791 protein-coding genes, 1 tRNA gene and 10 pseudogenes (2 of these 802 running past the window's edge) are annotated in these 908,908 nt (G+C 67.5%); 362 read left to right on the top strand and 440 right to left on the bottom strand.

What is annotated here, in order from left to right; all coding sequences use genetic code 11:
- On the top strand, positions 1-626 hold the 3' portion of the coding sequence (locus ACWMMN_RS23370) for a tyrosine-type recombinase/integrase (RefSeq protein WP_059240981.1). Its footprint begins 568 nt before the window's first position; the window shows 626 of its 1,194 coding nt (coding positions 569-1,194); the start codon falls outside the window, past its left edge; the stop codon is at positions 624-626.
- Positions 627-660: 34 nt separating this feature from the next.
- Here the strand turns inward: ACWMMN_RS23370 and ACWMMN_RS23365 are convergent, their stop codons facing one another.
- From ACWMMN_RS23365 to ACWMMN_RS23335, 7 genes are all read right to left on the bottom strand, one after another.
- Positions 661-879 (bottom strand): YXWGXW repeat-containing protein, encoded by a 219-nt coding sequence (locus tag ACWMMN_RS23365; protein ID WP_059240407.1) that lies wholly within the window; start codon positions 877-879, stop codon positions 661-663.
- Between the two features lie 61 nt (positions 880-940).
- The gene (locus tag ACWMMN_RS23360) at positions 941-2,098 is read right to left on the bottom strand and encodes a DUF1501 domain-containing protein (RefSeq protein ID WP_486424013.1); all 1,158 of its coding nucleotides are present in this window, start codon (positions 2,096-2,098) and stop codon (positions 941-943) included.
- 2 nt (positions 2,099-2,100) lie between these two features.
- On the bottom strand, positions 2,101-3,495 hold the full coding sequence (locus ACWMMN_RS23355) for a DUF1800 domain-containing protein (protein ID WP_059240405.1): 1,395 nt from the start codon (positions 3,493-3,495) through the stop codon (positions 2,101-2,103).
- A gap of 224 nt (positions 3,496-3,719) precedes the next feature.
- On the bottom strand, positions 3,720-4,223 hold the full coding sequence (locus ACWMMN_RS23350) for a periplasmic heavy metal sensor (protein WP_059240404.1): 504 nt from the start codon (positions 4,221-4,223) through the stop codon (positions 3,720-3,722).
- Positions 4,220-4,639, bottom strand: coding sequence for a hypothetical protein (locus tag ACWMMN_RS23345; protein ID WP_059240403.1), 420 nt, complete (start codon positions 4,637-4,639; stop codon positions 4,220-4,222). The genes ACWMMN_RS23350 and ACWMMN_RS23345 overlap by 4 nt, the downstream gene beginning before the upstream one ends.
- Entirely contained in the window at positions 4,636-5,421 is a 786-nt protein-coding gene (locus ACWMMN_RS23340) for an RNA polymerase sigma factor (RefSeq protein WP_256086317.1), read from the bottom strand. Before ACWMMN_RS23340 ends, ACWMMN_RS23345 begins: the two co-directional genes overlap by 4 nt.
- A 226-nt stretch (positions 5,422-5,647) precedes the next feature.
- Complete coding sequence (locus ACWMMN_RS23335; protein WP_059240402.1) at positions 5,648-5,947, bottom strand: YXWGXW repeat-containing protein; 300 nt, start codon at positions 5,945-5,947, stop codon at positions 5,648-5,650.
- Positions 5,948-6,248: 301 nt separating this feature from the next.
- Here ACWMMN_RS23335 and ACWMMN_RS23330 point away from each other — a divergent pair, with 301 nt between their 5' ends.
- The 8 genes from ACWMMN_RS23330 (at position 6,249) to yddG (ending at position 15,734) form a co-directional block, all read left to right on the top strand.
- Entirely contained in the window at positions 6,249-7,934 is a 1,686-nt protein-coding gene (locus ACWMMN_RS23330; RefSeq protein WP_059240401.1) for a purple acid phosphatase family protein, read from the top strand.
- Between the two features lie 97 nt (positions 7,935-8,031).
- Positions 8,032-8,319 carry a hypothetical protein gene (locus ACWMMN_RS23325; protein ID WP_174991185.1) on the top strand — a complete coding sequence of 96 codons (288 nt, stop codon included), beginning with the start codon at positions 8,032-8,034 and terminating at the stop codon, positions 8,317-8,319.
- 234 nt (positions 8,320-8,553) lie between these two features.
- Entirely contained in the window at positions 8,554-9,285 is a 732-nt protein-coding gene (locus ACWMMN_RS23320; protein WP_059240399.1) for a GntR family transcriptional regulator, read from the top strand.
- Between the two features lie 85 nt (positions 9,286-9,370).
- Positions 9,371-10,690, top strand: coding sequence for an NAD(P)/FAD-dependent oxidoreductase (locus ACWMMN_RS23315; RefSeq protein ID WP_486424012.1), 1,320 nt, complete (start codon positions 9,371-9,373; stop codon positions 10,688-10,690).
- Positions 10,691-10,825: 135 nt separating this feature from the next.
- Positions 10,826-12,157 (top strand): MFS transporter, encoded by a 1,332-nt coding sequence (locus tag ACWMMN_RS23310; RefSeq protein WP_486424011.1) that lies wholly within the window; start codon positions 10,826-10,828, stop codon positions 12,155-12,157.
- 81 nt (positions 12,158-12,238) lie between these two features.
- Complete coding sequence (locus tag ACWMMN_RS23305; RefSeq protein ID WP_174991188.1) at positions 12,239-13,147, top strand: dihydrodipicolinate synthase family protein; 909 nt, start codon at positions 12,239-12,241, stop codon at positions 13,145-13,147.
- Complete coding sequence (locus tag ACWMMN_RS23300; RefSeq protein WP_486424010.1) at positions 13,147-14,649, top strand: aldehyde dehydrogenase; 1,503 nt, start codon at positions 13,147-13,149, stop codon at positions 14,647-14,649. Before ACWMMN_RS23305 ends, ACWMMN_RS23300 begins: the two co-directional genes overlap by 1 nt.
- Positions 14,650-14,789: 140 nt before the next feature.
- Positions 14,790-15,734, top strand: coding sequence for an aromatic amino acid DMT transporter YddG (gene yddG / locus ACWMMN_RS23295; protein ID WP_155627282.1), 945 nt, complete (start codon positions 14,790-14,792; stop codon positions 15,732-15,734).
- A 59-nt stretch (positions 15,735-15,793) separates the two neighbouring features.
- On the opposite strand, the gene ACWMMN_RS23290 is transcribed toward yddG, so the two are convergent.
- Positions 15,794-16,426: a LysE family translocator gene (locus tag ACWMMN_RS23290; protein WP_059240979.1), complete on the bottom strand. Its 633-nt coding sequence runs from the start codon at positions 16,424-16,426 to the stop codon at positions 15,794-15,796.
- Between the two features lie 118 nt (positions 16,427-16,544).
- On the bottom strand, positions 16,545-17,441 hold the full coding sequence (locus ACWMMN_RS23285) for a LysR family transcriptional regulator (protein WP_486424009.1): 897 nt from the start codon (positions 17,439-17,441) through the stop codon (positions 16,545-16,547).
- 312 nt (positions 17,442-17,753) lie between these two features.
- Between ACWMMN_RS23285 and ACWMMN_RS23280 the strand changes: the two genes are divergently transcribed.
- Complete coding sequence (locus tag ACWMMN_RS23280) at positions 17,754-18,602, top strand: sulfite exporter TauE/SafE family protein (protein WP_486424008.1); 849 nt, start codon at positions 17,754-17,756, stop codon at positions 18,600-18,602.
- Between the two features lie 369 nt (positions 18,603-18,971).
- Here ACWMMN_RS23280 and ACWMMN_RS23275 read toward each other — a convergent pair whose 3' ends face one another.
- Positions 18,972-19,922 carry a LysR substrate-binding domain-containing protein gene (locus tag ACWMMN_RS23275; protein ID WP_256086310.1) on the bottom strand — a complete coding sequence of 317 codons (951 nt, stop codon included), beginning with the start codon at positions 19,920-19,922 and terminating at the stop codon, positions 18,972-18,974.
- On the opposite strand from ACWMMN_RS23275, the gene dsdA reads away from it, so the two are divergent.
- The 3 genes from dsdA to ACWMMN_RS23260 all read left to right on the top strand — a co-directional run bounded on the left by dsdA (position 19,921) and on the right by ACWMMN_RS23260 (position 22,327).
- Positions 19,921-21,351 carry a D-serine ammonia-lyase gene (gene dsdA / locus ACWMMN_RS23270; protein WP_486424007.1) on the top strand — a complete coding sequence of 477 codons (1,431 nt, stop codon included), beginning with the start codon at positions 19,921-19,923 and terminating at the stop codon, positions 21,349-21,351. The two genes, ACWMMN_RS23275 and dsdA, sit on opposite strands and share 2 nt — an antisense overlap.
- A gap of 53 nt (positions 21,352-21,404) precedes the next feature.
- Positions 21,405-21,662, top strand: coding sequence for a hypothetical protein (locus ACWMMN_RS23265; protein WP_059240390.1), 258 nt, complete (start codon positions 21,405-21,407; stop codon positions 21,660-21,662).
- A 365-nt stretch (positions 21,663-22,027) separates the two neighbouring features.
- Positions 22,028-22,327 carry a DUF4148 domain-containing protein gene (locus ACWMMN_RS23260; protein WP_059240977.1) on the top strand — a complete coding sequence of 100 codons (300 nt, stop codon included), beginning with the start codon at positions 22,028-22,030 and terminating at the stop codon, positions 22,325-22,327.
- Positions 22,328-22,425: 98 nt separating this feature from the next.
- Here the strand turns inward: ACWMMN_RS23260 and ACWMMN_RS23255 are convergent, their stop codons facing one another.
- The 3 genes from ACWMMN_RS23255 to ACWMMN_RS23245 all read right to left on the bottom strand — a co-directional run bounded on the left by ACWMMN_RS23255 (position 22,426) and on the right by ACWMMN_RS23245 (position 26,220).
- The gene (locus ACWMMN_RS23255) at positions 22,426-24,201 is read right to left on the bottom strand and encodes a diguanylate cyclase domain-containing protein (RefSeq protein WP_486424006.1); all 1,776 of its coding nucleotides are present in this window, start codon (positions 24,199-24,201) and stop codon (positions 22,426-22,428) included.
- Positions 24,198-25,328 (bottom strand): extracellular solute-binding protein, encoded by a 1,131-nt coding sequence (locus ACWMMN_RS23250; RefSeq protein WP_486424005.1) that lies wholly within the window; start codon positions 25,326-25,328, stop codon positions 24,198-24,200. Before ACWMMN_RS23250 ends, ACWMMN_RS23255 begins: the two co-directional genes overlap by 4 nt.
- Before the next feature lie 169 nt (positions 25,329-25,497).
- On the bottom strand, positions 25,498-26,220 hold the full coding sequence (locus ACWMMN_RS23245) for a FadR/GntR family transcriptional regulator (protein WP_059240976.1): 723 nt from the start codon (positions 26,218-26,220) through the stop codon (positions 25,498-25,500).
- Between the two features lie 270 nt (positions 26,221-26,490).
- Between ACWMMN_RS23245 and uxuA the strand changes: the two genes are divergently transcribed.
- The 6 genes from uxuA to ACWMMN_RS23215 all read left to right on the top strand — a co-directional run bounded on the left by uxuA (position 26,491) and on the right by ACWMMN_RS23215 (position 33,419).
- Positions 26,491-27,552, top strand: coding sequence for a mannonate dehydratase (gene uxuA, locus ACWMMN_RS23240; protein WP_174991194.1), 1,062 nt, complete (start codon positions 26,491-26,493; stop codon positions 27,550-27,552).
- A gap of 71 nt (positions 27,553-27,623) precedes the next feature.
- Positions 27,624-28,934, top strand: coding sequence for an MFS transporter (locus ACWMMN_RS23235; RefSeq protein ID WP_059240386.1), 1,311 nt, complete (start codon positions 27,624-27,626; stop codon positions 28,932-28,934).
- Between the two features lie 130 nt (positions 28,935-29,064).
- Complete coding sequence (locus ACWMMN_RS23230) at positions 29,065-30,498, top strand: aminotransferase-like domain-containing protein (RefSeq protein WP_059240385.1); 1,434 nt, start codon at positions 29,065-29,067, stop codon at positions 30,496-30,498.
- A 101-nt stretch (positions 30,499-30,599) separates the two neighbouring features.
- Positions 30,600-30,995 (top strand): hypothetical protein, encoded by a 396-nt coding sequence (locus tag ACWMMN_RS23225; RefSeq protein WP_174991197.1) that lies wholly within the window; start codon positions 30,600-30,602, stop codon positions 30,993-30,995.
- Between the two features lie 205 nt (positions 30,996-31,200).
- Positions 31,201-32,985 (top strand): nitrite/sulfite reductase, encoded by a 1,785-nt coding sequence (locus tag ACWMMN_RS23220; RefSeq protein ID WP_059240383.1) that lies wholly within the window; start codon positions 31,201-31,203, stop codon positions 32,983-32,985.
- The gene (locus ACWMMN_RS23215) at positions 32,982-33,419 is read left to right on the top strand and encodes a DUF934 domain-containing protein (protein ID WP_059240382.1); all 438 of its coding nucleotides are present in this window, start codon (positions 32,982-32,984) and stop codon (positions 33,417-33,419) included. Before ACWMMN_RS23220 ends, ACWMMN_RS23215 begins: the two co-directional genes overlap by 4 nt.
- A gap of 82 nt (positions 33,420-33,501) precedes the next feature.
- Here the strand turns inward: ACWMMN_RS23215 and ACWMMN_RS23210 are convergent, their stop codons facing one another.
- The 4 genes and pseudogenes from ACWMMN_RS23210 to ACWMMN_RS23195 all read right to left on the bottom strand — a co-directional run bounded on the left by ACWMMN_RS23210 (position 33,502) and on the right by ACWMMN_RS23195 (position 38,945).
- The gene (locus ACWMMN_RS23210) at positions 33,502-34,782 is read right to left on the bottom strand and encodes a virulence factor family protein (protein ID WP_486424004.1); all 1,281 of its coding nucleotides are present in this window, start codon (positions 34,780-34,782) and stop codon (positions 33,502-33,504) included.
- Positions 34,779-37,373 carry a bifunctional lysylphosphatidylglycerol flippase/synthetase MprF gene (mprF, locus tag ACWMMN_RS23205; protein ID WP_174991200.1) on the bottom strand — a complete coding sequence of 865 codons (2,595 nt, stop codon included), beginning with the start codon at positions 37,371-37,373 and terminating at the stop codon, positions 34,779-34,781. The genes ACWMMN_RS23210 and mprF overlap by 4 nt, the downstream gene beginning before the upstream one ends.
- A 434-nt stretch (positions 37,374-37,807) precedes the next feature.
- Positions 37,808-38,002: pseudogene (locus tag ACWMMN_RS23200) on the bottom strand (hypothetical protein); the annotation flags it as partial.
- Positions 38,003-38,030: 28 nt separating this feature from the next.
- Positions 38,031-38,945, bottom strand: coding sequence for a LysR family transcriptional regulator (locus ACWMMN_RS23195; protein WP_081052071.1), 915 nt, complete (start codon positions 38,943-38,945; stop codon positions 38,031-38,033).
- A 95-nt stretch (positions 38,946-39,040) separates the two neighbouring features.
- Between ACWMMN_RS23195 and ACWMMN_RS23190 the strand changes: the two genes are divergently transcribed.
- Complete coding sequence (locus ACWMMN_RS23190; protein ID WP_059240378.1) at positions 39,041-39,484, top strand: GlcG/HbpS family heme-binding protein; 444 nt, start codon at positions 39,041-39,043, stop codon at positions 39,482-39,484.
- 4 nt (positions 39,485-39,488) lie between these two features.
- Positions 39,489-40,265: an SDR family oxidoreductase gene (locus tag ACWMMN_RS23185; protein ID WP_059240377.1), complete on the top strand. Its 777-nt coding sequence runs from the start codon at positions 39,489-39,491 to the stop codon at positions 40,263-40,265.
- A gap of 174 nt (positions 40,266-40,439) precedes the next feature.
- Here ACWMMN_RS23185 and ACWMMN_RS23180 read toward each other — a convergent pair whose 3' ends face one another.
- From ACWMMN_RS23180 to ACWMMN_RS23165, 4 genes and pseudogenes are all read right to left on the bottom strand, one after another.
- The gene (locus ACWMMN_RS23180) at positions 40,440-44,627 is read right to left on the bottom strand and encodes a bifunctional nitrate reductase/sulfite reductase flavoprotein subunit alpha (protein WP_486424003.1); all 4,188 of its coding nucleotides are present in this window, start codon (positions 44,625-44,627) and stop codon (positions 40,440-40,442) included.
- A 16-nt stretch (positions 44,628-44,643) separates the two neighbouring features.
- The gene (gene nirD / locus ACWMMN_RS23175) at positions 44,644-44,988 is read right to left on the bottom strand and encodes a nitrite reductase small subunit NirD (RefSeq protein ID WP_047903106.1); all 345 of its coding nucleotides are present in this window, start codon (positions 44,986-44,988) and stop codon (positions 44,644-44,646) included.
- A gap of 31 nt (positions 44,989-45,019) precedes the next feature.
- Entirely contained in the window at positions 45,020-47,617 is a 2,598-nt protein-coding gene (gene nirB, locus ACWMMN_RS23170) for a nitrite reductase large subunit NirB (protein WP_059240375.1), read from the bottom strand.
- Positions 47,618-47,638: 21 nt separating this feature from the next.
- Positions 47,639-48,960: pseudogene (locus ACWMMN_RS23165) on the bottom strand (MFS transporter).
- 658 nt (positions 48,961-49,618) lie between these two features.
- Between ACWMMN_RS23165 and cobA the strand changes: the two are divergent.
- The 6 genes from cobA (at position 49,619) to ACWMMN_RS23135 (ending at position 54,716) form a co-directional block, all read left to right on the top strand.
- Entirely contained in the window at positions 49,619-50,380 is a 762-nt protein-coding gene (cobA, locus tag ACWMMN_RS23160) for a uroporphyrinogen-III C-methyltransferase (protein WP_059240373.1), read from the top strand.
- 120 nt (positions 50,381-50,500) lie between these two features.
- On the top strand, positions 50,501-51,097 hold the full coding sequence (locus tag ACWMMN_RS23155; protein WP_059240372.1) for an ANTAR domain-containing response regulator: 597 nt from the start codon (positions 50,501-50,503) through the stop codon (positions 51,095-51,097).
- A gap of 5 nt (positions 51,098-51,102) precedes the next feature.
- Positions 51,103-52,155: a CmpA/NrtA family ABC transporter substrate-binding protein gene (locus tag ACWMMN_RS23150; protein ID WP_059240371.1), complete on the top strand. Its 1,053-nt coding sequence runs from the start codon at positions 51,103-51,105 to the stop codon at positions 52,153-52,155.
- 123 nt (positions 52,156-52,278) lie between these two features.
- Positions 52,279-52,878, top strand: coding sequence for a uracil-DNA glycosylase family protein (locus tag ACWMMN_RS23145; protein WP_486424002.1), 600 nt, complete (start codon positions 52,279-52,281; stop codon positions 52,876-52,878).
- An 82-nt stretch (positions 52,879-52,960) separates the two neighbouring features.
- Positions 52,961-53,902 (top strand): helix-turn-helix transcriptional regulator, encoded by a 942-nt coding sequence (locus ACWMMN_RS23140; RefSeq protein WP_059240369.1) that lies wholly within the window; start codon positions 52,961-52,963, stop codon positions 53,900-53,902.
- Between the two features lie 115 nt (positions 53,903-54,017).
- Positions 54,018-54,716 (top strand): fumarylacetoacetate hydrolase family protein, encoded by a 699-nt coding sequence (locus tag ACWMMN_RS23135; RefSeq protein WP_486424001.1) that lies wholly within the window; start codon positions 54,018-54,020, stop codon positions 54,714-54,716.
- Positions 54,717-54,772: 56 nt separating this feature from the next.
- On the opposite strand, the gene ACWMMN_RS23130 is transcribed toward ACWMMN_RS23135, so the two are convergent.
- The 5 genes from ACWMMN_RS23130 to pdxR form a co-directional block, all read right to left on the bottom strand.
- Positions 54,773-55,315, bottom strand: a complete 543-nt coding sequence (locus ACWMMN_RS23130) for a DUF4303 domain-containing protein (protein WP_486424000.1) — start codon at positions 55,313-55,315, stop codon at positions 54,773-54,775.
- A 126-nt stretch (positions 55,316-55,441) separates the two neighbouring features.
- On the bottom strand, positions 55,442-56,653 hold the full coding sequence (locus tag ACWMMN_RS23125) for an MFS transporter (protein ID WP_059240366.1): 1,212 nt from the start codon (positions 56,651-56,653) through the stop codon (positions 55,442-55,444).
- A gap of 228 nt (positions 56,654-56,881) precedes the next feature.
- Entirely contained in the window at positions 56,882-58,465 is a 1,584-nt protein-coding gene (locus tag ACWMMN_RS23120) for a trypsin-like peptidase domain-containing protein (RefSeq protein WP_486423999.1), read from the bottom strand.
- 311 nt (positions 58,466-58,776) lie between these two features.
- Positions 58,777-59,181, bottom strand: a complete 405-nt coding sequence (locus ACWMMN_RS23115) for a hypothetical protein (RefSeq protein WP_486423998.1) — start codon at positions 59,179-59,181, stop codon at positions 58,777-58,779.
- A 39-nt stretch (positions 59,182-59,220) separates the two neighbouring features.
- A complete protein-coding gene (gene pdxR / locus ACWMMN_RS23110) occupies positions 59,221-60,699 on the bottom strand; it encodes a MocR-like pyridoxine biosynthesis transcription factor PdxR (protein WP_486423997.1) in 1,479 nt (492 codons plus the stop codon).
- Positions 60,700-60,900: 201 nt separating this feature from the next.
- On the opposite strand from pdxR, the gene ACWMMN_RS23105 reads away from it, so the two are divergent.
- Positions 60,901-62,103 carry a GNAT family N-acetyltransferase gene (locus ACWMMN_RS23105; RefSeq protein WP_233464092.1) on the top strand — a complete coding sequence of 401 codons (1,203 nt, stop codon included), beginning with the start codon at positions 60,901-60,903 and terminating at the stop codon, positions 62,101-62,103.
- Positions 62,104-62,127: 24 nt separating this feature from the next.
- Here ACWMMN_RS23105 and ACWMMN_RS23100 read toward each other — a convergent pair whose 3' ends face one another.
- Both ACWMMN_RS23100 and ACWMMN_RS23095 read right to left on the bottom strand, forming a co-directional pair.
- Complete coding sequence (locus tag ACWMMN_RS23100; RefSeq protein WP_256086289.1) at positions 62,128-62,610, bottom strand: DUF3331 domain-containing protein; 483 nt, start codon at positions 62,608-62,610, stop codon at positions 62,128-62,130.
- A 44-nt stretch (positions 62,611-62,654) separates the two neighbouring features.
- The gene (locus tag ACWMMN_RS23095) at positions 62,655-63,866 is read right to left on the bottom strand and encodes an MFS transporter (protein WP_342704996.1); all 1,212 of its coding nucleotides are present in this window, start codon (positions 63,864-63,866) and stop codon (positions 62,655-62,657) included.
- A gap of 211 nt (positions 63,867-64,077) precedes the next feature.
- Here ACWMMN_RS23095 and ACWMMN_RS23090 point away from each other — a divergent pair, with 211 nt between their 5' ends.
- The 5 genes from ACWMMN_RS23090 to ACWMMN_RS23070 all read left to right on the top strand — a co-directional run bounded on the left by ACWMMN_RS23090 (position 64,078) and on the right by ACWMMN_RS23070 (position 70,365).
- On the top strand, positions 64,078-64,818 hold the full coding sequence (locus ACWMMN_RS23090) for a GNAT family N-acetyltransferase (protein WP_059240362.1): 741 nt from the start codon (positions 64,078-64,080) through the stop codon (positions 64,816-64,818).
- A gap of 347 nt (positions 64,819-65,165) precedes the next feature.
- Entirely contained in the window at positions 65,166-66,230 is a 1,065-nt protein-coding gene (locus tag ACWMMN_RS23085; RefSeq protein ID WP_174991388.1) for a 2,3-butanediol dehydrogenase, read from the top strand.
- 436 nt (positions 66,231-66,666) lie between these two features.
- Complete coding sequence (locus tag ACWMMN_RS23080; RefSeq protein ID WP_486423996.1) at positions 66,667-68,598, top strand: sensor histidine kinase; 1,932 nt, start codon at positions 66,667-66,669, stop codon at positions 68,596-68,598.
- A 142-nt stretch (positions 68,599-68,740) separates the two neighbouring features.
- Complete coding sequence (locus tag ACWMMN_RS23075) at positions 68,741-69,397, top strand: VC0807 family protein (protein ID WP_059240359.1); 657 nt, start codon at positions 68,741-68,743, stop codon at positions 69,395-69,397.
- A gap of 101 nt (positions 69,398-69,498) precedes the next feature.
- Positions 69,499-70,365, top strand: coding sequence for a CPBP family intramembrane glutamic endopeptidase (locus ACWMMN_RS23070; protein WP_486423995.1), 867 nt, complete (start codon positions 69,499-69,501; stop codon positions 70,363-70,365).
- Between the two features lie 30 nt (positions 70,366-70,395).
- Here the strand turns inward: ACWMMN_RS23070 and ACWMMN_RS23065 are convergent, their stop codons facing one another.
- From ACWMMN_RS23065 to ACWMMN_RS23045, 5 genes are all read right to left on the bottom strand, one after another.
- Positions 70,396-71,376, bottom strand: coding sequence for an aldo/keto reductase (locus tag ACWMMN_RS23065; protein WP_059240356.1), 981 nt, complete (start codon positions 71,374-71,376; stop codon positions 70,396-70,398).
- A gap of 144 nt (positions 71,377-71,520) precedes the next feature.
- Complete coding sequence (locus ACWMMN_RS23060) at positions 71,521-72,192, bottom strand: MarC family protein (protein ID WP_059240354.1); 672 nt, start codon at positions 72,190-72,192, stop codon at positions 71,521-71,523.
- A 127-nt stretch (positions 72,193-72,319) separates the two neighbouring features.
- Complete coding sequence (locus ACWMMN_RS23055; protein WP_059240352.1) at positions 72,320-73,120, bottom strand: enoyl-CoA hydratase-related protein; 801 nt, start codon at positions 73,118-73,120, stop codon at positions 72,320-72,322.
- A gap of 38 nt (positions 73,121-73,158) precedes the next feature.
- Complete coding sequence (gene paaK / locus ACWMMN_RS23050; RefSeq protein ID WP_174991213.1) at positions 73,159-74,481, bottom strand: phenylacetate--CoA ligase PaaK; 1,323 nt, start codon at positions 74,479-74,481, stop codon at positions 73,159-73,161.
- A gap of 103 nt (positions 74,482-74,584) precedes the next feature.
- Positions 74,585-76,141, bottom strand: a complete 1,557-nt coding sequence (locus ACWMMN_RS23045) for a 3-hydroxyacyl-CoA dehydrogenase (RefSeq protein WP_486423994.1) — start codon at positions 76,139-76,141, stop codon at positions 74,585-74,587.
- 550 nt (positions 76,142-76,691) lie between these two features.
- Here ACWMMN_RS23045 and ACWMMN_RS23040 point away from each other — a divergent pair.
- Entirely contained in the window at positions 76,692-77,780 is a 1,089-nt protein-coding gene (locus ACWMMN_RS23040; RefSeq protein ID WP_174991214.1) for a calcium:cation antiporter, read from the top strand.
- A gap of 89 nt (positions 77,781-77,869) precedes the next feature.
- Here the strand turns inward: ACWMMN_RS23040 and ACWMMN_RS23035 are convergent, their stop codons facing one another.
- From ACWMMN_RS23035 to ACWMMN_RS23025, 3 genes are all read right to left on the bottom strand, one after another.
- Positions 77,870-79,003: a transporter substrate-binding and LysM peptidoglycan-binding domain-containing protein gene (locus ACWMMN_RS23035; RefSeq protein WP_340624863.1), complete on the bottom strand. Its 1,134-nt coding sequence runs from the start codon at positions 79,001-79,003 to the stop codon at positions 77,870-77,872.
- A 20-nt stretch (positions 79,004-79,023) separates the two neighbouring features.
- The gene (locus ACWMMN_RS23030; protein WP_059240342.1) at positions 79,024-79,794 is read right to left on the bottom strand and encodes a hypothetical protein; all 771 of its coding nucleotides are present in this window, start codon (positions 79,792-79,794) and stop codon (positions 79,024-79,026) included.
- Between the two features lie 761 nt (positions 79,795-80,555).
- Positions 80,556-81,464: a LysR family transcriptional regulator gene (locus ACWMMN_RS23025; protein ID WP_059240340.1), complete on the bottom strand. Its 909-nt coding sequence runs from the start codon at positions 81,462-81,464 to the stop codon at positions 80,556-80,558.
- A 113-nt stretch (positions 81,465-81,577) separates the two neighbouring features.
- Here ACWMMN_RS23025 and ACWMMN_RS23020 point away from each other — a divergent pair, with 113 nt between their 5' ends.
- A complete protein-coding gene (locus tag ACWMMN_RS23020) occupies positions 81,578-82,516 on the top strand; it encodes a 2-hydroxyacid dehydrogenase (protein ID WP_486423993.1) in 939 nt (312 codons plus the stop codon).
- A 76-nt stretch (positions 82,517-82,592) separates the two neighbouring features.
- Complete coding sequence (locus tag ACWMMN_RS23015) at positions 82,593-83,957, top strand: MFS transporter (RefSeq protein WP_059240335.1); 1,365 nt, start codon at positions 82,593-82,595, stop codon at positions 83,955-83,957.
- Between the two features lie 27 nt (positions 83,958-83,984).
- Here ACWMMN_RS23015 and ACWMMN_RS23010 read toward each other — a convergent pair whose 3' ends face one another.
- Positions 83,985-84,953 (bottom strand): LysR family transcriptional regulator, encoded by a 969-nt coding sequence (locus tag ACWMMN_RS23010; RefSeq protein WP_059240333.1) that lies wholly within the window; start codon positions 84,951-84,953, stop codon positions 83,985-83,987.
- A 363-nt stretch (positions 84,954-85,316) separates the two neighbouring features.
- Here ACWMMN_RS23010 and ACWMMN_RS23005 point away from each other — a divergent pair, with 363 nt between their 5' ends.
- The 4 genes from ACWMMN_RS23005 to ACWMMN_RS22990 all read left to right on the top strand — a co-directional run bounded on the left by ACWMMN_RS23005 (position 85,317) and on the right by ACWMMN_RS22990 (position 89,660).
- A complete protein-coding gene (locus tag ACWMMN_RS23005; protein ID WP_059240331.1) occupies positions 85,317-86,492 on the top strand; it encodes an HPP family protein in 1,176 nt (391 codons plus the stop codon).
- 123 nt (positions 86,493-86,615) lie between these two features.
- Positions 86,616-87,029: a MarR family winged helix-turn-helix transcriptional regulator gene (locus tag ACWMMN_RS23000; RefSeq protein WP_059240329.1), complete on the top strand. Its 414-nt coding sequence runs from the start codon at positions 86,616-86,618 to the stop codon at positions 87,027-87,029.
- A gap of 20 nt (positions 87,030-87,049) precedes the next feature.
- Positions 87,050-88,837, top strand: coding sequence for a chloride channel protein (locus ACWMMN_RS22995; protein ID WP_059240327.1), 1,788 nt, complete (start codon positions 87,050-87,052; stop codon positions 88,835-88,837).
- A gap of 487 nt (positions 88,838-89,324) precedes the next feature.
- A complete protein-coding gene (locus ACWMMN_RS22990; protein ID WP_059240325.1) occupies positions 89,325-89,660 on the top strand; it encodes a hypothetical protein in 336 nt (111 codons plus the stop codon).
- An 87-nt stretch (positions 89,661-89,747) separates the two neighbouring features.
- On the opposite strand, the gene ppnP is transcribed toward ACWMMN_RS22990, so the two are convergent.
- Both ppnP and ACWMMN_RS22980 read right to left on the bottom strand, forming a co-directional pair.
- Positions 89,748-90,068, bottom strand: coding sequence for a pyrimidine/purine nucleoside phosphorylase (ppnP, locus tag ACWMMN_RS22985; RefSeq protein WP_006478890.1), 321 nt, complete (start codon positions 90,066-90,068; stop codon positions 89,748-89,750).
- A gap of 175 nt (positions 90,069-90,243) precedes the next feature.
- Positions 90,244-91,139 (bottom strand): annotated as a pseudogene (locus tag ACWMMN_RS22980) (LysR substrate-binding domain-containing protein).
- A 182-nt stretch (positions 91,140-91,321) separates the two neighbouring features.
- Here ACWMMN_RS22980 and ACWMMN_RS22975 point away from each other — a divergent pair.
- Entirely contained in the window at positions 91,322-92,506 is a 1,185-nt protein-coding gene (locus ACWMMN_RS22975) for a M20 aminoacylase family protein (protein ID WP_059240321.1), read from the top strand.
- A 42-nt stretch (positions 92,507-92,548) separates the two neighbouring features.
- A complete protein-coding gene (locus ACWMMN_RS22970) occupies positions 92,549-93,868 on the top strand; it encodes an MFS transporter (protein WP_059240319.1) in 1,320 nt (439 codons plus the stop codon).
- Between the two features lie 87 nt (positions 93,869-93,955).
- On the opposite strand, the gene ACWMMN_RS22965 is transcribed toward ACWMMN_RS22970, so the two are convergent.
- The 5 genes from ACWMMN_RS22965 to ACWMMN_RS22945 all read right to left on the bottom strand — a co-directional run bounded on the left by ACWMMN_RS22965 (position 93,956) and on the right by ACWMMN_RS22945 (position 99,030).
- Positions 93,956-95,059, bottom strand: coding sequence for a porin (locus tag ACWMMN_RS22965; protein ID WP_059240317.1), 1,104 nt, complete (start codon positions 95,057-95,059; stop codon positions 93,956-93,958).
- A 63-nt stretch (positions 95,060-95,122) separates the two neighbouring features.
- Positions 95,123-95,542 (bottom strand): DoxX family protein, encoded by a 420-nt coding sequence (locus ACWMMN_RS22960; protein ID WP_059240972.1) that lies wholly within the window; start codon positions 95,540-95,542, stop codon positions 95,123-95,125.
- A 169-nt stretch (positions 95,543-95,711) separates the two neighbouring features.
- A complete protein-coding gene (locus ACWMMN_RS22955; protein ID WP_059240315.1) occupies positions 95,712-96,989 on the bottom strand; it encodes a cytochrome c in 1,278 nt (425 codons plus the stop codon).
- Positions 96,990-96,991: 2 nt separating this feature from the next.
- The gene (locus tag ACWMMN_RS22950) at positions 96,992-98,611 is read right to left on the bottom strand and encodes a GMC family oxidoreductase (RefSeq protein ID WP_486423992.1); all 1,620 of its coding nucleotides are present in this window, start codon (positions 98,609-98,611) and stop codon (positions 96,992-96,994) included.
- On the bottom strand, positions 98,611-99,030 hold the full coding sequence (locus ACWMMN_RS22945; protein ID WP_486424092.1) for a sugar dehydrogenase complex small subunit: 420 nt from the start codon (positions 99,028-99,030) through the stop codon (positions 98,611-98,613). The genes ACWMMN_RS22950 and ACWMMN_RS22945 overlap by 1 nt, the downstream gene beginning before the upstream one ends.
- 391 nt (positions 99,031-99,421) lie before the next feature.
- Between ACWMMN_RS22945 and ACWMMN_RS22940 the strand changes: the two genes are divergently transcribed.
- The 5 genes from ACWMMN_RS22940 to ACWMMN_RS22920 all read left to right on the top strand — a co-directional run bounded on the left by ACWMMN_RS22940 (position 99,422) and on the right by ACWMMN_RS22920 (position 113,204).
- Positions 99,422-105,463 carry an alpha-2-macroglobulin family protein gene (locus ACWMMN_RS22940; protein ID WP_486423991.1) on the top strand — a complete coding sequence of 2,014 codons (6,042 nt, stop codon included), beginning with the start codon at positions 99,422-99,424 and terminating at the stop codon, positions 105,461-105,463.
- A 10-nt stretch (positions 105,464-105,473) separates the two neighbouring features.
- Positions 105,474-107,723 (top strand): penicillin-binding protein 1C, encoded by a 2,250-nt coding sequence (gene pbpC, locus ACWMMN_RS22935; protein WP_486423990.1) that lies wholly within the window; start codon positions 105,474-105,476, stop codon positions 107,721-107,723.
- A gap of 259 nt (positions 107,724-107,982) precedes the next feature.
- Entirely contained in the window at positions 107,983-108,672 is a 690-nt protein-coding gene (locus ACWMMN_RS22930) for a hypothetical protein (RefSeq protein WP_340624858.1), read from the top strand.
- Between the two features lie 380 nt (positions 108,673-109,052).
- Positions 109,053-112,256 carry a DEAD/DEAH box helicase gene (locus ACWMMN_RS22925; RefSeq protein WP_486423989.1) on the top strand — a complete coding sequence of 1,068 codons (3,204 nt, stop codon included), beginning with the start codon at positions 109,053-109,055 and terminating at the stop codon, positions 112,254-112,256.
- A 3-nt stretch (positions 112,257-112,259) separates the two neighbouring features.
- Positions 112,260-113,204 carry a hypothetical protein gene (locus ACWMMN_RS22920; RefSeq protein ID WP_342705022.1) on the top strand — a complete coding sequence of 315 codons (945 nt, stop codon included), beginning with the start codon at positions 112,260-112,262 and terminating at the stop codon, positions 113,202-113,204.
- A 104-nt stretch (positions 113,205-113,308) separates the two neighbouring features.
- Here the strand turns inward: ACWMMN_RS22920 and ACWMMN_RS22915 are convergent, their stop codons facing one another.
- Entirely contained in the window at positions 113,309-114,556 is a 1,248-nt protein-coding gene (locus ACWMMN_RS22915) for a multidrug effflux MFS transporter (RefSeq protein ID WP_059240303.1), read from the bottom strand.
- Between the two features lie 306 nt (positions 114,557-114,862).
- The gene (locus tag ACWMMN_RS22910; RefSeq protein WP_059240300.1) at positions 114,863-115,759 is read right to left on the bottom strand and encodes a glutamate/aspartate ABC transporter substrate-binding protein; all 897 of its coding nucleotides are present in this window, start codon (positions 115,757-115,759) and stop codon (positions 114,863-114,865) included.
- A 422-nt stretch (positions 115,760-116,181) separates the two neighbouring features.
- On the opposite strand from ACWMMN_RS22910, the gene ACWMMN_RS22905 reads away from it, so the two are divergent.
- The 3 genes from ACWMMN_RS22905 to ACWMMN_RS22895 all read left to right on the top strand — a co-directional run bounded on the left by ACWMMN_RS22905 (position 116,182) and on the right by ACWMMN_RS22895 (position 122,143).
- Entirely contained in the window at positions 116,182-117,816 is a 1,635-nt protein-coding gene (locus ACWMMN_RS22905) for a S8 family peptidase (RefSeq protein ID WP_059240298.1), read from the top strand.
- 719 nt (positions 117,817-118,535) lie between these two features.
- The gene (mgtA, locus tag ACWMMN_RS22900) at positions 118,536-121,301 is read left to right on the top strand and encodes a magnesium-translocating P-type ATPase (protein WP_059240297.1); all 2,766 of its coding nucleotides are present in this window, start codon (positions 118,536-118,538) and stop codon (positions 121,299-121,301) included.
- 98 nt (positions 121,302-121,399) lie between these two features.
- A complete protein-coding gene (locus ACWMMN_RS22895) occupies positions 121,400-122,143 on the top strand; it encodes a transporter (protein ID WP_486423988.1) in 744 nt (247 codons plus the stop codon).
- A 69-nt stretch (positions 122,144-122,212) separates the two neighbouring features.
- On the opposite strand, the gene ACWMMN_RS22890 is transcribed toward ACWMMN_RS22895, so the two are convergent.
- Together ACWMMN_RS22890 and ACWMMN_RS22885 are read right to left on the bottom strand one after the other, a co-directional pair.
- Positions 122,213-122,497 (bottom strand): transcriptional regulator, encoded by a 285-nt coding sequence (locus ACWMMN_RS22890; protein WP_174991231.1) that lies wholly within the window; start codon positions 122,495-122,497, stop codon positions 122,213-122,215.
- Positions 122,498-122,570: 73 nt separating this feature from the next.
- Positions 122,571-123,446 carry a LysR family transcriptional regulator gene (locus ACWMMN_RS22885; RefSeq protein ID WP_059240291.1) on the bottom strand — a complete coding sequence of 292 codons (876 nt, stop codon included), beginning with the start codon at positions 123,444-123,446 and terminating at the stop codon, positions 122,571-122,573.
- Between the two features lie 51 nt (positions 123,447-123,497).
- Here ACWMMN_RS22885 and ACWMMN_RS22880 point away from each other — a divergent pair, with 51 nt between their 5' ends.
- The 6 genes from ACWMMN_RS22880 to ACWMMN_RS22855 all read left to right on the top strand — a co-directional run bounded on the left by ACWMMN_RS22880 (position 123,498) and on the right by ACWMMN_RS22855 (position 127,945).
- Positions 123,498-123,776, top strand: a complete 279-nt coding sequence (locus ACWMMN_RS22880) for a hypothetical protein (protein WP_486423987.1) — start codon at positions 123,498-123,500, stop codon at positions 123,774-123,776.
- Between the two features lie 197 nt (positions 123,777-123,973).
- On the top strand, positions 123,974-125,056 hold the full coding sequence (locus ACWMMN_RS22875; protein WP_486423986.1) for a serine hydrolase: 1,083 nt from the start codon (positions 123,974-123,976) through the stop codon (positions 125,054-125,056).
- A gap of 44 nt (positions 125,057-125,100) precedes the next feature.
- Positions 125,101-125,334, top strand: coding sequence for a DUF7661 family protein (locus ACWMMN_RS22870; RefSeq protein ID WP_059240287.1), 234 nt, complete (start codon positions 125,101-125,103; stop codon positions 125,332-125,334).
- Positions 125,335-125,407: 73 nt separating this feature from the next.
- Positions 125,408-125,863: a MarR family winged helix-turn-helix transcriptional regulator gene (locus ACWMMN_RS22865; RefSeq protein WP_256086264.1), complete on the top strand. Its 456-nt coding sequence runs from the start codon at positions 125,408-125,410 to the stop codon at positions 125,861-125,863.
- 67 nt (positions 125,864-125,930) lie between these two features.
- Positions 125,931-126,494, top strand: coding sequence for an isochorismatase family protein (locus ACWMMN_RS22860; RefSeq protein WP_486423985.1), 564 nt, complete (start codon positions 125,931-125,933; stop codon positions 126,492-126,494).
- Positions 126,491-127,945, top strand: a complete 1,455-nt coding sequence (locus ACWMMN_RS22855) for a DHA2 family efflux MFS transporter permease subunit (protein ID WP_486423984.1) — start codon at positions 126,491-126,493, stop codon at positions 127,943-127,945. Before ACWMMN_RS22860 ends, ACWMMN_RS22855 begins: the two co-directional genes overlap by 4 nt.
- Positions 127,946-127,976: 31 nt before the next feature.
- Here ACWMMN_RS22855 and ACWMMN_RS22850 read toward each other — a convergent pair whose 3' ends face one another.
- The gene (locus tag ACWMMN_RS22850; RefSeq protein ID WP_081052022.1) at positions 127,977-128,576 is read right to left on the bottom strand and encodes a LysE family translocator; all 600 of its coding nucleotides are present in this window, start codon (positions 128,574-128,576) and stop codon (positions 127,977-127,979) included.
- A 94-nt stretch (positions 128,577-128,670) separates the two neighbouring features.
- On the opposite strand from ACWMMN_RS22850, the gene ACWMMN_RS22845 reads away from it, so the two are divergent.
- On the top strand, positions 128,671-129,546 hold the full coding sequence (locus ACWMMN_RS22845) for a LysR substrate-binding domain-containing protein (protein WP_486423983.1): 876 nt from the start codon (positions 128,671-128,673) through the stop codon (positions 129,544-129,546).
- Positions 129,547-129,558: 12 nt separating this feature from the next.
- Here the strand turns inward: ACWMMN_RS22845 and ACWMMN_RS22840 are convergent, their stop codons facing one another.
- Positions 129,559-131,277, bottom strand: coding sequence for a SulP family inorganic anion transporter (locus ACWMMN_RS22840; protein WP_059240277.1), 1,719 nt, complete (start codon positions 131,275-131,277; stop codon positions 129,559-129,561).
- A 493-nt stretch (positions 131,278-131,770) separates the two neighbouring features.
- Here ACWMMN_RS22840 and ACWMMN_RS22835 point away from each other — a divergent pair, with 493 nt between their 5' ends.
- The gene (locus tag ACWMMN_RS22835) at positions 131,771-133,012 is read left to right on the top strand and encodes a mechanosensitive ion channel family protein (protein ID WP_059240274.1); all 1,242 of its coding nucleotides are present in this window, start codon (positions 131,771-131,773) and stop codon (positions 133,010-133,012) included.
- Positions 133,013-133,060: 48 nt separating this feature from the next.
- On the opposite strand, the gene ACWMMN_RS22830 is transcribed toward ACWMMN_RS22835, so the two are convergent.
- Positions 133,061-134,482: an aminotransferase-like domain-containing protein gene (locus tag ACWMMN_RS22830; RefSeq protein WP_059240271.1), complete on the bottom strand. Its 1,422-nt coding sequence runs from the start codon at positions 134,480-134,482 to the stop codon at positions 133,061-133,063.
- Positions 134,483-134,634: 152 nt separating this feature from the next.
- On the opposite strand from ACWMMN_RS22830, the gene ACWMMN_RS22825 reads away from it, so the two are divergent.
- On the top strand, positions 134,635-136,959 hold the full coding sequence (locus tag ACWMMN_RS22825) for an FdhF/YdeP family oxidoreductase (RefSeq protein ID WP_256086262.1): 2,325 nt from the start codon (positions 134,635-134,637) through the stop codon (positions 136,957-136,959).
- A 12-nt stretch (positions 136,960-136,971) separates the two neighbouring features.
- Positions 136,972-137,892 (top strand): bestrophin family protein, encoded by a 921-nt coding sequence (locus ACWMMN_RS22820; protein ID WP_342705075.1) that lies wholly within the window; start codon positions 136,972-136,974, stop codon positions 137,890-137,892.
- 13 nt (positions 137,893-137,905) lie between these two features.
- Here the strand turns inward: ACWMMN_RS22820 and ACWMMN_RS22815 are convergent, their stop codons facing one another.
- Positions 137,906-139,936: an FUSC family protein gene (locus tag ACWMMN_RS22815; protein WP_174991241.1), complete on the bottom strand. Its 2,031-nt coding sequence runs from the start codon at positions 139,934-139,936 to the stop codon at positions 137,906-137,908.
- 146 nt (positions 139,937-140,082) lie between these two features.
- Here ACWMMN_RS22815 and ACWMMN_RS22810 point away from each other — a divergent pair, with 146 nt between their 5' ends.
- The 6 genes from ACWMMN_RS22810 to ACWMMN_RS22785 all read left to right on the top strand — a co-directional run bounded on the left by ACWMMN_RS22810 (position 140,083) and on the right by ACWMMN_RS22785 (position 147,158).
- Positions 140,083-140,985: a LysR family transcriptional regulator gene (locus ACWMMN_RS22810; RefSeq protein ID WP_059240266.1), complete on the top strand. Its 903-nt coding sequence runs from the start codon at positions 140,083-140,085 to the stop codon at positions 140,983-140,985.
- Positions 140,986-141,389: 404 nt separating this feature from the next.
- Positions 141,390-142,949, top strand: a complete 1,560-nt coding sequence (locus tag ACWMMN_RS22805; RefSeq protein WP_342705076.1) for a DHA2 family efflux MFS transporter permease subunit — start codon at positions 141,390-141,392, stop codon at positions 142,947-142,949.
- A gap of 176 nt (positions 142,950-143,125) precedes the next feature.
- Complete coding sequence (locus ACWMMN_RS22800) at positions 143,126-143,455, top strand: hypothetical protein (protein WP_059240262.1); 330 nt, start codon at positions 143,126-143,128, stop codon at positions 143,453-143,455.
- 264 nt (positions 143,456-143,719) lie between these two features.
- Positions 143,720-144,052 carry a hypothetical protein gene (locus ACWMMN_RS22795; RefSeq protein ID WP_059240260.1) on the top strand — a complete coding sequence of 111 codons (333 nt, stop codon included), beginning with the start codon at positions 143,720-143,722 and terminating at the stop codon, positions 144,050-144,052.
- 127 nt (positions 144,053-144,179) lie between these two features.
- A complete protein-coding gene (locus ACWMMN_RS22790; protein ID WP_486423982.1) occupies positions 144,180-145,769 on the top strand; it encodes an ABC transporter substrate-binding protein in 1,590 nt (529 codons plus the stop codon).
- Between the two features lie 135 nt (positions 145,770-145,904).
- Positions 145,905-147,158 (top strand): hypothetical protein, encoded by a 1,254-nt coding sequence (locus tag ACWMMN_RS22785; RefSeq protein ID WP_059240256.1) that lies wholly within the window; start codon positions 145,905-145,907, stop codon positions 147,156-147,158.
- Between the two features lie 18 nt (positions 147,159-147,176).
- Here ACWMMN_RS22785 and ACWMMN_RS22780 read toward each other — a convergent pair whose 3' ends face one another.
- Positions 147,177-148,484, bottom strand: coding sequence for an Nramp family divalent metal transporter (locus ACWMMN_RS22780; protein WP_059240254.1), 1,308 nt, complete (start codon positions 148,482-148,484; stop codon positions 147,177-147,179).
- A gap of 98 nt (positions 148,485-148,582) precedes the next feature.
- Positions 148,583-149,839, bottom strand: coding sequence for an oxalate decarboxylase family bicupin (locus tag ACWMMN_RS22775; protein WP_174991243.1), 1,257 nt, complete (start codon positions 149,837-149,839; stop codon positions 148,583-148,585).
- 436 nt (positions 149,840-150,275) lie between these two features.
- On the opposite strand from ACWMMN_RS22775, the gene sapR reads away from it, so the two are divergent.
- The 9 genes from sapR (at position 150,276) to ACWMMN_RS22730 (ending at position 158,217) form a co-directional block, all read left to right on the top strand.
- A complete protein-coding gene (gene sapR / locus ACWMMN_RS22770) occupies positions 150,276-151,163 on the top strand; it encodes a sap1 transcriptional regulator SapR (RefSeq protein ID WP_342705080.1) in 888 nt (295 codons plus the stop codon).
- A gap of 27 nt (positions 151,164-151,190) precedes the next feature.
- On the top strand, positions 151,191-151,754 hold the full coding sequence (ddpX, locus tag ACWMMN_RS22765) for a D-alanyl-D-alanine dipeptidase (protein WP_342705081.1): 564 nt from the start codon (positions 151,191-151,193) through the stop codon (positions 151,752-151,754).
- Positions 151,755-151,815: 61 nt separating this feature from the next.
- Positions 151,816-153,417 carry an ABC transporter substrate-binding protein gene (locus ACWMMN_RS22760; RefSeq protein ID WP_059240247.1) on the top strand — a complete coding sequence of 534 codons (1,602 nt, stop codon included), beginning with the start codon at positions 151,816-151,818 and terminating at the stop codon, positions 153,415-153,417.
- A gap of 10 nt (positions 153,418-153,427) precedes the next feature.
- A complete protein-coding gene (locus ACWMMN_RS22755; protein ID WP_486423981.1) occupies positions 153,428-154,498 on the top strand; it encodes an ABC transporter permease in 1,071 nt (356 codons plus the stop codon).
- A 66-nt stretch (positions 154,499-154,564) separates the two neighbouring features.
- Complete coding sequence (gene nikC / locus ACWMMN_RS22750; protein WP_059240243.1) at positions 154,565-155,479, top strand: nickel transporter permease; 915 nt, start codon at positions 154,565-154,567, stop codon at positions 155,477-155,479.
- A gap of 1 nt (position 155,480) precedes the next feature.
- On the top strand, positions 155,481-156,395 hold the full coding sequence (locus ACWMMN_RS22745) for an ABC transporter ATP-binding protein (protein WP_059240241.1): 915 nt from the start codon (positions 155,481-155,483) through the stop codon (positions 156,393-156,395).
- Entirely contained in the window at positions 156,392-157,168 is a 777-nt protein-coding gene (locus ACWMMN_RS22740; protein WP_486423980.1) for an ABC transporter ATP-binding protein, read from the top strand. The genes ACWMMN_RS22745 and ACWMMN_RS22740 overlap by 4 nt, the downstream gene beginning before the upstream one ends.
- A 126-nt stretch (positions 157,169-157,294) precedes the next feature.
- Entirely contained in the window at positions 157,295-157,549 is a 255-nt protein-coding gene (locus ACWMMN_RS22735; protein ID WP_059240237.1) for a GlsB/YeaQ/YmgE family stress response membrane protein, read from the top strand.
- Between the two features lie 332 nt (positions 157,550-157,881).
- Entirely contained in the window at positions 157,882-158,217 is a 336-nt protein-coding gene (locus ACWMMN_RS22730) for a type 1 fimbrial protein (RefSeq protein WP_059240235.1), read from the top strand.
- A gap of 36 nt (positions 158,218-158,253) precedes the next feature.
- Here ACWMMN_RS22730 and ACWMMN_RS22725 read toward each other — a convergent pair whose 3' ends face one another.
- The 3 genes from ACWMMN_RS22725 to ACWMMN_RS22715 form a co-directional block, all read right to left on the bottom strand.
- Positions 158,254-159,126, bottom strand: a complete 873-nt coding sequence (locus ACWMMN_RS22725) for a LysR substrate-binding domain-containing protein (RefSeq protein ID WP_059240232.1) — start codon at positions 159,124-159,126, stop codon at positions 158,254-158,256.
- A gap of 107 nt (positions 159,127-159,233) precedes the next feature.
- Positions 159,234-160,133, bottom strand: a complete 900-nt coding sequence (gene bla / locus ACWMMN_RS22720; protein WP_486423979.1) for a class A beta-lactamase — start codon at positions 160,131-160,133, stop codon at positions 159,234-159,236.
- A 212-nt stretch (positions 160,134-160,345) separates the two neighbouring features.
- A complete protein-coding gene (locus tag ACWMMN_RS22715; protein ID WP_256086251.1) occupies positions 160,346-161,191 on the bottom strand; it encodes a peptidoglycan DD-metalloendopeptidase family protein in 846 nt (281 codons plus the stop codon).
- A gap of 500 nt (positions 161,192-161,691) precedes the next feature.
- Here ACWMMN_RS22715 and ACWMMN_RS22710 point away from each other — a divergent pair, with 500 nt between their 5' ends.
- Together ACWMMN_RS22710 and ACWMMN_RS22705 are read left to right on the top strand one after the other, a co-directional pair.
- Positions 161,692-162,588 (top strand): LysR substrate-binding domain-containing protein, encoded by an 897-nt coding sequence (locus tag ACWMMN_RS22710; protein ID WP_059240225.1) that lies wholly within the window; start codon positions 161,692-161,694, stop codon positions 162,586-162,588.
- A 35-nt stretch (positions 162,589-162,623) separates the two neighbouring features.
- A complete protein-coding gene (locus ACWMMN_RS22705) occupies positions 162,624-163,010 on the top strand; it encodes an ester cyclase (RefSeq protein ID WP_486423978.1) in 387 nt (128 codons plus the stop codon).
- Positions 163,011-163,078: 68 nt separating this feature from the next.
- Here ACWMMN_RS22705 and ACWMMN_RS22700 read toward each other — a convergent pair whose 3' ends face one another.
- Complete coding sequence (locus ACWMMN_RS22700; RefSeq protein ID WP_174991252.1) at positions 163,079-163,291, bottom strand: hypothetical protein; 213 nt, start codon at positions 163,289-163,291, stop codon at positions 163,079-163,081.
- Between the two features lie 217 nt (positions 163,292-163,508).
- On the opposite strand from ACWMMN_RS22700, the gene ACWMMN_RS22695 reads away from it, so the two are divergent.
- Positions 163,509-165,680, top strand: a complete 2,172-nt coding sequence (locus ACWMMN_RS22695) for a hypothetical protein (RefSeq protein WP_486423977.1) — start codon at positions 163,509-163,511, stop codon at positions 165,678-165,680.
- Between the two features lie 103 nt (positions 165,681-165,783).
- Here the strand turns inward: ACWMMN_RS22695 and ACWMMN_RS22690 are convergent, their stop codons facing one another.
- Both ACWMMN_RS22690 and ACWMMN_RS22685 read right to left on the bottom strand, forming a co-directional pair.
- Positions 165,784-166,524 (bottom strand): sulfite exporter TauE/SafE family protein, encoded by a 741-nt coding sequence (locus ACWMMN_RS22690; RefSeq protein ID WP_174991254.1) that lies wholly within the window; start codon positions 166,522-166,524, stop codon positions 165,784-165,786.
- Between the two features lie 133 nt (positions 166,525-166,657).
- Positions 166,658-167,659 carry an aldo/keto reductase gene (locus tag ACWMMN_RS22685; protein ID WP_174991255.1) on the bottom strand — a complete coding sequence of 334 codons (1,002 nt, stop codon included), beginning with the start codon at positions 167,657-167,659 and terminating at the stop codon, positions 166,658-166,660.
- Between the two features lie 143 nt (positions 167,660-167,802).
- Here ACWMMN_RS22685 and ACWMMN_RS22680 point away from each other — a divergent pair, with 143 nt between their 5' ends.
- Complete coding sequence (locus ACWMMN_RS22680; RefSeq protein ID WP_059240213.1) at positions 167,803-168,714, top strand: LysR family transcriptional regulator; 912 nt, start codon at positions 167,803-167,805, stop codon at positions 168,712-168,714.
- 51 nt (positions 168,715-168,765) lie between these two features.
- Here ACWMMN_RS22680 and ACWMMN_RS22675 read toward each other — a convergent pair whose 3' ends face one another.
- A complete protein-coding gene (locus ACWMMN_RS22675) occupies positions 168,766-169,920 on the bottom strand; it encodes a porin (protein ID WP_059240211.1) in 1,155 nt (384 codons plus the stop codon).
- Between the two features lie 381 nt (positions 169,921-170,301).
- Here ACWMMN_RS22675 and ACWMMN_RS22670 point away from each other — a divergent pair, with 381 nt between their 5' ends.
- Complete coding sequence (locus ACWMMN_RS22670; RefSeq protein ID WP_059240968.1) at positions 170,302-171,399, top strand: OpgC domain-containing protein; 1,098 nt, start codon at positions 170,302-170,304, stop codon at positions 171,397-171,399.
- Positions 171,400-171,460: 61 nt separating this feature from the next.
- The gene (locus ACWMMN_RS22665; protein ID WP_174991256.1) at positions 171,461-172,393 is read left to right on the top strand and encodes an alpha/beta hydrolase; all 933 of its coding nucleotides are present in this window, start codon (positions 171,461-171,463) and stop codon (positions 172,391-172,393) included.
- Positions 172,394-172,510: 117 nt separating this feature from the next.
- Here ACWMMN_RS22665 and ACWMMN_RS22660 read toward each other — a convergent pair whose 3' ends face one another.
- A complete protein-coding gene (locus ACWMMN_RS22660) occupies positions 172,511-173,725 on the bottom strand; it encodes an FAD-dependent monooxygenase (RefSeq protein ID WP_340624840.1) in 1,215 nt (404 codons plus the stop codon).
- 166 nt (positions 173,726-173,891) lie between these two features.
- Here ACWMMN_RS22660 and ACWMMN_RS22655 point away from each other — a divergent pair, with 166 nt between their 5' ends.
- Together ACWMMN_RS22655 and ACWMMN_RS22650 are read left to right on the top strand one after the other, a co-directional pair.
- The gene (locus ACWMMN_RS22655) at positions 173,892-174,836 is read left to right on the top strand and encodes a LysR family transcriptional regulator (RefSeq protein ID WP_486423976.1); all 945 of its coding nucleotides are present in this window, start codon (positions 173,892-173,894) and stop codon (positions 174,834-174,836) included.
- Positions 174,837-174,975: 139 nt separating this feature from the next.
- Positions 174,976-175,734 carry an SDR family oxidoreductase gene (locus ACWMMN_RS22650; protein WP_486423975.1) on the top strand — a complete coding sequence of 253 codons (759 nt, stop codon included), beginning with the start codon at positions 174,976-174,978 and terminating at the stop codon, positions 175,732-175,734.
- Between the two features lie 79 nt (positions 175,735-175,813).
- On the opposite strand, the gene ACWMMN_RS22645 is transcribed toward ACWMMN_RS22650, so the two are convergent.
- Positions 175,814-177,025 (bottom strand): alpha/beta hydrolase family protein, encoded by a 1,212-nt coding sequence (locus tag ACWMMN_RS22645; RefSeq protein WP_486423974.1) that lies wholly within the window; start codon positions 177,023-177,025, stop codon positions 175,814-175,816.
- A 329-nt stretch (positions 177,026-177,354) separates the two neighbouring features.
- On the opposite strand from ACWMMN_RS22645, the gene ACWMMN_RS22640 reads away from it, so the two are divergent.
- Positions 177,355-178,017 carry a helix-turn-helix domain-containing protein gene (locus tag ACWMMN_RS22640; RefSeq protein ID WP_174991259.1) on the top strand — a complete coding sequence of 221 codons (663 nt, stop codon included), beginning with the start codon at positions 177,355-177,357 and terminating at the stop codon, positions 178,015-178,017.
- Positions 178,018-178,057: 40 nt separating this feature from the next.
- Here ACWMMN_RS22640 and ACWMMN_RS22635 read toward each other — a convergent pair whose 3' ends face one another.
- On the bottom strand, positions 178,058-178,393 hold the full coding sequence (locus ACWMMN_RS22635) for an H-NS histone family protein (RefSeq protein WP_226196366.1): 336 nt from the start codon (positions 178,391-178,393) through the stop codon (positions 178,058-178,060).
- 310 nt (positions 178,394-178,703) lie between these two features.
- On the opposite strand from ACWMMN_RS22635, the gene ACWMMN_RS22630 reads away from it, so the two are divergent.
- Both ACWMMN_RS22630 and ACWMMN_RS22625 read left to right on the top strand, forming a co-directional pair.
- Positions 178,704-179,360 (top strand): TetR/AcrR family transcriptional regulator, encoded by a 657-nt coding sequence (locus tag ACWMMN_RS22630; protein ID WP_486423973.1) that lies wholly within the window; start codon positions 178,704-178,706, stop codon positions 179,358-179,360.
- 141 nt (positions 179,361-179,501) lie between these two features.
- A complete protein-coding gene (locus ACWMMN_RS22625) occupies positions 179,502-180,119 on the top strand; it encodes a cysteine peptidase family C39 domain-containing protein (protein ID WP_059240192.1) in 618 nt (205 codons plus the stop codon).
- Between the two features lie 6 nt (positions 180,120-180,125).
- On the opposite strand, the gene ACWMMN_RS22620 is transcribed toward ACWMMN_RS22625, so the two are convergent.
- Positions 180,126-181,220 carry a potassium channel family protein gene (locus tag ACWMMN_RS22620; protein ID WP_059240190.1) on the bottom strand — a complete coding sequence of 365 codons (1,095 nt, stop codon included), beginning with the start codon at positions 181,218-181,220 and terminating at the stop codon, positions 180,126-180,128.
- Between the two features lie 60 nt (positions 181,221-181,280).
- Complete coding sequence (locus tag ACWMMN_RS22615) at positions 181,281-182,615, bottom strand: NAD(P)/FAD-dependent oxidoreductase (protein WP_486423972.1); 1,335 nt, start codon at positions 182,613-182,615, stop codon at positions 181,281-181,283.
- A 225-nt stretch (positions 182,616-182,840) separates the two neighbouring features.
- Between ACWMMN_RS22615 and ACWMMN_RS22610 the strand changes: the two genes are divergently transcribed.
- The 4 genes from ACWMMN_RS22610 to ACWMMN_RS22595 all read left to right on the top strand — a co-directional run bounded on the left by ACWMMN_RS22610 (position 182,841) and on the right by ACWMMN_RS22595 (position 186,903).
- Positions 182,841-183,695, top strand: coding sequence for a helix-turn-helix domain-containing protein (locus ACWMMN_RS22610; protein ID WP_059240186.1), 855 nt, complete (start codon positions 182,841-182,843; stop codon positions 183,693-183,695).
- Between the two features lie 123 nt (positions 183,696-183,818).
- Positions 183,819-185,486 (top strand): ATP-binding domain-containing protein, encoded by a 1,668-nt coding sequence (locus tag ACWMMN_RS22605; protein ID WP_342705091.1) that lies wholly within the window; start codon positions 183,819-183,821, stop codon positions 185,484-185,486.
- Positions 185,487-185,677: 191 nt separating this feature from the next.
- On the top strand, positions 185,678-186,436 hold the full coding sequence (locus tag ACWMMN_RS22600; protein ID WP_486423971.1) for a DUF6402 family protein: 759 nt from the start codon (positions 185,678-185,680) through the stop codon (positions 186,434-186,436).
- Positions 186,319-186,903 carry a DUF6402 family protein gene (locus tag ACWMMN_RS22595; protein WP_486424091.1) on the top strand — a complete coding sequence of 195 codons (585 nt, stop codon included), beginning with the start codon at positions 186,319-186,321 and terminating at the stop codon, positions 186,901-186,903. Before ACWMMN_RS22600 ends, ACWMMN_RS22595 begins: the two co-directional genes overlap by 118 nt.
- A 530-nt stretch (positions 186,904-187,433) precedes the next feature.
- Here the strand turns inward: ACWMMN_RS22595 and ACWMMN_RS22590 are convergent.
- Positions 187,434-188,993 carry a methyl-accepting chemotaxis protein gene (locus tag ACWMMN_RS22590; protein WP_059240183.1) on the bottom strand — a complete coding sequence of 520 codons (1,560 nt, stop codon included), beginning with the start codon at positions 188,991-188,993 and terminating at the stop codon, positions 187,434-187,436.
- 231 nt (positions 188,994-189,224) lie between these two features.
- On the opposite strand from ACWMMN_RS22590, the gene ACWMMN_RS22585 reads away from it, so the two are divergent.
- A complete protein-coding gene (locus tag ACWMMN_RS22585) occupies positions 189,225-190,739 on the top strand; it encodes an MDR family MFS transporter (RefSeq protein ID WP_486423970.1) in 1,515 nt (504 codons plus the stop codon).
- A 60-nt stretch (positions 190,740-190,799) separates the two neighbouring features.
- Here ACWMMN_RS22585 and ACWMMN_RS22580 read toward each other — a convergent pair whose 3' ends face one another.
- Entirely contained in the window at positions 190,800-191,798 is a 999-nt protein-coding gene (locus ACWMMN_RS22580) for a quinone oxidoreductase family protein (protein ID WP_486423969.1), read from the bottom strand.
- A 131-nt stretch (positions 191,799-191,929) separates the two neighbouring features.
- Here ACWMMN_RS22580 and ACWMMN_RS22575 point away from each other — a divergent pair, with 131 nt between their 5' ends.
- The 5 genes from ACWMMN_RS22575 (at position 191,930) to ACWMMN_RS22555 (ending at position 195,558) form a co-directional block, all read left to right on the top strand.
- Positions 191,930-192,802, top strand: coding sequence for a LysR family transcriptional regulator (locus ACWMMN_RS22575; protein ID WP_486423968.1), 873 nt, complete (start codon positions 191,930-191,932; stop codon positions 192,800-192,802).
- Between the two features lie 88 nt (positions 192,803-192,890).
- Complete coding sequence (locus ACWMMN_RS22570) at positions 192,891-193,451, top strand: GNAT family N-acetyltransferase (RefSeq protein WP_059240175.1); 561 nt, start codon at positions 192,891-192,893, stop codon at positions 193,449-193,451.
- A gap of 9 nt (positions 193,452-193,460) precedes the next feature.
- Entirely contained in the window at positions 193,461-194,318 is an 858-nt protein-coding gene (locus tag ACWMMN_RS22565; protein ID WP_059240172.1) for a MerR family transcriptional regulator, read from the top strand.
- Positions 194,319-194,850: 532 nt separating this feature from the next.
- Positions 194,851-195,054 (top strand): cold-shock protein, encoded by a 204-nt coding sequence (locus ACWMMN_RS22560; RefSeq protein ID WP_027790965.1) that lies wholly within the window; start codon positions 194,851-194,853, stop codon positions 195,052-195,054.
- A gap of 279 nt (positions 195,055-195,333) precedes the next feature.
- Entirely contained in the window at positions 195,334-195,558 is a 225-nt protein-coding gene (locus ACWMMN_RS22555) for a hypothetical protein (protein ID WP_059240171.1), read from the top strand.
- 268 nt (positions 195,559-195,826) lie between these two features.
- Here ACWMMN_RS22555 and speB read toward each other — a convergent pair whose 3' ends face one another.
- A complete protein-coding gene (gene speB, locus ACWMMN_RS22550) occupies positions 195,827-196,795 on the bottom strand; it encodes an agmatinase (RefSeq protein ID WP_059240170.1) in 969 nt (322 codons plus the stop codon).
- Between the two features lie 357 nt (positions 196,796-197,152).
- On the opposite strand from speB, the gene ACWMMN_RS22545 reads away from it, so the two are divergent.
- From ACWMMN_RS22545 to ACWMMN_RS22525, 5 genes are all read left to right on the top strand, one after another.
- Positions 197,153-197,824 carry a lysoplasmalogenase gene (locus ACWMMN_RS22545; protein ID WP_059240966.1) on the top strand — a complete coding sequence of 224 codons (672 nt, stop codon included), beginning with the start codon at positions 197,153-197,155 and terminating at the stop codon, positions 197,822-197,824.
- Positions 197,825-198,070: 246 nt separating this feature from the next.
- A complete protein-coding gene (locus ACWMMN_RS22540; RefSeq protein WP_256086202.1) occupies positions 198,071-199,654 on the top strand; it encodes a flavin-containing monooxygenase in 1,584 nt (527 codons plus the stop codon).
- 21 nt (positions 199,655-199,675) lie between these two features.
- The gene (locus ACWMMN_RS22535; RefSeq protein WP_059240167.1) at positions 199,676-200,611 is read left to right on the top strand and encodes an SDR family NAD(P)-dependent oxidoreductase; all 936 of its coding nucleotides are present in this window, start codon (positions 199,676-199,678) and stop codon (positions 200,609-200,611) included.
- The gene (locus ACWMMN_RS22530; RefSeq protein WP_059240165.1) at positions 200,608-201,513 is read left to right on the top strand and encodes a metal-dependent hydrolase; all 906 of its coding nucleotides are present in this window, start codon (positions 200,608-200,610) and stop codon (positions 201,511-201,513) included. Before ACWMMN_RS22535 ends, ACWMMN_RS22530 begins: the two co-directional genes overlap by 4 nt.
- Positions 201,514-201,517: 4 nt before the next feature.
- A complete protein-coding gene (locus tag ACWMMN_RS22525) occupies positions 201,518-202,429 on the top strand; it encodes an alpha/beta fold hydrolase (RefSeq protein WP_059240163.1) in 912 nt (303 codons plus the stop codon).
- On the opposite strand, the gene ACWMMN_RS22520 is transcribed toward ACWMMN_RS22525, so the two are convergent.
- Positions 202,384-202,944, bottom strand: a complete 561-nt coding sequence (locus ACWMMN_RS22520; RefSeq protein WP_059240162.1) for a putative glycolipid-binding domain-containing protein — start codon at positions 202,942-202,944, stop codon at positions 202,384-202,386. The two genes, ACWMMN_RS22525 and ACWMMN_RS22520, sit on opposite strands and share 46 nt — an antisense overlap.
- Positions 202,945-203,199: 255 nt before the next feature.
- On the opposite strand from ACWMMN_RS22520, the gene ACWMMN_RS22515 reads away from it, so the two are divergent.
- The 4 genes from ACWMMN_RS22515 (at position 203,200) to ACWMMN_RS22500 (ending at position 210,118) form a co-directional block, all read left to right on the top strand.
- A complete protein-coding gene (locus ACWMMN_RS22515; RefSeq protein WP_174991269.1) occupies positions 203,200-204,093 on the top strand; it encodes an urea transporter in 894 nt (297 codons plus the stop codon).
- On the top strand, positions 204,068-204,844 hold the full coding sequence (locus ACWMMN_RS22510) for a class II aldolase/adducin family protein (protein WP_059240158.1): 777 nt from the start codon (positions 204,068-204,070) through the stop codon (positions 204,842-204,844). The genes ACWMMN_RS22515 and ACWMMN_RS22510 overlap by 26 nt, the downstream gene beginning before the upstream one ends.
- A gap of 51 nt (positions 204,845-204,895) precedes the next feature.
- Positions 204,896-205,084: a 4-oxalocrotonate tautomerase gene (locus ACWMMN_RS22505; protein WP_011354745.1), complete on the top strand. Its 189-nt coding sequence runs from the start codon at positions 204,896-204,898 to the stop codon at positions 205,082-205,084.
- A gap of 192 nt (positions 205,085-205,276) precedes the next feature.
- Positions 205,277-210,118 carry an NAD-glutamate dehydrogenase gene (locus ACWMMN_RS22500; RefSeq protein ID WP_486423967.1) on the top strand — a complete coding sequence of 1,614 codons (4,842 nt, stop codon included), beginning with the start codon at positions 205,277-205,279 and terminating at the stop codon, positions 210,116-210,118.
- A gap of 22 nt (positions 210,119-210,140) precedes the next feature.
- Here ACWMMN_RS22500 and ACWMMN_RS22495 read toward each other — a convergent pair whose 3' ends face one another.
- From ACWMMN_RS22495 to ACWMMN_RS22470, 6 genes are all read right to left on the bottom strand, one after another.
- Entirely contained in the window at positions 210,141-211,001 is an 861-nt protein-coding gene (locus tag ACWMMN_RS22495) for a class I SAM-dependent methyltransferase (protein ID WP_174991271.1), read from the bottom strand.
- Between the two features lie 7 nt (positions 211,002-211,008).
- Positions 211,009-211,359, bottom strand: a complete 351-nt coding sequence (locus tag ACWMMN_RS22490; protein ID WP_059240152.1) for a VOC family protein — start codon at positions 211,357-211,359, stop codon at positions 211,009-211,011.
- Between the two features lies 1 nt (position 211,360).
- Positions 211,361-211,537, bottom strand: a complete 177-nt coding sequence (locus ACWMMN_RS22485; RefSeq protein WP_059240150.1) for a ribbon-helix-helix protein, CopG family — start codon at positions 211,535-211,537, stop codon at positions 211,361-211,363.
- A gap of 114 nt (positions 211,538-211,651) precedes the next feature.
- Positions 211,652-212,482 (bottom strand): arylamine N-acetyltransferase family protein, encoded by an 831-nt coding sequence (locus tag ACWMMN_RS22480; RefSeq protein WP_059240148.1) that lies wholly within the window; start codon positions 212,480-212,482, stop codon positions 211,652-211,654.
- 121 nt (positions 212,483-212,603) lie between these two features.
- A complete protein-coding gene (locus ACWMMN_RS22475; RefSeq protein WP_174991273.1) occupies positions 212,604-213,296 on the bottom strand; it encodes a hypothetical protein in 693 nt (230 codons plus the stop codon).
- Positions 213,297-213,612: 316 nt separating this feature from the next.
- Positions 213,613-215,097 (bottom strand): amidase, encoded by a 1,485-nt coding sequence (locus ACWMMN_RS22470; protein ID WP_059240144.1) that lies wholly within the window; start codon positions 215,095-215,097, stop codon positions 213,613-213,615.
- A gap of 370 nt (positions 215,098-215,467) precedes the next feature.
- On the opposite strand from ACWMMN_RS22470, the gene ACWMMN_RS22465 reads away from it, so the two are divergent.
- Positions 215,468-215,902 (top strand): universal stress protein, encoded by a 435-nt coding sequence (locus tag ACWMMN_RS22465; protein ID WP_059240142.1) that lies wholly within the window; start codon positions 215,468-215,470, stop codon positions 215,900-215,902.
- A 595-nt stretch (positions 215,903-216,497) separates the two neighbouring features.
- The gene (locus tag ACWMMN_RS22460; protein ID WP_059240140.1) at positions 216,498-216,746 is read left to right on the top strand and encodes a hypothetical protein; all 249 of its coding nucleotides are present in this window, start codon (positions 216,498-216,500) and stop codon (positions 216,744-216,746) included.
- Positions 216,747-216,814: 68 nt separating this feature from the next.
- Here ACWMMN_RS22460 and ACWMMN_RS22455 read toward each other — a convergent pair whose 3' ends face one another.
- Positions 216,815-218,197 (bottom strand): lysozyme inhibitor LprI family protein, encoded by a 1,383-nt coding sequence (locus ACWMMN_RS22455; protein WP_486423966.1) that lies wholly within the window; start codon positions 218,195-218,197, stop codon positions 216,815-216,817.
- Positions 218,198-218,421: 224 nt separating this feature from the next.
- Here ACWMMN_RS22455 and ACWMMN_RS22450 point away from each other — a divergent pair, with 224 nt between their 5' ends.
- Complete coding sequence (locus tag ACWMMN_RS22450; RefSeq protein ID WP_486424090.1) at positions 218,422-218,895, top strand: nuclear transport factor 2 family protein; 474 nt, start codon at positions 218,422-218,424, stop codon at positions 218,893-218,895.
- Between the two features lie 11 nt (positions 218,896-218,906).
- On the opposite strand, the gene ACWMMN_RS22445 is transcribed toward ACWMMN_RS22450, so the two are convergent.
- On the bottom strand, positions 218,907-219,644 hold the full coding sequence (locus ACWMMN_RS22445; protein ID WP_486423965.1) for a BPL-N domain-containing protein: 738 nt from the start codon (positions 219,642-219,644) through the stop codon (positions 218,907-218,909).
- Between the two features lie 435 nt (positions 219,645-220,079).
- Between ACWMMN_RS22445 and acnB the strand changes: the two genes are divergently transcribed.
- A complete protein-coding gene (gene acnB, locus ACWMMN_RS22440; protein WP_059240134.1) occupies positions 220,080-222,665 on the top strand; it encodes a bifunctional aconitate hydratase 2/2-methylisocitrate dehydratase in 2,586 nt (861 codons plus the stop codon).
- An 84-nt stretch (positions 222,666-222,749) separates the two neighbouring features.
- Here the strand turns inward: acnB and ACWMMN_RS22435 are convergent, their stop codons facing one another.
- The 4 genes from ACWMMN_RS22435 to ACWMMN_RS22420 all read right to left on the bottom strand — a co-directional run bounded on the left by ACWMMN_RS22435 (position 222,750) and on the right by ACWMMN_RS22420 (position 226,391).
- Positions 222,750-223,163 carry a PPC domain-containing DNA-binding protein gene (locus ACWMMN_RS22435; protein ID WP_486423964.1) on the bottom strand — a complete coding sequence of 138 codons (414 nt, stop codon included), beginning with the start codon at positions 223,161-223,163 and terminating at the stop codon, positions 222,750-222,752.
- Between the two features lie 97 nt (positions 223,164-223,260).
- Complete coding sequence (locus ACWMMN_RS22430; RefSeq protein WP_486423963.1) at positions 223,261-224,283, bottom strand: 2Fe-2S iron-sulfur cluster-binding protein; 1,023 nt, start codon at positions 224,281-224,283, stop codon at positions 223,261-223,263.
- Positions 224,284-224,296: 13 nt separating this feature from the next.
- Positions 224,297-225,964 carry a hydroxylamine reductase gene (gene hcp, locus ACWMMN_RS22425; RefSeq protein WP_486423962.1) on the bottom strand — a complete coding sequence of 556 codons (1,668 nt, stop codon included), beginning with the start codon at positions 225,962-225,964 and terminating at the stop codon, positions 224,297-224,299.
- Positions 225,965-226,157: 193 nt separating this feature from the next.
- Positions 226,158-226,391, bottom strand: a complete 234-nt coding sequence (locus ACWMMN_RS22420) for a DUF3079 domain-containing protein (RefSeq protein ID WP_059240126.1) — start codon at positions 226,389-226,391, stop codon at positions 226,158-226,160.
- A 178-nt stretch (positions 226,392-226,569) separates the two neighbouring features.
- Here ACWMMN_RS22420 and ACWMMN_RS22415 point away from each other — a divergent pair, with 178 nt between their 5' ends.
- Positions 226,570-227,496, top strand: a complete 927-nt coding sequence (locus tag ACWMMN_RS22415; RefSeq protein ID WP_059240124.1) for an ADP-ribosylglycohydrolase family protein — start codon at positions 226,570-226,572, stop codon at positions 227,494-227,496.
- 95 nt (positions 227,497-227,591) lie between these two features.
- Positions 227,592-227,999, top strand: a complete 408-nt coding sequence (locus ACWMMN_RS22410) for a RidA family protein (protein ID WP_059240123.1) — start codon at positions 227,592-227,594, stop codon at positions 227,997-227,999.
- 9 nt (positions 228,000-228,008) lie between these two features.
- Here ACWMMN_RS22410 and ACWMMN_RS22405 read toward each other — a convergent pair whose 3' ends face one another.
- The 15 genes from ACWMMN_RS22405 to ACWMMN_RS22335 all read right to left on the bottom strand — a co-directional run bounded on the left by ACWMMN_RS22405 (position 228,009) and on the right by ACWMMN_RS22335 (position 242,143).
- Positions 228,009-228,557, bottom strand: coding sequence for a GNAT family N-acetyltransferase (locus ACWMMN_RS22405; protein ID WP_059240121.1), 549 nt, complete (start codon positions 228,555-228,557; stop codon positions 228,009-228,011).
- 158 nt (positions 228,558-228,715) lie between these two features.
- Positions 228,716-230,116, bottom strand: a complete 1,401-nt coding sequence (locus ACWMMN_RS22400) for an MFS transporter (RefSeq protein ID WP_059240120.1) — start codon at positions 230,114-230,116, stop codon at positions 228,716-228,718.
- Positions 230,117-230,153: 37 nt separating this feature from the next.
- Positions 230,154-231,398, bottom strand: coding sequence for an NAD(P)/FAD-dependent oxidoreductase (locus ACWMMN_RS22395; RefSeq protein WP_059240118.1), 1,245 nt, complete (start codon positions 231,396-231,398; stop codon positions 230,154-230,156).
- The gene (locus ACWMMN_RS22390; RefSeq protein ID WP_059240116.1) at positions 231,395-232,357 is read right to left on the bottom strand and encodes a VOC family protein; all 963 of its coding nucleotides are present in this window, start codon (positions 232,355-232,357) and stop codon (positions 231,395-231,397) included. Before ACWMMN_RS22390 ends, ACWMMN_RS22395 begins: the two co-directional genes overlap by 4 nt.
- Before the next feature lie 18 nt (positions 232,358-232,375).
- Positions 232,376-233,866: an aldehyde dehydrogenase gene (locus tag ACWMMN_RS22385; RefSeq protein ID WP_059240114.1), complete on the bottom strand. Its 1,491-nt coding sequence runs from the start codon at positions 233,864-233,866 to the stop codon at positions 232,376-232,378.
- A 72-nt stretch (positions 233,867-233,938) separates the two neighbouring features.
- Complete coding sequence (locus ACWMMN_RS22380) at positions 233,939-234,754, bottom strand: aspartate dehydrogenase (RefSeq protein ID WP_059240112.1); 816 nt, start codon at positions 234,752-234,754, stop codon at positions 233,939-233,941.
- Positions 234,747-236,414, bottom strand: coding sequence for a thiamine pyrophosphate-binding protein (locus ACWMMN_RS22375; protein ID WP_059240111.1), 1,668 nt, complete (start codon positions 236,412-236,414; stop codon positions 234,747-234,749). Before ACWMMN_RS22375 ends, ACWMMN_RS22380 begins: the two co-directional genes overlap by 8 nt.
- Positions 236,407-237,204: an SDR family oxidoreductase gene (locus tag ACWMMN_RS22370; protein ID WP_059240109.1), complete on the bottom strand. Its 798-nt coding sequence runs from the start codon at positions 237,202-237,204 to the stop codon at positions 236,407-236,409. The genes ACWMMN_RS22375 and ACWMMN_RS22370 overlap by 8 nt, the downstream gene beginning before the upstream one ends.
- Positions 237,201-238,058: an IclR family transcriptional regulator gene (locus ACWMMN_RS22365; RefSeq protein WP_486423961.1), complete on the bottom strand. Its 858-nt coding sequence runs from the start codon at positions 238,056-238,058 to the stop codon at positions 237,201-237,203. Before ACWMMN_RS22365 ends, ACWMMN_RS22370 begins: the two co-directional genes overlap by 4 nt.
- A gap of 79 nt (positions 238,059-238,137) precedes the next feature.
- Positions 238,138-239,049, bottom strand: a complete 912-nt coding sequence (locus ACWMMN_RS22360; protein ID WP_059240104.1) for an alpha/beta fold hydrolase — start codon at positions 239,047-239,049, stop codon at positions 238,138-238,140.
- An 18-nt stretch (positions 239,050-239,067) separates the two neighbouring features.
- Entirely contained in the window at positions 239,068-239,595 is a 528-nt protein-coding gene (locus ACWMMN_RS22355) for a cupin domain-containing protein (protein ID WP_059240103.1), read from the bottom strand.
- 29 nt (positions 239,596-239,624) lie between these two features.
- Complete coding sequence (locus ACWMMN_RS22350; RefSeq protein WP_174991285.1) at positions 239,625-240,395, bottom strand: SDR family oxidoreductase; 771 nt, start codon at positions 240,393-240,395, stop codon at positions 239,625-239,627.
- Complete coding sequence (locus tag ACWMMN_RS22345) at positions 240,388-241,458, bottom strand: aromatic ring-hydroxylating dioxygenase subunit alpha (protein ID WP_059240099.1); 1,071 nt, start codon at positions 241,456-241,458, stop codon at positions 240,388-240,390. The genes ACWMMN_RS22350 and ACWMMN_RS22345 overlap by 8 nt, the downstream gene beginning before the upstream one ends.
- Before the next feature lie 54 nt (positions 241,459-241,512).
- Positions 241,513-241,824, bottom strand: coding sequence for a recombinase-like helix-turn-helix domain-containing protein (locus ACWMMN_RS22340; RefSeq protein WP_059240097.1), 312 nt, complete (start codon positions 241,822-241,824; stop codon positions 241,513-241,515).
- Between the two features lies 1 nt (position 241,825).
- A complete protein-coding gene (locus ACWMMN_RS22335; protein ID WP_006489883.1) occupies positions 241,826-242,143 on the bottom strand; it encodes a non-heme iron oxygenase ferredoxin subunit in 318 nt (105 codons plus the stop codon).
- 436 nt (positions 242,144-242,579) lie between these two features.
- Here ACWMMN_RS22335 and ACWMMN_RS22330 point away from each other — a divergent pair, with 436 nt between their 5' ends.
- On the top strand, positions 242,580-243,659 hold the full coding sequence (locus ACWMMN_RS22330; protein ID WP_059240094.1) for a porin: 1,080 nt from the start codon (positions 242,580-242,582) through the stop codon (positions 243,657-243,659).
- A 101-nt stretch (positions 243,660-243,760) separates the two neighbouring features.
- Here ACWMMN_RS22330 and ACWMMN_RS22325 read toward each other — a convergent pair whose 3' ends face one another.
- The 15 genes from ACWMMN_RS22325 to ACWMMN_RS22255 form a co-directional block, all read right to left on the bottom strand.
- Positions 243,761-244,654, bottom strand: coding sequence for an IclR family transcriptional regulator (locus ACWMMN_RS22325; RefSeq protein ID WP_059240092.1), 894 nt, complete (start codon positions 244,652-244,654; stop codon positions 243,761-243,763).
- A gap of 291 nt (positions 244,655-244,945) precedes the next feature.
- On the bottom strand, positions 244,946-245,425 hold the full coding sequence (gene tecA / locus ACWMMN_RS22320) for a type 6 secretion system effector deamidase TecA (protein ID WP_059240090.1): 480 nt from the start codon (positions 245,423-245,425) through the stop codon (positions 244,946-244,948).
- 91 nt (positions 245,426-245,516) lie between these two features.
- Positions 245,517-246,008: a YbaB/EbfC family DNA-binding protein gene (locus tag ACWMMN_RS22315; protein WP_486423960.1), complete on the bottom strand. Its 492-nt coding sequence runs from the start codon at positions 246,006-246,008 to the stop codon at positions 245,517-245,519.
- Positions 246,005-247,465, bottom strand: a complete 1,461-nt coding sequence (locus ACWMMN_RS22310) for a Do family serine endopeptidase (RefSeq protein WP_486423959.1) — start codon at positions 247,463-247,465, stop codon at positions 246,005-246,007. Before ACWMMN_RS22310 ends, ACWMMN_RS22315 begins: the two co-directional genes overlap by 4 nt.
- A 76-nt stretch (positions 247,466-247,541) precedes the next feature.
- Positions 247,542-247,919, bottom strand: coding sequence for a hypothetical protein (locus tag ACWMMN_RS22305; protein ID WP_059240086.1), 378 nt, complete (start codon positions 247,917-247,919; stop codon positions 247,542-247,544).
- A 40-nt stretch (positions 247,920-247,959) separates the two neighbouring features.
- Positions 247,960-248,820, bottom strand: a complete 861-nt coding sequence (locus ACWMMN_RS22300) for a hypothetical protein (protein WP_342705107.1) — start codon at positions 248,818-248,820, stop codon at positions 247,960-247,962.
- An 8-nt stretch (positions 248,821-248,828) separates the two neighbouring features.
- Positions 248,829-249,719 (bottom strand): peptidylprolyl isomerase, encoded by an 891-nt coding sequence (locus ACWMMN_RS22295; protein WP_059240082.1) that lies wholly within the window; start codon positions 249,717-249,719, stop codon positions 248,829-248,831.
- Between the two features lie 44 nt (positions 249,720-249,763).
- The gene (locus ACWMMN_RS22290; RefSeq protein ID WP_342705108.1) at positions 249,764-250,183 is read right to left on the bottom strand and encodes a hypothetical protein; all 420 of its coding nucleotides are present in this window, start codon (positions 250,181-250,183) and stop codon (positions 249,764-249,766) included.
- Positions 250,180-250,767, bottom strand: coding sequence for a YbjN domain-containing protein (locus tag ACWMMN_RS22285; protein ID WP_486423958.1), 588 nt, complete (start codon positions 250,765-250,767; stop codon positions 250,180-250,182). The genes ACWMMN_RS22290 and ACWMMN_RS22285 overlap by 4 nt, the downstream gene beginning before the upstream one ends.
- A gap of 59 nt (positions 250,768-250,826) precedes the next feature.
- Positions 250,827-251,501 carry a hypothetical protein gene (locus tag ACWMMN_RS22280; RefSeq protein WP_059240076.1) on the bottom strand — a complete coding sequence of 225 codons (675 nt, stop codon included), beginning with the start codon at positions 251,499-251,501 and terminating at the stop codon, positions 250,827-250,829.
- Between the two features lie 12 nt (positions 251,502-251,513).
- Entirely contained in the window at positions 251,514-253,271 is a 1,758-nt protein-coding gene (locus ACWMMN_RS22275) for a putative porin (protein WP_233464097.1), read from the bottom strand.
- Positions 253,272-253,408: 137 nt separating this feature from the next.
- Entirely contained in the window at positions 253,409-254,104 is a 696-nt protein-coding gene (locus ACWMMN_RS22270) for an energy transducer TonB family protein (protein ID WP_059240072.1), read from the bottom strand.
- 4 nt (positions 254,105-254,108) lie between these two features.
- Positions 254,109-254,519, bottom strand: coding sequence for an ExbD/TolR family protein (locus ACWMMN_RS22265; protein ID WP_027780971.1), 411 nt, complete (start codon positions 254,517-254,519; stop codon positions 254,109-254,111).
- A gap of 19 nt (positions 254,520-254,538) precedes the next feature.
- Positions 254,539-256,344: a DUF2341 domain-containing protein gene (locus tag ACWMMN_RS22260; RefSeq protein WP_256086185.1), complete on the bottom strand. Its 1,806-nt coding sequence runs from the start codon at positions 256,342-256,344 to the stop codon at positions 254,539-254,541.
- A 65-nt stretch (positions 256,345-256,409) separates the two neighbouring features.
- Positions 256,410-258,062 carry a ShlB/FhaC/HecB family hemolysin secretion/activation protein gene (locus ACWMMN_RS22255; protein WP_226196354.1) on the bottom strand — a complete coding sequence of 551 codons (1,653 nt, stop codon included), beginning with the start codon at positions 258,060-258,062 and terminating at the stop codon, positions 256,410-256,412.
- A gap of 797 nt (positions 258,063-258,859) precedes the next feature.
- Between ACWMMN_RS22255 and ACWMMN_RS22250 the strand changes: the two genes are divergently transcribed.
- Positions 258,860-259,423 (top strand): hypothetical protein, encoded by a 564-nt coding sequence (locus ACWMMN_RS22250; RefSeq protein WP_059240070.1) that lies wholly within the window; start codon positions 258,860-258,862, stop codon positions 259,421-259,423.
- Positions 259,424-259,456: 33 nt separating this feature from the next.
- A complete protein-coding gene (gene gspK, locus ACWMMN_RS22245) occupies positions 259,457-260,452 on the top strand; it encodes a type II secretion system minor pseudopilin GspK (protein ID WP_256086184.1) in 996 nt (331 codons plus the stop codon).
- Positions 260,453-260,480: 28 nt separating this feature from the next.
- Here gspK and ACWMMN_RS22240 read toward each other — a convergent pair whose 3' ends face one another.
- Complete coding sequence (locus tag ACWMMN_RS22240; protein WP_256086183.1) at positions 260,481-262,142, bottom strand: type II toxin-antitoxin system Phd/YefM family antitoxin; 1,662 nt, start codon at positions 262,140-262,142, stop codon at positions 260,481-260,483.
- Between the two features lie 164 nt (positions 262,143-262,306).
- Between ACWMMN_RS22240 and ACWMMN_RS22235 the strand changes: the two genes are divergently transcribed.
- A complete protein-coding gene (locus ACWMMN_RS22235) occupies positions 262,307-263,131 on the top strand; it encodes a hypothetical protein (RefSeq protein ID WP_059240960.1) in 825 nt (274 codons plus the stop codon).
- Between the two features lie 248 nt (positions 263,132-263,379).
- Here the strand turns inward: ACWMMN_RS22235 and ACWMMN_RS22230 are convergent, their stop codons facing one another.
- The 8 genes from ACWMMN_RS22230 to gspG all read right to left on the bottom strand — a co-directional run bounded on the left by ACWMMN_RS22230 (position 263,380) and on the right by gspG (position 269,312).
- Positions 263,380-263,640, bottom strand: a complete 261-nt coding sequence (locus ACWMMN_RS22230; RefSeq protein ID WP_174991293.1) for a FecR/PupR family sigma factor regulator — start codon at positions 263,638-263,640, stop codon at positions 263,380-263,382.
- Positions 263,641-263,915: 275 nt separating this feature from the next.
- Positions 263,916-264,911, bottom strand: a complete 996-nt coding sequence (locus ACWMMN_RS22225) for a FecR family protein (RefSeq protein WP_256086182.1) — start codon at positions 264,909-264,911, stop codon at positions 263,916-263,918.
- An 11-nt stretch (positions 264,912-264,922) separates the two neighbouring features.
- Complete coding sequence (locus ACWMMN_RS22220; RefSeq protein WP_059240062.1) at positions 264,923-265,471, bottom strand: RNA polymerase sigma factor; 549 nt, start codon at positions 265,469-265,471, stop codon at positions 264,923-264,925.
- Between the two features lie 6 nt (positions 265,472-265,477).
- Positions 265,478-266,224 (bottom strand): secretin and TonB N-terminal domain-containing protein, encoded by a 747-nt coding sequence (locus tag ACWMMN_RS22215; protein WP_486423957.1) that lies wholly within the window; start codon positions 266,222-266,224, stop codon positions 265,478-265,480.
- A 165-nt stretch (positions 266,225-266,389) separates the two neighbouring features.
- Entirely contained in the window at positions 266,390-266,902 is a 513-nt protein-coding gene (gspM, locus tag ACWMMN_RS22210; protein WP_486423956.1) for a type II secretion system protein GspM, read from the bottom strand.
- Positions 266,866-268,341 (bottom strand): type II secretion system protein GspL, encoded by a 1,476-nt coding sequence (gspL, locus tag ACWMMN_RS22205; RefSeq protein WP_486423955.1) that lies wholly within the window; start codon positions 268,339-268,341, stop codon positions 266,866-266,868. The genes gspM and gspL overlap by 37 nt, the downstream gene beginning before the upstream one ends.
- A 28-nt stretch (positions 268,342-268,369) precedes the next feature.
- Positions 268,370-268,873, bottom strand: a complete 504-nt coding sequence (locus tag ACWMMN_RS22200; protein WP_226196351.1) for a GspH/FimT family pseudopilin — start codon at positions 268,871-268,873, stop codon at positions 268,370-268,372.
- A 4-nt stretch (positions 268,874-268,877) separates the two neighbouring features.
- Positions 268,878-269,312 carry a type II secretion system major pseudopilin GspG gene (gspG, locus tag ACWMMN_RS22195; RefSeq protein WP_486424089.1) on the bottom strand — a complete coding sequence of 145 codons (435 nt, stop codon included), beginning with the start codon at positions 269,310-269,312 and terminating at the stop codon, positions 268,878-268,880.
- Positions 269,313-269,400: 88 nt separating this feature from the next.
- Here gspG and ACWMMN_RS22190 point away from each other — a divergent pair, with 88 nt between their 5' ends.
- Positions 269,401-269,847, top strand: coding sequence for a type II secretion system protein N (locus ACWMMN_RS22190; RefSeq protein WP_174991297.1), 447 nt, complete (start codon positions 269,401-269,403; stop codon positions 269,845-269,847).
- Between the two features lie 8 nt (positions 269,848-269,855).
- On the opposite strand, the gene gspF is transcribed toward ACWMMN_RS22190, so the two are convergent.
- Positions 269,856-271,073 carry a type II secretion system inner membrane protein GspF gene (gspF, locus tag ACWMMN_RS22185; protein WP_174991298.1) on the bottom strand — a complete coding sequence of 406 codons (1,218 nt, stop codon included), beginning with the start codon at positions 271,071-271,073 and terminating at the stop codon, positions 269,856-269,858.
- Positions 271,074-271,710: 637 nt separating this feature from the next.
- Here gspF and ACWMMN_RS22180 point away from each other — a divergent pair.
- Both ACWMMN_RS22180 and ACWMMN_RS22175 read left to right on the top strand, forming a co-directional pair.
- Positions 271,711-273,048: a substrate-binding domain-containing protein gene (locus ACWMMN_RS22180; RefSeq protein WP_059240046.1), complete on the top strand. Its 1,338-nt coding sequence runs from the start codon at positions 271,711-271,713 to the stop codon at positions 273,046-273,048.
- 164 nt (positions 273,049-273,212) lie between these two features.
- Positions 273,213-274,559, top strand: a complete 1,347-nt coding sequence (locus tag ACWMMN_RS22175; RefSeq protein WP_486423954.1) for a substrate-binding domain-containing protein — start codon at positions 273,213-273,215, stop codon at positions 274,557-274,559.
- 89 nt (positions 274,560-274,648) lie between these two features.
- On the opposite strand, the gene ACWMMN_RS22170 is transcribed toward ACWMMN_RS22175, so the two are convergent.
- The 8 genes from ACWMMN_RS22170 to ACWMMN_RS22135 all read right to left on the bottom strand — a co-directional run bounded on the left by ACWMMN_RS22170 (position 274,649) and on the right by ACWMMN_RS22135 (position 297,080).
- Positions 274,649-287,383: a filamentous haemagglutinin family protein gene (locus ACWMMN_RS22170; protein WP_486424088.1), complete on the bottom strand. Its 12,735-nt coding sequence runs from the start codon at positions 287,381-287,383 to the stop codon at positions 274,649-274,651.
- Between the two features lie 310 nt (positions 287,384-287,693).
- Complete coding sequence (locus ACWMMN_RS22165) at positions 287,694-289,934, bottom strand: tetratricopeptide repeat protein (protein WP_486423953.1); 2,241 nt, start codon at positions 289,932-289,934, stop codon at positions 287,694-287,696.
- Positions 289,931-292,174, bottom strand: a complete 2,244-nt coding sequence (locus tag ACWMMN_RS22160) for a tetratricopeptide repeat protein (protein ID WP_256086178.1) — start codon at positions 292,172-292,174, stop codon at positions 289,931-289,933. Before ACWMMN_RS22160 ends, ACWMMN_RS22165 begins: the two co-directional genes overlap by 4 nt.
- A gap of 42 nt (positions 292,175-292,216) precedes the next feature.
- A complete protein-coding gene (locus ACWMMN_RS22155; protein WP_486423952.1) occupies positions 292,217-294,439 on the bottom strand; it encodes a tetratricopeptide repeat protein in 2,223 nt (740 codons plus the stop codon).
- Between the two features lie 187 nt (positions 294,440-294,626).
- Positions 294,627-295,289, bottom strand: coding sequence for a PulJ/GspJ family protein (locus tag ACWMMN_RS22150; protein WP_059240035.1), 663 nt, complete (start codon positions 295,287-295,289; stop codon positions 294,627-294,629).
- The gene (gene gspI, locus ACWMMN_RS22145; protein WP_059240958.1) at positions 295,273-295,704 is read right to left on the bottom strand and encodes a type II secretion system minor pseudopilin GspI; all 432 of its coding nucleotides are present in this window, start codon (positions 295,702-295,704) and stop codon (positions 295,273-295,275) included. Before gspI ends, ACWMMN_RS22150 begins: the two co-directional genes overlap by 17 nt.
- Positions 295,705-295,969: 265 nt before the next feature.
- A complete protein-coding gene (locus ACWMMN_RS22140; protein ID WP_034180396.1) occupies positions 295,970-296,176 on the bottom strand; it encodes a hypothetical protein in 207 nt (68 codons plus the stop codon).
- A 304-nt stretch (positions 296,177-296,480) separates the two neighbouring features.
- Complete coding sequence (locus tag ACWMMN_RS22135; protein ID WP_174991306.1) at positions 296,481-297,080, bottom strand: alpha-ketoglutarate-dependent dioxygenase AlkB family protein; 600 nt, start codon at positions 297,078-297,080, stop codon at positions 296,481-296,483.
- Positions 297,081-297,317: 237 nt separating this feature from the next.
- Here ACWMMN_RS22135 and ACWMMN_RS22130 point away from each other — a divergent pair, with 237 nt between their 5' ends.
- Positions 297,318-297,905, top strand: a complete 588-nt coding sequence (locus ACWMMN_RS22130; RefSeq protein ID WP_059240957.1) for a malonic semialdehyde reductase — start codon at positions 297,318-297,320, stop codon at positions 297,903-297,905.
- A 21-nt stretch (positions 297,906-297,926) separates the two neighbouring features.
- Here ACWMMN_RS22130 and ACWMMN_RS22125 read toward each other — a convergent pair whose 3' ends face one another.
- Positions 297,927-299,072 carry a metallophosphoesterase gene (locus ACWMMN_RS22125; RefSeq protein ID WP_486423951.1) on the bottom strand — a complete coding sequence of 382 codons (1,146 nt, stop codon included), beginning with the start codon at positions 299,070-299,072 and terminating at the stop codon, positions 297,927-297,929.
- Between the two features lie 188 nt (positions 299,073-299,260).
- Between ACWMMN_RS22125 and ACWMMN_RS22120 the strand changes: the two genes are divergently transcribed.
- The 7 genes from ACWMMN_RS22120 (at position 299,261) to ACWMMN_RS22090 (ending at position 306,460) form a co-directional block, all read left to right on the top strand.
- The gene (locus tag ACWMMN_RS22120) at positions 299,261-300,163 is read left to right on the top strand and encodes a LysR substrate-binding domain-containing protein (protein ID WP_059240029.1); all 903 of its coding nucleotides are present in this window, start codon (positions 299,261-299,263) and stop codon (positions 300,161-300,163) included.
- 191 nt (positions 300,164-300,354) lie between these two features.
- Positions 300,355-300,534 carry a hypothetical protein gene (locus ACWMMN_RS22115; RefSeq protein WP_155627276.1) on the top strand — a complete coding sequence of 60 codons (180 nt, stop codon included), beginning with the start codon at positions 300,355-300,357 and terminating at the stop codon, positions 300,532-300,534.
- On the top strand, positions 300,531-300,824 hold the full coding sequence (locus ACWMMN_RS22110) for a hypothetical protein (RefSeq protein WP_059240026.1): 294 nt from the start codon (positions 300,531-300,533) through the stop codon (positions 300,822-300,824). The genes ACWMMN_RS22115 and ACWMMN_RS22110 overlap by 4 nt, the downstream gene beginning before the upstream one ends.
- The gene (mdtN, locus tag ACWMMN_RS22105) at positions 300,821-301,870 is read left to right on the top strand and encodes a multidrug transporter subunit MdtN (RefSeq protein WP_059240024.1); all 1,050 of its coding nucleotides are present in this window, start codon (positions 300,821-300,823) and stop codon (positions 301,868-301,870) included. Before ACWMMN_RS22110 ends, mdtN begins: the two co-directional genes overlap by 4 nt.
- Entirely contained in the window at positions 301,851-303,914 is a 2,064-nt protein-coding gene (locus ACWMMN_RS22100; RefSeq protein ID WP_486423950.1) for an FUSC family protein, read from the top strand. The genes mdtN and ACWMMN_RS22100 overlap by 20 nt, the downstream gene beginning before the upstream one ends.
- Positions 303,901-305,445 carry a TolC family protein gene (locus ACWMMN_RS22095; RefSeq protein ID WP_486423949.1) on the top strand — a complete coding sequence of 515 codons (1,545 nt, stop codon included), beginning with the start codon at positions 303,901-303,903 and terminating at the stop codon, positions 305,443-305,445. The genes ACWMMN_RS22100 and ACWMMN_RS22095 overlap by 14 nt, the downstream gene beginning before the upstream one ends.
- Before the next feature lie 307 nt (positions 305,446-305,752).
- Positions 305,753-306,460 carry an MgtC/SapB family protein gene (locus tag ACWMMN_RS22090; protein ID WP_059240019.1) on the top strand — a complete coding sequence of 236 codons (708 nt, stop codon included), beginning with the start codon at positions 305,753-305,755 and terminating at the stop codon, positions 306,458-306,460.
- Positions 306,461-306,503: 43 nt separating this feature from the next.
- On the opposite strand, the gene ACWMMN_RS22085 is transcribed toward ACWMMN_RS22090, so the two are convergent.
- The gene (locus ACWMMN_RS22085; protein ID WP_059240016.1) at positions 306,504-307,223 is read right to left on the bottom strand and encodes an autoinducer binding domain-containing protein; all 720 of its coding nucleotides are present in this window, start codon (positions 307,221-307,223) and stop codon (positions 306,504-306,506) included.
- A gap of 73 nt (positions 307,224-307,296) precedes the next feature.
- Here ACWMMN_RS22085 and ACWMMN_RS22080 point away from each other — a divergent pair, with 73 nt between their 5' ends.
- The 4 genes from ACWMMN_RS22080 to ACWMMN_RS22065 all read left to right on the top strand — a co-directional run bounded on the left by ACWMMN_RS22080 (position 307,297) and on the right by ACWMMN_RS22065 (position 310,020).
- Positions 307,297-307,740, top strand: a complete 444-nt coding sequence (locus tag ACWMMN_RS22080; RefSeq protein ID WP_059240014.1) for a DUF4902 domain-containing protein — start codon at positions 307,297-307,299, stop codon at positions 307,738-307,740.
- Between the two features lie 210 nt (positions 307,741-307,950).
- Positions 307,951-308,559: an acyl-homoserine-lactone synthase gene (locus ACWMMN_RS22075; RefSeq protein WP_059240012.1), complete on the top strand. Its 609-nt coding sequence runs from the start codon at positions 307,951-307,953 to the stop codon at positions 308,557-308,559.
- A gap of 51 nt (positions 308,560-308,610) precedes the next feature.
- Positions 308,611-309,372, top strand: a complete 762-nt coding sequence (locus ACWMMN_RS22070) for a hypothetical protein (protein ID WP_486423948.1) — start codon at positions 308,611-308,613, stop codon at positions 309,370-309,372.
- Between the two features lie 261 nt (positions 309,373-309,633).
- On the top strand, positions 309,634-310,020 hold the full coding sequence (locus tag ACWMMN_RS22065) for a VOC family protein (protein ID WP_059240007.1): 387 nt from the start codon (positions 309,634-309,636) through the stop codon (positions 310,018-310,020).
- Positions 310,021-310,041: 21 nt separating this feature from the next.
- Here ACWMMN_RS22065 and ACWMMN_RS22060 read toward each other — a convergent pair whose 3' ends face one another.
- Both ACWMMN_RS22060 and ribA read right to left on the bottom strand, forming a co-directional pair.
- On the bottom strand, positions 310,042-310,611 hold the full coding sequence (locus tag ACWMMN_RS22060; RefSeq protein WP_342705121.1) for a GNAT family N-acetyltransferase: 570 nt from the start codon (positions 310,609-310,611) through the stop codon (positions 310,042-310,044).
- Between the two features lie 153 nt (positions 310,612-310,764).
- Positions 310,765-311,415: a GTP cyclohydrolase II gene (ribA, locus tag ACWMMN_RS22055; protein WP_059240003.1), complete on the bottom strand. Its 651-nt coding sequence runs from the start codon at positions 311,413-311,415 to the stop codon at positions 310,765-310,767.
- A 175-nt stretch (positions 311,416-311,590) separates the two neighbouring features.
- On the opposite strand from ribA, the gene ACWMMN_RS22050 reads away from it, so the two are divergent.
- Complete coding sequence (locus ACWMMN_RS22050; RefSeq protein ID WP_021162297.1) at positions 311,591-312,052, top strand: CBS domain-containing protein; 462 nt, start codon at positions 311,591-311,593, stop codon at positions 312,050-312,052.
- Between the two features lie 158 nt (positions 312,053-312,210).
- On the opposite strand, the gene ACWMMN_RS22045 is transcribed toward ACWMMN_RS22050, so the two are convergent.
- Positions 312,211-312,540: a DUF4148 domain-containing protein gene (locus ACWMMN_RS22045; RefSeq protein ID WP_059240001.1), complete on the bottom strand. Its 330-nt coding sequence runs from the start codon at positions 312,538-312,540 to the stop codon at positions 312,211-312,213.
- A gap of 513 nt (positions 312,541-313,053) precedes the next feature.
- On the opposite strand from ACWMMN_RS22045, the gene ACWMMN_RS22040 reads away from it, so the two are divergent.
- Complete coding sequence (locus ACWMMN_RS22040; RefSeq protein ID WP_059239999.1) at positions 313,054-313,452, top strand: GreA/GreB family elongation factor; 399 nt, start codon at positions 313,054-313,056, stop codon at positions 313,450-313,452.
- A 179-nt stretch (positions 313,453-313,631) separates the two neighbouring features.
- On the opposite strand, the gene ACWMMN_RS22035 is transcribed toward ACWMMN_RS22040, so the two are convergent.
- Entirely contained in the window at positions 313,632-314,720 is a 1,089-nt protein-coding gene (locus tag ACWMMN_RS22035) for a porin (RefSeq protein ID WP_059239997.1), read from the bottom strand.
- 587 nt (positions 314,721-315,307) lie between these two features.
- Here ACWMMN_RS22035 and ACWMMN_RS22030 point away from each other — a divergent pair.
- Positions 315,308-315,679 carry a YXWGXW repeat-containing protein gene (locus ACWMMN_RS22030; protein WP_059239996.1) on the top strand — a complete coding sequence of 124 codons (372 nt, stop codon included), beginning with the start codon at positions 315,308-315,310 and terminating at the stop codon, positions 315,677-315,679.
- Positions 315,680-315,926: 247 nt separating this feature from the next.
- Here the strand turns inward: ACWMMN_RS22030 and ACWMMN_RS22025 are convergent, their stop codons facing one another.
- Entirely contained in the window at positions 315,927-316,313 is a 387-nt protein-coding gene (locus ACWMMN_RS22025; protein WP_059239994.1) for a winged helix-turn-helix transcriptional regulator, read from the bottom strand.
- A 313-nt stretch (positions 316,314-316,626) separates the two neighbouring features.
- Here ACWMMN_RS22025 and ACWMMN_RS22020 point away from each other — a divergent pair, with 313 nt between their 5' ends.
- The 3 genes from ACWMMN_RS22020 to ACWMMN_RS22010 all read left to right on the top strand — a co-directional run bounded on the left by ACWMMN_RS22020 (position 316,627) and on the right by ACWMMN_RS22010 (position 320,151).
- Complete coding sequence (locus tag ACWMMN_RS22020; RefSeq protein ID WP_174991315.1) at positions 316,627-317,103, top strand: nuclear transport factor 2 family protein; 477 nt, start codon at positions 316,627-316,629, stop codon at positions 317,101-317,103.
- 197 nt (positions 317,104-317,300) lie between these two features.
- Positions 317,301-318,116, top strand: coding sequence for a helix-turn-helix transcriptional regulator (locus tag ACWMMN_RS22015; RefSeq protein WP_226196344.1), 816 nt, complete (start codon positions 317,301-317,303; stop codon positions 318,114-318,116).
- Between the two features lie 409 nt (positions 318,117-318,525).
- Positions 318,526-320,151: an amidohydrolase gene (locus ACWMMN_RS22010; protein WP_059239986.1), complete on the top strand. Its 1,626-nt coding sequence runs from the start codon at positions 318,526-318,528 to the stop codon at positions 320,149-320,151.
- A 19-nt stretch (positions 320,152-320,170) separates the two neighbouring features.
- On the opposite strand, the gene ACWMMN_RS22005 is transcribed toward ACWMMN_RS22010, so the two are convergent.
- From ACWMMN_RS22005 to ACWMMN_RS21995, 3 genes are all read right to left on the bottom strand, one after another.
- The gene (locus ACWMMN_RS22005; RefSeq protein WP_486423947.1) at positions 320,171-320,782 is read right to left on the bottom strand and encodes a cysteine hydrolase family protein; all 612 of its coding nucleotides are present in this window, start codon (positions 320,780-320,782) and stop codon (positions 320,171-320,173) included.
- Positions 320,783-320,959: 177 nt separating this feature from the next.
- Entirely contained in the window at positions 320,960-322,210 is a 1,251-nt protein-coding gene (locus tag ACWMMN_RS22000) for an MFS transporter (protein WP_340624783.1), read from the bottom strand.
- Between the two features lie 151 nt (positions 322,211-322,361).
- Positions 322,362-323,678 (bottom strand): MFS transporter, encoded by a 1,317-nt coding sequence (locus ACWMMN_RS21995; protein WP_059240956.1) that lies wholly within the window; start codon positions 323,676-323,678, stop codon positions 322,362-322,364.
- Between the two features lie 317 nt (positions 323,679-323,995).
- On the opposite strand from ACWMMN_RS21995, the gene ACWMMN_RS21990 reads away from it, so the two are divergent.
- The 3 genes from ACWMMN_RS21990 (at position 323,996) to ACWMMN_RS21980 (ending at position 326,428) form a co-directional block, all read left to right on the top strand.
- Positions 323,996-324,913: a LysR family transcriptional regulator gene (locus ACWMMN_RS21990; protein ID WP_486423946.1), complete on the top strand. Its 918-nt coding sequence runs from the start codon at positions 323,996-323,998 to the stop codon at positions 324,911-324,913.
- Positions 324,914-325,094: 181 nt separating this feature from the next.
- Positions 325,095-325,631, top strand: a complete 537-nt coding sequence (locus tag ACWMMN_RS21985) for a VOC family protein (protein ID WP_059239977.1) — start codon at positions 325,095-325,097, stop codon at positions 325,629-325,631.
- 41 nt (positions 325,632-325,672) lie between these two features.
- Positions 325,673-326,428, top strand: coding sequence for a glucose 1-dehydrogenase (locus ACWMMN_RS21980; protein ID WP_059239975.1), 756 nt, complete (start codon positions 325,673-325,675; stop codon positions 326,426-326,428).
- Positions 326,429-326,537: 109 nt separating this feature from the next.
- Here the strand turns inward: ACWMMN_RS21980 and ACWMMN_RS21975 are convergent, their stop codons facing one another.
- Both ACWMMN_RS21975 and ACWMMN_RS21970 read right to left on the bottom strand, forming a co-directional pair.
- A complete protein-coding gene (locus tag ACWMMN_RS21975; protein WP_174991320.1) occupies positions 326,538-328,055 on the bottom strand; it encodes a purine-cytosine permease family protein in 1,518 nt (505 codons plus the stop codon).
- A gap of 202 nt (positions 328,056-328,257) precedes the next feature.
- The gene (locus tag ACWMMN_RS21970) at positions 328,258-328,905 is read right to left on the bottom strand and encodes a glutathione S-transferase family protein (RefSeq protein WP_059239972.1); all 648 of its coding nucleotides are present in this window, start codon (positions 328,903-328,905) and stop codon (positions 328,258-328,260) included.
- Positions 328,906-329,010: 105 nt separating this feature from the next.
- On the opposite strand from ACWMMN_RS21970, the gene ACWMMN_RS21965 reads away from it, so the two are divergent.
- Positions 329,011-330,123 (top strand): transketolase-like TK C-terminal-containing protein, encoded by a 1,113-nt coding sequence (locus ACWMMN_RS21965; RefSeq protein WP_174991321.1) that lies wholly within the window; start codon positions 329,011-329,013, stop codon positions 330,121-330,123.
- A 16-nt stretch (positions 330,124-330,139) separates the two neighbouring features.
- On the opposite strand, the gene ACWMMN_RS21960 is transcribed toward ACWMMN_RS21965, so the two are convergent.
- Positions 330,140-330,595 (bottom strand): MarR family winged helix-turn-helix transcriptional regulator, encoded by a 456-nt coding sequence (locus ACWMMN_RS21960; protein WP_486423945.1) that lies wholly within the window; start codon positions 330,593-330,595, stop codon positions 330,140-330,142.
- Between the two features lie 175 nt (positions 330,596-330,770).
- On the opposite strand from ACWMMN_RS21960, the gene aceE reads away from it, so the two are divergent.
- Positions 330,771-333,455: a pyruvate dehydrogenase (acetyl-transferring), homodimeric type gene (gene aceE, locus ACWMMN_RS21955; RefSeq protein ID WP_342705209.1), complete on the top strand. Its 2,685-nt coding sequence runs from the start codon at positions 330,771-330,773 to the stop codon at positions 333,453-333,455.
- Between the two features lie 56 nt (positions 333,456-333,511).
- On the opposite strand, the gene ACWMMN_RS21950 is transcribed toward aceE, so the two are convergent.
- The 3 genes from ACWMMN_RS21950 to ACWMMN_RS21940 are packed head-to-tail and all read right to left on the bottom strand — an operon-like array spanning position 333,512 to position 339,397.
- Positions 333,512-335,011 carry an efflux transporter outer membrane subunit gene (locus ACWMMN_RS21950; protein ID WP_486423944.1) on the bottom strand — a complete coding sequence of 500 codons (1,500 nt, stop codon included), beginning with the start codon at positions 335,009-335,011 and terminating at the stop codon, positions 333,512-333,514.
- Positions 335,008-338,181 (bottom strand): efflux RND transporter permease subunit, encoded by a 3,174-nt coding sequence (locus ACWMMN_RS21945; RefSeq protein WP_226196341.1) that lies wholly within the window; start codon positions 338,179-338,181, stop codon positions 335,008-335,010. The genes ACWMMN_RS21950 and ACWMMN_RS21945 overlap by 4 nt, the downstream gene beginning before the upstream one ends.
- A 13-nt stretch (positions 338,182-338,194) precedes the next feature.
- Complete coding sequence (locus ACWMMN_RS21940; protein ID WP_059239959.1) at positions 338,195-339,397, bottom strand: efflux RND transporter periplasmic adaptor subunit; 1,203 nt, start codon at positions 339,395-339,397, stop codon at positions 338,195-338,197.
- Between the two features lie 80 nt (positions 339,398-339,477).
- Here ACWMMN_RS21940 and soxR point away from each other — a divergent pair, with 80 nt between their 5' ends.
- On the top strand, positions 339,478-339,957 hold the full coding sequence (soxR, locus tag ACWMMN_RS21935; protein WP_059239957.1) for a redox-sensitive transcriptional activator SoxR: 480 nt from the start codon (positions 339,478-339,480) through the stop codon (positions 339,955-339,957).
- Between the two features lie 36 nt (positions 339,958-339,993).
- On the opposite strand, the gene ACWMMN_RS21930 is transcribed toward soxR, so the two are convergent.
- Positions 339,994-340,755 carry an SDR family NAD(P)-dependent oxidoreductase gene (locus ACWMMN_RS21930; RefSeq protein ID WP_256086161.1) on the bottom strand — a complete coding sequence of 254 codons (762 nt, stop codon included), beginning with the start codon at positions 340,753-340,755 and terminating at the stop codon, positions 339,994-339,996.
- A gap of 108 nt (positions 340,756-340,863) precedes the next feature.
- Here ACWMMN_RS21930 and ACWMMN_RS21925 point away from each other — a divergent pair, with 108 nt between their 5' ends.
- On the top strand, positions 340,864-341,775 hold the full coding sequence (locus tag ACWMMN_RS21925) for a LysR family transcriptional regulator (protein WP_174991326.1): 912 nt from the start codon (positions 340,864-340,866) through the stop codon (positions 341,773-341,775).
- Positions 341,776-341,799: 24 nt separating this feature from the next.
- On the opposite strand, the gene ACWMMN_RS21920 is transcribed toward ACWMMN_RS21925, so the two are convergent.
- Entirely contained in the window at positions 341,800-342,453 is a 654-nt protein-coding gene (locus ACWMMN_RS21920) for a TetR/AcrR family transcriptional regulator (RefSeq protein WP_486423943.1), read from the bottom strand.
- 148 nt (positions 342,454-342,601) lie between these two features.
- Between ACWMMN_RS21920 and ACWMMN_RS21915 the strand changes: the two genes are divergently transcribed.
- Together ACWMMN_RS21915 and ACWMMN_RS21910 are read left to right on the top strand one after the other, a co-directional pair.
- Positions 342,602-343,894: an NAD(P)/FAD-dependent oxidoreductase gene (locus ACWMMN_RS21915; protein WP_059239949.1), complete on the top strand. Its 1,293-nt coding sequence runs from the start codon at positions 342,602-342,604 to the stop codon at positions 343,892-343,894.
- Between the two features lie 44 nt (positions 343,895-343,938).
- A complete protein-coding gene (locus ACWMMN_RS21910) occupies positions 343,939-344,328 on the top strand; it encodes a DUF3331 domain-containing protein (RefSeq protein WP_059239947.1) in 390 nt (129 codons plus the stop codon).
- Positions 344,329-344,330: 2 nt separating this feature from the next.
- On the opposite strand, the gene ACWMMN_RS21905 is transcribed toward ACWMMN_RS21910, so the two are convergent.
- Together ACWMMN_RS21905 and ggt are read right to left on the bottom strand one after the other, a co-directional pair.
- Positions 344,331-345,659 carry a dicarboxylate/amino acid:cation symporter gene (locus tag ACWMMN_RS21905; RefSeq protein ID WP_059239945.1) on the bottom strand — a complete coding sequence of 443 codons (1,329 nt, stop codon included), beginning with the start codon at positions 345,657-345,659 and terminating at the stop codon, positions 344,331-344,333.
- 184 nt (positions 345,660-345,843) lie between these two features.
- Entirely contained in the window at positions 345,844-347,595 is a 1,752-nt protein-coding gene (gene ggt / locus ACWMMN_RS21900) for a gamma-glutamyltransferase (protein ID WP_059239943.1), read from the bottom strand.
- A gap of 363 nt (positions 347,596-347,958) precedes the next feature.
- Between ggt and ACWMMN_RS21895 the strand changes: the two genes are divergently transcribed.
- Positions 347,959-348,837: a MurR/RpiR family transcriptional regulator gene (locus tag ACWMMN_RS21895; protein ID WP_174991329.1), complete on the top strand. Its 879-nt coding sequence runs from the start codon at positions 347,959-347,961 to the stop codon at positions 348,835-348,837.
- A 27-nt stretch (positions 348,838-348,864) separates the two neighbouring features.
- Here the strand turns inward: ACWMMN_RS21895 and ACWMMN_RS21890 are convergent, their stop codons facing one another.
- From ACWMMN_RS21890 to ACWMMN_RS21880, 3 genes are all read right to left on the bottom strand, one after another.
- Positions 348,865-350,211: an ABC transporter ATP-binding protein gene (locus ACWMMN_RS21890; RefSeq protein ID WP_059239928.1), complete on the bottom strand. Its 1,347-nt coding sequence runs from the start codon at positions 350,209-350,211 to the stop codon at positions 348,865-348,867.
- Positions 350,212-350,222: 11 nt separating this feature from the next.
- Positions 350,223-351,974 (bottom strand): ABC transporter permease, encoded by a 1,752-nt coding sequence (locus ACWMMN_RS21885; protein WP_059239926.1) that lies wholly within the window; start codon positions 351,972-351,974, stop codon positions 350,223-350,225.
- A gap of 79 nt (positions 351,975-352,053) precedes the next feature.
- Complete coding sequence (locus ACWMMN_RS21880; protein ID WP_174991331.1) at positions 352,054-353,643, bottom strand: inorganic phosphate transporter; 1,590 nt, start codon at positions 353,641-353,643, stop codon at positions 352,054-352,056.
- 262 nt (positions 353,644-353,905) lie between these two features.
- On the opposite strand from ACWMMN_RS21880, the gene ACWMMN_RS21875 reads away from it, so the two are divergent.
- From ACWMMN_RS21875 to ACWMMN_RS21860, 4 genes are all read left to right on the top strand, one after another.
- A complete protein-coding gene (locus tag ACWMMN_RS21875) occupies positions 353,906-354,844 on the top strand; it encodes a metallophosphoesterase family protein (RefSeq protein WP_059239921.1) in 939 nt (312 codons plus the stop codon).
- Positions 354,845-354,863: 19 nt separating this feature from the next.
- Positions 354,864-355,205, top strand: a complete 342-nt coding sequence (locus ACWMMN_RS21870) for a cupredoxin domain-containing protein (protein ID WP_059239920.1) — start codon at positions 354,864-354,866, stop codon at positions 355,203-355,205.
- A gap of 94 nt (positions 355,206-355,299) precedes the next feature.
- A complete protein-coding gene (locus ACWMMN_RS21865) occupies positions 355,300-355,761 on the top strand; it encodes a cupin domain-containing protein (protein WP_059239918.1) in 462 nt (153 codons plus the stop codon).
- 144 nt (positions 355,762-355,905) lie between these two features.
- Entirely contained in the window at positions 355,906-357,045 is a 1,140-nt protein-coding gene (locus ACWMMN_RS21860; protein ID WP_059239916.1) for a patatin-like phospholipase family protein, read from the top strand.
- A gap of 274 nt (positions 357,046-357,319) precedes the next feature.
- Here the strand turns inward: ACWMMN_RS21860 and ACWMMN_RS21855 are convergent.
- The 5 genes and pseudogenes from ACWMMN_RS21855 to ACWMMN_RS21835 form a co-directional block, all read right to left on the bottom strand.
- Positions 357,320-358,288 (bottom strand): annotated as a pseudogene (locus ACWMMN_RS21855) (D-2-hydroxyacid dehydrogenase family protein); the annotation flags it as partial.
- Positions 358,289-358,415: 127 nt separating this feature from the next.
- Positions 358,416-359,585, bottom strand: coding sequence for an alpha/beta fold hydrolase (locus ACWMMN_RS21850; RefSeq protein ID WP_486423942.1), 1,170 nt, complete (start codon positions 359,583-359,585; stop codon positions 358,416-358,418).
- 85 nt (positions 359,586-359,670) lie between these two features.
- Positions 359,671-361,035: an MFS transporter gene (locus tag ACWMMN_RS21845; protein WP_486423941.1), complete on the bottom strand. Its 1,365-nt coding sequence runs from the start codon at positions 361,033-361,035 to the stop codon at positions 359,671-359,673.
- Between the two features lie 22 nt (positions 361,036-361,057).
- Positions 361,058-361,750, bottom strand: a complete 693-nt coding sequence (locus tag ACWMMN_RS21840) for an HAD family hydrolase (protein WP_059239909.1) — start codon at positions 361,748-361,750, stop codon at positions 361,058-361,060.
- A 91-nt stretch (positions 361,751-361,841) separates the two neighbouring features.
- Positions 361,842-362,153, bottom strand: a complete 312-nt coding sequence (locus ACWMMN_RS21835; protein ID WP_226196263.1) for a winged helix-turn-helix transcriptional regulator — start codon at positions 362,151-362,153, stop codon at positions 361,842-361,844.
- Positions 362,154-362,396: 243 nt separating this feature from the next.
- On the opposite strand from ACWMMN_RS21835, the gene ACWMMN_RS21830 reads away from it, so the two are divergent.
- On the top strand, positions 362,397-362,726 hold the full coding sequence (locus ACWMMN_RS21830; RefSeq protein WP_155627273.1) for a YdhR family protein: 330 nt from the start codon (positions 362,397-362,399) through the stop codon (positions 362,724-362,726).
- A gap of 62 nt (positions 362,727-362,788) precedes the next feature.
- Here the strand turns inward: ACWMMN_RS21830 and ACWMMN_RS21825 are convergent, their stop codons facing one another.
- From ACWMMN_RS21825 to ACWMMN_RS21815, 3 genes are all read right to left on the bottom strand, one after another.
- The gene (locus ACWMMN_RS21825) at positions 362,789-364,054 is read right to left on the bottom strand and encodes an agmatine deiminase family protein (protein ID WP_233464108.1); all 1,266 of its coding nucleotides are present in this window, start codon (positions 364,052-364,054) and stop codon (positions 362,789-362,791) included.
- Positions 364,055-364,381: 327 nt separating this feature from the next.
- The gene (locus ACWMMN_RS21820) at positions 364,382-365,920 is read right to left on the bottom strand and encodes a DUF3138 family protein (RefSeq protein ID WP_486424087.1); all 1,539 of its coding nucleotides are present in this window, start codon (positions 365,918-365,920) and stop codon (positions 364,382-364,384) included.
- A gap of 235 nt (positions 365,921-366,155) precedes the next feature.
- Complete coding sequence (locus tag ACWMMN_RS21815) at positions 366,156-367,277, bottom strand: polyamine ABC transporter substrate-binding protein (RefSeq protein ID WP_059239898.1); 1,122 nt, start codon at positions 367,275-367,277, stop codon at positions 366,156-366,158.
- Positions 367,278-368,071: 794 nt separating this feature from the next.
- Here ACWMMN_RS21815 and ACWMMN_RS21810 point away from each other — a divergent pair.
- Positions 368,072-368,380 (top strand): ArsR/SmtB family transcription factor, encoded by a 309-nt coding sequence (locus ACWMMN_RS21810; protein WP_006496873.1) that lies wholly within the window; start codon positions 368,072-368,074, stop codon positions 368,378-368,380.
- Between the two features lie 81 nt (positions 368,381-368,461).
- On the top strand, positions 368,462-369,523 hold the full coding sequence (locus ACWMMN_RS21805) for an alkene reductase (RefSeq protein WP_059239896.1): 1,062 nt from the start codon (positions 368,462-368,464) through the stop codon (positions 369,521-369,523).
- A gap of 18 nt (positions 369,524-369,541) precedes the next feature.
- On the opposite strand, the gene ACWMMN_RS21800 is transcribed toward ACWMMN_RS21805, so the two are convergent.
- Positions 369,542-370,069 (bottom strand): GNAT family N-acetyltransferase, encoded by a 528-nt coding sequence (locus ACWMMN_RS21800; protein WP_059239894.1) that lies wholly within the window; start codon positions 370,067-370,069, stop codon positions 369,542-369,544.
- 87 nt (positions 370,070-370,156) lie between these two features.
- Here ACWMMN_RS21800 and ACWMMN_RS21795 point away from each other — a divergent pair, with 87 nt between their 5' ends.
- A complete protein-coding gene (locus ACWMMN_RS21795) occupies positions 370,157-370,768 on the top strand; it encodes a LysE family translocator (RefSeq protein ID WP_486423940.1) in 612 nt (203 codons plus the stop codon).
- An 85-nt stretch (positions 370,769-370,853) separates the two neighbouring features.
- On the opposite strand, the gene ACWMMN_RS21790 is transcribed toward ACWMMN_RS21795, so the two are convergent.
- On the bottom strand, positions 370,854-371,381 hold the full coding sequence (locus tag ACWMMN_RS21790; RefSeq protein ID WP_486423939.1) for a hypothetical protein: 528 nt from the start codon (positions 371,379-371,381) through the stop codon (positions 370,854-370,856).
- A 386-nt stretch (positions 371,382-371,767) separates the two neighbouring features.
- On the opposite strand from ACWMMN_RS21790, the gene ACWMMN_RS21785 reads away from it, so the two are divergent.
- A complete protein-coding gene (locus ACWMMN_RS21785) occupies positions 371,768-372,724 on the top strand; it encodes an alpha/beta hydrolase family protein (protein WP_340625736.1) in 957 nt (318 codons plus the stop codon).
- On the opposite strand, the gene ACWMMN_RS21780 is transcribed toward ACWMMN_RS21785, so the two are convergent.
- Positions 372,725-373,645, bottom strand: a complete 921-nt coding sequence (locus ACWMMN_RS21780) for a phosphatidylinositol-specific phospholipase C (RefSeq protein WP_155627272.1) — start codon at positions 373,643-373,645, stop codon at positions 372,725-372,727. It lies immediately after the preceding gene.
- 6 nt (positions 373,646-373,651) lie between these two features.
- On the opposite strand from ACWMMN_RS21780, the gene ACWMMN_RS21775 reads away from it, so the two are divergent.
- The gene (locus ACWMMN_RS21775; RefSeq protein ID WP_486423938.1) at positions 373,652-374,674 is read left to right on the top strand and encodes a LacI family DNA-binding transcriptional regulator; all 1,023 of its coding nucleotides are present in this window, start codon (positions 373,652-373,654) and stop codon (positions 374,672-374,674) included.
- Between the two features lie 32 nt (positions 374,675-374,706).
- Here the strand turns inward: ACWMMN_RS21775 and ACWMMN_RS21770 are convergent, their stop codons facing one another.
- The 13 genes from ACWMMN_RS21770 to ypfJ all read right to left on the bottom strand — a co-directional run bounded on the left by ACWMMN_RS21770 (position 374,707) and on the right by ypfJ (position 387,991).
- On the bottom strand, positions 374,707-375,594 hold the full coding sequence (locus tag ACWMMN_RS21770; RefSeq protein ID WP_174991339.1) for a carbohydrate ABC transporter permease: 888 nt from the start codon (positions 375,592-375,594) through the stop codon (positions 374,707-374,709).
- The gene (locus tag ACWMMN_RS21765; protein ID WP_059239882.1) at positions 375,564-376,433 is read right to left on the bottom strand and encodes a carbohydrate ABC transporter permease; all 870 of its coding nucleotides are present in this window, start codon (positions 376,431-376,433) and stop codon (positions 375,564-375,566) included. The genes ACWMMN_RS21770 and ACWMMN_RS21765 overlap by 31 nt, the downstream gene beginning before the upstream one ends.
- 34 nt (positions 376,434-376,467) lie before the next feature.
- Positions 376,468-377,706 carry an ABC transporter substrate-binding protein gene (locus ACWMMN_RS21760; RefSeq protein ID WP_059239880.1) on the bottom strand — a complete coding sequence of 413 codons (1,239 nt, stop codon included), beginning with the start codon at positions 377,704-377,706 and terminating at the stop codon, positions 376,468-376,470.
- A gap of 195 nt (positions 377,707-377,901) precedes the next feature.
- Complete coding sequence (locus tag ACWMMN_RS21755) at positions 377,902-379,110, bottom strand: porin (protein WP_486423937.1); 1,209 nt, start codon at positions 379,108-379,110, stop codon at positions 377,902-377,904.
- A gap of 166 nt (positions 379,111-379,276) precedes the next feature.
- Complete coding sequence (locus tag ACWMMN_RS21750; protein ID WP_043181328.1) at positions 379,277-380,215, bottom strand: helix-turn-helix domain-containing protein; 939 nt, start codon at positions 380,213-380,215, stop codon at positions 379,277-379,279.
- Between the two features lie 69 nt (positions 380,216-380,284).
- Complete coding sequence (locus ACWMMN_RS21745; RefSeq protein WP_256086149.1) at positions 380,285-380,869, bottom strand: DUF3156 family protein; 585 nt, start codon at positions 380,867-380,869, stop codon at positions 380,285-380,287.
- Positions 380,866-382,368 carry an APC family permease gene (locus ACWMMN_RS21740; RefSeq protein ID WP_174991343.1) on the bottom strand — a complete coding sequence of 501 codons (1,503 nt, stop codon included), beginning with the start codon at positions 382,366-382,368 and terminating at the stop codon, positions 380,866-380,868. The genes ACWMMN_RS21745 and ACWMMN_RS21740 overlap by 4 nt, the downstream gene beginning before the upstream one ends.
- 248 nt (positions 382,369-382,616) lie before the next feature.
- A complete protein-coding gene (locus tag ACWMMN_RS21735) occupies positions 382,617-383,957 on the bottom strand; it encodes an aspartate aminotransferase family protein (RefSeq protein WP_059239872.1) in 1,341 nt (446 codons plus the stop codon).
- A gap of 73 nt (positions 383,958-384,030) precedes the next feature.
- Positions 384,031-385,533 (bottom strand): aldehyde dehydrogenase family protein, encoded by a 1,503-nt coding sequence (locus tag ACWMMN_RS21730; RefSeq protein WP_059239870.1) that lies wholly within the window; start codon positions 385,531-385,533, stop codon positions 384,031-384,033.
- 220 nt (positions 385,534-385,753) lie between these two features.
- The gene (locus tag ACWMMN_RS21725) at positions 385,754-385,951 is read right to left on the bottom strand and encodes a hypothetical protein (protein ID WP_256086147.1); all 198 of its coding nucleotides are present in this window, start codon (positions 385,949-385,951) and stop codon (positions 385,754-385,756) included.
- Between the two features lie 19 nt (positions 385,952-385,970).
- A complete protein-coding gene (locus ACWMMN_RS21720) occupies positions 385,971-386,156 on the bottom strand; it encodes a hypothetical protein (protein ID WP_486423936.1) in 186 nt (61 codons plus the stop codon).
- Positions 386,157-386,193: 37 nt separating this feature from the next.
- Positions 386,194-386,922, bottom strand: a complete 729-nt coding sequence (locus ACWMMN_RS21715; RefSeq protein ID WP_059239866.1) for a helix-turn-helix transcriptional regulator — start codon at positions 386,920-386,922, stop codon at positions 386,194-386,196.
- A 166-nt stretch (positions 386,923-387,088) separates the two neighbouring features.
- Positions 387,089-387,991 (bottom strand): KPN_02809 family neutral zinc metallopeptidase, encoded by a 903-nt coding sequence (gene ypfJ, locus ACWMMN_RS21710; RefSeq protein ID WP_059240954.1) that lies wholly within the window; start codon positions 387,989-387,991, stop codon positions 387,089-387,091.
- A gap of 393 nt (positions 387,992-388,384) precedes the next feature.
- On the opposite strand from ypfJ, the gene ACWMMN_RS21705 reads away from it, so the two are divergent.
- From ACWMMN_RS21705 to ACWMMN_RS21685, 5 genes are all read left to right on the top strand, one after another.
- Entirely contained in the window at positions 388,385-389,176 is a 792-nt protein-coding gene (locus tag ACWMMN_RS21705; protein ID WP_059239864.1) for an SDR family NAD(P)-dependent oxidoreductase, read from the top strand.
- A gap of 194 nt (positions 389,177-389,370) precedes the next feature.
- Positions 389,371-390,408 (top strand): LysR family transcriptional regulator, encoded by a 1,038-nt coding sequence (locus ACWMMN_RS21700; RefSeq protein WP_340624764.1) that lies wholly within the window; start codon positions 389,371-389,373, stop codon positions 390,406-390,408.
- A 99-nt stretch (positions 390,409-390,507) separates the two neighbouring features.
- Positions 390,508-391,197 (top strand): DUF4286 family protein, encoded by a 690-nt coding sequence (locus ACWMMN_RS21695; protein ID WP_256086145.1) that lies wholly within the window; start codon positions 390,508-390,510, stop codon positions 391,195-391,197.
- Between the two features lie 92 nt (positions 391,198-391,289).
- On the top strand, positions 391,290-392,609 hold the full coding sequence (locus tag ACWMMN_RS21690) for an MFS transporter (protein WP_256087294.1): 1,320 nt from the start codon (positions 391,290-391,292) through the stop codon (positions 392,607-392,609).
- 49 nt (positions 392,610-392,658) lie between these two features.
- Positions 392,659-393,360 (top strand): DUF2848 domain-containing protein, encoded by a 702-nt coding sequence (locus ACWMMN_RS21685; protein ID WP_059239858.1) that lies wholly within the window; start codon positions 392,659-392,661, stop codon positions 393,358-393,360.
- Positions 393,361-393,711: 351 nt separating this feature from the next.
- Here the strand turns inward: ACWMMN_RS21685 and ACWMMN_RS21680 are convergent, their stop codons facing one another.
- A complete protein-coding gene (locus ACWMMN_RS21680; protein WP_174991349.1) occupies positions 393,712-394,689 on the bottom strand; it encodes an NAD-dependent epimerase/dehydratase family protein in 978 nt (325 codons plus the stop codon).
- A 98-nt stretch (positions 394,690-394,787) separates the two neighbouring features.
- On the opposite strand from ACWMMN_RS21680, the gene ACWMMN_RS21675 reads away from it, so the two are divergent.
- On the top strand, positions 394,788-395,690 hold the full coding sequence (locus ACWMMN_RS21675; protein ID WP_342705228.1) for a LysR family transcriptional regulator: 903 nt from the start codon (positions 394,788-394,790) through the stop codon (positions 395,688-395,690).
- 15 nt (positions 395,691-395,705) lie between these two features.
- On the opposite strand, the gene ACWMMN_RS21670 is transcribed toward ACWMMN_RS21675, so the two are convergent.
- Positions 395,706-396,026 carry a DUF7660 family protein gene (locus tag ACWMMN_RS21670; protein WP_059239852.1) on the bottom strand — a complete coding sequence of 107 codons (321 nt, stop codon included), beginning with the start codon at positions 396,024-396,026 and terminating at the stop codon, positions 395,706-395,708.
- A 60-nt stretch (positions 396,027-396,086) separates the two neighbouring features.
- Positions 396,087-396,959 carry a LysR family transcriptional regulator gene (locus ACWMMN_RS21665; protein ID WP_340624762.1) on the bottom strand — a complete coding sequence of 291 codons (873 nt, stop codon included), beginning with the start codon at positions 396,957-396,959 and terminating at the stop codon, positions 396,087-396,089.
- A 144-nt stretch (positions 396,960-397,103) separates the two neighbouring features.
- On the opposite strand from ACWMMN_RS21665, the gene ACWMMN_RS21660 reads away from it, so the two are divergent.
- Positions 397,104-398,564 carry an MFS transporter gene (locus tag ACWMMN_RS21660; protein ID WP_342705229.1) on the top strand — a complete coding sequence of 487 codons (1,461 nt, stop codon included), beginning with the start codon at positions 397,104-397,106 and terminating at the stop codon, positions 398,562-398,564.
- 68 nt (positions 398,565-398,632) lie between these two features.
- Here the strand turns inward: ACWMMN_RS21660 and ACWMMN_RS21655 are convergent, their stop codons facing one another.
- Complete coding sequence (locus ACWMMN_RS21655; RefSeq protein WP_081052008.1) at positions 398,633-398,830, bottom strand: oxidoreductase-like domain-containing protein; 198 nt, start codon at positions 398,828-398,830, stop codon at positions 398,633-398,635.
- Positions 398,831-398,990: 160 nt separating this feature from the next.
- Here ACWMMN_RS21655 and ACWMMN_RS21650 point away from each other — a divergent pair, with 160 nt between their 5' ends.
- Complete coding sequence (locus ACWMMN_RS21650) at positions 398,991-399,413, top strand: RidA family protein (protein ID WP_486423935.1); 423 nt, start codon at positions 398,991-398,993, stop codon at positions 399,411-399,413.
- A gap of 76 nt (positions 399,414-399,489) precedes the next feature.
- Here ACWMMN_RS21650 and creD read toward each other — a convergent pair whose 3' ends face one another.
- The 5 genes from creD to ACWMMN_RS21625 form a co-directional block, all read right to left on the bottom strand.
- Positions 399,490-400,878, bottom strand: coding sequence for a cell envelope integrity protein CreD (gene creD / locus ACWMMN_RS21645; RefSeq protein WP_486423934.1), 1,389 nt, complete (start codon positions 400,876-400,878; stop codon positions 399,490-399,492).
- Between the two features lie 103 nt (positions 400,879-400,981).
- Positions 400,982-402,433 (bottom strand): two-component system sensor histidine kinase CreC, encoded by a 1,452-nt coding sequence (gene creC / locus ACWMMN_RS21640; RefSeq protein WP_059239842.1) that lies wholly within the window; start codon positions 402,431-402,433, stop codon positions 400,982-400,984.
- A 15-nt stretch (positions 402,434-402,448) separates the two neighbouring features.
- Positions 402,449-403,219: a two-component system response regulator CreB gene (locus tag ACWMMN_RS21635; protein WP_486423933.1), complete on the bottom strand. Its 771-nt coding sequence runs from the start codon at positions 403,217-403,219 to the stop codon at positions 402,449-402,451.
- Positions 403,220-403,294: 75 nt separating this feature from the next.
- Positions 403,295-404,008, bottom strand: coding sequence for an SDR family NAD(P)-dependent oxidoreductase (locus tag ACWMMN_RS21630; protein ID WP_342705231.1), 714 nt, complete (start codon positions 404,006-404,008; stop codon positions 403,295-403,297).
- Positions 404,009-404,065: 57 nt separating this feature from the next.
- Complete coding sequence (locus ACWMMN_RS21625; protein ID WP_059240951.1) at positions 404,066-404,974, bottom strand: sterol desaturase family protein; 909 nt, start codon at positions 404,972-404,974, stop codon at positions 404,066-404,068.
- A gap of 765 nt (positions 404,975-405,739) precedes the next feature.
- Between ACWMMN_RS21625 and ACWMMN_RS21620 the strand changes: the two genes are divergently transcribed.
- The 7 genes from ACWMMN_RS21620 to ACWMMN_RS21590 all read left to right on the top strand — a co-directional run bounded on the left by ACWMMN_RS21620 (position 405,740) and on the right by ACWMMN_RS21590 (position 412,002).
- Positions 405,740-406,834 (top strand): hypothetical protein, encoded by a 1,095-nt coding sequence (locus ACWMMN_RS21620; protein WP_256086136.1) that lies wholly within the window; start codon positions 405,740-405,742, stop codon positions 406,832-406,834.
- A 108-nt stretch (positions 406,835-406,942) separates the two neighbouring features.
- Positions 406,943-407,248, top strand: coding sequence for an EF-hand domain-containing protein (locus tag ACWMMN_RS21615; protein WP_174991357.1), 306 nt, complete (start codon positions 406,943-406,945; stop codon positions 407,246-407,248).
- 46 nt (positions 407,249-407,294) lie between these two features.
- Entirely contained in the window at positions 407,295-408,008 is a 714-nt protein-coding gene (locus tag ACWMMN_RS21610) for a response regulator (RefSeq protein ID WP_059239830.1), read from the top strand.
- The gene (locus ACWMMN_RS21605; protein WP_486424086.1) at positions 408,008-409,354 is read left to right on the top strand and encodes an ATP-binding protein; all 1,347 of its coding nucleotides are present in this window, start codon (positions 408,008-408,010) and stop codon (positions 409,352-409,354) included. Before ACWMMN_RS21610 ends, ACWMMN_RS21605 begins: the two co-directional genes overlap by 1 nt.
- Before the next feature lie 248 nt (positions 409,355-409,602).
- Positions 409,603-410,370: a DUF4410 domain-containing protein gene (locus ACWMMN_RS21600; protein WP_486423932.1), complete on the top strand. Its 768-nt coding sequence runs from the start codon at positions 409,603-409,605 to the stop codon at positions 410,368-410,370.
- A 159-nt stretch (positions 410,371-410,529) separates the two neighbouring features.
- A complete protein-coding gene (locus ACWMMN_RS21595) occupies positions 410,530-411,222 on the top strand; it encodes a dihydrodipicolinate reductase (RefSeq protein ID WP_486423931.1) in 693 nt (230 codons plus the stop codon).
- Between the two features lie 297 nt (positions 411,223-411,519).
- Entirely contained in the window at positions 411,520-412,002 is a 483-nt protein-coding gene (locus tag ACWMMN_RS21590) for a cupin domain-containing protein (protein ID WP_174991361.1), read from the top strand.
- A 102-nt stretch (positions 412,003-412,104) separates the two neighbouring features.
- Here ACWMMN_RS21590 and ACWMMN_RS21585 read toward each other — a convergent pair whose 3' ends face one another.
- Both ACWMMN_RS21585 and ACWMMN_RS21580 read right to left on the bottom strand, forming a co-directional pair.
- Entirely contained in the window at positions 412,105-412,914 is an 810-nt protein-coding gene (locus ACWMMN_RS21585; RefSeq protein ID WP_486423930.1) for an SDR family oxidoreductase, read from the bottom strand.
- Positions 412,911-413,744, bottom strand: coding sequence for a molybdenum cofactor biosynthesis F family protein (locus tag ACWMMN_RS21580; RefSeq protein ID WP_059240946.1), 834 nt, complete (start codon positions 413,742-413,744; stop codon positions 412,911-412,913). Before ACWMMN_RS21580 ends, ACWMMN_RS21585 begins: the two co-directional genes overlap by 4 nt.
- A gap of 170 nt (positions 413,745-413,914) precedes the next feature.
- Here ACWMMN_RS21580 and ACWMMN_RS21575 point away from each other — a divergent pair, with 170 nt between their 5' ends.
- From ACWMMN_RS21575 to ACWMMN_RS21565, 3 genes are all read left to right on the top strand, one after another.
- Positions 413,915-414,709 (top strand): AraC family transcriptional regulator, encoded by a 795-nt coding sequence (locus tag ACWMMN_RS21575; RefSeq protein ID WP_486423929.1) that lies wholly within the window; start codon positions 413,915-413,917, stop codon positions 414,707-414,709.
- A 166-nt stretch (positions 414,710-414,875) separates the two neighbouring features.
- Positions 414,876-415,844, top strand: coding sequence for a DMT family transporter (locus ACWMMN_RS21570; protein WP_059240947.1), 969 nt, complete (start codon positions 414,876-414,878; stop codon positions 415,842-415,844).
- A 198-nt stretch (positions 415,845-416,042) separates the two neighbouring features.
- Positions 416,043-416,591: a permease gene (locus ACWMMN_RS21565; protein WP_174991365.1), complete on the top strand. Its 549-nt coding sequence runs from the start codon at positions 416,043-416,045 to the stop codon at positions 416,589-416,591.
- 95 nt (positions 416,592-416,686) lie between these two features.
- Here the strand turns inward: ACWMMN_RS21565 and ACWMMN_RS21560 are convergent, their stop codons facing one another.
- A complete protein-coding gene (locus ACWMMN_RS21560) occupies positions 416,687-416,821 on the bottom strand; it encodes an entericidin A/B family lipoprotein (protein ID WP_021158165.1) in 135 nt (44 codons plus the stop codon).
- A 234-nt stretch (positions 416,822-417,055) separates the two neighbouring features.
- On the opposite strand from ACWMMN_RS21560, the gene ACWMMN_RS21555 reads away from it, so the two are divergent.
- Positions 417,056-418,351 (top strand): aspartate carbamoyltransferase, encoded by a 1,296-nt coding sequence (locus ACWMMN_RS21555; protein ID WP_059239813.1) that lies wholly within the window; start codon positions 417,056-417,058, stop codon positions 418,349-418,351.
- A 129-nt stretch (positions 418,352-418,480) separates the two neighbouring features.
- Here the strand turns inward: ACWMMN_RS21555 and ACWMMN_RS21550 are convergent, their stop codons facing one another.
- Positions 418,481-418,900 carry a type II toxin-antitoxin system VapC family toxin gene (locus ACWMMN_RS21550; RefSeq protein ID WP_059239811.1) on the bottom strand — a complete coding sequence of 140 codons (420 nt, stop codon included), beginning with the start codon at positions 418,898-418,900 and terminating at the stop codon, positions 418,481-418,483.
- On the bottom strand, positions 418,897-419,136 hold the full coding sequence (locus ACWMMN_RS21545) for a FitA-like ribbon-helix-helix domain-containing protein (protein WP_256087293.1): 240 nt from the start codon (positions 419,134-419,136) through the stop codon (positions 418,897-418,899). Before ACWMMN_RS21545 ends, ACWMMN_RS21550 begins: the two co-directional genes overlap by 4 nt.
- 323 nt (positions 419,137-419,459) lie before the next feature.
- On the opposite strand from ACWMMN_RS21545, the gene ACWMMN_RS21540 reads away from it, so the two are divergent.
- From ACWMMN_RS21540 to ACWMMN_RS21505, 8 genes are all read left to right on the top strand, one after another.
- The gene (locus ACWMMN_RS21540) at positions 419,460-421,703 is read left to right on the top strand and encodes a TonB-dependent receptor (RefSeq protein ID WP_486423928.1); all 2,244 of its coding nucleotides are present in this window, start codon (positions 419,460-419,462) and stop codon (positions 421,701-421,703) included.
- A gap of 3 nt (positions 421,704-421,706) precedes the next feature.
- The gene (locus ACWMMN_RS21535; protein ID WP_059239808.1) at positions 421,707-422,462 is read left to right on the top strand and encodes a tetratricopeptide repeat protein; all 756 of its coding nucleotides are present in this window, start codon (positions 421,707-421,709) and stop codon (positions 422,460-422,462) included.
- A complete protein-coding gene (locus ACWMMN_RS21530) occupies positions 422,459-423,142 on the top strand; it encodes a Fe2+-dependent dioxygenase (protein ID WP_256086128.1) in 684 nt (227 codons plus the stop codon). Before ACWMMN_RS21535 ends, ACWMMN_RS21530 begins: the two co-directional genes overlap by 4 nt.
- Before the next feature lie 91 nt (positions 423,143-423,233).
- Positions 423,234-423,473: a type II toxin-antitoxin system Phd/YefM family antitoxin gene (locus tag ACWMMN_RS21525; protein ID WP_059239804.1), complete on the top strand. Its 240-nt coding sequence runs from the start codon at positions 423,234-423,236 to the stop codon at positions 423,471-423,473.
- On the top strand, positions 423,470-423,865 hold the full coding sequence (locus tag ACWMMN_RS21520) for a type II toxin-antitoxin system VapC family toxin (RefSeq protein WP_342706004.1): 396 nt from the start codon (positions 423,470-423,472) through the stop codon (positions 423,863-423,865). Before ACWMMN_RS21525 ends, ACWMMN_RS21520 begins: the two co-directional genes overlap by 4 nt.
- A gap of 106 nt (positions 423,866-423,971) precedes the next feature.
- Positions 423,972-424,691, top strand: coding sequence for a M15 family metallopeptidase (locus ACWMMN_RS21515; protein WP_233464102.1), 720 nt, complete (start codon positions 423,972-423,974; stop codon positions 424,689-424,691).
- Positions 424,692-424,794: 103 nt separating this feature from the next.
- A complete protein-coding gene (locus ACWMMN_RS21510; RefSeq protein ID WP_059239802.1) occupies positions 424,795-425,379 on the top strand; it encodes a nucleotidyltransferase family protein in 585 nt (194 codons plus the stop codon).
- Positions 425,380-425,550: 171 nt separating this feature from the next.
- Positions 425,551-425,691: a hypothetical protein gene (locus ACWMMN_RS21505; protein WP_174991369.1), complete on the top strand. Its 141-nt coding sequence runs from the start codon at positions 425,551-425,553 to the stop codon at positions 425,689-425,691.
- A 66-nt stretch (positions 425,692-425,757) separates the two neighbouring features.
- Here ACWMMN_RS21505 and ACWMMN_RS21500 read toward each other — a convergent pair whose 3' ends face one another.
- From ACWMMN_RS21500 to panE, 8 genes are all read right to left on the bottom strand, one after another.
- Positions 425,758-426,516 (bottom strand): SDR family oxidoreductase, encoded by a 759-nt coding sequence (locus ACWMMN_RS21500; RefSeq protein ID WP_486423927.1) that lies wholly within the window; start codon positions 426,514-426,516, stop codon positions 425,758-425,760.
- Positions 426,513-428,060, bottom strand: a complete 1,548-nt coding sequence (locus ACWMMN_RS21495) for an FGGY-family carbohydrate kinase (protein ID WP_174991370.1) — start codon at positions 428,058-428,060, stop codon at positions 426,513-426,515. The genes ACWMMN_RS21500 and ACWMMN_RS21495 overlap by 4 nt, the downstream gene beginning before the upstream one ends.
- Positions 428,061-428,091: 31 nt before the next feature.
- Positions 428,092-429,180, bottom strand: a complete 1,089-nt coding sequence (locus tag ACWMMN_RS21490) for an alcohol dehydrogenase catalytic domain-containing protein (protein ID WP_486423926.1) — start codon at positions 429,178-429,180, stop codon at positions 428,092-428,094.
- A 46-nt stretch (positions 429,181-429,226) separates the two neighbouring features.
- Positions 429,227-430,234 carry an ABC transporter permease gene (locus tag ACWMMN_RS21485; RefSeq protein WP_486423925.1) on the bottom strand — a complete coding sequence of 336 codons (1,008 nt, stop codon included), beginning with the start codon at positions 430,232-430,234 and terminating at the stop codon, positions 429,227-429,229.
- On the bottom strand, positions 430,221-431,741 hold the full coding sequence (locus tag ACWMMN_RS21480; protein ID WP_486423924.1) for a sugar ABC transporter ATP-binding protein: 1,521 nt from the start codon (positions 431,739-431,741) through the stop codon (positions 430,221-430,223). The genes ACWMMN_RS21485 and ACWMMN_RS21480 overlap by 14 nt, the downstream gene beginning before the upstream one ends.
- Before the next feature lie 62 nt (positions 431,742-431,803).
- On the bottom strand, positions 431,804-432,748 hold the full coding sequence (locus ACWMMN_RS21475) for a substrate-binding domain-containing protein (protein WP_059239792.1): 945 nt from the start codon (positions 432,746-432,748) through the stop codon (positions 431,804-431,806).
- 118 nt (positions 432,749-432,866) lie between these two features.
- A complete protein-coding gene (locus tag ACWMMN_RS21470) occupies positions 432,867-433,826 on the bottom strand; it encodes an AraC family transcriptional regulator (RefSeq protein ID WP_486423923.1) in 960 nt (319 codons plus the stop codon).
- A 238-nt stretch (positions 433,827-434,064) separates the two neighbouring features.
- Complete coding sequence (gene panE, locus ACWMMN_RS21465; RefSeq protein ID WP_486423922.1) at positions 434,065-435,012, bottom strand: 2-dehydropantoate 2-reductase; 948 nt, start codon at positions 435,010-435,012, stop codon at positions 434,065-434,067.
- A 251-nt stretch (positions 435,013-435,263) separates the two neighbouring features.
- On the opposite strand from panE, the gene ACWMMN_RS21460 reads away from it, so the two are divergent.
- Complete coding sequence (locus ACWMMN_RS21460; RefSeq protein ID WP_059239786.1) at positions 435,264-436,817, top strand: methyl-accepting chemotaxis protein; 1,554 nt, start codon at positions 435,264-435,266, stop codon at positions 436,815-436,817.
- Between the two features lie 25 nt (positions 436,818-436,842).
- On the opposite strand, the gene ACWMMN_RS21455 is transcribed toward ACWMMN_RS21460, so the two are convergent.
- Positions 436,843-437,520: a LuxR C-terminal-related transcriptional regulator gene (locus tag ACWMMN_RS21455; protein ID WP_059239784.1), complete on the bottom strand. Its 678-nt coding sequence runs from the start codon at positions 437,518-437,520 to the stop codon at positions 436,843-436,845.
- Between the two features lie 377 nt (positions 437,521-437,897).
- Here ACWMMN_RS21455 and ACWMMN_RS21450 point away from each other — a divergent pair, with 377 nt between their 5' ends.
- Entirely contained in the window at positions 437,898-438,389 is a 492-nt protein-coding gene (locus tag ACWMMN_RS21450; RefSeq protein WP_059239782.1) for a hypothetical protein, read from the top strand.
- Positions 438,390-438,416: 27 nt separating this feature from the next.
- Here the strand turns inward: ACWMMN_RS21450 and ACWMMN_RS21445 are convergent, their stop codons facing one another.
- The 4 genes from ACWMMN_RS21445 to ACWMMN_RS21430 form a co-directional block, all read right to left on the bottom strand.
- Positions 438,417-438,923, bottom strand: coding sequence for a hypothetical protein (locus ACWMMN_RS21445; RefSeq protein WP_059239780.1), 507 nt, complete (start codon positions 438,921-438,923; stop codon positions 438,417-438,419).
- A 129-nt stretch (positions 438,924-439,052) separates the two neighbouring features.
- Positions 439,053-440,450 (bottom strand): sigma-54 dependent transcriptional regulator, encoded by a 1,398-nt coding sequence (locus ACWMMN_RS21440; RefSeq protein ID WP_059240941.1) that lies wholly within the window; start codon positions 440,448-440,450, stop codon positions 439,053-439,055.
- Positions 440,451-440,591: 141 nt separating this feature from the next.
- The gene (locus ACWMMN_RS21435; RefSeq protein ID WP_256086123.1) at positions 440,592-441,176 is read right to left on the bottom strand and encodes a hypothetical protein; all 585 of its coding nucleotides are present in this window, start codon (positions 441,174-441,176) and stop codon (positions 440,592-440,594) included.
- Positions 441,177-441,331: 155 nt separating this feature from the next.
- A complete protein-coding gene (locus ACWMMN_RS21430) occupies positions 441,332-442,885 on the bottom strand; it encodes a chemotaxis protein CheA (RefSeq protein ID WP_486423921.1) in 1,554 nt (517 codons plus the stop codon).
- Here ACWMMN_RS21430 and ACWMMN_RS21425 point away from each other — a divergent pair.
- A complete protein-coding gene (locus tag ACWMMN_RS21425) occupies positions 442,872-443,147 on the top strand; it encodes a hypothetical protein (protein ID WP_226196253.1) in 276 nt (91 codons plus the stop codon). The genes ACWMMN_RS21430 and ACWMMN_RS21425 overlap by 14 nt on opposite strands.
- A gap of 22 nt (positions 443,148-443,169) precedes the next feature.
- On the opposite strand, the gene ACWMMN_RS21420 is transcribed toward ACWMMN_RS21425, so the two are convergent.
- From ACWMMN_RS21420 to ACWMMN_RS21410, 3 genes are all read right to left on the bottom strand, one after another.
- Positions 443,170-443,451, bottom strand: a complete 282-nt coding sequence (locus tag ACWMMN_RS21420) for a hypothetical protein (protein WP_059239774.1) — start codon at positions 443,449-443,451, stop codon at positions 443,170-443,172.
- Positions 443,452-443,524: 73 nt separating this feature from the next.
- Positions 443,525-444,115: a hypothetical protein gene (locus ACWMMN_RS21415; RefSeq protein ID WP_059239771.1), complete on the bottom strand. Its 591-nt coding sequence runs from the start codon at positions 444,113-444,115 to the stop codon at positions 443,525-443,527.
- Positions 444,116-444,226: 111 nt separating this feature from the next.
- On the bottom strand, positions 444,227-444,550 hold the full coding sequence (locus ACWMMN_RS21410; RefSeq protein WP_059240940.1) for a hypothetical protein: 324 nt from the start codon (positions 444,548-444,550) through the stop codon (positions 444,227-444,229).
- Positions 444,551-446,408: 1,858 nt separating this feature from the next.
- On the opposite strand from ACWMMN_RS21410, the gene ACWMMN_RS21405 reads away from it, so the two are divergent.
- The 3 genes and pseudogenes from ACWMMN_RS21405 to ACWMMN_RS21395 all read left to right on the top strand — a co-directional run bounded on the left by ACWMMN_RS21405 (position 446,409) and on the right by ACWMMN_RS21395 (position 447,328).
- The gene (locus tag ACWMMN_RS21405) at positions 446,409-446,633 is read left to right on the top strand and encodes a hypothetical protein (RefSeq protein WP_226196252.1); all 225 of its coding nucleotides are present in this window, start codon (positions 446,409-446,411) and stop codon (positions 446,631-446,633) included.
- Positions 446,626-446,991 (top strand): annotated as a pseudogene (locus tag ACWMMN_RS21400) (NAD-dependent epimerase/dehydratase family protein); the annotation flags it as partial. The gene ACWMMN_RS21405 and the pseudogene ACWMMN_RS21400, both read left to right, overlap by 8 nt.
- A gap of 106 nt (positions 446,992-447,097) precedes the next feature.
- Positions 447,098-447,328, top strand: coding sequence for a hypothetical protein (locus ACWMMN_RS21395; protein WP_486423920.1), 231 nt, complete (start codon positions 447,098-447,100; stop codon positions 447,326-447,328).
- An 18-nt stretch (positions 447,329-447,346) separates the two neighbouring features.
- Here ACWMMN_RS21395 and ACWMMN_RS21390 read toward each other — a convergent pair whose 3' ends face one another.
- A complete protein-coding gene (locus ACWMMN_RS21390) occupies positions 447,347-448,270 on the bottom strand; it encodes an AraC family transcriptional regulator (protein WP_059239768.1) in 924 nt (307 codons plus the stop codon).
- 182 nt (positions 448,271-448,452) lie between these two features.
- On the opposite strand from ACWMMN_RS21390, the gene ACWMMN_RS21385 reads away from it, so the two are divergent.
- The 7 genes from ACWMMN_RS21385 (at position 448,453) to ACWMMN_RS21355 (ending at position 467,109) form a co-directional block, all read left to right on the top strand.
- Positions 448,453-448,914, top strand: coding sequence for a (2Fe-2S)-binding protein (locus tag ACWMMN_RS21385; RefSeq protein WP_011354470.1), 462 nt, complete (start codon positions 448,453-448,455; stop codon positions 448,912-448,914).
- Positions 448,915-448,916: 2 nt separating this feature from the next.
- Positions 448,917-451,127, top strand: coding sequence for a xanthine dehydrogenase family protein molybdopterin-binding subunit (locus ACWMMN_RS21380; protein WP_059239766.1), 2,211 nt, complete (start codon positions 448,917-448,919; stop codon positions 451,125-451,127).
- A 781-nt stretch (positions 451,128-451,908) separates the two neighbouring features.
- On the top strand, positions 451,909-452,307 hold the full coding sequence (locus tag ACWMMN_RS21375) for a winged helix-turn-helix domain-containing protein (RefSeq protein ID WP_059239764.1): 399 nt from the start codon (positions 451,909-451,911) through the stop codon (positions 452,305-452,307).
- Between the two features lie 380 nt (positions 452,308-452,687).
- A complete protein-coding gene (gene sctQ, locus ACWMMN_RS21370; RefSeq protein ID WP_256086117.1) occupies positions 452,688-453,842 on the top strand; it encodes a type III secretion system cytoplasmic ring protein SctQ in 1,155 nt (384 codons plus the stop codon).
- 3 nt (positions 453,843-453,845) lie between these two features.
- Positions 453,846-454,520, top strand: a complete 675-nt coding sequence (sctR, locus tag ACWMMN_RS21365) for a type III secretion system export apparatus subunit SctR (protein ID WP_039360892.1) — start codon at positions 453,846-453,848, stop codon at positions 454,518-454,520.
- On the top strand, positions 454,517-455,305 hold the full coding sequence (locus ACWMMN_RS21360; RefSeq protein WP_059239759.1) for a lytic transglycosylase domain-containing protein: 789 nt from the start codon (positions 454,517-454,519) through the stop codon (positions 455,303-455,305). The genes sctR and ACWMMN_RS21360 overlap by 4 nt, the downstream gene beginning before the upstream one ends.
- Positions 455,306-455,520: 215 nt before the next feature.
- The gene (locus tag ACWMMN_RS21355; protein WP_486423919.1) at positions 455,521-467,109 is read left to right on the top strand and encodes an LWXIA domain-containing protein; all 11,589 of its coding nucleotides are present in this window, start codon (positions 455,521-455,523) and stop codon (positions 467,107-467,109) included.
- Between the two features lie 45 nt (positions 467,110-467,154).
- On the opposite strand, the gene asnB is transcribed toward ACWMMN_RS21355, so the two are convergent.
- From asnB to ACWMMN_RS21280, 15 genes are all read right to left on the bottom strand, one after another.
- Positions 467,155-469,122, bottom strand: a complete 1,968-nt coding sequence (asnB, locus tag ACWMMN_RS21350; protein ID WP_059239755.1) for an asparagine synthase (glutamine-hydrolyzing) — start codon at positions 469,120-469,122, stop codon at positions 467,155-467,157.
- A 275-nt stretch (positions 469,123-469,397) separates the two neighbouring features.
- Positions 469,398-470,429, bottom strand: coding sequence for an EscU/YscU/HrcU family type III secretion system export apparatus switch protein (locus tag ACWMMN_RS21345; protein ID WP_486423918.1), 1,032 nt, complete (start codon positions 470,427-470,429; stop codon positions 469,398-469,400).
- Positions 470,430-470,445: 16 nt separating this feature from the next.
- Positions 470,446-471,255: a type III secretion system export apparatus subunit SctT gene (gene sctT, locus ACWMMN_RS21340; protein ID WP_059239750.1), complete on the bottom strand. Its 810-nt coding sequence runs from the start codon at positions 471,253-471,255 to the stop codon at positions 470,446-470,448.
- Positions 471,249-471,917 (bottom strand): hypothetical protein, encoded by a 669-nt coding sequence (locus tag ACWMMN_RS21335; RefSeq protein WP_059239749.1) that lies wholly within the window; start codon positions 471,915-471,917, stop codon positions 471,249-471,251. Before ACWMMN_RS21335 ends, sctT begins: the two co-directional genes overlap by 7 nt.
- Positions 471,910-473,286 (bottom strand): type III secretion system ATPase SctN, encoded by a 1,377-nt coding sequence (gene sctN / locus ACWMMN_RS21330; RefSeq protein WP_174991383.1) that lies wholly within the window; start codon positions 473,284-473,286, stop codon positions 471,910-471,912. Before sctN ends, ACWMMN_RS21335 begins: the two co-directional genes overlap by 8 nt.
- A complete protein-coding gene (gene sctL / locus ACWMMN_RS21325; RefSeq protein WP_027781117.1) occupies positions 473,283-473,912 on the bottom strand; it encodes a type III secretion system stator protein SctL in 630 nt (209 codons plus the stop codon). The genes sctN and sctL overlap by 4 nt, the downstream gene beginning before the upstream one ends.
- Positions 473,894-474,643 (bottom strand): SctK family type III secretion system sorting platform protein, encoded by a 750-nt coding sequence (locus ACWMMN_RS21320; protein ID WP_486423917.1) that lies wholly within the window; start codon positions 474,641-474,643, stop codon positions 473,894-473,896. Before ACWMMN_RS21320 ends, sctL begins: the two co-directional genes overlap by 19 nt.
- Positions 474,640-475,527 (bottom strand): type III secretion system inner membrane ring lipoprotein SctJ, encoded by an 888-nt coding sequence (sctJ, locus tag ACWMMN_RS21315; protein WP_174991384.1) that lies wholly within the window; start codon positions 475,525-475,527, stop codon positions 474,640-474,642. The genes ACWMMN_RS21320 and sctJ overlap by 4 nt, the downstream gene beginning before the upstream one ends.
- 50 nt (positions 475,528-475,577) lie before the next feature.
- The gene (locus tag ACWMMN_RS21310) at positions 475,578-476,054 is read right to left on the bottom strand and encodes a hypothetical protein (protein ID WP_059240939.1); all 477 of its coding nucleotides are present in this window, start codon (positions 476,052-476,054) and stop codon (positions 475,578-475,580) included.
- A gap of 148 nt (positions 476,055-476,202) precedes the next feature.
- Complete coding sequence (locus ACWMMN_RS21305) at positions 476,203-476,415, bottom strand: hypothetical protein (RefSeq protein ID WP_059239740.1); 213 nt, start codon at positions 476,413-476,415, stop codon at positions 476,203-476,205.
- Between the two features lie 141 nt (positions 476,416-476,556).
- Positions 476,557-477,894 carry a type III secretion system inner membrane ring subunit SctD gene (gene sctD / locus ACWMMN_RS21300; RefSeq protein ID WP_059239738.1) on the bottom strand — a complete coding sequence of 446 codons (1,338 nt, stop codon included), beginning with the start codon at positions 477,892-477,894 and terminating at the stop codon, positions 476,557-476,559.
- A complete protein-coding gene (gene sctC / locus ACWMMN_RS21295) occupies positions 477,875-479,917 on the bottom strand; it encodes a type III secretion system outer membrane ring subunit SctC (protein ID WP_256086113.1) in 2,043 nt (680 codons plus the stop codon). The genes sctD and sctC overlap by 20 nt, the downstream gene beginning before the upstream one ends.
- A complete protein-coding gene (sctS, locus tag ACWMMN_RS21290; RefSeq protein WP_006480854.1) occupies positions 479,917-480,195 on the bottom strand; it encodes a type III secretion system export apparatus subunit SctS in 279 nt (92 codons plus the stop codon). The genes sctC and sctS overlap by 1 nt, the downstream gene beginning before the upstream one ends.
- On the bottom strand, positions 480,192-482,393 hold the full coding sequence (gene sctV, locus ACWMMN_RS21285; protein WP_174994419.1) for a type III secretion system export apparatus subunit SctV: 2,202 nt from the start codon (positions 482,391-482,393) through the stop codon (positions 480,192-480,194). Before sctV ends, sctS begins: the two co-directional genes overlap by 4 nt.
- Positions 482,394-482,627: 234 nt before the next feature.
- Positions 482,628-483,476, bottom strand: a complete 849-nt coding sequence (locus ACWMMN_RS21280) for a helix-turn-helix transcriptional regulator (RefSeq protein ID WP_059239732.1) — start codon at positions 483,474-483,476, stop codon at positions 482,628-482,630.
- Positions 483,477-483,760: 284 nt separating this feature from the next.
- Between ACWMMN_RS21280 and ACWMMN_RS21275 the strand changes: the two genes are divergently transcribed.
- A complete protein-coding gene (locus ACWMMN_RS21275; RefSeq protein WP_059240938.1) occupies positions 483,761-484,669 on the top strand; it encodes a helix-turn-helix transcriptional regulator in 909 nt (302 codons plus the stop codon).
- A gap of 131 nt (positions 484,670-484,800) precedes the next feature.
- Here the strand turns inward: ACWMMN_RS21275 and ACWMMN_RS21270 are convergent, their stop codons facing one another.
- Together ACWMMN_RS21270 and ACWMMN_RS21265 are read right to left on the bottom strand one after the other, a co-directional pair.
- Entirely contained in the window at positions 484,801-486,447 is a 1,647-nt protein-coding gene (locus ACWMMN_RS21270) for an Nramp family divalent metal transporter (RefSeq protein WP_059239731.1), read from the bottom strand.
- A 122-nt stretch (positions 486,448-486,569) separates the two neighbouring features.
- Positions 486,570-486,707 carry a hypothetical protein gene (locus ACWMMN_RS21265; protein WP_486423916.1) on the bottom strand — a complete coding sequence of 46 codons (138 nt, stop codon included), beginning with the start codon at positions 486,705-486,707 and terminating at the stop codon, positions 486,570-486,572.
- Positions 486,708-487,787: 1,080 nt separating this feature from the next.
- Here ACWMMN_RS21265 and ACWMMN_RS21260 point away from each other — a divergent pair.
- Together ACWMMN_RS21260 and ACWMMN_RS21255 are read left to right on the top strand one after the other, a co-directional pair.
- On the top strand, positions 487,788-488,057 hold the full coding sequence (locus tag ACWMMN_RS21260; protein ID WP_059239728.1) for a hypothetical protein: 270 nt from the start codon (positions 487,788-487,790) through the stop codon (positions 488,055-488,057).
- Between the two features lie 119 nt (positions 488,058-488,176).
- The gene (locus ACWMMN_RS21255) at positions 488,177-489,664 is read left to right on the top strand and encodes a carbohydrate porin (protein WP_174994421.1); all 1,488 of its coding nucleotides are present in this window, start codon (positions 488,177-488,179) and stop codon (positions 489,662-489,664) included.
- 96 nt (positions 489,665-489,760) lie between these two features.
- On the opposite strand, the gene treA is transcribed toward ACWMMN_RS21255, so the two are convergent.
- Positions 489,761-491,479 (bottom strand): alpha,alpha-trehalase TreA, encoded by a 1,719-nt coding sequence (gene treA, locus ACWMMN_RS21250; protein ID WP_486423915.1) that lies wholly within the window; start codon positions 491,477-491,479, stop codon positions 489,761-489,763.
- Between the two features lie 136 nt (positions 491,480-491,615).
- Positions 491,616-492,236 (bottom strand): TetR/AcrR family transcriptional regulator, encoded by a 621-nt coding sequence (locus ACWMMN_RS21245; RefSeq protein ID WP_059239722.1) that lies wholly within the window; start codon positions 492,234-492,236, stop codon positions 491,616-491,618.
- 116 nt (positions 492,237-492,352) lie between these two features.
- On the opposite strand from ACWMMN_RS21245, the gene ACWMMN_RS21240 reads away from it, so the two are divergent.
- From ACWMMN_RS21240 to ACWMMN_RS21230, 3 genes are all read left to right on the top strand, one after another.
- Complete coding sequence (locus tag ACWMMN_RS21240) at positions 492,353-492,634, top strand: darcynin family protein (RefSeq protein ID WP_486423914.1); 282 nt, start codon at positions 492,353-492,355, stop codon at positions 492,632-492,634.
- 204 nt (positions 492,635-492,838) lie between these two features.
- A complete protein-coding gene (locus ACWMMN_RS21235; RefSeq protein WP_059239718.1) occupies positions 492,839-494,227 on the top strand; it encodes an MFS transporter in 1,389 nt (462 codons plus the stop codon).
- 377 nt (positions 494,228-494,604) lie between these two features.
- Positions 494,605-495,816, top strand: a complete 1,212-nt coding sequence (locus ACWMMN_RS21230) for a winged helix-turn-helix domain-containing protein (protein ID WP_174994424.1) — start codon at positions 494,605-494,607, stop codon at positions 495,814-495,816.
- A 55-nt stretch (positions 495,817-495,871) separates the two neighbouring features.
- Here the strand turns inward: ACWMMN_RS21230 and ACWMMN_RS21225 are convergent, their stop codons facing one another.
- The 3 genes from ACWMMN_RS21225 to ACWMMN_RS21215 form a co-directional block, all read right to left on the bottom strand.
- Positions 495,872-496,090 (bottom strand): DUF1653 domain-containing protein, encoded by a 219-nt coding sequence (locus ACWMMN_RS21225; protein WP_006480837.1) that lies wholly within the window; start codon positions 496,088-496,090, stop codon positions 495,872-495,874.
- Positions 496,091-496,147: 57 nt separating this feature from the next.
- Positions 496,148-496,591: a GNAT family N-acetyltransferase gene (locus ACWMMN_RS21220; RefSeq protein WP_256086109.1), complete on the bottom strand. Its 444-nt coding sequence runs from the start codon at positions 496,589-496,591 to the stop codon at positions 496,148-496,150.
- 194 nt (positions 496,592-496,785) lie between these two features.
- Positions 496,786-497,208, bottom strand: coding sequence for a DUF4087 domain-containing protein (locus ACWMMN_RS21215; protein WP_217468178.1), 423 nt, complete (start codon positions 497,206-497,208; stop codon positions 496,786-496,788).
- A gap of 166 nt (positions 497,209-497,374) precedes the next feature.
- On the opposite strand from ACWMMN_RS21215, the gene ACWMMN_RS21210 reads away from it, so the two are divergent.
- The 3 genes from ACWMMN_RS21210 (at position 497,375) to ACWMMN_RS21200 (ending at position 499,805) form a co-directional block, all read left to right on the top strand.
- Positions 497,375-498,205, top strand: coding sequence for a substrate-binding domain-containing protein (locus ACWMMN_RS21210; RefSeq protein WP_486423913.1), 831 nt, complete (start codon positions 497,375-497,377; stop codon positions 498,203-498,205).
- 17 nt (positions 498,206-498,222) lie between these two features.
- On the top strand, positions 498,223-498,846 hold the full coding sequence (locus tag ACWMMN_RS21205; RefSeq protein WP_340624727.1) for an HAD hydrolase-like protein: 624 nt from the start codon (positions 498,223-498,225) through the stop codon (positions 498,844-498,846).
- A gap of 380 nt (positions 498,847-499,226) precedes the next feature.
- Positions 499,227-499,805 (top strand): DUF4142 domain-containing protein, encoded by a 579-nt coding sequence (locus tag ACWMMN_RS21200; protein WP_059239707.1) that lies wholly within the window; start codon positions 499,227-499,229, stop codon positions 499,803-499,805.
- Positions 499,806-499,897: 92 nt separating this feature from the next.
- On the opposite strand, the gene ACWMMN_RS21195 is transcribed toward ACWMMN_RS21200, so the two are convergent.
- Entirely contained in the window at positions 499,898-500,497 is a 600-nt protein-coding gene (locus tag ACWMMN_RS21195; protein ID WP_256086107.1) for a GNAT family N-acetyltransferase, read from the bottom strand.
- 56 nt (positions 500,498-500,553) lie between these two features.
- The gene (locus ACWMMN_RS21190; protein WP_059239703.1) at positions 500,554-501,468 is read right to left on the bottom strand and encodes a LysR family transcriptional regulator; all 915 of its coding nucleotides are present in this window, start codon (positions 501,466-501,468) and stop codon (positions 500,554-500,556) included.
- Between the two features lie 109 nt (positions 501,469-501,577).
- On the opposite strand from ACWMMN_RS21190, the gene lysA reads away from it, so the two are divergent.
- The 6 genes from lysA to ACWMMN_RS21160 all read left to right on the top strand — a co-directional run bounded on the left by lysA (position 501,578) and on the right by ACWMMN_RS21160 (position 507,345).
- A complete protein-coding gene (gene lysA, locus ACWMMN_RS21185) occupies positions 501,578-502,816 on the top strand; it encodes a diaminopimelate decarboxylase (protein WP_174994428.1) in 1,239 nt (412 codons plus the stop codon).
- Between the two features lie 581 nt (positions 502,817-503,397).
- The gene (locus tag ACWMMN_RS21180) at positions 503,398-504,198 is read left to right on the top strand and encodes a transporter substrate-binding domain-containing protein (RefSeq protein WP_256086106.1); all 801 of its coding nucleotides are present in this window, start codon (positions 503,398-503,400) and stop codon (positions 504,196-504,198) included.
- Between the two features lie 67 nt (positions 504,199-504,265).
- Positions 504,266-504,925 (top strand): amino acid ABC transporter permease, encoded by a 660-nt coding sequence (locus ACWMMN_RS21175; RefSeq protein ID WP_059239696.1) that lies wholly within the window; start codon positions 504,266-504,268, stop codon positions 504,923-504,925.
- A gap of 43 nt (positions 504,926-504,968) precedes the next feature.
- On the top strand, positions 504,969-505,694 hold the full coding sequence (locus ACWMMN_RS21170) for an amino acid ABC transporter ATP-binding protein (RefSeq protein ID WP_342706005.1): 726 nt from the start codon (positions 504,969-504,971) through the stop codon (positions 505,692-505,694).
- 50 nt (positions 505,695-505,744) lie between these two features.
- The gene (gene metC / locus ACWMMN_RS21165; protein WP_486423912.1) at positions 505,745-506,926 is read left to right on the top strand and encodes a cystathionine beta-lyase; all 1,182 of its coding nucleotides are present in this window, start codon (positions 505,745-505,747) and stop codon (positions 506,924-506,926) included.
- A gap of 74 nt (positions 506,927-507,000) precedes the next feature.
- Positions 507,001-507,345 carry a DUF3088 domain-containing protein gene (locus ACWMMN_RS21160; protein WP_174994430.1) on the top strand — a complete coding sequence of 115 codons (345 nt, stop codon included), beginning with the start codon at positions 507,001-507,003 and terminating at the stop codon, positions 507,343-507,345.
- 85 nt (positions 507,346-507,430) lie between these two features.
- Here ACWMMN_RS21160 and ACWMMN_RS21155 read toward each other — a convergent pair whose 3' ends face one another.
- Positions 507,431-508,132 (bottom strand): helix-turn-helix transcriptional regulator, encoded by a 702-nt coding sequence (locus ACWMMN_RS21155; protein ID WP_256086105.1) that lies wholly within the window; start codon positions 508,130-508,132, stop codon positions 507,431-507,433.
- A 77-nt stretch (positions 508,133-508,209) separates the two neighbouring features.
- Here ACWMMN_RS21155 and ACWMMN_RS21150 point away from each other — a divergent pair, with 77 nt between their 5' ends.
- Positions 508,210-508,578: a VOC family protein gene (locus tag ACWMMN_RS21150; protein WP_059239687.1), complete on the top strand. Its 369-nt coding sequence runs from the start codon at positions 508,210-508,212 to the stop codon at positions 508,576-508,578.
- Between the two features lie 57 nt (positions 508,579-508,635).
- Here ACWMMN_RS21150 and ACWMMN_RS21145 read toward each other — a convergent pair whose 3' ends face one another.
- On the bottom strand, positions 508,636-509,523 hold the full coding sequence (locus tag ACWMMN_RS21145; RefSeq protein ID WP_059239686.1) for a DMT family transporter: 888 nt from the start codon (positions 509,521-509,523) through the stop codon (positions 508,636-508,638).
- Between the two features lie 126 nt (positions 509,524-509,649).
- Between ACWMMN_RS21145 and ACWMMN_RS21140 the strand changes: the two genes are divergently transcribed.
- Positions 509,650-511,110 (top strand): aminotransferase-like domain-containing protein, encoded by a 1,461-nt coding sequence (locus ACWMMN_RS21140; RefSeq protein WP_486423911.1) that lies wholly within the window; start codon positions 509,650-509,652, stop codon positions 511,108-511,110.
- Positions 511,111-511,158: 48 nt separating this feature from the next.
- Here ACWMMN_RS21140 and ACWMMN_RS21135 read toward each other — a convergent pair whose 3' ends face one another.
- Both ACWMMN_RS21135 and ACWMMN_RS21130 read right to left on the bottom strand, forming a co-directional pair.
- Positions 511,159-512,592: a nicotinate phosphoribosyltransferase gene (locus tag ACWMMN_RS21135; protein WP_486423910.1), complete on the bottom strand. Its 1,434-nt coding sequence runs from the start codon at positions 512,590-512,592 to the stop codon at positions 511,159-511,161.
- A 73-nt stretch (positions 512,593-512,665) separates the two neighbouring features.
- A complete protein-coding gene (locus ACWMMN_RS21130; RefSeq protein ID WP_486423909.1) occupies positions 512,666-513,706 on the bottom strand; it encodes a bifunctional nicotinamide-nucleotide adenylyltransferase/Nudix hydroxylase in 1,041 nt (346 codons plus the stop codon).
- 191 nt (positions 513,707-513,897) lie between these two features.
- Here ACWMMN_RS21130 and ACWMMN_RS21125 point away from each other — a divergent pair, with 191 nt between their 5' ends.
- The 3 genes from ACWMMN_RS21125 to ACWMMN_RS21115 all read left to right on the top strand — a co-directional run bounded on the left by ACWMMN_RS21125 (position 513,898) and on the right by ACWMMN_RS21115 (position 516,281).
- Positions 513,898-514,350, top strand: a complete 453-nt coding sequence (locus ACWMMN_RS21125) for a type II toxin-antitoxin system RatA family toxin (protein WP_059239678.1) — start codon at positions 513,898-513,900, stop codon at positions 514,348-514,350.
- A 148-nt stretch (positions 514,351-514,498) separates the two neighbouring features.
- Positions 514,499-515,386 carry a DUF4261 domain-containing protein gene (locus tag ACWMMN_RS21120; protein ID WP_059239676.1) on the top strand — a complete coding sequence of 296 codons (888 nt, stop codon included), beginning with the start codon at positions 514,499-514,501 and terminating at the stop codon, positions 515,384-515,386.
- A 106-nt stretch (positions 515,387-515,492) separates the two neighbouring features.
- Positions 515,493-516,281 (top strand): lysozyme inhibitor LprI family protein, encoded by a 789-nt coding sequence (locus ACWMMN_RS21115; RefSeq protein WP_196486617.1) that lies wholly within the window; start codon positions 515,493-515,495, stop codon positions 516,279-516,281.
- Positions 516,282-516,312: 31 nt separating this feature from the next.
- On the opposite strand, the gene ACWMMN_RS21110 is transcribed toward ACWMMN_RS21115, so the two are convergent.
- From ACWMMN_RS21110 to ACWMMN_RS21080, 7 genes are all read right to left on the bottom strand, one after another.
- A complete protein-coding gene (locus ACWMMN_RS21110) occupies positions 516,313-516,720 on the bottom strand; it encodes a RidA family protein (protein ID WP_059239672.1) in 408 nt (135 codons plus the stop codon).
- Between the two features lie 167 nt (positions 516,721-516,887).
- Positions 516,888-517,256, bottom strand: coding sequence for a hypothetical protein (locus tag ACWMMN_RS21105; protein ID WP_226196245.1), 369 nt, complete (start codon positions 517,254-517,256; stop codon positions 516,888-516,890).
- A gap of 44 nt (positions 517,257-517,300) precedes the next feature.
- Positions 517,301-517,684: an adenosylmethionine decarboxylase gene (gene speD, locus ACWMMN_RS21100; RefSeq protein WP_256086100.1), complete on the bottom strand. Its 384-nt coding sequence runs from the start codon at positions 517,682-517,684 to the stop codon at positions 517,301-517,303.
- On the bottom strand, positions 517,681-517,830 hold the full coding sequence (locus ACWMMN_RS21095) for a hypothetical protein (RefSeq protein WP_155291822.1): 150 nt from the start codon (positions 517,828-517,830) through the stop codon (positions 517,681-517,683). The genes speD and ACWMMN_RS21095 overlap by 4 nt, the downstream gene beginning before the upstream one ends.
- Positions 517,827-519,344 (bottom strand): DUF4178 domain-containing protein, encoded by a 1,518-nt coding sequence (locus ACWMMN_RS21090; RefSeq protein WP_256086099.1) that lies wholly within the window; start codon positions 519,342-519,344, stop codon positions 517,827-517,829. Before ACWMMN_RS21090 ends, ACWMMN_RS21095 begins: the two co-directional genes overlap by 4 nt.
- A gap of 9 nt (positions 519,345-519,353) precedes the next feature.
- Positions 519,354-520,394: an SPFH domain-containing protein gene (locus ACWMMN_RS21085; protein WP_059239665.1), complete on the bottom strand. Its 1,041-nt coding sequence runs from the start codon at positions 520,392-520,394 to the stop codon at positions 519,354-519,356.
- 27 nt (positions 520,395-520,421) lie between these two features.
- Entirely contained in the window at positions 520,422-520,808 is a 387-nt protein-coding gene (locus tag ACWMMN_RS21080) for a DUF350 domain-containing protein (protein ID WP_059239663.1), read from the bottom strand.
- Positions 520,809-520,944: 136 nt separating this feature from the next.
- Here ACWMMN_RS21080 and ACWMMN_RS21075 point away from each other — a divergent pair, with 136 nt between their 5' ends.
- The 6 genes from ACWMMN_RS21075 (at position 520,945) to ACWMMN_RS21050 (ending at position 526,656) form a co-directional block, all read left to right on the top strand.
- Positions 520,945-522,459, top strand: a complete 1,515-nt coding sequence (locus ACWMMN_RS21075) for a polyamine aminopropyltransferase (protein WP_059239661.1) — start codon at positions 520,945-520,947, stop codon at positions 522,457-522,459.
- Positions 522,459-524,078 (top strand): NAD(P)-binding protein, encoded by a 1,620-nt coding sequence (locus ACWMMN_RS21070; RefSeq protein ID WP_486423908.1) that lies wholly within the window; start codon positions 522,459-522,461, stop codon positions 524,076-524,078. Before ACWMMN_RS21075 ends, ACWMMN_RS21070 begins: the two co-directional genes overlap by 1 nt.
- Before the next feature lie 148 nt (positions 524,079-524,226).
- Complete coding sequence (locus ACWMMN_RS21065; protein WP_486423907.1) at positions 524,227-524,991, top strand: N-acetylmuramoyl-L-alanine amidase family protein; 765 nt, start codon at positions 524,227-524,229, stop codon at positions 524,989-524,991.
- 54 nt (positions 524,992-525,045) lie between these two features.
- Positions 525,046-525,435, top strand: coding sequence for a lysozyme inhibitor LprI family protein (locus tag ACWMMN_RS21060; protein ID WP_174994439.1), 390 nt, complete (start codon positions 525,046-525,048; stop codon positions 525,433-525,435).
- Positions 525,436-525,497: 62 nt separating this feature from the next.
- Positions 525,498-526,076 carry a hypothetical protein gene (locus tag ACWMMN_RS21055; RefSeq protein WP_486423906.1) on the top strand — a complete coding sequence of 193 codons (579 nt, stop codon included), beginning with the start codon at positions 525,498-525,500 and terminating at the stop codon, positions 526,074-526,076.
- A 49-nt stretch (positions 526,077-526,125) separates the two neighbouring features.
- Entirely contained in the window at positions 526,126-526,656 is a 531-nt protein-coding gene (locus tag ACWMMN_RS21050) for a GNAT family N-acetyltransferase (RefSeq protein WP_486423905.1), read from the top strand.
- Here ACWMMN_RS21050 and ACWMMN_RS21045 read toward each other — a convergent pair.
- Positions 526,645-527,580, bottom strand: a complete 936-nt coding sequence (locus tag ACWMMN_RS21045) for a LysR family transcriptional regulator (RefSeq protein WP_340625733.1) — start codon at positions 527,578-527,580, stop codon at positions 526,645-526,647. The genes ACWMMN_RS21050 and ACWMMN_RS21045 overlap by 12 nt on opposite strands.
- A gap of 139 nt (positions 527,581-527,719) precedes the next feature.
- Between ACWMMN_RS21045 and ACWMMN_RS21040 the strand changes: the two genes are divergently transcribed.
- Positions 527,720-528,898: an FAD-dependent monooxygenase gene (locus ACWMMN_RS21040; RefSeq protein WP_059239647.1), complete on the top strand. Its 1,179-nt coding sequence runs from the start codon at positions 527,720-527,722 to the stop codon at positions 528,896-528,898.
- A gap of 23 nt (positions 528,899-528,921) precedes the next feature.
- Here the strand turns inward: ACWMMN_RS21040 and ACWMMN_RS21035 are convergent, their stop codons facing one another.
- From ACWMMN_RS21035 to ACWMMN_RS21020, 4 genes are all read right to left on the bottom strand, one after another.
- Positions 528,922-530,268, bottom strand: a complete 1,347-nt coding sequence (locus ACWMMN_RS21035) for a glutamine synthetase family protein (protein ID WP_059239646.1) — start codon at positions 530,266-530,268, stop codon at positions 528,922-528,924.
- Positions 530,269-530,420: 152 nt separating this feature from the next.
- Entirely contained in the window at positions 530,421-530,978 is a 558-nt protein-coding gene (locus tag ACWMMN_RS21030; RefSeq protein WP_059239644.1) for a helix-turn-helix domain-containing protein, read from the bottom strand.
- 16 nt (positions 530,979-530,994) lie between these two features.
- Positions 530,995-532,284 (bottom strand): NAD(P)/FAD-dependent oxidoreductase, encoded by a 1,290-nt coding sequence (locus ACWMMN_RS21025; protein ID WP_486423904.1) that lies wholly within the window; start codon positions 532,282-532,284, stop codon positions 530,995-530,997.
- Between the two features lie 773 nt (positions 532,285-533,057).
- Positions 533,058-534,041 carry a GlxA family transcriptional regulator gene (locus ACWMMN_RS21020; RefSeq protein ID WP_282508829.1) on the bottom strand — a complete coding sequence of 328 codons (984 nt, stop codon included), beginning with the start codon at positions 534,039-534,041 and terminating at the stop codon, positions 533,058-533,060.
- A 123-nt stretch (positions 534,042-534,164) separates the two neighbouring features.
- Between ACWMMN_RS21020 and ACWMMN_RS21015 the strand changes: the two genes are divergently transcribed.
- From ACWMMN_RS21015 to ACWMMN_RS20995, 5 genes are all read left to right on the top strand, one after another.
- Positions 534,165-534,875 (top strand): NAD(P)H-dependent oxidoreductase, encoded by a 711-nt coding sequence (locus ACWMMN_RS21015; protein ID WP_486423903.1) that lies wholly within the window; start codon positions 534,165-534,167, stop codon positions 534,873-534,875.
- A 444-nt stretch (positions 534,876-535,319) separates the two neighbouring features.
- Positions 535,320-537,206, top strand: coding sequence for an FAD-dependent oxidoreductase (locus ACWMMN_RS21010; protein ID WP_486423902.1), 1,887 nt, complete (start codon positions 535,320-535,322; stop codon positions 537,204-537,206).
- Positions 537,207-537,480: 274 nt separating this feature from the next.
- A complete protein-coding gene (locus ACWMMN_RS21005) occupies positions 537,481-537,825 on the top strand; it encodes an acyl carrier protein (protein ID WP_486424085.1) in 345 nt (114 codons plus the stop codon).
- Positions 537,728-538,528, top strand: a complete 801-nt coding sequence (locus ACWMMN_RS21000) for a thioesterase family protein (RefSeq protein WP_486423901.1) — start codon at positions 537,728-537,730, stop codon at positions 538,526-538,528. Before ACWMMN_RS21005 ends, ACWMMN_RS21000 begins: the two co-directional genes overlap by 98 nt.
- A gap of 45 nt (positions 538,529-538,573) precedes the next feature.
- A complete protein-coding gene (locus ACWMMN_RS20995) occupies positions 538,574-538,729 on the top strand; it encodes a beta-ketoacyl synthase N-terminal-like domain-containing protein (RefSeq protein WP_486423900.1) in 156 nt (51 codons plus the stop codon).
- Positions 538,730-538,990: 261 nt separating this feature from the next.
- Here ACWMMN_RS20995 and pntB read toward each other — a convergent pair whose 3' ends face one another.
- The 3 genes and pseudogenes from pntB to ACWMMN_RS20980 all read right to left on the bottom strand — a co-directional run.
- Positions 538,991-540,403, bottom strand: coding sequence for a Re/Si-specific NAD(P)(+) transhydrogenase subunit beta (pntB, locus tag ACWMMN_RS20990; protein ID WP_486423899.1), 1,413 nt, complete (start codon positions 540,401-540,403; stop codon positions 538,991-538,993).
- A 13-nt stretch (positions 540,404-540,416) separates the two neighbouring features.
- The gene (locus tag ACWMMN_RS20985) at positions 540,417-542,015 is read right to left on the bottom strand and encodes a Re/Si-specific NAD(P)(+) transhydrogenase subunit alpha (protein WP_486423898.1); all 1,599 of its coding nucleotides are present in this window, start codon (positions 542,013-542,015) and stop codon (positions 540,417-540,419) included.
- A gap of 191 nt (positions 542,016-542,206) precedes the next feature.
- Positions 542,207-542,473 (bottom strand): annotated as a pseudogene (locus ACWMMN_RS20980) (hypothetical protein); the annotation flags it as partial.
- 351 nt (positions 542,474-542,824) lie between these two features.
- On the opposite strand from ACWMMN_RS20980, the gene ACWMMN_RS20975 reads away from it, so the two are divergent.
- Entirely contained in the window at positions 542,825-543,121 is a 297-nt protein-coding gene (locus ACWMMN_RS20975; RefSeq protein WP_486423897.1) for an EthD family reductase, read from the top strand.
- A gap of 758 nt (positions 543,122-543,879) precedes the next feature.
- On the opposite strand, the gene ACWMMN_RS20970 is transcribed toward ACWMMN_RS20975, so the two are convergent.
- From ACWMMN_RS20970 to ACWMMN_RS20880, 19 genes are all read right to left on the bottom strand, one after another.
- Positions 543,880-545,169 (bottom strand): acyl-CoA dehydrogenase family protein, encoded by a 1,290-nt coding sequence (locus ACWMMN_RS20970; RefSeq protein ID WP_486423896.1) that lies wholly within the window; start codon positions 545,167-545,169, stop codon positions 543,880-543,882.
- A 170-nt stretch (positions 545,170-545,339) separates the two neighbouring features.
- Positions 545,340-546,116 (bottom strand): TetR/AcrR family transcriptional regulator, encoded by a 777-nt coding sequence (locus ACWMMN_RS20965; RefSeq protein ID WP_486423895.1) that lies wholly within the window; start codon positions 546,114-546,116, stop codon positions 545,340-545,342.
- Between the two features lie 68 nt (positions 546,117-546,184).
- On the bottom strand, positions 546,185-547,660 hold the full coding sequence (locus ACWMMN_RS20960; protein WP_486423894.1) for an NAD(P)/FAD-dependent oxidoreductase: 1,476 nt from the start codon (positions 547,658-547,660) through the stop codon (positions 546,185-546,187).
- 11 nt (positions 547,661-547,671) lie between these two features.
- Positions 547,672-548,913 (bottom strand): thiolase family protein, encoded by a 1,242-nt coding sequence (locus ACWMMN_RS20955; protein ID WP_282508819.1) that lies wholly within the window; start codon positions 548,911-548,913, stop codon positions 547,672-547,674.
- Positions 548,914-548,938: 25 nt separating this feature from the next.
- Positions 548,939-550,492, bottom strand: coding sequence for a class I adenylate-forming enzyme family protein (locus ACWMMN_RS20950; protein ID WP_486423893.1), 1,554 nt, complete (start codon positions 550,490-550,492; stop codon positions 548,939-548,941).
- A gap of 42 nt (positions 550,493-550,534) precedes the next feature.
- The gene (locus ACWMMN_RS20945; RefSeq protein WP_282508817.1) at positions 550,535-551,665 is read right to left on the bottom strand and encodes a saccharopine dehydrogenase family protein; all 1,131 of its coding nucleotides are present in this window, start codon (positions 551,663-551,665) and stop codon (positions 550,535-550,537) included.
- 173 nt (positions 551,666-551,838) lie between these two features.
- On the bottom strand, positions 551,839-552,519 hold the full coding sequence (locus ACWMMN_RS20940; RefSeq protein WP_486423892.1) for a c-type cytochrome: 681 nt from the start codon (positions 552,517-552,519) through the stop codon (positions 551,839-551,841).
- Positions 552,520-553,998, bottom strand: coding sequence for a flavin monoamine oxidase family protein (locus tag ACWMMN_RS20935; protein WP_486423891.1), 1,479 nt, complete (start codon positions 553,996-553,998; stop codon positions 552,520-552,522).
- Positions 553,999-554,042: 44 nt separating this feature from the next.
- Entirely contained in the window at positions 554,043-555,011 is a 969-nt protein-coding gene (locus ACWMMN_RS20930; RefSeq protein ID WP_486423890.1) for a WD40/YVTN/BNR-like repeat-containing protein, read from the bottom strand.
- A 30-nt stretch (positions 555,012-555,041) separates the two neighbouring features.
- Positions 555,042-555,380 (bottom strand): hypothetical protein, encoded by a 339-nt coding sequence (locus tag ACWMMN_RS20925; protein WP_348995701.1) that lies wholly within the window; start codon positions 555,378-555,380, stop codon positions 555,042-555,044.
- A complete protein-coding gene (locus ACWMMN_RS20920; protein ID WP_486423889.1) occupies positions 555,355-557,715 on the bottom strand; it encodes an efflux RND transporter permease subunit in 2,361 nt (786 codons plus the stop codon). Before ACWMMN_RS20920 ends, ACWMMN_RS20925 begins: the two co-directional genes overlap by 26 nt.
- 62 nt (positions 557,716-557,777) lie before the next feature.
- Positions 557,778-559,625, bottom strand: coding sequence for a DUF1302 domain-containing protein (locus ACWMMN_RS20915; protein ID WP_282508812.1), 1,848 nt, complete (start codon positions 559,623-559,625; stop codon positions 557,778-557,780).
- Positions 559,626-559,696: 71 nt separating this feature from the next.
- Positions 559,697-561,061, bottom strand: coding sequence for a DUF1329 domain-containing protein (locus ACWMMN_RS20910; RefSeq protein ID WP_486423888.1), 1,365 nt, complete (start codon positions 561,059-561,061; stop codon positions 559,697-559,699).
- A gap of 227 nt (positions 561,062-561,288) precedes the next feature.
- A complete protein-coding gene (locus ACWMMN_RS20905) occupies positions 561,289-561,702 on the bottom strand; it encodes a RidA family protein (RefSeq protein WP_486423887.1) in 414 nt (137 codons plus the stop codon).
- A 17-nt stretch (positions 561,703-561,719) separates the two neighbouring features.
- Entirely contained in the window at positions 561,720-562,553 is an 834-nt protein-coding gene (locus ACWMMN_RS20900) for a phytanoyl-CoA dioxygenase family protein (RefSeq protein ID WP_282508809.1), read from the bottom strand.
- Between the two features lie 244 nt (positions 562,554-562,797).
- The gene (locus tag ACWMMN_RS20895; protein WP_486423886.1) at positions 562,798-563,418 is read right to left on the bottom strand and encodes a TetR/AcrR family transcriptional regulator; all 621 of its coding nucleotides are present in this window, start codon (positions 563,416-563,418) and stop codon (positions 562,798-562,800) included.
- A gap of 64 nt (positions 563,419-563,482) precedes the next feature.
- Positions 563,483-564,157 carry a hypothetical protein gene (locus ACWMMN_RS20890; RefSeq protein WP_486423885.1) on the bottom strand — a complete coding sequence of 225 codons (675 nt, stop codon included), beginning with the start codon at positions 564,155-564,157 and terminating at the stop codon, positions 563,483-563,485.
- Positions 564,158-564,192: 35 nt separating this feature from the next.
- A complete protein-coding gene (locus ACWMMN_RS20885) occupies positions 564,193-564,852 on the bottom strand; it encodes a c-type cytochrome (protein WP_486423884.1) in 660 nt (219 codons plus the stop codon).
- Between the two features lie 10 nt (positions 564,853-564,862).
- On the bottom strand, positions 564,863-566,347 hold the full coding sequence (locus tag ACWMMN_RS20880; protein ID WP_486423883.1) for a flavin monoamine oxidase family protein: 1,485 nt from the start codon (positions 566,345-566,347) through the stop codon (positions 564,863-564,865).
- A gap of 516 nt (positions 566,348-566,863) precedes the next feature.
- Between ACWMMN_RS20880 and ACWMMN_RS20875 the strand changes: the two genes are divergently transcribed.
- From ACWMMN_RS20875 to ACWMMN_RS20830, 10 genes are all read left to right on the top strand, one after another.
- Positions 566,864-567,445 (top strand): DUF488 domain-containing protein, encoded by a 582-nt coding sequence (locus tag ACWMMN_RS20875; protein ID WP_486423882.1) that lies wholly within the window; start codon positions 566,864-566,866, stop codon positions 567,443-567,445.
- A gap of 67 nt (positions 567,446-567,512) precedes the next feature.
- Entirely contained in the window at positions 567,513-568,661 is a 1,149-nt protein-coding gene (locus ACWMMN_RS20870) for an acyl-CoA dehydrogenase family protein (protein ID WP_340624718.1), read from the top strand.
- Between the two features lie 37 nt (positions 568,662-568,698).
- Complete coding sequence (locus ACWMMN_RS20865; protein WP_034180561.1) at positions 568,699-569,103, top strand: thioesterase family protein; 405 nt, start codon at positions 568,699-568,701, stop codon at positions 569,101-569,103.
- A 17-nt stretch (positions 569,104-569,120) separates the two neighbouring features.
- Positions 569,121-570,140 (top strand): NAD(P)H-dependent flavin oxidoreductase, encoded by a 1,020-nt coding sequence (locus ACWMMN_RS20860; RefSeq protein ID WP_256086093.1) that lies wholly within the window; start codon positions 569,121-569,123, stop codon positions 570,138-570,140.
- A complete protein-coding gene (gene pheA / locus ACWMMN_RS20855) occupies positions 570,137-571,276 on the top strand; it encodes a prephenate dehydratase (protein WP_059239630.1) in 1,140 nt (379 codons plus the stop codon). The genes ACWMMN_RS20860 and pheA overlap by 4 nt, the downstream gene beginning before the upstream one ends.
- Positions 571,276-571,947: a hypothetical protein gene (locus ACWMMN_RS20850; RefSeq protein WP_486423881.1), complete on the top strand. Its 672-nt coding sequence runs from the start codon at positions 571,276-571,278 to the stop codon at positions 571,945-571,947. The genes pheA and ACWMMN_RS20850 overlap by 1 nt, the downstream gene beginning before the upstream one ends.
- The gene (locus ACWMMN_RS20845) at positions 571,944-572,468 is read left to right on the top strand and encodes a shikimate kinase (RefSeq protein WP_174992424.1); all 525 of its coding nucleotides are present in this window, start codon (positions 571,944-571,946) and stop codon (positions 572,466-572,468) included. Before ACWMMN_RS20850 ends, ACWMMN_RS20845 begins: the two co-directional genes overlap by 4 nt.
- 154 nt (positions 572,469-572,622) lie before the next feature.
- Positions 572,623-574,068: an efflux transporter outer membrane subunit gene (locus ACWMMN_RS20840; RefSeq protein WP_486423880.1), complete on the top strand. Its 1,446-nt coding sequence runs from the start codon at positions 572,623-572,625 to the stop codon at positions 574,066-574,068.
- Positions 574,065-575,264, top strand: a complete 1,200-nt coding sequence (locus tag ACWMMN_RS20835) for an HlyD/EmrA/EmrK family protein (protein WP_174992426.1) — start codon at positions 574,065-574,067, stop codon at positions 575,262-575,264. The genes ACWMMN_RS20840 and ACWMMN_RS20835 overlap by 4 nt, the downstream gene beginning before the upstream one ends.
- Before the next feature lie 2 nt (positions 575,265-575,266).
- Positions 575,267-576,805: a DHA2 family efflux MFS transporter permease subunit gene (locus ACWMMN_RS20830; RefSeq protein WP_256086091.1), complete on the top strand. Its 1,539-nt coding sequence runs from the start codon at positions 575,267-575,269 to the stop codon at positions 576,803-576,805.
- A 413-nt stretch (positions 576,806-577,218) separates the two neighbouring features.
- Here ACWMMN_RS20830 and ACWMMN_RS20825 read toward each other — a convergent pair whose 3' ends face one another.
- Genes ACWMMN_RS20825 through ACWMMN_RS20805 form a run of 5 tightly spaced genes read right to left on the bottom strand, consistent with a single transcriptional unit; the run spans position 577,219 to position 580,788 of the window.
- Entirely contained in the window at positions 577,219-577,530 is a 312-nt protein-coding gene (locus tag ACWMMN_RS20825; protein WP_059239621.1) for a DUF1330 domain-containing protein, read from the bottom strand.
- Complete coding sequence (locus ACWMMN_RS20820; RefSeq protein ID WP_059239619.1) at positions 577,527-577,877, bottom strand: non-heme iron oxygenase ferredoxin subunit; 351 nt, start codon at positions 577,875-577,877, stop codon at positions 577,527-577,529. The genes ACWMMN_RS20825 and ACWMMN_RS20820 overlap by 4 nt, the downstream gene beginning before the upstream one ends.
- Before the next feature lie 14 nt (positions 577,878-577,891).
- Entirely contained in the window at positions 577,892-578,410 is a 519-nt protein-coding gene (locus ACWMMN_RS20815) for an aromatic-ring-hydroxylating dioxygenase subunit beta (RefSeq protein ID WP_059239617.1), read from the bottom strand.
- A complete protein-coding gene (locus tag ACWMMN_RS20810; RefSeq protein WP_059239615.1) occupies positions 578,411-579,670 on the bottom strand; it encodes an aromatic ring-hydroxylating oxygenase subunit alpha in 1,260 nt (419 codons plus the stop codon). It abuts the gene before it with no gap.
- A gap of 11 nt (positions 579,671-579,681) precedes the next feature.
- Positions 579,682-580,788, bottom strand: a complete 1,107-nt coding sequence (locus ACWMMN_RS20805; RefSeq protein ID WP_174992428.1) for a 3-deoxy-7-phosphoheptulonate synthase — start codon at positions 580,786-580,788, stop codon at positions 579,682-579,684.
- A 206-nt stretch (positions 580,789-580,994) separates the two neighbouring features.
- On the opposite strand from ACWMMN_RS20805, the gene ACWMMN_RS20800 reads away from it, so the two are divergent.
- Positions 580,995-581,435: an acyl-CoA thioesterase gene (locus ACWMMN_RS20800; RefSeq protein ID WP_059239613.1), complete on the top strand. Its 441-nt coding sequence runs from the start codon at positions 580,995-580,997 to the stop codon at positions 581,433-581,435.
- Positions 581,436-581,477: 42 nt separating this feature from the next.
- Here ACWMMN_RS20800 and ACWMMN_RS20795 read toward each other — a convergent pair.
- Together ACWMMN_RS20795 and ACWMMN_RS20790 are read right to left on the bottom strand one after the other, a co-directional pair.
- Positions 581,478-581,687: pseudogene (locus ACWMMN_RS20795) on the bottom strand (LuxR C-terminal-related transcriptional regulator); the annotation flags it as partial.
- Positions 581,688-582,005: 318 nt separating this feature from the next.
- Positions 582,006-582,920 (bottom strand): LysR family transcriptional regulator, encoded by a 915-nt coding sequence (locus ACWMMN_RS20790; RefSeq protein ID WP_059239610.1) that lies wholly within the window; start codon positions 582,918-582,920, stop codon positions 582,006-582,008.
- A gap of 847 nt (positions 582,921-583,767) precedes the next feature.
- Here ACWMMN_RS20790 and ACWMMN_RS20785 point away from each other — a divergent pair.
- Complete coding sequence (locus ACWMMN_RS20785) at positions 583,768-584,505, top strand: sulfite exporter TauE/SafE family protein (protein ID WP_059239608.1); 738 nt, start codon at positions 583,768-583,770, stop codon at positions 584,503-584,505.
- Positions 584,506-584,696: 191 nt separating this feature from the next.
- Complete coding sequence (locus ACWMMN_RS20780) at positions 584,697-585,638, top strand: LysR substrate-binding domain-containing protein (protein WP_059239606.1); 942 nt, start codon at positions 584,697-584,699, stop codon at positions 585,636-585,638.
- A gap of 159 nt (positions 585,639-585,797) precedes the next feature.
- Here the strand turns inward: ACWMMN_RS20780 and ACWMMN_RS20775 are convergent, their stop codons facing one another.
- The 3 genes from ACWMMN_RS20775 to ACWMMN_RS20765 are packed head-to-tail and all read right to left on the bottom strand — an operon-like array spanning position 585,798 to position 588,230.
- A complete protein-coding gene (locus ACWMMN_RS20775) occupies positions 585,798-586,988 on the bottom strand; it encodes an FAD-dependent oxidoreductase (RefSeq protein WP_486423879.1) in 1,191 nt (396 codons plus the stop codon).
- Positions 586,985-587,155: a rubredoxin gene (locus tag ACWMMN_RS20770; protein ID WP_059239601.1), complete on the bottom strand. Its 171-nt coding sequence runs from the start codon at positions 587,153-587,155 to the stop codon at positions 586,985-586,987. The genes ACWMMN_RS20775 and ACWMMN_RS20770 overlap by 4 nt, the downstream gene beginning before the upstream one ends.
- 19 nt (positions 587,156-587,174) lie before the next feature.
- A complete protein-coding gene (locus tag ACWMMN_RS20765) occupies positions 587,175-588,230 on the bottom strand; it encodes a Rieske 2Fe-2S domain-containing protein (RefSeq protein ID WP_486423878.1) in 1,056 nt (351 codons plus the stop codon).
- A 411-nt stretch (positions 588,231-588,641) separates the two neighbouring features.
- On the opposite strand from ACWMMN_RS20765, the gene ACWMMN_RS20760 reads away from it, so the two are divergent.
- Positions 588,642-590,021: an amino acid permease gene (locus ACWMMN_RS20760; RefSeq protein WP_340624714.1), complete on the top strand. Its 1,380-nt coding sequence runs from the start codon at positions 588,642-588,644 to the stop codon at positions 590,019-590,021.
- Between the two features lie 28 nt (positions 590,022-590,049).
- Here ACWMMN_RS20760 and ACWMMN_RS20755 read toward each other — a convergent pair whose 3' ends face one another.
- The 6 genes from ACWMMN_RS20755 to ftrA all read right to left on the bottom strand — a co-directional run bounded on the left by ACWMMN_RS20755 (position 590,050) and on the right by ftrA (position 596,443).
- A complete protein-coding gene (locus ACWMMN_RS20755) occupies positions 590,050-590,628 on the bottom strand; it encodes an NnrU family protein (protein ID WP_059239595.1) in 579 nt (192 codons plus the stop codon).
- Between the two features lie 300 nt (positions 590,629-590,928).
- Complete coding sequence (locus tag ACWMMN_RS20750) at positions 590,929-591,525, bottom strand: TfoX/Sxy family protein (RefSeq protein WP_486424084.1); 597 nt, start codon at positions 591,523-591,525, stop codon at positions 590,929-590,931.
- 95 nt (positions 591,526-591,620) lie between these two features.
- Positions 591,621-592,730 carry a malate/lactate/ureidoglycolate dehydrogenase gene (locus tag ACWMMN_RS20745; protein WP_174992432.1) on the bottom strand — a complete coding sequence of 370 codons (1,110 nt, stop codon included), beginning with the start codon at positions 592,728-592,730 and terminating at the stop codon, positions 591,621-591,623.
- A 60-nt stretch (positions 592,731-592,790) separates the two neighbouring features.
- Positions 592,791-594,245 (bottom strand): M20 family metallopeptidase, encoded by a 1,455-nt coding sequence (locus ACWMMN_RS20740; protein WP_059239592.1) that lies wholly within the window; start codon positions 594,243-594,245, stop codon positions 592,791-592,793.
- 79 nt (positions 594,246-594,324) lie between these two features.
- Positions 594,325-595,395, bottom strand: a complete 1,071-nt coding sequence (locus ACWMMN_RS20735; RefSeq protein ID WP_486423877.1) for an NAD(P)H-dependent flavin oxidoreductase — start codon at positions 595,393-595,395, stop codon at positions 594,325-594,327.
- Positions 595,396-595,480: 85 nt separating this feature from the next.
- Positions 595,481-596,443 (bottom strand): transcriptional regulator FtrA, encoded by a 963-nt coding sequence (ftrA, locus tag ACWMMN_RS20730; protein ID WP_059239588.1) that lies wholly within the window; start codon positions 596,441-596,443, stop codon positions 595,481-595,483.
- Between the two features lie 114 nt (positions 596,444-596,557).
- Between ftrA and ACWMMN_RS20725 the strand changes: the two genes are divergently transcribed.
- Both ACWMMN_RS20725 and ACWMMN_RS20720 read left to right on the top strand, forming a co-directional pair.
- Positions 596,558-596,977 carry a rhodanese-like domain-containing protein gene (locus tag ACWMMN_RS20725; RefSeq protein WP_059239586.1) on the top strand — a complete coding sequence of 140 codons (420 nt, stop codon included), beginning with the start codon at positions 596,558-596,560 and terminating at the stop codon, positions 596,975-596,977.
- Between the two features lie 90 nt (positions 596,978-597,067).
- Complete coding sequence (locus ACWMMN_RS20720; protein WP_059239584.1) at positions 597,068-597,394, top strand: superinfection immunity protein; 327 nt, start codon at positions 597,068-597,070, stop codon at positions 597,392-597,394.
- A gap of 15 nt (positions 597,395-597,409) precedes the next feature.
- Here the strand turns inward: ACWMMN_RS20720 and ACWMMN_RS20715 are convergent, their stop codons facing one another.
- The 7 genes from ACWMMN_RS20715 to ACWMMN_RS20685 form a co-directional block, all read right to left on the bottom strand.
- Positions 597,410-598,570, bottom strand: coding sequence for a cytochrome P450 (locus tag ACWMMN_RS20715; RefSeq protein ID WP_486423876.1), 1,161 nt, complete (start codon positions 598,568-598,570; stop codon positions 597,410-597,412).
- Between the two features lie 101 nt (positions 598,571-598,671).
- Positions 598,672-598,938, bottom strand: coding sequence for a YodC family protein (locus ACWMMN_RS20710; protein WP_174992436.1), 267 nt, complete (start codon positions 598,936-598,938; stop codon positions 598,672-598,674).
- 336 nt (positions 598,939-599,274) lie between these two features.
- The gene (locus ACWMMN_RS20705) at positions 599,275-600,135 is read right to left on the bottom strand and encodes an isocitrate lyase/PEP mutase family protein (protein ID WP_059239578.1); all 861 of its coding nucleotides are present in this window, start codon (positions 600,133-600,135) and stop codon (positions 599,275-599,277) included.
- A 156-nt stretch (positions 600,136-600,291) separates the two neighbouring features.
- On the bottom strand, positions 600,292-601,959 hold the full coding sequence (locus tag ACWMMN_RS20700; RefSeq protein ID WP_342705271.1) for an ankyrin repeat domain-containing protein: 1,668 nt from the start codon (positions 601,957-601,959) through the stop codon (positions 600,292-600,294).
- A gap of 185 nt (positions 601,960-602,144) precedes the next feature.
- Positions 602,145-602,570: a GNAT family N-acetyltransferase gene (locus ACWMMN_RS20695; RefSeq protein WP_486423875.1), complete on the bottom strand. Its 426-nt coding sequence runs from the start codon at positions 602,568-602,570 to the stop codon at positions 602,145-602,147.
- A gap of 47 nt (positions 602,571-602,617) precedes the next feature.
- A complete protein-coding gene (locus ACWMMN_RS20690; protein ID WP_059239572.1) occupies positions 602,618-603,478 on the bottom strand; it encodes a MurR/RpiR family transcriptional regulator in 861 nt (286 codons plus the stop codon).
- Between the two features lie 55 nt (positions 603,479-603,533).
- A complete protein-coding gene (locus ACWMMN_RS20685; protein WP_059239570.1) occupies positions 603,534-603,887 on the bottom strand; it encodes a YgiW/YdeI family stress tolerance OB fold protein in 354 nt (117 codons plus the stop codon).
- Positions 603,888-604,119: 232 nt separating this feature from the next.
- On the opposite strand from ACWMMN_RS20685, the gene ACWMMN_RS20680 reads away from it, so the two are divergent.
- Positions 604,120-604,782 carry a response regulator gene (locus tag ACWMMN_RS20680; protein WP_059239568.1) on the top strand — a complete coding sequence of 221 codons (663 nt, stop codon included), beginning with the start codon at positions 604,120-604,122 and terminating at the stop codon, positions 604,780-604,782.
- 5 nt (positions 604,783-604,787) lie between these two features.
- Positions 604,788-606,155, top strand: coding sequence for a sensor histidine kinase (locus ACWMMN_RS20675; protein WP_264168258.1), 1,368 nt, complete (start codon positions 604,788-604,790; stop codon positions 606,153-606,155).
- Between the two features lie 173 nt (positions 606,156-606,328).
- Here ACWMMN_RS20675 and ACWMMN_RS20670 read toward each other — a convergent pair whose 3' ends face one another.
- A complete protein-coding gene (locus ACWMMN_RS20670; protein WP_486423874.1) occupies positions 606,329-606,943 on the bottom strand; it encodes a hypothetical protein in 615 nt (204 codons plus the stop codon).
- Between the two features lie 65 nt (positions 606,944-607,008).
- Between ACWMMN_RS20670 and ACWMMN_RS20665 the strand changes: the two genes are divergently transcribed.
- The 3 genes from ACWMMN_RS20665 to ACWMMN_RS20655 all read left to right on the top strand — a co-directional run bounded on the left by ACWMMN_RS20665 (position 607,009) and on the right by ACWMMN_RS20655 (position 608,629).
- Positions 607,009-607,455, top strand: a complete 447-nt coding sequence (locus ACWMMN_RS20665; RefSeq protein ID WP_174992535.1) for a MarR family winged helix-turn-helix transcriptional regulator — start codon at positions 607,009-607,011, stop codon at positions 607,453-607,455.
- Between the two features lie 37 nt (positions 607,456-607,492).
- The gene (locus ACWMMN_RS20660) at positions 607,493-607,861 is read left to right on the top strand and encodes an antibiotic biosynthesis monooxygenase family protein (RefSeq protein ID WP_059239560.1); all 369 of its coding nucleotides are present in this window, start codon (positions 607,493-607,495) and stop codon (positions 607,859-607,861) included.
- 567 nt (positions 607,862-608,428) lie between these two features.
- Complete coding sequence (locus ACWMMN_RS20655; protein ID WP_059239558.1) at positions 608,429-608,629, top strand: DUF805 domain-containing protein; 201 nt, start codon at positions 608,429-608,431, stop codon at positions 608,627-608,629.
- Between the two features lie 473 nt (positions 608,630-609,102).
- On the opposite strand, the gene blaPEN-bcc is transcribed toward ACWMMN_RS20655, so the two are convergent.
- Positions 609,103-610,023 (bottom strand): PEN family class A beta-lactamase, Bcc-type, encoded by a 921-nt coding sequence (blaPEN-bcc, locus tag ACWMMN_RS20650; protein ID WP_340624706.1) that lies wholly within the window; start codon positions 610,021-610,023, stop codon positions 609,103-609,105.
- Between the two features lie 128 nt (positions 610,024-610,151).
- Here blaPEN-bcc and penR point away from each other — a divergent pair, with 128 nt between their 5' ends.
- Positions 610,152-611,042, top strand: a complete 891-nt coding sequence (gene penR, locus ACWMMN_RS20645; RefSeq protein ID WP_059239554.1) for a beta-lactamase transcriptional regulator PenR — start codon at positions 610,152-610,154, stop codon at positions 611,040-611,042.
- Positions 611,043-611,548: 506 nt separating this feature from the next.
- Here the strand turns inward: penR and ACWMMN_RS20640 are convergent.
- From ACWMMN_RS20640 to ACWMMN_RS20630, 3 genes are all read right to left on the bottom strand, one after another.
- Positions 611,549-611,800 carry a hypothetical protein gene (locus tag ACWMMN_RS20640; RefSeq protein ID WP_034180596.1) on the bottom strand — a complete coding sequence of 84 codons (252 nt, stop codon included), beginning with the start codon at positions 611,798-611,800 and terminating at the stop codon, positions 611,549-611,551.
- Positions 611,801-611,896: 96 nt separating this feature from the next.
- On the bottom strand, positions 611,897-614,125 hold the full coding sequence (locus tag ACWMMN_RS20635) for an amylo-alpha-1,6-glucosidase (protein WP_340624705.1): 2,229 nt from the start codon (positions 614,123-614,125) through the stop codon (positions 611,897-611,899).
- 156 nt (positions 614,126-614,281) lie between these two features.
- Positions 614,282-622,882: an autotransporter-associated beta strand repeat-containing protein gene (locus ACWMMN_RS20630; protein ID WP_486423873.1), complete on the bottom strand. Its 8,601-nt coding sequence runs from the start codon at positions 622,880-622,882 to the stop codon at positions 614,282-614,284.
- Here ACWMMN_RS20630 and ACWMMN_RS20625 point away from each other — a divergent pair.
- Complete coding sequence (locus tag ACWMMN_RS20625; RefSeq protein ID WP_081052065.1) at positions 622,824-623,009, top strand: hypothetical protein; 186 nt, start codon at positions 622,824-622,826, stop codon at positions 623,007-623,009. The two genes, ACWMMN_RS20630 and ACWMMN_RS20625, sit on opposite strands and share 59 nt — an antisense overlap.
- A gap of 588 nt (positions 623,010-623,597) precedes the next feature.
- Here ACWMMN_RS20625 and ACWMMN_RS20620 read toward each other — a convergent pair.
- Both ACWMMN_RS20620 and mreB read right to left on the bottom strand, forming a co-directional pair.
- Complete coding sequence (locus ACWMMN_RS20620; RefSeq protein ID WP_226196273.1) at positions 623,598-624,257, bottom strand: YdcF family protein; 660 nt, start codon at positions 624,255-624,257, stop codon at positions 623,598-623,600.
- Between the two features lie 241 nt (positions 624,258-624,498).
- A complete protein-coding gene (gene mreB / locus ACWMMN_RS20615) occupies positions 624,499-625,533 on the bottom strand; it encodes a rod shape-determining protein (RefSeq protein WP_059239547.1) in 1,035 nt (344 codons plus the stop codon).
- Between the two features lie 270 nt (positions 625,534-625,803).
- Between mreB and ACWMMN_RS20610 the strand changes: the two genes are divergently transcribed.
- A complete protein-coding gene (locus tag ACWMMN_RS20610) occupies positions 625,804-628,209 on the top strand; it encodes a patatin-like phospholipase family protein (protein ID WP_059239545.1) in 2,406 nt (801 codons plus the stop codon).
- 60 nt (positions 628,210-628,269) lie between these two features.
- Here ACWMMN_RS20610 and ACWMMN_RS20605 read toward each other — a convergent pair whose 3' ends face one another.
- The 3 genes from ACWMMN_RS20605 to ACWMMN_RS20595 form a co-directional block, all read right to left on the bottom strand.
- Positions 628,270-628,896: an FMN-dependent NADH-azoreductase gene (locus tag ACWMMN_RS20605; protein WP_486423872.1), complete on the bottom strand. Its 627-nt coding sequence runs from the start codon at positions 628,894-628,896 to the stop codon at positions 628,270-628,272.
- 286 nt (positions 628,897-629,182) lie between these two features.
- Positions 629,183-630,313 (bottom strand): ATP-binding protein, encoded by a 1,131-nt coding sequence (locus ACWMMN_RS20600; RefSeq protein WP_059239541.1) that lies wholly within the window; start codon positions 630,311-630,313, stop codon positions 629,183-629,185.
- Positions 630,314-630,377: 64 nt separating this feature from the next.
- Complete coding sequence (locus tag ACWMMN_RS20595) at positions 630,378-631,088, bottom strand: response regulator (protein WP_059239539.1); 711 nt, start codon at positions 631,086-631,088, stop codon at positions 630,378-630,380.
- A gap of 219 nt (positions 631,089-631,307) precedes the next feature.
- Here ACWMMN_RS20595 and ACWMMN_RS20590 point away from each other — a divergent pair, with 219 nt between their 5' ends.
- The 4 genes from ACWMMN_RS20590 to ACWMMN_RS20575 all read left to right on the top strand — a co-directional run bounded on the left by ACWMMN_RS20590 (position 631,308) and on the right by ACWMMN_RS20575 (position 634,043).
- Positions 631,308-632,222, top strand: coding sequence for a glutaminase (locus ACWMMN_RS20590; protein ID WP_174992536.1), 915 nt, complete (start codon positions 631,308-631,310; stop codon positions 632,220-632,222).
- Positions 632,223-632,356: 134 nt separating this feature from the next.
- Entirely contained in the window at positions 632,357-632,731 is a 375-nt protein-coding gene (locus ACWMMN_RS20585) for a c-type cytochrome (protein ID WP_486423871.1), read from the top strand.
- A gap of 41 nt (positions 632,732-632,772) precedes the next feature.
- Positions 632,773-633,288 (top strand): hypothetical protein, encoded by a 516-nt coding sequence (locus tag ACWMMN_RS20580; protein ID WP_256086075.1) that lies wholly within the window; start codon positions 632,773-632,775, stop codon positions 633,286-633,288.
- Positions 633,289-633,407: 119 nt separating this feature from the next.
- Positions 633,408-634,043, top strand: coding sequence for a cysteine hydrolase family protein (locus tag ACWMMN_RS20575; protein WP_342705276.1), 636 nt, complete (start codon positions 633,408-633,410; stop codon positions 634,041-634,043).
- Between the two features lie 24 nt (positions 634,044-634,067).
- On the opposite strand, the gene ACWMMN_RS20570 is transcribed toward ACWMMN_RS20575, so the two are convergent.
- Positions 634,068-634,805 (bottom strand): TetR/AcrR family transcriptional regulator, encoded by a 738-nt coding sequence (locus tag ACWMMN_RS20570; protein ID WP_486423870.1) that lies wholly within the window; start codon positions 634,803-634,805, stop codon positions 634,068-634,070.
- A gap of 86 nt (positions 634,806-634,891) precedes the next feature.
- Between ACWMMN_RS20570 and ACWMMN_RS20565 the strand changes: the two are divergent.
- Positions 634,892-636,414, top strand: a pseudogene (locus ACWMMN_RS20565) (FAD-dependent monooxygenase).
- 89 nt (positions 636,415-636,503) lie between these two features.
- Positions 636,504-637,448, top strand: a complete 945-nt coding sequence (locus tag ACWMMN_RS20560; protein WP_486423869.1) for a fatty acid desaturase family protein — start codon at positions 636,504-636,506, stop codon at positions 637,446-637,448.
- Between the two features lie 33 nt (positions 637,449-637,481).
- Here ACWMMN_RS20560 and ACWMMN_RS20555 read toward each other — a convergent pair whose 3' ends face one another.
- Genes ACWMMN_RS20555 through ACWMMN_RS20545 form a run of 3 tightly spaced genes read right to left on the bottom strand, consistent with a single transcriptional unit; the run spans position 637,482 to position 641,159 of the window.
- Entirely contained in the window at positions 637,482-638,618 is a 1,137-nt protein-coding gene (locus ACWMMN_RS20555) for a Rieske 2Fe-2S domain-containing protein (RefSeq protein WP_486423868.1), read from the bottom strand.
- Between the two features lie 4 nt (positions 638,619-638,622).
- Positions 638,623-640,221 carry a GH3 family acyl-acid amido synthetase gene (locus tag ACWMMN_RS20550; RefSeq protein WP_486423867.1) on the bottom strand — a complete coding sequence of 533 codons (1,599 nt, stop codon included), beginning with the start codon at positions 640,219-640,221 and terminating at the stop codon, positions 638,623-638,625.
- Positions 640,221-641,159 carry a fatty acid desaturase family protein gene (locus ACWMMN_RS20545; protein ID WP_340624696.1) on the bottom strand — a complete coding sequence of 313 codons (939 nt, stop codon included), beginning with the start codon at positions 641,157-641,159 and terminating at the stop codon, positions 640,221-640,223. Before ACWMMN_RS20545 ends, ACWMMN_RS20550 begins: the two co-directional genes overlap by 1 nt.
- Before the next feature lie 104 nt (positions 641,160-641,263).
- On the opposite strand from ACWMMN_RS20545, the gene ACWMMN_RS20540 reads away from it, so the two are divergent.
- Both ACWMMN_RS20540 and ACWMMN_RS20535 read left to right on the top strand, forming a co-directional pair.
- The gene (locus tag ACWMMN_RS20540; protein WP_059239525.1) at positions 641,264-642,151 is read left to right on the top strand and encodes a metal-dependent hydrolase; all 888 of its coding nucleotides are present in this window, start codon (positions 641,264-641,266) and stop codon (positions 642,149-642,151) included.
- Positions 642,148-643,047, top strand: coding sequence for a hypothetical protein (locus ACWMMN_RS20535; protein ID WP_486423866.1), 900 nt, complete (start codon positions 642,148-642,150; stop codon positions 643,045-643,047). The genes ACWMMN_RS20540 and ACWMMN_RS20535 overlap by 4 nt, the downstream gene beginning before the upstream one ends.
- On the opposite strand, the gene ACWMMN_RS20530 is transcribed toward ACWMMN_RS20535, so the two are convergent.
- Both ACWMMN_RS20530 and ACWMMN_RS20525 read right to left on the bottom strand, forming a co-directional pair.
- Positions 643,035-644,150, bottom strand: a complete 1,116-nt coding sequence (locus ACWMMN_RS20530; RefSeq protein WP_486423865.1) for a hypothetical protein — start codon at positions 644,148-644,150, stop codon at positions 643,035-643,037. The two genes, ACWMMN_RS20535 and ACWMMN_RS20530, sit on opposite strands and share 13 nt — an antisense overlap.
- A 9-nt stretch (positions 644,151-644,159) precedes the next feature.
- Positions 644,160-644,870: a hypothetical protein gene (locus ACWMMN_RS20525; RefSeq protein WP_059239519.1), complete on the bottom strand. Its 711-nt coding sequence runs from the start codon at positions 644,868-644,870 to the stop codon at positions 644,160-644,162.
- A gap of 61 nt (positions 644,871-644,931) precedes the next feature.
- On the opposite strand from ACWMMN_RS20525, the gene ACWMMN_RS20520 reads away from it, so the two are divergent.
- Positions 644,932-646,392 carry a fatty acid desaturase family protein gene (locus ACWMMN_RS20520; protein WP_486423864.1) on the top strand — a complete coding sequence of 487 codons (1,461 nt, stop codon included), beginning with the start codon at positions 644,932-644,934 and terminating at the stop codon, positions 646,390-646,392.
- A gap of 45 nt (positions 646,393-646,437) precedes the next feature.
- On the opposite strand, the gene ACWMMN_RS20515 is transcribed toward ACWMMN_RS20520, so the two are convergent.
- Positions 646,438-647,169, bottom strand: a complete 732-nt coding sequence (locus ACWMMN_RS20515; protein ID WP_340624691.1) for a ribonuclease T2 — start codon at positions 647,167-647,169, stop codon at positions 646,438-646,440.
- 229 nt (positions 647,170-647,398) lie between these two features.
- Between ACWMMN_RS20515 and ACWMMN_RS20510 the strand changes: the two genes are divergently transcribed.
- Entirely contained in the window at positions 647,399-647,788 is a 390-nt protein-coding gene (locus ACWMMN_RS20510) for an OsmC family protein (protein ID WP_486423863.1), read from the top strand.
- A 72-nt stretch (positions 647,789-647,860) separates the two neighbouring features.
- On the opposite strand, the gene ACWMMN_RS20505 is transcribed toward ACWMMN_RS20510, so the two are convergent.
- Both ACWMMN_RS20505 and ACWMMN_RS20500 read right to left on the bottom strand, forming a co-directional pair.
- Positions 647,861-648,439, bottom strand: coding sequence for a hypothetical protein (locus ACWMMN_RS20505; protein WP_342705284.1), 579 nt, complete (start codon positions 648,437-648,439; stop codon positions 647,861-647,863).
- A gap of 93 nt (positions 648,440-648,532) precedes the next feature.
- Complete coding sequence (locus ACWMMN_RS20500; protein WP_340624689.1) at positions 648,533-649,936, bottom strand: HdeD family acid-resistance protein; 1,404 nt, start codon at positions 649,934-649,936, stop codon at positions 648,533-648,535.
- Positions 649,937-650,282: 346 nt separating this feature from the next.
- Between ACWMMN_RS20500 and ACWMMN_RS20495 the strand changes: the two genes are divergently transcribed.
- From ACWMMN_RS20495 to ACWMMN_RS20460, 8 genes are all read left to right on the top strand, one after another.
- On the top strand, positions 650,283-650,924 hold the full coding sequence (locus ACWMMN_RS20495) for a hypothetical protein (RefSeq protein WP_059239508.1): 642 nt from the start codon (positions 650,283-650,285) through the stop codon (positions 650,922-650,924).
- 52 nt (positions 650,925-650,976) lie between these two features.
- A complete protein-coding gene (locus ACWMMN_RS20490) occupies positions 650,977-651,543 on the top strand; it encodes a helix-turn-helix domain-containing protein (RefSeq protein WP_174992457.1) in 567 nt (188 codons plus the stop codon).
- 94 nt (positions 651,544-651,637) lie between these two features.
- Positions 651,638-651,847, top strand: a complete 210-nt coding sequence (locus ACWMMN_RS20485) for a hypothetical protein (RefSeq protein WP_256086065.1) — start codon at positions 651,638-651,640, stop codon at positions 651,845-651,847.
- Between the two features lie 122 nt (positions 651,848-651,969).
- Positions 651,970-652,551 carry an HD domain-containing protein gene (locus ACWMMN_RS20480; protein WP_059239502.1) on the top strand — a complete coding sequence of 194 codons (582 nt, stop codon included), beginning with the start codon at positions 651,970-651,972 and terminating at the stop codon, positions 652,549-652,551.
- A 55-nt stretch (positions 652,552-652,606) separates the two neighbouring features.
- Complete coding sequence (locus ACWMMN_RS20475; RefSeq protein WP_059239500.1) at positions 652,607-653,335, top strand: class I SAM-dependent methyltransferase; 729 nt, start codon at positions 652,607-652,609, stop codon at positions 653,333-653,335.
- Between the two features lie 264 nt (positions 653,336-653,599).
- Positions 653,600-654,793, top strand: a complete 1,194-nt coding sequence (locus tag ACWMMN_RS20470) for an efflux RND transporter periplasmic adaptor subunit (RefSeq protein ID WP_342705288.1) — start codon at positions 653,600-653,602, stop codon at positions 654,791-654,793.
- Positions 654,794-654,795: 2 nt separating this feature from the next.
- Complete coding sequence (locus ACWMMN_RS20465; RefSeq protein WP_059239495.1) at positions 654,796-656,829, top strand: MacB family efflux pump subunit; 2,034 nt, start codon at positions 654,796-654,798, stop codon at positions 656,827-656,829.
- A gap of 13 nt (positions 656,830-656,842) precedes the next feature.
- Positions 656,843-658,216, top strand: a complete 1,374-nt coding sequence (locus ACWMMN_RS20460) for an efflux transporter outer membrane subunit (protein ID WP_059240930.1) — start codon at positions 656,843-656,845, stop codon at positions 658,214-658,216.
- A gap of 30 nt (positions 658,217-658,246) precedes the next feature.
- Here ACWMMN_RS20460 and ACWMMN_RS20455 read toward each other — a convergent pair whose 3' ends face one another.
- Positions 658,247-659,785, bottom strand: a complete 1,539-nt coding sequence (locus ACWMMN_RS20455) for an MFS transporter (protein WP_486423862.1) — start codon at positions 659,783-659,785, stop codon at positions 658,247-658,249.
- Between the two features lie 178 nt (positions 659,786-659,963).
- Between ACWMMN_RS20455 and ACWMMN_RS20450 the strand changes: the two genes are divergently transcribed.
- A complete protein-coding gene (locus tag ACWMMN_RS20450) occupies positions 659,964-660,884 on the top strand; it encodes a LysR family transcriptional regulator (protein ID WP_174992462.1) in 921 nt (306 codons plus the stop codon).
- Positions 660,885-660,927: 43 nt separating this feature from the next.
- On the opposite strand, the gene ACWMMN_RS20445 is transcribed toward ACWMMN_RS20450, so the two are convergent.
- From ACWMMN_RS20445 to ACWMMN_RS20420, 6 genes are all read right to left on the bottom strand, one after another.
- Entirely contained in the window at positions 660,928-662,067 is a 1,140-nt protein-coding gene (locus tag ACWMMN_RS20445) for an enoyl-CoA hydratase/isomerase family protein (protein ID WP_059239488.1), read from the bottom strand.
- Entirely contained in the window at positions 662,064-662,855 is a 792-nt protein-coding gene (locus tag ACWMMN_RS20440; RefSeq protein ID WP_256087290.1) for an enoyl-CoA hydratase, read from the bottom strand. The genes ACWMMN_RS20445 and ACWMMN_RS20440 overlap by 4 nt, the downstream gene beginning before the upstream one ends.
- Positions 662,855-663,754: a 3-hydroxyisobutyrate dehydrogenase gene (gene mmsB / locus ACWMMN_RS20435; RefSeq protein ID WP_069252269.1), complete on the bottom strand. Its 900-nt coding sequence runs from the start codon at positions 663,752-663,754 to the stop codon at positions 662,855-662,857. Before mmsB ends, ACWMMN_RS20440 begins: the two co-directional genes overlap by 1 nt.
- Positions 663,755-663,772: 18 nt before the next feature.
- Complete coding sequence (locus ACWMMN_RS20430) at positions 663,773-665,302, bottom strand: CoA-acylating methylmalonate-semialdehyde dehydrogenase (RefSeq protein ID WP_059239482.1); 1,530 nt, start codon at positions 665,300-665,302, stop codon at positions 663,773-663,775.
- Positions 665,303-665,411: 109 nt separating this feature from the next.
- The gene (locus tag ACWMMN_RS20425; RefSeq protein ID WP_059239480.1) at positions 665,412-667,118 is read right to left on the bottom strand and encodes an AMP-binding protein; all 1,707 of its coding nucleotides are present in this window, start codon (positions 667,116-667,118) and stop codon (positions 665,412-665,414) included.
- Positions 667,119-667,278: 160 nt separating this feature from the next.
- Positions 667,279-668,412, bottom strand: a complete 1,134-nt coding sequence (locus ACWMMN_RS20420) for an acyl-CoA dehydrogenase family protein (RefSeq protein ID WP_059240929.1) — start codon at positions 668,410-668,412, stop codon at positions 667,279-667,281.
- Positions 668,413-668,549: 137 nt separating this feature from the next.
- Between ACWMMN_RS20420 and ACWMMN_RS20415 the strand changes: the two genes are divergently transcribed.
- The 3 genes from ACWMMN_RS20415 to ACWMMN_RS20405 all read left to right on the top strand — a co-directional run bounded on the left by ACWMMN_RS20415 (position 668,550) and on the right by ACWMMN_RS20405 (position 672,035).
- Positions 668,550-669,584, top strand: coding sequence for an AraC family transcriptional regulator (locus ACWMMN_RS20415; protein WP_059239478.1), 1,035 nt, complete (start codon positions 668,550-668,552; stop codon positions 669,582-669,584).
- A 121-nt stretch (positions 669,585-669,705) separates the two neighbouring features.
- The gene (locus tag ACWMMN_RS20410) at positions 669,706-671,265 is read left to right on the top strand and encodes an NfeD family protein (RefSeq protein ID WP_486423861.1); all 1,560 of its coding nucleotides are present in this window, start codon (positions 669,706-669,708) and stop codon (positions 671,263-671,265) included.
- Positions 671,262-672,035, top strand: a complete 774-nt coding sequence (locus ACWMMN_RS20405) for a slipin family protein (protein ID WP_059239474.1) — start codon at positions 671,262-671,264, stop codon at positions 672,033-672,035. The genes ACWMMN_RS20410 and ACWMMN_RS20405 overlap by 4 nt, the downstream gene beginning before the upstream one ends.
- 141 nt (positions 672,036-672,176) lie before the next feature.
- Here the strand turns inward: ACWMMN_RS20405 and ACWMMN_RS20400 are convergent, their stop codons facing one another.
- The gene (locus ACWMMN_RS20400) at positions 672,177-674,621 is read right to left on the bottom strand and encodes a hypothetical protein (RefSeq protein WP_486423860.1); all 2,445 of its coding nucleotides are present in this window, start codon (positions 674,619-674,621) and stop codon (positions 672,177-672,179) included.
- 20 nt (positions 674,622-674,641) lie between these two features.
- Between ACWMMN_RS20400 and ACWMMN_RS20395 the strand changes: the two genes are divergently transcribed.
- Both ACWMMN_RS20395 and ACWMMN_RS20390 read left to right on the top strand, forming a co-directional pair.
- Positions 674,642-674,929 (top strand): hypothetical protein, encoded by a 288-nt coding sequence (locus ACWMMN_RS20395; RefSeq protein WP_256087267.1) that lies wholly within the window; start codon positions 674,642-674,644, stop codon positions 674,927-674,929.
- A gap of 389 nt (positions 674,930-675,318) precedes the next feature.
- Positions 675,319-675,550, top strand: a pseudogene (locus ACWMMN_RS20390) (slipin family protein); the annotation flags it as partial.
- Between the two features lie 81 nt (positions 675,551-675,631).
- On the opposite strand, the gene ACWMMN_RS20385 reads toward ACWMMN_RS20390, so the two are convergent.
- The gene (locus ACWMMN_RS20385; protein WP_059239463.1) at positions 675,632-676,909 is read right to left on the bottom strand and encodes an HAD family hydrolase; all 1,278 of its coding nucleotides are present in this window, start codon (positions 676,907-676,909) and stop codon (positions 675,632-675,634) included.
- Positions 676,910-677,339: 430 nt separating this feature from the next.
- On the opposite strand from ACWMMN_RS20385, the gene ACWMMN_RS20380 reads away from it, so the two are divergent.
- The 6 genes from ACWMMN_RS20380 to ACWMMN_RS20355 all read left to right on the top strand — a co-directional run bounded on the left by ACWMMN_RS20380 (position 677,340) and on the right by ACWMMN_RS20355 (position 682,707).
- Positions 677,340-678,239 carry a M24 family metallopeptidase gene (locus tag ACWMMN_RS20380; RefSeq protein WP_059239461.1) on the top strand — a complete coding sequence of 300 codons (900 nt, stop codon included), beginning with the start codon at positions 677,340-677,342 and terminating at the stop codon, positions 678,237-678,239.
- 43 nt (positions 678,240-678,282) lie between these two features.
- Entirely contained in the window at positions 678,283-680,070 is a 1,788-nt protein-coding gene (locus tag ACWMMN_RS20375; RefSeq protein ID WP_059239459.1) for an SDR family oxidoreductase, read from the top strand.
- 29 nt (positions 680,071-680,099) lie between these two features.
- Entirely contained in the window at positions 680,100-681,005 is a 906-nt protein-coding gene (locus ACWMMN_RS20370; protein ID WP_059239457.1) for a metal-dependent hydrolase, read from the top strand.
- Between the two features lie 79 nt (positions 681,006-681,084).
- The gene (locus ACWMMN_RS20365) at positions 681,085-681,372 is read left to right on the top strand and encodes a hypothetical protein (protein ID WP_059239455.1); all 288 of its coding nucleotides are present in this window, start codon (positions 681,085-681,087) and stop codon (positions 681,370-681,372) included.
- Positions 681,373-681,622: 250 nt separating this feature from the next.
- Positions 681,623-682,003: a DUF2917 domain-containing protein gene (locus tag ACWMMN_RS20360; RefSeq protein WP_059240928.1), complete on the top strand. Its 381-nt coding sequence runs from the start codon at positions 681,623-681,625 to the stop codon at positions 682,001-682,003.
- A 329-nt stretch (positions 682,004-682,332) separates the two neighbouring features.
- Positions 682,333-682,707: a DUF2917 domain-containing protein gene (locus tag ACWMMN_RS20355; RefSeq protein WP_486423859.1), complete on the top strand. Its 375-nt coding sequence runs from the start codon at positions 682,333-682,335 to the stop codon at positions 682,705-682,707.
- Positions 682,708-682,867: 160 nt separating this feature from the next.
- Here the strand turns inward: ACWMMN_RS20355 and ACWMMN_RS20350 are convergent, their stop codons facing one another.
- Positions 682,868-683,146 carry a hypothetical protein gene (locus tag ACWMMN_RS20350; RefSeq protein ID WP_011354312.1) on the bottom strand — a complete coding sequence of 93 codons (279 nt, stop codon included), beginning with the start codon at positions 683,144-683,146 and terminating at the stop codon, positions 682,868-682,870.
- Positions 683,147-683,459: 313 nt separating this feature from the next.
- Here ACWMMN_RS20350 and ACWMMN_RS20345 point away from each other — a divergent pair, with 313 nt between their 5' ends.
- Together ACWMMN_RS20345 and ACWMMN_RS20340 are read left to right on the top strand one after the other, a co-directional pair.
- A complete protein-coding gene (locus ACWMMN_RS20345; protein WP_486423858.1) occupies positions 683,460-683,828 on the top strand; it encodes a hypothetical protein in 369 nt (122 codons plus the stop codon).
- Positions 683,829-683,917: 89 nt separating this feature from the next.
- Complete coding sequence (locus tag ACWMMN_RS20340) at positions 683,918-685,219, top strand: NCS2 family permease (protein ID WP_486423857.1); 1,302 nt, start codon at positions 683,918-683,920, stop codon at positions 685,217-685,219.
- A 236-nt stretch (positions 685,220-685,455) separates the two neighbouring features.
- On the opposite strand, the gene ACWMMN_RS20335 is transcribed toward ACWMMN_RS20340, so the two are convergent.
- Together ACWMMN_RS20335 and ACWMMN_RS20330 are read right to left on the bottom strand one after the other, a co-directional pair.
- Entirely contained in the window at positions 685,456-685,743 is a 288-nt protein-coding gene (locus ACWMMN_RS20335; RefSeq protein WP_011354308.1) for a DUF1488 family protein, read from the bottom strand.
- A 242-nt stretch (positions 685,744-685,985) separates the two neighbouring features.
- Positions 685,986-686,261: a DUF2964 family protein gene (locus ACWMMN_RS20330; protein WP_319002356.1), complete on the bottom strand. Its 276-nt coding sequence runs from the start codon at positions 686,259-686,261 to the stop codon at positions 685,986-685,988.
- Between the two features lie 185 nt (positions 686,262-686,446).
- Between ACWMMN_RS20330 and ACWMMN_RS20325 the strand changes: the two genes are divergently transcribed.
- From ACWMMN_RS20325 to ACWMMN_RS20290, 8 genes are all read left to right on the top strand, one after another.
- On the top strand, positions 686,447-688,351 hold the full coding sequence (locus ACWMMN_RS20325; protein WP_486423856.1) for a sigma-54-dependent Fis family transcriptional regulator: 1,905 nt from the start codon (positions 686,447-686,449) through the stop codon (positions 688,349-688,351).
- Positions 688,352-688,433: 82 nt separating this feature from the next.
- The gene (locus ACWMMN_RS20320; protein ID WP_059239446.1) at positions 688,434-688,736 is read left to right on the top strand and encodes a 2Fe-2S iron-sulfur cluster-binding protein; all 303 of its coding nucleotides are present in this window, start codon (positions 688,434-688,436) and stop codon (positions 688,734-688,736) included.
- A gap of 56 nt (positions 688,737-688,792) precedes the next feature.
- Positions 688,793-689,287 carry an SRPBCC family protein gene (locus ACWMMN_RS20315; RefSeq protein WP_174992470.1) on the top strand — a complete coding sequence of 165 codons (495 nt, stop codon included), beginning with the start codon at positions 688,793-688,795 and terminating at the stop codon, positions 689,285-689,287.
- Positions 689,288-689,379: 92 nt separating this feature from the next.
- The gene (locus ACWMMN_RS20310; RefSeq protein WP_059239444.1) at positions 689,380-689,757 is read left to right on the top strand and encodes a DUF2946 domain-containing protein; all 378 of its coding nucleotides are present in this window, start codon (positions 689,380-689,382) and stop codon (positions 689,755-689,757) included.
- Positions 689,758-690,053: 296 nt separating this feature from the next.
- Positions 690,054-690,419: a copper homeostasis periplasmic binding protein CopC gene (gene copC, locus ACWMMN_RS20305; protein ID WP_059239442.1), complete on the top strand. Its 366-nt coding sequence runs from the start codon at positions 690,054-690,056 to the stop codon at positions 690,417-690,419.
- 43 nt (positions 690,420-690,462) lie between these two features.
- Entirely contained in the window at positions 690,463-690,909 is a 447-nt protein-coding gene (locus tag ACWMMN_RS20300) for a copper chaperone PCu(A)C (RefSeq protein WP_059239439.1), read from the top strand.
- Positions 690,910-690,941: 32 nt separating this feature from the next.
- A complete protein-coding gene (locus ACWMMN_RS20295; RefSeq protein ID WP_486423855.1) occupies positions 690,942-691,115 on the top strand; it encodes a hypothetical protein in 174 nt (57 codons plus the stop codon).
- Between the two features lie 93 nt (positions 691,116-691,208).
- On the top strand, positions 691,209-691,838 hold the full coding sequence (locus ACWMMN_RS20290; protein WP_486423854.1) for a LysE family translocator: 630 nt from the start codon (positions 691,209-691,211) through the stop codon (positions 691,836-691,838).
- Between the two features lie 15 nt (positions 691,839-691,853).
- Here ACWMMN_RS20290 and ACWMMN_RS20285 read toward each other — a convergent pair whose 3' ends face one another.
- Positions 691,854-693,167, bottom strand: a complete 1,314-nt coding sequence (locus tag ACWMMN_RS20285; RefSeq protein WP_486423853.1) for a leucine-rich repeat-containing protein kinase family protein — start codon at positions 693,165-693,167, stop codon at positions 691,854-691,856.
- A gap of 142 nt (positions 693,168-693,309) precedes the next feature.
- Between ACWMMN_RS20285 and ACWMMN_RS20280 the strand changes: the two genes are divergently transcribed.
- Positions 693,310-693,394: transfer RNA gene (locus tag ACWMMN_RS20280), tRNA-Leu, on the top strand.
- A gap of 238 nt (positions 693,395-693,632) precedes the next feature.
- Here ACWMMN_RS20280 and ACWMMN_RS20275 read toward each other — a convergent pair.
- From ACWMMN_RS20275 to ACWMMN_RS20240, 8 genes are all read right to left on the bottom strand, one after another.
- A complete protein-coding gene (locus tag ACWMMN_RS20275; protein ID WP_059239436.1) occupies positions 693,633-694,052 on the bottom strand; it encodes an ExbD/TolR family protein in 420 nt (139 codons plus the stop codon).
- Positions 694,053-694,061: 9 nt separating this feature from the next.
- Entirely contained in the window at positions 694,062-694,484 is a 423-nt protein-coding gene (locus ACWMMN_RS20270; protein WP_059239434.1) for an ExbD/TolR family protein, read from the bottom strand.
- Positions 694,485-694,496: 12 nt separating this feature from the next.
- Positions 694,497-695,396, bottom strand: coding sequence for a MotA/TolQ/ExbB proton channel family protein (locus tag ACWMMN_RS20265; RefSeq protein ID WP_059239432.1), 900 nt, complete (start codon positions 695,394-695,396; stop codon positions 694,497-694,499).
- 69 nt (positions 695,397-695,465) lie between these two features.
- Entirely contained in the window at positions 695,466-696,143 is a 678-nt protein-coding gene (locus ACWMMN_RS20260; RefSeq protein WP_059239428.1) for an energy transducer TonB, read from the bottom strand.
- Positions 696,144-696,168: 25 nt separating this feature from the next.
- Positions 696,169-698,487 carry a TonB-dependent receptor gene (locus ACWMMN_RS20255; protein ID WP_486423852.1) on the bottom strand — a complete coding sequence of 773 codons (2,319 nt, stop codon included), beginning with the start codon at positions 698,485-698,487 and terminating at the stop codon, positions 696,169-696,171.
- A 360-nt stretch (positions 698,488-698,847) separates the two neighbouring features.
- On the bottom strand, positions 698,848-700,164 hold the full coding sequence (locus ACWMMN_RS20250) for an MFS transporter (RefSeq protein WP_155627264.1): 1,317 nt from the start codon (positions 700,162-700,164) through the stop codon (positions 698,848-698,850).
- A 130-nt stretch (positions 700,165-700,294) separates the two neighbouring features.
- Positions 700,295-701,782 (bottom strand): M81 family metallopeptidase, encoded by a 1,488-nt coding sequence (locus ACWMMN_RS20245; RefSeq protein WP_256087258.1) that lies wholly within the window; start codon positions 701,780-701,782, stop codon positions 700,295-700,297.
- A gap of 188 nt (positions 701,783-701,970) precedes the next feature.
- Positions 701,971-703,416 (bottom strand): serine hydrolase domain-containing protein, encoded by a 1,446-nt coding sequence (locus ACWMMN_RS20240; protein ID WP_059239423.1) that lies wholly within the window; start codon positions 703,414-703,416, stop codon positions 701,971-701,973.
- 317 nt (positions 703,417-703,733) lie between these two features.
- On the opposite strand from ACWMMN_RS20240, the gene ACWMMN_RS20235 reads away from it, so the two are divergent.
- Positions 703,734-704,912, top strand: coding sequence for an alpha/beta fold hydrolase (locus ACWMMN_RS20235; protein ID WP_059239421.1), 1,179 nt, complete (start codon positions 703,734-703,736; stop codon positions 704,910-704,912).
- A gap of 17 nt (positions 704,913-704,929) precedes the next feature.
- Here ACWMMN_RS20235 and ACWMMN_RS20230 read toward each other — a convergent pair whose 3' ends face one another.
- The 11 genes from ACWMMN_RS20230 to ACWMMN_RS20180 all read right to left on the bottom strand — a co-directional run bounded on the left by ACWMMN_RS20230 (position 704,930) and on the right by ACWMMN_RS20180 (position 727,064).
- Entirely contained in the window at positions 704,930-706,003 is a 1,074-nt protein-coding gene (locus tag ACWMMN_RS20230) for a helix-turn-helix transcriptional regulator (protein WP_059239419.1), read from the bottom strand.
- Positions 706,004-706,236: 233 nt separating this feature from the next.
- Complete coding sequence (locus ACWMMN_RS20225; RefSeq protein WP_486423851.1) at positions 706,237-707,484, bottom strand: RhtX/FptX family siderophore transporter; 1,248 nt, start codon at positions 707,482-707,484, stop codon at positions 706,237-706,239.
- A gap of 22 nt (positions 707,485-707,506) precedes the next feature.
- On the bottom strand, positions 707,507-709,018 hold the full coding sequence (locus ACWMMN_RS20220) for a PepSY-associated TM helix domain-containing protein (RefSeq protein WP_486423850.1): 1,512 nt from the start codon (positions 709,016-709,018) through the stop codon (positions 707,507-707,509).
- A 1-nt stretch (position 709,019) separates the two neighbouring features.
- Positions 709,020-709,283: a hypothetical protein gene (locus tag ACWMMN_RS20215; RefSeq protein WP_059239414.1), complete on the bottom strand. Its 264-nt coding sequence runs from the start codon at positions 709,281-709,283 to the stop codon at positions 709,020-709,022.
- Positions 709,283-711,499, bottom strand: coding sequence for a TonB-dependent siderophore receptor (locus tag ACWMMN_RS20210; RefSeq protein WP_155627263.1), 2,217 nt, complete (start codon positions 711,497-711,499; stop codon positions 709,283-709,285). The genes ACWMMN_RS20215 and ACWMMN_RS20210 overlap by 1 nt, the downstream gene beginning before the upstream one ends.
- Before the next feature lie 113 nt (positions 711,500-711,612).
- A complete protein-coding gene (locus ACWMMN_RS20205) occupies positions 711,613-713,382 on the bottom strand; it encodes an ABC transporter ATP-binding protein (protein WP_486424083.1) in 1,770 nt (589 codons plus the stop codon).
- Complete coding sequence (locus tag ACWMMN_RS20200; RefSeq protein WP_486423849.1) at positions 713,382-715,109, bottom strand: ABC transporter ATP-binding protein; 1,728 nt, start codon at positions 715,107-715,109, stop codon at positions 713,382-713,384. The genes ACWMMN_RS20205 and ACWMMN_RS20200 overlap by 1 nt, the downstream gene beginning before the upstream one ends.
- Entirely contained in the window at positions 715,106-716,158 is a 1,053-nt protein-coding gene (locus ACWMMN_RS20195; RefSeq protein WP_486423848.1) for a Gfo/Idh/MocA family oxidoreductase, read from the bottom strand. Before ACWMMN_RS20195 ends, ACWMMN_RS20200 begins: the two co-directional genes overlap by 4 nt.
- Positions 716,155-721,632: a non-ribosomal peptide synthetase gene (locus ACWMMN_RS20190; protein WP_486423847.1), complete on the bottom strand. Its 5,478-nt coding sequence runs from the start codon at positions 721,630-721,632 to the stop codon at positions 716,155-716,157. The genes ACWMMN_RS20195 and ACWMMN_RS20190 overlap by 4 nt, the downstream gene beginning before the upstream one ends.
- Positions 721,629-725,999 carry an amino acid adenylation domain-containing protein gene (locus tag ACWMMN_RS20185; RefSeq protein ID WP_486423846.1) on the bottom strand — a complete coding sequence of 1,457 codons (4,371 nt, stop codon included), beginning with the start codon at positions 725,997-725,999 and terminating at the stop codon, positions 721,629-721,631. The genes ACWMMN_RS20190 and ACWMMN_RS20185 overlap by 4 nt, the downstream gene beginning before the upstream one ends.
- Positions 726,000-726,122: 123 nt before the next feature.
- Complete coding sequence (locus ACWMMN_RS20180) at positions 726,123-727,064, bottom strand: helix-turn-helix transcriptional regulator (RefSeq protein WP_059239402.1); 942 nt, start codon at positions 727,062-727,064, stop codon at positions 726,123-726,125.
- Positions 727,065-727,282: 218 nt separating this feature from the next.
- Here ACWMMN_RS20180 and ACWMMN_RS20175 point away from each other — a divergent pair, with 218 nt between their 5' ends.
- From ACWMMN_RS20175 to ACWMMN_RS20160, 4 genes are read left to right on the top strand one after another with little or no spacing between them, the layout of a single operon-like run.
- On the top strand, positions 727,283-728,935 hold the full coding sequence (locus tag ACWMMN_RS20175) for a (2,3-dihydroxybenzoyl)adenylate synthase (protein WP_340624667.1): 1,653 nt from the start codon (positions 727,283-727,285) through the stop codon (positions 728,933-728,935).
- A complete protein-coding gene (locus ACWMMN_RS20170) occupies positions 728,932-729,705 on the top strand; it encodes a thioesterase II family protein (protein WP_059239398.1) in 774 nt (257 codons plus the stop codon). The genes ACWMMN_RS20175 and ACWMMN_RS20170 overlap by 4 nt, the downstream gene beginning before the upstream one ends.
- Positions 729,702-730,007, top strand: a complete 306-nt coding sequence (locus ACWMMN_RS20165; protein ID WP_006484772.1) for an isochorismate lyase — start codon at positions 729,702-729,704, stop codon at positions 730,005-730,007. The genes ACWMMN_RS20170 and ACWMMN_RS20165 overlap by 4 nt, the downstream gene beginning before the upstream one ends.
- The gene (locus ACWMMN_RS20160) at positions 730,004-731,437 is read left to right on the top strand and encodes an isochorismate synthase (protein ID WP_174992486.1); all 1,434 of its coding nucleotides are present in this window, start codon (positions 730,004-730,006) and stop codon (positions 731,435-731,437) included. Before ACWMMN_RS20165 ends, ACWMMN_RS20160 begins: the two co-directional genes overlap by 4 nt.
- A 13-nt stretch (positions 731,438-731,450) precedes the next feature.
- Here the strand turns inward: ACWMMN_RS20160 and ACWMMN_RS20155 are convergent, their stop codons facing one another.
- Positions 731,451-732,335 (bottom strand): LysR family transcriptional regulator, encoded by an 885-nt coding sequence (locus ACWMMN_RS20155; protein ID WP_059239394.1) that lies wholly within the window; start codon positions 732,333-732,335, stop codon positions 731,451-731,453.
- A 78-nt stretch (positions 732,336-732,413) separates the two neighbouring features.
- On the opposite strand from ACWMMN_RS20155, the gene ACWMMN_RS20150 reads away from it, so the two are divergent.
- Positions 732,414-733,715 (top strand): aspartate aminotransferase family protein, encoded by a 1,302-nt coding sequence (locus ACWMMN_RS20150; protein WP_059239392.1) that lies wholly within the window; start codon positions 732,414-732,416, stop codon positions 733,713-733,715.
- Positions 733,716-733,784: 69 nt separating this feature from the next.
- On the opposite strand, the gene ACWMMN_RS20145 is transcribed toward ACWMMN_RS20150, so the two are convergent.
- Entirely contained in the window at positions 733,785-734,534 is a 750-nt protein-coding gene (locus ACWMMN_RS20145) for an SDR family oxidoreductase (RefSeq protein WP_342705305.1), read from the bottom strand.
- A gap of 40 nt (positions 734,535-734,574) precedes the next feature.
- On the opposite strand from ACWMMN_RS20145, the gene ACWMMN_RS20140 reads away from it, so the two are divergent.
- The 3 genes from ACWMMN_RS20140 (at position 734,575) to ACWMMN_RS20130 (ending at position 736,935) form a co-directional block, all read left to right on the top strand.
- The gene (locus tag ACWMMN_RS20140; protein ID WP_059239389.1) at positions 734,575-735,552 is read left to right on the top strand and encodes an AraC family transcriptional regulator; all 978 of its coding nucleotides are present in this window, start codon (positions 734,575-734,577) and stop codon (positions 735,550-735,552) included.
- A 73-nt stretch (positions 735,553-735,625) separates the two neighbouring features.
- The gene (locus tag ACWMMN_RS20135) at positions 735,626-736,483 is read left to right on the top strand and encodes an AraC family transcriptional regulator (protein ID WP_342705307.1); all 858 of its coding nucleotides are present in this window, start codon (positions 735,626-735,628) and stop codon (positions 736,481-736,483) included.
- Positions 736,484-736,527: 44 nt separating this feature from the next.
- Positions 736,528-736,935, top strand: a complete 408-nt coding sequence (locus tag ACWMMN_RS20130; RefSeq protein WP_174992488.1) for a DUF2000 domain-containing protein — start codon at positions 736,528-736,530, stop codon at positions 736,933-736,935.
- Between the two features lie 35 nt (positions 736,936-736,970).
- On the opposite strand, the gene ACWMMN_RS20125 is transcribed toward ACWMMN_RS20130, so the two are convergent.
- From ACWMMN_RS20125 to ACWMMN_RS20110, 4 genes are all read right to left on the bottom strand, one after another.
- The gene (locus tag ACWMMN_RS20125) at positions 736,971-737,321 is read right to left on the bottom strand and encodes a VOC family protein (protein WP_059239382.1); all 351 of its coding nucleotides are present in this window, start codon (positions 737,319-737,321) and stop codon (positions 736,971-736,973) included.
- A gap of 65 nt (positions 737,322-737,386) precedes the next feature.
- Positions 737,387-738,310: a DMT family transporter gene (locus ACWMMN_RS20120; protein ID WP_059239380.1), complete on the bottom strand. Its 924-nt coding sequence runs from the start codon at positions 738,308-738,310 to the stop codon at positions 737,387-737,389.
- Positions 738,311-738,323: 13 nt separating this feature from the next.
- Positions 738,324-739,313: a 2OG-Fe(II) oxygenase gene (locus ACWMMN_RS20115; protein WP_486423845.1), complete on the bottom strand. Its 990-nt coding sequence runs from the start codon at positions 739,311-739,313 to the stop codon at positions 738,324-738,326.
- Between the two features lie 29 nt (positions 739,314-739,342).
- Entirely contained in the window at positions 739,343-740,323 is a 981-nt protein-coding gene (locus ACWMMN_RS20110; protein ID WP_486423844.1) for a hypothetical protein, read from the bottom strand.
- A gap of 133 nt (positions 740,324-740,456) precedes the next feature.
- Here ACWMMN_RS20110 and ACWMMN_RS20105 point away from each other — a divergent pair, with 133 nt between their 5' ends.
- Positions 740,457-741,308 (top strand): LysR substrate-binding domain-containing protein, encoded by an 852-nt coding sequence (locus ACWMMN_RS20105; RefSeq protein ID WP_059239374.1) that lies wholly within the window; start codon positions 740,457-740,459, stop codon positions 741,306-741,308.
- An 87-nt stretch (positions 741,309-741,395) separates the two neighbouring features.
- Here ACWMMN_RS20105 and ACWMMN_RS20100 read toward each other — a convergent pair whose 3' ends face one another.
- From ACWMMN_RS20100 to ACWMMN_RS20080, 5 genes are all read right to left on the bottom strand, one after another.
- Entirely contained in the window at positions 741,396-742,097 is a 702-nt protein-coding gene (locus ACWMMN_RS20100; RefSeq protein WP_059239372.1) for an ABC transporter ATP-binding protein, read from the bottom strand.
- Positions 742,097-742,870, bottom strand: a complete 774-nt coding sequence (livG, locus tag ACWMMN_RS20095) for a high-affinity branched-chain amino acid ABC transporter ATP-binding protein LivG (protein ID WP_059239370.1) — start codon at positions 742,868-742,870, stop codon at positions 742,097-742,099. The genes ACWMMN_RS20100 and livG overlap by 1 nt, the downstream gene beginning before the upstream one ends.
- The gene (locus ACWMMN_RS20090; protein ID WP_486423843.1) at positions 742,867-744,138 is read right to left on the bottom strand and encodes a high-affinity branched-chain amino acid ABC transporter permease LivM; all 1,272 of its coding nucleotides are present in this window, start codon (positions 744,136-744,138) and stop codon (positions 742,867-742,869) included. The genes livG and ACWMMN_RS20090 overlap by 4 nt, the downstream gene beginning before the upstream one ends.
- 11 nt (positions 744,139-744,149) lie before the next feature.
- Positions 744,150-745,076 carry a high-affinity branched-chain amino acid ABC transporter permease LivH gene (gene livH, locus ACWMMN_RS20085; protein WP_041493199.1) on the bottom strand — a complete coding sequence of 309 codons (927 nt, stop codon included), beginning with the start codon at positions 745,074-745,076 and terminating at the stop codon, positions 744,150-744,152.
- A 183-nt stretch (positions 745,077-745,259) separates the two neighbouring features.
- Positions 745,260-746,378 carry a branched-chain amino acid ABC transporter substrate-binding protein gene (locus tag ACWMMN_RS20080; protein ID WP_059239366.1) on the bottom strand — a complete coding sequence of 373 codons (1,119 nt, stop codon included), beginning with the start codon at positions 746,376-746,378 and terminating at the stop codon, positions 745,260-745,262.
- An 811-nt stretch (positions 746,379-747,189) separates the two neighbouring features.
- On the opposite strand from ACWMMN_RS20080, the gene ACWMMN_RS20075 reads away from it, so the two are divergent.
- On the top strand, positions 747,190-747,813 hold the full coding sequence (locus ACWMMN_RS20075) for a hypothetical protein (protein ID WP_081051997.1): 624 nt from the start codon (positions 747,190-747,192) through the stop codon (positions 747,811-747,813).
- Positions 747,814-748,233: 420 nt separating this feature from the next.
- Here ACWMMN_RS20075 and yfiB read toward each other — a convergent pair whose 3' ends face one another.
- The 5 genes from yfiB to ACWMMN_RS20050 all read right to left on the bottom strand — a co-directional run bounded on the left by yfiB (position 748,234) and on the right by ACWMMN_RS20050 (position 753,820).
- Positions 748,234-748,746 carry an outer membrane lipoprotein YfiB gene (yfiB, locus tag ACWMMN_RS20070; protein WP_256087238.1) on the bottom strand — a complete coding sequence of 171 codons (513 nt, stop codon included), beginning with the start codon at positions 748,744-748,746 and terminating at the stop codon, positions 748,234-748,236.
- An 87-nt stretch (positions 748,747-748,833) separates the two neighbouring features.
- Positions 748,834-750,102 (bottom strand): diguanylate cyclase DgcN/YfiN, encoded by a 1,269-nt coding sequence (dgcN, locus tag ACWMMN_RS20065; RefSeq protein ID WP_059239360.1) that lies wholly within the window; start codon positions 750,100-750,102, stop codon positions 748,834-748,836.
- Positions 750,099-750,797 (bottom strand): regulatory sequestration protein YfiR, encoded by a 699-nt coding sequence (gene yfiR, locus ACWMMN_RS20060; RefSeq protein WP_059239358.1) that lies wholly within the window; start codon positions 750,795-750,797, stop codon positions 750,099-750,101. The genes dgcN and yfiR overlap by 4 nt, the downstream gene beginning before the upstream one ends.
- Before the next feature lie 280 nt (positions 750,798-751,077).
- Positions 751,078-753,324 carry a xanthine dehydrogenase family protein molybdopterin-binding subunit gene (locus ACWMMN_RS20055; protein WP_342705309.1) on the bottom strand — a complete coding sequence of 749 codons (2,247 nt, stop codon included), beginning with the start codon at positions 753,322-753,324 and terminating at the stop codon, positions 751,078-751,080.
- A 1-nt stretch (position 753,325) separates the two neighbouring features.
- Positions 753,326-753,820, bottom strand: coding sequence for a (2Fe-2S)-binding protein (locus ACWMMN_RS20050; protein WP_059239354.1), 495 nt, complete (start codon positions 753,818-753,820; stop codon positions 753,326-753,328).
- 129 nt (positions 753,821-753,949) lie between these two features.
- Here ACWMMN_RS20050 and ACWMMN_RS20045 point away from each other — a divergent pair, with 129 nt between their 5' ends.
- Positions 753,950-754,843 carry a LysR substrate-binding domain-containing protein gene (locus tag ACWMMN_RS20045; RefSeq protein WP_059239352.1) on the top strand — a complete coding sequence of 298 codons (894 nt, stop codon included), beginning with the start codon at positions 753,950-753,952 and terminating at the stop codon, positions 754,841-754,843.
- A gap of 9 nt (positions 754,844-754,852) precedes the next feature.
- Here ACWMMN_RS20045 and ACWMMN_RS20040 read toward each other — a convergent pair whose 3' ends face one another.
- Positions 754,853-755,743 (bottom strand): LysR substrate-binding domain-containing protein, encoded by an 891-nt coding sequence (locus ACWMMN_RS20040; protein WP_486423842.1) that lies wholly within the window; start codon positions 755,741-755,743, stop codon positions 754,853-754,855.
- Between the two features lie 242 nt (positions 755,744-755,985).
- Here ACWMMN_RS20040 and ACWMMN_RS20035 point away from each other — a divergent pair, with 242 nt between their 5' ends.
- The 9 genes from ACWMMN_RS20035 to ACWMMN_RS19995 all read left to right on the top strand — a co-directional run bounded on the left by ACWMMN_RS20035 (position 755,986) and on the right by ACWMMN_RS19995 (position 766,026).
- The gene (locus ACWMMN_RS20035; protein WP_011354246.1) at positions 755,986-756,888 is read left to right on the top strand and encodes an amidohydrolase family protein; all 903 of its coding nucleotides are present in this window, start codon (positions 755,986-755,988) and stop codon (positions 756,886-756,888) included.
- A 34-nt stretch (positions 756,889-756,922) separates the two neighbouring features.
- A complete protein-coding gene (locus tag ACWMMN_RS20030; protein WP_059239348.1) occupies positions 756,923-757,828 on the top strand; it encodes an amidohydrolase family protein in 906 nt (301 codons plus the stop codon).
- A gap of 81 nt (positions 757,829-757,909) precedes the next feature.
- Positions 757,910-759,304, top strand: a complete 1,395-nt coding sequence (locus tag ACWMMN_RS20025) for a UbiD family decarboxylase (RefSeq protein WP_486423841.1) — start codon at positions 757,910-757,912, stop codon at positions 759,302-759,304.
- Positions 759,301-759,915, top strand: a complete 615-nt coding sequence (locus tag ACWMMN_RS20020; RefSeq protein WP_486423840.1) for a UbiX family flavin prenyltransferase — start codon at positions 759,301-759,303, stop codon at positions 759,913-759,915. The genes ACWMMN_RS20025 and ACWMMN_RS20020 overlap by 4 nt, the downstream gene beginning before the upstream one ends.
- Positions 759,912-761,033 (top strand): CobW family GTP-binding protein, encoded by a 1,122-nt coding sequence (locus tag ACWMMN_RS20015; RefSeq protein ID WP_256087234.1) that lies wholly within the window; start codon positions 759,912-759,914, stop codon positions 761,031-761,033. The genes ACWMMN_RS20020 and ACWMMN_RS20015 overlap by 4 nt, the downstream gene beginning before the upstream one ends.
- A 61-nt stretch (positions 761,034-761,094) precedes the next feature.
- Positions 761,095-762,468 carry a nucleobase:cation symporter-2 family protein gene (locus ACWMMN_RS20010; protein ID WP_059239340.1) on the top strand — a complete coding sequence of 458 codons (1,374 nt, stop codon included), beginning with the start codon at positions 761,095-761,097 and terminating at the stop codon, positions 762,466-762,468.
- A gap of 87 nt (positions 762,469-762,555) precedes the next feature.
- Positions 762,556-763,938 (top strand): isoxanthopterin deaminase, encoded by a 1,383-nt coding sequence (locus tag ACWMMN_RS20005; protein WP_059239338.1) that lies wholly within the window; start codon positions 762,556-762,558, stop codon positions 763,936-763,938.
- A 14-nt stretch (positions 763,939-763,952) separates the two neighbouring features.
- Entirely contained in the window at positions 763,953-764,678 is a 726-nt protein-coding gene (locus ACWMMN_RS20000) for a maleate cis-trans isomerase family protein (protein ID WP_340624655.1), read from the top strand.
- Between the two features lie 106 nt (positions 764,679-764,784).
- Entirely contained in the window at positions 764,785-766,026 is a 1,242-nt protein-coding gene (locus tag ACWMMN_RS19995) for an NAD(P)/FAD-dependent oxidoreductase (protein ID WP_059239335.1), read from the top strand.
- Positions 766,027-766,075: 49 nt separating this feature from the next.
- Here ACWMMN_RS19995 and ACWMMN_RS19990 read toward each other — a convergent pair whose 3' ends face one another.
- From ACWMMN_RS19990 to ACWMMN_RS19945, 10 genes are all read right to left on the bottom strand, one after another.
- The gene (locus ACWMMN_RS19990) at positions 766,076-767,221 is read right to left on the bottom strand and encodes an alpha-hydroxy acid oxidase (protein WP_486423839.1); all 1,146 of its coding nucleotides are present in this window, start codon (positions 767,219-767,221) and stop codon (positions 766,076-766,078) included.
- A gap of 179 nt (positions 767,222-767,400) precedes the next feature.
- A complete protein-coding gene (locus ACWMMN_RS19985) occupies positions 767,401-768,168 on the bottom strand; it encodes a FadR/GntR family transcriptional regulator (RefSeq protein ID WP_486423838.1) in 768 nt (255 codons plus the stop codon).
- A gap of 68 nt (positions 768,169-768,236) precedes the next feature.
- Positions 768,237-769,127 (bottom strand): L-fucono-1,5-lactonase, encoded by an 891-nt coding sequence (locus ACWMMN_RS19980; RefSeq protein ID WP_059239328.1) that lies wholly within the window; start codon positions 769,125-769,127, stop codon positions 768,237-768,239.
- 67 nt (positions 769,128-769,194) lie between these two features.
- The gene (locus ACWMMN_RS19975; protein ID WP_059239325.1) at positions 769,195-770,136 is read right to left on the bottom strand and encodes an ABC transporter substrate-binding protein; all 942 of its coding nucleotides are present in this window, start codon (positions 770,134-770,136) and stop codon (positions 769,195-769,197) included.
- Positions 770,137-770,213: 77 nt separating this feature from the next.
- Positions 770,214-771,251, bottom strand: coding sequence for an ABC transporter permease (locus tag ACWMMN_RS19970; protein WP_486423837.1), 1,038 nt, complete (start codon positions 771,249-771,251; stop codon positions 770,214-770,216).
- A gap of 27 nt (positions 771,252-771,278) precedes the next feature.
- The gene (locus tag ACWMMN_RS19965) at positions 771,279-772,817 is read right to left on the bottom strand and encodes a sugar ABC transporter ATP-binding protein (protein ID WP_486423836.1); all 1,539 of its coding nucleotides are present in this window, start codon (positions 772,815-772,817) and stop codon (positions 771,279-771,281) included.
- Positions 772,818-772,829: 12 nt separating this feature from the next.
- Positions 772,830-773,606 carry an SDR family oxidoreductase gene (locus ACWMMN_RS19960; protein WP_174992502.1) on the bottom strand — a complete coding sequence of 259 codons (777 nt, stop codon included), beginning with the start codon at positions 773,604-773,606 and terminating at the stop codon, positions 772,830-772,832.
- A 43-nt stretch (positions 773,607-773,649) separates the two neighbouring features.
- A complete protein-coding gene (locus ACWMMN_RS19955; RefSeq protein ID WP_486423835.1) occupies positions 773,650-774,927 on the bottom strand; it encodes an L-fuconate dehydratase in 1,278 nt (425 codons plus the stop codon).
- Positions 774,928-774,950: 23 nt separating this feature from the next.
- Positions 774,951-775,793 carry an ureidoglycolate lyase gene (locus tag ACWMMN_RS19950; protein ID WP_174992503.1) on the bottom strand — a complete coding sequence of 281 codons (843 nt, stop codon included), beginning with the start codon at positions 775,791-775,793 and terminating at the stop codon, positions 774,951-774,953.
- A 43-nt stretch (positions 775,794-775,836) separates the two neighbouring features.
- Positions 775,837-776,601: an SDR family oxidoreductase gene (locus ACWMMN_RS19945; RefSeq protein WP_059239314.1), complete on the bottom strand. Its 765-nt coding sequence runs from the start codon at positions 776,599-776,601 to the stop codon at positions 775,837-775,839.
- Positions 776,602-777,266: 665 nt separating this feature from the next.
- Here ACWMMN_RS19945 and ACWMMN_RS19940 point away from each other — a divergent pair.
- The 3 genes from ACWMMN_RS19940 to ACWMMN_RS19930 all read left to right on the top strand — a co-directional run bounded on the left by ACWMMN_RS19940 (position 777,267) and on the right by ACWMMN_RS19930 (position 779,225).
- Complete coding sequence (locus ACWMMN_RS19940) at positions 777,267-777,557, top strand: DUF3331 domain-containing protein (protein WP_006484717.1); 291 nt, start codon at positions 777,267-777,269, stop codon at positions 777,555-777,557.
- A gap of 166 nt (positions 777,558-777,723) precedes the next feature.
- Positions 777,724-778,710, top strand: a complete 987-nt coding sequence (locus ACWMMN_RS19935) for an oxidoreductase (protein WP_486423834.1) — start codon at positions 777,724-777,726, stop codon at positions 778,708-778,710.
- A gap of 215 nt (positions 778,711-778,925) precedes the next feature.
- Positions 778,926-779,225 carry a DUF4148 domain-containing protein gene (locus ACWMMN_RS19930; protein WP_059239310.1) on the top strand — a complete coding sequence of 100 codons (300 nt, stop codon included), beginning with the start codon at positions 778,926-778,928 and terminating at the stop codon, positions 779,223-779,225.
- 192 nt (positions 779,226-779,417) lie between these two features.
- Here the strand turns inward: ACWMMN_RS19930 and ACWMMN_RS19925 are convergent, their stop codons facing one another.
- The 6 genes from ACWMMN_RS19925 to ACWMMN_RS19900 all read right to left on the bottom strand — a co-directional run bounded on the left by ACWMMN_RS19925 (position 779,418) and on the right by ACWMMN_RS19900 (position 785,129).
- Positions 779,418-780,617 (bottom strand): TauD/TfdA family dioxygenase, encoded by a 1,200-nt coding sequence (locus ACWMMN_RS19925; protein ID WP_059239308.1) that lies wholly within the window; start codon positions 780,615-780,617, stop codon positions 779,418-779,420.
- Between the two features lie 22 nt (positions 780,618-780,639).
- Positions 780,640-781,596 (bottom strand): alpha/beta hydrolase, encoded by a 957-nt coding sequence (locus tag ACWMMN_RS19920; RefSeq protein ID WP_340624647.1) that lies wholly within the window; start codon positions 781,594-781,596, stop codon positions 780,640-780,642.
- A gap of 50 nt (positions 781,597-781,646) precedes the next feature.
- Positions 781,647-782,135: a thioesterase family protein gene (locus ACWMMN_RS19915; protein WP_059239306.1), complete on the bottom strand. Its 489-nt coding sequence runs from the start codon at positions 782,133-782,135 to the stop codon at positions 781,647-781,649.
- Positions 782,136-782,138: 3 nt separating this feature from the next.
- Positions 782,139-783,104 carry an L-carnitine dehydrogenase gene (locus ACWMMN_RS19910; protein ID WP_174992507.1) on the bottom strand — a complete coding sequence of 322 codons (966 nt, stop codon included), beginning with the start codon at positions 783,102-783,104 and terminating at the stop codon, positions 782,139-782,141.
- Positions 783,105-783,190: 86 nt separating this feature from the next.
- A complete protein-coding gene (gene cdhC, locus ACWMMN_RS19905) occupies positions 783,191-784,120 on the bottom strand; it encodes a 3-dehydrocarnitine:acetyl-CoA trimethylamine transferase CdhC (protein ID WP_174992508.1) in 930 nt (309 codons plus the stop codon).
- 55 nt (positions 784,121-784,175) lie between these two features.
- Positions 784,176-785,129 (bottom strand): choline ABC transporter substrate-binding protein, encoded by a 954-nt coding sequence (locus ACWMMN_RS19900; protein ID WP_059239300.1) that lies wholly within the window; start codon positions 785,127-785,129, stop codon positions 784,176-784,178.
- Between the two features lie 439 nt (positions 785,130-785,568).
- Between ACWMMN_RS19900 and ACWMMN_RS19895 the strand changes: the two genes are divergently transcribed.
- Positions 785,569-785,736, top strand: a complete 168-nt coding sequence (locus tag ACWMMN_RS19895; protein ID WP_256087229.1) for a hypothetical protein — start codon at positions 785,569-785,571, stop codon at positions 785,734-785,736.
- Between the two features lie 36 nt (positions 785,737-785,772).
- Here ACWMMN_RS19895 and ACWMMN_RS19890 read toward each other — a convergent pair whose 3' ends face one another.
- The gene (locus tag ACWMMN_RS19890) at positions 785,773-786,675 is read right to left on the bottom strand and encodes a LysR family transcriptional regulator (RefSeq protein WP_486423833.1); all 903 of its coding nucleotides are present in this window, start codon (positions 786,673-786,675) and stop codon (positions 785,773-785,775) included.
- A 171-nt stretch (positions 786,676-786,846) separates the two neighbouring features.
- Between ACWMMN_RS19890 and alr the strand changes: the two genes are divergently transcribed.
- Positions 786,847-787,950: an alanine racemase gene (alr, locus tag ACWMMN_RS19885; RefSeq protein ID WP_486423832.1), complete on the top strand. Its 1,104-nt coding sequence runs from the start codon at positions 786,847-786,849 to the stop codon at positions 787,948-787,950.
- A 239-nt stretch (positions 787,951-788,189) separates the two neighbouring features.
- Here the strand turns inward: alr and ACWMMN_RS19880 are convergent, their stop codons facing one another.
- Positions 788,190-789,074: a LysR family transcriptional regulator gene (locus tag ACWMMN_RS19880; protein WP_486423831.1), complete on the bottom strand. Its 885-nt coding sequence runs from the start codon at positions 789,072-789,074 to the stop codon at positions 788,190-788,192.
- Positions 789,075-789,195: 121 nt separating this feature from the next.
- Between ACWMMN_RS19880 and ACWMMN_RS19875 the strand changes: the two genes are divergently transcribed.
- Positions 789,196-789,639, top strand: a complete 444-nt coding sequence (locus ACWMMN_RS19875; protein ID WP_059239294.1) for a DMT family transporter — start codon at positions 789,196-789,198, stop codon at positions 789,637-789,639.
- Positions 789,640-789,703: 64 nt separating this feature from the next.
- Here ACWMMN_RS19875 and ACWMMN_RS19870 read toward each other — a convergent pair whose 3' ends face one another.
- The 7 genes from ACWMMN_RS19870 to ACWMMN_RS19840 are packed head-to-tail and all read right to left on the bottom strand — an operon-like array spanning position 789,704 to position 795,194.
- Complete coding sequence (locus ACWMMN_RS19870; protein ID WP_486423830.1) at positions 789,704-791,209, bottom strand: aldehyde dehydrogenase family protein; 1,506 nt, start codon at positions 791,207-791,209, stop codon at positions 789,704-789,706.
- Positions 791,210-791,242: 33 nt separating this feature from the next.
- Positions 791,243-791,785, bottom strand: coding sequence for a c-type cytochrome (locus tag ACWMMN_RS19865; RefSeq protein WP_486423829.1), 543 nt, complete (start codon positions 791,783-791,785; stop codon positions 791,243-791,245).
- On the bottom strand, positions 791,782-792,282 hold the full coding sequence (locus tag ACWMMN_RS19860) for a c-type cytochrome (RefSeq protein ID WP_059239288.1): 501 nt from the start codon (positions 792,280-792,282) through the stop codon (positions 791,782-791,784). The genes ACWMMN_RS19865 and ACWMMN_RS19860 overlap by 4 nt, the downstream gene beginning before the upstream one ends.
- On the bottom strand, positions 792,279-792,812 hold the full coding sequence (locus ACWMMN_RS19855) for a methylamine dehydrogenase light chain (RefSeq protein WP_256087224.1): 534 nt from the start codon (positions 792,810-792,812) through the stop codon (positions 792,279-792,281). Before ACWMMN_RS19855 ends, ACWMMN_RS19860 begins: the two co-directional genes overlap by 4 nt.
- Before the next feature lie 39 nt (positions 792,813-792,851).
- Positions 792,852-793,478 carry a methylamine dehydrogenase accessory protein MauD gene (gene mauD / locus ACWMMN_RS19850; protein ID WP_059239284.1) on the bottom strand — a complete coding sequence of 209 codons (627 nt, stop codon included), beginning with the start codon at positions 793,476-793,478 and terminating at the stop codon, positions 792,852-792,854.
- The gene (locus tag ACWMMN_RS19845) at positions 793,475-794,029 is read right to left on the bottom strand and encodes a MauE/DoxX family redox-associated membrane protein (RefSeq protein WP_256087222.1); all 555 of its coding nucleotides are present in this window, start codon (positions 794,027-794,029) and stop codon (positions 793,475-793,477) included. The genes mauD and ACWMMN_RS19845 overlap by 4 nt, the downstream gene beginning before the upstream one ends.
- Before the next feature lie 7 nt (positions 794,030-794,036).
- Positions 794,037-795,194: an amine dehydrogenase large subunit gene (locus tag ACWMMN_RS19840; protein WP_340624642.1), complete on the bottom strand. Its 1,158-nt coding sequence runs from the start codon at positions 795,192-795,194 to the stop codon at positions 794,037-794,039.
- Positions 795,195-795,456: 262 nt separating this feature from the next.
- Between ACWMMN_RS19840 and ACWMMN_RS19835 the strand changes: the two genes are divergently transcribed.
- The 4 genes from ACWMMN_RS19835 to ACWMMN_RS19820 all read left to right on the top strand — a co-directional run bounded on the left by ACWMMN_RS19835 (position 795,457) and on the right by ACWMMN_RS19820 (position 800,994).
- Positions 795,457-796,401: a helix-turn-helix domain-containing protein gene (locus ACWMMN_RS19835; RefSeq protein WP_264168280.1), complete on the top strand. Its 945-nt coding sequence runs from the start codon at positions 795,457-795,459 to the stop codon at positions 796,399-796,401.
- A gap of 125 nt (positions 796,402-796,526) precedes the next feature.
- Positions 796,527-797,471: a GlxA family transcriptional regulator gene (locus ACWMMN_RS19830; protein WP_174992541.1), complete on the top strand. Its 945-nt coding sequence runs from the start codon at positions 796,527-796,529 to the stop codon at positions 797,469-797,471.
- Positions 797,472-797,946: 475 nt separating this feature from the next.
- Positions 797,947-799,659 (top strand): M36 family metallopeptidase, encoded by a 1,713-nt coding sequence (locus ACWMMN_RS19825; RefSeq protein WP_226196218.1) that lies wholly within the window; start codon positions 797,947-797,949, stop codon positions 799,657-799,659.
- A gap of 81 nt (positions 799,660-799,740) precedes the next feature.
- Positions 799,741-800,994 (top strand): M20/M25/M40 family metallo-hydrolase, encoded by a 1,254-nt coding sequence (locus ACWMMN_RS19820; RefSeq protein WP_059239272.1) that lies wholly within the window; start codon positions 799,741-799,743, stop codon positions 800,992-800,994.
- A 67-nt stretch (positions 800,995-801,061) separates the two neighbouring features.
- Here ACWMMN_RS19820 and ACWMMN_RS19815 read toward each other — a convergent pair whose 3' ends face one another.
- Positions 801,062-801,823 (bottom strand): GNAT family N-acetyltransferase, encoded by a 762-nt coding sequence (locus ACWMMN_RS19815; RefSeq protein ID WP_486423828.1) that lies wholly within the window; start codon positions 801,821-801,823, stop codon positions 801,062-801,064.
- A gap of 27 nt (positions 801,824-801,850) precedes the next feature.
- Here ACWMMN_RS19815 and ACWMMN_RS19810 point away from each other — a divergent pair, with 27 nt between their 5' ends.
- The 4 genes from ACWMMN_RS19810 to ACWMMN_RS19795 all read left to right on the top strand — a co-directional run bounded on the left by ACWMMN_RS19810 (position 801,851) and on the right by ACWMMN_RS19795 (position 805,568).
- Positions 801,851-802,210 (top strand): YbjQ family protein, encoded by a 360-nt coding sequence (locus tag ACWMMN_RS19810; RefSeq protein ID WP_059239270.1) that lies wholly within the window; start codon positions 801,851-801,853, stop codon positions 802,208-802,210.
- Positions 802,211-803,058: 848 nt separating this feature from the next.
- Positions 803,059-803,880: a 2OG-Fe(II) oxygenase family protein gene (locus ACWMMN_RS19805; protein WP_174992516.1), complete on the top strand. Its 822-nt coding sequence runs from the start codon at positions 803,059-803,061 to the stop codon at positions 803,878-803,880.
- A gap of 37 nt (positions 803,881-803,917) precedes the next feature.
- Positions 803,918-804,544, top strand: a complete 627-nt coding sequence (locus tag ACWMMN_RS19800) for a DUF47 domain-containing protein (RefSeq protein WP_059239268.1) — start codon at positions 803,918-803,920, stop codon at positions 804,542-804,544.
- Positions 804,545-804,557: 13 nt separating this feature from the next.
- Positions 804,558-805,568: an inorganic phosphate transporter gene (locus tag ACWMMN_RS19795; protein ID WP_222904489.1), complete on the top strand. Its 1,011-nt coding sequence runs from the start codon at positions 804,558-804,560 to the stop codon at positions 805,566-805,568.
- A 25-nt stretch (positions 805,569-805,593) separates the two neighbouring features.
- Here the strand turns inward: ACWMMN_RS19795 and ACWMMN_RS19790 are convergent, their stop codons facing one another.
- From ACWMMN_RS19790 to betC, 5 genes are all read right to left on the bottom strand, one after another.
- The gene (locus ACWMMN_RS19790) at positions 805,594-806,844 is read right to left on the bottom strand and encodes an MFS transporter (protein WP_174992518.1); all 1,251 of its coding nucleotides are present in this window, start codon (positions 806,842-806,844) and stop codon (positions 805,594-805,596) included.
- Positions 806,845-807,094: 250 nt separating this feature from the next.
- Entirely contained in the window at positions 807,095-808,507 is a 1,413-nt protein-coding gene (cysS, locus tag ACWMMN_RS19785) for a cysteine--tRNA ligase (protein WP_486423827.1), read from the bottom strand.
- Positions 808,508-808,895: 388 nt separating this feature from the next.
- Positions 808,896-810,035: a porin gene (locus ACWMMN_RS19780; protein ID WP_059239261.1), complete on the bottom strand. Its 1,140-nt coding sequence runs from the start codon at positions 810,033-810,035 to the stop codon at positions 808,896-808,898.
- A gap of 258 nt (positions 810,036-810,293) precedes the next feature.
- Positions 810,294-811,259, bottom strand: a complete 966-nt coding sequence (gene choX / locus ACWMMN_RS19775; RefSeq protein WP_256087215.1) for a choline ABC transporter substrate-binding protein — start codon at positions 811,257-811,259, stop codon at positions 810,294-810,296.
- A 45-nt stretch (positions 811,260-811,304) separates the two neighbouring features.
- Positions 811,305-812,840, bottom strand: coding sequence for a choline-sulfatase (gene betC / locus ACWMMN_RS19770; protein ID WP_059239259.1), 1,536 nt, complete (start codon positions 812,838-812,840; stop codon positions 811,305-811,307).
- 239 nt (positions 812,841-813,079) lie between these two features.
- On the opposite strand from betC, the gene ACWMMN_RS19765 reads away from it, so the two are divergent.
- Positions 813,080-813,985 carry a choline sulfate utilization transcriptional regulator gene (locus ACWMMN_RS19765; protein ID WP_174992521.1) on the top strand — a complete coding sequence of 302 codons (906 nt, stop codon included), beginning with the start codon at positions 813,080-813,082 and terminating at the stop codon, positions 813,983-813,985.
- 170 nt (positions 813,986-814,155) lie between these two features.
- Complete coding sequence (gene purU / locus ACWMMN_RS19760) at positions 814,156-815,040, top strand: formyltetrahydrofolate deformylase (RefSeq protein WP_059239255.1); 885 nt, start codon at positions 814,156-814,158, stop codon at positions 815,038-815,040.
- Between the two features lie 21 nt (positions 815,041-815,061).
- Here purU and ACWMMN_RS19755 read toward each other — a convergent pair whose 3' ends face one another.
- From ACWMMN_RS19755 to ACWMMN_RS19695, 13 genes are all read right to left on the bottom strand, one after another.
- Positions 815,062-816,054: a DMT family transporter gene (locus ACWMMN_RS19755; RefSeq protein ID WP_486423826.1), complete on the bottom strand. Its 993-nt coding sequence runs from the start codon at positions 816,052-816,054 to the stop codon at positions 815,062-815,064.
- Between the two features lie 166 nt (positions 816,055-816,220).
- Positions 816,221-816,832: a TetR/AcrR family transcriptional regulator gene (locus ACWMMN_RS19750; protein WP_059239251.1), complete on the bottom strand. Its 612-nt coding sequence runs from the start codon at positions 816,830-816,832 to the stop codon at positions 816,221-816,223.
- A gap of 206 nt (positions 816,833-817,038) precedes the next feature.
- A complete protein-coding gene (locus ACWMMN_RS19745; protein ID WP_059239249.1) occupies positions 817,039-818,694 on the bottom strand; it encodes a trimethylamine N-oxide permease in 1,656 nt (551 codons plus the stop codon).
- A 178-nt stretch (positions 818,695-818,872) separates the two neighbouring features.
- Positions 818,873-819,736, bottom strand: coding sequence for a glycine betaine ABC transporter substrate-binding protein (locus ACWMMN_RS19740; protein ID WP_486423825.1), 864 nt, complete (start codon positions 819,734-819,736; stop codon positions 818,873-818,875).
- A 134-nt stretch (positions 819,737-819,870) separates the two neighbouring features.
- Positions 819,871-821,019 carry an FAD-binding oxidoreductase gene (locus ACWMMN_RS19735; protein ID WP_059239245.1) on the bottom strand — a complete coding sequence of 383 codons (1,149 nt, stop codon included), beginning with the start codon at positions 821,017-821,019 and terminating at the stop codon, positions 819,871-819,873.
- Positions 821,020-821,048: 29 nt separating this feature from the next.
- Positions 821,049-822,290, bottom strand: a complete 1,242-nt coding sequence (locus ACWMMN_RS19730; protein WP_059239243.1) for an aromatic ring-hydroxylating oxygenase subunit alpha — start codon at positions 822,288-822,290, stop codon at positions 821,049-821,051.
- Between the two features lie 52 nt (positions 822,291-822,342).
- Complete coding sequence (locus tag ACWMMN_RS19725; RefSeq protein ID WP_059239241.1) at positions 822,343-823,128, bottom strand: electron transfer flavoprotein subunit beta/FixA family protein; 786 nt, start codon at positions 823,126-823,128, stop codon at positions 822,343-822,345.
- The gene (locus ACWMMN_RS19720; protein ID WP_486423824.1) at positions 823,125-824,294 is read right to left on the bottom strand and encodes an electron transfer flavoprotein subunit alpha/FixB family protein; all 1,170 of its coding nucleotides are present in this window, start codon (positions 824,292-824,294) and stop codon (positions 823,125-823,127) included. The genes ACWMMN_RS19725 and ACWMMN_RS19720 overlap by 4 nt, the downstream gene beginning before the upstream one ends.
- Positions 824,295-824,298: 4 nt before the next feature.
- Positions 824,299-826,224, bottom strand: a complete 1,926-nt coding sequence (locus tag ACWMMN_RS19715; protein ID WP_256087212.1) for a (Fe-S)-binding protein — start codon at positions 826,222-826,224, stop codon at positions 824,299-824,301.
- Between the two features lie 3 nt (positions 826,225-826,227).
- Positions 826,228-828,291 (bottom strand): NADH:flavin oxidoreductase, encoded by a 2,064-nt coding sequence (locus tag ACWMMN_RS19710; protein ID WP_174992526.1) that lies wholly within the window; start codon positions 828,289-828,291, stop codon positions 826,228-826,230.
- A 68-nt stretch (positions 828,292-828,359) separates the two neighbouring features.
- Positions 828,360-828,893: a DUF5943 domain-containing protein gene (locus tag ACWMMN_RS19705; protein ID WP_006488993.1), complete on the bottom strand. Its 534-nt coding sequence runs from the start codon at positions 828,891-828,893 to the stop codon at positions 828,360-828,362.
- Positions 828,894-829,033: 140 nt separating this feature from the next.
- Positions 829,034-830,005, bottom strand: a complete 972-nt coding sequence (locus tag ACWMMN_RS19700; protein WP_059239233.1) for a dipeptidase — start codon at positions 830,003-830,005, stop codon at positions 829,034-829,036.
- Between the two features lie 38 nt (positions 830,006-830,043).
- On the bottom strand, positions 830,044-831,318 hold the full coding sequence (locus tag ACWMMN_RS19695; RefSeq protein ID WP_174992527.1) for a serine hydroxymethyltransferase: 1,275 nt from the start codon (positions 831,316-831,318) through the stop codon (positions 830,044-830,046).
- A 448-nt stretch (positions 831,319-831,766) separates the two neighbouring features.
- On the opposite strand from ACWMMN_RS19695, the pseudogene ACWMMN_RS19690 reads away from it, so the two are divergent.
- Positions 831,767-832,784, top strand: a pseudogene (locus ACWMMN_RS19690) (GlxA family transcriptional regulator).
- 59 nt (positions 832,785-832,843) lie between these two features.
- Here ACWMMN_RS19690 and ACWMMN_RS19685 read toward each other — a convergent pair.
- Entirely contained in the window at positions 832,844-834,256 is a 1,413-nt protein-coding gene (locus tag ACWMMN_RS19685) for a discoidin domain-containing protein (RefSeq protein WP_174992529.1), read from the bottom strand.
- 271 nt (positions 834,257-834,527) lie between these two features.
- On the opposite strand from ACWMMN_RS19685, the gene ACWMMN_RS19680 reads away from it, so the two are divergent.
- Together ACWMMN_RS19680 and ACWMMN_RS19675 are read left to right on the top strand one after the other, a co-directional pair.
- Positions 834,528-835,949 (top strand): aminotransferase-like domain-containing protein, encoded by a 1,422-nt coding sequence (locus ACWMMN_RS19680; protein WP_486423823.1) that lies wholly within the window; start codon positions 834,528-834,530, stop codon positions 835,947-835,949.
- A gap of 189 nt (positions 835,950-836,138) precedes the next feature.
- Entirely contained in the window at positions 836,139-836,900 is a 762-nt protein-coding gene (locus ACWMMN_RS19675; protein ID WP_174992542.1) for a hypothetical protein, read from the top strand.
- A gap of 194 nt (positions 836,901-837,094) precedes the next feature.
- On the opposite strand, the gene fdhA is transcribed toward ACWMMN_RS19675, so the two are convergent.
- From fdhA to ACWMMN_RS19635, 8 genes are all read right to left on the bottom strand, one after another.
- A complete protein-coding gene (gene fdhA, locus ACWMMN_RS19670) occupies positions 837,095-838,291 on the bottom strand; it encodes a formaldehyde dehydrogenase, glutathione-independent (RefSeq protein ID WP_059239222.1) in 1,197 nt (398 codons plus the stop codon).
- Between the two features lie 257 nt (positions 838,292-838,548).
- Positions 838,549-839,739, bottom strand: coding sequence for a hemolysin secretion protein D (locus tag ACWMMN_RS19665; RefSeq protein WP_486423822.1), 1,191 nt, complete (start codon positions 839,737-839,739; stop codon positions 838,549-838,551).
- Complete coding sequence (locus ACWMMN_RS19660) at positions 839,739-841,577, bottom strand: efflux transporter outer membrane subunit (protein WP_486423821.1); 1,839 nt, start codon at positions 841,575-841,577, stop codon at positions 839,739-839,741. The genes ACWMMN_RS19665 and ACWMMN_RS19660 overlap by 1 nt, the downstream gene beginning before the upstream one ends.
- Before the next feature lie 2 nt (positions 841,578-841,579).
- Complete coding sequence (locus ACWMMN_RS19655) at positions 841,580-842,518, bottom strand: glycosyltransferase family 2 protein (protein WP_174992533.1); 939 nt, start codon at positions 842,516-842,518, stop codon at positions 841,580-841,582.
- Positions 842,519-842,528: 10 nt separating this feature from the next.
- Positions 842,529-844,124, bottom strand: a complete 1,596-nt coding sequence (locus ACWMMN_RS19650; protein WP_174992534.1) for a DHA2 family efflux MFS transporter permease subunit — start codon at positions 844,122-844,124, stop codon at positions 842,529-842,531.
- Positions 844,121-845,404 carry a glycosyltransferase gene (locus ACWMMN_RS19645; RefSeq protein ID WP_342705336.1) on the bottom strand — a complete coding sequence of 428 codons (1,284 nt, stop codon included), beginning with the start codon at positions 845,402-845,404 and terminating at the stop codon, positions 844,121-844,123. Before ACWMMN_RS19645 ends, ACWMMN_RS19650 begins: the two co-directional genes overlap by 4 nt.
- A gap of 17 nt (positions 845,405-845,421) precedes the next feature.
- The gene (locus ACWMMN_RS19640; protein ID WP_486423820.1) at positions 845,422-845,991 is read right to left on the bottom strand and encodes a methyltransferase family protein; all 570 of its coding nucleotides are present in this window, start codon (positions 845,989-845,991) and stop codon (positions 845,422-845,424) included.
- A 67-nt stretch (positions 845,992-846,058) separates the two neighbouring features.
- Positions 846,059-846,961, bottom strand: a complete 903-nt coding sequence (locus ACWMMN_RS19635) for an alpha/beta fold hydrolase (protein WP_059239211.1) — start codon at positions 846,959-846,961, stop codon at positions 846,059-846,061.
- A gap of 720 nt (positions 846,962-847,681) precedes the next feature.
- Between ACWMMN_RS19635 and betI the strand changes: the two genes are divergently transcribed.
- The 3 genes from betI to betA are packed head-to-tail and all read left to right on the top strand — an operon-like array spanning position 847,682 to position 851,494.
- A complete protein-coding gene (gene betI / locus ACWMMN_RS19630; RefSeq protein WP_059239210.1) occupies positions 847,682-848,266 on the top strand; it encodes a transcriptional regulator BetI in 585 nt (194 codons plus the stop codon).
- 32 nt (positions 848,267-848,298) lie between these two features.
- Positions 848,299-849,768, top strand: coding sequence for a betaine-aldehyde dehydrogenase (betB, locus tag ACWMMN_RS19625; protein ID WP_486423819.1), 1,470 nt, complete (start codon positions 848,299-848,301; stop codon positions 849,766-849,768).
- Between the two features lie 25 nt (positions 849,769-849,793).
- On the top strand, positions 849,794-851,494 hold the full coding sequence (gene betA, locus ACWMMN_RS19620) for a choline dehydrogenase (RefSeq protein ID WP_059239205.1): 1,701 nt from the start codon (positions 849,794-849,796) through the stop codon (positions 851,492-851,494).
- Between the two features lie 314 nt (positions 851,495-851,808).
- On the opposite strand, the gene ACWMMN_RS19615 is transcribed toward betA, so the two are convergent.
- The 13 genes from ACWMMN_RS19615 to ACWMMN_RS19555 form a co-directional block, all read right to left on the bottom strand.
- Positions 851,809-852,876 (bottom strand): hypothetical protein, encoded by a 1,068-nt coding sequence (locus tag ACWMMN_RS19615; protein WP_342705338.1) that lies wholly within the window; start codon positions 852,874-852,876, stop codon positions 851,809-851,811.
- Positions 852,873-855,602 carry a toxin VasX gene (locus ACWMMN_RS19610; RefSeq protein ID WP_486423818.1) on the bottom strand — a complete coding sequence of 910 codons (2,730 nt, stop codon included), beginning with the start codon at positions 855,600-855,602 and terminating at the stop codon, positions 852,873-852,875. Before ACWMMN_RS19610 ends, ACWMMN_RS19615 begins: the two co-directional genes overlap by 4 nt.
- A 10-nt stretch (positions 855,603-855,612) precedes the next feature.
- Positions 855,613-856,539 (bottom strand): hypothetical protein, encoded by a 927-nt coding sequence (locus ACWMMN_RS19605; protein ID WP_486423817.1) that lies wholly within the window; start codon positions 856,537-856,539, stop codon positions 855,613-855,615.
- Between the two features lie 421 nt (positions 856,540-856,960).
- Positions 856,961-857,545 (bottom strand): dual specificity protein phosphatase family protein, encoded by a 585-nt coding sequence (locus ACWMMN_RS19600; RefSeq protein WP_059239198.1) that lies wholly within the window; start codon positions 857,543-857,545, stop codon positions 856,961-856,963.
- A gap of 6 nt (positions 857,546-857,551) precedes the next feature.
- Positions 857,552-858,046 (bottom strand): hypothetical protein, encoded by a 495-nt coding sequence (locus ACWMMN_RS19595; protein WP_059239196.1) that lies wholly within the window; start codon positions 858,044-858,046, stop codon positions 857,552-857,554.
- Positions 858,043-859,185: an MGDG synthase family glycosyltransferase gene (locus tag ACWMMN_RS19590; RefSeq protein WP_486423816.1), complete on the bottom strand. Its 1,143-nt coding sequence runs from the start codon at positions 859,183-859,185 to the stop codon at positions 858,043-858,045. Before ACWMMN_RS19590 ends, ACWMMN_RS19595 begins: the two co-directional genes overlap by 4 nt.
- A gap of 360 nt (positions 859,186-859,545) precedes the next feature.
- A complete protein-coding gene (locus ACWMMN_RS19585; protein ID WP_486423815.1) occupies positions 859,546-860,667 on the bottom strand; it encodes a hypothetical protein in 1,122 nt (373 codons plus the stop codon).
- Between the two features lie 231 nt (positions 860,668-860,898).
- Entirely contained in the window at positions 860,899-861,402 is a 504-nt protein-coding gene (locus ACWMMN_RS19580) for an activator protein (protein ID WP_486423814.1), read from the bottom strand.
- A gap of 180 nt (positions 861,403-861,582) precedes the next feature.
- Positions 861,583-862,086: a hypothetical protein gene (locus ACWMMN_RS19575; protein ID WP_059239188.1), complete on the bottom strand. Its 504-nt coding sequence runs from the start codon at positions 862,084-862,086 to the stop codon at positions 861,583-861,585.
- A gap of 121 nt (positions 862,087-862,207) precedes the next feature.
- Positions 862,208-863,032 carry an OmpW/AlkL family protein gene (locus tag ACWMMN_RS19570; protein ID WP_059239186.1) on the bottom strand — a complete coding sequence of 275 codons (825 nt, stop codon included), beginning with the start codon at positions 863,030-863,032 and terminating at the stop codon, positions 862,208-862,210.
- A 73-nt stretch (positions 863,033-863,105) separates the two neighbouring features.
- Complete coding sequence (locus tag ACWMMN_RS19565; protein WP_486423813.1) at positions 863,106-864,359, bottom strand: DUF2957 domain-containing protein; 1,254 nt, start codon at positions 864,357-864,359, stop codon at positions 863,106-863,108.
- Between the two features lie 71 nt (positions 864,360-864,430).
- Positions 864,431-866,032 (bottom strand): DUF2957 domain-containing protein, encoded by a 1,602-nt coding sequence (locus ACWMMN_RS19560; RefSeq protein WP_059240913.1) that lies wholly within the window; start codon positions 866,030-866,032, stop codon positions 864,431-864,433.
- Between the two features lie 617 nt (positions 866,033-866,649).
- Positions 866,650-866,946: a cupin domain-containing protein gene (locus ACWMMN_RS19555; RefSeq protein WP_059239182.1), complete on the bottom strand. Its 297-nt coding sequence runs from the start codon at positions 866,944-866,946 to the stop codon at positions 866,650-866,652.
- Positions 866,947-867,369: 423 nt separating this feature from the next.
- On the opposite strand from ACWMMN_RS19555, the gene ACWMMN_RS19550 reads away from it, so the two are divergent.
- The 4 genes from ACWMMN_RS19550 to ACWMMN_RS19535 all read left to right on the top strand — a co-directional run bounded on the left by ACWMMN_RS19550 (position 867,370) and on the right by ACWMMN_RS19535 (position 871,554).
- Entirely contained in the window at positions 867,370-868,314 is a 945-nt protein-coding gene (locus ACWMMN_RS19550; protein WP_059239180.1) for an ABC transporter ATP-binding protein, read from the top strand.
- A 3-nt stretch (positions 868,315-868,317) separates the two neighbouring features.
- On the top strand, positions 868,318-869,079 hold the full coding sequence (locus tag ACWMMN_RS19545; protein ID WP_059239178.1) for an ABC transporter permease: 762 nt from the start codon (positions 868,318-868,320) through the stop codon (positions 869,077-869,079).
- A 151-nt stretch (positions 869,080-869,230) separates the two neighbouring features.
- A complete protein-coding gene (locus tag ACWMMN_RS19540) occupies positions 869,231-870,655 on the top strand; it encodes an MFS transporter (RefSeq protein WP_340625724.1) in 1,425 nt (474 codons plus the stop codon).
- 197 nt (positions 870,656-870,852) lie between these two features.
- The gene (locus ACWMMN_RS19535) at positions 870,853-871,554 is read left to right on the top strand and encodes an oxygen-binding di-iron domain-containing protein (RefSeq protein ID WP_342705341.1); all 702 of its coding nucleotides are present in this window, start codon (positions 870,853-870,855) and stop codon (positions 871,552-871,554) included.
- A gap of 42 nt (positions 871,555-871,596) precedes the next feature.
- Here ACWMMN_RS19535 and ACWMMN_RS19530 read toward each other — a convergent pair whose 3' ends face one another.
- Positions 871,597-871,827, bottom strand: coding sequence for a hypothetical protein (locus tag ACWMMN_RS19530; RefSeq protein ID WP_059239172.1), 231 nt, complete (start codon positions 871,825-871,827; stop codon positions 871,597-871,599).
- A gap of 208 nt (positions 871,828-872,035) precedes the next feature.
- Here ACWMMN_RS19530 and ACWMMN_RS19525 point away from each other — a divergent pair, with 208 nt between their 5' ends.
- Positions 872,036-872,467, top strand: coding sequence for a YciI family protein (locus ACWMMN_RS19525; protein WP_059239170.1), 432 nt, complete (start codon positions 872,036-872,038; stop codon positions 872,465-872,467).
- A 75-nt stretch (positions 872,468-872,542) separates the two neighbouring features.
- On the opposite strand, the gene ACWMMN_RS19520 is transcribed toward ACWMMN_RS19525, so the two are convergent.
- The 3 genes from ACWMMN_RS19520 to ACWMMN_RS19510 all read right to left on the bottom strand — a co-directional run bounded on the left by ACWMMN_RS19520 (position 872,543) and on the right by ACWMMN_RS19510 (position 876,003).
- Positions 872,543-873,934: an MFS transporter gene (locus tag ACWMMN_RS19520; protein WP_174993845.1), complete on the bottom strand. Its 1,392-nt coding sequence runs from the start codon at positions 873,932-873,934 to the stop codon at positions 872,543-872,545.
- Between the two features lie 4 nt (positions 873,935-873,938).
- Positions 873,939-874,691, bottom strand: a complete 753-nt coding sequence (locus ACWMMN_RS19515) for an alpha/beta hydrolase (protein WP_486424082.1) — start codon at positions 874,689-874,691, stop codon at positions 873,939-873,941.
- 172 nt (positions 874,692-874,863) lie between these two features.
- A complete protein-coding gene (locus ACWMMN_RS19510; RefSeq protein ID WP_059239164.1) occupies positions 874,864-876,003 on the bottom strand; it encodes a C45 family autoproteolytic acyltransferase/hydrolase in 1,140 nt (379 codons plus the stop codon).
- Positions 876,004-876,186: 183 nt separating this feature from the next.
- Between ACWMMN_RS19510 and ACWMMN_RS19505 the strand changes: the two genes are divergently transcribed.
- From ACWMMN_RS19505 to ACWMMN_RS19475, 7 genes are all read left to right on the top strand, one after another.
- The gene (locus ACWMMN_RS19505) at positions 876,187-877,065 is read left to right on the top strand and encodes a LysR substrate-binding domain-containing protein (protein WP_226196209.1); all 879 of its coding nucleotides are present in this window, start codon (positions 876,187-876,189) and stop codon (positions 877,063-877,065) included.
- Between the two features lie 72 nt (positions 877,066-877,137).
- Positions 877,138-877,944 (top strand): DinB family protein, encoded by an 807-nt coding sequence (locus ACWMMN_RS19500; protein WP_486423812.1) that lies wholly within the window; start codon positions 877,138-877,140, stop codon positions 877,942-877,944.
- On the top strand, positions 877,941-878,681 hold the full coding sequence (locus tag ACWMMN_RS19495) for an alpha/beta fold hydrolase (RefSeq protein ID WP_059239158.1): 741 nt from the start codon (positions 877,941-877,943) through the stop codon (positions 878,679-878,681). The genes ACWMMN_RS19500 and ACWMMN_RS19495 overlap by 4 nt, the downstream gene beginning before the upstream one ends.
- A gap of 110 nt (positions 878,682-878,791) precedes the next feature.
- The gene (locus ACWMMN_RS19490) at positions 878,792-879,670 is read left to right on the top strand and encodes an alpha/beta hydrolase (protein ID WP_196486614.1); all 879 of its coding nucleotides are present in this window, start codon (positions 878,792-878,794) and stop codon (positions 879,668-879,670) included.
- Between the two features lie 76 nt (positions 879,671-879,746).
- On the top strand, positions 879,747-880,640 hold the full coding sequence (locus ACWMMN_RS19485; RefSeq protein WP_059239153.1) for a LysR family transcriptional regulator: 894 nt from the start codon (positions 879,747-879,749) through the stop codon (positions 880,638-880,640).
- A gap of 157 nt (positions 880,641-880,797) precedes the next feature.
- The gene (locus ACWMMN_RS19480) at positions 880,798-881,124 is read left to right on the top strand and encodes a carboxymuconolactone decarboxylase family protein (RefSeq protein WP_059239151.1); all 327 of its coding nucleotides are present in this window, start codon (positions 880,798-880,800) and stop codon (positions 881,122-881,124) included.
- A gap of 49 nt (positions 881,125-881,173) precedes the next feature.
- Positions 881,174-882,181 carry an aldo/keto reductase gene (locus ACWMMN_RS19475; RefSeq protein WP_059239150.1) on the top strand — a complete coding sequence of 336 codons (1,008 nt, stop codon included), beginning with the start codon at positions 881,174-881,176 and terminating at the stop codon, positions 882,179-882,181.
- 100 nt (positions 882,182-882,281) lie between these two features.
- Here the strand turns inward: ACWMMN_RS19475 and ACWMMN_RS19470 are convergent, their stop codons facing one another.
- Both ACWMMN_RS19470 and ACWMMN_RS19465 read right to left on the bottom strand, forming a co-directional pair.
- Positions 882,282-882,512: a hypothetical protein gene (locus tag ACWMMN_RS19470; RefSeq protein ID WP_059240912.1), complete on the bottom strand. Its 231-nt coding sequence runs from the start codon at positions 882,510-882,512 to the stop codon at positions 882,282-882,284.
- Between the two features lie 207 nt (positions 882,513-882,719).
- Complete coding sequence (locus ACWMMN_RS19465) at positions 882,720-883,619, bottom strand: hypothetical protein (RefSeq protein ID WP_059239147.1); 900 nt, start codon at positions 883,617-883,619, stop codon at positions 882,720-882,722.
- Between the two features lie 78 nt (positions 883,620-883,697).
- Between ACWMMN_RS19465 and ACWMMN_RS19460 the strand changes: the two genes are divergently transcribed.
- Positions 883,698-884,036, top strand: a complete 339-nt coding sequence (locus tag ACWMMN_RS19460) for a helix-turn-helix domain-containing protein (protein WP_174993850.1) — start codon at positions 883,698-883,700, stop codon at positions 884,034-884,036.
- 136 nt (positions 884,037-884,172) lie between these two features.
- Positions 884,173-885,018 carry a GNAT family N-acetyltransferase gene (locus tag ACWMMN_RS19455; RefSeq protein WP_486424081.1) on the top strand — a complete coding sequence of 282 codons (846 nt, stop codon included), beginning with the start codon at positions 884,173-884,175 and terminating at the stop codon, positions 885,016-885,018.
- Between the two features lie 107 nt (positions 885,019-885,125).
- Here ACWMMN_RS19455 and ACWMMN_RS19450 read toward each other — a convergent pair whose 3' ends face one another.
- From ACWMMN_RS19450 to ACWMMN_RS19440, 3 genes are all read right to left on the bottom strand, one after another.
- On the bottom strand, positions 885,126-885,959 hold the full coding sequence (locus ACWMMN_RS19450; RefSeq protein ID WP_486423811.1) for a tetratricopeptide repeat protein: 834 nt from the start codon (positions 885,957-885,959) through the stop codon (positions 885,126-885,128).
- Positions 885,960-886,023: 64 nt separating this feature from the next.
- Positions 886,024-888,435, bottom strand: a complete 2,412-nt coding sequence (pbpC, locus tag ACWMMN_RS19445) for a penicillin-binding protein 1C (RefSeq protein ID WP_340625719.1) — start codon at positions 888,433-888,435, stop codon at positions 886,024-886,026.
- A gap of 54 nt (positions 888,436-888,489) precedes the next feature.
- The gene (locus ACWMMN_RS19440; RefSeq protein WP_486423810.1) at positions 888,490-894,489 is read right to left on the bottom strand and encodes an MG2 domain-containing protein; all 6,000 of its coding nucleotides are present in this window, start codon (positions 894,487-894,489) and stop codon (positions 888,490-888,492) included.
- 285 nt (positions 894,490-894,774) lie between these two features.
- On the opposite strand from ACWMMN_RS19440, the gene ACWMMN_RS19435 reads away from it, so the two are divergent.
- The gene (locus ACWMMN_RS19435; protein WP_081051989.1) at positions 894,775-896,043 is read left to right on the top strand and encodes a lipoprotein-releasing ABC transporter permease subunit; all 1,269 of its coding nucleotides are present in this window, start codon (positions 894,775-894,777) and stop codon (positions 896,041-896,043) included.
- Positions 896,044-896,069: 26 nt separating this feature from the next.
- Here ACWMMN_RS19435 and ACWMMN_RS19430 read toward each other — a convergent pair whose 3' ends face one another.
- Positions 896,070-896,882: a hypothetical protein gene (locus tag ACWMMN_RS19430; RefSeq protein ID WP_174993853.1), complete on the bottom strand. Its 813-nt coding sequence runs from the start codon at positions 896,880-896,882 to the stop codon at positions 896,070-896,072.
- A gap of 552 nt (positions 896,883-897,434) precedes the next feature.
- On the opposite strand from ACWMMN_RS19430, the gene ACWMMN_RS19425 reads away from it, so the two are divergent.
- Entirely contained in the window at positions 897,435-899,399 is a 1,965-nt protein-coding gene (locus ACWMMN_RS19425; protein WP_059239134.1) for a Xaa-Pro dipeptidyl-peptidase, read from the top strand.
- Between the two features lie 131 nt (positions 899,400-899,530).
- Entirely contained in the window at positions 899,531-899,899 is a 369-nt protein-coding gene (locus ACWMMN_RS19420; protein ID WP_059239132.1) for an NUDIX domain-containing protein, read from the top strand.
- A 25-nt stretch (positions 899,900-899,924) separates the two neighbouring features.
- Here the strand turns inward: ACWMMN_RS19420 and ACWMMN_RS19415 are convergent, their stop codons facing one another.
- Positions 899,925-900,854, bottom strand: coding sequence for a 2-hydroxyacid dehydrogenase (locus tag ACWMMN_RS19415; protein ID WP_256087190.1), 930 nt, complete (start codon positions 900,852-900,854; stop codon positions 899,925-899,927).
- Between the two features lie 166 nt (positions 900,855-901,020).
- On the opposite strand from ACWMMN_RS19415, the gene osmF reads away from it, so the two are divergent.
- From osmF to ACWMMN_RS19380, 7 genes are all read left to right on the top strand, one after another.
- The gene (osmF, locus tag ACWMMN_RS19410) at positions 901,021-901,944 is read left to right on the top strand and encodes a glycine betaine ABC transporter substrate-binding protein OsmF (protein ID WP_174993854.1); all 924 of its coding nucleotides are present in this window, start codon (positions 901,021-901,023) and stop codon (positions 901,942-901,944) included.
- A complete protein-coding gene (locus ACWMMN_RS19405; RefSeq protein ID WP_174993855.1) occupies positions 901,941-903,119 on the top strand; it encodes an ABC transporter permease in 1,179 nt (392 codons plus the stop codon). The genes osmF and ACWMMN_RS19405 overlap by 4 nt, the downstream gene beginning before the upstream one ends.
- Entirely contained in the window at positions 903,116-904,063 is a 948-nt protein-coding gene (locus ACWMMN_RS19400; protein WP_342705351.1) for an ABC transporter ATP-binding protein, read from the top strand. Before ACWMMN_RS19405 ends, ACWMMN_RS19400 begins: the two co-directional genes overlap by 4 nt.
- A complete protein-coding gene (locus ACWMMN_RS19395) occupies positions 904,060-904,827 on the top strand; it encodes an ABC transporter permease (RefSeq protein ID WP_256087189.1) in 768 nt (255 codons plus the stop codon). Before ACWMMN_RS19400 ends, ACWMMN_RS19395 begins: the two co-directional genes overlap by 4 nt.
- A gap of 32 nt (positions 904,828-904,859) precedes the next feature.
- Entirely contained in the window at positions 904,860-905,255 is a 396-nt protein-coding gene (gene arr / locus ACWMMN_RS19390) for an NAD(+)--rifampin ADP-ribosyltransferase (protein WP_059239122.1), read from the top strand.
- A 272-nt stretch (positions 905,256-905,527) separates the two neighbouring features.
- Positions 905,528-906,205, top strand: a complete 678-nt coding sequence (locus ACWMMN_RS19385; protein ID WP_059239120.1) for a lytic transglycosylase domain-containing protein — start codon at positions 905,528-905,530, stop codon at positions 906,203-906,205.
- 26 nt (positions 906,206-906,231) lie between these two features.
- Positions 906,232-906,636: a lysozyme inhibitor LprI family protein gene (locus ACWMMN_RS19380; RefSeq protein WP_059239118.1), complete on the top strand. Its 405-nt coding sequence runs from the start codon at positions 906,232-906,234 to the stop codon at positions 906,634-906,636.
- 29 nt (positions 906,637-906,665) lie between these two features.
- On the opposite strand, the gene ACWMMN_RS19375 is transcribed toward ACWMMN_RS19380, so the two are convergent.
- On the bottom strand, positions 906,666-907,541 hold the full coding sequence (locus tag ACWMMN_RS19375) for a LysR family transcriptional regulator (RefSeq protein ID WP_059239116.1): 876 nt from the start codon (positions 907,539-907,541) through the stop codon (positions 906,666-906,668).
- Positions 907,542-907,711: 170 nt separating this feature from the next.
- Between ACWMMN_RS19375 and ACWMMN_RS19370 the strand changes: the two genes are divergently transcribed.
- A complete protein-coding gene (locus tag ACWMMN_RS19370) occupies positions 907,712-908,824 on the top strand; it encodes an alkene reductase (protein ID WP_486423809.1) in 1,113 nt (370 codons plus the stop codon).
- A 30-nt stretch (positions 908,825-908,854) separates the two neighbouring features.
- Here the strand turns inward: ACWMMN_RS19370 and ACWMMN_RS19365 are convergent, their stop codons facing one another.
- Positions 908,855-908,908, bottom strand: partial view of a HipA domain-containing protein gene (locus ACWMMN_RS19365; protein WP_486423808.1) — the end only. Its footprint extends 1,299 nt past the window's final position; 54 of the gene's 1,353 nt are visible here — the last part of the coding sequence; its start codon lies beyond the right edge, outside the window; its stop codon occupies positions 908,855-908,857.

Raw genomic sequence — 908,908 nt, 5'->3', positions numbered from 1 at the left:
ACGCGATCGCCGCGATGCCGCGCGACGATGCGCGCGCGTGCTTCCATGCGGATCGCGCACGCTGGCTGTTCACGCTGCTGTATCTCGGCGGGCTGCGCATCACCGAAGCGGCCGATACGACGATGGGCCAGTTCTTCTGCCGGCGCGACGCGAACGGACACGACCGCTGGTGGCTCGACGTCACGGGCAAAGGCGGCCGGCAGCGGCTCGTGCCGGCCACCGGCGAGATGATGGCCGAACTGTCGCGCTACCGGCGCGCGCATGGCCTGCCCGCGCTGCCGTCGGACGGCGAGCCCACGCCGCTCGTGCTGCCGGTCGGCCAGGCGCGCAAGCCGCTCACGCGTGCGGCGCTGCACAGGATCGTGAAGCAGGTGTTCCGGCACGCGGCCGACCGGCTGCGTGCGAACGGCGAAGCCGGCGCACACGCGGCTCGGGTGCTCGAACAGGCGTCCGCGCACTGGCTGCGCCACAGCGCAGGCTCGCACATGGCCGACGGCCGCGTCGACCTCCGGCTCGTGCGCGACAACCTCGGCCACGTGTCGCTCACGACGACGAGCCAGTACCTGCACGCGGACGACGACTGGCGGCATCGCGAGACGGAAGAGAAACACCGGATCGGGTGGTAGCCGGCATCCGCACCACGCCGTACATCACGCCCGGTCAGTACACGCCCACCCAGTGCCCGGGCACCCACGCCCAGTGATTGCCGGCCCAGCGGTAATGGCCCTTCGCCCAGCGATAGCCAGGCGCGGGCGGCGGCGGCGCCACTTCGACGAGCGGCGCCGGCTGCGGCGGCCGCACGGGTTCGACCACGCAGGCGGACATCAGCACGGCACTCGCGCTCACCAGCACGGCAAGCGAAGCGGATCGGATCTTCATCGTCAATTCTCCCTGTTGTGTGTGTAATCGGTCGGCGGGCACGAACGCGGCATGCGCCGCGTCACGCAGTCCCGTGAATCAGGCCGCTCATCGGCCGCGTCGCGCCGCTTTCCGCGAACAACGCGGCTGCGGTGCGGCGTGGATCGAGACGCAGGCTTTCGGCAGCCGCGCCCGAGATCAGCGCGTCGAGCGACGCAGTCGGCTTCAGGTCGCGCCCTTCGTACAGGTCGCCCGGCCGCAGCCCCGGCCAGTCGGCGATCACGCGGCCGCCGGCGACCGCGCCGCCCGCGAGCATCGCAACCGATGCCTGCCCGTGATCGGTGCCGCCCGTGCCGTTCACCGCGGCCGTGCGGCCGAACTCGGTCGCGACCAGCACCGTGGTCTGCTGCCAGACGGGCCCGAGGCCGTCGCGCAGCGCGGCGAGCATCGTGTCGAGCGCCTTCAACTGATTCGCGAGCCGCGCGTTCTGCGCGCTGTGCGTGTCCCAGCCGCCCGTCTCGATCATCGCGATCCGCGGGCCGTCGTCGCGCGCGAGAAACGTCGCGGCGAGCTTGCCGACCCCGGCCGGGTCCTGGCGCGCATGCGCATCGCCGGCGAGACCGCGTGCCTCCATCGCCGACTGCCACAGCGGGCCGAGCTGCGCGTCGGCTTCGTAGAGCGCGGACACGCGCGCAAGCAGGTCGTCCGGCGCGGCCGGCAATCCGGACGGCGCATACGACGCGGCCTGCACGGTGCCGCGCAAGGCGAGCGGCACGGTCGGCGCAAATGCAATGGCGCTGTCGCGCGTCGCCGGCAGCAGCGCGGCGAGCCGGTTCAGCCAGCCGTCCCTCACCTGGTAGGGTGCACGGCCGCCGGTTTCAAGCACGTTCTGGCCGTCGAAATGCGAGCGGTCGCGATACGGCGACGCGATCGCGTGGACGAACAGCGCCTGCCCGTCGCGGTACAGCTGCGCGGTCTGCGCCAGCGACGGATGCAGCGCGAACGTGCCGTCGAGCCGCGTCGCGGCCGTCGTGTCGATCGCCAGCGGGCCGCGCAGCGACGCATACGCGGGCTCCGCATACGGGACGACGATGTTCAGGCCGTCGGCCGCCCCGCGCTGGATCACGAACACGAAACGCCGGTCGGTCGCGACGTTCGCGAACACGATTTGCGGTGCGACGAGGATCGCGCCCGCGCCGGCGGCGGCTACGCTCAGGAATTGTCGGCGGGACAGTGCCATGGTCATCTCCGTTGGAAATCGGGCGAAACGAGCAGCAACGCGAGCGACGTGGTCGCACTCTCCGCACGCGACAGCGCAGTCGCGGTCGGCGCGCTCATCGAACCGGCAAGCAGCGTGCCGCCGAGCGTGCGCGGGTCGAGCCGGTCGCCCGTGCGCGCGGCGAGGCGCTGGGCGATCTCGACGCGGCGCACGAGCGCGTCGGGCGCGGCCCAGCTCGCGGCGACGTCGTCGTAGCCGGCCGGCGAGCCCGGCCGCCATACCGGCTGGCCGAGCTGCGCGAGCAACGGCGCGGCCTTCAGGTCGCCCGTATCGCGCCAGCCGAGCCCGCGCAGCGACGACACGGCCCACTCCCACGGCGTCTTGAACTTGCGGTTGACCGGCGACCACGCTTCGGGCGCATCGACAAGCGCGCGATAGACGGTCGGCAGATCGCCGCCGCTCGCATCGAACGCGCGGGCCAGCCGGTCGGTCAGCGCGGGCGGCGGATTGTCGGCGACGAAATGACGGGCGAGCTGGAACGCGATGTGCCGGCCGGTTGCGTCCGAGCGTGCGAGGTCGTGCAGGATCGCGCGCGCCTGCGCTTCGCCCGGCTGATCGTAGGTGCGTCCCATCACCGTGCGCGAGCCCGGTTCGTGCAGCTTCGGGCGGAACACAAACGCGCCGGGCGCCGCATCGCCCGGCTGCGGCCCGCGCCCGCCGGCGATGCTCCAGCCGGTCAGCGCACGCGCGAATTCCGTCACGTCGGCTTGCGTGTAACCGGTGCGCACGCCGAGCGTATGCAGTTCCATGATTTCGCGCGCGAGGTTCTCGTTGAGCCCGCGCTTCGCCGACGGATTGCGCGCTTCGGCGCGCAGCGCAGCCGGGCTGTCGGGGCCGACCGAGCGCGCCTGGTCGAGAAACACCTGCATCGCGGGATGCTGCTCGACGGCGACGAGCATGTCCTCGAAGCGGCCGAGCACGTGCGGGCGGATCGCGTCGCGTTCGAACGCGCCCGCATACGCGGCCACCTGCCCCTTGTCGACCGATACCGCGAAATGGTTCGCCCAGAAATGCACGAGACGTTCGACGAACGGCGCGGGCGTGTTCAGCGCACTGTTCATGCGTGCGGCGACGGCGCTGCGATACGCGTCGTAGCCGTCGCGCCGGATCGATTGCGCGGTCGCGCGCTTCGCGGCTGCGTCGTCGCCCGTCATCGCGTTGCGCGCATTCGCGAAGCGCGTGGCGAGCGCGATCGCGTCGGGCTCGTCGGCCCACGCGGCAGGCCGTGCGTCGTAACGGTCGAATTGCGCGACGAGCGCCGCCTTCGGGTCGGCGGGCGGCGCTTCGTCGGCCCGCGCGCCGAGGCCGAAGCGGTTCAGCGCGATCGCGGCTGGCGTGGTGTCGTTCGGGTGGTCCATGACGGGCTCTCTTGCGGTGCGTACCCACGTTCAACGCGGGAACACCGGGAAATCCGTCGCGGAAACGAAAAATAATCTTGATCGGCGGAAGTCGCGCAGTGCGATCGCGTCGGTCATCGATGGACAACGACCGCACGATCGACCGGAACCGGCGCACGCATTGCGCGTGACCGACAGCACTCGACGGCGACACGCAGCTCGCGTGTCGCCCCCGGCGCGAGGATTTACTGGCTCGCCGGCGCGCCCTGCTTCTTCTGCAGCTTCGGCGGCAAACGCCAGTTGCCGCTGCGCTGCAACCCGTCGACGAACTTCGCGCGCTCGTCGGGCGCCAGCGTCGCCGCGAAATCGACGACGCTGCGCTCGACCTGGGTACGCATCGCCGTATCGGCCGCGCGTGTGCGGTCAAGCGCGGCGTCGATCGCCGCGCGATCGAGTTGCGGCGCGGCGAGCAGATCCAGCACGGTGATCCGGCCGTCGCGCCCTTCCCGCGCAAAATCGCGGCCGTCCTTGCGCGCCGCCTTCAGCGCGGCGGCGAACTCGCGCTGCCGCGCGTCGGGCAATTCGTCTGCCGCGAATCGCAACGCGGTGCGCGATGCCGGTGCGCCTGCCGCATGCAGGTCGCCATGCGTCGAGAACCACTGATAGGCGCCGCCGCCGATCGCGCCGAGCATGAACACGTTCAGCACGACCGAGCCGACGAGGATGAATTTCCAGCCGCGTTCAGTCATTCGTCACTCCAGTCCACGCTCGGACCGCCGAACGTCGTCGTCAGATAGCCCGGTTCGTGCTGCGACGTCGGTGCGCTGCCGAGCATCAGCATCGACACGGCCACCGCGCCCGCGAGCGCACCGGCCAGGCCGACACCGGCGAATGCCGCACCCGACCACCACACATTGCCACGCCGGCGCGCACGCTGCGGCGCGGGCGCCGTCGCGACGATACGCTCGACCAGCGACGGAGCGGGCGGTGCGACCGTGTCGTACGCGAGCCACGCATCGAGGTCGGCCGCGTCGTCCAGTGCGAGCAGCGCTTCACGCGGGTTCGCTTGCGCCCACGCCTCGGCGGCCGCGCGCTCGCCGGCCGGCCAGCGCCGCGCGTCCGAGCCGTACGCGGCGACGATGGTACGAAATCGTTCGGGTGTCATCGCTTGTCCTCGCTTGGTGGGTCGCCGGCCAGTTGCGCGCGCAGGTTGCGCCTCGCGCGGGCCAGCAGGCTTTCCAGCGCATCGACGGTGATGCCCATCAGGTTGGCCGCTTCCACATTCGACATTTCCTGATAGTACTGGAGCACGAGCGCCTCGCGCTGCCTCGGCGGCAACGCAGCCAGCGCCTGCCGCACGCGCGCGTCGCGCGAACGCAGTTCCGCATGCGCGGCCGGCTCCGGTTGCGTGTCGGGCACGTCGGGCAGCGTATCGACGGGCTCCTCGCGCCGGCCGCGCAACCGGTCGTAGCACAGGTTCAGCACGACGCGATGCAGCCACGTGTCGAAGCGCGCCTCGCCTTCGCGCCAGCGCGGCGCCTGGTTCCAGATTCGCAAGAACGTCTCCTGTGCGACGTCCTCGGCTTCGTTCCGGTCGCCGAGCATGCGCGTCGCCAATGCGAGCAGCCGCGGCAGCTTGCGCGCGACGAGCACGCGCACGGCCGACGAATCGCGCGCGCCGACGCGCGCGACGAGTTCCGCGTCCGGATCGCGGTCGCTACGGTCGTTCAACGCCGCCTGCTCCGTCGCGCGGCGCGCGGGCGCCGCACTGTCACGGCAGGTGTACCCGCCGCCCGGCTGAAGCTCATCGTCGTGCTCTCCTTGCATGCGTCGGGCCATCACCGGACGGCGCCACTCCGACTGTTCGCCAACGCCGTGCGCATCGCGCCCTGCGTCGCACACGGCGTCGGCCATGTCCGTGTCATCGACATCCGGTTCGCACGGCATATCGATCCTGTCTGCCGGCCGCGCGACCGTCGGCCGGCGCGCTCAATATACGACGACCGGCGCCGGCCGGTAATACACCGGACGGGCCGGCACCACGACGCAGCCGGCCAGCACGATGGCTGCAACCGCCAGTATCACGATGGTTCGGAAAGGCATGGCTTCGACTCATGAGGTGGCGTGAAGAATCCGCCGCGCCGGCAACACGTGCCGCGCGACGGCGTACGCATCAGGCCCAGTGACCCGGCACCCAGCGCCAGGCCGGGCCGCGTGCGGCCCAGTGCCCGGGCACCCAGTGGTAACCGACACGCACCATTTGCCAGTGGCCCGGAATCCAGACGTAACGGCCCTGCCGCCAGTGCCAGTGCCCCTGGTCCCATACGTAACCCGCGCGCGGCGCCGGCATCACCTCGACGCGCGGCGGCGGCGGTGCGTAAGGCGCGACGATGACGGCCTGCGCGAATGCGGCGGAGGCCGCGAGCGCGGCCACGCATCCGGCGGCGAATCGCAATGGCACAGAAAGTTTCATGAAAGACTCCGAAGTAACGGGCATCGACCAGAAGCGGCCGTTCATGCGTTAAACGGCGCGGGCGAAAAAATTCCGTCGCGGAATCTGCAAATAAATCTCGTGAGGATCGAACGGAGGTCGAAGCGGGCCGGCTGCCGCGATGCGCGACCCCGCGGTTGCCGTCCTGTCACACCGCGGCAAAACTGCCCTTCGACAATGCATGCGACCGGGATCCCGCTCGTTTCCGGCCCACGCCCCGGCCGTGCTCTCGCATGGCCGCGCGGTTCCGCATCTCGCGTCCCCATCAACGAAAACACCGACCATGTCGAACCAGGACACTCTCCCCGATCAGCCGAACGAGCCGGCCGCCTCCGTGTCGCGTCGCGGCTTCCTGAAACTCGCCGGCGTCTCCGGCCTCGCCACCGCTGCCGGCGGCCTCGCGGCCGCCCGCGCCGCCACGTCGACCCCGGACGGCACACCGGAACAGGTTCACCTGACGTGGGGCAACGACCCCACGTCCGACGTCGTGATCTCGTGGGCGTCGCTCGCATCGGCCGTCAATCCGCGCGCCCGCATCGTCGCCGACGGCGAGCCGGCGCGCACCGTGCACGGCGTCCAGCGCCTCTACACCGACGGCCTGAACGGCGAGACGGTGTTTGCGTACCACGCGCGCGTGCACGGGCTGAAGCCGAATACGCGCTACCGCTACGAGATCACGGCCGACAACGACAGCAATGCCGCGCAGCCGTTCTCCGCGAACTTCTCGACCGCGCCGCGCGGCCGTGCGCCGTTCCGCTTCACGAGCTACGGCGATCTCGCGACGCCCAACGGCGCGTGGGTGCTGTCGTCGCCGCAGAGCCGCTTCGCGGTGCAGGCCGTCGAGCAGTTCCAGCCGCTGTTCCACCTGCTGAACGGCGACCTCTGCTACGCGAACCTGAACCCCGGACACCAGCCCGAGGTGTGGCGCGATTTCGGCAACAACAACCAGACGTCGGCCGCGAACCGCCCGTGGATGCCGTGCCCCGGCAATCACGAAATCGAGTTCAACAACGGTCCGCAGGGGCTCGACTCGTATCTCGCGCGCTATACGCTGCCGGAGAACGGGACGCACTTCCCCGGCCGCTGGTACAGCTTCCGCGTGAGCTCCGTGCTGTTCGTGTCGCTCGACGCGGACGACGTCGTGTACCAGGACGCCGCCGCGTTCGTCGGCGGCCCGGCGCCGCTCGTACCGGCCGCGAGCACCGGCCGCCCGCCGATCGAGCCCGGCACGTCGTTCTACGTGCGCGGCTACAGCAACGGCGAGCAGACCCGCTGGCTCGAACGCACGCTCCGTCATGCCGCGCATGACGACGACATCGACTGGATCGTCGTGCAGATGCACCAGGACGCGCTCAGCTCGTCGAAGACGGGCAACGGTTCCGACAAGGGCATTCGCGAAGCCTGGCTGCCACTGTTCGACCGTTACGGCGTCGATCTCGTGCTGTGCGGCCACGATCACGACTACGAGCGCAGCTATCCGGTACGCGGCTGCAATCACCGCGCGGGCGTCGACGCGACGACCGGCGAAGTGGTCGAGACGCTGCAACCGCGCCCGGTCGGCTCGAACGATCCGGACCGCACGAAGTTCGACACGAGCCACGGCACGATCCATCTGATCCTCGGCGGCGGCGGCACCAGCGCACCGCTGGACGTGTACGGCGAAAACCCGTCGACCGGCTTTGCCCAGGCGAAGGTATTCACGAAGCCGAACCGGCCGGTGCCGGGCACCGCGCCGAACACGTTCGTGCGCCAGCCGGCCGACGCGCTCGAGGATGCGATCTGGTCCGCGCGCCGCGACACGGGCACCGGCTACGGGATTGCGGTGTTCGACCACGATCCGGGCAAACCGGGCGGCCATACGACGATCACGATGCGCTACTACCACGCGCCGGGTGCCGACCAGCACCCGACCGCGCAGTACGAGCTGTTCGAAACGATCGAGCTGAGCAAGAAGCGGCACGAGCGGTGATTGGGCCGGCGCCCGCTGCGGCGGGCGCCGGTTGCCTGGCCGTCGACGGACGGGATGCGGTGGCCCGGGTTAGACTGCCCGCCTCGCACACCGGCCCATGCAGATGAGCTTCGAATACCGCATCCACACGACTCCGTCGGCCGCCGCCTTCCATGCCATCGCGAATGCGCTGCGACAGGCGCATGGCGACATCGACATCGATCCCGCCCGACACCGGCTCGAGGTTCGGGCGGACACCGGCGGCTGGCCGCCGATCGGACTGTCTGCCGACGAAGACGGCTTCTTCCTGGTCACGACGCTCGGGCCAACGCGGAACGCCATGCTCGACTCGATCGGACATGCGCTGTCGGCGATCGGCGCAGTCTGGCGCATCGATGACGCATGACCCGCGGCCCCTTCCAGCGACTCGCCTGACCCGGCCGCACACGCCGCTTCGCTCCAGCGTCGACGCCCGCCGTTCGGCCCGCGCGGCTCCGCCCCTATAAGCTACGCATATCCGGACGCGACAGGTCGTGTCCGCACCTGCCTCGTCCGTGCGCCAAGATAACGCGTAAACCCTTATTTTTACTTAGTCTATTCTCAACCTAAACTGTGTCTATAGTTTGTAGACAATGAAATCATGTCGAGACAGAAGCTTCAGACTGCCGCGCCGGATGCCGAATCCGGCGGTTCGGCAGATCGCAAGAACATCATGGCGGAGACACTGCGGCGGCGCATCGTGAGCATGGAGCTCGCGCCCGGCGCCGTGGTAGACGAGCTCGCGCTCAGCGAGGAGTTCGGGCTCTCGCGCCCGCCGGTACGCGAGCTGATGCGCCAGATGGCGGCGGAAGGCTATCTCGAGCTCGAGCCGAACCGGCCGGCCCGCGTGTCGCCGATGGGTTATCAGTCGCTGCGCAGCTTCTTCCTGGCCGCGCCGCTGATCTACGTCGCGACCACGCAGCTGGCGGCAAGCCACGCGACGGCGGAAGAAGTGGAACGGCTGAAGGCGATCCAGGCGCAGTTTCGCGCGGCGATCGAGCAGAACGATCTTCAGGCGCGCGTGCTGCAGAACGACGCGTTCCACTTCGAGATCGGCCGGATCGCGCGGAACGCCTACTTGATGCCGAGCCTGCGCCGGGTGCTGATCGACCACGCGCGCCTCGGCAAGATTTTCTACCGCTCGCCGACGACGAGCGACATGCAGCAGGACCTGGAAAAAGCGGTGGAGCAGCATGACGAGATCATCGAAGCGATTGCGCAGCGCGACGCGCAGCGCGCCGGTGAACTGGTCCGCAGCCACATGGAGCTGTCGCGCCGCCGCATGGCCGAGTACGTGATTCCCGAAGGCCTCGACGTACCTATCCAGTTTTAATCACCGCGCAAGACGGTGCACGTTCGATCGTGCGCCGCTTCTTCATGGTTACGATTAGTACTCTTTACAGATATTGGATTCAGGAATGCAGAATGTTACATCGCTTCCCTCCGACGACAGGATGTGCGGCTGGTATCACACCAGCCGGCAGCGCCAGCCCAGGCCGTCGCACAGCGGGGAATCCGGCGCACGCTGGGCCGTCGTCGGCGCCGGTTTCACCGGCCTCGCAGCCGCCCGCCAACTGGCACTGAATTTCCCGGATGACGAGATCATCCTCGTCGATGCGCAGGAAGTCGGTTTCGGCACGTCGGGGCGCAATGCCGGTTTCGCGATCGACCTGCCGCACGACATCGGTGCCGACGACTACATCGGCGACATTCCGACTGCCCGTACGACGCTGAAACTGAACGTGCTCGGCCAGACGATCCTGCGCAGGCTCGTCGCCGAGCACGGCATTGACTGTGCGATGAGCGCGTCCGGCAAATACCAGGCGGCCGTCGAAGCACGCGGCATTGCCGTGCTCGACGCGTACCGCCGCGGCCTCGACAAGCTCGGGCAACCTTACGAGATGATCGAAGGCAAGCATTTGCCCGGCCATATCGGCACGTCGTTCTACCGGAAAGCACTGTTCACGCCCGGCACCGTGCTGATCCAGCCATCGGCGCTCGTGAAAGGACTGGCCGACTGCCTGCCGCCGAACGTGACGCTGTACGAGCACACCCCGATCACCGACGTCGAGTACGGCGAAAGGATCGTGCTCGCACATCGCAACGGCCGGATCACGGTCGACAAGCTGGTGCTCGCGAACAACGCGTTCGGCATGCATTTCGGCTTTCTGCAGCACACGATGCTGCCCGTGTTCCTGTATGCGAGCCTCACGCGGCCGCTGACCGGCGCCGAACAGGCGCAACTGGGCGGCAAGCCGTTCTGGGGCGTGATTCCGGCCGACCCGTACGGCAGCACGCTGCGCCGCACGCACGACAACCGCATCCTGGTGCGCAACAGCTTCAGCTTCAACCCCGACGGCCGCCCGCGGGAGAAATACCTGCCGCGTTTCGCCGACCGGCATCGGCTGTCGTTCGACCGCCGCTTCCCGATGCTGCCGGAAGTCGAGTTCGAATACACGTGGAGCGGCTCGCTCGCGCTGTCGCAAAACCACAAGGGCTTCTTCGGGCAACTTGCGCCAAACGTCTATGGCGCACTGTGTTGCAACGGGCTCGGCATCACGCGCGGTACCGTGACGGGCACCCTGCTCGCCGACTGGCTGGCCGGCAAGCGCAGCGACCTGATCGATTTCCTGCTGGAAACGTCGGGACCGAACCGCACCCCGCCGCAACCGTTCCTGTCGATCGGTGTCAACGCAACCCTCTGGTGGGGCCAACGCAAGGCGGGACTCGAAAGCTGAACCGGCTGAGACGAACGTAGCACCGGCAAGAAGCCCCTGGAAAATCGATACAGATTCACGCATTACGCTTAGTACACCACATCAATAAATCGCGCGATCGTATTCCGCGCTCAATTTCATGGAAGGAGACAGGCAATGTCAACGAATCGCAACTCCATCGAGGATGTCCCGCTCAATGGATTCCATCAGCTGCTCACGATCCGCTCGGGCGGCGGCTGGCTCATGGACGGCTATGTGCTGAGCATCATCGGCGTCGCGATGGTGCAGTTCTCGGCCGCACTCAGCCTGACCAACTTCTGGCAAGGCATGGTCGCCGCATCCGCACTGATCGGGATTTTCTTCGGTGGCTTCCTCGGCGGCTGGCTCAGCGATCGGCTCGGGCGGCAAAAGCCGTACTTCTTCGGCCCCGTCATATTCTTCGTCTGCTCGCTTGCGCAGCTCTGGGTCCAGTCGGGCGAAGCGCTGTTCGTGCTGCGCTTCCTGATCGGCATCGGCGTGGGCATCGAATACCCGGTGGCCGGCTCGCTGCTCGTCGAGTTCATGCCACGCAAGTATCGCGGGCCACGCCTCGCGATGCTGACGATCATCTGGTTCTTCGGCGCGGCGCTCGCCTATATCGTCGGCAACATCATCCTCGGCAGCGCCGGCCCCGACGCGTGGCGCTGGGTGCTGGCCAGCCCGGCCGTGATCGGCCTCGTCCTGTTCGTCGTGCGCATCGGCACCCCCGAATCGCCGCGCTGGCTGCTCAGCAAGGGCCGCATCGCCGAGGCCGACGATGTCATCCGGAAAGTCTACGGCCCGTCGTTCTCGGTGAAGAACCTGCCGGAAGAACAAGCCGGGAAGAAGATCTCGCTGTGGGCGCTGCTGCACTCGGGCTACGGCAAGCGGATGCTGTTCGTGTCGGTGTTCTGGAGCTGCTCCGTGATTCCCGTGTTCGCCGTCTATTCGTTCGCGCCGCGCGTACTCGAAGCGCTGCACCTGACCGGCAAGTGGGAATCGTTCGGCTCCGTCGCGATCACGCTGCTGTTCGTGGTCGGCTGCATCGTCGCAACGCGGATCATCAACGAACTGGGCCGCCGCGCGATGGTGATCCACAGCTTCCTGTGGTCCGGCCTCGCGCTGCTGGGCCTCGGTGCGTGCGCCGGTGGCTCGGCCGTACTGATCCTCGTGCTGTTCGGCGCGTATGCGGTGCTGATCGGCGGCGCGCAGGTGCTGCAGCTCGTGTACCCGAACGAAATCTTCCCGACCGACATCCGCGCGTTTGCGGTCGGTATGGGCGCGTCGCTGTCGCGCATCGGCGCGGCCATCGGCACCTGGCTCGTGCCGATCGCGCTGCAGACCGTCGGCATCGGCAACACCATGTACGCCGCTGCTGCCGTCTCGTTCGTCGGGTTGGCCGCCTCGCTCGCACTGGCGCCCGAGACGCGCTCGCTCAGCCTGCAGGAAGCCGCGTCGCTCAACCACTGACCCCGTCACCCGCGCGCTGCCGCGTTCGCGGCCGCGCGCCTTTCGTCAACCCGACTGTTTCCATTTCCGCGGAAGAACATCATGAATTTCGAAGGCATCTACACCCCGGCCATCACGCCCCTGAACGACGCCGGCCAGATCGACAAGACCGCATTCGCCGACGTGATCGAATCGCTGATCGCGGCCGGCGTGCACGGCATCATCATCGGCGGCTCGACCGGCGAGTACTACGCGCATACCGCACAGGAACGCTTCGACCTCGGTGCGTGGGCGCGTGAAGTGATCGGGTCGCGCGTGCCGCTCGTGATCGGCACCGGCGCGGTGCGCACCGAAGATTCCGTCGAGTACGCGAAGGCAGCGAAGGCCGTGCGCGCCGACGCGATCCTGGTCGGCTCTCCGCCCTATGCGCTGCCCACGCAGCAGGAGAACGCGGCACACGCACTGGAGATCGATCGCGCAGCCAACCTGCCGATCATGCTGTACAACTACCCGGGCCGGATGAGCGTGTCGATGGGCCGCGAGTTCTTCCGCACCGTCTGCGACGCATCGAAAAACATCGTCGCGATCAAGGAAAGCTCGGGCCAGCCGGGTCAATTGCACATGCTGGTACGCGAGTTCCCGAACATCAGCGTGTCTTGCGGCTGGGACGACCAGGCACTCGAATTCTTTGCATGGGGCGCACGCAGCTGGGTGTGCGCGGGCTCGAACTTCCTGCCGGCCGAGCACATCGCGCTCTACCGGGCGTGCGCGATCGAAAAGGATTTCGACAAGGGCCGCCGGATCATGTCCGCCATGATGCCGCTGATGGATTTCCTCGAAGGCGGCAAGTTCGTGCAATCGATCAAGTACGGCTGCGAACTCGCGGGGCTGCGTGCCGGCGGCGTACGCGCACCGCTGCGCGCGCTCGACGAGCAGGACAAGCAGGCGCTGGCCGCGATCGTTGCCGGCATCAAGCGTGAAGTCGCCGCCGTCACCGGAGGCAACGCCTGATGGCCGACCTGCTCAGTGCGTCCGAATACGCGGCGCTGGCCGCGGACCTGCGGTTCCCGACCGGGCCGTTCATCGATGGCGCATTCCGCGCGTCCAGCACCGGCGACGCGTTCCCGACCGTCAATCCGGCCACCGACGCCGTACTCGCCCACATTGGCGCGTGCAACGCCGCCGACGTCGACATCGCGGTCGCCAATGCGAAGCAGGCATTCGACGACGGCCGCTGGCGCAAGCTTGCGCCGTCACGCCGCAAGGCCGTCCTGCTGAAGTTCGCCGATCTGCTCGAGCAGCATGCGCACGAACTCGCGACGATGGAAAGCCTCGACAGCGGCAAGCCGATCCGCGAGTGCCAGAACACCGACGTGCCCGAGACGATTCATACGATCCGCTGGCACGCGGAGCTGATCGACAAGATCTACGACAACACGGCCCCTGTCGGCAGTCATGCGCTGGCGCTGGTCGTGCGCGAACCGATCGGCGTCGTCGGGCTCGTGCTGCCGTGGAACTTCCCGCTGCTGATGCTCGCGTGGAAGATCGGCCCGTCACTCGCGGCCGGCTGCTCGATCGTCGTGAAACCGGCAAAGGAAACCACGCTCACCGCGCTGCGTGTCGCGGAACTCGCGCACGAAGCCGGTGTGCCGGCCGGCATCTTCAACGTGCTGCCGGGCGGTGGCAAGGAAGTCGGCGAGCCGCTGGGCCGGCACGCGGACGTCGACATGGTGAGCTTCACCGGCTCGACCGACACCGGGCGGAAGTTCCTCAAGTACTCGGCCGAATCCAACCTGAAGCGCATCGTGCTAGAGTGCGGCGGCAAGAATCCGGCGGTCGTGCTGCCCGATGCGCCCGATCTCGACGCGGTCGCGCAGCACATCGTCAACGGTGCGTTCTGGAACATGGGTGAGAACTGCTCGGCGTCGTCGCGGCTGATCGTCCACGCCGACATCAAGGACGACCTGCTGCAGCGGATCGGCGTGCACATGCGCGAATGGACGATGGGCAACCCGCTCGACCCGGCGCACCGCATCGGTGCGATGGTCAGCAAAGCCCACTTCGAGAAAGTCCGTTCGTACCTCGTGCAAGCCGAAGCGGAGCGCCTGCGCGTCGCATTCGGCGGCCGGACCGGCGACGGTATTTTCGTCGAGCCGACGGTGGTGGACGGCGTGAGCCCGCATAGCCGGCTGTTCCGCGAGGAGATCTTCGGCCCCGTGCTGTCGGTGACGACGTTCACCGACATCGGCGAAGCGATCGCACTCGCGAACGACTCGGTCTACGGGCTCGCCGCATCGGTCTACACCGGCAACCTGAACCACGCGATCCGGCTGTCGCGCGACATCCGTGCGGGTGTCGTGACCGTCAACTGCTTCGGCGAAGGCGACGCGACGACGCCGTTCGGCGGCTACAAGGAATCCGGGTTCGGCGGCCGTGACAAGTCGGTCTGGGCGCACGACCAGTACACCGAGATCAAGACCATCTGGATCGACGTCCCCGCGGCCCCCGCGTAAACGCGCCGCGTTGCATGGCCGGTTGCGGCCGCCGCCTCGTGTGGCGAACGCAACCGGCTTGTTCCGTTTGCGATCGCAGCACGCGCGAACGGCCCCGTATCATCCGAAATCGAATTGGCATGTTGAAACAGGCAGGAAGCATGAAACGCAAGAACAAGGCAACGCTCGCCGGGCTCGGCGCGGTGCTGTTATGGGCCTCGGTGGTCGCGCTCGTCCGCGGCGTCAGTGAAAGCCTCGGCGCGACCGGCGGCGCCGCGATGATCTATACGGTGGCGTCCGTGCTTCTGCTGTTCACGGTCGGCTTCCCCGACCTGAGCAAGTTCCCGAAAAGCTATCTGCTCTGGGGTGGCCTGCTGTTCGTTTCGTACGAACTGTGCCTCGCGCTGTCGATCGGCTATGCGAGCAACGGGCAGCAGGCGATCGAAGTCGCGATGGTCAACTATCTGTGGCCGAGCCTCACGCTGGTCGCCGCCATCGTATTCAACAAGCAGCGCGCAAACCTGCTGGTCGTGCCGGGCGTCCTGCTGTCGATGCTCGGCATCTGCTGGGTGCTCGGCGGCGACCAGGGCCTCGATCCGGCCGGCATGCTGCGCAACGTCGCGGACAATCCGCTGAGCTATGGCCTCGCATTCATCGGCGCGCTGATCTGGGCCGGCTATTGCACGGTGACGGCCCGCCTCGCCGACGGCAAGAACGGCGTCACGCCGTTCTTCATGCTGGTCGCCGCCGTGCTCTGGATCAAGTTCGCGATCGAGGGCGGCGGCGGCATGACGTTCAGCGTTCACTCGGTCCTGTATCTCGTGCTGGCGGCGTCGGCGCTGGGGTTCGGCTATGCGGCCTGGAACACCGGCATCATGCACGGCAACGTGACGGTCATCGTCGGCGCGTCGTACTTCACGCCGGTGCTCGCCGCCGCGCTTGCCGCGACGCTGTTGCACGCGCCGCTGTCGGTCGAGTTCTGGCAAGGCGCATTGATGGTGTGCGGCGGGTCGATCCTGTGCTGGCTCGCGACGCGCGGCCGGCGCCGTGAAACGGTCGAACCCGTTCGGGTCGGCAAAGAAGCCGAGGGCAACTGTCACGGGTGACGATGCACGGCGCTTTCGGCAAGCGCGCCGGACGATTGCCGGCTGTCCGCCGCCGCGCGCTAGCGTTGCGACTCCAGCGCAATCCGCGCGGCCAGTCCGGCCAGCACGGTGCCCATCAACCAGCGCTGCGCCGACGCCCAGAACGGTCGTCCCGCGAGAAAACCCGCGATCGAACCGGCGGCACAGGCGATCAGCGCGTTGACGCTGACGCTCACCGCGATCTGCACGCAGCCGAGCATCAGCGATTGCGCGAGCATGCTGCCGTGTCCCGGCGAAATGAACTGCGGTAGCAGCGACAGATACATCACCGCGATCTTCGGGTTTGCGAGGTTCGTCACGAAGCCCATCGTGAACAGCCTGGCGCGGCTGTCGTGCGGCAGTTGCCGGACCTGGAACGCAGAGCGCCCGCCCGGCTTCAGCGCCTGCCACGCCAGGTACGCCAGATACAGCGCGCCGGCAAAGCGCAGCGCATCGTATGCATACGGCACGGTCATCACGAGCGCGGTGATGCCCAGCGCCGCGCACACCATGTAGAACACGAACCCCAGCGCGACACCGCCGAGCGACACCAACCCGGCGCGGCGACCCTGGCAGATCGAGCGCGAAACCAGGTAAATCATGTTCGGTCCGGGCGTCAGCACCATGCCGAGCGACACGAGTCCGAACGCAAACAGGGTGGGCAAGGCCGGCACGGCAATCTCCTTCGACACACGACGAACAAGGTGCGATCAATGTATTGCATCTTTGTCATCGCCGGCATGAATAAAATGCAAGTCGCGCATGAACGGCGTTCATCGTGCCAGCTGGTTGTCAGCTGCCCTTTTTCGCGCGCGTCCGGATTGCCCTTCCTGCGTTCGCACGTTGTGCGTCGACGAGCCTCACGAACGCGTCGGTGACCGCGTTGCCTGCGGTGTTCCACGACAGCCGCACGGAGCGATGCAGCCTCGGCGACAACTCCAGCACGCGGCCGCCGAACGGCGTGTACGTGAGCGTGATGCGCGGAACGATCGACACGCCCATGCCGGCCTCCGCCATCGACAGGATGGTGCGCATCTCGACCACGTTGAATGCGGCGCGAAGCGGTGCGCCGCCGCGCGCGAAATAATCCGCGATCACCGGCCCGCACCCGGCCTTCGAGAAAATGAACGGTGCCGTGGACAACTGCCTGGCCGACACGCGCTTGCGGTCGGCAAACATGCCGTCCGCGGCCACCGCGACGAAATCCTCGTCGAGCAGTGCCAGGTTGTGCGCGAACGTCTTCGTGCCGGCCACCACGCCGACGTCGGCCGTCCCGTCGTCGATCCACCCTTCGACTTCGCTGTCCGTGCCTTCGAGCAGCACCGCCGATACGCCCGGATGCATCTCCTTCAACGCCTCGAGCGCGGGCACCACGAATGCCAGCGAGACGCTCGGCAGCGACGCGACCACCAGCCGCCCTTCGAGCTTGCCGCGCGACAGGCTGAACTGCTGGCGCAGCATCTGCGCTTCCCGCACCACGCTCTGGACGTACGGCCACAGGCGTTCGCCCGCCGCCGTCAGGACGACCGGCTGCCGGTCGCGCCAGAGCAGCTTGACCTCCGTGAGGTCCTCCAGCTCGGTCAGCGCATGACTGATCGCGGACTGGCTGCGGCTGAGCCGGTCCGCCGCGGCCGTCAGCGAGCCGAGCTCGACTACGGCCGCCAGGGCCTGCAACTGGGCGAGCGTCATCGGGTTTCCTTGTTCCGGGACCATGTACACCGCGCATGACGCGGGCTTGCGACGTGAATTATATTGAACCGGTGCCTCGTTCACCCGGAGGCCACACGCACCGCGCAGCGCGCGCCGGATGCCCGGCGCAACGCTCAGGTAAGATGCGTCCTCGAACCGTCGCTTCGATTGACTGCGCATCAGGCTTGCACGACAGGCCGTGCCATGCGTTCGGATCACCGGTTCACGCCAATCCAGAACAACATGCGTGCAGGATCGCAACGGGCTGCGTCGACCGCGCTCGCTGCCGGATCTGCCGCGACATGCCATTCCATGATGCATTTCAATCTGACTGAAGGTGTGCTGGTCTCCAGCCTGCAGGGGCTCACCTCGCTCGAGCTGGCCGGCATCGCCGTCGCGCTGCTGCTGGGCGGGATGGCCAAGGGCATCACGGGCATCGGCGTGCCGTTGATCGCGATGCCGATCCTCAGCCAGTTCCTGCCGATCCGGCACGCTGTGCTGCTGCTGTCGATGCCGATCATCCTCGGCAACATTCCGCAGGCGCTGGAAGGCGGCCAGGTACTCGCCACGGCGCGGAAGATCGCCGCACCGATCGTCGGCACCGTGATCGGCAACGTCGTCGGGGTGGCGATCCTGCTGTCCCTCAATCCCGGTCACGCGCAGGCGGCATCCGGCGCATTGCTGATCGTGGCCGCGACGCTGATGCTCGCCGCGCCGAAACTCAACCTGCCGCCAGCGTGGCAGAGGCCCGTCGGTTTCGCACTCGGCTTCGGCGCGGCGCTGATGGAAAGCATCGCATCGGTTCCCGGCCCGCTGCTCGCCACCTACCTGATTTCATCGGGCGCGACCGGGCGTGTCTTCACGAAGCAGATTGCGATCATCCTCGTGGTGTCGATCGTCACGCTGATCACGACGTTCAGCGGCGCCGCGCACGCGAGCGGCGCCGACCTCGCGATCTCGGCGGCGGCCAGCCTGCCGGCGATTGCCGGCATGTGGCTCGTTCGCCCGCTGCGGGACAAGATGTCACCGAAGCTGTTCCGGATGGTCGTGCTGCTGTTCGTGCTCATCGCGGCATCGCAGATGATCTGGAAATCGGGCGTGTTCCGGCACGGCGGACCGTCTGCCGTCCAGACGGGCAGCGCGCACGCGATCAAGCAGTAGCCGCATGCCGCACGCGCGTCGATCGCGCATGCGTTCTGAAAGCTGCAACGCGTAGTATTCGCGGACCCGGCGTATCGCCCCGCCCCAAGGTGCGGACGATACGTGTCAGGCTTTACTACGCGCACGCTGATGCCGACATCGGCGCTGCCACGTTTTCAGAGGCAAGAAATGGAAACCTATGTGTTGCTGGGCTGTGGATTCGGCCTCGGCCTGTTGATCGCGATCTGGGGAATCTGGTCGCTCAGATAAGCCGCCAGGCCCCGTTCATGCGCAAGCCATCCGTAGGGCAACGGATGGGAAACTGTAGTTTGCAGCCATGGCTTCAATCTTGTTGCTTCGCACTCCGATCCAGTTGTCCCGCAGCGGCCGTTACACACGCCGCTCCGTGTTCGACAGCACGCGCGACCGGGTTTCGCCGAATCGCACGCATTCGGCCTTGAGCCAGTCCGAAAAGGCGGCGGTACGCGGATCGTCCGGGTTGCGCGACAGCAGCATGTAGCGTGCCGGCGCACGCACGTGCGCGCCGAACACATCGACCAGCCGTCCGCTCGCAATCTCGTCATGCACGAGCGCCGAGCGCCCCATCGCGACACCCTGATGGTTCAACGCGGCCGTGATCGCCAGGCTGGAAAAATTGAACTGCGGCCCGTCCAGATGCGCGATCCACGCCGGCCGGACGGCCTCCAGCCACGTGCGCCACTCGACGAACTCGGGCGCGCCGCCCCACGGAGCGGCATCGTGCAGCAACACGACGCCGTCCAGCGACGCCCCGCCGGCGAACGCCGGATGCTGCGCCAGATACGCCGGCGTGGCGACCGGAAACAGGATTTCGTCGAGCATCGCCTCCGCATGCAACCGGCCGTATTGCACCGGGTCGTAGCGCACGGCGACATCGATGTCGCCGGCCTCCATCGCCTGGCGGTCCAGCACCTGGAATTCGGCCTGTACGCGAACCGACACGTTCGGCTGCTGCCGGTGAAATCCGGTCAGGCGCGGCATCAGCCATTGCAACGCAAACGACGGCAGACAACTGACCTGCAGCGGTGCGTCCGACATGCCGAGCGCCTGCAGCGTGCGATGGATGTCGCCGAACGCGCCCGACATCGTCCCGAGCAGGATCGCGCCCTTCTCCGTCAGCCTCAACCCGCGCGCCTGGCGCACGAACAGCGGATAGCCCAGCCGGTCCTCCAGATTCCGGATCTGCTGGCTCACGGCGCTTTGCGTCAGGTTGAACGCGTGCGCCGTCTTCGTGAAGCTCAACAGCCGGCCTGCCGTTTCAAAGCAGAGCAGCGCACCGAGGATCGAACCGTCCAGTCGCATGAATATAAGTCAGGCTAATGTGTTGATTAGAAATCGGCGCTTTTGCGCCGTTGACCGGAATCGTAGCATTTCGGTCCTGTATCCCGATCAACGAACCCGAGGCCGATCCGTGACCGTTACGCTTCAACCTGCCGATCTATTAGCCAGACTGCAATCTCGCCACCCGCTGCTGTGGCTGAACCCCGTGACCGGCCGCCCGTTGCCGCCGGACGCGCCCTCGTTCGACGCCATCGCTGCGGCCGAAGCGAGGCTGGCGCGCTGCGAGCCACTGATGGCCGAGCTGTTTCCGGAGCTCGCGGCCACCGCGGGGAAAATCGAATCGCCGCTGATGCCGGCGGACGGCTTGCAGCGCGCGTTGTCGCACGCGGCCGACGCGCACGGCGCCTGGTTCATCAAGCGCGACGACGCGTTGCCGGTCGCCGGTTCGATCAAGGCGCGCGGGGGCTTTCATGAGGTGCTCGCGCTCGCGGAGTCGATCGCGATCGACCACGGGCTGCTCGCCCCCGCGGGCGACCGGCGGATCCTCGCATCGGCCGCTGCGCGCGCGTTGTTTGCCACGCATACCGTCATCGTGGGCAGCACCGGCAATCTCGGTCTGAGCATCGGCGTGATGGCCGCCGCGCTGGGGTTCGAGTCGGTCGTCCACATGTCGACCGATGCGAAGCCGTGGAAGAAGGCCCGCTTGCGAACACGCGGTGTCAGCGTGGTCGAGCACGACGGCGATTACGCGCAGGCCGTCGCAGCCGGCCGATCGCAGGCATGCCATCAACCGCGCAGCCATTTCGTCGACGACGAAGGCTCGCTGATGCTGTTCCTCGGTTACGCCGCGAGCGCCCGGCACCTTGCGGCACAGCTCGCCGAATCAGGCCGCCGCGTGGACGCCGCACATCCGCTCTTCGTCTATCTCCCGTGCGGTGTCGGCGGCGCGCCGGGCGGCATCACGTATGGCCTCAAGGCGCTGTTCGGCGAGCACGTGCATTGCTTTTTCGCCGAGCCCGTCGCGGCGCCATGCATGCTCGTCCAGCTGGCCGCGGACTCCGGCAAGCCCGCGTCCGTCTACGACGCGGGCCTCGACAACCGGACCGAGGCCGACGGGCTGGCGGTGGCGCAAGCGTCGCATCTGGTCAGCCCGCTGATGGCGTCGCAGTTGTCGGGCGTCTTCACGGTCAGTGACGACCAGCTCTACGCGCAGTTGCTCGCGGTTCAACGCGCCACGGGGGTGGAGCTGGAGCCGTCGGCCGCTGCCGCCGTCGGCGGGCCAGGCTGGCTGGCACGCTCGCCGGCCGGCCGGGACTACCTGCGCCGTCACGCGATCGACCTGCACGCGTCGACGCACATCATCTGGGCGACCGGCGGCTCGCTCGTTCCGCCGGAAGAACACCGCCGCTTCCAGTCTCATGCGAAGGCGCTCGCCGTGCCCGGCGCCTGAGGCGTTCCGCCCCGCGCTCTGCCCCGTTCCCGAAGACCGGTTAGACTGTCCGGATGGAACAATGCCGTTATTGCCAGAGAATCCGCGATGAATGGGATTGCCATGGAGACGAATGTCGCCAGGCAATCGCCAAGGCGCTGCGCCGGCAGCGTGCGGGCCTGCCGATGGTGCCCGACCGCATCCGCAACGAGCTGCCGTCCGGCGCCCCGACCCAGCAGGTGATCGCCGTCCTGTCGCGACAGCGCCTGCGCGCGCGCCGCGGCAACGAGGAACGCCGGGAACGCAAGGAAATCGACGACGACGGGGTCTGATCCGGCCGTCCCGCCGCCCGGCGCGCCCTCTTCGCCGACCCTTCGCCGACCCTTCACCGACTCTTCGCCGACCCTTCGCCGCCCCTTCGCAGACCCTTCGCAGACCCTTCGCCGACCCTTCGCCGACCCTTCGCCGCCGGGCGCTCGCCCGCGCGCCCCATCTGCGTTTCCCTTCCGCGCCCGCCCTTGCAATCCCCGCAACACGGATTAGGGACAGAAGACGTTTATCTCGAAATTATTACCTCGAGCGCAACGATCTTTCACCAAAACTCACGTTTACCCTAGGTCGCCCGACGCCTACGATGTAATCAACCGCTTACGACATGGTGTCGAACGCGGAAAGCCAACAAACATCGGAGGTCATCATGAAATCGCTCGTTTCCGCAGTCGTTGCCGCCGTCGCCCTGTCCGCCTCGTTCGGCGCATTCGCACAAAGCACCGTGACCCGCGCCCAGGTGCGCAACGAACTCGTCCAGCTCGAGAATGCCGGCTACAAGCCGAGCCAGTCGAGCCCGTACTACCCGGCCGACATCCAGGCCGCGCAAGCCCGCGTGCACGGTGTCGACAGCACCGGCTTCGGTTCGCAGCCGGCCGCGGCGGTCGAGGGCGGCGCACCGGTCGTCAAGGCGCAGACCCCGCGCGACTCGGTCTACTTCGGCCACTAAGCCTGCCGCTGCGCGCCCCGCGCGCAGCCCGCCCTTGCAACGAGCCCGTCCCGTGACGGGCTCGTTGCGTTTGCACGGCTCGCGTGGCCGGCCCGCCGTCACCGGCTGCCGCCCGATGCCACGCGGCCGGTTTCGCTCATTGCGTGGCCGCCGCGGACCAGATCCTGATAGCGCACGCACGCGCATTGCGCGGACGCCTTCGCCGCGTACATCGCCGCATCGGCCTTGACGAGCAACTCCTCGGCCGACGCACCGTCAGCCGGAAACTCGCTGACACCGATGCTCGCGCCGACGGCCAAGCGCCGTTCGTCGAATTCCAGTTCCTCGGCCATCACGATCTCGATGCGCGACGCGACATCGCCGATGACCGCCGGTGAACGCACGTCCGCAATCAGCACGATGAACTCGTCGCCGCCGAGCCGCGCGACCATGTCGCCGCTGCGCAGCACGTGGCTCAGCCGCTTCGCGACTGCCACGAGCGTGCGGTCGCCGGCCGAGTGACCGTGCTGGTCGTTGATCTGCTTGAAGCCGTCGAGATCGACGAACATCACGGCCAAGCCCTCGCGCACCGCGGCCGCATGCCGGATCGCGGCGTCGAGACGCTCCATGAACAGCAGGCGGTTCGGCAGCGCGGTCAGCGGATCGTGACCGGCGAGGTGCGTGAGCTCCTGCTGCTTCGCGCGCAGCATCGCGACCTGCGTGCGGATCTCGACGCGCATGCTGTCGAAGCAGCGCGCGAGCACGCCGATCTCGTCGGCACGCGCGACCGGCAATTGTTCGGCGGCCGGATCGTCGAACACGTGCGTCGCGGCGCGCGCGAGCGTCTGCAGCGGCCGCGTGATCGCTCGCGCGAACAGGATCGCGAGGATCACCGCCAGCAGGCTCGACACGAGCACCATCCTGACGATCCGTTCGCCGAGCACGCCGGCCGGCGAGAGCACGTCCGCGAGCGGACGCGCCATCCCGAGCACGACGAAGCGGTTGCCCTCGTCGTGCCCGAACGACGTGCGCGCGAACGCAAACATCTGGCCCGGCGCCTCGTCCGGCTGCGCAAGGCCGTTGAGCGTCACGTTCGCTCGCGCGTCGTCGAACAACGCGCGCGTGGCGGCGAAGCGATCCTGCATCAGCACGCGCCGGCCGCGATCGAAACCGAACGTCTGCGCCGGATCGGGATGCACGAGGAAGTCGCCCCACTCGTTCGCGAGATAGACCGCATAGTCTTCCGGCAGGTCGCGTTCGAGCCGGTCGAACACGCGCGACAGCTCGACGTCGACGACGAGCGCGCCGACCGTCCGGCCCGACGTGTCGACGACCGGCGTGCCCACACGCAGGATCGGCAACCCTTCGGCCGCGTGCGACCCCGTCTCGTGGTTGATCACGATCGGTGACAGGTAGATATGGCCGGGCGCCGTCGCAAGCGTGTCAAATACGTAGGAGAACTGGCCTTTCTCCTGGAACACGCTTTCGGGCAGCACGACGATGCCGCTCGCATCGCGATCGACACGAATGCGCTCGATCCCGAAATGCCCGCTCGCGATCAGGCGGATCTGCAGGTATTCCGGGTGATTTCTCATGAAGCTGTAATACACCTGCTCGAGCCGCGTGCGGGGCGCACGGTCCGGGTTGTCGCTCCCCGCGACGAGCGCGGACGACGGCAACTGCGCAAGCACGAGCGCATCGTCGGCAACGTCCGACAGCGCGGTCGTGAAGCGCTGACCGAGCAGCTGCGTCGACATCAGCAGACTGTGCTGCGCTTCCTGCACGAGCATCGCACGGTTGGCGCGATACGCGTAGTAGCCGGTCGTGCCGGACGCGATCACGCCGATGCAGGCGAACAGCACCGACAGTTTCGACGTGAGCCCGAGCCGGATCATTTTCCGAACCGCTCCGGCCGGTCGCCCGACACGATGCGGCTCCACAACGATTCGCGGCGCGCGATGTTTTCGACCGGCTGGAGCCACACGAGGTGCTGGTGCCCGGTGTCGAGGCCTGGCGGCGGCTCGAGCGTATTCGCGAGCCCCTGGCGCTCGGTCAGCAACGCGCCGATCGCCGGTTCGAGCATGTAGTTGATCCACGCGAATGCAAGCTCGGGCCGTTGCGCGCCGCGCGTGACGGCCCAGCAGTCGAGCCACGCGAGCGCGCCTTCCTCGGGGATCACGTAACCGACGTCCGCGCCCGCGCGCCGCAGCAGCTCGACCTGCTGCGTGCCGTAGTTGCCGAACATCAGCGCCGCGCGATGCTGGACGAACAGCGCGGTCGCCTCTTCGGGAAGCGTGTAATACGTCAGCAGGTTGCGGCGCAGGTCGATCAGCTTGCGCGCGACCTCGAGCGTCTGCGCGGACGACAACCGAAACGGATCGGGATAGCCGAGCGCGAGCGCGGTGAACGAGAAATTGTGCTGTGCACTGTTGAAGTCGAGCACCTTGCCACGGTAGCGCGGATTCCACAGCTCGCGCATCGAGCGCGGCGCGGCCGGCACCTGCTTGCGGTCGTAGATCAGCCCCATCGACGAATACGTGAACGGGATCGCGTAGGTCGCGCCGTCCTGCACGAGCCCGCCGATCGTCGCGAGTTGCTGGAAGTTCGGCAATTGCCGTCGCCGGTTCGGGATGCGCGACAAGTCGATCGGCGCGAGCAGGTGTTCGTGTGCATAGCGCTGGATCTCGGCCGTATTGGCAGCCAGCACGTCGTACGGCGGAGGCGCGGCGCTGTGCATCCGTGTCCACAGCGCTTCGTCGGAATCGACGAACGTCACTTCGACACGCACGTGAAACTGCGCCTCGAATGCGCCGACGATGTCGCTGTCCGCATAACCGGGCCACGCGAGCACGCGCAGCACGGTGTCGTTGACGGTTTCGGGAGAGGCCGCGAAGGCCGGGAGAACGGGCGCCAGTAAGCCCAGCGTCAATATGATGAGCAGCCTGCGCACGGCGCCGCGTGCATGCGCGCGCGCACCGATTCCCCTGACCAATCGGACCCCGTGTGAATCGCCCGGCTGCATTCGACTGTCCCTTTTCGAGTCGATGCGATATCCCGCAACAAGACCATAAAACATACGGTCGCGCAATCGGAACAAGCCGCACACGGTGCGTGCGTTCACCTGCGCCGGTGGCTGAATGCGACGCAGTTACACGCGCCCGTCTCTCCGTCTCCGGCCGCGCAAACGAACGTCAGCGCCAGGCCTGCGTGAACTCCGCGATCACGCGCGACAGGTGCGCGCGCATCGCTTCGCGTGCACCGCCTGCGTCGCGCGCCATGATCGCCGCGAAGATCCGCTGGTGATCTTCCTGCGATGCCTCGCGCAGCGCAGTCGAGTGAAAATGCTCCTCGATCTTGTCCCACAGCGGGTCGCTGCGCGCGCAGTCCCACATCGCCGTGACCATGTGCAGCAGCACCGTGTTGCCGGTCGATTCCGCGATCCGCAGGTGAAACTGGCGATCGGCCGCGTCGTACGCGGCCTTGTCGTCCATCCGCTCGCGCATCGTCGTCAGCGAGAAAAACAGCCGGTCGAGATCGGCGTCCTTGCGTTCGGTCGCCGCCAGCGCCGCGACTTCCGCCTCGATCAGCCCGCGCGCGCGCAGCGTCTCGATCGGCCCCGGGCCGCGCGGCACCTCGAACGTGACCGGTCGCGCGGCATCGGCCGCCGACACATAGATGCCGGAGCCGATCCGCACCTCGACGATTCCCTGCACCTCGAGCGCGATGATCGCCTCGCGCACCTGCGTGCGGCTCACGCCGAACTGGTCGGCCAGGCTGCGCTCCGACGGCAACCGCCCGCCGGCTTCGAACGCCCCGGCGGCCACCATCGCGTGAATCTGTCGCGCAAGACCGATGTAGGAGCGGTCCGCGGCATCGGTGTCGCGGCTGGCAGGCAGGCTGGAAAGATCGGTCATCGAAAGACTCGCAACGGGCTGGCTGGCGCCGTCGCGGCGCCGGATCGACAAAATGGTACACCAATTCCGGCCCGCATCCGGATTGGCCCTTCGGCCGGTGTTGCAGGCTCGACCCGGAAGCGTCGCGCCGGCCCTTACCGGTCCGGACAACTGGTAAACCACTATCCAACATAACTGGCATACCAATCATAATCCGCACACACCGACGACGGGCCGGCACGCTGCCGCCCGGTCGTCCGTGCATGAACCGCCCAGCCAGGAGCCGCTCCAGTGAAGATGTCTTTCCGTTGGTACGGCGAGTCCGATCCGGTCTCGCTGCAATACATCCGCCAGATCCCGGGCGTCACGCATATCGTGTCCGCGATCTACGACGAACCGGTGGGCGAAGTCTGGCCCGCGCACAAGATCGATGCGCTGAAGGCGACGATCGAACGCGCCGGCCTGCAGTTCGAAGTCGTCGAATCGGTGCCCGTGCACGAGGACATCAAGCTCGGCAAGCCGGGCCGCGACCGCCTGATCGACCACTACCGGCAGACGATCCGCCATCTCGGCGCGGCCGGCATCCGCGTCATCTGCTACAACTTCATGCCCGTGTTCGACTGGACGCGTACCGAGTTGTCGAAGACGCTCGGCGACGGCTCGACCTGCCTCGCGTTCAGCACCGACGCCGTCGACCGGATCGACCCGAACGACGGCATCGCGCTGCCCGGCTGGGATTCGAGCTACCGGCCGGAACAGCTGCAGGCGCTGCTCGCCGACTATCGCGACGTCGACGAAGCCGCGCTGTGGGCCAACCTCGAATACTTCCTGAAGGCGATCATCCCCGTCGCCGAGGAAGCCGGCGTGAAGATGGCGATCCACCCCGACGATCCGCCGCGCCCGATCTTCGGGCTGCCGCGCATCGTGAAGAACCGCGACGATCTCGCGCGGATCGTGCGCATCGTCGATTCGCCCGCGAACGGGCTGACGCTGTGCTCAGGCTCGCTCGGCGCGGGCCCGCAGAACGACGTCGAAGCGCTGGTGCGCGAGTTCGGCGCGATGGGCCGCATCCATTTCGCACACATCCGCAACGTGAAGGTCGACGCGAACGGCGATTTCGAGGAAACCGCGCACCTGTCGAGTTGCGGCTCGCTCGACATCGCCGCGATCGTGAAGGCGTACCACGACACCGGCTTCACCGGCTACGTGCGCCCCGACCACGGCCGCATGATCTGGGGCGAAACCGGCAAGCCCGGCTATGGCCTCTACGATCGCGCGCTTGGCGCGGTCTACCTGAACGGCCTGTGGGAAGCGCTCGCGAAGTTCGACCGCACGCCGCAAGCAACGCCGTAATTCGCCCTTCGAGGCGGCCGGCGCTGCGGATCGCCGGTCGCCCGTCACGACATTCCGCGCGGAGACACCGCATGCCACGCATCCGATGGGCCATGATCCTGATGTGCTTCCTGGCCAACGTCATCAACTTCATCGACCGCGCGAACCTCGCGATCGCGGCGCCCAGCATCCGCGCCGACCTCGGCCTCGACGCGGTCGGCATGGGCCTCGTGCTAAGCGCGTTCTTCTGGACCTACGCGTTCCTGCAACTGCCGGCCGGCTGGTTCATCGACAAGGTCGGCGTGCGCGTGAGCCTCGCGCTGGCGGTCGGCTGGTGGTCGGTGTTCACCGTCGCGACGGGCGCCGCGCGCGGCCTCGCGCAACTGGTCGGCGTGCGGCTGATGCTCGGCGTCGGCGAAGCGGCCGCGATCCCGTCGTTCGCGAAAGTCGCGTTCAACTGGTTCCCGCGCAGCGAGCGCGGCCTGGCAAGCAGCATCTTCGACAGCGGCTCGCGCGTCGGCTCCGCACTGTCGCTGCCGCTCGTCGCGTGGCTGATCTCGATCGTCGGCTGGCGCGGGTCGTTCGTGATCACGGGCGGCATCGGCATCGTGTGGGCGCTGGCGTGGTGGTTCGTCTATCGCGACCCGGAACGCTACCGTGCGATCGCGCCGGATGCCGTCGATGCGCTGCTCGCGCAACGCAGCACACCGGTCGTTGCGGCCGCAACCGACGGCCCCAGGGTGTCGTGGCTCGACCTGTTCCGCTACCGCACGGTGTGGGGGATGATGATCGGCCTGTTCTGCCTGAACTTCGCGATCTACTTCTTCATCACGTGGTTCCCGAGCTACCTGCTGCAGTCGCGCGGCTTCTCGCTCGCGTCGCTCGGCACATGGGGCATGCTGCCCGCACTGCTCGCGATTCCCGGCGGCTGGCTCGGCGGCTACGTGTCGGACAGCCTGTTCCGGCGCGGCTGGAGCGCGACGGCCGCGCGCAAGACCTGCCTCGTGCTCGGGATGCTGATGTCGTCGTCGATCGCACTGTCGGCATTCGTCGAAAACGTGTGGGCGTGCCTCGGGCTGTTCGCGCTCGCGTATGCAAGCCTGTCGTTCGCGGGCGCCAACGTGTGGACGCTCGTCGGCGAAATCGCGCCGACGCCCGCGCACGTCGCGTCGATCGGCGGCATCCAGAACTTCGCGGGCAATCTCGCGGGGATCTTCATCACGACGTTCACCGGCGTGATGCTGTCGATCACGAAGGGTTCGTTCGTCGTGCCGCTCGCGGTGGCCGGCGTGCTGTGCGTGGTCGGCGCGCTGTCGTACCTGTTCATCGTCGGCAAGGTCGAGCCGCTGCCGCCGCTGCGCGGCCGCGAGAACGGGCGGAATGCGGAGCCGAACGCGGCGTGACGCAACAGGACAGCGCGGCTGACGCGCGCCGCGCTTTCCTTTTCGAAGCGCGCATCGGACAATGACCCGCGCCCGCCGGCGCGGCGCCACTCCGGCCCGCGCGCGGCGGCGACGCCCTCCGTCCACGCCGATGAAACGCTACGAAACCCTCGCCCACACGATCGCCGACGAGATCCGCAACGGCAACCTTGCCGTCGGCACGCGCCTGCCGTCGCTGCGGCAGATCATCGCGCAGCACGGCGTGAGCCAGTCGACGGTGTTCCGCGCGTATTACCAGCTCGAACAGTGGGGATTGATCCGCGCACGCGAACGCTCGGGCTACTACGTCGCGCCGGGCGCAAAGCCGGCGGCGAGCCCGGCGACGAAACGACGCGCGAGCCGCGCCGGCGCCACGCGCAAGGTCGACATCAGCAACCTCGTGTTCTCGGTGCTCGACGCGGCCACACAACCCGGCATCGTGCCGCTCGGTTCCGCATTCCCGGCGCCGCAACTGTTTCCGCTGCCGCGCCTGGCGAAATCGCTCGCACAGGCCACGCGGCTCGTGAGCCCGTGGAGCACGGTCGTCGACCTGCCGCCCGGCAACGAGGCGCTGCGCCAGCAGATCGCCCGGCGCTATCTCGCCACCGGCATCTCGCAGCCGATCGACGAGATCGTCGTCACGAACGGCGCGCTCGAAGCGCTGAACCTGTGCCTGATGGCGGTCACGCGGCCCGGCGACGTCGTCGCGGTCGAAGCGCCCGGCTTCTATGCGGCGCTGCAGGCGATCGAACGGCTCGACCTGCGCGCGGTCGAGATTCCCGTCGATCCGCGCACCGGCCTCGATCTCGATGCGCTGGCGAACGCGCTCGACCGGCACGACATCCGCGCGTGCTGGTTCATGACCAATTTCCAGAATCCGACCGGCGTCACGCTGTCCGCCGACAAGAAACGCGCACTCGTCGACATGCTCGCGGCGCGCGAGGTGCCGTTGATCGAGGACGACGTGTACGGCGAGCTGCATTTCGGCCCCGACTATCCGCTGCCCGCGCGCGCGTTCGACCGTCACGGCCTCGTGATGCACTGCAGTTCGTTCTCGAAGACGCTTGCGCCCGGCTACCGGATCGGCTGGGCCGCCGCCGGCCGCTTCGCCGAGCGGGTGCAGCGGCTCAAGCTGATGACGACGCTGTCGGCCAGCATTCCCGCACAGGCCGGCATCGCGAACTATCTCGAACACGGCGGCTACGACCGGCACTTGCGCAAACTGCGCGGCGCGCTGCACGCACAGCTCGACCGGATGGACGACGCGCTGCGGCGCTGGCTGCCGCCCGGCGTCGAGTGGGTGCGGCCCGACGGCGGGTACTTCCTGTGGCTCGCGTTTCCCGATCCGATCGACGCGATGGAACTGCATCGCCAGGCGATCGCACGCGGCATCAGCTTCGCACCGGGGCCGCTGTTTTCGGCCGCGCATGGCTTCGAGCGCTGCGTGCGCGTGAACTTCGGCCACCCGTGGAGCCGCGACATCGAGCGCGCGATCCGCGTGCTCGGCGAACTGGTCGCGCAGCCGTCGGTCCGCAAGGCAGGCTGACCGCCCACGGTACGTGAGGTGCGCGCCGCCTGCGGCGCGGCCATGCAGGCAATCCGCGGGCGGGTTACATTGCTGATCCCGCCGCTCCTTCACGATTTTCCATGAGCCAACTGCCTTACCTCGATCACGATGCACTGTTGAAACTGACGGCCGACGCGGCACACGTCACGCAGTCGTGCACGTGCACGAAGACCTCGCTCGCCGGCTGGACGACCCTGCCGCTGTCGCTGCAGGATGCGCAACTGACCGAGGTCGCCACGCTCGTGCCGCCCGGCGATGCCGAACCGACCTATGCGGAATATCATCCGGCCGGCACGCGCTATGCATCGGACGACGCGCCGATCGCGCTGCGCCATTTCCCGTACAACCGCTGCAGCGTCAGCCGCTGCCGCTCGTGCAGCCGTTTGTTCCTGCGTTACCAGGAGGGCGGCGGTTACTTCATCGACCAGCGCATTCGCGCGCTCGATCCGGCGCTCGTCGTCGACGCCAGCGTTTAACCGCGCCACGGGCAGGGTCGCATGCCCGCCCCTCCGCGCCGGCGCCTGCGTGTCGCCGGCCATCTGCTGCGCCTTTTTCGTTCCGATCTGCTGCTTGTCCCGCCGCACCGCGTTCCCTACGCTGTCTTCCGTTGCCTGACACCCGTCGCAACGTCTCTTTGCGCCGCGCGCAATCCACGCCGCGGCGCCTCTCGCGTATCACGTCATGTATCGATATACCGATTTCGACCGGGCGCTCGTGCACAGCCGCGCTGCCCAGTTCCGCGACCAGCTCGAGCGCTGGCAGCACGGCACGCTGAGTGAAGACGCGTTCCGGCCGCTGCGGCTGCAGAACGGCTGGTATGTGCAACGCCATGCGCCGATGCTGCGCGTCGCCGTGCCGTACGGCGAGCTGTCGAGCGCGCAGCTTCGCGTGCTGGCGCGGATCGCGCGCGACTACGACGTGCCCGACGATGCAACCTACCGCACCGCATGCGACGCACAGGCAGTGCTCGGCACGTTGCGCCTGCCGACCCGCAGCGCGCACTTCACGACACGCACCAACGTGCAGTTCAACTGGATTCCGCTTGCGAAGGCGGCCGACGTGATGGACCTGCTTGCGACCGTCGACATGCACGGCATCCAGACGAGCGGCAACTGCATCCGCAATATCTCGTGCGACGAACGCGCGGGTGTCGCGCCGGACGAGATCGCCGACCCGCGCCCGTTCGCCGAAGTGATGCGCCAGTGGACGACGCTCCACCCCGAGTTCGCATTCCTGCCGCGCAAGTTCAAGATCGCGATCACCGGTGCCACCGAAGACCGCGCGGCGACCGACTGGCACGACGTCGGGCTGAAGCTCGTGCGCGACGACACGGGCGCGCTCGGTTTTCGCGTGAGCGTCGGCGGCGGCATGGGCCGCACGCCGATGATCGCGACGCTACTGCGCGCGTTCCTGCCGTGGCAGCACGTGATGAACTACATCGAGGCGATCGTCCGCGTGTACAACCGCTACGGGCGCCGCGACAACAAGTACAAGGCACGCATCAAGATCCTCGTGAAGACCGAGGGGCAGCGCTACATCGACGACGTCGAGGAGGAGTTCCGCCAGATCGTCGTCCTCGACGGCGGCCCGCACACGATCCCGCAGGCCGAGTTCGATCGCGTCGCCGCGTCGTTCGTCCCGCCGCGGCTCAAGGCGCGCACGCTGGACCTGTCCGATGCGAACGCACGCGTCTTCGCGCAGGCGGCCCGACATCCGGCGTTCGCACGCTGGCTCGCCCGCAACGTCGCCGCGCATCGCGACCCGGCGCTGCGCATCGTCACGCTGTCGTTCAAGCGCCGCCTGCAGGCGCCAGGCGATGCATCGCCCGATCAGCTCGACGCGCTCGCCGAGCTTGCCGACCGCTTCTCGGCCGGGGAAGCGCGCGTCACGCACACGCAGAACGTCGTGCTGCCGTGGGTGCACGTCGACGACCTGTTCCTGCTGTGGGAGAACGCACGGGCGATCGGGCTGGCCAGCGCGAACGTCGGTCTGCTGACCGACATGATCGCGTGCCCGGGCGGCGATTTCTGCGCGCTCGCGAACGCGCGCTCGATCCCGGTCGCCGATGCGATCACCGAGCGCTTCCAGGATCTCGACCTGCTGCACGACATCGGCGACATCGACCTGCACATCAGCGGCTGCATCAACTCGTGCGGCCATCATCACAGCGGCCACCTCGGCATCCTCGGCGTCGACAAGGACGGCGCGGAGTGGTACCAGGTCACGCTCGGCGGATCGGACGGCTCGACCGCGAGCGGCCCCGCGCAGCCGGGCAAGGTGATCGGCCCGTCGTTCTCGGCGGACGAGATCGTCGATGTCGTCGATGCGCTCGTCAACGCGTACCTCGACGCGCGGATCGACGCGAACGGCCGCAGCGAACGATTCATCGACACGGTGCGCCGCATCGGCGCGGAACCCTTCAAGGCTGCCGCGAACCACGCGCGTCATCCGGTGGAGCACGCATGAATCAAGCGACTTCGAACACGCACGCGCGCCTCCGCCTGCTGACACCGGCCGAACACGCGGGCGACACGCCGCCGCCCGACGATGCGACGCTGACGATCGGCAACGACGAGGAACTGCCGCCGCTCGCCGCGCGGATCGCGCAAGTCACGCGGATCGACCTGCAGTTTCCGTCGTTCACCGACGGCCGCGCGTACAGCCAGGCGTACCTGCTGCGCAAGCGCTACGGCTTCGCCGGCGACCTGCGCGCGACCGGCGAAGTACTGGTCGACCAGTTGCTGCTGATGGAACGCACGGGGTTCTCGAGCGCGGTGCTCGGCGACGACACCGATATCGCGGCCGCCCGGCGGCAGCTCGACCGGTTTCCGGGCTTCTACCAGCGCGATGCGAGAACGGCGATGCCGCCGCAGGACGCGGCGGCGCAGGCAGGAAAATGAAACGGGCGGCTCGCTGGCCGCCCGTACGATGAACCGGAAGCTAACCGGCCCGCGCCCGCCGTCACGCGGGCGCCGCCAGCGGTCAGCGCGCCGCTGCCGGCTTGCCGAACGCGCCGAGGATCTTCTTCTCGAGCGCGATGTAGTCGCGGCCGAAGTGGTGATCGCCCTGCGTCTTGATCACGTCGGCGCCCGTATTCGTGAGCGCCGGGCACATCGTGTCCTTCTCTTCGGCCCCGTAGAAGCACTGCACCAGCTGCGGCGGCACCTGCGCGATTTCCGGCGCGACCTTCAGCGCCTTGTCGCTCGCGGGCATGCCGAGCCAGCCCGTCACGCGGATCTGGAAATCGGCGGACGGCGCGAAGCCGAGCAACGACATCACCGCAACCTTGTCGCGCAGGTCGGCCGGCAGCCGGTTGTACGCGAACGGCATCACGTCGGCACCGAACGAGTAGCCGACCAGCGCCACGCGGCCCGCATGCCAGCGCGCCATGTAGGTGCGCATCACGCGCGCCAGATCGCGGCTCACTTGCGCGGGCGGCTTCTCGCTCCAGAAGTAGCGCAGGCTGTCGATGCCGACCACCGACACGCCGTCGCGCTGCAGCGCCTCGGCGATCGTCTTGTCGAGATCGCGCCAGCCGCCGTCGCCGGAGATCACGATCGCGAGCCGGTCGCTGCCGCCCCTGGCGGGCAGCTCGACGAGCGGCAGATCCGACACGTCGAGTTCGTCGCCGCTGCTGGTGTCGCGCAGGTGCGACGTAACGAGCGACACGAGCTTCGCGGTGTCGCCCGCGGCGGCCGTTTCGACGAAGCCCGGCATCGCGCGGCGCACGATCGTCGGATCGGGCGGGCACGGCTTGAAGCGCGGATCGAGCTTCACGCCCGGACCGACCGAAACGACACCGGCGATCGTGTTCTCCGGCGCCATCGACAGGATCTGCTTCGCGATCGCGCCGCCCTGGCCCACGCCCGCGACGATCGGCGTGAAATAACGCGACGACTGTGCCAGACGCTCGAGCTGGTGGCTGACCGCCTCGGCGTCGCCGTCGAGGTGGTGGCAGGTCTCCTGCTTCGCAGCGAGATTTGCCGCGTAACGTTCGGAATCGACGCCGACCGTCATCGCCCCGGCTTTCGCGAGCGCATCGGCTGCCTGCTGATCGGCGGCATTCCAGCCGGCCTCACGCGAGAACAGCACGACGAAACCGCGCAGCGGCCCGCTCGGCTTGGTCACGGTAACGGGGCCGTAGCGGCCGCCCGACACGGTTTCGGCTTTCCCTGCGGCCGGCTGCGCGGCGCACGCGGCGCCGGCCAGCATCATTCCCGCGCAGGCGGCTGCCGCCCGCGCGATTCCCTTCGTCAACATCATGAACGCCGACCTCCAGCCAGCAATGACAGATCCGCCAGCGTGACAAACACGCCGACCGAGCCCGAGGCCGCGAGGTAACGCGGCTCCCAGTGCGGTTCGAACTTGCTCTTGAAAGCGCGCAAGCCGCGGAAGTTGTAGAAGCGGCCGCCGAAGCGCCAGACCATCAGGCCGAGCCGGTGCCACGGCGACGGCATCTTCGCCGCCCCCATCCCCGAGAACGGCGCGATGCCCAGGCTCAGCTTGCGGTAACCCGCTTCCTTCAGATGCAGCGCGAGCTGCGTGAACAGATACTCCATCGCGTACGGCGACGCGTCCGGCAGATGGCGCATCACGCCGACCGTCGCCTCGGTGTTGAGGTCGGTCGTCATGAACGTGACGAACGCGATCGGCTTGTCGGCCTGCCGCACGAGCATCACCGACTGCGTCGCGAGATAGCCGTCGTGGAACGCGGCCACCGAGAAACTCTTCTCGCGCGCATCGCGGCTGTCGAGCCAGCCGTCGGAAATGCCGCGCAGCGCCGGCAGCGCGGCCGGCACGTCGCCCGGCGCGATCACCTCGATCGCCAGCGCGTCCTTGTCGCCGCGGCGCAGCGCGTAACGCAGGTGCGAACGGTTCGAACCCTTCAGGTCGAACTGGTCGAGCGCGATATGTGCTTCCTCGCCGAGCTTCATCAGCGTGAGGCCCGCATCGAGATACAGCGGCAGCGCGTTCGCGCGCACCTGGTAGAACGCCGCGCGACCGCTGTGCGCGTGAGCGAGCGCGATGAACTTGCTGATCAGCGCCGGCCATTCTTCCCGCGGCCCGACCGGATCGTGCAGCGCGGCCCACGTGCGGCCGTTCTTCGCGTACATCAGGAAGGCCTGGCGCGATTCCGAGAACAGGAACGACTTGTCGCCCATCAACGCGAGGCCCGCATCGCTGCACTCCTGCGCGCGGATGATCCGTTCGGCGTCGAACAGGTCCTGCGGCACCGGCTTCACGAAGCGGCCCGGCGCCGGACGCAGCAATTGCCACAGCGCGAACAGCGCAACGAACACGCCGGACGCGAGCGTGGCGCGCAGCGCACGCGGCGCGCGCGCATCGAACGAGAAATGCGACCACAGCTCGCGCGTGTACGGCACGTCGCGGAACGCGAAGAACAGCACCCACACGGCCAGCATCAGTACCATCGTCACCGACACGAACCAGCTCACCGTGAAGCGCTCGGCGAGCAGCGACGAATGGCGGTTGAAACGGCGCCGGCTGACGAGCAGCAGCACGAGCAGCGTCCCGAGCACGCCGGCCTCGACGAACGCGAGGCCCTTCGCGAGCGACAGCGCGAGGCTCGCGAGCGTCAACGCGAAGGTCATCCACCACGCGCCGTCGAGCCGCCGCAGCAGCCCGCGCGCGACGAACAGCAGCGCGACGCCGAGCACGCTGCAGATCACCTGCGAGCCTTCGAGCACCCACAGCGGCACGATGTGGCGCAGGATCGCGATCCGGTGCCAGAACGCGGGGGTCGCGCTCGAGATCACCAGCATCCCGCCCACTGCGAAGGTCACGAGGCTCAGGAACACCGGTGCGAGCTGCGACACGCGCACGGCCTGCCGCGTGACGAGCCGGCGCCGCAGCGCGCGGCCCTCGAAGCCGGCCAGCAGGCCGGCCGACAGCACAAGCGGCACGCCGAAGTAGATCGCGCGATAGGCGATCAGCGCGGCGACCATCGCGTGCGCGGGCACTTCGCGGCCCAGCGTGAACACCATCGCGGCTTCGAACACGCCGATCCCGCCCGGCGTATGACCGATCATCCCGAGCAGCAATGCGGCCGCGTAGACAGTAATGAAGGTCGGGAAGCCGACCGGCGCGGCCGGCAGCAGCACCCACAGCGTCAGGCCCGCGGCCACGACGTCGAGCACCGCGTAGACGACCTGCGCGACGAGATCGCGCCGCGCGGGCACGTCGAACGACAGCCACTTGAAGCGCGTGACGACCGGGCGCGCGGCGTTGCCGCACATCACGACCATCGCGGCCAGCACCACGAGCAGCGCGGCGCCGGTCCACGTGAGCACGCCGGGCGCGACGTGCAGCATCGCGGCGAGCGCCTCCGGCACGCAGACCATGCCGACCGCCGTCATCAACACCATCGCGAGCGCCAGCGTGCCGCTCGTGAATACCGTCATCCGGCCGATCTGGGCGGGCGTGACGCCCGACACGCCGTACACGCGGGCGCGGACCGCACCGCCCGTCAGCGCGCCGAAGCCGGTGGCGTTACCGAGCGCGGATCCGGCAATCGCGCCGATCCACAGCGCGACACGCGGCACCTTCGCGCCGACATAACGCAGGCCGACCGCATCGCGGGCGACGAGCGCGAGATAGCTGAGGGCCGTCGCGGCCAGCGACGCGCCCCACTCGCCGACGGACATGTGACGCAACTGGCGGATCACCGACCGGTAGTCGACGGATTCCGACAGATGCTGGAAAACCACGATCAGCAGCAGGCCGATGCCGAGCGCGAGCAGCGGCGACAGCACGCGCTCGTTGCGGATCAGCGCCCGGGCACGGGCGATCGCCGCCGCGGCACGGCCGGGCGAACCTGAGTGGCGGGAAGACATAAGTTGTTCAGTGGTGATGCATAGCGTGTCGCGGCGCAAGAGGGCCAGGCGGCGACGAATCTGGTTGTTCTGCGTGGGCGGTCGGCCGAAGACGGAGGCAGGCGGCGCCTGGATCAGAACTTACGAGTATACGGAATTTATATTACAGAATCTTTCAGGTTCGCATTGTGCGGTTTTGTGGCTCGCCGGGCGCGTCAACAACACATAAAAATCGTGCGGCCGACAAACGCAAGGTGCGCATCATACCGGGAACGCAGGCAGTTTTTTCATCGGACGAATGACTTGTGATGCATTTGGGAGAAATCTACCGGGCGCGGCCCGGCGGTCGAGGACGAAAACGTGATGCGGCGGGACTTCGCCGGAATCGGGACGGGTTGATTCGGGCCGCTCTCCGCGCCTTGCGTCGGCGCGACGACATGCCCCCATTTCGTCCCCCGCTCACGCTCCCCCAACGCAATCGCCTTGTAGTCGTCAGTCGGATAGCACTCCGTCCGGTAAGCGCCCCATGCCGGGTCCTCGAGCACGCGATTGACCTCGCGCAGCCGCGACGCCGGCAGCCGCAGCACGACGATCTGCTCGATCCCCATCGTCACGGTCCCGCTCGCCACTTCGACGCACGGCGGCGGATAAATTGCTACCGTCAACCGGCCGATGCGATTACGTCGCGTCCGCGCCTTCTCGCTCCCGCAGCACGTCGATGAACGCACGCAGCTTGGCCGGCACGTGCTTGCGGTTCACGTAATACAGCCACATCGGCGGCAGCGTGCGGCACACGCCCGGCAGCACCTCGACGAGCCTGCCGTCGCGCAAATCCTGCTCGATCCGCTCGCGCATGAACGCGAACGCAATGCCGACGCCCGCGCGTGCCGCATCGATCACTGCATCGGCATCGTTCGTCACGAACACGCCGTCCGGATCGAGATCGACGTCGCGCTGCCCGTCGTGCAGCAGCCACTTGTGCAGGCGCCCGCTTTCCGAGAACCGGAACCGGATGCACGCATGCCGTTCGAGCGCCGCAATCGACGCCGGCACGCCATGCCGCGCCAGATAACCGGGCGACGCAACCAGCGCACACGACAGCGCCGGCGCGATCCGCACGCCGATCATGCCCGGCTGCAACCGGTCGGCCAGCCGGATCCCCGCATCGAACCCGTCCTTCGCGATATCGACCAGTTCGTTCTCGTAGCGGATTTCGAGCCGGACTTTCGGATAGCGCTCGCGGAACGTGGCGAGTACCGGCGCGATCACGCGTGCGCGCGCCAGCGGCAACGCGGTCACGCGCAACACCCCGCTCGGCTCGCTGCGCGCGTCCTTCAGCTCGTCGCGCGCCTGCATCACCTGCCGGTACGCAGGCTCCGTCTGCCGCCAGTAGCGCTGCCCGGCTTCCGTCAGGCTCACGCCACGCGTGCTGCGGTTGAACAGCTTCACGTTCAGCTCGCCCTCGAGCTGCCCGATCGCGAGGCTGACGGCAGCCGGCGTCAGGCCAAGCGCGGCGGCGGCCCGCGTGAAGTTGCCGGCCGTCGCGACGGTCATGAACACGTGCAGCCCGGCCATCGGATCGCGTCTGCCCATCATTAAAAAAACTTGAAACTCCTTCGAGCGGAACACGGATTCTCCCATATACCGCAACTGCCTACACTGGCGCTGTCGTCCCACCGGAGCCCCGCATGAACCCGCTCGCCGCCGCGCTGCCGCTCGCAGCCGCCCGCCGCACGATCGATGCCGCCCTCGCGCATGCCGCGTCGCTGCAAGTCGCCGGCGTCGCCATTGCAATCGTCGATGCCGGTGCAAACCTGCTCGCATTCGTGCGCACCGACGATTGCTTCCTCGGTGCGATCGATCTCGCGCAGCGCAAGGCGCTGACGGCTGTCCGCTTCCGTGCATCGACCGGCGCACTCGGCGCGATGTCGGGCGACGGTCCGCTGCGCGGCATCGAGCACAGCCACGGCGGGCTCGTCACGTTCGGCGGCGGCGAGCCGCTCTTCGATGGCAACGGGCGCTGCGTGGGCGCGATCGGTGTCTCGGGCGGCAGCGTCGACGATGACACCGCGATCGCGCAACACGGCCGCGACCGCTTTCCGGCAACGCTCCACCTCCAAACCAAAGGGTAAGCACATGACACAGAAACGCATCCTCATCACCGGCGCAGGCACCGGCTTCGGCCGCGAAGTCGCGCTGCGCCTCGCCGAGCGCGGTCACGACGTGACGGCCGGCGTGCGCGTCACCGTCGAGATCGATGCACTGACGGACGCCGCCGCGCAACGCGGCACCGCACTGCGCGCGATCAAGCTCGACGTCACGTCGGCCCATGATCGTGCCCGCGCGGCCGAACTCGACATCGACGTGCTCGTGAACAACGCGGGCGTGGGCGAAGCCGGCGCGCTGGTGGACCTGCCGGTCGAGATCGTCCGCGAGCTGTTCGACGTCAACGTGTTCGGGCCGCTCGAACTCACGCAGCAGATCGCACGCGGCATGCTCGCGCGCCGGCACGGCAAGATCGTGTTCGTATCGTCGATCGCAGGCCTGATCACCGGCCCGTTCACGGGCGCCTATTGCGCGTCGAAGCACGCGGTCGAATCGGTGGCCGAGGCGATGCACGCGGAACTGGCGCAGCACGGCATCCGCATCGCGGTCGTGAACCCCGGCCCGTACAGCACCGGCTTCAACGACCGGATGATGGAAACGACGCGGCGCTGGCGCGATCCGGCCGTGCATACCGTGACGCCCGAGCGGCTGACGTTCCCGCTCGAACAGCACGACCCGGAAGAGATGATCGCGAAGATGATCGACGTGATCGAAAGCGACGGCGGCGCATTCCGCAACCTGCTGCCGCAGTCGTCGGAAGCGTTCGTCCGTGCCGAACAGGCGCGCGCGTGGGACCGTCAGCAGTGATGTAAACCGGCGGTGGCCGGCGGTTCACGCAGGAACGCGATGCCCGCCGCCCGGCGTGACGCGCGCCGCGTTCGCCGTCGCAGCCCTCCCGACGGCCTGGACCGCCGCACGCCAACCCGTCGCCGAAGCCGGGCCCGCATGCCGGCGGGCCGCGTCAAGCCGCGCCGCCCGCGCTCAGTACACGTCGCGCATGTAGCGCCGTGCCTTCGAAAGCCGCGCGACGTAGTCGTTCGCGGCCTCGTCCGACATGCCGCCGTGTTCGGCAACGACGGCCTTCAGCGCCGTATCGACGTCCTTGGCCATCCGGGCGGCGTCGCCGCACACGTAGAAGTGCGCCCCCTCCTCCAGCCACGCGAACAGTTCCGCACCCTGCTCGCGCATCCGGTCCTGCACGTAGATCTTGTCGGCCTGGTCGCGCGAGAACGCGAGATCGAGCCGCGTGAGGAAGCCGCTGTCGTGCATCGTGCCCAGTTCGTCGCCGTAGTAGAAGTCGGTCTGCGCATGCTGCTCGCCAAAGAACAGCCAGTTGCGCCCGCGCGCGCCGCGCGCCTGCCGCTCGTGCAGGAAGCCGCGGAACGGTGCGACGCCGGTGCCGGGGCCGACCATCACGATCGGCACGTCGCCGTTCACCGGCGGCCGGAAGTGCGCGGACTTCTGCACGAACACGGGCACGCGGCCGTCGTCCGCGCGATCGGCGAGGAACGTCGACGCAACGCCTTTGCGCGCACGCCGGCCGTTGTGATAGCGCACGGCCGACACGGTCAGGTGAATCTCGCCCTCGTGCGCGCTCGGGCTCGACGCGATCGAATAGAGGCGCGGCTGCATCCGCTTCAGCATCCCGACCAGCTCCGTGCCCGACAGCTCGACCGGGAATTCGTGCAGCACGTCCGCGAGCTGCTGCCCCCACAGCCATTGCTTCAGGTCGCCCTTGCGCTCGTCGCCGAGCAGCGATTTCAGCGCGCCGTTCGCACTGCGCGACGCAATGAACGCGAGCGTGTCCGGATGCGGACGCGTGATGTCGAAGTGACGCGCGAGCGCATCGCCGAGGCGCACGTCGCCGACGCCCGCGATCGACACCGGCGCATCGGCCTTCAGCGCGGTGACGGAAAGCAGCTCGTCGACCAGCTCCGGGCAGTTGGTCGGCCACACGCCGAGCGCGTCGCCGGTTTCGTATTCGAGGTTCGCGCCTTCGGTCGACAGCGACACGTAGCGCGTATCTTTCGCGGCGCCCGGACGGTTCAGCCGCAGGTTCGCAACGAGCTTCGACGGCGCCGGATGCGCCTTCGTCGGCAGCAGCCCCGACGGGCTCATCCCGCCGGACGGCACCGCGTGCAGCGCGGCATCGGCCTCCTTGATCCGCGCGACGACGCGCTCGAGCCACTGGTCGGCATCACGCTGGAATTCCACGTCGCAATCGACACGCGCGCACAGGCGGGCCGCGCCGAGCTCCGCGAGCCGCGCGTCGAGCCGGCGGCCGTGGCCGCAGAACTGGTCGTAGTTGCGATCGCCGAACGCGAGCACCGCGAAATGCACGCCGTCGAGGCGCGCGGCACTGCCGGCCTGCAGTGCATCCCAGAACTCGGTACCGTTGTCGGGTGCATCGCCGTCGCCGAACGTGCTCGTCATCAGCAGCACGTATTGCGCACCGGCGAGCGACGCAATCGGATAGTCGGACATGCACGCGGTGCGAATCTCGAAGCCCGCGTTCATCAGTTGCGTCGCGTAATCTTCGGTCAGCGATTCGATGTTGCCGGTCTGCGACGCCCACAGCAGCACGACCTTCGGGCGCGTGCGCACGATCCGCACGCCGCCGGACGCGGCCGCGTCGGCCGGCAGCGCGGCCGCCGCGGCCACCGGCGAATGCGCAGGCAGCGAACGGCTGAACAGGCCCGCGAGCATCCCGTCGAGCCAGAACCGCACCGGCGGCGTCAGCGGGGCGGCGGCCGGCAGCACGGGCACGCTGCCCTCGCGCCGGCCGGCGCTCGCCTTCAGCCCGCTGACGAGGCCCGCCACGTACAACCGTTCCGTGTCGGTCAACGGCGGCGGCGCGAGATCGGCGACGCCGAGCGCGGCCGCGAAAGTGTCGATGTCTGCCATGTCGGATTCCTGTGAAGCAGTGGCCTGCACCGTCGCCGGCGCGGGCCGCACGTCGTCGGCGCATGCATCGGGTTGCGCCGTTTCGTCGTCGGCGGATGCGAACGCGTCCGTGTCGACGCGCCGCAGCGCGACCGCGCAATATTTCAGTTCGGGTTGCTGCGATTCCGGGTCGATCGCGTCGTTCGTCACCGCGTTGATGCACAGGTCGTCGCCGTACACGTCGTTCCAGTGCATCGGGGCGAAGCAGTTGCCGCGCTGCACGCGTTCGGTCACGACGGCCGGCAATACCGCACGGCCGCGCGCCGAACGGATCTCGACGCTGTCCTTCGCGGCAATGCCGAGCGCGCTCGCATCGTCCGGGTGCAGCTCGACGAACGGGCGCGGGTTCAGCTTGTTCAGCATCGCGACCTTGCCCGTCTTCGTCATCGTGTGCCATTGATGCTGCAACCGCCCGGTGTTCAGCACGATCGGGAACGTGTCGTCGGGCAGCTCGGCCGGATCGACGTGCGGCCGCGCGAAGAAGCGCGCCTTGCCCGACGGCGTCGGGAACGCGATGCGCGGGGCATCGTTGCCGTCGGCGGCCGGGCGCCGTGTCTGGCTCACGCCGTCGTTCAGGTAGCGGACCGGGTGCCGCTCGCGCGCGGTGCCCGGCGCGACCGGCCATTGCACCGGGCCGTCGCGCAGCGCCGCGTGGCTCGCGCCGCGCAGGTCGTAGCCGGTCGCCGGATTCGAGAACCGCACGATCTCGTCGAACACGTCGGCCGCCGACGCATAGTCGAATGCCTCGCCGAAGCCCATCGCGCGCGCGACTTCCGCGACGATGCGCCAGTCGGGCAGCGCGTCGCCGGGCGGCGCGACCGCCGCACGCATCAGCGTCATGTTGCGCTCGGAGTTGATCATCACGCCGTCGCCTTCGGCCCACAGCGCGCCCGGCAGCAGGATGTCCGCGTAGCGGTTGGTCTCGGTGTCGAGGAACGCGTCCTGCGCGATCACGAGTTCCGCGGCCTGCAGCCCGGCGATCACGTTCTGCCGGTTCGGCACGGTCGCGACCGGGTTCGTGCAGACGATCCAGCACGCCTTGATGTCGCCGGCCGCCATGCGTTCGAACAGGTCGACCGTGCCCTTGCCGGTGTCCTTGCGCAGCGTGCCGGCCGGCACGCGCCACAGGTGCTCGACGAAGCGCCGGTCGTCGTCGGACAGCACCGAGCGCTGGCCTGGCAAGCCCGGACCCATGTAGCCCATCTCGCGGCCGCCCATCGCGTTCGGCTGGCCGGTCAGCGAGAACGGGCCGCTGCCCGGCCGGCAGAGCTTGCCCGTTGCAAGATGCAGGTTGCAGATCGCGTTGGTGTTCCACACGCCGTGCGTGCTCTGGTTGAGCCCCATCGTCCAGCAGCTCATCCACTCCTGCGCGTCGCCGATCCATTGCGCGGCCGTGCGCAGGTCGGCTTCCGCGAGCCCCGTGATCGCCGCGACGCGCTCGGGCGTGTAGTCGGCGAGAAACGCGGGCATCGCGTCCCAGCCTTCCGTGTACGCGTCGATGAACGCGGCATCGGTGCGGCCGTTCGCATGCAGCAGGTGCAGCAGCCCGTTGGTCAGCGCGAGATCGGTGCCCGGCCGGATCTGCAGGAACAGGTCGGCCTTGTCGGCGGTGCCGGTGCGGCGCGGATCGACGACGATCAGCTTGGCGCCGGCCTTCACGCGATCCATCATCCGCAGGAACAGGATCGGGTGACAGTCGGCCATGTTTGCGCCGATCACGAAGAACAGGTTCGCGCGATCGAAGTCCTGATACGACCCGGGCGGGCCGTCCGCGCCGAGCGACTGCTTGTAGCCGGTGCTCGCGCTCGCCATGCAGAGACGCGAGTTCGACTCGATGTTGTTGGTGCCGACGAAGCCCTTCGCGAGCTTGTTGACGAGGTATTGCGCCTCGATCGACATCTGCCCCGACACGTAGAACGACAGCGCGTCGGGCCCGTGCGTATCGAGCACCGCCCGCAGGCGGCGCGCGGTTTCGGCGATCGCGTCGCGCGCCGGCAGCGGCACGAGGTCGTCCTCGCGTGCGCGGCGCACGAACGCACGGTCGAGCCGCCCGGAGCGGCGCAGCGCGACGTGCGCCGACGAACCCTTCGTGCACAGCCGCCCGAAGTTGGTCGGATGGTCGGAGTCGCCGGATACCTTGACGACTTCGCCATCCTCGACGTGCAGCACCATGCCGCAGCCGACGCCGCAGTACGGGCACACGCTCTTGACGGGGGTGGCGGTCATGCGCGCTCCGGGACGGTCAGGCCGCGATCCACACGAAGCCGTCCTCGACCCGCGACGGATACGCGCTCACCGACTGCTCGGGCGCTTCCAGGCATTCGCCGGTGCGCAGGTCGAAATGCTGCTTGTACAGCGGCGACGCGACGACGACACGCTCGCCGAGGCTGCCGATCAGCCCGCGCGACATCACGGCCGCCTGCGATACCGGATCGACGTTGTCGATCGCGAACACGCCGCCGTCGGCATGCGCGACGTGAAATACCGCGACCTGCTCGCCGTTGACGAGCGCGCACACGCCGGTGTTCGGCACGATGTCGTCGAGCGGGCACACGCGGGTCCAGGACAGCGGAAGACGATCGTTCATGATGGGCTCCTTGAAGTGATGCGGGTATCGGTCAGGCGGTTGCGGGTTCGGTCACGGCTTGCGTCGCGCTTTCCGCGACGACGGGAATCGGTACGGGCTTGCCGCCCGCGCGCTCGCCGGGCGTCGCGGGCCGGATCTGGCCGCGCGTCTCGACGAATTCGATCGTCGTGTCCGGCGCGTCGCTGTTCACGAAGTGGCGGAAGCGCTTGCGCGTATCGGGATCGGTGACGGCCTTCTTCCATTCGCACTCGTAGGTGTCGACCACGTGCTGCATGTCGGCTTCGAGTTCGGCGCCGATCCCGAGCCGGTCGTGCACGACGACGTCGGTCAGGTAGTCGAGGCCGCCTTCGAGGTTGTCGCGCCACACGCTGGTGCGCTGCAACCGGTCGGCCGTGCGCACGTAGAACATCAGGAAACGGTCGATGTAGCGCAGCAGCGTCGCGCGGTCGAGATCGGACGCGAGCAGTTCCGCGTGGCGCGGCTTCATCCCGCCGTTGCCGCACACGTACAGGTTCCAGCCTTTTTCGGTCGCGATGATGCCGACGTCCTTGCCCTGCGCTTCAGCGCACTCGCGCGTGCAGCCCGATACGCCGAACTTGATCTTGTGCGGCGCGCGCAGCCCCTTGTAGCGATTCTCCAGGTCGATCGCGAGGCCGACCGAATCGTCGACGCCATAGCGACACCACGTCGACCCGACGCACGACTTCACGGTGCGCAGCGCCTTGCCGTACGCGTGCCCCGATTCGAAGCCGGCCTCGATCAGCTCCTCCCAGATCGACGGCAGTTGCTCGACGCGCGCGCCGAACAGGTCGACGCGCTGGCCGCCCGTGATCTTCGTGTACAGGCCGTACTTCTTCGCGACCTGGCCGACGGCGATCAGCCCTTCCGGCGTGACTTCGCCGCCCGGCATGCGCGGCACGACCGAGTACGTGCCGTCGCGCTGGATGTTCGCGAGGTAGTAGTCGTTCGAATCCTGCAGCCCCGCATGTTCCTTCTTCAGCACGAACTCGTTGAAGCACGACGCGAGGATGCCCGCGACGGCCGGCTTGCACACGTCGCAGCCGAGCCCGTGGCCGTGCTTCGCGAGCAGTTCGTCGAACGTCGTGATGCGCTCGACGCGGATCAGGTGGAACAGCTCCTGGCGCGAATGCGGGAAGTGCTCGCACAGATGGTTGTTGACCGCGAGGCCCTGCTTCTTCATCTCGGCCTTCATGATCTGCGTGACGAGCGGCACGCAGCCGCCGCACGACGTGCCGGCGCCCGTGCACGTCTTCAGCGCGCCGAGGCTCGTCGCGCCGTCCGCGACCGCCGTGCAGATCTGCGACTTCGACACGTTGTTGCACGAGCAGATCTGGGCACCGTCCGGCAGCGCGTCGACGCCGATCGCCGGCTTCGCGACGCCGTCCGACGACGGCAGGATCAGGAATTCGGGCGACTCGGGCAGCTCGATGCGGTTCAGCATCATCTGCAGCAGCGTGCCGTACTCGGCCGCGTCGCCGACCATCACCGCGCCGTGCAGGAACTTGCCGCAGTCGGACACCACGAGCTTCTTGTAGACCTGGCGGCGCTCGTCCGCGTACTGGTAGGTGCGGCTGCCGGCCGTCGTGCCGTGCGCGTCGCCGATGCTCGCGACGTCGACGCCCATCAGCTTCAGCTTCGTGCTCATGTCGGCGCCCGCAAACGCGGCGCCGGTTGCGTCGTTCGCGTCACCGGCGAGCTGCTTCGCGACCACACGCGCCATGTCGTAGCCGGGCGCGACGAGGCCATACACCATGCCGTTCCATGCCGCGCATTCGCCGATCGCATAGATGTCGGCATCGCTCGTGCGGCAGGCGTCGTCGATCGCGACGCCGCCGCGCGGGCCGGTGTCGAGCCCGCATGCGCGGGCCAGTTCGTCGCGGGCACGGATGCCGGCCGAGAACACGATCATGTCGGCGTCGAGGTGCGTGCCGTCGGCGAACGCCATCCGGTGCGTACCCTCCTCACCGTCGACGATTTCGAGCGTGTTCTTGCCCGTATGCACGGTCACGCCGAGCGCCTCGATCTTCGCGCGCAGCATCCGGCCGCCGCCGTCGTCGACCTGGACGGCCATCAGCCGCGGTGCGAATTCGACGACGTGCGTGTCGAGCCCCATGTCACGCAGCGCCTTCGCGCATTCGAGGCCGAGCAGCCCGCCGCCGATCACGACGCCGCGCTTCGCGTGCGTGCCGCACGCCTGCATCGCTTCGAGATCCTCGATCGTCCGGTACACGAAACAGCCTGCGCGATCGTGCCCCGGCATCGGCGGCACGAACGGGCGCGAGCCCGTCGCGAGCACCAGCTTGTCGTAGGCCAGCGTTTCGCCCGACGCGAGCGTGACCGTATGCGCGGCGCGGTCGATCGATGCGACCTGCGCGTTCAGGCGCAGGTCGAACTGCGGATGACGCTCGAAGAAGCCCGGTTCGACGAGCGACAGGTCGTCCGCCGACTTGCCCGAGAAAAATTCCGACAGGTGCACGCGATCGTAGGCCGGACGCGGCTCCTCGCCGAGCACGGTGACCTGCAGCGCGCCCGCCGCACCGGCTTCCGCCGCGACGCATTCGAGGAGCTTGTGGCCGACCATGCCGTGGCCGATGACGATGAGTTTCATGGTGACGATTCCTTCGGTCGATCAGTTCGCGGCGTTGGCGGCGGCCAGCGCGCGGTCGCGCAATTCGGCTTCGCGCGCCTTGTGTTCTTCGCTGAAGCGCACGGCCATCGCGCACAGCGCGGTGGCGGTGACGGCGAGGCCGAGCATGCTCAGCGTCTGCTGGACGTCGCCGACGCCCTTCAGCAGGAACGCCGCGGCCACCGCGCCGACGTTGCCGCCCGCACCGACGATCCCGGCGACGCCGCCGAGCGCCTTGCGGTCGATGAACGGCACCAGCGCGTAGGTCGCGCCGCACGCCATGTGCGTGAACAGGCCGAAGGTCACCATCGCGACGAGCGCGATGCCGACGCTCTGCGCATGCGAGAACCAGATCAGCCCGAGCCCTTCGCCGATGATCAGTGCGCACAGCAGCGTCGCGCGCACGTCGTGCGGCGCGCGGCGATCTTGTCGGACAGCCAGCCGCCGAGCGCGCGGGCGAACAGCGCGAGCAGCCCGAACAGGCCGACCGCGAAACCGGCGTCCTTCAACGACAGGCTGAAGTGATCGACGTAGTACAGCGCGGCGATGTTGTGGATGAACACTTCGACGCCGAAGCACGCGCCGTACGTGACGAACAGCATCCACACGCGATAGTTGCCGCACGCGGCGAAGAAGCTCGCCCAGCCCCCCTTCTTGCCACTGTCGACCGTCACGCCTTCCTTGCGCAGCGCAACGATGTCGCCTTGCGGGCAGTCCTGCGTGAAGCGCCAGTACGCCCACGCCATCACGAGCATCGCCACGCCCGGCACGACCAGCGCCATGCGCCACGACGAATCCTCGCCGAAGCCGAGCATCAGGCCGGCGGCGACGAGCAGCGGCATCAGCGCCTGCGTCGCGCCCGCCCCTGCGTTGCCCCAGCCGGCCGTCGTCGCGTTCGCGGTGCCGACCACGTTCGGCGCGAACATCACCGACGTGTGGTACTGCGTGATCACGAAGCCCGCGCCGATCGCGCCGATGCCGAGCCGGCAGATCAGGAACGACAGGTAGTCGTGCGTGAACGACACCGCGAACACCGGGATCGCACCGAGCAGCAGCAGACCGACATACACGCGGCGCGGGCCGAAGCGGTCGCACAGCGGGCCGACCAGCAGCCGCACGGCAATCGTCGCGGCCACCGCGGCGATGTTGATGTTGGCGACCTGAGCCGCGGTCAGGTGGAATTCGCGCGCGATGAGCGGCATCAGCGGCGCGCACGCGAACCATGCGAAGAAGCACACGAAGAACGCCATCCACGTCATGTGGAACGCGCGCATCGGCGCGGTGCGGAAGCTGAAGAGATCGATACGGGTAGCTTTGTCGGTCATGTCATCCGCCAAACGAAAAACGGCGTCCTGCGCACCCGGTCTCGTCGAGACCCGATGCGTAGGACGCCGTTGCCCATGAAGCCCGTTGCCGGGCGCGTCTGTAATCGGTACTGCGAGCGAATCGCCATTGATCCGCCCGGACCAGCTTACGCAAACGCCGTGCCATGTCATCGAAAATCCGGCTCACAGCCCCGCCGTACAAGGCTCGCGGCGAGTGTATGGCCCGCTGCGGCACACGACGCACGATGCGCCGAGATGCAGCGAGGCACAGATGTGGTGCGCTGCAGCACTGTCGCCGTGCGACATCGCGGTGCGCGCTGGCGGGGCACGATGCACACCGATGCGGCATTGCGGACGGCCGCACGCCGCGGCCGGCTGCATACGTGCGGCCGGCGCGCGGTGCGTCGCGCCACGCGGCCACCATGTGTTGCCCGGGTTGGCCCGGATATTGCTCAACCTCATCCATCACACCGGCAACGGCGCCGGTGGGCAGTCCCCGCAAACCCTGCCCGCCCTTCACGGCGGGCCCGTCAGGACAACGGTGTCCCCCCGTGCGCGGCACGGCCGGATGCCGGTGCGTTTCGACCGCCCGCCGCCGCCGCGCAGACAACGCGTTAGCAGACCGCCGCACGCTCGCGATGCGGCACAGGAACACGACATGACGACTGGCAAAGTCACGCTGCTGGGCGCCGGCCCCGGCGATCCCGATCTCCTCACGCTGAAGGCCGTGAAAGCGCTGGCCGCCGCCGACGTGCTGCTGCTCGACGATCTCGTCGCGCCCGGCATCGTCGAACTCGCCCCGCAGGCGCGCGTGATCCGCGTCGGCAAGCGCGGCGGCTGCCGCTCCACGCCGCAGGCCTTCATCGAGAAACTGATGCGCCGCTACGCGCTGCGCGGCGCACACGTGGTACGCGTGAAAGGCGGCGACGCGCTGCTGTTCGGGCGCGCCGGCGAAGAACTCGCGACGCTGCGCGCAGCCGCGATTCCGGTCGAGATCGTCAACGGCATCTCGTCGGGATTCGCGGCCGCCGCGAGCCTCGGCATCTCGCTCACGCACCGCGAGCACTGCCAGGGCGTCACGTTCGTCACCGCGCACCGCCAGGACCACGGCGAACCCGACTGGGCACGGCTCGCGGCCACCGGCACCACGCTGGCGATCTACATGGGGATGAGCCGCGTCGACAGCCTTGCGGCGGGCCTGCTCGCCGCGCTGCCCGCGTCGACCCCGGCGGCGGCCGTGCAATGGGCCGGCACGCCCGACGAACGCCGCTGGACCGGCACGCTCGGCACGCTCGCACACGGCATCGAGGCCGCGCGGCTCGGCAGCCCGGCCGTGATCCTCGTCGGCGGGGCGATCGGCGAAGCAGCCGTGCAAGGCACGGACGCCGCCACCGAAGCGGCGTTTTCGAGAGCCGCGTGACATGCCCGGCATCGTGCGGCTTCGGCCGCTTCCCGTTCCCGTCACCACCGGCCGCGCGTCCGGCCTGCATACGTCGTCAGCAACTTGCACCGAAGCCCCATTGCCCCTGTCGCCCGCCTCATGAGTTCGCCTGCCCTGTCCGCCCGCCTGCGCGTGCTGCTCGTCACCGACACCGACAAGCCGATCGGCGAGCTCGGCGACGCGCTCGCGCGCCTCGGCTACGAGATGCTGAACGACGTCGCGACGCCCGCGCGCCTGCCGGCGGCCGTCGAGGAACAACGCCCTGACGTCGTGATCATCGACACCGATTCGCCGTCGCGCGACACGCTCGAGCAGCTCGCGGTCATGCACGCGACCGCACCGCGCCCCGTGCTGATGTTCAGCCACGACGCCGACCAGGAACTGATCCGCGCGGCGGTCGGCGCGGGCGTCAGCGCGTATCTCGTCGAAGGCTTGTCGGCCGAGCGTCTCGCACCGATTCTCGAAGTCGCGCTCGCGCGCTTCTCGCACGACGATGCGCTGCGCCGCCGGCTGGCCGACGTCGAGCGCGAACTCGCGGAGCGCAAGCTGATCGACCGCGCGAAACGCGTGCTGATGGACCAGCGCAAGCTGTCCGAACACGACGCGTACGCGGCGCTGCGCAAGCGTGCGATGGATCAGGGCCTGCGCATCGTCGACGTCGCGCGACAACTGCTCGACGCTTCACCCCAGTCATGACTGCCATGGATACCTCACCTCCCGCCGCGCCGGAACGCGCGCATCTTCGCCTCGGGTTCGTCGCGCTGAGCGACGCGGCCCCGCTGATCGTCGCGCAGCGCCTGAACCTCGGCGCGCGTCACGGCCTCACGCTCGAACCGAGCCGCCAGCCGTCCTGGGCCGCCGTGCGCGACAAGCTGTTGAGCGGCGAACTCGACGCCGCGCATGCGCTGTACGGGCTCGTCTGCGGGTTGCAGCTCGGCATCGGCGGCCCGCAGGCCGACATGGCCGCGCTGATGGTACTGAACCGCAACGGCCAGGCGATCACGTTGTCGCGCGGGCTCGCCGACGCGTACCGTGAAACCGCGAGCGTGCGCGCCGCCTTCGCGACGCTCGGCCGCAAGCCGCTCCTGGCGCAGACGTTCCCGACCGGCACGCACGCGATGTGGCTGAACCACTGGCTCGCGTCGCATGACGTCGATCCGCTGCGCGACGTGCGCAGCGTCGTGATCCCGCCGCCGGAGATGGTCGCCGCGCTCGCCAGCGGCGAGCTCGACGGCTTCTGTTCCGGCGAGCCGTGGCACGCGGTGGCCGACGCATGCGGCGCAGGCCGGACCGTCGCCGTCACGAGCGAGATCTGGCCCGATCATCCGGAGAAGGTGCTCGCGACCCGGCGCGACTTCGTCGCGCTGTATCCGGCCACCGCGCGCGCGCTGATCCGCACGCTCGTCGATGCGTGCGCGTGGCTCGACAGCGCCGCGCACCGCCGCGAGGCGGCCGACTGGCTCGCGTCGCCCGATGCGCTCGGCGTGCCGGCCCGGCTGATCGCGCCGCGCCTGCTCGGCGATTACGGCGCGGGGCCGTTCGCCGCGCCGCCGCTGCCGATCCGCTTTCACGACGGCGGCACCGTGAACCGGCCCGATCCGCGCGAAGGCCAGTGGTTCCTGTCGCAATACCGGCGCTGGGGCATGCTCGACGGTTCGCACGACGACGCGGGAATCGCCGCGGCGATCGCGCAGACCGCGTTGTATGATGCAGCGGTCGCCGAAGGCAGCGCAGCGGGTCCGTCGCGGGCCTGATGCGTGCCGTGCGGTGCGGCAGGCGCGTGCTCCCGGGCCGCGCCATGCCGATCCGGGCCGCCCGGCGGCGGCCTGCGCCGCCCGTGCGACACCGCCTTGCCACTCCGCCCCCGCTCAGAACCGATGTCGAAACGAACGCGCGCGCCGCTCGACGTGCTGCTCACCGAAATCCGCGCGTGCCGTGCCTGCGAAGCCGACCTGCCGCTCGGCCCGCGCCCCGTCGTGCGCGCCCATCGCGACGCGCGCATCCTGATCGTCGGGCAGGCGCCGGGCGCGCGCGTCCATGCGAGCGGCATCCCGTGGGACGACGCGAGCGGCAAGCGGTTGCGCGGCTGGCTCGACGTCGACGCCGAGACCTTCTACGACGAGACGCGCTTTGCGATCGTGCCGATGGGTTTCTGCTACCCGGGCCGCGGCGCGAGCGGCGACAACCCGCCGCGCCCCAAATGCGCGCAACTGTGGATCGACCGGCTGGTGGCCGAACTGCCGTCGATCCGGCTGACGCTGCTGATCGGCCAGTACGCGCAGCGACATTTCCTGCGCGATGCGCGCAAGGCCACGCTGACCGACACCGTGCAGGCATGGCGCGACTACGGCCCCGATGTCCTGCCGCTGCCGCATCCGTCGCCGCGCAACCAGGCATGGTTCAAGCATCGCCCGTGGTTCGACGCCGAGGTCGTGCCCGAGCTGCGGCGCCGGGTCGCGCCGCTCGTGCAAGGCTGACCGCACGACCGCGGCCGTCCCCGTCGCGCCCGGTTCGCTGTACCATCGCGGCTCAACCGCGTCACGAACAGCAGAATCCTTCATGCCCTCCATCGCCCCGCCGCGCCTGTACGGGATGCCCGAACGCAGCGACCGGCTCGACTTCTACATCCGCGACCAGGCCTCGCGCCAGGCAATCACCGAGCCGCACCGGCACGCGTATTTCCAGATCCAGTTCAACCTCGGCGGCGACACCGAACAGCGGATCGGCGGCGTCACGCGGCCGTTTCCGCGCGGCGCGCTCGCGTTCGTGCTGCCGCACCGCGAGCACCTGATCCCGCATCCGGAAGGCGCGCATTTCATCGTGATCAACTTCAGCCAGGCGTTCCTGCGCGCCGATCTCGACGTCGATCCGCTCGATCTCGAGGACGTGCCCGCGCACCGCTTTCCCGAGTTGACGCCGTTTCGTTTCCAGGAGCATCTCGATTTCATCCTGACCGGCGACTCGTATGACGAAGCGCGCCGCCTCGCGCTGTGCATGCTCGACACCGATCGCGTGCGCACGTTCGGCTCGACCACGTTGCTGCGCGGCTACCTGCTGCAGCTGATCGGGCTCGTCTGCACGCAGTACGCGGGCGCGCTCGACAAGCTCGCGCAGCGCGGCGCCCAGCGTGCGGGCCGGCGCGATGCGCTCGCACGCGTGCTGCGCCACGTGCGAGCGAACCTGACCCGCGAGGACCTGACGCTCGCCGCGACCGCCGAGGCCGCGTTCCTGTCGCCGAACTACCTCGCGCACCTGGTCCGCAAGGAAACCGGCAGCACGTTCACCGATCTCGTGACCGAGCGCCGGATCGCGCTTGCGCAGTCGCTGCTGGCCCATACGAGCCGGCGCATCGCGGACATCGCGCGTTCGGTCGGCTTCCGCGACGAAGGCTATTTCGCGCGGCGCTTCCGCGCGCGGGTCGGCCTGTCGCCGAAGGCCTACCGCGACGCGAACGCCTCGCTGCCGGACAGCGACGACACGCCGCCGGCCGCGGACGCGTAGATTTGTCCCGGTAAAACGCAGTTGCGTCGCATCCGGGCGCACGTTCGTCGGGTATCGTTTCACGCATGCCGGCCCGTGCGCCGGCCTCCGTCTTCCTACCGAACGAGGCCATCCGATGTCCGCCTATGTCATCGACGCTGCCGAGCGTCCTTCCGTCGAAGTCGAACAGTCGTCCGCGCGCTTTCCGGTGCGCCGCGTATTTTGCGTCGGCCGCAACTACGCCGACCATGCCCGTGAAATGGGCGCCGATCCCGACCGCGAACCGCCGTTTTTCTTCACGAAACCGGCCGATGCGATCGTCCCGGCCAGCGGCACGGTCACCTATCCGCCGCTGACGAACGACCTCCATCATGAAATCGAGCTGGTCGTCGCGATCGGCAAGGACGGCCGGTCGATCGACCCGGCCGACGCGCTGTCGCACGTGTGGGGCTACGGCGTCGGCGTCGACCTCACGCGCCGCGACCTGCAGGCCGAAGCGAAGAAGCTGAGCCGTCCGTGGGACTGGGCGAAGGGTTTCGATGCGTCGGGCCCCGTGACCGCACTGCGCGCGGCATCGGCCACCGGCCACCCGGCGGCGGGCCGCATCTGGCTCGCGGTCAACGGCGACACGCGTCAGCAAGGTGACCTGGCCGACATGATCTGGGCGGTGCCCGATGTCATCGCGTACGTGTCGCGCTCGGTCGAGCTGAAGGCCGGCGACCTGATCTTCACCGGCACGCCGGCCGGTGTCGGTGCGCTGCAGCCGGGCGACCGCGTGACGGGCGGCGTCGACGGCGTCGCGACGTTCGAATTCGTGGTGGGCGCCAAGCCGTAATGACGCGTGCGCGGCGGCTGCCCGTCCGGGGCCGCCGTGCGATATCCCGATGCAGGTCAGCCGAAACGGCGCAGGAATGCGTCGGCGACGGCCGGCGGATTCAGCGCTTTCGCCGAGGCGTTTTCCAGCGCCCTGGCTGCGTCGTCGCTGATCGACACGAACAGCGTGATCGCCGCCCGCTCCTCGCCCGTGCCGAACAGGCCCTCGCGGTCGAGCAGCCGCAATCCTTCGATCATGTCGGCGTGCAGTTGCCGGGTGAACTCCGCGAATCGCGACTGCGCAAATTGCGGGCTCAGCACTTCGTCGGCCAGCCTGCCGCAGATCGCATTGAACGGCGACGCTTCTGCCGCCTCATAGGCCCATTCGGCAGAACCCCACCTATACCAGGGCGCCGGATCGTCGTCCGCGATCGCCCGTTGCGCGCGGATCCGGCGCAACCCTTCGATCGAATTGGCCGCCGGCACCACCGTCATCGCGCCACTGTCCGTATACAGCGCGAACACGTAGAAATGCTCGTCCGGGTGCAACGCCCGCAGTGCCTTGAAGGTCGCCCGCGCGGCATCGGCAATGTCCCGCTGGAAATCTGAAAAGTCGCTCATCGCATCCTCGTCCAGTCACCCTTCGCGCGCGTCGGGGAACATGGCTCGCGGAGGGTGCGTCGTCTCCCGGTATGCGACGGATTGTCCGTCATTCGGCCGCGACACGGTACCGGGCCGCACCCGCGGTCATCGCGCGGCGTCCCGTGCATCGAACGCCCGCACGCAAAAAGCGGCCGCCAGCGCAATCGCCGCCGACAGCAGCATCATCGCGAGCGGCACATAACCGGCGTTGCCGGCGGTCAGCACCGCGCCCGTCAGCGACGACAACGCGGCGCCGCCGGCGATCGTCATCGCGCCGGCCAGCCCCGAAGCGCTGCCCGCCAGCTCCGGGCGCACCGACAACGCCCCCGCGTGGGCGCCGGGATTGGTCAGCCCGTTGCCGATGCCGACCAGCACGCACGGCCCGAACCATGCAAGCGCATGCGTCGCGCCGCCGGACATCAGTGCAAGGCCGATCAGCGGGCCCGTACACGCGACGATCCGTCCGCACAGGATCGTCGTGGCCAGCGCGTAGCGGCGCGCGACGCGCGCGGCCAGAAAGCTGCCCCCGACGAACCCGGCCGTGATCGTCCCCATGTAGACGCCGATCTCCGCCGGCGCAATGCCGAACACCGTTTTCGCGGCGAGCGGCGCGCCGGCCAGGAACGCGTAGAACGCGCCCGTCGAAAACGCCATGCAAAGCGCATAGGCCCAGAAACGGCGCGCGCGGAGCAGCGCCGGATACGCACGAAGCTGCTGCCGGAAACTCGACGAGCGGTTCGCATGGGTTTCGACGAGATCGAATGCGCACCAGCCGAACAGCGCGATGCCGGCTGCGCCGAGCAACCCGAAACCCGCGCGCCATCCGGCCATCTGATCGAGTGCGCCGCCGAGCGTCGGGCCGAGCATCGGCGCGAACGCGGCGGCCATCGCCGCATAGCCGATCCGGCTCGCTGCGCGCGCGCCGCCGCCGGTATCGCGGATCGTCGCCATCGACACGGGATAGACCGACGTGATCGCCGCCTGCATCAGGCGGCATGCGAGAAACATGCGGATATCGGTCGTCAATGCGCAGCCGAGCGAGCCGAGCGCGAACACGCCAACGCTCGTCAGCACGATCGGCCGCCGCCCGAACCGGTCCGACAGCGGCCCCGTCACGAACTCGAGCGACGCGGCCACCGCCGCGTAACCGCCGAGCGACAGTGCGACGAGCGCATAGTCGGCGTGCAGGTCGCGCGCGATCGCCGGCAATGACGGCAGGAACAGGCTCAGCGGCAGTACCGAGAGCGCGCACAGCAGGATCAGCGTCGCATGTCGCGGCGACACCGGTTCGGACACGGGCGACAGGTTCGATTGCAAGCGGATGGCCCTCCGCGCACGCGCCGCATGGCCGTGCGCAACGCAAAAAAAAGCCCCCGAACGAGTCGGGGGCGCATGGGTGCCGGCGCGGTGCCGCTACCGGACCCTGCGCCTGTGGACTACTACGATGAAGCAAGCCGTTTTCATGCCGAATGACTCCTGAATGCGTGGCTGGCTGCCAGCGATACCGGACGATGTTAGGCGGAGGGCGCCGGCCGCGTCAACGCCCTAACGCGCGCGCACCGACACGAACTTCCGCGCGTTGTTGCGCTGGATCAGCACGGCGATCACGCTGCCGCCGCTCGCTTCGAGCGACTGCACGTCGTCCGGCGTCTCGAGCAGCGTGTCGTTGAGCTCCAGCACGACGTCGCCCGGCTGGATGCCCGCGCTCGCCGCCGGGCCGTGCACCGCGTCGACCATCATCCCGACCGCAAGCCCCGTCGAACGGCGCTCGTCGTCGCTCAGCGCGTGCATCGTCAGCCCGAGGCGATCGCCGCGGTCGCCGGCGGCCGGCCCCGGCCGCGCAGCAAGCGCCGGCGCGGCCATGCCCGCAGCCGCACCCGCGGTGCCGGCCGCCTCGTCGGCGCCCGTAATCGTCAGCATCACCGGCGCGCGGTTGCGGATCACCCGCAGCGGCGCCTTTTCGCCGGGCGGCAGCGCGGCGGCCAGGTCGTTCAGTTCGGCCGAGCGGCCGATCGCCTTGTCGCCCAGTTTCACGATCACGTCGCCGGGCTTCAGTCCGGCGGCCGCAGCCGGCGAGCCGGGCGCGACACCGTTGACGAGCGCACCGGCCGGACGCGGCAGCCCGAACGCCGCGGCCAGCCCGACGCCGACGTCCTGGACGTCGACGCCGAACGCATTGCCGGGCGACGCGCCCGGCGCCGGCGCCTGCTGCGCGTGCATCTGGGCCTGCTGTTGCGCCTGCAACTGCGCGCGCACCTTTGCCGCGAACGCGATCGGGATCGCGAACGTCGTGGTCGCGTAGCGGTCGGCGCCCGTATAGACCTGCACCGCGATGCCGATCACGTCGCCCGCGCGATTGAACACGGGGCCGCCCGAGTTGTCCGGGTTCGGCGCGATGTCGGTCTCGAAGAACGGAAACGCGCTGCCGTCCGGCAGCCGGTGCGACGTCGCGCTGACGATGCCGGCCGTGACCGTGTTGCCCGATCCGTCCGGCGCGCCGATCGTCATCACCGGTTCGCCCGCGCGGACCTTCGATGAATCACCGACGCGCACGAACGGCAGCTTCGTCGCGTTGACGCGCAGCACGGCGACATCGCTTTGCGGATCGACGGCCAGCACCGTCGCCTTGAATTCGCGGCGGTCGGTCAGCCGCACCGTCACGTCGGTTGCTTCGTCGACCACATGGGCCGACGTGAGGATCAGGCCGTCGGCACTGACGATGAAGCCCGAGCCGCTACCCGATACCGCGCGAGGCGCCGTGTCGGGCGCCGGCGCCTGCGGCGCCTGTTGCCCCGGTGCGGGCCCCTGCGCCGGCGGCGGCGCGTCGTGCCGGAAGAATGCGGCGAGCGGATCGTCGGGATCGAGGATCGCGAAGGACGGCCCGCCGGATTGCTGGTCGGGCGCGGTGGCCATGATGGTCACGACCGCCGGGCCGTAGCGCTCGACGATCGCCGGAAAATCGACCGGCATCGCATACGGCACGGCGGGCACCCTCTGCTTTATCGCGCGTGGCGCGGCAGGCGGCGCGACGGTGGCGGCAATGGCAGCCGGCGGCGGCAAGAATCCGGCAAACACGCCCCCGATCAACGCGGTGCGAAGCACGGCGCGAGCAAGCGTCTGGCAAACCACGGTGCACCTCCCCCGGCAGTCGCGGCGCCAACTTGCGCGAAACGCGCAGGCGCCCGACAAGCACCGGTACACGCATCCATTTATAGCCCACGCGCCGGTTGGAACATACGAATCGAAACCCGTATGCCGGCGGGAGGCGGCAGGTGCGAAGCCGCGATGGCGGTCGTTTCGAACAAAGTCGGCGATTCGTCAATCCGCACAAATCCGATCACGCGGCCTGCGCCGGCGTTGACCGGACACGAGAGACCGGCGCAGCCGGCATGCGCAGAATGCCTCGCCGCCCTTGGCGGAACAGCATCGCCACACGCGGGTTACTTGACGCACCAGTAGCGCGCCGCGAATTCCTTGTTGATCGTCACCGAGACCATCCCGTAAGCGCCGCGCGGCGGCTTGCCGTCCGTGCATGCGGCGCTGTCCGACACCCAGTACACGATATTGCCGCGCTTGAACGACCAGTCGGTGCTCACGCACGGATCCGTTCCGCCCGTTGCTTCCATGCCGCCGCGCACTTCGACGTCCGGCTTCTGGTCGACCGGACGCGGCGTGTTCCAGGCACGGTAGCGCAATGCGCCATCCGCAACGCGGTCGATCACGACGTGATGCTTGTCGGTATCGCAGATGAAGCCGTCGCTCGTGGGTTGCGCGTGTGCGACGGCCGCCGCCAGCGATGCGCAGGCAACGGCAACGAACAGGAATGATTGACGGAGCGTCGTCATGAGCGGTCAGCGGGAAGTTCGAATGGCGGAACCATACCGTCACGCGTCACCCGCGTCCACCCGCTCCGCAATCGCCGACAATATCCGCAACATCGGCTCGAACGCATCGGCCGACGTATTGCCGAAACCGAGCACGAGCCCGTTGCCCGCCCGCCCCGCATCGATCGAAAAGCCCGACAGCGGAAACGGCCCGATCCCGTGTGCGCGCGCCGCGTCGACGATCGCGCGGTCGCGATAGCGCGCCGGCAGCCGCAGCGCGAGATGCAGCCCGCACGGGCCGCCCTCGACCTGATGCGGCACGCTCAGGTTGCCGTCGAGCGCCGCAAGCAGCAATCGCCGCCGGTCGCGATACAGCCGGCGCATCCGCCCGAGATGCCGGCCGTATTCGCCCGTCTCGATGAAATCGGCGAGCGCAAGCTGCACGTGCCGCGTCCCGCCGCGCAGCATCTCCGGCAGCACCGGCCGCACGGCGGCCAGCAACGCCTCCGGCAGCACGAGAAAACCGATGCGTAGCGCCGGAAACATCGTCTTGCTGAACGAGCCGAGATAGACGACCGGCGAATCGGGCGCGAGCCCGTGCATCGCGCCGATCGGCTCGCCGGTGTGACGGAATTCGCTGTCGTAGTCGTCTTCGATGATCCATGCGCGATGGCGACGCGCCGCATCGATCAGCGCGAGCCGGCGCGAGATCGACAGCACGGCGCCGGTCGGGAACTGGTTCGACGGCGTCGTGTAGACGAGGCGCGGCGTCCGTTCGCGCCAGTCGTCCTCTTCCGCGCGCAACCCTTCCGCGTCGACCGGCATCGGCACGACGTCGAGGTCGGCCGCCTGCATCGCGGTACGCGCGCCGCGATAACCGGGCTCCTCGACCCACACCGTATCGCCGGGATTCGTCAGCAACTGCGCGCACAGCGCGATCGCGCCCTGCGCGCCTTCCGTGATCACGATCTGCTCGGGATCGCAACGCACGCCGCGCGTCACGGCCAGGTGGCGTGCGATCGATTCGCGCAGCGCGGGCTCGCCGAGCGGATCGCCGTACGCCAGCAGGTCGCGGCCGGCGCGGCGCAGCGCGCGGTCGATCGCGTGCCGCCACGCGTCCACCGGGAAATGCGTCAGCGCGGGCACGCCAGGCCGGAAACCTTCCGTTTCGCCGGTGCCGACAAGGCTCGGGCGAATCCGCGCGAGCCGCTGCGCGACGGCCGGCGGCGCGGCACGCCGGCGCGGCGGTGCGGGCCGCGACAGCCCGACCACGCGCGTGCCGCGCCGGTCCGACTGCAGGAAGCCCTCGGCGACGAGCTGTTCGTAGACGGCGGCCGTCGTGTTGCGCGACACGCCAAGCGTCTCGGCCAGCGCGCGCGTGCCGGGCAGCCGCGTGCCGGCCGGCATCGTGCCGCCGAGAATCGCGTCGCGCACGCGGCGCAACAGCTGGCGCTGCAGCGACGGTGCGCCCGGCGTGCGCGCCAGCGGCGCATCGAGCGGCAGCAACGGCGCGTCGCCGGGAGAAAAGGCAGTCGTCATCGGAACGTCGCAGCGTGAAAGTGTCGGAATCCGGCGCACGGCGCACGGCGGGCGGCGGGCGGCGGGCGGCGGGCGGCGGGCGGCCACATATCGTGGCACCATAAATTTACCGCTCTCTGGCGCTTCTCATGGTACCTCGCCGGGACTACGATCGTCTGCATGCCGGCATGTCGCCGGCCGCCAACCGAAGCGAGATCGACCTTGTCCACGCTCACCAACGCTTTCCAGCAATCCATCGGCCAACCCGTTCCCGACTGGTCCGCGCGCCCGCGCCCGGAGCGCATCGCGCTCGAAGGCCGCTACTGCCGGCTTGAAGCGCTCGACGCCGAGCGCCATGCGGCCGACCTGTATGCGGCCTACTCGCAAGCGCCCGACGGCAGCGACTGGACCTATCTCGCGCACGGCCCGTACGCCGACGAGGCGAGCTACCGTGACTACGCGCGAGGCGCGCAGGCGAGCCCCGATCCGCTGCACTACACGGTGATCGATCGCGCCACCGGCCGCGCGGTCGGCACGCTCGCGCTGATGCGCATCGATCCGGCCAACGGCGTGATCGAGGTCGGCTCCGTCACGTTCTCGCCGCTGCTCAAGCGCACGCCGGTCTCGACCGAAGCGCAGTTCCTGCTGATGAAGTATGCGTTCGACACGCTCGGCTACCGGCGCTACGAATGGAAGTGCGACGACCTCAACGAACCGTCGCGCAAGGCGGCCGCGCGGCTCGGCTTCCGTTACGAAGGCACGTTCCGGCAGGCGATCATCTATCGCGGCCGCAACCGCGACACCGCGTGGTTCTCGATCATCGACGGCGAATGGCCGGACGTCCGCGCCGCATTCGAAACGTGGCTTGCGCCCGGGAACTTCGACGCTGAAGGCAACCAGCGCCAGTCACTCGCCGCGATCCGCCACGCACAAGCCAGCGAACGCGATGCGGCCAGCCGCGCGAACGACGCCACGCGCGTCACGGTGCGCCCGCTCGTTGCGGCCGACGAAGCCGCGTGGCGCCCGCTGTGGCAGGGTTATCAGAAGTTCTACGACACGGCGCTGAGCGACGCGGTGTTCGCCACCACGTGGGCGCGCCTGATGGATCCCGCCGAACCGATGTTCGTGCTGGGCGCATTCGACGCATCGGGTGCACTGGTCGGGATCGTGCACTCGATCTACCACCGCTCGTGCTGGACGGAAGGGCCGTACTGCTACCTGCAGGACCTGTACACCGCCCCCGACGCACGCGGGCAAGGTGCGGGCGGCGCGCTGATCGAAGCCGTGTACGAACGGGCGCGCGAAGCCGGCGCGAGCCGCGTGTACTGGCTCACGCACGAGACCAACACGACCGCACGTGCGCTGTACGACAAGCTCGCGAACAATGGCGGTTTCATCCAGTACCGGCACGATCTGAAGAAGTAACGCCGTCCCGCTACCGGCCGGTGTTCAGCCGTGGACATCGGCCGGATCGCGTGCGTCGCCGTCCCCCGGCGCGCCGTCACGCGACGCGCCGGCCACGCCTGGCACCGAGGCCGGGCAGATCATCTCGTCGCCATTGGCCGGCACGGGCCGCCGCACCGGCCGGAACACCGGTTCGCCGGCCTCGATCGGTTGCCCCGAGATCGCGCAGCGACCGGGCTGTAACGCGACGCGCAAGCGCCAGCGTTGCTCGCCGTAGTGGCAACGGCCGCTCTCGACCCAACGAATCAGCAGGCCGTCGTCGCCCGCCTCCAGCACCGTGACGAACAGTTGCGGACGCAACGGCGAGACCGCCGCCTCGGCGTGCTCGGGAATCGGCGCACGGCCGATCGTCACGAGCGGATGCGCGACGCCGGCGCCGCGCGACGGCATCGCATCGTGATCGTCCAACGCCGGTGCGTCGCACGACAGGTCTTCTTCGCAGATCAGGCTTTCCATGATGTTGAACATGCTTGACGGATTTCCGTGCAGGTTGAACGGCGCCGGCGCCGCGCTCAGCGCCGGCCCATCGGCTCGCGCAGCAAGGACAGGCCGATCGCCGCGCCGGCGACGGCCGCCGCGAGCATCAGCCCGATGCCGCCGGACCAGCCGAATGCCCCGACGATCGCGCCAATCGTCAGCGGGCCGATCACCTGGCCGAGATAGTTGCCTTGCACGACCCAGCCGATGCTGAGCGGCGCCAGCGACGGCGACGGTGCGGAGCCCGGCGCGCAGGCCAGGATCGTCGCGGGCAGCATCCCGGCGATCGCCGAGAACGCGAAACCCAGCGCGACCGCGAGCGGCGCGGGGGTCGCCGCGCTGAACAGCCCTGCGCCGGCCGCGCCGATCGCGATCGACGTCGCGGCCATCACGATCCCCGGCCGCGCACCGCGCGACAACAGCCAGCCGGCGGTCAGGTTGCCGGTCACGCACGCGGCGACGATTGCCGCGCTGATCAGCCCCGCCGCGCCCACCGCAACGCCGAGGCGCTGCATCAGGAACACCGGCAGGAACGTCATCACCGCGAAGAACTGCACGTTGTAGGTCGCGAAGCCCAGTGCGAGGAGCGTGGTCGAGCGCGACGCGAGCACGTCGCGCAGCGCAGGCCCGATGCGCGTGGCGCTTGCCTGCCGCGACGGGACATCGGCCGAGGTGGTGACCGGCACCGCGGCCGCCGCGACGAGCGTGAGCGCCGCGGCCGCCAGCCAGCCGTTGCGCCAACCGCCGAGCAGCGGCCCGACCAGCATCGACAGTGCCATGCCGGCCGGCATGAACGTGCTCCACAGGCCGAACGCGAGATTGCGCCGCTCGGGCGGCGTCACGCGGTTCAGCACGGCCGGTGCGGCGACCACCACGATCACGAAGCCGAGCCCTTCCGCGAAGCGCGTGGCCAGCAGCAGCGCGAAACTGCCGGCCCACGCGCCCGCGATGCTCGACAGGCCGAGGATGACGAGGCCCGTCATCAGCAGCAGCCGGTCGCCCCAGCGCCGCACCAGCAGGCCGGCGGCGATCCCGCCGAACACGCCGACGAACGGAAACACCGACATGATCCCGCTCAGCGATGCGAGCGAGCCGCCGAACTCGTGCTGGAGCGACGGCAATGCGATCGTCGCCTTGCCGACATGCAACGCCGACACGATGCTGGCCAGCACGACGTTCGCGACGGCGGCCCGGTAGCTGCGCGACGGCCGCATGGCGGCATCGGCCGCGACAGGCGCTTCGGTCATCTTCACCTCCGTTGAAACGGCCGCGTGCAACGGGATGTCCACGCGTTCGCAATCGGACTGGCGCACATGATACAAATTGAAGTTAACTTCAAGTAAAGGGGTAATGTGCGCAACGCTCCATTTCAGCGATCGCAGCAATGGCCCGCGCGACACGCGGCGGCATCCTGATCTAAGCTGTCGGCCTTGTCCCGACAACGCTGCGCGCCCACCCATGCCGACCGCCTCCCCCGCCCCGGTCACGCTGTTCCCGCTCGACGAAGCCTGGTCGGCCTTTCCCCGCCGCAAGGCGGCCGTGCGCACCTTCATCGCCGGCTACTGCGCCGCGCGCGACCGGCGCGACGCACCGCTGCGCGACAGCCCGGACGGCCACGTCGTGCAGTTCGACGGCGGCATGGGCCGGCCTTTCGAGCACTTCGTGATCGAGGGTGCGCCCGTGTCCGGCGACGGCCCGTTCGCCGTCGGCGCGTGGATCACGCGCTACGGCGCCGCCCCGCTGCCGCCCGCGCTGCGCGGCAGGACACGCCGGCTGTCGGACGAGCATTTCATGGCCGCCGATATCGGCGTGCTGTCCGGCGACGACGCACTCGCACATGCGCTTGCCTGCGATACGCCGGGCGGCGTCGACGCGTTCAACGCCAGCGACGCATTCCCGCCGTTCCAGCCGAATCCGGCCGCGTTCCTGTTCGCGCACCGGCTCGACGGGCAGATCGCGGCCACCGCACGCTACGGCTTTGCGTCGCCGCGCGATATCGTGGTCGATCGCGTCGGAACCGCGGACGCATTCCGGCGTCGCGGCCTCGCAACGCAACTGCTCGCCGCGATCGTCGCGCACGCGCGGCAACGCGGCGCACAGCGCGTGTGGCTCATCTCGACCGAAGCCGGCCAGCCGCTGTACCGCGCCGCCGGCTTCACGCCGCTCGCACCGGTCTCGGTGGACGAAGTCTTGGCCTGAACGCGCATCGAATCGTGCCGCCGATCGTGATGCGTCTCGCGATTCGTCTCATTCGCTGAGACGAATGTCCCGGCGTCTCAGCCGATTCACCGTTTCGCAGTCGCAACAAACATGACGCGCGCAACCCGCCGGATTGCTTTACGTCAACGAAAGCCGGCGTGTTGCGCCGCACACTTCACACGCTGACCGAGCGCCGCATCCCGTCCCGATTCACGCTGGCCCCGTTCCTGCATACCGGTCGATCGCGCAATCGCGCGACGGGCGCACCGGCAGCCACGCCTCGCGCCCGACGACAACCCGACGGAGACAGCAACGTGAGTACACCGGCACCGAACACCGCCCCCCGCATGAAAGCCGCCGTCTGGCATGGCCGCCAGGACATCCGCGTCGAAGAGGTTCCCGTTCCGGAGCGCCCGCCCGCTGGCTGGGTCACGATTCGCGTGCACTGGTGCGGCATCTGCGGCTCCGATCTGCACGAATACGTCGCCGGGCCCGTATTCATCCCGGTCGACGCGCCGCACCCGCTGACGGGCCTGAAGGGCCAGTGCATCCTCGGTCACGAGTTCAGCGGCGAAATCGCCGAGCTGGGCGCGGGCGTCTCCGGCTTCGCGGTCGGCGATCGCGTGACGGCCGACGCGTGCCAGCATTGCGGCACCTGCTGGTATTGCCGGCACGGGCTGTACAACATCTGCGAGAACCTCGCTTTCACCGGGCTGATGAACAACGGCGCGTTCGCCGAATACGTGAACGTGCCGGCCGAGTTGCTGTACAAGCTGCCCGACCATTTCCCGACCGAAGCCGGTGCGTTGATCGAACCGCTCGCGGTCGGGCTGCATGCGGTGAAGAAGGCCGGCAACATCGTCGGGCAGACCGTCGTCGTGGTCGGCGCGGGCACGATCGGCCTGTGCACGATCATGTGCGCGAAAGCCGCGGGCGCCGGGCGCGTGATCGCGCTGGAAATGTCGGCCGCGCGCAAGCAGAAGGCGCTGGAGGTCGGCGCGAGCGTCGTCATCGATCCGAAGACGTCCGACGCGATCGCGGAAGTCAAGGCGCTGACGGGCGGCTACGGCGCCGACGTGTCGTTCGAGTGCATCGGGCACACGGCCACCGCGAAGCTCGCGATCGACGTGATCCGCAAGGCCGGCAAGTCGGTGATGGTCGGCATCTTCGAGGAACCGACGCCGTTCAACTTCTTCGACATCGTGTCGACCGAGAAGGAAGTGATCGGCTCGCTCGCGTACAACGGCGAATTCGCGGATGTCATCCGCTTCATCGCGGACGGCCGCATCGACGTGCAGCCGCTCATCACCGGACGCATCGCGCTCGGCGACATCGTCGCGCACGGCTTCGAGGAACTGGTCAACCACAAGGACCGCAACGTGAAGATCATCGTCCAGCCGGCCCTCTCCTGACGCCGCGCGCGGTGCGGTATCGATTCGCACCGCGTCCCCCTCTGGTCCGACGTTGAGCGTCGCCCGCGCACGGGCGACGCGCCTGCCTGCCGACGCTTTCCCGCCACCACCCATCTCCTTGCCGCCATCGCCGGACGCGGCCGTCATGCCGATCTCCGTTGCGAAACGGCATCCATGAACATTCGCAATCCAAACCATTCACCGCTACGTGCCGCACGCCTGGCGCACGATCAGGGTTTCCCCGGGTCAAGCGCGATTCTTCCGGTGTCGACAGGAAGGTGGCGCAAGGCGATCCGGCGCCACGCGCGATCCGGCTTCCCGGCCGCGATCGTTGCCGCCCCGCGACGGCGGAACACCTGTTGAACCTCGCGGCGCAATCGCGCCGACAGGCCGAGAATACGGGCCTTCCCGGGATAGCTTGCAAACAGGGTGTGTCATGAATCTCTCGTTCAATCGGGAATGCGCAAACAACGTTCGATCGCTGACGATCCAGCAGAAGACGCATATCGGCGTTGCACTCGTCACCACGCTGCTGGCCCTGCTGTGCGGCACGATCATCTGGGGGAGTGTCCGGCAATACCGGCAGGAAAACGCCGATCTGCAAAGCTTCGAATTCATCCACGGCGCGATGGCCGCCGCCAACATGATCTCGGCCGAGCGCGGCCCGACGAACGACCTGCTGGTACGCCTGCAGCGCGACGATGCGACGGAGCTGCGCAACCTGCGCGCGGCACGCGATCGTTCCGACCAGGCACTCGCGCGCTTTCGTACCGCGATCGGGCAGGCCGCCGCGCTCGACGACCGCGAGCGCAGCAACCTGCTGCGCGCGCTCGACGCGATCCGGATCACGCTCGCCGATGCCCGCGCGGAAGTCGACGCGCTCGACGCCCGGCCGCTCGCATCACGCACCGTCCACGCGATCCAGCATGCGCAGGCGCGCCTGTTCCGCGTCGTCGACGCCGTGTCGCTGCTGATCGACGGCGCGATGACCGATACGGCGATGGGCGACCCGCACACGTCGGGCGCGATCCTGCTGGCGCGGCTCCTGAGCGATCTCCGCGAATACGCGGGACGCACGGGCTCGCTGCTCGTTGCGCCGATGTACAGGCGGCGGGCGCTCGACCGCCCGCAGTTCGCGGACATCATGCGGATGCGCGGCCGCATCGAGCAATTGCGCGCGCGGATCGACGGCGCGATCGGCGCGCAGCTTGACGATGCCGGCGTCGCCCGCGCGTACGCGCAGCTCAACGCGGCGTTCGACGATCGGCTGCTCCCGCTCGTCGACACGGTCGTCGCAAGCGGCCAGACCGGTGCCTACCCGATGAGCGCCGCCGATTTCTCGAGGACGATCGTCCCGTACTTCCAGCCTTGCGAACTGCTGCGCGACCGCGTGATCGACTTGGCGCGGCGGCGCGCCGTCTCGGACCGGAACACGGCCCGGATCAAGGTGGCGATGTCGGCGATCGCGGCCCTGCTCAGCGTCGCGATCCTGCTGTCGCTCACGCGCGGCACGCAGCGGCTGCTGTCCGAGCCGCTCGATACGCTCGGCCGCCGGATCGTCGCGCTCAGCGACGGCGATACGACGCACGTCGCGATGCCGCGCGGGATCGGGCCCGAGATCACCCGCATCCACGACGCGCTGGAGGTATTGCGCAATGCGTATGTCCGCCGCGACATGCTCGAACGCCAGCGCAACGACATGCTGACGCTGTTCTCGCACGACATGCGCGCGCCGCTGACGTCGCTGATCATCCTGATCGACGCGCAGGAACACCGTGCGGGCGATGCGCAGACGAAGCGACAGTGCGCGAGAATCGGCAAGCTCGCGCGCCACACGCTGGCGATGGCCGACGGTTTCGCGCAGTTGTCGCGCGCGGAGGCCAGCGAATACGAGCGCGTGCCGGTCAACCTCGCCGACCTGATGAACGAGGCGCGCGACGCCGTATGGCCGATCGCGCACCGCAAACATATCTCGATCGACGACGTGCCACGGCGCGACGACGCGATCGTGCCGGGCGACCCGGCCCTGCTGTCGCGCGCGCTGATCAACCTGCTGGACAATGCGATCAAGTACAGCGCGCCGCTCACGAGCGTCGAATGCCGGGTCGAACCGGGCGCCGACGGCAGGACCGTACGCTGCACGATCCGCGACAACGGATGCGGGATCGGCAGCGCGGACCAGGCACGGCTGTTCGAACGCTACCGGCGCTTCCGCACCGCCGGACAACCGGAAACCAGCGGCGTCGGGCTCGGCATGGCGTTCGTCAAGGCGGTCGTCGAACGGCACGCCGGCGAGATCCGCGTGCAGAGCGCCGTGCTGCAAGGCACCACGATCACGATCACGCTGCCGGCGGCGGTCAACGCGTGACGCCGCCGGCGCCGGCAACCGGCGGTTGCGACACCGCAGCCCGGCGCGATTCTTCGATATACTGGACCGAACCCTTTTCGGGGCAACCGGGGGCAACCACACCTTTCGCGCGTTCGCCCCAACCTGCGTGGAATTGCGACCCGTGAAACCGCGAGCCGGACTGATTCTCGAACTCTTCGTCAACCTCGTGCTGCCGTGGGTGGCCTATCGGGTCGCGCATCCGCATTTCGGCGAAACCGGCGCGCTGTACGCGTCGGCGATTCCGCCGATCATCTGGTCGATCATCGAATTCATCCGCTCGCGGCGCGTCGACGCGGTGGCGGCCATCGTGCTGCTCGGCATCGCTCTTTCGATCGTCGGAATGGCGCTCGGCGGCAGCCCGCGTACGCTGCTGATGCGCGAATCGCTCGCGTCGGGCACGATCGGCGTCGTGTTCCTGCTGTCGCTGTTCCGTGAACGCCCGCTGATCTTCTATCTCGCTCGCGCCACCGTGGCCCGCGAAATGGACGGCGGCGCCGCCCATTTCGAAGCGGTCTGGGACGCGCAGCCGGGGCTGCGGCAGATGCTGCGGCTGATGACGTTCGTCTGGGGCGCCTTCATGACGCTCGAAATGCTGTTGCGCTGCTGGATGGTCATGACCTGGCCGGTCGAGCGCGTGCTGGTCGTGTCGCCGGTCATCGGCTACACCGTGTTCGGCTGTCTGCTGGCGTGGACGTTCTGGTACCGGCGGCGGATGCGCGTGCGCAACAGCGTCGACATTCCGGGCCGCAACGGCGTCACCGAGACCGCCGGGCGCTGACGCCCGGCAGGCCGGCCGCCCGGCCATCGCCGGCCCGAGGGCGTGTCACGGCCGCTGCTGTATGATGCGCGGCGTCTCATCCGACAAATGCCTCTCCTGTCATGTCCCTTTCGCTCCTTCCGTGCGCCACGATCTGGATCGCCCTGTTCGCGGCCGCCGCATTCGCCTGGCATCGCCCGCTGCATGGCCTGAGCATCGGCCTCGCCGCGCTCGGCTATGCGGGCGCGCTGGCGTTCGGCCAGCTCGCGCCGGTCACGCTGGCACCGCTCGCGCTGCTGGTTGCGGCGGCCTGGGGCGTATTGCCCGAACGCCCGCTCGCGGTGCGCATCGCCGCGCACCTCGTCTTTGCCGCGCTCGCGATCGCGCTGAGCCTGCACCTGCTTCCCGGCTTCCACAATCCGCGCGTGATCGCGCCGACGCGCTTCACGCCGGACGCCGTACCGTTCACGATGTACCTGAATTTCGACAAGCCGCTCGTCGGCCTGTGGCTGCTGTGGGTGCTGCCGTGGGTCGCCCCCGACGTCGCACTGTCGCGCGCGCTGCGCACCGGCGTGGTCGCGGCCGTCGCAACGGCCGCCGCGTGCCTGGCGGGCGCACTCGCGATCGGGATGGTCGGCTGGGCGCCCAAGTGGCCGCCGTCGGGCTGGCTATGGCTCGTCAATAACCTGCTGCTGGTCACGCTCGCCGAGGAAGCCCTGTTCCGCGGCTACGTGCAAGGCGGGCTGACGCGCGCGCTCCGCGCCTACGCGTGGGGCCCGTGGGCCGCGCTCGCGACGGGCGCGGTGCTGTTCGGAGCCGCCCATGCGGCCGGCGGCTGGCAATGGATCGTGCTCGGCACGGTGGCCGGCGTCGGCTATGGCCTCGCGTGGCGACGCGGCGGCCTGCTCGCCGCCGCCACCGCGCATGCGGGGCTGAACGTCGTCCATTTCGGGCTGTTCACCTACCCGATGCTCGCCGCCGCGCACTGAGCGCGGCGCGAGCGTCGCCCGCGCGGCCGCTCAGTTGAACCCGGCGACCGCGTGCGGCACGTATGGACGTTCGAGCGTGGCGATTTCGTCGTCGGTCAGCTGCAGCTCGAGCGCGCCGAGTGCATCGTCCAGTTGCTGCGGCTTCGAGATGCCGACGATCGGCGCGGTCACGCCGCGCTTCTGCGCGACCCACGCCAGCGCAACCTGCGCCCGCGGCACGTTGCGCGCGGCGGCAATCGCCGCGACGGCCTCGACGACCGCCTTGTCGGCTTCCGCCGTCGCGTCGTACAGCCGCAGGCCGACTTCGTCCTTCTGCTGGCGTTCCGACGATTCGTCCCAGTTGCGCGTCAAGCGCCCGCGCGCGAGCGGGCTCCACGGAATCACCGCGATGCCTTCGTCCGCGCACAGCGGCAGCATTTCGCGCTCCTCTTCCCGATACAGCAGGTTCAAGTGGTTCTGCATGCTGACGAAGCGGGTCCAGCCATTCTGTTTCGAAATATGCAGCGCCTTCGCGAATTGCCACGCGAACATCGACGATGCGCCGATATAGCGTGCCTTGCCGGCCTTCACGACGTCGTGCAGCGCCTCGAGCGTCTCCTCGATCGGCGTGCCGTAGTCCCAGCGGTGGATCTGGTAGAGGTCGACGTAGTCGGTACCGAGCCGCTTCAGGCTCTGGTCGATGTCGGTCATGATCGCCTTGCGCGACAGGCCGGCGCCGTTCGGCCCCGGTCGCATCCGGTAGAACACCTTGGTCGCGATCACGACGTCGTCGCGCTTCGTGAAATCGCGCAGCGCGCGGCCGACGATCTCCTCCGACGTGCCGTCCGAATACATGTTCGCGGTGTCGAAGAAGTTGATGCCGGCTTCCACCGCCCGCTGGATGATCGGGCGGCTCTCCGCTTCCGGCAGCGTCCACGGGTGCGTGCCGCGCAACGGCTCGCCGAACGTCATGCAACCCAGCACCAGCTTCGACACGTCCAGCCCGGTCGACCCGAATTTCACGTATTCCATTGCACGCCTCGCCACTCAAGTTGGGTTTGCGGCGACATGCGCATCGCGCATCCGCCGGACGTCGCATGGTATCCCGCAGGGCACGAACGCGTACGGCACGCGCACGCGCGCAGGCTGCGTGAAAGGATGAACCGGGACGGCCCGTTACTTGGCCTGGTCGGCGATCGGCTGCAGAAACGCGGAGAAGCCGGTCAGCATGATCTGCACGCCGATGCACAGCAGCAGGAACGCCGACACGCGCTTCGCAACCTTGGTCCCTTCGCTGCCGAGGTAGCGCGCAAGCAGCGCGGAGCGGCTGTAGACCTGCCAGATCACGACCGCGACGAGCACGGAGACGGCGATCGACACGATGCTCGACAGCATGAACTCCGACAGCTTGTGCGTGCGGTTCGCGTTCAGCGCGATCGCGGTCGCGATCGAGCCGGGCCCGACCGTCAGCGGCACCGTCAGCGGGAAGAACGCGCGCGTCATGATCGCGTTCGCGTCGATCGGCTTGACCGGCGTGTCGCCGCCGCCCGGGCCGTCGGGTTCGTTCAGCATCTGCCAGCCGGCCACGGCGACCGCGAAGCCGCCGCCGATCCGCAGCGCTTCCATCGAGATCCCGAAGAAATGCAGCACCGGCGTGCCGGCGAAGAACGCCACCAGCAGCACGACGAACGAGTTGAACGCAACCTTCCTCGCGAGCAGGTCGCGCTCATGCTCGGTCAGCGCCTCGGTCCGTTCGAGAAACAGGAATGCGATACCGATCGGATTGATGATGCCGATCAGGCCGGTGAAGCCGAACAGGATCTCGGAGATAAGGCGGTTGACGATCATCGGGCGAAGCATCGGTCAGGGCTGGGCCGGCAGCGCGCCGGGGGTCACGCATTGTAGAGCAAGCGCCCGGGCCCGAGACGCAAATTGCGGCCGGGCCCGGCTCGCCGTCGATCGTCGTCGTCCTGCCTTACTCGGCGCCCGCCTCCCAGGCCGGCGGCCGCTTCGCGAAAAAGGCCGCGAAGCCTTCCTTCGCCTCCGGCGTCGCCCGCATGCGGGAGATCGTCTGCGCGGTGAATGCCGCGCGCGCGTCCGACGGCGGATACTCGCCGATCGCGTCGAAAAAGCGCTTGATCTCCATCAGCGCGTTCGGGCCGTTGCGGCCCAGCTCGGCGAGCGTCCGGTCGAGCGTTTCGTCGAGCGCATCGAGCGGCACGGCCTGGTGGATCAGGCCGATCGCGACGGCTTCGGCGGCGGCAAGCTGCGTCGCGGTCAGCGCGAGCCGGCGCGCCTGGCGCTGGCCGACCGCCTCGACCAGATACGGACCGATCACGGCCGGCAGGATCCCGAAGCGGGCCTCGCTGACCGAAAAGCGCGCGTGGTCGCTTGCAATCACGATGTCGCAGGCCGCGCACAGGCCGACGCCGCCGCCGAACGCGTGGCCCTGCACGCGTGCGACCGTGGGTTTCGGGCACTGCCGGATCGCGTGCATCATCGCAGCAAACCGCTCGGCGTCGCGCAGGTTCGCGGCTGCGTCGTTCGCGCTCGCACGCTGCATCCACTGCAGGTCGGCACCCGCGCAAAATGCACGGCCGTCCGAACGCAGCACGATCGCGCGCACGTCGTCGCGCCGGCCGAGCGTCGTGAACGCATCGGTCAGCTCGGCGATCATCGTCTCGTCGAACGCGTTCAGCACGTCGCCGCGCTGCAGTGCGACGGTCGCGATGCCGCGCGCATCGACCGTGACGGCCAGGGTCTTCAATCCATCCATCGAACAGGTTTCCTCGGGTAGAACGGCAAACATCGGGCTCAGGCGGCCTGGCGGCGGTCGATCACGCGCCGCGCCTTGCCGGTCGCGGTCGCGGGAATCCCGCCGGCCGCCAGCACCGTCACGCCGGACGACACGCCGACCATCGTCTTGATCCGGTGCTGCAACTCGCGCGCAAGCGCCGCGCGATCGCCGTCGGTGACGGACGCCGCCATCTCGGAGCGCAGCTCGACCGCGAGGTCGAGACGGTCCATGTGACCGTCGCGCGACAGCGTGATCTGGAACTGGCCCGACAGCTGCGGCAGCGCAACGACGATCTCTTCGATCTGGCTCGGGAACACGTTCACGCCGCGCACGATCAGCATGTCGTCGGAGCGGCCCGTGATCTTCGCGAGCCGGCGCATCGCGCGTGCGGTCGGCGGCAGCAGCGCGGTGAGATCGCGCGTGCGGTAGCGGATCACCGGCATCGCCTCCTTCGTCAGCGACGTGAACACGAGCTCGCCCTGGCTGCCGTCGGGCAGCACTTCGCCCGTGACGGGATCGATGATCTCCGGGTAGAAATGGTCTTCCCAGATCACCGGGCCGTCCTTCGTCTCGACGCATTCGCACGCGACGCCCGGGCCCATCACTTCCGACAACCCGTAGATGTCGAGCGCATCGATGCCGACGCGCGTCTCCACTTCCTCGCGCAGCGCCTGCGTCCACGGCTCGGCGCCGAAGATGCCGATCTTCAGCGACGACTCGGCCGGGTCCATCCCCTGCCGCACCATCTCGTCGATCAGGTTCAGCATGTACGACGGCGTGACCAGGATGATCTTCGGCTCGAAATCGCGGATCAGCTGCACCTGCTTCTCGGTCTGCCCGCCCGACATCGGCACGACCATGCAGCCGAGCCGCTCCGCACCGTAATGAATCCCGAGGCCGCCCGTGAACAGGCCATAGCCGAACGCGTTGTGCAGCGTGTCGCCCGGGCGGCCGCCGGCCGCGCGGATCGAGCGCGCGGTCACGTTCGCCCATGTATCGATGTCGCGCGCGGTGTAGCCGACCACGGTCGGCTTGCCGGTCGTGCCGCTCGACGCATGGACGCGCACGACCTGCTCGCGCGGCACCGCGAAGAGCCCGAACGGATAGTTGTCGCGCAGGTCGTTCTTCGTCGAGAACGGGAATTTCGCGAGATCGGCGAGCGATTTCAGGTCGTCCGGATGCACGCCGGCCGCGTCGAACGTGCGGCGATAGTGCGGGACGTTGTCGTACGCGTGGCGCAACGACCACTTGAGGCGCTCGAGCTGCAGCGCCTGCAGTTCGTCGCGGCTGGCGGTCTCGATGGGCTCGAGGGCGGCGGCGGGATGCGTCGGGTGAGTCATCGGGGTGCTCCTCCAATGGAGTGATGTCGTTTTCGTGTTCGGTGTGAGCGGGGCCTGTTCCCGCCAATGCAAGTCCGTGATGAGCGGGAACAGGCCCTGGCGGTTAGGACCGGAACGTGCGGCCGGCCGCGTGCAGCGCGGCGAGGCGCGGCGACACGCGATAGCGGTCCTCGCCGTAGCTCGCCGCCAGGTTCGACAGCACGCGATGCACGCGGCCGATGCCAATCGCATCGGCCCACGCGAGCGGGCCGCACGGGTAGTTCACGCCCTTCTCCATCGCGAGATCGAGATCGGCGGGCGAGCACACGCCCTGGTTCACCGTGTCGGCCGCCTCGTTCGCGAGCATCGCGACGGTGCGCATCGCGACCATCCCCGGCACGTCGGCGACGCCGACGACGCGGAAGCCCGCTTGCTGGAACAGGCCGACCGCGTCCGCATATGCCGCGTCGCTGCACTGGAGCGCGCGCGTCAGCGCGACGAGCCCGGCCTGCGCGTAATCGCGCGCAAGATCGACGAGCACGAGATCGGCCACGCCCGTTTGCGCGGCACGGGCGGTGGCCGTCCGGCCGTCCGTCAACGCGATCGACGCGCGGCCGGCCGTGGCGAGCAGGTCGTCCGGCTGCGCGCCGGCCTGCCGGGCGCCGACGATACGTTCGGCGAAGCGTGCATGCAACGCGGCAGCCGGACCGTCCTGCGCAAACAGCACGACGTCGGCCGGCGCGTCGCGCGGCGGTTCGAGATCGGGTGCGGGCGGCGGCGCGCCGTCTGCATACGCATAGAAGCCGCGCCCCGACTTGCGCCCGAGGAAGCCCGCATTCACGAGTTCCTGCTGGATCAGCGACGGCGTGTAGCGCGGATCGTTGAAATACGCGCGGAACACCGATTCGGTGACGGCGAAGTTCACGTCGTGGCCGATCAGGTCCATCAGCTCGAACGGCCCCATCCGGAAGCCGCCGGCTTCGCGCATCACCGCGTCGATCGAGGCCGGCGTGCCGCCCTGCTCGTTCAGCACACGCAGCGCCTCCGCGTAGTACGGCCGTGCGACGCGGTTCACGATGAAACCCGGCGTCGATTTCGCCATCACGGGCCGCTTGCCCCACGCGGCGGCAGTCGCATGGAGCGCCTGCGCGACACCGGGCGCGGTCGCGAGCCCGCTGACCACCTCGACGAGCGCCATCAGCGGCGCCGGATTGAAGAAATGCAGGCCGGCGACGCGTTGCGGCACGCGCAGCCCGGCCGCGATCGACGTGATCGAGATCGACGACGTGTTGGTCGCCAGCACGCACGCGTCGTCGACATGGCGTTCGAGCGTCGCGAAGATCTCGCGCTTCACGTCGAGCCGCTCGGCCGCCGCCTCGACGATCAGCGCGGCGCCCGCGAAGTCGCCCAGCGCGCGCACTGCACGGATCCGGTTGCCGGCCGCGTCGGCCTGCGCCGGTTCGAGCCGGCCTTTCTCCGCGAGTCGCGCGAACTGCGCGCGAATGCCGGCGAGCGCCTTGTCGCACGCCGCTTCGTTCAGGTCGTACAGCAGCACCGTGTGGCCGGCCGCGGCTGCGACCTGCGCAATGCCTGCGCCCATCGCGCCGGCGCCGATCACGCCGACGACGGACGACGGCGCCAGCGCGCCCGAGTTCACCGATTGTGCAGAGGAAACAGCCATCGCTTGCGATCCGTCATGAAGTGGAAGTGCGGCCTATTATAAACCGACCGGTCGGTAGATTTATGTCAGGGCGAGCCCGAATTTGTCGTGCAAGAGCGCATTACGGAAACTGCAAAGGTAAAAAATTGGAAGATCAGGGCACTTTTTGTAAACCGAAAGGTCAACGTAAGCATTCGAATATGAGATAGTGACCCCCGAACGCCTGATAAAATTCGACAAACCGCCGGATTTCAGGGGGAAACCGCGTGTCACGCCGCCACCGCCGTCCACCGCCCGCCGCCCTCTCCGGGGCGGAACCGAGCCTCCGGCCCGCGCGTCGTCGCGTGTGCTTGCCTCGCCGTCTGCGGGCAGCTGCATCGAACCGTTTCATCCAGCGACGGGCTTCAGCCCGCCCGCGCCCCTCGCCGCCTCACGGCAGCGAACCCAGGGCAGCACCGTTGCGTGCTGCCGCCCTTCGGTTTCATCGTCCTCGTTCGGCGGATAGTACGGCCGGGCTTCGTCAACCCGTGACGGCGCGTCGCGCGCCGCCACTCGCATAAGGAAACCCTCCATGCCGCTCTCGTCCAACCAGCTCCCGCGCTGGACCCTCTGGGCCCCGCTTGCCGCCTGGCTGGTACTCGCGCTGTCGCGCGTCGTGCCGGCCGAAGGTCTCGTCATCGCGGTGTTCGCTGTCGCGCTCGCCGGCGCCGTGTTCGCCGCCGTCCACCATGCGGAAGTCGTCGCGCACCGCGTCGGCGAACCGTTCGGCACGCTCGTGCTCGCGGTCGCCGTGACCGTCATCGAGGTCGCGCTGATCGTGTCGGTGATGCTCGGCGCGGGCCCCGAGAAATCGGGCCTCGCACGCGACACCGTGTTCGCCGCCGTGATGATCATCTGCAACGGCATCGTCGGCATCTGCCTGCTGGTCGGTGCGTGGAAACACGGCGAACAGGACTTCCAGGGACGCGGCGCGAGCAAGGCGCTCGCGGTACTCGCGTCGCTGTCGGTGCTGTCGCTCGTGATGCCGAACTACCTGAGCGCCGCGCCGGGCCCGTTCTTTTCGAAGTCTCAGCTCGCGTTTGCCGGCGTTTCGTCGCTCGTGCTGTACGGCGCATTCGTGTTCGTCCAGACCGTGCGCCACCGCGACTACTTCCTCGCCGCGCACGACAGCGCGAACGAGTCGGTGCACGCCGCGGCGCCGAGTACGCGTACCGCCATCATCAGCATGATCCTGCTGTTCGTGAGCCTCGTCGCGGTCGTGCTGCTCGCGAAGCTGCTGTCGCCGGCGGTCGAGCACGCCGTGCTGAAGCTTGGCGCGCCCGAAGCCGCGGTCGGCATCGTGATCGCCGCGCTCGTGCTGCTGCCGGAAGGGCTCGCGGCCGTCACCGCCGCGCGCGCGAACCGGCTGCAGACCAGCATGAACCTCGCGCTCGGTTCGGCGCTCGCGAGCATCGGGCTCACGATCCCGACCGTCGCGGCCGTGTTCATCTGGGTCGGCCAGCCGCTCACGCTCGGCATCGGGCCGATGGAAACCGTGCTGCTGGCGCTGACCTTGCTGGTCAGCACGCTGACGCTCAGCCAGGGGCGCACGACGGTGCTGCACGGCGTCGTGCACTTGTCGCTGTTCGCCGCGTACCTGTTCCTGTCGATCACGCACTGACGCCCGAAAACGCGCGGCCCGGCGGATCACGCCGCCGGGCCGCGTTTTTTTACGCCCCTTCACCCACGTTCGTTCACGTCACGCCATCGTTACCGGACCGGAATCACCAGATGCTGGCCCGCCAGGATCAGGTTCGGGTTCGCGAGGTTGTTGCGGCGCTGGATCTCGCGATAGCGCTGGCCGCTGCCGAGCTTGCTCGCCGCGATCAGGTTCAGCGTGTCGCCCGCCTTCACCACATACGTGTGCTCGCCCGATGCGGCCGCGGTCGTCACCGCCTGGTCGCTGACGAAGTACTTGCGCAGCAGCTCGAGATACTGCGGCGACTGCTTGAGCTTCGCGATCGCGGCGTTCAGGTAGATCAGCAGGTCCTGGTCGTCGGCGCGCACGCCGATCTTGTACGCGATGTTCGAGCCGTCGAGCTTGGTCACCGCGAATTTCAGGTCGGTGCCCTTGATCGAGCTGACCGCGAACGGGTAGTCGTAGATGAACGCGTCGACCGTATGGCCGTCGAGGCTCTTCGCGATGAACGCCGGATCGGAATCGTCGACTTCGACGAAATGCACGTTCGGGTACTGGCGCGTGACGAACGCGCGCACATCGGGGTCGCCCTTCAGGATGCCGACCGTCTTGCCGGCGAGATCGTCGGTCGAGCGGATCGCCGAGCCTTGCCGCACGATCAGCGAATAGCCGAAATCGTCGACGTACGGCACCGAATAGACGACGCCGGCCGGCGCGTTGTCCGGGAACGTCAGCCCGTCCATCGCGACGTCGACCACGTGGTTCCCCTTCGCATCGGTATCGAGCAGTTGCTTCGGCACGCCCGGGTACGTGTCGACCTCGTGACGCGTATCGACGACGACCGGCTTGCCGCCGTGCGAGAACGACGGATCGGCGAACAGGAGCCGCGCGAACTCGACGTTGAAGCCGTGCGGTGCGCCCTTGTCCTCGCCGAAGAACGGCTCGCTCGGGTTCTGCACCGAGATCCGGACGATGCCGTTTTCGGCAATCGATTTCAGCGTGCTGGCCTGCGGCGTGAAGCCGGCCGGCAGCACATTGGCCGACGGCGGCGTCTGCGCGGGCTGGCCGTTGTCGCCACTTTGCGCGGCCGTCGTGGACGGCGCCGCATCATGCGCGGGAATCAGCGTCGACAGGCCGCCCTGATGCACGATCCATACGCCGACGAGCACGACCAGAAACGCAACTGCGCCAAGAAGTTTTTTCATGGTTGAGGGCCTGCGGGAAGTTATTGTTGTTTCGACGGCAACTGCGCGGGGTTCGCCGCGTCGAGGCCGGGGGCGTGGCCGCCGTTCATCACCGCCTGCTGCTGCGCCTGCTTGACCTCGGGGTTATCCATCAGCGACGTCTCCATCTCGGAGAACGCCTTGTTGACCGAGCGCATGACCGAATCGACGGCCACGTCGGTCTTGATCTGCTCGAACGTATCGGACGCCTGCCGGCCCGCGAGCTTGTTCATCTGCTGCGCCGCCTGCGACATGTCCCACATCGCCTTCGCGCGGTCGATCGCCGACGCGAAGTTCTTCAGTTCGGCCTGCACCTGCTTGTAGCGGCCTTCGCGGAACGCGAGCAGCTGCTTCATCGTGTCGAGCTGCGACCGGAAGCGCGGCGCGTCGTCCGGGTACTGCTTCTCGAACAGCTCCGTCTTGTTCTCGAAGTTCTTCACCTCGGTGCGAAACGCGGTGATGCTGTCCGCGAACTTCTGCGCGGCCTGGCGCTTTTCCGCGAGCTGGTTGATCAGCGTCTCGATCGGATTCGCCTGCGCCTCCTCGACGATCATCTTCACCTTCTGGTTCGCGAACTTCATCGCGACGACCGGCGCGAAATAGATCGCGCCGAGACCGATCACGCCCGCCGTGACCAGCGCAATCACGCCCTTCAGGATGAACAGCGCGGCCGGCGCCGCGATCGCGACGCCGGCAATGATGATCGCCCACTTGACCAGCTTGACCTTGCCACTCCCCGAACTGCCGTTTGCTTCATTCGAAAGCTGCGACATGAGTTTTTCTCCTTGAACCTCGAACCGAACTGCGTACGTGTGCTTTTTCAAGCTCAATCGAAATGCTTCGGACTCCGGTGCCGCCTGGCAGTCAGGAAAGCCGGCGGCGCAATACAAGGACGGGCGCGTGCGGACGTCACGAGACGCCGGTGTAGGCGCCGGTCGGGATGCGGTGATCGGGGGCAGCGTGCGGCGGGGCGATGCGGCAGGCCGGATCGGCGCCGTTCATCGGCGCGGCCAGCGCGCGGACGGGAAAGTGTACCGAGGCACGGTACGAAACGGGATGACGGATACGTGACGCGACGGGCGTCGGGTGAAGCGTTGTTCCGGCGTGCGGACCGATACCGCGCCGGTATTCCGGTACGAGGGCGTAAAGGCTCATCGTTGTTCTTTTGCGTGTCGCGGGTGCAGGAACCGCGCGGCCGGCGCGTCCCGCTCCAAATGCACGGACGTATCCTGCGCCGACCGGCATGCAGCGTCAAGCGGTCGCCGCAGTGCGTTGCCTTTCGCAATTGAAAACGTGCGCGCGACGTCAGCTTTCAGAATCGCAAGGATTCCGGCGGTACCGGGACGCGCCCTACTCGATGAGGATTGCTTGTCGTCACGATGCGACCGGCTTCCGGATCGAAAGCTTGTTACGTAGCGGCATCGAAGCCGGTGTCTGCGTGAAATCCGTAAAGCGCAGCCGCGTTGTCGACCAGGATCGCCCGGGCAAGCGCATCGTCGGCCGTGCAATCGTGCAACCAGCCGAGCAGGCGCGCCTAGACGCCCGCGTCGTCTGCGCTCTCGGTCAGAAACCGCTCGACCATCGCGTTGAACACCGGCAGCGCCGGATTGTCGTTGTCCGCTCGCCACGCGAGATACAGCTCGGCCGCCACGTTCACGCCCGCCAGCGGCCGGAACACCACGCCGTCCACGTGAAGCTCGCGCGCCGACGCCGGCACCAGCGCCGCGCCGAGCCCCGCGCGCACGAGGCCGAGGATCGTATGCGTCTGCCCGACGTAATGCAGGTAGTTCGGCAGCCGGCCTGCGCCTGCGAACATCCCCGAGATCATGTCGTGGAAGTACTTCCCCTCGTTCGGCGAATACGCGATGAACGGTTGCCGGTCGAGCTCGTCGGGGCCGATCTGCTCGTAGGCGGCAAGCGGCGCGCCTTCCGCGACCGCGACGAGCATCGGCTCGCGCTGCACGAGCCGGTATTCGAGCGGCTGGCGCGCGGCGCGCTGGCGCACGAAACCCGCGTCGAGCATCCGCGACGCGAGCGCATCGATCTGCACGGTCGACACCATCTCGCGCAATTCGACGTCGACGTCCGGCAGCGCATGCGCCGCGTGTGCAAGCAGCACCGGAATCATCCGGTACGCGCTGACGGCCGTGAAACCGAGCGTGATGCGGCCGGCCCCGCCGTGCGCGACGCGCTGCGCGGCCTGTTCGGCCCGTGCCGAGAATTCGAGGATGTGCCGCGCGTCGCGCAGGAAGCGCTCGCCGGCCGCGGTCAGGCTGACCTGCCGGCTGCTGCGCTCGAGCAGCGCGATGCCGAGCGCGTGTTCGAGCAGCTGGATCTGCCGGCTGAGCGGCGGCTGGGTCATGAAGAGCCGTTTGGCCGCGCGGCCGAAATGCAGTTCCTCGGCCACCGCGACGAAGCAGCGAAGCTGGTGCAGTTCAATCATCCAATTCTTGAATCAATCGATAGTCTTTTGATGTTAGACCCATATCGATGCGATTCCTATACTCGGTTCCACCTGATGCGCGGCCCACGCCGCACACGACGACCGAGACCTTCATGACCATCGACATCCTGCTGACCCAGCCGCTCCCCGACACCATCGACGCCGAACTGTCCGCCCGTTACGCGGTGCACCGGTTGTATGCGGCCGAGCAACCGGACGCGCTGCTCGATCGGGTGGCTTCGCGCATTCGCGGGGTCGTGACCGGCGGTGCGAACGGCCTGTCCGCCGCGCTGATGGACCGGCTGGGCGCACTCGAAATCGTCGCGATCAGCGGCATCGGCACCGATGCGGTCGATCTCGACCGCGCCCGGTCGCGCGGCATCCACGTGACGACGACGCCCGACGTGCTGACCGACGACGTTGCCGACATGGCGCTGGGGCTGATCCTGATGACGTTGCGCGACCTCGGCGCCGGCGAGCGGATCGTGCGTGCCGGCCGCTGGGGCAAGGCAGCCCAGCCGCTCGCGACGCAAGTCACGGGCAAGCGGCTCGGCATCATCGGGCTGGGCCGCGTCGGGCGCTCGATCGCGCAGCGTGCGCAGGCGTTCCGGATGCCCGTCAGCTACTTCGGGCCGCGCGAGCATCGCGACAGCGGCTATCGCTACGTGCCCGACCTCACCGCACTCGCGCGCGACAGCGACGTGCTCGTGATCGCGGCATCGGCCGATCACGGCAACGTGCTCGTGACGGCCGACGTCCTCGCCGCACTCGGCTCCCAAGGATTCCTGATCAATGTCGCGCGCGGCAAGCTGGTCGACGAAGCCGCGCTCATACGCGCACTTGCCGACGGCACGATTGCCGGCGCCGGACTCGACGTCTTCGCGAACGAACCGCACGTGCCGGCCGCGCTGCTTGAACTCGACCGCGTCGTCGTTCAACCGCACCGCGCGAGCGCCACGCATGAAACGCGCGAAGAGATGGGCCGGATCGTGCTCGCCAACCTCGCCGCGTGCTTCGCTGGCCAGCGCCCGCCGACCAGCGTCACCGGCTGACCGCCGCGCGGCCGCACGGCCGGCATCCCCGTTACGACAACCGATGCTTCCGCGCGACGGAGGCCAGGAGACACGCATGTCCAATCGATCCAGCGGCGCCGCCCTCGCCGCGTCGCCCGCCGCCTCGCGCACGATCGGCCGCGTCCGCTATGCGGTCCTCGCGCTGATTTTCGCGGTCACCGTCATCAACTATGCAGACCGCGCGACGATGTCGATCGCCGGCACCGGCGTCGCACACGACCTCGGGCTGACACCCGTGCAGCTCGGCATCGTCTTCTCGGCGTTCGCATGGGCTTATGCGATCGGCCAGATTCCGGGCGGCTGGCTGCTCGACCGCTTCGGCGCGCGGCGCGTGTACGGCCTGAGCCTGCTGCTGTGGTCGGTATTCACGATGCTGCAGGGCACGGTTGGCGGGTTCGCCGTGCAGGGCGCAGCCGCGACGCTCGCGCTGTTCGTCATGCGCTTCATGCTCGGCCTCGTCGAATCGCCCGCCTTCCCGGCCAATTCGCGGATCGTCGCGTGCTGGTTTCCGACCGCCGAGCGCGGCACCGCGTCGGCACTGTTCAATTCCGCTCAGTACATGGCCGTCGTGCTGTTCACGCCCGCGATGGCCTGGCTCACGCATGCGCTCGGCTGGGAGCACGTGTTCCTGTGGATGGGGCTGCTCGGCATCGCGCTCGCCGCGCTGTGGTTCGCCTGGTATCGCGAGCCGCACGGCCACCCGCGCGTCACCGATGCGGAGCGCGACTACCTGCGCGCACACGGCGCGCTCGTCGATCTCGAGGCGAACCGCGTGCGCCAACGGCCGCGCGTGTCGTGGCACGACGTGTCGCAACTGTTCCGCCACCGGAACCTGTGGGCGATCTATATCGGCCAGTACTGCATCACGGCGCTCACCTACTTCTTCATCACGTGGTTCCCGATCTACCTGATCAAGGGGCGCGGGATGACGATCATGGAAGCCGGCTGGGTCGCCGCGCTGCCGGCGATCTGCGGGTTCACGGGCGGCGTGCTCGGTGGCGTGCTGTCGGACTGGCTGATCCGGCGCGGCATGCATCCGTCGAAGGCGCGCAAGACGCCGTTCGTCGCGGGCATGGCGATGGCGACGCTGCTCGTGCTCGCGAACGGCGCCTCGTCGAACGCGGTCGTGATCGCACTGATGACGATCGCGTTCTTCGGCAAGGGGCTCGCGGCGGTCGGCTGGGCCGTGCTCGCCGACACGGCGCCGGAAGGCATGGTCGGATTGAGCGGCGGCGTGTTCAACGGTCTCGGCAACATCGCCGGCATCGTCACGCCGCTCGTGATCGGCTACTTCGTGGCCAGCACGGGTTCGTTCGCCGGTGCGTTGTGGTTCGTCGCCGCGCACGGGCTGATCGGCATTGCCGCGTATGCATGGCTCGCCGGCCGCTTCGAGCGGATTCGCATCGTGCCGGCCGCATGAACGCCGCGGCGGCGCGAAGGCGCGCCGTCACGCGCGCTTGCGGCCGCCCGGTGTCTGCTCGATCGTCAGCCGGTCGAGTTCGCGCAGGTCGTGTTCCAGCGCAGGCGTGAGCGTCGTGCGCAGGTGGTCGAGGAACGTGCGGATCTTCGCATCGAGATAGCGACGCGTCGCATAGACGGCATACACGCTCACCGTCTGCAGCCGGTACTCGGGCAGCACGCGGATCAGCCGCCCTTCGCGGATGTCGTCGAGCACCGTGTACAGCGCGACGCACGCGATCCCGCGCCCGGCACGCACCGCGACGCACAGCGCGTCCGGCACGTTGACCTGGAACGGCGCCGGCTGCAGTTCGTAGACGGTTTCCTCGCCGTCGCTGCGCTCGAGCCGCCATTCGCTGGCCGGCGAGGCAGGCGTGTCCAGACGCAGGCACACGTGGTTCGGCAATTCGTCGGGCGTCTGCGGCGTGCCGTGCCGCGCCAGGTATTCGCGCGACGCGACGAGCACGCTGCAGCTCGTGCCGCAGGTCTGCGCGACGTAACCCGAATCGGGCAGTTGCGACGCCGTCACGATCGACACGTCGTAGCCCTCCTCGACGAGATTCGGCATCCGCTGCGCGAGCGTCAGCTCGACCGACACGTCGGGGTTGTCCTCCTGGTAGCGGACGATCGACGACACGACGTGACTCTGCCCGAGCCCCGTCATCGCATGGAGTCGCATCTTCCCGCTCGGCCGGAGCAACGCGTTGCGCGCCTCCGCGTTCGCGTAGTCGATTTCCGCGAGGATCGATTTCGCGCGCTCGAAATAGCGCTCGCCGCTTTCGGTCAGGCCGAGGTGGCGCGTCGTGCGATGCAGCAGGCGCGTCTGTACGTGCGCTTCGAGGTTCGAGACCGCGCGCGACACCTGCGCGGTGGTCGCGTCGATTTCCTTCGCGACCGCAGTAAAACTGCCGGCTTCGACAACGCGCACGAACAGGCGCATGTTTTCGAGCATGTCCATTGGATTGGCTTGGGGAGAGTCGGTGGGGAGGCGTCGGCGGCGCTCGCGTCAGGTGGGGAACGGAACGCAGCCGCGAACCACGTCGAATCGATCACCGAGCCGGGGGACAGGCAGGAGAGCGGACATCGCGGACGTGGTTCTGGCATGACGGGGGATTCAGTGGCCCGAATTGTACGCCGCTGCAGACAATTTTGCGCGCGTGCCCGGCCTCCAGGCTTTCATCCGATGAAAGGTTCTGGAAAGACTCGCGCGTCGTGCGCATGCAACGCGTTGATGCGATGCGACAATTTGTATCACAACACGATATAATCGCGTTTTCGTCGCCGCACGCCCCGCGCCGTCATTTTTACCGCTTACCCGTCCATGTCGTCAGGCTCCTCTCCATCGCGCCGCACGTTGCAGCAATGGCTGCACAGCTTCATTCCCCATCCGATGTCGCTTGGCTGGCGCGAACGCCTGCGCTCGTGCACGGGCGCGCTCGTCGGGATCGCGACGGTCGGCGTCACGATGCGGCTGCTGCCCGGCGTGCCGGGCCTCGTGCCGCTTCTCGTCGCGCCAATGGGGGCCTCGGCCGTGCTGCTGTTCGCGGTGCCGGCGAGCCCGCTCGCACAGCCGTGGTCGATCATCGGCGGCAATCTCGTCGCGGCGACGGTCGGCGTGGCCTGCGCGCAATGGATCGCCGATCCGATCACGGCCGCCGCGGTCGCGATCGCGTGCGCGATCGGCGGCATGTTCGTGCTGCGCTGCGTGCACCCGCCATCGGGCGCCGTCGCGCTCACGGCCGTGGTCGGCGGCCCGGCGATCCATTCGCTCGGCTTCAGTTTCGTGCTGGAGCCGATCGCGCTGCAATCGGCGATCCTGCTGTCGGCCGCGCTCGCGTATCACGCACTGACCGGGCACCGCTACCCGCACGGCGGCGTGCGCCCCGAAGCGAAGCCGCAGGCGGGCGGCGCGGCACCGGCGCGCGGCGGCTTCACGCGCAGCGACCTCGACGCAGTACTGAAGCGCCGCAGCGAATGGCTCGACGTCGATCCGGACGATCTCGAATCGCTGCTGCGCGAAACCGAGATGCAGGCGTATACGCGCACCTTCGGCCAACTCACGTGCGCCGACCTGATGACGAAGAATGCGATCGAGGTCGCGCCGTCGACCTCGGTAACGGCCGCGCTGACGCTGCTCGACCGCCACCGCGTGAAGGCGCTGCCGGTGGTCGACGGCGAAGGCCGCCTGGCCGGCATCGTCACGCGCGCCGACCTCACGCGCCAGCTGCGCCGTCCGACTCCGCTGTGGCAACGCCTGTCCGCGCGGCTGCCGCAGTCGCTCGGCGGTCAGCCCGCGAGCGTCGCCACCGTGATGACGCGCGACGTCGCGTGCGTGCCGGAAACGATGCCGATCACCGCGCTCGTGCCGCTGTTCACGCATTCGGGCCACCACCACATTCCGGTCGTCGATGCGTCGCGCCGGCTCGTCGGGATCATTACGCAGACGGATCTCGTGACGGGGCTTTATCGGCAGACCCAAATGCTCGAGGCCGCGTAACGTGCGTCATGCACCGTAACGGCTGACACAACGCGGAATGCACTCATTCCGCCCAAGCTCGGCCATTTATATCATGTTGTGATATATTTTGCGCTACCGAAACAGACTGACCGACCGACCCCGATGAACGATACCCGACGCGCGCTGGCGAAAAGCGATTTCCAGCAATTGTCCGAGTTCCGCTACCAGATGCGCTGCTTCGAGCGCTTCTCCGAACGCGCCGCGCAAAGCGAAGGCGTGACGCCGCTGCAATACCTGCTGCTGCTGCACATCAAGGGCTATCCGCATCGCGAATGGGCAACCATCGGCGAAATCGCGGAACGCCTGCAGGCGCAGCACCACGGCGTCGTCGCGCTGGTCACGCGCTGCGAAGCGCTCGGGCTCGTGAAGCGCAAACCGAGCGAAGCCGATCGCCGCCAGGTCGAGGTCCACCTCGAGCAAGCCGGCGAAACGCTGCTCGCCCGCCTCGCAGCCATGCATCGCGCCGAGCTGAAGTCGCTCAAGGACGCGTTCCAGGTTCCCCAGATCGATTACTGACCCTTGCTCTTTCCACTCCGATGAACGCACCACACAAACGCGATTTTTCGACCAACGAACGCCTGCCCAGGATCGCGTTGCTTGCCGCCGGGATCGGCCTGCTCAGCACGCTCGCCGCGTTCGTGCTGTTGAGCCTGATCCACCTGTTCACGAACCTGTTCTTCTTCCAGCAGTTCTCGTTCGCCGACCGCTCTCCGGCAAACAACACGCTCGGCGCATGGGTGATCGTGATTCCGGTGATCGGCGGGCTGATCGTCGGGTTGATGGCGCGCTTCGGCTCGGAGAAGATCCGCGGCCACGGCATTCCCGAAGCGATCGAGGCGATCCTGTTCGGCAAGAGCCGCATGTCGCCGAAGGTCGCGATCCTCAAGCCGCTGTCGTCCGGCGTCGTGATCGGCAGCGGCGGCCCGTTCGGCGCCGAAGGCCCGATCATCATGACGGGCGGCGCGCTCGGCTCGCTGATCGCGCAATGCGTGCACGTGACCGCCGCCGAGCGCAAGACGCTGCTCGTCGCCGGTGCGGCCGCCGGCATGACGGCCGTGTTCGGCACACCGGTCGCCGCGGTGCTGCTCGCGGTCGAGCTGCTGCTGTTCGAATGGCGTCCGCGCAGTTTCCTGCCGGTCGCGCTTGCCTGTGCGGTGGCCGGGTTCGCACGCGCGGTGTTCTTCGGCGTCGATCCGCTGTTTCCGCTGACGACGGCCGCGCCGACGCCGGTCGCGCTGCTGTCGTGCATCGTCGCGGGCCTGCTGTCGGGCATGCTCGCATGCGGCCTGTCGGCAGCGCTCTACCGCGTCGAGGACACCTTCGCGAAGCTGCCCGTGCACTGGATGTGGTGGCCTGCGCTCGGCGCGATCGTGATCGGCATCGGCGGCTGGCTCGAGCCGCGCGCGCTCGGCGTCGGCTACGACGTGATCGGCGACCTGCTGCATCAGCACATCGCATTGAAGATCGCGCTCGCGCTGCTGATCGTGAAGGCCGTGATGTGGGTGATCGCGCTCGGTTCGGGCACGTCGGGCGGTGTGCTCGCCCCGTTGCTGATGCTCGGCGCCGGCCTCGGCACCGTGCTGTCGCCGATGCTGCCTGGCGGCGATCCGGCGCTCTGGCCGCTCGTGTGCATGGCCGCGACGCTCGGCGCGACGCTCGGCGCCCCGCTCACCGCGATCGTGTTCGCATTCGGCCTCACGCACGACGCCAACGCGCTGTTGCCGCTGCTCGCGGCGACGCTCGTCGCGCACGGCTTCGCGACCGTCGTGATGAAGCGTTCGATCATGACGGAGAAAATCGCCCGCCGCGGCTATCACATCTATCGCGAATACGGCGTCGATCCGCTCGAGCGTCATGACATCGGCGAAGTGATGACGTCGGCCGACGTGCTCGTCGCGATCGACGGCGCCGCGACGCTCGATACCGTCGAGTCGCAGTACTTCGGCGCGAAGCAGACGCATCGCGCGTACCCGGTCGTGCAGAACGGCCGCCTGCTCGGTCTCGTCGATCGCGCGACGCTCGATGCGCAGCGCGCGCAGGCAGGCGCCGACGCGCCGATCTCCGGCGCATTCGCCAACCGCGCGCCGTCCGTCGCACTCGCACACGAAACGTGCCGCGTCGTCGCATCGCGCCTCGCGATGCTGGGCCTCGAACGCCTGCCGGTCGTCGACAACGAGCAATCGCTGCGCATCACCGGCATCGTGTCGCGCAGCGACCTGATCAAGCCCGCACTCCAGCACTTCGACGACGAACACAAGCGCGAGCGCTTCCGCCCGATCGTCCCGGCCAACCTGCGCGACGCAGGCACCCGCAAGGCCGGCTGACGCCACCCGCGTGCGCGGCACCCCGGCCGCGCACCGCTTGCTCATCCCGCCCCACCTCGCTGCACGATGCGGCGCGCCCGTCGCGCGCCGCATCGCATGCGGTCGCGTCCCGTGTTTAAAGTTGGTTAACAATTCGACCGACGAAAGTTTGTCATCATGGCTGCCATGCGACGGGGCCATCAATCAGCCATTCCACTTCGCCATCAAATAAAGAGCCGCGGCACGGCATGCACACCCGTGCCGTTTGCCGCGGCCGTCACGACACCACACGACCGGGCAGCGCGCCGACCGAGCAACGCATGACGTCGAGCCGCATACGACGCATGCCGCATCGCAGCAACGCTGCACAGCACCTGAGCCGCCATTTGGCAAGCGCGTTAACAACTTGTTTCGGAATAGCCGGAACCGTGCGTGCCCGATGCAATCTCACTAGCACGCAGTACTGCTGCGCATCCCACTCAATCAATCACGACTCGAGGGAGATAACGTGAACGCGAAATACTTACCGCTCATCGCATTGACCGTGGCATTTTCTGCTCACGCAGCCGATTCTGCCCTGCAGAACGTGGGACAAAGCCAAAAGCCCGCCGACCAGGTAGCGCAGTGCATCGCCAAGACGTGGGCCGACAAGTCGCAACAACAGGTGACGTCGCAGTACGAACTGGCGAACGGCCTCGCAATGGCCGTCTATGCGCCGGGCCAGCAGCCGCCTAACGGCGCTGCCGCCGTGGTGCGCCCGGCCAATGCCGGCAACGCGAAGACCTGGGTCGGTTTCCGCGGCGGCGATGCCTCGTCGGCCGGCGACATCAACGCCTGCCTGTAACGAGAACAGGCGCTCCGGATGGCCTTGCGCCATCCGCTTGTGACAAGCCCCGCTTCGGCGGGGCTTTTCTTTTGCTGCCGCCTGCGCTTACAGGTAGCTGCAGACGTAATCGAGCGTCTCGAGCACTTCGATGTCGAAGCGGCTCTTGCCCGGCACCGAGAACGACTCGCCGGCGCCGTAGGTCTGCCATTCGCTGCTGCCGTCGAGCTTCACGCGGCACTTGCCGGCCTGCACTTCCATCAATTCGGGAGCGTCCGTGCCGAAGTTGAGCGCGCACGGCAGGATCACGCCGAGCGTCTTGCGCGTGCCGTCCGGGAAGAGCACGGTATGCGAAACGCACTTGCCGTCGAAATAGACGTTCGCGCGCTTGACGACCGATACGTTGTCGAATTGGGTTGCACTGGTCATGTGATGCCTCTGATTGCTGGATGCCGGATGGCGATAGTTGTCGGCGGCCGGCCGGAGCGGCTGGCCGGCCGATATCATACCGGCTCGCGCGACGCGTGCCGGAATGGCACGCCGCCGGCCGCGTGCCGAGCGCCAAACAATCAGGATGACTATGCGATCGCCGGCGAGCGGCGGCTCAGCGCAATCCCTTGCGGCGCGCGGAATCGCGCAGGCAGTCGAGCAGCATCGCCGCGGCCGGCGTCAGCGGGCTGTCGCGGCGCGTGACGACCTGCACCGAGACACCCGGCAGGCGCTCGCGGATCGGCAGCACCGCGAGCTGGTCGCGCGCCCACTCGCCCTGCAGCAATTGCTCGGGCATCGATGCGATCAGGTCGCAACCGGTCATCAGGCTGTGCGCGAGCCCGAAGCTCGGGCATTCGACGACACGCGCCGGCACCGGCAGCCCGTACGCAACGAATGAATTGAACAGCACCTGGGTGGAGCTTTCCGGCGACGGATTCATCAGCCAGTCGGCGTCGACGAGATCGGCGAGCGACGTGGCCGACGCGAGCGGATGCCCCTTGCGCGCGACGATCAGCGAGCGGCTCGCATAAAGCTCCGCGTGATCGAACTCGGCTGCCAGCAGCTCGGGCACGACGACCGCCACCGCGAAATCGAGCGAGCCGTCGTGCAGGCGCGGCAGCGCGACGCCCGGAAACCCTTCGATCAGGTTGACGCGCGCCACCGGGAAGCGGCGCCGGAACGCACGGAACGCGTCGGGCAGGATCGTCACCGCTGCCGCCGGCGTGATCGCCCGGAACCCGTCATCGCGCCCTGCGCCTGCTCGATATCGTCGCGGGCGCGCTGCATTTCGGCGACGATCAGCCGCGCGCGCACCTGCAATTGCTGGCCGAACGCAGTGAGCTGCACGCCGCGCGCGGTGCGCACGACGAGCGATACGCCGAGCGCGATCTCCAGCTCCTTGACCGCCTTCGTCAACGCCGCCGGCGACACGTTCAGGCGCCGCGCGGCCGCGCGGATGCTCCCTTCTTCGGCAACGGTGACGAACGCTTTCAGCTGATGGTATTTCATGGCGGCAACGCGTGATCCGTGGAAACCCTGTGCGTCGCGACGTGTGCCGCCTCAGGGTCTTCCCGAGCGGCAACCGATGGTGTGCACCAAAGCAATTTATCAGCTTCTGGTACGCAAAAGAAATTTATATGCTTGCTCGTCATAGGTGCGTCAAACGCCCCATCGACCCCACAGGAGACACCATGCCGCAAGCCGTGAACCCCGTCATCCCCGGTATCGCCGCGATCGCCCCCGAGCTGGTCGAGGTGCGCCGCCGCATCCACGCTCATCCCGAGCTTGCGTTCGAAGAGACGCTCACCAGCGATCTCGTCGCCGAGCTGCTCGCCGGCTGGGGTTACGAAGTGCATCGCGGCATCGGCAAGACGGGTGTCGTCGGCGTGCTGCGCGAAGGGCAAGGCACGCGCACGGTCGGCCTGCGCGCCGACATGGACGCGTTGCCGCTCGCGGAAGCCACGGGCCTGCCGTACGCGAGCCGCCATGCGAACAAGATGCATGCATGCGGTCACGACGGCCACACCGCGATGCTGCTGTGCGCGGCGCGCCACCTCGCGGCGACGCGCCAGTTCTCCGGCACGCTGAACCTGATTTTCCAGCCGGCCGAGGAAAACTTCGGCGGCGCGAAGGCGATGATGGACGACGGCCTGTTCGACCGCTTCCCGTGCGACGCGATCTTCGCGATCCACAACATGCCGGGCCGCGCGGCCGGCGACATGGCGTTCCGCACCGGCGCCGCGATGGCGTCGGCCGACCGCGTGACGATCACGCTGCGCGGCGTCGGCGGTCACGGCGCGATGCCGCATTTCGCGCGCGATCCGATGTCGGCCGCGGGCAGCATCATGGTCGCGCTGCAGACGATCGTCGCGCGCGAGGTCGATGCACAGCATGCGGCCGTGATCACGGTCGGCAGCGTGCAGGCCGGCGAGACGTTCAACATCATTCCCGAAACCGTCGTGATGAAGCTGTCGGTGCGCGCGCTGAACGCCGACGTGCGCGCGCTGCTCGCACGCCGCATCGAAGCACTCGCGAAAGGCCAGGCGGAAAGCTTCGGCATCACCGCGGAAGTCGACTACGACTACGGCTACCCGGTGCTCGTCAATCACGCGGAACCGACCGCATTCGCGGCCGACATCGCGCGCCAGATGCTCGGCGCCGACCGTGTCGAAACCGACGCCGCGCCGCTGATGGGCAGCGAGGATTTCGCGTTCATGCTCGAAGCGCGCCCCGGCTGCTACGCGTTCATCGGCAACGGGATCGGCAGCAAGGGCGGCTGCATGGTGCACAACCCCGGCTACGACTTCAACGACGACATTCTCGCGATCGGCGCGAGCTACTGGGTTCGCGTCGCCGAAGCCTGGCTCGCGGCCTGACGGCCCTTCACCACGCAGTTTCGCGCTTACCGGGGGAACCCCATGGAAACGTCCGCCCTTCCGTTCACCGGCACGCCGGTCGATGCCCGCGCCGCCGCCAAGAAACGCCGGCTGATTGCGGCCGCCGCCGTCGGCAACGCGCTCGAGTTCTACGACTTCACGGTCTACAGCTTCTTCGCGATCCTGATCGGCAAGCTGTTCTTTCCCGTGCATTCGTCGTTCGGGCAGCTGATGCTCGCGGTCGCGAGCTTCGGCGTCGGCTTCGTCACGCGTCCGCTCGGCGGGCTCGTGATCGGCATGTATGCCGACCGTGCCGGCCGCAAGAAGGCGATGATCCTCACGCTGCTGCTGATGGCGCTCGGCACGGCAGCGATCGCGGTCGCGCCGACCTTCGCGCAGATCGGCATTGCCGCACCGATGCTGCTCGTGCTCGCCCGCCTGCTGCAGGGGTTCGCGTCGGGCGGCGAAGTCGGCGCGTCGACGACGCTGCTGCTCGAACAGGCGCCGCAGCACCGTCGCGGCTTCTACGCATCGTTCCAGTTCTCGAGCCAGGGGCTCGCCGCGCTCGCGGGCGCGCTGACCGGCGTCGCGCTGACGTCGACGCTGACTGCCGCACAGCTCGAAAGCTGGGGCTGGCGCGTGCCGTTCATCATCGGCACGCTGTTCGTGCCGATCGGTTACTGGCTGCGCCGCACCGTCGAGGAAGTGCCGGCTACCGCACCGGCGGCCGCGCACGACGAGCCGGTCGCATCGCTGCCGCTCGCCGACGTGCTGCGCCATCACGGCAAGGCCGTGTTCGCGGGGCTCGGCGTAACGATCGGCGGCACGTCGATCCACTACATCATCGTGTTCTACATGGCGATCTACGGCGTGCAGGTGCTGCACCTGCCGACCTGGCTGTCGATGACGGCCGGCTGCGTCGCCGGTGCGATCCTGATGCTCGTGACGCCGATCGGCGGCCACCTCTCCGACGTGTACGGTCGCAACCGGATCGTCTGGTGGACACGCATCGTGCTGATGGTCGCGATCTATCCGGCGTTCATCGCGCTGAATCGCTGGCCGGGTGCCGCATCGCTGCTGTCGATCATCGCCGCGCTGTCGATCGTGCACGCGATCAACATCGGCGCGACGGGCGCGATGCTCGGCGAACTGTTCCCGCGTGCGGTGCGCGCGACCGGCGGCGCGCTCGTGTACAGCGTCGGCGTCGCGATCTTCGGCGGCTTCGCGCAGTTCTTCGTCACGTGGCTGATCGCCGCGACCGGCAATGCGAATGCGCCCGCGTGGTATGCGATCGGCTGCGGCGCGATGACGCTGCTCGCGATTCGCTGCATGGATGAAAAAGCCGGGAAGGCGCTCGACTGAGCGGTGAGCGATGCGGCCGCGCGCCGCAAACGAAAAAAGGCACGGGTGCGACCACCCGTGCCTTTTGCGTATCTGGCGTTGCCCCGCTCAGAACGTATGCATCATCCCCACATACGCACCCGTCTGCGACTCACCTGCGAGCGGGCTCGTGCCCGACGTCGCATCGCGCGGCGTCGCCAGCAGCGAGAAGTTCGAGTTGCCACCGTTGCGCACATACGCCACCGTGCCGTACAGGAACGTGCGCTTCGACAGGTTGTACGTGGTGCCGAGCACGTACATCATCGCGTGGCCCGACGGATCGTGCGACGCATCGCTGCCGCCGTCGCCCACCTTCACGTAATAGCCGCCGGCCGTCACGGCCCATTGCGGATTCGCCGCATAGGTCGCGCCGAGCCAGTAGTGATCGGCGCGATCGGCGACGCCGGCCGGGCTGTCCGGCGCCTGGTAGTGCGTATACGCGCCCTGGATCTTGAACTTCGACACCTTCACGTTCGCCCCGACGAAGTACTCGCGCGACGCCGTGAAGATGTTGCTGAACTTGCCGTTGTTGTCGCGCAGTTCGTCGTACATGCCACGCACGTCGAACACCGGCGAGTGGTACGAGATCATGATCCCGTCCGAGCGGCCGAAATCGTCAGCCGCACCGTAGTTGAAGCCGCGCGACTGGTTGCCGAACGCATACTGCGCCTGCACGTCGAAGCCGCCGATCACCGGGCTGTGGTATTCGATGTTGTTGCTGCTCTGCTGCCAGTTGCGGCCGCGCACGAGCGACGCGGACGAAAACGCCTGCTGCACGAACGGATCGAATTCCCACACGCCGTCGCTGTCGATGAACAGGTTGCGGCCGGCCTGCAGCTGGCCCCACGTGTCGCTCTTCAGCCCGACATACGCGCGCCGCGACCACATGCGCCCGCCGCCCGTCGTGCCGTTCATCACCTGGAACGCGGTTTCCAGGTTGAAGACGGTCGACAGCCCGCCGCCGAGATCCTCGAAGCCCTTCAGGCCGAACATGCTGGTACCCCAGTCGCCGCCTTCCGCGCTCCAGCGCGACTTGCTGCCGTTCGGCGTCGCGATGTGGTTCAGGTATTCGATGCCGCCGTCGATCCGGCCGTACAGCATCACACTCGTCTGTGCAAAAGCAGCCGCCGGTGTGGCAGCCGCGATCAGCCATGCGAAATGTTTAAGTCGCAAAATGATGCCCCCTCGGAGTCTCGACCTTCCCGCGCGCGCCCCATGCGCGCGCCCAGGGTCTGTTTATCCGCGATCGATCGAATATCGACCGGGGCCCGCTGCGCACAGTGCAAGCAGGCCGCCCGCGATCGCGATGTTCTTGTAGAAATGAATCATGTTGTCGATCTGCTCGCCGCCCGTCATCGTCCAGTAGTGGTGACCGATGATGCCGGTGCCGATCGTATAGAGCGCAAGCAGCAGCGCAAGCGGGCGCGTCTGGAAACCAACGAGGATCGCGATCCCGGCGAACAGCTCCATCACGACGGAGATCGCGGCGGAGATGATCGGCGCGGGCGCGCCTTCCGAACCCATGAACGCGATCGTACCGGAAAAGTCGACGATCTTCTTCCAGCCGAACATCACGAACAGGATCACGAGCAGGATCCGGGACAGCAGCAGCAGCACATCGCGCTGGGACGCGAGAAACGGTTGATTCGGTGTCATGGTCTCGATCAACGAAATCGATGCGCGGCCTACGCGCACCGGATTGCCAACGAACCAGGACGGGCGGCCGCCTGCGCCGCCCGCCCCGCTCTGCAACAACCGGCATCGGGCCCGCCCGATGTGCTGTGCGCCTCCTCTGGGTGGTCGCCCTGCTTTGTCGCGCGCCGCATCAGCGCAGCTTCGCGACGTCCTGCTCGGTCACCTTCGCGGCCGGGTTGCCGAACTGCCCGGTCAGGTAGTTCGTCAGCGCGGCGATCTGCGCATCCGACAGCTCGTGGCGGAACGCCGGCATCCCGACGTCCTCGCTGCCGGCCTTGCGCTGCACGCCGTTCAGGATCACCTGCACGAGGTTGGTCGGATTCGGTGCGCCGACCGCCGAGTTGTGGAACAGCGGCGGGTAATAGCCGTCCGGCGTGCCCTTGCCCTGCATCTGGTGGCAGGTCGCGCAGTTGCCGAGGTACAGCCGTGCCGGATCGATGCCCGACGACGCGAGCGCGACGCCACGCAGCTTCAGGCCGTCCTCGGCCGGCTTGCCCCACGACGAGCGCGACTGCTTCGCGTCGCCGCTGGCCACCGCCGGCACCGTGCGGATGTACGTCGAGATCGCGCCGATGTCGGCTTCCGTCATCTTCGAGAAGCTGTGCTCGATCGCCTCGGCCATCGGGCCGGCCGCCTGCGCGAGGCCCGGCACGCTGCCGGTGCGCAGGTACTGGACGAGCTGCTGCTGCGTCCAGCCGCCGATCCCCGCGTTCGGGTCGGACGTGATGTTGTAGCCGTCCCAGCCCGCGAGCACCGAACCCGACAGGAAGCTGCCGCCGGTTTCATCCAGCGACTTCTCCTGCATCGCGATGCCGCGCGGCGTGTGGCACGTGCTGCAGTGCGCGAGGCCCTGCACCAGATACGCACCGCGGTTCCACTCGGCGCTCTGCGCCGGCTTCGGCTGGTACACGCCGTCCTTCAGGAACAGCCAGTTCCAGATCTTCAGCGGCCAGCGCATGCTCAGCAGCGCGGGGATCTCGTTCTTCGGCGGCGCCTGCTTGACCGGTTCGACGCCGTGCATGAAGTACGCGTACAGCGCCTGCACGTCGTCGTCGTTGATCTTCGCGTACGACACGTACGGCATCGCCGGGTACAGGTTGTCGCCGTTCTTCGAGACGCCGTGACGCACCGCGCGCTCGAAGTCGTCGAAGGTCCAGTTGCCGATACCGGTATCGGGATCGGGCGTGATGTTGCTCGTATAGATCTTGCCGAGCATCGGCACCGGCATGCCGAGACCGCCCGCGAACGGCTTGCCGCCCTTCGCGGTGTGGCACGCCATGCAGTCGCCCGCGATCGCGAGGTATTCGCCGCGCTTGACCTGCGCAGGATCGGCCGAATCGGCCGCGCGGACGAGCCCCGGCAGCGCGAGGCAGCCGGCGAGGAGGAAGGTGAGAGTAGATTTCCGCACGGTCAGACTTCCTTCTTCAGCGTGTCCGACATCCGCAGCGCAAGCGCCGCGATCGTCAGCGTCACGTTCACCGTACCGACGGTCGGCATCGTCGAGCTGCTCGAAATGAACAGGTTCGGATGGTCGAACGTGCGGCAGTCCTTGTCGACGACCGAGTCGCGTGCATCCGCGCCCATGATCGTCGCGCCCGTGATGTGGTTGTTCGGCGCGAACTCGTCGTTGAAGACGACTTCGGTGCCGCCGAGCACCTTCGCGGCCGTCGCGTAGACCTCGCGCGTGTGCACGGCGCCGCGCTTCACGTAATCGTCGATCGCATACGTGATCTCGGGGCGCGGGATGCCGACCGCGTCGGTGGCCGTCTTGCTCGGCACGATGCGGTTCTCGGGCTGCGGCAGGATTTCGTGGAAGCAGTCGAACTGCACGTAGCGCGCGGAACGGTCGCGGATCTGCGCGTCGAGCTCCGCGGGCTTCATCAGCTTGCCGCCCTTGAAGATCTTCTGCGTTTCCTGATTGATCCGCGACATGTTCGACAGGTGGATCTTCTTCGCGGCTTCGGTCGCGCGGAACGGGCCGTCGCGGAAACCGATCAGCGACGTCATTTCCTGCGGGCCGCGGCCCGGCCACAGCTTCTCGTTCGCATAGAACGACACGCCAGTGCCCGGATGGTCCATCAGGTTGCGGCCGACCATGTCGGAGCTGTTCGCGACGCCGTTCGGGAAATCGCGGTTCGCGGACATCAGCAGGATCTTCGGCGTCTCGATGCCGTTCGCGGCGATCACGAAGTACTTGCCCTCGACGCGATGGTCGGCGCCCGTCTTGTCCTTGTAGATCGCTGCGACGATGCGCTTGTCCGTCCCGGTCTCCAGCTTGTAGACGACCGCGCTGTCGATCAGCTTCGCGCCGGCCTGCTCGGCCTTCTCGACGTGCACGATGCCGTTGTACATCGCGCCGATCGGGCAGATCGGCATGCAGTTGTTGTTCCCGCAACAGGTGGGCCGGCCGTCGTACGGGCGGCTGTTGCGCGCGACGGGCTCGGTCACCACGTGGAACTTCGGGTCATAGCCGTTGAGCGCGCTCTTGATCGTCTGCTCGTTGAACGACAACGGCAGCGGCGGCATCGGGTACGGCTCCTTGCGCGGCGAGTACAGGTCTTCCTCGGGGCCCGGGCCCCACACGCCGAGTTCTTCCTCGGCGCGCTGGTAGTAATGCTCGATGTCGTCGTACTGGATCGGCCAGTCGCGGCCGACGCCGTACACCGTCTTCATCTTGAAGTCGTTCGGGATGAAGCGCCACGCCGACGCGGCCCAGTGCCACGTCGTGCCGCCCACCGCGCGGATGTACTGCGAGTTGAACTTGTGCTCGCCCTTCAGGATCAGGTAATCGTTCGGCGGGCCGTATTCCGGATGCGGCGCCCATGCGCTCGACGGGTACGGCGCCATGAAATCGGTCTTGTCGACCTGATTGCGAAAGCGCTCGACGATTTCCCAGCGCGGCATGCGCGGGCCGGCTTCCAGCAGGATCACGGACTTCCCGGCCATCGCGAGCTGGTGGGCAACGATCGCGCCTGCGACACCCGATCCGACAACCACGACGTCGGCTTTTTGCGTATCGGTATCGGCCATCAGGCTTGCCTCTCGATCGGTTTTTCGGCCCAGAAGCCGGGTTTGTTGGGGCAATACGAAGGAATCACGAGCGTATCGGATACGACGCTGAACATTAATGCTTCTTCGTAGGTAATCACGACGTTATCGACAATGCCGAGATACCACGCTTCAAGAATCTTCAGCGCGAGTGCTTCCTGATCGGGATTCAGCGAACCGGACGCGAGTGCGCCGGCGAGTTGCGGCAGGCTGTCGGCCGTCTTGAACGAGCCCTTCTGCAAGGCCTGCAGGAAGCGTTCGCCGAGCACGCGGCTCAGCCCCTTCTTGCCGGTCAATGCTTCGGAGAGCGTCATGAACGTATCGAGCGGCGCAGTGCCGGGATCGTCAGCCAGGGCCTGCAACGCCAGCGAGCCGGTGAGGCCCGCCGCCGTCAGCGCCAGTGCGCCCTACAGCCATTGACGCCGCGTGATGCCGCTTGCGGCTGCGTCGCTTTCACGACGCGAGTGGGGAGTGTTGTCGTTGTGCATGTTTCCTTCTCTCGAACACCGGATTCGGGAAAACCACGCTTGATATTTCTCAAACATTGGCGCGGACCTGAAATGTACGCGCACAAATCGGATCGAACAATCTTTTTATAGTCCATTAAATGTTCCGCAATCCGAGACAATCGACATTTCGCTGCATTTTTGTGTCGTTGACGCGACAAATCTGCGGCACCGGCACCAGTGTCGCATGCCGGCGACAGACTGCGTGCCGCGATGCGCGTGCATGACCGTCGGTTAGAATCGCGTGCAATCAAACAGAAAGCTTCCCTCCGAGGGCAATCGAGCGATGAAGCAGCACGACAAGCACAACAAAGAAACGCATCAACCCGGCCACACCACCCGGCTGCTCTGGCGCATCGGCGCCGTCGCGCTGCTCGGCGGCGCCGCGGCGCTGTCGCTGCATGCGGGCGCTGCGCGCACGGTGAGCGTGTCGCCGCAAGGCACCGTCACCGAAGTCCGGCAGAGCGTCGTCAAGTTCGACGAGCCGATGGTCGCGTTCGGCTCGGCCTCCGCGCCGAATCCCGCGCGCGTGACCTGTAACGACTCGACGGCCGCGCGCGGCCAGGGTCACTGGCTCGACGACAAGACCTGGGTTTACGATTTCGAAAACGACCTGCCGCCCGGCGTTCGCTGCTCGGTCGCGCTCAACGACACGTTGCGCTCGGTCGCCGGCAATGCGGCGAGCGGCCCGCGCCGCTTCACGTTCCAGACGGGCGGCCCGTTCCCGGTGTCGGTACGCCCCGGCTCGCGCGAGATCGAGGAACGCCAGGTCTTCGTGATGAAACTGAACGGCCCGGCCGAGCCGCGCTCGGCGCTCGCGAACATCTGGTGCGAGGCGGCCGGCATCGGCAACCGCATTCCCGTCACGGCGGCCGACGACGATACGCGCAACGCCCTGCTCGATCATTTCGGGCTGAAGAAGGAAGCCGCGCGCGTGCTGACGCTGTCATGCTCGCAGGCACTGCCGGCGAGCGCGAAGATGCAGCTCGTGTACGGCAAGGGCGTGGCGAGCCCGAGCGGCATCGCGAACGAAACCGAACGCCGCTTCGACTTCACCGTGCGCGCACCGTTCGCCGCGAGCTTCTCGTGCGAACGCGAGAACGCGAAGGCGCCCTGCACGCCGCTCCGTCCGCTCACGCTGTCGTTCAACGCGCCGATCTCGCGCAAGAACGCCGAAGCGATCAAGCTGCGCGGCCCCGATGGCTCGTTGAACCCGACTTTCGCGGCCGACGATCACAGCGAGGAAGTGACGACCGTCACGTTCAACCCGCCGCTGCCCGCGCAGGCCGCCCTGACGATCGAACTGCCGTCGGGCCTGCGCGACGTGACCGACCGTGCGCTGTCGAACGCCGACCTGTTCCCGCTCGCGACGCGCACCGCGCCGATGCCGCCGCTCGCGAAATTCTCGTCGGGCACGTTCGGGATCGTCGAGCGCTTCGCCGAACCCGATACGCCCGCGCTCGTACCCGTCACGCTGCGCAACGTCGAGGCCGACCTGCATATCGCGGGCCTCAACGCGGGCGGTGCGCAATTTGCCAACCTGAAGGTCGAGAACGACACGGCAATTCGTCAGTGGATACGCACGGTCGACCGCTTCGACAACTGGTCGATGACGGCCGGCTCGATCGACAGCCAGATTCCCGGCCTGCTCGACCGCAAGGGCCAGCACCCGGTCTTCGTGCCGCTCGAGGCCGGAGAAAAGCAACCCGCGCCGAAGAACCGCCGCATCGACGTGCGCTCGCTGTCGCTGCTCAAGGGCGAGCCCGGCGCGCAGACGCTGACGCTGCCGAAGGCCGATCCGAAGACGCTGCGCCCGTTCGAAGTGGTCGGCGTGCCGATCGACAAGCCCGGCTTCTACGTGCTCGAACTCGCGTCGCCCGCGCTCGGCCGCTCGCTGCTCGCGAAGCCGTCGAGCATGTACGTGCGCACCACCGTGCTCGTCACGAACCTCGGCGTGCACCTGAAACAGGGCCGCGAGAACAACCTCGTATGGGTCACGACGCTCGACAAGGGCAAGCCGGTGCCGAACGCGCAGATCCGCGTGTCGGACTGCAACGGCGATGAAATCGCGTCCGGCAAGACCGACGCGCAGGGCCTGCTGAAGATCGACGGGCCGTTCGAGCCGAAGCGCGCGTGCAGTTCGTCGGAGCAGCGCTTCGACGACTACTTCGTGTCGGCACGGGTCGACGATCCGAAGACCGGCCCCGACATGGCGTTCGTCAGCTCGGGCTGGAACCGCGGGATCGAATCGTGGCGCTTCAACGTGCCCACCGACACCGACAGCGCGCCGACCGTGCGCGCCCACACGGTGTTCGACCGCACGCTGCTGCGCGCGGGCGAAACCGTGTCGATGAAGCATTTCATCCGCGCCGAAACGCTGCAGAGCCTCGCGTTCCCGTCGCAATACCCGACGCGCGTGACGATCCGCCATCTCGGCACGGGCCAGACGTACAAGCTGCCGCTCACGTGGGCGGCCGACCATAGCGCGGACACGCAGTTCACGCTGCCGGCCGCCGCGAAGCTCGGCGAATACAGCGTCGAGCTCGAAGGCGGCCCGGAAGATGCACCGACCGCCACCTACTACAGCGGCAGCTTCCGCGTCGAGGCGTTCCGCCTGCCGGTGCTGAAAGGCTCGATCGGTGCGCGCGACGCGCAGAAGAGCCCGCTCGTCGCGGTGAAGGAAGCGCCGCTCGCGGTGCAGATCGACTACGTGTCGGGCGGCGGCGCATCGAGCCTGCCCGTGCAGGTATCGGCGCTGATGAAGTGGGCGTCACCGCCGTTCGCGGATCGCTTCGAGGATTTCAGCTTCACGCCGTATCGTCCCGACGCGAGCGACGGCAACGCCGACGACGATTCGCAGGACGGTGACAACACGTCGTCGTCTTCGAACAACGACCCCGATGCGACGAAGCTGATCGCCGACAAGCTGCCGCTGACGCTCGACCGCAACGGCGCGGGCTCGGTCACGCTCAAGGGCCTGCCGGATGTCGACGCGCCGAAGCGCATCGCGCTCGAAGCGACGTTCGCGGATCCGAACGGCGAAGTGCAGACGATCCGCGGCGACACGATCCTGTGGCCGGCCGCGGTGGTGGCCGGCATCAAGGCGGGCCGCTGGGTGTCGGTAGGCCAGCGCGTGCCGGTTCAGGCGCTGGCGGTCGACCTGCAGGGCAAGCCGCGCGCCTCCGTGCCGATCGAAATCAAGGGCGTCGCACACATCACGACGTCGTCGCGCAAGCGGATGGTCGGCGGCTTCTATGCGTACGACAACAAGAGCGACACGCGCGACCTCGGCGTGCTGTGCTCGGGCAAGACCGACGACAAGGGCCGCATGGCCTGCGACGCGACGCTCGAACAGGCCGGCAACGTGCAACTGATCGCGGTCGCGAAGGACGGCGACGGGCGCACGTCGAACGCGTCGACGTCGGTGTGGGTCACGCGTGAAGACGAACTCTGGTTCGGCGGCGACAACACCGACCGGATCGACGTGATTCCGGAGAAGACTTCGTACGAACCGGGCGAAACGGCCCGCTTCCAGGTGCGGATGCCGTTCCGCTATGCCACCGCGCTCGTCGCGGTCGAACGCGGTGGCGTGATGGAAACGCACATCGTCGAACTGAACGGCAAGAACCCGACCGTCGACCTGAAGGTCGGCGAATCGTGGGGGCCGAACGTCTACGTGTCGGTGCTCGCGCTGCGCGGCCGGATCCGCGAGGTGCCGTGGTACTCGTTCTTCACGTGGGGCTGGAAAGCACCGGTCGAATGGGCGCGCGCATTCTGGCGCGAAGGCCGCCACTATGAAGCGCCGACCGCATTCGTCGACCTGTCGAAGCCCGCGTTCCGCTACGGCCTCGGCGAAATCAAGGTCGGCACGGGCGTCCACCGACTCGGCGTGACCGTGACGACCGACGCGACGCGCTACACGGTGCGCAGCAAGGCGCAGGCGCACGTGAAGGTCACGCTGCCGAACGGCCAGCCCGCACCGGCCGGCACGCAAATCGCCGTCGCGGCCGTCGATGAAGCGCTGCTCGAACTGATGCCGAACAACAGCTGGGACCTGCTCGACGCGATGCTGCGCCGGCGCGCGTACGGCGTCGAGACGGCCACCGCGCAGATGGAAATCGTCGGCCGACGCCACTTCGGCCGCAAGGCCGTGCCGGCCGGCGGCGGGGGCGGCAGCGCGCCGACGCGCGAGCTGTTCGACACGCTGTTGCTGTGGAACCCCCGCGTGACGCTCGACGCGAACGGCAGCGCGACCGTCGAGGTGCCGCTGAACGACGCGCTCACGCGCTTCCGGATCGTCGCGATCGCGGCGGTCGGCCCCGACCGTTTCGGCACGGGCAGCACGTCGATCCGCAGCACGCAGGATCTGCAGCTGATCTCCGGCCTGCCGCCGCTCGTGCGCGAAGGCGACGCGTTCCGCGCGCAGGTCACGCTGCGCAACACGACCGACCGCGCGATGCAGGTCGTCGTGACGCCGCGCGTGACGGGCCTCGAGGTCGCACCGCAAACCCTGTCGCTGGCGGCCAATACGGCGACCGAGGTCGCGTGGACGATCACCGTGCCCGAGCAGGCACTCGACGCGGCCGGTGCGCTGAACTGGCGCATCGAAGCGGCCGAGCAAGGCGGCAAGCGCGCGTCCGACGCGCTGGCGGTCGCGCAGAAGGTCGTGCCCGCGCTGCCGGTGACCGTGCAGCAGGCGACGCTCGCACAGGTCGACGGCACGCTGACGGTGCCCGTGTCGGCCCCGGCCGGCGCCGTGAACAACGCGCAGGGTTCGCCGCGCGGCGGCATCGCCGTGTCGATGCAGTCGAAGCTCGCCGACGGCCTGCCCGGCGTCCGGCGCTGGTTCGAGCGCTATCCGTACCGCTGTCTCGAACAGCAGACGTCGCGCGCAATCGGGCTGCGCGATCCCGCCCAATGGCAGGCGCTGATCGCCCGCATGCCCGTCTACCTCGACAGCGACGGACTCGCGAGCTACTTCCCGCCGTCGTCCGACGATTCGCACCACGGCAGCCCGACGCTGTCGTCGTACCTGCTCGTGGTGTCCGACGAAGTCAGCCGCCTCGATCCGCGCTTCGCGCTGCCGGAAGACCTGCGCACCCAGCTCGAAGCCGGGCTCGCGCGCTTCGTCGACGGCCGCATCGAGCGCAACGCATGGGCGCCGCGCCAGGACCGCGATCTGCGCAAGCTGGCCGCCATCGAGGCGCTGTCGCGCTTCGGCGCCGCACAGGGCCGCATGCTCGGCTCGATCGAGATCGCGCCGAACCAGTGGCCGACGTCGGCGGTGATCGACTATCACGCGATCCTGACGCGCGTGAAGGACATCCCGCAACGCGACGAGAAACGCGCACAGGTCGAACAGATCCTGCGCGCGCGCCTCACGTACCAGGGCACGCAGCTCGTGTTCTCGACCGCGCGCGACGACGACCTGTGGTGGCTGATGACCAGCAACGAGACCAACGCCGCGCGTCTCGCGCTGGAATTCGCGGGCGACCCGGCATGGAAGGACGAGATGCCGCGCGTGACGGCCGGCCTGCTCGCGCTGCAACGCCAGGGCGCGTGGCAGACGACGACGTCGAATGCGCTTGGCCTGCTCGCGATCGAGCGCTTCTCGCGTACCTACGAGAGCACGCCGGTCGCCGGCGCAACGAAGATCGCGCTGGGCGGGGACGAGCGCTCGATCTCGTGGTCGCAGGCGCAGGCGCTGGCCGACACGCCGGCATCGGCCACGGCCGCCACCCGCGCCGCCGCCGCACGCAGCGTGATGCTGCCGTGGCCGCGCGCGTCGCAAGCGCCGGCCACGCTGTCCGTCACGCAGGACGGCACGGGCCGCCCGTGGGCGACGGTCGAGAGCCTCGCGGCGGTGCCACTGCGTTCGCCGTTCGCGGCCGGCTACCGGATCACGAAGACCGTCACGCCGGTGTCGCCTGCCGTCAAGGGCGTGCTGACGCGCGGCGACGTCGTGCGCGTGCATTTGGACATCGATGCGCAAAGCGACATGACGTGGGTCGCCGTCAACGATCCGATCCCGGCCGGCGCGACGATCTTGGGCTCGGGCCTCGGCCGCGATTCCGAAGCGGCGACGCAGGGCGAGAAGACGCCGGACGGCGCATGGCCGGCGTTCATCGAGCGCGATTTCGACGGCTACCGCGCGTACTACGACTATCTGCCGAAGGGCAAATTCTCGGTCGAGTACACGGTGCGGCTGAACAACGTCGGCACGTTCGGGCTGCCGCCGACGCGCGTCGAGGCGCTGTACGCGCCGTCCGTGTACGGCCTGTGGCCGAACCCGCCGATGACCGTGAAGGCGGCCGACGCGAGCAAGTAACGAGTCAGTGATGATCGATCTGGCATTGCCGCGGCCGGCGCGTTTCGCCGGCCGCCTGTTCGTCGCCGTCGTGCTGGCCGCGCCGCTGGTCGCGCATGCGTTGCCCGGCTACGACGACGTGCGCCGCAACTGGCGCAGCTCCGACTGGGTGCTGCTCGCGCGCGACGGTACGCCGCTGCAGCGTACGCGCGTCGACCTCACCGAACGGCGCGGCGACTGGGTGTCGCTCGCTGATGTATCGCCCGCGTTTCGCGAGGCGATCGTCGTGTCCGAGGACAAGCGCTTCTACGAACACAGCGGCGTCGACTGGCGCGGGATCGCCGGCGCCGCATGGGGCAACCTGTGGAACGAGCGCACGCGCGGCGCATCGACCGTCACGATGCAGCTCGCCGGGCTGCTCAGCGATTCGCCGCGCCGCTCGGGCCAGCGTTCGCTGCCGCAGAAGGCCACGCAGGCGATGAACGCGCTGCTGCTCGAACGCGGCTGGCGCAAAGACCAGATCCTCGAGGCCTACCTGAACCTGGTGCCGTTCCGCGGCGAGACGGTCGGGCTCGGCGCACTGTCGCAGGTGCTGTTCGGCAAGGCGCCGTCGGGCCTCGACGCGCGCGAAGCCGCGATCGCGGCGGCACTCGTGCGCGCGCCCAACGCAGCACCCGCGAAAATCGCCGAGCGTGCGTGCCGGATCCTGCGCGACATGCACGCCGAGCAGGCGTGCGCATCGCTCGACGGCTATGTGCAGCTCATCGTCGCGCGCCCGGCCAACGCGGTGCGCGACGACGGCGCCGCCCTCGCCCCGCATTTCGCGCGGCGCATCGCGGCCGAGGTCAAGCCGGCGGCCGGCGCGCAGGTGCGCACGACGCTCGATGCGCCGCTGCAACGCTTCGCGCGCGACACGCTGGTGCGCGCGCTGACCGAACTCAACGCGCCCGCGCACCGGCGCAACGTGCAGGACGGTGCGGTCGTCGTGATCGACAACGCGACCGGCGAGATTCGCGCGTGGGTCGGATCGTCGGGGGCCTTGTCGAGCGCGCGCGACGTCGATGCCGTGCTCGCGCCGCGCCAGGCCGGCTCGACGCTCAAACCGTTCCTCTATGCGCAGGCGCTCGACGAGAAACGGCTGACGGCCGCGTCGCTGCTCGACGACGCGCCGATCAACCTCGCCGCCGGCGGCGGGCTGTACATTCCGCAGAACTACGACAAGGATTTCAAGGGCTGGGTAAGCGTGCGCAGCGCGCTCGGCGGCTCGCTGAACGTACCGGCCGTGCGTACGCTCGTGCTCGTCACGCCGCACCGCTTCGCGCGCACGCTGACCGCGCTCGGCCTGCCGCTCGCGCAGGAAGGCGATTACTACGGCTTCAGCCTCGCGCTCGGCAGTGCGGACGTCACGCTGCTGTCGCTGACCAATGCGTATCGCGCGCTCGCGAACGGCGGTGTCGCGCGCCAGGTCGTCGACCTGCCGGCCGCTGCACCGGCACCGGCGTCCGGCGCGTCGGCACCGGCGCGTGCGCGTGCAGACGGCGGCACGCGCGTGTTCAGCGAGGCAGCCAGCTTCGTCGTCACCGACATCCTGTCCGACAACAACGCGCGCGTCCGCACGTTCGGCTTCGACAACCCGCTCGCGACGCGCTTTTTCTCGGCGGTGAAGACCGGCACGAGCAAGGACATGCGCGACAACTGGACCGTCGGTTTCACGTCGCGCTATACGGTCGGCGTATGGGTCGGCAATGCGGACGGCTCGCCGATGTGGGACGTGTCGGGCGTCACGGGCGCGTCGCCCGTGTGGTCGGCCGTCGTCGGCTACCTGCACCGCGACCTGCCGAGCCGCGCGCCGCGCGCGCCGGCCGGCGTCGAGACGCGCCGCATCGCGTTCGAACGCGACATCGAGCCGGCGCGCAACGAGTGGTTCCTCGCCGGGACGGCGGTCGACACGATCCGGCTCGCGGCGCCCGTCACGCCGGGCAAGGACGGCGCGCGTGCGCCGCTGACGATCGGCGCGCCGACCGACGGCACGATCTTCGCAATCGACCCGGACATTCCGCCGAAGAACCAGCGCATCTGGTTCGAGCGCTCGGCCGGACGCTCGACGAAGTTCGCGTGGCGGCTCGACGACAAGGTGATCGGGCATGCCGACCGTATCGCTTGGCTGCCGTGGCCGGGCCGGCACCGGCTCGAACTCGTCGATGCGCGCGGCAACGTCGCGGATACGATCAGCTTCGAGGTGCGCGGCGCGTTCGCGAAAGCGGCCGCGCGCAAGCCCTGAGCGGCCAAGCCGGCCTGACTGGCCGGCCTGCCTGTCGTTTGGAGGGTATGTCGGAAACGGCGCGCCGGCTCGCTCGTGGACGGCACGTTCTCCGGTCGTTTTGATCGTCCCGCGACACAACCCATCGCGAAGGGGACTGAAGGTTTCCGGCGGAGCCGGCAAACGGGCATGCAGCCCGCAGATCCGGAATCTAGAATGTGAACAGCGCCGCGTCCCCGGGCGCATCTCAGCTGCTTCCCTCTCCCGGAGACCAGCGACCATGAACATCCGCCCGATGCGCTTCACCCGCCCCGCGCTGGGCGTCTTGTGCGTTGCAACGCTCGCCGCCCTCCAGGCGTGCAACGGCGATGCCTGCTTCGGCGTCGACGCGTGCTTCAACAACAACACGCAAACCGTCGCGCTGTCGGGCACGGCCGCGACGGGCGACCCGCTCGCCAGCGCGCAGGTGACGGTCAGTTGTGCGGCAGGCTCGGCGACGACGCTGACGGACGGCGGCGGCAACTATCGTGTGACGGTCAACGCCACGCTGCCGTGCGTCATCACCGTGGCGTCGGGCGGCACGAGCCTGCATTCGCTCGCCTATGCGGGCGGCACCTTCAATACGACGCCCGAGACCGAGCTGATGCTGGTCTATCTCGCCGCGCAGCTCGGCACGAACACGGCCGGGCTGATCGGCAATTTCCAGGGCAACCTGCACGATCAGCAGGTGATGAACGATCCGAACGCGGTCCAGGCCGCACAATCGGCCGTGGTATCGAACCTGCAGCAGCGCTATGCGGTCACGCTCGCGTCGCCGGCGTTCCTGACGACGTCGTTCGTGGTCGGGCAACCGGGTGTCGACAGCGACCTCGTCGCGCTGGCCAAGGCCGGCGCGATCGATTCGAACGGGCAGCCGGATCCGGCTGCCGTATCGTTACTGGCGCAGGCCGGCGCCGCGCATCCGCTGTAAGACCCGACTTGATCGCGGACGATCTCGCGGATATTTCAGATTCATCGTCGCTGTAACTGCCAATCGGCGGGAATTCATCCGGGAATCCCGTTCACTGCGCCAGATCGATGCATGCCGCCGCGATTTAAATGGGTCACGTATCCGGCTTATTTTCATTCAAAATCCGATCGCCGGTCTCCGATTGACTGAAATGATCGACATCGAACATATCCGCCTTATTTTTTCTTGAATTGAAATAAAAGGCGGTTTGCCACCATTTCCTAAACAATCAGCGTTAGACCACACATTTCCCATCCGACGAACAATTGGGTAGAGTGCCCACCATCTGACGACGCAGGCACTTCATTCGCCTCACGTAGCGCAATACCCTTCCGAGTCACATGAATACGAAAGCAAAGATTCTAAATTACTGGCGCGCCACTGAAATCTTCAATCCGCAATCCGTTCCCGATATTGATCTGAAACCCGGCAAGCGAACGAAGCAGACAGACAGGGTTACGCCGGAAGACAATCTCGCGCCCTGGCAACCCGGATTCAAGCGCCTTCCGGCCGCGGAGGAGGACAGTGTATGGCGCCACGACATCTACGGCGGTGTCTATCTGGTTCGGCGTGTACGCGAATTTCTCGAATCGATCTTCGGGAAGGATCCGCAATCATTCGACTCGCGGCTGGACAGTCTTTCCGCATGCTTCCTGATTCGTGTCGATCATGACGGGCGTCCGCTCTTCGACACGTTCGTCGTGTCCGCATGCGCGTGGGCATGGGGACGCACGATCACACAGGGCCCGGATTCGCCGGGCTGGCTCAATGGATTCGAGCTATTCGCCGATGACTTTCTGATCAGGTTGCGCCAGATATTCGCCGTTCCTGACGACGACGAGGAAGGTAAGGCGCTACTCGCGCAGAAAATCGACGTCGGGCGCAAGCTGACGTTGGGCGACGTCGACGCCATCACCGAATTGCTGTTCAAGGAGATCGGTCTGACGAAAGAGGTGCCGGACGAGCGTGCCCGCATCCAGTCGCGACAAGTCGCGACGAGCAAGGAATATCAGGTCGACCGCGCCGACTTCCTGAACAGCTTCTTTGTCGACGACCTGAAGCGGGTCGCCGACGCCTTCGAGCGGAACGACACGGGAGCCGCTTTATCGTCCTACCTGAGCCCGGATAGCGAGATTGACAACGCAGCACGCAACGACACACGGCAATCGGTCGATGCGATGTACGACGCCCTGTCGCCCGACCGCTACCCGTCCGGGCGCTGGCCGGCGAACGGGCACCACCCGCTGGTCTTCAGTCAGCAGTTCGCGATCAATCGGATGACTCGCGAACTGGACGGCGGCGCCGGCATATTCAGCGTCAACGGACCGCCCGGCACGGGCAAGACCACCTTGCTCCGCGATCTCGTCGCGCACATCGTCGTCGAACGGGCTGAAAAGCTTGCTTCGCTGCGCAGACCGGAAGACGCGTTCAACGGCATCGACGGCTGGGGATCCGACAATCGTCAGCGAACCATCCATTTATGGAAGCCGGAGTTCTCGGGCTTCGAGATCGTGGTGGCCTCCGCCAACAACGGCGCGGTCGAAAACATCACCCTCGAACTACCGGGAGCCGATGCGATTGACGACATCTGGAAACCGAGCATCAACTATTTCCCGGATCTCGCCGCGCGCGCGCTCGGTGACGACAAGCCGGTATGGGGCTTGCTGGCGGCCCGTCTCGGCAACAAGACGAACCGGATGGCGTTCCTTCGCGATGTCTGGTGGGACGAAAAAAAGGACGAGCGTCGATCGAACGACGAACCGGCGAGCGAAAAAGGGCTGCCGGGCCTGCTGACCTGGCTCGGCGATCACGCCAGACGCCGGCCGTCGATATGGCGCGAGTCGGTCGAGCGCTTCCGACGAGCCTGTTCCGATGAATCGAAACTGCGGACACAGCGCGAAGACTGGGCCCGGCAAGCCGACCTGCTTCATGCCGCGCGGTCGCGCCTGGGTGCGCTGCGCGCACTTGCACGGGACCGCAATCAGGCAACAGCGAACGCGGCAAACGCGCACGAAGTCGCACGAACACGTCATACGGCAGCGATCGAACGGGCAAGACAGGCGCATGCTCAAAAAATCGATCACCTGCATGCCCGCCCGGGCTTCATCGAGAATTTGTTCAGCTTCGGTCGCGCGCACCGGGACTGGCGAATCAGATTTCTCGCATGCGTCGATACCGAAAAACAGGCCGGCGATGCGATGGACGCCGCCGCCGGCATCGTGGATCAGGCCAATGTCGCGCGCCAAGGCGCGGAACAACTCGAACGCGAGGCCCACGCCGAAATCACGCTGCTTGCGGACGACATCACGCGACTCGATGCCGGGCTCGTCCACGCACGCGCGATCCTGGGCGACCATTTCGTTGATCGCGATTGCACGGACCACAACCGCGAACTGTCGTCGCCTTGGACCGACCGGGCCTGGAATGACGCCCGGGCGAAAGTGTTTCTTGAAGCGCTGAATCTGCATCAGGCGTTCGCAGCCGAAAACGCCCATATCTTCCGGTCCAATCTCTTCGGCATGGTCGACATCCTGCAAGGTTCCGTACCGGGAGGCGTGTCCCGCCAAGCCGTGAAATCCGCGTGGCAAACGCTTTTCACCGTGGTGCCGGTCATATCCAGCACGTTCGCTTCGTTCGGTCGCCTATTCACCAATCTTCAACGCGAGGAAATTGGCTGGCTGTTGATCGACGAAGCCGGACAAGGGCTGCCGCAGGCCGCCGTGGGTGCGCTCTGGCGTGCCAGGCGGGCCGTCGTGGTCGGCGATCCGCTTCAGCTCGAGCCGATCCTGCCACTGCCGTTCACCTCGCAACAGGCGTTGCGCACCCGCTTCGGTGTCGATGCGACGTGGACGCCCGGCCGCCAGTCGATCCAGCGACTCGCCGACCGGATCTCGACGGTCGGCACCTATCTTCCCGATCACGAAGGCAACGCGCTCTGGGTCAGCGCCCCGCTTCGGGTTCATCGTCGCTGCGACTCCGCCATGTTCAATGTCGCCAACAAAATCGCGTACAACGGGATGATGGTATTCGGCACCGTCACGCGCGCGAAACTTGCTCTTCCCGACACGACTTGGATTCATGTCGAGGGACGCGACGCGCATGGGCACTGGATCCCCGACGAGGGGCGTGTCGTCGCCACGATTCTCGACGACATTCATGCGCACGACGACGTCTCCGGAACGATCTACGTCATCTCCCCGTTCCGGGAGGTGACACAAGGTTTGCAAGACACGCTCGGCAATCGATACGGGAATGTCAAGATCGGCACGATCCATACGGTGCAGGGCAAGGAATCGGATGTCGTCCTGCTCGTACTGGGCGGCCATCCGGAGCGCCACGGCGCGAAAGCATGGGCATCGGAGAAGCCGAACCTGCTCAACGTCGCAGTCAGCCGCGCCAAACGCATACTCTATGTGATAGGCAATCGCGACGCGTGGCGAGACTATCCGTTTTTCAGCGAATGCGCAGTCACGCTCGAACATCGGACGACGTGGCCGGGCGTCGCCCGGCACGGCACCACGATACTGCTGCGCGACGAGGCATAACGAATGGACAACGTGATGGAACGTGCCACGCATCGTGCCGAATCAAGCGATACGATCGACGCCGACACCTATTTCCAATGGCTCCGACTCGCAGGCACGGCACGTGACGCCGGCACCGACGTCATCGGCGCACTGCGCTCGGCGGGCACACCGAAAGCCGATGCGGACGCCATCGCATGCGGCCTCACCCTGCCCGACGGCATACGTTCCGCACCGGCCGTTGCCACACCTATCGTGTCCGACGGGCTTCCCGACCACGGGATCGTCGAACGCCGCAGCATCACGCAGCGGGATAGGCGCGCTTCATCGCGTGTCGGATACGGACGCCGGATCGCCGCCGGCGCGGCAGTCATTGCCCTCGTAGCCGGCGCGACCCTCGCGCTGATCCATCGCCCGTCCACACGGCCCGCGGAGGCACCCGGCCGGCCCGCCGGCCAGCGGCACGCGGCAACGACCATCGAAAGCCACCCGGCACCGATCGCACTTCAGCAGCGCGACAGCGGCCGCCCCGAGCGATCGGAGTCGCCGCCGACGCTCACGGAGCGCGCGCGATCGCAATCTCGCCCCACACCGCTCAAGCAAACGGTCAATGCGCCCGTGCTCGATACGCGGCCACCGATGCAAATGGAGGCGCCTCGTCCGGAATCCTGTCCGCCGGGAGTCGATCGTCTCGGGTGTCCGGGCGCGTCGCGCCAGACTGAGCACGAATCGCCGTGCCCCAACGGCCTCAGCCGCATCGGATCGTCATGCGTGCCGGCTGCCATACCGCAGCACGCGCACGCGATTCCAACCGGTTTCGGATGGGAATGCGACGCCGGCTTCATTCAGACCGGTGGAAGCTGCGCACGACTGCGCGTGCCACCCAACGCGCATGTCGATTTCACCGGGCGCTCGTGGGAATGCGATTCGGGTTATGAACGTGTCGGCGAAAGCTGTCGTCCATCGTGACCATGCATACGTCCCGGTCGTGACATCACGACCGCACAACGCAGCCTTGGCAGGCATGCGCGCATAGCGTCATGCATTCAGTGGCGGCGCCACCTTCCGGCCTGCTACGCCGCTTCCCCGCTCCCGCACACGACGGGCGCGGCCTGCTGCTGCGACAGGTACCGCAACAGCTTCGTCACCATCCATACGACGATGAACGACAACGCGACGAAGAACACCGCGAGCGGCGTCAGCACGTGAATCGACACGAACCCGGCCAGCCCCATCATCGCGGACGACACGAGCAGCAGCGCGCAACCGAGGATCGCGCTCGTCAGGCCGGCGATATGCGGAAACAGCGAATTGCCCTTGGCCATCAGCGTCGGGTACATCGCGCCCGCGCAGAAACCCATCACGAGCACCGGCGTCGCGAGCGTCCACACGCGCAGGCCGACGGTCAGCGCCAGCACCAGCATCGCGACCGATGCGCCGGCCATCACGCGCGCGCCGATGCGCAGCCGCTGCTCGGCGCTGGGCAGCCCGCGGCCGTGAATCCGGTTCGACAGGCCGCCGAGGAAATACATGAGCCCGATCCCGAGCGCGAGATAGCCGAAGAAGGTTGGCGGCTTGTGCAGCGTGGTCTGCACCATGAACGGCCCGACGATGTTGAACACGAGCAGGATGCTGTAGCACAGCCCCTGCGCGAGGAAGCAGCTCTGGAACACCGGGCTCGCGAGCACCTTGCCCGCATTCGTCATCAGCGTGCGCGGCTCGAGATGCACCGGCTTCGGCAAGGTTTCACGGTAGTGCCACAGCAGCGCCCACATCGCCAGCGAGTACACCAGCAGGAACACGAGGCACGCGCGCCAGCCGAACCATTCCTGCAGGTGCGCGCCGATCACCGGCGCGATGATCGGTGCGAGCCCCCACGCGATCGACATGTACGTGAACGCATGCATCAGCGCCTGGCCCGAGAACGAATCGGTGATGATCGCCTTCGCGAGCAGGTTGGTGGTCGCGATCCCGAAGCCCTGCAGGCAGCGCGCGAGCACGAACGTTTCCAGGTTCGGCGCGCCGAGCGACAGCACGCAGCCGATCGTGTAGATCACGAGCCCGAACGCGAGCACCCGCTTGCGCCCGTATGCGTCGGCGATCGGCCCGAAGATCAGCTGGCCGAGCGCATAGGCCGCCATGTAGCCGGACACGCTCGACTGGATCGCCTGCGGCGTGGTCGCGAACGACCGTGCCATGTCGGGCAGCGCCGGCACATAGATGTCGATCGCAAGCTGGCCGGCGGACGAAAACAGGCAGATCAGGAACAGCAGGAAGCGCGGCGAATTCGACTCGCGCGCGGGAGTGGACGTGGCGTTCATGACGACTGGGAAGGATCTCGGGCAGCAGTGTCGCACCGTCAATGTTCGAATTGCGAACATGCGTGCGATCGTGGCGAATTCCGTATTGTGCCTGTTGTTGCATCAGGCGACAGGATTCCCCTGGCGCAGGCGAGGTTGAATGCCGATTGCGGCACATCCTGAAAGACGCTAGCCGGGATGCATCCGTCATCGTGACGGCCCGGCGCCACGCGCGCCCGACCTCGCCGCCCGACGCGTTTCGCGTCACTCGCCCTTCCCGTCCGACCCGCCGGCACGCGCCGGCGGTTGTTCACCGTGACGGCCGGATCAGTACTGCGCCTGGTCCGTCGGATTCTTGAACAGCTGCTTCATCTCCGGCGACAGCGGATAGTTGAGGCTCACGCCCTTCGGCGGAATCGGTTGCGTGAACCACCGGTCGTAAAGCTTCTCGGCCGCGCCCGACGTCTGCATCTTCGCGATCACGCCGTCGACCACCTGCTTGAACGCGGGATCGTCCCTGCGCATCATGCACGCGTAGTTTTCGTGGACGAGCGGCGTGCCCGTGACTGAATACGCGCCCGGGTTGCGGTCCTTCGCGATCTCGCCGTACAGCAGCGGCTCGTCCATCACGAATGCCACCGCGCGCCCGGTCGTGACGTTCATGAACGCTTCGGCGTGATCCTTCGCGCTGATGATCGTCATGTTCATCCCTTTCTCTTCGTTGAGCTTGCGCAGCAGGCGCTCGTCCGACGTGCCGGCCGTCGTCGCGACCGTCTTGCCGGCCAGGTCCGTGAAGTCCTTCACGCCCGAATCCTTGCGCGTGCTGAAGCGGATGCCATAGAGAAAAATGCTGTTCGAGAACGCGGCCTGCTTCTGCCGTTCGAGCGTGTTCGTCGTCGATCCGCATTCGAAGTCGATCGTCCCGTTCTGCAGCAGCGGAATCCGGTTCTGCGACGTGATCGGAATTTCCTTCACCGCGAGGTTCGGCAGGTTCAGGTCCGTCTTCAACTGATCGATGATGCGCGACGCGATGTCCCGCGAGTAGCCGATGTTCTTCTGCTGATTGTCCGAATACGAGAACGGCACCGATGACTCGCGAATGCCCAGCGACACGATGCCCGTGTCCTTGATCTTCTTCAGCGTACCGGTAAGGGCCTCGGCGTGCGCGGCGCCTGCCAGCGCACAGGACAGCGCGACGGCCAGCCAACGGAAACGGCGATCCATGCTTGTCTCCCGACGAAACGTTGAGCGAAGCACGATCGTACGCCCGACAATATTCGCGTCACATCAGGGGAAGCGTAAACAACCTTCCACCGCGGCCGAATCCTGAAAGATGTTTTCCGTACCGCGCAAACCGGCCCGCGCGGCACGTTTCACCCGACCGGGCCGCGCGCCGGCTCGACCCCACCTTCTGTGCCGGCCGTTCCAAACGCGCGTTCATGCTGCGAAGCAGCAACGTAATCGTTTGCGCCAACCCCTGTTTTTCTCGTGAAACCTGCTCAAGAAGCCGTCGCGCACGCCGTTACCCAGTGCATGGCGCGTCGCAGCAACCTTGCTGCAACCGTCAGACAAAAACGACAAGGTCCGGGTCAGCCGGACCAGCGCCACCGCCGGCACGACGGTTATCTACGAGGATCGAGTTTCACATGAGAGCCAAACGTTTCAATTTTGCGCTGGCGCGCTCCGCACACGCGCGCATGCTCGCCGGCATGCTATCCGCCGCCGCCCTCCTGCCTCTCGCCGGTTGCGGCGGTGGAGGCGGCGACGGCAGCAACCCGTCTTCTTCCAACGCGGCGCCCGCACCGGCGCCCGCGCCCGCCCCGACGACCCCGCCCGCCTCGACCGGCAGCAATGCATGCACCACGCAGCAGGCTGCCGTGCAGATGGCCGCACAGGCCGCGCCCGTCGAGCCGCCGGTCGATCACATCATCGTCAAGCTGAAGACGCTGACCGCCACGCGTGCGATGGCCGCCATCGACAACGGCACGCGCCTCGACGCGGTGATCCAGCGGTCGATGACGCGCTGGACGGCGCCGGTCGCCGGCAGTGCACGCGCCTATGCGAGCACCGTGGCGCAGGCGCCGGTCAACGTACAGGTCGAACGGACGATCTCGAACGGCGCGGCCGTGCTGTCGCTCGGCCAGCGCATGGCGTCCACCGACGCCGCCGCGCTCGCGCAGGCGTTCGCAGCCGACGGCGATGTCGATTACGCAGAACCGGATCATCCGATGCAGATCCGCGACACGCCGAGCGACCCGCTCTACAGCCAGCAGTGGTACCTGTCCGACCCGACCGCCGGCATCGACCTGCCGCCCGCCTGGAACGTGACCAAGGGTTCGCCGACCGTCGTCACGGCGGTGCTCGACACCGGATACCGGCCGCACGCCGACATCGTCGGCAACCTGCTGCCCGGCTACAGCTTCATCACCAACGTCAACACCAGCAACAACGGCCTGTCGCGCGGCCCTGACGCAACCGATCCGGGCGACTGGGTCACGCAGCAGGAACTGAGCAACGCGAGCGGCCCGTACTATCAATGCGAGAGCCAGCCGAGCGACAGTAGCTGGCACGGCACGCGCGTGATGGGTGTGATCGGCGCGACCGCCAACAACGGCACCGGCATCGCCGGCGTGTCGTGGCTCGGCCGGATCCTGCCGGTGCGCGTGCTCGGCAAGTGCGGCGGCGTGACGAGCGACATCGCCGACGGGATGCGCTGGGCAGCCGGCATCCCCGTGAACGGCGTACCGACGAACCCGACGCCTGCCAAGGTCATCAACCTGAGCCTCGGCGGTGTCGGCGCATGCAGCACGACGTTCCAGCAGGCGATCGACGACGTGACCGCGAAAGGCGTGACCGTGGTCGTCGCGGCCGGCAACGACGGCCTGTCGACCGGGCTCGACCAGCCCGCGAACTGCCGCGGCGTGATCAGTGTCGGCGCGACCGACGCGACCGGCCGACGCGCATCGTTCAGCAACTTCGGCGCCGATGTGTCGCTGAGCGCGCCGGGCGTCAACATCCTGTCGACGTCGAACACCGGCACGACGACGCCGGGCTCGGACACCTACGGCCTCGCGAACGGCACCAGCCTCGCGACGCCGCAAGTGACGGGCGTCGCCGCACTGATGCTGTCGGTGAACGGCAACCTCACGCCCGCGCAGATCCAGCAGAAGCTGCAAGGCGGCACGCGTGCGGCGAAACTGGCAGCGGGCACGTCGTGCACCGCGATGCCTGCGGGCTCGGGCATCCTCGATGCAGGCGCCGCCGTGGCAGCAGCCCACTGACGCCGGTACGCCGCGTCGACTCGGCCGCGCGCATGCCAACCTGGCCTGCGCGCGGCCGTTTCTTCGTTGGCGCGACGGCGCGCCGGCGAGCGCGCATCGGCCCGGTTACGCTTCTCGAAATAACACCTGACAAAAGGGTTGACGCTTCGCACAGCGAGCCATTACCATCGCTCCCGTCTAATTACATGGAGTGTTCTGTGAACACCGATGCGAGTTGTAGTTGGTGCTTGGCCAACTTGACTGCTGCCTGAGGAAAACGCGCAGAGCCTCGTCTTCTGCCGCATCCCGGGAAGCAGGATGCGGCGTCCTTCCGGCCTGAATACTGGCCCGATCTCCCGCCGAATTTTTCGATGTTGTCGAATGCACGCGACGCGCCGTCGCGCGCGTGCATTCGTGTTGCGCGCAGCGCCAGCCGCGTGCACCTTCCGTTCGCGTGCCGTCCGGCCGCGCGCCTCGTTGCGCGTGGCGCAATCGATCGCCCGTGCCGATTATCCGCAACCGACAGGAGTGCAGATGAACTCAGACGACAGTAGTCGATTACCGCTCGCCGGTGCGACGCTGCGCATCGACACGCCGACCGCATCGCGCGCGCCGGCGAGCGTTCCCGCCTTTACCGATCCACAGCCGATCGCGCCTGACGCGACGCGGCGGGGAGCGCTCGTGCGTCGATAACGTCACGGCCGCTCCCCGCCCGCCGCCTCGTGCGCAAGGAGCGACTCATGACAACACGACACAACACATCGCAGAAGAAACAGCGCGGCTTCATCAAGACCGGCGCCGGCCAGCAGAACGCACCGCGCATCATGCGCGCCGCGCAGGAAGCAGCCCGTCCGCTCGAAGACACGCTCAAGGCGCTGCACACCAGCACGCGCGGCCTCACCTACGACCAGGCCGCCGACCGCCTGCAGCACTACGGCCCGAACGAAATCGCGCACGACAAGCCGCCGCACTGGACCCGCCAGCTGCTGCTCTCGTTCCACAACCCGTTCGTCTACGTGCTGCTGGTGCTGGCCGCCATCAGCTTCTTCACCGACGTCTACTTCGCGGCGCCCGACGATCGCGACTACGTCGGCATGACGATCCTGCTGACGATGGTCACGATCAGCGCGCTGCTGCGCTTCGTGCAGGAATTCCGTTCGCTGCGCGCCGCCGAGAAGCTCAAGGCGATGGTCCGCACGACGGCCACCGTGCAGCGTGCCGTGACCGACACGTCCGAGCCGACGCGCCGCGAGGTGCCGATGCGCGAAGTCGTGACCGGCGACATCGTGCACCTGTCGGCCGGCGACATGATCCCTGCCGACGTGCGCCTGCTCGCATCGCGCGACCTGTTCATCAGCCAGGCCGTGCTGACCGGCGAGGCGCTGCCCGTCGAGAAGTACGACACGCTCGGCGCGGTGGCCGGCAAATCCGCGAACACGCGTGCGGCCGGCGCGGCAAACGATGTGTCGGCGTCGCTGCTCGATCTCGAGAACGTGTGCTTCATGGGCACCAACGTCGTCAGCGGCACGGCAACCGCCGTCGTCGTCGCGACCGGCGAGGATACGTACTTCGGGTCGCTCGCGCGCAACGTCGTGAGCCACAAGCGCATCGAGACGAGCTTCGACCGCGGCGTCGCGAGCGTGAGCTGGCTGCTGATCAAGTTCATGTTCGTGATGGTGCCGATCGTGTTCATGATCAACGGGCTGACCAAGGGAGACTGGCTGAGCGCGCTCACGTTCGCCCTCGCGGTGGCCGTCGGCCTGACGCCCGAGATGCTGCCGATGATCGTCAGCGCGAACCTCGCGCGCGGCGCAGTTGCGATGGCGCGCCGCAAGGTGGTCGTCAAGCGGCTGAACTCGGTGCAGAACTTCGGCGCAATGGACGTGCTGTGTACCGACAAGACCGGCACGCTCACGCAGGACAAGATCATCCTCGAACATCACCTCGACCTGTCCGGTCACAAGAACGAGGAAATCCTGCGGCTCGGCTGGCTGAACAGCTTCCACCAGAGCGGCCAGAAGAACCTGATCGACATCGCGGTCGTCGCACGCGCCGACGAGATCGGCGAGCGCGTGAAGCCGCAGGGCTACAAGAAGATCGACGAACTGCCGTTCGACTTCGTGCGGCGCCGCCTGTCGGTGGTCGTCGAGGACAAGCACGGCACGCACCAGCTGATCTGCAAGGGCGCGGTCGAGGAAATGCTGGCGGTGTCGACCCACGTGCAGGATGAGGACGGCATCCGCCCGCTCGACTTCGTCGCGCGCAAGCGGCTGCTCGAACAGGCCACCGCGTACAACGAGGACGGCTTCCGCGTGCTCGTACTCGCGACCCGCACGATTGCGCGCGGTGACGAACGCGCGCAGTACCGCACTGCCGACGAACACGATCTCGTCGTGCGCGGCTTCCTGACCTTCCTCGATCCGCCGAAGGAATCGGCCGCGCCGGCACTCGCCGCGCTGCGCGAGAACGGCGTCGCGGTCAAGGTACTGACGGGCGACAACCCGACCGTCACGATGAAGGTGTGCCGCCAGGTCGGCCTCGAGCCCGGCAAGCCGATGCTCGGCGCGGAAATCGAAGCACTCGACGACGAAACGCTCGCCAAGGTCGTCGAACGCACGACCGTGTTCGCGAAGCTCACGCCGCTGCAGAAGGCGCGCATCGTCAAGGCGCTGCAGGCGAACGGCCACACGGTCGGCTTCCTCGGCGACGGCATCAACGATGCCCCCGCGCTGCGCGACGCCGACGTCGGCATCTCGGTCGACAGCGGCGCCGACATCGCAAAGGAAACCGCCGACATCATCCTGCTCGAAAAGAGCCTGATGGTGCTCGAGGAAGGCGTGATCAAGGGCCGCGAAACGTTCGGCAACATCCTGAAGTACCTGAACATGACCGCCAGCTCCAATTTCGGCAACGTGTTCTCGGTGCTCGTCGCCAGCGCGTTCCTGCCGTGGGAGCCGATGCTCGCGACCCAGCTGCTCGTGCTGAACCTGATCTACGACACGTCGCAGATGCTGCTGCCGTGGGACAAGATGGATCCCGAGTTCCTGAAGAAGCCGCGCAAGTGGGAAGCCGGCAACATCAGCCGCTTCATGCTGTGGGTCGGGCCCACGTCGTCGGTGTTCGACATCACGACGTACATCCTGATGTGGACCGTGTTCGGCGCGGGCGCGCTGTATCACCTGAACGGCGGTACCGGCGGCCAGATCGTGATGAACTCGGGCTGGTTCATCGAGAGCCTCGTGTCGCAGACGCTCGTCGTACACCTGCTGCGCACGCAGAAGATCCCGTTCCTGCAGAGCACGGCGTCGCTGCCGGTGCTGCTGTCGACCTTCACCGCGATCGCGATCGGCTGCTGGCTGCCGTTCTCGCCGTTCGCGGAGGCGATCGGCTTCATGCACCTGCCGGGCACCTACTGGCTGTGGCTCGCCGCGACGATGGTCGGCTACATCGTGCTCGCGCAGATGGTCAAGACGATCTACGTGCGCCGCTACAAGCAGTGGTTCTGATTCCGTCCTGAATCTGTACCGATTCCGACCGGATGACGACGCGCCGGCCCGCACCACGCTGCGGGCCGGCACGCTCACGACGCTCTACGGGTAATGTGATGAAAAGAATCCTTCCGCTCGCCGCCGCGAGCGCACTCCTCGCGCCGATCGAAGCCTTTGCCGCCCATCCGCTCGTCAGCGACGACACCGGCACGCAGGGCAACGCCAACTGGCAGTTCGAGTTCAACGGCGAGGAAACCTCGAAACAGGAAGACAGCGGCCGCCACCAGTTGTGGAACGCAACACTCACGCGCGGCTTCGGCGAACACGTCGACGTGTACGTCAACGCGCCGTACACGCATCTGCAGACGCGATCCGACGAGAACGGCGCCGGCATCGGCGATGTCGAGATCGGCATGAAATGGCGATTCGTCGAACGCGGGCCGCTGTCGTTCGCGCTGAAACCGAAACTGACGATGCCGACCGGCAACGACAGCCGCGGGCTCGGCACGGGCCGTGTCGGCACCGGCGCGACGCTGCTCGTGCAGGCCGACGCCACGCGTGTCTCGCTGCTCGCGAACGCGGGCTTCACGTACCAGCCGAATCGCCAGGGCGACCTGACGTCGGTCAGGGCCGTGTCGGCCGCGGCGATCTACAAGGCGACCGACCGGCTGCAACTCGTGGCCGACATCGGCACGTCACGCAACACCGAACGCACGGCCGGCGCGAATCCGGCGTTCGTGCTCGCGGGCGCGATCTATTCGCCGACGCGCTGGCTCGATCTCGACATCGGCTACCGGCGCGGGCTGAACGACCAGACCTACCGTCATTCTGTGATGGGTGGCGTGACTGCCCGCTGGTGATGTGCGGTCCGGCGCGGCGGACGCGCGTGGCCAGCACACGACGGGCCGCATCGGCGGCCCGTTTTTCATTCATCGGGCGTCGTTCGCCCCGAACAGTTGCGCGCACACCGCGCGCCCTTCGTCGGTCAACGCGGCGCTGCCGGTGCCGTCGTCGTTCAGCGTCGTTGCGCTCAGCCCTGCCGCGTCGAGCTGCGTCAGCACGCGGCGCAGCGTGCTCATCGGCAATTGCGTGCGCTTCGCGATCTTCGGCAGCGACCAGGTCTTGCCGGCCGGATCGTTCGCGGCCTCGTTCAGCGTCGCGAGCGTCGCAACGAGCGCGGGATCGAGCGGGGAATCGTCGGATTCGGAAGTCATCGGTTCGGGTTCGTCGGCCGGCGCCGGGCCGGCCTTCATTCGGAAAAGGGAATCGCAACCACTATACGCCGCGTCACGCGCCCTTGAGCGCGGTGCGCATGAACGACACGAAACGCGCGGTGACGGGATCGTCGCGATCCGACAGCCATGCGAGCCCCACGCGCCACTTCGCGTCCCGGCCGTCGAGCGGCATCACCGTCGCATCGCGCAGCAGATACTGCGCGCTCGACGGGATGAACGCGACGCCGACGCCGGCCGCGACCGACGTCAACACCGACTGCACGTCCTCCGCCTGCTGCATCACGTGCGGCACGAAGCGGCGCTCGACGCACCATCGGTCGATCTGCGCGGCCAGCCCCGGGCCGCGCGCCCGCTGCAGCGCGATGAAGCCGATCTCGTTGAGCACGTCGAGGTCCGCCGGCACGCGTTTGAAGCCGAGATGCGGTGGCACCGCGAGCGCGAGCGACTCGTCGATCACCTTGAACGACGACAATCCTTCGTCGGAAGGCAGGCGCAGGAAACCCGCGTCGAGCTTGCCCGCGCGCAGCCGGCGCGTCTGCTCGGACGACGACAGGTCGCTCAGCGTGACCGCGATGCCCGGATTGCGACGCCGAAACTCGGCGATGAGCTTCGGCACCAGCGTCAGCACGGACAGGCAGATGCCGAGCCGCAGATGGCCGCGCTGCCCGCTGGTCGCCTCCCGCGCACGCGCAAGGATCTCGTCGGCATCGCGCACGAGCGCCTGCGCGTCGGGCAGGAAGCGTTCGCCGAACGGCGTCAGCTCCGCGCCGTGGCGGCCGCGCTCGAACAGCTTGCCGCCGAGGCTCGCCTCGAGCGCGCCGATCTGCTTGCTCAGCGCCGGCTGGCTCATGTGCAGCGCATCGGCCGCGCGGCTGAAATGGCACAGCTCGGTGACCGTCAGGAACGTGCGAAGCAGTTTCAGTTCCATTCCTGAAAGGAATCGTATCGATTGAAATATTCATTTTACCGATTGAATGCGATGCCGTTCAATACGGGCATGCCCTTCCCGGAATTCACCGTCATGCCTGTCGATCAAGCGGCCGATTGTGTCGCCGAGCCATCTTGCGATGTCGAAAACACCAACGAACATGCGGCCGCGGCCGATGCCCGCGCACCGAAGCGTCATGCCGAACGCACGGACGGACGCAGCCGCCGCTTTCGTTTCGGCGATGCGCTGAATGAAGCGCCGCCGCGTGCCGTGACGGGTTCGATCGCGATCAGCTTCGCGGTCGTGTCACGGCGGAACTGGCCGCGCTGAGCGGCCCGCCTGCCCGGTCTTCGCCACACGCGCACCGCCGGTCGGCAGCACGAAAACGCCCCAAATCCGCCCGCATCACGCGTCATTGCGACTCATCCCATCGTCATCGCCACGCGATCGACCGTATAATTTCCCGCACCCGCCGACCGCCCATGCATTCCGCGCAGCCGCATTGCGCGTGAAAAGGAGACTTTCGCTTGACCGGCCTCATCGCGCGCCTGCCTCGCGCCCGGACCACCCTGATCCTCGCCCTCTCGTTCCTGTTGCTCGCGTTCGCCGCGAATGCGTCCGCGCAACGCGTGCAGCCGCATCGCACCGTCCATGCACAAGCGCATGCGCACACGAAGGCCGTCAAGAAGAAGCCCCACCGCAAGAAAAAGGCCGTCAAGCATCGCCGCCCTCGCGTCACGCATCAGGCAGCCAAACGGCACGCGGCACCCGCGCCACAGCAACGGCGCGCGAAACGCCCGGCCGCCGTGCGGCCGCGCCCGCCCGCGAAACCGAAGCTGCTCGCCAGTTGCGGCTACACGCCGCGTGCAGTCGGATCGCTGCATTCACGCGCGGCCTACGTGCTCGACGTCGATTCCGGCACACCGCTACTGGCCCGCAACGCGCGCACCGTGCGGCCGATCGCGTCGATCTCGAAGCTGATGACGGCCGTCGTCGCGCGCGACGCCGATCGTCCGCTGAACGGCGTGCTGCGCGTCACCGCGCACGATCGCGACACGATCAAGTTCACCGGCTCGCGCCTGCAGGTCGGCTCGGAGCTGTCGCGCCGCGACATGTTCCATATCGCGCTGATGTCGTCCGAGAACCGCGCGGCGGCCGCACTGAGCCGCGACTATCCGGGCGGTCGCGCCGCATTCGTCAACGCGATGAACCGCGAAGCGCGCCGGCTCGGCATGCGCCATACGCACTTCCGCGAGCCGACCGGCCTGTCGCCGCACAACGTGTCGACGGCGGAAGATCTCGCGCGGCTCGTCGGCGCGGCCGCACAGGATCCGCTGATCCGCTATTTCTCGACGGACACGTCGACCACCGTGCGCCCCGGCGACGGCGAACTCGTGTACGTGAATTCCGACCCGCTCGTCCGCTACCGCCGCCTGCCGATCCGGTTGCAGAAAACCGGCTTCATCAACGAATCGGGGCACGGCGTCGTGATGCGCATGCGCGTGAAGGGCCGCCGCGAAACGGTCGTGCTGCTCGGTGCGCCGACGCGTGCGGGCGTGTCGAGCGACGCACTCAAAATCCACCGCTGGCTGTCCTGCTCGATCCAGTAAACGCGCGCGGGCAGCCGGTGCGTTCACCTGACGGGAGCGATGCCATGCAGGACGAATACCGCTTCAATGCATTCGGACGGCTGCTCGCCGTCGTGCGTACGAACGGCCGCTGGGCCGTGTTCGATCTCGGCGTCGAAGGCAAGCGGCGCCCGGCCAACCTGCAGATTCCGTCCGCGCTCGCCGCGGACGAACTCGCGCAATACCTCGGCGACCTGCTGCACGAGAACGCGACCCCGAGATACAGCGAAGTCGTCCCGGTCGAATCGCGCCGCGCGTAATCGCACGTCGGACCACACCGCAATCCGGTGGAATATTAGACAGTTAAACTTGCAAGTTTAACTGTCGTACTCTATGATTCGCCGCATGAACCCGCCACGCAAACCCGGCGTTTCCGCCGACATCGTTGCCGCCGACCTGACCCTCGCCGTCGGCCAGCTCATCCGGCGGCTGCGCTCCGAGATCGAATCCGAAGGGCTCGGCATGTCCCAGACCAGCGCGATCGCGCGGCTCGAACGGCACGGGCCGATGACGACCGCCGATCTCGCCCGCGCCGAGGCCATGAAGCCGCAGTCGATGAAGGCGATTCTCGCGAGCCTCGAGGAAGACGCGCTCGTCGAGCGCGAACCCCACCCGACCGACGGCCGCCAGATCCTGTTCAAACTGACCGCGGCCGGCCTCGACGCACGGCGCAAGCGCAACGCCGCGAAACACAAGTGGCTCGGCGCGGCGATCGAGAAGCTCGATCCGGAAGACATCGACAGGCTTGCCGCCGCGATCCCGCTGATCCGCCGCATCGGCGACCAATGAATCCCGCCGGCGCGCCGCGTGGTAGCCGCGCGCCCGGCTTTCCCCGCCCTTTTCCACGGAGCCCATCATGAGCGCAACCCGCCTCGACACGAACACGGCCCTGGTCGTCATCGACCTGCAGAAAGGCATCGTCGCCCTCCCCACGGCCCACCCGGTCGCACCGGTGATCGCACACGCCCGCACGCTGCTCGACGCCTTCCGCAGCCGCGGCCTGCCGGTCGTGCTCGTCAACGTCGCCGGCGGTGCGCCGGGCCGCACGCAGCAGCAGGCGCGCCTTGACGCGCTGCCCGCCGACTGGGCCGAACTCGTGCCCGAACTGAACCAGCAACCCACCGACCACGTCGTGACGAAAAAGACCTGGGGCGCCTTTACCGGCACCGGTCTCGACGCGCACCTGAAGGCGGCCGGCGTCACGCAGATCGTGCTGACCGGCGTCGCGACGAGCATCGGCGTCGAATCGACCGCACGTCACGCGCACGAACTCGGCTACAACGTGACGCTCGCCGTCGACGCGATGACCGACCTCAACGCAGATGCACACGCGAACAGCATCGAGCGCCTGTTCCCGCGCCTCGGCGAGACCGGCACGACGCAGGACATCGTCGCGCTGCTCGACCGGCGCGGCGCGTGAGCGACACGCGTACGCAGCCGGCGCCAGGCCACGCGGCCGGCCGGCTCGATCCGTCGATCTGGAAGGTCAGCACGGTCGCGACGCTCGGCTCGCTGCTGTCGCAGCTCGACGCGACGGTCGTCAACGTGTCGCTGTCGAGCCTCGCGACCGACCTGCATGCGAGCCTGTCGACGATCCAGTGGGTGACGAGCGGCTACCTGCTCGCGCTGACGCTGGTGCTGCCGCTGAACGGCTGGCTGGTCGACCGCATCGGCGCGAAGGCGCTGTACCTGTGGTGTTTCTCGGCGTTCACGCTCACGTCTGCGCTGTGCGGGCTCGCGTGGTCCGCGCCGTCGCTGATCGCGTTTCGCGTGCTGCAAGGCGTCAGCGGCGGGCTGCTCGCGCCGATGGCGCAGATGATGATCGCGCGTGTCGCCGGCCAGCAGATGGCGCGCGTGATCGGTTACGCGGCGGTGCCCGTGCTGCTTGCGCCGATCCTTGGGCCCGTGGTCGCCGGCGCGATCCTGCAGCATGGGTCGTGGCGCTGGCTGTTTCTCGTGAACCTGCCCGTCGGCGCGCTTGCGCTCGCACTGGCCGCGCGCTTCCTGCCCGGCGACCGCGACGACGCGCAACCGCGCGAACTCGACTGGGTCGGTCTCGCGCTGCTGTCGCCCGGCCTCGTGCTGTTCCTGTACGGCGTCGAACGAATCGGCTCGGCCCTCGGCATCGCCGCGGTCGCCTGCTCGGCGCTGCTGCTGGTCGTGTTCCTGCGCTTCGAGCGACGCAAGGGTGAACATGCGCTGATCGATCTCGCGCTGTTTCGCTCGCGCGTGTTCGGCGCGGCGGCCGGCACCCAGTTCCTGTCGAACGGCGCGATGTACGCGGGCCAGATGCTGATCCCCGTGTTCCTGATCCAGGCCTGCGGGCGCTCACCGGGCGAGATGGGCTGGCTGCTCGCGCCGCTCGGGCTCGGGATGCTCGTCACCTATCCGTCGATGGGCGCACTGACGAGCCGCTTCGGCGTGCGCCGGCTGGCCGCTGCCGGTGCATTGCTGGCGCTGTTCGCGACCTTGCCGTTCGTGTTCGTCGCGCTGACCGGCTACGACCCGCTGGTGCTCGTGCCCGCGTTGTTTCTGCGCGGCATGGGCCAGAGCGCGATCGGCGCACCGTCGATCGCCGCCGCGTATGCGTCGGTCGAACGCCGCAACCTGCCGATGGCGACCACGTCGCTCAATATCGTGCAGCGCCTCGGCGGCCCGACGTTCACGACGGTGTGCACGCTGTTTCTCGCGTGGCGGCTGCAGGCCGAATCGGTATCGCCCGGCGGCACGCCGGCCGTCGCGTATGCATGGGCGTTCGGCCTGCTGTGCGCGCTGCATGCGGCAAGCTGCGCGACGACGCTGCGGTTACCGGTGTGGTCGGCCGGCGCCGGTGGTCGGCCCGACGGTACCGCGCGGGCCGGCTCGCACTGAACAGCGGGAGCGCCGCGTGCGCGGCCTCCCGCTACGGCAGCCACATCGGCACGATCGACACCACGAGCAGCAAGCCCAGCCCGGCATTCAGGCAGCGCCACTGCCGCTCGGTGCGCAACACGCGTGCGAACAGCAGCCCGGCGAAACACCACAGCGACAGCGACGCCATCGCCGCCACGCCGAACGCGAGCCCGAGCAGCACGCCGAGCCGCGCCGGCCCGGACGCGAGCGCAGCGAACGACGCGGCCGCACCGAGCGTCATCGCCCAGCCCTTCGGGTTGTGCCAGAGCATCCACACACCGCTGACGAATCCTTGCGGCCGCTGCACGGCAGCATCGAGCCGCGGCTTGCCGCCGCGCCCGATACGCACGGCCAGCCACACGAGGTACAGCGACCCGACCGCCTTCATCGCAAGCTGCAACGTCGGCAGCGCGAGCAGCACACTGCCGAGCCCGGCCGCCGCGGCCGCCGCCATCGACGCCAGGCCGGCCGCGATCCCGGCCATCAGCGGCAGCGAACGCCGGTAGCCGAAATGAGCGCCCGAGGCGGTCGCGAGCGTCGTCGCGCCGCCGGGCGTCACGGTGGACACGATCACGAACAGCATCAGCGGCAGGTAGTCGTGAAGCGGCACGGCAGCTCCGGTAGTCGTCGTCGAAGCCCCGTTTTACCTGCGATGCACGCATGACGAAAGCGAAAGCTTTTTATGCCTGCCATTAGCATTCATAATGCGACGCATGGCACGCAATCTCGACATCGCGCTGCTGCGCGCATTCGTCTCGGTCGCCGATCATCGCAGAATGACGGCGGCCGGCCACGCGCTGCACCTGACGCAGGGCGCGATCAGTCAGCAGGTCGCACGGCTCGAAACGCTGTCCGGCCCGCTGTTCGTCCGCGAGCATCGCAACCTGCTGCTCACGGCGGCCGGCGAGCGGCTGCTCGAACAGGCGCGCCGGCTGCTCGCGGTCCACGATGCGCTGCTCACCGACCTGACGGCCGGTGCGATGGAAGGCGCGGTGCGTCTCGGTGCGCCGCAGGATCTGGTCGGCACCTGTCTCGCACCGATCCTGAAACGCTATGCGCAGGCGCATCCGCAGGTTGCGCTCACGCTCGTGTGCGCGGCGTCGCCGGAATTGCGCCGGGGGCTCGCGCAGGGCGACCTCGACGTCGCGCTGATCGAGGCGCCGGCCGGATCGGCGCGCGGCGAGTGCATCGCCGTCGACCGGCTGGTCTGGGTCGGCGCGAAAGGCGGCACCGCGCACCGGAACACGCCGCTGCCGGTGTCGATGGTCGCGCAGACCTGCGCGTTCCGCCCGACGGTGCTCGACGCACTGCGCGGCTGCGATCGCGCGTGGCGCACCCTGTTCGAGAACGGCAGCTTCGACGCAACGGCCGCGACCGTGCGCGCCGATCTCGCCGTAACCGTCTGGCTCGCGTCCACCGTACCGGCCGATCTCGACATCCTGCCGGCCGGCAACGGCCTGCCCGCGCTGCCGAACTTCTCGATCAACCTGCATGTGCCGCGCGGCCAGCACACGCCGGCCGCGGCGGAACTGGCCCGCTACCTGCGCAACGGTTTTGCGCGCTTGCGCACGGCCGCGTAGCGCCGGTTCGCGCTACACCGTGCCCGGCTCCTGCGGCGCAGGCGTGGTGCCCGCCGCTTCCAGCGCCTGATGCAGCGTCGCAAAGATGCATGCCGCGCCGACCACCTCGGTGATCCCGTGGCGATCCATGTCCGCGCGCAGGTAGCGGTTCACGCGCCCGAACAGCACGCCGATCCCGCGCGCATGCAGCGCCCTGACGAGATCGGTGAGGGTCCGCGCGGCCGAATAGTCGACGTCGGTGATCGCGCCCGCATCGACGACGAACCAGCGCGGCGGCACCGGCGCCGCCTCGACGAGTTCGGTCACTTCGGCGGCAAACAGGTGATCGTTCGCGAAGAACAGGTCGGAGCCGAACCGGTAGACGATCAGCCCCGGCGCCGTCATCGCGCCGCGTCGCGCGGGCACCGGCTGCCAGCGCCCGTTGCCTGCGACGGGTTCGAGCACCATCGTATGCGGCTGGTAGCTGTGACGCACGTGCCGCATCAGCGACAGCGCGACGGCCAGCAGGATGCCCTGCTCGACGCCAACCGTCACGACGGCCGCGGCCGTGATCAACGCAAGCGTGAATTCACCGGGGCTTTCCTTGCGGATCGCCGCGAGACTGCGCACGTTGATCAGCCCGAGCGCGATCGTGAACACGATGCCGGCCAGCACCGCATGCGGCAGATACTGGAGGTAGGTGCTGAAGAACAGCAGCACGACGGCCACCACCGCGGCGAACGCGAGATGCCCGATCTGGCTGCGCACACCCGCGCCGTCGGCCATCGCCGTCTGCGTCGGGCTGCCGTTCACGACGAACGCGCCGCCGACCGCGGCGGCCGCGTTCGCGGCCGCGAGACCGAGGATGTCGGCATTGGTGTCGACGTCCTCGTCGTACTGCTGCGCGAACACGCGCGCGGCCGCCGCGCTCTGCGCGATGATCATCACGAAGCACGATGCGGCGACCGGCACGAGATCGAGGAACTGCTGCCACGTGACGGAGGGCCAGCGCAGCGGCGGCAATCCGCCCGCGACGGGCCCGAGCACCGCGATGCCGTGCGCGGCGAAGCCGAACGCATCGCTCGCGGCGATGCTGCCCGCGACCGCGATCATCGGCATCGGCACGCGCGGCAGGAACCGCTTGCACGCGAGAATCGCGACGACGACGAGCGCCGCGAGCGCGAGCGTCGGCCGGTTCGTATGGACGAGATGCGTGACGACGTAGTCGAGTTGCGCGAGGCTACGCGACGCCGGGTACGGCACCGACAGGCCGAGCATGTCGCCGAGCATCGCGATCGACACCTGCACGCCGACGCCGGCCAGAAAGCCGACCAGCACCGTGCGCGACAGGAAATCGGCGAGAAAGCCGAGCTTGAAGATGCGCGCGAGCAGCAGCATCGCGGCCGTCAGCAGCGCGACCATGCCGGCCAGCGCCGCATAGTCCGCGCTGCCGGCCGGCGCCATCGACGACAGCCGGCTCGCGAAGATCGTCGCGGTCGCGGAGTCGGCGGCGACCACCAGATGGCGCGACGCGCCGAAGCACGCGAACGCAACGAGCGGCAGGAACACCGTGTACAGGCCCGTGACGGCCGGCATCCCGGCGATGCGCGCGTAGCCGAGCACCTGCGGGATGTCCATCGACGCGAGCGAGACGCCCGCGAATACGTCGCGGATGGCCCCGGCGCGGCGGATCGGGAGAATGCCCTTCAGCAGCCGCACGCCTGACGAGCGGCTTTCGTTGGAATCTTGCATGCGTGAAATGCGTGAGGTCGATGTGACGGGGTTCGCGAAGTCGTTCGCGCATCGTGCCCCGGGCGGCCCCGGCATGGCAAGTGCGCGAAAGCGCCGCGTGTCGCTCACCGCTGGCTGACAGGCCGCACGCGGGCGCGAGCGACGCCCCGGCAACGCATGCGACGTCCGCATGATGGCACGGATCGCCGATCGAGCGCATCGAAGCGCGAAGGCCCGCTGTAAAGGCTGCGCGCCGATCGCAGGCAGGCGCGCGATGTATCCGGCAAGCGACTCGACACCGGCCTGAGGTGACGCAGATTCACTGCGCGCCCTCACCTGAATGCAGAGGACACCTGCACAAGGGTGAGCCTATTCGGGAGCCGGTCGACGCGGCATTCACGGCATGCGCCCGGAACCCGATGGCACAATCACGGTCCCTTTCATGTGCCCTTCACCGGGCGCGCGCCGCGTCGCGGCGCCGATTCAACGCACCAGAAGGCCCCTGTCTGCCGCCATGACCCTGAACGAATCCTGGTTGACGCCGCTCGTCGGCATCCTCGTCCTGCTCGCCGCCGCCGGTGCGATCACCGTCGCCGTCCACTTCCTGCTGTTTCGCGTGGTTGCGCGCCTCGCGCGGCTGTCCGCCACGCGCGTCGACGACGCGCTGTTCGAGTTCGGCGCATTCAAATGGCTGAACCGCATCGTCCCGTTCGTCGTGGTCAAGCTCGGGCTCGGTGCGGTGCCCGGCATTCCCGACACGGCCGCTCAGGCCGCCGACAAGGTGCTGTTCGCGCTGATCGTGTTCCTCGTGACGATGACCATCAGCGCGACGTTGTCGGCGCTCGAACACGCGCACCGCACCTATCAGCGCGACCAGCCGCGCCTGTCGCTGAAAGGCGCGATGCAGCTCGTCAAGCTCGTGATGTTCATCACGGCGGCGCTCGTCGTGATCGGCGACGCAACCGGCAAGCAGATCGGCCTGCTGCTGTCCGGCATCGGCGCGATGTCCGCGGTGCTGATGCTGATCTTCAAGGACACGCTGCTCGGCCTCGTCGCCGGCGTGCAACTGTCGTCGAACGACATGCTGCGGATCGGCGACTGGATCACGATGCCGTCGGCCGGCGCGGACGGCACCGTCATCGACATCACGCTGAACACCGTCAAGGTCGCGAACTTCGATCACACGATCATCACGGTGCCGACGTGGAAGCTGATCACCGAGAGCTACCAGAACTGGCGCGGGATGACCGAAGCGGGCGGCCGCCGCATCAAGCGCGCGCTGTTCGTCGACGCGACGAGCGTGCGCTTTCTGTCGAACGACGAAATCGAACGGCTCGAACGCCTGACGCTGCTGAAGGACTATCTCGAGGACAAGGTCGACGCGATCGAGCAATGGAACGGCTCGCTCGGCGCGGCCGGCGACTGCGCGGCGAACCGCCGCCAGCTGACCAACCTCGGCACGTTCCGCGCGTATGTCGCGAACTACCTGAAGGGCCATCCGCGCATCCGCCGCGACATGACCTGCATGGCGCGGCAGCTGCCGCTCACGGCCGAAGGCATTCCGCTCGAGCTGTACTGCTTCACCGACACGACGTCGTGGGTCGACTACGAAACCATCCAGTCCGACCTGTTCGATCACCTGATCGCGGTGCTGCCGGAGTTCGGGCTGCGCGTGTACCAGCACCCGTCGGGCTTCGACATGCGGCAGATGGCCGTCGCCGCGAAGGCCGGGTTGCAGGCGCCGCAAGCGGGTTGATGTGCGACGCGGCGGCCGGTCACCGGCCGCTGCCCTTCGCGACAACGCTCACCGCGCCGCGCACTCCGACGCGAGCCGCCCGAGCACCTTCAATGCGTCCTCGATCTGGCGCGACCACGGATAGCTGTAGTTGAGCCGGATGAAATGCCGGTAATCGGTGCCCGCCGAGAACATGTGGCCGGGCCCAACCGTGATCCGCTGCGCGAGCGCGAGCGTGTACAGCTTCATCGCATCGACCTGCGGCGGCAGCTCGACCCACAGCACGTACCCGCCCTGCGGCTGCGACAAGCGCGTGCCTTCCGGGAAGAAGCGCCGCACCATCGCGCTCATCAGGCTCGCCTGCTGTGCGTACTGCTTGCGCATGCGCCGCAGGTGGAAATCGTAGCCGTCGTATTTCAGGTACTCGGCGATCGCCAGTTGCTCGATCGCGGGCGTCGCGAGCGTATTCAGGAATTTCAGTTTCTCGACCTGGTCGCGGTAGCGGCCCGGCATCGCCCAGCCGATCCGGTAGCGCGGCGACAGGCTCTTCGTGAACGACGCGCAATGCAGCACGAGCCCGTCGCGGTCGAACGATTTCAGCGCGCTCGGCGTCGTGTCGCCGAAATGCAGCTCGTGATAGACGTCGCTCTCGATCGCCGGCACGCCATGCTTCGCCAGCAGCTCGACGAGCGCGCGCTTGCGCGCATCGGGCATCTGGAAGCCGAGCGGATTCTGGAAATTCGGCATCACCATGCACGCGGCGATGCGCTCGCGTTCGAGCACCCGCTCGAGCGCGTCGAGATCGATGCCGTCGCCCGGGTGCGTCGCGACTTCCAGCGCACGCATGCCCATCCGCTCGATCGCGTGCAGCATCGCGTAGAACGTCGGCGATTCGACGGCAATCGTGTCGCCCGGCTTCGCAACGGCCTGCAGGCACAGGTTGATCGCCTCGGTCGCGCCGATCGTCATCACGATCTCGCCCGGCTCGACCGGGATCCCGCGTTCCGCATAGCGCCGCGCGATCTGGCGGATCAGCTCCTGGTTGCCGGGCGGCAGATCGTCGATCACGCCCCAGCGCGTGCGGCGCCGGCCGATCGCCTGCGCATAGCGCGCGAGGCGCTGCACCGGAAACTGCGACGCGTCGGGGTAAGGCGAGCCGAGCGGGACCGCGTCGTCGCGCGCGATCGAGCGCAGCGTCGACAGCACGAGCCGGCTGACGTCCACGGCCGACGGCTCGGCCGTCGGCGCGGACGTGTGCAGCTCGGCCTCGGCCGGCGCCGACGCGCGCGCCCGCACGAAATAGCCCGACTGCGGCCGGCTTTCGATCAGCCCGCGGCTTTCCAGCACGAGGTACGCGCGCAGCACGGTCGTCACGCTCAGCTGCTGCTGGCGGCTCGCCTGCCGCACCGACGGAATCCGCTCGCCCGGCCGGTACACGCCACGCTCGATCTGCGCCTGGAGATCGTCGGCCAGTTGTTCGTAACGCTTCACGCGCCTCCCTTTCAACTTCCCTTCAACAACACAGTTGCGATCCGCACTGTATGAATGGCCGCAACTGTACTCTTTTTTGAAGTGAACAGGTGTACACACAGCCGGACGGGTGCCGCGCGTACTCTGCAGCCATCGCCTCCGACACCCGCATCATGAAAAAGAAATCCGCCACCGCGCGCATCGAACCGTACACCCACCCGGCCGCCGGCTGGGGCGCGCTGAAAGCCGTCACGATCAACCTGATCAAGGAAAAGGTCGCCGGCGGCAATTACCGTACGCTGCTGCGCCAGAACCAGCCGGACGGCTTCGACTGCCCGGGCTGCGCGTGGCCCGACCGCCAGCACGCGTCGACGTTCGAATTCTGCGAGAACGGCGTGAAGGCCGTGGCCGCCGAAGCGACGAGCAAGCGCGTGACACCCGACTTCTTCGCCGCGCATACGGTCACCGAGCTGCTCGAACAGTCGGACTTCGAACTCGAACAGCACGGCCGGCTCACCGACCCGATGGTGTACGACGCGCAGACCGACCGCTACGTGCCGATCGCGTGGGACGATGCGTTCGAGCTGATCGCGCGCCACCTGCGCGCGCTGCCCGACCCGAACCAGGCGGCGTTCTACACGTCCGGCCGCGCGAGCAACGAGGCGGCGTTCCTGTACCAGCTGCTGGTGCGGCTGTACGGCACGAACAACTTCCCCGACTGCTCGAACATGTGCCACGAAGCGACGAGCCGCGGGCTGCCGGCCTCGGTCGGCGTCGGCAAGGGCACCGTCACGCTCGACGATTTCGAACATGCGGACACGCTGCTGATCTTCGGCCAGAACCCCGCGACCAACCATCCGCGGATGATGGGCGAGCTGCGCGAATGCGCGAAGCGCGGCGCGACGATCGTGTCGATCAACCCGCTGAAGGAACGCGGCCTCGAACGCTTCGCCGATCCGCAAAGCCCCCTCGAGATGCTGACGATGTCGGGCACCAAGATCGCGTCGACGTTCATCCAGCCGACGATCGGCGGCGATTTCGCGCTGATCAAGGGGATGGCGAAGCGCGTGCTCGAACTCGACGACGCCGCGCGCGCCGCCGGTGCGCCGCGCGTGCTCGACACCGCGTTCATCGGCGAACACACCGCCGGTTTCGATGCATTCGCCGACGACCTGCGCGCCGAAAGCTGGTCCGCGCTGACGGCCGAAAGCGGCGTGCCGTACGAGCAGATCGACGCCCTCGCGCAGCTCTATGCGCGCAGCGAACGCGTGATCGCGACATGGGGCATGGGCATCACGCAGCACAAGCATTCGGTCGCGACCGTGCAGATGCTGACCAACCTGATGCTGATGCGCGGCAACATCGGCCGCCCCGGCGCCGGCCTGTGCCCGGTGCGCGGCCACTCGAACGTGCAGGGCAACCGCACGGTCGGCATCGAGGAAAAGCCGTCGCAGGCGTTCCTCGACCGGCTCGGCCACGTATTCGACTTCGAACCGCCGCGCCATCATGGCTACGACGTCGTCGAGACGATCGAAGGGATGCTCGAAGGCCACGTGAAGGTGCTGATCGGCCTCGGCGGCAACTTCGCGATGGCGACGCCCGACACGCCGCGCACGTGGGAAGGCATGCGCCGCTGCGACCTGTCGGTGCACATCACGACCAAGCTGAACCGCAGCCACCTGATCCACGGCCGCGATGCGCTGATCCTGCCGACGCTCGGCCGCACCGAGATCGACCTGCAGGACAACGTCGCGCAAGGCGTGACGGTCGAGGATTCGATGAGCATGGTCCACGTGTCGTACGGGATGAACAAGCCGGCGTCGCCGAACCTGATGTCGGAGCCCGCGATCGTCGCGCATATGGCCCATGCGCTGTTCGGCAGCGGCAAGATCGACTGGCTCGCCTACAAGGACGACTACGCGAAGATCCGCGACGCGATCGAAGCGACGCTCGACGGCTTCTACGACTACAACACGCGCATCGCACGGCCGGGCGGCTTCCACCTGCGCGTCGCGTCGCGCGACCGCGAATGGCTCACGCCGACCGGCAAGGCGAACTTCATCGCGCACGCATTGCCGACCGACACGCCGATCCAGCGCGCCCGCGCACTGCACGGCGAACGGCTGATGACGCTGATGACGACGCGTTCGCACGACCAGTACAACACGACCGTCTACGGGCTCGACGACCGCTATCGCGGCGTGTTCGGCCAGCGCCGCGTGGTGTTCGCCAACCGCGACGATCTCGCGATGCTCGGCCTGAAGGCCGGTGAATGGGTCGACATGGAGACCGTGTGGCACGACGGCATCGAGCGGCGCGCGGACGGCTTCCTGCTCGTCGAGTACGACATCCCGCGCGGCTGCATCGGCGCGTACTACCCGGAAACCAACCCGCTCGTGCCGCTCGACAGCGTCGGCGACGTATGCAACACGCCGACGTCGAAGTCGGTGCCCGTGCTGCTGCATCGCGCGGCCGCGCCGGCGTCGATCGCCGCCTGACGGAGCACGACGATGATCGTTCGGCCGCGCGAGCACTGGCTGCGGATGCTGCTCGTCTGGAACGGCTCGGTGCTGCCGACCATCCTGCCGCAGCTCGTGCTGACGCTCGCGATCAGCCTCGTCGCGGTGTGGGGCGGCGGCCGCGTGCTCGGCGAGAAAGTGCCGCTGAACCCGACGCCGTTCACGCTGATCGGGCTCACGCTCGCGATCTTCGCGGGGTTTCGCAACAACGCGAGCTACGAACGCTACCGCGAGGGCCGGCAACTGTGGGGCGGCGTCCTGACCGCCACGCGCACGCTGGTGTCGCAGGCGCTCTGCTACGGCGCCGTCGATCGTGACGACGCATCGCGGCGCGCGTTCGTGCGCCAGGTCGTCGCGTTCGTCTATGCGCTCAAGCATCAACTGCGCGGCACCGATCCGGCCGCGGACCTGCGCGGGATGCTCGACGATGCCGCCCATGCGCGCATCGCCGGCTCGCGGTTCCGCCCGGTCGTCATCGTGCATGCACTGCGCGAAGCGTTCGCCGCGCGCGCCGATGCGGGCCGCCTCGCCGACACGCGCCTGTGGATGCTCGACGCGCGCCTCGACGATCTCGTGTCGATGGTGAGCGGCTGCGAGCGGATCGCGTCGACGCCGATCCCGTTTTCATACGATGTGCTGCTGCACCGGACCATCTATGCGTACTGCGTGCTGCTGCCGTTCGGCCTCGTCGACTCGATCGGCGCGGCGACGCCGTTCGTCACCGTGTTCGTCGCCTATACGCTGATCGCGCTCGACGCGATCGCGCATGCGATCGCCGAGCCGTTCGGCGACGGGCCGAACCATCTCGCACTCGATGCGATGACGCGCCAGATCGAGCGCACGCTGCTCGAACTGAACCGCGAGCCGCTGCCGGCCGAAGTGACGCCCGGCCGCGCGTATCGCCTCACCTGAGCCGCCGCCCCGCTCAGTCGCCGCGGCCGCGCAGGAAGCGGCCATGCTCGGCGGCGGCGTCCGCGATCCGCCGCAACAGCACGACGCCACGCAGCAACGCGGGCGCGGCATCGCCCTCGCGAACGGCCACGCGCCGTCGGAGCACACGCGCCGCCGCATCGCAAGTCCGGTCGAGCTGGGCGAATTCCGCCCGCGCGACGCGCCCGCGCACCACGGACACCGCACGGCGCGCGGCCGGCTCGCGCGATGCCAGTTCGGCAAGCGACAGCAGGCTGTCGCCGATTCCCCAGATCGCGAGCAGGTCGCGCATGTCGCGCTCGATCAGCGTCTGCGGCAGGCTGCCCGCGAAGCCGAGTTCACGCGCGAGACGGTCGGCCGTCCGGCTCAGCCACGCGCTCTCCGACCACGCACGCGGGTCGCGCGCGATGCCGGCCAGATCGCGGCGCACCGCGCGATGCAACCGCCGCCGGCTGGTGGCGGGATCGCCGGGAAACACCAGCGCGAAGATCAGCGCACCGAACGCGATGCCGAGCAGCGTGGCGAGCGCGCTGTTCAGGAACGCGGCGTCGCCGATGCGCGCGGTGTTGTCCGGCGACGTGAAATTCCAGAAGAAGATCGCAAATGCGCTGCCCATCGCGGCCGTGCGCGGATGACGCATCGCGATACCGGTGCCGATCAGGAACACGCCGAGGATATAGGCCAGCATCTCGAAGCCCGACACCGCCGGCAGCAGGATGAAATTGCAGACCGCGCCCGCGACCGCCGCGCAGGCCGTGCCTTTCAGGAAGCCGACGGCCGCGCGCACCGAATTCGGCCGCGTCGAGAACAGCGCACCGACCACGGCCGTGATCGCGACGAAACCGGCGCCCGACGGCCATGCGGTGACGATCCAGATCGCCGACGCGGCCAGCACCGCGATGAATGCGCGGATCCCGTTGTGCCATGCGAGCACCGGATCGTGGTGGAACGCATAGCGCACGCGCGCAGGCGGCGGCTCGGGCCGGTCGAGCAGCGCCTGGCTCGCGAACGCGCGCTCGAACCCGGCGAGCAGCGCCGCCAGCCGGTCGAGCGTCAGCAGGCGCGACGTATCCGGGCCGACCGGCGCGGCGGCCTCGGCGTGCAGCGCGTCGTCCACGCGTGCGCGCAGCGCCGCCATCCCGTGTCCCGCGTCGCCCGATGCGGCAATGCCGTCGAGCGCGCGCGCGACCTCGTCGACCAGCGGATCCGGCGCATCGCCGGCACGCGCCGCGTGCTCGCGGATCGCCTGCCCGGCGGCCTGCGCAGTCAACACGCCCAGCGCCGCCGCGCGCAGATGGCCGATCGCGTTGCGCACCGGTGGTGCGCCGGCCGCCGCATATTCGGCTGCCGTGTCGAGTTCGAGCGCGTCCACGAACAACCGGTGCACGGCCGCGCCGTTCGGCTCGCGGCGCAGCGCGCCCGCGCCGACCGCCACCGCGCGATCCAGATAGCGGGCGAGCCGCGTCCGGACGTCCTTCAGCGGTGCGCCCGGCGCAAACACCGTTTCGAACAGCGCGCCGCACAGGATGCCGACCACCACGTACAGGAACCGCGCGACCGCGATATCGAACGCATGCAGCGGCGCGGACACCGCGTCCATCGCGATGATCGCGGCCGTATAGCCGGCGAGCACCGCCGCATACGCGCGGAAATTCCGCTGGAACGTCGCCACGCCCGCACAGAGGCCGATCCACGCGGCGAGCGCCGGCAGAAACAGCTCGGGCGTCTGCGCGAACGCGCCGGTCAGCACGAGCGCGACGGCCGCGCCGATCGCGGTGCCGAGAATCCGGTACTGGCTCTTCGACAGCCCCATCCCGCGGCTGCCCTGCGCGACGATCCACACCGTCGACGCCGCCCATTTCGGATCGTCGAGATTCATCCGGAACGCGATATAGAGCGCGAGCAGCGACGCGGCCGTATTGCGCAGTGCGAATGCAAGCGCACCGGGCGGCAACGCCGGGCGCGCGTCGCGCAGCGCGGCCCGGACAGCCGCGAGCGGCGGCATGCTGGGAAAGGCGAATTTCATCCCGCGAGCATACGGTTGCGCGCCGGCCGCCACTACGGGGCAGCGGCAGGATGCGTTATTGCACCGGGCAGGATAATCGGCGCGACCCGCAGCGATCCGGCGCGCGACGGTAAGATGCGCGCAGGCCGAACCCCGATACGCCCTGTATGGACCTCGAAAGCATCCGGATATTCTTGCGCGTGGTGGAACGCGGCAGCTTCACGGCCGCCGCCACGCAACTCGACATGCCGCTCAGCCGCGTGAGCCGCAAGGTCAGGCAGCTCGAGGACGATCTCGGTGTGCAGCTGCTCTACCGCACGACGCGCCGCGTGTCCGTCACCGAAGCCGGCCGCGACTATTACGAGCGCTGCCTGCGTGCCGAGGAAATCCTGCTCGACGCCGACCGCCAGGCCCGTGCGCTGCGCACCGAGCCCGAAGGCACGTTGCGCGTGCTGGTGCCCTACGCGATCGGCCTGCTGGAACTGGAGCCGGCGCTGGCCGAGTTTCGCCGGCGCTATCCGCTGGTCCAGCTCGTGCTGATCTACGACAACAGCGCACTCGATCTCGTCGAACACGGCTTTGACGTCGCGCTGCGCACGGGCGTGCTGACCGATTCCGGCTATGTCGCGCGCTCGCTCGGCTGGTCGCACGCGAAGCTCGCGGCCAGCCCGCACTATCTCGACCGCACCGGCCGGCCGCGCACGCCGCAGGATCTCGCGGAGCACGACATCCTGTTCGTCGGCCGCGACACGCCCGGCCTGACGCTGCGGCTCACCAACGCAGCCGGCGACGTCGCAGAAGTACCGGTGCGGCCCGTGCTGATCTCGAACGAATCGGTCACGGTACTGCGCCAGGCCGCGAGCGGCGGCGGCATCGCGCTGATTTCGACGCACTTCACCACGCGGCGCCTCGAGAACAACGAACTCGAAATCGTGCTGCCCGACTGGCACCGTACCGACGACGTCGAGCTGCACGCGCTGTACCCGAAGCGCGCAACGCTCGACAGCAAGGTGCGCGCATTCGTCGAGTTCCTGACGGAAGTCTTCACCGCGTGGCGAGCTGCACCGTAACCGGCACCGTACGACCAGCCATCGATGCACGTCGACCGCATTATTGCGCCGCACGAAAGGAATTAATGACCGCGCGAGCGTTGATCGCCGCTCGCCGCGTCGTTAGCCTGTGCCCATGAAAAACCACCGCACACGCGACGGCAGCCACGTGCCCGCTGCCCGCCGGCGCGTCACGCGCGTCGCGCCTTCCTGACCGGCCTGCCCGCGCCCCGGAGCCCGTCACGGCTTCGCCGATCCGATTGAACGCCTGAACCGCACGCTGCGCGCGGACGGCCCCTGTTTGCCGGGCCGCCCGCGCGCGGTGCGTGTCCGTCCGCTGCGCGGCCCGCCCGCGCAGGCGCCGCGCGCGTGTGCGCGCCCGCCGCTGCGCGCCGCCCGGCCCCCTTTCATCACGCAGGAACACCATGCCATCTCCGTCACCCCAGGCGCCGCTGTCGGGCGCCAAGCTCGCGATCGGCACGATCGCGGTCTCGCTCGCCATGTTCATGAACGTGCTCGACTCGTCGATCGCGAACGTCGCGATCCCGACGATCTCGGGCGACCTCGGCGTGTCGGTCGACGAAGGCACGTGGGTGATCACGATCTTCGCGGCCGCGAACGCGGTGTCGATTCCGCTGACGGGCTGGCTGACCCAGCGCTTCGGCCAGGTGCGCCTGTTCGTCACGTCGATCCTGCTGTTCGTGTTCGCGTCGTGGCTGTGCGGGATCGCGCCGAACCTGCCGACGCTGCTCGCCGCGCGGATCCTGCAGGGCGCAGTCGCGGGCCCGCTCGCGCCGCTGTCGCAGGCGCTGCTGCTCGGCGCGTGGCCGCGGCAGAAATCGTCGAGCGCGCTCGCGCTGTGGTCGATGACGGCGCTCGTCGGCCCGATCGCGGGGCCGTCGCTTGGCGGCTGGATCACCTACGACTACAACTGGTCGTGGATCTTCTACATCAACATCCCGGTCGGCTTCTTCGCGGCGGCCGTCACGTGGTTCGTGTTCCGCGACCGCGAATCGGCCACGCGCCGCCTGCCGATCGATACCGTCGGCCTGCTGCTGCTCGTGCTGTGGGTCGCGTCGCTGCAGATCATGCTCGACAAGGGCAAGGACCTCGACTGGTTCAACTCGCCCGTCGTCGTCGCGCTGGGCATCGTCGCGCTGATCGGCTTCGCGTTCTTCCTCGTGTGGGAGCTGCACGAGGCCAACCCGATCGTCGATTTGCGGCTCTTCACGCAGCGCAACTTCGCGGGCGGCACGATCGCGATCTCGGTCGCGTACGGGATGTTCTTCGGCACGCTCGTGCTGCTGCCGCAATGGATGCAGGGCTACCTCGGCTACCGGGCGGTCGATTCGGGGCTCGCCACCGCGCCGCTCGGGCTGTTCGCGGTCCTGCTCACCCCGGTGATGGGGCGCCTGCTGCCGCGCACCGATCCGCGCTACATCGCGACGCTCGCGTTCGTCGGCTTCGCGGTCGTATTCATGATGCGCACGACCTTCTACACCGACGTGTCGCGCTGGGATCTCGTGCTGCCGACGCTGCTGCAGGGCATTCCGATGGCGATGTTCTTCGTGCCGCTGACGTCGATCATCCTGTCCGGGCTGCCGCCCGAAAAGATCCCGGCCGCGGCCGGCCTGTCGAATTTCGGCCGCACGTTCTGCGGCGCGGTAGGCACGTCGCTGATCAGCAATGCGTGGAACGACCGCACGATCCTGCATCACGTGCGGCTCACCGAACAGGCGAGCGTCACCAACCCGGTTTTCACGCAGCAGGTCGACGCGACGCGCTCGCTGCTGCACATCGGCCCCGATTCGGCGCTCGCGTTCTTCAACGCCTCGGTCGATTCGCAGGCGGCCGTGATGGGATTGAACGACATCTTCTTCGTGTCGGCGATCATCTTCATCGCGATCATCCCGCTCATCTGGATCACGAAACCGTCGCGCTCGGGCGGCGGCGATGCCGATGCGGCGGCGGCCGGCGCGCATTGATCCGTACCCGCTTCGGCCGGGCCCGGTGTTCTGCACGCCCGGGCCCGCGCCGCCCCCCCGCCGACGTAATAAAGACTTGCAATCGATACAGGCGGAAACGTCAACAGCCGGTGCCCGCCCCGCGTTTTTTCCTCATGCGCCCACGATCCGGACGCGCAACGACAGGAGAAAACACCATGCGAGCCCTTACCCGCCAAATCGCGATTGCCGCCACCCTGATGTCGGTGCTGACCGGCACCGCGTTCGCCGACACGCCGTGGCAACAGGCGCATCCGCGCCGCGAAGAGGTCAACCAGCGCCTCGCGAACCAGAATCGCCGCATCCATCACGAAGTGAAGGAAGGCGAGATGTCGCACGCCCAGGCAGCACGCCTGCATCGTGACGACCGCAAGATCCGCCAGGAAGAGCGGGACATGGCTGCGCAGGATCGCAGCCACATCACGAAGAGCGAAAAGCACGTGCTGAACCAACAGGAAAATGCGGTCAGCAACAAGATCGGCCAATAACAGCGACAACACCGGCAAGCGCCCATTCGCCATCACCTGAAACGCCCGCTGCCGCGATGCGGTAGCGGGTGCTTGTGCTTGTTGTGTATCGAATCGTTTCAACGCGCCAACGGCTTCAAATGCTGCGGGTATACTCCGTCGTCAGCCGCCTGTCGCATCGTCGTCCGTCAAAAAACGGCCCGATTCCGGGCGGTTTCGTCGCGAAGCTTCGCGTTTCGCCTACCCCGCGCCCCAGCCTCGATACGAGACACACGACGACCGACCATGAAACGATTCCTGCTGCTCCTTCCCGCCGCCCTGCTCGCCGCCTGCGGTTCCGCGCCCTCGTCCGATTCGGCTTCCTCGGGTGCCGCGCCGATGATCTACGTGTCGTCGCAACGTCCGGCCTACGCGATCGCGAACTGCCTCGACAGCCGCCTGTCCGGCACCGAACAATCGCAGCACAACGGCGTGACCGACATCTCCGTCGGCTCGAATTCGTACTTCGTCACGCTGACGCCGTCGGGCAACGGCTCGGTCATCAAGGTCGTCCGCGGCTCGGGTAGCGAGCCGGCCGAGGAAGCGATGCGCTTCGCGATCGCACGCTGCGCGATCTGACGCCCGCCGGTGCCGGGCGCCCGCCCGGCCCGCCGCTGCGCGCGAGCCTGCGCGTACGCCGAATATTTTCATCCGGGCGCCCGTCGATGAGAGAATCGCACCACGATTCCTTTTCGATGGAGCCCGCATGAAGCACCTGCTGTCCCGGTTGTTCGTCAGCGCCGCGCTCGTCGCGCTTGTTCCGGCGCTGCCGGCGCAGGCTGCCACGCCGCCCGGCATCTTCGTCGTCGCCACGCAGCTCGGCGAATTCACGACCCTCGACCCGAGCGGGATCTACGAGCTGGTGCCGTCCGAATATGTCGCGAACACCTACGAACGCCTGGTGCGCGTCGACCTGAAGGACCCGACACGCTTCGACGGACAGATCGCGCAATCGTGGACCGTCGGCGCCGACGGCACGACCTACACGTTCAAGCTCCGCCCCGGCCTCACGTTCCATTCCGGCAACCCGGTGACCGCCGACGACGTCGCATGGTCGCTGCAGCGCACCATCCTGCTCGACAAGGGGCCGGCCGGCGTGCTCGCCGATCTCGGCCTCACGAAGGCGAACGTGATGCAGAAGGTGCGCGTGGTCGATCCGCAGACCGTCGTGCTCGAAACCGACCGCAAGTACGCGCCGAGCTTCGTGCTCAACGTGCTGAGCGCGTGCCCGGCCTCGGTGTTCGACAAGAAGCTCCTGCTGTCGCACCAGCAGGGTAACGATTTCGGCAGCGGCTGGCTGCGGACCAACGATGCGGGCTCGGGCCCGTACCAGCTCGTCAAGTGGACGCCGAACGAGACCATCGTGCTGCAGCGTTTCGAGAAGTACCGCACGCCGTACCCGATGAAGCGGGTCGTGCTGCGCCACGTGCCCGAAGCGTCCGCGCAACGGCTGCTGCTGGAGAACGGCGACGCCGACGCCGCGCGCAACCTGAGCCCCGACAGCCTCGCCGCGCTGACGAAGGCCGGCAAGATCAAGGTCGCGTCGTGGCCGGTATCCGCGCTGCTGTACCTGAGCCTGAACACGAAGAACCCGAACCTCGCGAAACCGGAGGTGCAGCAGGCGATGAAATGGCTGGTCGACTACGACGGCATCCAGCGCAACATCGTCAGCACGACCTACAAGGTGCACCAGACGTTCCTGCCCGAAGGCTTCCTCGGCGCGTCGAACGCGCGGCCGTACAAGCAGGACGTCGCGAAGGCGAAGGCGCTGCTCGCGAAGGCCGGCTTGCCGAACGGCTTCGACGTGACGATGGACATGCCGAACGACTATCCGTACCTCGAGATCGCGCAGGCGCTGCAGGCGAACTTCGCGCAGGGCGGCATCCGCGTGAAGCTGATCCCCGGCGATGCGAAGCAGGCGATCGGCAAGTACCGCGCGCGCCAGCACGACATCTTCATCGGCGAATGGTCGCCCGATTACATGGACCCGAACAGTAACGCGCGCGGCTTCGCGTGGAATCCGGACAACTCGGATCAGTCGCCGACGAAGATGCTCGCGTGGCGCAACAGCTGGGACATTCCGCAACTGACGAAGGACACCGAGGCCGCGCTCGCCGAGCCGTCGCCCGCGAAGCGCGCGCAGCGTTACGAGGCACTGCAGAAGGCCGTGCTCGCGAACTCGCCGTTCATCATCATGTTCGAGAAGGTCGTGCAGGTTGCGACGCGCCCCGGCGCGACCGGGCCGGAGATCGGGCCGATCAACGACCTCGTGTCGTACCGGACGCTCGCGAAGTAATCGCGGCGGCCCGCGCACCCGGCCCTGCCGGAGCACGGGTCATCGCCGCCGGCCGCCACGCCGGCGCTGCGCCGTGCGACGGCCGCGATCTACAATGGCCGGCGCCGCGCCGGGCACACGTAACGGGGAAACAACATGCATTCGAGCGAGCACGCAGTCTGCGTCGCGATCAACGACAACAACCGCGCGTGGTATGAAATGCTCGTGCCGTTCCTGCTGTCGCTGCGACAGACCGGCTACGACGGGCGGATCGCCGTGATCGGCTACGGGCTGTCCGAACGCAAGCGGCAGATCCTCGCCAGTCAGTCGGTCGACGTGATCGACGCGTCGGACGCGTATGCGCTGCCGGTCGGCCGCTTCATCGAGGCCGCCGAATATTGCGCGCGCCATCCGCAGATCCGCAAGCTCGCGCTGTACGACGCCGATATCTGGTTCTGCGCGCCACAATTCGACCTGTTCTCGCAGATCGGCGATGACCGGATCCATGTGTGCCCCGACCCGCTGTTCTGCACGTTCGTCGTCACGCCGCTGATCGGCGAGCGGCGCGACCATCACTGGCGTCTCGTCGTCGATGAAGTCAACGCACGCCACGGCGGCGCGCTGCAGGCCGGGCTCGTGGCCGGAACGGCCGATGCCTGGGCGCGTTATGCCGATCACCTGCGCGACTGCATGGCCCGCATCGGTACCGATTTCCAGGAATGCTTCGGCATCGATACGACCTTCCTGCATCTGTGGAGCGCGCAAGGCGAAACGACGCTGCTCGACCCGGTCCAGAACTTCGTCAGCAAGTACGGCATTCACGAATCGTTCGATGCGGGCAGCGGCAAGACGACGCTCCGGTATCAGGGCGAACCGATCCGCGCACTGCACATGACCGGCGATATCCGCTTCCTCGACCGGTGGCGCTACTACACGAACCACATCGACGCCGCGCTGCGCGACGGCACGCCGTTCGCGCTGTCGGACGGCACACCGGCACCGTCCGACGCCGTCGCCGCACGCATCGCCGCGGCGGACTACGTGCAATCGGCCGGGCTGGCCGTGTCGTCCGCAGCGATCGAGGCCAGCGCGGGCGCGTACCTGCAGGCGATCGACGAACCGGGCGGCACGATGCTCGTCGGCAGCGGAAACCACGAAGCGGTATTCACCGCGACCCGCGACATCGCGCGGCTGAACGTCTACGTCACGCACCCGTCCGGCTCACCGTCACCGCTGCAGTGCGAAGTGCGGGTCGACGGGCAGGCCCAGCGCAAGGGCACCGAACTGATGGCGCATTTCTCGTATCAGGTAGCGGCCGGCGCCGTCATCACGCTGCGCTCGACGAGCCTCGGCGGCCAGCAGTGCAACGCGATCTGGCGGCTGCGCGAAGCGCCGGACATGCAGCAGTAGGCACCGGGCCGCTGCCGGTCAACCGAATGCCGCCCACACCAGGTAGGCATTCAACCCGACGATCACGACCGTCGCCGCGCCGGCGACGATCCGCAGCGGCATCCGCATCGCGTAAGCGCCCATCACGTCCGCGCGCGCCGACAGCATCAGCAGCGCGATCATCGGCATCGGCAGCACGAAGCTCAGCACGACCTGGCTCGCGACCATCGCACGGGTGACGTCGCAGCCGAGCGCGACCACCGCGAATGCGGGCGCGATCGTCACCGCGCGCCGCACCCAGACCGACATGCGGCGGTGGATGAAGCCCTGCATCACGACCTGCCCGGCCATCGTGCCGACCACCGAACTCGATACGCCCGACGTCAGCAGCGCGACGAGAAACAGCGCGCCGGCCGCCGGACCGAGCACCGGGATCAGCGTGTGATACGCATCGCCGATATCGGTCATGCCCGGCGCACTCAGATGGAACGCCGACGACGCCATCATCACCATCGCGAGATTCACGAATCCGGCCAACCCGAGCGCCACGACGACCTCGCGGTTCGAGAACCGCACGAGTCGCCGCCGCTCCGCGTCGTCGCGCGGCGCGGTGCGATCCTGCGTGAGCCCCGAATGCAGGTACAGCGTGTGCGGCATGATCGTCGCGCCGATGATCCCGACCGCGATCGTCAGCGCCGCGTGATCCGGAATCTGCGGGACGACCAGATGGAACGCGGCCGCGTGCCAGTCCTGCGGCGCGATCAACAGTTCGCCGAGATAGCACGCGCCGATCACGCCGACCAGCGCCGCGATCGCGGCCTCCAGCGGCCGGAAGCCGCGCTTTTCGAGCGCGAGGATCGCGCAGGTCGCCAGCGCCGTCGCGATCATCCCCGCGAACAGCGACAGGTGGCACAACAGCCCGAACGCGAGCGCGCCGCCGAGGAATTCGGCAAGATCGGTCGCCATCGCGGCGATCTCGGACGCGATCCACATGCTCCACACGACGGGCGCGGGGAAACGGTCGCGGCACAGCTCGGCCAGATTGCGGCCGGTCACGATGCCGAGCTTCGCGGACATCGCCTGGAACAGCATCGCGATCGTGTTCGCGGCCAGCACGACCCACAGCAGCCGGTAGCCGTACGCGGCGCCGGCCTGGATGTTGGTCGCGAAGTTGCCGGGATCCATATAGCCGATCGACGCGATCACGGCCGGGCCGACGAACGGCAGCAGCGCGGCGACGCCGGTGCGGCGCCCTTCCAGCGCGGCACGCGTCGCGCCGTCGATACGCTCGGGAGACGGGCCCGGCAGCACGAGGCCGCCGGCAGGTTTGCTCGGGACGGGAAGCATGGTGGAGTTTCCGTTCGAATGAGGAAGACCGATTCGGGAGCGGGCGCCGCGGCCGGCATGCCGCCTGCCGGTCGCGGCGCTGCACTGCGCATACCGCGTTACAGCGGCACGACGTCGGGACGATTGCGCGGAAACTGCGCGATCACGTCGGGCGCGACGTTCAGATGCGCTTCGACGAGCTTCGGCGGCGTATGCGCGAGCCAGTCGGACAGCGACACCTCCGCGTAGCGGTCGGTCTTGAAGATCTCGAGGAACACGAGATCGGTCTGGCCGGTGTTCTGCACGTAGTGCCCGAGACTCTTCTTCACGTAGCCGACGTCGCCCGCGCGGAAGTCGGCCGTCTGCGCCTTCGGCCCCGTGTCGAACACGGTCATCCGCGCTTCGCCCTGCAGGTAGTACTGCCATTCGTCCGCGTTCGGGTGCCAGTGCAGCTCGCGCATGCCGCCCGGGTGCACGGTGACGAGCGCCGCCGCGACGGTCGTCGACACGTTGAAGTTGGTGCTGTCCGCGATCCGCACTTCGCCGCCGCGCGTCTTCCTGACGGGCTTCATGTCGCCGAGCGAGAAGATGAACGGATGCGGCGGCGCCCCGGCCGACGCAGCCGACGCGCGCTGCGCTTCCGCGAGCGGGCCCGGTTCGTCGCCCTGGAAGATCCACAGGTTGTCGAGCGGAACGTTCCTGAACGCATCGGCCGGCACGCCGAAGTTGAGTGCGAGCACGTCGGGCGGCGTATGCGCGATCCAGTCGGTCAGCAGCAGCGTGTTGAATTCCGATGCGCGGCCGTTATCGAACGCGAGCAGGAATTCGGCGCCGTCGGTGCCGAGGCCCTGCAGCGAATGCGGCAGGCCGGGCGGGAAATACCAGAGATCGCCGGTCTTGACGTCCTGCACCGACGGCCGCCCCAACTCGTCGAGCACCGTGATCCGGCAGCGGCCGTCGAGCATGATCGCCCACTCGGCCTGCTGGTGCCAGTGCATCTCGCGAATGCCGCCGCGCGTCAGGCGCATGTTGACGCCGGAGATGGTTTCGGAAATCGCAAAATCATCCTGCGTGACTTCGCGCGCCCAGCCGCCATTCTGGATGCGTTTATGCGCATTATTGAACGACGCCCAGAATAACGGCATCCCGTTGATATCGGTGGCCGGCGGATTTTGAAAGGACGGAAATTGATTGGCGATGGCCGGATTTTTAGGACCCGGGTCGGTCACGCTCTGGCGATTGAGTGCATTCACCGCACCTTCCGGCGGGCGGTCCGGATTACCGAACGAGGCGGCCTTGGCCGACACCGCGATGCCTGCCGCAGCAATGGCGCCGGCCGTACCTGCCAGCATTTTGCGTCGAGAAAGATTCGTCATGGTTTCCTCTTCATTCCTGCAACCTTGAACACTTCCATTACGGAATACCTGCCGTTTTTCGATTATCGAAAATCAAGGATCCCGTGACTCAAGTTAAATCCAAATCATCACAAAAATTAAATGAATTATTAACCTGAATTAATGATTTAATCTGATTTACTTTAATTTTGTAATTATTGCGTTGCAGCGGGAGGATGAGCGATAGCGACGGAAGATCGAAACATGCGCGCCGATGCAACGCCATTGATTCGCACGACTGATCAAATCGGCGCGCCATGCTCGCCGGAACACAAAAGTTGCCGTTCTCCACCGGCCCGGCGGCCACCCGCCCCTATCACCTATCCTCACACCATAGTTTTTATCCGCTGGCGCGAATGATTTTGGTTTTGTTAGATGGATGACATTCGCTCATTCGACGACAACGATCTAACAGCCGATGACCTGCGCGTTCGCCCATACCGTCGAATCCCGCTATGCCGAGCTGACGCCGACCGCCAAGCGCATCGCGAGCTACATGCTCGCGAACCTCGACCGGCTCGGGCTCGAGACGGCCGACCAGATCGCGCAGCAGGCCGGCACCAGCGGCATCTCGGTCGGGCGCTTCCTGCGCAGCGTCGGCTATCGCAATCTCGACGACCTGAAACGCGAACTGCGCGGCGGCGGCGACCGTCCGTGGATGATCACCGACCGGCTCGACGAGTACCGCCGCGTCGCCGGCACGCCGCCGGCCGAACGCAACGGCAATAGCGACGGCAACGACGGCACGCTCGCGTCGTCGCTCGAGCGTGAACTCGACGCGATCCGCCACGTGTACCGGCTCGCCGAAGGCCCGGTGTTCGCGCAGGTCGCCGACCGGATCGCGCAGGCCGACGCGGTATTCATCCTCGGCATCCAGTCGACGCGCGGCATCAGCAACGCATTCAGCAGCTACCTCGAATACCTGCGCCCTCGCGTGTTCTATTCCGACGGCCAGTCGGGCTCGTACGTCGATTCGCTGAACTCCGAATTCGAGCGGCCGTACTGCATCGTCACCGATACGCGCGCATATTCGCGCAGCGCGCGCCGCTATTGCCAGGCGGCCGCCGAGCGCGGGCAGCCGTACGCGCTGGTCACCGACCTGTCGTGCCCGTGGGCGCGCGACTGGCCGGCCGACCTGCTGCAGGTAAAGACCGACGTCGGCCAGTTCTGGGATTCGCTCGCGCCGCTCACCTGCCTGTTCAACCTGCTGATCACGGCCGTGGTCGACCGCCTCGGCCCCGCGATCGACCGGCGCGTCGCGCGTAACCGCGAACTGCAGCACACGTTCGACCAATTCGAATCCTGAGCGAGCCCGACCGAACCCGAACCGCCGATGAACGACCACCACCTCGTCGAAATCACGCCCGCCACGCATCACGTCGACATCGATCTCGTCTACGCGACCGATCGCAACCTGACCGGCAAGCAGATCTATCGTCGCGCGCACTGCCTGCTGCTGGCGCCGGCCGAAGCCGCACTGCGCCGCGCGGTGAGCGTCGCCGCGCAAGCCGGCTTCACGCTGTGCATCTACGACGCGTACCGGCCGCCGCAAGCGCAGCTGGTGCTGTGGGATTTCCTGCCCGACCCAGACTTCATCGCCGATCCCGGCGGCGGCTCGAATCACAGCCGCGGCACCGCGCTCGACCTGACGCTCGTCGATGCGAATGGCGAACCGCTCGACATGGGCACCGGCTTCGACGAGATGGTCGCCGCATCCGGCCACTTCCACGCGGGGCTGCCCGAAGCCGTGCAGCGCAACCGCCTGCTGCTGCTCGGCGTGATGCACGCGGCCGGCTTCGCACACGTCGACGACGAGTGGTGGCACTACGAACTGCCCGGCTCACACGCGTTGCCGCAGATCGACAACGCGGCAAGCGGCCCGTGGCGCCTGATGTGATGGCCATACGCATTCCCCTCACCGTTCACGTTCGACGACTTCAACGACACATGGAGCGCAGATGAAACCCCTGACATCCCGGCTCGTCGCGGCGCTGGCCGCCGCATCCGTTCTCGCCGCCGTCCCGCTTTCCGCCGCGCGCGCGGAAACGCCGAAGGACCTGTTCGTGATGGCCACGCTGCTCGACGAATTCACGACGCTCGATCCGGGCGAGATCTACGAACTGGTGCCGGAGGAATACGTCGCGAATACCTACGACCGGCTCGTGCGCGTCGACCTGCGCGATCCGTCGAAATTCAACGGCGATGTCGCGCAGTCGTGGACGGTGAGCCCCGACGGCCTGACCTATACGTTCAAGCTGCGCCCCGGCCTCAAGTTCCACTCGGGCAACCCGCTGACGGCCGACGACGTCGCCTGGTCGATCCAGCGCGCGGTGCTGCTCGACAAAGGGCCGGCCGCCGTGCTGACCGGCATCGGCCTCACGAAGGCCAACGTCGCGGCGAGCGTGAAGAAGCTCGACGACCAGACGGTGTCGGTCACGACCGACCGCAAGTACGCGCCGACCTTCGTGCTGAACGTGCTCGGCTCGTGGCCCGCGTCGGTGCTGGACAGGAAGCTGCTGCTGTCGCATCAGCAAGGCACCGACTTCGGCAATGCGTGGCTGAAGACCAACGAAGCCGGTTCCGGCGCGTACAAGCTGGTCAAGTGGACGGCCGGCGACAGCATCGTGCTGCAGCGCTTCGACGGCTACCGGCTGCCGCTCGCGATGAAGCGCATCGTGCTGCGCCACGTGCCCGAAGCCGCGAGCCAGCGCCTGCTGCTGGAAAACGGCGACGTCGACGCGGCGCGCGACCTGAGCCCCGACGATCTGGCGTCGGTCGTGAAATCCGGCAAGGCGAAGGTGTCGGCCTCGCCGCAGGCCACGCTGCTGTATCTCGGCCTGAACACGAAGAACCCGACGCTCGCGAAACCCGACGTGCAGGACGCGCTGAAATGGCTCGTCGACTATGCGGGCATCCAGGGCAACGTCGTGAAGACGACCTACAAGGTGCACCAGACCTTCCTGCCCGAAGGCTTCCTCGGCACGCTGAACGCGAACCCGTACAAGCTCGACGTCGCGAAGGCGAAGGCGCTGCTCGCGAAAGCCGGCGTGCCGAACGGCTTTTCGGTGACGATGGACGTGCGCAACGACTATCCGTACACGGAAATCGCGCAGGCCGTGCAGGCGAACTTCGCGCAGGCCGGCATCAAGGTGCAATTGATCCCCGGCGACAACAAGCAGACGCTCGCGAAGTACCGCGCGCGCCAGCACGACATCTACATCGGCGAATGGTCGGCCGACTACATCGATCCGCACAGCAACGCGCAGGGTTTCGCATGGAATCCGGACAACGCCGACAAGTCGAGCTATAAAATGCTGGCCTGGCGCAACAGCTGGGACATCCCGCAACTGACGAAGGAAACCGACACCGCGCTCGCCGAACCGACCGCCGCGAAACGCGCGCAGCTGTATCAGACGATGCAGAAGGAAGTGCTCGCGCGCTCGCCGTTCGTGATCATGTTCGAGAAAGTCGCGCAGGTCGCGACGCGGCCCGGCGTGAGCGGGCTCGAAGTCGGGCCGATCAACGATCTCGTGTCGTACCGCAACCTGAAGAAGCAATAAGATTCGCCGCATGTCGACTCCCGCCTCCTCCCTCGAAGCACTGCGCACGCTGCCCGCGCGGCGCCCGGCCGTGCGCTGGGCACTGCGCGGGCTGCGCTGGGCGCTCACGCTCGCCGTCACGTTCGCGGGGCTGCTCGCGCTGACGTTCGTGATCGGCCGCAAGGTGCCGATCGATCCCGTGCTCGCGATCCTCGGCGATCGCGCGTCGGCCGAGGCGTACGCGGCCGAACGCATCGCGCTCGGGCTCGACAAGCCGCTCGTCACGCAATTCCTGATCTACGTGCGCGACGTGCTGCACGGCAATCTCGGCGTGTCGCTGCTGACCGCGAACCCGGTGCTCGACGACATCAAGCGCGTGTTTCCGGCCACGCTCGAACTCGCGACGATCGCAACCCTGATCGGCATCGCGATCGGCGTGCCGCTCGGCGTCGCGGCCGCCGTGAAGCACAACCGGCCGATCGATCACATCGCGCGCTTCGTCGGGCTGATCGGCAATTCGGTGCCGGTGTTCTGGCTCGGGCTGATGGGCCTGCTGCTGTTCTACGCGCGGTTGCACTGGGTCGGCGGGCCGGGCCGGCTCGACCCCGTGTACGACGGGATGGTCGACCCGCGCACCGGCAGCCTGCTGATCGACTCGGCGCTCGCGGGCGAGTGGGACGTGTTCCGCAACGCGGTATCGCACATCGCGCTGCCGGCCGCGATCCTCGGCTACTACTCGGTCGCGTACCTGAGCCGGATGACGCGCTCGTTCATGCTCGACCAGTGGAGCCAGGAATACATCGTCACCGCGCGCGCGAAGGGCTTGTCCGAGCGGCGCGTGATCTGGCGGCATGCGTTCGGCAACATCATGGTGCCGCTGCTCACCGTGATCGCGCTCACGTACAGCAACCTGCTCGAAGGCTCGGTGCTGACCGAGATCGTGTTCGCGTGGCCGGGGCTCGGCTCGTACCTCACGGGCGCGCTGCTGAACGCCGACATGAGCGCGGTGCTCGGCGCGACGCTCGTGATCGGCGCGATGTTCATCACCGTCAACCTGCTGACCGACGCGCTGTACCGCGTGTTCGATCCGCGTGCGCGCTGAGGGCCGCCCCGACATGACCGCTTCCACCCCGCTTCTTTCATCGCCGATGCCGAAGGTCGTCCAATCATGAACGCCGAGCGCCTCACACTGCGCGCGTGGCTGCTGTCCGATGCGCCCGCGTCGCGCTCGCAGGCCGCACTCGGCCTTGCCTACCGACGCTGGCGCCGGTTCGCCACGAATCCGCTCAACCTGTTCGGGCTCGCGATCCTCGTCGCGCTGATCGCCGTTGCGATCGTCGGCCCGCTGATCATGCCGCACGACCCGCTGCGCCAGGTCCTGTCCGACCGGCTGCTGCCGCCCGGCTCGCCGTCGCACTGGTTCGGCACCGACCAGCTCGGCCGCGACATCCTCTCGCGGCTGATCGCCGGTTCGCGCCTGACGCTCGGCATCGCGCTGCTCGTCGTCGTGATCGTGGTGCCGATCGGCCTCTTGATCGGCACCACGGCCGGCTATTGCGGCGGCTTCGTCGACAGCGTGCTGATGCGCATCACCGACATCGCGCTCGCGTTCCCGAAGATCGTGCTCGCGCTCGCATTCGCGGCCGCGCTCGGGCCGGGCGTCATCAACGCGGTCGTCGCGATCTCGATCACCGCGTGGCCCGCGTATGCGCGGCTCGCACGCGCGGAGACGATCCGCATCGCCCAGGCCGATTACATCCACGCCGCGCGGCTGCAGGGTGCGTCGGGCCCGCGCATCCTGCTGCGCTACATCATGCCGCTGTGCATGTCGTCGGTGATCGTGCGCGCGACACTCGACATGGCCGGCATCATCCTGACCGTCGCAGGCCTCGGCTTTCTCGGCCTCGGCGCGCAGCCGCCGAGCCCCGAGTGGGGCTTCATGGTCGCGTCGGGCCGCAACGTGCTGCTCGACGCATGGTGGGTCGCGACGCTGCCCGGCATCGCGATCCTGCTCGTGAGCCTCGCGTTCAACCTGCTCGGCGACGGGTTGCGCGACGTCTTCGATCCCCGTCATGGAGCGTGACATGCCGATGCATTCCACCACCGCGCCCACGCCGCTCTGCGAGATCGACGGGCTGAAGATCGGCTTTCGCGGCCATGACGGCGTCGTCACCGACGCCGTGCGCGACCTGTCGCTGACGCTCGCGCCGGGCGAGCGGCTCGGCATCGTCGGCGAATCGGGCTCCGGCAAATCGCTGACGGGCCGTGCGCTGCTCGGCCTGCTGCCTGACGCCGCGCGCTGGTCGGCGCGCACGATGCGCTTCGCGGGCCACGACCTGCTCGCGATGTCGCCGCGCGACCGCCGGCGGCTGTGCGGCAGCCAGATGGGCATGATCCTGCAGGACCCGAAATATTCGCTGAACCCGGTGATGACGGTCGCGAAGCAGATGGGCGAGGCGTTCCGGCTGCACGAGCCCGGGCTGCGCGGCCGCGCGCTGCGCGAACGGATCGTCGATGCGCTGTCGGCCGTGCAGATCCGCGACCCGGCGCGCGTCGCAGACGCGTATCCGCACGAGCTGTCGGGCGGCATGGGCCAGCGCGTGATGATCGCGATGATGGTGTCGACCGGCCCGCGCCTGCTGATCGCCGACGAGCCGACGTCCGCGCTCGACGTCGCGGTGTCGATGCAGGTGCTCGCGGTGCTCGACGCGATGATCGCGCGGCACAACACCGGCCTGATGTTCATCAGCCACGACCTGCCGCTCGTGATGTCGTTCTGCGACCGCGTCGCGGTGATGTATGCGGGCCGCGTGGTCGAAACCTGCGCCGCGCGCGACCTGCGCGACGCGTCGCATCCTTATACGCGCGGGCTGCTCGCGGCGAACCCGCCGCTCGCGAACCCGCCGGACGAACTGCCGGTGCTGCGGCGCGACCCCGCGTGGCTCGAGCCCCTGCAGCCTGCCGTCACGCCCGCCGACCGACAGGAGGCCGCACGATGATCGACGTCGATCACGCATCGATCCGTTTCCCGACCCGCACGGGTCACGTCGACGCCGTGCGCGACGCGAGCTTTGCCGTGCGCGACGGCGAAGTGTTCGGGCTCGTCGGCGAATCGGGCTCCGGCAAGTCGACGCTGCTGCGCGCGCTGACGGGCCTCGTGCCGCTCGCATCCGGCAGCCTGTCGATCGATGGAAGGCCGGTCGGCGGCACGCCCGATTGCGCGTTCCGCCGCCACGTGCAGATGGTGTTCCAGGATCCGTACGCGTCGCTGCATCCGCGCTTCACGGTCGACCAGACGCTGCGCGAGCCGCTGTCGATCCATGCGATCGGCGACGCCGATGCACGCATCGCCCGCGCGCTGGCCGAGGTCGGCCTCGGGCCCGCGTTCCGCTTCCGCTATCCGCACCAGTTGTCGGGCGGCCAGCGGCAGCGCGTCGCGATCGCCCGCGCACTGATCGTCGAACCGCGGGTGCTGCTGCTCGACGAGCCGACGTCCGCGCTCGACGTGTCGGTGCAGGCCGAGATCCTGAACCTGCTGCGCCGCCTGCATCGCGAACGCAGCCTGACGATGATTCTCGTCAGCCACAACCTCGCGGTGATCGGTTTCCTGTGCCAGCGCGTCGCGGTGATGCAGCACGGCGAGATCGTCGAGCAGCTCCGGATCGAGGACGTGCGCGCGGGGCAAGTCGCACGCGACTACACGCGCACGCTGCTGAATGCGACCGAAGGCTACCGCCGCCTCGACCCGGTGGCCGGCGCGCCGGCGGCGTGACATCTGCGCGACGCGCCGGCGTGCGATACTCGGCACGCCACGCGCCGGCTTGCCGCCGCATGGAACCCTTGTGCGCCGCACGGGTCAACTTCCTTTCGTCAACAGCACAGCAATAGGGAGGCGTTCATGCTGCAATTCATCGAAACCCTGGTCGTCGGGCTCATCGTCGGCCTCCTCGCCCGCGCGCTCAAGCCCGGCGACGACAAGATGGGCATCCTGATGACCACCGTGCTCGGCATCGTCGGCTCGCTGGTCGCCGGCTACGTCGGCCGGGCCGCCGGCTGGTATGCGCCGGGCCAGGGCGCAGGCTGGATCGCATCGATCATCGGCGCGATCGTGCTGCTCGTTGTCGTTGGTGCGATTCGCAAGCGCGCGGGCTGAACACCGCACGCATCGTTCCAATGCAAAACGGCCGCTCGTCACGAGCGGCCGTTTTGCTTTCCGGGCGGCGCCAGAGCCGTTGCCTGCGCAACGGACTCGGCGACCGTTCGTCCTGCGATCCTATCCCGCCCGGCATTTTCCCGACTTGCGGTTGCGCAGATCCGGCCTACATTGGTTGAAGCAATCCGCAGTCATTTGCTTATTGCCTTTATTTCCATTTCTTGATTCAAGAGGTCCGATGGTTTTGCCGTTTACGCATATAGCATCGCAGCGTTAGACGGACTGCCACCCGAGCGGCCCCGCTGCGACGCGCTTCCTCTCTGGAGCCTGTCATGAAGCATCGCCTGTTCGCCGCCTCGTTCGCCCTGGCTGCCACGCTTCTGGCCTCGTCCTCGTCCTTTGCCGGCGGCACGTCCGGCATCATTCACTTCTCCGGCATGATCGTCGAGCCGCCCTGCTCGTTCGCACTCGACACGGCCGATATCGCCCGTCCGCACGTGCGCCCCGACTGCCCGCGTCCTGCGAGCGGACAAGTCGCGTTCGTCGACGCGGCCAGCCTGCGCACGATCAAGACCACGACCTTTACTCAGGCCTCGCGCGCAATCGTTTTACCTGACCGTCCGGGCAGCGATCATGCCCCGATGATCGCCGTCGTGACCTACCAGTAGAGCCCGCTGCCGCACGCCCGTCGCCGAGGCCGCGCGTCAGTCGCGATGGCGCGCGATCCAGTCGCTGAACGCGCGGATCTTCTGCTGGCTGCCGAGGTTTTCGGGGTAGACGAAGAAGTAGCGTGCGCCCGTCTCGAGCACGATGTCGAACGGCCGTTCGAGCCGGCGTGCGCTGACGTCGTCGTCGACGAGCGTCACGTCGCCGATCGCAATGCCGAAGCCCTGCATCGCCGCATTCGTCGCGAGATCGAGCGTGTCGAACGTCGGCCCGCGCGCGGGATCGACGCTGCGCTCGCCCGCGTGATCGAGCCATGCACGCCAGTCGCGATGGTCGCGCGTCGGATGCAGCAGCGTATGACGCGCGAGATCGCCGAGCGCGTCGAGCGGCGCCGCCTGACGTAGCTCGGGCGCGCAGACGGCTGTCAGCCGCTCGTCGAACAGCGGCAGCGCGACGACGCCCGGGCCCGGCGACGTCCCGTAGACGATCGCCGCATCGAACGGCTCGGTCGAGAAATCGACGACGTGCTGCCACGTGGTCGTGATCTGCACATGCAGATCGGGATGCTCGCCCTGGAAGCGCATGATGCGCGGCAGCATCCAGCGCATCACGCAGGTCGGCACCTTCAGCGCGAGATCGGTACGCTGTCGCGTCAGCCGCATCGAGATGTCCTCGATCCGCGCGAAGCTCTCGTTCACGACCGGCAGCAGTTGCTCGCCCTCCGCCGTCAGCGTGAGCCCCTTCGCATGCCGCTTGAACAGCGGAAATCCGTAATGCGCCTCGAGCGTCTGGATCTGCCGGCTCACCGCGCCCTGCGTGATGCACAGCTGCTCGGCCGCACGCGTGAAGCTGCGGTGGCGAGCCACCGTCGAGAAGATCTGCAGCGCGTGCAGGGGCGGAAGTCGGCGCATGGCGAACGGGATACAGGGAAACGGCGCGGAAGGACCGCGCGCCGACGCCGGCGCGCGCTGACCGACACGATAAGCCAAACGCCGGCTTTGCGCGAGACGCCGGGCGCTCAGGCCGTCGCGGCCAGTGCACCCGCCGCGATGCGCGCTGCCGATGCGACGACGTCCGCGCGAACCGCCGCATCGGCCTGCTGCTGCGTGAACGACACGGCCATCACGATCGGCGCACGCGACGGCGGCCACAGCACCGCGATATCGGTCGTCGTGCCGTAGCCGCCCGTGCCGGCCTTGTCAGCGACGCGCCAGCCCGGCGGCACCCCCGCCGCGATGCCGGTCGCGCCGCGCGCGCCGCCGGCCATCCATTCCGTCAGCTGCGTGCGCTGCGGCTCTTGCAGTGTCTTGCCGAGCAGCAGCCGCTGCAGCGTGTCGACCATCGCGACCGGCGTCGACGTGTCGCGTTCGTCGCCGGGCGCGGCCTGGTTCAGTTCGGGTTCCCAGCGATCGAGGCGGAACGTCGTATCGCCGCTCTCGCGCGCGAACGCCGTGACGGCCTGCGGGCCGCCGAGCACGCCCATCAGCAGGTTGCCCGCGCCCTTGTCGCCCGCTTGCAGCATCGCCTCGCACAGCTGCGCGATCGTCAGGCCCGTGTCGACGTGGCTTTCCGTGACCGGTGAGCCCGCCACGATTTCATAACGGCGGTAGAGGATACGGCGCGGCAGCAGCGACGCGTCGAGCGAACCGCGCGCGAGCATCGCGGCGGCCGCCATGACCGCATACGTGCCGCACAGCGGGAAGCGTTCGCGCGCGTGATGAGCGATGCGCACGCCGTTCGACGTATCGAGCGCGGCGACGCCGAGCCGCCCGTTCGACGCCTTTTCGAGCGCGGCCAGTTCGGCCTGGGCGGCATGGGCGCGCCCCTGGTCGGCGACCGGTGTGGACGTGCAGGCGGCGACGAACGGCGCGGCAACGGCGGCAAGCAACAGCGAGCGGCGTGTCGGAGAGTGTTCCATGGATAAGATGTGTTCGGTCGGAAACGGTGGCACGAAGCAACGCGGGCGCGCATCGGCGAAGCGCCCCCGTTCACGCCGACGGCCGGCCCGCGACGGCCTTCGCCGCGCATCCCCGAAAGACGCCCGTCGGCCCCGCATGAAGCGCGGGACGCGCATGAACAGACCCTAGCGTAGCAGCGACCGCCGCCACGTTCCAGCAAAACGGCCCTGCGTCACCCTTGCGACGACGGCAGGTACGGCATCGGATTCACCGGCTTGCCGTCGCGCCGCACCTCGAACAGCAGCGCGACGCGCGAGTTGTCGAGGTCGCCCATCTCGGCGATCTCGTCGCCCTGGCGCACGATGTCGCCCGTCTTCACGAGCAGCTTGCGGTTGTGCGCATAGGCAGTCAGGAAATCCGCGTTGTGCTGGACGATGATCAGGCTGCCGTAATCGTTCAGGCCGGTGCCCGCGTACATCACGCGGCCGTCGGCCGCGGCGCGGACCGGGTCGCCCGGCCGGCCGGCGATCTGGATGCCGCGGTTCTGCCCCGGCCGGAAGCCGTCGACGATCTTGCCGTTGGCCGGCCACTTGAGCGCGACGCCGCCCGCATGACGCTTCGTTTCCTTGACGACCTGGCGATCGTTCGTGCTCGATGCGGTGGTCTGTGAAGCGGCCTGGCTACCTGCGGCCCCATTGCCCGCGGCAGTTTGCGTGCCTGCCGCGCCGGCCGGCGGCAGCGGCTGCTGCTTGACGATGCGCAGCACCTGCCCCATCCGCAGCCTGCCGTTCGGGGCCAGCTTGTTCCAGGTGCGCAGGTCGGCCACGCTGCAGTTGTTCGCTGACGCGATGCCCGTCAGCGAATCGCCGCGCTTCACGACGTACTTCTGCGCGACGAGAATCGGCGCCGGCGGCATAGTGTTTGCCGACGGCGCAGCAGGCTGGCTCGAATCGGACGGCTGTCCCGCCAGCGTATCGCTCGGCGGAACGGACTGCGTGCTTGCACAACCGGCCATGACGAGCACGGCGGCCAGGCCCGACAGCCGCGCCGCATTGCGGTAAATCTCGCGCGTTTTCATGGACGATCCGACTCCGGTTTGACAATCTTTCAAGCATCTCAAAAACGGATCGGCCGACGTGTAACCGGATGCAAACAATGATGACAAACGATCACGAACCGGATGCCGGCCGGCATTCGATACCGGTAATACGGTCCGATTCAGAAAAACTTGATGGTCTTTTTGCAGGAAGGCGGAAGAATTTTCGTCGCTGAAAACTATGACAGATTTGTTTCAATAGGCGCGAGGCCGCACTCAACGCAACCATCCGACGAATTCGGAACAGGCCCACGCGACGCCGATGCACAGGAACAGCAGATGCAGCGCGATCTTGAACGACACGCCCCACGACGAATCGATCTGCATGACGGGCTCCCCGGTTGATGTGCGTCCATGATCGGCCATCGATCGCGCCCCTGAAATGCGGAACCGGCGAATCGGGTCTCAGGCTGCGCCTGAGACCCGGGCGGCGGTTCCTGCTAACTTATCGGCCATTCCACCGCCATCGCCCCCTGCCCATCATGCGCTTCGACCTGACCGACCTGCGGCTCTTCCTGAACATCTGCGAAGCCGGCACGATCACGAGCGGCGCCGAGCGCACGCACATCACGCTGCAGGCCGCGAGCGAACGCATTCGCGGCATGGAAGACGAGCTCGGCGTGCCGCTGCTGCACCGGACCAAGTCCGGCGCGCAGGCAACCGACGCGGGCCGCGCGCTCGAACACCACGCGCGCACCGTGCTGCAGCAGATCGACCACATGCGCGGTGAACTGCAGCAATACGGCCAGGGGCTGCGCGGCCATATCCGGCTGCTGTGCAACACGGCGTCGCTGAGCGAATACCTGCCCGACGCACTGGCCGACTACCTGCCGCACCATCCGAAGCTGTCGATCAGCGTCGAGGAGCGCTCGAGCCAGGAGATCGTGCATGCGCTCCGCAACAAGACGGCCGAGATCGGCATCGTCGCCGATTCGGTCGGGCTCGGCGGGCTCGAACAGAAGCCGTTCCGCGAGGACTGGCTGATCGTCGTCGTCCCGGCCACGCATCCGCTCGCGGCGCACGACACCGTCGCGTTCGACGACATCGCCGGCGAAGACTTCATCGGCCTCACCGACGGCAGCGCATTGCAGGTGCATCTCGCCGATCAGGCCCGCGCGCTCGGCAGGCGGATCCGATACCGCGTGCAGTTGAAGAGCTTCGACGCGATTTGCCGCGTGATCGCGAGCGGCGTGGGCATCGGCATCGTGTCGCGGCATGCGGCCGAGCGCGCGATGCAGACGATGGACGTGCGGCTCGTCGAGCTGTCCGATGCGTGGAGCCACCGGAAACTGACGCTCTGTGCGCGGTCGTTCGATACGCTGCCGAAGTACACGCGGGAATTCGTCGCGTTCTTGTCCGGCGAGACAACGTCGCCGTAACGCGCGCCGCATCGTCGATACACGGAGACCTGACCATGACCGAAACCGATCTCGCCACCCGCTATCGCGCGTATATCGATTGCCTGAACCGGCAGGACTGGGCGGCGCTCGGCGAGTATGTCTCCGACGACGTGATCCACAACGACCGGCCGCTCGGCCTCGCCGGTTATCGCGCGATGCTGGAACAGGACTACCGCGACATTCCCGATCTCCGCTTCGAGATCCGGCTGCTCGCGTGCGACGCGCCGCACGTCGCCTGCCGGCTGCGCTTCGCCTGTTCGCCGCAGGGAACGTTCATGGGGCTCGCCGTCGATGGCCGGAAGGTCAGGTTCGCCGAGAACGTGTTCTACGCGTTTCACGAAGGCAAGATCCGTCAGGTCTGGTCGGTGATCGACAAGGCGGCGATCGAGGCACAGCTTTAGCCCCGTCGCAGCGACCGCTTGCCGGCCCGGACCGGTGCACCGATATCCGGCCTGATACGGCCTGATCCTTATGGATAACGTTTTCTCTCGTCATCCTTCGAAAGCGCGCCGCCAATCAGTCTTGCTGCCTGCCGCAGCTGCACCCGCATCCCGCGCGATGCCATCTCATTCATTGAGAGAATTCCGCGCGATTTCCGTGCAATCTTGATCCGCATACCCGTTTCACCATTCCCACTATCCGGGTTTTCACCGGCGCATCCGGCGTGAAAGTTCGTTGACATCGCGTCGCTCGATGCCTAAATTTGGAAAACGTTTTCCAATGCTTCAGCGCGACGCCGGCCACGGCCCGTGCAGGGGGAACGCTTGCCCGCTCGAGTTGTGATTCAGGCCGTCCGCCTTCAGGGATCAGGGTTGCAAGGCGGAGGTCAGGTACGGGCATCGAGCGCGGCAACGGCCACATCCGCCCGTCCTTCATCACTATTCGAAACTGGAGACACAATGCATCCGCGCAGCAGATTCGCGCTCGGCGCCGCGTTCAGCGCCCTTTCCGTCCTGTTCGTCAGCGCATGCGGCGGCAACGACGTGACCGACACGCCGGCGGCATCGCCTACGTCGCCCGCACCGTCGACGCCCACGCTCGCGTCGAATTCGCTGCAGGCGCTCGTCTACGGTGCGCCCGACACCAGCGTGCCGGCCGGCACCGGCATTCCGGTCACGATGATGGGCCAGATGCGCGCGCTGTTCGACCTGATCCGGAAATCGCCCGACTTCACGCAGGTCGTGATGGATCTCGGCGACGGCACGCCCGTCCACGTGCTCGATACGAATACCGGCGACAAATTCCTGCCCGGCAAGCTCGCGCTCGGCCTGTCGTACATCCTGATCGACATGAAGTCGAAGAACGACCCGCAATACGCAAGCTACCTCGCGACGTACCAGACGATCACGACCGCGATGATGGCGCAGTCGGGCAGCAACTACACGTATGCGAACACGTCGTGGGGCGAGTACTACTATCTCGTCGCACTGAACAACCTGAAGGCGCACGGGATGCTCAACGAAGTCTTCAGCGACGCGATGCTCGCGACGCTGCAGCAGCGCCTGACCTTCTGCGACATGTTCGGCCCCGATGCGAGCGGCAAGACCAGTACGTGCCCGGCCGCCGGCACGCCGATCGATATCGCATCGCTCAACACTGCGCAGAATTACTATGCGGTGTCCTACGGAATTGCCGGGCTGCGCCAGAAGCTCGGCTGGAGCAGCCCGTCGTTCGCCTCGAAGACCGATCCGTCCGTGGCGACGATGGGCGCGCGCGACGCGCTGCTGTACACGCTGACGAACCACATCCGCAACGATTCGTCGGGCGGCTTCTCCGACGAAGCGTCGAACACGCACACGACCTACTACGACCAGGCGCGCTTCGACCGCTACAGCACGCTGCTGATCGGAGAGGTGGTCGAGCGCACGTTTGAGATGGACAACGTGGCGAACCTCACGCCCGAACTGAAAGGCTATCTGCGCAAGTCGGTGGACCTGATCCTGCCGCAGCTGAACGCCAACGGCCAGGGCTTCAACTACGGCCGCTCGATCGGCCCGTACGGCGATTCCGCGTTCATGGAAGTGCTGACGGCCGCCGCCAACGCGGGGGTGCTGACCGACCAGGAGAAGCAGGTTGCGTATGCGTTCATCTACCAGGCCGCGCATCGTTTCGACACGTACTGGTACGACCCGTCGCTGCCGACGCCGTCGGTGAACATGTGGGTCAAGGGCCGCGGCACCGACGCGTATCGCGGCAAGCCGCGCGTGATGGGCGAGAACTTCAGCCTGCTGCACCAGTACCTGTACGTGAATGCGTGGTGGAACAAGCTCGGCTTCGGCGGCAAGGCGCCGATGGCCGATGCGGACTACGGCGCATGGCTCGACGCGCTGCCGCGCTACACGCTCACCTGGTACAACCAGCCGACCGATGCCGCGCACCCGTACAGCGCGGCGCTGCTCACCGTGCGCGACGGCCGGCGCGTGATCAACCTGAACCTGAGCCAGGCACCCGACTACAACTCGTTCACGCCGTACTACCCGGTGCCGTTCTCCGACAAGCTGATCTACGGCACGACCGACCTCGGCTACGCGCTGCTGGTGCCGCAGGTCACGTACAACGCGAAGAGCTACATTCCCGTCACGTACTACAAGAACCTGAGCGTGCAGCAAAGCAACGGCCAGGTGGTCGTGTCGTTCGATACGACGAAGTTCCGCCTCGCCTCGAAGAATGCGGCCTACACGACGGATCTCGACCTGCAGGTACACACGGTGCTGACCTTCGCGCACGGCGCGGTCACACGCAGCGATACGCTGAGTTCGGGCACGCTCACGGGCAACCTCGCGGTCGAGACGGACTTCACGTCGTTCGCGGATTTCGCGTCGACGCAGGCCAACGGCGACGGCGTATCGGTCACCTATGCGAACAGCCCCGCGACCGGCTATGCGGCGTCCGGGTTCGACACCTGCGCACTGTCCGCCTTCGACACGGCGAACGGCACGACGAACCCGCTGTCGACGACGCCGATCGGCCAGCTGCATTCGAACTTCGCGTGCACGACGAAGCCGTTCGCACTCGGCGCGGGCGCGACGCGTACGGTCGGGTGGACGCTGAAGTACGCCGATCCGGCCTGAGCCGTGTGATCCACGCCGCGTGAACGCGCCCGAAGCCGGTTGCCGAAACCGGCTTCGGGCGCTTCACAACCCGGCAGGCGTCACACTCGCCCGGAATACCCGTTCACAGCCACCCCGAAACCGCCATATACGCGCCGAGCGCCATCAGCCCGACGAAGAAGCAGCGCTTGAACGCCTTCTCGCTCATCACGCGCCGCGCATACTGGCCGCCCACCATCCCGGCCAGCGCCGGCACGAGCGCGAGCGCCGACACGCCGAGATCGACCGTCTGCAGCGCGCCCGTCACGCGCAGTTGCAAACCGAGCACGATCGTCGACGCGGTGAACGACAGCCCGAGCGCCTGGATCAGGTCGTCCTTCGACAGCCGCAGCGCCTGCAGGTACGGCACGGCCGGCACGACGAACACGCCGGTCGCGGCCGTCACGACACCCGTCAGGTAGCCGACCACGGCCGACAGCCATTTTTCATGGCGCCCCGGCGCGGGCAGCCGCGCGGCAGCGAGCCCCCACAGCCCGTACAGGATCAGCACCACGCCGAGCGCCGCGTGCGTCCAGGAACTGCCGGCCGCGAGCGCGGGCAACCCGCCCGTCAGCGTCCCGATCGTGAGACCGGCGAGCAGCGGCCACAGCCGGCGCAGCAGCGGGCCGAACGACGGGCCGAGCCACAACTGCCACACGTTGGTGATGAACGACGGTACGAGCAGCAGGCTCGCCGCGGCCGACGGCGGCATCGCGAGCGTCAGCAGCCCCATCGCGATCGTCGGCAGCCCGAGCCCGATCATGCCCTTGACCGCGCCGGCCAGCAGGAAAACCAGCACGATGATCGTCAGCGTATGAATTTGCATGGAGGCGGTTCCATCCGGTTGAGTACGGCGCCGATGGTGCCGCCCCGCCATGCTGCCCGCCATCTGGCTTTGCCTGAGGCTGGCTAGGGCCCGCCGGACGGGCCTGTCAGGCCCGTCGATCCGGCCCCGTGAATCACCCCCGTCCCTGCTCGCTGTCGAGGTGCGCCATTTGAGCGGCCGGATAGCGCTCGCCGGCAGCCGCCCCGGCGGGCACCGCCGCTTCGATGCGGGCGAGATCATTGACCGTTAGTTGCAACTTAGTCGCCAGCAAACCATCCTGCAGTTGCGTGCGCTTGCGCGCGCCGACCAGCGGCACGATGTCGGCGCCGCGCGACAGCGCCCACGCGATCGCGACCTGCGCCGGATTGCTGCCCTTCTCGTCGGCGATCGTGCGCAGCGCATCGACGAGCGCGAGGTTGTGCTCGAGGTTCTCGCCCTGGAAGCGCGGGCTCGCCGCGCGGAAATCGCGCTCGCCCTGCCGTGCCGCGCTCCAGCGCCCGCCGAGCAGCCCGCGCGACAGCACGCCGTAGGCCGTGACGCCGATGCCGAGCGCGCGGCAGGTCGGCAGGATGTCGGCTTCGATCCCGCGCGACAGCAGCGAATACTCGATCTGCAAGTCGGCGATCGGTGCGACGGCCGCCGCGCGGCGGATCGTGTCGGCGCTGGCTTCGGACAGCCCGACATGGCGCACGTACCCGGCCTTCACGAGATCGGCGATCGCGCCGACCGTGTCCTCGATCGGCACGGCCGGATCGACGCGCGACGGCCGGTAGATGTCGATGTAGTCGGTGCCGAGCCGCTTCAGCGAATACGCGACGAAGTTCCGGATCGCGTCGGGCCGCGCGTCATAGCCGGCAAACCCGCCGGCCGGATCGCGCAGCGCGCCGAATTTCACGCTGATCAGCACCTGGTCGCGTGCCCGGCCGCGCAGCGCGTCGCGGATCAGCATCTCGTTGTCGCCCATCCCGTAGAAATCGCCGGTGTCGAGCATCGTGATGCCGTGGTCGAGCGCCGCATGCAGCGTCGCGATGCTTTCGTCGCGGTCGGCCGGCCCGTAGAAGTCCGACATTCCCATGCAGCCGAGTGCGATGGCCGAAACCTGCGGGCCGGTGCGGCCCAGTTGACGCGTGTCCATGTCCGTTTCCTTCGAGTGGTGAGTGGATGGAGCGGATTCTGGTCGCTTTGCCGCGCGCGATAAACGCGAAACGTTCCACCAAACCATTCGACGCTGATTAACAATGGAGACTGTCTTCCATCACTGCCAAGGTTCTCGCCCGCATGGATCATCTGCAAGCAATGCGCATCTTCGCGCGCGTCGCCCATCTCGGCAGCTTCACGAAGGCGGCCGAGCAACTGCAACTCCCCCGTCCGACCGTCAGCAACGCGGTCCAGTATCTGGAAAAGCACCTGAAGATCCGCCTGCTGCAACGCACGACGCGGCGCGTCGCGCTGACCGCCGAAGGCGCGACCTACTACGAGCGCTGCGTGCGACTGCTCGCCGATCTCGACGATGTGGAAACGCTGTTCGAGGACGCCGGCACGTCGCCGCGCGGCGTGATCCGCGTCGACCTGCCCGAGCGTTTCGCGCTGAACCAGGTGATCCCGGCGCTACCGGATTTCCATGCGCGCTACCCCGACCTGCGCGTCGTGATCAGCACGACCGACCGCTTCGTCGATCTCGTCGCCGACGGCATCGACTGCGCGGTGCGGGTCGGCGTGCTGTCCGATACGTCGCTCGTCGCGCGGCGCGTCGGCGAGATGGCCCAGATCAACTGCGCGTCGCCCGCGTACCTGGCGCGCCACGGCACGCCGCGCTCGCCGGACGAGTTGCCGGACCACGTCGCGGTCGGCTATTTCTCGAGCCGCACGGGCCGCGAGCTGGACTGGGAATATGCGGACATGGATTCGGGCGACGTGCACACGGTGAAGATGCACAGCGTCGTGTCGGTCAACAGCTCGCAGGCGTATCTCGCGTGCTGCGTCGCGGGCCTCGGGCTGATCCAGGCGCCGCGCGACGGGCTCGCGCCGCTGCTCGCCGACGGCGCGCTGGTCGAGGTGCTGCCGGAATGGAATGCGGGGCCGCTGCCCGTATCGGTGGTGTTCCCGACCGGCCGGCACCTGGCGCCGCGCGTGCGGATCTTCGTGGACTGGCTCGCGGAAACGCTCGGCGGCATGCACCGGGCGGACTGACGCGGACCGGTGCCGGGGCGCCCGGCCCCGGTCACCGGCCGGTCGAAACGATCAGAACTTGTGGCGGATCGCGGCGCGCACCGCGAACTGGTTCGACGACGCCGACGGGCCGTCCGTCCCGACGACGTAGCCGCCGTCGGCCGCCGTGCCCGTCTTGTCGCCGGCCACCTTCTGCCACGCGCCCTGCAGGTACACGTCGGTGCGCTTCGACAGGCTGTAGTCGGCCATCAGGCCGACCGTGTGGTACTTCGGTTTGAACGAGCCGGCCGCGGCATCGAACTTGCCGTCCGTGTACACGTACTGCGCGCCGAGATAGAAATCGGGCGTGAGCTGGTACTTGCCGTTGATCTCGAAGTTCTGGAACTTGGTCGCGGTCAGCCCGAGGCCGGCGAACGTCGACGCCGGCAGGTAGACGGTCGACACCGGGTTCTTCACGTCCGTCTTCGTGTAGACGAAGCCGACCGTCGCCGGGCCGAACGTATAGTTCACGCCGCCGCCGAAGATGCGCAGGCGATCGGCGACGAAGTTCGCGTCGTCGGCCGAGATCGCGCCCGCGCTGCCGACGCCCGGGTTGTTCGCCTGCAGGTATGCAGCGGCGACCTGCAGCCCGGCCAGCGAATACTGCGCGCCGATGCTGTACTGGCGGTTGTTCGAGAAGCCCGTGCTGTTGCTGAAGCTGTACGTGCCGCCGAACGTCAGGCCGTTCCAGTCGGGGCTCGCGTACTTGACCGTGTTGTTGACGCGGAACGAGTTGTCCGTGTTGTCGTTGTCGAACGGGTGCGAGAACAGCGTGCCGCCCCAGTTGCCGTTCGCGGTCAGCGGCGCGAGATAGTCGACGACGGAGTCGTACTGGCGGCCGAACGTCAGCGTGCCGAAGCGCGACTGGCTCAGCCCGACGAACGCCTGGCGGCCGAACATGCGGCCACCCTGGCCGAGCCGGCCGTTGTTCACGTCGAAACCGTTTTCCAGCGTGAAGATCGCCTTCAGCCCGCCGCCGAGATCCTCGCTGCCCTTCAGGCCCCAGCGGCTGCCCTGCGCATAACCGCTCGCGAGCTGGTAATTCGTCTTTCCGACCCCATTGACGTTGACGTTGTTCGTGTAATTGAAGCCTTCGTCGATCAGGCCGTACAGCGTCACGCTGTTCTGGGCAAAGGCCGGCGCGGCGAAGGCAGCGAGCGCGGCGGCAAAAATGACGTGCTTCTTCATGACGGATCTCCGGAGCCGAGGGCCGGGCAGGCCGAGCGCCCGGCGAATGTTTGGTCTGTTCTATGTGTGGCCCGCAGGGCGGACGACGCGGTGTGCGGCCGCGTGAGGACAAAATGGTGTCACGTCGGAAACCGTCCGTCCATCGGGGGTTGATCACCGCGCGCAAAGCGTTGCGCTCGTCCAACTGCTCCGTTGCGCCGACAGCCTGACCGGGCTTATCGGCAGCGGCGGGCCGGCCCGCCATCCGCGTAAACCCGGCCGGTGTCGCATCGGTGGCACAATGCGCATCCGTTCGCCATTTCTTCACGAAGTCATGCTTCACCCCGATTCATGCGCGGCATGGGCCGGCCGCGCCCGCGGCCCGCGCCGGGACGCGATCCGATGACCGCGCCTGCCCGGGCCGGCCGCTACGCCGAACTCGATTTCTTCCGCGGCCTCGTGCTGCTCGTCATCGTCGTCGACCACATCGGCGGCAGCATCCTGTCGCGCGTGACGCTGCACGCGTATGCGCTGTGCGATGCGGCCGAGGTGTTCGTGTTCCTCGGCGGCTTCGCGACCGCCATCGCGTACAACTCGCTCGCCGAGCGGCACGACGAGGCCGCCGCGCGCCAGCGCTTCATCCGGCGCGCGTTCGAGATCTATCGCGCATTCCTCGTGACGGCCGGCCTGATGCTGCTGATCACGGCCGCGCTGAACGCGTTCGCGATCGACGGCCCGAACATGCCGACCAACGATCTCGACGGCCTGCTCCACAAGCCGCTCGCCGCGCTGCGCGACATCCTGTTGTTCCGCCGCCAGCCGTATCTCGCGTCGGTGCTGCCGATGTACGCGTTCTTCGCGCTGCTCGTCCCGCTCGCCTTGCCGCTCGCACGCACGCAGCCGTGGCTGATGCTCGCGTTCAGCGGGTCGCTGTGGTACGCGGCGCCGCACGTCGCGCGCTTCCTGCCGACCGTCGAAGGCGCGCCGTGGGACTTCAATCCGTTCGCGTGGCAGTTCCTGTTCGTGCTCGGCGTGATCGCGCGCTGCCAGCCCGTCTACCAGACGCTCGCACCCAAGCCGCAAGGCTGGCTGCTGACGGCCGTGTCGCTCGCGATCGTCGCGGCCGGCGCGTACTACCGGCTGCGCATCGAGCCGTTCCCGACCGATCCGTCGATCAAGCAGAACCTCGGCGCGCTGCGGCTCGTGAACTTCCTCGCGATCGCGTGGCTCGCCGCCAAGCTCGTGCACCTCGGCTGGATGAAGAAGGTCGCGCACGCGATGCCGTGGATCGGCACGATCGGCCGGCAGGGGCTGCTGTGCTTCGTCGCGGGCACCGGCATCTCGCTCGCGGTCGATTCGCTGCTCTACCAGGCGACCGAAGGCTATCTCAACGTGCCGCTCGGCCTCACCGCCGACGTCGTCGCGATGGGCCTGCTGTACCTCGTGGCCAAACTCTACGGGCCGCTCGTCGCGCGGCTGCCGTTCCGTTCGCGGCGATGATGCGCCGCACCGTCACGCGCCGCTGCTACGATAGCCGGCGCCTCTCCTGAAACGCTTCGCCATGCGCCGACTCACCCTTCCGTTCGCCATCGCCCTGATCGCCGGCTCCATCGCCGCGGCCCGCGCCACGCCGGCCGCGCCGCCGGTCCAGCCCGCGCCGCCGCCGGCCGTGCAGACCGCGACGACGCCGTCGTCGATCCAGGAACCGCCGGTCAATCCGGGCAGCAGCGTCGTGCTGCGCACGTTCCGGTCGGCCTCGCTGAAGCGCGACTGGTCGTATACGGTCTACCTGCCACCCGGCTACAACCCGGAAGGCGCGCGCTACCCGGTGATGTACCTGCTGCACGGCAATGCCGGCAACGCGAACGACTGGGTCACGCAGGGCCGGCTGCAGGCGACCGCCGATACGCTGATCGAGCGCCGCGAGATTCCGCCCGTCGTGATCGTGATGCCGCAGGGTGGCACCGACTGGTACGTCGACCGCAAGGAGAAGATGCAGAGCGCGTTCCTCAACGACCTGCTGCCCGAGGTCGAGGCGCACTTCGCGGTGTCGAACCAGCGAGCGGGCCGTGCGATCGGCGGCGTGTCGATGGGTGGCTTCGGCGCGCTGCGCTTCTCGCTGCTCGAACCGGGGCTGTTCTGCGGCGCGATGCTGCTGAGCCCCGCGATCTATGCGAACGAGCCGCCGCTCAATTCGGCCGCGCGCTACGTCGGCGTGTTCGGCGACCGGCAGTTCGACTCGCGCGTGTGGCACGAACTCAACTACCCGGCGCTGCTGCGCGGTTATTTCGCGCGCAGCTGGCGCGTGCCGATGTTCATCGCGGCCGGCGACGACGACCTGACGATCCAGGCCGAATCGAGCGTGCTGTACACGCACCTGCGCCGCGCGCAGAACCCGGCCGAGCTGCGCATCGTCGACGGCGGGCATACGTGGGACGTGTGGCGCGGGCTGCTCGGGCAGGGGTTGAAGTACGCGCTCGAGTGCGTGAAGTGACGGCAGGCGGGCGTTGCGCCGCCCGTTTTCGTCTGGCGGGCCGCTCACCGGCCGGTAGCCGTCGAGCGGCATGCGCGCCGATACGCTGCCCGCGTCACGCAGGCACGCAGGCCGCCATCAAAGCCACGTCCCGCCCTGCCGCTCGCTCGGCGCCTCGTTGAGCGCATCGAAGTCGTGGATCCAGTCCAGGTGATGCAGCACGCTGTCGCGTTCGGCCAGACGCGCGTTGCGCGCCTGCGCAGCCGGCCCGTCGGGCAGGTGCAGCACGTCGGCCGCTGAAATCGACGCGTACTGCACCTTGCGCGTGCGGCCGCGACGCAACTGCTCGTATGCTTCCTGCGCTTCACGCCAATTCCCCGGCCCTGCCTTCGCGAGTTGCGCCGCCAGCACCACCGCATCCTCGATCGACTGGTTCGCCCCCTGCCCGTGGTGCGGCACCAGCGCGTGCGCGGCATCGCCGATCAGCGTCACACGCCCGCGGCTCCAGCGGCCGAGCGGCGGACGGTGGAACAGCCCCCAGCGCTGGCTGACCGGCACCGCGGTGATCATCTGCACCACGGCCGGATGCCAGCCCCCGAACGCGCGCAGTTGCTCGCCCTCCTCGGCCGGCATGACCCAGTCGCGCGACGGCCACGGTGACGGATGCCGCTCGACCAGCAGGAAATTCTGGTCGCCGTTGTCGCCGATCGGATAGTGCAGCAGATGCCCGTGCGGCCCGACCCAGAACTGGATCGTCTCGGGATCGGGCAGCAAATCCATGCGCGCGGCCGGCACCACGCCGCGAAAACCCGAACAGCCCGAGTACAGCGCATCGTCGTAGCCGAGCATCCAGCGTCGCGTGATCGAACGCGCGCCGTCCGCGCCGATCGCGAGATCGGCTTCGATGCGTGCGCCGTTGTCGAACGACAGCGTGACGCGCTCGGGATGCTGCGCGAGATCGACCAGCCGATGGCCGAGATGGATGCGTTCGAGGCCGACCGCCTTCGACAGCACGGCCTGCAAATCCGCGCGATGCACGCCCCAGTACGCGCCGCCGAATTGCCGGCGGTAATCGGGAGTGCCGCGATGATGGCCGATCACCGCGCCGCTGCGCCCGTCGCGATAGACGAGACCCGGGATGTCCGCGCATACCGCATCGAAGGCTGCGCGCAGCCCCATGCGTTCGTAGAAGCGCGTCGCATTGGCCGACAGCGCGACGGCCGCGCCGACTTCGCGCAATTCATGGGTCTGCTCGTAGAGTTGGGCGTCGATGCCGTGCTCGCGCAATGCGAGCGCGAGGGTCAGGCCGCCGATGCCGGCGCCGACGATCGCAATCTTCAGGTTCGTCTGCATGATGAAGATGTCTCCGATATTCCTATGTGGGGTCTGCGACTTGCGCAGCGGTCATGTCGAATGCATGCGCCGTATCGGTATTTTCAGGAGTGGACTTTCATCCCGCAATAAAATGAAATGAATCTGCTTCATCACCAAATGCAATGAATCGGGCCATGCGAAACCGATGGAACTGAGCGAGATCGACCTCAACCTGCTGCTGCTTTTCCAGCGGCTGATGCAGGAGCGGCGCGTGTCGAGCGTCGCCGAACAGATGAACATGAGCCAGCCGGGCGTCAGCAACGCGCTCGCGAAGCTGCGCCGCCGGCTCGGCGATCCGCTGTTCGTGCGCGGGCCGGGTGGTGTCGTGCCGACGCCGTTCGCGCTGCGTCTGGCGGAACCCGTGTCGCATGCGCTCGCGACGCTGCATGCCGCGCTGAATCCCGAGACCGGTTTCGATCCGTTGCGCGCCGCGCGGACGCTGACCATCGGCATGACCGACATCGGCGAAGTCGTGTTCCTGCCCGCGCTGCTCGAACACCTGTCGCACGCGGCACCGGGCATCGCGCTCAATACCGTGCGCGACACGAGCGTCAACCTCAGCGACGAAATGGCCGACGGCCGCGTCGATCTCGCGATCGGCCTGCTGCCGCAGCTCAAGGGCGGGTTCTATCAGCGCCGGCTGTTCGATCAGCGCTATGTGTGCCTGTTCCGGCGCGGGCACCCGCTCGAGGACGCGCCGCTGACGGTCGACGCGTGGTGCGACGCCGAGCATCTGGTGGTGGTGTCGGCCGGCACCGGTCACGGGCAGGTGGACGAATGGCTGAAGCGGCGCCGCGTGAAGCGCCAGGTACGGCTGACGGTGCCGCATTTCATGAGCGTGGGCTACATCCTGCAGCGCACCGACCTGATCGCGACGGTGCCCGAGCACCTCGCGCTGCAACTCGCCGCGCCGTTCTCGCTCGGCTGGCGCGCGTTGCCCGTCACGCTGCCCGGTGCGCCGATCCATATGCTGTGGCACACGCGGGTCAATCAGGACGAAGGGAACCGGTGGCTGCGCGACGTGGTGGTCGATCTGTTTGCGGAAACGGGCGCGCACGCGAAGAAGCGTTCGCCTGGCCGGAAGAAATAGCTGCGGTTATCGCGCGGCCGGGTGCGCTTGCGATGTCGCTTGAATCCGTATGCCGCGCATTTCGTCTACATTGCCGAAGTGGCGATGACACCGGTCGTCGCCCGCATCACCCGTCACTCAACCAGCAGGAAATCAAGCCATGTCTGTCTCGAAGCAATTCGCAGCCGTCACGGGCGCCGGCTCCGGCATCGGTCGTGCAGCGGCCATCGCGCTCGCTGCCGCGGGCTTCACCGTCGCGCTGCTCGGGCGCAACGCGGCATCGCTGCACGAAACGCAGGATGCGATCCACGCCGCCGGCGGCGATGCGCAGGTGTTTCCCGCCGACGTGACCGACGAAGCATCGGTCGACCACGCGTTCGCGCAGATCGCGCAGCAGTTCGGCCGGCTGGACGTCCTGTTCAACAATGCCGGGCGCAACGCCCCCGCCGTTTCGCTCGACGAATACGACTTCGACGTGTGGAACAGCGTCGTCGCGACGAACCTGACCGGCGTCTTTCTGTGCGCGCGGGCCGCGTGGCGCCTGATGAAAGCGCAAACGCCGCAAGGCGGCCGCATCATCAACAACGGCTCGATCTCGGCACACGCGCCGCGCCCCGATACGATCGCGTACACGGCCACCAAGCACGCGGTGACCGGGATCACCAAATCGCTGGCGCTCGACGGCCGCCGCTACAACATCGCGTGCGGCCAGATCGACATCGGCAACGCGGCCACGGCGCTGACGGACCGGATGACGCAAGGCGTCCCGCAAGCGGATGGCAGCCTGGCACCCGAGGCACGCATGGACGTCGCGCATGTCGCGAACGCGATCGTCCAGATGGCGAACCTGCCGCTGGACACGAACATCCTCACCATGACGATCATGGCGACCGCCATGCCGTTCGTCGGTCGCGGATAAACCGGCGCTGGGGCCCGCGCCGGAAGATGTCGCCAGGAACCTGGCGCGATGCCTCCCGGCGCTCGACTCGCTGCGCCGCTCAGGCCAGCGACTGCGTACGCTTCCGGACTTCGCGCTGGTCGATGCCCAGCCGCGCGGCAAGCCAGTCGCAGATGAACTCCTGCCCGAGCGTCGGATTGTCGACCTGGCAGTGCGCGGCGCCCGTTTCATCCGGATCGAACAGCCGCAGCGTCGCGTCGACACCCTGCGCCTTCGCATAGTCGTAGGTATCGGTTGCCGTCTTCAGGCCGAGCCAGTCCTCGGTGCCCTGCAGCACCAGGTACGGCACCGAGATTCGATCGATCACGCCGGCGAGACGGAAATCCCGCGCCTTGTCGACCACACCCTGCGGCGTCGCGCAGCCGAACACCCATTTCAGGTGCCGCCAGATGAGCCGCTCCGGCGTCTCGAGCCAGCTCGCGAACAGTGCCCCCATGTCGAACATCACCGAATCCGAAACCGCCGCGACGATGCGCTTCTCGAACGACGCCGCGCGCGCCGCATAGACGCCGCCGACGCTTGCGCCATACAGTGCGATCCGGCCGGCATCGACGTCGCGGCGCGTCAGCAGGTAATCGACGCACGCGCCGACCGGCACTTCGGTATCGGGCCGGTTGACGATGCCCTGCCGGCGCAGCGTGCCGCCCTGCCCCGGCAGATCGACCAGCAGCAGCGACATGCCGCGCGTGAGCGCGTGCTTGGGCATCTCGTGGAGCAGTTCGTCCTTGTACTCGTCGAGCCCGCCGAACGCAATCACGGCCGGCGAACGCACGCCGTCGCCCGCGCACGGGATGAAATACGCGTCGAGATGCGCGCCACCCTCGTACGGGATCCGCACGATCTCGCCGGCCGGCGTCAGCCCTTCGAGATAGCGATGCGAACAGCGTTCGACGCTGTCGAACGTGTCGCGCCGCCGCGCGTCGTCATGCGCGAGGTAGAACTCCGACGACCGGTAGTAGTTGGCCGCGCGCAGCCAGTTGCTGCTCGCGGTGCGCAGGAAGCCGCGCTCGAATGCGTCGAGCGCGCGCTGCTCGCTGGCCCTCGCGAGGAGTTGCCATTCGCGATACCAGCTCTCCGTGTCACCGGGCGTCATCCGCGACGCCGCGCGAAAGCACTCGCTGATCAGGCTCGCACCTTCCTGCGCACCGCCGAGCGTGCGCGCGAACTGGAAACTCAACTCCGGCTCGCCGGGCCATTGCACCCAGCCTTCCGCGCGATACGCGCCATTCATCCGGTCGTCTTGCAGATTCATGTCAGCCTCTCCGAAATTACCGATACGTAAATTTCTGGTCATGCCAATGCGCTACCGCTTGTGCCTCCATTCATCATGCATGCAGCATCGCGCGCCGACAGCCGGGACGAGATGCGTTGCGTTCAGTTCTTGAATTTACATATACGTAAATACAGAAACCGAAAAAACGAGGCATCGAAGGTGCCCCGCTTTCGTCACGTCAACACGCCGGAAGTGTACGCCTCGATGCCGGCCAGCGACAAGCCTCGCACATTTCATCGGCCGGTTTCGTGCCGATGCGGTATATTTTTATTACGTATCAGTAAAATCATTCTCCCCGGTGAACGTCAATGAGCAAGAAATCCCGCGTCGCGTCGCTCCTGTCGGCACTGCCGCTCAAGCCTCAGCGTCGCGAGCACCTGCAGGTTCCCGCCGACCAGATCGGGCAACGGCTGCGCGCGCTGCGCCAGTCGCGCGACCTCACGCTGAACGAGGCCAGCCGGCTGACCGGCGTGCCCGCGGCGACGTTTTCGCGCATCGAGACCAACAAGATGTCGCCGACCTTCGGCGTGCTGCACCGGATCATCGAAGGGATGGGCTTCGACTGGCGCGACGTGCTGACCCACCACCCGCGCCATCGGGCTTCGCTGAGCGTTTGCCACGCGGGAGACATCGTCACGACGCGGATTGCGAACATCCCGTACACATACGCGCTGCTGCATCGCGACAGTTCAGCCGGGATGATCACGCTGCGCATGCAGGTCGACGCGCGCACCGTGGACGAAGCCGGCGGGCTCGCCGGTCATGAGGGCGACGAGTTCTGCTATGTGCTGTCGGGCGAACTGGCGCTGCATTTCGAGCACGGCGAGCCGACACGGTTGCGTGCCGGGGAAAGCGCGTTGTTCTCTTCGCACCGGCCGCATGCGTACGTGGCGCCGTCGCCGGACGGCGCGACGCTGCTCGTCGTGCTGACGCCGCCGGGCCACACGCCGCAGCAGCCCGCATCGCCTTAGCTCACCCCTGCAACGCACGGTCCACGCCCACCCGGTTCCGTCATCGCCTTTTGGCTTTCTTTCCAAAGGCCGGTGGCTTGCATATGACGAACTGACGGCGGTCCTTGCCCCGGATCCAGAGCGGCGCGTTACCGCGCCCGCTCCACTCCTTGCCGCTCGCCGGATCGCGATAGCGCGCCGGCAACGCTTTCACGATGTACGAGCCACGGCGGCCGTTGCGGCCGACCAGGTCGCGATGCTTGATCGCATAGGTGTCCATCAACGAGTGAACCTTCTCGATCGCATCGATGCGTTCGCGCTCGCGGGCGCGCTCGATTTCCTCGTCCAGTTCGGACAGCTCCACAACGAGCTGCGCATAGGTCTTGCTCACGCTCATCTTCCGCTTCCTGCCACGCATCCACATGCAAATCGACATGATTCGCATGACTAACCGACTGTTTCGTCACGACGCACGAGGCCGGCATACCTGATCGACCGGCGACGCGCTCTGCGCATCGGCGGCGCGACTATCCCTGGCGCACCGGCACCGCATCGACGCCCCCGCACCGGCACGATCGTCCGCCTGGTCCCCGCCCACTGCGGACATTCGGGTGCACAATCGTGCCCGGTGTTTCAAATATCAACTGATATCTGGAATGCGATCGTAATGATTTCCATCTCAAATATCAACTGATATCCTTTCGGCCATGATCACGGCACCCCTTCCCCCGCGGCTGACCCGCGAAGAAAGTCGACTGCAGACCCGCGCGCATTTGCTTGCCGCGGCGAAGCGGCTGTTCGTCGATCGCGGTTTCGGCGCGACGTCCCTCAGGGATATCGCGGCCGAGGCCGGCTACACGCAGGGCGCGTTCTATTCGAATTTCGCGAGCAAGGAAGCGTTGTTCGTCGAACTGATGCAGTCGCGCTCGACGGCGCAAGTGGCAGACATCGCCCGGGCGCTGAGCGACCCGTCCGCGTCCGGGAACGACATACTGGATGCGCTGGAAGTGTGGTCGCGGACCGTCGATGCCGAGCCCGAGTGGTCGGTGCTGGGCGTCGAATTCAAGCTTCACGGGCGTCGCAATCCCGATTTTGCGAAGGCGGTGCAGGCATTACTGGATGCCCACCGCGATGGCCTTGCCTGTTGCATCGAACAGATTTTTGCCCGGTTCGGGAAAGTGCCGCCCGAGTCGCCGACCGTCCTGGCCGTGTCGTTCATGGGGCTCTCGCAAGGGTTGTCGCTGCACGAGTCGATCCTGTCGGAGGTGCCGATCGGGCACATGATCATGGTGTTCCTGCGCAGCCTGCTGGCGTCGGCCGAGCCCGTGCGTTCCTCGGCGAGGCCACGGGCGCAAAAGAATTGACCGGCTCCGCGATGGAACCGGATGGTGCGTGATGCGGCGGCACGATGCGGCGCCGCATGCCAATGCGCGGCGTTACGCCCGCACGATATCTTCGGCGCAACGATCGACCGTTTCGTCGCGATACTGTTTACCGGATGAAAAATGACCGACGTACCTTACTTCTCGCAGTGGGAATCGAGGATGCTGATCGACAAGTTTCTGTCCGGCGCGCTGCGTTCGGAAGACGATCCGCTCTGGCGCGAGTCGGGCGCCCGCAGCCCCGAAGAGTACGCGCAATGGAGCCCGCACATCTGCGGCATCGCATGCCTGAAGATGCTGCTCGCGCAGCGTACGAAGCGCGTGTTCCCGTTGCTCGAACTGGTCCACGACGCCGTGACCTTCGGCGTCTACCGCCCTGAACTGGGCGATGGCGGCAAACGCCTGCTGTACCGACCGTTCGTGCAATGGCTCGGCGAGCGTTTCCAGATGCGAGGCAGCGTCGTCGAGCATACGGAATCGGCGGTCCTTGAAGCAAGGCTACGCGACGGACACAGGCTGATGGCGTCGGTCCATCCGGGAATCCGGCATCGGGATGTCGAGCCGCCGGCGCGTGGCGGCCATCTGGTGCTCGTGCTTGGCGTCGACGCACAATCCGGCGACTGGATCTTTCATAACCCGTCAGGATTTGAACGGGACACGCAGGAAAACGTGACGATGCGGCGCGAAACCTTCGATCGCTACTTTGCCAATCGAGGAATCCTGATCGCCCCACCGGATTGAATGCCCTCACACATCCGGATCCGGAATCCGCGCCGACTGAATCACGACCAGCGTATCCCCCGCCTCGATCCTGCACGGCGGATCCTCGTAGAACGAATAGATCTTCCCGCAGCGATCGAGCCCGACCACGATCGCACCCGGCACGACGTTCGTCAGGCACCCGATCTCCTGCGGCAACGCTTCGCGCTCCAGCAGCGTCGCACGCCCGCGCGTCGACAGCATGTCGTTCACGAACGGCACGATATAGCGGCTGTGCACCGCATCCGCGAGCAGCAGCGCGCCGATCTTCGTCGACGACACGATCACGTCCGCGCCGGCCTGCCGCAGTTGCCGCTGGTACAGGTTTTCCTGGATCCGCACGACGATCTTCGTATCGGGCGCGATGCTGCGCACCGACAGCGTCAGCAGGATCGCGGTCGGATCGTCGGTCACCGAAATGATCACGGCCTTCGCCGCGCGCACCTGCGCCTGCTGCAGCAGATCCTCATGCGCAGGATCGCCAAGCAATCCCGTCACGCCGAGCGACGTCGCGGCCTCGAGCGCCTGCTGCTGCGAATCGATCACGATGACCGTCGCGGGATCGACGCCGCTTTCCAGCAACTCGCGCACCGCGATCGACCCCGACAGGCCATAACCGCACACGACGATGTGATCGGACAACTGCTTCTGCAGGCGCTTCATGCGGAATTCCTCGATAACGCGCTGGATCACGAACTGATACGCCGTGCCCAGGAAAATGAACCAGATGACGATACGGATCGGCACGATGAAGAACGCATCGAGCAGGCGTGCCCGCGCGGTGACCGGCACGATGTCGCCGTAGCCGACCGTCGCGACGGTGACCATCGTGAAATAGACGAGATCGGCGACGGTCATCGGCGTGCTCTTGGTCGAATCGCGCAGGCCGTCGCGATCGAGATACAGCACGATGAACGCGAGCGTGCACAGCAGCACGACCGCGCCGATGCGGAACAGCAGCGTGCGCCGCGGCGACGTCGCGGGACGCGTGAACAGCGTACGCGTACGCGGCGCCTGCCACGGATTGCGGGCACGACGCAGGCGTAAGCGCAACGAGCGGCGCTGGTCGGATGGCGAAGCCAACGGGGAGTCTCCTGAAGAATGCGGGCTCGATTTTACGACGGGAACGCGCGCGCCCGGCCGTCACAGCATGCTGCGCGGCCGCACCATCGTTCCGTCGACGAAGCGCCGCGCGCGAAACGCCGACAGGTCGAGCGACGGCGTCCCGGTATCGATCCATTCGGCGAGCAGCCGGCCGACGATCGGCCCCATCGCGAAACCGTGACCGCAGAACCCCGTCGCGATCGCGAGCCCCGACGGCGTGCCCGGTGCATCGATCACCGGGATGCCGTCGGGCAACACGTCGATCAGGCCGGCCCACGCCTCGACGATCTGCGCGTCCTTCAGCGCGGGAAAGATCGCCTTGAGCTTCGCGAGTGCGCGCGGCGCGTGGGCGCGATTCGGCTGCGGCTGCGGATCGCGCGGCTCGACCGGCCCGGTCGCGCCGCTGATGCGGGCAAGCGCGTCGCGCCAGGCAGACGCATTCAGGTGCAGCCGGAATTTGTCGCGCTGCGACCAGAACTCCGGCCAGAAGAGACTCAACCCGCGCAGGTGGCCGAGCGTCAGATCGACGTCGACCTGCATGTCGTCGGCGAGATTGATCGCGCCGTTCTCGCGCTGCCGGATGCCGAGGCCGTGCCCCCAGACCGTCGCCGCCGACACCGGCGGCACCACATTGGTGCGCATGCAGGTGCCGCGCACGGCCTGCTGCGGCAGCCGGATGCCGACGCCGTCGAGCAACCGGAAACTGGTCGCGCCGGCCGCACAGATCGCGCGCCGCGTACGGATCGTGCCGCGCTCGGTCACGACGCCGACGACCGCGCCGCCGGCCGTCTCGATCGCCGTCACGCCGCAGCCTTCGAAGAAACGCGCGCCGGCCTCGGTCGCGCGCGCCGCGAACGCGGCGGCCACGCGACGCGGCTCGGCCTGCCCGTCGGTCGCGGTGTACAGCCCGCCAAGCGTGCGTGCCTGCGACGAAAGGCCACGGACGCGCTCGTCGATCTGCGCGCGCGTCAGCGTGCGCGTATCGAGCCCATGCTCGCGTGCGACGGCGAGCCACGCGTTGAACGACGACCAGTCCGTTTCGTTGTCCGCAATATAGAGACAGCCGCCCTGCCGCCATTCGAGATCGAAACCGAGGGTTTCCTCTAACCCCTCCCAGATCCGCATGCCCGCCATCATCAGCGGCACCTCGGCGGCTTCACGGCCCTGCTGCCGCACGAAGCCCCATGCGCGCGTCGACTGCTGCCCGGCGATGCGCGACTTGTCGAGCACGACGGCCTTCAGGCCACGCAGGCCCAGGTAGTACGCGGCCGCGCAGCCCATGATGCCGGCGCCGGCGATCACGACGTCGGCTTCGGCCGGGAACGCCGTTTCGGCGCGGGTCAGGGCATCGTGCAACGGATAGGTTGTCGTCATTGTTTCCTGTCAGTCGTTAATGCGTTCGAGATGCGGGTGCTTGCGGTAACTTCGTGACACACCTTTCACACAATCGCACCTTTCACGACACTGAATGACGACCATTTTGCGGTAAAGTTATCTTTTGCGCGCGTGGCCGGTCGGCTCGCCATTGGACGTCATGAAGACTGTCCGTCGAGACTGCCGCAAGGCGTCGTTCTGAACGTCACGATCCGTTCCCGTAGCATGACCACTGAAGCAATCACCACGGATTCCCTCGCGGTTGCCGAGCGCGTGCGCGAGCTGATGACCCGCAACGGCATCGGCAAGCGCCAGCAGACCACCGAGCTGTGCCGCATCCTCGACCTGAGTTTCTCGCAAGGCCACCGCAAACTGCGCGGCAGCAGCCCCTGGACGCTCTCGCAGATCAAGAAAGTCGCCGAAGCGTACGGCGAACCCGCCGCCCAGCTGTTCGGCGCGCAAACGCTCGACCCCGGCATGGTCGGTGCCTATTCCCAGGAAGCCGTCCTTTATGCGGGCGTCGCCGAGATCCCGTGTACCGCGTGGATCGGCGCGCCGCTCGAAGCCGGCGCGCGTCCCGAGTTCGTCGCGTACGAACAGAACGGCCGCTGGCGCGTGCTGCGTCATACCGGCGTGCTGTACCAGAACGCGTACGACGTGCACAAGATCGAGATCTATCCGCGCCGCGCGGAGAGCGACAAGCTCGTCGTCGCGGTGATCGACCCCGATCGCGTCAGCGCGACCGAGCTGTGCCGCTATCTCGAACGGCAGGGTTTCGCGACGGCCGCGTTCGACGGTCTCGCGCCGTTCGTCGACGCCCTGCAGGGCCAGGCCTTCGACGCCGTGCTGACCGAATGGCTGTTCGACGACAGCACGGCCGCGACCGCGATCAAGGCCGTGCGCACGTCCGACAACCCGGGCGCGCCGATTTTCGTCCTGACGGGCGACCTGCTCACCGGCCGCGCAAGCGAAGCCGACATCAGCGAAGTCATCCGCGCGTTCGACGTGGTCTGTTACGAAAAACCCGCGCGCATGGCGATCCTCAGCGCGGATCTCGCGAAACGGCTCGCGCGCGGATAATCCCCGCCGGCCCGCCTCACCTCAGGGTGGCCAGCGGGCGCGCAATGCCGCTGGCATGGACAGGTTCCTCAGTACAATAGCCGGACCTGTTCACGCCCGCACCGGCATCCGCCGCCCGACGCCATGGCCCGCCTCATCCCCGACGACTGGAAAAGCCTCGCCGCGACCGGCGCGGCCGAACGCGAACGCGAAACGCTCGCCGCGCTCGAACACGCACTGCCCGACAGCTACACGGTGTATCACGGCGTCCACTGGACGCGCGCCGATCAGGCGTTCTCGGTGTTCGGCGAAGCGGCGTTCGTCGTCGTGAGCCCGGCCGGCCGCGTGCTGCTGATCGAGCAGAAGGCCGGCTTCCTGCGCGAAACGCCGAAGGGGCTCGTGAAGGTCTATCTGCAGAAAGAGCGCAATGTCCCGATCCAGCTCGCGCGCACGCAGGAAACACTGCACCGGCGGCTGACGGCCGCGCTCGGCGCGGGCGTCTACGGGGTCGAGGCGCTGCTGTACTGCCCCGACTACTCGATCCGCGACGCGTCGATCGCCGGCGTCGCGGCCGACCGCATCGTCGACGCGTCGCGCAAGGCGCAGCTCGCGCAGGTCGTCCTGCAGATCCTGCCCGAGGACGACGCACACTTTCCGAACGCGCCGAAGCTCCACCATTTCCTCGCGGACGAGCTCGCGCTCACGCCCGACACGAGCGCGCTCGTCGGGCAGGCCGGCACGCTCGTCACGCGGCTGTCCGGCGGGCTCGCCGAATGGGCGCGCCAGCTTGAGTTCGCGCCGTTCCGGCTGCGCGTCACCGGCACCGCCGGCTCGGGCAAGACACAGCTCGCGGTGCAGGCGATGCGCGATGCCGTCGCGGCGGGCAAGCGCGTGCTCTATGTGTGCTTCAACCGGCCGCTCGCCGACTACATCGCGCGCATCGCGCCGCCCGGCGCGAAGATCGCGAATTACCACCAGCTGTGCGACTGGGTCGCGCGTGACGGCGGCTATGTGCCCGACTTCCAGGTGCCCGGCGAATTCGAGCGGCTCGAAGCGCGTTTCGCGGAAGCGCCGATTCCCGAGCACTGGCGCTTCGACGTGCTGGTCGTCGACGAAGGGCAGGATTTCCATGCGCCGTGGGCGGCCGCGCTGGCGCGCGTGCTCGCGCCGGACGGCGCATGGTGGTGGCTCGAGGATCCGCTGCAGAACCTGTACATGCGCGAACCCGTCGCGCTGGCCGGCTGGGTCACGCTGAAGGCGCTGACGAACTACCGCAGCCCGCGCGACCTGCTCGAATTCGTGCGCGACGTCGTCGGCCGGGTCGAGCCGCTCGCGGCCGAGCTGCGCGCGGGCAGCCCGTTCGACGGTTCGGATCCGTCGGTGTCGGCATACGGGGACGATGGCGCGTCGGGAGACGCATTGACGGAAGCCTGCATCGACGCGACCAAGCGCGCGATCACGCACGCGCTGTCGCTGGGCTTCCGCAAGCAGGACATCGCGGTGCTGTCGTATCGCGGCCGCGAGGGCTCGGTGCTCGCGCCGCTCGACCAGCTCGGTCCGCACCGGATCAAGCGCTTCACCGGCAAGTACGACCTGTTCGGCAACCCCGAATATCGCGAAGGCGACGTGCTGCTCGATTCGATCTACCGCTTCAAGGGCCAGTCGGCGCCGTGCGTGATCCTCACCGAAGTCGACTTCGACACGCTCGACGCGCGGGCCGCGCGCAAGCTGTTCGTCGGTGCGACGCGCGCGACGATGAAGCTGCTGATCGTCGCGTCGTCGCGCGCGGCCGCGCAACTCGCGGCGGTCTGACGCGGCGAAACGGTTCGCCCGGCCCGGGGACACTATTCGACGTCATGATGGCCGACACAATCGGGCACATTTCTTTCTGCCCCGGCCCCTTGTCCAATCGCGCTTCGCCCTGTTTCGGCAACACCTGATGGTTTGTCCGCTTGCAGTCGGCTTTTACGATGCCAGGCTATTCGTTGCAAACGGAAGAGTCCATGGCCGACGTAAAGAAGGTGCCTTACTACAAGCCGAAAAATGGGTGGTTCGGATCGGAGTTGAAGGAATACAAGGGTTCCCAAGGATGCATTCCGCTTGATACTCAAAGAGGCGTATCGATCGACAGGCTCGCACCGGGGGAAAAGCCTCCACCACCACCTCCTCCTCCCAAACCGATTTCCAAGCCCTCGAACGCGCCGAAGCCCCCTCCAGCACCTCAACCGCCGCCGCAAGCCGACCAGACAATAACCAAAGGATCACCGCGGCAGGCGGAATCGGAAGTTTGCGATAACCCGCCACCTTTCGATCTCCAGGACGTACCAATCGCGATGGACAAATTGGGCTGGAAGGTTTCAGCCAAACTTGCGCGAATCTGGTTTGCGGGTGCTGCGCACATTTACAACAATGATCCGATATCAATTCAACCGTTTAATCTTAACGACGTCACTCTCGATTGGACGCTGAGATTCGGAAATGTCAAAAGGAAATTTGAAAATCTTATTTCGAACGACATTTATCGACAGAAAGCAATCGATTTGGCAAGAAACAAGATTCTCGCAGAAATAGAGAAACGATTTTTGGAAAACCGGGGAGCAAATCTCAACATCAATACCAGCCAATCCATAAATAATATTCTTCAATTTCACAAGAACTGGCAATTTCAGATCACGTCGATCAGCAGCTGGGACACCCTGGAAAACTTGGCCCCACCGATCTTACAGGCGCACTGGCAAATTTCAATATTTATGTCGCCATAGGAAATGCTGAAGTATCTGGTGAAAAATATTTCAGATATGAAAAAACAAGCAATTTTTACTGCATCGAGGCAACCGGAAAAATTACGCACGTTTATGCCTACATAAAAGACAATTATTCATTTAATGGTAGACAATATTTGGGACATTGGAACAAACACGGCGTTATCGTAGCGCCAGGCTCACTACTTTTTGAATCCAGCATCCCAAAACGCAACTCTGACATTGACATCTGGGTAAAGAGCATCAACAAGCCCGTTGACACACGAGGAAGCATGATTGGAAAATTCAGAGAGCCAGACGTTTACTTCCCCGTACACAATGCGGATTATTGCCGCTGGCGCGAAAAGCATCATCGAGGAAGTGATTTCATGATATATTCAAAACCAGTTTACTTGAAATTGAAAAAACCAATTGAATTTAAACTTGGCGAGATATGCAGACTCGAATCATCAGATACATTGGCCTAGCGCTCGTCATTTATCTTGGCATTGGATTATTCTTTCACTTCAATCGCCCAAGCTATGGACGTTGCGGTTTTTACACCAATGAATTAAATGGCGGAAGCAAAATCATCCGCGGAACGACGTATTTTGTGAAGCTATGCGGTACAGACATCGAGAACGGAACCGAAATAAAGCTTCAGATTTTTGACGCCGCTGGAGAATTAATCGCCCTGAGATACTTTTCCTACTACATCAACTCAGCGACAGAGCGAAACCTAGCCGACACCAGGGATTCAATTATTTACTACGATAGTTCCAGCAATGAAGTAATGAGATCGGTCCCAATCCCCCCCACCAGATGGGATTGGATTCTTGCCAGATTGCCTTTATTTTGAAGAAATTCCAGCATATTTTTATAAAAAAAGCCCCGCTGCCGGGGCTTTGTATTCTTTTCTGATCTCGCGACCAGATCATCCGCAAAAATACAGGCCAATCCGCGAGGTCGATCGCACCACCCGACCAACCCGCTACGACTCGCCTCGCGCCTGCGTTGCTCAAGCCACCCGGAACGCCCCCACCGCACGGCGCAACCCGTCAGCCTGTTCCTCGAGCGACGCAGCAGCAGCCGCCGCCTGCTCGACGAGCGCCGCGTTCTGCTGCGACACCTGATCCATCTGCGACACCGCGCGGTTCACCTGCTCGATCCCGTCGCGCTGCTCGCTCGATGCGGCCGCGATCTCCGTCATGATGCCGGTCACGCGTCCGATCGCCTGCTGGATGTCCTGCATCGTCGCACCGGCCGTGCCGACGAGCCGCGAGCCGATCGCAACGCGTTCGACCGATTCGCCGATCAGCGTGCGGATTTCCTTCGCCGCGGACGCCGAGCGTTGCGCAAGTGTGCGCACCTCGCCTGCGACCACGGCAAAACCGCGGCCCTGCTCACCTGCGCGCGCAGCTTCGACCGCCGCATTCAGCGCAAGAATGTTGGTCTGGAACGCGATGCCCTCGATCGTGCCGATGATGTCGGCGACCTTCTGCGAGCTCTGGTCGATCTCGTTCATCGTGCCGATCACCTCGCCCACCACCGTCGCGCCGCGCGTCGCGATTTCGCTCGCGCTGTCCGCGCAGGCCTGCGCCTCGAGCGCGTTGTCGGCGTTCTGCTTCACGGTCGCCGTCAACTGCTCCATGCTCGCGGCCGTCTCCTGCAGTGCCGACGCCTGTTCCTCGGTGCGCTGCGACAAGTCCGTGTTGCCGGCCGCGATCTGGTGCGTGGCCGTCGAGATCGCCTCGGAACCCTGGCTGACCTGGCGCACCGTGTCCGCGAGGCTGCGCTGCATGCCCGTCACGCCCTTCACCAGCTCGGCCATTTCGTCACGCGACGACCAGCGCACTTCCGACGTCAGGTCGCCGTCCGACAGGCGGCGGAAATGCGACAACAGGCGATTCACCGGTTGCGTGATCGCGAAATGCAGGCCGATCGCACAGCCGAGGCACGCGGCCAGCCCGAATGCGATGCCCGCGATCGCGCCCATACGCATCCAGCCGTAATAGGTCTGCGCGGTGTCGTAGACGTCCTTGCCGCGCGCGACCTGGTACGCATCGAGCGCATCGGTCGCCTGCGTGAGCGCGACCGACAGCGGCGGCGCGACCGTCATCAGCAGCCGGTCGGCCTCATCGCGCCGGCCTTCGCGGATCGCGTCGATCATCGGCTTCAGCGCCTGCCCGATCAGCGCCTGGCGCGCGGCGTCGAGGCGGCTCGCGAGCGGGCCCTCGTCGCCGTCGCGCGGCATCGCCGCGTAATTGCGCCAGGCGGTGTCGGCCTTCGCGAGATAGCCTTCGGCCTTTTTCACGAGATCCGGCACTTCCGGCGCTTCCGGATGCAGGAGCGCGCGGTCGAGCGTCGTGCGCACGATCGTCAGGTTCAGGCTCGCCGCGGACAGCGCGGTCTTCGCAGCCAGTTGCTGCGTATAGGCCTCGTCGAGTGCGCGGTTCGAGCTTTGCATGCCGGCAAGGCCGATCAGCCCCGACACGACGAGCAGCGCGGCAACGAGACCGAGCGTGGAGAAGATCCGCGTACGGATCGAGAAACGGGAAAACAGGGCGTTCAGGTTCATGACGGCACGTGAGCGATGAAAAATGCCGCGGCAATCGGTCCGCAGCACTCTGTATTACGGTTTGCCTGCAAAAAACTTGAGTCCGTCCCTGCTTTCCGTCTGATCACGGTCAATTTTTCCTGCCGGCAATCTCCTGTTACGACTGCAACAGACTGAGTCTGAGCAGAAATTGACTAGTCAAGTATATGTGGCTATATTTCGGCTCAATTCCCTGCCACGGCAGATATCTCGATGACAACCAACACCCTCCTCACTCCGCCGGCCGCCGAAACGGCCCGCCGCGACGCGCCGACCGGGCTGATCATCGCCGCGCTGCTGCTCGTCATGCTGCTGTCCGCGCTCGACCAGACGATCGTATCGACCGCGCTGCCGACGATCGTCGGCGAGCTCGGCGGGCTCGACCAGTTGTCTTGGGTCGTCACCGCGTACCTGCTGTCGTCCACCGTCGTGCTGCCGCTATACGGCAAGCTCGGCGACCTGTACGGCCGCAAGATCGTGCTGCAGGCGGCGATCGTGCTGTTCCTCGCTGGCTCCGCACTGTGCGGCGTCGCGCAGGACATGACGCAGCTGATCGTGCTGCGCGCGCTGCAGGGGCTCGGCGGCGGCGGCCTGATGGTCGTCACGATGGCCGCGATCGGCGATCTGGTCCCGCCCGATCGCCGGGCGCGCTACCAGGGGATGTTCGGCGGCGTCTACGGCCTCGCGACGATCGTCGGCCCGCTGCTCGGCGGTTTCCTGGTCGAGCACCTGTCGTGGCGCTGGATCTTCACGATCAACCTGCCGCTCGGCTTGCTCGCGCTCGCGGTGATCGGCATGGCGTTCCGGCCGCACACCGCGCACGTGAAGCACCGGATCGACTACATGGGCGCCGCGTTCCTCGCCACCGCGCTGACCTGCGTGATCCTGTTCACGAGCGAAGGCGGGTCGCTGCTGCCGTGGACGTCGCCGCAACTGTGGATGACGCTCGTGCTCGGCCTCGTCGCGATCGGCGGCTTCATTTATGAAGAGCGCCTCGCGGCCGAGCCAATCATGCCGCTCGCGCTGTTCCGTCAGCGCACCTTCGTGCTGATGAGCCTGATCGGCTTCGTCGTCGGCATCGCGCTGTTCGGCTCGGTCACGTTCATTCCGCTGTACCTGCAGGTCGTGAAAGGCTCGACGCCGTCGCAGGCCGGCATGCAACTGCTGCCGATGATGGGCGGGATGCTCGCGATGTCGATCATCAGCGGCCGGCTGATCTCGCGCCTCGGCACGTATCGCCCGTTTCCGATCGCGGGCACGCTGATCGGCGGCATCGCGATGGCGCTGCTGTCGACGCTGTCGCTCGACACGCCGCTGCACACGATGTACGCGTACATGGCGCTGCTCGGGATCGGGCTCGGCATGGTGATGCCGGTGCTGACGCTCGCGGTGCAGAATACGGTCGAATTCCGGCACATGGGCGTCGCGACGTCGGGCGTGACGCTGTTCCGCTCGATCGGCGGCTCACTCGGCGTCGCCGCGTTCGGTGCGCTGTTCTCGCACGGGCTGCAATCGCGGATCATGCAGGCGCTGCCGGCCGGCACGGAATTGCCGCCCGCAATGGGCCCGGCCGCCGTGCACCAGTTGCCGGACGCCGTGCGCGACGCGTACCTGCATGCGTTCGCCGGATCGCTGCATGTGGTGTATCTCGCGGCGGCGGCCGTGATCGCGATCGCATTCGTGCTCGCGTGGTTCGTCGAAAGCGCGCCGCTGCGCAAGGATCACTGACCAGCAAGGTGGCGGCGCGCCGGTATCGTCACTGCGAAGCACCGGCCCCGCCGCTGGCCGTCACGGCACCAGCACCACGCCCCCCGTCGTCTTGCGCGACTCCAGCAGCCGATGCGCATCGGCCGCCTGTTCGAGCGGCAGCCGCGCGCCGATCTCCACGTGCATCCCGCCCGCGAGCCGTTCGAGCGTCGCGCGCGCCGCTTCCCGATAACCCGCCACGTCCCGTGCGATGAAGCCGAGCACGCTCGGCCGCGCGAGCGCGATCGAACGGACCGGGCCCAGTTCGTCGAGATCGAAGGTCTGCCGCGCGCCGATCGCGGCCACCTGCCCGATGCTCGCGACCATCCCGAACGGACGGATCGCACCGAGCGTGCGCGTCAGCACGTCGCCGCCGATGCCGTCGATCGCGTAATCGACGCCCGCGCCGCCGCCGAACGCGCGCGCGGCCGCGACGAAATCCTGTTCGCGATAGTCGACCACCGCTTCGGCGCCGTGCGTGCGCACGAGCGCAGCCTTCGCGGCCGATCCGACCGTACCGATCACCCGTGCGCCGAGCGCGCGCGCCCACTGCGTCGCCAGCAGCCCGACGCCGCCAGCCGCCGCATGGACGAGCACCGTATCGCCGGCGCCGACCTGCCGGACGCGATGCAGCAGGATGTAGGCGGTGATCCCCTTCAGCAGCCCGGCGGCAGCGGCTTCGTCGCTCAGACCGTCGGGAATCGGCAGCACGCGTTCGGCCGGCATCGTGCGCAGGCTCGCATAGCTGCCGGTCGGCATGCCCGCATACGCGACGCGCTGGCCGGGGACGAGATCCGTCACGCCCGGCCCGACCGCGTCGATCACGCCGGCCGCCTCGACACCGAGCGCATCGGGCAGCGCGGGCAACGCGTGCGCGCCCGTCCGGAAATAGATGTCGACGAAATTCACGCCGATCGCGGTCTGGCGAATCCGCACTTCGCCGGCGGCAGGCGGCGCGACGGGCGTATCGACGCGGCGCAGCACGCCGGCGTCGCCGTAACGGTCGATCCCGATCCGGATGGCGTTGGCTGTTTGGGTCATGACGTTCCTCGCTATCGAATGAAGTGACACGATCATCCCATCGTGCATAATCGAACGGAATTCACGTTGATCGCCCACTTACTGTGCAAAAATCGACCGACCCGATTGCCGCTCCCCCCTCCGCGCTGCCGATGAGCTGGGATGACATCCGCTACTTTCTTGCGGTGATGCGCAGCGGCAGCCTGTCTGCCGCCGCCCGCGCGCTGCAGGTCCAGCATTCGACGGTCGCGCGGCGCATCGACGCGCTGGAATCCTCGCTCGGGGTCCGGCTGTTCGACCGGCTGCCGCGCGGCTGGCCGCCGACCGACGAAGGACTGCACCTCGCCGAGCACGCCGCGCGCCTCGAAGCCGATGCGCATGCGTTCGCGCGCGCCGCGCAGGGGGCGGCGGCGCTCGACGGCGTGGTGCGCGTGTCGGCGTCGCCGGTGTTCGCCAGCCATTTCCTCGCGCCGCGCCTGGCCCGCGCGCAGCGCGCGTGGCCGGCACTGCGCATCGACCTGATGGGCGAAATGCATGCGGCGAACCTGTTTGCGCGCGAAGCCGACCTCGCGGTGCGGCTGTCGCGGCCGAGCGAACCGGGGCTCGCCGCACGCCGGCTCGGCACGATGCGCTTTGCGCTGTGTGCCGCACCGGAATGGGCCGACGCGCCGCCCGACACCTGGGCGTTCGTCGGCTACGACGACGCGCTCGCGCAAACCCCGCAACAGCAATGGCTCGAACGCTTCGCGGCCGGACGGCGCTTTGCGTTCATCGCCAACGACCTCGCCGCGCTGCATCGCGCCTGCGCGGCGGGGGCCGGTGTCGCGCTGCTGCCGCGGTTTCTCGTCGACGATCCCGTCGGGCACGCTGGCGCGCCGCTCGTCGAGCTGACCGACGCGCCGCGTTGCGACATCGAGCGCGAGATCTGGCTCGTCGTTCACCCCGACGTGCGCCGGTCGCCGCGCGTGCAGCGCGTCGCCGATGCCATCGCCGATGCGGTTCATGCGGCGGACGGACGGCTGTAGGCAACCCGCGCCGCACTCCGTCGAACGGCTTTGCCACACGCGCCGGCGGGCGGCATAGTAGCGATTTGCGTTCGTCCGCCCCGCCGCCATGTCCACCGCTCCCGCCTGCGTCGTTCGCGACGCAACCGACGCCGACCTCGACGCGATTCACGCGATCTATGCGCACCACGTTCACCACAGCGTCGCGTCGTTCGAGGAAACGCCACCCGACGTCGCCGAGCTGCGCGCACGCCGCGACGCGGTACTGCGCCACGGACTGCCGTATCTGATTGCCGAATGCGACGGCCGCGTGGCCGGCTATGCGTACGCGACGCCGTACCGCACGCGCAGCGCGTACCGCTTCGCGATCGAGGATTCGATCTACATCGACGATGCGCAGCGCGGGCGCGGAATCGGCCGCGCCCTGCTCGCGGCGCTGATCGCGCGTTGCGAAGCCGGCCCGTGGCGGCAGATGATCGCGGTGATCGCCGACGGCGGCACCGGCGGCTCGACGTCGCTGCATCGCGCATTCGGTTTCGAACCGGCCGGCACGCTGACAGCGGTCGGCTTCAAGCATGGCCGGTGGATCGATACGGCGCTGCTGCAGCGCCCGCTCGGCGACGGCGCGCGAACGCTCCCCGCCTCGCCCGCGCCCGCCGCGTCGCGCTAGAATGGCCGCATGTCAAAACAGACTCATTCCACGCCCGACGAGGCTGCACCGGATTCCCGCAACGAGTACACGGTCGACGAACTCGCGCGCGTGTCCGACACCACCGTGCGCAATGTCCGCGCGTACCAGGATCGCGGCTTGCTCGCGCCGCCGGAAAAACGCGGGCGCGTCGGCATCTACGACGACACGCACGTCGCGCGCCTGAAGCTGATCAACCATCTGCTCGCACGCGGCTACACGCTGTCGAACATCCAGGATCTCATCAAGGCGATCGACGAAGGCCACGACCTGCGTTCGATCCTCGGCCTCGAAAACGCGATCGGCGGCCGCTGGTCGCACGAGCTGCCGAAGACCTATTCGCTCGCCGCGCTCGCGCAGATGTTCGGCCCGCAAGCGACCACGCAGCTGTCGCGTGTGACCGAGCTCGGGCTGCTCGAACGGCGCGGCCTGTCGTTCGTCGCGAAGAGTCCCGCGCTGCTCGAGGCGGCCGCCGCGATGACGAAGGAAGGGATTCCGCCGCGCGAGCTGCTCGACGTGATCAGCCTCGCTCGCCCGCACTTCGACGCGATCGCGCGGCTGCTCGTCGATCTCGTCGTGAAGCGGCTCGACCGCTACGACGCCGGCACGCTGCCGCCGGCCACCGACGTGCCCGAACTGGTCGACGCGATCTGGCGCCTGCGCCCGCTCGCTGCCGTGTTCGTCGAAGGCGAGACGAACCGCGCGCTCGAAACCGCCGCGAGCGCGTATCTCGGCGGCCGCGTTGCAACGATCCTCGACAAGAAGCTCAGCGATGAAGCGGCGCGGCAGTCCGGCGCGCCGGATACGTCCGATACATCCGATACGCAAGGCGACGGCGACCACACCTAGGGCGGCTGCCGTCTCGTTCATGACCGGCAATGCTTCGTGTGCGGGCGCCATCGACGACGCGACGATTCTTTCGATCGAGCGGTAACAGCCACGCCCCGAAGATGTCTCGCATGGCGTTCGTTCGACGATGCGTTTCCCCCGCCGGATCACCCGCACCGCCGCCGTCACGCATGCGTCGACTGTTCGCGACAACGCGCGCGGTCCGGACAGGGGAAAGACCAGCAACCGTTGCAGGTGGCAACCACCGCTTGCGTCGGTCGGCGAACGGCCGGACGCGCCACCCGTCGCCCCCTCCTGCCAGACGGGGTCGCATCGCTGCGCCCTCGATAACGGGCCGTGCTGTGAAACAGTTACAAGATAACGGTTGACGCGAGCCCCGCCCGGCGGTTACCGTATCGTCCGAAGTTCAAGAAGTCCGATTGCTGTTCATCAATTGATCGCTCCTCAGCGGTATTCGTTGTCCTCTCCCTCCTTGACGCTTCACGCGCTCTTCAACAGAGCAAATCTTTCTATTTTTTCTCAAGGAATCTTCATGGATACCGGTATCGTCAAGTGGTTCAACGACAGCAAAGGCTTTGGCTTCATCACCCCGGACAACGGCGGCGACGACCTGTTTGCTCACTTCTCGGAAATTCGTGCCGACGGCTTCAAGACGCTGGCTGAAAATCAAAAAGTGAGCTTCGAAACGAAGCAAGGCCCGAAGGGTCTGCAAGCGGCCAACATCACGCCGCTGTAAAGTTTGAAGGACCCGGCCTCCCGCGACGGACGCCGGGTCGCAGCGACACCCCCACGGAGCCTCGCCTCCCAAAGTTGGCGCGATCGCCTTTAGCTGCATCGGTTTGTTCAGCAGCTTGCCAAGCGCCACACGCCTCGTTGCACTTCATCCCCCCTCTGGCCGCAACGCCTGATTTTCGTTTCTCGACTGCGTCGGATTCAGCTCGCAATGGCTTTGAATCGGCCTACCCGTGCGCATTTCGCACGGCACGCGCGCACTCGAACATCATTAAAATTAAAAATGCAAAACAATCGAATTCAACAGTACAACGGCTATGCCGTCCACCCGTCGGCGCATCGCTTGCCCGATGGCAGTTTTTCATCCAACCTGCTGCTCGAACGCAGCGGTAGCCCGCGCAACGAAGGCCGCTACCAGTTCTATTCGCTCGATTACTTCGCGAGCGAAGCGCTGGCGCTGGAGCATTCGGCACGCTGGGCACACAACTGGGTCGATGCGCGCGGCTAACGGCAGCGCCCCGGTACCGGCACCCGCCGCCTGTGAGTCATCGGTGCGCACGCGACCAAGCGTGTCCCGACATCGCGCGCAACCGATTCGAAACCTTCCGGTTCGAGCGGCGCCCGATTCGAATTTTCGAATGGCCCCTTCGCCGGCGTCGTCACGCCGCGCCATCTCCGCGTCGAAGTTGACGACGGACTTGCGTTACCGGAGCCGACCAGCATGAAAACCGGCGGGCAACCTGCCCGCCGGCCTCTTGCATTGCACGCCCGCTCACCTACTTCAACGCGCCCGCCACCTTCTTCTGCCGCCACAAGCACAGCAGATCGCACGCGACATGCGCGGCCGCGATCGCGGTGATGTCCGCGTGATCGTACGCCGGCGCAACCTCCACCACATCGGCCCCGACCAGATTCACCGCCCCGAGCCCTCGCACGATCGCGAGCGCCTGCGCGGACGACAACCCGCCCGCGACCGGCGTCCCCGTCCCCGGCGCAAACGCCGGATCGAGGCAGTCGATATCGAACGTCAGATACGCGGGCCGCGCACCGACGATCTCGACGATCCGCTCGACCGCCGCGCGCGAACCATGGTCATGCACCCACGCGGCATCGAGCCGCTCGATTCCGAGAAAATCGTCGTTCCACGTGCGGATGCCGACCTGCACCGACGTCGCGGGATCGATCAGCCCTTCCTTCACGGCCTTGTAGAACATCGTCCCGTGATTGAGGCTGTCCGGCTCGTCGTCGGCCCATGTATCGCAGTGCGCATCGAAATGGATCAGCGACAGCGGCTTGCCGTAGCGCTCCGCATGCGCGACCAGCAGCGGATACGTGATGTAGTGATCGCCGCCGAACGTCAGCATCTTCGCGCCCGAACGCAGGATCGTGCGCGCATGCTCGATGATCGCGGGCTTGATCGACAGCGGGTTGTGCGCGTCGAACCAGCAGTCGCCGTAGTCGACGGCCGCGAGATCGTCGAATGGATCGAAGCCCCACGGATACGGATTGAGCTCGGCGAGTTGCACGCTCGCCGCGCGGATCGCGGCCGGCCCGAGCCGTGCGCCTGACCGATAGGTCGTCGCGAGATCGAGCGGCACGCCCGAGATCGCGACGTCGACGCCGTCGAGCGCACGCGAATAGTTGCGGCGCATGAACGACAGCACGCCCGCATAGGTGTTTTCGATCGAGGAACCGTAAGGCGTCGTGCGACGGATCGCGCCGTCGCCGTGGAGAAGTTCGGTCATGGGTCGGACCTGTTTTCGTGGGGAGCCGGCACCGCCCCGCTTTCGACGAGCGCGCGGGCCGGGCACGGCATGGATTCATCGGGCACGCACCGGCGTACGCATCCAGTCGCGCGGCCGGGCGGAACATCGACAACGGCAATACCGCGGCGATCATAGCAAGCCGAATTGAAGTCGTTGCCCCGGTTCAGCCGGGGCAACGCGCGGAGAAATCCGCCGGCGGCATCGTCATCCGTCGCCATCGATGACTAGAAGGATTCGCCGGTTTTTGCGTGCCCGTTCTTCCGGATAATGGCCGGCAGCCGCGCCCTCGACGGCGCGCCGTCCACCGCAGACAACAACAATCCGGAGACACCCGCCTTGATCGCCACGCTTCCCGCCACCTACCGCCGGCTCTGGCCGCTCGCCATCGCCGCCGCGCTGCTGTACGGGCTGTCGCTCGCCGCCGCGCCCTATCCGGGCCAGGCCGTCGCGAAAGCCGCGATGGGTATCCTGCTGCTCGCCGCGGGCAGCACCTGCGGCGCGCCGCGCGAACGCGCGTGGCTGTGCGCGGCGCTCGCCACCGCAGTGCTCGGCGACGTGCTGCTCGCGCTGCCGGACTGGCCGCTGTCGTTCGTCCTCGGTCTGGGCGCGTTCCTGCTCACGCACGTGTGCTACTGCGTGATCTTCATGCGCTGGCGCGCACGGCCGCACGGCTGGCGCATCGTCGCGCTGATCGGGCTGTGGATCGCCGCGCCGGCTTTCTATGCGGCATTCTTCCCGCACCTCGGCGAGCTGCTGGCGCCGGTCGCCGTCTACATGCTCGTGCTGTGCGTGATGGCGAGCTTCGCGCTCGCGGCCCGCACGCACGGCGCGCTGGTCGCGATCGGCAGCCTGATCTTCGTCGGCTCCGACACGCTGATCGGCGTCGGCCGGTTCCTCGGCGGCTTTCCCGGCATCGACTACCTGATCTGGGGCCTCTACGCGCTCGCGCAGGTCACGATCGTGGCCGGGGTTTTCCATGAGACGGCCGCCCGATCGATCCGTCCCTGATACTGTTTCAAACAGACCGCCGCGCGCCGGCGGTCTCGTCCAGCACCTGTCTCGTCCTGCCGACGGCCCTTTCCGCCCATCCCGCATCGCGGAAAGCAAACCGTTCCAAACCCCGCTCAGCCTTTTCCCGTCTGGCTTCCGGCCCTTAGAGCGCCGCTTCTAGCCTCTTGCGGTTTCCGGGTTCACCCACTATCGTTACATCAAACAATGTAACATTCGAAAATGAGCCAAATCGGAGACACCCGGATGAATGCTCGCACGTTGCCTTTCGGTCCGCCCGGCCACGACGGCCAGGACGAAACCATCGACATCGCCATCATCGGCACCGGCTTCGCCGGTCTCGGGATGGCAATCCGCCTGCGGCAAACAGGCGTGACCGACTTCGTCGTCCTCGAGAAGGCCGCGTCGGTCGGCGGCACGTGGCGCGACAATCATTACCCCGGGTGTGCATGCGACGTGCAATCGCACGTCTATTCGTTCTCGTTCGCGCCGAACCCGCGCTGGACGCGCATGTTTGCGCCTCAGCCGGAAATCCGCGCGTATCTGGAAGACTGCGTGCAGCGCTTCGGCGTCGGCCCGCACCTGCGCCTGAACCACGAGCTGCAGCGCGCCGAGTACGACGAAGCCGCGCAGCGCTGGCGCCTCACGTTCGCGAACGGCAAGCGGCTGTCCGCGCGCGTGCTGGTGTCGGGGATGGGCGGCCTGTCGCGCGCCGCGCTGCCGTCGATTCCCGGCGTCGAGAATTTCCAGGGCCGCGCGTTCCATTCGCAGCAGTGGGATCACGACTACGCGCTCGAAGGCAAGCGCGTCGCGGTGATCGGCACCGGCGCGAGCGCGATCCAGTTCGTGCCGCAGATCGCGCCGCGCGTGAAGGAACTCGCGCTGTTCCAGCGCACGCCGCCGTGGATCATGCCGAAGCCCGACCGCAACCTGACCGGGCTCGAGAAGTGGCTGTTCCGCACGCTGCCGTTCACGCAGAAGGCCGTGCGCAGCAGCATCTACTGGATGCTCGAATCGCGCGTGCTCGGCTTCGCGATCCATCCGTCGCTGATGAAGAACGTGCAGAAGCTCGCGCTGCGCCACATCCGCAAGCAGATTCCCGATCCGGAGCTGCGCAAGACCGTCACGCCGGACTACACGCTCGGCTGCAAGCGCGTGCTGATCTCGAACGACTACTACCCGGCGCTGTCGCGCAAGAACGTCGACGTGATCACGACCGGCATCGACCACATCGAAGCCGACGCGGTCGTGACGACCGACGGCAAACGCCATGAAGTCGACTGCCTGATCTACGGCACCGGCTTCCAGGTGGCCGACCCGTATCCGCGCGGCGCGATCGTCGGCCGCGGCGGGCTCGACATCGTCGACGCGTGGCGCGACGGCGCGCATGCGTATCTCGGCTCGACGCTGCCCGGCTACCCGAACTTCTTCATGATCGTCGGCCCGAACACGGGCCTCGGCCACAACTCGATGGTGTTCATGATCGAGTCGCAGATCGAATACATCCTCGGCGCGCTGCAGGCAATGCACCGCGAGCGAGCGGATGCGATCGAGGTGCGCCCGCTCGTCGAGGCGCAGTTCAACAGCGACCTGCAGGGCAAGCTGAAAAAGGCGATCTGGTCGACGGGCGGCTGCAAGAGCTGGTACCTCGACCCGCGCACCGGCAAGAACACGACGCTGTGGCCGGGCTTCACGTGGCGCTTCCGCCAGGCGACCGCGCGCTTCGCGATCGCCGATTACCACGCGTATCGCGCGCCGCAACACGACACGACTGCGCGGCCCGTCGCCGCGCCCGCCGCTTCCGCATCGACGTCCGCCGAAGCGGCCTGAGCCAGACAAGGAGCCAACGACATGAGAGATTTCGCCAACAAGGTCGCCGCGATCACGGGTGCCGGCTCGGGCATGGGCCGCTCGCTCGCGATCCAGCTCGCGCAAGCAGGCTGCCACGTCTCGCTCGCCGACAAGAACGGCGTCGGCCTCGCCGAAACCGAACGGATCGTCCGCGCGATCGCGCCGAACGCGCGCGTATCGACGCGCGTGCTGGACGTCGGCGACCGCGACGCGATGTTCGCGTGGGCCGACGACACCGCGAAGGAACACGGCAAGGTCAACCTGATCTTCAACAACGCGGGCGTCGCGCTGTCGAGCACGATCGAAGGAATGGAATACAGCGATCTCGAGTGGATCGTGAACATCAACTTCTGGGGCGTCGTGCACGGCACGAAGGCGTTCCTGCCGCACCTGAAGGCCTCGGGCGACGGTCACGTGATCAACACGTCGAGCCTCTTCGGGATCTTCGCGCAGCCGGGCATGAGCGGCTACAACGCGACCAAGTTCGCGGTGCGCGGCTTCACCGAATCGCTGCGCCAGGAACTCGACATGATGAAGTGCGGCGTGTCGGCGACCTGCGTGCATCCGGGCGGCATCCGCACGAACATCGCACAGGCGAGCCGCGTGTCGAAGAACATGGTCGGCTTCATGGTCGCGAGCGAGCAGCAAGGCCGGGACACGTTCGAGAAGTTCTTCATCACGACCGCCGACGATGCCGCGCGCACGATCCTCTCGGGCGTGCGCAAGAACAAGCGCCGCGTGCTGATCGGCCGCGACGCGAAGGCCGGCGACTGGATGGCGCGCGTGCTGCCGTCCGCGTACCAGGCGCTCGTCGTGCTCGCGACGCGCCGCGAGGCCGCTCGCGCGCGCCGCGATGCCGCACGCGGCACGCCGGCGCCCGCACCGCTGCACGCCACCTACAACAATGCAGGCAATCAGGGAGGAGAACAATCATGACGACCCCGAACATGATGCCCGTACGGCGCGACATCCGTTTCGCGCTGCCGCCCGAACGCGCGCGCGACTGGCACGTGCAGGGCGTGCCGGTCACGCACTTCATGAATGCGCTGTCGCTGCTGTTCCCGGCCGGCGAACGCTTCTTCATGGATTCGGTGCGCAACTACCGCGACCGGATCGAGGATCCCGAGCTGAAAAAGCAGGTGCTCGGCTTCATCGGCCAGGAAGCGATGCACACGCGCGAGCACATCGAATACAACGACCTGCTGCAGTCGTCGGGCCTGCCCGCGCACAAGCTCGACAAGCGCCTGTGGACGATCCTCGGCTGGTTCAAGAAGGTGCTGCCGCATTCGATGCAGCTCGCGATCACGATCGCGCTCGAGCACTACACGGCCATTCTCGCGAACCAGCTGCTGTCGGGCCACGAGCACCGGATCGACGGCTCGGTCGAAGGCTATCAGCAGATGTGGATGTGGCACGCGATGGAGGAAACCGAGCACAAGGCGGTGTCCTACGACGTGTGGACCACGGTGATGAAGCCGGGCCTCGGCAGCTACCTGCTGCGCACCGGCACGATGCTGACGACCACCGTGTTCTTCTGGACGATCGTGTTCGACTTCCACGTGCGCCTGATGCGCGCGCACCGTCGCGAACACGGCAAGTTCGGCGGCATGTGGCGCCTCGTGAAGTATCTGTACGGCCCGAAGCACGGCGTGTTTCCGAGCATCGCGCGCGAATGGCTCGACTACTTCCGCCCGGGCTTCCACCCGTGGGACCACGACAACCACCAGTACCTGCAGGGGCTCGACACGCTGCTCGAGAACATCGACGCGACCAACGCGCGCTACGCCGCGCAAGCCGCCCCGCGTCGCGTGCCGCTGCACCCGGTCCCGCAGGCATGACGCCATGGCGCGCGCCCACGAGATGCTGACCGTCCAGTCCGGCGACGTGAAGCTCGCCGTCTACGTGAGCGGGTCGCGGCGCGCGCCGCCGCTGATCCTCGTGCACGGCTACCCCGACTCGGCGGCCGTGTGGGCGCCGATCCGCGCGCGGCTCGCGAAGCGCTACCGCGTGATCGCATACGACGTCCGCGGCGCCGGCGCGTCCGATGCGCCGCGCCGCCGCGCCGACTACACGCTCGAGCGGCTCGCCGCCGACCTGAAGGCGGTGGCCGACGCGACCTGCGGCGGCCGGCCGTTCCACCTCGTCGGCCACGACTGGGGCTCGATCCAGTGCTGGGAGGCCGTGACCGACCCCGCGTTCCGCGGCCGGATCGCGTCGTACACGTCGATCTCGGGCCCGTGCCTCGATCACGTGTTCCGCGCGAAGATGCGGCTCAAGCAGAGCCTGAAGTCGTGGTACATCGCGTTCTTCCACCTGCCGCTCGTGCCGTCGCTGGTGTGGCGGCTCGGCGGCGCGGCGCTGTGGCCGCGCTGGCTGCAGCTGACCGAACGCGTGCGCGCCGAGCGCGATCCCGTGCAGCTGAAGAATGCGTTGAACGGGATGCAGATGTACCGCGCGAACTTCCTCGCGCGGGCACGCAAGCCGCGCGAACGGTACGCGCAGGCGCCGGTGCAGATCCTCGTGCCGGTGCGCGATCGCTACGTGACGCCCGAGATGTCGGTCGGCCTCGACCGCTGGCTCGGCGACCACGTGCGGGAGGAAATCGACGGCAGCCACTGGATCGTGCTGCGCCACCCCGACATGATCGCGCAGCGGATCGACCGCTTCGCCTCCGCGCAGGAGCGGCCGGCGGTCACGACCGCCGCGGTTCAGCGCCCCGTCGGTGCCGGCAGGCGTCTGAACAGCGTCTCGTAGTCGACGACGAGACCATCGTCGTCGATGTCCATCTCGGCCGTGAAATTCCGGAAGATCCCTTCGTAGCGGTAGCGCCGGCCCGGCTCGATGCACGCGTAGGCCTGCTTGACCGGCGTGACCATCAGGTCCGGCGTCGAGATGTACGCGACATCGATCGGCCGCCGCTCGCCGCGCGCGAGCCCCAGGCGGCCGATCGGCAGCGCATTCGTAAACGGCGTCGCCGCGATGTCGATGTCGATGCAGCCGTCGAGCCCGGGCAGCGCACGGCCTGAGCCGTCGCGCCAGTGGCCGGCGCCGTCGCTGCGCAACTCGAGCGTGCCGCCGCCCATCACCTTGAGCACCGCGTAGGCGACACGCCATTGCGCATCGCACTCGACGCGATACGCGAGCCCATACGCGCGGCCGTACCGCTGGCCGACCACCGCGCTTTCGACGACGATCGCGCCGCCGCTCCGGTCGAACGTCAGATGTTCGACCCCGTCGCCCTCAAGCGACGCCCAACGCACTTCGCGCATCCTTTCGCCTCCCGGTTGCCCGATGTCAGGCATCGTCGCACGAATCCGCCGACGGAAACGCCGGCGAATGCACCCATTCGCTGGTCACGCCGATTTCGCATCGGAAAGCATTCACGCAGCGCCGGTCAAACAGCGGCGCCGCGCCTCATTCCCCACCTCGGTGCATCCACGACAAATCCTGACTATCCAGAATTCCCTATTCCGGTGCATGGCATTGTGTCCTATGCTCGCGGCTCGTCCTGTTCCGCCGCCATCATGCCTACCGCCCGCCCCGTCCCGCCGTCGATCGACCTGCGTATCCTGCTGCGCGGCATCGGGCAGGTCGTGCTGCAGGCGAATGCGCTCACCGGCGCGCTGCTGCTCGCCGCGCTGGCGCTGACCGACCTGCGCCTCGCGAGCGCTGCGCTGGTCGGTTCGGCCGCCGCCAGCATGACCGCCGTGCTGACGGGCGCCGAGCGCCGCGACGTCGAACAGGGGCTGCACGGCTTCAACGGCGCGCTCGCCGCGCTGATCGCCGTACTGTTCGCGCCCCATCAACTCGCCGCCGTCGCGCTGGTGCCGCTGGTCTCGATCGGCGCGGCACTCGTGCAACGCGCGATGCGCGGGCCGCTCGCCCGCTGGCGCCAGTGCCCGTATTCGAGCCCGTGTCTCGCCGTCACCGCGCTGTGGCTGCCGTTTGTCGCGCTGCAGCATGCCGACGGCGCGACGGCCGCCCCCGCGCTGACGCTTGCTTCCACTGCCGACGCCCTCCTTTCAGGCGTCGCGCAGACCACCTTCGCGCAAGGCGCCTGGGCCGGACTGCTGATCGTCGCCGGCGTCGCCATCGCGTCGCGCCGCGCGGCCGCGTTCGCGCTCGGCGGCGCGATCGTGTCGACCGTGCTGCTGGTCGCGCTCGGCGCGAACGGCGCCTTGTTCGCCGACGGCCTGCTCGGCTTCAACGGCGCGCTCGCCGCATTGGCGCTGATGCCGCGCGGCCCGCGCGCGGCGCTTGCAGCCGCCGCCCTCGCCGCGCTGATCCAGTGGCTCGCGATGCGCGCGGGCCTCCCCGTGTTCACGGCCCCGTTCGCGCTTGCGTCGTGGGTGACCGTAGCCGTCGCGCGCCGCTTCACCCTCGGAGATCCCGATGTCGTCATTCGCACACCGTCCTGATGCCGTGAAACCCGGCGGCCCGATCTCGGACGCCGAACGCGCACGCCGCGTCGACCTCGCCGCCGCCTACCGGCTCGTCGCACTGAACGGCTGGGACGACCTGATCTACACGCACCTGTCGGCAACCGTGCCCGGCGAGCCCGGCCACTTCCTGATCAACCCGTTCGGCCTCACGTTCGACGAAGTGCGCGCGTCGAACCTCGTGAAGATCGACCTGGCCGGCAACCGGATCGGCGACAGCGAGCATGCGGTCAACGTGACGGGCTTCGCGCTGCATGCGGCCGTTCACGCCGCGCGCGCCGATGCCGTCTGCGTGATGCATCTGCACAATACGGCCGGGATCGCCGTGTCGATCCAGCGCGACGGGCTGCTGCCCGCGTCGCAGCACGCGCTGCGCTTTCACGGCGACCTCGCGTACCACGACTACGAGGCGCTCGCGTTCTCGCCGGCCGAAGGCGCGCGGCTAACCGCGAACCTCGGCGCGAGATCCGCGATGCTGCTGCGCAATCACGGCACGCTGACGGTCGGCCGCACCGTGGCCGAAGCCTATGTGCTGATGGATACGCTGATCAAGGCCTGCGACATCCAGGTGCGCGCGCAAGCAGGCGGCGGGCCGCTCGTGCTGCCCGACCCGGCGATCGCGGACCGCACCGCCGAACAACTGCGCGACGGCGGCGCGATCGAAGGCGAACTGGAATGGCCGGCGCTGCTGCGTCGCCTCGACCGGATCGATCCGTCGTATCGCGACTGACCTCGCAGCTGCATTCAACCGAATCGTCCAATCCCAACCGGAGCATTTGTCATGCCGACTTTCAATATCCAGCTGTTCGAAGGCCGCACCGTCGACCAGAAGCGCGAATTCGTCGAAGCGATCACGCGCGTCACCTGCGAGACGCTCGGCTGCGCGCCGGGCTCGGTCGATATCATCCTCACCGACGTGAAGAAGGAGAACTGGGCGACGGCCGGCAAGCTGTGGAGCGACGAACGCTGAGCGTCGACGGCGGCGCCGCTTCGGCACCGCCCGCCCCGCACTGATTCACACGCTGCGGCGCCCGCGACGGGCGCTGCACGCGGCCGCCCCGGGCCGCCTGCGTTGTGCGCCCGCACATCGCTTTGTCACGCAATCGGCGCCATAATGCCGGACAGACGCAGCAGCCAATGGCCACCCGACGAGGAGACCGCCATGGAAGCGAAGAACGAGGAAGTCGTCGCACACCTGCTCTCCGATGTCGTCGAATTCGCGCGCGGGCGCCTGCCCGAAGCCACCTTCCGGATCGTCGAACCCTTCCTGCGTCACTACTACGATTTCGTCGACGCCGACGATCTGCAGAACCGCAGCATCGCCGACCTGTACGGCGCCGCAATGGCGCACTGGCAGACCGCCCAGAAATTCGTGCCCGGCAGCGAACGGCTGCGCGTGTACAACCCGATCCTCGAACAGCACGGCTGGCATTCCGATCACACGGTGATCGAGATCGTCAACGACGACATGCCGTTCCTCGTCGACTCGGTGACGATGGCCGTCAACCGCCTCGGGCTCGCGCTGCATTCGGCGCTGCACCCGGTGTTCCGGATCTGGCGCGGCGCGGGCGGCGGCATCGAGCGCGTCGACGCGGGCGGCGCGACGCCCGGCGACGGCCAGTCGCAACTCGCGTCGTTCATCCATTTCGAAGTCGACCGCTGCGGCGACGCCGCGCTGCTCGACACGTTGCGCGAGGACATCGCGCACGTGCTCGGCGACGTGCGCGCATCGGTCGAGGACTGGCCGAAGATCGTCGACATTGCCCGCGCGACGATCAAGGAGATGAAAGCGCGCGAATCGACCGCGGAAGACATCGAGGCGCGCGCGTTCCTCGAATGGATGGCCGCCGATCACTTCACGTTCCTCGGCCAGCGCGACTATGCGCTGGTCTCGGACGGCACGGGCTTCGGCCTGCGCGGCATCGAAGGCTCGGGCTACGGCATCCTGCGCGAATCGCTGCGCCCGTCGGGCGCACCCGATGTGACGCCGCTGCCGCAGGCCGCCGCCGACATCATCACCGGCGCGTGGCCGATCTTCCTGACCAAGGCGAACTCGCGCGCGACCGTGCACCGGCCGGGCTATCTCGACTACGTCGGCGTGAAACTCGTCGGCGCGGACGGCAAAGTGACCGGCGAACGCCGCTTCATCGGGCTGTACACGTCGACTGCGTACATGGTGTCGAGCGCCGAGATCCCGATCGTGCGCCGCAAGTGCGCGAACATCGTGCGGCGCGCGGGCTTCCTGCCGAAGGGGCATCTTGGCAAGACACTCGTGACGGTGCTCGAAACCTATCCGCGCGACGAACTGTTCCAGGCCGACGAAGACCAGCTCTACGACATCGCGCTCGGCATCCTGCGGCTGCAGGAACACCAGCGCACGCGGCTGTTCGTGCGGCGCGACCGGTTCGACCGCTTCGTGTCGTGCCTCGCGTTCGTGCCGCGCGACAAGTACAACACCGACCTGCGCCGCCGCATCGCGAAGCTGCTGGTCGACGCGTTCAACGGCGTGAACGTCGAATTCACGCCGCTGCTGTCGGAATCGGCGATCGCGCGCATTCATTTCGTCGTCCATGCCGAACCGGGCACGATGCCCGACGTCGACACGCGCGAGCTCGAAACGCGGCTCGTGCAGGTCACGCGCCGCTGGCAGGACGATCTCGCCGACGCGCTGCTCGACGCATTCGGCGAAGAGCAAGGCAACCGCCTGCTGCAACGCTATGCCGATTCGTTCCCGGCCGGCTATCGCGACGACTACCCGGCGCGCACGGCCGTGCGCGACATCGAGTTGATCGAGCGCGTGAAGGACACCGGCCAGCTCGCGATGAACCTGTACCGCCCGATCGAGGCCGAGCCGCGCGCGTTCCGCTTCAAGGTCTATCGCGCGGGCGACCCGATCGCGTTGTCGCGCAGCCTGCCGATGCTCGAGCATCTCGGCGTGCGCGTCGACGAGGAGCGGCCGTACCGGATCCAGACGCAGGACGCGACGCACGCGTGGGTACACGACTTCGGTCTTGAACTCGCCGACGATACCGAGTTCGACATCGAGCGCGTGAAAGACCTGTTCGAAGACGCGTTCGACCGGATCTGGAGCGGCCGGATCGAGAACGACGATTTCAACCGTCTCGTGCTGCGTGCGCACCTGAGCGCGCGCGAAGTGACGATCCTGCGTGCGTATGCGAAATACCTGCGGCAAGTCGGCTCGACGTTCAGCGACGCGTATATCGAACGCGCGCTGACCGGCAATCCGGCCATTGCGCGGCAACTCGTCGAGCTGTTCCTGCTGCGCTTCGACCCGGCCACCGGCGACACGCGCGACGTGCAGGCCGAACGGCTGCTGAAAGCGATCGAAGGCGCGCTCGACCAGGTGCCGAACCTCGACGAGGACCGCATCCTGCGCCAGTTCCTCGGCGTGATCAACGCGACCGAGCGCACGAACTACTTCCTCGTCGACGCGAACGGCGAATCGAAACCGTACCTGTCGTTCAAGTTCAATCCGGCGAAGGTACCGGGCCTGCCCGAACCGAAGCCGATGTTCGAGATCTGGGTGTATTCGCCGCGTGTCGAAGGCGTGCACCTGCGCGGCGGGCGCGTCGCGCGCGGCGGCCTGCGCTGGTCGGATCGCCGCGAGGATTTCCGCACCGAGGTGCTCGGGCTGATGAAGGCGCAGATGGTGAAGAACGTCGTGATCGTGCCGGTCGGCTCGAAAGGCGGCTTCGTCGTGAAGAACCCGCCGCCGCCGAGCGATCGCGAAGCGTGGATGCGCGAAGGCATCGCGTGCTACCAAACCTTCCTGCGCGGCCTGCTCGACCTGACCGACAACCTGGCCGGCAACGCGATCGTGCCGCCGCCCGACGTGGTGCGTCACGACCCCGACGATCCGTACCTGGTCGTCGCCGCCGACAAGGGCACGGCCACCTTCTCCGACTACGCGAACGCGATCTCGCACGAATACGGCTTCTGGCTCGACGACGCGTTCGCGTCCGGCGGCTCGGTCGGCTACGACCACAAGAAGATGGCGATCACCGCGCGCGGCGCGTGGGAATCGGTGAAGCGGCACTTCCGCGAGATGGGCATCGATACGCAGACGACCGACTTCACCGTGGTCGGCGTCGGCGACATGTCGGGCGACGTGTTCGGCAACGGGATGCTGCTGTCGCCGCATATCCGGCTCGTCGCCGCGTTCGATCACCGGCACGTGTTCCTCGACCCGAACCCCGATCCTGCGACGAGCTTCGCGGAGCGCGCACGCCTGTTCGCGCTCGAACGCTCGAGCTGGGCCGACTACGATCCGGCCGCGATTTCGTCGGGCGGCGGCGTGTATCCGCGCACCGCGAAGACGATCCCGCTATCGCCGGCCGTGCAGGCCGCGCTCGGCATCGACGCGCACGCGCTGCCGCCGACCGAGCTGATCCGCGCGATCCTGCAGGCGCCGGTCGACCTGCTGTACAACGGCGGCATCGGCACCTACGTGAAGGCCGCGCGCGAAACCCACCTGCAGGTCGGCGACCGCGCCAATGACGCGGTGCGCGTGAACGGCGCGGACCTGCGCTGCAAGGTCGTCGGCGAAGGCGGCAACCTCGGCTGCACGCAGTTCGGCCGCATCGAGTTCGCGCAGCGCGGCGGCCGCATGAATACGGATGCGATCGACAACTCGGCCGGCGTCGATTGTTCGGATCACGAAGTCAACATCAAGATCCTGCTCGGGCTCGTTGTGTCGGACGGCGAAATGACCGAGAAGCAGCGCAACGCACTGCTCGCGGAAATGACTGACGAAGTCGGGCTGCTCGTGCTGCGCGACAACTACTACCAGACGCAGGCGCTGTCGATCGCGGGCCGCTATGCGGTCGAACTGCTCGACGCCGAAGCGCGGCTGATGCGCTGGCTCGAACGCGCGGGCCGGCTGAACCGCGTGATCGAATTCCTGCCGACCGACGACGAAGTCGCCGAGCGGCAAGCCGCGAAGCTCGGCCTCACGTCGCCGGAGCGCGCGGTGCTGCTCGCGTACAGCAAGATGTGGCTCTACGACGCGCTGCTCGAATCCGACGTGCCCGAGGATCCGCTGGTGGCCGCGATGCTGGTCGACTACTTCCCGAAGCCGCTGCAGCAGCGTTTCAGCGAACCGATGGGCCGCCATCCGCTGCGCCGCGAGATTCTCGCGACGCACCTGACCAACGCGCTCGTGAATCGCGTCGGCTGCGCATTCGTGCACCGGCTGATGGAGGAAACCGACGCGAAGCCGGGCGACATCGTGCGTGCGTGCATCATGGCGCGCGACGTGTTCGATCTCGATGCGGTATGGCGCGACATCGACGCGCTCGACAACCGCGTGGCCGACGACGTGCAGGCGCGCATGTTCGTCGACGTCGCGCGGCTGCTGGAGCGCGCGGCGCTGTGGTTCCTGCGGCATCTGCAGTCCGGCGCGGTGGCCGATGGCGGCGTCGCCGAGCTGATCGCACGCTGCCGCGACGCGGCAGAGCGGCTGGCGCCGCAACTGCCGTCGCTGCTGCCGGCCGACGATCTCGATGCGCTGTCCGAGCGGCAGCGCGTGCTGGTCGAAGCCGGCGTCGACAGCGCGCTCGCGGTGCGCGTCGCGAGCGGCGATATTTCAGCGGCGCTGCTCGACATCGCCGAAGTGGCCTCGACCAGCAACCGCAGCCTCGAACTCGTCGCGGGCGTCTATTTCTCGCTCGGTACGCTGCTCAATTACGGGTGGATCAGCGAGCGCGCGGCGACACTGCCGACGCCGACGCACTGGGACATGCTGGCGCGCGCGGCCGCGCTTGCGGAAGTCGCGCGCCTGAAGCGCACGCTGACGACGAGCGCGCTCGCGGAATCGCCGGATTCGACGACGCCCGAGACGATCGTCGGCGCGTGGCGCGAACGCCGCGAGAGCGCCCTTGCCCGCTACGAGCACCTGCTCACGGACCTGCGCGCATCGGGCGGTGCGAGCCTGGCGGTGCTGCTCGTGGTCGTGCGGGAAATGGCCGTACTCGAACGCGCGTGACGGGCGTCACGAACGCGACGGATCAGACCGTCGCGACCAGCAGCGCTTCGGCGTTGTTCGGCGGCCGCAAGCCGTCCGTGCGATCGGCGAAGTAACGGCGCGTCAGGTCGGCGGCCGACACGTGCGCGGCCTTCGCAAAACCGGCCGCCAGCGCAAGCGCCTGGATCTGCGCCGGCATGAAGAAGCTGATGAACGGCGTACCGCTCGCACGCGCGCCCTTCGCAGCCATTTCCAGCCCCGGACGCACGTCCGGGTCCGCGTGTTCCAGCGGCAGCAGGAACGTCATCGCGAGCGTCGAGCCCGGCGCGAGCGACGCGACTTCGCGCAGCGCGGCCGCGTTCGCCTCGCGCGTCAGGTACATGCTGACGCCGGTGGACACCACGACGGCCGGCTTGCCGGCATCGAAGCCGGCGCCGACGAGCGCGTCGCGCCACGACTGCTTCGCCTCGAAATCGACCGGCACGAACCGCAGCCAGCCGGGCACGCCGTAGCCGAGCTCGGCCAGGCGGCGCTGCTTCCAGGCCTGCGGCGCCGGCGGGTCGACTTCGAAGACGGTCACGCGCGACGCCATCTCCGGCCGGCGCTGCACGAAGCTGTCGAGCCCGGCGCCGAGGATCACGTACTGGCTCACGCCGCGCGCGGCCTGCTCGGCCACGAGATCCTCGATGAAGCGCGCCCGCGCGACGATCGACGCGCGAAACGGCCGCGTGAATTGCGGATCCATGTCGCCGCGCTGCTGCCAGCCCGGTTCCGGCGCGAGCAATCGAAGCCCGACTTCGTCGGCGAGCACATGCGGGGGGGCGTCGAGTTCGACGTGCAGCGCGCGCCACAGCGCGACGCGGGCGGCCGTGCTGTCGGGGGCGCCTTCGCGGAGGTCGGTCATGCCGGCCTCACGCGCCTTGCTTGCCCGGCGCCTGCAGGCGCCACACGCGGCCGTCCGGGTCGCGCACGGTCATGTCGCGCGTGCCCCAGTGAGTATCCTCGAACGGCGTGACGACCTCGACGATCGGCTGCGGCTGCACCGCCTGCTCATCGGGCACCTTGAGCACGACCTGCATGGCCGGCGTCTCGCCCGGCGGCACTTCGGCGATGAACAGGAACGGACCGTCGCCGCTGCGCAACTGGCCCGAGTGGTGATCGGTTTCGAATTCCAGCTTGAAGCCCAGCGCCTGGAAGAACTTCGCCGACTTGCCCCAGTTGTGCGTCGTCAGGTACACGGCTTCGATTCGCTCGGATGACATGTCACTCCTCCTTGGTGGACGGCGCCGCGCCCGGCGGCGGCGCGGCCAGGTACGCGCGCAATGCATCGGCCACCAGCGCGGACAGCGACTGCTCCGTTTCGATGGCGCGATGCTTGACCTGCCGGATCAGGCCGAGCGGCAGGTACACGTTGAATTGCTTCACTTCTTCGTCGGTCATGAATACTAGTATGCTAGCAATCTAGCAAATGTCAACCGCGCCTGCGGCGGAATGGATCGATTGCATCGAGGCGCGGCCCGCAAGCGGGCCGCTTGCGCGCATCGTGCGTGCGCGTTACCGCGCGGCGCGCGCGGCCAGCCGCGTGAACAGCGCGTCGAGATCGAAACCCGCCGTATTGATGCCGATCGTGTCGCGCAGGCACGCGCCCCACTCGGCTGCGTTGTCGAACGTGACGGTGCGCCCGGCGCCCGCCGCGTCGCGCAGCGTCAGCGCCGTGTTGAGCAACGCCGCACGGCCGTCCGGCAGCACGCGGCATGCGATCAGGTCGTTCACGAAGATCGATTCGGGATACGTCGACGTGAACCAGTTCGCGGCGTCGTAATCGATCCATTCGGCCGGCTTCAACGAGAAGCGGTAGGTCGTCTGCCAGCCGTCGGGGATCTCGAACTGCATGTCGAATTCGCCGTCGACCGGCGCGTCGACCACGCGGAACGCGCCATGCGGGGTCAATTGCCGCTCGCCGGGCACGAAGCGCAGCGGCGCGGTCAGCGTCGCGCTGCCGAAGCCGATGTCCGCGAGCCACGCCGCGCCGTCGAGATCGATGCGCAGCAGCATGTGCGTCTGCGCCGTGACGATCTCGGGCGGCCGCATCCAGCGCACGCGCGCGATCAGCGGCGTCACGCGAAAGCCGATCGTCGTGAGCGCGGCATGGAACAGCTTGTTGAGTTCGAAGCAGTAGCCGCCGCGGCGGCGCTCGATCACCTTGTCGACGATCGCGGGCAGGTCGAGCGCGACGCGTGCGCCGGTCAGCGGATTGAGGTTTTCGAACGGGATCGCCTGCGGATGCAGCAGATGCAGCCTGCGCAACACGTCGAGCGTCGGCTCGACCGGGCCGTCGTAGCCGATGCGGGAGAAATAGCGCGAGAGGTCGAACGAGTCAGTCATGAACCGGCACCGATAAAAGGGACACGCCACGATAGCATCGCGCGACATCCCCATGTTGTGCGGCGCGATCGTCCGTCGCCGCGCGCGATGCCGGCACCGCATCGCGCACACCTGCACGGCGTTACGGCAGCAGCTTCAGCGCGGACGCGGCGACCGACGGCACCGAAATGCCCTGGCTCGTCGCGAACTGCACAGCCTGGCTGAGCGTCGCGGCAAGCGACTGCAACTGGCCCGGCGCGCTTTGCGCGATATACGACGCGGCCTGCATGTTCTGCGGATTCAGGCCCGACTGCAGCAGCGACGCCGCACTCGTCGAACCGAGATTGCCGAGCCCCGACTGCAGTTGCGAATACTGCGTGAGCCCCTGCCCGAGCGACGCGAGGCCGTTGCTGAACGCCTGCTTGTCGACCGGGCCGTGCGTTGCGCCGCCGCTCGCGAACGCCTGGCCGAGCGCCTGCGACACCGACTGCTGCGCGCCACCCATCTGCGACAGCGCGGCCGGCGTCAGCGCATCGCCGCCGGACAGCTGGCTCGCGGCTTGCTGCGCCTGCCCGGCCGCACCCGTCAGCCCCATCGCCGACGCGAGCGACGACTGGCCGGTCAGCACCTGCTGGTTCGCGCCGACATACGCCTGCAGCAACTGCGCGACACCGCCCTGCGCGGGCGCAGCTTGCTGCTGCCCGCCGGCGCCGCCGAGCAGCGATGCGCCGATCGATTGCAGGTCGAGCTGCGCGTGTGCGGCGCTACTGATCAGGATGCCGAACGCGATGCCTGCCGAGGCCAGGTGCCGGCCCGTCGCGCGAATGTGCTTCATGTGTTTCCCTCGTGCCCGAATTGTCGAGGCGATATTGTCGAAGCGCGTCGCGCGCCGCCGCAACGACTGAAACACATCGAAACGAAATCAGGCCACGCGACCGCTTGCAATTCGGCGACCAACGGACACCGGCGCGCAGATTCGCGCGCGTTTGCCGCGCGATGTCATGCACGTCCTGCGATTCGTTCTCCGGTTGCATCAATGGAGGCAGGTTCCGGCATGCGCCGGCGGCACAACGCATCGCCTCAAAACGAAACGGGCGGCTCGCCGCCGCCCGTTTCGCCCGCCTGCTACCGGCTTCCCGCCGGTCGCGACGTTACGCTGCCATCCACGCCGGCAACCGCTGGCTGACCCAGTCGGCCGCTTGCTCGTAGCCGCGTGCGAGCTGCAGCACGGCGAGATCGGCGCGCGGGCGTCCGATCAGCTGCATCCCCATCGGCAGCCCCGCGTCGTTGAAGCCGACCGGCACGTTGATCACCGGGCAGCCCGCCAACGTCCACGGCACGACCGTCTCCATCCAGCGGTGGTAGGTGTCCATCGGGCGGCCCGCGATTTCTTTCGGCCAGCGCTGGTCGACGTCGAACGGGAACACCTGCGCGGTCGGCGCCGCGATGAAGTCGTAGCGGTCGAAGAAACGCAGCACGGCCTGATGCCACGCGGTGCGCTCGACGCTCGCGTCGAACACGGCCGCGCCCTGCATCGCGAGCAGCCCTTCGACCTCGTAGATCGCCTCGGGCTTCAGCAGCGCGCGTCGCGCCGGGTCGCGATAGTGCGCGAGCAGCCCGCCGCCCGACAGCAGGTGCCGGTGCGCGAGCCACAGGCGCCAGATCCGGTCGGGCGCGAACGCCGGCAGCGCGGCATCGACGTCGCAGCCGATCTCGCGCAGCGTCGCCAGCCCCTGCTCGCACTGCGCGAGCACGCCGGCCTCGGTCGCGAGATAGCCGTTCCAGTCGCCGACCCACGCGATGCGCTTGCCGCGCAGGTCCGCATCGAGCGGCTGCGCGAACACGGCCGGATCTTCCGCGAGCGACAGCGGATCGTTCGCGTCGTAGCCGGCCTGGATCGCAAGCAGCTGCGCGACGTCGCCGACGGTGCGGCCCATCGGCCCTTCGATGCCGAGCTGCTGCATGTACACGTCGACGCCCGGCCAGCGCGGCACGCGGCCCTGCGACGGACGAAAGCCGTAGATGTTGCAGAACGCGGCCGGATTGCGCAGCGAACCGCCGAAATCGCTGCCGTCCGCCACCGGCAGCATCCGCGCCGCCAGCGCCGCCGCCGTGCCGCCGCTGCTGCCGCCCGCGCTCTTCGTCAGGTCGTACGGATTGCGCGTCGCGCCATAAACCTCGTTGAACGTGTGCGAACCGAGCCCGAACTCGGGCGTATTGGTCTTGCCGATGAAGATCGCGCCGGCCGCGCGCATCCGCGCGACGCCGACGGAATCGGCCTGCGGCACGTTCTCGCGGAAGATCGGCGAGCCGTAGGTCGTCCGCAGCCCCTTCGTCATCGCCAGATCCTTCGGCGCCTGCGGCATCCCGTGCATCCAGCCGCGGTACTCGCCGCGCGCCAGCTCGGCATCCTTCTGCGCCGCTTCGGCGAGCAGCGCATCGCGATCGCGCAGCGCGACGATCGCATTGACCGCGCCGTTCACGCGCTCGACGTGGTCGAGATACGCGCGCATCGTCTCGACGCACGACACCGCCTGGCTGCGGATCGCCGCGGCGAGCTCGCTGGCCGACAGGCGCACGATCGGATCGACGGAAATGGAAGCGGAGGCGAGAAACTGCGGGGCGCCGTGCGGCATGCGGGGTCTCCTGGAATCGGGATGGAATGGCGGGCCGCGTAGCGGCGGCGATCGCTCCCGGGCCGGCCGGGAGAGGCCGCGCCGCGGCCGATGTTCTACTCTACGCGACGCCGGATCGGCGACCTCCGATATTTTCCGTCGCGATTCATTGCGGATCCGACTAAATCGGGGCAGCGCCTACCGGACCGCTCACGCCGTTCCGGCCGATGAAATCGTTTATGCGCATAAACTAAAATTTCTTATATTTCTAATAGGCGCGTCACGCGGCCGCACGCGTTAACGCGATTTTTATGCGGCCGCCCGATTTCTTTAGATGGCTCGATCCGGCCGCACGCTACGCTGGAAGCATCTCGTTCCCTGGACATCGTTCATGCTCAAGCTGCTGGTTCCGGTCGGTCACTCGCCCCGCTCGCTTCAGGCGGTTCGCCACGCGACATTCCTCTATCGCGAACGATGCGCGTCGGAGATCGTGCTGATCAACGTGCAGGCGCCGCTCGAATCGACGCGGCTCGAGGCCTATTACCCGCTGTCGCGGCTGCGCTCGATCGAGGAGAAGTTCGCGTCCGACGATCTGGCGATGGCGGAACGGATTCTGCGAGAGGCCGGTGTCAGATACACCGTCGTGATGAAGGTCGGCCCGGTGGCCGACACGATCGCGACCGCGGCAGCCGAGACCGGCTGTGACGAGATCGTGGTGGTCGCGCCGCGGCACGATCCGCTGCATGCGCTGATGTCGGTATTTCGCCGCAGCGTGATGAGCCGGCTGGTGCGCATTTCGAACGTGCCGGTGACGGCCGTGCAATGACGGGCATCCGGCACGGCGGCGCAGCTGACGCCGGCCGCCCGACGGGCCCGCAGCCTTGCGCCCGCGACCGTCGAACGTGCGACGAAGGATGAGGGACGAGGGACGTGCGGGCGCCGTGCATCGCACGCGTACCCGCCATCGTGCAGCGCTCAGTCGATGACCTTGCGCCAGAACACGAAATACGCAGCAGCCGACGACGCCACCAGCAGGATGGCCCATAACGGAGCAAGACTGATCAGGACGGAAGAGACGTTCAACATTTGGATTCCTCACTATTTCGACAGCGATGTTCAACACGCACCTGCTTGCCGGAACCGATGCATTCATCCGCCATCGCGTTCCGTCAAATCATGTATTCATGCTATCGCTTTGAACGCCCGCACAACCGTCTCCGCCTGACCGTACCCTGACATTCGTCAAACTCGCGCGAATCGCGCGCCGGGCCGCGCCCCCTCCTTTCCACGCAAAATCCGGAAAACAGGACGGGATCACCCCGCCCGCCCCGCCACCTTTTTCAGCAGACGTTTACCGGGGGAAGCCCCAAGTGCTTCGTCAAACGTGTCCGCGTTACGCTTGGGCAACGAGGAGACGAACCATGAGACGAGCCGTACATATCGCTGTTTTTGCGCTGCTGGCCTATCTCATCGGCGATCGCGCGATCCTGCATGCGCAGGGCCGCGACGCCAGCCCGCTCGCGTGCGAGCAAGGCGCAGCGCAGGTCAAGGCCGACGCGCTTGGCCGCGGTTTCGGCGAAGCCGCCGCCGGCAGCCAGAGCGAGGCCTTCATGTCGGGCTGCCTGGTGACCGGTCGAGGCAATCAGGACGTCGCGCTGGCGAACCGTTGACGGGAATCCGGTGACGTGCCGGTCGCGTTCAAGTCGAAACGGCCGAACCGAAGCCGCGCGCGCCCGCGTCAATTCCCGCTGTTGACCGTCATTTTCCCGATCGACGCCGCGACGGACGTCACGGTCCGGACACCGTTCACGCTGAACGTCTGCTCGCGGCCTGTATCGTTGGCGGGAAGACGCATCGACAGTTGCGCCATCAGGCCGTCCTTGCCGTACTGACCAAACCAGTCGATCAAGCGGCCGATATAGCACGTGCCGCCGACATGCACCGGCATGTCGCCGACGATCTCGTACGAATAGTGGCCGGGCCCATAGTTCGAATACGCGGCGCGGTCATCGCCCTGCACCGTGGACGGAACCGGGCACAGCGGCTTGCCGGCGCCCGCATCGCGCGCCTGGCTGTCGCTCACATCGCGCAGCGCCTGCTCGAGCGCCATCTGCAGCGGGCCGTCGAGCATCGTTGAACCCGTCTTGCCGTCCTTGTGCTGTTCGATCGGCACCGACAGGCGGTAGCGGTAATGCACCGTCAGCATCGGCACCTGGTCGACGACGGTAAACGGTCGCAGCAAGTAAAAATCATCGACGCCGTAGTGACTGTCGCGATACAGCGCATAGACGCGCCCGCGCAAGCGAATCCAGTCGGCCGCCTGATTCGCGCCGCGGCCATTCGTCGTGTACAGGCTGCGCTCGATCGCCCCGTTCGAATCGCCGGGCACCTCGAACTTGCCGCCGTTACGGCGCAGGACGTCGACCGACGACCACAACCCCGTTCCGTTCGCCGCCGACTCGATCACCAGATCGCGCTGCCCGTTGCCATCCAGATCGATCAGCGTGTAGGACGCGCTCGCCTCCGTGTCGTCGCCATCGACGTGCGACGCCTTCAACGCCTTCCATTCGTCGGCTGTCACGCCGTCGGGCCGGGTCGTCGGAAACGCCGCGCCCTGCCCGTCATCGGACGCGCTGGAAAACCGCGTGACTGCCGTCCTGATCCGCAGCCGTGCGATCACCTGCTCGACGGGCGAGTTCGCATCCGTTCGGCGCGCCTGATCGACGCGCGTACGCAAATCGTCGAGCGCGGCCTTGTCTTCGGCGTCCGGGCGATAGGCGAGCACCACGGCCAATTGCGATTGCAGGTCGCCGATCCGCGTCAGATAGCGTTGCTCGATACAGCCATGATCGGCGCCGCATCGATCGCGCGTCGTCAGCCAGCCGCGTTGCGCGGTCCGCAACGCAGCGCGTTGATCCTGAGGCAACACGCCGGACAACTTCCGGTAAAAGGCCGACAGCCGGCCGTCGTCCAGATGCAGGTCGTTCGACGCGCACACGGCCTTTTCCGTCGGGCTGGATGCCTGCGCACAGTCGAGCCCTGCCGCGAAAGCGGGGAATGCGTGCGCGAGCAGCACGAGCAGCCACGTTGGCCGCAACGGCGCTTCAACGCGAAATTTCACAAATGGGTTCTCGACGGTCATGGCGCGCTCGCGGATCGAGGCCCTGCCGGCCTCCAGCGCGGATTGTCCATCAATTGCCCGGCGGGCGAAACAGCCGGCAGAAACCGGCTCATGCCGCCGCGCCGGTCGGCGACAGCGCATTCGATTTCCGCTACAGTGGCTTGCCCGGCGCCCGGCCGCCGCGTCGCGATTCCGCTTCATCGACAACGACATCCAATCAAAAGATGCGTCATCCGAACACCGAACTGATCCAGCGTTTTTACACGGCCTTCCAGCAGCGCGACATCGACGCGATGCTCGCGTGCTATGCGGACGACATCGTCTTCAGCGATCCGGCGTTCGGCGAACTGCGCGGCGAACGTGCATGCGACATGTGGCGCATGCTGGTCGCGCGGGCGCAGGAGTTTTCTCTGACGTTCGGCGAGGTCGCGGCAGACGAACACACCGGGCGCGCAGAGTGGATCGCGCACTACCGGTTCACCGCGACCGGCCGGATGGTGGTCAACCGGATCGACGCGCGGTTCCGGTTTCGCGACGGACGCATCGTCGAGCATCGCGACCGTTTCGACCTATGGCGCTGGGCGCGTCAGGCGCTCGGGCTGAAAGGCGCGCTGCTCGGCTGGACGCCGTTCATGCAGCGCGCGATCCGGGCGCAGGCCCGAAAGAATCTCGACGCGTATCGGGCCAAACGGAAGTAAGCCGCGCACCGCTATGGCTTCATCGTCGCGTCGATCAGGTCGTAGGCCATGTCCGGCAACACGCCGTCCGGGTTCTTGAGGCGGTTCTGGCGATACCAGCTTTCATCGGCTTCGGGATGCGGACCGGCGAGCCCGACGCGCCCTTTGCCGTAACGGTAGGTCGCGGCCGCGATGTCGTTGTTCGGATAGGTCGCCAGCACGACGCCGCCGGAGCCGGCCGGCACGGCCGGGAGCATCGCGCCGTCCTGGTAATAGATCCAGCGCTTCTTCCCGCGCCATACGACCGGCGTCACCGTGTCGGCGATACCGTGAAGCGTCGAGCCCGGCCGGTCGACCTCGGAGTCGATGTCGCCGGCGACCAGCCGGAAACCCCGTTCGCCCGCCAGGTACGCGCCCATGCAGAGCCCCAGGTATCGCCCGCCGTTCGCCACGTACTGCCGCACGGCCTTGATTGAATTGCGCCCGATGCTGGTGGCCGCGCCGGGGATATCCTGCCCGCCGCCGGGTTGCACGTACAACGCGGCACCGGCCAGCGCCGCAGGCGTGATCTTGAGCCGTTCCGCCGGCCCGACGTAGATCACCCGGAACCGGTAGTCCGATTCCTGCAAGCGCGCGGCAATGGCCTCGGGGCAGCCGTCGCACGCCGCAGGGCCGCGATAGACCAGTGCAACGGGCCGGCTGGCCGCGCCACGCGATGCGTCGCCGGTCGCCGCCGCATGCACGACCGACGACGCGACGAGCAACAGCATCAGGACTATCGAATCTCTGGAACGCATGTTCTTGACCGTCGGAGTAAGAGGGATCGCGACCGCCCGGGACGAATCGACGGGCACGCACCCGTTTCCGCCCCGTGCTGTTGAAACCTGATCGCAAGCCGGGTGACAGGAAGCGTAGACGTGCGAGCGCGCCTCGTGTGTACCGTTTCCTGCGGACTTGTGCAGAAATGTGCGGTGCCTGTCACCGGATCCGGCCCCCGCAAGCCACCCACCGGGCCACGCCAGACAAGGCCGGCTGCGCGATGCCGCCACGATTCCCGGCCCCACGCGCATCAACTCTTATATAAGACATAAGACATTTGACGTTCCAGACCATTGAGATTAGAATCCCGCTCAAAGCAGTGCCTGGAATAGCCCCGGAGTGCCGGCAAGGCCTTCCCCTCAAACGCAATATCAGCAGGTCTCCCCATGCTTGAAAACTTTCGTGCTCACGTGGCCGCCCGCGCCGCGCTCGGTATTCCTCCCCTGCCGCTGACGGCTCAGCAGACCGCCGAACTGGTCGAATTGCTGACGAACCCGCCGGCCGGCGAAGAGCAGACGCTCGTCGACCTGATCACCCATCGCGTGCCTGCCGGCGTCGACGAAGCCGCCCGCGTGAAGGCCGGCTTCCTGGCCGCCGTGGCCAAGGGCGAGACCGCCTGCCCGCTGATTTCGCGCGCGCGCGCCACCGAACTGCTCGGCACGATGCTGGGCGGCTACAACATCCAGCCGCTGATCGAGCTGCTGTCCGACGACGCAGTCGCGGCAGTCGCAGCCGACGCACTGAAGAAAACGCTGCTGATGTTCGACCAGTTCCATGACGTGAAGGAACTCGCCGACAAGGGCAACGCGCACGCGAAGGCCGTGCTGCAGAGCTGGGCCGATGCCGAATGGTTCACGAGCCGTCCGGAAGTGCCGCAAAGCCTGACCATCACCGTGTTCAAGGTGACGGGCGAAACCAACACCGACGATCTGTCGCCGGCCCCGGACGCCACCACCCGCCCGGACATCCCGATGCACGCGCTGGCGATGCTGAAGAACGCACGCCCGGGCATCACGCCGGAAGAAGACGGCAAGCGCGGCCCGGTCAAGTTCATCGAATCGCTGAAGGAAAAGGGCCACCTGGTCGCGTACGTGGGCGACGTGGTCGGCACCGGCTCCTCGCGCAAGTCGGCCACCAACTCGGTGCTGTGGTTCACCGGCGAAGACATCCCGTTCGTCCCGAACAAGCGTTTCGGCGGCGTGTGCCTCGGCAGCAAGATCGCCCCGATCTTCTACAACACGATGGAAGATGCCGGCGCGCTGCCGATCGAACTCGACGTGTCGCAGATGGAAATGGGCGACGTGGTCGAACTGCGCCCGTACGATGGCAAGGCGCTGAAGGACGGCAACGTGATCGCCGAATTCCAGGTCAAGTCCGACGTGCTGTTCGACGAAGTGCGCGCCGGCGGCCGCATTCCGCTGATCATCGGCCGCGGCCTGACCGCGAAGGCGCGTGAAGCGCTCGGCCTCGCGCCGTCGACGCTGTTCCGCCTGCCGCACCAGCCGGCCGACAGCGGCAAGGGCTTCTCGCTCGCGCAGAAGATGGTCGGCCGCGCATGCGGTCTGCCGGAAGGCCAGGGCGTGCGCCCGGGCACGTACTGCGAACCGAAGATGACCTCGGTCGGCTCGCAGGACACCACGGGCCCGATGACCCGCGACGAGCTGAAGGACCTCGCGTGCCTCGGCTTCTCGGCCGACCTCGTGATGCAGTCGTTCTGCCACACCGCCGCGTATCCGAAGCCGGTCGACGTGAAGACGCACCAGACGCTGCCGAACTTCATCAGCACGCGCGGCGGCATCGCGCTGCGCCCGGGCGACGGCGTGATCCACTCCTGGCTGAACCGCATGCTGCTGCCCGACACCGTCGGCACCGGCGGCGATTCGCACACGCGCTTCCCGATCGGCATCAGCTTCCCGGCAGGTTCGGGCCTGGTCGCGTTCGCGGCCGCCACCGGCACGATGCCGCTGGACATGCCGGAATCGGTGCTGGTCCGCTTCAAGGGCAAGATGCAGCCGGGCGTCACGCTGCGTGACCTCGTCAACGCGATTCCGCTGTACGCGATCAAGCAAGGCATGCTGACGGTCGCCAAGCAAGGCAAGAAGAACATCTTCTCGGGCCGCATTCTCGAAATCGAAGGCCTGCCCGACCTGAAGGTCGAGCAAGCGTTCGAGCTGTCGGATGCATCCGCCGAACGTTCGGCTGCCGGTTGCTCGGTGCACCTGAACAAGGAACCGATCATCGAGTACCTGAACAGCAACATCACGCTGCTGAAGTGGATGATCGCGCAGGGCTACCAGGATCCGCGCAGCCTGCAGCGCCGTATCGCGGCGATGGAACAGTGGCTGGCCGACCCGCAACTGCTGTCGCCGGATGCCGACGCCGAGTACGCGGCCGTCATCGAGATCGACCTCGCCGACATCCACGAGCCGATCGTCGCCTGCCCGAACGACCCGGACGACGTGAAGACGCTGTCCGACGTCGCAGGCGCGAAGATCGACGAAGTGTTCATCGGTTCGTGCATGACCAACATCGGTCACTTCCGCGCCGCGTCGAAGCTGCTGGAAGGCAAGCGCGACATCCCGGTCAAGCTGTGGGTCGCGCCGCCGACCAAGATGGACCAGAAGCAGCTGACGGAAGAAGGCCACTACGGCGTGTTCGGCACGGCCGGTGCGCGTACCGAAATGCCGGGCTGCTCGCTGTGCATGGGTAACCAGGCTCAGGTGCGCGAAGGCGCGACGGTCATGTCGACGTCGACCCGCAACTTCCCGAACCGCCTCGGCAAGAACACGAACGTGTACCTCGGCTCGGCGGAGCTGGCGGCCATCTGCTCGCGTCTGGGCAAGATCCCGACCAAGGAAGAGTACATGGCCGACATGGGCGTGCTCAGCGCGAACGGCGACCAGATCTACAAGTACATGAACTTCGACCAGATCGAAGACTTCAAGGAAGTGGCCGACACCGTGCAGATGTAATCACGCAGTCGGGCTGCGGCGGGTGGTCGACGTCGCAGCACCGCGCAATGGCGCCGCAGGCCGAATGGCCGCGGCGCCATTTTTTTATGCGGCGTCGCCGCCTGGTTCGCGCCGGATCACCAGTTCGTTGAAGCCGGTGCCCGCGTCGGGTTCGCGCGAGAAACGATGCGCAGGCAGCAGCGCGAGCAGGATCTCGGCCGTCGTGCGTACCACGCAGCCGCTCGCCACATGGCCGCCCGTTACGCGGCCGTCCGCATCCGAGACGGACATGTGCAGGTGTGCGCCGTCCGGCGACACCGAGCCGGCCAGCGTCAGGATTTCGAGGTCGCCGCGCAGCTCGGCCGGCTGGTCGACGCCGGCGAAGCGCAACTGCGCGACGCTCAGGCTGCCGATGCCCTGGATCACGAAGGCGGCGTGCGCGCCGTGCCGGCGCAATGCCGCCTCGATGGCGCCGCGCAAGTCGTCGCCGGGGGAAAGACGCAGGGGATGGGCTTGCATGGTCGAGAACCCGTGGTGGACCGTGGTATCGGCAAAGCGTACGTTCGCCCCGTGAATCCGGCAAGTCATCCAACTCTGAAACGGCCGCGCATCGACCTCACACGGTAAAGCGCTCGCTCGCGAACTGCGCATCCGGCACCCCCGCTGCCGTCGCCGCCTCGCGCGCGCCCTGCACGAGCGGCGGCGGCCCGCATACGTAGATATCCGGCGGCGCCCCCGCCCGCGCAAGCGCCGCGCGCAACGCATCGACCGGCGTACCGCGATACCCGGCCCACTCCCCATCCGGCCGCCATACACACAGATCGACGCGCAACTGCGGCAGCTCGGACTGCAATCGCGCCAGTTCGTCGAGCATGAACAGTTCGCTTTCCTGATTGACGCCGAAGAACAACCGCGCGTCCGCCATCTCCTGATAGTCGGCCATGCGCCGCAGCATCGACAGGATCGGCGCGAACCCCGTGCCGCCCGCGACGAACCAGCGCGGCCGCAGGCTGTCCGCGAACAGCCCGAAGCCGCCCATCGGCACGCGCACGGTCAGCGGATCGCCCGGCCGTGCATGCTCGCGCAGGTAGGTCGAAAACCACCCGCCCGGCCGCAGCCGGACCAGGAATTCGAGGCGCCCGTCCCAGTTGCTCGTGTTCGCCAGCGAATACGGGCGACGCAGGCCACTGCCCGGCACCTCCAGCTCCGCGAACTGGCCGGGCTCGAACTCCACGGCCGCACCGGATGCGTCGTCGGGTTCGACCTGCAACTCGACGCGCATCGTGTCGGCCGCGATCGTCTCGAGCGCCGCGATCCGCGCGGCACGCACGGGCACCGGATGCAGCAGCACCTTGGTCCGGTCGTACGGTGCGGCGATGCGCAGATCGCCACGCGGCGTGGTCCGGCACAGCAGGACCGCGCCGCGCTGCCCGGCCGGCAGCACGCCCGCGGTGTCGGGCTGCATCTCGTACGCGCCGTCGACGACGGTCGCCTGGCACGCGCCGCAACTGCCACGCCGGCATTGCGACGGCAGCGTGATGTCGGCGTCGGCCGCCGCCGACAGCAGATCCTGTCCGGCATCGCACCCGAAGCCGAACCGCTCGCCGTCGCGTGTCGTGATCTCGATCCGGTAGGTCATCGAACGATCCCGCTCAAGCGGCGTTGCGCGCCAGCGACGCGGCCAGGTCGGACCCGGCGTCGCCGATCGGCTGGATGCCGAACTGTTCGACCAGCACCGCGAGCACGCCCGGCGTGATGAATGCCGGCAGCGTCGGCCCGAGGCGGATATTGCGCAGGCCGAGCGCGAGCAGCGTCAACAGCACGGCCGCCGCCTTCTGCTCGAACCATGAGATCACGAGGGACAACGGCAGGTCGTTCACGCCGCATTCGAACGCGTCGGCGAGCGCCGTGGCGATCCGGATCGCCGAATAGCTGTCGTTGCACTGCCCGACGTCGAGCAGGCGCGGAATGCCGCCGATGTCACCGAACGCATGCCGGTTGAACCGGTACTTGTTGCAGCCGAGCGTCATCACGACCGTATCGCCGGGCGCCTGCTCCGCGAACTCGGTGTAGTAGTTGCGGCCCGGCGCCGCGCCGTCGCAGCCGCCGATCAGGAAGAAATGGCGGATCTGTCCGGCCTTGACCGCCTCGACGACCTGGTCCGCGACGCCGAGCACCGCATGCCGGCCGAACCCGACCGTGATCGATTCCTCCGGCGCCGTGGCCGGGAAACCGGGCAGCGCCTGCGCTGCGTGGATCAGCATCGAGAAATCGTGATGTTCGAGATGGCGCACGCCCGGCCAGCCGACCGGCCCCGTCGTGAAGATGCGCTGCCGGTATTGCGGCATCGGCTCGATGATGCAGTTGGACGTCATCAGGACCGGACCGGGGAAATGCGCGAAATCGCTCTGCTGGTCCTGCCACGCGCCGCCGTAGTTGCCGACGAGATGCGGAAAGGCCTTGAGCATCGGGTACGCGTGCGCCGGCAGCATTTCGCCGTGCGTGTACACGTGGATGCCCGTGCCGGCCGTCTGTTCGAGCAGCGCATGCAAGTCGCCGAGATCATGGCCCGACACGAGGATCGCCTTGCCCGCGACCGGCGACACGCGCACGGCCGTCGGTTGCTGCGCGCCGAAGCGGCCGGTGTTCGCGCTGTCGAGCAGTTCCATCACCGTCAGGTTCAGCCGGCCGAGTTCGAGCGCCTGCGCGAGCAGCGCATTCACGTCGTCGGGGTCGCTCGCGAGAAACGCGAGCGCCGCCTCGACGCCTTCGTAGATGTCGTCGCGCTCGTAGCCGAGCACACGCGCATGATGCGCATACGCACACACACCCTTCAGCCCGTACAGCACCAGCGCACGCAGGCCGACGATGTCCGCGCCGACGATGTCGAGCCCGTTGTCCACGCCGACGGAGGCGGCCTGCTCCAGCAAGCCGGTCAGATCGGCCGCCGGCTGCCACGTCGCCGGCCCCTGCGGGGCAGGCACGATCGCTCCCGCCGCCCGCGCATGCGCTTCGCATGCGGTCTTCACGCGGTCGCGCGTCTGCGCCGCTTCACGCAGCAGCGTGACGAAGCGCGCCGCGTGGAAATTCACGTTGGTCAGCGTCGTGAACATCGCGTACAGCACGAACCGGTCCGCGTCGCGATCGGGCGCGCCCGCCGCACGCGCGATCGCGCCGTATTGCGCGATGCCCTTCACTGCGTGGACCAGCAGGTCCTGCAGGTCGGCCGTTGTCGCATCCTTGCCGCAGTTGCCTTTCGCCGATGCGCAGCCGGGCCGCGCGCCGGTCCGGTCGGTCTGTTCGCATTGATAGCAATACACGCTGCTCTCCTTTCTCGATCATGGGGACGCGGGTCGGCGCGACGGCGGCGGAACGCAGGTTCCTGGCCGCCGGGCATCCCGCCCGCTTCAAGATGCTTTTCGTGTGCATCTTTGTTCATGATGTTTCGGCGCGCTTTTCGTGGCCGTGATGCAGATCAAGAAACGGAACGTGTGCGGGTGAGGCAACTTGTCGCTACGACCGCTCGCCGGTTTCGGTCGTGTGTTCGTGTTTGCTGTCGTTGCCGGCATCCGCGCATTCGATGCCCCAGTCGCCATATCGGTACCAGTCGTCGCCGAGCAGTTCGCTTGGGTGCTGCGTGCGGCTGGAGCCGTTGCCGCAGCGCATCGCGTGTGTCGGGCAGTAGTTGTCGCATCCCCAGCAAATCCGCTCCGGATGCACGGGATGCAGCGGAAATTTCTTGGCCATGATGTGTCGTCTTCCCGGTGTCGTTTGATCCGCTACCGTTCGACTCTAGTTCAGCGGCACACACGGGCCATGCGGCATTCGTTCGCACCGGCCGCAGCGTATCGGCTAGGCATGCGCGGGCGATTGGTCTAGTCTGCACGGTATTCCGCGACGCAAGCCGCCTACCCGACCGCCTCCGATGACCTCGACTCCGAACCGAAGCGCCCGCCTGCGCGGCGGCCTGTTTGGCCTGCTGATCGGCGACGCGCTGGGCGTGCCGTACGAATTCCACGACGCCGCGTCGATCCCGCCGCCCGCTGCGATCGACATGACGCCGCCGCCCGGCTTCGCACGCGCGCACGACGGTGTGCCGCCCGGCACCTGGAGCGACGACGGCGCACAGGCGCTCGCGCTGCTCGACGCGTTAGGGCACGACCGCGACCTGAATCTCGACACGTTCGCCGGCAACCTGCAGGACTGGTTCCATCGCGGCGCATTCACGCCGGACGGCCGCGTGTTCGATGTCGGCCTGCAGACGCAGCGCGCGTTCCATGCGCTGGCGGCCGGCGCGGCGCCTTCAGCCGCCGGGCCGGCCGACGAGCGCGACAACGGCAACGGTTCGCTGATGCGCTGCTTTCCCGTCGTGATGGTCGCCGCATCGCGCGATGAAGCGATCCGGCTCGCGTGCAGGCAGAGTGTCGTCACGCACGGCCACGTGCGCTCGCAGCTTGGCTGTGCGCTCTACAGCCTCACTGCAATGGGAATCGTCGAAGGTCAACCCGCGCCCGATGCGGTGCGCGCAGCCGAAAACGAACTGCTGATGCGCTACGAAGGCACGGCCGACGAAATCGAGCTGAAGATCGTGCTCGACGGCCGCTTCGACGCACCGCAAGGATCGGGCTACGTGGTCGACAGCTTCTGGTCGTCGATCCATTGCCTGCTGTCGACAGGCAGCTACGAGGACTGCGTGAAGCACGCGATCGCGCTCGGCAACGACACCGATACGACCGCGGCCATCGCCGGCAGCCTCGCCGGTGCGCTGTATGGCGAACCGGCATTGCCCGATCGATGGGTCGCGACGCTGCGCGGGAAGGAGCGGGTCGAGGGCTGGCTCGCGAAGCTGTGAGCGACATGCACGGCCGCCGGCCGTCCGTTGAGTCGAACCTGGCGAGCCCGATCCGGCCGCCCCGAACCACTGCATCAACCTGAGAGGATGCTCCGATGCTGCGTGCAATCAATCCCCCCGGCGCCACGATTCCCGGCATTTCGCAGGCGATACTCGTCGAAGGCGGTCAGCCGCTGTATCTGTCCGGACATGTGCCGTTCGATGCCGAAGGCGCCGTCGTCGGCGCCGATCATGCGACGCAGCTCGATCAGGTGTTCCGGAACATCGCCGCTACGCTTCGTGCCGCGGGCGTCGGCTTCGAGTCCGTCGCGCGGCTGACGATCTATGTCCGCGATTTCGACTCGAGCCTGTTGCCGCAGATTCGCGAGGTGCGCGACCGCTGGGTCAATACCGCATGCCCGCCCGCGAGCGCGCTCGTAGGCGTGGCGTCGTTGTTCCGCACGGATGTGCTGGTCGAAGTGGATGCATTCGCGATCGTTCCCGCCGCGAAGTCATCCGGCTGAGGCGCAACGTCAGCGGCGATCGCTCGCCAGCAGCCCGTACAGCGCGCTGTCCGACACTTCGCCGCCCACGATCCAGCGTTCGCGCAGCAGCCCTTCCCTAACGAAGCCCAGCCGTTCGAGCAGCTGCGCCGACGCGACGTTGCGCGGATCGATGTCGGCCTCGATCCGGTTCAGCTTCAGTGTGCCGAACGCGTGGCCGATCACGGCCGTCGCCGCTTCGCGCATGTATCCGCCGCGCCAGAACTTGCGCCGCAGGCTGAAGCCGATCTCGGCACGCCGGCATTGTTCGTTCGCATGGAACAGCACGCATTCGCCGAGCGCTTCGCCGGTTTCCCGCAGTTCGAGCACGCAGATCAGGTCCTGCCCGCTCGCGGACGTCGTCAGGTTGCGCGCGACGCGCGCCGCGGCCTGTTCGATCTGCGTCATCGGCGAGAACGAGAAATAGCGCATTGCCTGCGCGTCCGACCAGATTTCGAAGAACGCCTGCGCATCGGTTTCGCGAAGCGGCCGCAGGACGAGGCGGGAGGTATGCAGCGTGACGGGTTCGAACAGGGGCATGGCAATGGTCTGACGAAATCGGGATCGTGAATTAGAACACGCAAGCTGACCGTCAACAATCGCGCCCGTTCGCGGCGACGGATCGCCCCAAAACGAAAAAGCCCGGGGAACATCGCCCGGGCCTTTCCCTTCGCTTCATCCGGCGTTGCGGAATGTGCTTACGCCTCCAGCGCCTCCAGCACCTTCCCCTTCGTCTCGATCCCGACGAAGTGCACGGTCACCGCCGCGATCAGCGGCACGATGCCGATCAGGTAGAACGCCGGCGCGAGGTTTCCGCCGATGATCGCGTGCGGCACGACCATCGGCGCGACGAACGACGCGATCTTCAGCCACGCGCTGCCGAGCCCGCAGCCCGACGCGCGGATGCTCGTCGGATACTGCTCCGGCGTGTAAACGTACGCGGTGATGAACCCTGACGCCATCAACCCGAGCGACAGCGAACAGAAGATCGCGACGACGTACACCGACGACGCGTGATAGATGCCCGCGAACGCCAGCGACAGCGCGCACAGCACGAACGACCACACGATCACCGGCTTGCGGCCGAGCTTGTCGACCAGCAATGCAGAGGCCAGCGACCCGAGCACGCCCATCACCGAGCCGATCACCGCGAGGTTCAGCGCGAGCTGCAGCGGCGCGTGATAGAAGTTCTTGTAGATCGTCGGCAGCCACGTCGACAGCCCGTACTGGATGAACCCGCAGGTCGCCCACAGCGTCGCCACCGCGAGCGTGCGCTTGCGATACGCGGCGCTGAACAGGTCGCTCATCTTGCGCTTCGGATGCTGGCGCACCATCTCGTCGAACGCGGCCGCCTGCGTGACGGGCGGCAGCTCGCCGCGCACCGACGCTTCGAACACGCCGACCGCACGCCCGGCTTCCGGGAGCCGCCCGCGCGACGCGAGCCAGCGCGGCGATTCCGGCACGAGGCGCGTGAGCACGAGCGACAGGATCAGCGGCAGCCCGCCGACGAAGTACATGATCTCCCAGCCGAAGCGCGGCACGAGCCACGCGCCAAGCGCCATCGACACGAGCAGGCCGATCGGGAACACGATCTCGTACAGCAGCACGAAACGGCCGCGGCCATGTGCACGCGTGATCTCGTTGATGTACGTCGCGGCGACCGGCAGCTCGCCGCCGAGCCCGAGCCCCTGCAGGATCCGCAGCAGCACGAACACTTCGAAGGTCGGCGCGAAGCCGCACGCGATGCTCGTGATGCCGATCACGGCCGAGCTCCACGCGATCGCCTTCACGCGGCCGTGCTTCTCCGCGAGCGCGGGAAACAGGAAGGCGCCGATCAGCTGGCCGATCGCGCCGGACGCGATCAGCATGCCGATCTGCGTCGGCGACAGCCCCCATTTGTGGATCAGCAACGGCAGCGTCGCCGCGATCGTGATCACGTCGAAGCCGTCGAAGAACGTCGCGGTGCCGATCAGCACGCGCGCACGGATCTGCATCGAGTTGGCCGGAAGCCGCTCGAGCCGCGCGATGATCGCGCCGGGCGTGGAGGCGGCAGCTTCCATCGTGGCGCGACCGGCCACGACGTTGTCGAAAGTGCTCATGCGGGGTGTCTCCTGGATCTTTTTGCCGTATTGGCCGTCAGGCAAGCGCTTTGGTCGTGTCTGCCAGGGCTTCCGTATCCACTGCCCGGCCCTGGTTCATCCACTTGCGCGCGAGCTTCAGCTCGCGTGCGTTGTTCACGGCGATGACACCTCTCACATGCCCGTCGCCCACAAAAAACAGCGTCGCACGGCGCGCGGCGAGATCGCCGCGCACGACGAGCTGCGCATCGGCCGGCAGATCACCGAGGATCTGCAGGTTCACGTCGTACTGATCGGACCAGAACCACGGAATCTCCGCGTACGGTGCGCGCACGCCGAGCACGGCCTTCGCCGCCGCGATCGCCTGGTTCTGCGCGTTGGCCCACGATTCGAGCCGCACGCGCCGCTTCAGCCAGCCGTTGTGGTGGTTCGCGACGTCGCCACACGCGAAGATCGCCGGGTCGCTGGTCGCGCCGTATTCGTCGACGACGATCCCGTCGTCGACCGCCAGCCCCGCGTCGCTCGCGAGCGACGCGTTCAGTGCGAGGCCGATGCCGGCCACCGCGAAATCGGCGTCGATCGTCGTGCCGTCGGCCAGCGTCGCACGCACCTTCGATGCGTCGTCAGGCTGCGCATCGAGCGACGCGAGCGCGGCGCCGGTCCGCACGTCGACACCGTTCGAACGATGCAGGTCGAGCAGGAAATCCGACACGATCTGCGGCACCGAGCGGCCGCACAGCCGCGGCGCGCCTTCGACCACGACGGCGTCGACGCCGAGCTTGCGCGCGGTCGCCGCGACTTCGAGGCCGATCCAGCCGCCGCCGATCACGAGCACGCGCCGGCTCGCGCGCAGCTGCTCGCCGAGCGCGGCCGCTTCGTCGAGCGTGCGCAGGTAATGCAGGTTCGGTGTATTGACGATCGCATCGGGCAAGCGGCGCGACGTGCCGCCGGTCGCGATCACGAGCCGGTCGTATTCGATCTCGCGGCCGCTCGCGGTCGCCACCACGCGGCGTGCGCGGTCGATCGTGGCCGCGCGCTCCGGCTGCCATGCTTCGACGTTCAGCGCGTCGAATTCGTCGGGACGCACGACGCGCACGGTTTCGATGTCGGCGTCGCCGGCCAGTACGGCCTTCGACAGCGGCGGACGCTCGTACGGCAGATGCGCCTCGTCGGCGATCATCACGAGACGGCCCGCGTAACCTTCCGCGCGCAGCGTCTTCAGTACCCAGCCGGCCGCCTGGCCGCCGCCGATCACGACGACCGTACCCGGCGCAGGCTGCGCGGGCGTATTCGCTTCGGTCATGATTTGCGCTCCGTCATGAACTTGCCTTCCGGCGCCTTCGCGTCTTTCTGCCGGCGCGTGTTGCCGTCGAGGCCGCCGTCGACGGCCCATTCGGCGAACACGGTCGGGCCCGGCTCGAATTCGCGCGGCTGCCACTCGGGCGTCAGCATGTCTTCGTCCGCGTAGTACTCGATCAGGCCGCCGGCCGGATTCTGGAAGTACCAGAAGTACGCGGACGACACCGGATGGCGGCCCGGGCCGAGTTGCGTTTCCCAGCCGCAGCGGTCGATGTGCATGCCGCCGCCGAACACTTCGTGGATGTCGCGCACGGTGAACGCGACGTGGTTCAGGCCGCGTTTGCCGTTCGGCAATGCAAGCAGGAACAGGTCGTGATGGCCGCCGTGCGGCGCGCAGCGCATGAATGCACCGCGGCCCGGGTAGCGATCGGACGTCTCGAAGCCCAGCAACTCGTGATAGAACTTTTCCTGCGCGTCGAGGCAGTTCGTGAAGAACACGACATGCCCGACCTCGACCGGCTCCGCACGTGCATAGATCGGGCTCGGCTGGTCGACGCGCAGCGTCTGGCCCCACACGTTCGACGGCGAGCCCGTGATGTCGAGTTCGCGCTTGCGCGTGACTTCGACGCGGATCGCCATCCCGTTCGGGTCGATGCAGCCGACCGCATCGTCCTGTGCGTAATAGCCGGGCTGACCGGCGAGCTTCGTGCGCAGCGCATCGAGTTCGGCCTGCGTCGGCACGCCCCACGTGACTTCCCGCAGCGTCGGGCCGGCTTCGAATGCCGGCGGCAGCGCCGGATCGTCGGCCTTGACGGCCAGCACGGTGCAGCCGTTCAGCGTCTCGAAACGCGCGCGCGTGTCGTCGTGCGCAACTTCCTTCATCCCCCAGTCGGCGAAAAAGCGCCGGCAGGTCGCGAGGTCGTCGACGCCGTACGTGATCTGCTCGATTCCCAAAATGCTCATTGCGTCATTCCCCTTCGCTCAGTTCGCCCACGGCAGCGGCGCGTCGTTCAAGCCCCAGTAGAGGCTCTTCTGCTGCATGTACTCGCGAATGCCGAGACGGCCCTTCTCGCGCCCCATCCCGCTCTCCTTCCAGCCCGAGAACGGCGTGGAAATCGAAAACAGCTTGTACGTGTTGATCCACACCGTGCCCGTTTCGAGCGCGCGCGCGATGCGCCAGGCGCGCTTGTAATCGCGCGTCCAGATGCCGGCCGCGAGGCCGAACACGCTGTCGTTTGCCTGCGCGATCAGCGACGCTTCGTCGTCGAACGGCATCGCGACGAGCACGGGCCCGAAGATTTCTTCCTGGCAAATGCGCGCGCTGTTCGGCAGGCCTTCGAGAATCGTCGGCTGATAGAAGAAGCCGTGCTCGCGCCCGTCACCCGACGGCCGCTCGCCGCCGCACAGCAGGCGGCCGCCTTCCTCGAGGCCCAGTGCGACGTAGCGCTCGACCGATTCGCGATGCTTCGCGGTGATCAGCGGCCCCATCTGCGTGTCGGGCCGCGTCGGGTCGCCCACGCGCAGCTTGCGGGCGCCGGCCACCAGGCGTTTCATGAATTCGTCGTACACCGCGCGCTGCACGAACAGCCGCGAACCCGCGATGCACGCCTCGCCGGACGAGCTGAAGATGCCGTACAGCACACCGTTGACCGCGTGATCGAGATCGGCGTCGTCGCACACGATCGTCGGCGACTTGCCGCCGAGTTCGAGCGACACGGGCATCAGCTTCTCGGCCGCGATGCGCGCGATGCCGCGGCCCACTTCGGTGCCGCCGGTAAACGACACCTTCTTCACCAGCGGATGACGCACGAGCACGTCGCCGATCACCGAGCCCTTGCCCGGCAGCACGCTCAGCACGCCCTTCGGCACGCCGGCTTCCTCGCAGATGCGTGCCAGCGCGAGCGACACGAGCGGCGTGACTTCGGCCGGCTTGAGCACCACCGCATTGCCGCCCGCGAGCGCCGGCGCAAGCTTCTGCGCATCGGACGCGATCGGCGAATTCCACGGCGTGATCGCCGCGATCACGCCGATCGGCTCGTACACGCTCATCGTCAGGTAATCGCCACGCGACGGCGTCAGTTCTTCGTCGAGCGTTTCGAGGCACGCCGCGAAATAGCGGAACGTGTTCGCGGCGCTGGCCACCAGCACGCGGGTCTCGCCGATCGGCTTGCCGTTGTCGCGACGCTGCAGGTTCGCGAGCGCCTCGTGGCGCTGCATGATCAGGTCGGCGATGCGGTACAGCACCTGCGCGCGCTGGTGCGGCTTCAGCCCGGCCCAGTCGGCGCGGCGCCACGCGGCGTCGGCGGCCTCGACGGCTTCGGCCGCGTCTTCCGCATTCGCGGTCGACACTTCCATGTTCAGCGACTGGTCGGCCGGATAAATGCTCGCGTAGGGCGCGCCACGGCCGCGCCGCCACTCGCCGCCGATCAGGATGGTGCCGTCGGGTACGAGGCTCGTATCGAAAGGAGTCATGTCACAAGTCCCACAAATCTGTCTCTGCACATCCGCCCTCGCCGTGGCGCGGGCGGACGGTCCAAGGCCCGGTCAGATCACGCAGCGGGCCGCGCGGTTGCGCAGCGCGCGGATCGCGCAGTACGCCGTCAGCGCGGACGTCTTCGGGTTGTCGGGCAGCGGCTTGCCGCTCATTTCCAGCGACATCTCGCCGAATGCGCCGCGCGCGGTGATGCGGTGCACGTTGCGCTCGACCGCCGGATCGGCGATCAGGCGCACGTGGGTCGCGTCGAGCCCGAGGCCCGCGAGCGCGACGGTGGCCGCGACGTTCGCGTTCTTCGGATACAGCCGCGCGGCATCGCGCGCGGTGCCCTCGAAGATCACCATTTCCTCGGTCATCGCGCGCAGGTCGCACAATGCCTCGGCGGGCGTACCGAGCCAGCCGAGCGGCGGCTTGCGGCCGACGTACAGCACTTCGTCGAGGCCGCCCTGCTTCGCGGACGCCAGCGCATCGATGCCGCCGATCGCGCCGGACAGCAGCGTGACCGTCGCGCCGCCTTCGTCGGCCGCCTGCGACAGCACGTCGAGCAGCGCGAGATCGGACAGTGCGCCGATCGATGCGACTGCGCAGTCGGTGCCGGCCTTCAGCAGCGGCACGACGTGATCGACGAGCGCGCTGTGGCCCGCGCATTCGAGCGCGAACTCGGGGCGGCGGGCCAGTGCGTCGACCGACGACACGACCTCCACCGCGCCGCCGAGCACGCCCTGCACCGCCGCGCGCTGGTGTTCCGGCACGATCACGTGCGCGACACGCAGCGACGCATCGTGCTCGACTGCGCGGTACACGGCCGCGCCGATCGCACCGAAGCCGATCATCGCGACGTCGACGGGTGCGTGGGCGTTACGCATACTGGCGCTCCGTCGGCGCTTCCTTCTTCACCGGCGGGCCGGCGAAGTTCGACGCGAACGAGCCGACCGACAGCATGTCGACCTCGACCATCACCGGCCCTTCCTTCGCCATCCCTTCGCGCACGATCGCTTCGGCGTCGTCGAGCGACGTGATCCGGTAGTGCGTGAGGCCGAAGCTCGCGCAGAACTGCGCGAAATCGGGCTGGTGCAGCTGCACGAAGCAGCGGCGGCCGCCGTAGTGCGCGTCCTGGATGTTGCGGATCACGCCGTAGCACTGGTCGTTCATCAGCACGATCATCACGTTCGCGTTTTCCTGCACGGCCGTGACGAGTTCGCCGACGTTGACCATCAGGCCGCCGTCGCCAACCAGGCAGACCGTCTTCGCCGCTGCGCCTGCGAGCGCCGCGCCGATGCCCATCTGGATGCCCTGGCCGATGCCGCCGCCGAGCGCATGCACGCCCGAGCGCGGCTCGAAGATCTTCAGCAGGCGGTTGCCCCACGTGCTGTTCGAGATCGTCACGTCGCGCACCCAGTTGTAGTCGCGGCCGACGGCGCCCTGCAGCGTGTCGACCAGCTTCTTGTAGGGCCCGAGGCCCTCCGCCACGCTGGCGACGGCCTGCTCGCGCGCGGCCGCGAGATCGGCCGCGAATTGCGGATCGACCGACAGGCGGCCTTCGAGGCGGTCGGCCAGTTCGGCCAGCACGCGCTTCGAATCGCCGTGCACGAACAGCTCGTTGCGATAGCCGCGGTTGTCGGCGAGCGCCTCGGCATCGACGCGGAACAGCGGCTGCGGCAGCGCGAGCTTGTACTTCAGCGTCTCGTTGCCGCGCAGGCGCGAGCCGACGACGACGAGCGCATCGCAGGTCTTGTAGAACGCTTCGACGGACGCGTGCACGTTGAACGCGCCGAGGGTCGCCGGATGATCTTCGGGCAGCACGCCACGGCCCTGCACGCTCGTCACGACGCCGAAGCCGAGCTTCACGAGGCGTTCGACTTCCTCGCGAGCGTGGCGCGCACCGCCGCCGAGCCACAGCAGCGGACGACGTTTCGCCGCCAGCGCGTCGGCGAGTTTCGCGACGCGCGCGGTGTCGTGCTCGCGCACCGTGACATGGGCCGGCGCGAGATCTTCCGGCCATTCGATTTCGGCGGCCTGGATGTCGATCGGAATCTCGACCGACACCGGGCCCGTCGGCGCCGTCTGCGCGATGCGCACGGCTTCGCGGATCGTCGGCAGCACGGTTTCGACGGTGCGCACGCGGAATGCGGCCTTCGAGATCGAGTCGAGCATCGACAGCTGGTCGGGGGCTTCATGGATGTACGCCAGATCCTGGTCGAGGTAAGGCGTTTCGATCTGCCCCGTCACGTGCAGCAGCGCGGTGCCGGCCGTCAGTGCCTCGACCATCGCGCCGGCCGCGTTGCCCGCCGCCGTGCCCGTGCTCGTGAACGCGACACCGAGGCCGCCCGACACGCGGGCCAGGCCGTCGGCCATGTTCAACGCACCGGCTTCACCGCGCGCGCCGACATACCGGATGTTGCCGCGCGAGTTGATCGCGTCGAGGATCGGCATGTTGTGGATCGAGATGACACCGAATGCGGTTTTCACGCCGCACTGCTCGAGAAAGGCGGCAATCAGCTCGCCAACCGTGGTTTTTTTAGACATGGCGTGCAAAGCCTCCAGAAACGTCGATATGGCTGCCCGTCGTGTACGACGACAGATGCGTTGCGAGATAAAAGAGCGCCCAGGCGGCCTCGTCAGGCTTGCCGAAGCGGTTCAGCGGAATGTTCTTCTTGCGGGCGAGCGCGCCCGTCCAGTCTTCCCAGCTTTCGCCGGGCTGCGCCTGCGTTTCGTAGCGGCGACGCCACTGGCCCGACTCGACGATGCCGATCAGGATCGAGTTCACGCGGATGCGCTGCGGCGCCAGCTCGGTCGCGAGCGACTTCACGAGGCTCAGCACGCCCGCGCGCGCCGACGACGTCGCGACCATGTGCGGCTCGGGCTGCAGTGCGAGCAGCGAGTTCACGCACGTGATCGTCGGCGCCTGCGCGTCGCGCAGCAGCGGCAGGAACGCACGCGTCGGGCGGATGATGCTGAAATACTTCAGCTCGAGTTCTTCGCGCCACGCGTCGTCGGTCGTGTCGGCGAAGGTCGACACGCGGCCCTGGCCGGCGTTGTTGACCAGCATGTCGGCACGGCCGAAGCGTGCTGTGACCGCTTGCGCGAACGCGGCCACGTCGGCTTCGTCGAGCACGTTGCAGCGCGTAGCCAGCAAGTGCGCACCGTCGTACCTGTCACGCAGCATCGCTTCGGCGCGCTCGAGGCGGTCGCTGTCGCGGCCGCAGATTGCAACCGACGCACCCGCCTGCAGGAACCGTTCGGCCGTCGCGAGGCCGATGCCGGACGAACCGCCCGTCACCACCGCAACCTGCCCGGTCAGATCGATCTGAATCATCGGAGTCCTAAAGCCTTCAGAAACGTGTGCTCGTCATCCGAGCGGTAATTGAGCCGCCGCGACAGTTCCGCCGCCGCGCGCTGCACCTTGTCGATCAGCCCGTCCGCGATCAACGCCGCGTCGATCTCCGGGCGCGGCACCGTCACCGTGATGCACGCGACGATCCTCTGCGTCTCGTTGCGCACCGGCGCCGTCACCACCGAGATCCCGCGCTCGAACGACGAATTGCTGACGCCGTAGCCGCGCAGCGCATCCTCGCGGATCATGTCGTACAACGCGTCGACCGTTTCCGGCGTCGCGCTCGTCATCCGGTTCAGCGCGCCTTCCGGATACAGTGCGTGCAGTTCCTTCAGCGACAGGTCGCCCATCAGCACGTGGCCGTGGGTCGTCGCATGCGCGGGCAGGCGCGTGCCGACGTTCACGCGAATCGAGCTGAACACCGGCGACTGGCTCTGCGCCTTCGCGACGAACACCACGTCGCGGCCGTCGCGGATCACGATGTGCGTCGTGAAGCCGGTCGCATCGCGCAGGCTTTCGATCACCGGCAAGCCGAGATCGGTCAGCTCCAGCGAGCTCAGGTATTCGAAGCCGAGCCGCAGCACGGCGATGCCGAGCTTGTAGTTGCGATCCTTGTCCGCGCGCTCGAGAAAGCCGAGCGATTCGAGCGTCTGCAGCAGACGGAACACCGTCGTGCGCGGAATGCCCAGCCGTTTCGACAGTTCGGGCGCGCCGAGCACGGGCTCGCGCGGCGAGAATTCGGCGAGAATCCGCAGCCCGCGTTCGAGGCCCGGCACCACATAGTTGGCTTCGGCCTTCGCGTTTTCGGATTCGCTTTGTTGCAGCGGTTCGCTCATGATGCCTCCCGCCGGGCCGCCCCAAGGGAGACATCCGCCCCCTTGGGGGGCAGCGAACGAATGTGAGCGTGGGGGTTTTTCATCCCAGCCCCCGCTGTTGGTCGCACTGGCGGCAGAAGCCGTCGATCAGTGCGGAATAAACGGCCGGCGCTTCCACGTAGCCGGCATGACCGGCTTGCGGAATCACCTGCAGCGCGACGTGCGCGGCCGCGGCGATCCGCTCGCACGCGGCGGGCGGCGTGATCGCGTCGTTCGCACCGACGGCCACGGCCGTGCGGCCGCGGAAGCCGGCGAGATCGGTCGCGAGGTCTGCGTTCGCGAGCAGATGCGTGGCCTGCGCGTAGCCGGCCGGCACGATGCGCGCCATGTTCCAGCGCACCCACGCCTTCGCCTCCTCGTTCGCGAAACCGGACAGCATGTTGCCGCTGCGCTGCTCGGCGAGCCCGGCCGGGCCGAGTTCCGCGAGCATCGCGAGCCGCGCGTCGCGGCGCGATTCGCGCGTTTCGGCCGGTGCGCTGCCATAACCGCCAGCAGGCGACACCAGCAGCAGGCCGGCGATCCGCGCGGGCATCACGCGGGCGAGACCGCCCGCAACGATCGCGCCGAGCGAATGACCGACCAGCACGCAGCGTTCGATGCCGAGTGCCTCGAGCCACGCGTTCAGCGATGCCGCGTAATCGGCGGCAGCCGGCGACGCGCCGTGCACGGGCGTCGACACGCCGTAACCGGGCGCATCCCATGCGAGCACGCGCCGCGATGCGCCGAGCGTGTCGAGCTGGCGGACCCACGATGCGGCGCCCGAGCCGATCCCGTGCAGCAGCACGACGGGCAGCGTGCGGCCCGCATGCTGCGCGCCGGCCTCGCCTGCGCCGGCTTCACGGTAGCCGATCGTGCCCGCCGCGCCGGCCGCGCAACGCTGCTCGGGAAACTGCCCGAGCAGCGCGGCGAACGCCGCGGTGCGGTCGCGTTCACGTTTGTCGATGACACTCATTGCTTCACCCGCTCCGTTTCAACGCTTGATCTTCGCGAGCGGCGAATCGGGCGGATACGTCGGCGTGATCGGCTTCGGCGAACCGAGCATCACGCACATCAGCGCATCTTCCTCGCCGATGTTGATTTCCGTGCGATACACGCCCGGCGGCACCGAGATCAGGTCGCGCTCGCCGAGGATCGCTTCCCACGTCTCGCCGTCGCGCTCGCAGATGACTTTCATCTTGCCGCGCAACACGAAGAAGATTTCCTCGACGTCCATGTGGATGTGGCTCGGGCCGATGTTGCCGGCCGGGATGACCATCGTCGAGAACGTGAAGCCGCCGGCCGGCACCGTGTTGATGTCCTTCGCGACGCCCGTGCCGCCCGTGCCGACGTAGCGCATCTGCGCACGGCGGTACTTCGGGTCGTAGTCGGCCTGGAACTTCAGCGCGTCCCAGTCGTAACGGCGTGTCGCGTAGCGCGCCACGCGCCCTTCCATCCAGTCGTTGAAGCTTGCGCCTTCCGGCTGGTCCCACGACTTGCGTTCGAGATCGGCGTCCGCCATCGTCCTCTCCTTCATTCAGTGTGAAAACATCAATTCATTACGAAGCCGCCGTTCACCGGCAGCAATTGACCCGTCACGAAGCGCGCGCCGTCCGACAGCAGGAACAGTACGGGGCCCGTCACGTCTTCGGGCACCTGCGCACGTGTCAGCGCGCGGCCCTGCATGTAGAACGCGTGGCGCTCGGCCGGTACGTAGGCGGTCGCCTCGACTTCGGTGAGCCCCGGCGCGATCGCGTTGACCGTCACGCCGTGCGCGCCGAACTCGCGTGCCTGCGCATGCGTCATCGCGATCACCGCGCCCTTGCTCGCGACGTACGCGAGCAGCTTCGGCGCGCCCCACAACGCAGTGTCCGACGCGAGGTTCACGATCGCGCCGCGGCCCGACCGTGCGAGGTGCGGCAGCGCTGCATTGCTGACGAGCCACACGCCGCGCACGTTCACGTTCATCACGGCGTCCCATGTCGGCACGTCGAGCTCCGTCGACAGCTTGCCGCCCGAGTTCGTGATCGCCGCGTTGTTGATCAGTGCGTCGATGCCGCCGAGCGCCGCCGCGCCCTGCGCGACGAAGGCGTCGATGCTGGCCGGATCGGCCAGGTCGAGCGCGAAGAAGTGCGCAGCGTGGCCGGCTTGCGTGAGCGCTGCGGCCAGCGCGCGGCCCTCTTCGACGAGCACGTCGCCGAACGCGACCTGCGCGCCGGCCGCGACGAGCGCCTTCACGAACGCCGCGCCGAGCCCGCGCGCGCCGCCCGTGACGAGCACGCGGCGCCCCGGCAGCGACACGACCGGAGCGAGCTCAGCCATTCGCGGGCTCCGAAGCGGCGTGAGCCGCGCGGTGCGCGTCGAGTGCCGACAGGTGTTCCTGCGCACGCTGACGCAACATCCGGCGCACGCGCGTGATGCCGACGTCGTGCTGGTACAGGTATTCGTGATCGCGCGCGTGCGGCGCGAGGCTTTCGAGGACGTAGCGGTCCTGCTCGAGCACGTCCCAGTGCAGGCCTTCGAGGCGGTTGCGGTACATGAAGCGCCATACGTCGCGCTGCCAGCCGCTGACCTTGCGCGTACGCCAGAAGTAGACCTGGCAGTTGTCGCCGTCGACCGGCGTCGCGAAGCCGATGATCCCGAAGTTGCCGCCCGGGCCGAACTTCTGCTTGTACGGAATCGCGAGGCGCATCCACAGGCAGCCCGTTTCGCCGAGTTCGACCCAGTCGAAGTTCACGTCGCGCTGGCCGATCTTCTCGAACATCAGGCCCGTTTCCGTCTTGCGCACGCGCATGTCGGCCTGCTTGTCGCCTTCGGCCATCGAGTGCGACGTCGCGTGCAGGTACGCGCCGTGCATCGGATCCATCACGTTGTCGATCGCGTACTGGTAATTGCACTTCCAGTTCGACACGCACAGGAAGTGCCCGTACTCGTCGGCAACCAGTTCTTCGGGCAGGTTCAGCGGCGCCGGCTCGCCGTGCGCTTCGTCGCCGAACCACAGGAAGATCGCGCCGGCCTTCTCTTCGACCGGATACGACTTCACGCACTTCGTGCCTTCGAGCGGACAGTTCGAGACGGCCGGCACGCGGTTGACCGTGCCGCCGCCGTCGATTTCGACGCCGTGATACCAGCACGCGATGTTGCCGCCGAGGTTCCAGCCAAGCGACAGGCGCGCGCCGCGGTGCGGGCAGCGGTCTTCCAGTGCGTGGACCTTGCCGTCGTGATCGCGCCACAGCACGATCTGCTCGGACAGGCGCGTGAGGCCGACGGGCGCATTCGACACCTGCCAGCTCGGTGCAACGGGATACCAGTAGTTCTTGATGCCGCGGTCGAGATAGTCACGGACCGGGTCGTGTTGGACTGCGTGTTGTACGGGGGACGTCATCAGTGTGCTCCGGATGCGGTTGTCGTCGGGTCGGCGGTCACGCGCGCGGCGCGCTCATTCCGCGAGCGCGGCCATTTCGGCGCGGAAACGTTCGGCACTCCACGCCGTGCCGTCCGGCGCGCGGAAGCCGATGCGGTTCAGGCCCGCGACGACGTCGTCCAGCTCGGTTGCGCCGGCTTCGAACACGCGTTCGAGCGCATCGCCGAGGTCGTTCTCGTACTGGGTCGGCGCGGCCTTGCGGTTCTGCCAGACCTGGTTCTCGACCTGGCCGGGGATCTCGATCTGCCCCTTGCCCGCGACGTTGTTCGGCTGCGGCGCCACCCACGGCTTCAGGAAGGGATTGAAGTTGACGGTCGCTTCTTTCATGTCATTCCACCTTGATCTGGATTTCCTCGCCGGCGAGGCGCACCGCGTACTGCTTCAGCGCGCGTCCGCCCGGACCCTTCAGGCATTCGCCCGTCTTGATGTCGAACACGGCCTCGTGCAGCGGGCATTCGACGGTGCCTTCATCGACGAACCCCTGCGTCAGCAGCGCGTACGCATGCGGGCACACGTTTTCGAGCGCATACACGTCGTCGCCGACGCGGTAGATCCCGATTTCCACGCCGTCGGTCCGCTTGAACTCGATCGGCGTGTCTTCCGACAGCGCGCCGGCATGACCGGCGCAAATCCATTGTTCAGACATCTCACACCCTTCCTTCTGATCGACTCTCGGTTTGTTCCATACCCGGAACAGCAGTTTATGGATGGTGATTATAGGAGTGACTTTCCACGAGTAAAACAAAAAGCTGCATGTCCTAGGGAAAATACTGACCGGTGGGTCGGGGATCGCGCCCGACCGCCTTATCAAATGTAATTTTTCTTTGTATGGCGGGGATTTACCGGGTTTGTCGAGGCGCCGCGCACCACTGCCGGGCATCGATCCGGCACCCATCCGTCCCGAAAAATTTATTTTTGATCCGGCGCTTGACGCCTCTATACTCCATTCCATCAGAGGCACACTGTTCCTTATATGGAACATAAAAATGCCCACCGGATAGCGGACAACCGCGCGACGGACGACCGTCCGCGTGCATGCCGCCACGGCACGTTTTCATCAGGTTGGAGATTCAGGAGATCAAATGGTCAAGCATGCGGTAGCAGCAGCAGTGATCGGATTGGGCGCCGCGTCGGGCGCGTGGGCGCAGAGCAGCGTGACGCTGTACGGCAGCCTAGATGCGGGTGTCGCTTACGTGAACAACGTCGGCGGCCACGCGAAATGGGCGATGATCCAGGGCAACACGCAGCCCGACCGGTGGGGCCTGAAAGGCAAGGAAGACCTCGGCAGCGGCCTGTCGGCGATCTTCCAGCTCGAAAACGGCTTCTATACGAACAACGGCCAGTTCGCGACCGCGAACACGATCTGGAACCGCGCGGCGTACGTCGGCCTCAGCTCGGAGCGCTACGGCACGCTGACGCTCGGCCGCCAGACGCCACTGACGTTCGACTATCTCGATCCGCTCAGCACGGCCTACCTCGCGATGAGCTGGTACGCGTTCCACCCCGGCAACATCGACGGGCTCGCCGCGACCGGCAACGTGCCGTACAACAACGCGGTCAAGTACCGTTCGCCGACCTTCGCGGGCTTCTCGGCCGCGGCCACGCTGGCCTTCGGCAACACGACCAACTTCTCGACCGGCAAGTCGGTCGGTGTCGCGCTGAACTATGCGAACGGGCCGTTCAAGGCGTCGGCCGTGTACTCGAACGAGCACGACCGCTCGATCCTAATCAGCCAGACGGGCATTACGTCGTTCCAGGGGCAGAACACCGCGAACGGCTACCTCGCGAACAAGGTCGAGAACATCGGCGCGGGCGCGTCCTACCAGTTCGGCGACTTCCTCGTGCATGGCCTCTACACGCGCACGAAGATGCAGTCGAACGGCTATTCGGATACGTTCCAGAGCTACGACGCGGGCGTGAACTACCGCAGCAGCGCGTTCAATACGATCGCGGGCGGTGCGGCGACCACGACGCTGGCCGGCCGCCGCTGGACGCAGGTCGAGCTCGGCGACATCTACGCGTTGTCGAAGCGCACGCAGCTGTATGCGAACGTGCTCTACGAACACGGCTCGGGCGGCGCCCAGGCCGCGTTCTTCACGGCCGGCGTGTCGAGCACCGCGAACCAGGTGATCGTGCTGACCGGGATCCACCACTCGTTCTGAGCGATGCAGGGCATTCGGTGCCCGACATGAAAAGAGCGGCCCGCGGGCCGCTCTCTTTCCTTTGCGATGCCGCGTGCCGCGGCCCGTCCGACGCGCCGGCGTCAGAACATCGCGACCTTGTGGCGCGCATGCGCGAACGTCGGGTCGCTTTCGAGCGGACGGTAGTTCAGTCGCTGCGACAGATCGACCGCCGCCCCGCACACGGCTTCGACGAGCCGCTCCTTCTCGCGGGCCTCGCCGATCTCCGAGCGCGGCACCGTCGCGGTGATCGCCGCGACGATCGAGCCTGAATGATCGCGCACGGGTGCAGTCACGGCCGAAATGCCGCTCTCGAACGCCGCCTCGCTGACCGCATAGCCGAGCCGCGCGTAATGCCGCACGCGTTCGTACAGCTCGTCGACGCTGCCCGGCGTGCGCTCGGTGAACTGTTCGAGCTTTTTCTCCGGATAGAGCTGGCGCAGCGCGTCGCGCGTGAGGTCGCCCATCAGCACGTGGCCATGCACCGTCGCATGCGCGGGCAAGCGCGTGCCGACGTGCACCTTCACCGAACCGAACATCGACGCATTGCTCTGTGCCTTCGCGACGAACACGACATCGCGCTGATCGCGAATCAGCAGATGCGTCGACAGGCCGGTCGAATCGCGCAACCGTTCGAGCACGGGCGTACCGAGATCGGTCAGTTCGAGCGAGTTCAGGTATTCGAAGCCGAGCCGCAGCACGCCGACGCCGAGCCGGAAATAGCGGTCGCCGTTCACGCGCTCGAGGAAACCGAGCGCCTCGAGCGTCTGCAGCAGGCGGAACGTGGTCGTGCGCGGAATGCCGATGCGCTTCGACAGTTCGGGCGCGCCGAGGACGGGCTCGCGCGCGGAGAATTCGGCGAGGATCCGCAGCCCGCGTTCGAGCCCCGGCACCAGATAGGACGAAGCGCCGCCGGACGACTCGTCGTCGCCGGGCGTCGCCGGATCGGGTGCGTCGCTCATCGTTGTCTTGACCATGTGGACATGGACGGAAGGAAATCAGTCACGAAACGGGTCATGGATCATCGTGGATATTCAGTCATGCTACCTCAGCGCGCGCCCGGGCTCGCACCGGTGCGCGTCGCCGCGATGCAGCATGGGCATCCACGCCTCCATGAGGCGTCATTCAAGGTCGAGAGGATAGCAGCGTTGGAGCGCGACGCCATGCGGAAATCGCCGAACGTCAGGCCGGCGGCCGCGCGGCGCGGCACGGATGCGCGGCACACGGCCGGGCAACGATGCCCGGCGTGGAACCCGACGCCTGAGCGGCTACAGGCGCGACAGATAGACGCGAATGTTCGTGCGGTCGTACGTGAAGCCGCCGGCCGGATCCGGCTGCAGCACCCGAGCCAGGTCGACCGTATGCAGCCATCCCGCGCCCAGCAGGCCGCCGTTTATCCCGCGGATCCGAGTGCCGCCGACGGCGATCGCCGCGTGAAAGACATTCGTGCCGCGCGCGAAGCCGACCGCGGTGCCCGCCGGAATGCTCGCGCGCCCGTCCCACTGATCGCCGGTCTCGAAGTTGAACCGCGTCCTCCACAGCTGACCGATCGTATCGAGCAGCGCACCGGGCGCGATCATCGCGTCGGCGCGCAGCAGATACCGGACATAGGCCGCGGCGTCGTAGCAGACGCCGCGGGATACGTACTCGTCGATGTTCGCCATCCCGAACATCAGCGCCTGCGCGTGTTTTTGCCGTTCGGCGGTACCGGATTGGGCGACATGCCCGCCTAGCTGGGTCAGTTGCATGGAAGCTCCTTTTAGGGGAAGCAGAACGTCATCGTCCCGCCAATGCAATAACCTCATATCTTATTACGATATCGGCCGACGTCGATCCGGCTCAGAACGTCATCGCGCGCGCCGCGGACGCCGACGCCGGCGCGGCGGCGTCCGCATCGGGATTCGGCGCGAGCCGCAGGCGCACGCGCAACGGTTGCAGCATGTCGCGCGGCGGCGGCTCGGCGAGCGGGCCGGCCGTCAGGAGCTGCCGCAGTGCCGCGTCCGCGTCGGGATCGCCGAGCGACGCGAACTCGACGCGCGTGACGACGCCGTTCGCGCCGATCCACGCACGCACGACGATCGCGGGCGGCGGCGCATCGGCGCGCGCGTTCAGCACGCGTGTCTCGAGATAACGATGGAGCCGGTCGGCCGCCTCGCCGTCCGCTTCGAGCCACGTCTGGAACTGCTGCCCGGCGAGCTGGCCGTAGCGGAGCCACGTTGGCGGCACGTCGGCCGTCTGCGCGAACGCCGGCGCAACTCCCAACGCCAGTACGGCGGCAGCCACGATCGCGCGCAGCCATCCGGATGCGCCCCGCCTTTGCATTTGCTTCATCCCGCCTCCCGTTTCGACGTTGGGTCCGCCCGTCCGATCTCGATCGGCAGATACAGCCGCGTGCCGCCCCGCTGAACCAGCAGCGCGACGTTGCCGTGCGCGGCGTCGATCCCGGCCATCAGCGCACCGATGCTCGCGACCGGCGTGCCGTTGACCGACAGCACGATATCGCCGGGCTGCAAACCCGCGCGAGCGGCCTGGCCGCTCGCCTGCTCGACGACGAGTGCCTGACCGACGCCGAGCCGCAGGCGCTCCGGCTCCGTCGCCGCACGCAGCGCGAGTCCGAACCGCGCCGGGCCCTGCTCGGCACCGGCCGGCGCCGTGCCGCTGTCGACCGCGGCGACCGTCGCGATCACATGCATCGCCCGGCCCGCGCGCCACACGAGCAGGTCGGCCTGCCGCCCCGCCCGCATGCCCGCCACCGTGCCGAGCAGATCCGCCGATTCGGCGACCGGCCTGCCGTCGACCGCGAGCACGACGTCACCTGCCTGCAGGCCCGCGTGCGCGGCCGGGCCGTCCGGCTCGACCATCGTGATCAGCGCGCCATCCGGGCTCGCGAGGCCGAACGAGCGCGCGAGCGCCTGGCTCACTTCCTGCACGGCCACGCCGAGCCGGCCGCGCGTGACCTTGCCGGTACGCAGCAACTGGTCCTTCACGTCGAGCGCGATATCGATCGGAATCGCGAACGCGAGCCCCTGATAGCCGCCCGTCTTCGAGAAGATCATCGAGTTGATCGCAATCACGCGGCCGCCGAGATCGAACAGCGGGCCGCCCGAATTGCCGGGGTTGATCGGCACGTCGGTCTGGATGAACGGAATTGCCTGCTCGCCGGGCAACGAGCGCGACTTCGCACTGACGATGCCCTGCGTGACGGTGTTCGCGAACCCGTACGGCGACCCGATCGCCATCACCCAGTCGCCGACTTCGGTGCGCGCCGGATCGCCGGTCGCGACGACCGGCAGGTTGTGCGCGTCGATGCGGATCACCGCGACATCGGACACCGGATCGCTGCCGATCACGCGCCCCTTGAACTGGCGCTTGTCGGTCAGCTTCACGTCGATGCTCACAGCGTCGCCGACCACGTGACGATTGGTCAGGATCACGCCGTCCGCACTGACGATGAAACCCGAGCCGAGACTCACTTCCTCCCGGTTGCCGATCACGCGCCGCGCGAGAAACGGTGCGAGCGGATGGTCGGGCGCGATGCCCGGCGGCAGCTGGATACCCATCTGCGTGACCTCGCGCGTGACGCTGATGTTGACGACGGCCGACCCGACACGCCGGACCAGCGCGGCGAAGTTCGGCAGCGCGACGGTCGGCGGAACGGCCACCGCCTGCGCGGGCCGCTCGACGGACTGTGCCGCCGCGCAGGCGCTTGCGCCTGCGTACGCGATCGCGAGCGCCCCCGCGATCGCCCGCAGCACCGCCGCCCGCCCCGTGTGCCCGCCCGCTGTCATGGTGCCGCTCCTCGTCGGTTCGCGCCGGCACGCCGCCGGCTCATCGATGCCTTTGCCGCACTGGCGGCCGCCTCCGTTACCTCGGCGGCACCGCAACCGGCGCATCGGGCCGTTGCGGCGTCACCGACCGGCCCCAGTTCGAGCCGAAGCGGTTCCTCTCGGTCGACAGGTTGAACGTGCCGAGACGGTTCGACGGCTGTTTCGACAGCCGCTCCGAATCCGTTTGCGAGGCGCCCGCCTGCGCGTCGGCTTTCGGCTTCAGTTGCTCGCTCAGGCAGTCGTACGACAGCGCGCGCCGGCCGTCGACTTCCGCATCGACGCACACCGGCTTCGCCGCCGAACCCGGACCGGCCGGTGCGGACCCACCCGGGCCCGCGCGGCTGCCCTGCGCATGCGCGCCGGCCGCCAGCAGCACGCAGACGATCGCCGCGATTCCGCTTCGTTGCATCTTCATCCGCCCCTCCATCCGTGACGACTCCATCGCGGGCATGCCGTCAACCGCCCGCACCCGACACCGGCGCGCGAGCCAGGAAGCGCGCGAACGCCGCGCGGTCGGCAGAGCTGACGGCCGGCTCATCCGCATCGGCATGCCGTGCCCACGCCTCGCGCATCCCGTCGACCGGCTGCCACGCGTGCACCTGCGCGCCGGTTGGATACGGCGTGACGAGCGGTTCCCGGTAGTCGACGCGGAACAGCGGCGGCGCGTCGTTGCCGGCCGTCCACAGCTCGCCGGCGTCGCGCACGCTCGCGTCGAACCAGAAACGCACCCAGCGCACCGCGGGCGGGCGCGCCTCGGAGCCCGATGTATCGGCACCGGGCGCTGCAGCGCCCGACGCAGCGGCGCCCGACGTATCCGGCACGCGCAGGAAACCGGCCAGCACGAGCAGCAAGGCCGCGAGATCGTCGTCGCGCAACATCCGGTACGACCAGAGATCCGCGACATCCGCGCACGAGATCACCGCGATGAAGCGCCCGATCGTCAGCGCGGGCCACACGCGGCGCATCAGCGCGTAATGGCGCGACCACTGCGCGATGAAACGCTCGCGATGACGGGCCGCGACCTGCACGTCGCGCGAGCCGCGAATCGTCAGCTCCTCCGGCTGGTACTGGCGCGTCGTGAGCACGCACTGCGCGGAACATCGCGCGCTCCGGTGCCGCGCATACCCGCCCGCACCGGGCAGCGGCTCCAGCGCACCGAAACACAGCGGACAATGCGTCGGCCACTCGCCGGGCCGGCCCGGCCACGGGTTCGCCTTCGGCATGCGCGGACGATCGGCGGCCGCGGCCGGGCGCCGCCGCCCGGGCGTGCGCGCGTCGGGCGCCGCGATGCGCGGCGTCGAACGGACAGTTGCCATGAGCGTGCCTACCGGGCCGACGCGAGCGCTTTCTTCAGCGCGTCTTCGTTGATCGGCGCGTTCGCGGCGAGCTTCGCGAGATAGGTTTGCGCATTCTGCTGCGTGCGCTGCGCGCGCAGCATCGCGCGCAGTTGCTCCTTCACGTCGGCCAGCGGGCGCGGCGCGGCCGCGCGACTGTCGATCAGCTTCACCACGTGAAAGCCGGCCGGCGTGCGGACCGGCGCGGACACCTGGCCCGGCTTCAGCGCATCGGCCGCCTGGCGGACCGCCGGCACCATCAGCTGGTCGGGCACGAACCCGAGGTCGCCGCCATTGGCGGCGCTCGCCTTGTCCTGCGAATTCGCCTTCGCCAGCGCCGCGAAGTCGCCGCTGCGCGCGCGGTTCGCGAGATCGGCCGCCTGCTTGCGCGCCTTCTCGAGCGTCGCGCCATCCGCGTTCGGCGGTACCGCGATATAGATCTGCGCGACGTGCAGCGCGCGCGGCGCGGTGAACGCGGCGCGGTTCGTGTCGTAGGCGGACTGGAGCTCCGCGTCCGACGGGTAGTCGGCCGGCGGCGCATTCACCGACGCCAGATAGCTGCGCACGACGATATCGCGCTGCGCCTGCTCGACGGCCGCCTGCACCTGCGCCTGTTTGTCCCAGCCCTTCGATTTCGCCTCGGCCAGCACGGCTTTCTGCGCGAGCGTCGAACGCACGACCTGGTCCAGCGCCGCGGGATCGGCCGCAAGGCGCTCGCGCCCTTCGGGGCTCACCGACTTCAACAGCCCCGCGATGTCGGCCTGCGTTACCGACGTCTGTGCGGCATTCGCGATCACGTCGTCCTGTGCGTGCGCAACCAGCGGCGCACCCAGCACGAGACTGCCTGCCACCATCGCCCGCATCTTCATCTTCGTCATCATCGTTCGATTGCCCTCTGGATTGTTCTGGATACGCGGATGCCGCGTCAGCGCGAACCTGTCAGCGTCACGCGCAGCACCAGCGGTTGCGCCATCCCGCGCGGCGGCGCAATGCCGACCGTCCGGCCGACGAGCGCCGCATGCAGCGCGGCATCGAGCGCCGGCTGCCCGCCCGCCCCGCTATCGACGCGCGTCACGCGCCCGCGCCGGTCGAACCACGCGCGCACCGGCAGCACGGCCCCGTCGCCGCCGGTCCCGGCCTGCGCGTCGGCCCAGCGCTCGACGCCGGCACGCAGATCGCGTGCGGGTGCGTCGTCGCCATCGAGTACCGCGTGCAGCCACGGCGCGACGCGTTGCGCATACGCGCCCCACACTGCGGGCGCATCGCCGGCGGGCATCGCGCCGGATCGCTTGCGACCCGGCAGCCACGCGCACAGAGCGGCGGCGATCCGGCCGGCGGCGATCACGATTGCGCGGCGGCCTCGAATCCGGCCGTTGCGACGGCGGCCGATTCGCGATCCTGACTGCCCGCCGCCGTACGTGCGGCCGCCTCCTGCTCCGCCATCGCCGGACGGTTGCGCAAGTGCAGCAGGAATTCCTGGATCAGGCGATCCCACAGCTCGATCGTCGAGCGCAGGTAGCGCTCGGACACGCCGCCCGCGACGACCACGTCCATCTCCAGCGCGAGAAACGGCCCGTGGCTCGCGAGACGTGCGAAGCGCTTGGTGCGGTTCCAGTCCGCAACGAGTTCGATCGGCAATTCGCCCTGCACCTGCAGCACGCACGACAACGTGTAGTCGATGTACGGCAGCGCGGCGGGCGCCACGTCGCTGCCCTGCGGCGCGAGCGCCGCGGCCGGGTTGCCGAAGCGCACCGCGAAACCGATGCCCTGGCTCGCGCTCATGAGCTGCACCGCGCCGTTCTGTTCGGCCGCCGTCACGCGGTAACCCGCGCGGCGCAGCACGTCGGCCAGACGGTCGGCGCTGATCGCTTCGATCGGCGCATCGTGTGCCGCGCGTTCGTCGCCGGCGTTCGGTTGTGTGTCTTGCATGTCTGTCTTCCTCGTAATCGGCGAATCGATGAAATCAAGCGAGATGCCGGGCCGCACGCTCACGGTGCGCTCGCCGCCGAAGCCGCCGCAGCAGCAGCGGCCGGACGCGCGGCCGGATCGTACTTGCCCGCATACAGCGCATCGCCGTAGCGTTGCGCGAGATCGTCGTACTTCACGCGCGCCGACTGCGCGAACGGCTGCCGCGACGAGAAGAACGTGCCGATCCCGACGTGCTCGTACGCATCGAGAATCTCGTGCCCCACGCGATACAGCTCGGCATTGTGGGCCTGGCAGGTTTTCAGTTGCGTGTCGCGCGCAGCGGCGTCCTTCTGCAGTTGCGTGTGCTGCGTATCGCGGGCGCGCGATACGGCGAGCAGGTCCTCATAGGACGACTTGTATTTCGCCAGCGACTTCGCGTCCTGCTCCCGGCCGGCCCGCTCCTGCGCGAGCGCACGCTTCGCGGCCGCCTCGGCGCCCGAATCGCCGCGCGCCGCCGCCAGTTGCCCCTGCATCGCCTTCAGTTGCGCGAGCGCGTCGTCGCGCTGCTTCTCGGCCGCCGCCTTGTCGCTTTGCAACTGCGCCTGGTTGTCCTGCAACTGGCGCAGCTCCTGCACGGTGGTGCGCAACTGGCTGCGCAGCTTGTCCTCGATGCCCTGCGCGTGCGCGCCGCCGGCCGCGAACAGCAGCGCGCCGGCCACGCCGGCCGCCAGCATCGTGCGAGTGATCGTGTTCATTCGCGGCTCCGGTCAGAAGCGAGCGTTGAGCTCGATCTGCAGCACGTCGATCGATACCGGCGGCCCGTACACTTCCTTCGAGCTCAGGTAGCGGGCCGACACCCATGTATCGCGCGCGACCGCATACGCGGCGCCGATCACGTAGCCGCGCGCGTTGGTGCCGCCGAGATGGAAGTCGGGATCGTTGAACGCGTCGAGCACGGCGTCCGGCTGCAGGTACTTGTACGCGATCGAGAAATTCCACTGGCCCTTCTCGCGCGGCTCCGGCTCGCCGACCGTCGCCTTCGCGAGGAAGCCGTTCGGGCCGCTGCGATAGTCGGCACGTGTCGCGTTCACCGTCGTCGATTCGTAGTTGTTGACCGGCAGCGACGCCGCCGCAAACGCCTTGTTGTCGTTGTACGCGAGGTTGCGCACGTATTCGCCGTCCAGGCGCAGCTTGAAGCGGTCGGCCACCACCGTGTCCCACTGCGCCTTCAGGTCGAGCAGCCGGTAGTTGTACGCGAGCCCGAAGAGTTGCGGCTGCGGCGTCATCCCCGGCGCGAGGTTCGGGTTCTGCACGATGTTGCGCAGCGCGATCAGCGTGTTGCCGCCCTGCATGAACGCCGGCGCCTGGTTGTCGGTGCTGCAGTTCGTCGCGCCGAGATACAGCGCGCACGGCGACGACAGCGTGCCGCGCATGTTCTGGAAGTCGTAGTACGCGACCGCACCGCGCAGCCGGTTCTTCGCGTCGATCTTCCAGTCCGCGCCGAACTGCGCGCCGAACATCCATTTCGTGTCGCTGCCGGCCTTGTCGGTGCTGTTCGACGGGAAGTTCTCGCTCGTGTACTGGATCGGGAACACGCCGAGCGTGCCGAACAGCGTGACGTCCGGATTCCACGGCAGCGCATGGCGCAGGTTCGCGGCCAGCCCGTCCATCATCAGGTCGTCGGAGAACACGAGATCCGACTTGAAGAACGGATTGTCGAAACGGCCGGCCGTCAGGTTCAGCCACGAGGTCGGCTTGTATGCGAAGAACGCCTTGTTCAGCCAGATGTTCTTCTTCCCCCAGCCGCCGCCGGCAGTCGACGTCGTCGATACGGGCCCGTTGTCGTTGCCGCTCGCGAGCTGGAGGCCGGCCGTCATGTCGTCGGACAGCGTCGCGGTCACGCCGAGCCGCGCACGGTAGCGTAGCAGGTTGTTGCGGTTCTGCGTGGTGTTCTGCGTCGGCAGCTGCGTCGTGTTGGTGTTCGGGTTGATGTCGAACCCGCCGCCCTGGTTGATCGCCGCGAAGTTCGTGACGTTGTTCGCGTTACGGCTGCCGTAGAAGTGATACTCGTCGCGCACGCGCAGGTCGCCGTCGAGCTTGATGCGCGACACCCAGTCGGGGAACGTGTTCGGCTGCGCCCAGTTCTCGGACTTCGCCTGCGCGATCACTTCCTGCTTCACCTGGTCGCGGATCTGGTCACGCACGAGCTGCGGCACATACGGCACCGCGACGTCGCCCGGCTGCGTCGGCGGGTTGACCACGCCGCCCGCCACGACCGGTGCGCCCGACGCGCGGGCCGCCCTGGCCTGCGTGGCTTCGGTACGCGCCTCGCTGATCAGCTGGTTCGCATTCTGCTGCGTGAGCACGCCGCGCTTGACGAGCAGGTTGATCAGGTTGATCACCACGCTTTCCGTCGGCGCGGCCTTCCCCGATGCCGCCTGCGCCTCGAGCGACTGCCCGTGCGCGACGGATGCGCAGGTCAACCCGAGCATGACCACGGCGGCACTGACACGCGAGCGCCTCATCTGCACTCCTTCATTGCCGTCATGCTCGCCGCAATTTCTCTTCTTCCGAATCATTCCAGCTCTCCGCGTATCTACTGTATTTTTCCTGGCACAGCCCTCTCGCCGGACCCGCCCCGTGATTCCCGTACCGCCCCCGTCTAGCTCCGTCCGGTCAAAGTCACCCACTTCGGATAACGCACGCCGGGAGGCGGTGGTTCGTCGATCTTGCCGATCGACTCGATCGACGCGACGATCGCCGCATCCAGCCTCGGATCGCCGGTCGATTGCGTAATCTCGACCTTCGTGATGTGCCCGGCTGGGTCCAGCCACAGATTCAGGCGGACCGTGTACCGATTGCCGCCTGCCTCCTGCACGTGCTTGTCCTGCTGAACCGCGTGTTGAAAGACGCTGCTGAGATACTGCGAGTAACCGTCACTGCCAAACGTCCCGCCGCCCCCACCACTGCCGACCATCCCCGAGCCGTCGCCCGCGCCGATGCCGAAGTTGTCGCTGCCGGCCTGCGCATCGGCATTCATCGTCATCTGCTTCGGCTGGTTGTCCGACGGCTTCGGCGCCTCGGACGGCTTCGGCGCGATCGTCGGCCGGTCGACCGGCGTCTTGACCTCTTCCTTCACCTTCTCGGGCGGCGGCTTCTGCTTCGGCGGCGGAGGGGGCGGCGGCAACGGGATCACCGTCGTCACCTGCGGCGCGCTCACGCGCTTCACGCCCGCGGTATCGCCCGCGAAACGCCAGATCAGCGCGGCCAGCCCCGCGAGCACGAGCGCGATCGCAACCGGCTTCACGAAGCGGCCGGGGCCTTTCTGCGGCGGGCCGCCGTTGTAGGTCATTTCCATCGCGCTAGCCGCCCTGCTTCGCCTTGCCGGTCACGAGCCCGACCTGCGACAGGTCGAGGCGGCGCAACAGGTCGAGCACGTCCATGACCTTCTGGTACTGCACGGCCGCGTCGCCCTTCAGCACGATCGGGAATTCCGGATTGGTCGCCTTCTCGGTGCGCAGCCGGCTTTCGAGTTCGTCCATCGTCACCGGATACGCGTCGAGGAACACCTGCCCCGAATCGGCGACCGTGATCGCCTTCGTCTTCGGCTTCGCGAGACTCGCGGACGAGCTCGCCTTCGGCAGGTCGACCTTGATGCCCTGCACCGACGCGGTCGTCATGATGATGAAGATGATCAGCAGCACGTACGCGAGGTCGAGCATCGGCGTGATGTTGATGTCGTCGTACGGCTTGTCGTCGTCCTGAACCTGCATGGTGGTCTCCTGCGTGCGGTCAGTCGGCCAGCACCGCGTGATCGGGCGCGCGGTGGGCTTCGGCGAGGCGCGTGACGAATTCGTCGACGAACACCTGCATGTTCGCGGTCACGTTCTTGTTGCGGATCAGCAGGTAGTTGTAGCCGAACAGCGCCGGAATCGCGACGAACAGGCCCGTCACCGTCGCGAGCAGCGCGGCCGCGATACCCGGTGCGATCGCGTTCACGTTCACGTCGCCGGCCGCCGCGATCGCCGCGAACGTGATCATCACGCCGACCACCGTGCCGAGCAGGCCGAGGAACGGGCCGCCCGAGATCGCGATCGTCAGCAGCACCATCGATTTCGACAGCTTCTGGTTCTCGCGCACGAGCGTCGCGTCCATCGACGCACGGATCGCCTCGATCGATTCGGACGTGATCACCGTGCGGCCGTTGCCGTCCACGCGGCTGTGGATCTCATGCACGCCGGCCTGGTACAGGCGGTACAGCGACGACTGGTACAGCCGGCGGCCGTCGACGCTCGCTTCGTCGACATGCGCGAGACCGACCAGGTGACGCCCGGCCACTTCGCGGAAGCGCTGCACGAAATACAGGTTCGCCTTGTCCACCGTGCCGACGTAGCGCGCCTTCGTCCACATCACGACCCACGACACGAGCGCCATGCCGAGCAGGATCGCGATCACGACCCACGCATCGACGGTCACCGACTGCACGATCACGCCGAAGTAGCCGAACCCGAAGCCCGACTGCTTTTCATCGGCGCCGTACGCGACGAGCTTCGATTCCGAGCCCTGCGCGAGCGCGTCGACGGCGATCGCCGCCGGCGAACGCGCGATCTTCGACAGACGCAGTTCGTCGAGCGCACCCGCATACGCGGCAAACCCGGCCGGTGCGCCGGCGGCGTCCGCACCGACCGTCGCCGCGCCGTTCAGCGCCGGCAGCGTCGCCGCGACCTGCGCGGCCTGCTTGCCGTTCACGTAGACGGTCAGGTTCTTGCCGTCGGCCGTGACGGCGAGATGGGTCCACTGGTTCGCCGCGACCGGCGGGACGGCCGGCGTGCGCACCGGCGCCGGATTGTTGGCCGCGCCGTCGGCTTCCGCGAACGGCACACCGTTGTCGAGACCGATCAGCAGCGCGTTCGCGCCGTCGCGGTGGCTGTACACCAGCGTGTTCGCCGCCAGCGCCGACGGCTTCACCCACACGCTGAACGTGAAGCTGCCACCGGCCGGCACATTCAACGACGCGCTCGCCGGCAGCGTCAGCGACCCCGTGCCGTCGAACCGCGCGCCCTTGCCGACGATGCCGTCCTCGACCGTGCGGAACGACGCGTTCGGCGCGTTGTTGCCGTAAGCAGTCGCATCCTTCGGCGGAGCGCCCGCCGCGCCGTTGAAGTGGTAGACGAGCGTGTAGTCCGCATCGAACGTCTCGGCCGGCTTGCCGCCGTCCGGCGCCTTCTTGTTGCCGTAGTACATCCAGATCGACTCGGCGGCACCGGCCGGCATCTTCGGCACGTCGACCCAGATGAGGGCGACGCCGAGCACCGGATCGTATTGCTCGACATGGAAATTCAGCGGCGTCTTGTCGTCGGCGGCGACGAAGCGGATATCCGCGCCGTTGTCGGCCAGCCCGTCGAACTGGAAGTTGCCGGCATGCAGGCGGATCAGCAGCGGCACGCGGCCGGCCGATTCCGCGAGGTTCGCGCCTTTCGCGCTCGCGTCGATCGTGATCGCCTTCCGGTACGACCAGTCGTTCTGCCACCATGCGTTCGCGATGCCGGGCAATACGCCGAGCATCACCGCCAACAGGAAAAACAAGACTCGCTTCACGATCCACTCCCCGAATGGGCGGGCGCCGCGCTCGTCGCATCGCCCCGCCACGATCAAAAAAACCGTCAGAACCCCAGCCTTACGTAGAAATCGAACCGCGGGCTGTACTGCCGCGTATAGACGCCCGCCTTCAACGGCCAGCCCGCCTCGAAATCCGCGCTCGCGTACTTCATGAGCTGCAGCCGCGTGCCGACGCCGACGCTCATCAGGTTGAAACGCGCCGTCTGCTCCGGCAGCGGGCTCAGCAGCCACAGGTGCGCCGCGTCGAAAAATGCGTGGAAGCGCCACTCGTTCAGGCGGCTGCCGACCGCGCCACCGAGCCACTTCGCGACCGACGGGCTGCGCAGCTCGACCGACGCGATCACGCCGCTGTCGGCCGTGTTCTCTGCCTGCATGTAGCCGCGCACGCTGTTCATCCCGCCCGCGGCGAACTGCTCGCTCGACACGAGCGGCGAGTTCGAGATCTGTGCGTTCACGTGCGCATTGGCCTGCATGTCGTTCGCGAAGCGCTGCGTGTGGTTCACGTCGAACTTGCCGTACACGAAATCGGGCGTCGCGTTGTAGCGCTTGTTGTCCCAGGCGCCCCAGTCGCTGCCGAGGCCGCGGATGTTGGTCGTCAGCGACGCGGAGAACGACGTCTGCGAGTTCTTCAGGCTCAGCTGGCCGTTGTACGACAACGTCACCGGCACGTACGTGAGCGGCGCCTTCGAACCGCCCTGGCCCGGCAGCGACACGTCTTCGTCGTAATGCTTGCGGTCGATCTCGATGCTGACCGAATGCGCGTAGGTCTCCGACGCCGGCAGTGAATAGATCGCGGTGAAACCGTACGTGGTGCCCTTGCCGAGCACGTTGGTGTTGCCGACCGACGCCACGTTGCTGTCCGAATGCACGACCGTCGCAAGGAAGCTCCAGCGCGAATCCTTGATCGGCGCGAGATACGAGAACGCGTAGACACGCGCATCGTTCGGATGCTGCGGCGCGATCACATAGGTGCCGGAAATCACGTGGCCGAGCTGCCAGAGATTCGAATAGCTGAGGCTCGCGGTCGTGCGCAGCGTCGACGTGCCCGGGCTGTTGTCGTTGTTCAGTTCGAGCGAGCCGTGCAGCGGGCTGCGATCGTCGACCTTCAGGTCGACGTCGACCGTCTGCGGCAGCGCGCCCGGTTTCAGCACCGGGATCACCTGGCGGTCCGCCGAGCGGTTCAGGTCGGTGAGCTGCTGCTGCGCCTGGTTGAAATCGGGCACCTGGCCTTCGGCGAGCGCGGGCACCGCGTCGCGAATGTTCTGCGGCGAGTTGTACTTCGCGCCGTCCACGCGCAGGCGCCCGACCTTTGCCTCGGTCACCTTCAGCAGGATCACGCCGTTCTTGACCTGCTGCTGCGGCAACTCGACGACGACCGACTGGTAGCCACGGTCCTGGTACGCCTTCTGCAACGCATCGCGCGCCGCGTTCACGTCGGCGAGCGTGCGGCCCGGCCCTTCGAACGGATACACGGCCTTCTCGATCTCGAGCGTCGGCAACATCGTGTTGCCGCGCACCACGAAGGCGTTCACGTCGAACGACTGCGGAGCGGCCGGCGCCGCCTTCACGGCCGGCGCGGCTTCCTGCGCATGAATGCCCGGCGCGACGCTCAACCCGCCGGCCAGCACCGCACCGGCCAGGCATCGGCAATTCAGCCGCCATCGTTCGCGTGACTTGCGGTCTACTCTCGGCGGCATGCGCCATTCCCCTTTTGTTGTTCCGGATCGCGGCGAAGCGGCCTGCACCCGCCGCTCGCTTCGCTATCAGTTGCCTGTTTCACTTTGATGACGATTGATTCGCCATCCTTATCATGATCTGCGCAATGCTTTTCCCGAATCCCGTACCCGGTGCGTTCGACCGCATCTACCGGAAAGGACGAAGCGAATCCGGAAAACCCGCAACTTGCGATGCGCATCGTCACGACCGGCCGCCCGACGACGCATCGGCACTGTTGCGTCGATCGGCGACCGCCGTCGTGCGCGGCGTACGAGTCGCCGCTCTCACCTATCTAGACGGAACCGGGCGCGCATTGCCGCAAACTTTTTTTCGCAGGCCGCCCGGCTCGACGCCGGAAACGGGACAAGGCCGCCAGCGGGCGGCCTGCAATGCGCGCGCAACGAGCACCCGCGCGCATCGCGCGGGACGTTGTGCAGGAATGTGCGTGGCCCCCGTTTCGTGTGCGTATCGTCCGCCGTGGCCGTCAAGGCGCCCGCACGTCGCGCGCATGCGCGATCGCCGGCAAACGAATTGCCGCTCCGAAGGCGTCGCGCCAGGCGCGCCCCCTGTGACGGCACGACAATCCTCGGGTTTCAACCGGGAAGTTTTTGTGACATTCCGCTGAAGATATTCACGAAACGCTCGCGAGACCGTTTCCGCACGCCGGGTTTGCGATGCGGCGCCGTGCAACGTATCCCGGTCATGCGAAATCCTGCGGTTTGCGGCGGCCCGCTTCGTCCTAGCTATTGGGTAAAAACATCAACGACGGGATCGATCCATGTCATTCGCCACGATGTTCGCGAGGTGGCTCGCCGCTCGGCTGTCCGGCCATACCGCGACCGCCGGCCGGCAACCTGACCTGTTCGCCGGGGCGCGGCGTCCATTGCGCTGGCGCGCGCCCTGGCTGGCCTGGCAACTGGCGTCGTGGTGCGTGCTCACGATACTCGCACCGCCGATCTGGACGATCGGCACGCTGCTGCTGATCAATGCGTCGAGCGACCAGCCGCTGTTCTGGATGCTCGCGATGGCAATCGTGCCGGTCGCCAACGGCGCCGCGATCGTCGCGACGAACCAGCGGCATCACCGCACCCCGTTCACGCGGCGCACGACGGTTGCGCTGTACCTGTTCTTCGTCGCGATGGCGGTCGGCTGCGCGCTGTTCGTCCTGCTGCTGTGGCGCTCGCATACGATCGCTTCGCTGGTCGGCCCGCTTGCCCTGACAGCCGACGGCACGCATCCCGCCACGCTCGCGTTCTGGGTGGCCGGGCTCACCGCGATGTTCGGCGTCACGTCATCTGCGCATGCGAGCATCGCACACGCGTGGCTGGCGTTCGAGCCCTGAGCGCCATCGCGCCGCGATAGCAGGAGCATGCGCATGCATCGACATGGAAGATCCGGAAGGGCGCGGCGGCCGCGCGAACGCGGCATCGCGATCGTGACGGTGCTGCTCGTCGTCGCACTGGCAGCGACGCTCGCGGCCAGCGTGCTGTGGCGCCAGCAGGTCGCGACGCGCGACGTCGAGAACCAGCGGCTGGCCACGCAGACGATGTGGGTCGAACGCGCGGCGGTCGAATGGGCGCGCGCCACGCTGCGCGCGCAGAGCGCGACGTCGAACGTCACGTTCGTCGGCCAGCCGTGGTCGTCGCCGGCCGCCGACGTGCAGCTCGCCGACCTGCTGCCGCCCGATGCCGCGGCGGTCAACGCGGAACTGTCGCGCGCGTGGGTCTCGGGTCATGTCGAGGATGCGCAGGCGCGCTTCAACCTGACGAACCTCGTGATGCGCATCGCGCCCGGCAAGCCGTGGCAGGCCAACGGCGAAGGCGTGCTCGCCTACCGGCGGCTGCTCGGCCAGCTGTCGCTCGATCCCGGGCTCGCGCAGCAGACGGCCGACTACATGCTGCGCTCGCTGCGCGACACGAACGGCCCCGGCGGCTGGCCGCTGCAGCTCGTTTCCATCGACGATCTCGCGCGCGTGCCCGGCTACGATACGCATGCGATCGAGACGCTCGCGCCGTACGCGACGGTCCTGCCGGATCTCACCACCGTCAACGCCAATACCGCGGCCGAGCCCGTGCTCGTCGCCGCGATCCCGACGCTGTCGCCCAGCCAGGCCAAACGGCTCGTCGACCGGCGCGGCACCGCGTATTTCGTCAGCACCGGCGACGTCGCCGAGTACCTGCTGCCCGCGCGCGGCGGCAATCCGACGCTGCCGGACGGTTCGGTCGTCGGCGTCAACAGCACCTACTTCATCGTCCATTGCCGCGTGCATTCGCCGCGCATCAACGCGCGCGTCGACACGCTGATCGCGCGCTACGGCAGCGGCAATTTCACGTGGACCTCGGTGATCTGGGTTCACCGCCTGACGAGCTGAGCGCGACGCCCGCGCGCCGCGCCGCCGGCTAGTTCAGCGACGATTCGCTCAACGCAACCGCACGCATGCCCTGCGTCGCCGCGCCGTCGAACGACAGCCGCGTGAGGCTCGTCTCGCGCACCTCGCCGAGCAGCCGGTTCCAGTCGTCGATCGACACGAGCAGCGCGATCGGCCGGTTGTACTTGGTCACCATCACGAGCGCTTCGCCCGCGTGCCGCAGCGCCTTCGACGGATTGCTGCTGAAATCGCGCGTCGCCATTGCGATCGTGCGCAGGCTGAACACGTTCGCGGCCGGATCGCCGCCGTCGTCGTGCAGCAGGCTTTCGAGCGTCGCCGCGCGCAGCAGCGCCTGCGATTTCGCGGACAACCGGTTGTCGCGGCGCCTGCGCCGCTCGCTGCGCGGATCGACGTGCACGGCCAGCATCCGCACGATCTGGCCGAGCGTCGCCGCCGGCAACTGGTCGTAGCGCCGCCACCAATCGGGCGGCAGCGCGATCATCATCCCTGCGTAGGTGGCCGCGACGCCGTCGGCGATATGCGCCGGCACGCGTTCCGCGTCGCGATCGTCGAGGCCGAGTGAGCCGGCGACGACACGCGCCATCACGCTGAACGCGTTGTACGCGAGTGCCGCGATCCCGCTCGCGAGCAGCGACGCGCGCGCGGGCACGCCGCCGAACGGCATGCCGTCGAATACGGCATCGAGCGGCAACGGCAACGCGTCGCGCCAGCGGCGGCGCGCCATCTGCATCACCTGGCACGCGTCGAACTGTTCGGCCGGCAGGTTGGTCAGCACCGCGACCGTCGCGCCGTCATCGGGCGCGTGGCGGCGCCATTCGATCCGCCTGAGCGTACCGGCCGTATCGCCGTCGCCCGCCGTGCCGACCGCCTGCTCGCGCACGTCGCCGCCGTCCAGCGGACCGGCATCGCGCCAGCCGCCGGGCGGCCGGCACGCAACCGCGGCGCCGTCATCGCGCAGCACGAACGCGCCGCCGCGGCGCGGCCAGCCCGACACGATCGCATCGGTATCGAAACGGCCGTCGACGATCCACAGCTCGCCGGGCCGCACCGTTTCCAGCAGTGCGCCGACGAACGCACGTTCGTGCGCACGGCCGCGCTCGACCGGCAGCAGGTCGACGATCATCGCGAGATCCGGATCGTAGACCGGCAACACGCGTGCGCCCGTCACGCCGATCGCCGCGTCGCGCACCGGATCGTCGCACGCGCGGCCGCAGCCGCAACCGGCTGCGGCGGGCGCGCAACCGGCGCCGTCCAGCACGCGCAGCCGCATGCCGCCGGACCCGCCCGCCCGTTCGTCGGCCCGCGCCGCCGCGACAGGCAGCAGCAGATCGGCGCTGTCCCGGACGAGCGCACGCCCCCAGCCGGCCCGCCATCGGCTCATGTCGTCGTGCAGCGCGGCCACGGCGGCGGCGGATGCGGACGACGCATTTCCCGCCGCTGGCTGCTGTACCTGAGGCATCTGCATCTGCGTCTGCGTCTGCGCGGCCAGTGCCGCGATCGCGTCGACCGCGAGCGCGAACAGCGTCTCGCGAATCGACTCGTCGTCGAGCGCTTCGTCCGCGTCGGCCGCCGTGTCGATCCAGTCGTCATGCAGCGCGCACTGCAGCACGAGCCGCGTCATGATCGTCATCGGGCTCTGTTCGACGAAGCGTTCCACGATCGTGCGCATCATGCGGTCACTCCCCACTGTTCGGCCAGGCCAGCCGGCTGGCCGGCGTCGCGGCGCATTCGCACTTGACGGGCCGTGCGCGACACCGCAGCATCGTGGGCGACCCGATCCGCGCGACGATGCGCCGTCGCGGCGGTCCGCCCGCAATCGATGCACGAGGCACCGGCATGTACGTAGATCCACGCGTGGCGCACGGTCGCGCCCGGTTCGACCTGAGCGGCTCCCCGCGGCTCGTCGCCGACGAGCGCCGCTGGGAAATCAGCGACGTCGTCACGCGCGGCATCGACGATTTCACCGGCGTGCGCAACCGCCGCAACCTGCTGCGGCTGCTCGAGCGCCAGATCGCGCCGAAGCTCGCGCGCCTCGGGCTCGAGCCGTACGTGGGCGCACTGGGTCACGTGGAAGGGCTGTTCGTCAATTTCTCGACGATGAGCGCCGAGCACGGCCTGCGCGAATTCCAGCTTCAATTGACGGTGCCCGATCTCGTGCTGCGCAGCTTCGCGTCGAACGCCATCCGGCCGCACGCGGTCGCGCGCTGCATGCAGCGCAACGGGGTGATGTCGCTCGCGGAAATCGAGCATGAGACGCGCATCGCGTTCGTCGCGGCGCGCGTGATGCGCTCGCTGGCCCTCGCGGAAGGCTGGCAGCAGATCGGCGTGCCGACGCCGCACGGGCTGTTCGTCGGTACGCTGACCGACGCGCACGACGTCGCGATGAATACCTATTTCCGCCCTGGCGACAACGATCGTCCGTCGCGCTGGAGCGGCTTCTCCGCCCTCTTCTCGACGATGCCGGACTGGCGGCCGGAACAGGTCCGGCACGGTGGCGAACTGCTGCATTGGATGGTCAACCATATTGTGGCCCTGCAAGAATCCGCACCGTTCGTCGAACGTTTTCCCTTTCTGCGCGAGCCGCTGCGCGACGCCGGCGATCCGCTCGACGCCGCATGGAGCGGCGCACGCGCCGGCCTGCAGCACGGGTCGCCATCCTGAATCGTGCAGCCGGGCTTTCGTGGCCCGGCCGGCGCAATCTCGCCGCGCGCCGGCCGCCGTGCGTGCACGGCGATCCGGAAGCCCATTCCGGCTCCCGTTCCCCGGTCTCCCTGCCGCGGCCCCGCTTTGCGGCCGCGCTTCATGGCCCCTCTTCACGGCCCCTCTTCACGGCCCCCTCGCTCTCTCATATACAAGGTCGAAGCGGGTGCGCCTAACCCGCAGACTTTCTTGAAACGCCCGCCATCCCGTCAATGCGTGCGCGTCGGCCCGCCCGGCTCGCCAGGTTCCTGGCGGCCGACCAGCTCCAGCACGGCCCACATCCAGATCAGTTCGCGGACCGTGCGCGCATGCTCGTCGCTCTGCGCGCGCCAGCGCCCGAAGGCGTCGCGCTCCTGTTCCGTCGTGTCGCCGGCGCGCAACCACAGCAGCCAGCGCACCGCGCCCTCGCGGATTGCGTCGGCGCGCGTGTTCGCGTCGCCGGAATCCGTATCCCGTTGCGATTCGTTCATGATCACGCCACCGCCCGAAGCTCATTCGACACACCTTCCCCGCACCGCGCATCGCTGCGCGGACGGGGCGCTTGCCACCCACGCCTCGGGTCCGACGACGCCCCGCCGGGCCGTCACGAAAGACGGCCCGGCGTTTGCCGGCCCTCATGGATAAAGTCGTATCGAAGGGCCGTAACCCGCAGCGCGGGCAGCCCCGGCACCGGCGATGCAGCCGCCTGACGGAGAAAGGGAGAACGGAAGGAAACGGAAGACGCGGGAAGCCGCAGGAAGCCGCGTCAGCTCAGCAGCACGATGTTGCCGGGCAGGCGCGTGATGTGCGCGCCGTACAGGCGGCCGACCATGTCGATCACGTCGTCGAGCCGCGTGATCGGGAACTGCGCCTGCATCCGGTTCGCGCCGAGCGACGCGCTGCGCAGGATGACCTTGCCGTGCCGGTAGCGGTTGATCTCGTCGACGACGTCCGACAGCGGCACGCCGTTGAACACCAGCATGCCGCGCCGCCACGCGCTGACGGCGCCCGGATCGATCCGCGACACGGGCTGCACGCCGCGATCGTCGTAGACCACCTGATCGTCGGCGTTCAGCGTACGCGCACCGCGCGGATGGTTGAGCGCGACCGTACCGGACAGGCAGGTCACGCAGACCTGCGTGCCGGTGCGCCGCACGTTGAAACGCGCGACCGTCGCCTGCATGCGGCCGCCGCCCGCGACCACCGTGACGGGCTGGATCGGCGTCGCGCGGCCGGCCGGCGGCGCGACCGCGTCGATCTCCGCCTCACCCGCGACGACTTCGACGCCGTGCGGCGCATCGCTCGCCGGCAACACGTCGAGACGTGTCTGCGTATTCAGTTCGACCGTGACGCGCGACGACAGCGCAACGCTGCGCTGCTCGCCGGTGCCGGTATGGTAATCGGCCACCATGTCGCCCAGCGAAGGCCACAGCTGCATCGGCGGGCGCAGCGCGAGCCACGACGCGCCGGCCGCGACCGCGAAGCCGATGAACGCGCGACGCCCGGTGCGCATCGTGCGCTCGCGCTTTGCAACGTTTGCCCAGGCAGCGGCCGTGCGCTCCTCGTGCGCGAGTTCGGTCGCGGCCGTGCGCAGCGAACTCCAGGTGTCGCGCAGCAGATCGGCGGCTTGCGGACGATCTGCGCACCAGCGCTCGAACGCGTCGGCTTCGGCCTGGCTCGCGTCCCCCGAGCGCAGACGCAGCAGCCACGCACTCGCTTCGTCGAGTTCGTCGTGGGCAGGTTGGGCCTGGGCTTTCGTCATCGTCCGGATGCTCAAAATTTACGCGGGCCGCCTCGCGTGCCCGAGTACGGATCACCGTCTTCCTGCATGCGTTGCAGGCAGTACTTCATCGCCGCGCTCAGTTCGCTTTCCACGAGCCGCAGCGAAATGCCGAAATGCTCGGCGATCTCGCGGTTCAGCAGGCCGTCCACGCGGGCGGCCAGCAGGATCGCGCGGCGCCGCGGCGGCAGGCCGCGCAGCACGTCCTTCAGCGTCTCGACCTTGCGGCGCGCCGCGACGATGCGCTCGGGGTCGGCCAGCTCGTCGGGCATTTCCAGCAGCGTCTCGACATCGTCGTCGTGCAGATGACGCCGTTCGCGGCGATGCTGGTCGATTGCAACATTGTTCGCCATCCCGAGTATATAGGCGTCCGCGTTCGTCACCTGCGTGGAGACGTTCGCATTCTCGAGACGCAGCCAGGTTTCGTGCAGCGCGTCGGCGGCGCCGTCCTTCGACCCCGTCACGCGCTCGAGGCGCCTGACGAGATACGCATAGCGCGTCGCCAGCAGATTCCGGAGCCCGCTGCGGTTGCTGTCGGACATGGCGGCCTAGCCCCGAACCGCCGGCTGCGGCGCCGGACAGCGGAAATGCACGCCGTTGCCGGCCGGCCGCAGCAGGATCGTGACCGGCTGCGGCAGGTCCGCAGGCGGCGCGTCGTCCAGCTTCAATGCACGCAGCGCGCGCATTACCGCCGCGTCGCGGGCGGCCGAACCGCTCGATGCCACCATGTTGACCGCCACCACCGCCCCCCTGTTGTCGATGCGCACCTGCGCGACGAGTCGATAGCTGCCCGGCACGGCCGCAGGCTGCGCGCAGAGCGCATCGATCAGATGCGCCTGCAGCAGGCCCGCGAACGCGCGCCGATCGCCGAAATCGCCGATCCCGTCGATCGGCAAGGCCGCATCCGGCGGCCTGTCGGCCGTCGCGGGCGCCATCTCGGCGGCCGGCTGCGCGACGATGATCGCTTCGTCCGGACGCGAGAATTCCGCACGCAACCCCGTTCCGGCCAGCATCCGCTCGAGCGCGTCGCGCGGCGCGAATTCACCCTGGACCGGCGCACTCGTGCGCCCGTCGAGCAGCGGCGCCGGCGCCAGCACGATCAGCTCGGTGAGCCGCGCGAAGTCCTGCAAGGTCTTCGCGAGCGGCTGCGCGGGCAGATCGAAATGCACCGCGCTACCCGGCTGACGGCCGATGGACCCGGGCTCCTGCGCGTGCACGCCGCGCATGCACAGCACGACGAACGCGAGCCACGCAACGAGCGCCAGGACACCGGTCGGCGCCCGTGAACGAGTCATGAATGCCTGGACGGAAGTGGAGTTGCACGTTGCCGTGCGGAACGCGCCCCCCCGTGAGCGGTTCCGCGGCAAACGAACGTCAGATTGTGAGCGGGCACTATGACAGTCAGGTGAACCGTGCCGCGAAGCGATTCAATACTTTCCCGAGTGTCGTGCGGTACGCATTCAACGCACTGTTTGCGGCTGCAGCAGCACCGAAACCGTCGTCACGCCGGGCTTGCCGTCCGCGCTCGCGTGACCACTCACGACGCGCACGTGATGCGTGCGGCGCATGCGGTCGAGCCAGTCCATCCACGCAGCGAACGAGACGCCCTTCGCGTCCACCTGGATGCCTTCGCCGAGCACCGCCACCTGCGCCTTCGCGATCCCCGCCTGCGCGAGCGACGCGGCCAGCGCTTCCCGCAATGCAGCACCGGCCGGCGGCCGGATCGCGGCGGCCGCGCGCAGCCGTCGTGCCTCCGCGAGTTGCCCGCCGGCTTCCGCAACCTGGCTCTGCAATGCAGGCAGGTTTGCCGCAATGCGCGCGCGGCCCGTGTATGCGGGCTCCCACATCACGTTGTAGACCAGTGCCGCGAGCAACACGGCACCACCCGACGCCAGCAGCGCACGCTCGCGCGGCGCACGTCCGTCGAACCACTGCGTCAGCGCGGCGCGGGCCGCGTGGAACCGAGCATCCACTTCGCCTCCTCCTCGTTGACCGTCACGCCCTGGGCCTGCAGGCGCCGGCGGAATCCGTCGCCGTCGACGGCGGTACCGGGACGGAAGGCGATCGCCAGCGTGCCGTCGCGATAGTCGAGCGTCGCGATCGCATCGGACGGAATCGGACCGAGCGCGCGCGACAGCGCCGCCGACAGCACCAGGTAATCGTTTGCGCGCAGTTCGCCCGCCGCCGCACGCAGGCGTTCGAGCCCGGTGCGCATCTGCATCGGCGGGTCGAGCATCACGGTGGTTTCGGGAAAGGCGGCTTTCACGCGGGCCGTCAGTTCCGCATTCAACGCATCCTGACGATGACGGAGCTGAAACCATTGCACGTTGATCGTCGCGATCGCGACGGCGGCCGATGCGATCGCCAGGCCGGCAGGCACGCGCCAGCGGCGCCATCCGCCCGTGTCAGCGCGTGCGGTGCGGGCGAATTCGAACTGGCACAGGTCGAACCTGCAGTCGTACGCGCCGCGTGCAAGTGTGTCCCACCGCAGCGTGCGTGCGGCGAGCGGAAATGCGGAATGTCCGGACATGCGAGCACGCAGGTCCGATGCGGCGGTGGAAGCACCTTCGACCTCGTCGTGAACGTCGACAACCAGCGCGTGCACTCGCACGGAATCCTGTTTCGACAACTCGACAATCGTCGCATCCAGTGCGGACGCACGCGTTTCAAGGCCGAACCCCGACGCTCCCCGCCTGACGGCCAGTTCGAGCCGGAGCGGGTGGCCGGCCGCATCGGTATCGGCTTCGCTCGATGCGGGCGGACAGACGATCAGTACGTCCGCTTCACTGCGGCCGGCATCCACTTCGCTCAACGCCGGTGGACTGACGAGCCGCGCATCGGCTTCACTGCGCATGAGCACCGTCGCTTCGCCGTCTTCGTCGCCGTTCGGTAATGACAATGCTCGCGATGGGGGCGACGTTGCGGGCTCGGGCAACACGGTGCCCTGCTCGCCGCCATCCGCATGCTCACGGTCCGCCGTCATCAAGCAGTGAATCAACGGCACCGCACGCACGCGCCGATGGCCGGCATCGTCGAACCAACCGACCACTTCGCGGAACCGCTCGCGATCGACGACCGCCACGGGCCGCGCCGTATCGCCGCTTGCCGCCGGGCCGACGGCGACGTGACTTCGCTGCGCATCGCCGATCAGATACTCCTCGATCGCATGCGGCAGCACGCGCCGCAGCTTCGTGCCCGTCACGGGCGGCAGGTTCACGTCGACGAGCAGCGTATCGCGTGCGGCGAGCACGAGCACGGTCGACGCGGCCTTCGGCCACGCGTCGCGCTTTGCCCGCCCTCCGCGCACGCGTTGCCCGCGCCGGTCGAACAACGCGTACGGCATCTCGGTTGCTTCCCACCCCGACGCATCGAACGTGCCGATCGACGGCAACAGTACGACCAGGCTCGTCATCGCGCCTCCCGGGCGCTTCGCACGCCGCTCATGGCCGCCTCACGACGAAGTTGCCGATGCCGGTGCCGACGACGGCCATCCGCACGTCGCCGGACCACAGCGTGATCGTCACCGGCACGTCGATGCTTTCGCTGCCGAGCACGATCCGCGACGGCGTTTCGCCGCCGCCGGTATAACGCACCGACACGCCCGTCACCTCGGCGCCCCAGCGGCGCGCGCGATACAGATCGTCCGTCATCGGCGCCCACGCGCCACTTTCCGTGCGCTGCACGAACCGGTACCCGCCGCCCACCGGCTGCCACGCGATCGGCATCGAGCGCACCTGCGCTTCGTCGCCGGCCGATTCGAGCAGGTTCGCGAGCCGCTGCGCTTCCTCGGCCAGATCGGTGCGGCGATTGCGCGTCGGCGCGAGCGTGACGACCGCGACCAGCAGCCCGACGATCAACAGCACGACGAGCATCTCCAGCAGCGTGAAACCCGCCGCGCGACCACGCGTGAACGGGCGCCGTCTCCTGGCATGCGCGATCGTCATGCCGTTACTGCCACGAACCGATATCCGCATCATTCCCCTCGCCGCCCGGCTTGCCGTCCGCACCGTAGCTGAACACGTCGATCGCACCGTGCGCGCCCGGGTTCAGGTATTGATACGCGTTGCCCCACGGATCCTTCGGCAAGCGCTCCAGATAACCGCCGTCCTTCCAGTTGTTCGGCACCGGATCGGTCGCCGGCTTCTGGATCAGTGCGGCAAGCCCCTGCTCCTGCGAAGGATAGCGGCCGTTGTCGAGGCGGTACAGGTTCAACGACTGCATCATCGTGCCGATGTCCTGTTTCGCGGCAATGCGGCGCGCCTCGTCGGGACGGCTCATGATCTTCGGCACGATCAGCGCCGCGAGAATCCCGAGGATCGCGACGACCACCATGATCTCGATCAGCGTGAAACCGCGTCGCTTGCGACGGCGCGCATGCAGCATTCGGACTGCTTCGTGGTGCGTCATCATGCATTCACCCTTGCGTCAAAGAATGGAAGCTGTTCCCCGTTCATCGAACCGACCCGTCGCCATGAAACCGCTCGCCCTGCTCCGCACCGTTCCGTCCCGCATCGATCCGATGCCGCTCGCCGCGACCGTCGCCGCCGCTGCGGCGCTCGTCGCCGTCTCGATGTGGGCCGCACGCGTGCTGAACGCGCCCGATGCACCGCCGCCCGCCCGCACCGCGCCGCCCGCACCTTTCGACGTGACGGCCGGCGCGCAGCTGTTCGGCGCCAAACCCGACGACGGCCGCGACACGATCCAGCTGCTCGGGGTGCTCGCGTTCGATGCACGCCGCGCGGCCGCGATCGTCAGTGTCGGCGGCGAAGCGGCGCGCGTCGTACGGCTCGGCTCGGCGATCGGCGAAGCCGCGAAGCTCGCGGAAATCCGCGCGCGCTCGATCGTCGTCGACCGCAACGGCCTGCAACGCGAGATCGCGCTGCCCGCCGTGCAAAAGGCAAACGCGTTCGTGCGCTGAAACGCGCCTCACTGCACCATGTTGTTCAACTCGATGATCGGCATCATCACCGCGAGCACGATCACGAGCACCACGCCGCCCATCGCGAGGATCAGCAACGGTTCGAGCAGGCTCGTCATGAACATCGTGCGGCGCTCCAGCTCGCGCGATTCGCCTTCGGATGCGCGATCGAGCATCGTCGTCACGTCACCCGTCGCCTCGCCCGAACGGATCAGGTGCACGAGCACGGGCGGGAACGTCTTCGTATGGGCCAGCGCGCGTGACAATGCCGAGCCTTCGCGCACACGCACGATCGCATCGTCGACGTTCGCGCTCATCGCACGGTTCGACAGGGTTTCGCCGGCCGCCTGCAACGCACGCAGGATCGGTACGCCCGCCGCAGTGAGAATGCCGAGCGTGCTCGCGAAGCGCACCGTGTTGTAGCCCCGCACAAGCTTGCCGGCGAGCGGCGCGGTCAGCAGCCAGCGGTCAAACCTGAGCCGCGGCCCGTCCTGCGCCAGCACCTTGCGGATGGCGAAGACGATCGCGACTGTCGCCGCGAGCGACGCCCACCACCAGTGCCGCACGAAATCGGACAACGCCAGCATGACGACCGTCAGCGTCGGCAACTGCTGCTTCGTGCTGGTGAACACGTTGGCCACCTGCGGCACCACGTAGCTCAACAGGAACGTGACGATGCCGAACGCGATCAGCGTGACGATGCCCGGGTAGGTGAATGCAAGCAGGATCTTCTGTTTCAGTGCGTTGCTCTGCTCGATGTAGTCCGCGAGACGCGACAGCACGATGCCGAGCTTGCCCGTGTGCTCGCCGGCCGCGACGAGCGCGCGGTAGATCTCCGGAAAATCGCGCGGATGCTGGCCGAGCGCATTCGCGAACGAATGGCCGCCGACGATTTCCGCACGGATCGACGCCATCAGCTCGCGCACGTATTCGCGCTCGGCCTGCTCGCTCAGCACCGACAGCGCTTCGTCGAGCGGCAGCCCCGCGACCAGCAGGCTCGCGAGCTGGCGCGTGATGATCGCCTGCTCGCGCTGCGACAGCTTGCGACCGAGCGACAGCCGTTGATGACGTTGGCCGTGCAGGCGTTGTGCGGCCAGTTCGACGACGAGCGGCGTAAGGCCCTGCGTACGCAGATGGCTGCGGCCTGCGCGTGCGCTGTCGGCTTCGAGCACGCCTTTCAGCGTGCGGCCGGTGGGATCGATCGCTTCGTAGCGGAATGCCGACATGTCAGTACCCTCGTGTCACGCGTGCGGGTTTTTTCGGCGACATCGTGCAATGTGGCCGACGGAGTCGCCGGGGAAGACTACGGAGCGAACCGGCGCAATTTTGTGACGGATGTTGGGCTACCTTTTAGGGCTCCGGCGGGCCTTATTACCTTTGGTCGTTTTTTTATAGGGGAAAAACGATTTCATTTTTATCAATGCCTAAAATTAATCACCATTCATTCAGCCGCCACGAATCGAATGGCATTTAATGACTCGATGCGCTCAATTCCATAAACATCCTGACCGGATACCTCATTCACACGCGGAGGAAATGTTCCGTAGCATTCGCCACGAAACTGACTTGGAGTTGCGATAGTGACAATCCGCGCAACTTCAGATCCGTAAAGCAAGGCCCTGCCGAGGCACACCCTCGTCTTCCCGACATCCGGGAACCGTCCATCGCGCCAATCGACGGTAAATCGTTGCTCCGCCCACCCCGATAACGCACCGGCAATATCGCCAAAAATGTTCCGTACCTTTCGTTATTAAAAATTCACACGCGTCATACGGATTTCCCCCTACATTTACCCGGCGGTCAACACGGTATTCAAACCGCAGCAGCAGGCTTCCCGTTTATCTTCGTCCAAGGAAATTTCTCATGAAATCCAGCAAGCGCAAGATCTGTCAAGTCCTCGCTCTCGTCGTTTCGGGCATGGGCGCATCCCTCGCGATGGCCGCAGGCCCGGTGATTCAAGGTGGCGGTTCGTCGCTCGTCGCTCCGACGATCGGCTCGGTCAGCAACCCCGCCAGCGAAATCGGCCTGTTCGGCACGTCCGAAGGCACGTTCACGTACTTCTCGGTCGGCTCGGGCGCCGGTCAGAACGCATTCCTGAACAACCAGCCGACGTTCTTCGGCTCGGGTGTCTCGGGCACGGTTCACTTCGCCAACAGCGATGCCGCGCTGACGACCGCTCAAGTCACGGCGTACAACAACACGGGCCTCGGCACCACGAACGGTCCGCTGATCCAGATCCCGTACATCGTGACGGCCATCACGGTGCCGGTCGTCAACGCGCCGGCCGTGTCGAGCTCGGTCACGCCGCAAACGACGCCGGGTCAGGCACACAGCATCGCGCTGAACGACAACGATCTGTGCGGCATCTTCTCGGGCAAGTTCACCGACTGGAACCAGGTGATCAATCCGGAAACGGGTTCGGCCTACACGACGACCAGCTCGCCGATCAAGGTTGTCTACCGCTCGGACAGCAGCGGCACGTCCGAACTGCTGACGCGCCACCTGGCTGCTGTCTGTACGACGGCCAACACCAAGGCCGGCGTGACGTTCATCGATTCGCTGACGTTCGCGAACACGAGCGCCTTCCCGTCCGGCGTGCCGTCGAACTTCGTCGGCGCATCGGGTAGCGGCGGCGTGCGCGGTTCGCTCGCAGCGCTGTCGGCGGCGGGTACGGCCGCTGTCGCGTACCTGAGCCCGGACTACACGAACACGTTCCTCGCGTCGCAAAGCTCGGTCGTGACGTCGTCGGGCGCGCTGCAACTCCCGATCGCCAGCCTGTACAACACGACGGCCAAAGCCTACTACGCACCGACGTATGCGAACGCGACGACGGCGATCGGTACGATTACCGCTCCGTCGGGCAATGCTGCTGGCGATCCGACCCAGTGGGTTCCGGTTTCCGGTTCGGCGTATGCTGCCCTGGCCAACCCCGCTTCCGGCTATCCGGTCTCGGGCACGAGCCAGATCATCCTGAGCCAGTGCTATTCCAACGCTGCGGCGGGTACGGCTGTTCATGACTTCCTGAACAACCACTTCACGAACGCCAGCTACGCGTCGGTCGTCCATGGCAACGGCTTCGACACCGTGCCGTCGGGATTCCAGACCGCGATTTCGTCGAACTTCCTGAGCAACTCGAGCAACAACTACCTCGACATCAACGATTCGGCCGTCTGTGGTGCTGGCGGCTATGCCGGCCGGTAAGCTGAATCGCTCCTGAATCAACGTCCCGATGAACCGTCTCGAGTAATCGAGACGGTTTTTTTTATTCAACACGCCGACCATGCGCGACACCGTCACGCTGGAACCTCACGTACGTCATGCCCCGAAAGGTGCGCGAACATCCGTCGGCATCGTGAAAGCCCTCCATGAATTTCATCCGACGAAAAATCTGTCAGGCGCTGGCTCTCGTCATTTCGGGCATGAGCGCAGAACACGCATTCGCTGCGGGCCCGGTCATTCAGGGCGGTGGTTCGTCGCTCGTCGCGCCGTTGCTCGGCAGCACCGCGAACGCAGCGACTGAAACCGGCTTGTTCGGCACGTCCGAAGGCACGTTCACGTACTATTCGGTCGGCTCGGGTGCTGGCCAGAACGCGTTCCTGAGCAACCAGCCGACATTCTTCGGCACGGGTGTTACGGGCGCAGTTCATTTCGCGAATAGCGACGCCGCACTCACGACTGCTCAGGTCACGGCATACAACGACACGGGTCGCGGCACCACCGACGGCCCGCTGATCCAGATCCCGTACGTCGTGACGGCTATCGCGGTGCCGGTCGTCCGCGGCCCCGCCGTGACGAGCTCGATCACGCCGCAAACAACGCCGGGGCAAGCGCACAGCATTGCACTGAACGACAACGACCTGTGCGGCATCTTCTCGGGCTGGATCACCGACTGGAGACAAGTGATCAACCCGGAAACCGGCGTGCCCTACACGACGACCCCCACGCCGATCAAGGTCGTCTATCGCCAGGACGGCAGCGGCACGACCGAACTGCTGACCCGCCACCTGGCTGCCGTTTGCACGAGGGCAAACACGAACAACATCGGCGTCACGTTTGTCGATTCCCTGACGTTCGCAAATGTGACGGCCTTCCCCACAGGCATGCCATCCAACTTCATCGCAGCGTCAGGCGATGGTGGTATTCGTGCGTCACTTGCATCGCTGTGGTCGATGGGCACCGCGGCCGTCGCTTATTTGAGCCCGGCCTATGCGAACACGTATTTGGCACCATCCAGTTCGGTCGTAACGTCGTCGGGTGCGCTGCAGCTTCCGGTCGCCAGCCTGTACAACTCGGCGGACAAAATCTACTACGCACCGACGTATGCAAACGCGACGAAAGCGCTCGGCACATTCTCCCCACCGCAAGGAGCCACTGGCCAGGATCCCACGTTGTGGGCCCCTGTTTCCGGCAACGCCTACAAAGCCCTTGCCAACCCGCTTTCCGGCTATCCGATATCCGGTACGAGCCAGATCCTCCTGAGCCAGTGCTACACCAGCGCAGCGACAACGACGGCCGTTCACGATTTCCTGAACAACCACTACACGAACGCCAGCTACGCGTCGGTCATTCATGGCAACGGCTTCGATACCGTACCATCAAGCTTCCGGAGTGCCATCGTTGCAAGCATCCTGAGCAACACAAGCGGAAACTACATGGATATTGGCAACCCGGAAGTCTGTGGCTCGTCGGGGGGCCTGTATTCCGGCCGGTAAAGACCCCCCTCCATCCAGGCGTTGTCGGATAGACCACCTCAAGCGATCAGGGTGGTCTATCTTCTGCTTGCCCTACGTACCGCTTGATCTCAGAACCGGCCCAATTTCCCTAACTCCTCCTTGCTGAGCAACGTCTTCTGCGTCGCCCCCGCCGCCCCGAATCCCAGCAGCGAAACCGAATTCGACGAGTCGTAGCCGACCTGTTCCGATTTGCGCCGCTTCGATCCGCCATCCGGGCCGTTGTCCCCGAAACCCTCGACCTGCACGCTGATCGTCCAGCGACGCGGCGCGACGCCCGATGCGTTGTTCTTCGCGATGTCCTGCGCGACCTGGCTCGCCGCCGATGCCGCCGAACTCGCCGCCGTCAGCGCCCCCGTGTTCACGGCCTGCACGAGCGGAATCCCGGTTGCCTTGCCCGTCACCTGGATGTTGTCCGCGTTCACCACACGCAACGCCGCAACGTTCAGGTTGCCCGCACGAATGCCGGCGTCGCCCGCATCGACGGTCCCTCGCGGCGCGATCAGGTTCACCGTGCCTTTCGGCGCACCCGGTATGCTCTGCAGCGTCGCGATACCCGCACCCGTCACCTGCCCGCGCGCATCAACCGTGCAGTAATGGTTCGCGTCACAGACATACTGCGGCGCCGGCGTGTCCGCCGACGTCTTCGCGCCCTTGCCCGCGTTGATGTCCCCGTTCGAACTCCAGATCGTCATGTTGCCGCCCTGCTCGGTGAAGATCCGGCTCTGCGCGAGCAGCACACTCTGGTCCGTGAAGATGTCGACGTTCCCCTTCTCGAGCGTCAGGATCCCCATCGTGCCGGGGCCCGCAACCACGTTCCCGGTGCTGTCGACGATCTGCGGCGGCGCCGTCGTGCTACCGACGAGCGCCTGTCCGCCCGGCCCGAGGATGGTCACATCGCCGCCTTGCTGCGTCTGGATCGTCGTGCTCCGGATGTCCAGATTGCCGGTGCTGACCTGCTTGTTTGCACCGTTCGACCCGCCGCCCAGATTGTTGGCCGTATAGCCGAACGAGGCCGGGAACAGCTTGTTGATCGCTTGATAGCCTCTCGCGTACTGCCCGCTATACGGACTCGATGGATCGTTGAAGTCCGCACCGACTTGCGCGAGCACGCCAAACAACACCTGCTCCGCGAAGCGTTGCTGCACGTACGACGGCAACGCCTGGAATTGCTTCCACGCTTCGTCGGCGGTCAACCTGCCAACCTTCGCCAGCGCCGCATCCTTGTCTGCCTGCAGGCCCGTATCGACGCCAAGCCCCGCGTCGTACTGCTCGATGAATGCAATCAGCGCTGGCGTTGCACTCGGCACCCCAGCAACCGAGCTGCCCGGCGCGATATAGGTCGAGACGAAGCCGGGAAGATCGACGCCGGCGCCCACGCCGAACAGCACGTTGACGTTCGCGCTCTCGTGCGGCAGGTTCGGATTGTTCGCGTTTCCGACTGCATCGATACCCGTGAAAACGTGCGCGATTCCACCCGTGTCGGCTTTCTGGTTATACAACTCGGCTTGACTCGTCAACGGGCCGATGTTGCGTCCCGCCTGAACATCGAACCAGCCTGGTCCGCCGATCGCCAGCACCGGAACAGCGCCGCCGTTGGGAGGAATCGGTGTGTCGTAGATGTCACGGCCGGCCACGATGCGCGTCGCATCCGAGCTGCGCAGGTTTTGCCCCCAGAACGCGAGGTTCACGATGTCCTGTCCAGCCTGCACGAGTGCCGGCTTGTCCACCGACAACGTGACAAGATTCCTGTAGAAGTCGTCACTATAGCCAGGAGAGTCGACTGTGCCGTTGACGATGCTGCCGTTCAGACTGTAAAAGCGCGCAGGTTGCACGTCGGCATCGTGAAGCGCGTTCGGTGCATGTGCGGCAAGTGTCGTATTCGTCAACAACGGGATATTTGGCTTCACTGACGGATTCGTCGGCGAAGGCGTCTGCGACGGATCGGCGTCGGACAGACCGAATGTATTGGGCAATGCGACGTTGGCGAGCCCGGCCGATACGTTGGACAGATATACCGACTGGTTCGCGACCAGATTCAGTTGACCCACCGCCGACGGAAAAAGCGCGCCGCCCGATTGAATCACGATCGATCCGTCGAATGCAGTCAGATTCACACTGGCCGGCAGTACGCCATTCGCGCCGGTCAACATGCCGCCAAGCGTACCCAGGCGAACGTCGCCGGTCGTCGAAAGCACATTGACTGCCGAAGCAGATGAAAAGCCCTGGTTGTCAGGATATTGACCGTAGCTGGAAAGATTGACGACGCCAGTCGGCTGCCCCGCGCTCGACGTGAAGCTGCTCGAATAAGACGGATTCAGTACCGCCCCGACATTCACACCCTGGCGCGCGGCAACATCGAATGTCCCGTCCTGAGTCGCAAGCACGGTCGACACCGCGATGGGTGATCGCCCGACCGTCCATGACGTTCCGGAAATGTCTGACCCGATGCTTCCGCCAGCCGAGATCGTCCCTGTTCCCTTCGCGACGAAGTAATCGCCGCTCAGAATGTCGCCGCCAGCGTGTACCGTCAGATTTCCGCCGCCTACGGTGACGGGCTTGCCGCTTCCGTTCAGGTACCACGTGGTCGGCAGCGACACGGCCAGATCCGAAATATTGCCACCCGCGCTGATCGATACGTTACCGCCAACGCTCATGACGCCTTGGTCAAATGCACCGAAATCGATCGAGGTTCGGCGCAACGGAGCAAGGACGAAATTGCTATCCGCGGTTTTCGCTCCGGTGATCTGCATCCACTGCCACCAGTACTGGCTGATGCTGTTGCCAGCCCCGCCAGTTACCGCTCCGGTCGTGTCGATCACGTTCTGCATGCCCTCGATGTTCCCTTGGGCATGAATCGTGATATCACCGGCCGAATCGGGATTCACTGCGGGTGTCACCAGAATGTCCTGCAAACCGCCGACACTGGCATGGGCAATCGCAGTCGACGTACCCACCGATGGCGCCCCTGCGGCAGGCGCGCCGGCCGTATAGATCACGCCGGGAATGATCAAGGTTGACGCATCAGCCGTCTTGCTCGTATCGAACAAGGACACATCGTTGCCGGCCGCCACGTCGATCGATCCCGTGCCGGTACGGATCGTTACCGGTTCGACGAGTGTCAACCCGTTGCTGCCGACATAGCTGGTATGCCCGCTCAACATCACGTTGCCGGTACCGTCGGAGCCCGCTCCAGCATTGACGAACGTCGAAACCGGCTGCAACGCGAGCGGGTTCGCGCTCTGCGTGTCTGCACCCGACACGATGCGGTATGTCGAGCTTTCACCACCGAGCAGCGTCGCGAAGGCAACCGGCAGCGGGTTGTTTGCACTCGGCACGTTCGCGACCGTGTTGCCTGGTAGTGGACCGATGTTCACAACGCCAGTGTCCGGCACCGCGCCTGGTGAAACAGGCGCGTAGAACATGTTGTAGGCGCCTCTCGTCGCTCCGATAACGCTCTTGATACTCGTGAGAGTATTAAGGTAACCAGAATAGACAAGCACGTAGTTGGCGTAATCAGCCAAATAGGCAGCTTGCTCGGCAACCGACGCGTTTGCCACTGGCTTTGTTGGCGGCGTCGGCGCAGCAGGCGTGCCGAATCGGGCGGCAGTAGCGGGATTGTATCCGTTACCCAGATAGGCGGTGCCGGCTCTGGGGCCCGATAAATCGGGCCCCCAGTAGGCAATCAGATAGTTCGTGTATGTCGAGAAACCAGATGGCACCAACGGCGCAGTCACCGACGGCGTGACCGGCAGAATCTGTGCGACGTACTGCGGGAGGCCGATGCGCGCCAGGTCAGCCTGCCATGCGCCTGCATACGACAGATAGGTCGAATAGTAGCCAGCGGTTTGCCCCATCAACGGTGCGCTCAGCGCCGCGTTTGGATCAAGGGAAGTCAGGCTCGCCGTGGCGCCGCCCCTAAAATTCACCGTCACTTGGGTCGGGTCATTGATTGCCACAAGCTGGTCGAACGTCTGCTTTGCTCCCGCGTAGGTCCCGGTCGGGGTAACCGGCCCCGACCCACCCAGAATCGACGCGACCTGGCTCTGGTAGAACCCGTCCGAAATGCTTGCGTACGCATCGAAGTTGTTCGCCGCACGGAACGTCAGCGTCGGCGCAATCGTCGACTGATAGCGGAAATCGGGCGTGATGCTGCCGCTGTTGTTCGGCGCGCCCGCACCAAGATTCCAGTTCGACAACACCGAAATATTGCCGCCGTTGACTGCGCTCCCCGGATTGTCGAGTTCGATACCCGGCACGACGCTGAATTTTTGCAGCGGCGCGCCGGCAAACTGACTGGCAACGCCATCCGGCCCATGCTGAACAAACGCCATCAACGTGCCCGGCGACGTTCCGGTCCCGTTGGCGCGATAGCCATAGAACGCGACATGATCGGCGTTCGCGGTCCCCGGCGCGAAATACGCGCCTGTCAGCCCGGTAAAGCCGCTGCCGGAAACTCCGTTGCGCAGCTGGTCTTCGGTCACCGCCGTCGTCTGTCCGGTCGCGCTGTTGGTCAGCGTTCCGCCCCCCGTGCCACTCGGTGCGTAGCTGTACGTTACGGGGTTGCTGCCGGGTACCGTGAAGGTGCCCGCAAGCAAATGGCCACTGCCGTCGTACCAGCCGGCCGGATCGATGAGGCCGTCGAAATGCTGCGAACCGGTCGTCGCATCCGCTGCGCTCCACACGGCGTACGCCTCAACCGTGGTCTTGCGGGAACCGCGCACGCCTGCTCCCGATTGCGCGGGCGCGTCGAAGGCGACGTTGACCGTGCCGTCCCGCAGCAACGGCGCACGGAAGCTGACGGAGCCGTCGAGCGTGCCGCCCGGCGTCCCGCCGGACACGTCGATCGACGCGTTCGAGCCGAGCCGTATCGAGCCGGACTGCGCAGCGGACACGTTCTCGTAACCGTAAGTCGCGTTGTACGGATTGGCCGCGGCCGGATCGAACGTCGCACTCGTGCCGACCGTGACCTTGCCGCCACGCTGGCTTGCGTTGGTTGCCTTCGCCAGCAGCGAACCCTCGATATCGACACCGCTCTTGCCGAACAGGCTGATCTGCCCGCCGGCCTTGCCCGACGCATCGATCTTCCCCAGCACGTTCACGTTGCCGTTCGCGGTATCCGATGCATTGCCCGCGCCGCCGTCGGCAGTCAGCGATACTGACTGCGCGACCAGCGCATTACCGGCCGACAGCGTCAGGTTGCCCGACTTGGTATGAATGTCGATTGACTGGTTCACGCCGCTCGATGCGAGGGTCTTCGCCAGTGAATCCAGATCCGCGGCACCGGCCGTGTCGAGCGCCAGCGAGCCGCCCGCATAGCCGTTCGTCGCACCGCCCTTGATCGTGCCGTTCAGGTTCACGACCTGCTTCGGCGCCGACAGCGTCAGGCTGCCCGCCGCGCCGCCGCCTTTCGCGCCCGAGAAATCGAGCGTCGCGCCCGGCTGCAGGTCGACCGTCCCCGCATCGGCGGTCAGGACGATCGAACCGGCCGGTGCGTACTGCGTCACGTCGAAGAACTGCTTCGACACGCCCGCGGCGCTGACCGTCGAGCCGTTGCCGATCGTCAGGTTACCGGTGGTCGCCTCAAGGCTCACGTTGCCGGCCGGCGCCGCGATCGTCGCGCCGTTGTCGGCAAGCGTGCCGCCGACGAATTTCCATGCGCCGCCGACCGGCGTCTTCGTCAGCGCGGAGCCCGCCGCGCCGTTCAGCGTCAGCGCACCGGTCGTCTTCACGGTCGACGCAGAACTCGTATCGGCCAGGTACACGGGTGCATTCAGCGTCACCGGCAACACACCGAAATCGAACGTCCCCGTGCCTTGCCCGACGATGCCGCCCGTCGCCGTCAGGGTTGCCGACGAGAATCCGCTCAACGTCTTCGTGCCGGTGCCGAAGTCGATCTCTTTCGCGTTGACCGTCAGCATGCCGCTGCCCGGCACGACCGTGCCGTTGGGCGCGCCCGTCTCGTTCGTGAACGCGATCTGCTGCCCGTTCAGCGTCACACGCCCGCCGTCGCTCGTGAACGTGCCCGCGCTCAGGTCGATGCTCTTGCCGAACGTCGCGTTCACGTCGCCGACGAAGCCCATCGCGCCATAGCTGCGCAGCGACACGAGATCCGCGTTGGCGAGCTGCGCAAGTCCGGCCTGATCGATCACGAAGCCCGGCAGGCTTGCCGCGGCAGCGCCGCGCGCATTCGTGAACGTGATCGCCGAACCATCCACCGTGATCGCTTTCGCGGACAGCACCGCGCTCGGGTCGACCTTCAGGCTGCCCGACGAATCGAGCATCAGCGCCTGGCCGCCCGACAGCGTCGCGCCGGCACCGACCGTCAGCAGCCCCTTGCCGGTGCCGCCCGTGCGCGTGAGCGGCGCCATCGCGCCGTTCGACACGCGCAGCAGCGCGCCGTCGCCGGCAATCGCGATCGGCTGGTCCTTCGCCGCCGGGTAGTCGCCCGCCGCCGCGATCGACGCGCCCGCATCGACACGCAAGCCGTTCGCCGCATTCGGATCCGTGCCGCTCGAATCGGTCTTCGTCACGAGCAGGATCTCGGGCCCCTTCAGCGACGAGCTTGCGTCGTTCGATACCACCACGCTGTTCGCGATCGGCGTGATCGTCACGCCCTTGGTCGTCGCCGCACGCGTGCCGCCGATCAGCAGGCTGCCGGCATTCAGCGAATCGAGCGCATCGCCGCCGATCTGCAGATAGCCGGACAATGCCGCGCTGCCGTTGCCGGTGATCTGGATGTCCTGCGACGCAATGTCGACCTGGGCCGGCGCGCCACCGGCCCCTGCCGCCGCGTTCAACGTCGCCCCGAGCGTGAGCGCCTTCGTCGCGGCCAGCACGAGCTGGCCGCCGTCCACCGGCAGCGGCGGCGTCACGTTGCCCTGCTTCGCGGCCTGCGCGGCGAAGAAGTCGTTCGCGCCCTTCAGCGTGTATTGCGAATACTGCTGCCACGTCGCGCCCGACTGCACATTGAAGAGTGTCGGCGTCGCATTGCGGCCGCCCGTCACGGCATCGGCAAAGTACCCGGCCGTCATGACGGTGCCGTCCGGCAGCACCTGCGATGCGCCCGGCACGACGTTGCCGGCCGTCGCCGACACGGTCACGCGATACGCGCCCGGCAGCGTCGCGTACTTGCCCGGCAGCAGCGTGTAGTAACCGGGCGCGAGGCCCGGCACGCCGGACAGGTACACGGCCTTGCCGATCGCGTCGTTCAAGCCGGCCTGGCCGACGCCGAGCGTCGCGGTCCTGGTCGTCGACGTCCCGTTGCTCGCGACGTCCGGCTGCACGGTCTGCGCGAACAGCGGATCGTATGCGGCAACCGGCGACTGCTTGCCCGGCACGATCGCATAGACGTTCCCTGCGCCGGCGTTGACCGGCACCGCCGTCGTGCCTTTGCCGCTCGCGTAGCTCAGGTTGTATTGCGACAGCACATCGCGCGTGCCGCCCGTGCCCGGCACCCATTCGGCCGCCTGCAGGTCGCCGCCGCCCGACAGGTCGATCGTCGCGCCCTTGTTGAGCGCGACGCTGGTGCCGTTCACGCCGATGTACTTCGCGGGCGGCGCCTTCAGATCGGCGGCCGTCGTGCCGGCGATCGGATTGAACTGCCATTCAACACCGTCGATCGTCGCGCCGTAGGGAATGATCGACCCGCCGTTCGAAACCGACGTCACGCTGCCGTTCGCGAACGTCACCGAATCGGTCGCGACGAGCGGCAGGTTGCCGAACTGCTTCTGCGTCGCGCTGTTCGTCGGGTCGCCGACGCCGAATACCAGCGTGCCCGACGGTGCGCGCACGGTACCGCCCTGGACGATGTTCGTTGCATCGACGAGCAGCGTGCCCCCCGCCGACAGCGGCGTGCCGGACGAGCCGGTCGTGCCGAACGAGACGGTGGTCGGCATGCGCTTGCCCGTCACCGGATCGACGGGCCCCACCGCATCGACGATGAACGTGCTGCCGGTGGCCGGGTACAGGCTCGCCGCGTTGAACGTCACGTTGCCGGGCGTGTACAGCATGCCCGGCGACAGCACGGCGCCCGACGGATTGGACGAGCTCAGGCGGATGTCGCCGCTGCTGGTGAAATTCGCCTGACCGACGTTGTTGAGCTGGAACTGGTTGCGCAGGTCGACGAACGACGCATTCACGTTCAGCGTCGCATCGGAACGCGTGGCGACCGGCGTGAAGGCGGGCGTGGCCGAGGGCGCCATCGGGCCGACCAGTGCGACATAGGGTGCGCCAATCGTCACCGACGTGCCCAACGCATGCGCCGGCGGCTGTGCGAGCAGATCTGCAAGCGCCGAGCTGCCGCCCGCCGGCTTCGCAGGTGTCGACAGCAGCGTCGACAGCTGGTCCATCCCGATCGCCGCGATCCGGCCGGTATTCAGCGTCACGGATTCGGGCAACGTCAGGTTCACGTTACCGGCAAACGCGATCGGCGGCACCGTGAACGGGGATGGTGTGCCATCGCCCAGCACGAGATTCGCGATTCCCGAATCGTTCAGGCGATCGGCGGCAAACTGGATCACGCCGGTCGGTTGGCCGGTCGGCAACCCGGTGGTCGGGTCGACCGGCGTCGAAAAGTCCTTGCCCGGGGCAAGCCCCGCGGGCAAGAGCATCCCGCTTTGCTGCACAACAAGCGCCGTCGCACCGGGTGCGCTGTTGTTCGCGCGCGGCAGGATCGCCAGCGTGCCGCCACGGGCTTGCGACGCGCCGCCACGGCCGAACAACGCCCCGTCCGCGAAGAGGCCGTACGCAGGCGACAGCGTGATCGAGCCGGCATCGCTCCACACGGGCTGCGACGCATAGGTGCCATTCGCCTGCAAACGATCGAAGTTCGCCGACGTGCCCGACACGTCGATCTTCGACCCGGCTTGCGTCACCACATAGCCCGCATCGCTCGACAGCGTCACCGCCCCGCCCGACAGAACCTTGCCGGTATTCGGCACGACGGCCGTTCCGCCGATCTTGACCGGGGCGGCGAGCGGATTGGCGAGCGCGACACCGGATACGTCGAGCGTCGCATCGGCACCGAGCCAGACGGACCGGCTGCTGCTCGGCGTGAAGACATTGAATTGGCCCGGCTGAGCGGTCGTGGTGCCGGTGTCGGCGCTCAACACGATCGACCCGCCCGGCGCGACCACCGAGCCGAGCACGGTCACCTGCTTTGGCGACGCCAGCACGATGGCCGCACCGGCATCCGCGTTGATCGATGCGCCGGACGACAGCGTTACCGCACCGGTCACGCCCGGATACGACGGCACCGTACCGTCGTTGGCCGCCGTCAGCCACGACACGGCGCTACCGCCGGTCAGCACGAGGCCCGCCGGTTGCCGGTGATATGCATCGAGCTGGCCGACGGCCGTCAGACCGCCCGTGGACAGGTTCGCGCCCGTACCCGCCTGCTGGAGCGCCAGTGCGTCGGGAAGCAGGTTCTTTTGCGTGAGCGCAACCGTTGCGCCCGGCGCGACGGTCGCGTCGTAGTACGCGTTCAGCACATACTTGCCGAAGCCCTGTTGCGCAAAGAAGTTCTCGGGCAGATACACGTCCCACGGCGCCGCAGCCCCTCGGTCGCCACCGATCCGGAAGCCGAGCGCGCCCAGCGTCATCGTCCCGCCACCCGAGAAACCATCGCTCAGGATCGTGCCGCCCATTGCGATCGTGCCGGCAGTCGGCCGGGTGCCCGGCAGGTTCGCGCCGCCGTCGTTCGTATGACCGAATTGGGCGCCGCCTGCAGGTATCGCATAGGTCTGCAACGCAACGTTGCCGCCGCGCCCGGCCGCTACGCCGTTCTGCATCAGCAACTGGCCGTTCGCGAGCATTTCGCCGCCGCCCGATACATCGAGCACGCTGCCCGGTTGCAGCAGGATCGAGCCCGTCGCATCCACGGCATTGCCGTTCGCGAAAGTCGTCCCCTGCATCGCCGACAGCGAAATGCTGCCGCCGTTGATGAACTGGCTGTTGCCGGGCGTCGTGCCCGGCGCGGCCTGCACGTCGTTGTTCACCCATTGGCCGGCCGCGCTGATCACCCCTTGCGGACCGACGACGACATTGCCGCCGCTCGTGATCGAAATCGAGCCGGACGGCACGGACAGCCGCCCCGCGACATTCACGTTCGCGCCGGCCGCCGGGCTGTTGAGCGAAATCGATCCGCCCGGCTGCAGGTTCAACTGCGTGCCCTGCGCCACCACGATCCCCTTGCCCGCGTTCTTGTCCTCGGTCACGTTCAGGTTCGCGAACCCGCCGTTGTTCAGCACCGCGACCGGGACCACGCGCGTTGCCTGCAGATTGTTCGGATCGTTGCCGGACAGGGCCTGCGAGGCGTTCTTGTCGAGCGGCGTATCGATCGAGAAACCCGGCATCAGCGCGCCCAGTTGCGGCGCGTTGTCCTGCAGGATCGTCAACCCCGAGAGCGCATTGAGCGGCAGCGATGCGGTGTTGGCAGCACTGTTCCACGTCATCCCGGCCAGCGCATTGCCGGCCAGCTTCGGATCGGCTCCCAGGTTGAACGTGCCGCCGGACGGCAGGCTGTTGCCCTGCATCTGCTTCGCGCCGCCGAATGCCTGCGCGCTGATGTCGCCATCGAGCACCAGCGCCTGCGATGCGAACAGGTCGAGCGTGCCCGCGTTGCCGCCGACGATGTAGTCGGACTGGTAGGTGCCGCCCGTCTGCAGCGGGTTGAACCACGACTTCGTCACGCCCCAGCGCGGATGGCTCTCGACGAACTGCCCGGCGATGCCGACATAGCGGTCGTACGGGTTCGCCTGCCCGATCGGCACGATCGCGCCGTTGGCGTCGACGAGCCGCGTCGTGTTGACCATCCCGCCGTTGTAATGCACGTACCCGCCATTCAGGTTCATCGACGAACCGGTCGCGGTCATCACCTCGTTGCCGGACAGCGTGATCGTGCCGCCGTTGGTCAGCAACTGGTCGACGGTCCGCGGAATCAGGTTCACGTAACCCGACAGGTTCAGGATCGGGCTGCCGACCCACTGCACGCCGTCGCTGCGCGTGCCCGTCAGCGTGCTGTCGACGACCACGCCCTTCAGCCCGAACAGGAAACTGTTGCGCAGCAGCGGCGAATCGGCCAGTTCGTTCTGGCCGATCCGGTCGACCGTCACGAGCGTCTGCGAAATCGGCGCCAGCACGTTCGCCAGCCCCGATACGTCGATCGTCGCGCCATCGTCCACGTAGATCCGGCCCGGCACCGCCGTCTGGCCCGGCACCTTGTTCGTCACGACCGACGGCGCATAGGCCGTCACCGACACGTTCGAGCCGGGCGCCTCGATCAGCGAGCCGCCCTGGAACCACACGGAGCCGGCCGTCATCGCGATGCCGCCCGGCGTGAACGTCGTGCCCGGCGTGGAGGTCGCGGTCTGGCCATTGTTGTCGGGCAGCACGGTCGTCACCGATCCCGGGCCGAAGCTCAGCAGGCCGGCGCGGCGCACGTCGAAGACGCCGTTCAGCACCTGCCCCGGATACGGATTGCCCAGCGGATTGTTCGACGCATACTCGTCCGCCGTCGAAATCGTGATCGTGCCCGGCGTGTTCACGCTCGTCGTCACGCCCACCACGCCGTTCTGCGCAACACGGCTGCCGAGCAGGTTCACGTTGCCGCGCGCGGCCTGCACGATACCGGTGTTCGTCAGCGTGCCGGCCGGTGTGACGTCGACCGACGCACCGGTAGCCGGATCGACGGTCACGATCTGCCCGCTCAGCTCCGGCAGCAACACCTGCGGATTGATCGTTTTGCCCGAGTTCGGCAGCAGGCTCACCCCTACGCCCGCCGCCAGCACGACCTGCCCCGACGTCGCCGCAATGCTGCCCGCGTTCGTCACGTTCGGTGCGGCGACCAGCACAAAGCCGCCGTCGCTCGCCGTGCCGTTGGTGTGCGTCGTGATCGACGCCCCTTGCTCGATGGTCACATCGCCCGGCGGCTGGTACGCGCCGGTCTGCAGCACCTGATTGCCGAGCCCGAGCACCTCGTTCGGCTTGCCCGTCGCCCCCGCCACCCCGCTCGAACTCCCCGACTGCGGATAAGCCAGCCCGCCCGTCGTCCCCGCCGGCAGGCTCAGGAACTGCTGGTTGCTCGCGACGATGCCCGCGGGCGTCGGCACCAGCTGGTTCTTCATGTCGAGCAGGTTCAGCGACGACGCGACCAGCGAATGCACGTTGACCTGCGACCCGGCACCGAACAGCACGCCGTTGCGGTTGATCACGTACACCGCGCCCTGCGCGGTGATGTTGCCGAGAATCTGGCTCGGCCGCCCGCTCGGATCGTTGATCCGGTTCAGCACGGCCCAGTTGTTCGTGCCGTTCGTCTGCGTGCCGGCCGACTGGTCGAAGTTCAGCGTCGTCTGCCGGCCGACGTTCATCGTCTCCCACGTCAGCACCGCGTTCTGTCCGGTCTGCTTGACGTCGACGTTCACGTGCCCGTTCGCGTCGACGTTCTGCGTCGGCGCGTTCGCGTTGAACCACAGCACGGGATTGTTCGTATCGGCCGTCGCGCCGGCCGCCACCTGCAGCCCGCCCGGCGCCAGCCCGTTCGGCACGGTCGACGGCAGCTTCGCCGCCGCCGCGGCCGCGTTCTGCTGCGCGGCGATCTGTGCGGCGATCGCATGCGCGGCGTAACCGAGGTTGCGGATCGACGGCTGGCTCGCCTGCAGCGCCTGCTGCGGCGACACGCCGAGATTCGGCATGCCCGGCGCACCGCCGGCGCCGCCCGCCCCGCCACCCGATGCGCGCGGCGTCGCCGCGCCGAGGTTCATGATCCCCGCCGCCTGCACGTGCGCGGACGCGCCCGCCAGCAGCATCAGCGCCACGGCCTGCACCAGCGGCCGCAGTTCCGATTTCAGGATCGAGCGCGAACCCGTCGCGTCAGGTTGTCGTGCCGTGCGTGCGCGTGCTGCCATTCTTCACCCCGAATCCTATGAAATTGCGCTGGACGACGATCGCGCCGAAAGCGGCGTCGATCCGTTGCCATGTCTGGTCGTTGCGCCCGGGCCTGAACCCGGGCACTGAATCACAAGAACATACGAAGCCGCGATGGCAGCGGCGTGGCGGGTGCTACGGACCATTCCGGCCGCGCATGAAAGGTCCGTAGCTTTTGTCACAGTCGGCCGGTCACGCGGTGTCGCCATGCGCGCGGATGCGGGCCGCAAGCGCGTCCGCCACGCGTTCGACCAGCGCCGGCCAGTCGCCGGGCCGCCCCTGCCGGAACAGCGTCGCGGCCGGATACCACGGGCTGTCGTCGCGCGCGAGCAGCCAGCGCCAGTCCGGCACGCGCGGCAACAGCACCCACACCGGGCGCCCGAGCGCGCCGGCCAGATGCACGACCGACGTATCGACGGCGATCACGAGATCCAGCGCGTCGACGAGTGCGGCCGTTTCCGCGAAATCCGTCAGCTCCGCCTCGAACGACAGCACGCCGCTTGCCGCGAATGCATCGGCATCGCGCGCGCGGACGCCCACCTGCAGGCTCACGAACGTCGCGTCGAGTTCGACCAGCGGCGCGAGCGCGGCGAACGTCATCGACCGGTTTTCGTCGTTGGCATGATTCGGGTTGCCCGACCATGCGAGCCCCACGCGCAGCCGTCGCGACGGCGCGCGCGCATCGAGCCGGTCGGTCCACGCGGCACGCCGCAGCGGGTCGGCATGCAGGTACGGCACGTCGGCCGGCACCGTATCGAGCGTCGTCCGGAATGCGAACGGCAGGCTCATCATCGGGCAATGGAGATCGAACGCCGGCGCAGGCTGGCCGTCGGCGACGACACGGCTCACGCCACGCAAGGCGCCGAGCAGGCCGGCCAGCGCGGCCGGTGCGTCGATCAGCACGGTCGCACCGCGATCGTGCGCCAGACTCGCGTAGCGGCAGAACTGCAGCGTGTCGCCGAAACCCTGCTCCGCGTGCAGCAGCAGCGTACGCCCCGCGAGCGGTTCGTCGCCGGTCCATTGCGGACGGTCGGCATGGCGCCGGTGCAGCATCACGTCGGCGGCATCCCAGCGCGATTCGTGCTGCCGCCAGCCCGCGGCGTAGTCGCCCATCGCCAGGCGGCAGAACGCTTCGGACCGGCGGGCGATACCGTGATTCGGGTCACGCACCGTGGCCAGCGCGAAATCGGCGAGCGCGGCGGCGTAGTCGCCGAGCTGCTGGCGTGCGACTGCGCGCGTATAGATCTCCTGCGCAGTCCGTCCCGGCGCACCGGCCGCGGCGGCGTAACTCGCCAGCGCATCGTCGTACCGGCCGAGCAGCTGCAACGCGATCGCGCGATTGCACAGCACTTCCGCGTGCGGGCCGTACGCGTCGAGCGCACGATCGTAATGCGCGAGCGCTTCGTCGCACGCGCCCAATGCGCGCAGCGCGCCCGCCCGATTGCGCAGCGCATCGAAATCCGCCGGTACGCGCGAAAGGGCTTCGCCATATGCGTGCGCCGCTTCCTCATGCCGCCGCAGCCCGAGCAATGCATTGCCGCGGCCGATCCACGCGCCCACGTTGTCGCGGTCGCGCGCCAGCAGCCGGTCGCAGCGCTTCAACAACTCGTCGCGCAAATGCAGCAGGTCGAGCGCCACGCAACTCACGAACAGCAACTGCACGTCGTCCCGCAATCGCGCCAGCGCTTCGTCGAGGCACGCGAGCGCTTCGGCCGGCCGCCCCAGTTCGATCAGCGTATAGCCGCACGCATAGACGAGATCGGGGGTCTTGCCGCGCACCACCATCGCGAGCTGAAAGCAATGCAGCGCCTCGTCGCCTCGACCGAGCGCGCGCAGCGCATGGCCGCGCTCGGCGAGCGCAGCCGGATCGTCCGGATCGATCCGCAATGCGCGCTCGATGCTGATCAACGCATCGGCGGGCCGGCCGAGCGCGCGCAAGGCTTCGCCGCGCCGTACCCACGACACCGCGCGGCCCGGCTCGCGCGTCAGCGCGAGATCGTAGGCGCCCACGGCTTCGCCGTGCCGGCCGAGCGCATGCAGGGCATCACCGCGCGCCGCGTGCGCCGGCGCATGGCCGGGATCGCGCGCGAGTGCCTGTGCCGCGGCGTTGAGCGCCTCGCGATGCCTGCCCGCACCGGTCAGCGCCGCCGCATGATTCACGAAATTCCACGGCTGATTCAGCCCGAACCGCATCGATCGCGCGATCAGCGGCTCCGCGCGCGCGGGTTCCCCGAGCTGAAGATGCACGAACCCGAGCAGGTGCAGCGCCTCGACGTGATCGGGCATCATCGCCAGCACCCCGGCGTAGAGTTTTCCCGCTCCGGCGAAGTCGCGCTGTTCGAGCCGCGCGCGCGCATGGCGCAGCGCATCGTCGATCGCGGCCCGCAGCGGCGCGGCACCCGCGCCGAACGCCGGTGCCTGCGCCGTGCTCATCGCGACGCCCCCGCCACCAGCGCCGGCAGCGCATCGCGCATCCGCTCGACGACTGGCGCCCATTGGCCGCCCTCCGGCTGGCGAAACAGTCGCGCGCCCGGATACCACGGGCTGTCGTCGCGATCGAGCAGCCAGCGGAAATCGGGCGTGTGCGGCAGCATCACCGCGAGCGGCCGGCCGAGCGCGCCGGCCAGGTGCGCAACCGACGTATCGACGCTGATCACCGCGTCCAGCGCCTCGACCAGCGCGGCCGTTTCCGCGAAGTCCGTCAGTTCGTCGCCGACGAAGCGGATCGCGCTCGCGTCGAGCGCCGCCCGATCCTCGTCGCGGATCACCTTCTGCAGGCTGATCCATTCGTAGCGGTCATCGAGCAGCGGCGCCAGGTCCGCGAGCGTGATCGAGCGGTTGCGGTCGTTCACGTGCAGCGGGTTGCCGGACCACACGAGTCCGATCCGCGGCCGGCCGGCGAAGCCCAGACGCTCATGCCAGTGCGCGACACGCGCGGGGTCGGCCCGCAGGTACGGCGACCCCGCCGGAATCGACGCCAGACCGGTGCGGAATTCGAGCGGCAGGCTCAGCAGCGGGCAATGCAGGTCGAACGGCGGCAGCGGATCGCCGCGCGCGACGAGCACGTCGACGCCGTCGAGCGTCGCGAACAGCGCCTTCAGCTCGACCGGCGCCTCGACCACGACGCGCGCACCGAGCGCCTTCACGAGCGGCACATAGCGGCAGAACTGCAGCGTGTCGCCGAGCCCCTGCTCCGGATACAGCAGGATCGTCCGGCCGTCGAGCGGCATCCCGTGCGTCCAGCGCGGCTGCGCGAAATCGCGCCGGCTGCCGTCGAGCTGGCTGTCGCGCCAGCGCCATTCGTACTCGACCCAGCCGGCGTCGAAATCGCCGATCGACAGGCACAGGAACGCACGCATGCAGTGTGCGTGCGCAAAATCCGGATCGATGTCGATCGCGTCCGCATACGCGCGCAGCGCGTCCTCGTGCCGCCGCAATGCGCGCAACGCGTTGCCGCGGTGGAAATGCGCGAGCTTGTCGCCCGGCGTCGCGGTAATCACGCGCGTGAAATCGTCGAGCGCGTCGTCGTAGCGATGCGTTTCGAGCCGGACCCGCGCCCGTGTGAACGACGCGGGCGCATAGTGCGGATCGATCGCCAGCGCGCGATCGCACAGGTCGTGCGCGTCGTCGTGACGGTCGACCCGCATCAGCGCGCTCGCGTAGTTGCACAGCACGCCCGTGCTGCGCGGCTCCACGTCGAGCGCGCGTGCATAGCTGTCGACCGCGTCCGCATAACGGCCCAGATGGCTCGCCGCATTGCCGCGATTGGCGAGCGCGCGCGCATGGCGCGGATCGATCGCGATCGCACGGTCGCAGCGCATCAGCGCCTCGTCGTGCCGGCCGAGCTGTTCGAGCGCGATCGAGCTGTTGAAGATCGCGTCGACGAACGCGGGGCTCGCCGCGATCGCCGCATTGAAATCCGCCAGCGCGTGGTCGGGGTCGTGCAGATCGAGATACGCGACGCCGCGCAGGAACAGCGCTTCGGCGCTGCCCGGCCGCAGCGCGAGCGCGTGACCGTAGCTGTCCGCCGCGTCGCGAAAGCGGCCGAGTTCGCGTAATGCCAGCCCGCGCCCGCGCATCGCGTCGAACGTGCGGCCCGCGAGCGCGATCGCACGGTCGCAGTCGGCGAGCGCATCGTCGAAGCGGCCGAGCGCGCGCAGCATGTCGCTGCGCTTCACATGGCCGTCGGCGAAACCGGGCGTCAGTTCGAGCAGCCGATCGTAGACCGCACGCGCTTCGTCATAACGCGCGAGCTGCGCGAGCAGCCCGGCCCGCTGGAACAGCACGCGCTGATGCACGGGATTGATCGCGAGTGCCTCGTCGAGCCGCGCAAGCGCATCGTGCTCGCGCCCGAGCCCGGCCAGCACCGCCGAGTAGTTCGCGAGCGCGAGCGGCACCGGCTGGCGTTCCACCGAGCGCCGCATCAGCGGCTCGGCATCGTCGAGCCGCCCCTGCTGGAAGCGCACCGCGCCGAGCAGGTGCAGCGCCTCCGGATGCTCGGGATCGAGCGCCAGCAGTTCGGCGTAGGCGTTCTCCGCATGCTGCAGCGCGCCCTCGTGATGCGCCTTGCGCGCTCGCACGAGCAGCCGTTCGAGCTGCGCGGTATCGGGTAGACGGCGCTCCGGCGCGACCGGCGCGCCCGCCAAGGTCGTCCCTTCCCCGTTCGGTGTCATCGTGTGGCCCCCACTGATCGCTGTTCGTAGTGCGTGTCGTGTCTAACGTGTCGTCGATTCGAGCGCGGCACGCACCGCGTCGATCGCATCCGCCCAGTTGCCGGGCGCGGACTGGCGAAACAGCCGCGCGGACGGATACCACGGGCTGTCGCCGCGCGTCCGCATCCAGCGCCAGGCCGGCGGGTCCGGCAGCAGCACCCAGACGCGCGCACCCAGCGCGCCGGCCAGATGCGCGACCGCGGAATCGGCCGCGATCACGAGATCCAGCGCACCGATCAGCGCACCCAGATCCGCGAAGTCGCCGAGTTCGTCGTCGACGCGGCATACCGGCGCGTCGGCCAGCAGCGCTGCGTCGCGTTCGTTCATGGACGTTTGCAGGCTGATCCAGTCGACGTCGAGATCGAACAGCGGCGCGAGCCGCGCGAAATCGATCGACCGGCCGGCGTCGTGCCGGCGTGCCGGCTCGCCCGCCCACGCGAGCCCGACGCGCAACCTGCGTCGTGCGCCGAGCAGCGTGTCCCACTGGCGCGTGCGCTGCGGGTCCGCATGCAGACAGGCGGCGGTGCCCGGAATGGCGCCGGCTTCGGAGTGGAATGCATGCGGCAGGCTCGGCAGCGGCACCTGGCAGTCGAACGCGGGCAGCGGCTCGCCGCGCGCGATCACGTGGGCCGCGCCGTCGAGCGACGCCATCAGCGTGCGCAACGACGGCGGCACCTCGAGCACCACGCGTGCGCCGCGTGCCGCGACGAGCGGCACGTAGCGGCAGAACTGCAGCGTGTCGTCGACACCCGGCTCCGCATGGATCAGGATCGTCTTGCCGTCGAGCGGCTCGTCGCCGCGCCACACCGGTTGCGCGAACGGCCGTGCATGCCGTGCGAACGGCGCATCGCGCAGCCGCCATTCGTACGCGCGCCAGCCGTGCGCGAAGTCGCCTTCCATCAGGAGCAGCGATGCGCGCGCGCAATGTGCGCCGGCGAAATCGGGTTGCAGCGCAATGGCGCGGTCGTACGCGGCGAGCGCGTCGTCCACCTGCCCCAGGTCGGCCAGCAGGTTGCCGCGGGCCAGCCAGTGCGTCGCCACGTCGGCGCGCAGCGCCAGCGCGCGATCGAGCGACGCGAGCGCGTCGTCGTAGCGGTGCAGATCGCGCAGCACGTTGCCGCGGTGCGTCCACGCTTCGGCGAAATCCGCGTCGAGCGCGAGCGCCGCATCGTAGCTGGCGAGCGCCGCGTCGAAGCGCTGCAGGTCGCGCAGCGCCGTGCCGCGATTGCATAGCGTGTCGGCCGAACGCGGCTCGAGCGCCAGCGCCCGCTCATAGCTGGCGAGCGCGTCGTCGTGACGCTCGAGCTGCAGCAACGCGTTGCCGCGGCCCGCGAGTGCGCGCACGTGATCCGGATCGCGCGCCAGCACGCGTTCGCAACGCTCGAGCGCCTCGTCCGCGCGGCCAAGCCGTTCAAGCACGGCCGCACTGTCGCAAAGCGCGTCGAGTCGCGCGGGATCGGCTGCGATCGCCTCGTTGAACGCGGCAAGCGCTTCGTTGAGGCGATCGAGTTCGGCAAGGGTACGGCCGCGCTCGGCCATGATCGCGGCGATGCCCGGCCGGATCGCTTGCGCGCGATCGAAACAGTGCAGCGCATCGGCCGTGCGCCGCATCTCGCGCAGCACGAGGCCGCGGTTGAACCACGATTCGAACGAGTGCGGATCGACCATCAGCGCGCGGTCGTAGGTATCGAGCGCGTCGTCGAGGCGGCCGAGCGCGCGCAGCGCCCCGCCGCGATTGCACAACGCGTCGAGCCCGAGCGGCGACACCGCCAGCGCGCGGTCGAACGATACGAGCGCATCGTCGTAACGGCGCAGGCCGATCAGCGTGTTGCCGCGGCGCACGAGCGTCTGCACGTCGTCGGGCGCCGCTTGCAGCGCGGTCGCGAAATGCCCGAGCGCCTCGTCGATGCGGCCGCGCTCGCCGACGATCGCGCCGAGGTCCGACAGCGCGCGCACGTCCGGCGCGACCGCGATCGACTGGCGCAGCAGCGCTTCGGCATGGTCGGCCGCGCCGCACTGGAACTGCAGCACGCCGTACAGGTGCAGCGCCTGCGGATGATCGGGCGCCTTCGCGAGCACCGCGAGATAGTCGCGCGCCGCGTCGTCGAACTGTCCGGCGCTGTGCCGGTGTTGTGCGCGGCTCAGGATCGCCGCCGCTTGCCATTGCCCGGGCGCGTCGTGTCCCGACGCGCCCGCCTGTGCATCATGCCGGTGCTCGACCGTCACGTTCGCCCCCTTCCCGTTTGCCGATGCCGCCGCTGACCCGGTCGATGGAACCGGTCGCGGCGGTCATGCTCGTGACGAGACTAACGGACGGCCAATAACAGACGTATGACGAAAGTTACGGACCATTTTGCCCGGGGACGGAACGGCTTTCCCCGCGGGGCCGCGTACGCCGGACGGCATCGCGCGGTCACTGGCCGATCGGGATCGTCCGGACGTACTCGACCGCCGGCGCACCCATCGTGACCGCGAAGCGGATGCCGCGCGGCACCGGCACCCCGATCGACGTCGAATTGCTGATGCCGTGCTGCGCGAGAAACTGCGCATAGGCCTGTTCGACGACGGTCTGGCTCGTCGTCCAGCCGCCGGGCGGAATCCACACGGAAAGCTGCATCGTCCGCGCATCGTTGCTGACCACCACACGCGCGAACGCATCCATGTGCTGCAGCGCGTCCTCGACGTCGGCCAGCGACGCGAGCGGCTGCGACGCGCTGCGCACGAGCTCGCGCCCCTTCAGCTGATAGCGCACGACCTGCATCTGTGCCGGTCCGCCGCCGACCCCGAGATGGCGCACCATCACGAGTTCGTTCGGCCGGATGCGCAGCGGCGGCCCGAACACTTCGTCGGGCGTCACGAGGTTCGTCAGGTCGAATTGCAACTGGGAGAAGTAGCGGCCGAGCAGACGCGTTTGCGCCAGATTCGACGCGATATCGTCGCGGCCGCGGATCGTCGCGTCGAGGCCGCGCCACGACAGCAGCGCGATCACGGCGAGCAGCGCGATCGCGACCAGCATCTCGATCAGCGTGAAGCCGCGCGCACGCGCGGCCGCACGCGGTTCAGCGGCGCGCTTCATTCTGGATCACCGTGACGACTTCGGCGAGCACGTTGCGGCTCGACGCGGACGGATAGACGCTCACCGTCACGCGCCGCACGAGCGGGCTCGGCAGCGCGGCCACCGACTGGCGGCACACGAACCGGTAGCGCCCCTGCGGGCACGCGAACGTGTTCGTGCCGACGGACGGCCAGGTCGATGCGATGCGGATCTCGCCGAGCGCGTTGTCGGCGCTCCATAACGCGAGCAGGCGCATGCGCGCCATGTCGGTATCCGACGCGAGCGCGCCGATCGCACGCATCACGGCGCCCAGCGCGACGGCCACGATGGCCAGCGCGATCAGCACCTCGATCAGCGTGAATCCCCGTTCCGGCGCCCGCACCGGTCGCAATCCGCCGCGCGCATGGCGGCGGTAGTCGGTTCTGTCGTCGCACATGACCTGCATCATTCTTGTCGATGGGTCGGCGTCCGGCGTTCGAACCGCGGCGCAGGCCACGTCGCCGGCGCGCTGGACGCCGTGCACGGACGTTAAGCGCGACGTATGGCACGCACGTGTCGAATGGTACGGACCATTTGGCACGGCAAGCGCCGGCGCACCGCACGCGGCGGCGCGCATCGCGACGGGCGGATGACACGAAAGCGGAAAACGATCGGGACGGCAGGGGTGAAGACGATCCTCGGGCGGGATCGCCGCGACGGCGTCAGGCCGTCACGGCGGCGTCATATTCGGCGCGGGCGAGCTGCCCGGCGGCGTATGCCTCGGCTTCGCCGCGAAAGCCTTCGCGGCTGAACGCCACGACTTTCACGCCGACGCCGGTCGCCCGCTTCACCGTCAGCGCCCATTGCCATCCGCCGTCTTGCTCGAAGACGTGCAGCGAGGGTTCGAAGGAAGGGTCGAGTACGGTCACGCGTTTTGCTCCTGCCCCCTTGCGTGCCGCATCGGCAACGCTCAGGGCATGTCGAAAGGATCGCGCCGGTGTGCCGACGCGTTTCTGCCATTCGACAGTCTAGTCAATTATTGTTGCGACGCACCATCAGAGGTTTCACTCATCTATCGGAACCGGGTGGTCGATGAAATTTACCTGAAACCCATACGGGACGGGCGTCCGGGCCATGCCGGGCGGCACGGAATCGCATTCGTGCGGCAACGTGCCGCACACACGGGCGATTGCTTGCATCGACCTTTCGTGGATCACGAAAACAGGGAGCGATCTATCCGGCCGCCGCCATCACGCGCCGGAAGGTCAGGTTGACCCGCTCGCCCTGCACGCCCGGCGCCTTCGGCACGCGGTGCTGCCATTCCGCCTGCGTGCGGCCGCGCATCACGAGCAGGCTGCCATGCACGAGGCGATACGCGTGCGTGACGCCGGTCGCGCGATGGCGCAGATCGAACACGCGCATCGCGCCGAGGCTCACCGACGCGATCACCGGCGCCTCGCCGAGTTCCGGCTCGTTGTCCGCGTGCCAGCCCAGACTGTCCAGCCCGTTGCGGTAGCGATTGAGCAGCACGCTGTTGAAGCGCGCGCCGCACGTCGCCTCGACCGCGCGCTTCAGGTCGAGCACGGCCGGCGTCCACGGCGCGGGCACGTTGCGGATCCCCGAATACACGTACACCGCGTCCGGCTCGCCCTGCCACGCAGTGAGTCTCGGCAACGGAATGCGCCCGCGCGGCGTGCGGATCGTGTCCTGCCGCCAGGCGACTTCGCCGATCAGCGCGGCGAGCGCGCGATCGGCGTCGGGCGGCGCGAGCCAGTCCGGGTACCAGTCCACGTCGGGCGCGGGCGTATCGGCGAAGAGATCGGGCGTCGACATGTCGGAAGGAGCGGGCGATGAACGGAGCGAACGATGCATGTCTGCATACTAGCCAACGGCGCCGCGCGCCGCCATGCGCTGTCATTCGCCGATGAAAGGAAACCGCCGAGCACCGCGATGCGCAGGCGCGCATCACGCTATCATCGCGGCGTGTCGCGGCATGCCCCGCCGAGGGGCGCCGCATTCTTCCGCCACGCGGGCCGGCGCAACCCGGCCGCTTTCTTCCCGGATCCCATCATGACGACGCTCTCCGATTCCGCCCTCGATCAACTGTTCCTCACCGCGCGCACGCACAACGCATGGCAGGACAAGCCCGTCGACGACGCGCTGCTGCACCGGCTGATCGACCTGACGAAATTCGGCCCGACGTCGGCCAACTCGAGCCCCGCGCGCTTCGTGTTCGTCAAGTCGCCCGAAGCGAAGGCGCGCCTGAAGCCCGCGCTGTCCGAAGGCAACCTCGCGAAGACGATGGCCGCGCCCGTCACCGTGATCGTCGGGATGGATTACGCGTTCTACGAACACCTGCCGCGCCTGTTCCCGCACGCCGACGCACGCAGCTGGTTCGCCGGCAACGAAGCGCTGATCCAGGCCACCACGTTCCGCAACGCGTCGCTGCAAGGCGCGTACCTGATCCTGGCCGCGCGCGCGCTCGGCCTCGACGCGGGCCCGATGTCGGGCTTCGACGGCGCGAAGGTCGATGCCGAATTCTTCGCGGGCACCGCGATCAAGAGCAACTTCCTCGTGAATCTCGGCTATGGCGATCCGGCCGGCCTGTTCCCGCGCAGCCCGCGCTTCGATTTCGACGATATCGCGCGCATCGAGTAACGGCGGCCTCCGGGCCGCGGGCTAGCCGCGCGTCAGCCGGATCAGCGTGATCTCGGACGGCACGCCGAAGCGGTTCGGCGGCCCCCAGTAGCCGGTGCCGCGGCTCGTATAGAGCCACATGTCGCCGAAGCGGTTCAGCCCGCCGATCACCGGCTGCTGCAAGCGCACGAACGGCGGCCAGGGCAGAAACTGGCCGCCGTGCGTATGCCCCGACAACTGCACGGTAAAGCCCGCGCGGTTCGCCGCCTCGGCGCTGCGCGGCTGGTGCGCGAGCAGGATCTTCGTGCCGACGTCGCGCGGCGCGCCCGCCAGCGCCTGCGCGGGGTCGCTGCGATGCGCGGGATCGAACCCGCCGGCCGTGAAATCGGTCACGCCCGCGAGCACCGCGCGGGCGCCGTCATGCTCGATCAGCACGTGCTCGTTCAGCAGCACCGTCAGCCCGATGCGGCGGAATTCGTCGATCCACGCATGTGCGCCCGCGTAGTACTCGTGGTTGCCCGTCACGAGGAAACTGCCGTGCCGCGACCGCATCCGGCCAAGCGGCGCCGTGTGGTCGCGCAGGCGCTTGACCGAACCGTCCACCACGTCGCCCGTCACGACCACCAGGTCGGCGTCGAGCGCATTGACCGCGCGCACGATCCGTTCGATATACGGCCGCTTGATCGTCGGCCCGACGTGGATGTCGGACAGCTGCACGATCGTCAGCCCGTCGAGCGCGGCCGGCAGCCCCGCCACCGGAATCGACACGCGCTTGACCGCCGCCGTGCGGCGCGCGCCGGCGAACCCGATCGCGGCGACGAGCACCGCGGCCGCCAGCACGCCGAGCGCCGTGTCGGGCGCCGCGCCGCTCCAAGCGCCGTCGTGCCCGAGATGCCGCCACGCGATCACGCCGAGCAGCACGAATTCGCGCAGGAACGTCAGCACCAGCAGCGACGAGAAGAACCCCATCACGAGCGCCCCGGCCCAGCCGACCAGCGTCGCGGCCCAGCCTTCGTCGAAGCGCCGCGAAAACATGCCGACCGGAATCAGCACGACGAAACTCGCCAGCACGAGCGCCGCGATCGTGCGCGCGACCGGCGACGCGAACGCGTCGGGAATGATCCGCATCCCGACATACAGATGGAACAGCACGCCGATTGCAATGAACCGGACAAAGAAACTTCGCATGGAACGCTCACCTTCGTTGCGATACCGCTTCCGCGACACGCGTCGCGCGGGGCCGTGATGCCCCGTGCCGCGCGTCGCGCCATACGCACGATGGTACACAGATCCCGGCCGCGACGACCGGTCGCGCCCGCCGGTGGAGCGTCGCGCGGCTTCGCGCGATAATCCGCCATCCTCCCGCCGCCACGCCCATGCGCTTCGATCTCGTCGACCTCAAACTGTTCACGCACATCGCGGAGGCGCGCAGCCTCACGCGCGGCGCCGAACGCGCGCACCTGTCGGTGCCGGCCGCGAGCATGCGCATCAAGAACCTCGAGGAACAGGTCGGCGTGAAACTGTTGAGCCGCACGAGCCAGGGCGTCACGCTGACCGCGCCGGGCGAAACGCTGCTCGCGCATGCACGCCGCGTGCTGCGTCAGCTCGAACAGTTGACCGGCGACCTGCAGGAATACGCGTCGGGCGTGAAAGGTCACGTCCGCGTCTACGCGAACACCACGGCGATGAGCGAGTTCCTCCCGGGCGTGCTGCGCCGCTATCTCGTCGATCATCCCGACGTGACGATCGACATGCAGGAGCGGCTGAGCCCGGACATCGTGCGCGCGGTGCAGGAAGGCGCGGTCGACATCGGCATCGTCGCCGGCGACGTGCGCACCGACGGCCTGCAGGCGATGCCGTACCGGCGCGACCGCCTCGTGCTCGCGACCGCGCCCGGGCACCCGCTCGCCGGTCTGGCGTCGACGCCGTTCGTCGCGACGCTCGACCACGACTTCATCGGCCTGCCCGAGGCCAGCGCGCTCCACACCTTCCTGAAGCGCGCGGCCGCCGACGTGCAGCGCACGCTGCGCTGGCGCATCCAGGTCAGCAACTTCGAAACGGCCTGCCGGATGATCGAGGCGAACGTCGGCGTCGGCGTGCTGCCCGAAGGCACCGCGCGCCGCCATGCGAAGACGATGGCGCTGTGCGTCGTCGCGCTCGAGGACGGCTGGGCCGAGCGCCAGCTGCAGATCTGCGTCGCGGATCTCGATGCGCTGCCGCGCTTCGCACGCGATCTGGTCGACCTGCTCGTCGCGGACGCGCACGGTCAGTCGAACTGACGGATTCATCCAGGTTCGACGCGCAATCGGCGGCTTCCGCGCCGATTCCATCGCACCGAAACGGCAAATTCCGCCCCCCTTCTTTCATCTGACGATCCTTTACAGTCCGTTAGCAACCCTACGCGAGCGGGCGCTGGCAGAATCGCGGCGATCAGGCGGCATCTGCCGAACTCGCGGACGGACGAAGCGGCATGATCGCCGGCGCCGCACGGGCGGCCGCAGCCCGCGCCGCCCCTGCGCACCGGATGGCTGGCGATCCGCATCGCGCTGATTTATTATCGGCTCCGTATCCCGGAATCGTCGTCGCGGCGACGATCCGCATTGCGCCGCGCCCGGCATCCACCCCCAACGTCGAGCTCGTCACACCATGAGAAAAACAACGCCGCGCGCGCCCCTGCGCGTCGCCGCCGTCCTGGCGCCCGCCCTGCCGCTCGCAGGCTGCGCATCGCGCGGCGCACCGTCGTACGTGCTGTTCGGCGCGTACTTCCCGCTCTGGCTCGTCAGCGCGATCGTCGGCGTCATCGGCGCGATCGTCGCGCACCGCGTGTTCGTCGCGACCGGCTGGGCTTCCACCGTGCCTTACCAGCTCGCCGTCTGCACCGCGATCGGGCTCGTGGTCGCCGTGATCGTCTGGCTCACCGGCACGGGGCCGTTCGCATGAAGGCCGCCGGACTCCCCCGCCCCTCCGCGAAAGGCCGCGCGATCGCGCTCGCAATCGTCGCGCTCGGCATCGCCGCGCTCGTGTACGCGTACTGCCGCACGACCGCCTATCCGTCCACCGACGACGCGTCGATCGACGCGGACGTCGTGCATGTCGCCTCGCCGGTCGGAGGCCGCATCGTGCAGCTCGCGGTGCACGAGAACCAGCGCGTCGCGAAAGGCGACCTGCTGTACGAAATCGATCCCGTGCCGTATCGGCTGACGGTCGCGCAGGCGCAGGCCGACGTCGAACTCGCGCGCGCGTCGCTCGACACGCGCCGCCGGTCGCTGATCGGCGAGCGTTCGAACGCGGCGGTCGCCGCCGAGCAGGTCAAGCGCGCGACGCAGAACGCGGATCTCGCGACCCGCGACGTGAACCGGCTCGCGCCGCTCGCCGCGCAGGGTTACGTCAGTGCGCAGCAGTTCGACCAGGCGAAGGTCCGCCAGCGCGACGCGTCCGTCTCGCTCGCGCAGGCGCAGGAGCAGCAGCGCGCGTCCGCGCAGACGATCGGTGACGAAGCCGATGCGATCGCGACCCTGCATGCGCGCGAAGCCGCGCTCGCCCGCGCACAGCATGCGCTCGACGATACGGTCGTGCGTGCGCCGCACGACGGGCTCGTGACGGGGCTGAGCGTGCTCCCCGGCGAAACCCTCGCGCCGAACCAGTCGATCTTCACGCTGATCGACGCACGCGAATGGTTCGCCGTCGGCAATTTCCGCGAGACGTCGTTGAGCCGCATCGCGGTCGGCGATTGCGCGACCGTCTATTCGATGATCGACCGCAGCCGTCCGCTGACGGGCAAGGTGGTCGGCATCGGCGCGGGCATCGCGGACAGCGCGCGCATCAACCTGCCGCGCTCGCTGCCGATCGTGCAGAACTCGGTGAACTGGGTGCACGTCGCGCAGCGCTTCCCGGTGCGCGTGAAGCTCGACGAACCCGACGCGAAGCTCGTGCGTGTCGGCGCCAGCGCGATCGTCGAGGTCCGGCATGGCACTGCCTGCCGCTGACGTTCGCGCACCGGGCCCGCGCGAAGTCCTGCGGCTGCTCGCGCCGTTTCCGGGGCGCATGGCGATCGCCGTGCGCGTCGCGCTGATCTGCGCGCTGACCGCGCTCGTGACGGCCGCGTACGGCACGCCCGAAGCCGCGCTGTCCGCGTACGTCGTGTTCTTCATGATCCGTGCCGACCGCGTGACGAGCGTCGTGCTCGCGGCCGCACTGCTGCTGATCGTCACGATCGTGATCGGGCTCGTGCTCGGCATCGCGATCTTCAGCATCGACTATTCGATCCTGCGGGTCGCGTGCATGGCCGTGCTGTCGGTCGCCCTGCTGTACCTGACGTCCGCCAGCAAGCTGCGCCCCGTGGGCGCGATCCTCGCGATGATCGTCGGCTTCGGGCTCGACCAGCTCGGCCTCGCACCGTTCGGCGAAGCCGCGACCCGCGCGCTGCTCTATATCTGGCTGACGATCGCGATCCCCGTCGGCGTGGCGATCGTCGTCAACCTGCTGATCGCGCCGTCGCCGCGCAAGCTCGCGCACGCGCAGCTCGCGAAACGGCTGCGGCTCGCCGCGCGACGACTGCGCGGCGACGACGACGCGCGCGCCGCGTTCGACGCGAGCCTGCGCGAGGGCGACAAGCAGTTGCTCACCTGGCTCAAGCTGTCGAAGCTCGAAGGCTCGTCGGCCGCCGCCGACGTCGTGGCGCTGCGGCAGGCCATCGCCTCGAGCACCGCGCTGATGGTCGGCGTCGCGCTGGCCGATCGCGAACCGGACGCACGGCTGCCCAATGCGTTCGCCACGCCGATCGCCGCGACGCTCGACGACATGGCCGCCATTCTCGAACGCGGCGGCTATCCAGTCGACGTGACGCTCGCGCTACCGCCCGCCGACGCGCTGCCGCCGCTCGCACGCATCGCCGCAACCGATCTCCAGGCCGCGATCACCCGTTTCGCGGAGCCGGACGCGACGGCCGATGCAGCGCCTGGCGCGCCTGCGGCCGCACCCGACGCACCCGCCGCACCCGACGCGCCGCCGGCACCGGCACCGCGAGGCGGCTTCTTCCTGCCGGACGCGCGCACCAATCCCGACCATATCCGCTATGCGCTGAAAACGACCGCCGCAGCGATCTTCTGCTACCTGCTGTACTCGCAGCTCGACTGGTCGGGCATCCATACCTGCGTCGTCACCTGCTACATCGTGTCGCTCGGCTCGACGGCCGAGACGGTCGAGAAGCTCACGCTGCGGATCTTCGGCTGCATGGCCGGCGCGCTGCTCGGCACCGCCGCGCTCGTATTCGTCGTGCCGGCGCTGTCGTCGGTCGGCCACCTGATGGCGCTGGTGTTCGTCGGCGCGTGGCTGTCCGCGTGGATCGCATTCGGCTCGCCGCGCATCGCGTATGCGGGCTTCCAGATCGCGTTCGCGTTTTTCCTGTGCGTGATCCAGGGCGCCGGCCCCGGCTTCGACCTGACGATCGCACGCGACCGCACGATCGGCATCCTGCTCGGCAACGTCGTCGTGTATCTCGTGTTCACGCGCATCTGGCCCGTCAGCATCGGCAAGCAGATCGACGTGGCGTTTGCCGCGCTGCTCGATCAATGGCGGCGCATCGCGCAGATCGCGCAGCCGGCCGAGCGACGCACGCTCGCGGCCGAAGCGTTCGCACGCCACGGCGCAATCGCGCAGGAACTCGGCCTGGTCCACTACGAACCGTCGTGGGTGCGGCCGGCCGCGACGTGGCTCGCCACCCGGCGGCGCGCGCTCGCCGAACTCGGCGCGATCGAAGGCCCGCTGTTCCTGCTCGCCGAACGCCAACCCGGCGACGCAGCGATCGGCGCGCAACTCGCGCGCGTGACCGAGCCGCGCGACGACGAAGCCGCGCGCTCGCCGAACCCGGCGCCCTTGTCCCCGGCGCCCTCGTCCCCGCCGCCGGCCGCCGCCCCCACCGACCCCGCACGCGACGCGCTGCTGAACCTGATCGACACGCGGCTCGCGCATATCGCCGACACCGCCCGTCAAGCCACACCGAAGGAGCCTGCCCCCCATGCGTCGACCTGAACCGCCGGCCGCCTCGATCGCCGTAGCCGCCCTCGCGACCGCCGTCGCGCTGGCCGGTTGCGCGACGTCGTCGATCAATCTGGCGCCGGAGGCATCCGACCGCCCGTGGCAGCCGCAAACGTCGGCCGCGGGCGACATCGTGCCGGGCCCGCCGCGGGCGTCCGCGCAACGCGCGCACGACTACACGCTGCCCGCGTCGCCGGCGCTCGCATCGGTTTCGCCGCCGGCCGAGCTCGATGCCGCGCATCCGTACACGCTGGCCGAGCTGATCGACCTCGCCGAATCGTCGAACCCGCTGACCCGCATCGCGTGGAACGATGCACGCAACGCGGCGCTCGCGGTCGGCCTGGCCAAGTCCGCCTACCTGCCGCGCCTGTCGGCAACGGCGATGGGCGCGTACCAGACGAGCCACGGCTCGACGTCGACGATCCTCGGCGATTCGTCGAGCAACACCACCGTGCACGGCACGATCTCGGCGCTGTCGCTGCAATGGCTGCTGTTCGATTTCGGCGGCCGCGCGGCGCGTGTCGAAGCGGCCGAACAGGCGTCGATCGCATCGAACGTCGCATTCACGGCGGTGCACCAGCAGGTGATCCACGACGTGACGGTTTCGTACTACCGCTACGAAGCCGCCCGCTCGCGCGCTGTCAGCGCGCAGCAGGGTCTCGCGAACGCGGATGCGATCCTCGCGGCTTCCCGCGCGCGGCTCAAGCACGGCGTCGGCACGGTCGTCGAGCTCGCGCAGGCGACGCAGAACCGCGCGCAGGCAAACCTCGCGCTCGTGCAGGCGAACGGCGCGGAAAGCGACAGCTACCTCGCGCTCGTCTCCGCGCTCGGCATCTCGCCGCTGTCGAAGCCGACGATCGCCGCGCTGCCGAAGCGGCCGCTGCCGCCCGCGCTCGGTTCGTCGGTCGATGCGATCGTGTCGGACGCGATCGCGCGCCGCCCCGACCTGCAGGGCGCGTTCGCGCTCGAGAAGGCCAATCGCGCGAAGATCAAGGCGGCGGAAGCCGCGTTCATGCCGAAGATCTTCCTGTCCGCGTCGACCTCCTACGCAAGCGGCGGCACGGCCATCTCCGCGCTGCCCGCGATCGGCGACCAGGCGCCGACCGTCAACCTGAACGGCAGCCGCTACGGCGGTGGCGTGTTCCTCGGCGTGACGATTCCGCTGTACGACGGCGGCCTGCGCTCGGCCGTGCTGATGCAGGCGCGCAACGATGCGCAAAGCGCGTCCGCGCGCCTCACGCGGACCAAGGAGGAAGCCGTGCGCCAGGTCGTCGCCGCGCAGAACGCGGTACAGACGAGCCTCGCGTCGCACGATGCCGCGAAGGCCCTCGTCGATGCCGCGCAGACGAGCTACGACGCGGCGCTCACCGCGTACCGGAACGGCGTGGGCTCGGTCACCGACGCGACGATCGCGCAGAGTCAGTTGCTCGCCGCCCGGAACGCGGAGGTCGACAGCTATGCCGGCGCGCTGTCGGCCGCCGCCGCGCTCGCGCTCGCGACGGGGACGATCGGCTCGGCGCAATAGCGCAGCCGCCGCAAGGCGGTTGACGCAGGCGCGCGCCGCCCACTAGAATGCCGCCCATTCTTCCTTCAGGAACCATCGTGGACAGTTGCAGCACTCCGTTGCGTGCGCCGCTTGCCGCCTGAACGCCTGTCCGACGCAGTTCTCCTGCCCCGGCTCGCGTTCCGCGAGCCGCACGCCTACCCGTTTCACACTGAATGACGCATTCGCGCGGTAAAGTACCGCGCGATGACGGCTATCGCCGCGTCGCCCCCGGCCTTGCGCCGCGGCGACGCAGGCCGGCATGCGCTTCTTGCACGGCAGGACAACCATGACTTTCGATTTCGCACTTCGTCTTTTCACCGCGTTCGCCTGCGGCGTCGCCATCGGCCTCGAGCGCCAGATGCGCCAGCGCACGGCCGGCCTGCGCACCATCACGCTCGTGGCGAGCGGCGCATGCCTGTTCGTCACGCTCGGCGTGCTGACCGGCAACGGCGTCGCGGGTGTCACGCAGATCGCCGCGTACGTCGTGTCGGGCGTCGGTTTTCTCGGCGGCGGCGTGATCATGCGCGACAAGGGCTCGATCCAGGGCATCAACACGGCCGCGACGCTGTGGTGCTCGGCCGCCGTCGGCGTGCTGGCCGGCTCCGGCCATTACGTGCCTGCGCTCGCCGGCACGGGCGTCGTGCTGCTCACCAATACCGTGCTGCGCGGCGTCAGCCAGACGATCAACGCGACGCCCGTATCGAACGCCGATCTCGTGCGCGAATACCAGATCACGGTGATCTGCCTCGCCGCCGACGAAGTGCATATCCGCACGCTGCTGTCGAACTCGATGTATGCGAAGCCGCTGTCGTTCCAGAGCCTGACGAGCGAGGACGTGCCCGACCAGCCGGACCGGCTGAAGGTGACCGCGACGCTGAAACTGCATCCGAAGGATCAGCAGAAGCTCGAGCAGATCGCGAGCCGGATGAGCATGGAGAAAAGCATTTCCAGCGTGAGCTGGACCGCGAAGGAAGCGGAGCCGATGATGGAATGAGCTGGCGTGGCGGCTACCGCATCCGGCGCCGCCGTCGCGTGCGTCAGGGTGCTTCGATGAGCCCCGCAGAGATCGACTTGACGACCGCCTGGACCTTGTTGGTCGCGCCGAGCTTCTCGAGGATGTTGTTCACGTGGAAGTTGACCGTCCGTTCCGAGATGCTGAGGATCTGGCCGATTTCGCACGCGGTCTTGCCTTCGGCCGTCCAGCACAGCACCTCGCGCTCGCGCGCGGTCAGCGTGACGCCCGCCGCGGGCGACAGCTTCGGCACCATGAAGCGGCTCATCAGCGAATGCGACAGGTTCGCGAGCCAGTTCGTCTGCAGCGTCAGCATGTTGATCTCGGCCGGCGTCAGCCGGTCGGCATGGCGTGCGATGCTCAGCAGACCGAACGCACCGCGGGCCGCCCAGCTCGACTGCGCGACGCCCACCGACAGCCCGAAATCGCGCGCGTCCTGCCACAGCGGGCACGGGTCGATCCGGTCGACGTCCGGCCAGACGATCATGTTGGTGCTGAGTGCGCCGTCGCGAACCGTCGAATCGATCTCGATGTAGTTCTGCGCCTGGTAGTGCGCCATCCAGCCATCCGGATAGGTATTGAAGATGGCGACCGCCGGCTTCGAAACGGGCAGCGGTACGCGAATGCCGTAACAGCAGTATTCGAATCCCAGCCGCTTGGAATAGGCGGCGATCCGCTGGAAGAGTTGCTGCTCGTCTTCAGCGGCGCTGAATTGTTGGTAGGCATCCTGCCAGCGCAGTTCCATTCGTTCTCCGACAACGTCACGCTGTCATACTTGTCAGGTTCCAGCACCCTATCGAGGCTGATACATTCCGCGCATGACTTCACCTTTGCTGCACCCAGTCCCCGGCCCGTCTCCGGACGGCTACGTGCGCTTGTCAGAAGGCGCACTGGCCGTGCTTGTGCTTGACCATGTCGCAAGCGGCCTCGATGCATCGCTGCTTGCCGAACTGCGCGACAACGCGATCGACGCACGCCTCGCCGGCTATACCGAATGGCATCGCACGGCCAGTGCCGGCGTCGCTTACGTGACGGTCGGCTGGGACTGGTACCTCGAACGCGCGACGGGCACGTTCGTGATTGCAGGCGGCGACGTCCGCAGCAACGTGATGGCCGTCGACGCCAAGGGTGCCGACATCGGCATGTTCCGCACGGCCGCCGCGCTCGCGGCACGGCTAACCGGCATCGACTGGCCCGCCGCGGTCGCGTCTGCCCTGCTCGGTCGCAACGACACCTATCATGCCGGTCCGACGCTCCAGTGACAACCGGCCGCGCAATCTTCCGATCATTTCGCAAGACTGGCGCTCTTTATAAGCAAAAGCAGCCTGGTTTTCAATCCCGCCGGTCAAGAAACCGTTACCACGCCGCAAATGGCGTGTTTGTCCGCCCGAACCTGTAAGAGTTACTAGTTACAGCCCCCTCGTCCTGCGCGATGTAATGCACGCATACAAAAGTACAGATCCGAGGACACCATGCGGACCTTCGTTCACGAGGAAGGGCGGTTGCCACACGAACTTGCTGCGGATCTAGGGCGCTATCGGCGCCGTGTGTTCATCGAACAGCTCGGCTGGGCGCTCCCGTCGGCGAACGAAAGTTTCGAGCGCGACCAGTTCGATCGCGACGATACCGTCTACGTGTTCGCGAGGAACGCGGTCGGCGACATGTGCGGATGTGCGCGCCTGCTGCCGACGACGCGCCCGTATCTGCTGAAGTCGCTGTTCGCCGACCTGATCGCCGCAGACATGCCGCTGCCGCAATCGGCCGCCGTCTGGGAGTTGTCCCGGTTCGCGGCGACCGACGACGAAGGCGGGCCGGGCAACGCCGAGTGGGCCGTGCGCCCGATGCTCGCGGCCGTCGTCGAATGCGCGGCGCAGCTCGGCGCGCGGCAGCTGATCGGCGTGACGTTCGCGAGCATGGAGCGGCTGTTCCGCCGGATCGGTATTCACGCGCACCGCGCAGGCCCGCCGAAACAGGTGGACGGTCGTCTGGTGGTCGCGTGTTGGATCGACATCGATCCGCAAACGTTTGCTGCGCTAGGAATCGAGCCGGGGCAGGCCGCCCGGCAAGCTATCGCCGCCTGAGCCGGAACGCGCGTTTCGGTCCGGGCGGCATCGTAACGAAGGAGAACCAACGTGGACCAGTCTCAGGTCTTTCGCGCGATGATGCCCGGGTTGACGAGCGCCAGTGGCGCCCGCATCGCGGTCGCCTATCCGTCGTTTCCCAGGCCGCTGCCGCTCGTCCGGCTCGACCGCCGCGGGCTCGTGTTTCGTGCCGCCGGCGCCGCGCCGCTCGTCTGCGGGCTGCCGCGCCCGGCAACGCTGCTGGTCGCGGACGAGCCGCTCTGCTCGCTGCGCCTCGTGATCCGCGGCGTCGCCCCGGCCGGCGACGGCCGGCACGACCTGACGATGCAGCCGTCCGGCGCCGCCGGCGACGAATTGCTGTGGCATGCATTGCGCGATCGCGAGCCGTACCGGCACATTCAGCATCCGCTCGCCCCGGTCGACCTGCCCGCCGCCGACGGCGAACCGCATGCGGCGGTTGGCGACGCCGGATCGCGCCCGTCGCGCAGCGCGGCTTTCCGCCTGCCCTGCCACAGCGACGCGCTGTTCTTCGCGGACTGGCTCGAATATCACTTCGACGAGCTGCGCGCGCTGTCGCAACAGCACGGGCCGCAACTGCAGCTCAATCAGCTCGAACGACAGGTTGACGACGACGAGGTCGGTGTGCGCTTCGTCTACGACATCGACGGGCATGCGACGCGCCACGCGCTGACCGACTGCGCGCGCGAGGCCTGTGCATGGATCGAGACGGAGATGCGCAGCAAGTACGCGCTGCCCGTCGCGCAGGAACGGTTCGGCGCGTTTGCCGCGCACGCGCGGCCCGGCGGTATGTGAACGAGGCAACGACCGCCAGTTGCATGAATACAACGAGGGCTTGCAAACGTCCGGGTTTTCCCTTAAATTTACGTCTGTCTCCTCCATGTCTCCAAACATGGATTCAGCCCGCTCAAGCAGCGGGCTTTTTTATTGCCTGCGCGGATTGCGGGGACACATCGCTCTTCGCCTTTGCTACCCGGCAAGCTTGCATTCCGACACGCCATCATCCGGACCGACCGGATATCATCGGCGGGTCTGCCACGCTCCCCCGAGGCCATCTTGCACGCCCATCTGCGCATTGCCCGCCCGGTCGGCAACCTCGCCCGCACCGAACGCATGTATCGCGACGCCCTCGACCTGTCGGTCCTGGCGCGCTTCGAAGACCACGACGGCTTTTCCGGCGTGATGCTCGGACGCGAAGGCCTCGACTATCACTTCGAGTTCACGCACTGCCCCGACCATCCGATCGCGCCGTCGCCGACGCCCGAGGACCTGATCGTCTTCTATCTGCCCGATCGCCCGGAATGGGAAGCCGCATGCGAGCGCGCCACCGCGCACGGCTTCATGCCCGTGACGTCGTTCAATCCGTTTTGGGAAATCTCCGGCCAGACCTTCGAGGATGCCGACGGCTACCGGATCGTGTTGCAGAACGGTACGTGGCGTTGACGGGCGGATACGCGTGAACCGCTACGCGCCGGCGTTCCCGCCGGGGCGTGCGACATAGACGACGTGCCGTCGCAGCGCATGCCCGTCCGGTAACGCAGGATGGTCGAAATCGCGTGCCGGCTGGCGCAGCATGCCGAGCCGCTGCATCACCCGTTGCGATCGCAGGTTGGTGTCGGCCGTCCACGCGAAGATCTCGCCGAGCCCGATCCGGCCGAACCCGTCGGCCATTGCGGCGGCTGCCGCTTCGGCAACGTAGCCATGCCCCCACGCGTGGCGTGCCTGCCGCCACATGATTTCGACGCACGGCGCCATCGGATGCGTTGCGCGTGCTTCGCGCGACAGGCCGCACAGGCCGATCAGCGTTGCGTCGGCGCGGCGCTCGACCGCCCAAACACCGAAACCGTGTGCGTCGAAATGCGCGTCGAAGCGTGCGAGCACGTCACGCGCCTCGTCGGCCGGCATCGGGCCGCGCGCAAGCCACGCAGTCACGTCCGGATCCGCATGCATTGCCGACAGCGCTTGCGCGTCCGCCGGTCGCCAGCGACGCAGCGTCAGGCGCTCGGTTTCGATCTTCGATGGCGTGGTGGTCATGGGATTGTGGAACGGACTCGCGGCGAATGAATCGCAGATGACGTCACGAACCCGGAACTGGTACGAGCGAAGGGGAAATCGCGATCGTCGCTTCTACGCGCGACGATCGGACGAACAGAGGATGGGAAATGGGCGCGAGTGCGCCCGCTCCCGTTACTCGTTTTCCTCGAAGTAATGCCCGAACTTCGTCTGCTTCGTGCGGATATAACGCTCGTTTTCCTCGCGCACGGGCACCGCGAGCGCCACGCGCTCACAAACGGGAATGCCGTGCTTCACGAGCGTGTCGAACTTCTTCGGGTTGTTGCTCATCAGCCGCACCGACGTCACGCCGAGCATGCGCAGAATCGCAGCGGCCGAGTCGTATTCGCGGGCGTCGTCGGGCAGGCCGAGATCGAGGTTCGCTTCGACGGTGTCGCGCCCCTGCTCCTGCAGCGCATAGGCGCGGATCTTGTTGCTCAGGCCGATCCCGCGGCCTTCATGGCCGCGCAGATACAGCAGCACGCCGCGGTCTTCGGCCGCGATGTAGCGCAATGCGAGATCGAGCTGCTCGCCGCAATCGCAGCGGTACGAGCCGAACACGTCGCCGGTCAGGCATTCGGAATGCAGCCGCGTCAGCACGGACTGCTCGCCGGTCACGTCGCCCATTACGAGCGCGAGATGTTCGGCATCGCTGCCCGATACGCGGAACGCGTATGACGTGAACGTACCGTAGCGCGTAGGCAGCGACGCGGTAGCGACGAGCGTCACGCACTCGTCGGCCTGGCCATTGCCCGGCGTGGGCGATTGGGGACGCGAAGACATCATGAATTCAATCGAAACGTTCAGGAATGTAGGAGTTGTGTGGATAGTGCGTGACGGGAGTTTACCGCTAATCTGGAAACGTCACGCGACTGCCACTGCCTGCCCGGCTATACTGGGCTCATCGGGTGTCGCGCACCAACGCCCAGCCTTCCCTGTATCGACCACACGGAGAAAGCGAATGAGCACGACTGTCGCGCAGATTCTCAAGGCCAAGCCGGATTCGGGCCGCACCATCTACACCGTCACGAAGACCGATCTCGTTTACGACGCCATCAAGCTGATGGCGGAAAAAGGCATCGGTGCGCTGCTGGTCGTGGACGGCGACGACATCGCGGGCATCGTCACCGAGCGCGACTACGCGCGCAAGGTCGTCCTGCAGGACCGCTCGTCGAAAGCCACGCGCGTCGAGGAAATCATGACGGCGAAAGTGCGCTACGTCGAACCGTCGCAATCCACCGACGAGTGCATGGCGCTGATGACCGAGCACCGGATGCGCCACCTGCCCGTCCTCGACGGCGGCAAGCTGGTCGGCCTCATCTCGATCGGCGACCTCGTGAAGAGCGTGATTGCCGATCAGCAGTTCACGATCAGCCAGCTCGAACACTATATCCACGGCACGCCGGCGGTCACGTCCGCCTGATTCGCCCCAGCAAAAAAGGCCCAAACGCATAAGCGTCTGGGCTGAAAGCCGCCGACATGCGGCGACGGAGGTTCTGCTCCTGCGGGCGAACGACGCGCGCAACTGGCGCGCGTCTCGTCGATTCAGTGGTGCGCTCGGGCAGACCGGGGGACGTTCGATCAGTTACCGAAGTAAACCGAGTTCACGGGGTTCGGCGTTTCCCGCGTCATGCGGCGGCCAGCTTGCCCGGCACCCGTTGCCACGGCACCGTAGCCGCTCGTGTCGGCTTGCGCGAGCATCGGCTGGTTCGGCTGAATGCGTTGTTCGGCTGCCTGGATGTTGTTCGGGTACTGCGAATCGCTCGCCAGCGGCTTGTAGCCGTTCTGCTCGAGTTGCACGAGTTCGGCCTTGACCTGGTCGCGGGTCAGCCCCTGCTCGGACTGCGCAAACGATGCGATCGGGGTGGCAAGGACGGATGCGGCGATTGCTGCGTAGATGATCGACTTCATGATTTACCTCCGGAATATGTTCTCTTTTGACGTCGCCCCGGCAGTGACTGTCTGAAGCGATTGAGTCCAGTGTAGTGCTCGCCATTCCAAGGGGAAACCCTTAGTTTGAACATACAGCGTTGCAATATTGGCAAATATCGCCCACGGTTTCCGAACCGGGCCGCCACTACTTACGTCATCTGCACAACAATCGCTGACGAAACGCCAACAGCCGGATCACATATCCCGAAAGTTGTGTTGTAGAATCGTAAGGTTTTATTCGCCAGCCGATATTCCATCCACCATGTACGCGCTCACGCCCCTTTCGGTTTCGCCGTCCGGCCCCGCCGGCGTGCGCGCGCACGCCGGCCATCCGGCGCACCCCCTCGCTCGACGCACGGCCCAGGCGCCGCTCGCCCCTGCCCGGCGCCTGATCTGACCGTTCGGTCTCCACCCGGAGCCAGGTCAGACAGGCTCCGGGCGATCCTCATAGGCACGCCACGCCTGCCCCTGCCGATCATTTGGAGAACTGCCATGAAACAACGCCTTTACCAGCTGACCGAACTCGACGTCGCTCGCCTCGAAAAGCACGCCGAGCACAACCCGCGCTTCCAGACGATGCTCGACACGCTGCTCGAACGCGCCGATATCGTCCAGCCCGACGCCATCAAGGCCAACGTCGTCACGATGAACTCGCAGATCACGCTGCTCGACGAAGCCACCCAGGAACAAGCCACCTGGACGATTGTTTATCCGGACGCTGCCAATCTCGAACTCGGCCGCCTGAACGTCTTCTCGCCCGTCGGCATGGCGCTGCTGGGCACGCAACGCGGCCAGATGGTCAAGGTGACGCAGCCGAGCGGCGCCGAAAAGCAGATGAAGGTCGCTGCCATCGTGTTCCAGCCGGAAGCCAACGGCGAATACACGCGCTGAGCCGCCGGCCGGCCAGCGCCGCGCCAGACGCGCGCCACACGCAAAAAAGCGAGGCACGGGCCTCGCTTTTTTGCGTCCGGACGATCCGGATGACCGCCATCGCATTTCGTAGACGAAAAAAAAGGCGCCCGAAGGCGCCTTTTTCGATGCTGCGAAGCGGGTTGCCCCGCCCGTCACGCTTAGAAGCGGTGACGCAGACCAACCGTTGCTGCGGTTTGGTTGATCGACGAGCTCGATGCCGTCGTGTTGTCGCCGTTGTAGATGCCCGTGCCGACGATGTTGTTGCCCTTCGCGCCACGCTGGTACACAGCTTGTGCGTAGACGTCGGTGCGCTTCGACAGAGCGTAGTCAGCTTGCACGCCGAACTGGTTCCAGTGCGAGCTGCCGTTGTTGACCTTCGCGTTCGTGTACGTGTAAGCAGCACCCAGGCCGAGAGCCGGCGTCAGGTTGTACTTTGCGTTGACTTCGTAGTTGTCAGCGCGCAGCGTGCCAGCACCGTTAGCTTGGTTGTCGATACGCGATTGCGTCCATGCAGCGCCGACTTGTGCCGGGCCGAATGCGTAACCAGCAGCAGCGCCGTACGTACGGACACGACCTTGGCCGCCGATCGTCGATGCGCCGTTGGCGTTCGTACCGTCACCCAGGTTTGCTTGCGAGTACGCTGCACCCAGCTTCAGGCCTTGGAACTGGTACGACGCACCAGCGCTGTATGCGCGGTTGTTGCCGAAGTTCGTGTTGTTCGAGAACGAGTACGTACCACCGAACTGCAGACCAGCGTAGTTAGCGCTCGTGTACTTGATCGAGTTGTTCAGTGCGACGTCGCCGTTCGTGCTCAGACGATCGTTGTTGATCGGGTGCGCGAAGTACGTGCCGCCCCACGAACCCGTTGCCGTCAGCGGTGCCAGGTAGTCTTGCGTTGCGTCGTACTGCTTACCCAGCGTGACCGTGCCGTACTGGCTCGACAGGCCAACGAAAGCCTGGCGGTTGAACATGCCGCCGTTGCCGTTTGCGAACTTGCCGTTACCGATGTTGAAACCGCTTTCCAACGTGAAGATTGCCTTCAGGCCGCCACCGAGGTCTTCCGAACCGCGCAGACCGAAGCGGCTTTGGTCGATACCCGAGCCCATCGACCACAGCGACTTGCCGCCGACGTTGCTTTGGTAGGTGATGCCTGCGTCCAGCACGCCGTACAGCGTGACGCTGCTTTGCGCGTGAGCGACGGTTGCGAACGATGCTGCAGCTGCTGCAACGATCAGAGTCTTGTTCATTCGTGGAGCTCCCTTCTAAAAAGAGGCAGGTCTCGCGACCTTGTTCATAAACGGTCTTCAACCGCCCGGGAGTGCCATCGGTCCTGCTGGCTACGCCCGGATAGTTGCCCGTTTGGGAACCGTGAGTTTAGGGGTGTACCCTAGGGGAGCGATCCGCAAATAAAGAAATAAGCTTTTCCAGAACTAGAAATAATGAAAGTGGGGCCGCGTCATAAGTATTTGTTTTAACGATTATTTTTGACTTCTTGACGAGGGCTTTTTGGAGGCATTCATCGCATCATTCTTTCATGTCATCGTCTTGACGGTTGCATAGAAACAACAAACGGATTCGATCCGGCACCCCAAATCGGCAACTTTTACCCACTCCTGTCTCAAATATTAGGCGCCTCGCGCCTAAAACGCACCTGCCGCCCCGTAAACATGGCGTGGCATCCGGGCCGCCGGCGATCTCCCCGTCAGCCGACGGAAAGGGAAAGGCGGCTTGCGCCCGCCGTGACACGCGGTAACAGCCTTAACGGCCCGCGTAACCCGGCAAGCACACCGGCAGGCTAATGTAAGGCAGCCTCGAATACACAACAGGACACGCCATGAACCGACGCTCGTTGCTGCGCGCCATCGGATTGACCGCCGCCTTCGCCGGCACCGGCTGGCTGCGCGCCGCCTCGGCCCAGCCCGCACCGCCCGTGTACCGGCCATCCGGCCCGAACCGCGTGCCCGGCGGCCCGCCCTACGACGATCGCCCGGGCTTCGCGCCGCCGGCGGCGCGGCACGACCGCCGCCCGCCGCCGCCGCGACAGCACGGCTATATATGGGTGGATGGCTACTGGCGCTGGCAGCGTGGCCGCTATATATGGGTGTCCGGCCGCTGGGTCGCACGGCGCCCCGGGCGCCGCTGGGTGCCTGGCTACTGGCGCCGCCAGGGGCGGGTGTGGGTCTACGTCGACGGTTCGTGGCGGTAAATGCCCGCACGGCTCCGGTCGATGACAGTCCGGAGTCCGGCGGGCGCGAACCCGCATCGTGCGCACGGCGGAATCTCGATGTGCGGCCAGTGCGCCCTGTCGGCACGCCGCCAGCGACGCTTATCCTGCCGATGTCATTCGGATAACGAAATCACGCATGGCGATGCGCACGCATCCGTTCATGCGTCACCCGGCGGTGCGCATCTGCAGCCCATCCCCAATGGATGGGCCGGTGCGCGCACCGCGCTCAGCGCCCGCCTCCCTCCTGCTCGCGCGCACGGCGGCGCGCCGCGCAGATCGCGCGATGATGTTCGTCGGCCCACCGGATCATCGCCTGCATCGGCGTCAGGAACGAACGCCCGAGGTCGGTCAACGCATATTCGACGCGCGGCGGCACCTCGGCGAACAACGCGCGACTCACGAAGCCATCCTGCTCGAGCCGCTTCAGCGTACGCGACAGCATCTGGTTCGACACATCGCCGATCGCCCGGCCGAGTTCGTTGAAGCGCATCGTGCCGCCCGCCAGCGCTTCGAGCACGAGCAGGCTCCACTGGTCGCCGATGCGGTCCAGCACATCGCGGATCGGGCACGGCTGATCAAGTTCGACGGTATCGTCGGCGGACGGGAGCGGCATGACGGGATTCTCTTTCACGGGCAACGCACGGTCATCGCGGTGTGACCTGTTCACACCGCGGTGACTTCTTGTGACGGGTTCGCGGCAACTGTACCATTCGACCGGCCCGACAGCCGCCCGGATTCGCCAGTTCAACGAAGCATGACGATGCCGCGCAGGATCAGCCGCGACACCGGCACGGACTGTTCGGCGACGCCTTCGCGCCGAGACGGCATGTGTGCCGCAGCGACTCCCGCCGGTCGTCGCGAGCGGCGCAATCCGCAGTCGCGCATCGCGCGCCCATCCACGAATCGTCAGACAAGGAAACCGCTACATGTCATCGTTCCGCTCCCCCGTTCGCGCCGTTGCCGCATGCGTTCTGCTGGCCGCATCGACAGCCGTGCTGGCTGCCGGCCCGGCCACGCGCGACCTGGCTGCCGAGGAAGCCAACCGCCAGCTCGTGCTGACGTTCTACGACCGCTTCTTCAACAAGCACGAAGCGGTCGAGGCCGCGGCTGTCGTCGCGGACGACTATAAACAGCACAACCCGCACGTGCCGGACGGCAAGAAGCCGTTCGTGTCGTACTTCGTCGGCGCGTTCCAGAAGAATCCGGCATCGCGCGCGCGCATCGTCCGCAGTGCGACCGACGGCGATCTCGTCTACCTGCACGTGCATGCGACCGAGCGTCCGGGCGATCGCGGCGAAGCGGTGGTCGACATCTTCCGCGTGAAGGACGGGAAGATCGTTGAGCACTGGGATGTCATTCAGCCGGTACCCGAAACGTCCGCGAACCGGAACACGATGTTCTGACGCGCGCCCGGCAAGTGTCGATGCAACATCGGCCGCCCGCCGGGCAAGCGCGAATGCCCGGCGGCAACGAAGTCCCCTACAATCGGGCTTCGCCGCCGCGCCGGCCTCCGTCTCGCATGACCGCACCGCCGCCCGCCGTGCCGCCGCACGCGAAGCACGGCCCGCGCGGACGGCCGTTCGCGAAGACGGTGTCAACGATGAGCCCCGCCCATATTTCCCTGAGCAACGCCGGCGACCTGGTCGCCAGCCTCGGCAGTCCGCAGTTTCCCGCCCGGCTTTGGGCGTGGCTGCGCGAAACCGTCGATCCGCAATCCCATTACAGCGTCGCGACGCGTTACCGTCGCGACGCGCCATCGCAATCGGTCGACAGTGTCGACGTGCTGTTCTTCGCCGGTGGCGACGATCCCGACGGCACGCGCCACGCGCTCGATCTGTATACACAGGGCGACTGGCGATCCGACACCCTGCTTCCGCATATCGAGCGCGTCACCGATTCGCAGCTCGTGTTCTCGTGCAACGAGGACATCGATACGGCGACCGAGTACGGCCGCCAGTTCGCGCTCGGCGAGCTCGGCGAAGACTGCACGCTACTCGGCAGCGAGCGCGACTACGTCTATGCGTTCTCGCTGTTCCGCCGGCGCGGCCAGCCGTCCTATACGCTGGCCGAACTGGCGCTGCTGCGTCAGCTCGGCGATTTCGTGCTGCCGCTGCTGATCCAGCACGCACGGCTCGCACGCCTGACGCCGCGCTCGGACGACGGCGCGCTGCTGCAGCGTTTCGAACAGCGGCTGTCGGCCAGCGGTGCGGCGCTGTCGCAGCGCGAGCGGCTCGTCTGCCGCGCGGTACTGCAGGGGCAGCCCGTCCCGCAGATCGCCGACACGCTCGCGCTCAAGCAGAGCAGCGTGCGCACCTATCTCGGACGCGCGCTCGCAAAGCTCGGCGTCGCGAACCGGGCCGGACTCTTTGCGTGGTGCGTGACAGAAGAAGCGGCGCCGGAAGACCGCGGCCGCTAGACGGCGCCGCGGCGACATTCCTGCAACCACCGCCCTTTTGTCGCGCGTTGTCCTCAAAACAATGACAGACAGCCCGCTCTCCCGCTCCTAGTATCTGACTCAACCGACGACAGGAACGCGTCGGATGCCACGGAGACACGGAATGCCGAATACCGGATGGACGCCGGCCCGCGCGGCCGCGAGCGCGTCGCCCATCGCCACGCCGAGACGGCTGCATCGGCGAAACCGGCATGACGCCCTGGCAGCCGTTGCCGGTCTTCGCCACCGCACATCGCCGCCCCTGCCGCGCAGCGCCGGCACGTAACACCCCGCCCCCATTCCAACCCGACCGGGTTCACGCGGACGGACGAGCCACACGGCTCGCCCGCCGGACACGTGCGCCCGTCGATCCCCCATCCGGAGGAGACACATGCAACACGCCGATACCGTCTATCTGAACGGTCTGCTTTACACGGGCGACGCGCAGCGCCGCTTCGCGCAGGCGCTCGCCACGAAGGACGGCAAGATCGTCGCGGTCGGCCGCGACGACGACATCCGCCCGCTGGCCGGCCCCGCCACGCGGAGGGTCGATCTCGCCGGCCGGCTGATGCTGCCGGGCCTCATTGACGGTCACGTGCACCCGCTCGAAGGCCATCAGATCCTCGGTGATTTCGACCTGTCCGGCATCAACGATCCCGACGCGATCGTGCAACGCATCCGCGCGTGCGCCGACGCGACGCCGAACGAGCCGTGGGTCTATCTCGGCGGCGCGAACCTCGCCGCGTTCGGCGCGTATCCGACCCGCGAGCTGCTCGACCGGATCGTGCCCGATCGGCCGCTGCTCGTGGTCGGCTTCGACGTGCACAGCGGCTGCCTCAACACGAAGGGGCTCGAAGCGGCCGGGATCCAGGCCGACACGCCCGATCCGTCCGGCGGGGTGATCGAGCGCGATGCATCGGGCGCGCCGAACGGTGTCGTGCACGAAGCCGCGTTCTACCGCGTGTGCCCGATCATTCCGCAACTGAGCCCGGCCGGCTACCCGAAGTCGCTTGCGAAAGCGCACGCGATGGCGCACGGCTACGGCATCACGGGCTGGTTCGATGCGCGCGTCGAGGAGGCCGAACTCAAGGCCTACGCCGCCGCGCAGCGCGCCGGCACGCTGAAGGTGTACATGAGCGCAGGCCTCTACGCGAACCCGCGCCGCGACCCGCGCGAGCAGATCGAACGCTTCGTCGGATGGCGCCGCGAATACGCGTGCGACAACCTGCGCCTGCATACGGTGAAAATCTTCGTCGACGGCGTCCCCGAGTCGAAAACCGCTGCACTGCTCGAGCCGTACGCGGGCACCGACGACTGCGGCCTCGCGCTGTGGAGCCAGGACGCGCTGAACGAAATCTGCCTGCTCGCCGATACGGCCGGCTTCGACCTGCACTTCCATACGCTGGCCGACCGCGCGGTACGCATGACGCTCGACGCGCTTGAATACGTGCAGCGCTGCAACGGGATGCGCGACCGGCGCGCGCAGCTCGCGCACCTGCAGCTCGTCGATCCGGCCGACATGAGCCGCTTCAACCGGCTCGGCGCCATCGCCAGCGTGCAGACGCTGTGGACGGCCGCCCGCGAGGAACAGCAACAGCTCTACCGCGACCTGCTCGGCGCCGAGCGCACTGCACGCAACTATCCGTTCCGCAGCCTGCGCAACGCGGGCGCGATGCTCGCGGCCGGCTCCGACTGGTCGGTCAGCACGATGGACCCGATGCAGATCATCCAGACGGGCGTCACGCACCTGCTGATCGACCAGCCCGAGAGCCCGCCGTGGAATCCGCACGAGCGGCTCGACCTGCTCACGATGCTCGAGGCCTATACGGTGAACACCGCGTATGCGCTGCGCTTCGACGATTGCACGGGTTCGCTCGAAGCGGGCAAGGACGCGAGCTTCGCGATCCTCGACCGCAATCCGTTCGCACACCCGGTCGAGACGTTCGCGCACACCCGCGTGATCGAGACGCGCTTCCGCGGCGAAATCGTGTACGCCGCGCCGGGCTGGGCGGACTGACGCGCGAACCGGCTAACCGTCAGGCCACGCCGAGCGCCAGCACCTGTTCGGTCGTCAGCACGTCGCCGAACGTGTCCGACAGTGTGGCCAGCGTCGCGCGATGCAGGTCGCGGTGCGGCACGGTGCCGCCGTCTGCGACATCGATGTCGCGCGTCGCACAGGCGTCGTCGACGACGATCACCCCGTAGCCGAGCGGCACCGCGTCGCGTGCCGCGCCGGCCACGCATGCATGCGTCATCAGGCCCGTGACGATCAGCGTGTCGATGCCGGCCGCCTTCAGCCGCGCATCGAGGTCCGTCGTCGGGAACACGCTCACCGACGTCTTCCTCACCACCGCGTGATGCGGGGCCGGCTGCAGGTCCGCGTGGAAGCCGGAACCGTCGCTGCCGTCGGCGAAGACCGGGCTGTCGGCCGTATCGACGTGCTGGACGTGGAATACCGGAATGCCCGCTCGGTCGGCGAACGCGATCACCCGCTGCGCATTGCCCAGCGCACGCGGCCCTTCCGGAATCGGCAGCCGGCCGCTGAAGTATTCGTTCTGGAAATCGATCACCAGCAGCGCGGTACGGGCGGCATCGATCGACGTCGGCGCGGACGCGCCGGCCAGGGTACGGATGGTGGGATGTTGCATGGGTCGCTCTCTTTCGGTTGGCACATTGAATGGAACGGCGCGCCGGGCCTGCCGGCGCCGCCGGACACGGCCCGCTACTTCCCCGGCCGCGAGGCGCCAGTGTCGGGCCGCGCGGCGTTGCGCGACAGCGGCGCGCAGGACAACGTCCGACAGGATCGGGCCAACGTGCGCAACCGCCTAGGACAGCGCGGCCGTACGGACGCCCGGCCGCGTGCGGCCATATGCAACCATCATCGCGAAGCTGAGCAGGAACCCCGCGCCGCCGATCAACAGCAGGCCGGTCTCGCCGAACACGGTCAGCAGGTTCGTCAGCGCGCCCGTGACGACCCACGCGACGGCCATGACCGAACCCGCGACACCGAGCGCCCAGCCCTGCCGGTCCTCGCTGACGGCATCGGAAAACGCCGTATACATCGTCGTGTACGCCACCATGTCGAAGCAGCCGACGACCATCGCGAGTCCCCACAGCACCGGCTCGTGCGGAAACAGCGCGGACAGGACCTGGCCCAGCCCGGCGACGAGCAGGCCCGTCTTCGCGATATCGATCACGCGCCACACGCGCAGCATCAGCCGTACGACGAACAGCAGGCCGAACACGAAGCAGACGCCGATCACGCCGCTGAACAGCCCGAGCCGCGCGCTCGTATAACCGAATTTCGCCTGCAGCAGCAGCATGATGGTCTGCAGGTAGAGCCCGTAGCCGACCTGCATCAGGAAGAACACCACCGACAGGAACGCGACGTTGCGCTGGCGCGCGGCCTCCCGGATGATCCGCAGCGGCAGCAGCGGATCGATGCGCGTGTCGCCGCGCGGCGCGGCCGAATCGCGATACGACGCCCAGGTCCAGAACGCGCAGATCAGCGACAGCGCGGCGACCAGCACGAACGGCGTGCCGTAGCCGAACAGCGGCGAGATCGTCCGGTCGGACGTCACGCCGCCGAGCACCGGGCCGACGATCACGCCCGCGCTGAACGCAAGCGACATGATGCTCATGTTGTACGCCTTGGTCTCCGGCGTGCTGAGATCGGTGATCGCCGCCTGCGCGATGCCCTGGCAACCGGCCATCAGGCCCGTGAGCCCGCGGCCAGCCAGCAGCATCGCGATGCTTGCGTGCCACGCGCCGGCCGCCATCATCGCGTAGCCGACCGCCAGGCCGAGCACGCACAGCAGCAGCATCCGGCGGCGGCCGTAGCGGTCGGACAGCTCGCCCATCAGCGACGAGCCGAAGAACATGCACAGCGGGTAGATCCCGTAACCGAGACCGAGGTAGAAATTGCGCGCGTGCGCGCCGGCGTCGGCCGGCAGGATGCCCGCGTGCGGATCGCTGAAGATCGCGGACATCATCGGATAGACGAGCCCGAACCCCATCGCGTCGAGCGCGATGGCGAGCAGGCAGGGGCCGAGCAGCGTGTAGTCGAGTCGAGACATGGGGGCCTTCCGGACAGCGTGGATGATCGCCCAAGCGTAACGACCGGGCGGCGGCCGCGGTAGGCCGCCGCCCGCGATGCTCATCATCGGCTGTGCCGATACCCGGCGTGCCGCCTGTGCCGATGGGTCGCCGGCGCAACCGCCCGGCCGGCTACTTCGCGCTCAGCGGCTCGCCCTCGAATTGCCGGCGTGCGACCACGCACGGCGCACCGTCATGCATGAACACGCTCGCGAGCAGCCCGAACGACGCGGCGAACAGCACGTACCACGCGGGGGCGACGGGCGATCCGCTCGCGCGCGTCAGCCATGTGACGATGAACGGCGCGAAGCCGCCGAACACCATCACCGCGACGTTGTAGGCGAGCGCGACGCCGGTCGACCGCGAACGGGTCGCGAACTGCTCGGCGAGCGTCGTCGGCGCGGGGCCGTAGCAGATGCCGATGATCGTGCAGATCACGAGCTGCATCACGAGCAGGCGCCCGATGCCCGGCGCGGCGGCCAGCCACGAGAACAGCGGATACGTGACCGTCAGCAGCGCGAACGTGCCGGCGATCAGCACGGGCCGCCGGCCGATGCGGTCGGATACGATCGCCGCGACCGGAATCGTCACCGTCAGCAGCGCGACCGCCACCATCTGCACCTTGAACACCTGGTCGAGCGGCAGCCCGAAGGTCTTGTGCACGAACGTCGGCATGTTCACGAGCATCACGTAGAACACGGCGGTCCCGGTGATCGTCTGCCCCATCGACACCAGCACGCCGCGCAGGTTCTCGCGCAGCACGCGCGACACGCTCGCCGGCGGCTCGACGGTCGACTTGCTCGCATCGAGGAACGCCTCGGTCTCCTCCATGTGCCGGCGGATCCACAACCCGACCGGCCCGATCAGCAGCCCGAGCGCGAACGGCACGCGCCAGCCCCAGCTGTGCAGCGCCGCATCCGACAGCGACTGCGTGGCCCATGCGCCCATCGCCGCACCGGAAAACACCGCGAGGCACTGGCCGATCAGCTGCCACGATCCGTACAGCCCACGCCGGTTCGCGGGGGCGCTTTCGACGAGGAACGCGGTCGCGCTCGCATATTCGCCGCCGGTGGCGAAACCCTGCAGCAGCCGCGCGACGACGATCAGGATCGGCGCCGCCGGGCCGATCGCCGCATACGATGGCGCGAACGTGATCAGCGCGATCGACAGCGTCATCAGGAGGATGATGAGCTGCATCGCGGCCTTGCGGCCCTTGCGGTCCGCATAGAGGCCGAGCAGGATGCCGCCCACCGGGCGCATGAAGAAACCGACGCCGAACGTCGCAAGCGACATCAGCAGCGATGCGTACTGGCTCTCGGCGGGAAAGAACAGCCGCGCGATGATGCCCGAGAAGAAACCGTAAACGATGAAGTCGTACCACTCGAGGGTATTGCCGACGACTGCGGCGATCACCTGCCGCTGCCGCGAGTTCCGACGTGAGTCGCGCATGCTTTTCTCCTGCAGTCTCGTGGTGCCGCGCCGCATGCCTGCCGCGTTCCGTGGCGGGCATGGGCGAACCGGCCGTTCGCATCGCCGGTCGATGCGGGCACGCACGGCAGACCTTCCCGGCCCGCGCGCATGACCGGCGTGAATCGATCATAGGGATGCCGAAAATCCGCATCAATTAATGCCCGCGCCAGATGATTAGCCGGAGATTAAATGTTCCCCGTCCGCCCTCCGCCGCGCGAAAAACCCGGTTTTTCGCGCATTGTTGCGGCCCGGGTTCTGCGGCAGAATCGTCGGCCGCCCTTCCCGTCGCCCGCATCATGCGCAACCGCATCAACGAAGAGATCACGTTCCGCAAGCTCGAAGTTCTGCTCGCGTTCATGGAAGCCGGCAGCCTCGCGAAGGCGGCCGAGGCGCTGGGCGTGAGCACCGTCAGCGTGCACCGCGCGCTGCATACGCTCGAGGAAGGCATGCATTGCGCACTGTTCCGCCACGAGGGGCGGAACCTGATGCCGACCGATGCCGCGCAGGTGCTCGCCGAAGTCGCCGGCGAAGTGCTCAAGACGATGACGAACGGCATTCGTTCGACGCGCGAGGCGGCCGGCTATGGCGCGGGCCAGTTGAAGATCGGTTCGCTGTATTCGCTGACGATCCGCACCGTGCCCGAGGTCGTGATCGCGCTGAAGGAGCGTCGCCCCGAGCTGCAGGCCGAACTCGTGCTCGGCTCGAACGCCGACCTGCTCGACAAGCTCAGGCAGGGTGCGATCGACGCGACGCTGATGGCGCTGCCCGAACCGGACGCCGAGATCGAATCGATCGCGCTGTTCGAGGACGAGATGTTCTTCGCCGCGCCGGTCGATTCGCCGTATGCGCAACGCGACGCGATCGATCTCCACGCGTGCGGCGGCGAGCCGTTCGTGTCGCTCGGCGAAGGTTTCGCGACGCATCACGGCTTCACGGAGGCATTCCGCACGGCAGGCGTCACACCGAACGTCGTGATGCGGGTAGGCGACATCTTTTCGCTGATCAACCTCGTGTCGGGCGGCGTCGGCTGCTCGCTGCTACCCGGCCGCGTGCGCGACCTGTTCGCGCACAAGATCGCGCTCGTGCCGCTCGCCGGACCGACGATCCGCCAGACGATCGGCCTGAGCTTCCTGCACCGCCGCGAACGGGATCCGAACCTGCTCGCGCTCGCGACGGTCTGCCGGCTGACGGTCAAGGCGCCGACCGCGCGTTGACGCGTCGGCCGTTTCTCCGTCCTTGCAGCGCGCGTACCGATCGCATCGCTGCGCCATACGGCTGCGCAAGCCGTCCCCCCGGGTTCTCGTCCGTTTGGATGGCACGAAGCACACGCTTTGTTGCGATCATGGCCGTCATTCATCGCGCGGCACGCATACGTGCGTCCGCCACGGAGACGACATGAACGATCCACTCCCCGGCCCCATCGACCAGATCGGCTACGTGGTCGCCGACCTCGACCGCAGCATCGCGCGCTGGCGCGCCCGCCACGATGTCGGCCCGTGGACCGTGTTCCGCAACGTGCGCCTCGACGGCCGGTATCTCGGCGAACCGGTGACGGTCACGATGGACGTCGGCCTCGCGTATCGCGGCGATCTGCAGATCGAGCTGATCCACGTCACGAACGACACGCGGTCGCCGTACCGCGATGCGCACGGGCAGCCGCTCGTCGGCCCGCATCACGTCGCGTGGGTCGTCGACGATCTCGATGCGGCAGTCTCGCAGCTCACGGCGCGCGGCCTGCGCGTCGTGTTCGAAGCGCACAACCCGGCCACGCGCGTCGCGTATCTCGACGACGCCGACGATCCCGGCGTGCGCGTCGAAGTGATCGAAGGCGCGGGCATGCGCGACATGATCGTGCACGGCATCGCCGAAGCACACACCTGGGACGGTACCGATCCGGTTCGCATCATCGACGCGGCGGCCGCCTCCGCGTAAGCGAGCCCGCGCGTCCCCTCTCACTCACAGGAGCAAACAGGATGAAACGACTCGAAGGCAAGGTCGCGCTGATCACCGGCGGCGCCCGCGGCCAGGGCGAAGCGGAAGCGCGCCGGTTCGCCGCCGAAGGCGCACGCGTGGTGATCGCCGACGTGCTGGACGACGCCGGCCGGCGCGTCGCGGCCGAACTGGGCGACGCCGCGCGATTCCAGCATCTCGACGTCACCCGCGAAGCCGACTGGCAGGCAGCCATTCAGGCCACGCTCGCGCAGTTCGGCCGGCTGGACATTCTCGTGAACAACGCGGCGATCCTGAAGCTCGTGCCGATCGAATCGTGTTCGCTCGACGACTATCGCAAGGTGATCGACGTGAACCAGATCGGCTGCTGGCTCGGCATGAAGTCGGCCGTGGCCGCGCTGAAGGAAGCAGGCGGCGGCTCGATCGTCAATGTGTCGTCGACGGCCGGGATGGAAGGTGTCGCGGGCGGCAGCGCATACGTGTCGAGCAAGTTCGCGGTGCGCGGGATGACCAAGGCTGCCGCGCTCGAATTCGGCCGCTATGGCATTCGCGTGAACTCGGTGCATCCGGGCGGCATCGATACGGTGATGGCACGCCCGCCTGAGTTCGCGGATTTCGATCCGTCGTCGATCTACAGCGGCCTGCCGATCGCGCGCATCGGCAAGCCCGACGAAGTGGCCAGCCTCGTGCTGTTCCTCGCGTCCGACGAATCCGCGTATTGCACGGGGTCGGAATTCATCGTCGACGGCGGGATGCTCGCGGGCAGCACGTTTCACTGATCCACCGCGCACGCCGGAAACGGAAACGACAACGCCGCCGGCGGCTTGACCCGCATGGCGGCGTTGTCGTTTCGGCAAGCGTAGCGAGAGACAACCCGCCACGCGCCGCTCAATATCCCTTCGGCTGAATCGCCGGCGCACCGGCACCGCGTGCGCCCGGCTTGCCGCCGCGCACGAAGCGGCGCCCGTGCGGGCCGTACACGCCATCCGGCTCCGGATACAACGTCAGCAGCACGAAGTACAGGATCCCGCCCACCGCCAGCGACACCGGCACGCTCAGGTCGAGCCCGTCCGCGAGGTGGCCGAGCGGCCCGACGAACTGGCCCGGCAGGTTCACGAACGCGAGCCCGATGAACGCAGCCGGCAGCCATGCCCCCATCGCGCGCACGTTCCAGCCGTGCGTGAACCAGTAGTGCCCGCCGTGCAGCCCGCGGTTGAACACCTGCAGGTCGTCGGCGAGATAGTAGCCGCGGCGCGTCACGTAGCCGATCACCATGATCGCCATCCACGGGCAGCTGAACGTATCGATCAGCGTCGAGAATGTCGCGACGCTTTCGACGAGGTTGAACCAGAAGCGGCCGACGAAGATGAACGCGATCGCGATCGTGCCGATCAGCAGCGTCGCACGCACGCGGTTCAGGACGCGCGGGAACATGCTCGACACGTCGAGGCCGGTGCCGTACAGCGCGGTCGTGCCGGTCGACATCCCGCCGATGATCGCGATCAGGCACATCGGCAGCAGGAACCAGCGCGGCGAGATCGCAAGCAGCCCGCCGACGTAGTCGTTCGACGCGATGAACGCGGGCGCCTTCGCCGCGATGATCGTCGCGGTCGCAAGGCCGAAGAAGAACGGCACGAACGTCGCGACCTGCGCGGCGAATACGGCGCCCATCACGCGATGCTTCGGCGTGTGCTGCGGAATGTAGCGCGCCCAGTCGCCGAGCGTCGACGCGAACGATACGGGGTTGCTCAGCGCGACCAGTACCGCGCCGACGAACGCGGCCCAGAAACCCGCGCTGCCCAGTTGCAGCGTGCCCGCATAGTTCATGTCGAACAGGCCGGCGAACGCGAACAGGCCCGCGACGAACAGCACGCTCGCGGCCCACACGGCGATCTTGTTGACCCACAGCATGAAGCGGAAGCCGTAGATGCAGACGATCAGCACGAGCACCGCGAACACCATGTAGGCCGCGCCGAGCGTGAAGCCGTTGACGGGCACGCCGACCATGTTGTGCGCGCCGCCGACGAGCGCGTCGCCGGAACTCCACACCGCGAGCGAGAAGAACGCGATCGACGTGAGCAGCGCGAGGAATGAGCCGACGATCCGGCCGTGGATGCCGAAATGCGCGCCGGACGACACCGGGTCGCTCGTGCCGTTGCGCGGGCCGAACAGGCTCATCGGCGCGAGGATGCAGGTGCCGGCGAGCACGCCGAGCACGATCGCGCAGACGCCCGCCTTGAACGACAGCCCGACCAGCACGGGAAAGCTGCCGAGCACCGATGTGGAAAACGTATTGCAGCCGCCGAACAGCAACCGGAACAGATCGATCGGCCGCGCGTAGCGCGATGCATCGGGAATGCGCTCGAAACCGAACGACTCGACCTGCGTAATCCTGCCTTCACCCATTTGTCTCCAACTCCTCTGGTGCGCCTGTACGGCCCGGGGCTGCGGCCATACGACACATCGTCATCGATTCGCGGCCACTCTAAACCGGATCGCGCGGCGCAAATATCACGCATTCGAGACGTTTACGACGAAGGAGAGCAATGTTTCCCGGCAGCGAGGCGGCCGGGCCCCGCGCCGCCCATGCAGCGCGGGCGATGCGAAGTCAGTGCGCCGCCTCGGCCGACGGCGCGCGGCATGCGATCAGGCCCCGCTGGACCGCCGGCCGTGCGGCGATGTCGGCCAGCCAGCGCTCGACATGCGGAAAACCGGCAACCTCGAGATCGAGCTCGGCCGCCGTGCGCAGCCACGGAAACGCGGCGATGTCGGCGATCGAATACCGCGACGACGCGAGATACGCCGATTCCGCCAACCGGCGGTTCACGACCCCGTAGAGGCGCGTGGCCTCCTTGCGGTAGCGGTCGATCGCTTCCGCATTGACCGTCTTCGATGCATGCAGGAACCACCACAGCTGGCCGAACATCGGCCCGATTCCGCCGATCTGGACATGCAGCCATTGCTGGACCGCCGTGCGCTCGGCCAGCGTTTCCGGATGCAGACAGCCGGTCTTCTCGGCGAGATAGCCGAGGATCGCGCCGGATTCGAATACGGCCAGCCCGGTATCGTGGTCGACGATGGCCGGGATCTTGCCGTTCGGGTTGATCGCGAGGAACGCCGGGCTGCGCTGCTCGCCGGCGGACAGGTTCACGTGCACGAGGTCGTGCGCGATCCCGGCCTCTTCCAGATAGATCGCGATCTTGTGCCCGTTCGGCGTATCGGCCGTATGGAACGTGAGGGAGTGATTCGAGGTCATGTCGGTCCTTGTCATCGGATTATCATTGCAACTACAATCGTTGCAATTGCAATCCTATGCCGGAACCGATGGCGCCGGCGACATGCCAGTACTCGAAGGAGGGACATGCAAACTGCGCGACCCGGTCCGCCCGTGCGGACGCCCGACACCCGCCGCGCCGCGGCGGCCTGCCTCGAACGGCTCACGGCACGGCGGCTCGCGCCGCCAGGCCATGCGGTGTCCCCGCTCGGCGCCATGCGCGCGGCCGCGGATTGCCTCGAACGCGATACGGCGACGTCGAAGCGCGTGTGGATCGTCCGCGCCGATGCACGCGAGTCGTTCGCCGACACGCGCGCGCATCGCCACATCAGCGCGTGGCCGCTGCGGTTTCTCGATCCCGGCAAGCGTTTCGAGCGGCCGCTGCTGTACCTGCTGCACGCGCGTGCGATCGACCGGCTGCGGCTGGCCTCGATCGAAACCGTCGATCGCGGGATCTTCGTGAACGATGCCGAAACGGCCGCGTCGTCCTGGCCGAAGGGCGTGACGCCCGACGTTCCGCACTGGCTGGCCGCGAACCCCGCCTGCACGCCGTACGACCCGGCGTCGGGACACGAAGCGATCGCGATCCTGCGCCACGCGCTGCACACGCTCTATGTCGCCGGCCAGCCGGGGTTTTTCTACCTCGCGGGCCATGACGACTGTGTGCCCGATGCAAAGCCGCTGTCGGCGACCGCAGCCCGCGACGCGTTCAACGGCATGGTGCGGGCCGGCCGGCGCGCGGCAGCCGGCGCGGCCGCGCACATCCGGCTATGCGGCGCGGGCAGCACGCTCACGCACGTGATGGAAGCCGCCGACCTGCTGCACGACGAATGGCGGATCGACTCGACGATCTGGAGTTGCCCGAGCTACACGCAGCTCGCGCGCGACGGTCGCGCAACCGACCGCTGGAACCTGCTGCATCCGCACGACGAACCGCGCGTCGCGCACGTGCGGGCAAGCCTCGGCGAAAGCGGCACGCCGGTGCTCGCGGTGACGGGCTATGCGCGGCACGTCGCCGCGCAGATCGGCGCGTTCATCCCGGCCCGCTTTACGGCGCTCGGCGCGGATACGGCCGGCCCCGGCACACGGGCACCGAATGCGCGGTGGATCGCCGCGGTCGCGCTCCGCCTGCTGGCCGACGACGGTCGCGTGCCGGCCGACTGGGCCGCGCAGGCGATGCACCGCTATGCGCGCGGCTGAGGCGCGCCGGCTGCCGTTACTTCGCGTCAGCGGACGCGTCGCGCGCCGCGGCGGTCGCGCGGTCGAGCGCGGCGGCCATCGCCGCCTGCTCCTTGCCGGCGAACTGGTCGAGAAAGAGCTCGGCGACCGTCGACTGGTACACCTTCCACATCTTCTTGCGCAGCGTCCGCCCCTTGTCGGTGATGCTCGCAAACGCCGCGCGGCCGTCGTCTGCGGACCGCGCGCGCGTCACGAGCCCTTCCTGTTCGAGCCGGTCGACGAGCCGCGTCAGGTTGTAGCGCTCGATCGCGAGCACATCGGCCAGTTCGTGCATGCGGCGCGTGCCGTCGGGCCCGCTTTCGAGCCCCCACAGCGCGTCGTACCACGCGTACGCGGGCAAGCCGGCCGCCGCGAGGCGGCGCTCGATCTCGCGAATCATCGTCCGGTGCGCGCGGACGAACGAGAACCACAGATCGGGTTCGGTTGCGCTCATGTCAGGTCGTTCCTTTCGTTGAATTGCAGTTGCAATTAAATTTTACCTCGATAACAATGGTCTTCATACGATTGCAATTGCAACCATTTTTGCCCGCCGATCGGCGGGCGTTCCGTCGCGCGACGCGGCGCCACGACCGTCGCCCCGCGCAGCCTGATGCTTCTGGAGACACTGCATGACCGCACCCCTCGCGTTACCCGACATCGATCCGCAGGAAACCCGCGAATGGCTCGATGCGCTCGAATCCGTGATCGCACTCGAAGGCCGCCCGCGCGCGCACTACCTGCTCGACCAGCTCGCCGATCTTGACGCGGCCCGCCACGGCGACCTGCATGGCCGCGTGACGACCGCCTACGTGAACTCCGTGCCGCGTGAACGGCAGCCGGCCTACCCGGGCGATCTCGCGCTCGAGCGCCGCCTGAACGCGATGATCCGCTGGAACGCGATGGTGATGGTGCTGCGCGCCGGCCGGCATTCGAACGTCGGCGGCCACATCGCGACCTACCAGTCGGCCGCGGTGCTGTACGACGTCGGCTTCGACCACTTCTTTCGCGGCCGCACCGATACGTTCGACGGCGACATGGTCTACATCCAGGGGCATTCGGCGCCCGGCATCTACGGCCGCGCGTATCTGGAAGGCCGCATCACGGATGCGCAGCTCGACAATTTCCGCCGGGAAACCGGCCGTGAAGCAGGGCGCGACGGGCTGTCGTCGTATCCGCATCCGCGCCTGATGCCGGAGTTCTGGCAATTCCCGACCGTGTCGATGGGGCTCGGCCCGCTCACGGCCGCGTATCAGGCGCGCTTCATGCGCTACCTCGAGTACCGCGGGCTGAAAGCGCATCAGGGCCGCAAGGTGTGGGCGTTTCTCGGCGACGGCGAAATGGACCAGCCCGAATCGCTCGCGGCCATCTCGCTCGCCGGGCGCGAACGGCTCGACAACCTGATCTTCGTCGTCAACTGCAACCTGCAGCGTCTCGACGGCCCCGTGCGCGGCAACGGCAAGGTCATCCAGGAACTCGAAGGCACGTTCCGCGCGGCCGGCTGGAACGTCGTCAAGGTGATCTGGGGCGGCGGCTGGGATCGCCTGCTCGAACGCGACACGACCGGCCTGCTGCGCCAGCGCATGATGGAGTGCGTCGACGGCGACTACCAGACCTTCAAGTCGCAAAGCGGCGCGTACGTGCGCGAGCACTTCTTCGGCAAGTATCCGGAACTGCTCGAGCTCGTCGCCGACCTGTCCGACAACGACATCTGGAAACTGGCGCGCGGCGGTCACGATCCGGAGAAGGTCCACGCGGCCTATGCGCAGGCGATGCGCGCGGACGGCCGGCCGACCGTCGTGCTCGCAAAGACCGTCAAGGGCTTCGGGATGGGCGAAGCCGGCGAAGGCCAGAACGTGAACCACCAGTTGAAGAAGATGAGCGCCGATGCGGTGCGCGCGTTCCGCGATCGCTTCGCGCTGCCGGTCAGCGACGCGCAGCTTGACGAACTGCCCTACCTGAAGCCGGAACCGGGCAGCGCGGAAGCACGCTATTTCGCGGCGCGCCGCGCGGCGCTCGGCGGCCACGTGCCGGCCCGCTTCAGCGCCGTGCAGCCGCTGCCGGTGCCACCGCTCGCCGCGTTCGACGCGCAATTGAAGGACACCGGCGAGCGCGGGCTGTCGACGACGATGGCGTTCGTGCGCATCCTCGGCACGCTGCTGAAGGATCCGCAGCTCGGCAAGCTCGTCGTGCCGATCGTGCCGGACGAATCGCGTACGTTCGGGATGGAGGGCCTGTTCCGCCAGATCGGCATCCACTCGCATCTCGGCCAGCTCTATACGCCGCAGGACGCAGGCCAGCTCAGCTACTACAAGGAAGCGAAGGACGGGCAGATCCTCCAGGAAGGGATCAACGAGTCGGGCGCGATCGCGTCGTGGATCGCGGCCGGCACCGCGTACAGCAACCACGGGCTGCCGGCGATCCCGTTCTACATCTTCTATTCGATGTTCGGGCTGCAGCGCGTCGGCGATCTTGCCTGGGCGGCCGGCGACGCCCGCACGCGCGGCTTCCTGCTCGGCGCGACGTCGGGCCGCACGACGCTGATGGGCGAAGGGCTGCAGCACAACGACGGGCATAGCCAGGTGCTGTCGTCGGTGATTCCGAACTGCGTGTCGTACGACCCGACCTATGCATACGAACTCGCGGTGATCGTGCGCGACGGGCTGCGGCGGATGTTCGCGGAACAGGAGGACGTCTACTACTACATCACGCTGCTCAACGAGAACTACCCGCATCCGGCGCTGCCCGATCACGCGGAGGCCGGCATCCTGAAGGGGCTCTACCTGTTGCGCGAAAGCGCACCGCGCACCGCCGATGCACCGCACGTGCAGCTGATGGGCAGCGGCGCGATCCTGCGCGAAGTGATCGCCGCCAGCGACCTGCTCGCGCAGGACTTCGGCGTGTCGAGCGACGTCTGGAGCGCGACGAGCCTGACCGAGCTGCGCCGCGACGGGCTGGCCGCGGAGCGCTGGAACCTGCTGCATCCCGATCAGGCGCCGCGTGTGCCGTATGTGCAGCAATGCGTCGATGGCCGCACGGGGCCTGTCGTCGTCGCGACCGACTACATGAAGATCGTCGGCGACCAGATCCGCGCGTTCGTCGACGGCCGGCGCTTCGTGTCGCTCGGCACCGACGGCTTCGGCCGCTCGGATACGCGCGAGGCGCTACGCACGTTCTTCGAGGTCGACCGCCACTTCATCGCGATCGCGGCGTTGAAAGCGCTCGCCGACGATGGCGTGATCGAGCGCGCACGCGTCGGCGAGGCCATCCGGCGCTACGGCATCGACGTAGACAAGGTCGACCCGGCGATCGTGTGACCCTGCAGCGCGCGACAGACACCGTCCTGCCGGCCTGCCGCGCGCCGCTGCTCGCGCTACGGCTTCGACTGCGCAAGCGGGGCTTGTGCGCCTTGCCCGGTACCCGACGGCCAGCCGCCTGCGAGCGCCTTGTACAGCGCGACCGTCGAGGCCGCGCTGCGCATCCGCCCGTCGGCCGCCGCATCCTGCGCCTGCAGCAGCGTCCGTTGCGCATCGAGCACTTCGTAGTAGTCGATCGCACCGGCCGAGAAGCGTGTCTGCGCGAGCTGTGCGGCGCGCGCGCTGTCGTCCGCCGCCCGCACGAGGTGCGCGGTCTCGTCACGCGTGCGGGCGGCACGCAGCAGCGCGTTCTCGGTTTCCTCCAGCGCGCCGAGCACGGTCTGCCGGTACTGCGCGAGCTGGCCGGCCGCTTCCGCGTCGCTCGCGGCGATCCGCGCACGCACGCGGCCGACGTCGAGGAACGACCAGTCGATGCCAAGCGCGATCAGGTTCGTATCGCTGCCCGCGCGGAAGAACCCGTAACTGCTCGTCGCACTGCCGAGCAGCCCCGACAGCGTGAAGCGCGGGAACAGGTCGGCCGTCGCGACGCCGACGCGCGCGGTCGCCGCGTGCAGCCGCGCCTCGGCCGCCGCGACATCGGGACGCCGGCGCAGCAGGTCGCCCGGCGTGCCGGGATCGATGTCGGCGTCCAGCGCCGGCAGCGGCGCCGATGTGCCGGCTTTCGGCAGATCGAAGCGGCCAATCAGCGCATCCGGCGTCTGGCCGGTCAGCACCGCGAGCCGATGCTCGTCGACGCCGATCGCGGCTTCGTACACGGCGATCCGCGACGTCGTCGATTCGTACTGCGCACGCGCACGCGCCGCGTCGAGTTCGGACCCTCTTCCCGCGCCGACGCGTGCATTGATCAGCGCGAGCGTCTGCTTCTGGTTGTCGGCGTTCTCGCGCGCGATCCGCAGCCGTTCCTGCGAGCCGCGCAGATCGACGTACGTGCTCGCCACCTCGCCCGCGATCGCGACGCGCACCGCGCGCACGTCGGCCGCGCTGGCCGCCGTTTCCGCACGCTGCGACTCGATCGAGCGCCGCACGCGGCCGAACAGGTCGAGTTCCCAGGCGGCATTGATCCCGACGTTCGACGTCGGCGTATTGCGCTGGCTGCGCGGCGCGCCGAACGCCTGGTCCTTGCTCATCAGCTGATGGCCGATCTGGCCGCTCGCGGTGATGGTCGGATAGCGGTCGAAGGTTGCCTCCGACAGCAACGCGTTCGACGCGTCGTAACGCGATACCGCGACCTGCAGGTCCTGGTTGGCCGCCAGCGCCGCGTCGATCAGCTGCGTCAGCGCCGGATCGCCGAAGCCGCGCCAGAACGTGGCATCGGCGGCGGCCGACGCATCGGGCGGCATCTCGGCCGGCGACGCGTCGCGCTGCGGCGCCGGATGGCCGTCACGCGCGAACCGCGCGGCCGTGGCCGTATCGGGCCGCTTGAAATCGGGGCCGACCGCGCACGCGGCGAGCGCCACCGACATCGCGAGCGCGGAAAGACGGAAAGCGGCGCTCATCGGTTTTCTCCTTCGAGGGTGCCGTGCTGTTCGCTCCAGACGGCCGGCGTGCCGCCCGCGAGCTTGCGGATCGCCACGTAGAACACGGGCGTCAGGAACAGCCCGAACACCGTGACGCCCAGCATCCCCGCGAACACGGTGATGCCGGTGGCCGCACGCACTTCGCTGCCCGCGCCGCTGCCGATCAGGAGCGGCACCGAGCCCGCGATGAACGCGACCGACGTCATCACGATCGGGCGCAGCCGCAGCTTGCACGCTTCGAGTGCCGCCTCGATCACGCCCTTGCCCTGGATTTCGAGCTCGCGCGCGAACTCGACGATCAGGATCGCGTTCTTGCACGCGAGCCCCATCAACACGACCAGGCCGACCTGCACGAACACGTTGTTGTCACCGCCGGACAGCCATACGCCGAATAGCGCCGCGCACATGCACACCGGCACGATCAGGATCACCGCGAGCGGCAGCGTCCAGCTCTCGTACAGCGATGCGAGCACGAGGAACACGAGCATCACGGCAAGCGGGAATACCACGATCGCCGCGTTGCTCTGCGTGACCTGCTGGTAGCTGAGGTCGGTCCATTCGAGCGTGATGCCCGGGGGCAGCACCTCCTTCGCGATCTGCTGGAGCTTCGCGATCGCCTGCGACGACGACATCACCTTCGGATCGGCGTCACCGATCAGGTCGGCGGCCGGATAGCCGTTGTAGCGCACGACCGGATCGGGACCGTACGCGGGCCCCACCGTCACCATCGAGCCGATCGGCACCATCTCGCCCCTGGCATTACGCGTGCGCAGGTTCGCGATGTCGGCGGCCGTCTGCCGGTGGCCGGCATCGGCCTGCGCCATCACGCGATACACGCGGCCGAACACGTTGAAGTCGTTCACGTACATCGAGCCGAGATACACCTGCAGCGTATTGAACAGGTCGGTCAGCGCGACGCCCTGCGCCTTCGCCTTCAGCCGGTCGACCTTCACCTCGAGTTGCGGGATGTTCGCCTGGTACGAGCTGACCGGATAGCTCATCCCCGGCGTCTTCGCGACGGCGGCCTGGAATGTCGTGAGCGCCTTTTGCAGTTCGCCGTAGCCGAGCCCGCCGCGATCCTCCAGGTACAGCGAGTAACCGGAACCGTTGCCGAGGCCCTGGATCGGCGGCGGCATCAGCGCATAGGTAATGCCGCCATTGATCGCCGCGAAGCGTGCGTTCAGGTCCGCGTTGATCTGCGCGGCGCTGCGGTGGCGCCGGTCGAACGGCTTCAGGATCACGTACGAGTTCGTGATGTTCGGCGTATTCACGCCCTGCAGCGCATTCAGCCCCGCGAATGCCGGCACCATCTCGACCCCGTCGGTGCCGAGCGCGATCTTCGTCATCTGCTCGGTCACCGCGCTGGTGCGCGCGAGCGACGCGCCTTCCGGCAGCTTCGCGCCCGCGAACAGGTACAGCTTGTCCTGCACGGGGATGAAGCCGCCCGGCACCGCGTTCAACAGCAGCGCGGTCGCCGCGAGCAGCGTCGCATAGACCGCGAACACCACGCCGCGCCGCTTCAGCGTGCGACCCACGACGCCGTGATAGCGGTCGGAGCTACGCTCGAAGAAGCGGTTGAACGGATGAAACAGCCAGCCGAATGCGCGGTCGAGCCCGCGCGTCAACGCATCCTTCGGGGCGCCGTGCGGACGCAGCAGCTTCGCGGCGAGCGCCGGCGACAACGTCAGCGAATTGATCGCGGAAATCACCGTCGAGATCGCGATCGTCACCGCGAACTGCTTGTAGAACTGGCCCGTGACGCCCGACATGAACGCCATCGGCACGAACACCGCACACAGCACGAGCGCGATCGCGACGATCGGCCCCGACACCTCGCGCATCGCCTGGTGCGCGGCATCGCGTGGGCTCAGCCCCTGCGCGATGTTGCGCTCGACGTTCTCGACGACGACGATCGCATCGTCGACGACGATCCCGATCGCGAGCACGAGCCCGAACAGCGTCAGCGTGTTGATCGAATAGCCGAGCAGGTAGAGCCACGCGAACGTACCGACGACCGACACCGGCACGGCGACCAGCGGAATGATCGATGCGCGCCACGTCTGCAGGAACAGGATCACGACGAGCACGACCAGCACGACGGCCTCGATCAGCGTGTGCTGCACCGCGCGGATCGACTCGCGCACGAACACCGTCGGGTCCCACACGGGGCGGTACGCGACGCCGGGCGGGAACCGCTTCGACAGCTCGTCGAGCTTCGCATACACGGCCTTCGCGACGTCGAGCGCGTTCGCACCCGGCGACAGGAAGATGCCGACCACGGCCGAATGCTTGTCGTTGAAGTACGAGCGCAGCGTGTAGTCGCCCGCGCCGAGCTCGATGCGCGCGACGTCGGACAGCTTCACGACCTGGCCGTCGTCGCCGTTGCGCAACACGATGTCGCTGAACTCCTGCACCGTGCGCAGGCGGCCGCGCACGTTGATCGACACGAGGAAGTCGTTTTTCTTCGGCGACGGTTCCGCACCAAGCTGGCCCGCCGACACCTGCACGTTCTGCTCGCGCACGGCCGCGATCACGTCGCTCGCGGTCAGCCCGCGCGACGCCAGCCGGTTCGGGTCGAGCCACAGCCGCATCGCATAGTCGCCGGAGCCGTACACGCCGACGTCGCCGATGCCGGTGAGCCGCGACAGCTCGTCCTTCACGTGCAGCGTCAGGTAGTTGCGCAGGTACAGCGAATCGCGGCTGTTGTCCGGCGAATAGAGGCTCACGTACATCAGCGGCGTCGGCGACTGCTTCTGCGTGGTCACGCCGTACTGGCGCACCTCGTCGGGCAGGCGCGACAGCGCCTGGCTCACGCGGTTCTGCACGCGCACGGCGGCCGTGTCGGGATCGACACCCTGCAGGAACGTGACGACGACCTGCAGGCTGCCGTCCGACCCGGCGACCGACTTCATGTACATGATGCCTTCGACGCCGTTGATCGCCTCTTCCAGCGGTTCGGCGACCGATTCGGCGATTTCCTTCGGGTTCGCGCCCGGGTACGTCGCCCGCACGACCACGCTCGGCGGCACGACTTCCGGGTATTCGCCGGCCGGCAGCATCGGAATCGAGATCAGGCCGATCGCGAAGATGACGATCGACAGCACGACCGCAAAGATCGGCCGGTCGATGAAGAATCGGGAGAAATCCATTACCGTTCTCCCGTCATTGCGCGGCAGGCGCGCCGGCATCGGCCACGGCCTGCGTGCCGTTGCCGCCGCCCGCATCGGCGCGCGCGGGCAGCGCCTTCGGCTTCACCTGCGCACCCGGATAGTAGATCCGCTGCACGCCGTCGACGACCACGCGATCGCCCGCCTGCAGCCCCTTCTCGACGATCCGCTCGCCCTCCAGCTCGCGGCCGATCGTCACGTCGCGGCGCAGCGCCTTGTCGCCGGGGCCGATCACGTACACGTACTTGCGGTCCTGGTCGGTGAGCACGGCCTTGTCGTCGACGAGCAGCGCATCCTGGTCGCGGCCGCTGACGAGTTGCACACGTGCATACAGGCCCGGCGTGAACGTATGGTCCGCATTGGGCAACCGCACGCGCGCGCGGATCGTGCCGGTTTGCGGGTCGAGCCGGTTGTCGAGGAAATCGACGGTGCCCGCATGCGGGAAGCCCGTTTCGTTCGCGAGGCCCACACGCACCGGATCGGCGCCGATCGCGCGATGCTTCGGATCGGCACGGCGCGCGTTGTAGCGCAGGTAGCTCTGTTCGTCGCAGTCGAAGTACACGTAGACCGGATCCTGCGACACGACGGTCGTCAGCAGCGTGTCGTCCGCGCGCGCGAGGTTGCCGACGGTCGCGACCGCGCGGCCGACGCGGCCCGCGATCGGCGCGCGCACTTCGGTGAAGCCGAGATTGAGCTTCGCATCGGCGACGGCCGCATCGGCCGCCTGCAGATCCGCACGCGCCTGTTCGGCGGTCGCGCGCGCATTGTCGAGTTCCTCCTGCGACGTCGCATGCGCATCGATCAGCGTCTGCACGCGCTTGAGCTGCACCTGGGCAAGGCTCGCGGCCGCGCGGGCGCGCTGCTGCTGCGCGTTGGCGCGGTCGAGCGCGATCCGGTATGGACGCGGGTCGATCTCGAACAGCAGCGCGCCCTGCGCGACGAGATCCCCCTCCTTGTAGGCGACACGCTGCAGATAGCCGCTGACGCGCGGCCGCAATTCGACCGCGTCGACCGCTTCGACACGCCCGTTGAACGCGTCCGCGAGGCGGACCGTGCGCGGCGCGACAGTCGCGACACCGACTTCGGGAAGGGGATGGGCCGACGACGTGTCTTTGCCGTCGTGACAGCCCGACAACGCCAGCAACAGTGCGCAGGCGGCGCCCAAAGGCGACGTCCTGCGTAGGGATAAGGAGAGCATGATGCCTCGCGACGGGTTAAACTGCCGCGTAGCATAAAAGTTGAAGTTAACTTCAAGTCAAGCTTTCCCCGGAGAACGTCATGGGTACCCCGGAAGAACCGAAATGGCCGCTGATGTCGATCCGCGAAGTGGCCGCGCGCAGCGGCGTGCCGGCGTCGACGCTGCGGTTCTACGAGACGCGCGGGCTCATCAAGTCCCACCGGAACGGCTCGAGCCATCGTCACTATTCGCGTGCGGTGCTGCGGCTGATCGCGTTCATCGTGTTCGCGCAGAAGATCGGCTATTCGCTCGACGAAATCGCCGAACAGCTCGTCAGCCTCCCCGAGGACACCGCGCCGAGCAACAAGGACTGGCAGCGGCTGTCGCGCGGCTGGAAGCAGCGCGTCGCGAACCGGATCGAGGAACTGCAGCGGCTCTACATCAACCTCGACGAATGCATCGGCTGCGGCTGCCTGTCGCTGAAGCGCTGCAAGCTGACCAATCCGGAAGACCGCGCGGGCCGCAACGGGCCCGGCGCGCGGCGCTGGCTCGGCGACAAACCGCCGGCGGATCCCGAATGACGGACGCACCCGCGCCCGCCGCTCGCGCGGTGTCCGTTACCCGACGCGCCAGCCACCGTTCGCCGCGATCGTCGCGCCCGTGACGAACGACGCGCGCGGCCCGGCGAGCCACGCGACCGCATCGGCGATGTCGTCCGGCTGCCCGGCGCGGCCAACCGGCGTCTGCTCGCGGATCGCCGCCGCGATGGCCGGTGCAACGCCACCGTCGCCGAAGAAACGCGTATCGGCGATATAGCCGGGCGCGACCGTATTGACCGTCGCGCCGCGCGGCCCGAGCTCGCGCGCGAGCGCAGCGGTGAACCCTTCGACGCCGGCCTTCGCGGCCGCATACGCGAGGCCGCCCGGCAACAGGCTGCCCGCGCGCGCCGCGATCGAACCGATGTTGACGATCCGCGCGGCGTGGTCGGCCAGGTGCGGCAGGACGGCCATCGTCGTCAGGAACAGGCTTTTCAGGTTCGCGTCGAGCACCGCGTCCCACACGACCTCTGCTTCGCCCGCCTCCGTATCCGCGCCGACGCGGCCGGTCAGCCCCGCGTTGTTGACGAGCACGTCGATGCGCGGCCAGCGCGCGACGATGGCGGCCACCGCCGCTTGCGCGTCGCGCCTCACGCTCAAATCACCGGCCTGCCCGATTGCCGCACGGCCGAGCCGCGCGACGGCCGCCTCCAGCCGCGCCACGTCGCGCCCGACGATCGCGACCCGATACCCGTCCTGCACCAGCCTGCTCGCGATCGCGAAGCCGATCCCGCCCGACCCGCCCGTGACGATCGCCGTACGTTGCTGTTCGCTGCCCGTCATGACCTGCCCTCCTGACTATCGACGATGGATGACAAGGACATTCTGGGCAGCGCCGGGTGATAGGTAAAATACGAATTCAGTGATCCACTGATACATGGAAGGTATCGCATGATCGATCTGCGCCAGTTCAGGCAATTCATCGCCGTTGCCGAGACGCTCAGCTTCCGGCGTGCGGCCGAGCGGCTGCACATGGCACAGCCGCCGTTGAGCGCCGCGATCCGCAAGCTCGAAGACGCACTGGGCGTCGCGCTGCTCGAACGCGACAACCGCGGCTCGCGGCTCACGCCGGCCGGCGAAGCGTTCCTGCTCGAAGCGCGGCGCGCACTCGAACAGGCCGAACGCGCGGTGGCGGTGGCCCGCCGCGCGGGCGCCGGTCTCGGCGGCACGCTGCGGCTGCGCTTCGTCGACAGTACGGTCAACGCGCTGCTGCCGCTGATCCTGCGCGCCTTCCAGGAACGGCATCCGGGCGTCGATTTCCAGCTGGAAGAAGGCACGACCGCCGAACAGGTGCTCGCGCTGCGTCAGGACCGCACGGACGTCGGCCTCGTCGTCCTGCCGGTGGCCGATGCCGGCGACGTGCGCGTCGAGCCGCTGCTGCGCGACCGGATGGTGGCCGCGCTGCCCGCCGGCCACCGGCTCGCGCGCCGCAAGCGCATCGCGCTCGCCGAGCTGGCGGACGAGCCGTGGGTCATGTTTGCCGCGCACCACGGACCCGGCATGCATGCGCTGATCGCGACGGCCTGCGCACAGGCCGGGTTCGCGCCGCGGGTGGTGCAGCAGCCGCGCCAGATGCAAACGACGGCCGGGCTCGTCGCAGGCGGCATCGGCGTCGCGCTGATGCCGCGCCTGTTCGTGCCGATGCAGCCGCAAGGCATTACGTTCTGCGAACTGAAGGATGCGGGCAGCCCGCTTGCGTACGAGCTGGCGATCGCGTATCGCACGCCGTCGCCGCTCGTCGATGCGCTGCGCGAGACCGCGCGAAACGCGGTGCGCGAACTGGGGCTGGTTGCGGCGACGTGACCGCGCGCATCGCGCGCGCGGCGCTCAGTCGCCGATGAGGTTGAACGCGACGGCGAGCACGGCTTCCCGGAATGCATCCGGCCGCGTCGGCAGCGACGTGAACTCCAGCATCGTGTGGCTGTACGACACCGTCGTGCCGACCGCGCTCGCGATCATGAAGAACAGCACGTTCGGATCGACCGGGCGGATCGCGCCGGCCTCGACCGCGTCCGCCAGCAGCGGAAACATCGCATCGTGATACGGGCGCACGATCCGCTCCTGCAGCCGGTCGAGCCGGCCGCCCTCCTCGGTCGCCGCCGTCGAGAAGAACATGCCGATGTCCGGCTCCGCAAACTCGTGATCGACGCACAGCTCGAGCGCGCGCCGCACGCGGTCGCGATGCGGCAGCGATGACGTGCGCAGTGCACGCAGCGCATCGAACAACGGTTCGGCCAGCTCGACGATCTGCTCGACGACAGCCAGCCACAACGTTTCCTTCGTACCGAAATGATGGGCGATCAACGCCGCGTCGATGCCCAGTTCGCGCGCGACTTCGCGCACGCTCGTCGCATCGTAGCCACGCTTCGCAAAGGTTCGGCGCGCGGCCCGCAATATCACGTCCGGACCGACGGACGCCTCCGCCAGCGGCCGCCCGCGCGTACGCCGCTTCGACGGCACGCGCTCAGTGACTTCAGCCACGTTTTCCTGCTCCCCTTGAATGGTTCGATTGCCCGTGTTCGGGCCCCGGTTTCATTTCCCCGGAATTGGATGGCCTGCCCTACTCCGTTGACACGCGGAGCCGGGAAGCGCTACGATCATACCTTATTCATCACGTGATGATTTATCCATGACTACCCCTACACGCATCGTCATCGTCGGCGGCGGGATCGCCGGGTTGCAGCTCGCGACCCGCCTGGGCGAGCGTCTCGGCCGGTCCGGGCGTGCGCAGGTCACCATCGTCGACCGCAGTCCGACCCATATCTGGAAGCCGATGCTGCACACGATCGCGGCCGGTACGCGCGACGTCCAGCAGCAGCAGGTGATCTTCCTCGCCCATGCCCGCGACCACGGCTACACGTACCAGCCGGGCGAACTGAAGGGGCTCGATCGCGCGCGCCGCCGCGTGCAGCTCGGCGAGATCCGCTCGCAGGCCGGCGACGTGGTGATCGACGCGCGTGAACTCGAATACGACGTGCTGATCCTCGCGCTCGGCAGCCAGGCCAACGATTTCGGCGTGCCGGGCGTGCGGGAGCACTGCTACTTCATCGACAGCCAGCAGCAAGCCGAGACCTTCAACGAAGCGTTGCGGATGCGCGTGTTCCGCAGCATCGCGCGCGACGAACCGTTCCGCGTCGCAATCGTCGGTGCGGGCGCGACGGGCGTGGAGCTTGCGGCGGAGCTGAGCCGCCTGCTGGAAGTCGCGCAGGCCTATGGCGACGAGACGGTGCGCGAGCGGCTGCAGCTCACGCTGCTCGAAAGCGGCCCGCGCATCCTCGCCGCGTTTCCGCCAAGAATTTCGGCATCCGCGCAGCGGCGGCTCGAACAGATCGGTTTTCACGTGCTGACGTCGACGCGCGTGACGTCGGCCGATGCGAACGGCTTCCACTATGGCGACGGTTCGTTCGCCGCAGCGGACCTGATGGTCTGGGCGGCCGGCGTGAAGGCGCCCGATTTCATGCAGGCGCTTGGCGGGCTCGACACGAACCGCGCGAACCAGGTCGTCGTCGGGCCCACGCTGCAGGCAACGGGCGACGAACACATATTCGCGATCGGCGATTGCGCGAGCCTGCTGCCCGACGGCCAGGAACGGCCGTTGCCGCCCACCGCGCAGGTCGCGACGCAGCAGGCCGAGCATCTCGCGAAGCACCTGCCCGCGTGGCTCGACGGCACGCCGATCCCGCCGTTCGCGTTCCACGATTTCGGCGCGCTCGTGTCGATCAGCGATTACGACGCGTTCGGCACGCTCGGGCAGTTCGGGTTCTTCCGCGGCGGCTTCATCCAGGGGCGTTTCGCGCAGTTCAGCCACCTGATGCTCTACCGGCGGCACCAGCAGGCGCTGCACGGTTTTTCCAAGGCGACCCTGCTGTGGATCGCCGAGCGGATCAACGGCTGGGTGCAGCCGCGCATCCGCCTGTCGTGATGCCGCGCGTGGCGGCACCGCGTTACGTTTCGAGGAAAAGAAACATGAACAACCCTGCAGCGCCCTGGCTCATGACCGTCGCCGCGATCGGCAGTTTCGACATGCCGTCCGTCTCGTGGGGCCTCCCGCGGCGGCGCACCATCACCCGCGACCGGCTGCCGTCGTGGGACCCGACGAGCAAGCCGACCATCAGCGTGCTCGAGCGGCCCACGGCCGACACCGTGATGATTTCGTGGCGCGACGCGTGCACCGGGCATTACGGCTACCAGAAGTGGCGGCTGTTCACGACGCGCAAACGCGGCGTGTGCGCGCTGTCGGGGCGATCGATCGAGGCCGGCGACAGCGTCTATGCGCCGCAGCTGCTCGGCTCGACACCGGGCAACGCCGCCGCGATGGTGCTCGCGGCGTGCATCGACGAGGCCCTGGCGGCCTGACGTCAGGTCGACGTTGCCTGACCGGCGCCATAGGCCGGATCGCTGTTCTGCCGTTCGAGTTCGGCGTCGAGATGCGCGGCATGCGCCTGCGCTTCGGACTCCGACATCAGCTCGCCTTCCCACTTCGCGACCACCGCGCTGGCAATCGAATTGCCGACCGCGTTCGTGGCCGAGCGGCCCATGTCGAGGAACGTGTCGACACCGAGGATCAGCAGCAGCCCGGCCTCCGGGATGTTGAACTGGTGCAGCGTCGCGGCGATCACGACGAGCGATGCGCGCGGCACGCCGGCCATCCCCTTCGACGTCAGCATCAGGATCAGCAGCATCGTGACCTGCGTGCCGAGCGACAGGTGGATGTTGTAGGCCTGCGCGATGAACAGCGACGCGAACGTGCAGTACATCATCGAGCCGTCGAGGTTGAACGAATAACCCATCGGCATCACGAAGCTCGAAATCTTGCGGCGCACGCCGAAACGGTCGAGTGCATCGAGGATCTTCGGGTACGCGGCTTCCGAGCTCGCGGTCGCGAACGACAGCATGAACGCTTCCTTGATCAGCACCAGCAGCTTGAACACGCGGCGGCCGAGGAACAGCAGCCCGGCGGCGACGAGCGTGGCCCACAGCAGCACGAGGCTCACGTAGAAGTCGCCCATGAACACCGCGAACTTCAGCAGGATCGACAACCCGTTGATCGCGACGGTCGACGCCATCGCAGCCATCACCGCGAGCGGTGCGAGCTTCATCACGTAACCGGTGATCTTCAGCATCACGTGCGCGAGCTGGTCGATCGCGGCCACGAGGATCTTGCCGCGCTCGCCGAGCGCCGACAGCGCGACGCCGAAGAACATCGAGAACACGACGATCTGCAGGATCTCGTTGTTCGTCATCGCCTCGGCGAACGATTTCGGCACCATGTGGCCGACGAAATCCTTCAGCGTGAACTTGGATGTCGCGAGATGCGCGGACGCGCCGATGTCCGGCAACGGCAGGCCGAGATTCTCGCCCGGTCGCAGCACATTCGCCATCAGCAGCCCGAGCAGCAGCGAGATCAGCGATGCGGTGACGAACCAGCCGAGCGCCTTCACGAACACGCGCCCGACCGACGACGCATCACCCATGTGCGCAATGCCGACGACGAGTGTCGAGAACACCAGCGGGCCGATCACCATCTTGATCAGCCGCAGGAACACGTCGGACACGAGCGAGATGTAGCCGGCGATTTCCGCGGCCGACTGCTTGTCCGGGAACTGCGTGAAGATCAGGTAGCCGATGAGGATGCCGGCCGCCATCGCGAGCAGGATCCAGCCTGCCGCAGACATTCGTTTGTTCATAACGGGATTCGCCGCACGGTGAAGGGGTTGACGGGTGAGAGACGCGCGCCCCGTGCCGTGCCGCGGCACGCGCGTGGCAAGCCGGTCAGGCTTGCGGATGTCCGCGAACGGACGCGCTGCCGCCGCAGCGGCATTCGCGGGAAGGCGAACGCCGGCAGCAGCGGTTCGGCATGAAACGATCCGGTCAGTAGCCGATCGCCGAGCCGGCCGGACGGCGCGGGTCGTTGTAGCCGTAGATGAAGCCGGCACGCACGTTGCCGGACACCGACGAATCGTTGCCGGAACTCTGGCGGCTCGCCGCTTCGGTGCCCGGCAGGCCGACCATGATCAGCTCGGCGGCGCCCCACGGCGTCTGCTCGACCATCTTGTAGCCCATGTTGCGCAGGATCGCGAGCGTGTCGGGCGACAGGCCGTAGGTTTCGTAATAGACCTCGTCAGGCAGCCACTGGTGATGGATGCGCGGCGCGGCGACCGCGTCCTGCGGCGTCATCCCGTAGTCGATCACGTTCAGCACGGTCTGCAGCGTGATCGTGATGATGCGCGAGCCGCCCGGCGAACCGACCACCATGAACACCTTGCCGTCCTTCTTCACGATGGTCGGTGCCATCGACGACAGCGGACGCTTGCCCGGCGCGATCGAGTTGCGCGTGCCCTGCACGAGGCCGAACATGTTCTGCGCGCCGACCTTCACGGTGAAGTCGTCCATCTCGTCGTTCAGGAAGAAGCCCGTGCCCGGCGCGATGACCACGGCGCCGAAGCGGCCGTTGACCGTATAGGTCGTCGACACCGCGTTGCCGTCGTGGTCGATGATCGAGTAATGCGTCGTTTCCGGTTTCTCGTGCACGCCGACACCGGGCTGCACGTCGACCGACGGCGTCGCCGTATCGGCATGGATGCTCTTGCGGATCTGCGCCGCGTATTCCTTGCTCGTCAGCTTCGCGACCGGGTTGTCGATGAAGTTCGGATCGCCCAGCAGCGTGTTGCGGTCTTCATACGCGTGACGCATCGCTTCGGTCATGTAGTGAACCGAAGCGGCCGAGTGGTAGCCGAGCTTGCGCAGGTCATACCCTTCGAGGATGTTCAGCGTCTCGCACATCGTCACGCCGCCCGAGCTCGGCGGCGGCGCCGACACGAACTCGTAGCCGCGATACGTGCACGTCAGCGGCGCCATGTCCTGCGCGCGGTAGGACGCGAAATCGGCCGCCGTGATCACGCCGCCGCCGCGCTTGGCCGCTGCTTCGACGATCTTCGGGATCTCGCCGTGATAGAACGCGTCGGGCCCCTGCTCCGCGATGCGCTCGAGCGTGCGCGCCAGGTCCTTCTGCACCAGGCGATCGCCCGGCTGCAACGCCGTGCCGTCCGGGCGCAGGAAGATGCGCGCGGCTTCCGGATCCTTCTTGAAGCGTTCGACCGTGGTGTCGAGGATGTCCGTATCGCCGCGCGTCAGCACGAAGCCGTCGCGCGCGAGCCGGATCGCCGGCGCCATCACCTGCTTGCGGGTCAGCTTCCCGTACTTGCGTTGCGCGAGATCGAGGCCGGCCACCGTGCCCGGCACGCCGACCGCGCGATAACCGTACAGGCTCTGGTCCGGGATGACGTTGCCTGCCGCGTCGAGGTACATGTTCGCGGAAGCCGCGGCCGGCGCAGTCTCGCGGAAATTGATGAAGCGGTCGCGGCCGTCGGCCAGGTGGAGGGTCATGAACCCGCCGCCGCCGATGTTGCCGCAGCACGAATTGGTCACGGCCTGCGCATAGCCGACCGCCACCGCCGCGTCCACTGCGTTGCCGCCTTCCTTCAGGATGTCGACGCCGATCTGCGACGCGAAGTGCTGCGACGACACGACCATGCCGTTCTTCGCCTCGACCGCCGGGTCCGATGCGGCGAACGCGCACGCGCTCATGGCCGACAACAGGGTGAGTACTACGAGCCGCCTCATGACGGAATCCTCCAGACAAATAAACCGGGCCGTGCCGGGATGCGCCGCTGCACGACGGCATGGCGGCGCCGCCAATCCGAAATGTAATAAACAATACATCTCGACGAGGCCGCGATCATAACACTCGCTTTTTTGCATCAAAACCTAGGGTTATTACTGAATATAAAACGAATGCACGTAAAAACGGTTCTGCTCGAATGTTTGTTTCATTACATTCATGAGTGAGCCGATTGGCCGTGCGATGCGGCCCTCTAATATCGGGACGTACGCGGCCCGCCGCCCGTCGATCGGCTAACATGCGTGGAGTCGCCGGCAGACCTGGGTCTGCCGTTTGTCATACAGATAAGAGAGCTGGAGTGCCCGATGGGGACGAGCATCAGGGCGTTGCTGTTATCCCAGATGGATAGCTTCACGCCGTCGGAACAGAAGGTTGCGCAGGCGTTGCTGGATCGCTATCCCAGTCTCGGGCTGGGGCCCATCGCGCAGTTTGCGAAGCAGGCGGAAGTCAGCGACCCGACCGTGTTCCGCTTCGTCGTCCGGATCGGTTTTCCGAACTACTCGTCGTTCCAGCAGGCGCTGCACGACGAGATCGACACGGCGATGAATTCGCCGCTCGCGCGGATGGATGCGTTCCACTCGGAAACGGGCATGCGCGACAGCCATGCGGCGATTTTCCAGCGGCTGTCCGAGTCGCTCGCGACCACGATCGAAGGGCTCGACGCGGCCGCGTTCGACGCGGCGGTGGCGCTGCTGGCCGATCCGGACGTACGCGTCTTCTGCGGCGGCGGACGCTACACCGCGCCGCTCGCGTCGCTGTTTTCTTTCACGCTGGCCTATGCGCGGCCGCATGTCCACTCCGTCGAGCCGAACGTGAATCTCGCGTCGGTCGCACTGGCCGACATGGGGCGCGGCGACGTGCTGGTGATCTTCGACTTTCGCCGCTACCAGAAGGACAGCATCCGCTTCGCGCAGGCCGCGCACCGGCTCGGCACGCGGATCCTGCTGATCACCGACGAATGGCGATCGCCGATCGGCGCGTTTGCGGAAATCGTGCTGCGGATCCAGGGGCGCCCGTTCGCGATGCTGCAGACCAACGTGCCGGCGCTGGCGCTTGCCGAAGCGCTGGTGATCGGCGTGACGAACCGGCTGCCGGAACTCGCGCGGCAGCGGATGGAGAAGATCGAGCAGCTCAATACGGGCGGGATCGAGCAGGACACGAATCAGCGGGACTTGCCCGAATGACGATCGCTCGCCATCCAGGCGCAGGCGTCAGCTCTCGACATCCTCGAGACTGAACACTTCCGTCTTGTCGTTGTACGAGAAGACTTCGCCGTAACGGCCCCAGTCGATCACCGCGTCGAGCGTTTCCTCGGCCGCTTCGTCCGACAGGAAATCCTCCAGCTCCTGCTCGAAGCGCACGCGCGGCGCGCGGTGGCCCGGGCGCTCGTTGAGCACCTTCCGGATCCGCGCAGCGAGCGGCACGTGCTTCAGCAGATGATCGGCGAACATCAGCTTGCGCTCCTGCGTGCCGAATTCCGCGAACACGCGGGCCGGCGGCGTCAGGAACACGTCGCCTTCGCGCACGTCCGCGAAGCCGAGGTACTGCAGCACTTCGGCGATCGGGAACAGGTCGTCGACCTCCAGATGCAGCGTGCGCGCGATTTCCGGCATGTCCGCGCGGCCGTGGTACGGCGCCATCGCGAGCGTCTCGATCAGGCCCGCCATCAGGTTGGTCGACACGCGCGGCATCCAGCTGCCGAGTTCGAGCCCCTTCTTCGTCGCCTCGTTGGTCTGGCGGGCCGTCATCTTCGCGTAGATGTCGTCGACGAGCTTGCGGAAATCGGTGTCGAGCCGGTTGCGCGGATGCTTGAACGGCACCTTGATCTCGGCGATCACGCGGCCCGGGTTCGACGACAGCACGAGGATCCGGTCGCACATGAACACGGCTTCCTCGATGTTGTGCGTGACAATCAGCACCGACTTGATCGGCATGCGGCCCTGCGTCCACAGATCGAGCAGGTCGGTACGCAGCGTCTCGGCCGTCAGCACGTCGAGCGCCGAGAACGGCTCGTCCATCAGCAGGATCGTCGGATCGACGACGAGCGCACGCGCAAAGCCCACGCGCTGGCGCATGCCGCCCGACAGCTCGCGCGGGTACGCGTTCTCGAAGCCATCGAGACCGATCAGGTCGATCGCGGCCAGCGCGCGTTCGCGCCGCTCGCGTGCGCCGACGCCGAGCGCTTCGAGGCCGGCTTCCACGTTCTGCAGCACCGTGAGCCACGGGAACAGCGCGAAGGTCTGGAACACCATCGCGACGCCGTCGGCCGGGCCGTTCAGCGGCTTGCCGAGGTAGGTCACTTCGCCGCCGGTCGGTTCGATCAGCCCGGCGATGATTCGCAGCAGCGTCGACTTGCCCGAGCCGGAACGGCCGAGCAGCCCGACGATTTCGCCCTCGCGCAGCGACAGGTTCGCGTCGTCGAGCACGAGCAGTTCGCCCTGCGACTTGTTGAAGCCGCGGTTCACGTGCTCGACGCGCAGGATTTCTTCGCCGAGGCGCGGCGGCTGCAGCGGCTGGGACGTCTTGACGGGGGCGTTGATAACGGTCGAATTTTGCATCGCGCTTACTCTCAATCGAGCCGGAGCCGGGATTCCGCATAGGCGTACATCGGACGCCACAGCAGACGGTTGAACAGGGTGACGAACAGGGACATCACGGCGATGCCCAGGATGATCTTCGGGAAATCGCCGGCGGCGGTCGTCTGGGCGATGTACGCGCCGAGGCCGTGCGCGACGACCTTCGTGTCGCCCCACTGCACGAACTCGGACACGATGCTCGCGTTCCACGCGCCGCCCGATGCGGTAATGGCGCCCGTCACGTAGTACGGGAAGATGCCGGGCAGGATCGCCTGCCGCCACCACTGCCAGCCGCGAATCCGGAAATTCTTCGTGGCTTCCTTGTAGTCGTTCGGATAGGACATCGCACCCGCGATCACGTTGAACAGGATGTACCACTGCGTGCCGAGCACGATCAGCGGCGACAGCCAGATGTCGGCGTTCAGGTGGAAGTGGACGATCACGATCACGAACACCGGGAACAGCAGGTTCGCGGGGAACGCGGCGAGGAACTGCGCGAGCGGCTGGACCTTCTCGGCCAGCTTCGGACGCAACCCGATCAGCACGCCGAGCGGCACCCAGATCACGGACGCGATCGCGATCAGCACCAGCACGCGCAGCAGCGTGATGAGCCCGAGCACGAGCACGTGGCCGACCTCGCCCATCGTCACGCCGGTCGCGACGAAGCTGACGACGCGCCACACGACGTACACCGTCAGCAGGATCACGAATGCGCCCCACACGATGTCGCCGACGCGCGACGAACGGCGTGACGTCGCGCCGCGCGAGCGCGTGCCCTTCAGCGCCGGCAGGCGCAGCGGAATCCGCGCGGCCTGCGACAGCAGCCAGCCCGCCGGCACGAGCAGCTGATGAATCAGGTGCGTGCGGCGCATCATGTCGAGCAGCCAGGATTGCGGCGCATCGCCCGACGCGGTGTTTTCCATCCGGAACTTGTCGGCCCATGCGACGAGCGGGCGGAACAGGAACTGGTCGTACGCCAGGATCACGACCGACATCGCGACGATCACCCAGCCGACCGCGCCGAGGTTCTTGTCCGAGATCGCCTGCGCGAGATACGCGCCGATGCCCGGCAGCGTGATGGTCTGGTTGCCGACGGTGATCGCCTCCGACGCGACGACGAAGAACCAGCCGCCCGACATCGACATCATCATGTTCCAGATCAGGCCCGGCATCGAAAACGGCACTTCGAGCTTCCAGAAGCGCTGCCACGGCGTCAGGTGAAAGCCACGCGACACTTCGCTCAGGTCGCGCGGCACCGTGCGCAGCGACTGGTAGAAGCTGAACGTCATGTTCCACGCCTGGCTCGTGAAGATCGCGAAGATCGCCGCCAGCTCCGCACCGAGCACGCGGCCCGGGAACAGCGCGAGAAAGAACGTGACGGTAAACGAGATGTAGCCGAGCACCGGCACCGACTGCAGGATGTCGAGGATCGGGATCAGCACCATGCCCGCGCGGCGGCTCTTGGCCGCGAGCGTGCCGTAGACGAGCGTGAACGCGAGCGACGCGACCATCGCGGCGAGCATCCGCAGCGTGGTGCGCAACGCGTATTCGGGCAGGTTCGACGGATCGAGCGAGATCTTCTGCGTCTGCAGCACGCCGATCGGCGCCATCGTCTGGTGAAAGCCGACGATCGCCATTGCAAGCAGGCAGATGATCAGCGGAAACGCGACGGCATCCCAGCGGTTGGGCAGCACGCGCCACGCCGAGGCGTTCGCGGTGCGGTTCGGATCGAAACTGATATCCATCGGTAGCGTCTTGTGTTGAATTGAAAATCGATGGGGCCGACCGCTTGTCTCGCGGCCGGGCGTCGCACCCCGGCGCGAATCAGAACAGCCTGTGCAGCACCCAGTACAACGTAGCCGACAGCGCGATCGATGCGGGCAGCGTGAGCACCCACGCGAGCACGAGGTTGCGTACCGTATCCCAGCGCAGGCCCGCGCCGCTCGCCGTCATCGTGCCGGCCACGCCCGATGCGAGCACGTGCGTCGTCGATACCGGCAGCCCGTACGCGTCGGCCATCCCGATCGTCAGCATCGCGACGGCTTCGGCCGATGCGCCCTGCCCGTACGTGAGATGCGACTTGCCGATCTTCTCGCCGACCGTCACGACGATCCGCTTCCAGCCGACCATCGTGCCGAGGCCGAGCGCAATCGCGACCGCGACCTTCACCCACGTCGGGATGAATTTCGTTGCGCGGTCCATCTGCTGCCGGAACGCTTCGAGCGCGCTCGCGTCCTCGACCGGGAACGCCGGCGCCTTCGCTTTCTCCATCAGGCGGATCGCCTCGGACGCGACGTACATGTTGTTGCGCACGTTGTCGACGAGGTTCTGCGGCACGCTCGAAATGCCGCCTGCTTGCGCGACCTGGTCGGCGATCGTGTCGGTGAGCTTGCCGAGCGCGGGAATCGTCGCGGGCGTCAGCTTGTGCGTGCGCACGTACGCCTCGACATCGGCACGCGGGTGGGCGGACTGCACGGCCGGGTCCGCGTACTTGACCAGCGTCGTCGACGCGTGGCGCGCAACCGCGACGAACGTGCTCGTCTGGTCCGGCGTCACGGCCTTGTTCAGCGCGTAGGCGGTCGGCATCACGCCGATCAGGATCAGCATGATCAGGCCCATGCCCTTCTGACCGTCGTTCGAGCCGTGCGCGAACGACACGCCCGTGCAGGTCAGGATCAGCAGCAGGCGAATCCAGAACGGCGGCGGCTGGTTGCCCTTCGGCCCCTGGTACAGCGCCGGCACGCGCACGAGCGCCTTCAGCAACAGCAAGACGAGCGCGGACAGCACGAAGCCGATCAGCGGCGAGAACAGCAGCGCCTTGCCGACGCCGAGCGCCTGGTTCCAGTCGACGCCGCTCGTGCCCGACGGGCCGCTGACGATCTGGTTCATCAGGCCGACGCCGATGATCGAGCCGACGAGCGTGTGCGAGCTCGACGACGGCAGGCCGAAATACCAGGTCGCGAGGTTCCACGTGACGGCCGCGATCAGCAGCGCGAACACCATCGCGAAGCCCGAGCCGCTGCCGACCTGCAGGATCAGCTCGACCGGCAGCAACTGCAGGATGCCGAACGCGACGGCGCCGCTCGACACGAGTACGCCGAACAGGTTCCAGAGGCCCGACCAGACGACCGCGAGGTGCGGGTCGAGCGAATGCGTATAGATGACGGTCGCGACCGCGTTCGCGGTGTCGTGAAAGCCGTTCACGAATTCGAAGCCGAGCGCGATCAGCAGCGCGACGATCAGCAGCAGAAACGGGAGGGCCGAGCTTTCCTTGACGGGGCCGAGATCGGCACCGAGATGAATGCCGACATAGACGATGCCGCAGGCAATGATCAGAAAGAACAGCGCGAGGCTGACGGTGCGCGTGCGATGACTGGCCGCACCGCTGGTTTCCGTTGCCGCGGGATTCGGCATGAAGGGGCTCCGGAGAGGTGATTCGGAGTGGCAGGCTATCGGGCGGTCGTGACGCAAATGTGACGTGTCACTTACAGGACATTGACAGCGCATCCCGCTCGCATCCCGCATTGCCCCGGAAGCCGCCGACACGGGTGTTCGACCGCGTAACGCGTAACGCGCGGGAATAAATCCGCCGCTTCGGCGGTATGGCATGCGAAGGCGCCGGCTTATTCCAGGACGATCCGGCCGTCCGGTTTCGTCATACGAATGCGAGGCTCCCATGTCTTCATCGACCCCTACCCGCCCGTCGCGCCGCAAGGCCTTGCAATGCCTGGCCTTCGGCGGGCTCGGCACGCTGTTCACGCTGTCGGGCGGCATCCTGACGCCGTTCGACCTCGCGCTCGCGCAGACCGGCGACGCGCCCCCCGCGGGCAAGCCGCTGTTCGTGCAGATCAGCGACACGCACATCGGCTTCAACAAGGACGCGAATCCCGACGTATCGGCCACGCTGAAGCAGACGATCGACCTCGTCAACGGGATGCCCGCGCTGCCCGCGCTGGCCATCCATACGGGCGACATCACGCACCTGTCCAAGCCCGAGGAATTCGACCACGCGTCGCAATTGCTATCCGCGCTGCGCGTGCCGGAACTGCACACGGTGCCCGGCGAGCACGACGTCACCGACGGTTCGGGCGCCGAATATTTTGGCCGGTTCGGCAAGGCTTCGGACAACCGCGGCTATTACAGCTTCGATCACGCGGGCGTGCATTTCATCGCGCTCGTCAACGTGATGCATTTCAAGCCGAACGGGCTCGGCAGCTTCGGCGACGAACAGCTCGCGTGGCTCGAACAGGATCTGAAGGGCCGCTCGTCGAGCACGCCGATCGTCGTGTTCTCGCACATGCCGATGTGGACCATCTACGAGCCGTGGGGCTGGGGCACCGGCGACGCGCCGCAGACCATGGCGCTGCTGCGCCGCTTCGGCTCGGTCACCGTGCTGAACGGGCACATCCACCAGATCGTGTCGAAGGTCGAGGGCAACGTGACGTTCCACACCGCGCGCTCCACCGCGTTCCCGCAGCCGACGGCCGGCAACGGCCCGGGCCCCGTGCCGCTCACGGTGCCGCACGACCGGCTGCCCGCGATGCTCGGCGTGACGACCGTCGAATTCGCGGGCCATCCGGTCGCGTCGTCGCTGCACGACGCGACGCTCGCCTGACAAACATGAGGAGACCGACATGATCCGCTTCAAGCAACCCGGAATCGTCGCGGCGCTGATCCTGTGCGCGGCTGCCGCCGCCACGCCGCTCGCCGCGTTCGCACAGGGCCCGGACGGCGCGCAAGTGACGATCCGCAATTTCATGTTTTCGCCGATGTCGACCACCATCAAGGCCGGCACGACGATCACGTGGAAGAACCTCGACGCGGAACCGCACACCGTCGTCAACGATGCCGGCATCTTTCACTCGAAGGCACTCGACCAGGATGAGACGTACTCGTTCCGCTTCGACAAGCCGGGTGTCTACAAGGTGTTCTGCGGAATTCACCCGTACATGAAGGAGACGATCACCGTCGAATGACGCGGCCCGCCACGTAACGCGTGGGCGAACGGCGGGCGGCATCCGCCTACAATGACCGCCGTCCCATTCGCCCGCGTGGCAGACGGAGCCGCCCATGCCCAGGATCGACCTCAGCACCGTGCCCGAACGCCGCGGCAGCGGCTATCCGCGGCCGTTCGACGCGCCGTGCGCGCAGCGCATCCGCCAGCGTCTCGGCGACGCCGGCGGGCTGCGCGATTTCGGCGTCAACCTGATGCGCGTGCCGCCCGGCGGCTGGTCGGCCCAGCGCCACTGGCATGCCGACGAAGACGAATTCGTCTACGTGCTCGAAGGCGAGCTCGTGATGATCGAGGACGGCGGCGAGACCGTGCTGCGCGCAGGCGACTGCGCGGCGTTTCCGAAAAACTCGGGCAACGGCCATCACCTGGTCAACCGGTCGGACGCCGTCGCCGTCTATCTCGAAGTGGGTTCGCGTTCGCCGGACGACGTGATCACCTGCCCGGACATCGACATGATGAGCCCGAGCCGCGACGGCCGGTTCCTGCACAAGGACGGCACGCCTTATCCGGATGCGTGACGCCGGCCGTGTCAAAGGGTCGGAAGCGAACGGCAAAGCAAACGCAAGCCACTGTTGCGCAGCAGGCCGCCCCGCGCCGTCGATCGCCTAAACTGAATCGAACTGTTCGGATCCGACCCACCGTCACACGCAGCGAGGCAAGCCATGACCGCGAGCCAGCCGGCACGAATGGACCTCCCCGGGCAAGTCGTGCTCGTGCTCCAGGGCGGCGGCGCACTGGGCGCCTTCCAGCTCGGCGTCTTCCAGGCGATGGACGAAGCCGGGATCCGGCCCGACTGGGTGGTCGGCACGTCGATCGGCGCGATCAACGCGGCGCTGATCGCCGGGAATCCGCCGGAACGGCGCTACGAGAAACTGTCGGCGTTCTGGCATCGTGTGACCGAACGGACCCGCTTCGACGTCCCGCCGCTGCTGCCGGGCTGGGACCGGACGCTGGCCGAGCTGATGATCATCGGCGGCGGCATCGCGGGCTTCTTCCAGCCCAATCCGGCGTCGTGGCTCGGGCCGATGGCGCGCCTCGGCGTCGATCGCGCGTCGTATTACCGGATCGCGCCGCTGCGCGACACGCTCGCGTCGCTGATCGATCCCGAGCTGCTGAACGCGGGCCATCCGCGCCTGACCGTCAGCGCGGTCAATGCATGCACGGGCACCATGCGCTATTTCGATTCGCGCGACACGCGGCTCGGGATCGAGCACGTCATGAGCTCGGGCGCGCTGCCGCCCGCATTCCCGGCGATACGGATCGACGGCGCGCCGTACTGGGACGGCGGCGTGTATTCGAATACGCCGGTCGAGGTCGTGCTCGACGACAACCCGCGCCGCAGCTCGATCATCTTTTCGGTGCAGATGTGGAATCCGGCCGGCCCGGAGCCCGAGAGCATCTGGCAAGTGTCGGAACGGCAGAAGGACATCCAGTACGCGAGCCGCACCGACAGCCACATCGCGCGCCAGCAGCAGATTCACCGGCTGCGCCACGTGATCCGCGAACTGGCGCGGCACGTGCCGGAAGCCGACCGCGCGTCGCCGGCCGTACGCCGGCTCGCCGCGTGGGGATGCGAGACGACGATGCACCTGGTCAAGCTCGCCGCGCCGCGGCTCGACGGCGACAATCAGCTGAAGGACATCGATTTCACGCCGGCCGGCATCGCGGCCCGCCGGCAGGCCGGCTATGACGCGACGAAACGGGCGATCGCCGCGCGTCCGTGGGACTTGCCGATGGACCCGACGGAAGGCTTGACGGTGTTCGATCCGGACGCCGCACCGGTCGCTGAAAAAACGGCATGACGCGCGGGTGGCGCGGCCGCGCGCCGACTGCCCCGCACGGTCAGGCGCGCGCGGCCCGGAGATGCGCGCGGCCGGCTTCGCTCACTTCGACCTCGGCCACGCCGCCTGGCGCGTGGTGGCGGACCACGTAACCGCGCGCGCAGGCCTCTTCCCACACCGGCAGGCGTGGGCACGACGTGCGCCACGCATCGATCACCTCGTTGTACGGCCGCGCGCCGGGCCCGATCCATTCGAGCAGGTCGAGAATCAACGGCTCGATCGATCCCGCCTCACGCGCGAGGACGTCCGGGTTGACCACGTGAATCGGCTGTCCGGCCGCATAGGACACGATCTGGTCGAACACATCCGAGAACTGCGTTTCGTATTCGTCTTCGGTCACGTAGCCGATATGCGGCGTGCACACCACATTGGGCAAACACAGCAACGGATGCCGCGGATCGCGCAGCGGTTCCGTCTCGTACACATCTACCGCCGCCATTCCGGGCCGGCCGGCCTGCAACGCCGCTTCGAGCGCACCCGGTACGACGAGGCCCGCCCGGCTCGTGTTCACCAGCAGCGCACCGGGTTTCATCCGCGCCAGATCCCCGGCCGTCACGATGCCGCGCGTGGCCGGCACGAGCCGCATGTGCAGCGAAAGCACGTCGCAGGTTTCGAAGAAGGTGTGCTTGTCCGGCGCCGTGTGCCAGCCGTCGTCGCGCGCACGCTGCAGCGACGCTTCGCGCGCCCAGACCAGCACGTTCATCCCGAACGCGGCGCCGTATCGCGCGACCTCCGCGCCGATCCGGCCGTAGCCGTATATGCCCAGCGTGCGCCCGCGCAGCGTCCGTCCGACGCCGGTCTGCCAGTTGCCGGCCTGCAACGCGCGCATCTGCTGCGGAATCTGCCGCATCGCGGCCAGCACGAGGCCCCATGTGAGTTCGGCGGCCGCATAGGACGGCGTGCCCGCGTGCTGGTTCGACGACACGATCACGCCCTGCGCGGTGCACGCATCGATGTCGATATGCGGATAGACGCTGCGCTGGCTGATCAGCCGCAGCTTCGGCAGCCGGGCGATGAGCGGCGCGCGAATCTGCGTGCGCTCGCGAATCAGCACCAGCACCTCGGTATCGCGCAGGCGTTCGGCCAGGGCGTCGACGTCCTGCACATGGTCGTTCCAGATCGTGACCGCCTGCCCGTCCAGCTTGCTGAAGCTCGGCAGCGTACGCAGCGTGTCGAAATAATCGTCGAGGATCGTGATGTTCATGGGGGCGCTCCCGGGGATGCCGTCATCCTGAACCGCGAACGCCGCGCAGGGAAATGAATTTATCTTGCCGATTCCTGCATTTTTCTGATCGATCGCCTTTGGCCGTGCGCGGACCGCGCATGCACGCTCATTGTCCTGCCGCACGCATGTCCGGCGCCGTACCGGCGACGACCGGGCACGATTGCGGCAATGCCTGCCCGAACAGCACGGCCAGCCCGCAAGCGGACGTGAACATGCCGAGACCGTCGTGCCCGACGCCCGGCACTTCGACGACCTGCTGCGCGAGATCGTCCGGGTGACGCTTCTTCAGGTAATCGAAATACGCGAGCCCGCGCGCGAGCCGGTACGGGCCCTGCGCCATCGCCGCGCACGAACGGTCGATGAAATGCGTATACGGATTCGTATCGACCTGCCCGAGCAGGTACACGACACGGCGCGCAACGTAACGCGTTTCGAGCTCGCGCGCGTCCTGTGACGCAACGTAAGGCGGCGCCGACTTCAGCCCGTATTTCCATTGCGTCGCGCGCGGGCAGGTACCGCCCGCGATCGCGTCGGCATTCGGCCGTTCATCGTCGAAATACAGATAGCTCGACGGGTTCGCGACCACGTAGCGCACGGCGATGCCGGTATGCGCCAGCGCGTCCCCTTCGCGCCCGGCCACGGCATAACGCTGCAGCAACTGCGCGCCGGCGGAGTGGCCGATCACGACGACCGTTGTCAGGGACGGGTACAGGCTGCGGTCGGCGAAATGCGCGAGCAACGCGTCGAGCGCCGCGAACGAGCTGATCGGGCCGGGCTGGCGCGCGGGTTCGCCGCCCTTCCATCCTTCCTGCGTCCACGCCAGCGTCGATGCGGGCAACGAGAACGCGCGCGTATCGGCGCGCGTCAGGAACTGCGGCGCGACGACCATCGTGCCGTTGCCGGACGCACCGGCCTGCTCGACGACCTTGCGCCCCGACGCATAGTAAGCGTCGGCGTTGCGGAGCGTGCCGTGAATCACGATGAACACGCGCGTGACGTCGGGCGCGGCGTGGTCGAGTGGATGGTCGGCGTAGACCGGCAGCGCCGCGCTGCCCTGCGGCGTCTCGACGGCCACGCGCTGGTCGGCGACGGCCTTGACCGGTGCTTCGAGACGTTCGCGCTGCGTGGGCGTAGCGGCTTCGGCCGGACTCACACTGCCCGACAGGCCGATGACGGCACAGGCTACCGAGAGCGGAAACGCGAATGACAGCGTCCGGGCGGCCGACCGCGCACGCGCGGGCCGGATGCTTGCAAAGGCAACGGAAATGAGGGACATGGCGGCGGATCGGGTTTCGGATATGACTTTAACGGCGATGGTCGCAGAATCCGTCGCGCGCTGCCGGCCCGTTGCGCAATACGGCTCAGTCGGCCGGCTCGGAAACCCGGCCGGCGTCGGCCCGAACTTCGCGCGCGTCGCCGCGCGGCGTGTTCCGGCCCTCTGCCGCCGGCGGCAAGCCGCCCGCCGCCACGGCAAGCAACGGGCGCTCGGGATGCACGAACAGCCACAGCACCGCGCCGCAAGCCGCCGCCGCACCGATCACGAACATTCCGCTGCCCCAGCTGCCGGTGACCTTGACGACGAGCGCGAGCGTCATCGGGCCCGCGACGTTCGACAGTGCGCCCCACACGTTGGTCCAGCCCGACATCACGCCGGCGAACGGCCGCCCGAGATCCTGCGCGGCCGACCATACGACGACCTGCACGAACCCGACGGCCGCAAACGACACGCACAGCAGCGCGATGACCGCGGCCATCGCCTCCGCGCGCGACGCGGCGACCAGCGCCAGCGCGCTCACGACGAATCCCGCGATCGCGACCGGCGTGCGCGCCCAGTAGATCGAGCCCGTTTTCCTCAGCAGCCGGTCGCTGACGGCGCCCGCGACGAATACCGCCACGAACACGGCAACCCACGGCAGCGACGCGTACAGCCCCATCGCCTTCAGCGACAGTCCGCGCGCGCGCATCAGGTAGGTCGGCAGCCATGTCGTGTAGAAGCTCTGGATCAGCACGAGCAGGAAATACTGAATGCCGAAGATCCAGAAGCGCCCCAACCGCAGGCAACGCATCAGCGAACCCGACACGGCCGTGTGGCCGGGCGGCTGGCCGGCCGCGATGTAGTCGGCTTCGGCCTGCGTGATGAGCGGATGCGACGCCGGCGCATCGCGGTAGCCGAACCACCAGATTGCGCCGAGCAGCAGGCCGAGCGCGCCGAATCCGTGGAAGACGGCATGCCAGCCGAAATGGACGATCGTCCAGGCCGTGAGCGGCGCCGACACGATCGGGCCCAGATACAGGCCCGCGAGCAGCACCGCGTTGCCTTTCGCGCGCTCGCCGGCCGGAAACCAGCGCTTGAGCGCGACGACGCTGCTCGACCAGTCGGCCGACTGCGCGCCGCCGAGCACCAGCCGGCAACCGAACAGCCAGGCGAACGAACTGCCGAACGGCGTGACGATCATCATCAGCGACCACAGCGTGCTCGTGCCGAACAGCACACGGCGCGACCCGAAGCGTTCGGCCGCGCGTCCGGCCGGAAGCTGGCCGATCGCATAGGCCCAGAAGTAGATCGTCAGGATCATCGACATCTCGACGATCGACAGGCCGAGCTCTCCCTGGATCGTCGGCGCGGCCACGGCCATCGCCGCGCGATCGAGCGTCATCACGAAGGTCAGCGGCGCGACCAGAAACGCGACGATCTTCCAGCGCAGATGGTTCACGTGGCGCGGCATCGTGCGGCTCCCGAATCCGGCGTCAGGCGTCGTGCGGGCCCGACGCCCGGCCCGGCTCGCGCTGCATCCGCTGCACGAGCGCGGCCAGCTCGCCGATATGCGTGCGCACGGCCTGCTTGCCCGCGCGCGCCCATGCATCGAACGTCGTCATGCCGCTCACCGCGCCGACGAACGGCACGCCGGCGCGCTCGGCCGCCTGCGCGTCCACGGCGTGGTCGCCGACGTAGATCGCCGCGCGGGCCGGCAGGTCAAGCCGCGCGAGTGCCTGCACGAGCCCTTCGGGATCGGGCTTGTGACGCTGCACGTCTTCGCCGCCGATCAGCACGTCGACCAGCGATTGCAGGCCGTTGCGTTCGAGAATCGCCTCGATCCGGTAACGAAACTTGGACGACACGATCGCGACCGCGAGCCCCTGCTCACGCAACTGCGCGAGCAGCGGCGGCACCTCGGGATAGATGCGCGTGCCGGCCACCATGATCTCGTCGGCGCGCGCGACGAAGTGCCGCGCGAATGCGTCGGCCCGCGCCGGCTCGGCTTCGCCCGTCAACGAATGGAACATCTGCGGCAGGGTCAGCCCGATCACGGCGCCGATCTGCGCGGGCGTCGCGCCGGCGGCGCCCAGCCGATGCAATGCGTATTCCGTGCATTCGATGATCGCGGCGGACGAATCCGCCAGCGTCAGATCGAAATCGAAGATCACGGCCCGAACAGACATGAAATGACTCCGCAAACAGAAAATGGATCGCGCCCGACGCGTGACGCGTGACCCGGAACGATGTTGCGACGCGTACCCCGGCGCGGATCGATCAGCGCGCTTGACCGGATTGCTCGCGATCGGCCGCGTCGAGCCCTTCCGGGTCGCGCTTCGCCCACTGTCTTGCCCACCCCAGCAACGGCTGCAACGCCGCTTCGAGCCGCCGGCCTTCGGCGGTCATGCAATAGCCGCCCTCCCCATGCTCGACGAGGCCGGACGCCTTGAGCTCGGCCAGCCGCGTGTTGAGCAGGCGTGCGTTCGTTTCGCAGGCTTCCTGCAACGCGCGAAACGTGAGCGGCGCGCCCCGCAGTTCCCACAGGATGCGCAGCGCGGTACGGCGCCCGAGCAGATCCAGCACGACCATGATGGGCCGCCCTGTCGTCGATCCGCGAACGCGTTGTCCGATTTTGGGTGTGGTCATGCTTTACTTTTTAAAGCAATCGACGGGCAGAGTCAATTGCCTGAATGGTGCGTCGCCTTTGCTTTACTTTTTAAAGCACGGCGCCTACGCTGTCACACAGGCGCTTGAAGCGCATGCGGCACCGATCCCCTCTTGAGCGACGGCGCGTGTGTTGCGTTTCCGCGATTTTCTCGTGGAGGATTGACCGTGATAACCGAAATCGTCTTCTTCAAGCTGCAACCCGATGTCGATGTCACGACGCTGGAAGCGCGCTATGAAAGTACCGCGGCAAAGTGGGCGCAGAACCCGGACCTGCTGCACAAGTGGTACTTCTACGACGCGGCCACGCACGAAGGCGGTGGTGTGTACGTGTGGCGCACGCGCGAAGCCGCCGCGCACTGGCACGGCGACGAATACAAGGCGATGGTCGAGCGGGTGTACGGTCACCCGCCCGTGATACGCGTGCTCGATACGCTCGCGCATGTCGATGCGACGCAAGGGCGATACGAGATCGTGGGGAAGGCGCTGCCGGGCTGACGTGTTCGGCCGCCCGGCACGGACCGTTCCGGGCGGCCTTGTGCGGTTGCAGGACGCCCGATCTACGCAGGAAGTTCACGCGTCGCGCAATGCACGCCGCCTCCCCCCGACGCAATGCCGAGAATATCCACCTGAACGATATCCCGCGAACCCGCATACGGCTGGATCGCCGTCAGCGCAGCGGAGTCAGCAGAAGCATCGTTGAATTTCGGCATGATGATCGCGCCATTGCATGTGTAGAAATTGATGTAGCCGGCCGCGAAGTTGGTCATCTGGCGATTGGTCAGCGTCATGCCATTCGACGTTCCATAGTTTGCCGGCGTCGTCAGCTCGATCAACTGCAGCGTCCTTCCGCTTGCATCGGTCTGATTGTTCAGGCGCCGCCAGTTGGCCTCGCTCAGCGCCCGTTCTCCCATCGAATTCGACGCGTCGTAGCAGTATGCGACGACACCGGGCGATAGAAACTTGGCGTAGAAATCGACGTGCCCGTTCGTGATGTCGGTCTCGCTCGCCGGCGTCGCGGCGCCACCTTGCCCACCGGCGCCGCAACCTTGCGGAAAGATCGCCGTTCCCGGAATCCAGATGATCTTCTGTACGCCGAGCGTACGCTGCAGTTCCGCCAGCACCGTGTCCTTGGCCGTCGGCAGCAGTGTCGCGTTGGCAACGACACCCCCCGGAATATTGAACAGTTGCGGATTGCGGCTGACGTGCAGCACCGCCGATTCCGTCAGGATCGCCGTCGCCTCCCCGTCGAATTCGATCGCCCCGCCTTCGAGCGTCAACGTACTTTGTATCAGCGTCGCGTTGTTCGCCTGCGCCATCCATCCCGCCAGCGCACGATCGTTGGCGAACGGCTGGAAGAATTTGCCCGCCTTGGACTTGTTGCTGCCCGCCGCAACGGCAGGCGGCACCGTCATGCCCGCATTGAGGTTCAAGCCGTCCGTGTTCGCATTACCCCAGCCGTTGAAGTTGAAGTTCACCGCACACAGCGCATTGCCATTGGCCGTATCCTTTACGAAGACACAGCCGGTGTCGCGCGTCCACAGATCGTCGAAGCCGTCGGCCCGCGCGATCAGGTTGACGCCGCCCGCGCCTGCGCCGCGTGCCAGGTAATTCGCGTGGATCGCGGGGTTCGCGTCGCTTGCCGTCGCCAGCAACGCCTGCGCGGCGCTCAGGTCGACCGGCAACACCAGCATGTTGACCGGTTCGTAGGTGCCGATCGCCTTCGCGACATCCATCAGGTCGGCACGAACCCGGTCGATACCCGCATCCGTGCTCTGCGCGGTCAGCGGCGTCCAGATGCCTTCCGAACCCGACGCGAATGCCATGTACGTCGCCGCGTGCGGCGCATCCTCGCCCGGCATCAGGTATGCCGCCGGGTTTGCCGCCTGACGCGACGACGCGCGAATGGCCGCGGGACCTGCCGACGCATCGTCGCCGCCACACCCCGCCAACGCGCCCATCCAGGATGCACCGAGGAGGGCCGCCGATCCCCTGATGAAGTCGCGACGCGTGAGTGCCGAGCGATCGGTTTCCGGGCATGACGGTCGGGTGAATTTGTCTTTCATTGCATCTCCATGAGCCAATGAGCCAACTGGATGGGGCCGGACGACAACGCACCGTTGCCGACCGGTACGACAGCGCGCTGTCCGGCGCTAGAACGAGTAGATGAACTGCGTCGCAAGCAAGTCGTTGCTTTTGCCGTACGAGCCGTCGTTTCTCAGGAACACCTTGTTGTTGGCCCAGTCGTGCCGATACTCGACCTTCACCGTGATCTGTGCGGTCGGGAAAAACAGCAGGTCGAGCGCGACGTCCTGACGGTTCGAACCCTTGCACTGAAGACCCATGCCACCACTTGCCTGCGAATTGGCGAAGCAGTCCGCGCCGATGCCGAAGCCGTTGTACGGGTCGCGCCCCTGACCATTCAGCGCGATGCCGCCGCCACCGCCGCCGTTCTTGCTGTCGGCGAGGAAGTCGTAGCGGAGCGTCACGCCCATCCTGCCGACGCCCGGCAAGCTGAACTTCCGGTGCGCGAGCAGCGAAATGCCATACCATTGCGCCTGGCCGCCGTTGAACGCCGCGTTCTGCTGCTGACCGTAGTCGATTTCTGCGTTGTACTGAACGTCTGCGAGCTGATAAGTCAGGTCGGCTTCCGAGAAGAAGAATGCGCCGAAGCCATTGGGCGCCTGACCGCCGATGCCATAGCTCATTGCACCGGTCGCGGGATTGACTGCGCTCGGCAACGTCTGCCGCCCGATGTTGAACGACGCCCCGATATCGAGCGCGCTGGACCACGCATAGTCCGCGCGTGCCGTGAAAGTCGGCACCTTGTTGCTGATCGTGACCGGATCGCCCAGCGCGTTGGTTCCCGTCTGCGTAATGGCGCCATTGGTCCGGTACTGTTCGTTACCGAGCAGGAACTTCCACGTCCACTTGCCCTTCGTATAGTTCGCCCCGAGGCCGACATAGCTGCCCGGGTCGGAAAAGTCGTACAGCAGGTTGTGAGTCAGCGTAAGCATCTGATTCGACTGCTGGACCTCGTAGCCGCCGAAGCTGGACATCAGGCCTGCAACGAATGTCGTCGTACCCGTGAGCGGAACGGTGACGACCGCCGTATTCAGGATGTTGTTGCCGATCTGGCCACGCTCGTTCTGCATCAGCGTGATGCCGTTGCCCCGGTTGGGCATCAGCGTGATTTCGGCCGACGGCGCCATTGACCCGACACCGAAGGTTTTCTTGATGTCCAGGTACAGGTCGCCGAACGTGCTGTTGAAGTAACCGCCGGTATTTTCGTGATTCGCGAACAGGAACGACGAACCGCCCTGCGCGCGGTTGTACACATAAGTCGGGTCGATGTAGCCCGTCACGGAGAGACCGGCAATCGGGCCGGTGTTCGCTGCGTCCTCGAGCGAGTTCACCTTGAGTTGCTGAGTGGCAAGCTGTTGCTTCATGGCCGTGACGTCGTCGTTGGTGAGCGACGCCTGCGCGCTGCCATAGTCAGGCGACGACGGATCGACCGGTACAGGTGCGGCGATTGCCGGCCGGTCCGACGGACGCGCCTGCAATCCGGCCATCTCCTTCTTCAGTACGTCGAGTTGCGCCTGCAATACCCGGATCCGGTCGGCCATGGTGTCGGCCACGGCAACACCGGGCAGACAGCCCGCCACCAGCAAACCAATCAGCTTTCTTCTCATACGAAGTCTCCATGTTTTTCTATTGCAGCGATTGCCGCCTTGGCCGGGCTGTCGCACACCGGCGGGCGGCAGGCGCACGCACGAACGCTCCCGTGCGAGGCGCACGAGGCAGCTCACAAGGAGTACGGTGTTCGGGGAATGCGCCTGCTCGCTATCGGTGCAGGCAACCTGGCATGACGGCGGTTTCAGTCCGCGCGGCACGCGGCGCTTGCCGGCGCTGCGCTGTTCGACGCCATCAGCGCCCTGCCTTCAGCTGTGCCCAGAGGCGATTCTCGAGACGGACGATCTCGATCGGCAACGGTTTCATCAGCGTCATTTTCCGCAGCACGTCATCGGGGGGATAAACGCTCGGATCCTGCGATACGACGGGGTTGACGAGTGGTCGAGCGGCACGGTTCGCGGTCGGATAGAACACTTCGTTGGTAATCGCCGCATTGACCTTCGGGTCCTCGATATAGTCGATCCACTTCATGGCCGCCTCGGGATGCTGCGCGTCCTTCGGAATCGCCATCATGTCGAACCACAGCAGGCCGCCTTCCCTGACGTTCGAAAAGCGGATCTCGTAGGATCGTTTCGCGTCTGCGGCGCGCCGCCGCGCAATGCCGACGTCGCCCGACCAGCCAATTGCGACGCAGACATCGTTGTTGGCGAGATCGTTGATGTAGCCCGACGAGTTGAACTGCGTGATGTACGGACGCACCTTCTTCATCAAATCGAACGCGGCCTGATAGTCCGCGGGATTCGAACTGTTCGGGTCCTTGTGCAGGTACTGCAACGCGGTCGCGAACGCATCGGCGGCCTGATCCAGGAACGAGACGCCGCACTGCTTCAGCTTCGACACGTTCTCCACGTCGTACACCAGTGCCCAGCTGTCGACCGGCGCGTTGTCCCCCAGCGCTTTCTTCACTTCCTGGACGTTGTAGCCGATGCCGTCCGTGCCGAACGCCCAGGGCACGCCGTATTGCGCGCCCGGATCGACATCCGCGATCATCTTCATCAGCACCGGGTCGAGATGCTTCAGGTTCGGAATCTTCGACTTGTCGAGCTTCTGAAGCATGCCGGCCTGGATTTGCCTCGCCATGTACAACGACGACGGCACCACGATGTCATAGCCGGAACTCCCGGCCAGGAGCTTTGCCTGAAGCGTGTCGTCACTGTCGTAGTTGTCGTACCGCACGTGAATGCCGGACGCCTTTTCGAAGTTCGGGATCGTGTCCCTGGCGATGTAGTCCGACCAGTTATAGACATTGAGTTCGGGAGCCGCCGCGATCGCCGGCAGCGAGCAGCACGGAAGAAGCCCCGCAATTGCAACCAGAGCAACGCCCGCGACCTTTGGGCGAAGAGGACAGAAGCGCATTGCTGTTTTCCTTGAAGGTAATGGATCGGCGTGAACGTTGACGGCAAATTGAAAGAAGCCGGTCGGCGATCGGCGCGCTCCGTACGATTCGTCGCTGCTCACGCAGTCGCGAATCCGTACCGACGCAAGCACTGCGCCGCGGCATACGGGCTCCGTCGATGCTTTCTCCTGCATCGCAATCCGATGACAATTTGCTTTCTACTCCGATATAATCGGACGATATGAATGGCGACGGTATTGAATGAAAGCCGTTGCCCGTCAGGTATCGCTGCACTCGCCTTGCCGACGAGTGAGCCATTGTGGGTAGAACAATTCCTGGTGAAAATTGATGTTTTTTGCTTGATTCGATCAATTTTCCTCATGGCTCCACGGCAGCCGACACGTGCCGTGCCACGCGTCTCGCGCCGATCCGGATACCGTCCGGAATACCGACAACCGCCGATCGATCGGTGCGCAATCCGGGCCGGATACGGGGCGTTCTCCCGCGTATCCCGATGCAGCCCTTTGAAACCTGGTTGCAAGTCCAACGCCACGCCAGTGCCCAAACCCGACGCGGCCGACTTGCCGATTCACGCGGTGACGCGCGCCCGCGGCGCCCGCTGGCCGGGCATCCCCCCGTCAACGGCCCTTCGCGCACCCACGCATCGCTCAAGCGCGAAAGTGCGGCCCGTCGTCCCTATCGACACCCTATCAACCCCATAGCCAACAGTGCCTTCGCGCATATCGTCAAATTACGATATAAGATTCGCCCATCGACGATACCTGTTTGCCCGACCGAAACGCCAAGCTCTTCCATGCCGACCGAACTCGACATCGATGCAATCCTGAAAGCGCTCTCGAACCCCGTGCGCCGGGAAATCCTCGTCTGGCTGAAAACGCCCGGCGAGCACTTCCCGCAACAGACGCTGCCGTACGAACACGGCGTCTGCGCGGGCCAGATCGACGCGCGCTGCGGGTTGTCGCAGTCGACCGTCTCCGCGCACCTCGCCACGTTGCAGCGCGCGGGGCTCGTGACGTCGACGCGGATCGGCCAATGGGCGTTTTTTCAGCGCAACGAGGCCGTCATCGACGCATTTCACGACGCCCTGCGCCGCGAACTCTAGCCAACGGCCGAACCGGCCATGCGGGGCGCCATCGCACATGACGCGACGGCTTCCCCGCCTTTCGTGAAGAGGTTATCTGCCATGCCCACGCTGTTCGATCCCGTTACCCTCGGCGACCTGACCCTGCCGAACCGCATCGTGATGGCGCCGCTCACCCGCTCCCGTGCGGGCACGGCGCGCGTGCCGAACGCGCTGATGGCGCGCTACTACACCGAGCGTGCATCGGCCGGCCTGATCATTACCGAAGCGACGTCGGTCACCCCGCAAGGCGTCGGCTATGCCGACACGCCGGGCATCTGGTCCGACGAGCAGGTCGAAGGCTGGAAGCAAGTAACGCAGGCCGTGCATGCAGCCGGCGGCCGCATCGTGCTGCAGCTCTGGCACGTCGGCCGGGTCTCCGATCCCGTCTTCCTGAACGGCGACCTGCCGGTCGCGCCGAGCGCGATCGCCCCGGGCGGCCATGTGAGCCTCGTGCGTCCGCAGCGCCCGTACGTGACGCCGCGTGCACTCGAACTCGACGAAATTCCGGGCATCGTCGCCGCCTACCGCAAGGGTGCGGAAAACGCGAAGGCAGCGGGCTTCGACGGCGTCGAAATTCACGGCGCGAACGGCTACCTGCTCGACCAGTTCCTGCAGGACAGCACCAACCGCCGCACCGATGCGTACGGCGGCCCGATCGAGAACCGCGCACGCCTGCTGCTCGAAGTCGTCGACGCAGCGATCGACGTGTGGGGCGCCGGCCGTGTCGGCGTGCATCTCGCGCCGCGCGGCGACGCACACACGATGGGCGATTCCGATCCGGCAGCGACGTTCGGCTATGTCGCACGCGAACTCGGCCGCCGCAAGATCGCGTTCATCTTCACGCGCGAATCGTATTCGGGCGACCAGTTGAGCCCGCGCCTGAAGGAAGCGTTCGGCGGCCCGCTGATCGCGAACGAACAGTTCACGCTCGACACCGCGCAGGCCGCGCTCGAGAACGGCAGCGCCGACGCGATCGCGTGGGGCAAGCTGTTCATCGCGAACCCGGACCTGCCGCGCCGCCTCGAAATCGGCGCACCGCTCAACCAGCCGGTGCCGGAGACGTTCTATGCGGAAGGCGAAACGGGTTACACCGACTATCCGGCGCTGAGCGACGCGGCCTGACGGCCGGGCAGCACGTGTTCAGGCGCGCACGTCCGCGCGCATGAACACGCGCTGCGTTTCGTCGAGGCCGAGTGCGACGTGGTGCGCGCGGATCGCGCGCAGTGTGTCGTCGAGCGACGCGTCGTCGACGATGCTGAAACCAAGGCGCGCGTAGTACGGCGCATTCCACGGCGCGTCTCGGAACGTCGACAGCACGACCTGCCCGACGTGCTCCTGCGCCGCGCGCGCCATCACCTGCTCGATCAGGCGCGCGCCGATCCGCTGTCCGGCATGCGACGGCGCGACATCCAGCTCCTCCAGATACAACCGCTGGGCATCGAGCAGCCGGTAGAACGCGAACCCGACGCACGTGCCCTGCGGATCGACCGCGACATACGCGCGGCCATCGTCGATGCGCACGAGCACCGCAGCCGCATCGGTCGGCTCGCCGTCGGCGATGTCGGTCATGCCGATCGCGCGAAACCGCTGCGCGGCGGCAACTTCCACAGCGGCCATCGCGGCCGCGTCTTCCTGCGTGGCAGGGCGAATCAGGATCGATGCAGTCATGACGGCAATTCAGGCAGGCAGTCTGGAACGGCCGTCACTATAATCCAGACTTCATACGTTTCGGACGTCCCGTCCCCGAGGCTCGCCATGACGTTGTCCGCACTCGCCGTCTTCGCCTTCGCCCTGCTCGTCACCGCCGGCACGCCCGGCCCGAGCGTCGCCGCGCTCGTCGCACGCGTGCTGACGAACGGCGCGCGCGACGTCCTGCCGTTCCTCGCGGCGATGTGGCTCGGCGAAGCGATGTGGCTCACGCTGGCGGTCGCGGGGTTGTCCGCGTTCGCGCGCACGTTCGCGGCGGGCCTGATCGTGCTGAAGCTGCTCGGCGTCGCCTATCTGCTGTTCCTTGCGTGGAAGATGTGGGCCGCGCCGACCGATACGGGCGCGGACAACCTGCCGCGCGGCCAGTCGCCGTGGCGCATGTTCGTCGCGGGCATGCTGGTTACGCTCGGCAATCCGAAGATCATGGTGTTCTATCTCGCGCTGCTGCCGACCATCGTCGACCTCACGCACGTCGGTATCGTGGCGTGGGCGGAACTGGTCGGCACGATGCTTGCGGTGTTGATCCTGTGCGACTGCTTCTGGTCGCTGCTTGCGTCGCGTGCCCGTGCGTTCCTGACGTCGGCACGCGCGAAACGGATTGCGAATCGTACGAGCGCGGCAGCGATGGCCGGCGCGGCAGTAGCGATCGCGACGCGCTGATGCGTTATCGCGGCATAGCCGTGGAATCCGGCAATGGCTGGCGTGAGAGAAACGTCACTCTCGCGAGCGTGGGTCTTCCCCCAAGTCACGCAGGCGCTTCTTCAACCGTTGATTGTCTGCGAGCAATGCGACCAGTGCGACAAGCGTCGCAACGGGGAAAAACCAGTCTCCTGAGTAGTGCAGCAATGCCCACGCCATAGCCGCAACGACAACAGCCGCGGCGATCAGACCGGTTCTGTCTCGCAATCTGCTCACGCTGCCCCCTCCCGATCGCACGTGCGCGGATCACGTACGTCACACTGTTTGGCATGGGTCGAAGCACCTCCGGATACCGTTCGATCATGCGATAGACATCTTGCGGAACCGCAAGGCCGCGACGGCCCGCCCAGATGCGAATGCCATCGACAGCAGCCATGCCGTGCTTATCACACACCAGCGATGCATCTGCCGCAACGATCAGACTACCGATGACCGCACCGACGTAAAAACTCGCCCCGAGCGCGGACACGGCTGCCAGCAGTTCCAGCCCGGTGGTTGCGCCGATCAGCTCGCCGACCGTGGCAGTCGGACCCAGCGTCTTGAGTGCGCCAAGAATGGTCGCGAGCAGTGCCAACTGCCGTTTGCTGCACAGCGAACAGGCTTGCCGGCGCAGGCAAACCGAGTGCATCCATGTTGTCACGGAATGCCCGATAGAAATTCTTGCATTGCGTCATTCAAAATCCCCCCGAAAGCGTGGTGATTCTAGTCATGACGCGACACGCGGACGATCCCGGCGGATTCATCCAGCCGGGGCAAGACCTCCCTTCAGAGCTTCGCCCCCCTGCCACCACAACCGTTCGCCGCCCCGACGCAAGCACGCCAGCATGCGTGGCGATTCGTTTCGAAGCGTTGCGAACGGATCTGCTAGTCGCTCAGCAACACTGTACACAGCCACCGATTTTCGTCACGATACGGCGAATTGCGACGGCAGTCCGCCGTGCCCTTGCCCCGGGGATCGACATGAAAACCTGGCTGTCGGCTGTCCTGCTCTGCCTGTCCACAACGATCGCGCATGCGGCCGGCGTCAAGTTCGTCACCATCCCGGCCGACGCGGCCGGCCCGGAGATGCGCGTGGGCGTGTGGACGCCCTGTGCTGCGGCGCCACAACCCCTCTCGATCGGCCCATTCGTGCTGAACGGGTCACGCGACTGCCCGACCGTCGGCGACAAGCTGCCGCTCGTCGTGATCTCCCACGGCCACGGCGGCTCGCTCCTCGGCCATCACGACCTCGCCGAAGCGCTCGCCGACGCAGGCTATGTCGTCGCGGCGATCAACCATCCCGGCGACACGTTCTCCGACATGAGCCGCGCCGCCGACCTGCAGGAATTCGTCGAACGCCCGGCCGACATCAAGCGCCTGGTCGACTACATGCTCGGCAACGCGCCGGATGCCGCCCGAATCGATCCGGCACGCATCGGTTTCTTCGGTTTTTCGCGCGGCGGCTATACGGGCCTCGTGCTGGCCGGCGCCAATCCGGATTTCGTGCACGCGTCGGTAGCCTGCCCGGACCCGACCTGGCCAATCTGCAAGCAGATCCGCGACGGCGATGTGCCGAAGGCGCCGCTGACGCACGATCCGCGCATCAAGGCCTACGTGCTCGCCGATCCGTTCGATGAATTCCCGACCGCCGCCACGCTGAAAGACGTCCATGCGCCGATCCAGCTCTGGGCATCCGAGTTCGGCGGCGACGGCGTCGAGCCGGCATCCGTCCCCGCGCTGGCCGGCCTGTTGCCGCAGCGGCCTGAATTCCACACCGTCCCGAACAGCGCGCATTTCGCGTTCATCGCGCCGTGTTCCGACGCATTGACACGCATTGCGTCGCGGGTCTGCGTCGATGCGAAGCCGTTCGATCGCGTCGCCTTCCACAGGACGCTCGACGCAAAAGCACTCGCATTCTTCAACGCGAACCTGCGCTGACTAACAGCGAAACGCCTTGCGCCAGACGCCCGGTTCCGGCACCGGGTCGTTGCACGCGATCAGCGCACGCACCAGTGCCCAGTCGTCGTCATCGCAGAAATCGAGCAGCATCGCGCCATGCGGGCCGCGCTGCTCGCGCAGTCGTTCAGTCAGCCGCGCGTGAATGCCCTGCACCTTGCCGTCGCCATGCGCAACCACCGACGGATTCGCGCCCATCCCCGTCCCGCTGCAAAAACTGATCGCCCACCTGCCGCTGTCCGGCAACGGCAGGTGCGTCAGCAGCGTATCGATCGCGCGCCACTTCCACGCGATCGACGCAGCCACCGGCACACGATATTCGTCCTGGATCACGAACGCGCCGTCGGGGTGGTCGATCGAAAACGTCGCGTTGTCGGGCCACGCGGTCAGGTCGATGCCGAGCGGCCGGCCGCTGCGAAAGCGCCGCAGCAGCACGATCGCGCCGCGCACGTCGCCGAGCGCGGGCAGCGTGCCGCCCGCATGCCAGCGCAACCGCGGATGCCGCGCACGATGCGCGTCGAACGTCGCATCGAAACTGCGCGTACACGCCTGCGCCGGCCACTCGTCCTTCACCGACATCACGATGCATTCGCGCGGATGCGCATCGAGAAAGCGCGTACAGGTTGCCAGCACGTCGTCGAACGTCATGCCGAGCGCGATGCCGCCGTGATGGATGTCGAATGCATCGCGCACGTGCCGGCAGCGGATGTCGAGCAGCCGCACGCCGTGCGCGAGCTGCGCGTCGAGCGGCGCGCGCTGCGTACGCACGAGCCCGTCGTCGACCGTATACGCACAAGTGTCATGGCTGCCCGGTAGGGTCAGCGTATGCAGCAGCCGTGCATCGTCGAGCGCCGACATCCAGTCGGCGAGCGGCATGCACGTTTCGTGGCTCGAAGGGATCATGAATCGATGAATGACAAGGAAAGAAAACCGTGGGTGACGGCATCGGACGTCGCGGCGCGCGCGGGTGTCTCGCGCTCCGCGGTATCGCGCGCCTTTTCGCCGACGGCGAGCATCGCACCGCAGACGCGTGAACGCGTGATGGTCGCCGCGCGTGCGCTCGGCTACCAGGTCAACCTGATCGCGCGCGACATGATCACGCAGCGCAGCAGCATGATCGGCGTCGTCACGGCCGGGTTCGAGAATCCGTTCCGCGCGCGGTTGCTGTCGGACCTGATGGCCGCGCTCGGGCAACGCGCGCTCACGCCGCTCGTGACCAATGCGGAAGATCCGCGCCAGATCCGGCAATCGCTCGAACAACTGCTCAGCTACCGCATCGCGGGCCTCGTGATGACGTCCGCGTCGCCGCCGCTGTCGGTCGCGCAGCAGTATCTCGAACACCGGATTCCGGTCGTGATGATCAACCGCGAGGCGAACCTGCCGGGCGCGGATGTCGTCGTCAGCGACAACGCGGCGGGCGCTGCCCATGCGGCGCAGCGGCTCGTGCGGGCCGGCGCGCGCCGGCTCGCGTTCGTCGGGCCGCGCGGCGCCAGCTACAGCGCGCAGTCGCGCGCCGCGGCGTTCGAGCACGCGATCGGGCAAGGCGATGCGTTCGACGCGACGCTCGCGCACGTGCTCGACACACCGTCCGATACCCACGCCAGCGGGATCGACGCGGCGCGGCAACTGTTCGCAGGCGGCGAACGGCCCGACGGCGTGTTCTGCTCGTCCGACCTGCTCGCGCTCGGCGTGATCGACGTCGCACGCCGCGAATTCGGGTTGCGCGTACCGGACGACCTGCGCGTGATCGGCTTCGACGACATTCCCGCCGCCGAATACGACGCCTACCGGCTGACGACGCTGCGGCAGGACACGCGCGGCCTCGCGCACGCGGCGATCGACCTGCTCGCCGATCGCATTCGGACGTTCGACGGCCCGTCGCGCACGCGCGTCGTGCCGGTCGCGCAGGTGGTGCGGGACAGCTGCGCGTGACGGCGTGAAATCGGGCGCGGCACGGCCGCGCGTCACTTCAGCCCGCCCGCGAACCCGCGCAACAGGTAGCGCTGCACATAGCCGGCCACGGCCAGCGTGGGCAGCGACGCCATCAGCCCCGCGCTCATCAGGTCGCCCCAGTCGATGCCGTTCTCCGTCACGTAGCCGGCAATCGCGAGCGGCAACGTGAAACGGCTCGGCGTCGACACGAACAGCAGCGCGATCAGGAACTCGTTCCACGCGGCGATGAACACGAAGATCGCCGTCGCGATCAGCCCCGGCGCGCACAGCGGCAGCACGATCTGCACGAGCCGTCGCGCGAGCCCCGCACCGTCGATGCAAGCCGCCTCCTCATACTCGATCGGCACGTCGCGTACGAACGCGAGCAGCATCCAGATCGCCATCGGGAGCGCATAGATCTGATAAGCGAGCATCAGGCCAAGCGTCGAATCGAGCAGATGCAGCCGCTTCGCGAGCGCGAACAGCGGCACCGCGATCGTGATCGGCGGCATCAGCTTCAACGCCAGCACGAGCACGAGGAACAGCAAGTCGAGCCGCGCCGGAAACCGCAGCCGCACGAGCGCGTACGCGGCCGGAAACGCGAGCGCCAGCGCGAGCAACGTCGTGCCGAAACCAACCAGCAGCGAATTGAACAGCGGCGCGCCGATGCCGTTGGACCACACCGACGCGAAATGCTCGAGCGTCGGCGCGGCCGGCCAGATCCGCAACGGATGATCGAGGCGTTCGAGCGTCGGCATGAAGGCCGCGCCGGCCATCCACAGGCACGGCAGCAACAACAGCGCGAGCGCGGCGATGCGCAATGCCCACGGCATCGCGCGACCGAATGCGGCGCCCATTCGCGCGCCCGTGATGCCTGCGGGATGCGCCGTCACGCGCGCCGCTTGCGAACCGTCTGCCATACGTACCCCGAGACCAGCACCGCGGACGCCGCGAGCATCAGCACCGACGCGGCGCTCGCCGGCCCGACGTTGAAGAAGCGGAAGCCCGTGTCGTAGATATAGGTCGACAGCGTCTGCGTCGCGTTGCCGGGGCCACCGCCCGTCAGCGCATAGACCTTGTCGAACAGCTTGAACGTATCGATCGAACGCAGCAGCAGCGCGAGGCCGATCTGCGGCGCCGCGAGCGGCAGCGTGATGTCGCGCAGGCACTGCCACTCGCTCGCGCCGTCGGTGCGCGCCGCTTCGTACAGCTCCTGCGGAATCGACTGCAGCCCGGCCAGCACGATCAGGAACGCCATCGGCGTCCACTGCCAGATGTCGACGAGCGCGAGCGACCACAGCGCGAGATGCGGATCGGACAGCCAGCGCACGCCTTCGATGCCGAACACGGCGAGCAGCGTGTTCAGGAAACCGTCGAAGTTCAGCCAGTTGCGCCAGATCGCCGAGCACACGAGTGTCGACAGCATCATCGGCAGGATCGCGAGCGGCAGCGCGATGCGCCGCCCCGGAAACGCGCGCACGAACAGCAGCGCGAGGCCGAAGCCCAGCGCGACTTCGGCGAGCGACGCGACGATCGTGAACCGCAGCGTATTGCCGAAGCCGGCCGTGAACGCGTCGTCGCCGAGTACCGCGCGATAGTTCGCGAGCCCCGTGAACGCGCGGCGGCCGGCCGAGTAGTCGACCTGGCAGAACGAATCGATCAGCACCTGCGCGACCGGATACAGCGCGAGCGCGACGAGCACCAGCAGCGCGGGCCCGAGCAGCGCGACGAACGGCAGGCTGCGGCCGAAGGCTTTCATGCGCGATCTCCGATCGACGGGTTGACGCGCGCGGTCACTTGCCGGCCGCGGCCATCGCCTGTGCGATCTTCTGCTGCGCCTGGCGCAGCGCGGCGTCGGGGGCGGCCTGCCCGGTCAGCGCAAGCTGCAGCTGGTCGCCGAGAATGCTCTCGACCTGCTGCCAATCCTTCACACGCGGGCGCGCCCGGCCGGCTTCGAGCGCCTTCAGCTGATCGGGATACCAGCGGTACTGGCGCACCAGCGCCGGATCGTTGAACACGCTGCGGCGGGTCGGCGGAATGCCAATGCCGGCGAGGCGCGTCTGCGTATCGCGTGCGGTCAGGTAAGCGAGGAAGTCCTGCGCGAGCTTCGCGTGCGGCGCATCCTTCGGAATGCCCATCTGCCAGATACCGAGCATCGGCGCCGGGCCGGCGGTCTGCCCGGGCGGCGGCTGCAGCGCAATCTGACCGACCACGCGCGACTGCTTCGGATCGTCGAGCGCCGGCACCCATGCCGGCCACACCTCGATCGACTGCGCGGCCGTGCCGCGCTGCAGCGCATCGCGCACTTCCGCCGCACCGTACACGTCGACGTCCTTCGGCGCGAACGCCTTCAGCGCAAGGAACGTCTTCAGCGCGGCCTGCGCTTCGCGTGAATCGATCGTCACGTTGCCGGCATGGTCGAACACGTCGCCGCCATACGCCCACAGGATCGGCAGGAAGCCCGTCACGACCGGGTTGCCCTTCGTGCCGCGAAACACGACGCCCGACACGCTCTTGTCCGCGCCGCCGACGGTCTGCGCGATCTTCAGCACGTCGTCCCAGTTGCGCGGCGGCTGCAGCTTGTACTTCGCAAGCAGGTCCTTGCGGTACGCGAACATCTCGACGTTGCCGACGATCGGCAGCGCGTACAGCGCACCGGTGGCGTTGCGGCCGAGCGCGACGGCGGACGGCACGAGGTCGGCGTCCGCGAGCGACGCCGGCAGCGGCTTCAGCCAGCCGTTGCCGATGAATTCGGGCGCCCACGTGTCGTCCATCATCACGAGGTCGTAGGCGCCGGTGCCTTCGCGCATCGACAGCTTGAGCTTCTGGTACAGGTTCGCGTTCGGTAGCTTGAGCAGCTCGATCTCGGTGCCCGGGTGCAGTTTGTTGAAGCCGGCGACGGCGTCGGCCAGCCCCTTGCCGTAGATGTCGTCGCGGCCTGCGATGACGAGATCCGCGGCAACGGCGTGCATGGCGGCGAAGGACAGCGCAAAGGCGGCGGACAGCGCGCGCAGGCGGGTCAGCAGGGTCATGAGGTCTCTCTCGTTCGACGTGGTGGCGGGACGGCCAGGCGTTGCACACGTGTGCAACGCAGGTGATGCGGCTGGCTGCCTGAAGCGTACGCCATTGTTCACGCCGATCGTTAAGAATTTATGGCACGCGGCGGGAGAGACAGCCAAACTGCCCGACTGCCCCGCCCCGCCTGGCCACGGCTGCCCCCGGCCCGGTCAGAAGTTCACGCGGATCCCGGCCATCACCGCCAGCTGACGGCTCGAGTTGCTGTTCGCGAGCACCGGAATTTGCGCGTAGTTCACCGCGTTGCCGTCCGCGCCGGTGCCGAGCCCCGTGCCGCTCGCGATCTGGCCGATCGCGACCGCATACAGCGCCGTGCGCTTCGACAGGCTGTAGTTCGTGCCGACGTTGACCTGGTGGAACCGCGTCGTGCCGCGTCCGTCGGTATGCGCGGCGTTGAAGATGTACGCGACGCCGCCCTGCAGCGCGGGCGTGAACATGTACGTGACGTTCAGCTCGCCGATGTCGAACGTGAACGCCTGCGTGTGCGGTTGCGCGGTGGTCGAGAAATAGCGGCTGTCGCCGAGGCGCGTATGCGTGTAGGTCAGCGCGACCGTCGCCGCGCCGAGCGTGACCGAACCGCCCGCGCCGAACGCGCGCATCGAGCCGGCGTCCTGCAGCAGGCAGTACATCGCACCCGGATTGCTGCACGCGAAGTCGCCGATATAGCCGCTCGCGCTGCCGAGCGCCGCGTCGAGCGGCTGGTGCAGGTCGAGGTAGCCGACCGAGAACGCCACCGGCGCGCGCGTGTACGTCGCGGCCACCGCATAGCCGCGCTTCGCGGAAAAGTCGCCGGCCTGCCCGCCGAAGCTGAAGGTGCCGCCGAACGTGAGGCCGTTGAAATCGGCGCTGGTGAACTTCACCGCGTTGTTGAAGTTGAATGCGGCGTTCAGGTTGTCGACGTCGCCGAGATGCGAGCCGTACGGCGTCGCCCAGTTGTTGCTCGATACGTATGCGCCGAGCATGTCGGTGTACGAGTCGTATTGGCGGCCGAGGCCGAGCGTGCCGATCCCGTCCCGACGCAGCCCGACCCACGCCTGCCGGCTGAATGCGGTGCCGCCCTGCAGCGCCTGCCCGCTCGCAGACAGGAACTGCTGCTCGAGCGTGAACACCGCATCGAGCCCGCCGCCGAGCGGCTCCGCACCCTGGAAGCCGAAGCGCGACGGCACGAGGTTGCCGCCGCCCATCTGCCACGCATGGCCGCCGCCCGTGCTGCCGTCGGCGCGTGTGAACTGCTGGTTCGTCGAGTAGATGATGCCGGTGTCCACGGTGCCGTACAGCGTCACGCTCCCCGAGGTCTGCGCGTGTGCGTGCATGCAACCCAGCGTCGCCGCGGCTGCGGCCAGTCGTCGTCCGATCTTCATGTCCCGCCCTCTGTTGTCATCGATTCGCAGTGCAAACCGATGGTGTTGTCGATATGGGTGACGGGACTCTATCCAGCGAAAATTCAGGACCTCTATCGCAAATCGGCAAACAGTGGGTTGCGCTGCCCGCGACGATGCCCGACGGCGCCGTCGCGGGTGGCGCGCGTCATTCGGGACGTGTCGTCTGGGAAGGCAGTTCGCCGAACAGGTCGCGATACTCGCGTGCGAAATAGCCGAGATGCGTGAACCCCCAGCTCGCGGCGGCCTCGCCGACGCCGAGCTGCTGCACCGACGTCGTGCGCAGCATCCGGCGCACCGCGTTCAGCCGGATCGTGCGCAGGTAGCCGACGGGGGTGACGTCGGCCACGCGTTGAAAACTCGTTTGCAGCGTGCGGCGGCTGCAACGCAGCGCGCGGCACAGTTCGAGCACGGTGACGGGCTCCTCGGGCCGGTCGCGCAGATGCTTCTCGCAACGGCTCACGATATCGCTGTAGGTAGCGTGCGTGATGTCGCGGCGCTCGACGCCGATGCCCTGTTCGAGCGCGTCGAGGAACATGCCGAGCATTGCGTCGCGGAACATCTTGCGGGTCGCAGCGTATTCGAGGTGGCCCGGGTTGCGCTGCGCGTCGTCGATCAGCGCCGACAGCCGCACGCCGAGCGCGACGCCCTGTTCGTCGGACAGCCGCGTCACGTGCCGCAGCTTGCGCGCGCCGGACGCGCCGAATTCGGCCTCGCACAGCTCGTCGACCATGTCGGACGCCGCGCTGATCCCGACGAGCCCCATCCCTTCCGGCGTGTGGAATTCGAAATCCTCGCCGGCGCGCAGCGCGAGCAGCGCATAGCCGTCGATCGGCTGACCCTGGAACGTGCCCGCGAGCGGAACGGACAGCGGCACCGCGAGCGACGTGCGCCCGGCCGGCGCGAGCCCGGTTTGCGCGACGCGCCGGTTGGTCGTTTCGCGGAAGAAGTGAAAATCGTCGTACAGCACCTGCGTGACGGTGCCCTTGAAGCGGCCCGGCGTCATCTGGCGGTAGACCTGATGCCAGCCCGCGATCGCGAGCCCGTGATCGTGCACGTCTTCGTGTGAGCGTGACTGGAACAGCATCGGCATCTCCGGTAAAACCCTGATTCCTGGATGCGGCCGCCGGGTTCACACGGCACGCAACGCCACAGCTTACCCTCGCAAAATCCTGCGCAGTGCGGTTTCGAATGCAAGAAAGGCCGCCGACAGCGCAGCGGCCTGCTCGCCGGTCAGCCGGACATAGCGGCGAAACGACGGCATCCGGTTCACGACCTCGCTGCCGCCGAACGGCACGATCGCAAGCGTCCAGCGGCCGTCGCGCGTGTCGATCGTGCAGTCGGTCAGGTGCAGCGGCCGCAGCGCGTCGACCAGCGACGGTTCGGCGATCAGCGCGGCCAGGGTGTCATTGAATACGGGGTCGCATCCCGAGGCGCGTACCGCATCGATCCCCGTGCGGCGCAGCCAGCCAGTCTGCCGCACGCGGGCGCTGCCCTGCGCGGCCGGGCCGTTCGCGGTCGCCGCCACCCGCACGCTGACCGTATGCATCAGGAACTGGCGCTCGACGCGCTCGTCGACGCTCACGCGCACGCCGTTCGGCAGCCGCGCGGTGGCGCCGACACCGCCGGCATCGCGCGCGGCCTGCAGGTCGGCCAGCACGCGCGCGGCGATTGCGCCGGGCCGATGGCCGGGCGGCGGCGCGTCGGGCGCCGCGCGCCACCGGGCGAGCACGGCCCTCACGACGCAACGTGCTCGTTGCGCAGCACTTCCTCGACCGGCACCGGCTTGAACGGATGCCGGCGCTGCACCACGAGCGTCCAGAACAGCGCGTACAGCGCGGTGAGCCCGAGCATCGCGCCGAACGGCACGTAGATGTCGCGCGGGTTCATGCCAGGCGGCGTGATGTACCAGATCGCGAGCACGATGCCGACGCTCGACACGATCTGCGGCAGCGGGAACAGCGGCGAACGGTACGGACGCGGCAGGTCCGGGCGGCGGATGCGCAGCATCACGACCGACGCGGTGACGAGCAGGTACGCGGTGCCCCATGCGCAGGTCGCGGCGAGCACGAGGTGCAGGATGCTGTCGAGATTGCCGTTGATCAGCCACGCGTGGAAGATCGGCACGATCGCCGCCGCCACGATGCCGACCACCGGCGTCTTGAAGCGCGGATGCAGGTACGCGAAGCAGCGCGGCAGCGCGCCGTCGATCGCCATCCCGTACAGGATGCGCGGCAACCCGGCCATCAGCGTGTTGATCGTCGCGGCGCCCGCGCACAGGAACGCAATACCGAACCACACGCGGCCGAACGGGCCGAGCACCTGCAGCGCGAACGCCGGAATCGCACCCGGTGTGTCGAGCAGGTGCGTCAGGCCGTCGGGGCTCACCGGCACGTTCGCGACCTGGCGGCGGATCGCCGCGCCGTACAGGAACATGCAGATCGCGACGCCGACGAGGCCGAGCGCCATCGCCCGCGGAATCGTGCGGCCCGGCGACTTCATCTCCGGCGCGAGCGGCGTGACGAACTCGCAGCCGACGAACATGAACATCGCCATCCCGACGAGCGACAGCACGGCCGGCACCGACGTGCCGACTTCCGAGCCGCCGAACCAGCCGTCGAGATGCACGGCCGGCGCGGCCGCGAGCCCGAGGATCCCGAAGATCATCAGCGACAGCCACATGCCGGCCGTCAGCACGATCTCCAGCTTGCTGAACACCTTGATGCCGATGATGTTGGTGATCGCGAACGTGACCACGAGGCCGACGCCGACGAGCCACGAGCTGTTGTGCTTCTCGAACGCGGCGTTCAGCGATTCGAAGTTGACGAGCGCCATGATGCCGCTCAGGATCGTCTCCGCCGTGCCGGCGAACACGTGCACGAGGAAATACGCGGAGATCGTGCCGGTGATCGCCCAGAAACGGCCCAGCCCGCACGACAGGTAATCGTAGACCGAGCCGGCCGTCGGCAGCATCGCGGCGGCTTCGGAGAACGTGGTGGCCTGCGCCTGCATCATCACGAACGCGATGATCATCGCGACCGCGAACGCCCAGCCGCCCATCCCGAAGCCCGACGTCGCGGTGAGGATCACCGGGCTTGCCATGATGAGGCCGACGGCGCTCGCCAGCGCGGTCGGAAAGCCGACCGCACCCGCCTTCAGCGCCGTGCCGCCGCCCGCTTCGGCCGGCGATCCGGCGGACGTGTCGCCCGCGGCGCCGGTAACTCCTGACCATCCCGACATCTTTGTCTCCTTCCTTGACTGGCCTGAACCCGCGCTTCGTCGGCGGCTGGGGCCACGTTTGCCTTGCGGTCGGCCCGGGGTGGCGCTTCAGCGCTTCGTTCCCCGGACCCCTGTCGATCACATCGTGATCCGATGTCGAAAAAATACGCAGGCAAAATAATCCGGTCATAGCGCAAATCGGCAAACCCGCGGCGGCGCTCCCGCCTTCCGCCACCGGCCTGCCGTCATGCGACTGCACCGCGCCGCCGTTACGCGAACGGCACGGCCTCGAAGCCTGCCGCGAGCGCGTCGACGATCCGGTCGAGTTGCTCGCGCTGGATCACGAGCGGCGGCGACAGGATGATCTTCGTGCCGACCGGGCGCACCAGCACGCCGTTCTCGCGCGCGACTTCCGCGACCGCGTTCGCATAGCCGGACAGCGGGTCGATCGGCTCGCGCGTAGCCTTGTTCGCGACGAGGTCGAGCGCGAGCATCAGCCCCTTGCCGCGCACTTCGCCGACCGCCGCGAAGCGTTCCGCGAACGGCTTGAGCGCTTCGAGCAGATACGCGCCCTGCTTCGCGGCATTCGCGGGCAGGTCTTCCTTCACGACGATGTCGAGGCTCGCGATCGCGGCCGCGCATGCAACCGGGTGGCCCGCGTACGTGTAGCCGTGCATGATCGCACCGCCGAAATCGGCGTTCGCGGCGAACGCATCCTCGATCCGCGCGTTCACGACCGTCGCGCCGAGCGGTACGTAGCCCGACGAGATGCCCTTCGCGAGACACATGATGTCCGGGCGCACGCCCCAGCCGCGGCTGCCGAACATGCTGCCGCTGCGGCCGAAACCCGTCACGACTTCGTCGGCGATCAGCAGCACGCCGTAGCGATCGCACACCTCGCGCACGAGCGGCCAGTAGTTGGCCGGCGGCACGATCACGCCGCCCGCGCCCTGGATCGGCTCCGCGATGAATGCGGCGACCGTGTCGGGGCTTTGGAACTGGATCTCGCGCTCGAGCATTTCCGCGCAGATCCGGCCGAGCTCTTCGGGATCCTGCGTAAACGGGTTGCGGTACAGCCACGGCGTCTCGACGTGGAAGCAGCCCGGCAGGTTCGGTTCGTAGTTGCGGCGGAACACCGTGTTGCCGTTGACCGACGCGCCTCCGAAGTGCGTGCCGTGGTAGCCCTGCTTCAGCGAGATGAACTTCGTGCGGTCGGCCTGGCCGCGCACCTTCCAGTACTGGCGCGCGATCTTCAGTGCGGTCTCGATCGAGTCGGAACCGCCCGAGCTGTACAGCACGCGGCGCATCCCTTCCGGTTCGAGCATGTCGATCACCTTCTTCGACAGTTCTTCCGCGCGCGGATGCGAAATGCCGTCGAACAGCTGGAAGTATTCGAGCTCGTCGAGCTGGCGCACGATCGCGTCCTTCACTTCCTGGCGGTTGTGCCCGACGTTCACGTTCCACAGGCCCGCGACGCCGTCGACGAGCTTGCGCCCCTCTTCGTCGAACACGTAGCAGCCGTCGCCGCGCACGATGCGGATCGGCTTGCGCTGCTTCATCTCGTTCGGGTGCACCATCGGATGCCAGAATTTCGCTTCGTTGTAGCTCATTGCAGTCTCCACTGTCGGATCTTTTGAACTGGGTGGTTCGGGTTCTGGTTCGGGTTCGAGGTCGCGCCGCGCATCAGTGCGCGATGCAGACGGATTTGGTTTCGGTGAAGCCTTCGATCGCGTACTGGCCGAATTCGCGGCCGATGCCCGATTGCTTGTAGCCGCCGAACGGCATCGACGGATCGAGCGGGATATGGCAGTTCACCCACACGGTGCCGGCCTCGATCTGCGGCACGAGGTTCATCACGCGCTTCAGGTCGTTGCTCCAGATGCTCGCGGCGAGGCCGTACGGCGACGCGTTCGCGAGGCGCACCGCGTCGGCCGCGTCGTCGAACGGCACGACGACGATCACCGGGCCGAACACCTCGTCGCGCACGATCGCGCTGTCCGGATGCGGATCGGCGATCACGGCCGGCTTCACGTAGTAGCCGGGCAGATCGTCGGCCGGCGTGCCGCCCGCGAGGAACGTGAGGCCCGCGCGGCGCGCGCCTTCGATGTGCTGGACGACCTTGTCGCGATGGTGTGCGGACACGAGCGGGTTGATCTGCGCGGTCGTGTCGAGGCCTGCGCCGAGCTTCATCGACTGCGCGACGCCCGCGAGGCCGTCGGCGAGCTGCGCGAACTTGCTGCGGTGCACATAGATGCGCGACGCGGCCGCGCACACCTGCCCCTGGTTGAAGAACGCGCCGGCCGCGACGCCGTCGAGCGCCTGCGCGACGTCGACGTCGTCGAGCATCACGATCGGGTTCTTGCCGCCCAGCTCGAGCGAAAAGCGCGTCATGTTCTGCACGGCCGCCGCGCCGACCAGCTTGCCGGTCGCGGTCGAGCCCGTGAACGAGATCTTCGCGATCGACGGGTGGCTCGCGAGCGCCGAGCCGCAGACGCGGCCGCCCGTGACGACGTTGAACACGCCCGGCGGCACGCCTGCTTCGCGGGCAAGCTCGGCGAGGCGCAGCGCGGTGAGCGGCGTTTCCGGCGACGGCTTCAGCACGATCGTGCAGCCGGCCGCGAGCGCGGGAATCAGCTTCCACACCGCGATCATCAGCGGGAAATTCCACGGCACGATCGCCGCGACCACGCCGACGGGCTCCTTGCGCGTATAGGCCGTATAGCGCGCGCCGGGCGGGAACGGGATCGACACGTCGAGCGTCTGGCCGGTGATCTTGGTCGCCCAGCCGGCCATGTAGCGCACGTATTCGACGCTCGCGCCGACTTCGATCGCGCGCGACACGTGGATCGACTTGCCCTGGTTCAGCGTTTCGAGCTGCGCGAGCGTTTCGGCGTCGCCTTCGATCAGGTCGGCGAGTTTCAGCAGGATGCGTTCGCGGTCGGCCGGGCGCAGCCCGCTCCAGACGCGCGTGTCGAATGCGTGCTTCGCGCTGGCGACCGCACGGTCGACGTCGTGTGCGTCGGCATCCGCGACCGTTGCAAGCCGCTCGCCCGTGGCGGGGTCGTACACGTCGAGCCGCGCAGCCGCGTGCGCGGGCTGCATGTCACCGTCGATGAAGAGGCCGAAATCGCGCGCAACGAAGGTGCGCACGGTGTCGCTGACGGCGACGAAGTTCGTGTTGCTCATGGGCGTCTCGAGGATTGTCGTGGCTGGACCGCGTGCCGGTCAGGCACGCGGGCGTCGGACCACTGTATCGACGAGGGATCACGCCCGGTGAGCGCAAATTGGCAGCGCGTGAGGGATCGTGGCGGGTTCGAACCCCGCGGGACGCGGCCGGAAACCGGCCCGATATCGGCACGGACAACCGCTGCTCAGATACCGGACTGTCAGTCCGGTCGTTGAATGGCTAGTTTCTGAAACCGTGCGCCATCGACGCAAGGAAGTCGTATGCCTGGTAATCCAGCCAGTAAATGCCGAGCGTCAGCGGGATCAGGAAGTACAGCGAATCGTACGTCCCGCTTCGCACGGTTCTGACGATGAAAATCGGCAGCGCAATGCTCAACGCGATGACCACGAGCGAAACGGCAATGATCGCGACGTCCATGTTCCCGGCCCTTTGATTGTTATCGAAACGACAATCGCGCATGGTACTTCACGATCTCGCAGGCCGGCGGGCAGAGCGACGACGGGAACGGCGCGGCCAGCCGCTGACGGACATGCGCCCCCGCATTCCCGACCCGCTCGTTTTCCCTGCCGCCTCCCGAGGTGAACCGGCAGAAGCTTGCGCCGAGGTCGCGGTCGAATTCCATCGGGCGGTCCGGCCGACCGTCGCGACGATCCGTCGGATCAAAGGAACAACGCCCCGACCAGTTCGGTGCGGTTCGACACGCCGAGCTTGCGATACATGCGCATCAGGTGGGTCTTGACCGTCGGCTGCCCGAGCGCGAGATCGCGTGCGATCTCCTTGTTCGAGCGGCCGTCGCGCACGAGGCGTGCGATCTGCTCCTCGCGATAGGTCAAACGCTCTTCGCAGCCGATCCGGTGGATCCCGCGCCGCGCGCGCAGCAGCGGGCTCAGTGCGGCTTCGGCCACCGGCTGCAGCCGCGCGAGTGCATCGATTTCGCCGGGCGCGAACCGGCCCGCCGTGCGGTTGCCGTCCGCGTCCCCCGTCCCGAAACGCAGCAGCGAGAACGCGCCGATCGTGCGGCCCGCGTCGCGCAGCCAGATTTCGACGACGTCGGCCACGTCGTGCCGCCGCAGGAAACGGGTCCAGTACGCGGACGCATCGCGTCTTTCGTCAGGCAATTGGGACGCGAGCGTGACGACCGCGCATTCGCCTGCCGCGCAGCGCGACGGGTGCAGCGGATCGAGCATCCGGTAGCGCGCGACATAGGTGCGGTGCATCGATTCCGGCATCCCGAACAGCTCGAAATCGGCCGGTTCGCCGCTCTGGTCGAGCCGGTAGAACACGATCGCGGACGGGCTCGCGAACGCGTCGAACGCCGCCACGCAGGCGCGCAGCGCGCGCTGCCAGTCGGCGGCGTCCTGGTCGGCGGGAACGGAGGGGGTCGGCATGATGGAGTCGGCTGGCGGGCGAACGGATCGAATTGCGAGGTTCGGGCCAGCCTACCGGCGCCGAAACGCGCCGGTGAGCACAAATCGGCAAATCGTCCCGGTTCGGCCGGGATGACGGGTCCAGCCGGGACGATGCGGGCGCGCGAGACGGGGCGCGCGCCCTGTTTCAGCGTGCGTTCGCGGCGAACGTGTCGCAGGCGCTCAGCTCGCCCGACTCCATCCCGCGCCGCAGCCAGTACACGCGCTGATCGCTGGTGCCGTGCGTGAAGCTCTCCGGTACGACGTAGCCCTGCCCCTGCTGCTGCAGGCGATCGTCGCCGATCGCGGCCGCCGCCTTCAAGCCCTGCTCGAAATCGCCCGGTTCCATCAGCCGCTGGTTCGCGTGCTGCGCGTTGTTTGCCCACACGCCCGCGAAACAGTCGGCCTGCAGTTCCATCCGCACCGACAGCGCGTTCGAGCGCGCCTGGCTCGACCGCCGCCGCGCGGCGTCGACCTTGTCGGAAATGCCGAGCAGGTTCTGCACGTGATGGCCGACTTCGTGCGCGATCACGTAGGCCTGCGCGAAATCGCCGCCCGCGCCGAAACGCTTGCGCAATTCGTCGTAGAAACCGAGATCGATATAGACCTTGCGGTCGGCCGGACAGTAGAACGGCCCCATCGCCGTCTGGCCCGTGCCGCAGGCGGTCGGCGTCGAGTTCGTGAACATCACGAGCTTCGGCGGCTCGTACTGCGCATGCAGCTGCGTATTGAACACGCCCGTCCACGTGCGCTCGATATTGCCGAGCACCTTGCGCGTGAACACCGCGCCCGGATCGTTCGCCGGCGCGCCCTGGCGCTGCGCCGGCACGCCCTGGCGCTGCTCCGGCGCCGGCTGCGCCTGCTGCTGGCGACCCTGCAGCGCCGACGCGCCTTCGAGCACCACGCGCGGGTCGATCCCGAAGAAATACGACGCGGCCAGCGCGACCACGATCGTGCCGATGCCGATCGTCGCGCCGCGCCCGCCGCCGAAGCCGCCGGCGCCGCGGCGATCCTCGACGTTCATGCTTTCTCTTTCGTCGTCCAGCCTCATTGCCGGGCCCTCCCTGTTCTTGTCGATGGTCCGGTCGCACCAGCGCACAACCGGGCGATACGCCGCGGCGGCGCGCTCCATCGGCGGACGCGATACCTGCGCCTCGGGCGCATGCTAGCGTCGATCCTGCCGGCCTGCCGCTCCGCTCGCACGACGGAATCGGCCGGCCGACGCGCCGTGCGTCGATGCGCGCGCACGCCCGCGCTATTTTGCCGGTCTTTCGCGACTTATCGCAAAAATGTGGAGGATAGAGCGATTCGGCGCCGCACATCGTCAGCCTTTGCAAAATGGGCCACGGCCGTCCGGACGACCCTCGTTCATCCTTTCGGCGGATACCGGCGTACGCCGGCGCCGCCTAAAGTGACCGGAACCCACCCCTTACCGGAGAACGACATGACGCACCCGCAACCCCGCACGATCGCGATCACCGGCGCGGGCACCGGCATCGGCGCCGCATGCGCGCGCCGCTTCGCCCGCCGCGGCGACCGCGTCGTGCTGATCGGGCGCCGTCAGGCGCCGCTCGACGCACTGGCCGCCGAGACGGGCGGCCTCGCGCTCGCAGGCGACGCCGCGAGCACGGCCGACTGGGCCGGCTTCCTGCCGCGCATCGCCGAACGCTTCGGCCGCGTCGACGCGCTCGTCGCGTGTGCGGGCGGCCACGGCATCGGCCGCGCGGACGAAACCGACGACACGCAGTGGCGAAACGCGATGCACGCGAACCTCGACACGGCGTTCGTCAGCGCGCGTGCGTGCCTGCCCGACCTGATCGCGCAGCGCGGCAACATCGTGCTGGTCGCGTCGATCGCGGCGCTCGCGGCCGGGCCCGGCGTGTGCGGCTACACGGTCGGCAAGCACGCGCTGCTCGGGCTCGCGCGGTCGCTGGCACGCGACTACGGCCCGCACGGCGTGCGCGCGAACGCCGTGTGCCCGGGCTGGGTCCGCACACCGATGGCCGACGCGGAAATGGAACCGCTGATGGCCGCGCACGGCGATTCGCTCGACGGCGCGTACGCACGCGTCAGCGCCGACGTGCCGCTGCGGCGCGCGGCCGAACCGGACGAAATCGCGGCCGTCTGCGCGTTCCTTGCGTCGCCGGACGCGTCGTTCGTCACGGGAGCAACGCTCGTCGCCGACGGTGGCGCAATGGTCGTCGACGTGCCGACGCTCGCGTTCGACCCGCTTTGACGCAAGCGGGCACGCCGCCCGCGTGGCACGTCGTGGCGGGCAGCGTGCCGGCACCGGGCCGCCGGTACCAGTACAGGTACCCGTACCCGCCACGACACACGCGCCGCGCCGCCCGCTCGTTTGCCGCCCCGGAAATCCGCTACCATCGACCGATCCCGCCGCCCTCCCGGCGCCGCCTCACAGTTCGGACTTCGATGAACATCCGGTTTCTTGAAACCTTCGTCTGGCTCGCGAAGCTGGAAAACTTCCGGCTCACGGCCGAAAAGCTGCACACGACACAGGCCGCCGTGTCGAGCCGCATCGCGTCGCTCGAGGAGGCGTTCGACGTACGCCTGTTCGACCGCAACACGCGCTCGGCCACCCTGACGCCCGCGGGCCGGCGCATGCTCGCGTATGCAGAGCGGATCGTGCGGCTCGACGGCGAAATGCGCCGCGACATCGACGCGGCGAGCGACGCGGGCCTGATCCGGATCGGCGTGATCGAATCGATCGTGCACAGCTGGTTTCCGGCGTTGATGGCGCAACTGCGCGAGCGCTATCCGCGCCTCGACGTCGAGATCACGAGCGACACGACGCTGCATCTGATCCGCCTGCTCAGCACCGACGGCGTCGACCTGATCATGCAGACCGACCCGGTGCCGGGCCCCGACTTCACGAACCTGCCGCTGTGCGAATTCCCGGTGCGCTGGGCCGCGAGCCCGCGCCTCGGGCTCGGCGGCCAGCCGCTCGACGTCGCGCGCCTGGCCGAGTTTCCGATCATCAGCTTCTCGCGCCACTCGGGTCCGCACGCGACGATCGAACGCCTGTTCGCGGCCGTCGAGCGGCCGGCCAGCATCAACTGCATCACGTCGGTCGCCGCGATGATCCGCCTCGTCGCCGACGGCTTCGGCGTGGCCGCGCTGCCGCCCGCGATCATCGGGCGCGAGCTGCACGAAGGCGCGCTCGAACTGCTCGACGTCGAGCCCGAATTCCCCGCGCTGCCGCTCGTCGCAACGTACCGCAGCCAGGGGCTGCCCGTAGCGGCGCGCATCGCCGAACTCGCGAGCGAAGTCGCGCGCGCAATGGCCGCCGCGGCCAGCCATGCGAAGCCGGCTGCGCCCGAACGCATCGACACAACGCCCACACGCAAGGCGGCCAGAACGAAGACGAATGCGCCGGCGAAAACGACACGCACGAAGCAAGCCGCGCCGCCCGCCCCTCCCGCCGCGAAACGCCGCCCGCGCCGCTCATAAGAAAACCTGTTCACCGCGAATTTGTTTTCTTGTTGGACGGGTGCGGCCCGTCTTCGGGACACTGCGGTTCCTGACACACCCCGTCACGAGGACCCCGCGATGACCCGCCTTTCCCTTCCGCACGGCCAGCTTTGCGTCTGGACGGATATCGACCCCGCGCACGAAGCCGATTTCAACGCGTGGTACGACCGCGAACACATGCAGGAACGTGTCGCGATTCCCGGCTTCACGCATGCGCGGCGCTTTCGCGCGACCGACGGCGGCCCGCGCAAGTACCTCGCGCTGTACGTGACGGATGCGCTCGACGTGTTCCACGGCGATGCGTACCGGCGCGCGTTCACGCAGCAGACCGCATGGTCGCTCGCGAACTTCGAACGCATGACGGGCACGCAGCGGCGCGTCGGCGAACTGACGATCGAGGCCGGCGACGGCGAAGGCGCGCATCTCGCGCTGTTCGTGCTGCCGCCGGACCGCATCGACGTGCCGCACCTGCGCCGGCACCTCGACGACGCCCTGCGCGAACCGGGCATCCACGCCGCGCGGCTGTTCCGCACCGCGCCTGACCTGTCCGCGCCGATCGGCGCCGATGCGGCCGCCCGCCCCGCCGCCGATGCGCTCGTGCTGATCGAAGGCAGCGACGCAGCGGCCACGCGCCGCGTGGCCATCGCGCTCGCCGGGCATGACGACGTCCGCACGTTCGACCTGCTGTGGCGCGCCGCCGCGCCGCTGCAGGTTGCGCACCGCGACCCCCAGGCCGACCCGGCTACCGCTGCCGCATTGCCTGCTTGAACGTCGAGCGCCGAACGCCGGCGCCCGCCGTGCCGCATTCACACGCGGCCGACACGCCGGCCCCGCGATTTCCCCCCGTCATCCGTCACGACCTGCCCGATACCATGAGCACTCTCGCCCAGCCCGCCGCCCACGCGCCACGCCGCGTCCGCACTAGCCGACTCGCGACCGCGAGCATGATCGGCACGTCGCTCGAGTGGTACGACTTCACGATCTACAACACACTCGCCGCGCTCGTTTTCAACCACCTGTTCTTCCCGTCGGTCGATCCGCTGGCCGGCACGATCCTCGCGTTCTCGACCTATGCAGTCGGCTACGTGTCGCGCCCGCTCGGCGGTTTCGTGTTCGGCAACCTCGGCGACCGCATCGGCCGCCGCGCGGTGCTGATGCTCACGCTCGTGCTGATGGGCGTGACGACCGCGCTGATGGGTGCGCTGCCGACCTATGCGCAGGCCGGCATCCTGAGCCCGATCCTGCTCGTCGCGCTGCGTTTCGTGCAAGGCGTCGCGCTCGGCGGAGAATGGGCCGGCGCGGTGCTGCTGTCGGTCGAACACGGCGACCAGAAGCGGCGCGGGCTGTCCGCGTCGTGGACGCAGATCGGCCCGTCGTTCGGCACGCTGCTCGGCACCGGCTGCATCGCGCTCGTGACGCTGTCGACCACGTCCGACAACTTCCTGTCGTGGGGCTGGCGCGTGCCGTTCGCGGCCAGCGCGCTGCTCGTCGTGTTCGGCTTCTGGCTGCGGCGCGGCGTCGACGAAACGCCGCAGTTCGAGCAGCTTGCCGAATCGCACGCGACCGCCGAAGTACCCGTCGCCGATGTGCTGAAGTATCACTGGAAGCGCCTGCTCATCGCGGGCGGCTCGCGGATCGGCTCGGACGTGCTGTATGCGCTGATCGTCGTGTTCACGCTGACCTACGTGACGACCGTGCTGCACCTGTCGCGCCCCGTCGCACTGACGGCCGTGATGATCGGCACGGCCTGCAATGCGCTCGCCGTGCCGTTCTTCGGCGCGCTGTCGGACCGCTTCGGCCGCCGGCCCGTGTATCTCGCCGGCGCAATGGCCGGCATCGTGTGGGCGTTCGCGTTCTTCGCGATGCTCGATTCGGCGCGCCCCGCCGCGATCGTCGCGGCCGTGGCGATCGGCCTCGTGATCCACGCGGTGATGTACGGCCCGCAGGGCGCGTTCGTGACCGAACAGTTCCCGACCCGCGTGCGCTATGCCGGCTCGTCGCTCGCGTACACGCTCGCGGGCATCGTCGGCGGCGGCTTCGCGCCGCTCGTGATCGCCGCGCTGTTCCGGCAGACGGGCACGACGACGGCGGTGTCGCTGTACGTCACCGCCGCGCTCGTCGTCACGTCGATCGCGCTGCTCGCCGCGCGCGAGACCGCACACCGGCCGCTCGAGGATTGAGCGTCTCCGCCAGCCGGTTCATTCCTTCGCACTTCAAACGGATATCCGCATGCCAACCCTGTCGTTCAACGTGATTCCCCTGCAAGGCGCGCCGGCCGCCGCCGACGTCGACATCGAGCGCGTCGTGATTGCCGGCTGGGCCGGCCGCGACCCGGCCGCGATCCAGGCGCATATCGACGAACTCGCGGCACTCGGCGTCGCGCCGCCGTCGACCACGCCGTGCTTCTACCGCGTGGCGCCCGCCCTGCTCACGCAGGCGCCGTCGATCGGCGCGCTCGGTGCGCGCTCGGGCGGCGAGATCGAATGCGTGCTGGTCGACAGCCCGGCCGGCACGCTGGTCACGGTCGGCTCCGATCATACGGATCGCGAAGTCGAGGCGTACGGCGTCGCGGTATCGAAGCAGGTCTGTGCGAAACCACTCGGACGCGACGCATGGCGTTATGCGGACGTCGCCGATCACTGGGACGCGATCGAGATGCGGTCGTGGCTGATTGCACGCAACGGCGAACGGATCGCGTACCAGCACGGTGCGGTGAGTGGGCTGCTCGCACCGGACGTGCTGTGGCAGCGTTTTGACGACCGCCGCACGATGCCGGCGCGCTGCGCGATGTATGGCGGTACGGTCGCCGTGCACGGCGCGATCGCGGCCATGGGCGACGGCGATGCGTTCGAGATGGAACTGCACGATCCGGTGCTCGGGCGCAGCCTGCGGCACCGGTATGCGGTCGAGGTGTTGCCGGTCGTGGCGTGACGGGCAGCGAAAAACCGCACGGCACGCAGGCGCGGAGGGTTTCAGTCGCCGCGCCTGTGCCTACCGATAGGGTTGAAAACAGTGGTAGTCAGGAAAATTGAACTGTGAGTTGTCGCAATACAGAACGCCGGCCAGGTCGGTGCAACCGCTCAATGTGGAAATAATGGCCGCTGCAACCCACACTTTCCGTCCGAAATACAACATCGCGCCCCCGTTTTCGCATTGTCGGTATTGACCGACATGATGCTCATCGGACGCGCCCGGGTATGTGGAGAATTGTTGTCCCGCGGGTTCTTCACTGCGCGAGGATGCTTGCCCGTGCCCGGCCATGACCGTGGCACGGGCCCTGGCTCACTTGAGACACCCGAGCCCGGCCAGCGTCGCCTCCACCGCCGTATCGAGCGGCGTCACCGGCTCGCGGCCAAGCACTGCGGTGACGCGCGCGTTGTCCATCCGGATCGGTTCGCGCCACAGGTAACGCATCTCGAGCAACTCGCGCAGCGTCGTCACGAACGGCGCGGCCGCCCAGACGATCCACCACGGGAAATTGCGCAGCGCCGGCCGCATCCCGTGCCGTTGCGCGACCCGTTGCACGGCCAGCGCCATCTGCGTGCCGTCCTCGTCCCAGTGCCCGCCCAGGTGAAAACGCGCGAACGGCTCCAGCGTCTCGCGCCGCTCGATCAACTCGAGCATCGTGCGGGCCACGTCCGGCACGTACGACCATTGATGGCCGATGCCGCGGCTCGGCACGCTGATCGCCGCGACGGGCCGCCCGGGCTTGATCAGCCCCTGCGAGAACCAGCTGTTGCCCAGGTGCGGCCCGAAGAAATCGCCGGCTCGCACGACGATCGCCCGCACGCCGTGCTCGCTGGCGTCCTGCAGCCGCCGCTCCATTTCGACGCGAATCGCGCCCTTGCGGGTCGACGGATGCTGCGGCGCATCTTCCCGCAGCACCGGAAACGCGTCGGCGCCGAAGTTGTAGATCGTACCGGGCAGCACGATGGTCGCCTGTGCGGCCCGGGCCGCCGCGATCGAGTTGTCGACCATCGGCAGCACCTGCTCGGCCCAGTTCCGGTATCCGGGCGGGTTCACCGCATGCACGATCACGCTGCAGCCGCGCGCGGCGCGGACCACCGCATCGCGATCCAGCGCGTCGCCGCGGAGCCACGTAATGCCGTCGCGTTCCACGATCTCGGCATCGAGCCCGCGCTTGAGCGCCCGCACCTGCCAGCCTGCATCGCGCAACTGCCGCGCGACTTCCCCGCCAATTCCGCCGCTCGCGCCGAGCACGAGTGCCTGCCGTTGCGTCCCGCCTGCGTCCGTCGTCATTGCCGCTCTCCTTGAATGAACCATCGTGAGACGCATTCTGGCGCGCCGGCTCATAACAAGGAATTGCCTAGCTCAGCACATCGGCTATACATTTATGTATGACCATCGATCTGAACTGGGAACGCTACCGCACCTTCCTCGCGGTGCTGACGGAAGGCTCGCTGTCCGGCGCGGCGCGCGCGCTCGGCATTACGCAGCCGACGGCCGGCCGCCACGTCGCCGCGCTCGAAGCCGCGTTCGGCCAGACGCTGTTCACGCGCTCGCCGTCGGGCCTGCTGCCGACCGAGGCCGCGCTTGCGCTGCGCGGTCATGCGGAAGCGCTGCGCAGCGCGGCGGCCGCGTTCGAACGCGCGGCGGCGAGCCACGGCGCGGGCGTGCGCGGCATCGTGCGGATCTCGGCCAGCGACGTCATTGCCGTCGAGGTGCTGCCGCCGATGCTCGCGCAATTGCGGCGCGACCATCCGGGGCTCGTCATCGAACTGGTGCCGACCGACCGCATCCAGGACGTGCTGAAGCGCGAGGCCGACATCGCGGTCCGGATGGCGCCGCCCGCGCAGGACGCGCTCGTCGCGCGGCGCGTCGGCGAAATCGAGGTCGGACTGTATGCGCGCGACGATTACCTGGCGCACCACGGCGCGCCCGTGACGGTCGACGCACTCGCGCATCATGCGCTGATCGGTTTCGATACGGTCACGCCGTTCATCCGCTCGGCGGGGCGCGGGATGCCGCTCTGGAAGCGCGAGTCGTTCGCGCTTCGCACCGACAGCAACCTCGCGCAGCTCGCGATGATCCGCGCGGGCTACGGGATCGGCTTCTGCCAGTCGGCGCTCGCGAAACGCGACACGCGGCTCGTGCGCGTGTTGCCGGACGGGCCTTCGATGCGGCTGGAAACCTGGGTCGTGATGCACGAGGACCTGCGGGCGAGCCCGCGCTGCCGGGCCGTGTTCGACGCACTGGCGACCGGGTTGCGCGCGTATGCCGATGGAGAAGCCATCGAGTAGCAAGCGCGCGCCGCGCTATTCGTAGATTTTCCCGGAGAACAGGATGTCCGCGATGCGTCGCCAGGGATTGTCGGGCACGTCGTAGAAGCGCAGCCCCTCCTCCGATGCCTCGGCCCACTCGACCATGGCTTCCAGGTACTCGCCGATCGAACGGTTTTCCCAGCCAAGCGCGGCACGGGCGTACGGCGACGGCGGCGCATCGGCCTCGAGCTGCCGCTCCTTGTGCCAGTCGTGGCCGAGCACGCGCAGGAACTGGATCAGCGAACGCTCGTCGACCACGCGTTCCAGCGCGTCCTGCAGCCTGGCGGCCATCTGGTTTTTCAGTTCGTCGTTCATGCCTGTCTTCCCCTGGCGCGCCGCTCGGATACGCGCCGCCGCGTGTCGCGCGGCCTGGTTTTACATCAGCAATTGGCGCGACAGCACCTCGCGCGCCTGGGTGACGGTCTCGCGTTCGCCCGGCATCGGCGGCGTCAGCGAAAACACCGCGTCGGGCAACGGCGGCAACCGGTATTTCGTGCCGAGCCGCATCAGGCCGTCGCCGATCGCCGATGCGCACAGACAGCCGACCCCGAGCCCCGCCGCGACCATCGACTGCAGCCCCGCGACCCCCGACGCACTGTGCACGAGCGCGTACGGCGTGTGCTGCTCGTCGAGCGCGCGCACGGCGACCTGATGCATCATGCAGTCGTCCGGCAGCAGCACGAGCGGCAGCGGCTCGGGCAACTGCTCGGCGAGCACGGGCGACGCGACCCACGACAGCGGTTCGCGCCGCAGCACCCAGCGCGTATCGGCTGACGCCGGCCGGAACGGCCCGCTCGACATGTTCATCACGACGCCGAGATCGATCTGCCCCCGCGCATGCGCCGCCTCGATCTCCACGCTCTTCATCGCGCTCACGTGCAGGCTCAGCTGGGGGTAGCACTCCCGCAGCCGCGCCAGCATGCCTGCCACCTCATTCGTGCGGAAGTAGTCGGTGATCGCGACGCGCAGTTCGCCCTGGATCGCCTGCCCGCGCAGTTCGTCGAACGCGGCCTCGTTCAGCGCCACGATACGCCGCGCGTGCTGCAGCAGCCGCGTGCCGGCCGGCGTCGGCTCGACGCCGCGCTTGCTGCGCACGAACAGCGGCACCCCGGCCCGCGCTTCGAGCTTGCGCACCTGCTCGCTGACCGTCGATTGCGACAGATGCAGCAGCGGCGCAGCGGCCGTCAGGCTGCCGGCGTCCGCGACTGCCGCGAAAGTACGCAACTGGTCCAGGTCGAAACCGCGCATGGTCATGCCCATCCATCGAATAACCCGATGGATGCTACCACTCTTTCCCGCTTTTCCGAATCATGGGCCATCGCCAGAATACGGAGTCAACGGCCTGCGTGCGTCGATCGCGCATGCGGCCCTCATTTTTCGGATCCTGCTTCCATGACGAACCCCACTCTTGCCCCCTGCGCGCCGGCCGGCGCGGCTGCCGCGGCGACGCCGCGCAGCCATCACGGCTGGGCGCTCGTGGTCCTGCTGGTCGGCGCCATTCTGCCGCCGCTCGACTACTTCATCGTGAATCTTGCGCTGCCGGCCATCCGCGACGGCATCGGCGCGCGCCCGGCCGAATTGCAGCTCGTCGTGTCGGCGTATGCGTGCGCGAGCGCGGTCGTGCAGATCACGGGCGGCCGCCTCGGCGACCTGTACGGCCGCAAGCGCATGTTCATGCTCGGCATGGCCGGCTTCGTGCTCGCGTCGACGCTGTGCGGGCTGGCCGGCAACGGCACGGTGCTGGTCGGCGGCCGGGTGCTGCAGGGCCTGTTCGCCGCGATCCTCGCGCCGCAGGTGCTCGCGACGATCCGCAGCGTGTTCAGCCCGCAGGAACAGGTGCGCGTGATGGGCTTCTACGGATTCGCGTTCGGCCTCGCGGCCGTGATCGGCCAGCTCGGCGGCGGCGCGCTGATCAGCCTGCATCCGTTCGGGCTCGGCTGGCGCGCGATCTTCCTCGTCAATCTGCCGATCGGCATCCTGGCGCTGATCGGCAGCTGGCGCTTCATCCCGGAAAACCGGCCGCCGCGCGGCCAGCGCATCGACGTGCCGGGCACGGTGCTGATGTCGCTGTTCCTGCTGATGCTCGTGTATCCGCTCACGCACGGCCGCGAGGCCGGCTGGCCGCTGTGGATGATCGCGTGCCTCGTCGGCGCGCTGCCGATGCTCGGCGCGCTGCTGGCGGTCGAATCGCGCCGGCTCGCCGGTGGCCGCGATCCGCTGCTCGACGTGCGCCTGTTCCGCAACCCGGTCGTCGCGCTCGGGCTCGTGCTCGCATTCCTGTTCTACATGCTGAGCGCATTCTTCCTGAGCTACGGGATCTATCTGCAGGGCTGCCTGAACTGGTCGCCGCTCGCGTCCGGGTTCGCGATCCTGCCGCTCGGGCTCGGCTTCCTCGCGAGCCCGCTGCTGATGCCGCGCCTGGTCGCCCGGTTCGGCGGGTATCGCGTGCTGACGCTCGGCTTCGTGATGCTCGCGGCCGGCGTCACGGCCACCGCCGCGCTCGCCCGCGCAGGCGCGCCGGGGCCCGGTTTTTATGCGGGCATCGCGGCGATCGGGATCGGTCAAGGACTCGTATTGCCGTCGGTCGTGCGCATCGTGCTCGCGGAAGTCGATGCGGCCCGCGCGGGCGTCGCGTCAGGAATGGTCAGCGCGATGCTGCAGATCGGCGCGGCCGTCGGCGCCGCGACGATCGGCGGCGTGTTCTTCGCGCGGCTCGGCGTGCATCCGGCCGCGCTCGACTACGTGCAGGGGTTCAGGACGTCGATGTTCACGCTGACGGTCGTGTTGGTGGCGTGCATCGCACTGTCGACGGCGCTCGGGCCGCTGCACCGGCGGCTACACGCAGGCGCGTAGCCGGACAGGGATGGCAGCGTCGGCAGAAGCCGAATCGTCAACGGCGCAGGCACGCGCCGGCACCCGGTTCAATGGGGCTGCTTGCGCTCTGCTTGCCGCGCCTCCCATTCGGCCAGCTCGACGCGATAGCGCGCGAGTGCTTCGTCGTAGAGGTCGAAAACGCACGGCGAACAGCCGCTGTTGCAGCAGTCTTCCAGTTCGGGTTGTTCAGGTGGGGTCGGACGGGGATCGTCGACGGACGGATCCCCGGAAACTTGGTTCGGCACGGCGTGGTCCGGTGATGTGGAATGGTCAGTATAGGGCGATCCGGGCCATCGCCGCTTTCAGCAGGCCGGCCGGGTCGACGATGAACCCTCCATAATGTCGCGATGGCGAACGCAGCGCTCCGTTGCGGCCGCCCCGTTCCCGCCCCACCGGAGCTGCGCGATGGCCGAAGCCGTGAATCCACCGGAAGTCTGGGCGCCGTTCGGCGCGTTCTCGATGGCCGTGATCCAGGGCGACGGAAGGATCGTGCATCTGAAGGGGCAAGTCGCGCTCGACCGCGACGGGCAGGTTGTCGGCCAGCGCGACATGCGCACCCAGGTACGCCAGACGCTCGACAATATCCGCGACGTACTGGCCGCGATGGGCGGGCAGATGCAGGACGTGATCTCGCTCGCCCACTACGCCACCGACATCGACGCTTTCATGCAGGCCGGCGACATCCGCAAGGCTTACTTCGCCGAACCCTATCCGGTGACGACGACCGTCCAGGTCGAGCGTCTCTACCATCCCGACCTGCTGATCGAGATCACGGCCGTCGCCGAAATTCCGCTCGCGCGCTTTCGCCGGCCGGCAGCGCACACATGAAACCTGGCCGCCCCGCGCAAAAACGCGCGCCGGCCGAAGCATTCCCGGCCGGCGCGCTTGCTCGCCACCCGCGCAGTTACTTCGCCGGCGCCCCCGGTTTCGCCGCCCCCGGCTTGTCAGACAGCGGCTGCCACGCGGCGCCGAGCGAATACCAGTCGACGCGGCGCGTCAGCGTCATGATGCCGGCGAGGATCGCGAACAGCAGCAGCGAACCGAGCATCAGCGCATTGTCCTCGGACAGCAACAGCCCGTAGAGCGCCGCATACAGCATCGCGAGCAGCACCGTGAACGTCGCGCCGCGCTTCACGCTGTGCAGCACGAACGACAGGTAGAAGCCGAGCAGCCCGATGCATGCGCCGCTCGCCGCGAGATACGCATAGCCGAACGCGATGTGCTCGGACAGGCTCAGCAGCAACAGGAAGAACAGCGCGAGCGACAGGCCGACCAGCGTGTACTGGATCGGGTGAATGCGCAGCCGCTTCACGAGTTCGTACATGAAGAAGCTCGCGAACGTGAGCATCACGAACAGCGCACCGTATTTCGTCGCGCGTTCGGCCTGCAGATAGACGTTCACGGGTTCGATCACCGACACCGACGCCATCTCGATCGCCCCTTCACCGTTGCCGACCGCGACCTGCTCGCGCGCCTTCGTGTTGAACGACGTCACGTGCCAGTTGCTGACGAAGCCGCGCGCATCGATCGTGCGCTCGGCCGGCAGGAACTCGCCGCCGAAGCTCGGATGCGGCCACGTCGATTTCAGCGAAAAGTCGTTCTGGTCGCCCACCGGCGCGAACGCAACCGATTCCGCCCCCGCCAGCGGCAGGCCGACGCTGAACGGCACGACCGCCGCCCCTGCGTTTGCGTCCATCAATGCCGCGAGATCGACATTCGCATGCACGCCCTGGCGCAGGCTGTCCAGCCGCGTGCCCTGCTCCACGTCGAGCGGCTTGCCGCCGATGCGCAGGTCGGGTTGCGCCTTCAGCCCGCGAAGATCGCCGATGCCGAGCGTGACGTACGCGCTGTCGATCTTGAAGCTCACGTGACCGTCGGCCTGCGGCAGCTTCTTCAGGTCGGGCAGCGGCAGCGTGCCCGTCATCCGGCTGTCGAGCCCGTACACCAGCGCCTTGTGGATGCCGCGATAGCGCACGCTGACCGACAACGTGCCGTCGACGTTCAGTGTCTTCGGAAACACGAGCAGGCGCTTCGTCTCGCTTCGCAGGCTCGTCTTCGTCTTGCCGCCGGCCGGCGAGTCGTCGCGCACGCGCGTGACTTCCGTGTAATGCACGACGAGCACCGGCCCGGTCACCGTCTGCGGCCCCGCGTAGCTCGCCCAGATGCTCTGCAGCGCACTCTGCCGATAGTCGGCGCGTTCCCGCACGATGCTCTGGACCATCTGCAGCGGGATCAGGATCGCCAGCGCGAGAAACGCGGTGATCACGGACTTGAACAACAGGACTCGATTCATTGCTGACACGTACCGGAGTGGAAGATACGGTCAGCATGAGCGGGCCCGGTGAAGGGCGATTGAGGCCGGTGTGAAGCGAATGTGTGGCGAACGTGAAGCGCGCTCAGCCGGCCGACGGCAGCGTGAGCGTCGCGCACGCGCCGCCTTCGGCGCGGTTGGCCAGCGCGACCTGGCCGAGGTGCAGCATCGCGACTTCGCGGACGAAACACAGCCCGAGGCCCGTGCTGCGATCCTGCCCGTCCGGGCGCGGCAGCGAATAGAAGCGCTCGAACACGCGCGCCAGCGCGTAGTCGGGCACGCCGGGGCCGTCGTCGTCGACGCGCACGATCGCGACGTGCGCCCTGCCCGCCGGCTGCCGTTCGAGCGCGATCCGGATCGTGCTGCCCCGCGGCGCGAAATCCAGCGCATTGTCGAGCAGGTTGCCGAGCGCCTGGCGCAGCAAGAACGGATCGCCTTCGACGACCGCCGGTTCCGCCGCATCGTTCGCGTCGATCCGCAGGTTCACGCCACGCTGCCGCGCGCGCGGCTCGATATCGTCGATCAGCTGTTCGAGCACCCGCCGCAGCGCGACCGGCTCGTGCACCGACAGGCGCTGCTTCTGCTCGACTTCGGCGAGCGCGAGCAGCTTGCGGATCATCTGTTCGAGGCGGCCGGCCTGGCGGCGGATGTTCTCGGTGAAGCGCCGGCGGTTCGCAACCGGCATGTCTTCCTGCAGCAGCTCGGCCGCGCCGCTGATCGCAGCCAGCGGGCTCTTCATCTCATGCGTGAGCGTGTGGATATAGGTTTCGACGTACTGCCGGTCCTCCAGCCGCTGATGCATGCTTTCCACCGCGCGCCCGAGCTCCGCCAGCTCGTTCGCGCCCTGCAGCGGCATCGTCGCGCGCTCGCCGGCCGCGATCGCGCGCGCATAGCGCTGCAGGCGCCGCAGCCCGAGCACCAGCCACCACGTGCACGCCACGCCGATCAGGATCGCGCCGCCCATCAGCAACGCACCGTACAGCATGATCTTGCGCTGGCTGCGTGCGATGAACGGCGCGACCGTCTGGTTCGGCTTCGCGATCGTCAGCACGCCGATGATCTCGTTGCCGCGCCGGATCGGCGCCGCGACGTGCATCACGGTGCTGCTGTCGTCGTTCGGATCGCTGCGCGTGCTGCGCGCGCCGTATTCGCCGCGCAGCGTGCGGTACACGTCGTTCCAGCGCGAATAGTCCTGCCCGAGCGCGCTGCCGGACGAGTCGTAGCGCACGATGCCGTGCGCGTCGGTGATGTAGAGGCGATAGCCGATCGCGTTCTTCTGGATGCCCCACACGTTCGCGCTGACCGGGCGCTCGTGCAGTGTCCCGAGCTGCCGCGCGAACGCGCCGTCGGCGATATGCCCGTTCGCCATGTCGTCGGCGGCCAGCGTCGCCAGCACCTGCGCGGTGTCGACGAGCGTGTCCTCCATCGCTTCGCGCACGCCGGGCTTCACCTCCTGCACGAACACGCGCAGCGTGATCAGCGCGGCCAGGCCGACGATCAGGAAAAATCCGAAGAAGATGCGCAGGCCGATATGCATGGGCGGTGCCGGTCGTTACGGTTGCAGCGAATAACCCATCCCGCGATGCGTGCGGATCGGGTCGCGCTCGGAATCGATCGCGCGCAGCTTGGCGCGCAGCGTCTTGATGTGCGTGTCGACCGTGCGGTCGGCCGAATCGAGCGCCTCGTGCCAGACGAGGTCCATCAACTGCTCGCGCGAATAGATGCGCCCCGGATGCTGCACCAGCAGCGCCAGCAGGCCGAATTCGTAGCGCGTGAGGTCCAGCGCGTGGCCGAGCCACGATACGCGCGCGCCGTCGGTGTCGAGCGTGAAACCCGGCGCGGCGGCCGGCGTCGCTGCGGGTGCGGGTGCGGGTGCGGGTGCGGGTGCGGGTGCGGGTGCGGGTGCGGGTGCGGGTGCGGGCGCGGGCGCGGGTGCCGGTTCCGGCGCCACCGTCCGGTAGAAGCGGCGCAGGATCACGCGCACCCGCGCCGCCAGCTCGCGCGGCGAAAACGGCTTGACCACGTAATCGTCGGCGCCGATCTCGAGCCCGACGATCCGGTCGATCTCGTCGTGCCGCGCGGTCAGGAAGATCACCGGAATATCGGTGAAGGTGCGTAGCCGCCGGCACACTTCGAAACCGCTGAGGTCCGGCAGGCCGACGTCGAGCACGATCAGATCGAAGCGCGTATCGCGCAGGCGGTCGAGCGCCGCCTGCCCGAGCGTGCAGTGGACGGTCTGCATGCCGTCGGTGCCGAGGGCATAGACGATCGTGTCCGCGATCGCCTGTTCATCTTCGACGATCAGGATAGTGGGCTGATTCATGGTCTCGGGTTCGGGTCGCGCAATCCGCGTGCGACATTGTACGCACGGCCGCCGCGCGAACCCCTTCCCGGCGCGCTACGCCACGCGGCCGCTCACCGGAATCGATGCACCGGTGATCGCCTGCGCATCGGCCGACAGCAGGAACCCGATCGTCGCGGCGATCTGCTCGGGCCTCACCCAGCGCGTGAAATCCGCGTCGGGCATGTCCGCGCGGTTCGGCGGCGTATCGATGATGCTCGGCAGGACCGCGTTCACGGTCACGCCGCGATCGAGCAGTTCGGCTGCCAGCGCCTCGGTGAGTCGCGCGACGCCGGCCTTCGCGGCCGCATAGGCACCCATGCCCGCGCCCGCCTTGAACGCCGCGCCCGCGCCGATGTTGACGACGCGGCCGGCCGGGCTCGCCAGCAAATACGGCAGCGCGGCCTTCGACGCGTTCAGCGCCGTCTTCACGTTCAGATCGTACATGCGGTCCCACGTGGCGGCATCGCCGTCGGCAATCGTCTGCCACACGAATGCGCCGGCGATGTTCAGCAGTGCGTCGACCCGGCCGAATTCGCGGTTGACCGATTCGAGCGCCCGCGCCGCAGCGTGCGGATCGACGAGATCGATGCCGCCGATGCGCAATGCTTCGGCCGGTACGCCGGGCAGCGCCTGGGCATCGGGGGCCGCGCCGCGGCCGATCAGCGCGACGCGTGCGCCGCGCTCGCCGAGCCACGCGGCCGTTGCGACGCCCAGATGGCCGAATCCGCCGGTGATCGCGACTGCCTTGCCTTTCAGGTCGTGTTCCATCGATGAGTTCTCCTGGATCGAGAGTGGTTTGACGAAGTTCCGACAGCGTAGCGCCGTTCACGCATCCGTGCGCACGGCGACGAGGCTGCGGCGGCGCAGTTCCTCCGTCGTTTCGCCCAGGTTGCCCGGCCGCCAGCCCGGCGGCAGCATCACGAAACGGATCGCGGTCCATACGTCGCGGGCCGTCGCGACGTCGCGGGCGAGGCTCGCCCAGTGCTCGAGTTCGACGACGAACGGATTGCGCGAGCGCGTCGGCGTGACGAGGCCGTAGCGGCACGGTTCGTCGGCACGCTCGGCGACATAGGTGCCGAACAGCCGGTCGAACACGATCAGCACGCCGCCGTAGTTCGCATCGAGGTAGTCGAGATTCGACGCATGGTGCACGCGATGCGCGGACGGTGTATTGAACACGTATTCGAGCCAGCCGAGCTTCGGCATCCACGTGTTGTGCAGCCAGAACTGGTACATCAGGTTGAACGACAGGATCGCGAGCACGGCTTCAGGACGCACGCCGAGCCACACGAGCGGCGTGAAGAACATCGCGGCGCCGGCGATCTTGCCGGTCCAGCCGAGGCGAAATGCGGACGACAGCGTCAACTGATTCGGCGAATGATGCACCGCATGCGTCGACCAGAAGAAACGCACACGATGCGACGCGCGGTGATACCAGTAGTAGCAGAACTCCTGGCCGACGAACACGAGCAGCCCGAGCGCGACGCTGTGGACCGGGATCGTGAAGAGCCGGTGCGCCCACGCGAAATCGAACAGGGGTGTGGCGAGCGACAGCGGCACCAGCGCGAGCAGCTTGCGGCCCGCGAGATCGGCCAGCGACAGCCAGACCTCGTTCCAGTCGAACGGTTCGGGCTGACGGCTGCGGCGCCAGGTGAGCACGGCCGCCTCGACGAGCGAGACGGCGACGATGAGAAGTGTGACGTAGTACGCGAGCTTGCCGGTGGTGGTGAGCATGATGGGTCTTTCCTTCGGTTGAGTCGGACGCGTCATGGGCAGCACGTGCTGCCGTCGCGTCGAATGGAACGCACTGTAGTGGGCGCGGAACGGAAAGACCACGCGGGAAATATGTCGCCGTATGTCGCGCAGCAATGCGCTCGCTCGATGAGCCGTGACCGCGCGTGCGTGGGGATTGGCGGTCGGGTCGCGGGTTGCCCGGCGCGTGCATGGGCGACGGAAACTGTGTCGCCGTATGTCGTGGTGAAGCCGGTCGGTGGTGTGCGGGACAGGTATCGACGAAACGACGAAACGGCACGGCTGAGCGACCCGGGGATATTGCCGTTGACGATCGGGCGTTCGTCCATTCGCCCTTCACCGGACAGCATGCCGCGTCGGCTACAGCCCTGTCGCAGCGGGTTCCGGCCCCGGGCATCGCGTGCTGTCCATAGCAATAGGTGTGTCGCGAAGCGTGTCACGACGCAGCGCCTGCCTGAATCGGTCGGCAAATGTGTCGCCGCATGTCACCGCGACACCTGCTCGGGCCACGCACGACATACGCCGACCGGGATTGCTTCACGCCCTCTTCTCGTCGCGCTCAGCCTTTCCCGGCAACGCATGCCCGCGACCGGCGCGGCCGGCGCCCGCATTCGTCGTACCGAAATACGGCACGTCACGTGTAACACCGCGACATCTTTCATGACGCGACGAACACGCGTCGCCGTCCTAAAGTTCGTCCCGTCGCCACGCCACTGCGTGCACCGCAACGAACCGCAAGGACACCCGATGAAAACCCGCTTCCTCGTCACCGCCGCCGCACTCGCCACGCTCGCCAGCGCACCGGCCTTCGCCGGCTGGTCCGGCCACGGCACCGCCTACACGCCGCACGGCACCTTCAGCGGCGCGCACGCCGGCTCGTGCGGCGGCGGCAGCTGCTCGCATGCGGGCGGCGTGATCGGCCCCGGCGGCGGCATCGCAACCAATACCGGCACCGTCACGCGCACCGCGCCGGGCCAGTTCTCGAACAGCGGCACGGCCGTCGGCCCGAACGGGCGCTCGGTCGAGCACAGCGGCGACACGAGCTGCGCGGGCGGCACCTGCTCGCATACCGGTTCGCTGACGGGCTCGGACGGCCGCAGCGCGTCGACGTCGGGCAGCGTGACGCGCAACGGCCCGGGCCAATACTCGTCGAGCGGCACGATCACCGGCTCGGGCGGCAACACGGCCAGCCACACCGCATCGACGAATTGCGCGGGCTCGACCTGCTCGCGCTCGGGCACCGTGACCGGCACGGATGGCGGCAGCGTCACGCATTCCGGCAGCGCGACGCGCGTGGCGCCGGGCGTCGTGACGACGTCGGGCGGCTCGACGGTCGTACACGGCGGCACGGTCTCGACCGGCGGCTCGACGGTGATTCACGGCAGCACGGCGGCAGGCGGCGCGGTGGTCGTGGCCGGCGGGACGGTGCCGGTTCCCGTGCCTGTACCCGTGCCGGTGGTGCCGGTCGTGCCGCCCCCGCCGGCCGCCGTGGTCGTGACGGCTCCAGCGGCCAACGCCACGGTCGCCGTTGCCGCACCCGCACCTGCGCCGGCCGCTGTCGTCGTCGCGGCACCGCCGCCCGCGCCGGCTGCCGTCGTCGTCACGCCCCCGCCGCCGAAAGTCGTGCATGTTGCGCCGCCGAAGGCCGTCGTGGTCGCCCCTGCACCGCGCATCGTCTACGTTGCCCCGCCGCCGCCGAAGGTCCTGTATCTCGCGCCGCCGCTGCCGCGCGCCGTGTACGTCGCCCCGCGCGCGGTGTATGTCGCGCATCCGCCGCGCGCCGTCGTGTGGGTGCCCGCCCACTGGGCCGGCCGCGTCTGGGTGCCCGCGCACTGGGCGTGATCCGGCGTCGCCCCGCCACGCTTCATCGATTCGTTTCGCTTTTCATCCGTTCCAGTTTCATCAACCACCCGGCCGGCGCAGACCGTCGGCCACGCAAGGAGAAACCCCATGAAGTCCATCAAGAAGATGATTGCCGCCGTCGTTTTGTGTATCGTCTCAGCAGCAGCGTCGGCACAGCAGATGCCGCCGGGCGCGGCGGCCGGCGGCGCACGCGCCGAGCATGCGCTGATGCAGTTGCAGACCCGCTTCGCCAACGCGAACACGACGCACGACGGCAAGCTCACCCGCGAGCAGGCCGCTGCGGGCATGCCGATGGTGGCGCAGCATTTCGACGAGATCGACGTGCAGCACAACGGCTACGTCACGCTCGCGCAGCTCGCCGGGTTCATGCGCCAGCGCATGGCGGCCCGCTGATCGCGGACACGAGTCCGGCCGCACCGCACGCACCGGGAGGCAGTCGATGGAACAGTCCTGCAGGATCGTCGTGCTCGACGATGAAGCCGAATTGCGCAACATGCTGCAGCGCTTCCTGACCGGCCACGGCTTTCAGGTTCGCGCGGTCGCCGACGGCAAGCGCCTCGATCGCCTGCTGCAGCGCGAACCGTACGACCTGCTGGTGCTCGATCTGATGATGGAGCCCGAGGACGGCCTGAGCGTGTGCCGGCGCCTGCGCGCCGAAGGCCAGACGCTGCCGATCCTGATGCTCACCGCGAAAGGCGACGCTGCGGACAAGGTCGTCGGCCTCGAGACGGGCGCCGACGACTATCTGGCGAAACCGTTTCTCCCCGACGAACTCGTGGCCCGCATCCGTGCGCTGTTGCGGCGGCAGAAGATGGCGGCCGGCGAGCCGACCGTCACGTCGCAGCAGTTGCGCTTCGGCGCATTCACGTTCGACGTCGGCCAGCAGACGCTGATGCGAGACGGCGTGCCCGTCGAGATCCATTCGGCGCAGATGCTGCTGTTGCACGCGCTCGGCTCGTCGCCGAACCGCGCGGTGAGCCGCGAGAACCTGCTCGCCCGCGCACGCGGCCGCGACCACGCCGCACTCGACCGCAGCGTCGACGTGCAGATCCTGCGGCTGCGCCAGATCGTCGAGGACGATCCCGGCAAGCCGCGCTTCATCAAGACGGTCTGGGGCATCGGCTACATGCTGGTGGCCGGCGTCGAAGCGTGATGCGCATCCCGCTGCCGCGCTCGCTGCTCGCGCGCAACATCGCGCTGCTGGTGGCGCTCGTCGCCCTGTCGCTCGCCTGTTCGCTCGGTGTGTTGCTGCACTACGTGCAGCGTCCGCGCATCGAGCGGGCATCGATCATCTTTTCCGACTACGTGCAATTGCTCGACCATACGCTGGCCGGCATGCCGCCCGACGCCGGCCGCATGGTGGCCGCGCAGTTCGGCGGCCAGGCCTCGCCGCCGCCCGCCACGCCGCCGCATGCGCCGAACCTGGCGGCCTTCTTCCGCACCTGGCAGCGCGACGTGTTCATGCAGGCGCTCGAACGCCATTTGCCGCCCGACCTGCCGGCGCGCTGGCAATCGGGTGACGACGAACGCCTGTGGATCCGGTTGCATGCGGCCGGCTCGCCGGTCTGGGTACCGCTGCCGATGGCCGCCGACGCGCAGGCGAGCGGCATTACGACCGCCCTCGTGCTGTCGGTCGGGCTGGCGCTGCTGGCGGCGTTGACCGGCTACCTGATCCAGCTCCACCTGAACCGGCCGCTCGACGCGCTGGCGCGGGCGGCGCAGCGCGTCAGCGCAGGCGAGCGCCCGCCGCCGCTGCCGACCGACGGCCCGACCGAAATCGCCGACGTGAGCCGCGCATTCAACCGGATGGCCGATGCGCTGCAGCAGGCCGAAGCGACCCGCTCGCTGATGCTGGCCGGCGTGTCGCACGACATCCGCACGCCGCTGACCAAGCTGCGCCTGGCGATCGCGATGGCGCTGCCGCGCGGCACGCACGACGCACTCACTGCATCGGCCGAGCATTATCTCGACCAGATCGATACGATCCTCCAGCAATTCATGGACTACGCGGGCAGCGGCGAGCGAGAAACACCGCAGCCCGGCGACCTGAATGCGTTGATCGGCCAGCTTGTCGCGGATTTCGCGGGGCTCGGTCACGAATTCGAATTCGACGAAGGCGACGTACCCGCGTTCGCGTTCCGCCCGATCAGCGTGATGCGGCTGCTGATGAACCTGATGCAGAACGCGGTCGTGTACGGTCGTACCGGGCTGGGCGTGCGGACCTGGACCGAGCACGGCGTCGCGTATGCGGTCGTCGGCGATCGCGGCAACGGCATCCGCGCGGCGGAACTCGAGCGGCTCAAGGCGCCGTTCAGCCGCGGTGCAAACGCGCGCAGCCATGCGGGCGGCACGGGGCTCGGGCTTGCGATCGTCGAACGGATCGCCCGCCTGCACGGCGGTTCGCTGACGTTTCGCGACCGCGATGGCGGCGGCCTGGAGGCCGTCGTTGCGCTGCCGCTCGAGCCGTCCGTGACGGCGCGAAGATCGCTTTCGGCCTGACTGTCCGTCTGCCGGCCTGCCTGCCCGGCGACCTGACCGCCTGGCTTGTCCACACGCTCCGGCGCGTGACATACGCCGACATCATTCCTGCGTGGCGCATCACCCTCGACCTCCGCATACTTGCGCCTGCGTGTTGCGCAACGGCATGAAACCTCTCCCTCGCCAGCGATCACGCCCCGCTTCCGATCGTTCGCGCTCCTGAATGCTGCGACCGTATCGACAACTTCATCCAGGCCCCGGAGATCGACATGTTCAGTTCCCTTCACACCCTTTCCGCACATGCCAAACGTCTGACCAGTGTCGCGCTGATCGCCAGCGCGCTCGCGATGACCGGCTGTGCGTCGACCGCGACCACGGCCATGACCGCCGCGCCGGCGGCTCGCACGCAGTCGCAGGTTCACGCGGACGTCGTCTATGTGTCCCCGTTCGACGTGGACACGACCGATGTCAAGACCGACGGCGGGATGATCGCCAAGCTCGCGGCCCTCGCTAAGGGATCAACCGCCGACGCGCAGCGCCAGCAGAGTGCGCTGAAGACCCGCGATCAGCTCGCCGACGCGCTCGTGCGCGAACTCCGGTCGCAAGGCATCCCCGCGCTGCGCGGCCCGGTGCCGGACGGCCGCGACGCGCTGGTGATCGAAGGCCGGTTCGAGACGATCGACGCCGGCAACCGTCGCCGCCGCACGCTGATCGGGCTCGGCGCCGGCAAGAGCGAAGTGGGTGCGGCGGTCACCGTGGTGTTCCGGCCGGCGTACGGCGCGCCGCAGCCGCTCGGCACGTTCTCGGCCAGTGCCAATAGCGGCCACATGCCCGGCATGGTCGAAACCGCCGGGGTTGGCGCGGCAGCCGGCCGCCTCGCGACGTCGGCAGCAGTCGGCGCCGGCATGCATGGCGTGTCGGAAGCGAAGCACGACACGGTGGCGTCCGACACCGACCGCCTCGCGCGCTCGATCGCCAAGCAACTCGCCGCGCAGAACGCAGCAAATTCGTGGCTGCCTGCGGTGTCGGCGAGCTGACGCACCGTATCGCCGCCTGCGCGGCCCGGCGGGCGCGCAGGCTGGCGGCCGGGCATAATGCGCGAGGCCGCTACGTCGGCACGCGCCGCGACCGTGCCGCGCAACCCGACGGCCGGCGCCATGCTCGTTACGAATCCCGAACCTCAACCCGTCAATTCCATGCAAGTACTCGTCGTAGGAACCGGCAAGCTGGCCAACGAACTGCTCGACGCGCACCGGCTCGACCCGGCAACCTGTCGCGTGATGCCGTGGTCGGACAGCGCGCAAAACGACGTGCAGCGTAGCGCTGCCCGAACGATCGTCGTGCATGCCGGTTCCGGCCGCGAACTCCCTGCCGCGATCGCGTTCTGCGCAGCCACCGCATCGCCGCTCGTCGAGCTGTCGACCGGCTCCGAGCTCGAAACCGTCACGCACGCTTTCCCGGTCGTACTGTGTCCGAACACGAACATCCTGATGCTCAAATTCATGAGCATGCTGGAAACCAGCGGCCACCTGTTTCATGACTGCCGGATCACCCTGACGGAATCGCACCAGGCCGGCAAGACGTCCGTCCCGGGCACGGCCGTCGGGATCGGCCAGTCGCTCGGCGTGCGGCCGGAAGACATTCGCTCCGTGCGCGACCCGGACGTGCAACGCAGCGAATTCGCGGTTGCCGACGATCAGCTCGGCCGCCACGCGATTCACCGGATACGCATCGACGACGGCGCATGCAGCCTGCAGTTCGAATCGCGCGTGGTGGGCGCGACACCTTACGCGGACGGCGTGTCGCGCATCGTCGACGCCGTCCGGCAACACGACCTCGAGCACCGCCGCTATTCGATCGTCGAATTCATCCGCAACGGCTGGCTGTAATCGAGGCGATACGCCACGACAGGCGGCAGCAGGCAGCAGGCACAGGTGCATCGCGTCCGTCATTTACGCAGTGCAACAAGGTGCGCCTCGGATTGAAATGTCATTGATCGCTTCGCCGGCGACTTCCGGGCCGCGCATCCCGCCGCCCGGAAGCCGCCACGAGCGACCGTCGTTTCGTATTGGCCGGCAAGCTAGCGCCTTATCGGCCGACGCCCATTCGCAGCGATGGGGCGCACATCACTGCCGACGTCGGCGCCAGAACCGCCCCCTCGATATCACCCAACAGGAGAGCAATCGATGATCCGCCCCGATTTCATCAAGCACTGGACCGAGCTCGAAGAGCCGGAAGCGCATTGCTATCGCGGCGATACCGAGCCGATGGCGCTGGACGCACCGCTTTCCGCCGAGCTCGGCATCACGCGTATCGGCATTCATCACGTGAGGCTTCTACCGGGTCGACGGACGTCCTATCCGCATGCCGAAAGCACCGAGCAGGAGTTCGTGTACGTGCTCGAAGGCAATCCCGATGTGTGGATCGACGGCGTCCTTTACCCCGTTGCCGAAGGTGATTCCGTCGCGTTTCCGGCGGGCACCGGAATCTGTCACACCTTCATCAACAACACGAGGGACGAAGTCAGGTTGATGGTGATCGGGGAACGCCCGCGCGACGACAACCGCATCCGCTACCCGATGAACGAGGCGTATGAGCTGACCCGCGCGGACCGCTGGGTGGACTGGCCCGCCAGGCCGCTCGGGGACCATGACGGGATGCCGGACTGACGCGCGCGCAGATCCCGCGCCGGAGCGCACCGAGCCTGCGGCGCGAGCTCGCGGCGGGCGGCCGGAACCGCCCGGTTCCAACGGTCGGTACCCGGTCAACCGTCACGCGCCGCCAAGCACCGCCCCGCTCTCGGGCAACGTCGCACCACCATCGACGACGATCGTCTGCCCGGTGATGTACGCGGCATCGGCTGACGCGAGAAACAGCATCGCGTTCGCGATGTCCTCCGGCTCGCCCATCCGCGCGAGCGGAATATCGCGCGCGATCTGCGCGGCGACCGACGCATCGCCGAGATTGCCGGCCGCTGGCGTGCGGATCATCCCCGGCTCGACGCCGTTGACGGTCACGTTGCGGCGCGCAAGCTCCAGCGCCGCCGCGCGAATGAAGCCGTTCACGCCGGCCTTCGACGCCGCGTAATGCGCGAGCCCCGGATAGACGACGCGCGGCCCCGTCACCGACGACGTGACGAGCAGCCGCCCGGCACCCGCGCGCCCGAATGCCGGCAATGCAGCCTGCGCGAGCCAGAACAGCGCCGACAGATTGACCGACAGCGTCCGGTCGAGCGTCGGTTCGTCGATCTTCGCGAACGGTGTCAGCGGGAAATACGCGGCGTTGTGAATGACGACATCGAGCCGGCCGCCATCGCGCTCGACTGCCGCAACGAGCGCACCCAGCTCGTCGCGGCTGGCGGCGTCGACCCGATACGCGCGCGCATGGCCGCCCGCGCCGGCCAGCGCGTCGGCCTGCGCGGCCGCCGCATCGCCGTTCAGGTCGGCGACCGCGACGAACGCGCCGGATTCCGCGAAGCGGCGCGCAATTGCCGCACCGATCCCCTGGGCGGCACCGGTGACGAGCACGACACGCCCGCTGAAATCCGCACGCAGGCGGCCACTGCCCAGCACGGCATTCATCGCTGCGCCTCACTGCCGAGCGGATGCACGGTTTCGTTCAGCACCTGGGCATAAGCGCCGATCTGGAAATTCGACAACGTGCCAAAATCGCCACCCTGGTAGCCGAAGATCTTGCCGTCGGTCTTGCGCTGCGCGAGATCGATCAGCACGACGCCGAGCGTCGGTACGATCTTTTCGCGCCATACGAACAGATAAAGCTCGTCTGCAATCCTGAAGTAATGGCAGCGGTCGACATCCGCCAGCCCGGCTTCGACTCCCTGCAGGCATTGCCACGCGTAGAAGTTCTCGTTCAGGTAGATGTGCTCGTAGCATTCGGTCGGGCTGTAGCGGTACATCGTCCGCTTGCCGATCAGCTCGCGCGTGGGCGCATGCAGCGGCCCCGGCTGCGCGTGACCACCGAGCGTGCCGTGGCGGAATTCCGCATCGACGGCGGTCAGCGGCAACCCGCGTGCGACGCGCGTGAATGCATCGATGCGCGTATCGGCTTCCGTCGGCAGCGTACCGACAACCGACGTCCACACGCCGTTGTCGAGATCGACCACGAGGCTAGCCGACGTCGCCCGGACGGTGGAATCGATGTAGTCGACGAAGTACAGTCCGTCACGCAGCCGTGTCACGCGGCACGGCGCGCGGCCGCCCGTGTCGGTCGCCGCGTCGCGCCACTGCAGCGCGCCCGGCTCGAACGTGTAGACACGCCATGCGCCTGACGCGTCGCCGAGCGCGAGCGTGCGCCCGGCGAGCGCATCGACGGCTGCGAGGATGTTCGCTTCCGGCGCGAAACCGTCCGCGAGCGCGCCAACCTGAATGAATACCGGATCCTGTCGTTCCACCTGCCGTCTCCCGCGCAGCTTCAGGCCCGGCGGGCCATGTACGCTGCAGATGTGCACATGGTGCGGGCTGCGCGCGCCGCGCGGTATCCGCCAAAAGGATGAAGGGCGCGCGGCGCCGGAACGCGCTAAAGTGCTCGTGATCCGCGCCGCGACCGGCGCGAGGAGCACACATGCACCGTGTCACCCACTACCGACGCACCGATGAAGGCATCGAGGCGATCAGCCTCGAGTCCGACCGCGCGTTTCCGCGCCACGCGCACGACGAATTCGGGGTCGGGGTGATCGTCAGCGGTGCGCACCGGTCGTGGAGCGGCCGCGGGCAGGTCGACGCGCTGGCCGGCGACGCGATCATGGTCAACCCGGGCGAGATGCACGACGGCTCGCCGATCGACGCCGGCACGGGCCGGTGCTGGCGGATGCTGTACCTTGCACCCGCGCTGGTCGCGGGCGTCGCGGCGGAAGAGGGCTTGGGCGGCGTCGAGCTCGCGCATCCGGCCGTGCGCGACGCGCGGCTCACGGCCGCCGTCGGCCGGCTGCATGCGTGCATCGTCGCCGGGGAATCCCGGCCGCTCGCCCGCGACGAGGCGCTCGTGATGCTCGTCGCCGGGTTGCTCGCCCGGCACGCGAACCGCATGCTGCCGGCGATCGGTGTCGCACCGGCCGTCCGGGTCGCCCGGGAGCGGCTCGACTCGGCGCCAGCCGCGCCCGTTTCGCTCGCCGAGCTGGCTGGCATGAGCGGTATCAGCCGCTTCCAGTTGCTGCGCGGCTTTGCGCGCGAGCTTGGCATCACGCCGCACGCGTACCTGATCCAGTCGCGCACGCGGCTGGCGCGCGCGCTGCTGGCCAACGGCCTGCCGATCGCGGATGCCGCGGCCGAAGCCGGTTTTTCCGACCAGAGTCACCTGACACGCGCGTTCGCGCGCCAGTTCGGGATCACGCCGGGGCAATTCACGCAGGCCGTTTGACGCCGCAGTCACCTCGGCGCAAGCCCCCTGCGCAAGCTGCTGTCGGCGGCGGCTGCGCCCGATGACGCATGTGCCAGTCCGCAGCGCACCGCGTCCCGCGCTCGCGCCCCCGCCGCTGCAATTTCGTTCAAGACGCACACTGCCGCCGTACGCGACGATGCGGCGCATGAAGACACGACTGATTGGCTATCTCTATCTCGCCGCCGCGATGGCGGGCGTCGGCAGCACCGTCATCGCGAGCCGTCTCGCGGCCGGCGGCCTGCCGCCGTTCGCGGCCACCGCGCTGCGCTTCCTGATCGCGACCCCGCTGCTGTTCGCGCTGATGCGCGCGCAGCGCATGCGCTGGCCGCGCATTTCCGTGCGCGACGGCGTGCTGCTCGTCATCCAGGCCGCGGCGGGCGGCGTCGGTTACACGGTGCTGCTGATCAGCGGCACAAAGCTGTCGTCGCCGCTCGACGCGGGCGTGATGCTCGGCACCTTGCCGGCGATGTCGACGCTGATCGCGGCCGTCGTGCTGCGCGAGCGGCAGACGCCGCGCGACTGGCTGGCCGCCGCGCTCGCCACGGCCGGCGTCGTGTTCGTCACGTTCACGCCCGGCCAGGCGATGCCGTCGCTCCAGACGCTTGCCGGCGATGCACTGGTGCTGGCCGCCGTCGCGTGCGAAGCCGTCTTCATCCTGCTCAACCGGCGGCTTGCCGCGCCGTTCCCGCCCCTCGCGCTGTCCACCGCGATGTCGGGCCTCGGCTTCGTGCTCGCGCTCGTGCCGGCTGCATTTGAATGGCGTGCGGTCGCGAACGGCTGGACCGTCGGCGCCGTGTCGGCGATCACCTACTACGCGCTGGTGCCGACCGTGCTCGGCTACCTCTGCTGGTATGCCGGTTCGGCGCGCACGAGCGGCACCGAAGCCGCGCTGTTTACGGCGGTCGCACCGGTCTCGGCCGTACTGTTCGCGATCGCGCTGTTCGCCGAACCGTTGACCGGCACGCGCGTTGCCGGTATCGCGCTCGTCGTCGCCGGCATGCTCGTCGGCGCGACACGGCGGCGCGAACCGCCTGCCGAAGCGCGCACTACGCACCCGGAGAATCCAGGCCGGCCGGCCAGCCCCGCGCCCGCCGCGCAGACCGCCGCCGACTGACTCGCGCCAGCGCGTCGTGGCGGAAACGGCGGCGACTCCGTCCGTCGCACGGCCAGTCGCCCCCTGCGCTCCCGCCCTGCAGCCGGTGACTGTAGGAATGTGTCCGCGCACCGCAAAACCGTTGCGCACCACTGCGCAAGATGCAATATTCGCGTGGCCGGAACCTTTGACAACCATCGAACAACAATCCGCCACGCAATGAACAGGAAGGAAGCCAAAACCAGAATCGCGGTGCTGCTCTCGGCGGGCACGCGGAAGGCCGACGCACTGGCCGAACTGTCGGGACAGGGGCTCAAGGATCGCGTGCTCGCGCACCTGATCGCGTCGCGCCCCGACCCCGAACGCTGCCGCAAGAACAAGGTGCATGTCCGGATTCTGGTCGCGCTCGGCATCGCCCAGCTGGCGATCAGCCTCATGCTCGCGTATTACTTCTTCGTAACCGGCGCCGGCACGGGCCTGGTGGCCGTATTCCTCGCGTTGACCGTGCCGCTGTCGCTGCTGTTCATCTGGGGCTTTGCGACCCATCGCGTCGGCGCGTATCACGCGTTCATCCTGCTGTCGCTGCTGCAGTTGCCGAAGACCGTCACCGAGCTCGGACGCGATCCGTCGTCCGCCCTGCCGAGCCTCGTGATCACGGCCCTGCTGGTGGGCTACGTCTGGTACGTGCGCAACCGGATGTTCCCCGACTACGGCTGGTTTGCGCCACGCAAGGTCGAAGGCCGCTACGCGTTCGTCGAACACGCCTGACGCCGCCGGCGCCAGCACCGGCCGAAAAAAAGGCGCCGGGCCGCCCCGCAATCGCGGGACGGCCCGGCGCCTTCTGCATTCCGGAACCGGTCGGCTTACTTTGCCTTTTCAGCCGTATCGCTGATCGCCTGGCCGCCCTTCGAAATATCCTGGCCCACGCCGGCGACCGTATTGCAACCGGCGAGCGCGGCGGTCACCACCAGCAGCATTGCAGCAATCGTACGCGTCATTCTCATTCTCCTTCGAGTCAACAAGCCCGACCGGGCGATTCGTTTGCGGCATGGCGCCCGGCACGATGCCGGGCACGGGGCCTGACCTGATTATACGGAGACGGACGCGGTGTGCCAGTACGAACCCGCCACGTGTCACACGCGCCACACAGCCCGTTCGCGCAGATTTTTCTTGACTTCATTGCGCCACGAACTAATATACGCACCGCGTATATTTTTCGCCAGGAGCCGCCGATGACCGTTCCCCAACAAGCCTTCCTCCGCGACGCGATGCGCCGCCTCAATATGACCCGCGAAGCGTTCGCCAGTCGCATCGGCGTCAGCCGGCGTGCGCTGGACACCTGGCTGTTGCCCGACGACTCGCAGGAATCGCGCGGGATGCCGGAGATCGTCGAGCGCTTCGTGTCGGAAATCGTCGAGCGCGCGGTGCCGGACAGCGGAGACTATACGCAAAGCGTAGATAAACAGGGACTCTCGAAGCAGTTCCTGTTCGAAGGCAAACCGCAGTTGATCTCGGTCGACCAGTTCTCGCGGGATTCGGTCGAGGCGCTGTTCCGCGTGGCCGATGTGATGCAGCCGATCGCGCGCCGCCACAAGATTTCGCGCGTGCTGGAAGGCGCGGTGCTCGGCAACCTGTTCTTCGAGGCCAGCACGCGCACCCGCGTGTCGTTCGGCGCGGCCTTCTGCCGGCTGGGCGGCTCGGTGTGCGATACAACGGGCTTTACGTTCTCGTCGATGGCCAAGGGCGAATCGATCTACGACACGAGCCGCGTGATGGCCGGCTACGTCGACGCGCTCGTGATCCGCCATCCGGAGAAAGGCTCGGTGGCCGAGTTCGCGCGCGCGACCAACCTGCCCGTGATCAACGGCGGCGACGGCCCCGGCGAACATCCGAGCCAGGCGCTGCTCGATCTCTATACGATCCAGCGCGAGTTCTCGCGGCTCGGCAAGATTGTCGACGGCGCGCACATCGCGCTGGTCGGCGACCTGAAATACGGCCGCACCGTGCACTCGCTCGTCAAGCTGCTCGCGCTGTACCGCGGGCTGAAGTTCACGCTCGTCTCGCCGCCGACGCTCGAGATGCCGGCGTACATCGTCGACCAGATCGCGACGAACGGCCATGTGATCGAGCAGACGACCGACCTCGCGGCCGGACTCCGCGGCGCGGACGTCGTCTATGCGACGCGGATCCAGAAGGAGCGCTTCACCGACGAGTCGTTCGAAGGCTATACGCCGGATTTCCAGATCAACCAGGCGCTCGTCGACTCGGCGTGCAAGCCCGACACGCTGATCATGCACCCGCTGCCGCGCGACAGCCGGCCCGGCGCGAACGACCTGTCGGTCGACCTGAATCGCGACCCGCGCCTCGCGATCTTCCGCCAGACCGATAACGGCATCCCGGTACGGATGGCGATCTTCGCGGTGCTCCTCGGGGTCGAGAATCTCGTCCAGCATTCGATGCGCGACGCGACGTGGCGCCCGCCGGCGTACCTCGGGCCGGAGGACGCGGTGTTCCACGGGGTGGATTGACACCGTTCCGGAAGTTTCGCGCCCACCCGGCATCACCTCGGGGAGCGGGCGAGCTTGCCGGATTCGGAACGCGCCGCGTTGCCGGCGCGTTTTCCGTTTCGGCGCGGAAAAAGGGCCGACAATCGCAAACTATCGCGCCCACGGGTCGATGACCCGAAGCCCCACCGCCTCGAACGGCGCGACGTCGCGTGTCGCCACGATCAGGCCGTTTGCCTCGGCCGTCGCGGCGATGTGACCATCGACGACGGCAAGCGCGGTGCCTGCGGCACGCGCCCGCGCGCAAAGGCTCGCGTACGCTTTGCTCGCCGCATCGTCGAACGGCAGGATCCGGCCTCGAAACAATGGAACGACACGCTGCTCGATGCCTTGATGCAGCCAGTCACGCCTGCGCCCTTCCGGCAATCCCGCCACGCCGAACCGCAATTCCGCGAGACTGATCGCGGATAGAAACAGCGTCTCGACGTTCTGTGCATCGAGCCACTCGATCACCGCCGCGCTCGGCTCGCGCCGCAACGGTTCGGACATGACGTTCGTATCAACCAGGATCATTCGAAGCCCATCGGCTCGGTTGGCGTCTTGTCGCGCGGGACGCTGAAGTCGGCATCGCCGGCCGCTCGCCCGATTTCCGCCAGCAACGTTCCGAGCTTGAGCCGCCCACCTGGCAAGACGGCCTGCTCGAGGATGTCGCGCACCTCGGCTTCGGTGCTGCGCCCGTGCCGGGCCGCGCGAATCCGAAGTGCGCGATGCACTTCATCAGGCAAATTTCGAACGGTGATCGCCGGCATGATGCGCCCTACCTGGATTGCTTTCAATGCAGTCGCTTTATCGTTTTGCTGTCACGCGTAGCCAGATGCGATGTATCCACTCCAGCCCGCCCGGCAAGCCCGTCACACCTGGCCACTTAGCCATTCCTTCGCGTCTCGCCCGCCCCGCAACGCCTCCGTCACAATCGTCAACAATTCCCCCGCAAACACGAACAAGAACGCTTCTCATTTAACATGAAATTACATAGAATGCCGCCTGAAAACAAATCGTAATAATTCCCGGCGGCACGCACATTTCTGCAGCGCACCGCCTCCGGGGCCACATCGCGAGGTCGAAGCGCACCATGAAGTCCCGTCCCGACGAGCTGAAGCTCGGCAAATTCACCACCCTGTGCAGCGTGCTCGCCGCGAGCCCCGCGTTCGCCGACGGCACGCCGCCCGCGGCCCCCGCCAGCACCGAAGGCCATCTCGCGCCGATCGAGATCCAGGGCAAGACCGAGCACAGCTACAAGGCTGACTTCTCCGCTTCCGCCAAATTCACCGCGCCGCTCGTCGACACGCCGAAATCCGTCACCGTGATCCCGCAGGAACTGATCCGGAACAGCGGCGCGTCGACGCTAACCGAGGCGCTGCGCACCGTGCCCGGCATCACGTTCGGCGCCGGCGAAGGCGGCAACCCGCTCGGCGACCGTCCGTTCATCCGCGGCTACGACACGCAGGGCAGCATGTTCGTCGACGGCATGCGCGACACGGGCGCGACCACGCGCGAAATCTTCAACACCGAGCGCGTCGAGATCACCAAGGGTTCCGACGGCGCGTACGGCGGCCGCGGCGGCGCCGGCGGCAGCATCAACCTGATCACGAAGGCGCCGCACCTCGGCACGACGGCCACCGCGAGCGCGGGCTTCGGCACCGACCGCTATCGCCGCTTCACGGCCGACGGCAACTGGCAGTTCGCCGATCACGCCGCGTTCCGCCTGAACCTGATGAGCCACAACAACGACGTCGCCGGCCGCGACGCCGTCAACAACGAGCGCTGGGGCGTCGCACCGTCGATCGCGTTCGGCCTCGGCACGCCGACGCGCGTGACCGCGAGCTACTACCACCTGTCGACGGACGACATGCCCGACGGCGGCATTCCGTACTTCTATACGACATCCAACAAGCCCGCGAACGTCGGCACCATCTATCCGGCGCCCGTCGATCGCCACAACTTCTATGGCCTGATCAATCGCGATTTCCGCAAGACCACGTCGGACATCAGCACGATCAAGATCGAACACGACATCACGTCGTCGCTGACGATCCGCAACACGACGCGCTACACGGAATCGACGCAGGACTACATCTGGACGCAGCCCGACGACAGCCAGGGCAACGTGGTGAACGGCAAGGTCTGGCGCCGCAACAACAACCGCGACAGCTCGATCAACAGCCTCGCGAACCTGACCGAGCTGTTCGGCGAATTCCGCACGGGCCCGTTCAAGCACAGCTTCACGACCGGCATCGAGCTGACGCGCGAATGGGGCAAGCGCGATTCGTACACCGTCGCAACCGACACCGGCAAGATCTGCCAGAAAGGCATCGGCGCCGCCTCGGGCTACAACTGCACGAGCCTGTGGTCGCCGAACCCGAACGATCCGTGGGCCGGCTCGATCACGCGCAACAACGACTACGCGCATGCGCGCACCACGACGAAGTCGATCTACGGCTTCGACACGATCGAGATCACGCCGCGCTGGCAGGTCAACGCCGGCGTGCGCGTCGACGACTACTCGACCCGCTTCACCGACACCCAGGCGAACGGCGGCAAGACCACCACGCGCGACGACACGCTCGTGAACTGGCAGGCCGGCCTCGTGTTCAAGCCCGCGCAGAACGGCAGCATCTACGCGTCGTATGCGACGTCGTCGACGCCGGCCGGCATGCTGCTCGGCGAAGGCAGCGAAACGCAGTCGCTCACGCCGGGCCGCGGCGGCGTCGGTCCGAACGCCGATCAGATGTCGCCGGAAAAGAACCGCAGCATCGAGCTCGGCACCAAGTGGAACGTGCTGAACGACAAGCTGTCGCTGACCGCCGCGCTGTTCCAGATCGACACGACGAACGCGCGCGTGACGCTGCCGAACAACCAGTACGCCATGGTCGGCAACAAGCGCGTGCAGGGTCTCGAGCTCGGCGTCGCCGGGCAGATCACGAAGCAGTGGCAGGTGTTCGGCGGCTACACGTACATGAAGAGCGCGCTGCGCGACAACGGCAAGGACAGCGCGAACGACGGCAACCGCTTCCCGAACACGCCGAAGCACAGCCTTACGATGTGGTCGAACTACGACGTGACGCCGAAGTTCACGGTCGGCGGCGGCGCGTTCTACATGTCGGAAGTTTTCGGCGATCCCGCGAACCTGCGTGCCGTGCCGTCGTACTGGCGCTTCGACGCAATGGCGCAGTACCGGATCAACAAGAAGCTCGACCTGCAGCTGAACGTGAACAACCTGTTCAACCGCACCTACTTCGATCAGGCGTACCCGGCGCACTATGCGTCGATCGCGCCGGGCCGCTCGGCGTTCGTCACGCTGAACGCGCGCTACTGATCGATGGAGGCCGTGTCGCTGAAGGCGCTCGCGTCGGTATCGCCGCGCGAGTTCGCCGACATCCTGGCCGGGCCGCCCGAGCGCGCCGCCGCGTGGGTCGCGGCGGCCGCCGACAACGGCATCGTCGACGCGCAGGCCGTCTACGGGCAGTACCTGCTCGACGGACACGGCGTCGCACGCGATCCGGCAGCCGCGTTCAACTGGTTCCGGCATGCGGCGCGAGCCGGCCATCCGATGGCGATGAACATGCTCGGTCGCTGCTACGAGTTCGGCTGGGGAACGGCCGCATGCGCGCCGGTTGCCGTGTACTGGTACCGTCTCGCCGCGCAGGCGGGCCTCGACTGGGGCATGTACAACTACGCGACGGCGCTCGCGCTCGGCAACGGCGTCGACGAGCACCGCGCCGACGCGCTCGACTGGTTTCGACGCGCAGCGGCGCTCGGCCATGCGAAATCGATCAACCTGATCGGCGGCTTCTACGAAGATGGCTGGGTCGTCGCCGTCGATGTCGATGCGGCGTTCGACCACTATCGCCGCGCGGCCGAAGCCGGCGACTTCCGCGGCCAGTTCAACTATGCGCGGCTGCTCGCCGAGCGCGGGCGCATCGACGAAGCGCTCGGATGGCTCGCGCGTGTGCCGGCCACCGCGACGCCCGCGTTCACCGCAAAGATGCGCGCGTATCTCGTGTCGTCGCCGATCGACGCGTTTCGTTCGGCGGCCATGCAACTGGCGCCGCATGCAATGGAATCCGCATCATGATGCTTCATATCCCCGGCGTACTGACCAACGCGCAAGTCGCGCAATGCCGCGACCTGCTCGATGCGGCCGAATGGGTCGACGGCAACGCGACGTCCGGCGCGCAGTCGGCGCTCGCGAAACGCAACCGGCAATTGCCGGAAGGCTCGCCAGTCGCACGTACCGTCGGCGACGCGATCCAGGATGCGCTCGCGCGCAATCCTCTGTTCTTTTCGGCAGCGTTGCCGCTCAAGGTATTTCCGCCGCTGTTCAATCGCTACGAAGGGGGCGAAACGTTCGACACGCACGTCGACAACGCGATCCGGCTGTTGCGCGGCACGGATTTCCGCGTGCGCAGCGACCTGTCGGCCACGCTGTTTCTCGAAGAACCCGAGGCGTACGACGGCGGCGAGCTGTGCGTCGAGGATACGTACGGCGTGCATCGCGCCAAGCTACCGGCGGGCGATCTCGTGCTGTATCCGGCATCGAGCCTGCATCACGTGACGCCTGTCACGCGCGGCGAGCGCGTGGCGTCATTCTTCTGGATCCAGAGCATGGTGCGCGACGACGGCGACCGCACACTGCTGTTCCAGCTCGATACGCAGATCCAGGCGCTTTCAGCCGAAAAAGGCGCGAAGGACCCGATGGTCATTGCGTTGACGGGGATTTATCACAACCTGTTGCGGAAGTGGGCGGATGCGTAGCGCGAGGGGGTAACACGGTCTGCCCCGGGCGCTTGCGCCGGGTCGGAATCCATGACTAAAATGACCATCGTCAAATGACCATGCTCATCTCGTGATGCCGCACGCTCCCGTATCGAAATCCGAATTCAAGGCTCGCGCGCTCGAATACTTCCGGCTCGTCGAGGCGTCGGGTGAAAGCCTGATCGTCACCGACCACGGCAAGCCGACGCTCGAGATCCGGCCGTATCGCGCACGCGAGGCTCAGCCGTTGGACATATTGCGCGGCTCGGTCATGCGCTACGACAATCCTCTCGATCCGATTGCGGAAGAGGATTGGGAGGCGTCGCGGTGATCGTGCTGGATACGCATGCATTGGTATGGTGGGTGGCGGGCGATCCTTCGCTCACCAAGAAAGCACGAAGCGCGATCGATCGCGCACGGAGTGAAGACACGCTCGCCGCATCGGCGATCTCCGCGTGGGAGATTGCGATGCTGGTGCGCAACGGTCGCCTCGCGCTGTCGATGGATGTCGACGCGTGGCTCGCCACCGTCGCGCAGATCGACGGCATGCGCTTCGTGCCCGTCGATGCCGACATCGCCGCGAAATCCACCGTCCTGCCCGGCACGTTCCACAAGGATCCGGCCGACCGCATGATCGTCGCGACCGCGCGGCGGCTCGGCGCGCAGTTGATCACTCGCGACGAAAAAATCCGCGCGTACGCGCACGTCAAGACGCTCTGGTGAGCGCCACCCGCCCGCGCACCCAACCGCCGCACGTCCTCGGCCGGACTCTGGCATATTGGCGATTCGTCTGACCAAAACGATCACGGCCGCCTCACCGCATCGGCTCGTGACCCGCAATCGTCACCTCGCCGCCCTGCCCGTTACCGTGATACCGCTCTCCGATCCCGCCGTCCGGTCGATCGCCCTGATGGAGTCGCACGAAGGGTTCGTCGATCTCGCCGCCTACGATGAACGCATCGCCGTCGACCTCACCCGCAGCGTCGTCGAAAACACGAGCCCGCATTTCCTGAAGGTGCGCCGCGGCGTCGCCGAACGGCTGGCTGCCGCCGCGCGAACGCTCCCGGCCGGCGTGCGCCTGTATGTGAAGGAAGGCTATCGCCCGCTCGCGCTCCAGCGCGACTACTTCACCGGCCATCTCGCGCACTTGCGCGCGACGCTGAATCCGCTGCCATCCGACGATGCGCTGGTCGAACTCGCGAGCCACTATGTCGCGCCGCCTGAAGTCGCGGGCCATCCGACCGGCGCCGCCGTCGACCTGACGTTGATTGCCGCCGACGGCACCGAGCTCGACATGGGGTGCGTTCTCGACGCCACCGACCCGGAATCGTCCGGCGCGTGCTACACGCACAACGCGTTCATCAGCCGCGCCGCCGCACGCAACCGCCAGGTGCTGATCGCCGCACTGACCGGCGCCGGCTTCACGAATTACCCGTCCGAATGGTGGCACTGGTCATTCGGGGACCGCTATTGGGCTGTCGTCCAGAACGAATCGCACGCAATTTACGGTCCTGTCGAGGAAAGCATGCTCGACGAAGCGTCGCGATGACGGTCTTTCCGGCCTGACGGGCGCGAATCGGTAACATCCTCACTTGCCGATCCCGGCCCGCTCCCGCACAATCGCAGCACCTGTCTCACTCCCCCCCGCGCCGATGTCCTATGCGTCACTCGCCACCGGCGTCCTGCTCGCCGGCGGCCTTGGTCAACGCTTCGACCCGAGCGGCCTGCACAGCAAGTTGCTCGCGCTGCTTCCCGACGGCACGCCGGTTGCGGTCGCAGCGGCCCGCCATCTCGCGGCCGCCACGGCCGACGTGATCGCCGTCGTCCGCCCCGGCGCCGAAAAACTCGCCATTCTGCTGAACGAAGCCGGCTGTCAGGTCGTGTACGCGCCCGACGCATTGCGCGGCATGGGCGCGAGCCTCGCGGCCGGCGTGCGTGCGACTCCCGATTCGAACGGCTGGCTCGTTGCGCTCGGCGACATGCCGTGGATCGCGGCGTCCACCTACGAGGCCGTCACGCGCGCACTCGAAGCCGACAACGCATCGATCGTCGCGCCCGCGCATCGCGGCGTGCGCGGCCATCCGGTCGGTTTCGCCGAGCACCACTTCGATGCGCTCGCCGCGCTCGACGGCGACACGGGCGCCCGCGCGTTGTTCGCCAGCGTGCCGGTGAAACTGCTCGACGTCGACGATCCCGGTATCCTGCGCGACGTCGATACCCCGGCGGATTTGCGCTGATTCGAACGTGCATGGCGGCACGATCCCGCACGAATACCGTCAATGCACGGACTTCGCCGACGATCGGCAACCGGCCGCAATAATCCCGCTGCAAACGCGCGTCCGATTGGCTATAACGGAGACGAGGCGCACCCGCCGCGCCGCCGCTGTCACGCACTGCGCGAGTTCTCCATGACCGATCACACGACCCCGACGCCCGAGCCACCGGCCGACCCGAACCGCGATCCGGAAGACGATCCGCTATCGTCGCCGCCCGGTCATCACGGCAACCCGCAGCAACCGGACGAACCGCCGAGCAAAGATCCGGTTTAGCCGCACGCGCCGCCACGCCTCTACTCCGCTGTTTCCCCGTCATGCGCGACCGCCGCATGACGGCGACTAACGCGCGGTATACCCGCCGTCGACCGGCAGCGACACGCCGCTGATCATCGACGCCGCATCGCTCAGCAAAAACAGGATCGGCGCGACGACTTCGTCCGGCTCCGCAAAGCGCCCGAGCGGAATCGCGGCCAGCATCGGCGCGCGCTTCTCGGGTTCGCTCCACGCGAACTGCGCCATCGGCGTGAGCGTGACGGTCGGATTCACGCTGTTCACACGAATGCCGTGCGGCCCGAGTTCGATGCACAGCACACGCGTAATCGCGTCCATCGCCGCCTTCGACGCGCAATAGCTCAGATGCGCGGGCAGGCCGACCAGCGCGGCCTGGCTCGACACGTTGACGATGCTGCCCCGCGCGCGTGCCGCGCCGCGCCCGTCGCGTTCGACCATCTTGCGCGCGACAGCCCGTGCGACGAGCGCCGCACCGCGTGCATTGACGGCCATCACGCGATCGAAGTGTCCGGCACCGACGTCGAGCGCCGGTTCGAGCGACGCGATCCCCGCGCAATTGACGAGGCCGTCGAACGCGTCGTGCGCGGCAAGCGCGGCATCGATCGCGTGTTCGTCGCCGCCGACGTCCATGCGCACCGTCTCGCACGCAGTCTCGCTGGCGAGCGTGTCGAGCGCGGCCAGGTCACGCCCTGCCGCGACAACGCGCGCCCCCGCCTGCGCCAGTGCGACCGCACACGCGCGCCCGATCCCGCTCGATGCGCCCGTGACGAGCACCCGCGCGCCGCTGAAATCGAATCGTGAGTTCATGATGATGTGCCCAGCCTGTGCATGATCGGCTTGAGTGCCGGATACAGCGCCGTATAGAGCGCGAAACGCGCGTCGTACGCTTTCGCGCGATCGCCATCGGGCCGCGCACGTTCGACGAGCGTGACCCAGCCGCCCTGCGCGTCGTCGTCCGACACGAGCCCCGCTCCGACGCCCGCGAGCAACGCGGCCCCCATCGCGGCTTCGACGTCCTGCTCGATCGTCCACACCGGAAAGCCCGTCACGTCCGCAATGATCTGCATCCACAGCGCCGAGTGCGCGGCTCCGCCGACGACGATCAACCGGTCGTCCAGCGCGACTGCCCCGCGGCGGCCGGCCTCGATGTTGTGTCGCAACGCAAATGCAACCCCCTCCAGCACCGCGCGATACAGGTGCGCGCGCGTATGCGCGAGACTCAGCCCGACGAACGCGCCGCTCGCCTTCGCGTCCCACACCGGGCTGCGCTCGCCCATCAGGTACGGCAGGAACAGCACGCCGTCGGCGCCGGCCGGCACGCGCTCGGCCGCCTCCTCGAGCAGCACGTGCGGATCGCCGTGCGGCAACAGGCGCGCCGCATCGATTTCCGCCTGACAGAACTGGTCGCGGAACCACGCGACCGACGCGCCGGCCGTGATCGCACCGCCGAACACGTACAGGTCGCGCTGCCCGTCGAACACGTGCGGCATGCTGACGAGCCCGTGCCGCGCATCGACGTGCCGGTTCACGTAGCCCCAGCACATGCTGGTGCCGATCATCGCAACGTGCTGCCCGGTACGCGTCGCGCCGGCCGCGAAGGTCGCAACGGCCGCATCGACACCTCCGGCCACGACGGGCGTGCCGGCCGGCAGGCCGAGCTGCTCCGTCCATTGCGACAGCAGCCCGCCGACGATCTCCGTCGAATCGACGAGCCGCTCGGGCATCATCGTCGCCGGAATGCCGAGCATGTCGAGTGCGTCGTCGGACCATTCGCGGCGCGCGACGTCGTAGACGCCGCCGATATTGCCGGCCGAACTGTGATCGACCGCGACCTCGCCGGTCAGCAGGTAGATCACGTACGCGTTCGGCGGCAGGAAATAGCGCACGTTCGCCCACACATCCGGCCGCTGGTCGCGCAGCCACAGCATCTTCGTGAAGCCGTAGTAGCTGTCGACACCGTTGCCCGTGATCACGCGCAACCGTTCGACGTTCACGTGTTCGTTGACCCAGTCGACTTCCGCGGTCGCGCGCCGGTCCATCCAGATCAGGCACGGATGCAGCGGCCGCATGTCGATGTCGACCGGAATGCCCGAGCCGCCGTACAGGCTGCTCACGCACATTGCACGGATCGCATCGGCCGGCACACCCTGCGCGCGTGCCTCGCTCACGCAACCCGCGACGCATTCGAGCACCGCGTCGAACCACACTTGCGGCCACTGCTCGGCCCACAGCGGGCGCGGCGTGTCGGGTTGATAGCCGGCCGAACGCCGTGCGACGATCGTGCCATGCCGGTCGACCAGCAGCGCCTTGGTGCTCTGCGTGCCGATGTCGACGCCAATCACGTATTCCATGATGTCTCCGGTGAGGCGCATGCCTGCCGCCTCAGCGGGCCGGCTTCAGCAGCACCTTGATCGATTCGGGCGATTTCGCGACGCGGATCGCGTCGTCCCAGTCCTCGAGCGCGAAGCCGTGCGTGACGATGCCTTTCGACGTGACGAGCCCTCGCGCGAGCAGGTCGATCGCGATCGGATAGCAGTATGGCCCAAGGTGCGCGCCGCGCACGTCGAGCTCCTTGCGGTCGCCGATGATCGACCAGTCGACGGTCGCATCCTCGCCGAACACGCTGAATTCGACGAAGCGGCCGAGCTTGCGGATCAGGTCGAGCCCCTGGCTCACGCCGACCGGCGCGCCGGTCGTCTCGATGTACACGTCGCAGCCGTAGCCGTCTGTCAGCGCGCGGACGATCTCGCGCGCATCGTCGCGCTTTGGGTTGATCGTCACGTCGGCGCCGTATTGCCGCGCGAGTTCGAGCCGTTCGTCGATCAGGTCGATCACGACGAGTTTTCTCGGCGTCTTCAGGTGCGCGACCTGCGTCATCATCAGCCCGAGCGGGCCTGCGCCCGCGATCACGACGACGTCGTCGAGCTGGACATCGCCGCGATTCACCGTATGAATTGCGCACGACAGCGGCTCGATGATCGCCGCATCTTCGAGCGAGACGCCGAGCGGGATCTTGTGAACGATCGCGGTCGGCGGAATCCGCATGTACTCGGCCATCCCGCCATCGGCGACCTCGCGCTGGAAGCCGAAGATGTTGTGCACTTCGCACATCCAGTACTGGCCCGACTTGCAATAGCGGCACTTGCCGCACGGCACGATCTGCTCGGCGATCACGCGGTCGCCCATCGCCACGCCGAAATGCCCGGCTGCGCCGTCGCCGAGCGCTTCCACGTAGCCGAAGAATTCATGGCCGGGAATCACCGGCGCCTTCACCCAAGGGCTCGGTCCGCCCCAGAACATCTTCGCGCCCGTATAGCACTTGCAGTCGCTCGCGCAGATCCCGCACGCGGCGATGCGGATCACGAGCTCGTTCGCACCGGGGCGCGGCTTCGCGACCTGTTCGACGCGATAGTCCTCGGGGCCGTGGCAGACGACCGCGGTCATGCGCGGCGGGTCTTCGGGTGTCGTCATGAGTTGTCTCTTTCGTGAGTGATTCGGATGACTGATGAACCGGTCGTTACCGCGACCGTTCGCGGCTGATGTAGATCGCGAGCAGGATGATTCCGCCCTTGATCACGTTCTGCACATACGGATTCACGCCGATCATGTTCAGCCCGTTGTTGAGCACGCCGAGCAGCAGTGCGCCGACCAGCGTGCCGAGGATCGCGCCGCGCCCGCCGGAGATCGACGTGCCGCCCATCACGACGGCCGCGATCGCGTCGAGCTCGAAGCCCACGCCCGCGTTCGGCTGCCCGCTCATCAGCCGGCCCGTCAGCACGATCGCGGCAAGCGCCGACGTGAGCCCGGCCAGCGTGTAGACGATCAGCTTCACCCGCGCGACACGCACGCCGGTGAGCCGCGTCGCCTGCTCGTTGCCGCCGATCGCATACACGTAGCGGCCGAACGGCATGCGCTCGAGCAGCAGCCACGCGATCGCATAGACCACCAGCATGATCAGCACGGGCGCCTGGATGCCGAGCACCTTGCCGCTGCCGAAGAACGCGACCCAGTCGGGCAAGCCGTCGATCGGATAGCCACCCGTATAGATCAGCGCGAGGCCGCGCGCGATGCCCATGGTCGCGAGCGTGACGATGATCGGCGGCATCCCCGCGAACGCGACGAACACGCCGTTCAGGAAGCCAAACCCGAGGCCGACCGCGATGCCGATCGCGAGCGCGGCGACCGCGTTGACACCCGCGACCATCAGCCCGGCCGCGAGCGTGCCCGACAGCGCCATCACCGAGCCGACCGACAGGTCGATCCCGCCCGTCAGGATCACGCAGGTCATGCCGACCGCGATGATCGCGTTGATCGATACCTGGCGCAGCACGTTCTCGAGGTTCGCGGCAGACAGGAAGCTCGGGCTCGCGATCATCATCGCGATGCAGACGACGATCAGGCCGACGAGCGGATAGAACAGCGTCGAGCGCCGCAGTTGCGCCCACATCGCACGTGGCGGCGGCGCGTTGCCGGCAGTGGCCGCGAGCGTCGTGGAAGGCGTGGAAGAAGAATCATGCAGGTTCATGGGTCGCTCCTCGCGTGCCGGCCGTGGCATAGGTCATGACCGTGTCGGGATCGATCTCGTGGCCGGCGAGCGTCGCCTCGATGCGTCCTTGCCGGAACACGGCGACGCGATCGCACATGCCGACGATTTCCGGCAGCTCGGACGAGATCATGATGATGGCGTAGCCGCGCGCGGTGAGTTCGCGCATCAGCCCGTAGATTTCGGCTTTCGCGCCGACGTCGATGCCGCGCGTCGGCTCGTCGAAGATCAGCACCGACGTGTGATGGTTCAGCCAGCGCGCGATCACGACCTTCTGCTGGTTGCCGCCTGACAACGTCGCGACCTCGGTGTGGATCGACGGCGCCTTCACGCCGACGCGCCGCATCACGTCGTGCGTCGTGCGTGCCTCGCTGCCGCGGTCGATCAGCCAGCGCATCGACCGGTATTTGCCGAGGTTGTTCAGCGAGATGTTGTCGCGGATCGAGAACGACGTGACGAGCCCTTCCGTCTTGCGGCTTTCCGGCAGGATGCCGATGCCGGCGTGCAGTGCGTCGGCCGGATCGGCGAGCTTCGCCGCCGCGCCGCGCACGCGCACTTCCTTGCGGTGCGCACGCGTCGCGCCGATCACCGCCAGCGCCGTTTCCGTGCGGCCCGAGCCGACCAGCCCGGCGAAGCCGAGAATCTCGCCGGCCCGCAGCGTGAAGCGGTTCACGGGGCCGTCGCGCTCGATCTGCAGCGCCTCGACTTCGAGCACGGCCGGCGCATCGGCCGGCAGCGCCGGTTTCGGCGGAAAGCTGCTTTCGATCCGGCGACCGACCATCATCCGCACCAGTTGCTCGACGTCGGTGTGCGCGACGCCGGTCGTCGCGACGTACTGGCCGTCGCGCAGCACCGTGATGCGATCGCACACCGCGAAGATCTCGTCGAGATGGTGCGAGATGAAGATCATCGCGACACCCTGCCGCTTCAGCTCGCGCATGATCGCGAACAGGTGCCCGGCTTCGGCCGGCGTGAGCGTGGCGGTCGGCTCGTCGAGAATCAGGATGCGCGCGTCGAGCGACAGCGCCTTGCCGATTTCGACGAACTGCTGCTGTGCGACTGACAGCGCGCGGATCGGCGCATCGAGATCGATCGCCACGCCGAGCCGCGCGAAGATCGCGGCGGCCGCATCGCGCATCCGCTTGCGGTCCCGGGCGCCCCAGCGGTTGCGCAGCTCGCGGCCGAGGAACAGGTTGTCGACGGCATCGAGGTGCGGAATCAGGCTGAATTCCTGGAACACGATGCCGACGCCCGCCGCGACCGCGTCGTGATAGTCCGCAAAATGGCGTGCGGTGCCGTCGATCTCGATCGTGCCGGTATCCGGGTGATGAATACCGCACAGGATCTTCATCAGCGTCGACTTGCCAGCGCCGTTCTCGCCGAGCAGCGCGTGGATCTCGCCGCGCGCAATCTCCAGATGAATGTCGGACAGCGCCTTCACGCCGGGAAAGCTCTTCGTGATGTGGCTGAGCCTGAGTATCGTGTTCATCGGCTTCTCCGTGCGAAGGGCGCCGGCCGTGCCGCCGCCCGTCGCGTCGCGTCGCTCGTCGTTCACCAGCTGAAGCCCTTCGCGTTGCCGCGATCGACGACCTTCACGTCGACCGGGATCGCCTTCGGCACCGTCGCGCCCCACTTGCGTGCGATCGCGATGCCGAGCGCGATGCGTACCTGGTCGGCCGGGAACTGCGCGGTCGTCTCGATGAACTTCGAATTCGGCTTCTGGATCGCGGCGATCGCCTCGGGCGCGCCGTCGACGCTCGTCAGCTTGATGTCCTTGCCGGAACCCTCGATCGCAGCGAGCGCGCCCATCGAGCCGCCGTCGTTCACGCTGAAGATGCCCTTCAGGTTCGGATGCGCGGAAATCATGTTTTCGGTGACCGACAGCGCGGTTGCGCGCTCCTGCTTGCCGTTTTGCGTATCGACGAGCTTCACGTTCGGGAATTTCGCGAGCCCGGCCTTGCAGCCGCGGACGCGTTCGAGAATCGGCACGACCGGAATGCCGTCGAGGATCGCGACCTCGCCGCTGCCGCCGATCGCCTTCGCGAGGTATTCGCACGACATCACGCCCGCGTCGTAGTTTTTCGAACCGACGAACGAATCGACCGGGCCGTTCGCGTTCGCATCGACGGCCACGACTACCGCGCCGGCCTTCTTCGCCTGCGTGATCGCCGACTGGATGCCGGTCGAATCCGTCGGGTTCACGAGCAGGATGTCGATCTTCTTCTGCAGCATGTCCTCGACGTCGCTCACCTGCTTGCTGACGTCGTGGTGCGCGTCGGTCACGACGACCTGTGCGCCGATCGATGCGGCCGCATCGTTCAGCGCCTTCTGCATCGTCACGAAATACGGGTTGTTCAGTTCCTGGAACGTCATGCCGATGCGCAACGGCGCGGCCTGCGCGGCGGCGGCCGGCAGCAGGGCCGCGACGGCGAGCGCGGCAACGGCCGCCATGCGGGCGGCGCGACGGGGGGATGAGGCGGGCGATGCGTGCGTCATGACGGTGTCTCCGATTGTGTGCAGCTTTTTCGTGGGTGAGTGAGCCCCTCGCGACGTGAGCGACGCGATCGGCTGGGTGAAACGGCAGGGAAAATTCAGGCGGGCGTCAGCCCGGCGATCATCCGGGCTGCGGCGCGAGCTCGGGCGCACCGGGCGTCAGCACGCGCGGCGGCATCGGGTTGCCGGTGGGCGCCGCATGCAGCGCCAGGTCGCGGCTGCGCGCGTTCAGGCGCTGCAGCGCACGGAATTCGGACGGCGCCATCCCCTTCACCGCGCGGAACTGGCGGTTGAAGTTCGACACGTTGTTGAAGCCGGCCTGGAAGCAGATGTCGGTGATGTTCGCGTCGTCGGCGAGCAGCATCTGGCACGCGGACTCAATCCGCAGACGATTCACGTACTGGACGAATGGCATGCCCGTCTGGCGATGGAACGCACGCGAGAACGTGCTGACGCTCTGCCCGGTCAGTTGCGCGAGATCGGATTCGCGCAACTCGGACGCGAGGTTCTTGCCGATATACGACAGCGCGTGGCTGAGCCGCGTCGGCGTGACGTCGGCCTGGTCGTACGCGGGGCTCGCGAGCAGCGTGCGTTCGGCCGCGCCGCACAACCGTTCGAGGATCGTCATGAACAGCGCGATGCGGCGCATGCCGCGTGCGGCCAGCAGCTCGTCGAACAGCGGCGCGATCGCGGCGCTCGTCGCGGCGTCGAAGCCAACCCCTCGACGCGCATCGTCGAGCAGCGCCTGCGCGTCGCGGCATTCGGGGAATGCGTCCATGCAGCGGCGCACGAACGCCGGGTCGAACTGGATCACCAGATTGCGGCGCTCGACGGTCTCGCCTTCGGCCATGTCGCTGACCCAGTTGTGTGGCAGGTTCGGGCCGAGCAGCACGAGATGGCCCGGGCCGAACGAGCCGATGTGGTCGCCGACGAAATACTTGCCGCGGGTCGCGACGATCAGGTGCAGCTCGAATTCGGGATGGAAATGCCAGCGGATCGTGCGATACGGATAGCCGTGCGACCAGACCTTGAACGACTCGTCGCGTCGCACTTCGACCACTTCGAGATCGGGGTGCATCATGTTGGCGTCTCCATTCCCATGTATCGCTGGCCGGCCAGTTCGGCGGTGCGCGCGTGTGCCGCGTGTTTCGCGCGGCACCGCGACCGGTCGCATGGGAAGCAATGTAGGTCGATCGAGCGCGCGGCTCCACCAACTTTACGCCTGATTTCCGATACTTTTTTGCGCAATCCGGCCACAAACGGCGCCGCACGGCAAATTTGTGCAGCGCGGTACGGCCGGGCGGCCGTCCGCGCCGGCGTTACGCGGCCGCGTGCTCGCGTGCCGTGCGCACCTCGTACGCCTTCAGGTGGTTGTACGCGATCCGCAGCAGCGACAGCGCGTCGGCCGCCTGCGGGTCGCACCGCGCGAGCAGGTCGCCGATCACGTGATCGGCTTCGACGCGCGCATGGTTCTCGACGTCGCGCAGCATCGACGCGGTCAGCGGCGACGGCGTCAGCACCATTCTCTGCATCCGCTCGATCGCCGTCGGGTCGGGCCGGTGGCCGTTGTGTTCGGCGATCGCGCTGCATTCGGCGAGCATCGTTTCGAGCAGGCGGCGGCCGTCCGGCGCGGCGAGAATGTCGCCGACCGAGCCGCGGAACAGCGACGTGCTCGCGGCGAGCGTCGCAAGGAACACCCACTTCTCCCACATCCGCGCGGCAATGCTGTCGCTGAGCGTCGCGTCGAAGCCCGCGCCGCCGAGCACGTCGGCCACTGCGCGCACGCGCGGCGATTCGCCGCCGGCAAGTTCGCCGAACGACACGCCGTGCGTGTCGTTCAGGTGCACGATGCGCTGCTCGCGATCGAGCGTCGCCGCGATCACGCAGAGCCCGCCGAGCACCTGCGTCGCGCCGAAGCGGTCGCGCAACACGTCGAGATGGCGCATGCCGTTGAGCATCGGCAGGATCAGCGTCTGCGGGCCGACGAACGGGGCAAACGAGAGCATCGCGTCGTCCAGGCTGTACGCCTTGCAGCTCAGCAGCACGAGGTCGAACGGCGCGACGCCGGCGTCCGCATCGGCCGCGCGCACGGTCTGCACGTTCGCAAGCGTCAGGTCGCCGCGCGGGCTGCGGATCAGCAGCCCGTCGCGCGCCAGCGCAGCCGCGCGGCCGTCACGCACCAGGAACGTCACGTCGCGTCCCGCCGCGGCCAGCCGGCCGCCGAAGTATCCGCCGACCGCGCCGGCCCCTACCACCAGAATCCGCATCGTTGCCTCCTTTCGGTTTCGTTCAGTGCCGTGCCGGCGCCAACCCGGGCGCGCGGCGCGAACGCAATTGCCCGACAGTATAGCGATGCCCGTTATGCATATGCATAGATACCCCTTTCGGCATCGAAGGCATCGGGCAGGTACCGGTTCCTAGGGATAACCCGTCTACGGCGATGTGCGCCCGGCGCCGTCAAGATACTTACCCCGTCACGCCGCCCCGGCGAGCATCCTCGACTGACCGACCACATACCATGCGCAACCTTTCCCTGAATCAGAAACTCGCCTCGATGATCGTCATCCTGTGGCTCGGCCTGCTCGTCATCGCCGGGCTCGGCGCATGGCAGACACGCGCCTCGATGATCGCGGACCGCCGCGACCAGCTTGCGTCGCTGGTCGCGCAGGCCGCGAGCGTGACCGACCATTACTACAAGCTGTCGCAGCAGAACGCGATGCCGGAAGCCGATGCGAAGCAGAAGGCGCTCGAGGCGATCGCCGCGATGCGCTACGGCGCCGACGGCTATATCTCGATCAACGATTCGAAACCGGTGATCGTGATGCACCCGATCAAGTCCGACCTCAACGGCAAGGACGTGTCGAATTTCACCGATCCGAACGGCAAGCACCTGTTCGTCGAGATCGTGAAGGCCGGCAACGCGGAAGGCGGCAAGGGCTTCGTCGAGTATCTGTGGCCGAAACCGGGCGCGGACAAGCCGCAGGATAAAACCAGCGCCGTGCAGCGCTTCGCACCGTGGGACTGGTACCTGGTGACGGGCATGTACATGAACGACGTGCGCACGGCGGTGCTCGAGAGCATCGGCCGCTGGTTCGCGATGACCGCGGTGCTCGGCGCGATCGCGACGGCCGTGATGGTGCTGGTGCTGAAGAGCGTGCGCGCGAACCTCGGCGGCGAGCTCGAGGTGGCGCTCGACGCCGCCCAGCGCATCGCGCAGGGCGACCTGACCGCGCGCGTGACCGTGAAGCAGGACGATCGCGGCAGCCTGCTGCATGCGCTGCACACGATGCAGGGCGGGCTGATCGACATGGTGTCGCGCGTGCGGATGGGCACCGAGAACATCAACGTCGGCGCGAGCGAGATCGCGTCCGGCAACACGGACCTGTCGCAACGCACCGAGGAGCAGGCGGCCGCGCTCGTGCAGACCGCGTCGAGCATGGACCAGATGACCGCGAACGTGAAGCAGAACGCGGACAGCGCCGCGCAGGCCGCATCGCTCGCCGGCCAGGCCGCGCAAGTCGCGACGCGCGGCAGCGAGGTGGTCGACGACGTCGTGCGCACGATGAACGAAATCACCGACCGTTCGCACAAGATCGGCGACATCATCGGCGTGATCGACGGCATCGCGTTCCAGACCAACATCCTCGCGCTGAACGCGGCCGTCGAAGCGGCACGTGCGGGCGAACAGGGCCGCGGCTTCGCGGTGGTCGCGGCCGAAGTGCGTTCGCTCGCGCAACGTTCGGCGACGGCGGCGAAGGAGATCAAGTCGCTGATCGTGTCGTCGAACGAGACGGTCGAACACGGCGCGACGCTCGTCACGCACGCGGGCGAGACGATGGCCGAGATCGTACAGTCGGTGCGGCGGGTGAACGAGATCCTCGACGAAATCAGCCACGCGTCGCGCGAGCAAAGCGCCGGGATCGAGCAGGTCAATCGCGCGGTGGGCGAGATGGACCAGGTCACGCAGCAGAACGCGGCGCTCGTCGAACAGGCGGCGGCGGCCGCGCACTCGCTGCGCGATCAGGCCGAAGCGCTGCGCGACGCCGTGACGCGGTTCGCGCTGCCGGCCTGACGGCGCCCGCCCGGCGCGCGCGCGCTCACGCCGCGCCGCCGGTCTGCAGCGCGCCCTCGCTGCGCCCCAGCCCCAACCCCGCCGCCCGCTGGATCAGCTCGACGTCGTTGTTCGCGCCGAGCTTCTTCATCGCACTGATCTTCTGCGCGCTGACCGTCTGCTTGCCCTTGCTCAGGCGCTGCGCGATCGTCTTGATCGGCACGCCCGACAGATACAGGCGAATCACCTCGATCTCGCGCGCCGACAGCTTCACGGGCGCCGCGCCCCGCTCGCCGAGCGCGTCGACCGCGCGCCGGACGGACGGGGACCGGTACGTCCCGCCGCTGTAACTCGAATGGATCGCCGTGACGATGTGGCCGACCTCGTCGAACTTGCTGACGACGCTCACGCCGCCGATCGCGAGGATCGACCGGAAGATCAGCGGGTTCTCGTTCGCGACCAGCGCGACGATCCCGACGTTCGGCCGCGTGCGCCGCAGCCAGTCGAACAGCGCGAGGCCGTCCATCTGCGCGTCGCCGCGAATCGCATAATCGACCAGCACGACATCGCAGTCGACGCCGCCGAGCGACGCGACCAGTTCGGCCGCGCTCCGGTACACGGCGACGAGTTCGATCGCGCAGGTGCTCCCTGCGATCTGCTCGATGCCGGCCAGCGTCAACGGCCAGTCGTACGCGAAGACGATGCGAACATTGAATTTCCTCATGCGCAATTCCTGGTGGTTCACCGGCCGCGCCGCACGAAACGCGCGCGACCGGTTGAGCGTTTAAAGGACGTTCAGGCGATTTTTAGCCTGAACGTCGATTCTATGAACCTGCGCACGGACGGGATATCGGACGGCATACGAATCGGCCGTCGGGGACGTAATACGAGTTTGATATTCACGCGGGCTCAGCGGTCGGCAGTCGCCGGTCGGCCGGCGCGGCATCGGCCTGACGGCCGGCTTTGCGCGCCGCGCGGCCGGTCAGCAGGTAAAATCGCCCTTTTGCATGCCATCCCGGGCGACCGGCGGCAAGCGACGCGCCGATGCCCGGCCGCGCGCCACCGCCCTTTCGCCGGCTGCCCGCACTCCCCGTTTTCCTCATGACCGATTCCGACCTGCAATCCGACGACACCTCCATCCACGAAGACGGCCTCTGGCGCGACAACGGCTGGACGGCCCGCATCATCAAGAACGAAGACGACGACGGCTGGGCCGTCGAGATGACCAAGGACGGCGAGTCCGAGCCCGCGCTGGTCGGGCCGTGGACCATGGGCCGCGACAAGAAGAATCCGAAGCCGATGGATGCGAACGCGTTCCGCACGCTCGTGAAGACCGCGACCGAAGTGCTGATGCGGCACGAACAGCAGCGCCGCGCGATGCTGCACAAGGAAGTGACGGTCCAGGACGAAGCCGGGCAGGATGTGTCGGTGACGCTCGACATCGTGCCGGACGAGTTCGAGCCGTATGCGCAGCTCAAGGCATTCGATCCGTATGGCGAGCTGCTGGCCGACGCGAAGGTGTCGGCCGGGTTCAAGCTGAACAAGGCCAGCGCCGAACGCTGGGTCGCATCGGGCTTCGAACGGCCTGCGTGAGCGCGCGCGGCGCGCCGGCACGCGCGGTCAGGCGCCGGTGCCCTGCTCCGCACGTCTGAGCCGGCGTGCGGCCAGCTTGCGCCGCACGAGTTCCTCCAGTTGCTGCGTCGCGACCTCGGAATCGCGCGCGGCCAGGCCAAGCAGGTTGCGCGCGAGCTGGATCGGCGTCAGCACGATGCCCCACGGCAGCCCCCACCAGCCGAGCGTGGCCGATGCGAGCAGCGCGACCGCCTGCTTCTTGCGGCCGCAGCGGCGGCAGCATACGTGGCGTCGCGTGGCCCAGCGCGTGACGAACACCAGCGACACGACGCGATGCGACGCGTGGACGTCGACCGGCCGCCCTTCGCGCAAACAGATCGGGCATGGCCCATAGCGACAGTCGTCGACGTATTGCCGGACCTTGGCGTCGGGCACCCGTTCGGCCTCGACCACGATCGGATGCGCTTGCGCGCACACCGGGCTGCAATAGCGGCGGCGGCCGATCGACCGGCCGCCGGCCAGGAACGTCCTGCCGCAGTGACTGCACTCTGCCACGATAAACCTCGGATAAGCGTGATGCGCCGCGTGCCGGCCGCGCGCATCGATGCGCGCGGGCCGAACGGGTCATTTCACGTCTTAACGGCCGCCGGCGCACGGTCTTGAGCGAACGCGCGCCACGGCGCGTCAGCCGTGCAGCCCGTGCGCGGTCATCAGCCGGTACAGCGTCGCACGCGAGATCCCCAGCTCCGCGGCGACCTCCGCATGCTGGTGGCGGTGGCGCAGCAGCGTTTTCTCGATCGCGTGCCGTTCGGCCTGCCGGCGCGCCTGCGCGAGCGTCGGCGGGTGCTGCGACGTATACGCGTGCAGTTCGAGGTCGGCGGCCGAGATCAGCGGACCGTTCGTCATCACGACCGCGAAGCGGATCCGGTTGATCAGCTCGCGCACGTTGCCGGGCCACGGATAGTTGTGGATCGCCTCGATCGCGCACGGCGTGAAACCGCGAATCCGGTACGAGCCGTCGCCGTGATAGCGCCGCAGCACGTCGTCGGCGAGCAGCATGATGTCGCGGCCGCGCATGCGCAGCGGCGGCTCGTCGATGCGCAGCACGCACAGACGGTAGTACAGGTCGGCGCGGAACCGCCCGGCCTGCATCGCGGCCTCGAGATCGACATGGGTCGCCGACACGATCCGCACGTCCACCGGAATCGACGCATGCCCGCCGAGCCGCTCGATCTTGCCTTCCTGCAGGAACCGCAACAGGCTCGCCTGGCTCTCGAACGGCATGTCGCCGATCTCGTCGAGAAACAGCGTGCCGCCGTGCGCAGCCTCGATGCGGCCGATCTTGCGCTGGTGCGCGCCCGTGAACGCCCCGCGCTCGTGCCCGAACAGCTCGGCCTGCAACAGGGTCGGCGGGATCGCCGCGCAGTTCACGGCGACGAACGGCGCGTCGGCACGCGACGACTGGCGGTGGATCGCCGCCGCCGTCAGCTCCTTGCCGGTGCCGGATTCGCCGGCGATGAACACGGTCGCCTCCGTGTTCGCGATTTTGCGGATCGTCGCGAACAGCCGGCGCATCGCATCGCACGATCCGATCATCGCGCTGCCGGGCGGCGCAGCCTCCGGGGCCGGGTCGCCGTCCGCGAGCTTCAGCATCCCGTATGCATGGCCGACGAGATAGCCGATGGTCGTGTAGGCCGTCGCGTTGCGCACGTAGTCGAAACAGCAATGGCGGATCAGGCGCGCGATCGTGATGTCGCGCAGCCGCTCGCCGTCGGCGAGTGCGATCCAGCCGACGCGCGAGTCACGCAGCAGCGTCTCGAACGACGCGACATCCGGTGACGCGAAGCTTGCGAAATCGACGATGCCCGCATGCGGGCGGTTCGCCTTGACGAGATTCAGTGCGTCCGCAACGGTTTTCGCACGCCACACGTCCCAGCCGCGCAACGCGAGACAGTCGACGAGCGCAGCATCGTGTTGCTGCGACAGGTAGACGAGCGGCCGCGACGGCGCGACATGGTTGCGCCGGACGGCGACGAACGGCAGCGCACCGGCGTCCCGTTCGACATCCTGCGGGCCTGACACGCTGAGCTGGCAGCAATAGTTCACGATGGCCTCGCCGCGTAGGGTTGTATATCGGGGCGGCCGTTGCCGGCTTGTGTGTGGCGGGGCTCCGTGGTCCCGCGGCGCGGCGCCGCGCCGCCCCGTCCTCGAATCGATGTTTCGTTATCGGCAGAACACGACGCGCTGGGTGTAGATCTGCGGCTCGATGACCGGCTTCGCCGATCGGTTGAGATCGTCGCGATAGGCACGGTAGGTCTTGCCATTGACCGTCACGTCAGCCGCGCGGGCCGTCTCGATCTTGTCGAGCCCGTTGCGCTGCCAGTCGCTCACGCGGTCCGCCGCCGTCACGTTCGACTCGCCGGCGATCTTCTGCGTGATCGCGCTGCCGTCGCTCCACGGCTGCGTCTGCATGTCCTCGGCGTGCTGCATCGCGCCGACCGTCTTGCCGGTCGGCGACGGCCCGTTCTGCGCTTCGAACGGTGCGCCGCGGCCATACACCGGCGATTGCCACGACGGCGCGTGCCCCTCCTCGGGCATCATGTAGATCATCTGCGGATCGCCGACCATCATCATCGGCGCGCATGCCGTGTTGTCGGGGCGGCCGAGCGTCGACAGCGCCTGCTGGACGCTCACGGCATTCGCAGCCGTCTGCTCGCTCAGGATGACGAACACCGCGGGATTCTGGAAAACGGACTGCGCAGCGGCTTGCACGCTGACCAGCAGCAAAGCGACCAAAAAGATCCTCATGATTGAGGCCTCCTTGCATCCTCGTCAGGCAAAAAGAGGTGTTGACCTCGGGGATGGGACCAACACCTGTCAAACAGGAAAAGACTGTCGGGCATCGGGCCGTACGGCTCCCGTGCGACCGGCATCCCGGTCGCACGGAAGACGGCCCCGCGTGCTCACGACGACGTGCTCGTCGAGATGACGGCCGGCGCCGGCGCGACCGGTGCAGCCGGTGCGGCCTGCTGGTCGACCGTAGCCGGCGGCAATGCCTGCGCCGGATCGGTCAACGCGGGCATGTCGGCGGACGGCGCAACCGGTGCGGCAGCGGATTCGACCGCGTCCGGCACCTTCGCGTCGGCTGCCGGCATGTCGGCAGGCGCCGCGGCGGCGGCAGGCTGAGCGGCTTCCTGAGCGGGCGCTTCGACAACCGCTTGCGGGGCCGGCTCGGCAGCCTTTGCTTCGGCTGCCGGCGCCGTGACGACGGCAGCTGCCGGCATCGGTTCCGCAACGGGTTCGCCGGCGGCCTGCGCTGCGTTGTCGGTCGCGGCCGGCATCGGCTCCGGTGCCTTGTCGGCGACGGCCTGCACGGGCTCGAGTGCCTTCGTGTCGGCAACCGGCTGGGCGGGCTCGGCAGCCTTCGTGTCGGCTACGGGCTGTGCGGCCTCCGGTGCCTTCGCGTCAGCTACCGGCTGTGCGGCCTCCGGCGCCTTCGTGTCGGCTACGGGCTGTGCGGCCTCCGGCGCCTTCGTGTCGGCTACCGGCTGTGCGGCCTCCGGCGCCTTCGCGTCGGCAACCGGCTGCGCAGGCTCGGGAGCCTTCGTGTCGGCCACCGGCGTGGCAGGCGCTTGCGATGCCTTGTCGGCAACCGCCGGCGCGGCAATCACGGCCGCGGCCGGCACGGCTGCCATTGCGGCCGCCGGTACGACCGCGGCTGCGGGCGCGGCGGCAACAGCCGGGGCAGCTGCGACAGCAGGTGCCGCGGCAACCGCAGGTGCTGCTGCTGCCGGCGCAGCCACTGCCGGTGCGGCGGCGGCAACGGCTGGCGCCGCGACTGCCGGTGCGGCTGCGGCGACGGCCGGCGCTGCGACGGCCGGAGCGGCAGCAACCGGCGCGACCGCCGGTACCGGGACAGGCACCGGGACCGGGACGGGCGCCGCCTGCACCGACGTCGTCTGGATCGGACGCGTCGGCGCCGGAGCCGGAGCCGGCGCGGCCGAACCGAGCGGCGGCAAGCCCATCCGGTCGCGCACGATCGGGTCGCGATACTTCACGTCGTCGGCGACGGTCGCTTCGACGCTCGGCGCCACGTTCGAACGCGCGAGCGGCGCGGTCGTGCCCGGGCACAGGTGGCCGGTCGCTTCCACTGCGCGCCGGTTCGCATCGCTCTGGCACAGCAGCGCGAGCGCGACGTCGGTCAGGCCCATCGCACGGAATTCACGCGCATCGAGACGCCGGACGCAAGCCTGGTCGACCAGCGTCGTGCCGCCCGTCGCGCCGAACCCCGGGAACGACACGCCAACGCTCACCGAGCCCATGCAAGTGTCGGACAGCGTGGTCGTGAGGCCGGGCGCCTGGATCGCCGGGTTGGTCTTGATCGTCTGCGTGCCCGAGTAGTTGACGTTTTCCGATGTCTGGGTGTTGTACGGGTTGGTGCCTGGCGCGCCGGACGAAGCCAGCGAGCTAACGCTCTGCGGCGTCACGTTCGAGCCGCCGCTCGTGCTGGACGGCATCGTCACGTTCACGTTCACGCTCGAATTGCCGCTGCCGCGCACCCCGCTGGAGCTGGTGGCATTGCCGCCGCGCGAGCTCGTGGTGTTCGTGTTCATGCTCGAGCCACCGCCCTGGCTGATCGCCGTCGACGACGTCGAGGACTGCGCGCTCGAAGTCGAGTCGGCAGTTTGCGCCTGGGCACCGATCGTGGTCATCGCGAACATTGCCGCGCATGCCACCTTGATCCTGTTGCTGTTCATTTCAATCTCCGGACGAGGTTAGACCTCCCACCCAGGCAACCGTGCTAATTCCCCTGAATGACTTCAGATTTCGCTGCTTCCCCGAACTGCTTCCAGCCGCTGCCCAGCTGGGACCACGAGCCGGCCGACATGCCCTGCCACTGCTGGGCGTCCGGTCCGCCGATGGCACTGCCCGACGAAAGCGTTTGTTGTTCTGACGGTTTGGTTGTCTGGTCAGGGTTGTTAGACGTCTGCATAGTCGATTGCACACCATCGGCAGCACGGTCAGCGCCATACGCCGTCAGAGACGCGAGCATCAGAGCGGCGGCAATCAGGTTCTGCTTCATGCCAACTCCTTACGTGACAACAGTGCAGGAAAAGAGACCAGCGTCGCTGGGAAACTGGTCCCCCCACACCAGACTAATGACTGCTCCCGGTCGCGCTCGAACTGCCCTGGCTTCCGCCCGATGCGGACGGTGAACCAGCCGGACCGGTACTCCATGCGGTCGACGAGTTGTAGTGATTCGAACCCGTGATCGCGGCCGATCCGCCACTGCCCGTGAGTCCAGCGGCACCCGCGTTGGCAATGCCGTTGTCGTTCGCGCCCGTGGCCGTGTAGTGGTTCGCGCCGAGTACGATCGTGGCGGTCACCCCTCCCGACAGTGCGTTTGCGTTCTCGTTCGTGCTGCTGTTTCCGCCGAACGAGCCTGCGGCACCGATACCGCCGCCTGCCGCGAACGCGCCCCCGTTCGTGCCGGAACCGCTGGCCGTCGAGGTTGAGTTGTGGTTGGCGGACGCCGTACCGACGGAACCAGCGGGTGTCACGGTACTTCCGGCGCTTGCACCAGCCGTCGATGTCGAATTGCTCGTATAGCTGCCGGAGCCGACCAGTACCGAACCGGACACACCCGCTGCGACGGATTGCGTCTGATTGGTCGTGAACGAACCCGCTGCCAATACGGCCGACGATAGGACGGTGAGCGCTGTCGCTAATATGACTTTGGCTTTCATAGCAATTCCTTGCTGTGAGGAAGTTCGGCGGTGGCGGAGCCAGGCTCGCCCCGGTGGGGTGAAGCCCGGCATCCGTACCGCCAGCCAATGACGAACGCTACGCGCCGCGGCTTAGTGGTGATACGTCCAGCCAACCGAGCCGGCATTCGCACCGCTGCTGCCGCCAGCTTGTGCCCCGCCGAAGCCGAAGCCGCCGACGGTCGACGTTTGGGTATGGTTCGTGTACGAGATCGAACCGCTGCCCGGGCCGCCCGCCACTGCGCCGGCTGCGCCGAGCGCCGCGCCGGAATCGGTTGCGGTGAAATGGCCAAAGCCCGCAACCCCGGCCATCGTCTGGCCACCGCTCGACGAGTTGCTGCTCGACAGCGTGCCGCTGGCGGCGAACGCGGCACCCGAAACCGCCAGAACTGCTGCTGCAATCAGAAGCTTCTTCATGGTCGACTCCATAACGGCGTGAACAGAATGAGCAAGGAAGATCGCACGCCTTCAACCTTCCCGCCGTGAGCAATCCCTAAAATTAAGGATCACTATCAAAACAAGAAATTATTGTTGGCCTTGAATTCGATATTTTTGTAATTTTGGTCAGCCGAATTCTAGTTTCGTGATTTTAAGTTGTCCAAACTTTATACGTAGGTGTTTTCGATTAATTTTATGATTATTAAATCAACCGCCAAGAAACACCTTGATAATGCCAACATGAACGACGCACACGCCGTTACAGCCCGTCATTTTCAATACACCGCCCGACTCGATGCCGGCACGCAGCATCCAGTTGCGGAATCGAAAATACGCGAATGCATTTAAAACATCAAAATGCAACGCCGTTCAACATGCGTCCGTTATCCTGGCGATAACAGGCCTGCATGACAGCCAGTCGGCATGTTTGCTCCCTGAGCGAGCGAAATAGTTTTTCCGGATAATCCGGCCGACAGGCGTTCGATCTAGTCCGGCCGGCGCCGGTATTGACCCGGCGCGATCGAAACTGCCTTGCACGGTCGTAGACGAATCGGCGTCAGGCTGTCCGGCACGAACAGTCTGGCCCATGCGGGTGAACTGGATGAGGGCGAGCACCGCTGTCGCCCGGCCATCGCGCGTGGCGACAACCGATCCGGCACGCGGCGGATGCGGAGGCAGGAAACCAGGCAATGGAATACTCGCGAAGCTGGCACTGCGTCGCGAGCAACACCCCGATCTTTCCGACTACCCCACCGGTGCGCAAAATACGCGCGGATCAAACTACTGCTTATGGTCTTCATCGCCGTTTCCCCGACTGCTACTGACGAGTTGGTCGCCCCCACATCTTTGTTGCATCGCGTCGACCGCTCGCCGATGCAGCCATTACCGCAAGCGGCGTGCCACATGTTGTCCCGTCGCGCATTGCGAGCGGCAGATCGCCGCCACGCCGGGTCATTCCGCCGGAAACGTCATTTTTTGTTTCAGGAATGTATCGCGACAACGATTGCGCACGTGCCCCGATCATTGAGCGTCTCGAAGCAATACCGCGATTAGACGGACGAATCCGGCCCGTGGAACCTGGCCGGACGGCAAGATGAACGGGTGTTTCAAACTTGAGAAGCGCGCCGCCGCGCAGGCCGGGCGGAAACCCACTTTCCACTGACTAACCACGCTTCGCGACGTAGGCGACCAGGCTCCCGTGCGAAAACGAACGAGAATCGATTCGTCCTGCGCGCAGCGCCTGGGCCATGCGCAGCGGTCTTCGATGCGCTGCCGGCACGCGCGCCCCCCGATTGTCGAAACGAATTTGATTCATCCGTGAAAATACCGACACGATCACACGACGAAAAATGTTGCCATCCCGACCGTTACCGGCGTAATAATTAAAACAAATGTAAACACGGAATCCCGACAAAATCACCAGCGCCGTTTTTCATTCCGGCTCGCCCCACCTTTCACTTCGGAGACATCCTGACAAGCGATACATTCGAGAAACGTTTTTAAGCATTTATTCCCCCGATTCTCATCGACGAAACATGCCGATTAAGCACGCGTTTTACGTTAACAATCTCGTAAAAGCCTGATTTATCGAGTGTTTCATCGTATCGAATCGCATTGATCCGGCGCTCGCACGGGTCATTCCCCTGTCCCCACGATTCACGCGTGAAACGCCTGCACGCCTGTCGATCGGCGCTGGCATCGCCGCGCCCGCGCCCGGCGGGACTGCGTCATCCATGGCATGCCGATTGCCTGATGTCCGGCTCTCACCGGGCGGCACGCCACAGCACACGAATCACGGGCAGTGGCCGCTCGCAATCTGCGTGTCGGGGAAAAGGCGATGAAGATCACCACCGATCGATCGGCGCTTGCGCCGTTCAAGCATCAACGGGGTTGTCAGCGAAACCGGAGCGCCTGTCGTGGCGCTTCGTCGACATCGGAACAGGCGGACCGGCGCTGGCCGAAACGGTACCCGTGCAGCGGGATGGAGCGCGTGCGCGACGCCGTCGGGCAAATCGACCTGTGGCTCCTCGAGATGCTCGACGAAGGAGACGGCGATGAATGACCGCGCACCGCTCGAAACGCGCGCCGGTCAGCGCGTGCGGGTGACCGGCGGCGCCGGCTTTCTCGGCAGCTACGTGTGCGAGCGCCTGGTCACGGAAGGCGCAACGGTCACGTGCGTCGACAGCCTGCTGACGGGACGCAAGCTCAACGTTGCCGATCTGAAGGCATCCGGCCGTTTCGAGTTCGTGAAGGGCGACGTGTCGCTCGGCCTGCCGCAGTTGCAGGTCGACGAAATCTGGAATCTCGCGTGCGCGGCTTCGCCGCCCACCTACCAGACCGATCCCGTCCACACGATGATGACGAACGTGCTCGGCATGAACCACTGTCTCGCGCTCGCGCACAAGACCGGGGCGCGGCTACGTGGACGAAGTCGGCCTGTCGGTGTTCGACTGCCCGCGCTGCGCCATCTGGCCGCCCGGCGGCCACTTCTCGGCCGCGAGCATCCTGCGGACCAAATATGAGCGGGTGACCGAATACGGGCTGCCGGTGATGGTCGCGGAGCTCGGCGTCGACGGCTCGAATTCGCGCAAGCGCGAGGAACTCGACGAATTCCAGCGCTCGCTGTGGCGTTATCCGCTGCTGAAGGCCGTGGTCTATTTCAACGCGGTCGATACGCCCGGTGCATGGCCCGCGCACTATGTGCCGGACTGGCGGATCGCGCCGGCCTTCCTGCAAACGACGGTCGTGGCGAAATGACGGGTGAGCGGCGGCCCGTCAGCCGAGCAGTTCCCTCTTGCGCAGGTGCACGACGTCGCGCATCGGCGGCGCGCCGAACAGCCGGCTGTATTCGCGGCTGAACTGCGACGCGCTTTCGTAACCGACGACGGCCGCCACCGATCCGACGTCGCCGCCCTGCCGCAGCAACAGCCGCCGCGCTTCGTGCAGCCGCAGCTGCTTCTGGTACTGCAGCGGGCTCAGCGTCGTCACGTGCTTGAAATGATGGTGCAGCGACGACACGCTCATGTTGACCGCCTGCGCGAGCGACTCGACGCGCATCGGCTCCGCGAAGTGATCGCGAATCCATTCGATCGCACGCGCGATCCGGTGCGTCTGGCTGCCCGCGATGGCCATGTGGCGCAGCCGTGTGCCCTGCCCGCTCGTCATCAGCCGGTACAGCAGTTCCTTTTCGATCAGCGGCGCAACGACCGGGATGTCGGCTGGCGTATCGAGCAGCCGCAACAAGCGCAGCGCGGCGTCGAGCAGCGGCGGCGTCAGCTCGGCCAGCGCGATCCCCTCGCCTTCGGGGCCCGCGTCGGGTTCGGGCAGGCGCATCTCGGCGGCAAGCTCGACGATCCGCTGCGGATCGAGGGTCAGCGACAGGCACAAGTAAGGCGCGTCGGGCGACGCGCGCGTCACGCGCGACAGGATCGGCAAGTCGATCGAGGTAATCAGGCAATTCTGCGTGTCGTATTCGTAAGCCTGGCCGGCGACGACTACGCGCTTCGCCCCCTGCCCGGCAATCACGAGCGCGGCGCGCGACACGCCGCAGCCGAGATCGACCGGGCGCGTGTGCCGATGCAGCATCAGGCCCGGCACGGCCGTCGAATGCGAGCCGTCGGCCGGCGCGAAACGGCCGATCAGCGACGCCAGCTCGCGTCGCCCGGATTCGCGCGACGCGACGATATCGGTCATGTCCATGACGCATCCTCGAATTGATTTCCTCGTGTCGCGGGAGCATAGCGAAACGGCTCGCCGCGCGCCGGGGATTTGCAGGATTGTTCAACAAATTTGCAGGATTGGGTAGACGCAAATTCAGGCTGCTCGCGCACACTGCCGGCTAACCTGGCGCATGCCGGGTTTTCCCCACGGAGACAACCAAAATGCCTACCTCGTTTGTCCTGAACGGCAAGAACGTCACGCTCGACGCCGATCCGTCGATGCCCGTCCTCTGGGCGATTCGCGAACACGCGGGACTGACCGGCACGAAGTTCGGCTGCGGCATGGCGCAGTGCGGCGCGTGCACGGTGCATCTCGAAGGCCAGGCCGTCCGCTCGTGCGTGCTGCCGCTCGCCGGTATCGCGGGCAAACACATCACGACGATCGAAGGCCTGCAGAGCAAGCCCGCGCACGCCGTGCAGGCCGCCTGGGTCAAGCTGCAGGTGCCGCAATGCGGCTATTGCCAGTCGGGCCAGATCATGTCGGCCACCGCGTTGCTCGAGCAGAACCCGAAGCCGACCGACGCGGACATCGACGCCGCGATGAACGGCAACCTGTGCCGCTGTGCGACCTACGCCCGCATCCGGGCCGCGATCCACGACGCGGCCGCGACGCTGGGAGCCTGACCATGACGATCGAACTCGACAACACCGATTCGGTAAGCCCGTCGCGCCGTACGTTCCTGAAGGCTGCGGGGGCAGCGGCCGCCGTCAGCCTGACCATCGGCTTCGAATGGGCCGGCCTCGGCCGCCGCGCGCTCGCCGCGAACGCGCCGGCGGCCGGTTTCGCACCGAACGCGTTCCTGCGCATCACGCCGGACGGCACCGTCACGGTCATCGCGAAGCACGTCGAACTCGGCCAGGGCGCCTATACGGGCATCGCGACGATCGTCGCCGAGGAGCTCGACGCCAACTGGTCGAACGTCCGCGTCGAAAGCGCGCCGGCCGATGCGAAGCGCTACGCGAACCTCGCGTTCGGCACGATGCAGGGCACGGGCGGCAGCTCGGCGATGGCGAACTCGTGGCAGCAGCTGCGCGAAGCGGGCGGCAAGGCGCGCGCGATGCTGGTGTCGGCCGCCGCCGCCCGCTGGAAGGTGCCGGCCGGCGAGCTGACGACCGCCAAGGGCGTCGTCACGCACGCGAAGAGCGGCAAGACGGCTGCGTACGGCACGCTCGTCGCCGATGCGTCGACGCTGCCCGTGCCGGACAAGGTCACGCTGAAACAGCCCGCCGAATTCAAGCTGATCGGGCACCGGATTCCGCGCGTCGACGCATCGGCAAAATCGAACGGCACCGCGCATTTCACGCTCGATACGACCTTCCCCGGCATGCGCGTCGCGCTGCTGCAGCGCCCGCCGCGCTTCGGCGCGACGGTGAAATCGTTCGACGCGACGGCCGCCAAGGCCGTGCCCGGTGTCGTGTCGGTCGTGCAGGTGCCCGGTGGCGTCGCGGTCGTCGGAACCGGCTTCTGGGCCGCGAAACAGGGCCGCGACGCGCTGAAGGTCGACTGGGACGAAACGAACGCGGAGAAGCGCGGCTCGGACGAGATCATGCGCGAATACCGGCAGCTCGCCGACAAGCCGGGCACGTCGGCGCGCAAGGACGGCGATGCCGACGCGGCGATCGCGGGCTCGGCGCGCAAGATCAGCGCGACGTACGAATTCCCGTATCTCGCGCACGCGCCGATGGAGCCGCTCGACGCAGTCGTCAAGCTGACGCCGAACGGTTGCGAAATCTGGGCCGGCGACCAGTTCCAGACGGTCGACCAGGCCAATGCGGCCAAGACGGCGGGCCTGAAGCCCGAGCAGGTGCAGATCCACACACTGTACGCGGGCGGCAGCTTCGGCCGGCGCGCGAACGCGTGGTCGGATTACGTGGTAGAGGCCGTGTCGATCGCGAAGGCGCTGGGCGCGGACGGCAAGCCCGTCAAGCTGCAGTGGACGCGCGAGGACGACATCCAGGGCGGCTTCTACCGGCCGATGTACTTCCACAAGCTCGACGCGGGACTGACCGCGGACGGCAAGCTGGTCGGCTGGCGCCACCGGATCGTCGGCCAGTCGATTCTCGCCGGCACGCCGTTCGAGCCGTTCATGGTCAAGAACGGCGTCGACGCGACGTCGGTCGAGGGCGCGGCGAACCTGCCGTACGCGGTGCCGAACGTGTCGGTCGAGCTCACCACCGCGAAAACGGGCGTGCCCGTGCTGTGGTGGCGCGTGGTCGGCAGCTCGCACACGGCCTACGCGGTCGAGGCGTTCATCGACGAAGCCGCGCACACGGCCGGCAAGGATCCGTACGCGTTCCGCCACGACCTGCTCGAGAAGGAGCCCCGGATGCGCGCGGTGCTGGACCTCGCCGCGCAGAAAGCCGGGTGGGATCCGGCCAAGCCGCTGCCGAAGGGCCGCGGGCGCGGGATCGCGGTCGCCGAGGCGTTCAAGAGCTATGTCGCGCAGGTGGCCGAGGTGTCGGTCGACGCGGACGGCAAGGTGAAGGTCGAGCGCGTGGTGTGCGCGGTCGACTGCGGGATCGCGATCAATCCCGACATCGTCGCCGCGCAGATGGAAGGCGGCATCGGCTTCGGGCTCGGCGCGGTGATGCACAGCGCGATCACGCTGAAGGACGGCCAGGTCGAGCAGCGCAACTTCGACGGCTACCACGTGCTGCGGATGGCCGAGATGCCGAAGGTCGAGGTGCATATCGTGCCGTCGGCCGAGGCGCCGACCGGGGTCGGCGAGCCGGGCGTCGCGCCGGTCGGGCCGGCTGTGGCGAACGCGATCTTCGCGGCGACGGGCAAGCGGCATTACGTGCTGCCGTTCGATTCGGCGGACAGCGCGAAGGCCTGATGTAACGGCATGCCGGCCGCGGGGCGCGCGATGCCCCGTGGCCGGCGTTTTTTCACCGGCTCGCGCAACATTGCGCTCGCCGGAGTCGAAGCCGCATGTCACGGCCTGGCCCGTCAGCCTCGTACGCTCCTGCCCGACTTCAGGCCAGCGCCGCGGCCTCCGGTTCGACGACGAATTTTTCCGGGCGAATCGTTCACGGGTTGGCCTCCAGGAATCCCGGCAAATCCAGCCTCCGTCCCGCCACCTCGCCGAATTGCGTCATATGCGCCATAAAACCGACCTGGTCCTGACAGCAGACGGAAAAAAATGCGCAAACTTGACCAACCCTTCCTGGGACACGTTACCGCGGCCGTCCAGATCGCTGCGAAGAATCGACGAGTTCCGCGGCCTGCTCGAGCAACGGATCGCGTACGCGATCCTCGGGAAACAACGATTCGAAGGCGGCGACGGTCGTCATGCTTCCCTGCCGGGTTCCAGGTAGCGTTTCTCTCGCCCCACCGTTGACCCGGACCGAGCACGCGTGACCCGTCTCCCCCACACGTTACGTCAGACGTAACGCCCGTAACGTCGGCACTCCGATGCTACGTAACAATCCTTCAATATTGCTCCGACCCCCTCTCTGTCCATCCGACGCTCGCCGTTAAAAATTCTTTTAAATTCAAGGCCGCCACGCCCTCCGCGCCGCACCCGCCAGCCATCGCCGCCCGACAACTCTCTTCCTGGCCCGGAAGTTGCAGCACAGGACCCGCAAACACTCCTTTATGGACATGCGAGGGCCACCATGGATTGCAAATACCTGTACATCGACAACATAAAAATCAACTTCGTGCGCCGCACGATCGAAATCGACAACAAGGTCGTTGACGTTACGCCGCGCGAATTCGACGTCGTCGAATTCCTGCTCGACAACATGAACAAGATCGTGCCGCGGCAGGCAATCCAGGAAGCCGTATGGGGCCGCGAGCTCGGCGTGTCGTCGCGCACGCTCGACACCCATATCTCGCGGATCCGTTCGAAGCTGCAGCTCGAACACGACAAGAACCTGCGCATCATCCCGATCTACGCGGTCGGCTATCGCCTGGTGCTGTTCGGTGCGGCGATGACGCACGTCGAGCGCCACGACGCGGCGCCGATCCTGCGCGCGACGCCGCAACCCGCGATGGCCGCCGACTACGCGTAACGCTTCACCGCGCGCCGCCCGTTCGCGGCACGCCGGCAACGCTCCCCCCACCGCGCTGCGCGGATTCGCAGCGCCTCGCGGCCTGCCGACCGGACACGGCCTGCATGCCGCCCGGCCCGCCAGCCAGTCGCGACCCGACCGCCGCCTCCGGGCGGCGGTTGCTTTGGCGCGACCGTCGCCGTTTCCCTGCGTCGTCCCCCTTCGTCGCGCTTCGTAGCACCCCGCTCGCGCCACCGCCGCGCGATGCATGCGACTACGGATTCCGGCGCGGCACGCGGCCATTGCCGTCCCTACAATCGACGCAGCAGCCGCGCGCCCCTCCGCGCCACCGGCCCCAGAACAACCCGCCGAACCAACGCCGAATCCGCCCCGATCCCGCCGTGCCTGCGCTGTTCCTGACGAATGCCGACGCCGGCGACCCCGCGAGCCGGGCCATGCCCGCCGCTTCTGCGCCGCCCGCCGCGCCGCCGGCCGCGGTCGCGCTCGACGCGTCGCCCTACCTGCCGCGCCTGTCCGCCGCTGCCGCGCGCGGGCTGTCGCACGCGTACGGCGCGACCGGCGCCGTCCCGGTCACGCTCGGCGAGCATGCGTACGAGGTGCGCTGGCGCATCGCCGCCGAGCCGGCCGCCGATGCGCACGCGTACCGCTTCGTCGTCGGCCCGGCCGCCGGCACGCTGTGGATCGACCCGCTCGCGGAAACGGAATGGCTCGGCGACGCAGCCGACCCGGCCGTGCCGGCCGTGATCCGCGCGGCACTGCTCGCCGACCTGTGCGCGCCGCTCGCAGCCGTATTGCAGGCCGCGACGCGGCAGCGCGTGGAACTGCTGCCGCCGCCCGACAACCTGCCCGCGTGGCACGCGTCGCCGGCCGCGCTGCGTTTCGAGCTGCGGCGCGCCGACGCCGCGTGGCGCTGTCATGGCGCGCTGCTGTTCGACGCGCCGGATGCGCTGTCCGTGTTCTTCGCGGCCGCACCGGCCGCGCTGGCCGACGCGCGCGCGGCCTACGCGACGCTGCCCGTGCCGCTGGTGTTCGAGATCGGCCGCACCGAGCTGACGACGGCCGAACTGGCCGACGTCGTCGGCGGCGACATCATCGCGATCGAGCGCTGGCAAGCGCACGAGCAGAACCTGCTGTGCGTCGCGCGGCTGCCGGCCGCGCCGGCGTGGGAGATCACCGGACGGCCGTCGGGCAACCGGCTGACCGTCGAACGAATCAGGGAGATGCCTTTGGAACCGACCCGCACCGACTCCGCGCCCGCGACGGCGCACGACGCGCCGTCCGCCGATGCGCCGCGCACGCTCGACGGCCTCGCAGTCGACCTGCGCTTCGAATTGCCGCCCACGTCGATGCCGCTCGGCGAACTGGGCGCACTGCAGCCGGGCGCCGTGATCGAGTTGCAGCAAGGGATCAACCAGAGCGTGATCCACCTCGTTGCCAACGGGATGCTGATCGGCACCGGCCACCTGATCGCGGTCGGCCAGAAGCTCGGCGTGCGGGTCGTCACGCTGACGCAGCCCGCGCCGCGCGAGCGCTGAACGATGGGTAACCTGCCGAATCCGGTCGCGCTGATCGCGGTGATTGCCGCGCTCGGCATCGCGCCGTTCGCGGCGCTGATGGTGACGAGCTACACGAAGCTCGTGGTCGTGCTCGGCCTGCTGCGCTCCGCGCTCGGGATCCAGCAGGTGCCGCCGAACCTCGTGCTGAACGGCATCGCGCTGATCCTGTCGCTGTTCATCATGGCGCCGGTCGGAATGTCGATCCGCGACGCGCTGCAGGCGCGCCACTTCGATGCGTCCGGGCAATTGTCGACTGCGGATGTCGGCGCACTCGCCGATGCCGCGCTGCCGCCGATCAAGGATTTCCTCGTGTCGCACACGCGGCAGCGCGATCGCGAATTCTTCGTGCGCACCGCGACGTCGGTATGGCCGAAGAACCGCGCGGACGGCATCAAGGACGACGATCTGCTCGTGCTGGTGCCGAGCTTCACGCTTGCCGAGCTGACGAAGGCGTTCCAGATCGGCTTCGTGATCTACATCGTGTTCATCGTCGTCGACCTGCTGGTCGCCAACATCCTGCTCGCGCTCGGGATGCAGATGATCTCGCCGACGACGATCTCGGTGCCGTTCAAGCTGCTGCTGTTCGTCGCGCTCGACGGCTGGTCGCTGCTCGTGCACGGGCTCGTGATGTCGTACCGCGTGGCGGGCGCGGGATGAACGCGCACGGCCTGCGAACCGTGGCCGCGTGCCTGTGCGCCGCGGCCCTGCTCATGCTTGCGTGCATGCAGCCGCGCAGCGCGCACGCGGCCGGCAGCAGTGCCGGTTTCGCGCAACTCGCGCGCGCGTGTGCGCCGAACGTCGATCCCGCCACGCTCGGCGCGCTCGTCCGCACCGAATCGGGCTTCAACCCGTATGCGATCGGCGTGGTCGGCGGACACCTGACGCGCCAGCCCGCATCGCTCGACGAGGCGCGCGCAACCGCGCGCGCACTCTCGTCGCGCGGCTTCAGCTACAGCGTCGGCCTCGCCCAGGTGAACGAACGCAATTTCGCGAAATACGGACTCGACGAAGCGACGATGTTCGAGCCGTGCCGCAACCTGCAGGCCGGCGGCGCGATCCTGACCGAATGCTTCGCACGCTCGTCGGGCACCGGCCGCGCCACCCAGGCCGCGTTGCGCGCGGCGCTGTCGTGCTATTACAGCGGCAACTTCACGACCGGCTTCTCGAGCGGCTACGTGAGCCGCGTCGTCGCGAGCGCGCAGCGCAACGCGCGCGAAGGCGGCATCGAACCGATTCCCGTCGTGAGCGACACGCCGCCGCCCGAGCGCCAGCGGCGCATGGCCGCGGCCGCCACGACACCGCCCGAACGTGCGCGCCGCTTGCCGTCTCCGGCCGCGTCCGCCGATGCGCCGTCGTGCCATGCGCGCCCGGTGGTGATGATGTGCCGCGGGCTGCCGGCGGGCCAGGCGAAGCGGCTGTGCGTGAAGTGTCTCGATCAGTGACGGCGCGCGGGGCGGGCCGCCGTGTGCGGATCGAACGCCCCGCCGCAACCGCTCACACCTCGTAGCAGGCGCCGCGCGCGCATCGCGGCCGCGCCGGCCCGCTACGAAACAGCGGCATTTCAGCCGCGACGTGTCTCCTTACACTTGAAAGCTGGCGGCGCGACGAACCGTGCGCCGGATGTCCCGCGCATCGCGCGGCTCAACGGAGACAAGGCATGCTGTCGATCGACGGATTGGGACTGGGCGTCAACTGGCAGCGCTTCCTGTCGGAAACGCTGAATCCCGTCGTCGCGCCCCCGCCCCCGCCGCCACCGCCGCCGAAGCAGGACGATCCGGCGGCCGGCCCGGCCAAGCCCGTCACCGCCCCGCCGATTCCCGTCAACGCATCGCTGTCCACCGATCCGTCGAAGCCGACCAACGCGGAGATCGCCGCCGCTACGTCGCTGATGCAACGCATGGCCGTGCAATACACGGCGCCGCCGCCCGACATCACCGTCGAGAACGAGACGACGCAAGCAGTGCAGCAGGCAATCCAGGACGCGCAGACGAAATACGACGACGCATCGACAGCGCTGCAGGGCGCGCAGAACGTGCTGCACGTGGTCAACCGCGATCCCGAATCGACGCCCGATGCCCGCAAGGCCGCGCAGGCCGACTATGCGAAAGCGCGTACGGCGGCCGACACCGCGCAGCGCGACCTGAACGTGACGACCGACGCCGGCTACACGATCCTGTACCGCGAACAGGCCGACGCGGACAAGCCGTCAGGCATCCAGATCGACGACGACGGCAACGTGACGAACCCGGGCGACGCGCAGAACGCGGCCAACGACAAGCTCAAGGCGCTGCAGGCCACGTTTCCCGACCACGCGAACGACCCGAAGTGGGTGCCGAAACCGGGTGACTGCAAGACCCCGGAGCAATCGAAGCGCTACGACGAATGGAGAAGCGCCGACGCGCACGCGGCCGCCGGTACCGCGAAATACTTTTCGGATCTGTCGAACGCGTACCTCGCCCGTACGCAACTCCAGTCCTACCTCGTCAATCCCGACTACAAGGCGGCACTCGACTCAGGCATTAGCCGGCTGAACACCGCGCTGGCGGGGCAGCTACTCCAGGTGAACCTGCCGGAAGCACCCGAATCGCCGGACGCCGCGCAAAAGGCCGTCACGGCCGCGGCGAAATCGGCGAACACCACGAACGCGGCGCTCGCCGCGGCCAACGATGCCATCGCGCTCGCGCAAGCGCAGCAGAAATTCGACGTGGTCGCCGGCAGGCAGGGGACGGTGATCGTCGCGCCGAATTCGGTGCCGGACGCCAGCGCTGCGCTCAAGCGCGCGCAGACGGCGGCAAGCACGAGCGGCGGCTATCTGCAGATGCTGGCCGCGCAGCAGCAGGTCGACACCGCGCAGGACAACTGCACGGCCGCTCAGCAGGCGGCCGACACGTGGCACAAGGACAACCCGCGGCCGCCGCACTCACCGCCCTTCGACGCGAAGGTCGATCTCGATCTCGGCGATGCGTACGCGAAGCTCTACCAGGCGAAGCAGCAGGCAAGCATCGCGCACGACGGCTTCGTCGCCGCGTACGGTGCGACGCTCGCGCAACAGTACGACGATCAGGCGTCGAAGATCAGCGCGCAGGTGAAGGCGCAGCAGCCGTTGCTGAAGCCGTTTTTCCAGCAACCGCCGCAGTTGACGCCGGCCGCCGCACAGCCGGCCCCCTCATCGTCGCTGCCGACGGCCGCCGGCGCCGCGCCGCGCACGAGCCCGTTGCTGCCCACGGCCTTCCCCGCCCCTGCGCCGACCGGCACGAATGCCACGCCGGCGCCGACGATCCTGCCGCTGACCGACCCGTCGCGGTCGCCGATGCCGCTGCCGGCTGCGCCGAGCGGCCCCACGCAGCTCGACGCCACGCGCCTGCAGGTGGTCGCCGGTGCGCTGCGGATGGCCGGCAACCGGCTGGCGGACGACGTCAATTCGCGTGCGGCCGACGTCGCACTGAAGAACGCGCAGGATGGCGTCGATCAGGCAAAGAGCGCGCTCGCCGCCAAACAGAAGCAGTACGACGAATGGGCCGCCGCCAACCCGGCGCCGGTGCGGCTGCGCACGTTGCCGGACGGCGACGTGATGCCGGCGCCCTCGTATCGCCCGAACCTGTATCAATCCGATCTGAACGACGCGCAGGCCGCCGTCACGAAGGCGGAGAACGCCGTTCCGCAACTGAAGCTGCTGCGCGACACGTCGCGCCAGCAGGTGCTGCTCGATCAGTTCGACGCGGGCCTCGACGAGCGGCTGCGCTATGTCGACGAAAAGTCCGGCGCGGCGGACGACTACAAGAAGGCGATGCACGACTTCTACGAAGCGCATCGCACCGAGATGTCGAATTCGATGCTCGACGCGGCAAGCCTGAGCACGCGGAACGGCGCCACGATCGCGTTCGGCTCGCTCAGCGACAACCAGCAGCGCAACCTGATCGGCATCGCGCTCGGGCAGCAGCCGGACGTGCCGGCCGATGAATCGTCGCAATCCGTATCGGCCGCCGACGATTCGACTGCGCGCTTCGTCGACAAGGACAAGCTGTCGGCGATCAACACCGTGCGCGACAAGCTGCTGTCGGTCGGCGGCGGCAAGGACACGCAGGTCAGCGTGCTGCCGATGGTGTATGCCGCAAAGGAAACCGGGACGACGACGAGCGCGCTGTTCAAGGTAACGGACAAGGACGGCAAAACGCACTACATCGACGAATCGGCCGGCAACTACGACAGCATCAACGACTATCTCGACAGCAACCAGCTGTCGGCGGACGGCACCGTCGACATCCTGACCGGCCACAACGAAGACGGTTCGCAGCAGGTCGTGTCGAAAGCCGCGCACAACAACAGCGACTTCGACAACGTCCTGAATTTTCTCACGGGCACGGACGTCAACATCGGGATGCTGCTCGGCGGGATGGCGCTCGAGGTGATCGGCACGGCGCTCGACAGCACGGTGATCGGCGCGACGATCGGCGTGCCGCTGAACCTCATCGGCGCAGGGATGACCTACACGGCGATCGGTTCCGCGATGACGAAGGCGGGCCTCGATCTCGCGAACCGCATCGACCACGACCAGAGCATCAGTCCGCTCGACGCCGGCGCCCGCGCCGACTACATCAACCTCGTGCCGATGGCTGCCGGCGGCGCTGCGAAACTCGCCGGCACGAAGCTGTTCGAGCGCGCGGTCACGACGAAGGTCGCGTCGGTCATCGCCAAGGGTGCGGAACGTACGGCGTTCGTGACCGGTGTCGCCGGCGCCGGCGAGGCGTTCGTCGAATCCGGGGTCGACCTGTTGCAAGGCAATACGAAGGCGGCCGGCGAAGCGTTCGAGTCCGGCGTCATCAATACCGCGCTGATGGGCGCGGGCGTCGCGAAGCAACGCGCGGTCACCGGCATCCGGACCCGCACCGGACGGCCGATTGCCGCGCACACGACGGATGGCAAAGTCGTCAAGGTCGATGACCAGACGATCGGGCAAATCCTGAACAAGGACGGCGCGGCATCGCTGTCGGCCGGGCGCACGCGTGCGACGCTCGACGGCGAGGCCGTGAAGGTCGCGCCCAACGGCGTACTGATGGTCGGCGACAAGGTGCTGACCTACGAAGACCAGCCGATCCGCGTGCTCGACAAGACGTCGGCCAGGCAGATGCCGCCCGGCAAATCGGTGGTACTCGGCCAGGACGGCACGCTGTCCGTCGTGTCGGCTTCACCGAAGGCCTGGACCCACGGCACGCGGGTCGACAGCGTGACGGACACCGGCGAGCGCATGACGTTCGGCCCGGACGGCGCCATCGGCACGACGTCGAACATCGTCGCGAAGTCGCGGCTCGACAGGCTGGACGAGGTCATCGACCAGGGCAAGGACCTGCACCACCAGTTGCGTGACGCCGCAGCGAGGGAGGCGCGCCGTGTCCAGCAGGCCGCCGCCGAAGGCGAAAGCGCGAATGCGGCACGCGATGCCCGCGGTACGCAGCGCACGAGCGAGGCGCGCGCGCAGGCCGGCCGGCAGCACGACGACCTCGACGCGGACCGCACGACGGCCGCCCGCAGCGCCGCTGCGCGCGCCGCCGATAGCGACGAACCAGCCGGCGCCGGCACGCGCGCGAAGCCGGCCGGCACGCCGCCGCGCGTCAATGTGCGGGTGGTCGACCTGACGGACGAAGCGCCCGCCACGCGGCCGGCGACGTCCGACCCGGCCGGCATCTCGGTGCCGCGCGGGCCGAGCGTCGAGCCGATGCAGGTCGGCGAGCGCACGGTCTATCTCGTGCGTAACGGTGCGCCACACGATCCGGGCGCGCGTGCGCCGCGTCCGCAGAATCTCGACGAGCCCGTGATCGTCGTCGCCGGTGAGCACGACGCGGCACTCGCGCCCGAGCTGGCGAACCGCTGGCAGAAACCCGTCTATGCGGCAGCGCCCGACGCATTCGGCGCCGATGGGCAGTTGCGCGCCGGCGCGCGGGTGCTGCGCTTCGATCCGGAGCCGGAAACGGCGGCGATGGCAGGCCGCCCTTCCGCAACCGCCGTGGCCGACGCAGCATCGCCGGCATCGACGCACCCCGCTGCACCCGACGAAACGGTGATCGTGCTCGCCGGCAAGCGCGGCCCGAACGAGCCGGCGATGCCGCGCGCGGTCGCGACGCCCGAACCCGTCACCGCGCACGACGGCCTCTTCAGCGCGCCGAGCCGCGTGCTCGTGGTGGTCAAACCGGACCACCCCGCCATTGCCGAAGCAGCGGCCGAACCCGCAGCGGCGCGCGCTACGGCCGCCACCTCTCCGGGCGACAAGACGCCCGCCGAAGCCGCCGGCGGCAAGACCTCCCGCACGCATGCCGATGACGAACGCCCGCCCGTGCCGACCGACGATCCGGAGCGCGCGGCGCCCGCGGAAACGCCCGGCACCGCGACGCCCGATTACGCCACCCCGCATCCCGGCTGGATCACGCGGATGCAGATGCGTCTGGGCGGCGCACCGCTGCCGGAAGCCGTACAAGCGCTCGCCATGCAGTCGGGCACGCTCGCGACGCAGTTGCGCATGCTTCAGGACGCCGGCTGGCGCGTGACGATCGGCAAACGCGGCCGCGGCAGTCACGTCGATACGCGCAAGCGCCGCGTGACGATCGACGGCGGCCTCCGCGATGCCGGCAGCATCACGTACGTGCTCGCGCGCGAATCGCGCAAGGCCGTCGAAGCGCTGGCCGGCGTGCTGGACCACGACTACGGGCCGCGCGGCGGCTTCACGCGCAAGGCGCTCGAGGCCGAGGCGCGCGCGCAGATCAGCGCGTTCGAGGCCCGCTACGAAATCAAGCTGACAAGCGGTACCGACATTGCCGCGCACCTCGTTCACCCGGACGCAATCGCGCGCGAAGGCGCGAACTGGCGTGGACGGTCGCACGACTACGCCGGCACGGTCGACCGGCTGGCGAGCACGCTGGGCGGCGTGCATACGTCGGGCGCGGACGGCCCGACCTATCGCGCGTTCTACAACGACGCCTGGTCGCGCCAGAAGGGGCGCGGCGGCATGCCGCGCCGGATGCCCGCGCCGCGGATGGACGAAACCGGTGCCGCGCCGCGCGGCGTCGCCCGCTTCGATGCGCGCATCGTCTGGAGTCGCGCACATGCCGAGATCGCTTCGCCGTACCGCGCGGGCGAGCGCCCCGATGCCGCCGAGCTTGCCGCCGCGCGCACACGTCATTTCACGATCGACCCCGGGCGCCGCGTGGTCGTGCTGCACGCCGACACGCGCGCGGACGGCACCTTGCTCGTCGACGGCAAGCCGGTGAGCGCGCACGAATACCTGCTCGAGATGGCACCGCCGTTCGTGGTGCAGGAAGGCTATGCGATCGTGCTCGCCGCGCAGCACGACGGCGCCGCGCATGCGGCGCGGCTCGCGAACCTGTGGCAGCGGCCCGTGTATGCCGCGCCCGCGGAAGCGGTCGGCGCGCACGGCGCGCTTCTCGATACCGGCACATTTCACCGTCTCGATCCCGCGCCCGCCGCGCCGCACGATCTCGGCCCGCTGAACGCCGACCCGCTGGGCGTCTATGCGCACGGCGACCGCAACGCGCGTGTCGACGTCGCACACGAAGCCGGCGAACTGCTCGGCGCCGGCGGCGAAAAGACCGTATTCGCGCTCGGCGACGACGCCGCGCTCGGCATCTACGATCGCCACGTCAACCCGGAATCCGGTCACGTGCGCGCGGCTGTCGACGAACGGCTCGCGCTCGACGATCTGCGTTCGTACGGATTGCAGACGGTCACGATGAGCGGCCCGTTCTCGGTGCTCGGCCGTGTCGGCGTGCTCTACCGCCCGCTCGGCGTCCTGCATACGCACACGATGGTCGCGACCGGCACGCTGCCGCGCGTCGTCACGCGGGCCGCACTGGAACACATCCGGAAGATTCGCGCGGTCGTCGAACGCGAAGGCCTGGCGTTCGATCTGCAGGGCATCTTCACGCGCAAGGGCGACTTCCTGCTGAGCGATCCCGGCCCGGTCACGCGCGACCCGATCGACTACCTCCGCACGCTTGAGAAGCTCACCGAACTCGAACAGCTGCTCACGCACGGCCTCGAACAGGGCGACATCGCCATCGCGCGCCCGGTCATCGCCGACACGCTGCCGCCCGACGCGTTCGTTCAGAAGCCGTCCGTCATCACGCAGATCCGGATGCGGTTCGGCGGCGCGCCGCTGTCGAAGGAAGCGCTCGCGCTGGTCGACCGCTCGACGCTGCTGAGCGGGCAGCTGGCACAGGCGCAGGCCGCCGGCTGGAAAGTTGTGGTCGGCCGGCCCGGGCGCGGCAGCCGGATCGACACGGACAAACAGCGCATCGTGCTCGACGGCCGGATGCGTCACACCGGTACGCTCGTGTACGCGCTCGCGCACGAAGCGCAGCATGCGGTCGACGCGATCGCCGGACGCCTGCTGCTCGACGGCGCGCCCGTCGACACGCTGGTCGACCGCGCGCTGATGGCCGAAGCGCGTGCGCAGGCGAACGCGTTCGCGGTGCGCCGCGAGCTCATCGACGACCTGGGCATCGACATCTCGAAAGATGTCCGCCTGCCCGACGGGATCGCGCGCGAAGCAGAACGCGTGATGCCCGGCGACGAAGCCGGCCTGCGCCGGCTCGCGGATGCGTTCGGCGACGCCGAACCGTCGGTGCCCGGCTACGCGACCTATCGCGACTACTACGCGAGCCAGATCGCGCGCATGCAGGCCGGCGGCGTACCGCGCGAAATGGCCGCGCCGGCCTCCCCGGCGCATCGGCCGGCGCGCGGGCTCGCCGCCCGCAAGGCCGCCAGGCTCGAACAGCGCGCGCTCGATCTGCTCGCATCGCACGGCAAGCGCGACCTGCTGCGCGTCGACGGCGACCAGCTCGACAGCATCGACGCGATGAAGGCAGCGTTTGGCACCGACGCGCATGTGCTGATCGCGCTGCGCACCGACCGCCCCGCCGACCGGCGCGACGCGATCCACCCGCAGCCCGAATTCATCGCAAGCTTCCGGACCAACGCACAGGGCAAGTTCGTCGACAAGAAAGAGGTATCCGACGATATCGATCAGAACCTGTTGCAGGACGCATATCTTGCATTGAAGGACAAAGGCGCCGCGAACCGCGGGGATTACGACTACTATGTGTCGCCCGTCGCGCTCGCCGAGTTGCGCAAGTTCGGCGGCGCCGCGCGCATCGACGCGTACTTCGGCGAACCCCGCGCGTGGGATGTCGAGCCGTCGGACACGGGCGTCGACGCGGAGGTCGTCGCAAACGTGAACGCGCTCGACAGCGCGCCGCGCTTCCTGCGGCCGAAACCGGCGGCGCGACACGATCCCGGCGCGGGGACGACGGTCTATGCGGTCGAACGCAAGACCGGCACGGTCCTCGGCTACGCGACGCGCGATGGCGCCGGGAAATGGACCTACGTCGAAAAGACGTCGCTCGGCGATGCCACGATCGAATCGCGCGACCTCGCGGTTGCGTTCCGGCGTCGCTTCCGCCCGTTGCCCGGCGGGCGCCGCGGCGTGCGGTTCGTCGTCGCGAAGGTCCCGCACGACGTCGTCGAAAGCTACGGCGGCTTCGCACCGGCCAAGATGCGTCGCCCGATCAGCAAGCCGAAGACGCCGCTGTCGAAGCCGGACACGTACGTGCAGCGCGTGCTCGGGAACACGCATCCGTCGCTGCGGCGCCAGAACCGCGCGGCGGCCGGCGCGGGCGTGCCCGACATCCTCCCGACGACGGCGGACGGCGCGCTCGACTTCAACGCGCACCACGCGGACGAGTTGAAACGCGCGCTCGAGATGGGCAAGATTCCCGACGGGCACTACGTGTACGTGTACGACCACGAAGGCACCGTCACCGACGTGCTGACCGGGTCGCTGACCGGCCTCATCGCGGTGGAGAACGGCACGGTGCGCTGGTACGACGACGTCGGCCAGTTCCGCGATCCGGACAACCCCGGCCTGCCGCTGGAGCGGTCGACGATCGGCCGCGGGCCGTATGGCGGCAATCAGCATTTCCTGCTTTCCCGGCTCGCCCCCGACGTGTTCGAGCCGCGCGCCGCCGCGATCAAGGCGGCCGCTCTGCACGCCGCGCAGCCGGCAGCGGTGACGGCGCCGCCGCCACCCGCTGCGCGCCAAAGCGGCAACGGCACGCAAGCGGGCAAAGGCGGCAAGGCCGGCCGAAAAGGTCGCAAAGGCAAGCACGCCGCGCGCGGCGGCCAGCGAACGCAGCCGGCCGCGGCAGCAGCGGCCAAGCCACCCGCCGCGCCTGCCGCGCCGCCCCCGAAACCGATCACGCTCAAGCCGTTCCAGCCCGCGTACGTATCGGGCTCGATCGTCGAATCGGTCACGCGCTACGGCAACGCGAAGATCGCCGATTTCGCGTCGACACTCGAGCGCCTCACCGAATGGGGCAAGCGCGACGTCGGGCGTAAAGAAGGCAACGGCCTCACGTTCACCGACCCGCCGAAGGCCATCCTCGCCGATGCCGTGCTGGCGAAGAAGATCTTCGGGACGCTGCACATGTGGCGTGAAGCATCGAGCCTGCACCCGCACGGCGCGTTCACCCGGGCCCCCGCCCAGCGCAATCTGGTCATGCGGGGCGCGCAGTGGATCGGCGCGGCGCGCAGCGCGGACAGAAAGCTGATCAGGCGATACGTGAAGCTGGCCAGTCTGACCGATCTCGCCGACCGCTTTGTCCCGATGTCGCGCTCGTTCTCGCTGCGCGACGATCCCGACCAGATGAAGCGCTACATCAAGCGGTATGGCGGCGCGCTGCCGGCCGTCGCGCTGCAGGTCGATCCGTATTCGCTCGCCGCCGCGATGGGCGCCCTGCAGGATCCCGGGTTCATCCAGCGCGCCAAACGCTTCGGCGATCCGTCCGGCGCCCGCTACGACGACGATACGGCGACGCTCACGCGCACGGACGCCGACGGCACGCGGCACACGCTCGAACTCGACGATCTCGCCCACTTGCACAAGTGGCTCACGGCGGCCTCCGAATACGGCTTCCTGCTGCGCATCGAAGCTGCACCATCCCGGCCCCGCGTGTCGCTGGAAGACGGCCATGCGATGGCCGGCACGAACAACGGCTACGCGGAAATCCGGCGCATCGGCGAGGCGCTCGAAGTATGGGCGGCGCAGAACGGCGGCAAACCCGCGCCGCTCGTGCTGCTGACTTTCCACGGTTCGGACGCCGTGCTCGAGCCGGTGCCGGGCGAAGGCCACGTCGCGTTGCTCGACGCGATCCTGAGCCGCAAGCAGCTCGACTGGGTGCATGTCGGCCTGTCGTGGGGCACGCACGGCGACGACTTCATCGCGAATGCCGATCTGACGCGCGCCCTGGCGGCGAAGATCGCCGACTACGGGAAAAACGCGCCTGAAAAATTCGCGAGACTGCACGGCGGCGATGCGCTGACGCGCGTGTTCGAACCGGTCGGCGCGCAGGATTTCGCGAACCAGCAGCGATTCCTGTTCTCGGAAATCGAGCGCATCGCGAAAAAGGCGCATCAGATGTCCGACGCCGAGATCGCGGAATTGCGCGACGCGCTGTACGAAGGCAACACGTCGACGCTGCTGAATCTGGCACGCCGGGCGACGAACGAGACGTCGCAGACGCGATGGAACGACAACGCGCCCCACAACCGGCTCGCCAAGCGGGCCCACGCGGCCGGCAAAGACTGGCTCGACAGCCATCGCGACAGCGTTCCCGAGCGACCGTCGCTTGCATCGGTATCGGCGGCCGACAGCCGCGAGTACTGGAAGAACGTCACCGGCCAGAAAGCGCTGCAGTATGACGCGACCCTGCCGATCGGCGCCGCACGCAAGGCCATCGCGCAGCCCGATATGCCGAGCGCCACGATGGACGAGGCCAGCGCACGGCTCAACGCGCTGCGCGTGCACCGACTGTCGAAAACCCGATCGGACATCCGGAATGCATGGATTGCGAGCGGAGCCGTCCTCGGCCTCTCGACCGGGATCGGCTTTGGGTTCCATCAGCTCGACACGACCGGGCTGGGCAATGCGTCGTCGACGCTTCTGCTGGCGTCGCGCCTCGGACGCGTGTTCCAGGTCATGCACCAGGGCGCCATCCGCAGCCTGCAGTCGGGCGACCCGAGGGCCGCGGTGGCAGCCATCACGAGCCTCGGCGCAACGCTGGCGCGCCAGTTCAACTCCACGACGCATGACTACGGCGCGCATCGGCTCGCTCAGCTGGACTCCGCGGTACGCCATGCGCAGGCAAAGGCGGCGCAATACGTCGAGCAATACCAGCAGGGGACGATGAGCTTCGACGACGCGAAGACGAACATCACCGCGCTCGCCGAGGACGTGCTCACGCAAATGCAGGGGTTCGTCGGCGGCACGTCGCTGCAGCAACTTCATGCGGGCAATCCGCGCAGCGGGCTGGGCGTCACGGCGCGCGCGGGCATGGCCGTCGCGTCGGTTGCGTCGGTCGCGACCGGGATCCTCAAGAACTTCTATCCGACGCACCCGCTCACGGGCTTCGACGTCACGCTGGGCTGGACGGCCATCGCGAGCGGCGTGATCGGCACCGCCTACGCCGGTACGTCGCTCCTGATGGTGTCGCGACGCGTGAACGCTGACAAACGCAGTCGCGTCGTGCGCCTGCTCGATTCAACGGGCGACTTCACGTCGGTCGCGCTCGGCGGACTCTCCGCCGTGTCCCAATGGCGGCAGGGCAACTACGATCTCGCAATCGCGACCGGCACCATGACCTCGCTGCTGCTCGCCGGCCGGCTCAATACGCACTTCCCGAACGCGACGCCTTTCGTCAAGAAGATCCCGACCGCGGTGGTCATGATTCCGGTCGCCGCATTCGGCTACAAGTTCGTCGTCGGCATCGCGCCCGTGATCGGGGGCGTTTTCAACTGGATGTTCGGCGGCGGATCGTCGCAGTCGAACGTCGCGCCGGGCGCATCGTCGAGTGCATCACCGAGTGCGTCGCCAAGCACCCCGCCGTCGCCGTCGGCGAGCGCCACGCCGTCGCAACCGTCGCCAGGCACGCCGTCGAGCCCGCCGTCACCGTCGAACACCCCGCAGCCCTACATCGTCGTCGACGGCGATTCGCTGTGGGTGATCGCGGACCAGCATCGCCAGTCGCTGCTCGACGCCGCGAACGTGTCGCGTGCCGATCAGCAGGCGATGACGCGCAACGAGCAAGACAAGCTCGCACTGAACGAGATCCTGCAGCTCAATCCGTCCGCCGCGCGCGATCCCGGCAATCTGAAGATCGGCACGCCGCTGGTCGTCGGATGACGACCGGCGCACCGCGCGGCCTGGACGGGCGGCGCGACGCGGCCGTCACGTCGTCCGCTGATGTTCCAGCCACGCCTGGAACATCAGCACCGTCCACAACTGGTGCTGCCAGTTCATCCGGCCCGTCTGGTGCTGCCGCCACAGCCGCTCGACCGCCGTCGCATCGAAGAAGCCTTCCTCGCGCAACCGCGACGGCCGCAGCAACGCCTCGGCCCAGTCGCGCAGCGCGCCGCGCAACCAGTGGTCGACGGGCGCGCAGAAGCCCTGCTTCGGCCGGTCGATCAGCGCGGACGGCACGTACCGGTCGAGCAGCCGGCGCAGCAGCGCCTTCGACTGCCCTTCCGGCAAGCGCACCGCCGCCGGCACGCGCCACGCGAATTCGACGACGTGATGGTCGAGGAACGGCATGCGCGTTTCGAGGCTCACGGCCATCGCCGCGCGATCGACTTTCGCGAGGATGTCGGTCGGCAGGTACGTGAGCGTGTCGATCGCCATCGCCTGCTCGGCGAAGCTCAGGTGCGCGGGCCACGCGGACACCGTGTCGAGCGGCGTCGGCGGCTCCTGCCCCGACAGCGCGATGCGCTCGGGATGATGCACCGCCGACATCAGCAGCCGGTACAGCCCGATGCGGCTCTCCGCCGTCATCACGTGGCCGAGCTTGTGCAGGCGATCGCCGATGCGCGTGGCCGATTCGCGCGCCTCCACGCTGCCCCACGCGCCCTGCGCGACGGCCGCGAGCTGGTCCGCGTGATCGGGCCGCAACGCATGCAGCGCGGCGGCGATCCGCGCGCGCACGGCGGCCGGCACGCGATGCAGCTTGCGCCACAGGCGCGGCGTCAGGAAGTAGCGCGTATAGCCGCCGAACAGTTCGTCGCCGCCATCGCCCGACAGGCTCACCTTCACGTGCCGGCGCGTCATTTCCGATACGAGGAAGGTCGGGATCTGCGACGCATCGGAAAACGGCTCGTCGTAGATCGACGGCAGCTTCGGCACGACGTCGAGCGCATGGTCGGCCGTGACGTAAAGCTCGGTATGGCGCGTGCCGAGGTGGCGCGCGACGGCCTTCGCGTAACCGGCCTCGTCGTAGCCGGCTTCATGGAAGCCGATCGTAAACGTGTCGACCGGCGTCGACGATTGCGCCTGCATCAGCGCGACGATCGCCGACGAATCGACGCCGCCCGACAGGAACGCGCCGAGCGGCACGTCCGCTTCCATCTGTCGCGCGACGGCCTGGCGCAGCACCGCGTCGAGCTGGCCGACGGCCTCGTCGGCGCTGCCCTCGAACGGCTGCGCACGGCCATCCTCGATCGCCTGTTCGAGCGTCCAGTACGCCCGCGCGCGCGGCGTATCGCGCGCATGCTCGAACTGCATGTACGTGCCGGGCGGCAGCTTGTGGATGCCGCGGTAGATCGTATACGGCGCAGGCACGCTCGACTGGCGCAGGTACAGGCACAGCGCGTCGCGGTCGATCGTGCCGTCGAAGCCCGGATAGCCGCGCAACGCCTTCAGTTCGGACGCGAACACGAGCGCGTCGCCGATCCGCCCGTAGTAAAGCGGCTTCTCGCCGATCCGGTCGCGCGCGAGCGTCAGCACCCGCGACGCGCGATTCCACAGCGCGAACGCGAACATGCCGGTCGCCCGGCGCAACGTTGCCTCGACACCCCACGCGACGATCGCCGCGATCAGCACCTCGCTGTCGGAGTGGCCGCGCCACGCCGGTGCACGCCCCGCACGCTCGAGTTCCGCGCGCAGTTCGCGATGGTTGTAGATTTCGCCATTGAAGACCATGACGTAGCGGCCGCACGCAGATGCCATCGGCTGCCGGCCGTGCACCGACAGGTCGACGATCGCCAGCCGCCGGTGGCCGAGCGCGATGCCGGCTTCCGGGTCGACCCAGATCCCCTGCCCGTCCGGCCCGCGATGCGCGAGGCTCGCCGTCATTCGCGCGAGCGTGCCGCGCGCAGTCTCCTCATCGAAGGCGCCGCTATTCAAGAAGCCGTCGATTCCGCACATTTGATTTGTCTGCCCCTGTTGACCTGTTCCGTCACGCATGGCGCAACCTCGCGGTCCGCCGTCCGGCGTGACGGTCGAGCCATATTACGAAGAAATAAATCAGCAATAATTCACTGGTGAACGTCGATGCAGTGCGGAAAAAAAATGACGTCAAGCGCCTTGCACGCATGACCGGCCAAAGGGGCCATATCGAATTGGAACGGCGAGCAGCCAGGCCCAGCGGAATAAAAAAGGGCAACATGGCGACGGGCCTGCCACGGCCGCAGCGGTACGCGTCAACCCGCGCCGGTCGCCCATTTCAGCAACTGCGCAACCTCACGGAAATGCTGCGGCTGGATCGTGCCGTTCTCGGGCGTCGACTCGTACAGCGCCTGCGCGAGCCCGACGTTCGCGAGCGTCGGGCGCAGCGCGTCGCGGGCAAGCCGCACGATCCGCTCGGCCGCGTCGCCCTCGCCGCGCGCGAGCACCCACGGCAGCGAGCCCATGCCGCCGTAATAGAGCGCGACCGCGACGCGCGGCGAATAGACGACCACCGACGCATAGCCGATCCGGTCGGGCAGCGACGCGAACTGCGCTTCGCGCGCGAGCTGCCGGCGCTTCGCCTCGATGTGCGGATCGCCCTCGTCCTCCTTGTGCTCGCGCCGCACCTCGTCGACCGACATCTTCATCTTCTGGTTGAACTCGTGCCGCTGGTGCACGATGTCGATCAGCGCCATCACGATATAGATCAGCGCGGCCCAGCCGAACAGCAGCATCAGCAGCTTCACGATCAGCGCGAGGATCGAGACGGGCCGCGTGAAACCCGACTGCACGGACGGGTCGAGCGACTCGACGATCAGCCAGCCGAGCGTCGCGACGAGCAGCGCCGTCTTCAGCAGCATCTTCGCGAGATTGACGAGGTTGCGCAGCGACCACAGGTTCTTCATCCCCTCGGCGGGATTGAGCCGCGACAGTTGCGGCACGAGGCGGCTCCACGCCATCACGCCGCCCACCTGCACGAAGCCCGCGAGCAGGCCCGCGAGCAGCCCGGCAGCGACGATCTGCGCGGACAGCGTCGCCCAGTCGCGCGCGGCGCCGTCGATCAGCACCGCGAGCCGCGCGGACGGATCGGCCGCGCCGACCGCGTCGAACACGAGCCGGAACAGCGCCTGCAGCCGCGCGAACAGCGACCCGATGCCCACCGCGAGCGCGACGCACACGCCGACGAAGGACGCCGACGAAACCGTTTCCGCGCTCTTCGGCACATCGCCTTTCTCGCGCGCGTCGCGCAGGCGCTTCGCGGTCGGCTTCTGGTCCTTTTCCGCCATGCCGGCTCCGCCGCGCTCAGCCGCCGCCGTGCGCGGCGAACAGCGCGCGCAGCAGCGCCATCAGCCCGCTGTCGGGGCTCAGCAGCGAATGCAGCGACGCATACACCACCGGCAGGAACAGCATCATCATCAGCAGCGCGAGCGCGCTCTTCAGCGGCTGCGAGAACACGAAGATGTTGAGCTGCGGCACCGCGCGCCCGACCAGGCCGACGCCGAGCTCGACGAGCACCAGCACGATCGTGACGGGCGCCGCGAGCTTCACCATCCATTCGAAGATCGTGTCGGTCTGCCGCACGATGAAAGTCTGCAGCATCGACGCGAAATCGGGGCCGAGCGAGCCGATCGGCCACCATGCGTACGACTGCGCGAACAGCTGCACCAGCACCTGCAATCCGCCCGCCGTGACGAACAGCGCGATCGCGACGAAATTGAGGAAGCCCGACGTCGGGCCGCCTTCGTGGCCGCCCATCGGATCGAAGAACGCGGCGCTGCCGCTGCCGGTCTGGAAGTCGATCAGGTAGCCGACGCCCTGGATCGCGAACAGCACCGCGCTGAACGCGCCCGCGAGCAGCATGCCGACCATCGCCTCCTTCGCGACGAGCAGGCACCACATCAGGAACGGCAGCGCGGCCACCTGCGCGGCGTCGATCGTCGGCGCGACGAACGCGGCGATCACGACCGCAATGCCGTTGCGCACGAGGCCCGTGATGATCTGCTCGTTGAACACCGGCACGACGAACATGATCGGCAACAGGCGCGGCATCACGTAGAGCAGCGGCCGCAGCATGCCGGCGACATCGTTGAAACCCGCGGCCTGGTCTAGCATCGGCGCTCCGCGGCGGCAGGCGGCGCGGCATCGTCGGCCGGGGCGGATGCACCGGTTGCGGCGGCGATGTCGGCGCCCGTTTCCGCGACGGTCATCGCCGCATCGAACGCGGCGGCCGCTTCAGGCTGCGCGCCGGCATGGGCGGCCGCGTCGCCGGCCCCGGCCGCCCACGCACCGGCCGTCGAGAAACGCCGCACCGCGTAGCCGTCCGCGACTTCGTCGGCGTCGCGTTCGACTCGCGCGGCGCGCGCGTGCAGCGCCTTCTCGCCGGCCTTCTCCAGCTTGTCCTCGGCGGCCTTCGCCTTGCGCGCGGCGCGCTGCAGGTCGGCGAGCGTCGCCTCGTGGCCGCGATGCACGTGCGCGGCCTCGCTCACCGACGCATTCGCGGTGCCGATGTGCCGGTCGAACGTACGCGTGTCGGCCGCCGCGTTCTGCAGCGCGCGCGCTTCGCGCACGTCGTCGGCGAGCCGCGTCTGGATCGCAGCCTTCGCCGCGACCTGCTGCGCGAGCTGCGCTTGCGCGGCCGCGAGCGCGCGGCGGCTCTGCGCGGCGATGCCCTGCTGGCGCGCGGCCGCGACGCGCGCGATCTGGCTGCGCATCTCGCGCACGCGCTTCAGGCGCGCGAGCGTCGCGAGCACGAGGCGGTCGTCGGCTTCAGACATGATCGTTCGCCAGCTTCGTCAGCTTCGCGAGCAGCACGTCGAAGCGCACGTCCTCGTCCGACGCCTGCGCGCAGAACGCACCGATCGCGTCGCGGGCGCGCAGCGCGAGGTCGCCGAGCCGGTCGCTGCCTTCGCGATACTCGCCGATCTGCACCAGCAGCTCGATCTCCTGGTATTTCGCGATCAGCTCGCGCACGCGTGCGGCCGCATGCTGGTGCGCGCGGTTCGCGACGAGCGGCATCACGCGCGACAGGCTCGCGAGCACGTCGATCGCCGGATAGCGGTTCGCGAGCGCGATCTTGCGCGACAGCACGATGTGGCCATCGAGGATCGAACGCACTTCCTCGGCGATCGGGTCCGACTCCTCGTCGCCTTCGACGAGCACCGTGTAGAGCGCGGTGATCGACCCGTGCGCGCCCTGCCCCGCGCGTTCGAGCAGGCGCGGCAGCACCGCGAACGTCGACGGCGGAAAGCTGCGCCGCGTCGGCGGCTCGCCGCTCGCGAGGCCGACCTCGCGCTGGGCGCGGGCGAAACGCGTCAGCGAATCGACCAGCAGCAGCACGCGCTTGCCCGCATCACGGAAATGCTCGGCGATCGCTGTCGCGACCAGCGCGGATTTCACGCGCTCCATCGCGGGACGATCGGAGGTCGACACGACGACGATCGAACGCGCACGCACCTCGGGCGACAGGCTGTGCTCGATGAATTCGCGCACCTCGCGGCCGCGTTCGCCCACCAGGGCGATCACGTTCACGTCGGCCTGCGCGCCGCGCGCGATCATCCCGAGCAGCGTGCTCTTGCCGACGCCGGACGGCGCGAAGATGCCGACGCGCTGCCCGATGCCGAGCGTCATCAGGCCGTCGATCACGCGCACGCCGGTCGGAAACGGCGTGTCGATCATCTTGCGCGCGAGCGGGTTCGGCGGATCCTGCTGCGTCGACACCCACGCAGCGCCCGTCACGGGCCCGCGATCGTCGAGCGGCCGGCCGAGCCCGTCGAGCACACGGCCGAACAGCCCTTCGCCGACCGGAAACACATGCTCGCGCCCGGAGGGCACGACGGTCGTCTCCGGCGACAGGCCGGCCACGTCGCCGAGCGGCGTGAGCAACGTCGTCTGCCGCGAGAAGCCGACCACCTCGGCGAGCAGCGTCGGCTGGTTCGGCGTGCGCAGCTCGCAGATCTCGCCGAGCCGCGCGCGGATGCCCGTCGCGTTCAATATCTGCCCGACCGCGTGGTTGACGCGGCCCTGCACCGACACCGGCGAGAAGAACGCGAGCCCCGCGTCGAGTTCGCCGACGAGGCGGCCGCGATCGAACGGCGCGCCGTCGTCGTCGCCGAACGGTTGCGGATCGTCGAGCGGCGCGTTCATCGCGCGGCGCCCTTCAGCGCGTCGCGGCGGATCGCCTGGCGCAACGCGTCGATCTGCAGGTCGAGGCTCGCATCGATACGCCCGGACGGTGTTTCGACCGTGCACGCGTGGCGCTCGAGCTGCGCATCCTCGACGATGCGGATCTTCTGGCGGTTCGACTGCCCTGCGAACGCGCCGTCGAGCGCGTCGCGCATCTCGTCCGTGCGACCGGGCGCGATGCGCACGATCAGAAACGCCTCGTCGCGCACGAGCGGCGCGATCCGCGCGAGCGCGGCCTCGTACAGCTTCTGCGTGCTCATCTCGCCGACGATCGCGCGCACGGCCTTCACGACGATATCGGCCATCGCGTCCTTCATCGTCTCCATCGTGCGCGTGGCGGCGAGCGCCTGCGTGTAGGCCTGCGCGGCCTGCTCGCGCTGCGCGCGGCGCATCCCCTCGTCGTAGCCGGCCGCCTGGCGCTTGTCGAATTCGCGCTGCGCGTCGGCGACGATGCGCGCGGCCTCTTCGTGCGCGGTCGCGATCACCGCGGACGCATCGAGCAGCGCCGCGTATTCGCGCTCCTTGAGCACCTTGCGCTCCGACAGCAGCTGCAGGTTGTCGCTCGTGATCAGAAAAGCCAGTCCCATGACGCAAGCCTCTCGGGAATCAGAAACAGGAACATCAGCTCACCGAACTGGTCGCGCTGCGCGCGGTTCAGCCAGTACGGCGCTTCGTCGTCGATCGCGCGGTTGAACTTCAGGCGCACGCGCTGCGCGACCGCGTCACCGGACACACCGATGAAATCCGCGAGCAGGCGGCCGCCGCGTGCGCGGATCACGGTCGGCAATGCGGCGGGGTCGGCACGCCACGGTTCGAGCGTTTCGGCGAGCGCGCCGAATTCCGGTGCGCGTTCGAGCGCGAGTTCGAGCGCATCGCCGCCGAGCCGCGCCGCGACTTCCGCGCGGATGCGCCGCCCGGACAGCGCGTCGCGCAACCAGTTGCGATGCAACAGCAGCCCCGCGTACGCGGCCAGTTGCTCGAGCGCCGCGCCCGGCAGCAGCGCGAGCCGCGCGCACGGGTTCGCCACGTCGAAGTCGTGCCGGGCGGCCACGCCGTTCGCATCGAGCAGGTGCCGCGCCAGCAGCTTGCGGCCGGCTGCGCCGAACGCGTCCGGCGAGCGGTAGCGCGCGGGCCAGTCCGTCGGCACGCGTGTCACGTGCAGATAGCGGTCGGGCCGCAGGTTGAAGTCGCAGACGAGCGCATGAAACGCGGCGCGGCGCGCGGCGGGTGGCGGCGCGAGCGGCTGCAGCCACGGCAGCGGCGCCGGATCGGGTGAGACCGGCCCGTCACCCGGCGGCAGCGCATGCGGATCGCTCATGCGCCGTCGCGCGCGCCATCCGGCGTACGCAACCCGCCGCCGGTCTGCTGCGCCGACGCACCGCCGGCGCCGTTCGCCCCGCGCGTCGCGCCGAGCAGGCCCGCGAGCCGCGCGCCGAACATCCCGCGCCGTGCGGCCGACAGCGCGATCACCGCACCGGTCAGCAGGATCAGCGCGAACACGAGCCAGCCGAGCGGCGAACGCAGCCGCAGGATGTCCGACACCGCGCTGCCGATACCGTCCACGCGCGCCGCACGCGCCGCGGCCGGCTGCAGGAACAGCGACACGTTGTCGTACTGCAGCCCTTCGATGCTGTGCGCGACGAGATCCTTGACCATCGGCGCCATCGCGCGCAGATCGACCCCGGGCCGATAACGGATGTACACGGCCGCCGACGACGGCTTGATCTTGTCCGCGAGCGGATCGTTCTCCGGAATCACGACCTGCACGCGCGCGACGACTACCCCCTCGATGTCCTGCAGCGTGCGCGACAGATCCTGCGACACGCCGTACAGATAGCGCACGCGCTCCTCGGCCGGCGTCGATACGAGGCCCTGCTTCTGGAACAGCTCGCCGAGGCTCGCATAGCTGGGCTTCGGCAGCCCGTTCGCCTGCAGCACCGTGAGCGCGGACTGCATGTCGCCGTCCGCGACGCTCACGAGCCACGCGTTGCGGTCCGACGTGTCGCGCGCGTCGTTGTCCTTCGACGCGCTGATGCCCGCGTCGCCGAGCACGGCGACCATCTGGTTCGCATCGCGCTCCGACAGCCCCGAGTACAGCTCCTTCTGGCAGCCGGCCAGCAGCACGAGCAGCCCCGCGAGCAGCGCGCGCGCCGCCCGGCTGCGCCACGCATGCACGCGTGGCGTCGAATCGATCGTCGTCATCGTTTGTCCGCTTCAGTGCACGTGAGGCCGGATCCGGCCCACGCGCGCTTTCACTCCTGCGTCTTCAGCACGGTGTGCGTGAAGCCGTTCGCCGCCTGCGCGACCGACAGGCTCAACTGGTATTCCGAAATCGTGGTGGTCGCCGTCCACTGGAAATCCATCGCCTTCACCATCGTCATCAGCGGGTCGCTGCGGCTGTCCGCCATCGACGTCAGCATCTCGCTGCGATGCTTGTCGATGCTCGCGTACCGCGTATCGAGATCGTTGCCGTAGGTGCGCAACCGCTCGACGAGCGACGACTGGTTCGCCTGCGCGGGTGTCATCTGCACGGCCGGCGCCGCATCCGCCGGGGCGCGCGACATCGCGACGCCCGACGACGACGGCGGTGCGGCCGGCGACGCGCCGGGCTGCATCAGCGCATCGAACTGGCGCACCTGCGCCGGATCGGACGCCGCGCCCGGCTGCTGCGCGGCGCTCGCGAGCGCGACCGCGCCCGGCGGCGCGGCGCCTACGCCTGTCACTGACATGGTCATGCCCTCCTTGAAAAGCGGACGCCGGACCGGATCGGTCGGGCCCGCCCGGAACGGGCCGGCCGGCACGCGCGCATCCGCCGCCGGGCGCCCGTAACGGGCGGCCCCGGCGCGCGGCGGCGCGCGGCGCGGCCGGTGGCCGGCGTCATGCGCGGCCGGCCGAGCTCAGGTGTTGCGCAACCTGGGCGTTCGCCGTCCCCTCTTGCGCGGTCACCGCGTTGCTGGTTTCGAACGTCGCCGTCGACTGCTGGACCTGGAAGTTGATCTTCGTCAGTTCGAGCTGCGTCTTGGTCAGGTCGTCGGCCTGCTGCTGGACCTGGTTCGTGTTGGTTGCCCCACCTGTTGCCTGCGTACCCATGTTGCGCTCCTTTACGTGAACGTCATCCACCTTGTGGCGGCAGCCCCATGCCCCGCCGTCGACGTGGGCCGCCGCACGCTCGCGACGCCCCGCGTAATGTGCGCACCGCGTGCCACGCGATGCGCATGACCTGTCGCGGCGCTAGCGCGCCGCCGCCTTCGTCGATGCACCGGCCGTTGCCGCTGCATCCGGCAACAGCGTCGGCCCCGGCACCGGCTGCGCGACGCCCGCCGCCGCGCCGCTCGCGAGCGGCGCCACGGGCGGCGCCGGCGCCTGCTCGGGCGCACTCGCCGACGAGCCGCCGAGCGGCATCGTGATGCGCTGGCCGTTGCGCTCGAACACCACCTCGTCCGGGCCGATCGACACGACGGTCGCGCCCTCCTTCAGCCGCGCCCCTTCGAAATAACGGCTGCCGTCGGCCGTCTCGATGTAACGCTGATCGCCGTCGCCGGCGAACACGGTCGTGATTTCCGGAATCCCGGCCATGCCGCCGAGCGTCGTCGCCGTACGCGGTGCGGCCGGATCGGCATCGCGCACGTGATCGACCACCTCGAGCGCCGGACGTGCGTCCTTCATGTAGTTGCGGATGCGCGGCTCGATCTGCGCGCGCGCGGCCACGCCCGTCAGCTCGATCCGGCCGCGGCCGAGATACGTGACCGTCAGCGCCGTATCGCTGAAATAGGTCTGCGCGGTCGCGACCAGATCGCTGACCACGTAGATCGTGCCGAGCGCCGCGTTGTCGACGCCCGCGACGATCTGCGCGACGCGTTCGCGCGCCGCCGGATCGCCGACGTAGCCCGACACGATCACGCCGTCGTCGCGCGGCGCGACGGCCAGCTCCGGATACGCGTGCAGCAGCTGTTGCAGCCGGTGCGTGCGCGCAAGTACCGATTCGTGCTGCCACGGCAGGCGCCCCGACCACGTGACGAAGCCGTAGCCGAGCGCGCCGAGCAGCACGCCGAGCCACAGCGCGACCAGCGCGATCACGAGCCGCCGGCTGCCGAGGCGCCGCAGCCCGCCCGTGAGCCAGCCGAGCCACGCAGCCTCGCGCGCGGCGTCCGGGGCATCGGCTTCGTCGGGCACCGCGACGCTCGCCTGCGCATGCCGCGCGATGCCGAGCCGGATCGAGCCGACCGTCACGACGTCCTGCGGCGTCAGCGAACGGCGGCCCGTGCCGAGCGGCTCGTCGTTGAACAGCACCGGCGCGCCGGTGTCGCCGCCGTGGTTCTGCACCGTCACCGCGAGCGCACCGACCTGCAGGCACACCTGTTTCGCACCGATCTCGCGATCGGGCAGGATGACTTCGCAATCGGCCGCGGTGCCGACCCAGTTCGCACCGCGCGCGAGCGACATCGTGCGGCCGTACATCGGCCCGCTCAGGAAGCACAGGTTCCACGGCGACGCGAGCGCGGCCGCGCCGCCCCCTGCGCCGCCGGGCAACGCGCCGTCGCCGTGCGGGTCAATGATGCTCGTCGACATGGGGCGTGGCTCCTGCGGTCGTCGCCGCCGGCTGCGACGCCGCATCCTTCGGCGGCGGCGGCAGCGCGGGCGGGCCGAATTTCGTGCCGGGCAGCGGCTTCGGCGTCAGCGGCACCGCCACGTCGTTGTCCGGCGGGCGATACATCGACATCCCTTCCCGATTGGCCGCCCCGTCGGCGCCCGGGTTCACGGGCGAGCCGTCCGGCGCATACATCGACGCGGTCGTCACCACGCGCGGCGTCAGCAGGTAGAACCGCTCCATGTGGTTGCCCGACTTGTCGGTGTACTTGAACAGGTTGCCGATCAGCGGAATGTCGGACAGCCAGGGTACGCCGCTCTTGTTCAGCTTCACCTCGTCGTCGTTGAAACCGGCGATCAGCAGGCTCTTGCCTTCGTCGATCATCGTCTTGGTGACGATGTTGCGCTGCTGGATCACCGGCACGCCGGACACGGCCTGCCCCTGCACGATGTTGCCGTCCTGGATGTCGATCGACATCATCACGCTCTCGGGATTGCCGGACACGGCGGCCGCATTGCGGATCGCCTCGTCGACGATCATCGGCGTCACCTTGATGCTCGTGCCGGTCGTCACGCTGTACAGCGACGAATCCTGGTAGCCCGGCACCTGCACGTAGAACTGCGTGAGGTTCTCGAGGATCGCCTCGGTGTTGTCGAGCGCGAGCACCTTCGGCTTCGAACGCAATTGCGCCTGGCCCTTCTGCGCGAGTGCGTTCACGCGCGTGAGCAGGTAGTTGCGCAGCGACCCGCCGATCGACGCGGTCAGCGCGATGCCGGTCGGCAAGAAGGTGCCCGTCTGCCCGGTTTCCGACGTACCGACACCGAACGTCAGCGGCGGATTGCCGACGCCGTTGTACTGCGTGTTGCCGTTCAGCGGGTTCTGGCCGTTGCCGATCTGCACGTCGCCGTGCGTCGTGTGCAGGCGCCAGTCGATCCCGAGGCTGTCGAGCGAATCCTCGTTGATGTCGATGATCGTCACGTTGATCTCGACGATGCGCGGACGCTCGTCGAGCTGGCCGATCAGCGACTGGTAGCGATACATGTTCTCCGGCAGGTCGCGCACGATCACCGCGTTGATCGCCGGGTCCGCAACGATCTGCGGCAGCGTGTCGCCGCCGCTGCTGTTCGAGAACGGCGAGAACCCGCTGCCCATGCTGCCGTCGCCGGAATAACCGCCCGAACGCGGGCCGCCGGAGATATCGGGGAAATCGAGGCGCGGCACCGCGATCGTCAGCCCCGAGCCGAGCTTCACCTGGCGCGCGGCCTGGCCGAGCGACGTGCTCGACGGCGCCGCGGTCGTGTCGCCCGCCTTGCCGAACAGCCGCCGCAGGATCGTCGCGACGCCCGGCACCGTCACTTCCTTGCCCGAGCGGTTGATCGTGAAGTCCGACGCCCAGCCGTATTTCAGCCGGAACGCACGGATATCCGCATGCGCGCCGTTCGCCGACGGATCGCCGACCGAGCCCACCGCCTGCCGCACGAGTTCGACATAGCGGCGCGGGCCGGCCACGTACACGCTGTTCGCGCGGTCGTTGATCACGAGCGTGTAGCGCTTGTCGGGAATCTGCATCGCCTGCAGTGCGCGGCCGATTTCACCGGAGGCATTCGGCGGGATCGGGATCATCTGCGTCTGCGACTGGTCGGCCGGATCGACGTACAGGAACGAGCCGTCGTAGTACCACGTGAGCCCGTAGGTCGAGCAGATCGTGTCGAGCGTTTGCTGCGGCGTGCCCGAGAAGCGGCCGCTGATCACCCCGTCGACCTTCGGGTCGACCACGGCCGTCACACCCTGCGACGACGCAAGCTCGCGGATGAAGTCGCCGATTTTCTTGCCGTTCGCGACGATCGTGAACGGCTTGTTGCGCCAGCGCAGGTCCGCGGCGCGCGCAGGCTGCGCGGGCGCCATGCACAGCGACGCCGTGAGCAGCGCGGTCGCGCACACGGCAAGCGCGGCCCGTTGCAGGCTGCGCGGTTGAAACCGGATCGAGGCGACGCGTCGACGCATCAAAGGACTCCTGTGGAAGAAACGAACATGCGTTCCAGCGCCTGCTGCGCAAAGCGCAGCACTTCGCCGCCGAGCCAGCCCGACAGCAGCACGAGTGCGACCATCACGGCGATCAGCCGCACCGCGATGCCGATGTTGGCGTCCTGCACCTGCGTGACGGCCTGCAGGATCGCGACGACGAGGCCCGTGACGGTGGCGATCAATACGATCGGCAGCGACAGCAGCAGCACGAGCATCAGCGCCTGGCGCGTCAGGTCGAGGATCGTCGAGCTCGTCATTGCACGGCTCCCGGCACACGCACGTCGGCGCCCGCGCCAACCGTGCCGTCGTCCGGCGGGTTCTTGACCCAGCCGACCGTGTGCAACTGCACGTCCTCCTCGACTTCCTGGTACGACAGCACCGCGAGATCGGGCAGCACCGGCTGCAGGATCGTCTTCACGTAGCGGCGCGCGCCGAGCGCGACCATCACCGCGAGCCGCGCGCCGCCTTGCGCGCTGCCGCCGGGGCCGGCCGCCTGCGCGGCCTGCACGATCGCACGCACCTGCTCGCCGATGTCCTGCTTGACCGCGCTCGACAGCGCAAGGAAATTGCCCTGCTTCGTGCGCATCACCGCGCTCTCGATCCGCTCCTGCAGGTTCTGCTCGAACAGCACGACCCGCAGCTGACGCGTCGTGCCCGCATGGCGGTCGGTAATCATCCGGCGCAGGTCGACGCGCACCAGCTCGACCAGCGCGATCACGTCGTCGGGCTCGTTCGGCGCCCACGTGATCAGGCTCTCGAAAATCACGCGCAGGTTGCGGATCGGCACCTGTTCGGCGAGCAGCCGGCGCAGCACTTCGGTCACGCGCTGCAGCGGCACGAGCCGCGTCAGTTCGCCCACGAGTTCCGGGTGATCGCGGCGCACGAGGTGCACGAGCGCCTGCGTCTCCTGAATTCCGAGCAGTTCGTCCGCATGCTGGCGCACGATCTGCTCGACGTGCGCGGCCAGCGCGTTTTCGCTCGACAGCCACTTGCCATCCGGCGCCGCGCCGTCCGGCTTGATCCACAACGCGGTCGCGAATGGGCCGAACGCCTCGGCCGGCTGGCGCTCCGCCCGCTCGGGCAGCGGCGCGACACCGTCCCACAGCAGCCAGCCCGGCTTCAGCGCGCCCTGCGCGGCGAGCACGTCCTGCAGATAGATCCGGTACGTACCGGCCGCCGCGCCTTCGTCGTCGTTCAGCGTGATGCGCGGGAACACCGTGCCGATGTCCGCGTCGACGCGCGCCTTCGCGCTCGACAACGCGGCCTGCAGTTGCGCGAGGTTCAGGCTCGTGCGCAGGTCGTCGGACAGCGACACCGCGATCAGCGACGTGACGCCCGCCGCGTGCGACACCTTCGCGGGCTGACCGTCGTCGGCCGCGCCGACACGCCCCGCGACATGAATCAGGTTGAAGCTCGGCGCGGTCGTCTTGCGCTTGAGCTGCGAGAACGCGAATGCGCCGAGTCCGAGCGCGATCAGCGCAAACGACCACTTCGGAAAACCCGGCACGACGAGAAAGCCGCTCAGCACGAACGCCGCGATCAGCAGCGCGCGCGGATGCGCACCCAGTTGCTCGCCGAGCTGTTCGCCCAACTGGCGCTGCCGCGCATCGCGCGTCGCGACGCGCGTCGTCACGATGCCGGCCGCGATCGACACGAGCAGCGACGGGATCTGCGACGCCATCCCGTCACCGACCGTCAGGATTGCGTAACGCTGCAACGCCTCGCCGATATCCATCCCGTGCATCAGCGTGCCGACCGCAATCCCCGCGACGATGTTGATGAACGCGATCACGAGGCCCGCGATCGCGTCGCCCTTCACGAACTTCATCGCGCCGTCCATCGCGCCGTGCATCTGCGATTCCTGCTCGAGCTTCTCGCGGCGTTCGCGCGCTTCGTCGGCACTGATGATGCCCGCGCGCAAATCCGCGTCGATGCTCATCTGCTTGCCGGGCATCGCGTCGAGCGAAAAGCGCGCACCGACTTCGGCCACCCGCTCCGACCCTTTCGCGATCACGATGAACTGCACGACGGCGATCACGAGGAACACCACGCCGCCCACCACCACGTTGTTGCCGACCACCAGCCGCCCGAACGCGTCGATCACGTGGCCCGCGTTCGCGTGCAGCAGGATCAGCTTGCACGACGCGATGTTCAGCGCGAGCCGGAACAGCGTCGTGAACAACAGCAGCGCGGGAAACGACGAAAAGCTGACCGCCGACGGCACATAGGTCGACACCGTCAGCAGCACCACGCTCGCGGCAAGATTCAGCGAGATCATCCCGTCGAGCGCAGCCTGCGGCAGCGGCAGGATGAACAGCGCGACGACCGCGACGATGAACGTCGCGAGAAACAGGTCGGCGCGCGGCGATGCGCCCCCGAGACGCCGTCCGGATACGCCGCGGCCGGCGGAAAACAACCGCTGCCAGTCGCGGGGGAGCGCCTTCGGTTCTGCCATCGTGCCGTTGTCCTGTCGTTATCGCCGGCTGGCACGGGCAATCCTGCCCCCTGCCACGCGGACCGTTGAATGGGACGAGTGTAGCGACGGGAAACGATGGAAAAAGGGGTGCGCCTCGTAGCGTGAAAGCGCGTTTTCCGGCGACGATCGAATCGGACTACGAAACCCGGCGGCACGTTCTGGCACGCGCCGCCGGAACCGCTTCCATCGCGCGCCGGGCCGCCGGCGCGCGCGTCAGGCGGACGTCAGGTCGGACGGCAGGCGCCGTGCGGCGAGGTACGCGAGCTGCGCACGGTTCTGCACGTTGAAGAGTTTTTCGAGCGAGCGGATGTGGTGGCCGACCTTGTGCAGCGACGTGCGCAACGCGCTCGCGATCTCCTGGTCGGACAGCCCGTGCACGAGCCGGTCGAGTACCTGCTGCTGCTCGTCGCCGAGCGCGAAGCCACGCATGCGCGCGATGCGCGCCTCGAGGAACGGCAGCGCGACGCGATGCACGGCGAGACTGACCGACAGCGCGCCACCGATCACGCGATCGTCGATCCACTCGGTGCCGTGCGTCTCTGAAGTCACGTTCACCGCGACGCGCAGATCGAGGCGCGGCGCCGACAGGCTGAAGAGCACGCCGCTGTTCATCGCATGCGCACGCAGATGGCCGGCGAGCGCCAGTGCCTTGCGGTCGCCGCTGCGCTGCGCGGCTGCCTCGATCTCGTCGAGCCGCCACGCGACCGGGAAACCGCTCTGCCGCACCTGCGCGAAGCGCGGGTCGCTCTCGTAGAGCATTCCCTCGATAAACGGCTGCATGAATGTCGCCGGCGCGAGGTCGCGCAGCAGATGCGCGCACAGGATGCGCCGCCCGATCATTTCGTAGGCGCCGTAACCGAGCGTACTGAATCCGATTTGCCGCAATCTCGCGTGGCATTGCACGAAATCGATCGGCACAAGGTCGGTTTTACCGGATGTTATTTGAATGCCGGTAAAAACGTCGCGCTCGATTGCCTGATATTCGTTCGAATAAGCGGCAGCGGCCGCTATATCGGCTTGTGAGAACCACTCGACGCGTGGTGCGCCGTCAGCATATGTCATGAGGAGCCCGCCCTTTCCCAATATGTGAAACTGCGCCCCGTCACGATCTGGTCTTTTCTTTATGATTTTCTGGTCGTTGATATATGCGTGCGAATATGAACCTTTCGCCGCAATTGGTATTACGGCATATTACGCATACACAGGCATTTTTGTACAATGCCCCCGCGTTTCGTCAGGGATGACGATCGGCGCATATCAAAAACGATGCTCGATCGCACCGCCGCGAATGCCGTTCACGATACGGCCGCCGCCAGGCGATGCGCGTCGATTCCGAGGGATGGCTCATGTCCGATATTGCATTGCATGAAGAAGCGGTCGCCCCAACCACCTTGTCCCGCCCGCCGCGCGGATTGAGCGCATGCGCGGATGCGCTGCGCGAGCGCGCCGTGCAGGTCGTCTGGTGCGACGACGTGAAGCGCGGCGACGACACGCAGCCGCACGCGCCGAAGCTCGGCGTCGCCGATACGCTCGCGCACGCGCAGAGCACGGCCGAGCGCAACCGGATCGTCACGAGCCTGCTGCACCTGACCGGCTTCTCGACGTTCGCCTACTTCGCACTCGAATTCTCGCGCGAGCGTGTCGAAAGTCTTTACCTGCACGAAGCGTTCACGCCGGCCACCTATCGCGGCGACTACGTGCGGCACAACCATCACGACGTCGATCCGCGCACGCTCGGCGCGCGCGTGTGCAACATGCCGATCGTGTGGGACCTGCAGCAGTTGCGACGCGATCACCGCGAGCGTGACGACGGCCCGTACGTGAGCCCGGCCGCGCTCGACGGCTTCCTGCAGACGATGCAGGACGACGGGATGTGCAGCGGCATCATGTACTCGATGGCCGTGCCCGGCACGCGGCTGCACGCGTTCATGAGCTTCACCGCGCCGCGCCGCACGCGCGAATGGATCACGCCGGCGACGATCGAGCAGGCGCTGTCGATCGGGCTGTCGGTCCACAAGTTCGCGTCGCCGCAACTGATCTCGACGTCGCGCGAACGCGCGGTGAACGGGCTCACGCCGTTCGAGCAGGAACTGCTGCTCGGCATCGCCGAAGGCGCATCCGACAAGGAAATCGGCCGGCGCCTCGACACCAGCGCGCACAACGTCGACTATCACCTGCGCAAGCTGCGCAAGCGCTTCGGCGTCGCGAACCGGATCCAGCTCACGTACCTGACGTCGAAGCTCGAGCTGATCTGAGCACGGCGCGGCACTGCGCCGTTTCATGAAACCGGGCGCGTAAACGTACATGCCGGCCTCGCGGGCCGGCATGTACGGGTTGCGGCGCGGTGCCGGGTCCGGCGCCGCTTCCTGTCAGACGACGTCCTGCGTTACTTCAGCAGCGTCATCTGGACGACCTTCACGATCACGAGACCGACCGCGATCACCAGATAGCCGCGCAGCACGGCCATCCAGATGCGCGTCGCGACCGTCATGTTCTGCGGCTCGAGCGTATCGAGCGGCGGCATGCGCCACGTATCGCGCAGCGAGCGATCGAGCGCCGGCTCGACCACGCGCTTGTTGCGGCGAATCAATACCGTCGCGAGATAGCCTGCGATCGCGAGCACGGTACCGCCCACCAGCACGTCGACGATCGCTTCGCCGCTGATATCCGGATACATCACCGATGCGGTCAGGATGATCGACAGCAACACGAGCACCCAGATCACCGCGCCCGTGAACACGTTGAGCTTCGTCGAGTTGACCCACGGGCCGAGCACCTGCCGGTCGTTGCACAGCACGAGCAGGAACACCGTGGCGCTCGGCAGCAGCACGCCGGCCAGCGTCTGCACGGCTTCGGTCAGCAGGCCGAGCGGGCTGCCCGGGATCAGCACGAGCGTAGCTGCGGCCGCGACGATGCCGAAATAGACGAGATAGAAGCCCTTTGCGTCGGTCACGCCGCGGTGCAGCGAGTGACGGATCTTGAACACGTCGCCGATCGCATACGCGGTCGACAGCGACACCGCTGCCGCGCCGATGATGCACGCATCGAGCAGCGCGACCGCGAACAGCGTCGCGCTCGTGCGGCCCGCATACTTCTCGAGGCCCGCGATGATGCCGCCTGCGTCGGTGAAGTTGCCGGCTTCCGGATGACCGTTGAACAGCGCGGCGCTGAAGCCGATCATGGCGACCGCGCCAACCAGCACGAACGCGATACCGATCCACAGGTCGGCCTTTTCATACTTCATGAAGCGCGGCGTGATGCGCTTGTCGATCACGTAGCTCTGCTGGAAGAACAACTGCCACGGCGCAACCGTCGTGCCGACGATGCCGATCACGAGCAGCATCACGTCCGACAGCTTCGCGTGCGCGGGCCAGTTCGGCACGAAGAAGTCGCGCGTCATCTGTGCGACGGGCGGATGGATCGACACGAGCACGGGCACCAGCAGCAGGCTCAGCACGCACAACCCGATCGCGAACCGCTCGAAACGCCTGAAATCGCCGGTACTCACCGCTGCCATGGTCAGCGCCGCGGCCACGCACACGCCGGCCACCTTCGGCAATCCGAAGAAATCCAGCACGAACGTGATGCCGATGAACTCGGTGACGATGGTCAACGCATTGAGCAGGAACAGGTCGATCACGCTGAACGCACCCCAGAACTTGCCGAAGCGCTCGAAGATCAGGCGCGCATGGCCGACGCCCGTGACCGCACCGAGACGCAGCACCATTTCCTGGTTCACGTACAGCACCGGCACGAGCAGCAGCAGCGTCCACAGCAGCGTCGTGCCGTAGTTCTGGCCGGCCTGCGTGTAGGTGCCGAATGCGCCGGCGTCGTTGTCGCCGACCATCACGATCAGGCCCGGGCCGATGATCGCGAGCAGCGTGCGCAGGCGCGCCCACCACGAGCCGCGCGCACCGGTGTCGTGGTGTGCGATCGTCCCGAGTGCGCCGCGGATGTCGCCCAGGTGGGCTTCGTCGAGCACAGCGCTGCGTTCGACGGCGATCGGTGGAGAGACGTTGGATGGCGTGGACATGATGTGTTCCGTACGGCTAAGGGTTATTCGATTCGATAAGCGTGTGACCTTGGAATGCGCGCGGGGCGGCCGCTCGAAGGCGGCCGCGCGTGCGCATGCCGAGGCGCGCTCGGCGCTTCTGTTCAGTGGATCAACGCTTTCAGCTGGTTCAGCAGGCGGGAGAACACCCGCGGACGGGCGTCGAGCGTCAGCATCGCGTAGTAGTGGTTACGCGATTCCGTGACGTGCGGAAGGTTCGACAGCAGAAGGCCGAAGTTCATGGTCTGGCTCCGTGCGGCGACGGCAGGCGTGCCGGCCGCGTCTTGGGCGCGGGGCCAGTCCGGGGCCTGAACGACGTGTCAGGCTAATGGGCCGGATTGTCCCTGCGACCCGGGTTCAAAAGGGTCTGTGCGTGCAACGGGCATAAGGGACAACTGTCACTGTCGTTCATGGCGGCTCCTGTGCGGTGTTCCGGAAAACACGGTTGACCGCCGTCGGGCCGGCGGGCCGCCCCTCGCGAGCCCGGAAAAGGCATGCGCGAACGCGGCCGCCAGCCTGGCGGCGGTGAAACCGGGCAACGCATGCGAAAACGCATCACGCTAACCGGCGCGAATCAGGGTGCACGTAGGAATTTGCTGCGGAATACTGCTGCGCGCACCGTTTGCCTGGGAGACAAACGGCGGCTTCGATGAGGCGCGGACGTCGGTCGCTCAGGCGGAAATTTCGTTCGAAGATCGACTACTGCAGGCGTCCAAGGCGGCGGCCCCAAGAGTGAAGATGGCGGATTCTATGGACCGCCCGAGAGTGAAGTCAATCCCTCCAAACCCCATTTCACGAAATAAATTTCCCGCCTTGCGCCACTGAAAGATTTGCCCCCGAAATGACGTGCCGGAACCTTTCAGCGCGTCACGGCACGGTCGTGCAACGATGCGTGCGCACAACGGCGCGGCGTCCCGTGCCGCTCTCTTCATACCCATCCCGTGCCGCAGCCGCACCGCAGTCGTCCGTTTCGACGCGCCCGCGACACAGATCGCTTTTTATGCGTTTTTTACTTGCACCGCAGCAAAAGTCCCGACTACAATCCGCCGCAATTCATCAAGGGAGTCCCTCCGTGGACACATGCTCTAGTTGCAGTTCGATGCCGGTCCAGGCCGGCCAAGCCATCGCGAGATAGCAGCCAGACGCATGTCTTTCGCCGCTAGCTCGCATTCGTCGGGTTAGCGCGCTTCCTCCCGGGCCGGCCATCGCCGTCTCGTCAGTCGCACGCTCCATTACGTTCCACCCTCCGATCGCAGGCCGCATCGTGCGCCCGCGCTCGAACACGTCGTCCGGCCCGCGCCGGACCGGACGGAGGCAGCGTCATGTTCTTTCAATCGTTCGTGGTCAGACTCAAGCGCATCGCGCACGTCGCGTGCGACCGCTCGTTCGTTTCCGGCCTGTCGCCGCTTGCCCATGCATTCAGCAACTGGCGCGGCACGGCGCTCGCCTATGTACCGGCGACGCCCCGCCCGCTCGACTGCGTGCTGGTCGCCGCGACGGCAGTCGCAATCGCGCTCGCCGCGCTGCTGTGCTCGGCCGCGCCACGCCTCGGCTTCGCGCAGGTGTGGCGCGTCGGCGGCTGGCTGCCGTAACCCCATCGCCGCGCGGCGGACCCACTCGCCCTGGACCGCCGCGCGATCGTCTCGCCGTGCTTCCCGCATCACGTTTTCGCTTCTTCAGATCAACTAATCAAACTGCCAACGGAGCCCACATGAAGAATCATCTCGAACCCGTCCCGCGCAAGCTCCGCGTCAATGCGCTCGCCACGCTGCTGCTGTCGCTCGCGACCACATCCGCGTTCGCGCAGGCGTCGTCGCCGGCCGCGGCCGAACCGGCGGCCGGCGCCAGCGACGCCGCCGCCCCCGCACAACAGGCCGCCGATGCTGCCGCGCCCGCTCCCACCGGTTTCTGGGAGCGCTCGAACCTGCTCGGCAACATGGGCGGCCTGCGCGATCGCCTCGGCGATCACGGTGTCACGCTGAGCCTGCAGGAAACCAGCGAGTACCTGTACAACACGTCGGGCGGCACGAATCGCGGCGGCGCGTACCAGGGGCTCACGCAGTTCGGTTTCAACGTCGATACCGGCAAGGCGATCGGCCTGCCGGGCGGCACGTTCAACGTGTCGGGGCTGCAGATCCACGGCACCAACCTCACGCAGCGCTACCTGCAGACGCTGCAGACCGCGACGGGCATCGAAGCGAATTCGACCACGCGCCTGTGGGAGCTCTGGTATCAGCAGTCGCTGCTCGACGGCAAGGTCGACGTGAAGGTCGGCCAGCAGAGCGTCGACCAGGAATTCATGGTGAGCCAGAACGCGGCGACGTTCATGAACGCGACGTTCGGCTGGCCCGTGCTGCCGTCGACCGACCTGCCGGCCGGCGGCCCCGCGTATCCGCTGTCGTCGCTCGGCGTGCGGCTGCGCGTGAAGCCGGCCGACGCGTGGACCGCGATGGTCGGCGTGTTCGACGGCAACCCGGCCGGCCGCACCGACGGCGACGCGCAGGTGCTGAACGCACACGGCACCAACTTCAACCTGCGCAGCGGCGCATTCGTGATCGGCGAAGTGCAGTACGCGCTGAACGCGCCGCCCGCCGATCCGAAGGCGCCGCAACCGGCGGGCCTGCCCGGTACGTACAAGCTCGGCTTCTGGTATCAGTCGCAGCACGCGAACGATCCGCGCTACGGCACCGACGGCCTGTCGCTCGCGGATCCGGCCAGCAACGGCACGGCCGCCACGCATCGCGGCAACTACGGCTTCTACGCCGTCGCGGACCAGATGGTGTGGCGGCCGTCGGCCGACAGCCCGCGCGCGATCGGCGTGTTCGCGCGCGTGATGGGCTCGCCGGGCGATCGCAATATCGTCGATTTCGCCGCCAACGCAGGCGTGACGCTGAAGGCGCCGTTCGCCGGGCGCGACAACGACGTCGCCGGCATCGCGATCGGCTACGCGAAGATCGGCTCGCATGCGCGCGGCCTCGACGGCGACACCGGCGTGTACACGACACCCGGCTATCCGGTGCGCCGCGCGGAAACCGTCGTCGAAGCGACGTACCAGTACCAGGTCACGCCGTGGTGGCAACTGCAGGCCGACCTGCAGCACTTCTTCCGGCCGGGCGGCGGTATCCCGAACCCGAACGCGGCCGGTGCGCGCATCGGCGACGAAACGGTGGTCGGCGTGCGCACGACGATCACGTTCTGATGCGACCCGCATCAAGACGCGGGCCGGTCGGCCGCTTGCGCGACCGGCCGGCCCGTGTGCTTGTGAAACGGACGAACGCGTGGCCCGCGCCGCGTATTACTCGCCGTACAGCCCGAGCAGTTTCAGCGTGACGCCGTTGGTCCAGCCGAAGCCGTCCTGCAGCGGATATTCGCCGCCCCCGCCGCCGCCCGTACCGGCGCCTTCGACCACGTACTTCTCGACGAGCTTGCCTTCGGTCGCATACACGTGCTTCACGTCCGACAGGAAGCGCGTGCCGATGTCCTTCGCGAGCGCCGGGTCGCCGTAGCGGCGCAGCCCGTCGATCGCGATCCACTGGAGCGGCGCCCAGCCGTTCGGCGCATCCCACTGCTGACCCGTGTTCTCGGTCGTCGTCGCAAGGCCGCCCGGTTGCAACAGCGTCTTGCGCACTTCGCGCGCGGTCGCCTTCGCGCGCTCGGGCCACGCGACGCCCGCGAACAGCGGATACAGCGTGGCCGCCGTCACGCCGTCGCGCGGCTTGCGCAACTGCCAGTCATAGTCGCCGTAATAGCCGTGACGGTTCCACAGATAACGGTTGATCGCAGCCGCACGCCGCGCCGCGCGCCCGGAGAAATCGGTCACGCATGCCACGTCGCGCGTGACCACGCAGCCCTTCACGATCGTCGTCTCGAGATGGAACATCAGGCTGTTCAGGTCGACCGGCACGATCGACGTCGTGCGGATCGTCGCGAGCGTCTTGCCGTCGCCGAACCAGCGCGAGCTGTAGTCCCAGCCGCTTTCGGCACCCGCGCGCAGGTCGCGGTACACCTCGTTCGCCGGACGGGACGGCACGGATTTCGCGGTCGTCACGTCCTCGAGATACGACTCGTCGCGCGGCGTGTCGCTCGCATCCCAGTAGCGGTTCAACACCGCGCCGTCCGGCATCGCGACCACGTGGCGCGCGGCCTGCCCGCGCGGCGTCGTGGTTTCGCCCTGCATCCAGTACGCATGCTCCTTGCGCAGTTCCGGCAGGTATTTCTGGTAGACCTTGTCGCCTTCGGCCTGCGCGGCGAGCGTGACCATGTACGCGAAGAACGGCGGCTGCGAGCGGCTCGCGTAGTACGTGCGGTTGCCGTTCGGGATGTGCCCGATCGTATCGATCAGATATGCGAAGTTGTCGAGCATGTCGTCGACGAGATCCTCGCGGCCCGACACCTGCAGCCCGAGCATCGTGAAATAGGTATCCCAGTAGTAGCCTTCGCGAAAACGCCCGCCCGGCACGACGTACGGTTTCGGCATCGGAATCAGCGAACCGTATGGGGGCGCCGTGGTGCTCGTGCGCGTGAGCTGCGGCCACAGCCAGTCGATGTGCTGGCGCAGCGTCTGGTTCGGCGGCGGCGTCACGCCGCTTTCCGGGGGCGGCGTGAAGTGCTGCCCGACGAAGGTCTTCAGCGAGAAGCCCGGCTGCGATTTCTGTTGCTGATACAACTGCATGATCGTCGCGGGATCGGCATCGGGCGTCGCGTCGACGAAGGTCTTCTGGTCCGGGTAGATCTGCGCGGTCTGCACCGCGACGAACAGGTCGCCGTAGAGCTGGCTCGGCGGCGGCAGCGTGCTTGACGCGGGAGCCGTCGCCGCAGGGGCGGCCGGGGGCTGGCTGGCCGCTTGCACGGCGGCCTGGTTCGCGTTGTCGGCCTGCGCGGCGCAGCCTGCGACGGCAAGATAGGCGACAGCCAGCGCGGCAGCCCAGCGCAGACGCGGCGCGGGCGGTGCCAGACGCGGCGACAGACGGGATGAGAAGCGAGAAGCAATCGGTGCGGCACGACGTGACGTCATGACGTGTCCCCTCCTTTCGATGGTGAGTGGATCGGCACGAGGTCTCGTTCGCGCGCGCGTTCGTCTCGATGGCCCTCGATCGATACGCGTCATGTTGTGGTGCGAATGGGTCCGACTGTCGCACGAAACGTGCGCATCAAGCAAGTTTCGATTCGCGCAGATAACCGCGCACGGCCCGCCACGCACGCGCTTCGAGCGCCTCCGCATCGGTCTCGCCGCGCGCGCCCGCCGCGTCGACGATGCCTTTCACGATCGCGAGCAGATCGTGCGCGACGACGTCGGGCGCCGCGACGCGCGGCGCATCGCGCCGCCCGAGCGCATGCAGCAGCGTCGCGTGGATACGGTCCACGACGCGTGCGGCGCGCGCACCGAGCGGCAGCCGCGCTTCCTCGAAATCGATCAGCCGCGCGAGCACGGGCCGGCGCATCTGGTGCGCGACGGCCCCGCGCACCAGCATGCGCAGCACGTCGTCGCAGGACGACAGCGCGGCAGCCCGGTCGACGTCGTCGAGCAGATGCGCACTCTCGCGCTCGACGAGCGCGGCCGTCAGCGCATCGCGATTCGGGAAGTATTGATAGAGCGAGCCGATGCTCACGCCGGCCAGCGCCGCGACCGCGTTCGTCGTGTAACCGTCGAAGCCGTCGCGCTCCAGAATGCGAGCGGCGGCCTCGACGATCGCATCGACGGTCGCCACCGAACGGCGCTGGCGCGGCGCCTTGCGGGGCGAAAGCGGAATGCGGGAAGACGATTCGGACATGGCGGGAATGCGAGTTTCCAATATGAGCGAACGCTCATATTCTAGAAACGCACGTCCGCTCCGTCAAAAGGAATCGACATGACTCAGCCAACACTTCGACGCCGCTCACCGTGTGCATGCTCGCGAAGACCCGCCCCGAACGGCTCGGCTGTCCCGCGCCCGAACGCTTCCGGCTGCGGCGCGAACACGTCGAGCCGATTCGGCAGACGCGCAGCGAACGCGTGTCGCTGCGCTTCTACGACACCGCGCTCCACTCGGTGCGCGTGACCGACGTGCGGGTGTGGGACGCACGGGATCGCCACACATACGAACACGTCGTCGAGGCGCTGCGCGACGCGCCGTTCCGGGATCGCTGCTTCGACAGCGCCGGGATTCTGCCGGGCATCGAGAACGCATAGGCGTCCAATCATGACGAGGCCGCGCTGTCCGCCAGCTGAGTACATGCGCACGCATGCCCGGTGCACGTACCGCGCATGCGCAGTCGTTCTTTCTGCACGCTCGCCAGAAAAGACGACTGTTGCAACATGCGAAACATCTGTTGTCATGCGTGACTCAACGGTCACATTGTGGGCATAATGACGTCTTTACCGCGCGCCCAGCCCATGTCGCCCGTCTTTCTAGCACCGCTCATCGTTGCCTGTGCGTTGTTCATGGAAAGCGTCGACGCGAACATCATCGTCACCGCACTGCCTGCGATGGCGAGGGACTTCGGGCACAACCCCGTCACACTGAACATCGCGATCACGGCCTACGTGGTCGGGCTCGGCGTATTCATCCCGATCTGCGGATGGCTCGCCGACCGCTTCAGCGCGCGTGCCGTGTTCCGCACCGCGATCGGCATCTTCGTCGTCGGCTCGCTGATGTGCGCGGCGTCCAACTCGCTCGGCGTGCTCACGTTCGCGCGCTTCATCCAGGGTGTCGGCGGCGCAATGATGGTGCCGGTGGGCCGCATCATCATCTTCCGCGCGGTGCCGCGCTCCGATCTTGTGCGCGCGATGAACTACCTCGCGATTCCCGCGCTGTTCGGGCCCACGGTCGGGCCGCTCGTCGGCGGCTTCATCACGACCTACCTGCACTGGCGGATGATCTTCTTCATCAACGTACCGATCGGCATCTACGGGATCTATCTCGCGAGCAAGCACATCGCGAACACGCACGAGCCCGATCCCGGCCCGCTCGACTGGTTCGGCTTCCTGCTGTCGGCGAGCGGCGCCGCGCTGCTGCTGATGGGGCTCACGCTGATCGACGGCTCGCTCACGTCGCGCTCGAATGCGATCTTCATGTGCGTGGCCGGTACCGCGATGCTCGCGCTCTACGTGCCGTATGCGCGCCGCAAGGAGCGCCCGGTGCTCGACCTCAGTTTCCTGAAGATCCCGACGTATCACGCGAGCGTCGTCGGCGGGTCGCTGTTCCGCATCGGCCTCGGCGCGGTGCCGTTCCTGCTGCCGCTCGCGCTGCAGGAAGGGCTCGGGATGAGCGCGTTCCACTCGGGGCTCATCACGTGCGCGTCCGCGCTGGGCGGCGCGATGAGCCGGTCGACGGCCACGTATACGCTGCGCCGCTTCGGCTTTCGTACGGTGCTGATCTACAACGCGGCATTCGCGGGGCTCGCGATCGCTGCGTACGGCGTGTTCCATCCCGGCATGCCGACCTGGGCGATCTGGCTGATCGTGCTCGTCGGCGGCATCTTCCCCGCGCTGCAGTTCACGAGCCTGAACTCGATGATCTACGCGGACATCTCGCCGCGCGACGCCGGCCGCGCGACGAGCCTCGGCAGCGTCGTGCAGCAGATGTCGCTCGGCCTCGGCGTGACGGTGGCCGGCCTCGTGCTGCATGTGTCTCACTGGCTGCAGGGCCACCAGGCGATGGTGTGGTCGGATTTCTGGCCCGCGTTCCTCGTGGTCGGGCTGTGCTCGTTCGCGTCGATTCCGATCACGCGGCGGCTGCCGCCCGGTGCCGGCGACGAAGTCGCACGCGGCAAGCGGCAATGAATGGCCGATGCGGCGGAATCGTTTCCGCCGCCATCGCATGACCCGCCGCGCGGCGACGGGTGAAAAACCGGAAATACAAAAAAATCAGCGGACATCCACTCGGGGCCGGTGCACAGCCGCATGGATGTCCGCTCAGGGCTCCTGGATTCCCGATGGGGGTTGAGAATCCCGGATTCGCTTCCTGCGTGCCATGGACATATGTGCGTCGGAAGCGGAATCGTTGCGCGCACGTGTCGTCGCGCCATGAACTGCACTATAGGGAAACTTGCGAAACGCATCTGTCAACCATTGTCAGACGCGTTGCAGCGGCGCGTCGCACGCGCGCGCCGCTTTCGCGCTAAAGTGGTCCCCGATCGTCACCCTCGACCGCCCTTCCGATGCTTACGCTCTCGCCCGCCGCCGCCCGCGCGCTGCATCTCGCCGCGCAGGGCCTGCTGACACCGCCCCGCCGCAAGGCGACCAAGCCCGACGTGCTCGACACGATCCGCCGGATGGCGCAGTTGCAGATCGACACCATCCATGTCGTCGCCCGCAGCCCGTATCTCGTGCTGTTCAGCCGCCTTGGCGACTACTCGCCGCAGTGGCTCGACGAACACCTCGCCGAGGCGCGCCTGTTCGAATACTGGTCGCACGAAGCGTGTTTCCTGCCGGTCGAGCAATTCGGGCTGATGCGCTACAAGATGCTCGATCCGTCGGGGATGGGCTGGAAATACGCGGCCGAATGGCACGAGCAGAATCGTCCCGACATCGAGCGGCTGCTCGCGCGGATTCGCGAAGGCGGCCCGGTGCGGTCGGCCGACTTCGTGCGCGAGGATGGCGCGAAGGGCAACGGCTGGTGGGATCGCAAGCCGGAGAAACAGCACCTGGAGGTACTGTTCACGACGGGCGACCTGATGGTATCGGAACGCCGCAATTTCCAGCGCGTGTACGACGTGCGCGAGCGCGTGCTGCCTGGCTGGGACGACACGCGTGACCTGCCGCCGCGCGATGCCGTCCTGCCGGCGTTGCTCGACTACACATGCCGCGCGCTCGGCGTCGTGCGCGCGGACTGGGTGGCCGACTACTACCGGCTGCCGCGCCGTTCGTACCGTGTGGAGCTGGAGCGGCTCGCGGACGCGGGCGACCTGATCCCGGTGCAGATCGACGACTGGCAGGAACCGGCCTACGTGCACCGCTCGCTCGAAGCGTTGCTGCCGGCCGCCGAGGCCGACACGCTGCGCTCGACGGTCACGACGCTGCTGTCACCGTTCGATCCGGTCGTCTGGGACCGGCGGCGCGCATCGACGCTGTTCGGTTTCGACTACACGATCGAGTGCTATACGCCCGAACCCAAGCGGCGCTACGGCTATTTCTGCCTGCCCGTGCTGCATCGCGGCCGGCTGGTCGGCCGCGTCGATGCGAAAGCGCATCGCACGCTGGGCACGTTCGAACTGAAAGCGGTGCATGTCGAGCCGGGCGTGCGCTTCGGCACGGGGCTCGCGGCCGACGTCGCGAAGGCCGTGAAGAAACTCGCGGCGTGGCACGGCACGCCGGCGGTGACGGTCAAGCATGCGCCACCCGAGTTGATGCAGGCGCTGGCCGGCGCGTAACGGGGGAGCGTTCGCGCAGCCGGCCCTCCCGGCAGCGCACGCTGCCGGGAGCCGATCAGTCGCGCAGCTTGCGGAAGCGCGGCGTGCCGTCTTCGAGATTGCCGTTGAACATCGCTTCCGGCCGCACCCACAGCCCGCGCGCATGCGGCCACAGATGCTCGTACACGACCACCGATTCCTCGGTTTCGGAATGGCGGGCAACGCCGATGTAGCGGTACAGCCCGCCCTTGTAGTGACGATGCGTCGCGAGCTGTTCGGCTTCCTGTTCGGTCATGGTGTGCTTCTCTTCGGCAAAAACGGAAAGCGCGTATTGTATGCGCTGCGCCGCGCGTCAGCGTTTCGCGTAGATGTCGGGGCGGCGGATCTCCATCAGCCGCTCGGGGTTCGCGGACGGCCCGAAGCCGACCGGCCGGTACAGCTCGTGCGCGTCGGTCGTCACGAGCATGATGCGACGCAGCCGCTGCACCATGTCCTGCGCGAATACATGGTCGATCAGCGCGCGCCCGTAGCCGTTGCCGCGTTCGGCCGGCAGCACGAACACGTCGCACAGGTATGCGAACGTCGCGTGATCGGTGACGAGCCGCGCGAACCCGACGAGCCGGTCGCCGACGTACGCGCCGAAGCACAGTGAACCCTCGATCGCCTTCTCGACCACGTCGCGCGGAATGCCCTGCGACCAGTATGCGTCGCGATGCAGGAAGTCGTAGATCGCGTCGATGTCGAGTTCGCGCTTGTCGGTGGAAAATCTCAGCATGGCGGGGGCGGCTGCGGGCACGGCTGTTCTCCGGTCGGGGGTGGAAGGCGAAGCTTCGACGATACCGCGCTGTGGTGCGGGGGACAAGGGACGCCCCCCATCCGCTGCGGCTGAACGCCGGCACGAACCGCCGGGGCCACGACGCCGATGACCATCAGATCGGCATCGTTTCTTGTCGCTATCACGGCGAGTAGCGCGGCCTCCCTCTCCGCTCGTTACGGCGCCGGCAACGTCTTGTCGGCCTTGCAACGCTTCAGCGGAAGCGGCTTCGCTGCCGCGATCCTTGTCACCTCGCGCGTACGCGGATCGATCTCCAGATCGAGGCATGCGCAGCCATAGCCGTGCATCCCCGCATTGGTGACGACCCAGCCGTGCTTCGACATGTCGGGCATCTCATCGAGGCCCGGCACCGGCTCGTTGCCCATGGTCGACAATGTCCAGCTGCCGTCCTTGTCGACCAGCCACCAGTTGGCCGGCGTCGGATTCTCGAGCCATCCGCAGCGTTTTACCGGGGCCGCGGCCACTTCCGTAGCGGCGGTCAACGCGAGGGTCGCGCCAAGCGCCCACATCGCACAACGGGCACGAGCGATTGTCATGTGATCGAATTCAGGCAGGAACAAGCATCGGGAAACCGCCATCGCGGACGCCGGACAGCATACCGGGCTTTCCTTCCCGCGTCGCGCGCCAGCCGGCAACATGCGCACGCCGCGCGGCACCCGCACGCATTTCGGTAGATCATGTAGCCCGTGCCGATCATTCGCGACCGCGCACCCCGACAAAGACAGACTGGAAGGAGACACGCCCATGCGCGCCCAAGCCGCACTCACCGCCGCTGCCCCCCGCCATTCCCTCGCGCGCCGCGCCGCGCTCTGGCTCGCCGCCGCCGCGCTCGCGTCCGCTACCTTGCCGGCCGATGCAGCCGAGTTGCGCGTGATGATCTCCGGCGGCTTCACGGCCGCGTACAAGCAACTGGGCCCCAGTTTCACCGCTTCATCCGGCGACACGCTCGACACGATCTCCGGCCCGTCGATGGGCCAGTCGAAGGAAGCGATCCCGAACCGCCTCGCGCGCGGCGAGAAGGCCGACGTGCTGATCATGGTCGGCTATGCGCTCGACCAGCTGATCGAGGAAGGCAAGGTGATTCCCGCGTCACGCGTCGAGCTTGCCGATTCGCGGATCGGCATGGTCGTGCGCGCCGGCGCGCCGAAGCCCGACATCGGCACCGTCGACCAGTTGAAGGACGTGCTGCTGCACGCGAAATCGGTCGCGTATTCGGACAGCGCGAGCGGCGTCTACGTCGAGAAGGAAATGTTCCGGAAGCTCGGCGTCGAGGAGCAGGTGAAGCCGAAGGCGAAGAAGGTGCCGCGTATCCCGGTTGCGTCCGTCGTTGCGACCGGCGACTATGAAATCGGCTTCCAGCAGGTCAGCGAACTGCTGCCGGTGCCGGGCGTCACGTATGCGGGCAAGGTGCCTGAATCCGTGCAGTCGGTCACGCGTTTCGCCGGCGGCATTCCGGTCGGCGCCGATCATCCGGAGGATGCGAAGAAGCTGCTCGACTATCTCGCTTCGCCGCAGGCGCAAGCGACGGTGCGGGCAACGGGTCTCGATTCGGTGACAATGTCACCCGCCCAATAAACCTGCCACATCGCTTCATGCCCTACCGCCTCATCGCATTCGACTTCGACGGCACGCTCGCCGATTCGCTCGACAGCTTTCTCGCGGCGCTGTCGGAAGCGTCGCGCCTGCACGGCTTTCGCGACGCCACCCCCGAACTGCGTCCCGCGCTGCGCGGGATGTCGGCGCGCGACATCATCCGCGCGCTCGACGTGCCGATGTGGAAGGTGCCGCGCGTAACGATCGACATGCGCCGGCTGATGCAGCCGCGCATCGCGCAAGTGATGCTGTTCCCCGGCGTCGATGAAACGTTCGACGCGCTCGCGATGCGCGGCATCCGCATCGCGATCGCCACGTCGAATACCGAAGACATCGTGCGCGACCGGCTCGGCACGCGCGCTTGCCGCCGCGTCGATCATTTCGCCTGCGGCATTCCGCTGTTCGGCAAGGCACGTCGTCTGCGCGCGCTGGTTCGCGAGGCCGGCATGCGCGCCGACGACGTGCTGTATGTCGGCGACGAAATCCGCGATGCCGAGGCCGCGCGGCGCGCACACATCGCGTTCCAGGGCGTCGCGTGGGGCTACACCGCGCCCGAAGCATTGCAGGCACATTGCGCAACGCCGTTGCTGCCGCGCCTCGACGCACTGCTCGATCGCGTGTGACGCCTCTCGCGCGTCGCAGGCATGCCCCGACACGTCGCTCGACGTGCACGACACGTCCAATGCAGATGGCACGTGCGCACATCGCATGCATTGCATGCGCCCCACGCGCGAAAAAATTGCCGCCATTGCGCGCACATCAGGTACGCAATACCTGCCCGCGGGTGAGCGCATCGATTCGTCTTACCATCGGTTACACAAGCCACAGCACGGTTGCACCTGCTACCCGACCGCTCTCCTAGAATCAGTCGGGCCGGGAAACACTTCGACCGGCGCCGCGGCAGAGCGGCGGTCGAATCCGGCCCGGGCGCGCCCGGTCTCTCGCACAGCGACGGATCACACGATCCGTTTTTCAACCAGAGCCCCGATCGAAAGGAGGTCTCATGAACCGCTTTCCCCAAATCTCGCGCCTTGCATTGTCTGCCGCTGGCCTGCTTCTCGTCGCCGTGACGGCGACCGCGCAAACCGCACAACCGGCACCGGCCACGCCTGCTGCGCCGGCCGCAGCCGCGACGCGCATCCACGAAGCCGACCAGGCCTTCATCACGGACGGCACGAAGACCGTGTCGACGCAGCACGACGCCGCACGCATCGCCGATGCGCGCACGTCGGACAGCCAGGTCAAGGCGTTCGCGCAACGCGTGTCGACCGACGATGAAAAGATCATCCAGGCGATGCGCGCGGCAAGCCCGCGCGGCGTCGACGTGCCGGCCAACGACCCGGACACGGCCGTGCTCGGCAGCATCAAGAACCTGCGCGGCGCCGAGTTCGACAAGGCGTATATCGAGCAGGTCGCACTCGCCGGCCAGCAGAAGGCGATCTCGGCATTCCAGGCCGAAATCGCGTCGGGCCGCGACACGAAGCTGAAGGAAGTCGCTCGCCAGTCGCTGCCGATCCTGCAGGCGCACTACGCAGACGCGCAGAAGCTCGCGCAACGTCACCACCTCGCATCGGCGCAGTAACGCGATGCAGCGCCGCGCTCCGTGCGCGGCGCACCGCTTCCCCGTCGTCGCGCTGCCGCCTCCCCTGCCGGTAGCGCGATGCACGTCACACGTTACGTCGCGAGCTTCGCCTCAAGTCGCGCACGCACCTCCGGCCATTCGTCGTCGATGATGCTGAAGCGCACCGAATTGCGCTTGCGGCCGTCGGGCATGATCCGCTCGTGACGCACGATGCCTTCCTGTTTTGCCCCGAGCCGCAGGATCGCCGCACGCGATTTCTCGTTCAGTTCGTCCGTCGTGAACTGCACGCGCACGCACTGCAGCGTGTCGAACGCATAGGCCAGCAGCAACCGCTTCGCTTCGGTATTCGCGCGCGTGCGCTGCGCCGATTCGCTCAGCCACGTATGGCCGATCTCGAGCTTGCGGTTCTTGCGGTCGACCTTCCAGAAGCGCGTGCTGCCGATCACGCGGCCCGATGCGCGATCGACGATCACGAACGGCATCACGGTGCCGGCCGCGCGCCCCTGCAATGCCGTATCGATATACGCGTCGACCGTCTCCGCGCCCGGCACGACCGTGACCTTGAGGTTCCACAACTCGCCGTCGGCCGCAGCGTCCAGCAGCGCCTGCCGGTCGGATCGGTCGAGCGGCCGCAGGACGACGCGTTCGCCGGTGAGAGTCGGTGGTTCGAGGGCAGACGATGCGGCGGTCATGACGAGATTCCGGAAAGTGAGGACGATGGCGGCGAAACGCCCATCATACGGTGCCGCTAGCCGAGGTGTGCGGCAAGCCTGCGCCGGATCGCCTTCGCTTCGCCGCGCAGCGCATCGGCGAACGCATCGACGAGCAGGCTCTTCGGCCGGTGCTCGGGCACGATCACGCTGACCCGGTACGGAAACGACCGCGTGAGCGGCCGCACGTGCAGGTCGCGCCCGACGAAATCGAGCGCGGTCAGCGGATTGACGATCGCGGCGCCGAGCCCCTGCCGCACGAACGCACACACCGACACGGCCGACGGCGTGTCGACCACCGAGCGCGGCGCGACGCCGAGTTGTGCGAATGCCTCGTCGATCAGGATGCGGTACGGATCGTTCAGCGACAGGCTCACGAACGGGCGATCGGCGAGATCCAGCAGATCGATCGCGTCCTGCGCGAGCAGCGGATGGCCGTCGGGCAGCACGCACACCTCATCCACTTCGAGCAGCGGCGTGAGCACAGTGCCGGCCGGCGCGACGTCATGCTCGGTCAGCCCGAGGTCGTAACGCTGCGCGGTCAGCCATTCTTCGAGCACCGGCGATTCCTGGGTCGCGACCGACACGCTGACGCCCGCGTGGGCCTCGTGAAAACGCCGGCACGCGCCGGGCAGGATCGCGTGCGAGAACGCCGGCAGCGCGATCACCGACAGCTGGCCGTCGCGAAACTCGCGCAGGCGCGCGGCCGTTGCCGCCACGCGTTCGAGCCCCACATACGCGAGCCGCACGTCGTCGAACAGCGTCAGCGCGGCCATCGTCGGCCGCAGCCGGCCGTGCGTGCGCTCGAACAGCGCGAAGCCGACGACCTGCTCCATCCGCGCGAGCTCGCGGCTGACCGTCGGCTGCGACGTGTACAGCATCTCGGCCGCGCGCGTCGTGCTGCCGGTGACCATCAGCGCGCGAAACACTTCGATATGACGGTGCGTCAGCATGATCTTCTATATCAGAAATGAATCGTGTTTGGATAAACAGGCATTTTACTGTATAGGCGATCAGGTGCATCATCCACGCTATCCGTTCTTTCGATCCGATTCATCCGCCATGTCCCTCGATTCCCGCCAGCTCGCGACGCTCGCGCAGCAATACGGCACCCCGCTGTGGGTGTACGACGCCGACGTCATCCGCGACCGCATCGCCCAACTGCGCCAGTTCGACGTGATCCGCTATGCGCAGAAGGCGAACTCGAACATCCATATCCTGAAGCTGATGCGCGAAGCAGGCGCGTGCGTCGACGCCGTGTCGCTCGGCGAAATCGAGCGCAGCCTCGCAGCGGGCTTCAGCCCGGCCGGCGAGCCGGAAGGCGTCGTGTTCACGGCCGACCTGATCGACCGCCCGACGCTCGCGGCGGTGCTGAAGCATGGCGTGACCGTCAACGCCGGTTCGCTCGACATGCTCGCGCGCATCGGCGAGCACGCGCCGGGCCACCGCGTGTGGCTGCGCGTCAACCCCGGCTTCGGCCACGGCCACAGCAACAAGACCAACACCGGCGGCCCGCAAAGCAAGCACGGCATCTGGATCGACGACGTGCCGCGCGCGATCGAGATCGTGCGCCAGTACGGGCTGAAGCTCGTCGGCATCCACATGCACATCGGCTCGGGCGTCGACTACGGCCACCTGTCGCAGGTCTGCGATGCAATGGTCGATCTCGTCACGTCGCTCGGCCATGACATCGACGCGATTTCGGCCGGCGGCGGACTGTCGATCCCGTATCGCGACGGCGAGCCGCGTGTCGACGTCGGTCACTATTTCAGCCAGTGGGACGCCGCGCGCAAGCGGATCGAACGTCACCTCGGCCACCCGGTGCGCATCGAGATCGAACCGGGCCGCTTCCTCGTCGCGGAAGCCGGCACGCTCGTCACCGAGGTGCAGGCCGTGAACCGCCGGCCGAAGCATGATTTCGTGCTGATCGACGCGGGCTTCAACGACCTGATGCGCCCGTCGATGTACGGCAGCTACCACGCGGTATCCGTGCATGCGCACGATGGCGCGCTGCCCGCCGGCCGGCCGGCCGTCGATCTCGCGATCGCGGGGCCGCTGTGCGAATCGGGCGACGTGTTCACGCAGGACGCGGGCGGCGTGGTCACGCACCGCAAGCTCCCGCAACCGCAGATCGGCGACCTGCTGTTCCTGCACGACGCGGGCGCATACGGCGCATCGATGTCCTCGAACTACAACAGCCGGCCGCTCGCGCCGGAAGTGCTCGTCGATCATGGCGCGCCGCGGTTGATCCGCCGCCGGCAGACCATTGAAGAACTGCTTGCGCTCGAGACGTTCGAGTAACACGCATCCTTCGCGACGAAGGCCAACGGCCAGGCTTGCCACTACCGGCAGCCTGGCCGTTTTGCTTCTGGATCGCAGCCCGGAGCAACCGCCGGCGCGTGCCGTAGCACCGCCTCCCTCCCATCACGCGCAACCGCAGCAGATCGCATGCGCCACCTCTCGCACGCAGAGAAAAACATTCCACGTCGCGTGAAAAGTGCACGCATCTTTGGAAACACATTCCCTTTTGACAAAACTAAGATTGCCCTCAGTCGCACCGCATTCCTGTCGCCGGATACGCATCTGCGATGCATCCGGTCCACCACACTCGCAATGCTGTACGGGCAATCATGAATCGCACGCTTGAACGCTTCGCCGCGCACGCCGGCCTTCGCCACGGCTCGCGCGCCGGCCGCTCCGCTCCGCACGCGCACCGGTCCTTCATCGCGCCCGAACGCATGCCGTAACGCACGGCATCGCGCGCGGCGAGCCACGACACTCGCCGCGCCTCACGGCTTCACCGACTTCCCGCCCACGGCGACGCTGCCCGTCGCCGCGGCGTTGCACACCCTGAATTTTCGACAACAACCCCGGAGACAACCATGAAGCACTTCACCCCGACGTTCAAGCAAGGCATCGCGGCCGCCCTCCTCTGCATCGCGGCCGCGACGTCGCACGCAGCCGACCTGCTCGACACCGTCAAGCAGGCCGGCGTGCTGAAGATCGCACTGGAAGGCACCTACCCGCCGTTCGACTACCGCAATGCCGACGGTCAGCTCGAAGGCTTCGACGTCGACGTCGCGAAGGCGGTTGCCACCCGCCTCGGCGTGAAGCCGCAGTTCGTGACGACCGAATGGAGCGGGATTCTTGCGGGCCTGCAGGCCGGCAAGTTCGACGTGATCGTCAACCAGGTCGCAATCACGCCGTCGCGCCAGCAGGCGCTCGACTTCAGCGCGCCGTACGTGTATTCGTCCGCGCAACTGTTGCAACGGCAAAACGATGCGCGCGCATTCAAGTCGCTCGACGAGCTGAAAGGCAAGAAGGTCGGCGTGACGATGGGCAGCAACTACGTCGACCTGGTCAAGACCGTGCCCGCGATCGACCTGCAGGTCTACCCCGGTACGCCGGAAAACCTGCGCGACCTCGCCGCCGGCCGGCTCGATGCGGCGGTCAACGATCGCCTGATGCTCAACTACCTGATCAAGAACTCCCACCTGCCGCTGCGCCCGGGTTCCGTGCTCGCGGGCGGCGAGGACCGGATGGGCATCCCGTTCCGCAAGGGCAATCCGAAATTCGCGAAGGCGATCGACGACGCAGTGGCATCGCTGCAGCAGGACGGCACGCTGAAGAAGATCTCGATGCAGTGGTTCGGCACGGACACGACCAAGCCGGTGACGCAATAACGCAGCCCGCCCCGCGCCCGCGCGCCCGAACGCGCGGGCCGTCCGGCACACAATCAGGAGACACGCAATGGAAGCACTCCAACTGGTCATTCATACGCTGCCCGTGATGGTCAAGGGCGCCATGCTCACGCTGAAGTTCGCCGTCGCGTCGATGGCGCTGGGCCTCGTCGTCGGGCTCGTGATCGCGATCATGCGCATCGGCAGCAACCGGCTTGCCGCCAGCCTCGCGCAAGGCTACGTCAGCCTGATGCGCGGCACGCCGCTGCTCGTGCAGATGTTCGTCGTCTACTACGGACTGCCCGATCTCGGCATCACCCTCGACCCCACGACGGCCGGCATCTTCACGCTGACGCTCAATGCGGGCGCCTACCTGTCCGAAAGCATGCGCGGCGCGATTCTCGGCATCGGGCGCGGGCAATGGGCCGCCGCACACAGTCTCGGTCTCACGCACGTGCAGACGCTGCGCTACATCGTCTGCCCGCAAGCGCTGCGCCTCGCGGTGCCGAGCCTCGGCAACACGCTGATCAGCCTGATCAAGGACACGTCGCTGGTCTCCGTGATCACCGTCACCGAATTGCTGCGCTCGACGCAGGAAGTGATCGCCGCGACGTTCCAGCCGCTGCCGCTCTATCTCGCTGCCGCCGCGATCTACTGGGTCCTCAGCACGCTGCTCACGCGGCTTCAGGGTCGCGTCGAGACGCGCCTCGCGCTGCCGTCCACGCATTGAACGCGTATCCGGCACTCACATGAACTCCATCGACGGACAGAACATGATTACGCTCGACAACGTATCGAAATGGTATGGCAAGCACCAGGTGCTGTCGGCATGCAGCGCCGCAGTCTCGAAGGGCGAAGTGGTCGTCGTGTGCGGGCCGTCGGGCTCGGGCAAATCGACGCTGATCAAGACGATCAATGGCCTCGAACCGTTCCAGAAAGGCAGCATCACCGTCGACGGCACGCGGCTCGGCGATCCCGCCACGAAGCTTGCGCAGTTGCGCGCCCGCGTCGGCATGGTGTTCCAGCATTTCGAGCTGTTTCCGCACCTGTCGATCACCGACAACCTGACGCTGGCGCAGATCAAGGTGCTCGGCCGCCGCAAGGACGAGGCCGTCGAAAACGGCATGAAGCTGCTCGATCGTGTCGGCCTGAAGGCACACGCGCACAAGTATCCGGGGCAGTTGTCCGGCGGGCAGCAGCAGCGCGTCGCGATCGCGCGCGCGCTGTCGATGAACCCGGTCGCGATGCTGTTCGACGAACCGACCTCCGCGCTCGATCCCGAGATGATCAACGAAGTGCTCGACGTGATGGTCGAGCTCGCGCGCGAAGGCATGACGATGGTCTGCGTGACGCATGAAATGGGCTTCGCACGGAAGGTTGCGCATCGCGTGATCTTCATGGACCAGGGCGCGGTGGTCGAGGATGCGGCCAGCGACCGGTTCTTCGCGTCACCGCGCTCCGAACGCGCGCGCGACTTCCTCGACAAGATCCTGCATTGACCGCGCGACAGCTGCCCCGTTTCGATTGATCGACACCCCAAGGAGATATCTTGAACCCCCTGCATTCGACCGATACCGTTCTCGCCCATGAAGGCCGCGCACACGGCCAGCCCGGTTCGCCGGTAAACCCGCCCGTCTATCGCCAGTCGACGTTGCTCTTTCACGGCACCGACGCGCTCGACGCCGTACGCGGCACGCCGCTCGCGTACGGGCGTCATGGCAGCCCGACCACGCGCGCGCTAGAGAAAGCGCTCGCGCGGCTCGAGGGCGCACACGCCGCGCTGCTGACGCCAAGCGGCCTCAGTGCGATCACGACTGCACTGCTTGCTGTGCTGAATCCGGGCGACCATCTGCTGATGGCCGATTCCGTGTACGACCCGACCCGGTCGTTCTGCGACGAAACGCTGGCGCGCCTCGGCATCGAGACGACTTACTACGATCCGGCTATCGGCGCGAACATCGCGTCGCTGATGCGATCGAACACGCGCGCGGTGTTCGCCGAATCGCCGGGCTCGCTGACTTTCGAAGTGCAGGATATTCCGGCCATCAGTCGCGCCGCGCACGAGCACGGCGCAGTCGTGCTGCTCGACAACACCTGGGGCACGCCGCTGAACTTCCGCTCGTTCTCGCACGGTGTCGACGTGTCGATTCACGCCGCGACCAAATACATCGCCGGGCACTCCGACGTGTTGATGGGGGCGATCCTGACGACCGAGGCGCTCGCGCCGAAAGTCACGCGCTTCTACCGGCAACTCGGAATGACCGTCAGCGGTGACGACGCGTATCTCGCGCTGCGCGGCCTGCGTACGCTGTCGGTCCGGCTCGAGCGGCACCAGCGCAATGCACACGTGCTGACCGACTGGCTCTCGCAGCAGCCGGAAGTCGCGCGGATCCTCTATCCGGCGCGCCCCGGCGACGCGGGCCACGCGCTGTGGCAGCGCGATTTCACGGGCGCGTGCGGGTTGTTCGGTGTAGTGCTGCATCCGCAGGCCGACGAAGCCGTGCGCGCGCTGCTCGACGGCATGACCTGCTTCGGCATGGGGTATAGCTGGGGCGGCTTCGAAAGCCTGATCGTCCCGTCCAATCCGTCACGCCACCGTACCGCCACCCAATGGGAGGCAGCCGGCCCGCTGTTGCGGATTCATGCAGGGCTCGAGCATCCAGACGACATGATTGCCGACCTCGCCGCCGGCTTCGCGAGAATGCGCGCCGCCGCACTCGCGGAAGCGTGACATCCGGCGACGTCACGCATCGCCCCGCATCAGGTTTTCTTCGGCGTTTTTCCCTCTGTCATAGCGAGACCATCATGAAAGACACGCTGTTCATTCTTCGCCCGGGCTTCTTCAAGGACTCCGAAGGTCCGTTCTACTGCGGCGATTCGGTTTCCGTCGAAGGGCTGCTGAGTTTCTATCCGCAGTTACGCGACGCCATTGACGTCGAATACATCGACGCACCGCGTCCGCGCCAGCCGATCGTCACGCTGATCGGCGCGGACAACCAGTCGGCGCCCGTGCTCGTGCTCGGCGACGGACAGGCACCGAGCGACGACACCCTCGCGATTCGCGAGCACAACGGCCGGCGCTTCATCGATTCGCCCGCCGATATCCGGCGATACCTGTCGGCACAGTACGGCGTGGCGCACGTCGCATAAGCACACCGGCGCGTGCGGCCGCCCGGCCGCACGGAACGGGGCGCGCGATGCGCGGCCCGCTCTACGCCCCGTCACCGCCCGCGCATTACCTCACCGTCACCCGAACGTCGGCCCCCGCCGCGCGCCACGCCTTCAGCAACGCCGCGCGCCGCCGCGGGTAACGCAGATCCAGCCGTTCCAGCTCGACGATACGATCGGTCCGGAAATGCCGGAAGTCGTTCCGACCTTCGCACCACGCCGCCAGAATCCGCACGTCGTTGAAATAGCCGAGCGCGAATGGCCACACGATCCGTTCGTCGCTCGCCTGGCGGCCTTCACCCGCATATCGGATCCGGATCTTGCTCTCGGAACGGACCGCCGCACGCACGGCACCCATGTCGATGGTCTCCCGATCCTCGACCGTGCGCGGCCCGACGAGCAGCGTCGTGCACTCCATCTCGCGGCGCAGGTCGGCCGGCAGTACGGCGGAGATCTTCGCAAGCGCATCGGATGCAGCCGTCGTGAGCTGCGCATCGGCGAACTTCCCGACCCATCGAAAACCGAGCATCAGCGCTTCAAGTTCGGATTGCGAAAACATCAGCGGCGGCAGCATGAAACCGGCACGCAGTACGTAGCCGACACCTGGCTCGCCTGCAATGTCCGCCCCCTGCGCCTGCAGCGACGCGATGTCGCGATAGACCGTGCGCAGGCTAATGCCGAGTGCTTCGGCCAGCACGCGACCGCTCACCGGGAGGCGGTGGCGTCGCAGCAGCTGCAATAGCGAGAGCAATCGTTCGGCGCGCGTCATCGTTCAATGCTGCCATTTTCTGACAGCATCCGTTCATAGAATGGGACGCATCTTAATCGATACCCGGACGGCTCCGCATGACTTCCCCGAATCTCGTTCTGCTGTATGTCGACGACCCGACACGCAGCGCGCAGTTCTACGAGCGCCTGCTCGGGCGCCCGCCCGTCGCCGCGTTTCCGGCCTACGCCGCCTTCACGTTCGACAACGGGCTGCATCTGGGCCTGTGGTCGACCGGCGCACGCGATTTCGTATCGGGTGGCACCGGCCATCGTTCCGAGCTGGCGTTCATGGTTGACGACGAGCGCGAAGTCGAACGCCTGTACGAAGCGTGGAAGGCGCTCGGCGTGCCGTTCGAACAGCCGCCGATGACGGCCGTGTTCGGATTGACGTTCGTCGCGCTCGATCCGGACGGCCACCGGTTGCGCGTGTGCATGCCGGACAAGTAGACGAACGCGGGCAGACCGTCCACCGGTCGCGCCCGCGCCTGCGTTCCGGCTCGCCCGTCACCCCGCGCGCTGCACGGGCGCCATCTTCGAGAAATACTTCGCGCCCGCCACGCAACCGACCACGACGACCGTCACGACGACCATCGACGGCGGCACCGTCTCGTGCAGCAGGCCGGCCGCCAGCAGGAAGCCAAAGAACGGCTGCAGCAGCTGCAGCTGGCCGACGCCGGCGATCCCGCCGAGCGCAAGCCCGCGATACCAGAACACGAAGCCGATCAGCATGCTGAACAGCGACACGTACGCAAGCCCCCACAACGCGGCGGCGTCGACGCCGTCGAACGACGCGGGCCACGTGAGCCACGTGAGCGGCGCCATCAGCGGCAGCGACAGCACGAGCGCCCACGAGATCACCTGCCAGCCCCCGAGCTGGCGCGACAGGCGCGCGCCTTCCGCGTAGCCGAGCCCGCACGCGACGATCGCCGCCAGCATCAGCGCATCGCCGACCACCGATGCCTGCCCGCCGTTGCGCAGCGCAAACGCGGCCACCGCACCGCTGCCGACGATCGAAAAGATCCAGAACGGCAGCCGCGGCCGTTCGCCGCCGCGCCACACGCCGAACAATGCGGTCGCGAGCGGCAGCAGCCCGACGAACACGATCGCATGCGCGGACGTCACGTGCTTCAGCGCCAGCGCCGTCAGCAACGGAAAGCCGACCACGACGCCGAGCGCGACGATGGCCAGCGACACGGCCTCGGCCCGCGTCGGCCGCCGCTGCTTCAGCACGACGAGCAGCAGCAGGCCGAGCACACCGGCGATCGTCGCGCGCGCAAAGGTGAGGAACAGCGGATCGAGCCCCTGCACCGCGACACGCGTCGCGGGCAGCGAGCCACTGAAGATGATCACGCCCAGCAGGCCGCTGAGCCATCCGTCGGTCGTTTTCTGCACGGTAAATCCTGAACGGGAAAGGTGGATGACCGATGATCCGCCGCCCGCAAAAAGCGCGTAAGCTACAGCCCAATACAATTCGGACAAACTGTACTGGACAACCGGCCGTACAGTTCATTCTTCGCCATGAGCCAAACCGTCCCGCCTCCCGTTCCGCCCGCCGTGTCGCGCACGCGCGTCGAAACCGTGATGGACACCCTGCGCGCGCGCATCGCGAGCCGCGCGCTGATGCCCGGCGCACGCGTGCCGTCGATCCGGATGATGGCCGACAGTCTGCGCGTGTCGAAATCGACGGTCGTCGACGCTTACGAACGGCTCGCGAGCGAAGGCGTGCTGGTCGCGCGGCGCGGCTCGGGTTTTTACGTGTCGGGCCACGCGCCGCCGCTCGCGCTCGCCGATCTCGGCCCGCGCCTCGATCGTGAACTCGATCCGCTGTGGCTGTCGCGCCAGTCGCTCGAGGCGGCCCCCACGTCGGTGAAGCCCGGCTGCGGCTGGCTGCCGCCGTCGTGGCTGCCGGACGAGAGCCTGCGCCGCGCGCTGCGCGCCGTGTCGCGCGACGATGCCGACGCGCTGACCGACTACGCGACGCCGCTCGGCCTGCCCGCGCTGCGCCAGCAGCTCGCGTGGCGGCTCGCGCAGCACGGCGTGCACGCGGAACCCGCGCAGATCATGCTGACCGACGGCGGCACGCATGCGCTCGACCTCGTGTGCCGCCTGCTGCTGGAACCGGGCGACACGGTCGTACTCGACGATCCGTGCTACTTCAACTTCCAGGCACTGCTGCGTGCACACCGCGCGCGGATCGTCAGCGTTCCGTATACGCCGGACGGTCCCGATCTCGCGCGCTTCGAGCAGGTGCTCGTCGAACACCGCCCGCGCCTGTACATCACCAACTCAGCGCTGCACAACCCGACCGGCGCGACGCTTGCGCCTCCCGTCGCGCACCGGCTGCTGACGCTCGCCGCCGAGCACGGACTGCTGATCGTCGAGGACGACATCTTCGCGGATTTCGAGAGCACGCCCGCGCCGCGCCTCGCGGCGTTCGACGGGCTGTCGCGCGTCGTGTCGATCGGCAGCTTCTCGAAGACGCTGTCGGCCGCGATCCGCTGCGGCTTCGTCGCCGCACGCCCGGAATGGATCGACGCGCTCGTCGACCTGAAGCTCGCGACGTCGTTCGGCAATGCGCAGATCGGTGCGAACGTCGTGCACCGGCTGCTGATCGACGGCACGTACCGTCGCCATCTCGACAGCCTGCGCGCGCGTCTCGCGGATGCGATGGGCGAAACGATCCGACGCCTCACGCGGGCCGGGCTGGGGATCTGGACGGAGCCGCGCGGCGGCCTGTTCGTGTGGGCGGAATTGCCCGGCGGGCTCGATGCCGCGCGTGTCGCACGACATGCGCTGGATCACGACGTCGTGCTGGCGCCCGGCAACGTGTTCAGTCCGTCGCACGGCGCAACGTCGTACATGCGCTTCAACGTGTCGCGCTGCAAGGGGCCCGCCGTGTTCGATGCGCTCGCGCGGGCGATGGATGCGGTGCGGGCGGCCGATCGCAGCGGCGTGCCCGTGGAGGCGAACGGCTCGTAACTGCGCGAAGCGAACGGCGGGGGACGCGCGATGCCTCCCCCGCCCGCGTCACACCTCGCCTGCGTGCGCCCGCGCCCGCACGTCGGCAAATGTCGTATCGACGAGCAGGCGCCCCGTATCGAACACCGTTTCGAGCGCCTCGTCCCATTCGCCTTCCAGCGCGCGGTCGTCCCATGCCAACGGCAGCGTCACGGTCCGATACTCGCCGGTGCGGCGATTGCGCAGCAACGTCAGCCGCCCCTTCTTCGAGCGCTTGCCCTGATCGGTGACCGGATCCTTGCGGACGTCGTGCCACACGCCGCCGCGCCGGATCGCCGAACACTTCATCGCGAAGCGCTGCGTGTCGCGGTTCACCTGCTGCAACAACGCGCCGCCCATGCCGAATACGAGGTTGCCGGCCGCATAGCCCGCCTCGTCGAGTGCGGTGAGAATCGCTTCGATCGACTGTTCGTCGACACCGTCGCCCTGGATCACGCGCACGCGGTTCAGCACGCGCCGCCCCTTGCCGTTCAAGGTCGAGCCGAACGACGCGTCGAGCGCACGCACGGTCTGCAGCACGATCGTCACGGGGTCGCCCGAATCGGGACGCACGACGAGCGTCGCCCCCGAATCGATCACGGCCTGCCGAAGCTCGCCGCCCCACAGATCGAGTGCGGCGAACAGATCATAGGAGTCCGACACGACCGACACGATCGCACCGGGCAAGCCGAAACGGTTGATCATGTTCCGGTACGCATCGGCCTCGCCGTCGCGCCCCCACGACGTGATCGTGCTGTGCTCGGCCGCCGGCACCGAGTACGCGGCCATCGGCTCGCGATAGTAACGGTTCGCGGCCAGCACGCCGAGCACCGTGTCCGAGCCCATGAAATTCACAAGGTGCGCGGCGCCGCCGATCGCGGCCGATTCCGCGCTCGACACGCCGCGCGCGCCGAAATCGTGCAGCTTGAACGGCAGTTGCGCGAGATCGTCGTCGGTCTTTTCGAGGAAGCGACGGATCGTCTGCCGCAGGTGCCAGCTGCGGGTCGCGACCGTCACCGGGTACCAGACGCGCAGCAGCATCGTCTCGAGATACGACGCGAGCCAGAACACCTGCGGATCGTCGCATTCGACGGTCATCAGCACGTTGTGCACCGGCACGACCGAGCCCTCGGCCACCGCACGGATCGTCACCGGCAGGTAGCCGTCGTAGCGCTCGACGATATGGCGCCACCCGGCTTCGTTGAACGGCACGCCGTGCACCGTGAAGAAATCGCGCGCGTCGTCGATCATTGCGTGCGTGACCGGCTTGCACAGATATTCCTTCAGCAGCATCTGCAGGCCGAAGAACACCGTGCGGTCGTAGCGGCCGCCGCGCGATTCGACGTACGAGAACATCGCCGACGCGTCGGGCGGATACTGCAGGAAATGGGAAGCCTTGTACGAATCCGTGTTGAGGATCGGATTGGCGAGAACCGCGGCAAAGCCGCCGGGATCGTTTTGCATGGCTAGAGCTCCTCTAGGCCGGTGAAGTGCCGCCGCGTCTGTCGCGGCGGACGGAATGCGGGGAATCAGCGGATCACAGCTTCCCCAGGAAGTGATACGCGATGTCGAAGTGATCCTCGAACATCACGTTGCGCATCTGCGCGAATTCGTTGAGCGGCACCCAGCGCGCCTTGTCGGCGTCGTCGCTGCCCTTCACGCGCGGCAGCTCGCCGGTCGGGAAGTTGAACAGGCACGCGTGCGTGATCGTGCGGCCGCGCAGCGAGCGGGTTGGGTGATCGAACACCTGACGATCCTTGATCGAGCCGCGCAGCACGGGCTCCGGCAGCTTGAGGCCGGTTTCCTCGCGCAGCTCGCGGATGCAGGCCGCGTCGAGCCGCTCGTCCTGGTTCACGAACCCGCCCGGCAGTGCCCACAGGCCGCGGCCCGGCTCGCTGCGGCGACGCACGAGCAGGATATGGCCCGAGTGCACGACCACCGCGTCGACCGTCACGAACGTGACCGGATACGGTGCGGCCGCCCACGCCTTGCGATACGCGGCGATGAATTCGGCTTCCGACTTCAGTTGCGCGAATTCCGGCTGTGTGCGGAAACGCTCGAGCCAGCTGAACACGGGTTCCGGCACGGCCCACTGGACGAAGCTGTTGGTGCGTTCGGCGAAATACTGGTCGCGGATCTCGGTGGCGGAAATGTCTTCCGTCGCATCGACGTCGACGAGCTCCCATTGCGGGAACATCCGCAGGTAATACGACGTGGCGTCCTTCTCGTGGCCGATCAATCCGACCTTGCGCTGCGCGATATCGCCGAGCGTGGACGCGACGGCCTCCTGCACCCAGCGCACCCAGTCGCCGTCGTTGTACGTCGAATCCTGCAACGGCGCGATCGTCACGCGGTCGCGCTCGGACGCGTCGAACAGCGAAGCCAGCATCTGGCGGCGCTCGTCGAACGAGAACGGATCCTTGACGGTGCGGGGCTTGTCGGTCGACCCGATCAGCACGCACACGCGCTCGGTCCGGCTCAGTGCCGACTTCAGCACGCTCAGGTGACCACGATGCGGAGGCTGGAAACGACCAATGAAAACGAGCGCGTCGAAGCGCCGGTTCTGTTGCGTACTCATGAGGCTCCCTCAAGAGATTGAAACGCTCCGGGTCTGTCCCGAAGGGTTGGAATGAATCCTAGGGGAAATCCCGAGGTGCGTCAATCGAGCGCATTCGAGCGCACGCTCGACTTGACGAAGTCTGACGAAACGCAAGGTATTGGCGGGTTACACTCGATTTCATCCCAATCCGCGCCCTGGCGCCCGCCATCATGAGGATCTCAGTCAGCCGGACCGTCGGCGTCGATCGCAGACGCCTCTTCACGTGGTCGCAGGATTACGCGCGGCGGCTCGTGTGGGACAGCTTCCTCACCGACGCCTATCTGCTCGACGGAACGACGGCCAACGTGGGCGTCGACGCGTTCTGCCGCAGCCAGTCGGGCGCGACGATGGTGTCGCGCTACATCTCCTACCGCCCGCCGCAGGTTGCCGCCGTCGAGATGGTCGAAGGGCCGAAGGTGCTCGAACGCTTCAGCGGCAGCTGGAACTTCACCGAGCACACGCCCGGGTCGACCGAGGTGAAGTTCACGTACCACTTCCGCGCTCAGCCGTCCTGGCTGCGCTGGCTGCTCGAACCGCTGATCGGCGCGTTCTATCTCGTGCAGACGCGCCGGCGTCTCGATTCGTTCAAGCGCTGGGCCGAGGCCGAAGCGCTGCCGCGCTGACCCGCGCTCGCCGCCGGCCACGCCGTCGGATATTTGCCAGATTCGCCGAACCCGGGGAAACTACGGGCCACCGTCATCCCGACGGCCCGCCCTGACCGAGAGAACAGGGCACGCCTGCCTGTAACGGCATCGACACAAAGATAATCCGATGAGCCTGATATCCCGATTCTTTGGCCGCAAAGAAGAACCCGAAAACCCCGTCGCGCTGGTCGCGGCACCCGACGTCGAGCACCCGCTGAGCGTCGCGGTCGTCTTCGACGGCCCGCTGCAGGTCGATATCGCCGCGCTGACCGCCGCGCTGCGCGCGTACCACCCGAGCATGAAGCAGGCGCGCGTCGAAACCGAGCCGACGCTGGAGCAGGTATTCGGGCTCGCCGGCTGGGGCAACCACGTCGTCCGGCTGGTCGGCTTCGATGCGCCCTATCCGTCCGACGCGCTGGAAGCGTGCGTCGCGCCCGCCCACTACGGGCAGGACCTGAAGCAGCAGGTGCGCGCGAACCGCAGCCACGTGATCCTTTACTACGCCGGGCACGACGCGAATCCGCTCGACCAGTATGTCGCGCTGGCGGCCGTCGCCGGCGCGCTGGCCGAACAGAACGGCCTCGCGGTGCTGAACGAGCACGCGCACACGTCGTTGCCGGCCGGCGTATTCAACGCGAAGGAACTCGGCGAAGAAAGCCTCGAAGTGCTGCGCGACATCCCGTTGAACCTGTTCTTCTGCGGCTTCGTGAAGTACGAAGTCGAAGGCGTCGACGGCGTGTGGATGCGCACATACGGCGCCGACGTGTTCGGCCTGCCCGATTTCGCCGCGCTCGCGGCAGGCCATCACGAAGGCGAACGCTATTCGGGCATCTTCAACAACGTGATGCACTACCTGCTGGAAAGCGGTGCGCGGATGCATGCGGGCGAAACGATGCAGATCGGCTCGGAAACGTACATGAAGCTGCGCGAACCGCTCGAGCACGAGTATTACCTGCAGGGGCCCGCGCAGGTGCTCGTGGCCGAACTGATCTCGGCGGACGAAATCAATCGCTGAAACGCATGTTGATGCGTGGCGCGGGATCGAAGACGGCTCTCGAACCGCGCGGCATCGCATGGCGGCGGCGTGACAGCCGCCGACCCAACCCGATGAGGAGATGTCCGTGTTCGGCATTCGCGTTGCGCTCACGCTGGCCGCGATCGGCCTCTCGTTGTCGGCCCATGCCGACAGCATCGACTGCTCCCGCGCCAAGACACGCACCGATCGCCTGATTTGCAGCGACAAGGCGCTCGTCTCGGCCGACAGCATGCTGTCGAACGCGTACTACGATGCGATCGGCATCGCCGCCGACCAGCAGGCGTTGATCCGGTCGCAACGCGCGTGGCTCGCACAACGCGATGCGTGCGCCGATGCCGCGTGCATCGCCACCGCGTACCGCGACCGCACCGCCGCGCTGAAGCAGGTGAAACACGCGGGCTGGAAAACCTATCGCGATCCGGCGCTCGGCATCTCGTTCGAATACCTCGCGAACCGGCAGGTGAAAAAGCCCTGCCCCGAAGGCGGCGGCGACCATTGCGTCGCGATCGTCGGCCGCAACATGACCTACAGCAGCAGTTTCATCTCGTTCGAGATCGTCGACGGCGCGCTGGAGCCGGTCGCGGAGAAGGAAGCAGGCTTCGTGAAGCAGGACGACGGCAAGTGGGTGACGTCGTACGGCCCCGGCATCCCGCAGGCAGTCGAACGCTTCTCCGGCCCCGGCTGGCGCGGCATGCGCGCGACGATCACGTGCGGCATCAGCGATCCGGAAACCGGCTTCCACGCGGCCGGCGGCGAATGCTACTGGGCCGTGCTGAGCGACGGCAAACGCTCGGCCGTCGCGGGGACGCAGGGCATCGTCGGCACCGACGACGCGACGCTGCACAGCGTGTCGACGTTCCGGTTCGACCGCTAGCGGGCGCGGCCACCCGCGCGGCGGCGAATACTCATGCCGCCGGCGCGTCCCGCCTGATCGCCACGCACTTGATTTCCACGAGCAGGCCGGGATGCGCGAGTTCGGCTACGCCGATCGCGGTCCACGCGCAGGTCCCGCGCGGAAACACCCGGTTCTTTACGTCGCGGAACACGGCCATGTGCCGGCTCAACCCGACGTGGTACGTCGTCATGTCGACGACGTCGTCGAACGTGCAGCCGGCCGCCTCCAGCACCGTGCGCAGGTTGTCCCAGCAGGCGAGAAACTGCGCCTCGGGATCGGCAATCACATCGAGATCCGGCGTGCGCCCGACCTGTCCCGCACAGTAGACGGTCGCACCGACCCGCACGGCCGGCGCATACCCCGCACGCTCGACGACGCGCTGCATCGTCGGCGGAACAATCACTTCACGATCGATCATTGACACGCTCCCTGGCGCTCGTACACGGCTTTGCCGCACGCTCGTCGGCGCGGACGACACGCCCGCCGCCGATGACGAACGCACGCGCAATGGCTTGCCCGCCGACGCGCCCGGAATGGTAGCAGCGCGCTTTCCGGCCCGATCTGCGGCATCTGGACGCCCACGCGCTAGCGTATGCCGGACGCCCCCCTTGAAGATGCTTCCGCGCCCGGCTCGCGACGCAACGTCACTTCCAGACCGGTCAGCCATCCTGACGATTTCAGGATCGGGCGCGCGATCGCATACAGCCGGTCGGCGCTGGCGCCATAGAAGTACAGATAGCCGTCGTTGCCGTCGCGATGCAGTTCGGTCTCGCCGAGCTCGCCCGCGCCGACCTGCCGCACGGCGCGATCCAGCCGCTGCTCCAGCGCATGAAGCCGCGCCTTGTCCCGCTCGTTGTAGTCGAAATGGACCATCACGACTGGCCCCGGCGGCTTTGGCGGCGACTCCGCGATAACGTTGCCAACGAAGCACGCCAAGCCGATCGATGCGGCCATTCTGGTTCTTTTACGCATGCCGGTCACGGTTGTGCAACGCCCTTTCAGGTCAACGCCCCGCCACGCGCGACCTGCTGCCGGACTTGTGCGTGCGTGCCGAGCGCCGCGGCGATCGCATCGACCGCTTCGGCTGCGCGCGCCGCGCCGCACATGAACGCGTCTACGGCCGCGAAGCGATGCTCGGGCCACGTATGGATCGTGATGTGCGATTCGGCCAGCAGCACGACCCCCGTCACGCCATGCTCGCCGCCGAAGTGATGGAAATGCGCGCCGATCACGCGCGCGCCGGCCCGTTGCGCGGCGCCGGTGAGGATCGCTTCGAGCCGCGCGGCGTCGCGCAGCAGCGCCGCATCGATGCCGGTCAGGTCGGCCAGCACGTGCGAGCCGAGCGTCGCGCATGGCGGCTCGATCCCGTCCCGCGCGGTCATTTGTGCGACCCGTACGACGAGTAGCCGCTGCGGGCCGACGAACTGCCCCAGCCGCTGCCGCCCGAGCCGCTGCCGCCGATCGATGCGCAGCTGAACAGCGTGACGACGATCAGGCCGTAGATGCCGTAGAGGATGTACCGGATCACGACTTGCCCCCGTCCGACGCAAACCCCTTCCACAGCCATTCGGGCAGCCACAGCACCAGCAGGCCGACCAGCACGTAGACGGTGCGGCCGCTGAACGAGAACAGCGAACCCATGTTGAAGATCACGAGCAACGCGCTGAACACCCACGGCAGCGGCGCGAAACTGTGCGGGCCTTTCGCGCCGAACAGGCCCGTGGACGCAGCGGCCCCCGTGGCGGCCGCTGCAGCAGCCGTCGCGAGCGCCGGCGTAGCGAAACGTTCGGCGAGCGCGCTGCCCGACAGCGGCCGGGCACGCGACCAGACGATCTCCGCGTCGCTGCGCTCGCGCGTCAGCTTGTCCTTCTGCCAGCCATAGTCGATGATCGACGTGCGATCGCCCACCTGCACGCGCCAGTTGAACGCACCGACCACGTAGACGACCTCCGAGTCGTATTCCTCGCGCAGGCGGTAGGTCTTGCCGCCGTCGGTCACGTCGGACTCGCTGCCGATCGTCGGCCATTGGTCGAGCACCTGCACGCGCTCCCAGCGCCCTTCGCTCTGCACGAGCCACAGAAAGCCGCGCTTCGGGTTCAGCAGCAGGTATTCGTCCCAGGTCTCGTCATCGCCCGGCACGCGACAACGCATCATGCCGATCACCGTGTATTTCACGCCGTCGAACGTGCCGATCGCACCGAGTTCCAGCGCGCCCTTCACCGAGTCGAGCTTGCGCTGCGCCACGAACACGGTCTGCTGCTCGGCCGTGCACTGCACGCCCGCGTGGCAGCTTCCGCACACGACGTAGTCGGCCACGTTCGGCAGATACGACAGCGACGCGCCGCAACTCGGGCACGCGAACGGCACCATCTCCGCGCCGCGCTTCTCGCGTGTGTCGTTCTCCGTATCGCGCAACCCGGTGAACGCGAGCGCATCGAACTCCAGCGCTTCGCCCGTGTAGACGGCCGGGCTGCCGCCGTTCGCGTCGGCGTCGGAATAGTCGTAGGTCGCGAATGCGTTGCCGGTACGCAGGTCGACGACGCGCGCCTCCCAGCCCGCATCGACGCGGAACGGCAGCTCGCCGTCGCCGCCCGTGCACCGCGCGGTGCGTACGTCTGAAACCAGATACGCGCGGCCGCCGTGGTCGATCCGCATGCCCGGTTCGAGCGTGCCGAACCCGGGCCACGCGCCGCCGGACGCGTCGTCGGGCTCGCGCACCGTGACCGCGTACTGGCCCGACGCATCCGACAGCCAGCCGAACGCGCCGTCGTCGAACACGACATACCACTCGCTCCACGCGCCGGCGTCGTAGGTCATCTGGATGCGGCCGAGCACCGTGAACGCACGCTTGCCGTAGCGACCGGCCGTACCGATCTGGATCGGCGACGCATCGTCGAGCACGCTGGCCAGCTCGCCGATCCGCTCGACGTCGGCGCCGCGCTTGAGCAGCGTGCTGCGGCAGAACGCGCAGACGGCCATCACGGCCGCCGCCGAGCGAAACTCGACCGGCGCGCCGCACTGGGGGCACGAGGTACTGAACATGCGCGATGCTTACCGGGTGAGCTTCGCGAGGATCTCGGCCTTCGCGCGCGAATATTCGTCTTCGGTCACGAGGCCCTTGTCGAACAGCGCCTTCAGCTGCTCGAGCCGCTGCACGTAATCGGTGCCCTCCGCCGGCGCTGCGGCCACCGGCGCCGCAGCGGGTGCGGGCGGGGCGGCCGGCGCCGGTTGCGCGGCGCCCGCGATCTGGCCGGCCATCGCCTGCCCGATCGCCGCACCGGCAGCGAGGCCCGCGCCGACCCCGGCGATGCCGCCCGGGTTCTGCGCGGCGAGCGGAATCGCCTGCGCGGTCTGGTACTGCGTGGCACGCGCGAGATCGCCGGCCATCCCCGCGCCGATCCGCAGGTCGAGCGCCTTCTGCAGCTCGGCCGGCAGCGACACGCTCTCGACCGCGAACGCGTCGAGCGCGAGCCCGTAGCGCGTGAATACCGGCACCAGCGCCTCGGCCACGCGCTGCGACAGCAGCGACTGGTTCGCGGCCATGTCGACGAACGGCACGTCGGCCGAACCGAACGTCGTGCTCATCGCGGTGACGACCAGGTTGCGCAGCTGCTGTTCCAGATCGTCGACCGTGTACTGCGCACGCGTGCCGCTGACCTCGCGGTGGAACGCGGCCGCGTCGACGATCCGGTACGAGTAGATGCCGAACGCGCGCAACTGCACGAAGCCGAATTCGCGGTCGCGGATCGTCACCGGCTGCGCGGTGCCCCAGCGCCGGCCGAGCTGCAGCCGCGTGCTGAAGAAGTAGACGTCCGACTTGAAAGGCGATTGAAAGAGTTTGTCCCAGTTCTTCAGGTACGTGAGCACCGGCAGCGTATTCGTTTCCAGCGTGTACAGCCCCGGCTGGAATACGTCGGCGACCTTGCCTTCATTGACGAAGATCGCGGCCTGCGTTTCGCGCACGGTCAGCTTGCCGCCGTACTGGATCTCCTGGTCTTCCATCGGATAGCGCCAGGCCAGCACGCCGTCGGTGTCTTCCGTCCATTGCAGGACGTCGATGAACTGCTTGCGGATGAATGAACCCAGACTCATGTCGGTCTCCTCGAAACGCGTGGCGCGTCAGGTCAGGCAGGCGGCATTGATGATGCCGACGACGAGCGACGCAGTGCCCATCAGGCCGCCCATCGCAACGTTGCGATCCTCGATCGCATGATTCATGCCGGGCATCAGGCGCGTCAGCGCCGCATAGGTGATCAGCTGGACGATCATCGCGCCAACGGCCCAGATCACGACTTCACCGAGCGTCGAGTTGTGCGCGATGCTGGACGCGAGCGTCAGGCAGAAACCGATCAGCGCGCCGCCGAACGACAGCGTCGCGGCGGCGTTGCCGTCGCGGATCAGCGCCAGTTCGTCGAACGGGGTGACCTTCAGGTACACTGCCGCGAACACAAGAAGCAGCACGAACGCCGACAGTAAATGAACCGCATAGAGATAGGCACTATTCATTCTTTCCCTCGGATTTTGTGCTCGGTTCGCCGCCCCGTCGCCGGCCGGCCTATGCGGGGCCCGCAGACGGATGGCCGCCCCACAAAAATCCGCGCCAGTATATCCACATTGCCGAACACTGCACAACGGATGCGCCATGCTGCATAGGCGTGCGCTCGTCCTGTCGATCCTCGTGCTCGCGTCGTGCGGGCTCGGCTACGAACTGATCAGCAGCGCGCTGTCGAGCTACCTGCTCGGCGATTCGATCCTGCAATTCTCGTCGGTGATCGGCAGCTACCTGTTCGCGATGGGGATCGGCTCGTGGCTCGCGAAGTTCGTCGAGGACGACGACGTGCTCGATCGCTTCGTCGATATCGAGCTGCTCGTCGGCCTGCTCGGCGGTGTGTCGGCCGCGCTGCTGTTCGCGGTGTTCGCGTGGCTCGCCGCGCCGTTCCGCGCGGCGCTCTACGCGCTCGTGCTCGCGCTCGGCCTGCTGATCGGGATGGAGATCCCGCTCGTGATGCGCGCGTTCCAGCAACGGCGCCAGGCATTCCGCCATACCGTCAGCGAAGTGCTGACCTTCGACTATCTCGGCTCGCTCGCCGTGTCGCTGATCTTCCCGCTCGTGCTCGCGCCGCGTCTCGGCCTGCTGCGCACGAGCTTCCTGTTCGGCCTCCTGAACGCGTTCGTCGCGCTGTGGACGACACACCTGTTCCGCGACGAGATCCGCAACGTGCGCGGCAAGCTGATGCGCGCGTCGCTCGTGATCGGGCTCCTGATCGCCGGGTTCGCGCTGTCGGATCGCATCACGCACTGGGCCGAACACGGCGTGTATGGCGACGAGACGATCTATTCGGAAACGACGCCGTACCAGCGCATCGTGCTCACGCAGTGGCACGACGACATGCGGCTGTACCTGAACGGCAACCTGCAGTTCTCGTCGCGCGACGAGCATCGTTATCACGAGGCGCTGATCCATCCGACGATCGAAGCGCTGCCGTGGGCGAAGCGCGTGCTCGTGCTCGGCGGCGGCGACGGGCTCGCCGTGCGCGAACTGCTCAAGCACCGCAACCTCGAACAGATCACGCTCGTCGATCTCGATCCCGCGATGACGAAGCTGTTCTCGACCTCCGCACCCCTCGTCAAGCTGAACCAGGGCTCGCTGAAGGACCCGCGCGTGCACGTGATCAACGACGACGCGGTGCGCTGGCTCGAATCGAATGCCGACGTGTACGACGCGATCGTCGTCGACTTCCCCGATCCGACCAACTTCGGGCTCGGCCGCCTGTATTCGGTGCCGGTGTTCCGCCTGCTTGCACGCCACCTGTCGGAGAACGGCTATGCGGTGATCCAGTCGACGTCGCCGTATTTCGCTCCGCACGCATACTGGACCATCATCGCGACGCTGCACGAAGCCGGGCTCAACACGTGGCCGTACCACTGCTACGTGCCGTCGTTCGGCGACTGGGGGTTCGTGATCGCCGGCAAGCGCCGCGACTTCACGGTGCCGACGCATTACGGGGTGCCGACTCGCTGGCTCGATGCGCAGACGGCCACCGAGATGTTCCACTTCCCGGCCGACATGCCGGCGCTGCCGATGTCGCCGAACGAACTCAACGACCAGCCGCTCGTGCGCCGCTTCGACGACGACTGGAAGCACGTGCTGCGCTGATGGACCGCCGCACGTTCCTCGTCGCGTCGGCGGCCGCGTCGCTCGCCGCATGCGGCCGCACCGGCTGGATCGAGACGACGCCGCGCGTCGGCTACCCCGGCATGCGCGAAGGCCACGCGTTGCGCGACCATGCGGCGCTGCCGGCGCCTTCCGGCACGATCGAAACCGATATCGCGATCCTCGGCGCCGGCGCGGCCGGACTGTCGTGCGCATGGCAGCTCGCGCGCGCCGGCCACCAGCGCTTCACGGTGCTTGCAGGGCCCGAATTCGGCGGCAATGCGGCCGGCGGGCGCTTCGGCGATCTGGGCTACCCGACAGGCGCGCACTACCTGCCGCTGCCGTCGCTCGAATCCGCCCATCTGCGCGACATGCTCGCCGATCTCGGCGTGATCGAATCCGCCCCGTTCTCCGCGCGCCCCGTCTACGACGAGCGCGCGCTCGTCCACGCGCCCGACGAACGGCTCTTCATCGGCGGGCAGTGGCAGGACGGCATCGTGCCGACCGCCGGCCTCGGCGCCGACGAACTCGCGCAGCAGGCGAAGTTCTTCGCGTACACGGACGGGCTGCGCACCGCGCGCGGCGCCGACGGTCGCAAGGTGTTCTGCATCCCGATCGCGGAATCGTCGCGCGACCCGCGCTGGCGCGCACTCGACCGGCGCTCGTTCCGCCAGTGGCTGCTCGACGAGGGCTACACCACGAAGGCGCTGCACTGGTACCTGAACTACTGCTGCCGCGACGATTACGGCGCGGGCTACGAGCATGTTTCGGCCTGGGCCGGCCTGCACTATTTCTCGTCGCGCGGCGGCCATGCCGGCGATGCGAGCGACGGCGCGGTGCTGACCTGGCCCGACGGGCTGCACACGATGGTGACCAGGCTGAGCGATTCGATCACCGCGCGCAGCGGCTCGAACGCGTGGTCGCGGGACGGCTTCGCGGTGCACGCAACCGAACGCGCGGGCAGCGTCGACGTGCTGTGTGCGCGCCTCGGCGACGACGGCACGCTGTCGACGTTCACGCTGAGAGCCCGTCGCGTCGTGAGCGCGATGCCGCTGTTCGTCGCGGCGCGCGTGTTTCCGCAGCTTGCCGCGTACGGCTTCGACCCCGCGCGCGACCTGCCGCCGCGCGCGCCGTGGCTCGTGTCCAACTTCCTGCTCGACGGGATGCCGCCCGAAGAAGCCGGCGTGCCGCTGGCGTGGGACAACGTCGTCTACGACGGCGCGGCGCTCGGCTACGTCGTGTCGACCCATCAGCTGATCCGGATGTCGCCGCCGACGCGCTCGGTGTTCTCTGCCTATCAGGCGCTGAGTACGCAAACGCCGGACGATACGCGCCGCTGGCTGGCGCAGGCGAAGCCCGACGCGTTGCGCGAACAGGCCGCGATCGACCTGCAGGCCGTCTACGGGCGCGCGCTGTGGAAACACGCGACGGCGCTCGAGATCACCGTGCGCGGCCATGCCATGGCGACGCCCGACGTCGGCTTCCTGAGCCGCCCGGGCCTGCTCGCGCTGCGCGACGCCGACGGCCCCGTCGTATTCGCGCACGCCGACCTGTCCGGGCTGTCGCTGTTCGAGGAAGCATCGTACTGGGGCATGCTGGCGGCCCGGCGCGTGCTGGCCTGAGCGCCGGCTTCCGGCCGGTGCCGGGGCGGCCGTTTCGTCATTGCGGCGCCACCGCCAACCGCTATAATCGCGCGACATTCCGACTGCATGGAGCAGGCCGACGGTGCCGCGCCGTTCGACGCGCCGTATGCCCTTCCCGACAACAACAATGACGAACCGAATCCTCCGACGCCTTCGCCCGCTCGCGCGCGCCGCCGCGCGCGTGCTCGCATGCGCCCCGCTGCTCGGCGCGCCGCTGGCGCTGCATGCGGCCGGCACGGCCGGCACCACCGGCTCCGAGCCCACCTCCGGGCGCTACATCGTCGTCGATACCGGCCATACGCCGGCGCATCCCGGTTCTACGGGCGCAAGCGGTCGCGTCGAATACCTGTACAACCTCGACCTGTCCGGCGCCGTCGCCGACAAGCTCGCCGCGCACGGCGACCGCGTGCTGCGCACGTCGGCCGACGGCCGCGAGATCAAGCTCGACCAGCGTTCGACGCAGGCGCCCGACGCAAACCTGTTCGTGTCGATCCATCACGACTCGATGCAGCAGCAGTTCATCGACGCGGGCCGGCAGCGCGAATTCCGCGGCTTCTCGGTGTTCGTGTCGGAACGCAATCCGCACTATGCGGAAAGCCTGCATTGCGCGAAGGCGATCGCCGAGCGGCTCGTCGCGGCCGGCGAACGGCCATCGCTGTATCACGCGCAGCCGATCCGCGGCGAAAACCGCCCGCTGATCGATCCGCAACTCGGCATCCACCGCTTCGACGATCTCGTCGTGCTGCGCACCGCGCCGATTCCGGCCGTGCTCGTCGAGGCCGGCGTGATCGTCAATCCGGACGAAGAAGCACGGCTCGCGCGGCGCGAGACGATCCAGCGCCTGTCCACCGCGATCGCGGGCGGGATCGATGCGTGCACGGCACCGCAGTAAATGACGACATCACCCGTCGGGCTCAACGGTTTTCACCCAGTCAGGAGCATCACAATGAAAAAGAAGACGCTGTTCGCATCCTGTGCGCTGCTTGCGCTCGCCGTTCCGTTCGCCGCACAGGCGGCCGGCTGCGGCAAGCCCCGTAGCGCGTTCGACCAGGTGTACTGCACCAGCACGCAATTCTCGCAGTCCGACCGCGATCTCAACGACGAATACGGCCGCCTGCGCAAGCAACTGAGCGGCGACCAGCAGGCGACGCTGAAGGCCGGCCAGCTCGCGTGGCTGAAGCAGCGCGACGCGCAGTGCAGCGAGACGCGCAACAACAGCTACCTCGTGGATATCCAGTGCGCGAACGACATGACGCAGTCGCGGCTGTCGTTCCTGCGCGAACGTGAGCGCGAATGCTCGAGCACGGGGTGCGTGACGTCGAAGCTCGGCGAGTAAGCTCGTCGCGCATGCGGTGCCGCGCGGCGTCGAGCGGCACCGCCCCCTCGAAAGGAGCGGCGATGCGGCATGAATTCTCTGAAGTCCTCAACGACCTGATCGACTGTTTCCTCGTCGGCGATCTTCTGCTGCTGAAGCGCTACCAGGAAACACATCGGCTGTCGGACAACGTCGCGGCCGAATTCACGACCGGCGACCGCGGCGACAACGCCGTGCTCGACGGCATCGTCATTCCGCTGGCCGGTATCGAGAATCATCCGTACACGATCATCTTCACGCTGGACGACGGGACACCCGAGCTGCTGAAGGCCGGCAGCCGGCTGCAGCACCGGCGTGGCGGTTATGTGCTGCGCGTCGAGCATCGTTCGGCGATGCTTTACACGTGGCGCATTCTCGAACGCTTCACCGACGAAACGGTGAACGCGCTGCTTGCGCGTTATCGCGAACCGGGCAGGCCTGTCGTCGAACTCGACAACGGCTGGTACGACGTCGAAGTCCTCGGCGGCGAGGTGCCGCGCAACGGCTGGTTCGAGCCCGCGTTCGAATTCGTGCTGAAGAAGGCCGATGCGCGTGGCGACGCGTCGAAAGTGGATCTCGGCTACAGTTTCGCCATCGACAGCAGTCTCGATCCGGCGGAATGAACCCGCGCGCAGCACCGCGGCGCATGGCACACGATCAGGCGAGGTACGCATGGCACCGAACACGACGACGATCGACATCCGCGCCGCCACATCCGTCGACGCACCGGCCATCGCCGATATTCACGTTGCGTCGTGGCAAGCGACCTACACGGACATCATGCCGGCGCCGTTCCTCGCCGGCCTGTCGGTCGAAAAGCGCACGGCCGCGTGGCGCTATGCGCTCGGCGCCGGACGGCCACGGGTCGCGCTTGCGATCACGAACGACGTGCCAGCCGGCTGGATCGCCTACGGTCCGACGCGCGACACCGACAAGGATCGCGGCTGGGCCGAAATCGAAGCGATCTACCTGCATCCGTCGTATTGTGGACAAGGCATCGGCGCGGCGCTGGTCGATCATGCGTGCCGGTCGCTGCATGATGCCGGCCATGCCTGGGTGTCGCTGTGGGTACTGCTCAAGAACCGCCGGGCCAGGGCATTCTACGAACGCGAAGGCTTCGTCGCCGAAGACGACATCAAGACGTTCGAGATCGGCGGGACGCCGATCGAGGAAGTGCGCTACTGGCGCGCACTACCGAAGTGACCGCGACGACGGCATCGCTTCCTCCACCGCCAGCCGCTCCTGCATCATCTGCAGCAACTCGCGAATCTTCGCGTTGACCGAATTCCGGCTCGCATAAGCGGCGTGCAGCTCCAGCGGCGCAGGCGTCATCTCCAGCGGCACGCGCACCAGTTGCCCCTCCGCCAGCGCCGCCGCGCACGCGCGCTCGACGAGAATCGCGAAGCCGATCCCGTTCACCGCAGCCAGACCGGCCATCTCGCCGCTGTTGACGCGATACCGGCTCGCAACCGGAATCTTGTGAATCCGCCCGTCGCGGTCGGCGAACTGCCACGGCTGCCCTTTCAGCGTGCTCAAGGTCGTGATGCACGGCAGTTGCCGAAGCTGTTCCGTCCGGGTCGGCAATCCCGTGCGTTCGACGAGCGATGGCGCGGCCACGACGACACTCGGCAAACGCACGAGCGGCCTGACGACGAACGCACTGTCGTCCAGCTTCCCGCGATTGACGATGATCGACAGGTCGATATCGTCGCGCAGCGTCGACACGCCCGCGAGGCTCGTATCGCAGTCGATTTCGACGCGCGGGTGGCGGCTCGCGAATTCCGCGACGATCGGCCCGAGCATGCGGGGCCCGATTTCACCCGGTACGCAGAGCTTCAGCACGCCGCGCAGCTCCGTCTGCTGCGACGTCAGTTCGAATTCGGCCTGCGTCAGCGCATCGAGCATCGGCCGTGCGCGCTCGTGCAGCAAACGCCCGGCCTCCGTCATGCGCAGGTGTCGCGTGCTGCGCTCCAGCAGACGCGCGCCGAGCCTCGACTCCAGCTGCGCGACGTGGCGGCTGACGTTGGAACCCGGCATCGCCAGCACGCGCGCGGCGCCGGCGAAGCTGCCTTCGTCGACGACCGACACGAATACACGCACCGCATTCAGATCCAGCTTGCTACGCATCATTAGCCCATTTCAGGTATCAAAGTTCGCCGTTTTTCACGGCTTATCCCGCCACAGACCATAATTTACGATGCTCATCCCGTCAATGCGACGCCCCCGCGGCCACGCGAACGCTCGCACGACACAAGGAAGGAGCGTCATGAACATTGCAATCCTGGGCGCCGGCGTGGCCGGCATGAGCACTGCACTCGCGCTCGCCGGGCGTGGTCACGAGATCAGGCTGTATGAACGCATGCCATCGGAATCGACGATGGGCGCGGGCGTGGTGCTGTGGCCGAATGCCGGCTTCGTCCTCTCGCAGCTCGGCCTGCTGCCGGACATCGTCGAGGCAGGCGGCCGCATGAACGCGATGCAGCGCATCGACCGGCACGGCAACCCGCTCAAGGTCACCGATATCCGCGCACTCGATCGCCGCATGGGTTTCCCGACCTATTCGATCCTGCGGCGCGATCTCCAGGCCGTGCTGGCACGGCACCTCGCGGCGCGCGGCATCGACGTCCACTTCGGCCACGGCGCAACGTCCATCGACGCCGGGACGGACGGCCGCGCTGTCGTTCGCTTCGACAATGGAACGACGATCGCCCCCGATCTCGTCATCGGCGCGGACGGCCGCATGAACTCCGTCGCGCGGCGTCATGTGATCGGCGACAACACGCCCGTCTATCAGGGATTCGTCAACTGGATCGGCATCGCGCAAAGCGATGCGCCGCTCGTCGACGAGGTGTCGATATCCGACTACTGGGGCACGCGCGAGCGGTTCGGCATCGTCGCGGTGGACCGGCATCGCCTGTACTGGGCAGCGGCATGGCCCGAAGCCGGTCCGGACGATGCAACGGAAAGCGATCCGGGCGCGATGCTGGAACGGCGCTTCCGGGCGTGGCCGGCGACCATCGCGAACGTGCTACGCGCGACGTCGGCGGACACGATCGCGAAGATCCGCGTGCACGATCTCGACCCCGTCGACGTGTGGCACCGCGGCAATGTTCTGCTGATCGGCGACGCCGCGCACGCGTCGCTACCGACCTCCGGACAAGGCGCATGCCAGGCGCTCGAGGATGCGTGGCATCTGGCCCGGTGTCTCGACGAATACGGTGCAGGCAACGGCGGCGGCCTCGATGCCGCGCTCACATCGTTCACGATGCGGCGCAGCCCGAAAACCGCGGCGATCATCGCGCGTGCGCGTGATTTCGCGCACCTGTTATTCAGCGAGGACGTGAACGAAAGCGCGCGACAACAGATCGATCCGGTCGCCGAAATCGAAGCCCTGACGAGCGCCTGGGGCGCGCACCTGCCGATGACGCAGGCGCGCGGACGATAAGGCCCGCGAGGAGCCGCATCCGGTCACAAAAACCACCGGTACTCCCGCGCCCCGATCTCGTTGCGAAAATCCAGCTCCTCCTGGCGCTTGTTCTCGCAATAGACCATCACGAACTCGCTGCCGAGCCCTTCGCGCACGGCCGGGTGATCCTGCATCGCGGCAACCGACGACAGCATCTCCTTCGGGAAATCGATGCCGCTGCCGCGATCCTCGTTGAGCGGCGCAATCGGTTCGATCTTCGCATCGAGCCCATGCTCCATTCCCGACAGGATCGCCGCGAGCACCAGATACGGGTTCGCATCCGCGCTCGCGAGACGGTGCTCGATCCGCAGGTTGCGTGCATCCGACTCCGGAATCCGGATGCACGCATCGCGATCCTCGAAGCCCCAGCTCGCACGGCTCGCCGCGTTCACCATCGATCCGTAGCGCCGGAACGCATTGTGGTTCGGCGCGAACACCGGCATGCAGTGCGGCAACAGCGCGAGACACCCGGCCACCGCGTGCCGCAGCGGCCGCTGGCCGTCCGCGGCGAGCAGGTTGCGCCCCGCGTCGTCGTACAGGCTCACGTGCACGTGCATCCCGCTGCCCGGCGCATGCAGGTACGGCTTGCCCATGAAGCTCGCGCGATAGCCGTGTTGCAACGCGACGCCGCGCGTGCTGCGGCAGAACAGCGCCGACCAGTCGGCCGCGCGCAGCGCGTCGTCGGTGTGCCCGAAATTGATCTCGAACTGGCCGGGCCCGAGCTCGGCCGTAATCACCGTCGCATCGACGCCCTGCTCGCACGCGGCTTCGACCATCTCGTGCAGCACGTCGGAGAAGCGTGACAGGCGCTCGATATGCATGTTGGGCTGATCGTCGCGGTCGTCGCTCAGGCGGTCGCGCGGATACTGCGGCATCCCGTCCGCGAGCTGTGCGGCGAACAGGTAGAACTCGAGCTCGAACGCGACGACCGGCCGGATGCCGCGCGCCGCAAACCGCCGCAACACGCGCGCGAGCACCTCGCGCGGCTCGAACTCGATCGGTGCATCGGTGCCGTCGGAGCTGATCAGCATCTGCGCAAGCGGCTGCCGCTCCCAGCGCACGGGCTTCAGCGTACCGGGAATCAGGCGGCGCGGTGCATCGGGATCGCCGTCGTTGAAGCAGTAATCGCCGATCTTGTAGAGGCCGCCTTGCGTGCCGAGCAGCACGCAGTTCTGCGGCAGCTTCAACAGCGAACCCGACGCGACCTTCTCGAGTGCGTCGATCGGATAGCGCTTGCCGTAGAAATGCCCGGGCAGGTCGAGGCAGATCAGGTCGACATAACGGATCTCGGGGTGTGCCTGCCGGAATGCGCGGACTTCACTGACCAGCGCGGGAACGACGTCAGCCATGTCTCATCCTTTCCATGTCTTGTATGACGGTGCCGCAGCGCGGCGAACCGGATTCATGCGGCATGCCGAACGACGCATGCCGCATGTCAATCAGTACTGCGAACAGGCTGCAGGGCGCGCCGGCATGCAGCACCGACCGCCCCGCCGACAACTCAGGTGAATACCCAGATCACGCGCGTCGGCGCATCGGTCAGGTTGGCGTAACGGAAGCGCTTGTGCGCGGGAAGCTGGAACGCATCGTTCGGGCCGAGCGTGACGGGCGTGTCGTCATCGTCGATCCAGATCGTCAGCGCGCCTTCCAGCACGAAGCCGCCCTGCTCGTCGCTGTCGTCGACCGGCCGCTCGCCGCTGCTCGCGCCCGGCGCCAGATGGCTTTCGAGAATCGAGAAGCGCGAGCGCATGTTCGGCGACACGAGGATGTCGGTGATGCCGGCCGCGTAATACACGGTGCGCCGCTCGTCGGGCCGCGTGACCCACGGCACGCTGCGCGGCTTGCTCAGGCTGTAGAAATACGTGGTCGGCACGCCGAGTGCCTCGCCGATCGCGGTGAGATCCGCGACCGTCGGGCGCGACAGCCCGCGCTCGACCTGCGACAGAAAGCCGACCGAGCGGCCGATCCGTTCGGCGAGATCGTTGAGCGTGACCTTGCGATGCTTGCGCAGGTCGCGGATCAGGATCGCCAGACTTTCTATCTCTTCCTGTTCGTTCATGACGGGTTCCGGTGAGTCAGACGGTATCGCGCAGACGGTACCAGGCCTTGCCGATCGCTTCCAGCGGCGCGGCGAGCCGGTCGCCGCCGGGGAAACGCGGGTTGCGGATGCGCTGGTATTGCGCAAGCAGGCGTTCGTCGCCGAGCACGGCGTCGGCCACCGCGCGCGCGCCGGCGAGCGTCGGCAGCACGCCGTGCCCCGAGAAGCCCTGCAACCAGAAGCGCTGCCCGTGGCGGCCGATGTCCGGCGTGCGGTGCATGCTGATGTCGATGTGGCCGCCCCATGCGTAGTCGAGCGTCACGCCGGCCAGTTGCGGGAACACGCGTTCGAGGTGCGGTCGCGTCGCCGCTGCGATGTCGGCGGGAATGCCGCCGAGGTACGTGCAGCCGCCGCCGAACAGCAGCCGGTTGTCGGGGCTCAGGCGGAAGTAGTCGGGCACGAACTGGTTGTCGATCACGCAGCTGTTCTGCGGCAGCAGCGCACGCGCGACGTCGGGCGCAAGCGGCGCGGTCGCGACCTGATAGGTGCCGACCGGCAGCAGCCGGCGCGCGAGATCGCGATCGAGCCGGTCGACGTATGCGTTGCACGCCAGCACGAGCACGTCCGCGCGCACTTCGCCGCGCGCCGTGCGGGCAATATGGCCACCGGCCGTCTCGCGGCAGTCGAGCACGCGGCTCTGCTCGAAGATGCGCCCGCCCGCACGCTCGATCGTCTGCGCGAGGCCGAGCGCGAGCTTCAGCGGGTTCAGGTGGCCGGCCTCCGGATCGTGCAGCGCCGCAAGATAGCGCGTACCGCCGATCCATTCGGGCATCTCGTCACGGCCGATCACGCGCAGCCGGTCATAGCCCCAGCGCTCGGCGGCCTCGTCGCGGGCCTGTTCGAGCATCGCGACGCGCCGCGGCCGTAGCGCGGCCCACAGGCTGCCGGGCCGGTAATCGATGTCGAAACCATGCCGCACCGGCAGTTCGCGCACCTCGGCCGCCGCCCAGCGCATGCTGTCCCACAGCAGGCGCGCGCCGTCGCGGCCGAGCGAATCCTCGAGCGGCTGCATGTCGCACGACCAGCCGAGCAGCGCCTGTCCGCCGTTGCGGCCCGACGCAGCCCATGCGACGCGGCTCGCTTCGAGCACGACCACGCGCTTGCCGGCGAGTGCCAGGCGCAACGCCGTATGCAGCCCGCTGAAGCCCGCGCCGACGACGAGCACATCGGCGTCGATGCGGTCGTCCAGTTCCGGACGATGCGGGATCGGCGCCGGGTAGGTGCCGGCGTAGTAGCTTGCGACGTGACGGTCGGACTGCACGAACATGCGGACTCCCGTGAAAATTACGCCGATAAATTTCATGAAAAATTAGCACGGCAATTTCACGCAGGCAAGCGTGTCAATAAGCGCTCGTATCGTCGGAATAATTGTCGAGATGCGTCCAACTTGGAATTTTTTTCGTTCAAATCGGAACTTGCAAGGGCCCATGCCGGCCGCGAACGCCTGCGAATATTCCTCAATAAAACAATAGCTTGAAGAGGTCGCTACACGCCCTCAGCGCTACAACGTGATCAACCACCGACCGATGCACCGGCTGCTGCGCGCTGAAGTCGCGTGTGGGCGACTGTTGACTGCATCAAGCCGGCGCCTCCTTGCTCCAGCGCCCGCTCTTGCAATTCAGCGGTACACACCTGACCAGGAGTTCACGCGTACAGAACTTGGAATTCCCTATAGCTACCACAGACTTTTCGGATCCGGCGCAACTACACAGCCGGGATGAACAGCAACTGCACCTTACTTAGCAGCCGGCGGCCATGAGTTGTGGTTTTTCTCATTGGACCGGTAAATTTCAGGGGTGGACAACCGGCCCCACGCGCCCTGCAGCGAGCATGATCTGGCAGTATTGCGCGACGTCCACGCGGGCGCACGATGCAAAGCAGCAGGTTTGAACTTCCGACTCTAGTGCCGGCACGGATTAAAATCAGGATCGTGTCAATTACGCTAAGGAATACAAATCATGTCACTCCCAAGACAGGGTGATGTCGAGGCGGCGGATTAACCAGCTGCTATATTGTCGCCTTCGTGTGCGCAATTTCTGGTCAGGATATTCGAAAGCGTCCACGGTACGCGCCCGGGCTCAGTCCGACCCGCTCCTTGAACAACCTGCAGAATGAGCTCACGTCGCTATAGCCGACCTTGACTGCAACCTCCTCGATACTCAGATCGCCAGCCTCGAACAGTCCACGAGCCGCCTCAATTCTCAGGCTCTGCAAGTAACGCAGCGGAGTCTGATTCAGCGCAGCCTGAAAGCGGCGGATGAGAGTCCGCTCGCTCACGTCGAGTTCGCTTGCGAGCGCGGACATTCGAACCTCTTCCGCCATGCTCTTCTGCAAGCGGTGTTGGGCGCGATGAACCAGTGAATCGCCATGGGCCTTGTCGGCAAGCAACGGGAGATAAGGCGTTTGCCGGGTCTGACTGACGTCGATGAGCATGGTTTTCGCGCAGAGCGAAGCAATCGTCGGACCAGAGAAACGCTCGATGATGTGAATTGTCTGTAGCAGATAGGATGCCGATGCACCGGCACAAATCAGGCGATCGACTTCAGTCAGAACCGGTTCGACCTGAAGATTCACGCGGGGAAACCTGGCGCGAAACTGGTCGGCGAGCCACCACGTCGTCGTCGCCGATCGTCCGTCCAGAAGGCCGGTCTTCGCCAGAATGAAGGTGCCGGTGCAGTTTGCCGCGACACACGCACCGGCGTTCCATTGCGCGATCAGCCAGTCGCACGACATCGATTGACTCGCCAGCAGCTTGTCGAACGCCTTGTGCCCGGCGTAGTGCGCACTGGGGACGAACACCAGGTCGAAGCGCTGCCGCGGGCGAATCGGTTGCGTACTGATCTCCAAACCGTTGCTGGTCCTGATCGGACCGCCATGTTGCGACACGAAATGCCACTCGTAGCGCACGCCCGCTTCCCCGTTCTGCCGCCTCAGGTGGGCGTTCGCAACCTGAAGTATGTCGGCGAAGCCTCCCAGGCTGAAGGCATAGCAATTTTCGTATGCAAGGATGGCTGCGCGGTGCATGTCTTATTTCGCAAAGTATTTGTCACTTCCGCCACTTTACAGCAGCTCGCGGCGCTACGAAACTTTCGATACGCAGTCGTCACTGCCGATATCCAACACCCTTTCGTCACGAGACCAGCTGTCATGAAAGTCCTGATCGTCCACGCTCATCCCGAACCGCAGTCATTCTGTACGGCACTCAAAACCACGGCAGTCGATGTGCTCGGGGACGCCGGGCACGAAGTGGAAGTTTCGGATCTCTATGCGATGGGTTTCAATCCTGTAGCGTCCGCCGGCGACTTCGGAACGCGCGCCAATCCCGACTACTGCGTCTATGCTCTCGAGCAGCGTCACGGCGTTTCCAGTGGCACCATCGCCCCGGACATCAAGGGCGAACTCGAGAAGCTCATGCGATGCGACTTGCTCATCCTGAACTTTCCGCTGTTCTGGTTCTCGACCCCGGCGATACTCAAGGGCTGGATCGATCGGGTTCTCGTCTCCGGTCCTGTCTATGGCGGTATGCGCTTCTACAATCGCGGTGGCCTTCGCGGAAAACGCGCCGTTGTGAGTCTCACCCTGGGTGGACAGGCCCACATGTTCGCTGACGATGGCGTGCACGGGCCACTCAACGGAATGCTGCGACCGCTGCTGCAGGGCACGCTCGGCTATACCGGGCTCGATGTACTCGAGCCATTCGTGGCCTGGCATGTTCCTTATGTTACGCACGACGTGCGACTCGATTATCTGGCCACCTGGCGAAGCCGCTTGTCGTCGCTCGCGACGGAATCACCGCTTTCATTCCCGAGTCTCGACGACTTCGACGAAAGTTTGTGTCCGATCAACGGCATAACCTGACAGGACAAGGAGCGACGATGGCGGTCGCGTGCGAGAGCATCGGGATACAACGTCGGGGCGAATCAAAATCGCCACGAGGTAGCAAGGGTGCAGGTTACAAACTCCGCCTCAGATGGCGTACCGGTGCCTTGTTGGACGCATTGACACCGAAGGTCTCCTGCCTGAGCACCCGATCCGCCTCTGCTCCCGGCATATCTTGCTCGTAGCCATCTAAACCGTACCTGTAAGCGGAGCACCGCCTATGAAAAGGGGATGGCGGCGGTTCAACGAACCGGCCTCGGCGCCACGATCTCCAAGAGCCCGCGAATCCGGCTCTGTTTGCACGTGAAAGCCCCAGCAGGCATTGACCGCCGGACCGTCACGAACGACGAAATTCAACTACCTGCAGGTATGGGTATACGCACTATGGTCGGAATGCTGCGATCAACTCAAATGGGGACATCCATGACGCTCACACACGATTCAGCGGTAACTTCGGAAGCTTGCTTGCAGGACGTCAGGCCTGCGGGGTTGCTCCTTCAGGGGGAGGACTTCGAGAACTATGGCGGTTGGGTTCTGGATTCACAGTTTGAAACCCAGATGGGCGCCCCGTACCTGCTAGCGCATGGCCTGGGCCGACCGGTGGCAGATGCCACCACGTCCATCAGCGTGCAGGCGGCGGGCGAACGAACCGTCTGGGTGCGTTCGAAGGACTGGGTCCCCTCCTATCACCCTGGACGTTTTCAGATCTCGATCAATGGCGAGCGGCTCGAGACGGTACTCGGCGAGAACGGTTGCGACTGGTCATGGCAGCCGGCAGGCCGGGTCTTTCTGCAACAGGGAGAGAACCGGGTAGCCCTGCACGATTTGACGGGCTTTGGTGGCCGATGTGATGCGATCTACTTTGCCGAAGACGACACGATTCCGCCTAACGAGGTAGGCCCAGCCTTCAAGGCGTGGCGCAAGGCCCTTCGGGGTCTTCCCGCAGAGCCGCTGGACGGTGGCTTCTACGACGTAGTCGTGGTCGGTGGCGGCATTTCAGGGTGCGCCGCCGGACTGACCGCAGCGCGGTTGGGTTTGCGCGTCGCGGTCATCCACGATCGACCGGTTCTGGGGGGCAACGCCAGCAAGGAGATCGGGCTGATGCCGCGGGGCGCCCAGGGAGCCCTGCTCAAGGAGCTATCCGAACGAAGCGCAGACGGCGATCTGGCTGCGATTCGACTGCTGGAAGCGGAAGCAACGGCCAACGTGTACCTTGAGCACCGGGTCGTACGCGTAGCGCGCGAAGGTTCTCGCATCGTGTCCGTCGACACGGTGAGTGCGCGTGGCGGGCACGAGCGCCGCATTCGCGGCGGAATGTTCATTGACTCATCCGGCGTTGCCATTCTCGGCATGCTTGCAGGTGGAGCAACGCTCTTCGGCCGAGAGGCAAGGTCGGAATTTGACGAGGCTTATGCGCCAGAGGTTGCCGATGAAATGCACCATGGCAATACGCTCTTCTTCCGGACGCGGATGGCCGATCACCCTGTACCTTTTCCGGAGGTCCCGTGGGCAACGGAGGTGGCAAAGGACTATGCGAATCTGAGTGGCCAACTCTCGGCGGTCGGTCACGAAAATGGGCCCGGCCCTGCGGCCGGATCGAATCCGGCAACGCCGGAATTCAGGTTTGGAAGCAAGGCCGACGTATTTCCCGCCACGCATTTCTGGGAATACGGCCAGTGGCTGGACCCGTATACCTCCGGTGAGCAGGTTCGCGACTATCTGATGCGTGCGCTATACGGCACGTTTGCCAATGTCAAACGGCTGGACGCGGAAAAATACGCGAACCTCGAGTTTGAGTGGATGGCCCACGTCGCGGCCCAAGGCGAATTCCGTCGATACCGGGGCGATTATGTGCTGACCGAAAACGACATTCGGAACCATACGCGTTTCGACGACGCCCTGATTGCCAACGACGGCGCATTCTGCATCCACTGCGCATGGGGCCCCGGCGAAGGAAAATACGACTTCCGCCTCAAGGATTGGATTTTCGATCAGCGCGACAAGCTGTCCTACAGCGTGCCATTTCGATGCCTTTATTCTGCCGACATCGACAACCTCTTGATGGCGGGAAAGCACATCAGCGTGACACATGTGGCCGCTTCGTCAATCAAGCTGATGGGGAACGGGGCGCAACACGGGATCGCTGTGGCTGCGGCCGCGCACCTTTGCAAAAAGTATGGAACGTCACCTCGTGGTCTTTACTCCGATCATCTCGATGAGTTGAAGATGCTCGTGTACAGCCTGACCCGATGCGACCACGACATGACAAATGATCCGCCTCGAAGACTTTTTGTATCTGTCCCGGGCTAGTTGCACAAGGCTTTGGCGCGTCTCGGGCGTTGACTGGGTGCGCGCGATTACATTGCCGATGTTCGCCGTTTCTCCGTTGCCGGCAGGCAGCGGCACGTATCGTTCGTCATCCTGCAATAGCGTGACCGATGCTGCCTGACCCGCGCCACCGATATCGAACGTCCACTGCAGCTTCCTGGTATCCGCCGCATTCAAACTTCCCATCGCCCGACGAGGCAGCCTGGTGCAAGCACCCCTCATTTCGGAGGGCATCCTCACCTGGATTGCCGAATGCATGACGGGCTTGCGGCGCCCGTGTTCGACGAAAAACGTGCAGCGCGAGAGCTTTCACTCGTCGGGAGCCGATTCCGTACTGTCCGTGGAACTCGCATTTGCGCTCAGAGAGACGCCGGGTCTGGAGATCGATCCCACGATGATCTATGACAGCCGCACGATTCGGGGCTTCACGGATAGCGTGCCGGCCCTTTACGCACAGACGCCCGGTGCGCTCAAGCGATCGGCGCATCATTTGGAAAATAGACATGTCCGAACACTACACGGAAATTCCCATCGACATTTCGTCGCAATTCAACGTGCTGGGCTATCCGAACGGCGGATACCTCACGCGGCTGGCAGCTGAAACGCTCGCCGTCCGCAGTGCTCATCCGGACCTCCTGGCCATCCATGCGAGCTTCGTCGGGCACCCAGTTTCCGGGCCGGCGATTGCGCGCATCAGCGATCTAGGATCGACAAAGAGTCTGTCACGGGCCATGCTGGCGCTGGTTCAGAACGACGAACTCAAAGCGCACTACATCGCCACATTCACAGACTTCTCGCGGACGGCAGGTGCCACGGCGCGCCTTTCGAACCAGCCGGTCGATATCACACCCTTCCCTGCGTGCATCAACATCGATTCGCTCGCGCTACCCGCGCCGATGCAGTCGTTCGTCTCACAGTTCAACCTGCATCTGGCACCCGGATCCTTGCAAAACTTCGGGCCTGATCGAACGGCCGCTGTTGAGGGCTGGATCTCGCTCGCGGACGAGTCTCCTTCGACACTTGAGTCCCTGGTGCTCTTCGCCGACGCTTTCCCGCCCCCCGTCTACAACGTGATCGAGCCAGCCGCGTGGGATTCCGTACCGACCATCGAATACTCGGTTTACTTGAAAGCCCGCCCCGTTCCCGGACCGATTCACGCCCGCTTCGTTTCGAACGAGGTGTGTTCCGGACTGCTTGTAATCGACGGGGAGCTTCGCGATTCGGACAGCCGCCTGCTTGCGGAATCGCGGCAACTCGCGAAATTTCGCGGCAGCTTGGCAAGCGTGCGGGGGACAGCCGACTGACGCACCTTTTGCTCGCACTGGAAAACTGACTCGACGCCTGTCTCCATGAATTCATGTTCGTCTGATGTGGCCGTGATTGGTATCGCTTGCCGACTACCCGGCGCAAACGATGTCCGAGAAAATCGGCAACTCTTGCAGTCTGGTGCAATTGCCGTCCGGTCATCAGCGCGTTCAGTTTCGGTGGCACGAATCTCGGCTTGAATGACTTCGCCCATCACCCGCTCGCCATGCACTTCGCCGATGCCGATTCCTTTCCGACTAACACCGGCATGTTCGAGCTCCACACTTACGGCGATGAACGGCCAAGGCGGGTCCCGATGTACGACCGGGACACCAACCGTTTTAACCCTCCAATCCTCGTGTAAGACAATGTAGAAATCATAGAACGCCATGCCACGCACGCGAACAGGCGCGAGTCGAACGAATTGCTTCTTGGTGATTGAACTCGCAGGTTTTCCGTGTTCAGCCTTGCAAGGCGCCGAACACTTCATTGAGCATCGACTTCGCGTCGCCGAACAGCATGCGGTTGTTGTCCTTGTAGAACAGCGGATTGTCGACGCCCGCATAGCCCGAAGCCATGCTGCGCTTCATCACGATCGACGTCTTCGCCTTCCACACTTCCAGTACCGGCATGCCGGCGATCGGGCTCGTCGGGTCGTCCTGCGCGGCCGGGTTCACGATGTCGTTCGCGCCGATCACCATCGACACGTCGGCCTCGGGGAAGTCGCCGTTGATCTCGTCCATTTCCAGCACGATGTCGTACGGCACCTTCGCTTCGGCCAGCAGCACGTTCATGTGCCCCGGCATGCGGCCCGCGACCGGGTGAATCGCGAAACGCACGTCGACGCCCTTCTCGCGCAGCAGCTTCGTCAGCTCGAACACCGTGTGCTGGGCCTGGGCCACCGCCATCCCATAGCCGGGTACGATGATCACGCGCTTCGCTTCGCGCAGCAGCTCGGCCGTTTCCGCCGCGCTCACCGCGACCGCTTCGCCGGCCGGCTGCGCCGCGCCGCCGGCTGCCGCCGGTGCGCCCGCACCGCTGCCGAAACCGCCCGCGATCACGCTGATGAAGTTGCGGTTCATCGCACGGCACATGATGTACGACAGGATCGCGCCGGACGAACCGACCAGCGCGCCGATCACGATCAGCAGGTCGTTGCCGAGCATGAAGCCGGTGGCCGCCGCCGCCCACCCCGAGTAGCTGTTGAGCATCGACACCACGACCGGCATGTCCGCCCCGCCGATCGCCATCACCATGTGCACGCCGAACAGCAGCGAGATCACGGTCATCACGACGAGCGGCAGCATGCCGTCCTGGATGCTTTCCGCATGCAGGAACGCGCGGCCGTAGTAGATCACGATCAGCAGCGCGGCCAGGTTCATCCAGTGCCGCGCCGGCAGCAGCAGCGGCTTGCCGCCGATCTTGCCCGACAGCTTGCCGAACGCGATGATCGAGCCCGCGAAGGTCACGGCGCCGATCAGGATGCCGACGTAGATCTCCACTTCGTGGATCGCCTTCTCGGCGCCGGTGAACTGCAGCGACGTGTCGATGTAGCTCGCGAAGCCCACCAGGCAAGCCGCCAGACCGACCAGGCTGTGCATCAGCGCGACCAGTTCCGGCATCTGCGTCATCTGCACCTTCTTCGCGGCGTACAGGCCGACGGCGCCGCCGACGACGAGTGCGGCGATCACGTACGGAATGCCCGCGGCCGACACGCGCGGACCGGCCACGGTGGCCAGCACCGCGATCAGCATGCCGATCATGCCGAGCAGGTTGCCGCGACGCGCGGTTTCAGGGTTGGCCAGCCCGCCGAGGCTGAGGATGAACAGGATCGCGGCGCCGATATAGGAGACGGTAGTCAGGTTTGCAGTCATGGTTGTCGTCCCCTTATTTGCGGAACATCGCCAGCATGCGACGCGTCACCGCGAAGCCGCCGAACATGTTGACGGCCGTGAGCGTCAGCGCGCCCACCGCGAGGCCCAGGATCAACCCGGACGGACGGTCACCGGCGTTGGCCAGCTCGCCCAGCGGCGGTGCGACCTGCACGAGCGCGCCGATCGCGATGATCGACGAGATCGCGTTGGTCACGCTCATCAGCGGCGTGTGCAGCGACGGTGTGACGTTCCAGATCACCATGTAGCCGACGAAGCACGCGAGCACGAACACCGTGAAGTGCGACAGGAAGCTCGCCGGCGCGAACTGGCCGACGAACAGGAACGCCGGCGCGCCGATCGCGAACACGATCGCGAGCGCCTTGGCCGACATCGGCTCGCCGGCATGTCCGTGGCCCTTGGACTTCGCGGGCGCGGCCGCGACAGGCGCCGCCTGCGGCTTGGGCGCGACGACCGCCTGCTTGATCGGCGGCGGCGGCCACGTGACGTTGCCTTCCTTGATGACGGTGAGGCCGCGGATCGCGTCGTCGTCGAAGTCGACGTTGATCGTGCCGTCCTTGCCCTTGCACAGCTCCTCGACCACGCGCAGCAGGTTGGTCGCATACAGCGTGGACGACTGCCGCGACAGGCGCGACGCGAGATCCGTGTAGCCGACGATCGTCACGCCGTGGCGCACGACGGCCTCGCCGGGTACCGTGAGTTCGCAGTTGCCGCCCTGTTCGGCGGCCATGTCGACGATCACGCTGCCGGGCTTCATCGACTGCACCATCTCGGCCGTGATCAGCTTCGGCGCGGGCTTGCCGGGAATCAGCGCGGTCGTGATGATGATGTCGGCGTCCTTGGCCTGCTGCGCGTACATCGCGCGCTGCGCCTGCTGGAAGCCTTCGCTCATCACCTTCGCGTAACCGCCGCCGCCCGAGCCTTCCTCTTCGTAGTCGACCTTGACGAACTCGCCGCCCAGCGACTTGACCTGATCGGCCACTTCCGCCCGGGTGTCGTTCGCGCGCACGATCGCGCCGAGGCTGGCGGCCGTGCCGATCGCGGCGAGGCCCGCCACGCCTGCACCGGCAATGAACACCTTGGCCGGCGGAATCTTGCCGGCCGCCGTGACCTGGCCGTTCAGGAAGCGGCCGAATGCGTGCGCGGCCTCGATCACCGCGCGGTAGCCGCTGATGCTGGCCATCGACGTGAGCGCGTCCATCTTCTGCGCGCGCGACAGCGTACGCGGCAGCGAATCGATCGCCAGCACGGTGGCGCGCTTCGCGGCCAGCTGCTGCATCAGTTCGGGGTTCTGCGCCGGCCAGACGAAGCCGATCAGCGTGCCGCCCTCGCGCATCAGCGCCACTTCGTCGCCGGTCGGCGGACGCACCTTGAACACGATGTCGCTGCCGGACCAGAGCTCGGCCGCTGTCGCGGCAACGCTCGCGCCGGCCGCGCGGTACGCGTCGTCGTCAAAATTCGCGCCGGCCCCGGCGCCGCTTTGGACGGCGACCGAAAACCCCAGCTTGACCAGCTTCTCGACCACTTCGGGGACGGTCGCTACGCGCCGTTCGCCGGTGGCTGTCTCCAACGGAATCCCAATCTGTAATGTCATATCATGAATCGTCAGTAGCGGCCAGCGCATGAATTTCCGGCCCACATGCCAAGCAATCGAAAGCGCGAGGAAATCAACTCGAACCTCGACCAAGTACAGCGAGTCGACTCAGCGACTCAATGCAGAATTCGAACTTGATCAATCTTGAAAACATTCGCACGACGGTAAGCAGTCCAACATTCAAGTAGACAAACACGGCCTGGGTGGCACGCCAGTGCTTCGGCTTGGCCGTCCGCCTCGACAAGCGCGTCGGCGAACGCTTTGCAACCTCCCACCTTGCGGCTCGACACGATCACATGCTCACCCTGGTCCGCTAGCAGTCTCGCGATCTCTTCGACGATTCCACGGCTCGCCCCGGCGTCAAGTTCGACCTTTCGCGTCAGATCAAACAGATTCGTTCTCGTGCCTTTCTCTCTATACGAATCTTTCGGTGCCCAAACAAGTTGTAACAAAAGCATTTAGCATAGCGATTCACGGAGTCTTCTTGAAATTTATCTTCTGAATCGCAGGGTATTCAATCCCTGAATCTTCCACCGAAGAGTGAGGGTCATCGTGCAATGAGTTCCAAAATCAAAATCGGCAGCGTTGTGTGCGAAGCGGTGCACTGCTACACTTCCTCTCGCTTATCACGTTCTCCATGAGCCCCCCTTACAAAGGGCGCTCGCTTCATCGCAACGAGGATCGGCCCCACATCCCCGGGAGACAATTGCGATGGTTCCCAGTTGTCAAAATTCGCCGATTTCCTTTCCTAGGATCGGCTCATCGGGACCGCATCGCGGTCCGTTCAACATAACTTCACCAAGGTTGATATGGCTACACTTATCGTAAGTTACCCGGCGACTGAAGGCAGCACATTTGATCGTGACTACTATCTTTCCAAGCACATCCCGCTTGCGCGCACGGCATGGAGTGAGTTTGGTCTGCAATCGGCAGAGATTTTGTTCCCGTCTGTCGCACCCCAACCATTCGCCGGGCTGGTAATTCTTAAATTCACCGATCAAGCCGCACTCTCTGCTGCACTTTCGTCCGCAAAAACCGCTGAAGTGATCGGCGACGTGTCGAATTTCACCAATATTGCGCCGACGATCTTCCGCGCAGACGACTGAACAAATTCGAAGGCCGTCTGAATCCTCGTGCGTCAGGCGGCTCCTTCACCTCCTTACAACAAGCGCATAAGTTACATACGTTGTCGAAGCGGGGAAATTCCGCGAACTCGGACGACGTAGACACATCCTAGTTTCACCATACCGTTGCATAACACTATCTATTCCGGTCGGCAATTCCACATGAAGTTATAGTCTTCCGCGGTCAACATCGGAACTACTTACCTGATTTACTCAAGCCGTTTCAATCTTTGGAAACTGCCTCGGGCTCTTAAGTTGAACAGTACTTCTGCTTGAACTCCTCGGTCGTCATGGAACCTGCAGTAGAAGCTTTCGTCCGTACGGTTCCGCCGAGGCTTGCCGGAATCAACGAGCGCCATCTCCATGCTGTTCCGCGCGCCCGCTTCGATCGCCCTCGACACGACTTCGGGGTTGGTGTTGAAACGCAAGTAGCGAGGTGTTCCACGAACGCATTGGTTCGAAACGTTGGGCAAAGCCAAGGCGATCATCAAGGCGTCGTGCCGAATTTTTTATTGCGATCGAAAAATATTGATTGATTTATATTTTTTTAATTTATTCGCACTCTGAATCACTTTTACTTAAAGAATCGCTATCACATTTTTTTGGCAACCGCTTCTTTCGTAGAGTTTTTGGCGGTTTGAATCGACAATCAGATACGGGGACGGCACTTCCAGCGCGTAATTGTGACGGGCAACGCGCACCGGCCAAGCCGCCGCGCGTGCCGGCTCTATCACGCGGTCTTACTCGCGTGTCCACCCGTTCTGGTAAAGCTCCCCGGCGAGCACACCGAGCCGCGACGCGAGAATATAGTTCTCGCCGTCCTCGATCAGCGCCGAACGCACGTCGCGGAACAACTTCTCGATCGGGAACTCGCGCGTGGTGCCGTTGCCGCCGAACAGCTGGAACGCCTCGTGCGTGATCTTCATCGCTTCCTCGGTCACGCTCACCTTAGCCTGCGCGGTCGCATACGGATGGCTCTGCGGCGACATGCGCGAGAACGCGAGACTGCGGCGCGCGATCGCACGCGCCATCTCCAGCCGGCGCAGCATCTCGCCGATGCGCAGGTGCGTCATCTGGTGATCCATCAGCAGCGCGCCGCCCTGTTTGCGCTCGTGGCAATACGCGAGCGCCAGTTCGAACGCCGCGCGCGCCGCGCCGACGAACACCTGGCACATGTGCGTACCCGCATACGACCACGTCGACGCGAGGTTGCCGAGATAGTCGTCCTTCAACGCGACCGCGAAGCGCTTCGGCACCTTCACGTTGTCGAAATAGATTTCACCCTGTGGCAGCGAGCGCTGGCCGATCTTGTCAAGCGGCTTGCCGCGTGACACGCCGGGCAGGTCGAGCGGCAGGATCATCGCGATGCCGTTCGTGAACGCGCTACGCTCGCCTTCGCCGTAGAACCCGTCGCCGTAGTCGGCCGCCATGTAGGCCAGCGCGACCTGCGCCACCGACCCGTTCGAGATCCACGCCGAGCTTTGCCCGTTGATCACGATTTCATCGGCGCCGACCTTTGCGGTCACGTTCCCGACCGGCTGCCTGCCGTTCGCGCTGAGTTCCTGCCGATACAGGATTGCCGCGTCCGACCCGCGATCGGGCTGCGTGTTCATCCAGCAGCCGACCTTGCCCGCGCACATCTCGATCAGCTCCGGATTGCCGACCGTCTGCGCCATCATCAGCGGCATCGTGGCCGCGCCGATCGACACGGCAAGGCCCGAGTCGCCCCAGCCGAGTTCCTCACCGATCAGCGACTCGATGCGCACCGCCGTCTCCGGCGGAAATTGCGCGATCAGTTGCGGATCGAGCCCGAGCTTCGCACTCTCGACGATGGCGGCCCAATACGGCGAGCCCGGCGCGATCACCTCCTCCGGCGTCATCCGGTCGAGCTCGCGGCCGATCGGTCGCAGCACGTCGCGCGCAAAGCGGTGAACCGTATGCTGGATTGCACTTTCCTCTTCGCTCAGCGGCGTCTCGAAGCCGGTCATGCCGACCACGGGCAGCGCCGCAGACTTGTTCAGACGAATCATCTCCGTTCTCCTCCTGGACTCCAGTCATGTGGACCAGGCAGCAACTGCACCCGGCCATCTCGTATCTAGTAATACATGCATAAGATAGGTCATCATGACAAATGATGGAAGCAAAAAAAAGACAGGGTATTCCCCTGTCTCTTTCGGTACTGCGACTGTGAAGGCCGTCGTTATTTGCCAGCGGGCACGGTCAGTGTGCCGTATGCGATCGCGCGCGACGTCGCAATGAAATACGCATCGATCGCCTGCGTATACCGTCCGGCGCCGTACTGCATCGCGAGGCCGTCCGCCAGCGCAATCAGCATCGTCGCCGCGTGCCGGCTGTCGGCCGCGCTGAACGCAGGATTGACGGTACGCAGCAACTGCGCGAGGTCTCGCGTGAGCGTCTCATACCATTCGTCGTAAAGGTTGAAGCACTCGGGATCGGTCGCCGAGAACGACAGGAAGTGCCTGAACAATGCGTTGTACTTGGCATCCTTCGCATCGCGAATCGAGCGCTCCAAGATCTCCTCGAACACGTCGTGCGGCGACGCGTCGGTGCTGATCGCGCGCTTCACGTCGTCCAGGTAGATCTCGATGACTGGCGCGATGACGGCCCGCAGCACGGCGATCCGGGTCGGGAAGTAGTACTGCAGATTGCTGACGCTGATTCCGGCCGCCGCCGCGACCGCGCGCTGCGAGAATTCCAGCGGGCCGCCTTCCAGCAGTAGCTTCCGCGCGACGCGAATAATCGTGTTGCGGGTGCGCAGGCCCTGCGCGCGCAAACCATCCGGGTTGCTTGCTGCTGCGGGGGCTGCAGTCGAAGTGCGCCGCTTTTTACCGCTGCGCTGCTCGTTGGGCACTGTCATCGTGTTCGTCGTAAAAGTGGCGTTTCGGCTTCGTCGAATTGACGCTCCGTACCTTACGGAGCGCAAACGACTATACCTTATGCGAGCCTCGTTTTCCATCGAACCACCCGTCGGCTGGACAGTCCGGCCGGATGCACGTTTCAACGTCGTGACGATCGAGTGCGTCGCTACCCCTGCCGCGCCTTGCGGTTCACGCGCTCGTCGAGCAGGTTCGCGACACCGAGCATCGCATTGATCATGCACCATCGCAACGGCTCCGGCGGCGCCGACGGTGTCTTGTGCGTCAACGCGTCAAGCAGCGGCGAGTGCCCGCCCTCGATCCGCTCGGCCAGCACGCGCCCGATCAGCGACTGCGTGCCCACGCCATGCCCCGAGCAGCCGGCCGTATAAAACACGTTTTTGTGTGCGCCGGCCGCGCCGACCACCGGCAGCGCGTCGCCGGCGAACGAGATATAGCCGGACCAGCACGAGCGCACCGGCACGTTGCCCAGTTGCGGAAAGCGCGCGTGCAGCGCCTTCACGAGCGCGCGATACGCGTCGTCGTCCGGGACGTTCGGCGTCTGCGAGCCGTAGACGTAGTGAAGCCGCTTGGTCGTCAGCAGCAGCGTGTTGCGCGCGGTGAGGCGATGGCTCTCCATCGTCAGGTGCGACGTAACGATGCCCTCACGATTCGGCCAGCCGAGCGCCGCAAGCTGCGCATCGGACAGCGGCTCGGTTTCGAGCGCCGACACGCGCAACGGCATCATCTTGTCGCCGAGCAAGCCGAGCTGCGGCGTGTATGCGTTGGTAGCCAGCACCAGCACCGGCGCGCTCGCGCTGCCGCGTGCGGTGCGCACGCGCACCGTCTCACCTTCGTCGAAATCGAGCAGCGCGGTGTTCTCGTAGAGCTTCACGCCGGCCGCGAGCGCCGCGCGCCGCAACCCCGTCACGTACTTGCCGGGATCGAGCGTGCCGCCGCCCGGCACATACGCACCGAACAGGAAAGCCGGCGGAATCCCGCGTTCGCGCATCGCCGCGCCGTCGAGAAACTGCGCGGGCGAGCCGAGCTCGATGCCGGTTTTCATGCTCTCGCGCAACCGCTTCTCCTGCGACGGATGCACGCCCGCGCGGATGATGCCCGACGCGCGGTAGTCGCAGTCGATCGCGTATTCGGCGAGCTTGCGCTCGACGTAAGCCACGCCTTCGTCGTAGAACCCGACGATCTGCTTCGCCTGTTCGTGCCCGACGCGCTTGAGGAACAGCTCGTACTCGAGCCCCTGGCCGCCGGCGAGATAACCGGCGTTGCGCCCGCTCGCGCCGAAGCCCGCGAACTCGCGTTCGAGCACGACGACGCTCGCGCCGCGCGCCGCCAGCTCAAGCGCGGTGGACAGGCCGGCGAAACCCGCGCCGACGACGATCACGTCCGCGCGGACGTCGCCCTCGAGCGACGGCTGTGCATGATCCGGCGGCTCGATCCATCCGCCGACGGGTCGATACTTCTGCAACGCGGCATCGGCGCGGATTTCCTCGCCCCAGCGCGCCAGCGGTCCGGTCGCGTCGGCCCCCACTGCCTGCATCGACGCCGCCGCGCCGACGCCGTGCGACGCTTGCCGCGCCGCCTGTCCTGCCTGCCCGAGCACTATCGCGCCATGTGCGTCGCTCATGTCCGCCTCCGTCAGTCCCGACTGAGAATGTGAATCGCCAGCGCCGCTTCCTCGACGCCCTGCAAGCCGCCTCCGTTCTCCTGGATCGCATGTCGCGCACCGTCCACCTGCCGCGCACCCGCCTCGCCACGCAACTGCGTGACCAGTTCGTACAGCTGCCCGATGCCGGTCGCGCCGAGCGGATGGCCCTTGGATTCGAGGCCGCCCGACGTGTTGATCGGGATGCGCCCGCCGAGCGTGAACTCGCCGCGCTCGGCTGCCGGGCCGCCTTCGCCGAACGGCACGAAACCGAGGTTCTCGGCCTGGATGATTTCGCCCATCGCCGACGCGTCGTGCACTTCGGCGACGTCCATGTCCTCCGGTCCCACGCCGGCCTGCTCGTAAGCCTGCAGCGCAGCAAGCCGGCCGATGTGCTTGTGCGGCTCGTCGGCGCGCCGTCGCGTGAAGCTGCGCAGCACGCTCGCGGCGATCCGGATGCAGCGGCTGCGATCGGCGCCGATACGCTCCAGCCCCTCCTCCGTGCACAGGATCGCGGCTGCCGCGCCGTCCGACAGCGGCGCGCACATCGGCAGCGTGATCGGGTACGTGATCGGCGCCGCCGCGAGCACCTCGTCGACCGTGAACGGCTGGCGGAACTGCGAATACGGGTTGTGCACCGAATGCCCGTGATTCTTCGCCGACACGGCGGCGATCTGCCGCTGCGTCGTGCCGTACGTGTGCATGTGATGCCGGCACAGCGCCGCGTAGATCTTCATGAAGCGGCTGTACGGGCGGTCGGATTCCGAGCCGGGCGGCGGCTCGATGCCTTCGCCGAGCCGCGCGAGCGTCGCGAAGTTCTCGTCGACCCGCGACACGTCCCACCCCCCCTCGAACAGCGCGAAGGATTTCGCCTTGTCCGCGACGTTCATCTTTTCCGCGCCGAGCGCGAGCGCAACATCGCACGCACCCGACTGAAGCTGCCGCACTGCCAGGTGCACGGCCGTACTACCGGACGCGCACGCATTCTCGACGTTGAACACCGGAATGCCTTCAAGGCCGATCTTGCTGAATAGGACCTGACCTGGAATCGACAGTTGCCCCTGCAACGCGCCGTTGGTGATGCCCGAATAGAACGCGGCGCGGATCGCATCGGCATGGCAGCCGGCGTCACGCAACGCACGCTGCAGCGCCTCGCGCGCCAGATCGTCGAGACTACGGTCGAGGTGCCGGCCGAACACGGTCATCGCAATGCCGGCGATGTAGATGTTGCTCATCGTATGGAATCCATATGAATCGGTTTCAGATCCTGCGTTGCTGGCCCTGCCAGTACTGTTCGCGCAGGTCCTTCTTCAGCACCTTGCCGGCCGTGCTGCGCGGCAGTGCGGCGACGAAGTCCACGCTCTTCGGCGCCTTCACCGAGCCGAGCTTCTCCTTGCACAGCGCGACGAGTTCCTCCGCGCTGACCTGCTGGCCGGCATTCAGCTCGACGACGGCCTTCACGGCCTCACCCCACTTGTCGTCGGGCACGCCGATCACCGCACAATCCTGTACGGCCGGATGCGCCCAGATCACCTGCTCGACTTCGCTCGGATAGACGTTGAAGCCGCCGCTGATGATCATGTCCTTCTTGCGATCGGTGATGTGCAGGTAGCCTTCCGTATCGAGATGACCGATGTCGCCGGTGTGCAGCCAGCCATCGACGATCGTCTCGGCCGTCTTGTCCGGCGCGCGGTAGTACCCCTTCATCACGATATCGCCGCGCACGCAGATCTCGCCGGTCTCGCCCTGCTTCAGCACCTCGCCGCGATCGTTGATGATCTCCACGCGCACCAGCGGGTTCGGGCGCCCGACCGACGACAGCCGCTCGTCGGATGCGAGCCGGCCATCGACGAAATGCTCGGCCGGCGTCAGGTACGAGATCGACGCGGGCGCTTCGGTCTGTCCGTAGCCGCCCGTCATCACCGGGCCGAACACGTCGATCGCACGCTTGAGCTTCTCGACCGACATCGGCGCGGCTCCATACAGGAAGTAACGCAGCGACGAGAAATCGACCTTGTCGATGCCCGGGATGTCGAGCAGCCGGTAGATCACCGTCGGCGGCAGGAAGAACTCGGTCACGCGATGCTTCACGATCGCGCCGAGCAGCAGTGCGGGATCGGGTTTCGGCAGCACCACCACCGTGCCGCCGCGCGCGGTACACGGCAGCGACATCATGCCGGCGGTGTGCGTCATCGGCGCCGCGGCGAGATTCACCGGGCGCGCGTCGCCGTACGTCATCGCGATCATGAACTGTGCGAAGTACGTCTGCAGCGAACGGTGCGTGTTCATCACGCCCTTCGGCGCGCCGGTCGTGCCGCCCGTGGCCGACAACGCGACGACGTCGTCCATCGCGTATTCGACGGCCGGCAGCGTCGCCGGCTGGCACCCGCTCCAGGTGGCCAGCGACGGCGCCCACGGCAGGTCGGCGTCGAGGCACACCCACAGCCGGATCTTCGGCAGGCTCGGCCGCAGTGCGTCGATCACGGGCGCGAACGCCTGATGGAAGAACAGCACTTCGCAGTCGAACGCATCGAGCGCGTACTGGTTCTCGGCCACCGCGTTGCGCCCGTTCACCGGGATATACGCGAGCCCGGCGCGCCACATCCCGAGCGCGCAGCTCCAGCCGATCACGTCGTTGTCCGCCCACACCGCCGCCTTCGCCTCCTTCGCGAAGCCGGCGGCAAGCAGCCCGTTGGCGATGCGGCACGACAGCTCGCCGATCTCCTGGAACGTGTAGCTGCGTTCGTCCTGGATATAGGCGATGCCGTCGGGATTGAGGCGCCACCCGCGGTCGTAGAAATCGATAATGGCCATGTCACATGTTCCGTTGAGTCTGGTCCGGTAACGCCGCGCCCGTCACAGTTGCGTGACCGTGGCGCGCGCGAGCCCGCGCTGTTCGAGGAAACCGAGCAGGTAGCGATGGCCGAATGCCTTCGAGCCCGACGCGAAACCCGTGCGAGCCACGTCGCCGTCGAGCAGCTTGAGCACGCCGGCGGCATGAATCGCGCCCGTCGAGATGTACGGCGTGATGCCGTGCACGGTCGCACGCACCGACGCGAGCTGGCCGCGGCCGATCGCGACGTCGACGCTGCGCTGGATCGTCGTGCGTTCTCGCGGCGGCATCGTCGGCGTGGTCGAATTGACCGCCTGCTTCAGCACCGCGTCCTGCTGTTCGCGCGGCAGGTGCTTGTACTCGGCTTCCCACTTCTGCCCGAACTGGTGCACCAGCTTCATCACGTTGTTGTCGTAGAAGCCCACGCACGAGATGCAGCTGCGCACGCGCGGATCGCGCTCGAAGTAGACGGGCAGCGATGTGCCGCCCCACGGCAGGCAGAACACCGGCTGCATGAGTTCGGGCGTCGCGACGGTGAACGACGCGTCCGGCGCGTGCGGGACGAGCGCCTTCTCCCACAAGTAGCAGGCTTCGTGGCGCGCGCCGTCGAAAATCGTCGCTGCCGAACCGATGCTGACGCCGGCAGTGCCGCGCGGACCGCGCGTCAGCGTGGCCGTCTCCAGCGCATCGATGCCCGGCGTCTCGAGCGCGAGCTCCGCGGCGATCTCGGCGAACGTGTACATATACGCGTTCGACGACGACACCAGCAGGCCGGCCTGCCGGTACTGCTCGCCGAACTGGTCGCGCACGTCGCGGATATACGACTGTTCGCCGGTCGTATCGAGGTGATGGCAGCCGGCCTTCAGTGCAGCCTCGACGCCGACGAGCCCGAAGCTCGAGAACGGCCCGACGGTATTGCACACCACCTTCGCACCGCGAAACGCCTTCACGAGCGCATCGACGGTGTGCTCCGCCTCGATGATTTCGTATTCCGCGGATTCGAGGCGCACGACGCGCTGCGCCATCATTTCCTTCGCGCGGCCCGCGTTGCGTGCGACCGCCGTGAACGGGATGTTCTGGTCGATCAGCCAGTCCATGATCAACATGCCGGTGTAACCGCTTGCGCCATAAACGACGACGGGGTGCTTAGCCATGGTTGTCTCCTGAAACGTAAGTTGTCAAAAATCGGTTGAGTCGAACGTCGGGTACTGCCGCTTCACATCGGGGGCGTTTCTTTATAGAAAACACTAACAATCATAGGTCACTATGCCAAAAATAGGCGCGCAGAAAAAGGCAGGGTATTCCCGGCCCTGACAACCTACGCGCATCATCGGGCCGCACCGCCGGCACTGTCCGGCGACAGGCCGGCCAGGTAGTGCGCAACGGCGCGCGTATCGTCGACCGACAACGTCGCAGCCAATGCATTCATCGCGCCCGTCGGGTCGTGCCGCTCGCCCGACCGGAACGCCACGAGCTGCGCTTCCAGGTAAAGCTGCCCTTGGCCCGCGAGACGCGGCGCCTGATCCTTGCCTGTCAGCGCCGCGCCGTGACACGCCTGGCAGCTTCTGGCCTCGACCAGCGCCTTCCCGCGCGTGTCGAGCGCGGCGTCGGCCGCCACGGCTTCGTTGCGCGCCGGCGCCTGCCGCGCGAAATAGGTCGCCAGCGCATCGATCTTCGCGTCGTCGAGTTCGCGCGCGAGCGGCCCCATATACGCGTTGCGGCGCTGGTCGGTCGCGAACGCGCGCAGTTGTGCAGCGATATATGTGGCCGGCTGCCCGGACAGCGACGGATACCACGCGTTCTGCGCCTGGCCGTGCACGCCGTGACAGAAGAAGCACGTCTCCTGCGGCTGCGGCCATGCGCCGCCGTTGGCCTTGTCCGCATCACCGATCGCGGTCATCGCCTTCTGGTAACGCATGCCGTCGACGAGGTCAGGCCCGTAGTGCACGCCTGCGGCAACCACGCCCGCCACCACAAGCGCGGCGCCGATCATCCAGGTTCGTTTCATTCAGACCTCCCCGCCGCGGCCGGCCAGCTTGCCGAGCGCCTGCAGCGCCGCGCGATGCCCCGAGCGCACGGCGCCGTCCATCGCGCCAGGCCAGACATCGGCCGTCTCGGTGCCCGACCAGATCAGCCGGCCCGCCTCCGGGCGCAGATACTTGCCCCACTTCGTCCAGAAGCCAGGCGGTAGCGGGTGAATGCACTGCAGCGTCCACGGATCGACGCGGCCCCAGTCGTAGTCGTGAAACTGCGTCGGGTGCAGCGCCTTGTCGCCGAGCGCGCGCGCGAAGATGGCCGACAGCATCTGTTCGGCGGCCTTCGATTCGGCCGGCAACGCGCCCGGCGCGACGAACGCGGCGAGCACGCCGACCGAACCGTCCGGCGGCGAGTTGTCGTACGCCATGAAGACCGGGCCGCCGACCTCGAAGATCTGCCCGTTGTAGCCATCGTCGCGCCAGAACGGCCGCTCGTACACATGCACCGTCTTGCGCATCGGCGCGTTGGCCGGCCAGTTCCGCTGCAGTTGCGCGCGGCCGTTCGGCAGCGGCGGATCGAACACGATCTGGTTGCACAGCGCCGGATTGAGCGCGACGATCACGCGCCGTGCGCGGATCACGCCGTGATCGGTCTGCACGTCGACCAGGTCGCGATCCCAGCCCGAAATCTTGCGCACCGGGCAGGACAGTTGCACCTTCTCGCCGAGCTCTTTCGCCATCCGGAGGCTCAACACCTGCGAGCCGCCGACGAAACGCGTTTCCTGTGCGCCGCCCTTGATCGATTCGAGCTTCGCGTAGTCGCTGTCGGCGCTGTTGATCACCGACAGGTAGTGCAGCAGCCCAAGTTGCGCCGGTGCACCGCCGAGCGACAGCTTCGCCGCGAGGCCGAGGAAGTAGCCGTCCTCGTAGGTCACGCCCTGCTTGAGCAGCCAGTCGCCGTAGGTCAACTTGTCGAGTTCGGCCGCGTGCTGCGCGGTCCACGGTTCGCGGGACGGCACGCCGCGCGCGAGCGCGCCGAGCTTCGCGCCGATCGCGTCGTCGCCGCCCGAGCCGCCGTGAAAATCCTGGGCGACGCGCGCGTCGCCGGCCAGCACGACCGTCTTGCCCACGTAATAAGTCGGGAACGTATCGACGCCGAGCTCGCGCGCAAGATCGGCGATCGCCGTCTGCCCGGGGCCGATCCACTGACCGCCGGCTTCCGACACGACGCCATGCCCGAGGTCGTGGTTGAAGGTCCGGCCGCCGACGCGATCGCGCGCCTCGAGCACGACGAACGACTCGCATCCGGCACGCTTCAGGTCGCGCGCGGCGGTCAACCCGGCAAGCCCGGCACCGATGATGACGACATCGAACACGCCCCGATCGGCGGAGGCCGTAACAGCGCCTTCCGCGAACGACACGTCGCCGGCCGCGAGCGACGCGGCGCCCACTGCCGCGAGGCGCAGTATCTGACGCCGGGTCTTTACGTCCGGCTTGTACTTGCGATTCATTTCAAGTGCTCCATCCTTCCTTGTTTATCTGAAGCTGTTTCGACTCACGGTGCAGCCAGCACGCCGTCCTGCGAAAACAGCACCTGCTTGCCGCGCGTATCGATCAGCGCGGCAGTGAGGGTCGCGCGATCGGCGCGCTGCGCGACGTCGAACGGGCCGCCCGCGACGCGCTGCGCGAACGTCAGCCCATCGAGGCCGACACCGACCAGACCGCCACCCGTCGCGACGAGATCGGTGATCGAGCTATGCGTGCCGACGTTCAGCGCGGCCCACGTCGCGCCGCCGTCGCGGCTTTCAAACAGGCTGCCGAGCAGCCCACCCACCACGATCCTGCCGTCGGGCATCACGACGCCCGTCCACAACGTGCCTTTGCCGCCGGTCGGCAGATAGGCCCAGTTCGCGCCGCCGTCGGACGACTTGAGCACCATCCCTTGCTCGGACACGATGTAGAGCGCGTGCGTGGCGTCGGCGAACACGTGATACAGGTTGCGGTCGGCCTTGCCGCCGCCGGGCGGCTTCGGCAGCGTCGTACGCGCCCACGTCTTGCCGCCGTCATGCGTCTGCAGCAGCAGCGACCACAGCCCGACCGCGATGCCGTCCTGCGCGTTCGTGAACAGCACCGAGAACAGCGGCTGGTCGACCGACGTGTCGAGCCGCTGCGTGACCCACGTGTCGCCGCCGTCGGCGGTCGCCAGAATCGCGCCCCACTGGCCGACGGCCCAGCCGTGCTTCGCATCGGCGAACGACACCGCCGACAGCGTCGCCGACACCGGCACGCGCCGCGCCTGCCGCCAGGATTTGCCGTCATCGTCCGACAACAGCACGATGCCGTGCTCGCCGACCGCGACGATCCGCGATCCGGCGCGCGCTGCGTCGGTCAGCATCATGTGCGTCGGTGCGGTCCACGCATGCGCGGGCTTTGCGGCCCAGGCCGCGACGGTTCCGTCCTGCGGTTGCGCGAAGGCAGCGGCGGCGGCGCAGAGCGCGGCACAGGCAACTAGCGTCTTGATCATGGTGAGTCTCTGTAGTGGTGTGCGCGGGCATCAGTGGTTGAACAGATCCGACCAGCCGGCATGCGCTACGCCGAGCACAACGATCGGCGGCCTGCCCGCACCCGGCACCGCCGCCTGCCGTTCGGCGTTGCCGTCGTTCGATGACGGTGCGACGCCCGCTCCGTCGACCGCGGTGTTGCGCACACCGACGCGTCTTGCGTCGTTCGCGAACGCATGAGCCGTCGCGGCCGGGCCCGCGGCCGCTTCACGAAATCGAGGGAAGGCTGCCGCCGCGATGCAAAGTGCGGCGCAAACAGCTAACGTCTTGACCATGATCGAATCTCCGTCAGGATGATCACAAGCTTCAATGGCTGAACAGGCCCGGCGCACGGGCAGGCTTGCGGCGCGGGAAGCAGCGCTCGAGCAGCGAAGCAAGCGCGGGCAATGCGGTCATCGCCATCACCAGGTTCACGATGAACATGAATGCGAGCAGCTTGCCCATGTCGGCCTGGAACTTGAGCGCCGAGAAGCTCCACGTCGCGACGCCGATCGCCAGCGTGATCGCAGTGAAGATCGTCGCGACGCCCACTTCGAGCATCGCGTGCTGCACCGCCTTCACGATGTCCTGCCCGCCCGCGAGATGCACCTGCAGCCGGTTGTAGATGTAGAACGCGTAATCGACGCCGATACCGACGGCCAGCACCATCACCGGCAACGTCGCGACCGTCAGCCCGATCTGCAGCTCCTTCATGAACCAGTAGCCGATGAAGGTCGCGACCGACAGCGGCAGACAGCAGGCGAGCATCGCGCGCCAGTCGCGGTAGGCCAGGAATACGAGGATCAGGATCGCCGCATAGACGTAGAGCATCATCGGCAGTTCGCTCTTTTCGACCTCGTCGTTGGTCGCCGCCAGCACACCCGCATTGCCCGCCGCAAGGCGCACCGTGATGCCCGGGAACGGATGCGACGCGCGATACTGCTTCACGTCGTCGAGGATGCGGTTAATCGTCGTGGCCTTGTGGTCGGTCAGGAACAGATGGACGGCCGTCATCCCGCAGTCGCGGTTCATGTAGCCCTTTACGCGCGACACGTCCACTGACACCGCCCCATAGTTCTCGGGATCGATCGGCACGACGTTCATCTTCGGGAAGTCCTCGTTGTAGCCCTGGTTGTACGCGCGCAGCATCGCCGAGTACGACTGCACCGAGACGACGCCGGGTTCGGTCCGCATCGCGGCGGAGAAGTCGTCTTCGTACAGGCCGACCGCCGGGTTGTCGCAAGCCTTGCCGTTCGATTCGATTGCAACCGTCAACCAGTCGAGCCCCATGTCGTAGTTCCCGGCGATCGCAGTGGCGTCACGGTTGAAGCGTGCGTCCGCGCGCAACTCGGGCGCGCCCGGCTGCAACGTGCCGATCACGCGGTCGCGGCTTTGCCAGGCAGCCAGCGCGAAGATCGCCACTGTCAGCACGACGGCGATGCCCGCGTACTTCGGCTCGGCCACCCGTGCCAGCACGCGCAGCGGCTTCGCGCGCTGCTGCGCGCGCTTCAGCGAGTTGTCCGCATAGGTTTTCGTGAAGTTGAAGCAGGACGCGGCCACCGGCAGCAGGATCAGGTTCGTGACGATCTTGTACGCGACACCGAGCGACGCGGTGATCGCCAGCTCACGCACCATCGGGATCGGAATCAGCAGCAGCGTGATGAACGACACGAACGCGGTAATCAGCGCGAGCACGCCGGGAATCAGCAGGCCGCTGAAGCTGTGTCGCGCCGCATCGAACGAACTCTGCCCGTGCGCGATCTCGCGGACGATGAAGTTCACCTGCTGCACGCCGTGCGATACCCCGATCGCGAACACGAGGAACGGCACCAGCACCGCGAGCGGATCGAGGCCGAAGCCGAGCAGCTTCAGCGTGCCGAACTGCCACACGAGCGACGTCAGCGAGCACGCGATCAGCAACACCGTGAAGCGCACCGAATGGCAGTACCAGTACACCGCGAGCGTGGTCAGCAGCAACGCGACCGCGCAGAAGCCGAGCACGGCCGTCGCGCCGTCCGCGATATCGCCGATCTGCTTGGCGAAGCCGATGATCTGGATCTCGTAGCCGGCATCCTCGAACGGCTGGCGGATCTTCTGTTCGAGCAAACGGTTGAAGGCGACGTAGTCGAGCACCTTGCCGGCGCTGTCGCGCTCATTCAGCTCGGCGGTGATCATCGCGCTGTCCTCGCCGTGCGACACGAGCGTGCCGACATAACCACCGAGCGTTGTCGCGCGGCGGATCTTCGCGACGCCTTCCGGGGTCAGCTGGTCCGGTGTGATCGTGCCGGGAATGATCGGCTCCGCACGAAAGCCTTCGTTGGTCACCTCGTTGACGAACGCATTCGGCGTCCACAGCGACCGCACGCCGATCCGGTCGACGTTCGGCAGGTAGGTGACCGCCTGCGTGACCTTGTACAGCCGCGTCAGTCCTGCCGGCGTCCAGATCGAGCCCTGCTTTGCCCGCACCACCACCGTGATCCGGTTCGCACCGAGCAGGTCGTTCCGGTATTGCTGGAACGTGCGGATGTACTCGTGCCCGATCGGCATCTGCTTTTCGAAACCGGCATCCATGCGCAGTTGCACGGCGAACACGGCCATCGCAACAGTGAACAACGCGATCGCCACGAGCACGAGCGCGCGATGACCGAAGAAAAGCCTTTCCAGGCGACTGACCAGACGATTGAGCACGACCTTACTCCCTCATGTGTTGCGGCGACGCGCGACGCACGCCGCCCGCGATCCCGCCGTCGTCAGAAATTCCGCGTGACGAACAACCCGACGAAATTCCGGTCCGCGTACGGCTGACCCACCGTGTTGTGGCCGCCCCAGAACGCGGTGAAGTTGATGCCGGCCTGCCAGTTCGGCGGGTTCTGGTTGAACAGCACGTAGACGTTCACGGACTTCGCGCCCTGCATGTAATTCGCGGTGAACGTCGGCGTATAGCCGTACAGGCCGTCGGAGAACGTCACGCCGGGCGTGACCTGCCAGCCGGGAATCAACGAGCCGTCATAGGTCCAGTTGAAATCGATCGTCGCGCCGACCGAACTCGACGTGCCCTGCCCCATCCCGATCGGGTAACCTGCCGCCGACCCGTTGTTCAGCCACGGCAGGTAGCCGGTCTGCGGCACCTGCGTGACGGTCTGCCCGTCGATCGTGCGCGTCACGTTCGAGCCGAGGCCCGGGTAGTAGATCCAGGTCAGTTCCCAGGTCAGCGCAGCCGAATCGGCGCCGAGCAGCTTCAGGAACGGATACTCGCTGCGCGTCAGCGCCAGCAGCCCGTTGATGTCGTACTGGAATTTTTTCTTGTCGACCCATTGCTGGCAGTCGGTGCCGGCCACGCCGTTCGTGTTCAGGTCGAGCGGGCCACCTGCGCCGTAGCAGCTCGACAGCGCGACCGCGTCGCGCGGCCGGTACGACAGCTCGGTGCCGATCGCCCAGGGTCCGAGCCCGAAGTTCGCGCTGACGCCGAACAGTTGCCGCCGGCCGAGATACGACCATTGCTCGGTCCCGTTCGCGAGCGACGCGAGCACCGGCGACTTGTCGGTGTAGTTCAGGTAGTAGAACGCGAAGTTCGCGTCGAACGAGCGCGGCGAGTAGTTGAACTTCACGCCGAACTGCGGCCGGTATTTCGCCGGCAGGTTCGTCGTGCTCGGCAGGCCGATGTCGTTGAACGGAGGCCCGGCATACGTGCCGTTCACGAGCCCGTTCTTGATCGCGTTGAGCGTGTCCTGGTTGCCGGCCGCGCCTGGTCCGCCGATCGCGTTGGCGATCGTGCCCGCGCTCGGGCCGGTCACGTTCAGGTTGTTCGTGTTGATCGTGAACGGTTCCGCGCCGCGACCGAAGCCGTTCGTCACCGACCAGTACGACCCGACCGGCGGGTAGCGGTTGCCGTTCCACTGGAACTGGTAATAGGCCTCGGTGCTGAACCCGTGCGACAGGTCTGAAGCGAAGCTCACCATCGGCGCGGGCAGCAGCGCCTGCTTGAGCTGCGAGCCGGGAATCAGCAGCTTCTGCACGTCGATCGAGTTCGTCGCGTTGATCCCGCTTTGCGCGAACATGCTCTCGCCCCAGTTGATCACCTGGTTGCCGAGCCGCACGTGCGCGTTGCGCCCGCCGATCGTGAAATCCTTCTGCGCCCACAGGTCGAGCAGTTGAGCGTTGTACACCACCTGCGCGGCGGCCGTGCTCGACAACGGTGTGCGGTTCGTATTGCCGGCAAGAAAGTCGTACATGCCGGTGCCGCGCACCATGAACTTCAGCCCTTCACTCGGCATCTTCAGCAGCAGCTCGCTGGTCGCGCTGATGTACGTGCTGAACGGCTGGCCTTTCCGGTAGTTCAGGTCGCCGTTGTCCGCGTAGCCCCATTGATTGGTGTTCGCCGCCGCGCCGCAGCCGAATGCATTCGGATCGCCGGTGAGCGAACAGCTCGGGTTCTTGGTCCGGATACCGGCGCCGGCCGTCAAGTTCGTCACCCACGAGCCCTGCAGGTCACCATTGCCCATCGTGAAATCGTAGCCGTAGGCGCTAGACGCCGCAGCGCCCGTACCCGCGACCGCGATCCATACCGTAGCATTCCTGATTATCCGTTCCGGTTCCATGATCCGCTCCTCCCCTGTTCAATGCCGGCGCGTCGCGCGCGCCGGTCCTTGTGTTCGTCAGTTGACTCCCGTCAACGCTCGCTTACGGAGCGCAGCGATTCCGCCGAGTAGAAATCGGACTTGAAGCGCGGGTCGTCCGGCTGCTCGAGCCAGCGGATGTCCTTGCCCTGACCGATGGACGACGCGTCGAACACGTAGCGGCCGTTGATCATGTCGTACTGCGCGAGCGGCTCGTTGTCGCAGGTGCCGCCGATTTCCCACACGGGAATCGGGTAGCTTTCCCGTACCTTCCACAACTTGCCCTGCGCGTCGTAGTCCTCGCCGACGAGCGCGAGCCAGCTGTCCTCGTCGAGATAGAACACCTTCTTCGACGCGACGTGCCGCGCGCTCGGCTTGAGCGTCGCCTCGACGACCCACACGCGGTGCGTCTCGTAGCGACGGTTCGCGGCAGCAAGGCCGTCGGGTGTCGCGACGTCGTGCAGCTTGCTCTTGAACTTGTACATGCCGAACGCGTTGTACGGAACGATCATTTCCTTCTTGCCGACCAGTTTCCAGTTGAACCGGTCGAGCGAGCCGTTGAACATGTTCCCCTCGTCGATCAGGTACTGGTTCTCGAACCCGATCAACGGCGCATCGTGCGTATAAGCCGGCATGCGTCGCACGCGCCGCTGGCCCGGAAAGTAGTAGTAGGTTTCCGAATCCTTGTTGAAGTACTGCCGCTGGACGAAGGCCTGCCCGGCCAGCGCGGCGGGCGAGTTCATCTGGAAATAGACGGCCATGCTCAGCTGGTCGACGTCCTGCGGTGAGCTCTTGCCGAGTTTCGCGGACGGGAAGTAAAGGGTCTGCGGTCCGACTGCATCGATCCATTCGCTGCTGCCCGGCCGCGGCGAAATGGCCGTGGCGACCTGCGCCCAGTCGACGCCTACGCCGCGATAGCGCATCTCATAGTTCAGGATCGCTTCGACGCCGTTCTTCGGTTGCGGGAACGGCACACCCGGCAACACGGCCGATGCGAGGTTCTCGCCAGTCGAATCCAGCTTGGCCGCGGTGAGGTTCGCCTTCGAGTTCTGCTCGGCGACGTCCGGCAACTGGCATTCGCGATGGGACGGATAGACCTCCATCCTGTAGCCCTTCTTCTGCTTGATCAGTGCGACCTGGCCAGGCGACAGCTTGTCCGCGTACTTGTCGACGTTGGCCGCATCGATCGAATAAAGCGGCTTCTCGTTGCGATGCTTCCAGAAATCGCCGCGCACCTTGCCCCACTCCCAGCCTGCATCGGGCGGCTGCTTGCCCGCATAGGCCGGCACCGTGCCGTCCTTGCTCGCTGCGCGGTCGGCGCCGGCCGGCGTCAGGTCGTCCGCCGCGACGGCGGTGCCGATCGCAACACTTGCTGCTGCCGCGATCGCGGACACAGCCCAGAAACGATGCTTCTTCATCACGGTTCTCCTTCCCACTCCGCCTTCGCTCGCCCGTTGTGGGCGAAACGCGTTTGCTTCGATCGCCGTCGTCAGCCGACGACGGCGTCGCTCCCTGATCGCAGCCGGCCGGGTTCCGGCCGGCCGCCTGCCGATCGCATTGCTTTCGGTGATTCGCTTTCATCTTTCCTTCAGGACTGCGATTCATGTAGAACGCGAGTCCGTCCGGAAATCCACCGCTACCGCCGTCAGTCCCTGCCCGAACCTGCTACCGCCACCGCGCGAATCTCGACGCACAGTCCCGGCAACGCCAGTTGCGTGACGCCGACCGCGGTCCACGATGGATAGCGGTTCGGGAAATACGCGTCCTTGACTGCCGCGAAACCCTCGGTCTCGCTCTGCAGATCCGTATGGAAGGTCGTGAGCTCGACGACGTCGGCGAGACTCGCACCGGCCTCCTCGAGAATCATCTTCAGGCACTCGAACGCGATCCGTGCCTGCGCCTGTACGCCGTCGGCCGGCTTCATCTGCGCGTCGAGGCCGACCTGGCCCGAGACCCAGATCAGGTCGCCCACGCGTGTCGCCGGCGAGAAGTGGTACGCGTCGTACCAGGGCTGGAACGCGGACGGAACAATCGATTGCCGCTTCGGGGTTGCTGTCATGATCAAAGTCTCCCTGCTCAGACGAGTTGACGGAAACACGGCGCGCGGAACGGATCGCCAGCCTTCAGCCCGGCGAGTTCCTCGACGAACAGCACGCCGGCCGGCGTGAAGCCCGAGCGGCTTTCGTCGGGCAGCGGACTGAACACTGCGTCGTCGCCGAAGAAGCGCAGCACGAGCGTATGGCGATCGGGGAACGCCGCATCGACCGCGCCGCCACCGTGCAGCACGCCCGGATGGAGCAGCAGCACGTCGCCCGGCTTGGTTTCCCAGGACAGGATGTCGTACGCATCCGGCGTCGCGCGGCGCTCGGCTTCGATGTTCGGCAGGCGCGGCCACACGTCGCCGCCGTGCAACGGGTCGGTCGGATCCTCGGCGTTCTGGAACGTGGTGCCGTCGTGGCGTACGCCGCGATGCGAGCCGCGCACGATCTCCAGCGCATTGCGCTTCGGCACGCCCTCGAAGCTGATCCACGCATTGCCGAAGTGCATCCCTTGCCACGGCAGGTACGACGTGTCCTGATGCCACGGCGAACGCGCGCTCTTGCCGCCGCCCTTCATGAACAGCTCTTCCGCGAAGTACCACACGTGCTTCGAGCCCCAAAGATCGGCGAACAACTGCCCGAACGGGAGCGTGCCGACGAGTTCGTCGAGCCGCGCCTTCGCATACGGATTCGCGTTGTCGTTGTGCGACTTGTACTCAGTGCCGTCGAGCAGCGTCGACGCCATCGGGCCCGGGTTCTCCATCCCCCAGTCGAACGCTGCACGGCATTGCGCGAGCTGTTCTTCGTTGAGCACCCCTTCGATAAGTACGGCCCCATTCTCAAAGAAGGCCTTCCGCGTCACTGCGTCCATCGTCAATCTCCTGATTCGTCCAACAATCACCGGCGGCGATCCATCACAGCCGGCACCTTCAGTGGAACATGATGACTATGTTAGGTCATCATGACAAAACCACAAAAAAGATAAAGCCGGGGTATTCCCTGTTTCGTCTGCATGATCGAACGCGCATCGCGACGGGCTCTCGCCCGTCATGACAATCGGCTTTCGGCCTTCATACAAGCGTGCGACGAAGCACGACCGCGACTTCGTCGCAATGTCATCCGCGCACGCAGCCGAACACCGTGTGCGTCAGGAAGCCGACCAGCACCGCGTCGGCCAGCGTGTCGTCGGTGCCCCACGCATCGACCGCACGGCATGACTGCACGCCGTCGCACAACGCGGTCAGGCCGAGCGCCAGCACCTGTGCAGGCAACGGCAGCGACACGCCGGCGCGCGCCGCGTAAGCGTCGATGCAGGCGACCGCCAGCGCCTGCCGGTCGCGCAGGAACGCGCCGAACCGCGCACGGAACTGCGGGTCGCGCGCCGCCTGGAGTTGCGCTTCGAGCCACATCAGGCGCGGCGCATGCCGCGCGGTACACCGCCGCCAGTACGCGAGCATCGCGTGTTGCGCACCGTCGGCCGAGTCATGCGTATCGGCAATCCGCTGCAACGTAGCCGCAGCCTCGTCGTGATCGCGCCGCAGCAGTTCGAACAGCATGTCCGTCTTGCTGCGGAAGTTCGAGTAGAACGCGCCGCGTGTATGCCCGGCCGCCACCGCAATGTCTTCCACGCTCGCAGCCGCATACCCTTTCTCCGCGAAAATCACTTGCGCGGCGTCGATCAGGCGCTCGCGCGTCGCGCGTCGCCGCTGTGCACGGGTCAGGCGAGGCGCGTCCATCGGCACGCTCCGTCTCCGGTCGGCCACGATTTACGAACCTCGATCATGTTATAAGTACAGCTATTCATTTCGGATACGACAACACAGAAGCTCCAGCCCGACTGCGCCCATTCTCTTTCTCCAGCGCGCAATACGCGTAATAGAGGGCAGCGGTCAGATATGACCACATCAGCAGCGCCAGTACGTAGAAATTGAACACGATGTTGGTTTCTTCGCCCGGGATCTTGTAGAAATCGTAGATGCACGCGATCGCCTGAGAACCGACAAGCGCGATCGTCGTCGTCAGCGCATGGAGCACGTGGCCGGTACGCACGAGCCGCAACACGAAACCGGCGAGATAAATCGACATCAGCGTCCACATTGTCACGTAGAAGTACGGCAGCACGTGTCCCAAAGTGCCGGCCACCAGCGCGATCGTCCCGAGGGTGGCGAGCACGAACAGCGTCACGTCCTGCCGCATCGATGGCCGGTAGCCGTGCGTAACGGCCATCAGGCCTGCGACCGCGATTACCGGCATCCCGAACCCGCGCGAGAAGGCGTCGAGAAAGTGCGATATGAAATACGACACCGGCGATTCTGTCGCGAAGAAGATCACTGCATTAGATGCGGAGATCGTGACGATCCACCACTCGAAGCCGAGCAGGAAGTTGCGCTTGCGGACGAACTTGAAGCCGTACACGCCGGTCGTCGCCGCAAGAGTCGCGCTGGAAAGACAAAGGACAAGTGATCTGTGATCCATGATGAGAACTCCCGAGGTCGATTGCGTTCGATGATTCACTGTTTGCCTGGGCTGGCGCTCGCGAGATACGTCGCGACCGCCGCACGATCGGCCACCGACATCCCTCTCGCAACGCGCTGCATCGTGCCCGTCGCCTCGGTGCGCGAGCCGTTCGCGAATGCGTCGAGCTGCGCGAGCAGGTAGTCGTAGCCCTGCCCGGCCAGACGCGGAAACTGTGCCTGCCCCGTCAGCCGCGCGCCGTGGCAGGCAGCACACGCGCCGCCCGTCACCAGCTGCTCGCCTTTCGTGCGCAGCCGCGCGTCCGGTTTGAAATAGCGGTTATCCTCCGGCGCCTGCTTCGCATAGTATTCGGCCAGACGAGCGATCTCGGTTTCGCTCATCGTCATCGCAAGCGGACCCATCGTCGGGTTCGCGCGTTGCCCGCTCGCGAAAGCGCGAAGCTGTCCGGTGACGTATTGGGTCGGCTGGCCGGCGAGGCTCGGATACGCCTGGCTGAGTGACGTACCCTTCACGCCGTGGCAGTTCATGCACGCGTCGGTCACACGCGGCCACGGGCCGCCGTCGGCCTCGTCGGCTTGTGCCGCCGTATCGATATGGTTCTGCAGTCGGTAAAAGCCGAGCAGCGTCGGCCCATAGAACGCCAGCAGCGCGCCAATCACCACGAGCGCCGCGAGCAGCAGTATGCGTTTCTTCATCTTCGCTCTCCTAAGCACGACGCAACGCATTGAGCGCCTGAAGCGCGCTTTGGTGACCCGATCGAACGGCGCCGTCCATGTAGCCGGCCCAGATGTTCGCGGTCTCGGTACCCGACCAGATCAGGTTGCCGCACGGCGCGCGCAGTGCTTCGCCGTGCGCGCTCCAGAAGCCGGGCGGAATCGCCGATATGCACGTGAGCGTCCACGGGTCGGCCAGCCCCCAGTCGCGGTCGTGGTATGACACCGGCGCGCGCGCGTCGTCGCCCCACGCCTGCGCGTACAGATCCATGAGCATCTGCTTCGCGGCCTGCGGGTCCGACGGCACCAGCGCATTCCGGACGAACGCGTTGATCACGCCGATCTCGCCGCCCGGCGGCGAATTGTCGTAAGCCCAGAAGATCGGCCCGTCGGTCTGGAAGAGGTGGCCGTTCAATCCCTTATCGCGCCAGAACGGGCGGCGGTAGACCATCGCCGTCTTGCGCGCCGGCGAATGGGCCGGCCACGCGCGCTGCAGCGCGTTGCGCCCTTCGGGCAGCGGCGGGTCGAACTGCACCTGGTGGCACAGCGCCGGGTGGAGCGCCATCACGACCTGTTTCGCGCGCACCGTGCCGCGATCGGTTTCCAGCGTGACGACGTCGCGATCCCAGCCGACGATCCGGCGCACCGGCGACGACAGCCGCACCTTGTCGCCCAGTTGCTGCGCCATCCGGATGCTGAGGATCTGCGAGCCGCCGACGAAACGCGTTTCCTGCGCGCTGTGCCTGATCGAGTCGAGCTGTGAGTAATCGCAGTCGGCGGAATTGATCATCGACAGAAAGTGCAGCAGCCCCATCTTTGCCGGCGCGACGCCGCCCGACAGCGAGATCGACGAGTTCCAACCCATCCGGTCTTCCGGTTTGATGCCCTGCGTCGCGAGCCAGTCGCCGACCGACAGCCGGTCGAGCTCACCGGCCTTCGGCGACGTCCACGGCGCACCGGACGGCACGTCGCGCGACAACTTGCTCAGCTTCGCCGCGACGGTTTCGTCGGTGCCGAATGTGCCCTGCAGGTCGATCTCCGCGCGCCCGTCGCCACCGAGAATGACCGTCTTGCCCGCGTAATAGCTCGGGAACGTGCCAACTTCCAACTCGCGGGCGAGATCGGCGACGGCCGTCTGGCCCGGGCCGATCCACTGGCCACCGACCTCGGTCACATACCCGCCGCCAACGTCGTAGTTCAGCGTGCGGCCGCCCACGCGATCGCGCGCCTCGAGCACGACGAACGATTCGCAGCCCGCGTAGCGCAGGTCCCGCGCGGCCGTCAGGCCGGCCAGCCCGGCGCCGACGATTGCAACGTCGAGCACGCCTGCGTCATGGCCGACGGCCGGCGCCGCATCGGCCTTCGCCCGTGCGGCGCCGAGTGCCAGCCCGCCCGCCGCGACCGACGCGCCCGCGACCTTGAGCCACTGCCTGCGCTGCAGGTCGGCCGCTCCGCTGATGGATGACTTCCTGGACATGATGTGTAGGTACCGCCTGCAAATGGCGCGAGCGGCGGCCGCCCCGGCGGCACGCGACCATCACTCGCGCGGAATTTGACGACTGGATGCGAGCGCGCTCCGCTTTACCTGCCGCCGGGGCACGCACCTCGAATCAGGTAGGTGATCCCGTTCGCATTCCTGCCTGTAAACGTGCCGAATTTCCTTGTGGCGATATGGATTTTCCGGCGCCCTTAATTAGTAAATATTGCAAAAGATAGGTCATCATACATACTTTTTGGGAGAAAAAAAAAGACAGGGTATTCCCCTGTCACGCAGCACCTGGCGGTGATTCCGAAAGGCCGTGGTAAGCAAAGTATCGCAACTCCGACCCACAAGTTGCCATTTCGTGTGTGAGGGTCGACCCGGATTCATGAGTACGCGACGCTTCGGATACTGACAAACATGCTCAGCGACCGAATTACGCTGCTCGGCGACGCAGCCTCCAGCCTCTTCACCGTCGCGCTTGTAGCGAACAGCCTGGCTCCTACTTAGTCGTTGTCCGACAAGTCAACGTACCGGTACCCGTTCTACACGATCGGCCATTCGAACCGCACGCTCGACGAATTCGTCGGCCTGCTCGATGCGGCCGGGATCGCGCTACTCGCGGATATCCGCAAGATGACGCGCTCGCGAACCCATCCTCAGTTCAACGAAGCGACGCTGCCGGAGGCACTGGCGGCCGACGATATTGCGTACGAACACATCGCGACACTCGGCGGCCTGCGCGGCAAATCGCGCGACGTGCCCGACGACGTCAACGATTTCTGGACGAACCGCAGCTTCCACCGCTACGCCGATTACGCGCTGTCGCCGGAATTTCGTTCGGGCCTCGATCAGCTGATCGCACGGGGGCACGAGCAGCGCTGCGCGATCATGTGTTCGGAAGCCGTGTGGTGGCGCTGTCACCGGCGCATCGTGTCCGACTACCTGATCGCGCGCGGCGAGACGGTACTGCACATCATGGGCCGCAATCGCGTGGAGCCTGCGCGCCTCACGGCCGGCGCAGTCGTCCGGCCGGACGGCACGATCGTGTATCCGGACGTCGAAGGCGGCGCTGCACCGGAGTGCGATAACTGACAGTTTCTCGTCCGGGGGCTTTTCATTAGATTGGCGACACGATCCATGCAACGTCTCGCTCCCCGACATGACTCTCACTGCCAGCGAAGCACAGCACACGACGACCGCCACGTATCGCGACATCGCTGAACGCCATGCGCGGTCCGCCCCTTCCGGCGCTTTCCATCGCGCTGCCTGGGATGCATTGTCCGATGCGGGACTGTGGCGCCTGCCGGTACCGCGCGAACTCGGCGGCGCGGGCGGCACGTGGCACGACTTCATCGATGCGTTCGAGGCGATCGCCGCAGCGCTGCGCTCGGTCGGCTTCGCGATGGCGCTCGCCAATCAGGCGACGCTGATTCGCGCAATCGTCTCCTACGGTTCCGACGCGCAGCGTGCACGGCATCTGCCGCAGCTGCTGTCCGGCGCCATCGGCGCCACGGCGATCTCGGAGAAAGGCACCGGCACCGAGGTGCGCGCGCTCGAAACATGCGTCGTTCGCGACGGCGACCACTACCGGCTCGACGGCCACAAGTACAACATCAGCCACGCGCCCGAAGCGCGCCTGATGATGATCGTCGCGACCCTGACCGGTGAAGGCAAGCCGACCACCGCGCTGGTGCTGATCGATCCCGAACGTGAAGGCGTTCAGCGCAGTGCGCCGCAGGCGACGTTCGGCGTCGCGGATCTGCCGATCGGCGACCTCACGTTGTCCGGCGTGCACGTCGACGCCGACGAACTGCTCGGCGCGCCCGGCGACGGACTGCGCCTGCTGATGGACATCGCGTCGATGAATCGCGCGCTGTTCGGCCTGCTGTGCGCGAACGTCACGCAGCCGTTCCTTGCCGACGCACTCGCGCACGCCGGCGGCCGCAAGACGCTCGGCGTCGCGCTGGACGCGCATCAGCACGTCCAGCGCCGGCTGGTCGACGTCCACGTCGGCATCGAACGCACACGCTGGACGGCCCGCGCCGCACTCGACCTGCTCATCGGTCAGCACCCCGAAGCGCTCGCGAACTGCTCGATCGCGAAGCTCGCGGGCGCACGCGATCTCGCACAGGCCGCGCTGCACCTCCTCGCGATTCACGGTAGCGACGGCTACCGGCGCGGCCCGCTCGCCACCTTCGTCGCGGACGCGCTCGCGATGGGCTCGGCCGGCGGCACCGAGGAAATGCATTACCGGAACATCTTCAGCCAGTTGCAACGACGCGCGGCCGCCACGGCGCGCGCGGCGTGACCGCTCACCCTTTTCATCCCCCCTCGAGGAGCTTCCCTTGACTATCCAGACTGGCCTGCGCGCCCGCGCCACCCACCGCGTCGACACGATTTCGCTCGCCGATCAATGGGGCGGCGAAGCGCACGCGCTCGCGAGCCCGATCATGATCATCTTCATCGAACAGACCTGCATGCAGGCGACCGATCACCTGCTGCCGGCCGGACAGATGACGGTCGGCTACAACTTCGAGATCAAGCATCTCGCACCGACGCCGCCCGAATGGGACGTGACGATCGATGCCGAACTGATCGAGGTCGACGGCCGCATGATGACGTACCGGGTCGAAGTGCGCGATGCGGTGGGTGTCGTCGGCGAAGGCGTGCATACGCGCTGCGCCGTCAGCCGCGACGGCTTCCATCGCCGTCTCGACGAGCGGCGCGACAGCGCGGCGCTCGCACGCTAACGAGCCGGAGCCCGACCATGATTCCGCTTCCGCTGCAGGGTCTCCGGCTGCCGGTGATTGCGTCTCCGATGCTGATCGCGAGCTATCCCGAGATGGTGCTCGCCCAGTGCAAGAGCGGGATCGTCGGCGCATTTCCGGCGCTCAACGCGCGGCTCAGCACGCAGCTCGGCAACTGGATCGACACGATCGACGGTACGCTGCGCGCCTACCGCGACGCCCATCCCGACGCGCCGGTCGGACCGTTCGCGGTCAACCACATCTGCCATCCGTCGAATCCGCGCGTCGAACAGGATCTGCGCATCTGCATCGAACGGCGCGTCCCGTTGATGATCACGAGCCTGCGCGCACCGTCGCGCGACGTCGTCGATGCGATCCACGCCTACGGCGGGATCGTGCTGCACGACGTCACGACGGTACGGCATGCGCAGAAGGCGCTGGAAGCCGGCGTCGACGGCCTCGTCCTCGTCGCGGCGGGGGCGGGCGGCCATGCGGGCACGCTGTCGCCGTTCGCGCTGGTCACGGAAGTACGGCGCTTCTACGACGGCTTCATCGCGCTGTCCGGCGCGATCGCGACCGGCGACGCGATCGCCGCCGCGCGCGCGCTCGGCGCCGACTTCGCGTACATCGGAACACGCTTCCTGGCGTCGCACGAAGCAAACGTGGTGCAGCGGTACAAGGACACGATCGTCGAAGCCAACGCTGCCGACATCATCTACACCGATGCGTTCACCGGCGTCCACGGCAACTACCTGCGCCAAAGCATCGAGGCGGCCGGGCTCGATGCGCGCCGGCTCGCGCGGGTCGACGGCGCGCAACTCGATTTCTCGCCGGAAGGCGGCGCGAAGCAGTGGCGCGACATCTGGGGCGCCGGCCAGGGCGTCGGCGCGATGGACGCGGTACTCAGCGTCGCCGAGATCGTCGAGCGGCTCGCGGACGAATACGAACGCGCCGTCGCGCGCGTGCAGCCGGGCGCAGCCGCGCACGACGCCGCACGCCGGCCGGCCGCCTCCCCGACTTCACGGATCGAAACGCGATGACGACGTCCGAACTGGCCGCCCCGTCGTCCGTCGACGATGCGATCGCGCGCCGCCGCGCGCAGATCGACGTGATCGACGACGAACTGCTCGCGCTGATCGGCCAGCGCATCGTTCACGCCACCGAGATCGGTCATCTCAAGCGGCATGCGGGGCTCGCAGTACGGCAGCCTTCCCGCGAAGCTTCGATCGTCGCCGAGCTGTGCGCGCGCGCGCCGTGGGGGCTGCGCGACCGCGACCTGAGAGCCATCTGGCAGACGCTGTTCCGCGCGAGCCGCGACGCGCAATCGCTGCCGTCGGTCGCGTTCCTCGGCCCCTCGGGCACTTACACCGAAGCCGCGATGCTGCGTCACTTCGGCGAATTCGCACGCGGGCAGGCACACGAGACGATCGACGCGGTATTCGAAGCGCTCGCGCGCGGCGACGCGGAATGCGCGGTCGTACCGGTCGAGAACTCCTCCGAAGGCAGCGTGACGCGCACGCTCGATCTGCTGATCGCCCAGGCGGCGCCCGTCACGGGCGAAATCGAACTGCCCGTCGCGCACTGCCTGCTGAGCGCGAGCGGATCGCTCGACGGCGTCGACAGCGTGGTCGGTCATCCGCAGGCGCTCGCGCAATGCCGCGCGTGGCTCGACACGCATGCACCCGACCTGCGCCGCATCCCGGTATCCAGCAACGCGGTGGCCGCGCGCGAGGCCGCGCATCTGTACGACTGCGCGGCGATCGCCGGCGAACCGGCAGCCGCACTCTACGGACTGCGAATCGTATCCCGCGCGATCCAGGATCACTCGGACAACCGCACGCGCTTCGTGATCGTCGGCGGCCAGGCACCGGCGCCGACCGGCCACGACCGCACGAGCATCGTATTGCGGCCGACCGATGCACCCGACGCGCTCGCGCGCATCTTCGATGCGCTCGCCCATCATCGTGCGCCGCTGCTGTGGGTCGACGTGCGGCCGGCACGCGCGGCTGGCCAGGCGTACCGGTACTGCATCGATTTCGGCGGACATCCGCTCGATCCGAACGTGCGCGCGGCGCTCGACGAGATCGCGCTCGCCTCATCCGAACTGCGCGTGCTCGGCGCCTATCCGCGTGCCGCTGGCGACACGGATGCGCATGACGACGGCACGGACGCGTGATGACGATGGTGCCCGCGTCGTCCTCCATCGCCGCCCGGCTGCTCGCGATTCGCGACGGCCGCGACGATCGCCTGCTCGTGCTGTGCGGCATCGCCGCGGCGGGATGTGTGCCGCTCGCCGCCGGACGATGGCTGCGCGCGCTGCGCGCCGAATACGACGGCGAACTGGAGCTGCTGCCGTTCGTGCGCGGCACGCCGGATGCCGCCGGCACCGCGTGCCTGCTGCGGCGCTGCGCGCGTCTCAGGCTTCCGGCGGTGGCGATCGGCGACACCGCGGCGACCGCCTATGGCCGCTGGCGCGCGTGCCTGCCCGCGGCGCCGCTGACCTGGCAGGTGCTCGAAACCGGCGCGGCGCGGCCCGCGGCGCCGCTACCCGGCGGCCTGCTGGCACGCTGGCCGGCACGCCCGGCCGAGCCGGTCGACTGGCCGCGCTCGCGCCGCGTCGTCGCGGATCTCGGCGCGGCGACGCCGACGCTTGGCGCCCGCATCGGCGCGCTGGCCGACGCGCTGTACGACGGCACGCTCGTGGTCGCCGGCATCGCGCTGGACATGCCCCCCGGCGCGCCTCACACCTTCATCACCGATGCGCTGGACCCGCTCGCGAATTTCGTCCGGATCCAGCGGATCGCCGCGGTGACCCGCCGCGCCCCGTCGCTGCGGAGCCGCCTGTGAGCGCGCGCCCGCAGGCAGGCCCGACGCGCATCGCGCTCGTCGGCATGCCCGGCGCCGGCAAGACGACCCTCGGCAGCGCACTGGCCCGCGCGCTCGCGTTGCCGTTCGTCGACGCCGACCGCGAACTCGAACGCCGCTTCGGCGCGCCCGTCGCGGCGCAATTCCATGCGGGCGACTTCCGCGCCCGTGAAGCCGACGTCATCGACATGCTGACGCGCGGGCCCGCGCTCGTGCTCGCGACCGGCGGCGGCGCCGTGCTGCGCGACGACACGCGCGCCCGGCTTGGCCAGCGCTGTTTCGTGATCCATCTCGCGAGCGATCTCGACACCCTGTGGCACCGCACGCGCGACGACGCCTCCCGCCCGCTGCTGAACGTCGCCGATCCGCGCGCGGCGCTCGCCACGCTGCACGACGCGCGCGAATCGCTGTACCGCGCATGCGCGCACTGCCGCATCGATACGTCGGGCCAGTCCGTCGCACAAACGCTCGCGGCAGCGCTCGACGCGCTTGCCGTCGCGTAATCCGCCCCCTCGATCCGCCCCCCTTTTCAACTGTTGCAACGACGCCGGCTGCTGCGGCGAACTGCCATTTCTGCCAGTTGCCGATCGTCGAATAATATCTAAAGATATATTTTTAGATATGAATCGTTCGCCATCGCACGACAGGAAACCGATCATGCCCTTCCTTATCGACCGAGCGCGCGGCTCGCGCCGCCTGGTTCCCGCGCTCGCCGCGCTCGCGATCGCCGGCTGCGCGCCGTTCGGCCCGCAACGCCCGGCGGCCCGCATCACCCCCGTCGAGCAACTCGATGCGGGCACCGCGATCCGTTCCGCCGGCGCCGGCTCGCCGGCGATCGCCGAACGCTGGTGGAGCGCGTTCGGCGATGCGCAGCTGGATCGCCTCGTCGACGACGCGCTGGCCGGCGCGCCGACGCTGCAAGCGCAGCGTGAACGCGTCGCGCAAGCGCTGGCCGACGCCGACGTCGAAAGCGCCGCGCTGCTGCCGCAACTCGGCGCGACCGTGAGCGCGGTGCCGACACGCCTGCCCGGCAGCTACCGGACGCCGCCGCCCGCGGCCGGACACTGGCAGGTCGACGCGCAGGCGCTCCTCGGCGCGTCGTGGAATCTCGACATCGCCGGCCGGCAGCACGCGCTGGCGCGCGCCGCCGCGCTGCGCGCGGACCAGCAGCGCGCGCTCGAACACGCGGCCACCGTGTCGCTGCAGGCGGCGATCGTCGAAACCTACCTGCAGCTCGCGCTCGAACAGCAACTGCTCGCGATCGCGCGCGATACGCTGCAGCAGCACAGCTATCTGCTGCGCCTCACGTCGCAACGCGCCGACGCCGGTCTCGACATGCAGGTCGCCGTGCTCAGGGCGAGCGAACCGATTCCGCATGCGCAGGCCGACATCAACACGCATGCGGCCGCCTCGGCCCGGCTGCGCCATCGGCTCGCCGCGCTCGTCGGCCGCGGCCCCGGTTACGCCGATGCGCTGACGCCCGCCGCGGCGCCCGCGGCCGCACTGCCGATGCCGGCCGTCCTGCCCGCGGCGCTGATCGGCCGCCGTCCGGACGTGCTGGCCGCGCGCTACCAGGTCGAAGCCGAAGCAGCGAACATCGACGCGGCGCGCGCCGCGTTCTATCCGGACGTCAACCTGCTGGCCTTCGCCGGCGTGCAGAGCTTCGGCTTCCGCGCGCTGTTCCACGGCAACAGCGGCACGTTCGGCGCAGGCCCCGCGATCACGCTGCCGATTTTCGAGGGCGGCCGCCTGCGCGCCGGCCTGCGGGCGCAAACCGCTGCCTACAACGCCGCCGTCGCGGCGTACGACGACACCGTCGTCAACGCGCTCGCACAGGTCAGCGACACGCTCGTCCAGATCGACACGCTCGGCCGGCAGCGCGCGCTTCAGCGCGAGGCGCTGTCGCGCGCGCAACAGACCTACGCCGTCGAGACGCAGCGCTACCGCAAAGGCATTTCCGGCTACCTCGACGTCCTGCTCGCGGAAGGCCGGCTGCTCGAGGATCGCGCGTCGGTCGCCCGTGCGGACGCGTCGTTCGCGATCGAGCACGCCCGCCTGATCGCCGCGCTCGGCGGCACCTCTTCCACTGGAGTCACGCAATGAACCGTCCCGAATCTCCCGCCGCCGAGCCCTCGCTGCAACGCGCGCGCCGTCGCTACTTCCGCTGGTTCTTCATCGGACTCGCCGGCGTTGCCGGCATCGCCGCCGCCGCGTGGGCCACCACGCGCGGCACCGAAACGACCGACGATGCGTACGTGTCCGGCGACGTCGTGCAGATCTCGCCGCAGATCGGCGGCACCGTCGACGCCGTGCGCGTGCAGAACGCCGACTGGGTTCGTCCGGGCGACCTGCTCTTCAGCGTCGACAAGACCGATGCCCGGCTCGCGCTGGACGAAGCGGTCGCCCAGCTCGCCCACGCGGTGCGCGAATACCGCACCGCGCATGCCGACGCGACCCGCGAGGAAGCGCAGATCCGGCTGCGGCGCTCCGAATTGTCCAAGGCGAACGACGATCTGCAGCGCCGGCTGAGCCTCGCGCAGGACGGCGGCGTGTCGCGCGAGGATCTTCGCCATGCGCGGGATGCGATGGACGGCGCGGCGGCCGCGCTGAACGCGCAGCAGGCCGCCTACGACGCGACGCTCGCGCACACCGACGGCACGTCGATCGACACGAACCCGCTCGTGCGCGCGGCGGCATCCAGGGTCCGCAGCGCGGCGCTCGCGCTGCGTCGCACCGAAGTACGCGCGCCGCTCGGCGGGCTCGTCACGCGCCGGAGCGTGCAGGTCGGCCAGCACGTCGCGCCCGGCACGCCGTCGCTGGCGCTCGTGCCGCTCGATCACGTGTGGGTCGAAGCCAACTTCAAGGAATCGCAACTGCGCGGCGTGCAAGCCGGGCAGCCGGTCGAGCTGTTCTCGGACCTGTACGGCAGCAACGTGGTGTTCCACGGGCGCGTCGTCGGGCTCGAAGCCGGCACGGGGGCCGCGTTCGCAGCCGTGCCCGCGCAGAACGCAACCGGCAACTGGATCAAGGTCGTCCAGCGCGTGCCGGTCCGGATCGCGCTCGATCCCGACGAGCTGCGCGCGCATCCGCTGCGCATCGGCCTGTCGATGACGGCATCGGTGCCGGTCGGTCAGGGCCGCGGCACCGCATCGGCGTCGACGCCGGCCCGCCCCCCCGAGGTGCGCCGGTCGATCGACGCCACGTCGATCTATCGTGACGACGACGAAGCGGGCGACGCGCTCGTCGCCGAGACGATCCGCGCGAACAGCGGCGCCCGCCCGCTCGCACCGGGAGCCTGACGATGCGCTTTTTCGCCCGGAACGCGGCGCCGAAACTGCCGCTGGAGCCCCTCGCCGGCATGCCGCTGGCGCTCGTCGCGATCGCGGTCAGCGTCGCGAACTTCATGCAGACGCTCGACCTGACGATCGCGAACGTCGCCGTCCCGACCATCGCGGGCGATCTCGGCGTCGCGCCGGACATGGGCACCTGGATGCTGACCTCGTTCGCGACGCCGCTCGCGATCACTTTGCCGCTGACCGGCTGGCTCACGCAGCGCTTCGGCCAGGTGCGGCTGTTTCGCCTGTCGGTGCTGCTCTTCGTGCTCACGTCGATCCTGTGCGGGATGGCGCCGAACTTCGAGTCGCTGCTGCTGTTTCGCGCGCTTCAGGGCGCCGCGTCGGGCCCGATCACCGCGCTGTCCCAGGCGCTGCTGCTCGCGGTGTTCCCGTCGACGCGCCGCCACGTGGCGCTGGCCGTGTGGCAGACCACGACGTTCGTCGCGCCGGTGCTCGGACCGATCGCCGGCGGCTGGATCACCGACAACCTGAGCTGGCCGTACATCTTCTATGTGAACGTGCCGCCGGGCGTGCTCGTGCTGGGCGTGCTCGGGCGGCTGCTGGCGGGACGCGACAACGCCACGCGGCGCCTGCCGGTCGACTTCGTCGGGCTGCTGCTGCTCACCGCCGCGTTCGGTTCGTTCCAGTTGCTGCTCGATCGCGGCCAGAATCTCGACTGGTTCGCGTCCAACGAAATTCGCGTGCTGGCGGTCGTGGGCGCCGCGTCGTTCATCGCGCTGATCCTCTGGGAGCTGACCGACAACCATCCGATCGTCGACCTGCGGCTGTTCGCCGACCGCAACTTCACGACGAGCACGCTCGCGATCACGGTCGGCTTCGGGCTCTATTTCGGCGCGCTGGTGCTCGTGCCGCTGTGGCTGCAAACCCAGCAGGGATACACGGCCACCTGGGCCGGCATCGCCACCGCGCCGCTCGGCGTCGCGGGGATCGTGATCGCACCGCTGCTCGGCCGCTTCCAGGGCCGCACCGACCCGCGCCTGCTCGCGACCGTCGCGCTCGTCGGCTGGGGCGCCGCATCGTTCTGGCGCCTGCACTTCAACAGCGACGTGACCCTCGGCGACATCGCCGCCAATTCGCTGCTGATGGGCGCCGCCACCGCGTTCTTCATCACGCCGCTCGTGTCGCTGTCGCTCGCCGGGCTGCCGCGCGAACGGCTACCGGCGGCATCCGGGCTGCAGAACGCGTTGCGCCGGATCGGCACCAGCGTCGCGACGTCGGTCGCGCCGACCTACTTCGAGCGCCGCTCCCGCGTGCACAACACCTATCTCGTCGACCACATCACGCCGTACGATTTCGCGGCCGGCGACTGGTTCGCGCGGCTCGATCACGCGGGTCTGTCGCCGTCCGGCGCGCTCGCGTCGGTTGCGCATGCGATCGACGTCGAAGCGCACATGCTCGCGCTGAACGACTTCTCGTTCGGCTGCCTGCTGCTGTTCGGCGCGACGCTGCTGACGGTCTGGTCGATCCGCTACCGCCATGCGTGACGCATGAGCCGCGGTGCGCGGCTCGCGGCCGCTGCGCGCACGGCTTGCGAGACGCGGCCAGCGCCGGCAGCGTCGCCCGACGGGCGCCGCAACCGCAACGCCGTCCGGTCGCGACGGCCCTTCGACTCGCTTCCCGGATGGCATGACACGCCCGCGCAGGTGCAGCCACTGCATGCGCCGGGCAACGGCATGGGCGAGATCGTGCGCGCGGAACTATCGGGCACCCGTCTCGCCCGGCGGGATCGACCGGCCGGGTAGCCGGCCCGCCGGCAGGCAGCGCGGGCATCCGCCGGCGCGTATCGCCCTCCGCCATTGCCGACGAATCGATGCCGCCGGCCTGACTGTTCTGCATCCCGAAATGAAAAAAGCTCCGCGCCGGTCAACCCGGCGCGGAGCCCCTTCACCTGTACCGCTTAACGCGGATCGCTGGCAACCGGCACGTAGCCGTCGGCGAGAATACCGATCGTCCGCGCGGCCGGCTCGCGCAGCCGCTTCGCCGCCTGATAGCCGTCGGACTGATACCACTCGCGGGCGCGCTCCGCCGACTCGAATTCGAGCACGACGACGCGCTTCGGCGTCCAGTCCCCTTCCAGCGTCTCGACTTCGACGCCGCGCACCAGGAAGCGCCCGCCGTACGCGGCCACCGTCGGTGCACCCAGCCGGCGGTACGCCTGGTATGCGTCGGCGTCGTGCACGTCGATATCGAACACCACGTAAGCGCTCATGACCGCACCTCCGCCGGCGCCGCCGCATCGGCCTGTGCGAGTTGCACGAACACGCGGCCGTTCTCGATCTTCACCGGATAGGTGCGCACGCACGTCGTCAGCGGCGCGCACAGCGCGATGCCGGTCCGCACGCTGAAGCGCCCCTGATGCAGCGGGCATTCGATCTCGTCGTCGAGCAGGAAACCGTCGCTCAGCCGCGCTTCGCCATGCGTGCACTGATTCTCGGTCGCGAAGATCTCGTCGCCGACCGCATAGAGCGCGATGTCGCGCCCGCCCACCCAGACGCCGAGTATTCCGTCGGTGCGCACCGCTTCCGGCGCGACCGCGTCGATCCAGTTCGTAGTCACTGTCTGCCCCTCGTTCAGATCGGGAAAATCAGCGAGTTCGGAATCATCTCGCTGTCGTAGACGCAGATGCGCGATTCGAACCGCAGCCCCTGCGGCGTCCGCACGATCCGGTCGAGGTAGCGCCCGGTGTTGTAGACGTCGCTCATCTGCTCCGTCTTCGTGCGCAGCACCGCGTAGTTCGTCTCGGCCTCGATCACCGTGTCGTCGAGATACGTGACGAGCGGCAGTCCGATCACGTGGCGCTGGTAGTACGGATCGAAGAACAGCGTCTCCTTGATGCCGTAGACGCGGTCCTTCAGCATGCCCTTGCTCTCGAAATCCATCACCGCGAGCGGCAGGTTGCGCTCGTGGTTCTCGCGCGGCACCACCGTGTACCGGCATTGCTCGACGAAGAATTCCGGCCACGCGTCCCAGTCGCCGCCGTCGAGCACGGCCGCATAGCGCGCATTGAGCTGGACGAGCGCGTAGAAATCCTCGAAGCCCGCGTGCAGCCCGGCGGCCGGCCGGTCGGTTCGTGTCGTGATCGTGCTCATTCAGGCCTCCATCACTTGGCGCCAGTACTGGTACATGCCGCGCACCAGTGTTTCGCTAACCATATGATCGGTTTGATCGTCGACCTGCCGGCCGCCGAGTTCGTTGTAGACGTTGCCGCGCTGGATTTGCTCGAAGCTCTGCTGCACGCACTCGATGACCTCGCCGTCGTCCGCCGACACGAAGCCGGCCGGCCCGAACAGATTGGCCTGGCGCAGGCGGCGCCGCGTCATCTCCTCGGTGTCGGTCTCGAAGCCGAAATGGGTCCACACGTAGTCGAACACGCCCGGGCTGACCGGCCGGATGCGGCGCGTCGACAGCGCATTGACCTGCTGCTGGATGATGACGCTCGGCATCAGCGTGAGCATCACGACGGTCGGATCGCCCCACCACGGTTCGTGCACGACATCGAGGAAGCGGTCGTCGTTCAGCGTCATGCGCTCCTTGAAGCTCGTCACGTTGTGCGTCACCTCGCCGCCGCCGCCGCCGCTGCGGATCGACACCATCGCGCCGTGCCGGTGATGCGCATCGGTCACAAGCTTGGCGGGATTGTCCGCCCGCCACAGGCCGAAGTTGACGAACCAGGTGTGCAGCAGCCCCGCGTGATACGGATCCTTGATGTTCTCGACCATCAGCTTCCAGTTGCTCGGCACGCGCTGGCGCGTGTAGCCGAGCACGGTCAGCTTCGGGCCGTGGAACAGGCGGTCGTAGTAAGGCAGGATGTTCGGGCCGAGGTAATCCTCGAACGATTCGACGTTCTCGTCGAACGACGCGAACACGGCGCCGCCGCGCGTCGACACGCGCAGGCGCCGCAACGCATGCTTGCCGGGCTCGAAATCCGCCGGCATGCCGCCGTTGATCTTGCCGCCCTGACGCACGCCGCGCCGGAACGGCACGCCGATCAGGTTGCCCTTCAGGTCGTAGTTCCACTGGTGATACGGGCAGTGGAAATCCTTCGCGTTACCGGCGCGCTCGCGGCAAAACTGCATGCCACGGTGCGCGCACGCGTTTTCGAAAACGACGATCTCGCCGTCCTCCGTGCGCGTCATCACGACGGATCGCTCGCCGACTTCCGTGCGCTGGAAATCGCCGGGAGACGGCACTTCAGCTTCGAGGCCGATGTAGCACCAGTGATTCGCGTAAAACAGGCGCTCGAGTTCGCGCTGATACAGCGCTTCACTCGTGTACGCCTCGTACGGCGTGCGGCTGGCGCCGTCGCCTTTCCAGTCGAGCGCGCGGGCGATGTCGATGGGTGAGTTCAAGAGAGCTCCTTTCAGTAAGAAACGGCCTGCATCGCGACGGCGGCGCCGTGCGCGATGAAGCCGGCTGGCGAACGCCGCCGCGCAACCACCGCGGCAGCCAACTGCTCGACGAGTTCGGCCGTGTGCTCCCAGCCGAGACATGCGTCGGTAATGCTTTGCCCGAACACCGGCGGCGTGCCCGGCACCACGTCCTGCCGCCCCTCGACGAGGAACGACTCGATCATCACGCCCACGATGGCGCGCTCACCGCGATGCAGCTGCTCGGCGAGGTTGCCGCAGACGTCGATCTGCGCGCGCGTCTGCTTGCCGCTGTTGCCATGGCTCGCGTCGATCACGACATACGGGGGGAGATGCGCGTCGCGCAGCGCGGCGCAGGCCGCCGCGACGCTCGCGGCGTCGTAGTTCGGCGTCTTGCCGCCGCGCAGGACGACGTGCGTGTCGGGATTGCCGGGCGTGGTCGCGATTTCCACGCCGCCGGCCACGGACGGCCTCAGATAGCTGTGCGACGCACGCGACGCACGGATCGCGTCGATCGCGACCTTCACGTTGCCGTCGGTGCCGTTCTTGAAGCCGACCGGCAGGTCGAGCCCCGATGCCGCCTGGCGATGGATCTGCGATTCGGTCGTCCGGGCGCCGATCGCGCCCCAGGACACGAGATCGTCGAGATACGGCGCGGTCATCGGATCGAGAAACTCCGTCGCGGCCGGCAGGCCCAGCGCATTGATGCCGAGCAGCACCTGGCGCGCGACGCGCAGGCCGTCCTCGATCCGGAAACTGCCGTCGAGATACGGATCGTTCAACAGTCCTTTCCAACCGACCGTGGTGCGCGGCTTTTCGAAATAGACGCGCATCACGATCTCGAGCGCATCGGCGTACCGCTCGCGCAGCGGCGCGAGCCGGCGCGCGAACGCCAGCGCAGCCTCCGCGTCGTGGATCGAACACGGCCCGACGATCAGCGCAAGCCGGTCGTCCTCGCCCGCGATGATCTGCGCCAATGCACGCCGCGCATCGGCGATCGAGCGCGCCAGGCCGGGATCGCATGGCAATTCGGCGCGCAACCGCTGCGCACTGATCACCGCCACGCCTTGCGTCAACGCTGCCTCAACGGATTTTTCCATTTAACACTCCACTCTCGCTGATCGGATGCCGATTTACGGAGGCAATTAGAGCGCGGTCAAATCCATGGTGATACTGTCATTTATCTCAGAGGCATTTCGCATAGTGAATATCTGTGATTTCCGACAGTATTCCGATATGCGGATCGCGTCTAACTTAACTCCTGAACAAACACGTTCACACCTGCTGTTCTGCCAAGGAGCCTGTAATGACAAGAAAATATTTCGAGACCCGAATCGACGTGAAGTATCGGGAGACGGACGCGATGGGCCATGTGAGCAGCCCGGTCTATTACGATTATCTGCAGCACGCCTACCTGACCTACATGCACGATCTGCTCGATCTGCCGTATTCGGAAAAGCTGCCGCACATCATGGTCAAGACCTCGTGTGAGTATCTGAAGCCCGCTCAGTACGGCGATACGATCACGGTGCGCAGCAGCGTCACGCGCTTCGGCTCGAAGAGCTTCGAACTGGAATACCTGATGGTGCGCGACGGGCAGACGGCCGACGAGGATTCGGCCGACGATCAGGCCGTGGTCGCGCGGGCCGTGTCCACCCACGTGATGTTCGACTACGGCAGCAAGACCACCGTGCCGGTGCCGGAAGAGTTCAGGACGCGCGTGCTGTCGTTCCAGGGCGCGATCTGATGGCGCAACCGGGGAGGCCGCGGACGGGCGCCCCGGTGCCGTTCATGCAAACACGATCAGACCCATCAACACGGCTTTCACGACCGCGTTGGTCTTGTTCGACGCATTGAGCTTCACGATCGATCTCGAAATATGGAAATTGATCGTCCGCTCGGTCAAGCCGAGAATGATGCCGATCTCATACGCGGTCTTCCCCTCCGCCGCCCAGCGCAACACTTCGCATTCACGCATGCTGAGGGTGACATCCTCGGGAGTCGCTATATTCGCCGCAAACTGAACCATTCGTTTCCCCATCCAAAATAAGACGCCAATATTTCAGATTCACGATTTCCAATGTTCACCTCAATTCACATACCCCTCGGATTGGATATTTATTATTTAAAGGCTCCACGAATGTTCGGCGAATTCAAAAGCAAAGGCTGCCCTACCTATTATCTCCGGTGTTGTTCGAACGGAATCGAGCATACCTAATCGATTTACGGTTCGGAAGATGCACGACACGCAATATATCAATGACGTTGACGCACGCCACCAGCATTGCACGACGCGTCACATCGAAGCGGCGCGCCGCTAGCGGGCGATCGTGTCGGCAACACGTGGCGCGCAGATATTGCGCACGCAATCGCGCAGCCATCGATGCGCGGGGTCGCGATCGAAACGCGGGTGCCAGATCTGCGAGACCGTCAGGTCCGCGATCGCCAGCGGCAACGTAAAGCTGTGCATGCCGGCGCGGGACCGCTCGGTTTGCCGCTCCGGCACGTTGGCAACGAAATCCGAGCTGCGCGCGAGCGACAGCGCGGTCGGGAAGCTCGACACGACGGTGGTCACCGAGCGCGCGACACCGAGCGATTCGAGCAGTGCGTCGATCGGGCCGTGGAATTGCCCGCGGCGCGACACGCTCACCTGCGGAAACGACGCGAAGCGCTCCGGCGTGACTTCGCCGGTCGCGAGCGGATGATCCATGCGGACCACGCCGATGAAACGGTCGCGAAACAGCGCCTGCACGCGCAACTCCGGTCCGGCCTGCCCGATCACGCCGACTTCGAGATCGATGTCGCCGTTGCGCAGCGCATCGACATGCTTGTTGGGTTTGGGTGCGAAGCGCAGCCGCACGTCGGGCGCCGTGCGCGACGCATGCTCGAGCAGCGCCGGCGCAAACGTTTCGACGAACGCCTCGTTCGCGCGGATCGAGAACGTGCGCTTGAGCGTGCTCATGTCGACCCGCTCGCACGGACACATGACCGAGTGCGCTTCCACGACGAGCGCATGCACCCGGTCGCGCAACTCGAGCGCACGCGGGGTCGGGACCAGATCGCGCCCTGCCCGCACCAGCAACGGATCGCCCGTCATCACCCGCAGCCGCGCGAGCGAGCGGCTGAGTGCGGACGGACTGAGGCCGAGCGCGTTGGCCGCGCCCACCACACTGTTCTCGGACAGCAATGCGTCCAGAACGACAAGAAGATTGAGGTCAATGGAAGTCGCCATGTTGCGCCCATGCTGTGCTGTCGGAACTGGCCGGCCGATGGGCCAACGGCATCGTGCCTCGGGCGTATGTGCTCCGTGATCGCGCTAGACCGGAAATCGGCAGTCGCGCCGCCGAGCTTGACGCACGACCGTGCGTCCGCCGAAGAGGCGTGCGGTGAATGGCGGGGAGGATTTGTGCCGCTGAGAAAATCCGCTGCGGATTTATTGCACTTGTGAACGATTGTGCACCGCGCTGCAATAAATCGCAACCCGATGCGATGCACATTCGATTTAAATGAAATGATGCGCACGAATGAACAATAAAACTAACCGATTCAATTGCGCCGACCCACGAATCCCTCGCGCAGGCCGGCGAAGCAAAGCCTGCGCCAGGCACGCCAGGCGCGGCCCGCCCGCGCCGATTCCGGGTGCGGTACCGCACATTCTGCGCATCGCGACCGAATGACAGAACTTTTAAACTCCTCTATTGACATTGACACCGGCATTCCGATTTATCACTCGCCCGTTTCACAAAACAAATCCCGATCGGGCAATTTGCGCGTGCGTCCCTGCGATCCGGGAAAATCCGTTTGATTGCCCGTCCAGCCCCCTTTTCGACTCGATCGCCATTGCTCGACAATACGGCCGGCGCGACGTATCCGCCCTGCCCGCGCGCGCCTGCGTGCGTGTAGGCATGAACCCCGACACCGCTCCGCACGTTCGTGTTGCGCGCCGATCCGACGCACGGTGGCCGCTGCATCGTCCCGGCAACCGTTTCCCGCAACCGCGATCCTGCATTACCATCGTGCGTCCGCCGCGTTTGCCCGTTTACGGCAAGCGAGCCCGCCACCTTTCCCGTTGCGCACCGATGCTCGCTCTCGTCATCCTTGCCGGCCTCTGGGCCGGCCTGCAGAACACCCTCGCCGGCGGCGGCTCGTTCGTCACGCTGCCCGCGCTGATCGTGTCGGGCATGTCGCCGCTCGCGGCGAACATCACGTCGACGGTCGCGCTGTTTCCCGCGCAGGTCACGACGGGCTGGGCGAGCCGGAAAATGGTGCGCGGCGCGGGCAAGCTGTCGTTTCGCGCGCTGTTCGTGATCAGCGTGATCGGCGGTGCGCTGGGCGGCCTGCTGTTGCTGAAGACGCCGTCGTCGATCTTCTCGCGCCTCGTGCCGTGGCTCGTGCTGTTCGCGACGATCGTGTTCGCGTGGGGCAGCTTCTTCCGCAAGCCGCGCGAAGGCGCGGCGCACCTCGGCACCGTCCCCGCCGCGATCTCGCAGTTCATGATCGCGATCTACGGCGGCTACTTCGGCGGCGGGCTCGGTTTCCTGATGATGGCCGTGCTGACGATGGCCGGCCTGTCTCCGCGTCACGCGATGTCGACGAAGAACGCGCTCGCCGGCGTGATGAACGCATCGGCCGTCGTGCTGTTCGTGACCTCGCCGCACCTGCACTGGGGCTCGGCGCTCGCGCTCGGCGGCGGCGCGATCGTCGGCGGGCTGCTCGGCACGTGGGCGCTGCATCGCGTGAACGAACGCGTCCTGCGGATCGGGATCGTCTGCATCGGTGTCGTGCTGACCGTCGGGTTGTTCGTCAAGCCGATCTGACGCTGAAACGGCCGGCGCCGGCGCACCGGCATCCGCTCCGCCGCCATGGCTTCGCGAACATAGACGCGATATCCGATCCGTTATGAGGCCCGCCGCGCAAGGGCCTCCCGAGCGGCCTCGGCGATTCGCTCGATTGACGGTCGAAATATCGCTGCGTATACATCGGTGAACGATCCCCCACGGCAGCCGGCATGTCCCGATACGTCATCGACGCACATCTTCTGAAGATTCTTCATACGCTCATCACCGAATCGAGCGTCTCGCGAACCGCGGTCCTGCTCGGGCAATCGCAACCGACCATCAGCGTCGCATTGCGACGGCTGCGCGCGATCACCGGCGATCCGCTGCTGGTACGCAGCGGCAGCCGGATGGTGCCGACCAGTCATGCGCTCACGCTCGTCGAGCCGCTCGACCAGGCGCTCGCCGGCATCGCGGCCGTGCTGAATCCCGCGAGCACGTTCGATCCTGCCACAACGCGCCGCACGTTCCGCATCGGCTCCCCCGACTATCTCGACGTGTTCTTCCTGCCCGCGATCGTCGATGCGTTCAAGCACGAGGCGCCGGGCGCGCGCATCGAGTTCCAGCACCTGATGACCGTGGACGGCGGATACGAACACGCGCTCGAAAGCGGCACGCTCGACCTGGCGGTCGGCAACTGGAGCACGCCACCGCAGCAACTGCATCTGCAGCCGCTGTGCCGCGACGATCTCGTGTGCGTGCTGCGGGACGATCACCCGATCCGGCCCGGCCGGCTCACCGCGGATGTCTACCGCGAAGCCGATCATCTCGGCGTGACCACCCATCATGCGACCGGGCTCGGTACGATCGACCGCGAACTCGCGCGCGGCGGCCTGTCGAGAAACGTCACGACGACGATGCCCTATTTCGGCATGGCGCCGTACGTGCTGATGCGCTCGAACCTGCTGTTCACGACGACGCGCACGCTCGCGATGCACTCCTGCAGCCTGCTGCCGCTGCGCATCGAGCCGATTCCGTGCGCGCCGCAGGCGTTGACTTACTACCAGCTCTGGCACGACCGCACGCATCGCAGCGCCGCCGCAGTCTGGTTGCGGCGCCTCGTGTCCGGCGTCGCGAAAAAGCTGGTGCCCGAAAGCGCCCGCCATCCGCATTGACAGACAAAAAAGCCGCGAGCAAACGCTCGCGGCGAAGAACGAACGGATCCGCGCATCATCGTGCGGGTCGCGTCCGCGACAGGGGTCGGTCAGCGAAGAGGCTGCCTGTCGAAGGCGCATCTGGAGAAGCGCCCTGTCAGGTCCGGCGCGACGCGCGGGCTAGTTCGCCGCGTCGCCGGCCATCGTCTTCAGCAGCGCGGCTTTTTCCGCCGTGGCCGCGTCGAGCAGCGCAAAGCCCGTGATGCGCCCGGAATCCGGATCCGCACAAAGCGCACGCGTCGCGTGCGGCGCATCGCCGATCCCGACCTCCGTGGTCCAGCGGCCGCCACCGTCCGCCGCGACGACCACCGCAGGAATCGCCGGTGTCTTGACGACGATCGGCATCACCGGAAAGGCCACGCGCGTCGGCGTGCCGTGCAGACACAGCGCGAGCGCGCGGGCCGCGTGCATGATCGGCAGCACATAGGGCCGGACACGCCCGTCGATCGCGGCGCAGTCGCCGAGCGCAAAAATGTCCGGTGCGCTGGTACGACACCATGCGTCGGTCACGATCCCGTCCGCGACGTCGAGCCCCGCGTCCCGCGCCAGCGCGATTCTCGGCGCGAGTCCGACCGCCGAGATCACGAGATCGGCTTCGACCTGCCCGCCGTCCGTCAGCGCAAGCCGGTACCCGCGTGCAAGACGCGCAATCGACTGCACGCCCGTGCCGAGTCGCCACTGCACGCCCGCGTCGCTCAGCGCCTGCCCGAACACGCGCCCGGCCTCCGCCGGCAGCAGCCGCGACAGCGGCGCGTCCGCCGGGTCGATCACGGTGACCGTCAGCCCTGCCGCCACCAGGTCGTTCGCGAATTCGCAGCCGATGAGCCCCGCGCCGAGCATCGCGACCGAGCGGCAGTCGCGCAGCCCGCCGCGAAAACGCGCGTAGTCGGCCAGGTCGTTGATCGACAGGACATCGTCCGCACCCTCGCCTTCGCAGCGCACCCGCCGCGCGTCCGCGCCGGTTGCGAGAACGAGCGCGCGATAACGCTGCACGTCCCCGTCGTCGAGCACGATCGCGTGCTTCGTCGAATCGATCCGCCGCACGGTGCATTGCGTCCGGATCGTGGCGCGCAACTGGTCCGCCATCGTCCGCGCATCGGCCATCGCCAGCTGGTCGGGCGTCTTGCGTTGCGCAAGCGCGTTCGACAGCGCCGGTTTCGAATAGAAACGCCCGTCGTCGCGGCTGATCATCACGAGCGGCGTGTCGCCGTCGAGCTTGCGCCACTCGCGCGCCACCGTATAGCCGGCGAGGCCCGTGCCGACGATGACGACCGGGTCGCCCGGGTTCCCTGAGGTTGCGTTTGCATTCATGCCGGCACCACCTGCATATCGAAATCGTGCTTGCCGGTCGCGCAGTCCGGACACATCCAGTCGTCCGGCACGTCTTCCCAGCGCGTACCGGGCGCGATTCCGTGCTGCGGCAAGCCTTCCGCCTCGTCGTATCGAAACCCGCAAATCACGCATTCCCAGATCTTCATCGTCTCTCCCGTGGGCGGTTCAGCGCGCATAAGCCTGGCCGAGCCCGAGTTCGCCGAGCGCGCGCCGATACGCGCCCGACGACCGATCGGCGAGGATCGGCGCTTCGTGCGCGCGGTCGATCGGCAGATCTTCCGGGCACTGTTGCTCGACGATCTCGCGATCTTCCTCGAAGACCTGGCGATTGAACGCATAGACGTCATCGAGCGGCAGGTCGTGATCGAAATTGCGCGCGATCGGCACGAACAGGCGCGTGAGGCGCGCCGAAACGGGGCTGGCCGCATTCAGGATCGCGAGCCGGCCGCCTTCCGGAAAATGCACGGTGAGGCGCGCGAAGAACGGCACGTCGACCTCGAACACGCGCCGCCACAGAAAACCGTCGGGCGCGCGATGCTGCATCGACTTCGGGAAGTTGCTGACCGTGCTGACGTATTCGGCGTGCAGGCCGTTGTCGCGCCGTTCCACCGAGTACTGCGGCACGACCGGATTGCGGCGGTCGGCAAAGCTCTCGTGGTGAATCCACGCGAAATGCGCGACGTCGATGAAGCCTTCGGTCTGCCGGCCGGCCGATGCCTGGATATCGATCGACGGCGGCAGGATCTGCTGGAAGCCCGCCGTGTCCCACGCGGGAAAATCCGGCAGCGGCAGTTCGCCGCCGCCCAGCGACACCCACACCAGTCCGTACGCCTGCCGCGCGGCGTAGGTCGTCAGGCACAGACGCTCCGGAATCGGGCCGTCGGGCTGCGACGGAATGCGCACGCACTTGCCGTCCGCCGCGTATTCGAGGCCGTGATACGGGCACACGAGCCGGTCGTCGACCACCCAGCCGCGGCTCAGCGGCGCGCCGCGGTGCGGGCATACGTCGCGTGCGGCGACGATCGCGCCGCCGGAACGGAACAGCACGACGCGCTCGTCGAGCAGCGTCACGGCGAGCGGACGGTCGGTCACGTCGCTCGCGAATGCGACCGGATGCCAGTAGCGGCTCAGGATTTCCCAATCGCGCACGTCGAACGTGCAATGGCGGGGCGGAACCGGCGCGCGTGACCGCGTCAGCGGCACGACCTGGGTAGGCGTCATACGTGTCTCCATCGATGCGTTGTCGTCGACGCGGCCACCGCCGAACCTGCCGACGTCACCGCGTGAATGCAACGATATCGAGAGACCGCCGCTGCTCCCATCGCCGCGCCTTCATGTAGTTCATGTCGACGCGGGCATGGACGAACCGGCAATTGATGAGCAAACCGCAAGATGTCTTTCGCATATCTCGTTTGCCGTCGCGGCGGTGTCCGCCCACAATCCGGTGTTGCCGTCGTCATCGCCCTCTCGCGGGCACCGACCGGCGCACCGTGGCCGTCATTCCGATTCACCGCCGGCGGCCGCGCACATCGCGTCACACACGCTCCCCCGACATCGGCGCCCCTGCGGCGGCAGAACGTTGCCGCCGCGCCGCCCGATGCGTTCCCGGCCAACAATAACTAGAGGTAGGAGATGCAGGACAATTCTTTGAGGCAAAGCCTCAAGCAACGGCACATCACGATGATCGCGCTTGGCGGCGTGATCGGCGCGGGCCTGTTCGTCGGCTCCGGCGCCATCATCGCAACGGCCGGCCCCGCGGCGATCCTGTCATACCTGATCGGCGGCGTGATCGTCACGCTGGTCATGTTCATGCTCGGCGAAATGGCCTCGCGCAATCCCGACAGCGGATCGTTCTCCACCTATGCGAGCAGCTATCTCGGTGAATGGGCCGGCTTCGCAGTCGGCTGGCTGTACTGGTTCAAGTCGATGATGACGATCACCGTCGAGGCGATCCTGCTCGGCGCGATCCTCCACGATTTCCTGCCGTGGCTGCCGATCTGGGGTGGCGCGCTGTTCATGCTCGTCACGCTGATCGCGAGCAACGCGTACTCGGTGCGCTCGTTCGGTGAGGCCGAATACTGGCTGTCGTTCGCGAAGGTCGCGACGATCATCGTGTTCATGGCGCTCGGCGCATCGATCCTGCTCGGCTTCCAGCCGCGCATTCCCGCACCGGGGCTCCTGAACCTGACGGATCACGGCGGCTTCATGCCGAACGGCATCTCGCCCGTGCTCGCCGGCGTGATGGTCGTGATCTTCTCGCTCGGCGGCAGCGAGATCGCGGCCGTAGCCGCGGGCGAATCGGAAAATCCAAGCAAGAACGTGATCCGCGCGATCAAGAGCGTGATCGTGCGCGTGATGGTGTTCTACGTCGGCTCGGTGTCGATCCTGATCCTGTGCATGCCGTGGACCGACAAGGCCAACCTGAAATCGCCCTACGTGTCGCTGTTCAGCATGGCGGGCTTCACGGGCGCGGCCGTCGCGATGAAGGTCGTGCTGTTCGTGTCGTTCATGTCGGTGATGAACTCGTTCCTGTTCTCGAACTCGCGCATGCTGTTCTCGCTGAGCCAGCGTGGTCACGCACCGGCGATGTTCGGCCGCACCAACGCGAAAGGCGTGCCGATGAACGCGCTCGTGCTGTGCCTCGCGATCTGCGTGTCGATCCTCGGGATTCACTTCGTGAGCGGCGGCGACCTGTTCCTGATGCTCGCGAAGAGCAGCGGCGCGTTCGTGATGATCGTGTGGATCTTCATCATCGTCGCGCACTTCGCGATGCGCCGGCAGATGAAGCACGAGCAACGTGACCCGACCGCGTTCCGCGCGTGGTTCTATCCGGTGTCGAACTGGGTCGCGCTGCTGGCGCTCGTCGCCGTGCTCGGGTCGCAGGCGTTCAACCCGGATTCGCGCTTCCAGTTCTGGTTCACGGTGTCGACGGCGCTCGCGATCGTCGCGGCGTACTTTCTGCGGCGCAGGCAGCCGTCGTTCGGGCAGGCGCCCGGCGCAAAGGTGCGTTGACCGGCGGCCGGCTGCCCGGCGTGCGCGTTCAGCCGAACGGCCGCACGCCGATCAGCGGGCCATGCAGGAACAGCGCGAACACGGCCCAGACGACGAGCCCGCCCAGCACCGCGACGATGTCGCCCGACAGCCCGCCGGCCGGGTAGCGGACGCCGTCGCGGCGATCGCGCGCGCGCGACACGACGAAATCGACGATCGACCACACGAAGAATGCGCCGAACAGCACGACCGCGTGCACGGTGCCGTTCACGAGCAGGTGCGCAACGGCCCAGACCATCACGCCGGCGAGCATCGGGTGTCCGACGAGCGTCTTGATCCGGTTGCGCGGCACGTACGACGCGGCGATCAGCACGAACGCGACCGCGGTCAACATGCCCGTCAGATGGCGCACGCCGACCGGCGACACCCACAGCAGCGTCGCGCCTGCACGGGCCATCCCGTATCCCCAGATGATCAGCGCGAAGCCGACGATCGACGCGATCGCATAACCGCCCTTCCAGCCCTTCTCGCCGATCCGTTCGATCGTCGCGGACCGCCAGCCGTCGGCGACGATCCGGATCGAGTGCACACCGAGGAAGATCGCTAAACCGAGAATCAGGACGAGCATCGACTGTCTCCGTCTGGAATGATGAGTGGGGAACGTCTCCCGCGCGGCGTACGATGCGCCGTTCGCGGTGCCGGCGGCGAGGCCGGCGGGTCACGCCAGGCACGGGCGCAACCCGCGCGATCATAAACGCCGGGGCCGCCGTTGTGAAGCATGCAGGATGTGCAGCGCATCAAGCCTGACGCGTTCGTACGCGTGATCGTAAGGGCGCGCAGCCATACAGCACACCGATCGCCCGATGATGGGCACGCCTGAAAGAAAGGAAAACGAAAATCGCGAGGCTGTCGCGTCGTGCGACCGGGACTACGTCTGCTTGCGCTTCGCCGGGGGGGTGGACGCCGGTACAGGCGACGATTTCGATGCCGGTTTCGCTTTCGGCACGGAGGCCGGTTTCGGCGGGGATTTCGCCGCCGCTCTGGATGCAGGGTTCGGCTCGGGCTTCGGCGACGGTTTCGGCGCGGATTTGGCCGCAGGTTTGGGCGCAGGTTTGGGCGCAGGTTTGGGCGCGGATTTCGGTGCTGCCTTCGGTGCTGCCTTCGGTGCTGCCTTCGGTACTGCCTTCGGTGCTGCCTTCGGTGCAGCTTTCGACGCGGATTTCGGTGTCGTCCCCGCACCCGCCTTCGACGCCGGTTTCGGCACGGCCCTCGCCTTGCGCTTCGGCGGCCCCGCCAGCAAAGCCGCGCGATACGCGCTGCGGCACCAGTCGAACAACGCGCCCGCATCCTCGAGCACGTCGGCCGGCGTTTCGTAGTAGCCCTCGAGCGCGACGGTACGCGTGGGCCGCGCATACGAGAACGGCCCCATCCCCGCCGCGACGAACGCCGGGCGGTTCACGTCGTCGACGCGCAGGAACAGCGACCCGCGCGACATGAAGCCGAACATCACGCCGTCGAGCCGCATCGCCGCGCCGCTGAAGAACCGCGCGACCGTCACCGCGCCGAGCGGCGCAAGCTGATATGCGATCTCTTCGCCGTGCGCCTTCTCCGACTGCCAGCTCATGCGGATGCCTCGCAGCGCTGCGTCCACGCGTCAAGCTCGGCGCCGTCGAATCCGACGGCCGCAGCGCTCTCGCGAATCTGCCGCCACGTCGCACGGTCGACCGGAATGCCGGCGGCCCCGCGGGCGGCGCGGCTCGCTTCCTCCGGCTCGCCGGGCACCAGTACCGGCGCATCGCCGGCCTGCGGCGACGCCTTCGCCCATGCGACGAACGCATCGGCTTCGCGCTCGGCATCAGCCGCGTCGAACGCGCTCGGGTCGATCAGCACCGACAGCATCCCGTTGACGATCGCACTCGTCTTCTGCAGCGTATCGCCGTACGTCGTATGCCCGCCCACGAGCGCGCCGCCGAAGATCTCGCACATCGCCGCGAGCGCATACCCCTTGTGCAACCCGAACGGCAGCAGCGCGCCGAACGGCTGCTCGTGCATCACGGCCGGATCGTCGGTCGGCTGGCCGCGATGGTCGATCAGCGACCCGGCCGGCACGCGCTTGCCCTGGTTGTAGGCGACGCGCGTCTTGCCGTACGCGATCGCGCTCGTCGCGAAATCGAGCAGCAGCGGCGGCTTGCCCGCCCGCGGATACGCGGCGCAGAACGGATTCGTGCCGAAACGCGGATCGGTACCGTGCAGCGGCGCGACCAGCAGGTCGCCCGGCACGTTGACGAAATGGAACGACACGAGCCCCGAGCGCGCGCACTGCTCCGCCCAATGCCCGATACGGCCGAGGTGGTGGACGTCGCGCAGCCCGACCGCGCAGATACCCATGCGCCGCGCGCGCTCGATCCCTTCGACCATCGCCTCGAACGCGATCACCTGGCCGAAACCGCGCCCGCCGTCGATCGACAGCACCGCGCCGCCGTCGCGGACGATCGACGCGTGCCCGTTCAGTTGCAATTGCCCTTCCCGCCACGACGCGACGTAGTTCGGGATCATCCCGATGCCATGCGAATCGTGGCCCGCGAGATTCGCGCCGACCAGATGATCGGCGACGAGCCGTGCCTCACGCTCGCTACTGCCGGCCCGTTCCCAGAGCGCCGCGACGAATGCATGCAGCGGTTCGGCGCGCATGCGCGGCGGATCGGTATCGGGCGTCGGCAGTGCGGTCATCGGCAACACTCCATCAAGTCGGATCGGGTCGGGAAATCGGCACGTCGGGCGATGCGACGGTCAGCGCGCGGTCGCGATCACGTCCGCAACGGCCGCGGTAAGCTTCTTCGCGTACGGCACATGCAGGAACTCGTTCGGGCCGTGCGCGTTCGACTTCGGCCCGAGCACGCCGCACACCATGAACTGCGCGGACGGGAAGCCTTCCTGCAGCACGTTCATCAGCGGGATCGTGCCGCCGAGGCCCATGTACGCGCAATCGGCGCCAAAGTGGCGGCGCGACGCGGCGTCGAGCGACGACGCGAGCCACGGTGCGAGATCCGGCGCGCTCCAGCCCGTCGCGGCGCCCGCGTCCGGCTTGAACGTGACCTTCGCGTTGTACGGCGGATCGAGTTCGAGCAGGTCCTTCAGCTGCTGCACGGCCTGCGCGGCGTCGACGAGCGGCGGCAGGCGCAGCGACAGCTTGAACGCGGTACGCGGACGCAGCACGTTGCCCGCATCGGCGAGCGCCGGCATGCCGGCCGCGCCCGTCACGGACAGCGACGGACGCCACGTCGAATTCAGCAGCGCCTCGCGCGGATCGGTCGTGGTCGGCAGCACCGGCTTGCCGTCCGCGCCGCACGCCCACGGCAGCCCCTTCCACACCATGTCGCCGAGAATCGCGGCAGCCGCTTCGGCTTCGCGCACGCGGCTCGACGGAATCTCGCAATGGAACACGCCCGGCAGCAGGTTGCCGTTCTTCGCATCTTCGAGACGCTCGAACAGCTGGCGCATCACGCGGAAGCTCGACGGCGCGATGCCGCCGTACACACCCGAGTGAATGCCTTCTTCCAGCACCTCGACCTGCAGGTCGCCGGACACGAGCCCGCGCAGCGACGTGGTGAGCCACATCTGGTCGTAGTTGCCGGCGCCCGAATCGAGGCAGACGACGAGCGACACCTGGCCAAGCCGGTCGCGCAATGCGTCGACGTACGGCAGCAGATCGTAGCTGCCCGACTCTTCGCAGGTCTCGATCAGGCCGACGCAGCGCGGCCGCTCGATGCCCTGCTCGTCGAGCGCGCCGAGCGCCGCGAGGCTCGCGTAGATCGCATAGCCGTCGTCCGCGCCGCCGCGGCCGTACAGCTTGCCGTTCTCGAACTTGGGCGTCCACGGGCCGAGGTCCGCGCGCCAGCCGTCGAATTCGGGCTGCTTGTCGAGGTGGCCGTACAGCAGGATCGTGTCGGTGCTGCCCGAGCGCGTGGCCGGCGATTCGAAGAAGATCACCGGCGTGCGGCCCGGCAGGCGCACGATCTCGAGCTTCAGGCCCTTCACGGGCTGCCGCTCGGCCCACTGCGCGGCATCGGTGACGACGCGCTCGAGATAGCCGCGCTTCGCCCAGTCGGGGTCGAATGCAGGACTCTTCGCGGGGATCGCGATGTAGTCGGTCAGCGCATGGAGGATTTCATCGTTCCACTTGCGCTCGATGAAGGTAACGAGCTTGTCATGGTCGAGGACGGGGGTAGTGTCGACGGAAGTCATGGTGGGGGTGCCTGGATCGGGCTGACGAAAACCCAGATCATACGCCGATGCTCCCCCGCCGGCGCCCCCTCCTGGCCGTTCAGACGACCTTCGGGAACGCGTCGCGCAGCCCTGCGGCGCAGGCCAGCGCATCGTCCCACAACCGCCGCGTCAGTTCGCCGGCATCCGCTTCGCACGCGAGCGCCGCGGCCTCGCCCGACCACAGCAGCGAGAAATCGTCACGCCCCTGCCGCTCGAACGCGCCGCGCAGCGGATCGACCGCGGCCGTCGCGAGCGGGAACGCAGGCGCGAGCGCACTCATCGGTCCCTGCTCGCGCATGAAACGCGTCAGCAGCCCGCGCGCGGGGCGGCCCGTGTACAGGTTGGTCATGCGCGTGCCGTCGTCGCGTGCGGCGCGCACGGCCGCACGATGCTGCGCCGAGCGGCCGGCCTGCGGCGTCAGCAGGTAGCCGGTGCCGATCTGCACCGCGCGCGCACCGAGCGCGAACGCGGCCGCGATGCCGCGCCCGTCGGCGATCGCACCGGCTGCGATCACCGGCACGCGCACCGCATCGACGATCTGCGGCAGCAACGCGAACAGGCCGGGTTGCGCGTGGATATCGTCGGTCAGGAACATGCCGCGATGGCCGCCCGCCTCCGCGCCCTGCGCAACGATCGCGTCGACGCCGCGCGCATCGAGCCAGCGCGCTTCCTCGACGGTTGTTGCAGACGAAACCACGCAGGCCCCCGTGCGGCGCACGCGATCGAGCAGCGTGTCATCCGGCAACCCGAAATGGAAGCTCACGACGGCCGGGCGCAATTCCTCGACGACCGCGCACATCGCATCGTCGAACGGTGCGCGGCCGGGGCCGCCCTTCACGCCGGCCGGATCAACTCCCGCTTCCGCGTAGTAGCCGGCGAGCGCTGCGCGCCAGCGTGCGTCGACCTCCGCATCGGGCGCGGGCGGTGTGTGGCAGAAGAAGTTCACGTTGAACGGCGCGGGTGTGCGCGCGCGGATCGCCGCGATCTCGTCGCGCAACTGCTGCGGGCCGAGCGCCGCACAGGCGAGCGAGCCGAGCCCGCCGGCTTCGCACACGGCAATCGCGAGCGGGCTCAGCGAGCCGACCATCGGAGCCTGGATAAGCGGCAAACGGGAAGGCAGTGTGGTCATCGGAATCCCTGTTCGGAATGCGTGGCCATCGCCACGTTGGTTGTCCTTGCCGTCGTCGCGCACCAACCGCTCCGTCCGGTGCGCGCTAGCTTCCGCCGCGATCCATCCCGCGCCGGTATGCGGCCGGGCTGGTCGCCGCGATACGCCGGAAATGCCGGCGCAACGATTCCTCCGAGCCGAACCCCGCGCGCGCCGCGACCTGAGCGAGCGGCAGCGCGGGCTGCGCCTCGAGCATGTCCTTCGCGACGTTCACGCGCTCGCGGATCAGCCACGTGAGCGGCGACATCCCCGTCGCATCCGCGAACTGCCGCTGTAGCGTGCGCGTGCTCATCGCCGCCCGCGCGGCGAGCGACGCCAGCGTATGCGGCTCGGCCGCATGCGCGCGCATCCAGTCGATCAGCTTCGCGAGCCGGTCGGTGCCGCCCGGTGCGACCGGGCGCGGCACGAATTGCGCCTGGCCGCCGTCGCGATGCGGCGGCAGCACGAGGCGCTGCGCGACACGGTTCGCGATCGCGCCGCCGTGGTCGCGGCGCACCAGATGCAGCAGCATGTCGAGCCCCGCCGCCGAGCCGGCCGACGTAATGATCTGCCCTTCGTCGACGTAAAGCGCATCGGGATTCACGCGCAGCGCCGGATAGCGCGCCTGCAGACGTTCCGCGTAACGCCAGTGGGTCGTCACGGTGAGGCCGTCGAGCACGCCGGCCGCCGCGAGCACGAACACGCCCGAACAGATCGAGCAGAGCCGCGCGCCGCGCCGATGCGCGGCCCGCAGTTTCTTCAGCAACGGTTCGGGTGGCAGTTCGTCCGGATCGCGCCAGCCGGGAATCACGATGGTGTCCGCGCGATCGAGCGTCGCGAGCCGATACGGCGCGGCGACCGTGATACCGCCCGCCGCGCGCACCGGCCCCGGCTCGCTCGCGCATACCGCGAAGCGATACCAGTCGACGCCGAGTTCCGGGCGCTCGAGCGCGAACAATTCGACCACGCAGCCGAATTCGAACGTGCAGAGGCGATCGTAGGCGAGCGCAACGACGAGATGATTGTGCATGGCGCAATGTTACCGGAACTTGTCGATCACGCCACTGCCGCGAAACGGGCCGAACCGCGATACTGCCCTTCATCCCGGCGCGTTCCGCGCCCCTTCGACCCGGAGAACCTGCCCATGTCCTACGTCACCGACGTGCCCGCCGCCGACAGCCCCGCCGCCCTCGCGCATTTCGAGGCGTCGCTGCGCTTCGAGACCGATTGCTGGGACGTGCACGATGCGCTCGCATCGGGCGCACCCGATTTCGTGCTGCTCGACGTGCGCGGTCCCGAGCCGTTCGCCGCCGGCCACGTGCCCGGCGCACGCAACCTGCCGCGCCGCAAGATCATCGAGAGCAAGCTCGCCGGTTACCCGGCCGGCACGCTGTTCGTCGTGTACTGCGCGGGCCCGCACTGCAACGGCGCCGCGCGCGCGGCGATCCAGCTCGCGCGCCTCGGCCGCCCGGTCAAGCTGATGATCGGCGGCGTGACGGGCTGGCTCGACGAAGGTTTCGCGCTGAGCAACGAAGTCCAGCCGGCAGACGCCGAAGCCGGCTGATCGTCTTTAAAAACGCAACAATCAATTGCCTGCACACGAACGGAAAAAGCGCGACAATCAGCCTCATTGCAGTTCGGACGGAGCAGCACCATGCATGATGAAGTCCTGATTCAAGTGGCCGGTTCAGTCGCCGCGATCGCGATCTATTTTCTGCCGGCCGTCATTGCCGACAGGCGCGGCCGGCACGACAAGCTGACGATCGCGATGTTCAACGCGTTGTTCGCATGGACCGGCATCGGCTGGCTGATGACGCTGTACTGGGCGTGCCAGCCGAACCCGCGCACCGACGTCGCGCAGACGATCCTCGCCAAGCGCCGCGGCATCAGCATGCGGACCTTCTCGACTGGCCTCGTCGAACGCGTGCAACGCCGCGTCGCCGCCCAGGAGCAATGGGCGGAAAAGCAAGGCTGCCGTTAAGCCCCTCTTTTCCCTTTACCGTGCTGCGCCGAACTTCGGCACCCTGACGTTGGTCGACGCGCGGTAATTCCAGTCGAGTCGGTCGCGCGGCGGCCAGCCGCCCGCACGCAACCACGCCCCGAACGCCCCCGCCGTCACCGCCTGCGCGATCCGCTCGCCCGGGCAGCCATGCGGCCCCGTGCCGAAGCCGAAATTCGGCCCCGCCGTGCGGCCGGGCATCAGCCGGTGCGGGTCGCGATACACAGCCGGGTCGCGGTTCGCCGCGGCGAGCACGACGAGGATCGCGTCGCCGGCTTCGACATGCACGCCTTCGATCGTCGTGTGGGCCGCGACGAAGCGGCGCGTGTTCTGCACCGGCGAATCGAAACGCCCGACTTCGGCAACGAACGCGTCGAGCGCGGCGGCGTCCGGCGCCATGCCCGCTTCCCCGTGCCAGGCGACCAGCGCATTGCCGAGCCATGCGGCCGTCGCCTCGCACGTCTGCGACAGCAAACCGACCAGATTCGCGACCAGCGCGCCGCTCGCCTGCCAGCCAGACGCGCGCGCTGCCTGTTGCACCGCAGCGACCAGCGTGCCGTCATGGGCGTGCGACTGCGCAACGCGCGCCGTCATCCGGTCGAGCAGTTGCCGCGCACCGTCGCTCGCGCGGGCCAGCGCCGCGGCATCCGACAACGGTGACAGCGCGGCGACGAAGTCGACCACCTGCGCCGCGATCTCGTCGAGCTGCGTTTCGTCGAAGCCGAGCAGATCGGCGACCGCGCACACCGGCACCGTCATGCACCACCCGTTCAGCGCGTCGGCGTCGCCCACCGCCGGCAACCGCCGCGCGGCAAGCTGCCCGGCGCGATCGCGCAGCGCCTCCGTGTCGACCGGCGCGAACGCCGCGCGCAACGCCTGCTTCGGCACGTCGTGCCGCGACGCGCCATCGTTCATGCGCACCAGCTCGCCGAACAGCGCGCCGGCCGTCGTGCCACGCAACGCGGGCGGCACCGGCGCGTCCAGCGGGCGCACCCGGCAGGCCGGATGGCTGAGCACGGCCGTCACGGCCGCCGCGCGGCTCGCGACCCACAGGCCGAGCGTGGCATCGAATGCGAGCGGCGGCCCGTCGACGAGCGTCGCATAGTAGGGATAGGGATCGCGGTGCGTGACCGCGGCAATGGGATCGGTCGGGTTCATGCGTTCAGTATCGGCGCAGTGCGCCGCCGCATGTTTCGGGGTTGCATGAAATGTCGCTGCACGGGCGCCGCCCGTCGCGGCATCGCAACGACAGCCCGATGTCAGGCAGCCGAGCGGTAGCGGTGCGACTGCATGCGCAGCCGGACGCGCCCGGCCGAAATCGCACGCGGTTCGGGCACCACCGTGTCGTGATGGAACATTTCCTGCCGGAACTCGCCGCTTTCGTCGAACCACTGGCAGATCAACCAGTCGCCGTCGTCGAACACGACCGGCCCCGCATAGGTGACGGTCATGCGGGGCCCGCCGGTTTTCAGCGTTACGACATCGCCGACGCGAAACCCGACGCGGTGATTTTCTCGAATCGTCATCGCTCTCTCAGCTTTTTATATATTGATATTCCCGGCAGTCCATCGACCGGTCATTACAACGTGCCGCAGATTATCAATCAAAAAAACAGCCGGCAACTCCCGCGTACATAAATGCTTTGAACGGAAACTGGCAACAATGCGCCGGATTGGCACGCATCGCGTCCCGCCGGCCGCCAGATCCGGCGCGGGTTACGTGCCGGCAGCGGTCGAGCGGGCGGAATGCGGAGAATAAACGATGATTTTCACGCCGTCATCGACGATTAATTCGGACGTGAAATCGGTTGATTATTGTCAATCAACGTTTCGACTGGAAACGATCCCACTTTTTATTAGGGATCATTCGCCGAACAAAACCGGCGAATTATCGGGGGCGGCAAACCAGCGGTTGATATCGCGCCCCGGCACGGCCGCCTGCGTAAATGTAAACGTGCCGTCGCGCATCATCTCCGTCGCAGCGCGCAGGAACGCCCCGAGTGCGGCCCGCGCCAGTGCACCGCCGACGCTGACGCGCTTCACGCCGAGCGCCGCCAGTTCATCGAGGCTCAGCAACCCGCCCTGCAAGCCCATGACGACATTGACGGGCGCGCCGACCGCCCGCGTCACCGCCGCGATTTCGGCGGCGTCGGTGATGCCCGGCGCATACAGCACGTCGGCGCCGGCGTCGCGATAGGCGACGAGCCGCGCGATCGTGTCGTCGAGGTCGCGGCGGCCGTGCAGGTAGTTTTCGCAGCGCGCGGTCAGCGTGAACGGAAACGGCAGCGCCCTCGCCGCTTCGACGGCCGCCGCGATGCGCTCGACCGACGCGTCGCGCGCATAGATCGGCGTATCGGCACGGCCCGTCGCATCCTCGATCGAGCCGCCGACCGCGCCGGCCTCGGCCGCCAGCCGGATCGTTTCGGCCACCGTGCCGGGCGCATCGCCGAAACCGTTCTCGAGATCGGCGCTCACGGGCAGGCCGCCCGCGGCGACGAGATCGGCGATGTGGTCGAGCATCGCGTCGCGGTCGATCGCGTTGTCAGGCTGCCCTTTCGAAAATGCATAGCCGGCGCTCGTGGTGGCGAGCGCCTCGAAGCCGGCCATCGCCAGCAGGCGCGCGGTGCCGGCGTCCCACGGGTTCGGGATGATGAAGGCGCCGGGGCGCGTGTGCAGCGCGCGGAAAGCTTCGGCGTGGCGGGCTTGCTGGTCAAAACGGGTCATCGCGGACTCCCGGAAGGTGTTGACGGGTGAGCTTACGCCGGTCGTGCGCGCGACGTTTCAGCGACCGCCGAAATGTCGTCGCACGACACGAAAAACCGGTGACGGTACGGGTGAGCGGACCGGCGCCGGGTTCGCCCAAGGCCCGCCCGCCCGCTTTCAGGTCAAGGCAGGCTGCGTGCCGTCGATGCCGAGCAGCACGTCGGTGACGGCCTCCGAGAACCGCATCGCGCGGCCGTCGATCAGCACGCCATCCGGATTCGACAGGTCGCGCGCCGCTTGCGGCACGCCGTGCGCGATCAGCACGCGCGCGCACGCTTCCCAGTCGGGATCGCCGACGCCTTCCGGTTCGTTGACGGACGCCCAGGACAACGTGCCGAGCGCGTCGCTGCCGAACCCGTGCATGTCGCGCCAGTTGGCACCGTGCGCGAGCAGGAACGCCAGCAGGTCGGCATCGCCGCGGAACACCGCGTGATTCAGCGCGCTCGCGTCCCAGTCGCCGCCACGCGCAGCGACCGGCCAGCCCAGCTCGACCATGACCTTCACCGCGTCGCGCGAGCCCCATGCGGCGGCGTCGGGCAACTGGCGCAACCGGTCTTCGGTCAGCGCGCCAGGCAGTTCGGGATGCTGCGCCTGGATGCGCCGCGCGCCGGACGCGTCGGCACGCGCGCAGGCCGCCACGAACGCATCGTCCGCGCCGAGTACCTCTTGCGCGCCGGCCGCGCGCAACAGCGCCGCGACCTCCGACAATCCGGCCTGCATCGCAAGCCGGTACGCACTGACGCCGGCCGCGGTCCGCGCAGCGGGATCAGCGCCGGCCGCCAGCAGCGCGGCGACATGGCGTGCCGGGCAACGCACGGCGATCGCGCGCAACAAAGGCGCGCCCCACATCTTCGTCGGCCCTTCTCCGGCCGGCTCGTTCGGGTCGCCGCCATGCGCGAGCAGCAGTTCGAGCGCGGCGGCGTCCGGCACGTCGAGTGCCCGCCGCAGCGCATTCGTTCCGTCCACCCGTGCGCCGTGCTCGAGCAGCACGCGCGTACACGCCGGATTCTCCACCGAGTGATACAGCGATTCGCCGTCGTTCGGATCGGCGCCAGCCGCCAGCAGCATCGCGGTGAGCGCCGGATCGCGATTGACGCCGGCCGCGCCATACAGCGCCGACAGCGGCCCCGACTCGTCGGGCTCGGCAAGCGAGGCGGGCGGAAAACGGTTGCCGATCCGCTGGTTCGGATCGGCGCCGGCATCGAGCAGATGACGCGCGCATGCGCGCAGCCTGACGGCGAACGCGGGAATCTGCCCGAGCCGCGAATGCGTGACGGCGACGAGCGGCGGCAGCTTCAGCGGACCGCCGGCACGCGCGATCCAGCCGGGATCGGCGGCCTGTGCCGCCCTCATCGCGTCGAGATCGCCCGCCGCGCACGCGATGGCCGGGTCGGCCGAAACGAGATCGGGATGATCGATTAGCCATTGCGCGGCGACGTGCGGCCGGGGGGCGTCGAAGCCGCCGGTCACGTCGGCACCGTAGGCGAGGTCGAGCCAGCGCCGGATCAGCAGCGACCGCGGTTGCCGCGCGAGCGACTGCATTTCGACGAACGCGCCGAGATCGGCCCACGACGCAAAGCCGTACTCGCGCGCGATGCAGGACTGCGCGTCGTGCAGGCGGAGCCCGAGCGCCCGCGTTTCATCGTGCGTGCGGTTCGCGGCGGCGGGGAGAGACTGGACAAAACGCGCGACGGCACCGGCGTCGCCCTGCCGGTACAGGCGCAACAATGCCTTGGCCTGCTTTTTCAGATGATCGGGATGGGCCCCGGGAGGCAGCTTTTTCATGCGGATCCTCGTGCATGGATGGCCGAAGGTCCGCAATACCGCCAGCACAAAGGATGGGGAAAGACTGGATTTGCTGCGACAGGTGGGTTCAACCCTTTCCGCGGACCCGGAAGCGACCTGCATCGCTGCCCGGTATCGTAGGCGACGGCCGGCCGCATCGTCAACCGCGCCGCCGGCGCCGCCGCTCAACCCGCGAGTTTCTTCGTCAGGAAAATGCGTGTGTGCCCGACCGGATAATCCGGCAGCTCGCCGAAACGGACATAGCCGCGTTTCTCATAGAACGGCCGCGCCTGGAAGTCGAACGTGTCGAGCCACGCGCTGTGGCAACCGCGCGCGACGGCCTCCGCTTCGGCGAGATCCATGATGCGCGTGCCGGCGCCCTGGCCGCGCGCGGCTTCGGGCACCACGAGCAGGTCGACATGCAGCCAGCCGAACGCCGTGCCGCCCCACAGGCCGCCGACCACCGCGCCCGACTCGTCGGTCACGACCACGGCCAGCGGCCGGAACTTGGCCGGGCCGGCCTGGCTTTCGTTGAATCGGACGAGCGGCGCGACGATCTGCTTGCGCACGTCCGCGGCGCCCGCATCGGTCACTTCGTAGATGAACGTCATCGGTCGGGTCGGGTTGAATCGTGAACAGGCGTGACGTGCCGCGCACGTCAAACGACGTACGCGCCCTTCGCGTGCAGCTCCGCTTCGGTACGCTCGAGCGCCGCGATCGCGTCGCTGCCTTCGAGCGCCAGCAACTGCGCGACCAGCGCCTCGGCCATCGCATGCGCGGCCACCAGCGACGGGAAGAACGACGGGCTGTCGTGCGTGAAGATCAGTTGCGCGTCCGCGTGCAGCGCGATCGGCGACACGGCGCTGTCGGTGATCGCGACGATCTTGCTTCCCTGCGCCTTCGCGGCCTGCGCGACGCGCGTCGCTTCGGCCGAATACGGCGCGAAACTGACGATCACGGTCACGCTCTGCTTCGCGATCGTCCGCAGTTCCATTTCGAGCGAACCGGCGACGCCGTTGAGCAGCGACACGGTCGGACGGAACAGCCGGTAGCCGTAGACGAAACCGAACGCGACCGGATAGCACGAGCGAAACCCCGCCACGTGCACATGCGATGCCTTGCGGATCAGTTTGGCCGCATCCGCGAGCGCGTGCTCGTTCTGCGCGGCGGTCGCCGACAGGTTGTGCTGCTGCGCGGCGAGCAGGTCGTGTGCGAGCGATGCCTTCGCATCGGGCCGCACGAGCGACCGCGCACGCTGCGTGAGCGGCTCGGGACGCGTGCGCACGCGCGCGACGCACAGGTCGCGCAGCTCGTTCCAGCCGGGGAAGCCGAATTGCTGCGCGAGCCGCACGAGCGATGCAGGCTGCACCTGCGCGCGCTGCGCGACCTTGCGCATCGACGATGTAGCGACTTCGTCGGGATGATCGAGCAGGAAAGCGGCGCCCGCCTGGAACTGCGGGCTCAGCTCTGAAAATTGCGTCCGGATCCGGGACGCGAGTTCGTCGAAATTGGCGGCCATCTTGGTGGGAACGGAAACCGGTCGTTCATGGTATCACCGGCCCCGCACGCACCGGTCAGCGCAGCACTTCGACGTGGTCGGCATCGACCTTCACCCGGCCCGACCATTTCCGCTCGAATTCGCCGGTCACCTTCACTTCGTTCTTGTCGCTGACAGGCTGGCCGGCCGCCCACAGCTTGGCGTCGATCTCGACGCGGATCGTGCCGGTGGCGTCGGCGAACTCGAAATCCTCGCCGCCGATGTGCTTGACGATGCGCCCCTGCAACTGCACGTGCTGGTCGTCCTTGCCGTTGGCGAGCAGCTCCTTGACGGTCGTCGTGGTCAGCGCGGACGGCCCCGTGTATTGCGCGTAGACAGCGGCGGGCAGCGTGGCAAGCGCGACCGCCAGGATTCTGGCCAGGTGTTTCATGATGTCGGTCCTCTTCTTCGATGTGACGCCGCGCCCCGTTGGACGCGACGACGCCAGATTACGGACCGTAAGATTAAGCAAACCTGAAGGGTGCGCCGAGGCGACACGGTGCCGCATTGGACGAGTACTAAAGCCAGCCACGCGCCGCGCGCATTTAAGCTCTGCCTAAGACACGTGCGCTTATCATGGGGACTCCGGGCGCCGCGGCGCCCCGTTGAAGAGACACGAATTCATGCGCGTACTGCTCGTCGAGGACGATCCGCTGATCGGCAGCGGGCTCGAACAGGGCCTCAAACAGGAAGGCTTCGCGGTCGACTGGGTGAAGGACGGCGATGCCGCGTCGCTCGCGCTGCGCTCGACCGGCTACGGCCTGCTGCTGCTCGATCTCGGGCTGCCGAACCGCGACGGCCTGTCGGTGCTCGCCGCGCTGCGCCGCCGCGACGAAACCCTGCCCGCGATCATCATCACCGCGCGCGACGGCGTGCCCGACCGCATCGCAGGCCTCGACAGCGGCGCGGACGACTATCTCGTCAAGCCGTTCGAGCTCGACGAACTGCTCGCCCGCATCCGCGCGGTCAACCGCCGCCATGCGGGCCGCGCGCAGACGACGCTCGCGATCGGCCCGCTGCGGCTCGACCCCGTCAAACACCTCGTCTGGCTCGACGATGACGAAGTGCCGCTGTCGCCGAAGGAATTCGTGCTGCTGCACGAGCTGATGCGCGAGCCCGGCGCGGTGATTTCGCGCGAGCAATTCGAGGAACGGCTGTACAGCTGGGGCGAGGAAATCGAGAGCAACGCGGTGCAGGTGCATATCCACAACCTGCGCAAGAAACTCGGCCACGACATGATCCGCACGGTGCGCGGCGTCGGCTACCGGATCGGTGACGGCACGTGACCCGCATGCAACGCGCGATCGCGCGCTGGCGCAACGCGTCGCTGCGGCGGCGCCTGCTGACGTGGCTGCTGCCGGCCGCGTGCGTGATCGGCCTGGTCGCGAGCGCGGGCACGTACTGGGGCGCACTGCGCGAACTCGACGACCTGCTCGACGACCAGATGCGCAGCATGTCGAAGCAAATCGTCGTCGGCCCGAACGGCGAGCTGTCGTTCAGCGACCACGCCAACGGCAAGCACGGTTTCGAAGCGAGCGACCCCGATGCCGTGCTGCTGCAGGTCTGGCGCAACGGCACGCTGGTGTATTCGACCGACCGCGACTCGAAGCTGCCGCCGCCCGAACAGAAAGGCATCGCGAGCGTCGACGTCGGCGGCCAGCCGTGGCGCACCTATGTGACCGAACGCGGCGGCACGACGATCCGGCTCGCGCAGGCGCGGCATGCTCGGTGGGAAGCCATCGCGGGCATCGCCGTCCACCTGCTGTGGCCGGTGTTCTCGATGCTGCCGCTGCTCGCGATCGGCCTGTGGTTCGGCATCGGCGCGGGGCTGCGGCCGCTGCGCACGATCGCGTCCGGCTTGAAGCGCAGGAATGCGAACAACCTCGAACCGGTCGACGTCGCGTCGATGCCGAACGAGGTCCGCCCGCTCGCGGAAGCGATCAACGACCTGCTCACGCGCCTCGACCGCTCGTTCACGCTGCAACGTCACTTCATCGCCGATGCCGCACACGAGCTGCGCACGCCAATCATGGGATTGTCGATCCAGTCGCAACTGCTGAGGCGCGCGGCGACGGCCGACGAGCGCGAGCACATCCTCGCGCAGATTCATGCCGGTACGACGCGCCTCGGCCACCTCGCCGAACAGTTGCTGACCCTCGCGCGCCTCGAACCCGATGCGCAGGCGGCCGCCTCCGCATCGGCGCCCGTCGATCTCGCGGCGCTGTGCCGGTCGGTGGTGTCGGACCGCGCGCGCGTCGCCGACGCGCACCGGATCGATCTCGGCGCGATCGTCGCCGCGCCCGTGATGGCTGCCGGCAATGCCGATACGCTGCGCGTGCTGCTGAACAACCTCGTCGACAACGCGATCCGCTATGCGGGCGAAGGCGCGCGCATCGACGTGTCCGCGCGTCTCGACGGCACGACGCCCGTGCTCGAAGTCGCCGACGACGGCCCCGGCATTCCGGAGGCGGAACGCACGGACGTGTGGGAACGCTTCTATCGCGGCGAGGGCGCGCAGGCCGTCACGTCGTCGGGCAGCGGGCTCGGATTGTCGATCGTCAAGCGGATCGCCGAACAGCATCGCGCGACGGTCGCCCTCGGCACGACCCACGGCGGGCACGGGCTGACCGTCACGGTGCGGTTTCCGCTACCGGCCTGATGCGCGCGACAGGCGGCTTTTCCACAGATTATGTTGGCAAGCTTGTGGACAACCGTCCGTTAACGGCACCAAGCCCTTGATCGGAAAGGGTTTGTCGGGCATGCGCGGCAAATGCGCCGGACGGGCGCAGACCGGTACGCGATGCACCGCGGCCGGTCAGCCGCGCGCCCCGCTCAATCGTCGTCAACGATCCGCTCGACCCGCAGGCCGGTCGAGGTTTCGAGAATGCTGGCGTGATGCCGCACCCGGCAATACGGACGTCCTTTCGGATAGTCGTCCGGCATCGGGCGCGTGCGATCCTCGACATGAACGACGACGGTCCCGCCGCCCGGAAAGGCACCGACATGTTCGTCCATGTAATAGAGCTGACCGTTCAACTGGTAATAGCCCTGCCCGAGATACCAGAACGAATCCTTCCCCGTGGCGATCGGCTTGTTGCCGAGATAGATCGCGTCGCCCTTCCTGACGATCGGGAAATACAGCAGGCCGATTTGCGGTTCGATGATCGTGTAGCGATGGGCGCGGATGTCGTCGAGCACCTTGCCGCGGAGTTCGTCACTCATGTAGGTGCTGTCGCCGAAATACTCGGTGTGATGGTAGGGCGGCTGACAGGCATGCGCCATCGTGCCGCACGCCGCCAGCAACGGCACGGCGATCCTCTTCCAGATCGTTCTCACGAATATCTCTCCAGGTTCCTTATTGTCGGCCAGCGACCGGCTGCAGCCGGTGCCATCGGCGCCGGACCGCGTTGCCAGTGTACCGACCCGCCATCGTTCGTCGACACTCACTCCCCAACTTGACAACCAGTTGTCCATTACGTAAAGTAGTTGTCAATTCATGGCGCGAGTTCGATATGACGAAATCCGAGAAGTTGACCGCCGTCGCGCTGTCCGTATTCCGGTTGAACGGATTGCTGATCGAATGGGGCAACGCCTTTTCCGGGCCGCACGGCCTGACCAGCGCGCGCTGGCAGGTGCTGGGCGCGATCTCGCTGGCATCGGAAGCCCCGAACATCCCGCAGATTGCCGATGCGATGGGCATCACGCGGCAAGCGGTGCTGAAGCAGATCAACGTCCTGACCGAAGAAGGGCTGGTGCTGTCGTTACCCAACCCGGCGCACAAGCGCTCCCCTCTGTATGCGCTGACGCCGCGCGGCGACGCGGCCTATCAGGCCGTGGTCGGGCAGTGGCAACAGCATGTCCGCGACATCGCCGGCGACTTCAGCTCGGCCGACCTCGATGCGGCGATTCGCGTGCTGTCGGCGATGTCCAGCGCGCATGACCAGGACGGCCACGCGTAACCACCCGCCAGCCCCCTCTACCCCACCCGGAGTTCCCATGCCCCACTTCAAGCCGATGGATCCGGCCTTTCCGATCCAGCAACAGATCTCGATCGCTGCGGAGCCGGTCGTTCTCGTCAACCTGTTCACGCTGTCGCCCGCCGATGAAGCCGACTTCCTCGCCGTATGGAAAGACGACGCGGAATTCATGAAGCAGCAGCCGGGATTCATTTCGACGCAGCTTCATCGCGCGCTCGGCGACAGCCCGACTTACCTGAACTACGCGATCTGGGAATCGACGGAAGCATTTCGCGCGGCCTTCACGCACCCGGAGTTCGTCGCCAAGCTGTCGGCCTATCCGTCGTCCGCGGTCGCCAGCCCGCATCTGTTCCAGAAAGTCGGCGTCCCCGGAATCTGCACGGCCTGAGTGCGCATGCGACGCGTGGCAGCGCGTGGCATCGGCCGATCGCGAACCCGGACTTCTCCACAGAAAATGTTGGCAAGCTTGTGGATATCCTGCGCACCGCAACGCTAAACCCTTGATCCGATGGACTTTGGCACGCGTGATGCAGACGAAGCCCTGGGCATGGCCGTCGCACACACCGCTTCGCCGCACTTCGCATCACGACGCCACGACGATGCACGCCCGATGCACGCCGCACCCGTCGCACATGGTCCGGCCTCGCATTGCGCGACTTACCCACAGATTGTGTTGGCAAGCTTGTGGATATCCTGCGCAAGCATGCGCTAAGTCGTTGATCGGCCTACGGTTCATGCCGCGCGTCACCATTTCGGCAATGCGCGGTGCGCCGGTGCGCGGACACGGACGATCCGGCGCAATCGCAACGCGCTGCCGATGCCTTGACGCCCGTGCACGTCACGCAGCAAGATCATGCGAGCCGCACGCGGCCGCGCATCGCCGGCTTCGCGCGTCGGCGCCACGGGCCGGCCGTTCCGCCGGCACCGCATTACGACACTCACTCCGAGGAAGGCCATGGAACACTTCACCGCGTGGCAGTTGCTCGTCTCGCTCGTGCTCGTCGCCATCGTCGTCTATCCGTACGTCCGCATCGTCCGGCGCACCGGGCATTCGGGCTGGTGGATCCTGGCGATGTTCGTCCCGGTCCTGAACTTCGTGATGTTGTGGGTGTTCGCGTTCGCGCGCTGGCCTGCCGTCGACGATCGGCAGCCCTGAGCGCTACCGTTGCGGCGGCACCCAGGCTTGTCCACAGATTGTGTTGGCAAGCATGTGGATAGTCTGCGCATACCGCGGCCAAGCGCTTGATCCGAAAGGCTTTGTCCGTGCTGCTTCGAATGCGGCACGCGGCCGGCAAAGCGCCGGTTGCATGCCGCTCCGTCGCGTGACGCGGCGATCGCCGCGACGGTTCGCCCGCTTGTCCACAGATTGTGTTGGCAAGCATGTGGATAGCCTGCGCATACCGCGGCCAAGCGCTTGATCCGAAAGACTTTGCCCGTGCTGCTTCAAATGCGGCACGACGGTGCGCGCCGCGCCGGACGCGGCCGCTCGCAGGCTTGTCCACAATTTTTGTTGGCAAGCATGTGGATATCCTGAGCATGCGTGACCTAAGTCGTTGATCGCACAACGTTTGATCACGCGGATCACGACTGCGGCACGGCGTGCCTGCGGCGCCCGCCGCGCCGCCATGCTCAACCGAACGTCTGCACCACGATGCGCGCGACCGACGCGATCACGTCGTCCTTCGCACGCGCATCGGCTTGCGACTGCGTGTAGTACACGACCAGCACGATCGGCGCGCGCGACGCCGGCCAGATGACGCCCGCATCGTTCGTCGTCCCGTAGTCGCCGGTACCGGTCTTGTCGCCCACCGCCCACCCGGCCGGCACACCTGCGCGAATCCGCTTGTCGCCGACCTTGTTGCCGCGCAGCCATGTGACGAGTTGCGCACGCTGCGCGGCCGGTAGCGCCTCGCCGAGCGTCAGCATGCGCATGCTCGTGGCCATCGCGGCGGGCGTCGTCGTGTCGCGCGGGTCGCCCGGCAACGCGGTGTTCAGTTCGGTCTCCCATCGATCGAGGCGGAACGTGTCGTCGCCGATCGAGCGCGCGTACGCGGTCACCGCCGACGGGCCGCCGATCAGCTTCATCAGCAGGTTCGCGGCCGAGTTGTCGCTGTACTGGATCGTCGCCTCGCACAGCGCGGCGACCGTCATGCCCGCGCCGACATGCTTCTCCGACACCGGCGAATAGTTGACGAGGTCGGCCCTGGTGTACGTGACGCGCTGTTGCAGCAGGCCCGGGCGATCGACGCTCTGCGCGAGCACCGCCGCGCTCAGCATCGCCTTGAACGTGCTGCAGAACGGGAAGCGCTCGCCCGAACGATGTTCGATGACGCGGCCGCTCGCGGTATCGATCGCACAGACGCCGAGGCGGCCGCCCGCGTTGCGTTCGAGATCGGCAAACGCCGCCACGGCGGCAGCCGCATCCGCCGCTGCCGGATGGGCCGCACCCGGCGCCGCGCCCTGCGGCGACACGCAAGCGGTGACGGTAAGGACGAGCGGCGCCGTCGCGGCGGCCAGCAACAGGGTTCGACGTTTCGATGAGTAGGTCATGTCGGTTGTCTCGTGGTGGAATGGAGGCGAATCGATGTTGAAAACGGCCGGCCGCCGAGACAGCACTATCGTGACTTTACGGTTGCCTGACAAGCAACGATAATTGAGCGCTGACGAAAGAAATTCTTATGACGAAGCTCCGCCCTCATCTTCCGCTCAATGCCCTGCGCGCCTTCGAATCGTCGGCGCGCCACCTGAACTTCACGCGCGCCGGCCTCGAACTCAGCGTGACCCAGGCCGCGGTCAGCCAGCAGGTGCGCTCGCTCGAGGAACGGCTCGGCTGTACGCTGTTCACCCGGCTGCCGCGCGGTCTCGGGCTCACCGACGAAGGGCGCGCGCTGCTGCCGGTGCTGAGCGATGCGTTCAGCCGCATCGAGACGGTGCTCAAGCAGTTCGACGGCGGGCGCTTCCGCGAGGTGCTGACGCTGGGAGTCGTCGGCACCTTTGCCATAGGCTGGCTAATGCCGCGGCTGAAGCAGTTCGGCGACACGCACCCGTTCGTCGAGCTTCGGCTGCGGACCAACAACAACGTCGTCGACCTCGCGGCCGAAGGCCTCGACTTCGCGATCCGCTTCGGCGAAGGCAATTGGCCGGCGACGCGCAACGAACGGTTGCTCGATGCACCGCTCACCGCGCTGTGCGCGCCGGAGATCGCGCGGCGCCTCGCACAGCCGGCCGATCTCGCGAACGAAACGCTGCTGCGCTCGTACCGCACTGACGAATGGCTCGGCTGGTTCGACGCCGCGCAACTCGAGCCGTGGGCGGTCAACGGGCCGGTATTCGATTCGTCCCGGCTGATGGTCGAGGCCGCGATGCAGGGCGCGGGTGTCGCGCTCGCGCCGGCCTGCATGTTCGCGCGCGAACTGCAGCTCGGCCTGCTCGCGCGTCCGCTCGACATCGACGTGCGCACCGGCGGCTACTGGCTCACGTCGCTGAAATCGAAACCGCTGACGCCCGCGATGGCACTCTTTCGCGACTGGATCGTGACCGAAGCGGCCGGCGCAGCGCCGATCGAGTAACGCGATCGCGCTTGTCCACAGAAAGTGTTGGCAAGGATGTGGATATCCTGGGTACCCGGGACCTAAGCCCTTGATCGCGCACGAATTAGCGCGCCGATCCAGACATCGGGCAGCCTTGGTGCACGGGCTTCGCGCGCCGGCCCCATTCAGGCCCGATCCTCAACCAATGCGACGCAATCGATTGCGAGTTGTCCACAGATTTTGTTGGCAAGCCTGTGGATATCCTTCAGATCGGACGCGTAACATCTTGATACACAAGGGGATTCGGTATACGGACCTTGACCGGTCAACGGTGTGGCACCCGAACGGCTTTCGAACCGTGCACCGGGCCCCCACCGCACGCTGACCGAAGGCCGGCAGGTTCTCCACAGATTGTGTTGGCAAGCTTGTGGATATCCTGCGCACCAGCCGCCTAACTCATTGAGCGCACGGGGTTTTGTGCTTCATCTGCAGAATCGGGCAGCGCCGGTGCGGCCCGTGCGGCCGACACCGGCGCCAGCCGGACATCAATGCCGGTCGAGCCCGCCGCGCAATTCGCTCGCCTTGTCGCGCAGCGCTTCGTAACCCGAACGCGCATGCTCGGGCAGGTCGGGATCGCCGATCAGTGCGCCGAGCGTTTCGATCAGGCTGAACAGGATGCCCTTCGCCGCGCCGACCGCAATGCTCTGCGATTCGATCGACTTGTGCAGGTGGTCGACCGCCGCTTCCAGATTCTCGAGCTTCTGCTCGCCGTCGTCGGGCCGGTTGTCGGTCGTCATCGTCTACCTCCGCCATCGTTCAAGGGTCATGTCACGATTCTATGCCGCTGCGCGCGAACGTGGCGCGACATCGCGCAACGTTCGCGCAGCACGGCGCTACAGCACCGCGACCACCTTCACGCGGCCCGGCTGCTCCGCCGCCGCGACGACCTGGCCGTCGACGCGGCGGAACGTCAGCGACACGGTTTCGTCGCCAACGCGCAGCGCATCGATCCGCAGCCAGTCGACGCCTTCCGGCAACGCCGGACGCTCGACGCGCACCTCGTGGCGCGACGCGTCGATGCTCACGCCGAGACACGCCTGCAACATCATGAACGGCGCGCCGGCCGCCCACGCCTGCGGCAGGCAGGCCACCGGGTAAGCGGTCGGCGGTTCGCCGCGCCGGCGCGGGAACCCGCAGAACAGTTCCGGCAAACGCATCTCGAAGCTCACCGCCGCCTCGAACAGCGCCCGCAGCAGGTTCACCGCGGCCGTCTTGTCGCCGTAGCGCGCCAGGCCGCGCGCGATGAGCGCATTGTCGTGCGGCCACACCGAGCCGTTGTGATAGGCCATCGGGTTGAAGCGCGGCTGGCCGGCCGCAAGCGTGCGGATACCCCACCCCGTCTGGAACAGCGCGGAGCCCAGCACGCCGGCGACGGCCGCGCCGCGTTCGGCGTCGGGCAGCCCGAACGCGAGCAGGTGGCCCGCGTTCGACGCGAACACGCGGCACAGGTCGCCATGCCCGTCGAGCGCGATCCCGTAGAAATCGCCTTCCGGCATCCAGAACAGCGCGTCGACCTGGTCGCGCAGCGTCTTCGCACGCAGCGCGTAGCGCGTCGCGTCGGCTGCGTGGCCGCGCCGGTGCGAACATACCGACATCGCGTCGAGCGCCGCGCACGCATAGGCCTGCACTTCGACGAGCGCGATCGGCCCGTCGGGGAAACGGCCGTCCGCATGGAACACCGAATCGTGGCTGTCCTTCCAGCCCTGGTTCGCAAGGCCGCGCTCCGACGTGCGCTGGTAATCGAGCAGTCCGTACGGATTGCGGTCGCACTTGTCGATCACCCATTGCGCGGCGCGCTCGAGCGCGGGCCACAGCTCGTCGATCAGCGCATCGTCGCCGGTGCGTTCGACATAGGCGCCCGCGAGCACGATGAACAGCGGAGTCGTATCGACGCCGCCGTAGTACAGCGCGAACGGCACCTCGCCCGTCGCGGCCATCTCGCTGCGGCGGAACTCGTGCATGATCTTGCCGGGCTCCGCATCGCGGAATGCGGAGGTTTCGCGCGCCTGGTGCTCGGCAAGAAAACGCAGCACGCCGCGCGCAAGCGACGGCTGCAGCCACAGCATCTGCAACGACGTGATCACCGCATCGCGGCCGAATGGCGTCGAGAACCACGGAATGCCCGCATACGGGTATGGCCCCGTGTCGAGCTGCGTCGTGAGCAGCCCGAGATCCGCGAGCGAACGGTCGAGCCATGCGTCGAACAGCGGGTTGCCGGTGTTCACGCGCGCCATCGACTCGCGCCGCGCACGCATCTCGCGATGCACGCCGACGAGCGCGGTGCGCAGCGCGACGCGGCCGCATCCGGGCCCGGGCCCTTCGCCGTGCGCCGGGCCGAGCGTCGCGTCGACGGTCAGGTAGATCGACACGCACGCCTGCGCGGCGATCGTCAGCGTGTAGTCGGCACGATCGGCCGACAGCGCATCGGGCGCCGGCGAGAAATGCACGGTCACGTTGCGCTCGACACTGTCGAGGCCGTCGTAACGTAGCCGCACCGCGCCTGCATCGACGCGCGGAGCAACGACCGTGCCGCGCGTCGGGCGCTGCGTGCCGCGCACCTCGAACATGTCCTTGAAATCGGCCGCGAACGACAGCGACAGCGGCACCTCGGCTTCGCTCGCCCCGTAGTTCGTCAGCGTCAGCGCTTCGTACAGCACGTCGCCCGCGAGCACGCGCATCCGCTCGATATGGATCACGCCCTCGGGCGTCTCGTGGCCGCCGAGCGGTGGCAGCGGACGGTTCGTCAGGTGTGCGGTGAACGACGCGTTGTCGGCGCTCGTCGCGCCCGACAGCAGGGACGGCGCACGGCCGCCGAACGTCAGGCGCCACTTCGACAGCACGCGCATGTCGTCGACGAACAGGCCGTCGTCATGACCGCCGATGTCGCCGAGGGCATCGCTGACCACGAACGCATCGCCGGATTTCAGCACGTACTGGTTGTTGCGCGCGAGGATCTGCGGATCGGCTTCTGGCGCGATGAAGGCGGGGCCCGACGCGGCGGTCGGGGCAGCAGGCGCGACTTGCGGCGCCTGCGTCGTGGCGGCTTCGGCGTGATTCGGCATCGATGCTCCTGTGTCGAGGCGCAACGCGCGGCGCGCGTCGCGTATTTCGCACAGGATAGGCCAGAACGGGGGACGTGCGCAGCGACGAAAAAGACGCGACGCCCTGCGACGTTACCGTCGCAGCCAGGCGTCGCGCACAGGCACGTCAGGTGCAGCTCAGAACTTCCACAGGATGTTGCCGAGAATCGCGTTGTCACGCACGCCGCTGCCGTACTGGCCGCTGTACGTGAGGCCGAGCGTCAGGCGCTTCGTGATGTTCGCGTCGATACCGGCTTCGAGCACCGCGCTGTCGCGCGCAATCGGCACGCCCGACACCTGGAACGACGTGCCGCCGTTCGCGAACGTGAATGACGACGACGGCCGCACGTTGCCGAATGCGTGGCGCCAGCCGACCGTCCCGCGCGCGGTGAACGTACCGCTCCCGATCGAGCCGAGTTGCGACGCCGCGCGCAGGCCGAGCGTGGAGAAGCCGACGTGGGTCGTCTCGCCGCCGGCGCGCAGTGCCGCCGCGCCGCCGTTTTCCGTATAGCCGTCGGTATGCACGTTCACATACGCGAGGCCCGCGAACGGTTCGATCGCGACCGGCCCGACCGGCAGCGCATAGCCAACTTCGCCGAACACCTGCGCCGAATTCGCGTTGTAGCCGGCCGAGTCATGATCGGAGAAGCCCGCGAAACCCGGATACCGATCGCTGTTGATCCGGTACCACGTGTACGACGCGCCGCCGCGCACGCCGAGCGCGCCGTACTGCGCGCCGCCGTACAGCGACAGGTAGTAGCTGTTCACCGCCGCCGACGAGCTCTGGTCGTTGTCGAGCGAGCTGTGCGTGACGCCTGCCGCCAGACCCGCACGCCACTTGTCGTTGAGCGCCATGTCGGCACCGGCGATGAAGCCCGTCATGCTGCGGTTGATCGACGATGCGTTGCCGTCGCCGGCGAGCCGGCTGCGGCCGCCGAACGCCTGGCCCCAGACCACCGGTTGATACGGCGTGCCGCCGTAGCACCCTTCGCGCGAACCGATCCGGCGTTCCGGCGGCAGCGTCGGATCGACCGCGCCGGCCGTGTTGTCGCCGCACAGCGCGGCGCCGCCCGACGACAGCGCCGCGAGCGGGCCCGATCCGGGCGCGAGGCCCTGGCGGACACGATCGGTCACCGCTTCACGCACGTAACGGCTGTCGAGCAGCAGCATGCTCTTCAGGCTCGCCTGCAGTTCGCCGTCGAGCAGCCCGTAGGCGCGGCGCGCGGTGGGCGCATCGGTCGTCAGCACCGCGTCGTACAGCGGGTTGCCGGCGCCGAGCCCGCCGAGCGCGGTCGCGACCGAGCGCTGATTCGGCGTCGTCGCGACGTCGGGCAGCGACGTGCCGTTTGCGACGAGCCGCAGGTACACGTGATCCGGATCGTAGCTGAGCGTCGGCGTCAGGAACGCGTAGTTCGCGTTCACCTGGGTGAACGCGCCCTGCACGCCCGACGACGCGGTGAGGATCGTATACGTCGTGCTCGGCTGGTAGCTGCTCTGGTTCGCGAGCACTTGCACGGTGCCCCCGTTCAGCGTCGCCGTGCCGCTCGCGGCGAGGCTGCCGCTCTGCTGCGGCGTCGCCGCGACCTGGAACGTCGAACCCGGCTGGAACGTGACGTTGCCCCCCACGTTCAGCGCCGCGCCCGGCTGCGCGGCAGCCGCCGTCGCGCCGCCCAGCACCACGAGGCCGCCGACCGTGCCGGTACCCGTCAGCGTCGCGCCGCTCTGCACGGTGACGGTCGACTGGCCGAGCGAACCGTTGACGGCGAGCGTACCCGCGCCGACCGTGGTCGGGCCGCTCAGCGTGTTCGTGCCCGTCAGCGTCAGTTGTCCGGTGCCGGCCTGGGTCAGCGAGCCGGTGCCGGACAGCACGCTCGCGATCGTCACGTTGCCGGATTGATTGACGACCAGTGCGCCGTTGTCGACGACATTGCCGGCGACGCTGCCCGACGTGCCGCCGTTGCCGAGCTGCAGCGTGCCGCCGGTCGCGATCGTGGTCCCGCCGGTGTACGTGTTGCCGCCGGTCAGCACCTGCGTGCCGCTTGCCACCGTCACGCCGCCGGAACCGCCGATCGTGCCGCCGAACGTGCTGCCGCCGTTGCCGTTCAGCGTCAGCGCGTTGCTGCCGAGGTTGACGTTCGTACCGGCCGCACCGGACAGCGCGCCGACCGTTTGCGTGCCGGTCGCACCGCTCACGTCGAACGTCGCACCCGTACCGGCGAGGTTCACTGCACCCGTCGACGCGAGGCTACCGCCCGCGCCGAGTGCGAGCGTGCTGCCGCCGTTGACCGTCGTGCCGCCGGTGTACGTATTCGCGCCCGTCAGCGTCTGCGTGCCGGTGCCCGCGACCGTCACCCCGCCCGCACCGCCGATGGTCCCGCCGAACGTGCCGGCACCGCTGCCGTTCAGCGTCAGCGCATTCGTGCCGAGGTTCACGTTCGTGCCGGCCGCGCCGGTCAGCGTGCCGATCGTCTGCGCGCCCGTTGCGCCGCTCAGATTGAACGTCGCACCTGCACCCGCGAGGTTCACCGCGCCGGTCGACGCGAGACTGCCGCCTGCACCGAGGGCGAGTGCGCCGCCGCCGTTGATCGTCGTGCCGCCGGTGTAGGTATTCGCGCCGGTCAACGTCTGCGTGCCGGTGCCAGCCAGCGTGACGCCACCCGTGCCGCCGATCGCGCCGCCGAACGTGTTGTTGCCGCTGCCGTTCAGGGTCAGCGCGTTCGCCCCCAGGCTCACGTTCGAGCCGGCCGCGCCGGTCAGCGCGCCGATCGTCTGCGTGCCCGTCGCACCGCTTACGTCAAACGTCGCCCCCGTGCCCGCGAGATTCACCGTGCTGCCCGACGCGAGGCTGCCGCCCGCGCCGAGTGCGAGCGTGCTGCCGCCGTTGATCGTCGTGCCACCGGTGTACGTGTTCGCGCCCGTCAGCGTCTGCGTGCCCGTACCCGCAACCGTCACGGCACCCGTGCCGCCGATCGTCCCGCCGAATGCACCGGCACCGCTGCCGCTCAACGTCAGCGCATTCGCGCCGAGGGTCACGTTCGTACCGCTCGCGCCCGTCAGCGTGCCGATCGTCTGCGCGCCCGTCGCACCGCTCAGGTTGAACGTCGCGCCTGCGCCGGTCAGATTCACCGAGCCGGCCGATGCGAGGCTGCCGCCCGCGCCGAGCGCGAGCGTGCCGCCGCCGCTGATCGTTGTGCCGCCCGTATAGGTGTTTGCGCCCGTCAGGGTCTGCGTACCCGTACCGGCCAGCGTCACGCCACCCGTGCCGCCGATCGCGCCACCGAACGTGCTGTTGCCGTTGCTGCTCAGCGTCAACGTGTTGCTGCCGAGATTCACGTTCGTGCCGGCTGCACCGGCCAGCGAGCCGATCGTCTGGGCGCCCGTCGCACCGCTCAGGTTGAACGTCGCACCCGTGCCGGCGAGGTTCACCGCGCCCGTCGATGCGAGGCTGCCACCTGCAACGAGTGCGAGCGTGCTGCCTCCGTTGATCGTCGTGCCGCCCGTGTACGTATTCGCGCCCGTCAGCGTCTGCGTGCCGGTACCCGCCAGTGTCACGCCGCCCGTGCCGCCAATCGCGCCGCCGAACGTACCGTTGCCGCTGCCGTTCAGCGTCAACGTGTTCGCGCCGAGGCTCACGTTCGTACCGCTCGCGCCCGTCAGCGTGCCGAGCGTTTGCGCGCCCGATGCGCCGCTCAGGTTGAACGTCGCGCCCGCGCCCGCAAGATTGACCGCACTGCCCGACGCGAGACTGCCGCCCGCGCCGAGCGCAAGCGTGCTGCCGCTGTCGATCGTCGTGCCGCCCGTATACGTGTTCGCACCCGTCAGCGTCTGCGTGCCGGTACCGGCGAACGTCACATTGCCCGTCCCGCCGATCGTGCCGCCGAACGTGTTGTTGCCGCTACCGTTCAGCGTCAACGCATTCGCGCCGAGGCTCACGACGGACCCGGCCACACCGGTGAGCGCGCCGACCGTCTGCGCGCCCGTCGCGCCGCTCACGTCGAACGTCGCAGCCGCGCCCGCGAGATTCACCGCGCCCGTCGATGCGAGGCTGCCACCTGCAACGAGTGCGAGCGTGCTGCCTCCGTTAATCGTCGTGCCGCCCGTGTACGTATTCGCGCCCGTCAGCGTCTGCGTGCCGGTGCCCGCGAGCGTCACGCCGCCCGTGCCGCCAATCGCGCCGCCGAACGTGTTGTTGCCGCTGCCGTTCAGCGTCAGCGTGTTCGCCCCCAGGCTCACGTTCGTGCCGGCCGCGCCGGTCAGCGCGCCGAGCGTTTGCGCGCCCGTTGCGCCACTCACGTCGAACGTCGCACCCGTGCCCGCGAGATTCACCGCGCTGCCCGATGCGAGGCTGCCGCCCGCACCCAGCGCGAGCGTGCTGCCGCCGTCGATCGTCGTGCCGCCGGTGTAGGTGTTCGCACCCGTCAGCGTTTGCGTGCCCGTGCCGGCAAACGTCACCCCGGCCGTCCCGCCAATCGCACCGCCGAACGTGTTGTTGCCGCTGCCGTTCAGCATCAGCCCGTTCGCGCCGAGGATCACGTTCGTGCCGGTCGCGCCGGTCAGCGCACCGATCGTCTGCGCGCCCGAGGCCCCGCTCAGGTTGAACGTCGCACCGGCGCTCGCGAGGTTCACGGCACCCGTCGCCGCGAGGCTGCCGCCCGCGCCGAGCGCAAGCGTGCTGCCGCCGCCGATCGTCGTGCCGCCGGTGTACGTGTTCGCGCCCGTCAGCGTTTGCGTGCCCGCGCCAGCCACCGTCAGACCACCGGTGCCGCCGATCACCCCGCCGAACGCGTGGTTGCCGGCGGCGCTCAGCGTCAGCCCGTTGCCGCCCAGATTCACGTTGGTGCCGGCCGCGCCGGTCAGTGCGCCGATCGTCTGCGCGCCCGATGCCCCGCCCAGGTTGAACGTCGCACCGGCGGCCGCCAGATTCACCGTGCCGGTCGACGCAAGACTGCCGCCCGCGCCCAGCGCCAGCGTGCTGCCGCCGCCGATCGTCGTGCCGCCCGTATAGGTGTTCGCGCCGGACAACGTCTGCGTACCGGTGCCCGACAGCGTCAGGCTGCCCGTGCCGCCGATCGCGCCGCTGAACGTGCCGCTGGCCGTGCCGCCGAGCGTCAGCGCGTTGCCGCCGAGACTCACGTTCGTGCCGGCCACCCCGGACAGCGCGCCGAGCGTTTGCGCGCCGGTCGCAGCGCTCAGATCGAGTGTCGCGCCGGCACCCGCGAGATTCATCGCGCCGGTCGAGGCGAGGCTGCCGCCCGCGCCCACCGCCAGCGTGCCGGCGTTGATCGTCGTGCCGCCCGTGTAAGTGTTCGCGCCGGTCAAGGTGGTCGTCGCCGCACCGTTCTTCACGAGCGCACCCGCGCCGGAAATCGCCCCCCCCAGCCCGAGCGCGTTGCTGCCGCCCAGCGTCAGCGTTGCGCCCGTGCCGACCGTCACCGCGTTGCCGACCGTCAGGCTCGTATTCGTATCGAGCGTCGCCGAACCGCCGACGTTCAGTGCGCCGCTACCGAGCGCCCCGTTGTTGCCGAGCACGAGGCCGCCGCTGTTGAGGTTCGTGCCGCCCGTATAGGTGCTCGCGCCGTTCAGCGTCTGCGTGCCGGTGCCGGCGAGCGTCAGGCTGCCGGTGCCGCCGATCGCGCCGCTGAAGGTGCCGCTGGCGGTGCCGCCCAGCGTCAGTGCGTTGCCGCCCAGATTGATGTTCGTTCCCGTGACACCCGACAGGGCGCCGAGTGTTTGCCCGCCCGTCGCCGCGCTCAGGTCCAGTGTCGCGCCGGCACCCGCGAGGTTCATCGCGCCGGTCGAGGCGAGGCTGCCGCCCGCGCCCACCGCCAGCGTGCCGGCGTTGATCGTCGTGCCGCCCGTGTAGGTATTCGTGCCGGTCAGCGTCGTGGTCGCCGCGCCGTTCTTCACGAGACTGCCCGCGCCGGAAATCGCGCCGCCCAGCGCGAGGTTGTTGCTGCCGCCCAGCGTCAGTGCAGCGCCCGTGCCGAGGTTGACCGCGTTGCCGACCGACAGGCTCGTATTCGTATCGAGCGTCGCCGCGCCGCCGACGTTCAGTGCGCCGCTACCGAGCGCCCCGTTGTTGCCGAGCACAAGGCTGCCGCTGTTCAGGTTCGTGCCGCCGGTATAGGCGTTTGCGCCGTTCAGCGTCTGCGTACCGGTGCCCGCCAGCGTCAGGCTGCCCGTGCCGCCGATCGTCCCGCTGAACGTGCCGCTGGCGGTGCCGCCCAGCGTCAGTGCGCCGGCGCCGAGACTCACGCTCGTGCCGGCGGCGCCCGACAGCGCGCCGATCGACTGCGCACCGCCGGCGCTGATGTCGAGCGTGGCACCCGGATTGACCAGGTTCACCGTGCCCGTGGACGACAGGCTGCCGCCCGCGCCGATCGCCAGCGTGCCGGCATTGATCGTCGTGCCGCCCGTGTACGTGTTCGCACCCGTCAGCGTCGTGGTCGCCGCGCCATTCTTCACGAGGCTGCCCGCGCCGGAAATCGCGCCGCTCAACCCGAGGCTGTTGCTGCCGCCCAGCGTCAGCGCGGCGCCCGTGCCGAGAGTGATCGCATTGCCGACCGTCAGGTTCGCGTTCGTGTCGAGCGTCGCCGCGCCGCCAACGGTCAGCGCGCCGGTGCCGAGCGCCGACGCGTTGCCGAGCACCAGGCCGCCGGCATTCAGCGTCGTACCGCCCGTGTAGTTGTTCGCGCCGGACAGCGTGACCGCCGCCGCGCCGTTCTTCACGAGACCGCCGCCGCCGGAGATCTGGCCGCTCAGGCCGAGACCGGTGCTGCCGCCGAGCGTCAACGTGGTCCCGGTCGCGATGTTGACGCCGTTCGCGAGCGACACGCTGGTGGTCGCATCGAGCGACGACGAACCGTTCACGTTCACCGCGCCGGTGCCGAGCGCCGCATTGCTGCCGACGACGACGTTGCCGCCGTTCAGGTTGGTGCCGCCCGAGTACGTGTTCGTGCCCGTCAGCGCCTGCGTGCCGCTGCCCGACAGCGTCACGCCGCCAGCCCCGCCGATCGTGCCGGCATAGGTTGCATTGCCGCTGCCGTTGAGGGTCAGCGAATTGCCGCCGAGGTTCACGCTCGTACCGGCCGCCCCCGCCAGCGAGCCGATCGTCCGCGCGCCCGAGGCTCCGCTCACGTCGAGCGCCGCGCCTGCAGCGGCCAGATTGACCGTGCCGGTCGACGCCAGACTGCCGGCGCCGCTCAGCGCAAGCGTGCCGCCGTTGATGGTCGTATCGCCGGTATATGTGTTCGCGCCGCTCAGCGTCGTGGTCGCGGCGCCATTCTTCACGAGGCCGCCGTTTCCGGTGATCGCGCCCGTCAGCCCGAGATTGTTGCTGCCGCCGATCGTCAGCGCCGTACCGGTGGCGAGATTGACCGCATTGTTGAGCGTCACGTTCGTGCTCGTGTCGAGCGACGCCGACGCGTTGACATTCAGCGCACCACTGCCGAGCGCCGCATTGTTGCCGACCACCACGCCGCCGGCGTTCAGGTTCGTGCCGCCCGTGTACGTGTTCGCGCCGGTCAGCGTCAGCGTGCCGCCATCGTTCTTCGTCAGCGCGCCGCCACCCGACACCGTGCCCGACAGCGCGAGCCCGGTTGCGCCCTGCACCGTCAGCCCACCCACGCCCAGCGTCACGCTGTTGGAAACGTTGAGCCCCGCCGTGCCCGCCTGCAGCGCGCCGCCGTTGCCCGTGACGTTGCCCGTGCCGAGCGACCCGTTGTTGTTGATGATCGCCACGCCACCGCTCAGCGTCGCGTCCTGCGCGGTCGACGCGCCGTTGATCGTCCAGTTGCCGTTCTGGACGTTCAGGTGATTGAAGTTGATGTAATTGTTGGCCGCGATCGTGCCGTTCGCGGTACCGCCCTGCTTCAGGTTGAGGGTGTTGTCGCCGCCCGCGCCGCCATCCACGACGCCCGTCGCCGCGACGCCGATCGTGACCGGGCCGACCGTGATGTTGAACGCGCCGCCGGTGCCGCCCGCCGCGTTGACCGACGAGCCCGTCACGGCGTTGAACGTGTTGTTGCTGTTCGCGCCCATCGACACGCTGCCGTTGATCGTGCCCGAGTTGGTCAACGTATTGCCCTGCCCGGGCGTGCCGTTCGAGCCGAACGACACGCGGCCGGTGATCGTCCCGCTGTTCGACATGTTGACCTGGCCGCCGCCGTATGCGGCCACCACGGGCGCATCCGCGCCGACGAGGGTCGCGCCGACCAGCGGGTTCGAGCCGATCGAACCGGTGTTCGTGATGTTCGACGTGCCGCCCGTGCCGTTCTGGACCGACAGCGCCATGCCCGTCACGCCGCTGATCGCCACGCCGGTCGAGCCGTTCATCGTGCCGTTGTTGACGACGGTGGTGTTCGCGCTCGCCGATGCATTGCCGACGACCGTGCCGCTCGACAGCACGCCGAGCCCGGTGCCGAGCGCTGACGGGTCGATCGTGCCGTTGTTGGTCAGCTGGACATTGTTGCCGGTCAGCGACATCGCGGTGCCGCCCACGCCGAGCAACACGCCAACGCTCGCACCGGGATTGACGGTGGCGTTGATGTTGTTCGCGCTGTTCGCATAGCTCGGCTGCAACGGGTTCGCGATCCCGGAGCAGGTCACCGTCGTGCCTGCCGTGCTGCAGGTCGCTTGAGCAGGCACGATACCCGCGCCGGACAGCGCCAGGAAAACGCCCGTGGGCAACAGCAGTCTCGGAAACGGCTCACCGGCTTTTTTCGAACGCGCAAGGTTCATGCTTTCCCTCGTTTTTGGTTTCGGCTTTGGTATTGGCATTGCGACCGCCACGCACGGCACGCAGCAGAAAATCACGGACAAAAGCATCCGCCCCGGCGGTCGCAGTGCGACGTCGGTTAATTCATGAATGAACTCTTAATCACCCCGGAATCGGGATTTCAGACGCAAGGCTAGTCAAGTGACATGATGGCGGCCCCTGTTCTTCTGCAGCGACTTTCTGGTTGATTTGATTACCGTTCCGCTTTTATCAGACAAGGCTATATCAAACTCAAACCGTTTTCCAGTCGATATTCACTCATCGGATCAAGGGCCGACGGGTATGTATTTTTTACCCGACACGGAATTCTTGAAAACGGCATGCCGCATGTTTTTCGCCTGCTTATTTTGATTTTTGGCAAAAATATCGAACACGCCGCATCCGTGAAAACGCCGATATACGATTTCGATTCAACGTATATGGCCCCTGCGGCACGGGCATTTACTGCCGCGAATCGTCAATACGAATAATCAGCGCCTGCTTAATAGCCGAACGAGTTCGAATTCTTGAACAATCCGGGAAATTGCTTCTATTTTCGCTTCGCATCGGATCGAAAATGCGAAACGTTGTCGTTTGGACTGCGCCGATGACATTCGGGCAGGCTGCGCCGGACGGCAGGGCACCGGCAGGAGGAAGCAATCCGCGCACCCCGGGGGCGTTCGCCCCCGGCGCACCGCATTACGAAAACAGGCTCATCAAATACAGCATCGGCCGGAACGAAACGGGCCGCGCATCGGGATTCATCCACAGACGGACCGCATACACCGCATAGGCCGGCACTTCGCGCCAGCTCGAATAGACGTCGCGCCACTGGAAGCGGCGCGGATAGGCGGCGGAGATGCTCGCCCGCGCGATGCCGACGCGTTCGAATGCAAGGCGTGCCCGCGCGAGGTGGTAATACTGGCTGACGATCAGCACGCGCGACAGGCCGTGTGCCTGCAGATAGGCGAGCGTGTGCTGCGCGGTCGCGAGCGTGTTGTCGCCCTGGTCGTCGACGGCGATCCGCTCGGCCGGCACGCCGCGCGCCACGAGATAGTCGCGCATGGCCGTCGCCTCGTTCAACCCCGGGCCGTCGATCGCGCCGCTGACGAGGAACGCCGGGCACTGCCCCGTGCGGTAGCAGCGCACGCCGACATCGAGCCGGGCGGCGAGCACGGGCTTCGGTGCGCCGGTGTCGTCCAGCGCGTTGCCGAAGATCACGGCAACGTCGGCCGGCTCGTTCGGCATCCGCATCCCGTACGCGACGAGTGCAACGGCTGCAACGATCCAGAGGCAGGCAACGGCGGCCAGCAGGCGGCCCGTTCGGGCAAACAAGCCCCGTTTGGCGTGGTTTTTCAAGGATGTCATCTCTCAGGTCGTCGGGCGCATCGGCTTGCCCGGCCTCGTACGGGCGCGTAACGCTAGCACGGTGCGCGTTCGGGTGTCCACGCGACCAACCGATGCCGGACGGCGCCGGCCTTGCGGCCAGTCGACCGGAGCAGCGTGCCCGCGGCGACGCGGGCAGGCAATATGGAGCGCAACGGGGATCGAAAGAATGTGAATGGCCGCGCCGCGATGCACGGCCCGGTTCGTGCCCGAATCAGTCGACCGGGCACATCGCGAGCCGCCCCATCGCCTCGCCGGCGCCGCGCACCGCGCAGGTGGACGGCTCGTCGGCGACCCGCGCGACCAGCCCCGTCTCGTCGTACAGCAGGCGCTCGAGATCGGCGAGCAGCGCGCCGCCGCCCGTCAGCACCACGCCGCGATGCGCAATGTCGGTCACGAGTTCGGCCGGCGCGTTCTCGAGCACCGACTTCACCGCGCCGATCACCTGCTTGAGCGGCGCGGCCAGCGCATCCGCCACGTCGTGGTTGGACAGTTCCACCGAGCGCGGCAGCCCGTCGCCGATGCCTCGGCCGACCGCGCGCGTCGACCTGCGCGGCACCGCGCTGGTGGCCGAGCCGATCGCCTGCTTGACGTGCTCGGCCGTCTGTTCGCCGAGCAGCACGCCGTACAGGTTGCGGACATGGTTGACGATCGCCGCGTCGAACTGGCTGCCGCCGACGCGGATCGCCTCGCGGTAGACGATGCCGCCGAGCGCGATGACCGCGACTTCGGTCGTCCCGCCGCCGATGTCGATGACCATCGAGCCGACCGGCTCGGTCACCGGCAAACCCGCGCCGAGCCCGGCTGCCAGCGACTCCTCGATCAGTTCGACCTCCGATACGCCGGCTGCGAACGCGGCCTCGCGGAGCGCGCGGCGTTCGACGGCGGTCGCATCGGACGGCACGCACAGCGTGACCTCGACGCGGCGTCCGAAGCGCGAGCGCGTGCGCGACATGTCGATGAAGCTGCGGATCATCTGCTCGGCCGCGTGCGCGTCCGCGATCACGCCGTGCCGCATGGGCCGCACGGCTTCGAGATGCCCCGGTTCGCGGCCGAGCAGCGCCTTCGCGAGCTCGCCGACGGCCTCGAGCGTCGGCCGCGCGTCGGTCGCGCCGGCCTTGCGGAAGCAGACGACCGACGGCTGGTTCAGCACCACGCCGCGTTCGTGCGTATAAATCCGCGTACTCGCCGTTCCAGGGTCGATCGCAACGGGTTGCGCAAACAACTTTCCGAACAGCGGTGTCGACATATCAAACCTTTGAGAACGAACAGGCCGGGACGGCCACGCCGGATTTTCGCGGCGCGGCCATGCCGCCCCATCACAAGCTTAGCGGCAAATCGTTCCGATACTTTAGATAATTCCGATGATTTTTTCGCGACGAAATTGCCGAAAATACCGTGCCGGATGCTTCGGGCTACGCAACGGCCTCTCGCATTGCGCCTGTAAAACACGGTAATCTCTCGGTCTTGCCTGCTCCCGGCAGGCCTCAGACGCCCGATCACGCCAGGTATTTCCACCATGACAGCGACCGTTTCCTTCCGCTGGGCGCGGGTGCGCCCGCTCTGCACGACGCTCGTCGCCTTCTGGTGCTGCACGGTCGCCGCGCAGCCGCTGCCGGCCGCCGAATCCGCCGCCCAGGCCGTGACCGCTGCCGCCGGCGCGCCCGCGGCCACGCCTGCCGCCCCCGCCGCGCCTGCGCATGACTGCACGGCCGACGGCGGCCCGGCCGGCCGCCCGTCGATCGGCCTCGTGCTGTCCGGCGGCGGCGCGCGCGGTTACGCACACCTCGGTGTCCTGAAGGTCCTGGAAGACAACCGGATCCCGATCGACTGCGTCGCGGGCACCAGCATGGGCGCGGTGGTCGGCGGCCTGTACGCGAGCGGGATGGCGGCCGACGAGATGCAGAAACGGCTGTCGGAGGTCAACCTCGCGGATATCGCGTTCGACGTGACGGACCGCGCGGACCTGCCGCAAAGCAGCCGGGAAGACGAACGCCTGTACATCAACGGGCTGACGCTCGGCTTCGGCAAGAAAGGCGTGAAGGCGCCGGTCGGCCTCGTGCAGGGCAACCGGCTGCAGGCGCTGCTGGCGAACTGGACGGCCGCCGTGCCGACCAACCAGCCGTTCGACCGCCTGCCGATCCCGTACCGCGCGGTCGCGACCGACCTGCAGACGGGCCAGATGGTCGTGCTCGACCACGGCTCGCTGCCGCTCGCGATCCGCGCGAGCATGGCGATGCCGGGCCTGTTCGCGCCGGCCGAGATCAACGGGCGCGCGCTCGTGGACGGCGGGCTCGTCAGCAACCTGCCCGTCGACACCGCGCGGCAGATGGGCGCGAACGTCGTGATCGCCGTCGACATCGGCTCGCAACTGCGCCCGCTCGATGCGCTCGCGTCGCCCGCCGACGTGATGCAGCAGATGGTCGGCATCCTGATCCGCCAGAACGTGACCGCGCAGCGCAAGCAGCTCGACGCGCAGGACGTGCTGCTCACGCCGGACCTCGGCTCGCTCGCGTTCACCGATTTCCAGAACGCGAAGCAGGCGATCGCCGCCGGCGCGGCCGCGGCGACCGCGGCGCTGCCGAAGCTGCGCCGTTTCGCGCTCACGCCGGAACAGTACGCGGCCTACCGGTCCGCGCACGCGCAGCCGCTGCCGCCGCCGATCCGGATCACGCGCATCGACATCAAGACCAGCGGCGGCGTGCCGAAGCGGGTCGTCAGCAACGCGCTGCACGTGAAGCCCGGCGACACCTACGATCCGCAGACCGTCAGCCAGGATCTGCTCGGACTCACGACGGGCGGCAATTTCGAGAGCGTCACGCAGCAGATCGTGAGCCACGGCGACGACAACGTGCTCGAGATCAACGCGCGCGAGAAGTACTGGGGGCCGAATTTCCTGCTGTTCGGGCTCGGCATGTCGAGCAGTTCGACCGACGAGGGCGGCTTCCGCCTGCACGTCGGCTACCGGCGGCCGTGGCTCACCGAATCGGGGCTCGAGTTCCGCGCGGACACGACGATCGGCAGCGACCTCCAGTCGGCGCGCGTCGAATTCCGCCAGCCGCTGTCGATGGCCTACGGCGTCTACCTGTCGCCGTACGCGGAATACCAGCGCCGCTACGCGAACCTGTACGACGACACCGGTAACGTGAAGATCACGCAGTACCTGATGCAGACGGCGCGCGCCGGGATCGACTTCGGCCTGCCGATCGCTCGGCTCGGCGATTTCCGGGTCGGCATCGGCTACGTGACCGGGCACGGCTCGCCGACCTACAACCTGCCGTTCGACGACGGCAGCGGCCAGAACCTGCTGTGGCCGAGCTTCACGTCCCAGGCGCTGACCGCGCGCGCGCGGCTCGTCATCGACCAGCTCGACGATCCGATGTTCCCGCGCAAGGGCTACTTCGGCGAATTGCGTGTCGAGCGCTCGCTGGTGTCGCGCAACGGCGGCTCGGCACAGGAATTCGACGACGGGATCAACAACGCGCCTTACACCGAGATCTACGGCAAGGCGATGGTTGCGCAGCAGTTCGGCCGGCACAGCATCAGCGCGACGATCGAAGGCGGCAAGAGCATCGGCGGCACCAACCTGATCAACGCGTTCAACTTCACGCTCGGCGGCTTCCAGCATCTGTCCGCGTATGCGGCCGACCAGTTGAACGGCAACGAGCTCGCGTACGGTCAGATCACCTACATGAACCAGCTGATGACGTTCAACGCGTCGCCGATCAAGGCGCTGTCGGTGGGCGCCAGCGCGGAAGTCGGCAACGTGTGGTCGAGCGGGCAACAGATCGGCGGCGGCGCGCTCAAGCAGAGCTATACGTTCTTCACGAGCCTGTCGACCGCGTTCGGGCCCGTCTATATCGGCGTGGCGCTCGCGCCGGGCGGCCGCCGCAACTTCTACCTGCAGCTCGGCCGCACCTACTGAGCATGCGCGGATGCCGCTTCGGCGGCATCCGCGCCGCCGTCGCGCCGCCGTACTCCCCGATCAGAAATCCGCAGCCATCGCGATCGCCCGCGCTTGCGCCCGTTCGATGCTGTCGTGCGCCTTCGCATTCCACGTGTGTTCGACGGTCAGGCTCCTGACCTCGTTCACGCCGATGAACTTCAGCCAGAATTCGATGTAATCGGCCTGATGCCCGAACCCGGGGGTGTCGAGACGTCCCGCCCCGGTTTCCCCGCTCTGCCCGCGCACATGGACAACCAGCGCGCGCGGAATCGTCAGCAGCGGGCCGTAGGCGGCGCCATCGAACGTGAACAGCATGTTCCGCTGGCTGACGAGATCGATCAGTTGCTTGAGCTTGTACGGATACCCGAAATTCCACATCGGCACGCCGACGACGATCCGGTCCGCCTGCTGAAACCGCTTCACGAGCGACTGGATCCGCAGCCAGACCGACTGCTCGGCGGCATTCATCGGTTCGTTCGCGACGCTTTTGTACTTTGCGCCGATCGCGTCGCCGTCGAAGTCCGGCAGGTCCTCTTCCCAGACATTCAGCGTATCGACGTCGACCGACGCCTCCGCGTTGCAGTACGCGTCGACGAACGCATTCGCAACCGCGATCGACGCCGACCTGGCGCCACGGGGAGAAGACACGATATTCAGTAGCCGCATGAGGCGTGACCCGGACAGGAATGCATGAACGAAGGGCGGCAGGCAGGGCCGCCCCGGCTTCGCTACTGCGTCGCAGGCCGCCTGCTTGCGCTGCTGCAGACCGCCGGCCCAAGTAGTTGCAATTGCAATCGTAATGCACGGCGCGTACGCGCTGCAAACGAATCTTCATGCGATTGCAATACGGAGAGGCGACGGGGAAGGACGGCGGGGAATGCCGGCAACGCGCACGCAACCGGCGCGCGTCGCCATCGTGGCTGCCGAGGGCGGGACCTCGCGCGGCGTCTCGCTAGACCGGCCAGCTGATCTCGAACCGCGCGCCGCCGAGTGCGACCGGATCGACGACCGCGATCCGGCCATTGTGCGCATGGAGCACCTGCCGCGTGATCGACAGGCCGAGCCCGTAGCCGCCGGTGCGGCGGTCGAGGCGCACGAACGCGTCGAAGATCCGTTCGCGCTCGCTCTCGGGCACGCCGGGGCCGTCGTCCTCGACGAAGATCCCGATGTTGCCGTGCACGAGCGAGATGCCGACGACGATCTGCGATTTCGCGTACTTGCTCGCGTTGCGCAGCAGATTGCGCATCGCGTACGACATCAGCCGGCGGTCCATCTTCACGCGCAGATCCGATGCGATCGCGATGCGCGCCTCGATCGCACGCTCCGGATACAGCAATTGCGCGTCGTTCACCTGGTGCTCGAACCACGCGACGGGCGCGGTCATCTCGAGGTTCGACTGCAGCGAGCTGTATTCGAGCCGCGCATACGTGAGGCTCATGTCGATCAACTCTTCGAGCTCGGTCACGTCCTGCGCGATGCTCTCGAGCGCGCCTTGGTACTCGGCCGCGGAGCCCGGTTCGCGCAGCATTTCGAGCGCGAAGCGCACGCGCGCGAGCGGTGTGCGCAGTTCGTGCGAAATGCCGTTCGTCAGATCGCGCTGCGCGGCGATCAGCCGCTCCATGCGCATCGCGAGCGCGTTCAGCGTGCGGGCGAGCGGCCCGATGATCACGCTGTGCGATTCGCGGGCGCGCGTGTTGAAGCGCCCGCCCGTGAAGTCGATCGCGCGTTCACGCACCATCACGAGATCCGACCAGACCGGCCGCATCCACCGGTACGCGGCGAGTGCGGGCGCGGCGAACACGAACGCGAGCACGATCCAGATATCGCCCGGCAGCGAATCGAATGCATGCCACACGACCTGCGGCGACAATTCGACGCATAGCGCGAGCGCCGGCACGAGCGCGGTCAGCAACACGAGGCCAAGCAGATGCAGGTAGGTGCGCACGTACAGGCGCGACCAGCTCGGAATGCGGTCGGCGCGCGTGTCGGTCCACGCGCGGCGGAAATGCAGCCAGCGCCACTTGACGTAGCGCAGCGTCGGCAACGGCGGCGCATCGGGGTGCGAACGGGTTCGTCGGATCATCGCGGCTCCCGGCCGGCGGGTGGAATGCCCGCGCGGAACGTGACGGCGTCGCGCGCAGGCGGCGTCATTCCCACGCGTGCTTGCTGAATTGATAACCCTTGCTGCGGATCGTCTTGATCCGCTGCGGGTTGCTTGCGTCGTCGCGCAGCTTGCGGCGCAGCTTCGAGATGCGTCCGTCGATCGTGCGGTCGAGGCCGTCGAATTCGACGCCGCGCAGCTGCAGCATCAGGTCGTCGCGACTGACGACCTCGCCCGCATGGCATACGAGCGCCCACAGCAGGTCGAATTCGGCCGACGTCAGGTCGGGCGTGCTGCCGTCGGGCAGCACGACGGTACGGTCGGTACGGTCGATCGAAAACTTGCCGAACGCGTAGCGCTCGGGCTGCGGCGCGGTGCTCTCGGTCACGCGTGCGGGCGCGCGGCGCAGCTGGGCCTTGATCCGCGCGAGCAGGATGCGCGGCTCGACCGGCTTGTGCACGTAGTCGTCCGCGCCGAATTCGAGGCCGAGCAGTTCGTCGAACGGCTCGTCGCGCGCCGTCACCATGATGATCACGCCGTCGTACTGCTTGCGCGCCTCGCGGCAGATTTCGAAACCGTCCTTGCCCGGCAGGTTCACGTCGAGGATGACGAGATCGGGACGAATGGACAGGATCGCCGGCACCGCGGCGTCGCCATGCAGCACAGTGTCGACTTCATAGTCGTTCTTGCGCAGGTAGCCGGCGATCAGCGTGGACAGGCGGGTGTCGTCTTCGACGAGCAGGATGCGGAAAGACATGGGCAGCGGTCGGATCATCGAGGGGGCCGCGGCGACGCCGGCAGGTGCCGGACGCCGGCCATCGGCCGAAACGTACCGCATGATACTGCGACCGCCGCCTGCCCGTTTGACGGTCTTGAAAATCAGGGTTCGATGCTGGCCATGCTTGACGAATCGGCGCCGGGACGGTTCCATACGGGCTCGCCGGAATCCGGGCCGCTCACCTACCCGCCTGACGTGATGAATTACCAGACGATCCTCGAACGCATCCACACCGAACTCGCCCCCTGGATAGGCCAGGGACGGGTTGCCGACTACATTCCCGAACTCGCGAAAGTGCCCGCCGACAAGTTCGGGATGGCCGTCGTGACGCTCGACGGTAACGTTTACACGGTCGGCGATGCACACGAGCGCTTCTCGATCCAGAGTATCTCGAAGCTGTTCGCGTGCACGCTCGCATTCCAGCTGCTGGGCGACGAACTGTGGGAACGCGTCGGTCGCGAACCGTCCGGCAACGCGTTCAATTCGCTGGTCCAGCTCGAAAGCGAGCGCGGCAAGCCGCGCAATCCGTTCATCAACGCAGGCGCGCTGGTCGTCACCGACGTGCTGTGCCGCCGCTTCGTCAAGGCCGAGACGGCGCTGGTCGAATTCGTGCGGCGGATGATCGGCACGAACGACATCGACTACGATTCGCGCGTCGCGCAGTCGGAGCTGCAGCATGCGGAGCGCAACCGCGCGATGGCGCACTTCATGGCGAGCTTCGGCAACATGCAGATGCCGCCCGACACGGTGATCGATGCGTATTGCCGGCAGTGCGCGATCACGATGAATTGCGTCGAGCTCGCGAGCGCCGCGCTGTTCCTCGCGAACGGCGGCGTCGCACCGGCGACCGGCGAGCGGATCGTCGATTCGAGTTCGGCGAAGCGGCTGTCGGCGCTGATGCTGACCTGCGGCACCTACGATGCAGCCGGGGATTTCGTGTATCGCGTCGGGCTGCCGGCGAAGAGCGGCGTGGGCGGCGGGATTGTTGCGGTGCTGCCGGGGGATATGGCCGTGTGCGTGTGGGCGCCGGGGCTCGATGCGAACGGGAACTCGCTGGCGGGGACCCTGGCGCTGGAGTGGTTGACGACTTATACGGGAAGGTCGATTTTTTGAGGGGGCGAAGCCGGGCGTGCGCCACCCGGCGCGACTGCGGCAGGTGACGATCGGCACACTCAATACAAAACCCGTCATTCGGCAGCAATCGCCCCTAAAGAGACATTCACCGGCTTTTACAATAAATCAAAAAAATGAAAAAAATCCTCATCGCCTCGTTAGGAATTTCATTGCTTGCCCAAACACCACCAACCTTCGCGGATAGTGATAACGGGAAAAAGATCTTCCTGGCGAGATGCGCGATGTGCCACGGAGCAAATGCCAGAGGAACAGGGCCGCTGGCCAATAAAAGCAGCCCACCCACACCCGACCTTACGACACCCGCGTTCAAAAAACGACTCAAAGACTATCCGGGCGTTATTGTCTCGTCAGTCATACTTCGCCCAAACGGAGACCTGATTTCAAAAACGTTGCGAGAAAACGGCGTAAAACTACCGCCCCACCCGTGGACGGTTAAGGATTTTCGCGATTTGAATCAATACTTGAGCAGCCTGATTTTAAGAAATTGAATTCTTGCTTGTTGCCCGCCACACTCACGGATATCCTCACGATGCATTCGAATTTGCTGACGCTGACGCGTGGTGTTCAAGCCGGCGTGCAGATCCGGCCGCGCTGGCCCGCACGATACGTGCGCGTGGAGGCGCGAGTGCTGGGGAAGCTGCAGGCGATCCAGGCCGAGTTGCCCGCGGAGATCGACCTGATCCTGACGCGAGGCTACGAGCCGCGAGCATCCGGTCTGGGTGTTGCGCGTCGCGGGTTTCGCGCACTGGGAATGGGCCTGTTCCGCTTGCTCTACCCCACCCGAGGCAACGAGCTTGTCGATATTTTCGGAAGCAACGGACACGACGTCGATGGAACACATATCGACGTTTCGTTCGGGTTGAAGGGTCGTCGCGTGCGGTTATTGCCGCTGGGCGTATTCACGCCGCCATTCTGGCAGCGGCATCGCATGCGGCGATGCGATTCCAGCCTGGCGCAGATCCAGTCCGCACTGGTACGGCAAGGGTTTCAGATTCACCGCAACGCCACGGAAAGGCTGCAGATTCATTGCGATCTCGTGCATTAGCGGAGATTCGCCTTCGTCCAATGTCGAGCCAACCCGGCCGGCGAAGGCGCCATGGTTGACGACGTACGCGAACGACCGATTTTCCGACACCCCGCAGCGGTTACTGGAGAACATCACGCATGCATCCGGACAACGCATCAGAAGTCGCAACGACAGCCCACACGAACGCCAGCGACGGCGCCTGCGCGCCGATTCCCGCCATCGCGCCATCAAAAACCGCGCTGGTCGTCATGCATTATCAGACCGACATCCTCGACCTCTTCCCGTCGGTCGCACCCGAACTGCTCGCCAATACGCGCCGCCTCTGCGATGCGGCACGAGCCGCAGGCGTCGGCGTCTGGTTCGCGAATCTCCGCTTCAGCCCCGGCTACCCGGAAGTCAGCCCGCTCAACAAGAACGGCCAGGGCATCAAACGGCTAGGCCTGTTCATCAACGACGGCCCGTCGCCGGAGCTGGGCAAGCAGCCCGACGAGCCGCTGATCGTCGCGCACCGCGCGAGCGTGTTCTTCGGCACCGATCTGCAGGCCAGGCTGGTCGCGCAAGGCGTCGATTCGCTGATCATGGTCGGTATCGCGTCGACGGGCGTGATGTTTTCGTCGATCGCCCACGCAAGCGATGCGGATTTCCGTCTCTATACGGTCAAGGATTGCTGTTACGACCCGGACCCGGTGGTCCACGAGCATCTGTTCGCCACCGCGTTCGAATCGCGCACGACGGTGCTGTCGCTCGCGGAGGCGCTGCAACTGCTCGCCTGACGAGTCGACCCGCCGTACGACGGCTTATCGGGCCGTTCCGATCCCCGCCAGAATGAGGTCGATGCCGGCCAGGAACTGCGCGCGCTCGTCGTGCGTGGCCAGTTGCGCCGCCACCTTGCGCACGAACGGATACTGCGCCGGCTCGAGTTGCGCCCACCGCTCCGCCACGGTCGCGACGATCTCCGCTTGCCCCGTCTCGCGCGAATGAAGCCGCGCGCCGGCCGCATACTGGCCGGCCAGCCCGAAGAGGTAGTGCATCAGCGCCGACGCCGCGTTGAATTGCTCCGGTTCGGGCACGCCCAGCGCCTGAAGCTGCCCGCCGACGCGCTCCAGGATGCGCAGCACCGCGTGCTGCCACGGTTCCCGGAACAACTGCGCCCCCACCCACGGATGCGCGCTGAACGCGTCGAACAAACGCAGCGCGACGCGCCGGAGCGCTTCCGCCGCATCGCCATCGTCCGCGCCCGGCACGTCCGCCATCGCGCCCGCGATCACCTGGTCCGCAGCCGCCGCAAGCAGGTCGTGCTTGTCGGCGACGTGCCAGTAAATCGCCCCGCTTCCCGTCGCCAGGTACGCAGCGAGCGCGCGAAACGTCAGCGCGCGCTCGCCGTCCTTTTCGAGTATCTCGATCGCGGCCTCGACGATCCGCTCTTTCGACAGCGCATCCGCGCGCCGTTCGGTCCGGTTGCTGGTTTTCATGCGCGCTAGCTTGACACACATGGAACAACGTTCCAATATCTCGCCATTGGAACAACGTTCCATTGTCAACTCAAACGGGGCGCGATGCCGGTCAGGTATCGCGCCATCGACCGCCCACGGCCTGCCCCGGCCTGACACCGAGCCACCCGATGAATCTTCCCGTCACCCATGATGTCGTGATTGCCGGAGCCGGCCCGGTCGGCCTGTTCCTCGCGTGCGAGCTTCGCCTTGGCGGCCTGTCCGTGCTGGTGGTCGAGCAGGCGAACGATCCGGATTCGCCGCTGAAGCGTCTTCCGTTCGGCATGCGCGGCCTGTCGGCGCCCACCATCGACGCGTTCGACCGTCGCGGCCTGCTCGACGACATCGCACTGCCGCCCCGCGCGAACGACACCGCGCACTGGATGCAGCAATCGCGCCGTCCGGGCGGCCATTTCGCCGGCATCCGTTCTTCCACGACAACATCGATGCGTCGCAGTGGCCGTACCACCTGCCCGGGCCGGCCGGCACGCACATGGCGACCGACATGGCGCGCGTCGAATCCGCGCTGGCCGCTCGTGCGCAAGCAACGGGCGTCGAGATCCGGCGCGGCCTGGCCGTCGCGGACGTCGACCAGTCGAGCGACACGGTCACGCTTCACGCGGGCGGCGAGACGTTCCGCGCCCGCTGGCTCGTCGGCTGCGACGGTGGCCGCAGCACGGTCCGCAAGGCCGGCGACTTCGCGTTCGCCGGCACCGATCCCGAATTCACCGGCTACTCGATCGAAGCCGAATTCGCCGATCCGGGCGCGCTGCTGCCGGGCCGTCATTACACGACGGGCGGCATGTACACGTACACGCCGCCCGGAACCATCGCGCTGGTCGAGTTCGACGGCGGCGCGTTCCACCGGAGCGGGCCCGTCACGCTCGAGCATGCGCAAGCCGTATTGCGCCGCGTGTCCGGCACCGGCGTCACGCTGACGGCCCTCCGGCTCGCCACCACGTGGACCGACCGCGCGTACCAGGCCGCGACCTACCGCAACGGACGCGTGCTGCTCGCGGGCGATGCCGCGCACATCCACTCGCCGCTCGGCGGCCAGGGGCTCAATCTCGGGCTCGGCGACGCGATGAATCTCGGCTGGAAGCTGGCCGCGACGATCCGCGGCGACGCGCCGGACGGGCTGCTCGACAGTTACACGGCCGAGCGGCATCCGGTAGGCGCACGGGTGCTCGACTGGTCGCGCGCGCAGGTCGCGCTGATGCGGCCGTCTCCGAGTTCGCGCGCGCTCGAAGCGATCATGCGCGATCTCGTCGACACGCGCGACGGCGCGACGTACTTCGCCGAGCGCGTGTGGGGCGTGTCCGTTGCGTACGATCTCGGCGGCCATCACCCGCTCGTCGGCCGCAGCGCTCCGGATTTCGAACTGGCCGACGGCACACGGCTCGGCGAGCGCGTCCGGCACGGCAAGGGCGTGCTGCTGGACTTCGATGCAGCCCGGCCGCTTCAGGCACTGGCAAGCCGCTGGCGCGACCGGATCGCGTACATCGCGAGCGATGCAAAAGACCGGCTCGGAGTGCGCGCGGTGCTCGTGCGTCCCGACGGGATCGTCGCATGGGCCGGTCACGACGATGCGGATGCCGACGCAGCGGCGCACGCGGCAGCGCGATGGTTCGGCGCGCCCTGCGCCGCGCATTGATCGCGGCCGCCGGGCGCCGGAAACCGGTGTATATTGCCCAGCGACAAAACCTGCACACGCGCCGTCGACGGCGCGCCCGACACCGCCGAATGCCCACGCCCGCCACGCTGCCGACACCCGCCGAACTGAACCGCACGCTGCCGTTCGTGGCCGGCGCGCGGCCGTGGCGGCTCGTGCGCTATGCGTGCGTCGACTGGTTCGGCATCCTGCTGTGCTGGGCCGCGATCCGCTTCGTGCCGAATCCGATCGTCTATGTCGCGGCCGTGTTGCTGATTGCGGGGCGGCTGCAGGCGTTCGGCGTGATCCTGCACGACGCATGCCATCTTCCCGTGCGACGCATGACGCTGCCGCTCGCGCTCGTCGACGCGCTCGCCGGCTGGACTATCGGCTCGTCCATCGCGGCGATGCGCTATCACCACCTGCGCCATCATCGCGCGGTCGGCACCGCCCAGGATCCGTACCTGCACCGGCTCGCCGCACGCGGCGGCTGGGTGCGGCGCGCGATGATGCTGCGCGGCGCGCTGCTGCCGGTCTGGTGGCCGTTACGCGCGCTGATGGCGCCGCTCGCGCTCGCCTGGCCCGCGTTCCGGCCGTGGTACGCACGCGGCTTCATGCAGGACCGTTCGGGCCAGGACCTGCGCCGTCACCCCGAAGTCATTGCGTGTGCGCGCGCCGACCTGCCGCATTGCGCGGGCTATCTGCTCGCGATCGCGGCCGTCGTGCACTGGGATCTGCCGTTCTTCACTTACTACGGACTGCCGTGGATCATCGGCGGCATCATGAATGCGAACCGCGTGCTGCTCGAACACGATCACGTGGAGATGGGCGAACGCTCGCCGGAATCGATCTGGAAGATGACGCGCACGATGACGTTCGGCTGGATCGGCAAGCTCGTGCTGTATCCGCGCAACATCGGCTATCACCAGGTGCATCACGCGTATCCGGCGCTCGCGCTCGAGCATCTGCCGGCCGTGCACCGCTACCTGACGGACGGCGTCGCGCTCGCGTCCGGCCAGACCGGCCCCACGCGCTAAACGCGCGTCCCCGCGCAGCGCCGCACGCCGCGCCTACAGCTCGAACCGCATCACCTTCTCGCCGCACTGCCCGGCCGGCAGCGGTTCGCCGCGTTTCACCGCGTCGAGCAGCCGGTCGATCGCGACATGCACGATGTCGGCGCGCACGTTGTGCGGCCGGAAGCCCGGTGCGTTGTCGAGCCCTTGCCGGTGCGCGCGCATGATCCGCACGTCCTGCTGGATCACGAGGTGCGTGTACAGGTTCAGCAACGGCCGCAGCGCGCGCAGCACCCAGCGCGGCAGCCGGAAGCGATACGCGATGTACGTGTAGACGCGCGAACGGCGCGCATCGATCGGCGTGATCTGGCTGACGATCAGGAACCCGGAACGCTCGCCCCACAGGTAGTCGCACCGCGTCACATTCGGCGCGATGAAGCGGTCGACGTGCGCAAGCGGCACGCGATCGGGATTCGTGAGCCAGTCGAGGCAGAAGCCGATCTTGTCGTCGCCGTCGTGATAAGTGACGGCGACGCTGTCCGGCGTCGCCGCGACCGTGGCCTCCATCGCCTGGCCACGGCTGCTGCGGAAGATCCCGTCGTGGACGAACACCGTGTGCGGCACGTCCATGAAGTTCTGCGCGAGCATCGCGATGTCGCCGTCGAACGTGTTGACCATGTAGTACGACTGCCATGCAGCGACGTCGCGGAACGGCATCCGGAAAATCGTGCGCGCGGACGGATCGCCGGTGCCGGGATACACCCACACGAGCCCGTCGAGCAGTTGTACGGGCAGTGTGCGCTGCCGGAACGGATAGCGGCCGGGCGCGCCCGTCGGCCGCGTGCCGTCGAGGCTCGGCACATGAACGACCTGCCCCTCGCCGTCGTAACGCCAGCCGTGATACGGACAGACGAGCGTGTCGCTGTCGACCTTGCCGGCCGACAGTCGCGTACCGCGATGCACGCACTGGTCGACCAGCGCGGCAATCCGGCCATCGCGCTGGCGAAACAGCACGATGCCGGTGTCGAGAATGCGCACGCCGAGCGGCTTGTCGCGCGGGAGTTCGCGTTCGGTGCACGCAACGAACCATTGCTCGTGCAGGCCGTCGATCTGCGGTGCGGATGCATGCGCGTGCGCCGCATCGCGCGACGAGCACTCGTGCCCGCATCCGCGTGGTTCGTTCATGTCGTTCATGGCATCACTCATCCGTCATCGCGAGCAGCGCCTCGGCCATCGGCAGCCGCGTCACGAGCAGGCACGGCTTCACGTCGCCCGCGCGCATGCCGGCCCGTTCGGCCGCGTGCTGCAGCCAATCGCCGAGCCGCGCCGGCGATCGGCCCAGCCAGCGCATGCGCAGCGGGCCGAGCTGGCCGAGGCGGCGTGCGTGCGCGTAATGAAATGCCTGCGCCAGCCCGGTTTCGACGGCTGCGCGCATCGTATCGGCCGCGTCTGCGCCGAGGTCGCCGGCGACGCACAGCACGTAGTGCGGCAGCCCTTCTCGCGCCGCGCACGGCACGATGCACGCACCGACTTCCCCGTGTTGCCCGAGCGCAGGATTCAGCGCATCGGCCACGATGCGTTCGTCGAGCTTCTCGCCGACGAGATCGACGCTCGCCGCCGCACGGCCGACGAACGCAATGCGCGGCGTGCGTCCGGTCATGCCGACCACGCGCACGCGATCGCCGAGCGCATAGCGATACAGCCCGCCGCCGGTGGTCAGCAACACCTGTGCGTCGTCACCCGGTTGCAGCGCGTCGACATCGCACACGCTGCCGTCGTCGCGCACGAATTCGAGGTAGTGGCTGCCGATCGCGAGCGGGCAGCCGTCGCCCGCGCCGAAGGGAATGCTGGCAACGCCTTCGGTCGCGAACAGCCCCTTCGGCAGCCATTGCACATCCGGGAACCGCACGCGCAACGCGTCGGCGTAATACCGGCTCGGGCCGTCCAGCCAGCAGCTCACGGCCGCCAGGCGCGGCCACAGTGCATGGCAGTCGCCGTTCGCGCTCGCACGACGCAACGCAGTGCGACGATCGGCCGGCAGCGACGCTTCGACCCATGCGAGATCGCGCACGCCATCGGCATCGTTGCGATCGAACAGCGGACGCAGCACGCTCGTCAGGAACGTCGGGCTCCACACGCTGATAAACGCGAGCGATGCGTCGGCGACGAGCGCGCGCAGGGTCTCGCGCCGCCACGTCGACGCGTCGCCGGTCAGCGGCGGCATGAGCAGCGTCGGCACAAGTGCGGCGGCGCTGCTGTCTCCCAGATAATCGAGATCGCTCGCCGAGCCGACCGGAATTCCGCTCGGCGCAACGCCGGGCGCCTGCAGCGGCGGCGACATCGACCAGTACGCATGCCCTTCGCCGAGTGCCGGACAGGCGCGATGCATGTCGGCCAGCCACACGATCATCGCGGCCTGCAGTTCGCGCAGGAACGCGGGCGTGTACGGAATCAGCTTCCGGCGCGCCGTGCTGCCGCTCGTACGTTCGAGGAACAGCGGGCGTTCGGCGGTCAGCACCGGTTCCGTCTCGTTCGACACGCGCTCGAGCCACGGCAGGAAATCGGCGGCCGCGTGCACGGGCACGCGCTCGCGGAACTGTGCGGGGCTGTCGATCCGGTCGAAGCCGAAGCGGCGGCCAAACGCCGTGTCGCGGTTGGCGGCGAGCAGCGCCATCAACCGCTGCGCCTGCACGTCGCCCGGCGCGTCGAAGCCGGCCTGCCAGCGATCGACGTCCGGCTGCGCGGCGCGTGCGAATGCACGCCAAGCGTCGGCGGGACTGCGGGCGGAAGCGTCCATCAGAAATAGGTCTTGTCGAGTTGCGCGAGATCGTCGGGCAGCCGGCGCGGCGGCGCGAAGATCGTGAGCCAGCCGTACCACAGCGGCCGCGTCTCGCGCAGGTCCGACGCCGCGTGCATGTCCTGCCAGCGCAGCGCCGGGCGGCGATGATGCGTCAGGTTGTAGTTGAAGTTCAGCAGCAACCAGCGCACCGGGGCCGGCGCGCGCATGTTGTACGTGCCTTCGACGACGTCGAGCGGCGTGCGCATGTGGTACACCCATTGCAGCGACGACCACGAGAACGCGAACGCGACATACGCGATCAATACGGCCGGCACCGACCAGTCGAGCAGCCAGCCGGCCAGCAGCCATGCACCGACGGCGGCGAGCGTTTCGTAGCGGATGCGGCGGAAGTCGGCCGTCGTGAATTCCTTGAAGGCGGCCGCGTAGGTGTTGTCGTCGCCGCGTGCGGCGAGCCGCTGCATCGTGCGGCCGGGCACCAGCGCGAGCACGAAGCTGCCGACGAGACCGCCGAGCCAGATGCCGCCGAGGATCGCCGCGTAGTACTCGATGCGCTTGCGCAGCAGCGATTCGTTCGCGGTCGCGAAATCCGCGCGCTCGGCAGGCGTGCGGTTGCGCACGTGATGGCCGAGATGGTTGACGTGAATGAGCGTCGCGGCCGCGCCGAACATCGTGGACGCCCACCACATCATCATATAATTCGCGGTCGGCCGGCGATGTCCGAACCCGTGGAAGGTTTCGTGCATCATCGAGAACACGCCTTGCATCACGAGGCAGAACGGCACGAGCACGAGCCACTTGATCGCGCCGGCATCCGTATGCGAAAGCCAGGTGAGCGTGCCGGCCCACACGAGGCTCTGCAGCGCGAGCACCAGCAGGTTGACGCGATCGTAACGTCGGGCTTGCGCCGCAGCGGCTTGCGCGCTCGGTCGGTTCATGGCTCGGCAGGCTCGGAATGGCGGTTGTTTGCACGGGAGGATACAACAGATGCGTCAACTGCCGGTAACGGCTCGCGCCCCGTCCGCGAAGGGGGCGCGCTAGCATGCGGCCATTTCGCCGCCCGCCCGCCGCCAGCACCGCGTCGCGCATGCCGCCGCGCGACGTGCGCTTCACGATCGACGAGCGCATTCCGCGCTTCTGGTATCGCGGCACCTGCCATGTGACGCGTTTCTTCGACGCGTTTTCCGTGATGTTTCCGCTCGGCGAGCGCTTCTTCGTCGAAAGCGTGCGGCCGTTTCGCGACCGCGTCGGCGGCGATGCATCGCTCGCGACCGATGTCGATGCGTTCGTGCGGCAGGAAGCGTCGCATATCCGCGTACACCGGCTCTACAACGCGCGTCTCGCGTCGCAGCATGTGCCGGTCGACGCGCTCGAAGCGCTGCTCGAAAAACGCCAGCGCAACGCGGCACGACAGGTGTCGCCGGTCATCCGGCTTGCGCTGACGGCCTGCCTCGAACACTACACGACGATCCTGTCGCACCGCCTGCTGAGCGACCCGGCGATCCTCGACGGCGCCGAGCCGACGATGGCGGCCGTGTGGCGCTGGCACGCGATCGAGGAAACCGAACACAAGACCGTCGCGTTCGACGTGCTCGCGGCCGCCATGCCGGGCGCGGTGCGGCGCTATGCCGTGCGCTGCGCGGCGATGCTCGGGATCTCCGTCTACTTCGTGATCGACCTGATCTATTTCGTGCACCGCCTCGTCGCGGTCGACGGGCAGACACGGAACGTGCGCGGCTGGCTGCAACTGCTGCGCTGGCTGTTCGTCGCGCCGGGGATCTTCACGCACGTGATACCGATGTGGCTGTGCTGGTTTTCGCCGCGTTTCCATCCCGATCGCCTCGACAGCGACGCGGCGCTGCGCGCGGCGCGCGCCGCGCTCGAACCGTATCTGGCGACGGCCGAACGCAAGCCGGAGCCGCACGCATGACGCGCGCACCGTGGACACCGGACGGGTTCGATGACTGGCGCCGCCGCTATCCGGCGACACCGTTCGCACGGGTCGCGGCGAACCTCGACCGGACCGGTGCGTTCATCGACAGCTGGACAGCGCGCACGGCCCGCCTGCCGCTGACGACAACGGTCGTGCTCATCGCGGGGCTCTACTCCGAATGGCTGCCGGGCTGCAATCGCGGCGCGCGGCAAACGCTCGGCGCGGCCGGCTATCGCGTACTGACGGTGCCCGTGCGCTCCGCGCGCGGCGTGTTCGACCAGGGCGCACATATCAGCCGACACCTGCGTGCGCACGTGCCGGCCGGCAGCGAATTCGTCGTGCTCGCACACAGCAAGGGCGGCATCGATACGCTCGCGGCGCTCGTCGGCGACCCGGTGCTGTCAGCGCGTTGCGCGGGCATCGCGCTCGTGCAGCCACCGGTCGGCCCGTCCGCGATCGTCGACACGATCTTCCGTCACGGCATGCCGCCGCACGTGGCCGCGCCGTGGCCCGACCGCATTGCCCGCCGCATGCTGCGCACGCGCTGGACGGACGCCGGCACGCGCGACATCAGCAGCCGGCGCGATCCCGGTGTCGGCGCGATGCTCGCAGCGCTGCCGCGCGACCTGCATCTCGTGCATGGGGTGAGCTGGTCGGTCGAAGCGTCCACGCGCTTCGATTCGCATCATGCGCGGTTGAACGGTCTTCGCCCGGGCTGCGCGCACGACGGGCAGTTTTATCTCGATCACCAGGTGTTGCCCGGCGTACCGCAAATCTGCCTGCCGCATCTCGATCACGGCCAGCCCGTGCTCGGCGGGCTCGGCTTCGACGCCGGCCGCTTCTGGCTCGCGCTCGCCGACCTGCTGCACGTCACGCGCGGTCAGACCAGGTAAATCTCGAACCCCGGCACACGGCCGGCCAGCAGGCCGTCGATCGGCTCGGACGGCTCGCCGGTCGGCAGCGTATAGAGATCCATCGGCGTACGCGCCGCGTAATACCGCGCGAGCGCGGGCCAGAGCGGATCGCCGTCGTACAGGCACAGCTGCATCAGCGCATAGCGGTTGCGCATGCGCAGCCATGCGGCGTCGAGCAGCGCCGCAAACACGGCAGGATCGCGGTCGCGCACCTGCAGGTGCGTCAGGTAGACGTCGCGCAGCGGCTCGCCGGGCGCCGCGATACGCGGGCGGCGCAACGCGGGCGCGAGCGTGTTGAATGCGACGCGGATCGCCTGCAGCGGCAGCGGCAATCGTTCGAGCACGATCCGCTTGATGTCGCCGGCGTCCCACGGCGCGACGCAACCTCGCAGGTTGCCGTGCGCGTCGAGCGCCAGCAGGAATGCATCGAGGCCGAATGCCGGCCACGTATCGAGCCGGCGCGCGAACTCCCCCGCGGAAAACACGCCGCCGAACGGCTGGCGGCGCGACTCGGCATCGAGAAACGCGCGCAGTGCGTCCGCGTGATGCGGCTGCGCTCCGACGATCCGGATGCCGGGCACACTGCGCGGTGCCGACGACAGCCCGCGCTGCGCGTAGATCGACACGTTCTCGTAGCCATGCCAGTGCGAGAAGCGCAGCCGGTTCGCGCGCCGCGACCGCGCCAGCGACTGCACCGCGAGCCGGTTGTCGCGGATCATGCAGCAGTAGGCGTACTGCACGCCTGCGTCGGCGCGCAGCGCCGCGAAGCGTTCGCGCACCGAGTCGGTCCATTCGCGCGACAGACGCCGGTCGGGCATCAGGCGCAGGTCGCCGAGATAGGCGACCGGCTGCACGCGTTCGCCGAGATAGCCGTCGCGCACGACGAGGCTCGCCAGCCCCTTCAGCGAAGCGGGCTTGCCCTCTGCGAGCCACACCTCGTGATGCGGCGCGTGGCAGCGATGCAGGGCGAAGTAGTCGGGCGCGCGGTCGAAGCGCAGCGGCAGGCTGCCCTGCATCGCATGGCGGGCCTGGAATTCGAGGATGTGCGCGTTGTCGGCCGGTTGCGCGAGACGGATCCGCATGGGCGCGGCTCACGTGCCGTCGAACAACCGGCGCGCGAGCGGCCGCAGGTTCGACGCCGACAGTTCGCACAGGCACACGAGTTCGTCGCCGCGTGCATAGCCGGGATTGCGTGCGAGGAAGTAGTCGACGTCGGCCAGCCGCCGGTGCGCGGCCGGCACCTCGGCGAGCGTGGGCGCGAGCCGGCCCATCGGCGTGTCGAACGACAGGATGCCGGTGGCCGGATCGTATGCGTGCCCGTAACGGCTGGCGGCCAGGTAATCCATCAGGTCCTGCGTCGCCGGTGAAGTCAGGTTGCCGGCACGCGGCGCGTAGTCGCGCGCGAACGCGCGCAGGTAGCGATAGGTGCGATGCCCCTTGCAGATCAGGAACCAGTACAGCGGCACGGCCGGCGCCTGCCGCCATACGTCGCCCGCATGGCGGATCCACGCAAACGCGAGATGCTGCGTGCCCCAGTGCGCAGGATCGATGATGGTGTCACCGGAAAAGATCACGCGGATCGGCGCGTCGCGCCAGTGCGCGTCGTACTGCTTGAGCGTCGAGAAGCCCTGGATCGCGCCGCCGGCGTCGCGCAGCACGATGCAGTGCGTCTTGTCGCCGAGGTCGTGGTCGAACCGTGCGCGCCCCGTATCGCAATACGACGCCGCATACAACGAGAACATCCGCTCGATGTCGCCGGGGCCCAGGGCCGCACGTTCGACGGCGGTGGCGCGCAACTCCATCGGGTACTCCTGCAAGGCTGAACAGCTTGCTATGATAGCCCGTTACCCGCCCGCTCAAGCCATGTCCCAGGTCCTTTCCCGCCAGGATGCGAACGACACGCCGATCGCCCGGCCATGGCTGCTGCTCGTCGTCTATCTCGTCGTGACGGGTGCACTCTACTGCTTCGTCACGCACGTGCCACTCGGCCCCGTCACCGCGATTCCGGCAAGCGCGCTCGATCGCGCGATTCCGGTGCTGCCCGGCACCGTGCCGCTTTACCTCAGCTACCTGTGCGCGATGCCCGCGCTCGTCTGGCTCGGGCGCGGCCGCGCCTGGCTGCTGCCGGCGTTCTTCGCCGGCGCGCTCGCGGCCGGCCTTTGCCTGGCCGCTCATCTGCTGCATCCGACCGCGGTGGCGTGGCCGCCTGCCGGGCGCGGCTGGATCGCATGGCTGCAGCGGATCGACCCGCCGCTCGCCGCATCACCGAGCGGGCACGTCGCGCTGCCGGTCGCCATCGCGATCGTGCTGCTGGCGCTGCGGCAGCGGCCGGCCGTGCTGTTCGTCGCGTGGAGCGCGCTGCTGATGGCGACGGTGCTGACCACCGGCCAGCATCGTGCCGCAGATGCCGCATGGGGCGGCGTGACGGGCATCGTTGCCGGCATGGTCACGCTCGCGCTGCTGCGTGAACGGGTCGACCTGCGCACGATCGCAGCCGCACTGTTCGAATGGGCGTGCATCATCGTGGCGATCCGCGTCGCCGTTGCGCTCGGCGCGTGGTACCTGCATGCGCTCGCCGTGGTCGTCGTCGCGACGCGCCAGCATGCGCTGTTCATCCTGTATCACGATGCGGCCCACTATCACGTCACGCGCCGGCGCGGCCTCAACGACTTCCTGATCAACGTGGCGATCGGCGTGCCGGGTCTCGTGCCCGTCGAGTTCTATCGGCCACTGCACCTCGCGCATCATCGCCATCTCGGCACCGCGCAGGATCCCGAGCGCCAGTTCCTTTATCACGACCAGCCGTGGCGGTTCCGTCCGCTCGATGCGTGGCCGCTCGCGCGGCAATGCCTCGGCGACCTGTTCGTGCTGAACATGGTGCGCAACATGGCGGCATTCCGGCGCGCGGGCGGGCAGAACACGCGACTCGGCCGGCCGTTCCAGGCGGCTGTGGCGGTATGGATGACGATCGTCGCGCTGCTCGTGTGGGCCGGTTCCGCGCACACGCTCGTGCGGGTCGCGGCGCTCTGGTTCGTGCCGCTGCTCACGCTGTCGGTGCTGCTACAGAAGATCCGCAGCATGGCCGAGCACAGCGGCGGGCCGGATGCGACGCCGGGCTGGGCCGACTGGACGTATTCGTGGCGAACCGGCTGGATCGGCCGCGTGTTCGTGTGGCCGTATCACATCAATCTGCATCTGCAGCATCATCGCAATCCGGCGGTGCCGTGGCATGCGTTGCCCGGCACGGTCGAGCGTGACGAGCACCAGCTCGGCGGGCCGGAACTGGCCGGGCTGCTGTGGTCAGGCGTCCCGCCGAAGTCATGACGGGCGACGACGTGCGCGATGTCGCACACGTCGCGCCCCGCCCCGTTACTTCGCGATATACACGCCCGACGTCGGGCACGTGCCCTGCGTGTTGCCGTCCGTCACGAGCGACGCCGCGCTCGGGAACTGCGCAGCCGCATTCGTCTTCACCGCGATCCAGGCTTCGGTGAAGTAGCTCACGCCATTCGTCTTCGTGCACTTCAGCGACACCGCGCTGCGCGTGTTGCTGCCGAACGCGCCTTCGAACGCCGACAGCAACTGGTTACGCGTGACCGTCTTGCCCGCGTTCGCCTGCAGGAATGCGTTGAACGACGTGTTGCCGAGCCGGCTGATCATGCCCGACGCCTGGTTCCAGTACGCATCGGGCGTCGCCGAGTTCGAGCAGGTGCCGTGCTTGAACCACTCGTGCTTGTCGAGGCACGACGCAACGCCCGGCATGTATGTCGACAGCGTGTTGCGCGTCGCGCTGCTGATCGGGTACGCGTCCATGCTGCACCACTGGTGCGCGTTGTCGAGGTCGATGTCGTTCTGCGGCACGCCGCAATAGAACGGCTGGTTGCCGTCATAGCGGTTCGGCCACAGGCCATGCAGCGACAGGCTCGTCGCCGCATACGAGCCGGCGAGGTTCGTGCATTCCGGCGTATCGTGCGACGCGCAGAAGCCGGGCTCCCACGATGCGGCGAGCAACAGGTAGTCGTAGCTGGTCTGCGCGGTGGCGTGCAGTGAAGCGGAAGCGACAGCGAGTGCGGCAGCGGCGCGGGCGAGCGTCTTGAGCATGGCGTGTTTCCTCGGAAAAGGCTTGCGGTCGCGGGATGCGCCGCAAGGTTGTCGAATGTCTGCCCGCGATTGTTGCTGTCGCAACGTGGCACGAATGTGAAGGTGGACGAAAGAATTCGCGCGCGCCGCCGAAGCGGTTACAAGCGGTACCGGTACCAACCGTTGCCTTCCCCCGCACGCGACGCCGGCGTACCGTGCCGGCATCCTCATCCTGCAACGGAGCATCCCCATGGTGACGGCCGCACGGCTGGGCAAGCCCTATTGCGTCGAGATCGGCAACGGGCGCAGCGTCGTGCGCGCGGACACGCACAAGGCAGGCAAAGGCGCCGACGCAGGCATGCGGCCGCACGAACTGCTCGAAAGCGCGCTCGCGGCCTGCGTCTGCATGTCGATCGACCTCGCCGCAAAGCGCGCGGGCGTGACGCTGCCCGCCTGTACGGCGGAGGTGGCCATCGACCGCCTCGAGCACGAAACCGGTTTCGATATCGCGCTGCGCTTCGCGGCGCCGCTGTCGCACACGCAGCAAGCACTCGTGCGCAACGCCGTCCAGGCGTCTCCGGTCGCCCGCACGCTGGGCCGGCCGGTACGGATCAGGCCGGCGACGATCGTGCACCGCTGACCCGTTCGTCGCGGGCGCCGCGCTGCCGGCGCACCGACGGTCGATCGGCCTGCGCTTGCGGCTCGCGCGCGCTCACGACCCGCTGCCGAGCTGCGTGCATGCGCGCGCAGACGCTTCGGGGCCTTCGAGCGCGAGAATCTGCCACACGCCGATACTGACGCGCTGGCGCGCCACCGTCGACGCATCGGCCAGCAACGCCTCGACGCGCGGCGCGGCATCGGGCGCCTTCTGTTGCAGCGCCGCGTGATGCCGCGCGCGCGACGCCGGCTCGGATTCGTACACGTCGCACAGACGCACCATGCCGGCGAGGCCGGCCAGGTCGTCGTCCTTGTCGATCGCGCCCGGCTCGACGGGGGCAAGCCCCTTGCGCTCCGCCGGCGGCAGCCTGTTGCGCGCGCCTTCGTCGATCGCCGTGGCGGAGGCCGGCGGCAGGCCGCCGATCGCCGCGACGATCCGGCTGCCCGCGGCGATCATGTCGCCCTGGCACTCGATCTTCTCGGCGGCCGCGACGTTCGAGCAGAACGATACCGACGTCCGGTACACGTCGTTGCTCATGCGCGGCACTTCGTCGGTGCCCGCCTGCGCAAGGCCGGCGCTGGCCAGCGCGAGCGCAGCGGGAATCAGGAAACGGAAATCTCTCGTCTTGTTCATTGTTGTCGTCTGTGGGGTGTGATGGCGGGCAAACTCGACGGGCCGCGCGGCGGCGCGCCCTGCGATGCCGGGCCCTCGTCCGGCATCGCGCGATCACTTCATCGACGCAGCCTCCGATCCGCCGGGCGACAGCGCCGCGTTGTCCTGCTCGCGCCATGCGCGGCGCGATGCCATGATCGCGCTCACCGCCGAGCGCGCGACCTTCCACCATGCGAACGGGCGCGGATCGGCGAGCATGCTGAGCGCGCGCGCATAGTCGAGCGTGAGCCCGGGCGTCCACGCCATCGTCACCGCGCGCTTGCGGATCTGCGCGGCCACCCACAGCTCGGGCGTGAGCAGCAGCCGCACGAACGCGCCCCACCCGGCCCGCGCGCCCTTCAGCCGCCACACCGCGCCGTCGAGCGCGGCTTCGAGCGCCTGCGACACGGTGCTCGAGCAGTTGCGGTGCGTGAGGTTGTAGGTCACGTTCTGCCGGTACGACAACCAGAACGCGTCGAGCTTGGCCGGATCGTAGTTGCGGATACGCACGCGCACCGTCGACGGGCACCACGCCTTCGACTCGGTCGCATAGTCGGGCTGGAACAGGCCCGGCACGTCGTTCTCGCGCGTCGCACGCAGGATGCGCGTGAATTCGTCCGGAGAACGATCGATTTCGACACCCGGATACAGGCTGATGTAGATGCCCTCCGGCGATTCCAGCGCCGCATGCCCGGTCGAGATCACGCCGTTGACGTCCACCGCCGCGATATAGCGGTCGATCACCGGATAGCGCTGCGCTTCGGCCTTCGACGTGCCGGTCGGCGTCCACACATGCACGGTGAGCGCATGCTCGCCATCGGCCGGCGGGCCGTCCCATTCGGATTGCGCGAACCGCGGCCGGTCGCGCGCCTCGTCGAGGTCGGGTACGAACGCCGGCGCGGGCGACGTCGCGAACGCGGGATTGCGCGTCAGCCGCCGCACGCGCGCGGCAAGGCTCAGCATGTGCATCCCGCCGAACATCAGCAGCAGGCCGAGGCAGTACGGTACGGTGCCGACATAGTGGGTCGGGTACGGCTGGAAGAAGAAGATCGCGAGCAGGATCTCGACGACGCCCCAGGCGAACGCCACGTTCCAGCGGCGGTAGCGCACCATCCACGCGGACGTGCACTGCAGCAGCCCGTCGACGAGGAACAGCGTGCCGAAGATCATCGACAGCAGGAAGTGGCCGTGGTGATGGCCGGCAAACACGAGCCCCGCGGCGACCACGACGACGATGCCCTTCACGTAGCGCAGGATGCGCTGCCCGCCGACACCGCTGCCGGCCACCGCGAGCGTCGCGAGCCCCTCGATCAGGAACAGCCACGCGAACAGCTCGATCGGGAAATGCAGCGCGCCGTCGAGCGCGTCGACGAAGATGCCGACGCCCGCGGCCACCCACAGCCAGCCCAGCACGGTCAGCCCGCGCCAGCGGGTTCGCAGATATTCGATGCCCAGCAGCAGCAACACCAGTCGTACCATCGCGCCCTCGTGTCATTTTTCGGGATACGCGCGGCCTCGCGTTCCCTGTCATTTCGACCACGCGTCGTGCGACGCGCCGGCCGGAAGGCGGTAATCGTTGCCGGCGCGTCATGCCTTCGGCATGATCGATGGCGGCCGGCACGCACCGCTCTGGCCGAATAATAAGATATGGCGGAGTGGGTTGAAAGCCTGACGAAAACGTTTTCGGCGGGGCGCGAGCCGGTCCTGCCGGCCGCTGCCCTGGCAGATTTCCCGTTCGACAACATGCGGCTGATACGCGAGAATCCGGCTTCCGAGGGCGAAAGCCACTGAACTGAACCGAACCGCACAGACGGGACAACAAGAAATGAGCACATCGATCACGCGCCGGCGCCTGCTGGCCGCAGGCATGGCCGCGAGCAGCCTCGCGCTGTCGGGTTGTTTTACGCCGGCGCTCTACGAAAACCACGACGAAACCTACATCGAGCACGTTTCCGCCTTCCTGATCACGAAAGACGGCAAAAAACTGGTGGTGCTGGGCGAGCGCTATCACTACATCTTCGATCTGCCGGAGAAGCTGCGCCCGGTGCTGGCGGCGAGCTACCGCAAATCGCTGCATACGTCGTTCAGCAGCTTCCATGCCGACGGCAGCGACGTGACCGGCAACTACGACACCGTTCTGTCGAAGGACGCGTCGGCCGACGAGCGCCTGGCGGCAGCCGCCGATGGCTTCAGCGCCCGGCGCAACCAGCTCGAACTCGACGGCAACATCGTCGGCAAGCGCTACTCCACCGAGGGCTTCACGCTGAAGCCGGACGGCGCCGCGCAGGCGTTCAACGAACGCTATACGGTCGGCATCGACGAATCGCCGTCGGCCTTTGCGAAGGGACTCCGGATCCTGGCCACGCCTGTCACCGTGGCGGCCGACGGCGTGCTCGTGCTGGGCGGCATCCTGCTGCTGCCGGTCGCGATTTTTTCACTCAGGGACCGGCCGCTCGCCGGGTTCTAGCGCGCCCGCCCCGGCAACGCGCCCGGCCGACGCCTGAAAGAGGAGCATCGACATGCGTGACCCTTCGCCACATCCGTCCTCGCTCGGCCCGCAGCTCAGGCGCTGGCGCGCGCTGCGCCGCATCAAGCAAAGCCACGCGGCCGAACTGTTCGGCGTCGCGCAATCGACGATCTCGCGCTGGGAGGCCGGCCTCCAGCAGATGTCGCCCGACGAGCGCGCGACGGCCGAGCAGTTGCTCGCCGCGCGCCTCGATTCCGCGGGCGACCACGCGCTCGCGCGGCTCGTCGCGGGCAGCGCGGGCCGCATGCATCTCGTGTGCGATCTCACGCACCGCCTGCTCGCCAGCTCGCCGGCGCGTGCGGCCGAATTCTCGCAACCGCTGTCGACACTGCTCGGCGCGTCGCTGTGGCGCTACGCGACGCCGGAAATCGCCCGCATGGAAGCCGCGCTCGACCCGCTCGGCTGGCACGACCGCGCGGGGCCGCCGAGCGTCGAATTCGACACCGGCGCGAATGCGTCGCGCGTCGTGCCGATTCGCGGCAGCCGGTGCCGGTGGACACGGATGACGCTGTCGGACGGCTCGGCCGCGCGCCTCGTGGAAACGCTGCACGATGCGTAAGCGCGGCATTGCAACGCGCTGCGCGCGTCGGCGCAGTCGCACGCAACGCACAGGAATTCATCTTGACTGACGGCGCGGCCCGGAGGATTGCCCTATGTCGATGTTCGCCGTACGCGCGCTCGTGATCGTCGCGTTCATGCTCTATACGGGCATCGCGATACTGGGCGCGCTTCGCTCCGGCGTCGCCAACGCCGGCGGCCGGCGCGTGGCGCGCCGCAGCCATCCCTACGCATTCGGCTTCGTCGTCCTGATCCAGACCGGCTTCTTCGCGCTGTTCTGCTGGGCCGGCTTTTCGCTGATCTAGGCGCATCCGTCGGCGGGGCCGGCCCGTCACGCCCGATCCCGCCTCCGCCACGCATATTTCATGCGTGGACCAACCGCGCGCGGCCGGCGTACGCTTGACGGCTCATCGCAAGGACGCCGACCATGAATCCCGATACGATCCGCGCGCGGCTCGATTTCCTGCGCGAAGCCGAACGCCTGAAGGACGTGCTGCGCAGCGGCTACACGTCGGCCGGCCGCCCGGAAAGCACGGCCGAGCACAGCTGGCGGCTGTGCCTGATGGCGCTCGTGTTCGCCGATGCGCTGCCCGGCATCGACACGCTGAAACTGCTGAAGCTGTGCGTCGTCCACGATCTCGGCGAGGCGCTGCACGGCGACATCCCCGCGATCGAGCAGGCCGCGCACCCCGACAAGAGCGCGCACGAACGCGACGACCTGCTGACGCTGACCGCCTCGCTCGACCGCACGCTGCGCGACGAAATCGTCACGCTGTGGGACGAATACGAGGCCGCCGCGTCGCCGGAGGCGCGCGCGGCGAAGGCGCTCGACAAGCTCGAAACGATCCTGCAGCACAACCAGGGCAGCAACCCGCCCGATTTCGACTACGCATTCAATCTCGGCTATGGCCGGCGCTATACCGACGCCGCGCCGCTGTTCAGCGCGATCCGCGAGATCGTCGATGCCGATACACGGCGCAGGATCGACGCGGGCGGGCAGCACGCGTAAGCTCGCGGGATCGGGCGCGCCGCACCGCGTGCCCCGCTCGCACGAGGCCCGACGCATGACGCAGAACATTTACGACGACCCGGCCTTCTTCGAAGGCTACAGCCGCCTGAGCCGCTCGGTTCACGGGCTCGACGGCGCGCCCGAATGGCCCGCGCTGCGGGCGCTGCTGCCGGATCTGCGGGGCCGCCACGTGCTCGACCTCGGCTGCGGCTACGGCTGGTTCAGCCGCTGGGCGGCCGATCAGGGGGCGGCCAGCGTGCTCGGCGTCGACGTGTCCGAACGCATGCTCGCACGCGCGGCATCGACCGCCGCGCATCCGGCGATCACGTACCGCCGCGCCGACCTCGAAACGCTCGCGCTGCCGGATGCCGCGTTCGAACTCGCATACAGCTCGCTCGCGTTCCACTACATCGCGCACCTCGACACGTTGCTGCGGTCGATCCACCGCGCGCTCGCGCCGGGCGGGCGGCTCGTGTTCTCGATCGAGCATCCGGTCTATACGGCGCCACGCCGGCCCGGCTTCGTCGTCGATGCGCAGGGCAACCGTTCGTGGCCGCTCGACGGCTACCAGCGCGAAGGCGAACGCGTGACCGACTGGCTCGCGCCGGGCGTCGTCAAGCAGCACCGCACGCTCGGCACGCTCGTGAACCTGCTGATCGGCAGCGGCTTCACGCTCACGCACCTGGACGAATGGGGGCCGACGCCCGAGCAGGTCGACGCGATGCCCGCGCTCGACGAGGAGCGCGACCGGCCGATGCTCGCGATCGTCGCCGCGCAGCGGTAGCGCGGGCGGCCGCCCATTCACGGATCGCCACAATCGCGCCGCCCGCCCGCCGCTGCGGCACGGCTCTCGCACAATTCAGCACAATTTCCACACGATTTGGCGCGAATTCCTCGCTTACCATGAGCGTCTGATTCGATTCGGCACGCCCGCGCGATGCGTACGCGGATTCCGTCGCGGGCAACACGCCCGGCATGCGACACCAACCGGATCGCCCTGCTCGGCCGCACGCATCGCCGGCGCCCGCTTCATCCTCGCTGCGCTCTCATGACCCAGAAGACCCATCGCCGCCGGCGCATCGTGCTGGCTACCCTTGCCGTCGTCGCGATCGCGGCCGGCGTCACGCTGAAGGCCTGCGCGCCCGACAAGCATCCGCAGTACCTGTCCGCGCCCGTCACGCGCGGCGATCTCGAGAACGCGGTACTCGCGACCGGCGCGCTGCAGGCATTCAGGCAGGTCGACGTCGGTGCGCAGGTGTCGGGGCAATTGAAGACGCTGAAGGTCAAGCTCGGCGACAAGGTCACGAAGGGCCAGTGGCTCGCCGAGATCGACCCCGTGATTTCGGAAAACACGCTGCGCCAGGCGCGCGCGAGCGAAGAAAGCCTGCGTGCACAACATCAGTCGACCGCCGCGCAACTGACGCAGGCCGAACTCGCGTTCCAGCGCCAGCAGGCGATGCTGCCCGACGATGCGACGTCGCGCGAATCGTTCGAGGCCGCGCGCGCGACGCTCGACGTGCAGCGCGCGACACTCGCGTCGCTCGCCGCGCAGATCCGTTCGGCCCGCATCCAGATCGAGACCGCGCAGGCCAACCTCGGCTATACGCGCATCGTCGCGCCGATCGACGGCGAGGTCGTCGCGATCGTCACGCAGGAAGGCCAGACCGTGATCGCGCAGCAGCAGGCGCCGGTGATCCTGAAGCTCGCGAATCTCGACACGATGACCGTGAAGGCACAGGTGTCGGAAGCCGACGTGATCCGCGTGAGCGCCGGCCAGGCCGCGTATTTCACGATCCTCGGCGAGCCGGACAAGCGTCACTACGGCAAGCTGCGCGCGATCGAGCCGGCGCCGCAGAACTACGCCGACGCGCAAAGCGCGCTCGGCGGCGGCGCGGGCGGCAGCGCGAAACCGAACGCCGCGGTGTTCTACAACGCGCTGTTCGACGTGCCGAATCCCGAGCACCGGCTGCGCATCTCGATGACCGCGCAAGTCAGCATCGTGCTCGGCAACGCACGCAACGCGCTCAGCATTCCGGCCGCGGCGCTCGGCGAGAAACGCAAGGACGGCACCTATGCAGTGCGCGTGCTGCGCGCCGACGGCAGCACGGAAACGCGCAACATCCGCATTGGCATCAACAACAACGTGCGCGTCGAAGTGCTGGCCGGCCTGAAGGACGGCGAGCGCGTCGTGATCGGCGAAGCCTCGGCGGACGAGCACGCGCCGCTATCGGACGTGGTGTGACGATGAGCCAGCCCCTGCTGAAACTCGCGGCCGTCACGCGACGCTTTCCGGCCGGCGACAAGGACGTCGTCGTCCTGAACAACGTGAACCTGTCGATCGATGCGGGCGAGATCGTCGCGATCGTCGGCGCGTCGGGCTCCGGCAAGTCGACACTGATGAACATCCTCGGCTGCCTCGATCACCCGAGCGAAGGCATCTACACGGTCGGCGGACGCGATACGCACATGCTCGACAGCGACGAGCTGGCGCAGCTGCGTCGCGAGCACTTCGGCTTCGTGTTCCAGCGCTATCACCTGCTGCCGCACGTCGACGCGGTCGCGAACCTCGAAATGCCGGCGATCTACGCGGGCACCACGCGAGCGGCGCGGCACGCACGCGCACGCGAACTGCTCGCGCGCCTCGGGCTCGCGGATCGCGCGCATCATCGGCCCGGGCAACTGTCCGGCGGCCAGCAGCAGCGCGTGAGCATCGCGCGTGCGCTGATGAACGGCGGCCAGGTGATCCTCGCCGACGAACCGACCGGCGCGCTCGACACGAAAAGCGGCCAGGACGTGATCCGGATCCTGCACGAGCTGAACGCGCTCGGCCATACGATCGTCATCGTCACGCACGACAAGGCCGTCGCGCGCCATGCGCGACGCATCATCGAAATCAGCGATGGCGAGATCGTCGCCGACCGGCCGAACCGCCACTACGCGGAAGCGCTTGCGGAAGCCGGCATCGCTGCCGCCGCAGCTTCCGGCCCGGCAACGGACGCGCCCTCCGCACCCGCCGCTCACGATGCGCCGCCGCCCTCTGACGCCGAACCCGGCCCGCGCGCGCGCCGCTTCGCGGCCGGCACCGGCCGCTTCGCCGAGGCATGCCGGATGGCGTGGATCGCGCTCGTGTCGCACCGGCTGCGCACGCTGCTGACGATGCTCGGCATCATCATCGGCATCACGTCGGTCGTGTCGATCGTCGCGGTCGGCGAAGGCGCGAAGCGCTACATGCTCGACGAGATCGGCAGCATCGGCACCAACACGATCAACGTCTATCCGGGCACCGACTGGGGCGACAGCCGCGCCGACACGATCCAGACGCTCGTGCCGGCCGATGTCGCCGCGCTCGCCGAGCAGCCGTACGTCGACAGCGCGACACCCGAAACGTCGCGCACGCTGCTGCTGCGCTACCGCAACGTCGACGTCAACGCGCTCGTGAGCGGCGTCGGCGACCGCTACTTCCAGGCACGCGGGATGCGCTTCGCGCTCGGCGCCGGGTTCGACGACGACGCGGTGCGCCGCCAGGCGCAGGTGGCCGTGATCGACCAGAACACGCGCCGCAAGCTGTTCGGCGCGACGCGCAACCCGGTCGGCGACGTAATCCTGGTCGACAACGTGCCGTGCGTCGTGATCGGCGTGACGGCCGACAAGAAGAGCGCGTTCGGCAGCGTGAAAAGCCTGAACGTGTGGGTGCCGTACACCACCGCGAGCGGGCACCTGTTCGGCCAGCGCTATCTCGACAGCATCACCGTGCGCGTGCGCGACGGGCAGCCGAGCGCCGCTGCCGAGAAAAGCCTCGAGAAGCTGATGATCCAGCGCCACGGCCGCAAGGATTTCTTCACGTACAACATGGACAGCGTGGTCAAGACCGTCGAGAAGACCGGCCAGTCGCTGACGCTGCTGCTGTCGCTGATCGCCGTGATCTCGCTCGTCGTCGGCGGGATCGGCGTGATGAACATCATGCTGGTGTCGGTCACCGAGCGCACGCGCGAGATCGGTATCCGGATGGCCGTCGGCGCGCGCCAGTCCGACATCCTGCAGCAGTTCCTCGTCGAGGCCGTGCTCGTCTGCCTGCTCGGCGGCACGATCGGCATCGCGCTGTCGTTCGGGCTCGGCGCACTGTTCTCGATGTTCGTCGCGCAGTGGAAGATGGTGTTCTCCGCCGGTGCGATCGTGACGGCGTTCGTGTGCTCGACGCTCACCGGTGTGATATTCGGTTTCATGCCCGCGCGCAACGCGTCGCGGCTCGATCCGATCGATGCGCTCGCGCGCGACTGACGAAAGACCTGCCATGACGCATTCCTCACCGCTTCACCGCTTCGGCGCAATCGCGTGCGCGGCCGCGCTGCTCGCCGGCTGCGCGGGCGCGCGCCACGACCCGCTGCCGGCGGTCGCGATGCCCGCGAACTGGGCCGCCCCCATCGCGGCCGACGCGCCGGCCACCGCGCACGACTGGTGGCGCAGCTTCGGCGATCCGCAACTCGACGCGCTGATCGACGACGCGCTGCGCACCAACAACGACCTCGCGATCGCGGCGATCCGCGTGTATCGCGCGCAACTGCAGGCCGGGCTCGCCGATACGAACCTGACGCCCAACGTGACGGCCGGCGGGAACGGCGCCGTGTCGCGCACGCTCGATACGCACCGGACGAGCCGGTCGAGCGGCATCAACGGTTCGCTCAGCTACGAAATCGACCTGTGGGGCCGGCTGGCCGCGCTGCGCGATGCCGCGCACTGGGAAGCCGATGCAACGGCCGCCGATCTCGAAGCCGCCCGGCTGTCGCTGATCGGCACGACCGCGTCGCTGTACTGGCAGATCGGTTATCTGAACCGGCAGATCGCGCTCGGCGACGCGAACATCGCGTATGCGGTGCGCACGCTCGCGGTCGTCCGGTCGCGGCACACGGCCGGCGCCGTGTCGGGGCTCGACCTCGCGCAGGCCGAACAGAGCCTCGCCGCGCAACGCGCCACGCAGACGCAGCTGATCCAGCAGCGCACCGAGAACCGCCACGCGCTCGCCATCCTGTTCGACCGGCCGCCGCAGGAGCGCGCGGCCGAACCGTCGGCGCTGCCCGCCGCGGCGCCACCTGAAGTGGCAGCCGGCCTGCCCGCGAGCCTGCTCGGCCGGCGCCCCGACCTGCGTGCGGCGGAATTCCGGCTGCGCGAGTCGCTCGCGCAGGTCGACGCGACGCGCACGAGCTTCTACCCGACCTTCACGCTGACCGGCAGCGCCGGCACCACGAGCACGAGCCTCGAGCGCGTGCTGATGAATCCGGTCGGCACGCTCGGGCTCGGCCTCGCACTGCCGTTCATCCAGTGGAACACGATGCAGCTGCAGATCAAGGTGTCGAAGTCGCAGTACGAGGAAGCGGTGGTCGGATTCCGCCAGCGCCTCCATACGGCGCTCGCGGAAGTCGAGAATGCGTTGTCGGCACGCGTGCAGCTCGAACGCGAGGCCGAACAGCGCGCGTTGTCGCTGGCCCAGGCGCAGCGTGCCGAGCGGCTGGCCGCCGCGCGCTTCGCGGCCGGCGCAACCGCCGTGCAACCGTGGCTCGACCAGCAGCAGGTACTGAGGAGCGCGCAAAGCGCCGACGAGCTGACGCGCCTGAACCGGCTCAACAACCAGATGAAGCTCTACCGCGCGCTCGGCGGCGGCACGTCCTGACCGGCAGGCCGGCGCGACGCGCGGGCCGCGTCATTCGCACACGGCCGCCCCGCGCCGTGCAGGCGCGAACGCCACCGCGCTTGCCGTTGCGAGCACGGCCACGCCGGCCGCGCCGTACACCATCACCCAGCCGAAGCCGTGCACGAGCGCCGCATGCAGCGCCGCGCCGGTCGGGTCGGCCTGCGCGAGCGCCGGCGCGATCGCGTGCAGCCCGTCGGTGCGGCCCGACGCGATCTCCTGCGCGAGCCGGCGCAACGCGGCAGCGCCGATCGCGCCCGCCGCCCCGCCCTTCAGGCTCGCAACGATCCCCGCGACCAGCACGAAGCCCATCGCCGCGATGTTCAGCGCGAGCGAGATCATCCGCGCGCTCATGTCGATCCCCGACGCCATCCCGGCCCGCGAACTCGGTACCGCGCCCGTCGTCGTGTTGGTAACGGGCGTGTTCGTCAACCCGAGCCCGATGCCGGCGATCACGCAGCCGGGCAGCATCGTCAGCCAGCTCGCATGCTCGGCCGCGCTGCCGAGCCGCATCAGCGCGAAGCCGGCCGCGATCGTGAACAGGCCGCCCGGAATCACGACGCCCGGCCCGTAGCGCAACGCGAGCCGCTCGCCGAACGGCGGTGCGACCAGCGTCGGCAGCGTGTACGCGAGCAATGCGAGGCCGGCCGTCACGCTGTCGTAGCCGAGCGCGACCTGGAACCAGATCGGCAGGTAGATCATGAACGGCCAGAAGCTGAAGTTCATCCCCATCGAGCCGAAGATCGCGCCGGTGAACGCGCGGATCCGGAACACCGAGAAGTCGAACATCGGCCGCGCGCTGGCGCGCTCCGCGATGACGAAGCCGATCACCGCGAGCACGGTTGCGCCGAGCACGCCGAGGCCCGCCGCGCTCGTCAGCCCCAGCTCGGCGCTTTGCGTGATGTAGAACGCGAGACCGAGCACCGCGAGCGACAGCGTGACGATGCCCGCGACGTCGAGCGTACCCGCATGCGGATCGCGCGATTCCTGCACCGCGCCGCCGATCAGCACGAGCGCGACGGCCGCGAGCGGCGCATGGACGAGGAACACCCACGGCCAGCTCGCCAGCGCGACGATCGCGCCACCGACGATCGGCCCGAAGCCGAGCCCGATGCCGAACACGATTCCCCAGATCCCGAAGGCGCGGCCGCGTTCGCGGCCCTCGCGGAACTGGTGCGACAGCACCGCAATCTGGCAGATCAGCATCGCGCCGCCGCTCGCGCCCTGCAGCAGCCGGCCCGCGACGAGCACCGGCACATTCGGCGCGAGCCCGCACAGCAGCGACGTCGCGCCGAACAGCACGGTGCCGATCACGTACACGCGCTTGCGGCCGAACCGGTCGGCGAGCGTGCCGGCCGCCATCAACACCGTCGTGCACGCGATCGTGTACGCATTCATGATCCACTGCATGCCGTTGAAATCGCCATGCAGCACGCGTTCGAGCGTCGGCAGGATCACCGGCACGCTCGAGATTTCGAGGCCGAACATCAGCGACGTGAGACAGACGGCCGCGAGTGCGACCGCATTCCTGCGGGAATCGGATAGCGTCATGCGTATTGCGCGGCGACCCGGCGACAGGCCGCGCGCCTCCAGGTGAGTAGGATTCGCCGCGTGCGGCCGGCGACGCACGCTGGACGGGAATCGGTACTATAGTGAGAATTTCCCTCCCCATTGACGCGTATATTTCCACGAACTGGGGAATCTCAGGACTCAATCACGGCAACTCGCGATGACCGACAGACTCGACGGCGTGACGACCTTCGTCCAGGTAGTGGAATCGGGCAGCTTCGCGCTCGCCGCCGAGCGGCTCGACATGACGCGCTCGGCGGTCGGCAAGGCGATCGCGCGGCTCGAGAAGCGGCTCGGCGCGCGGCTGCTGCAACGCACGACGCGCAGCCAGAGCCTGACCGACGACGGCCAGGCGTACTACGACCGCTGCGTGCGCGCGCTGTCGGAGCTGGAAGCGGCAGAAGCCGATCTCGATTGCGGCCGCAACGAGGCGCGCGGCAAACTGCGGCTGAGCGTGCCACTCGCGTTCGGGCACCACTGCGTGACGCCGATCGTGCTCGATCTCGCACGCAATTACCCGCACTTGCGGATCGACGTGTCGATCACCGACCGTTTCGTCGATCTCGTCGAGGAAGGCATCGACCTCGCCGTGCGGATCGGCACGCTCGCGGACAGCACGAGCCTCGCGGTGCGGCGGCTCGGCACGCAATACGGCAGCCTCGGCGCCGCGCCGTCGTATCTCGCGCGCTACGGAATGCCGAAGACGCTCGACGACCTGAAGCACCACCGGACGATCGCGTATTCACGCTCGGGCGTCATTCAACCGTGGGACTTGCGCGCGCCGGACGGCTCGACGGTGCGGATCGACATGCCGCATCAACTGAGTTTCGACGACGTGCAGGCGATCGCGGCGGCCGGCGCGTCGGGGTTCGGGATCGCGTGGGTGCCGAGCTGGCTGCTCGACCATTACGTGAAGCGCGGCGAGATGGTGGTCGTGCTGGATCGCTGCTTCGTGTGCGAAGGCGACATCCACGCGATCTGGCCGAAGACGCGCTACCTGCCGCGCAAGACGCGCTGCGTGATCGACGCGCTCGCGCAGGCGATTCCGCCGATGATCGAGCGCCCCGCCGACGCGCGATGAGATGGGTTGAAACCGACGCGCCGCCGCGCGGCGCGTCGGGAGATCACGCCGCGCCGAGATCGGCGAGCGGATGTGCGAACAGCTTCCACGGCGACGTCAGGAAATGCCGCACGCGTTCGGCGCGCACTTCGACCAGCGACGCGGGCGCCCAGCGCGGCTTGCGATCCTTGTCGACGAGATGCGCGCGCACGCCTTCGCAGAAGTCGCCTTCCTCGATCGCACGCGCGACGATGCCGAGCTCCATCCGGAACGATTCGGCGAGCGTCATCTGCCGGCCGCGCAACAGCGCCTCGCGCGTCACCGAGAGCATCGTCGGCGAATGGCTCGCGAGCGCATCGAGCGTCGCCTGCAACCATTGACGGTGCTCGCGCGACAGCTCTTCACGCGCGAGATCCTGCGTGAGCGTCGCGACGATCCGCTCGACGGTCGAGCGTTTGTCGAAGTGGCGGACGATCCACGGCATCTGGCTGTCGAGCGCCGCGTGCGGCACCACGTTGCACGGCGGCTCGAACACCTTGCGCAGCAACGGCAGCGCATCGCCGTCCCACCTGACGCTTTCGATGCGCGTCTCGAACGTGTCGAGCCACGCGGACGGCACGCACAGATCCGCGAGCTTCGCGCTCAGCGCGTCGGCGCCCGACAGCATCGCGCCCGTCAGCCCCGTGTACAGCTCGAGTTCGACCGGCATGCGCGACAGGAAATGCGTCGCGCCGACATCGGGCACGAGGCCGATGCGTGTTTCCGGCATCGCGATCTTGCTGCGCTCGGTCGCGACGCGCAGCGCCGCGCCTTGCGCAAGCCCCATGCCGCCGCCCATCGTCACGCCGTCCATCAGCGCGACCACCGGCTTCGGGAACGTGTGGATCGCGTAGTCGAGCCGGTATTCGTCGACGAAGAACGGCAGCCAGGTTTCGCGCTGCGCGACCATCCGGTGCAGCGCGCGCACGTCGCCGCCCGCGCAGAAGCCCTTCTCGCCCGCGCCGCGCAGCACGACCGCGACAATCTGGTCGTCGGTGCGGCAGCGCTCGAACAGCGCGGCCAGCTCGCCGATCATCGCGTACGACAGCGCGTTGAGCGCGGCCGGCCGGTTCAGCGTGATCAGCGCCACGCGGTTCACCACGCGGAACAGCACCTCGGGCGCGTGCTCCGCGAACGCGTCGTGTTTCGTCACCGGCGTGCTCATCGTTGCGGCTCTCCATCGGTGTGCCATTGCGGCGCGCGCTTGCCGAGGAACGCGGCCACGCCTTCGCGCGGATCGTTCGTGTCGAACAGGTCGACGAAACGTTCGCGCTCGACCGCGAGCGCCGCACTGCGCGGCACGCCGCGACGCGCGAGGCCGATCAGTTCCTTGCTGTACGCGACCGCATGCGGGCTCTGCCGCGCGACGTTGCGCGCGAGCGCCAGCGCCGCATCGCGCGCGGCCCCGCTTTCCACCACGTCCTCGACGAGGCCGATCCGCAGCGCCGTCGCCGCATCGACGCGCGCGCCGGTCAGGATGATCTTCTTCGCCCAGCCCTCGCCGACGAGCCAGGGCAGCGTCTGCGTGCCGAGGCCGCACGGCAGCAGGCCGACCGACGGCTCCGGCAGCGCCATCTGCGCATGCGTCTCGGCAATCCGCAGGTCGCACGCGAGCGCGCATTCGAGCCCGCCGCCCATCGCATAGCCGTTGATCGCCGCGATCGTCACGACGCGTGCGTCATGCAGCGCCTCGAACGCCGCGCCGAAGCGCGACGCCATCGAGCGCGCGACCGCACGGTCGCCATCGGCGAACGTGTTGAGGTCGGCGCCCGCGCTGAAGAACTTCGGGCCGTCGCCGGTGATCACGAGTGCCCGCACGCGCGGGTTGGCGTTCAGTTCGGCGACGGTCGCCTGCAGTTCCAGCAGCCCGTCGGCGGTAAAGGCGTTCGCGGGCGGACGCTTGAGCGTCGCGCACGCGATTGCGCCGTCGTCGACGTAGTCCAGTTCGATCATCACGCGTCCTTCTTCGTTGCCGGTTGGTACAGGCGGATCACCGCCGAGAAATCGAGCTGGCCGTCGCCGCGGCTGCTCATCGTCTGGTACAGCTGCTGCGCGAGCGCGCCGAGATAGACGGGCTGGCGTGCCTGCTTCGCCGCGTCGTTCGCGAGGCCGAGATCCTTCAGCATCAGGTCGGTGCCGAAGCCGCCCGAGTAGCCGCGCGACGACGGCGCGGTCTCGATCACGCCCGGATACGGGTTGTAGGTATCCGAGCTCCAGCAACGGCCCGTCGACGTGTTGACGATGCCGGCCAGCACCTTCGGGTCGATGCCGAGCGCGACGCCGAGCGACATCGCCTCCGACACGGCCGCCATCGAGATGCCGAGCACGAGGTTGTTGCAGACCTTCGCGACCTGCCCCATGCCCGTCGCGCCGCAGTGGACGATGTTCTTGCCCATGCCCGCGAGCACCGGCTTCACGCGCTCGAAATCCGCGTCGCTGCCGCCGACCATGAAGGTCAGCGTGCCGGCCGCCGCGCCGCCGGTGCCGCCCGACACCGGCGCATCGACGAACGCGCCGCCGTGCTCGCGCACCAGCGCGCCGAATGCCTGTGCGCTCGCCGGGTCGATCGTGCTCGAATCGATCACGGTCGCGCCCGCGCCGAGGCCGGCCAGCACGCCGTTCTCGCCGGACAGCACCGAGCGCACGTGCGGCGCGGCCGGCAGCATCGTGATCACGAACGTCGCGCCCGACGCCGCATCGCGCGGCGACGCGGCCACCTGCGCGCCGGCGTCCTGCAGCGCGCGCAACGCGTCGGCGCTCAGGTCGAACGCGTGCACTTCATGGCCGGCTTTCAGCAGGTTCAGCGCCATCGGCGCGCCCATGTGGCCGAGGCCGATAAATCCGATTTTCATGGTGGTCTCCTCCGCCGCTCAATGCAGCCGGATCGTCGTGTTCACCGGGCCGGCCGTCGTGTCGTCGTCGAACCAGCGGGCGGTGACCGTCTTGGTCTGCGTGTAGAACTGCACGACCTGCTTGCCGTACGGGCCGAGATCGCCGAGCTTCGAGCCGCGCGAACCGGTGAAGCTGAAGAACGGCACGGGCACCGGGATCGGGATGTTGATGCCGACCTGGCCGATGTCGATCTCGCTCTGGAACTTGCGCGCGGCCGCGCCGCTCTGCGTGAACAGGCCGACGCCGTTGCCGAACGGGTTCGCGTTGACGAGCGCGATCGCTTCGTCGAGCGTGTCGACTTCCATGACGACCAGCACCGGGCCGAAGATTTCATGCGTGTAGACCGACATGCCGGTCGTCACGCCCGAGAAGATCGTCGGGCCGATGAAGTTGCCGTGCTCGTAGCCGTCCACCTTCACGCCGCGGCCGTCGAGTTCGAGCTTCGCGCCTTCCTTCACGCCCGCGTCGACCAGCGACAGGATGCGTTCCTTCGCGGTCTTCGACACGACCGGCCCGACGTCCGTGCCGGCTTCCGCGCCCGCATTGACTTTCAGTGCCTTCGCCTTCGCGACGAGATCCGGCAGCCAGTCGCGCGCCTTGCCGACGAGCACCGCGACCGACGTCGCCATGCAGCGCTGGCCGGCGGCGCCGAAACCCGCGCCGACGAGTGCGTTGATCGCCTGCTCGCGGTTCGCGTCGGGCAGGACGATCGCGTGGTTCTTCGCGCCCATCATCGACTGCACGCGCTTGCCGTGCGCGCTGCCGAGGTTGTACACGTGCGTGCCGACCGCCGTCGAGCCGACGAACGAGATCGCCTTCACGAGCGGATGCGTGCAGATCGCATCGACGACTTCCTTGCCGCCGTGCACGACGTTCAGTACGCCTTTCGGTACACCGGCTTCGACCGCGAGCTCGACGAGTTCCATCGTCGACATCGGATCCTGCTCGGACGGCTTCAGCACGAACGTGTTGCCGCACACGATCGCCATCGGGAACATCCACAGCGGAATCATCGCGGGGAAGTTGAACGGCGTGATCCCCGCGCATACACCGAGCGGCTGGCGCAGCGTGTAGGTATCGACGCCGCCCGCGACGTTCTCCGCGAATTCGCCGAGCTGCAGCGTGCCGATCGAACACGCGTGCTCGACCACTTCGAGGCCGCGGAAGATGTCGCCTTCGGCGTCGGGAATCGTCTTGCCCTGCTCGGCCGTCAGCGTCTTCGCGATGCGTTGCAGGTTCGTGCGCACGAGATCCTGGAACTTCAGCATGATGCGCATGCGCGCGGCGATCGGCGTGTTCTTCCACGTCGCGTACGCGGCGTGCGCGGCCTGCACGGCCGCGTCGACTTCGGCGACGGTCGCGAACGGCACGCGCGCGAGCACCTGCTGCGTCGCCGGGTTGACGATGTCGCGCCACTCATGGGTGGCGGACTCGACGAAGGCGCCGTCGATCAGCAGCTTGACCGTCGGCACGTCTTGCCCGGTACGGGGCGTCGGATTCGCGTTCATCGATGCATTCTCCTTGCAGTGGGCCGCGTAGCGTCATGCATCGCGCGGCCGGTTCGGTTCGGCTGCGGGCGGCGGCCGCGACATGCGGCGCGCGCGGCCCGCGGTCACGTCATTTCAATTCAGCAGCAAAATCTTCTTCCCAGTATTCGCCTGGCATCCGCGCGCTCGCGTCGTCGCCGCGCTCGATCTCGCGACGACGCAGCTCGACACGGCGGATCTTCCCCGAGATCGTCTTCGGCAGCTCCGCGAACTGCAGGCGGCGGATCCGCTTGTACGGCGCGAGCTTCTCGCGCGAGAAGCGGAAGATCTCCAGCGCGAGTTCGGGGCTTTCCTCGTAGCCCTGCCGCAGCGTGATGAAAGTCTTCGGCACCGATAGCCGCACGGGATCGGGGCTCGGTACGACGGCCGCCTCGGCGATCGCCGGATGCTCGATCAGCACGCTCTCGAGTTCGAACGGGCTCAACCGGTAGTCGGACGACTTGAACACGTCGTCCGCGCGGCCGATGTACACGTAGTAGCCGTCGTCGCCGCGCATCGCGATGTCCGACGTACGGTAGTGACCGTCGCGCATCGCATGGGCCGTCGCGTCCGGGTTGTTCGCATAGCCTTTCATCAGCCCGACCGGGCGCGTGACGTCGGCGCCGATCGGCAGCGCGACCTCGCCTTCGGTCACCGGCACGCCGTCCGGGTCGAGCAGCGCGATCCGGTAGCCGGGCAGCGGCCGGCCCATCGAGCCCGCGACGACCGGCTGGCCCGGCGAGTTGCCGATCAGGCAGGTCGTCTCGGTCTGGCCGTAGCCGTCGCGGATCGAGATGTTCCACGCCTTCTTCACGCGCTCGATGATCTCGGGGTTCAGCGGCTCGCCCGCGCCGACGATCTCGCGCAGCTTCACGTCGAACGACGCGAGCGGCTGCTGGACCAGCATGCGCCACACGGTCGGCGGTGCGCACAGCGTCGTCACCTGGTATTTGACGAGCGCATCGAGCACGACCTTCGGCTCGAAACGCGCGTAGTTGAATGCGAACACGCAGGCCTGCGCATTCCACGGCGCGAAGAAGCAGCTCCACGCGTGCTTCGCCCAGCCCGGCGAGCTGATGTTCCAGTGGATGTCGCCCGGCTGCAGGCCGACCCAGTACATCGTCGACAGATGGCCGACCGGATAGGTGCGGTGCGTATGCTCGACGAGCTTCGGCTTCGACGTCGTGCCCGACGTGAAGTACAGCAGCATCGGATCGTTCGCGTGCGTGACGGCGTCCGGCTCGAATTCGGCGCTCGCCGCATAGCCGTCGTTCATCGCGAGCCAGCCGGCGCGCGGCGCGCCGGCAACGATCTTCCGCGCGAGGCCGAGATCGGCCTGTTCGAATTTGGCGGTTTCGTTCTCGTCGACGATCGCGTATTTCGCACCGCCGATCTGCACGCGGTCGCGCACGTCGTCGGGCGACAGTTGCGTGGTGGCAGGCAGCACGATCGCGCCGAGCTTCATCGCGGCGAGCATCGCGTCCCACAGCTCGACACGGTTCGGCAGCATCAGCAGGATGCGATCGCCGCGCACGACGCCGATCGAGCGCAGCCAGTTCGCGATCCGCGACGAACGCTCGGACATCTGCGCGAACGAATACGGATCGCCCGTACCGGTTGCCGCGTCGACGATCCACAGCGCGGGCTGGTCGTTGCCGCGCGCCATCGGGTCGAAATAGTCGAGCGCCCAGTTGAATGCATCGAGCACCGGCCATTCGAAATCGCGGTACGCGGTTTCGTAGTCGGTGCGATGGCGCAGCAGAAAGTCGCGTGCGTTCAGGAATGCCTGTACCGTCATCGTTTCCTCCAGTCTCCATGTCTCGCGGTCAAGCGGCGCACGTGCTGCAGCGCGTGCCCGCCTGCCTCTGTTGCGGCGCACGGTCACGTCGTTGCGTGCCGCGTTCACCGCGCTGCCCTCGTGCCCTGCGTGATGTTTCGACCGGTGCAACCGCCGCGGCTCAAAGCTGCCGTGCGATCACCATCCGCTGCACTTCGCTGGTGCCTTCGTAAATCTGCGTGATGCGCGCGTCGCGATAGTGACGCTCGACTTCGTAATCGACCAGGTAGCCGTAGCCGCCGTGGATCTGGATCGCATCCGAACACACGCGCTCGGCCATCTCGGACGCGAACAGCTTCGCCTGCGACGCTTCCGACAGGCACGGCAAACCGGCCGTGCGCAGCTTCGCCGCGTGATGCACGAGCAGGCGCGCGGCGTTGATCTGTACGGCCATGTCGGCGAGCTTCTGCTGGATCGCCTGATGCTCGGCGATCGGCTTGCCGAACTGCACGCGCTCGCCCGCATAGCGGCGCGCCTTGTCGAACGCGGCGCGCGCGATGCCGAGCGCCTGCGCGGCGATGCCGATGCGGCCGCCCTCGAGGTTCGACAAGGCGATCTTCAGCCCTTCGCCGCGATTGCCGAGCAGGTTCTCTTCCGGAATCGCGCAATTCTCGAACGTGATCGGGCACGTATCCGACGCGCGGATGCCCATCTTCTTCTCGGGCTTGCCGACGATGAAGCCCGGCGTATCGGCCGGCACCAGGAACGCGGAAATGCCGCGCTTGCCGGCTTCCGGGTCGGTCATGGCAAAAACGATCGCCACACCGGCGCGCTGGCCGTTGGTCACGAACTGCTTCGCGCCGTTCAGCACCCATTTACCGTCGCGCAGCTCCGCACGCGTGCGCAGGTTGTTGGCCTCGGAACCGGCATGCGGCTCGGTCAGGCAGAACGCGCCGATCACGCGGCCCGCCGCCATGTCGGCCAGCCAGCGGTCCTTCTGCGCCGGCGTGCCGAAGCCGAGGATCGGCCCGCAGCCGACCGAGTTGTGCACGCTCATCATCGTCGCGCACGCGGCGTCGCCGGCCGCGATCTCTTCCATCGCCAGCGCGTAGGCCACGTAGTCCGTATACGCGCCGCCCAGCTCCTGCGGCACGATCATCCCGAGCAGGCCGAGTTCGCCGAGCTGCGCGACGATCGCGTCCGGCAGGTGCGCGTCGTGGTCCCACTGCGCCGCGTTCGGCGCCAGCATCTCGGTCGCAAAGGCGCGCGCGGCATCGCGGATCATCCGCTGGTCTTCGGTGTAAAGCTCGTCCATGGTGCTGCTGTCTCCCGCGGCCGCCGGGCGCGACCGTCCTTGCGTTTCGATGCAACAAGTGTAGGCAAGCACACGCGACTGTTCGATGCTCGCGTCGCTCATTTACACTGAGCGTTTTTGCCACACCGGCGACACCGATGAAGCAGGAAGACAAGGGAACCGTCGCGATCAGCCTCGTCGCTTACAGCGTCGCGCTCGCCACGCGGCGCGGCGTCGCGGCCGAGCCGCTGCTCGCGCAGGCCGGCATCGCGCCCGCGCTGCTCGCACAGCCGCGCGCACGCGTGTCCGCGCAGCAGTACGGCGCGCTGTGGAACGCGATCGCACGCACGATGGACGACGAGTTTTTCGGGCAGGATCGCCACCCGATGCGCAGCGGCAGCTTCATCGCGATGAGCCAGTCCGCGCTGTCCGCGCGCGACGGGCTGCACGCGATGGCGCGCGCGGTGAATTTCATGCACTGCGTGCTCGACGACCTGCACGCGGAGCTCGACGCGAACCCGCAGCGCGTGCGGCTGCGTTTCGTGCACCGCAACAATGGCGCGACGCCCGCGATGTTCACGTACGCGACCTATTTCATCATCGTGTACGGGCTGACCTGCTGGCTGATCGGGCGCCGCATTCCGCTGCTGCATGCGAGCTTCCGCTGCGACACGCCGCCTGCCGACCACGAATATCCGTCGATGTTCTGCGACGACATGCGGTTCAACGAACCCGATTCGTATGTCGATTTCGATCCCGAATTCGCGACGCTGCCGGTCGTGCAGAACGCGAAGACGCTGAAAACCTTCCTGCGCAACGCGCCGGCCAGCTTCATCGTCAAGTATCGCAACCCGAATGCGCTCGCGCAGCGCGTGCGCGCGGTGCTGCGCGGGATGCCGCCCGCCGCGTGGCCCGGCGCGGGCGGGATGGCCGCGCGGCTGCACGTGGCCGAGGCCACGCTGCGCCGCAAGCTGCACCAGGAAGGCCAGGCGTACCAGTCGATCAAGGACACGCTGCGGCGCGATCTCGCGTTCGAGGCGCTGGCCGACCCCGCACGCACGATCGCCGACGTCGCTGCCGCCACCGGTTTCGCCGAACCGAGCGCGTTCTACCGCGCGTTCCGCAAATGGAGCGGGCGCAGCCCGGCCGACTATCGCGACGAAGTGCTCGCGCGCGGTGGCGGCGCGGTCTGAATCCGCGCTACGCGGCCGCGGCTTCGCGCTTTCCGCCGAAACCGCCTAATCTTTAAGCATCGGGCCCACGCCCTTTCCGCAAGCCGGACGGCACGCGGCCGCGCGCCGCCCGGACGTCCCGATGCACGTTCACCGTCATGAGCCGCCGCCGGCGCCTGCCGCGCCCGACGGCCGCCCCCGTCACCCGCTGTCCGCGCGGGTCGCGCGCGCCGCGCTGTTCGCGGCGCTGCTCGTCGTGTGCGCTGCCGTCGCCGCGCCACCATCCGTCGACACGCCCGCGGCACGCCCGGTCGTCGTGATCCCCGTCAACGGCGCGATCGACCCGGCCAGCGCCGATTTCATCGTGCGTTCGCTCGACCGTGCCGCCCGCGAGCGCGCGCCGCTCGCGATCCTGCAGCTCGACACGCCCGGCGGCCTCGATACGTCGATGCGGCAGATCATCAAGGCGATCCTCGGCTCGCCGGTGCCGGTCGCCGCGTTCGTCGCACCGGGCGGCGCACGGGCCGCGAGCGCGGGCACCTACATCGTCTATGCAAGCCACTTCGCGGCGATGGCGCCCGGCACCAATCTCGGCGCGGCGTCGCCCGTGCAGTTCGGCATCGGCGGCGCCGCGCCGCCGGGCGGAAACCCGGCGGCACGGCGTCCGACCGGTGCGGCGGGCGCATCCGGCGCATCGGATGCATCCGCCACGGCCGCGCTGCCGACCGATACGCAGTCGACCGAGATCCGCAAGGCGATGCAGGACGCCTCCGCGTATATCCGCGGCCTCGCGCAATTGCGCGGGCGCAACGCCGAATGGGCCGAGCGCGCGGTGCGCGAGGCTGTGAGCCTGTCGGCGAACGAGGCGCGCGCGCAGCATGTGGTCGACCTGATCGCACTGGATCCTGCCGACCTCGCACGCCAGCTCGACGGCCATAGCGCGACGACCACCGCCGGCACGGTGCGGCTCGCGACCGCGCACGCGCCGCTCGTCGTCGTCGAACCCGACTGGCGCAGCCGTTTTCTCGCGATCATCGCCGATCCGAACGTCGCGCTGATCCTGCTGACGATCGGCATCTACGGCCTGTTCTTCGAGTTCGCGAACCCGGGCTTCGTGCTGCCGGGTGTCGTCGGCACGATCTGCCTGCTGGTCGGGCTGTTCGCGATGCAGTTGCTGCCGATCAGCTATGCGGGCCTTGGCCTCGTGCTGCTCGGGCTCGGCTGCCTTGTCGCCGAGGCGTTCCTGCCGACCTTCGGCGTGCTCGGGTTCGGCGGGATCGTGTCGTTCACGATCGGCGCGCTGATGCTGATCGACACCGACGTGCCCGGTTACGGGATTCCGTGGCCCGTGATCGCGAGCCTTGCGCTCGGCGGCGGGCTGCTCGTCGCGGGCGTGTCGAGCGTCGCGCTGCGCGCGCGGCGCCGGCCGGTCGTGACGGGCGCCGAGGCGATGCTCGGCAGCATCGGCGAAGTGCTCGACGACGGCCTCCATCCGGACCAGCCGCACGGTGCGGCCGGCGCCGCGCCGTCGGCCGCCGGCTGGGCGCTCGTGCACGGCGAGCGCTGGCGCGTGGCGAGCAGCGCACCGCTGGCCGCCGGCTGCCGCGTGCGCGTCACCGGCCGCCACGGCCTGCTGCTCACCGTCGCACCGCTCTACGACGCGCCCGCGCCACAACAACAACACCAGGGAGCATCAACATGATTGGCTACACCTTCGGCTTCAGCAGCGTCCTGATCGTCTTCGTCGTGGTGCTCGTCGCGTCGTCGATCCGTATCTTCCGCGAGTACGAGCGCGGCGTCGTGTTCATGCTCGGCCGGTTCTGGAAAGTGAAGGGCCCGGGGCTCGTGCTGATCATCCCGATCGTCCAGCAGGTCGTGCGGATCGACCTGCGCACCGTCGTGTTCGACGTGCCGCCGCAGGACGTGATCACGCGCGACAACGTGTCGGTGAAGGTCAATGCGGTCGTGTATTTCCGCGTCGTCGATCCGGAGAAGGCGGTGATCCAGGTCGCGCGCTTCTTCGACGCGACGAGCCAGCTGTCGCAGACGACGCTGCGGTCGGTACTCGGCAAGCACGAGCTCGATGCGCTGCTGGCCGAGCGCGAACAGCTGAACGCCGACATCCAGAAGACGCTCGACGCGCAGACCGACGCATGGGGGATCAAGGTGTCGACGGTCGAGATCAAGCACGTCGACCTGAACGAAACGATGGTGCGCGCGATCGCGCGGCAGGCCGAGGCCGAGCGCGAACGGCGCGCGAAGGTGATTCATGCGGAAGGCGAGCTGCAGGCGTCCGAGAAGCTGCTGCAGGCCGCCCAACGGCTCGCGCAGGAGCCGCAGGCGATGCAGCTGCGCTACCTGCAGACGCTGACGACGATCGCGGCGGACAAGAATTCGACGATCGTGTTTCCGCTGCCGATCGATCTGCTGGGGGCGTTGCTGGACCGGCTGGGCGGGAAGCGCGAGGCGTAACGGCAGCGGCTCGAACCCTCGAACCGGTGCCGGGGACGGTCGCGTCACGCCGGAGCCGACCGGCGCGCGGCCTGATTGACCCGCGCCGGGATCGACTCAATCGGTTCGCGCCGCCTTCAACATCGTGTCAGCACTGCGATGTCAGCCGTTGGTCGCGGGCGTCAGCCGTTTGCGCACGCCCGTGAGCGCAAATCGTCCGAACGCCGAACGCTCGACGCCCGACAGTTCGGCCTCCCGGATACCGAGCGCTTCGGACAGCCGATGGATCGTGGCCTGCATATCGACGATCCGGCGCTCGTCAGCCAGCCGTTCGTCGACGTGCCGGGCCGTCTCGAGCGCATGCCGCGCGACTTCGGCCTCGTACCGCGCCACGGCGACATCGCGTTGCGAAGCCGTGACGGCGACGGTCTCCGTCAACTGCGCGATACGCGCATCCAGGGTATCCACGGCGTGCTGCAATGCGACGCGTTGCCCCTCTGCGGCAGACGCCGCGGCGCGCCACTCCGCGACTTCGCGCGCGTTGGCGAGCCTCGTCTCGCCGAGCGCGGCCTCGTTGTCGAGCAGCGTCCTGCGAAGCGCGGCCTCCGTCTCCGTCAGCGTCGTGCGGAGGACCGCTTCCCTTTCCGCGACACGCGACGCCTGAGCGCTGAATTCGGCACGGATTTCGCCCGACAATGCGCCGATGGCATCGGCCTGCCGGTCGCGCAATGCAGCCAGTTCATCGGCAAGACTCCGTACCGCGTGCTCGACATCCGACGCTCCCGATCGACCTTCGAGCCCCTGTTTGAGCTCGGCCACTTTCGCATCGACGAGGCGCGTTTCGGCGACCGACCAGCTCACGTAATTTTCGAGCTGTGTCTTGACGGCCTCCACCACACCCGCGACCTGGCTCTGTACCTGCTCGGACAGGCGGGCGCTTTCCGCCAGGCTGGCATCCCGCGCACAGATATCCCGGACCAGTTGGCGCTCCCGGTTTTCGCGGGACCGGTATCCCAGCAGCAGCGGCGCGAGCGACGTCAGACGGGTTCGCAGCCGCGTGAACAACGCCGTGACGTCATCGTCGTCGAGCGCGATCTCGTCGCAGGCGACCCGTCGCAGCATCGCATAAGCCTGAACGACCTCGGGCAACATCGACGCATGCCGGTCGAGATCGTCGACGGTGAATTCGGCGTGCCTCAGGCTGTTGTCCAGGAACTCGCCTGCGTAGTCCTCGTACAGCGCGTCGCCCGGTTGCGGTGCGGGCAAGCCGACGCCCGTTGCCATGCGGCCGAGCTGCGTCAGCGGATCCGTCATCAGCACGTCGAAATCGATCAGGACGCGCCGGCAACCGCGGCTGTCCAGCACGGCATCCACCATGTATTCGAGCCACAGGACGTGCGCCTTCTCCTGCGGCATCTGCACGGCGCGCGCCATCGAGAACGCCACGCTCAACGGATTGCGCAACGCGATCACATACCGGACGTCCGCATCGATTTGCTCGAACACGGGTTGCCAGAACGGCAGCACACGCGTCGTGCGCGGATCCTTGAAGCCGAACGGCATGCCGCCCGCGAGGCGTTCGCGCAACAGCACGACCGCACGGGCATGGAGTTCGTCGCGCTTGCCCTGAGCGACTTCGTTCACGCGCATCGGGCCGAGCGTGTCCCAATCGCCGCCGACTTCGCGCTCGAGCTCGAGATTGACCGCATGCAGATCGACGTCTTCCCAGTAACCTTTGGCATTGACGTGGGCATTGGCCTCCATCAGGCGCTCGCCCAACTCGACGCCGAGCGCCTTCAGGCCCCGCGTCGTCGCACTCGTGCCGCTACGCGGCGATCCCAGCACCACAATCAACTTTCGACGGCTTTCCATACACTCCTTTTTCCTTTGCGAAGCAGCCGGGTATTGCCGAGTCAATGAGCACACCATCCCGTTGCCGCTCGCAATCTCGCGACAGACTTCGATCGCGTCAAAGTCGTTGCGATACCACCGGCGAATATTGTCTTCGCCTTGCGTGCACAGCGTCTTGTCGAAGTGCGCGGGATTGCGGTGCGCGTCCACATCGTCATCGGGCAAATGCAATGGCCCCAGCCCAAGAATCTCCGACAGCACCGATGCGTCGTCGGTCAGCCATTCCTGCTGCGCGATGAACGCGATGTCCGCCGCGCGCGAACGCAGGTACGCCGGCGAAATCAGCCAGTCCCAAACCGACGTCTTGACGTGATCGATTTGCCGCATGGCGTGATGCGCCGCGGCAGAAACCGCCTGATCCTGCGAGACAATGGCACGCGCAAGCGCATCGGCCGTCCCGAACCGGGCGAAAGCCGCCGCTTCGCCTTCCGTCCACTCGCCCTGATAACGCGGTCGGCCCTTTCTCAAGCGACTGTAGAACCCGCTCACGTATCGTGTGATCGGGTTGCGCAAGCAAAAGAAGACTTTTTCACCGACAGGAATATCCGGCAGTCGTACCGCGTGTCCATGGAGATGGACATCGCGGATGTCACGACCGTTCGCTCCGAGGGACTTGATCGCGTGAACGAGCGCCGTGCCACCGGTTTTTCCGATGTGCAGGAAATGGATGCGGGATTCGTCTGTCGAATGCGTCATGACGTCCGGGATCGTTTGTGATGACGGCCTACACCGCAACCGCAGCGCCGTTCATGGCATGCGAGATCGGGTTCCGGCATATCGCCTGCCCGCATCGATTTGTCGAAACACAGGATCTTTCCGCGCTCTTCGGCGTTCGCCACCGGCGACGTGTTGGCGCGGCACCGCACACTGATGTAATAGCCAAGGACGTCGCGAGTCATACCGGAGTAAGGCTCGCATCCGGTATCGAGCCGGCAGGCCGTACCGTCGACGGGATTCAGGCGCAGCAGCGATTGACGGGGGGTGACGAGGAGATGCGCGGGTAATGACATGAAGTCGAGGGAAGTCTCGTATATGCTTTTCGTCGCCGGTTCCGGCGATCCCGCTTCCGGCTCGCTACCGGACTCTCATCACCATACCCGATGTCGGACAACGCAATCTGCAACGTACGTCTCGGTCCGGCACACAGCATCGAACGACAGCCTGGCGCGCCCTCCCCGGGTTTCGCCGGGGCGTAGTCGTTCGAGCCATTGCGCCGGGCTCAAAGCGCCGCCCCGTTTCCGGGAGAGCGAAATCGCGCGTATCTTATCAAAAAAATACTCCGCTCCACCGGATTCGCGCAGGCTATCCGGCAACCGGTTTCGGTACGCCATGCCACCGGCACTCGCGTATCGGGAAAGGCTTCGCGCGAATCACGCCTGGCGCTCTTCGGGGCGCCGAACGCGAGCGGCGCGCGAAGGTGATTCATGCGAAAGGCAAAGCAGGCGTCGGAGAAGCTGCTGCAGGCCGAGCAACGGCTCGCGCTGCAGCCGCAGGCGCTGCAGTTGCGCTACCTGCAGACGCTGACGACGATCGCCGCGGACAAGAATTCGACGATCGTGTTTCCGCTGCCGGTCGATCTGCTGGGGGCGTTGCTGGAGCGGTTGGGCATGCCGCGCGAGCGCTGAGACGCGCGTGTTCCGGCCCGCGCAACACCGCCGTCGCGCCCGCCGGACGCCGGGCCGCAGCGGCCCGGCACCCGCCACACGTCAAGCGAGCAGCTTGCGCTCGGTCTTGCCGTACTTGATTGACTTCTCGTCCGGGATCATCAGGCCCGTGTGCTCGTCGCGGCCCTGCAGCAGGAAACGCGCGTCCGGCTTGCCGACCTGCTCGGCCGCGAGCTTGCTGTCCGCGCCGATCTCGCCCTTCTTCATCCGGTTGACGATCACGCCGGCCGCGGTGTCCTTGAAGTCGCGCAGCATCCACGCGTCGCCGTCGCTGTCGCCGAACACCAGCAGCGGGCCGTAGCCCTTCTTCGATTCGAGCACGTTGCGGATGCCCACCGTCTTGCCGGGTCCCCAGTTGAAATGCCAGCCGGCCGGATAGGTGCTCGTGTACTTGCCGTCCTGCATGTCGAGGCGCAGGCCGATCACGTTCTCCGGCGGCACGCCGTAGCCGTAGTTCGGATTGCCGGCGAACACGCGCACGACATCGTCGAGCGACGCGGTGCTCACGTACACGTCGATGCCGTTCGCGCGCAGCGTGTGCATCACCGCGCGGATTTCCTCATGGATGCGAATGCCGTGGAAATGCGTGTCGGCCACCACGCCGGCCTTGCCCGGCAGCGTCTTCGGGCTTTCGTAGCGGACCTTGCGCAGCGCGTCGCCGATCCCGTAGTTATCCGACGCTTCCGCCATCGCCTGCAGCTCGGCGGTCGTCATGTTCTTGTAGAAGTAGATGATCCACTTGTAGCCGACTTCGAGCGGGTGCGTGTCGCAGATCGCGTCGTACATGAAGTACAGCTTCGCGCGGAAATCCTTGAACTGGTCGGTCTCGCGAATCTCGTCGAGGCTCTTGCCGCCGCCGAAACCCTGGTAGTTCGCGTAGAGCCAGCGGTAGTCGGATTCAACGTCGGCGGCGAGATCCTCCATCGTCACCGGCTTGCCGTCGACGGTCGTGTAGTCCTTCATGAACGCGCCCTTCGGCACGTCCTTCCACATCACGCCGACGAATTCGTCCGGCGTCAGCTTGTACTGAAGATGGTTGATCTGGTACATCAGCAACGCCTCTTCGCAGTCGTTCATGATGCACGTGTTGTCCCAGTCGAACACCGCGTACGGGCGGCGCTTTTCATCGTAGCGCGCGCTCGCGACGCCATGCTGGTCGAGCACCGCCTGCAGGCGCGCAGCGTTGAACGGCGACCAGCGGCCCGGGTCCAGCGCATCCGGCGCGATTGCGCTCTTCGCGTCGGCGGTGCCGGCCTTGAGCATCAGCGACGTCGCAGCGGTCGCCGCGGCAAGGGTGTTCATGAACTGGCGGCGTTGCATGGTCTCTCTCCGTGGAAATGTCGAATCGGTTTCGGTCACTACCCCGCGCGGCGCACTGGCGGCTCATCGCCGCTGCGAAGCCGGGGCGGCTTCGAATTGGGGGCGAATGATGTGACGAAATTATTTCGGCAATTTGACAGCGTCACGCCGCGACGCGACGCCAAGTTGATCCGGCGCGACATGCCGGGCCCCGCAAGATGGCCGGACACGGCGATCCGGCCCGGCAACGGGCCCGCTCCCGACATCGTCCCGAAACCTAGAGGCTCCCCTCCATTCCCCCCTTCCATTGGGACAAATCCTCACTTCCCGGCGCGCAGAACCGTCTATGATCATTACATCGCTCAATGACACATTAAATGCTGACTGAATAACCCGCGACGGTGACGCCGACGGGCGCGTTCCGGATCAGCGCCCCCAACGGAGACGCACCATGGCCGATCACCACCCGCTGCCGGAAGTCCACCTCGACGAGCTGCCGCAATTCCGCGCGGTCCAGCAGCTGGCGTACCGCTGCGTCGAAACCGTCGGCGCGATGCTCTACCCCGGCATCACCGAAAAGGAGGCCGCGCGGCTGCTGACCGAATGGCTGCAGGACAACGGCGTGCACGACTGGCTGCACAAGCCGTTCGCGTGGTTCGGCGACCGCACCGCGTTCGAAGGCTTCTCGGGGCTCAAGCACATGGGCGGCTTCAATCTCGCGTTCTTCCCGAGCAACCGCCAGCTCGAAACCGACATGCCGGTGATCCTCGACGTCGCGCCGGTGCTCGACGGCATCGTGGCCGACGTCGGCTACGCACACTGCCTCGGCCACAACCCGATCCTCGAGCAATTGCAGGACGACCTGATGGACCATCGCGACATGATCGTGCGGCTCGTGAAGGAGCGCCGGTCGATGGCCGAGGTCGCACAGGAAGTCGACGCACTGTGCCGCCGCCAGGGCGTCGAGCCGCGTCACAAGGCCTATCCGTTCAAGGTGCTCGCGCATCGCGTCGCGAAGATCCACAAGCTGTCGAAACCGCGCTTCGTCGCGCGCTTCGGGCTGAACGCGACGCGCAACCTGCTGCTCGACCAGGGTCGCGCGGCGAAGCAGCAGGGCTGGTCGCCGCTGTGGTCGATCGACCGGCGTTCCGAGCATGCGCCCGTGCCGGGCCTGTGGGCCGTCGAGCCGCATCTCGGCTTCGCCGGCGTCGGCGCGAAATTCGAGGAACTGCTCGTGATCACCGACGACGACGCGTACTGGCTCGACGAAGACCTGCCGCACGTGCGCCGCTGGCAGCGCCGCCAGGCCGAACGCACGCAGGCCGTCGCGACCGTGCAAGCCGCGGCCTGACGCATCCGCGCCTTCCCCCGACTCCCTGAACGACGGACTCACGATGCAGCCTCTTTCCGACGAAGCGCCGCTGGCCCTGTTCGAATCGGTTCACAGCGAGACGGCGGTCACCTCCGGCGACCTGACGCTCGCGGTCAAGACCTGGGGCGACCCGGCCCGCTCGCCGGTCGTGCTCGTGCACGGCTATCCCGACGACAGCAGCGTCTGGCAGCACGTCGCGCCGCTGCTCGCGCGCAAGCACTACGTGATCGCGTACGACGTGCGCGGCGCGGGCCTGTCCGGCGTGCCGAAACGCACGGCCGACTATCACCTGGCGAAACTCACCGACGACTTCGTCGCGGTGATCGACGCGCTCTGCCCCGGCCGCGCGGTCCATCTGATCGCGCACGACTGGGGCTCGATCCAGGGCTGGGAATTCGTCACCGATCCGCGCCTCGCCGGCCGCATCGCGTCGTACACGTCGTGCTCGGGGCCGTGCCTCGACCACGTCGGCTTCTGGCTGCGCGAACGCGTGCTGCGCCCGACGCCCGCATCGCTCGCCAAGCTCGGCGGCCAGCTCGTGCGCTCGTGGTACGTGTACCTGTTCCACCTGCCGTTCATTCCCGAGCTCGGCTGGCGGCTGTGGCTCGGCCGTGCGTGGCCGCGCCTGCTGCGCCGGCTCGAGAAGACGCCCGCCACACCGCGCCCGACGCAGGCCGACGACGGCGCGCGCGGCGTGCGCCTGTATCGCGCGAACTTCATCCGCTGCCTGTTCGCGCCGCGCGAACGCTACGCGCACGCACCGGTGCAGACGATCGTGCCGCTCGGCGACAAGTACGTGAGCCCCGCGCTGTCCGAGAACCTGTCGCGCTGGGTGCCGCAGTACTACCGTCGCGAAGTCGCGGCCGGCCACTGGCTGCCGCTCGCCGATCCCTCGCGCTTCGCCGATCTCGCCGGACAACTGATCGACGCGATCGAGTCGGGCAACGAACCGCCCGCGCTCGCGAACGCGCGCCGCCGCGCCACGAGCGGCCGCTTCAGCGGCAAGGTCGCGGTCGTCACCGGCGCGGGCAGCGGCATCGGCCGCAGCGCGGCGCTCGCGTTTGCCCGCGAAGGCGCGACGGTCGTCGCCTGCGACATCGATCTCGCGAGCGCCGAACGCACCGCGCTACTGCTCGGGCTGACCGGCGCGCAGGCGCATGCGAAACGCGTCGACGTCGGGTCCGCCGACGAGATGGAAGCGCTCGCGACGTGGGTCGGCAGCGAACTCGGCGGCGCGGACATCGTGGTCAACAACGCGGGCATCGGCATGGCCGGCGGCATCCTCGACACGAGCGCGCGGCACTGGGAGCGCATCCTGCACGTGAACCTGTGGGGCGTGATCCACGGCTCGCGGCTGTTCGCGCAGCAGATGGCCGCGCGCGGCACCGGCGGGCACATCGTCAACACGGCATCGGCCGCCGCGTTCGGGCCGTCGCGCGACCTGCCCGCCTACGCGACGACGAAGGCCGCCGTGCTGATGCTCAGCGAATGCATGCGCGCGGAGCTCGCGGAGAAAGGCATCGGCGTGACGGCCGTGTGCCCGGGTTTCGCGGAGACCGGAATCATGGCGTCGACGCAATACGCAGGCGCCAACGCGCAGGACGAAGCGCGGCTGCGCAAGCGCGCGACCAAGCTGTACCAGATGCGCGGCCTGAAGCCGGAAACCGTCGCGCAGGCGATGGTCGACGGCGTGCTGCGCAACCGCCCCGTCGTCGCGGTCGGCGGCGAGGCGCACGCGATGCGCTTCGTCGGCCGCTTCATGCCGTGGCTCGGCCGGATGATTGCCCGCGTCAGCATGGCATCGCATTGACGGCGCATGACGCCGCACAGGGAGACAACATGACCGATACCGCCGACTATCACAAGATCAAGGCCCGGCACGTGAAGTTCGACTTCAGCGACACGCCGATCACGTGGGTGCCGAACGATCCGGGCAGCACGCACATCATCAACACGCTGAACCTGCTGTTCCCGGAAGGCGAGCTGTGGTTCTGCCGCGTGTACAACAAGGCGCTGCCGCTGATCACCGATGCGCGCCTGCGCGACGAGGCCGAAGGCTTCCTGCGCCAGGAAGCCGTGCACTCGCGCTCGCACGGCGGCGTACTGAAGCACTACTACGACCGGCACGGGATCGACACGAAGCCGTTCACGCAGAAGCTCAACCGGCTGTTCACGCGCGTGCTCGGCGAACAGCCGTTCGGGCTGAAGATCGGCCATACGCGCTTCTGGCTGCGGCAGCAGCTGGCCGTGATCGCATCGCTCGAGCACTTCTTCGGCTATCTCGGCAACTGGGTGCTCAACGCGCACGGGCTCGACGAAGGCCGTGCCGACCCGACGATGGTCGACCTGCTGCGCTGGCACGGCGCCGAGGAAGTCGAGCACCGCACCGTCGCGTTCGACATCTACCGGCACCTGGGCGGCAGCTATCCGGAGCGCTGCGTGCACATGGCGTTCGTGATCCTGCTGCTGCTCTACTACATCACGACCGGCGCGAAGTTCATGTACCAGCGCGACCCGGACGCCGGCCGCTACCCGGGCTTCGTGCTCGCGTGGTGGCAAGGTTCGCGGCGCGGTCACCTGCCGTCGTTCTGGAAGGTGATCGGCGCGGCGCTGCGTTATTTCAAGCCGAGCTACACGCCGCACCACGAAGGCTCGACCGAGCAGGCGCTCGCCTACCTCGCGCGCTCGCCGGCCGCGCAGGCCGCCGCGCACGGCGGCAACTGGGGCACGACGAAGGGCGCCTGACCGCGTTTCCGGCCGGTTCGGCGGGCGGCGCCCGCCGAAATGCGTACAATCGCGGCTTCAATTTCCCGGAGGTGCCGCGATGGCCATGAAGAAAACCGATCTCGAAAAGAACAAGGCGCTCAAACTGACGCACTCGATGAAGCAGTCGAGCTCCGCACGTTTCGGCAAGGGCGCCGACGAAGCCGCCAAGCTCGACCGCCGCGCGCAGCGCAAGCTCGACCAGGAACAGGGCCTCGTGCCGTTCGCGTGCAAGCTCAACGCCGAACTCGTCGAACAGCTGAAGGCACGTGCGGCCACGCACCCGGAGGGGATGACGGGCCTGCTGTCCGAGCTGCTCGTGAACGGGCTCGCGCAACGCGACGCGTAACCGCCACGTATCTCGAAATTTCCGTTGACATTGCTGCACTGCCACGACACACTCGTTCGCATGCCTATGCTCAAGCCCAACGCCATCGCGCATAAAACACCAGTGAACGCCCGTACGCGGCGATCACCGGGGGCGCTTGTGCGTTAGCATCGAGATTCAGTTACGCATGTCACAAGGCCTCGCCGGAAACGGATGAGGCCTTTTTGTTTGGTGCACGTCATCCCGCCCGGCTCAACGGATGGAGATGACGATGGACCAAGCAAGCCGGCTGGTTGTTTGTCGCGATCGGTGCCGCACCGACGCAATCGCCTTACCGAGAGTCGAACTGCATTTCACGGTCGCGCCGCGCAAGACGCTGACGTGGCGCGCGCAGCACGACGCCGAGATCCGCGTGCACGATGCGACGCTGTGGATCACGCGGCTGGGCAGCGTCGACGATTACTGGATCCGGACCGGCGACGTGCTGCGCGTGCCGCGCGGCGATCGCATCTGGATCAGCACCGACGACGACGCGCCCGCCGAAGCGTCGATCACGACCGTGTACGTGATGCAACGCGACGCGTGGCTTGCGCGTGCGCTCGCAGGGATGCGCGCCATGCTGGGCGGGCGATGTCGAAGAAGTCGCGCGTGACGCATCATGCATCGCTGCGCGCTCGAGCCGCGTGCGCAGCGGCCTCGTGAAACGCAGCACGCGCGCGGCAACGGATCGCCCGCGCATATCCCGAAAATAGTCGTTGACAACACCGCAGCCCGACAACAAAATCGTTCGCATGCCTACGTTCAAGCTCATCGCCGTCGCGATTCATCGCCCGATGAACATTCGAAAGAATGATTCACGGGAGGCGCTTGTGCGTTAGCAATCGAGCAGTACCGCATGTCACACAAGGCCTCACCGGAAACGGATGAGGCCTTTTTGTTCTGGTGCGCGTCATCCGTCCGGCTCACTGAATGGAGAAGACGATGGACCAGGCAAGCCAGTTGTTTGACCGCCCCGATCGGCGCCACACCGGCACGATCGCGTTACCGACTGTCGTGATCCGTTTCGCGGTCGCGCCGCGCACGACGATGACCTGGCGCGCGCAGCAGGACGCGGAGCTTCGCACGCATGGCGCGGCGCTGTGGGTCACGCGCCCGCCGTGCGTCGACGATTACTGGGTGCGGCCCGGCGACGTGCTGCGCATCGCACGCGGCGAGCGCATCTGGCTCGGCACCGATGCCGACCGGTCGGCCGAAGCGACGATCACGACCGCATACGTGCGGCGCGGCGAGCGCTTCAGGCGCATGCTCGCGCACGTGCAACGTTTGCTCGTCGGGGTAGGGAGAAGAAGCGGATGAGCGACGTGCGGTCACGCACGCGCGACGCGGAACGGCCGCGACCGGAAACGGACGCACCTGCGGCGCAACGCGCCGCAGGTGCGCATCGAATGACGCGGCACGCCAGTGCGTGCCGCGAGCGATCGCGCGCCGTGCGCAGCAACCGGATGCAGCACGTGCATCAGGTACTGGCGGCGAGACGCGGGCCCGTGCTCCGGGGAGTGGACTCGAGGTCGGGACGTTGCGCTGCCTGCGAGGTCACCCACGGATCGATGCCCTGCTTCTGCACCTCTTCGAGGAATGACACACGTGTACGCCAGTAATCGGCCTGTAATTTCGCATCGATGACGCGCTGTTCGGCTGCGAACAGTTCCATGCGCGCCGTCACGAGCATCGACGCAGCGGTTTTTTCCGGCGTGGGGGCGTGTCGCATCGCCCAACGGCTGATCCAGTTCAACATGCTGACCTCCGTGATTACGGACGAACCCGCATCGGGCAATCGCAATCGGCCGTGCCTGCCCGAACACGCAACGGCCTTGACCGCCATTCACCGCCTGGCCTGCACGGACTGCGACTCCCCCGCGTCGGCAATTACCGGCCGGCGTGTGCATGCGCGGTGTATCTATCCTAGAAAGACTTGCCGGTTTATGCGATGGGGTCTTGCAATCTTTTACACAGAAACCACAGTCGCCCCCGCATCGCGAAATGACAGTTGCGGACGGGATGGCTTCGGCGCAGGATAGCCCGATATCTGCCACCGCCTGGACTGACGAATGGCCGCTGCACGCCGCTGCCGCGCATCCGCACCGGCCGCGCACGTGTTCGTGCCCGCACGCGCCGCCTGCACCGCGCTCGTGCAGCATGCGGGCGCTCCGTTTCAGTCGCATGTCATCGCGCACCCGCCATGCGCGGCGCAGCCGGCATGCCGTTGCACGCGCATCGGCCGGTTTCGCCCGCCGTTCCTCCCCGTTCCGCCGTTTCAGCCATTTCTGCCGGTCCGTGCCGCGCGAACCGGTAAAATGCGCGCCTTCGTCGCGCGGCCGGGCTGCCAGACCGTCCGCGCGCAGGCAACCGATCGTGCCCTCCAACTATATCGTCCGAGCTATCCGCGCTATTACAATCCGCCGATAGCCGGGCAATAGTGGCTGGTTACAGTAAGCCGGCCGCGCGCTGCCTTTACAACAATTCGGCACAACAATCAACACGACAACCCGACCGGAGAAACGCCTTCATGGAATCCATCAAGCGGTATTTCGGCTTCGCTGAAGCCGGCACCGACTTCCGCACTGAAATACTCGCGGGCGTCACCACGTTCCTGACGATGGCCTACATCATCTTCGTCAACCCCGCGATCCTCGGCGACGCCGGCATGCCGAAGGAATCCGTGTTCGTCGCGACCTGCCTCGTCGCGGCGCTGGCGTCGATCATCATGGGGCTGTACGCGAACTACCCGATCGCATGCGCGCCCGGCATGGGCCTGAACGCGTATTTCGCGTACACGGTCGTCAAGGGGATGGGCTTCACGTGGCAGGCCGCGCTCGGCGCGGTGTTCATCTCCGGCTGCCTGTTCCTGCTGGTCACGCTGTTCCGCGTGCGCGAGGCGATCGTCAACGGCATTCCGAAATCGCTGCGGATCTCGATCACGGCCGGTATCGGCCTGTTCCTCGGCATCATCTCGCTGAAGACGTCGGGCGTGATCGTCGGCAACCCGGCCACGCTCGTGACGCTCGGCGATCTGCACAAGCACGACACCATCCTCGCGATCGTCGGCTTCTTCACGATCGTCACGCTCGACCACCTGCGCGTGCGCGGCGCGATCCTGATCGGCATCATCGGCGTCACGATCCTGTCGTTCTTCTTCGGCGACAACCAGTTCCACGGCGTGTTCTCCGCGCCGCCGTCGATCGATGCGACGCTGTTCAAGCTCGACATCCGCGCCGCGCTGTCGACCGGCATCATCAACGTGATCCTCGTGTTCTTCCTCGTCGAGCTGTTCGACGCGACGGGCACGCTGATGGGCGTCGCGAACCGCGCGGGCCTGCTCGTCGAAGGCAAGATGAACCGCCTGAACAAGGCGCTGCTCGCCGACAGCACGGCGATCGTCGCGGGCTCGGTGCTCGGCACGTCGTCGACCACCGCGTATATCGAAAGCGCGTCGGGCGTGCAGGCCGGCGGCCGCACCGGCATGACGGCCATCACCGTCGCGGTGCTGTTCCTCGCGTGCCTGTTCATCGCGCCGCTCGCCGGCGTCGTGCCGGCCTACGCAACGGCGCCCGCGCTGCTGTACGTGTCGTGCCTGATGCTGCGCGAGATGGTCGACGTGCCCTGGGACGATGCGACGGAAGCCGTGCCGGCCGCGCTGACCGCGCTGCTGATGCCGTTCACGTACTCGATCGCGAACGGCGTCGCATTCGGCTTCATCGCGTACGGCGGCCTCAAGCTGCTGACGGGCCAGGCGCGCACGGTCAAGCCGATCGTGTGGATCATCGCGGCCGTGTTCCTGTTCCGCTTCTTCTATCTCGGCAGCGAGTAAGCGCAGCACTGCACGATGAAATGAAAAAACGCCACCTTCGGGTGGCGTTTCTGTTTTCGCGCGATTCTTCTGCGATCCTGACGAATCGACGCGCACGGCCAGGCCGGCGCTCGGGCAACCCGGCGCGGCCCGCATACGAAAATGCCGCCCGGCCCGCCGAACGGCATTGCGCGAAAGGCACGGTCTTCGCGTGCGCCGCGCTCAGGCGCGCGCGCCGCAAGACGAGCGTCGTGTTGTCAGCGCCAGTTGGCCTCGTAAAAGCGCACGTAGCCGCTGCGCAGCGTCACGCACTGCGCACGCGTCTCCGACAGCAGGCGCCGCGCAGCCGCTTCGATACGGTCGCGATGCTGGTCGAATGCGCCGACCATGTCCTCGAAGCGCGGCGATGCCGCGCCGAAGTGGTCTTCCAGCGCCTCGGCGGTAATCTGACATTGAACACGCTCGCCATTGACCAGTGCCGTGAACGCAAGCATCAGGTCACGCCCCGAATACTCAGGCTTCTCGTTCGTGAAATGGATCTGCATGAGAGCCGCCTCGACCGGTAGAAAACGAATGACCGCGTCCGTCGTCCGCTACCGGCCGGGCGAAATGTACGCGGGCTCGCCGGCGGAGGCCCTGACCACGGGGTTTGGCGCGGTCAATGCATGCCGGTTGATTTCCACTTTAGACGGTTTCGCGCAGGAGACAAATTTTCCGGTGTGCGTCGTTCCGACGCGCATTTCGTCTGATCTGCGCGGGGCATCCGGCACCGTTTCGGCAACGGGCGTCAGTGAGGATCGGTAGGCCAGATGTTGAGCGCGATCGCGGCGGTCGTGACGCCCACCGCAATCGCGGCCGCTCCGTACTTCACCGCATCGGTCAGATCGAACAGCAATCCGTGGATCGCCACGGCAATGCCGCCCAGCATGATGAACGTGGCGATGGCCGCCAGCACGACTCTCAGTTCCGTCCGAACCATGATGCGTCTCCCGAACGGATGCATGTCGCGTCGCATGCATGTTGCAATGCGGAACACGGCGCGTGCGTGCTCCATTTCCATCATTGCAGGCGGGCGCTTAAAAGCAAGGGGATTTTGTTCGCGGTCGCACATCGCACGTGGCGCTTGTATGATGATGCGTACCCGGACGGTCGGCTGTCGCGCCGGATGGTGCACCGCGAGCGGAGATGCACTCCGCCGCCGATTCCGGTTCGGTCTGCCCAGGCGGCCCCGGGAACAGGAGACAAGTCATGCCGCAACCCTTCGTGCTGCCCGCCGCAGCGGTTCGCACCGACCTGCTCGCGCAGGCGCATGCGCGCTCGACCGCGGTCGGCCTGCGCGCGCACGAACGCCCCGATTTTTCGCCGCTGTCGCACCTCGCGCTGCGCGAGCTGCTCGACACGAATCACACGCTGTTCTCGCACGCGCGCCCGGTGATGGAGGATCTCCACGCACAGATCGCCGATACGCAAAGCCTCGTGCTGCTGACTGACGCCGACGGCGTGATCCTGCACAGCATCGGCGACGCGGATTTCATCGAGAAAGCCAACCGCGTCGCGCTATGCAACGGCGTGTCGTGGGCCGAAGGCGCACGCGGCACCAATGCGATCGGCACCGCGCTCGCGTCGGGCCAGGCCGTCGTGGTGCACGGTTCCGAACACTTCCTGCGCGCGAACCACATCCTCACGTGCTCGTGCGCCCCGATCGCCGATCCGTTCGGCCGCATGCTCGGCGCGCTCGACGTCAGCGGCGACCCGCGCGGCTCCAGCCCGCATACGCTCGCGCTCGTGCGGATGTCCGCGCAGCTGATCGAGAACCACCTGTTCGCGAACCAGTGTGGCGAAGCGCTGCGGCTGCGTTTTCATGCGCACGAGGATTGCGTCGATTCGCTGTTCGCCGGGCTCGTCGCATTCGGCCCCGATGGCGGGCTGATCGCCGCGAACCGCAGCGCGCAATTCCAGCTCGGCGCGTCGTTCGACGCACTGCAGCATCAGGCCAGCGATGCGTTGTTCGGCATGCGCTTCGGCCAGCTCGCGCAGCAGGCCGCCCGCGCGCCCGGCGCCACGTTCCGGCTCACGCTGTCGACCGGCGTACGCGTGCTCGCCCGCTGCGAATTCCCGGAAGCGCAGAAAACGGCCATTGCCGTCACGCCACCCGCGCCGGCCGTGCGGGTACGCGCGCCGGACCCCGACGCGATCACGTTCGCGACGCTCGACACCGGCGATGCACGCATGGCCGCCGTGCTCGAGCGTGTCGCGAAGATCCGTGGGCGCGACCTGCCGCTGCTGATCCTCGGCCAGACCGGCACCGGCAAGGAATGGCTCGCCCGCGCGCTGCACCAGGCGTCGCCGCGCGCGGACGGCCCGTTCGTCGCGGTCAACTGCGCCGCGCTGCCCGATTCGCTGATCGAGGCCGAGTTGTTCGGCTATGAGGACGGCGCGTTCACGGGCGCGCGCAAGCGCGGCAGCCCCGGCAAGATCGCGCAGGCCGACGGCGGCACGCTGTTTCTCGACGAGATCGGCGACATGCCGCTCGCGCAGCAGGTCCGGCTGATGCGCGTGCTGCAGGAGCGCGCGGTGATGCCGCTCGGCGGCGCACGCGCGGTGCCGGTCGACGTGCGGGTGGTCTGCGCGACCCATCGCGACCTGCGCGCGATGATCGCGGACGGCACGTTCCGCGAAGACCTGTTCTACCGGATCAACGGGCTCGCGGTCACGCTGCCGGCGCTCGCCGCGCGCACCGACCTGCACGCGCTCGTCGACCGGATTCTCGCGCGGCTCGCGCGCAGCGAGCCGATGCCGCGCCGTCTCGCGGCCGATGTGCTCGACGCGTTCGCGCGCCACCGCTGGCCCGGCAACCTGCGGCAGATGACCAACGTGCTGCGCACCGCCGGCATGCTCGCCGAAGACGAAGCCGAAATCACGCTCGCGCATCTGCCCGACGATTTCTGGCTCGACTGCGACGACCCACCGGCTGCAGCGGCGGTAGCCACGCCGCCCGCACCGGCCGGCATGCGCGAAGGCACGACGCTGCACAGCCATCAGGCCGCGGTGATCGACGCGGTGCTCGCGCGGCACGGCGGCAACGTATCGGCGGCCGCGCGCGAACTCGGTCTCGCGCGCAACACCGTGTACCGGTACCTGCGGCGGCACTGACCCCGATGACCGGCGGCCCGCGGCCGCCGGCCGGTTCGGGTATGCTTGGCGCGTTGCCGCCGAACCGCCGCCCGCTTCAGTCATGACCGATCCAGACCACTCGCCCCTCGTGCGCATCGAGCCGCTCGGCGTGACCTTCGACGCACCCGATTCGCTGACGCTGCTCGAAGCCGCCGCGTTCGCACGCGTGTCGCTGCCGCGCTCGTGCCGCAACGGCACGTGCCGAAGCTGCCTTTGCCGAATCGTCAGCGGCAGCGTACGCTACACGATCGAATGGCCGGGGCTGAGCCGCGAGGAAAAGTCAGACGGCTATACGCTGCCGTGCGTGGCCGTCGCGACGTCGGACCTCGTGCTCGACGTGCCCGACGCGGTCATGCTCGACTAGACGCGGCGCGCGGTCGCGCGTCGTCCTGCAATGCTCGATCCCGCATGGAGAACGTGATGACCCAGCCAACCGATCGCATCGAACAACAGACCCAGCTCGCGGCATCGCCCGACCGCGTCTGGGAAGCCGTCAGCAATTCCGGCGAATTCGGCCACTGGTTCGGCGTCACGTTCGACGGGCCGTTCGCGGCCGACCAGCCGCTGTTCGGCCGCATCACGCCGACACGCGTCGACGACGATGTCGCCAAGGCGCAGGAGCCCTATGCCGGCACTGTGTTCGAAATCGTCGTCGATCGGATCGAACCGAAGCAACTGTTCTCGTTTCGCTGGCATCCGTTCGCGATCGACCCGAATTTCGATTACACGTCCGAGCCGATGACGCTCGTCACGTTCACGCTCGCCGCCCAGGCCGGCGGCACGCTGCTGACGGTCACCGAAACGGGTTTCGATCAGTTGATCGAAGCGCGCCGCGCGAAGGCCCGCGAGATGAACGATCACGGCTGGGCCGCGCAGATGACGCTGATCACGAAGTACCTGGCGAAGCACGCGTAGCGCGCCGCTACGCCGCACGTGCCTACCGACCTGCGAACCGACGTGCGTGGCATAATCCGCTCCATCGTCGCCCACCCGCCGCCGCGCATCGCATGCTGAGTCGTCGCCTCCGGAAGATCGGCAGTCTGATCGGGATGCTCGCCATCCTGATGACGGCGCTCGCGCCGACGATCTCGCAGGCCCTGACCACGCAAGGGCGTGTCGATGCACTGCTGGCCGGCTACTGTTCGGCCGCGCCCGCCACCGGCGACCGCGCCGCCGATGCGTCGACGAAGCGCCTGCAGGCCCATCTCCAGGCATGCGGCTACTGCAGCCTGCTTGCCCATACCCCCGCGCTGCCCGCCCCCGAACTGACGTTCGCGGCCAACGTGCACGTGATCCAGCACCGCGCGGCCACCCGCTTCGAAAGCCTGCGCCGCGCGCTGCCGCTCACGGCCGCGCAACCGCGCGCCCCGCCGTTCGCGTCCTGATCCGTCGTCATTGCGCGTGATGCCGTAGCGCATCGCGCAGTCCGCGCACGCCGCCCGCGTGCGCGACGTGTCACGTTTCGAAGGACGTTCATGTCTCACCATGCTGCGCGCGGCCTCGTGCCGTGCGCACGGCTGGCCGCTTCCGGCTCGCACCGCCATTGCCGCACCGCCATTCGCCCGCATGCGAATGCCCGGCCGCGCACGTCCGTGCCGACCGCCGCCGGCATCGATGCCGCTCGCGCATCCGTCCGTCGAATCCGTCTTTCACATCCGATTCGCCACTCGTTCATCCAGCCATGAAAACCCTCCATTTCGTTCGCGGCGCACTCGCCGCACTCGGCTTCGCCGCCATCCAGGCCGCGCATGCGCACGCCATTCCGAAGACGCAGGACCCGGCCGCCGACGCCACACTGTCGGCCGCGCCGCACGCGGTCACGATCGGCTTCAGCGAAGCGCTCGAACCGGCGTTCAGCTCGATCGCCGTCACCGACAGCCACGGGCAATCGGTCGCCGCCGGGAAATCGGCCGTCGACGCCGGCAACCGGAAGCGGATGCACGTCGCGCTGGCCAGCCTGACGGCCGGCACGTACACGGTCGCGTGGGTCGCGGTGGCCAGCGACGGCCATCGCACGCAAGGCCACTACGCATTCACGCTGAAATAACACCGCACTGCCCACCGCCCCCACCCGATAAGGAGAACCCACGATGAAACGCTCGATTCCGACCGGCCTGCTCTTCGCGCTGCTGGCGCTGCACGCTTCCACCACGTTCGCCGCGCCGGCCGTGCAGGCCGATGCATGCTGGATCCGCGCGATGCCCGCGACGGTGCCGTCGTCCGGCTACTTCACGCTGAAGAACGACGGCGACGCGCCCGCGACGCTGACGGGCATCGACACCCCCGCATACGGGATGGCGATGGTGCATGAAACGCAGACGAACGGCAGCACCGCGAAGATGGTTCACGTCGACTCGGTCGTCGTCCCCGCGCACGGCACGGTGACGTTCAAGCCGAAGAGCTATCACGTGATGCTGGAGGAACCGCGCCAGGCCGTCGCGCCCGGCGCGAAGGTGCCGTTCCGGCTGCACTTCGCAGACGGCTCGACGGTGTCCGTGACCTGCGACGCGAAGCCGCCGACCTACGCCGGCCAGTAACGCACCCCGTACCCCGATCGAAGGAGACGCACATGAAAGACCGCCTGCCGCTGGCCGACCTGATCGTCCGCTACCGGACGCCGCTGAATGTTGCCGTACTGATCGTCTGCGGGATATGGGCAGCGTGGATCGCGTGGATGACGCGGCCTGCCGCCATCGACACGCCGCCGTCGATTCCCGCGTACTGCATGCGCGACGCGCGCTGACGCGCCCGCACGGTTCCGGTGGCGGCGCGTGCCATTATTGGCGTGGCATCATCGATGCATCCCGATCGCCGGAACCGCCTCTCGGAGCAACGCATGGCCCTTCAGACCTGGATGCTGTTCGCCGCAGCCTATCTCGCCACGACGCTGTCGCCGGGGCCCAACGTGCTGCTCGTGATCCGCAATACGGTGCGCTACGGCACGCGCGGCACCGCCGCGACGATCGCGGGCAACCTCGTCGCGCAGGGCGTGGTCGTGGTGCTCGTCGCGCTCGGCGTCGGCGCGGTACTGGCCGCGATGCCGCCGTTGTTCGTCGCGATGAAGGTGGTCGGCGCCGCTTACCTGATGTTCCTGGGCGTCCGGCAGTTGCGCGGCGACCGCAAGGCCGCCGCGTCGGGCGGCGCCGCGGAGATCGCCGTGCCCGACCGCCGCAAGCTGTTCCGCGAAGCGCTGCTCGTGTCGGGCAGCAATCCGAAGACGATGATCTTCCTGTCGGCGTTCATGCCGCAGTTCGTCGTGCACGACCGCCCGCTCGCGCTGCAGTTCGTCGTGATGTACGCGACGATCGCCTGCACGGTCGTGATCGTTCACAGCGTCTATTCGGCCGGCGTGCGCCGGTTTCATCGCGGCTTCGGCATGAGCCGCGCGGTGCGCGCGCTCAAGCGCGCCAGCGGGCTGCTGTTCGTCGGGCTCGGAATCAAGCTGCTGACTGCGCGGCAGGCCTAAGCCGGCGCAATCCCGTCAGCGCAGGTGCGCGGCCAGCGCGGCCGTGATTGCGTCGAACGACGGACGCGCATCGACGTCCTCGTTCAGGCACGCCGCCGCCAGCGCATCGAGCGCGCCGGCGTGCGGTTCGCATCGCGCGAGCAATTCGCCGAGCAGATGGCCGAATGCCCGCACCTCGAGCCGTTCGAACCGGGCGCCGCGTGTACGGTCGTTCACGTCGTAAAGCGACGCCGCGCCGAAATCGCCGAGCAACGCACCGCCCTCCCCGTCGTGCAGGATGTTGTGCGCATACAGGTCGCCATGCATGATGCCGCGCGCATGCAGATGGCCGGCGACCGACGCGATGCCGTGCGCGATCCGCACCGCTTCCGCCGGATCGAATTGCGTGCCGGCCGCATAGACGTCGCGCGTGCAGGACGCGAAGCTCGGCGGCCCGGCGAGATTCGTGAGCGCGGAATCGACCCGCTCCATCACGAGGCCGTGCGCGCCGTCGGGATGCCCGTACACCTTGCCGATCACCGGGATCACGTTCGGATGACGGCCGGCATGCAGGCACGCGGCCATTTCGCAATCGGGCAGGCCGTCGCTCGTTACCGCCCCCTTGAAGAGCTTGACCGCGACCGTCCGCGGCGGCTGGCCGTCCGCCCGCCACTGCGCGCGATAAATGACACCCGATGCGCCCTCGCCCAGCTTCTGTTCACATGCAAGCGACGCCCAGTCGATCGCGACGACGTCCGGCCCGGCCGACGCCGCGGCCTCCGGCACCGCGCCGAACGGATTGCCGGCAACGGCAAGCCACGCGAGACGCGGCAGGTGCAGCAGCCAGTCGGGCAACGCATCCAGCCGGTTCGCCGACAGCCGCACCAGTTCCAGCGCGCGGCAGGCAGCCATTTCAGCCGGCAGCGCCCGCAGCCGGTTGCCGGCGAGCATGAGTTTCTGCAACCGCGAACAGTCGCCGATGTCGGCAGGCAGTTCGCCGATGTCGTTGTCGGTCAGGATCAGCCAGCGCAGCGCACGCGGCAGCGCGCCGCGCGGCACCGCGCCGATCCGGTTAGCCTTGAAGCCGATCATGTCGAGTTGCCCGCACGCGCCGAGTACGTCGGGAAAGGCGGTGAAGCGATTGCCCGACGCGAACAGGATGCGCAGGCGATGCAGCCGCGGCAGGTCGTCCGGCAGCGCGGACAGCGCATTGCCGGTCAGGTCGAGCACTTCGAGCGTGTCGGCAAGATCGAAGATCTCGCGCGGAAATTCGGTCAACCCGCATGCGAGCTTGAGTTGCCGCGCGCCCGACAGTTGTCCGGCCTGCAGTTGTTCGAGGGTGTGGGTCACGGTGAGAAAACGGGTGGCGGTTGCGATGATCGTTGGACCGATCGGACGAATTCTACCGGGATCGCTTTCGTGTACCTGCACGACCTTGTCACACCCCCTTCACAAATGCGCAATGTGACGTTAGAATTGCGGCCCTTGCAGTGCCGACGTGGTGAAATTGGTAGACACGCTATCTTGAGGGGGTAGTGGCGAAAGCTGTGCGAGTTCGAGTCTCGCCGTCGGCACCAGGTTAATGCAATGCGCTGCTTGCCAGCGCCCCGCCACGGGTCGCCCGCACCCGATTCCTCCGCAGCAATCTGCTCCGCCCCCCCGGTTCGCCCGCCTTGCGGCAGCCCATCCGCATCAAGACCGCGCGCAGCGGACGTAACGATCGTTCGCCACGGAAGCCGACTTGCGCAGAAGCACTCACCGCCTTCACGCGATGACATCGATCGTCACGTACATCGCTCCGTCCGCCGTCTTCACCTACTGCACATACTGCTCGTTCCCCATCAGCCCGATCTTCGTCGCGCCCACCCGTTGCGCCGACGCCAGCACCGCGGCGACATCACGATACGGCGCCTGCCGATCCGGCCGGAGCCTGAGTTCGGCCTGCACCGGTTCGGCCGCGACCTGCGCCAGCTTCGCCTCGAGCGCCGCGCGATCGGGCAAGCGCGTGCCGTTCCATGCCGTCGCGCCGTCGGCCGCGACGTCGATCTGCACGACCTCCGGTTCCGCGGCCGGCGGCGCGGCGCCCACCGGCAGGTTCATCCGGACCGCATGCATCTGGATCGGAATGGTGATGATCAACATGATCAGCAGGACCAGCATCACGTCGATCAGCGGCGTCGTGTTGATGTCCACCATCACGTCCGGTTCGCTGCCCGACGATACGTTCATGCCCATGACTGCCTCCTAGCTGCCGCGCGCGGGCGGCTCCGTGATGAACGACACCTTCTCGATGCCCGCCCGTTCGCATGCCGCGATCACGCGACCGACGAACTCGTAACGCGTGCTCTCGTCGCCGCGCACGTGGACGTCCGGTTGCGGCGACTGCACTGCGACGCCCTTCAGGCGCGCGAGCAGCGTCGGCGCGTCGACCGGCGCCGCGTTCCAGAAGAATTCACCCTGACGATCGACCGCGATTTCGACACTCTCCGGCCGGCTCTGCAACGGCTGCACGGTTTCCTTCGGCAATTCCACCGGAATCGTGTGCGTCACCACCGGAATCGTGATCAGAAAAATGATGAGCAGTACCAACATCACGTCGACGAGCGGCGTTGTGTTGATCTGTGCGATGACCTCGTCGTCATCGTCCTGACGGATACTCATGCCCATGACCGGCTCCGCTCAGTCGATCAGCGCAGGCGTGCGCGCGTCGTCACGCACGGGCCGTTTCCCGCTCGCCAGCACCACGACGTGAAGCTGCGCGCCGAATGCACGCACGCGTTCCATCACCGCCTTGTTGCGGCGCACGAGGAAGTTGTAGCCGAGCACGGCGGGCACCGCCACCGCCAGGCCGATCGCGGTCATGATGAGCGCCTCGCCCACCGGCCCCGCGACCTTGTCGATCGACGCCTGGCCCGCGACGCCGATCGCGGTCAGCGCGTGATAGATGCCCCACACCGTGCCGAACAGGCCGACGAACGGCGCGGTCGATCCCACCGTACCGAGAAACGCAAGGCCGTCCTGCAAACGGTTCGACACGCTGGCCATCGCCCGCTCGACCGACGTGTCGACCCACGTATTGCGGTCGACGGCTTCGAGCAACACCTCGTCGTGATGCTCGCCGGCCTCGATCGCCGTCTCCGCAATGAAACGAAACGGCGACGCCGGGTCGAGCAACTGCACGCCTTCCGCGAGCGACGGCGCAGCCCACAGCTGCGCGTCGGCCCGTTTCGCGCGGCGGTTCGCACGGGTCTGCTCGAAGAACTTCGTGACCATGATGTACCAGCTGCCCATCGACATCACGACCAGCAGGATCAGTACGAAACGCGCGACGAAGTCGCCGCCGCGCCACAACGCGTCGAGTCCGTACGGATTGGCCGCAGCGGCCGGCACGGCAGGCGCTGCCTGCGGCGCGGGACCGGCGACGGCCGGAACGGCCGGCAGCGCGGCGACGGTGGCGGTGGCCGGTGCCGCCGCGGCACGCGTCTCGGCCCGCGCATCATGCGGCGCGACGAGCACGCCTGCCATACCACCGGCAATCATCAGGCTGGCCGCGAAAGCGGCAATCAATTGCTTCTTCATGTCTGCTCCATTGATCGATCTGAATATGCATCCGGCACCCAGGCTGCCGGTTTTCGCGAAACGCACCGGTCAGTTCAGGTTGAACGAGAACGGCACCTGCACACGTATCGCCTGCCCTTGCGCGATACAGCTGAAGCGCCTCACCGCCGCCAGCGCCGCCCGATCGAGGATCGGGTCGGCGGACTGCGCGACGCGCTCGCCGGACACGCGGCCGTCCGCATCGACGACAAACTCCACCAGCACGTTGCCGGTGATGTTGTTTTCCAGCGCTTCTCGCGGATAGCGCAGCGATGCGCGCACCTGCTCCGAATTCGGGCACACGACGCCCACTTCGTGGCTCGGCGCAACGGGTGCCGCGGGGGCAGCCGGCAGCGCAGGGGCGGAGACCACGGGGGTCGCCGTGTGCGCCAGCGTCGACTGCGCCTGCGCGTGGACCGGCACCTCGGGCGGCGGCACGAACATTCGCGGCGGGGGCACCACCTTCGACGGCTGCGCCTTCACGACCGGTTTCGGCGGTGGGGGCGGCGGAGGCGGTTTGACCGGCTCGATGATCCGTACGTCGACCGGGTGCTGGACGATCTCCGTCACGCGATTGGCGAGACCGTTCAGCAACGCATAGATCAGCGCCGCGTGCAGCAGCAGGACAGCCGCGATGCCGCCGTAGCGGCGCACAGGATGGCCGCTCGCCTGCCCGTACGGGCGCGGTTGTCCGGCGGGCCGGCGGGCCGGGGCGGGTTGCGCAAACATGGAACCTCCTCGAATCGTCTGCGCGTCAGAACGGCGCGCTCAGTTGCACGCCGATCGTGCGCGGCTGGATCACCGACGCCCACACGTTGCCGCCGAGCGGCACATAACTCGTGTTGGCGGACAGCAGGCCCTCGCGGTTGAACAGGTTCCTGACGAAGAACGACAGGCTCGCGTAGCGCAGGTCGACGCCCAGTTGCAGATCCGTGACCGCATAGGCGGGCAGCACGAAATCGGGCGAGCCCGTGGCGCCCGCGAAGCTCGCATGGCGCTCGCCCACGAAGCGTTCGGTCGCACCGGCGACAGCCGACCACGGGCCGAGCGGAAAGCGGTAGCTCGCACCCAGCGATGCCGCGAACTTCGCGGTGTTCGGCAGACGGTCGCCCGTGCGCGCGCCGACGCTCGGCGACCCCTTGGTCAGGTACGCGTCGATTGCGGCAAGCGACGCGTTGAACGACAGGGCCGACGTCGGCCGCACCACGCCCGATGCCTCCAGCCCCTTGATCCGCGCATTGCCCGCGTTGACGAGCTGCGCGACGCCGTCCACCGCCCCGTACTGCTGGATGTCGTGCCACTCGATGTCATAGGCCGACAGCGCGACCGACACGCGGTTGTCGAGCAGGTCCGCCTTGTAACCGACTTCGTAGTTCCACAGCGTGTCGGGCCTGTAGGTCGGATTGCCGGCGATCAGTTGCCCCGTCACCGCACTGACCGCCATGCTGTTGGGGCCACCCGGGCGATAGCCGCTCGCGACGCGCGCATAGACGTTGCTGGTCGGCGTGAGCTTGTAGCTGGCCGTGAACATGTACGTCTTGCTCGTATCCGATGACGCGCCCGGCGCGGACAACGGTGTCGGCACGAGCATGCCGGACGTCTCCTGCCGGTAGTCCTGACTGTTGTGGGCAATGCGCATGCCGGCCGTCAGCGCGATGCGCGACGTGGCGTTGTAGGTGACGTCGCCGTAGGCCGCGAATTCCTGGTAGCTGCCGGAATAGCCGAGCTTCTCCAGATCGCCGAGCGGTTGGCCGCCCGCGGTCGCACGATAGGCTTGCACGGTGGTGCTGTGCTCATGATCGTAATAAAGCCCCGCGACCCACTCGAGCGTCCGGTTGCCGGGCGAGGTCAGCCGCAGTTCCTGCGTCACCTTGTTGGTGCCAACGGTGGAACTGGGCGTGACGGTGCTGACGTCGAGTCCGCCCGCCGCGAGGATCGGCGCATAGAACGGCGTGAAGTCGAGCGTCGTCGACGTACGCAGCGACTGGTACGCGGAAATTGCATTGAGGCGCGCCCAGCCGAAATCGTATTCGGCATTCGCGGTGTAGAACTGGTTGCTCTGGTGATACGGCTCGGGTGCATCCTGCAGTTTGGTCAACGCGCCGTACGCGGGCCGGCCGTCCATCCCGTAGTCGACGTAGTTCTGCCCGCTGCTGTTGATGTTCTGGATCGTGGCCGTGAATCGGAACGTGAGCTTGCGCGTCGGCGTCACGAGCAGCGACGCACGCATACCGGTGGTGTCGCTCCGGTTGATGCGCGTGCCGGCTGCCGCGCCCGTCGCGTCGACGTAACCGCCGTCGTGATTGTTGAACGTGGCGATGCGCAGCGCGGCGACGTCCTGTTTCAGCGGCAGGTTCAGTACCACGTTGGTCGTGTTGTTGAGACCGCCGTGCCAGGTCGACGAGAACGTCGTCCCGACCGTGCCGAAGAAGCTCTCGGTATCGGGCTGGTTGGTGACGTATTTCAACAGGCCGCCCATCGCGCCCGCGCCGTACAGCGTTCCTTGCGGCCCGAACAGGATCTCGATGTGGTTCAGGTCGAGCAGCCCCATGTCGAGGGCCAGCGCGGCCCCGCCGCCCGACACGGTATTCGAGCCGAGCGGCGTATCGTCGACGTACACGCCCACGGTCGGTCCGACGTCCTTGCCGGCCGTCACACCGCGCATCGAGATCGTTCCCTGGCCAGGGCCGCCCCCGCTGTTGAAACCGACGCCCGGCTGCGTCGACAGGTAGTCGCTCAGCTTCGTGGCGCCCGACTTCTGCAGCGCGTCGCTCGACAGCGTGTCGATCTTCATCGGCACTTCGCGCGCGGGCTCACGGCGCCGGTTGGCCGTCACCTCGACGGAATTGAGCGTGATTGCCGCGCTGCCGGCGCTGCCGTGCGCATCGCGGCTCGCGGCGGGCGCCGCGTTCTGCGTGGCAGCCGACGCGGGCGGCTGCGTGCCGGTCTGCGCGGGTTCGGTCTGTGCGCACGCGCCCGATGCGGCAAGAAACATCTGCATGACGGAAACGGCAACCAGCGTACGCCTGAATATCGTCGACTCCACTGCGCCCCCGCCCTTCTTGCTTGCCATCTGCATCTCCTCCTGTCTGTCTGAACGTAAGCGGACGTGTCCGACTTCCCGAGCCGTCCGGCGTGCGGACCGCCCGTCCGAATGACTCCAAGGTAAGCAGCCAAATCGGCCGCTGCTTTTGCGCAACGCCGAAAAACATTGGCTACCGTCCTCGGCCGATCGCGTCCTGCCGATCGCGCAAAAAGCACGCACGCAAGCGGTCGCGGCGCGCCGTGCGGCAATCGGGCAACCGGGGTGGAATGCGGGAAAGGAAGAAGATGAAGCGTGCCTTTCGCGCGCAGGCGCGCACGAAAGACACATCACGCACGGCAGGGCCGCGTGCGGCGATGCGGCGGCCGGACGGCCGCGCGGATGACGACGTTAAAGCGCCTGCGCGCCGACTTCGCAGCGCGGTTCGAAACGGGTACGGAAGGCACGCAACACGAGACCCAGCAGGATCACGCTGCCGACGGCGGCCGGCACGCCGAGCCACGCGATGCCCTTGAGCAACGCGTACGGTGCGCCGTTCAGTGCATCGGAGATCGCTCCCACCGAGGGCACGGACACCGCCTGGAACGCATAGGTGACGAGCGACGACGTACCGACGACGCGCCCGCGCAAATGCGGCGGCGCGATGTCCTGCAACAGCGTCGGTGTCAGCGCGGCCCCGCAGATATAGACCGCGATGATGCCTATCATGCACGCGAGCAGCATTGGCGCGCTCGTCGCGAACGACAGGCTCAACAGCAGCAGTGCGGCGAGCAGCGCCATCGCGCAACCGATCACGACCGGCAACAGCCGGCCCCAGCGCGCCCGCAGACATCGCACGGCCAGCACGCTCGCCAGCAGGCCGAGCGCCGACCCGCCGCCCACCGCGATGCCGCTGTACAGCCCCGACTGCGCGACGTCGACGTGAAAGTCGCGAATCAGTGCAACCGGCGCCCAGCCCAGGATCGCGCCGACATAGAATGCCGCCATCGCATAGCCGACGATCAGGCACGTCAGCATCGTGCCCGAGCGCCGCCAATAGTGCACGAGCGTCTCCTGCACGCGTTCGCGCACGCCGGCCGTGCCGCCGCGCGGCGGATGGCCGACCAGCGCGAACAGGCACGCGACGACGGGCCCCGGTATCGAGACGAGCAGGAACGCCAGCCGCCACGGTTCGATCGACAGCGCATGCGCGAGCGGCGCGGCCAGGCTGAAGATCGCACCGGCACCGGCGATGCCGAGCCCGGCGCCGAACAGCGCGACCGCGAAAAAGATCGTGTTCGCCGCCGTGCGCAGCGCGGGCGGAAACAGGTCGGGCAACAAGCTGTAGACGACCGGCCCGAGCCCCGCCTCGCCCACCGCGAGTGTCAGCGTGCAGAGGAACAGCATCCAGCCTTGCGTCACGAGGCCGCAAAGCGCCGTGCCTGCACTCCACACGAGCACGCAGCCGACCAGCAGCCAGCGCCGGTCGACCCGGTCCGTGAGCCAGCCGAGCAGCGGCGACGCCAGCGCGCCAAACAGGATGGGGCCGAAGCCGACGATCGCCCCCAGGCTGGTGTCGCTGAGCTGCAGGTCGCGCTTGAGCGGCTCGACGGCGAGCGTCAGCATCTGACGGTCGGTAATGCCCAGTATCGCGGCCAGCGCGAGCACGGCCAGCGCAAACCATGCGCGCGACAATGACGGCGATCGACCGGTTGTTTCGTTTAACACGCTGCGTCTCCTCCGCTGACGATCCTGCCCATAGACAATAGCCGCTTGACTGCGGCAAAACTTTCGCGAACGGCCGGCAGTGTTTTGCCGGCGTCCGCGGGACCTCGACTGCCTGACGGTCAGGGTAGGGTCATGCCGTGATTTCGTCGAAAGGCCACATCGGGCGCGCCAGGCGTGCGTAGTCGTCGGCCCTGAAGTCGAGACTCAGCGATCCCGGCGTATCGCAGTAGTAGATGGCACGTGCCAGCGGGCCAAACAGTGCCTGGAAATGCTGCGTCGACTTCACCACGACGATGCGGCAACGCCGCAGGTCGATGCCGAGATCGAAAAAGCAGCTCGGACTGTAGGTTTGCTGCCGCACGGAGTTGACCACCACGCGCACGCCGTCGATGTCCAGTACCGCGGAAAGGCCGAGGCCGGGCCCCGGAAACTTGAACGTCTCGTCGCGTTGCGCCAACCCCGCATCGACGGCCAGGACCCGGGCGACCACGTCGAGCGGGCGCCCCGCGCGCGGACCGCTCTTGCCGCCGAGGCGCAGCGCGATCGTCGCGCCCACGCCGGCGTCGCGCGCGAACACCGCCGCGACGGGATCCCAGATCATGCCGATCGCCACGTTGCGCAGACCGCGCTCGAGGATGGCTTCGAGGATGAACGTGGAGTCGGAGCCGGCGCCGCCGCCCGGATTGTCGGCCGTGTCGGCAATCACGAACGGCCGGCCGGGCGCGTCGGGCGGTGCGGCTTCGATCTCGTCGAGAATGCGCTCGATCGGCAGGCGCAGCGCGTGCGTCTCGTCACGCACGGCCACGAAGCCGTGCGCCAGTTCGCGTGCCAGCGTGCGGCCCTGTGCGCTTGCCGCAGCGCGATTGCCGTCGCTCACCACCAGCACGCCGGCGCCCGTATCCGGGAAATCGGACCACGGGAATCCATGAATCAGCGACACCGACAGGATGCCGTCGCGCCCCTCCCGGTCCGCCGCGTCCTGGTTCAGTCTCGCCATGCGCGGCTCGGTCGTGAAGAACATGCCGAGCATCGGCACGCGTTCGAAGTGCATCGTCGGCCGGATCTCGCCGCGCGCGGCTCGTTCGGCGAGGTTGATCAGGTCGACCGCCCGTTCGTCGAAGTCGGTATGCGGATAGTGCTTGCACGCGAGCAGGATGTCGCAATGGTCGAGCATCGCCGCCGTGACGTTGGCATGCAGGTCCAGCTCGACGCCGATCACGACGTCGGGGCCGACGAGCGCGCGCGTCTTCGCCAGCAGGTCCCCCTCGCAATCGTCGTACCCCTGCGCCATCTGCGCGCCGTGCAGCAGATACAGCACGATGTCGACCGGCTGCGCGCCGCGCAGCCCGTCCAGGATCTCGTCGCGCAGCGTTTCGTAATCCTGCTGCGAGCACGGTGCGCCGGGTTCGGCGAACGCGAAAATCGACGCGCTCACGTCATGGCCGCGCGCACGCGCCTCGCGCACGAATGTGCCGTAGCCGACGAGTTCGTCCGCCCGCTCGTCGGGCACGCCGCCGGCCGGCCGGTACAGCGTGCGCTCCTCGAACGAGTGCAGGCTGGTCGGAATCGGGGAAAATGAATTGGTCTCGTGCGCTAGCGCGGCAACGAAGATACGCATGGTCACTCCTGCTCGGTGTTGAGTATCGGTCGGTGAAACACGGCCAGGCGGTCATGCAGACGTCATGATCTGCATCGGCATCACGAATCCGTGCCTTCCCAATAATCTGCATGACGAAATAATTTCGACTGCCGTCCGGCCTGGCGACATCCATCGGATGCAGCGGACAGGCGCCCGCCCGGGGCGCGTCAGTCCTCGCGTTTCAGATAGCGCAAGCGTGTATGCACGCCCAGCGGCCGGTCGCCGTCGCCGCGGAAGGACACCAGCGCCAGCCGCCCGTTGATCCCGCAGAGCTGCGCATCGGACGTCCCCGGCGGCGCGAACAGGTCATCGGCCAGCTGAGCCAGTTCGAGAACGTAAGTCGAGCCGCCGTCGAACGCGAAGCGCGTCTCGCCATCACCCGCTTCCACGCCACTGCTCGGCCACTGCGTGGCCCGGCGGCTGTCGGCATCCATCTCGGTCCAGTACGCTTCGACCGACAGCCGCTCGCTTCCCGCCACCGACGCGAGGCGCATCGGGTAATGCCGGTATCGGCCCGCGTAACGGGACAGCGCACGGGTCGATGCGCGCCGCTCGAACGGCATCACGGCGTCGTGCCCGAGATGCGCGAGCGTCGCGAGCAGCACCTGGTCGTGCAGCGGGCTGGCGCCGGGGCCCGTCCCGGCGGTGAACACCACGAGATCCAGCTCGGGACAGATCGCGAAGCTCGACGTGGTGCCGTACGTCGTGCCGCCGTGCCAGTACACGGTCACGCCGCTCACCGGTACCTTCCACCACCCGAGGCAGATCGGCGGCACGCACGGGCGCCCCGAATCGAAGGTCACGGCCTGCATGGCCGCGATCGTCTCCGGCGCGAGGATCCGCGTGCCGTCGATCGAACCGCCGGCCAGATGCATGCGCCCGTAGGCGAGCATGTCCCGCACCGTTGAAATGGGCGTCGAACCGGCACCTGCCAGCGACGGCGGCAACAGGTACGCATGCGTGGCCTGCAACGCGCCGCTCGTCGCGTTCGCAAACACGCCCACCGCATGCCGATGGAGGATCGCCTGCTCGGCCGACGTGCACGATTCGTTCATCCCGCAGGGACGGAACAGCGCTTCTTCGAGCACCTGGTTGTACGGCTTGCCGGACAACACCTCGATCAGCCGCGCGGCCACCACGAAGCCGGGGTTCGAATAGTGGATCGTCTCGCCCGGCTCGAACAGCGTGCCGAAGCCGGACAGGCGATCCACGAAGTCGCGCGTCGCGCCCGCGCCGGTTTCGGCCATCGGGCTGAAGCCGTCGGCATCGATGCCGTTCGTGTGATTGAGCAGATGCCGGATACACAGACCTTGCGCGCGCGCCGGCTCGGCCAGCGCGAACGACGGCAGGTGCGCGACGACCGGATCATCGAGGCCGATCCGGCCCGACTCGACGTAACGCATCAACAGGTGCGTCGTCATCACTTTGGTAACCGAACCGATCTGGAAGCGCGTATCGACGGTCATCTCCGCGCCGGTGTTCAGGTTCGCGACGCCGTGCGCCAGTTCGATCTGTTCGCCCCGGTGCCAGACGCCGGCGACATAACCGGCCGTGGCCCGACCGGTCACGGCGTTCGCAAGCAGGTCGTCAAGCTGGTGCCTCAGGATTTGCATAGCCGGATTCCATGGTAAGAAAATGTGCGTCGCCCCGCGCCGCGACATCGATCGTGGCAGGCACGCATGTCGCCAATGTAAGGGCGTTCCGCACCGCGTCCTTTTGCCAGCGGCCGGAATGCTTTTGCGCGCGACTGCCGCGGGCAGGGCCGGCAAGCATCACCCCGGCACGCGCAGGCAGATGGACGCACCCGACAATTCCGTGGCGGACAGCGAAAGCGCGCGACCGATGCGTCGGTTATGGTGTGAGGTCCACGGGCAGGCATGCGATCGCTCGCCGCCGCCCCTTCAAGTTCTTGCGGAATCGGGGAATTCCAATGCGCACATGGCTTCCGGCCTTCCTGAGTCGCGACTGGGCGGGCCTGCCCATCGCGTTCGCCATCGGCAGCGCGGGCGGCGTGCTCGCGTGCGCCGGCCTGCGCGTGACGGGCGGCATCGTACTCGTCGTCGGCATCGCGCTCGCGGCCGGCGCGCTCCATCACCTCGCGTTCCTGGCGCGCTTGCGCAAGACCTGCCCGCCTCCCGGAAAACTCGTGGATGCCGGCGGCCATCGCATCCACGTCCTTGCGGAAGGCCGCGCGAACGACCTGCCGCCGATCGTGTGGATGTCGGGTGCCCACATGGGCGGCCTCGTGCTGCATCATCTGCATCTGGCGTTTCGCGACACGACGCGCTCGATCCTGATCGACCGGCCCGGCAGCGGCTGGAGCGAAGCCGGCCCGTATCCTCGCTCGACCGCACGCGAGGTCGAAGAAGTGGTAGAGGCGCTGCAGCGCGCGGGCGAACACGGGCCGTTCGTGTTCGTCGGCCATTCGTTCGGCGGCCTGCTCGTCGCCAACCTCGCGCGCCGCCATCCGAATCTCGTCCGCGGCCTCGTGCTGCTCGATGCGACGCATCCCGACTTCTTCAACTATGCGCCGCCGTGCCTGCGCCCCACCGCGATGGTGCTGGGCGGCAACCTCGGCGGGCTGCTGCACCTGTTCGGCATCCACCTCGATCTGTTCGACGTGCTGGGCCGGCGCCAGCCCGCCGTCAGGCATTTGCTCGACCTCGTCAGGACCTGCCTTGCGGACGCGATGGCGCTCGGCGCCGCGCGCATCGAGATGCATGCGCGCGCCGGTTTCAGCGCCGCATCCGCGCTGTCGGAGCTGAGCATCGCGGGCAGCGCGCGGGCAGGCTTCGACACGCTGGTTCACGATGGCGAGCTCGGCGATCTGCCGGTGTTCGTCGTCACCCCGCGCGACGCGTTGGAGATGCGGCCGGAGAACGCCGCCGACAGGCACAAGCTGTATCGCCGCATGGGTGTCGACGAAGCCGGCTTCGCGCGCTATCTCGCGCTGATGACCGCATTGCGCGGCCGCTATCTGTCGACGTCGTCGCACAGCGAGCTGATCCACGCGCCGGCCGGCAACGGTCACAATTTCCCGTACGAATCGCCGGCGTTCGTGGTGCAGGTGGTCGACCGCATGCTGCGCATGCACGCGTGCGTCGCCTGACGCACGCGCCCTGCCGCTCAATCGAAGGTTGACGGGCGTTCGGCCGCCACCGAACCGCCGCGCGCGCGCAACTCGCGCGGCGACATGCCGAACCGCTTCTGGATCGCGACGGAGAAGCTGCTCGGATGGTTGTAGCCCACCGCGTATGCAACATCGGTGACCGGCACGCCGGGCTCGCGCAGGAGCCGCAGCGCCTGCTGCATGCGCAGTTCGTGCGCATATTCGTGCACGCTCTTGCCAAGCAGCGTGCGAAACCCGGCACACAGGCTGCTGCGGCTCAGCCCGACCTGACGCGACAGCGCGTCGAGCGAAGGCGGTGCAGCGAAATGCTCCTGCAACACCAGTTGCGCCTTCGATACCGCGCGCCGCGTCATGCGGGTCACCTCGCCGCGCCCGGCGTCGTCATCGGCATGCTGCACGGCGTCGGAGACCGAATCAATCGCATGCGCGACGATCTCGAGGCTGCGCCCATGCAGGTAGATCGACCGGCTGCGGCCGTCGAGCGGGCAGTCGCCAATGCTCTGCAAGCAGTCGAACAGCACCGGTGAAATCGGCGCCGCGTGCATGAACGACTCCCTCAGCGTACCTTCGACGAAATGCCGCAGCGGGGTCGGCAACGCGTCCTCCGCACCGGCGTAGAGCGCGCTCAGCGCACTGCGGTGCAGGTAGATGCTCGTCACCTGATGGTGGCCACGCTCGATCACGTCGCCCGCCGGCATGCCGTCGGGTTCGGCGACCAGCATCATCGAAGGACCGTCGAGGTCGATCTCGCGCCCGGCCACCGAATACGACCCGGTTCCGCAGCGAGCGATGCGGATGCGCAGCGTGTTCTGTCCACGCGTGCGCCGCCGCACGACGCCCGCGAAGCTGACGTCGACGGACGTCATCCAGAATGCCGGCGATTGTGCGTGAAATTCGGTCCGGCCTTCCGCGTACGCGTTCGCATAGTCGACGCGATAGTGATGTCCGTTGCCGATCTGCCGGATCTCCGTCGACGGAAAATCCGGCACCGACAGGTTCGTGGCCGGCACGGCCAGATCGCGACTCAGCGAATCGTAGTCAAGGTACGGGGAATACAGGTTCTGCAACATCGGCGCGGGACTCCGGTGGCCGCCCCGCGTCCTGCCGGAAGCGAGGCGCGATTCTTGCGATCGCGGCAACGCTTCTTTATATCAAGCCGGAAATACGACGCAAAGAACATGTTTACCCCCGAATCCGCCCGCTACCGGCAAGCAGCAACGGTCCCGACCGGCCACCTCACGCTCCACGCCCCCGCCCTGCCGCAACCCGTCCGGCTCGCGCGACACCGGCCGCGCCGCGCCCGTCACGACACCAGCACGTCGTCCCCCTTCACCGCATACGCGGCCTCCCGCCGCCGCAGCTTCATCGCGATCAACGCCGCCAGCACCGCCAGCCCGGCGCCCGTGAGAAACCCGCCCGTGTAACCGACCTTCGCGGTCAGCGACAGGATCGTCGACGATGCGATCAGCTCGCCGAGATCGCGGGTGCTCTGCACGGCCGTTACGTCGGTGCCGGCCTGATCGCTGCCGCCCGCGAAGCGCATGCCGGCCGTCATGATCGAGACGGACGTGATCCCCGTCGCCAGCGAGCCGAGCACCGTGCACAGCCACGCCCACGACGCGGACACCGGCAGCCATCCGCTCGCCTGCGCAAACCACAGCAATGCCGCGGCCCCCGCACAGCTCACGCCGGCCGTAAACGCCCGCCACAAACCGAGCCCCCGCACGAGCCACGCGCCGCCGCCGCAACCGAGCACGACCGTCACGACGCCACCGGCCATCCCGAGTTTCCCGATCGCGTCGAGCGTCCAGCCCGCATCGTTGAGGAACAGCTTCGACAGGCCGAAGCCCGATACGGCCGTCATCGCCGACAGCAGCGCGAGCGACAGCAGCGACCACGAACGCGGCCGCTTCGCGAAGCGCACGAGGCTCGCAGTGTGCTCGGACCGGGCGCGCGCGCGATCCGCGTCGCGCGGCAATACCCACAGCACGCAGACCAGGCTCGCGAGCGGGACGGCCGCCAGCGCGAGAAACGCGGCTTGCTGGCCGAACAGGCCGATCAGCGTCAACGTGCCGGCGCCGCCGCCGAAGAAGCCGATCATGACGCCCGCGATCTGGATCGCGTTGATCTTCGCGAGTGTGTCGCCGCTGAAGTGCTCGGCGGCCATTCCGTCGTTCGCGATGTCCTGCGTCGCGCTCGCGAGCGACGCGATGGCCAGCAGACCGACCGCCCACCCGGCCGTCGCGACCGTCATGCCGATCTGCGCGAGGCTGGCGAAGCACAGCACGACCACGGCCTGCATCGGCAGCATCCAGCTGCGCCGCCGGCCGATGCGTGACGACCAGCGGTTGTCGACGACGGGCGCCCACAGGAATTTCACGACCCACGGCAGCCCGACGAGCGGCAAGAACGCAAGTGCGTGAAGCGGCGCGCCGTCGTGGCGCAGCAGTGTCGGCATCGCGTCCATCGCAATACCGATTGGAATTCCCTGTGACAGGTAAAGCAGCGTGATCGTGATGACCAGGCGGCGATGTTCGAGCAGATCGCGCATCGAAGTCTCCAGTTGCATGAGGTTAAAAAGAATCGGCGCCGGCCGGCACGCGCGCGGCCTGCATGGCGTCGCGCCGCGGACGGCGAGCCGACCGCAGCAGCAATGCGCCGAATGCGACGAGTGCCGCGTCGATCGGCCAGTAAACCGGGTGGGCGGCACCAAGCAGCGCAATCGCGCAATGCGTCGCGCCGGCCAGCCCGTATGCCGCGCCGGCCGCCCGCATCAGGACGCGCAGCCCTGCCGCGCGCTCGGCCACACAGGCCGCGAGCGCAATCGCGCCGCCCCACACGGCCCAGAACAGCATCGCGAGCGCATGATCGACATGCACGCCGTCGGGCAATGCGCGCCCGGCAAACAGCAGCACGCCGCCCGCCAGCACGAGGCCGCCGCATGCGCCGACCGCAACGGCGGCCAGCGCGTCGGCCGAACGATCGCGCTGTGCACGCCGCCGCTCGATCCACAGATGCAGCCCCGTTGCGCACAGCGCGCATGCGGCGAGTCCCATCAGGAAATGCAGCACGCGCAACACGCCGCCCGTCGCGCCGACCCAGCCGTATTGCGCGAAATGCAGCGGCTGCACCGCGACAAACGCGCGCAGCCAGAAGCCGCGGCCGCGCGACGTGGCGTCCGCGAGCCATTGCCCGTCCGCCGCGCGATACAGGTGACGCTCGAACACGGCCGTGCTCGGCAGGCCCGCAGTCGTACCCGCAATCTCGATGCGCGCGTTCGCGTCGCCCCAGCGATGCAGCACGACGGCCTCTTGCCGGAACCCGGGCACGCGTGTCGCATCGCGCCGCAGCAGCGCGTCGAGCTCGGGCGCGTGCCGCCACGGGCCGCCCGCCTCGACGGGCGGCGGCCCGCCGAGCAGTGCGGCGAATGCGCGCTGCGGCTGCCCCGGATACGCAACACCTGCCAGCGACACCGTGCCGAGCGCGCCGAGCCCCGACAACGCGCCGGTGAACGCGAACAACACGAGCCACGGCGTCCCCCACAGGCCGATCCACGCGTGCAGGTCGAACAGCGCGACACGCAACCCGCGGCCGCGCCGGATGCGCGCCGCGTCGGGCCAGCGCCGGTGATGGACGACCAGGCCCGCGACGATGAGCACGAGCAGCACGATGCCCCACAGGCTGACGAAGATGCGGCCGGGAAACCCGGCGAACAGCGTCTTGTGCAGCGTGACGATCAATGCCCCTCGTCCCGCGTCGGGCAGCGGCTCGCCCGTGGCCGGATCGAGCGCGAGCGTGCATGCCTGGCGTGCGTCGCAGAAACGGATGGCCGGATCGGCCGGCTGCGGCAGCACGATGCGCGCATCGCGCAACGCGACCCCGCGCGCCGCCGCGCGCGCGACGAGTGCATCGAGCGGCAGCGTCGGCCGCGCGACGGCGACCGGCGGCGGCCGCCACCAGCCCTGCATCGAATCGAAGGCGAGACTCCAGGTGCCGCTGAACAGCACGACGAACAGCACCACGCCGAACAGCGCACCGGCGCCGCGATGCAGCGCGCGCCAGCGCGAACGCGACGAAGCGTCCATGTCAGTGCCCTCCCCAGCACACCGCGCACGGCACGAGCACCGCGAGCCACGCGCCCGCGCGCCAGGCGGCCTGCCGCGCTCCGGGTGCGACGAGCACCCACAGCAGCGCGGCGACGCTCGCGACGAGCGTCAGCAGCACGGCCGCGTAGAGCCGGTTCAGGCCGTCGGCCGGGTAATGACGGGCCAGCGTGACCGCGAGCGCAACCGCGCCCGGCAGCACGCCACCGATCGCGATTGCCGCCCGCGCGCCCCAGCCGAGCGCCATCAGAATTGCCCGCGCACGGTCAGCATCACGTTGCGCGGTTCCCCGTAACGGTTGTTCCAGCCCGGCTGGCTCAGGCTCAGGTAGTAGTTGCGGTCGAACAGGTTGTTGACGTTGAGCGCGGCGCTCCAGTGCTTGTCGTAGCGGTAGCCGAGCCGCACGCTCGCGAGCGCGTAGCCGCCCTGGGTCATCGTCACGCCGTTCGACTGCGCCGAGTAGTTGCTCTGCACCTGCACGCCGCCGCCGATGCTCCAGCGCCGCTCCTGCCACGGCAGGTCGTAGTTGGTCCACAGCCGGAACAGGTGGCGCGGGTTCAGCAGCGGCGAAAACGACGCCCCCGCGTTCGCGAGATTGTTCGCGTAACGCATCGTGTCGTACGTGTAGCTCGCCCACACGCTCCACCACGGGGTGATGCGGCCGTTCGCCTCGAACTCGAAGCCCTGGCTGCGCACGCTGCCGCCGTTCACGTAGTAGCAGCTCGGCCCCGCGCACGGATGCGCGTTGTCGACCTGCGGGTTGTTGTCGAGATCGATGCGGAACGCCGCGAGCGACACGTTGAGCTTGCCGCCCGCCAGTTCGCCCTTCACCCCCGTCTCGTAGGTGCGCCCCTTCACCGGCGTCAGGATGCCGCCGCCCCACATCGACTTGGTCTGCGGCTGGAACACTTCCGCATAGCTCGCGTACCACGACCAGTCGCGCGCGAAATCCCAGATCAGCCCGCCGTACGGCGTGAACTGGTGGCCGGTGTTGTAGTGCGCGCCGAGGCTGTCCTGGTTCCACCAGCTCATCCGGCCGCCGAGCACGAGCGTGACGGGCTCCGCAAGCTTGATGCGGCCGAGCCCGTACACGCCCTTCTGCGAAATGTCGTTCTGCTGCGACTGCTGGTACGGCCCGATGCCGGGCTCGGGCACGCTGCTCGGGTTCCAGCGGTACACGTTCACCGGCGTGCCGGACACGTCGCCGAGCAGCGGCGCCGTCATCTGCCCGCTGCTGCTGTTCGCGTAGGTGAGCCCGAACAGCAGGTCGTGCGTGAGCCCGAACGCATGCACGGGGCCCTGCACGTTCGCGTCGAGGCTGCGGCTGTAGCTGCTGAACTGGTACGCCGCACCGGTCAGCCGGCCGCCGTTGCCGGTCGCCGGATCGATCGCGCCGAACGAACCCGCGTACTTCAGGTCCGAGCGCACGCTCTGGTATTCGCCGCTCACTTTCGCCTTCCAGCCGGCACCGAGCTTCTGCTCCACCGACGCGAACGCGCGCGTCGTGTCCCAGTTGAAACGGCCCCACGCGGTATCGAGGAACGTCGAGCGCGACAGGCCGAGGCTCGACCCGTCGCGCGCCATCGGCACGCCGGACATGTCAGGCACCGACGACGTCGTCTGGTACTGCGCACCGAACGTGAGCAACGTGTCGCGCGTCACGTCGACTTCCGTGACGCCGTAGATGGAGCGCGTGTCCTGCTTCGCGTGGTCGTAGAAGAAATGGCGATCCTCGTACGCGGCGACGAGCCGGCTGCGCACGGTGCCGGCCGCGTTGAGCGGCCCGCCGATGTCGGCTTCCGCGCGATAGCGGTCCCAGCTGCCGACGCTCACGCTCGCGTGCGCGGAGAACTGGTATTGCGGGCGCTTGCGCACCAGGTTGACCGTCGCGGCCGGATTGCCCGAGCCGTGCAGCAGCCCGTTCGCGCCGCGCAGGATTTCCACGCGTTCGTACACCGAGATGTCCTGCGGCGCGCTCGCCATGTCGCCGATCACGACCGGCACGCCGTCGAATTCGAATGAATCGACCTTGAAGCCGCGCACGAAGTACGCGGTGGTGAGCAGTACGTACGGCTGAACGGTCACGCCGGCCGACTGCTGCATCACCTCGTCGAGCGAGAACAGGTTCTGCTGGTCGATCCGCTCGCGCGTCGTCACGCTGACCGACTGCGGAATCTCCCGCAACGCGAGCGGCATCTTGCCGACCGTCGCCACCGACGGATCGTCGCCCACGCCGCGCGAGGCGTTCACCGCAATCGCCTTCAGCTCGCCCGCGGCGGGCGCCGCGGCCGCCGCTTCCTGCTTGACCTCCGCGCCGGCTGCCGGCGCCGCATCGGCGAATGCCGCCGCCGGATGCGCGGCGATCAGCAGGCCGAGATACAGCGACGGGCGCCAGCGCCCGAAACGGGCGGCTCGTGCGCCCTTCATCATCGATCTCCCAGGTTCCCGTACCTCGTACCGCATTCACGCCCCCGTATTTGATAATCATTCTCATTATCAATTAGAACCGGCGGGCGATTTTTCGATCGAGGGGCTTTTCCTATCGATTCCGGGCACGCCGGCCCGCATTGTTCACGTCAGTGTTCGGATTCGGCCGGGCGGGTTGCTTCGTCCGCACCGGCGCCAGCCGGTGACGCCGCGTCATGCGGGTGTCCCGCGCGGGCGAAGGCCGCGTACCACCCATCCGCTTCCAAGAGCTGTGCATGCGTGCCGGTCGCCCGCACGCGGCCCCCATCGAGCACGACGATCGTGTCGGCCGCCGCCGCGAGCGCCGGCTGGTGCGTGACGACGATGCGCGTGCGCTGCCCGCGCAACGCGACGAGACTGTCGCGCACACGCCGCGCGCTCAGTTCGTCGAGGCTCGCGGTCGGCTCGTCGAACATCAGCACCGGCGCCCGCGCCAGCAGCGCACGTGCGAGGCAGGCCCGCTGCCGCTGCCCGCCCGACAGCAACTGGCCGCCCGGCCCCACGTCGGTGTCGAGGCCGTCCGGCAGCCGCTCGGCGTCGCGCAGCAGGCCGACCGCGTCCAGCACAGCACGCAGCTCGGCATCGGTTGCGTCCGGCCGCCCCATCCGCACGTTCCACGCCAGGCTGCCGCGAAACAGCCCGTTGTCCTGGAACACGAGGTTGCGCGTCGCGGCGAGCGTCGCTTCGCTCAGGTGCCGCACGTCGGAGCGGCCGAGCAGCACGCGCCCGGTACTCGGATCGTCGAGCCGCGCGAGCAGGCCGAGCAGTGTGCTCTTGCCCGCCCCCGTGGGGCCGACGATCGCGACGAAGCCGCCCGCCGGGCAGTGCAGGTCGATCCCGTCGAGCAGCGTCGTTCCGCCGGCCGAGCGATAGCCGACGCGCACCGCGTCGACGCTCGCATCGTGCACCGGCGTGCCGCGCTCGGGGCTGTCGAAGCGCGGCGCGTGCAGCACCGCGAGCACCGTGTCGAGCGCGCGCCAGCCGCCGCGCAGCGCCTGGTCGAGCTGCGTGAGCTGGGCGAGCGGCTCGATGAAGCGCACGAGCAGCACGAGCACCGCAACGGCCGTCGCCGCATCGAGCCGGCCGGCCGCGACGGCCCACGTGCCGCCGGCCAGCATCGCGACGAACACAGCTTGCACCGCGCCCGCGAAACCCAGCTCGATCGGCAGCGAGCGCCGCATCAGCGCACGCGTGCGGCGATGCTGTTCGTCGAACGCGCGCTGCAGCGCCGCGCGCGCGTCGCCTTCCCGGCCCGCGAAGCGCAGCAGCCCCTGATGCGCGGCGAACGTCTGAAGCTGCACGGCCATGTCGCGATCGCCGGCCGCACGCTCCTGTTCGGACGCGAGCGTGCGCGCGCCGCCGCGCTCCAGCAGCGCAAACAGCAGCACGGCTGCGGCCGCGAGGCACAGCGCGATGCGCCAGTCGAGCCACGCGAGCCCCGCGACGACCGCGAGCGGCGTCACCACCGCGCCGATCAGCGGCCCGAGCAGGTGGGCGGGAATGCCCATCGCCTGCATGACGGGCCCGCGCAGCAGCCCGGCCGGATGACTGTCGCGCACGGTCTGCCACGACGCGAGGCGCGGCAGGTGCCGCACGAGGCGATCGACGAGACCGGTCGCCAGTGCGCCGCCCGCGCGATAGCCGCCGCGTTGCGCGACGTACAGCACGACCGCGTGGCACAGCGTCAGCGCGCCGAGCGCGACGGTCCAGTGCAACGCAACCGCGTGCGCGCCGGCGAACCATGCGCGGATCAGCGGCACGAGCAGCAGCCCGCAGGCGCCGTCGAGCAACGCAGCGGCCACCGCCCAGCCGGCACCGCACCACAGCGCGCGGCGCGTGTCGCGCGGCAGGCACTGCAAACGTTTGAGCGATTTCGTCATCATGCGGCCTCCCCGCCTGCGGCACCGCGTTCGCGCCATAGCCGCGCATACAGCCCGCGTGCGGCCAGCAGCGCCGCATGCGTGCCGCGCTCGACGATCCGGCCGCGCTCCATCACGAGAATCTGGTCGGCGTGCCGGATCGCGTCGAGCTCGTGGCTGACGATCACGCGCGTGCGCGTGCGCGCGTCGCTGCGCAGCGCGTGGCGCAATGCCCGCCCGGTTTGCGGATCGAGCGCCGATGCCGGTTCGTCGAGCAGCAGCAACGGTGCAGGCGACAGCAGCGCGCGAGCAATCGACAGCCGCTGCAGTTCTCCGCCGGACAGGCGCACGTCGCGCCCGCATAGGCAGTCGTAGCCGCCCGGCAACGCGTCGATGCGTTCGTCGAGGCAGGCCGCGCGCGCAGCGGCGCGAATCGCATCGCGATCGGCATCGGGCCGGTAAATCGCGATGTTCGCCGCGATCGACACGTCGAGCGCGGTGGCTTGCTGGAATACCATCGCGACCTGTTCACGCCGCCGCTCCGCCGCGAGCAGCCGCAGATCGGCGCCGCCGATCCGCACCGTGCCGCGGTCCGGATCCATGAAGCGCGCGAGCAGCATCAGCAGCGTGCTCTTGCCCGCGCCCGACGGTCCGACGATCGCGGTGGTCGAGCCGGCCGCGATCGTCGCGTCGATGTCGTGCAGGATCGGCGTGCCGTCGATGTCGACATGCACGCCGCGCAGCTCGACCGACGCATCGCGCGGCACCTGTGCCGCGCCTTCGACAGGCTCGGGCAGGCCCGGCTGCGCGAGCAACGCATCGAGGCGTGCAGCAGCGGCGCGTGCCTCGCGCAACGCATCGGCACCGTGGCCGAGCGCGCGCACCGGCGCCGCGACCGCCCAGATCAGCAGTGCAAACGCGCACAGTTCGCCGACCGGCAACTGCCCGGCCGTGAGCCACGTCGCGCCGAACACGACCCACGCGAGCAGGAACGGCGTGCCGAGCAGCACTTGCGTGCATGCGCCGGGGCCGCCGACGCGGCCGACCCACGCCGAAAACGCCTGTTCGAAGCGCCCGGTCGACGCCAGCGCGGCCGCCTCGATGCCCGCGCCCGGATACTGCCGCACGAGCGCCGGGTTCTGCGCGAGCTGCGCGTAGTCGCCCATCAATTGTTCGAGCGCTGCGTTGCGTGACGCGACGGCCGGCGCGAACCGCGCCGAGCGCATCCAGCGGAACAGCGCGGCACCGCCGGCGAGCGGCACGAGCGCGAACGCGAGCAGCGCGGGATTCAGGTCGAGCAGGCACGCCAGCGCCGCGCACGGCACGACGACGAGCTGCGTGATATCGGCCGGCGCATGCGCGACGAGCTGGTGCAGCGCGCGCACGTCCTGGTCGACATGACGTGCGACGCGGTCGCTGCCCGCGCGGGCGAACCAGCCGAGCGGCAAACGCTGCAGATGATCGGCGAGGCGCTTGCGCAGGCGATCGCAGAGATCGGCGTCGACGCGGTGCGTCAGGTGCAGCGCGGCCGTCTGGCCGCCCAGCCAGCACACGCCGGCCGCCACGGCCGCGACGAGCCAGCCGAGCGACGCTGCGTCGAGCCGAGGCGACACGCGCCATGCATCGGCGAGCCGAGCAAGCGCGAGCCACGGCACGAGCGACGCGATGCCGGCCAGCGCCTGCAGCACCACCGCCGTGGCGAGCAGACCCGCGAACGGCCGCAACATCGAAAGCAACGGTCCTTTCATGCGGCACGCTCCAGCAGCATGCCGAGCGTCGCGGCGCACGCGTCGCCCGGCGGCTGTGCCGGAAAACCGAGTTGCGCGGTCAGCTGCTGCCAGACGCGCGTCACGTCGATGCTGCGCTGGTTGCTCGCGTGCAGCCCCTCGCCGGACACGAGCCGGTCGACCGCGCGCACGGCCGCCTGCGGCCAGCAGCGCGCATGAATCTCGCCCCACGTGTCCTGTGCGTCGTCGCAGATCTGGATGCTCGGCAGGTCGTCGCCCGCCGGATTGCCGAAAATCGGGAACAGCCCGTCCTCGTCCGTCGCCGGCTCGCGCAGCGCGGGCGCCCACCATAGCGGACCGTGCGGCGACGCGAGCGTCCACGTACCCGAGTCCGTCGTCAGCGTGATGCCGAACAGCACGCTCATCCGGCCGTCGTCGGCCGCTGCCATCTCGTTGTGCACGCGCAGCGACACCGGCGTTTCGGCCAGCACCATCGCGCATTCGCGCATCGACGACAGCGCCGGCCCGACCGGCTCGACCGACCACGGCCCGACGCCCTGCAAGGCCGCCGCGAGCACGTCGAGCGCTGCGTAGCTCGCCTGCACCGAGCACACGACATCCGCATGCACGGGCGCGCTCGTCTCGCACAACCGGCGTGCGACCGCGATGAAGCGCGCGACGACCGGCAGGTTCGGGTAGAAACTGTTCAGCAGGCAACGGCGGCCGTGACGCGATGCGGTGCGCAGCACGGAGTCCCATTCGTCGGGCAGCAACGGATGCTCGATCACGACGTCGATCCCGCGTTCGAGCAGCCGGCACGCGAGCGCAGCGCCTTCCGCCCCGCGCGCCGCGCCGCCGACTGCAACGCATGCCACGCGCACGTCGTCCGGCAACGCATCGACGCGCTCGAATACGGGCGCACCGACACGCGCCGCCAATGCGGCCGTGCGCGCGCTGCCCCGACCGAGAATGCCGGCGACGTGATATGAACCGGACGCCGTGAGGCCCGCCGCATAGAACTGACCGAAACGGGAACCGGCCACGACGACCGGCAGCGGATGGACCTTCATCGTGCCTCCTTCAGGCGGGTGTCGACAAACGCGGCGTTCAGGCAGTCGAAATGACCGCCGGGGATATCGACGGCCGTGATGCCGCCGAGCGCCTGCGCTGCCCAGTACTCGGTGAGCGCCGCGCGCTGCTGCGGAATCAGCGGATTGCAACGCTCCGGCACGAACAGCCGCAGCGCGCCCGCATACGGCGCATCGCCGGCCCAATGGCATGCCTGCACCGAATGCATGAAGAGCCGGTACAGCCGTTCGCGCTCGTCGAGCAGCGGATGCGCGACCTCGTCCTGCATCGACAGGCCGGCCGCGGCGCGCAACACGCGGCGGCGCAGCCCGTCGAGCGGTTCGCAGCGATCGCCGAAGATTTCCAGCTGCGCCTGCAGGCTGCCGGGCGCGAGCCGCGCGGAATCGGCCTTCAGTGCATCGGCAAGCGCGTCGGCCAGCACATACGTTTCCGGAAAACCGAGCGCGTCGAGCGGCAACCCGAGCGTCGCCGCGAAGTTGAACAGCACGAGCCGTTCATCCTCGATCAGGTAGGGAATCCGGTAGCTCGATACGATGTCGAGCGTGCGCACCGCGACGCCGAGCTGCACCAGCGACTTCGCCATTTCCAGCGCGACCAGCCCGCCCGAGCAGTAGCCGAGCACGTCGACCTCGCGCACGCCGCTGCGCCACAGCGCATCCGCGTAGCGCCGGCCAAGCGTCGCGTTCAGGTGGCGCGCCGGCAGGTCGAGATAGTCCTGCGCATCGCGCACCGCGAAGCCGAGCACCGGGCCGAGCCGCGCAAGCGCGGGCATCACCGGACGATAGGCATGCACGGTGCCGAGCCCTTCGTGCACGATCACGCGCGGCACGCCGGCGCCCGGCGCGAGCGGAATCGGCCGCACGTCGGCGCGCATGCGCGGCGCCGGCGCATGGACGACCGTCGATGCATGCATCGCGCGCGGCTTGGCAGGTGCGGCCGCCGACGTCGCGCCCAGCGGCGGTTCGCCCGCATCGCGCAGGCACTGCGCGAACGCGGCCGGCGTCGGCTGCGCGAGCACCCAGCGCAGCAGCCGGTCGAACGGATGCGCCTGTGCGAGCGGCTCCTCGCCGCGCAGCCGCGACACGAGCTGTGCGATCAGCAGCGAATCGCCGCCCGCGGCGAAGAAGTCCTGATCCGGCGTGACGTTGCGCGTATCGAGCACGGTTTCCCACAATCCGGTCAGACGTGCCAGCAGCGGATCGGCAGCCTGTGTCGGCACCGGCCGGGCCACGGCCGGCTCCGGTTCGCGGATATCGGCGATGCCGGCCAGCGTACGGCGGTCGATCTTGCCGTTCGCGGTCACGGGCAGGCGTTCGAGCACGCGCAGTTGCGTCGGCACCATGTAGCCCGGCACGCGCTCGGCCACGAACGACAGCAGCGTATCGGGCGCGATGCGTGCCGCGCCGCGCTTCACGTGCGCGAGCAGGATGTCGTAGCCGAGCGCGGCGAGCGGCGTGCCGGGCGCGACGCAGCCGAGCGCCAGATCGCCCGCCTCCGCCTGCAGCCATTCGAGCCATTGCGCGTGCGGCACGAACAGTCGCGCCGCCGTGGCCCGCGCGTCGTCCGGCGTCTCCATCATCAGCCCCTGGCTGATGCTGATCTCCGGATGCTCGGCCGTCAGTTCCTGGATCACCCACCACGCATCGGCCGCCGAGAGCGCACGCATGCCGGCGATCAGCGCGACCGTGTCGCGCGCGTTGTTCAGCGCGCCGGAGCTGATCGCCATGTCGACCGAATGCGGCGCAATGCCCTGCGCGTCGAACGGCGCATTCATGTCGAAGCGCACGAACCGCATCCACGGATACCCGGCAAAGCGTTCACGCGCAGCCGCGAGGAAGTAGCTCGACACGTCGCTGAACAGATAGTCGATGCGCGTACCGGCTTCGACCAGCGGCGCGAGCGCAGCGACGATCGCACGCGTCGCGGCGGCGGTTCCCGCGCCGATTTCGAGGATGCGCCACGTACGCTGCGGCTCGCGCGCGACGACTGCACGTACGGCCTGCGCCATCCCGCGATGCAGCGCGCGGGCGTGTTCGCCGTCGCTGTACATCGCTTCGGCGATATGCGACGCGCCTTCCGGGAACATCAGGCCGGCCGGCGATACGCTGCCGTCCACCTGCGCCTCGAGGCATCCCGCGCTGTCGCGGAAATAATCGACGAGCACGGCCGGCCACAGATCGGGCGACGCATGCTGCGCGAATGCGTCCCAGCATGCGGACGCGTCGGCGAGGCTGGCGTCAGGCCGCATGCGCCAGCCGCCTTCGGCGTCCGCGTTCAGCACGCCGTGCGCATCGAGCATCGCGAGCCAGTTGCGCAGCAGATGCTGGCGGGCGGGCGGCACACGCAGCCGCTCGCACAGCGTCGCGAAACCGGTCGCGTCGTCGGCCGTCAAGCCGCCCGCCGGCACGATCCACGCGGCCAACGATGCAACGCAGGCCGTTTCGAGCTGCGCGACCGAGCGCGACACGTCCGCCTGTGCGGGCCAGCGCACGGCGTCGAACCCGGCACGCACGTGCGTCGTGACTTCGTGCAGCGCATCGTCCTGCGCGGACACCGCCGGCTCACCGCCGTGCAGCGCCACGAAGCTCGCGAGACGGCGCTCTGCGCCTTCGCCGAGCACGATCGTCGCGGCCGCGCCGACGAGCGGATGCGCGGTCAGCGCCGCATCGATCTCGGCCAGCTCGATCCGGTAGCCGCGGATCTTCACCTGATCGTCCTGCCGCCCGAGGAATTCGAGCGCCCCGTCGGACCGCACGCGCCCCAGATCGCCGGTGCGGTACAGCCGCCGTCCGTCTGCATGACGAATGAAGCGTTCGGCCGTTCGCGCGGGATCGTTCGCGTAGCCCGTCGCGAGCCCGACGCCGCCGATATGGATCTCGCCGCGCACGCCGGGCGGGCACGGCCGGCCGAGTGCGTCGAGCACTTCCATCGTCTGCCCGGTCAGCGCGCGGCCGTACGGAATGCTCGCGAGCCGTGTGTCCTCCACCCGGATCGGATGCTCGATCGACCAGATCGACGCCTCGGTCGCGCCACCGAGGCTGAACAGCGCGCAGTCGGGCCAGCGGCGCCACCAGCGGGCCGGCAGCGTCACCGGAATCCAGTCGCCCGACCACAGCACGCGGCGCGGGGCCGGCACGTCGAGCGCCGGTTCGCCTTCGAGGTAGTCGATCAGCATTTGCCCCTGTGCGGGCACCGAGTTCCACAGCGTCACGACATGGCGCACCATCAGCTCGGCCCAGTGCGACGGATCGTTGCCGCGCGCCGGATCGGGCAGCACGATGCATGCGCCGCGCGCGGTCGCGCCGAAGAAATCGTAGACCGACAGGTCGAAGCTCAGCTCGGCAAGGCCCAGCACCACGTCGCCCGCGCCGACCGCATGACGCGCGCTGATGTCGGCGAGCGTGTTGCACACGGCCGCGTGGCTCAGCATCACGCCCTTCGGTTCGCCGGTGGAGCCCGACGTGTAGATCACGTAAGCCAGCGCGTCGCCGTCGATATCGCGCGCGGCGCGCGGCGGCCATTGCGGATCGGGCGGCAACGCATCGATATCGATGCGTGCGCACCCTTCATGTTCGAAGTCCAGCGCCTGGACGCTCACGACCGCACGCACCCGCGCATTGCGCAGGATCGCGTGTTGCCGCAGCGCCGGCTGGCGGCTGTCGACCGGCACGTAGGCGGCGCCCGCCTGGACGATCGCGAGCACGGCCGCGAGCTGGTGCGCGCACTTCGGCATCAGCACCGCAACCGTATCGCCCACGCCGACGCCGGCCAGTTCGAGTGCGGTACGCAGCGCCGCCGCGTGTTGCGCGACATCCCGGAACGTGCGTGCGCCCTGCGCATCGATCACGACCGGCGCATCGGGCGTACGCAACGCCTGCGCGGCAAACCCGGCCGCGATATGCGTGTCCGCTTCGGGATGCACGCCGGCGGCCGGCGCGGCGGACGGCAGCACGAGATCGCCTGCGTGCGACCACCATTCGGCATCGTCGGCAAGCCGGCCCAGCAGCGCGACGTACGCGTCGAACATCGCGGACGGCATGCCGTCCGGAAACAGGTCGTCGCGCACGTCCCAGCCGATTTCCAGCCCGCCGAACTGGTCGGTCACCTGGCAGTCGAGCCACACCTGCGGCGTCTGGCTGATCATGTAGCGCGGCGGTTCCGCGCGCACCGCCTGCTCGCCGAGCAGGCGGCCGACGCTGCCGATGCCGCTCGTGAACACCACCGGCATCAACGCCGCATCCTTGCCGCGCCGCCGCGCGAGTTCGCGCATCACGTCGACGCCGGTGAACGCGCGATGGTCGAGATCGTCGAACATCCGCGCGCCGATCGTGCGGGCACGCTCGACGAAATCGCGCCCGTGCGTCGCGTCGACGGCGAGCAGGCTCAGCGCGGTGAAATCGCCGAGCACCGCGTCGATGCGCGGATGCACGGGCGGGCGGTTCAGCACGGTCAGGTTCAGGCAGAAGGCCGGCGACTGGCTCCAGCGGCCGACGATCTCGGCGAACGCGGCCAGCGCAACGCTCGCCGCACTCAGGCCGAAGCGGCTCGCTTGACCGCTCAGCGAAGTCCATTGCGCGTGATCGAGCCGTGCATGCCGATGCGTGAAGCGCGACCGCGCGCCGGTTCGCAGCGCGGGCAGCACCGGCAGATCGGGACGCGCAGGCAGATCGTCGATACGGGCAAGCCACCACGCCTTGTCGCGTGCATGGTCGGCACGCATGCCGGCCTGTGCTTCATGAACGACATAGTCGCGAAACGTCGCGTCGAGCGGCGCGGGCCGCCACTGCGGATCGTCGTAGCGGCGCCGCCATTCGGCGAGCAGCAATTGCAGGCTCGCGTAGTCGATCAGCGTGAAATCGACGGACAGGTGCAACACCGCGCCATCCGGCCCGAGGCTCACTTCCGGCTGCAGCACCGGCCAGCGATCGAGCGCGTGCACCGCATGGTCGAGCCGCTCGCGCACGCGGCTCACGTGGGCGTCGAATGCATTCGCACCGGCCTCGCGCAGGTCGTGCACGGTGAGCCGCTGCCACGGCACGTCGGGCAGCACGCGTTGCCATGCGTTGTCCTCGACGATCGCGCGCAGCATCGGATGGCGCGCCACGCACGCATTCCACGCGGCTTCGAAGCGCACGCAGTCGAGATCCTTCCGTTCGTCGTATTCGACGTACAGATGGCATGCGCTGCCGCCGAACTCGAACGATTCGTGCCGGCCGAGCACGTATGCGGCCTGTACCGGCGTCAGCGCGAACCGTTCATGCTGGCGTGCCGGATCGCTGCGCCACGCGCCTTCCTGCAGGAAGCGGACGAACGCATCGCGTTCGGCCTTGATGCGCGCGGCGAGATCCGCATCGAGCGCGCCGGCCGGTGCGCGATAGCGCAACTGGCCGCCGTCGTCGCACCACAGTTCGATCTGTCGTTCGCGACAGAGATCGAGCACGTCGTCGAAGCTCACAGCACACCCTCCTCGATCGTCGCGACCGATGCATCGCCAGCGGCTTGCGTGGCCGACGCCAGGTCGTCAATCTGCGCGGCCAGACCGGCGAGCGTCGGCTGCCGGTAGAACGCGGCCATCCCGATCCGCACGCCGAGCCGCTCGCGCAGCTGCGCGAGCAGGCGCGTCGCGAGCAGGCTGTCGCCACCGAGCGCGAAGAACGTCGCGTCACGCGCGTTTGCCGGGCGGCCGAGTGCGTGCTCCCAGCACGCGAGCAGCGTCGCTTGCCGTTCGTCAGCCGGTACGAACGCGTCGTGCGCGGCCGGCGCATCGCCGAGCGCTCGCGCCAGCGCATCCCCGACTGCCCGGCGATCGATCTTGCCGTTCGCGTTGAGCGGCCAGCGCGGCACGCACCACAGCGCATCGGGACGCATCGCGTCGGGCAACCGGTCGCGCAGCCACCCGGCCAGCGCCGCCTGTACGACCGGCTCGCCGGTGCGACGCGCATCGATGCACGCGAATGCGGTCGAGCGCCAGCTCCGTGCATCGAGTGCAAAGCCGCACGCATGTGCCGCCGCGGCGATCGCTTCGTCCGCGAACGGCCGCGGCAGCGACGCGTCGGCCGTCACGCTCGCGACGAGTTCGCGCAGCGGCGAATCGCGCAGCACGTCGGCGAGCAGCAGGCGGCCATCCTGCGCCAGCAGCGCAGCCGCGATCCTGAACGTATCGCGCGGATCGTCGCGCAGGTGCGCGGCCGCGAAACTGATCACGCAATCGAATTCGCCGAGATGACGCGCGCGCAGCAAGCCGTCCTGCATCGTCTGGAGCGCGGGCCTCGTTCGCGTGAAGCGTGCCTGGGCGGTGTGCAGCAGACCCGGCGACACGTCGAACAGCGTCACGTCGAAGCGCGGATCGTCGAGCACGTCGAGGCCCGCGTCGAACCATTGCCCGGCGCGGGCGTCGAGCACCGCGACCCGCAACACGCCCGTGCGCGCAGCGGACTGCGCCTCCAGCGCACCGGCAATCTCGCGCAGCGCCCGGGCGCCGTCCGGCAAGCGCGTCGCGAACGCAAGGGGCGCCACGCGCGGATCGAGCGACACGCGCTGCGCGGCGGTGTCCGGATCGACGGCAAGCGCGCGCAGCGATGCCGTCAGATCGTCGAGATCGGTCGCATACCAGTCGAGCAGGTCGAGCGCGCCGTCGATGGCGATCGATACGTCGCCCTTGCCGCGCCAATACGCGCGCAGCGAAGGCGGCAGGCCCGCGTCGCCGTCGAGCAGCCGGTCGGCGACGGCACGCGCAACGGCCGCTTCCGCGGGCATCGTATCGGCCATGCCGGCATCCGCGAGCGATGACGGCACCGTGTCCGCTGCGCGATCGGCCGGCACGAACGCCGCGGCGATGCGCGCGGCGTCGCCATTGACGACGCCCGCGCACGCACCGTCGATCTGCGGATGCGCAGCCAGCGCCGCCTCGATCTCGCCGAGTTCGATCCGGTGCCCCCGCACCTTCACCTGCCGATCCTCGCGCCCCAGGAATTCGAGGGTCCCGTCCGGCCAGTAGCGGCCGCGATCGCCGGTACGGTACCAGCGGCCCGACGCGTGCTGCACGAAGCGCTGCGCGGTCAGTTCGGGATCGTTCCGGTAGCCGCGCGCGAGACTGTCGCCGCCGATCAGCAGTTCACCCGGCACGTAGTCGGGCACATCGCGGCCGTCGGCATCGACGACGCGATACGCCTGCCCCGGCAACGGCCGGCCATACGGAATCGAACGCCAGTGCGACGGCACGTCGCGCACCGTCTGCACGTTCGACCAGATGCCGGCCTCGGTCGCGCCGCCGAGCGCATGGAACGCGCACGCATCGCCACAGCGTTCGCGCAGGCGCGCCGGCAGGTCGAGTGCGATCCAGTCGCCGGACAGCAGCGCCGCGCGCACGCTGCGGCACGTGTCGCGCATAGCCGGCACGGCCAGCGCCATTTCCAGCAACGCGGGCGCCGAATTCCACAGCGTCACGCGGTGCTGCTCGATCAGTTCGATCCAGCGCGCGGCGTCGCGCGCTTCGTCCTGCGTCGGCAGCACGAGTTCGGCGCCGGCGCCCAGTGCGCCGAACAGGTCGTAGACCGACAGGTCGAAGTCGAGCGCCGACACCGCGAGCAGCCGGTCGTCCGCGTTCACGCGGAGCAGCGCATCGATCGCATCGATCGTGTTGATCGCCGCCGCGTGCGTCATCTCGACGCCCTTCGGCACGCCCGTCGAACCGGACGTGTAGATCACGTAGGCCGTCGCCTGCGGCGCGACCGCAAGCGGCGCGGCCAGCGGCGCATGCCGCATCAGCGCCGCAATGCCGAGATGCGGCACCGGCGCATCCGCGCGCGCCGTGTCGCCGATCGCGACCTTCACGCCCGCCGCACGCTCGATCAACGCCTTGCGCGCGACCGGTTGCGCGATGTCGAGCGGCACGTAGCACGCGCCCGCAGCCAGTACGCCGAACACGGCGGCGACCTGTGCAGGCCCGCGCGGCAGACTGATCTCGACGGCATCGCCGTGCCCGATCCCCGCCGCGCGCAAGCCGCCGGCGATCGCGAGCGCCCGCGTGGCCAGTTCGCCGCGCGTCACGACATGCTCGCCGCATCGCAACGCGACAGCGGCCGGCTCGCGTGCGGCCAACGCGAAGAAGTCGCGCTGCAGCGTGCGTGCGCGGCCCGGCGCGGGCAATGCGTTGAGCGTATCGCGGACACGACGCTGCGCGGACGGCAGCTCGACCGCGACCGGCAGCCGCCAGTCGCGATCGCACAGCGCCTGCACGAGCGCGACATACGCGCCGAACATCGCATCGACCATCCCGTCCGGAAACAGGCCGTCCACGCTGTCCCATGCGAGCAGCGCGCCGTCCGGCACGCGATAGAGCTGATGATCGAGCCACACTTGGGGCGTCTGCGAAATCATGTCGTGCAGCCCGCCGAACACGTTCGCGAACGCATCGGGCACGAACGGCGCGTCGCCGAGATTGCACGAGAACACGACGGGCGCCGCGCGCGGCGTGCCCTGCCGACGCGCGTCGCGCAGCACGTCGAGCGCCGGATACGCGGCGTGCGCGATCGCGCCGTGCAGCCGCTGCTGGAATGCGCGCACCGCGTCGGCCGCGCTCGCGTCGGCTTGCACGTCGCATTCGACGAGCAGCAGTGTCGTGAAATCGGCGATCACGCGGCCCAGATCGGGCGCGTCGCCGTGCCGGTCGAACAGCGGCACGTTGAGCAGGAATGCGTGCCGGCCACTCCAGCGCGCGAGCACCGCCGCGAACGCCGCACCGAACACCGACGACAGCGTGACGCCATGCTGCGCGGCCCGCGCCTGCAGACGTGCCAGCTCGTCCGTGCCCAGCGTATGCGTGACGCGGCTGAAACGCGGCGCGCGAAGCGTTTCCGGCGCACGGGCAAGCGGCAGCGCCGGCCCTTCCGGTAGCGTCGCGAGCCGTGCCTGCCAGGCATCGCGCGCCGCGGCCCGCGCATCGCGCGTATCGGCCGCGCGACGCGCGAGCCAGGCCGGGAACCACGTCGACGGCGCATCGGGCAACGTCGACGGCTCGGCATACGCGACGCCGATCTCCTGCATCAGCAGCCGGACGCTGTCCACGTCGGCCGCGAGCAGGTCGACGCTCAGCCACACGCGATCCTCGCCGCCAGGCATCTGCGCGAGCCCCATCATGAAGACTTGCGCGTGCTCGACGTCGAGACATTCGTGCGACCGGAACGCGCGCAGCGACGCCCATTCGGTTTCCGCATCGGCGGCAGTCTTGCCACGCCAGTCCGCATGCGCGAACACCGGCGCATCCGGTTCGGCGAGGATCTGCTGACGGCCGCCGTCGAAACGCGCGCGCAGCATCGGATGACGCTCGCGCACTTGCCGGCATGCCGCGTCGAGACGAACGGGATCGATTGCGTGGCTGCGGAATTCGAGAAATGCGTGACAGCTCACGTTACCGAGCACTTCGCCATCACCGCGGCCGAGCCAGTACGCCTGCTGCACCGCGGACAGATCGAACGGCGCATGCACGTCGACATCCGCAGCCGTGGCGTCGGGGGCCGCGTGCGCGATACGCGGCGCGCTCGCCAGCAACGCGACCCACGCGCCGAGCGTCGGCGTGCGCGCGAGCGCATCGAACGTCAGCGCGTAGCCGAGCCGGCTCACGCGCGTCTGCAGATACATCAGCCGGATCGAATCGAGGCCGCAGCTCAGCAGGTCCTCGTCATCGTCGAGCGACGCGATTTCATCGACGGATTCGTCGAGCAGCGCCGCGATCAACGCGACGAGCTGCGAGCGAAAGTCAGCGGGAGAACAACAGGAAGGATCGGAATGGTCGGTACTGGAATCGACAGCGGTCTGGCTCATGGGCACGCCTTGTATGGGTCGTTCGACGGCGGGTCCGCACACTGGCGGCCACCTGCAAATGAGAATCTATCTCATTCACACCCATGAGCCCGGTCGATTCCTTTAGGCTGCCGGTCAGTTGTTTTAGATCGCCGCGTCCGCCCATTCCTCGTTGTCGATCGCGTTGGGCGACACGCGGATATCGCTCGGCGAAATACCGTAGCGCTTGCGGAATGCGATCGAAAAATGCGCGGGGCTGTAGCCGACGCGGTACGCGACGGTCGACACGTTCGCGTCCTCCGCGCACAGCATCGCGTGCGCGGTCCGCAGCCGGTATTCCTGCAGGTACGCATACACGCTCGTGCCGAACACCTTGCGGAACCCGGCCGTCAGCTTGCGCGAATTCATCCCGACCCGGCCCGCGAGCGCATCGAGCGTCGGCGGCTGCTGGAGCTCGCGCGTCAGGATGTCGCTCGCCGCATACACGCGCTCGACGTCCGACGACGTGACGCGCACGTCGGCCGGCGCGAACTGCCGCTGCGTCGCCAGCAACTGCGCGCTCAGCGCGGTCAGCTCGAATGCCTTCGCCTTCAGGTAGTACTCGCGCACCGCGCCCTCGAACGGGCAGGTGGCGATCTGCACGGCGAGCGCCTGCAGCGCCTTCGACGCCGGGCAACTGACGATGCGCGGATCGCCGCCCGTCGGCGCAAGCATCTTCTCCGGCAGCAGGCTCAGGTTGCGGTCGAGCGCGTCGAGGCCGAGCTGCACGATCGTGTAGCGCAGCGGCACGTCGCGGTCGTAGATCTGGTGCGTCGTGAATTCGCCGTCGTTGGCGATCACGCACAGGCCCGGCCCCTTGATGCACTGCTCGGGCTGGCCCGGCACGCGGCAGCGCAGCTGCCCGCTCTGCACGAGGACGAGCTTCAGCCCTTTTTCGAGCGGCTCCTCGTACCAGTCGCGGCTGTCCGAGCACAGCGTGCCGCTCATGAGTTTCATGCCCGCGTCGATGTGCACCACGCCCGGGTGGTTGCCGGGCACGAGCACCGGCGGGTGACGTCGTGACGAAGCGAAGGTGGTCGATCTCATCGGTGGGTCCGTGGGTTAGGCGGCACGCGCGGACCGGCGCGCGCCGGCGGCAACCGGCCGATTGTCCGGCCGGACCGGGCGGGCGCCGCGCGACGGCGCCCCGATCGAATGAAATTGCCGCGATATCAAAAGAAACGGCGCTATCGCAGCACCTGTTCCAAATGATAATACCTCTCATTTACATTTTTTGACAACTTGCCGGAACCCAAGGTCAGCGCATGCAATCCTCCCCTTCCTCCCTGGCGGCGGCCGTGCCGGCCGACGCGCCCGACTGGCCGGACGACTTCGCGCGCCGCTATCGCGACGCCGGCTACTGGCAGGACACGACGTTCTTCGACGCGCTCGATGCATGCGCGCGGCGCCATCCCGACGCGCTCGCCATCGTCGACGGCGCCTGCCGGCTCGGCTATCGCGACCTGCTGGACCGCATTCGCCGTCTTGCGGGCGGCCTCGCGCGCCTCGGCCTCGCGCGCGGCGATGCGGTCGTCGTCCAGTTGCCCAACGGCGCGCGCTTCATCGAAACGTGCTTCGCGCTGTTCCAGCTCGGCGTGCGGCCGGTGCTCGCGCTGCCCGCGCACCGGCACTACGAGATCGGCGCGTTCTGCCGCTTCGCCGGCGCACGTGCGTACCTGTGCGCGTCGCAGCTCGGCGATTTCGACTGCCGGCCGCTCGCGGCCGCATTGCAGGCCGACTGCCCGGCGCTCGAGCACATCGTGATGGCCGGCGACGATCATCCGTTCACGCCGTTCGACGCGCTGTACGACGCGCCGCCCGTGCACGAATGCGCGGCGCACGCCGACGACATCGCGTGCTTCCAGCTGTCGGGCGGCACGACCGGCACGCCGAAGCTGATTCCGCGCCGCCATCGCGAATACCTGTACAACGTGCGCGCATGCAGCGCCGCGAGCGGTTTCGATGCCGGCACCGTGTATCTCGCCGCGCTGCCGATGGCGCACAACTTCACGCTGTGCTGCCCCGGCACGATCGGCGCGTTGCTCGCGGGCGGCCGGGTCGTCACGACCGCGCGGCCGGAGCCCGACCAGAGCTTCGCGCTGATTGCGCAGGAGCGCGTCACGCATACCGCGCTCGTGCCGCCGCTCGCGCTGCTGTGGCTCGACGAGCAGCCGCAACGGCAGGCCGACCTGTCGAGCCTGCGCGTGCTGCAGGTCGGCGGCGCACGGCTGATGGACCATGCGGCGGAACGCGTGACGCCCGTGCTCGGCTGTCGGCTGCAGCAGGTGTTCGGCATGGCCGAAGGGCTCATCTGCTGCACGCGGCTCGACGATACGCCCGAGCGCATCGCGCACACGCAGGGCCGCCCCGTCTCGGACGGTGACGAAGTGCGCATCGTCGACGACGCCGGCGCACCGGTTGCGCCCGGCGAAATCGGCGAACTGCAGGTGCGCGGCCCGTACACGATACGCGGCTACTACCGGCTCGCCGACCACAATGCGGCCGCGTTCACGGCCGACGGTTTCTACCGCAGCGGCGACCGCGTGCGGCGCACCGCGGACGGCGATCTCGTCGTCGAAGGCCGCGACAAGGACCAGATCAACCGCGGCGGCGAGAAGGTGTCGGCCGAGGAAGTGGAGAACCTGTTGCTCGCGCATCCGCAGGTGCACGACGCGGCGGTCGTCGCGATGCCCGACCCGATGCTCGGCGAGCGGACCTGCGCCTTCGTCGTGGCACGCGCGCCCGCACCGACCAGGCTGACGCTGAAACGCTACCTGCGCGACTGCGGGCTCGCGGCCTTCAAGATTCCCGATCGCATCGAGTTCATGCCGCGCTTCCCGGAAACCGGCATCGGCAAGACCAGCAAGAAATCGCTGCGCGACCTGCTGCGCCGCCAGTTGGAGGCGGCAGCCGCATGACCGTACACCCGACCGATTCGAACTGGATCCGCGAATTGCGGCTGTCGCCGTGCGCGCGTGCGCAGCTCGTGTGCTTTCCGCACGCGGGCGGCACCGCGAATTTCTTTCGCAACTGGAGCCGGGCGCTGCCGTGGGATGTCGATCTGCTCGCGCTGCAGTATCCGGGCCGCGAGGAGCGCTTCGGCGAGCCGTGCCTGCAATCGATCGAAGCGCTCGCCGGCCCCGCCGCCGACGCGCTGCAACGCTATGCGCACGCGCCGCTCGTGCTGTTCGGGCACAGCCTCGGCGCGGCGCTCGCGTACGAAGTCGCGGTGCGGCTCGAAGCGCGCGGCGCCGCGCCGCTCTACGTGGCCGTGTCCGCGCTGCCGCCGCCGCATCGCCAGCGCCTGTCGGACCTGCACCTGCAATCCGACGACGCGCTCGTCGGCGATGTCGCCCGGCTGTCCGGCGAACACGCCGCGCTGCTCGCCGACCCGGAAATGCGCGCGATCTACCTGCCGATGATCCGCCACGACTACCGCGCGATCGAAACGTATCGACGCGACCGGCCGCCGCGCATCGACGCGCCGCTCGGCGTGATGCTGCCGCTCGCCGACACCGAGCTCGACAACGACGAGGCGCACGCGTGGCAGGACGTCGCGTCGCGCCGGATCCGCATCGAGACGTTCAACGGCGACCACTTCTACCTGCGACACCAATACCCGGCGGTGATCGCGCATCTGGTCGAACGGATCGACCAATCCCTTCGTTACGGAAAGGAGTACACATGAAAACACCGGACGCCTGCACGGGGCTTCCCGACATTCGCGAAGCCATCGATCGCCTGGACGCCGACATCATCGACGCGCTCGGCCGGCGCATGCAGTACGTGAAGGCCGCGTCGCGCTTCAAGCCCGACGAAGCGAGCATCGCCGCGCCCGAGCGGGTGGCCGCGATGCTGCCCGACCGGCGCCGCTGGGCCGAGCAGGCCGGCCTCGACGCCGATTACGTCGAAACGCTGTTCGCCCAGCTCATCGCGTGGTACATCGCGCAGCAGACGCAATACTGGCGGCAGCAGCGGGGGCTCGCATGAACGCCGGCCTTCCGCTGCTGCACGACACCTTTGCGCGGGCGGCCGGCCGCGCGGCCGCCACCGGCGAGCCGACGCTCGCATCGGTATCGGTGCCGCTGCGGCCGCTCGATTTCTTCGACCTGATCGCCGCCTGGGACGACGGCGTCACGCCGTGGTTCTTCCACGAGGCCGGCGATGCGTCCGTCACGCTGTTCGGCTGGGACCGCGCACTCGAACTGAGCGCCACGGGCGGCACGCGCTTCGCGCAAATCGATGCGCGCTGGCGCACGCTCGTTCGCGACGCGATCACGGCCGGCCCGCAGCCGCCGCGCCTCGTCGGCGGCTTCCGGTTCGATTCGCACGGCCCGCGCAGCGCGCACTGGGCGCCGTTTCCCGATGCCGCCATGACGCTGGCCCGGCTGCTGATCGTGCGCGAAGGCGACGCACACTGGGCCGTCTGCCAGCACGTCGTCGCCGCTCACGACGATCCGGCCGCGCTCGCGCATGCGTGCCTGGCGCGCATCGAGTCGCTCGGCGCGCTTGCGCCTGTCGCGGAAGACGACGCGCCGCACCTGCTGCACACGCAGGCGCTCCAGGCGAGCGAATGGCAGCACGAAGTCCGGCGCGCGGTGGACACGATCCACAGCGGCGCGTTCGGCAAGGTCGTACTCGCGCGCGACGTGCTCGAACAGTACGCGCGGCCCGTCGCGATCGCACCGCTGCTGCGCCGGCTCCGGCGGCGCGACGCACATGCCCACCTGTTCGCGGTTCGTCGCGAAGGCGCGTGTTTCATCGGTGCCACGCCGGAACGGCTCGCGCGTGTCGCGGCCGGCGACGTGCGCACGCATGCGCTCGCCGGAACGATCCGGCGCGGCGCCACGCCCGACGACGATCGCGCACTCGGCGCGGCGCTGATGGATTCCGCGAAGGAGCGGCTCGAACACGCGCTCGTCGTCGACGCGATCCGGGCCGCGCTGGCGCCGCTGTCGCGCACGCTCGACGTGCCCAGGCAGCCGTCGCTGCACCGGCTGCCGAAGCTTCAGCACCTGAGCACGCCGATCCGCGCGACGCTGAATGCCGACGCGACGCTGCTGCAGGTCGTCGCGGCGCTGCATCCGACGCCTGCCGTGGCCGGCCATCCGCGCGCACCGGCGCTCGAGCACATCCGCAAGCATGAAGGCTTCGACCGCGGCTGGTATGCGGCACCGATCGGCTGGATCGACGCGCACGGCAACGGCGACTTCATCGTCGCGCTGCGCTCGGCGCTGGTCGAGGGTGGCGCGTGCAGGCTGTTCGCGGGCTGCGGCATCGTCGGCGATTCCGAGCCGGTCAACGAATATCAGGAAACCGAACTGAAGCTGTCCGGGATGCAGGCGGCGATCCGCATGCGCGATGCGGTGGCGGATACGCAAGGCCGCACGCAGGTGTCGGCTTCGTCGATGGTCGACTGATTCATGCCGGCCATCAAAGCAACGGCAGCGTTTGCCGGATATGTTCGGCAAACGCCGTTGTCAGGTGCGACGGCCGCTTCCGGTCGAACTTCAGCGCGATGCCCACGGCCGGCAACGGCGGCAATCGCGGATCGCCGTTCACGATCGCGAGGTCGGCCGGCACGGCCGTCTGCGTCATCACCGCGAACGCCTGCCCCGAGCGCACCAGCGCGATCAACCCCGCGAGGCTGCTGCTCGCATAGGCGACGCGGTAATCGCGACCGGCGCGATCCAGCGCCTCGCAGGCCGCGAGGTGATCGAGCGTATCGCGATCGGACAGCGCGAGCGGCAGCGGATCGAAATGTGCGGGCTCCAGCCCCGGATAGCCGATCCACACGAGTTGCTCGCGGCGAATGATGTCGTCGTTCGCGCCGTCGTCCGGCAATGAAATCATCGCCAGATCGACCGCACGCTTCTCCAGCTGTTCGATCAGCCGCGGCGTCGGCCCGCATACGACCTCGACGATCGCCTGCGGATGCTGGCTCGAAAACTGCCGCAGCAGCGACGGCAGCCAGACCTCCGCGTAATCGTCCGGGCAGCCGAACCGGATCGTGCCCGACAGCCCCGTGCCGCACAGGTCGGCCATCGCCTCGTCGTGCAGCCGCAGGATGCGCTGCGCGTGCACGAGCAGCCGCTCGCCCGGATGCGTCAGCACCACGCCCCGGCCGGTGCGCTGGAACAGCGGCTGGTCGACCACTTCCTCGAGCCGCTTCATCTGCTGGCTGAGCGCCGACTGCGTGCGGCCGACGCGCGCGGCCGCGCGGCTGAGCGCGCGCACCTCGGCGATCACGACAAACGAACGCAGCAGGTCGATTTCAAGCGAAAGCCCCAAGGTATTAGCTCCTTTTCTACCTTGCATAAGAACTATTCGTTTCCATCAAACCAGACGCGCGCCTAGACTGCAAGCGATCCCTGCCCTTTTGCCCGGAGACGCCCGATGTCCCTGAACGACGACGCAACCTTCTGGCGCAACGCCAGGCAGCACCTGGTCCGCTACGGCGGCACGTTCGAGCCGATGATCATCGAGCGCGCGAAAGGCAGCTTCGTCTACGACGCCGACGGCCGCGCGATCCTCGATTTCACGTCGGGCCAGATGAGCGCGGTGCTCGGCCACAGCCATCCGGAAATCGTGTCCGTGATCAGCGAATACGCGGGCAAGCTCGACCACCTGTTCAGCGGCATGCTGTCGCGGCCGGTCGTCGATCTCGCGACGCGCCTCGCCGACGTCACGCCGCCCGGGCTCGATCGCGCGCTGCTGCTGAGCACCGGCGCGGAGTCGAACGAGGCGGCGATCCGGATGGCCAAGCTCGTCACCGGCAAGTACGAGATCGTCGGCTTCGCGCAGTCGTGGCATGGAATGACGGGCGCGGCCGCATCGGCCACCTACAGCGCCGGCCGCAAGGGCGTCGGCCCGGCGTCGGTCGGTTCGTTCGCGATTCCCGCGCCGTTCACGTACCGGCCGCGTTTCGAGCGCAACGGCGCCTATGACTCTCTCGCCGAACTCGACTACGCATTCGATCTGATCGACCGGCAGTCGAGCGGCAACCTCGCCGCGTTCATCGCGGAACCGATCCTCAGTTCGGGCGGAATCATCGAGCTGCCGGAAGGCTATATGGCGGCGCTCAAGCGCAAGTGCGAGGAGCGCGGGATGCTGCTGATCCTCGACGAAGCGCAGACGGGCATCGGCCGCACCGGCACGATGTTCGCGTGCCAGCGCGACGGCGTGACGCCCGACATCCTGACGCTGTCGAAGACGCTCGGCGCCGGGCTGCCGCTCGCGGCGATCGTGACGTCCGCGGCCATCGAGGAACGTGCGCACGCGCTCGGCTACCTGTTCTACACGACGCACGTGTCCGATCCGCTGCCGGCTGCGGTCGGCCTGCGCGTGCTCGACGTGGTGCAGCGCGACGGGCTCGTCGAGCGGGCCAACGTGATGGGCGACCGGCTCCGGCGCGGCCTGCTCGACCTGATGGAGCGGTTCGACTGCATCGGCGACGTGCGCGGGCGCGGGCTGCTGCTCGGCGTCGAGATCGTCAAGGATCGCCGCACGAAGGAGCCGGCGGACGGGCTCGGCGCGAAGATCACGCGCGAGTGCATGAACCTCGGGCTCAGCATGAACATCGTGCAGTTGCCCGGCATGGGCGGCGTGTTCCGGATCGCGCCGCCGCTGACCGTCAGCGACGAAGAAATCGACCTCGGCCTGTCGCTGCTGGAACAGGCGATCACGCGCGCGCTGTAACGCCCTGCCCCGCATCACGCGATACCATCGCGCCGGTTCAACGGATCAGCGCGACGGATGCCCGATCGATCAGCCTGCTTCCGCCGCCCACGCTAGCGCATCGGCGCCGGCCGGCATGCGCATCGGGCTCGACGGATCGGTCGCCGCACGCCATACGGCGTCGGCGACATCCTCCGCATGGGTGATCGGCGCAGACGCGTCGAGCATCCGCGCGATCGCCTTCCCGACGAAGTCCGCATACGCTTCGTGCTCGAAGCCGTGCATGTTCGCGCGCGCGTTGTCGCCGAAACGCGTGTCGGGCGCCCGGCCCGGCAGCACGAGATGCGTGCGCACGCCGAACGGCGCGAGTTCGGCCGCCATCGACTCGGTGAACGCATTGACCGCCGCCTTGCTCGCGCGGTACGCGCTGACCAGCGGCAGCGCCTTCAGCGTGACGCTCGACGTGACGTTCACGACCACGCCGGCGCCGCGCTCGCGAAACTGCGGCAGCACGGCCTGCGTGAGCGCGATCGTGCCGATCGTGTTGGTCTCGAACAGCGCGCGTACCGTATCGAGCGGCGTCAGCTCGGCCGGTGCGGCCGCGCCGAAGCCTGCGTTGTTGACGAGCACGTCGATCGGGCCGGCCGCGTCGATCGCGGCGCGGATGCTGTCCGCGTTCGTCACGTCCAGCGGCAGTACGCGCAAATGCGCCGACGGCGGCAGCACGTCCTCGCGCGGCGTGCGCATCGTCGCGACGACCCGCCAGTCGCGGGCCAGGAAATGGCGCGCGATCTCGAGGCCGAAGCCGGAGGAACAGCCGGTAATCAGTACGGTCTTCATGCGAACTCCTGTGATGTGTGAGCAGGTGTTCGTACGATAGATGGCCGGATCCGTATTCGCTACAATCGAAAATCCGCTTTTCTTTTGCGAGAGTCCGGCAATGATCGACCCGCTGACCGAAGTCGTGACACTGCTGCAACCGGGCGCGCGGTACTCGAAGTACGTGCGCGGTGCGAGCCCATGGGCGATCAACCGCACGGTCGCCGGCGAGCCGTTCTACTGCGCGATCCTCGACGGCGGGTGCCGGATCGCGATCGACGGGCATGCGCCGATCGAACTGCTGCCGGGCGATTTCATGCTGATTCCGGCGGCCTACGGCGTCGCGATGTCCAGCCTCGAACCGCCGGCGCCGGGCGTCGAAACCGCGCCGCCGGTCGCGCTCGACCACGGCGAATACCGGATCGGCGATCCGGCCAACCCGGTCGACACGCGGATGATGGCCGGCAACTGCAGCTTCGGTTCTCCCGACGCATCGCTGCTGGTGTCGCTGCTGCCCCGGTTCGTGCACGTGCGCGGGGAACCGCGGCTGACCACGCTCGTGCAACTGGTGCGCGACGAATCGCGCGCGCAACGGCCTGCCCGCGAGATCGTGCTGGCACGCCTGCTGGAAGTGCTGCTGATCGAGGCGTTGCGCTTCACGTCCGGCACGCACGCGTCGCCCGGCCTCGTGCGCGGGCTCGCCGACAGCCGTCTCGCCGCCGCGATCCGCCGGATGCACGAAAGCCCCGCGCATCCGTGGACGATCGTCGCGTTGGCGAAGGAGGCCGCATTGTCGCGCTCGACGTTCTTCGAACGCTTCAGCCGCGCGGTTGGTGTCGCGCCGATGGAATACCTGCTCACGTGGCGCATGGCGCTCGCGAAAGACCTGCTCCGCCGTCACGACGGCCGCATCGCGGAGATCGCGGGGCGCGTCGGCTATAGCTCGGCCAGCACGTTCAGCGTCGCGTTCACGCGCCACGTCGGCCGGCCGCCCGCGCAATATGCACGTGAAGAACAGGCCGCGACCAACGCAGCATGAGCCGCGCCCGCCACCGCCAATCCGCGACCTGCGTACACTACCCGTCACGCAACGACGACGCGCGAGGCATCCGATGACGACAGCGGCAAAGGCCCCCGCCACGACCGACCACTGGCTCGTCGCGCGGCGCGATGCGGAAACCGGCATCGAAAGCCTCCACGCGCATTTCAACGGCCATGCCTACGACGCGCACGACCACGACGACATGCTGGTCGGCTTCACCGAACAGGGCGTGCAGCGCTTCCAGTGCCACCGTTCGCTGCATACGAGCGTGCCGGGCCGCGCGATCCTGATCGAGCCGGGTGCGATGCACGACGGCCACGCGCCCGAAGCCGGCGGCTTCACCTACGGCATGCTGTACCTGCCGCAAGCGTGGGTCGAGCGCGCCGCGCGCCGGCTGGACCTGCCGGGCCTCGGCGGCGTCGAAGCCACGTTCGGCCACACGCTCGTCGACGACCGCAGCCTCGTCGATGCGATCCGGAACGCATTCTTCGCGATCCACGACGACGAAGGCCGGCTCGCACGGGACCAGACGCTCGACCGCCTGCTGACACGGCTCGGCGGCGAACTGCGCGGCCCGCTCGCGCTGGAGAGCGGCGTCGTGCCGCCCGCGATCGCGCGCGTGCGCGATCTGCTGCACGCACACATGGACGGCAACATCGGCCTCGACGAGCTCGCCAGCGTCGCCGGCATCGACCGGTTCCGGCTGACGCGGATGTTCCAGCGCGCATTCGGCACGTCGCCGCATGCGTACCTGGTGCGCTTGCGGCTGCGCGCCGCGCGCAGGCTGCTGGCGGCCGGCCGCACGCCCGCGCAGACGGCCGCGGACGTCGGCTTTGCCGACCAGAGCCATCTCGGCCGCTGGTTCCGCCGCGCGTACCGGATCACGCCGGCCGCCTACCGGCAACTCTGCACAAACGTTCCAGACTGATCGCGCGCGGCATCCGATCATGGATGTTCCAACCAGGAGCAAGCATGTTCGATACGAAAGTAGCGCTGATCGTGCGCGACGATCTCGCGGCGTGGCAGAAACTCAATGTCGTCGCGTTTCTCGCGACGGGCGTCGCGGCCGGTGCGCCCGAAGCGCTCGGCGAGCCTTACGAGGATGCGGCCGGCCGCCGCTACAGCCGGATGCTGGGCCAGCCGATGCTGGTGTTCGCGGCCGATCTGAACGGGTTGCAGGCCGCGCACCGGCAGGCGCTATCGCGCGAACTGACGATCGTGCCTTACGTACGCGCGATGTTCTCGACCGGGCACGACGCGGCCAACCGCGCAGCGTTTCGTGCCGGGGATGCGGCGAATCCCGATCTGGTCGGCCTGGCGTTGCACGGGCCGAAGAAGGCCGTGGACAAGGCGGTGAAGGGGCTGGCGTTGCACGCTTGAACGTTGAAACGCCGCATTCGGCCCGACGCTTCAGGTCAGCGATGCGCGAGCACGTTGACGAGTTTGCCGAACGGATCGCGCACGTAGAACCGCCGTACGCCCCACGGCTCGTCGGCCGGCCCGTATTCGACGGGAATGCCGGCTGCCCGAACGCGTTCGAGCGCTTCGTCGACGTCGTCGACCTCGATCGACAGATCGGGCGTCGGCGTACCCGATCCGCCCTGCGATGCGAAGCTGATCTGCACGTCCATCTGCTCGGCATTGCCGTACGTCGCAATCCAGCCGTGGTCCATCAGCAGGTCGAGGCCGAAGATCTGCTGGTAAAAGCGCTTTGCGTCGTCGCCTGATCGTGTGTCGATATTGGCGACGATCCGTTTGACTTTCATCGGGTTCCTCCGCGAGCCGGGCTGTCCCGCGAAGCTACACCGGATTCGCGTGCGCAACCAGTGCGTCAGCGGCCGGCCGCCTCCATTTCCTGCCGCCGCGCCCGCGCGGGCCGCTCGACCTGCTTGCCGGCGAGCCACACACCGATCGCGACGACAACGATACCGAGGTAGGTCGTCACCTCGATCCGGTCGCCGAACATCCACGCGGCCCACATCAGCGTCACCGGCGGCTCGAGATAGACGAGGGTCGCCACGCGTGTCGCGGGCATGCGCTTGAGCAGCGCCCACAACGACAGGTACGCGATGAAGGTCGAGAACACCGTCAGCCACACGACCGACACCCACACGTTCGGCTGCGCCGGCACATGCAGGTTGCCCGTGGCGATCCCGCACGCCGCGAACAGCACGAGGCTCACGCACCCTTGCACGAACAGCGGCAGGAACAGCCCGTCCTCGTTGCTGCGCGCGGCCGTCAGTGCGCGCCGCCGCTGATAGATCGTCGCGATCGACAGTCCCAGCGCGGACACCAGCGGCAGCAGATACATGACGATTCCGACCGACCCTGCCGGCAGCGCATACTGCCCGCCGATCACGATGCCCACGCCGACGAACCCGACGACGAGCCCGGCCCACTGGCGCGCCCCGCTGCGCTCGCTGCCTTCGAGCGACGTCATCGCGGCCGTGATGAGCGGCTGCAACGCCGCGACGATCGCGGCGATACCCGGCGGCAGGCCGTGCTGAATCGCGATATAGACGCAGGTCAAATAGAGAAACTGCGACAGGAAACCGATCACCGCGTGATAGCGGATTTTTTCGAGCGTCAGGCGCCCAAGCTGCCGGTTGAGGACGATCGCGAGGCACAGCGTGACGAGCAGGAACCGCCAGAACAGCAGGTTGAACGCACCGGCCGTTTCCGCGCCGAGCTTCGCGCCGATGAAACCGGAACTCCATGACAACACGAACACGAGCTGAAGCAGGAATAGCTGCATGGGGCGACGGCTCTCAGAAAGTGGCCGGGGACAGGCGCTGGTCGTCCAGTTCCCTGGGGCGAATCGGCTCGAGCCCCAGGCGGCGATACTGCAGTTCGGCGTCGTCCCTGAGCGCGCGCTGCAGCGCCAGCCAGTTGACGATCGTGCGCGGAATGCCGTCGTCCGATGCGAGGTGCCAGAACCCGTTGTCGTCCTCGCGCGTGTACGGGCAATGAAACGACAACACCAGCGACATGCGGCGCCCGGCCTCGACCGGTTCGACGCCATGAAACAGCTTGCTGCCGTAGATGAGCAGCGCGTCGCCCGCGTTGTCGAGTTTCGCGGTCTTCACATGCCGGCGCGCGCGATCGTGGCGGTCGAACGTCTCCGCGGTCGATTCGTAGAACAGAAAGTTGCCGCCCTCGTATTCCGAGCGATCCGACAGCACGATGTTCAGCACGAAACTGGTGCCGTCGGTGTGCCACATGCCCACCTGCGCCTTGCCGTCGTCACCGTGGTCCGTCGGATAGTAGTAGTTGAACTGCGACCGCGCATTGACCATCGGATACGGGATCAGCGGCGCACCGGCGAGACGCGACACCCTCATCAGGAACGCGCGGTCGTGCATCATGTCGTCGATGAACCGCGAGCGGTTCGTCACCGCGCGCACCCGCTTCGAGATGATCCAGTTGCTGCTCGACGCGCTGTGCTCCAGCGCGCGGCCGATCTCGCGCAATGCACTCACCGCTTCGTCGGAGAACAGCCCGCGCAGATGGCACACCGCGTTCAGCGCATCCGAGCGCGTGCCGCGCATCGGCACATCGCGATAGCCGATATCGTCGAGGTTGCGGCGATATCGCACCTGGTAACCGTCGCGCAGGCACGCGCTCGTCCAGCGCATCGGCTCCTTCGCTGCGTCCATCGCGCCATCGACGTTCACGCCGGCGGACAGCGACGTCTGCAACGCAAGCCTGACCCGATCGAATCCTCGCGCAAACACCGGCAATGCATTTCCCTTGTTCATCGCGCGCCTCGCTATCGACGTTTCGGCATTCAGCCCTTGAACTGAGCAATCTGGTACACGACGCTGCCGTCCCCGCTGCGCAGCTCGTCGATCACGCGACAATTGCCGTGGCTCAGGCGCACGTGGCGGAATTGCTCCGGCGTGTATTTCAGGCAGACGTTGGTGATCAGATGCCCGTCGGCTCCCGCTTTCGACACCGGTTGCAGCGTGACCGCGACATGGAACTGGTCGCCGAGCAGATTGAGCCGGACGATCGACACATGATGCTCGCCAAGCGGCTCGAAACCCTGCTGCCGGCTGACGATCTCGGAGAACCGCACCATGTTCTCGTTCCGGTAGAAGTTGTAGATCGGCTCTTCACGCCCCTCCACGAGCAACTGCATCTCCGACACGACGTAGGTCGACTTCCCGCCGAGATTGCGGATGAGCCGGCCGATCGTCACCGGCAACTCGTTGCCCTCCTGGAACCCGAGCATCGTGATGAACGTCACGTCCTGGCCCAGATCGATATGGTTCCACTGCACGTTCCGGTAATCGTCGGCGATGTAGTTGAAACAGCCGGGCGTTTTCAGGAACGGCATGATCGCGTGCCGCATCGCGTCTTCCGACGACTCGTTGATGTCGACGGCGGTGTAACGCAGATGATCGGGCCCGCCGCCGCTGACGGCCTTCATCAGTTCGGTGGTCTTGACCGGCTCGGGGCCGAGTTCGATGTAGTGGACATCGCGGCCGCGCGACAACGTGGCCAGCCGCTCGCTCAACGCGCCGATCGCTTCGCGCAACGAACCGTTGCCGTCGCGATCCGCGCACAGCGCCGGGCTTCGTACGCCCAGCTCGTTCAGGTTTCGCATCAGCGAAAAGACTTCGCGCCCCGCCGCCTTCCGCCGCGCATCGTCGTCAGTGCGCTTCAGCGTCGAATACTTCTCGTGATTCTCGACCGTCCATACCGACTCCGCCTTCAGCTTCCTGTCCCGCACCAATGCATCTACGACAAAATCATTGATCGACATGAATCATTCCCCGGATGCGTGCCACGCCCGACCGGCTGCCTGCCGTTGTCTGCCTGTTGACCCGAGAATATGGGATGCTCAATAATTCCGTCAATCGACATTACCTGAATCACTGATTCGGAAAAACAAAATCATGCCGCGCACCCTGGACGTCGACCTGCTGCGAACCTTCCACGCCGTCGCGAAGCTCGGCCGCTTCAAGGATGCGGCCGCCCATGTGAACCGCAGCCCGTCGTCGGTCACCGCGCAGATCCAGAAGCTGGAGGAGATGGTCGCGCAGCGCCTGTTTACGCGAAACAACCAGGCCGTCGAACTCACGCAGTACGGCCACAAGCTGCTGAGCGACACCACCGAGTTTCTGCTGAGCCACGACCGGCTCGTCGAATCGCTGTCGCCGCAGATGCTGACCGGCAAGCTGCGGCTCGGCATCCCCGATTCCTACGCGGCGCACTTCATGGCGGAATTCCTGCCGCGTTTCGCTGCCGACCGGCCGTTGCTCGAACTGACCGTCGAAGCGCGCTCCAGCGAGGAATTGCAGTTGCTGTTCTCGCGCGGCCAGCTCGACATCACGATCGCCGTCGTGCCGAAGGCGCCGCCGCACGCCGAGCTGCTCAGCAAGACCCATCCGGTGTGGGTCGCCGCGCGCACGTTCAAATTCAATCCCGATGCGCCGCTGCCGATCGCGGTGCAGCTGCAGGGCTGCCCGTACCGCGACACAGCGCTGAACGCGCTGAAGAAGGCAAGGATCGCGCACCGGATGCTGCTCGAGAGCGCCAGTTCACCGGCAGTCGAAGCCTGTATCGCGAACGGCCTCGCGGTCGGCCTGATCGAACACGACCGCGTGTCCGGCAACCTGACGAGCCACGTCGCCGGGATCGTGCTGCCCGATCTGCCGCCGCACCTGATCACGATCCTGACGGACGACAGCAATCGCGCCGCGCTGCATCTGCGCGACGTACTGAAAAGCACGTTCAGGATCGGATAGGGAAGACAAGGCCGGGAACCGGCCTTGCATGCGCAAGCATGGAAAGCAAAACGCCGCCGGCCCGTTGCAGGCCGGCGGCTGTCGGCATCAACCGCCGAGGTAGGCCTGCTTGATGCGATCGTTCGCGAGCAGGTTCGCGCCCGTATCGGCGAGCACCACGCGCCCCGTTTCGAGCACGTAGCCGCGATCGGCCACGCCGAGCGCCTTGTTCGCGTTCTGCTCGACGAGGAACACCGTGACGCCTTCGTCGCGGATCGTGCGGATGATGTCGAAGATCTGCGCGATCACGAGCGGCGCGAGGCCGAGCGTCGGTTCGTCGAGCAGCAGCAAACGCGGCTTGCTCATCAGCGCACGGCCGATCGCCAGCATCTGCTGCTCGCCGCCCGACATCGTGCCGGCCCGCTGCGCCGCGCGCTCCTTCAGGCGCGGAAACAGCTTGAACACGTGCTCGATGCCGTCGTCGATCTCGTGACGGCTCGCGAAGAAGCCGCCCATCTTCAGGTTTTCGAGCACCGTCAGGCTCGGGAACACGCGCCGCCCTTCCGGCGAAATCGCCATCCCCTGCCGCATGATCTGGTGCGTCGACATCCCGGTGATGTCCTTGCCCTCGAACAGCACGCGGCCCGACGAGGCGCGCGGCGTGCCGCACACGGTCATCATCAGCGTCGTCTTGCCGGCGCCGTTGCTGCCGATCAGCGTGACGATCTCGCCCTTGTTCACCTCGATCGACACGCCCGCGAGCGCTTCGACCGCGCCGTAGTGCGTATGGACCTGTTCCAGCTTCAGCATCACTCTTCCCCCAGATACGCCTTGATCACGCGCGGGTCGTTGCGGACCGCCTCCGGCGTGCCGATCACGATCGGCCGGCCGTGCTCCATCACGAGGATGCGGTCGGACACGCCCATCACGAGGCTCATGTCGTGTTCGATCAGCAGCACCGATACGCCGAATTCACGGCGCAGCTTGTCGATCAGGTGCTGCAGCTCGATCTTTTCCTGCGGGTTGAGGCCGGCGGCCGGCTCGTCGAGCATCAGCAGGCGCGGCTCGGTGATCATGCAGCGCGCGATCTCCAGACGCCGCTGGTGCCCGTACGACAGCGTGCCGGCCTGGCGGTTGGCAACCGATGTCAGCCCCATCCGGTCGAGCCACACGGCCGCGCGTTCGAGCGCTTCCTTCTCCGCGTGACGATACGCGGGCGTCGCGAACAGCCCGTGCAGCAGCCCCGCCTTCACCTTGCGATGCTGCGCGACGAGCAGGTTCTCGACGACGGTCAGCGACTTGAACAGGCGGATGTTCTGGAACGTCCGCACGAGACCCTTCAACGCGATCTTGTGGCTCGGCAGCCCGCCAATCGCGTGACCGTCGAGCACGACGTCGCCGCCGGTCGGCTTGTAGAAGCCGCCGACGCAATTGAACACCGTGGTCTTGCCCGCACCGTTCGGCCCGATGATCGCGAACACCTCGTCGCGGCGCACGTCGAAATCGATGCCGTCCACCGCGAGCAACCCGCCGAAGCGCATCTGCAGCCCGGCGACCTTCAACAGTTCTGCGTTCGCGCTCATTGCGGCAGCTCCACGTGGGGACGGCTCGCGGGCAGCAGGCCCTGCGGACGCCACATCATCATCAACACCATCACGAGACCGAAGATCAGCATCCGGTACTCGGCGAAGCCGCGCGCGACTTCCGGCAGCACGGTCAGCAGGATCGCCGCGAGAATCACGCCGAGCTGCGACCCCATCCCGCCGAGCACGACGATCGCGAGGATCAGCGCCGATTCGATGAAGGTGAACGATTCAGGATTCACGAGGCCCTGACGTGCCGCGAAGAACGCGCCGCCGATACCCGCGAACGCGGCACCGAGCGTGAACGCCGACAGCTTGATGCGCGTCGGGTTCAGGCCGAGCGAACGGCACGCGATCTCGTCGTCGCGCAGCGCTTCCCATGCGCGGCCCATCGGCATGCGGATCAGGCGGCTCGTCACGAACAGCGTGAAGCAGACCAGCACCAGCGCGATCAGGTACAGGAAGATCACCATGTGCTCGCCGCTGTATTCCAGCCCGATCAGTTCATGGAAGGTCTTCGCGCCTTCGACGCTCGCCGAGCGCGCCATCTCGAAGCCGAACACCGACGGCTTCGGAATGCTCGAGATGCCGTCCGGGCCGCCGGTGAGGCTCGTCAGGTTGTTCGCGAGCAGGCGGATGATTTCGCCGAAGCCGAGCGTGACGATCGCGAGGTAGTCGCCGCGCAGGCGCAGCACCGGGAAGCCGAGCAGGAAGCCGAACGTCGCCGCGGCGATCGCCGCGATCGGCAGGCACTCCCAGAACGACAGCCCGAAATACTGGTTCAGCATTGCGTACGTATAGCCGCCGACCGCGTAGAACCCGACATAGCCGAGATCGAGCAGGCCCGCGAAACCGACCACGATGTTCAGCCCGAGGCCGAGGATCACGTAGATCAGCGCGAGCGTCGCGACGTCCACCGCACCGCGCGAACCGAAGAACGGCCACACGAACCCGACCGCGAGCATCACCCAGATGATCACGCGCTGGTGCTGCGCGCCCATCGCCGGCACTGCCGGCAGCTTCACGGCCGCTTTCGCGCGCACGAGCCACGGCTTGAACAACTGGAACAGGAACACGGCCGCGACCGCGATCCACACCGGGCGCCAGTGCGGCGTCAGCACGACCTGATAGCCGTCGAGCTTCAACTGCAGACCGAGCACCGGAATCGTGAGGATCGCCGTCAGGAACGCGGCGGCCACGGCATTCTTCAGCGCCTGGCCGATCGAAGCGTCGGCGGCCGGGCGGCGAACGGAAATGACTTGACTCATCTGCGTCTCCCTTAGACCTTTTCGATGTCCGACTTGCCGAGCAGGCCGGTCGGGCGGAAGAGCAGGATCAGCACGAGCAGGCCGAACGCGACGACGTCCTTGTACTCGGCCGGCATGTAGCCTGCGGCGAAGGTTTCGGCGAGGCCGAGCAGCACGCCGCCGAGCATCGCGCCCGGGATGCTGCCGATCCCGCCCAGCACCGCGGCGGTGAACGCCTTGATGCCCGCGACGAAGCCGATATACGGATTCAGCTTGCCGATCGTCAGCCCGATCAGCACGCCGCCGACGGCCGCCAGCATCGCGCCGAGCACGAACGTGAACGAGATCACGCGGTTCGTGTCGATGCCGAGCAGGTTCGCCATCTTCATGTCCTCGGCGCAGGCGCGGCACGCGCGGCCCATCCGCGAATGCGAGATGAACAGCGTGAGCGCGATCATCAGCACGAGCGTCACGCAGACGATCATCAGGCGCGAATACGGGATGGTCACGTCGAAATCGCCGCCGAGATGAATGTCGAACGCGCCGGAGATCAGCACCGGCACCGACACGTCGCGCGCGCCCTGGCCGATCTGCACGTAGTTCTGCAGGAAGATCGACATGCCGATCGCGGAGATCAGCGGCACGAGGCGCGGGCCGCCGCGCAGCGGCCGGTACGCGACGCGCTCGACCGCGAAGCCGTACAGGCCGGTGACGATCACCGACACGATCAGCGCGGCGCCGAGCACGAGCGGCAGCGGATAGCCGGCGGAGATGCCGATTGCAGTGAGGGTCACGAGGCCCACGTACGCGCCGATCATGTAGATCTCGCCGTGGGCGAAGTTGATCATGCCGATGATGCCGTAGACCATCGAGTAGCCGATGGCGATCAACGCATAGATCGCACCCAGCGTCAGGCCGTTGACCAGCTGCTGGGCGAATTGAGGAAAGAAGTCAGTCATGTGCGGGAAGCTCCCGTTGGCGTTGTGTCGCATGCCGTCGCCGGATCACGGCGTTCGGCCGCGCGCAACGCACGGTGTCGTCTCGGGCCGCCCCTTGGCTGCGCACTGGGCCGATGCGCAGCCAATACGCACCCGCCCCGTCCGGGTCTCGGACAGGGCGGGTGCGCGGGCGGGTACTCCGTATTACTTGGCGGCGGTCTTCGTCGCGTCCTTGTGCCACGTATAGACGACGAACTTGAACGCCTTCAGGTCGCCCTGTGCGTCATACGCGACCTTGCCGATCGGCGTGTCGAACGTCGTCTTGTGCATGTACGCGGCGACCTTCGTCGGGTCGGTCGTCTTCGCTCCCGCGATCGCGTCGGCGATGATCTTCACCGCTGCGTATGCCGGCATCTGGAACGGGCCGTTCGGGTCGCGCTTCTTGTCCGCGAACGCCTTCACGAGCGCCGCGTTGGCCGGATCGGCCGAGAAGTCGGCCGGCAGCGTGACGAGCATGCCTTCCGAAGCCGGGCCGGCGATAGCCGTCACGTCCTTGTTGCCCACGCCTTCAGGCCCCATGAACGTCGCCTTCACGCCCTGCTCGCGCGCCTGGCGCATCAGCAGGCCCATTTCCGGGTGATAGCCGCCGAAGTAGACGAAATCGACGCCTTGCGACTTCAGCTTCGTGATGATCGCCGAGTAATCCGAATCGCCGGCGTTGATGCCTTCGAACAGGACGACCGGGATCTTCGCGGCTTCGAGGTCCTTCTTCACCGACGACGCGATGCCCTGGCCGTACGACTGCTTGTCGTGCAGGACCGCGACCTTCTTCGGCTTCACGTTGTTGATGATGTAGTGCGCGGCGGCCGGGCCTTGCTGGTCGTCACGGCCGATCGTGCGGAAGATGAAGTGGCGCTTCTTGCCTTCGGTCAGCTGCGGCGCGGTGGCCGACGGCGTGACCATCACGATGCCTTCGTTCTCGTAGATGTCCGAGGCCGGGATCGTCGAACCCGAGCACACGTGACCGATCACGTACTTGATCTTCTGGCTGACGATCTTGTTGGCGACGGCAACGGCCTGCTTCGGCTCGCACGCATCGTCCATCATCACGACTTCAAACTTGTTGCCGCCCGCACCGCCCGCTGCGTTGATCTGTTCGATCGCGGTCAGCGCGCCGGCCTTCACCATGTCGCCATACTGGGCGACCGAACCGCTCATCGGACCAGCGATGGCGATCTTCACGGTTTCCGCTTGCGCGGCGGCGGCGCCGGCGGCGAACAGCACGGCGGCGACGGAAATGGACGTAAGACGGGACAGCGTCATCTGGGAGCTCCTCGATGTTGTTTAGTCATACGGGCAAAGGCGGCATGACTTGCGCAATCGAACAGCACCCGGGGCGAGGACATGGGACACGCCCGAGACACATAGAAGACGGAACTCCGGCGGAATGTTGCGTAGCGGGGCCCGGCTCTTGCAGTCCCCGAAGGGGACGTCTGGTTCGGAAAGACATCGTGATGCGTCTTGCATTGCGCAAGCGTTTCGCCTGCCCCGCTTGCCAAACCGCTTGATCGGAGGGATGGTCCGACAGCCGTTGGCAAGGCAGTCGAAATTATATGGGCGTTTTTAAATCGTCTGTCAAAAATGCCGGTCGACCGAGGGAAAACACGTAGGGAAGTTGTGACGGTCGGTAGCAATGACGGCGCAACCTTGAGGGCTGTGAGGCGGGGGCTGGGAGTGCAATCTGGTTGCTATCGGTGCAGGTTTCTTAGTGCTGTGCCTTGCCGGGATTGGGATTGGGTGATAGGCGATTTTGCGTGGCGTGGGTCGGGGAGGCAAAGGGTCGCATCGTCGTTCTTCAATCAGCTGATGATTGGTTTGGTGGGCACCATTGCAGTGCGTTGGGTGAAGTTGCTCAAGCCTTCTGTTTGCCGACGGTTTTCGTCGCTCGGAAAGGCGATCGTTATTAATATGAAATAATACGGATTCGCCTCTGCAATCCAGCCAGCCTTCCTGCGAGTCGCGCCCGCCGCGCCTCGCAGTCGCTTCAGGGCCGCTTCGACGCCCCTCCGTCGCCCAGCCGCCAGCCAGTGATCTGCCGTTTTGTTCAATGCACATCACCTGATTTGGATCGCTGATGAATCATTCCTTCTGCTTGTCTTCCGCCGCCGCGATTGCGTGTGCGTTTTCCGTTTCCGCCGCCGATGCGTCCGGGCGCGATACGCTGACCGATCGGTCGGCCGGGGCCAACGTGTTTCGCGCGGAGCGGCGGGCTGCCGCTCGCGATGACGGGCATGCGGCGCGTGTGAACCGCCGACGCGTGCAGTACGCTGCGCCGGTGAAACGTAGCCCGTTCGATACGCAGGATGCACGACCACTGCGTGCGACAAGCGATGCGCTTGTCGCATCGCCGCCTTCGTTCAAACACGAACCCGATTTTGCCTTGCCCCCGAACCGCGTCGCGCTCGGTGCGGGCGGGAACGATAGTCTGGGCCGCGCCGTGCCCGGGTATGAGCAGCGCGAGCAGAACTGGAATGAATACCTGCGAGCTAACGGCTCGCGGCCGGCGGGTAGTGGTGGATCGTATGCGCCGCAGCGGCCGTACGATGCGCCGCGTGGCCCGCATGGGGCGCCGAATCCATTCGATCCGTCGGTGCCGCAGCCGGAGACGCGGACGTTCTACGACAACGGCTCGGGGACGAAGTGCACGGCTACCGGCGGTGCGGGGACGTCGCGGTCGTCTTGCAATATCGGGTGGTGAGGTGAGGTGAGGTGTTGGGTGGCTGCTATTGCGGCTGCCCACATTTGATATCGCACCTGCCGGATCAAATCGCCATCGGCATCAGTCAATTCCTCCGGCCATTCCGACACATCGTCGTGGAAGTAGTGGACCGCATTCCGCGCGTCAGCGTCGCTCGCCGCCGACTTGTTCTGACGCGCACCATCGGCCGCCCCGATCCCCGTGACCCGCCCCATCGCGTCCGTTTCGCAGGCGGTCGACTGCCCGGCCGCATCCGTCACACGCGCAAGCGCAAGCGCACCACGTGCGCCATACCCGAACCCACAGTTAAAACCGACCGCATCGGAACATTCCAGGGTCAGGGCCAAACATGCCAGACCGCTTGCTGGCCGCGAGGCTTCCGCTTGCCGCCACGGCGCGCCCGCGCGCAGCGCACGTTCCTCACCGCGGCGAAACCACAATCGCCGCCCGCCGATTCTGCGCCTTCCCCGCCGGCGTCTTGTTGTCCCCTATTGGATCGAGTTTCCCTTTCCCGACAATCGCGATCTGCTTCGCATCCATTCCGACGTCGACCAGCTCGATCGCCACGACCTCCGCCCGCCGCCTCGACAACTCGAGATCGTATTTCGCCTTCCCGTCATCATCCGAGTACCCATAAACCCGCACGCCATTGATCCCCGCCGACCTCAACGTCCGCCCGATCCGTTCGACGACCCGCCGCACATCCGGCTTCAGGTTGTACCGGTCGAAATCAAACAGGATCGGCCCGGTCGAACCGAACTCGAACCCCTGTCCAGTCTCCTGGAACCCGGCCGACTTCAGCGCCGTGACCTGCGTCTGCGTCAGCCCGCGATGAAGCGGCGGCGGCGTCTTGCAGCCCCCCAGCAGCATGCACAGCAGCAATGCGCTCGCGACGCACAGCCGCCCCATGCTCACAGGAAACGAGTGGTTCATTTCGCATCCCCCTCGAGTGCGCCCTTGTTGGGCGCACTTCTTGTCATTCGCTGCCGCGGCCTCGCCCGCAGCGCGAAACGTTAAACCTCAAGCCGACCCGACCACGCCCTCCGCCAATTGCCACGAGCCCGGCCGCGCGCGCTTGGCGCGGTACATCGCGGCATCCGCCGCCCGCAGCAAGCCGCTCGCGTCCGATGCGTGATCGGGATACAGCGCAACGCCGGCACTCATCATGGTGGCCACCACGCGGCCGTCGGACAGCTCGATCGACGGCGCCATGCCGGACAAAATCTCGTCCGCGATCCGGCACACGCTGCCCGCTTCAGGCACCGCCGCCAGCATCACCGCAAATTCGTCGCCGCCGAGGCGTGCGACGAGATCGGCCTCGCGCACCTGCGTGCGCAGCCGCGACGCGATGCCGATCAGCACCGCATCCCCGGCATCGTGGCCGAGACAATCGTTGATCTCCTTGAAACGGTCGCAGTCGAGATACAGGACGGCGACCCGCTGCCCCGTCAAGGTGGCGTCGCACAGCGCAAGCGAGAGCCGCGACTCGAACTGCACGCGGTTGGGCAGCCCCGTGAGCGCATCGTGCGTCGCCTTGTGTTCGAGCGACGCGTTCTCGTCGCGCAGCGTGTTCTGCCAGTCCTCGAATTCGTCGAGCAACGCGTTGAAGTCGTCGCCGAGCTGGTTCAGTTCGGCGATCGCCGCCGGCTCGACCCGACGCGCGAACGCGCGCTCGCGCCGCACCGCATGCGCCACGCCTGCCAGCGCGCGCAGCGGCGAAACGATGTTGCGCAGCAAGCGCTTCGAGCTGACATACGCGCCGAACACGCTGACGGCCAGACAGCCCAGAATGCCGCCGACGCCGCCAAGCAGGAATCCGAAGAACTGATGTCCGCGTCCCTGCACGACGACGTGTCCGACGACGATGCCGTCGTGCATCACCGGCACGGTCACGGGCCCGGGCAGCGCAACGTCGGCGACGGCGCGTTCGAGCCGCGCGATCCCGTTTCCGGCAGGCAATTGCCACGTCGCGAACGGTTGCCCCTTGCTGTCGGTAACGACCACCTGCGCGACATCCTCGTCGCCGGCGATCATCCCGATCGCCTCGCTCGCCGCGACGCGGTCGCCGAACACGAGCGCCGCCTCGACCGTATAACCGAGCGAGCGCGCCAGCAGGTTCAGGTTGTTGCCCGCATACGCACGCAACGCGATCACGGCGACGACGATCAACGACACGGCCGCCATCGTCACCGCGACGAATGCGAGGCGCAGGTGCGCGCGACGCAACACGCTTTGCAGCGTCGGGCGCGGCATGCGCGAAGCGGAAACGGGGAGCGCGGACCGCGTCATGGCGTCACCGGCCGTCGGGCGAGGTTGAGCACGTTCGGGTGCACGCGCACGCCGCTGCGCGCGACGGCGTCGAGGTTGATTTCGAACGACACGCGTTCGCCGTCGACGTTCAGGCAGAACATGCCGCCCGCGGTGCAGGACGGATCGTGTTCCGAAATCGTCAGCACCGGATGGCCGGCCACCGCGGTTCGCACCCGCGCGCGTTCGTCGTTGCTCAGCGTGCCGAGGTAGACGGCGTCGCACGCGATGCCGAGCGCCGGATCGTCGGGGCTCACGCGCTGCACGTCGACCAGCGTCGAGCCGGCCTCCAGCGTGTCGGTCAGGCCGCGCGCATAGTCGGGCCGGCCGGTGATGCACAGATGCAGCCGAACGGGCGTGGCCGGCCAGCGCGTGAAGCTGATGATGCCGAGCACGACCTGGCGCACGGTCGTGTCGTGTGACGAAACGGGAGCATTCGCGGGGCTTGCGGCGGCGGCGATCTGCACGGTATCGACCGGATCGTCCGGATTGGCGGGCGCACCTGCGAGCACGCCAGGGGCCGCACCGAGAACGCAAACGATTGCGAGCAACGCGTGGCGCAGCGAAGCGGTTCGGCCAAGACGGCCGCACACCGTACGCGCGGCGATGGCCGCCGCGTTCGCCGGCGTCGCTGCAGTCGCGAGACTGACAGTCGACGCGCACACTTTCGCATCCATGATGGCAACATCCGCTGACGTCGCTCTGGCGCTGCCTCCTGTCTCCCTCCGTGCGCGTGCAGGCACCGAATAACGCGCACGATTTCTTCATCTTAGGTAAAAATTCGGATGACCAAACAGTGGGAAACACCCGATAAAACGTCGGAAAGTATGCGGAATCGGTGCCGCCGTACGACGATGCCGGCGAATGCGTTCGCCGACGTCGATCCGGCGTCGACGTCGGCAGATTGATCAGCGGATTGGGTGCCCGCGCACGACAAACGTCATACGTTCCCGCACGCTACGCGATCGCCGACAGATCGAACGGCGTGTCCCGCAACCGCTTGCCCGTCAATCTGAACACCGCATTCGCGATCGCAGGCGTCACCGCCGGGCTCGACAGTTCCCCGACGCCGCCCGGCTTCGCCGGATCGCCCTGAACGATATGTATGTCGGTCTCGGGCATGTCGCTCATCCGCATCACGCGATACGTATCGAAGTTCGACTGCTGCACGCGGCCGTGCTTGAAATCGATGCGATCGGACGTCGCATGGCCGAGCCCCCACATCAGTCCGCCGTACAGTTGCTCGTCGACACCGGCCGGCGACACCGCGATCCCGCAATCGGCCACGCACGTGAGCTTCTCCACCGTCACCGCACCGTCCTTGCGCACGACTCGCGCGACCACCGCGACATAGCTGTCGTATGCCTGATTCGTCGCCACGCCGAGCGCAACGCCATCCGGCAACGGTTGCCCCCATCCTGCGCGCTGCGCGGCTTCGCGCAGCACGGCCGCATGGCGCGGCCGGTCGCGCATGTGCGCGAGCCGGAACTCGACCGGATCGCGCTTCGCCGCCTGGGCGGCTTCGTCCATCACCGATTCAACGGCGAACACGTTGGGGATGTAACTCACCGCGCGAAACCAGCCGGTCGGCACACCCGTCTCCAGCCGGATCCAGCCGATGTCGCGATGCGGCGCCGAATACGCGAACTCCCACTTGGTCATCGCTTCTGTCGTGCTGAAATCCATCCGGTCGGTGCGCTCCAGGTAGCCGGGCTCCCATTGCTGCGGCGACGCGGGCATCACGCCGCGCAGCCACAGCGACGCCAGATTGCCCTTCGCGTCGAGTACCGCACGTGCGCGGTGGTAGCTCGCCGCGTGATAGAACAGCGCACGCATCTCGTCCTCGCGGCTGTTCATCAGCTTCACGGGCTTGCCCGTCTTCACCGCGAGCCAGGTCGCCTCGAACAGCCAGTACTTCGACTCGCGCGCGCCGAAGCTGCCGCCCGACACGAGTTCGTGCAGCGTCACGCGATGCGCGGGAATGCCGCCGATCACGTCGGCCGCTTCCATCGCGGTGGACGGCACCTGCAACCCGCCCCAGTATTCGATGCCGCCGTTGCGCGCCCACACGGTGATGTTGATCGGCTCCAGCGGATTCGCGGCCTTGTGCGGCATCGAATACGACGCCTCGATCGTGCGTGCGCCGGCGGCTTTTGCCTTCGCCGGATCGCCGTCGGCAATCGTCGGCACGACGCGCGCGGCGGGATCGTCGACCCACGCAGCCTGACGCGCGGCAAGCGTGCTGCTGTCGAACGTCGCGAACAGGCTGTCCTCCCATTCGATCGTCAGCGCGGCCTGCCCGCGATGCGCGGACCAGTAGTCGTCCGCGAGCACCGCGACGCCGGCCTGGTTGCCGCCGAGCACGTCGGGGCGCGGCGGAATCTGCAGTACCTCGCGCACGCCGGGAATCGCGAGCGCGGCCTTCGTGTCGACGCTGCGCACGCGGCCGTCGATCATCGGCGCGCGCGTGACGACCGCGACCAGCATCCCCGGCAGCGACACGTCGATGCTGTACGGAAACGACCCGTCGGCCTTCTGCGCGGCGCCGCGCTTCTTGCGCAGCTTGCCGATGTAGCGGAACTGCGCGGGGTCCTTCAGCACGACATCCTTCGGCGCCGGCAACTGCGCGGCCGCTTGCGCGAGCGAGCCGTACGTCGCGCGGCGCCCGCTCGCGGCATGCAGCACGGCACCGTCTGCCGTCGTACATGCAGAGGCGGGCACGCTCCATTGCTGCGCCGCCGCTTCGACGAGCATCGCGCGCGCAGTCGCGCCCGCACGCCGCAGCCGGTCGTACTCCATCGCGACGCTCGTGCTGCCGCCGGTCGAGAACACCTTCCACAGCGGGTGAATGTAGTCCGCGAAGAACGGATCTTCCGGCGTGATCACGTCGACGCGGAACGGGTCGACGTCGAGTTCCTCGGCGACCACCGCCGCAAGCGCCGTGCGCGTACCGGTGCCCGAATCGTGCTTGTGCACGACGAGCTTGATCGTGTCGTCGGGCAACACGCGCACCCACGCATTCGGCTCGAATTCGCCGGCAGACGGATGCGGATCGCCGCTCACGTTCTTGCCGGCGGCCATCGCATCGGGCAGCCGGAAGCCGATCGCGATACCAGCTGCGAGCAACGCGGAACTCTGTTTGAGAAAACGCCGGCGCGGCGTGTCGTCGGTACCCGGCGTATCCGGTGCGTGATCGTTACGCATGTCACGCCTCCTTCGCGGGTTCGGCGGTGGCCTTCGACGCCGGATCGCCGGAAGCGGCACGCTTGATCGCGCGATGAATGCGCGCATACGTGCCGCAGCGGCAGATGTTGCCCGACATCGCCGACACGATCGCCGCGTCGTCCACCGGTTGCCCGCCCTTCAGCAACGCTGCCGCCTGCATCAGCTGCCCCGGCTGGCAATAGCCGCATTGCGGCACGTCCTCGGCCACCCACGCGAGCTGCAGCGGATGACGCCCGTCCGGCGACAGCCCTTCGATCGTGGTCACGTGCCGCCCGTTCGCGGCGGCGGCCGGGATCAGGCACGCGCGCACGGCCTGCCCTTCGAGGTGCACGGTGCACGCGCCGCACAGGCCCTTGCCGCAGCCGAACTTCGTGCCGGTGAGCTTGAGCCGGTCGCGCAGCACCCATAGCAACGGCATATCCTCCGGTACATTCTCGAGCGAATGGCGTGTATCGTTCACGACGATGTCGATCATGGGCGGTCTCCTGATTCGCATTCATGGGGTGGGCCCGCGTCCGTGGCGCGGTTTCGGAGCATTATCGAAACGCGATGTGCGGGTGCGCCAGCGATCATTTCGTCGAATCCCTGTCAGTCGGACTAACAGATGCTCAAGCGATACCCTTCGATCCAGTCGATGCAGGCGTTTCTGCAGGCCGCGCGGGTCGGCAGTTTTTCCAGCGCGGCGCGCCAGCTGGCGCTCACGCACAGCGCGATCAGCCAGCAGATCCGCTCGCTCGAGGAATTCATCGGCCAGCCGCTGTTCGCCCGCGCCGGCGGCCGCGTGATCCTGACCGATGCAGGCACGCTGTTCGCGAACCAGCTGTCGGACGGGCTCGAACAGATCGATCGCGCGCTGTCGTCGGTGAAAGGCCGCACGACCGGGCCGTCGCTCCGGCTCGACGTCGATCCGGAACTGATGCAGGGCTGGCTGCCCGCACGGTTGCCGGAACTGATGCGCACGCTCGACGGCACGACGCTGACGGTCCTGTCCGCGCCGCGCCACGACCGCGATGCATTCGATCGCGTCGATGTTGCGCTGCGCTATGGCTACGGGGAATGGGAAGGTGTGGACAGCGCACTGGTCTGCCCCGACCGGCTGACCGCGATGGCCGCGCCGGCGCTGCTCGAACGCTACGGGCTCACCGCGCCGCTCGCGCCCGAACAGGTGCTGGAGCTGCCGTTGCTCGGCTATACGAAACGGTCGTGGATTCCGTGGCTGGAAGCGGCCGGGCTCGAGCCGGTCGAACCCGAGACGATCGCGGTGTTCGACAACGCGGCGGGACTCGTCGCAACGCTCGCGTCAGGGCTCGGCGCGGGATTGGTCCGTGGCCTGCTCGCGGCCGACGCGCGCCGCGACGGCCGGCTCGTCGAACTCTGCACGATCGCGATTCCGACGCACTACAACCTCCATGCGATCTGGCCGCGCGAGCGGCACGCGCGCGTGAAGCCGCTGATCGACGCAATCGGTGCGCTGGTCGCGCAGTCGCTCGCGCCTTGACCGGCGTGGTCAGGCCGTGAATCCCGCCGCGACCTCGCGCACGGTTTCAAGAAACGCACCGAGCACCGCCGACGTATCGTCCGCGCGGTAGCGCGCCTGCAGCGACACTTCCAGCTCCGGCGGCAACAGCGGCACGAACGTGACGCCGCCCGTCGAAATCTGCCGTGACGACGCAGGCAGCAGCGCGACGCCCAGCCCTTCACGCACCAGCGACAGCAGCGTATGGACCTCGACGACCTCGTGCGCGATTTGCGGCGTGAAGCGTGCATCGACGCAACTCTGTTGCAGGAAACGCGCCAGTTGCGAGTGCCGCAAGCCGAATGACACGAACTGCTCTCCGGCCAGCTCGCCGAGCGCGATCGCATCGTGTGAAGCGAGCGGATGGCCCGGCGGCAGCACGGCCACGGCGGTTTCCCGCACAACGATCTCGCTGCGGATCGACGGATCGTCCTGGAACAGCCGGAAGAAACACACGTCGAGCCGCTTCTCCTTCAGCGCGTCGATCTGTGCGGCCGGCGTCATCTCGTGCAGCGACCAGTGCACGTGCGGATGGCGTTCGGCGAACACGCGCAACGCGTGCGGGATCGGCGCGACCATCGCCGAACTGATGATGCCGACCGCCAGGCGCCCCACTTCGCCGCGCCCCGCGCAACGCGTGAGGTCGATCGCGCGATCGAACTGCGCGACGATCAGCGGCACCTGCTCCTTCAGTGTTTTCCCTGCCTCGGTCAACTCGACGCGATGCTGCGAGCGCACGAACAGCGCGGCGCCGAGCTGCTCCTCGAGCAGCCGGATCTGCTGGCTCAGCGGCGGCTGCGAGATATGGAGCCGCGCGGCCGCGCGCCCGAAATGCAGTTCGTCGGCCAGCACCGCGAAGTAACGCAACACACGCATGTCCATATCGCAAACGTATCAAGAGCGTCAGTAAAAAATATTGTACAGAGCACATACGGCTTGTGACACTCGGTCCCAAGCAGCAGTGCACGTCGCAGTGTGTCACTCGATGCCGGCGAGGGGAAGGCGCGAAAAAAAAGCGCCTTGCAAAGGGCCGCATGAATCCGACCGACCGGGTCGCTTCATCGACGTGCCTGCCCGCGATCCGGCAACCGGCTTTTCCGGTTCCTCTCAAGGAGATCGAGTAGATGATCATCGACACCAGCTGTTACCCGACGAATCTCGTCGACCTCGCGTGGCGTCACGACGGCCCGCCGTTCACCGGCGAACGCCTGATCGAGACGATGAACGGCCCGTTCCTCATCAACGGCAAGCCGCGCCGCGTCGACAAGGCGTTCATCCAGCCGCCGCAAGGCAACACCATCTATACCTATACCGACGGCGAAAAGTCGGGCACCGAATCGATCGACGCGTACATGGCGTACACGGTCGAGATGGTGCGCAAGCACCCCGACCGCTTCATCGGCTGCTTCGTGTACAACCCGCGCTGCGGCGTGGAGAACGGCGTCAACGCGATCGATCACTACGTGCGCAAGCTCGGCTTCAAGATGGTGCAGTTCCAGGCCAACATGCACGCGTACCGGCCCGACCGCGCGCTCGACTGGCTGCGCCCCGCGCTGAAGAAATGCGCGGAACTCGGCGTGCTCGTGAAGCTGCACACCGGCGACGGCCCGTACAGCATCCCGACCGAGTGGGTGCCGATGATCAAGGAATTCCCGACCGTCAATTTCATCATGGCGCACTTCGGCGTACAGACGGGCGGCGTCTACTGCTTCGAGCCGTTCCAGCTCGCGATGGATCTGCCGAACGTGTACTGCGAATCGGGCTGGTGCCTGCAGTCGCGCATCGTCGAATTCGCGAAGGTGCTGCCGAAACACAAGATCCTGTTCGGCTCCGACACGCCGCCGAACGAACCGGGCATGTGGCTGCGCCTGCTCGAAGTGCTCTGCTTCGACCCGCCGCAAGGGATGAATCTCGACGAGGACACGCTCGAGGATTACCTCGGCAACAACACCGCGCGAATGATCGGCCTCGAACCGACGCCCGCGCCGCGCACCGTCGACGAAGCGAAAGCGTTGCTCGCCGCGTGACGCGCGCCCCTCTCCCCCGATTCCGGAGCATTGCATGATCATCGATACGCACCTGCACCCGACCAACCTCGTCGACGAGGCGTGGCGCCACACCGGCGAGCCGTTCACCGGCGAACGCCTGCTGAAGATGATGGACGGCCCGTACATCATCAACGGCAAGCCGCGCCGCATCGACATGGGCTTCATCCAGCCGCCGCCGGGCAACACCGGCTATCGCGACGGCAACCGCCGCGGCCGCGACGGCATCCGCGATTACATGGCGTATATCGCCGAACTCACGCAGAAGTACCCGGACCGCTTCATCGGCAACTTCACGTACAACCCGCGCTGGGGCCCGGAAAACGGCGCGGCGGAGCTCGAATTCCACATCAGGGAATACGGCTTCAAGATGGTGAAGCTGCACGCGAACATGCACGGCTATCGGCCCGATCGCGCGCTCGACTGGCTGCGCCCCGCGATGAAGGTCTGCGCGAAGTACAACATCGTCGTGCTGATCCACACCGGCGACGGGCCGTACACGATCCCGACGCAGTTCTACCCGATCATCCGCGAGTTTCCGATGGTGAACTTCATCATCGGTCACTTCGGCATCCAGACGGGCGGCAACTACTCGTTCGAGGCGTTCTGGATGGCGATGGACACACCGAACGTGTACTGCGAATCGGGCTGGTGCTACCAGTCGCGCATCGTCGAGTTCGCGCGCGAGCTGCCGCGCAACAAGATCGTGTTCGGCACCGATTCGCCGCCGAACGAACCCGGCATGTGGCTGCGCGAACTGGAGATGCTGTGCGGGCCCGCGCCGCAGGGGATGGATCTCGACGAGGACGGCCTCGAGGACTACATGGGCAACAACATCGCCCGCCTCGTCGGCATCGAGCCGACCAAGCCGCCGAAGGATCTCGACGAAGCGCAGAAGCGCCTGACGTCGACCTACCTGTAGCGCGCCGGCAGCCGGATCGCGTGCCGCCGCCGGCATGCGCGCGGTCCGGCCGTTCCTCTCCCGCATCCGACGGAGTGCATCATGGCGTCCAGCCTTTTCGCCGAGCAGCAGGATTTCCACCACTTCGCGAACGCGTATCGCGAACGCTTTCCGGACGACGTGCTGACGATCGGGCAGCCGCTGTCCGCCGACCAGGACGTCACGGCCGTCGTCGCGTCGCTTGCCGCGCGCGGCCGGCATGACATGCTCGTCTGCGAGCGCGTCGACGGGCTGTCGACGCCGCTCGTCACCAACGTATTTGCTTCCCGCACACGCATCGGCCGGTTGTTCGGCGTCGATGCGAACGGGTTGTTCGACGCCTGGCAGCAGCGCGCAAACGCCCCCATCGCGCCGGTCGTCGTGCCGCATGGTCCTGTGCTCGATCACGTGGTCGAAGGCGACGCGGTCGACGTTGCGCAGTTGCCGATGATCCGCCACTTCGAAACCGATCGCGGCCCATACGTGACCAACGCGGTGATCGTCGCCGAAGATCCGGCGACGGGCGTCGCGAACCTCAGTTACCACCGCTCGATGCCGGATGCTCGCAACGCGCTGGCGACGAGCCTGCATTCGCGCGGTCACCTGTGGCGGATGCTTCAAACAGCGAAGGCGCGCGGCGACACGCTGAACGTTGCGATGGTGATCGGCGCGCATCCGCTGTTCATGCTCGCGGCCGCCGCGCGCGTGCCGTTCGGCGCGGACGAGCGAGCGATCGCCGGCGGCCTGTTCGGCGCGCCGCTGCAACTCGTGCGCACGCCGCGTCACGGTATCGGCGTGCCCGCTGCCGCGGAGTTCGTGCTCGAAGGCACGATCGATCCCGACGCGCATGCCGAAGAAGGCCCGTTCGGCGAATTCACCGGCTATTCGTCAGACCGCTCGACCAACAACGTGCTGCGCATCGACGCGATGATGCGGCGCAACGATGCATGGCTCGTCGACGTGGTCGGCGGCCCGTACGCGGAACATCTGACGCTCGCGCGGCTGCCGCGCGAAGCCGAGATGAGCGAGAAGCTGAAAGCGCGCTTTCCGTCGGTCACCGCGATCCATTATCCGAACTCCGGCACGCACTTCCACTGTTACGTCGCGCTGAAGCAGTCGCGCGACGGCGAAGCGCGCCAGATCATGCTCGCACTGCTCGGCTGGGACCCGTACCTGAAGAACGTCGTCGCGGTCGACAGCGACATCGACATCGCCGACGACGCGCAGGTGCTGTGGGCGATCGCGACGCACTTCCAGCCGCACCGCGACCTGTTCGTCGTCGACGGCCTGCCCGGCAGCCCGCTCGATCCGTCGTCGTCGGCAGACGGCACGACGTCGCGGATGGGCATCGATGCGACGCGCGGCTCGCGCTTCGACGGCATACGCGCACGCGTCGGCGACGCCGCGATGCAGCGTGCCGCGCAAGTCATCGCGCAACTCGGCGGAGCCACGCGATGAGCGCGCGGCGGCTCGTGGTCGGCATCAGCGGCGCATCCGGCTTCGTGTACGGGATGCGGCTGCTCGCGCTGCTGCGCGATCTCGACATCGAGACGCACGTGGTCGTATCGCGCGCCGCCGCGCTGACGATGGCGCACGAGACCGACTTCAAGCTGTCCGACATCACGGCGCTCGCCAGTGTGCTGTACCGCAGCGACGACATCGCCGCGCCGATTTCGAGCGGCTCGTTCCGCACGCTCGGGATGATCGTCGCGCCGTGCTCGATGAAGACGCTCGCCGAAATCGCGAGCGGCCTTTCATCCGGCCTGATCCCGCGCGCGGCCGACGTCGTGCTGAAGGAGCGCCGCCGGCTCGTACTGCTCGCACGCGAGACGCCGTACACGCTCACGCACCTGCGCAACATGGCCGCCGTCACGGAGATGGGCGCGATCGTCGCCCCCCCTGTGCCGGCGTTCTACGCGCGCCCTGCTTCGCTCGACCAGATGATCGACCACACGCTCGGCCGCGTGCTCGACCTGTTCGACCTCGATTCCCGCACCGTCCATCGCTGGAAAGAAAGCGAATCCCTGCCCAATCCGCAGCCCAACCGACTCAACGGAGACGCATCATGACCCACATCCACACCACCCACAGCGACGTCGAAAAGATTCCGGTCACCGTGCTCACGGGCTTTCTCGGCGCGGGCAAGACCACGCTGCTGAACTACATCCTGCGCGAGAAGCACGGCCGCAAGATCGCGGTGATCGAGAACGAGTTCGGCGAGATCGGCATCGACGGCGGCCTCGTGCTCGAATCGACCGAGGAAATCTACGAGATGACGAACGGCTGCGTGTGCTGCGTCGGCGCGGTGCGCGAGGATCTCGTGCGCATCGTGCGGATGCTTGTCGCACGGCCCGACCGGCTCGATCACATCATCGTCGAGACGAGCGGGCTCGCCGATCCGTACCCGGTCGCGCAAACCTTCTTCCTCGACGATCCGATCGCGAAGGAGGTCGCACTCGACGCGGTGGTCACGATGGTCGACGCGAAGCATATCCGCGCGCACCTCGACGATCTCGTGCTCGACGGCCGCGACAACCAGGCCGTCGACCAGATCGTTTGCGCAGACCGGATCGTGATCAACAAGGTCGATCTCGTCGACACACCGGACGTCGATGCGCTGACCGCACGGCTGCGCGAGCTGAACACGACGGCCGAGATCGTCACGTCGAGCTACGCGCAGGTCGATCTCGACCGCATCCTCGGGATCGGCGCGAACGAATTCGCGCAGATCCTCGTCGAGAGCGACGGGCTGCACGCCGATGCGCCGCATGCGGACGAACACGCGCACGAGCATGGCCACGACGAACACGACGACCATGCGCACGACAGTCACGCCGCGCACGCACACGACGAAGACCACGACCATCACGAGCACGACGAAAGCGTGTCGTCGGTCGGCATCGAAGTCGAATCGGACGTCGATCTCGACGCACTCGAAGCGTGGCTCGGCGAGCTGCGCCGTGCCGACACCGCAAACCTGTTCCGGATGAAAGGCATCCTCGCCGTGCAGGGCCGCGCGCAGCGCTACGTGCTGCAGGGCGTGCACGGCGTCATCGAACTGCGCGCCGCACAGGCGTGGGGGTGCGAGCCGCGCTCGTCGCGCATCGTTTTCATCGGCCGCGATCTCGATCGCGCCGCGCTGACCGACCGTTTCCATGCCTGTCTCGCCGCGCCGGTCGCGGCCTGACGGGCACGCCAGGCGGGCGCGCCATGCGCCCGCCCGATAACGAACCTCAGGAGACACGCCCATGAACTCTGCTTCACATCCCGTCGATCGGGTCCTGCCGCGCCGCCAGATGCTGACGCTCGGCCTGCAGCACATGCTCGTCGCCTACATCGGCGCGATCGCGGTGCCGCTGATCGTCGCGTCGGCGCTGAAGATGTCGCCCGCCGACACGACCGTGCTGATCAGCACCGCGCTGTTCTGTTCCGGCATCTCGACGATCCTGCAGACGGTCGGCGTCTGGAAGCTCGGCGTGCGGCTGCCGATCCTGCAGGGCGTCGCGTTCAGCAGCGTCGGCCCCGTGATCGCGATCGGCATGACGCCGGGCGTGGGGTTCGCCGGCGTGTGCGGCGCGGTGATCGGCGCGGGCATCATCACGACCTTCGCGGCACCGCTGGTCGGCCGGCTGCGCCGCCTGTTCCCGCCGGTCGTGACGGGCTGCATCGTCACCGTGATCGGGTTGCAGCTGTTTCCGGTCGCGTATCAATGGGCGGGCGGCGGCGACGCGGCGAAGCTGCAGTTCGGCGAGCTGTCGTTCCTCGCGGTCGCGCTCGTCGTCGCGGTCGTGATCCTCGCGGTCAACCGCTTCGCGAACGCGTTCCTGCGCAACCTGTCGGTGCTGATCGGGCTCGTCGCCGGCAGCCTGCTCGCGATCGCGCTCGGAATGGGCAACTTCACCAACGTCGCGGCCGCGCCGTGGTTCACCGTGCCCTACCCGTTCCACTTCGGCACGCCGGTGTTCGCGATCGTGCCGGTGCTGACGATGGTCGTCGTGATGATCGTGCAGATGGTCGAATCGATGGGCCTGTTCGTCGCGATCGGCGACATCGTCGAGAAGCAGGTGAGCGAGGAGGATGTCGTGCGCGGGCTGCGTGCGAACGGCGTCGCGAGCGCGATCGCCGGCACCTTCGCCGCATTCCCGTTCATCGCGTTCATGGAGAACGTCGGGCTCGTGATCCTGACCGGCGTGCGCAGCCGCTGGATCGTCGCGGTCAGCGGCGTGCTGATGTGCGTCGTCGCGCTGGTACCGAAGATCGGCGCGATCGTCGCGTCCACGCCGTCGGCCGCGCTCGGCGGCGCGGGCATCGCGATGTTCGGCGTGGTGGTGGCGGCCGGCGTGCAGACGCTCGCGAAAGTCGATTTCGAGAACAACCGCTACAACGTGCTGATCGTCGGCTTCACGATCGCCACCGCGCTGATTCCGGTGATGGCGCCGAAGGTGTTCGCGCACATGCCCGACTGGACGCAGCCGTTCCTGCACAGCGGCGTCGTGCTCGCGTGCCTCGTGTCGGTCCTGCTCAATGCCTTGCTCAACGGCGTGCCGGCGGCGGCGCCCGTTGAATCGCACGCCCATGCCGACGCCGCGCACCGCAGCCCGATGGCGCGCGAGTGCGACTGACCGGCTTCCTGCCGCGCGCGGCATCGTGCCTGCGCGCGGCGCCTGACGCATAACGACCCGACCATCCGACTCCGAGGAGACCCGACCATGAGCGTTCCTTCTTCTTCGCTGCTGATCCGCAACCCGATCGCGGTCATGAGCGGCCGTGCCGGCGACGCCGCGCGGCTCGGCCAGGCCGACCTGCGCATCCGCGACGGCAGGATCGACGCAATCGCGCCCGGTCTCGCGCCGCTGCCCGGCGAACGCGTGATCGATGCAAGCCATTGCGTCGTTTATCCGGGCTGGATCAACACGCATCATCACCTGTTCCAGAACCTGCTGAAGGGCGTGCCGGCCGGCATCGACGCGGACCTGCAGGAATGGCTCGCGGCCGTGCCGTATCCGCGCGTCGCGCGCTTCACGCCGGAACTGGCACGCATCGCGGCTCGGCTCGGCTTCGCGGAACTGCTGCTGTCCGGCGTGACGACCTGCGCCGACCATCACTATCTGTATCACGCGAACGGCACGACCGAGACCGGCGACCTGCTGTTCGACGAAGCGGCCAGCTTCGGGATGCGCTTCGTGCTGTGCCGCGGCGGTGCACTGCAGGCGGCCGGCGATCACCCGGGCTTCGCCGGCACCGCGCTGCAGCCCGAGACGCTCGACCAGATGCTCGCGGATATCGAGCGGCTCAAGGCGCGCTATCACGATGCAGGCGCGGCATCGATGCGCCGCGTGGTCGTCGCACCGACGACGCCGACCTTCTCGCTGCCGCCCGGCCTGCTGCCCGAAGTCGCGCGTGCGGCGCGCGGCATGGGCCTGCGGCTGCATTCGCATTTGTCGGAGACGACGCGCTACGTCGATTTCTGCCGCGAGCGCTTCGGCAAGCTGCCCGTCGAATTCGTCGCCGAACACGAATGGCTCGGCCCGGATGTGTGGTTCGCGCACCTGGTCCATCTCGAAGCAAGCGAGATCGCGATGCTCGCGGAAACGGGCACCGGCTGCTCGCACTGCCCCGTCAGCAACGCGCGACTCGGCAGCGGCATTGCACCCGCGCCGCGCATGGCGGCGGCCGGCGTGCCGGTGTCGCTCGGCGTCGACGGTGTTGCGTCGAACGAATCGGGCAGCATGACGCACGAAGCGAATTTCGCGTGGCTCGTGCACCGCGCGGCGCATGGTGCGTCGGCCACCACCGTCGAGGGCGTGCTGCACTGGGGCACGCAGGGCGGCGCGCGCGTGCTCGGGCTGGAGGCGGTCGGCACCCTCGCCGTCGGACAGGCCGCCGATCTCGTGCTGTACGACGTGAGCGGCCCGCGCTTCAACGGCTTCCATGACGATGCGATCGCGCCGGTTGCGGCCGGCGAACCGGCGCCGGTGAAGTACACCATCGTGAACGGCCGCGTCGTGGTGGATAACGGCGAGATTCCGGGCCTCGACCTCGCGGCGCTGCGCCGCGAGGCGGTCGATGCGGTACGGCAGTTGCTCGACTGACGGGAGGCGACGCGATGAATCCACGCATCCGCATCGGCATCCTGACGCCGTCGTCGAACACCGCGCTCGAACCGCTGACGACCGAGATCGTCGCCGGCCTGCCGAACGTCAGCGTGCATTTCGCGCGCTTCACGGTGACCGAGATCGCACTCGATGCGGCCGCGCTCGACCAGTTCGACGCGGCGCGCATCCTCGTCGCGGCGCGACAGCTTGCCGATGCGCGTGTCGACGTGATCGGCTGGAGCGGCACGTCGGCCGGCTGGCTCGGTTTCGAGCGGGACGCCGCGCTGTGCCGCAGTATCGAGAAAGCAACCGGGATTCCGGCGACGACATCGGTGCTCGCGCTGAACGAACTGCTCGAACGCACCGGCGTGCGACGGCTCGGCCTCGTCACGCCCTATCTCGACGACGTGCAGCAACGGATCGTGCGTCAATACGCGCAACTCGGCATCGAGTGCGTAGCCGAACAGCATCTGGGGCTGCGCGACAACTACAGCTTCGCGGAAGTGCCCGATACGCAGCTCGCGGCATTGATGCGCAACACGGCGCAGGCCCGACCGGATGCGGTCGTCACGTTCTGCACGAACCTGCATGCCGCGCATCTGGCCGGTCCGTTCGAGCAGGCGACGGGGATCGCGGCGTACGACACGGTGTCGACAGTGGTGTGGAAGGCGCTGAGGATCGCGGAGGTCGATACGCGCGGGTTGGCGCGGTGGGGGAAGCTGTTCCAGATGAGTTGATGCGCGTCGCCGCCGCCGCGAGTATGCTTGAGCTTCGAACGCTCTCCAACACGCGGCGGCACGGCGAACGCGATACCGGTGCCCCGCCAACCGTCATTCACCATCGATGGATTTCGACGTCATCGTTCTCGGCGCCGGCATTGTCGGCGTCTCGGCCGCGCTGCACCTGCAGGATCGCGGGCGCAAGGTCGCCCTCGTCGATCGCGGTGCGCCCGGCGAAGGCACGAGCTTCGGCAATGCAGGCCTGATCGAGCGCTCGTCGGTCGAACCGTATCCGTTCCCGCGCAGCCCGTTCACGCTGATGCGCTATGCGCTGAACCGCTCGACCGATCTTTACTGGCACAGCGCGTCGCTGCCCGCGTTCGCGCCGTGGCTCGCGCGGTTCTGGTGGGAATCGGCGCCGCTGCGTCATGCGGCCGCTTCGCGCGACATGCTGCCGCTGATCGAACGCTGCATCGTCGAACACGACGCGCTGATCGCGCGGGCCGGCGCCGGCGAACTGATCCGCGCGAACGGCTGGCTGGAAGCGTTCCGCACGCCGGCCGCATTCGAACGCGGCGTGGCCGAAGCCGGCCTCACCGCGCGCCGCCACGGGCTCGGCATCACGCCGCTCGACGCGGCCGCGCTGCTCGCGCACGAACCGAGCCTCGCGCCCGGCTTCTGCGGCGCGCTGCACTGGCTCGATCCGAAAAGCGTCGTCGATCCTTCCGCGCTGGTCAAAGCGTATGCGCAACTGTTCGTACAAGGCGGCGGCACGCTGCTCACCGGCGACGCCGCTAGCCTCGACGCGCTGTCGCCCGGTTGGCAGGTTCACACGCAGGATGGCGCGGCCGCCGCACCGGCCGTCGTCGTCGCGCTCGGCCCGTGGTCCGACACGGTGTTCGGCAAGTTCGGCTACAAGATCCCGCTGCGCGAGAAGCGCGGCTATCACATGCACTACGCGCCGTCCGCGCGCGGCGTGCCGTCGGCGCCGATCGTCGATCGCGAATACGGCTACGTGATCGCGCCGATGCGGCGCGGGCTGCGATTGACGACGGGTGTCGAGATCGCGCGGCGCCGCGTGCCGCCGACCGGCGTGCAGCTCGAACGCGCGGAACGCGTTGCCCGCCCCGTGTTCGGCTTCGGCGAGCGGCTCGACCCGCATCCGTGGCTCGGCTTCCGGCCGTGCACGCCGGACATGCGCCCGGTGATCGGCCCCGCGCCCGCCCATCGCGGGCTGTGGTTCGCGTTCGGGCACAACCACCACGGGCTCACGCTCGGCCCCGTCACCGGCCGCCTGCTGGCCGAGATGATGACCGGCGAAGCGCCGTTCACCGATCCGGCGCCGTATCGCGCGGACCGCTTCTGAACGCGCGATACCCGCCGGCACGCCGTCACGACCGGCGCCGGGCCCGCCGTCAGCGAAAGCGGATCTGATTTCGCCCCAACTGCGCAACGGACGAGCACCCCATCAGCCGCATGTCCCGTTCGATTTCCGCGCGCATCAGTTGCAACGCGCGCTCGACGCCGGGCTGACCGGCCGCGGCGAGCGGGAACAGGTAATAGCGCCCCAGCCCGACCGCCTTCGCGCCCAGCGCCAGCGCCTTCAACACGTGCGAACCCCGCTGCACGCCGCCGTCCATCATCACGTCGATCCGGTCGCCCACCGCGTCGACCACCTCGGCCAGCTGATCGAACGCGGCGCGCGAGCCGTCCAGCTGGCGGCCGCCGTGGTTCGACAACACGATGCCGGTACAGCCGATGTCCGCCGCCCTGCGGGCGTCCTCGACCGAAATGACGCCTTTCAGGCAAAACTGCCCGTTCCATTCCCGCACCATGGCGGCGACATCGTCCCATGTCATCGACGGATCCAGCATTTCCGTGAAGTAGCGGCTGATCGACATCGCGCCGCCCCCCATGTCGACATGCTGGTCGAGTTGCGGCAAACGGAACCGCTCGTGGGTGAGATAGTTGAGCGCCCAGGCCGGCTTCAACGCGAACTGGGTCAGCCCCGCGAGATTCAACCTGAACGGAATCGAGAAGCCGGTTCGCTTGTCCCGCTCGCGATTGCCGCCGGTGATGCTGTCCACCGTCAGCATCATCACGTTCACGCCGGCCTGCCTGGAGCGGTTCATCATCTCGCGGTTGAGGCCGCGATCCTTGTGAAAGTAGAACTGGTACACCTGCGGGCCCTGGCTGATCGCGCGGGCTTCCTCAAGGCTCACGGTGCCGAGCGACGACACGCCGAACATCGTATCGAATTTTGCGGCCGCGGCTGCGACGGCGCGCTCGCCGTCGTGGTGAAACAGGCGTTGCAGCGCCGTCGGCGAGCAATAAACCGGCATGCCGAGCTTTTGCCCCATGACCGTCACCGACAGGTCGACGTCGCGCACGCCACGCAACACGTTCGGCACCAGGTCGCAGCTTTCGAACGCGCTCGTATTGCGTCGATACGTGACTTCGTCGTCCGCCGCGCCGTCGATGTAATTGAAGATCGGCCCCGGCAACCGCCGTCTGGCCAGCTCACGGAAGTCGTGGAAATTGTGGCAATCGTTCACACGCATGGGTCATACTCCATTCGGCAAACGAGCGGCATGCCGGTCGGCCGGCGTGCATCGCTCGTGTCGCAGCGTTCATCCTGTCCCGATGACCGATCTCCTCACCCGGCGCGACAGCCGCACCGGCACCCGCGGCCTGCATCGCGCCGACCGTTTCCGAACCTGCGCGGGATCGACTCGCCCGCTCAGTCGAGCGCGCGGCCGAAAATCCGGATCACTTCGTCGAGATGCTCGGCCATCGCGCGGCGCGCGGCGTCCGGGTCGCGCGCACGGATCGCGTCGAGGATCGCGCGGTGTTCAAGCTCCGACCGGTGCGGCATGTCGTCCGGCATGTACAGCGACTGCAGCCGCTGGAACATCAGGTCGTACTTGTGCGCGAGCAGCTGCTTGATCATCAGCGCATACGCGGCGTTGTCGCTCGCTTCCGCGATGCGGATATGGAACAGCCGGTCGCCCGGATGCGTGAGCGAGCCGCTGCGGTTGTCTTCCTGGTTGCGCAGGAACGCTTCGTGAATCCCTTCGATCTGCGCGTCCGAGCCGTGCCTTGCGGCGAGCGACGCGGCTTCCGGCTCGATCAGCCGGCGCGCCTGCAACAGCGCGAACGGCGGGATTTCGGTATCGAGGTCGAGCGCGATGCCGAGTTCCGGGTCGATCTCGACGATCGAGAACGGGGCGACTTTCGCATCGGGTTCGGGCGCAGGCTCGGGCGCCGCGACTGCTTCGGGATGGCGCACCTTCACGCCGTCGCCGACGCGCACGCTGACGAGCCCGCTCACTTCGAGCGCGATCAGCGCCTCGCGCACCGAGGTACGCGACACGCCGAACTGTTCGGCCAGTTCGCGCTCGGGCGGCAGATAGCTGCCCGGCGGAAAATCGCCGGACTCGATCATCGCACTGAGCTTGTCGGCGATCTGCTGGTAGAGACGGCGGTTCTGAATCGGCTGGATGGACATACGTTGACGCTGGTAATCGGTTTCGTTCCGGACGGTCTGACGAATCGAACAGACCGTTCGCGCCTATTTTATATGCCGCGCTTCACATCGCCCGGTATCGCATAGCAACGCGCGGCCGTGCCGCCCCACAACGCGCTGCGCTCGGCCGCCGACAGCCGCGACTCGGCCCAGCGTTCGACCAGCGACGTCACTTCGTCATACGACGCCGCCAGCAGGCACACGGGCCAGTCCGATCCGAACATCAGCCGTTGCGGCCCGAACGCGTCGAGCGCCGCGTCGAGACACTGTTCGATGTGCCGGATGTCCCGCGCGCGCAGGCCGCGCTGCCAGTCGGCTTCGGTCACGAGCCCCGACAGCTTGCATGCGACATGCGGCAACGCGCCCAGTTCGCGCAGCGACGCCCGCCAGCGCGCGAGCGCCGTGTCGTCGTGCTCGAACGCCGAAAGTGCCGGCTTCCCGGCATGATCGAGCACGAGCCAGTGCGCGTCGTGCGTCGCGCAGAACGCGCGCACGTCCGGCAACTGGCGTTCGAGCACGAGCACGTCGTACACGTAGCCGTTCGCCTGCAGCCATGCGATGCCCCGATTGAACCCGGGATCCGCGACGAACGCGGCCACGTCGGCTTCGTCCTGCACCTGATGACGAAAGCCGCGCAGCTTCGGGCTGCCCCACTCGGCGACACGGTCGGCAAGCGCCGGCGCGCCGAGATCCTCCCAGCCGACCACCGCCGCGATACGTGCGTCGTCGCGCGCGAGATCGAGCAGGAACGCCGTCTCGTCGCGCCCGGCGCGCGCCTGCACCACGATCGATGCGCCGAGCGCCTGCGCATGCATCAGCGGCCGCAGCGCATCGGGCAGGTAATCGCGCGCGAGCACGCCCATTCCCGGGCCGATCCACGGATAGTCGGCCGCGCGATAACGCCAGAAGTGCTGATGGGAATCGATACGCACTGCGCCCATGGTGCCCTCGTGTTCAATTGCCTCGGCAGCGGCGGCACGCGCCATCGCCGCCGCTCATCCGCAATGCTCAGTCGTACAACACCGCCGCGATCTTCGGATCGTCGATATTGGTCTTGTCGTACCAGTAGAAACCGGTATCGATGACCTTCGGCAGCTTCTCGCCCTTGGTCGCCTTCACGGCCGCCTCGACGGTCTTGTAGCCGATCCCGATCGGGTTCTGCGTGATCGCGCCGGCCATCAGCCCGCTGCGGATCGCATCCTTCTGCTGCTTGCCGGAATCGTAGCCGACGATCACGACCTTGCGCTTCATCTCGCGCACGCCGTTGACCACGCCGATCGCCGAGCCTTCGTTGGTACCGAACAGCCCCTTGAGCTTCGGATACGCCTGCAGGATCGACTTCGTCACCTCGGTCGACTTCAGCTGGTCGCCTTCGCCGTACTGCACGGTCACGACCTGCACCTTCGGGTGCGCCGACTTCATCCGTTCGAGGAAGCCGTCGCGGCGGTCGATGCCGGTGCGGCTCGTCTGGTCGTGCGCGACCACGGCCACCTCGCCTTCGTCGCCGATCAGCGCGGCAAGCTTGTCAGCGGCGAGCGCCGCAGCCGCCTTGTTGTTGGTCGCGGCCGTCGTCACCGGGATGTCGCTGTCGACCCCCGAGTCGAACGCGATCACCGGGATCTTCTCGGCCTGCGCCTTCTTCAGGAGCGGCAGCGCGGCCTTGCTGTCGAGCGCCGCGAAGCCGAGCGCGGCCGGCTTCTTCGCGATCGCGGCCGACAGCATGTCGATCTGCTTGTCGACCATCGCCTCGGTTTCCGGCCCTTCGAACGTCACCTTCACCTTGTAGTCCTTCGCGGCCTGCATCGCGCCCGATTTCACGGCCTGCCAGAACTGATGCTGGAAGCCTTTCGAGATCAGCGGGATATAGGCTTCCTGCGCCTGCGCGCCGGCCGTGACGCCGACGGCGAACGTCAGCCCGACGATCGCATTCAACACCTTGCTCCTGATCACTTCGCGTCTCCTTGGTTGGTCTCTTCTGGATGCCGGCCGGGCCGGCGGTGAAGCGGATGCCTGCGTGCAGGCGGGCGTCAGCGGCGGCGCCGGCGCAGGATGTCGACGTACACGGCGAGGATGATGATCACGCCCGTCACGACCGTCTGCCACTCCTGCGCGACCGACATGATGCGCAGGCCGTTGGTCAGCACGCTCATGATGAACGCGCCGATGATGGTGCCGACGATGCTGCCCGCGCCGCCCGACAGCGACGTGCCGCCGATCACGACGGCCGCGATCGCATCGAGCTCGTAGCCCTGCCCGAGCGCGGGCTGCGCGGAGTTCAGCCGCGACGCGATCAGCAGGCCGGCAATCCCGCACACCGCGCCGCTGAACGTGTAGACGGCGATCTTCCACGCGTCGACGTTCACGCCGGACAGCCGCAGCGCTTCCTCGTTGCTGCCGAGCGCGAACGTGTAGCGGCCGAAGATCGTCCGGTTCAGCACGATCGACGCACCGATCGCGACGAGGAACAGGATCAGCACCGCGTTCGGAATCGGCAGCGCGGGGATCAGGTTGCCGATCAGCGAATCCTGCGCGATCGACGTGAAGCCCGGCGTATCGTTGAAGTAGATCGGCCGCGTGCCCGAGATCACGAGCGACAGCCCCTTGAGCAGCATCATCATGCCGAGCGTCGCGATGAACGGCGGCACCTTCATCTTCGCGATCACGAAGCCCGACACGCAGCCGGACAGCGCACCGAACAGCAGCGCGGCCAGGATCCCGAGCGGCAGCGGCACCCCCCACTTCGTCAGCACGACGCCGGCCATCACCGCGCAGAACGTCATCAGCGTGCCGACCGACAGGTCGATGCCCGACGTGATGATCACGTACGTACACGCAACGGCCAGCACGCCGTTCACGGCGGTGGCCTGCAGGATCGACACGAGGTTGTCGACTTCGAGGAAGTTCGGCGACGCGAAGCTGAAGAACACGATCAGCAACACGAGGCTCGCGAATGCGAGCAGCTTCTGCCGCGCGGCCGGGTTGAAGAAGCGCGACTTCAGGCTCGATGCGGCGGCCGGCGTGTCGCCGGAAGCCAGGGGCGGGACGGGATGCGTATCGTTGGACATGATCGGGTAGGCGTCTGAATCGGGACATCAGGACAATACGGTCGACTCGCGCTGCGTCGCGAGCTGCATGATCTTTTCCTGCGTGGCGTCGGCCGCGCGCAATTCGCCGGTCACGCGGCCTTCGCACATCACGAGAATCCGGTGGCTCATGCGCAGCACCTCGGGCAACTCCGACGAGATCATCACGATCGCCTTGCCGTCGGCGGCCAGCGCGTCGAGCAGCTTGTAGATCTCGCTTTTCGCGCCGACGTCGATGCCGCGCGTCGGCTCGTCGAAGAACAGGATGTCGCAGTCGCGCAGCAGCCATTTCGCGATCACGATCTTCTGCTGGTTGCCGCCCGACAGGAGTCGCGCCGGCTGCGTGACCGACGGCGTGCGGATCGCGAGCTGCCGCACGTATGACTGCGCGGTGTCGCGCAACTCGCGCGCATCGAGAAACACGCCGCGCCGCACGAAACGGCGCATGCTCGACAGCGCGATGTTGTTCTGCACGTCCATCCCGACCGCGAGCCCGAAGTGCTTGCGATCCTCGGACAGGTAGCCGATCCCGTGCTTCACGGCATCGGCCGGCGTGCGGATCGTCACGGTCTTCCCGTGCACGCGGATCTCGCCGGCATCGACCGGGTCCGCGCCGAACACCGCGCGCGCGACCTCGGTGCGGCCCGCGCCCATCAACCCCGCGAAGCCGAGGATCTCGCCGCGCCGCAGCGTGAAGCCGACGTCGCGGATCGCACGGCCGCGTGACAGCCCGCGCACTTCGAGCGCGACGTCGTTCGACGACGTATCGGGCGGCGTGCGGGATTCCGTTTCAAGCTGGCGGCCGACCATCATCGCGATGATCGTATCCATCGACGTGTCCGCCATCGGCACCGTCGCGACATACTTGCCGTCGCGCATCACGGTCACGCGATCGGCGATCTGGCGCAGCTCGTCCATCTTGTGCGAGATGTAGATGATGCCGACACCGTTCGCGCGCAAATCGCGGATGATGCGGAACAGCTCGGCGATCTCCGCGTTGTTCAGCGCGGCGGTCGGCTCGTCCATGATCAGCACGCGCGAGTCGAACGACAGCGCCTTCGCGATCTCGACCATCTGCTGCTTCGCGACCGTCAGCCGGCCGACCGGCGTGCGCGGATCGAGATCGAGCCGCATCCGCTGGAAAATCACGGCCGCATCGCGGTTCAGCTTGTCTTCGTCGACGAACACGCAGAAGCGGCCGCGCGGCTCGCGGCCGATGAAGATGTTCTGCGCGACGCTCAGGTGGTTCATCAGGTTCAGCTCCTGATGGATGATGCCGATCCCGAGCGCCTGCGCGGCGCGCGGATCGGCGATCTCCACCGCGCGGCCGTCCATCCGGATCTCGCCGTCGTCGCGCTGGTACACGCCCGCCAGGATCTTCATCAGCGTCGACTTGCCGGCGCCGTTCTCGCCCATCAGCGCATGCACTTCGCCGGCGCGCAGGTCGAAGCGGCAGTCGTCGAGCGCCTGCACACCCGGAAAACGCTTGCCGATGCCGGTCAGCGCGATCAGCGGCGGCGTGGTGTCGGGGTTGAGGTCAGGTTGCATGGATCGCTGCCCTCAACTGATCGCACGGTCGAGATGCGTATAGCCGCCGTCGACGAACAACCACTGGCCCGTCGTGTGCGATGCCCGGTCCGACAGCAGGAACACGGTCGTATCGGCAATCTCGTCGGCGGTCGTGAAGCGTTGGCCGAGCGGCACCTTGCCCGCGATACCGGCGAGCTTCGCGTCGGGATCGTCGAAGCCCGCCAACCAGTTCCGGTACAGCGGCGTCATCACCTCGGCCGGAATCACCGCGTTCACGCGTACGCCGTCGTCGCGCAATGCGACGGCCCATTCACGCGTCAGCGCGAGTTGCGCGCCTTTCGACGCGCAATAGCCGCTCGTATTGCCCTGCCCGGTCACGGCCGTCTTCGACGAGATGTTGACGATCGCGCCGCGCGCCGCCTTCAGGTGCGGCACGCAGTAATGCGCCATCACGTAGTAGTGGATCAGATTGCGCTCGAGCGACGCGACGAACGCGTCGCGCCCGGCATCGAGCCCGATGCTGTCGTTAATGCCCGCGTTGTTGACGAGGCCGTCGATGCGACCGAAACGCGCGAGGGTCTGCGCAACCGCGTCGCGGCACTGCGCGTCGTCCTGCAATTCGACGGACATGCACGCGGCGCGCGGCTGCTTTTGCGCGAGTTCGCGCCAGAACGCGCCGTCGGGCGCGTGGCGCGCGAACACCACCGGTATCGCGCCTTCGCCGGCCAGCCGCATCGAGATCGCGGCGCCGATGCCCGACGCGCCGCCGGTCACGATCACGACCTTGTCTTGCAGATTCAAATCCACTTCGCGTCTCCGTCGTTCATGTTGTCGGCACGCTCAACGCGCGTCAGCCGCGGAACCGGTACTGCTCCAGCGATTCGGGCTTCATCTCGATCGAGAAGCCGGGCGCCGTCGGCGGCATGTACGCCGCGCCGCGCACGACGCACGGTTCGACGAAATGCTCGTGCAGGTGATCGACGTATTCGGTCACGCGCCCTTCCTTCGTACCCGAAATGCACACGTAATCGATCATCGACAGGTGCTGCACGTACTCGCACAGCCCGACGCCGCCCGCATGCGGGCATACCGGCAACCCGTACTTCGCGGCCATCAGCATCACCGCGAGAATCTCGTTCACGCCGCCGAGCCGGCACGCGTCGATCTGCACGACGTCGATCGCGCCGCGGGCGATGAACTGCTTGAACAGCACGCGGTTCTGGCACATCTCGCCGGTCGCGACCTGCACGGGCGCGATCGCCTTGCGGATCTTGCGATGCCCTTCGACGTCGTCGGGGCTCGTCGGCTCCTCGATGAACCACGGCCGCGCGAACGCGAGCTCGCGCACCCAGTCGATCGCCTCGTCGACTTCCCACACCTGGTTCGCGTCGATCATCAGCTTGCGATCGGGGCCGATCACTTCGCGCGCGATCGTCACGCGGCGGATGTCGTCCTCGAGGTTCGCGCCGACCTTCAGCTTCACGTAGTCGAAACCGGCGTCCACCGCCTCGCGGCACAGCCGGCGCAGCTTGTCGTCGCTGTAGCCGAGCCAGCCGGCCGACGTCGTGTAGCACGGGTAGCCGTCGCGCTCGAGCGCCGCGATCCGCGCAGCCTTGCCGGGCGCCTGCCGGCGCAGCAGCTCGAGCGCTTCGTCCGGCGTCAGGCAGTCGGTCAGGTAGCGGAAGTCGATCGCGCGGACCAGGTCCTCGGGGCTCATGTCGGCGACGAGCCGCCACAGCGGCTTGCCGACGGCCTTCGCCCACAAATCCCACACCGCGTTGACGACGGCGCCGGTCGCCAGGTGGATCGCGCCCTTGTCGGGGCCGATCCAGCGCAACTGGCTGTCCGACGTCACGTGCCGCCAGAAGCGGCCCATGTCCTCGCGAATCCAGTCGAGGTCGAGGCCGACGACGAGGTGACGCATCGCGTCGATCGCCGCACAGCAGATTTCGTTGCCGCGCCCGATGGTGAACGTGAGCCCGTGACCCTCGAGCGCGTCCTGGTCGGTTTCGAGCACGACGTAGGCCGCCGAATAATCGGGGTCCGGATTCATCGCGTCGGAGCCGTCCAGCTGGCGCGAGGTCGGGAAGCGCACGTCGAGGACGCGCATCGATCGAATGATAGGCATGACGAACCGTCCGTTAAAGGAAATCAGGCTTGCACGGTGCGCTGGCGTTGCTCGCCGAGCCCGTCGATGCCGAGCGTGATCACCTGTCCGGCGCGCAGATAGACGGGCGGCTTCTGCCCGAGGCCGACGCCCGGCGGCGTGCCGGTCGAGATCACGTCGCCCGGCTGCAGGCTCATGAAGCGGCTCAGGTAGCTGATCAGGTGCGGCACGCGGAACACCATCGTCGCGGTCGTGCCGTTCTGGTAGCGGTGGCCGTCGACGTCGAGCCACAGCCGCAGCGCGTGCGGATCGGGCACTTCGTCGGCCGTCACGAGCCACGGGCCGAGCGGGCCGAATGTGTCGTTGCCCTTGCCCTTGTCCCAGGTACCGCCGCGTTCGAGCTGGAATTCGCGCTCCGACACGTCGTTCACGACGCAATAGCCGGCGACGTGCGACAGCGCGTCGGCTTCCGCGATATAGCGGCCGCCCTGGCCGATCACCACGCCGAGCTCGACTTCCCAGTCGGTCTTCTCCGAGCCGCGCGGAATCTCGACGTCGTCGTTCGGGCCCGAGATCGCGCTCGTCCATTTGCCGAACACGACGGGCTCCTTCGGCACCTCCATGCCCGATTCGGCTGCGTGATCCGAATAGTTGAGCCCGATGCAGATGAACTTGCCGACGCGGCCGACGCACGCGCCGAGCCGCGGCGTGCCGTCGACGAGCGGCAGCGACGACGGCGGAATGTCGCGCAGACGCGCGAGCGACGCGGGGGTCAGTGCGTCGCCGGCGATGTCGTCGATCACGCCGGACAGGTCGCGAAGGTGGCCCTGCGCATCGAGCAGGCCCGGTTTTTCATGGTGTTTGTCGCCAAATCTGAGCAGTTTCATAGCGTCGTCGGAACGGAAACGGAAAGTGAATGGGAAGGCGCGGTCAGTTCGACCAGCCGCCGTCGATCAGATGGATCGCGCCGGTCGTGAACGACGCTTCGTCGGACGCCAGGTACAGCGCGAGCGCGGCCACTTCGTCCGCGCTGCCGATGCGGCCGATCGGCTGGCGCGCGACGAACGCCTGGCGCACCTCGTCGGCCGACAGGTGGCGCGTGCGCGCCTGGTCCGCGATCCGCTGCTCCAGCGACGGCGACTCGATCGTGCCCGGGCAGATCGCGTTGCAGCGGATGCCGCGCTCGACGAAATCGGCGGCCACGGCCTTGGTCAGCCCGATCACGGCCGCCTTGGTCGTGCCGTAGACGAAGCGGTTCGGCACGCCCTTCACGCTCGATGCGGCCGACGCCATGTTGACGATCGACGCACCGCCGGCTTCGAGCATCGCGGGCAGCAGCGCGCGGATCAGCCGGTACATCGACGTGACGTTCAGGTTCAGCGAGAACGCCCATGCGTCGTCGTCGCAATCGAGGATCGAGCCGTGGTGCACGTAGCCCGCGCAGTTGAACAGCACGTCGAATGCGCGTTCGCCCGCGGCGAGCGCCGCGATGTCGTTCGCATCGGTGACGTCGAGCCGCCGCGTGGTCAGCCGGCCGCCCGCGCGTTCGGCGTCGGCCTCGAGCCGCACGAGCGCGGCTTCGTTGATGTCGGTCGCCAGCACGTCGGCGCCCTCGCTCGCGAACCGCAGCGCGGTCGCGCGGCCGATGCCCTGCCCGGCCGCCGTCACCAGCGCGCGTTTGCCCTGCAATCTCATGAGCACGTCTCCCGAAAAAGCCGGCCACCAGTCGGCCGATTGGCACAAAGGACTAAAGGTCCAACCAATCATAGGAAGAGATCGCGCGTTTGTCACGAAATCGCGATTCAGTATTTACCCGAGCGGGGAAATCCGGCGGGTGGGAAAAATCTGGTGCAGGACAGGTCCTGAAAGTCCCATCCGGGATTCGTACAAACCCAATACTGGCGTGCCTCTCAGACAGTTTGTCGTACTTGTTCGGTGCAGCGGCCCCGCCAACCTGACAAAAAAGTCATGTTCACGTCAGGGTCTCAACGGGATGGGCGCGCCATCATGGCATCGCCGGACCGCGCTTTTCAACCATCGCCTCCCCGCCCGCTTTCGATCCCTGCGGGCACCTCCGTCCCCCGGCGATGGACTCCGTGACTGGGCGAGCAGACACGGTGCGCGGGCCGATTTTCCGCCCCGGACTTCCCGTCCGGGGCGTTTTTGTCCGTGGTTTCCAAGAAAATAAGCGTGGATTGTTTCTAAATCGGCAAAAGGTAATTTGAGCCAGACAGGATGTTTTTTCCGGTCACAGACGCTTACATTTAGCGCACCACTCATGGAAACCGCTACGGATTCGCGATCGGGTAGTGACATCCACTGCCAGGGCCGAAACCGCACGAGCTTTAGGAAACGGCAAAATGAAGGCCTCCAAATCCCTGCCTGCGCTCGATCCCGCCGACGTCCACGTCGAAATTCTCGAACGTTCCGATACGCTGCTCGTCGTCCGCTGGGTCGAGCCCGGCCGCTGTCACTACGGTGAACAGCGCTGGCGCCGCCGCTTCGCGCAACGCACCGGCACCTGCGCGCTGTCGCGCCAGGTCATCCATCGCGGCGACGAAGTATTCCGCCCGGCCGAACGCCCGGCACCCGCGAATGCGGCCGCGATGATCTCCGCCGCCGAGGTACTCGCACTGGCCGGAAGCAGGTAAAACCTGCCGGCCCGCGTCCGGGCTCGCCGCGCCACGCCCTGCGCCCGCCCTAGAAGCGCCGGTCTAATTCCCCCGCTTGTCTGTCACGTCCGCCCGCACTATCGTTACACCACTCAATGTAACGATTACGTGCCGCGGCCGATCGGCCGTGCCGATGGAGACAGACATGCATGCATGGAGTGCGCGCCACGTCCCGGCGCAGGGCGGCAAGGTCGCGGTCGTGACCGGCGCCAACAGCGGTCTCGGCTGGCAGCTCGCGGAAACGCTGGCCGCGAAAGGCGCGACGGTCGTGATGGGCTGCCGCGACGCGGCGCGCGCCACCCAGGCGGCCGATGCGATCCGCCAGCTTCATCCCGACGCACGCGTCGAAGTCGATCCGCTCGACCTCGCGGATCTCGCGTCGATCGCCCGCTTCGCGGGCGACCTCTCCGAACGCCACGGCCGCGTCGACATCCTCTGCAACAACGCCGGCGTGATGTTCCTGCCGCTACGGCATACGCACGACGGCTTCGAAATGCAGTTCGGCACCAACCACCTCGGCCATTTCGCGCTGACCGGCCAGTTGCTGCCGGCGTTGCGCGCCGCGCGGCGGGCGCGCGTCGTGACGATGTCGAGCGGCTTCAACCGCGGCGGCCGGATTCGCGTCGACGACCTGCGCGCCGGGCGACGCTACAACCGTTATCTCGCCTATTGCGACAGCAAGCTCGCGAACCTCGTGTTCGCGATCGAGCTGCAGCGCCGCTTCGAGCGTGCGGCGTTCGCGGGGATCAGCGTGGCCGCACACCCCGGCTATGCGGCGACCAACCTGCAGTTCGCAGGCCCCGCGATGGATAGCTCGCCCGCGCGCGCCGCGCTGATGCGGGCGGCGAACCGTTATCTCGCCCAGCCGGCCGACCAGGGCGCGCTGCCCGCGATTCACGCGGCGACATCGCCGGATCTCGCGGGTGGCGCATACATCGGGCCGGCCGGCTGGTTCGAGTCGCGCGGGCTGCCGGCGCCCGCGAGCGTGCCGCGTTCGGCGCGCGACGTGGCCTCGGCGGCGCTGCTGTGGGAAGCGTCGGAAGCCGCGACGGGCGTGCGCTTCCTCAGTTCGGGGGCGCCCGCCGGACGCGCGCCGGGCCGGCCGTTCGATACGGCGGCCGAAGCGCGTTGAACGGCGGATCGCCGGCGTCAACATTCTTCATACTTATTACGCGATCCGAAAAGAAAGCCCGTTGAAAGACTGGTGCGACGCACAACTGTTACCGCCCAGGAAACAATCTATCGTCAAAATCAGCGTTTACCCTGAAGCTCCCGGTGACTAAGATTTGATCAATCGCTTAAGACACGGTGTCGAGAGCGAACTCAATAAAACACCCGGAGGTCACCATGAAATCGCTCGTTTCCGCAGTCGTTGCTGCTGTCGCCCTGTCCGCTTCGTTCGGCGCATTCGCTCAAAGCACCGTGACCCGCGCACAAGTGCGCGGCGAACTGGTCCAGCTCGAACAAGCCGGCTACAAGCCGGGCGTGTCGAGCCCGTACTACCCGAACGACATCCAGAGCGCCGAAGCGCGTGTTCATGGTGCCGACACCAGCGGCTACGGCGCACAGCCGGCTCCGCTCGTCCACTCGGGCGCCCCGGCAGCCACGTCGTCGAACGCACGTGACTCGATCTTCTTCGGCCAGTAAGCCGATGCGCCCTCGGCGGGCGCCGCGCGCCGCGCGATGAAGTACCGCAGTCCGGACGAGCCCCTTCGCGGGGCTCGTCTTGTTTTATGAAACGCATACCTCCGCCGCCCGGCAGCGGGTGGCTTCACCCGGACGCTTTGCGTCCGGGTGCTTTTTCCCGGCGGGTATGCGTGAAGACGCCGTGTGCGCCGATCAGCGCACCGCAGCGACGGCAGGCACCGATCGCGACAGCACACGCCAGCGCGACAGCAGCTCGTCGCGATCGACGTAACAGCCCTGCAGGTGACGCCGGCCCGTCGACGGATCGAACTCGGTGCGCGCATGCAGCACACGCCGGTTGTCGAACGCCCACATGTCGCCCGCACGCAGCCGGCGGTGTACGCGCAAGCGCGGCTCGCGCGCGAGCGCGAGGAACCGCCGGTACGCGCGATAGACGGCCGCGACCGAGCCGGCCGGCGCATCGAGCGGCCCGCGCAGGAAGTTCGCGACTCGCACTTCCGTGACGTTGCCGCGCGCATCGAGCCCGATCACCGGCGCCGAACAGCGGTAGTCGCTGTTCGCACTCTTGTTCCAGAACTCGAACGGCGTCGATGCCAGGTGCTCGAAATCGGCCGGATGCTCGCGCCGCAGCGCATCGGCGAGCGCGAAGCCGTCGAGGAAGATGCTGTCGCCGCCCGTCGCTTCGTTGGCGAGGCAATGCAGGAACTGCACGCCCGGCTGCAATTCGCGCGTCGGCAAATCCGTATGCGGCGGCAGGTTCAGCGACGTATACGCATTGCTGTCCGGACGCGGCTTCGATTCGACGTCGAACAGCACACCGAAATTGCTTTCGCGGATCAGGCCGATGCGGCGCGCGATTTCGTCGACGCGGCCGCGCTCGGCCGGCACGCCTTCGACGAGCGTCAGCCCCGTGCGCTGCAACGCGGCGAGCCACGCAAGCAGCGCACCGTCGTCCTCCATTACGTCGCGCCACGCGAACACGCCGATCGCCGTCGCATCGTCACCGGCCCATACGTGCCGCCCATGCGCGGCCAGACGCTCCGCGCGCGACGCATCGTCGTACGCATGCGCACGCAGCCAGCCCGGCGACCACGCGCTGCGATGCCCGTCGTTCCATTCCACATGCAGCGTGCCGTCGGTTTCGACATGCACGGTGAGCGCCGACAAATCGGCGCGCGCATCGGCAATCTCGAACACCTGTTCGCGCGTGACCGCATGCACGCACGCGGCACACGCGCAGTTGTCGCGCAACCAGTCGAAATGGAACGGCGATCGTCGCGTATCGCTCCACTCGACGTCCACCGCCCCATCGCCGATCGTCGCCGCCGCGATGGCCGCGTCGGCCGAAAACGTCCGCCAGTCCTCGATACGGTGTTGCGCCGCTGTCTGCATCGTTGCCTCCCGGAAACGCCCGCTACGCGTGTGGTGCGAGCAAAAACCCGCCGACCCTCCGGTGCATGCGTGCGGCCTGCGGGCTCGTCCCGAGCGCGCGCCAGCAGCCGTGCACCAGTCCTGCTCCTGTCCAGCCATGCGCGACCCCGCCGGCCGCGCGAATTCGTTCGACGTACACGCGCGCGTCGTCGCGCAGCGGATCGTGTTCCGCGCCGATCGCGAGCACCGGCGGCAGGCCGTCGAAATGCGCCGCCTCAAGCGGCACCGACGCGCGCAACAGCGGGTTGCCGCCCTGCAGCACGTCGGACAAGTCACCGTCCCAATACAGTTCGCGATAGCGATGCACGTCGTCGAGCGTCAGCATCGGCGCGTGCGCTTCCGTTTCGCGTGCGGGCGATTGCGGTTCGAAGCCGAGCATCGGATACACGAGCGCGATGCCGTCAACGTTGCGTTCGCCCGCATCGCGCAGCGCGGTGGCCACGGCCGCCGCGAGCATCCCGCCCGCACTGTCGCCCGCGAGCGTCAACGGATGCGCGCACGGACCGAACGGCCAGCGTGCATCGCGCGCGGCGCGCGTGACTTCGAGGCAATCTTCGAGCGCGGCCGGCGCGCGGTGTTCTGGCGCAAGCCGGTAGTCGACCGCGATCACGTCGAGCCCGGTATCGGCTGCCAGTTGCGCGGTCATCAGCGCGTGACTGTCGAGCGAGCCGACGACGAAGCCGCCGCCATGAAAAAACAGCACCGTGCCGCGCGATGTGCGGTGCACGGACGTGTAGCGCCGCAGTGCAATCGCGCGCCCGTCCGGCGCGTGCCACACGGCGTCCTGCTGCGCGATGCCGGCCGGCAGCGCGGCCGGCGTCCATTCGGCCGCGAAGCGGTCGTAGAGGCGACGCTGCTCGTCGGCCGAGCGCGCCGCCGCATCGGCCGGATACCATGCGTCAACGGCTGCGACGAACGCCGCGATTTCCGGTTCGAGCATCGTGCGCACCCCGCGGGCGAAGATTGAGGATTGAAGGGCGAAGATCGCGGTTAGCGGCGCGGCGGCAACCCGATCACGCGGCCCGCATACGCAGGCGCCGCGCAATCGCGCTGCAACGCATGCAGTTCGGCCACGCGTGCGGCCACGTCGTCGTCGAACGGCGCCGACTTCGCGCCGTCACGCGTATCGACGTGCAGCAGCATCTGCTCGCTCGCCGATACCGCGTCGTCATGCCCTTGCGCAAACAGTTCGAGATACAGGTGCAGCCGCTTCGCATCGTGCGCGAGCACGCGCGCATCGACACGCACCTGCGTGCCTTCCTTGATCTCGTGCAGGTAGTTCACGTGCGCTTCGAGCGTATAGACCGAGCGCCCCCGCTCGCGACGCGCGGTGTCGTCGAGCCCGATGCGATCCAGCAATGCATCGGTCGCGAAGCTGAAGATCAGCAGGTAGAACGCATCGCGCAAGTGGCCGTTGTAGTCGACCCATTCGGGCCGCACCACGTCGCGGTAAATCGTCAGCGGGGTATCGCCCGTCATCGTCTAGTCCTCGAATCGCATCCCGTGCCGCGCCTTCACCGCGGCGATCGATTTCAGCACCTCGGTGATGCACTCGTCGCGATAGCGTTCGAGCTCCTTGATGCTGCGCGTGCCCTGCTGTTCGGTCGTCCCTTCGACGACGCTGTCGATCAGCGCGTCGGTCAACGTCGGCGCGACCAGCTTCGTCCACGGCAGTTCGAGCGCCGGGCCGAACTGCTGCATGAAGTGTCGCATGCCCGCGTCGCCGCCGGCCAGCGTGTAGGTCAGGAACGTGCCCATGAACGACCAGCGGATACCCGCGCCGAAGCGGATCGCATCGTCAATCTCGCCGGTCGTCGCGACGCCTTCGTTGACCAGGTGCAACGCTTCGCGCCACAACGCTTCGAGCAGGCGATCGGCGATGAAGCCCGGCACCTCCTTGCGCACGTGCAGCGGCCGCATGCCGAGCTTGCGATAGATCTCCATCGCGCCTTCGACTGCTTCCGGCGACGTCCGCGCGCCGCCGAGCACTTCGACGAGCGGCAGCAGGTAGACGGGGTTGAACGGATGGCCGACCACGCAGCGCTCCGGATGCGTCGCCCGCGCGTAGAAATCGGTCGGCAGCAGCCCCGACGTCGACGACGCAATGATCGCGTCGGGTTGCGCCGCGCGGCTGATCTGCTCGTGCAGTTCGAGCTTCAGCGCCTCGCGCTCGGGCGCGCTTTCCTGGATGAAATCGGCATCGGCGACGCACGCCTCGATCGTCGAGACGAAGCGCAGCCGCGCGGGATCGGCGCCCGGCGCGAGGCCGACGCGTTCGAGCGCGGGCCACGCGTTCGCGACGTTCGCGCGCAACCGCTCTTCCGCGCCCGGCGCCGGGTCCCACACGACCACGTCGAGTCCGTGCGCGAGCGCGCGGGAAATCCACCCGCTGCCGATCACGCCGGTGCCGATGGCGGCAAACGTCTTGATGTCGGTCTTCACAGCCATATCAACGCATCCTTCGAATCAGGGGAAATCGGTGGGCGGCGATGCCGGTGCGCATGCCGCCGTGTCAGGTCAGTCGGCGAAAAAACTCACGCGAATTCGGCGATCGCACGCCGTTCGAGCGGACGCTCGCCGCGCGCCGGCAGACCGAGCTTGCGGCGGCCTTCGGCCGGCGTCAGCACGCGGCCGCCGAGCCGTTCGACGATCTCGCGGGCGCGCTCGACGAGCGTGCCGTTGGTCGCATGCACGCCGCGGTCGAGCCAGATGTTGTCTTCGAGACCGACCCGCACGTGGCCGCCGAGCAGCATTGCCTGCGCGACCATCGGCATCTGCATGCGGCCGATCCCGAAGCCGGCCCAGTGCGCGCCCGGCGGCAGGTTGTCGACCATCGCCTTCATCGTGCCCGTATCGGCCGGCGCGCCCCACGGAATGCCGAGGCACAGCTGGAACAGCGGCGGATCGTCGAGCAGCCCTTCCTTCAGCAACTGCTTCGCGAACCACAGATGGCCCGTGTCGAAGATCTCCAGTTCCGGCTTCACGCCGAGCTCCTGGATGCGCTTCGCGCCGGCGCGCAACTGCGCGGGCGTCGACACGTAGATGTAGTCGCCGTCGCCGAAATTCAGCGTGCCGCAGTCGAGCGTGCAGATCTCGGGCAGCAGGTCCTCGACGTGCGCAAGGCGCGTCAGGCCGCCGACCAGGTCGGTGCCCTTGCCGAAGCGCATCGGGTCTTCGCCGGGGCCGATCTCGAGATCGCCGCCCATGCCGGCCGTCAGGTTGATGATCACGTCGACGTCGGCCGAGCGGATGCGGTCGACCACTTCGCGGTACAGGTTCGGGTCGCGGCTGCCGCGGCCGGTCTGCGGATCGCGCACATGACAGTGCGCGACGGTCGCGCCAGCCTTCGCGGCCTCGATCGCGGCGGCCGCGATCTCCTTCGGCGTGACCGGAATCGCCGGATGCTTGCCGACCGTGTCGCCCGCGCCGGTGACGGCGCAGGTGATGATGACGTCATGGTTCATGCTGGGTGCCTCGCTTGAATCGGGTTGTGTCGCATTGCTGGGGTGGCGCGGGCCGTCACAGGCCGAGATACGCCTTCACGGCAGGCAGGCCGTCCTTGCCGTCGAACGTCTTGACGCCCGCAAGCCACGGATCGAGTACCTGCGGGTTCTTCTTCAGGTAGGCCTTCGCGGCGTCGGCCGGCTTCGTCTTGTTCATCACCGACTGCATCAGCTGGTTCTCCAGCTGCGTCGAGAAGCGCAGGTTCGTGACGAGCTTGCCCGCATTCGGGCAACGCGAAATGAAATCGGGCGCGGTGAGCGTGTACACGCGTGCTTCGCCGTAGTTCGGCCCGAACGACGCGTCGCCGCCGGACAGGTAGTTCATGCTGAGCTGGATGTTCATCGGGTGCGGCTCCCAGCCGAGGAAGACCACCCACTTCTTCTCGCGGATCGCGCGCTCGACCGTCACCAGCATCCCGGCCTCGCTCGACTCGACGAGCTTGAAGCCGCCGAGCCCGTACTGGTTCGTGTCGATCATCTTCTGGATCGTCGCGTTCGCGCTGCTGCCCGGCTCGATCCCGTAGATCTTGCCGTCGAGTTCCGCACGGTGTTTCGCGATGTCCTCGAAGGTCTTCAGGCCGGCCTGGTATTCGTAGCTCGGCACCGCGAGCGTCGCTTTCGCACCGGACAGGTTCGGCGGTTCGACGACGTTGATCGACTTGCTGTCGAGGAACGGCTGGAGCTGCTTCTGCTGCACCGGCCACCAGTAACCGAGCGACACGTCGAGCTGCTTGCTCTTCAGGCCGGCGAACGAGATCGGCACCGACGCGATCGTCGTGGTCGGCTTGTAACCGAGTGCCTCGAACACGGTCGACGCGAGCGCGGTGGTCGACGTGATGTCGGTCCAGCCGATATCCGCGAAACGCACGGCGCGGCAGGTCGCGGCATCGGTCTCGGCCAGCGCCGCGTTCGTGAACGCGCTTGTCGCCAGCACGGCCGCGACAAGCGCGGCGATCTTCGTCGACTTCATGGTTCGGTTCCTCCCGGTTGGTCTCGCAGCAGCCGGTGCGCGGAGTGTGCGCCGGCCTGCATCGTGGGAGTAAAAGTAACGAGCCATATTCGCCGCGAGAAGACCGCCGGCGACCTGTTCTTGACTATTTGCGACTATGAGTGGAAACCACTAGGTTTTGCCAGTGTCTTGATGGGTGGGGGTTTGGAGGTTTTCCGAGGAGCGTCGGGATTGCCCGGGTGCGGCGCGAGTCTTTCGATTCTGCCGCGCCGATGCTGACAGATTTCCGACAGGTCTCCGCTGCGGCGGGCAGGCCCTATGCTCGATGGGTCAGCGCGCATCACGCGCGGGCGCGGGCCGCCGCCCCGGGGCGTGGACATTGCGCGTCATCGGAATCGATGCAGACGGACATGACCGGCCGTCACGACGTACCCATCCGGTCCGATTGGTCAGGAGCAACATGACCCTTGCCACTTTCTTCGTCGTCGCCCTTGTCACGATCATTGTGGCCATGCATCGCGGCGTCACCCGCACCGCAGATGCAAAACTTCGCGCGCTGTTCGACGCGGACGGCCAGCGCGGCGAGGTATCGCGCCGGTTGATGCGCGACGCGGGGTACAACGTCTGAGTATCGACGTCGGTCCGGACGCCGGCGGTCGATCGGCTATCCGAGGAGTCTCGCCGTCGTCCGGACAATTTCGTCGACGAACGCCTTGACTGTCGGGTGGCTGCGCTCGCCGCGGCGATAGGCGACGTAGATCTTGCGACGAATCTCCGGCTTCAGCTTGATCCATGCAACGCCCGCCGGCGCGCGCAACACCCTGAGCCCCGGGGCGACCGACACCGAACAGCCGGACGCCACCATCGACTCGACCATTTCGGACCCGCGACACCGGGCGTTGATCCGGGGCTCAAACCCGGCGCGGCGGCATAACTCCGTGACGAAGCTGCCGAACGTACTCCACGTCGATTCGATCGCCCAGGTTTCGTCCCTGAGATCGCCAATGGCCAGCGACGACTTCCTGCTCAACGGGTGATCCGTGGCAACTGCCACGTACAGCACATCCTCTGCCAGCGGCACGATCTCGACACTCTCCCGGTGATTGCCGGTCGCGATCGAAAGATCATCGATCATCGCGATGTCCGCCCGCCAGGATCGCAATGCCGCGACCGCGTCGATCGGCTCCAGCTCCGCTATTTCGATCGAGAGACGCGGATACGCGCGGTGCAATGCCTTGACCGTATCGGGGAGCACCGCCGATGCGATCGACGGAAACGCGGCGACGCGCAGCGCTCCCGCAATCTCGCTTCGCAGTTCCGCCAGTTCCGAGCGCGCCTCGTCCAGTACGACCATGACGCGTTCGGCATACCCCGCCAATGCGTGCCCGGCGGGCGTCAACCTGACCCCGCGACCAACGCGCTCGGTCAGCTCGACGCCCGCCTCGTCTTCCAGTTGTGCAATCTGCTGCGACACCGCCGACGGCGTCAGGAACAGCGCGTCGGCAGCAGCGGCCATCGTGCCGCACCTCGCCAGCTCCAGCAGCGCCCTCAATCGTCCGACTTCCAACGTGACTCTCCTCGGCATTCAATTGAACAGAAACGCTAATGCATTACCCAAGAATCGATCAATATACATCACGCTATTTGCTGCCTACAGTCCACCTGGCGACGGGTTGGTCGGCCAGTCCGTTGCTCACTCAGACCGATGCGCTCGCCGCGCACTATCACCGGAGGACACATGCCGCGACCGATTTCCGCACACATTCATCTCGATGCCATCCGGCACAACCTGCAGCTAGCCAGGCGCCTGGCGGCATCGTCGCGCATCTGGGCCGTGATCAAGGCCAACGCCTACGGTCATGGCGTCGAACGCGTCCTTCCTGCGCTCTCGGACGCCGACGGCATCGCGCTGCTGGATCTCGACGAGGCCGTGCGGGTACGCGAACGGGGCTGGGCCAAGCCGATCCTGCTGCTCGAAGGCATTTTCGAACCCGGTGATATCGAGATCGCGGACCGCCATCGGCTGACCGTGACGGTTCACTGCGACGAACAACTCGCGCTGCTGAACGCGGCGAGGCCACGCGAGCGCATCGACATCCAGCTGAAAATGAACTCGGGCATGAACCGGCTCGGCTTCCGGCCCGGCGAATACCGGCGTGCATGGCAGCGCGCGTCGGACATCCACGCGACCGGCTCGATCGGCCTCATGAGCCACTTCGCGAATGCAGACGACGGAAGCGTCGACCGGCAGATCGACACCTTCGACGATGCCACGCGCGATCTGCCAGGCACGCGGTCGCTGTCGAATTCCGCCGCCGTGTTGTGGCATCCGCGCGCGCACCGTGACTGGGTGCGGCCCGGCACGATTCTCTATGGCGCTTCGCCGACGGGCCGCGCTCGCGATACCGAAGGTTTCCCGCTGCGCGCCGCGATGACACTGGCGAGCCGCATCATTGGCGTACAAGCACTCGAAGCCGGCGAGTCGACCGGCTATGGCAGCATCTTCACCGCACCGCGTGCGATGAGGATCGGCGTCGTCGCATGCGGCTACGCCGATGGCTATCCGCGTCATGCGCCGGAAGGAACGCCGGTGCTGGTCGATGGCGTGCGCACACGCATCGTCGGACGTGTGTCGATGGACATGCTCACCGTCGATCTCACGCCCTGCCCGACGGCGGGCGTCGGCTCGCCCGTGGAGCTATGGGGAACGCAGCTCGGCGTGGACGCCGTCGCCGAGCCATCGAAAACGATCGGCTATGAACTGATGTGCGCGCTCGCGCCGCGCGTGCCGGTCAGCATCGACGCGCTTGCATCGAGCGATACCGGGCTTCATTGCGTCTGACCGTTGTCGACCTCGGTAACGCGCGCGGCCGGCATATCCTCGCGGCTGGCCCGTCGTACCCGATCGACGATCCAGCGCAGGCGGGCCCGATGAAGGTGTATCGGAAGGAGCCCGCCAGCGCGGTCGATGCTGTCGCATCTGGCGTCAATTGAACAGGCACCTGCCCCCGATCCTCGAAATCACGCGCGCCTCGCGGGTCGTGCGCCTGTTCCGGCATCATGCAGTCCGCGCGCTCAACGTCAGCGATCCGGCGCCACGATGCGCGCAAACGCCTCCGCCAGCACCGTCGGCTCCGCCGGCAGCACCAGCGCGCACACCGACTGCGCGTCTTCATCCGACATCGGCACGAACACGACGCCGTCGATCCCGAGACTCGCCATCCGCTCCGGCACGATCGCCACGCCGCGCCCGGCCGCGACGAGATTCAGCATCGACGTCTTCGGCGACACGATCCGCGCGGCCGCCGGTACGAACCCGCGCTTCAGGCACAGATCGGTCACGACGCGCGCCAGCCCGCCGCGCTCCCGATACACGGCCGACACGAACGGTTCCCGCCGCAACGTCGATACCGCGACGCGCTTGCGGCCCGCGAGCGGATGATCGACAGGCACCGCCACGCACAGGCGCTCGGCGGCCAGTTCGACGAAACGGACACGCGCATCGCGCCGCAGCACCGGCAAGCGGACGATCCCGATATCGGCACGGCCGTTCGCGATTTCCGTCACCTGATCCTCGGACGACGCACGGTCGAGATCGACCCGGGCGCCCGGGCAGTCGCTCATGAAACGGTCGAGATCCGGCATCAGGCTGCTGACCGGAATGGTGCTGGAATGCAGCAGCCGCAGCACGCCGGCTTCCCCGCGCGACAACTGCGAGCCCTCTTCGGCCGCAGCCGTCAGCGTCGCCGGGATCGATGCCACGCGTTCACGATAGATCGCGCCGGCCGGCGTGAGCCGGACGCCTCGCGGCTCCCGGTCGAACAGCACGAAACCCAGTTCGTCCTCGAGCTGGCCGATCTGCCGGCTGAGCGCCGACTGCGCGACATGGAGCGCGCCCGCGGCCGGCGTGAAGCCGCCGAGATCCGCCACGGTCAGGAAATACTGGATTTGCCGGAGTGATGGCATGCCGAAACGAGATGGATGAGCGCCAGATTCGATATTTGCGTTATACCGGTGCGCTCCGCAGAATGAAAGCCTGCCGTGCCGGAATCACCGTTCCGGCCATCCTTTCGGAGCGCTCATCGACGTGACTACCCTCCTGTCCTATCTGCTGGTCGTGGCGGCCGGCATCAGCGTCGCCTTGCAGCAGGTGCTCAACGCAAACCTCCGCGCGCAGATCGGCTCGCCGTGGTGGGCCGGGTCGGTCAGCTACCTCGTCGGCCTGGCCGCGATGCTGGCCGTCGCGCTGCTGTCGCCGCATCCGCGCTTGAGCGGCACCGTTTCCGGCGCAGGATCGTGGTTCAGCTGGACGGGCGGATTCTTCGGTGCGGTGTTCGTCGGCGTCGCGATCTTGATGGTGCCGCGACTGGGCGCGGCCACGACGCTCGCGCTGATCGTCGTCGGGCAGATGACCGGCGCACTCGCGTTCGACCACTTCGGTGTGCTCGGCATCGAGCAGCATTCGGCCAGCCCGGTCCGCATTGCCGGCGCGGCGTGCCTGATCCTCGGGGTCGTGCTGATCCGCGCTTGAAGCGCGTTGCTGTCGGCTCGCGTGCGCGGCCGATAACCGGCCACGCACGCGCTCGCCGCTACGCTTACGCGTAGTTCATCATCACCGACTTGCTTTCCGTGTACTGGTCGATCACCGCGCGGCCGAGTTCGCGGCCGAAGCCCGACTGCTTCATCCCGCCGAACGGCAGTGCGTTGTCGAGCAGCGAATGGCAGTTGACCCAGACGGTGCCGGCCGCGATACGCGGAATCAGCTTGTGGATCGCCGACAGGTCGTTCGACCAGATGCTCGCGCCGAGGCCATACGGCGTGTCGTTCGCGAGCTGCACGGCCGTGTCGAGATCGTCGAACGGCATCGCGACGAGCACCGGCCCGAAGATCTCCTCGCGCACGACGCGCATCGCCTGCGTCGTATCGACCAGCACGGTCGGTTCGACGAAGAAGCCGGGGCCGTCGATCGCACGGCCGCCCGCCGCCGCGCGCGCCCCTTCGCCGAACCCCGAGTCGATATAGCTGCACACGCGCTCGCGCTGCTTCGCCGAGACGAGCGGGCCGATCTGCGTCGACGGGTCCATCCCCGGGCCGATCTTCAGGCTCGCGGCGATCTTCGCGACGCGCTCGATCACGCCGTCGAACACCTTCGAATGAATATACGCACGCGAACCGGCCGTACACACCTGCCCCTGGTTGAAGAAGATCGCATTCGCGACGCCCAGCGCGGCCTTGTCGGGATCGACGTCGGGCAGCACGATCACCGGCGACTTGCCGCCGAGTTCGAGCGACATCCGCGTCATGTTGTCGAGCGCCGCGTGGCCGATCGTCTTGCCCGTCTGCGTCGAACCCGTGAATGCGATCTTGTCGATGCGAGGATCGCGCGACAATGCCGCGCCGGCCGTGTGGCCGTAACCGGTGACAATATTGACGACGCCGTCCGGGAACCCGGCTGCCTGGATCAGTTCGCACAGTCGCAGTGCGCTCAGCGGCGTATCTTCGGCAGGCTTCAGCACGACGGTGCAACCGGTTGCGAGCGCCGGCGCAATCTTCCACGCCGCCATCAGCAGCGGGAAATTCCACGGGATGATCGCGCCGACCACGCCGACGGGTTCCTTGCGCGTATAGGTGAAGATCTCGCTGTCCGGGATGTACGGCATGCCGGCGTCGATCACGCTGCCTTCGATCTTCGTCGCCCAGCCGGCCATGTAGCGAAAGCATTGCGCGGCCATCGCGACGTCGAGCCCCTGCGCGACAATGACCGGTTTGCCGTTGTCGAGCGATTCGATTTCGGCGAGCTCGCGCGCGTTCGCTTCGATCAAGTCGGCGAGCACGAGCAGCAGGCGCTCGCGATCGGTGGTCTTCGCGGTACGCCACGGGCCTGAATCGAATGCACGCCGCGCCGCGGCGACCGCCTGCTGCACGTCGCGTTCGTCCGCTTCGGGCACGCGCGCGATCACGGCGCCGTCGGCCGGGTTCACGACGTCGAGCTGGCGGCCCGACACGGCATCGCTCCACTCGGCACCGATCAGCATCTTCTTCGGCTTCGCGAGGAACGCGCGCGTCGCGTCGAGCAACGCAAAGGTTTCGTTCGTCTCCATGTCCACGTCTCCTTGATTGTTTGAATGAGTCGGTCAGTAGCGATCCGTGACGCCGTCGATCCCGCGTGCCTGCAACGCGCGGACCAGGCCCGCGCGCACGGTCGCGACGTCGGCAAAAGCGGGACGGCGATGCGCGGCGACTTCGGCGGCCGTGTAGGGCTTGAAGCCGCGCGGCAGCGCATCGCGGTTCATCGTCGTGAGCACCCAGTTGAGCACGTCGGCCAGATCCTGGTCGGACAGCGCCGAGTTCGATGCGCCGGGCACGCGCATCACATACTCGCGCCCGGCCGGCAGGTGCGTGAAATAGCCGAGCGAATTCGCGAGCGGCGGCACCTTGCCGGGGATGCCGCCGCCCGTCGCCGTATGGCAGCCCATGCAGTTGAGCACCCAGTGCTGACGCGCGAGCGTCGCATCGGCCGCACCGTCGGCATGCGCGGGCGGTGCGACCGCGCATGCGGCAGAGCCCGCCAGCAGCAGCCACGCCGACACGCGGCGCGACACGCCGACGAGCCACGACGACGCGCCCCGCGTACCCTGCGCGGAGGCGTCCGCACGGGACGCGCAGGCGCCGTTCACAGCCCGAGCCCCTTGATCACCACCGCGCGTTGCGCATGCACGGCCGTGCCGTCCATCTGCTTCGCACGCGCCGCGCGGATATCGGCCGCCGTGAACGGCTTCGCGTCACCGTGCTGCGCGTTGAGGTCGAACACGACGTAGTTGAGCACGTGCGCGATGTCGTCGTCGGTCGCGCTCGCGAACGACGGCATCTTGAAGTTGTAGCGCTTGTCGTGCACCTCGATCTCGCCGAACATCCCGTGCAGCAGCGTCGCGACCAGTTGCGCGCGCCCCGGCTCGGCCGCCGCATACTTGCCCGGATACTCGGTCAGCGGCGGCGCAAGGCCGTCCTGCCCTTTCCCGCCCGCCTGGTGGCACACCGCGCACTGCGCGTCGAACAGGCTTTTCCCGGCCGGGTAATGCACGGTTTCCTGCGCGCCGGCCGTGCCCGGCAACGCGAAGGCTGCCGCGGCCGCCATGCATGCAAAGACCCGCTTTCCTGCTTGCTTCACTTTCATTGCTTCGCCGCTCCCAGCAGAACCGAAACCGAACAGTGGTAATTCGAATTACCGTTCGCCATGCACCAGTTGATGTCGTTGTTCAGCGACAGCTTGTACAGCGGCTTCTCGCGCTCGTTGCGGTTGCAGAAGCACTTCCCGCAGGACGTCTTGCCGCAGCAGTCGTTGTACGACACGATGTAGTCCGAACCGTCGTGCGGGTTGCGGCAGGTGCCGATCCACGTGATCGGCGAAGGCGTCGTGCCCGGCGGGCAGCTGCTCGACGTGCCGCCGCAGCAACTGCAAAGCCAGCCGTCGATCGCGCAATACTTCCAGTAGTCGCAGCTCATCGGGTCGTCGCTCGCGCCCGATGCAGCACCGGACGCACCGGCTCCGGCATCGGCCGCATACGCGGTGCGATCGACCGGCAGCAGCGGCAGCAGCGCCGATCCCACCAGCACCTTGCCGAGCTTTGCCATCGCGCTGCGCCGCGAACTGTGCTGCGCGACGCCGCGCGCCGACCGCTCGAACCATGAATCAAACAGGCCCATGTCGTTGTTCTCCCATGACGTTGTAAATGGGTCGGCCGGTCATGCGTGCTGCGCGTGCGCGTCGTGGCTGTGATCGCCATGCACGAACTGCTGCAACGATGCGACGCCGCGCTCCTTCGCCTCGAACAGGCTCTCGAGATGCTCGCGCGTATTGACGAGCCCCTTCGCACGCACCGTGCCGGTTTCGTCGAGCAGCACCGCATACGGCAGCTTGCCGATCTGGTACGCGAGGCCGAGCTCCTGCGACAGCACGTACGGGAAGCGCCCGAGGTCGTGCTTCTGCGCGAAGCGCGCGTGTTCGTCGAAATCGCCGTCGCTTGCGAGCACGATGTTCACCGGCGTCGATTCGCTTGCCTGCAGCGACGGCAGCAGCGGCAGCAGCTTCTTGCAGACCGGGCAGGTCGGCGACAGGAAGAACAGCAGCGTCGCCTTGCCCGATGCGTCGATGCCGCCGACCTTCACCTGCGAGCCGCGGATGTCGGTCAGTTCGAACGTCGGCGCGATCGCGCCGACCGCCGGCCCCTTGTCGATCATCAGCGCGCCGGCCGGCATGATGCGTTCGTACAGGATGCCGATCTGGCGCACCAGCGCGAGGCAGATCGCGCCGAGCGCGAGGACGGCGACCCACAGCAGGGCGGTGGAAACGGTGAGAGCGGTTTGCATCATGAATTCCTCAGGTGGGAAAGGCGCGGTACGTTGGCGAGCAGCACGTCGACGGTGAGCAGCGCGCAGACGATCAGCAGCACGGAGAAGAACAATGTCAGGTAGTCGAACCACACGACGGCGCGCGTGCCCGGTTCGACGAACGCGGTGGCGGCCAGCACGACGAGCAGCAGCACGCGGCCGACATGCAGCCAGCCGATGCCGCGCGGCGCGTCCGTGCGCGCGGCGGTGAAGCCGGAACAGCCGCAATCGATGTCGGTATGGCCGCGCAGCAGGTTGATCGCGAGCCCGGCCGCGAAGGTCAACAGCAGCGCGATCAGGCCGGCCGCACCGGCCATGCGCGTATCGGGAAACAGCAGCGCGGCGGCGCCGAGCGCTTCCGCGAGCGGAATCGCGAACGCGACGGGCGCGGTCAGCGCATCGGGCAGCAGCCGGTAGCCGGCGAGCGCCTGCCGGAAGGCAGCGGGACGGCGCATTTTCGCGAAGGCGCCGAGCAGCACGACGGCGGCCGCGCCGGCCTGCGCACTGGTGGCGAGAACGGGATCGAGGGTCATCGCGGCCTCACGGGTTGACGAGCAGCGACGACGTATTGCCGATCTGCTTCTCGACGTTCTGCAGCTTGCCGGTGCGCGCATCCATCACGACGAGGTCGGATGTCGCCGTCAGCCCGTAGAACAGCGGCTTGTCGTCCTCGCTGACCTGGATCGACACGAGCGGATCGACCTTCTGCTGCGCGAGATCCCAGCGCGCGACGCGCTGCTTCGACTTCAGGTCGTACACCCACACCTGCGTGCCGGGGTCTTTGTGCGAACCGTCGGTGCCCTTGTGCATCAGCACGTAGTAGCGGTTCTGCTTCGCCTGCACGGCCGTCTGCTGCATGCCGCCGGGGCGCCAGCCTTCGGCGCGTTCGGCATCCGTCAGCAGCGACCACGGCTTGCCGAACGCCGGCTTGTCGCCGCTGAAATCGGCGCTGCGCACGTTGCCGCCGTAGGTCGTGAACAGATAGTCGCCCTTGTACCGCGATGCGTTCACGAAAGCCGGATCCTTGTCGACGTCGATGAACGCGTCCGACATCGTGCGTTTCGTTTCCTTGCCGTTCGCGTCGAGCGTGACGGTCAGCGCCTTGCCGCTTTCGCACAGCGCGGTGACGCGATCGTTGCCCGACGGATACGCGAGCACGCAGGCGGCCGTGTCGATCTCCGACAGCACCTTCTTCGATACCGCGTCGATCACCGTCATCGACGCGGCCGGCGTGATGTTCGCAACGTACAGCCGCTTGCCGTCGGCGCTGAACGCGGTGTTGTACGGCGACGGCACATGCTGCGCGTGCTTCGCCGGAATCACGATCTCACCCGTGTGATCGAGCGTCGTGTTGTCGGTCATCTCGACGACGTCGGTACGCGTGCCGTGCGAGCCGCGCGAGAAGTAGGTCGTCGCGACGAAGCTTGTTTTGTGGTCGGGCGAGATCGCAAGACCGGGGCCGAAGCCGCCGTCGATCTGGCCGAGCAGCTTCTTCGCGTCGGCGTCGTACACATAGATGCGCCCGTCGGTCATCGACGGCATCGAGATGTCGACGATATAGACCTCGTGCGGATGCCACGGCGGCATCTTCTGCACGACCAGTTCCTCGGGCTTTTCCGTCGCATTCGCGCTGCCGGCCCACGCCGCCGCGAACGCCAGCGTCGCCGCGAGCGCCGCGGTTCGTCGCCTTGTCCTCATGTCGCCTCCAGTTGGGGATTCACGTTATGTGGGGCGACTGTAGTTCGACAATAAATGCGGTCAGCACCAGGACCGGCAACGCGAACGTGCCGATTCGGGATATTGGAAATGCGCGTGAAAGCCTCGTGGCCACGCGCCTTCCGACCCTCTGAAGAATGCGCGCGGAATAGCGCTCCCCCTTATTGCGTCGACCGCTTGGTCGGTTTAATCTTTCGCGGTCCTGCTCGACACCCCCGGAGGCGCTGTGTTCGTGTTTCACGAGATGTTCGACGACGCGGACCGGCATGCCGAGGCGCTGCGCGGCTGGAATCAGCGCTACGACCAGATCGGTCCGGGTTCGTACCGCAGCGCGGTCAAGCACGCGGTGCTCGACGGCCTGCAGCTGTTCCAGGAAGCCGCGAACGTGCGCATCATCCAGCGCGGCCGGCTGCCGCCCGGCCATACGGTGTTCGGCATGCCGCTCACCGGCTCGGGCGCGTTCGCGTTCGGCGGCGCGCGTATCGAGCGCGGCACGATGGTGATGGCGCGCGGCGGCGCACCGTTCGAACTGCATTCGCCCGACGACATGTCGCTGATCGGCGTCGTCGTCGATGCCGACCTGCTGCAGCAGGTCGAGGATGCGGCCGATGTGCGGCTCGACGAAACGACGCTGCGGCGCGGCGTCGTCGACATGCCGACGGCCGTGCTGATGCGCGCGAGCGTGCAGATCGCGACGCAGCTCGAACGCGTGCTGTCGTCGCCCGATACCTACAGCGATGCACGCGTGCAGCGCGAACTGCGCGGCGAAGTCGGCAACGTGCTCGTCGATCTCCTCACGTACCGGATACCCGAGGCGTCGAACCGGCTCACGCACGCGTGCCGTGCCGATATCGTGCGCCGAGTGCACGACTACGTGATCGAGCATCCGGAAGCGCCGGTCGACGTGCTGAGCCTGTGCGCGCAGTTGCGCGTGAGCCGGCGCACGATGCAGAACAGCTTCCAGTCGGTCGTGCAGACAAGCCCGCTGCACTACGTGCGCTCGCTGCGCCTGTCGCAGGTGCGGCGGATGCTGCTCGACACGCGGCAGGCCGATCTGCCGATCAGCGATGCAGCCGCACGCTGGGGCTTCATCCACCTCGGCCATTTCGCGAACGCATACAAGGCGCAATTCGGCGAACTGCCGTCGACCACCGCGCGCCGTTCCGTGCGCAGCGCAAAAACGCGCTGACGCGCGCAAAACCCGCGATAATCTCCCGCTGACCGTTCGGCGCGTGCGAACCGGCGCGGCGCCAGCCCGCCCGAGCGTAGCCCCGTGCGATGCGTGACGACCACCGGATTCGATCCCCTGCCCCGATGCCCGAGGATTTCCACTTCCTGTTGCTGCCCGGTTTCTCCGCGCTCGGCTTCATGTCGGCGGTCGAACCGCTGCGCGTCGCGAACCGCTTCCGCACCGAGCTGTATCGCTGGCACGTGATCAGCGCCGACGGCGCGCCCGTCGCCGCGAGCAACGGCATTCCGGTGGCTGCCGAAGCCGCGTGCGCGGACGTCGAGCAGGTCGACACGGTGTTCGTCGTCGCGGGCTTCGATCCGCTCGTGTGCTACACGCGCCCGCTCGCCGACTGGCTGCGCCGCCAGCACCGGCATGGTGCAACGCTCGGCGGCATCGATACGGGCAGCTTCGTGCTCGCGGAAGCCGGGCTGTTCGACGCGTCGCAACCGCTCACGCTGCACTGGGAAGCGCTGGCCGCGTTCCGCGAGCGCTATCCGGGCCTCAACGCGACGCAGGAGCTGTTCGAGATCGACGACCGGCGCATCACGTGCGCGGGCGGCACTGCGTCGATCGACATGATGCTCGACCTGATCGGCCGACGGCACGGCGCCGATCTCGCGGCGGCCATCTCCGAGCAGTTCGTCGTCAGCCGCATCCGGCAGCGTTCGGACAGCCAGCGGCTCGAGATCGCCGCGCGCTACGGCGTGCACAACCGCAAGCTGATCCAGGTGATCGGCACGATGCAGCAGCACATGGAGAACCCGCTCGGCTCCGACGCGCTCGCGCAGGATGTGTCGATCACGCGGCGTCAGCTCGAACGGCTGTTCAGCGCGACGCTGAACGACACGCCGACGCACTTCTACCTGAACCTGCGCCTCGATCGCGCACGCGAGCTGCTGCAGCAGACCGACATGAGCATCACGTCGGTGTGCGTCGCGTGCGGATTCGAATCGCCGTCGCATTTCTCGCGCACCTATCGCGCACGCTTCGGCGTCAGCCCGCGCAGCGACCGGCGTGCGACGCGCTGATCGTCGCGCGTTTTAATCACAATCCTGCGCGGTATTACGCGTTCCGGCAGCGTTTCCCGCCGTTCGCTGAACAATGCCGGCGATTGATCGGCCGACCGAAGCGATCATCGAAAATAATTTGGAATGTCGCTGAAAATATTCTGTAACATAAGTTGAAATTAGATAGGCTGCCTAACGAGACGATCCGCAGGCTCGACGCACGTCGCGCCACGCAGGCTGCCACCGATATCAATATCGATCCGAGGGGTATGACATGACGATGCTCGATTCGCCGTCGCCGCACCTGCCTGCCGTTCGCTTCTCATTCGCCTCTTCCGCCCGTTTCTTTTCGACCTGACATTTAGGGTTCCTTAGTCAGTCGACACTCCCAACACCGCTTCGCCGCACCGGTTCCATCGAACCGGCGCGCGGGCCGTGTCGTGCCTGCCCGCCACAAGCGCGCGGGCGTGTCCAACCGTTGAGATGAGGATCACGTATGCAGACATCACGCAAAGCACTGCCGCTCGCCCTGGGTCTCGCGCTCGGTTTCGGCATCGTCGGCGGCACCCTGGCCGATACGAAAGTCTCGAATCCGCAGGCAGTGAGCCTGCGCGAAAGCCTGACGCGCGGCGTCGCGCCGCCGGCCGCGAAATCCGATACGGCCGGCGGGCAGTTCCGCGCGGACGGCGTCGCCGTCACGCTGTACAACCCGGCCTATCGCGTCAAGAAAGCAGCCACGACGCCCGCCGCCACTGCACGCGACTTCGTCGCATCGCAGGCGACACAGCTCGGGCTCGACCCGGCCGCACTCGCGAGTCTCGTCGTCACGTCGGAGCGCAACGACGCGGACTTCACCGTCGTGCGCCTGCAGCAGCAGGCCGCCGGACTGCCCGTGTACGGCAGCGAGATCGCGGTGACGGTCGCGAAGGACGGCCGCATCCTGTACGTCGCGAGCAACACGGTCAACGGCGTGGTCGCGACAACGCGCAAGTCGCAGGCCGTCGACCAGCAGCAGGCGCTCGACCGCGCCCGCGCGTATCTCGGCGTCAGCGGTTTCACGAATCTCGACGCGCAGCTCGTCGCGTTCGTCGACAAGACCGGCACGCACACCGCGTGGAAGGTGCGCGGCCGCCCGCAGGACGGCCCGAAGGGCGACTGGGAATTGCTGATCGACTCGGGCAGCGGCGAAGTGCTGCGCGCCGAGGACAAGGCGTTCTATGCGACCGACGGTACCGGCTTCGTGTTCCGGCCCGATCCGCTTTCGCCGACGAAGAGCAGCTACGGCAGCACGGGCTACAAGGACAACAACGACGCCGATTCGACGCAGCTCACGGCCGCGCGTGTGCGCGTCACGCTCAAGGATCTCGCGCAGTCGGGCTCGCGCTACACGCTGACCGGCCCGTACGCGGCGTGCGTCGATTTCGATGCACCGCTCGACAAGGCCTGTCCCACGCAGTCGACGCCTGCGTTCGAGTTCACGCGCGGCAACCTGTATTTCGAGGCCGTGAACGCGTACTACCACATCGACACGTTCCTGCGTTACGTGAACCAGACGCTCGGCATCAAGGCGCTGCCTTATCAGTACACGGGCGGCGTGCAGTACGACCCGCACGGGGAATCGGGCGACGACAACTCGTCGTACTCGTCGAGCAGCGGCCGGCTGACCTTCGGCCAGGGCGGCGTCGACGACGCGGAAGATGCGGACGTCGTGATCCACGAGCTTGGCCACGGCATCCACGACTGGGTGACGAACGGCGGCCTGTCGCAGCAGGAAGGGCTGTCCGAAGGCACCGGCGACTATCTCGCCGCCGCTTACAGCCGCGACTTCAACCAGTGGAGCCCGTCGGACGCGCAGTACCACTGGGTCTACAACTGGGACGGCCACAACGAGTTCTGGGGCGGCCGCGTGACCAACTGGAACGTCGGGCGTACCTATGCGCAGGCACGCGGGGCGGAAATCCACACGGCCGGCCAGTACTGGGCGTCGTGCAACCTCGTCGCGCGCGACGCGATCGGCGCGCAGGCGATGGACAAGGCGTTCCTGAAGGGGCTGTCGATGACCAACAGCTCGACCAACCAGAAGGCCGCCGCGCAGGCCGTCCTGACGGCCGCATCCGCGCTCGGCTACAGCAGCGCGCAACTCACCGCGATCGGCAACGCGTACAACAAGAGCTGCACGTACGGCGTGACCGTCCCGCAGAAGTCGTAGTTCCCCGCAGCAGGCGGGAGCGCGTCGCACGACCTGCGGCGCGCTCCCTTCATCGACATCGCCATCCTCACGAGATCGAACATGCCTACTCTGACACTGACCCGCCTGAGCGCCGCGCTGGGCGGCATGCTGCTGACTGCCGCCGTGCACGCGACACCTGTCTGGATCACGCTCGGCGACACCGCGTTCCGCCAGCTTCAACGCATCGACGCAAGCGCCACCGCGCAGTACAGCACGACCGTCGACGCCGGCAAGACGGCCGACGGCGCCGCGCGCCGCGAAACCGTTCACGTCGTCGAGATCGACGATTCACGGCTGGGCGAGCTGGCACACGCCGTCCACCATACGCGCGGCCACGGGCCCGGCTACGTCGTGCACGACTCGTTCGACGAAGCGCGGCAGGCGCTGCAGCCCTTGCCGGCCACGCTGGCCAAGCAGGCCGCAGCCCCCGCGTACAAGATATCGAACGCGCCGCAGATCGGCACCTGGATCCAGCAGCTGCAGGCCAGCAACATCGTCGGCACGATCACGTCGCTGTCCGGCTTCACGAACCGGTACTACACGACGTCACACGGCGTCGCCGCGTCGGACTGGCTCGCGCTCCAGTGGAAACAGCTGGCCGGCTCGCGTGCCGACATCACCGTCGAACAGTTCACGCATACCGGTTTTCCGCAGAAATCCGTGATCCTGACGATCCGCGGCAGCGATCCGGCGGCGGGTACCGTCGTGCTCGGCGGCCATCTCGATTCGACCGTCGGCCGCACGACGGAGAACACGCGCTCGCCCGGTGCGGACGACGATGCGTCGGGCATCGCCAGCCTCACCGAAGCGCTGCGCGTGCTGCTCGCGAACAACTACCGGCCGAAGCGGACGATCAAGTTCGTCGGGTATGCGGCCGAGGAAGCCGGCCTGCTCGGCTCGAAGGCGATCGCGAAGCAGTTCCGCATGCAGAATGCGAACGTGGTCGGCGTGCTGCAGCTCGACATGACGAACTACAAGGGCGATCCGAAGGATATCTACCTGATCACCGACTACACGAACGCGGCGCAGAACACCTACGTGACGAACCTGGCGAAGACCTACCTGCCGGAGCTCGCGATCGGCACGTCGCAGTGCGGGTATGCGTGCTCGGATCACGCGTCGTGGAATGCGCAGGGGTATCCGGCGTCGTTCCCGTTCGAGGCCGACCAGAACGACAGCCCGTACATCCATACGGTGAACGACACGCTGGAGAATTCGGACCGGCAGGCGAACCACGCGCTGAAATTCGGCAAGCTGGCGCTGGCCTATGCGGTTGATCTCGGCGGCAATGGCGGGACAGCTGCGAAGCCCTGACGCCCGAGAATGAAGGAAGCGTGTACGCGAGGCCCGCGCACGCTTCCTTCCCGACGCCTTCCTGCGCTCAGACGATCTCGTCCAGCGTCCCGTACAGACACATGCCCAATGCGAGCGCGACCGCTGCGGAAGCCGGATTGTCCAGCTGGCACCGGTACTGCGGTTCGAGCCTGTCACCCAGGGCTGCCATGCTCATTGCGTGAACGACCCCGCGCGCGTGGCCGCGTCCCCGGAATTCGGGTAGCGTCAGTACGCCCATGTCGGCCAGACAGGATTCCCACCACGCGTACACGCTGCCCGCGCAGACCAGCCGATCCTGCTCGAACGCGCCGAAGACGCGCCAATGGCCGAGTTCGACGCTCGCCGTATCGAAATCGTCCTCCGGCATCGCGGCGCGGAATGCCTCGAACGCCGCGCGATCCGTTGCCGTCAGCAACCGGACCCGCTCGGGCAACGCGTGCGCCGACAGGTCGGCCAACACCGACGCCGGATAGTAGAAGAGATGGTCCGCACCGCACAGTTCGCCGCCGGATGCCGACAGCCGGTCGAGGAACGCGGTCATCGACCATGCGTTCGTTTCGTTCAGGCGCAGCCTCCGCGCAACCTCGTCCTGCACGACGATCCGGCTTCTCCCGTCGGTCGGTACGAGAATCATGCCCTGCTCGTCGTCCAGTTCGGCGCTGACGGCAATCTGCAGATCGTCACCCTCGTAAATGCGCCGGTTTCCTGAAAATTTCTGCTGCCAGAACGCATCGATACATTCGTTAAACACTGTCCACCTCCCGTTCGGGTTGCCGTTCATGCCCGCGCGTGCGGCTAGAATCGTCATTCGTCCACTCCGCGACACACTTCCGCCATGACCGAATCCACCCGCTCCTACGACGACCTGCCGCCCGCCCGCGTCACGACTGCATTCGACCTGCCCGGCCATACGACGGTTCGCTCGCTCGGTGTCGCACAAGGCATCATCGTGCGCTCGCGCTCGATCGTCGGCTCGTTCGGCGCATCGCTGCAAACGATCTTCGGCGGCAACATCACGCTTTATACGTCGCTGTGCGAGAAGGCGCGCCAGCAGGCCTTCGACAAGATGCTCGCCGATGCGCGCAAGCTCGGCGCGAATGCGATCGTCGCAATGCGCTACGACTCGACCGAAATCGGTTCGGGCGTGACCGAAGTGATCTGCTACGGCACGGCCGTCATTGTCGCACCGGCTTGATGCCCGAAGCCGGCCCGGGCGGTGGAAACCGCGCGAAACGCGTGCGAAGTTTTCGATTGACGCGCCGCGCGGTTCCCTCTTACCATCGCACTCGTTTCAATTCATGGAGGCGTCTGTGCCTACCGATGCGAGTTGTAGTTGGTCCTGTACCAACCTGACTGCCGCCTGAGGAAGCTTCGCAGAGCCTTGTCTTCTGCCGCATCCCGGGATAGCAGGATGCGGTGTCTTTCAGGATCGGCGTACCGTCGATCCGAAAATCCCGTACTCGACAATTCAGTTGCCGCTCGACGCTCGAGCGGCGTCCGTGCGTGACCCGCGTCGCGCGCGTGTGTCCGGCCGCATGCTCGTGCATGCGCGGCCGGTGCACGCGTGCGTCGCCTCGATAGACAGGAGTTCGAAATGGACGACGACAGTAGCCGATTAAGCAGCGCCGGCGCGCGTTCGCACGCCATGCCGGCACGCACCCGACTCCCAGCCCTTCATCAGCCGATCGCGCCCGACGCGGCGCGGCGGGAAGCGTTCGTCCGTCGCTGACGTCATGACGCTCCCGCCGTGTGCAGTCCGGCGCCAGGAGCACGCATGACACGACTCGCCTTTCTCGCCCATCCGGCCGCGCAACCGCGGCCCGTTCACCACAACCGGTACGACGCCTTCCCGCGTCGCGGCCCTCCCTGGCCTCTGCGGCAATCCGCCTCGCTGCCGTCACGCACTTCGCGATGACACGGTCCGGCTCGCCCGCGCCGCGCGTCATCTCCATGTTCCGGCAAGGCCGCGAAGCCCGTCTTTCGCAATCGCCGCCGGCCGGACCCGCACGACTCACTCCATGTCCGATGTACCGGGAGAACACCATGCAACCCACGATGAAACTCCATGCCAGCCGCTTGATCCGTGACAGCTACGTCTACTTCAGGATGCCGTACGCGCTGCATCTGCATTCCGACCGGATCGCGGCCGCCTACGACCAACTGGATCGGCGGCAAAAACATGCATTCTCGTTTCCTGAACATACCGACGGATTCCTGCCGTTCGGCCTCGAATACTCGCGTACGCCCGAGCGGCCCGATCTGTGCGACCGGTTCTGCTACTGGGTTGCGCGCCGCGATGCGCATCACGGCTATGCGCTGACCAAGTCCGCGTTCTATCGCGAGCTGGCCGCATACGAAGCCTGCATCAACGCGATCGCGCAGGACCTGCTCGATGCGGTATGCGAAAACCTCGGCGGCACCGCGCAGCCGCCGGTCCGGCACAGCTCCTACCTGCAGTTCTGCGCATACGAGCCACACCATTGCAGCCAGGACCGTGCGTACCTGCAGGATCCGCACGAGGACGGCCACTTGCTGTCGTTCATCCGGCCGGCCGCCCCCGGCCTGGTGCTGCTGCCCGATTCATCGCCGGTTTCCGCGCTGCCGCGGCCGGACGAAATGATCGTGCTGGCCGGCTCGCTCCTCGAGGCGCTGACCGACGGCGAAGTGCCGGCAATGCAGCACGCCGTCGAGCGGCCGCGCGCGCGCGTGCGGCGCACGTCGCTGATGTATTTCGTCAATCCCGACCTGTCGGCGGGATACGCCAGCACGATCGTCCACCGGCGGCCGCTGGACCTGCGGGCCCTTGCCGAGCAAAGACACGTCGCGTTCGGCAACAGCACGCTGGGCCGCCCTTGCGCGGCCTGACCCGACTCCTCCCGCCCGACTTTCCCCCGGAGACACCATGCTTGGACGCTTCCTCCCGGTCGAGAACCGGTTTTTCGATCTCTTCGATACGCATGCGCAGCACATCGTGTCAGCCGCCTGCGAGCTTCAGATGCTGCTCGACAATCTCGACGACGCCGAATCGGGCATGGCCAACGTGCAGACCGCCGAACGCACCGGCGACACGCTCGCACACGAGGCGATCGACCTGCTGCACAAGACGTTCATCACGCCGCTCGATCGCGACGAGATCCACAAGCTGATCACGACGATGGACGACATCCTCGACCTGATGGAGGACGTCGCGACCACCGTCGTGGTCTACGACCTGAAGTCCGTCACCGCGGAAGCGAGTGAACTCGCGGACATCGTCGTGCAGTCGGCAATGCAGGCGCAACTGGCGATCAACCACCTGTACGACCTGAAGCAATCGCCGCGGATCCTCAAGGCATGCGAAGAAATCGATGCGCTCGAAACCCGCGCCGACCGCGTGCTGCGCGCGGCGATATCGAAACTCTTTCGCGACGATATCGACGTGAAGACACTGATCAAGCTGAAGGGCGTGTACGACCTGCTCGAACGCATCACCGACAAATTCGAGGATGTCGCGAACATCGTCGAAGGCATCGTGCTGGAAAACGCGTGAGTGACTGAAGAAGATGCATTCGATCCAACTCGCCCTGTGGATGGTCGCGACGCTGGTGCTCGTCGCGCTCGTATTCGACTTCATGAACGGCTTTCACGACGCGGCGAACTCGATCGCCACCGTCGTGTCGACCGGGGTGCTGAAACCCCAGCAGGCCGTCGTGTTCGCGGCCGCGTTCAACGTGATCGCGTATTTCATCTTCCACCTGAAAGTCGCGCAGACCGTCGGTAAAGGCACGATCGATCCCGAGATCGTCGACCACTACGTCATCTTCGGCGCGCTGGTCGGTGCGATCGGCTGGAACGTGATCACCTGGTACTACGGGATTCCGTCGAGCTCGTCGCACGCGCTGATCGGCGGCCTCGTCGGCGCGGCGCTCGCGAAGTCGGGCTGGAGCTCGCTGAACATCGACGGGCTGCTGAAGACGGTCGCGTTCATCTTCATCTCGCCGCTGCTCGGTTTCATCCTCGGTTCGCTGTTCATGCTCGGGGTGTCGTGGCTGTACTTCCGTACCGCGCCCAGCAAGGTCGACCGGCGTTTCCGCCGGCTGCAGTTGCTGTCGGCCGGCCTGTACAGTCTGGGCCACGGCGGCAACGACGCGCAAAAGACGATCGGCATCATCTGGATGCTGCTGATCGCGAGCGGCTATGCATCGGCCACCGCCGATGCGCCGCCTGCGTGGGCGATCGGCGCGTGCTACCTGTCGATGGGCCTTGGCACGCTGTTCGGCGGCTGGCGCATCGTGCGCACGATGGGCCAGAAGATCACGAAGCTCAAGCCGGTCGGCGGATTCTGTGCGGAAACCGGTGGCGCAATGACGCTGTTCATCGCGTCGTTCCTCGGCATTCCGGTGTCGACCACGCATACGATCACCGGCGCGATCGTCGGTGTCGGCGCGACGCAGAAGCTGTCGGCCGTGCGTTGGGGCGTGGCCGGCAACATCGTGTGGGCGTGGGTGCTGACGCTGCCGGCAGCCGCACTGTTCGCGGCCGGCGGATGGTGGCTCGGCCACCGGCTCTTCTGACGGGGCCGGGCCGCGGCCCGGCGCGTCACGCGTCGCGCTCGAGCGACTTCATGTTCGTGAGCTGCGGAAACAGCCGCATCCATGCGAGCGCCACCGCGATCGTCGCCGCGCCGCCGACGACGATCGCCGTCGGGGCGCCCCACCAGGCGGCCGTTACGCCCGATTCGAATTCGCCGAGCTGGTTCGACGTGCCGATGAACAACGCATTGACCGCGCTCACGCGCCCGAGCATGTCGTCGGGCGTGCGCAACTGCACGAGCGACAGGCGCACGACGACGCTGATCACGTCCGACGCGCCGAGCGCCGCCAACGCGACGAGCGACAGCGCGACGTGCCGCGACAACCCGAACACGATCGTCGCGATGCCGAACGCGATCACGCCGCCGAACATCGCGCGGCCCGGCCGCCCCTTCAACGGGAAACGCGTGAGCCACAGCGTGCCCGCGAGCGCACCGACCGCGGGCGCCGCGCGCAGCGCCCCGAGGCCCCACGGCCCGACCTGCAGGATGTCGCGCGCGTAGATCGGCAGCAGCGCGGTCGCGCCGCCGAACAGCACCGCGAACAGGTCGAGCGACAGCGCGCCGAGAATCGCCGGCTCGCGCCGGATGAACGCGATTCCCGAGAACACCGAGCGCAGCGTGACCGGCTCGCGAGCCGGCAGCGCGCTGCGCAGCGGAATCGTGCCGCTGAGCACGGCCGCGATCGCGAATGCGACGACGCTCGTGCCGAACGCGGCCGGCGCACCGACACCATAGAGCAACCCGCCGAACGCAGGCCCGAGGATCTGCGCGGCCTGGTTCGCGGACGTCGACAGCGCGGTCGCGCGCGGCAGGTCGGTGCGCGGCACGACGGCCGGCAACAGCGACGACACCGACGGCGACTCGAACGCGCGGGCCGTGCCGACGATCGCCGCGAGCGCATACACGGCCGGCGCGGCCAGCCATCCTTGCACGGCGCCGAGCAGGAACACGCCGGCGGCCAGCGCCTCGACGCCCTGGCAGATCGTCGCGATACGCCGGCGGTCGTAGCGGTCGGCCACCTGCCCGACAACGAGCGTCAGCGCGAACATCGGCACGAACTGCGCGAGCCCGACGAGGCCGAGCGCGAATGCGCTGTGCGTGAGCGCGTAGACATACCAGCCGATTGCGACCGACAGGATCTGGAAAGCCAGGGAGGACATCACGCGCGTGCCCCAGAAACGCTGGAACGGCGCGTGGCGGAACAGATTGACGGGTAACGGGGATAAAGGACTGGAGTCGGGCACGGGGTCGGTCATCGGGGTCTGGGCGGGCGGCACTGCGCACGGCAACCGTCCGGAACACGACGACGCCCGCCGATGCAGGGGCGCGACAACGGTGCAGGCGCGGCCAAATCGCGATGATATGCCAACCTCGGAAAACGGGCCGGGGGCAACGCCGGCGACATCGTGCGGGTGCGGGTGCCGACGATTCCGGCGGCCGCGTCGATCGCGGCCGCCGGGGCGTGGCGGGTGCACCGGATCGTTCGATGCACGCGGCCCGCGAGTTTTACCGCGGCGTGCCGCCCGTATCGGTCGAGTCCATCGCGATGCTGAACAGGCGCTGGCCTTCCCGGGTGTCCTCGACTCGCCAGCCCTCGGCGCTCAACGCCTCCCGTATCCGGTCGGCTTGCGCCCAGTCCCGGTCCGCCCGCGCGCGCTCACGATCACCGAGCAACACGCGAACGTGTTCCGGAACGTCGAACGCAACCGGCCGCCATTCGCGTAAGCCGAGACCAAGCACGGTGTCGAAGCTGTCCACGGTCGCCTTCAGGGTCGCGGGCGGCAGGTTGCTCCTGACCAGATCCCACAGCACCGCGAGTGCCCTGGGCAGATTCAGGTCCTCGTTCACTTCGGCGTCGAACCGCGCGGCGAAATCGGCGTCGACGCGCCCGCCTTCCGGCCAGCCGGCGTACAGGTGCCGGAGTCGATTCAGCGCGGTGTGCGCCGCGTCGAGCGACGCCCACGTGAAATGCAGCTTGCTTCGGTAGTGGGCCGTCAGGCACAGGTAACGGTACGCGAGCGGATCGACGTTCCGGCTCTGCAAGGACTGCAGACGGACGAAGCCGCCGCTCGACTTCGACATCTTCGCATCGGCGTCGAGCGTCAGAAAGTGCCCGTGCATCCAGTAATTCGCGAGCTGCGTGCCGTGGGCCGCCCGGGTCTGCGCGATCTCGTTGCTGTGATGCACGGCGATATGATCCTCGCCGCCGCAGTGAATATCGAACAACGTCCCGAGATACTTCGCCGACATCGCCGAGCATTCGATATGCCAGCCCGGAAAGCCCCGGCCCCACGGGCTGTCCCATTCCATTTGCCGCTTGACGCCGGCCGGGCTGAACTTCCACAACGCAAAATCCGTGATGCTCCGCTTCTCGCCCAGCGCAACCCGCTTGCCCGCCTGCAACCCGGCGCGGTCCAGCCGCGCGAGATAGCCGTAGTCGTCCTGCCGGCTGGTATCGAAGTAGAGACCATCGTCCGTCCGATAGACGTAGCCGGCCCGGTCGAGCGTATCGATGAACGCGACCTGTTCGGCGATGTGATCGGTGGCACGGCACCAGACCGTCGGCTCGAGCAGATGGAGCGCGCGCCAGTCCCGGACGAACGCGTCGGTGTAGCGCCGCGCGATGGCCCATGCCGACTCGCCGGTGCGACGGCTCCCCTTCTCCATCTTGTCTTCGCCTTCGTCCGCATCCGAAGTCAGATGGCCGACGTCGGTGATGTTGACGACGTGCCGGACCGCGTATCCGTTGCGCTCCAGTACGCGGCGCAGAAGATCCTCGAACACGTAGGTTCTCAGGTTGCCGATATGCGCATCGTCGTAGACCGTGGGGCCGCAGCAGTACATGCCCACCTGCCCGGCACGGATGGGGGTGAACGGGCGCACGGTACGCGACCAGGTGTCATACAGCGCAAGCGGCATCGAGTTTCTCCGTTCCGAAGAGGTGGGCCCAAAAACAAAAAGGCCGCCTGTTTTGCATCACAGGCGGCCGGAAGGCGATTGCTTGAAAGTTTAGCGAGTTCGCTAGACGCAAATTCCCCCTGGCACGTTCTGACAACATGCACGGGTAACCGAGGAGAGGGAATGGGCGCGATCAAGCATGCGGACGATGCTAGCGTCTATGGACGGCACAGGTCAAGACCATCCGACCGCCGTTCCCGGTGACGATCCCGGGGCGCCGGCCAGGCCGCCGGCATCGACGGGACGGATCTCGTGCCCGCTTACACCCTGCGAACAAAAAAAAGCGCGAACCTCGGTTCGCGCCAAAGAGAGACCTCGCTGAAGACATCGCTACGCCACACCGCCCCGCTCAGAACGAATGCCGCATCCCGATCCGCACATCGGCCTGCGTCTGCGTCGTCGACGGCGTGAAGCTGTAGCCGATCACCGCATCGACACCCTGCGACGCGCGCAGGTAGTCGCCGGAGATGTACACGTCGGTGCGCTTCGACAGCAGGTAATGCAGGCCCGCCGTGCCCTGGTTCCAGTGATGGCCTTCGAAGCGCGTGTGCTGGTAGCCCGCGATCAGGCTCAGCGCCGGCGTGAACTGGTACGAGCCGCCGCCTTCATACACCTGCATGTGCGACGACTGGCCGAAGCCCTTGATGGTCGTGTACGAGAAGTTGCCGTCGAGCGTCAGCTTGCCGATCGTGTAGCTCGTGCCGATGCCGAACGTGCCCTGGCTGTCGACGTCCATCGCCGTGTTCGAGAACAGGTCGGTGCGCGCGCCGGTCGCCGGATCGACGGTCACCGTCTGCTGGCCGAGGAACGTGTGCGTGCCGATCATCGCGTACGGGTCGAACGCGTAGATGCCGTTCGGGTTGTTCAGGCGCGTGTACGCGGCGCCGATCGAGAAGTCGCCCTTCGTGTAGCTCGCGCCCGCGCTCCACGCGCTGTTGCGGTGGAAGTTGCCTGCGACGTTGCCGAACGAGTACATCGCGCCGAACTTGAAGCCGCTGAGGTCGTTCGACAGGAACTTCACCGAGTTCGGCAGGCGGTCGCCGTTGAAGCGGTCGAAGTCGCCCTGGTGGATCGCATAGCCGCTGCCCCACGCCGAGATGTTGTAGATCGAGACGAGTTCGTTCGTGATGTCGAGCTGGTTGCCGAACGACAGCGTGCCCCAGTCGTTCTGCAGGCCGACATACGCCTGCCGGCCGAATTCGGCGCCGCCGAAGCCGAGTTGCCCGTTGCCGAGGCGGAACCCGCTCTCGAGCGTGAACACGGCCTTCAGGCCGCCGCCCAGGTCTTCGGTGCCCTTGAGACCAAAGCGGTTCCCGTAGGCAACGCCGTCGTCGAACTTGACGACGTGCGAGCCGCCCGTGTTGTTCACGTACGTAATGCCCGCGTCGAGAATCCCGTACAGCGTCACGCTGCTCTGTGCATGCCCGATGGCGGGAATACAGGCCGCGCATGCAAGCGCGGCGGCTACGGCAACTTTCGTGTGCTTCATTGTCGACCACCCTCCCTGAACCGTTCGATGGATAGAATCTCGTCCCGGCGCGTACCGCGATGCGCAGGTGGATTCGAATTCAATACGCCCGCTGGCTTCGGCATTTCGTTTTTCGCAATAACGCAGCCATTGGCGAAAAATACAAACCCATATTTCGCATCACCCGTCTGAAGGCGACACTAAATGGTCACGATGCGACCGGTCGGGAAAACACGTAGACAGGCGGCGCGGTAAAACCGGCCGCCCGGAGGGAGGGGATCAATGGCCGTCGAGGGCCGCGCGCACGGCCGGCAGGCCCGGTGCGCCGGCCGCCGTCGTGACGCCGTCCAGCCAGCCGGCGACCAGTGCCGGGTCGGCCTTCAGCGCATGCTGCGCCGCGAGCGCGGGCGACGTCTTGTTGTCGAGCATGTCGGCGATCATCCGGTTCTCGACATCGACGGAGAACGTCATCTGCCGGAACAGCCGCGCGAGGTTCGCGCACTGGCCCGCGAATCCGGAACGCGTGACCGTATTGACCGTTGCGCCGCCGTAGTTCGGGCCGAAGTACGCGTCGCCGCCCGACAGATAGGTCAGATGGAACTTCGTGTTCATCAGATGCGGCTCCCACGCGAGAAACACGATCCAGCGCTTGTCGCGCACCGCGCGCTCGACCTGCGTGAGCATGCCCGTCTCGCTCGATTCGACCAGCGACCAGTTCGCCGGGCCGAGCGCGTGGTCGGTGAGCATCCGCTTGATGTTCTGGTTCGCGGGGGCGCCGGGCTCGATCCCGTAGATCTTGCCGCCGAAGCGGTCTGCGTTGCGCGCAAGGTCGGCGAACGTATGCACGCCGGCGGCCGCCACGTAGTCGGGCACCGCTAGCGTGAACTTCGCGCCGCTCAGGTTCGCGTGCAGCACGTCGATCGACTTGTCGTCGACGAACGGCTTCACGAGCGGCGCCTGCGCGGGCATCCAGTTGCCGAGGAACACGTCGACCTGCCCTTTCTTCAACCCCTGGTACGTGATCGGCACCGACAGGTTCGCCACGTCCTGCCGGTAGCCGAGCGCCTTCAGCACGACGCCCGCCATCGCGTTCGTCGCGTCGATGTCGGTCCAGCCGGGCGCCGCCATCTTCACGTCGTTGCACGTCTGCGCGTCGGCCGCGTGTGCGCCCTGCGCCGTCATCAGGCACGCGGCCGCGGCGAGCGCCGCGCCGATCCGGATTGCTGCATTGCATTGCCGTTTCATCGTCCGCTTCCTCCGTCGTTCGTTCAGGTTCGCGATGCGGGCCACTCAGCGCCCGACACGCGGAAAACGCGCCATCGCCTCGAGCGTGTCGAGTTCGATGTGATTGCGCATGTAACGCTGGCTCGCGTCGGTGAACGGCTGCCAGTCCCACGCCTGGATGCGGCCCTGCGTCGTCGCCGCGTAATGGAAGCGGCGGCGCCGCTGGCTCGCGCGCACCTGCCGGTCGAGTTCGGGCAGGTCCCAGCGCCGCGCGGCTTCCGCGCGGAACGCGGCAAGCACGTCGGCGGCTTCGGGCACGCCGGCCAGGTTCGTCAGCTCGCGCGGGTCGTCCGACAGGTTGTAGAGCTGGTCGGGATCGAGCGGGCAATGCACGTACTTCCAGTCGCCGCGGCGGATCATCACCACCGGCGCGACCGCGCCTTCCGCGAGGTATTCGCCGAGCGCGACGTCGTGCGCGGGCGTGCCGTGCAGGTGCGGCACGAGGCTCGCGCCGTCGACGGGATCGGGCCAGCCGCCGGCCGGCGCGGCGCCGGCCAGATCGACGAGCGTCGGCAGCAGGTCGAGATGCGACACCGGCCCGCGCACGCGCGCGGCGCCGAAACGGCCCGGCGCATGGACGATCAGCGGCACGCGGCAACCGCCTTCGAAGAACGTCATCTTGTACCAGAGCCCGCGCTCGCCGAGCATGTCGCCGTGGTCGGACGTGACGATCACGATCGTGTCGTCGGCGAACCCGCATTGTTCGAGCGCGGCCAGCACGCTGCCGAACTGCGTGTCGACGTAGGACGTCGCGCCGTAGTACGCGCGGCGCGCGGCACGGATCTGCGCGTCGGTGGGCGGCGTGCGGTCGTTCTCGCAGACGAAGCGCAACCGCTGCGAATGCGGGTCGCTTTCCGCCGCATCGAGCCGCACGGCCGGCATGTCGATCTCGTCGTCGTGGTAGAGATCCCAGTAGTCACGCGTGATCGCATAGGGATCGTGCGGATGGGTCAGCGACACGACCATGCAGAACGGCCGCGCATCGTGCCCGGCCGCACGCTCGCGGGCGACGTCGTAGAGCTTCTGCTTCGCGGCGAACGTGACTTCGTCGTCGAAATCGAGCTGGTTGGTCCGCACGCACGGGCCGGCCTCCAGCACCGAACTCATGTTGTGATACCAGCTGGGCCGCTCGGTCGGCTGGTCCCAGTCGGGCACCCAGCCGAAATCGGCCGGATAGATGTCGGTCGTGAGGCGCTCCTCGAAACCGTGCAGCTGGTCGGGCCCGCAGAAGTGCATCTTGCCGGACAGCATCGTCCGGTAGCCGCCCGCGCGCAGGTAATGCGCGAACGTCAGCGTTTGCGCCGGCAATTCGGCGGCGTTATCGTAGGCGCCGATCCCCGACGGCAGCTTGCCGGTCAGCAGCGAGAAACGCGACGGCGCGCACAGCGGGCTCGCGCAGTACGCGGCGTCGAACACCACGCCTTGCGCGGCGAGCCGGTCGAGCGTCGGCGTGCGCGCGACGCGGTTGCCGTAGGCCGGCAGCGCGAACGGCGTGAGCTGGTCGGCCATCAGGATCAGGATGTTGGGTGTCGGGTTCGTCATCGGCGGTCGTGGGGAAAACGGTGTTCGAATGGAACGGCGCGCCGCTCGGGCGGCAAGACGTCCGGCATGACGGAAGCGGCCCGCAGAAAGTGCCGCGCGTACGGGCCGCGCTGGCTAGAATCGCGGAATGCGTTGCGCGGTGCGCGTGAAGCGTGTGTGCCGTACCGTCCGATGCACTATCGCCCGCCCGAATTCGCGCGGGTAGGCGTCCGGCCCTTATGGGGCCATTAGAGAGACTTATGTCGAAACCCGAACCGTTACCGTCGATGCAGGCGCTGCGCGCGTTCGAATCGGCCGCCCGGCTCGCGAGCTTCACGGCCGCCGCGCGCGAGCTCGGCTCGACGCAGCCGGCCGTGAGCCAGCAGGTGTACCAGCTCGAAGCCGAACTGGGCGTGCCGCTGTTCGAACGCAGCCCGCGCGGCGTCACGCTGACGGCCGACGGCCAGTGCCTGTACGAGGCGGTGCGGCTGAGCCTCGACACGCTGCGCGGCGCGACCGCGACGCTGCGCGCGCGCCGCGAGCACGGCGCGCTCACGATCGTCACCGACTTCGGCTTCGCGACCTACTGGCTGATGCCGCGGCTGGCCGGGCTGAAGCGCGTGATGCCGGACGTCGACGTGCGCGTCGTCACGTCACAGGATTACGACGCGCAGCGCGACCACGGCGACATCGCGATCCTGTTCGGCGACGGCCACTGGCCGTCGTGCACGGCCGCGCGGCTGTTTCCCGAATCGGTCACGCCGGTATGCTCGCCCGCGTTCCGCGATACGCACCCCGACGTCGCGCGGGCCGACCACCTGCTCGCGCTGCCGCTGCTGCACGTGCAGCCGACGCGCCCCGAACGCTGGCTGTCGTGGCCGGGCTGGTTCGACGCGCACGGCCTCGAACCGCCGGCCGCCGCGCGCGGCGTGACCTTCAACAGCTACGCGCTCGTGATCCATGCGGCGCTGCTCGGCGAAGGCGTCGCGCTCGGCTGGTCGCCGCTGGTCGACGAGCTCGTTGCGTCCGGCCAGCTCGTGAAGCTCGTCGACGCGCCCGTCGTCACCTCGCGCGGCTACTTCCTGGTGCGGCCGCCGCAGCGGCCCGAGCCGGACGCGACCCACGTGTTCCGGCGCTGGCTGCTCGACGCGTGCGCGGGGGCCTGACCGGGCGCGCCCGCCGCCGCTTGCTGGCGCGCCGATACCAGCCACACGGCGCGTTGGTTCTATCCGCCCCGAAATCGTCCTGATTTACTTGAGCCTCCCGCTACCCGCGCGGTGCGGCGCCGTCGTGCGCCGCCGCACGGCCGTGCGCCCCATGCCATCCGAGGAGTCTCATGACCGCCGAGCACCGCCCCGATCAATTCGTCCTGACGCTGTCGTGCCCGAGCGCGGCCGGCCAGGTCGCCGCCGTCGTCGGCTTTCTCGATCGCCATCGCTGCTATGTCGACGCGCTGAACGTGTTCGACGACGATCTCAGTAACCGCTTCTTCGTGCGCTGCGTCTTTCATCCGACGGATGAAACGCTGCAGATCGACGCGCTGCGCCAGGAATTCGCGCCGATCGCCACCAGCCTCGGCGGCGCGCAGGGCGACATGCAGTGGGCGATCCACGACGTGAACGCGCGGCCGAAGGTGCTGATCATGGTGTCGAAGCTCGAGCACTGCCTCGCGGACCTGCTGTTCCGCTGGCGGATGGGCGAGCTGAAGATGGACATCGTCGGTATCGTGTCGAACCACCCCGATTTCGAGCCGCTCGCCGCGCAGCACGGGCTGCCGTTCCGGCACTTCCCGATCACGGCCGATACCAAGGCGCAGCAGGAAGCGCAGTGGCTCGACTTCTTCGAATCGAGCGGCGCCGAGCTCGTGATCCTCGCACGCTACATGCAGGTGCTGTCGCAGGAAACGAGCGCGAAGCTCGCGAACCGCGCGATCAACATCCATCATTCGTTCCTGCCCGGCTTCAAGGGCGCGAAGCCGTACCACCAGGCCCATACGCGCGGCGTGAAGCTGATCGGCGCGACCGCACACTTCGTCACCGACGATCTCGACGAAGGCCCGATCATCGAGCAGGTCGTCGAGCGCGTCGATCATGCGCTGCGCCCCGAGCAACTGCTCGCGGTCGGTCGCGACGTCGAAAGCATCACGCTCGCGCGCGCAGTGAAGGCGTTCATCGAGCGGCGCGTGTTCCTGAACGGCGATCGCACGGTGGTGTTTTCGTAAGCGCCCGGCCACGGCCGTGCGTCATGCGGAAGGCGACGGCACGCGCGCAGGCGCCGTGCCGATGCGCCGCGCCCGGCGCCGCAGATACAGGTTGTTGAGAATCAGCGCCACGCCCGTCAGCGCGGCACCCGCGATCTGCGCGCGATTGGGCACCACGCCCGTCGCGGCAGACACGATGAACGCGGTGATCGGCAGGACGTCCATGAACAGCACGCCGTTCATCGGCCCCAGGATCCGGTTGCCCGTCATCCACAGCAGGATCGCGCCGAAACCGGCCACCGGCCCCATGTACGCGAGATGCGGCAGCACCGCGCGCACGGCGGCCCATGACGGCGCCGCGATCCCGTGCGTCGCGATCAGCATCAGATTGACCGCGACGATCGTGGTCAGGCCGAGGCACGTCGTGAACGTCGTGTACTTCAGCGCGGACCAGCCGGTGAAGCGCGCCGCGCCGAACGTGTAGACGACCCAGCACAACGCACCGACGACGATCAGCGCATTGGCCGCCTCGTGCTGCGGTTCGTGCAGCGCGGCAATCACGTCGCCGCGCGTGATGACGAGCGCCACGCCGGCAAACGACAGCACGACGAACAGCACCGACACCGGTGCGGGCGCGACGCGTCGCACCAGCGCGTTGAGCAGCAGCCCCATCATCGGCTGCGTCGCCATCATGATCGATGCGGTCAGCGCGCCTTCGGCGCCGGCCAGTTGCTGGCCAAGGAACACGAACGATCCGAACCCGCAAAAGCCGATCGAACCGAGCAGCCATGCCAGCGGCACGGATTCACCCGCCGGGCGGAATGCGCCGGGCCCTTCGACGATCCGCAACAGCACGATGAACGCGCTGCCCGCGATCAGATAGCGCAGCGACGTAAACGTGAACGGATCGATGTATCGCAACGCGTCGGTCATCACCGGGAACATCACGCCCATCAGGATCGTCGCGCATACACATGCCGCGATGCCTTTCCCGTACGCGCTTGCGGCGGGTGCTGCGAAATTTGCACCATTCATGACCGATCATTCCCAAATTAATTGAACAATGACGCCGGTGCGACTGCGTGCAGCGGCGGGATGTCTTGAACTTCCTTACCGAATCTGCTGGCCCTTCATGGTTTCTGCGGCCGTACCTGGAATACGCACTATTTGAAACCGATCATTCTCAAAATAATCAAAAAAATCAGGTCAGCGCCCGCATTGCGATTTCGACGATCGAGGCCAGTTCCGCCTCCGACGCACTCGACTTGCCCAGCACGCGCATGCCCTGGATCAGACACAGCAGGAACCGGCCGACCTCCTCCGGATCGAGGTTCCGGTCGAAATCGCCCGACTGCTGGCCGCGTGCGACCGCAAGGCTGAACTGCGTGCCGATGCGCAGCAGCGTCGATTCGATGTACGGCCGCAACGCGTCGTCGCCGGGCAGCAGCTCGACGGCCGAATTCGTGATGAGACAGCCGCGGCGCTCCGACAGCCGCACACCGATTTCCGTGTAGTACAGCAGCGCTTCCCTGAGCGCCTGCCGCGGCGGCAGATCTGCCGCGAGACGCTCCTTGAGCCGGGCGATCGCCCCTTCCGCGTAACGATCGAACGCGGCGACCAGCAACCCGTGCTTGTCGCCGAACGTGCGGTACAGGCTGCCGCGAAACACGCCGGTCGCCTCGCACAGCGTATCGATCGACGTCGCGTGGTACCCCTGCTCCCAGAACACGCGCGCAGCCGCGTCGATCACCTCGTCGGGGTCGAATTCGCGTGGGCGCCCCCTGTCACGGGAGCCGGGAGAGGTCGGGCTCATGAGTCCGGATATTAGAACCGATCATTCCCAAAATCAAGCGCCGTCGATCGCGTGCTTGCGCGGCGCACGCCGGCAATGGTGCCGGCCCTGAACGACGAAAGCCCGACCGGTTGCAGCCGGTCGGGCTTTCGTTGCTTGCCGCGAGATCGATCGCACCGCCCGTGTGCGGTTTCCGGGCGGTGCGCGCCGTTACACGGCCCGACGCGTCACTTCACCCACGCGAAGTAATACGACAGCCAGATCGTCAGCCCCGCGCCGATCAGCGCGGCGTACGGCATCAGGTTCAGCCACATCGCGCGCTTCGGCACTTCGAGCTCCATGTCGCGCTGCATCTGCGCCGGGAAACGGCCGCGATCCTGCCAGTAGTGGCGGAACAGGAACACCGGCACGATCAGCAGCATCGCGATCAGCCCGTTGCGCAGCGTGCCGTCGCCCTGCAGGTTCGCGCCCGCGCCGACATAGACGAGGTTCGCGTAGCCGCACAGCGAGCCTGCGACGAGCAGCCAGGTCGGGCAGCGGAACGGCCGATCCCAGTTGCCGCGATCCATCCGGTGGATCCAGCCCGACTGAAGATTCAGGAATACGAACAGCATGTAGCAGACGTTCGAGATCGACAGCACCGTCATGTAGTCCGACATCATCAGCAACACGAGGTTGAAGCCGAGGTCGGTCCACATTGCACGCGTGGGCGAGCCGTGCTCGTTCACGTGCGACAGGTACTTCGGCAGCCAGCCGTCGACCGATGCCTGGTACAGCGTACGCGACGAGCCCATCATCGACGTCATCACGATCAGCAGGATCGACAGCATCAGCATCACGACGACCGCATTCGCGACCCACGCGCCGCCGCCGACGATCTTCGCCATCGCAGCCGCGACGCCGGTGCCGTCGCCGATCGACGGATCGAGCATCGCCTGCGTGCCGAGCGCGCCCTGGAACGCCAGCGGCACGAGCGTCATCACGACGAGGCACAGCGCGCCCGACCAGAAGATCGCCTTCGCAGTATCGCGGCGCGGATCGCGGAATTCGCGCGTGTAGCAGACGGCCGTTTCGAAGCCGTACGACGCCCAGCCGGCCATGAACATCGCGCCGAGCGCCATCGTGACGCCCTGCCCGTTCCACGAGCCGAAGGTCGCGGCCGTGAGGTTGCCGTGCGCGTCGTGACCGAGCGGCAGCAGCGGGAGCAGGTTCGACATCGGCACGTCGCCGGTGACGAACGGCACGATACCGACGATCAGCAGCGGCGTGAGCGATGCAATGCCGAGGATGCGCTGCGTGCGCGCCGCCTTCGATGCACCGCTGTGCTGAAGCTTGAACGTGATGAGAAGCAGGATCGTCGCGATGATGAACGTCGCATTGATCCGCAGGGACAGACCCGGCTTGATGAACCCGAGATCCGCAATCTTGAGCTGCCACTGCAGCACCGCCGCGTTGGCGGGAAAGAGGCTCGTGAGCGCATAACTCGCCGCGAGGCCGCAGCCGAGCGCGAGCATCGGCGACCACGCGAGCCAGTTGCACCACACGGACACCGGGGCAATCAGCTTGCTGTAACGGACCCAGCCGATCGCGCCATACACCGACGCGCCGCCCGATTTATGGGGAAATAGCCCCGATATTTCCGCATAAGTCGCGCTTTGAATCAGCCCCATCGTGATCGCGGCGATCCAGATCGCCCACGCGGGCTGGCCGATCGTCGCGCATACGCCGCCGATCGTGAACAGCACGCCTGCCGGCACGCCGCTCGTTACCCAGAATGCGTCTTTCCAAGTCAGGCCACGATGCAGCGTGTGGCCCGTCGAATCATGTGAGATGGTTGCCTCAACATCACTGGTGCTGTTCGCACGCAGTCCTGCCTGACTCATCCAATTCCTCCTGTGATGACTCCGCACAAGGGCGCTAGTGTAACAACTTACGCGCTTTTTTGCAGAATCAGAAAAACAATTCCGGGAAATGGCCGCATTGCATCACGATTATTTCGGATTCCTGCGTACCACTCCCGGCGTGTCTCTTTAATGGTTCGTATGACGTATCGTCTGGTACTTACTGCGCGCCTTCCGTCCACGAATTCACGCGGTCCGCATGCGCCGCAATCCACGCATCGGCGGCCGCTTCGGGCTTCGAGCCGTTCTGGATCGCGAGCATCACGCTGTCGATTTCACCCGGCTTCCACTGGAATTTTTTCAGGAATGCGACGACCGGCTTGGCCTTGGTTTCGAGCCCCGGGTTCACGACGCTGTCGACGTGCTCCGCGCCGCCGAACACCTTCTTCGGATCCTCGAGGAAGCGCAGCTTCCACTTCGCGAACATCCAGTGCGGCGCCCAGCCCGTCACGATGACCGGCTTGCTCGCATTGACCGAACGCGACAGCTCGGCCGTCATCGCGCTGCCCGAGCTCGGCATCAGCGTGTAGTTCAGCCCATAGCTCTTGATCGCGTCGTCGGTCTTGCGCATCACGCCGGCGCCTGCGTCGATGCCGACGATCCGGCCGCCGAAGCTGCCCTTCTCCGCATTCAGGTCGTCGATGCTCTTCGCCTTCACGTACGCGGGCACGATCAGGCCGATCTTTGCATCGGGGAAGTTCGCGCCGAGGTCGACGACCTTGGCCTTGTATTCATCCCAGTACGAGCCGTGCGTGACCGGCAGCCACGCGGACAGCGTCGCATCGAGATCGCCGCGCGCGACGCCCTGCCACATGATCCCGGCCGCGACCGGCACGAGCTGGACCTGGTAGCCAAGCTTCTTCTCGATCACGCGGGCCGCGACGTTCGACGTCGCGACGCTGTCGTCCCAGCCTTCGACGTAGCCGATCTTCAACGTCGGCTTCGTATCGGCGAGCGCCGACGCGCTCAGTGCCACCATCGCCGACAGTGCGCCGGTCCACAACAGTTTTCCGAACAGCTTCATGGTCGATCTCCTTGATATGCGCACCGTGCGCGTTGTCTCTCTAGGTTCTTCAACCACAAATCCGCGGTATCGTTGTTTTCCGACGGATGCTTGTCCGGGTGCGACGCACCCGGACAGCCGATGGCGGGTTTCGACTACTTGTCGATCACGAGATCCGACAGCGGCTTGCTGCAGCACAGCAGCACCATCCCCTGGTCGATCTCGCGCTGGCGGATGCCGCCGTTGTGCTTCATGTCGACCTGCCCCGACACGAGCTTCACCTTGCAGGTGCCGCACATGCCCTGCGTGCACGAGGCCGGCAGCCGCACGCCCGACTGGCGCGCAGCATCCAGCACGTGCTGCTCCGACCCGCACGCAATCTCTCGATTGCTCTTCGCGAAGCTCACCGTGAACTGCTTCGTCGCGGCGTCGCCGCCTTCGGCCGGCGGCGCGAGATCGGCAAGCAGCTCGTCGCTCGCGGTCTGCGCGAGCGTTTCGAACGAGAAGCTCTCCTCGTGATACTGCTTGCGATCGAAGCCGGCTTCGTCGAGCAGGTCGCGCACGGCCTTCATGTACGGCGCGGGGCCGCACGTGAAGATCTCGCGCTCCATGAAATCCGGTGCGATCAGCTTCAGCAGCGGCAGCGTCAGGAAGCCCGTGACGCCCGGCCAGTTCGTGCGCGCGCCCAGGCGCTCGACGACGAACGACGTGCGAAAGTTCGTATGATTCGACGCGATCAGGTCGAGCTCGCGCGCGAAGATGATGTCGTCCGGCGTGCGCGCGCTGTGCACGAACAGGATGTCGCGATCTTCCGCGAGATCATGGTGCGCGCGGCTCATCGACATCAGCGGCGTGACGCCCGAGCCGGCCGACAGGAACAGGTACTTGCGCGCCGGATGCCGTGCGCACGTGAACTCGCCGGCCGGGCCGAGCACGCGCACCGGTGCGCCCGGCTGCAGGTTGTCGTGCAGCCAGTTCGACACCTTGCCGCCCGGCACGCGCTTCACCGTGATCGACACCGTGTGCGGCCGCGCCGGCGACGACGAGATCGTGTAGCAGCGGTTGATCGTTTCGCCGTCGATGTCGAGCTCGAGCGTGAGGAACTGTCCGGGCTCGAACGAGAACGAGCGGCCCTGCGGCGAACGGAAGAAGAAACTCTTCACGTCGTGCGTTTCCTGCCGCACTTGGCAGCACACCAGCGTTTCCTCGACGTCGCTCGTCCAGCGCTCGGGAAGGGCGTTCCAGAACGCCGGGCGCGTGACCCGGCTGTCCGTCGGCTCGAAATTGGCCGCATCTCGCATCATGTCTTGCTCCGCTTGTCCGCTGCTATGACCTATTCGCCGGTTTTTTCGGCGAGCCGGCCGATGTACCAGGCCGAGAATTTTTCGACGAGACCTTCCGTGAACGGCGAATACGGGCCCGGTTCGTACGCGCTGCTGGTCGCGCCGCGCTGCGAGAATTCGACGAGCGCGCGATCCTGGTCGTTGGTCGCGTTCCACACGGCCGTGAGGTTCTTCACGTCGTAGTCGATGCCTTCCTTCGCGTCCTTGTGCACGAGCCACTTCGTGCGCACGAGCGTCTTGCCGGCCGACAGCGGGATCACCGAGAACGTCACGATGTGATCGCTCATGAAGTGGTGCCACGAGTTCGGCTGCGTCCAGAACGACAGGCCGCCGAGGTCGGCCTTGTCGAAGCCGCCGAGCAGCTTCTTCGAGGCGACCTTCGCGTCGAGCGTCTGCGATTCGCCGCTGCGGTCGAGCGGCAGGCGCTGCGTGCGGAAACCCGTCACGTCGAGCAGCTTTTCGATCTCCTCGGACGGCAGGCCCATCTCGGCCCACTCCTTGCCGCGGCGCACGCACGTCTCTGCAAATGCGTCCATGCCTTCGGCGTTCGCGTCGGAACGCTGGTAGCCGAAGCCGTATTCGTACAGCGAGATCGTCAGCTCCGGATGGTTCGCGACGCAGTGATAGCACTCGCGGTTGTTCTCCATCGTGAGCTTCCAGTTGCCTTCCTCGATGATGTCGATCTGCGCGGCGATCTTCGTGCTCGGCAGGTCGTGCGGCAGCAGGTACGGCTCCATCTCGGCGCGCATCTGCGCGAAATCGACCGGCGGCTCGTCGGCCAGGCAGATGAAGATCAGGCCCGCGAGGTTCTCGACGTGCACCGACTTCAGGCTGTGCTTGCAGCGGTCGAACTTCTCGCCCATGTGCTCGGCGAACATCAGCTGGCCCGTCAGGTTGTACGTCCAGCTGTGGTACGGGCACACGATGTTGCCGACCGAGCCCTTGTCCTCGTTGCACAGGCGCGCACCGCGGTGACGGCACACGTTGTGGAACGCACGGATCGCCATGTCGTCGTCGCGCACGATCAGGATCGAATCGCTCCCCAGTTCCACGGTCACGTAGTCGCCCGGCTCGGGAATGTCCGGTTCGACCGCCACCTGGATCCAGTGCTGGCGGAAAATCGCCTCCATGTCGAGCGCGAAGATGTCCTCGCTCGTGTAGAACGGTGCATCGAGGCTGTGCCCTTCCTTGCGCCGCTCGATCAGTGCACGAATGTCTGCCGATACTTTCATCGTTTGCTCCGGATTCCTTGCATCCCTGGGTTCTTGCCGACAGGCATCAAAATCAGTAGTCGATGAGCTGATGCTCTCGCAGATACGCGAGGATCACTTGTGCTTTTTCGACCGAACTCCCTTCATTTACGACGTTGCCGCCACGGCTTTCGGTCGTCGTCGCGGACAGCATCCGGGCATGCCCGGAACGCTTCTCGGCGGCGACCAGTTTTACGGGTTTACGCTCGACCGGCCCGACCGTCCACGCGGCCGCGTCGGCGTCCGCGCCGGGCGCCGCGAGCGCCGGCCGGATCGCGCCGGCGCGCAGCCGCGCATACGCGTAGCGCGGCTCGGCATTGGCGAGCGGATGGACGGCAATCACGGCCGGCAGCGCGGCATCGACGCGCCGCCGCAGCCCTTTCGGCAAAAATTGCCGGACGGCCGCACGGCCGCCTTCGACCGTCACGTCGACGGCCGAGCCGACGAGCGGATAGCCGAGCGCCGCGGCGATGCGATACGGCAACATCCCGGTGTCGTACGCGCCCTCGGCGCGCGTGCCGGTCAGCACGAGGTCGTAGCCTTCGATGCGTGCGGCAAGCGCGTGCACGGCATCGTCGCCGTCGCGGCAGGCCAGCACTTCGACCTCCCGCGCACCGAGCGCGAGATAGTCGGCAAGCGCCGCATTCGCGGGGTCGCCGGCATGGATCACGTCGAGCTTCGCGCGATGTTGCCCGGCGAGCTGGCGACCGGTTTCGAGCGCGGCTGCGTCGTTGCGGCTGTAGCGCGCGACGCCGCTGACCGGATGCCGGCCGACGGACACGAGCACCGCGATGCGTTGCAGCGGACGGGGGGCGTTCATGCGGCGACTCCTTCGGGTTCACGCGTGCCGACCGCGGCCGGCGATTCGCCGCGCGCGGCGCGCGCAGCCTGCACCTGTTCGATCAGCGCGGCAATCGTGCCCTGCGCGTCGCCCACCACCGTCAGGTTCGCGCGCTTCGCGATCGGCGCGCTGCCGTCGAGGTTCACCGCGATCACGTGGCGGCAATCCTTGATCCCCTGCAAGTGCTGCACCGCGCCCGAGATGCCGAACGCGATGTACACGCTCGCCTCGACCGTCTTGCCGGTCGCGCCGACCTGCTTGTCGCGCGCGAAGTGGCCGTTGTCGACCGCGACGCGGCTCGCGCCGATCGCCGCGCCGAACGCACCGGCCAGCTGCTCGAACGCGCCGATGTCGGACACGCCGTTGCCGGCCGACACGATGAAATCGGCTTCCTCGAGCGCAACCTGGGCCGCGTCGATTTCGTCGAGGCCGAGATCGCGGTATGGCTGTGCGGCATCGCCTGCCGGGCGGATGAAGTCGGCGGCCAGGCGCTCGCCAGCACCGACGAACGGCAGCTTCGCGTCGACCGCGTTCTGCGCAAGCAGGATCACGTCGGGGAGCGCTCGCGTCGCAAACGCACGCCCGGCCTGCGCATACGCGCCGACATGCTTCGCGTCGATTTCGACGACGTGGGTCGCGACGCTCGCGCCGGCGGCCGCCGCGTAACGCCGGCCGAGATCGCCGTCGCCCGTCGCGTTGTCGGGCACGAATACGTGTTTCGGCGCGAGCGCGGCCACACAGGCCTGCAACGCTTGCAGTTCGCTTTCGGGATCGAACGCGCGGCGCTCGAAGCCGGTCAGCTCGAGCAGCTTGTCGACGCCGAGTTCAGCCGCGTCGTCCTTCAGCTCGCCGAACGCGAGCAGCGCGACTTCGGTCTGTGCGTCGGCCAGCACCGCGGCGGCGGCAATCGCCTGCCGCGAATGGTCGTCGAGCGCACCGCGCTCGCTGTGCGCCACCACCAGCATCACGTGCTTCGGGTCCTGCAACGCGCGGCGCGGCTTCGCGGCCGCGGCGCCGTGACCGTGCGCGGACCACTGCGCGGCGTTCGCATCGGCGCTGCCTTCCTCGCCGAGCGTGATGCGCTTCAGGCCGGCGGCCGTGATGATGAACGGCCGGCGCGGATCGATTCGTTTGATCGTGTTCATCGATTCACTCCAGCGAGGCGGCGACGAGTTCGGCGACGTCGAGCACATCGGGGCGCGGGCCCACGACGCCTTCGAGCATGGCCGTGCAGTTCGGGCACGCAACCGCGACCACGTCCGCGCCGATCGTGCGTGCGTCGGCGATGCGGATGTCGGGAATGCGCTGCTTGCCCGGGATGTCGGTCAGCGGCGCTCCACCGCCACCGCCGCAGCAGCGTCCGCGCATGCCGTTGCGCTCCATCTCGACGACCTGGATGCCGATCGTCTTCAGCAGCTTGCGCGGCGCTTCCGTCTCGCCGTTGTAGCGGCCGAGGTAGCACGGGTCGTGATACGTGGTGCGCTTCTCCTGCAGCGCCTCGACGGCCTTCGGCACGATCTTGCCGCTGTCGGCCAGTTCTGCGAGATAGGTCGTGTGATGCTTGACCGTCACGCGCAGCCCGAGCGCACGGTATTCGTTGCGCAGGCTGTGCATCACGTGCGGGTCGGCCGTCACGATCTGCTTGTACGACAGCGTGCCGAGCGTGCCGATCAGGCGCTTCGCCATCTGCTGGAACGTCGCTTCGTCGCCGAGCCGGCGGGCGACGTCGCCCGTGTCGGTCTCGGTCGAGCCGAGCACCGCGTAGTCGACGCCCGCCTTGTTCAGCACCGTGACGAACGCGCGCAGCGTGCGCTGGTAGCGCATGTCGAACGCGCCTTCGCCCGCGACGAACAGCACGTCGACCGGCTTGCCCGGCTGCGCGACGGGCGCGCTCAGGTCAACCGACCAGTCGTAGCGCGCGGCCGTGTCGTAGCCGCCCATCGTGCCCGTTTCACGCAGGTTCGCGAGCACTTCCTGGCCCTTGCCGGGCACCGTGCCGTGCACGAGCGTGCGGTTGCGGCGCATGTCGACGATCGCATCGACGTGTTCGATCAGCATCGGGCATTCCTGCACGCATGCGCGGCAGGTCGTGCACGACCACAGCGTCTGTTCCTCGATCAGGCCCGACACGATCGGGCCGTTCGGCTCGCCGCGATGCTGGCCGACTGCAAGGCCCGGCGACGGGCTGCCGGCGTACGCCGCATCGGTGCCGCCCGCCATCCCGACCACGAGATCCTGGATCAGCTTCTTCGGGTTCAGCGGCTGGCCCGACGCGAACGCGGGGCACGCGGCTTCGCACTTGCCGCACTGCACGCAGGCGTCGAAGCTCAGCAGCTGGTTCCAGCGGAATTCGACCGGCTTCTCGACGCCGTACTCCTGATGCTCGATGTCCGGCAGCTTCAGCGCGGTCGGCGGCGTGGCCGTACCGTTGCCGGTGAACGATTCGCGCGTCGCGGCGAAACGCTCCTGGCGCGGGTGGAACGCGAGGTGCAGCAGGCCGGCGATCGCATGCTTCATCGGGCCGCCCTTCGCGGCGCCGACCGTCATCGTGAATGCGCCGACGCCGATCAGCAGCGCGCAGAGCACCGCGAACGCGCCCGACATCGCGCCGGTCGGCACCAGCATGAACAGCACGAGGCCGAGCGCGAACGAGCCGAGCAGCCAGGGCAGCGTATTCCACGGGCCGCGCGACAGGCGGGCCGGCACATCCTTGGCCGCGCGCCGGCGCCACACGAACACCGCACCGACCAGCATCGCGAGCGCCGCGAGGAAGATCAGCTTGTCGAGCCACGGCGAGTAGATCGCGAGGCCGTAGTTGATGAACACCAGCGCCAGCGCGCCGATCGCGCCGCCGGCGGTCGCGACGTGCGTCTTCGCGATGTACGGGTCGCGGGCGACCACGTGGTGCAGGTCGACGAAATAACGCTTCGGGATCGCGAACAGGTTCGCGACACCGAACGAGCCGGGCGCCGTGGCGCGGCCCAGACGCCAGTAGGACGAGCGCTTCGCGACCGCGAACGCGAGCCCCGCCACCGACAGCCACAACAGGGCGGTAATGAGGAAGGACGGATTCATCTTTTAGAAATCCTTCACGAGACGCAGCGAGTCGTAGATCGCACCGTGGACGTTATGCATCGAGATGCAGTCGCCGACACGGAACAGCAGGAAACGGCCGTTGCCGAGCGCTTCCGACAGGCACGGCTGCGGCTCGGCCGCGAACAGCGTGTGCGGATCGATCTGGCCGCGGTTCACCGATTCCGGCTTGAGCTTCCAGTACAGTTCGTCGTTCGGCGACGAGCCGTTCTCGATCACCACCTGGTCGACCGCGCGCTCTTCCAGTTCTTCCGTGTACTCGTTGCGCAGCACGGCGATCAGCTTGCCTTCCTCTTCGTAGACGCGATCGAGCATCGTGTTCGGCGTCGGGATCACGCCGAACGCGTACAGGCGGCGATAGAAGATCGGGAACGTCGTGCCGCCGCAATCGTCGGCGACCTTCACGTCCGGCGTGACGACCTCGACCTTCGAGCCGCGGCTCGCCATGAAATCGGCCACGCCGGCGCCCGCATGCGTGCTCACGCCGTCGAACAGCAGGACGTTCTGCTTCGGCTCGACCTTGCCGGTCAGGATGTCCCACGAGCTGACGGCGAGCCCTTCGGCCACCCCCCAGCCCGGAACCTGCCACGTGAAGCTCGAGCCGCCCGTCGCGAGCACGACGATGTCCGGCTTCTCGGCCATGATCATCTTCTCGTCGGCGGCGACGCCGAGACGGCGGTCGACGCCCAGGCGCTTCGTTTCCATGTCGAACCAGCGGATGATCCCCGACATCTGCTCGCGCTGCGGCGCCTTCGCGGCGATCATCACCTGGCCGCCCACTTCCGCGTTCTTCTCGAACAGCACGACGTCGTGGCCGCGCAGCTTCGCGACGCGCGCCGCCTCGAGGCCCGCCGGGCCCGCGCCGACCACCACGACCTTGCGCTTCGGACCGCGCGACTTCTCGATGACGTGCGGCATCGTCGCTTCGCGCGACGTCGCCGCATTCTGGATGCACAGCACGTCGAGGCCGTTGTACTGGCGGTCGATGCAGTAGTTCGCGCCGACGCACTGCTTGATTTCGTCTTCGCGGCCGTCGCGGATCTTGATCACCATGTGCGGATCGGCGATCTGCGCGCGCGTCATGCCGACCAGGTCGATCATGCCGGTCGCGAGCAGGCGCTCGGCCTGGCCCGCGTCGCGGATGCTCTGCGCGTGCATCACCGGAATCTTCACGACCGACTTGATGCCGGCCGCGAGGTGCACGAACGGCTCCGGCGGCAATGCCATCGGCGGCATGCAGTTCGCGATCGTGTTGTGCGTGTCGCCGCCCGAGCCGACCACGCTCAGGTAGTCGATCAGGCCCGTCTCCGACATCGCCTGCGCGATTTCCTTCAGCGCTTCGTGATCGAGGCCGTCCTCGTGGAATTCGTCGCCGCACATGCGCAGGCCGACGCAGAAATCCTTGCCGACCGCTTCGCGCACGGCCGTCAGCACTTCGATGCCGAAGCGCAGGCGGTTTTCGAGGCTGCCGCCCCATTCGTCGGTGCGGTGGTTCGAACGCTTGCTCCAGAACTGGTCGATCAGGTGCTGGTGGGCGGCCGAGATCTCGATGCCGTCCATGCCGGCTGCCTTCACGCGCTTCGCGGCCGCCGCGAAATCGCCGATGATGCGGCGGATTTCCTCGATCTCGATGATCTTCGCATTGCCGCGGTGCACGGGTTCGCGCACCCCCGACGGCGACATCAGGTGCGGCCAGTGCTCGCCGTGGAACGACGAGCGGCGGCCCATGTGCGTCGCCTGGATCATGATCTTCGCGCCGTGCTTGTGCATCGTGTCGGCGAGACGCGTGAGCGGATCGATGATCTTGTCGGTCGACAGGTTCACCGATTTCCACCAGCCCTGCGGGCTGTCGATCGACACGGGGCTCGACCCGCCGCAGATGGCCAGGCCCACGCCACCCTTGGCCTTTTCTTCGTAGTAGCGGATATAGCGGTCGCCCGGCAGGCCGCCCGGCTCGGCATACACCTCCGCGTGCGCGGTGCTGACGATCCGGTTGCGCAGCGTCAGCTGGTTCAGCTGCATGGGTTTGAACAGGTGGGGATAACGCATCGCTGGCGACCTCTGGCGTTCGAATGTCTCGTGTTGCGGGTGTTGTTCTGTTTCAGTGAGTCAGTGCATCAGTGCGCGATCGGCGACACTTCGAAGACGCAGTGGTCGTGATGCTCGGCCGCGCACTGCACTTCCTTCGATTGTGCGCGCGGCGCACCCTTGCCTTCCGGCGTCGTGTCGTTGACCCAGTCCATCGCGCCGGCGAACCAGCCTGCGAACATGTAGCAGAGCTTGCCTTCCTTGCCCGGCTGCTGGAGCACGAACGACGAGTGGCGCAGCTCGATCTTCGCGCGCGCGCTGGCCGGATCGGCTTCGATGATCGAGAACAGGCCCCAGCCGCGTTGCGACAGGCGCTTCAGGTAGTGTTCGAACACCGCCATGCCGGTCAGGCCGTGCAGCTTCGCTTCCTTGTCGCACCAGTGGTAGGCCGATTTGTAGCCGGCCTTGTAGAGGATCTCGGCATACGCTTCGACGCCGAGCGCTTCCTCGACGGCAACGTGGTTGTTCGTGAAGAAGTGGCGCGGCACGTACAGCATCGGCAGCGCGTCGGTGGTCCAGACGCCGGTATCGGGATCGACGTTGATCGGCAGTTGCGGTTGCATCGTGGTGACTCCGTGAGGAAAGTGGCCGCGCGGCTCAGTGCGCAGGCGCGACATCGTCCGCGCGCCCGCGCGGCTTGCGCGGGCACGTCCCGATTTTTCTAATGTTGAATCGCGGGTAGCGGTTCGGCTCGATGCGGCGCTTATGCGCCCCACACGTCCTTGAACACGCGCACCCAGTTCTCGCCCATGATCTTGCGGATACGCGACTCCTTCCAGCCGTGGCGTTCCATCGCCGCGGTCAGGTTCGGGAACTCGCCGATCGTGCGGATGCCGTCCGGGTTGATCACCTTGCCGAAGTTCGTCAGCTGGCGATAGCGGCCCTTGTCATGCGTCAGCATGTCGAAGAATTCCTTCGCGAAATCCTGCGTGAAGTCCGTGCCGATGCCGACCGCGTCCTCGCCGATCAGGTTCACGACATAGTCGATCGCCTCGATGTAGTCGTCGATGTTCGCTTCGATCCCGCGCTTCAGGAACGGCGCGAACATCGTCACGCCGACGAAGCCGCCCGCATCGGCGATCTCCTTCAGCTGCACGTCGCTCTTGTTGCGCGGATGCTCCTTCAGGCCCGACGGCAGGCAGTGCGAGTAACACACCGGCTTCTTCGAGAACGCGATCGCTTCCGACGACGTGTTGCCGCCCACATGCGACAGGTCGACCATGATGCCGACGCGGTTCATCTCGGTGATCACTTCGCGGCCGAAGTCCGACAGGCCGCCGTCACGCTCGTAGCAACCGGTGCCGACCAGGTTCTGCGTGTTGTAGCAGAGCTGCACCACGCGCACGCCCATGTCGGCGAACGCTTCGATGTAGCCGAGGTTGTCCTCGAACGCATGCGCGTTCTGGAAGCCGAGGATGATCCCGGTCTTGCCTTCCTTCTTCGCGCGGAAGATGTCGTCCGTCGTGCGCACGAGCGTCAGCAGCTCGCCGTTGTCGCGGATCTTCTTCTTCATCACGCCGATGTTGTCGACGGTCTTGGCGAAGTTCTCCCACACCGACACCGTGCAGTTCGCGGCCGTGATGCCGCCACGGCGCATGTCCTCGAACACCGGCTTCTCGAACTTCGAAATGTTCAGTCCGTCGATGATGATGCTGTCCTGATGCAGCGTGCTCATATCTGCTCTCGCTCGTGGGTCTGTTCTTGTGGGGTCGATCAGTAGATCGGGAAGCGTTCGCACAGCGCGAAGATCTCGCGGCGCACGCGCTGTTCGGTCGCGTGGTCGCCTTCCGGGTTCGCGCGCAGCGCGTCGAACACTTCGAGGATCAGGCGGCCGACTTCACGGAATTCCGCGACGCCGAAGCCGCGCGTCGTGCCGGCCGGCGTGCCGAGACGGATGCCCGAGGTAACGGTCGGCTTCTCTGTGTCGAACGGGATGCCGTTCTTGTTGCAGGTGATGCCCGCGCGTTCCAGCGCCTGCTCGACCGGCGCACCCTTCAGGCCCTTCGGGCGCAGGTCGACCAGCAGCAGGTGGTTGTCGGTGCCGCCCGTGACGAGATCGACGCCGCCGGCCTTCAGCACTTCGCCGAGCGCTTGAGCGTTCGCGAGCACGTTGTCGATATAGGTCTTGAAGTCCGCATGCAGCACTTCGCCGAACGCGACGGCCTTGCCGGCGATCACGTGCATCAGCGGGCCGCCCTGCAGGCCGGGGAACACGGCCGAGTTGATCTTCTTCGCGATGTCCTCGTCGTTGGTCAGCACGAAGCCGCCGCGCGGGCCGCGCAGCGTCTTGTGCGTGGTCGACGTGACGACGTGCGCGTGCTCGACCGGGTTCGCGTGGCGGCCCGCGGCGATCACGCCGGCGATGTGCGCCATGTCGACCATCAGCTTCGCGCCGATGCTGTCGGCAATCGCGCGGAAGCGCGCGAAGTCGAGCGCACGCGGGTACGCCGAGAAGCCGGCGATGATCAGGTTCGGCTTGTGCTCGTGCGCCAGCGCCTCGACCTGGTCGTAATCGATCCGCATCGTGTCGCGGTTCACGCCGTACTGGACGGCATTGAACCACTTGCCCGACAGCGCCGGCTTCGCGCCGTGCGTCAGGTGGCCGCCGGCATCCAGCGACATGCCGAGCACCGTGTCGCCCGGCTTGGCCAGCGCGAGCATCACCGAGCCGTTCGCCTGCGCGCCCGAGTGCGGCTGCACGTTCGCATAGCCGGCGTTGAAGATCTGCTTCACGCGTTCGATCGCCAGCGCCTCGACTTCATCGGCGAACTCGCAACCGCCGTAGTAGCGCTTGCCGGGATAGCCTTCCGCGTACTTGTTCGTCAGCACCGAGCCCTGCGCCTCGAGCACGGCGCGCGACACGATGTTTTCCGACGCGATCAGCTCGACCTGCGACTGCTGACGCTCGAGTTCCTTCAGGATGGCGCTGCGCACCGGCGCGTCGCGCTCGGCCAGGGGCTGCGAGAAGAAAGGCTGGGTGTTCGACATAGTGCGTCCGTGACGAAGAATAAAGGGCTGCAACCAAAGCTCAAGGCCCGCCCTGCCTGGGTTTCCCGCTACGCCAGTGCAAGGTTGCCGACGGCTCTATTCTTGTCGTTCGGATTTTCGGCGGATTGATGAATTTAGACGCGTTCTTTGCCTTTTCCGCCATGCACGTCCGTTTTATACAAGTGACCGGTCGTGCTTTTTCGGATGACTTACCAAAACGGCGTCGGCTGTTCACCTATGGACACGCACACCGGCAGTGCGTTTGCCGCCCGTTCGGGGTGCGGCATCTCCCGGATGCGGTGCAGTGCAACATCGCCCTTACACCCAGACAACGTATGGAGCTAGGGTTTAGCCGTATGGCACGCTTGTTGCGCTCGCTCACACAATACCGCAGCCCGATCCGTGCCTCCCGGGCGTATAGCTATTAGAGATTCTAGGAACGCTCCCCATGTCGCCCGACCGCACAGCGTCGCTGTCCCACTTCGCGTTCATGCCGTTACCGAATTTCACGATGATCGCGTTCACCAATGCGATCGAGGTGCTTCGGATGGCGAACTACCTGAGCGGCCAGCCGCTCTACCGCTGGTCGGTGATCAGCCCGGACGGCGGCCCGGTCACGGCGAGCAACGGCCTCACGGTCGACACGGGCCCGGCCGAATGCGTGGGGCAGCCCGACATCGTCTTCGTGTGCGGCGGCGTCGACGTGCAGCGCGCAACCACGCCGGCCCACCTGTCGACGCTTCGCGCGCTCGGGCATCCCGCTCGGCAGCCTGTGCACGGGCACCTATGCACTCGCGAAATCGGGGCTGCTCGCGGGCTACGCGTGCGCGATCCACTGGGAAAACATGTCGGCGCTGAAGGAAGAGTTTCCGGACACGCGCTTCCTGAAGGAACTGTTCGTGATCGACCGCGACCGCATCACGTGCACGGGCGGCGTCGCGCCGCTCGACATGATGCTGAACCTGATCGCCGCGCGCGTGGGCACCGCGCGCGTCACGCAGATCGCCGAGCAGTTCATCGTCGAACACGTGCGCGACACCAGCGCGCAGCAACGCATGCCGCTCGTCGCGCGGCTCGGCTCGGCGAACAAGTCGCTGTTCGAAGTGATCTCGCTGATGGAGAACAACATCGAGGAGCCGCTGTCGCGCGAGGAGCTCGCGCGGCTCGCGAACATGTCGCAGCGGCAACTGCAGCGCCTGTTCCGCGAACACCTCGGCATGACGCCGACGCATTACTACCTGACGCTGCGGCTGCGCCGTGCGCGCGAGTTGCTGCTGCAGACCGACATGTCGATCATGCACATCACGATGGCGTGCGGCTTCCAGTCGGCGTGCCATTTCAGCAAGAGCTATCGCGACGCGTTCGGCGTCGCGCCGACGCGCGAACGCCGCAAGCAGGTCGCGCCGCTCGCGCAGGGTGTGGCGAGCGCCAGCCCCGCCTTTCCGGCGCATGTGCTGCACGCATAAGCGTCACCGCGACCGGCACATGAAAAAAGCGGCCCTGGCGGCCGCTTTTTTCTTTGCGATTACGATCCCCACACCTGCATTTCATAGAGCGAGTAACCCCACTGCGTCGCGCGCTGCGTGCCGAGCATCCGCACGTAACGACCGCTGCCGTTGAGATGCGGCAGCGTGACGTGGGTATATGAAACGCCGTTGCTCGTCGAATAGATCGTCGTCCAGTTGACGTTGTCGTTCGACGTCTGGATCTGATAAACGAGCGCGCCCGCATCCCAGTACAGATCGACGTGATCGATGTGCTTCACCGCGCCGAGATCCACGGAGATCCATTGCGAACCGACACCCGCGCCTTCCGGTGAATCCCAGCGCGTGCTCGTCGTGTTGCCGTCGAACGCCTTGTCCGGCGTAAGCGACGCGTTGTAACTCGCCGACGCGGCCGCCGGGTGCCCCTGCGACAGCAGCGTCGGCTGCGCGGCGGCCGGGCCGCCGTAGTAACTCGACCCAAGCTTGGCCTTCGTCGTATCGGCGTTCACGCCGAACTGCGACAGGCTCCAGCGCTGGCCGGTCGTCACGTCGCCGACGTAGAGCTGATAGCCGCCTGCCGTCGTCGACGAGAAGAACACGTAGTTCGTGCCGCTCACCGGCGCCGGATCCGAGTTGTTGCTCACGCAGTCGTTGATCGGCAACGCGTTCGGCGTCGAAGCCGGGTCCGCGGTCTTCGTATAGATCTGGTCGGCCTGGCCGCTGTCTTTCCAGCGCGCGTAGAACACCATGCCGTCCGCACGCACGATCGGGTAGTACGTCTGCAGCCCGGCCGGATTGTCGAACGTCGCGGTCACGCCAGTCGCGAGCGTGCGCTTCATCAGCCCCATGTTCGCGCCGGTGCCCGTCGCGTAGTACACGGCGCTCGAATCGGGCGCGAGATACGGCATCGAATACTCGGCGCCGGCCGGTGCATTCGTCAGGCTCACAACCGACGTGAACGTCGGGCCCGCGCTCGTGTACGACAGCGTCGCCTGCTTGACGTCGCCGTTCTGCTTGAACACCAGCGTCTTGCCGTCCGCGCTGAACTTCGGGTCCTCGTTGCGCGTCGCGCCCGTGCTGTTCGTCAGGTTGACGGGCGGCGTGCCGGCGCCGAGCTGCAGCATGAACACGTTCCACGCGCCGTTGCTGATGCCCATGAACGCCAGCCACTTGCCGTCGGGGCTGAACACGCCGTTCATCGGATCGGTGATGCCCCACGTGCTCTTGCTCAGTTGCGTCAGCGTATGGGCCGAGAAGTCGTAGAGGAACAGCTGGCTCGTGCCGTCGCCGTACTTCACGTAGCTGTGGTACACGAGCTTGCCGGTCAGCGCGGCGGGAAACGTCGCGTTCGGCTGCGCCGCCGGATTGTTGATGCAGGCCGCGGCTGCGACGCCGCTGAACAGGTTGAGTGCGATGCCGGCCACGAGGCCGGCGGCGAGGGTCTTCAGTTTCACGCTGGATGCTTCCGGGTAGGGTCAGGACGCCGCAGACAAGAACCCATGCAAGACGCGCGTGGGTCACGGAGCCGCTGCCAGGCAGCGTGGATTCCGTCTCGGTTGGATATCGGGAATAAAACGTGCTGCAGGATGCCTGCTTGTCAGACGAAAGAACAGCATCAGAGCGCTCAAAAAACATACGGATCAGCGATTGGGGGTGCGCTTGCGTGCGACGGGTGCGGTGCCCTACTCTTTTTTCAGCGAGGCTTCGAGCGGCCGGGGGGCAGGCATGAAGCGATATGCGGCGCTGGCACAGACGATCGCCGACGCGATCCGGCGCGGCGACCTGGCGGCCGGTGCGCGCATCCCCACCGTGCGCGCCGCGTGCCGCGCGTATGGCGTGAGCCCGTCCACCGTGTTCCGCGCGTACTACGCGCTCGAGAGCGAGGGTCTGATCGTCGCGCGGGCGCGGTCCGGATATTTCGTTGCGAACGTCGAAGACAAGCGCGTGCGGATCGGCCACGATCCCCCGCGCAAGCCCGCCCCCCCGCCGGCCGGCGACGACGATACGCTGCTCCGCCTGCTCGATTCCCTCAAATGCGAGGACATCGTCCCGCTCGGCTCGGCATTCGCCAGCTATTCGCTGTTCCCGATGAGCAGCCTGTGGCGCTACGTGGCGTCGGCGGCCCGCAGCATGGATCGCACGAAACTGCTGTCGGGATTGCCGCCCGGCAACGACGCATTGCGGCGCCAGATCGCGCTGCGCTACCTGAATGCGGGCGCTGCATTGCCGATGGACGAGATCGTCATTACGACCGGCGCGCTCGAAGCGCTGACACTCTGCCTGCAGGCGCTGACGCGCCCCGGCGACATCGTCGCGATCGAACGCCCGGCATTCCACGCGGTGCTGCACGCCGTGCAGCGCCTGCACCTGAAAGCCGTCGAGATTCCGGTCGACCCGCGCACGGGCCTCGATCTCGATGCGCTCGCGCAGGTGCTCGACACGCATCCGGTGCGCGCGTGCTGGTTCATGACGTCGTTCCACAACCCGACCGGCGCGACACTGTCCGACGAGCGCAAGCGCGCGCTGATCGACCTGCTCGCGTCGCGCGGCGTGCCGCTGATCGAGGACGACGTATACGCCGAACTGCATTTCGGCACGGCGCCCACGCGCCCCGCGAAACTGTATGACGACAGTGGGCTCGTCCTGCATTGCGGGTCGTTCTCGAAATGTCTCGCGCCCGGGTTCCGGATCGGCTGGGTCGCGGCCGGACGCTTCGTGCGGCAGATCCGGCAGGCGAAAGGCGCGAGCGCGCCGGCCGCCGACGTGCCCGCGCAGCTGGCGATCTCGAGCTACCTGCGCGACGGTGCATACGACCGCTTCCTGCGCAAGCTGCGGCGCAATCTCGCCGCGCACCAGGAACAGATGCTCGCGGCCGTGCGCGCGTATTTTCCGGCGGACACCGAAGTATTCGCGCCGCGCGGCGGGTATTTCCTGTGGCTCGAACTGCCGCCGCGCGTCGACGCGATGCACCTGTTCGACGCCGCGATGGCAAGCGGCGTCAGCATCGCGCCGGGGCCGATCTTTTCCGCGACCGGCGGATTCCGCCGCTATCTGCGCCTCAACTACGGCCGGCCGTGGACACCGGCCGTCGAGCGCGCGATGGAGACCATCGGGACGCTTGCGGCGCGCCAGCGGCACGACGGTTAGCGCCCGGCGTGCGGCCCACGACGACCTACATCGTCCTTGCCTTTCACGCGCAAGCGGCAAAGAATGAAGCGACAGGCAGCCGCGGACGAACGGATTCCTCGCGTCCGATGTTATGGAGAATCACATGAACACCGAATGCGAACGACAGCCGGCGTGTGCTCCGTTGATGGCGCCCGCCCGCCGCTGACGATGCGCGTCCTGCCCAACCGGAACGTGCGCACGCGCGATGCGTGGCGCGCCGTGTTGAACTCACGCGCCGAATCGCGGCACGCCGCGAGCTGCCGTTGCCGGGAATGCGGATTCGTCACGCTCCGCGCACTCGAGCGCTGCCCCGTCTGCGGCCAGTGGGACTGGCCGTTCGATCCGATTCGCCATACGCCCGACCCTGCGCACGCCGCACAGGCGCCGCATGCCGTCCGTTCGTGGTCGTCGCGCGTCGCGCACGCGCTGCGCGATGCGGCGTTCCGGCGGCCGAGTGCGTCGAGCGCACCGATCCTGAGCATCCTGACGCTCGTCCTGCTGGTCGGCGGTTACGTTGTGGTCGATCGAACGTGCAAGGCCGATCCCGTCTGCCGCGGTTCCGGTACGCCGGCAGCGGCCGCGACCGAATCCGGCTTGCATACCGTGAACGAGCCGGTACTGCCGGTATTGCCGACGCCCGTTTTTCCGTTTCATGCGCCCGACGGAACGCCGCAACCGGCAGCCATTCCGCCACACGACGACGCGAATGCCAGCCCGCCTGCAGGCAAGATGCAGGTTGCGCAAGCCGCAACGTCGATGCGCGTACCCGACCGGACACACGCCAGCACGGTTCGCGTGGCGGACTGGAAAGGCAGCCGCGATGCCGCGCATCGCTCGCATCCGATCCGCCGCGTGAGCCTGCATGCGCGCCACGGGCGGTACACCGCATCCGGCAACGCCGGGATCGCGAAACTCTATCGCGGCCACTGAGTGCGCGATTCGCGCCTTCTCGGCCGACGATTCATTCTTCTGACCCACCCTTCACAAAACCTCGTTTGTGCCGCGACGAACGCATGACGTTCAATGGGTCACTCTCCCGCGCCGGCATGCCTCCAACGAAAACGGGCGGCCCGTTTCCGGAGCCGCCCGTGTCGTCGCACGCGTAGCGAACGAACGCTAGTGCATCAGGCCGCCAGCAACCCGTGCGGGTCGATGACGAATTTGCGCGGTGCGCCGCCGTCGAACTTCTTGTAGCCTTCCGGCGCCTGGTCGAGCGAGATCACTTCGACGTTGACGATCTTCGCGATCGGCAGCCGGTCGAACAGGATCGCCTGCATCAGGTTGCGGTTGTACTTCAGCACCGGCGTCTGGCCCGTGAAGAACGAGTGCGACTTCGCCCAGCCGAGGCCGAAGCGGATGCTCAGGCTGCCGTGCTGCGCGGCCTTGTCCTTCGCGCCCGGATCGTCCGTCACGTACAGCCCCGGGATGCCGATCGCGCCGGCCGGGCGCGTGATTTCCATCAGCGAGTTCAGCACCGTCGCGGGCGCTTCCTCCGAATGGCCCGACGAACCGTGGCCGTGCGCCTCGAAGCCGACGCAATCGACCGCGCAGTCAATCTCGGGCACGCCGAGGATCTGTTCGATCTGCTCGCCGAGCGAGGCGTCCTTCGACAGGTCGACCGTCTCGAAGCCCATCGCACGCGCATGCGCGAGACGTTCCGCGTTCATGTCGCCGACGATCGTCACGGCCGCGCCGAGCAGGCGCGCCGATGCGGCCGCCGCCATGCCGACCGGGCCCGCGCCAGCGATATAGACCGTCGAGCCCGGCTTCACGCCTGCGCTCACCGCACCGTGATAACCGGTCGGCAAAATGTCGGACAGGCAGGTCAGGTCGCGAATCTTCGACATCGCCTGATCGCGGTCCGGGAATTTCAGCAAGTTGAAATCGGCGTACGGCACGAGCACGTACTCGGCCTGGCCGCCGATCCAGCCGCCCATGTCGACGTAGCCGTACGCGCCGCCGGCACGCGACGGGTTCACGTTCAGGCACACGCCGGTATGCGTGTCCTTGCACATCGCGCAACGGCCGCAGGCGACGTTGAACGGCACCGACACGAGATCGCCGATCTTCAGCGTCTCGACGTCGCGGCCCACTTCGACCACTTCGCCGGTGATCTCGTGACCGAGCACGAGGCCGACCGGTGCGGTCGTGCGGCCGCGCACCATGTGCTGGTCGGAGCCGCAGATGTTCGTGCTGACCACTTTCAGGATCACGCCGTGGCCGATCGCGCGGCCGCTCGGGTCGACCATCTTCGGATAATCGATTTTCTGGACTTCGACCTGGCCCGGTCCAAGATAGACGACACCTCGATTGCTGCTCATCGTATTGTCTCCATGTCTCGTTGGATGGCGTCGCGGCGCGCCGGCTCATGCGGCGCACACGCAACGTGCTGTTCGAGAGTAGTCCCGGAGGCAGGGGCGCCGATGTCTCAAACGCGACATGCGTTTGATCGGCGCCGACATCGATGGCGGAAAGACGAAAGTCGGGCGGGAAACGACGGGAAGGCTTCGGCCGCGAGTGCGCCGTGCCGAGGGTCGGACCGCCGTTCGCGGACGGTCCGCTCCTTTGCTGACGGGCGTTACCCGCCCTGATTCTCGCGGATGATCGCCGCGGCCGCCGCTTCCGCTTCGCTCGCGACGCCGTCGTGCACGCGCGTGCTGACGGCCGGCGTCGGCGGCTCGCTGTCGAGCGCATGACCGTTGCGGTCGTGCGTATCGACCGTCGCGCGCATCGACAGCCCGACGCGCAGCGGATGCGTGGCGAGATCGCGCGGATCGAGCGCGATCACGACCGGCACGCGCTGCACGACCTTGATCCAGTTGCCGGCCGCGTTCTGCGACGGCAGCATCGAGAATGCGCTGCCCGTGCCGGCCGAGAAGCCCTGCACGCGGCCGCGATAGGCGATCCGCGAGCCATAGAGATCCGACACGACCTCGACCGGCTGGCCGACGCGCATGTGGCGAATCTGCCCTTCCTTGAAATTCGCCTCGATCCACAGCCGGTTGAGCTGCACGACCGACATCAGCGGCACGCCGGGCCCGACCTGCTGGCCGACCTGCACCGAGCGCTGCCCGATCGTGCCGTCGACGGGTGCGACGATCGTCGTGCGCTTCAGGTTCCGGTACGCAAGCTTGAACTGCGCGGCCGCCTGCACGACGGCCGGGCTTTCGTCGACGGGCAGCTTGCTGCCGAGCGCGCGCGCCGCGTCGAGCTGCGCCTGCGCGGCCGCGAGGTTCGCCTGCGCGCCGGCCACCGCCGCACGCGCGCGCGCCAGTTCCTCGGGCGCGACGATCTCGACCGACGCGCCCGAGCGGGCGACGAACGCGCGCTGCGCGAGCGACAGGTCGGCGCGCCGCGCATTCACGGCCTCGACGTACATCGTGTTCGAGATCTTCGCGTTCGCGACCTGCCGCACGGCCTGCGCGAGCTGCGCCTTCGCCTGCGCGAACGCAACGGACGCTTCGGTGTCGTCAAGCTTCACGAGCGTCTGCCCCGCGCGCACGGCCTGCGTATCGGCCACCAGCACGTCGGTCACGGCACCCGGAGTCTGCGCGGCGACCTGCACGATGCTGCCCGCGACGTATGCGTCGTCGGTGTCTTCGTAATAGCGGTCGCTCAGCAGCCAGTACGCGATCCATGCGATCGCGGCCAGCAGCACGATCGCGAAGAATACGGTGAAGCGTTTGCGGCGCGTCGCACGGCGCGCATCGAGTGCCGAGCCGGTCGGTGCGGCCGGCGGCGCGGCGGTATGGAGGTTGTCGTGGTGCATCAGTCGCTTTGCGTAACAATCAGTCGATCGTGCTGGAACAGGGGGATCGGCTGGGGAATCGACGGGGCCGGTACCGCGATCGTCGCTGCCGCACGGGCGAGAACCGGCGTGCTGCGAGGCGTCGCACCGGCCGTCGACCGGCGCGCCGAATCGTCACGCCGCGCAAGGACGGGGGCGGCGTTCGCCGCGGCTCCGGCCGGTGACGTGGCCGTGCTCCCCGCGCGTCCGTCGTCCGCCGGTCCGGCGGCCGCAGCGCGGTTCGCGGCAGCAGCAGGCGCCGAGGTCGCTGTGCCACGCCGCGCCGCGCCGCTATGCGCCCGATGCACCGCCGGTATCTGCGCCTGCGCCACCGTTACGCCCGCATCGAACCCGCCGCCGAGCGCACCGATCAGCCCAACGCGCAGCGACCGCTGCCGGCCAAGCAACGCGATCATCTGCGCGCGCTCGTCGATCAGCGTGAGATCCGCGACATCGACATCCTTCTGCATCAGCACGCCGCGCCGGTGGCGGTCGGCCGCGATCTGCACGATCTTCTGCGCGGCCGCGACCGCGTCCTGCTGCTGCGCGACGAGCGTCTGCGACGTCTGCAGCGACGTGACGAGCTGCGCGACCTGCCCGAGCGCGTCGTCGACCGTCTTGTTGTACAGCCCGATCGCGACGTCGGCCTGCGCGACATCCGCGCCGAGCTTCGCCTTCAACCGGCCGCGATCGAAGATCGGCAGCGAGATCGCCGGGCCGACCGAGCCGGCGAGCGAATCGCGCGAGAACAACGACGCGGGCGTCAGCGCAAATACGCCGCCGAGCGCGACGAGGTTCACGTCCGGATAGAACTGCGCGCGCGTCGAATCGGCATTCGCGAACGCGGCTTCGACGCGCAGCCGTGCGGCGACGATATCGGGCCGGCGGCCGAGGAGATCGGCCGGCAGCCGCGCAGGCACCGCACCGCCCGCGAACGCGCCGACGCGCGGCCGCTGCAGCGCGAGCCCGCGCTCGGGGCCACGCCCCGACAGCACGCCGAGCTGCAGTTGCGCGAGCTTGATCTGCTCGTCGTTCAACGCGATCTGTTCGAGCAGGCGGCTGCGCTTGATCGATGCGTCGCTCGCGTCGTACGCGTTGTCGAGGCCGCGCGCGGTGCGCTCGCGCAGCACGGCCGTCACGCGCTGGCCGATCTTCAGCTTCTGCTGCAACAGGTCGCGCGCCGCGTATGCCTGATCGAGCTGGCAGTACACGGTGACGATCGCAACGGCGAGCGTCAGCCGCACCTGTTCGGCTTCGACGCCGGCCGCATCTCGCAGCGACATCAGGCTCTTCGTCGCCGCGCGGTTCTTGCCCCACAGGTCGAGCTGGTAGTTCAGCCCGACGAAGATCGACGACGGTGACACGTTCGGATCGCCGAAGATCTGTACCGGCACGCGATAGCCGCCGGCCGTCACGTCGGCGATGTCGCCGGGCTTCGGCATCCGCGCGCGGCTGATCGTCGCGCCGGCCGTGCCCGTGAGTCCCGTCAGCGAATCGAACTGCTGAAGCTGCGCCTGCGCGATCCGCAACCGCGCCTGCGCGACTTGTACATCGGGACTGTTCTGCGACGCGTCGGCCACCAGGTCGTCGAGCTGCGGATCCTGAAGCTGCTTCACCCAATCCGGCGCCGGCCACGCGCCGTTCGCACCGGGGCCGGTCGTATGCGCGAGCGCATCGTCGGCCGGCGCGCGCAGCGACAGCGAAGGCAGGAAGCCCGACGGCACGCATCCGCTCATTGCGAGCAGCGCAACCGCCGCTGCGATCATCGAGCCGCCCTTCACGCCGCGCGCCGAGCCCGCCGCTTTCCCCATGCGCCGCATCGTCACCCCTGCTGAACGCGCTGCGCACGCGCAGCCAGACGCGGCCGCGTGCGCTCGAGCGGGCCGAGCCGGCCGAACAGGCCGTCCGCGACGCCGAACAGGATGCCGGCCAGCTTCGCACGCTTGTCGCGCTCGACGAGCGCGATCTGCACGACCTGCCACACCGTCAGCAGGTTCGGCACGATCGCCACCGGAAAGCGCAGCCCGTACTGCATCCCGAGCTGCACCGCATTGCGCGCGCTGTAGTAGCGCCGTTGCCACGAATGATTCATCGACGTCATTTCGAAAGGGCCGATCGCATGCCGCTGCTTCGCGCCGATCCGGTGCGGCAGCACCAGCGACGGCACGACATAGAGCGGCACGTTGCGCGACAGCGCGCGGAAGCTGTATTCGGTGTCGACGTGATCGATGAACAGCGTCTCGTCGAAGCGGCCGAGCAGATCGAACGCGTCGCGCGACACCACGCAGCCCGACGAGATCAGGAATGCGCAGCGCTGCAGCGGCGCGCCCGGCTCGATGCGCAGGCGGCGCAAGCCGATGCCGTTCGTCGCGAGTTCGGGCAGGAAGCTGCGCGCGTTCTCGTCGAAGATACGCGGGCCGGCCAGGAACGCGCGCCCCGCGAGCCCCGCGCACACGTCGCGCATCACCGGGAAATACGCGGCCGGCACCGACGAATCCTGGTCGAACAGCGCGACCGCGTCGATGCGGTCGCGGAACAGCGCCGCGAGCCCCGCGTTGTACGCGCCCGCGATGCCGCCGCGATTGCCGTGATGCAGCAGCGCGATGCCTTCCCCGTCGCACAGCGCGCGCGCCCGTGCATCGGGCTGCGGCGTGTTGTCGACGACGAGCAGCGCGTCGCACGCGTGCCGCCATGCCTTGAGCGCATCGAGCTGCGCATCGCTCGGGTGATACAGGATCACGAGTGCGCCGAGTGTCGTCATGGTCTTCTCCTCAATGCCCGAACGACGCGGCCGCGCCACGCTTCGGCCGCGTCAGCCACATCATCGCCGCGAGCGCGAGACACGTCATGCTCGCCATCCAGAACATGTCGTTGGTCGCCATCATGTACGCCTGCTGCATCACGACCTGGTGCAGCGTGGATAGCTCGCGCACACCGTCCACGCCCATCGCGTTCAGCGCGTGGACGAATCGCTGCGTGTTCGCCGATGCGTGCGTGACCGATTGCGACACGACGTCGTAGTGATAGGTCGCACGGTTTTCCCACAGCGTCACGCTCATCGCGGTGCCGAACGCAGCGGACAGCGTGCGCAGGAAGTTCGACAGGCTCGACGCGGCGGCGAGCCGGTCGTCCGGAATGCGCGACAGCGTCGCGGCGGTCAGCGGAATGAAGAAGCACGGCAGCCCGATCCCCTGGATCAGCCCCGGCGCGGCAATCTGCGCGAACGTCATCTTCAGCGTGAAATGCGCATCCCACGCGAGCACGGCCGCGAACACGAGGAAGCCGAAGGTCGCGAGCACGCGCGCGTCGAAGCGGTGCGCGTGGATCCCGACGAGGATCGAGAACACGAGCGCGAGCACGCCGAGCGACGCGGTCGCGAGCCCCGCATGAAACGCGTTGTAGCCCATCACGGCCTGCATCCACAGCGGGAACACGACGCCGACCACCGAGAAGCTCATCATCCCGAGCGAAATGATCAGCACGCAGAACGAGAAGGTGCGGTCGCGGAACAGGCTGAGATCGACGACGGGATGCGCTTCGCCCGCCTCCCAGATCAGCAGCGACACGATCGCGAGCGTCGCGACCGCCGCGAGCGTGACGATCAGCGGCGAACCGAACCAGCCGCGGTCGTGGCCGAGGTCGAGCATCGCCTGCAGCGAGCCGACGCCGATCACGAGCAGCACGATGCCCGGCACGTCGATCGGGCCGGCCGCGCCGCGCTGCGCGTCGGGGCGCAGCATCGCGGTGCACACCGCGAACGAGAACAGCCCGATCGGCAAGTTGATCAGGAAGATCCACGGCCACGAGAAGTTGTCGACGATCCAGCCGCCGACCACCGGCCCGAAGATCGGCGCGAGCAGCACCGTCATCGCCCACAGCGCGAGCGCGATCGTGCGCTTGTCGGGCGGGAACGTGCGCAGCAGGATCGTCTGCGACAGCGGCACCATCGGCCCCGAGCACAGCCCCTGCAGCGCGCGGCAGATTACCAGCACGTGCAGGTCGCGCGCGAACCCGCACAGCAGCGACGTGAGCGTGAACAGCAGCACCGCGCCGACGAACAGCCGCAGCTCGCCCACACGGCGCGCGAGCCAGCCCGTCAGCGGCACCGCGATCGCGGCCGCGACCGAATACGAGCTGATTACCCACGTGCCCTGGCTGTTCGATACGCCGAGGCTGCCGGAGATGGCCGGCACCGCGACGTTCGTCACGGTCGAGTCGAGCACCTCGATGAAGGTCGCGAGCGACAGCGCGAACGTCAGCAGCGCGAGCCGGATCCCGCGCACTGGCTGCGCGGCCGGCGCAGGCGCCGGCGCGTCGAACGCGGACGGCGCGACGGGCCCGTCGTGAAGCGGCGATGCGGTGCTCATGCGCCGGCCACCGCGAGATCGGCCCGCGCGGCCACGCGAGCGCGCGTCGGCACGAATCGTTCGATGAAATCGGCGGCCGCGCCGCAGCCGTCCGGCCCGGCCGCGAGCAGCGCGCGCGTGCGCTTCGCGTGCACCGCGAACGCCGGTTCGGCGAGCACGCGCGCGAGCGCCGCGGCGAGCCGCGCGCCGTCGACCGGGCCGTCGACGCGCACGCCGCAGCCGTTCGCGACGACGCGTTGCGCGTTGTCGAACTGGTCGTGTGCGAACGGCGTGACCACCTGCACGATCCCGGCCTCGCACGCGAGCGCCGCGGTGCCGATCCCGCCGTGATGCACGAGCGCGCGGCAACGCGGCAGCAGCGTGCGCATCGGCACGAAGCGGCGCACGAGCAGCCGGTCGTCGCCAGGGGCCGCATCGTACGGCGTCAGCAGGATCCCGCGCGCGCCGGTCGCGCGCAGCGCATGCGCCACCGCGCCCGCGTATGCCGCGTGATCGACGCGTGTCGAACCGGCCGTGAACACGACCGGGGACTCGCCGGCCGCGAGAAACGCATCGAGTGCCACATCATCGTCGGGTGTCGCAATATCGTTGAACAACGGAAAACCGCTTTGCAGATGATTCGACGGCCAGTCGGGCTGCGGCGGCGCGAACCAGCCGGGAAACAGGCACAGCACGCCGTCGGTCGAATGCAGCCAGCGGCCGAGCACGCGCCGTGCGGGCGCAAGCCCCAGCTCGCGGCGCACCGCGTTGAGCGCGGGGCCGCACACGCGGTCGAGCACCTGGCGCTCGATCAGCGTCATCAGCGCCGACTTCACCGGCAGCGGCCAGCGCGCAGGAATCGTCAGGCGCGGGTGCGTCGGCGGCGCATGCGCGGACAGCAGCGTCGACGGCGACACCTGCACCGACACGTACGGCGTGCCGTGCAGCTCCTGCATGAAGCGCGCGGAGAACGCCCACAGCGTGCCGACGAGCACCGTGTCGGCATCGGTCAGCGCATGCAGCGCGTCGTAGTGCAGGCGCAGCGTCGGCGCGATCACCTGCCACAGCGTGCGGAACGACGTGCGCGGATCCCACAGCGCCGGGTTCTCCATCGCCGCGTCGTATTCGGCTGCCGTACCGACCGGCACGAACGCGAAGCCGCAGCGGCGCACGGCCGCCTCGAACGGCGCGTGCGTGCAGAACACGACGTCGTGACCGCGCGCCGCGAGCGTGCGCGCGACGCCGAGCAGCGGATGCACGTCGCCCGCCGAGCCGATCGCGGTCACGATCATCTTCGCCATCGCGCGCCTCGCCGGGGTCAGTAGAAGCCGGGAATCAGCGCCGCCACTTCACGGCGGTACTGCGCGTAGGCCGGCCCGAAATACCCGGTCAGCCAGCTTTCCTCGACGCGCACCTTGTACGCAAGCGATGCGAACACGAGCAGCACGCCGATCACGCCGCGCCATTCGCCGCCGATCAGCGTGGCGCCGGCGAGCGCGATCAGGCAACCCGTGTAGATCGGGTGACGCACGAGCGCGTACGGCCCCGTGCGGACGAGTTCGTGGTCTTCCTTCAGCGTGACCGACACGCTCCAGTTCGTGCCGAGGTGCAGCCGCGCCCAGACCGAGAACAGCAGGCCGGCCACCAGCACCGCGAGCCCGCACTGCGCCTGCAGCCCGAAGCATTGCCAGTCGGGAACGAGCGCCCGCCACGACGGATCGGGCAGGATGATCAGCGCGCCGCCGACGATCAGCGGAATCGACTGCAGCGTGCGCGAGCGCGACGCCTCCTTGCGCACGGTCGCCTTCACGCCCTGCGACGTGGCAATCCAGTACGCGAGCCACACGGCCCACGGAACGACGATGGCGATGGTCTGAACGATATTCACGGCGGGCCTGCCTCGGTGGGATGGGAATTCGGATGCGCGGGACGAGCCCGATGCACGACGGATGAGGTCACGACGACAGCGCGTGCATCGGCGCGGGCACGCACGCATGCGCGGCCGCGCGTGCGATGCCGGCCGCGACGGACGACTCGCCGCAGAAGAAGTCGAGCAGCGCCGTACGCGTGTATTCGCGCTGCGCGCGGCCTTCGATGTCGAGGAAGTGGCCGGCGTCCGGCACCGTCGCGAAGCGCGCACGCGACACATGCGCGCCGAGCTGGCGCACGTCGGCCGGCGTCGTGTAGTCGTCGCGCTCGCCGTTCAGGAACAGCAGCTCGCAGCCGATGTTCGCGAACTCGCTGAAGTAGCGCTCGGGCTGCAGCGACAGGATCTGGTCGACGTGGAACGCGACCTGGTCCTGCTCGTCGCGCGGCAGGCGCGTGAGATACCGGTAGTTGTACAGCTTCATGATGCGCGGCAGGTAACGGCCAACCGTGTCGTTCAGCAACTGCGCGGCCTTGAGATTCTCGCCGGCTGCGATGTGGTCGCGGGCGCGCGTCACGTAGTCGACCATCGCGGCGTTCAGGAACGGCGAGAACGAGCAGATCGCCGCGCGCCGCACGCTCGGGCAGCCGCGCGCGAGCGCGAACAGCGACGCGACGCCGCCCCACGACACCGACACGAGAAACGCCGGCGCGAAATGCTCGACGAGGTACTGCAGGATCGCGGCCTCGTCGTCCTTGGTCAGGATGTAGCAGCCCGGGTTGTGCTGACGCGACTGCCCCGCATACGGCAGGTCGAAGCAGATCGTATTCATCCGCTCGCCGAGATACTGGACGGTCTGGCCGAACGACGCGGTCGTCGCGAGTGCGCCGTTGACGAGCATCGCCGTGTCGAATGCCGGGTCGAACACGTTCCGTTCGACGTAGACCTTCAGACCATTCGGTAGCGGGACCACGTGTTTTTCGGTCGGCATCGTCGTTCTCCGGTGGATGCGGCGTCTCGACGTCGCGGCATGCTGCAGGTGCGCAATGGCTGACGCCGGCCCCGTGCGCGGTCTGTCCACGCGCCCGTTGCCGACGCACCGCGGCAATTGCCGGCGGCGCCCATTCATTCCTCGTAGTGCGGCGCCATACTAATACGGCCGATATTACTTACTCAAGTCATTCCAAGGATCCCCTCTACTCCACCCGGAAATGGGCCGGATTCAAATTTTTTTATCAATTTCTATGGTAAGCGGAATTTTCCGAAAGGTGATCGCAATCGTTTGCGGGCAGGCTGCACCGGCGCTCAAAAATTACAAATAATCGTTTATATTCAATCACTAGACTCACTTCAATCGCCCGATTGAAACGGTTTTTACAAAGCCGTGCATCTTCACAATCCGAATTGACGATTTCACATCGCGAATAATATTACAGAATTCGACACTCTTTCGATTTGCAATGGATGCGGAAGTGAAAACTTTTCTCCGCATTGCGTCATTTATCAGAAACCGTTTTAAACAGATTCCAATTTAATTAACCTTCTTTCAATGCGTTTTTCCGCACCTGCACATGACTGCGGACGCAATCGAGACCCGTTATCGAGGGCAGCCTGATCGTCCGACCCCGGTTTTTTGTTGATTGAACGATCAATAAAAAACCGCTAAGCTCTCGACTTCCATGGACGGCCCGTCCGGGCGAAGGGAGTCGCGATGCCGAAAGTCGGAATGCGGGAGATTCGCCGCGCACAGTTGATCGATGCCACGCTGCGCTCGATCGACGAAGCGGGCCTGCCCGGCACGACGCTCGCATCGGTCGCGCAACGCGCGAACATCTCGACGGGCATTGTCAGCCACTACTTCGGCGACAAGGACGGCCTGCTCGAAGCAACGATGCGGCACGTGCTGCGCGACCTGTGGTCGGCCACCACGCGCCGCCGCACGGCTGCGCGCAAGGATCCGCGTTCGCGGCTGCGCGCGATCGTCGCCGCGAACTTCGACGACACGCAGGTCAGCGCGCCCGTGATGAAGACGTGGCTCGCGTTCTGGTCGCAGAGCATGCACGACCCGATGCTCAAGCGGCTGCAGCACGTCAACACGCGGCGCCTCCATTCGAACCTGTGCGCCGAATTCGCGAAGGCGTTGCCGCGCGCGAAAGCGCGCGAAGCCGCCGGCGGCCTCGCCGCGCTGATCGACGGCCTGTGGCTGCGCGGCGCGCTCGCCGGCGGTCCGATCGACACCCGGGCGGCATTGAAGCTCGCCCACGATTACATCGACCTGCTGCTCGCGTCCGCCTGACGCGTCACGCAGTCGCCCTCAAGGAGATCCTCATGTCCGTATTCGGTTTGCAGCGCCTCTACATCGGCGGCGGTTACGTCGACGCCACGAGCGGCAAGACTTTCGACACCTTCGATCCCGCCACCGGCGAACTGCTCGCCCAGGTCCAGCAGGCGAGCGCGGCCGACGTCGACCGCGCCGTTGCATCCGCCCAGGAAGGCCAGCGCGAATGGGCCGCGATGACCGCGATGCAGCGCTCGCGCATCCTGCGCCGCGCGGTCGACCTGCTGCGCGAGCGCAACGACGCGCTCGCGGCGCTGGAAACGCGCGACACCGGCAAGCCGATCGGCGAGACGCTCGCGGTCGACATCGTCACCGGCGCGGACGTGATCGAGTACTACGCGGGCCTCGCGACCGCGATCGAAGGGCTGCAGGTGCCGCTGCGCGCCGAGTCGTTCGTCTATACGCGCCGCGAGCCGCTCGGCGTGTGCGCGGGCATCGGCGCGTGGAACTACCCGATCCAGATCGCGTGCTGGAAGACGGCACCCGCGCTCGCGGCCGGCAACGCGATGGTGTTCAAGCCGAGCGAAGTCACGCCGCTGACCGCGCTCAAGCTCGCGGAAATCTATACGGAAGCCGGCGTGCCGGCCGGCGTGTTCAACGTCGTGCAGGGCGACGGCTCGGTCGGCGCGCTGCTGACTGGCCACCCGGACATCGCGAAGGTGTCGTTCACGGGCGGTGTCGAGACGGGCAAGAAGGTGATGTCGCTGGCCGGCGCGTCGTCGCTGAAGGAAGTGACGATGGAACTCGGCGGCAAGTCGCCGCTGATCGTGTTCGACGATGCAGACCTCGACCGCGCGGCCGACATCGCGGTGACCGCCAACTTCTTCAGCTCGGGCCAGGTCTGCACGAACGGCACGCGCGTGTTCGTGCACCGCTCGATCAAGGACGTGTTCACGCAGAAGGTGCTCGAGCGCGTGAAGCGCATCCGCGTCGGCAAGCCGGCCGATGCCGACACCAACTTCGGCCCGCTCGTGTCGGCCGCGCAGCTCGACAAGGTGCTCGGCTTCATCGAAAGCGGCAAGGCGGAAGGCGCGAAGCTGCTCGCGGGCGGCACGCGCCTGACCGACGGCCACTTCGGCAACGGCCAGTACGTCGCGCCGACCGTGTTCGGCGATTGCCGCGACGACATGAAGATCGTCCGCGAGGAAATCTTCGGGCCGGTGATGAGCATCCTCGATTTCGAGTCGGAGGACGAAGTGATCGCCCGCGCGAACGACACGCACTTCGGGCTTGCAGCCGGCGTCGTGACCGAGAACCTGTCGCGCGCGCACCGCACGATCCACCGCCTCGAAGCCGGCATCTGCTGGATCAACACGTGGGGCGAATCGCCGGCCGAGATGCCGGTTGGCGGATACAAGCAATCCGGTGTCGGACGCGAGAACGGCATCACGACGCTCGAGCACTACACTCGAATCAAGTCGGTGCAGGTCGAGCTCGGCCGCTACAACCCGGTGTTTTAAGGATCACGAAAGGAGACTGACCGTCATGACGACACGCGAATACGATTACATCATCTGCGGCGCAGGCTCCGCGGGCAACGTGCTCGCAACGCGCCTGACGGAAGATCCGGACGTCACGGTGCTGCTGCTCGAAGCCGGTGGTCCCGACTACCGCTTCGACTTCCGCACGCAGATGCCGGCCGCCCTCGCCTACCCGCTGCAGGGCCGCCGCTACAACTGGGCGTACGAGACCGACCCCGAGCCGCACATGGACAACCGCCGGATGGAATGCGGCCGCGGCAAGGGGCTCGGCGGCTCGTCGCTGATCAACGGGATGTGCTACATCCGCGGCAACGCGCTCGACTACGACAACTGGTCAACGCACAAGGGCCTCGAGAACTGGACGTATCTCGACTGCCTGCCGTACTTCAAGAAAGCCGAGACGCGCGACGTCGGCCCGAACGACTATCACGGCGGCAGCGGCCCCGTGTCGGTCACGACCAGCAAGCCGGGCGTGAACCCGCTGTTCGAGGCGATGGTCGACGCGGGCGTGCAGGCCGGCTATCCGCGCACCGACGATCTGAACGGCTACCAGCAGGAAGGCTTCGGCCCGATGGACCGCACCGTCACGCCGAAGGGCCGCCGTGCCAGTACCGCGCGCGGCTATCTCGACCAGGCGCGTGCACGGCCGAACCTCGAGATCGTCACGCACGCGCTCGCCGACCGCGTCCTGTTCGACGGCAAGCGCGCGTCGGGCGTCACGTACCTGCGCGGCAGCGAACGCGCGACCGCGCATGCGCGCCGCGAGGTGCTCGTGTGCAGCGGCGCGATCGCGTCGCCGCAACTGCTGCAGCGCTCGGGCGTCGGCCCCGGTGCATGGCTCAAGGCACTCGACATTCCCGTCGTGCTCGACCTGCCCGGTGTCGGCCAGAACCTGCAGGACCACCTGGAGATGTACATCCAGTACGAGTGCAAGGAGCCCGTCTCGCTGTACCCGGCGCTCAAGTGGTGGAACCAGCCGAAGATCGGTCTCGAATGGATGCTGAACGGCACCGGCCTCGGCGCGAGCAACCACTTCGAAGCGGGCGGCTTCATCCGCACGCGCGACGACGATCCGTGGCCGAACATCCAGTACCACTTCCTGCCGGTGGCGATCAACTACAACGGCTCGAACGCAATCGAGATGCACGGTTTCCAGGCGCACGTCGGTTCGATGCGCTCGCCGAGCCGCGGCCGCGTGAAGCTGCGCTCGCGCGACCCGAACGATCATCCGAGCATCCTGTTCAACTACATGGCCGAAGCGCTCGACTGGCGCGAGTTCCGCGATGCGATCCGCGCGACGCGCGAGATCATGCGGCAGCCCGCGCTCGACCGCTATCGCGGCCGCGAGCTGAACCCGGGCGCCGATTGCAAGAGCGACAAGGAACTGGACGCGTTCGTGCGCGCCCGCGCGGAAACCGCGTTCCATCCGTCGTGCTCGTGCAAGATGGGTTACGACGACATGGCGGTGGTCGATGAGGAAGGCCGCGTGCACGGGCTCGAAGGGCTGCGTGTCGTCGATGCGTCGATCATGCCGATCATCACGACCGGCAACCTCAATGCGCCGACGATCATGATCGCCGAGAAGATCGCCGACAAGATCCGCGGCCGCCAGCCGCTCGCACGCGTCGACGTGCCGTACTTCGTCGCGAACGGCGCACTGGCGCGGAATGTCGCGAAGGCCGTGCGGCAGCCCGAGACGGTCTGACGGGGGCGACGCCGATACAAGGCATGACCGGGATTCGCATGACGTCTGCTCTATCCCGGCCTGCATTCTCTGTGACGCGCATGCTCCCGGTTATAGCCAGTTCGATCGGTTTCGTATTCTGCGGAAGGGGCGTCCCTTTCGCGGCAGTCATGTCGAGTTACGAAGCCAACGCATGCCGCCAGGTATCGTAACGGTGGTGGCTGATGCCTCATGCCGGGCTCGCCTTCGATTCAGCACTCGGTCCGCGGGATGCGCCCCGCTTCCTGCTACGGCCAATGAAATCCGTTGTGTTGAACGCCGAGTTTCCGCGGCCTCTATCGAGACACGCCCCACTCCGAGACTGGACGCCCCTTGGCATCGACCAACTCGTAGCCGCGGTCGCCTGCATAGCGGTAGAAAACGTCCGTGCGAGATTTGACAGGCGTCGTGTCGAAGCCGCTCAAATCCGCATCCGGGGCACACAAACGTTCCACCTCTTCGGGCCAGCGATAGGCGGCCCGCTTGCGTGCTACCCACCAGTCGATCAGCGGTCCGGTCGCACACCAGTAGAGCAGACGGACAAAGGGGCGACTGACATACAGGTCCCACCAGTCCGGATTGGGGGTGCTCACTGGAAAGCCGCTCGGTTTGTGTACGCGGCCGAGTCTTCGCAAATGATCATCCGGTTGGATCGCCTCCAGGCCGTGCTCCATGTAGCGACGGATGAATTCGAGGCGATCCAGATTGGCCCAAAAGGTCGTGCCGTCATGCGAGGCAAAGTCACCTTCTAAATCGAATGGTCCACTGTAAAGCTTACGAATAAAGTTCTTGGATACCTTTCCGAATGTCAGGTGCGGTTGGGGGAAGTAGAGATGAAGACGGAATCGGCCATTCAACGTTTGTCCAATTTGAGTGAACGGCCGGACGTCTCGCCACCTCAGATGCAATGTTTGATTGCCCCATGGAATGTGTACGACTTGCGCCTGGCGGTTGAAGCGGTGCGTTGGTGATATCGCACCTAGGGCCGCAAGCCGAAAGATAAAGCCATAGATGATCAAAAAAAAAGCATATGCAACACCCGTTTGTAAAATTGCCTCAATGATGCCGCCCAGATTCTTGAAAAATGCAATCAGTAGAATTGCCAGAGAAAAGTGATGCATCAGTGCAGAGCAATACATAATCATCGAACATTGCCCTCGAATAAAATCTGGTTCGATATATCGTTCGTTAAACACTTGCGGATCCGACACATCGTCAGCAAAACAAACTTTAGGTGGCCACATCGCTATCGTGATGCCTGGCAATCCGATATGGTCACTTTTGGCACGGAGTGCCTCGATCTGTTTTTCGAAGCCTGCTGCATCCATCGGCAGCAGGCTGGGATCGTCCTTAGTCGCACTCATAGGTAGTTGCTTGCTGGAAGTTTGTAATCAGGCTCGGTGAAGTGGTTCGGCCAATACACGACTTTGGTCTGGCCAATCAATGTATCGTTCGACAACGTGATGACACCCACTCCATCCTGTTCAACCACCAGATCCGGATCCTTATACGTGGCGACACGACCTAGCGCACCGTGAATCTGTGTCAGCTCGAATTTGCTGATCTGTGACCTCCACCCCGGAAGAGTGATCGTAATGCGGCGCAGTTCCGCCACCCCGGGAATCGTCAATGTCCCAACGGTATTGAGAACCTGCACGTCTGTCGTAATGGTTGGCTTGAGGAACAATGTGTAAAACGCGTGTAGTTCCTCGATATCGTCCTTGTACGGCTCTAACGACTTATGATCGAAGAGGCTACTGCTGCGTCGGTTGCCCCAGACACTGCGAGCAATCCACTCGGCCACCACTTGTTCGGCGGCCATGCAATCATGAATAACACGAGCGACTGAGTAGAGGCCATCAAGCGCAAGTAACGTCCACCCTAGGGGTCCGGATCCCATCCTCGCGACAGCGAACGGAACGCGGGCAACTGAAACCTCGGCGGCAGCGAGTTTGGTCAGCCACTTTGGACTGACCGTGCCGAGTACGTAAAGGCCACCTAAACCACTGGCTGTGCCAGAAATCGCACCACTAATTGCACTCCACGCCGCGGATCCACCCTTTTCGGTACCAGATGTAGCGCTGTAGAAGTCCTTTAATGCGAAGACTCCGGCAGCTATCGCGGCAGTTCCAATAGCCCAAAGCTCCAATTTGTTAGCCGAAGCGATCAACACCTCGGACTTCGCCCCTTGACCAGCTTCCCTCGCAAGATTCGCCAACCGATTCCGATACACCTGCGCCATGAACAAACTGCTGGAACCGAAGCCGAGCACCTTACCGCCAGCATCCAATGCGCTCGCCAAAGTCAAACCATCCTCTTTGCCCAATGCATTGAAAGCCACGGCCGCGTTATAGGTAGACACCATAACGGCGAGCCCGCCGATGCCCACACGCGTGTTATGCGCCCGCCGAAGTTCGGCAGGTGCTTTTTCCATGTCGTTCAGCGCTTGTTGGACATCCTGCATCTTGTACAGCACAAGCATTTCGTTGGCCTTTTGCGCGACGGTGCGTGGCCGAAAACCATCCCCGCCTTCGATCCCCAATTGGTCCCGCACCCAAGTACCCGCGTCCTTTAGCTTGACCGGTACAGCGCCCGCCAATTGACCATCCAGTGCTTCCAACGCAGGACGGTATGCACTCGTCCAAAACTGCGCCGGGCTGCGCAGCTTGCTCCTGGCGACAAGCGCGCCGATCATGACGCTCAACTGCTGCGACGCGGCATCCGCCGGAATCGACTTCAACAGCGTCTGCGCACGCTCGATGACCGTGTCGTTGATGAGGCCACCAGCCACGGCACCACTGTTGCGCCAGTCCACCCAGTCGCCGACTAGCGGATTTCCGAGAACGAGATCGTGCAGCCAACCCGTCAAGCCATCCGTCGTCACGCACTTTTGCAGGTATGCTTCGCCCTTCGGATGGTGGACCAGACCTGTCAATGTGCAAGCGCCGACTTGTCGCCTGTCGATAAAATTTTCGATGTCCTTATTTTCGTAAAGCGTCAGCAGCGTGGTATAGGCGGGCTTGACTGACTGAAATACCTCCCACAAATCCGCCGCAACCACATCCACCGCTTTCTGAAGACTGGCCAACCGTTTCGGGTGTTGCTTGATGAACGCGTCGTAAGCTTGATGGTCGGCGAAGCGCATACGACTGGCGTAGCCGGCTTTGCCGCGCTGATAGGGATAATCCGCGTGTGTCCTGACGCCCCCTATAGTCACGCTCGCCACGGCCTCTTGGATCGCACGCTGTCGAGCTGCATCAGCAAGCGACTCGATCATTCCCCATACTCTCAGCTTGCGCGCGGCCTCCGTCACATAGGGTTCTTGATCCTGAAGCGCAGCGCCCACCAACTGATTGAGATCCATCAGCATGCCTACTGGATCAGGCAGTGCCACGGCGAGTAGGTCCACGTCCTTCTGAGGAAGCGCAGCAACCCGCATGGCATCAGCAACAGATTGCCCTGCCGCCTTCTTCGGCAAGCTCGCACTCCAGGGATAGACCTGCCCCGAATGCTCCGGTAGCGCCTGCGGAAGGTGATCAGCAGCGAAGCAGTGGGCTTGCTTGCCACCGAGTGGTTTAATCTCGCGCGCCAGCAAATCCCGCTGTGCTGAATCACGCTCTATTTCGCATAACGCGCGATGACTGAGCATGCTGTCGCTCACCATCAACCACACCGAACCGCTTGCCTGCTCCTTGGGAATGAGCACATACGGCCGGTCGGTGCCGACATCGATTCGCGCATGGCGCCCCGGGAATTCGCCCTGATAGTCCTTCTCTGTCCACCACAATGCGATGAAGCGCCCGTTTTCAGTCACTCTGTATTGCCGCGCCCACATACGCCCGTTCCTGACGTAACGAACATAGAGGTAACATCCCGACCGCAACATGCGAAGCCCCTGCTGCTTCCCTGCCGAAAGTGCCGGGTATGGACTGCTCAACCCGGTGCTCGCATGACACGGAGCGTCCGCCACGCCATATCGCAACGGATAGATGGGGATACCGTGCTCGCACGGCGGCGGCGAGATGGCTTTGCCGACTTGTTGTTCGCTGGGATGATTCGGGCCTAACGCCTTGTCGTACTGGGCTGCCATAATCCTTTCCTTACGCCGTCAAAGCGAGTGTCTTGAGCCTCGCTTCGGCTGCGAACAGGCGCTGCTTCCCATCCACCTGCCGCTGGATCAAGATGCCACGCAACGTGGCATCCTTGGCAAACAGTTCATGCGAATACTGGAAGCGCAGTTCCATGTAATGGCGCACGTCGCGCTCCGTGGTGAGCGCCAGTGGGTCGGTCGCTTCGTTGGCAAAGTGGGCCAGATGCTGCCATAGCACCGGTTCGTTATCCGGATGGTTGTAGGCCGGAAAGCGTTGACGGAACGCGCGGGCGCAGTCGCGCATGAACCACGCAAGGCTGGCCTGATCGAGTGCGATCTCGTCGTTCAACGTCAACGCGATGTGCCCGTCTGGCACTGATGTCGGGCGATCGGTGGCCGGCACATCGGCAAACAGCCACTCACCCGCATGCTCGTCGCCCGCATACCAGATGAGGCGTTTGATGGGGCCGAACAGTTCGGACAGACGATCCGCCGGCAACCCTTCGCACAGTTCTTCGAGTGGTCGCCCGGCATGCAGGCCGATGCTGATCGGAAAGCCGTCGGATGCCTCCAGCAAACGCAATCGCTGGAGGTGGAATACCAAGGCGTCTTCTTCGTCGGGACCCAGCAGGATAAATCCGGCCTGCCGGCGTAGCCAGCATTCGACGGCATGTGCATAGAGCGGCTCGTCAAGGGGAACCAGCAGCGGCCCCTGGCGGTAACCGGGGATGCCATACTCCCAGGTGGTATCGCGCCAGACCCAGCGATACTGGAACCGCCCGGTCACGGCCTGGACTTCCTCTTCAAGCGAATCGCTGTGAGTACCGCTCAGGCAAAGCCACGGACGTGGCCCCTGCGTCAACGTCGTCCAGTTCGTATGTGGCAGTGCTTTCACCACTCGGCGAGACCATTGCTGCAGTTCAAGCTTTGTGATCATCAGGTTTCCCCCGTTCCTGTCCCGCTATAGCGAATAGCGTCGGCGCCTGTTGGACGGGGACCAAAAGTACCGGTCAATCGCCTTAAGGTCTATCGGACGAATCAGAAATTCATCAAGCGATTTTCATGAGCACTGCATTGCATCTAACAAACCTTCAGCAAGGCATTTTGATCGGGAATCAAACCTGGATGACGTGAAACGATGCGCCAATCGGCGATCGATATCCCTGACAAGATCCGTGGCAAGCAACCGCTCGCGCGCGTGGACGTGCCTTATTTCGTCGCGAACAGGGGCAATGGCGTGGATTATCGCGAAGGCGGCGCGGCAGCCGGAGACGGTTTGACGACCTCGGGCATGCCGTCCGGTCGCCCAAAAAGAAACGCCGCCGACGGTTCCCGTCGGCGGCGTTTTCCTTTCCGGCTCAGCCGTTGTTCACTGCCTGCCGCAAACGCTCGACGTCGACGTGCTTCAGGTAGTTCGTGATGTTCTGCCAGACCGGATGAAAGCCGTAGCCGCCGTGCTGCAGTTCATCGAGCGCCTGCTCGCGCGTCCAGCCCTGGTACACCATCCGGTACAGCGCGGACACGAGGCCCGTGCGATCGGCGCCGTGCTGGCAGTGGATCAGCACCGGGCCGTCCTGGTCGGCCGTGCGCAGCGCCTTCAGCGCGGTGACCATGTCTTCGTCGCGGATGTCCCACGTGTTGATCCGGATGCGCTGCATCCGGATCTGCGTGCCGGCCAGAATGGTGTCGTCCGCATGAAACGAACGGAAGCTGATGACCTTGCGGATGCCGAGCTTCTGCAGTTCCGGCACGTCCGCGCGCGACAGCTGCGCGCTGCGGTACAGCGTCGGCGTGATGCGATGCAGGTTGTTCACGTGCGCATCGACCACGCTCTGCGCCCACTTGATCGGCCGGGCGGACGCGTCGGAGGCCGGGTCCGCGTGGGCCGGCTGCACGAGCGCGGCGAGCGTGACGGCGAGCGAGGCAATGACGGCGATTTTCATGTCGGTTCAATAGAATGCGCGCTTGCGCTCGCGGGACAGGACGAACAGCACGATCGCGGCCGCGCTCATGGTCCAGTAGTCGGTCGGCGCGACGCCCAGCCAGTGGATATGCCACGGCACGTGGGCCGGATTGAAGCGGGACAGACCGTAGGCCGGATTCAGCACGAACCACAGGAAATCCTCGGTCAGCCAGAACACCATGATGCACGCAACGATCCGCGCTTCGATGCGCCACGACCACCGCCCGTTGAAGATCGGCGGCAAGTGGAAGAACAGCGCGACGAACGGGAACACCCATGCGTGGTAGCCGGTCATCGGCCGCCCGCCCCAAAAGAGGTCGAGCAGCCAGTGATGCTCGATGCGCCAGGTCGGCAGGTTCGCGGCCCAGCCCGCGCTCCCCTCGATCTGGATCTCGACGTTCGCGAAGCAATACGCGAGCAGCACGACCCAGGCGACGACGAACAGCGTATGGCGCGCCGGGATGAAACGCGCAACGCTCATGCGACCGGCTCCAGGCCCAGCACGCGGTCGAGCACGAAGCGGCCGGCCAGCGGCCGCCCGAGCGGCGCGAGGCGTCGACGCATGTCGGCCAGGCGCTCCGGTGTCTGCAGCAGCGCGCGGATCCGGTAGACGAGCGCATCGTCGTCGATGGCCTTCAGCGCGACGCCCTGTTCGAGCAGGAAATCCGCGTTGCGCTCTTCCTGGCCCGGAATCGGTGAGTTGACGATCATCGGCAACTGCATCGCGAGGCATTCGGACGTCGTCAGGCCGCCCGGCTTCGTAATGACGAGGTCGGCGCACGCCATCAGGCGTTCGACCTGCTGCGTGAAGCCCTGCGGAAAGAGCCGGCCCGGATGCTGCGCAGCCAGCGCCTGCAGCGACGCGAGCATCGCCTGGTTCTTGCCGGCCAGCGCGATCAGCTGGAAATCGGCGTCCATCTCGAGCAGCCGCGCGGCCAGCACGTCGAGCCCGCCGAGGCCTGCGCCGCCGGACATCATCAGGAACGTGCGACGCGCAGGATCGAGGCCGAACTCGGCCGCGCACGCTGCGCGATCGAGCGGCTGGCCGAACGCCGGCATGATCGGGATGCCGCTCACGTGCACCGTTTCCGGCGCCATGCCGCGTGCATGCATGCGCCACGCGATCTCGTCGTTGGCCGCGAAGTAGCCGCACATGTGCGGCACGACCCACATGCTGTGCAGGTCGAAATCGGTGACCTGCACCCACACCGGCGTGTCGATGCGCGCCTTGCGGATCTCGCGCGACAACAGTTCGGCCGGCAGGAAGTGCGTGCAGATGATCGCGTCCGGGCGCTGCCGCTCGATCTCCGCGAGCAGCTGGCGGCAGTTGAGCCGCTCGATCGCGCGGCGGATCTTCTGCGACGCGGCGGCGGGATCGGCTTCGTCGGTCTTCTGGTACAAGTAGCCCCACAGTGCCGGCTGGCTGCTGACGAGCTTGATGTAGAAATCGGTGTACAGCTTGCGGAAGCCGGTGGACACGAAATCCATTACGTCGAGGTGGGTGGCTTCGATGCCGGCCGGATGGTGATCGGCGAATGCGCGAATCGCTTCGGCCGCGCGGGTATGCCCGGCGCCGGCGCTGACGCTCAGGAGCAGGATTTTCTTGTTTTGCTTTGACATCTGACTGACCGTTTCGATGAAGGGGGTCCGGATGCGGGTCGGCAGCAGCGCGGTTACGCGGCGGCATCTTGCGTCCGGCTTTCAACCAGCCTGGCGGATCTTCGGCGGTGCGGTCGATCGGTTGGCCCGGATCGGCCGATCGACCGCATCGCCTGCGGAATCATACTGCGTCCGGGCGACGAGGCCTGGAACGGAGGGTGCCGCGCGGGCGGTCGGATGGGGATGAGGCGCGGTCGCGCGTGGATGGCGACGGCGTGACGCCCCGCTCGCGCGTGCGAACGGGGCCCGGTGTTTCTTCAGCGCAAACGGGACGCTCGCGCCGGGCGATACCCGTCGTTTCGTTTCGGCAAAGGCTTCGCGTCAGCCGGCGTTGCCCTCGTCTTCGCCGAACCGGGAGATCGCGACGGCGCGCGTCCGCATCCGCTTGGCGCGGACGATCGGGTTCCTGCGCGACGTTAGACTCATCGCGCCGCGCAAACGGTCGAACGCGACATCCTCCTTCGTCCCGAAGCGGCTGACCGCAGGCCACGCGAGCACGTGGTCGAGCCACGTTTGCCACGTGTCGCCATGAAAGCGGCGGCCGACTTCCCGAACCGTGTCCGGCGCGGCAATCACGATGCCCGCCAGCAGGGAGTAAGCCCAGAAACTGCCGGCGCCCGTCAGTCGATCGAGCCGGCATACGGATAGCGCCGCGAACAGCCCGTCCACCGACGCGAGATCGGCGCGATGCGTTCCGATCGCCCGCGCAACGAGGTTGTGCCGGCCGCCGTACGCGGCAACCGACACCCCGTTGCCGGCAGCGAGTTCGGCCGAGAACATCGCGAGCGCGGCCATCTCGTCGATGCGGGCCGCGTCGTCGCGCGGGCCGCATGCGCGCAACACGATCGCGTCGATGACGGCGCCGGGGCGATCCGGTGTTTGCGCGCTTGTCGCCGCGATGGCGGTCAGTCGTTCTCTCAGGTTCTTCGCAGGCGGCGTCTCGCCGGGCGCGTCATTTTCGTGGGCGATGCGTTCGACGGCGTCTTCGTTGCTGCATTCGACGCCGCCGGCAATCCGTTCGAGCGCGGCCCAGCCGACCTCGGGGTCGTCGAACGCACACGCATCGATCACGCCGTGCGCGGTGTCGAATGCGGCGCGCGAGCCGGGGCAGCAACGTTCGGCCTCCGCGAGCTGCTGCGCGGAAGGCACATGCGAGCATGCGCCGAGCGGATCGGCCGGGTCGCACGCGCAGCCGCCGCCGTCCGTTGCGATCCACGGGACGAGCCGGTGGAGGATCGCGGCGGCTTCATGAGACAGGTCGACGCCGGCCTGCATGCGTATCGTGTGCGACGCGACGACAGTCATGTCGTACGCGTCGCCCGCCATCGCCGCGCAAGCAATCGCGTCGAGATGGTCGATCAGGTACTGCAGCCACGCGGCCGTGCGCAGCCGGTCAGGCGTCGCACCGCGGGCCTCGCCATACTTTGCTGGATCGGTAAGCATGGGTCGTCCGGGATAGTTCTGGTCGAATTGGAATCGTTTTGTTTCGATCGAGTCGGGGGCGCAGTACGTCACGCCGGCCCGGCAAGTCCACCCGTATCGGATCGCGACACGGGTGGCTCGGCCGTCACGCGGATAAGCGCGACGACGCGAATACATCGAGGAAGCGAAAACTCACGTGCGAACCACACGATCCTCATGCACGGGCGGGCGCCCCGCTTCGCTCGGTCATGGTTACTGTACGTGGAGCTTCGGCGACGTCGCGAGCGTCCCGGCGAACGTGCAATCACGCGGCAGCACGACGTTCATGAACGTCAGCGACGAGTCCGAGTCTTTCCATGTCGTTGCTATCTTTCCCGGCCCGCAAACCCCGAGCAAATTGACGTTCATCTGCGCGTTATTGATCGACAACTGCGTCGTGCTATCCACCTGTCCCGTCCACGGCGAAGCGCTGTTCGCGCTACCGGCGAACAAGCTGCAGAGGGGAGCCCCGGTGAACTGCGTCGACGTCACGTTGACGATACCGGTCGACGAGATCGTACCGTTGAACGTGGTACTGCAGACCGCGACAATCGCTCCCTTACCGACGTTCATCAACCCCGTCGCGGAAAACGGTTCGCCATTCGGATTCATCGGCATGCCGTCCATGCGCGAAACAGTCACTGCGAATGCAGGCACGGCCGAAACCGCGGCGAATGCCACAGTCGCAACAAGCAACGTGATTCGACGAGCTTTCATTTGTGAGGCCCTCTCTCTCGATATGCGGCGGCCTGCCACCCGAACTGCGGCCGCTCTGCGAATGAATCCGGCCGCCGCGCCGATACGCGCGACGGCACGAACCCATCGAAACCGCGAAAACCCGCCGCGCCTACCGCACGGCCCTCGCGCGCAACGGGTATCCGCTTCGATCCGCAATGCTTACTGCACGTGGAACTTCGGCGACGTCAGAACGGTGCCGCCCACCGTGCAGTCCGGCGTCAGCGTGGCGTTGTTGAACGTCAGCGACGAGTTCGCATCGCTCCACGCCGTCACGACCTTGCTCGGCCCGCACGCGCCGAGCAGCGTGACGTTCACCTTCACGTTGTTGATCGACAGCTGCGTCGTGCTGTCGGCCTGGCCCGTCCACGGCGACGTGCTGCTCGCGCTGCCGCTGATCAGGCCGCACGTCGCGCCGCCCGAGAACGTCGTCGACGTGATGTTGACGATGCCGGTCGACGTGATCGTGCCGTTAAAGGTCGCGGTACAGGGCGCGCTGATCTGCCCCTTGCTCAGATTCGTGAGCCCCGACGCGGAAAACGGCTCGCCGTTCGGATTCATCGGCTGACCGTCCACGCGCGAAACGGTGACGGCAAAAGCAGGCGCGGCCGAAACCGCGGTGAAAGCCACTGCAGCAACAAGCGATACGATTTTGCGAATGCTCATTTGAACTGCCCCCTCTCTTTACAAATGGCGGCACGCCGCCAGGAACGCAACCTTCCGGCCGGAACGATCCGGCCAGCCGGTCGCAGGAAACCGCCGGCACGCGTCATGCGCGCCGGTCGGCTCAGAACTTGTAGGAAATCCCGACGAACGTGATCAGCGGGTCGGCCTTCAACTTCGTGCGCGTGGTCGCGAGCGTCGAGCCGTCGGCCGCCTTGATCACGAGCGACGAGTAGGTCTTCAGCGGCATGTACGTCAGCGTCGCCGTCAGCCCCCAGTGCTTGTCGATCGCATAGCTCGCGCCGATGTTGTAGACCGGCGTGAACGACGACGACGCCTTGCCCTCCACCGACGTCGGCCCCGGCTTGCCGGCGCCGGCCGCGAGTACGCTGCCGAGGTTCTGGTTGATGTCTCTCGCGAAGTTGCCGTTCAGTTCGATGTTGCTGAACCAGCTGTACGCCACGCCGATCCCGACGAACGGCCGGAACCGCGCCGTCGACGAATTGAAGTAGTACTGCAGGATGATCGTGGGGCTCCACTGCCGCGCGTTCTTCACCGCCGGCTGGTTCGCCGGGTCGTCCATGTTGACGCTGCCGAGCGCACCGGCCGGGCCCGGCGGCTTGATCGTGCCGTGCCCGGTCAGCGTGAACTCGGGCGGCACACCGAGCACCGACGTCACCGCGATGTGGTCGGTGAAGAAGTGCGTGAGCGTGAGGCCGACCGTATCGGCGTTGTTGACCGTCAGGCTCGTACCCGGCGACGTGAACGAACCGGGCAGGCGCAGCGGCCCGTTGATCGGCATGCCCGCGAGATTCGTCGTCAGCCCGTTGGTCGAATCCTGCGGCATGATGTGCAGCCAGCCCAGCGTCGCGACGTTGTCGCCCGCCTGCTGGGCCGATGCGAGCGTCGACACGCCTGCGACGATACCCGCGACAATCAGCTTCTTCATGAAGTCTCCCCTCATTCTGTCCGGGCGCCGCGCATCTGCGCGCGGCGCCGCCGTGTCTCCATCCAGGCGTGCGTCACTGCACGAATGCGCCGACCGTGAAGTACGGGTTGCTCGTATCGTTCATGTCGAGGAACCCGAATACGCCGCCGGTGAACACGAACTTGCCGGTTGCCGGCCCCGACGCCGCATCCGCATGCACGGTCGTCACGACGCCCGGCACCTTCTGCGTGTAGTCGAGGTTCAGCGCGCGCGTGAGCGCGGCCTGCGACGCGTTGAACGGATCGAGCAGCGTGGCCTGTGCACCGATGAGCGCGGTCGCGCGGTAGTTGAACGCACTGTCGACGCCCGTGTACTCGCCGTCCTGCGAGCCCTGCGCGATCGCCGTCTGCGGGCTCAGGAACGAGATGCCCGATTCGTCGTCCGCGCTCGGCGGCCCTTGCGTGAGGTCCGCGTTCGCGGCGCCGGTGCGGATGAAGATCGGCACGAGCTGGTTGCGCAGCTTGCCGACGATCAGGATCCCCTTGCCGGCCTTCGCCGGATCGAGCGCGGCGAGTGTCGGCGGAATCTGCGGCAGGTAGTTGAGCGACTGGAACGCCGGCGCATCCGGACGCAGCGTGAACGGCTGGTTCACGGTCGCGCTCGACGCAAGCGGCTGCCCGCCGTTCTTCTTGCCGAAGTTGTCGGTCTCGACGTAGCTGCCGTCCGCGTTGATCGTCACCTTCTGGTCGAGCGCCACCGGCTGGAAGTTCTGCGACGGCACCTGGTGATAGCCGAGCTGGTTGTACGTGCCGGCGATCTTCGTCAGGTCGGTTTCGAGCGACGAGAAGCTGATGAACGGGTAGTACGGGAACGTCGTCTGCGGAATCTTGCCGACGCCGATCACGCCGTTGAACTGGATCGTCGCGCCCGGAATCGCGCCGCCCAGCACGCCTTCGCCGAGGAACAGCCGCGCGGGCCGGCTCGGGTCGAGGCTCGCGTTCTGCATCCGGAACGTGCACTGGTTCAGCTTCACCGTCGGCAGCCCCGTTTCGTCGGCCAGCGTGCCGTCGACCACATTCGCGGGGGCCGTGTCGCGCGTCGGCTGAACGGTGCCCGCGGTGGTCGGTACCGGCGATGCGAGGTAAGTCATCCGGTACGTCATCTTCGTCGTGTCGAGCTGCACCTTCACGAGTTCGCCCGACCCCGACCCGCCGATGAACACCGTGTTGTAGTCGATCGTCTGCGGGCACAGCCGGACCACCGGCGCGGGCGGCGGGTCGCCGTCTCCACCGCATGCGGTCAGCACGGGCGCGAGCGACGCCGCAGCCATCCATTGTTTCAAATTCATAGGAATCCTCTTGAAATTCGATTCGCCGGCGGCGACGCATGCGCCGCCGGTGTTACGTGTTCAATGCAGGGTTACTGGACGAACGCGCCGACCGTGAAGAACGGGTTGACCTGGCTGTTGTTGACGACCATCGCGTAGACGTTGCCAGCCGTCAGGATCCAGCCCGTATCGCCCTTCTTGAAGATCGCCACGTTGCCGTTCGCGCCCTTCGCGTTGAAGTCGCTGTTGGCCGTGACCGCGATCTTGCCGGGTGTGGCCTGCGTATAGTCCAGCCCGAACTGTGCGGTCTCCGACGACGTCTGGGGGTCGATGAAAGCCGCGGTATTGCCCTGGAACAGCGTCGACGTGTAATTCGCCGCGATGGTCGACACGGCGGTGCCGTCGCTGCAGTTGCCGGCGGCCGGCATGAAGAAATTGAACGTCGTGTTGTACACGCCAGGCAGGTCCGGATGCGGGACGAGCGCATTGAAGCTCGGCTTCGAAGTCGCTGCGACACTCGACGGCCCGTTGGAGGTCACCACACCACACGCGGATGCGCTCGTCGCACCGATGAAACCGCCCTTCAGCAGGTTGGTCGCAACAGCCTTGGAAGGCGCGAGCATCGAGATGCCGACTTCCGCATCGGCCACCGAGCCCAGCGGATTACCCGCCGGAGCATACGCATACCCGACGCGTATCACGATCGGCACCAGCGCGCCATTCAGCTTGCCGACGATCATCACGCCGTGTGCCTGGCTCGGCACGATGAGCACCAGCGGCTGTCCCTGGCCGGCCGTCGGATAGGCCTGCCCCGGTTGCGCGTTGCTGACGAATACGTTATCGGGTGTGCCGTCCGCGTTTTTACGCAACGTCCACGGCGTACCGGTCGTCTGGCAGGAGTAGTCGCTGCCTTGCGTGATCGTGCACGTCCCGTCCGCATTGAACGTCTGGTTCCAGTTCACGACGTCCGGCTGCCACCCTTCCGGAGTGCTGGTCTGATAGCCGGTACCGGGCGGAGACAGGTGAATGCCGACCTCGTTATACGCGCCGGCCACCTTCGTGAAATCCGTTTCGGTGTTGGTGAAGCCAATGAACGGGTAGAAGTCGAACGTACGCGACGGCACCGCCCCGATGATTGATCCAAAGACGTCGATGCCCTGGAACGCGATCGTCGCGCCCGGAATCCCGCCGCCCACCACGCCGTTGCCGACGAACAGCATCGGCGGATCGGCGCGGTTGATCGTCACCGAATACGTACCGTCGCTCGTCGCGCCGCTGTCGAGCACGAACGCGCAACGATTCTGCTCGGCCGTCGGGAGATTGGTCGGATGATGGAACGCGCCGCTGATCGTCAGGCCCGCGCGCGTGTTGTTGATCTGCCCTGCCGAGGTCGGCACCGACGAGTCGATGAACTGCATCTGATAGGTGAGCTTCGTCGTGTCGAACTTCACCTTCACGTATTCGCCGCTGCCCGAACCGCCCGTATACGTCGTCGTGTAATCGAGCGCGTCCGGACACAGCTTCGTCACCACTGGCGGCGTCGTTTCAGCACCGCTCGGCCCGCAGGCGCTGCCCGAGCACTGCGGCACGTTGATCGGCCCCGGATCGTCGCCGCCGCCGCAACCGGCGACGAACGGCAACGCAAGCACCGCGCACGACAGGATCGCCTTCCGCCATTCAGGAATGCAAATCATCAACCCCTCCTTTTCAGGTACGACAAGTCTCGTCCGGCCGGGCTGCATGGCCCGCCGGTTGGTATCGCGCCGCCGCACGAATGCGCGGCGCATGACGGTGCGCGCAAGGCAGCCGCGATGCCGGTCAGGCGGATGCGGCACATGCCGCGGCGGCAGACGAGCGCGCTCCCGCAGCGCCGTCATGCGGCACGGCGCCGTCGGAACGATCGAAACGGAAAGTGGTTCGCCGCTACACGGCGAGGTGACGACGCAGGCATGCGACCTGCGTCGCGCCTGCATGCAGCGAAAAATCGGGAAACGGCAGTCCGGCTGGCCCCGCGGATAGGCGTCTCATGGTGTGGTCTCCATCCGTACGCTTGATTCGTTATCGTGATGCGTCGTTTGTCGAGACTATGATCGGACCATTCAAACAAGTAAATGGATGCAGAGTTCCAAACGAATGAACCCGCGCGATCCTAGCGTTTACACGGTATTTGACAGATTTTCAAACAGCCTTCATTTTATTTGCTCAGACAAATACCGGGGCCATGGAACACGCGTTTGAACGGCGACCGCCAATCCGCGCCGAGCCAAGCCAGCCGGCCTTCAGCGGCCGCCGCGCATGTTGCAGCGCAACCTTACACGTCGATGATCGCGAGCGTGCCGTGGCTGCCGGGCAGCACCGCGTGACGGATGCCGGCCCGCGCGAGATACATCTGTCCGGCCCCGACCACGACCGTTTCCGCTTCGACTTCGAGCATCAGCGTGCCGTCGAGCACCAGCAATCCCTCGTTGTAGTCGTGCACTTCCGCCTCGTAGGGCTGCGCATCCATGCGCAGCACCTTGATCCGGGCCGGCCCGACCTCGCCGACGATCGTGGATTTCCATGCGGCGGCCTGGGCGTCCGCCACGGATTTGAAATCGATCAAAGACATGCGCGCCGCTCCGTAAACGATGAAAGGAACGCATTATCGCGAGCGCGATGCGTTCCGTCCCGATACGGCGCAAGGTCCTTCGGGCAGCACAGTCGGCCGGCCGCACGCGCGGCGACGCGGTCACGGCCCGGTTTGCGGAAAATGCCCGCAATTGTTCGCTCAATTCAAATAAAGCTCTTTTTTATTGACTGATGACCGCTCAGTTCATGCCAATCCGGCATCGGCAATGCCCCGCCTTTCCATCAGAATGCATTTCGATCTACCGATTGCTAATATGGCGGTCCCGCGATCCCGCACCACAACGCCGTTCGACATGACGCCCGTTCGCCATGCCGTCCCCGGTCCCGTCCGCCTCGCAGCGGCGGCGACACCGGGCACGCGCGGCACCCCGCGTCGCGCCGGCCGGCCGTGCCATCCGTGAGCATGCAACCGATCCTTTCCGTCTCCGACCTCTCCAAGACTTACGCGTCCGGCTTCCAGGCGCTGAAGCACGTGACCCTCGACATCCGCCCCGGCGAGATCTTCGCGCTGCTCGGGCCGAACGGCGCCGGCAAGACGACGCTGATCGGCTCGATCTGCGGGATCGTCACGCCGACCGCAGGCCGTGTGACGGTCGGCGGCAACGATATCCGCGATCAATACCGCGCGGCGCGCGAAATGATCGGCCTCGTGCCGCAGGAACTGACCACCGACGCGTTCGAAACCGTCTGGGCGACCGTGTCGTTCAGCCGCGGCCTGTTCGGCAAGGCGCCCGATCCCGCGTACATCGAGAAGACGCTGAAGGCGCTGTCGCTGTGGGACAAGCGCGACAACAAGCTGATGACGCTGTCGGGCGGCATGAAGCGTCGCGTGATGATCGCGAAGGCGCTGTCGCACGAGCCGCGCATCCTGTTCCTCGACGAGCCGACGGCCGGCGTCGACGTCGAACTGCGCCGCGACATGTGGAAGCTCGTCGATTCGCTGCGCGAAAGCGGCGTGACGATCCTGCTGACCACGCACTACATCGAGGAAGCCGAGGAAATGGCCGACCGGATCGGCATCATCCTCGGCGGCGAGCTCGTGCTCGTCGAGGAAAAGCGCGAGCTGATGCGCAAGCTCGGCAAGAAGCAGCTGACCGTGCAGCTCGAGCACCCGCTCGCAGACGTGCCGCCTGCGCTCGCGCCGTTCGGGCTCGAACGCGCGGACGACGGCGCCGCGCTCGTCTACACGTACGACTCGCAGCGCGACGACGCGAGCATCGCAAAACTGATCAACGCGCTCGGCTCGGCCGGCATCGGCTTTCGCGACCTGCACACGACGCAGAGCTCGCTCGAGGACATTTTCGTCAGCCTGATCGACAACCGCCGCAACGGCGTGCAAGGAGCCTGACGCATGAACTGGCATGGAATCCGCGCGATCTACCGCGCAGAAATGGCCCGCACGCGCCGCACGCTGATGCAGAGCATCATCGCGCCGGTGATTTCGACGTCACTGTATTTCGTCGTGTTCGGCTCCGCGATCGGCTCGCGCATCAGCGACGTGAACGGCATCGGCTACGGGTCGTTCATCGTGCCGGGCCTCGTGATGCTGTCGCTGCTGTCGCAGAGCATCTCGAACGCATCGTTCGGCATCTACTTCCCGCGCTTCACCGGCACGATCTACGAGATCCTGTCCGCGCCGGTGTCGTACTGGGAGATCGTGATCGCGTACGTCGGCGCGGCCGCATCGAAGTCGATGCTGCTTGGCGTGATCATCCTCGCCACGGCCGGCCTGTTCGTGCCGCTGCACATCCTGCATCCGTTCTGGATGGTGTTGTTCCTCGTGCTGACGGCGATCACGTTCAGCCTGTTCGGCTTCGTGATCGGCATCTGGGCCGACAGCTTCGAGAAGCTGCAGCTCGTGCCGCTCCTGATCATCACGCCGCTCACGTTCCTCGGCGGCAGTTTCTATTCGGTCGACATGCTGCCGCCCGCATGGCGCGTGATCACGCTGTTCAACCCGATCGTCTACCTGATCAGCGGTTTCCGCTGGTCGTTCTACGGGCTCGCCGACGTGCACGTATGGATCAGCCTCGCCGCGACCGGGCTGTTCCTCGTGATCCTGCTCGCGATCGTCGCGTGGATGTTCCGCACCGGCTACAAGCTGAAGAACTGACGTGGCACGCGCCGCCCGCCGATGACGCATTTGGGCAAGCAGGCGGCGCTTTTCCTCTGATGCGGCAGTTTGTGGTCGCGTCTACTGAATGTGAAGCATCGGGGCCCTGGAGCATGCGCTGCGCGGCCCCTTTTTCATTTCAGAGGACGCCATGCCCGCCGCCACCGCTCCCGCCTCCGCCGCTGCCCGGCTCGAACGCCTGCCGTTCTCCGGCTATCACAAGCGCATCTTCTTCATCATCGCGATCGCGTTCTTCTTCGACTCGGTCGACCTCGGCACGATGACGTTCGTGCTCGGCTCGATCCGCAAGGAGTTCGGTCTGTCGACCGCGGCCGCCGGCCTCGTCGCGAGCGCGAGCTTCTTCGGGATGGTGCTCGGCGCGGCCGTCGCCGGCCTGCTCGCCGACCGCTTCGGCCGCCGGCCGGTGTTCCAGTGGAGCATGGTGCTGTGGGGCGCCGCGTCGTACCTGTGCTCGACCGCGCAGAGCGTCGACGCGCTGATCGTCTACCGCGTGCTGCTCGGCATCGGGATGGGGATGGAATTCCCGGTCGCGCAGACGCTCCTGTCCGAGTTCGTGCCGACCGAGAAGCGCGGCCGCCTGATCGCGTTGATGGACGGCTTCTGGCCGCTCGGCTTCATCACGGCCGGCGTCGTCGCGTACTTCGTGCTGCCGCAGTTCGGCTGGCGCACCGTGTTCGCGCTGCTCGCGATTCCCGCGGTGTTCGTGCTCGTCGTGCGCCGGATCGTGCCCGAATCGCCGCGCTGGCTCGAACATGCGGGCCGGCACACGGAAGCCGACACCGTGATGCACACGATCGAGGCGAAGGTGATGCGCTCGGCCGGCGTCACGACGCTGCCGCCGCCGTCGCGGCTCGCCGAACCGGTTGTGGCACGCGGCCACGGCGCGCTGCGCGAGATCTGGAGCGGCGTGTACCGTCGCCGCACGGTGATGGTGTGGCTGCTGTGGTTCTTCGCGCTGCTCGGCTTCTACGGTCTCACCTCGTGGCTCGGCGCGCTGCTGCAGCAAGCCGGCTTCGAAGTCACGAAATCGGTGTTCTACACGGTGCTGATCTCGCTCGGCGGCGTGCCGGGCTTCCTGTGCGCCGCGTGGCTCGTCGAACGCTGGGGGCGCAAGCCGACCTGCATCGCGTCGCTGATCGGCGGCGGTGCGATGGCATACGCCTATGGCCAGAGCGCACTGTACGGCGGCAGCACGACGCTACTGATCGTCACGGGCCTCGCAATGCAGTTCTTCCTGTTCGGGATGTGGGCCGCGCTGTACACGTACACGCCCGAGCTGTACGGCACCGGCGCGCGCGCGACGGGCTCGGGCTTTGCATCGGCGATCGGGCGCGTCGGCTCGCTGATCGGGCCTTACGTGGTCGGCGTCGTGCTGCCGGTGTTCGGCCAGGGCGGTGTGTTCACGCTCGGCGCGCTGTCGTTCATCGCGGCGGCGATCGCCGTGTGGACGCTCGGGATCGAGACGAAGGGCCTCGCGCTGGAGCAACTGGCGGCAGGCGACGAGACAGGCGGCAACGGCCGCTATCCGGCGACGGCGGCCGACAAGCTGTCCTGACCGTCGGGGTTGGCTGTCAGGCCGTGAACGCGTTCAGCGCCGTTCCCGGCCGCTACGCAAACCGGCAGGCTTCGGATCCGGGGCGACGCTGCTAGACTGCATCGACGCACCGGTTCACGCGCAGCCCTCGTTCAATACGTCGCGGCGAGCGCGCGACGGTGCCGTCCCGCCCCACTCCCCGCGCGAGGATTGCATCGATGGACCACGCCCGAATCGAAGAAATCCGCAGCGGCCTGTTTCGCGCAACGACCTACATCGACAAGCTGAAGCTCGGTTTCAGCCAGTTCTTCGTGCGCGCGCCGGACGGCGGCGTCGTGTGTATCGAAACGGGCACGCGCGCCAATTTTCCGCAACTGAGCGCGAGCCTCGCGACCGTCGGCATCACGCCGTCGATGGTGAGCAGCGTGATCGTGCCGCATTTCGAAGTCGACGAGATGGGCGCGCTGCCCGACTTTCTCGCGGCCAATCCGGCGCTCGTCGCGTACGGCCATCCGATGTGCACGCACGGGCTGGCCGACATCTTCGGCGTGCGCACGAAGCTGCTGAAGGACGGCGAGCCGACGACCATTGCAGGCGTCGACGTCGTGCCGGTCTTCACGAAGCATGTCCATCAATGGGATGCGCTGGTCGTGTACCTGCCGGCGTACAGGGCGCTGCTGTCGTCGGACATCCTGATGCGCTTCGGCGACGAGGAAACGGACGACCCGCTGCCGGTCATCCTCGAGTCGATCCGGCGCTCGGACTATCTGCCGTCGCTCGCGCACATGGCGAGCGCACTGCGGCGGATCCAGGCGCTCGATCTCGACCTCATCCTGCCGATGCACGGCCCGGCGATTACGCATGACATCCCGCGTGTGCTCGCCGGCGCGATCGCGCACTGCGAAGCCGCCGCCGCGTAAGCCGCGGCGGCGGCATTCCAATGGAGGTCGAGCGGGTGCCGGTCAGGCGCCGGCGACGACGAACTCTTCGGCCGCCTTGCGCTGGACCGCGGCCATCACGGCCAGTTCGCCCTTGCTGCGCGCGTCGCCGGACACGACACCCGTCGCGTGCTTCGCCTTCGCGCCCAGCGGGAAAAACACAAACGACGCGCCGGCCGGGGCCTTCGGCTCCGCACGCAGGCGTTTGTTCAGGATTTTCAGGTACTTCTTCTTCGAGACTTCCTTAGCAGCCATGGCACCCTCCGCGTCAACGTGGCGAGGATCAGCATACCAGTTTTGGCAGCGCGCTCCGCGGCGGCGCCCGCCGGCCGGCCTGTCATCGAAAATTCTTCGTGCACGATGTCGATTCGCGTCATTCTCGTGCGTCGTGTTGTCGTAACCGGTCTTTTTTGCCGTCGATACCGTCGGCGGTTGCCCCGTTCATTTTTCAGGAGATACGACAATGCGCGTCATGGTCATCGTCAAAGCCACCGCCGATTCCGAATCCGGCCGCTTGCCCGACACCGAAAGCATGGCCGAAATGGGCCGCTTCAACGAGGCGCTGGTGAAAGCCGGCATCCTGCTCGACGCCGACGGGCTGCGCCCGAGCAGCCACGGCAAGCGCGTCCATTTCTCCGGCAAGAACCGCGCCGTCATCGACGGCCCGTTCGCCGAAACGAAGGAACTCGTCGCCGGCTACTGGCTGTGGCAGGTGAAATCGATGGAAGAAGCCGTCGAATGGGTGAAGCGCTGCCCGAATCCGATGCCGGGCGACTCCGACATCGAGATCCGCCCGCTGTTCGAAGCCGCCGATTTCGGCGACGCCTTCACGCCCGAGCTGAAGGAGCAGGAAGCGCGGATGCGTGCGGAAGTCGACGCCCGGCCGAAGTCGTGAGCGGCGGGCGGGCGTGAACCTCGCGCCCGCCCCGCTTCGCACGGTTGCCGTCGGCCGTGGCGGCAACCGGCAACGTCACGGCCGCGCCTGCGTCCGTTCATGCGCCGGAACGGTGCCGCCCGAACCGGCAAACTCGCCCGCATGCACGGCGTCGCCGCGCCCGCGCTGCGCGCAGTCGTGCCGTATCGAGCGCCGTCCGGTACGCGTGGCCAGCACCAGCGCGATCGCGAGCAGGCTCGTGCCGAACAGGTAACTCGGCGGGATGAACCGCGCATCGGTCAGGTGCGCGACCACCGAGATGTAGAACGGCGCGAGCCCGCCGAACAGCGTCACCGACGAGTTGTATGCGATCGCCACCCCGGTCGAACGCCCTTCGACCGTGAAGATCTGCACGAGCATCCCCGGATGCGCGGCGCCCTGCAGCGTCAGGAACAGCATGCCGATCAGATGCACGATCATCAGCCGGTTCGCGGTCGGCGCGTCCAGCAGATACCAGAACAGCGGGAACACGCACACGAGCCAGCCGGCGATGAAGCAGCAGAACAACCGGTAGGGGCCGATCCGGTCGGCCAGCTTGCCGAACAGCGGCGACAGCACGCACGACAGGATGCTCGTGACGAACACGGCCTGCAGCGACGAGCTGAGCGGCAAATGCAGCTGCGATTGCGCGTAGTTCGGCAGGTACGCATTCCACACGTAGTTCAGCGACGTGCCGGCGATCATCACGCCGATCGCGCAGACGAGCGCATCGCCGTTCTCGCGGACGAACGCGCGGGCGCGCACGCCGGCCGGCGCCCGCGCGGCCGGCCGCGCGCGCATCCGCTGGAACGCCGCCGATTCGTCGACGTGATGGCGGATGTAGAAGCCGAGCGGGCCGACCAGCGCGCCGATCAGGAACGGTACGCGCCAGCCCCATTCGGCCATCGCCGCATGCGACAGGTAGCGCGACAGCAGGTAGCTGCCGCCCGACGAGAACATCGCCGCGAGCCCGAGCGACAGCATGTTGAAGCTGCCGTAGAACATCTTCTTGCCTGGCGGCGCAACCTCGTAGATCGACACCGACGACAGCGCGAACTGCGCGCCGACCGCGAACCCCTGCACGAGCCGGCCCGCCACGACGAGCGCCGGCGCGGCGATGCCCCAGGTCGCGTAGCCCGGCGTGAGGCCGAGCAGCAGCGACCCGACCGACATCGCGACCATGATCCACGACAACGCCTTCATGCGCCCGGCACGGTCCGCATACATCCCCATCACGACGCCGCCGACCGGCCGCGCGAGAAACCCGACGGCGAACGTCGCGAACGTCAGCAGCATCGATTCGCCGCGCCCGACGCCGGAAAAGAACGTCCGCGCGATCAGGCTCGAGAAGTAGCCGTACACCATGAAGTCGAACCACTCGAACGTGCCGCCGATCACGGTCGACACGATGACCTTGCGGGCCTGCCCCGCTTCGTCGCCGATTTCCATGAGCCTAGCCTCCAGTGCGCAATGCACGCAGCGTCTGCGCAAGGAAGTCCTGCACCGTCTCGACGGTCTGCATCCCGTTGTGCGCGACGTTGGGCAACGCGTCGAAGCGCACGCGGACACCGGCCGCCTCGAACGACGCCGCGAGCGCGCGCAGCCGCTCGGGCCGCGTCGCGCCCGCATCGTTGATGCCGGGCACGTACATCGCGCTGTCTTCGCGCACCGTGATTTCCCACGTCTCGAGATCGGCGCGGCCGACCACCATCTGGACCGGCACGCGCGCCAGCGCCGCCGCGTCGAACGGCTTGCCGAACTGCCGCTCGACGCCGCCGAGGCCGAGCCACCACGCCTTTTGCGGATCGAGCAGCGTGACGTTGCCCGGCGCGCCGATCGACACGGCCCACAGCCGCTCGGGATGCACATACGCGAAGCGGTGCGCGAACTGCCCGCCGCCCGAATAGCCGGACAGTGCGAACCGGTCGAAGCGCTTGCCGTAGCGCTCGCCAACTTCGCTCACCATGTCGAGCAGCACGCGGTCATAGCGGATGTCGCTTTCGGCGAGCCGCTTGAAGCCGTTGCGATTGCCGTCGCCGCACACGCCGACCGGAAACAGCGGGCACAGCACGATGCAGCGGTTCCAGCGGCCGAACGGCGCGAACGCGTCGCGGTACTGCGTGAACTGCCGCCCCGTGCCATGTATCACGACGACCAGCTCGACGTCGTTGTCCGGCGACCGGATGTCGTCCGGCACGTACAGCACGTACGGAAATCGCGCATCGTGCCGGCTCGCGTAGACCGTGGTCGAGCCGAGGTCGTACAGCGCCTCTGCGCGGGCTTCGCCGGAACCGGCCGGCGTCGTTGCGGTATCGAACATCTGTCTGTCTCCTGAATGATTCTGGTGTGCTGGATCGCGTGCGGGCGGCGGCCGCCGTTCAGGCCGCTTCGCGAAGCGGCTCGCGCGTCAGGCTGTAGCGCGTGAACACCCGGTTGAGCGCGGGCATCGGCGCGACGTCCATCTCCCCGTCGCCCGGCTGCATGACGATCATCGCGACCGTCGCCGACAGCGTGTGGCGCGTGCCGGGGCGCGGCGGCCGGCAGACCGAGTACGGCGCGCCGAAGTCGTCGAACAGCGCCGCGCTGACCGCCTGGCGGTCGATCTTCGGCAGCGCACCGAGCAGCCGGCGCACACGCCAGTCGCGGTAGTAGCTGTCGGGCGAGTTCTCGCACCCCGTGTCGCGCAGCTTCGTGCGCGCGACCGGGCTGACCCAGTGGTTCGCATGGACGATCAGGTCGTCGTCGCCGGGATAGACCGGAAACGCCTCGTCCGGCGCGCATTCGAAATCGATGCCGAAGCCGTCGGCCATGCCGAGCATGATGTTGTTCGAGCACGACTTCGGCGTCGTCGCGATCACGCGCAGCGCATTCGCGAACACCGGCTCCTCGAGCACGCGCCGGCGCAGCAGCGACAGCGGCACGCCGGTTTGCGTGAAATCGCGGTCGGATTCGAGATAGTTCGCGGTGATCGACACGCCGCTCGCGTTCAGCCCGCTGCGCGCGAGCCCGCCCGCCTCGACGAACGTCAGGAAGTCGGGGCCGTCGTCGTTATGCACGCGCAGCACGATGCCGGTATCGACGCAGTCGGCTTTCCAGTCCCAGTTCTGCGCGTGGATCAGCTTGCCGGTCGCCGAACGCGACGGCAGCACGAGCACGCCGGTGCAGCCATCTTCGTCCTCGGCGTCCGCACCGGCCGGCAGCGCGTGCTCCGCGCGCGCCTTCGCGAGCACTTCCGTACGTGCATTGACGAGCACGATGTCGTCGAACGCCACATCGGCCCCGTCGGCAATGCCGCGCATCTCGTCGAGACAGGCCGGCTGGAACGCGCCGATCGCCTGTTCGAGCGAGCGGATGAACGCTGCCTGCGCGGCCGCGCCGTAGCCGAGGTTGCGCAGCGTCTGCCCGTAACGCGACGCACTCAGGCGTACGCGCGCCGCGACGGCACGGCCGTATTGCACGCCCCGCTCGTACGGCTTGCCGGACACGCTGACGAAGGGAAAAGGCTGGATGGACGACATCGAAACACTCCTTGCGCTGAATCGGACGAAACGATTCTCGGGCGCGATAAACAAAATAAAAAGCGTTATTTTCTTTCCATAAACGAAAGATTTTTTTTAGTTTCGTGCGATCATCCGGCGCATCGCGACACCGGTCGAACGCGCTGCGCGCGCACGTTGCCGGACGGCTTCCAGGAGAGAGGGATGAGCGAGATTCGAATGCTGAGGACGTTCCTGGCCATCGAGAAACACGGCACGATGGCCGCCGCGGCCGACCGCATGGCGCTGACGCACGCGGCGGTCGGCGCGCAGATGCGCACGCTGGAGCGCGTATGCCAGCGGCAGTTGTTCGACCGCAGCGGGCGCAGCGTGCAGCTGAACGATGCCGGCCGTTCGATCCTCGAGCAGGCGCGCTCGGTGGTGGCCGCGTACGACTCGCTGGTGCGCGGCGTGAGCGGGCAGCACAGCATCGAAGGGTCGATCACGATCGGGGCGACGGTGTCGTCGATGGGGTTTCTCGCGGCCAACGTGATCCGGCTGAAAGTGCAGTATCCGGGCCTGAACGTGCGGCTCACGCACGGTGGCAGCCCGGAACTGGAGCGCCAGGTACGCGCCGGCGAGATCGATGCGGCCGTGCTGATCGGCGAGCCGCGCGCGACCACGCTGCCCGAATCGTGGGAGTACCTGTATGACGAGCCGCTCGTGCTGCTGGCCAACCCGGCGCTCGCGCCGGCCGATGCATCGGTGGCGTCGCTGCTCAAGCGTCATCCGTTCATCGGCTTCGAAGCCGCGTCGCCGACCGGACGGCATGTCACGAGCCTGCTGCGCCGCCTGCACGTCGAGGTGAATCCCGTGCTCGAAATGAACTCGATCGCCGCAATCGCCGATCTCGTGCGGCAGAACGTCGGCGTGACGATCGTGCCGCGCCTGCGGCACGCCGCGTGGAGCGACGATCCGCTGCTGTTCGTGAAGCCGATTCCGGGCGCGACGTGGCGGCGTCACATCGGGTGGTACGAATTCGGCCGCCAGCCGCTGGCGACCGCGATCGTCCGGAACCAGCTGCTCACGGCGCTCGCCGGTTAGCGCCGGGCAGTTGACGCGGCCCTGGCTAGTAACGTATCGTTTTGATACGTTACTAGCCAGGGCCGGTTCGCCATGCATTCCCGTTTCGACCGTTTCCGCACCACCGCGCTCGGCATGCAGCTCGAGGCGCTGATTGCACAACCCGAGCGCTATCCGGAATTCGCGGCGCTGTCGCGCGTCGGCGTGGCCGCGATCGGCGCGATCCAGGACGAGATCGCGCGCACATTCCCCGAAATCGAAACCGACACGACGGCCCGCCAGTTCTGCGGCGCGATGGTCGCGGAAGTCATGCGCCGCCACCGTCACGAGGTCGTGCAGGCGCGCGGGCGGCTCGGCGGTGCGCTGTTCAGCTATGGCGCGGTGTTCAGCCCGTTTCCGCACCGGCTGCCGTTCGCCGACGTCGCCGCCGCGCTGGCGCGCATGCCCGACCGGCTCGCCGCGTATACCTCGCATGTGCCGGCCGCGCTGGCCACGCGCCGCCCGGCCGGTACCGGCTTCTCGCTCGTCGAACATGCGTGCCACCTGCGCGATCTCGACTCGGTGTTCGCCGAACGCATCGACGCCGTGCGCACGGCGGAGCTGCCGGTGATCGCATCCGTCGACGGCACCGTGCTCGCCGCGCAACGCGACTACCTCGCCCAGCCGCTCGACCACGCGGTCGCGGCGTTCCGCACCGGCCGCGCCGCGCTGTGCGCCACCGCGGCCGCGCTGGAGCCGTCGCAACTCGCCCGTTGCGGTCTGCGCGACGGCATCCGCCGCATGTCGCTCGACGAACTCGTGCGCGAACTGCTCGATCACGACCGCACGCACGTGCTGGAACTCGACGAACTGCTCGCCGAACTCCAATTGCCGCCGCTGCCCTCCGGAGCCGCGGAATGACCCGGCCCACACCCGTCGTCTTCGTGCACGGTTTCATCGGCACGTTCGACGTGCGCGACTGGAACGGCCCGCATCTTTGCCCCGACCTGCTCGGCTACGGCGCGTATCGCGCGGTGCCGTTCGATGCGATCTCGCTCGATGCGCAGGTCGAGCACGTGCGACAAACCATCGACGCACATTTCGGCGCGCAGCCGGTCGATATCGTCGGCCACTCGGTCGGTGGTGCAATCGCGATGCTGTTCGCGCATGCGCACCCCGAACGCGTGCGGTACATCGTCAACGTCGAAGGCAATTTCACGCTCGACGACGCGTTCTGGTCGGCATCGGTCGGCCGCATGACGCCCGGCGAAGCCGATGCCATGCTGATCGGCCTGCGCGCGGCCCCGCTCGACTGGCTGCGTGGCGCGATCGACGCACCGTCGCCGGGCCAGCTCGACGACGCGCGCCGCTGGCTCGCGCACCAGCCGGCATCGACGCTGCGCGCGATGGGCCGCTCGGTGGTCGCGACGACGGGCGATGCGGGCTACCTGCCGGTGCTCGAGAAGGTGTTCGAGCGCCACCCCGTCTGGCTGGTCGCCGGAGAACGCTCGCGCGCGGGCTGGCATGTGCCCGACTGGGCGCTCGCACGCTGCGCCGGCTTCGAGACAATCGGGCGCTGCGGGCACCTGATCCCGGCCGAGCGGCCCGACGCGTTGCGCGCCGCCATCGAGCGCATTGCATGCGCGCCGCCTGCCTGACAACCCGTAGGATTCGCCGAAATATGGTTGAAAGGCGCGGTTGCTAGAGTCGCCGGAACAGGGTTTTCCCGGCGCTCCGCGCCGGACTGGGTCGACACATGCGAGGATCGATGAACCTGGCACGTACCTTCTGGCTGCTTCTGCTGATCGCCGTCGCGAGCCCTGCCTTCGCGTTCCATGCGCGGGTCGTCGCGATCCCGAGCGCCGCGATGAGCGAGACGCTCAAGGCGACCGTCGTGCTGCCCGACGATTACGCGCGCAGCAACCGCGGCGACGAACGCTATCCGGTCGTCTATCTGCTGCACGGCTCGGGCGGCGACCATACCGACTGGACGTCGAACACGCGCATCGCCGCGCTGGCCGACCGCTATCACGTGATCCTCGTGATGCCCGACGGCGGACACGAAAGCTGGTACATCGACAGCCCGTTCGATTCGGGCAGCCGCTACGAAACCTTCATCGGCGACGAAGTCGTGTCCTATGTCGACCTCCATTTCCGCACGATCGCGACCCAGCACGCGCGCGCGATCACGGGGCTCAGCATGGGCGGCTTCGGCGCGCTGCGCATCGCGCTCGACCGGCCCGACACGTTCGGCGCGGTCGGCAGCATCAGCGGCGCGGTCGATCCGCGCTGCTGCGAGGACGAGCCCGGCATCGACCACGTGTTCGGCGATCCCGGCCGCCATCCGTCGTTCTGGAATCGCAACGTGATCGTCGAAAGCGCGCGTGCGTTCGTGCGCGCGCATCTCGACCTGACGATCGATTGCGGCCGCGACGATTCGTTCGTCGGCTCGAACCGCGCGCTGCACGAACGGCTCGTCGCGCTCGGCGTGCCGCACGACTACACGGAACGGCCCGGCGGTCATACCTGGGATTACTGGTCGAACGCGATCCGCTACCAGATGCGGTTCTTCGCGTCCTCGTTCCAGCATCGCGGCTACGCGTACCGCCCCGCGCCCGCTGCGCCGGGCATGACGCGCGCGGGCTGACGCACGCGCCGCGCCGCCGCGCGGCCCGCCGAACGCGGTGATACGATGCGCTGGAATCGACCACCCGACTCCTTCCATGCCGCGCGACAACTTTGCGGACCTGCTCGCCTTCATCGCCGTCGCGCGCGAGCGCAGCTTCACGCGTGCGGCCGCCCGGCTCGGCGTGTCGCAATCGGCGCTCAGTCATACGATCCGTTCGCTCGAAACGCGCCTCGGCGTGCGGCTGCTCACGCGCACGACGCGCAGCGTCGCGCCGACCGAAGCCGGTGAACGCCTGCTGCAAAACCTCGCGCCGCGCTTCGACGAAATCGAGGCCGAGCTGTCCGCGCTCGCGGAGCTGCGCGACAAGCCGGCCGGCACCGTGCGCATCAACGCGACCGATTATGTGATCCGCACGCTGCTGTGGCCGAAGCTCGCGCCGATGCTGCGCGACTATCGCGACCTGAAGGTCGAGTTCGTGACCGACTACGGGCTGTCCGACATCGTCGCGGCACGCTTCGACATCGGCGTGCGGCTCGGCGACCAGGTCGCGAAGGACATGATCGCCGTGCGCATCTCGCCCGACCTGAAGATGGCGATCGTCGGCGCGCCCGCGTATTTCGCGGAACGTGCGCGGCCCGGCACGCCGCAGGATCTCGTCACGCACGACTGCATCAACCTGCGCCTGCCGACGCACGGCGCGCTGTATGCGTGGGAACTCGCACGCGGCGACGAGGCGCTGCAAGTGCGCGTCGACGGGCAAGTCACGTTCAACGGCACGTACGAAATGCTCGACGCGGCGCTCGCGGGCTACGGGCTCGCGTACGTGCCCGCCGAACTCGCGGCGCCGCACGTCGAAGCGGGCCGCCTCGACAGCGTGCTCGACGACTGGTGCCCGACGTTCCCCGGCCATCACCTGTATTACGCCAGCCGGCGGCAGTCGTCGCGTGCGCTCGCGGTGATCGTCGAGGCGCTGCGAATTCGCGCGTGAGCGTGAGCCTGAGCCGGACCGGGCCGAACCGCGGATATCGCCCACCCGCCGCGATTCATGAATCCGGTCGATAAGTGCATGCGAATTGTTGGGGATTATCGATAGACGCGTCGGTGACTACCATCGCCGGTATTCCCCACGTTCTCCGGAGCCCTCGATGTCCGAACCGACTTCCCCCGCGCACAAGGCATTCGGCGCGATTGCGCCCGCGCTAGCCGACTACACCGACAACGTGCTGTTCGGCGACGTCTGGCAGCGTGCCGGCCTGTCGCCGCGCGACCGCAGCCTCGTCACGGTCGCCAGCCTCGTGTCGCTGTATCGCGTGAACGAACTGCCGTTCCACCTGAAGAAAGCGCTCGACAACGGCCTCACGCGTGACGAGCTGATCGAGGCGATCACGCACCTCGCGTTCTACTCGGGCTGGCCGACCGCAAGCTCGGCGCTGCCGATCGCACAACGCGTGTTCGACGAAGCCGGCGTTTGAGCGCGGCCCTTCATTCAACCGGCAGGCGCACGCCTGCATGGAGCCTCACATGGATTACCGCTATCTCGGGCGCAGCGCGCTGAAGGTGTCGCCGCTGTGTCTCGGCGCAATGATGTTCGGCGGCGAGACCGACGAAGCGACGTCGGCGCGCATCATCGACAAGGCATTCGACCAGGGCGTCAATTTCATCGACACGGCCGACGTCTATCACGCCGGCCGCTCGGAACAGGTCGTCGGCCGCGCGATCGCGCCGCGTCGCGACAGCTGGATCGTCGCGACGAAGTTCGGCTATCCGGGCGGGCCGGACGCCGGGCCGAACCGGCAGGGCCAGTCGAGGAAATGGATCGTCGAATCGGTCGACGCGAGCCTGAAGCGGCTCGGTACCGATTACATCGACATCCTCTATTTCCATCGCGCGCTGACCGACGCGCCGCTCGACGAAGGCATGCGCGCGATCGCCGACCTGATCCGGCAGGGCAAGGTGCGTTACTTCGGACTGTCGAACTTCAAGGGCTGGCGCATCGCCGAGATCGTGCGGCTCGCGGATCAGCTCGGCATCGATCGTCCGGTCGCGAGCGAACCGCTGTACAACCTCGTCGATCGCACGGCCGAGGTCGAACAGCTTCCTGCCGCCGCGCATTACGGGATCGGCGTCGTGCCGTACAGCCCGCTCGCGCGCGGCGTGCTGACCGGCAAATACGCGATGGCTGCGCAACCGCCCGCCGATTCGCGCGCCGGCCGTGGCGACCGGCGCATCCAGCAAACGGAATGGCGCCCCGAATCGTTGCATATCGCGCAGCAGGTGGCTGCGCATGCGGCCGCGCGCGGCACGACGCCGGTCGCGTTCGCGCTCGCATGGGTGATGAAGAACCGCATCGTCAGTTCGACGATCGCGGGGCCGCGCACCGAAGCGCACTGGGACAGCTACATCGATGCGCTGACGCTCGAACTCGGCCCCGACGACGAACGGTTCGTCGATGCACTCGTGCCGCCCGGGCACGTATCGACGCACGGCTATACCGATCCCGGCTATCCGGTCGAAGGCCGCCAGGTCTGAAGCCGGAACGGGAGGATGAACGGACATGCCGGGCGACACGCCCGGCATGAAGAGGCACGCGCGTCGTCCGACGCGCGAATCAAGCAGCAGCGACGAATGGTCAGTTGCCGTGCGCAGCGCCTGCGCCGACGACGCGATCGAAGCATTCCTGTGCACGCGCCAGCTCGTCGAGCGCGCAATCGAGGCGCGACATCGCGCGTGCGTATTCGGCCGACGAAGCGTCGTCGTCGCTTTCGCCGCGCACCGCGCGAAACGCCTGATCGACGTTGCGCGTGGCTTCGACGAAGCGTTGTGCGGCCTGCGCTTCCCGCGAACAGATGTGGGTCGACATCGACACTCCTCCCTCAGGATTGCAGTGTGAAGCACGCCGACGCTCAGTGTGCGTGGTGCGCATGTCGGCGGCGTGAACCGCGACCCATCGAGTGTCGACGCATCGGCCGCCGCGCAGCGCGCTTCGTGCCGATTGTCCCTCTACGCTCGCCGATCCGCTACGGCGAGATTGCAACAAATTCTTGCGCGATGAGCTTCGCGCCGGGCGTCACGCGCGCCCGATGCGCGGATGCGCAAGACCCGCGAACGCGGCCGCCTCGCCCGGCGACAGGTCGAACAGGTCGCCGGTGAGATCGCGCGGATGCTCGGCTGCCGGCCGGTTGCGCAAGCGCGCCGCATGCGTGGGCGCAACATACGCGGCCGCCGTTTCGATCGGCGGCACGTCGAACAAATCGCGCGTGACGCCGCGCACGGCATCCGTCGGCGAACGGCCGCGCAAGCGCGCGACGAGCTCGACGAAGCGATCGAAATCGCCCGCGCGCGTCGCCTTGTTCACCTCCGCGAGATCGCGCGCCTTCAGCACGCACGGCTGTGCAAGCCGCACGAAATACGGCGCCTCGAGTTCGACCGACAGCGCGAGCGGGTAGCTCTTGCCCGTCTGCTCCTTCGCCCGCCCGACGCAATCGACCACGGCCGCACCCTGTGCGGCACCCAGCGGCTGGCCGGTGCTCACGCTGCGCAGGTGATCGGGAAACACGCGCAACTGCGTACCCACCGTCAGCGCGGTGGACGACGCACACACGAGCGCGTAGTGCTGTTCGCGGCGCCGGCCCGACGGCAACGTCGAGCGGCTGGCGATGAACGTATGCGGCGGCAACGGCCGCACCTGGCCACTGGCGTCGACCCATGCATTCCACAGCAGCGCGTCCTTGCGCTCGCCCGCGCGCGGGCGCGATGCGACCGGCGAAAACAGCGCGAGCAGCGAGCCCGTGCGATGCGCGGCGACTTGCGCGCTGCTGCCGAGCGGCTGGTTGATGCCCCACAGAAAACGTCCGCCCCCGAGCCGGCGCTCCCATTCCTTGCGGAGCACGACGGTCGGCAGTTCCTCGCCGGACTCGGTACCGATCTTGGTCCAGCAGAACGTGGGTGGGAGGTGTTTCAGTGTCATCAACTTTCTCGGGATACAGCCTCGCTGGTGACAGCAAGCCCATTCAACAGCCGTAACTGTATAGGTATAATGCATCGCATGGAAGCCCCGGACCAAGATTTTCCCGTTCAAGACCTGTTGCGCCGCCTGATGGCAGATACACGCTCGTCCAGCGAAATTGCGCGACTTTCCGGGGTCAGCCAGCCGACCGTGTCGCGCCTGCGGCTATCGAACGGGCGGCGGCTGCGCCGCAGCGCGCCATTCACCAAGCTATGCAGTTTCTATGGAGTCGATACGGAGCCGACGCGCCGCCGCTATAACGACCTGCTGCGCGACGCGATCGTCGACGCATGGGACGGGTCGGACGAGCACGGCCGCGCGCTGCTGGTCGTGATCCAGGGGTTGAAGGATTTGCAGGCGAAGGCGGATGACGGGTGATGGGGCAGTTGAAGGAAGCGCAGACTGCCCCGTCCGCTTCCACCGGCAACCCGCGCGCCGGTGACGGCATGAAATGCCCGTGCCGATTGCCGCCCCCGCGACTATGATGATTCGGTCAGCAGCGCGAGGGCGAACCATGGATCGAGACGAAGACTTCATCGTGCGCACCATGTCGGCCGACGAGGTCGCCCTGTCGGTCGAATGGGCGGCCGCGGAAGGCTGGAACCCCGGCCTGCATGACCCGCCCTGCTTCAGGGAAGCCGACCCGGCCGGCTTCTTCGTTGGCGTCTGGCGCAACGAACCGGTCGCATGCCTCGCCGCCGTCGCCTACGACGACCGCTTCGGCTTCATCGGCCTCTACATCGTCAAACCCGGGTTTCGCGGCCAAGGCTTCGGCATGCGGATCTGGCAGCACGGGATGCGCTACCTTGGAGAACGCAACATCGGACTCGATGGCGTCGTCGCGCAGCAGGCGAACTACCGGAAATCCGGCTTCCGGCTCGCATATCGCAACATTCGCTATCAGGGGCTTGTGAGCGGTATCGGATGCGCGCTGGTGACTGCGGCGGCCGATGTGCCGCTCGGGCAATTGCTCGCGTACGATCGCCAGTGTTTCCCCGCCGCGCGCGAACATTTCATCTCGGCGTGGATCGCGCAGCCGGATGCCATTGCGCTCGCAACTGTCGATGCCGGCCGTATCGCCGGATACGGTGTCATACGACGCTGCGAGGCCGGCTGCAAGATCGGCCCGTTATTCGCCGATGACGCAGATGTCGCCACCGGGCTGTTTCGTGCGCTGGCGGCACGCATGCCCGGCGAGGTCATCGTGCTCGACGTACCGGAAACGAATCCCGCGGCCGTTGCGCTGGCGGAACGGCACGGCATGACGAGCGTGTTCGAAACCGCGCGGATGTACACGCAACACGCACCCGCGATTGCGATCGATCGTGTGTTCGGGGTGACGTCGTTCGAGCTGGGGTGACGGGACGCGCGTCAAGGCGGGGCACCGGTTCCTCCGGTTGACGCTTGCCGCCCCGTTCCGCGATCGAGGAGCGCAGAGATCCGCCATTCACGACGCCAACGCGATCGTCACTTTGACTCGGTAGCGAATGATGCCCGTTCGATCTGCGCGACGCATTGCTTGGCGGAATCTGCAACGCGGCTCTTCTGTTGCGCCGCCTTTTTGCACCAATACATGGCCGCAGCCTTGTCCGTGACAAGGCCCGATCCGCCCCATTGATAGGATTCGCCCAAGATCAGTTGCGCAACGGCATCGCCTCGATCAGCCTCTTTGCGCACGTGTTCTACAAATTTTCCATGCCAGTATGCAGCCAGCGTGGAATCCTGACGCACGCCAATGCCGAGCTCATAGTCTGTCCCCAGTCGCGCTTCGGCAAACGCATCCCCCATCTCCGCGCCACGTCTATGCCATGCGACTGCCTCGACGTGATCCTTGGGTACGCCAAACAAACCGTTTCGATAGAGTTCTCCGATCTGATTTGCACATCCCGCATTTCCGTGATCGACGGCCTTCTTCATCAGGGCCACTCCCCGCGAAACATCCTGAGGTTGGCCGCCGGCCCCAATCACATATCCCAGACCGACGATGCATTCGCCTTCGGCGTCACCTTGATTCGCGGCTTTCTGAAACCAGACGGTGGCTTGCGCGTGATCTTTTGGCACGCCAAATCCGGAGTCGTAGAGTCTGCCCAGACCGACTTCCGCTCGTGCGTTGCCGTGTTCGGCAAGCGGGCGCCAAAGTGCAAAGGCTGTTGCGTAGTCCGCATGCTGAAACGCCCTGTCAGCATCCTCGAGTTGGCCAGCGAAGGCCGTGCCGGCGCTTCCCAGGATCAGCGCGACCAGCGCGACGGCGCGCGTGTGCCGTGCCAAGCCGTCGACGGATTGCGAAACAGGGTGTGTCATGGTCACTCCGGTATAGCCGAAAGCGGACAACTGAAAAACGCAGCAAAGGAAACACTGCCGCCCCCTACTGCTCCAACCCCACGCCCAACGGCCGCTGATCGCTGCGCCCGTGATCGTCGACCACCCGCACCGTATAGTTGCCGGCCGTCCGCGGCTGCCAGAACAGCGCATCGCCCGGCGTACTGCTGCCGACATACGCATCGTTGACGAACCAGTACAGCGCATGCGCGCTCGCATCGGCCGTCGCGTTGAACGCGATGCGCGTCTCCTCCGTGCGCTTCACCCGCATCGCATACGTACTGCCGCGCAGCGGCGACGTGATGCGGGGCGGATCGCCTTCGACCTGCCCCGCCTCGCGACAGTCCGCATTCTGCGGCGGCCGCCGGCGCGGAATGCCCGCCTGCGCGAACACCTGCTGCAGATCCGACGGCCAGAACTCGAAGATTTCCGTATGCGTGCGCTTGCCGTCGTACGGCGGGCACGCGGCCTTCCCCGTCGCGTCGTCGATCACGACGGGCCGGTGCACGGTGCTCACGCGAATCGGCGACGTGCCCGGCATGAACCACGTCCAGCCCTGCTGCGGACACCACTCGTTCGGCAGATCGCCGCTCGCGAGGCAGATCCGCACGCGCTTCAGCCGCGGCGGCACCGCGCGCGGCGGCTCGACGAGCGTGCGCTCCGCATTCAGCGCATCGACGACCTGGAAGAACAGCGGCGCGGCCGCATCGACGCCGACGAACGCCGTATTGGTCGAATTGTCGAAGTTGCCGACCCACACGACCAGCACATAGGGGCCGAACACGCCGGCCGTCCACGCATCGCGGAACGACCATGACGTGCCGGTCTTCCAGTACACGGGCACGCTCGACGGCTGCGCGCCGCTCGTCTCGTCGGGGCGCAAGTGCTGGCGCAGCATGTCCATCGTCATGTAGCTCGCGTCGGCGCTCAGCAGGCGCCGGCCGGGCAGCGCCGGCTCGTCCGCGCGCAGCCGCAGCGGCCGGAACTCGCCGCGATTCGCGAGCATCGCGTACAGCGCCGCGAGATCCTGCATCGTCACTTCGCCGCCGCCGAGCACGAGTGCGAGCCCGTAGTGTTGCGCGCTCGCGAGCCGGCGCACGCCGGCTTCCTGCAGGAACTGGTAGAGGTCGGGCGACTTGAGCTGCGACGCGACCCACACGGCCGGCACGTTGCGGCTGCGGTTCAGCGCATCGGTCGCGGTGATCGGCCCGAGGAAGTGACCGTCGAAATTCTCCGGCGCGTACGGGCCGAACGAAGTCGGCACGTCGCGCAGCACGGTCTGCGGATGCAATACACCCTGGTCGAAACCGAGCGCATAGATGAACGGCTTGAGCGTGGAGCCCGGCGAGCGCCGCGCGAGCGTGCCGTTCACCTGCCCGTCGATCGAGCGGTCGAAGAAGTTCGCGGAGCCGACGAGCGCCTTCACGCCCATGTCGCGCGTATCGACGAGGATGGCCGCCGCGTTGCGCACGCCGCGCGTATCGTTGCGCGCGACATAGCGTGCGATCTGCCGCTCCAGCGTGCGTTGCAGGTCGAGGTCGAGCGTCGTCGCGAGCCGCGCGCCGGCATCGCTGTCGTCCGCCGCGCCGCCCGACGTCGCGCGCCACGCGCTGCGCGCGGCGAGCGCCTGCGCAACCGCATGCGGCGCGTCGAACGGCAGCGCGGACAGCGGCCGCATCGCGAGCGGCAATGCGAACAGCGGCTTCAGCGACGCATCGCCCGGATGCGCCGTCAGCCAGCGCGCATACAGCCGGTTGCGCGACGCCGCCAGCGCGCGGTTGATCTCGTCCTGCCCGCCACGCACGCGCCGCGCCGGGTCCTGCGGAATCACCGCGAGCGCGAGCGCTTCGGGCAGCGTCAGCGCATCGGGCATCCGGTCGAAATAGACAACGCTCGCGGTGCCCGCGCCTTCGACGTTGCGGCCGTACGGCGCGTCGTTCAGATAGGCTTCGAGGATCTGCCGCTTCGAGTAGAACAGTTCGAGCTGCATCGCACGCGCGACCTGCGCGAGCTTGCCGGCCGGCGTGCGCGTGTTCAGCTTCCACAGCGAGCGGGCGAGCTGCATCGTCAGCGTCGAGCCGCCCTGCGGATTGCCGCCGCGTACGTACGTGATCCACGCGCCGCGCGCGAGCCCGTACGGGTTGAAGCCCGGGTGCCACCAGAACCAGCGGTCCTCGTGCAGCATCACCGCTTCGACGAGCTGCGGCGACATCCGGTCGAGCGGCACCCACAGCCGGTAGCGGTCGTCCTTCGCGAGCGTCAGCCGCAGCAACCGGCCCTGCGCGTCCGTCACCGCGACCGACGACGGCTTCCAGTCGCGCAACGGCGGATGCGGCCACAGCCGGCATGCGGCCAGCATGCCGAACACGAGCAGCACGCCGACGAGCCAGTTCTGCCAGCGATGCAGCCAGCGGCCGGCGCCGTGCAGCGCGCGCCGGAGCATGGGTGCTTCAGCCACGCGCGGGTGCTCCTCGCTTTCGGCGCGGCCTGCCACGCCGCTGCAGCCGCGCCGTCATCGCACGCGCTCCACCGTCAGCGCCGCGCCGCCCGGCGCCTGCGCCTGCACGCGGCGGTCGTACATCGACTCGCCGTAAGCAGGCGGCGCAATGAAGCGGCCCGCGTTGCTCGCCTTGATCCGGTAGACGAATTCGCGCACGTCGGTCGTCGCGGTGCCGTAGATCACCACGCGGTCCTCGCGCACATCCGCGAACTGCGGCTGCCACGTCGACCCCGTCACGCCGATCGGCGAACGCCACGGCGCATCGGCCACCGGCGCCGGCGCGCCGCCGCCGGTGCTGTCACCCTCCTGCGCGTCGGTCACGGGTGGCGGCGCGATCACCGGATCGAAGCCGCCCGGGAGCAGATCGACGATCGCGACGTTGCCGACGCTCGCCGAACCCGTCGCGCGGATCTTCAGGTGTACGTCGATCTCCTGGCCAAGCGTGATCTTGTCGAGCGGCTTGCCGTTCGTGTCGGTGTAGTCGCGCACGATCTCCAGCCCGCTCTTGATCGCCTTCGTCGACGTGCCGCGATCGTAACCCGACTGGCTTGCGATCCACCACGCCGGCAACGCGCTGCCGTTCACGAAGTCGACGCGCGACGCGCCGGCCGCCCACGTGCCCGAACGCACGAGGTTCGCCTGGATCGACGACACGTCCTTCGCGCCGGCCCCCGCACGCACTTCGTCGATCGCGAGCTGGTCGAGCTGGCCCGCGTTCGACGCCGCATACGCGTCGAGCGCGAGGATCGTCATTGCCGACGACAGCGTGTTGTAACGGTTGTCGACGAGCGGCGCGGCGATGTTGTCCATCGCGCGCGGCGACAGCTTGCTCACGCGTTCCGGGAAGTGCTTCGCGAGCAGGTACAGCACGCTCGCGTCGCGCGTCAGCGGGTCGATGTAGTAACCGGTCACGTAGTCGCCGTCGGACGCGCGCTTGCGCTCGAGCAACGCCTGCGGGCCCGCGATCAGCGCGGCGGCCTCCTTGTCCTGCTTCAGCAACTGATACGACGCGGCGAGCCACGCCGCCGCGAGATCGTTCTTCCAGTCTTTCGGATACGCATCCTGCAGCCGCTTCTGCACGGCCGCGAGACTGTTGGTCGTCACGTTGCCCTGGCGCGTCAGCAGGTACACCGCATACGCGCGCTGCCGCAGCAGGTCGAGCGAGCCGAGCGAATCGTTCGCGGCGAGCTTCTGCAGATACGCATTGCCCGCGTCGAGCATGTCCTTCGGCACCGCCACACCGCGATCGCGCGCATCGAGCAGCACGTGCATCGAATACGCTGACACGAACGGATCGGCATCGGGCGTTGCACTCCACAACCCGAAACCGCCCTGCGCGTTCTGCCGGCCGCGCAGCACGTCAAGGAACTGCGTGATCGCGGTCGCGTTTGCCGCATCGGCGCCGGCTTCCGGCGCATGCATCGCACTCGTCAGCGCGCGCACCGACAGCCACTTCGCCGCGAACACGCGCGGCACGACCGCGCTCACCATCTGCTCGCTGCAGTAGTGGTCGAAGTTGACGAGATAGGACGACAGCCCTTCCGACAGCACCAGCGGCGCGGTCGAGATGCTCGCGTCGCGCGACGCATACGCGTCGTACATCGACCGCAGGTTCGGCACGCTCGCCTTCTTGCCCGGATCGACGCGTGCGATGTCGAGCTGCGTGCGGAACGCGGCGGCCGGCCGCACCGATACGTCGACGCGCTGCTGAGCGCCCTTCGCGCCGTAGCGCGCGCCGAACGACAGCGCGCCCGAGCCGAGCGTCTCGGTCGCTTTCACGCGGAACATCGCGACGCCTTCATGCTGCGGCGCGAGCGCGACGTTCTGCGTCGCCGGCCCGATCACCTGCAACTGCGGGCCCGTCTTCAGCGTGACCGCCACCGGCACCGGCTGGTTGCCGACGCCCGTCAGGTTGTTCGCGACGCCGACGCTGACGTCGGCCTCGTCGCCCGGCGCGAGCGTCGTCGGCACGTTCGGCGACAACACGAAATCGCCGCGCACCGTCGTCGCGCTTTCGAACGTGCCGACCAGGTCCGGCGACACCGACACGGCCATCACGCGCAGCTTCCCGTTGAAGTAGTCGGGCACCGTGTAGCTCAGGCGCGTATCGCCGTTCACGTCGACGATCCCCGACCAGTAGACGACCGGCTTGTCGCGCTTGCGCTTGAACGGGTTCAACTGGCGACCGATCGCATCGTCGGCGTCGCCGCCGGGCGCGGCCATCGCCATCAGCTTCTCGAAGTCCGGCAGGATCAGGTCGAGGATCTGCGACGTGCCGACTTCGAGCATCCGCTTGCGGAAGAAGAACTTCAGCGGATCGCCGAGCTTGTAGCGTGCGACCTGCAGGATGCCTTCGTCGACCGCGAACACGACGACCTTCGCCGGCTTCGCGGAATGCACGGTGAAGTTGACGGTGTCGCCCGGCTTCACAAGCGCCGGCGCATCGACGCTCACCGCGTTGCGGCGCGCGTCGAGGTTCACCGAGAACGGCACGACGCCGTAGCTCAGCGGGCTCATGAAGATCTCGTCCGACGACGGATCGCGGATGTACTGCACGTTGATGTAGCCGTTGCCCTCGAAACCGGCCGGCACCGTGATGTGCTGGATCGAGCTCGTCGTATCCGCATGGAACCACGCGTGCGCATACACCTTGTCGCGCTCGATCGTGATCAGGCCGCTCCCCGCGTAAGGCGCGCGGATCGCAATTTCCACCTGCTCGCCCGGCTTGAAGTCGTGCTTCGCGAGGCTCACCTGCAGCTCGGCGTTGCGGTCGAGCGAGCGCGTGACGTTCGCGGCGCCGGTGACCGAATACTCGATCCGGTTCACCGCGGTGCCGTCCGCGCGGCGGATCACGAGCGCATAGCTGCCCGGCTTGTCGGTACGCAGCGCGAAGTCGAGCCCGGCCGCCGGAATCGACAGCGGCTTCTCGTCGACCGGCACTTCCTTCAGCCGCGAATCGTATTTGTACGCGCCGGAATCCTGCTTGGTCAGCACCGACACGTAGCGTTCCTCGACGAGCTGCGCGCGCAGGTCCTTCACGTCGATCGCCTTCGCGCCCGGGTCGATCGCGACGAGCCGCACCGTGCGCGGGCTGGCGCGTTTCACGTAGCCGAGATCGTCGACCGACTTGTAGCCGACCAGCCAGTCGTTGTTCGACACGAGCGTCTGCGCGTTCGCGGCGACGTTGCGCCCGCCTTCCGCTTCATACGCCTTCGCCTGGAAGTAGAGCTGGTAGGTCGCGTCCGCGTACTTGTCGAGATCGAGATCGAATTCGGCATGGCCGCGGTCGTCGGTCGTGCCGTCCTGCAGCGTCGTCGTATAGCCCTCCTTCGCGCGGCGTGCATCGAAGAAGTGATAGCCCTGCCAGCTGCGGAACGACGGCCACACGGGACGCAGCGTCAGCGTCGCCGCGACGCGGCGTTTCTCGGCCGGCGTGCCGAACAGGTTCTGTGCATCGACGATGCCCTTCAGCCCTTTCGGCTTCACCCACCCTTCGACGACCTGCTGCGACAGCTTCGCGTCGACCTTCATCCGGTCGGGCAGGAATTCCTTCACCTGCACGGTCGTGCTGCCGATCGGTTCGGCACCCGGCTGGCCGTCCTTCACGATATACAGGTTGACCGTCCACGTGCCGGTCGGCGCCGTTTCGGCGGTCGTATAGCCGAGCTCGGTGAAACCCGTCGCGTCGACGGTCACCGGCTTGCGCTCGACGGTGATCCCGCGCGGGTCGACGATCTCCGCCTGCAGCGGCACGCCGGCCGGGCTGCGCGCCCAGCTGGCCGCACGCACGATCAGGCCGATGTGGAACGGATCGCCGGGCCGGTACAGGCCGCGATCCGAAAACAGGTACGCGGACAGCTGCCCCTGGCCCGTCGCGTTGCGTTCGCCGTCGACGTCGAAGCGCGAGAAGTCGAGCTGGCGATCGCGGCCCGCCACCGGCAGGAACGACAGGTCGGTGTCCTTCTTCACGACGTACAGCTGCGGACGCTTCTCGCGGTCGAGCCCCTTGAACGCGGGGAAATGCACGACGCCGTCGGCGCCGGTGGTCTGCGTGAACAGCGCCTGGCCGTTCACCGCGAGCACCGACACGATTGCGCCCGCAACCGGCTTGCCGGTGCGGATCGACTGGATGAACACGTCCTGGCTGCCGTCCAGCGAACGCTTGACCAGCATCCCGAGATCGGTCACGACGATCAGGCGCGTGTCGCCGAGTGCGCTGTCGCTGTTGTCGCCATTGCCGCTGCTGTCGCCCGAATCGGCATCGCCGGACTGATCCTGGCTGCCGTCGCCGGACGATGCATCGCCGTCCTTCGCATCGTCGGCTTTCTTCTTCTCGGCCGCCGGGTCGTACTGCGACAGGTGCAGCAGGAACACGCCGCGCTTGCCGCCCTTCAGGTACTGGCCGAGATCGATGCCTTCGTAATGCGCCTTGCCGGGCTCGCCGGCCGGGAATGCGCGCGTCTGCACGAAGCGCTCGACGATGTGGTCCTCGCTGAACGAATAGGACAGCTCCGGCCGCGCGTACGTGCCGTTGTTGAAGCTCACGAGATGCTGGATCTGATCGGGCAGCACGCGGCCGATCTCGACCTTCATCCCCGGCAGGTTGCGCGACACGACCGACAGCCGCTTGCTGCCGCTCATCGACAGCAGCGAGCCATCGGCCATGAAGCGCAGCAGCTTCGGATAGTCGGGCACCGTGAACGCGCTCGTCACGGGCTTGCCGAGCAGGTAGCCGCCAGCCGATTTCAGGTCGCCCTCGAACCGCACGACGACGCGGTCGCCCGGTGTCGCGTGATACTTGAAGCTCTGCAGCGTCGCGAAATCGTTCTCGGTCGGCACCGCTTCGAGCGGCAGCGGCTTCGACTGCTTCAGCACCGCGTCGCTGATGTCGGCCACGTTCCATTCGTACGGCGGATCGTCGTCCGACTGCTCGACACCGGGCTTGCGCTTCGGCAGCACCCATGCCTTCGCGCGTGCGGCGAGATCGACGCTGCGCACGCCGTCGGACGTTTCGGCGACGAGCACCTGCTCGGGCTCGTAGCGCTCGTTGTCGACGAGCGTCGGCGCGACGTTGCCGATCGACAAACTGTAGAGCCCCGGCACGCCGACCGATGCATGCAGCACGTCCGGCGTGCCGTTGCCGCCGCGCGTGCTCTTCACGCCCTTGTCGACGTCGAGCCGCACCGACAGCGGATCGCGCGGGATCTCGAGCGGCTGCGAGTAGACCCACGCGCTCGTCTTCATCTTGTCGTAGTTGACCGTGTAGCGCAGCGGCGACGCGGTCTTGCCGTCGCGGCCGACCAGCACGAGGCCGATGCGCTTCTCGAATTCGGCCGGATCGACCGGATAGTTGAAGTGCAACTGCAACAGCGCCTGCTTTTCCGCCGGATTGTCGGGGTTCTGGTAGAACTCGTTGTTGCCGAATGTTGCGGCGAACGCCGGCAGGTCGAACGCGAATCGATCGTCGCGCATGATCACCTGCGGCGCGAACACGCGATGCACCGCGAAACGCACCTCGACGTGCGCGCCGACCGGCCAGTCGGCCGCCGGCGTGAAACGCAGCGTCTTGTCGTCGACCCACTCCCACGCGCCCTTCAGCGCGGGCGTCATCTCGATGCCGTCGCCGGCCGGCTTGCCGACCCGTTCGATCGGCGCGGCCGATTGCGCGAACACGACTTCCAGCGGATGCACGGTGATCTTCGGCTTGTCGGTATCGTCCACCTCATAGGTGGTGATCGCCGGCGCCTTCACGGTGAAGCTGACGGTTTCGGGCTCGGGCGGCTTCGGGCGGTGCTTGAACCAGTACCCGCCATAGCCGAGCGCGGCCGCGAGCAGCACGAGGCCGCCCGCATGCCACGGACGGCGGCGCACGGCCGCGGCGGTGGTGCCCATCCACGCGGGCGCCGTCCACGACACGTCGCCGACCAGCGGCCGCAGCGCGCAGCCGAGCAGCCACCAGACGAAGCCTGCGACGCGAATCGGCAGAAGCAGCAGGAAGCGCAGCAAATCCATTTGTTATTTCCTTGTCAAGGACATGCTGCCCGACGCGGCAACCTTCCCCGAATTGTTATGGGTCTGTGACGGCGCGGCCCGGTTGCGCCGTATTGCTTGGTATGTTCGACCGGATGCTGGCCGCCATTATCGATCAGACCCGAAACGATGGAAATATCGGCGTGCCGGCGCGCAACGCCGCCAGATGACCGGCCGGTCGGACGGGCCTGGGTCCGGCGCGCGCGACCTCTGCACGCGGCCGCGCCGCGTTCGCTAGAATGCGCGGCTCGGCAGGATCGAATCGAAATGAAAGGAAACCGCTTGAAACTCCCGTTCGAATGGCAGATCGGGCTGCGCTACGCGCGCGGCGGCCGGCGCTCGGCCGGCGACGGCTTCGTGTCGTTCATTGCCGGCGCCGCGATGGCCGGCATCGCGCTCGGCGTCGCCGCGCTGATCGTCGTGCTGTCGGTCATGAACGGTTTTCGGACCGAAGTGCGCGACCGGATGCTGTCGGTGCTCGCGCATGTGGAAATCTTCTCGCCGTCCGGCTCGATGCCCGACTGGCGGCTGACCGCGCACGAGTCGCTGCAGAACCCGGCCGTGCGCGCGGTCGCGCCCTATGTCGACGCGCAGGCGCTGCTGACGAACGCGGGCAGCGTGACGGGCGTTGCGCTGCGCGGCATCGACCCCGTGCTCGAGCCGCGCGTGTCCGAGATCGCGCGCAAGCTGAAGACCGGCCGCCTCGACGCGCTCGTGCCGGGCGAGATGGGCATCGTGCTCGGCTCGGCGCTCGCCGACGCACTGCACGTGAAGATCGGCGACCGCATCACGTTCTTCGCGCCCGGCAACACCGCGCGCATCGGCGAAGCGCTGCCGCAGTTCCGCCAGTTCAACGTGGTCGGCACGTTCGAATCGGGCCATTACCAGTACGACAGCGCGCTCGCGTACATCCACATCCGCGACGCGCAGAAGCTGTCCAACGTGCGTGCGCCGACCGGCATCCGGCTGCGTCTCGACGACCTGCAGCGCGCGCCGGAGATCGCGCTGGCGCTGTCGCGCACGCTGTCGGGCGACCTCTATATCCGCGACTGGACGCGGCAGAACCGCACGTGGTTCGAGGCCGAGCGGCTGCAGAAACGGATGCTGTCGCTGATCCTGATGCTGATCGTCGCGGTCGCCGCGTTCAACCTCGTGTCGTCGCTCGTGATGACCGTCACGCAGAAGCAGGGCGACATCGCGATCCTGCGCACGCTCGGCGCGCCGCCCCGGTCGATCATGAAGATCTTCGCGATCCAGGGGATGACGATCGGCCTCGCCGGCACGCTGGCGGGCGTCGCGCTCGGCTGCGCGATCGCGGTCAGCATCCCGTGGGTGCTGCCGGCGATCGAGCAGTTGCTCGGCATCCGCTTCCTGACGCCGTCCGTGTACTTCCTCAGTTCGCTGCCGTCGAAGCTCTCGGCGGTCGACGTGCTCGAGATCGCGTCGGCCGCGTTCCTGATGTCGTGCGTCGCGACGCTGTATCCGAGCTGGCGCGCCGCCAGGGTACGGCCAGCCGAAGCGCTGCGCGACGAATAGGCGCAACCGGCGCAACCGGCGCGGCGTTACGCGATCTCGTGGAAGCCGACGCTGTTGCTGCCATCCGGCGTGTAGCCGGCGAGCACGTCGAAGCCGACACCGAACAGCTCCATGCGCATGCCATAGGACTTCTCGCCGGACCGGTCGACGAAGATCGCCGCGCCCGACGACAACTGGCGCGCGGTGTTCAGCAGCGCGAGCGTGCCGCGCGCGCTGCCGGCCGATGCGTCGATCGTCAGCGCCGTGCCGTCCTGCGCGGTGAAGTGCCCGCCGGGCGGCACCGGCGGCGGGTTGTCCGCGACCGACCGGTTGAGCAGGCTCATGAACTGGAAGCGCGCGTCGGCGCCCTGGCTGGCCGCCGCGCGATCGCCGTCCGTGAACGTATCGCCGCGCACGGCCGCGCCTTGCGCGGCGATATCGACGGCCTGCTGGTGAAAATCGCGCGTTGCGAGCACCAGACTGGCGTTCGCGTTCAGCGTCGACTCGACCCAGGTGCGATCGCTGTCCGTCATCGTCTTCGACACGACCTTGATCCGGCCGTTGTCGGTCATGAAGTCGAATTGCGCATCGGCCAGATCCGGGCGCTTCGCAACGATGTCCTGCATGCTCGTCGCGAGTGCGTCGGTCACGCCGCGCAGCTTCATCGTCAGGTCGCCCACCATCGACAACTGTCTCGTTAGCGCCGCCTGCATCGCTTCCGGATCCAGCGCCCGGATGCCGATCGGCGGGTCCTGCGGTTTGCCGGACGCTGTCGCGTCCATCTCCTGGCGTCCGTCGAGCGCCGCCTGCGCCCGCTGCGCGAGCGACAGGCCGCCCGCCGCCGTGACCGAAATCGTCATGCCCTCTCTCTCCTTTCAGAATGTTTTTTCCTGTTTACGGACGGATTCCGGGGAAGTTGAGACGGCATGCCGCTCGTATGCCAAAACTTTGTTTGACCCACACTAAAAAAGTTTGACACGGACATTTCACTGAGATAACTTTTGCGCAAGCTTCCGGAAAGCAATCCGGCCAGCCGTGCCGACTCGCGTCGCGCTTTCCTGCCGTTGCAGCACCGCCGTTCGCAACATTCCCGCCTCATCGCATCGTGCCGTTCCGTTTCATCCGAAACCTGAAGGAAGCTCGGGCATGCCCGCATTTGATTCGCACTCCTGCATTTACTTCGTGCCGACGCCGCCCTGACGAATTCCGCCCGGGGCAAAGCGATCGCCCCGGCCCCGGCCGCGTTGCGCATCGCGTGACGCGTGCCGGCACCGGGCGAGACCCCGTGCGTCTCGCCCGCCGGTTTTGATGGTGCAGTTCCGTTTCATCCGACGCAGTACCCGGTCAGGCCGCAGGGGGCGTATCGCGAGCCGCGCCGGTTCCAGACAATCACAAGAGACGAGGTCGATTCAATGAACATTCATCGAACCGGATTCCGGCGCGCGTGGCTTCCCGCGCTCGTGGCGGCCACGACGCTCGCCGCGTGCGGCGGCGACGACGGCGGCAGCGTGGCGGGGGTATCCGCACTCGCGCAGGGTCAACAGGAGGGAACCGCCGCCGCCGCGGCCGATGCGCAGTCGCTCGCGTCGCACGTGTCGCCGTCCGGCGTCCCGTACGCAAATCCGGCCAGCAACGGACGCTACAAGCCGGTGATCAGCAACGGCCAGGTGCAGCCGTCGCTGTCGGGCGGCACGATCGAGGAGAACGCGTGGGTCGACACGCCGGTCGATTCCGACGGCGACGGCACGCGCGACCGCATCCACGTGCGCATCGTGCGGCCGTCCGAAACCGCGAACGGCGCGCGTACGCCGGTCATCGTGCTTGCGAGCCCGTACTACGCAGGGCTCGCCGACAGCCCCGACCACAACGTCGACGTCGAGCTCGACGGCACGCCGCATCCGGCCGCGGCCGCCGGCGCACCGGCCTCGGCGTCCACGCGCATCCTGGCCGCCGCGCCGCAGTCGCGCATGCTGCAGCAGGTCGAAGCGGCCGCCGCCGGCCGCTCGTGGATCGAAAGCTACTTCGTGCCGCGCGGCTTCACGATCGTCTACGCGGATTCGCTCGGCACCGCCGGCTCGGACGGCTGCCCGACGATCCTGACGCGCGACGAATCGGTCGCGATGGCATCGGTGATCCGCTGGCTCGGCCGCGACGCGACCGCGAAGGACGCCAACGGCAAGACGGTCGTCGCGAACTGGTCGACGGGCCACGTCGGCATGTACGGCGTATCGTACGACGGCACGCTGCCGAAGATGGTCGCGAGCCTGCGCACGCGCGGGCTCGACGCGATCGTGCCGATCGCCGGGCTGACGAACATGTACGGCTACTACCGCTCGGGCGGCCTCGTGCGCGCGCCGGAAGGCTATCAGGGCGAAGATGTCGACGTGTACATCAAGGCGCTGCTGACGAACGCGCATCCGGAGCGCTGCACGCACCTGATCGACGAAGCATTGCAGCAGGAAGACCGCAAGACCGGCGACTATTCGCCGTTCTGGGCCGCGCGCGACATCCCGACGGGATTCGCGGTGGCACCGGCACTCGTCGCGCAGGGGCTGACCGACGACAACGTGCGCGTCGACCAGTCGACGTCGTGGTATCTCGCGATGCGTCGCCAGGGCGTGCCGACGCAGCTGTGGCTGCACCGTCTGAAGCACACCGACCCGACGCGCGTGCCGGCGATGGGCGAAGCGTGGACCGCGGAGGTCAACCGGTGGTTCACGCGCTACCTGATCGGCTACAACAACGGCGTCGAACGCGATCCGCGCGCGGTGATCGAGCAGGCCGACGGCACGCTGCTGAAGGAAGCGGACTGGGCCGCACGCCGCGCGACGCCGGTCACGTACTTCGCGGGCGGCGACGGCGCCGGCACCGGCACGCTGCTGCGACTGCCGACCGGTGGCCCGCTCACGCGCTTCACCGACGATGCGCGCATTCCCGCGCTCACGCTGGCGAACGCACCGACGGGCGAAAACCGCAGCCGCTTCGAAACCGCGCCGCTGACGGCCGCCACGCGCCTCTCCGGCTCCGCGACCGCACGCGTCAGGCTGACCTTCACCGGGGTGGCCAACGTGACCGCGCTGCTGGTCGATCGCGCACCGGACGGCACGGCCACGATCGTCACGCGTGCCTGGACCGACCCGCGCAACCGCTTGTCCGATTGGGTGTCGCAACCCGTGCTGCCCGGCATGCCGTACGACCTGAAGCTGACGTTCATGCCGCGCGACTACAAGCTGGAAGCCGGCCACCGGCTGGGGCTCGTTGTCCTCTCCAGCGACTACGAAGCGACGCTGCGGCCGACGCCGGGCACGGGCCTGACGCTCGATCCGGCCGGCACGTCGGTGACGGTGCCGCTGGCTTCGTCGACGACGGGCGCGTAGCCGCACGCCGGCTGCCGGCGTAACGGCACTGCCTCCCCCGTCCGTGCGCTCATCGGCGCGGGCGGGGGATCGCTGCAAGAACGGGACACCTGCGTTAGGCTGCGGAAGTCGAACCTCTCCGGTGAACCCGCATGATCCCCCTCAGCGCCAAAGCCATCGTCCGCGACGGACGCTCGGTCCTGTTCCTGCGCAATCCGCGCGACGAATGGGAGTTGCCGGGCGGCTGGCCCGAAGCAGGCGAATCGCTCGAAGAAGCCGTCATCCGCGAAGTGCAAGAAGAATGCGGGATCGTCGCCTCGGCGATCCGCTACGTGGCCAGCCGTTCGTGCGAGGTCGTGCCGGGCAAGCGCGTGCTCATCGTGTGCTTCCAGTGCCAGGTCGATCGTCATGCAATCGTCCTGAGCGACGAGCACAACCAGTTCGCCTGGATCGACCTCGATGCCGACAAGCCGGCGAACCTGCCGGATTTCTACTGGACATTCTGCAGGCAGGCGGACTGATTCGCGCCCGCGCGCTTTCCGGCGATCACACCGGCGTCAGCACCGGCTGCCCCGCGAAATGCCGCGCCGCGTTGTCGAGAAACTGCTGCACCGAACGATCGAGCGCCTCGGGCGACCAGCCGCCCATGTGCGGCGTCAGCACGACGCTGTCGAGATCCGTCAGCGCGCGCGGCGGTTCCGGTTCCCCTTCGTACACATCGAGCCCCGCGCCCGCGATGCGCCGTTCGCGCAGCGCGTCCGCCAAAGCAGCGGTATCGACAACGCTGCCACGCGATACGTTGACGAGAAAGCCGCCGGGGCCGAGCGCGTCGAGCACCGCGCGATCGATCAGGTGCCGCGTGCCGGCGCCGCCCGGCGTGGCGACGATCAGGAAATCGGCCCACTGCGCGAGCGCGTCGACGCGGTCGAAGTAGCGGTAAGGAACAGCCTTCGGCGAACGGTTGTGGTAACCGATCTCGATGTCGAAGCCGGCCGCGCGACGCGCGCACTTCTCGCCGATCTTGCCGAGCCCGACGATGCCCAGCTTCTTGCCCGACACGTTCGGCGGCATCTGCAGCCCGTCTCGCCATACGCCCGCGCGGGTTTTCGCATCGAGCTGCACGACGTTGCGCACCGCCGCGAGCAGCAGCGCGAACGCGTGATCGGCGACGCAATCGTCGTTGGTGCCCGCACCCGTGACCACCGTGACGCCGCGCGCCTTCGCATGCGCGACGTCGATGTGCTCGTAGCCCGCGCCGAGCGCGCTGACGAACGTGAGTTGCGGCAGCCGGTCGATCTCGGCGGCAGTCAGCCCCGTGCTGCCGTTGGTCAGCACCGCGCGAATCGCGCCGCCGTGTTCGGCGATCGCGCGTTCGCGTTCGTCGGGTGTCGGAGCATGGCGCACGTCGAACGACGCGGCGATCTCGCGATGCGCGTCGCCGCGCAATGCGATGAGGACGAGCAACTCGGGCTTCATGTCAGCAAGTGTCCACAGACGGGAATGAATTTCAGTGTAACAAGCCTGCATGACCGCTGCGGGTTATCCCCACACCGGCTGTGGACGCGCCGCCGCACGCGGTTTGCCAAAGCCGGCTCAGTCAAGTAACTTTCGGCGTACGCCCCCGTCCTGGAGATTGGCCCCGATGAAGCTCGCCCTGCCCGCCCGGATTCTGGGCCTCGCGTTCGCCGCCGCCATCGTCGCGCCCGGCGCGCACGCCGACACGCCCGTCGTGGTGTCGTCGAAGATCGACACCGAAGGCAACCTGCTCGGCAACCTCATCGCGCAGGTGCTGAAGGCCCACGGCATTCCGGTCACCGAAAAGATCGCGCTCGGCGCGACGCCGATCGTGCGCAAGGCGCTCACGAGCGGCGAGATCGACATCTACCCCGAATACACGGGCAACGCCGCCTTCTTCTTCAACAAGGCCGACGACCCGGTGTGGAAGAACGCCGGACAAGGCTACGACACCGCGAAGAAACTCGACTACGCGGCGAACCATCTCGTGTGGCTTGCACCGGCACCCGCGAACAACACGTGGGGCGTCGCGCTGCTCGCACCCGTCGCGCAATCGCAGCACCTGAAGACCTTCTCCGATTTCGGCAAATGGGTGGCCGGCGGCGGCAAGGTGAAGCTCGCGGCATCGGCCGAATTCGTGAACAGCGCGTCGGCGCTGCCGTCGTTCGAGAAGGCGTACGGCTTCAAGCTGAAGCCCGAGCAGCTCGTCGTGCTGTCCGGCGGCGACACGGCCGCGACGATCAAGGCCGCCGCGAACCAGACCGACGGCGTGAACGCCGCGATGGTCTACGGCACCGACGGCGGGATCGCGTCGAGCGGCCTCGCGGTGCTCGACGACGACAAGCACGTGCAGCCCGTCTACGCACCCGCGCCGGTGATCCGCGAAGCCGTGCTGAAAGCGCACCCCCAGATCGCCGACTACCTGAAGCCGGTGTTCGCGAGCCTCGACCTGAAGACGCTGCAATCGCTGAACGCCCGCATCCAGATCAACGGCGAGCCGGCCGCCGGCGTCGCGAAAAGCTACCTGAAAGCGAAGGGCTTCGTGAAATGACGGATCGCGCGGCGGCGTCCGCGCGGCGCGTGACACTCGACAAGGTCGGCATCCTGATCGGGGTACTCACGATCGTCGCGGTGTTCGGCCTGCCGTTCGCGGTGCTGCGGCCGAACCGGATCGCGGCCGGCACCGGGCTGTCGGTGTTCGCCGCGCTGCCTGCGATGCAGGGTGCCGCGCTCGCCGCACTGTGGACCGCCGGCGCGCTGTGGGCGATGACGGCGAGCCGTCCGGCATGGCGGCTCGCGGCCGGCAGTGCCGGGCTCGCCACGCTCGCGTACGCGGCCGGTGCGGCCGCGACGCACGTCGTCGCGGCCGACGACATGCTGGCCCGCGTCTCGCCCGATGCGGGCGTCTGGCTGCTGCTGTTCGCATGGGCCGTGCTCATCGCCGACGCGCTCGCCCGCCTCGCGTTCGGCCCGTGGCGGCGCCTCGTCGCACTCGTCGTCGCCATTGCAGCGATTTCGGTGCCGCTCGCAAGCGGCTGGTGGGACGGCCTCTCCGTGATGCGCGAATACGCGGTGCGCAGCGACGATTTCTGGCGCGAGGCGCTTCGTCACGTGTCGCTCGCGGGCGGCTCGGTCGCCGCCGCGCTCGTCGCAGGCCTGCCGCTCGGCATCGCATGCGCGCGGATCGCGGCCGTGCGGACCGTCGCGATGCCCGTGCTCAATGTCGTGCAGACCATCCCCAGCATCGCGATGTACGGGCTGATGATGGCGCCGCTCGGCCTGCTCGCCGCGCACGTGCCGCTCGCGGCCGCGCTCGGCATCCGCGGGATCGGCGTCGCGCCGGCCTTGCTTGCGCTGTTCCTGTACTCGCTGCTGCCGATCGCATCGAGCGTCGTGGTCGGGCTCGAACAAGTGCCGCCGCACGTGACCGAGGCGGCGCGCGCGATGGGCATGACGCGCGTGCAGCGGCTGCTGCGCGTCGATCTCGTGCTCGCGCTGCCGGTGATCCTGAGCGGCGTGCGCATCGTGCTCGTGCAGAACATCGGCCTGACCGCGGTGGCCGCGCTGATCGGCGGCGGCGGATTCGGCACCTTCATCTTCCAGGGGATCGGGCAATCGGCCGCCGATCTCGTGCTGCTCGGCGCGATCCCGACGATCGCGCTCGCACTGGCGGCCGCCGTCGTGTTCGAAGCCGCGACGTCGCTCGCGAAGGGGCGTGCAGGATGATCGAGATCGAACGGGTCGGCAAACGCTTCGGCGATGTGACTGCCGTCGACGACGTGTCGCTGACGATGCAGCGCGGCACGATCACCGCGCTCGTCGGCGCATCGGGCAGCGGCAAGTCGACGCTCTTGCGCATGATCAACCGGCTGATCGCGCCCACCAGCGGCACGATCCGCATCGACGGCGTCGATACCGCGACCGTCGCACCCGAGCAGTTGCGGCGCGGCATCGGCTACGCGATCCAGGGGCATGGCCTGTTCCCGCACTGGAGCGTCGCGCGCAACATCGCGACCGTACCTCGCCTGCTCGGCTGGTCGTCCGATCGCATCGATGCACGCGTGAACGAACTGCTCGAGCTGTTCCATCTCGCGCCGGCCGAGTTCGCAGGCAAGTTGCCGCACGAACTGTCGGGCGGCCAGCAGCAGCGCGTCGGCGTGGCGCGCGCGCTCGCGGCCGAGCCCGCGATGCTGCTGATGGACGAGCCGTTCGGCGCGCTCGATCCGATCATCCGCAACAAGGCGCAGGACGACCTGTTCGCGTTGCAGCGCCGCCTCGGCATCACGGTCGTGATCGTCACGCACGACATCGAGGAAGCGCTGAAGCTCGGCGACACGATCGCGGTAATGGACGGCGGCCGGCTGCTGCAGGTCGCGACGCCGGCCGAGATTCTCGGCAAGCCGGCGGCCGGCGTCGTCGAGCAGCTCGTCGCGGGCGTGGACCGGCCGCTGCGCCTGCTCGCGCTGACGCCGATCGAGACGGTGGCCGAACCCGGTCATGCCGACGGCGAACCGATCGCCGCGACGCGCACGCTGCGCGACGCGGTATCCGAGTTGCTGTGGCGCGGTGTCGATGCGTTGCCCGTCGACGATGGCGGCCGCAGCAACGCACGCCGCGCGCGCCGCATCACGCTCGACGCGATCCGCGCGCACGCGAGGAAGCCCGCATGACGGCGCACGGCAGCGTGCGGCCCACGCGTTCGGCGCTTCCCGCGTACGTCGCGCGCGCGGCGGCGCTCGCGCTGCTGCTCGTGTTGCTGTTGCGCCCCGCATGGCTGCAGGGTTGGTTCGCGCCGTTCGCGGACAATGGCGCACCCGTTATCTACGATCGCGCGAGCCTGCTCGATCTCACGCTCGCGCATCTCGGCACGGTCGCGCTGTCGAGCCTGATCGGCACGATCGTCGCGGTCGCGGCCGGCATCGCGGTCACACGGCCGTCCGGCGCGGATTTCCTGCCGCTCGCGCGCAGCGTCGTCGACATCGGCCAGACCTTCCCGCCCGTCGCCGTACTCGCGCTCGCGGTGCCGGCCGTCGGCTTCGGATTGAAGCCCGTGCTGATCGCGCTCGTACTGTATGGGCTCCTGCCGGTTTTCGAGAGCACGATCGCGGGGCTCGAGGACGTGCCGCGCGACGTCGTCGATGCCGCACGCGGCATGGGGATGAGCAGCTGGCAGCAACTGGTGTCGGTCGAGCTGCCGCTCGCGTTTCCGGTGATCGTCAACGGGATCCGGCTCGCGGTCGTGATCAATCTCGGCACCGCGACGATCGGCTCGACGGTCGCCGCGCGCGGGCTCGGCGACGTGATCATCGCGGGCCTGCAAACATCGAACACCGCGTTCGTGCTGCAAGGCGGCGTGATCGTCGGACTGCTCGCGGTGCTCGTCAGCGATGCGATCGGCGCGATTGCACGGGTGGCGAGCGCGCAGCGCGCCTAGAAGCCGCTGCGAAATTTTGCGAAGGAGAAGCCATGGCTGTCATCGACACCGGCCCGTTTTTTCACGGCACGAGAGCGGATTTGCGAATCGGCGACTTGCTGACAGCCGGCTTCAGATCGAATTATCGGGACAACGTCGTGATGAATCACGTTTACTTCACGGCCCTGCCCAAGGGCGCCGGCCTTGCCGCGGAAATGGCCAGAGGCGACGGCAAGCCGCGGGTCTACATCGTCGAGCCCGCCGGAGCATTCGAAAACGACCCGAACGTCACGGATAAAAAATTCCCGGGCAATCCAACGCGATCGTATCGAAGCACACTGCCCTTGAAAATCATCGGCGAACTCGATAGCTGGGAACCCTACGATCCGGAGTTCATCCAGCAGCTCAGGATCCGCATCGAGACCGGCACGGGCGAGATCATCAACTAGCGCTCCGTTCGGCCAATTCTCGAACAACGCCTGGACTGCAGGCGGAATGGGGCAAGCGAGCCAACGACATGCCCGCGATACGGCGGAGGCGTCCCGGGAAAGGACGAAAACGCCCGTTTCGTCCGGACTCCGATGCGTGTCCGTGCAACGATCGGCTTGTCGATCACCGCGAACGCCACAAACCTACACATCGCTTTCATTCGAGCCGGCGCTCGACCACCCGCCGCGATTGGCCGATATACTATGCGCCTCCCATTTCCCCGCACTCGACCATGCGACGACGGTTTCTCTGGCTGATCGTGCTTTCGCTCGGCATCGCGCAACAGGCATCGGCGCAGCAAGCGCCTGCACTGCCTGCGTCCGCGCCCGAAGCGGCCGCATCGGTGCCGCCCGTTGCCTCCGCGCCGCTCGCGAACGCCAACGATCAGCCGAACGAAGCAAACCGCCGCATCACGTCCTACCTGACGAAGAAATTCGGCGTCGCGAAGGAACGCGCCGCGAAGCTCGCCGATATCGTGAGCGTCACTGCGACGAAATATTCGCTGCCGCCGGCACTCGTTTACGCCATTATTTCGATCGAATCGCGCTTCCAGGAAAAGGCGCGTGGCCAGCATGGCGCCACGGGGCTGATGCAGGTCGTGCCAGCCGCGCATCGCGGCATGCTGCGCAACGTGAAGGATCTGACCGAGCCGAATGCGAACGTCGAAGCCGGTTCCGCGATCCTGTCGGGCTACGTGAGGGCGGCCGGCGGCAACGTGCAGGCCGGCTTGAAGAGCTACGGCGGTTCCAACGCGTATGCGGCAAAGGTGATGCAGCGGGTCGATTCGTTCCGGTTCGTGCTCGAACCCGACGACGACGCGAAAGCCGCCAAAGCGCCGAGCGACACGAAGGCCCGCCTGATACCGGTCAGCGATACGTCGCCCCCTGCGTCGGCGCGCAACAGTCAGTAAGCGCCCCCTTCTCGACGGTGCCGCGCATGCGCCACGCGATCCGACTCGCCGCCCGCTTCCTTGCCATCGCCGCGCTGACAACCGGCCACGCTTTCGCCGCCGCCGATTGCGAACAGCAAGGCCCGACGATGGACAACGTGCGGGCCTGCATCCTCGACCACAACCATCAGGCAGTCGACAGCGCGTACCAGTCGCTCGCGCGCAAGCTCGAAGCGCGCAGCCCCGACGCAGCCAGCGCGCTCGCGAAGTCGCAGGCCAGCTGGACCCGCTTCGCCAGCGACACCTGCGACTACGTAAAAGCCGCCAATCCCGGGCCGATGATCCCGAACGACGCGTGGATGAACTGCTGGGTCGATTTCAGCCAGGCGCGCGTGCGCATCCTGAACAAATGGGCCGCGCAAGCGGACGCGCCGCCATCGGCGCAAAAGTGACCTGAGAACGGGCGCGGCGCGTGCCCCCGTCACGCCGGTGCGAAATGCGCGCGCAGAAACTCGATGAAAACCTGCGTTTTCGCGGGCAGCAAACGCGTTTCGGTCATCGCGAAGACGGGCACGAGCGCCCCCTCCCATTCAGGGAGCACGCGCCGCAACCGGCCGGCGGCGACGTCGTCGGCCACCACTTCCTCCGGCAGCTGGATGATCCCCGCGTCATGCACGGCCAGTTGCCGGTTCATGCCCACGCTGTTCACGACGAACCGCCCGCCCACCGGCACCTCGACTGCCTGCTCGCCGCGACGCAGCGTCCAGGTGGCGACGCGCTGCACGCTCAAGCACTGGTGCCGCGCCAGGTCGCCCGGTTCGAGCGGCTCGCCCGCACGTTCGAGATAGCGCGGCGACGCATACAGGTAGTTGCGGAACGTCGCGAGCCGCCGCGCGACGAGTTGCGAATCCGCCGATTCGCCGATCCGGATCGCGACGTCGAACGGCTCGCTCACGAGGTCGACGCGCCGTGACGTCAGCTCGAAATCGAAGGTGAGCTTCGGGTAGCGGTTCGCGAATTCGACGATCAACGGCGTCAGGTAGATCACCGCGAAATCGACCGGAAACGACGCACGCAACACGCCGGCGGGTTCGGCCAGCAGCCCGCCGAGCTGCTCGTGCGCGAGCCGCGCCTCGTCGACGATGCGCTTGCAGCGCTCGAAATACAGCTGCCCGGCTTCCGTCAGCTCGATTCGGCGCGTCGTGCGGTGCAGCAGCCGCAGGCCGATCGCCTTTTCCAGCGCGCCAATGCGCCGCGACAGCGTCGAATTCGGCATCCCCAGCGCCTGCGCGGCGCTGCGAAAGCCGCGCGCCTTCACGACTTCCACGAACAGCGCCATGTCGTTCAGCAGTTCCATGCCCAGTGCTCCATCGATGGATCAATGTTCTCCACGAGACCTACTTTATCTCGAAAAAGGAGCAATGGATGATGCAGGTATGGCGTCACGGCCGGCACAACGTGCGCGACCCTCGCCCGATGCGGCACCACCCCGGTGCCGTCGCCCGAACTTCGATGAGGAAATACGCGATGAAACCGCTTTTCGTTCCCGCTCAAGCCGGCCAGGCAGCGCCGCGACTGTTCGCCCCGGTCCGCGTCGGCCGCTACGACCTGCAGAACCGCCTGGTCATGGCGCCGATGACGCGCAGCCGCGCCGCATCCGACGGCACGCCCGGCGCATTGGCCGCCGAGTACTACGCGCAGCGCGCGGACCTCGGCCTGATCGTCAGCGAAGGCACCCAGCCGTCGGACGACGGCCAGGGCTACCTGACGACGCCCGGCATCTACACCGATGCGCACGTCGCCGGCTGGAAGGCGGTCAGCGAGCGCGTACACGCGCGCGGCAGCCGCCTGTTCATCCAGTTGATGCACGTGGGACGCATGTCGCACCCCGACAATACGCCGCACCATCGCCAGGGCGTCGCGCCTTCCGCGATCGCGCCGAGCGTGCCGATGTTCACGATGAAAGGGATGCAGGAGATTCCGGTGCCGCGCGCGCTGACGACGGACGAAGTGCGCGGCACCGTGAACGACTTCCGCGTTGCCGCGCGCCGCGCGATCGAGGCCGGCGCCGACGGCGTCGAGATCCACGGTGCGAACGGGTATCTGGTCCAGCAGTTCTTCGCACCGAACGCCAACACCCGCACCGACGCGTACGGCGGCCCGATCGAGAACCGCACGCGCTTCGCGATCGAGGTGGCCGGGGCGATCGCCGACGAGATCGGCGCGGACCGCACCGCGATCCGCCTGTCGCCGGGCACGACGCTGTGGGGCATCGACGAAGGTCCGGAAAGCGCTGACCTGTATCGCCACCTTGCGACGGCACTCGACCGGCTCGGCCTCGCGTACCTGCACGTGATGCACCAGGGCGACGAACCGCTGCTCGCGGACCTGCGCACACGCTGGAACGGCACGCTGATCGTGAACCGGCCGGGCCGCACGCGCGATGCGATCGGCACGGATGTCGCGACGGGCCTCGCCGATCTCGAAGCGTACGGCCAGATGGTGCTCGCGAATCCGGATTTCGTGACGCGGCTGAAAACGGGCGCACCGATGAACGACGCGCAGCGCGACACGTTCTTCGGCGGCGATGCGCGCGGGTATGTCGACTATCCGGCGTTGAACGGGACGGCTGCGGCTTGACGCGCCCGCACGGCGCAATGCCGCGGCGCCTCACAGAAGATCGACGTTGACCTTGGCAATCACGGGTGCGATACGCAGCGTCTT

It is taken from the genome of Burkholderia cepacia complex sp. TUM26381 (assembly GCF_057439935.1).
This window is presented reverse-complemented; position numbering and strand designations above follow the sequence as displayed.

What these genes read in the sequence shown, in the direction of transcription:
- ACWMMN_RS21345 (WP_486423918.1), bottom strand. Translation starts at nt 470,429, where the DNA reads ATGGCGGAAAAGGACCAGAAGCCGACCGCGAAGCGCCTGCGCGACGCG.
- ACWMMN_RS21120 (WP_059239676.1), top strand. Translation starts at nt 514,499, where the DNA reads ATGAGCCTGATATCCCGATTCTTTGGCCGCAAAGAAGAACCCGAAAAC.
- ACWMMN_RS19830 (WP_174992541.1), top strand. Translation starts at nt 796,527, where the DNA reads ATGCCCGAGGATTTCCACTTCCTGTTGCTGCCCGGTTTCTCCGCGCTC.
- ACWMMN_RS21730 (WP_059239870.1), bottom strand. Translation starts at nt 385,533, where the DNA reads ATGAGCAACACGAACTTCGTCGCCGTCAGCGACACCGTGCGCACCTTC.
- ACWMMN_RS21060 (WP_174994439.1), top strand. Translation starts at nt 525,046, where the DNA reads ATGAAAAAGAAGACGCTGTTCGCATCCTGTGCGCTGCTTGCGCTCGCC.
- ACWMMN_RS20490 (WP_174992457.1), top strand. Translation starts at nt 650,977, where the DNA reads ATGCGTGACCCTTCGCCACATCCGTCCTCGCTCGGCCCGCAGCTCAGG.
- ACWMMN_RS21130 (WP_486423909.1), bottom strand. Translation starts at nt 513,706, where the DNA reads ATGAGTACGCAACAGAACCGGCGCTTCGACGCGCTCGTTTTCATTGGT.
- dgcN (WP_059239360.1), bottom strand. Translation starts at nt 750,102, where the DNA reads ATGACGCGGTCCGCGCTCCCCGTTTCCGCTTCGCGCATGCCGCGCCCG.
- ACWMMN_RS22415 (WP_059240124.1), top strand. Translation starts at nt 226,570, where the DNA reads ATGACCTCGACTCCGAACCGAAGCGCCCGCCTGCGCGGCGGCCTGTTT.
- ACWMMN_RS20780 (WP_059239606.1), top strand. Translation starts at nt 584,697, where the DNA reads ATGTCCCGATACGTCATCGACGCACATCTTCTGAAGATTCTTCATACG.
- ACWMMN_RS22905 (WP_059240298.1), top strand. Translation starts at nt 116,182, where the DNA reads ATGAGAGCCAAACGTTTCAATTTTGCGCTGGCGCGCTCCGCACACGCG.
- ACWMMN_RS21450 (WP_059239782.1), top strand. Translation starts at nt 437,898, where the DNA reads ATGACCGATTCCGACCTGCAATCCGACGACACCTCCATCCACGAAGAC.
- ACWMMN_RS19430 (WP_174993853.1), bottom strand. Translation starts at nt 896,882, where the DNA reads ATGACGATTTCGGTCACGGCGGCGGGCGGCCTGTCGCTCGCGCAGCGG.
- ACWMMN_RS22820 (WP_342705075.1), top strand. Translation starts at nt 136,972, where the DNA reads ATGATCGTTCGGCCGCGCGAGCACTGGCTGCGGATGCTGCTCGTCTGG.
- ACWMMN_RS21085 (WP_059239665.1), bottom strand. Translation starts at nt 520,394, where the DNA reads ATGAGTCTGGGTTCATTCATCCGCAAGCAGTTCATCGACGTCCTGCAA.
- ACWMMN_RS20150 (WP_059239392.1), top strand. Translation starts at nt 732,414, where the DNA reads ATGTCCCTGAACGACGACGCAACCTTCTGGCGCAACGCCAGGCAGCAC.
- ACWMMN_RS21460 (WP_059239786.1), top strand. Translation starts at nt 435,264, where the DNA reads ATGCGCAACCTTTCCCTGAATCAGAAACTCGCCTCGATGATCGTCATC.
- ACWMMN_RS20455 (WP_486423862.1), bottom strand. Translation starts at nt 659,785, where the DNA reads ATGACGCTATCCGATTCCCGCAGGAATGCGGTCGCACTCGCGGCCGTC.
- ACWMMN_RS21980 (WP_059239975.1), top strand. Translation starts at nt 325,673, where the DNA reads ATGAAACGACTCGAAGGCAAGGTCGCGCTGATCACCGGCGGCGCCCGC.
- ACWMMN_RS20735 (WP_486423877.1), bottom strand. Translation starts at nt 595,395, where the DNA reads ATGACCACACTGCCTTCCCGTTTGCCGCTTATCCAGGCTCCGATGGTC.
- ACWMMN_RS19955 (WP_486423835.1), bottom strand. Translation starts at nt 774,927, where the DNA reads ATGCCTATCATTCGATCGATGCGCGTCCTCGACGTGCGCTTCCCGACC.
- ACWMMN_RS21420 (WP_059239774.1), bottom strand. Translation starts at nt 443,451, where the DNA reads ATGAAGCAGAACCTGATTGCCGCCGCTCTGATGCTCGCGTCTCTGACG.
- ACWMMN_RS22835 (WP_059240274.1), top strand. Translation starts at nt 131,771, where the DNA reads ATGACCCTGAACGAATCCTGGTTGACGCCGCTCGTCGGCATCCTCGTC.
- ACWMMN_RS21615 (WP_174991357.1), top strand. Translation starts at nt 406,943, where the DNA reads ATGAAGTCCATCAAGAAGATGATTGCCGCCGTCGTTTTGTGTATCGTC.
- ACWMMN_RS21850 (WP_486423942.1), bottom strand. Translation starts at nt 359,585, where the DNA reads ATGTCCCTCATTTCCGTTGCCTTTGCAAGCATCCGGCCCGCGCGTGCG.
- ACWMMN_RS20360 (WP_059240928.1), top strand. Translation starts at nt 681,623, where the DNA reads ATGGACCAAGCAAGCCGGCTGGTTGTTTGTCGCGATCGGTGCCGCACC.
- ACWMMN_RS21140 (WP_486423911.1), top strand. Translation starts at nt 509,650, where the DNA reads ATGAGCCAAACCGTCCCGCCTCCCGTTCCGCCCGCCGTGTCGCGCACG.
- gspI (WP_059240958.1), bottom strand. Translation starts at nt 295,704, where the DNA reads ATGTGCGACGACAGAACCGACTACCGCCGCCATGCGCGCGGCGGATTG.
- ACWMMN_RS22710 (WP_059240225.1), top strand. Translation starts at nt 161,692, where the DNA reads ATGCGCTTCGACCTGACCGACCTGCGGCTCTTCCTGAACATCTGCGAA.
- ACWMMN_RS23030 (WP_059240342.1), bottom strand. Translation starts at nt 79,794, where the DNA reads ATGTCGCAGCTTTCGAATGAAGCAAACGGCAGTTCGGGGAGTGGCAAG.
- ACWMMN_RS23365 (WP_059240407.1), bottom strand. Translation starts at nt 879, where the DNA reads ATGAAGATCCGATCCGCTTCGCTTGCCGTGCTGGTGAGCGCGAGTGCC.
- ACWMMN_RS21510 (WP_059239802.1), top strand. Translation starts at nt 424,795, where the DNA reads ATGTCCTATGCGTCACTCGCCACCGGCGTCCTGCTCGCCGGCGGCCTT.
- ACWMMN_RS22345 (WP_059240099.1), bottom strand. Translation starts at nt 241,458, where the DNA reads ATGACGTCCCCCGTACAACACGCAGTCCAACACGACCCGGTCCGTGAC.
- ACWMMN_RS21390 (WP_059239768.1), bottom strand. Translation starts at nt 448,270, where the DNA reads ATGGACATGACCGATATCGTCGCGTCGCGCGAATCCGGGCGACGCGAG.
- ACWMMN_RS20300 (WP_059239439.1), top strand. Translation starts at nt 690,463, where the DNA reads ATGAAACGCTCGATTCCGACCGGCCTGCTCTTCGCGCTGCTGGCGCTG.
- ACWMMN_RS20135 (WP_342705307.1), top strand. Translation starts at nt 735,626, where the DNA reads ATGACGACAGCGGCAAAGGCCCCCGCCACGACCGACCACTGGCTCGTC.
- ACWMMN_RS19980 (WP_059239328.1), bottom strand. Translation starts at nt 769,127, where the DNA reads ATGGGCGCAGTGCGTATCGATTCCCATCAGCACTTCTGGCGTTATCGC.
- ACWMMN_RS20045 (WP_059239352.1), top strand. Translation starts at nt 753,950, where the DNA reads ATGCTCAAGCGATACCCTTCGATCCAGTCGATGCAGGCGTTTCTGCAG.
- ACWMMN_RS21970 (WP_059239972.1), bottom strand. Translation starts at nt 328,905, where the DNA reads ATGACCTCGAATCACTCCCTCACGTTCCATACGGCCGATACGCCGAAC.
- ACWMMN_RS22235 (WP_059240960.1), top strand. Translation starts at nt 262,307, where the DNA reads ATGTACGTAGATCCACGCGTGGCGCACGGTCGCGCCCGGTTCGACCTG.
- ACWMMN_RS21280 (WP_059239732.1), bottom strand. Translation starts at nt 483,476, where the DNA reads ATGACATATGCTGACGGCGCACCACGCGTCGAGTGGTTCTCACAAGCC.
- ACWMMN_RS19595 (WP_059239196.1), bottom strand. Translation starts at nt 858,046, where the DNA reads ATGAGCGTTGCGCGTTTCATCCCGGCGCGCCATACGCTGTTCGTCGTC.
- ACWMMN_RS22450 (WP_486424090.1), top strand. Translation starts at nt 218,422, where the DNA reads ATGCGTCATCCGAACACCGAACTGATCCAGCGTTTTTACACGGCCTTC.
- ACWMMN_RS19590 (WP_486423816.1), bottom strand. Translation starts at nt 859,185, where the DNA reads ATGTCAAAGCAAAACAAGAAAATCCTGCTCCTGAGCGTCAGCGCCGGC.
- ACWMMN_RS19415 (WP_256087190.1), bottom strand. Translation starts at nt 900,854, where the DNA reads ATGAAGCCCGAGTTGCTCGTCCTCATCGCATTGCGCGGCGACGCGCAT.
- ACWMMN_RS21795 (WP_486423940.1), top strand. Translation starts at nt 370,157, where the DNA reads ATGACGTTGTCCGCACTCGCCGTCTTCGCCTTCGCCCTGCTCGTCACC.
- ACWMMN_RS21965 (WP_174991321.1), top strand. Translation starts at nt 329,011, where the DNA reads ATGCAAACTGCGCGACCCGGTCCGCCCGTGCGGACGCCCGACACCCGC.
- ACWMMN_RS19870 (WP_486423830.1), bottom strand. Translation starts at nt 791,209, where the DNA reads ATGGAGACGAACGAAACCTTTGCGTTGCTCGACGCGACGCGCGCGTTC.
- ACWMMN_RS19375 (WP_059239116.1), bottom strand. Translation starts at nt 907,541, where the DNA reads ATGGAACTGCTGAACGACATGGCGCTGTTCGTGGAAGTCGTGAAGGCG.
- ACWMMN_RS23310 (WP_486424011.1), top strand. Translation starts at nt 10,826, where the DNA reads ATGTCAACGAATCGCAACTCCATCGAGGATGTCCCGCTCAATGGATTC.
- ACWMMN_RS20185 (WP_486423846.1), bottom strand. Translation starts at nt 725,999, where the DNA reads ATGAGCCAGACCGCTGTCGATTCCAGTACCGACCATTCCGATCCTTCC.
- ACWMMN_RS21500 (WP_486423927.1), bottom strand. Translation starts at nt 426,516, where the DNA reads ATGAACTCACGATTCGATTTCAGCGGCGCGCGGGTGCTCGTCACGGGC.
- ACWMMN_RS21260 (WP_059239728.1), top strand. Translation starts at nt 487,788, where the DNA reads ATGTTCTTTCAATCGTTCGTGGTCAGACTCAAGCGCATCGCGCACGTC.
- ACWMMN_RS21050 (WP_486423905.1), top strand. Translation starts at nt 526,126, where the DNA reads ATGGCACCGAACACGACGACGATCGACATCCGCGCCGCCACATCCGTC.
- ACWMMN_RS20090 (WP_486423843.1), bottom strand. Translation starts at nt 744,138, where the DNA reads ATGAGTCAAGTCATTTCCGTTCGCCGCCCGGCCGCCGACGCTTCGATC.
- ACWMMN_RS23260 (WP_059240977.1), top strand. Translation starts at nt 22,028, where the DNA reads ATGAAATCGCTCGTTTCCGCAGTCGTTGCCGCCGTCGCCCTGTCCGCC.
- ACWMMN_RS22250 (WP_059240070.1), top strand. Translation starts at nt 258,860, where the DNA reads ATGTCATTCGCCACGATGTTCGCGAGGTGGCTCGCCGCTCGGCTGTCC.
- ACWMMN_RS19820 (WP_059239272.1), top strand. Translation starts at nt 799,741, where the DNA reads ATGCCTACTCTGACACTGACCCGCCTGAGCGCCGCGCTGGGCGGCATG.
- ACWMMN_RS22360 (WP_059240104.1), bottom strand. Translation starts at nt 239,049, where the DNA reads ATGAGTGTCATCGACAAACGTGAACGCGACCGCACCGCGGCGTTCGCC.
- ACWMMN_RS23190 (WP_059240378.1), top strand. Translation starts at nt 39,041, where the DNA reads ATGAACCCGCTCGCCGCCGCGCTGCCGCTCGCAGCCGCCCGCCGCACG.
- ACWMMN_RS19570 (WP_059239186.1), bottom strand. Translation starts at nt 863,032, where the DNA reads ATGAAGAAGCTGATTGTCGCGGGTATCGTCGCAGGCGTGTCGACGCTC.
- ACWMMN_RS22165 (WP_486423953.1), bottom strand. Translation starts at nt 289,934, where the DNA reads ATGAGCACGGCGCAGGCACCGGCGTTCGGCGCGGGTGCCGCGCCGCTG.
- ACWMMN_RS19440 (WP_486423810.1), bottom strand. Translation starts at nt 894,489, where the DNA reads ATGGATTTGCTGCGCTTCCTGCTGCTTCTGCCGATTCGCGTCGCAGGC.
- ACWMMN_RS21225 (WP_006480837.1), bottom strand. Translation starts at nt 496,090, where the DNA reads ATGACCGAACAGGAAGCCGAACAGCTCGCGACGCATCGTCACTACAAG.
- ACWMMN_RS20445 (WP_059239488.1), bottom strand. Translation starts at nt 662,067, where the DNA reads ATGAGCACGCCGGTGACGAAACACGACGCGTTCGCGGAGCACGCGCCC.
- ACWMMN_RS22540 (WP_256086202.1), top strand. Translation starts at nt 198,071, where the DNA reads ATGAATGCTCGCACGTTGCCTTTCGGTCCGCCCGGCCACGACGGCCAG.
- ACWMMN_RS22410 (WP_059240123.1), top strand. Translation starts at nt 227,592, where the DNA reads ATGCTGCGTGCAATCAATCCCCCCGGCGCCACGATTCCCGGCATTTCG.
- osmF (WP_174993854.1), top strand. Translation starts at nt 901,021, where the DNA reads ATGAAGCTCGCCCTGCCCGCCCGGATTCTGGGCCTCGCGTTCGCCGCC.
- ACWMMN_RS20125 (WP_059239382.1), bottom strand. Translation starts at nt 737,321, where the DNA reads ATGAAAGTCAAACGGATCGTCGCCAATATCGACACACGATCAGGCGAC.
- ACWMMN_RS21305 (WP_059239740.1), bottom strand. Translation starts at nt 476,415, where the DNA reads ATGGGTACGCAGGCAACAGGTGGGGCAACCAACACGAACCAGGTCCAG.
- yddG (WP_155627282.1), top strand. Translation starts at nt 14,790, where the DNA reads ATGAAACGCAAGAACAAGGCAACGCTCGCCGGGCTCGGCGCGGTGCTG.
- ACWMMN_RS19900 (WP_059239300.1), bottom strand. Translation starts at nt 785,129, where the DNA reads ATGAAGTCGACGAAGATCGCCGCGCTTGTCGCGGCCGTGCTGGCGACA.
- ACWMMN_RS22865 (WP_256086264.1), top strand. Translation starts at nt 125,408, where the DNA reads ATGATTCGCCGCATGAACCCGCCACGCAAACCCGGCGTTTCCGCCGAC.
- ACWMMN_RS23185 (WP_059240377.1), top strand. Translation starts at nt 39,489, where the DNA reads ATGACACAGAAACGCATCCTCATCACCGGCGCAGGCACCGGCTTCGGC.
- ACWMMN_RS21890 (WP_059239928.1), bottom strand. Translation starts at nt 350,211, where the DNA reads ATGCAAAATTCGACCGTTATCAACGCCCCCGTCAAGACGTCCCAGCCG.
- ACWMMN_RS20295 (WP_486423855.1), top strand. Translation starts at nt 690,942, where the DNA reads ATGAAAGACCGCCTGCCGCTGGCCGACCTGATCGTCCGCTACCGGACG.
- ACWMMN_RS19645 (WP_342705336.1), bottom strand. Translation starts at nt 845,404, where the DNA reads ATGGCGAAGATGATCGTGACCGCGATCGGCTCGGCGGGCGACGTGCAT.
- ACWMMN_RS22080 (WP_059240014.1), top strand. Translation starts at nt 307,297, where the DNA reads ATGACTTCACCTTTGCTGCACCCAGTCCCCGGCCCGTCTCCGGACGGC.
- ACWMMN_RS23210 (WP_486424004.1), bottom strand. Translation starts at nt 34,782, where the DNA reads ATGATGTTGACGAAGGGAATCGCGCGGGCGGCAGCCGCCTGCGCGGGA.
- ACWMMN_RS22330 (WP_059240094.1), top strand. Translation starts at nt 242,580, where the DNA reads ATGGTCAAGCATGCGGTAGCAGCAGCAGTGATCGGATTGGGCGCCGCG.
- cdhC (WP_174992508.1), bottom strand. Translation starts at nt 784,120, where the DNA reads ATGAACCATGACGTCATCATCACCTGCGCCGTCACCGGCGCGGGCGAC.
- ACWMMN_RS21820 (WP_486424087.1), bottom strand. Translation starts at nt 365,920, where the DNA reads ATGAGAAGAAAGCTGATTGGTTTGCTGGTGGCGGGCTGTCTGCCCGGT.
- ACWMMN_RS20775 (WP_486423879.1), bottom strand. Translation starts at nt 586,988, where the DNA reads ATGAATGCAAACGCAACCTCAGGGAACCCGGGCGACCCGGTCGTCATC.
- ACWMMN_RS19855 (WP_256087224.1), bottom strand. Translation starts at nt 792,812, where the DNA reads ATGGGCCTGTTTGATTCATGGTTCGAGCGGTCGGCGCGCGGCGTCGCG.
- ACWMMN_RS19815 (WP_486423828.1), bottom strand. Translation starts at nt 801,823, where the DNA reads ATGACGATTCTAGCCGCACGCGCGGGCATGAACGGCAACCCGAACGGG.
- ACWMMN_RS22500 (WP_486423967.1), top strand. Translation starts at nt 205,277, where the DNA reads ATGGAAGCGAAGAACGAGGAAGTCGTCGCACACCTGCTCTCCGATGTC.
- ACWMMN_RS23220 (WP_059240383.1), top strand. Translation starts at nt 31,201, where the DNA reads ATGTATCGATATACCGATTTCGACCGGGCGCTCGTGCACAGCCGCGCT.
- ACWMMN_RS22565 (WP_059240172.1), top strand. Translation starts at nt 193,461, where the DNA reads ATGTCAAAACAGACTCATTCCACGCCCGACGAGGCTGCACCGGATTCC.
- ACWMMN_RS22650 (WP_486423975.1), top strand. Translation starts at nt 174,976, where the DNA reads ATGTCTGTCTCGAAGCAATTCGCAGCCGTCACGGGCGCCGGCTCCGGC.
- ACWMMN_RS19555 (WP_059239182.1), bottom strand. Translation starts at nt 866,946, where the DNA reads ATGTCTTTGATCGATTTCAAATCCGTGGCGGACGCCCAGGCCGCCGCA.
- ftrA (WP_059239588.1), bottom strand. Translation starts at nt 596,443, where the DNA reads ATGCACAATCATCTCGTCGTTGCGCTCGCCTACGATCGCCTCTGCACG.
- ACWMMN_RS20815 (WP_059239617.1), bottom strand. Translation starts at nt 578,410, where the DNA reads ATGAGCACGATCACGACACGAACCGACCGGCCGGCCGCCGGGCTGCAC.
- ACWMMN_RS20255 (WP_486423852.1), bottom strand. Translation starts at nt 698,487, where the DNA reads ATGGCAAGCAAGAAGGGCGGGGGCGCAGTGGAGTCGACGATATTCAGG.
- ACWMMN_RS22170 (WP_486424088.1), bottom strand. Translation starts at nt 287,383, where the DNA reads ATGCTGCTGGCGGGCGCGTCCGCGCACGTGCAGGCGGCGGGGATCATG.
- ACWMMN_RS22370 (WP_059240109.1), bottom strand. Translation starts at nt 237,204, where the DNA reads ATGATTCAGATCGATCTGACCGGGCAGGTTGCGGTGGTGACGGGCGGT.
- ACWMMN_RS20685 (WP_059239570.1), bottom strand. Translation starts at nt 603,887, where the DNA reads ATGAAACACCTGGCCAGAATCCTGGCGGTCGCGCTTGCCACGCTGCCC.
- ACWMMN_RS20265 (WP_059239432.1), bottom strand. Translation starts at nt 695,396, where the DNA reads ATGAAGAAGCAATTGATTGCCGCTTTCGCGGCCAGCCTGATGATTGCC.
- ACWMMN_RS22525 (WP_059240163.1), top strand. Translation starts at nt 201,518, where the DNA reads ATGGCGCGCGCCCACGAGATGCTGACCGTCCAGTCCGGCGACGTGAAG.
- ACWMMN_RS19400 (WP_342705351.1), top strand. Translation starts at nt 903,116, where the DNA reads ATGATCGAGATCGAACGGGTCGGCAAACGCTTCGGCGATGTGACTGCC.
- ACWMMN_RS22355 (WP_059240103.1), bottom strand. Translation starts at nt 239,595, where the DNA reads ATGGCGGACGCCGATCTCGAACGCAAGTCGTGGGACCAGCCGGAAGGC.
- ACWMMN_RS22005 (WP_486423947.1), bottom strand. Translation starts at nt 320,782, where the DNA reads ATGCAACATCCCACCATCCGTACCCTGGCCGGCGCGTCCGCGCCGACG.
- ACWMMN_RS22310 (WP_486423959.1), bottom strand. Translation starts at nt 247,465, where the DNA reads ATGACAGCGGGCGGGCACACGGGGCGGGCGGCGGTGCTGCGGGCGATC.
- ACWMMN_RS21025 (WP_486423904.1), bottom strand. Translation starts at nt 532,284, where the DNA reads ATGTTCGTGCAGTCCGACCGTCACGTCGCAAGCTACTACGCCGGCACC.
- ACWMMN_RS21595 (WP_486423931.1), top strand. Translation starts at nt 410,530, where the DNA reads ATGCAAGTACTCGTCGTAGGAACCGGCAAGCTGGCCAACGAACTGCTC.
- ACWMMN_RS21590 (WP_174991361.1), top strand. Translation starts at nt 411,520, where the DNA reads ATGATCCGCCCCGATTTCATCAAGCACTGGACCGAGCTCGAAGAGCCG.
- ACWMMN_RS19660 (WP_486423821.1), bottom strand. Translation starts at nt 841,577, where the DNA reads ATGCGGCGCATGGGGAAAGCGGCGGGCTCGGCGCGCGGCGTGAAGGGC.
- ACWMMN_RS19615 (WP_342705338.1), bottom strand. Translation starts at nt 852,876, where the DNA reads ATGAGTGCGACTAAGGACGATCCCAGCCTGCTGCCGATGGATGCAGCA.
- ACWMMN_RS19465 (WP_059239147.1), bottom strand. Translation starts at nt 883,619, where the DNA reads ATGACACTGAAACACCTCCCACCCACGTTCTGCTGGACCAAGATCGGT.
- ACWMMN_RS20320 (WP_059239446.1), top strand. Translation starts at nt 688,434, where the DNA reads ATGACCGATCCAGACCACTCGCCCCTCGTGCGCATCGAGCCGCTCGGC.
- ACWMMN_RS20425 (WP_059239480.1), bottom strand. Translation starts at nt 667,118, where the DNA reads ATGACGGTACAGGCATTCCTGAACGCACGCGACTTTCTGCTGCGCCAT.
- ACWMMN_RS21275 (WP_059240938.1), top strand. Translation starts at nt 483,761, where the DNA reads ATGTCCGATATTGCATTGCATGAAGAAGCGGTCGCCCCAACCACCTTG.
- yfiB (WP_256087238.1), bottom strand. Translation starts at nt 748,746, where the DNA reads ATGAACCACTCGTTTCCTGTGAGCATGGGGCGGCTGTGCGTCGCGAGC.
- ACWMMN_RS22280 (WP_059240076.1), bottom strand. Translation starts at nt 251,501, where the DNA reads ATGAACACGATCACTCGCACGATGCTGGCGGCCGGCGTGGCCGGCGCG.
- ACWMMN_RS20220 (WP_486423850.1), bottom strand. Translation starts at nt 709,018, where the DNA reads ATGGACGCTTCGTCGCGTTCGCGCTGGCGCGCGCTGCATCGCGGCGCC.
- ACWMMN_RS19740 (WP_486423825.1), bottom strand. Translation starts at nt 819,736, where the DNA reads ATGAAGCTGTTCGGAAAACTGTTGTGGACCGGCGCACTGTCGGCGATG.
- gspK (WP_256086184.1), top strand. Translation starts at nt 259,457, where the DNA reads ATGCATCGACATGGAAGATCCGGAAGGGCGCGGCGGCCGCGCGAACGC.
- ACWMMN_RS20605 (WP_486423872.1), bottom strand. Translation starts at nt 628,896, where the DNA reads ATGCGGCTACTGAATATCGTGTCTTCTCCCCGTGGCGCCAGGTCGGCG.
- ACWMMN_RS19790 (WP_174992518.1), bottom strand. Translation starts at nt 806,844, where the DNA reads ATGACCGACCCCGTGCCCGACTCCAGTCCTTTATCCCCGTTACCCGTC.
- ACWMMN_RS22555 (WP_059240171.1), top strand. Translation starts at nt 195,334, where the DNA reads ATGCAAAACAATCGAATTCAACAGTACAACGGCTATGCCGTCCACCCG.
- ACWMMN_RS20715 (WP_486423876.1), bottom strand. Translation starts at nt 598,570, where the DNA reads ATGAACCCGACCGATCCCATTGCCGCGGTCACGCACCGCGATCCCTAT.
- ACWMMN_RS20005 (WP_059239338.1), top strand. Translation starts at nt 762,556, where the DNA reads ATGAGCGTTCCTTCTTCTTCGCTGCTGATCCGCAACCCGATCGCGGTC.
- ACWMMN_RS20995 (WP_486423900.1), top strand. Translation starts at nt 538,574, where the DNA reads ATGAATTCATGTTCGTCTGATGTGGCCGTGATTGGTATCGCTTGCCGA.
- ACWMMN_RS21620 (WP_256086136.1), top strand. Translation starts at nt 405,740, where the DNA reads ATGAAAACCCGCTTCCTCGTCACCGCCGCCGCACTCGCCACGCTCGCC.
- ACWMMN_RS21735 (WP_059239872.1), bottom strand. Translation starts at nt 383,957, where the DNA reads ATGAGCTACAACGAAGCGAAATTCTGGCATCCGATGGTGCACCCGAAC.
- ACWMMN_RS23015 (WP_059240335.1), top strand. Translation starts at nt 82,593, where the DNA reads ATGTCCAATCGATCCAGCGGCGCCGCCCTCGCCGCGTCGCCCGCCGCC.
- ACWMMN_RS23115 (WP_486423998.1), bottom strand. Translation starts at nt 59,181, where the DNA reads ATGACGACGCTCCGTCAATCATTCCTGTTCGTTGCCGTTGCCTGCGCA.
- ACWMMN_RS20785 (WP_059239608.1), top strand. Translation starts at nt 583,768, where the DNA reads ATGCTCGCTCTCGTCATCCTTGCCGGCCTCTGGGCCGGCCTGCAGAAC.
- ACWMMN_RS21480 (WP_486423924.1), bottom strand. Translation starts at nt 431,741, where the DNA reads ATGAACACGATACTCAGGCTCAGCCACATCACGAAGAGCTTTCCCGGC.
- ACWMMN_RS19715 (WP_256087212.1), bottom strand. Translation starts at nt 826,224, where the DNA reads ATGAATCCGTCCTTCCTCATTACCGCCCTGTTGTGGCTGTCGGTGGCG.
- ACWMMN_RS19805 (WP_174992516.1), top strand. Translation starts at nt 803,059, where the DNA reads ATGCAACCCACGATGAAACTCCATGCCAGCCGCTTGATCCGTGACAGC.
- ACWMMN_RS20760 (WP_340624714.1), top strand. Translation starts at nt 588,642, where the DNA reads ATGCAGGACAATTCTTTGAGGCAAAGCCTCAAGCAACGGCACATCACG.
- ACWMMN_RS21160 (WP_174994430.1), top strand. Translation starts at nt 507,001, where the DNA reads ATGAAAGACACGCTGTTCATTCTTCGCCCGGGCTTCTTCAAGGACTCC.
- ACWMMN_RS22950 (WP_486423992.1), bottom strand. Translation starts at nt 98,611, where the DNA reads ATGGCCGATACCGATACGCAAAAAGCCGACGTCGTGGTTGTCGGATCG.
- ACWMMN_RS23325 (WP_174991185.1), top strand. Translation starts at nt 8,032, where the DNA reads ATGCAGATGAGCTTCGAATACCGCATCCACACGACTCCGTCGGCCGCC.
- ACWMMN_RS21200 (WP_059239707.1), top strand. Translation starts at nt 499,227, where the DNA reads ATGAACCGCTTTCCCCAAATCTCGCGCCTTGCATTGTCTGCCGCTGGC.
- ACWMMN_RS20690 (WP_059239572.1), bottom strand. Translation starts at nt 603,478, where the DNA reads ATGGCCGCCAATTTCGACGAACTCGCGTCCCGGATCCGGACGCAATTT.
- ACWMMN_RS21540 (WP_486423928.1), top strand. Translation starts at nt 419,460, where the DNA reads ATGAAGTCCCGTCCCGACGAGCTGAAGCTCGGCAAATTCACCACCCTG.
- ACWMMN_RS20365 (WP_059239455.1), top strand. Translation starts at nt 681,085, where the DNA reads ATGGCCATGAAGAAAACCGATCTCGAAAAGAACAAGGCGCTCAAACTG.
- ACWMMN_RS21135 (WP_486423910.1), bottom strand. Translation starts at nt 512,592, where the DNA reads ATGCAAAACGATCCCGGCGGCTTTGCCGCGGTTCTCGCCAATCCGATC.
- ACWMMN_RS23090 (WP_059240362.1), top strand. Translation starts at nt 64,078, where the DNA reads ATGCCGACCGCCTCCCCCGCCCCGGTCACGCTGTTCCCGCTCGACGAA.
- ACWMMN_RS20870 (WP_340624718.1), top strand. Translation starts at nt 567,513, where the DNA reads ATGACTCTCACTGCCAGCGAAGCACAGCACACGACGACCGCCACGTAT.
- ACWMMN_RS20270 (WP_059239434.1), bottom strand. Translation starts at nt 694,484, where the DNA reads ATGGGCATGAGTATCCGTCAGGACGATGACGACGAGGTCATCGCACAG.
- ACWMMN_RS21470 (WP_486423923.1), bottom strand. Translation starts at nt 433,826, where the DNA reads ATGATGCACCCCGATCTCGAAGTGGTCGAAGTGCGACGCGACGAGTCG.
- ACWMMN_RS22230 (WP_174991293.1), bottom strand. Translation starts at nt 263,640, where the DNA reads ATGAACGAATCGCAACGGGATACGGATTCCGGCGACGCGAACACGCGC.
- ACWMMN_RS23305 (WP_174991188.1), top strand. Translation starts at nt 12,239, where the DNA reads ATGAATTTCGAAGGCATCTACACCCCGGCCATCACGCCCCTGAACGAC.
- mprF (WP_174991200.1), bottom strand. Translation starts at nt 37,373, where the DNA reads ATGTCTTCCCGCCACTCAGGTTCGCCCGGCCGTGCCGCGGCGGCGATC.
- ACWMMN_RS21080 (WP_059239663.1), bottom strand. Translation starts at nt 520,808, where the DNA reads ATGAATAGTGCCTATCTCTATGCGGTTCATTTACTGTCGGCGTTCGTG.
- ACWMMN_RS20610 (WP_059239545.1), top strand. Translation starts at nt 625,804, where the DNA reads ATGACAGCGACCGTTTCCTTCCGCTGGGCGCGGGTGCGCCCGCTCTGC.
- ACWMMN_RS22735 (WP_059240237.1), top strand. Translation starts at nt 157,295, where the DNA reads ATGCTGCAATTCATCGAAACCCTGGTCGTCGGGCTCATCGTCGGCCTC.
- ACWMMN_RS20485 (WP_256086065.1), top strand. Translation starts at nt 651,638, where the DNA reads ATGTCGATGTTCGCCGTACGCGCGCTCGTGATCGTCGCGTTCATGCTC.
- ACWMMN_RS23040 (WP_174991214.1), top strand. Translation starts at nt 76,692, where the DNA reads ATGCCGCTCTCGTCCAACCAGCTCCCGCGCTGGACCCTCTGGGCCCCG.
- ACWMMN_RS19650 (WP_174992534.1), bottom strand. Translation starts at nt 844,124, where the DNA reads ATGAGCACCGCATCGCCGCTTCACGACGGGCCCGTCGCGCCGTCCGCG.
- ACWMMN_RS20030 (WP_059239348.1), top strand. Translation starts at nt 756,923, where the DNA reads ATGATCATCGATACGCACCTGCACCCGACCAACCTCGTCGACGAGGCG.
- ACWMMN_RS21605 (WP_486424086.1), top strand. Translation starts at nt 408,008, where the DNA reads ATGCGCATCCCGCTGCCGCGCTCGCTGCTCGCGCGCAACATCGCGCTG.
- ACWMMN_RS21270 (WP_059239731.1), bottom strand. Translation starts at nt 486,447, where the DNA reads ATGTCCACGCCATCCAACGTCTCTCCACCGATCGCCGTCGAACGCAGC.
- treA (WP_486423915.1), bottom strand. Translation starts at nt 491,479, where the DNA reads ATGACGTCACGTCGTGCCGCACCGATTGCTTCTCGCTTCTCATCCCGT.
- ACWMMN_RS22605 (WP_342705091.1), top strand. Translation starts at nt 183,819, where the DNA reads ATGGCCCGCCTCATCCCCGACGACTGGAAAAGCCTCGCCGCGACCGGC.
- ACWMMN_RS20470 (WP_342705288.1), top strand. Translation starts at nt 653,600, where the DNA reads ATGACCCAGAAGACCCATCGCCGCCGGCGCATCGTGCTGGCTACCCTT.
- ACWMMN_RS21435 (WP_256086123.1), bottom strand. Translation starts at nt 441,176, where the DNA reads ATGAGGATCTTTTTGGTCGCTTTGCTGCTGGTCAGCGTGCAAGCCGCT.
- ACWMMN_RS20590 (WP_174992536.1), top strand. Translation starts at nt 631,308, where the DNA reads ATGAATTACCAGACGATCCTCGAACGCATCCACACCGAACTCGCCCCC.
- ACWMMN_RS21755 (WP_486423937.1), bottom strand. Translation starts at nt 379,110, where the DNA reads ATGAAGATCGGACGACGACTGGCCGCAGCCGCGGCGACGCTGGGTTGC.
- ddpX (WP_342705081.1), top strand. Translation starts at nt 151,191, where the DNA reads ATGAACGACCACCACCTCGTCGAAATCACGCCCGCCACGCATCACGTC.
- ACWMMN_RS21630 (WP_342705231.1), bottom strand. Translation starts at nt 404,008, where the DNA reads ATGGAACACGACCTGAAAGGCAAGGCAGTCGCGATCACCGGCGGATTC.
- ACWMMN_RS20680 (WP_059239568.1), top strand. Translation starts at nt 604,120, where the DNA reads ATGCGCGTACTGCTCGTCGAGGACGATCCGCTGATCGGCAGCGGGCTC.
- ACWMMN_RS21410 (WP_059240940.1), bottom strand. Translation starts at nt 444,550, where the DNA reads ATGAAGAAGCTTCTGATTGCAGCAGCAGTTCTGGCGGTTTCGGGTGCC.
- ACWMMN_RS22045 (WP_059240001.1), bottom strand. Translation starts at nt 312,540, where the DNA reads ATGAAGTCGATCATCTACGCAGCAATCGCCGCATCCGTCCTTGCCACC.
- panE (WP_486423922.1), bottom strand. Translation starts at nt 435,012, where the DNA reads ATGCGGATTCTGGTGGTAGGGGCCGGCGCGGTCGGCGGATACTTCGGC.
- ACWMMN_RS22930 (WP_340624858.1), top strand. Translation starts at nt 107,983, where the DNA reads ATGAACATCCGCCCGATGCGCTTCACCCGCCCCGCGCTGGGCGTCTTG.
- nirD (WP_047903106.1), bottom strand. Translation starts at nt 44,988, where the DNA reads ATGAACGATCGTCTTCCGCTGTCCTGGACCCGCGTGTGCCCGCTCGAC.
- ACWMMN_RS21560 (WP_021158165.1), bottom strand. Translation starts at nt 416,821, where the DNA reads ATGACGCGTACGATTGCTGCAATGCTGCTGGTGGTGACCGCCGCGCTC.
- ACWMMN_RS21770 (WP_174991339.1), bottom strand. Translation starts at nt 375,594, where the DNA reads ATGGCAGACGGTTCGCAAGCGGCGCGCGTGACGGCGCATCCCGCAGGC.
- ACWMMN_RS21575 (WP_486423929.1), top strand. Translation starts at nt 413,915, where the DNA reads ATGCACCGTGTCACCCACTACCGACGCACCGATGAAGGCATCGAGGCG.
- ACWMMN_RS20480 (WP_059239502.1), top strand. Translation starts at nt 651,970, where the DNA reads ATGAATCCCGATACGATCCGCGCGCGGCTCGATTTCCTGCGCGAAGCC.
- ACWMMN_RS23140 (WP_059240369.1), top strand. Translation starts at nt 52,961, where the DNA reads ATGCCCTCCATCGCCCCGCCGCGCCTGTACGGGATGCCCGAACGCAGC.
- ACWMMN_RS19420 (WP_059239132.1), top strand. Translation starts at nt 899,531, where the DNA reads ATGATCCCCCTCAGCGCCAAAGCCATCGTCCGCGACGGACGCTCGGTC.
- speB (WP_059240170.1), bottom strand. Translation starts at nt 196,795, where the DNA reads ATGACCGAACTTCTCCACGGCGACGGCGCGATCCGTCGCACGACGCCT.
- ACWMMN_RS20105 (WP_059239374.1), top strand. Translation starts at nt 740,457, where the DNA reads ATGCCGCGCACCCTGGACGTCGACCTGCTGCGAACCTTCCACGCCGTC.
- ACWMMN_RS20585 (WP_486423871.1), top strand. Translation starts at nt 632,357, where the DNA reads ATGAAAAAAATCCTCATCGCCTCGTTAGGAATTTCATTGCTTGCCCAA.
- ACWMMN_RS19485 (WP_059239153.1), top strand. Translation starts at nt 879,747, where the DNA reads ATGCCGCGCGACAACTTTGCGGACCTGCTCGCCTTCATCGCCGTCGCG.
- ACWMMN_RS22445 (WP_486423965.1), bottom strand. Translation starts at nt 219,644, where the DNA reads ATGCTGTTGCTCGTCGCGTCGTCGGTCGTGCATGCGGCGGCGACCGGC.
- ACWMMN_RS19845 (WP_256087222.1), bottom strand. Translation starts at nt 794,029, where the DNA reads ATGACCCTCGATCCCGTTCTCGCCACCAGTGCGCAGGCCGGCGCGGCC.
- ACWMMN_RS22305 (WP_059240086.1), bottom strand. Translation starts at nt 247,919, where the DNA reads ATGAAGATGCAACGAAGCGGAATCGCGGCGATCGTCTGCGTGCTGCTG.
- ACWMMN_RS20120 (WP_059239380.1), bottom strand. Translation starts at nt 738,310, where the DNA reads ATGCAGCTATTCCTGCTTCAGCTCGTGTTCGTGTTGTCATGGAGTTCC.
- ACWMMN_RS21310 (WP_059240939.1), bottom strand. Translation starts at nt 476,054, where the DNA reads ATGTCAGTGACAGGCGTAGGCGCCGCGCCGCCGGGCGCGGTCGCGCTC.
- ACWMMN_RS20170 (WP_059239398.1), top strand. Translation starts at nt 728,932, where the DNA reads ATGACCGTACACCCGACCGATTCGAACTGGATCCGCGAATTGCGGCTG.
- ACWMMN_RS19945 (WP_059239314.1), bottom strand. Translation starts at nt 776,601, where the DNA reads ATGAGATTGCAGGGCAAACGCGCGCTGGTGACGGCGGCCGGGCAGGGC.
- ACWMMN_RS19920 (WP_340624647.1), bottom strand. Translation starts at nt 781,596, where the DNA reads ATGCTCGAACCGGAAATCGCGGCGTTCGTCGCAGCCGTTGACGCATGG.
- gspL (WP_486423955.1), bottom strand. Translation starts at nt 268,341, where the DNA reads ATGACGAGCCTGGTCGTACTGTTGCCGTCGATCGGCACGTTCGATGCG.
- ACWMMN_RS22285 (WP_486423958.1), bottom strand. Translation starts at nt 250,767, where the DNA reads ATGCAAGACACACAACCGAACGCCGGCGACGAACGCGCGGCACACGAT.
- ACWMMN_RS20705 (WP_059239578.1), bottom strand. Translation starts at nt 600,135, where the DNA reads ATGACCCGTTTTGACCAGCAAGCCCGCCACGCCGAAGCTTTCCGCGCG.
- ACWMMN_RS22825 (WP_256086262.1), top strand. Translation starts at nt 134,635, where the DNA reads ATGAAAAAGAAATCCGCCACCGCGCGCATCGAACCGTACACCCACCCG.
- ACWMMN_RS23085 (WP_174991388.1), top strand. Translation starts at nt 65,166, where the DNA reads ATGAAAGCCGCCGTCTGGCATGGCCGCCAGGACATCCGCGTCGAAGAG.
- ACWMMN_RS21535 (WP_059239808.1), top strand. Translation starts at nt 421,707, where the DNA reads ATGGAGGCCGTGTCGCTGAAGGCGCTCGCGTCGGTATCGCCGCGCGAG.
- ACWMMN_RS22470 (WP_059240144.1), bottom strand. Translation starts at nt 215,097, where the DNA reads ATGCCGCACGGCGCCCCGCAGTTTCTCGCCTCCGCTTCCATTTCCGTC.
- ACWMMN_RS21940 (WP_059239959.1), bottom strand. Translation starts at nt 339,397, where the DNA reads ATGCTCTCCTTATCCCTACGCAGGACGTCGCCTTTGGGCGCCGCCTGC.
- ACWMMN_RS23080 (WP_486423996.1), top strand. Translation starts at nt 66,667, where the DNA reads ATGAATCTCTCGTTCAATCGGGAATGCGCAAACAACGTTCGATCGCTG.
- ACWMMN_RS20350 (WP_011354312.1), bottom strand. Translation starts at nt 683,146, where the DNA reads ATGTTGAACTGGATCAGCCGTTGGGCGATGCGACACGCCCCCACGCCG.
- betA (WP_059239205.1), top strand. Translation starts at nt 849,794, where the DNA reads ATGACGACACGCGAATACGATTACATCATCTGCGGCGCAGGCTCCGCG.
- ACWMMN_RS22340 (WP_059240097.1), bottom strand. Translation starts at nt 241,824, where the DNA reads ATGAAAGAAGCGACCGTCAACTTCAATCCCTTCCTGAAGCCGTGGGTG.
- arr (WP_059239122.1), top strand. Translation starts at nt 904,860, where the DNA reads ATGGCTGTCATCGACACCGGCCCGTTTTTTCACGGCACGAGAGCGGAT.
- ACWMMN_RS20145 (WP_342705305.1), bottom strand. Translation starts at nt 734,534, where the DNA reads ATGAAGACCGTACTGATTACCGGCTGTTCCTCCGGCTTCGGCCTCGAG.
- ACWMMN_RS20635 (WP_340624705.1), bottom strand. Translation starts at nt 614,125, where the DNA reads ATGCCGAATCACGCCGAAGCCGCCACGACGCAGGCGCCGCAAGTCGCG.
- ACWMMN_RS19500 (WP_486423812.1), top strand. Translation starts at nt 877,138, where the DNA reads ATGCATTCCCGTTTCGACCGTTTCCGCACCACCGCGCTCGGCATGCAG.
- ACWMMN_RS19455 (WP_486424081.1), top strand. Translation starts at nt 884,173, where the DNA reads ATGGATCGAGACGAAGACTTCATCGTGCGCACCATGTCGGCCGACGAG.
- ACWMMN_RS21015 (WP_486423903.1), top strand. Translation starts at nt 534,165, where the DNA reads ATGAAAGTCCTGATCGTCCACGCTCATCCCGAACCGCAGTCATTCTGT.
- ACWMMN_RS20765 (WP_486423878.1), bottom strand. Translation starts at nt 588,230, where the DNA reads ATGACGCCTACCCAGGTCGTGCCGCTGACGCGGTCACGCGCGCCGGTT.
- ACWMMN_RS19370 (WP_486423809.1), top strand. Translation starts at nt 907,712, where the DNA reads ATGAAACCGCTTTTCGTTCCCGCTCAAGCCGGCCAGGCAGCGCCGCGA.
- ACWMMN_RS22085 (WP_059240016.1), bottom strand. Translation starts at nt 307,223, where the DNA reads ATGGAACTGCGCTGGCAGGATGCCTACCAACAATTCAGCGCCGCTGAA.
- ACWMMN_RS22100 (WP_486423950.1), top strand. Translation starts at nt 301,851, where the DNA reads ATGGCACTGCCTGCCGCTGACGTTCGCGCACCGGGCCCGCGCGAAGTC.
- ACWMMN_RS21885 (WP_059239926.1), bottom strand. Translation starts at nt 351,974, where the DNA reads ATGGATATCAGTTTCGATCCGAACCGCACCGCGAACGCCTCGGCGTGG.
- ACWMMN_RS22815 (WP_174991241.1), bottom strand. Translation starts at nt 139,936, where the DNA reads ATGAAATTCGCCTTTCCCAGCATGCCGCCGCTCGCGGCTGTCCGGGCC.
- ACWMMN_RS21375 (WP_059239764.1), top strand. Translation starts at nt 451,909, where the DNA reads ATGGATTGCAAATACCTGTACATCGACAACATAAAAATCAACTTCGTG.
- pntB (WP_486423899.1), bottom strand. Translation starts at nt 540,403, where the DNA reads ATGACTGCAAACCTGACTACCGTCTCCTATATCGGCGCCGCGATCCTG.
- ACWMMN_RS23215 (WP_059240382.1), top strand. Translation starts at nt 32,982, where the DNA reads ATGAATCAAGCGACTTCGAACACGCACGCGCGCCTCCGCCTGCTGACA.
- ACWMMN_RS22615 (WP_486423972.1), bottom strand. Translation starts at nt 182,615, where the DNA reads ATGACGACAACCTATCCGTTGCACGATGCCCTGACCCGCGCCGAAACG.
- ACWMMN_RS20035 (WP_011354246.1), top strand. Translation starts at nt 755,986, where the DNA reads ATGATCATCGACACCAGCTGTTACCCGACGAATCTCGTCGACCTCGCG.
- ACWMMN_RS20450 (WP_174992462.1), top strand. Translation starts at nt 659,964, where the DNA reads ATGACCGACAGACTCGACGGCGTGACGACCTTCGTCCAGGTAGTGGAA.
- ACWMMN_RS20515 (WP_340624691.1), bottom strand. Translation starts at nt 647,169, where the DNA reads ATGCTCAAGACGCTCGCCCGCGCCGCTGCCGCACTCGCTGTCGCTTCC.
- ACWMMN_RS22490 (WP_059240152.1), bottom strand. Translation starts at nt 211,359, where the DNA reads ATGTCATCCGAGCGAATCGAAGCCGTGTACCTGACGACGCACAACTGG.
- ACWMMN_RS20340 (WP_486423857.1), top strand. Translation starts at nt 683,918, where the DNA reads ATGGAATCCATCAAGCGGTATTTCGGCTTCGCTGAAGCCGGCACCGAC.
- ACWMMN_RS20850 (WP_486423881.1), top strand. Translation starts at nt 571,276, where the DNA reads ATGACGATGGTGCCCGCGTCGTCCTCCATCGCCGCCCGGCTGCTCGCG.
- ACWMMN_RS21840 (WP_059239909.1), bottom strand. Translation starts at nt 361,750, where the DNA reads ATGTCTGTTCGGGCCGTGATCTTCGATTTCGATCTGACGCTGGCGGAT.
- ACWMMN_RS21005 (WP_486424085.1), top strand. Translation starts at nt 537,481, where the DNA reads ATGACGGGCTTGCGGCGCCCGTGTTCGACGAAAAACGTGCAGCGCGAG.
- ACWMMN_RS21380 (WP_059239766.1), top strand. Translation starts at nt 448,917, where the DNA reads ATGACGATCGAACTCGACAACACCGATTCGGTAAGCCCGTCGCGCCGT.
- ACWMMN_RS19675 (WP_174992542.1), top strand. Translation starts at nt 836,139, where the DNA reads ATGCGCGTCCTGCCCAACCGGAACGTGCGCACGCGCGATGCGTGGCGC.
- ACWMMN_RS21150 (WP_059239687.1), top strand. Translation starts at nt 508,210, where the DNA reads ATGACTTCCCCGAATCTCGTTCTGCTGTATGTCGACGACCCGACACGC.
- ACWMMN_RS22270 (WP_059240072.1), bottom strand. Translation starts at nt 254,104, where the DNA reads ATGGAAATGACCTACAACGGCGGCCCGCCGCAGAAAGGCCCCGGCCGC.
- ACWMMN_RS22295 (WP_059240082.1), bottom strand. Translation starts at nt 249,719, where the DNA reads ATGATGACGAAGATGAAGATGCGGGCGATGGTGGCAGGCAGTCTCGTG.
- ACWMMN_RS21800 (WP_059239894.1), bottom strand. Translation starts at nt 370,069, where the DNA reads ATGACTGCATCGATCCTGATTCGCCCTGCCACGCAGGAAGACGCGGCC.
- purU (WP_059239255.1), top strand. Translation starts at nt 814,156, where the DNA reads ATGACCGCCGAGCACCGCCCCGATCAATTCGTCCTGACGCTGTCGTGC.
- ACWMMN_RS19600 (WP_059239198.1), bottom strand. Translation starts at nt 857,545, where the DNA reads ATGAAAATCGCCGTCATTGCCTCGCTCGCCGTCACGCTCGCCGCGCTC.
- ACWMMN_RS19925 (WP_059239308.1), bottom strand. Translation starts at nt 780,617, where the DNA reads ATGCAGACAGCGGCGCAACACCGTATCGAGGACTGGCGGACGTTTTCG.
- ACWMMN_RS19395 (WP_256087189.1), top strand. Translation starts at nt 904,060, where the DNA reads ATGACGGCGCACGGCAGCGTGCGGCCCACGCGTTCGGCGCTTCCCGCG.
- speD (WP_256086100.1), bottom strand. Translation starts at nt 517,684, where the DNA reads ATGACCGCGCGGGACGGGATCGAGCCGCCATGCGCGACGCTCGGCTCG.
- ACWMMN_RS23020 (WP_486423993.1), top strand. Translation starts at nt 81,578, where the DNA reads ATGACCATCGACATCCTGCTGACCCAGCCGCTCCCCGACACCATCGAC.
- ACWMMN_RS21335 (WP_059239749.1), bottom strand. Translation starts at nt 471,917, where the DNA reads ATGTCTGAAGCCGACGACCGCCTCGTGCTCGCGACGCTCGCGCGCCTG.
- ACWMMN_RS21670 (WP_059239852.1), bottom strand. Translation starts at nt 396,026, where the DNA reads ATGAACGACGAACTGAAAAACCAGATGGCCGCCAGGCTGCAGGACGCG.
- ACWMMN_RS22020 (WP_174991315.1), top strand. Translation starts at nt 316,627, where the DNA reads ATGTCATCGTTCCGCTCCCCCGTTCGCGCCGTTGCCGCATGCGTTCTG.
- copC (WP_059239442.1), top strand. Translation starts at nt 690,054, where the DNA reads ATGAAAACCCTCCATTTCGTTCGCGGCGCACTCGCCGCACTCGGCTTC.
- ACWMMN_RS21695 (WP_256086145.1), top strand. Translation starts at nt 390,508, where the DNA reads ATGACCCGCCTTTCCCTTCCGCACGGCCAGCTTTGCGTCTGGACGGAT.
- ACWMMN_RS21815 (WP_059239898.1), bottom strand. Translation starts at nt 367,277, where the DNA reads ATGCGCTTCTGTCCTCTTCGCCCAAAGGTCGCGGGCGTTGCTCTGGTT.
- ACWMMN_RS21430 (WP_486423921.1), bottom strand. Translation starts at nt 442,885, where the DNA reads ATGCCGTCCAGCACGAGCGGCGGCTCGAACGTGACGCCGCAGAGCGTT.
- ACWMMN_RS20570 (WP_486423870.1), bottom strand. Translation starts at nt 634,805, where the DNA reads ATGGAACGTTGTTCCAATGGCGAGATATTGGAACGTTGTTCCATGTGT.
- ACWMMN_RS20165 (WP_006484772.1), top strand. Translation starts at nt 729,702, where the DNA reads ATGAAAACACCGGACGCCTGCACGGGGCTTCCCGACATTCGCGAAGCC.
- ACWMMN_RS22960 (WP_059240972.1), bottom strand. Translation starts at nt 95,542, where the DNA reads ATGACACCGAATCAACCGTTTCTCGCGTCCCAGCGCGATGTGCTGCTG.
- ACWMMN_RS23130 (WP_486424000.1), bottom strand. Translation starts at nt 55,315, where the DNA reads ATGAGCGACTTTTCAGATTTCCAGCGGGACATTGCCGATGCCGCGCGG.
- ACWMMN_RS19610 (WP_486423818.1), bottom strand. Translation starts at nt 855,602, where the DNA reads ATGGCAGCCCAGTACGACAAGGCGTTAGGCCCGAATCATCCCAGCGAA.
- ACWMMN_RS22585 (WP_486423970.1), top strand. Translation starts at nt 189,225, where the DNA reads ATGACAACCAACACCCTCCTCACTCCGCCGGCCGCCGAAACGGCCCGC.
- ACWMMN_RS21245 (WP_059239722.1), bottom strand. Translation starts at nt 492,236, where the DNA reads ATGTCCGAATCGTCTTCCCGCATTCCGCTTTCGCCCCGCAAGGCGCCG.
- ACWMMN_RS20475 (WP_059239500.1), top strand. Translation starts at nt 652,607, where the DNA reads ATGACGCAGAACATTTACGACGACCCGGCCTTCTTCGAAGGCTACAGC.
- ACWMMN_RS19735 (WP_059239245.1), bottom strand. Translation starts at nt 821,019, where the DNA reads ATGATGCGAGATGCGGCCAATTTCGAGCCGACGGACAGCCGGGTCACG.
- ACWMMN_RS20160 (WP_174992486.1), top strand. Translation starts at nt 730,004, where the DNA reads ATGAACGCCGGCCTTCCGCTGCTGCACGACACCTTTGCGCGGGCGGCC.
- ACWMMN_RS22000 (WP_340624783.1), bottom strand. Translation starts at nt 322,210, where the DNA reads ATGTCTCGACTCGACTACACGCTGCTCGGCCCCTGCCTGCTCGCCATC.
- ACWMMN_RS21930 (WP_256086161.1), bottom strand. Translation starts at nt 340,755, where the DNA reads ATGACGGGCAGCGAACAGCAACGTACGGCGATCGTCACGGGCGGGTCG.
- ACWMMN_RS21765 (WP_059239882.1), bottom strand. Translation starts at nt 376,433, where the DNA reads ATGAAAGCCTTCGGCCGCAGCCTGCCGTTCGTCGCGCTGCTCGGGCCC.
- ACWMMN_RS20575 (WP_342705276.1), top strand. Translation starts at nt 633,408, where the DNA reads ATGCATCCGGACAACGCATCAGAAGTCGCAACGACAGCCCACACGAAC.
- ACWMMN_RS20975 (WP_486423897.1), top strand. Translation starts at nt 542,825, where the DNA reads ATGGCTACACTTATCGTAAGTTACCCGGCGACTGAAGGCAGCACATTT.
- ACWMMN_RS20200 (WP_486423849.1), bottom strand. Translation starts at nt 715,109, where the DNA reads ATGAAAGGACCGTTGCTTTCGATGTTGCGGCCGTTCGCGGGTCTGCTC.
- ACWMMN_RS21760 (WP_059239880.1), bottom strand. Translation starts at nt 377,706, where the DNA reads ATGACCCTGCTGACCCGCCTGCGCGCGCTGTCCGCCGCCTTTGCGCTG.
- ACWMMN_RS21360 (WP_059239759.1), top strand. Translation starts at nt 454,517, where the DNA reads ATGAACGCGCACGGCCTGCGAACCGTGGCCGCGTGCCTGTGCGCCGCG.
- ACWMMN_RS21720 (WP_486423936.1), bottom strand. Translation starts at nt 386,156, where the DNA reads ATGGAATTCGACCGCGACCTCGGCGCAAGCTTCTGCCGGTTCACCTCG.
- ACWMMN_RS22300 (WP_342705107.1), bottom strand. Translation starts at nt 248,820, where the DNA reads ATGGCAACTGTCCGTTCGACGCCGCGCATCGCGGCGCCCGACGCGCGC.
- betI (WP_059239210.1), top strand. Translation starts at nt 847,682, where the DNA reads ATGCCGAAAGTCGGAATGCGGGAGATTCGCCGCGCACAGTTGATCGAT.
- ACWMMN_RS22690 (WP_174991254.1), bottom strand. Translation starts at nt 166,524, where the DNA reads ATGCAAATTCATACGCTGACGATCATCGTGCTGGTTTTCCTGCTGGCC.
- ACWMMN_RS22800 (WP_059240262.1), top strand. Translation starts at nt 143,126, where the DNA reads ATGCGAGCCCTTACCCGCCAAATCGCGATTGCCGCCACCCTGATGTCG.
- ACWMMN_RS20195 (WP_486423848.1), bottom strand. Translation starts at nt 716,158, where the DNA reads ATGAAGGTCCATCCGCTGCCGGTCGTCGTGGCCGGTTCCCGTTTCGGT.
- mreB (WP_059239547.1), bottom strand. Translation starts at nt 625,533, where the DNA reads ATGTCGACACCGCTGTTCGGAAAGTTGTTTGCGCAACCCGTTGCGATC.
- ACWMMN_RS21825 (WP_233464108.1), bottom strand. Translation starts at nt 364,054, where the DNA reads ATGGCATTCGCGTCGGGTTCGGAAGGCATCTGGACGCCGCTGACCGCG.
- ACWMMN_RS20530 (WP_486423865.1), bottom strand. Translation starts at nt 644,150, where the DNA reads ATGCGGATCCGTCTCGCGCAACCGGCCGACAACGCGCACATCCTCGAA.
- sctD (WP_059239738.1), bottom strand. Translation starts at nt 477,894, where the DNA reads ATGTCGACGAGCATCATTGACCCGCACGGCGACGGCGCGTTGCCCGGC.
- ACWMMN_RS21895 (WP_174991329.1), top strand. Translation starts at nt 347,959, where the DNA reads ATGGGGACGAGCATCAGGGCGTTGCTGTTATCCCAGATGGATAGCTTC.
- ACWMMN_RS22680 (WP_059240213.1), top strand. Translation starts at nt 167,803, where the DNA reads ATGGATCATCTGCAAGCAATGCGCATCTTCGCGCGCGTCGCCCATCTC.
- ACWMMN_RS19750 (WP_059239251.1), bottom strand. Translation starts at nt 816,832, where the DNA reads ATGAGCCCGACCTCTCCCGGCTCCCGTGACAGGGGGCGCCCACGCGAA.
- ACWMMN_RS21565 (WP_174991365.1), top strand. Translation starts at nt 416,043, where the DNA reads ATGAACAGGAAGGAAGCCAAAACCAGAATCGCGGTGCTGCTCTCGGCG.
- ACWMMN_RS20700 (WP_342705271.1), bottom strand. Translation starts at nt 601,959, where the DNA reads ATGAAAAAGCTGCCTCCCGGGGCCCATCCCGATCATCTGAAAAAGCAG.
- ACWMMN_RS20115 (WP_486423845.1), bottom strand. Translation starts at nt 739,313, where the DNA reads ATGAACAAGGGAAATGCATTGCCGGTGTTTGCGCGAGGATTCGATCGG.
- ACWMMN_RS21835 (WP_226196263.1), bottom strand. Translation starts at nt 362,153, where the DNA reads ATGGTCGTGCTGGATCTGCTCGGGCGCCGTACCGCGCTGCGCATCCTG.
- mmsB (WP_069252269.1), bottom strand. Translation starts at nt 663,754, where the DNA reads ATGAAAATCGGATTTATCGGCCTCGGCCACATGGGCGCGCCGATGGCG.
- ACWMMN_RS23000 (WP_059240329.1), top strand. Translation starts at nt 86,616, where the DNA reads ATGAACGATACCCGACGCGCGCTGGCGAAAAGCGATTTCCAGCAATTG.
- ACWMMN_RS20460 (WP_059240930.1), top strand. Translation starts at nt 656,843, where the DNA reads ATGACGCATTCCTCACCGCTTCACCGCTTCGGCGCAATCGCGTGCGCG.
- ACWMMN_RS22465 (WP_059240142.1), top strand. Translation starts at nt 215,468, where the DNA reads ATGCTCAAGCTGCTGGTTCCGGTCGGTCACTCGCCCCGCTCGCTTCAG.
- ACWMMN_RS20370 (WP_059239457.1), top strand. Translation starts at nt 680,100, where the DNA reads ATGACCGATACCGCCGACTATCACAAGATCAAGGCCCGGCACGTGAAG.
- ACWMMN_RS20940 (WP_486423892.1), bottom strand. Translation starts at nt 552,519, where the DNA reads ATGAAACGAACCTGGATGATCGGCGCCGCGCTTGTGGTGGCGGGCGTG.
- ACWMMN_RS20960 (WP_486423894.1), bottom strand. Translation starts at nt 547,660, where the DNA reads ATGAGCGACGCACATGGCGCGATAGTGCTCGGGCAGGCAGGACAGGCG.
- ACWMMN_RS19780 (WP_059239261.1), bottom strand. Translation starts at nt 810,035, where the DNA reads ATGAAGCACACGAAAGTTGCCGTAGCCGCCGCGCTTGCATGCGCGGCC.
- ACWMMN_RS22420 (WP_059240126.1), bottom strand. Translation starts at nt 226,391, where the DNA reads ATGGCCAAGAAATTTCCGCTGCATCCCGTGCATCCGGAGCGGATTTGC.
- ACWMMN_RS21385 (WP_011354470.1), top strand. Translation starts at nt 448,453, where the DNA reads ATGCCTACCTCGTTTGTCCTGAACGGCAAGAACGTCACGCTCGACGCC.
- ACWMMN_RS20825 (WP_059239621.1), bottom strand. Translation starts at nt 577,530, where the DNA reads ATGAGCGCTTACGTGGTGTTCGATATCGACGTGCACGACGCCGACGCA.
- ACWMMN_RS21570 (WP_059240947.1), top strand. Translation starts at nt 414,876, where the DNA reads ATGAAGACACGACTGATTGGCTATCTCTATCTCGCCGCCGCGATGGCG.
- ACWMMN_RS20175 (WP_340624667.1), top strand. Translation starts at nt 727,283, where the DNA reads ATGCAATCCTCCCCTTCCTCCCTGGCGGCGGCCGTGCCGGCCGACGCG.
- ACWMMN_RS23285 (WP_486424009.1), bottom strand. Translation starts at nt 17,441, where the DNA reads ATGACGCTCGCCCAGTTGCAGGCCCTGGCGGCCGTAGTCGAGCTCGGC.
- ACWMMN_RS22880 (WP_486423987.1), top strand. Translation starts at nt 123,498, where the DNA reads ATGCCGTTCAATACGGGCATGCCCTTCCCGGAATTCACCGTCATGCCT.
- ACWMMN_RS20355 (WP_486423859.1), top strand. Translation starts at nt 682,333, where the DNA reads ATGGACCAGGCAAGCCAGTTGTTTGACCGCCCCGATCGGCGCCACACC.
- nikC (WP_059240243.1), top strand. Translation starts at nt 154,565, where the DNA reads ATGAACGCCGAGCGCCTCACACTGCGCGCGTGGCTGCTGTCCGATGCG.
- ACWMMN_RS20695 (WP_486423875.1), bottom strand. Translation starts at nt 602,570, where the DNA reads ATGACGTTCATCTACGAAGTGACCGATGCGGGCGCCGCGGACGTGCGC.
- ACWMMN_RS19765 (WP_174992521.1), top strand. Translation starts at nt 813,080, where the DNA reads ATGTCGAAACCCGAACCGTTACCGTCGATGCAGGCGCTGCGCGCGTTC.
- ACWMMN_RS22175 (WP_486423954.1), top strand. Translation starts at nt 273,213, where the DNA reads ATGAATTTCATCCGACGAAAAATCTGTCAGGCGCTGGCTCTCGTCATT.
- ACWMMN_RS22025 (WP_059239994.1), bottom strand. Translation starts at nt 316,313, where the DNA reads ATGCCGCTCCCGTCCGCCGACGATACCGTCGAACTTGATCAGCCGTGC.
- ACWMMN_RS20290 (WP_486423854.1), top strand. Translation starts at nt 691,209, where the DNA reads ATGGCCCTTCAGACCTGGATGCTGTTCGCCGCAGCCTATCTCGCCACG.
- ACWMMN_RS20905 (WP_486423887.1), bottom strand. Translation starts at nt 561,702, where the DNA reads ATGACAGCAACCCCGAAGCGGCAATCGATTGTTCCGTCCGCGTTCCAG.
- ACWMMN_RS19720 (WP_486423824.1), bottom strand. Translation starts at nt 824,294, where the DNA reads ATGAACACGATCAAACGAATCGATCCGCGCCGGCCGTTCATCATCACG.
- ACWMMN_RS20835 (WP_174992426.1), top strand. Translation starts at nt 574,065, where the DNA reads ATGAACCGTCCCGAATCTCCCGCCGCCGAGCCCTCGCTGCAACGCGCG.
- ACWMMN_RS20110 (WP_486423844.1), bottom strand. Translation starts at nt 740,323, where the DNA reads ATGTCGATCAATGATTTTGTCGTAGATGCATTGGTGCGGGACAGGAAG.
- ACWMMN_RS22390 (WP_059240116.1), bottom strand. Translation starts at nt 232,357, where the DNA reads ATGAGCATTTTGGGAATCGAGCAGATCACGTACGGCGTCGACGACCTC.
- ACWMMN_RS19530 (WP_059239172.1), bottom strand. Translation starts at nt 871,827, where the DNA reads ATGGCTGCTAAGGAAGTCTCGAAGAAGAAGTACCTGAAAATCCTGAAC.
- ACWMMN_RS21495 (WP_174991370.1), bottom strand. Translation starts at nt 428,060, where the DNA reads ATGGAATACGTGATTGGCGTCGACATCGGCACGCAGAGCACCAAGGCG.
- ACWMMN_RS20015 (WP_256087234.1), top strand. Translation starts at nt 759,912, where the DNA reads ATGACCCACATCCACACCACCCACAGCGACGTCGAAAAGATTCCGGTC.
- ACWMMN_RS23025 (WP_059240340.1), bottom strand. Translation starts at nt 81,464, where the DNA reads ATGATTGAACTGCACCAGCTTCGCTGCTTCGTCGCGGTGGCCGAGGAA.
- gspF (WP_174991298.1), bottom strand. Translation starts at nt 271,073, where the DNA reads ATGTCGGCATTCCGCTACGAAGCGATCGATCCCACCGGCCGCACGCTG.
- ACWMMN_RS20335 (WP_011354308.1), bottom strand. Translation starts at nt 685,743, where the DNA reads ATGCAGATCCATTTCACGAACGAGAAGCCTGAGTATTCGGGGCGTGAC.
- ACWMMN_RS21415 (WP_059239771.1), bottom strand. Translation starts at nt 444,115, where the DNA reads ATGAAAGCCAAAGTCATATTAGCGACAGCGCTCACCGTCCTATCGTCG.
- ACWMMN_RS22995 (WP_059240327.1), top strand. Translation starts at nt 87,050, where the DNA reads ATGAACGCACCACACAAACGCGATTTTTCGACCAACGAACGCCTGCCC.
- ACWMMN_RS19910 (WP_174992507.1), bottom strand. Translation starts at nt 783,104, where the DNA reads ATGGCTGTGAAGACCGACATCAAGACGTTTGCCGCCATCGGCACCGGC.
- ACWMMN_RS19995 (WP_059239335.1), top strand. Translation starts at nt 764,785, where the DNA reads ATGGATTTCGACGTCATCGTTCTCGGCGCCGGCATTGTCGGCGTCTCG.
- ACWMMN_RS22535 (WP_059240167.1), top strand. Translation starts at nt 199,676, where the DNA reads ATGAGAGATTTCGCCAACAAGGTCGCCGCGATCACGGGTGCCGGCTCG.
- ACWMMN_RS21635 (WP_486423933.1), bottom strand. Translation starts at nt 403,219, where the DNA reads ATGAATCAGCCCACTATCCTGATCGTCGAAGATGAACAGGCGATCGCG.
- ACWMMN_RS22150 (WP_059240035.1), bottom strand. Translation starts at nt 295,289, where the DNA reads ATGAAGCGCGCCGCTGAACCGCGTGCGGCCGCGCGTGCGCGCGGCTTC.
- bla (WP_486423979.1), bottom strand. Translation starts at nt 160,133, where the DNA reads ATGGAACACTCTCCGACACGCCGCTCGCTGTTGCTTGCCGCCGTTGCC.
- ACWMMN_RS22600 (WP_486423971.1), top strand. Translation starts at nt 185,678, where the DNA reads ATGGCCGACGTAAAGAAGGTGCCTTACTACAAGCCGAAAAATGGGTGG.
- ACWMMN_RS23095 (WP_342704996.1), bottom strand. Translation starts at nt 63,866, where the DNA reads ATGACCGAAGCGCCTGTCGCGGCCGATGCCGCCATGCGGCCGTCGCGC.
- ACWMMN_RS22755 (WP_486423981.1), top strand. Translation starts at nt 153,428, where the DNA reads ATGTCGACTCCCGCCTCCTCCCTCGAAGCACTGCGCACGCTGCCCGCG.
- ACWMMN_RS21675 (WP_342705228.1), top strand. Translation starts at nt 394,788, where the DNA reads ATGACCATCGATCTGAACTGGGAACGCTACCGCACCTTCCTCGCGGTG.
- ACWMMN_RS20800 (WP_059239613.1), top strand. Translation starts at nt 580,995, where the DNA reads ATGACAAGAAAATATTTCGAGACCCGAATCGACGTGAAGTATCGGGAG.
- ACWMMN_RS23045 (WP_486423994.1), bottom strand. Translation starts at nt 76,141, where the DNA reads ATGGCTGTTTCCTCTGCACAATCGGTGAACTCGGGCGCGCTGGCGCCG.
- ACWMMN_RS22630 (WP_486423973.1), top strand. Translation starts at nt 178,704, where the DNA reads ATGATCACGGCACCCCTTCCCCCGCGGCTGACCCGCGAAGAAAGTCGA.
- ACWMMN_RS20885 (WP_486423884.1), bottom strand. Translation starts at nt 564,852, where the DNA reads ATGAAGAAACGCATACTGCTGCTCGCGGCGCTCGTGGTGATTGGCGCG.
- ACWMMN_RS19795 (WP_222904489.1), top strand. Translation starts at nt 804,558, where the DNA reads ATGCATTCGATCCAACTCGCCCTGTGGATGGTCGCGACGCTGGTGCTC.
- ACWMMN_RS23330 (WP_059240401.1), top strand. Translation starts at nt 6,249, where the DNA reads ATGTCGAACCAGGACACTCTCCCCGATCAGCCGAACGAGCCGGCCGCC.
- ACWMMN_RS22435 (WP_486423964.1), bottom strand. Translation starts at nt 223,163, where the DNA reads ATGCAAGCCCATCCCCTGCGTCTTTCCCCCGGCGACGACTTGCGCGGC.
- ACWMMN_RS19605 (WP_486423817.1), bottom strand. Translation starts at nt 856,539, where the DNA reads ATGATCACAAAGCTTGAACTGCAGCAATGGTCTCGCCGAGTGGTGAAA.
- ACWMMN_RS21700 (WP_340624764.1), top strand. Translation starts at nt 389,371, where the DNA reads ATGAACATCCGGTTTCTTGAAACCTTCGTCTGGCTCGCGAAGCTGGAA.
- ACWMMN_RS21725 (WP_256086147.1), bottom strand. Translation starts at nt 385,951, where the DNA reads ATGGACGTCGCGATCATTGCCGTTTCGCTCGTGGTCATCGCGTTGAGC.
- ACWMMN_RS21550 (WP_059239811.1), bottom strand. Translation starts at nt 418,900, where the DNA reads ATGATCCTGGTTGATACGAACGTCATGTCCGAACCGTTGCGGCGCGAG.
- ACWMMN_RS22040 (WP_059239999.1), top strand. Translation starts at nt 313,054, where the DNA reads ATGAAACAACGCCTTTACCAGCTGACCGAACTCGACGTCGCTCGCCTC.
- ACWMMN_RS21740 (WP_174991343.1), bottom strand. Translation starts at nt 382,368, where the DNA reads ATGTCGGGATGGTCAGGAGTTACCGGCGCCGCGGGCGACACGTCCGCC.
- ACWMMN_RS23340 (WP_256086317.1), bottom strand. Translation starts at nt 5,421, where the DNA reads ATGCCGTGCGAACCGGATGTCGATGACACGGACATGGCCGACGCCGTG.
- ACWMMN_RS22885 (WP_059240291.1), bottom strand. Translation starts at nt 123,446, where the DNA reads ATGGAACTGAAACTGCTTCGCACGTTCCTGACGGTCACCGAGCTGTGC.
- ACWMMN_RS20130 (WP_174992488.1), top strand. Translation starts at nt 736,528, where the DNA reads ATGTTCGATACGAAAGTAGCGCTGATCGTGCGCGACGATCTCGCGGCG.
- ACWMMN_RS22560 (WP_027790965.1), top strand. Translation starts at nt 194,851, where the DNA reads ATGGATACCGGTATCGTCAAGTGGTTCAACGACAGCAAAGGCTTTGGC.
- ACWMMN_RS20545 (WP_340624696.1), bottom strand. Translation starts at nt 641,159, where the DNA reads ATGAACCGACCGAGCGCGCAAGCCGCTGCGGCGCAAGCCCGACGTTAC.
- ACWMMN_RS19525 (WP_059239170.1), top strand. Translation starts at nt 872,036, where the DNA reads ATGCGCGTCATGGTCATCGTCAAAGCCACCGCCGATTCCGAATCCGGC.
- ACWMMN_RS21805 (WP_059239896.1), top strand. Translation starts at nt 368,462, where the DNA reads ATGCCCACGCTGTTCGATCCCGTTACCCTCGGCGACCTGACCCTGCCG.
- sctL (WP_027781117.1), bottom strand. Translation starts at nt 473,912, where the DNA reads ATGGGACTGGCTTTTCTGATCACGAGCGACAACCTGCAGCTGCTGTCG.
- ACWMMN_RS22315 (WP_486423960.1), bottom strand. Translation starts at nt 246,008, where the DNA reads ATGAAGCAAATGCAAAGGCGGGGCGCATCCGGATGGCTGCGCGCGATC.
- ACWMMN_RS22705 (WP_486423978.1), top strand. Translation starts at nt 162,624, where the DNA reads ATGACCGAAACCGATCTCGCCACCCGCTATCGCGCGTATATCGATTGC.
- ACWMMN_RS19915 (WP_059239306.1), bottom strand. Translation starts at nt 782,135, where the DNA reads ATGACGGGCGATACCCCGCTGACGATTTACCGCGACGTGGTGCGGCCC.
- ACWMMN_RS20225 (WP_486423851.1), bottom strand. Translation starts at nt 707,484, where the DNA reads ATGCGCGATCTGCTCGAACATCGCCGCCTGGTCATCACGATCACGCTG.
- ACWMMN_RS22860 (WP_486423985.1), top strand. Translation starts at nt 125,931, where the DNA reads ATGAGCGCAACCCGCCTCGACACGAACACGGCCCTGGTCGTCATCGAC.
- ACWMMN_RS22725 (WP_059240232.1), bottom strand. Translation starts at nt 159,126, where the DNA reads ATGCGCCGACTTCCGCCCCTGCACGCGCTGCAGATCTTCTCGACGGTG.
- ACWMMN_RS21475 (WP_059239792.1), bottom strand. Translation starts at nt 432,748, where the DNA reads ATGACGCACGCATCGCCCGCCTCATCCCCCCGTCGCGCCGCCCGCATG.
- cobA (WP_059240373.1), top strand. Translation starts at nt 49,619, where the DNA reads ATGACGACTGGCAAAGTCACGCTGCTGGGCGCCGGCCCCGGCGATCCC.
- ACWMMN_RS21600 (WP_486423932.1), top strand. Translation starts at nt 409,603, where the DNA reads ATGTTCAGTTCCCTTCACACCCTTTCCGCACATGCCAAACGTCTGACC.
- ACWMMN_RS20890 (WP_486423885.1), bottom strand. Translation starts at nt 564,157, where the DNA reads ATGGATCACAGATCACTTGTCCTTTGTCTTTCCAGCGCGACTCTTGCG.
- ACWMMN_RS21240 (WP_486423914.1), top strand. Translation starts at nt 492,353, where the DNA reads ATGCTCGCGAAGACCCGCCCCGAACGGCTCGGCTGTCCCGCGCCCGAA.
- ACWMMN_RS23360 (WP_486424013.1), bottom strand. Translation starts at nt 2,098, where the DNA reads ATGGCACTGTCCCGCCGACAATTCCTGAGCGTAGCCGCCGCCGGCGCG.
- ACWMMN_RS23055 (WP_059240352.1), bottom strand. Translation starts at nt 73,120, where the DNA reads ATGGATGGATTGAAGACCCTGGCCGTCACGGTCGATGCGCGCGGCATC.
- ACWMMN_RS23135 (WP_486424001.1), top strand. Translation starts at nt 54,018, where the DNA reads ATGTCCGCCTATGTCATCGACGCTGCCGAGCGTCCTTCCGTCGAAGTC.
- ACWMMN_RS19985 (WP_486423838.1), bottom strand. Translation starts at nt 768,168, where the DNA reads ATGTCCATCCAGCCGATTCAGAACCGCCGTCTCTACCAGCAGATCGCC.
- ACWMMN_RS22510 (WP_059240158.1), top strand. Translation starts at nt 204,068, where the DNA reads ATGTCGTCATTCGCACACCGTCCTGATGCCGTGAAACCCGGCGGCCCG.
- ACWMMN_RS22810 (WP_059240266.1), top strand. Translation starts at nt 140,083, where the DNA reads ATGGACCTCGAAAGCATCCGGATATTCTTGCGCGTGGTGGAACGCGGC.
- ACWMMN_RS22115 (WP_155627276.1), top strand. Translation starts at nt 300,355, where the DNA reads ATGATCGCCGGCGCCGCACGGGCGGCCGCAGCCCGCGCCGCCCCTGCG.
- livG (WP_059239370.1), bottom strand. Translation starts at nt 742,870, where the DNA reads ATGAGCGCGAACGCAGAACTGTTGAAGGTCGCCGGGCTGCAGATGCGC.
- ACWMMN_RS22780 (WP_059240254.1), bottom strand. Translation starts at nt 148,484, where the DNA reads ATGCTTCCCGTCCCGAGCAAACCTGCCGGCGGCCTCGTGCTGCCGGGC.
- ACWMMN_RS20555 (WP_486423868.1), bottom strand. Translation starts at nt 638,618, where the DNA reads ATGAACGACATGAACGAACCACGCGGATGCGGGCACGAGTGCTCGTCG.
- sctC (WP_256086113.1), bottom strand. Translation starts at nt 479,917, where the DNA reads ATGCGTCGACGCGTCGCCTCGATCCGGTTTCAACCGCGCAGCCTGCAA.
- ACWMMN_RS20830 (WP_256086091.1), top strand. Translation starts at nt 575,267, where the DNA reads ATGCGCTTTTTCGCCCGGAACGCGGCGCCGAAACTGCCGCTGGAGCCC.
- ACWMMN_RS22915 (WP_059240303.1), bottom strand. Translation starts at nt 114,556, where the DNA reads ATGAACGCCACGTCCACTCCCGCGCGCGAGTCGAATTCGCCGCGCTTC.
- tecA (WP_059240090.1), bottom strand. Translation starts at nt 245,425, where the DNA reads ATGCAACTGACCCAGCTAGGCGGGCATGTCGCCCAATCCGGTACCGCC.
- creD (WP_486423934.1), bottom strand. Translation starts at nt 400,878, where the DNA reads ATGAATCGAGTCCTGTTGTTCAAGTCCGTGATCACCGCGTTTCTCGCG.
- ACWMMN_RS21975 (WP_174991320.1), bottom strand. Translation starts at nt 328,055, where the DNA reads ATGGGTGAAGGCAGGATTACGCAGGTCGAGTCGTTCGGTTTCGAGCGC.
- ACWMMN_RS23225 (WP_174991197.1), top strand. Translation starts at nt 30,600, where the DNA reads ATGAGCCAACTGCCTTACCTCGATCACGATGCACTGTTGAAACTGACG.
- ACWMMN_RS19825 (WP_226196218.1), top strand. Translation starts at nt 797,947, where the DNA reads ATGCAGACATCACGCAAAGCACTGCCGCTCGCCCTGGGTCTCGCGCTC.
- ACWMMN_RS20805 (WP_174992428.1), bottom strand. Translation starts at nt 580,788, where the DNA reads ATGGAAAAATCCGTTGAGGCAGCGTTGACGCAAGGCGTGGCGGTGATC.
- ACWMMN_RS20910 (WP_486423888.1), bottom strand. Translation starts at nt 561,061, where the DNA reads ATGAAGAAGCATCGTTTCTGGGCTGTGTCCGCGATCGCGGCAGCAGCA.
- ACWMMN_RS21780 (WP_155627272.1), bottom strand. Translation starts at nt 373,645, where the DNA reads ATGATCCCTTCGAGCCACGAAACGTGCATGCCGCTCGCCGACTGGATG.
- ACWMMN_RS19680 (WP_486423823.1), top strand. Translation starts at nt 834,528, where the DNA reads ATGAAGCGATATGCGGCGCTGGCACAGACGATCGCCGACGCGATCCGG.
- ACWMMN_RS19635 (WP_059239211.1), bottom strand. Translation starts at nt 846,961, where the DNA reads ATGCCGACCGAAAAACACGTGGTCCCGCTACCGAATGGTCTGAAGGTC.
- ACWMMN_RS23350 (WP_059240404.1), bottom strand. Translation starts at nt 4,223, where the DNA reads ATGACTGAACGCGGCTGGAAATTCATCCTCGTCGGCTCGGTCGTGCTG.
- ACWMMN_RS22795 (WP_059240260.1), top strand. Translation starts at nt 143,720, where the DNA reads ATGAAACGATTCCTGCTGCTCCTTCCCGCCGCCCTGCTCGCCGCCTGC.
- yfiR (WP_059239358.1), bottom strand. Translation starts at nt 750,797, where the DNA reads ATGGATGCGAAAGTGTGCGCGTCGACTGTCAGTCTCGCGACTGCAGCG.
- gspG (WP_486424089.1), bottom strand. Translation starts at nt 269,312, where the DNA reads ATGCTGCATGCGCGCCGTCGCAAGCGACGCGGTTTCACGCTGATCGAG.
- ACWMMN_RS19835 (WP_264168280.1), top strand. Translation starts at nt 795,457, where the DNA reads ATGTTCGACGACGCGGACCGGCATGCCGAGGCGCTGCGCGGCTGGAAT.
- ACWMMN_RS19550 (WP_059239180.1), top strand. Translation starts at nt 867,370, where the DNA reads ATGCAACCGATCCTTTCCGTCTCCGACCTCTCCAAGACTTACGCGTCC.
- ACWMMN_RS20665 (WP_174992535.1), top strand. Translation starts at nt 607,009, where the DNA reads ATGACGAAATCCGAGAAGTTGACCGCCGTCGCGCTGTCCGTATTCCGG.
- ACWMMN_RS21715 (WP_059239866.1), bottom strand. Translation starts at nt 386,922, where the DNA reads ATGCCGACCCCCTCCGTTCCCGCCGACCAGGACGCCGCCGACTGGCAG.
- ACWMMN_RS19495 (WP_059239158.1), top strand. Translation starts at nt 877,941, where the DNA reads ATGACCCGGCCCACACCCGTCGTCTTCGTGCACGGTTTCATCGGCACG.
- ACWMMN_RS20675 (WP_264168258.1), top strand. Translation starts at nt 604,788, where the DNA reads ATGCAACGCGCGATCGCGCGCTGGCGCAACGCGTCGCTGCGGCGGCGC.
- ACWMMN_RS20205 (WP_486424083.1), bottom strand. Translation starts at nt 713,382, where the DNA reads ATGACGAAATCGCTCAAACGTTTGCAGTGCCTGCCGCGCGACACGCGC.
- ACWMMN_RS20630 (WP_486423873.1), bottom strand. Translation starts at nt 622,882, where the DNA reads ATGAACCTTGCGCGTTCGAAAAAAGCCGGTGAGCCGTTTCCGAGACTG.
- ACWMMN_RS22645 (WP_486423974.1), bottom strand. Translation starts at nt 177,025, where the DNA reads ATGAATCTGCAAGACGACCGGATGAATGGCGCGTATCGCGCGGAAGGC.
- ACWMMN_RS21090 (WP_256086099.1), bottom strand. Translation starts at nt 519,344, where the DNA reads ATGTTCAGTACCTCGTGCCCCCAGTGCGGCGCGCCGGTCGAGTTTCGC.
- ribA (WP_059240003.1), bottom strand. Translation starts at nt 311,415, where the DNA reads ATGATGTCTTCGCGTCCCCAATCGCCCACGCCGGGCAATGGCCAGGCC.
- ACWMMN_RS23155 (WP_059240372.1), top strand. Translation starts at nt 50,501, where the DNA reads ATGAGTTCGCCTGCCCTGTCCGCCCGCCTGCGCGTGCTGCTCGTCACC.
- ACWMMN_RS19970 (WP_486423837.1), bottom strand. Translation starts at nt 771,251, where the DNA reads ATGTCCAACGATACGCATCCCGTCCCGCCCCTGGCTTCCGGCGACACG.
- ACWMMN_RS20010 (WP_059239340.1), top strand. Translation starts at nt 761,095, where the DNA reads ATGAACTCTGCTTCACATCCCGTCGATCGGGTCCTGCCGCGCCGCCAG.
- ACWMMN_RS20050 (WP_059239354.1), bottom strand. Translation starts at nt 753,820, where the DNA reads ATGATCGACATCGTCGTGAACGATACACGCCATTCGCTCGAGAATGTA.
- ACWMMN_RS19450 (WP_486423811.1), bottom strand. Translation starts at nt 885,959, where the DNA reads ATGACACACCCTGTTTCGCAATCCGTCGACGGCTTGGCACGGCACACG.
- ACWMMN_RS20215 (WP_059239414.1), bottom strand. Translation starts at nt 709,283, where the DNA reads ATGGCGCTCGGCTGGGGCGCGCGGGCGGCAATCGCGATCGGTGGCGTG.
- ACWMMN_RS21875 (WP_059239921.1), top strand. Translation starts at nt 353,906, where the DNA reads ATGTCTTCATCGACCCCTACCCGCCCGTCGCGCCGCAAGGCCTTGCAA.
- ACWMMN_RS23345 (WP_059240403.1), bottom strand. Translation starts at nt 4,639, where the DNA reads ATGACACCCGAACGATTTCGTACCATCGTCGCCGCGTACGGCTCGGAC.
- ACWMMN_RS20505 (WP_342705284.1), bottom strand. Translation starts at nt 648,439, where the DNA reads ATGAACAAGACGAGAGATTTCCGTTTCCTGATTCCCGCTGCGCTCGCG.
- ACWMMN_RS20025 (WP_486423841.1), top strand. Translation starts at nt 757,910, where the DNA reads ATGGCGTCCAGCCTTTTCGCCGAGCAGCAGGATTTCCACCACTTCGCG.
- ACWMMN_RS21680 (WP_174991349.1), bottom strand. Translation starts at nt 394,689, where the DNA reads ATGACGACGGACGCAGGCGGGACGCAACGGCAGGCACTCGTGCTCGGC.
- ACWMMN_RS19510 (WP_059239164.1), bottom strand. Translation starts at nt 876,003, where the DNA reads ATGTCGTCCATCCAGCCTTTTCCCTTCGTCAGCGTGTCCGGCAAGCCG.
- mdtN (WP_059240024.1), top strand. Translation starts at nt 300,821, where the DNA reads ATGAAGGCCGCCGGACTCCCCCGCCCCTCCGCGAAAGGCCGCGCGATC.
- ACWMMN_RS20965 (WP_486423895.1), bottom strand. Translation starts at nt 546,116, where the DNA reads ATGGAAAACGAGGCTCGCATAAGGTATAGTCGTTTGCGCTCCGTAAGG.
- sctR (WP_039360892.1), top strand. Translation starts at nt 453,846, where the DNA reads ATGGGTAACCTGCCGAATCCGGTCGCGCTGATCGCGGTGATTGCCGCG.
- ACWMMN_RS22575 (WP_486423968.1), top strand. Translation starts at nt 191,930, where the DNA reads ATGAGCTGGGATGACATCCGCTACTTTCTTGCGGTGATGCGCAGCGGC.
- blaPEN-bcc (WP_340624706.1), bottom strand. Translation starts at nt 610,023, where the DNA reads ATGACCTACTCATCGAAACGTCGAACCCTGTTGCTGGCCGCCGCGACG.
- ACWMMN_RS23070 (WP_486423995.1), top strand. Translation starts at nt 69,499, where the DNA reads ATGTCCCTTTCGCTCCTTCCGTGCGCCACGATCTGGATCGCCCTGTTC.
- ACWMMN_RS19425 (WP_059239134.1), top strand. Translation starts at nt 897,435, where the DNA reads ATGAACATTCATCGAACCGGATTCCGGCGCGCGTGGCTTCCCGCGCTC.
- ACWMMN_RS20755 (WP_059239595.1), bottom strand. Translation starts at nt 590,628, where the DNA reads ATGCTCGTCCTGATTCTCGGTTTAGCGATCTTCCTCGGTGTGCACTCG.
- mauD (WP_059239284.1), bottom strand. Translation starts at nt 793,478, where the DNA reads ATGATGCAAACCGCTCTCACCGTTTCCACCGCCCTGCTGTGGGTCGCC.
- ACWMMN_RS21625 (WP_059240951.1), bottom strand. Translation starts at nt 404,974, where the DNA reads ATGCTCACCACCACCGGCAAGCTCGCGTACTACGTCACACTTCTCATC.
- aceE (WP_342705209.1), top strand. Translation starts at nt 330,771, where the DNA reads ATGACCGCACCCCTCGCGTTACCCGACATCGATCCGCAGGAAACCCGC.
- ACWMMN_RS20440 (WP_256087290.1), bottom strand. Translation starts at nt 662,855, where the DNA reads ATGATCGAACTGGACTACGTCGACGACGGCGCAATCGCGTGCGCGACG.
- acnB (WP_059240134.1), top strand. Translation starts at nt 220,080, where the DNA reads ATGCTTGAAAACTTTCGTGCTCACGTGGCCGCCCGCGCCGCGCTCGGT.
- ACWMMN_RS20375 (WP_059239459.1), top strand. Translation starts at nt 678,283, where the DNA reads ATGCAGCCTCTTTCCGACGAAGCGCCGCTGGCCCTGTTCGAATCGGTT.
- ACWMMN_RS19880 (WP_486423831.1), bottom strand. Translation starts at nt 789,074, where the DNA reads ATGCCATCACTCCGGCAAATCCAGTATTTCCTGACCGTGGCGGATCTC.
- choX (WP_256087215.1), bottom strand. Translation starts at nt 811,259, where the DNA reads ATGAAACGGCAATGCAATGCAGCAATCCGGATCGGCGCGGCGCTCGCC.
- ACWMMN_RS22335 (WP_006489883.1), bottom strand. Translation starts at nt 242,143, where the DNA reads ATGTCTGAACAATGGATTTGCGCCGGTCATGCCGGCGCGCTGTCGGAA.
- ACWMMN_RS21020 (WP_282508829.1), bottom strand. Translation starts at nt 534,041, where the DNA reads ATGCACCGCGCAGCCATCCTTGCATACGAAAATTGCTATGCCTTCAGC.
- ACWMMN_RS21945 (WP_226196341.1), bottom strand. Translation starts at nt 338,181, where the DNA reads ATGGATTTCTCCCGATTCTTCATCGACCGGCCGATCTTTGCGGTCGTG.
- ACWMMN_RS19545 (WP_059239178.1), top strand. Translation starts at nt 868,318, where the DNA reads ATGAACTGGCATGGAATCCGCGCGATCTACCGCGCAGAAATGGCCCGC.
- ACWMMN_RS20750 (WP_486424084.1), bottom strand. Translation starts at nt 591,525, where the DNA reads ATGCGGCTCGACGGCGTGATGTTCGGCTTCATGTCGCGCGGGTCGCTG.
- ACWMMN_RS22460 (WP_059240140.1), top strand. Translation starts at nt 216,498, where the DNA reads ATGAGACGAGCCGTACATATCGCTGTTTTTGCGCTGCTGGCCTATCTC.
- nirB (WP_059240375.1), bottom strand. Translation starts at nt 47,617, where the DNA reads ATGAAACTCATCGTCATCGGCCACGGCATGGTCGGCCACAAGCTCCTC.
- ACWMMN_RS22975 (WP_059240321.1), top strand. Translation starts at nt 91,322, where the DNA reads ATGCCGCAAGCCGTGAACCCCGTCATCCCCGGTATCGCCGCGATCGCC.
- ACWMMN_RS20840 (WP_486423880.1), top strand. Translation starts at nt 572,623, where the DNA reads ATGCCCTTCCTTATCGACCGAGCGCGCGGCTCGCGCCGCCTGGTTCCC.
- ACWMMN_RS20935 (WP_486423891.1), bottom strand. Translation starts at nt 553,998, where the DNA reads ATGAATCGCAAGTACAAGCCGGACGTAAAGACCCGGCGTCAGATACTG.
- ACWMMN_RS20430 (WP_059239482.1), bottom strand. Translation starts at nt 665,302, where the DNA reads ATGAACGCGAATCCGACGCCCCGTACCGGGCAAGACGTGCCGACGGTC.
- ACWMMN_RS20100 (WP_059239372.1), bottom strand. Translation starts at nt 742,097, where the DNA reads ATGCTGAAGCTGGAACAGGTCCATACGCACTACGGCGCGGTCGAAGCG.
- sapR (WP_342705080.1), top strand. Translation starts at nt 150,276, where the DNA reads ATGACCTGCGCGTTCGCCCATACCGTCGAATCCCGCTATGCCGAGCTG.
- ACWMMN_RS21320 (WP_486423917.1), bottom strand. Translation starts at nt 474,643, where the DNA reads ATGAGCGATCCGCATGCGCTGCCGCCGGGTGACGGGCCGGTCTCACCC.
- ACWMMN_RS21585 (WP_486423930.1), bottom strand. Translation starts at nt 412,914, where the DNA reads ATGAATGCCGTGCTGGGCAGTGGCCGCCTGCGTGCGGATTTCAGCGGG.
- ACWMMN_RS20495 (WP_059239508.1), top strand. Translation starts at nt 650,283, where the DNA reads ATGAGCACATCGATCACGCGCCGGCGCCTGCTGGCCGCAGGCATGGCC.
- ACWMMN_RS22405 (WP_059240121.1), bottom strand. Translation starts at nt 228,557, where the DNA reads ATGCCCCTGTTCGAACCCGTCACGCTGCATACCTCCCGCCTCGTCCTG.
- ACWMMN_RS22610 (WP_059240186.1), top strand. Translation starts at nt 182,841, where the DNA reads ATGACCACTGAAGCAATCACCACGGATTCCCTCGCGGTTGCCGAGCGC.
- ACWMMN_RS22640 (WP_174991259.1), top strand. Translation starts at nt 177,355, where the DNA reads ATGAGCAAGAAATCCCGCGTCGCGTCGCTCCTGTCGGCACTGCCGCTC.
- ACWMMN_RS19990 (WP_486423839.1), bottom strand. Translation starts at nt 767,221, where the DNA reads ATGCGTGTGAACGATTGCCACAATTTCCACGACTTCCGTGAGCTGGCC.
- ACWMMN_RS19565 (WP_486423813.1), bottom strand. Translation starts at nt 864,359, where the DNA reads ATGAATTTGAAACAATGGATGGCTGCGGCGTCGCTCGCGCCCGTGCTG.
- ACWMMN_RS20210 (WP_155627263.1), bottom strand. Translation starts at nt 711,499, where the DNA reads ATGCGGTACGAGGTACGGGAACCTGGGAGATCGATGATGAAGGGCGCA.
- ACWMMN_RS21555 (WP_059239813.1), top strand. Translation starts at nt 417,056, where the DNA reads ATGACCGTTCCCCAACAAGCCTTCCTCCGCGACGCGATGCGCCGCCTC.
- ACWMMN_RS19380 (WP_059239118.1), top strand. Translation starts at nt 906,232, where the DNA reads ATGCGCCACGCGATCCGACTCGCCGCCCGCTTCCTTGCCATCGCCGCG.
- ACWMMN_RS19705 (WP_006488993.1), bottom strand. Translation starts at nt 828,893, where the DNA reads ATGCAACCGCAACTGCCGATCAACGTCGATCCCGATACCGGCGTCTGG.
- ACWMMN_RS20525 (WP_059239519.1), bottom strand. Translation starts at nt 644,870, where the DNA reads ATGGAGTTGCGCGCCACCGCCGTCGAACGTGCGGCCCTGGGCCCCGGC.
- ACWMMN_RS21685 (WP_059239858.1), top strand. Translation starts at nt 392,659, where the DNA reads ATGCCAACCCTGTCGTTCAACGTGATTCCCCTGCAAGGCGCGCCGGCC.
- ACWMMN_RS19560 (WP_059240913.1), bottom strand. Translation starts at nt 866,032, where the DNA reads ATGATTTGCATTCCTGAATGGCGGAAGGCGATCCTGTCGTGCGCGGTG.
- ACWMMN_RS22495 (WP_174991271.1), bottom strand. Translation starts at nt 211,001, where the DNA reads ATGACCGACCTCCGCGAAGGCGCCCCCGACAGCACGGCCGCCCGCGTC.
- ACWMMN_RS22015 (WP_226196344.1), top strand. Translation starts at nt 317,301, where the DNA reads ATGAGCCCCGCCCATATTTCCCTGAGCAACGCCGGCGACCTGGTCGCC.
- paaK (WP_174991213.1), bottom strand. Translation starts at nt 74,481, where the DNA reads ATGACTCACCCGACGCATCCCGCCGCCGCCCTCGAGCCCATCGAGACC.
- ACWMMN_RS21530 (WP_256086128.1), top strand. Translation starts at nt 422,459, where the DNA reads ATGATGCTTCATATCCCCGGCGTACTGACCAACGCGCAAGTCGCGCAA.
- ACWMMN_RS23255 (WP_486424006.1), bottom strand. Translation starts at nt 24,201, where the DNA reads ATGATCCGGCTCGGGCTCACGTCGAAACTGTCGGTGCTGTTCGCCTGC.
- ACWMMN_RS20745 (WP_174992432.1), bottom strand. Translation starts at nt 592,730, where the DNA reads ATGACCGCACTGCCGACGCCCGATACCGATCCGCCGCGCATGCGCGCC.
- ACWMMN_RS19435 (WP_081051989.1), top strand. Translation starts at nt 894,775, where the DNA reads ATGAAAGGAAACCGCTTGAAACTCCCGTTCGAATGGCAGATCGGGCTG.
- ACWMMN_RS20235 (WP_059239421.1), top strand. Translation starts at nt 703,734, where the DNA reads ATGCGCACATGGCTTCCGGCCTTCCTGAGTCGCGACTGGGCGGGCCTG.
- ACWMMN_RS22910 (WP_059240300.1), bottom strand. Translation starts at nt 115,759, where the DNA reads ATGGATCGCCGTTTCCGTTGGCTGGCCGTCGCGCTGTCCTGTGCGCTG.
- ACWMMN_RS21880 (WP_174991331.1), bottom strand. Translation starts at nt 353,643, where the DNA reads ATGCCGAATCCCGCGGCAACGGAAACCAGCGGTGCGGCCAGTCATCGC.
- ACWMMN_RS22970 (WP_059240319.1), top strand. Translation starts at nt 92,549, where the DNA reads ATGGAAACGTCCGCCCTTCCGTTCACCGGCACGCCGGTCGATGCCCGC.
- ACWMMN_RS22135 (WP_174991306.1), bottom strand. Translation starts at nt 297,080, where the DNA reads ATGTCGACGCCCGATCTCTTCGCCGATACGCCCGCGCCCGACGTGGAC.
- ACWMMN_RS22505 (WP_011354745.1), top strand. Translation starts at nt 204,896, where the DNA reads ATGCCGACTTTCAATATCCAGCTGTTCGAAGGCCGCACCGTCGACCAG.
- ACWMMN_RS22700 (WP_174991252.1), bottom strand. Translation starts at nt 163,291, where the DNA reads ATGTCAACGAACTTTCACGCCGGATGCGCCGGTGAAAACCCGGATAGT.
- ACWMMN_RS22325 (WP_059240092.1), bottom strand. Translation starts at nt 244,654, where the DNA reads ATGGTCAAGACAACGATGAGCGACGCACCCGATCCGGCGACGCCCGGC.
- alr (WP_486423832.1), top strand. Translation starts at nt 786,847, where the DNA reads ATGCCGCGACCGATTTCCGCACACATTCATCTCGATGCCATCCGGCAC.
- ACWMMN_RS20155 (WP_059239394.1), bottom strand. Translation starts at nt 732,335, where the DNA reads ATGCAAGGTAGAAAAGGAGCTAATACCTTGGGGCTTTCGCTTGAAATC.
- ACWMMN_RS21915 (WP_059239949.1), top strand. Translation starts at nt 342,602, where the DNA reads ATGACTACCCCTACACGCATCGTCATCGTCGGCGGCGGGATCGCCGGG.
- ACWMMN_RS20140 (WP_059239389.1), top strand. Translation starts at nt 734,575, where the DNA reads ATGGCCGGATCCGTATTCGCTACAATCGAAAATCCGCTTTTCTTTTGC.
- ACWMMN_RS19535 (WP_342705341.1), top strand. Translation starts at nt 870,853, where the DNA reads ATGGACCACGCCCGAATCGAAGAAATCCGCAGCGGCCTGTTTCGCGCA.
- ACWMMN_RS21545 (WP_256087293.1), bottom strand. Translation starts at nt 419,136, where the DNA reads ATGCCGGCGATCACCGTTCGAAATTTGCCTGATGAAGTGCATCGCGCA.
- ypfJ (WP_059240954.1), bottom strand. Translation starts at nt 387,991, where the DNA reads ATGAGGCTGGACGACGAAAGAGAAAGCATGAACGTCGAGGATCGCCGC.
- ACWMMN_RS20180 (WP_059239402.1), bottom strand. Translation starts at nt 727,064, where the DNA reads ATGAGATCGACCACCTTCGCTTCGTCACGACGTCACCCGCCGGTGCTC.
- ACWMMN_RS22240 (WP_256086183.1), bottom strand. Translation starts at nt 262,142, where the DNA reads ATGATGCGCACGATCGTGGAACGCTTCGTCGAACAGAGCCCGATGACG.
- ACWMMN_RS23195 (WP_081052071.1), bottom strand. Translation starts at nt 38,945, where the DNA reads ATGGGCAGACGCGATCCGATGGCCGGGCTGCACGTGTTCATGACCGTC.
- ACWMMN_RS22570 (WP_059240175.1), top strand. Translation starts at nt 192,891, where the DNA reads ATGTCCACCGCTCCCGCCTGCGTCGTTCGCGACGCAACCGACGCCGAC.
- ACWMMN_RS22635 (WP_226196366.1), bottom strand. Translation starts at nt 178,393, where the DNA reads ATGAGCGTGAGCAAGACCTATGCGCAGCTCGTTGTGGAGCTGTCCGAA.
- ACWMMN_RS22060 (WP_342705121.1), bottom strand. Translation starts at nt 310,611, where the DNA reads ATGACCACCACGCCATCGAAGATCGAAACCGAGCGCCTGACGCTGCGT.
- sctT (WP_059239750.1), bottom strand. Translation starts at nt 471,255, where the DNA reads ATGCTAGACCAGGCCGCGGGTTTCAACGATGTCGCCGGCATGCTGCGG.
- ggt (WP_059239943.1), bottom strand. Translation starts at nt 347,595, where the DNA reads ATGAGGCGGCTCGTAGTACTCACCCTGTTGTCGGCCATGAGCGCGTGC.
- ACWMMN_RS23300 (WP_486424010.1), top strand. Translation starts at nt 13,147, where the DNA reads ATGGCCGACCTGCTCAGTGCGTCCGAATACGCGGCGCTGGCCGCGGAC.
- ACWMMN_RS22215 (WP_486423957.1), bottom strand. Translation starts at nt 266,224, where the DNA reads ATGACTCGTTCACGGGCGCCGACCGGTGTCCTGGCGCTCGTTGCGTGG.
- ACWMMN_RS20055 (WP_342705309.1), bottom strand. Translation starts at nt 753,324, where the DNA reads ATGCGTAACGATCACGCACCGGATACGCCGGGTACCGACGACACGCCG.
- cysS (WP_486423827.1), bottom strand. Translation starts at nt 808,507, where the DNA reads ATGCCGCTTGCGCTGTATGACACCTGGTCGCGTACCGTGCGCCCGTTC.
- ppnP (WP_006478890.1), bottom strand. Translation starts at nt 90,068, where the DNA reads ATGACCAGTGCAACCCAATTCGACAACGTATCGGTCGTCAAGCGCGCG.
- ACWMMN_RS19655 (WP_174992533.1), bottom strand. Translation starts at nt 842,518, where the DNA reads ATGACGACACTCGGCGCACTCGTGATCCTGTATCACCCGAGCGATGCG.
- penR (WP_059239554.1), top strand. Translation starts at nt 610,152, where the DNA reads ATGACGAAGCTCCGCCCTCATCTTCCGCTCAATGCCCTGCGCGCCTTC.
- ACWMMN_RS22625 (WP_059240192.1), top strand. Translation starts at nt 179,502, where the DNA reads ATGACCGACGTACCTTACTTCTCGCAGTGGGAATCGAGGATGCTGATC.
- ACWMMN_RS22660 (WP_340624840.1), bottom strand. Translation starts at nt 173,725, where the DNA reads ATGCAGACGAACCTGAAGATTGCGATCGTCGGCGCCGGCATCGGCGGC.
- dsdA (WP_486424007.1), top strand. Translation starts at nt 19,921, where the DNA reads ATGAATATAAGTCAGGCTAATGTGTTGATTAGAAATCGGCGCTTTTGC.
- ACWMMN_RS22580 (WP_486423969.1), bottom strand. Translation starts at nt 191,798, where the DNA reads ATGACCCAAACAGCCAACGCCATCCGGATCGGGATCGACCGTTACGGC.
- ACWMMN_RS22920 (WP_342705022.1), top strand. Translation starts at nt 112,260, where the DNA reads ATGGACAACGTGATGGAACGTGCCACGCATCGTGCCGAATCAAGCGAT.
- ACWMMN_RS19935 (WP_486423834.1), top strand. Translation starts at nt 777,724, where the DNA reads ATGCATGCATGGAGTGCGCGCCACGTCCCGGCGCAGGGCGGCAAGGTC.
- ACWMMN_RS20560 (WP_486423869.1), top strand. Translation starts at nt 636,504, where the DNA reads ATGCCCACGCCCGCCACGCTGCCGACACCCGCCGAACTGAACCGCACG.
- fdhA (WP_059239222.1), bottom strand. Translation starts at nt 838,291, where the DNA reads ATGAGCAGCAATCGAGGTGTCGTCTATCTTGGACCGGGCCAGGTCGAA.
- ACWMMN_RS22805 (WP_342705076.1), top strand. Translation starts at nt 141,390, where the DNA reads ATGCCATCTCCGTCACCCCAGGCGCCGCTGTCGGGCGCCAAGCTCGCG.
- ACWMMN_RS21665 (WP_340624762.1), bottom strand. Translation starts at nt 396,959, where the DNA reads ATGCGCGGTTTCGACCTGGACCAGTTGCGTACTTTCGCGGCAGTCGCG.
- ACWMMN_RS22380 (WP_059240112.1), bottom strand. Translation starts at nt 234,754, where the DNA reads ATGCGTAACGCCCACGCACCCGTCGACGTCGCGATGATCGGCTTCGGT.
- sctN (WP_174991383.1), bottom strand. Translation starts at nt 473,286, where the DNA reads ATGAACGCGCCGCTCGACGATCCGCAACCGTTCGGCGACGACGACGGC.
- ACWMMN_RS21750 (WP_043181328.1), bottom strand. Translation starts at nt 380,215, where the DNA reads ATGCTGTTCCAGTCACGCTCACACGAAGACGTGCACGATCACGGGCTC.
- ACWMMN_RS21355 (WP_486423919.1), top strand. Translation starts at nt 455,521, where the DNA reads ATGCTGTCGATCGACGGATTGGGACTGGGCGTCAACTGGCAGCGCTTC.
- ACWMMN_RS22110 (WP_059240026.1), top strand. Translation starts at nt 300,531, where the DNA reads ATGAGAAAAACAACGCCGCGCGCGCCCCTGCGCGTCGCCGCCGTCCTG.
- ACWMMN_RS20710 (WP_174992436.1), bottom strand. Translation starts at nt 598,938, where the DNA reads ATGACGATTCGAGAAAATCACCGCGTCGGGTTTCGCGTCGGCGATGTC.
- ACWMMN_RS21865 (WP_059239918.1), top strand. Translation starts at nt 355,300, where the DNA reads ATGCCCAGGATCGACCTCAGCACCGTGCCCGAACGCCGCGGCAGCGGC.
- ACWMMN_RS22255 (WP_226196354.1), bottom strand. Translation starts at nt 258,062, where the DNA reads ATGCCGCCGAGAGTAGACCGCAAGTCACGCGAACGATGGCGGCTGAAT.
- ACWMMN_RS22200 (WP_226196351.1), bottom strand. Translation starts at nt 268,873, where the DNA reads ATGACGATCGCGCATGCCAGGAGACGGCGCCCGTTCACGCGTGGTCGC.
- ACWMMN_RS22845 (WP_486423983.1), top strand. Translation starts at nt 128,671, where the DNA reads ATGCGACGCATGGCACGCAATCTCGACATCGCGCTGCTGCGCGCATTC.
- ACWMMN_RS21860 (WP_059239916.1), top strand. Translation starts at nt 355,906, where the DNA reads ATGACCGCGAGCCAGCCGGCACGAATGGACCTCCCCGGGCAAGTCGTG.
- ACWMMN_RS20915 (WP_282508812.1), bottom strand. Translation starts at nt 559,625, where the DNA reads ATGGAACCGGAACGGATAATCAGGAATGCTACGGTATGGATCGCGGTC.
- betC (WP_059239259.1), bottom strand. Translation starts at nt 812,840, where the DNA reads ATGACGAACCCGACACCCAACATCCTGATCCTGATGGCCGACCAGCTC.
- ACWMMN_RS20985 (WP_486423898.1), bottom strand. Translation starts at nt 542,015, where the DNA reads ATGACATTACAGATTGGGATTCCGTTGGAGACAGCCACCGGCGAACGG.
- ACWMMN_RS19755 (WP_486423826.1), bottom strand. Translation starts at nt 816,054, where the DNA reads ATGAATGGTGCAAATTTCGCAGCACCCGCCGCAAGCGCGTACGGGAAA.
- ACWMMN_RS23250 (WP_486424005.1), bottom strand. Translation starts at nt 25,328, where the DNA reads ATGCAGCCGGGCGATTCACACGGGGTCCGATTGGTCAGGGGAATCGGT.
- ACWMMN_RS21985 (WP_059239977.1), top strand. Translation starts at nt 325,095, where the DNA reads ATGAACGATCCACTCCCCGGCCCCATCGACCAGATCGGCTACGTGGTC.
- ACWMMN_RS21775 (WP_486423938.1), top strand. Translation starts at nt 373,652, where the DNA reads ATGAATGACAAGGAAAGAAAACCGTGGGTGACGGCATCGGACGTCGCG.
- ACWMMN_RS20400 (WP_486423860.1), bottom strand. Translation starts at nt 674,621, where the DNA reads ATGACGCATTCGACAGACGAATCCCGCATCCATTTCCTGCACATCGGA.
- ACWMMN_RS23145 (WP_486424002.1), top strand. Translation starts at nt 52,279, where the DNA reads ATGTCGAAACGAACGCGCGCGCCGCTCGACGTGCTGCTCACCGAAATC.
- ACWMMN_RS19405 (WP_174993855.1), top strand. Translation starts at nt 901,941, where the DNA reads ATGACGGATCGCGCGGCGGCGTCCGCGCGGCGCGTGACACTCGACAAG.
- ACWMMN_RS21155 (WP_256086105.1), bottom strand. Translation starts at nt 508,132, where the DNA reads ATGACGCGCGCCGAACGATTGCTCTCGCTATTGCAGCTGCTGCGACGC.
- ACWMMN_RS20415 (WP_059239478.1), top strand. Translation starts at nt 668,550, where the DNA reads ATGAAGCAGGAAGACAAGGGAACCGTCGCGATCAGCCTCGTCGCTTAC.
- ACWMMN_RS20275 (WP_059239436.1), bottom strand. Translation starts at nt 694,052, where the DNA reads ATGGGCATGAACGTATCGTCGGGCAGCGAACCGGACGTGATGGTGGAC.
- soxR (WP_059239957.1), top strand. Translation starts at nt 339,478, where the DNA reads ATGGGTACCCCGGAAGAACCGAAATGGCCGCTGATGTCGATCCGCGAA.
- ACWMMN_RS23280 (WP_486424008.1), top strand. Translation starts at nt 17,754, where the DNA reads ATGATGCATTTCAATCTGACTGAAGGTGTGCTGGTCTCCAGCCTGCAG.
- ACWMMN_RS20520 (WP_486423864.1), top strand. Translation starts at nt 644,932, where the DNA reads ATGTCCCAGGTCCTTTCCCGCCAGGATGCGAACGACACGCCGATCGCC.
- ACWMMN_RS21210 (WP_486423913.1), top strand. Translation starts at nt 497,375, where the DNA reads ATGCGCGCCCAAGCCGCACTCACCGCCGCTGCCCCCCGCCATTCCCTC.
- ACWMMN_RS21175 (WP_059239696.1), top strand. Translation starts at nt 504,266, where the DNA reads ATGGAAGCACTCCAACTGGTCATTCATACGCTGCCCGTGATGGTCAAG.
- ACWMMN_RS19965 (WP_486423836.1), bottom strand. Translation starts at nt 772,817, where the DNA reads ATGCAACCTGACCTCAACCCCGACACCACGCCGCCGCTGATCGCGCTG.
- ACWMMN_RS22375 (WP_059240111.1), bottom strand. Translation starts at nt 236,414, where the DNA reads ATGTCTAAAAAAACCACGGTTGGCGAGCTGATTGCCGCCTTTCTCGAG.
- ACWMMN_RS22050 (WP_021162297.1), top strand. Translation starts at nt 311,591, where the DNA reads ATGAGCACGACTGTCGCGCAGATTCTCAAGGCCAAGCCGGATTCGGGC.
- ACWMMN_RS21230 (WP_174994424.1), top strand. Translation starts at nt 494,605, where the DNA reads ATGCTTACGCTCTCGCCCGCCGCCGCCCGCGCGCTGCATCTCGCCGCG.
- ACWMMN_RS22670 (WP_059240968.1), top strand. Translation starts at nt 170,302, where the DNA reads ATGACCGCGCCTGCCCGGGCCGGCCGCTACGCCGAACTCGATTTCTTC.
- ACWMMN_RS21610 (WP_059239830.1), top strand. Translation starts at nt 407,295, where the DNA reads ATGGAACAGTCCTGCAGGATCGTCGTGCTCGACGATGAAGCCGAATTG.
- ACWMMN_RS19470 (WP_059240912.1), bottom strand. Translation starts at nt 882,512, where the DNA reads ATGTCGACCCACATCTGTTCGCGGGAAGCGCAGGCCGCACAACGCTTC.
- ACWMMN_RS19585 (WP_486423815.1), bottom strand. Translation starts at nt 860,667, where the DNA reads ATGCTTACCGATCCAGCAAAGTATGGCGAGGCCCGCGGTGCGACGCCT.
- ACWMMN_RS22925 (WP_486423989.1), top strand. Translation starts at nt 109,053, where the DNA reads ATGAATACGAAAGCAAAGATTCTAAATTACTGGCGCGCCACTGAAATC.
- ACWMMN_RS19710 (WP_174992526.1), bottom strand. Translation starts at nt 828,291, where the DNA reads ATGCGTTATCCCCACCTGTTCAAACCCATGCAGCTGAACCAGCTGACG.
- ACWMMN_RS22095 (WP_486423949.1), top strand. Translation starts at nt 303,901, where the DNA reads ATGCGTCGACCTGAACCGCCGGCCGCCTCGATCGCCGTAGCCGCCCTC.
- ACWMMN_RS23005 (WP_059240331.1), top strand. Translation starts at nt 85,317, where the DNA reads ATGTCGTCAGGCTCCTCTCCATCGCGCCGCACGTTGCAGCAATGGCTG.
- ACWMMN_RS20540 (WP_059239525.1), top strand. Translation starts at nt 641,264, where the DNA reads ATGCGGCCATTTCGCCGCCCGCCCGCCGCCAGCACCGCGTCGCGCATG.
- ACWMMN_RS22400 (WP_059240120.1), bottom strand. Translation starts at nt 230,116, where the DNA reads ATGAGCACTTTCGACAACGTCGTGGCCGGTCGCGCCACGATGGAAGCT.
- asnB (WP_059239755.1), bottom strand. Translation starts at nt 469,122, where the DNA reads ATGTGCGGAATCGACGGCTTCTTGAATAGCGGCGCCTTCGATGAGGAG.
- ACWMMN_RS22265 (WP_027780971.1), bottom strand. Translation starts at nt 254,519, where the DNA reads ATGCAGGTTCAGGACGACGACAAGCCGTACGACGACATCAACATCACG.
- ACWMMN_RS20040 (WP_486423842.1), bottom strand. Translation starts at nt 755,743, where the DNA reads ATGGACATGCGTGTGTTGCGTTACTTCGCGGTGCTGGCCGACGAACTG.
- ACWMMN_RS20080 (WP_059239366.1), bottom strand. Translation starts at nt 746,378, where the DNA reads ATGACGCTGTCCCGTCTTACGTCCATTTCCGTCGCCGCCGTGCTGTTC.
- ACWMMN_RS20880 (WP_486423883.1), bottom strand. Translation starts at nt 566,347, where the DNA reads ATGTCCAGGAAGTCATCCATCAGCGGAGCGGCCGACCTGCAGCGCAGG.
- sctS (WP_006480854.1), bottom strand. Translation starts at nt 480,195, where the DNA reads ATGACGAGCTCGACGATCCTCGACCTGACGCGCCAGGCGCTGATGCTC.
- ACWMMN_RS23100 (WP_256086289.1), bottom strand. Translation starts at nt 62,610, where the DNA reads ATGTTCAACATCATGGAAAGCCTGATCTGCGAAGAAGACCTGTCGTGC.
- ACWMMN_RS20075 (WP_081051997.1), top strand. Translation starts at nt 747,190, where the DNA reads ATGAATCATTCCTTCTGCTTGTCTTCCGCCGCCGCGATTGCGTGTGCG.
- ACWMMN_RS20510 (WP_486423863.1), top strand. Translation starts at nt 647,399, where the DNA reads ATGGTGACGGCCGCACGGCTGGGCAAGCCCTATTGCGTCGAGATCGGC.
- ACWMMN_RS23265 (WP_059240390.1), top strand. Translation starts at nt 21,405, where the DNA reads ATGGAACAATGCCGTTATTGCCAGAGAATCCGCGATGAATGGGATTGC.
- ACWMMN_RS22010 (WP_059239986.1), top strand. Translation starts at nt 318,526, where the DNA reads ATGCAACACGCCGATACCGTCTATCTGAACGGTCTGCTTTACACGGGC.
- ACWMMN_RS20395 (WP_256087267.1), top strand. Translation starts at nt 674,642, where the DNA reads ATGACGGCCTACACCGCAACCGCAGCGCCGTTCATGGCATGCGAGATC.
- ACWMMN_RS21195 (WP_256086107.1), bottom strand. Translation starts at nt 500,497, where the DNA reads ATGACCGCCGCATCGTCTGCCCTCGAACCACCGACTCTCACCGGCGAA.
- ACWMMN_RS21845 (WP_486423941.1), bottom strand. Translation starts at nt 361,035, where the DNA reads ATGCCGCGCCACGTGAACCATCTGCGCTGGAAGATCGTCGCGTTTCTG.
- ACWMMN_RS22870 (WP_059240287.1), top strand. Translation starts at nt 125,101, where the DNA reads ATGCAGGACGAATACCGCTTCAATGCATTCGGACGGCTGCTCGCCGTC.
- ACWMMN_RS21235 (WP_059239718.1), top strand. Translation starts at nt 492,839, where the DNA reads ATGTCGCCCGTCTTTCTAGCACCGCTCATCGTTGCCTGTGCGTTGTTC.
- ACWMMN_RS22760 (WP_059240247.1), top strand. Translation starts at nt 151,816, where the DNA reads ATGAAACCCCTGACATCCCGGCTCGTCGCGGCGCTGGCCGCCGCATCC.
- ACWMMN_RS22790 (WP_486423982.1), top strand. Translation starts at nt 144,180, where the DNA reads ATGAAGCACCTGCTGTCCCGGTTGTTCGTCAGCGCCGCGCTCGTCGCG.
- ACWMMN_RS20950 (WP_486423893.1), bottom strand. Translation starts at nt 550,492, where the DNA reads ATGGCCATTATCGATTTCTACGACCGCGGGTGGCGCCTCAATCCCGAC.
- ACWMMN_RS19860 (WP_059239288.1), bottom strand. Translation starts at nt 792,282, where the DNA reads ATGAAAGTGAAGCAAGCAGGAAAGCGGGTCTTTGCATGCATGGCGGCC.
- ACWMMN_RS21405 (WP_226196252.1), top strand. Translation starts at nt 446,409, where the DNA reads ATGAAGATCACCACCGATCGATCGGCGCTTGCGCCGTTCAAGCATCAA.
- ACWMMN_RS20240 (WP_059239423.1), bottom strand. Translation starts at nt 703,416, where the DNA reads ATGCAAATCCTGAGGCACCAGCTTGACGACCTGCTTGCGAACGCCGTG.
- ACWMMN_RS23355 (WP_059240405.1), bottom strand. Translation starts at nt 3,495, where the DNA reads ATGGACCACCCGAACGACACCACGCCAGCCGCGATCGCGCTGAACCGC.
- ACWMMN_RS21995 (WP_059240956.1), bottom strand. Translation starts at nt 323,678, where the DNA reads ATGCGCGACTCACGTCGGAACTCGCGGCAGCGGCAGGTGATCGCCGCA.
- ACWMMN_RS23315 (WP_486424012.1), top strand. Translation starts at nt 9,371, where the DNA reads ATGCAGAATGTTACATCGCTTCCCTCCGACGACAGGATGTGCGGCTGG.
- ACWMMN_RS20550 (WP_486423867.1), bottom strand. Translation starts at nt 640,221, where the DNA reads ATGGACGCTTCCGCCCGCAGTCCCGCCGACGCTTGGCGTGCATTCGCA.
- ACWMMN_RS20420 (WP_059240929.1), bottom strand. Translation starts at nt 668,412, where the DNA reads ATGGACGAGCTTTACACCGAAGACCAGCGGATGATCCGCGATGCCGCG.
- ACWMMN_RS23010 (WP_059240333.1), bottom strand. Translation starts at nt 84,953, where the DNA reads ATGGACATGCTCGAAAACATGCGCCTGTTCGTGCGCGTTGTCGAAGCC.
- ACWMMN_RS20970 (WP_486423896.1), bottom strand. Translation starts at nt 545,169, where the DNA reads ATGATTCGTCTGAACAAGTCTGCGGCGCTGCCCGTGGTCGGCATGACC.
- ACWMMN_RS22160 (WP_256086178.1), bottom strand. Translation starts at nt 292,174, where the DNA reads ATGACACCGAACGGGGAAGGGACGACCTTGGCGGGCGCGCCGGTCGCG.
- ACWMMN_RS19460 (WP_174993850.1), top strand. Translation starts at nt 883,698, where the DNA reads ATGGAAGCCCCGGACCAAGATTTTCCCGTTCAAGACCTGTTGCGCCGC.
- ACWMMN_RS22275 (WP_233464097.1), bottom strand. Translation starts at nt 253,271, where the DNA reads ATGAGGCGCTCGCGTGTCAGTGCCGCCGTGGTCATGCTCGGGTTGACC.
- ACWMMN_RS21810 (WP_006496873.1), top strand. Translation starts at nt 368,072, where the DNA reads ATGCCGACCGAACTCGACATCGATGCAATCCTGAAAGCGCTCTCGAAC.
- ACWMMN_RS19385 (WP_059239120.1), top strand. Translation starts at nt 905,528, where the DNA reads ATGCGACGACGGTTTCTCTGGCTGATCGTGCTTTCGCTCGGCATCGCG.
- ACWMMN_RS22520 (WP_059240162.1), bottom strand. Translation starts at nt 202,944, where the DNA reads ATGCGCGAAGTGCGTTGGGCGTCGCTTGAGGGCGACGGGGTCGAACAT.
- ACWMMN_RS21905 (WP_059239945.1), bottom strand. Translation starts at nt 345,659, where the DNA reads ATGAACAAACGAATGTCTGCGGCAGGCTGGATCCTGCTCGCGATGGCG.
- ACWMMN_RS19695 (WP_174992527.1), bottom strand. Translation starts at nt 831,318, where the DNA reads ATGTCGAACACCCAGCCTTTCTTCTCGCAGCCCCTGGCCGAGCGCGAC.
- ACWMMN_RS21650 (WP_486423935.1), top strand. Translation starts at nt 398,991, where the DNA reads ATGGCCGAAGCCGTGAATCCACCGGAAGTCTGGGCGCCGTTCGGCGCG.
- ACWMMN_RS23150 (WP_059240371.1), top strand. Translation starts at nt 51,103, where the DNA reads ATGGATACCTCACCTCCCGCCGCGCCGGAACGCGCGCATCTTCGCCTC.
- ACWMMN_RS22590 (WP_059240183.1), bottom strand. Translation starts at nt 188,993, where the DNA reads ATGAACCTGAACGCCCTGTTTTCCCGTTTCTCGATCCGTACGCGGATC.
- ACWMMN_RS22775 (WP_174991243.1), bottom strand. Translation starts at nt 149,839, where the DNA reads ATGACGAATCTTTCTCGACGCAAAATGCTGGCAGGTACGGCCGGCGCC.
- ACWMMN_RS19700 (WP_059239233.1), bottom strand. Translation starts at nt 830,005, where the DNA reads ATGAGCACGCTGCATCAGGACAGCATCATCATCGACGGACTGAACATT.
- ACWMMN_RS20860 (WP_256086093.1), top strand. Translation starts at nt 569,121, where the DNA reads ATGATTCCGCTTCCGCTGCAGGGTCTCCGGCTGCCGGTGATTGCGTCT.
- ACWMMN_RS19520 (WP_174993845.1), bottom strand. Translation starts at nt 873,934, where the DNA reads ATGGAAATCGGCGACGAAGCGGGGCAGGCCCGCAAGGTCATCGTGTCG.
- ACWMMN_RS22365 (WP_486423961.1), bottom strand. Translation starts at nt 238,058, where the DNA reads ATGAGCGAACCGCTGCAACAAAGCGAATCCGAAAACGCGAAGGCCGAA.
- ACWMMN_RS21180 (WP_256086106.1), top strand. Translation starts at nt 503,398, where the DNA reads ATGAAGCACTTCACCCCGACGTTCAAGCAAGGCATCGCGGCCGCCCTC.
- ACWMMN_RS20345 (WP_486423858.1), top strand. Translation starts at nt 683,460, where the DNA reads ATGGCCGCTGCACGCCGCTGCCGCGCATCCGCACCGGCCGCGCACGTG.
- ACWMMN_RS23180 (WP_486424003.1), bottom strand. Translation starts at nt 44,627, where the DNA reads ATGACCGCCACCCCCGTCAAGAGCGTGTGCCCGTACTGCGGCGTCGGC.
- ACWMMN_RS19575 (WP_059239188.1), bottom strand. Translation starts at nt 862,086, where the DNA reads ATGAGCATTCGCAAAATCGTATCGCTTGTTGCTGCAGTGGCTTTCACC.
- ACWMMN_RS21870 (WP_059239920.1), top strand. Translation starts at nt 354,864, where the DNA reads ATGATCCGCTTCAAGCAACCCGGAATCGTCGCGGCGCTGATCCTGTGC.
- ACWMMN_RS21910 (WP_059239947.1), top strand. Translation starts at nt 343,939, where the DNA reads ATGAACAACCCTGCAGCGCCCTGGCTCATGACCGTCGCCGCGATCGGC.
- ACWMMN_RS22220 (WP_059240062.1), bottom strand. Translation starts at nt 265,471, where the DNA reads ATGTCCGACAGCAACCGCAGCGGGCTCCGGAATCTGCTGGCGACGCGC.
- ACWMMN_RS20330 (WP_319002356.1), bottom strand. Translation starts at nt 686,261, where the DNA reads ATGATGGAAATGGAGCACGCACGCGCCGTGTTCCGCATTGCAACATGC.
- ACWMMN_RS19480 (WP_059239151.1), top strand. Translation starts at nt 880,798, where the DNA reads ATGTCCGAACCGACTTCCCCCGCGCACAAGGCATTCGGCGCGATTGCG.
- ACWMMN_RS22125 (WP_486423951.1), bottom strand. Translation starts at nt 299,072, where the DNA reads ATGCGAAGTTTCTTTGTCCGGTTCATTGCAATCGGCGTGCTGTTCCAT.
- sctJ (WP_174991384.1), bottom strand. Translation starts at nt 475,527, where the DNA reads ATGACGACGATCGATTCGACGCCACGCGTGCATGCGTGGCGCAGCCGG.
- ACWMMN_RS21030 (WP_059239644.1), bottom strand. Translation starts at nt 530,978, where the DNA reads ATGAACGAACAGGAAGAGATAGAAAGTCTGGCGATCCTGATCCGCGAC.
- ACWMMN_RS22685 (WP_174991255.1), bottom strand. Translation starts at nt 167,659, where the DNA reads ATGGACACGCGTCAACTGGGCCGCACCGGCCCGCAGGTTTCGGCCATC.
- ACWMMN_RS20380 (WP_059239461.1), top strand. Translation starts at nt 677,340, where the DNA reads ATGGCCGATCACCACCCGCTGCCGGAAGTCCACCTCGACGAGCTGCCG.
- ACWMMN_RS22225 (WP_256086182.1), bottom strand. Translation starts at nt 264,911, where the DNA reads ATGACGAAAGCCCAGGCCCAACCTGCCCACGACGAACTCGACGAAGCG.
- ACWMMN_RS22665 (WP_174991256.1), top strand. Translation starts at nt 171,461, where the DNA reads ATGCGCCGACTCACCCTTCCGTTCGCCATCGCCCTGATCGCCGGCTCC.
- ACWMMN_RS20740 (WP_059239592.1), bottom strand. Translation starts at nt 594,245, where the DNA reads ATGACTTCCGTCGACACTACCCCCGTCCTCGACCATGACAAGCTCGTT.
- ACWMMN_RS21205 (WP_340624727.1), top strand. Translation starts at nt 498,223, where the DNA reads ATGCCCTACCGCCTCATCGCATTCGACTTCGACGGCACGCTCGCCGAT.
- ACWMMN_RS22890 (WP_174991231.1), bottom strand. Translation starts at nt 122,497, where the DNA reads ATGACTTCCGAATCCGACGATTCCCCGCTCGATCCCGCGCTCGTTGCG.
- ACWMMN_RS19745 (WP_059239249.1), bottom strand. Translation starts at nt 818,694, where the DNA reads ATGAGTCAGGCAGGACTGCGTGCGAACAGCACCAGTGATGTTGAGGCA.
- ACWMMN_RS21075 (WP_059239661.1), top strand. Translation starts at nt 520,945, where the DNA reads ATGCTGCATAGGCGTGCGCTCGTCCTGTCGATCCTCGTGCTCGCGTCG.
- ACWMMN_RS22515 (WP_174991269.1), top strand. Translation starts at nt 203,200, where the DNA reads ATGCCTACCGCCCGCCCCGTCCCGCCGTCGATCGACCTGCGTATCCTG.
- ACWMMN_RS22350 (WP_174991285.1), bottom strand. Translation starts at nt 240,395, where the DNA reads ATGGCTGAGCTCGCTCCGGTCGTGTCGCTGCCGGGGCGCCGCGTGCTC.
- ACWMMN_RS21035 (WP_059239646.1), bottom strand. Translation starts at nt 530,268, where the DNA reads ATGGCTGACGTCGTTCCCGCGCTGGTCAGTGAAGTCCGCGCATTCCGG.
- ACWMMN_RS20230 (WP_059239419.1), bottom strand. Translation starts at nt 706,003, where the DNA reads ATGTTGCAGAACCTGTATTCCCCGTACCTTGACTACGATTCGCTGAGT.
- ACWMMN_RS19930 (WP_059239310.1), top strand. Translation starts at nt 778,926, where the DNA reads ATGAAATCGCTCGTTTCCGCAGTCGTTGCTGCTGTCGCCCTGTCCGCT.
- pbpC (WP_486423990.1), top strand. Translation starts at nt 105,474, where the DNA reads ATGATCGATCTGGCATTGCCGCGGCCGGCGCGTTTCGCCGGCCGCCTG.
- ACWMMN_RS22035 (WP_059239997.1), bottom strand. Translation starts at nt 314,720, where the DNA reads ATGAACAAGACTCTGATCGTTGCAGCAGCTGCAGCATCGTTCGCAACC.
- ACWMMN_RS21010 (WP_486423902.1), top strand. Translation starts at nt 535,320, where the DNA reads ATGACGCTCACACACGATTCAGCGGTAACTTCGGAAGCTTGCTTGCAG.
- ACWMMN_RS22895 (WP_486423988.1), top strand. Translation starts at nt 121,400, where the DNA reads ATGAAAAGAATCCTTCCGCTCGCCGCCGCGAGCGCACTCCTCGCGCCG.
- ACWMMN_RS23235 (WP_059240386.1), top strand. Translation starts at nt 27,624, where the DNA reads ATGCCACGCATCCGATGGGCCATGATCCTGATGTGCTTCCTGGCCAAC.
- ACWMMN_RS21255 (WP_174994421.1), top strand. Translation starts at nt 488,177, where the DNA reads ATGAAGAATCATCTCGAACCCGTCCCGCGCAAGCTCCGCGTCAATGCG.
- ACWMMN_RS21990 (WP_486423946.1), top strand. Translation starts at nt 323,996, where the DNA reads ATGCGCAACCGCATCAACGAAGAGATCACGTTCCGCAAGCTCGAAGTT.
- ACWMMN_RS22475 (WP_174991273.1), bottom strand. Translation starts at nt 213,296, where the DNA reads ATGAAGCACATTCGCGCGACGGGCCGGCACCTGGCCTCGGCAGGCATC.
- livH (WP_041493199.1), bottom strand. Translation starts at nt 745,076, where the DNA reads ATGACTGACTTCTTTCCTCAATTCGCCCAGCAGCTGGTCAACGGCCTG.
- ACWMMN_RS19475 (WP_059239150.1), top strand. Translation starts at nt 881,174, where the DNA reads ATGGATTACCGCTATCTCGGGCGCAGCGCGCTGAAGGTGTCGCCGCTG.
- ACWMMN_RS23065 (WP_059240356.1), bottom strand. Translation starts at nt 71,376, where the DNA reads ATGGAATACGTGAAATTCGGGTCGACCGGGCTGGACGTGTCGAAGCTG.
- ACWMMN_RS21055 (WP_486423906.1), top strand. Translation starts at nt 525,498, where the DNA reads ATGCGGCATGAATTCTCTGAAGTCCTCAACGACCTGATCGACTGTTTC.
- ACWMMN_RS21950 (WP_486423944.1), bottom strand. Translation starts at nt 335,011, where the DNA reads ATGAGCGCCGCTTTCCGTCTTTCCGCGCTCGCGATGTCGGTGGCGCTC.
- ACWMMN_RS20405 (WP_059239474.1), top strand. Translation starts at nt 671,262, where the DNA reads ATGATTGGCTACACCTTCGGCTTCAGCAGCGTCCTGATCGTCTTCGTC.
- ACWMMN_RS22530 (WP_059240165.1), top strand. Translation starts at nt 200,608, where the DNA reads ATGACGACCCCGAACATGATGCCCGTACGGCGCGACATCCGTTTCGCG.
- ACWMMN_RS21485 (WP_486423925.1), bottom strand. Translation starts at nt 430,234, where the DNA reads ATGAACCTGCATGATTCTTCTTCCACGCCTTCCACGACGCTCGCGGCC.
- ACWMMN_RS20955 (WP_282508819.1), bottom strand. Translation starts at nt 548,913, where the DNA reads ATGAGCAACATCTACATCGCCGGCATTGCGATGACCGTGTTCGGCCGG.
- ACWMMN_RS19840 (WP_340624642.1), bottom strand. Translation starts at nt 795,194, where the DNA reads ATGAGGACAAGGCGACGAACCGCGGCGCTCGCGGCGACGCTGGCGTTC.
- ACWMMN_RS19505 (WP_226196209.1), top strand. Translation starts at nt 876,187, where the DNA reads ATGAGCGAGATTCGAATGCTGAGGACGTTCCTGGCCATCGAGAAACAC.
- ACWMMN_RS20245 (WP_256087258.1), bottom strand. Translation starts at nt 701,782, where the DNA reads ATGCGTATCTTCGTTGCCGCGCTAGCGCACGAGACCAATTCATTTTCC.
- ACWMMN_RS20260 (WP_059239428.1), bottom strand. Translation starts at nt 696,143, where the DNA reads ATGTTTGCGCAACCCGCCCCGGCCCGCCGGCCCGCCGGACAACCGCGC.
- ACWMMN_RS21265 (WP_486423916.1), bottom strand. Translation starts at nt 486,707, where the DNA reads ATGAACTTCGGCCTTCTGCTGTCGAACCTTCCGCACGTCACGGAATCG.
- ACWMMN_RS20790 (WP_059239610.1), bottom strand. Translation starts at nt 582,920, where the DNA reads ATGGCGACTTCCATTGACCTCAATCTTCTTGTCGTTCTGGACGCATTG.
- ACWMMN_RS20900 (WP_282508809.1), bottom strand. Translation starts at nt 562,553, where the DNA reads ATGGACGCAGTGACGCGGAAGGCCTTCTTTGAGAATGGGGCCGTACTT.
- ACWMMN_RS19730 (WP_059239243.1), bottom strand. Translation starts at nt 822,290, where the DNA reads ATGAAAGTATCGGCAGACATTCGTGCACTGATCGAGCGGCGCAAGGAA.
- ACWMMN_RS20595 (WP_059239539.1), bottom strand. Translation starts at nt 631,088, where the DNA reads ATGTCTTTCCGCATCCTGCTCGTCGAAGACGACACCCGCCTGTCCACG.
- ACWMMN_RS19665 (WP_486423822.1), bottom strand. Translation starts at nt 839,739, where the DNA reads ATGCACCACGACAACCTCCATACCGCCGCGCCGCCGGCCGCACCGACC.
- ACWMMN_RS22485 (WP_059240150.1), bottom strand. Translation starts at nt 211,537, where the DNA reads ATGACCGACGAAGAAGTGAAGCAATTCAACGTGTACCTGCCGCTCGGC.
- ACWMMN_RS21045 (WP_340625733.1), bottom strand. Translation starts at nt 527,580, where the DNA reads ATGCGTAGCAAGCTGGATCTGAATGCGGTGCGTGTATTCGTGTCGGTC.
- ACWMMN_RS22715 (WP_256086251.1), bottom strand. Translation starts at nt 161,191, where the DNA reads ATGAAAACGCGCGAGATTTACCGCAATGCGGCGCGGCTGTCGGGCCTG.
- ACWMMN_RS22120 (WP_059240029.1), top strand. Translation starts at nt 299,261, where the DNA reads ATGCGCTTCGATCTCGTCGACCTCAAACTGTTCACGCACATCGCGGAG.
- ACWMMN_RS23035 (WP_340624863.1), bottom strand. Translation starts at nt 79,003, where the DNA reads ATGAAAAAACTTCTTGGCGCAGTTGCGTTTCTGGTCGTGCTCGTCGGC.
- ACWMMN_RS19540 (WP_340625724.1), top strand. Translation starts at nt 869,231, where the DNA reads ATGCCCGCCGCCACCGCTCCCGCCTCCGCCGCTGCCCGGCTCGAACGC.
- ACWMMN_RS19810 (WP_059239270.1), top strand. Translation starts at nt 801,851, where the DNA reads ATGACCGAATCCACCCGCTCCTACGACGACCTGCCGCCCGCCCGCGTC.
- ACWMMN_RS21660 (WP_342705229.1), top strand. Translation starts at nt 397,104, where the DNA reads ATGACGAACCCCACTCTTGCCCCCTGCGCGCCGGCCGGCGCGGCTGCC.
- betB (WP_486423819.1), top strand. Translation starts at nt 848,299, where the DNA reads ATGTCCGTATTCGGTTTGCAGCGCCTCTACATCGGCGGCGGTTACGTC.
- ACWMMN_RS22385 (WP_059240114.1), bottom strand. Translation starts at nt 233,866, where the DNA reads ATGACTCCTTTCGATACGAGCCTCGTACCCGACGGCACCATCCTGATC.
- ACWMMN_RS19950 (WP_174992503.1), bottom strand. Translation starts at nt 775,793, where the DNA reads ATGAAACTGCTCAGATTTGGCGACAAACACCATGAAAAACCGGGCCTG.
- ACWMMN_RS21000 (WP_486423901.1), top strand. Translation starts at nt 537,728, where the DNA reads ATGTCCGAACACTACACGGAAATTCCCATCGACATTTCGTCGCAATTC.
- ACWMMN_RS21040 (WP_059239647.1), top strand. Translation starts at nt 527,720, where the DNA reads ATGAACATTGCAATCCTGGGCGCCGGCGTGGCCGGCATGAGCACTGCA.
- ACWMMN_RS22090 (WP_059240019.1), top strand. Translation starts at nt 305,753, where the DNA reads ATGACTTTCGATTTCGCACTTCGTCTTTTCACCGCGTTCGCCTGCGGC.
- ACWMMN_RS20770 (WP_059239601.1), bottom strand. Translation starts at nt 587,155, where the DNA reads ATGAAGATCTGGGAATGCGTGATTTGCGGGTTTCGATACGACGAGGCG.
- lysA (WP_174994428.1), top strand. Translation starts at nt 501,578, where the DNA reads ATGTCCCTCGATTCCCGCCAGCTCGCGACGCTCGCGCAGCAATACGGC.
- ACWMMN_RS21105 (WP_226196245.1), bottom strand. Translation starts at nt 517,256, where the DNA reads ATGGCCGCATCGATCGGCTTGGCGTGCTTCGTTGGCAACGTTATCGCG.
- ACWMMN_RS21125 (WP_059239678.1), top strand. Translation starts at nt 513,898, where the DNA reads ATGAGGATCTCAGTCAGCCGGACCGTCGGCGTCGATCGCAGACGCCTC.
- ACWMMN_RS20315 (WP_174992470.1), top strand. Translation starts at nt 688,793, where the DNA reads ATGACCCAGCCAACCGATCGCATCGAACAACAGACCCAGCTCGCGGCA.
- ACWMMN_RS20895 (WP_486423886.1), bottom strand. Translation starts at nt 563,418, where the DNA reads ATGGACGCGCCTCGCCTGACCCGTGCACAGCGGCGACGCGCGACGCGC.
- ACWMMN_RS23275 (WP_256086310.1), bottom strand. Translation starts at nt 19,922, where the DNA reads ATGCGACTGGACGGTTCGATCCTCGGTGCGCTGCTCTGCTTTGAAACG.
- ACWMMN_RS20535 (WP_486423866.1), top strand. Translation starts at nt 642,148, where the DNA reads ATGACGCGCGCACCGTGGACACCGGACGGGTTCGATGACTGGCGCCGC.
- ACWMMN_RS22180 (WP_059240046.1), top strand. Translation starts at nt 271,711, where the DNA reads ATGAAATCCAGCAAGCGCAAGATCTGTCAAGTCCTCGCTCTCGTCGTT.
- pheA (WP_059239630.1), top strand. Translation starts at nt 570,137, where the DNA reads ATGACGACGTCCGAACTGGCCGCCCCGTCGTCCGTCGACGATGCGATC.
- ACWMMN_RS22395 (WP_059240118.1), bottom strand. Translation starts at nt 231,398, where the DNA reads ATGACCGAAGCGAATACGCCCGCGCAGCCTGCGCCGGGTACGGTCGTC.
- ACWMMN_RS22130 (WP_059240957.1), top strand. Translation starts at nt 297,318, where the DNA reads ATGACGACGCTCTCCGATTCCGCCCTCGATCAACTGTTCCTCACCGCG.
- ACWMMN_RS22480 (WP_059240148.1), bottom strand. Translation starts at nt 212,482, where the DNA reads ATGACTGACTCGTTCGACCTCTCGCGCTATTTCTCCCGCATCGGCTAC.
- ACWMMN_RS22075 (WP_059240012.1), top strand. Translation starts at nt 307,951, where the DNA reads ATGCGGACCTTCGTTCACGAGGAAGGGCGGTTGCCACACGAACTTGCT.
- ACWMMN_RS20600 (WP_059239541.1), bottom strand. Translation starts at nt 630,313, where the DNA reads ATGATCCGACGAACCCGTTCGCACCCCGATGCGCCGCCGTTGCCGACG.
- ACWMMN_RS20465 (WP_059239495.1), top strand. Translation starts at nt 654,796, where the DNA reads ATGAGCCAGCCCCTGCTGAAACTCGCGGCCGTCACGCGACGCTTTCCG.
- ACWMMN_RS21705 (WP_059239864.1), top strand. Translation starts at nt 388,385, where the DNA reads ATGACGCACCCGCAACCCCGCACGATCGCGATCACCGGCGCGGGCACC.
- ACWMMN_RS20930 (WP_486423890.1), bottom strand. Translation starts at nt 555,011, where the DNA reads ATGATCAAGACGCTAGTTGCCTGTGCCGCGCTCTGCGCCGCCGCCGCT.
- ACWMMN_RS22030 (WP_059239996.1), top strand. Translation starts at nt 315,308, where the DNA reads ATGAACCGACGCTCGTTGCTGCGCGCCATCGGATTGACCGCCGCCTTC.
- ACWMMN_RS20655 (WP_059239558.1), top strand. Translation starts at nt 608,429, where the DNA reads ATGGAACACTTCACCGCGTGGCAGTTGCTCGTCTCGCTCGTGCTCGTC.
- ACWMMN_RS21110 (WP_059239672.1), bottom strand. Translation starts at nt 516,720, where the DNA reads ATGATCGATCGTGAAGTGATTGTTCCGCCGACGATGCAGCGCGTCGTC.
- ACWMMN_RS21505 (WP_174991369.1), top strand. Translation starts at nt 425,551, where the DNA reads ATGACCGATCACACGACCCCGACGCCCGAGCCACCGGCCGACCCGAAC.
- ACWMMN_RS21170 (WP_342706005.1), top strand. Translation starts at nt 504,969, where the DNA reads ATGATTACGCTCGACAACGTATCGAAATGGTATGGCAAGCACCAGGTG.
- ACWMMN_RS20410 (WP_486423861.1), top strand. Translation starts at nt 669,706, where the DNA reads ATGCACGTTCACCGTCATGAGCCGCCGCCGGCGCCTGCCGCGCCCGAC.
- sctV (WP_174994419.1), bottom strand. Translation starts at nt 482,393, where the DNA reads ATGGCAGAACCGAAGGCGCTCCCCCGCGACTGGCAGCGGTTGTTTTCC.
- ACWMMN_RS21490 (WP_486423926.1), bottom strand. Translation starts at nt 429,180, where the DNA reads ATGACGACACCCGAAGACCCGCCGCGCATGACCGCGGTCGTCTGCCAC.
- ACWMMN_RS20720 (WP_059239584.1), top strand. Translation starts at nt 597,068, where the DNA reads ATGCATGATGAAGTCCTGATTCAAGTGGCCGGTTCAGTCGCCGCGATC.
- ACWMMN_RS20310 (WP_059239444.1), top strand. Translation starts at nt 689,380, where the DNA reads ATGCTGAGTCGTCGCCTCCGGAAGATCGGCAGTCTGATCGGGATGCTC.
- ACWMMN_RS22730 (WP_059240235.1), top strand. Translation starts at nt 157,882, where the DNA reads ATGAAGCATCGCCTGTTCGCCGCCTCGTTCGCCCTGGCTGCCACGCTT.
- ACWMMN_RS20945 (WP_282508817.1), bottom strand. Translation starts at nt 551,665, where the DNA reads ATGGCTAAGCACCCCGTCGTCGTTTATGGCGCAAGCGGTTACACCGGC.
- ACWMMN_RS22675 (WP_059240211.1), bottom strand. Translation starts at nt 169,920, where the DNA reads ATGAAGAAGCACGTCATTTTTGCCGCCGCGCTCGCTGCCTTCGCCGCG.
- mgtA (WP_059240297.1), top strand. Translation starts at nt 118,536, where the DNA reads ATGACAACACGACACAACACATCGCAGAAGAAACAGCGCGGCTTCATC.
- creC (WP_059239842.1), bottom strand. Translation starts at nt 402,433, where the DNA reads ATGCATATCGGCCTGCGCATCTTCTTCGGATTTTTCCTGATCGTCGGC.
- ACWMMN_RS23335 (WP_059240402.1), bottom strand. Translation starts at nt 5,947, where the DNA reads ATGAAACTTTCTGTGCCATTGCGATTCGCCGCCGGATGCGTGGCCGCG.
- ACWMMN_RS19895 (WP_256087229.1), top strand. Translation starts at nt 785,569, where the DNA reads ATGACCCTTGCCACTTTCTTCGTCGTCGCCCTTGTCACGATCATTGTG.
- ACWMMN_RS19800 (WP_059239268.1), top strand. Translation starts at nt 803,918, where the DNA reads ATGCTTGGACGCTTCCTCCCGGTCGAGAACCGGTTTTTCGATCTCTTC.
- ACWMMN_RS23320 (WP_059240399.1), top strand. Translation starts at nt 8,554, where the DNA reads ATGTCGAGACAGAAGCTTCAGACTGCCGCGCCGGATGCCGAATCCGGC.
- ACWMMN_RS20020 (WP_486423840.1), top strand. Translation starts at nt 759,301, where the DNA reads ATGAGCGCGCGGCGGCTCGTGGTCGGCATCAGCGGCGCATCCGGCTTC.
- ACWMMN_RS23230 (WP_059240385.1), top strand. Translation starts at nt 29,065, where the DNA reads ATGAAACGCTACGAAACCCTCGCCCACACGATCGCCGACGAGATCCGC.
- ACWMMN_RS21065 (WP_486423907.1), top strand. Translation starts at nt 524,227, where the DNA reads ATGACGAACCGAATCCTCCGACGCCTTCGCCCGCTCGCGCGCGCCGCC.
- ACWMMN_RS21960 (WP_486423945.1), bottom strand. Translation starts at nt 330,595, where the DNA reads ATGAGCGCAACCGAACCCGATCTGTGGTTCTCGTTCGTCCGCGCGCAC.
- ACWMMN_RS20725 (WP_059239586.1), top strand. Translation starts at nt 596,558, where the DNA reads ATGTCCTACGTCACCGACGTGCCCGCCGCCGACAGCCCCGCCGCCCTC.
- ACWMMN_RS19725 (WP_059239241.1), bottom strand. Translation starts at nt 823,128, where the DNA reads ATGAACGCCCCCCGTCCGCTGCAACGCATCGCGGTGCTCGTGTCCGTC.
- ACWMMN_RS22430 (WP_486423963.1), bottom strand. Translation starts at nt 224,283, where the DNA reads ATGACCTACCGGATCGAGATCACGACACGCGACGGCGAGCGGTTCGGC.
- ACWMMN_RS20500 (WP_340624689.1), bottom strand. Translation starts at nt 649,936, where the DNA reads ATGGTACGACTGGTGTTGCTGCTGCTGGGCATCGAATATCTGCGAACC.
- ACWMMN_RS22190 (WP_174991297.1), top strand. Translation starts at nt 269,401, where the DNA reads ATGAAACCGCTCGCCCTGCTCCGCACCGTTCCGTCCCGCATCGATCCG.
- ACWMMN_RS22785 (WP_059240256.1), top strand. Translation starts at nt 145,905, where the DNA reads ATGCATTCGAGCGAGCACGCAGTCTGCGTCGCGATCAACGACAACAAC.
- ACWMMN_RS22695 (WP_486423977.1), top strand. Translation starts at nt 163,509, where the DNA reads ATGCATCCGCGCAGCAGATTCGCGCTCGGCGCCGCGTTCAGCGCCCTT.
- ACWMMN_RS20385 (WP_059239463.1), bottom strand. Translation starts at nt 676,909, where the DNA reads ATGCAACGCCGCCAGTTCATGAACACCCTTGCCGCGGCGACCGCTGCG.
- ACWMMN_RS21925 (WP_174991326.1), top strand. Translation starts at nt 340,864, where the DNA reads ATGATCGATCTGCGCCAGTTCAGGCAATTCATCGCCGTTGCCGAGACG.
- ACWMMN_RS20640 (WP_034180596.1), bottom strand. Translation starts at nt 611,800, where the DNA reads ATGACGACCGACAACCGGCCCGACGACGGCGAGCAGAAGCTCGAGAAT.
- ACWMMN_RS20580 (WP_256086075.1), top strand. Translation starts at nt 632,773, where the DNA reads ATGCATTCGAATTTGCTGACGCTGACGCGTGGTGTTCAAGCCGGCGTG.
- ACWMMN_RS23245 (WP_059240976.1), bottom strand. Translation starts at nt 26,220, where the DNA reads ATGACCGATCTTTCCAGCCTGCCTGCCAGCCGCGACACCGATGCCGCG.
- ACWMMN_RS19490 (WP_196486614.1), top strand. Translation starts at nt 878,792, where the DNA reads ATGAACCTGGCACGTACCTTCTGGCTGCTTCTGCTGATCGCCGTCGCG.
- ACWMMN_RS21190 (WP_059239703.1), bottom strand. Translation starts at nt 501,468, where the DNA reads ATGCTGACGCACCGTCATATCGAAGTGTTTCGCGCGCTGATGGTCACC.
- ACWMMN_RS21455 (WP_059239784.1), bottom strand. Translation starts at nt 437,520, where the DNA reads ATGAGGAAATTCAATGTTCGCATCGTCTTCGCGTACGACTGGCCGTTG.
- ACWMMN_RS21785 (WP_340625736.1), top strand. Translation starts at nt 371,768, where the DNA reads ATGAAAACCTGGCTGTCGGCTGTCCTGCTCTGCCTGTCCACAACGATC.
- ACWMMN_RS23060 (WP_059240354.1), bottom strand. Translation starts at nt 72,192, where the DNA reads ATGATCGTCAACCGCCTTATCTCCGAGATCCTGTTCGGCTTCACCGGC.
- ACWMMN_RS20660 (WP_059239560.1), top strand. Translation starts at nt 607,493, where the DNA reads ATGCCCCACTTCAAGCCGATGGATCCGGCCTTTCCGATCCAGCAACAG.
- ACWMMN_RS22840 (WP_059240277.1), bottom strand. Translation starts at nt 131,277, where the DNA reads ATGCAAGATTCCAACGAAAGCCGCTCGTCAGGCGTGCGGCTGCTGAAG.
- ACWMMN_RS22745 (WP_059240241.1), top strand. Translation starts at nt 155,481, where the DNA reads ATGCCGATGCATTCCACCACCGCGCCCACGCCGCTCTGCGAGATCGAC.
- ACWMMN_RS22655 (WP_486423976.1), top strand. Translation starts at nt 173,892, where the DNA reads ATGGAACTGAGCGAGATCGACCTCAACCTGCTGCTGCTTTTCCAGCGG.
- ACWMMN_RS21070 (WP_486423908.1), top strand. Translation starts at nt 522,459, where the DNA reads ATGGACCGCCGCACGTTCCTCGTCGCGTCGGCGGCCGCGTCGCTCGCC.
- ACWMMN_RS19580 (WP_486423814.1), bottom strand. Translation starts at nt 861,402, where the DNA reads ATGAAAGCTCGTCGAATCACGTTGCTTGTTGCGACTGTGGCATTCGCC.
- ACWMMN_RS22740 (WP_486423980.1), top strand. Translation starts at nt 156,392, where the DNA reads ATGATCGACGTCGATCACGCATCGATCCGTTTCCCGACCCGCACGGGT.
- ACWMMN_RS20000 (WP_340624655.1), top strand. Translation starts at nt 763,953, where the DNA reads ATGAATCCACGCATCCGCATCGGCATCCTGACGCCGTCGTCGAACACC.
- pdxR (WP_486423997.1), bottom strand. Translation starts at nt 60,699, where the DNA reads ATGACGACTGCCTTTTCTCCCGGCGACGCGCCGTTGCTGCCGCTCGAT.
- ACWMMN_RS19940 (WP_006484717.1), top strand. Translation starts at nt 777,267, where the DNA reads ATGAAGGCCTCCAAATCCCTGCCTGCGCTCGATCCCGCCGACGTCCAC.
- ACWMMN_RS22940 (WP_486423991.1), top strand. Translation starts at nt 99,422, where the DNA reads ATGAAGCAGCACGACAAGCACAACAAAGAAACGCATCAACCCGGCCAC.
- ACWMMN_RS21215 (WP_217468178.1), bottom strand. Translation starts at nt 497,208, where the DNA reads ATGGCGGTTTCCCGATGCTTGTTCCTGCCTGAATTCGATCACATGACA.
- ACWMMN_RS20325 (WP_486423856.1), top strand. Translation starts at nt 686,447, where the DNA reads ATGCCGCAACCCTTCGTGCTGCCCGCCGCAGCGGTTCGCACCGACCTG.